Annotated in this window: 823 protein-coding genes, 10 tRNA genes, 1 other RNA gene, 2 pseudogenes and 2 riboswitches (1 of these 838 cut by a window edge); of the genes and pseudogenes, 502 read left to right on the plus strand and 334 right to left on the minus strand. The window is 70.9% G+C overall.

The genetic code is table 11. From position 1 onward, the window contains the following. From ACFUTX_RS00595 to ACFUTX_RS00760, 34 genes are all read left to right on the plus strand, one after another. A protein-coding gene (locus tag ACFUTX_RS00595) for a DUF2599 domain-containing protein (protein WP_378860260.1) crosses the window boundary here: on the plus strand, positions 1-714 show its 3' portion. The gene continues 279 nt to the left of window position 1, outside the view; only the last 714 of its 993 coding nucleotides appear in the window; its start codon lies off the left edge, out of view; the stop codon is at positions 712-714. A 9-nt stretch (positions 715-723) separates the two neighbouring features. Continuing rightward, the gene (locus ACFUTX_RS00600) at positions 724-1047 is read left to right on the plus strand and encodes a hypothetical protein (protein WP_378860261.1); all 324 of its coding nucleotides are present in this window, start codon (positions 724-726) and stop codon (positions 1045-1047) included. Between the two features lie 210 nt (positions 1048-1257). After that, positions 1258-2127 (plus strand): sigma-70 family RNA polymerase sigma factor, encoded by an 870-nt coding sequence (locus tag ACFUTX_RS00605; protein WP_378860262.1) that lies wholly within the window; start codon positions 1258-1260, stop codon positions 2125-2127. A gap of 127 nt (positions 2128-2254) precedes the next feature. Continuing rightward, complete coding sequence (locus tag ACFUTX_RS00610; protein WP_378860263.1) at positions 2255-3082, plus strand: flagellin; 828 nt, start codon at positions 2255-2257, stop codon at positions 3080-3082. 103 nt (positions 3083-3185) lie between these two features. Then, complete coding sequence (gene fliD, locus ACFUTX_RS00615) at positions 3186-4547, plus strand: flagellar filament capping protein FliD (RefSeq protein WP_378860264.1); 1362 nt, start codon at positions 3186-3188, stop codon at positions 4545-4547. A gap of 51 nt (positions 4548-4598) precedes the next feature. Further along, complete coding sequence (fliS, locus tag ACFUTX_RS00620; protein ID WP_378860265.1) at positions 4599-5009, plus strand: flagellar export chaperone FliS; 411 nt, start codon at positions 4599-4601, stop codon at positions 5007-5009. A 5-nt stretch (positions 5010-5014) separates the two neighbouring features. Then, the gene (locus ACFUTX_RS00625; RefSeq protein ID WP_378860266.1) at positions 5015-5293 is read left to right on the plus strand and encodes a hypothetical protein; all 279 of its coding nucleotides are present in this window, start codon (positions 5015-5017) and stop codon (positions 5291-5293) included. Between the two features lie 109 nt (positions 5294-5402). Further along, on the plus strand, positions 5403-5750 hold the full coding sequence (locus ACFUTX_RS00630) for a flagellar basal body rod protein FlgB (protein WP_378860267.1): 348 nt from the start codon (positions 5403-5405) through the stop codon (positions 5748-5750). Further along, the gene (gene flgC / locus ACFUTX_RS00635) at positions 5747-6139 is read left to right on the plus strand and encodes a flagellar basal body rod protein FlgC (protein ID WP_378860268.1); all 393 of its coding nucleotides are present in this window, start codon (positions 5747-5749) and stop codon (positions 6137-6139) included. Before ACFUTX_RS00630 ends, flgC begins: the two co-directional genes overlap by 4 nt. After that, complete coding sequence (fliE, locus tag ACFUTX_RS00640; protein WP_378860269.1) at positions 6139-6459, plus strand: flagellar hook-basal body complex protein FliE; 321 nt, start codon at positions 6139-6141, stop codon at positions 6457-6459. The genes flgC and fliE overlap by 1 nt, the downstream gene beginning before the upstream one ends. 1 nt (position 6460) lies before the next feature. Then, positions 6461-8104 carry a flagellar basal-body MS-ring/collar protein FliF gene (fliF, locus tag ACFUTX_RS00645; protein WP_378860270.1) on the plus strand — a complete coding sequence of 548 codons (1644 nt, stop codon included), beginning with the start codon at positions 6461-6463 and terminating at the stop codon, positions 8102-8104. Further along, on the plus strand, positions 8101-9192 hold the full coding sequence (gene fliG / locus ACFUTX_RS00650; protein WP_378860271.1) for a flagellar motor switch protein FliG: 1092 nt from the start codon (positions 8101-8103) through the stop codon (positions 9190-9192). Before fliF ends, fliG begins: the two co-directional genes overlap by 4 nt. Positions 9193-9386: 194 nt before the next feature. Further along, positions 9387-10031 carry a FliH/SctL family protein gene (locus tag ACFUTX_RS00655; RefSeq protein ID WP_378860272.1) on the plus strand — a complete coding sequence of 215 codons (645 nt, stop codon included), beginning with the start codon at positions 9387-9389 and terminating at the stop codon, positions 10029-10031. After that, entirely contained in the window at positions 10028-11356 is a 1329-nt protein-coding gene (locus ACFUTX_RS00660) for a FliI/YscN family ATPase (RefSeq protein WP_378860273.1), read from the plus strand. The genes ACFUTX_RS00655 and ACFUTX_RS00660 overlap by 4 nt, the downstream gene beginning before the upstream one ends. After that, entirely contained in the window at positions 11353-11778 is a 426-nt protein-coding gene (locus ACFUTX_RS00665) for a flagellar FliJ family protein (RefSeq protein ID WP_378860274.1), read from the plus strand. Before ACFUTX_RS00660 ends, ACFUTX_RS00665 begins: the two co-directional genes overlap by 4 nt. A gap of 34 nt (positions 11779-11812) precedes the next feature. Beyond that, a complete protein-coding gene (locus tag ACFUTX_RS00670) occupies positions 11813-13144 on the plus strand; it encodes a hypothetical protein (protein ID WP_378860275.1) in 1332 nt (443 codons plus the stop codon). Between the two features lie 12 nt (positions 13145-13156). Further along, complete coding sequence (locus tag ACFUTX_RS00675) at positions 13157-13579, plus strand: flagellar hook assembly protein FlgD (RefSeq protein WP_378860276.1); 423 nt, start codon at positions 13157-13159, stop codon at positions 13577-13579. 55 nt (positions 13580-13634) lie between these two features. After that, positions 13635-14801 carry a flagellar hook protein FlgE gene (locus tag ACFUTX_RS00680; protein WP_378860277.1) on the plus strand — a complete coding sequence of 389 codons (1167 nt, stop codon included), beginning with the start codon at positions 13635-13637 and terminating at the stop codon, positions 14799-14801. A 114-nt stretch (positions 14802-14915) separates the two neighbouring features. Next, complete coding sequence (locus tag ACFUTX_RS00685; protein ID WP_378860278.1) at positions 14916-15131, plus strand: flagellar FlbD family protein; 216 nt, start codon at positions 14916-14918, stop codon at positions 15129-15131. A gap of 2 nt (positions 15132-15133) precedes the next feature. Then, the gene (locus ACFUTX_RS00690) at positions 15134-15913 is read left to right on the plus strand and encodes a motility protein A (protein WP_378860279.1); all 780 of its coding nucleotides are present in this window, start codon (positions 15134-15136) and stop codon (positions 15911-15913) included. After that, a complete protein-coding gene (locus ACFUTX_RS00695) occupies positions 15910-16725 on the plus strand; it encodes a flagellar motor protein MotB (protein ID WP_378860280.1) in 816 nt (271 codons plus the stop codon). Before ACFUTX_RS00690 ends, ACFUTX_RS00695 begins: the two co-directional genes overlap by 4 nt. Before the next feature lies 1 nt (position 16726). Continuing rightward, positions 16727-17647: a flagellar motor switch protein FliM gene (locus ACFUTX_RS00700; protein WP_378860281.1), complete on the plus strand. Its 921-nt coding sequence runs from the start codon at positions 16727-16729 to the stop codon at positions 17645-17647. After that, positions 17647-18306, plus strand: coding sequence for a FliM/FliN family flagellar motor switch protein (locus ACFUTX_RS00705; RefSeq protein WP_378860282.1), 660 nt, complete (start codon positions 17647-17649; stop codon positions 18304-18306). Before ACFUTX_RS00700 ends, ACFUTX_RS00705 begins: the two co-directional genes overlap by 1 nt. 2 nt (positions 18307-18308) lie before the next feature. Continuing rightward, positions 18309-18740 carry a flagellar biosynthetic protein FliO gene (locus ACFUTX_RS00710; RefSeq protein ID WP_378860283.1) on the plus strand — a complete coding sequence of 144 codons (432 nt, stop codon included), beginning with the start codon at positions 18309-18311 and terminating at the stop codon, positions 18738-18740. Between the two features lie 123 nt (positions 18741-18863). Next, positions 18864-19691, plus strand: coding sequence for a flagellar type III secretion system pore protein FliP (gene fliP, locus ACFUTX_RS00715; protein ID WP_378860284.1), 828 nt, complete (start codon positions 18864-18866; stop codon positions 19689-19691). After that, entirely contained in the window at positions 19688-19963 is a 276-nt protein-coding gene (fliQ, locus tag ACFUTX_RS00720) for a flagellar biosynthesis protein FliQ (protein ID WP_378860285.1), read from the plus strand. The genes fliP and fliQ overlap by 4 nt, the downstream gene beginning before the upstream one ends. Beyond that, complete coding sequence (locus ACFUTX_RS00725; protein ID WP_378860286.1) at positions 19963-20724, plus strand: flagellar biosynthetic protein FliR; 762 nt, start codon at positions 19963-19965, stop codon at positions 20722-20724. The genes fliQ and ACFUTX_RS00725 overlap by 1 nt, the downstream gene beginning before the upstream one ends. After that, positions 20721-21824 (plus strand): flagellar biosynthesis protein FlhB, encoded by a 1104-nt coding sequence (locus ACFUTX_RS00730; protein WP_378860287.1) that lies wholly within the window; start codon positions 20721-20723, stop codon positions 21822-21824. Before ACFUTX_RS00725 ends, ACFUTX_RS00730 begins: the two co-directional genes overlap by 4 nt. Positions 21825-21864: 40 nt before the next feature. Continuing rightward, complete coding sequence (locus ACFUTX_RS00735) at positions 21865-23934, plus strand: flagellar biosynthesis protein FlhA (RefSeq protein WP_378860288.1); 2070 nt, start codon at positions 21865-21867, stop codon at positions 23932-23934. A gap of 93 nt (positions 23935-24027) precedes the next feature. Continuing rightward, entirely contained in the window at positions 24028-24276 is a 249-nt protein-coding gene (gene csrA / locus ACFUTX_RS00740; RefSeq protein WP_378860289.1) for a carbon storage regulator CsrA, read from the plus strand. Positions 24277-24390: 114 nt separating this feature from the next. Further along, the gene (gene flgN, locus ACFUTX_RS00745) at positions 24391-24876 is read left to right on the plus strand and encodes a flagellar export chaperone FlgN (RefSeq protein WP_378860290.1); all 486 of its coding nucleotides are present in this window, start codon (positions 24391-24393) and stop codon (positions 24874-24876) included. Positions 24877-24883: 7 nt separating this feature from the next. Continuing rightward, positions 24884-26290: a flagellar hook-associated protein FlgK gene (flgK, locus tag ACFUTX_RS00750; RefSeq protein ID WP_378860291.1), complete on the plus strand. Its 1407-nt coding sequence runs from the start codon at positions 24884-24886 to the stop codon at positions 26288-26290. 44 nt (positions 26291-26334) lie between these two features. Continuing rightward, positions 26335-27195 carry a flagellin gene (locus ACFUTX_RS00755; RefSeq protein ID WP_378860292.1) on the plus strand — a complete coding sequence of 287 codons (861 nt, stop codon included), beginning with the start codon at positions 26335-26337 and terminating at the stop codon, positions 27193-27195. After that, on the plus strand, positions 27192-27611 hold the full coding sequence (locus ACFUTX_RS00760) for a flagellar assembly protein FliW (protein WP_378860293.1): 420 nt from the start codon (positions 27192-27194) through the stop codon (positions 27609-27611). Before ACFUTX_RS00755 ends, ACFUTX_RS00760 begins: the two co-directional genes overlap by 4 nt. A 20-nt stretch (positions 27612-27631) precedes the next feature. On the opposite strand, the gene ACFUTX_RS00765 is transcribed toward ACFUTX_RS00760, so the two are convergent. Then, entirely contained in the window at positions 27632-28306 is a 675-nt protein-coding gene (locus ACFUTX_RS00765; protein WP_378860294.1) for a TetR/AcrR family transcriptional regulator, read from the minus strand. A 100-nt stretch (positions 28307-28406) separates the two neighbouring features. Here ACFUTX_RS00765 and ACFUTX_RS00770 point away from each other — a divergent pair, with 100 nt between their 5' ends. Both ACFUTX_RS00770 and ACFUTX_RS00775 read left to right on the plus strand, forming a co-directional pair. Beyond that, positions 28407-28877 (plus strand): hypothetical protein, encoded by a 471-nt coding sequence (locus ACFUTX_RS00770; protein WP_378860295.1) that lies wholly within the window; start codon positions 28407-28409, stop codon positions 28875-28877. 230 nt (positions 28878-29107) lie between these two features. Beyond that, positions 29108-29425, plus strand: a complete 318-nt coding sequence (locus ACFUTX_RS00775; RefSeq protein ID WP_378860296.1) for an HU family DNA-binding protein — start codon at positions 29108-29110, stop codon at positions 29423-29425. Positions 29426-29520: 95 nt separating this feature from the next. On the opposite strand, the gene ACFUTX_RS00780 is transcribed toward ACFUTX_RS00775, so the two are convergent. From ACFUTX_RS00780 to ACFUTX_RS00790, 3 genes are all read right to left on the minus strand, one after another. Next, positions 29521-30612 carry an AAA family ATPase gene (locus ACFUTX_RS00780; protein ID WP_378860297.1) on the minus strand — a complete coding sequence of 364 codons (1092 nt, stop codon included), beginning with the start codon at positions 30610-30612 and terminating at the stop codon, positions 29521-29523. Positions 30613-30752: 140 nt separating this feature from the next. Continuing rightward, a complete protein-coding gene (locus ACFUTX_RS00785; RefSeq protein ID WP_378860298.1) occupies positions 30753-31016 on the minus strand; it encodes a hypothetical protein in 264 nt (87 codons plus the stop codon). Positions 31017-31099: 83 nt separating this feature from the next. Further along, on the minus strand, positions 31100-32152 hold the full coding sequence (locus ACFUTX_RS00790; protein ID WP_378860299.1) for a LacI family DNA-binding transcriptional regulator: 1053 nt from the start codon (positions 32150-32152) through the stop codon (positions 31100-31102). A gap of 203 nt (positions 32153-32355) precedes the next feature. Here ACFUTX_RS00790 and ACFUTX_RS00795 point away from each other — a divergent pair, with 203 nt between their 5' ends. The 5 genes from ACFUTX_RS00795 to ACFUTX_RS00815 all read left to right on the plus strand — a co-directional run bounded on the left by ACFUTX_RS00795 (position 32356) and on the right by ACFUTX_RS00815 (position 38572). Continuing rightward, complete coding sequence (locus ACFUTX_RS00795) at positions 32356-33720, plus strand: ABC transporter substrate-binding protein (protein WP_378860300.1); 1365 nt, start codon at positions 32356-32358, stop codon at positions 33718-33720. A 74-nt stretch (positions 33721-33794) separates the two neighbouring features. Beyond that, entirely contained in the window at positions 33795-34721 is a 927-nt protein-coding gene (locus ACFUTX_RS00800; RefSeq protein WP_378860301.1) for a carbohydrate ABC transporter permease, read from the plus strand. Beyond that, a complete protein-coding gene (locus ACFUTX_RS00805; protein ID WP_378860302.1) occupies positions 34718-35632 on the plus strand; it encodes a carbohydrate ABC transporter permease in 915 nt (304 codons plus the stop codon). The genes ACFUTX_RS00800 and ACFUTX_RS00805 overlap by 4 nt, the downstream gene beginning before the upstream one ends. A 43-nt stretch (positions 35633-35675) precedes the next feature. Then, positions 35676-37193: an alpha-N-arabinofuranosidase gene (locus ACFUTX_RS00810; protein WP_378860303.1), complete on the plus strand. Its 1518-nt coding sequence runs from the start codon at positions 35676-35678 to the stop codon at positions 37191-37193. Beyond that, positions 37190-38572, plus strand: coding sequence for a glycoside hydrolase family 5 protein (locus tag ACFUTX_RS00815; RefSeq protein WP_378860304.1), 1383 nt, complete (start codon positions 37190-37192; stop codon positions 38570-38572). The genes ACFUTX_RS00810 and ACFUTX_RS00815 overlap by 4 nt, the downstream gene beginning before the upstream one ends. Before the next feature lie 67 nt (positions 38573-38639). On the opposite strand, the gene ACFUTX_RS00820 is transcribed toward ACFUTX_RS00815, so the two are convergent. Further along, the gene (locus tag ACFUTX_RS00820; RefSeq protein WP_378860305.1) at positions 38640-39335 is read right to left on the minus strand and encodes a GntR family transcriptional regulator; all 696 of its coding nucleotides are present in this window, start codon (positions 39333-39335) and stop codon (positions 38640-38642) included. A 136-nt stretch (positions 39336-39471) separates the two neighbouring features. Here ACFUTX_RS00820 and ACFUTX_RS00825 point away from each other — a divergent pair, with 136 nt between their 5' ends. Genes ACFUTX_RS00825 through ACFUTX_RS00835 form a run of 3 tightly spaced genes read left to right on the plus strand, consistent with a single transcriptional unit; the run spans position 39472 to position 42446 of the window. Beyond that, entirely contained in the window at positions 39472-40863 is a 1392-nt protein-coding gene (locus tag ACFUTX_RS00825) for a sugar transferase (protein ID WP_378860306.1), read from the plus strand. A 13-nt stretch (positions 40864-40876) separates the two neighbouring features. Next, positions 40877-41980, plus strand: a complete 1104-nt coding sequence (locus ACFUTX_RS00830) for a glycosyltransferase (RefSeq protein ID WP_378860307.1) — start codon at positions 40877-40879, stop codon at positions 41978-41980. Positions 41981-42029: 49 nt separating this feature from the next. Further along, positions 42030-42446, plus strand: coding sequence for a DUF3060 domain-containing protein (locus ACFUTX_RS00835; protein WP_378860308.1), 417 nt, complete (start codon positions 42030-42032; stop codon positions 42444-42446). Positions 42447-42542: 96 nt separating this feature from the next. Here the strand turns inward: ACFUTX_RS00835 and ACFUTX_RS00840 are convergent, their stop codons facing one another. After that, positions 42543-43598, minus strand: coding sequence for a polysaccharide pyruvyl transferase family protein (locus ACFUTX_RS00840; RefSeq protein ID WP_378860309.1), 1056 nt, complete (start codon positions 43596-43598; stop codon positions 42543-42545). After that, the gene (locus tag ACFUTX_RS00845) at positions 43595-45079 is read right to left on the minus strand and encodes an oligosaccharide flippase family protein (protein ID WP_378860310.1); all 1485 of its coding nucleotides are present in this window, start codon (positions 45077-45079) and stop codon (positions 43595-43597) included. The genes ACFUTX_RS00840 and ACFUTX_RS00845 overlap by 4 nt, the downstream gene beginning before the upstream one ends. A gap of 62 nt (positions 45080-45141) precedes the next feature. Here ACFUTX_RS00845 and ACFUTX_RS00850 point away from each other — a divergent pair, with 62 nt between their 5' ends. The 5 genes from ACFUTX_RS00850 to ACFUTX_RS00870 all read left to right on the plus strand — a co-directional run bounded on the left by ACFUTX_RS00850 (position 45142) and on the right by ACFUTX_RS00870 (position 50906). Further along, positions 45142-46647: a hypothetical protein gene (locus ACFUTX_RS00850; protein ID WP_378860311.1), complete on the plus strand. Its 1506-nt coding sequence runs from the start codon at positions 45142-45144 to the stop codon at positions 46645-46647. Next, positions 46553-48049 carry a polysaccharide biosynthesis tyrosine autokinase gene (locus ACFUTX_RS00855; protein ID WP_378861033.1) on the plus strand — a complete coding sequence of 499 codons (1497 nt, stop codon included), beginning with the start codon at positions 46553-46555 and terminating at the stop codon, positions 48047-48049. Before ACFUTX_RS00850 ends, ACFUTX_RS00855 begins: the two co-directional genes overlap by 95 nt. Further along, complete coding sequence (locus ACFUTX_RS00860) at positions 48043-48603, plus strand: low molecular weight phosphatase family protein (protein ID WP_378860312.1); 561 nt, start codon at positions 48043-48045, stop codon at positions 48601-48603. The genes ACFUTX_RS00855 and ACFUTX_RS00860 overlap by 7 nt, the downstream gene beginning before the upstream one ends. A 189-nt stretch (positions 48604-48792) precedes the next feature. Then, the gene (locus tag ACFUTX_RS00865) at positions 48793-49725 is read left to right on the plus strand and encodes an LCP family protein (RefSeq protein ID WP_378860313.1); all 933 of its coding nucleotides are present in this window, start codon (positions 48793-48795) and stop codon (positions 49723-49725) included. Beyond that, the gene (locus ACFUTX_RS00870) at positions 49722-50906 is read left to right on the plus strand and encodes a glycosyltransferase (RefSeq protein ID WP_378860314.1); all 1185 of its coding nucleotides are present in this window, start codon (positions 49722-49724) and stop codon (positions 50904-50906) included. The genes ACFUTX_RS00865 and ACFUTX_RS00870 overlap by 4 nt, the downstream gene beginning before the upstream one ends. A gap of 25 nt (positions 50907-50931) precedes the next feature. Here ACFUTX_RS00870 and ACFUTX_RS00875 read toward each other — a convergent pair whose 3' ends face one another. Next, positions 50932-53538 (minus strand): LuxR C-terminal-related transcriptional regulator, encoded by a 2607-nt coding sequence (locus tag ACFUTX_RS00875; RefSeq protein WP_378860315.1) that lies wholly within the window; start codon positions 53536-53538, stop codon positions 50932-50934. Between the two features lie 100 nt (positions 53539-53638). Here ACFUTX_RS00875 and ACFUTX_RS00880 point away from each other — a divergent pair, with 100 nt between their 5' ends. Together ACFUTX_RS00880 and ACFUTX_RS00885 are read left to right on the plus strand one after the other, a co-directional pair. After that, positions 53639-54502 carry a glycosyltransferase family 2 protein gene (locus ACFUTX_RS00880; RefSeq protein ID WP_378860316.1) on the plus strand — a complete coding sequence of 288 codons (864 nt, stop codon included), beginning with the start codon at positions 53639-53641 and terminating at the stop codon, positions 54500-54502. Positions 54503-54731: 229 nt separating this feature from the next. Continuing rightward, positions 54732-57635 carry a hypothetical protein gene (locus tag ACFUTX_RS00885; protein WP_378860317.1) on the plus strand — a complete coding sequence of 968 codons (2904 nt, stop codon included), beginning with the start codon at positions 54732-54734 and terminating at the stop codon, positions 57633-57635. A 279-nt stretch (positions 57636-57914) separates the two neighbouring features. Here the strand turns inward: ACFUTX_RS00885 and ACFUTX_RS00890 are convergent, their stop codons facing one another. Next, on the minus strand, positions 57915-59651 hold the full coding sequence (locus ACFUTX_RS00890; RefSeq protein ID WP_378860318.1) for an Ig-like domain-containing protein: 1737 nt from the start codon (positions 59649-59651) through the stop codon (positions 57915-57917). Between the two features lie 243 nt (positions 59652-59894). Here ACFUTX_RS00890 and ACFUTX_RS00895 point away from each other — a divergent pair, with 243 nt between their 5' ends. Continuing rightward, positions 59895-60557, plus strand: coding sequence for a GntR family transcriptional regulator (locus ACFUTX_RS00895; protein WP_378860319.1), 663 nt, complete (start codon positions 59895-59897; stop codon positions 60555-60557). Here the strand turns inward: ACFUTX_RS00895 and ACFUTX_RS00900 are convergent. Together ACFUTX_RS00900 and ACFUTX_RS00905 are read right to left on the minus strand one after the other, a co-directional pair. Further along, the gene (locus ACFUTX_RS00900) at positions 60529-61332 is read right to left on the minus strand and encodes an alpha/beta fold hydrolase (RefSeq protein ID WP_378860320.1); all 804 of its coding nucleotides are present in this window, start codon (positions 61330-61332) and stop codon (positions 60529-60531) included. The genes ACFUTX_RS00895 and ACFUTX_RS00900 overlap by 29 nt on opposite strands. An 88-nt stretch (positions 61333-61420) precedes the next feature. Beyond that, positions 61421-61783 carry a hypothetical protein gene (locus tag ACFUTX_RS00905; RefSeq protein ID WP_378860321.1) on the minus strand — a complete coding sequence of 121 codons (363 nt, stop codon included), beginning with the start codon at positions 61781-61783 and terminating at the stop codon, positions 61421-61423. Positions 61784-62174: 391 nt separating this feature from the next. On the opposite strand from ACFUTX_RS00905, the gene ACFUTX_RS00910 reads away from it, so the two are divergent. Together ACFUTX_RS00910 and speB are read left to right on the plus strand one after the other, a co-directional pair. Next, entirely contained in the window at positions 62175-63113 is a 939-nt protein-coding gene (locus ACFUTX_RS00910) for an energy-coupling factor ABC transporter permease (RefSeq protein WP_378860322.1), read from the plus strand. A 2-nt stretch (positions 63114-63115) separates the two neighbouring features. Further along, positions 63116-64387: an agmatinase gene (gene speB, locus ACFUTX_RS00915; RefSeq protein WP_378860323.1), complete on the plus strand. Its 1272-nt coding sequence runs from the start codon at positions 63116-63118 to the stop codon at positions 64385-64387. A 150-nt stretch (positions 64388-64537) separates the two neighbouring features. On the opposite strand, the gene ACFUTX_RS00920 is transcribed toward speB, so the two are convergent. Further along, complete coding sequence (locus ACFUTX_RS00920; protein ID WP_378860324.1) at positions 64538-65656, minus strand: glycerate kinase; 1119 nt, start codon at positions 65654-65656, stop codon at positions 64538-64540. A gap of 2 nt (positions 65657-65658) precedes the next feature. Next, complete coding sequence (locus tag ACFUTX_RS00925) at positions 65659-66804, minus strand: ROK family protein (RefSeq protein ID WP_378860325.1); 1146 nt, start codon at positions 66802-66804, stop codon at positions 65659-65661. Between the two features lie 136 nt (positions 66805-66940). Between ACFUTX_RS00925 and ACFUTX_RS00930 the strand changes: the two genes are divergently transcribed. The 8 genes from ACFUTX_RS00930 (at position 66941) to ACFUTX_RS00965 (ending at position 76092) form a co-directional block, all read left to right on the plus strand. Beyond that, positions 66941-68332, plus strand: coding sequence for an ABC transporter substrate-binding protein (locus ACFUTX_RS00930; protein WP_378860326.1), 1392 nt, complete (start codon positions 66941-66943; stop codon positions 68330-68332). Next, a complete protein-coding gene (locus ACFUTX_RS00935) occupies positions 68329-69369 on the plus strand; it encodes a carbohydrate ABC transporter permease (protein WP_378860327.1) in 1041 nt (346 codons plus the stop codon). Before ACFUTX_RS00930 ends, ACFUTX_RS00935 begins: the two co-directional genes overlap by 4 nt. After that, positions 69366-70289: a carbohydrate ABC transporter permease gene (locus tag ACFUTX_RS00940; protein WP_378860328.1), complete on the plus strand. Its 924-nt coding sequence runs from the start codon at positions 69366-69368 to the stop codon at positions 70287-70289. The genes ACFUTX_RS00935 and ACFUTX_RS00940 overlap by 4 nt, the downstream gene beginning before the upstream one ends. A gap of 47 nt (positions 70290-70336) precedes the next feature. Continuing rightward, on the plus strand, positions 70337-71392 hold the full coding sequence (locus tag ACFUTX_RS00945) for a zinc-binding alcohol dehydrogenase (RefSeq protein ID WP_378860329.1): 1056 nt from the start codon (positions 70337-70339) through the stop codon (positions 71390-71392). Continuing rightward, complete coding sequence (locus ACFUTX_RS00950; RefSeq protein WP_378860330.1) at positions 71392-72480, plus strand: Gfo/Idh/MocA family protein; 1089 nt, start codon at positions 71392-71394, stop codon at positions 72478-72480. Before ACFUTX_RS00945 ends, ACFUTX_RS00950 begins: the two co-directional genes overlap by 1 nt. Beyond that, on the plus strand, positions 72477-73784 hold the full coding sequence (locus ACFUTX_RS00955) for a glycoside hydrolase family 36 protein (protein ID WP_378860331.1): 1308 nt from the start codon (positions 72477-72479) through the stop codon (positions 73782-73784). The genes ACFUTX_RS00950 and ACFUTX_RS00955 overlap by 4 nt, the downstream gene beginning before the upstream one ends. After that, the gene (locus tag ACFUTX_RS00960) at positions 73781-75481 is read left to right on the plus strand and encodes an alpha-amylase family glycosyl hydrolase (RefSeq protein ID WP_378860332.1); all 1701 of its coding nucleotides are present in this window, start codon (positions 73781-73783) and stop codon (positions 75479-75481) included. The genes ACFUTX_RS00955 and ACFUTX_RS00960 overlap by 4 nt, the downstream gene beginning before the upstream one ends. A 71-nt stretch (positions 75482-75552) precedes the next feature. Continuing rightward, complete coding sequence (locus ACFUTX_RS00965; protein ID WP_378860333.1) at positions 75553-76092, plus strand: YaeQ family protein; 540 nt, start codon at positions 75553-75555, stop codon at positions 76090-76092. Between the two features lie 45 nt (positions 76093-76137). Here the strand turns inward: ACFUTX_RS00965 and panB are convergent, their stop codons facing one another. Genes panB through ACFUTX_RS00980 form a run of 3 tightly spaced genes read right to left on the minus strand, consistent with a single transcriptional unit; the run spans position 76138 to position 78703 of the window. Next, positions 76138-77049 carry a 3-methyl-2-oxobutanoate hydroxymethyltransferase gene (gene panB, locus ACFUTX_RS00970; protein WP_378860334.1) on the minus strand — a complete coding sequence of 304 codons (912 nt, stop codon included), beginning with the start codon at positions 77047-77049 and terminating at the stop codon, positions 76138-76140. After that, on the minus strand, positions 77046-77897 hold the full coding sequence (gene panC / locus ACFUTX_RS00975; protein WP_378860335.1) for a pantoate--beta-alanine ligase: 852 nt from the start codon (positions 77895-77897) through the stop codon (positions 77046-77048). The genes panB and panC overlap by 4 nt, the downstream gene beginning before the upstream one ends. Beyond that, positions 77894-78703, minus strand: a complete 810-nt coding sequence (locus tag ACFUTX_RS00980; protein WP_378860336.1) for a DUF2520 domain-containing protein — start codon at positions 78701-78703, stop codon at positions 77894-77896. The genes panC and ACFUTX_RS00980 overlap by 4 nt, the downstream gene beginning before the upstream one ends. A gap of 177 nt (positions 78704-78880) precedes the next feature. Between ACFUTX_RS00980 and ACFUTX_RS00985 the strand changes: the two genes are divergently transcribed. The 17 genes from ACFUTX_RS00985 to ACFUTX_RS01065 all read left to right on the plus strand — a co-directional run bounded on the left by ACFUTX_RS00985 (position 78881) and on the right by ACFUTX_RS01065 (position 96874). Beyond that, the gene (locus tag ACFUTX_RS00985) at positions 78881-79480 is read left to right on the plus strand and encodes a potassium channel family protein (protein WP_378860337.1); all 600 of its coding nucleotides are present in this window, start codon (positions 78881-78883) and stop codon (positions 79478-79480) included. Positions 79481-79548: 68 nt separating this feature from the next. Then, entirely contained in the window at positions 79549-80391 is an 843-nt protein-coding gene (locus ACFUTX_RS00990; protein ID WP_378860338.1) for an ion transporter, read from the plus strand. Positions 80392-80658: 267 nt separating this feature from the next. Further along, positions 80659-81516, plus strand: coding sequence for a sulfurtransferase (locus ACFUTX_RS00995; protein ID WP_378860339.1), 858 nt, complete (start codon positions 80659-80661; stop codon positions 81514-81516). Continuing rightward, positions 81513-82946: an NtaA/DmoA family FMN-dependent monooxygenase gene (locus ACFUTX_RS01000; protein WP_378860340.1), complete on the plus strand. Its 1434-nt coding sequence runs from the start codon at positions 81513-81515 to the stop codon at positions 82944-82946. Before ACFUTX_RS00995 ends, ACFUTX_RS01000 begins: the two co-directional genes overlap by 4 nt. 341 nt (positions 82947-83287) lie before the next feature. Beyond that, positions 83288-84922 (plus strand): TIGR04028 family ABC transporter substrate-binding protein, encoded by a 1635-nt coding sequence (locus ACFUTX_RS01005; RefSeq protein ID WP_378860341.1) that lies wholly within the window; start codon positions 83288-83290, stop codon positions 84920-84922. A gap of 18 nt (positions 84923-84940) precedes the next feature. Beyond that, positions 84941-85921: an ABC transporter permease gene (locus tag ACFUTX_RS01010; protein ID WP_378860342.1), complete on the plus strand. Its 981-nt coding sequence runs from the start codon at positions 84941-84943 to the stop codon at positions 85919-85921. Beyond that, positions 85918-86874: an ABC transporter permease gene (locus ACFUTX_RS01015; protein WP_378860343.1), complete on the plus strand. Its 957-nt coding sequence runs from the start codon at positions 85918-85920 to the stop codon at positions 86872-86874. Before ACFUTX_RS01010 ends, ACFUTX_RS01015 begins: the two co-directional genes overlap by 4 nt. Then, a complete protein-coding gene (locus ACFUTX_RS01020) occupies positions 86871-88511 on the plus strand; it encodes a dipeptide ABC transporter ATP-binding protein (RefSeq protein ID WP_378860344.1) in 1641 nt (546 codons plus the stop codon). The genes ACFUTX_RS01015 and ACFUTX_RS01020 overlap by 4 nt, the downstream gene beginning before the upstream one ends. Continuing rightward, positions 88508-89569: a putative FMN-dependent luciferase-like monooxygenase gene (locus ACFUTX_RS01025; protein WP_378860345.1), complete on the plus strand. Its 1062-nt coding sequence runs from the start codon at positions 88508-88510 to the stop codon at positions 89567-89569. The genes ACFUTX_RS01020 and ACFUTX_RS01025 overlap by 4 nt, the downstream gene beginning before the upstream one ends. Continuing rightward, positions 89566-90183, plus strand: coding sequence for a CMD domain protein (locus ACFUTX_RS01030; protein WP_378860346.1), 618 nt, complete (start codon positions 89566-89568; stop codon positions 90181-90183). Before ACFUTX_RS01025 ends, ACFUTX_RS01030 begins: the two co-directional genes overlap by 4 nt. Beyond that, positions 90180-90803 (plus strand): alkylhydroperoxidase domain protein, encoded by a 624-nt coding sequence (locus ACFUTX_RS01035; RefSeq protein ID WP_378860347.1) that lies wholly within the window; start codon positions 90180-90182, stop codon positions 90801-90803. Before ACFUTX_RS01030 ends, ACFUTX_RS01035 begins: the two co-directional genes overlap by 4 nt. Before the next feature lie 261 nt (positions 90804-91064). Continuing rightward, positions 91065-92063: a PLP-dependent cysteine synthase family protein gene (locus tag ACFUTX_RS01040; RefSeq protein ID WP_378860348.1), complete on the plus strand. Its 999-nt coding sequence runs from the start codon at positions 91065-91067 to the stop codon at positions 92061-92063. Then, positions 92060-93220 (plus strand): cystathionine gamma-synthase, encoded by a 1161-nt coding sequence (locus tag ACFUTX_RS01045; RefSeq protein WP_378860349.1) that lies wholly within the window; start codon positions 92060-92062, stop codon positions 93218-93220. The genes ACFUTX_RS01040 and ACFUTX_RS01045 overlap by 4 nt, the downstream gene beginning before the upstream one ends. 41 nt (positions 93221-93261) lie before the next feature. Further along, the gene (locus tag ACFUTX_RS01050) at positions 93262-95262 is read left to right on the plus strand and encodes an NAD(P)-binding protein (RefSeq protein WP_378860350.1); all 2001 of its coding nucleotides are present in this window, start codon (positions 93262-93264) and stop codon (positions 95260-95262) included. 137 nt (positions 95263-95399) lie between these two features. Beyond that, positions 95400-96035 (plus strand): NAD(P)-dependent oxidoreductase, encoded by a 636-nt coding sequence (locus tag ACFUTX_RS01055; protein WP_378860351.1) that lies wholly within the window; start codon positions 95400-95402, stop codon positions 96033-96035. Next, positions 96035-96460 (plus strand): MarR family winged helix-turn-helix transcriptional regulator, encoded by a 426-nt coding sequence (locus tag ACFUTX_RS01060; protein WP_378860352.1) that lies wholly within the window; start codon positions 96035-96037, stop codon positions 96458-96460. The genes ACFUTX_RS01055 and ACFUTX_RS01060 overlap by 1 nt, the downstream gene beginning before the upstream one ends. Before the next feature lie 87 nt (positions 96461-96547). After that, positions 96548-96874, plus strand: a complete 327-nt coding sequence (locus ACFUTX_RS01065) for an ATP-dependent DNA ligase (RefSeq protein ID WP_378860353.1) — start codon at positions 96548-96550, stop codon at positions 96872-96874. Here the strand turns inward: ACFUTX_RS01065 and ACFUTX_RS01070 are convergent. After that, positions 96871-97248 carry a hypothetical protein gene (locus tag ACFUTX_RS01070; RefSeq protein ID WP_378860354.1) on the minus strand — a complete coding sequence of 126 codons (378 nt, stop codon included), beginning with the start codon at positions 97246-97248 and terminating at the stop codon, positions 96871-96873. The genes ACFUTX_RS01065 and ACFUTX_RS01070 overlap by 4 nt on opposite strands. A gap of 88 nt (positions 97249-97336) precedes the next feature. Here ACFUTX_RS01070 and ACFUTX_RS01075 point away from each other — a divergent pair, with 88 nt between their 5' ends. After that, positions 97337-98443 carry an acyltransferase family protein gene (locus tag ACFUTX_RS01075; RefSeq protein WP_378860355.1) on the plus strand — a complete coding sequence of 369 codons (1107 nt, stop codon included), beginning with the start codon at positions 97337-97339 and terminating at the stop codon, positions 98441-98443. Between the two features lie 103 nt (positions 98444-98546). Here the strand turns inward: ACFUTX_RS01075 and ACFUTX_RS01080 are convergent. Then, positions 98547-98846: pseudogene (locus ACFUTX_RS01080) on the minus strand (hypothetical protein); the annotation flags it as partial. Between the two features lie 9 nt (positions 98847-98855). Then, a complete protein-coding gene (locus ACFUTX_RS01085; protein WP_378860356.1) occupies positions 98856-99503 on the minus strand; it encodes a TetR/AcrR family transcriptional regulator in 648 nt (215 codons plus the stop codon). A 99-nt stretch (positions 99504-99602) separates the two neighbouring features. Between ACFUTX_RS01085 and ACFUTX_RS01090 the strand changes: the two genes are divergently transcribed. After that, positions 99603-100409: a sugar phosphate isomerase/epimerase family protein gene (locus ACFUTX_RS01090; protein WP_378860357.1), complete on the plus strand. Its 807-nt coding sequence runs from the start codon at positions 99603-99605 to the stop codon at positions 100407-100409. Then, positions 100409-101539 (plus strand): Gfo/Idh/MocA family protein, encoded by a 1131-nt coding sequence (locus ACFUTX_RS01095; RefSeq protein ID WP_378860358.1) that lies wholly within the window; start codon positions 100409-100411, stop codon positions 101537-101539. Before ACFUTX_RS01090 ends, ACFUTX_RS01095 begins: the two co-directional genes overlap by 1 nt. 103 nt (positions 101540-101642) lie before the next feature. Here the strand turns inward: ACFUTX_RS01095 and ACFUTX_RS01100 are convergent, their stop codons facing one another. From ACFUTX_RS01100 to ACFUTX_RS01115, 4 genes are all read right to left on the minus strand, one after another. Beyond that, positions 101643-102278, minus strand: a complete 636-nt coding sequence (locus ACFUTX_RS01100; RefSeq protein WP_378860359.1) for an NADPH-dependent F420 reductase — start codon at positions 102276-102278, stop codon at positions 101643-101645. Between the two features lie 72 nt (positions 102279-102350). Continuing rightward, complete coding sequence (locus ACFUTX_RS01105; RefSeq protein ID WP_378860360.1) at positions 102351-103766, minus strand: aspartate aminotransferase family protein; 1416 nt, start codon at positions 103764-103766, stop codon at positions 102351-102353. A gap of 122 nt (positions 103767-103888) precedes the next feature. Further along, on the minus strand, positions 103889-104182 hold the full coding sequence (locus ACFUTX_RS01110; protein ID WP_378860361.1) for a hypothetical protein: 294 nt from the start codon (positions 104180-104182) through the stop codon (positions 103889-103891). Between the two features lie 82 nt (positions 104183-104264). After that, the gene (locus tag ACFUTX_RS01115; RefSeq protein ID WP_378860362.1) at positions 104265-105431 is read right to left on the minus strand and encodes an ROK family protein; all 1167 of its coding nucleotides are present in this window, start codon (positions 105429-105431) and stop codon (positions 104265-104267) included. A gap of 133 nt (positions 105432-105564) precedes the next feature. On the opposite strand from ACFUTX_RS01115, the gene ACFUTX_RS01120 reads away from it, so the two are divergent. From ACFUTX_RS01120 to ACFUTX_RS01135, 4 genes are read left to right on the plus strand one after another with little or no spacing between them, the layout of a single operon-like run. Continuing rightward, positions 105565-106866 (plus strand): ABC transporter substrate-binding protein, encoded by a 1302-nt coding sequence (locus tag ACFUTX_RS01120; protein WP_378860363.1) that lies wholly within the window; start codon positions 105565-105567, stop codon positions 106864-106866. A gap of 1 nt (position 106867) precedes the next feature. Continuing rightward, entirely contained in the window at positions 106868-107863 is a 996-nt protein-coding gene (locus ACFUTX_RS01125; RefSeq protein WP_378860364.1) for a carbohydrate ABC transporter permease, read from the plus strand. Then, positions 107863-108753, plus strand: coding sequence for a carbohydrate ABC transporter permease (locus ACFUTX_RS01130; protein ID WP_378860365.1), 891 nt, complete (start codon positions 107863-107865; stop codon positions 108751-108753). The genes ACFUTX_RS01125 and ACFUTX_RS01130 overlap by 1 nt, the downstream gene beginning before the upstream one ends. After that, positions 108750-111113, plus strand: coding sequence for a beta-glucosidase (locus ACFUTX_RS01135; protein WP_378860366.1), 2364 nt, complete (start codon positions 108750-108752; stop codon positions 111111-111113). Before ACFUTX_RS01130 ends, ACFUTX_RS01135 begins: the two co-directional genes overlap by 4 nt. A gap of 63 nt (positions 111114-111176) precedes the next feature. Here ACFUTX_RS01135 and ACFUTX_RS01140 read toward each other — a convergent pair whose 3' ends face one another. Together ACFUTX_RS01140 and ACFUTX_RS01145 are read right to left on the minus strand one after the other, a co-directional pair. Further along, positions 111177-111485: a hypothetical protein gene (locus tag ACFUTX_RS01140; RefSeq protein ID WP_378860367.1), complete on the minus strand. Its 309-nt coding sequence runs from the start codon at positions 111483-111485 to the stop codon at positions 111177-111179. Positions 111486-111600: 115 nt separating this feature from the next. Further along, a complete protein-coding gene (locus tag ACFUTX_RS01145) occupies positions 111601-112608 on the minus strand; it encodes a LacI family DNA-binding transcriptional regulator (RefSeq protein WP_378860368.1) in 1008 nt (335 codons plus the stop codon). Positions 112609-112753: 145 nt separating this feature from the next. On the opposite strand from ACFUTX_RS01145, the gene xylA reads away from it, so the two are divergent. From xylA to ACFUTX_RS01165, 4 genes are all read left to right on the plus strand, one after another. Further along, positions 112754-113941 carry a xylose isomerase gene (gene xylA / locus ACFUTX_RS01150; RefSeq protein WP_378860369.1) on the plus strand — a complete coding sequence of 396 codons (1188 nt, stop codon included), beginning with the start codon at positions 112754-112756 and terminating at the stop codon, positions 113939-113941. A 104-nt stretch (positions 113942-114045) separates the two neighbouring features. Then, entirely contained in the window at positions 114046-115350 is a 1305-nt protein-coding gene (gene xylB / locus ACFUTX_RS01155; protein ID WP_378860370.1) for a xylulokinase, read from the plus strand. Between the two features lie 493 nt (positions 115351-115843). Continuing rightward, entirely contained in the window at positions 115844-116674 is an 831-nt protein-coding gene (locus ACFUTX_RS01160) for a transposase (RefSeq protein WP_378860371.1), read from the plus strand. Positions 116675-116734: 60 nt separating this feature from the next. Further along, on the plus strand, positions 116735-117481 hold the full coding sequence (locus tag ACFUTX_RS01165) for a GTP pyrophosphokinase family protein (protein ID WP_378860372.1): 747 nt from the start codon (positions 116735-116737) through the stop codon (positions 117479-117481). 3 nt (positions 117482-117484) lie between these two features. On the opposite strand, the gene ACFUTX_RS01170 is transcribed toward ACFUTX_RS01165, so the two are convergent. Then, a complete protein-coding gene (locus ACFUTX_RS01170; RefSeq protein WP_378860373.1) occupies positions 117485-118084 on the minus strand; it encodes a TetR/AcrR family transcriptional regulator in 600 nt (199 codons plus the stop codon). A 68-nt stretch (positions 118085-118152) separates the two neighbouring features. Between ACFUTX_RS01170 and ACFUTX_RS01175 the strand changes: the two genes are divergently transcribed. The 4 genes from ACFUTX_RS01175 (at position 118153) to ACFUTX_RS01190 (ending at position 121955) form a co-directional block, all read left to right on the plus strand. Continuing rightward, complete coding sequence (locus ACFUTX_RS01175; RefSeq protein WP_378860374.1) at positions 118153-119301, plus strand: hypothetical protein; 1149 nt, start codon at positions 118153-118155, stop codon at positions 119299-119301. 69 nt (positions 119302-119370) lie between these two features. Beyond that, positions 119371-120576 carry a cation:proton antiporter gene (locus tag ACFUTX_RS01180; protein ID WP_378860375.1) on the plus strand — a complete coding sequence of 402 codons (1206 nt, stop codon included), beginning with the start codon at positions 119371-119373 and terminating at the stop codon, positions 120574-120576. After that, positions 120573-121058: a glutaminase gene (locus ACFUTX_RS01185; RefSeq protein ID WP_378860376.1), complete on the plus strand. Its 486-nt coding sequence runs from the start codon at positions 120573-120575 to the stop codon at positions 121056-121058. The genes ACFUTX_RS01180 and ACFUTX_RS01185 overlap by 4 nt, the downstream gene beginning before the upstream one ends. Positions 121059-121154: 96 nt before the next feature. Continuing rightward, positions 121155-121955, plus strand: a complete 801-nt coding sequence (locus ACFUTX_RS01190; protein WP_378860377.1) for a tryptophan-rich sensory protein — start codon at positions 121155-121157, stop codon at positions 121953-121955. A gap of 1 nt (position 121956) precedes the next feature. Here ACFUTX_RS01190 and ACFUTX_RS01195 read toward each other — a convergent pair whose 3' ends face one another. Beyond that, positions 121957-122703 carry a GMP synthase gene (locus ACFUTX_RS01195; RefSeq protein ID WP_378860378.1) on the minus strand — a complete coding sequence of 249 codons (747 nt, stop codon included), beginning with the start codon at positions 122701-122703 and terminating at the stop codon, positions 121957-121959. A gap of 100 nt (positions 122704-122803) precedes the next feature. Here ACFUTX_RS01195 and ACFUTX_RS01200 point away from each other — a divergent pair, with 100 nt between their 5' ends. From ACFUTX_RS01200 to ACFUTX_RS01215, 4 genes are read left to right on the plus strand one after another with little or no spacing between them, the layout of a single operon-like run. Beyond that, entirely contained in the window at positions 122804-123481 is a 678-nt protein-coding gene (locus ACFUTX_RS01200) for an RNA polymerase sigma factor (protein WP_378860379.1), read from the plus strand. After that, positions 123471-123938 (plus strand): hypothetical protein, encoded by a 468-nt coding sequence (locus tag ACFUTX_RS01205; protein ID WP_378860380.1) that lies wholly within the window; start codon positions 123471-123473, stop codon positions 123936-123938. Before ACFUTX_RS01200 ends, ACFUTX_RS01205 begins: the two co-directional genes overlap by 11 nt. A 53-nt stretch (positions 123939-123991) precedes the next feature. Next, positions 123992-125653, plus strand: a complete 1662-nt coding sequence (locus ACFUTX_RS01210; RefSeq protein ID WP_378860381.1) for a S8 family serine peptidase — start codon at positions 123992-123994, stop codon at positions 125651-125653. 49 nt (positions 125654-125702) lie between these two features. Next, positions 125703-128147, plus strand: a complete 2445-nt coding sequence (locus tag ACFUTX_RS01215) for a CHAT domain-containing protein (RefSeq protein WP_378860382.1) — start codon at positions 125703-125705, stop codon at positions 128145-128147. A gap of 262 nt (positions 128148-128409) precedes the next feature. Here ACFUTX_RS01215 and ACFUTX_RS01220 read toward each other — a convergent pair whose 3' ends face one another. Continuing rightward, positions 128410-129156, minus strand: a complete 747-nt coding sequence (locus tag ACFUTX_RS01220; RefSeq protein ID WP_378860383.1) for a LysR substrate-binding domain-containing protein — start codon at positions 129154-129156, stop codon at positions 128410-128412. A 35-nt stretch (positions 129157-129191) separates the two neighbouring features. On the opposite strand from ACFUTX_RS01220, the gene ACFUTX_RS01225 reads away from it, so the two are divergent. Beyond that, entirely contained in the window at positions 129192-129590 is a 399-nt protein-coding gene (locus ACFUTX_RS01225; protein ID WP_378860384.1) for a DUF1304 domain-containing protein, read from the plus strand. A gap of 163 nt (positions 129591-129753) precedes the next feature. On the opposite strand, the gene ACFUTX_RS01230 is transcribed toward ACFUTX_RS01225, so the two are convergent. Further along, positions 129754-130161 (minus strand): transferase, encoded by a 408-nt coding sequence (locus ACFUTX_RS01230; RefSeq protein ID WP_378860385.1) that lies wholly within the window; start codon positions 130159-130161, stop codon positions 129754-129756. A 163-nt stretch (positions 130162-130324) separates the two neighbouring features. Beyond that, the gene (locus ACFUTX_RS01235) at positions 130325-131680 is read right to left on the minus strand and encodes an aspartate aminotransferase family protein (protein ID WP_378861034.1); all 1356 of its coding nucleotides are present in this window, start codon (positions 131678-131680) and stop codon (positions 130325-130327) included. A gap of 225 nt (positions 131681-131905) precedes the next feature. Here ACFUTX_RS01235 and ACFUTX_RS01240 point away from each other — a divergent pair, with 225 nt between their 5' ends. Then, positions 131906-133492, plus strand: coding sequence for a PucR family transcriptional regulator (locus ACFUTX_RS01240; protein WP_378860386.1), 1587 nt, complete (start codon positions 131906-131908; stop codon positions 133490-133492). A gap of 127 nt (positions 133493-133619) precedes the next feature. Here ACFUTX_RS01240 and ACFUTX_RS01245 read toward each other — a convergent pair whose 3' ends face one another. The 11 genes from ACFUTX_RS01245 to ACFUTX_RS01295 form a co-directional block, all read right to left on the minus strand. Further along, positions 133620-133970, minus strand: coding sequence for a cupin domain-containing protein (locus ACFUTX_RS01245; protein ID WP_378860387.1), 351 nt, complete (start codon positions 133968-133970; stop codon positions 133620-133622). After that, positions 133967-135400 carry an NAD(P)/FAD-dependent oxidoreductase gene (locus ACFUTX_RS01250; RefSeq protein ID WP_378860388.1) on the minus strand — a complete coding sequence of 478 codons (1434 nt, stop codon included), beginning with the start codon at positions 135398-135400 and terminating at the stop codon, positions 133967-133969. Before ACFUTX_RS01250 ends, ACFUTX_RS01245 begins: the two co-directional genes overlap by 4 nt. Positions 135401-135691: 291 nt before the next feature. Continuing rightward, on the minus strand, positions 135692-137347 hold the full coding sequence (locus tag ACFUTX_RS01255) for an amidohydrolase (RefSeq protein ID WP_378860389.1): 1656 nt from the start codon (positions 137345-137347) through the stop codon (positions 135692-135694). 79 nt (positions 137348-137426) lie between these two features. Further along, complete coding sequence (locus ACFUTX_RS01260; RefSeq protein WP_378860390.1) at positions 137427-138353, minus strand: ABC transporter permease; 927 nt, start codon at positions 138351-138353, stop codon at positions 137427-137429. Continuing rightward, complete coding sequence (locus ACFUTX_RS01265; RefSeq protein ID WP_378860391.1) at positions 138350-139291, minus strand: ABC transporter permease; 942 nt, start codon at positions 139289-139291, stop codon at positions 138350-138352. Before ACFUTX_RS01265 ends, ACFUTX_RS01260 begins: the two co-directional genes overlap by 4 nt. Next, complete coding sequence (locus ACFUTX_RS01270; RefSeq protein ID WP_378860392.1) at positions 139284-140468, minus strand: spermidine/putrescine ABC transporter substrate-binding protein; 1185 nt, start codon at positions 140466-140468, stop codon at positions 139284-139286. The genes ACFUTX_RS01265 and ACFUTX_RS01270 overlap by 8 nt, the downstream gene beginning before the upstream one ends. A gap of 68 nt (positions 140469-140536) precedes the next feature. After that, positions 140537-141703, minus strand: a complete 1167-nt coding sequence (locus tag ACFUTX_RS01275) for an ABC transporter ATP-binding protein (protein ID WP_378860393.1) — start codon at positions 141701-141703, stop codon at positions 140537-140539. Positions 141704-141973: 270 nt separating this feature from the next. After that, complete coding sequence (locus ACFUTX_RS01280) at positions 141974-142777, minus strand: DNA-formamidopyrimidine glycosylase family protein (RefSeq protein ID WP_378860394.1); 804 nt, start codon at positions 142775-142777, stop codon at positions 141974-141976. After that, positions 142770-147611 carry a DEAD/DEAH box helicase gene (locus ACFUTX_RS01285; protein ID WP_378860395.1) on the minus strand — a complete coding sequence of 1614 codons (4842 nt, stop codon included), beginning with the start codon at positions 147609-147611 and terminating at the stop codon, positions 142770-142772. The genes ACFUTX_RS01280 and ACFUTX_RS01285 overlap by 8 nt, the downstream gene beginning before the upstream one ends. Positions 147612-147705: 94 nt before the next feature. Continuing rightward, on the minus strand, positions 147706-149472 hold the full coding sequence (locus ACFUTX_RS01290) for an ABC-F family ATP-binding cassette domain-containing protein (protein ID WP_378861035.1): 1767 nt from the start codon (positions 149470-149472) through the stop codon (positions 147706-147708). A 304-nt stretch (positions 149473-149776) separates the two neighbouring features. Beyond that, positions 149777-150445 (minus strand): alpha/beta hydrolase, encoded by a 669-nt coding sequence (locus ACFUTX_RS01295; protein ID WP_378860396.1) that lies wholly within the window; start codon positions 150443-150445, stop codon positions 149777-149779. Between the two features lie 50 nt (positions 150446-150495). On the opposite strand from ACFUTX_RS01295, the gene ACFUTX_RS01300 reads away from it, so the two are divergent. The 4 genes from ACFUTX_RS01300 (at position 150496) to ACFUTX_RS01315 (ending at position 157137) form a co-directional block, all read left to right on the plus strand. Further along, positions 150496-151164 (plus strand): NUDIX hydrolase family protein, encoded by a 669-nt coding sequence (locus ACFUTX_RS01300; RefSeq protein WP_378860397.1) that lies wholly within the window; start codon positions 150496-150498, stop codon positions 151162-151164. A gap of 526 nt (positions 151165-151690) precedes the next feature. Continuing rightward, complete coding sequence (locus ACFUTX_RS01305; protein WP_378860398.1) at positions 151691-153328, plus strand: hypothetical protein; 1638 nt, start codon at positions 151691-151693, stop codon at positions 153326-153328. A gap of 237 nt (positions 153329-153565) precedes the next feature. After that, positions 153566-155365, plus strand: a complete 1800-nt coding sequence (locus tag ACFUTX_RS01310; RefSeq protein ID WP_378860399.1) for a hypothetical protein — start codon at positions 153566-153568, stop codon at positions 155363-155365. Positions 155366-155391: 26 nt separating this feature from the next. Beyond that, a complete protein-coding gene (locus ACFUTX_RS01315; RefSeq protein WP_378860400.1) occupies positions 155392-157137 on the plus strand; it encodes an FG-GAP repeat domain-containing protein in 1746 nt (581 codons plus the stop codon). Between the two features lie 7 nt (positions 157138-157144). On the opposite strand, the gene ACFUTX_RS01320 is transcribed toward ACFUTX_RS01315, so the two are convergent. The 3 genes from ACFUTX_RS01320 to ACFUTX_RS01330 form a co-directional block, all read right to left on the minus strand. Then, positions 157145-158212 (minus strand): threonine aldolase family protein, encoded by a 1068-nt coding sequence (locus tag ACFUTX_RS01320; RefSeq protein ID WP_378860401.1) that lies wholly within the window; start codon positions 158210-158212, stop codon positions 157145-157147. 63 nt (positions 158213-158275) lie between these two features. Then, positions 158276-158989 (minus strand): SDR family NAD(P)-dependent oxidoreductase, encoded by a 714-nt coding sequence (locus ACFUTX_RS01325; protein WP_378860402.1) that lies wholly within the window; start codon positions 158987-158989, stop codon positions 158276-158278. 22 nt (positions 158990-159011) lie between these two features. Beyond that, positions 159012-160439, minus strand: coding sequence for a DUF6421 family protein (locus tag ACFUTX_RS01330; RefSeq protein ID WP_378860403.1), 1428 nt, complete (start codon positions 160437-160439; stop codon positions 159012-159014). 118 nt (positions 160440-160557) lie between these two features. On the opposite strand from ACFUTX_RS01330, the gene ACFUTX_RS01335 reads away from it, so the two are divergent. Together ACFUTX_RS01335 and ACFUTX_RS01340 are read left to right on the plus strand one after the other, a co-directional pair. Then, positions 160558-161040: an Lrp/AsnC family transcriptional regulator gene (locus tag ACFUTX_RS01335; RefSeq protein ID WP_378860404.1), complete on the plus strand. Its 483-nt coding sequence runs from the start codon at positions 160558-160560 to the stop codon at positions 161038-161040. A gap of 110 nt (positions 161041-161150) precedes the next feature. Then, positions 161151-162116: a diacylglycerol/lipid kinase family protein gene (locus ACFUTX_RS01340; RefSeq protein WP_378860405.1), complete on the plus strand. Its 966-nt coding sequence runs from the start codon at positions 161151-161153 to the stop codon at positions 162114-162116. A 195-nt stretch (positions 162117-162311) separates the two neighbouring features. Here the strand turns inward: ACFUTX_RS01340 and ACFUTX_RS01345 are convergent, their stop codons facing one another. The 9 genes from ACFUTX_RS01345 to ACFUTX_RS01385 form a co-directional block, all read right to left on the minus strand. Next, positions 162312-163844 carry a CoA-acylating methylmalonate-semialdehyde dehydrogenase gene (locus ACFUTX_RS01345; RefSeq protein ID WP_378860406.1) on the minus strand — a complete coding sequence of 511 codons (1533 nt, stop codon included), beginning with the start codon at positions 163842-163844 and terminating at the stop codon, positions 162312-162314. Positions 163845-163890: 46 nt separating this feature from the next. Continuing rightward, complete coding sequence (locus ACFUTX_RS01350; RefSeq protein WP_378860407.1) at positions 163891-165207, minus strand: aspartate aminotransferase family protein; 1317 nt, start codon at positions 165205-165207, stop codon at positions 163891-163893. A 155-nt stretch (positions 165208-165362) separates the two neighbouring features. Next, the gene (locus ACFUTX_RS01355) at positions 165363-166541 is read right to left on the minus strand and encodes an ABC transporter substrate-binding protein (RefSeq protein WP_378860408.1); all 1179 of its coding nucleotides are present in this window, start codon (positions 166539-166541) and stop codon (positions 165363-165365) included. 83 nt (positions 166542-166624) lie between these two features. Next, positions 166625-167449 (minus strand): ABC transporter permease, encoded by an 825-nt coding sequence (locus ACFUTX_RS01360; RefSeq protein WP_378860409.1) that lies wholly within the window; start codon positions 167447-167449, stop codon positions 166625-166627. After that, on the minus strand, positions 167446-168270 hold the full coding sequence (locus ACFUTX_RS01365) for an ABC transporter ATP-binding protein (protein WP_378860410.1): 825 nt from the start codon (positions 168268-168270) through the stop codon (positions 167446-167448). Before ACFUTX_RS01365 ends, ACFUTX_RS01360 begins: the two co-directional genes overlap by 4 nt. Beyond that, the gene (locus tag ACFUTX_RS01370) at positions 168267-169196 is read right to left on the minus strand and encodes an ABC transporter permease (protein ID WP_378860411.1); all 930 of its coding nucleotides are present in this window, start codon (positions 169194-169196) and stop codon (positions 168267-168269) included. Before ACFUTX_RS01370 ends, ACFUTX_RS01365 begins: the two co-directional genes overlap by 4 nt. Beyond that, on the minus strand, positions 169193-170209 hold the full coding sequence (locus ACFUTX_RS01375) for a TIGR03842 family LLM class F420-dependent oxidoreductase (RefSeq protein ID WP_378860412.1): 1017 nt from the start codon (positions 170207-170209) through the stop codon (positions 169193-169195). The genes ACFUTX_RS01370 and ACFUTX_RS01375 overlap by 4 nt, the downstream gene beginning before the upstream one ends. A gap of 75 nt (positions 170210-170284) precedes the next feature. After that, the gene (gene hydA, locus ACFUTX_RS01380; protein ID WP_378860413.1) at positions 170285-171718 is read right to left on the minus strand and encodes a dihydropyrimidinase; all 1434 of its coding nucleotides are present in this window, start codon (positions 171716-171718) and stop codon (positions 170285-170287) included. Between the two features lie 40 nt (positions 171719-171758). Beyond that, complete coding sequence (locus tag ACFUTX_RS01385; RefSeq protein WP_378860414.1) at positions 171759-172607, minus strand: nitrilase-related carbon-nitrogen hydrolase; 849 nt, start codon at positions 172605-172607, stop codon at positions 171759-171761. A gap of 241 nt (positions 172608-172848) precedes the next feature. Between ACFUTX_RS01385 and ACFUTX_RS01390 the strand changes: the two genes are divergently transcribed. Together ACFUTX_RS01390 and ACFUTX_RS01395 are read left to right on the plus strand one after the other, a co-directional pair. Next, positions 172849-174030: a sensor histidine kinase gene (locus tag ACFUTX_RS01390; protein ID WP_378860415.1), complete on the plus strand. Its 1182-nt coding sequence runs from the start codon at positions 172849-172851 to the stop codon at positions 174028-174030. Between the two features lie 286 nt (positions 174031-174316). After that, the gene (locus ACFUTX_RS01395) at positions 174317-174955 is read left to right on the plus strand and encodes a response regulator (protein ID WP_378860416.1); all 639 of its coding nucleotides are present in this window, start codon (positions 174317-174319) and stop codon (positions 174953-174955) included. Positions 174956-174967: 12 nt separating this feature from the next. Here ACFUTX_RS01395 and ACFUTX_RS01400 read toward each other — a convergent pair whose 3' ends face one another. Next, positions 174968-175654 carry a hemerythrin domain-containing protein gene (locus ACFUTX_RS01400; protein ID WP_378860417.1) on the minus strand — a complete coding sequence of 229 codons (687 nt, stop codon included), beginning with the start codon at positions 175652-175654 and terminating at the stop codon, positions 174968-174970. A gap of 137 nt (positions 175655-175791) precedes the next feature. On the opposite strand from ACFUTX_RS01400, the gene ACFUTX_RS01405 reads away from it, so the two are divergent. Then, positions 175792-176616: an ABC transporter ATP-binding protein gene (locus ACFUTX_RS01405; RefSeq protein ID WP_378860418.1), complete on the plus strand. Its 825-nt coding sequence runs from the start codon at positions 175792-175794 to the stop codon at positions 176614-176616. After that, complete coding sequence (locus ACFUTX_RS01410; protein WP_378860419.1) at positions 176613-178079, plus strand: FtsX-like permease family protein; 1467 nt, start codon at positions 176613-176615, stop codon at positions 178077-178079. The genes ACFUTX_RS01405 and ACFUTX_RS01410 overlap by 4 nt, the downstream gene beginning before the upstream one ends. Positions 178080-178169: 90 nt before the next feature. On the opposite strand, the gene ACFUTX_RS01415 is transcribed toward ACFUTX_RS01410, so the two are convergent. Continuing rightward, the gene (locus tag ACFUTX_RS01415; protein ID WP_378860420.1) at positions 178170-178697 is read right to left on the minus strand and encodes a hypothetical protein; all 528 of its coding nucleotides are present in this window, start codon (positions 178695-178697) and stop codon (positions 178170-178172) included. Between the two features lie 50 nt (positions 178698-178747). Here ACFUTX_RS01415 and ACFUTX_RS01420 point away from each other — a divergent pair, with 50 nt between their 5' ends. Together ACFUTX_RS01420 and ACFUTX_RS01425 are read left to right on the plus strand one after the other, a co-directional pair. Beyond that, a complete protein-coding gene (locus ACFUTX_RS01420; protein WP_378860421.1) occupies positions 178748-179386 on the plus strand; it encodes a 2-phosphosulfolactate phosphatase in 639 nt (212 codons plus the stop codon). A 132-nt stretch (positions 179387-179518) separates the two neighbouring features. Next, a complete protein-coding gene (locus ACFUTX_RS01425; RefSeq protein WP_378860422.1) occupies positions 179519-179752 on the plus strand; it encodes a hypothetical protein in 234 nt (77 codons plus the stop codon). Here ACFUTX_RS01425 and ACFUTX_RS01430 read toward each other — a convergent pair. The 3 genes from ACFUTX_RS01430 to ACFUTX_RS01440 form a co-directional block, all read right to left on the minus strand. Continuing rightward, positions 179712-180200, minus strand: a complete 489-nt coding sequence (locus tag ACFUTX_RS01430) for a SprT-like domain-containing protein (protein ID WP_378860423.1) — start codon at positions 180198-180200, stop codon at positions 179712-179714. The two genes, ACFUTX_RS01425 and ACFUTX_RS01430, sit on opposite strands and share 41 nt — an antisense overlap. Positions 180201-180230: 30 nt before the next feature. After that, positions 180231-180758 carry a hypothetical protein gene (locus tag ACFUTX_RS01435; protein WP_378860424.1) on the minus strand — a complete coding sequence of 176 codons (528 nt, stop codon included), beginning with the start codon at positions 180756-180758 and terminating at the stop codon, positions 180231-180233. A 118-nt stretch (positions 180759-180876) separates the two neighbouring features. Beyond that, the gene (locus ACFUTX_RS01440; RefSeq protein ID WP_378860425.1) at positions 180877-181740 is read right to left on the minus strand and encodes a spermidine synthase; all 864 of its coding nucleotides are present in this window, start codon (positions 181738-181740) and stop codon (positions 180877-180879) included. Positions 181741-181773: 33 nt separating this feature from the next. Here ACFUTX_RS01440 and ACFUTX_RS01445 point away from each other — a divergent pair, with 33 nt between their 5' ends. Both ACFUTX_RS01445 and ACFUTX_RS01450 read left to right on the plus strand, forming a co-directional pair. Further along, positions 181774-182529 (plus strand): 5-oxoprolinase subunit PxpA, encoded by a 756-nt coding sequence (locus ACFUTX_RS01445; RefSeq protein WP_378860426.1) that lies wholly within the window; start codon positions 181774-181776, stop codon positions 182527-182529. Beyond that, positions 182523-184130, plus strand: a complete 1608-nt coding sequence (locus ACFUTX_RS01450) for a 5-oxoprolinase/urea amidolyase family protein (RefSeq protein ID WP_378860427.1) — start codon at positions 182523-182525, stop codon at positions 184128-184130. The genes ACFUTX_RS01445 and ACFUTX_RS01450 overlap by 7 nt, the downstream gene beginning before the upstream one ends. Positions 184131-184143: 13 nt before the next feature. On the opposite strand, the gene ACFUTX_RS01455 is transcribed toward ACFUTX_RS01450, so the two are convergent. Next, on the minus strand, positions 184144-186780 hold the full coding sequence (locus ACFUTX_RS01455) for a DUF4062 domain-containing protein (protein ID WP_378860428.1): 2637 nt from the start codon (positions 186778-186780) through the stop codon (positions 184144-184146). Next, entirely contained in the window at positions 186774-189395 is a 2622-nt protein-coding gene (locus tag ACFUTX_RS01460; protein ID WP_378860429.1) for a DUF4062 domain-containing protein, read from the minus strand. The genes ACFUTX_RS01455 and ACFUTX_RS01460 overlap by 7 nt, the downstream gene beginning before the upstream one ends. A 329-nt stretch (positions 189396-189724) precedes the next feature. Between ACFUTX_RS01460 and rpoB the strand changes: the two genes are divergently transcribed. Continuing rightward, positions 189725-193216 carry a DNA-directed RNA polymerase subunit beta gene (gene rpoB / locus ACFUTX_RS01465; protein ID WP_378860430.1) on the plus strand — a complete coding sequence of 1164 codons (3492 nt, stop codon included), beginning with the start codon at positions 189725-189727 and terminating at the stop codon, positions 193214-193216. A gap of 98 nt (positions 193217-193314) precedes the next feature. Beyond that, positions 193315-197190, plus strand: coding sequence for a DNA-directed RNA polymerase subunit beta' (gene rpoC / locus ACFUTX_RS01470; protein ID WP_378860431.1), 3876 nt, complete (start codon positions 193315-193317; stop codon positions 197188-197190). A 55-nt stretch (positions 197191-197245) separates the two neighbouring features. On the opposite strand, the gene ACFUTX_RS01475 is transcribed toward rpoC, so the two are convergent. The 3 genes from ACFUTX_RS01475 to ACFUTX_RS01485 are packed head-to-tail and all read right to left on the minus strand — an operon-like array spanning position 197246 to position 199040. Next, positions 197246-197881: a DUF3618 domain-containing protein gene (locus ACFUTX_RS01475; RefSeq protein WP_378860432.1), complete on the minus strand. Its 636-nt coding sequence runs from the start codon at positions 197879-197881 to the stop codon at positions 197246-197248. Continuing rightward, complete coding sequence (locus tag ACFUTX_RS01480) at positions 197878-198300, minus strand: phage holin family protein (protein ID WP_378860433.1); 423 nt, start codon at positions 198298-198300, stop codon at positions 197878-197880. The genes ACFUTX_RS01475 and ACFUTX_RS01480 overlap by 4 nt, the downstream gene beginning before the upstream one ends. After that, complete coding sequence (locus tag ACFUTX_RS01485; RefSeq protein WP_378860434.1) at positions 198297-199040, minus strand: hypothetical protein; 744 nt, start codon at positions 199038-199040, stop codon at positions 198297-198299. The genes ACFUTX_RS01480 and ACFUTX_RS01485 overlap by 4 nt, the downstream gene beginning before the upstream one ends. Before the next feature lie 232 nt (positions 199041-199272). Between ACFUTX_RS01485 and ACFUTX_RS01490 the strand changes: the two genes are divergently transcribed. The 46 genes from ACFUTX_RS01490 (at position 199273) to rplQ (ending at position 239318) form a co-directional block, all read left to right on the plus strand. Continuing rightward, complete coding sequence (locus ACFUTX_RS01490) at positions 199273-199890, plus strand: hypothetical protein (protein WP_378860435.1); 618 nt, start codon at positions 199273-199275, stop codon at positions 199888-199890. A 128-nt stretch (positions 199891-200018) separates the two neighbouring features. Further along, positions 200019-200969, plus strand: a complete 951-nt coding sequence (locus tag ACFUTX_RS01495; RefSeq protein WP_378860436.1) for an ABC transporter — start codon at positions 200019-200021, stop codon at positions 200967-200969. Further along, positions 200970-201455: a hypothetical protein gene (locus ACFUTX_RS01500; RefSeq protein ID WP_378860437.1), complete on the plus strand. Its 486-nt coding sequence runs from the start codon at positions 200970-200972 to the stop codon at positions 201453-201455. Positions 201456-201514: 59 nt separating this feature from the next. Next, on the plus strand, positions 201515-202171 hold the full coding sequence (locus ACFUTX_RS01505) for a spermidine/putrescine ABC transporter substrate-binding protein (protein ID WP_378860438.1): 657 nt from the start codon (positions 201515-201517) through the stop codon (positions 202169-202171). Between the two features lie 146 nt (positions 202172-202317). Beyond that, positions 202318-203454, plus strand: coding sequence for a serine/threonine-protein kinase (locus ACFUTX_RS01510; protein ID WP_378860439.1), 1137 nt, complete (start codon positions 202318-202320; stop codon positions 203452-203454). Then, a complete protein-coding gene (locus tag ACFUTX_RS01515; protein ID WP_378860440.1) occupies positions 203454-209399 on the plus strand; it encodes an Ig-like domain-containing protein in 5946 nt (1981 codons plus the stop codon). The genes ACFUTX_RS01510 and ACFUTX_RS01515 overlap by 1 nt, the downstream gene beginning before the upstream one ends. 30 nt (positions 209400-209429) lie before the next feature. Then, on the plus strand, positions 209430-210395 hold the full coding sequence (locus tag ACFUTX_RS01520; protein WP_378860441.1) for an AAA family ATPase: 966 nt from the start codon (positions 209430-209432) through the stop codon (positions 210393-210395). Positions 210396-210399: 4 nt separating this feature from the next. Further along, positions 210400-211773 (plus strand): DUF58 domain-containing protein, encoded by a 1374-nt coding sequence (locus ACFUTX_RS01525; protein ID WP_378860442.1) that lies wholly within the window; start codon positions 210400-210402, stop codon positions 211771-211773. Next, positions 211770-214286, plus strand: a complete 2517-nt coding sequence (locus ACFUTX_RS01530; RefSeq protein WP_378860443.1) for a transglutaminaseTgpA domain-containing protein — start codon at positions 211770-211772, stop codon at positions 214284-214286. The genes ACFUTX_RS01525 and ACFUTX_RS01530 overlap by 4 nt, the downstream gene beginning before the upstream one ends. Then, on the plus strand, positions 214283-215971 hold the full coding sequence (locus ACFUTX_RS01535) for a DUF5684 domain-containing protein (protein WP_378860444.1): 1689 nt from the start codon (positions 214283-214285) through the stop codon (positions 215969-215971). Before ACFUTX_RS01530 ends, ACFUTX_RS01535 begins: the two co-directional genes overlap by 4 nt. Beyond that, positions 215968-216576 (plus strand): hypothetical protein, encoded by a 609-nt coding sequence (locus tag ACFUTX_RS01540; RefSeq protein WP_378860445.1) that lies wholly within the window; start codon positions 215968-215970, stop codon positions 216574-216576. The genes ACFUTX_RS01535 and ACFUTX_RS01540 overlap by 4 nt, the downstream gene beginning before the upstream one ends. 341 nt (positions 216577-216917) lie before the next feature. Beyond that, complete coding sequence (rpsL, locus tag ACFUTX_RS01545; protein ID WP_018171438.1) at positions 216918-217286, plus strand: 30S ribosomal protein S12; 369 nt, start codon at positions 216918-216920, stop codon at positions 217284-217286. 5 nt (positions 217287-217291) lie between these two features. Continuing rightward, entirely contained in the window at positions 217292-217762 is a 471-nt protein-coding gene (rpsG, locus tag ACFUTX_RS01550) for a 30S ribosomal protein S7 (RefSeq protein ID WP_106816549.1), read from the plus strand. A 70-nt stretch (positions 217763-217832) separates the two neighbouring features. Next, positions 217833-219947, plus strand: a complete 2115-nt coding sequence (gene fusA / locus ACFUTX_RS01555; RefSeq protein WP_378860446.1) for an elongation factor G — start codon at positions 217833-217835, stop codon at positions 219945-219947. Between the two features lie 196 nt (positions 219948-220143). After that, entirely contained in the window at positions 220144-221337 is a 1194-nt protein-coding gene (tuf, locus tag ACFUTX_RS01560; RefSeq protein ID WP_378860447.1) for an elongation factor Tu, read from the plus strand. 178 nt (positions 221338-221515) lie between these two features. Further along, on the plus strand, positions 221516-221731 hold the full coding sequence (locus ACFUTX_RS01565) for a hypothetical protein (protein WP_378860448.1): 216 nt from the start codon (positions 221516-221518) through the stop codon (positions 221729-221731). Between the two features lie 939 nt (positions 221732-222670). Next, the gene (gene rpsJ, locus ACFUTX_RS01570) at positions 222671-222979 is read left to right on the plus strand and encodes a 30S ribosomal protein S10 (protein ID WP_013584016.1); all 309 of its coding nucleotides are present in this window, start codon (positions 222671-222673) and stop codon (positions 222977-222979) included. Between the two features lie 8 nt (positions 222980-222987). Then, positions 222988-223647 (plus strand): 50S ribosomal protein L3, encoded by a 660-nt coding sequence (gene rplC, locus ACFUTX_RS01575; protein WP_378860449.1) that lies wholly within the window; start codon positions 222988-222990, stop codon positions 223645-223647. Positions 223648-223651: 4 nt separating this feature from the next. Next, positions 223652-224314: a 50S ribosomal protein L4 gene (gene rplD / locus ACFUTX_RS01580; RefSeq protein WP_378860450.1), complete on the plus strand. Its 663-nt coding sequence runs from the start codon at positions 223652-223654 to the stop codon at positions 224312-224314. Next, positions 224311-224616 (plus strand): 50S ribosomal protein L23, encoded by a 306-nt coding sequence (gene rplW / locus ACFUTX_RS01585; protein WP_378860451.1) that lies wholly within the window; start codon positions 224311-224313, stop codon positions 224614-224616. Before rplD ends, rplW begins: the two co-directional genes overlap by 4 nt. Before the next feature lie 24 nt (positions 224617-224640). Next, positions 224641-225480, plus strand: a complete 840-nt coding sequence (rplB, locus tag ACFUTX_RS01590) for a 50S ribosomal protein L2 (RefSeq protein ID WP_378860452.1) — start codon at positions 224641-224643, stop codon at positions 225478-225480. A gap of 12 nt (positions 225481-225492) precedes the next feature. Further along, entirely contained in the window at positions 225493-225774 is a 282-nt protein-coding gene (gene rpsS / locus ACFUTX_RS01595) for a 30S ribosomal protein S19 (protein WP_378860453.1), read from the plus strand. 25 nt (positions 225775-225799) lie between these two features. Next, positions 225800-226198 carry a 50S ribosomal protein L22 gene (rplV, locus tag ACFUTX_RS01600; protein WP_106816558.1) on the plus strand — a complete coding sequence of 133 codons (399 nt, stop codon included), beginning with the start codon at positions 225800-225802 and terminating at the stop codon, positions 226196-226198. Beyond that, a complete protein-coding gene (gene rpsC, locus ACFUTX_RS01605; RefSeq protein WP_378860454.1) occupies positions 226198-226950 on the plus strand; it encodes a 30S ribosomal protein S3 in 753 nt (250 codons plus the stop codon). The genes rplV and rpsC overlap by 1 nt, the downstream gene beginning before the upstream one ends. Then, complete coding sequence (gene rplP, locus ACFUTX_RS01610) at positions 226950-227369, plus strand: 50S ribosomal protein L16 (protein ID WP_067354305.1); 420 nt, start codon at positions 226950-226952, stop codon at positions 227367-227369. Before rpsC ends, rplP begins: the two co-directional genes overlap by 1 nt. Beyond that, positions 227369-227683, plus strand: coding sequence for a 50S ribosomal protein L29 (rpmC, locus tag ACFUTX_RS01615; protein ID WP_378860455.1), 315 nt, complete (start codon positions 227369-227371; stop codon positions 227681-227683). The genes rplP and rpmC overlap by 1 nt, the downstream gene beginning before the upstream one ends. Continuing rightward, positions 227683-228051 (plus strand): 30S ribosomal protein S17, encoded by a 369-nt coding sequence (gene rpsQ / locus ACFUTX_RS01620; protein ID WP_378860456.1) that lies wholly within the window; start codon positions 227683-227685, stop codon positions 228049-228051. Before rpmC ends, rpsQ begins: the two co-directional genes overlap by 1 nt. 35 nt (positions 228052-228086) lie before the next feature. Then, positions 228087-228455 (plus strand): 50S ribosomal protein L14, encoded by a 369-nt coding sequence (gene rplN, locus ACFUTX_RS01625; RefSeq protein WP_169580749.1) that lies wholly within the window; start codon positions 228087-228089, stop codon positions 228453-228455. A gap of 3 nt (positions 228456-228458) precedes the next feature. Beyond that, the gene (gene rplX / locus ACFUTX_RS01630; protein WP_378860457.1) at positions 228459-228818 is read left to right on the plus strand and encodes a 50S ribosomal protein L24; all 360 of its coding nucleotides are present in this window, start codon (positions 228459-228461) and stop codon (positions 228816-228818) included. Between the two features lie 2 nt (positions 228819-228820). Continuing rightward, entirely contained in the window at positions 228821-229411 is a 591-nt protein-coding gene (gene rplE, locus ACFUTX_RS01635; RefSeq protein ID WP_378860458.1) for a 50S ribosomal protein L5, read from the plus strand. 97 nt (positions 229412-229508) lie between these two features. Next, positions 229509-229907 (plus strand): 30S ribosomal protein S8, encoded by a 399-nt coding sequence (gene rpsH / locus ACFUTX_RS01640; RefSeq protein WP_169580752.1) that lies wholly within the window; start codon positions 229509-229511, stop codon positions 229905-229907. Between the two features lie 6 nt (positions 229908-229913). Beyond that, positions 229914-230450: a 50S ribosomal protein L6 gene (rplF, locus tag ACFUTX_RS01645; RefSeq protein ID WP_378860459.1), complete on the plus strand. Its 537-nt coding sequence runs from the start codon at positions 229914-229916 to the stop codon at positions 230448-230450. A gap of 2 nt (positions 230451-230452) precedes the next feature. Beyond that, positions 230453-230812, plus strand: coding sequence for a 50S ribosomal protein L18 (rplR, locus tag ACFUTX_RS01650; RefSeq protein ID WP_378860460.1), 360 nt, complete (start codon positions 230453-230455; stop codon positions 230810-230812). After that, positions 230809-231498, plus strand: coding sequence for a 30S ribosomal protein S5 (gene rpsE, locus ACFUTX_RS01655; RefSeq protein WP_378860461.1), 690 nt, complete (start codon positions 230809-230811; stop codon positions 231496-231498). The genes rplR and rpsE overlap by 4 nt, the downstream gene beginning before the upstream one ends. Then, on the plus strand, positions 231498-231683 hold the full coding sequence (rpmD, locus tag ACFUTX_RS01660; RefSeq protein WP_023954062.1) for a 50S ribosomal protein L30: 186 nt from the start codon (positions 231498-231500) through the stop codon (positions 231681-231683). Before rpsE ends, rpmD begins: the two co-directional genes overlap by 1 nt. Then, on the plus strand, positions 231683-232330 hold the full coding sequence (gene rplO, locus ACFUTX_RS01665; RefSeq protein WP_378860462.1) for a 50S ribosomal protein L15: 648 nt from the start codon (positions 231683-231685) through the stop codon (positions 232328-232330). The genes rpmD and rplO overlap by 1 nt, the downstream gene beginning before the upstream one ends. Before the next feature lie 98 nt (positions 232331-232428). Beyond that, entirely contained in the window at positions 232429-233754 is a 1326-nt protein-coding gene (gene secY, locus ACFUTX_RS01670; protein WP_378860463.1) for a preprotein translocase subunit SecY, read from the plus strand. Further along, positions 233751-234374: an adenylate kinase gene (locus ACFUTX_RS01675; RefSeq protein ID WP_378860464.1), complete on the plus strand. Its 624-nt coding sequence runs from the start codon at positions 233751-233753 to the stop codon at positions 234372-234374. The genes secY and ACFUTX_RS01675 overlap by 4 nt, the downstream gene beginning before the upstream one ends. A gap of 4 nt (positions 234375-234378) precedes the next feature. Continuing rightward, positions 234379-235218: a type I methionyl aminopeptidase gene (map, locus tag ACFUTX_RS01680; protein ID WP_378860465.1), complete on the plus strand. Its 840-nt coding sequence runs from the start codon at positions 234379-234381 to the stop codon at positions 235216-235218. Positions 235219-235258: 40 nt separating this feature from the next. Further along, positions 235259-235936, plus strand: coding sequence for a DsbA family protein (locus tag ACFUTX_RS01685; protein WP_378860466.1), 678 nt, complete (start codon positions 235259-235261; stop codon positions 235934-235936). Positions 235937-236202: 266 nt separating this feature from the next. Further along, the gene (gene infA, locus ACFUTX_RS01690; protein ID WP_005050493.1) at positions 236203-236424 is read left to right on the plus strand and encodes a translation initiation factor IF-1; all 222 of its coding nucleotides are present in this window, start codon (positions 236203-236205) and stop codon (positions 236422-236424) included. Between the two features lie 65 nt (positions 236425-236489). Further along, positions 236490-236606, plus strand: a complete 117-nt coding sequence (gene rpmJ, locus ACFUTX_RS01695; RefSeq protein WP_005050492.1) for a 50S ribosomal protein L36 — start codon at positions 236490-236492, stop codon at positions 236604-236606. Between the two features lie 160 nt (positions 236607-236766). Continuing rightward, positions 236767-237141, plus strand: a complete 375-nt coding sequence (gene rpsM / locus ACFUTX_RS01700; protein WP_141892573.1) for a 30S ribosomal protein S13 — start codon at positions 236767-236769, stop codon at positions 237139-237141. 35 nt (positions 237142-237176) lie between these two features. Beyond that, the gene (gene rpsK, locus ACFUTX_RS01705; protein WP_056117708.1) at positions 237177-237575 is read left to right on the plus strand and encodes a 30S ribosomal protein S11; all 399 of its coding nucleotides are present in this window, start codon (positions 237177-237179) and stop codon (positions 237573-237575) included. Positions 237576-237700: 125 nt separating this feature from the next. Continuing rightward, on the plus strand, positions 237701-238690 hold the full coding sequence (locus ACFUTX_RS01710) for a DNA-directed RNA polymerase subunit alpha (RefSeq protein WP_106816577.1): 990 nt from the start codon (positions 237701-237703) through the stop codon (positions 238688-238690). A 40-nt stretch (positions 238691-238730) separates the two neighbouring features. After that, a complete protein-coding gene (gene rplQ / locus ACFUTX_RS01715) occupies positions 238731-239318 on the plus strand; it encodes a 50S ribosomal protein L17 (protein WP_378860467.1) in 588 nt (195 codons plus the stop codon). A 150-nt stretch (positions 239319-239468) separates the two neighbouring features. On the opposite strand, the gene ACFUTX_RS01720 is transcribed toward rplQ, so the two are convergent. Continuing rightward, positions 239469-241523: an acyltransferase family protein gene (locus tag ACFUTX_RS01720; RefSeq protein WP_378860468.1), complete on the minus strand. Its 2055-nt coding sequence runs from the start codon at positions 241521-241523 to the stop codon at positions 239469-239471. A gap of 114 nt (positions 241524-241637) precedes the next feature. On the opposite strand from ACFUTX_RS01720, the gene truA reads away from it, so the two are divergent. Then, positions 241638-242492 (plus strand): tRNA pseudouridine(38-40) synthase TruA, encoded by an 855-nt coding sequence (gene truA / locus ACFUTX_RS01725; protein WP_378860469.1) that lies wholly within the window; start codon positions 241638-241640, stop codon positions 242490-242492. A gap of 13 nt (positions 242493-242505) precedes the next feature. Here truA and ACFUTX_RS01730 read toward each other — a convergent pair whose 3' ends face one another. Together ACFUTX_RS01730 and ACFUTX_RS01735 are read right to left on the minus strand one after the other, a co-directional pair. After that, entirely contained in the window at positions 242506-243681 is a 1176-nt protein-coding gene (locus tag ACFUTX_RS01730) for a hypothetical protein (protein ID WP_378860470.1), read from the minus strand. Then, positions 243678-245333 (minus strand): sensor histidine kinase, encoded by a 1656-nt coding sequence (locus ACFUTX_RS01735; RefSeq protein WP_378860471.1) that lies wholly within the window; start codon positions 245331-245333, stop codon positions 243678-243680. Before ACFUTX_RS01735 ends, ACFUTX_RS01730 begins: the two co-directional genes overlap by 4 nt. A 187-nt stretch (positions 245334-245520) precedes the next feature. On the opposite strand from ACFUTX_RS01735, the gene ACFUTX_RS01740 reads away from it, so the two are divergent. Beyond that, complete coding sequence (locus ACFUTX_RS01740; protein ID WP_378860472.1) at positions 245521-246084, plus strand: glycosyltransferase; 564 nt, start codon at positions 245521-245523, stop codon at positions 246082-246084. Between the two features lie 71 nt (positions 246085-246155). Here ACFUTX_RS01740 and ACFUTX_RS01745 read toward each other — a convergent pair whose 3' ends face one another. Next, complete coding sequence (locus ACFUTX_RS01745; protein WP_378860473.1) at positions 246156-247016, minus strand: response regulator transcription factor; 861 nt, start codon at positions 247014-247016, stop codon at positions 246156-246158. A gap of 254 nt (positions 247017-247270) precedes the next feature. Here ACFUTX_RS01745 and ACFUTX_RS01750 point away from each other — a divergent pair, with 254 nt between their 5' ends. Beyond that, the gene (locus tag ACFUTX_RS01750) at positions 247271-247984 is read left to right on the plus strand and encodes an endonuclease/exonuclease/phosphatase family protein (RefSeq protein WP_378860474.1); all 714 of its coding nucleotides are present in this window, start codon (positions 247271-247273) and stop codon (positions 247982-247984) included. A 13-nt stretch (positions 247985-247997) separates the two neighbouring features. On the opposite strand, the gene ACFUTX_RS01755 is transcribed toward ACFUTX_RS01750, so the two are convergent. Further along, positions 247998-248864 carry a hypothetical protein gene (locus ACFUTX_RS01755; RefSeq protein WP_378860475.1) on the minus strand — a complete coding sequence of 289 codons (867 nt, stop codon included), beginning with the start codon at positions 248862-248864 and terminating at the stop codon, positions 247998-248000. 243 nt (positions 248865-249107) lie between these two features. On the opposite strand from ACFUTX_RS01755, the gene rplM reads away from it, so the two are divergent. The 3 genes from rplM to glmM are packed head-to-tail and all read left to right on the plus strand — an operon-like array spanning position 249108 to position 251429. After that, entirely contained in the window at positions 249108-249554 is a 447-nt protein-coding gene (gene rplM, locus ACFUTX_RS01760) for a 50S ribosomal protein L13 (RefSeq protein WP_378860476.1), read from the plus strand. Between the two features lie 26 nt (positions 249555-249580). Then, positions 249581-250054, plus strand: a complete 474-nt coding sequence (rpsI, locus tag ACFUTX_RS01765) for a 30S ribosomal protein S9 (RefSeq protein WP_378860477.1) — start codon at positions 249581-249583, stop codon at positions 250052-250054. Positions 250055-250070: 16 nt separating this feature from the next. Next, entirely contained in the window at positions 250071-251429 is a 1359-nt protein-coding gene (gene glmM, locus ACFUTX_RS01770; RefSeq protein WP_378860478.1) for a phosphoglucosamine mutase, read from the plus strand. A 4-nt stretch (positions 251430-251433) separates the two neighbouring features. Here glmM and ACFUTX_RS01775 read toward each other — a convergent pair whose 3' ends face one another. The 3 genes from ACFUTX_RS01775 to ACFUTX_RS01785 form a co-directional block, all read right to left on the minus strand. Next, the gene (locus ACFUTX_RS01775; protein ID WP_378860479.1) at positions 251434-252303 is read right to left on the minus strand and encodes a hypothetical protein; all 870 of its coding nucleotides are present in this window, start codon (positions 252301-252303) and stop codon (positions 251434-251436) included. Continuing rightward, a complete protein-coding gene (locus ACFUTX_RS01780; protein WP_378860480.1) occupies positions 252284-254872 on the minus strand; it encodes a DUF4062 domain-containing protein in 2589 nt (862 codons plus the stop codon). Before ACFUTX_RS01780 ends, ACFUTX_RS01775 begins: the two co-directional genes overlap by 20 nt. 81 nt (positions 254873-254953) lie before the next feature. Further along, entirely contained in the window at positions 254954-255898 is a 945-nt protein-coding gene (locus ACFUTX_RS01785; protein ID WP_378860481.1) for a Ppx/GppA phosphatase family protein, read from the minus strand. A gap of 186 nt (positions 255899-256084) precedes the next feature. Here ACFUTX_RS01785 and ACFUTX_RS01790 point away from each other — a divergent pair, with 186 nt between their 5' ends. The 11 genes from ACFUTX_RS01790 (at position 256085) to ACFUTX_RS01840 (ending at position 266955) form a co-directional block, all read left to right on the plus strand. After that, the gene (locus ACFUTX_RS01790; RefSeq protein ID WP_378860482.1) at positions 256085-257704 is read left to right on the plus strand and encodes a M28 family metallopeptidase; all 1620 of its coding nucleotides are present in this window, start codon (positions 256085-256087) and stop codon (positions 257702-257704) included. 71 nt (positions 257705-257775) lie between these two features. Further along, the gene (coaA, locus tag ACFUTX_RS01795; protein WP_378860483.1) at positions 257776-258729 is read left to right on the plus strand and encodes a type I pantothenate kinase; all 954 of its coding nucleotides are present in this window, start codon (positions 257776-257778) and stop codon (positions 258727-258729) included. 81 nt (positions 258730-258810) lie between these two features. Then, positions 258811-260661 (plus strand): glutamine--fructose-6-phosphate transaminase (isomerizing), encoded by a 1851-nt coding sequence (gene glmS / locus ACFUTX_RS01800; protein ID WP_378860484.1) that lies wholly within the window; start codon positions 258811-258813, stop codon positions 260659-260661. 13 nt (positions 260662-260674) lie between these two features. Further along, positions 260675-261061 carry a holo-ACP synthase gene (locus tag ACFUTX_RS01805; protein WP_378860485.1) on the plus strand — a complete coding sequence of 129 codons (387 nt, stop codon included), beginning with the start codon at positions 260675-260677 and terminating at the stop codon, positions 261059-261061. Continuing rightward, the gene (alr, locus tag ACFUTX_RS01810; protein ID WP_378860486.1) at positions 261058-262182 is read left to right on the plus strand and encodes an alanine racemase; all 1125 of its coding nucleotides are present in this window, start codon (positions 261058-261060) and stop codon (positions 262180-262182) included. Before ACFUTX_RS01805 ends, alr begins: the two co-directional genes overlap by 4 nt. Before the next feature lie 104 nt (positions 262183-262286). Beyond that, on the plus strand, positions 262287-262736 hold the full coding sequence (gene tsaE / locus ACFUTX_RS01815) for a tRNA (adenosine(37)-N6)-threonylcarbamoyltransferase complex ATPase subunit type 1 TsaE (RefSeq protein WP_378861036.1): 450 nt from the start codon (positions 262287-262289) through the stop codon (positions 262734-262736). A 158-nt stretch (positions 262737-262894) separates the two neighbouring features. Beyond that, on the plus strand, positions 262895-264172 hold the full coding sequence (locus ACFUTX_RS01820) for a DUF222 domain-containing protein (RefSeq protein ID WP_378860487.1): 1278 nt from the start codon (positions 262895-262897) through the stop codon (positions 264170-264172). A gap of 68 nt (positions 264173-264240) precedes the next feature. Continuing rightward, on the plus strand, positions 264241-264894 hold the full coding sequence (gene tsaB, locus ACFUTX_RS01825) for a tRNA (adenosine(37)-N6)-threonylcarbamoyltransferase complex dimerization subunit type 1 TsaB (RefSeq protein ID WP_378860488.1): 654 nt from the start codon (positions 264241-264243) through the stop codon (positions 264892-264894). After that, a complete protein-coding gene (rimI, locus tag ACFUTX_RS01830) occupies positions 264891-265388 on the plus strand; it encodes a ribosomal protein S18-alanine N-acetyltransferase (RefSeq protein WP_378860489.1) in 498 nt (165 codons plus the stop codon). The genes tsaB and rimI overlap by 4 nt, the downstream gene beginning before the upstream one ends. After that, entirely contained in the window at positions 265385-266455 is a 1071-nt protein-coding gene (gene tsaD, locus ACFUTX_RS01835; RefSeq protein WP_378860490.1) for a tRNA (adenosine(37)-N6)-threonylcarbamoyltransferase complex transferase subunit TsaD, read from the plus strand. Before rimI ends, tsaD begins: the two co-directional genes overlap by 4 nt. A gap of 11 nt (positions 266456-266466) precedes the next feature. Continuing rightward, positions 266467-266955 carry a hypothetical protein gene (locus ACFUTX_RS01840; protein WP_378860491.1) on the plus strand — a complete coding sequence of 163 codons (489 nt, stop codon included), beginning with the start codon at positions 266467-266469 and terminating at the stop codon, positions 266953-266955. On the opposite strand, the gene ACFUTX_RS01845 is transcribed toward ACFUTX_RS01840, so the two are convergent. Next, entirely contained in the window at positions 266930-268138 is a 1209-nt protein-coding gene (locus ACFUTX_RS01845; RefSeq protein WP_378860492.1) for an SAM-dependent methyltransferase, read from the minus strand. The two genes, ACFUTX_RS01840 and ACFUTX_RS01845, sit on opposite strands and share 26 nt — an antisense overlap. Positions 268139-268615: 477 nt before the next feature. Between ACFUTX_RS01845 and groES the strand changes: the two genes are divergently transcribed. Both groES and rarD read left to right on the plus strand, forming a co-directional pair. Further along, positions 268616-268912 carry a co-chaperone GroES gene (groES, locus tag ACFUTX_RS01850; protein WP_017203655.1) on the plus strand — a complete coding sequence of 99 codons (297 nt, stop codon included), beginning with the start codon at positions 268616-268618 and terminating at the stop codon, positions 268910-268912. 202 nt (positions 268913-269114) lie between these two features. Beyond that, entirely contained in the window at positions 269115-270053 is a 939-nt protein-coding gene (gene rarD, locus ACFUTX_RS01855) for an EamA family transporter RarD (protein ID WP_378861037.1), read from the plus strand. A 3-nt stretch (positions 270054-270056) separates the two neighbouring features. On the opposite strand, the gene ACFUTX_RS01860 is transcribed toward rarD, so the two are convergent. From ACFUTX_RS01860 to ACFUTX_RS01880, 5 genes are read right to left on the minus strand one after another with little or no spacing between them, the layout of a single operon-like run. After that, positions 270057-270671, minus strand: coding sequence for a DUF305 domain-containing protein (locus ACFUTX_RS01860; RefSeq protein ID WP_378860493.1), 615 nt, complete (start codon positions 270669-270671; stop codon positions 270057-270059). 49 nt (positions 270672-270720) lie between these two features. Then, the gene (locus tag ACFUTX_RS01865) at positions 270721-272841 is read right to left on the minus strand and encodes a heavy metal translocating P-type ATPase (protein ID WP_378860494.1); all 2121 of its coding nucleotides are present in this window, start codon (positions 272839-272841) and stop codon (positions 270721-270723) included. Positions 272842-272866: 25 nt separating this feature from the next. Then, positions 272867-273187 (minus strand): metal-sensitive transcriptional regulator, encoded by a 321-nt coding sequence (locus tag ACFUTX_RS01870; RefSeq protein WP_378860495.1) that lies wholly within the window; start codon positions 273185-273187, stop codon positions 272867-272869. After that, positions 273184-275502 (minus strand): heavy metal translocating P-type ATPase, encoded by a 2319-nt coding sequence (locus ACFUTX_RS01875; protein WP_378860496.1) that lies wholly within the window; start codon positions 275500-275502, stop codon positions 273184-273186. Before ACFUTX_RS01875 ends, ACFUTX_RS01870 begins: the two co-directional genes overlap by 4 nt. Beyond that, complete coding sequence (locus ACFUTX_RS01880) at positions 275499-275714, minus strand: heavy-metal-associated domain-containing protein (protein WP_378860497.1); 216 nt, start codon at positions 275712-275714, stop codon at positions 275499-275501. Before ACFUTX_RS01880 ends, ACFUTX_RS01875 begins: the two co-directional genes overlap by 4 nt. Positions 275715-275943: 229 nt before the next feature. Between ACFUTX_RS01880 and ACFUTX_RS01885 the strand changes: the two genes are divergently transcribed. After that, entirely contained in the window at positions 275944-277230 is a 1287-nt protein-coding gene (locus ACFUTX_RS01885; RefSeq protein ID WP_378860498.1) for an ABC transporter substrate-binding protein, read from the plus strand. Between the two features lie 72 nt (positions 277231-277302). Here the strand turns inward: ACFUTX_RS01885 and ACFUTX_RS01890 are convergent, their stop codons facing one another. Genes ACFUTX_RS01890 through ACFUTX_RS01905 form a run of 4 tightly spaced genes read right to left on the minus strand, consistent with a single transcriptional unit; the run spans position 277303 to position 281379 of the window. Further along, entirely contained in the window at positions 277303-278073 is a 771-nt protein-coding gene (locus ACFUTX_RS01890; RefSeq protein ID WP_378861038.1) for an ABC transporter ATP-binding protein, read from the minus strand. A gap of 23 nt (positions 278074-278096) precedes the next feature. Continuing rightward, positions 278097-279104 (minus strand): ABC transporter ATP-binding protein, encoded by a 1008-nt coding sequence (locus ACFUTX_RS01895; RefSeq protein ID WP_378860499.1) that lies wholly within the window; start codon positions 279102-279104, stop codon positions 278097-278099. Continuing rightward, positions 279094-280071 (minus strand): branched-chain amino acid ABC transporter permease, encoded by a 978-nt coding sequence (locus ACFUTX_RS01900; RefSeq protein ID WP_378860500.1) that lies wholly within the window; start codon positions 280069-280071, stop codon positions 279094-279096. Before ACFUTX_RS01900 ends, ACFUTX_RS01895 begins: the two co-directional genes overlap by 11 nt. Before the next feature lie 3 nt (positions 280072-280074). Beyond that, positions 280075-281379 carry a branched-chain amino acid ABC transporter permease gene (locus ACFUTX_RS01905; protein WP_378860501.1) on the minus strand — a complete coding sequence of 435 codons (1305 nt, stop codon included), beginning with the start codon at positions 281377-281379 and terminating at the stop codon, positions 280075-280077. A 292-nt stretch (positions 281380-281671) separates the two neighbouring features. Here ACFUTX_RS01905 and guaB point away from each other — a divergent pair, with 292 nt between their 5' ends. After that, on the plus strand, positions 281672-283174 hold the full coding sequence (gene guaB, locus ACFUTX_RS01910) for an IMP dehydrogenase (protein ID WP_378860502.1): 1503 nt from the start codon (positions 281672-281674) through the stop codon (positions 283172-283174). 18 nt (positions 283175-283192) lie between these two features. Here guaB and ACFUTX_RS01915 read toward each other — a convergent pair whose 3' ends face one another. Continuing rightward, positions 283193-284329 (minus strand): FAD-dependent oxidoreductase, encoded by a 1137-nt coding sequence (locus ACFUTX_RS01915; RefSeq protein WP_378860503.1) that lies wholly within the window; start codon positions 284327-284329, stop codon positions 283193-283195. Positions 284330-284383: 54 nt separating this feature from the next. On the opposite strand from ACFUTX_RS01915, the gene ACFUTX_RS01920 reads away from it, so the two are divergent. Then, positions 284384-285007 (plus strand): TMEM175 family protein, encoded by a 624-nt coding sequence (locus ACFUTX_RS01920; RefSeq protein ID WP_378860504.1) that lies wholly within the window; start codon positions 284384-284386, stop codon positions 285005-285007. 30 nt (positions 285008-285037) lie between these two features. On the opposite strand, the gene ACFUTX_RS01925 is transcribed toward ACFUTX_RS01920, so the two are convergent. Further along, the gene (locus ACFUTX_RS01925) at positions 285038-286492 is read right to left on the minus strand and encodes a DHA2 family efflux MFS transporter permease subunit (RefSeq protein WP_378860505.1); all 1455 of its coding nucleotides are present in this window, start codon (positions 286490-286492) and stop codon (positions 285038-285040) included. A gap of 94 nt (positions 286493-286586) precedes the next feature. On the opposite strand from ACFUTX_RS01925, the gene ACFUTX_RS01930 reads away from it, so the two are divergent. From ACFUTX_RS01930 to ACFUTX_RS01970, 9 genes are all read left to right on the plus strand, one after another. Next, entirely contained in the window at positions 286587-287237 is a 651-nt protein-coding gene (locus ACFUTX_RS01930; protein WP_378860506.1) for a TetR/AcrR family transcriptional regulator, read from the plus strand. 30 nt (positions 287238-287267) lie between these two features. Next, complete coding sequence (locus tag ACFUTX_RS01935) at positions 287268-287579, plus strand: DUF2277 domain-containing protein (RefSeq protein WP_378860507.1); 312 nt, start codon at positions 287268-287270, stop codon at positions 287577-287579. 47 nt (positions 287580-287626) lie between these two features. Further along, positions 287627-288745, plus strand: a complete 1119-nt coding sequence (locus tag ACFUTX_RS01940; protein WP_378861039.1) for a GuaB3 family IMP dehydrogenase-related protein — start codon at positions 287627-287629, stop codon at positions 288743-288745. A gap of 77 nt (positions 288746-288822) precedes the next feature. Next, positions 288823-289593, plus strand: a complete 771-nt coding sequence (locus tag ACFUTX_RS01945; protein ID WP_378861040.1) for an SURF1 family protein — start codon at positions 288823-288825, stop codon at positions 289591-289593. 41 nt (positions 289594-289634) lie between these two features. Then, positions 289635-290180: a DUF3817 domain-containing protein gene (locus ACFUTX_RS01950; protein WP_378860508.1), complete on the plus strand. Its 546-nt coding sequence runs from the start codon at positions 289635-289637 to the stop codon at positions 290178-290180. Beyond that, positions 290177-291760 (plus strand): glutamine-hydrolyzing GMP synthase, encoded by a 1584-nt coding sequence (guaA, locus tag ACFUTX_RS01955; protein ID WP_378860509.1) that lies wholly within the window; start codon positions 290177-290179, stop codon positions 291758-291760. The genes ACFUTX_RS01950 and guaA overlap by 4 nt, the downstream gene beginning before the upstream one ends. A gap of 98 nt (positions 291761-291858) precedes the next feature. Further along, positions 291859-293256, plus strand: coding sequence for a glycosyltransferase (locus ACFUTX_RS01960; RefSeq protein ID WP_378860510.1), 1398 nt, complete (start codon positions 291859-291861; stop codon positions 293254-293256). Between the two features lie 85 nt (positions 293257-293341). Further along, on the plus strand, positions 293342-293971 hold the full coding sequence (locus tag ACFUTX_RS01965) for a ClpP family protease (RefSeq protein WP_378860511.1): 630 nt from the start codon (positions 293342-293344) through the stop codon (positions 293969-293971). Next, positions 293968-294555: a ClpP family protease gene (locus ACFUTX_RS01970; RefSeq protein WP_378860512.1), complete on the plus strand. Its 588-nt coding sequence runs from the start codon at positions 293968-293970 to the stop codon at positions 294553-294555. Before ACFUTX_RS01965 ends, ACFUTX_RS01970 begins: the two co-directional genes overlap by 4 nt. A gap of 111 nt (positions 294556-294666) precedes the next feature. On the opposite strand, the gene ACFUTX_RS01975 is transcribed toward ACFUTX_RS01970, so the two are convergent. Then, positions 294667-295383: an MBL fold metallo-hydrolase gene (locus ACFUTX_RS01975; RefSeq protein WP_378860513.1), complete on the minus strand. Its 717-nt coding sequence runs from the start codon at positions 295381-295383 to the stop codon at positions 294667-294669. A 73-nt stretch (positions 295384-295456) separates the two neighbouring features. Here ACFUTX_RS01975 and ACFUTX_RS01980 point away from each other — a divergent pair, with 73 nt between their 5' ends. Continuing rightward, complete coding sequence (locus ACFUTX_RS01980) at positions 295457-295978, plus strand: TetR/AcrR family transcriptional regulator (protein ID WP_378860514.1); 522 nt, start codon at positions 295457-295459, stop codon at positions 295976-295978. 9 nt (positions 295979-295987) lie between these two features. Here ACFUTX_RS01980 and ligD (ACFUTX_RS01985) read toward each other — a convergent pair whose 3' ends face one another. The 3 genes from ligD (ACFUTX_RS01985) to ACFUTX_RS01995 all read right to left on the minus strand — a co-directional run bounded on the left by ligD (ACFUTX_RS01985) (position 295988) and on the right by ACFUTX_RS01995 (position 298701). Beyond that, complete coding sequence (gene ligD / locus ACFUTX_RS01985; RefSeq protein ID WP_378860515.1) at positions 295988-297232, minus strand: non-homologous end-joining DNA ligase; 1245 nt, start codon at positions 297230-297232, stop codon at positions 295988-295990. A gap of 65 nt (positions 297233-297297) precedes the next feature. Further along, a complete protein-coding gene (locus tag ACFUTX_RS01990) occupies positions 297298-297660 on the minus strand; it encodes a helix-turn-helix domain-containing protein (RefSeq protein WP_378860516.1) in 363 nt (120 codons plus the stop codon). A gap of 123 nt (positions 297661-297783) precedes the next feature. Beyond that, positions 297784-298701: a Bax inhibitor-1/YccA family protein gene (locus ACFUTX_RS01995; protein WP_378861041.1), complete on the minus strand. Its 918-nt coding sequence runs from the start codon at positions 298699-298701 to the stop codon at positions 297784-297786. 155 nt (positions 298702-298856) lie between these two features. On the opposite strand from ACFUTX_RS01995, the gene ACFUTX_RS02000 reads away from it, so the two are divergent. The 8 genes from ACFUTX_RS02000 to ACFUTX_RS02035 all read left to right on the plus strand — a co-directional run bounded on the left by ACFUTX_RS02000 (position 298857) and on the right by ACFUTX_RS02035 (position 308194). Further along, positions 298857-299867, plus strand: coding sequence for a glycerophosphodiester phosphodiesterase family protein (locus tag ACFUTX_RS02000; protein ID WP_378860517.1), 1011 nt, complete (start codon positions 298857-298859; stop codon positions 299865-299867). A 33-nt stretch (positions 299868-299900) separates the two neighbouring features. Beyond that, a complete protein-coding gene (locus ACFUTX_RS02005; RefSeq protein ID WP_378860518.1) occupies positions 299901-300878 on the plus strand; it encodes an ABC transporter ATP-binding protein in 978 nt (325 codons plus the stop codon). After that, the gene (locus tag ACFUTX_RS02010; protein ID WP_378860519.1) at positions 300875-301975 is read left to right on the plus strand and encodes an ABC transporter permease; all 1101 of its coding nucleotides are present in this window, start codon (positions 300875-300877) and stop codon (positions 301973-301975) included. Before ACFUTX_RS02005 ends, ACFUTX_RS02010 begins: the two co-directional genes overlap by 4 nt. 63 nt (positions 301976-302038) lie before the next feature. Further along, positions 302039-302854: an MOSC domain-containing protein gene (locus ACFUTX_RS02015; protein ID WP_378860520.1), complete on the plus strand. Its 816-nt coding sequence runs from the start codon at positions 302039-302041 to the stop codon at positions 302852-302854. Positions 302855-302910: 56 nt separating this feature from the next. After that, positions 302911-303321, plus strand: a complete 411-nt coding sequence (locus ACFUTX_RS02020) for a sugar ABC transporter ATPase (protein ID WP_378860521.1) — start codon at positions 302911-302913, stop codon at positions 303319-303321. A 70-nt stretch (positions 303322-303391) separates the two neighbouring features. Continuing rightward, entirely contained in the window at positions 303392-304282 is an 891-nt protein-coding gene (locus ACFUTX_RS02025; RefSeq protein ID WP_378861042.1) for a formylglycine-generating enzyme family protein, read from the plus strand. Positions 304283-304446: 164 nt separating this feature from the next. After that, complete coding sequence (locus tag ACFUTX_RS02030) at positions 304447-306804, plus strand: arylsulfatase (protein ID WP_378860522.1); 2358 nt, start codon at positions 304447-304449, stop codon at positions 306802-306804. Between the two features lie 193 nt (positions 306805-306997). Next, positions 306998-308194 (plus strand): glycosyltransferase, encoded by a 1197-nt coding sequence (locus ACFUTX_RS02035; protein WP_378860523.1) that lies wholly within the window; start codon positions 306998-307000, stop codon positions 308192-308194. A gap of 20 nt (positions 308195-308214) precedes the next feature. On the opposite strand, the gene ACFUTX_RS02040 is transcribed toward ACFUTX_RS02035, so the two are convergent. Both ACFUTX_RS02040 and ACFUTX_RS02045 read right to left on the minus strand, forming a co-directional pair. After that, positions 308215-308355 (minus strand): hypothetical protein, encoded by a 141-nt coding sequence (locus ACFUTX_RS02040; RefSeq protein ID WP_378860524.1) that lies wholly within the window; start codon positions 308353-308355, stop codon positions 308215-308217. A gap of 53 nt (positions 308356-308408) precedes the next feature. Beyond that, positions 308409-308546 (minus strand): hypothetical protein, encoded by a 138-nt coding sequence (locus ACFUTX_RS02045; protein ID WP_378860525.1) that lies wholly within the window; start codon positions 308544-308546, stop codon positions 308409-308411. 139 nt (positions 308547-308685) lie between these two features. On the opposite strand from ACFUTX_RS02045, the gene ACFUTX_RS02050 reads away from it, so the two are divergent. From ACFUTX_RS02050 to ACFUTX_RS02060, 3 genes are read left to right on the plus strand one after another with little or no spacing between them, the layout of a single operon-like run. After that, positions 308686-308937: an OST-HTH/LOTUS domain-containing protein gene (locus ACFUTX_RS02050; RefSeq protein ID WP_378860526.1), complete on the plus strand. Its 252-nt coding sequence runs from the start codon at positions 308686-308688 to the stop codon at positions 308935-308937. 40 nt (positions 308938-308977) lie between these two features. Next, complete coding sequence (locus ACFUTX_RS02055) at positions 308978-309559, plus strand: ArsR family transcriptional regulator (protein WP_378860527.1); 582 nt, start codon at positions 308978-308980, stop codon at positions 309557-309559. Continuing rightward, positions 309553-309930 carry a hypothetical protein gene (locus ACFUTX_RS02060; RefSeq protein ID WP_378860528.1) on the plus strand — a complete coding sequence of 126 codons (378 nt, stop codon included), beginning with the start codon at positions 309553-309555 and terminating at the stop codon, positions 309928-309930. The genes ACFUTX_RS02055 and ACFUTX_RS02060 overlap by 7 nt, the downstream gene beginning before the upstream one ends. A gap of 37 nt (positions 309931-309967) precedes the next feature. Here ACFUTX_RS02060 and ACFUTX_RS02065 read toward each other — a convergent pair. Continuing rightward, positions 309968-310040, minus strand: a tRNA-Met gene (locus ACFUTX_RS02065). Positions 310041-310241: 201 nt separating this feature from the next. On the opposite strand from ACFUTX_RS02065, the gene ACFUTX_RS02070 reads away from it, so the two are divergent. Both ACFUTX_RS02070 and ACFUTX_RS02075 read left to right on the plus strand, forming a co-directional pair. Further along, positions 310242-310766: a hypothetical protein gene (locus ACFUTX_RS02070; protein WP_378860529.1), complete on the plus strand. Its 525-nt coding sequence runs from the start codon at positions 310242-310244 to the stop codon at positions 310764-310766. Positions 310767-310803: 37 nt separating this feature from the next. Continuing rightward, the gene (locus ACFUTX_RS02075; RefSeq protein WP_378860530.1) at positions 310804-311148 is read left to right on the plus strand and encodes a hypothetical protein; all 345 of its coding nucleotides are present in this window, start codon (positions 310804-310806) and stop codon (positions 311146-311148) included. 6 nt (positions 311149-311154) lie between these two features. On the opposite strand, the gene ACFUTX_RS02080 is transcribed toward ACFUTX_RS02075, so the two are convergent. The 3 genes from ACFUTX_RS02080 to ACFUTX_RS02090 all read right to left on the minus strand — a co-directional run bounded on the left by ACFUTX_RS02080 (position 311155) and on the right by ACFUTX_RS02090 (position 313520). Further along, positions 311155-311634, minus strand: a complete 480-nt coding sequence (locus ACFUTX_RS02080; protein ID WP_378860531.1) for a heme-degrading domain-containing protein — start codon at positions 311632-311634, stop codon at positions 311155-311157. A gap of 187 nt (positions 311635-311821) precedes the next feature. Further along, the gene (locus ACFUTX_RS02085) at positions 311822-312523 is read right to left on the minus strand and encodes a phosphotransferase family protein (RefSeq protein WP_378860532.1); all 702 of its coding nucleotides are present in this window, start codon (positions 312521-312523) and stop codon (positions 311822-311824) included. 7 nt (positions 312524-312530) lie between these two features. Next, a complete protein-coding gene (locus ACFUTX_RS02090; protein ID WP_378860533.1) occupies positions 312531-313520 on the minus strand; it encodes a helix-turn-helix transcriptional regulator in 990 nt (329 codons plus the stop codon). A gap of 61 nt (positions 313521-313581) precedes the next feature. On the opposite strand from ACFUTX_RS02090, the gene ACFUTX_RS02095 reads away from it, so the two are divergent. The 3 genes from ACFUTX_RS02095 (at position 313582) to ACFUTX_RS02105 (ending at position 318673) form a co-directional block, all read left to right on the plus strand. Then, a complete protein-coding gene (locus ACFUTX_RS02095; RefSeq protein ID WP_378860534.1) occupies positions 313582-314664 on the plus strand; it encodes an ABC transporter ATP-binding protein in 1083 nt (360 codons plus the stop codon). Then, positions 314661-315473 carry an ABC transporter permease gene (locus ACFUTX_RS02100; RefSeq protein ID WP_378860535.1) on the plus strand — a complete coding sequence of 271 codons (813 nt, stop codon included), beginning with the start codon at positions 314661-314663 and terminating at the stop codon, positions 315471-315473. The genes ACFUTX_RS02095 and ACFUTX_RS02100 overlap by 4 nt, the downstream gene beginning before the upstream one ends. A 164-nt stretch (positions 315474-315637) precedes the next feature. Next, the gene (locus ACFUTX_RS02105) at positions 315638-318673 is read left to right on the plus strand and encodes a hypothetical protein (protein ID WP_378860536.1); all 3036 of its coding nucleotides are present in this window, start codon (positions 315638-315640) and stop codon (positions 318671-318673) included. Between the two features lie 18 nt (positions 318674-318691). Here ACFUTX_RS02105 and ACFUTX_RS02110 read toward each other — a convergent pair whose 3' ends face one another. After that, a complete protein-coding gene (locus ACFUTX_RS02110; RefSeq protein WP_378860537.1) occupies positions 318692-319090 on the minus strand; it encodes a YccF domain-containing protein in 399 nt (132 codons plus the stop codon). A 102-nt stretch (positions 319091-319192) separates the two neighbouring features. On the opposite strand from ACFUTX_RS02110, the gene ACFUTX_RS02115 reads away from it, so the two are divergent. From ACFUTX_RS02115 to ligD (ACFUTX_RS02130), 4 genes are all read left to right on the plus strand, one after another. Continuing rightward, positions 319193-321643, plus strand: a complete 2451-nt coding sequence (locus tag ACFUTX_RS02115; protein WP_378860538.1) for an ATP-dependent helicase — start codon at positions 319193-319195, stop codon at positions 321641-321643. 59 nt (positions 321644-321702) lie between these two features. Further along, on the plus strand, positions 321703-322782 hold the full coding sequence (locus tag ACFUTX_RS02120) for an SseB family protein (RefSeq protein WP_378860539.1): 1080 nt from the start codon (positions 321703-321705) through the stop codon (positions 322780-322782). Between the two features lie 87 nt (positions 322783-322869). Further along, entirely contained in the window at positions 322870-323466 is a 597-nt protein-coding gene (locus ACFUTX_RS02125) for a dihydrofolate reductase family protein (RefSeq protein ID WP_378860540.1), read from the plus strand. Between the two features lie 124 nt (positions 323467-323590). Beyond that, on the plus strand, positions 323591-324619 hold the full coding sequence (gene ligD / locus ACFUTX_RS02130; protein ID WP_378860541.1) for a non-homologous end-joining DNA ligase: 1029 nt from the start codon (positions 323591-323593) through the stop codon (positions 324617-324619). 12 nt (positions 324620-324631) lie between these two features. Here ligD (ACFUTX_RS02130) and ACFUTX_RS02135 read toward each other — a convergent pair whose 3' ends face one another. From ACFUTX_RS02135 to ACFUTX_RS02170, 8 genes are all read right to left on the minus strand, one after another. Beyond that, positions 324632-325678 (minus strand): ATP-dependent DNA ligase, encoded by a 1047-nt coding sequence (locus ACFUTX_RS02135; protein ID WP_378860542.1) that lies wholly within the window; start codon positions 325676-325678, stop codon positions 324632-324634. 39 nt (positions 325679-325717) lie between these two features. Then, positions 325718-328609 (minus strand): ATP-binding protein, encoded by a 2892-nt coding sequence (locus ACFUTX_RS02140; protein WP_378860543.1) that lies wholly within the window; start codon positions 328607-328609, stop codon positions 325718-325720. Between the two features lie 55 nt (positions 328610-328664). Further along, on the minus strand, positions 328665-328868 hold the full coding sequence (locus tag ACFUTX_RS02145; protein WP_378860544.1) for a hypothetical protein: 204 nt from the start codon (positions 328866-328868) through the stop codon (positions 328665-328667). Between the two features lie 272 nt (positions 328869-329140). Continuing rightward, positions 329141-330295 (minus strand): AI-2E family transporter, encoded by a 1155-nt coding sequence (locus tag ACFUTX_RS02150; protein ID WP_378860545.1) that lies wholly within the window; start codon positions 330293-330295, stop codon positions 329141-329143. Between the two features lie 82 nt (positions 330296-330377). Next, positions 330378-331610, minus strand: a complete 1233-nt coding sequence (locus ACFUTX_RS02155) for an acyl-CoA dehydrogenase family protein (protein WP_378860546.1) — start codon at positions 331608-331610, stop codon at positions 330378-330380. A 65-nt stretch (positions 331611-331675) separates the two neighbouring features. Next, entirely contained in the window at positions 331676-332314 is a 639-nt protein-coding gene (locus tag ACFUTX_RS02160; RefSeq protein ID WP_378860547.1) for a DUF2510 domain-containing protein, read from the minus strand. Then, a complete protein-coding gene (locus tag ACFUTX_RS02165) occupies positions 332311-335061 on the minus strand; it encodes a cation-translocating P-type ATPase (RefSeq protein ID WP_378860548.1) in 2751 nt (916 codons plus the stop codon). The genes ACFUTX_RS02160 and ACFUTX_RS02165 overlap by 4 nt, the downstream gene beginning before the upstream one ends. A 59-nt stretch (positions 335062-335120) precedes the next feature. Beyond that, positions 335121-335807 carry a TetR family transcriptional regulator gene (locus tag ACFUTX_RS02170; protein WP_378860549.1) on the minus strand — a complete coding sequence of 229 codons (687 nt, stop codon included), beginning with the start codon at positions 335805-335807 and terminating at the stop codon, positions 335121-335123. A gap of 134 nt (positions 335808-335941) precedes the next feature. On the opposite strand from ACFUTX_RS02170, the gene sucC reads away from it, so the two are divergent. The 3 genes from sucC (at position 335942) to ACFUTX_RS02185 (ending at position 338588) form a co-directional block, all read left to right on the plus strand. Then, complete coding sequence (gene sucC, locus ACFUTX_RS02175) at positions 335942-337105, plus strand: ADP-forming succinate--CoA ligase subunit beta (protein WP_378860550.1); 1164 nt, start codon at positions 335942-335944, stop codon at positions 337103-337105. 32 nt (positions 337106-337137) lie between these two features. Further along, on the plus strand, positions 337138-338040 hold the full coding sequence (gene sucD, locus ACFUTX_RS02180; RefSeq protein ID WP_378860551.1) for a succinate--CoA ligase subunit alpha: 903 nt from the start codon (positions 337138-337140) through the stop codon (positions 338038-338040). A gap of 107 nt (positions 338041-338147) precedes the next feature. Further along, positions 338148-338588 carry a nitroreductase family deazaflavin-dependent oxidoreductase gene (locus ACFUTX_RS02185; protein WP_378860552.1) on the plus strand — a complete coding sequence of 147 codons (441 nt, stop codon included), beginning with the start codon at positions 338148-338150 and terminating at the stop codon, positions 338586-338588. A gap of 63 nt (positions 338589-338651) precedes the next feature. Here the strand turns inward: ACFUTX_RS02185 and ACFUTX_RS02190 are convergent, their stop codons facing one another. After that, positions 338652-340121: an NCS2 family permease gene (locus ACFUTX_RS02190; RefSeq protein WP_378860553.1), complete on the minus strand. Its 1470-nt coding sequence runs from the start codon at positions 340119-340121 to the stop codon at positions 338652-338654. Positions 340122-340235: 114 nt separating this feature from the next. On the opposite strand from ACFUTX_RS02190, the gene ACFUTX_RS02195 reads away from it, so the two are divergent. The 7 genes from ACFUTX_RS02195 to ACFUTX_RS02225 all read left to right on the plus strand — a co-directional run bounded on the left by ACFUTX_RS02195 (position 340236) and on the right by ACFUTX_RS02225 (position 350117). Beyond that, entirely contained in the window at positions 340236-341732 is a 1497-nt protein-coding gene (locus ACFUTX_RS02195; protein WP_378860554.1) for a DUF6350 family protein, read from the plus strand. A 4-nt stretch (positions 341733-341736) separates the two neighbouring features. Beyond that, entirely contained in the window at positions 341737-342339 is a 603-nt protein-coding gene (purN, locus tag ACFUTX_RS02200) for a phosphoribosylglycinamide formyltransferase (protein WP_378860555.1), read from the plus strand. A gap of 21 nt (positions 342340-342360) precedes the next feature. Further along, positions 342361-343965, plus strand: coding sequence for a bifunctional phosphoribosylaminoimidazolecarboxamide formyltransferase/IMP cyclohydrolase (gene purH / locus ACFUTX_RS02205; RefSeq protein WP_378860556.1), 1605 nt, complete (start codon positions 342361-342363; stop codon positions 343963-343965). 91 nt (positions 343966-344056) lie between these two features. Further along, a complete protein-coding gene (locus ACFUTX_RS02210; RefSeq protein WP_378860557.1) occupies positions 344057-345598 on the plus strand; it encodes a DNA-3-methyladenine glycosylase 2 family protein in 1542 nt (513 codons plus the stop codon). After that, on the plus strand, positions 345595-346104 hold the full coding sequence (locus tag ACFUTX_RS02215; RefSeq protein WP_378860558.1) for a methylated-DNA--[protein]-cysteine S-methyltransferase: 510 nt from the start codon (positions 345595-345597) through the stop codon (positions 346102-346104). Before ACFUTX_RS02210 ends, ACFUTX_RS02215 begins: the two co-directional genes overlap by 4 nt. A 336-nt stretch (positions 346105-346440) precedes the next feature. Next, the gene (locus tag ACFUTX_RS02220; RefSeq protein ID WP_378860559.1) at positions 346441-348303 is read left to right on the plus strand and encodes an ABC transporter ATP-binding protein; all 1863 of its coding nucleotides are present in this window, start codon (positions 346441-346443) and stop codon (positions 348301-348303) included. Beyond that, positions 348300-350117 carry an ABC transporter ATP-binding protein gene (locus ACFUTX_RS02225; RefSeq protein WP_378860560.1) on the plus strand — a complete coding sequence of 606 codons (1818 nt, stop codon included), beginning with the start codon at positions 348300-348302 and terminating at the stop codon, positions 350115-350117. The genes ACFUTX_RS02220 and ACFUTX_RS02225 overlap by 4 nt, the downstream gene beginning before the upstream one ends. Before the next feature lie 42 nt (positions 350118-350159). On the opposite strand, the gene ACFUTX_RS02230 is transcribed toward ACFUTX_RS02225, so the two are convergent. Together ACFUTX_RS02230 and ACFUTX_RS02235 are read right to left on the minus strand one after the other, a co-directional pair. Then, positions 350160-351080 carry an N-acetylglucosamine kinase gene (locus ACFUTX_RS02230; RefSeq protein ID WP_378860561.1) on the minus strand — a complete coding sequence of 307 codons (921 nt, stop codon included), beginning with the start codon at positions 351078-351080 and terminating at the stop codon, positions 350160-350162. Positions 351081-351220: 140 nt separating this feature from the next. Then, positions 351221-351673: a GNAT family N-acetyltransferase gene (locus tag ACFUTX_RS02235; RefSeq protein ID WP_378860562.1), complete on the minus strand. Its 453-nt coding sequence runs from the start codon at positions 351671-351673 to the stop codon at positions 351221-351223. A gap of 143 nt (positions 351674-351816) precedes the next feature. Here ACFUTX_RS02235 and ACFUTX_RS02240 point away from each other — a divergent pair, with 143 nt between their 5' ends. Continuing rightward, positions 351817-354036, plus strand: a complete 2220-nt coding sequence (locus ACFUTX_RS02240) for an NADP-dependent isocitrate dehydrogenase (protein ID WP_378860563.1) — start codon at positions 351817-351819, stop codon at positions 354034-354036. 68 nt (positions 354037-354104) lie between these two features. On the opposite strand, the gene ACFUTX_RS02245 is transcribed toward ACFUTX_RS02240, so the two are convergent. After that, the gene (locus ACFUTX_RS02245) at positions 354105-355592 is read right to left on the minus strand and encodes a L,D-transpeptidase family protein (protein WP_378860564.1); all 1488 of its coding nucleotides are present in this window, start codon (positions 355590-355592) and stop codon (positions 354105-354107) included. Positions 355593-355699: 107 nt separating this feature from the next. Next, positions 355700-356185, minus strand: a complete 486-nt coding sequence (locus ACFUTX_RS02250) for a hypothetical protein (RefSeq protein WP_378860565.1) — start codon at positions 356183-356185, stop codon at positions 355700-355702. 158 nt (positions 356186-356343) lie between these two features. Here ACFUTX_RS02250 and ACFUTX_RS02255 point away from each other — a divergent pair, with 158 nt between their 5' ends. The 6 genes from ACFUTX_RS02255 to ACFUTX_RS02280 all read left to right on the plus strand — a co-directional run bounded on the left by ACFUTX_RS02255 (position 356344) and on the right by ACFUTX_RS02280 (position 362712). Beyond that, positions 356344-357540: an ROK family protein gene (locus tag ACFUTX_RS02255; RefSeq protein ID WP_378860566.1), complete on the plus strand. Its 1197-nt coding sequence runs from the start codon at positions 356344-356346 to the stop codon at positions 357538-357540. Positions 357541-357639: 99 nt separating this feature from the next. Beyond that, positions 357640-358926 (plus strand): extracellular solute-binding protein, encoded by a 1287-nt coding sequence (locus ACFUTX_RS02260; protein ID WP_378860567.1) that lies wholly within the window; start codon positions 357640-357642, stop codon positions 358924-358926. A 98-nt stretch (positions 358927-359024) separates the two neighbouring features. Further along, positions 359025-360002, plus strand: a complete 978-nt coding sequence (locus ACFUTX_RS02265; protein ID WP_378860568.1) for a carbohydrate ABC transporter permease — start codon at positions 359025-359027, stop codon at positions 360000-360002. Then, positions 359999-360970 (plus strand): carbohydrate ABC transporter permease, encoded by a 972-nt coding sequence (locus ACFUTX_RS02270; protein WP_378860569.1) that lies wholly within the window; start codon positions 359999-360001, stop codon positions 360968-360970. The genes ACFUTX_RS02265 and ACFUTX_RS02270 overlap by 4 nt, the downstream gene beginning before the upstream one ends. 43 nt (positions 360971-361013) lie before the next feature. Beyond that, the gene (locus tag ACFUTX_RS02275; protein WP_378860570.1) at positions 361014-361940 is read left to right on the plus strand and encodes an ROK family protein; all 927 of its coding nucleotides are present in this window, start codon (positions 361014-361016) and stop codon (positions 361938-361940) included. After that, positions 361933-362712 carry a glucosamine-6-phosphate deaminase gene (locus ACFUTX_RS02280; protein WP_378860571.1) on the plus strand — a complete coding sequence of 260 codons (780 nt, stop codon included), beginning with the start codon at positions 361933-361935 and terminating at the stop codon, positions 362710-362712. The genes ACFUTX_RS02275 and ACFUTX_RS02280 overlap by 8 nt, the downstream gene beginning before the upstream one ends. A 16-nt stretch (positions 362713-362728) precedes the next feature. On the opposite strand, the gene ACFUTX_RS02285 is transcribed toward ACFUTX_RS02280, so the two are convergent. The 8 genes from ACFUTX_RS02285 to ACFUTX_RS02320 form a co-directional block, all read right to left on the minus strand. Further along, positions 362729-363175 (minus strand): hypothetical protein, encoded by a 447-nt coding sequence (locus ACFUTX_RS02285; RefSeq protein ID WP_378860572.1) that lies wholly within the window; start codon positions 363173-363175, stop codon positions 362729-362731. Continuing rightward, the gene (locus ACFUTX_RS02290) at positions 363100-363561 is read right to left on the minus strand and encodes a hypothetical protein (protein WP_378860573.1); all 462 of its coding nucleotides are present in this window, start codon (positions 363559-363561) and stop codon (positions 363100-363102) included. The genes ACFUTX_RS02285 and ACFUTX_RS02290 overlap by 76 nt, the downstream gene beginning before the upstream one ends. A 169-nt stretch (positions 363562-363730) precedes the next feature. Next, positions 363731-364129 carry an NUDIX domain-containing protein gene (locus tag ACFUTX_RS02295; RefSeq protein WP_378860574.1) on the minus strand — a complete coding sequence of 133 codons (399 nt, stop codon included), beginning with the start codon at positions 364127-364129 and terminating at the stop codon, positions 363731-363733. After that, positions 364126-365517 carry an FAD-binding oxidoreductase gene (locus tag ACFUTX_RS02300; RefSeq protein ID WP_378860575.1) on the minus strand — a complete coding sequence of 464 codons (1392 nt, stop codon included), beginning with the start codon at positions 365515-365517 and terminating at the stop codon, positions 364126-364128. The genes ACFUTX_RS02295 and ACFUTX_RS02300 overlap by 4 nt, the downstream gene beginning before the upstream one ends. Then, positions 365514-365891, minus strand: coding sequence for a YrdB family protein (locus ACFUTX_RS02305; protein ID WP_378860576.1), 378 nt, complete (start codon positions 365889-365891; stop codon positions 365514-365516). The genes ACFUTX_RS02300 and ACFUTX_RS02305 overlap by 4 nt, the downstream gene beginning before the upstream one ends. 59 nt (positions 365892-365950) lie before the next feature. After that, entirely contained in the window at positions 365951-367876 is a 1926-nt protein-coding gene (locus ACFUTX_RS02310) for a sigma-70 family RNA polymerase sigma factor (RefSeq protein WP_378860577.1), read from the minus strand. A gap of 451 nt (positions 367877-368327) precedes the next feature. Next, positions 368328-369455: an N-acetylglucosamine-6-phosphate deacetylase gene (gene nagA, locus ACFUTX_RS02315; protein WP_378860578.1), complete on the minus strand. Its 1128-nt coding sequence runs from the start codon at positions 369453-369455 to the stop codon at positions 368328-368330. Then, a complete protein-coding gene (locus ACFUTX_RS02320; protein WP_378860579.1) occupies positions 369452-370960 on the minus strand; it encodes a beta-N-acetylhexosaminidase in 1509 nt (502 codons plus the stop codon). The genes nagA and ACFUTX_RS02320 overlap by 4 nt, the downstream gene beginning before the upstream one ends. A 96-nt stretch (positions 370961-371056) precedes the next feature. Further along, a riboswitch (ZMP/ZTP riboswitch) is annotated at positions 371057-371141 on the plus strand. 81 nt (positions 371142-371222) lie between these two features. Here ACFUTX_RS02320 and glyA point away from each other — a divergent pair. Both glyA and ACFUTX_RS02330 read left to right on the plus strand, forming a co-directional pair. Further along, positions 371223-372497 (plus strand): serine hydroxymethyltransferase, encoded by a 1275-nt coding sequence (glyA, locus tag ACFUTX_RS02325; RefSeq protein WP_378860580.1) that lies wholly within the window; start codon positions 371223-371225, stop codon positions 372495-372497. Continuing rightward, positions 372494-373375: a bifunctional methylenetetrahydrofolate dehydrogenase/methenyltetrahydrofolate cyclohydrolase gene (locus tag ACFUTX_RS02330; RefSeq protein ID WP_378860581.1), complete on the plus strand. Its 882-nt coding sequence runs from the start codon at positions 372494-372496 to the stop codon at positions 373373-373375. The genes glyA and ACFUTX_RS02330 overlap by 4 nt, the downstream gene beginning before the upstream one ends. A gap of 25 nt (positions 373376-373400) precedes the next feature. Here ACFUTX_RS02330 and ACFUTX_RS02335 read toward each other — a convergent pair whose 3' ends face one another. Beyond that, positions 373401-373544 (minus strand): hypothetical protein, encoded by a 144-nt coding sequence (locus tag ACFUTX_RS02335; RefSeq protein WP_378860582.1) that lies wholly within the window; start codon positions 373542-373544, stop codon positions 373401-373403. Between the two features lie 221 nt (positions 373545-373765). Between ACFUTX_RS02335 and ACFUTX_RS02340 the strand changes: the two genes are divergently transcribed. Further along, entirely contained in the window at positions 373766-374146 is a 381-nt protein-coding gene (locus ACFUTX_RS02340) for a hypothetical protein (RefSeq protein ID WP_378860583.1), read from the plus strand. A 78-nt stretch (positions 374147-374224) separates the two neighbouring features. Here ACFUTX_RS02340 and ACFUTX_RS02345 read toward each other — a convergent pair whose 3' ends face one another. From ACFUTX_RS02345 to ACFUTX_RS02405, 13 genes are all read right to left on the minus strand, one after another. Beyond that, on the minus strand, positions 374225-374482 hold the full coding sequence (locus ACFUTX_RS02345; RefSeq protein ID WP_378860584.1) for a type II toxin-antitoxin system RelE/ParE family toxin: 258 nt from the start codon (positions 374480-374482) through the stop codon (positions 374225-374227). Then, on the minus strand, positions 374479-374742 hold the full coding sequence (locus ACFUTX_RS02350) for a type II toxin-antitoxin system Phd/YefM family antitoxin (protein ID WP_378860585.1): 264 nt from the start codon (positions 374740-374742) through the stop codon (positions 374479-374481). The genes ACFUTX_RS02345 and ACFUTX_RS02350 overlap by 4 nt, the downstream gene beginning before the upstream one ends. Positions 374743-374817: 75 nt before the next feature. Further along, positions 374818-375555 (minus strand): amino acid ABC transporter ATP-binding protein, encoded by a 738-nt coding sequence (locus tag ACFUTX_RS02355; RefSeq protein ID WP_378860586.1) that lies wholly within the window; start codon positions 375553-375555, stop codon positions 374818-374820. Beyond that, a complete protein-coding gene (locus ACFUTX_RS02360) occupies positions 375552-376430 on the minus strand; it encodes an amino acid ABC transporter permease (RefSeq protein ID WP_378860587.1) in 879 nt (292 codons plus the stop codon). Before ACFUTX_RS02360 ends, ACFUTX_RS02355 begins: the two co-directional genes overlap by 4 nt. 25 nt (positions 376431-376455) lie before the next feature. Then, positions 376456-377319: an ABC transporter substrate-binding protein gene (locus tag ACFUTX_RS02365; protein ID WP_378860588.1), complete on the minus strand. Its 864-nt coding sequence runs from the start codon at positions 377317-377319 to the stop codon at positions 376456-376458. Between the two features lie 186 nt (positions 377320-377505). Further along, entirely contained in the window at positions 377506-378078 is a 573-nt protein-coding gene (locus ACFUTX_RS02370) for a hypothetical protein (RefSeq protein WP_378860589.1), read from the minus strand. Between the two features lie 44 nt (positions 378079-378122). Further along, positions 378123-378920 (minus strand): transglutaminase family protein, encoded by a 798-nt coding sequence (locus ACFUTX_RS02375; RefSeq protein ID WP_378860590.1) that lies wholly within the window; start codon positions 378918-378920, stop codon positions 378123-378125. 67 nt (positions 378921-378987) lie between these two features. After that, a complete protein-coding gene (locus ACFUTX_RS02380; protein WP_378860591.1) occupies positions 378988-379791 on the minus strand; it encodes an HpcH/HpaI aldolase/citrate lyase family protein in 804 nt (267 codons plus the stop codon). After that, entirely contained in the window at positions 379776-380564 is a 789-nt protein-coding gene (locus ACFUTX_RS02385) for a 2-keto-4-pentenoate hydratase (protein ID WP_378860592.1), read from the minus strand. The genes ACFUTX_RS02380 and ACFUTX_RS02385 overlap by 16 nt, the downstream gene beginning before the upstream one ends. Continuing rightward, the gene (hpaD, locus tag ACFUTX_RS02390) at positions 380561-381721 is read right to left on the minus strand and encodes a 3,4-dihydroxyphenylacetate 2,3-dioxygenase (RefSeq protein WP_378860593.1); all 1161 of its coding nucleotides are present in this window, start codon (positions 381719-381721) and stop codon (positions 380561-380563) included. The genes ACFUTX_RS02385 and hpaD overlap by 4 nt, the downstream gene beginning before the upstream one ends. Positions 381722-381735: 14 nt before the next feature. Beyond that, a complete protein-coding gene (hpaE, locus tag ACFUTX_RS02395; RefSeq protein ID WP_378860594.1) occupies positions 381736-383247 on the minus strand; it encodes a 5-carboxymethyl-2-hydroxymuconate semialdehyde dehydrogenase in 1512 nt (503 codons plus the stop codon). Between the two features lie 49 nt (positions 383248-383296). Beyond that, the gene (locus tag ACFUTX_RS02400) at positions 383297-383983 is read right to left on the minus strand and encodes a GntR family transcriptional regulator (RefSeq protein ID WP_378860595.1); all 687 of its coding nucleotides are present in this window, start codon (positions 383981-383983) and stop codon (positions 383297-383299) included. Further along, positions 383980-385578, minus strand: a complete 1599-nt coding sequence (locus tag ACFUTX_RS02405) for a fumarylacetoacetate hydrolase family protein (protein ID WP_378860596.1) — start codon at positions 385576-385578, stop codon at positions 383980-383982. Before ACFUTX_RS02405 ends, ACFUTX_RS02400 begins: the two co-directional genes overlap by 4 nt. 127 nt (positions 385579-385705) lie before the next feature. Here ACFUTX_RS02405 and ACFUTX_RS02410 point away from each other — a divergent pair, with 127 nt between their 5' ends. Continuing rightward, positions 385706-387088 carry an MFS transporter gene (locus tag ACFUTX_RS02410; protein ID WP_378860597.1) on the plus strand — a complete coding sequence of 461 codons (1383 nt, stop codon included), beginning with the start codon at positions 385706-385708 and terminating at the stop codon, positions 387086-387088. Positions 387089-387268: 180 nt separating this feature from the next. Here ACFUTX_RS02410 and ACFUTX_RS02415 read toward each other — a convergent pair whose 3' ends face one another. Continuing rightward, positions 387269-387889, minus strand: a complete 621-nt coding sequence (locus tag ACFUTX_RS02415) for a TetR/AcrR family transcriptional regulator (protein ID WP_378860598.1) — start codon at positions 387887-387889, stop codon at positions 387269-387271. A 207-nt stretch (positions 387890-388096) separates the two neighbouring features. Between ACFUTX_RS02415 and ACFUTX_RS02420 the strand changes: the two genes are divergently transcribed. From ACFUTX_RS02420 to ACFUTX_RS02465, 10 genes are all read left to right on the plus strand, one after another. Next, positions 388097-388834, plus strand: a complete 738-nt coding sequence (locus ACFUTX_RS02420) for an enoyl-CoA hydratase/isomerase family protein (RefSeq protein WP_378860599.1) — start codon at positions 388097-388099, stop codon at positions 388832-388834. Next, the gene (locus ACFUTX_RS02425) at positions 388831-389700 is read left to right on the plus strand and encodes a 3-hydroxyacyl-CoA dehydrogenase family protein (protein ID WP_378860600.1); all 870 of its coding nucleotides are present in this window, start codon (positions 388831-388833) and stop codon (positions 389698-389700) included. The genes ACFUTX_RS02420 and ACFUTX_RS02425 overlap by 4 nt, the downstream gene beginning before the upstream one ends. Continuing rightward, positions 389697-391787: a phenylacetic acid degradation bifunctional protein PaaZ gene (paaZ, locus tag ACFUTX_RS02430; RefSeq protein ID WP_378860601.1), complete on the plus strand. Its 2091-nt coding sequence runs from the start codon at positions 389697-389699 to the stop codon at positions 391785-391787. The genes ACFUTX_RS02425 and paaZ overlap by 4 nt, the downstream gene beginning before the upstream one ends. Then, positions 391784-392206 (plus strand): hydroxyphenylacetyl-CoA thioesterase PaaI, encoded by a 423-nt coding sequence (gene paaI / locus ACFUTX_RS02435; protein ID WP_378860602.1) that lies wholly within the window; start codon positions 391784-391786, stop codon positions 392204-392206. The genes paaZ and paaI overlap by 4 nt, the downstream gene beginning before the upstream one ends. A gap of 77 nt (positions 392207-392283) precedes the next feature. Next, on the plus strand, positions 392284-393279 hold the full coding sequence (paaA, locus tag ACFUTX_RS02440) for a 1,2-phenylacetyl-CoA epoxidase subunit PaaA (RefSeq protein ID WP_378860603.1): 996 nt from the start codon (positions 392284-392286) through the stop codon (positions 393277-393279). Further along, complete coding sequence (paaB, locus tag ACFUTX_RS02445) at positions 393279-393584, plus strand: 1,2-phenylacetyl-CoA epoxidase subunit PaaB (RefSeq protein WP_378861043.1); 306 nt, start codon at positions 393279-393281, stop codon at positions 393582-393584. The genes paaA and paaB overlap by 1 nt, the downstream gene beginning before the upstream one ends. Next, the gene (gene paaC / locus ACFUTX_RS02450) at positions 393581-394447 is read left to right on the plus strand and encodes a 1,2-phenylacetyl-CoA epoxidase subunit PaaC (protein ID WP_378860604.1); all 867 of its coding nucleotides are present in this window, start codon (positions 393581-393583) and stop codon (positions 394445-394447) included. Before paaB ends, paaC begins: the two co-directional genes overlap by 4 nt. Continuing rightward, complete coding sequence (gene paaD / locus ACFUTX_RS02455) at positions 394441-394950, plus strand: 1,2-phenylacetyl-CoA epoxidase subunit PaaD (RefSeq protein ID WP_378860605.1); 510 nt, start codon at positions 394441-394443, stop codon at positions 394948-394950. The genes paaC and paaD overlap by 7 nt, the downstream gene beginning before the upstream one ends. 55 nt (positions 394951-395005) lie before the next feature. Further along, on the plus strand, positions 395006-396163 hold the full coding sequence (gene paaE / locus ACFUTX_RS02460; protein ID WP_378861044.1) for a 1,2-phenylacetyl-CoA epoxidase subunit PaaE: 1158 nt from the start codon (positions 395006-395008) through the stop codon (positions 396161-396163). A gap of 9 nt (positions 396164-396172) precedes the next feature. Then, positions 396173-396934: an enoyl-CoA hydratase/isomerase family protein gene (locus ACFUTX_RS02465; protein WP_378860606.1), complete on the plus strand. Its 762-nt coding sequence runs from the start codon at positions 396173-396175 to the stop codon at positions 396932-396934. Between the two features lie 374 nt (positions 396935-397308). Here ACFUTX_RS02465 and ACFUTX_RS02470 read toward each other — a convergent pair whose 3' ends face one another. Both ACFUTX_RS02470 and ACFUTX_RS02475 read right to left on the minus strand, forming a co-directional pair. Further along, positions 397309-402399, minus strand: a complete 5091-nt coding sequence (locus ACFUTX_RS02470) for a hypothetical protein (RefSeq protein ID WP_378860607.1) — start codon at positions 402397-402399, stop codon at positions 397309-397311. Next, entirely contained in the window at positions 402396-406466 is a 4071-nt protein-coding gene (locus tag ACFUTX_RS02475) for a hypothetical protein (protein ID WP_378860608.1), read from the minus strand. Before ACFUTX_RS02475 ends, ACFUTX_RS02470 begins: the two co-directional genes overlap by 4 nt. Before the next feature lie 158 nt (positions 406467-406624). On the opposite strand from ACFUTX_RS02475, the gene ACFUTX_RS02480 reads away from it, so the two are divergent. Next, complete coding sequence (locus ACFUTX_RS02480) at positions 406625-407608, plus strand: epimerase (RefSeq protein WP_378861045.1); 984 nt, start codon at positions 406625-406627, stop codon at positions 407606-407608. Between the two features lie 167 nt (positions 407609-407775). Then, positions 407776-408369 carry a hypothetical protein gene (locus tag ACFUTX_RS02485; protein WP_378860609.1) on the plus strand — a complete coding sequence of 198 codons (594 nt, stop codon included), beginning with the start codon at positions 407776-407778 and terminating at the stop codon, positions 408367-408369. 30 nt (positions 408370-408399) lie between these two features. Here the strand turns inward: ACFUTX_RS02485 and ACFUTX_RS02490 are convergent, their stop codons facing one another. The 3 genes from ACFUTX_RS02490 to ACFUTX_RS02500 all read right to left on the minus strand — a co-directional run bounded on the left by ACFUTX_RS02490 (position 408400) and on the right by ACFUTX_RS02500 (position 411494). Next, positions 408400-408771, minus strand: a complete 372-nt coding sequence (locus ACFUTX_RS02490) for a hypothetical protein (protein WP_378860610.1) — start codon at positions 408769-408771, stop codon at positions 408400-408402. A gap of 243 nt (positions 408772-409014) precedes the next feature. Then, positions 409015-410667 carry a thiamine pyrophosphate-binding protein gene (locus ACFUTX_RS02495; protein ID WP_378860611.1) on the minus strand — a complete coding sequence of 551 codons (1653 nt, stop codon included), beginning with the start codon at positions 410665-410667 and terminating at the stop codon, positions 409015-409017. 122 nt (positions 410668-410789) lie between these two features. After that, on the minus strand, positions 410790-411494 hold the full coding sequence (locus tag ACFUTX_RS02500) for an IclR family transcriptional regulator (RefSeq protein WP_378860612.1): 705 nt from the start codon (positions 411492-411494) through the stop codon (positions 410790-410792). A gap of 105 nt (positions 411495-411599) precedes the next feature. Here ACFUTX_RS02500 and ACFUTX_RS02505 point away from each other — a divergent pair, with 105 nt between their 5' ends. From ACFUTX_RS02505 to rplL, 6 genes are all read left to right on the plus strand, one after another. Further along, positions 411600-413489, plus strand: a complete 1890-nt coding sequence (locus ACFUTX_RS02505; protein ID WP_378860613.1) for an FAD-dependent monooxygenase — start codon at positions 411600-411602, stop codon at positions 413487-413489. Positions 413490-413652: 163 nt separating this feature from the next. Beyond that, entirely contained in the window at positions 413653-415125 is a 1473-nt protein-coding gene (locus ACFUTX_RS02510; protein WP_378860614.1) for an NAD-dependent succinate-semialdehyde dehydrogenase, read from the plus strand. A 142-nt stretch (positions 415126-415267) separates the two neighbouring features. Beyond that, complete coding sequence (locus ACFUTX_RS02515) at positions 415268-416341, plus strand: winged helix DNA-binding domain-containing protein (protein WP_378860615.1); 1074 nt, start codon at positions 415268-415270, stop codon at positions 416339-416341. Positions 416342-416449: 108 nt separating this feature from the next. Next, positions 416450-417646: an NAD(P)/FAD-dependent oxidoreductase gene (locus ACFUTX_RS02520; protein ID WP_378860616.1), complete on the plus strand. Its 1197-nt coding sequence runs from the start codon at positions 416450-416452 to the stop codon at positions 417644-417646. Between the two features lie 316 nt (positions 417647-417962). Continuing rightward, positions 417963-418478 (plus strand): 50S ribosomal protein L10, encoded by a 516-nt coding sequence (gene rplJ, locus ACFUTX_RS02525; protein WP_204978584.1) that lies wholly within the window; start codon positions 417963-417965, stop codon positions 418476-418478. Positions 418479-418520: 42 nt separating this feature from the next. Next, the gene (gene rplL / locus ACFUTX_RS02530) at positions 418521-418910 is read left to right on the plus strand and encodes a 50S ribosomal protein L7/L12 (protein WP_179522734.1); all 390 of its coding nucleotides are present in this window, start codon (positions 418521-418523) and stop codon (positions 418908-418910) included. 67 nt (positions 418911-418977) lie between these two features. Here rplL and ACFUTX_RS02535 read toward each other — a convergent pair whose 3' ends face one another. Next, positions 418978-420015: a LacI family DNA-binding transcriptional regulator gene (locus ACFUTX_RS02535; RefSeq protein WP_378860617.1), complete on the minus strand. Its 1038-nt coding sequence runs from the start codon at positions 420013-420015 to the stop codon at positions 418978-418980. 239 nt (positions 420016-420254) lie between these two features. On the opposite strand from ACFUTX_RS02535, the gene ACFUTX_RS02540 reads away from it, so the two are divergent. From ACFUTX_RS02540 to ACFUTX_RS02550, 3 genes are all read left to right on the plus strand, one after another. Then, positions 420255-421595, plus strand: a complete 1341-nt coding sequence (locus ACFUTX_RS02540) for an ABC transporter substrate-binding protein (RefSeq protein WP_378860618.1) — start codon at positions 420255-420257, stop codon at positions 421593-421595. A 119-nt stretch (positions 421596-421714) separates the two neighbouring features. Next, positions 421715-423070 carry a carbohydrate ABC transporter permease gene (locus tag ACFUTX_RS02545; protein WP_378860619.1) on the plus strand — a complete coding sequence of 452 codons (1356 nt, stop codon included), beginning with the start codon at positions 421715-421717 and terminating at the stop codon, positions 423068-423070. Continuing rightward, positions 423067-424044: a carbohydrate ABC transporter permease gene (locus ACFUTX_RS02550; protein ID WP_378860620.1), complete on the plus strand. Its 978-nt coding sequence runs from the start codon at positions 423067-423069 to the stop codon at positions 424042-424044. Before ACFUTX_RS02545 ends, ACFUTX_RS02550 begins: the two co-directional genes overlap by 4 nt. Positions 424045-424123: 79 nt before the next feature. Here ACFUTX_RS02550 and ACFUTX_RS02555 read toward each other — a convergent pair whose 3' ends face one another. Together ACFUTX_RS02555 and ACFUTX_RS02560 are read right to left on the minus strand one after the other, a co-directional pair. Beyond that, complete coding sequence (locus ACFUTX_RS02555; RefSeq protein ID WP_378860621.1) at positions 424124-424795, minus strand: DUF305 domain-containing protein; 672 nt, start codon at positions 424793-424795, stop codon at positions 424124-424126. A 4-nt stretch (positions 424796-424799) separates the two neighbouring features. Beyond that, on the minus strand, positions 424800-425519 hold the full coding sequence (locus tag ACFUTX_RS02560; RefSeq protein WP_378860622.1) for a DUF3105 domain-containing protein: 720 nt from the start codon (positions 425517-425519) through the stop codon (positions 424800-424802). Positions 425520-425829: 310 nt separating this feature from the next. Between ACFUTX_RS02560 and ACFUTX_RS02565 the strand changes: the two genes are divergently transcribed. The 6 genes from ACFUTX_RS02565 (at position 425830) to ACFUTX_RS02590 (ending at position 433183) form a co-directional block, all read left to right on the plus strand. Then, a complete protein-coding gene (locus ACFUTX_RS02565; protein WP_378860623.1) occupies positions 425830-427242 on the plus strand; it encodes a multidrug effflux MFS transporter in 1413 nt (470 codons plus the stop codon). Between the two features lie 77 nt (positions 427243-427319). Then, complete coding sequence (locus ACFUTX_RS02570) at positions 427320-427997, plus strand: phosphatase PAP2 family protein (RefSeq protein WP_378860624.1); 678 nt, start codon at positions 427320-427322, stop codon at positions 427995-427997. Positions 427998-428001: 4 nt separating this feature from the next. Continuing rightward, positions 428002-429861 (plus strand): helicase HerA-like domain-containing protein, encoded by a 1860-nt coding sequence (locus ACFUTX_RS02575; protein WP_378860625.1) that lies wholly within the window; start codon positions 428002-428004, stop codon positions 429859-429861. A 62-nt stretch (positions 429862-429923) separates the two neighbouring features. Then, positions 429924-432266, plus strand: coding sequence for an FdhF/YdeP family oxidoreductase (locus ACFUTX_RS02580; protein ID WP_378860626.1), 2343 nt, complete (start codon positions 429924-429926; stop codon positions 432264-432266). Between the two features lie 9 nt (positions 432267-432275). Continuing rightward, positions 432276-432755 carry a molybdenum cofactor biosynthesis protein B gene (locus ACFUTX_RS02585; protein ID WP_378860627.1) on the plus strand — a complete coding sequence of 160 codons (480 nt, stop codon included), beginning with the start codon at positions 432276-432278 and terminating at the stop codon, positions 432753-432755. Further along, a complete protein-coding gene (locus ACFUTX_RS02590) occupies positions 432755-433183 on the plus strand; it encodes a molybdenum cofactor biosynthesis protein MoaE (protein ID WP_378860628.1) in 429 nt (142 codons plus the stop codon). The genes ACFUTX_RS02585 and ACFUTX_RS02590 overlap by 1 nt, the downstream gene beginning before the upstream one ends. A gap of 2 nt (positions 433184-433185) precedes the next feature. Here the strand turns inward: ACFUTX_RS02590 and ACFUTX_RS02595 are convergent, their stop codons facing one another. Genes ACFUTX_RS02595 through ACFUTX_RS02620 form a run of 6 tightly spaced genes read right to left on the minus strand, consistent with a single transcriptional unit; the run spans position 433186 to position 437164 of the window. Next, positions 433186-433419, minus strand: coding sequence for a MoaD/ThiS family protein (locus tag ACFUTX_RS02595; protein WP_378860629.1), 234 nt, complete (start codon positions 433417-433419; stop codon positions 433186-433188). Beyond that, complete coding sequence (locus tag ACFUTX_RS02600) at positions 433419-433688, minus strand: DUF6457 domain-containing protein (protein ID WP_378860630.1); 270 nt, start codon at positions 433686-433688, stop codon at positions 433419-433421. Before ACFUTX_RS02600 ends, ACFUTX_RS02595 begins: the two co-directional genes overlap by 1 nt. Continuing rightward, positions 433685-434317 (minus strand): molybdenum cofactor guanylyltransferase, encoded by a 633-nt coding sequence (locus ACFUTX_RS02605; protein ID WP_378860631.1) that lies wholly within the window; start codon positions 434315-434317, stop codon positions 433685-433687. Before ACFUTX_RS02605 ends, ACFUTX_RS02600 begins: the two co-directional genes overlap by 4 nt. A 2-nt stretch (positions 434318-434319) precedes the next feature. Continuing rightward, on the minus strand, positions 434320-434796 hold the full coding sequence (gene moaC / locus ACFUTX_RS02610; RefSeq protein ID WP_378860632.1) for a cyclic pyranopterin monophosphate synthase MoaC: 477 nt from the start codon (positions 434794-434796) through the stop codon (positions 434320-434322). Then, complete coding sequence (gene glp, locus ACFUTX_RS02615) at positions 434793-436040, minus strand: gephyrin-like molybdotransferase Glp (RefSeq protein ID WP_378860633.1); 1248 nt, start codon at positions 436038-436040, stop codon at positions 434793-434795. Before glp ends, moaC begins: the two co-directional genes overlap by 4 nt. Next, on the minus strand, positions 436037-437164 hold the full coding sequence (locus ACFUTX_RS02620) for a ThiF family adenylyltransferase (RefSeq protein ID WP_378860634.1): 1128 nt from the start codon (positions 437162-437164) through the stop codon (positions 436037-436039). Before ACFUTX_RS02620 ends, glp begins: the two co-directional genes overlap by 4 nt. Positions 437165-437284: 120 nt before the next feature. On the opposite strand from ACFUTX_RS02620, the gene ACFUTX_RS02625 reads away from it, so the two are divergent. The 6 genes from ACFUTX_RS02625 to ACFUTX_RS02650 all read left to right on the plus strand — a co-directional run bounded on the left by ACFUTX_RS02625 (position 437285) and on the right by ACFUTX_RS02650 (position 442753). Further along, entirely contained in the window at positions 437285-437677 is a 393-nt protein-coding gene (locus tag ACFUTX_RS02625; protein ID WP_378860635.1) for a molybdopterin-binding protein, read from the plus strand. 2 nt (positions 437678-437679) lie between these two features. Further along, positions 437680-438492, plus strand: a complete 813-nt coding sequence (modA, locus tag ACFUTX_RS02630; RefSeq protein ID WP_378861046.1) for a molybdate ABC transporter substrate-binding protein — start codon at positions 437680-437682, stop codon at positions 438490-438492. Then, positions 438477-439298, plus strand: a complete 822-nt coding sequence (locus ACFUTX_RS02635; protein ID WP_378861047.1) for an ABC transporter permease — start codon at positions 438477-438479, stop codon at positions 439296-439298. Before modA ends, ACFUTX_RS02635 begins: the two co-directional genes overlap by 16 nt. Beyond that, positions 439295-440401 carry a sulfate/molybdate ABC transporter ATP-binding protein gene (locus ACFUTX_RS02640; protein WP_378860636.1) on the plus strand — a complete coding sequence of 369 codons (1107 nt, stop codon included), beginning with the start codon at positions 439295-439297 and terminating at the stop codon, positions 440399-440401. The genes ACFUTX_RS02635 and ACFUTX_RS02640 overlap by 4 nt, the downstream gene beginning before the upstream one ends. Next, positions 440398-441048 carry a GNAT family N-acetyltransferase gene (locus ACFUTX_RS02645; RefSeq protein WP_378860637.1) on the plus strand — a complete coding sequence of 217 codons (651 nt, stop codon included), beginning with the start codon at positions 440398-440400 and terminating at the stop codon, positions 441046-441048. The genes ACFUTX_RS02640 and ACFUTX_RS02645 overlap by 4 nt, the downstream gene beginning before the upstream one ends. Positions 441049-441121: 73 nt before the next feature. Further along, on the plus strand, positions 441122-442753 hold the full coding sequence (locus ACFUTX_RS02650) for a DUF2867 domain-containing protein (RefSeq protein WP_378860638.1): 1632 nt from the start codon (positions 441122-441124) through the stop codon (positions 442751-442753). On the opposite strand, the gene ACFUTX_RS02655 is transcribed toward ACFUTX_RS02650, so the two are convergent. The 5 genes from ACFUTX_RS02655 to ACFUTX_RS02675 all read right to left on the minus strand — a co-directional run bounded on the left by ACFUTX_RS02655 (position 442722) and on the right by ACFUTX_RS02675 (position 449264). Continuing rightward, complete coding sequence (locus ACFUTX_RS02655) at positions 442722-443282, minus strand: GNAT family N-acetyltransferase (protein ID WP_378860639.1); 561 nt, start codon at positions 443280-443282, stop codon at positions 442722-442724. The two genes, ACFUTX_RS02650 and ACFUTX_RS02655, sit on opposite strands and share 32 nt — an antisense overlap. Further along, the gene (gene cydC / locus ACFUTX_RS02660; protein ID WP_378860640.1) at positions 443279-445000 is read right to left on the minus strand and encodes a thiol reductant ABC exporter subunit CydC; all 1722 of its coding nucleotides are present in this window, start codon (positions 444998-445000) and stop codon (positions 443279-443281) included. Before cydC ends, ACFUTX_RS02655 begins: the two co-directional genes overlap by 4 nt. After that, entirely contained in the window at positions 444997-446697 is a 1701-nt protein-coding gene (cydD, locus tag ACFUTX_RS02665) for a thiol reductant ABC exporter subunit CydD (protein WP_378860641.1), read from the minus strand. The genes cydC and cydD overlap by 4 nt, the downstream gene beginning before the upstream one ends. 71 nt (positions 446698-446768) lie before the next feature. Further along, entirely contained in the window at positions 446769-447800 is a 1032-nt protein-coding gene (gene cydB, locus ACFUTX_RS02670; RefSeq protein WP_378860642.1) for a cytochrome d ubiquinol oxidase subunit II, read from the minus strand. A gap of 18 nt (positions 447801-447818) precedes the next feature. Continuing rightward, entirely contained in the window at positions 447819-449264 is a 1446-nt protein-coding gene (locus ACFUTX_RS02675) for a cytochrome ubiquinol oxidase subunit I (RefSeq protein WP_378860643.1), read from the minus strand. Between the two features lie 129 nt (positions 449265-449393). Here ACFUTX_RS02675 and fdhD point away from each other — a divergent pair, with 129 nt between their 5' ends. Continuing rightward, positions 449394-450272: a formate dehydrogenase accessory sulfurtransferase FdhD gene (gene fdhD, locus ACFUTX_RS02680; RefSeq protein WP_378860644.1), complete on the plus strand. Its 879-nt coding sequence runs from the start codon at positions 449394-449396 to the stop codon at positions 450270-450272. Positions 450273-450360: 88 nt separating this feature from the next. Beyond that, a complete protein-coding gene (locus ACFUTX_RS02685; protein ID WP_378860645.1) occupies positions 450361-450723 on the plus strand; it encodes a hypothetical protein in 363 nt (120 codons plus the stop codon). An 87-nt stretch (positions 450724-450810) separates the two neighbouring features. Here the strand turns inward: ACFUTX_RS02685 and ACFUTX_RS02690 are convergent, their stop codons facing one another. Beyond that, the gene (locus tag ACFUTX_RS02690) at positions 450811-451401 is read right to left on the minus strand and encodes a Dps family protein (protein WP_378860646.1); all 591 of its coding nucleotides are present in this window, start codon (positions 451399-451401) and stop codon (positions 450811-450813) included. A 117-nt stretch (positions 451402-451518) separates the two neighbouring features. Between ACFUTX_RS02690 and ACFUTX_RS02695 the strand changes: the two genes are divergently transcribed. The 3 genes from ACFUTX_RS02695 (at position 451519) to ACFUTX_RS02705 (ending at position 454298) form a co-directional block, all read left to right on the plus strand. Further along, positions 451519-452265, plus strand: a complete 747-nt coding sequence (locus ACFUTX_RS02695; RefSeq protein ID WP_378860647.1) for a sulfurtransferase — start codon at positions 451519-451521, stop codon at positions 452263-452265. Continuing rightward, positions 452262-452666: a DUF3054 domain-containing protein gene (locus tag ACFUTX_RS02700; RefSeq protein ID WP_378860648.1), complete on the plus strand. Its 405-nt coding sequence runs from the start codon at positions 452262-452264 to the stop codon at positions 452664-452666. Before ACFUTX_RS02695 ends, ACFUTX_RS02700 begins: the two co-directional genes overlap by 4 nt. A 75-nt stretch (positions 452667-452741) precedes the next feature. Next, entirely contained in the window at positions 452742-454298 is a 1557-nt protein-coding gene (locus ACFUTX_RS02705) for a molybdopterin-dependent oxidoreductase (protein WP_378860649.1), read from the plus strand. Between the two features lie 7 nt (positions 454299-454305). Here the strand turns inward: ACFUTX_RS02705 and ACFUTX_RS02710 are convergent, their stop codons facing one another. From ACFUTX_RS02710 to ACFUTX_RS02720, 3 genes are all read right to left on the minus strand, one after another. After that, a complete protein-coding gene (locus ACFUTX_RS02710) occupies positions 454306-454800 on the minus strand; it encodes a DUF2510 domain-containing protein (RefSeq protein ID WP_378860650.1) in 495 nt (164 codons plus the stop codon). Positions 454801-454913: 113 nt separating this feature from the next. Continuing rightward, positions 454914-455987, minus strand: a complete 1074-nt coding sequence (locus tag ACFUTX_RS02715; RefSeq protein WP_378860651.1) for a DNA polymerase IV — start codon at positions 455985-455987, stop codon at positions 454914-454916. Between the two features lie 106 nt (positions 455988-456093). Continuing rightward, positions 456094-456549 (minus strand): SRPBCC family protein, encoded by a 456-nt coding sequence (locus ACFUTX_RS02720; RefSeq protein ID WP_378860652.1) that lies wholly within the window; start codon positions 456547-456549, stop codon positions 456094-456096. A gap of 91 nt (positions 456550-456640) precedes the next feature. Here ACFUTX_RS02720 and ACFUTX_RS02725 point away from each other — a divergent pair, with 91 nt between their 5' ends. The 3 genes from ACFUTX_RS02725 to ACFUTX_RS02735 all read left to right on the plus strand — a co-directional run bounded on the left by ACFUTX_RS02725 (position 456641) and on the right by ACFUTX_RS02735 (position 459684). Next, a complete protein-coding gene (locus ACFUTX_RS02725) occupies positions 456641-457261 on the plus strand; it encodes a GyrI-like domain-containing protein (RefSeq protein ID WP_378860653.1) in 621 nt (206 codons plus the stop codon). A 70-nt stretch (positions 457262-457331) separates the two neighbouring features. Beyond that, complete coding sequence (locus ACFUTX_RS02730) at positions 457332-457904, plus strand: PadR family transcriptional regulator (protein ID WP_378860654.1); 573 nt, start codon at positions 457332-457334, stop codon at positions 457902-457904. 103 nt (positions 457905-458007) lie between these two features. Then, the gene (locus ACFUTX_RS02735) at positions 458008-459684 is read left to right on the plus strand and encodes an ABC1 kinase family protein (protein WP_378860655.1); all 1677 of its coding nucleotides are present in this window, start codon (positions 458008-458010) and stop codon (positions 459682-459684) included. A gap of 1 nt (position 459685) precedes the next feature. Here ACFUTX_RS02735 and ACFUTX_RS02740 read toward each other — a convergent pair whose 3' ends face one another. The 4 genes from ACFUTX_RS02740 to ACFUTX_RS02755 form a co-directional block, all read right to left on the minus strand. Next, positions 459686-459898 (minus strand): DUF2945 domain-containing protein, encoded by a 213-nt coding sequence (locus tag ACFUTX_RS02740; protein WP_378860656.1) that lies wholly within the window; start codon positions 459896-459898, stop codon positions 459686-459688. Positions 459899-460057: 159 nt separating this feature from the next. Continuing rightward, entirely contained in the window at positions 460058-460612 is a 555-nt protein-coding gene (gene msrA, locus ACFUTX_RS02745; protein ID WP_378860657.1) for a peptide-methionine (S)-S-oxide reductase MsrA, read from the minus strand. Then, on the minus strand, positions 460609-461112 hold the full coding sequence (msrB, locus tag ACFUTX_RS02750; protein WP_378861048.1) for a peptide-methionine (R)-S-oxide reductase MsrB: 504 nt from the start codon (positions 461110-461112) through the stop codon (positions 460609-460611). The genes msrA and msrB (ACFUTX_RS02750) overlap by 4 nt, the downstream gene beginning before the upstream one ends. A gap of 167 nt (positions 461113-461279) precedes the next feature. Beyond that, the gene (locus ACFUTX_RS02755; RefSeq protein ID WP_378860658.1) at positions 461280-462458 is read right to left on the minus strand and encodes an aminotransferase class I/II-fold pyridoxal phosphate-dependent enzyme; all 1179 of its coding nucleotides are present in this window, start codon (positions 462456-462458) and stop codon (positions 461280-461282) included. 123 nt (positions 462459-462581) lie between these two features. Here ACFUTX_RS02755 and ACFUTX_RS02760 point away from each other — a divergent pair, with 123 nt between their 5' ends. The 3 genes from ACFUTX_RS02760 to ACFUTX_RS02770 all read left to right on the plus strand — a co-directional run bounded on the left by ACFUTX_RS02760 (position 462582) and on the right by ACFUTX_RS02770 (position 465421). After that, positions 462582-463727, plus strand: a complete 1146-nt coding sequence (locus ACFUTX_RS02760) for a zinc-dependent alcohol dehydrogenase (RefSeq protein WP_378860659.1) — start codon at positions 462582-462584, stop codon at positions 463725-463727. A gap of 26 nt (positions 463728-463753) precedes the next feature. After that, positions 463754-464371: a hypothetical protein gene (locus tag ACFUTX_RS02765; RefSeq protein ID WP_378860660.1), complete on the plus strand. Its 618-nt coding sequence runs from the start codon at positions 463754-463756 to the stop codon at positions 464369-464371. 495 nt (positions 464372-464866) lie between these two features. Next, the gene (locus ACFUTX_RS02770) at positions 464867-465421 is read left to right on the plus strand and encodes an NYN domain-containing protein (protein ID WP_378860661.1); all 555 of its coding nucleotides are present in this window, start codon (positions 464867-464869) and stop codon (positions 465419-465421) included. 59 nt (positions 465422-465480) lie between these two features. On the opposite strand, the gene ACFUTX_RS02775 is transcribed toward ACFUTX_RS02770, so the two are convergent. The 3 genes from ACFUTX_RS02775 to ACFUTX_RS02785 form a co-directional block, all read right to left on the minus strand. Next, positions 465481-466749 (minus strand): DUF222 domain-containing protein, encoded by a 1269-nt coding sequence (locus ACFUTX_RS02775; RefSeq protein WP_378860662.1) that lies wholly within the window; start codon positions 466747-466749, stop codon positions 465481-465483. A gap of 152 nt (positions 466750-466901) precedes the next feature. Further along, the gene (locus ACFUTX_RS02780) at positions 466902-467819 is read right to left on the minus strand and encodes a lytic transglycosylase domain-containing protein (RefSeq protein WP_378860663.1); all 918 of its coding nucleotides are present in this window, start codon (positions 467817-467819) and stop codon (positions 466902-466904) included. A gap of 252 nt (positions 467820-468071) precedes the next feature. After that, positions 468072-468650, minus strand: coding sequence for a DUF2510 domain-containing protein (locus ACFUTX_RS02785; protein WP_378860664.1), 579 nt, complete (start codon positions 468648-468650; stop codon positions 468072-468074). Between the two features lie 106 nt (positions 468651-468756). Between ACFUTX_RS02785 and ACFUTX_RS02790 the strand changes: the two genes are divergently transcribed. Genes ACFUTX_RS02790 through ACFUTX_RS02805 form a run of 4 tightly spaced genes read left to right on the plus strand, consistent with a single transcriptional unit; the run spans position 468757 to position 471526 of the window. Then, the gene (locus ACFUTX_RS02790; protein WP_378860665.1) at positions 468757-469497 is read left to right on the plus strand and encodes an NUDIX hydrolase; all 741 of its coding nucleotides are present in this window, start codon (positions 468757-468759) and stop codon (positions 469495-469497) included. Between the two features lie 37 nt (positions 469498-469534). Further along, complete coding sequence (locus ACFUTX_RS02795) at positions 469535-469981, plus strand: hypothetical protein (protein ID WP_378860666.1); 447 nt, start codon at positions 469535-469537, stop codon at positions 469979-469981. A gap of 43 nt (positions 469982-470024) precedes the next feature. Further along, positions 470025-471131, plus strand: coding sequence for a DNA glycosylase AlkZ-like family protein (locus tag ACFUTX_RS02800; protein ID WP_378860667.1), 1107 nt, complete (start codon positions 470025-470027; stop codon positions 471129-471131). 32 nt (positions 471132-471163) lie between these two features. Next, positions 471164-471526, plus strand: a complete 363-nt coding sequence (locus tag ACFUTX_RS02805; RefSeq protein WP_378860668.1) for a bleomycin resistance protein — start codon at positions 471164-471166, stop codon at positions 471524-471526. Positions 471527-471611: 85 nt separating this feature from the next. Here the strand turns inward: ACFUTX_RS02805 and ACFUTX_RS02810 are convergent, their stop codons facing one another. Beyond that, on the minus strand, positions 471612-472652 hold the full coding sequence (locus ACFUTX_RS02810) for an LLM class flavin-dependent oxidoreductase (protein WP_378860669.1): 1041 nt from the start codon (positions 472650-472652) through the stop codon (positions 471612-471614). Positions 472653-472782: 130 nt separating this feature from the next. Here ACFUTX_RS02810 and ACFUTX_RS02815 point away from each other — a divergent pair, with 130 nt between their 5' ends. The 4 genes from ACFUTX_RS02815 to ACFUTX_RS02830 all read left to right on the plus strand — a co-directional run bounded on the left by ACFUTX_RS02815 (position 472783) and on the right by ACFUTX_RS02830 (position 477091). After that, a complete protein-coding gene (locus ACFUTX_RS02815; RefSeq protein WP_378860670.1) occupies positions 472783-473736 on the plus strand; it encodes an aldo/keto reductase in 954 nt (317 codons plus the stop codon). A gap of 164 nt (positions 473737-473900) precedes the next feature. Further along, positions 473901-474389 (plus strand): bifunctional nuclease family protein, encoded by a 489-nt coding sequence (locus ACFUTX_RS02820; protein WP_378861049.1) that lies wholly within the window; start codon positions 473901-473903, stop codon positions 474387-474389. Further along, positions 474386-475771, plus strand: a complete 1386-nt coding sequence (locus ACFUTX_RS02825; protein ID WP_378860671.1) for an amidase — start codon at positions 474386-474388, stop codon at positions 475769-475771. The genes ACFUTX_RS02820 and ACFUTX_RS02825 overlap by 4 nt, the downstream gene beginning before the upstream one ends. A 141-nt stretch (positions 475772-475912) precedes the next feature. Next, on the plus strand, positions 475913-477091 hold the full coding sequence (locus tag ACFUTX_RS02830) for a glutamate--cysteine ligase (RefSeq protein WP_378860672.1): 1179 nt from the start codon (positions 475913-475915) through the stop codon (positions 477089-477091). Positions 477092-477106: 15 nt separating this feature from the next. Here the strand turns inward: ACFUTX_RS02830 and ACFUTX_RS02835 are convergent, their stop codons facing one another. Beyond that, positions 477107-477676 (minus strand): NADPH-dependent FMN reductase, encoded by a 570-nt coding sequence (locus tag ACFUTX_RS02835; RefSeq protein WP_378860673.1) that lies wholly within the window; start codon positions 477674-477676, stop codon positions 477107-477109. Positions 477677-477804: 128 nt separating this feature from the next. Further along, the gene (locus ACFUTX_RS02840) at positions 477805-478275 is read right to left on the minus strand and encodes a hypothetical protein (RefSeq protein ID WP_378860674.1); all 471 of its coding nucleotides are present in this window, start codon (positions 478273-478275) and stop codon (positions 477805-477807) included. 92 nt (positions 478276-478367) lie between these two features. On the opposite strand from ACFUTX_RS02840, the gene ACFUTX_RS02845 reads away from it, so the two are divergent. Continuing rightward, on the plus strand, positions 478368-479075 hold the full coding sequence (locus ACFUTX_RS02845; RefSeq protein WP_378860675.1) for a VIT family protein: 708 nt from the start codon (positions 478368-478370) through the stop codon (positions 479073-479075). 105 nt (positions 479076-479180) lie between these two features. On the opposite strand, the gene ACFUTX_RS02850 is transcribed toward ACFUTX_RS02845, so the two are convergent. The 6 genes from ACFUTX_RS02850 to ACFUTX_RS02875 all read right to left on the minus strand — a co-directional run bounded on the left by ACFUTX_RS02850 (position 479181) and on the right by ACFUTX_RS02875 (position 486512). After that, entirely contained in the window at positions 479181-479516 is a 336-nt protein-coding gene (locus tag ACFUTX_RS02850; RefSeq protein WP_378860676.1) for a hypothetical protein, read from the minus strand. Between the two features lie 175 nt (positions 479517-479691). Beyond that, positions 479692-481548: a PA domain-containing protein gene (locus ACFUTX_RS02855; RefSeq protein ID WP_378860677.1), complete on the minus strand. Its 1857-nt coding sequence runs from the start codon at positions 481546-481548 to the stop codon at positions 479692-479694. Positions 481549-481880: 332 nt separating this feature from the next. Further along, positions 481881-481965 (minus strand) — tRNA-Ser (locus ACFUTX_RS02860). Positions 481966-481992: 27 nt separating this feature from the next. Further along, the gene (locus ACFUTX_RS02865; protein WP_378860678.1) at positions 481993-484266 is read right to left on the minus strand and encodes a transglutaminaseTgpA domain-containing protein; all 2274 of its coding nucleotides are present in this window, start codon (positions 484264-484266) and stop codon (positions 481993-481995) included. Next, complete coding sequence (locus ACFUTX_RS02870; protein WP_378860679.1) at positions 484253-485500, minus strand: DUF58 domain-containing protein; 1248 nt, start codon at positions 485498-485500, stop codon at positions 484253-484255. The genes ACFUTX_RS02865 and ACFUTX_RS02870 overlap by 14 nt, the downstream gene beginning before the upstream one ends. 7 nt (positions 485501-485507) lie before the next feature. After that, positions 485508-486512: an AAA family ATPase gene (locus tag ACFUTX_RS02875; RefSeq protein WP_378860680.1), complete on the minus strand. Its 1005-nt coding sequence runs from the start codon at positions 486510-486512 to the stop codon at positions 485508-485510. A gap of 150 nt (positions 486513-486662) precedes the next feature. Between ACFUTX_RS02875 and ffs the strand changes: the two genes are divergently transcribed. The 13 genes from ffs (at position 486663) to galE (ending at position 503422) form a co-directional block, all read left to right on the plus strand. Further along, positions 486663-486759, plus strand: an RNA gene (gene ffs / locus ACFUTX_RS02880) — signal recognition particle sRNA small type. 84 nt (positions 486760-486843) lie between these two features. Beyond that, positions 486844-488985 (plus strand): phosphate acetyltransferase, encoded by a 2142-nt coding sequence (gene pta, locus ACFUTX_RS02885; protein ID WP_378860681.1) that lies wholly within the window; start codon positions 486844-486846, stop codon positions 488983-488985. Next, positions 488982-490208 carry an acetate/propionate family kinase gene (locus ACFUTX_RS02890; RefSeq protein WP_378860682.1) on the plus strand — a complete coding sequence of 409 codons (1227 nt, stop codon included), beginning with the start codon at positions 488982-488984 and terminating at the stop codon, positions 490206-490208. Before pta ends, ACFUTX_RS02890 begins: the two co-directional genes overlap by 4 nt. A gap of 29 nt (positions 490209-490237) precedes the next feature. Next, positions 490238-490963, plus strand: a complete 726-nt coding sequence (locus ACFUTX_RS02895) for an HAD family hydrolase (protein ID WP_378861050.1) — start codon at positions 490238-490240, stop codon at positions 490961-490963. Then, a complete protein-coding gene (locus ACFUTX_RS02900) occupies positions 490960-493479 on the plus strand; it encodes a glycoside hydrolase family 65 protein (RefSeq protein WP_378860683.1) in 2520 nt (839 codons plus the stop codon). The genes ACFUTX_RS02895 and ACFUTX_RS02900 overlap by 4 nt, the downstream gene beginning before the upstream one ends. A gap of 52 nt (positions 493480-493531) precedes the next feature. Continuing rightward, the gene (locus ACFUTX_RS02905; RefSeq protein WP_378860684.1) at positions 493532-495721 is read left to right on the plus strand and encodes a DNA polymerase III subunit gamma and tau; all 2190 of its coding nucleotides are present in this window, start codon (positions 493532-493534) and stop codon (positions 495719-495721) included. A gap of 3 nt (positions 495722-495724) precedes the next feature. Then, positions 495725-496318, plus strand: coding sequence for a recombination mediator RecR (gene recR / locus ACFUTX_RS02910; RefSeq protein WP_378860685.1), 594 nt, complete (start codon positions 495725-495727; stop codon positions 496316-496318). Positions 496319-496492: 174 nt separating this feature from the next. Then, a complete protein-coding gene (locus ACFUTX_RS02915; protein ID WP_378860686.1) occupies positions 496493-497461 on the plus strand; it encodes a DMT family transporter in 969 nt (322 codons plus the stop codon). 142 nt (positions 497462-497603) lie between these two features. Further along, positions 497604-498890, plus strand: a complete 1287-nt coding sequence (locus ACFUTX_RS02920) for an aspartate kinase (protein WP_378860687.1) — start codon at positions 497604-497606, stop codon at positions 498888-498890. 23 nt (positions 498891-498913) lie between these two features. Beyond that, complete coding sequence (locus ACFUTX_RS02925; RefSeq protein ID WP_378860688.1) at positions 498914-499984, plus strand: aspartate-semialdehyde dehydrogenase; 1071 nt, start codon at positions 498914-498916, stop codon at positions 499982-499984. 131 nt (positions 499985-500115) lie between these two features. Beyond that, positions 500116-501615: a malate:quinone oxidoreductase gene (locus ACFUTX_RS02930; protein ID WP_378861051.1), complete on the plus strand. Its 1500-nt coding sequence runs from the start codon at positions 500116-500118 to the stop codon at positions 501613-501615. A 54-nt stretch (positions 501616-501669) separates the two neighbouring features. After that, positions 501670-502329 carry a thymidine kinase gene (locus ACFUTX_RS02935; protein WP_378860689.1) on the plus strand — a complete coding sequence of 220 codons (660 nt, stop codon included), beginning with the start codon at positions 501670-501672 and terminating at the stop codon, positions 502327-502329. 73 nt (positions 502330-502402) lie between these two features. Continuing rightward, positions 502403-503422: a UDP-glucose 4-epimerase GalE gene (gene galE, locus ACFUTX_RS02940; RefSeq protein ID WP_378860690.1), complete on the plus strand. Its 1020-nt coding sequence runs from the start codon at positions 502403-502405 to the stop codon at positions 503420-503422. On the opposite strand, the gene ACFUTX_RS02945 is transcribed toward galE, so the two are convergent. Continuing rightward, on the minus strand, positions 503407-504237 hold the full coding sequence (locus ACFUTX_RS02945) for a DUF1295 domain-containing protein (protein WP_378860691.1): 831 nt from the start codon (positions 504235-504237) through the stop codon (positions 503407-503409). The genes galE and ACFUTX_RS02945 overlap by 16 nt on opposite strands. Before the next feature lie 67 nt (positions 504238-504304). On the opposite strand from ACFUTX_RS02945, the gene ACFUTX_RS02950 reads away from it, so the two are divergent. Together ACFUTX_RS02950 and ACFUTX_RS02955 are read left to right on the plus strand one after the other, a co-directional pair. Continuing rightward, entirely contained in the window at positions 504305-505012 is a 708-nt protein-coding gene (locus ACFUTX_RS02950; protein WP_378860692.1) for a FadR/GntR family transcriptional regulator, read from the plus strand. A 14-nt stretch (positions 505013-505026) separates the two neighbouring features. After that, entirely contained in the window at positions 505027-506340 is a 1314-nt protein-coding gene (locus ACFUTX_RS02955; RefSeq protein ID WP_378860693.1) for an alpha-hydroxy-acid oxidizing protein, read from the plus strand. Positions 506341-506347: 7 nt separating this feature from the next. Here ACFUTX_RS02955 and ACFUTX_RS02960 read toward each other — a convergent pair whose 3' ends face one another. The 5 genes from ACFUTX_RS02960 to ACFUTX_RS02980 form a co-directional block, all read right to left on the minus strand. Then, positions 506348-507112 (minus strand): HAD-IIB family hydrolase, encoded by a 765-nt coding sequence (locus tag ACFUTX_RS02960; protein WP_378860694.1) that lies wholly within the window; start codon positions 507110-507112, stop codon positions 506348-506350. A 30-nt stretch (positions 507113-507142) separates the two neighbouring features. Beyond that, positions 507143-507216, minus strand: a tRNA-Pro gene (locus ACFUTX_RS02965). 18 nt (positions 507217-507234) lie between these two features. Continuing rightward, a complete protein-coding gene (locus ACFUTX_RS02970) occupies positions 507235-509148 on the minus strand; it encodes an LPXTG cell wall anchor domain-containing protein (RefSeq protein WP_378860695.1) in 1914 nt (637 codons plus the stop codon). A 102-nt stretch (positions 509149-509250) separates the two neighbouring features. Continuing rightward, on the minus strand, positions 509251-510201 hold the full coding sequence (locus tag ACFUTX_RS02975; protein ID WP_378860696.1) for a metallophosphoesterase: 951 nt from the start codon (positions 510199-510201) through the stop codon (positions 509251-509253). Continuing rightward, positions 510201-512975, minus strand: a complete 2775-nt coding sequence (locus tag ACFUTX_RS02980) for a transglycosylase domain-containing protein (RefSeq protein WP_378860697.1) — start codon at positions 512973-512975, stop codon at positions 510201-510203. Before ACFUTX_RS02980 ends, ACFUTX_RS02975 begins: the two co-directional genes overlap by 1 nt. A gap of 109 nt (positions 512976-513084) precedes the next feature. Between ACFUTX_RS02980 and ACFUTX_RS02985 the strand changes: the two genes are divergently transcribed. After that, positions 513085-513300 (plus strand): DUF4177 domain-containing protein, encoded by a 216-nt coding sequence (locus ACFUTX_RS02985; RefSeq protein WP_378860698.1) that lies wholly within the window; start codon positions 513085-513087, stop codon positions 513298-513300. Between the two features lie 5 nt (positions 513301-513305). Continuing rightward, a complete protein-coding gene (locus tag ACFUTX_RS02990) occupies positions 513306-513773 on the plus strand; it encodes a RidA family protein (RefSeq protein WP_378860699.1) in 468 nt (155 codons plus the stop codon). Positions 513774-513824: 51 nt separating this feature from the next. Here the strand turns inward: ACFUTX_RS02990 and acs are convergent, their stop codons facing one another. After that, positions 513825-515789, minus strand: coding sequence for an acetate--CoA ligase (acs, locus tag ACFUTX_RS02995; RefSeq protein WP_378860700.1), 1965 nt, complete (start codon positions 515787-515789; stop codon positions 513825-513827). A 440-nt stretch (positions 515790-516229) separates the two neighbouring features. On the opposite strand from acs, the gene ACFUTX_RS03000 reads away from it, so the two are divergent. The 9 genes from ACFUTX_RS03000 (at position 516230) to ACFUTX_RS03040 (ending at position 525297) form a co-directional block, all read left to right on the plus strand. Further along, positions 516230-517312: a TadA family conjugal transfer-associated ATPase gene (locus ACFUTX_RS03000; protein ID WP_378860701.1), complete on the plus strand. Its 1083-nt coding sequence runs from the start codon at positions 516230-516232 to the stop codon at positions 517310-517312. Continuing rightward, positions 517300-518196: a type II secretion system F family protein gene (locus tag ACFUTX_RS03005; RefSeq protein ID WP_378860702.1), complete on the plus strand. Its 897-nt coding sequence runs from the start codon at positions 517300-517302 to the stop codon at positions 518194-518196. Before ACFUTX_RS03000 ends, ACFUTX_RS03005 begins: the two co-directional genes overlap by 13 nt. Before the next feature lie 65 nt (positions 518197-518261). Next, entirely contained in the window at positions 518262-518477 is a 216-nt protein-coding gene (locus tag ACFUTX_RS03010) for a DUF4244 domain-containing protein (RefSeq protein WP_378860703.1), read from the plus strand. Then, positions 518474-518809: a TadE family type IV pilus minor pilin gene (locus tag ACFUTX_RS03015; protein WP_378860704.1), complete on the plus strand. Its 336-nt coding sequence runs from the start codon at positions 518474-518476 to the stop codon at positions 518807-518809. Before ACFUTX_RS03010 ends, ACFUTX_RS03015 begins: the two co-directional genes overlap by 4 nt. Further along, complete coding sequence (locus ACFUTX_RS03020; protein ID WP_378860705.1) at positions 518809-519129, plus strand: Rv3654c family TadE-like protein; 321 nt, start codon at positions 518809-518811, stop codon at positions 519127-519129. Before ACFUTX_RS03015 ends, ACFUTX_RS03020 begins: the two co-directional genes overlap by 1 nt. 67 nt (positions 519130-519196) lie before the next feature. Continuing rightward, a complete protein-coding gene (gene topA, locus ACFUTX_RS03025; protein WP_378860706.1) occupies positions 519197-521893 on the plus strand; it encodes a type I DNA topoisomerase in 2697 nt (898 codons plus the stop codon). Further along, positions 521890-522561: a dTMP kinase gene (gene tmk, locus ACFUTX_RS03030; RefSeq protein WP_378860707.1), complete on the plus strand. Its 672-nt coding sequence runs from the start codon at positions 521890-521892 to the stop codon at positions 522559-522561. Before topA ends, tmk begins: the two co-directional genes overlap by 4 nt. Positions 522562-522571: 10 nt before the next feature. Next, positions 522572-523747 carry a DNA polymerase III subunit delta' gene (locus tag ACFUTX_RS03035; RefSeq protein ID WP_378860708.1) on the plus strand — a complete coding sequence of 392 codons (1176 nt, stop codon included), beginning with the start codon at positions 522572-522574 and terminating at the stop codon, positions 523745-523747. After that, positions 523744-525297 (plus strand): alpha/beta hydrolase, encoded by a 1554-nt coding sequence (locus ACFUTX_RS03040; protein ID WP_378860709.1) that lies wholly within the window; start codon positions 523744-523746, stop codon positions 525295-525297. Before ACFUTX_RS03035 ends, ACFUTX_RS03040 begins: the two co-directional genes overlap by 4 nt. Positions 525298-525321: 24 nt before the next feature. Here the strand turns inward: ACFUTX_RS03040 and ACFUTX_RS03045 are convergent, their stop codons facing one another. The 3 genes from ACFUTX_RS03045 to ACFUTX_RS03055 form a co-directional block, all read right to left on the minus strand. After that, positions 525322-525981 (minus strand): methionine ABC transporter permease, encoded by a 660-nt coding sequence (locus ACFUTX_RS03045; protein WP_378860710.1) that lies wholly within the window; start codon positions 525979-525981, stop codon positions 525322-525324. Then, positions 525974-527011: a methionine ABC transporter ATP-binding protein gene (locus tag ACFUTX_RS03050; RefSeq protein WP_378860711.1), complete on the minus strand. Its 1038-nt coding sequence runs from the start codon at positions 527009-527011 to the stop codon at positions 525974-525976. The genes ACFUTX_RS03045 and ACFUTX_RS03050 overlap by 8 nt, the downstream gene beginning before the upstream one ends. A gap of 67 nt (positions 527012-527078) precedes the next feature. Next, complete coding sequence (locus ACFUTX_RS03055) at positions 527079-527978, minus strand: MetQ/NlpA family ABC transporter substrate-binding protein (RefSeq protein ID WP_378860712.1); 900 nt, start codon at positions 527976-527978, stop codon at positions 527079-527081. 217 nt (positions 527979-528195) lie between these two features. Here ACFUTX_RS03055 and ACFUTX_RS03060 point away from each other — a divergent pair. Both ACFUTX_RS03060 and ACFUTX_RS03065 read left to right on the plus strand, forming a co-directional pair. Next, positions 528196-528268 (plus strand) — tRNA-Thr (locus ACFUTX_RS03060). 59 nt (positions 528269-528327) lie between these two features. Further along, on the plus strand, positions 528328-528723 hold the full coding sequence (locus tag ACFUTX_RS03065; protein WP_378860713.1) for a hypothetical protein: 396 nt from the start codon (positions 528328-528330) through the stop codon (positions 528721-528723). Positions 528724-528740: 17 nt separating this feature from the next. On the opposite strand, the gene ACFUTX_RS03070 is transcribed toward ACFUTX_RS03065, so the two are convergent. Continuing rightward, entirely contained in the window at positions 528741-529697 is a 957-nt protein-coding gene (locus tag ACFUTX_RS03070) for an EamA family transporter (RefSeq protein ID WP_378860714.1), read from the minus strand. A 55-nt stretch (positions 529698-529752) separates the two neighbouring features. Here ACFUTX_RS03070 and ACFUTX_RS03075 point away from each other — a divergent pair, with 55 nt between their 5' ends. Both ACFUTX_RS03075 and ACFUTX_RS03080 read left to right on the plus strand, forming a co-directional pair. Then, a complete protein-coding gene (locus ACFUTX_RS03075) occupies positions 529753-530331 on the plus strand; it encodes an isochorismatase family protein (RefSeq protein WP_378860715.1) in 579 nt (192 codons plus the stop codon). Then, positions 530324-530860, plus strand: coding sequence for a GNAT family N-acetyltransferase (locus ACFUTX_RS03080; protein ID WP_378860716.1), 537 nt, complete (start codon positions 530324-530326; stop codon positions 530858-530860). The genes ACFUTX_RS03075 and ACFUTX_RS03080 overlap by 8 nt, the downstream gene beginning before the upstream one ends. 148 nt (positions 530861-531008) lie before the next feature. On the opposite strand, the gene ACFUTX_RS03085 is transcribed toward ACFUTX_RS03080, so the two are convergent. The 3 genes from ACFUTX_RS03085 to ACFUTX_RS03095 all read right to left on the minus strand — a co-directional run bounded on the left by ACFUTX_RS03085 (position 531009) and on the right by ACFUTX_RS03095 (position 533425). Next, positions 531009-531081: transfer RNA gene (locus tag ACFUTX_RS03085), tRNA-Lys, on the minus strand. Positions 531082-531128: 47 nt separating this feature from the next. Beyond that, positions 531129-532547, minus strand: coding sequence for a serine/threonine-protein kinase (locus ACFUTX_RS03090; RefSeq protein WP_378860717.1), 1419 nt, complete (start codon positions 532545-532547; stop codon positions 531129-531131). Positions 532548-532762: 215 nt separating this feature from the next. Continuing rightward, complete coding sequence (locus ACFUTX_RS03095) at positions 532763-533425, minus strand: fasciclin domain-containing protein (protein WP_378860718.1); 663 nt, start codon at positions 533423-533425, stop codon at positions 532763-532765. Positions 533426-533663: 238 nt separating this feature from the next. Between ACFUTX_RS03095 and sigK the strand changes: the two genes are divergently transcribed. The 6 genes from sigK to ACFUTX_RS03125 all read left to right on the plus strand — a co-directional run bounded on the left by sigK (position 533664) and on the right by ACFUTX_RS03125 (position 537904). Further along, positions 533664-534266 (plus strand): ECF RNA polymerase sigma factor SigK, encoded by a 603-nt coding sequence (gene sigK, locus ACFUTX_RS03100; RefSeq protein WP_378860719.1) that lies wholly within the window; start codon positions 533664-533666, stop codon positions 534264-534266. Beyond that, a complete protein-coding gene (locus ACFUTX_RS03105; RefSeq protein ID WP_378861052.1) occupies positions 534266-535183 on the plus strand; it encodes an anti-sigma factor domain-containing protein in 918 nt (305 codons plus the stop codon). The genes sigK and ACFUTX_RS03105 overlap by 1 nt, the downstream gene beginning before the upstream one ends. Before the next feature lie 115 nt (positions 535184-535298). Beyond that, complete coding sequence (locus ACFUTX_RS03110; RefSeq protein ID WP_378861053.1) at positions 535299-535640, plus strand: helix-turn-helix transcriptional regulator; 342 nt, start codon at positions 535299-535301, stop codon at positions 535638-535640. Positions 535641-535706: 66 nt separating this feature from the next. Then, positions 535707-536114 (plus strand): VOC family protein, encoded by a 408-nt coding sequence (locus ACFUTX_RS03115; RefSeq protein WP_378860720.1) that lies wholly within the window; start codon positions 535707-535709, stop codon positions 536112-536114. A 46-nt stretch (positions 536115-536160) separates the two neighbouring features. Beyond that, a complete protein-coding gene (locus ACFUTX_RS03120) occupies positions 536161-536799 on the plus strand; it encodes a DNA-directed RNA polymerase subunit beta (RefSeq protein ID WP_378860721.1) in 639 nt (212 codons plus the stop codon). 217 nt (positions 536800-537016) lie between these two features. Beyond that, complete coding sequence (locus tag ACFUTX_RS03125) at positions 537017-537904, plus strand: aminodeoxychorismate lyase (RefSeq protein ID WP_378860722.1); 888 nt, start codon at positions 537017-537019, stop codon at positions 537902-537904. 114 nt (positions 537905-538018) lie between these two features. Here the strand turns inward: ACFUTX_RS03125 and pstB are convergent, their stop codons facing one another. The 7 genes from pstB to ACFUTX_RS03160 all read right to left on the minus strand — a co-directional run bounded on the left by pstB (position 538019) and on the right by ACFUTX_RS03160 (position 546165). Then, positions 538019-538798 carry a phosphate ABC transporter ATP-binding protein PstB gene (pstB, locus tag ACFUTX_RS03130; protein ID WP_378860723.1) on the minus strand — a complete coding sequence of 260 codons (780 nt, stop codon included), beginning with the start codon at positions 538796-538798 and terminating at the stop codon, positions 538019-538021. A gap of 37 nt (positions 538799-538835) precedes the next feature. Next, positions 538836-539942 (minus strand): phosphate ABC transporter permease PstA, encoded by a 1107-nt coding sequence (gene pstA / locus ACFUTX_RS03135; protein ID WP_378860724.1) that lies wholly within the window; start codon positions 539940-539942, stop codon positions 538836-538838. Between the two features lies 1 nt (position 539943). Beyond that, a complete protein-coding gene (gene pstC, locus ACFUTX_RS03140; protein WP_378860725.1) occupies positions 539944-540891 on the minus strand; it encodes a phosphate ABC transporter permease subunit PstC in 948 nt (315 codons plus the stop codon). An 86-nt stretch (positions 540892-540977) separates the two neighbouring features. Then, a complete protein-coding gene (pstS, locus tag ACFUTX_RS03145; RefSeq protein ID WP_378860726.1) occupies positions 540978-542090 on the minus strand; it encodes a phosphate ABC transporter substrate-binding protein PstS in 1113 nt (370 codons plus the stop codon). A gap of 188 nt (positions 542091-542278) precedes the next feature. After that, a complete protein-coding gene (locus ACFUTX_RS03150; RefSeq protein WP_378860727.1) occupies positions 542279-543217 on the minus strand; it encodes an NUDIX domain-containing protein in 939 nt (312 codons plus the stop codon). After that, entirely contained in the window at positions 543214-545376 is a 2163-nt protein-coding gene (locus ACFUTX_RS03155; protein ID WP_378860728.1) for an RNA degradosome polyphosphate kinase, read from the minus strand. Before ACFUTX_RS03155 ends, ACFUTX_RS03150 begins: the two co-directional genes overlap by 4 nt. A 90-nt stretch (positions 545377-545466) precedes the next feature. After that, positions 545467-546165 (minus strand): winged helix-turn-helix domain-containing protein, encoded by a 699-nt coding sequence (locus tag ACFUTX_RS03160; RefSeq protein WP_378860729.1) that lies wholly within the window; start codon positions 546163-546165, stop codon positions 545467-545469. 213 nt (positions 546166-546378) lie between these two features. On the opposite strand from ACFUTX_RS03160, the gene ACFUTX_RS03165 reads away from it, so the two are divergent. The 4 genes from ACFUTX_RS03165 (at position 546379) to ACFUTX_RS03180 (ending at position 549627) form a co-directional block, all read left to right on the plus strand. Beyond that, complete coding sequence (locus ACFUTX_RS03165; protein ID WP_378860730.1) at positions 546379-546669, plus strand: hypothetical protein; 291 nt, start codon at positions 546379-546381, stop codon at positions 546667-546669. 161 nt (positions 546670-546830) lie between these two features. After that, on the plus strand, positions 546831-547427 hold the full coding sequence (locus tag ACFUTX_RS03170; protein ID WP_378860731.1) for an FABP family protein: 597 nt from the start codon (positions 546831-546833) through the stop codon (positions 547425-547427). Further along, positions 547427-548530: a YgfZ/GcvT domain-containing protein gene (locus tag ACFUTX_RS03175; protein ID WP_378860732.1), complete on the plus strand. Its 1104-nt coding sequence runs from the start codon at positions 547427-547429 to the stop codon at positions 548528-548530. The genes ACFUTX_RS03170 and ACFUTX_RS03175 overlap by 1 nt, the downstream gene beginning before the upstream one ends. Further along, entirely contained in the window at positions 548527-549627 is a 1101-nt protein-coding gene (locus tag ACFUTX_RS03180) for an aromatic acid exporter family protein (protein WP_378860733.1), read from the plus strand. The genes ACFUTX_RS03175 and ACFUTX_RS03180 overlap by 4 nt, the downstream gene beginning before the upstream one ends. A 9-nt stretch (positions 549628-549636) precedes the next feature. Here the strand turns inward: ACFUTX_RS03180 and ACFUTX_RS03185 are convergent, their stop codons facing one another. After that, positions 549637-550479, minus strand: coding sequence for a class I SAM-dependent methyltransferase (locus tag ACFUTX_RS03185; protein ID WP_378860734.1), 843 nt, complete (start codon positions 550477-550479; stop codon positions 549637-549639). 64 nt (positions 550480-550543) lie between these two features. Here ACFUTX_RS03185 and ACFUTX_RS03190 point away from each other — a divergent pair, with 64 nt between their 5' ends. Beyond that, a complete protein-coding gene (locus ACFUTX_RS03190; protein WP_378860735.1) occupies positions 550544-551290 on the plus strand; it encodes a phosphoglyceromutase in 747 nt (248 codons plus the stop codon). Positions 551291-551457: 167 nt separating this feature from the next. On the opposite strand, the gene phoU is transcribed toward ACFUTX_RS03190, so the two are convergent. Beyond that, entirely contained in the window at positions 551458-552138 is a 681-nt protein-coding gene (gene phoU, locus ACFUTX_RS03195; RefSeq protein ID WP_378860736.1) for a phosphate signaling complex protein PhoU, read from the minus strand. Between the two features lie 168 nt (positions 552139-552306). On the opposite strand from phoU, the gene ACFUTX_RS03200 reads away from it, so the two are divergent. Together ACFUTX_RS03200 and ACFUTX_RS03205 are read left to right on the plus strand one after the other, a co-directional pair. Next, entirely contained in the window at positions 552307-553524 is a 1218-nt protein-coding gene (locus tag ACFUTX_RS03200) for a sensor histidine kinase (RefSeq protein WP_378860737.1), read from the plus strand. Further along, positions 553521-554204 (plus strand): response regulator, encoded by a 684-nt coding sequence (locus ACFUTX_RS03205; protein ID WP_378860738.1) that lies wholly within the window; start codon positions 553521-553523, stop codon positions 554202-554204. Before ACFUTX_RS03200 ends, ACFUTX_RS03205 begins: the two co-directional genes overlap by 4 nt. 58 nt (positions 554205-554262) lie before the next feature. Here the strand turns inward: ACFUTX_RS03205 and ACFUTX_RS03210 are convergent, their stop codons facing one another. Further along, on the minus strand, positions 554263-554778 hold the full coding sequence (locus tag ACFUTX_RS03210; protein ID WP_378860739.1) for a DNA modification methylase: 516 nt from the start codon (positions 554776-554778) through the stop codon (positions 554263-554265). 146 nt (positions 554779-554924) lie between these two features. Between ACFUTX_RS03210 and ACFUTX_RS03215 the strand changes: the two genes are divergently transcribed. Further along, positions 554925-555407, plus strand: a complete 483-nt coding sequence (locus tag ACFUTX_RS03215) for a CarD family transcriptional regulator (RefSeq protein ID WP_204978742.1) — start codon at positions 554925-554927, stop codon at positions 555405-555407. 60 nt (positions 555408-555467) lie between these two features. Continuing rightward, entirely contained in the window at positions 555468-556673 is a 1206-nt protein-coding gene (ispD, locus tag ACFUTX_RS03220; protein WP_378860740.1) for a 2-C-methyl-D-erythritol 4-phosphate cytidylyltransferase, read from the plus strand. 6 nt (positions 556674-556679) lie between these two features. On the opposite strand, the gene ACFUTX_RS03225 is transcribed toward ispD, so the two are convergent. Next, entirely contained in the window at positions 556680-557147 is a 468-nt protein-coding gene (locus tag ACFUTX_RS03225) for a GNAT family N-acetyltransferase (protein ID WP_378860741.1), read from the minus strand. 44 nt (positions 557148-557191) lie between these two features. Next, a complete protein-coding gene (locus tag ACFUTX_RS03230) occupies positions 557192-558124 on the minus strand; it encodes a DMT family transporter (RefSeq protein ID WP_378860742.1) in 933 nt (310 codons plus the stop codon). Positions 558125-558166: 42 nt separating this feature from the next. On the opposite strand from ACFUTX_RS03230, the gene cysS reads away from it, so the two are divergent. The 3 genes from cysS (at position 558167) to ACFUTX_RS03245 (ending at position 561433) form a co-directional block, all read left to right on the plus strand. Then, entirely contained in the window at positions 558167-559723 is a 1557-nt protein-coding gene (gene cysS, locus ACFUTX_RS03235) for a cysteine--tRNA ligase (protein ID WP_378860743.1), read from the plus strand. Beyond that, positions 559716-560708 carry a 23S rRNA (guanosine(2251)-2'-O)-methyltransferase RlmB gene (gene rlmB / locus ACFUTX_RS03240; protein ID WP_378860744.1) on the plus strand — a complete coding sequence of 331 codons (993 nt, stop codon included), beginning with the start codon at positions 559716-559718 and terminating at the stop codon, positions 560706-560708. The genes cysS and rlmB overlap by 8 nt, the downstream gene beginning before the upstream one ends. 83 nt (positions 560709-560791) lie before the next feature. Beyond that, complete coding sequence (locus tag ACFUTX_RS03245; protein ID WP_378860745.1) at positions 560792-561433, plus strand: NAD(P)-dependent oxidoreductase; 642 nt, start codon at positions 560792-560794, stop codon at positions 561431-561433. Here the strand turns inward: ACFUTX_RS03245 and ACFUTX_RS03250 are convergent, their stop codons facing one another. Next, complete coding sequence (locus ACFUTX_RS03250) at positions 561434-562435, minus strand: ketopantoate reductase family protein (RefSeq protein WP_378860746.1); 1002 nt, start codon at positions 562433-562435, stop codon at positions 561434-561436. 139 nt (positions 562436-562574) lie between these two features. On the opposite strand from ACFUTX_RS03250, the gene ACFUTX_RS03255 reads away from it, so the two are divergent. Genes ACFUTX_RS03255 through ACFUTX_RS03265 form a run of 3 tightly spaced genes read left to right on the plus strand, consistent with a single transcriptional unit; the run spans position 562575 to position 565454 of the window. Then, positions 562575-564041, plus strand: coding sequence for an amidohydrolase family protein (locus ACFUTX_RS03255; RefSeq protein WP_378860747.1), 1467 nt, complete (start codon positions 562575-562577; stop codon positions 564039-564041). A 25-nt stretch (positions 564042-564066) separates the two neighbouring features. Further along, positions 564067-564378 (plus strand): Dabb family protein, encoded by a 312-nt coding sequence (locus ACFUTX_RS03260; protein WP_378860748.1) that lies wholly within the window; start codon positions 564067-564069, stop codon positions 564376-564378. Further along, entirely contained in the window at positions 564375-565454 is a 1080-nt protein-coding gene (locus tag ACFUTX_RS03265; RefSeq protein ID WP_378860749.1) for a zinc-binding dehydrogenase, read from the plus strand. The genes ACFUTX_RS03260 and ACFUTX_RS03265 overlap by 4 nt, the downstream gene beginning before the upstream one ends. On the opposite strand, the gene ACFUTX_RS03270 is transcribed toward ACFUTX_RS03265, so the two are convergent. Together ACFUTX_RS03270 and ACFUTX_RS03275 are read right to left on the minus strand one after the other, a co-directional pair. After that, the gene (locus tag ACFUTX_RS03270) at positions 565455-566156 is read right to left on the minus strand and encodes a helix-turn-helix domain-containing protein (RefSeq protein ID WP_378860750.1); all 702 of its coding nucleotides are present in this window, start codon (positions 566154-566156) and stop codon (positions 565455-565457) included. It lies immediately after the preceding gene. Positions 566157-566288: 132 nt separating this feature from the next. After that, positions 566289-567329, minus strand: coding sequence for a ketopantoate reductase family protein (locus ACFUTX_RS03275; protein WP_378860751.1), 1041 nt, complete (start codon positions 567327-567329; stop codon positions 566289-566291). A 128-nt stretch (positions 567330-567457) separates the two neighbouring features. Here ACFUTX_RS03275 and ACFUTX_RS03280 point away from each other — a divergent pair, with 128 nt between their 5' ends. The 8 genes from ACFUTX_RS03280 (at position 567458) to ACFUTX_RS03315 (ending at position 578250) form a co-directional block, all read left to right on the plus strand. Beyond that, the gene (locus ACFUTX_RS03280; RefSeq protein WP_378860752.1) at positions 567458-568888 is read left to right on the plus strand and encodes an amidohydrolase family protein; all 1431 of its coding nucleotides are present in this window, start codon (positions 567458-567460) and stop codon (positions 568886-568888) included. Positions 568889-569032: 144 nt separating this feature from the next. Next, positions 569033-570415: an amidohydrolase family protein gene (locus tag ACFUTX_RS03285; RefSeq protein WP_378860753.1), complete on the plus strand. Its 1383-nt coding sequence runs from the start codon at positions 569033-569035 to the stop codon at positions 570413-570415. Beyond that, positions 570388-571455, plus strand: coding sequence for an ABC transporter permease (locus ACFUTX_RS03290; RefSeq protein WP_378860754.1), 1068 nt, complete (start codon positions 570388-570390; stop codon positions 571453-571455). The genes ACFUTX_RS03285 and ACFUTX_RS03290 overlap by 28 nt, the downstream gene beginning before the upstream one ends. A gap of 49 nt (positions 571456-571504) precedes the next feature. After that, complete coding sequence (locus ACFUTX_RS03295; RefSeq protein WP_378860755.1) at positions 571505-572701, plus strand: substrate-binding domain-containing protein; 1197 nt, start codon at positions 571505-571507, stop codon at positions 572699-572701. Then, positions 572701-575220 carry an ATP-binding cassette domain-containing protein gene (locus ACFUTX_RS03300; RefSeq protein WP_378860756.1) on the plus strand — a complete coding sequence of 840 codons (2520 nt, stop codon included), beginning with the start codon at positions 572701-572703 and terminating at the stop codon, positions 575218-575220. Before ACFUTX_RS03295 ends, ACFUTX_RS03300 begins: the two co-directional genes overlap by 1 nt. A gap of 56 nt (positions 575221-575276) precedes the next feature. Further along, entirely contained in the window at positions 575277-576659 is a 1383-nt protein-coding gene (locus ACFUTX_RS03305) for a M24 family metallopeptidase (protein WP_378860757.1), read from the plus strand. Continuing rightward, positions 576659-577546 (plus strand): NAD(P)-dependent oxidoreductase, encoded by an 888-nt coding sequence (locus tag ACFUTX_RS03310; protein ID WP_378860758.1) that lies wholly within the window; start codon positions 576659-576661, stop codon positions 577544-577546. The genes ACFUTX_RS03305 and ACFUTX_RS03310 overlap by 1 nt, the downstream gene beginning before the upstream one ends. Next, the gene (locus ACFUTX_RS03315; RefSeq protein ID WP_378860759.1) at positions 577543-578250 is read left to right on the plus strand and encodes an SDR family NAD(P)-dependent oxidoreductase; all 708 of its coding nucleotides are present in this window, start codon (positions 577543-577545) and stop codon (positions 578248-578250) included. Before ACFUTX_RS03310 ends, ACFUTX_RS03315 begins: the two co-directional genes overlap by 4 nt. A 5-nt stretch (positions 578251-578255) precedes the next feature. On the opposite strand, the gene ACFUTX_RS03320 is transcribed toward ACFUTX_RS03315, so the two are convergent. Further along, on the minus strand, positions 578256-578945 hold the full coding sequence (locus tag ACFUTX_RS03320) for a GntR family transcriptional regulator (RefSeq protein WP_378860760.1): 690 nt from the start codon (positions 578943-578945) through the stop codon (positions 578256-578258). A 1-nt stretch (position 578946) separates the two neighbouring features. Next, positions 578947-579471, minus strand: coding sequence for a VOC family protein (locus ACFUTX_RS03325; protein WP_378860761.1), 525 nt, complete (start codon positions 579469-579471; stop codon positions 578947-578949). Positions 579472-579642: 171 nt separating this feature from the next. Between ACFUTX_RS03325 and ACFUTX_RS03330 the strand changes: the two genes are divergently transcribed. After that, the gene (locus ACFUTX_RS03330) at positions 579643-581823 is read left to right on the plus strand and encodes a thiamine pyrophosphate-dependent enzyme (protein ID WP_378860762.1); all 2181 of its coding nucleotides are present in this window, start codon (positions 579643-579645) and stop codon (positions 581821-581823) included. Next, on the plus strand, positions 581823-583250 hold the full coding sequence (locus ACFUTX_RS03335; RefSeq protein ID WP_378860763.1) for a pyruvate dehydrogenase complex dihydrolipoamide acetyltransferase: 1428 nt from the start codon (positions 581823-581825) through the stop codon (positions 583248-583250). Before ACFUTX_RS03330 ends, ACFUTX_RS03335 begins: the two co-directional genes overlap by 1 nt. A gap of 12 nt (positions 583251-583262) precedes the next feature. On the opposite strand, the gene ACFUTX_RS03340 is transcribed toward ACFUTX_RS03335, so the two are convergent. Together ACFUTX_RS03340 and ACFUTX_RS03345 are read right to left on the minus strand one after the other, a co-directional pair. Beyond that, positions 583263-584570: a DUF4032 domain-containing protein gene (locus tag ACFUTX_RS03340; RefSeq protein WP_378860764.1), complete on the minus strand. Its 1308-nt coding sequence runs from the start codon at positions 584568-584570 to the stop codon at positions 583263-583265. Positions 584571-584667: 97 nt separating this feature from the next. Beyond that, entirely contained in the window at positions 584668-585771 is a 1104-nt protein-coding gene (locus tag ACFUTX_RS03345; RefSeq protein ID WP_378860765.1) for an ABC transporter ATP-binding protein, read from the minus strand. A gap of 223 nt (positions 585772-585994) precedes the next feature. Here ACFUTX_RS03345 and ACFUTX_RS03350 point away from each other — a divergent pair, with 223 nt between their 5' ends. From ACFUTX_RS03350 to ACFUTX_RS03360, 3 genes are all read left to right on the plus strand, one after another. Then, positions 585995-586942: a DsbA family protein gene (locus ACFUTX_RS03350; RefSeq protein ID WP_378860766.1), complete on the plus strand. Its 948-nt coding sequence runs from the start codon at positions 585995-585997 to the stop codon at positions 586940-586942. Positions 586943-586983: 41 nt separating this feature from the next. Beyond that, a tRNA-Thr gene (locus tag ACFUTX_RS03355) sits at positions 586984-587056 on the plus strand. 2 nt (positions 587057-587058) lie between these two features. After that, entirely contained in the window at positions 587059-588018 is a 960-nt protein-coding gene (locus tag ACFUTX_RS03360) for a DMT family transporter (protein ID WP_378860767.1), read from the plus strand. 49 nt (positions 588019-588067) lie between these two features. On the opposite strand, the gene ACFUTX_RS03365 is transcribed toward ACFUTX_RS03360, so the two are convergent. Both ACFUTX_RS03365 and msrB (ACFUTX_RS03370) read right to left on the minus strand, forming a co-directional pair. Continuing rightward, on the minus strand, positions 588068-588649 hold the full coding sequence (locus ACFUTX_RS03365; protein WP_378860768.1) for a nitroreductase family protein: 582 nt from the start codon (positions 588647-588649) through the stop codon (positions 588068-588070). Then, positions 588646-589053 carry a peptide-methionine (R)-S-oxide reductase MsrB gene (gene msrB / locus ACFUTX_RS03370; protein ID WP_378860769.1) on the minus strand — a complete coding sequence of 136 codons (408 nt, stop codon included), beginning with the start codon at positions 589051-589053 and terminating at the stop codon, positions 588646-588648. The genes ACFUTX_RS03365 and msrB (ACFUTX_RS03370) overlap by 4 nt, the downstream gene beginning before the upstream one ends. Before the next feature lie 83 nt (positions 589054-589136). Here msrB (ACFUTX_RS03370) and ACFUTX_RS03375 point away from each other — a divergent pair, with 83 nt between their 5' ends. The 5 genes from ACFUTX_RS03375 to groL all read left to right on the plus strand — a co-directional run bounded on the left by ACFUTX_RS03375 (position 589137) and on the right by groL (position 593147). After that, positions 589137-590129, plus strand: coding sequence for a DUF2332 domain-containing protein (locus tag ACFUTX_RS03375; RefSeq protein ID WP_378860770.1), 993 nt, complete (start codon positions 589137-589139; stop codon positions 590127-590129). Between the two features lie 9 nt (positions 590130-590138). After that, complete coding sequence (locus ACFUTX_RS03380) at positions 590139-590390, plus strand: DUF3263 domain-containing protein (protein ID WP_378860771.1); 252 nt, start codon at positions 590139-590141, stop codon at positions 590388-590390. A 32-nt stretch (positions 590391-590422) separates the two neighbouring features. Continuing rightward, positions 590423-590992: a LytR C-terminal domain-containing protein gene (locus ACFUTX_RS03385; RefSeq protein WP_378860772.1), complete on the plus strand. Its 570-nt coding sequence runs from the start codon at positions 590423-590425 to the stop codon at positions 590990-590992. A 169-nt stretch (positions 590993-591161) separates the two neighbouring features. After that, positions 591162-591359, plus strand: a complete 198-nt coding sequence (locus tag ACFUTX_RS03390; protein ID WP_378860773.1) for a cold-shock protein — start codon at positions 591162-591164, stop codon at positions 591357-591359. 168 nt (positions 591360-591527) lie between these two features. Further along, positions 591528-593147, plus strand: coding sequence for a chaperonin GroEL (groL, locus tag ACFUTX_RS03395; protein WP_378860774.1), 1620 nt, complete (start codon positions 591528-591530; stop codon positions 593145-593147). Between the two features lie 157 nt (positions 593148-593304). Here the strand turns inward: groL and ACFUTX_RS03400 are convergent, their stop codons facing one another. The 4 genes from ACFUTX_RS03400 to ACFUTX_RS03415 form a co-directional block, all read right to left on the minus strand. Further along, the gene (locus ACFUTX_RS03400) at positions 593305-593592 is read right to left on the minus strand and encodes a WXG100 family type VII secretion target (RefSeq protein WP_378860775.1); all 288 of its coding nucleotides are present in this window, start codon (positions 593590-593592) and stop codon (positions 593305-593307) included. A gap of 135 nt (positions 593593-593727) precedes the next feature. Beyond that, positions 593728-595236 (minus strand): sensor histidine kinase, encoded by a 1509-nt coding sequence (locus tag ACFUTX_RS03405; protein WP_378860776.1) that lies wholly within the window; start codon positions 595234-595236, stop codon positions 593728-593730. A 273-nt stretch (positions 595237-595509) separates the two neighbouring features. After that, positions 595510-596202, minus strand: a complete 693-nt coding sequence (locus ACFUTX_RS03410; protein WP_018172550.1) for a response regulator transcription factor — start codon at positions 596200-596202, stop codon at positions 595510-595512. Between the two features lie 78 nt (positions 596203-596280). Beyond that, a complete protein-coding gene (locus ACFUTX_RS03415; protein ID WP_378860777.1) occupies positions 596281-596832 on the minus strand; it encodes a TetR/AcrR family transcriptional regulator in 552 nt (183 codons plus the stop codon). A 65-nt stretch (positions 596833-596897) separates the two neighbouring features. Here ACFUTX_RS03415 and ACFUTX_RS03420 point away from each other — a divergent pair, with 65 nt between their 5' ends. After that, on the plus strand, positions 596898-597809 hold the full coding sequence (locus tag ACFUTX_RS03420) for an alpha/beta fold hydrolase (protein WP_378860778.1): 912 nt from the start codon (positions 596898-596900) through the stop codon (positions 597807-597809). Between the two features lie 27 nt (positions 597810-597836). Here ACFUTX_RS03420 and ACFUTX_RS03425 read toward each other — a convergent pair whose 3' ends face one another. From ACFUTX_RS03425 to ACFUTX_RS03435, 3 genes are read right to left on the minus strand one after another with little or no spacing between them, the layout of a single operon-like run. After that, positions 597837-599480 (minus strand): DNA repair helicase XPB, encoded by a 1644-nt coding sequence (locus ACFUTX_RS03425; protein WP_378860779.1) that lies wholly within the window; start codon positions 599478-599480, stop codon positions 597837-597839. Positions 599481-599525: 45 nt separating this feature from the next. Beyond that, entirely contained in the window at positions 599526-601241 is a 1716-nt protein-coding gene (locus ACFUTX_RS03430; protein ID WP_378860780.1) for a helicase-associated domain-containing protein, read from the minus strand. Beyond that, positions 601242-601508, minus strand: a complete 267-nt coding sequence (locus ACFUTX_RS03435) for a multidrug ABC transporter ATPase (protein WP_378860781.1) — start codon at positions 601506-601508, stop codon at positions 601242-601244. A gap of 133 nt (positions 601509-601641) precedes the next feature. On the opposite strand from ACFUTX_RS03435, the gene ACFUTX_RS03440 reads away from it, so the two are divergent. Beyond that, positions 601642-602025, plus strand: a complete 384-nt coding sequence (locus tag ACFUTX_RS03440) for a cold-shock protein (RefSeq protein ID WP_378860782.1) — start codon at positions 601642-601644, stop codon at positions 602023-602025. Then, entirely contained in the window at positions 602009-602848 is an 840-nt protein-coding gene (locus tag ACFUTX_RS03445) for a DUF3027 domain-containing protein (RefSeq protein WP_378860783.1), read from the plus strand. The genes ACFUTX_RS03440 and ACFUTX_RS03445 overlap by 17 nt, the downstream gene beginning before the upstream one ends. Before the next feature lie 25 nt (positions 602849-602873). Here ACFUTX_RS03445 and ACFUTX_RS03450 read toward each other — a convergent pair whose 3' ends face one another. The 6 genes from ACFUTX_RS03450 to ACFUTX_RS03475 form a co-directional block, all read right to left on the minus strand. Continuing rightward, positions 602874-605174 carry a glycoside hydrolase family 3 N-terminal domain-containing protein gene (locus tag ACFUTX_RS03450; RefSeq protein WP_378860784.1) on the minus strand — a complete coding sequence of 767 codons (2301 nt, stop codon included), beginning with the start codon at positions 605172-605174 and terminating at the stop codon, positions 602874-602876. After that, positions 605171-606232 carry an ABC transporter permease gene (locus ACFUTX_RS03455; protein WP_378860785.1) on the minus strand — a complete coding sequence of 354 codons (1062 nt, stop codon included), beginning with the start codon at positions 606230-606232 and terminating at the stop codon, positions 605171-605173. Before ACFUTX_RS03455 ends, ACFUTX_RS03450 begins: the two co-directional genes overlap by 4 nt. Before the next feature lie 2 nt (positions 606233-606234). Then, complete coding sequence (locus ACFUTX_RS03460) at positions 606235-607314, minus strand: ABC transporter permease (protein WP_378860786.1); 1080 nt, start codon at positions 607312-607314, stop codon at positions 606235-606237. Then, positions 607311-608120, minus strand: coding sequence for an ABC transporter ATP-binding protein (locus tag ACFUTX_RS03465; protein ID WP_378860787.1), 810 nt, complete (start codon positions 608118-608120; stop codon positions 607311-607313). The genes ACFUTX_RS03460 and ACFUTX_RS03465 overlap by 4 nt, the downstream gene beginning before the upstream one ends. After that, complete coding sequence (locus ACFUTX_RS03470) at positions 608117-608941, minus strand: ABC transporter ATP-binding protein (protein ID WP_378860788.1); 825 nt, start codon at positions 608939-608941, stop codon at positions 608117-608119. Before ACFUTX_RS03470 ends, ACFUTX_RS03465 begins: the two co-directional genes overlap by 4 nt. 87 nt (positions 608942-609028) lie before the next feature. Beyond that, positions 609029-610684, minus strand: a complete 1656-nt coding sequence (locus ACFUTX_RS03475; protein WP_378860789.1) for an ABC transporter substrate-binding protein — start codon at positions 610682-610684, stop codon at positions 609029-609031. Between the two features lie 176 nt (positions 610685-610860). Between ACFUTX_RS03475 and ACFUTX_RS03480 the strand changes: the two genes are divergently transcribed. After that, on the plus strand, positions 610861-611508 hold the full coding sequence (locus ACFUTX_RS03480) for a TetR/AcrR family transcriptional regulator (protein ID WP_378860790.1): 648 nt from the start codon (positions 610861-610863) through the stop codon (positions 611506-611508). 8 nt (positions 611509-611516) lie between these two features. Here the strand turns inward: ACFUTX_RS03480 and serC are convergent, their stop codons facing one another. After that, entirely contained in the window at positions 611517-612632 is a 1116-nt protein-coding gene (gene serC / locus ACFUTX_RS03485) for a phosphoserine transaminase (protein WP_378860791.1), read from the minus strand. A gap of 164 nt (positions 612633-612796) precedes the next feature. Here serC and ACFUTX_RS03490 point away from each other — a divergent pair, with 164 nt between their 5' ends. The 3 genes from ACFUTX_RS03490 to ACFUTX_RS03500 all read left to right on the plus strand — a co-directional run bounded on the left by ACFUTX_RS03490 (position 612797) and on the right by ACFUTX_RS03500 (position 615470). Further along, on the plus strand, positions 612797-613498 hold the full coding sequence (locus ACFUTX_RS03490) for a metal-dependent transcriptional regulator (protein WP_378860792.1): 702 nt from the start codon (positions 612797-612799) through the stop codon (positions 613496-613498). Positions 613499-613665: 167 nt separating this feature from the next. Then, positions 613666-614610, plus strand: coding sequence for a M23 family metallopeptidase (locus tag ACFUTX_RS03495; protein ID WP_378860793.1), 945 nt, complete (start codon positions 613666-613668; stop codon positions 614608-614610). Between the two features lie 362 nt (positions 614611-614972). Beyond that, a complete protein-coding gene (locus ACFUTX_RS03500; protein ID WP_378860794.1) occupies positions 614973-615470 on the plus strand; it encodes an HNH endonuclease in 498 nt (165 codons plus the stop codon). 186 nt (positions 615471-615656) lie between these two features. On the opposite strand, the gene ACFUTX_RS03505 is transcribed toward ACFUTX_RS03500, so the two are convergent. Next, positions 615657-616169 (minus strand): MarR family winged helix-turn-helix transcriptional regulator, encoded by a 513-nt coding sequence (locus ACFUTX_RS03505; RefSeq protein WP_378860795.1) that lies wholly within the window; start codon positions 616167-616169, stop codon positions 615657-615659. A 39-nt stretch (positions 616170-616208) separates the two neighbouring features. On the opposite strand from ACFUTX_RS03505, the gene ACFUTX_RS03510 reads away from it, so the two are divergent. From ACFUTX_RS03510 to efeB, 8 genes are all read left to right on the plus strand, one after another. After that, positions 616209-617114, plus strand: a complete 906-nt coding sequence (locus ACFUTX_RS03510) for an EamA family transporter (protein WP_378860796.1) — start codon at positions 616209-616211, stop codon at positions 617112-617114. A gap of 49 nt (positions 617115-617163) precedes the next feature. Continuing rightward, positions 617164-617913: a hypothetical protein gene (locus ACFUTX_RS03515; protein ID WP_378860797.1), complete on the plus strand. Its 750-nt coding sequence runs from the start codon at positions 617164-617166 to the stop codon at positions 617911-617913. Between the two features lies 1 nt (position 617914). After that, entirely contained in the window at positions 617915-619660 is a 1746-nt protein-coding gene (locus ACFUTX_RS03520) for a DNA polymerase Y family protein (protein WP_378860798.1), read from the plus strand. 34 nt (positions 619661-619694) lie between these two features. Then, on the plus strand, positions 619695-623093 hold the full coding sequence (locus tag ACFUTX_RS03525) for an error-prone DNA polymerase (RefSeq protein ID WP_378860799.1): 3399 nt from the start codon (positions 619695-619697) through the stop codon (positions 623091-623093). Positions 623094-623214: 121 nt separating this feature from the next. Beyond that, positions 623215-623607 carry a glucose-6-phosphate dehydrogenase gene (locus ACFUTX_RS03530; RefSeq protein WP_378860800.1) on the plus strand — a complete coding sequence of 131 codons (393 nt, stop codon included), beginning with the start codon at positions 623215-623217 and terminating at the stop codon, positions 623605-623607. Positions 623608-623696: 89 nt separating this feature from the next. After that, positions 623697-624647, plus strand: a complete 951-nt coding sequence (gene efeU, locus ACFUTX_RS03535) for an iron uptake transporter permease EfeU (protein ID WP_378860801.1) — start codon at positions 623697-623699, stop codon at positions 624645-624647. Next, a complete protein-coding gene (gene efeO, locus ACFUTX_RS03540; protein WP_378860802.1) occupies positions 624644-625873 on the plus strand; it encodes an iron uptake system protein EfeO in 1230 nt (409 codons plus the stop codon). Before efeU ends, efeO begins: the two co-directional genes overlap by 4 nt. A 1-nt stretch (position 625874) precedes the next feature. Further along, positions 625875-627167, plus strand: coding sequence for an iron uptake transporter deferrochelatase/peroxidase subunit (gene efeB, locus ACFUTX_RS03545; RefSeq protein WP_378860803.1), 1293 nt, complete (start codon positions 625875-625877; stop codon positions 627165-627167). Between the two features lie 16 nt (positions 627168-627183). Here efeB and corA read toward each other — a convergent pair whose 3' ends face one another. From corA to ACFUTX_RS03560, 3 genes are all read right to left on the minus strand, one after another. Further along, complete coding sequence (gene corA, locus ACFUTX_RS03550) at positions 627184-628182, minus strand: magnesium/cobalt transporter CorA (protein ID WP_378860804.1); 999 nt, start codon at positions 628180-628182, stop codon at positions 627184-627186. 326 nt (positions 628183-628508) lie between these two features. Then, the gene (locus tag ACFUTX_RS03555) at positions 628509-629057 is read right to left on the minus strand and encodes an MFS transporter (protein ID WP_378860805.1); all 549 of its coding nucleotides are present in this window, start codon (positions 629055-629057) and stop codon (positions 628509-628511) included. A 153-nt stretch (positions 629058-629210) separates the two neighbouring features. Beyond that, positions 629211-629696 (minus strand): MFS transporter, encoded by a 486-nt coding sequence (locus ACFUTX_RS03560; protein ID WP_378860806.1) that lies wholly within the window; start codon positions 629694-629696, stop codon positions 629211-629213. Positions 629697-629773: 77 nt separating this feature from the next. Between ACFUTX_RS03560 and ACFUTX_RS03565 the strand changes: the two genes are divergently transcribed. Continuing rightward, on the plus strand, positions 629774-630268 hold the full coding sequence (locus ACFUTX_RS03565; RefSeq protein WP_378860807.1) for a metallophosphoesterase family protein: 495 nt from the start codon (positions 629774-629776) through the stop codon (positions 630266-630268). 178 nt (positions 630269-630446) lie between these two features. Then, positions 630447-633635: a hypothetical protein gene (locus tag ACFUTX_RS03570; protein ID WP_378860808.1), complete on the plus strand. Its 3189-nt coding sequence runs from the start codon at positions 630447-630449 to the stop codon at positions 633633-633635. A 188-nt stretch (positions 633636-633823) separates the two neighbouring features. On the opposite strand, the gene ACFUTX_RS03575 is transcribed toward ACFUTX_RS03570, so the two are convergent. Continuing rightward, positions 633824-634393 (minus strand): thermonuclease family protein, encoded by a 570-nt coding sequence (locus tag ACFUTX_RS03575; RefSeq protein ID WP_378860809.1) that lies wholly within the window; start codon positions 634391-634393, stop codon positions 633824-633826. A 101-nt stretch (positions 634394-634494) separates the two neighbouring features. On the opposite strand from ACFUTX_RS03575, the gene ACFUTX_RS03580 reads away from it, so the two are divergent. Then, positions 634495-634953 (plus strand): cyclase, encoded by a 459-nt coding sequence (locus ACFUTX_RS03580; RefSeq protein ID WP_378860810.1) that lies wholly within the window; start codon positions 634495-634497, stop codon positions 634951-634953. A gap of 34 nt (positions 634954-634987) precedes the next feature. Here ACFUTX_RS03580 and ACFUTX_RS03585 read toward each other — a convergent pair whose 3' ends face one another. Both ACFUTX_RS03585 and ACFUTX_RS03590 read right to left on the minus strand, forming a co-directional pair. Further along, positions 634988-635437, minus strand: a complete 450-nt coding sequence (locus ACFUTX_RS03585) for a pyridoxamine 5'-phosphate oxidase family protein (RefSeq protein ID WP_378860811.1) — start codon at positions 635435-635437, stop codon at positions 634988-634990. A gap of 100 nt (positions 635438-635537) precedes the next feature. Further along, positions 635538-635609 (minus strand) — tRNA-Arg (locus tag ACFUTX_RS03590). Between the two features lie 62 nt (positions 635610-635671). On the opposite strand from ACFUTX_RS03590, the gene ACFUTX_RS03595 reads away from it, so the two are divergent. Continuing rightward, complete coding sequence (locus ACFUTX_RS03595; RefSeq protein ID WP_378860812.1) at positions 635672-636484, plus strand: endo alpha-1,4 polygalactosaminidase; 813 nt, start codon at positions 635672-635674, stop codon at positions 636482-636484. Between the two features lie 89 nt (positions 636485-636573). On the opposite strand, the gene ACFUTX_RS03600 is transcribed toward ACFUTX_RS03595, so the two are convergent. Next, positions 636574-636855 (minus strand): Fe-S cluster assembly protein HesB, encoded by a 282-nt coding sequence (locus ACFUTX_RS03600; protein ID WP_378860813.1) that lies wholly within the window; start codon positions 636853-636855, stop codon positions 636574-636576. A 136-nt stretch (positions 636856-636991) separates the two neighbouring features. Between ACFUTX_RS03600 and ACFUTX_RS03605 the strand changes: the two genes are divergently transcribed. Together ACFUTX_RS03605 and pntB are read left to right on the plus strand one after the other, a co-directional pair. Further along, positions 636992-638545: a Re/Si-specific NAD(P)(+) transhydrogenase subunit alpha gene (locus ACFUTX_RS03605; RefSeq protein ID WP_378860814.1), complete on the plus strand. Its 1554-nt coding sequence runs from the start codon at positions 636992-636994 to the stop codon at positions 638543-638545. Further along, entirely contained in the window at positions 638542-639963 is a 1422-nt protein-coding gene (pntB, locus tag ACFUTX_RS03610; protein WP_378860815.1) for a Re/Si-specific NAD(P)(+) transhydrogenase subunit beta, read from the plus strand. Before ACFUTX_RS03605 ends, pntB begins: the two co-directional genes overlap by 4 nt. A gap of 49 nt (positions 639964-640012) precedes the next feature. On the opposite strand, the gene ACFUTX_RS03615 is transcribed toward pntB, so the two are convergent. Beyond that, on the minus strand, positions 640013-640375 hold the full coding sequence (locus tag ACFUTX_RS03615; RefSeq protein WP_378860816.1) for an Lsr2 family protein: 363 nt from the start codon (positions 640373-640375) through the stop codon (positions 640013-640015). A 62-nt stretch (positions 640376-640437) separates the two neighbouring features. Then, entirely contained in the window at positions 640438-641313 is an 876-nt protein-coding gene (locus ACFUTX_RS03620; protein WP_378860817.1) for a LuxR C-terminal-related transcriptional regulator, read from the minus strand. A 140-nt stretch (positions 641314-641453) separates the two neighbouring features. Here ACFUTX_RS03620 and ACFUTX_RS03625 point away from each other — a divergent pair, with 140 nt between their 5' ends. Both ACFUTX_RS03625 and ACFUTX_RS03630 read left to right on the plus strand, forming a co-directional pair. After that, positions 641454-641804, plus strand: a complete 351-nt coding sequence (locus ACFUTX_RS03625) for a DUF485 domain-containing protein (RefSeq protein ID WP_378860818.1) — start codon at positions 641454-641456, stop codon at positions 641802-641804. Next, on the plus strand, positions 641801-643414 hold the full coding sequence (locus ACFUTX_RS03630; RefSeq protein WP_378860819.1) for a cation acetate symporter: 1614 nt from the start codon (positions 641801-641803) through the stop codon (positions 643412-643414). The genes ACFUTX_RS03625 and ACFUTX_RS03630 overlap by 4 nt, the downstream gene beginning before the upstream one ends. A 109-nt stretch (positions 643415-643523) precedes the next feature. Here ACFUTX_RS03630 and ACFUTX_RS03635 read toward each other — a convergent pair whose 3' ends face one another. Then, positions 643524-644078 carry a methylated-DNA--[protein]-cysteine S-methyltransferase gene (locus ACFUTX_RS03635; RefSeq protein ID WP_378860820.1) on the minus strand — a complete coding sequence of 185 codons (555 nt, stop codon included), beginning with the start codon at positions 644076-644078 and terminating at the stop codon, positions 643524-643526. A 196-nt stretch (positions 644079-644274) separates the two neighbouring features. Between ACFUTX_RS03635 and ACFUTX_RS03640 the strand changes: the two genes are divergently transcribed. Continuing rightward, positions 644275-647970, plus strand: a complete 3696-nt coding sequence (locus ACFUTX_RS03640) for an AAA family ATPase (protein WP_378860821.1) — start codon at positions 644275-644277, stop codon at positions 647968-647970. 6 nt (positions 647971-647976) lie between these two features. Here the strand turns inward: ACFUTX_RS03640 and ACFUTX_RS03645 are convergent, their stop codons facing one another. The 4 genes from ACFUTX_RS03645 to ACFUTX_RS03660 form a co-directional block, all read right to left on the minus strand. Continuing rightward, complete coding sequence (locus ACFUTX_RS03645; RefSeq protein WP_378860822.1) at positions 647977-648102, minus strand: hypothetical protein; 126 nt, start codon at positions 648100-648102, stop codon at positions 647977-647979. An 80-nt stretch (positions 648103-648182) separates the two neighbouring features. Next, the gene (gene mscL / locus ACFUTX_RS03650; protein ID WP_378860823.1) at positions 648183-648605 is read right to left on the minus strand and encodes a large conductance mechanosensitive channel protein MscL; all 423 of its coding nucleotides are present in this window, start codon (positions 648603-648605) and stop codon (positions 648183-648185) included. Between the two features lie 33 nt (positions 648606-648638). Next, positions 648639-648920 carry an FmdB family zinc ribbon protein gene (locus ACFUTX_RS03655; protein ID WP_378860824.1) on the minus strand — a complete coding sequence of 94 codons (282 nt, stop codon included), beginning with the start codon at positions 648918-648920 and terminating at the stop codon, positions 648639-648641. A gap of 16 nt (positions 648921-648936) precedes the next feature. After that, the gene (locus ACFUTX_RS03660; RefSeq protein WP_378860825.1) at positions 648937-649533 is read right to left on the minus strand and encodes a 5-formyltetrahydrofolate cyclo-ligase; all 597 of its coding nucleotides are present in this window, start codon (positions 649531-649533) and stop codon (positions 648937-648939) included. Between the two features lie 110 nt (positions 649534-649643). Here ACFUTX_RS03660 and galU point away from each other — a divergent pair, with 110 nt between their 5' ends. The 4 genes from galU (at position 649644) to ACFUTX_RS03680 (ending at position 652498) form a co-directional block, all read left to right on the plus strand. After that, entirely contained in the window at positions 649644-650531 is an 888-nt protein-coding gene (galU, locus tag ACFUTX_RS03665) for a UTP--glucose-1-phosphate uridylyltransferase GalU (protein ID WP_378860826.1), read from the plus strand. Between the two features lie 24 nt (positions 650532-650555). Further along, positions 650556-651185 (plus strand): GNAT family N-acetyltransferase, encoded by a 630-nt coding sequence (locus tag ACFUTX_RS03670; RefSeq protein ID WP_378860827.1) that lies wholly within the window; start codon positions 650556-650558, stop codon positions 651183-651185. A 55-nt stretch (positions 651186-651240) separates the two neighbouring features. Continuing rightward, the gene (locus ACFUTX_RS03675; RefSeq protein WP_378860828.1) at positions 651241-652272 is read left to right on the plus strand and encodes a large exoprotein; all 1032 of its coding nucleotides are present in this window, start codon (positions 651241-651243) and stop codon (positions 652270-652272) included. Positions 652273-652425: 153 nt separating this feature from the next. Next, positions 652426-652498, plus strand: a tRNA-Ala gene (locus ACFUTX_RS03680). Between the two features lie 98 nt (positions 652499-652596). On the opposite strand, the gene ACFUTX_RS03685 is transcribed toward ACFUTX_RS03680, so the two are convergent. Together ACFUTX_RS03685 and ACFUTX_RS03690 are read right to left on the minus strand one after the other, a co-directional pair. After that, positions 652597-653520, minus strand: a complete 924-nt coding sequence (locus ACFUTX_RS03685; RefSeq protein WP_378860829.1) for a S1C family serine protease — start codon at positions 653518-653520, stop codon at positions 652597-652599. A 160-nt stretch (positions 653521-653680) separates the two neighbouring features. Then, positions 653681-654910, minus strand: coding sequence for an ROK family protein (locus tag ACFUTX_RS03690; RefSeq protein ID WP_378860830.1), 1230 nt, complete (start codon positions 654908-654910; stop codon positions 653681-653683). A gap of 109 nt (positions 654911-655019) precedes the next feature. On the opposite strand from ACFUTX_RS03690, the gene ACFUTX_RS03695 reads away from it, so the two are divergent. From ACFUTX_RS03695 to ACFUTX_RS03715, 5 genes are all read left to right on the plus strand, one after another. Next, positions 655020-656294, plus strand: a complete 1275-nt coding sequence (locus ACFUTX_RS03695; RefSeq protein WP_378860831.1) for an ABC transporter substrate-binding protein — start codon at positions 655020-655022, stop codon at positions 656292-656294. Beyond that, positions 656291-657205 (plus strand): carbohydrate ABC transporter permease, encoded by a 915-nt coding sequence (locus ACFUTX_RS03700; RefSeq protein ID WP_378860832.1) that lies wholly within the window; start codon positions 656291-656293, stop codon positions 657203-657205. Before ACFUTX_RS03695 ends, ACFUTX_RS03700 begins: the two co-directional genes overlap by 4 nt. Continuing rightward, positions 657202-658113: a carbohydrate ABC transporter permease gene (locus ACFUTX_RS03705; protein ID WP_378860833.1), complete on the plus strand. Its 912-nt coding sequence runs from the start codon at positions 657202-657204 to the stop codon at positions 658111-658113. The genes ACFUTX_RS03700 and ACFUTX_RS03705 overlap by 4 nt, the downstream gene beginning before the upstream one ends. Before the next feature lie 76 nt (positions 658114-658189). Then, positions 658190-659896, plus strand: a complete 1707-nt coding sequence (locus ACFUTX_RS03710; RefSeq protein ID WP_378860834.1) for an alpha-amylase family glycosyl hydrolase — start codon at positions 658190-658192, stop codon at positions 659894-659896. Positions 659897-660037: 141 nt separating this feature from the next. Beyond that, the gene (locus ACFUTX_RS03715; protein ID WP_378860835.1) at positions 660038-660433 is read left to right on the plus strand and encodes a hypothetical protein; all 396 of its coding nucleotides are present in this window, start codon (positions 660038-660040) and stop codon (positions 660431-660433) included. On the opposite strand, the gene hemL is transcribed toward ACFUTX_RS03715, so the two are convergent. The 6 genes from hemL to hemE all read right to left on the minus strand — a co-directional run bounded on the left by hemL (position 660417) and on the right by hemE (position 666672). Further along, entirely contained in the window at positions 660417-661733 is a 1317-nt protein-coding gene (gene hemL / locus ACFUTX_RS03720) for a glutamate-1-semialdehyde 2,1-aminomutase (RefSeq protein ID WP_378860836.1), read from the minus strand. The two genes, ACFUTX_RS03715 and hemL, sit on opposite strands and share 17 nt — an antisense overlap. Continuing rightward, positions 661730-662656: a porphobilinogen synthase gene (gene hemB / locus ACFUTX_RS03725; RefSeq protein WP_378861054.1), complete on the minus strand. Its 927-nt coding sequence runs from the start codon at positions 662654-662656 to the stop codon at positions 661730-661732. Before hemB ends, hemL begins: the two co-directional genes overlap by 4 nt. An 83-nt stretch (positions 662657-662739) precedes the next feature. Further along, complete coding sequence (gene hemC / locus ACFUTX_RS03730) at positions 662740-663651, minus strand: hydroxymethylbilane synthase (RefSeq protein WP_378860837.1); 912 nt, start codon at positions 663649-663651, stop codon at positions 662740-662742. Beyond that, a complete protein-coding gene (gene hemQ / locus ACFUTX_RS03735) occupies positions 663648-664340 on the minus strand; it encodes a hydrogen peroxide-dependent heme synthase (protein WP_378860838.1) in 693 nt (230 codons plus the stop codon). Before hemQ ends, hemC begins: the two co-directional genes overlap by 4 nt. Before the next feature lie 60 nt (positions 664341-664400). Then, positions 664401-665621 (minus strand): protoporphyrinogen/coproporphyrinogen oxidase, encoded by a 1221-nt coding sequence (locus ACFUTX_RS03740; protein ID WP_378860839.1) that lies wholly within the window; start codon positions 665619-665621, stop codon positions 664401-664403. Beyond that, on the minus strand, positions 665614-666672 hold the full coding sequence (gene hemE / locus ACFUTX_RS03745) for a uroporphyrinogen decarboxylase (protein ID WP_378860840.1): 1059 nt from the start codon (positions 666670-666672) through the stop codon (positions 665614-665616). The genes ACFUTX_RS03740 and hemE overlap by 8 nt, the downstream gene beginning before the upstream one ends. A gap of 59 nt (positions 666673-666731) precedes the next feature. On the opposite strand from hemE, the gene ACFUTX_RS03750 reads away from it, so the two are divergent. The 3 genes from ACFUTX_RS03750 to ACFUTX_RS03760 all read left to right on the plus strand — a co-directional run bounded on the left by ACFUTX_RS03750 (position 666732) and on the right by ACFUTX_RS03760 (position 670316). Further along, the gene (locus tag ACFUTX_RS03750; RefSeq protein WP_378860841.1) at positions 666732-667982 is read left to right on the plus strand and encodes a glutamyl-tRNA reductase; all 1251 of its coding nucleotides are present in this window, start codon (positions 666732-666734) and stop codon (positions 667980-667982) included. A 78-nt stretch (positions 667983-668060) separates the two neighbouring features. Further along, positions 668061-668906 (plus strand): MerR family transcriptional regulator, encoded by an 846-nt coding sequence (locus ACFUTX_RS03755; RefSeq protein ID WP_378860842.1) that lies wholly within the window; start codon positions 668061-668063, stop codon positions 668904-668906. Between the two features lie 93 nt (positions 668907-668999). Next, a complete protein-coding gene (locus tag ACFUTX_RS03760) occupies positions 669000-670316 on the plus strand; it encodes a DUF222 domain-containing protein (protein WP_378860843.1) in 1317 nt (438 codons plus the stop codon). Between the two features lie 33 nt (positions 670317-670349). Here the strand turns inward: ACFUTX_RS03760 and ACFUTX_RS03765 are convergent, their stop codons facing one another. Together ACFUTX_RS03765 and ACFUTX_RS03770 are read right to left on the minus strand one after the other, a co-directional pair. Then, positions 670350-671111 carry a ZIP family metal transporter gene (locus tag ACFUTX_RS03765; RefSeq protein ID WP_378860844.1) on the minus strand — a complete coding sequence of 254 codons (762 nt, stop codon included), beginning with the start codon at positions 671109-671111 and terminating at the stop codon, positions 670350-670352. Positions 671112-671228: 117 nt separating this feature from the next. Beyond that, a complete protein-coding gene (locus tag ACFUTX_RS03770; RefSeq protein ID WP_378860845.1) occupies positions 671229-672368 on the minus strand; it encodes a Glu/Leu/Phe/Val dehydrogenase dimerization domain-containing protein in 1140 nt (379 codons plus the stop codon). A gap of 248 nt (positions 672369-672616) precedes the next feature. Between ACFUTX_RS03770 and ACFUTX_RS03775 the strand changes: the two genes are divergently transcribed. Next, positions 672617-673093, plus strand: coding sequence for a YbaK/EbsC family protein (locus tag ACFUTX_RS03775; protein WP_378860846.1), 477 nt, complete (start codon positions 672617-672619; stop codon positions 673091-673093). Positions 673094-673145: 52 nt separating this feature from the next. Here ACFUTX_RS03775 and ACFUTX_RS03780 read toward each other — a convergent pair whose 3' ends face one another. The 4 genes from ACFUTX_RS03780 to ACFUTX_RS03795 are packed head-to-tail and all read right to left on the minus strand — an operon-like array spanning position 673146 to position 678476. Continuing rightward, the gene (locus ACFUTX_RS03780; RefSeq protein ID WP_378860847.1) at positions 673146-675107 is read right to left on the minus strand and encodes a glycogen debranching N-terminal domain-containing protein; all 1962 of its coding nucleotides are present in this window, start codon (positions 675105-675107) and stop codon (positions 673146-673148) included. Further along, positions 675104-676015 (minus strand): carbohydrate ABC transporter permease, encoded by a 912-nt coding sequence (locus ACFUTX_RS03785; protein ID WP_378860848.1) that lies wholly within the window; start codon positions 676013-676015, stop codon positions 675104-675106. Before ACFUTX_RS03785 ends, ACFUTX_RS03780 begins: the two co-directional genes overlap by 4 nt. Further along, positions 676012-677196, minus strand: a complete 1185-nt coding sequence (locus tag ACFUTX_RS03790; protein ID WP_378860849.1) for a carbohydrate ABC transporter permease — start codon at positions 677194-677196, stop codon at positions 676012-676014. Before ACFUTX_RS03790 ends, ACFUTX_RS03785 begins: the two co-directional genes overlap by 4 nt. Before the next feature lie 5 nt (positions 677197-677201). Beyond that, positions 677202-678476, minus strand: a complete 1275-nt coding sequence (locus ACFUTX_RS03795) for an extracellular solute-binding protein (RefSeq protein ID WP_378860850.1) — start codon at positions 678474-678476, stop codon at positions 677202-677204. 166 nt (positions 678477-678642) lie between these two features. Here ACFUTX_RS03795 and ACFUTX_RS03800 point away from each other — a divergent pair, with 166 nt between their 5' ends. Beyond that, complete coding sequence (locus tag ACFUTX_RS03800) at positions 678643-679653, plus strand: LacI family DNA-binding transcriptional regulator (protein ID WP_378860851.1); 1011 nt, start codon at positions 678643-678645, stop codon at positions 679651-679653. Positions 679654-679666: 13 nt separating this feature from the next. On the opposite strand, the gene ACFUTX_RS03805 is transcribed toward ACFUTX_RS03800, so the two are convergent. Beyond that, positions 679667-680470, minus strand: a complete 804-nt coding sequence (locus ACFUTX_RS03805; protein WP_378860852.1) for an IclR family transcriptional regulator — start codon at positions 680468-680470, stop codon at positions 679667-679669. 61 nt (positions 680471-680531) lie between these two features. Between ACFUTX_RS03805 and hutH the strand changes: the two genes are divergently transcribed. Genes hutH through hutI form a run of 3 tightly spaced genes read left to right on the plus strand, consistent with a single transcriptional unit; the run spans position 680532 to position 685032 of the window. Beyond that, a complete protein-coding gene (gene hutH, locus ACFUTX_RS03810; RefSeq protein ID WP_378860853.1) occupies positions 680532-682184 on the plus strand; it encodes a histidine ammonia-lyase in 1653 nt (550 codons plus the stop codon). Next, entirely contained in the window at positions 682181-683860 is a 1680-nt protein-coding gene (gene hutU / locus ACFUTX_RS03815) for a urocanate hydratase (protein ID WP_378860854.1), read from the plus strand. Before hutH ends, hutU begins: the two co-directional genes overlap by 4 nt. 5 nt (positions 683861-683865) lie before the next feature. Beyond that, positions 683866-685032 carry an imidazolonepropionase gene (gene hutI / locus ACFUTX_RS03820; protein WP_378860855.1) on the plus strand — a complete coding sequence of 389 codons (1167 nt, stop codon included), beginning with the start codon at positions 683866-683868 and terminating at the stop codon, positions 685030-685032. Positions 685033-685114: 82 nt separating this feature from the next. Here hutI and ACFUTX_RS03825 read toward each other — a convergent pair whose 3' ends face one another. The 8 genes from ACFUTX_RS03825 to ACFUTX_RS03860 are packed head-to-tail and all read right to left on the minus strand — an operon-like array spanning position 685115 to position 690968. Further along, complete coding sequence (locus tag ACFUTX_RS03825; RefSeq protein ID WP_378860856.1) at positions 685115-685585, minus strand: SixA phosphatase family protein; 471 nt, start codon at positions 685583-685585, stop codon at positions 685115-685117. Beyond that, positions 685582-686475, minus strand: a complete 894-nt coding sequence (locus tag ACFUTX_RS03830) for an agmatinase family protein (RefSeq protein WP_378860857.1) — start codon at positions 686473-686475, stop codon at positions 685582-685584. The genes ACFUTX_RS03825 and ACFUTX_RS03830 overlap by 4 nt, the downstream gene beginning before the upstream one ends. A 34-nt stretch (positions 686476-686509) precedes the next feature. Next, positions 686510-686851, minus strand: a complete 342-nt coding sequence (locus ACFUTX_RS03835) for a gamma-glutamylcyclotransferase family protein (RefSeq protein WP_378860858.1) — start codon at positions 686849-686851, stop codon at positions 686510-686512. Positions 686852-686910: 59 nt separating this feature from the next. After that, a complete protein-coding gene (locus tag ACFUTX_RS03840; RefSeq protein WP_378860859.1) occupies positions 686911-688182 on the minus strand; it encodes a DUF445 domain-containing protein in 1272 nt (423 codons plus the stop codon). 50 nt (positions 688183-688232) lie between these two features. Next, positions 688233-689420 (minus strand): acyl-CoA dehydrogenase family protein, encoded by a 1188-nt coding sequence (locus ACFUTX_RS03845; RefSeq protein ID WP_378860860.1) that lies wholly within the window; start codon positions 689418-689420, stop codon positions 688233-688235. Next, complete coding sequence (locus tag ACFUTX_RS03850) at positions 689417-690193, minus strand: alpha/beta fold hydrolase (protein ID WP_378860861.1); 777 nt, start codon at positions 690191-690193, stop codon at positions 689417-689419. The genes ACFUTX_RS03845 and ACFUTX_RS03850 overlap by 4 nt, the downstream gene beginning before the upstream one ends. A gap of 29 nt (positions 690194-690222) precedes the next feature. Next, a complete protein-coding gene (locus tag ACFUTX_RS03855; protein ID WP_378860862.1) occupies positions 690223-690720 on the minus strand; it encodes a MarR family winged helix-turn-helix transcriptional regulator in 498 nt (165 codons plus the stop codon). 20 nt (positions 690721-690740) lie between these two features. Further along, a complete protein-coding gene (locus ACFUTX_RS03860; protein ID WP_378860863.1) occupies positions 690741-690968 on the minus strand; it encodes a hypothetical protein in 228 nt (75 codons plus the stop codon). A 132-nt stretch (positions 690969-691100) separates the two neighbouring features. On the opposite strand from ACFUTX_RS03860, the gene ACFUTX_RS03865 reads away from it, so the two are divergent. After that, entirely contained in the window at positions 691101-691442 is a 342-nt protein-coding gene (locus ACFUTX_RS03865; RefSeq protein ID WP_378860864.1) for a hypothetical protein, read from the plus strand. A 34-nt stretch (positions 691443-691476) separates the two neighbouring features. Further along, positions 691477-691881 carry a pilus assembly protein CpaE gene (locus ACFUTX_RS03870; protein ID WP_378860865.1) on the plus strand — a complete coding sequence of 135 codons (405 nt, stop codon included), beginning with the start codon at positions 691477-691479 and terminating at the stop codon, positions 691879-691881. 1 nt (position 691882) lies between these two features. Here ACFUTX_RS03870 and ACFUTX_RS03875 read toward each other — a convergent pair whose 3' ends face one another. Continuing rightward, a complete protein-coding gene (locus ACFUTX_RS03875; protein ID WP_378860866.1) occupies positions 691883-692782 on the minus strand; it encodes an intradiol ring-cleavage dioxygenase in 900 nt (299 codons plus the stop codon). Between the two features lie 59 nt (positions 692783-692841). Next, a complete protein-coding gene (locus tag ACFUTX_RS03880; RefSeq protein ID WP_378860867.1) occupies positions 692842-694047 on the minus strand; it encodes an MFS transporter in 1206 nt (401 codons plus the stop codon). Positions 694048-694457: 410 nt separating this feature from the next. On the opposite strand from ACFUTX_RS03880, the gene nrdH reads away from it, so the two are divergent. From nrdH to nrdF, 4 genes are read left to right on the plus strand one after another with little or no spacing between them, the layout of a single operon-like run. Next, a complete protein-coding gene (gene nrdH, locus ACFUTX_RS03885) occupies positions 694458-694691 on the plus strand; it encodes a glutaredoxin-like protein NrdH (protein ID WP_019181042.1) in 234 nt (77 codons plus the stop codon). A gap of 4 nt (positions 694692-694695) precedes the next feature. Next, entirely contained in the window at positions 694696-695160 is a 465-nt protein-coding gene (gene nrdI / locus ACFUTX_RS03890; RefSeq protein ID WP_378860868.1) for a class Ib ribonucleoside-diphosphate reductase assembly flavoprotein NrdI, read from the plus strand. A 53-nt stretch (positions 695161-695213) separates the two neighbouring features. Next, the gene (gene nrdE, locus ACFUTX_RS03895; protein ID WP_378861055.1) at positions 695214-697313 is read left to right on the plus strand and encodes a class 1b ribonucleoside-diphosphate reductase subunit alpha; all 2100 of its coding nucleotides are present in this window, start codon (positions 695214-695216) and stop codon (positions 697311-697313) included. A gap of 30 nt (positions 697314-697343) precedes the next feature. Next, the gene (gene nrdF, locus ACFUTX_RS03900) at positions 697344-698318 is read left to right on the plus strand and encodes a class 1b ribonucleoside-diphosphate reductase subunit beta (RefSeq protein WP_378860869.1); all 975 of its coding nucleotides are present in this window, start codon (positions 697344-697346) and stop codon (positions 698316-698318) included. A gap of 138 nt (positions 698319-698456) precedes the next feature. Here nrdF and ACFUTX_RS03905 read toward each other — a convergent pair whose 3' ends face one another. The 5 genes from ACFUTX_RS03905 to ACFUTX_RS03925 all read right to left on the minus strand — a co-directional run bounded on the left by ACFUTX_RS03905 (position 698457) and on the right by ACFUTX_RS03925 (position 702940). After that, positions 698457-699554: a TerC/Alx family metal homeostasis membrane protein gene (locus ACFUTX_RS03905; RefSeq protein WP_378860870.1), complete on the minus strand. Its 1098-nt coding sequence runs from the start codon at positions 699552-699554 to the stop codon at positions 698457-698459. Positions 699555-699792: 238 nt separating this feature from the next. Beyond that, positions 699793-700707 (minus strand): ABC transporter substrate-binding protein, encoded by a 915-nt coding sequence (locus ACFUTX_RS03910; protein WP_378860871.1) that lies wholly within the window; start codon positions 700705-700707, stop codon positions 699793-699795. A 24-nt stretch (positions 700708-700731) separates the two neighbouring features. Next, complete coding sequence (locus ACFUTX_RS03915; protein WP_378861056.1) at positions 700732-701451, minus strand: ABC transporter permease; 720 nt, start codon at positions 701449-701451, stop codon at positions 700732-700734. Continuing rightward, positions 701448-702119, minus strand: a complete 672-nt coding sequence (locus ACFUTX_RS03920) for an ABC transporter permease (protein WP_378860872.1) — start codon at positions 702117-702119, stop codon at positions 701448-701450. The genes ACFUTX_RS03915 and ACFUTX_RS03920 overlap by 4 nt, the downstream gene beginning before the upstream one ends. Beyond that, on the minus strand, positions 702116-702940 hold the full coding sequence (locus tag ACFUTX_RS03925; RefSeq protein ID WP_378860873.1) for an ABC transporter ATP-binding protein: 825 nt from the start codon (positions 702938-702940) through the stop codon (positions 702116-702118). Before ACFUTX_RS03925 ends, ACFUTX_RS03920 begins: the two co-directional genes overlap by 4 nt. 162 nt (positions 702941-703102) lie before the next feature. Between ACFUTX_RS03925 and ACFUTX_RS03930 the strand changes: the two genes are divergently transcribed. After that, the gene (locus ACFUTX_RS03930) at positions 703103-704533 is read left to right on the plus strand and encodes a dihydrolipoyl dehydrogenase family protein (RefSeq protein ID WP_378860874.1); all 1431 of its coding nucleotides are present in this window, start codon (positions 703103-703105) and stop codon (positions 704531-704533) included. 37 nt (positions 704534-704570) lie between these two features. Here ACFUTX_RS03930 and ACFUTX_RS03935 read toward each other — a convergent pair whose 3' ends face one another. Beyond that, positions 704571-705182: a flavodoxin family protein gene (locus ACFUTX_RS03935; protein WP_378860875.1), complete on the minus strand. Its 612-nt coding sequence runs from the start codon at positions 705180-705182 to the stop codon at positions 704571-704573. Positions 705183-705315: 133 nt separating this feature from the next. Between ACFUTX_RS03935 and ACFUTX_RS03940 the strand changes: the two genes are divergently transcribed. The 3 genes from ACFUTX_RS03940 to ACFUTX_RS03950 all read left to right on the plus strand — a co-directional run bounded on the left by ACFUTX_RS03940 (position 705316) and on the right by ACFUTX_RS03950 (position 707038). Next, on the plus strand, positions 705316-705813 hold the full coding sequence (locus tag ACFUTX_RS03940) for a DUF427 domain-containing protein (RefSeq protein ID WP_378860876.1): 498 nt from the start codon (positions 705316-705318) through the stop codon (positions 705811-705813). Positions 705814-705828: 15 nt separating this feature from the next. Next, positions 705829-706209 (plus strand): hypothetical protein, encoded by a 381-nt coding sequence (locus tag ACFUTX_RS03945; RefSeq protein ID WP_378860877.1) that lies wholly within the window; start codon positions 705829-705831, stop codon positions 706207-706209. Between the two features lie 139 nt (positions 706210-706348). After that, complete coding sequence (locus ACFUTX_RS03950) at positions 706349-707038, plus strand: hypothetical protein (RefSeq protein WP_378860878.1); 690 nt, start codon at positions 706349-706351, stop codon at positions 707036-707038. A gap of 33 nt (positions 707039-707071) precedes the next feature. Here the strand turns inward: ACFUTX_RS03950 and ACFUTX_RS03955 are convergent, their stop codons facing one another. The 5 genes from ACFUTX_RS03955 to ACFUTX_RS03975 all read right to left on the minus strand — a co-directional run bounded on the left by ACFUTX_RS03955 (position 707072) and on the right by ACFUTX_RS03975 (position 714691). Then, positions 707072-708196, minus strand: coding sequence for a class I SAM-dependent methyltransferase (locus tag ACFUTX_RS03955; protein ID WP_378860879.1), 1125 nt, complete (start codon positions 708194-708196; stop codon positions 707072-707074). Between the two features lie 52 nt (positions 708197-708248). After that, positions 708249-711167, minus strand: coding sequence for an aminotransferase (locus tag ACFUTX_RS03960; RefSeq protein ID WP_378860880.1), 2919 nt, complete (start codon positions 711165-711167; stop codon positions 708249-708251). Positions 711168-711280: 113 nt separating this feature from the next. Next, positions 711281-713590, minus strand: coding sequence for an ATP-binding protein (locus ACFUTX_RS03965; RefSeq protein ID WP_378860881.1), 2310 nt, complete (start codon positions 713588-713590; stop codon positions 711281-711283). 14 nt (positions 713591-713604) lie between these two features. Next, a complete protein-coding gene (locus ACFUTX_RS03970) occupies positions 713605-713802 on the minus strand; it encodes a hypothetical protein (RefSeq protein WP_378860882.1) in 198 nt (65 codons plus the stop codon). Positions 713803-713854: 52 nt separating this feature from the next. Beyond that, positions 713855-714691 carry a class I SAM-dependent methyltransferase gene (locus ACFUTX_RS03975; protein WP_378860883.1) on the minus strand — a complete coding sequence of 279 codons (837 nt, stop codon included), beginning with the start codon at positions 714689-714691 and terminating at the stop codon, positions 713855-713857. A gap of 212 nt (positions 714692-714903) precedes the next feature. On the opposite strand from ACFUTX_RS03975, the gene ACFUTX_RS03980 reads away from it, so the two are divergent. From ACFUTX_RS03980 to ACFUTX_RS04005, 6 genes are all read left to right on the plus strand, one after another. Then, positions 714904-717468, plus strand: coding sequence for an ATP-dependent Clp protease ATP-binding subunit (locus ACFUTX_RS03980; protein ID WP_378860884.1), 2565 nt, complete (start codon positions 714904-714906; stop codon positions 717466-717468). Positions 717469-717575: 107 nt separating this feature from the next. Further along, positions 717576-718454 carry an LLM class flavin-dependent oxidoreductase gene (locus tag ACFUTX_RS03985; protein ID WP_378860885.1) on the plus strand — a complete coding sequence of 293 codons (879 nt, stop codon included), beginning with the start codon at positions 717576-717578 and terminating at the stop codon, positions 718452-718454. A gap of 48 nt (positions 718455-718502) precedes the next feature. Further along, the gene (locus ACFUTX_RS03990) at positions 718503-719276 is read left to right on the plus strand and encodes an LLM class flavin-dependent oxidoreductase (RefSeq protein ID WP_378860886.1); all 774 of its coding nucleotides are present in this window, start codon (positions 718503-718505) and stop codon (positions 719274-719276) included. A 49-nt stretch (positions 719277-719325) separates the two neighbouring features. Then, positions 719326-719763: a hypothetical protein gene (locus ACFUTX_RS03995; RefSeq protein ID WP_378860887.1), complete on the plus strand. Its 438-nt coding sequence runs from the start codon at positions 719326-719328 to the stop codon at positions 719761-719763. Positions 719764-719860: 97 nt separating this feature from the next. After that, positions 719861-721387, plus strand: coding sequence for an ATP-dependent DNA ligase (locus ACFUTX_RS04000; protein ID WP_378860888.1), 1527 nt, complete (start codon positions 719861-719863; stop codon positions 721385-721387). Between the two features lie 39 nt (positions 721388-721426). Beyond that, positions 721427-722122, plus strand: a complete 696-nt coding sequence (locus tag ACFUTX_RS04005; protein ID WP_378860889.1) for an NAD-dependent deacylase — start codon at positions 721427-721429, stop codon at positions 722120-722122. Positions 722123-722182: 60 nt separating this feature from the next. Here the strand turns inward: ACFUTX_RS04005 and ACFUTX_RS04010 are convergent, their stop codons facing one another. The 9 genes from ACFUTX_RS04010 to ACFUTX_RS04050 all read right to left on the minus strand — a co-directional run bounded on the left by ACFUTX_RS04010 (position 722183) and on the right by ACFUTX_RS04050 (position 732050). Next, the gene (locus tag ACFUTX_RS04010; RefSeq protein WP_378860890.1) at positions 722183-723454 is read right to left on the minus strand and encodes a sugar ABC transporter permease; all 1272 of its coding nucleotides are present in this window, start codon (positions 723452-723454) and stop codon (positions 722183-722185) included. Beyond that, positions 723451-724260 carry an ATP-binding cassette domain-containing protein gene (locus ACFUTX_RS04015; protein ID WP_378860891.1) on the minus strand — a complete coding sequence of 270 codons (810 nt, stop codon included), beginning with the start codon at positions 724258-724260 and terminating at the stop codon, positions 723451-723453. Before ACFUTX_RS04015 ends, ACFUTX_RS04010 begins: the two co-directional genes overlap by 4 nt. Positions 724261-724346: 86 nt before the next feature. Continuing rightward, a complete protein-coding gene (locus tag ACFUTX_RS04020) occupies positions 724347-725429 on the minus strand; it encodes a sugar ABC transporter substrate-binding protein (protein WP_378860892.1) in 1083 nt (360 codons plus the stop codon). Positions 725430-725587: 158 nt separating this feature from the next. Next, positions 725588-726775 (minus strand): sugar ABC transporter permease, encoded by a 1188-nt coding sequence (locus ACFUTX_RS04025; RefSeq protein WP_378861057.1) that lies wholly within the window; start codon positions 726773-726775, stop codon positions 725588-725590. A gap of 53 nt (positions 726776-726828) precedes the next feature. Then, complete coding sequence (locus ACFUTX_RS04030; RefSeq protein WP_378860893.1) at positions 726829-727794, minus strand: ATP-binding cassette domain-containing protein; 966 nt, start codon at positions 727792-727794, stop codon at positions 726829-726831. 32 nt (positions 727795-727826) lie between these two features. Next, on the minus strand, positions 727827-728915 hold the full coding sequence (locus ACFUTX_RS04035) for a sugar ABC transporter substrate-binding protein (RefSeq protein WP_378860894.1): 1089 nt from the start codon (positions 728913-728915) through the stop codon (positions 727827-727829). A gap of 10 nt (positions 728916-728925) precedes the next feature. Continuing rightward, positions 728926-730113: an ROK family transcriptional regulator gene (locus ACFUTX_RS04040; protein WP_378860895.1), complete on the minus strand. Its 1188-nt coding sequence runs from the start codon at positions 730111-730113 to the stop codon at positions 728926-728928. Between the two features lie 73 nt (positions 730114-730186). After that, positions 730187-731050 carry an NYN domain-containing protein gene (locus tag ACFUTX_RS04045; protein ID WP_378860896.1) on the minus strand — a complete coding sequence of 288 codons (864 nt, stop codon included), beginning with the start codon at positions 731048-731050 and terminating at the stop codon, positions 730187-730189. A 1-nt stretch (position 731051) separates the two neighbouring features. Continuing rightward, on the minus strand, positions 731052-732050 hold the full coding sequence (locus ACFUTX_RS04050) for a Gfo/Idh/MocA family protein (RefSeq protein WP_378860897.1): 999 nt from the start codon (positions 732048-732050) through the stop codon (positions 731052-731054). 116 nt (positions 732051-732166) lie between these two features. Between ACFUTX_RS04050 and ACFUTX_RS04055 the strand changes: the two genes are divergently transcribed. After that, a complete protein-coding gene (locus ACFUTX_RS04055; RefSeq protein ID WP_378860898.1) occupies positions 732167-733495 on the plus strand; it encodes a M20/M25/M40 family metallo-hydrolase in 1329 nt (442 codons plus the stop codon). On the opposite strand, the gene ACFUTX_RS04060 is transcribed toward ACFUTX_RS04055, so the two are convergent. Genes ACFUTX_RS04060 through hrpA form a run of 3 tightly spaced genes read right to left on the minus strand, consistent with a single transcriptional unit; the run spans position 733468 to position 739824 of the window. Next, positions 733468-734832 (minus strand): O-acetylhomoserine aminocarboxypropyltransferase/cysteine synthase family protein, encoded by a 1365-nt coding sequence (locus ACFUTX_RS04060; protein WP_378860899.1) that lies wholly within the window; start codon positions 734830-734832, stop codon positions 733468-733470. The genes ACFUTX_RS04055 and ACFUTX_RS04060 overlap by 28 nt on opposite strands. Positions 734833-734887: 55 nt before the next feature. Then, on the minus strand, positions 734888-735862 hold the full coding sequence (locus ACFUTX_RS04065) for a zinc-binding alcohol dehydrogenase family protein (protein WP_378860900.1): 975 nt from the start codon (positions 735860-735862) through the stop codon (positions 734888-734890). Continuing rightward, positions 735859-739824: an ATP-dependent RNA helicase HrpA gene (gene hrpA / locus ACFUTX_RS04070; RefSeq protein ID WP_378860901.1), complete on the minus strand. Its 3966-nt coding sequence runs from the start codon at positions 739822-739824 to the stop codon at positions 735859-735861. The genes ACFUTX_RS04065 and hrpA overlap by 4 nt, the downstream gene beginning before the upstream one ends. Positions 739825-739914: 90 nt before the next feature. Between hrpA and ACFUTX_RS04075 the strand changes: the two genes are divergently transcribed. Both ACFUTX_RS04075 and ACFUTX_RS04080 read left to right on the plus strand, forming a co-directional pair. Further along, the gene (locus tag ACFUTX_RS04075; protein ID WP_378860902.1) at positions 739915-740754 is read left to right on the plus strand and encodes an aldo/keto reductase; all 840 of its coding nucleotides are present in this window, start codon (positions 739915-739917) and stop codon (positions 740752-740754) included. Positions 740755-740797: 43 nt separating this feature from the next. Next, complete coding sequence (locus tag ACFUTX_RS04080; RefSeq protein WP_378860903.1) at positions 740798-742642, plus strand: thioredoxin domain-containing protein; 1845 nt, start codon at positions 740798-740800, stop codon at positions 742640-742642. 6 nt (positions 742643-742648) lie between these two features. Here ACFUTX_RS04080 and ACFUTX_RS04085 read toward each other — a convergent pair whose 3' ends face one another. Beyond that, positions 742649-744268, minus strand: coding sequence for a dolichyl-phosphate-mannose--protein mannosyltransferase (locus tag ACFUTX_RS04085; RefSeq protein WP_378860904.1), 1620 nt, complete (start codon positions 744266-744268; stop codon positions 742649-742651). 127 nt (positions 744269-744395) lie between these two features. On the opposite strand from ACFUTX_RS04085, the gene ACFUTX_RS04090 reads away from it, so the two are divergent. Genes ACFUTX_RS04090 through ACFUTX_RS04105 form a run of 4 tightly spaced genes read left to right on the plus strand, consistent with a single transcriptional unit; the run spans position 744396 to position 748274 of the window. After that, complete coding sequence (locus ACFUTX_RS04090) at positions 744396-744917, plus strand: MarR family winged helix-turn-helix transcriptional regulator (protein WP_378860905.1); 522 nt, start codon at positions 744396-744398, stop codon at positions 744915-744917. A gap of 9 nt (positions 744918-744926) precedes the next feature. Then, positions 744927-745745, plus strand: coding sequence for a 16S rRNA (cytidine(1402)-2'-O)-methyltransferase (rsmI, locus tag ACFUTX_RS04095; protein WP_378860906.1), 819 nt, complete (start codon positions 744927-744929; stop codon positions 745743-745745). A gap of 41 nt (positions 745746-745786) precedes the next feature. Further along, entirely contained in the window at positions 745787-747361 is a 1575-nt protein-coding gene (metG, locus tag ACFUTX_RS04100) for a methionine--tRNA ligase (protein ID WP_378860907.1), read from the plus strand. A 1-nt stretch (position 747362) separates the two neighbouring features. Then, a complete protein-coding gene (locus tag ACFUTX_RS04105) occupies positions 747363-748274 on the plus strand; it encodes a TatD family hydrolase (RefSeq protein ID WP_378860908.1) in 912 nt (303 codons plus the stop codon). On the opposite strand, the gene ACFUTX_RS04110 is transcribed toward ACFUTX_RS04105, so the two are convergent. After that, positions 748258-748431, minus strand: coding sequence for a hypothetical protein (locus ACFUTX_RS04110; protein WP_378860909.1), 174 nt, complete (start codon positions 748429-748431; stop codon positions 748258-748260). The genes ACFUTX_RS04105 and ACFUTX_RS04110 overlap by 17 nt on opposite strands. Positions 748432-748631: 200 nt before the next feature. Here ACFUTX_RS04110 and ACFUTX_RS04115 point away from each other — a divergent pair, with 200 nt between their 5' ends. Together ACFUTX_RS04115 and ACFUTX_RS04120 are read left to right on the plus strand one after the other, a co-directional pair. Continuing rightward, a complete protein-coding gene (locus ACFUTX_RS04115) occupies positions 748632-749987 on the plus strand; it encodes an RNA polymerase sigma factor (protein WP_378860910.1) in 1356 nt (451 codons plus the stop codon). Continuing rightward, positions 749984-750343, plus strand: coding sequence for a YciI family protein (locus tag ACFUTX_RS04120; RefSeq protein WP_378860911.1), 360 nt, complete (start codon positions 749984-749986; stop codon positions 750341-750343). Before ACFUTX_RS04115 ends, ACFUTX_RS04120 begins: the two co-directional genes overlap by 4 nt. A 12-nt stretch (positions 750344-750355) precedes the next feature. On the opposite strand, the gene ACFUTX_RS04125 is transcribed toward ACFUTX_RS04120, so the two are convergent. Next, positions 750356-751657, minus strand: a complete 1302-nt coding sequence (locus tag ACFUTX_RS04125; RefSeq protein WP_378860912.1) for an MFS transporter — start codon at positions 751655-751657, stop codon at positions 750356-750358. Positions 751658-751705: 48 nt separating this feature from the next. Beyond that, positions 751706-753175 carry a sugar porter family MFS transporter gene (locus tag ACFUTX_RS04130; RefSeq protein WP_378860913.1) on the minus strand — a complete coding sequence of 490 codons (1470 nt, stop codon included), beginning with the start codon at positions 753173-753175 and terminating at the stop codon, positions 751706-751708. Between the two features lie 52 nt (positions 753176-753227). Here ACFUTX_RS04130 and rsmA point away from each other — a divergent pair, with 52 nt between their 5' ends. Continuing rightward, entirely contained in the window at positions 753228-754076 is an 849-nt protein-coding gene (rsmA, locus tag ACFUTX_RS04135) for a 16S rRNA (adenine(1518)-N(6)/adenine(1519)-N(6))-dimethyltransferase RsmA (RefSeq protein WP_378860914.1), read from the plus strand. A gap of 101 nt (positions 754077-754177) precedes the next feature. After that, positions 754178-755095, plus strand: a complete 918-nt coding sequence (locus tag ACFUTX_RS04140) for a phosphodiesterase (RefSeq protein WP_378860915.1) — start codon at positions 754178-754180, stop codon at positions 755093-755095. Here the strand turns inward: ACFUTX_RS04140 and ACFUTX_RS04145 are convergent. After that, positions 755043-756629, minus strand: a complete 1587-nt coding sequence (locus tag ACFUTX_RS04145; protein WP_378860916.1) for a stealth family protein — start codon at positions 756627-756629, stop codon at positions 755043-755045. The two genes, ACFUTX_RS04140 and ACFUTX_RS04145, sit on opposite strands and share 53 nt — an antisense overlap. Before the next feature lie 164 nt (positions 756630-756793). Here ACFUTX_RS04145 and ACFUTX_RS04150 point away from each other — a divergent pair, with 164 nt between their 5' ends. From ACFUTX_RS04150 to ACFUTX_RS04165, 4 genes are read left to right on the plus strand one after another with little or no spacing between them, the layout of a single operon-like run. Continuing rightward, complete coding sequence (locus ACFUTX_RS04150; protein ID WP_378860917.1) at positions 756794-757861, plus strand: aldo/keto reductase; 1068 nt, start codon at positions 756794-756796, stop codon at positions 757859-757861. Continuing rightward, a complete protein-coding gene (locus tag ACFUTX_RS04155; protein WP_378860918.1) occupies positions 757858-758784 on the plus strand; it encodes a 4-(cytidine 5'-diphospho)-2-C-methyl-D-erythritol kinase in 927 nt (308 codons plus the stop codon). Before ACFUTX_RS04150 ends, ACFUTX_RS04155 begins: the two co-directional genes overlap by 4 nt. A 47-nt stretch (positions 758785-758831) precedes the next feature. Then, a complete protein-coding gene (locus ACFUTX_RS04160; RefSeq protein WP_378860919.1) occupies positions 758832-760175 on the plus strand; it encodes a GNAT family N-acetyltransferase in 1344 nt (447 codons plus the stop codon). 47 nt (positions 760176-760222) lie between these two features. After that, positions 760223-762034 (plus strand): ABC-F family ATP-binding cassette domain-containing protein, encoded by a 1812-nt coding sequence (locus ACFUTX_RS04165; RefSeq protein WP_378860920.1) that lies wholly within the window; start codon positions 760223-760225, stop codon positions 762032-762034. A gap of 6 nt (positions 762035-762040) precedes the next feature. Here ACFUTX_RS04165 and ACFUTX_RS04170 read toward each other — a convergent pair whose 3' ends face one another. Beyond that, complete coding sequence (locus ACFUTX_RS04170) at positions 762041-762538, minus strand: MarR family winged helix-turn-helix transcriptional regulator (protein WP_378860921.1); 498 nt, start codon at positions 762536-762538, stop codon at positions 762041-762043. 72 nt (positions 762539-762610) lie between these two features. Between ACFUTX_RS04170 and ACFUTX_RS04175 the strand changes: the two genes are divergently transcribed. The 7 genes from ACFUTX_RS04175 (at position 762611) to ACFUTX_RS04205 (ending at position 768798) form a co-directional block, all read left to right on the plus strand. Continuing rightward, a tRNA-Gln gene (locus tag ACFUTX_RS04175) sits at positions 762611-762682 on the plus strand. A gap of 1 nt (position 762683) precedes the next feature. Next, positions 762684-764156, plus strand: a complete 1473-nt coding sequence (glmU, locus tag ACFUTX_RS04180; protein WP_378860922.1) for a bifunctional UDP-N-acetylglucosamine diphosphorylase/glucosamine-1-phosphate N-acetyltransferase GlmU — start codon at positions 762684-762686, stop codon at positions 764154-764156. Then, the gene (locus tag ACFUTX_RS04185) at positions 764131-765165 is read left to right on the plus strand and encodes a ribose-phosphate diphosphokinase (protein ID WP_378860923.1); all 1035 of its coding nucleotides are present in this window, start codon (positions 764131-764133) and stop codon (positions 765163-765165) included. Before glmU ends, ACFUTX_RS04185 begins: the two co-directional genes overlap by 26 nt. Before the next feature lie 138 nt (positions 765166-765303). Next, complete coding sequence (locus ACFUTX_RS04190) at positions 765304-765777, plus strand: hypothetical protein (protein ID WP_378860924.1); 474 nt, start codon at positions 765304-765306, stop codon at positions 765775-765777. 3 nt (positions 765778-765780) lie between these two features. Continuing rightward, positions 765781-766680: an FAD:protein FMN transferase gene (locus tag ACFUTX_RS04195; RefSeq protein WP_378860925.1), complete on the plus strand. Its 900-nt coding sequence runs from the start codon at positions 765781-765783 to the stop codon at positions 766678-766680. A 5-nt stretch (positions 766681-766685) separates the two neighbouring features. Next, the gene (locus ACFUTX_RS04200; RefSeq protein ID WP_378861058.1) at positions 766686-767231 is read left to right on the plus strand and encodes an MOSC domain-containing protein; all 546 of its coding nucleotides are present in this window, start codon (positions 766686-766688) and stop codon (positions 767229-767231) included. A gap of 1 nt (position 767232) precedes the next feature. Next, positions 767233-768798 carry an FAD-dependent oxidoreductase gene (locus ACFUTX_RS04205; RefSeq protein WP_378860926.1) on the plus strand — a complete coding sequence of 522 codons (1566 nt, stop codon included), beginning with the start codon at positions 767233-767235 and terminating at the stop codon, positions 768796-768798. On the opposite strand, the gene ACFUTX_RS04210 is transcribed toward ACFUTX_RS04205, so the two are convergent. Beyond that, a complete protein-coding gene (locus ACFUTX_RS04210; protein ID WP_378860927.1) occupies positions 768792-770312 on the minus strand; it encodes a sensor histidine kinase in 1521 nt (506 codons plus the stop codon). The genes ACFUTX_RS04205 and ACFUTX_RS04210 overlap by 7 nt on opposite strands. Next, positions 770309-771037, minus strand: a complete 729-nt coding sequence (locus tag ACFUTX_RS04215; RefSeq protein WP_378860928.1) for a response regulator transcription factor — start codon at positions 771035-771037, stop codon at positions 770309-770311. The genes ACFUTX_RS04210 and ACFUTX_RS04215 overlap by 4 nt, the downstream gene beginning before the upstream one ends. Positions 771038-771210: 173 nt before the next feature. Here ACFUTX_RS04215 and ACFUTX_RS04220 point away from each other — a divergent pair, with 173 nt between their 5' ends. Together ACFUTX_RS04220 and ACFUTX_RS04225 are read left to right on the plus strand one after the other, a co-directional pair. Further along, positions 771211-772656 (plus strand): ABC transporter permease, encoded by a 1446-nt coding sequence (locus ACFUTX_RS04220; protein ID WP_378860929.1) that lies wholly within the window; start codon positions 771211-771213, stop codon positions 772654-772656. A 44-nt stretch (positions 772657-772700) separates the two neighbouring features. Further along, complete coding sequence (locus tag ACFUTX_RS04225) at positions 772701-773426, plus strand: ABC transporter ATP-binding protein (protein ID WP_378860930.1); 726 nt, start codon at positions 772701-772703, stop codon at positions 773424-773426. Positions 773427-773449: 23 nt separating this feature from the next. Here the strand turns inward: ACFUTX_RS04225 and ACFUTX_RS04230 are convergent, their stop codons facing one another. Next, positions 773450-774445, minus strand: a complete 996-nt coding sequence (locus tag ACFUTX_RS04230) for an SDR family oxidoreductase (RefSeq protein WP_378860931.1) — start codon at positions 774443-774445, stop codon at positions 773450-773452. A gap of 97 nt (positions 774446-774542) precedes the next feature. Here ACFUTX_RS04230 and ACFUTX_RS04235 point away from each other — a divergent pair, with 97 nt between their 5' ends. The 4 genes from ACFUTX_RS04235 (at position 774543) to ACFUTX_RS04250 (ending at position 778935) form a co-directional block, all read left to right on the plus strand. Further along, positions 774543-775868, plus strand: coding sequence for an FAD-binding oxidoreductase (locus ACFUTX_RS04235; protein WP_378860932.1), 1326 nt, complete (start codon positions 774543-774545; stop codon positions 775866-775868). 111 nt (positions 775869-775979) lie between these two features. Next, on the plus strand, positions 775980-776354 hold the full coding sequence (locus ACFUTX_RS04240) for a DUF6507 family protein (RefSeq protein ID WP_378860933.1): 375 nt from the start codon (positions 775980-775982) through the stop codon (positions 776352-776354). 71 nt (positions 776355-776425) lie between these two features. Next, entirely contained in the window at positions 776426-778303 is a 1878-nt protein-coding gene (locus tag ACFUTX_RS04245; RefSeq protein ID WP_378860934.1) for an alpha/beta fold hydrolase, read from the plus strand. An 86-nt stretch (positions 778304-778389) separates the two neighbouring features. Then, positions 778390-778935: a hypothetical protein gene (locus tag ACFUTX_RS04250; RefSeq protein WP_378860935.1), complete on the plus strand. Its 546-nt coding sequence runs from the start codon at positions 778390-778392 to the stop codon at positions 778933-778935. 58 nt (positions 778936-778993) lie between these two features. Here the strand turns inward: ACFUTX_RS04250 and gndA are convergent, their stop codons facing one another. Together gndA and ACFUTX_RS04260 are read right to left on the minus strand one after the other, a co-directional pair. Next, on the minus strand, positions 778994-780421 hold the full coding sequence (gndA, locus tag ACFUTX_RS04255; RefSeq protein ID WP_378861059.1) for an NADP-dependent phosphogluconate dehydrogenase: 1428 nt from the start codon (positions 780419-780421) through the stop codon (positions 778994-778996). Positions 780422-780684: 263 nt separating this feature from the next. Further along, complete coding sequence (locus tag ACFUTX_RS04260; protein WP_378860936.1) at positions 780685-780807, minus strand: hypothetical protein; 123 nt, start codon at positions 780805-780807, stop codon at positions 780685-780687. A gap of 282 nt (positions 780808-781089) precedes the next feature. Here ACFUTX_RS04260 and ACFUTX_RS04265 point away from each other — a divergent pair, with 282 nt between their 5' ends. Continuing rightward, a complete protein-coding gene (locus ACFUTX_RS04265; RefSeq protein ID WP_378860937.1) occupies positions 781090-781734 on the plus strand; it encodes a 50S ribosomal protein L25/general stress protein Ctc in 645 nt (214 codons plus the stop codon). A gap of 78 nt (positions 781735-781812) precedes the next feature. Beyond that, positions 781813-782397, plus strand: coding sequence for an aminoacyl-tRNA hydrolase (gene pth, locus ACFUTX_RS04270; protein ID WP_378860938.1), 585 nt, complete (start codon positions 781813-781815; stop codon positions 782395-782397). A 21-nt stretch (positions 782398-782418) separates the two neighbouring features. Here pth and ACFUTX_RS04275 read toward each other — a convergent pair whose 3' ends face one another. Continuing rightward, positions 782419-783036, minus strand: a complete 618-nt coding sequence (locus ACFUTX_RS04275) for a hypothetical protein (RefSeq protein WP_378860939.1) — start codon at positions 783034-783036, stop codon at positions 782419-782421. Between the two features lie 80 nt (positions 783037-783116). On the opposite strand from ACFUTX_RS04275, the gene mfd reads away from it, so the two are divergent. Together mfd and ACFUTX_RS04285 are read left to right on the plus strand one after the other, a co-directional pair. Continuing rightward, positions 783117-786740, plus strand: a complete 3624-nt coding sequence (gene mfd / locus ACFUTX_RS04280; RefSeq protein ID WP_378860940.1) for a transcription-repair coupling factor — start codon at positions 783117-783119, stop codon at positions 786738-786740. Positions 786741-786787: 47 nt separating this feature from the next. Beyond that, positions 786788-787387: a gamma carbonic anhydrase family protein gene (locus ACFUTX_RS04285; protein ID WP_378860941.1), complete on the plus strand. Its 600-nt coding sequence runs from the start codon at positions 786788-786790 to the stop codon at positions 787385-787387. 40 nt (positions 787388-787427) lie between these two features. Here the strand turns inward: ACFUTX_RS04285 and ACFUTX_RS04290 are convergent, their stop codons facing one another. Both ACFUTX_RS04290 and ACFUTX_RS04295 read right to left on the minus strand, forming a co-directional pair. Then, positions 787428-787598 (minus strand): hypothetical protein, encoded by a 171-nt coding sequence (locus ACFUTX_RS04290; protein WP_378860942.1) that lies wholly within the window; start codon positions 787596-787598, stop codon positions 787428-787430. A 59-nt stretch (positions 787599-787657) separates the two neighbouring features. Next, positions 787658-790330, minus strand: coding sequence for a phosphoenolpyruvate carboxylase (locus ACFUTX_RS04295; RefSeq protein WP_378860943.1), 2673 nt, complete (start codon positions 790328-790330; stop codon positions 787658-787660). A 151-nt stretch (positions 790331-790481) separates the two neighbouring features. On the opposite strand from ACFUTX_RS04295, the gene nhaA reads away from it, so the two are divergent. The 3 genes from nhaA to hisS are packed head-to-tail and all read left to right on the plus strand — an operon-like array spanning position 790482 to position 793651. After that, positions 790482-791648, plus strand: a complete 1167-nt coding sequence (gene nhaA, locus ACFUTX_RS04300; protein WP_378860944.1) for a Na+/H+ antiporter NhaA — start codon at positions 790482-790484, stop codon at positions 791646-791648. Next, positions 791597-792340, plus strand: a complete 744-nt coding sequence (locus tag ACFUTX_RS04305; protein WP_378860945.1) for a MazG family protein — start codon at positions 791597-791599, stop codon at positions 792338-792340. The genes nhaA and ACFUTX_RS04305 overlap by 52 nt, the downstream gene beginning before the upstream one ends. Before the next feature lie 39 nt (positions 792341-792379). Beyond that, positions 792380-793651, plus strand: a complete 1272-nt coding sequence (gene hisS, locus ACFUTX_RS04310; RefSeq protein WP_378861060.1) for a histidine--tRNA ligase — start codon at positions 792380-792382, stop codon at positions 793649-793651. On the opposite strand, the gene ACFUTX_RS04315 is transcribed toward hisS, so the two are convergent. Next, positions 793635-794888: an APC family permease gene (locus ACFUTX_RS04315; RefSeq protein WP_378860946.1), complete on the minus strand. Its 1254-nt coding sequence runs from the start codon at positions 794886-794888 to the stop codon at positions 793635-793637. The two genes, hisS and ACFUTX_RS04315, sit on opposite strands and share 17 nt — an antisense overlap. Positions 794889-794965: 77 nt before the next feature. Between ACFUTX_RS04315 and ACFUTX_RS04320 the strand changes: the two genes are divergently transcribed. Both ACFUTX_RS04320 and ACFUTX_RS04325 read left to right on the plus strand, forming a co-directional pair. After that, positions 794966-795403: a YdeI/OmpD-associated family protein gene (locus ACFUTX_RS04320; RefSeq protein ID WP_378860947.1), complete on the plus strand. Its 438-nt coding sequence runs from the start codon at positions 794966-794968 to the stop codon at positions 795401-795403. Between the two features lie 70 nt (positions 795404-795473). After that, positions 795474-796343, plus strand: a complete 870-nt coding sequence (locus ACFUTX_RS04325) for an SGNH/GDSL hydrolase family protein (protein WP_378860948.1) — start codon at positions 795474-795476, stop codon at positions 796341-796343. On the opposite strand, the gene ACFUTX_RS04330 is transcribed toward ACFUTX_RS04325, so the two are convergent. Beyond that, positions 796288-796794: a DUF4442 domain-containing protein gene (locus tag ACFUTX_RS04330; RefSeq protein WP_378860949.1), complete on the minus strand. Its 507-nt coding sequence runs from the start codon at positions 796792-796794 to the stop codon at positions 796288-796290. The genes ACFUTX_RS04325 and ACFUTX_RS04330 overlap by 56 nt on opposite strands. A 97-nt stretch (positions 796795-796891) precedes the next feature. Between ACFUTX_RS04330 and ACFUTX_RS04335 the strand changes: the two genes are divergently transcribed. The 12 genes from ACFUTX_RS04335 (at position 796892) to ACFUTX_RS04390 (ending at position 808207) form a co-directional block, all read left to right on the plus strand. Further along, on the plus strand, positions 796892-797560 hold the full coding sequence (locus tag ACFUTX_RS04335) for an O-methyltransferase (RefSeq protein ID WP_378860950.1): 669 nt from the start codon (positions 796892-796894) through the stop codon (positions 797558-797560). 130 nt (positions 797561-797690) lie between these two features. Beyond that, complete coding sequence (gene eno / locus ACFUTX_RS04340; RefSeq protein ID WP_378860951.1) at positions 797691-798971, plus strand: phosphopyruvate hydratase; 1281 nt, start codon at positions 797691-797693, stop codon at positions 798969-798971. A gap of 21 nt (positions 798972-798992) precedes the next feature. Then, positions 798993-799523 (plus strand): septum formation initiator family protein, encoded by a 531-nt coding sequence (locus tag ACFUTX_RS04345; protein WP_378860952.1) that lies wholly within the window; start codon positions 798993-798995, stop codon positions 799521-799523. Positions 799524-799605: 82 nt separating this feature from the next. Beyond that, the gene (locus ACFUTX_RS04350; RefSeq protein WP_378860953.1) at positions 799606-800124 is read left to right on the plus strand and encodes a DUF501 domain-containing protein; all 519 of its coding nucleotides are present in this window, start codon (positions 799606-799608) and stop codon (positions 800122-800124) included. Continuing rightward, positions 800121-801401, plus strand: a complete 1281-nt coding sequence (locus ACFUTX_RS04355) for a S8 family serine peptidase (RefSeq protein ID WP_378860954.1) — start codon at positions 800121-800123, stop codon at positions 801399-801401. Before ACFUTX_RS04350 ends, ACFUTX_RS04355 begins: the two co-directional genes overlap by 4 nt. A gap of 32 nt (positions 801402-801433) precedes the next feature. After that, a complete protein-coding gene (locus ACFUTX_RS04360; RefSeq protein ID WP_378861061.1) occupies positions 801434-802882 on the plus strand; it encodes an NAD(P)/FAD-dependent oxidoreductase in 1449 nt (482 codons plus the stop codon). 33 nt (positions 802883-802915) lie between these two features. After that, positions 802916-802989, plus strand: a tRNA-Leu gene (locus ACFUTX_RS04365). 1 nt (position 802990) lies between these two features. Next, complete coding sequence (locus ACFUTX_RS04370; protein ID WP_378860955.1) at positions 802991-803800, plus strand: serine hydrolase; 810 nt, start codon at positions 802991-802993, stop codon at positions 803798-803800. A 79-nt stretch (positions 803801-803879) separates the two neighbouring features. Beyond that, positions 803880-805109: an alanine racemase gene (locus ACFUTX_RS04375; protein ID WP_378860956.1), complete on the plus strand. Its 1230-nt coding sequence runs from the start codon at positions 803880-803882 to the stop codon at positions 805107-805109. After that, positions 805106-806419, plus strand: coding sequence for a D-arabinono-1,4-lactone oxidase (locus tag ACFUTX_RS04380; protein ID WP_378860957.1), 1314 nt, complete (start codon positions 805106-805108; stop codon positions 806417-806419). The genes ACFUTX_RS04375 and ACFUTX_RS04380 overlap by 4 nt, the downstream gene beginning before the upstream one ends. A gap of 82 nt (positions 806420-806501) precedes the next feature. Then, positions 806502-807071 carry a LemA family protein gene (locus ACFUTX_RS04385; protein WP_378860958.1) on the plus strand — a complete coding sequence of 190 codons (570 nt, stop codon included), beginning with the start codon at positions 806502-806504 and terminating at the stop codon, positions 807069-807071. A gap of 41 nt (positions 807072-807112) precedes the next feature. Continuing rightward, entirely contained in the window at positions 807113-808207 is a 1095-nt protein-coding gene (locus tag ACFUTX_RS04390; RefSeq protein WP_378860959.1) for a DNA glycosylase AlkZ-like family protein, read from the plus strand. Here ACFUTX_RS04390 and ACFUTX_RS04395 read toward each other — a convergent pair whose 3' ends face one another. Beyond that, positions 808208-809134 (minus strand): hypothetical protein, encoded by a 927-nt coding sequence (locus ACFUTX_RS04395; RefSeq protein ID WP_378860960.1) that lies wholly within the window; start codon positions 809132-809134, stop codon positions 808208-808210. A 9-nt stretch (positions 809135-809143) separates the two neighbouring features. Beyond that, the gene (locus tag ACFUTX_RS04400) at positions 809144-810430 is read right to left on the minus strand and encodes a winged helix-turn-helix domain-containing protein (RefSeq protein ID WP_378860961.1); all 1287 of its coding nucleotides are present in this window, start codon (positions 810428-810430) and stop codon (positions 809144-809146) included. Positions 810431-810511: 81 nt separating this feature from the next. On the opposite strand from ACFUTX_RS04400, the gene ACFUTX_RS04405 reads away from it, so the two are divergent. Next, positions 810512-811702, plus strand: a complete 1191-nt coding sequence (locus ACFUTX_RS04405; protein ID WP_378860962.1) for an AI-2E family transporter — start codon at positions 810512-810514, stop codon at positions 811700-811702. Positions 811703-811734: 32 nt separating this feature from the next. After that, positions 811735-812955, plus strand: a complete 1221-nt coding sequence (gene ilvA, locus ACFUTX_RS04410) for a threonine ammonia-lyase (RefSeq protein WP_378861062.1) — start codon at positions 811735-811737, stop codon at positions 812953-812955. A 24-nt stretch (positions 812956-812979) separates the two neighbouring features. Here the strand turns inward: ilvA and greA are convergent, their stop codons facing one another. Continuing rightward, a complete protein-coding gene (gene greA / locus ACFUTX_RS04415; protein WP_378860963.1) occupies positions 812980-813471 on the minus strand; it encodes a transcription elongation factor GreA in 492 nt (163 codons plus the stop codon). An 87-nt stretch (positions 813472-813558) separates the two neighbouring features. Next, positions 813559-813951, minus strand: a complete 393-nt coding sequence (locus ACFUTX_RS04420) for a DUF4307 domain-containing protein (RefSeq protein WP_378860964.1) — start codon at positions 813949-813951, stop codon at positions 813559-813561. Positions 813952-814047: 96 nt separating this feature from the next. Here ACFUTX_RS04420 and ACFUTX_RS04425 point away from each other — a divergent pair, with 96 nt between their 5' ends. Beyond that, positions 814048-814353 carry a hypothetical protein gene (locus ACFUTX_RS04425; protein ID WP_378860965.1) on the plus strand — a complete coding sequence of 102 codons (306 nt, stop codon included), beginning with the start codon at positions 814048-814050 and terminating at the stop codon, positions 814351-814353. A gap of 37 nt (positions 814354-814390) precedes the next feature. Here the strand turns inward: ACFUTX_RS04425 and ACFUTX_RS04430 are convergent, their stop codons facing one another. After that, positions 814391-815134, minus strand: coding sequence for a hemolysin III family protein (locus tag ACFUTX_RS04430; protein ID WP_378860966.1), 744 nt, complete (start codon positions 815132-815134; stop codon positions 814391-814393). Between the two features lie 112 nt (positions 815135-815246). Between ACFUTX_RS04430 and ACFUTX_RS04435 the strand changes: the two genes are divergently transcribed. From ACFUTX_RS04435 to ACFUTX_RS04450, 4 genes are all read left to right on the plus strand, one after another. Further along, entirely contained in the window at positions 815247-816032 is a 786-nt protein-coding gene (locus tag ACFUTX_RS04435; RefSeq protein WP_378860967.1) for an isoprenyl transferase, read from the plus strand. A gap of 43 nt (positions 816033-816075) precedes the next feature. Next, positions 816076-817200, plus strand: a complete 1125-nt coding sequence (locus ACFUTX_RS04440) for an aminotransferase class V-fold PLP-dependent enzyme (protein WP_378860968.1) — start codon at positions 816076-816078, stop codon at positions 817198-817200. Between the two features lie 173 nt (positions 817201-817373). Then, a complete protein-coding gene (locus ACFUTX_RS04445) occupies positions 817374-818729 on the plus strand; it encodes a PhoH family protein (RefSeq protein ID WP_378860969.1) in 1356 nt (451 codons plus the stop codon). A 144-nt stretch (positions 818730-818873) separates the two neighbouring features. Then, positions 818874-819644, plus strand: a complete 771-nt coding sequence (locus ACFUTX_RS04450; protein WP_378860970.1) for a hypothetical protein — start codon at positions 818874-818876, stop codon at positions 819642-819644. 78 nt (positions 819645-819722) lie between these two features. Here ACFUTX_RS04450 and ACFUTX_RS04455 read toward each other — a convergent pair whose 3' ends face one another. The 7 genes from ACFUTX_RS04455 to xseA are packed head-to-tail and all read right to left on the minus strand — an operon-like array spanning position 819723 to position 826253. Continuing rightward, on the minus strand, positions 819723-820379 hold the full coding sequence (locus ACFUTX_RS04455; protein ID WP_378860971.1) for a response regulator transcription factor: 657 nt from the start codon (positions 820377-820379) through the stop codon (positions 819723-819725). After that, complete coding sequence (locus tag ACFUTX_RS04460; RefSeq protein WP_378860972.1) at positions 820376-821899, minus strand: ATP-binding protein; 1524 nt, start codon at positions 821897-821899, stop codon at positions 820376-820378. The genes ACFUTX_RS04455 and ACFUTX_RS04460 overlap by 4 nt, the downstream gene beginning before the upstream one ends. A gap of 46 nt (positions 821900-821945) precedes the next feature. Then, the gene (locus ACFUTX_RS04465) at positions 821946-823340 is read right to left on the minus strand and encodes a class II fumarate hydratase (protein WP_378860973.1); all 1395 of its coding nucleotides are present in this window, start codon (positions 823338-823340) and stop codon (positions 821946-821948) included. 29 nt (positions 823341-823369) lie between these two features. Beyond that, a complete protein-coding gene (locus ACFUTX_RS04470) occupies positions 823370-823984 on the minus strand; it encodes a carbonic anhydrase (RefSeq protein WP_378861063.1) in 615 nt (204 codons plus the stop codon). A gap of 35 nt (positions 823985-824019) precedes the next feature. Then, positions 824020-824667, minus strand: coding sequence for a DUF4245 family protein (locus tag ACFUTX_RS04475; RefSeq protein ID WP_378860974.1), 648 nt, complete (start codon positions 824665-824667; stop codon positions 824020-824022). Then, positions 824667-824909 (minus strand): exodeoxyribonuclease VII small subunit, encoded by a 243-nt coding sequence (locus tag ACFUTX_RS04480; protein WP_378860975.1) that lies wholly within the window; start codon positions 824907-824909, stop codon positions 824667-824669. The genes ACFUTX_RS04475 and ACFUTX_RS04480 overlap by 1 nt, the downstream gene beginning before the upstream one ends. A 9-nt stretch (positions 824910-824918) precedes the next feature. Continuing rightward, positions 824919-826253, minus strand: coding sequence for an exodeoxyribonuclease VII large subunit (xseA, locus tag ACFUTX_RS04485; protein WP_378860976.1), 1335 nt, complete (start codon positions 826251-826253; stop codon positions 824919-824921). 98 nt (positions 826254-826351) lie between these two features. On the opposite strand from xseA, the gene ACFUTX_RS04490 reads away from it, so the two are divergent. From ACFUTX_RS04490 to ACFUTX_RS04500, 3 genes and pseudogenes are all read left to right on the plus strand, one after another. Further along, the gene (locus ACFUTX_RS04490) at positions 826352-827392 is read left to right on the plus strand and encodes a 4-hydroxy-3-methylbut-2-enyl diphosphate reductase (RefSeq protein ID WP_378861064.1); all 1041 of its coding nucleotides are present in this window, start codon (positions 826352-826354) and stop codon (positions 827390-827392) included. Continuing rightward, positions 827389-827976 (plus strand): DUF6264 family protein, encoded by a 588-nt coding sequence (locus ACFUTX_RS04495; protein WP_378860977.1) that lies wholly within the window; start codon positions 827389-827391, stop codon positions 827974-827976. Before ACFUTX_RS04490 ends, ACFUTX_RS04495 begins: the two co-directional genes overlap by 4 nt. Positions 827977-828068: 92 nt before the next feature. After that, positions 828069-828394: pseudogene (locus tag ACFUTX_RS04500) on the plus strand (sigma factor). Between the two features lie 89 nt (positions 828395-828483). Here ACFUTX_RS04500 and fbaA read toward each other — a convergent pair. Beyond that, positions 828484-829515 carry a class II fructose-bisphosphate aldolase gene (gene fbaA, locus ACFUTX_RS04505; RefSeq protein WP_378860978.1) on the minus strand — a complete coding sequence of 344 codons (1032 nt, stop codon included), beginning with the start codon at positions 829513-829515 and terminating at the stop codon, positions 828484-828486. A gap of 181 nt (positions 829516-829696) precedes the next feature. On the opposite strand from fbaA, the gene glpX reads away from it, so the two are divergent. Together glpX and ACFUTX_RS04515 are read left to right on the plus strand one after the other, a co-directional pair. Next, a complete protein-coding gene (gene glpX, locus ACFUTX_RS04510) occupies positions 829697-830686 on the plus strand; it encodes a class II fructose-bisphosphatase (RefSeq protein ID WP_378860979.1) in 990 nt (329 codons plus the stop codon). A 132-nt stretch (positions 830687-830818) separates the two neighbouring features. Then, positions 830819-831028 carry a UDP-N-acetylmuramyl pentapeptide phosphotransferase gene (locus ACFUTX_RS04515; RefSeq protein WP_378860980.1) on the plus strand — a complete coding sequence of 70 codons (210 nt, stop codon included), beginning with the start codon at positions 830819-830821 and terminating at the stop codon, positions 831026-831028. Between the two features lie 3 nt (positions 831029-831031). Here the strand turns inward: ACFUTX_RS04515 and ACFUTX_RS04520 are convergent, their stop codons facing one another. Together ACFUTX_RS04520 and ACFUTX_RS04525 are read right to left on the minus strand one after the other, a co-directional pair. After that, entirely contained in the window at positions 831032-832372 is a 1341-nt protein-coding gene (locus ACFUTX_RS04520; protein ID WP_378860981.1) for a DNA recombination protein RmuC, read from the minus strand. A gap of 71 nt (positions 832373-832443) precedes the next feature. Beyond that, positions 832444-833046, minus strand: a complete 603-nt coding sequence (locus ACFUTX_RS04525) for an exonuclease domain-containing protein (protein ID WP_378860982.1) — start codon at positions 833044-833046, stop codon at positions 832444-832446. A 186-nt stretch (positions 833047-833232) separates the two neighbouring features. On the opposite strand from ACFUTX_RS04525, the gene ACFUTX_RS04530 reads away from it, so the two are divergent. From ACFUTX_RS04530 to ACFUTX_RS04545, 4 genes are all read left to right on the plus strand, one after another. Continuing rightward, complete coding sequence (locus ACFUTX_RS04530; RefSeq protein ID WP_378860983.1) at positions 833233-833451, plus strand: hypothetical protein; 219 nt, start codon at positions 833233-833235, stop codon at positions 833449-833451. An 11-nt stretch (positions 833452-833462) separates the two neighbouring features. Then, a complete protein-coding gene (gene ychF / locus ACFUTX_RS04535; RefSeq protein ID WP_378860984.1) occupies positions 833463-834536 on the plus strand; it encodes a redox-regulated ATPase YchF in 1074 nt (357 codons plus the stop codon). Between the two features lie 49 nt (positions 834537-834585). Continuing rightward, the gene (locus ACFUTX_RS04540) at positions 834586-834924 is read left to right on the plus strand and encodes a ribonuclease E inhibitor RraB (RefSeq protein WP_378860985.1); all 339 of its coding nucleotides are present in this window, start codon (positions 834586-834588) and stop codon (positions 834922-834924) included. Between the two features lie 257 nt (positions 834925-835181). After that, on the plus strand, positions 835182-835754 hold the full coding sequence (locus tag ACFUTX_RS04545; protein WP_378860986.1) for an alpha/beta fold hydrolase: 573 nt from the start codon (positions 835182-835184) through the stop codon (positions 835752-835754). Positions 835755-835798: 44 nt separating this feature from the next. On the opposite strand, the gene ACFUTX_RS04550 is transcribed toward ACFUTX_RS04545, so the two are convergent. Both ACFUTX_RS04550 and ACFUTX_RS04555 read right to left on the minus strand, forming a co-directional pair. Then, entirely contained in the window at positions 835799-835999 is a 201-nt protein-coding gene (locus tag ACFUTX_RS04550; RefSeq protein WP_378860987.1) for a DUF2188 domain-containing protein, read from the minus strand. Positions 836000-836051: 52 nt separating this feature from the next. Next, positions 836052-836273: a hypothetical protein gene (locus tag ACFUTX_RS04555; RefSeq protein WP_378860988.1), complete on the minus strand. Its 222-nt coding sequence runs from the start codon at positions 836271-836273 to the stop codon at positions 836052-836054. A gap of 109 nt (positions 836274-836382) precedes the next feature. Between ACFUTX_RS04555 and ACFUTX_RS04560 the strand changes: the two genes are divergently transcribed. Continuing rightward, positions 836383-837351: a squalene cyclase gene (locus ACFUTX_RS04560; protein ID WP_378860989.1), complete on the plus strand. Its 969-nt coding sequence runs from the start codon at positions 836383-836385 to the stop codon at positions 837349-837351. 9 nt (positions 837352-837360) lie between these two features. Here ACFUTX_RS04560 and ACFUTX_RS04565 read toward each other — a convergent pair whose 3' ends face one another. Then, entirely contained in the window at positions 837361-838107 is a 747-nt protein-coding gene (locus ACFUTX_RS04565; protein ID WP_378860990.1) for an EI24 domain-containing protein, read from the minus strand. Positions 838108-838463: 356 nt separating this feature from the next. Here ACFUTX_RS04565 and ACFUTX_RS04570 point away from each other — a divergent pair, with 356 nt between their 5' ends. Next, the gene (locus ACFUTX_RS04570) at positions 838464-838898 is read left to right on the plus strand and encodes a VOC family protein (protein WP_378860991.1); all 435 of its coding nucleotides are present in this window, start codon (positions 838464-838466) and stop codon (positions 838896-838898) included. A 39-nt stretch (positions 838899-838937) separates the two neighbouring features. Here the strand turns inward: ACFUTX_RS04570 and ACFUTX_RS04575 are convergent, their stop codons facing one another. The 7 genes from ACFUTX_RS04575 to ACFUTX_RS04605 form a co-directional block, all read right to left on the minus strand. Beyond that, entirely contained in the window at positions 838938-839795 is an 858-nt protein-coding gene (locus ACFUTX_RS04575; protein WP_378860992.1) for a helix-turn-helix domain-containing protein, read from the minus strand. Positions 839796-839958: 163 nt separating this feature from the next. Next, a complete protein-coding gene (locus tag ACFUTX_RS04580; RefSeq protein ID WP_378860993.1) occupies positions 839959-840279 on the minus strand; it encodes an ATP-dependent DNA ligase in 321 nt (106 codons plus the stop codon). Positions 840280-840519: 240 nt separating this feature from the next. Beyond that, positions 840520-841488, minus strand: a complete 969-nt coding sequence (locus ACFUTX_RS04585; RefSeq protein ID WP_378860994.1) for a carbohydrate ABC transporter permease — start codon at positions 841486-841488, stop codon at positions 840520-840522. Beyond that, complete coding sequence (locus ACFUTX_RS04590) at positions 841485-842462, minus strand: carbohydrate ABC transporter permease (RefSeq protein ID WP_378860995.1); 978 nt, start codon at positions 842460-842462, stop codon at positions 841485-841487. The genes ACFUTX_RS04585 and ACFUTX_RS04590 overlap by 4 nt, the downstream gene beginning before the upstream one ends. Before the next feature lies 1 nt (position 842463). Then, positions 842464-843849, minus strand: a complete 1386-nt coding sequence (locus ACFUTX_RS04595) for an extracellular solute-binding protein (RefSeq protein ID WP_378860996.1) — start codon at positions 843847-843849, stop codon at positions 842464-842466. 97 nt (positions 843850-843946) lie between these two features. Next, positions 843947-844192, minus strand: coding sequence for a hypothetical protein (locus tag ACFUTX_RS04600; protein WP_378860997.1), 246 nt, complete (start codon positions 844190-844192; stop codon positions 843947-843949). Continuing rightward, entirely contained in the window at positions 844179-844511 is a 333-nt protein-coding gene (locus ACFUTX_RS04605; RefSeq protein WP_378860998.1) for an ATP-dependent DNA ligase, read from the minus strand. The genes ACFUTX_RS04600 and ACFUTX_RS04605 overlap by 14 nt, the downstream gene beginning before the upstream one ends. 337 nt (positions 844512-844848) lie before the next feature. Here ACFUTX_RS04605 and ACFUTX_RS04610 point away from each other — a divergent pair, with 337 nt between their 5' ends. From ACFUTX_RS04610 to ACFUTX_RS04630, 5 genes are all read left to right on the plus strand, one after another. Continuing rightward, positions 844849-845295 carry a MarR family winged helix-turn-helix transcriptional regulator gene (locus tag ACFUTX_RS04610; RefSeq protein ID WP_378860999.1) on the plus strand — a complete coding sequence of 149 codons (447 nt, stop codon included), beginning with the start codon at positions 844849-844851 and terminating at the stop codon, positions 845293-845295. A 92-nt stretch (positions 845296-845387) separates the two neighbouring features. Further along, entirely contained in the window at positions 845388-845867 is a 480-nt protein-coding gene (locus ACFUTX_RS04615; RefSeq protein WP_378861000.1) for a GNAT family N-acetyltransferase, read from the plus strand. Positions 845868-845904: 37 nt separating this feature from the next. After that, entirely contained in the window at positions 845905-846735 is an 831-nt protein-coding gene (locus ACFUTX_RS04620) for an Fpg/Nei family DNA glycosylase (protein WP_378861001.1), read from the plus strand. 46 nt (positions 846736-846781) lie between these two features. Further along, positions 846782-846904 carry a hypothetical protein gene (locus ACFUTX_RS04625; protein ID WP_378861002.1) on the plus strand — a complete coding sequence of 41 codons (123 nt, stop codon included), beginning with the start codon at positions 846782-846784 and terminating at the stop codon, positions 846902-846904. Between the two features lie 34 nt (positions 846905-846938). Continuing rightward, positions 846939-847442: a hypothetical protein gene (locus ACFUTX_RS04630; RefSeq protein WP_378861003.1), complete on the plus strand. Its 504-nt coding sequence runs from the start codon at positions 846939-846941 to the stop codon at positions 847440-847442. Positions 847443-847459: 17 nt separating this feature from the next. Here the strand turns inward: ACFUTX_RS04630 and ACFUTX_RS04635 are convergent, their stop codons facing one another. The 3 genes from ACFUTX_RS04635 to ACFUTX_RS04645 form a co-directional block, all read right to left on the minus strand. Next, positions 847460-848038 carry a carboxymuconolactone decarboxylase family protein gene (locus ACFUTX_RS04635; protein ID WP_378861004.1) on the minus strand — a complete coding sequence of 193 codons (579 nt, stop codon included), beginning with the start codon at positions 848036-848038 and terminating at the stop codon, positions 847460-847462. Between the two features lie 90 nt (positions 848039-848128). Further along, the gene (locus ACFUTX_RS04640; RefSeq protein ID WP_378861005.1) at positions 848129-849655 is read right to left on the minus strand and encodes an MDR family MFS transporter; all 1527 of its coding nucleotides are present in this window, start codon (positions 849653-849655) and stop codon (positions 848129-848131) included. A gap of 189 nt (positions 849656-849844) precedes the next feature. Next, positions 849845-850057: a hypothetical protein gene (locus ACFUTX_RS04645; RefSeq protein WP_378861006.1), complete on the minus strand. Its 213-nt coding sequence runs from the start codon at positions 850055-850057 to the stop codon at positions 849845-849847. 54 nt (positions 850058-850111) lie between these two features. On the opposite strand from ACFUTX_RS04645, the gene ACFUTX_RS04650 reads away from it, so the two are divergent. Beyond that, positions 850112-852133: an ABC transporter ATP-binding protein gene (locus tag ACFUTX_RS04650; RefSeq protein WP_378861065.1), complete on the plus strand. Its 2022-nt coding sequence runs from the start codon at positions 850112-850114 to the stop codon at positions 852131-852133. A 31-nt stretch (positions 852134-852164) separates the two neighbouring features. Here ACFUTX_RS04650 and ACFUTX_RS04655 read toward each other — a convergent pair whose 3' ends face one another. From ACFUTX_RS04655 to ACFUTX_RS04680, 6 genes are read right to left on the minus strand one after another with little or no spacing between them, the layout of a single operon-like run. After that, positions 852165-853109 carry a glycosyltransferase family 2 protein gene (locus ACFUTX_RS04655; RefSeq protein WP_378861007.1) on the minus strand — a complete coding sequence of 315 codons (945 nt, stop codon included), beginning with the start codon at positions 853107-853109 and terminating at the stop codon, positions 852165-852167. After that, entirely contained in the window at positions 853106-854251 is a 1146-nt protein-coding gene (locus ACFUTX_RS04660) for a cysteine desulfurase family protein (protein WP_378861066.1), read from the minus strand. Before ACFUTX_RS04660 ends, ACFUTX_RS04655 begins: the two co-directional genes overlap by 4 nt. Before the next feature lie 15 nt (positions 854252-854266). Beyond that, entirely contained in the window at positions 854267-855139 is an 873-nt protein-coding gene (nadC, locus tag ACFUTX_RS04665; protein ID WP_378861008.1) for a carboxylating nicotinate-nucleotide diphosphorylase, read from the minus strand. Then, positions 855133-856746, minus strand: a complete 1614-nt coding sequence (gene nadB, locus ACFUTX_RS04670) for an L-aspartate oxidase (RefSeq protein WP_378861009.1) — start codon at positions 856744-856746, stop codon at positions 855133-855135. The genes nadC and nadB overlap by 7 nt, the downstream gene beginning before the upstream one ends. Beyond that, positions 856743-858095: a quinolinate synthase NadA gene (nadA, locus tag ACFUTX_RS04675; protein WP_378861010.1), complete on the minus strand. Its 1353-nt coding sequence runs from the start codon at positions 858093-858095 to the stop codon at positions 856743-856745. Before nadA ends, nadB begins: the two co-directional genes overlap by 4 nt. Positions 858096-858106: 11 nt before the next feature. Then, complete coding sequence (locus ACFUTX_RS04680; protein ID WP_378861011.1) at positions 858107-858823, minus strand: NUDIX domain-containing protein; 717 nt, start codon at positions 858821-858823, stop codon at positions 858107-858109. Between the two features lie 126 nt (positions 858824-858949). Here ACFUTX_RS04680 and ACFUTX_RS04685 point away from each other — a divergent pair, with 126 nt between their 5' ends. The 4 genes from ACFUTX_RS04685 (at position 858950) to gcvP (ending at position 864945) form a co-directional block, all read left to right on the plus strand. Further along, positions 858950-860122 carry a MarP family serine protease gene (locus ACFUTX_RS04685; RefSeq protein ID WP_378861012.1) on the plus strand — a complete coding sequence of 391 codons (1173 nt, stop codon included), beginning with the start codon at positions 858950-858952 and terminating at the stop codon, positions 860120-860122. Between the two features lie 44 nt (positions 860123-860166). Continuing rightward, positions 860167-860263: riboswitch (glycine riboswitch) on the plus strand. Between the two features lie 238 nt (positions 860264-860501). After that, a complete protein-coding gene (gene gcvT / locus ACFUTX_RS04690; RefSeq protein ID WP_378861013.1) occupies positions 860502-861626 on the plus strand; it encodes a glycine cleavage system aminomethyltransferase GcvT in 1125 nt (374 codons plus the stop codon). Between the two features lie 44 nt (positions 861627-861670). After that, the gene (gcvH, locus tag ACFUTX_RS04695; RefSeq protein WP_378861014.1) at positions 861671-862054 is read left to right on the plus strand and encodes a glycine cleavage system protein GcvH; all 384 of its coding nucleotides are present in this window, start codon (positions 861671-861673) and stop codon (positions 862052-862054) included. After that, positions 862051-864945, plus strand: coding sequence for an aminomethyl-transferring glycine dehydrogenase (gene gcvP, locus ACFUTX_RS04700; protein ID WP_378861015.1), 2895 nt, complete (start codon positions 862051-862053; stop codon positions 864943-864945). Before gcvH ends, gcvP begins: the two co-directional genes overlap by 4 nt. A 42-nt stretch (positions 864946-864987) precedes the next feature. Here the strand turns inward: gcvP and ACFUTX_RS04705 are convergent, their stop codons facing one another. Beyond that, complete coding sequence (locus ACFUTX_RS04705) at positions 864988-865779, minus strand: CPBP family intramembrane glutamic endopeptidase (RefSeq protein WP_378861016.1); 792 nt, start codon at positions 865777-865779, stop codon at positions 864988-864990. 220 nt (positions 865780-865999) lie between these two features. Here ACFUTX_RS04705 and ACFUTX_RS04710 point away from each other — a divergent pair, with 220 nt between their 5' ends. From ACFUTX_RS04710 to ACFUTX_RS04720, 3 genes are all read left to right on the plus strand, one after another. Then, the gene (locus tag ACFUTX_RS04710; protein WP_378861017.1) at positions 866000-867838 is read left to right on the plus strand and encodes an ABC transporter family substrate-binding protein; all 1839 of its coding nucleotides are present in this window, start codon (positions 866000-866002) and stop codon (positions 867836-867838) included. Positions 867839-868015: 177 nt separating this feature from the next. Further along, positions 868016-869533, plus strand: a complete 1518-nt coding sequence (locus ACFUTX_RS04715; RefSeq protein ID WP_378861018.1) for an ABC transporter permease — start codon at positions 868016-868018, stop codon at positions 869531-869533. A 1-nt stretch (position 869534) separates the two neighbouring features. Further along, positions 869535-870728 (plus strand): ABC transporter permease, encoded by a 1194-nt coding sequence (locus ACFUTX_RS04720; protein ID WP_378861019.1) that lies wholly within the window; start codon positions 869535-869537, stop codon positions 870726-870728. 7 nt (positions 870729-870735) lie between these two features. Here ACFUTX_RS04720 and ACFUTX_RS04725 read toward each other — a convergent pair whose 3' ends face one another. Further along, positions 870736-871344, minus strand: coding sequence for a PH domain-containing protein (locus ACFUTX_RS04725; RefSeq protein ID WP_378861020.1), 609 nt, complete (start codon positions 871342-871344; stop codon positions 870736-870738). A gap of 32 nt (positions 871345-871376) precedes the next feature. On the opposite strand from ACFUTX_RS04725, the gene ACFUTX_RS04730 reads away from it, so the two are divergent. The 8 genes from ACFUTX_RS04730 to ACFUTX_RS04765 all read left to right on the plus strand — a co-directional run bounded on the left by ACFUTX_RS04730 (position 871377) and on the right by ACFUTX_RS04765 (position 879746). Beyond that, a complete protein-coding gene (locus tag ACFUTX_RS04730) occupies positions 871377-873170 on the plus strand; it encodes a dipeptide ABC transporter ATP-binding protein (RefSeq protein ID WP_378861021.1) in 1794 nt (597 codons plus the stop codon). A gap of 108 nt (positions 873171-873278) precedes the next feature. Beyond that, a complete protein-coding gene (gene typA / locus ACFUTX_RS04735; protein ID WP_378861022.1) occupies positions 873279-875192 on the plus strand; it encodes a translational GTPase TypA in 1914 nt (637 codons plus the stop codon). 73 nt (positions 875193-875265) lie between these two features. Continuing rightward, the gene (locus ACFUTX_RS04740; protein WP_378861023.1) at positions 875266-876033 is read left to right on the plus strand and encodes an AzlC family ABC transporter permease; all 768 of its coding nucleotides are present in this window, start codon (positions 875266-875268) and stop codon (positions 876031-876033) included. Beyond that, positions 876030-876344, plus strand: a complete 315-nt coding sequence (locus ACFUTX_RS04745) for an AzlD domain-containing protein (RefSeq protein ID WP_378861024.1) — start codon at positions 876030-876032, stop codon at positions 876342-876344. Before ACFUTX_RS04740 ends, ACFUTX_RS04745 begins: the two co-directional genes overlap by 4 nt. A 26-nt stretch (positions 876345-876370) precedes the next feature. Continuing rightward, positions 876371-876739 (plus strand): DUF6113 family protein, encoded by a 369-nt coding sequence (locus ACFUTX_RS04750; protein ID WP_378861025.1) that lies wholly within the window; start codon positions 876371-876373, stop codon positions 876737-876739. A gap of 70 nt (positions 876740-876809) precedes the next feature. Then, positions 876810-877130 carry a ferredoxin gene (fdxA, locus tag ACFUTX_RS04755; RefSeq protein WP_179489533.1) on the plus strand — a complete coding sequence of 107 codons (321 nt, stop codon included), beginning with the start codon at positions 876810-876812 and terminating at the stop codon, positions 877128-877130. Positions 877131-877155: 25 nt separating this feature from the next. Beyond that, a complete protein-coding gene (gene dapC / locus ACFUTX_RS04760; RefSeq protein WP_378861026.1) occupies positions 877156-878265 on the plus strand; it encodes a succinyldiaminopimelate transaminase in 1110 nt (369 codons plus the stop codon). A 185-nt stretch (positions 878266-878450) separates the two neighbouring features. After that, positions 878451-879746 (plus strand): citrate synthase, encoded by a 1296-nt coding sequence (locus ACFUTX_RS04765; protein WP_378861027.1) that lies wholly within the window; start codon positions 878451-878453, stop codon positions 879744-879746. A gap of 52 nt (positions 879747-879798) precedes the next feature. Here ACFUTX_RS04765 and dapD read toward each other — a convergent pair whose 3' ends face one another. Beyond that, positions 879799-880755, minus strand: coding sequence for a 2,3,4,5-tetrahydropyridine-2,6-dicarboxylate N-succinyltransferase (dapD, locus tag ACFUTX_RS04770; protein WP_378861028.1), 957 nt, complete (start codon positions 880753-880755; stop codon positions 879799-879801). Positions 880756-881295: the final 540 nt, after the last annotated feature.

Consider the following 881295-nt stretch of genomic DNA (forward strand, 5'->3'; position numbering starts at 1 on the left):
GTCGGCTTGGGGCTTCCCAACGCCGAATCGGCCGCCACCGCTACCAAAGAGGGCAACGGCGTCGTGTCCTACGACAACGGAGATGGATCAACGACGGTCCCCGTCGTGAAGGAGGACGGCTCCGTTCAGGTCGCGACGACCATCGACGGCCCCGATGCGCCGACGCGATACGACTACCCCCTCACTCTTCCCGACGGCGCTACGGCGGAGCTGGATCCCGAAACGGGCGCTGTCTCGTTCATCGGCACCGACGGGGCATGGCTCGGAGGGGTCGCCCCGGCATGGGCGAACGACGCCGACGGGACCGCGATTCCGACACGGTACGAGCTTGCCGGCACCACCCTGACCCAGATCGTGGACCACGGTACCGGCGTCGATTACCCGGTCGTCGCGGACCCCTGGCTCGGCTTCGCTCTTATCGAGAAGGCGGTCTGGGCGCGCAACCTGTGGCAGTACAGCCCGACGCTGAAGGTCTATCCCACGTGGTGGGGGCGTTACGGGCCGATCGGAGCGCGCTGGGCAGCGTGGTCGGAAACGCTGAGCAAGACGCCGCGTAGCGGCTGGCCGAACCCGAACACTGCGTCGATGAGTGGCCAGTTCTACTGCCACTACGACATCGTCCGACTCCGCGCGCCCAACAAGGAATACTGGGGTCTTGACTCGAAGCTTCCCAATCGTGGCTACGCGGGCTTCGTCGCGAACAGCTGCAACTAGGAGCCGAACATGAAGAACAATCTCGGTGTGCTCATCGGGTTTGCACTGGCCGGCCTGAACCTCGCTGTCGTCGCGTTCTTCGTGCTCTGGCAGATCGCCGATACCGCCGCGATCAACCGCATGGAGTCCGCATCTGGAATGGACTCGACACGGCTGCTGCCGAACGCCGATCTGCTGTGGCTCGCTGCGTGCGCGTCGCTGTTCCTGCTTCTGTGCGTGGATGGACTCATCATCCTCGCTGCCGTGAAGCTCGCGAGCGCCAACCGCAAGATCGCCGCCGATACGGACGACGTTTCGACCGGAGCGCCCGCTTCCGCCCATCACCGCCCGTAGACCCATGAGATGACTGTCGCGCGCTCGCCAAACGCGGGACGCGACAGTCAGCTCTTGTGTGTCCGCGGCCGAGCTCTCGCGATCACGCCGCGGATCGGCCGCATCGAGCGCACAGCCAAACTCCGTCAACGACGAAAACTTTTCATCTCGCATTCGTGGGGAACGTGCTATTTTCGCTCGTAAACGAGCCAACAAACACACGGAGTCACGTTGTCGAGCCGATACGTCTTTTCTGCTGATTCCGCCGACGCGCGGAGATCAGGCCCCTCGCCGGATGACCTCGCCCGCGAGAATGTCCCGCTCGCCAAGTTCCTCGCCGTCGAGAAGGCGAGGACCGCCCGCCACGTCGACCTCGACGACCTAATGTCGGCGGCGATGCTCGGCCTCGCGCGCGCCGCGCAGTCCTACGAGCCCGAGCGCGGCATCCCGTTCGGAGCCTTCGCGCGCAACCAGATCAACTGGGCCATGCTCGACGAGATGCGGGCTGCCGACCCGGCGGGGGAGCGCGGCCGTGTGAAGATCCAGCGCGTGACCGTCGCGGCCGAAGCCGTTCGAGCCCGTACCGGCCGTGAGGGGACGACGGCGGAGCTCGCCCGGGAATCCGGTCTCGACGAGGATGCCGTCGCCGACGCGCTCCGTCTCGACGACATGGTCCGTACCGCAACGAGCTTCGAGGCGCACTTCGATGCGGAGGAAGGCCGACAGGCGGCGGACCTCACCGACAGCGTGATCCTGCCCGAACATGCCGTGGAGCAGTCCGAGACGCGGGACATGCTGCTCCGGGTCGTCGAGGCCCTGCCCGCGCCGATGCAGCAGGTGATCCGAGGGATCTACCTCGAGGACCGCATGGTGAAGGATCTCGCCGACGAGCTCGGAGTGAGTCACGCCTACGTCTCGAAGGTGCGCCGCAACGGCCTGACGCTCATGCGCGAGGCGATGGAGGCCTGGGAATCCGGCGAGGAGGTCGACCGCGCGACCAAGACGCGCGCCGACTTCTTCGACGCCGTCTTCGGCGCCGCCGCACGTCGCGCACCGCGTCTCACCCCCGGCCGCTCCGACGAGCTGCTGATCGCGTCCTGACGGCCCCGCCGCGGCGATTCGAAAAAACTTCGGCGGCGCGGTTACGCGCAGGCGGGGCGTCGCGAAAGTCGGAGGTGCAGGACCACGGACGGGCCTGTATCCGGACCCCAGCCACGGAGGAAAAATCATGGGTCTTCAGATCGCAACCAACGTCGGTGCTCTCAACGCGTACCGCAACCTGTCGGCGAACCAGAACGATGTGTCGAAGTCGCTCGAGAAGCTCTCGAGCGGTCTGCGCATCAACCGCGCCGCCGACGACGCCGCAGGTCTCGCCATCTCCGAGGGCCTGCGTGCGCAGGTCAACGGACTGAACGTCGCCGCGCGCAACGCTCAGGACGGCATCTCGGTCATCCAGACCGCTGAAGGTGCGCTCACCGAGGTGCACTCGATCCTGCAGCGTGTCCGCGACCTCGCGGTGCAGGCGGGCAACGACTCCAACAACGCCGACTCCCGCGCGGCCATCAAGACCGAGATCGACGCCCTGGGCGACGAGCTCACCCGGGTGGCGGAGAGCACCAACTTCAACGGCATCAAGCTGCTGAACGGCGACAACGCGTCGCTGACGTTCCAGGTCGGTGCCGGCTCGACCGCCGCCGAGGACCAGATCGCGGTCACGCTGACCGACTTCTCGACCCTCGGCGCCGACATCAAGGCGCTCACGGTCGACACGGCGGCCAACGCCCTCACCTCGATCGCCTCGATCGACACCGAGATCACCGCTGTCTCGACCGCTCGTGCCGGCTACGGTGCGGCGCAGAACCGCTTCGAGTCGACGATCAACTCGCTGCAGGTCTCGGCCGAGAACCTGGCCGCGGCCAAGAGCCGGATCGCCGACACCGACATGGCGGCCGAGATGGTCCGCTACACGGCGTCGAACATCCTGCAGCAGGCCGGCACCGCCATGCTCGCGCAGGCCAACCAGTCGGGCCAGGGCGTCCTGCAGCTGCTCCGCTGAGCCGCTGCGCCGTAGGCGCTGACGAGGCGCCCGGGCGGGACTCACCTTCCGCCCGGGCGCCTTCCCATACCGAGACTCGCCCCGAAACGGAAGGCATCCGAGGATGAAGATCGACGGCTTGGTGTCCGGTCTGCAGACCGCCGAGATGATCGACGCGCTGATGAACGTGCACGCGATCCCGAAGACGCTGCTCACCGCGAAGATCACCGACCGCACCTCGATCATCACGAACCTCCAGAGCCTCAACACCTCGCTGCAGGAGATGTTCGACAAGGCGAAGAAGGCGTCGTCGACGACGTCGCTCGCGGCCTTCACCGCCTCCTCGTCATCCGACACCGTCACCGTCACGGGGGGATCCACGGCCAGTGCCTTCTCCACGAGCGTCGTCGTCGACGCGGTGGCATCCGCACACTCCGTCGTCACCGCCGCCGCGGGATCCGGCGCGTGGGGAGGCACGTTCACCGTGGTGGCCTCCGATGGCACGAAGACCGAGGTGACGCCCACGGGTTCGAGCCCGCAGGACCTCGCCAAGGCCATCAATGCCTCGAAATCCGGGGTCGTCGCGACGGTCGTTCCGGCGGGGACGGATGCCTCGGGGCAGCCCTTGTCGCGGATCCAGCTCACCGCCGGCGAGACCGGTGCCGCTGCGGCCTTCTCGCTCCACCGAGGAACGGCCGCTCAGGTGACGGCGGGCACGTCGACGGATGTCGCGACCGAGGCGGGGGCGGCGGTCCTCGCGGCCGGCGCGGACGCGCGGATCCGCCTCTTCGCGGGGACGGCCGCCGAGCAGACGCTGACCAGCGGCACGAATACGTTCACCGTCGCCGCGGGCATCGACGTGACGGTCTCGAAGGCCAGCGCCGACCCGGTCGTCGTGTCGGTCGCGCTCGACGCGAAGGCCCAGACCGCCTCTGCGGGGGCGTTCGTCAAAGACATCGCGGGCCTCCTCACCCGCATCGACAACGGGTCGAAGGCGACCATCGGCGAGCAGGGGGAGAAGACCCGGCTCGGTGTCTTCACGGGCGACAGCACCGTGCGCTCGCTTCGCACCGCCCTCGCGTCGGCGGTGCAGGCCCCCGTCGACGGCAGGTCGCCCTCGACGATCGGGATCGCGATCAACGAGAAGGGCGTCCTGAGCTTCGACGCGGAGAAGTTCGCCGCCGCGCTCGCCGACGACCCCGCCGCCACGCAGGCGATGTTCTCGCAGATCGCGGGCCGCGTGCAGCAGACGACGAGTCAGTACTCCGACAAGTACGACGGTCTGCTCACACAGCGCATCACCGGTCAGCAGGCCGAGGTCAAGAGCCTGCAGACCCAGGTCGAGCGCTGGGACCTGCGCCTCGAGCAGCGTCGAGCCACCCTCGAGCGCACATACGCGCAGCTCGAGGTGCAGCTCTCGTCGCTGCAGTCGCAGTCCTCGTGGCTGTCGTCCCAGATCGCCGGACTCACACCCGAGAAGTCCTGAGCGCCCGACCAGCTTCCCGTCCCACTCACCGACCGCACTGGAGCACCGACGATGCGCACCTCCCCGGAACGTGCCAAGCAGCAGTACCTCGAACAGCAGGTCGCCTCGGCCTCACCCGCTCGCCTCGTGACCCTGCTCTACGACCGCCTGCTGGTCGACATCGATCGCGCCGGCGCGGCGCAGGAGGCCGCCGACTGGGCCGGCGCCGGGACCCACCTGGTCCATGCGCAGCAGATCGTCGCCGAACTGAACGCCTCGCTGACCGACGCCTGGGACGGCTCCGAGGGCCTGCGCGCGGTGTACACGTACGTGACGGGCCGCCTGATCGTCGCGAACGTGAATCGCGACCGCGCCGTGACCGCGGAGTGCCGCGAGCTGGTCGCCCCGCTCCGCGACGCGTGGCATCAGGCTGCCGCGCAGCTCGCGCCGGTCGCGGCATCCATCGCCTCCGCTGTGGCCTGACCGACATGGCCGACCATCTCGCGGCCTGGCTGCGTCTCCTCGACCAGTTCGAGAGCGCCCTCGACGCGGCCGACGGTCACGTGGTGCCGCAGGACTTCGAGCCGCCGCCGGGCCCTCCGCCGGAGGAGCTGCGCGAGCGCGCCGAGGCGATCCTCGCGCGGCAGCAGCTCATGATCAGCAGCGTCATCACGTCGCGGGCGAAGGTGGCGCGTCAGCTCGCCGCGCTCCGCCGCGTGCCGACGACGCCCGCGGACGCACCGGCCTATCTCGACATCGAAGGCTGACCCGGACGGTTACGCCATCGCGGGGGTGTCGCGATAGTCGGCTCCGAGCACGGATTGCTCGACGTCTGGCCACGGATCGGCCCTTCCCCGAAGCATCCGGAGTGCCGCCGTGCTCGAATCCGTCACCGCCACCGCGCTGTCCAGCGCGCTCGATGGGCTGGCGCTGCGCCAGCGCGCGATCGCCGACAACATCGCCAACATCAACACCCCCGGCTACCAGGCCCAGCGCGTCCGTTTCGAGGACGAGCTGAGGTCCGCCGTCGCGGGAGGCTCGGGCGCCGTCGAGGCGAGCGTGGAGCGCTCGCTCGAACCGACCAGGCTGAACGGCAACAACGTCAATCTCGACACCGAGACGCTGTCGAACATCGACACGGTCCTGCGGTTCCAGTTCGCCAGCCAGGCGCTCGGCGGGCAGGCGACGTCGATCAGCAAGGCGATCGGGCAGGCCTCGGCATGACCTTCGACGCGATCGGCATCGCCGGCACCGGACTGAACGCGCACCGCAAGTGGCTGGATGCGCTGAGCGACAACATCGCCAACGTGAACACGGCGACGCCTCCGGGCCAGGAGGCCTTCCGCGAGCGGTTCGTCACCGTGCAGGCCGGCGGCGAGAGCCCCGGCGTCTACGTCGCGGGCGTCGTCGAGTCCGAGGCGGACGCCAAGCTGGTCTACGACCCGCAGCATCCCTACGCCGATGAGAACGGCTACGTGCAGTACCCCAACGTCGACCTCGGCGACCAGATGAGCATGCTCATCCTCGCCCAGCGCGGGTATGAGGCCAGCGCGGCGGTCGTCGACCGGGCGAAGACCACGTACGAGGCCGCTCTGCAGATCGGACGCAGCTGATGGCCGCCCCGATCGACGCGCTCTCGGCGGTCGGCGCCAACGCGCTCACGCCGCTCAGCTTCGAGAAGGGCGGGACGGATGCCGCGAACCCGGCGTCCGCGGGAAGCTTCGCGACCTCCCTCACCGGCGCCGTCGAGAACCTGCAGCAGTTGCAGTCGACGTCCAACGAGCTCGCCGTGCAGGCGGTCACCGGCGACCTGCAGGACATCCACCAGGCGACCATCGCCGCCACCCGCGCGGCGGTGACCCTCGATCTCGTGGTCGCGGTGCGCGACCGCAGCGTCGCCGCCTTCAACGACATCATGAGGATGCAGGCCTGACATGCCCCAGATGCTGACGACCTACTACGGCCGCGCGAAGCAGGTCGTGTCGGGCTTCACGCTCGCGCAGTTCACGATCGCCGTGATCGGCGTCGCCCTGCTGGCCATGGGAGCCATCGCCCTCGGCGCGTGGCTGACGCGCCCCCAGATGAGTCCCCTATTCACCGGGCTCAGCGCGGCGGACGCCTCGGCCGTCGTCGAGCAGCTGAAGTCCGCCGGCGTCTCGTACGAGCTGACGGAGGGCGGCGCCACCGTGCTCGTCCCCGACGACCAGGTCTATCCCCAGCGACTGGCGGCCGCCGCGGCGGGCCTCCCCGGCGACACCAGCGAGGGGTACACGCTGCTCGACGAGATGGGCGTGACGGCCAGCGAGTTCCAGCAGTCGGTGACCTACAAGCGGGCCATCGAGGGCGAGCTGGCGAGCACGATCAGCGCCATGACGGGCATCTCGGCGGCGAGCGTGCAGCTCGCGATCCCCGAGGAGAGCGTGTTCGTGTCGGAGAAGCAGAACCCGACCGCCTCGGTCTTCGTGAAGACGCAGAACGGCTCCACGCTCGACGACGACCAGGTGCAGGCGATCGTCCACCTGACCAGCGCCGCGGTCGCCGGCATGACCCCTGAGGATGTCGCCGTGACCGACCAGAACGGCAAGGTGCTCTCGGCCGTCGGCGCCGGGCTGGCGGGCAACGCCTCGAAGCAGGCGACCGAGCACGAGGCCAAGGTGGCGTCGGCCGTCTCGCAGATGCTCGAGACGATCGTCGGCCCCGGCAACGCCACCGTCACGGTGTCGACGGACGTCGCGAACTCCACGTCGGAGCTGCTCGAAGAGACCTACAGCGAGCCCGACGGCGAGCTCAGCCCGTCGGAGCAGACCAAGACCGAGACGTACACCGGCGGCGCGGGGGCGGGAACCGGCGTGCTCGGACCTGACAACATCGCCGTGCCCAACGGCGGCGACGGCGAGGGCACCTACGAATACGAGGAGACCTCGCGCAGCAACGCCGTGAACAAGTCGACCGAGAAGACGGTGACCCCCGCGGGCGAGGTGACGCGGCAGACCGTGAGCGTGGCCCTGAACCGCGCGGCGGTGGCCGGCGTCACAGCCGACCAGGTCGAGGCGCTGGTGGCGACGGCCGCGGGCATCGACACCGAACGCGGCGACACCATCGCCGTGGAGTTCGTCGAGTTCAGCGAGTCGGGGGCGGCCGCCGCCGCGAACGCGCTGGCGCAGGCGGAGGCCGAGCGCAACGCACAGTTCCAGCAGGAGCTGCTGCGCTCGCTCATCATCGGCGGCTCGATCGTGCTGGCCGCGGCGATCGTCGTGGCGGCGCTGGTCGTGCGCCGTCGCATGAAGCGCCGCGTGCTTCTCACCGAGGACGGGCCGATCGAGTACCTGGCGTCGATGACCGAGGACGAGGAGCAGCGTCTCAAGGCGATCAAGGGGTGGAAGGATCCGCTCGCCGTCGCCTCGCCGCCGCCGACGAAGGCCCTTCCCGCCGCGGTCCTCGACCTCGAGGAGGACGAGCCCGAGCTCGACCAGGTGCTCGTGGAGCGCCGCCGGCGCGAGATCGACGAGATCGCGAAAGCCGATCCCGAGGCGGTCGCCTTCGCGCTGACCAACCTGATGGATGAGGCGAAAGCATGAGCCTGCTGGCCGACAACCCGCTCGCCGACCTGCAGTCGGCGGAGCCCGCCACGACACCGGATGCCGCGCCCTCTGTGCCCTCGCTGTCCGAGCCGATGACCGGACTGCGCAAGGCGGCGATCGTGCTGCTCAACATGGATCGCGCCGCGAGCGCGGAAGTGCTTCGGCGCATGGGGGAGGCGCGCGCCGAACTGCTGGCCGCCGAACTCACGCAGCTCGGCGGCGTCGACGTCGCCGCGACGGCGCGCGCCCTCGGCGAGTTCCGCCGGCTCGCGGTCGGCGGGTCGGTCCCGTCCCGCGGCGGCCAGGAGCTCGCGACGGGGCTGCTCGAGACCGCGTTCGGCCGTGAGAAGGCGGTCGGCATGGTCGGGCGGGTGATGTCGCAGGGCGCGGTGTCGTTCGACTTCCTCAACGCCGCCGATCCGGCCCAGCTCGCCACGATCCTCGAGGGCGAACTGCCGACGACGGTGGCGGTCGTGCTCGCGAACCTCCGCGCCGACCGCGCCGCGGCCGTGCTGGCCGCCCTGCAGGATCCGCTGCGCACCGACGTCGCGCAGGCGATCGCGACGATGGGCACCGCGACCCAGGAGGCGATCTCGATCGTCGCCGACTCGCTCCGCTCGCGCACGGGCGTGTTCGCGATCCGCGACGTCCACGAGGCGATCGGGGGCGTGCAGCCGCTCGTCGAGATCATCAACCGCTCCGACACCGCGATCGAGAAATCCCTGCTGGCGAGCCTCGAAGGCCGCGACCTGGCGCTGGCGGAAGACATCCGCAGCCGCATGGTCACGTTCGCCGACATCGTGCGCCTGGAGGACCGCGATGCGCAGCGGGTGCTTCGCGGCATCGATCTGCGCATGCTGGCGCTGGCGCTGAAGGGCGCCGACGAGCAGATCCGCGACGTCATCAGCCGCAACATGACCGAGCGCAACCGCGAGAACCTCGCCGAGGAGACCCGCACCCTCGGACCGGTGCGCATGCGTCAGGTCGACGAGGCCCGGTCCGAGATCGTGCGCATCATCCGCGAGCTCGAGAAGGCGGACGAGATCACTCTCTCGCGCGACGACGAGGACGAGATCGTCGAGTAGCCGCTCGCGTCACCCCGACGGAGATGTGCAGGATTGCGGATGCTTCGGGGCCGAGGCATCCGTCATCTCGTACATCTCCGCGATCCGGCAGCGCGTGGTTACGGGGGGAGCGAATGTCGCGATAGTCGGACCAGAGCACGGATTGCTCGACATCCCGCCACGGACAGGCCCACCTCGACCCCGGGAAGCGCGCCGTGCTCGAATCCGTGTTCACGCCTCTGGTCGTGCCGCGCGTCGGCGAGACGCCCATCGACGTGCGCAGCGAAGCGGACCGGGCGCGCACGCGGGGCTACGCGGACGGCTATGCCGATGGGCGCCGGATCGCGGCCGAGGAGGCGCGGGCCCAGCAGTCCGACGAGCACGAGCGCATGCGGCTGCTGCGCGAGGCGTACCTGCACCAGCGGGGGACGGCGCTCGCCGCGGTGCGCGTCGCACACAGCGCCCTCGACGACCGGGCCGCGTCGCTCGCCGAGCTGGCGGCCCTCCGCGTCGAGGAGCTCGCCGTCGAACTCGCCGCGGCGATCCTCGGGGCCGAGCTGTCCGACCCCGCGAGATCCGCCGCGCACGCGCTGCGCCGCGCCCTCGAGGCGACGCCGCGGGGCGAATGGACACGTGTGACCTTCAGCGAGCGGGACGGCGCGGTCCTGAACGAGGACCCGGATGCTGCGGCCCTGCTCGCCGGGATCGAGGTGCAGACCTCGCCCGGCGTCGACGACGGCGGTGCGATCGTCGAGATCGAGAACGGCGCCGTCGACACGCGCATCACCGGCGCTCTGCGCCGAGCCGCCGGCGCGCTGCGCGGCACGGGCGACGACACCCCGATGGGGGTACCGGCGTGACCGCGGCGACGGCGTCGTGGACGCGCGCCGTGAGCGCCGCCCGTCCGGAGCGCTCCGGCACGGTGACCGGCGTGGTCGGGCTGAGCGTCGAGGTGCGCGGCATCGGCGCGGCCCTGGGCGATCGCGTGCGGATCGAGACGTCACACGGGCGGCCGGTCGATGCCGAGGTCGTCGCGGTCGACGGCGGCTCCGCCCGCTGCATGCCGCTGGGACCGATGAGCGGCATCGTCGCCCGGGCCCGCGTCCGCCACGCCGGCGCACCGCTGCAGGTTCCGACGGGGTCGGGGCTGCTCGGCCGGGTGCTCGACGGGCTCGGGCGGCCGATCGACGGCAGAGGACCTCTCGACCCGGCGACGGCGTTCGTGCCTCTCGACCATGAGGCGCCGAACATCATGACGAGGCAGCGGATCGACCGGCAGCTCGGACTCGGCGTGCGCGTGCTCGACACCATGACCCCGGTCGGCGTCGGCCAGCGCCTCGGTCTCTTCGCCGGATCGGGCGTCGGCAAGTCGTCGCTGCTGTCGATGATCGCTCGGGGCTCGACCGCCGACGTCACCGTCATCGCCCTGGTCGGCGAGCGCGGGCGCGAGGTGCGGGAGTTCCTCGAGGACGACCTCGGGCCGGAGGGGCTCGCGCGCTCCGTCGTCGTCGTGGCGACGTCGGACCAGCCCGCGATGGCCCGCCTGCGCTCGGCGTTCGTCGCGACGCGCATCGCCGAGCAGTTCCGGGCCGACGGCCGCGACGTCGTGCTCATGATGGACTCCCTCACCCGCGTCGCCATGGCGCAGCGCGAGATCGGGCTGTCGGCGGGCGAGCCCCCGGCCACGCGCGGCTACCCGCCGTCGACGTTCTCGGTGCTCGCCCGGCTGCTGGAGCGCGCCGGCACCGGCCCGGCCGGATCGATCACCGGCCTGTACACGGTGCTGGTCGACGGAGACGACCACAACGAGCCGATCGCCGACGCCGCGCGAGGCATCCTGGACGGTCACGTCGTACTCGACCGGGCGCTCGCCGTCCGCGGCCACTTCCCGGCCGTGGACGTGCTGGGCTCGGTGTCGCGCGTGGTGTCGAAGATCACGTCGTCCGCGCAGCGGGATCACGCTGTGGTCCTGCGCAGCGTGCTCGCCGCCCGCCGGACCGCGTCCGATCTCATCGACATCGGCGCGTACCGTCCGGGCGCCAACCCCCTCGTCGATGCGGCTCTCACGCACGAGGGCGCGATCGACCGGTTCCTGACCCAGAGCATCGGAGACCTCGCCCAGGTCGACGACTCGTGGCAGCGTCTCGCTGCCCTCACCACCGAATTCGGAGGGCTGAACTCATGACCTTTCCCCTGAACGGGCTGCTGCGCGTGCGCGGCGTCCAGGAGCGCGTCGCCGCGGAACAGCTGTCGCGGGCGAGCGCCGAACGCGCGCAGGCCGAAGCCGCCGCACAGCAGGCTGCGACGAGCCTCGCCGACGTGAGCAGCGTCATCGGGGATGCGCCGACCCTGCTCGCCATGGCGGCCGCTCGCGCCGCCGGACGCAGCGCGCTGAGCGATCTCCACGCCCTGACCGAGCTCAAGCGGGCCGAGGAGGCGCAGGCGAGGTCGGCCCACGTCGACGCGCGGCGCGAGCTCAAGGGCCTCGAGCGCCTCGAGACCGCGCACCGCACGCAGGAGGCGAAGGACCAGATCGACTCGGAGCAGACCGCGCTGGACGAGATCGCCGTCGCCCGCGCCGCCCGCCGTGAAGGCAGCGCGGCATGAGCGCCCGGTCGGCAGCCGCCCCGGGGGTGAACGGATGACGGCCGTCGCGCTCTTCGCGGCGCTCTCCGGCACGCCGTCCACCGGCACCGCCCCGGGGCGGACCGACGACCGCGGCTCGCGCTTCGGTGCCGCGCTCGCGACCGCCGGCGCGGCGCTCGGCGGTGCCGGAACCGAGGCCGGAGACGAGACGGCCACCGACGCCGCGACGGTCGACCCGGCGGTCGACGCGACGGGCGACATCGGGGCGAGCGTCCTCGCACTCCCGCCGGGCGCTGCCCCGCCGACGGCGACCGGCCCGTCCCACACCGCCGCGCCCGCGACACCGGCCCTGGCGGTCGCCGAGGCCGACGACCTCGCGACGTCGACGTCCACCGCGACGCCGATACCGGAGACGGATGCCTCGTCCCCGGCCGCCCCTGCCGCGCTCGAAGCCGCGGCGGCCCAGCCCCTTCCGGCCGAAGCGGTGCCCGTTGCCGTCGCCGGTGCCGGTGGCGGTGACGGCACGAGCGAGGCGCTCCCCGCCGTGTCCACGCTGTCCGGCCCGCTCCGCACGGCGCCAGGTTTCGGTGCGGCCGCGGACGGGACCGACCCCGGAGCCCCCGTCGCGCCCGCGCACGTCGGCCCCGCTCCGACCCTCGCACCGGCGCCCGTTCCGCCGGCGACACCGGCTTCTCGGGCGGCCGCCCCCGCGGCATCCGTCTCGCCCCTGGTCGTTCCCTCGGGCGGGCCGGGCGTCGCGGCGTCCCTCCCCGCGGGCCTGGTCACCGCGGCACCGTCGCACGCTCCCGACGTCGGCGAAACCGTCCCCGCGGGGCAGAATCCGCCGTCACCGTCGGGCCTCGCACCGGCGGCGCCGACGCCGACCGTCGCGGTCGCGGCGGCCGAGGCATCCGAGCCCCCTGCAGGCACCGCCCGCGCCGTCGCCGCGCAGGTGTCGCCCGCCGTCGTGAGCATCGCGCAGCGCCCCGCCGGCACCCACCAGCTCACGATGACGGTGAATCCCGACAGCCTCGGCCCCGTCACGGTGCGCGCGCACATCGGTGCGCACGGCGACGTCTCGGTCGAGCTGCTCGGCGCCACCGACGCGGGGCGCGAGGCGCTGCGGACCATCGTCGCCGACCTGCGCCGCGATCTCGCCGCCGTCCTGCCGAACGCGAGCCTCAGCATCGCGTCCGGGGCGTCGTCCGACACCGCGCCGCAGGACCGCGGCGCGCAGCCCGGCGCCGGCGATCGCTCCGGCGAACAGCCCACCGGCGATCGGAGGGCGGCCGCGAGCCGGCCCGCCCCGGGCGCCGTCCCGGCGATCGATCACCCCGTGCCCGCCCGTGCCCACGCCGCCGGCGCCGGGCTCGACATCTTCGTCTGAGAGGACAACCCGATGACCGTCGAGACCGTGACCGCGACCTCTCCGAGTTCGCTCTACACCGCAGGCACCGCCGACCCTGCCACGCGCAAGCAGGTGATGGACAGCGAGGTGTTCCTGCGGCTGCTCGTCACCCAGCTCACCAACCAGGACCCGTCGAGCCCCATGAACACCAACGAGATGATCTCGCAGACCACGCAGCTGGCGATGATGGAGCAGCTCACCGCGCTCAGCGACACCGGCACCGAGGCGTTCGCCCTCAACATGCGACAGGCCGCCTCGGCCCTCATCGGCCAGAAGGCCAGCTACGAGAACGCCGACGGCAAGACGATCACCGGCATCGTGTCGAAGGTCTCGTTCGACGGCCCCATCCCGCAGGTGACCATCGGCGACAAGGAGATCCCCCTCGACGAGATCATCGGCATCGCCGCCCCCTGACCCCCGCACTCCCCATCCCCACCCCACTCCCCACCCAAAGGAAGAGGCAACCCCAATGCTTCGCTCTCTCTACTCCGGGATCTCCGGACTCCGGTCGCACCAGACCATGCTCGATGTCACGGGCAACAACATCGCCAACGTCAACACAGCCGGCTTCAAGGGCTCGTCCGTGGTGTTCCAGGACTCCCTCTCGCAGCTGGTCGGAAACGCCGGCATCCCCGACGACCAGGTCGGCGGGCGCAACCCGGCGCAGGTCGGGCTCGGAGTCCAGGTCGCGGGCATCCGCACCAACTTCGCGCAGGGCTCCGCCCAGGCGACCGGCCGCGGTGGCGACCTCATGATCTCGGGCGACGGGTTCTTTGCGGTGCGCTCCGGCGGCGAGACGCTGTACACCCGCGCCGGCGCCTTCTCGTTCGACGCGACGGGAAAGATGGTGACGCCCGACGGCTCGGTCGTGCAGGGCTGGGCCGCCGTCGACGGCGTGGTGAACACCGGCCAGACGCCGGGCGACATCGTGCTGCCGCTCGACGTCGTCTCACCCGCCAAGGCCACGACCTCGGCGACGGTGACCGGCAACCTGCCGTCCACCGCCGCCACCGGGAGCACCCTCGTGCGCGACGTCACCGTGTACGACGCGCAGGGCGAGGCATCCACCCTCAGCCTCACCTTCACCAAGACCGCGACCGGCTGGGATGTGACCGAACCGGTCAGCGGCGCCTACGGCTCGCTCGCCTTCACCGACGGCAAGCAGGCCGCCCCCGGGCTCTCCCTCACCGCCGGCGGCATCAGCGTCGACCTGGGCGCGGTCACCGGCTACGCCGACATGTCGACCGTCGCCGTGACCAAGCAGGACGGCGCGGCGGCGGGCTCGCTCAAGTCGTACAGCATCACCGGCGACGGCTCCATCGTCGGCACCTTCAGCAACGGGCGCACGCAGACGCTCGGCAAGATCGCGATGGCGACGTTCGCCAACCCCGAAGGGCTCGAGAAGGCGGGGGGCACCGCCTACCGCACGTCGGTCAACTCGGGACCCGCGCAGATCGGCGAGCCGGGCGACGCCGGCTTCGGCAACCTCGTGTCGGGCGCGCTCGAGATGAGCAACGTCGACCTCTCGCAGGAGTTCACCAACCTGATCGTCGCGCAGCGCGGCTTCCAGGCGAACGCGCGCATCATCACGACGAGCGACGAGGTCCTGCAGGAGCTGACGCAGCTCAAGCGCTGACCCGCTCGCCGCCATACGTCGAGGCCCGTCCCGGTTACCCGGGGCGGGCCTCGTCGCGATAGTCGGAGCAGACCCTCCCGACCGTTCCTGCATCGTCCCGCCCCGGAGCTCCCGATGATCACCGTCACCCGCCTCGACCACACGAGGTTCGCGGTCAACCCCGATCTCATCGAGCGCGTCCACGAGGCACCCGACACGACGATCCACATGGTCGACGGGCACGTCTACGTCGTCGAGGAGACCCTCGACCAGCTGACCGACCTCATCGTCGCCTACCGCGCCCGCATCCTCGCCACCGCACAGGCCTTCTCGGGGCACTCGGAGGACTGATCGTGGATCCGGCATTCATCATCGGCGTGATCATCGCGTTCGGCGCGCTGATCGCGATGATCAACATGGAGGGCGCGAGCATCACCGCTCTGCTGCTCCCCGCGCCGATGATCCTCGTGCTCGGATCGACCATCGGCGTCGGCATCGCCAGCCACACGCTGCGCGACACGATCCTGGCGGTCAAGAGCCTCGGGAGCATGGTCCGCGGACCCAAGAAGACCCCGGCGGCCGTCATCCCGTTCCTCGTCGGCTACGCCGAGAAGGCGCGCTCCGAAGGCCTGCTGTCGCTCGAGCAGGAGCTCGACAGCGCCCCCGACGACTTCACGCGCAAGGCGCTGCAGGCACTCGCCGACGGGACGGATGCGGAGGACCTGCGCACCGTGATGGAGGACGAGATCGCCGCCTCCTCCACCCGCAACCGGGTCGCGGCGAAGTTCTACTCGGCCCTCGGGGGCTACGCGCCGACCATCGGCATCGTCGGCACCGTCGTGTCGCTGACCCATGTGCTGGAGCAGCTGGACGAGCCCGACAAGCTCGGGCACATGATCGCGGCCGCGTTCGTCGCGACCTTGTGGGGTCTGCTGTCGGCCAACTTCATCTGGAACCCGATCGCGGGCCGCCTCAACCGCATCGGCGCCGTCGAGCTCGAGCGCATGACCCTCGTCACGGAGGGCATGCTGGCCATCCACGCCGGGAGCGCCCCGCACCTCGTCGAGGAGCGTCTTCAGGCGATGTCGAGCGTCAAGCCGAAGGCGTCGAAGAAGTCGGCGGACGCGGCATGAGCGCCGCACGGCGAGCGGGCGGGCGCGGTCATGAGACCGAAGGCCACGACGAGCCCGACGAGCGGTGGGCGGTCTCGTACGCCGACATGGTCACCGTGCTGATGTGCCTGTTCATCGTCCTCTTCGCCGTCTCGAACGTCGACAAGGGCAAGTACGAGCAGCTCGCCAACAGTCTCGCTGCCGGCTTCGGGCAGGAAGAGACGACCGAGGGCGGCGCCGACACCACCGAGGGCCTGGTGATCCCGCCCGACCTGGTCGACGAAGAGGGCGTGGAAGAGCTCACCGCCCGCGCCGCGATCGAGTACGAGACGCTCGAAGAGCTGCGCGAGCGGATGCGGCGGGCGCTGGCCGCCGACGGCCTCGAGAAGACCGTCGAGTTCGTCATCGACGATCGCGGCCTGAAGGTGGGGCTCGTGGGCGCCGAGACGTTCTTCGCCGACAACAGCACGAACCTGTCCGCCAAGGCGGATGCCGTCCTCGATGCGATCGGCGACATCCTGGCCGGGGTCGACAACGAGGTCAGCGTCGAAGGTCACGCCGACCACCGGCATCCATCCGCCCCATTCTCCACGAACTGGGAGCTCTCGAGCGGCCGGTCCACCCAGGTGGCGAGGTTCCTCGTCGAGCACGAGGGCGTCGCGGGATGGCGCGTGAAGGCGACCGGCTTCTCCGACACGCGACCGCTCGTGCAGGGGAACTCCGCCGCCGCTCTGGCGAGCAACCGGCGCGTCGACATCGTCGTCGAGTCGAACGAGGAAGAGCAGGTGCGGGCGCTGATCCCGGGCCTCGTGGCTGCGACGAAGGAGGGCTGAGGTGCGCATCACATCGGAGGAGAACGACATGCGGGACGCCGCCGTGCTCGATGACCCCGCCGGGCGGTACCCGGCGTACGACTTCAGCCGCCCGGCGCAGCTCGGACGCGAGAGCATCCGTCACCTCGAGGCCGCGTTCGAGTCGTTCGCGAGACTGTGGTCGTCGCAGCTCACCGCCAAGATCCGGGTGCGCGCGCACCTCGCGCTCGAGTGGGTCGAGCTGGTGTCGTACGAGGAGTACGCCATCACCCTTCCCGCGACCACGGCGATGGTCACCGGGGCGCTGCCCGACCGTGACGAGCCCTGCGTCGTGCAGTTCGGGCTCGACAGCGCGCTGCTGTGGGTCGTGCAGATGATGGGCGGGAAGAGCACGTCGCTCCCCGAGGCCCGCACCTTCACCCCGATCGAGCTGGCCCTCGTGCGCAACCTCATGGAGGGCACCTTCGAGCACCTCGGCGCGAGCCTGGGTCCGCTGCTCCCCGGGGGCCCCGTCTACAGCGGGGTGCACTACAACCCGCAGTACATGCAGGTCGTCTCCGCCACCGCCGCCGTCATCGTCGCCCGATACACCATGCGCCTCGGCGACAGCGAGACGAGCGCCACCGTGATGCTGCCCGCGTCGGCCGTCGTCGACCGCCTTGCCGAAACGGGAAGCGGATCGACGGCCGCGCACGGCGCGGGCCAGACGCTCGACCAGGTGCGCAACGCGCCCATGGAAGTCACCCTGCGGCTCGCGCCGATCACCATCGGCGCCGGCGAGGTCCTCGACCTCGCGCCAGGCGACCTGCTGCGCCTTCCCCATCCCGAGACCAAGCCGTTCGAGCTCGTCGCCGGCACCACGCCGCTCGCCCGCGCCACGCCCGGGGCCCAGGGCTCGCGGCTCGCCTGCACGATCACCGCCATCCACGAGGAGACCAACTGATGAGCACCTTCCACGCGACCGCCGTCGCCGCCGCCATCGCCGGCAAGCTGCCGTTCGGGTACCCCGTCATCCCGAGCCCGTCGACCGACCCGGGTGCCTCGGGCACCGCGGTCGTCGTCGCGTTCACCGGCGCGCCCGGTGCGCGGATCGCCGTGCAGGTGACCGACCCCGCGGAGCTGCAGGACGGCTCCGCCACGGCACCGCTCGCGGATCGCCTGCACCCGGTCCTCGAGGCGGCCGCCGCCGTGCTCGGACCGGGGACGCTCGGCGAAGCCGAAGAGGTGAGCGCCCTCGAAGCCTTCACCGCATCCGGCACGCAGGTGTTCGACCTCGTCAGTGCCGACGGCGCCGTCGTCGCCCGCACCGCCGTCCGCATCGACGACGAGAGGGGAGCGACCTCGCCCGCGTCACCGCAGCGGCTGAGCCGCATCGCGAGCGTCGAGATGGACTTGGTCGTCGAGATCGGACGAACCCGGATGCCGGTGCGCGACGTGCTCTCGCTGGAACCCGGTCGCGTGGTCGAGCTGGACCGCGCGGCGGGGTCGCCGGCCGACATCAAGCTCAACGGACGGCTCATCGGCCACGGCACCGTCGTCGTCGCCGACGGCGACTTCGCCGTGCGCGTCGAGCGCATCCTCGACGTGGCGGCGAGCGCCTGAGCATGGACGACGTCCTCGTCGCCGTCCGCGCGATCGTGTCGCTGGCGGCCGTGCTGGGACTCCTGATGTGGCTGCGGCATCGCATCCGCAAGGGGCAGACGGCCGACGTGACGCCGGCCGCGGCGACCGGTGGAAAGCGCGCGGCGCTCGCGGCTCTGCTCCAGCCACGACCGGGCGCCCGCCCGCGCAAGCCCAAGCCCGAGAAGATCACGGTCGTCAGCCGCGCCGGCCTCGGCGGGAAGGCGCAGCTGGTGGTGGCGGAGTTCGGGGGGATCCGCTACGTCCTCGGCGTGACCGAGCACGGCGTGAACGTCGTCGACACCCAGGAGGCGCCGGCCGTGGACGAGCCGGCACCCGAGGCATCCGAGATCGGTCGGGGGGAACAGGTCGTGACGGCGGACGGCGGTGAGCCCGCGCTGAAGTCCGTCGCCTGACCGGACGGGGGCGGTCCGCGGGTTACCGCGGGCCGCCCCCGTCGCGATAGTCGGCGGCGAGCACGGATCGCTCACCTCCCCTGGCTACGGATCGGCCACGTCACCCAGTCTCGGAGTGCCGCCTTGCCCCGATCCGTCCCGACCGCCGTGCCCGCCCCCGCGGCCGGCGTGCGCCGACGCCTCGCGGCCGCCGTCGCGGCGGTCCTGGTCGTCGTGGGGCTGTCGGTGCTGTTCGGCGCCACCGGGGCTCATGCGGCGACCGCACCGGTCGACCCCGGGAGCGGCGGGGGCGTGACGATCAACGGCATCAACGGCGCGCCGTCCGACAGCATCATGACGCTGCTGGGCATCACGGTCCTCAGTGTGGCCCCCGCGCTGCTCCTCATGATGACCAGCTTCACGAAGATCTTCGTCGTGCTGGCCCTCACCCGGAACGCGCTCTCACTGCCCTCGATCCCGCCGAACCAGGTGCTCGCCGGTCTCAGCCTCTTCCTGACGCTGTTCATCATGTGGCCGGTGCTGATGGAGATCAACACGGTCGCCGTGACCCCCTTCACCGAAGGTCAGATCGACTTCGGCCAGGCCTTCGAGCTGGCCCAGGTGCCGCTGAAGGAGTGGATGCTCGGATACACCCGCGAAGAGGACATCGCCCTCATGCACCGGGCGGCGCAGATGGAGAACCCCGCCGACCCGAGCACGATCCCGCTGTACACGCTCGTGCCCGCCTTCATGATCAGCGAGCTCAAGGCGGCGTTCCTCATCGGGTTCATCGTGTTCGTGCCGTTCCTCGTCATCGACCTCGTCGTCGCCAGCGCGCTCATGTCGATGGGCATGATGATGCTGCCGCCGGTCATGATCTCGCTGCCGTTCAAGATCCTGCTGTTCCTGCTCGTCGACGGCTGGGGAATGATCGTCACCGCGTTGGTGCAGTCGTACGGGGGCGGCGGATGAGCCCCGAATCGGTCATCGACATCGGCCTGGCGGCGCTCGTCGTCGGGGCGAAGCTCTGCGCCCCGCTGCTGATCACCGCGCTCGTCGTCGGCTTCGGGATCTCGCTGCTGCAGTCGATCACCCAGGTGCAGGAGATGACCATCTCGTTCGTGCCGAAGCTCATCGCCGTCGGCATCGCACTCCTCGTGTGCGGCCAGTGGATGATCGCCGAGATGGTCTCGTTCACCCACGCTCTGTTCGACCAGCTCCCCTCCCTGCTGAGCGGTGGCTGATGAATATCCCGATCGACTTCACGTGGCTCGAGGCCACCGCGCTCGCGTGCGTGCGCATCACCGCGTTCCTCTTCTTCGCGCCGCCGTTCAGCCACGCCACCATCCCGATCCGCATCCGCGCGATGCTGGGGGCGGGGCTCGCGCTCGCCGTCTCACCCGTCGCGACGGCCGGATACGAGCGACTCGACACGGGCGGGTTCCTGCTCGCGCTCGTCGGCCAGGCGATCACGGGCGCACTCCTCGGCTTCCTCGTGCTGCTGCTGTTCAGCGCCATCCAGGGTTCGGGACACCTCATCGACACGTTCGGCGGCTTCCAGCTGGCTCAGGCGTACGACCCGGGCATGGCGATCAACGGCGCCCAGTTCACGCGGCTGTTCCAGATGACCGCGATCGTGCTCCTGTTCGCCTCCGACGGCTACCAGCTCGTGCTCGGCGGGCTCTTCCGCTCGTTCGACGCGGTCCCCGTCACCGGCATGATCGACCTCGGCCGGCCCGCCGAGGCGCTCGTCGGCGCGGTGGGCCAGATGATGCTGAGCGCGGTCCAGATCGCCGGACCGCTGCTGATCGTTCTCTTCCTCGCCGACGTCGGCCTCGGGCTCGTCACCCGTGTGGCGCCGGCGCTCAACGCGTTCGCGATGGGATTCCCGCTCAAGATCGCGTTGACCCTCATGCTCGTCGGCTTCGTCTATGCGGCGCTGCCTGGCGTCGTCGGCTCGCTCGCGCAGGAGGCCGCGAAGATGCTCCTGGGGGTGACCCGATGAGCGACACCGACACCGGCGAACGCACCGAGAAGGCCACCGAGCGCCGCCTCCGGGAAGCGCGCAAGAAGGGCCAGATCGGCCGCAGCCAGGACTTCACGGCGTGGGTGTGCATCGCCGCCGCGGCGGTCATGATGCCGTCCACCGTGAGCGCGGCGACCCAGGTGCTCACCGAGCAGTTCCTCGGCGTCACCCAGGCGGCGCAGACCCCGACGGTGGGGCTGGCGCTCGAGGCCGTGGGGTCGGCGATGGCGTCGATCGGAAGCATCCTGATGCCGATGATGCTGGTCGTGCTGCTCGCGACCGCCGCGACGGCCGTGGCGCAGGGCGGCATCCACCTGCGCGGTGTGCCGCTGCGCGCCGAGCAGTTCGACCTGGTGGCGGGCCTCAAGCGGGTCTTCGGACGCCAGGCGCTGTGGGAAGGCGTCAAGGCTCTCCTCAAGACGGTGGCCATCGGCGCAGCACTGTGGAGCGTCGTGTCACAGCTCGTGCCCGTGCTGATGGACAGCGGCAGCCACAACATCACCTGGCTCCTCCAGCAGGCCACCGGGGGAGTGGTCGCGCTCCTCCAGGTCGCCGTCGTGGTCGGCATCCTCCTCGCCGCCGTCGATGTGGCGGTGGTGCTGCGGCGCAACCGCAAGCACACGCACATGACGAAGAAGGAAGCGAAGGACGAGCACAAGAAGAGCGAGGGCGATCCGCTGGTGCGCGCCCAGCGGCGATCCCGCCAGATCGCCCTCAGCCGCAACCGCATGATCGCGGCGGTCGGCGACAGCGATGTCGTGCTGCTGAACCCGACGCACCTCGCGGTGGCGCTGAGGTACGAACCCGGAAGGTCCGCGCCTCGCGTGGTCGCGAAGGGCGCCGGCGTCGTCGCGCAGAAGATCCGCGAACGCGCCGAGGAGGCCGGCGTGCCGATGGTCCGCGACATCCCCCTCGCCCGCGCCCTCCACGCGGCGTGCGACCTCGGGCGCGAGATCCCCGAGGAGCTCTACACCGCTGTCGCCCAGGTGCTCGCGTTCGTCGAGCACCTCAAGCGCCGGGGCTCGGCGCGCGGCACGCACACCATGCCGGCCGCCGCCACCCGCGACCGGGGACTGTGAGCCCGAGACGATGACGACCACCAACGAGAGGCGGAGCCCGATGATGTTCCCCCAGCTGCTATCCAAGGCCGCCGTGCCCGTCGGCGTCGTCGGCATCATCCTGCTCCTCATCGTGCCGATCCCCACGGCGCTGCTCGACGTGCTCATCGTGCTCAACATCGCCTTCGCGCTGCTGATCCTGCTCACGGCGATGTTCGCGAAGAAGCCGCTGGACTTCTCGGTCTTCCCCAGCCTGCTGCTGGTCGCGACGCTCTTCCGTCTCGGCCTGAACGTCGCCTCGACCCGCCTCGTCCTGAGCGAGGCCCACGCCGGTCAGGTCATCCAGGCGTTCGGCGAGATCACGATCGCCGGGTCGCTCGTGATCGGTGCGGTGATCTTCCTGATCCTCACCGTGATCCAGTTCGTGGTGGTCACCAAGGGTGCCGAGCGCGTCGCCGAGGTCGGAGCCCGATTCACGCTCGACGCGATGCCCGGCAAGCAGATGGCGATCGACGCCGACCTCAACGCGGGCCTCATCACCGAGGAGGAGGCGCGGCGACGTCGGGCCGAGGTCGCCGCCGAGGCCGACTTCTACGGCGCGATGGACGGCGCGTCCAAGTTCGTCAAGGGCGACGCCATCGCCGGCATCGTCATCGTCGTCATCAACTTCGTCGGCGGCATCATCATCGGCATGGCGCAGCACGGCATGGAGATGGCCGACGCGCTCCAGACCTACAGCGTGCTGACGATCGGCGACGGGCTCGTTACCCAGATCCCGGCGCTGCTGATGGCGGTCGCCACCGGCATGATCGTCACGCGCGAGAACGCCGAGTCCGAAATCGGCCAGGCTGCGGGGCGTCAGCTCATGCAGTCCCGCAACGCGCTGCTGATCACGGGCCTCGCCGCCGTCGCCATGGGGTTCATTCCGGGCATGCCGATCCTCGCCTTCCTCGTCATCGGCGGTCTGCTCCTGTTCGCCGCTTCGCGGGTGAAGGCCCGCGAGACGCGGGATGCCGCGGTCGTCGCCGACACGAAGGCGCTGGAAGAGGCGGATGCCGCGGCCGAGGGTCCGGAGGAGCTCATGAGCCGCATGCGGGTGCACGCCCTCGAGATCTCGCTCGCCCCCGACATCGTCGATCTCGCCTCGGGCGGCGCCGGCGACCTGCTCACGCGGGTGAAGTCGCTGCGTCGTAAGCTCGCCCTCGAGATCGGCATCGTGATGCCGCCCGTGCGCACACGCGACAACATCGAGCTGCCGTCCGAGACGTACGCGATCCTCATCGCCGGCGTGGAGGCCGGTCGCGGCAGCGTGCCGCGCGGTCACGTCCTCGCGATCGGCGCCGATCTTGCTCAGATCCCGGGCACGAGCGTGGTCGACCCCGTGTTCGGCCTCGAGGGCAAGTGGGTCCGCACCGAGCTGTCGCATGCCGCCGACATGGCCGGCGCGACCGTCATCGACCGTGCGAGCGTCATCATCACGCACCTCTCGGACCTGGTGCAGGCGCAGGCCGACCGGCTGCTCTCGCTCGAGGACGTGCGGCAGCTCACCGATCACCTCAAGCAGACCCACCCGACCACGGTCGACGAGGTCACCCCGGCGGTCCTGTCGCTCGCCGCGATCCAGCGGGTGCTGGCAGGACTGCTCGCGGAGCGCGTGCCCATCGTGGACCTCGCCCGCATCTACGAGGCGCTCGCGCTGCGCGCGAAGACCACCACCGAGACCCCCGTGCTCGTCGAGGCCGCACGCGCCGCGCTCGGCCCGGCGGTCGCCGCGCCGTTCGCCCAGGACGGCCGCATCCGCGTCATCATGTTCGATCCGATCCTCGAGCAGCAGCTGCTCGAGGGGATGCGGGTCGTCGACGGGCAGACGCAGATCGTCCTCACTCCCGAGGCCACCCTCCAGGTGATCGACAGTGTCCGGCGGACCGTCGGCGACCTCGACCACGCCGGTCCGGAACCCGTGCTGGTCTGCGCGCCCTCGCTCCGCCCGGCGGTGCGGAAGATGGTCTCGGCGCAGGTCGGCGGGCTGCCGGTGCTGTCATACGACGAGGCGGCGGCGGGAGGCCTGGCGACCGACGTCGTCGGGGTGGTGCGCATCACGCAGCCGGCTCTTCCCGGCATCACCTCATGATTTGCCAAGTTTCGCTCGTAAACCAGCGCATGTGAGGTACCGTGATCCCCAGGACGAGCGCGGCCGCGCTCACGCCATGGAGGGCGGAAGAACATGCTGGTACTCACGCGACGCGCGAACGAGAGCATCCTGATCGGCGACGACATCACCGTCACGATCCTGGGCGTCACCCCCGGCGGGGTCCGGGTGGGGATCGACGCTCCGCAAGACAAGCGGATCAACCGCGCCGAGATCGTCCTCGCTGTGAGCGACGAGAACCAGGGCGCCGTGCAGTCGTCGAACGACGACGACGCCGAGAACGCGCTGCGCAGCGCGCTGGGGCGCATCGCGGGCTCGGACTGAGGGCGGTGGCGGGTCGCGCGCCGACGGGTTACCCCGGCGAGGCCGTGTCGCGATAGTCGTCGACGTGACGGGCGATCCCGTCGCGGAGATCTCTACCCGACGAGGTGACCGACCGTGGCCGCTCACGACCTGAGCATGCATCTCATCCGAGAGCGCGAGCTGCTCGAGCTCCTGCTCTCCAAACTGGACGTTCAGCAGATGCTGCTCGCCACCGGTCGAACCCGGTGGATCCCGCAGACCGTGAACGAGATCGAGCGCGTCCTGGCGGCGATGCCGACGACGGCGCTCACTCGTGACACGCTCGTCGTGGCGGTGGCCGCCGAATGGGGTGCGCCCGAGGCCACCACGCTGCGACAGCTCATCGAGGCCGCTCCCACCGACGCCTGGCGCGAAGTGCTCACCGGCCACCTCGATGCGATGCTCGGCCTCGCGGCCGAGATCGGCGAGATGAAGAAGATCAACGAGCAGCGACTGCGCACGGCTCTCCGCGTCACGCAGGAGACGATCGCCGGGCTCGGCGTGGCCACCGGGGAGTACGACAACTCCGGCGACGTCGTGCGCGACGGCGGCGCCTCCCGACTTCTCGACACGAGGGTGTGAGGTAGCCGTGGCGTCTTTCGCAGGAATCCGGCTGGCGGCGTCCGGCCTCGCGGCCGCCCGCGCCGGCATGGAGGTCACCGGGCAGAACATCGCCAATCAGGCGACGACGGGGTACACGCGTCAGCGCGTCGACCAGGCGCCGGTGGGCGCCCCCGGCGCCACCGGCCTGTGGCCGTCCGTCCTCCGCGTCGGCGGCGGCGTCGACGTGACCGCCATCGCCCGCCTCGGCGACGAGGTGCTCGACGCGCGCGTGCGCGACGCCCTCGCGACATCCGGTTACTGGTCGGCGCGCGCGACCGCCGCCGGTCAGGCGGAGGTCACGATGGCGGAGCCCACGGAGGACGGGCTCGCTGCGAACCTCGATCGCTTCTGGGCCGGATGGTCGGACCTCGCCAACAATCCCGACTCCGCCACCGCTCAGGTCGTGCTCAACAATGCCCAGGTGCTCGTCGGCCAGATCGCCGCGGGGTACCACGCGATCGCCGGCCAGTGGGAGGGGCTCCGCGGACAGGTCGACCGCCAGGTCGCCGACGTCAACGCCACCGCCGGGCGCGTGGCCGTTCTCAACACCCAGATCCGCGAGGCGGTCCAGTCCGGCCGCAACGCCAATGAGCTCATCGACCAGCGCAACCTGCTCGCACAGCAGCTGTCCACCGCCGTCGGCGCCACCGGAACGGTGGAGGCGGACGGAACACTCACCGTCCGCGTCGACGGCAACGCCCTCGTCTCGGGCGACCGGGCGCGCGCCATCACCGCGGCCGGCCCGCGTGACATCGCCGACAGCGGCCGGGTCACCCTGGAATGGGCGGACCGCCCCGGCGTCGCCGTGTCGGTCACCGGCGGGACGATCGGCGGCACGATCAGCACTCTCGCCCCCGCGTCCGACGGCGGCACCCTTGCCGCCGTCGCCCAGGCCTACAACGACACCGCCGTCGCCCTCGCCGACACCGTCAACGCCATCCATCGTTCCGGGGAGACGGCGGGAGGGGCTGCCGGCGGCGACTTCTTCGCCCTCTACCCCGCAGGACCCCCGGCGCTCGGATTGAGCGTCATCCCGGCGGGTCTCGACGAGCTGGCGCTCGCGGCCCCGGGCGCGGGGCCGCTCGACACGACAATCGCCGATCGCATCAGCGCCCTCAGTGCGTCCGCCGTCAGCGCGAGCAAGACATGGTCGGACTTCGTCACGGGCTTCGGAGTCACCGTCGCGGGAGACCTGCAGCGCGCCGACATCGCCGACACGGGTGCCGTGGCCGCCGTCGCGAGCCAGCAGTCGAGCGCCTCCGTCGACGGCGACGAAGAGACGATCAACCTCTTGACCTATCAGACCGCGTATCAGGCATCCGCCCGCGTCCTCACCGCGATGGACGAGGCGCTGGATCTTCTGATCAACCGAACCGGCCTCGTGGGCCGCTGATCGTCAGGGAGCCATCAATGATCGGACGGATCACCAGCAGCACCATGACACAGCAGACTCTGCGCACCCTGCAGTCGAATCTCGCCGACCGGGACCGCCTGCAGGATCAGGCGACGTCGCAGCGCGCCTTCCGGTCGCCCAGCGAAGACCCGGCTGCCGCGGCGACGGCGCTCGGGGTGCACGGGGAGCAGGCGCGCGTGGCCCAGTACGCGCGCAATCTCAACGACGGCATGGCGTGGGTCACGACCGTCGACACGGCGCTCGGTGCGAGCATCGATCTGCTCAATCGCGCGCGCGACCTGACCGTGCAGGGTGCGAACTCGGGAGCACAGAGCCAGGCGGCGCGCGAGGCGATCGCCGCGGAGCTCGAGAGCATCGGCGCGGGTCTGCTCACCCAGGCCAACACGACCGTCCTCGGGCGGAGCGTGTTCGCGGGGACCAGCGACGCAGGCCGGGCGTTCGAGCCGGGCACGTACGCCTTCAACGGCACGGCTGGCGCGGGAGTGCAGCGCCGCATCAGCGACAACGAGACCGTCCGCGTCGATGCCGACGGGGCGGAGGCCTTCGGCGTGGGGGCGACCAGTGTCTTCGCTCTGCTGAACGACATCGCGGCCGACCTGCGGGCCGGCACCGACGTCGGCGTACGACTCGGCGACATCGATGGGCGGTTGAAGAGCATGGTGGCCGCTCAGGGTTCCACCGGTGCGCGTCAGGCGCAGATCGAGCGGGCGTCGGCGCAGAACCTGTCGGTGTCGATCGACCTCGAAGCCCGCCGCGCGCAGGTCGAGGACGTCGACAGTCTCGAGGTGCTGGTGCAGCTCCAGTCGGCCGAACTCGTGTTCCAGTCCGCCCTGCAGGTGACCGCACGGTCGCTGCAGACCAACCTCCTGGAGTTCCTGCGATGAACGCGACCATCACCGCCGTCCAGTTCGTCTCGCCGCTGCCGGGCCTCGGCGCCCACACCTCGTTCACGCTGGATCGGATCGACGGTGCGGAGGGGCTGTTCGCCCTGCGGTCGACGCGCGGCGACGTGCGGCTGTTCGTGATCGATCCCGCGTCCGCCGGCTACGGCCTCGCCGACGAGGGCGGCTACCGTCCGTCATTGACGGCGGGCGTGCGGGCGCAGGTGGGGGCGACGGATGCCTCGGAGGTGCGGCTCTTCGTCGTCGCCAACCCCGCCGAGGACGGCGTCTTCCTCAACCTCCGTGCGCCGATCCTCATCCACCGCGACACGGGTCGTGCCGCGCAGGTCATCCTCGACGATCAGGCCTATCCGATCCGGGCCCTCCTCGGCCGGACCGCCGGGACTCCGGTCGCCTAGTCCGGCGGTCGCGCGTTCCGTCAGCCCTTCGTCCTCGCCGATTCGAGGGCGGTGAGGATGAGGTCCAGACCGAAGGCGAACTCCTCGGCCGGGTCGTAACCACCGGCCGCGATCGCCGCGGCCGACTCGCTCAGATAGGGGAACTCGTCGGGGGGCAGCTGCGGCAGGTACACTCCCGCCGTGAGCTGCGTCAGCTCATCGGCGCTGTCGAACGGCAGGCTCGCCTCCTGCAGCGCGAACCCGTACACGTAGCTGTCGAGCAGCCAGTTCGCATGTGTCGCCATCGCGATGGTGAATCCGGCGTTGCGCAGGCATGCGGCGATCGCCTCGTGGTGCCGCAGATTGGCGGGGCCGGGCGACGTGCGCGACTCCAGCAGGCCGATGGCCCAGCGGTGGCGAGCGAGAACCTCGCGGGCCGACACCGCTCGGCGTCGCATCGCCGTCCGCCAGTCCGCGTCGCTGGCCGGCAGCTCGATCTCCTGGAACACCATGTCGACCATGGCGTCGAGGAGCTCTTCCTTGTTGGACACGTAGTGGTAGAGCGACATCGCGCCCGCCCCGAGCGCCTCGGCGAGTCTGCGCATGCTCAGCCCGTCGACGCCCTCGAGATCGGCCAACCGCACGGCCTCGGTGATCACGCGGGCGGCGCTGAGTCCCGCATTCGATGCCGGGCGGTCACGTCTTTCGGCTGCCACGGTTCTCCTGCCTCACTCGCGGACTTGACAAACGTACAGTGTACGGCCGATAGTACAGCGTACGACGTACAGCGTACGACAACGATGAGAAGGAGCTACCATGACCTCGCGCACCACGACCCCGCTGCGAGACAGCGCGCCCGTCCCCGTGCCCGCGAAGCTCGCCGCAGCCTGGACGAGCTTCATGTTCCTGTACATCTACGTGGACTATTACCACCTCTACAAGCCCGGCTCGGTCGACGACATCCTGTCGGGGGTCGTCTTCGAGTTCGACATCAGTCCTCTCCTGCTCACGGCATTTCTCGGGCTCGTCTCCCTGCCCGCGCTCATGATCGCGGCGTCCGTGGCGCTCCCGCCCGCGCCCGCTCGAGTGGCCAGCCTGGCCATCGCCTCGCTCTACGTTCCGGTGACGCTGTTCAACGCGGTGGGGGAGTCCTGGGAGTGGGCGCCCTTCTATGCGCTCTCCATCGGCGTCGAGCTGCTTCTCCTGACGTTCATCCTCCGCACGGCGTGGCGCTGGCCCCGGACCGCCGACGTCGCAGCGCCCGCGGCGGTCGCCGGCATCGGGTGAGAGCCCAGCGGGTCCAACCGCAAGGTTGTGTCAAGAAAATGATGATAAACGAGTGAGAAACTGAGAATCGCCCCATCTACGAGCGAACCCCGGAGTATTCTCTGAGAAAGACAAAGCGGCGAAGGAGAGCCGCGAAGTCGGGCAAACGGGAAGCGTTCCGGCACTGGGTTGAGGTTTCTGCCGGACCGCATGGACCGCTCGCGTGGGCGAGCAGCAGGGGATGGCACGTCATGAGTACAGCCGCAGGGCTCGAGCAGGGCCGAGTGAGCAAGCGGGAGTTCGTCCAGCGGGTCGCGCGACGCGGCAACCTGCCGCTGCGGGTCACGCAGCAGGCGTACGACGCACTGATCGAGGAACTGATCGACCTGGTCTCGAAGGGCAACAAGGTCACGCTCACCGGATTCGGGAAGTTCTACCCGCAGGAGCACAAGGGTCACCGGGTGCGGTTCGCCGACGGCGACGGACCGGCCGAGATCGACGACTACACGGTGCTGAAGTTCTCGGCGACCCGCGCCGTGAACCGCAGCGTGAAGGTCGCCGGTTCCTGAGCGGCGCAGCGCGCCACTGACGTAGGGAAGGAGCCCCGGGGAATCCCCGGGGCTCCTTCGTTTCCATCGGCCGTCGCCCCCACGGCGACCGGTGGTCAGAGCCCTTCGAACGCGTAGCTGTCGTGACCCACGAGGGTGAGCGACACGCTGACGGGCAGATCATCGGGGATGTCGTCGTACTCGTCGACGACATCCATCTTGTGCAGCGGCACGTGGATGGTGCCGTCCTCCTCGAACACGAGATCGCGGGGCAGGAACGAGACCGACAGTGACCGCTGCTTGCTGCGCAGCTCGAGCGTGCGCGGGTTGTGCCCGCGCTCGAACAGGTTGAGCGGGCTCTCCTCGGCGATGCTGCTGCCGTCGGCGAACTTCGCCTCCACGCGGTACAGGCTCGGCTCGATCGCCTTGATGTTCAGGTCCTGCACGATCTCCGAGAAGAGGGCCGTCGGGCTGTTGAGCTCGAAGGCGATCGCGCGCAGGTGGTCGTAGTTCAGGTGCACGCGGCGGGAGAACAGCGCCGCGCTCTCGACCTCGGAGGCCGGGGCATCCGGAGCCTGATCGCTGAGGTACTGGCGCACCTCGTCGGGCCCGGGGTAGTCGAAGCGCATGTGGTAGTGGAACCGGCCGGGCCGGTTGACGATGTACTGGCTCACGTCCTGCACGTCGTTGACGGTCACGCAGTAGATGCGCTTCACCTGCGACATGCCGTCGAACAGCGACAGGAACTGGTTCTGCCTGTTGATCTCGCTGTGGTGGAGGTGGCGCCCGTTCGGGAAGGTCTTCTCGAACTCGTCGAAGACGATGAGGCACTCCTCGAGGCTGTCGAGGAAGTCCGCGATGCCGTCGGCGTCCTCGGTGACGAGCACCACCGGGATGCCGCGCTCGATCGCCTCCTGGGCGACCATGCGCAGGAACAGCGACTTGCCCTGCCCCTTGTCGCCCGAGAGCATCACGCCGAGGCTGCGGTCGGTGCGCTCGTAGGAGGTGAAGATCTTCCGCACCTTGTGCTCGCGCTTCCCGTAGATGCGCTCGCCGCCGGGCGCGAGGTCGTCGATCCGCAGAAGGCTGAAGCCCTCTTTCGCGTCGAAGTGCACGCGATACGTTCCGAGCGGGAGGGAGGCATGCGTCTTGACGGAGGAGTCGTAGACACGGATGCGGGTACCGGTTTCAACGTATGTGCTTGCCACGGGTCGTCTCTTTCGAAGTTCTCATGAAACTCTCATCCCCAGTACGACCTCAAAGTATCGGCTGGCGAGCGCATTCCTCGCACTCCGTCGCGAGTGCTGAGGCAAAGCTAAGGAAAGACTGCGAAACGAGGGAGAAGCAACTAATTCGGCGGTTCGGGCGCGGTCGGCTTCAAGATGCCCGGCAGATCGTGCCGCATCCCCTCGACCAGGCAGTCGTGAGAACAGAAGAACACCGGAGCGACCGTTCTGGTGTGCGTGCTGTACCGACCGCCGTCGACCCGCCTGAGTTCCACGTAGTAGCCGTTGGGCTTGTCGGCCTCGTACGCCGTGTTCGACACGAAGCGCTTGCCGCAGTGCTCGCACACGTAGATGACCGGAGTGGGCTCGTCGGACATCGTCGTCACCGCAGCCCCCTTTCCCCAGGTGCGAACTGCTGACCACCGAGGGTAGTCGCCCGGTCTGCGAATGAGGGCGCGGGGGAGCGGAATCACCCGGGTGAGGCGGTGGGCCGCTCCTCACGGTCGGTGCTCTCGAAGCCCGTCGACTCCCGGGCGACGAGCCGGAAGGCGGGCTTGAACGTCTCTGGCGGCCGGCGCTCGCCCTTCTCCTGGATGCGCTCGACGAGACGGTCCACGGCGATGGCGGCGATCTCGTCCCGGCCCGTGTCGACCGTCGACATGGACGGCACCGAGTACTTGCTCTCGTCGATGTTGTCGAAGCCGATCACCGCGACATCGTCCGGCACGCTGCGCCCCTCTTCGCGCAGGGCGCGCAGCACGCCGAGACCGAGCGTGTCGTTCAGGGCGAAGACCGCATCGAACTCGACGCCCTCGCGGATCATCACGTGCGTCGCGGCGGCGCCGCCGGCGCGGTTCCACTCCGACATGCGCGTGGGGCGCACCAGCGAACGGTCGATCTCGATGCCGGCGGCCTCGAGTGCGCTCACATAGCCGTTGAGCCGGAGGGTCGCGGAGTTGGTCTCGTTGCGGTTCTCGGGGTCGGCTCCGATGAGCGCGATGCGGCGCCTCCCGATCTCGAGGAGATGCTCGACCGCGGCCCGCGCGGCCGACATGTTGTGCATCGTGACGTGGTCGGTGGGGCCCCCGAAGATCCGCTCCCCGAGCAGCACGAGCGGCGCGTCGACCGTGAGGGCCTCGGTATCGGCCTGGCCGAGGCTCACGGGGCTGAAGAGCAGACCGTCGAGGAACCGCGGACGGCTCGTCGAGACCGCGCGCAGCTCGGCATCCCGCTGCCCGCCGGTCTGCTCCACCATCACGCCCAGGCCGCGCTTCTCGGCGGCCCGGATGACCGAGTCGGCGAGTTCGGCGAAGTAGTTCTCGCGCAGGGACGGCACCGCCAGGCCGATCACCCCGGTGCGACCGGAGCGCAGACCCCGCGCCGACAGGTTCGGCCGGTAGTCGAGCTGCTCGATCGCCTGATTGACACGGTCCCTCGTGCCCGGTCGCACGTGCGGGTAGTCGTTGATCACGTTCGAGACGGTCTTGATGGAGACGCCCGCGATCCGCGCGACGTCGTGCATCGTCGGTCCCATCGCTGCTCCCGCCTGCCCGCCCGGACCTCTGTACTCTACTGCGTCTCTTGACAGCCGAACGGGCTCATGCCATCTTCTTCTACAACGTTGCTATACAACGTTGTAGATCCCTGAATCGGAACCGCCCTCAAGTTGATCCGATCCGGTCGCGCACCGACGAAGAAGTCCAGCAGAACCGAAAGGAAACGCCAGTGAAGACGAAGCACGTCCTTGCTGTGGTCACAGCACTCGCCCTGGCCGGCACGATGGCGGCCTGTTCCGGCGGAGGAGGCGACGACGGCAACGGCAACGGCGGCGGCGACGCATCCAACTGCACCAACGAGATCAAGAACCCCGACGCACCCGTGGTCACCCTGTGGGCCTGGTATCCGAACTCGGAGACGGTCGTCGACAACTTCAACGAAGCCAACGACGACGTCCAGGTGTGCTGGACGAACGCGGGTGCCGGCGGCGACGCGTACGACAAGTTCCAGACCGCCATCTCCGCGGGCACGGGCGCTCCCGACGTGATGATGGTCGAGGCCGACCGCATCGCCTCGTTCCAGGCGCAGGATGCCCTCGTCGACCTCACCGACCTCGGGTACGAGGACGTCAAGGCCAACTTCAGCGAGGGCGCCTGGAAGGACGTCTCGGTCGGCGACGCGGTCTACGGCGCTCCGATCGACGGCGGCCCCATGGGCATGATCTACCGCACCGACATCTTCGACGAGTACGGAATCACCCCGCCCACGACGTGGGAGGAGCTCGAGACCACCGCGCAGACGCTGAAGGATGCCGGCGGCCCGGTCTTCGCCAGCTTCGCGGCCAACCAGCCGGCGACGGCGACGGCGTACTTCTACGGCAACGGCGCCGAGCCGTTCACGTACGACCCCGCGAACGAGGGCGAGATCGGGATCAACCTGAACAGTCCCGAGATCAAGGAAGTCCTCGACTACTGGGACGGCCTCGTCGACAAGGAGCTGGTCGGCACCGAGGATCAGTTCACCCCCGAGTACATCGCGGGAGTCATCAACGGCGACTACGCCACCTACCTGTCGGCCGCCTGGGCTCCCGGGTACCTCCAGGGTGCGGGCGTCGGCGAGGGCGCGGACGCGGGCGTGTGGGCCTCCGCTCCGATGCCGCAGTGGGATCCCGACAACCCCATCGCGATCAACTGGGGCGGCTCGGCGTTCGCCGTGAGCAGCCAGGCGAGCGACCCCGAGCTCGCGGCCAAGGTGGCCTTCGGGGTGTACGCCGATCCGGCATCGCTCGACGACGGCTGGCAGAACCAGATCATCTTCCCGCTCAACGTGAATGTGCTGGACTCGGCGGAGTTCCAGGACTACGAGGTGCCGTTCTTCGACGGACAGCAGGCGAACAAGGAGGTGTACGTCCCGGCGGCCAACGAGTACAAGGGCATGACCTACACGCCGCTCGGGCAGTACTACTACTCCGCGCTCACCGAGGCGCTCGCCTCCATCATCGACGGGTCGGCGACGGGCTCCGAGGCGGCGGACACGCTGCAGGCGGATGTCGTGGCCTACGCCGAAGAGCAGGGGTTCACGGTCACCGAGTGACCCGGGCCCGAGGCCGGTCCGCGCACCCGCGCGGACCGGCCCTCGCCCACCCCTCCGACACACCCGGAGAAACCATGACCGCCTCCCTCGACAGTCCCGTCTCCACGAAGCGGCGCCGGTCCACGACCGTGCGCCAGAACCTGACCGGCTGGGCCTTCGTCGCCCCGTTCGGCATCATCTTCCTGGCGCTCCTCGTCCTTCCCATCGGGTATGCGCTGTACCTGAGCCTCTTCCAGAAGTCGCTCATCGGGGGGACGAGATTCGTCCTCTTCGGAAACTACGTCAAGGCGTTCAGCGACCCGTCGTTCCTCGACGGCGTCGGGTTCGTCATCCGCTTCTCGCTCGTCCTCATCCCCCTGCAGATGGCGATCTCGCTGGCGATCGCCCTGATCCTCGACATCGTCATCACGCGCTTCGCCCGCTTCTCGCGGCTGATGATCTTCATGCCCTACGCGATCCCCACGGTGATCGGCGCGCTGATGTGGGGCTTCCTGTACAGCGACAACTTCGGTCCGCTCGCGGAGATCTTCGAGAGCCTCGGACGCCAGGCCCCGGACTTCCTCAGCAGCAGCCTCATCTTCTACGGACTGCTCAACATCGTGACCTGGCAGTGGGCCGGCTACTACATGATCATCCTGTACGCGGCGCTGCAGGGGATCGACCCGACCCTGTACGAGGCGGCCCGGATCGACGGAGCCTCGCAGTGGCAGATCATCCTGCGGATCAAGATCCCCCTCCTCGCCCCGGCGCTGCTGCTGATCCTCGTGTTCGCGCTGATCGGGACGCTGCAGTTCTTCAACGAGCCGAAGATCCTCCAGCAGCTGGCGGCAGGCGCGATCCCCGACGACTTCACGCCCAACATGTACGCGTACCAGCAGGCCTTCGCGCTGGCGAACTACAACTACGGGTCGGCGATCTCGTTCGCGCTCGGCGCGGTGGTGTTCGTGTGCGTGTACATCTTCCTGTTCGCCACCCGCAAGCGGGGGAGCTTCTTCTCATGACCGACCTCCTCGACGCGCGCCGCACCTCGCGCAAGATCATCGAGCCCCGGACCGCCCCGCGCACCCGCGGACGGGTGCCGCTCAACATCGTGCTCGCACTGCTGATGATCTACTTCCTGATCCCGTTCTGGTGGCTCATCGTCAACAGCTCGAAGAGCTCCGCCGGACTGTTCGGCGGCGGCAGCTCGCTGTGGTTCGCCGACGACATCAACTACATCCCGAACCTCATCGACCTGTTCACCTACGGCGGCGGCATCTACGGGCGCTGGCTCGCCAACTCGGCGCTCTACGCGATCGTCGGGGGCGTCGGGGCGACGGTGCTCGCGGTCCTCGCCGGCTACGGGTTCGCCAAGTACCGCTTCGCCGGCCGCCGGTTCTCTTTCGCGATCCTCTTGGGCTCCGTCATGGTCCCCACCACCGCGCTCGTGATCCCTACGTTCGTGCTGTTCGCGGAAGTCGGGTGGACGAACACGATCTGGGCGGTGATCGTGCCGACGCTGCTCAACCCGTTCGGGGTCTATCTCATGAACGTGTACGCCCGTGACGCCGTGCCCGACGAGCTGCTCGATGCGGCGCGGGTCGACGGCGCCGGGGAGTTCCGGTCGTTCTTCGTCGTGGCGCTCCCGCTCCTGCGCCCGGCGATCGTGACGGTGCTCCTCCTGTCGGTCGTCGCCTCGTGGAACAACTACTTCCTCCCGCTCGTGATGCTCTCGGACAACCGGCTCTTCCCGGTAACCGTCGGCATCGGCCTCTGGCAGTCGACCGCGTCGACGTACGGGGCGGCCGGCGGCCAGAGCCTCTGGAGCATCATCGTGCTCGGCTCGCTGGTGTCGGTGATCCCGCTCATCATCGCCTTCCTCGGCCTGCAGAAGTACTGGCGCGGCGGACTCGCTATCGGAAGCCTCAAGTGACCTCGCAGGGTCCCACCGCGACGCCTCATCCCGAAAGAGAGAAATGATCCGCGCACACCTCACCGTCGACCCGCACTTCGCGGTCGGCCCCATCGATCGGCGTCTCTTCGGGTCGTTCGTGGAGCACCTCGGACGCGCCGTCTACGAGGGCATCTACGATCCGCGGCATCCCACCGCCGACGAGCAGGGGTTCCGCAGGGACGTCATGGACCTGGTCCGCGAGATGGGCGTCACGACCGTCCGCTATCCGGGCGGCAACTTCGTCTCCGGCTACCGGTGGGAGGACGGGATCGGGCCGGTCGCGGATCGCCCGCGTCGGCTCGACCTCGCGTGGCATTCCACCGAGACGAACGAGATCGGCCTGGACGAGTTCGCCGCGTGGGCGAAGAAGGTCGACTGCGAGCTGATGTACGCGGTGAACCTCGGGACCCGCGGGGTGCTCGAGGCGCTCGACGTCCTCGAGTACGCCAACATCCGGTCGGGCACGCATTGGTCGGACATGCGCGTCGCGAACGGTCACGCCGATCCGCACGGCATCCGCATGTGGTGCCTCGGGAACGAGATGGACGGGCCGTGGCAGCTCGGGCACAGCACCGCGCAGGCGTATGCCGAGTTGGCGGCAAAGACGGCGCGCGCGATGCGTCAGCTCGACCCGGACGTCGAGCTGGTTGCGTGCGGCAGCTCGAGCGCGCACATGCCGACGTTCGGCGAGTGGGAGCGCGTCGTGCTCGAGGAGACGTACGACCTCGTCGACTTCATCTCGTGCCACGCGTATTACGAGCCCAAGGGCGAGGACTATGCGACCTATCTCGCTTCCGCCGTCGACATGGACCGGTTCATCGAGGCCGTCATCGCGACCGCCGACCACGTCAAGGCGGTGAAGGGCACCGACAAGACCATCAACATCTCCTTCGACGAGTGGAACGTCTGGTACCAGACCCGCTACGTCGAGGAGGAGAAGGTCACGAGCATCGACCAGTGGCCGGTCGCGCCGCACCTGCTCGAGCATTCGTACACGGTGATGGATGCCGTGGTCCTGGGGAATCTGCTCATCTCGCTGATCCGTCACGCCGACCGCGTCACCGCCGCGAGCATCGCGCAGCTCGTGAACACCATCGCGCCGATCATGACCGAGCCCGACGGGCCCGCGTGGCGGCAGACCACGTTCTACCCGTTCGCCCTGACCGCGCGCCTGGCCAAAGGCACCGCGCTGGAGCTGAAGCTGGACAGCCCCGCCTACGACACGGCCGACTTCGGGGAGGTCTCGCTGGTCGACGCCGTCGCGACCCACGACGAGGCCGGGGGAGCGACGATCTTCGCCGTCAACCGGAGCCTCACGGACGAGGTCGAGCTCGAGATCGACGCGGCCGGACTCGGAGCCCTCGGCACGCCGTCGGCGACGTCGATCTTCGACGACGACCCGCACGCCGCGAACTCGGCCGCCGATCCCGACCGGGTGCGGCCCCGCCCCAACGACTCCGTCGTGGTGGACGGCGGGACGCTGCGCGTGACCCTCCCCGCGTGCTCGTGGACGGTCCTCACCGTGGACGGGGAACGATGACGCCGTCCGGCATCCTCCGCGTCGACGGCACCCGGATCGCAGGCCCCGAGGGACCTGTCACCCTCCGCGGCTTCGGCCTCGGCGGCTGGATGAACATGGAGAACTTCATCACGGGCTATGCCGGCACCGAGTCGCAGCAGCGCCGGGCCCTGCGCCGGGTCCTCGGCGACGAGGCCTACGATCGCTTCTTCGCGAGGTTCCTCGACAGCTTCTTCACCGACGCGGATGCCGCGTTCCTGCAGTCGCTCGGACTCAACTCGCTCCGCATCCCCTTCAACTATCGGCACTTCGAGAGCGACGACGAGCCGTTCGTCATCCGGGAGGAGGGCTTCCGGCTGCTGGACCGGGTGGTCGACGCGTGCGCGAAGCACGGGATCTACACGATCCTCGACCTCCATGCGGTGCCGGGAGCGCAGAACCAGCACTGGCACAGCGACAACCCCACGCAGTGGGCGCACTTCTGGGGTCAGCGCCAGTTCCAGGACCGCGTCGTGCACCTGTGGGAGGCGCTGGCCGAGCACTACCGCGACAACCCGTGGGTCGCCGGGTACAACCCGGTGAACGAGCCGGGCGACGCCCACGGGACGGCGATCGGACCGTTCTACCGCCGGCTCGAGGCGGCCATCCGCGCGGTCGACCCGCACCACATCCTGTTCCTCGACGGAAACCGGTACTCGACGCAGTTCGATCAGCTCGGCGACCCTCTTCCCAACTGCGTCTACACCGCCCACGACTATGCCCTGCCGGGCTTCGTCGACGGCGGCCCCTACCCGGGCGTCTCCCGCGGGCAGTTCGTGGACCGCGACCGGGTCGAGCAGACCTTCCTCGAGCGGACGGCGTACATGCGCGAGACCGGCACGCCGATCTGGGTGGGCGAGTTCGGCCCGGTGTACACCGGCGACCCGGACCGTGACGCCGAGCGCTCGCGTCTCCTCGAGGACCAGCTCGAGATCTACGCCCGCCATGACGCGAGCTGGGCGCTGTGGACGTACAAGGACATCGGCCTGCAGGGCGTCGTCACCGTCGACCCGGACTCGGACTACCTCCGCCGCATCGCGCCGGTGCTCGAGAAGAAGGCGCGCCTCGGAGTGGACTCCTGGGGATCGACGGATGCCGGCGTCCGCAGCATCCTGGAACCCATCGAGCAGCTCTTCGAGGAGGAGTTCCCCGACTTCCAGCCCTACCCGTGGGGCGCTCGCCGGTGGATCCACGGCCAGGTCCGGCACGTCATGCTGGCCGAGGCGATGGTCGACGAGTTCGCGCGCGCGTTCGAGGGGGTGGGCGCTGACGAGGCCGAGCGGCTCGCCGACGCCTTCGCGTTCTCGAACTGCCGCATCCGCGAAGGGCTGGCCGAGACGCTGCGCCGAGCCGCGGGGTGACCGGATGCCTCGTCCCTGCCCGGGCCGAGGCATCCGGGGTCCTCGGCTTGCCGGGCCCCTCATCACGTCATGACGACGACATGGTGGCGCCGGTGACCCGAGCGTCGGCCATCTCGGTGATCGACCGGCGGATCGACCGCATCAGCGCGCGCGTCGTCCGTTCGGCGGCGCCCAGGTCGCGACGCCGCAGCGCTGCGATCAGCTCGGACATGGTCGCCACACCCCCCGCCTCGCGGAGCACGTGAGGCCGCTGGCGCAGGACGCGCAGCACCCGGGGCTGCACCCCCCGCACGGCGTGGAGCAGGACGGACGGCCCGATCATCTCGGCGCAGAAGTGCCGGATGCCCTCGAAAGCGCCGTACGGGTCGGGCTCGTCGGAGAGGGCGATGCGGCGGGCGAGGAGTTCGAGTTCGAGGATGTCGGAGTCGGTGGCCCGCTCGAGGACCCGCGGCAGCACGAGCACGTAGAGCGCCTCGAGCACCTCCGCCGCCTCCACCGTCTCGGGCGTCACCAACGGCGAGACGCGCGTATACCGATTGGGGGCCGTCTCCACCAAGCCGGCCGCGTTGAGCCGGCTGAGCGCCTCTCGGATGGGCGTGCGGGACACCCCCAGCCGCCGCGCGATCTCTTCGTCGCGGATGCGCTCACCCGGGGCGAACTCGCCGGCGAGGAACTCCTGCAGCAGGGCGTCGTAGACGTCTTGGCGGAGGAGCCGGCGGAACGGGGACGTCTCACCGTGCCCGGAGCCGTGGTCGATACGCATGCTTCCCTTTCCTGCCCCAAGGGCGTTCGGTCACCATCGCGACCGTAGCATACTGAAATTCTGATGAGCGCAAGGGCGCGTGATCAATGCTAATATTTCAGTACGCGGGTGAACAGAGAGGCGGAGGAGGACTGCGATGACCACGACGCGTGCGAACGAGCGACCTGGAGCCCCTCGACACGACGGGATTCCTTCGCGCCCGCGCGCGGACGGCGTGGTCCGACGTCTCGTGGCGACCGACGCCCTCGCCGTCCTCGCAGCCGTCGCGCTCAGCGGCCGCGACGGTCTCTCGATCGCACCCGAATCCGTGGTCCCCGCCATCGTGAGCGCCGCGAGCTGGATGTCGGCGCTCTCGCTCCTGCGAACCCGCCGAGCCTCGGTGATCGGTGCGGGAGGTCGCGAGTTCGCCCGGGTCGTCGTCGCAGCCTTCGCGGCGGTCGGCGCGGCCTCCCTCATCCTGAGCGTCGCGTCCCACTTCGTCGTGTCGACGCTGGCCGTGCAGTTCCTCGTCGCGGTCACGCTGCTGTTGATCGGACGCGGGGCATGGCGCCTCTGGCTCGTGCGACGTCGTGATCGCGGCGACCATCTCGCCGACGTGCTGGTCGTGGGTGACGGCGCACTCGGGGTGGCGCGGCGGATCGCGTCCGCCCCCGAGGCCGGTCTCAACGTCATCGACGTGCAGGAGACCCCTTTGACCTCCTGTGAGGTCGTGGAGGCGGCGTGCGCGACCGGGGCCCGGGGAGTGGTGATCGCGTCCGCGGCGGGAATGTCGGCCGAGCAGCTCCACGAGCTCCGGTGGGATCTCGAAAGCCGGGGCGTCGCCCTCATCTTCGACACGGCGGTCATCGGCGTCGGGCCGCGCCGTCTCGAGCTCTGGAATGTCGACGACCTGGCGCTGCTGCGCGTCGCTCCACGGATGGCGCACGGCCCCGCCCGCCGGATGAAGTCGCTGCTCGATCGCGGATGCGCTCTCGTGGGCCTCGGAGTCCTTCTTCCCCTGTTCGCCCTCGTCGCCGCCGTCATCAAAGCCGAGGACGGCGGCACCGTGTTCTTCCGGCAGAAGCGCGTCGGCGAGAACGGCGCCGAGTTCGACATCGTGAAGTTCCGCACCATGGCGGCCGACGCCGAGGACCGCATCGGCGACCTCACGGACCGCAACGAGGCCGACGGCCCGCTGTTCAAGATGAAGGAAGATCCTCGCGTCACGCGCGTCGGGCGCCTCCTGCGCAAGTACTCGATCGACGAGTTGCCGCAGCTGTGGAACGTCCTCCGCGGCGAGATGAGCCTCGTGGGCCCCCGCCCCGCCTTGCCCAGCGAGGTGGCGGAGTACGGGACCGGGTCGCGGCGCCGTCTCTCGGCGCGCCCGGGCATCACCGGACTCTGGCAGGTGAGCGGCCGGTCCGATCTCGATTGGGAGCGCGGTCTGCGGCTCGACCTCGCCTACATCGACAACTGGTCGCTGCTGTACGACGGCCTGATCCTCGCGCGCACCGCGCGAGAGGTCGTCCGCCCACGCGGCGCGTACTGAGGAGGCAGCCGACATGACCGGGCTCATCGCACACGAGTGGATCGAGAAGGCGGGGGGCGCCGAGCGCGTTCTCGACTCCTTCGTCGACATGTATCCCGAGGCCGACGTCTACTGCCTCTGGAACGTCGCCCCCGAGCGATACCCCGAGGGCAAGGTGGCCGAGAGCCCCCTCGCGCGCTCGCCGCTTCGCGGACGCAAGGCGCTCTCGCTGCCCCTCATGCCGTTCGTCTGGCGCGATCTCCCCGCCGGCGAGTACGAGTGGATGCTGGTCAGCTCGCACCTGTTCGCCCACCACGCGCGCACGGCGTCCGTCGACGCGGACCGCACGTTCGTCTACGCGCACACCCCGGCCCGCTACCTCTGGGCGCCCGAGCTCGATGAGCGAGGCCGCTCGCCGCTGGTGCGCAGCGTGGCCCCCGTCTTCCGCGCGCTCGACGCCCGGCGAGCCCGCCGGCATTCGCATCTGGCGGCGAACAGCGCGTTCGTCCGCGACCGCATCCGTGCGACGTGGCGGGTCGACGCCCAGGTCATCCACCCGCCCGTGGCGGTGGAGTGGCTGCAGGGCGTGGCGGACTGGGCCGGCACCCTTGACGCAGCGGATCGGGCCGTCCTCGACGGACTGCCCGACGAGTACATCCTCGGGGCCTCGCGGTTCGTGGGCTACAAGCGTCTCGACGTCGCGATCGCCGCCGGCGCGGCAAGCGGCGTGCCGGTCGTGATCGCCGGCTCCGGGCCCGAAGAGGCGCAGCTGCGCGCCCTGGCTCGAGACAGCGGCGTCGACGTCCACTTCGTGCTCCAGCCGACCGACGCGCTGATGGCCGCGCTCATGCAGAACGCCCTCGTCTATGTCTTCGTGCCGATCGAGGATTTCGGCATCATGCCGGTCGAAGCGATGGCGCTGGGCACGCCCGTCATCGTCAACGAGGTCGGGGGTGCGTCGGAGTCCGTCGTCGACGGCGAGACCGGCGTCGCCCTCGGCTCGTTCGACGAGTCATCCCTCCGTCGTGCCGTGGCCGTCTCGCGCGAGATCGACCCGGCCGCTGCCCGCGACCGGGCCCGCCGCTTCGACGAGGCCCGCTTCCAGGGCGACATCCGCTCGTGGATGGCCGCCGCCTAGATCGCCCTGCTCCGACCGGAGCGCGGTACCCGAAAACGAAAGAACACGCATGACACACCGCACGCTGCTCGCCCTTCCCCTGCTGGCGCTCCTTCTCGGCGCCGCCGCCGGCTGCTCGGCCCCGCCCGCCGACCCGGCCCCGACCTCCTCCTCGGCCACCGCCGAGACAGCGATCCCGATGGCCCACGCGAAGTGCGTCGACGGACTCGCAGTGGTGACCACCGACAGCGCCGACGTGACCATCGACGGCGACTGCGCGACCGTCGAGATCAAGGCCTCGAACTCGCAGGTCACGGTCGGAGCCGTCGAGAACCTGATGGTCGACGGCTCCATCAACCGCATCGTCGTCGCCGAGGTCGACACGGTCCACTTCACCGCCGACGGCAACGTCGTCGTCACCGACAGCACGCCCGTTGTGACAGACGACGGCCAGCACAACACGGTGACCGATCAGCCCGAGATGTAACGGACCGGCAGAGCGCGCCTCCCGACCGAGTGCGCCCCGCGCGGGCGGCCCTTGGGGGAGGCGTGCTCGCTCGACCGGCGCGGCGGTCGCCCGTCGTCAAGCTGCCAGCAGTTCGGCGGTCGGGATGCCGCCCGCCAGCCACCCGCGGATCCGCGACGCCGCTTGCTCGAGTCGCTCCTGAAGCATTGCCACGTTCCCGTCGCGGAGGGCGCGCTGCGCGGGCGCCAGGGCTCGATGCCCCTCGGTCACGATGTCGCTCGGGCGAGCGCCGGGCTGGATGACCGGGCGCTCCTCGGCGACGCTGAGCCAGTAGTCGTCGCACTTGCTCGCGTACGCCAACGGTACCGTCGGAACCCGCAGCGACGACGCGGCGACGGCGCCGTGAAGCCGCTCCGAGAAGAAGAGGCGGCATCCGGCGATCTCCCGCATCATGGCGTGGACATCGCCGACGAATCGCACTAGACGCGCGGGCCGACCGAGCCGGTGAGCGAGCTCGTTCGTGACGGGTGCGTCGGCCGGCGTCACCTCGAACACCGTGATGGACGCCCCGAGGTCGTCCGCGATGCGCGTGACCGCGGCGGCGACAGTGGCCACGTCGAACGCGCTGCGGCCGCCCGACCCGAGGCAGACGCCGACGGTCGATTGAGGTTCGACGTCGATCTCGCGGTGGAGCGGGTAAAGGAGGGCGGGGTCGCCGATGACCCCCGTCGGCTGCCAGTTCCGTGTGCACTCGAGTGCGGTCAGCGGTCCGCGCACGCCCCAGAGGGCGACATCCGGCTCGGTGCGCCATGCATCCCAGTCGTACGGCTGCGTCGACAGCAGCGCGTCATCGCCTCTTTCGGCCGCCCCCGCACCGGGGATGATGACACCGGATGCCGCGAACATGCGCCGCGCGAGGCGCGTGTGCCTCGCCCACGTGCCGAAGCCGATCGTCGTTCCGCCGCCGAGGAGCACGAGCCGCTCGGCGCCGAGGGACGAGACCCGATCGCGCAGGAACCGCGGCGCCTCGGTGACGGCGTAACGGCGCGGAGTCAGGGGCGCCGTGATCGCGAGGGGCCGGTCCAACGCGGCCTTCCACGCCTCGTACAGCAACTCGTCTCCGAAGTTGTCGTTGCCCTGCCAGCCGAGATAGATCAGTTCGCGGCGCTTCATGCGTCGGCCTCCGTTCGCGTGCGGCTCCCGGCATGCCGAGAGCGGGTGTGTGAGATCAGGGTCCTCACGCGCCGCCGTGCGGACGGCACGGCGGCGACTCCGAGGAGGTAGGCGGATGCCGCGGCCCCTCCCCCGGAGAGGAGGGTCACGTACGACGGGCCCGGCGAGAGGACCGTTGCGGTCCAGGCGGCCGCGGCGACGATCGCCGCCACCGCGGCTCCGGGCCCGAGCGGCCGGATGAGGTCGCCCAGCCGCAGTCCGGTGCCGCGCCGGGCGATGACGAAGGTCGGGATCACCGATGCTGTCGTCGCGGCCGCCAGACCGACGGCGATGCCCGCGGAGCCGAAGAGCGCTCCTGCGCACACGGCGGCGACGGTGACCGCAGCGGTCGCGAGCGTGATCCGCGACTGGGTGCGGGCGCGCCCCGTCGCGACGAAGACCCACGAGCTCAGGAAGATCAGCGCCGCACCGATGCCGTTCACGACGAGGACGCGGAAAAGTGCGACCGAACCCGACCACTCCGGCCCGAAGAGGGTGAGGATGAGCGGTTCAGCGACGACCCCCAGGGCCGCGAACACCGGGAGGAGCGTCAGCGAGATCACGGAGGCCGCGGCGCGGAAGCAGGCGCGGAACGCGCGGGTGTCGGCGGTCAGCCTGCTCATCGCCGGCAACACCACCCGGTGGAGGGGGCCGGTGACCTGGGCGATCGGCAGCGCCACCAGCTGGCTCGCCTGGACGTAGAGGCCCGCCTCGGCCCCGGTGGTCGTGATGGTGAGCAGCATCCGGTCGGAGTTCTGCGCGGCGAACCGAGAGCCCTGCGTCACGGCCGAGTGGCCGCCGAACCGGAGATAGGCGCGCACCTCGCGCAAGGGCGCTCGGACCGCACGGGGCCGGCGGCCGGCGATGAGGACGAAGACGGCGGTCAGCGTCGCGTAGGCGGCCGATTGCCACACGAGCGACGCGCCACCCGCCCCGGTGCTCGCGAGCGCGACCGCCAGGGCGCAGCTCAGCAGTGCGGCTACGAGCTCACCGGCCACCAGCGGAAAGGTGCGCAGCTCCCGCGTCAGCAGAGCCGACGGTATCGCCGAGACGCCCGTGGCGGCGATGATGAGGGCGAAGCCGAGCGCGAGGTCGATCCCGCCTCCGAGCGCGAGATACACGGATGCCGCGCACACGGCCACGCTCGCTCCGATGACGCTGCTCACGAGGTGCACCGTGGCGGTGCGCTCCGGTGTGAGGTCGTCGCGCTGGATCACCGCGTTGACGATGCCGGACGTGCGGAGGAACTCTGCGAGCGTCGTGAAGATCAGCACGGTCGCCGCCATGCCGTACTGCTCGGGCCCCAGCATCCGGGCGACCGTCACCACCGTTGCGAACTGGACGGCGAACCTGCCCCAGGCTCCGAGCGCGCCCACCACGCCGTTCCGTGTCGACCGGGTGCCCAGGTCGGGGATCGAGGCGCTGCCGGTTGGTGTCGACATGCGCGGCCTCCAGTTGCGTACTCTGTCATGCCAGAATATCATAGTGGCGGCAGGAGGAGCGAATGACGGTATTGGGAATGGTCTTCGCCGCTGCCGCCTTCGGAGCGCTGCTCATCGGGCGCCGCGCTTTCACGTGCGTGCTCGCGGCCTCGGCGGCGGTGCCGGCGTCGGCTGCGGTGACGGTGGCGGGCACCTCCGTGTCGCCGTTCTACGCGCTCGCCGCCGTGGCGTCCGTGCTCCTGCTCTTCGACACCCGAAGAACCGTTGCCGCTCCCGGCGGCCGCCTCCTGACCGTGTTCGCGGCGTGGTCGCTGCTGGTCACGCTGGTGGCGCCGTTCGTCTTCCGCGGGGTGCGCGTCCTGTCGCCCCGGGAGGGGGTCGACAACGCGGTGATGTCTCCCGACCCGCTCGGCTTCAGCGTCTCCTCGCTCGCCCAGGCGGGCTATCTCGTGCTCGCGCTCTGCGCGGTGGTGTACGTCGCGCGATCCGGGGTGGGTCCGATGGTCGTCGCCCTCCCGCTCGCGCTGGGCACGGCGCTGAGTTCCCTCGCGGCCGGCATGGCGTTCGTCGGACTCCGCTGGCCGCGCGAGTTCTTCGACACGTCGGTCAACGTCATGTACTCCGACACGTCGGACGGCCTCGAGTCGCGCCTGCGCGGGGTATTCTCCGAGCCGTCCGAACTCGCGGGCTTCTCGCTGGCCGCGCTGGCGTTCTTCGCGGTCGCCGCCTTCCGTGCGGGACCACGCGCCCGCGCCGCGGCCGTGATCCTGGCCGCCGCGGCGGCGGTCAACCTGCAGCTCGCCTCTTCGGGCACCGCCGTCATGGGTCTCGTGATCTTTCTGGTGATCGCGGCGTCGGCCGGACTCGTGCAGCTGGTGCGCAGGGGAGGTCGCGCCCTCCCCATGGTGGTGCTCGGAGCACTTCTCGCGAGCGTCCCCGGGGTGCTCTTCCTCGACGGCATCGTGGCCGAAGCCGGGGCCGTGGTGAACGGCAAAGTGGGCAGCATCTCCTACGTCTCGCGCACGACCGCGGATCTCTTCTCGCTCGGGCTGCTCGGTGAGACCACCGGTATCGGTGTGGGACTCGGAGCGAATCGCCCGTCGTCGTTCGGCGCGATGCTCCTGTCGTCGGTGGGCGTCATCGGGACCGTGGCGTTCGTCGGCGCCGCGGGCGCCCTCATCGCTCGAGCCGGGAAGTCGCGCGTCGGCATCCCCGCGGTGTGGGGCTTGATCGCCCTCCTGACCGCGAAGGCGGTCGCGCTGCCGGACTTGTCGGTGCCCCTCCTGTGGATGCTCGTCGCGGCGTGCGCGGCGGCGGCGTGGCGGGTCGAGGAACCCGGGTGGTCCGCGTCGGAGTTCACGAAGCATTCCCCGAATGCTAATATGTCAGTATTGACGATGAAGAGGAGTGGCCATGGACCCGAAGGAGTTCCTCCGGCTGATGTTGCGGCGCTGGAAGCTGATCCTGGCGATCGTGGCCGTCGCGGCGCTCGCCGGTCTCGGCAGCGCGATGCTCACCGTGCCGCGTTACACCGCGACGGCGCAGCTGTTCGTGGCCGTGCAGGGTGACGACTCGGTCGGCGATCTGAACCAGGGCAACGCGTTTGCCCAGGGTCGCGTCGCGTCGTACGTCACGCTCGCCACCAGCCACCGCATCCTGGACTCCGTCTCGCAGAAGACGGGGGTGCCGGTCGACACGCTGGCGAGTTCGATCACGGCGTCGTCCCCCGCGAAGACCGTGCTCATCGACGTACGCGCCGACAGCATCAACGCCGCGCAGTCGGCGTCCCTCGCCAACGCCACCGCTGACGCCCTCGTCGATCTCGTCGTCGACGTGGAGGCTCCCGAGGGCGACGGCCGACCGATCGTGTCGCTGAAGAAGGTTCAAGATGCCGTCGTCCCGACCGCTCCGTTCGAGCCGAGCGCGGCGCGCAACCTCGCCATCGGAATCCTGCTGGGACTGGCGGCCGGGATCGGCGCCGCTCTCCTGACGGAGCGCTTCGACACACGCCTTCGGGGCCGCCAAGCCGTGGAGGGAGTGACCGCGGCGAGCGTGCTGGGCGCAGTGTCGGAGGAGGCCTCCGGGGGCGATCTCGTGATCCGTCCCACGCACGACTACTCCGCGCGGCATGAGGCCTTCCGCCAGCTGCGGACGCACCTCCAATTCGCCAACGTGGACGGCGGCGTGCGCTCGGTCCTGGTCACCTCGTCGATCCCCGGCGAGGGCAAGAGCACCACGGCCGTCAATCTCGCCACGGTCCTGGCCGAGTCGGGGATGCGGGTGCTCCTCGTCGACGCCGATCTGCGCCGTCCCGTGGTGGCCTCTCTGCTCGGCCTGGAGGGATCCGTGGGGCTGACCACGGTGCTGACCGGTCGCATCCCCCTCGACGAGGCCATCCAGCCCGTGTCCCACGCCCCGGGACTGCAGGTGCTCGGGTCGGGCGTGCTCCCGCCCAACCCGAGCGAGCTCCTCGCATCCGAGGCCATGGAGCGCACTCTCGCCGAGGCGAAGGCCCACTACGACATCGTGGTCATCGACAGTCCGCCGCTCGTGAGCGTGTCGGATGCCGGGGCCCTCGCCACTCTCGTCAGCGGCACGCTGCTCGTCGCCAGTGTGGACGGGCGCCTTCACCGCGACCAGTTGCGACAAGCGCTCCAGAACCTGTCCTTCGTGAATGCCAAGCTCTTCGGTCTCGTTCTCAACCGCGTCGAGGCGAGCCGGTCGACGAGCGGATACTACGGCTACGGTCCGTCCAGCGAGGCCGGCGCATCGGGCGCCGAGCGTGAGCCGCGTGGGAGGAAGAAGCCGCGCCGCGGGGCCGAGGCGGTGCGAATCGGGAGGAGCCGGCGCGGCGCGAGGCCGACCGCCGCGACGGCTGAACCCCCCGGCACGAGCGAGCGCGCCGCCGCACCGGCAGGGTCGACGCTCGCCCTCGGCTCCCGGCGGGACGCGAGGGGCGCGGGGTGGTGACCCCCTTCCGCATCCTGACCGTGTGCACCGGCAACATCTGCCGGTCGCCCTTCGCAGAGGCGCTGCTTCGCGACCGCCTGACGCCGCACCTTCCAGGTCTCGCCGTATCGAGCGCCGGAACCCACGCGGTCGCGGGGCATCCGATGCAGGAGGTGGCGGCATCCGAGCTCGCGCGCCTGGCCTGCGATCCCGGCGACTTCCGCTCGCGGCAGCTGACCGACAGCATGATCGACGCCGCCGATCTCATTCTCACGATGACGCGGGGCCAGCGTACGTGGGTTCTCGAGCGGCACCCGCGCGCCCTGCGTCGGTCGTTCACGGTGCGCGAGTTCGCCGCACTCCTCTCCTTCGCCGGGCCGCTGCACCGGGATCCCCCGGCGGCGGTAGCGGCAGCCGCCGCCGCAAGAGCGCGACTCGCCGGCCGACCTGGAGACAGTCTCGACGTGGCCGATCCGTACGGGTCGACCGCCTCCGCGTACCGCGCGATGGCGGACGACCTCTCGCAGGCCGTTCAGGAGATCGTGGGCCGGCTTCCGCGGGTCCCCGTCGCCTGAATCTCAGCGCACGTCCGTCCGTGGCATCCGGCTCCGCTCTCACTCAGCCGGTTCACCGGGCCCTCACATACTCATATGTCAGCATGAAAGCCGATATATGACCAGGAGGACGACGACATGGCGCGAACGCGAAGGAAGCGAGGCAGAGCGGCCCGTACCGCTCTATGGGCAGGAGGCATCGCCGTCTCGATGATCGGCACGCTGGTGGGGGCCGCCTTCTTCCTCGTGAACAGCTTCACCAGCACGTTCCACGCCAACGTGAACGTGATCGCCGAGAGCGACGCGTTCCCAGCGGGCCCGCGACCGCCGGCGTCCGAGGAGGGTGCGGTGAACATCCTTCTGCTCGGGACTGACGGACGCGGGAAGGCCGCGCAGACGGGCCAGGGGCTGCTGCAGAGCCAACGAGCCGACACCATCATGGTCGCCCATCTGCCGGCCGACCGGTCCGGTGTGCAGATCATGTCGATCATGCGCGACTCGTGGGTCGACGTGCCCGGCCACGGCCATCAGAAGATCAACGCCGCTCTGCCGCTGGGCGGCACATCGCTGATGGTGGCCACGGTCGAGAACCTCCTCCAGACCCGGATCGACCACGTCGCCCTCGTCGGATTCGACGGGTTCGCCGAGATGACCGACGCGCTCGGGGGGATCGAGGTGCAGGTCGAGAAGGCGTTCACCAACGAGAAGCACCGCTTCGACGCGGGGCCGAATCACCTCGACGGCGAGAAGGCCCTCTATTTCGTCCGTGCCCGGTACCCGTTCGCGGACGGCGACTTCCAGCGCGTTCGCAATCAGCAGGCCTTCATGCACGCTCTGGCATCGCGCGCCATCAGCCTCGAGACGGTCTCGAACCCGGGTGCGGCGTTCGGGTTCATCGAGGCGGTGACCAGCAACCTGTCTGTCGATCCCGGCTTCGACCCGCAGACCATGATGCGGCTCGCGTTCAGCCTGCACCGCGTCGACCCGGAGGACGTGCGACTGTTCACCCTGCCGGCGGAGGGCACCGGCATGATCGCCGGTCAGTCGGTGGTTCTCGTCGATGAGGCGCGCCTGGGCGACGTCCGGCGGGCGTTCGCCGACGACGCGGTGGACACCCTCGAGAGAGAGCTCGCCGGGTCATGAGGAAGCAGCTGCTGGTGACCCCCCGAGGGTGGGCCGACGACGACCGCCCGGTCGTCGCCCTCCTCACCCATAGCGCTCGCCTGTCCGGAGCGGAGTTGATGCTCACGCGGATCGCACCTCACCTGCGACGATTCCGCCCCGTCGTCATCGTGGGAGAGAGCGGCCCGGTCGAGGAGGCTCTCGTCTCGCAGGATGTCGCGGTGATGCGTCTCCCGCTTCCCGACGTGGTCGGCGAGCACAGCGGGGCGCGGTCGTCCGGTGTCGCACGCGGCGGCATCCTCTGCAGGGCCATCGCCTCCTTCCGCTACGCGCGGCGCCTCGCCACGACGCTCCGCGACCTCGGGGTGGACGTGGTCTACACCCACTCCGCCAAGGCTCACCTCTACGGCGGCCTCGCCGGGCGCCTGGCCGGCCTTCCGGTGGTGCTCCACTCCCACACGATCGTGAATCGGCGGTCGATGCGGGGGTCGGCGGTGGTCGCCGCGCGTGCCGGCGCCGCCCTGCTGCCGCGCGCCGTGATCGCGAACTCGCAGGCGGGTCTGGCCTCGCTCGGCCGGTTCGCGAGGCGTCGGCCGACCGCGGTGATCCCGCCTCCCCTGGATCTGCCTCAGGACATTCCGGATCGCCGGGAGCGCGACGTGCTGCGATTCGTCGTGGCGGGCCGCATCTGCCCGGGCAAGGGTCAGACCCTCGCCATCCGGGCGTACGCGAAGGTCCGGGCCGAACTCGGCTGCGAGAGCGAATTGCTCATCGTCGGTGCGCCGATGTTCAACCGCGACGAAGAATACGCCGAGGCGCTGCATCCCCTCGCCAGAGCGCTCGGCGTCGCCGACTCGGTGCGCATCCGGGGGCATCAGCCGAACCCGGCCGCGATCCTCGCCGACGCGGACGTTCTCGTCCACTCCGCCATCGAGCCCGAGGGCTTCGGCCAGGTGATCGCGGAAGCGCTCGCGGTGGGAACCCCCGCCATCGTGCCCGACGATGGCGGGCCGCGCGAGATCGTCGACCACGGAGTGAACGGGCTCGTCTACGAGCGGGGAGACGTCGATGCGCTCGCGGACGCGATGCTGCACCTCGCGCGTGATCGATCGGCGCGCGCTCGGATGGGAGAGAAGGCGCGCGACGTCGCCTCTCGCTACGACGCCGCGACCGTCGTCGCTCGCACCGAGGACTTCCTCTAGGAGCAGCGCCGCACAACGGCGACCTTCAGTCTCGAGCGATGTCGGCGGCGAGATAGTCGCGCAGTTCGCGACGACTCCGCAGCCCCAGCTTCCGCAGGGCACGGTACAGGTGGCTCTCGACGGTCCGCACGCTGATCTCGGTTCGCGTCGCGATCTCGGCGTTGCCCAGACCCCGCGCCGCCAGCCGTGCGACGTCGAGTTCGCGCGCCGTGAGACTCAGCCGGGCCGCGTTGAAACGCACGGTGTCGGGGGTCCCGTCGCCGAACGAGACGACGACGTCATCGAGGAGCTCGCGGGCACGCCCCGCCGAGAGGGCATCGCCCTGCGCCCGGAAGAGCCGGCTGGCCCGACGCAGCGCATCGAGGGCGAGCGAGCGCCGACCCGTGTTCAGGAGGGCGGGGGCGGCGGAGGCCAGGGCTTCGGGGTCGTCGTGGACGACGCCCGTCGCATAGGCGAGCTGTGCATCGAGCAGCCGGCTCCCCAGGGGTTGGATGCGCTGCGTCGCGATCTCGAGCCGCCGTTCGTCGGGGGCGGCCTCGATGGCGCTGAGCATGCCCAGGGCCGCCGAGAAGCGGGCTGAGCGGTCCCAGAGGCGGTCCGCGGCATCCCACATCGTGTCGGCGGCCGTGCGCGAGTCGCCGTCCGAGGCGGCCAGCTGCGCCGTGAGGAGCGCCGGCGATTGGGCGGGGAGGGCGCCGTCGGGCGTCGCGAACTCAGCGAGTCGATCGGCGTACCAGCGGGCGCGCTCGACCTCACCGCGGCGGGCGGCGAGGACCCCGCTCAGCGTGAGGAACGCCTGTCGCTGTCCGCGGAGAACGGGAGTGGGCGCGCCGACGCCGTCGATCGTGACCGCGCAGCGTGCCGCGCCGTCGAGATCGCCGTCGAGGAGGTGGAGGAGCATCCGCACCAGCGCGAAGAGGCGGACGCCGTCGGCTTCGAGCGCCTCGGCCGCCTGGGACAGCTGCGCGTCGACCCACTGGCGGGCACCGCGGGCGTCGCCGATGCCCAGCAGCGCCAGCGCGTGGATCGCGCGCGCTTTGGGATCCAGCGGATGCCCGGTGCGGGGGTCGGCGACCGCGTCGAGGAACGAGGACTGCGCCTCCGCGAAGCGCGCGCTGCTGACGAGGGCGAAGAGCTCCGCCTCGGCGACGGTTTCGCGAGCGGGGCTCGGCAGGGCGCCGAGCGGTCGTACGGCGACGGCCGGAGGAACCCGGTCGAAGGTGGCCTCCAGCAGCCTTCGGGCGGCGGCCAGCATCTCGGCCGCGTCGTCGGTCATGCCCGGTGCGGGAGGCGGCAGCGAGTCGACCGCGGATGGGTCGCCGGCGGCGAGAGCCGACCAGCGGACGCGAGTGATCTGCAGCGCGACATCCTCCTCGCGGTGGCCGTCCTCGCTCGTGCGCTCGAAGACCTCACGCGCCAGGCTCGCGCCGGCGGCGTCGGCCTCGAGAGTCCGCAGGTAGTCGATGGCCGCTGCGGGAGACGGATGCTTCGCCCAGGCGGCGCGCGCGGCGCGCCGACGGCTCCGCGACCGCTCCTGCACGAGCTGGAAGAATCCGTCGTCGAATCCGGCGACCGGGTCGTCCGTCGTCCGTGAGACGACCTCCGTGGCGGGCCGCTGGCCGAAAGACGACAGCAGGAGGTGAGACCGCAGTTCCGTCGCCTCGTGGCGCACGTGCTCCGCGATCAACGACGGTGTCACGACGATGTAGGTGTCGTCCCCGACGGCGACCGAATCGAGAAGCTGCTGGGACGCCAGCGAGTCCAGGACCGTCGACGGGATGGATGCGGTGGCGGTCTCGAGCCGGCAGGGACTCGCGACGGCGATGAACTCGAGGGCTCCCCGTTCGGCGCGGGTGAGCGAGCCGAGGTAATGCGCCGCCCGCGCCGACAACGACGGCGTCCACAGATCCGAGGTGGCTGCCCATGCCCCCGCTCGCAGGTGCAGGAGGCCATCACGGGCGGCGGCGGTGACGGCGGCGAGAGCGAGCCCGATCGCTCCGCCCGACAGAGTGTGGATGCGCCGCGCGAGCGACGGTTCCACGGGTGCTCCGAGCACGGCGGGCAGCAGGACGTCGAGATCGTGGGGATGCAGCGATGGGATGTCGAGTCGCATCCCCGAGGCAGCGAGGTCCTGGGCGGGGTTGTCGCCGGGGACTCGCCAGGGAACTCGGGTCGCGACGATCGGCACGCCGAGCTCGGCACCGAGCGACGCCAGCGCGCCGGCGCTCGCGGAGTCGAGGTGCTCCGCGTCGTCGATGAGCACAGCCGACGGCGCGCGGCCGAGAAACGGGCGGAGGATGCCCGAGATCCCTCCGACGGTGGCCGCGATGCGAGGAACCGCTCTGCCCGGCGGCGCATCGCGAATCGAGGCGGAGACGGCGAGCGCGAGGGCGGCGAGGGGATGATCCCGCAGTCCTCGGACGCCGCGGACGTGCAGGATGCGGCATCCGGTCGACCTCAAGGCGGTCTCGACCCCGGCGAGGATCGTCGTCTTGCCGCTGCATCGGCCGCCGGCGATCTCGACGTTCGTCCTCGTCCCGACATGACGGGTTGCGGCGGTGACCGACTCCCGCTGGTAGGGCACGGTCAGGCGCGCTCCGGCGCTGCTCGGTTGGCGTTGTTCCTGCGACATGCTTCGTCCGATCCGCGCGGGTCCGCGCTGACGCGTCAGCATATCGAACCCGACGTTTCGAGATTCTGAAATGTTGGTATCCTTGGGCGAGGAGTGCAAAATGGACAATCATGTGAGCGTCGTGGTGCCGGTAGGCCCGCGGTCCGCAGACCTTCCCGACCAGCTGCGGGCGCTGGCCCGTCAGGATCCCGCGCAGGGTTTCGATCTCGTGCTGAGCGCGAACGGCGCGTCGCAGGCATCCGTCGAGGCGGTGGCCCGGAGGGTCGACTGGCCTGAGCACGTGCGGGTGCGGGTGGTGGACTCCTCCGACCGCCCCGGACCCGGCCATGCTCGCAACGTCGGCTGGAGGCATGCGGCGGGGACGTTCGTGCTCTTCTGCGATGCCGACGACGTCGTCGACGACCGGTGGGTGGTCGAGATGACTTCGGCACTGGAGGAGGCTCCGGTGGTCGGCGGGCGACTCGATCACGAGCGGCTGAACCCGCCCTCCCTCTCCTCGTGGGGTGCGATCAGCGCCCACGCGCTGCCGTCGAAGTTCCACCATCTCCCTTTCGCCGGCAGCTGCAATCTGGGGATCAGGCGGGACGTGCTGGAGATGCTCGAAGGCTTCGACGAGCACCTCTCCGCGAGCGAGGACGCCGACCTGTGCTGGCGTGCGCAGTACCTCGGCCACGAGTTGCGGATGGCTCCGTCGGCGCTGGTGTCGTACCGTCGTCGGCCGGATGCCCGGTCCCTGTTCGCCCAGGCACGCAATGACGCCCGCAACGATGCGCGCCTCCTGGCGCGTCACCGGCCGCACGGCGCACGATGGACGGCGGTGGATCTGGCCCGCGAAGCGGCGGGGACGTGTGCCGCGATGCTCGGCGCACCCGTGTCGCTGAGCCGCCGCCTGCAGTTCGCCGCGCGGGCAGGCCGGCTCTCCGGTCATCTTCGCGCCGCCCGGGCGATGGCTCGAACTACGTAGGCCGAAAAGTCGCTACTGCATTTCCTGAGCTGAGCGGGCTGGGAGGTACGGAGACGTCGTTTCTTCCGAAATTCCACGTCGACCGACTTGCGATGATGAGGCGCCCGCGGCCGTGACGAGCCGCGCGAATCCCCCTTCCTCAGCAACACAAGATCGGAAACGCACCGTGACCCATCCCAGCTTCAGGAGGAGACGTTCACGCGTCCTCTCCGCGGTGAGCGCCGCCCTCATGGCTTGTCTGCTCGCGTTCTCTCCGGTGAACGCGGCGGTCGCCGACGAGGCCGGGGCGTCCCTCCAGCTCACGTGGAACCCGCTCAGCCCGACGCTGCAGAAGTCGGGCGAGCAGTTCTCGTACCTCGCCTCACTTTCCTGCCAGTCGCTCTCCGGCGAGGGTTGCGACGATGTGACTCTGGAGATCCCGTACAGCACCACGACCCCGCAGTATCCGGCGACCTCGCCCATCGCCGCGTGGAGCAAATCGGTCTCCGCAGCGGTCAACGGCGTCTCCCGCCCCGACGTGAAGTGGACCGACACCGGATCTTCCTTGATCGTGACGCTCGGTTCGCTCGAACCCGGGGAGCAGGCCAACGTGACCCTGCGCGTGGTGCCCCCGGCGCGAACCACGGCGGGGGGAACCGCCTGGACCGCCGGGCTCGACGCGCGCAGCTCGACAGCGGCCGGCGCGAGTGCCCCGGCGGTCGAGATGACGGCAGAGGCCTCCTTCCATCCCGCCGTCAGCAAGGCCCTCGTGGGGCTCCCCGCAGGAGCCCGAGTCCTCCGCGGCACCGAAGTCGAGTACCGCCTCACGCTGGGCGACGTCACCGGAGGCCCGATCGGCGCCGTCGGACTCAGTCCCGACCACATGGCGACGCTGACCGACGTGCTTCCCTCCGAGCTCGAGTTCGTGTCGTGCAGCGACGACTGCGTCGTCGACGGTCAGCGGGTCGAATGGAATGTCGACCAGACGCGCATTCCCCTGACCGTGACCGTGAGAGCCGCCCTTCGCGATGATGCACCGGTCGACCAGGCGTTCCGCAACTCCGCGACCGCGGACTTCGTCTCCCTGGTCGGCGAGGAGGCGTCCGCGACCTCCAACCCGGTCGACGCGGTCGCGAGTGCGGCTCCGGCTCCGCACGACGTCTTCCGCAAGGAGGCCGTGGGCAACCTCGGCGACACCTCTCCGTCCGCTGTGGGTCACATCTCGGCGCAGTCGCCCTCCTCGTACCTCCTGAAGGTGATCGGGCAGCCGACCGCCTTCGACTATCTGGTGCGTGACCCGCTTCCCTGCACGAAGGAAGGCGACGCGTGGGTCTCACTGGCGCGATCGAGCGACTCGCTCTGCGAGCAGCCCGCTTTCCTCGTCACGTCGGTGAAGGTGGATGCTCAGAACGGATCCGTGGCGTTCCCGCGCACCGCGACCCTCCACTACTCCGACGGAACGTCCGAAGAGTTCGTCGCCCGGAAGAGCGGCGATGCCTTCGAGATTCCGGCCGGCAAGCAGCTGAGCCGCCTCGATTCGAGCGGTTCCATGGCCGCGGGCTCGGGCACCCTGGTGTTCAGCCTGACCGGTACCCCCGCTCCCTTCGCGTCCGCCGACGATTTCACGAACGTCGCGGGGTTCTCGATCCCGGGCGCCGCGAGCGGCGGGTTCCTGGATCTCGCGGCTCAGCTCGACACGTATGAGACGATCGGCGCCGCCGTCGGATGGCAGAAGACCCCGCCGTCCTCGGTCGACCTGACGTTCCGCCGGATGGCGGACCTCGATCCGGAGTCCGAGGGAGCAGGGTACAACTGGTCTTACGTCGGCTGGTGGCCCCAGTTCTTCTCGAGCCCGGGGCTTCGCGCCGACGCGGGTGCGGCAGCGGTGATCCTGCCGGAAGGCTTCAAGATCGCCGAGCGCAACACGTCGCGGCTCAGCGTCACCGACGACTGGAACGGCAGCGGGCAGACGCGATACGTGTTGCCGGGCACCTACGGGAACGTGACCGGCGACGGTGGTCCGCCCTTCAACATCGTGGTCGACAGACTGAATCCGCCGGCACCGGGGCTGCACACCTTCGACATGTTCGTGGGCTTCCGTGACACGACGTTCGACCAGTGCCTCTTGATGAACGGACAGCCGGAGGTGACGAACTCCCTCATCCGCGACACTTCGGGCATCATCGGGTCGACCGAGGGCGTCGAGACGTCGCTCTGCCACCTGCAGGGGACGATGCTGGTGCTCGGAGACGACCCCGGCATCGCGCTGAACAAGTCGGTGCGCACGCAGCTCTCACCCCAGTGGGTCAACGCGCCCGAGACCGTCTCCGACATCGGGGAGGACGGCGCGGTCGACTTCCTGCTCGCCTGGTCGAACCCGGGAGCGCTTGCAGTCGATGACGCGGTGATCTACGACGTGTTCCCGCGGGCTGACGACGACCGGACGACGGCCGGCGCGCCCCGGGGGTCCTCGCTGGCCCTGACCCTGCGCGAGGCGCCCCAGGCGCCCGAAGGCTGGACTCTCGAGTATTCGGTGGCAGCGAATCCGTGCCGACCGGAGATCCGCACTCCCGAGCGTGAAGTCGGATGTGTCGACGACTGGTCGCCCCAGGTCGACGATCTCAGCCTCGCGACAGCGATCCGCCTCACCAAGAACGAGCCGGCTGCGATCGGAGACACTCTGCTCCTGACGCTGAGCTTCGCCGCTCCGGAGGTTCCCTCGGCGGTGACGTACAACACCGCCGCTGCTGCGGCGAGCCTCGACGTGCGGGGAGCGGAACTGATCCCGCTCGCGCCGCTCGAGACGCCGAGGGTCGGGGCGAAGCGGGTGTTCCTCGACCCGGAGCCGGAGCCGGAGCCGCAGCCGGAGCCGCAGCCCGAGCCGCAGCCGCAGCCGGAGCCGCAGCCCGAGCCGCAGCCCGAGCCGCAGCCGCAGCCGCGGCCGGACCCCGAGCCCGAGCCGGCGCCGAACACGGACGTGGGTCCGAAGCCGGATGCTGATCGGCAGAACCGGGAGAGCGAATCCGCTGCCACTCAGGCGGGACTCGCGCGCACGGGAGCCGACGGCTGGGTTCCCGTGCTGGGGGTCGGCGCCGGGTTGCTGCTCGGCGGCGCCCTCCTGGTGCTCTGCCGGAGGCTGAGGCCGCGTCGCTGACGAGCGAGCGGCGTCGATGACGGCACCTGCCTGCTTGAGGGGCTGGGGAGAACTTCCCCAGCCCCTCTCGCATTGTCCGCGCGGAGCCCTGAGAAGCGGCCGTGGGCACCGGAGTTGCTCCACGCATGACGACCGAGGTTGCCGCGGCAGCCGTACGCCGCGGCATCCGGAGATCCGGAACCTTCGAATCGCACGCGAGGCTGAGCCGGGACGGCGCGCGAGGCAACCGAAAGGGCCCCCGAGCATAAGCTCGAGGGCCCTCGCCGGGAAGATGCCGACTTACTCGGCGCGGAAGCGGAACGGCGCGGTCGTGACCTTGCCCTCGTCGTCCTGCGTCGCGGTGCCTGCGTACGAGCCGGCAACCAGAGACACGATCGACTGGATCGACCAGGTGCCATCAGCTTCGACAACCGCGCTGCCGAGCGGGGTGCCGAACTGCCCCTTCACCGTGATCGTCGCCCCGGGCTTACCGGTGCCCGCGAAGGTCGGCTTCCCGGCCTGCACGACCGAGTCCAGCGCCGGGCTGGTCAGCGCGACGTCGGTGTTCTTGACGGCCGTGAACCGGAACGGAGCGCTGCTGACCTTGCCGTCCACGTTCTGCCTCACGGTGCCGGAGTAGGAGCCGGCCACCAGCGACACGGTCGACTCGATGGACCAGGTGCCATCGGCCTTCACGACTCCGCTGCCGAGCAGCGTTCCGAAGGTTCCCTGCACGGTGACGGTCGCACCGGGCTCGCCCTTGCCGCCGAAGACCGGCTTGCCCGGGTCGATCTCGGCGCCGACTGCCGGGCTCGTGAGAGTCACCGGAACGATCGTCGGCGCGGGCTTGTGCACGGTGAACCCGAAGGCGGCACTGGTCGTGGCGCCGTCGAATGTCTGCACCGCCGTGCCGGAGTACGACCCCGCGCCGAGCGAAACGGTCGACGCGACCGACCAGTTGCCGTCCGCGTCCACGGTCGCGGTGCCGAGCGCAGTCCCGAACCGGCCCTTGACCACGACGGTCGCGCCCGGGTGTCCCTTACCCGAGAACACCGGCTTGCCCGGGTCGAGCTGGGCGCCGAGAGCCGGGGCGGTGAGGGTGATCGGCGAGATCGCCGGCTGCGGCGCGGGCGCGACGTTCACCGAGAACTGGTACCGAGCGGTGGAGCCGTCGGCCGACTGGGAGACCGTGCCGGCGTGCGAGCCGTTCGGAAGGTCGGAGCCGGCGGCAACCGACCAGCTGCCGTCGGGCTGCGCGGTGGTGGAGGCGACGAGCTGGCCCGAGTCGTCCGTGACGTTCACCGTCGCACCGGGGTTCGCCGTGCCGGAGAAGACCGGCCGACGGGTCTCGGTGACGGTCGCCCCGAGCACCGGCGCAGACAGCGTCACCGGCGCCACGACCGGGCTCGCGTGACGGGCGTTGTACGAGATCGAGTGCGACAGGCCCGCGGGGAGGTTGTTCACCTTGGTGAACTCGATGCGGCCATCCGAGATGGTTCCCGTGCGCTCGTTGCCCGCAATCGAACGGAGCTGCAGGCGCAGTTCGATCGAGGAGCCCGCGGGGATCGTCACGATCCGCGGAGCGACCGTCAGCGTGCGCTGGTCGGTGGACATGGTGCCGTACCAGTCGTTCGAGGAGACCCCGGTGATGCGAGCGGTGATGAACTCCCATTCGAAAACGGTGCCGGAGGGCGCGTCGGCGACGACCCCGAAGGTGACGGTCTGGGCCGTGGTCGAATCGTTCTTCAGCGAGATCACTGCCCCACCCGTCGTTCCCGGGTCGAGGGTCGGGATCACCTTCTGAGTCGCGAGGCTCCAGTCTGCCGACTCGACCTCCGCGACCGAGATCGACGTCGGGCTGGTCTCCACGCGAGAGACGACGTTCTCGCCCGACTCGGGCGCGGCATCGGCGTCGGTCGCGGCGCCGATCGCTGCGGTGGAGGTGGGAGCGGCGACGGCCGGGAGGGGAGCAAGGCCGCAGCTGAGTGCGGCGACCAGGCCCGTCCCGATGAAAATGTGATGGCGTTTCGCCTTCATGGTGATGCTTCGTTCCTTTCGGGTAGCGCCCCGCCGGGTCGACGAGGCGGTGGCGCCGCGAAACCTCGTTCGTTCGGGCGAACGCCAGTTCCGGAGCGCGACGGACAATACTAACATTTCAGAATGGAAGATGGAGCACCGACGCCATTCCCCTCATGAGGTCAGGGGTTCACCGGCGTGGCGAGGCGTGAAGAGGCCGCGAGTCCGAAATGGTAATATTCAGAAGCCAGAAGGAGGGTTCGGATGCCGATTCCGGTCAACCAGCAGCCTGTCGTGCAGCCCAAGCGGCTGCTGCTCCGCGATGTCGCCCGCGAGAAGATCCGTGACGCGATCCTCGACGGCACACTCAAGGCGGGGGAGTTGCTCAACGACGACGAGCTGCAGCGGTGGCTCGGGGTCTCTCGCACCCCGATCCGTGAGGCCCTCAATGAACTCGCCCGCGTCGGACTGATCGAGATGGAGCCGAACCGCTATACGCGCGTCGCACTTCGCGCGTCCGACGAGGAGGCTCTCGCTTCCCTCAACACGCTGGGGGTGCTGTACAGCGGCGTGACCGACATCGCAGTGGCCCGCATGTCGAAGACGCAGGCGGCCGACGTCGCCAAGGACTTCGACACCGCCGCGCAGGAGCTGAAGGGCGAGGACTCCGAGCCGTTCCGCCTCGCGCTGGTCGCGGCATTCGATCGGCTCGGGGAGTTCTCGGAGAACCCTGCTCTCGTGAAGCTCCTCAAAGAGACCGTCGATGGTCTGGCCTATCGGGTGAAGGTCGCTCACCTGCTCGACGTCGTCGACCGAGCTGAGCTCAAGGCTGCCATCAAGGACTTCGCCGCGGCGCTGCGCAAGCGCGACCGCGACGGCACGCGGGCTGCGGCCGACATCATCTTCCAGATGCCGACGGTGGTCTGAGCTCGGACCGTTCTGCGATCACTCTCGCCGTCGCCTCAGGATCGGGCCGGTGCATCACGGACTCGGGGACGATGACGAGTTCGGCGGCCGGCATGGCTTCGGCGAGCCGGTCTGCGGCGGCGATGAGCACCGGAAAGGTCTGCTCGCCCCGGAGGATCGTGACGGGCTGCGGCACCGACAGCATCTCCTGCGGCGGAGTCGACACCTCCGCTGTCAGCGTGGCGTCATAGACGGTGGACTGGGCCAGCGGGAGCAGCGCGGCGAACTGCTCGCTGTGGCGGATGCCCTCGACCATCTCAGGGGACAGGCCGACGCCCTCGAGCTGGAAGGTGACGACCGCCTCGTCATGACGGCCGGCGTCGACGAGCGCCTGGAGCCGGGCCGCCAGGTCGGCCGCGGGCTCATCCTCACCGAACCGGAACGGGGGCTCGGACAGGAAGAGCTCACGCACCGGCACCCCGCGTGCCGCGCCGTAAAGAGCGAGAACCGCGCCCGATGAGTGCCCCAGGACGGCCGCGTCGCCGCCCACCGCGTCGACGACGGCGGCGAGATCGTTCGCCTCATCGGGTGGCGTGGACCCCGGCCTGTCACCACTCGAGCCGCGTCCGCGTCGGTCGACCGTGATCGCTCGGAACCCGCGATCGACGAGAGCGCTCGCGAGCGCTGCGCCGTCGGCCGCGACCGAGAAAGCCCCGCCCACGATCACGATCGCGGGGCCTTCGCCGACCTCGTCATACGCGATCACCGTGCCGTCTGCCGATCTGGTCTGCTTCATGGGAGTCACGTAACCACGCCCCTCCGACACCCTCAGCCCTCCATCACGGGGCAGCGACCGCGACAGCGACCGCGGACCGGCCGATCGGTCAGGCCCGGAGAAGGCTCCAGCCTTCGGCGTCGAGGGCATCCTCCACGTCGTTCAGCTGGTCGACGGTGATCTCGCGCACGTGGGCGACGACAACGGTCAGCGGTGCCCAGTCGCGCGACCGGGGGACACGAAGGTAATGATCGAGGTGATCCACGATCGGCGACGCCCCGACAAGGTCGTGCACAAGGGGGCTCAGGGATCCGGCGCCGATCTGCTCGCCGGGCCGCGGCACGGCGGCGCCCTTCACATCCTCGCGCACGAGCGCTGCGATCAGATGGCAGTCCTCGTCGTAGAACTCGAAGCGCAATCCGAGCGCCACCTGCCCGGCCGGTCCGCTTGCTCCGCCGCTGATCGGGCTCATCTCGTGCTCCCTCCGTTGCGAGGGGTCACCTCGCGCCGGTGGGGGGCCGACGGCGAGGCGACCCGACCGGACCTGCTCCCCGGAAAGGAGCAGCCCGGGTGCCTCGCACGAATCTGGGGCCGATGGCGAGGAGGCCCGGACCAGCACCCTCGCCGGAGCGGAGCTGCCGATCGTTCGTCAGACTAGCGAAACTCGCACCTTGTCGACAGGCCCCCCCGCGCACGCGCCCGACCCCTCTTGACAGCGCAACCATCTGGGTGAAATGTCAGCACTTAACGCGAGACCACTCACCGACCCTCGCCGTTGCACAGGTGAGCTCGCGCGAAAGATGTCGGATACAAGGCGCTCGATGGCGAGGCGCCGAGCGCATGACAGAGCAGGGAGAACCCGCATGCATGTGCCAGACCACGTCCTCACCGACGGAACCGCACTCGGAGCGGCGGTGATCTCGCTCGGGGCTGTCGGCTGCGCCGTCTGGCGGAGCCGTCGCGACCTCGACCGCGACAAGCTGCTGATGACCGCCGGGGTGACCGCCTTCGTCTTCGCGGCGCAGATGATCAACTATCCCGTCACGCCGGGAACGTCGGGCCACCTGATCGGAGCGGCCCTGGCCGTGGTGCTCCTCGGCCCGTGGCTCGCGCTCCTATCGACGAGCACGGTCCTCGTCGTGCAAGCGCTCGTCTTCGGCGACGGCGGCGTGACGGCACTCGGAGTGAACGTCCTGCTGATGGCCGTCGTACCGGTGGTCGCCAGCGCAGCGGTGGTGGCGGCATCCGGAGCCCTTCGGGGAGGACGGAGACGGGTGACGGTCGCGAGCGGCGTCGCCGCGGGGTTGAGCGTGCCGGTGGCCGCCGCGGTCTTCACCGGCCTTTACCTTCTCGGGGGCGCGGCCACGGTGTCGGCGGGGGGCCTCCTCGTCGCCATGACCGGCGTGCACGCGCTGATCGGCATCGGCGAAGCGGCGATCACCGCCCTCGTCGTGGTGCTCGTCGCCACGTTCGCCCCCGAGTCGCTGTGGGCCGGACGCGCCACCGCCACGCGGCCCGCGGCCCGACCCGCGGTCGCGCGCGGGCTGATCGGCGCCGGGCTCGTTCTTACTGTGGTGGCCCTCGTCGGTTCCTCCGCGCCGGACGGGCTGGAGTCGGTGGGCTTGCGGTTCGGTTTCGGATCCGGGGTCGGCGCCGGATGGGCGCCCCTCGCCGACTACGGCAGCGTGCTCGGCGTACCCGTGACGCTCGCGGGGATCGTGGGCATCGGGCTCTGCCTCGCCGTGAGCGCCGCGGTTCTGCGGCTGTCGGCCGGATCGACGCTGAGCTCGAGGAGGGCCTGATCATGGGACACCACCACCACGGCCACCACCACGGCAAGCGGCCGCACTGGCACCCGGGAGCGGACGGCGAGCACCAGCATCCGGATGATCTCTCCGTCGAGGAGGAACGCGCCCGTCTGTCGGGCATGCGGGCCCGGAGGCGCCTGAAGGAGACCCCGGAGACGAAGCGCAAAGAGCAGGTCGAACGGTCGCTCGACCTCGGTCTGGAGTCGGCGAAGTCGATCAACGACCGCAACATCTCGCTCTTCTCGCGGGGACTCGACCCCATGTTCGCGGGCATCAACACCTTCTTGAAATCGCCCTATGTGGAGAACATCCGTGAGATCGGACGGTACGACGTCGCCGTCGTCGGCGCCCCGTTCGACATGGGCACGACGTACCGCAGCGGCGCTCGGTTCGGCCCGCAGGCGGTGCGGCGGATCTCGGCGCTGTACGACCAGTACAGCCCCGATCTCGGGATGGACCTGCTTGAGGAGATCACCATCGGCGACGCCGGCGACATCTTCGTCATCCCGGCGAACATCGAGAAGACCTTCGACCAGATCGACCTCGGCGTCTCGCACATCCTCCAGTCGGGGGCGTTCCCCGTGATCATCGGCGGCGACCACTGCATCGGCTTCCCCGACGCGAAGGCGCTGGCGAAGAACATCGACGGCCGGCTCGGCATCATCCACTTCGACCGGCACATCGACACCGCCGAGACCACGATGGACGAGCGGATGCACACCACCCACTGGTCGCATGCCACGAATCTGCCCAACGTGCCGCCGACGAACCTCGTGCAGATCGGCATCGGCGGGTGGATCGGCAACCACTCCGGCGTGCACGTGGCGGAGGAGCGCGACACCACGGTGATCACCATGTTCGACGTCGAGGAACTGGGCATCGACCGGGCGATGGACATCGCGCTCGAGATCGCGTGGAAAGACGTCGACGCGGTCTACCTCTCGTTCGACATCGATGTGGTCGATCCCGGATACGCGCCGGGCACCGGCACCCCGGAGCCGGGTGGGATGTCGCCGCGAGAGGCGCTCAAGGCCGTGCGCAGGGTCGCCCGCGAGGGTCTCGTCGGCATCGACCTCGTGGAGATCGCGCCGCCGTACGACGTGGCGGACGTCACGTCGCAGCTGGGCGCCCGCATCATCATGGACTCGCTCGCGACCCTCGTCGCGAACGGGCACCTCGGCACGCGGCTCAGCAGGGAGGAGCGCGAACGGGCCGAAGTCGAGCGCAATCGCGCGGCCGGCATCGACGACGCCGAATCTCGCGACTGACCCTGCCGCGCGAGCGCGCCAGTTTCCGGCAAGCGCTACGTCGCGCGACGCAGCGCTTGCCGGAAAGGGCCGCGCCCGGCTCGCTTCTGACCGCACGCCATGTCGGCCGGGGCGGCGGATGGGAAGGAACGGCGCGACGCGACGCGCTTGTCAGGCGTAGAGCCTCGCCAGCGCGGCGCCGGCGGCGGCGAGCCAGCGGGCGGGGTCGGCCATCGCGGCGTCGGCGGACCCGGCCAGCTCGGTGAGCGAGAGGGCGTGCGCGAAGCCCGTGGTGGAGGCATCCGCCCCGATGCGGCCCGCTACGAGAGCGACCGGCACGTCTGCGGTCGCAGCCAGCGCCCGCACCGCGTCGGGCGCTTTGCCGCTCGCGGACTGACCGTCGAACGAGCCCTCGCCGGTGACGACGACGGATGCCTCGGCCACCGCCTCGCGCAACCCGATCAGCTCGGCGACCGCGTCGGCGCCGGGCATCAGGTCGGCCCCCCACGCGAGGAGCGCGAATCCCGTCCCGCCCGCCGCGCCGGCTCCGGGCGTCGTCGGGTCGACGTCGGTCAACCCCGCCCAGCGGGCGAGTCCCTCCTCGAGCAGCGCGACCTCGGCCGCGCTCGCTCCCTTCTGCGGGGCGAACACCGCGGCCGCGCCCCGGGGGCCGAGGAGAGGGTGGGTCACGTCGGTCAGCACCTGCACACCGCCCGGCGGGAGCGCCGGGAGCGCCGAGAGATCGGCCGTGGCGACGGCGGCGAGACCGCGGCCCCCCTCGGCGATGGGGCGGCCTGCGGCATCCGCGAATCGCGCCCCCAACGCCGTCAGCATCGCGGTGCCGCCGTCGGTCGACGCGCTGCTGCCGATGCCGAGCACAAGACGCGAAACGCCGTGCGCGAGGGCGGCCGCGATCGCCTGCCCGAACCCGCGCGTGCTCGCGTCGAGCGGCCGCAGCGCCGGCGGCGACCCGAGAAGCTCGATGCCCGACGTCGAGGCGAGCTCGACGACCCCCGTGCCGCCCGGTGCGTCGGCAGACGCGGGGAGGAGGAGCCAGGATGCCTCGACGGCGGTGCCGTCCGGGCCGGTGACGGTGACCGGCATGCGCAACGCCCCGGGCACCGCCGTGGCGAACGCGTCGAGGGTGCCCTCGCCGCCGTCGGCCATCGGGCGGAGGGCCAGCGGCGTCGCCGGGCTGACCGAGCGCCAGCCGTCACGGAGCGCTGCCGCCGCGGCGGCGGCCGGGATCGAGCCCTTGAACGAGTCGGGCGCCAGGACGACGGATGCCACGGCTACCAGCTCAACGCGGCGTCGACGGCCGCAGCCGAGTACTCGCGGTCGACGACGAGTGCGGCGAGGCCCACGGTCGCCGCCCGGTGCTCGAGGGTCGACAGACTCACGGTCAGGTGCCGCGTCGCCCGAGGGAGGGAACGCGGGTACAGGGTCTCGCGGACGCCGGTCAGCAGCGGCGCGGACGCGAGCATGCCGCCGAGGACCACCTCGCCCGGGTTGAGCAGCGAGACGACGGTCGCGACGACCTCTCCGATCACCCGGCCGGCCTGCTGAGTGAGGCGCGCCGCGTCGGTGTCACCGGCCGCGAGGTAGGCGCCGACGTCTGAACCCGAAGCCGCCGGCTTGCCGAGAGCGGTGAGAGCGGCGGCCACCGCACGCCCGGAGGCGACGGCGGCGAGGCATCCGTACGCCCCGCACTGGCAGAGCGCGTCTTCGTGACCCGCGATCTTCACGTGGCCGATGTCGCCCGCGCCGCCGTCGGTGCCGCGATAGACCTGGCCGCCGATGACGATCCCGGTGCCGATCCCGGACGAGACCTTGAGGAAGCACAGCGACCGTGAGCCGGGATGCGCCGAGCGCTGCTCGCCGAGCGCCGCCGCGTCGGCGTCGTTCGCCACGAGCACCGGGACGCCCAGCGCTTCGCCCAGGTGCTCGGGGATGGGGTAGGCGTCCCACCCGGGCATGATGGGCGGCTGGCTCGGCCTGCCGGTGTCGGGGTCGACCGGCCCGGGAACGCTGATGCCGATCGCCGCGACCGGCTGCACCGACGGGGTCGCGTCGAGAAGCGCCCGCGTGCGATCGGCGATGGCATTGAGGGTCTGGTCGGGCCCGTCGGCCACGGCCACGTCGATGCGCTCCTCGGCCAGGACTCGTCCGGCGAGGTCGGTGAGAGCGACCGTGGTGTGGGTGGTGTCGACGGATGCCGCGACCACCGTCGCATGGGAGGTGTTGAACTCGAGCCGCCGCGACGGCCGGCCGCCGGTCACGCGTTCGGTGCCCCGCTCGATGATGAGACCCGGCTCGAGCAGTGCGTCGATGCGCGTGGAGACCGTCATGCGGGAGAGGCCCGTGAGATCGAGCACGTCACCGCGGGTCAGCGCGCCGCGCGCTCGGATCAGCTCGAGAACACCGCCGGGACCGGGCATCGTCAACCTCCTCTCGCGAGCGTAATGGTCTCATTATGCTTGACAGCTTGACAAAACGCATCTAACTTCTAGACATATCGGTCGCCGAGACCGAGTGACAACACTCTGCAACACGTGAAGCGCGAGGAGGCGCACGGTGAAGATCCGTTCCACAGCAGTGACCCTGGCGGCGATCGGTGCGACAGCCCTGGTGCTGTCGGGATGCTCCGCCGGCGGAGGCGACGACGGCGGAGACAGCGACAGCATCACGTTCTGGGTCCAGGAGGATCTGCCCGACCGCGTCGCCGCAACCGAAGACATCGTCGCCGGCTTCGAGGAGTCGTCCGGGATCGACGTCGAGGTGGTCTCGGTCGCCGAGGACCAGTTCGCCCAGTTGATCACCTCGTCGGCCGCGGCCGGCGACCTTCCGGACGTGATCGGCGGCATCTCCCTGCCCCAGGTGCGCACCCTGTCGGCCAACGAGCTCATCGACACCGACGCCGTCGGCGCCGTGATCGACGCGCTCGACTCGTCGACGTTCTCCGAGAAGGCGCTCGAGCTCACCGCCGACGGCGACACCCCGCTCGCCGTGCCGAGCGAGTCCTGGCTCCAGATGCTCTTCTACCGCACCGACCTCTTCGAGGCCGCCGGGCTCGACGCGCCCGACACCTACGACAAGGTGCTCGAAGCGGCCGAGGCGCTGAACTCGGGCGACATGGCCGGCTTCGTCGGCGCCACCGCTCCGGGCGACGCCTTCACCGAGCAGACTTTCGAGCAGGTCGCGCTGGGCAACGACTGCCAGCTCGTGAACGAGGAGGGCGAGATCGAGCTCGACTCCTCCGCCTGCGTGGAGTCGTTCCAGTTCTACGGCGACCTCATCTCGAACTACTCCGTCCCGGGTGCGCAGGACGTCGACACGACGCGCGCCACGTACTTCGCCGGTGACGCGGCCATGTTCATCTGGTCGAGCTTCGTGCTCGACGAGATGGCGGGCCTGCGCGCCGACGCCATGCCGAACTGCCCCGAGTGCGCCGAGAACCCGGCGTTCCTCGCCGAGAACACCGGCGTCGTCACCTCGATCGCGGGTCCCGACAGCGACGGGGCCGCCCAGTTCGGCGAGATCACGTCGTGGACGGTCACCGCGGGAGCGAACGCCGAGGCGTCGCAGGCCTTCATCGAGTACATGATGAGCGACGGCTACGAGGACTGGATCGCGATCGCCCCCGAGGGCAAGGTTCCGGTCCGCTTCGGCACGCCGGACGAGCCGACCGTCTACTCCGACGCGTGGGCGACCCTCCCGGCCGGCGTCGACACGAAGGCACCGCTGTCGGACTTCTACTCGTCCGAGGTGCTCGATGCCGTGGCGGCGGGTCCGGCCGACATCGCCCGATGGGCCATCCCTCAGGGTCAGGGCGATCTGCTCGGCGCCCTCCAGGGAGAGCAGCCCGTGGCCACCGCGGTGAACGAAGTGTCGCAGGGATCCGATGCCGAGCAGGCAGCGGCCGCAGCAGCCGAGGCGGCGCGCTCCGTCCAGGAGTCGCTCCAGTGACTCAGCTCGCAGGGGGGTCGGACCTTTCCGGTCCGCCCCCCGTCCCGGGCGATGACAAGGAGGACGCCCGGCCGGGCGAGCACCTCCTTCCGGCCCGCAGGGGCCGGTCGCGGCGCAGCCGCGAAGAGAACCGAGCGGGTCTGCTCCTGATCAGCCCGACGCTGGTCATCATCACGGTGGCCGTCGTCATCCCGATCATCTGGGCGATCGCACTGGCCTTCCAGAACGTCCGCCTCATCAACATCCGCGAGACGGGGCTCTTCGGGTCGTACACACTCGACAACTTCATCGAGGTCATCACCTCGCCGGGCTTCGTCAGCGCGCTGTGGACCACGATCGTCTACTCCGTGTGCGGCACGGCGCTGGCCATCGGGATCGGCCTCATCGCGGCGCTTGCGCTACGGAAGCCCTTCCGCGGGCGCGGGATCATCCGGGCATCGCTGCTGCTGCCCTACGTCGCCCCCGTCGTGGCCGCCACGTTCGTCTGGACGACGCTCCTCAACCCGCAGTTCGGCTTCGTGAACTGGTTCGGCCAGAACGTCCTCGGGTGGGAGGAGCCGGTCGCATTCCTCTCCCAGCGCTCGCTGCCCGTGTCGATCTTCGGGCTGCAGGTGGACCTGACGATCGCGCTCATCACCGTGATCTGCTTCGAAGCGTGGCGATCGTTCCCGTTCGCCTTCCTGTTCCTCACGGCGCGGCTCCAGGCCGTCCCCGAGGTGCTCGATGAGGCGGCGCGCATCGACGGCGCGACCCCCTCGCAGCGCTTCTGGCACATCCTCTGGCCTCAGCTCCTGCCGACGATCGCGGTGCTGAGCGTGCTCCGGTTCATCTGGACCTTCAACAACTTCGACGACATCTACCTGCTCACCGGCGGCGGCGCGGGGACCCAGGTCGTGGCCGTCCGGGTGTTCGACTACATGACGGCGCGCGGCGACATCGGCGCGGCCGCGGCCCAGGCCCTCGTGCTCGCCGTGATCCTCGCGGTGCTCGTGGGCGTCTACCTCAAGCTGTTCGGCCGTCAGGAGGAGCAGGCATGACCACCGCGACCGTCGACAAGGCCGCGCGACCGGCGACACCGCCTCGGCGCGGGTTCAACCGCGACCGGTTCGAGAACGTCCTCTTCCGGATCCTCAAGCCCGTCGTCATCGTCGTGCTGCTGATCGTGGCCGTCTTCCCCTTCTATTACATGGTGCTCCTCAGCTTCCGCTCGCTGGACTCGCTCCTGCAGGACCCGGGCGCGCTGTGGATCTCGATCGACGAGCTGGACTTCTCGACCTACCTCGACGTGCTCCTGCCCGTCTCGGACGGCGGACAGGGCTTCATCGTGTTCATGCGCAACTCGCTGCTGGTGGCGCTGAGCACCGTCGTGCTCACGCTGCTGGTGGCCATCCCGGGCGCCTACGCGGTGAGCCGGCTCCAGTTCTTCGGACGCCGGCAGGTCTCGGGTCTCTTCCTCGCGGTCTACTTCTTCCCCGCCATCCTGCTGGCCGTGCCGCTGTTCGTGTTCTTCACGCAGATGGGACTGCGGGGCTCGCTCGTGGCGCTCGTGGTCGTCTACGTCTCGCAGGTGGCGGCGGTGTCGATCTACACGCTGCGCAACTACTTCGCGACCGTGCCGGTCTCGCTCGAGGAGGCGGCGGCGATCGACGGCGCGGGGCGGCTGCAGACCATGTGGAAGATCAGCCTCCCCCTCGCGATGCCGGCCCTGGTGTCAAACGGGCTGTTCATCTTCATGATCGCGTGGAACGAGTTCCTCTTCGCGCTGCTGTTCCTCGTCGAGAAGCGCGACTCGTGGACCGTCTCGCTCGGACTGTCGCAGCTGAGCGGAAGCATCGAGGTTCCCACCACGGTCCTCATGGCAGGATCCGTGATCCTCACCCTCCCGATCATCATCCTGTTCTTCGCCTCGGAACGTCTGCTCGTCGGCGGCCTGACCGCCGGCGCCGAGAAGGGCTGACGAAGGCCGTCGGCGAAACCCCTCCACCCGAAAGGAGCGCACGTCCCGTGCCTCACATCGTCCAGTTCACCGAGCCCGGCCGGGTCGAGCTCGTCGAGACGGATGCCGCGCCCCTGAGCCCCGGTATGGTGCGCGTCGCCACCTGGTACTCCGGCATCTCGGCCGGGACCGAGCTGACCGCCTATCGCGGCACCAATCCGTACCTCAACGCGACGTGGGACGCCGAGCGCCGATTGTTCGTGCCCGGGCAGCCCAGCTTCGCCTACCCGGTGCAGGGGTGGGGATACTCCGAGGTGGGGCAGGTCGTGGAGGTCGCGGACGACGTGACGGCGCCCGCCGTGGGCGATGTCGTGCACGGCATCTGGGGCCACCGCAGCGACGCCGTGCTCCCGGCATCCGCCCTCGCCTGGCGCGTCATGCCGTCGTCGGCCGACCCCGTCCTCGGCACCTTCGCCCGGGTCGGGTCCATCGCCCTGAACGCGGTGCTCGCGGCGGACGTGCGACTCGGCGAGCGGGTCGCCATCTTCGGGCAGGGAGTGATCGGGCTCCTCGCCACCCGGCTCGCCAGCCTCTCCGGCGGTCGTGTCTACGCCGTCGACACCGTCGCGGGGCGCCTCGCGAAAGCCGCCGAGTTCGGAGCGCTCGAGACCGTCGACGCGTTGCGGGACGGCGGAGCCGGTGCGTACATCCGCGAGCGGACCGACGGCGGCGCGGACAGCGCGATCGAACTCTCGGGGGCCGACCGGGCGCTTCACGAGGCCGTGCGTTCCGTCGTCGTCGAAGGTCTGGTAGCGGCATCCGGCTTCTACCAGGGCGGAGCCGCGAACCTGCGGCTCGGCGAGGAGTTCCACCACAACCGCGTGCGGATCGTCGCGAGCCAGATCTCGGGCGTGCCCGTGGGACTCGGCGGCCGGTGGGATCAGCCCCGGCTCGTGCGTACCGTGATGGACCTGATCCTGAGCGGCGCCGTGGATGCGGGCGCACTGGTGAGCGACGTCGTCGACGCCCGCGAGGTGGCCGATGTCTTCCGCCGGCTGGACGCGGGCGATCCCGGGATCCTCCAGGCCGTGCTGCGGTTCGACGCGGCGCCGGAACGGTCGTGATGGACGTCCCCGACTACCGGCCGCAGGTGCCGGCGGCACCTCTCCGCGTCGGCCTGATCGGCGCGGGGGCGATCGCCCGCTCCGCGCATCTCCCCGCATATGCCGCGTGGGGCATCCCCGTCGCGGCGGTGACCTCACGCCGGGTCGAGGCCGCCCGGGCTCTCGCGGCAGACTTCGGAGTGCCGACGGTGCACGCCTCCGTAGACGACGTGCTCGCCGACCCCGAGGTCGAGGTCGTGGACATCGCCACCGGACCGGCGGGCCGGCTCGATCTGATCGCCGCCGCCGTCGACGCGGGCAAGCACGTGCTCGCGCAGAAGCCGCTCAGCACCGACCCCGCCGAACTCGGCACGCTTCAGGAGGTGCTGGGACGCGCGCGGGAACGTGGCATCCGGATCGCCGTCAACCAGAACGCCCGTTGGGCGCCCGTCTGGCGACTCGCGACTCTCCTGGTGCGCAGCGGCGCGATCGGCGAGGTCGTCGGGGTCACGCATCTGCACGACAAGCCCCTCCCGCCTCTGGTCGGCACGCCCTTCGACGACGTGCCGCACATGCTCATCGCCGACTACCTCGTGCACTGGATCGACATCACCCGCTGCTGGCTCGAAGGCTCCCACGTCGTGGCGGTCGCGGCCCGCGACTCGCGCGTGCCGGGTCAGCCGCTCGAGGCCCGCAACCCCTGGCATGCCGACATCGACATCGCCACGGCCGCCGGGGCCAGCGCGTCGCTGCGGATCGTCGGCAACGCGCGCACCCATGCGGGCGGCTGCCCGTTCTGGATCCACGGCACCGACGGCACTCTGCGCGGCAGCATCCTCATGGGCACCGACTTCCTCGAGCTCGACCGCGATGGCGACCGCACCCGGTTCGAGACGACGGGACAGTGGTTCACCGACGGATTCGCCGGCGCCATGGGCGAACTCCAGACCGCGATCCTCGCCGGACGCGAGCCCGAGAACTCGGCGGTGCACGTCCTCCCGACGGTGCGGATCGGCTGGGCCGCCGTCGCCTCCGCCGAGGCCGGCGGGGCGCCGGTCCACCCGGCCGGGCTCGACCTCACCACCGCGCAGGAGGCGTTCACCCGATGAAGACCATCGACGACGTGGCCGCGGGGCCCGCGGCGCGCATCTACGCCGAGGGCTGGCAGAGCTGGAGCCCGACCACCTGGCACCACCGCGGCAGCGCCGCGCACCGCCCCGCGGAAGAGTGGCAGCACCTCATGCGATTCCGGCCCGGCACCGGCCTGCCCGACGACGACGACGGCGTGCAGGGCGAAGGTCTTCTCGTGGTCGACCCGGGGGACGGCGCACCGGCTCACGTCTACGCCACTCTCGACGCCCGCAGCACGGTCCCGTCCCTCCGGGCGAAGTGGCACGGCGACCGCGTCGTCGTCTCGGCCGACGGTCCGCTCGAGCATTGGACGGTCGAGCCCGCCGACGGCTCCGCCGCGCGCGCGTCTGCGGGGGATGCCGCGCTCGGCAGCTTCGGCGACCGCATCGGCGCGACCGCCGCTGCCCGCACGGGCGACGTTCCGCGGGTGTGGTGCACGTGGTACCGCTACTTCGAGGAGGTCACCCAGGCGGACGTCCTCGAGAATCTGCGCGCGATCGACGACCTCGATCTCACCGTCGACGTCGTGCAGATCGACGACGGCTGGAGCCTCGGAACCGGCGAGTGGACGCGACCCAACCCCCGGTTCGGCTCGCTCCCCGACACGATCGCGGCGATCCGCGACGGCGGGCGGCGCGCCGGCGTGTGGCTCGCGCCGTTCTCCGTGGGTTCCCGGTCGGATGTCGCGACCCGCCACCCCGACTGGCTCACGGGTCCCGCCGGCCACAACTGGGGCGACGACCTCGTGGGCCTCGATCTGACTCACCCGGGCGTGCGCGAGTACCTGACCGACGTGTTCATGCACCTCCGCGACCTCGGAGCGGACTACCTGAAACTCGACTTCCTCTACTCGGGCGCGGTGCCCGGGACGCGGCATGACGACGTCACCCCGATCGAGGCCTACCGCTCGGGGCTGGAGCTGATCCGCAGCGTCATGGGCGACGACGCCTTCCTCCTCGGCTGCGGGGCGCCGATCCTCCCCAGCGTCGGCCTGGTCGACGGCATGCGCGTGTCGCCCGACACGTTCCACGAGGGCGGCGAGGACGGCTCCCAAGGACTCCGCGGCCGGATGTCGCTCGAAGCGCGCGCCTGGCAGCACGGCCGGCTGTGGACGACCGATCCCGATTGCCTCGTCGCTCGGCCGCAGTTCGCCCTCCGCGACGAATGGGCCGAGGTGGTGCTGACGGCACCGGGTCTCCGCGGCTTCTCCGACCGCCTCGCCGAGCTCGACCCGCACGGGCTCGACCTCGTCCGACGACTGCTGAAAGCGGGGGCCGCATGACCGACGCCGACCTCGACCGACTCCGCGACCGGCTGCGTCCTCTCGTCGCCGACCTGTACCCCGAGCAGACCGCCGAAGTGCTCGACGCGCTCGTCGCGCTCGCCGGCCGCTGGGCGCCCGCCCTCGGGCCGGCCGACAAGGGTCTCCCGGATCAGGGCACCGCGTACCTGATCACGTACGGCGACGCGTTCCGGCGAAGCGGCGAGGCTCCCCTGCACACGCTGGCCGACGTGCTGCGCACGCACGTGCGCGACGCCGTCACCGACGTGCACCTGCTGCCGATCTACCCTTGGACCTCCGACGACGGATTCGGCGTCGTCGACCACCGCGAGGTGAACCCCGACCTGGGCACGTGGCACGACATCGCCGACCTGCGAGCCGACCACGCCCTCGCGCTCGACTTCGTCGCCAACCACCTGTCGACCTCCAGCCCCTGGTTCCGGGGCTGGCTGGCCCGCGACCCGCGTTACGACGGATACTTCCTCGAGCCGGGTCCCGAGTTCGACACCTCGCACGTCGTCCGTCCTCGCACCTCACCGCTCGTGCACGCGTATGCGCGGCCCGACGGGACGACGGCGCACGCGTGGACGACGTTCGGCCCCGACCAGGTCGACGTCGACCCGAGCACGCCCGCGGTGCTCCTCGACCTCACCGACGTGCTGCTCGGCTACCTCGCCCGGGGCGCCACGACCGTGAGGCTCGACGCGATCGGCTTCCTCTGGAAGCAGTCCGGCACGACGTGCATCCACCTGCCCCAGACGCACGAGGTCATCCGCCTCTGGCGGATCCTCGTCGACGAACTCGCTCCGGGCACGCTTCTGCTGACCGAGACGAACGTGCCCCACGCCGACAACATCACCTACTTCGGCGACGGTTCCGACGAAGCGCACATGGTGTACCAGTTCGCGCTGCCGCCGCTCGTGCTTCACGCGTTCGTGACCGGTCGGGCCACGGCCCTCTCGGACTGGGCGGCGACCATCGGCCCGGTGAGCGACACCGCGACGTGGTTCAACTTCCTCGCGAGCCACGACGGCATCGGCATCCGTCCCACCGAAGGGCTCCTCACCGACGAGGATCGCGCGCTCCTGGTCGACCGCACGCTGGCGCGCGGCGGACGGGTCTCGATGGCGCGCCGCCCCGACGGCTCGGAGGGCGTGTACGAGCTGAACACCAACTTCCTGGACGCGCTCGTCGACCCGGCGGATGCGAATCCGGATGCCTCGGCCGTCGTCCGCGGTCTCGCGGCCCATGCGATCCTGCTGTCGGTGATCGGCGTTCCCGCGATCTATTGCCACTCGCTGCTCGGCTCGGGGCAGGACCGTGCGGGCATGGAGGAGAGCGACATCGCCCGCCGCATCAACCGCGAGGTGCTCGACGCCGACCGGCTCGCCGGCGAACTGGCCTCGCCCGGACGACGGACCGGGATGCTCGAGGGTCTGCGGGGGCTGCTCGAGACCCGGCGCGGACTCGCGGCGTTCTCGCCGTTCGCCGACCAGCGCGTCGAAGCGCTCGACCCCCGCGTCTTCGTGGTGCGGCGGGCAGCCGGCACGGCGGACGAGATCGTCGCGGCGGTCAACGTCAGCGCCGAGGCCGTCACGCTGCCGTCCTTGTCCGGCGTCGACGTCATCTCGGGTCGGTCCGTGAAGGGGCTCGTCCTGGAGCCGTTCGGCTTCGTCTGGCTGCGACCGTTCCGCTGAGCGCCCCGCCGCAGCGCCGCCACGAGTGCGGGCGGAAGGCGGATGCCTCGGCCTCGGTAGGCTGGACCACCATGGCCGTTGGCGCGACGATGTACACCTTCTCGGTGCAGCTGGCCGACGTCGATCGAGGGGTCTACGACGAGCTGTCGCTGCGGGTGGCGCGGCATCCGTCCGAGACAGAGGCGTACATGATGACGCGGGTCCTCGCGTACTGCCTCGAGTTCGAGGAGGGCATCGGCTTCAGCGAGGGCGTGTCGGCGACCGACGAACCCGCGGTGCTCGTGCGGGACCTCACCGGCCGCGTCACGGCCTGGATCGAGGTGGGGGCTCCCGACGCGGAGCGTCTGCACTACGGCAGCAAGCTCGCCGACCGCACGGTCGTGTATACGCATCGCGATCCGGCGAAGGTGCTCGCGCCGTGGGCGGGGAAGCGCATCCACCGATCCGACGACCTGCGGCTCTACTCGTTCGACGCGGGTTTCGTCGATGCGTGCGCCGCGCTGCTCGACCGGCGCAACACCATGACGCTCTCCGTCACGGAGCGGCAGCTGTACGTCGAGCTGAACGGGTCGACCCTCACCTCGGAAGTGCACGAGCACCGCCTCGACTGACGCACCCCGGCTTCCCGGGTTAGGCCTCCGGTCCGGGCGGAGACGCTACGCCCGTCGGGCGCGGGGCGGCGTGCTCGCGTCGAGGATCGCGTGGAGACGGGCGACCTCGTCCGCCGGCATCCCGTACCCGTGCTCGGGTTGCGGATACGCCCTCGACCGCACCTCGTCGGCGTACGCGGACACCCCCGCGACCATGTCGTCGCGCAGGTGGGCGTACCGCTTCACGAACCGGGCGGCGTGCCCGTCGTGGATGCCCAGCAGGTCGTGGAACACGAGCACCTGACCATCGGCGGCGGGGCCCGCGCCGATCCCGATCACCGGCACGGTCAGGCGCGGCATGATGGCCTCGGTGACGGCGCTCGGGATCGCCTCGAACACGATGGCGAAGCATCCGGCGTCCTGCAGGGCCACGGCCGCCTCGCACAGCGCCACCGCCTCTTCGGCGGTGCGGCCCTGCGCGCGGTAGCCGCCGATGGTCGCCGCCGTCTGCGGCGTCAGCCCCACGTGCCCCATCACGGGGATGCCGGCGGCGACGATCGCTCGCGCCCGGTCGACCGAAGACCCGCCGCGTTCGATCTTCACCGCGTCGCAGCCCGTCGTCTTCACGAAGCGCTGCGCGGTGGCCACGGCCTGCTCGTCGGACGCCTCGTACGAGCCGAACGGAAGATCGGCGACGAGCAAAGGCGTGGAGAGCCCGCGTCGCACCGCCGAGGTCAGCATGACCATCTCGTCGACCGTCACGGGCACGGTGCTCTCGTGACCGAGGACCGTCATCGCTGCGGAGTCGCCGACGAGCACGATGTCGACACCCGCCGCTTCGGCCACCTGGGCGCTGGGGTAGTCGTATGCCGTCACCATGACGAGCGGCTCGCGGTTCGCCTTCTTCGCCGCGAGGGTCGCGAAGGTCACCCGCGGGCGGCCCGGGGAGGCCGCGGGGGAGAGGGTTCCGGCGCTCATGCGGGGGCCTCCAGGATCGTGTTGTCGATGAGACGGGCGGCGCCGACCCGTGCCGCCACGGCGAGGAGGGCCTCACCGCGGACACGATCCACGTCGGCGAGGTCGTCCGTGGACCGCAGCTCCAGGTACTCGGGCTCGATGCCGGCCTCGTCGAGTACCGCGCGAGCGGCGGCGAGCACCTGGGGCGCGTCGGTCTCGCCGCGGGCGACAGCGGCTGCGGCGGCGTCGAGGGCCCGGCTCAGGGCGGTGGCTCGCTGCCGCGCCTCGGGATCGAGGTACACGTTGCGAGAGCTCATCGCGAGTCCGTCGGCCTCGCGCACGGTCGGGCAGGCGACGATCCGCACCGGCATGTCGAGGTCGCGCACGAGGCGGCGGACGACCAGCACCTGCTGCGCATCCTTCTGCCCGAAGTACGCGACGTCGGGCGCGGCCATCTGGAACAGCTTCGTGACCACGGTCGCGACCCCGTCGAAGTGCGCGGCACCCCGGTGCTCGCCGTCGAGAACATCGGTGATGCCGTCGACGTGGATGGTCGTCGCGAAGCCCCGCGGGTAGACCTCCTCGACCGTGGGCGCGAAGAGCAGGTCGACCCCCGCGCCCTCCGCCAGCGCGGCGTCGCGGGACTCGTCGCGGGGGTAGGCGGCGAGGTCTTCGCTCGGACCGAACTGCGTCGGATTGACGAACAGCGAGACGACGACGCATCCGTTCTCGGCCCGCGCCCGCCGCATGAGCGAGAGGTGGCCGTCGTGGAACGCGCCCATCGTCGGCACGAGACCGATGGAGTGCCCGTCCGCGCGGGCTCGCGCCACCGCGGCACGGAGCTCGGCGACGGTTCGGACGATCCTCATGCGGGGGACTCCTCGACGCGGGCGAGCTCGCGGGCGGCGGCGACTTCCGGGTCGTGCGCGGGTCGGGGCTCGCCGGCGAGTTCTCGGGTGCGGGCGGTCAACTCGTCGAACAGGGGCAGCACCTCGGGTGCGGCGGCGGCCACGGCGGCGCGCTGTCGTTGCACGGTCGGCTCGTCGCCGCGCACGATCGGGCCCGTGAGGGCGGCCCGCGGCCCGTGCTGCGCCCAGTTCTCGACCGTCCCGCGCACCAGGGGGACGAGGTGCGCGCGGAACCGCGAGGCCGGGAGATCGGATGCCTCGGCCACCCGCTCGGCCATGGCCTCGAGCGTGACGAGGAAGTTCGACGCGATCGATGCGGCCGCGTGATACCCGGCGCGCTGCGCGTCGGTCACCTCGAACGGAGACCCCCCGATCGCGTCGACGAGTGCGCGGGCGACGCCGAGCGCCGCCGGGGACGTGCCGGCGATCGCGCAGCCGATGCCGCGGAACGCGTCGGCGCCCTCGTTCCCGACGAACGCCCGCAGCGGGTGCAGGCCGAAGTCGACCCCCGACTCGGTGAGGGGGGTCGCGCCGGACGTGTGGCCGATCAGCGCGCCGTGTGTGCGCGCGCCGGCGGCGGCGTCGGCGATCTCCCGGTCGGGCACGCACAGCACGACCACGTCGGACCAGGGGAGCGTGTCGCCCCGGCCGAAGGGGCCTCGCACGTCGCAGCCGGCCTCCCGCAGCGCCGCGTCGAGGGCCCGGCCGACGCGTCCGGAGCCGACGACGCTGACGACGGCCCCGCGGAGGTGGTTCGGTGTGCTCATGATTCTCGTGCCGCCGTCACAGCACGCGGGCGGGAGTGCGGCACCCGTCGAGTATCCCACCGGTGACTCGCCGGCGGGCGCACACCAGTTCACTCCGCGCGGGTGATGCCGTCGGCGACGGGCCCCGCCACCGTGGAGAGGTCCCCGTCGGGACCGCACCGGGAGGAGCCGCCGCCCATGACCGAGCCGCCCATCGAGCGCCTCAGCCGCTCGCAGCGCCGCCGCGTCGTCGCGCTCGGGCTTCTGCGGGCACTCATCTCGGCGGTGGTGCTCGTGACCCTCTACTTCATCGTGCCGCTGACGTGGGTCGACAGCCTTCCCGTCGCGGTCGGCCTGCTCGTGACCGGCCTCATCCTCGTCGCCGTCACCGTGTGGCAGGTGCTCGCGATCATCCGCTCCGAGGAGCCCGGCCTGCGCGCGATCGAGGCACTCGCGGTCATCGCGCCGCTCTACATCCTCGTGTTCGCGTCGGTGTACTTCCTGATGTCGCTCGGCGACTCGGAGGCTTTCACGTCCGCCCTGACCCGGATGGATGCGCTGTACTTCACGGTCACGGTCTTCGCGACCGTCGGATTCGGCGACATCACCGCCGCCAGTCAGTCGGCCCGCGTGCTCGTCACGGTCCAGATGGTGCTGAACCTGATTCTGCTCGGTGCCGGCGTGCGCCTGCTGACGATGGCGGTCAAGCACGGGCGGGGCGAAAAGGAGGAAGCGGATGCCTCGGCATCAGTGACGCGCGCGGGTGAGGCATCCGCCGCTCACGACGCCGACGGGTAGCGCGGCCGCCTCGCGTCTCGACCGCGGCGGGTGATGCCGCCGCGAACCGCCTTTGTCAGAATCCTGCCATGTCAGCGTCGCGCGGAGAGCTGAAGAGCACGGGCTACGAGATCTTCATCGGGCTTCTGTCTCTGCTCTCGATCGTCAACCTCGTCCTCGTCTACCTCTTCGTCAAGGATCCGGCCCTGCAGCACATCCTCGGCGCCATGAACGTGCTGTTCAGTGCGATCTTCCTCGGCGACTTCCTCTACCGGCTGAGAACGGCGAGATCGGCGGCGACCTACTTCTTTCGCCGCTTCGGATGGGCCGATCTGCTCGCCAGCCTTCCGTTCCCGCAGGCGAAGGTGCTTCGGCTGTTCCGGCTCACGCGCGTCTACCGGCTGCTGCGGGAACTCGGGCCGCGCAAGATCTGGGCCTCGATCACCAAGGACCGCGCCGGCAGCGCCCTGCTGGTGCTGCTGCTGATGGGCATCCTCGTGCTGCAGTTCGGCAGCCTCCTGATCCTGCGGGTGGAGCAGTACGCGGACGGAGCGAACATCACCTCCGCCTCGGACGCCCTCTGGTACACGATGGTCACGATCTCGACGGTGGGGTACGGCGACCAGTATCCGGTGACGGAGGCAGGGCGTCTCATCGGCACCGTCATCATCATCATCGGGGTCGGCATCTTCGGCACCTTCACCGGCTACCTCGCGAACTTCTTCCTGCGACCGAGGACGACGGATGCCCCGGCCTCCGAGGCCCCGGCTCCCGATGCGTCGGCGCCCGCCGGCCCCGAGGCGGAGGCCGCTGCGACCGTGCCCGGGGCACCGGGTGCCGCGACGCTGGAGGACCTGCGGGAGCTGCTCGCCCGCTCCGAGGCGAGCCTCGCGGAGGTTCGGCAGCTGCTTCAGCCGCCGCCCGCCGCCTGACTCGGCCGGACCTCCCGGCCTGACGACGGTGGGCACGCCTTCGCGGTGAAACGGCGGGGAGATTCTCTCCGGTGGACCCTCGCACGGCGACCCGGACGCCAGAATCCCCCGCCCGTTTCACGCCGACCGTGCCGAAGCCGCTTCCGCGCCCGGCATGCCCTGCCACCCGAGGAGCGCGGGCCGACGTGTTTCGCCGTGTGACGTCGCGTCGCGCAGTGTGTCATCGGGTCGTTTCGCCGCACCGGGGGCGCGGGTGAGCATGGGGTCATGCCTTCGCCGCTGATCTCCGCGTCCGAGCTCGCGAACCTCCTCCGCGAGCGCAGCAACGTGCGTCTGCTCGACGTGCGGTGGCGATTGGACGTGCCCGAGGGGCGGCCCGCGTACCTCGACGGACACCTCCCGGGGGCCGTCTACGTCGACCTCGACAACGAGCTCGCGCGACGTGACGACCCCCGGCGGGGGAGGCATCCGCTTCCCGCCCGTGAACAGCTGCAGGACGCCGCGCGACGGTGGGGCATCGACGACGGCGACACCGTCGTGGCCTATGACGACGTGCAGTCGGTGGCGGCCGCGCGGGCGTGGTGGACGCTGACCCGCTCGGGGCTGACCGATGTCCGGGTGCTCGACGGCGGTCTGCGGGCGTGGGTCGCGGCGCAGCTTCCGCTCGACACCGGCGATGTGCTGCCGCCGCGGGGGAACGTCGTGCTGGGCGACATCGACGAGGACGTGACCGACATCGACGAGGTCGAGGACTGGCCGTGGAAGGGCGTGCTGCTCGACGTGCGGGCGCCCGAACGCTACCGCGGCGAGGTCGAGCCCATCGATCCGGTCGCGGGGCACATCCCCGGTGCCGTCAACCTGCCGACGACCGCGCACGTCGTAGCCGGGAAGTTCCGGTCGCCCGACGAGATCCGGGCTCGGTTCGCCGCAGCCGGGATCACCGACAGTTCCGCTGTGGCCGCCTACTGCGGCTCGGGCGTCGCCGCCACCCACACAGCCCTGGCGGGCGCGATCGCGGGGATCGACGTGACCGTCTACCCCGGCTCGTGGAGTCAGTGGTCGCACGCGCGCGGTCGGCTGGTCGCCGTGGGGCAGACGCCTGCTGCGGAGGTGAGTCGGCTGTGACCGGCGCCTCGGCCCACGGCGGGTCCGCGGCGGGCACGCCCACCACCGAGCCGCTCATCGTCGGCGCGATGGTGCGCACGCTCGGCGCGTACCCGTCGGGGTGGAGGCATCCGGGCGCGCACTCCGACCCACAGGCCGACGCGGCGATCCTCCGACGCGTCGCGCGGCTGGGGGAGGAAGCCGGTCTCGACTACCTGTTCTTCGGCGACTGGCTCGCGACCGGACCCGACCTGGAGTTCCGCGACCCGTACCTCTTGGCTCGCATCGACCCGATGAGCGCCGTGCTGTACCTGGCGGGGATCACCGAGCGCATCGGCCTCATCGCGACCGTGAACACCACCTACGCCGACCCGTACGCGACCGCGCGGGCCGCGGCATCCCTCGACGTCCTCACCGGGGGCCGCGCCGGCATCAACCTCGTGACCGGCGCCGAGCCGCGGGCGGCGGCGAACCACGGTCGTGACGTGCACGCCGACAACGCCGACCGTTACGACCGCGCCGAGGAGTTCGTGCGGGCCCTGCGGCTGCTCTGGGAGTCCTGGGACGACGACGCCTGGATCGCGGATGCCTCGGCCGGCGTCCTCATCGATCCTGACGGCCTTCGGCCGGCGGCGTTCGCGGGCGAGCACGTCCGCGTCGAGGGGCCGCTGAACGTGGCGCGGCCCCCGCAGGGGCATCTGCCGATCGTGCACGCCGGGACGTCGTCGCGCTCCCGGGCGCTCGCCGCGACCGAGGCCGATCTCGCGCTCATCGCCGCCCCCGACCTGGCGTCGGCAGTCGAGGCCCGCGCTGTGCTGCGTGATCTGGCCGAGGCATCCGGTCGCGATCCGGGCGCGCTGAAGGTGATCGTTCCCGTGCTGCCGATGGCGGCGGAGACGGATGCCGCAGCCCGCGAGATCGTCGATCGCCTGCTGCTGCTCGTGCCCATCGACGACGGGGGACCTCACGGCGGGCGCACGGCGTTCCCGGTGAACCGGTCGCTGGGCGCCTTCCTCGACGCGGCCGAGATCGCGGCCGACGACCCGGTGCGGCGGGCGTCGGTGGACGACGGCGTGCCGGCCGGCGTCGCCGCGCGGTTCGCGGAGCCGGCGGAGCGCACGCTGCGTCTCGTGCGCGAACGCACCGGACGCACGCTCGGCGGCGAGCGGGCCGTGACGTGGCGGCACCTGATCGCCGCGCATGCCGTGCCGGCGGCGTTCGTCGTGGGCGCGGGCGGCGCCATCGCCGACCACTTCGAGCACTGGCGCGATGCCGGTGCGGCGGACGGCTTCAACGTGCTGTCGGCGTTCCAGCCGGCGCAGTTCGAGGCCTTCACGCAGCTCGCCGTGCCGGAGCTGCGCCGCCGCGGCCTCGTCGGCCGCGACGGCGCCACGCTGCGAGACCGCCTCGGCGTCGGGGCTCCGCGCCGGGCCCGCGTGCCCGTCGGCTAGGTCCGCGTTTCGTCGGCTACGCCTTCGGCCGGGGCCGGGGTGTGGCCGCGCCCCCGAGTTTGGGGCGCGGGAGAGGCACGGCGCGCCGGGTGCGCCGGTGTGTCGTGTCGGGATCGCGCCCCGGACGAACGAACGAGGCTCGGCTGGCGGCATCCGTCGTCGCGGGATAGCGGGAACCGATGCCGCGCGCGCGACTGTTACGCCGCGTGAAGTCGTGTGACGCCCCGGTGCACCGCGTGACGGGGGGTGACGGTTCTCCGCGCGGCGCATGCCGCCCGGTCCATAGCGTTGCCAGCACCTTTCACCGCCGCCCCGGCGGGACCCGAAACCAGGAGACACACATGTCACGTTCCGCAGCACGCGTCCTCTCGGGCGTCGTCGCGGTCGCCGTCGCGGCATCGCTCACGGCGTGCGCTTCCGGCGCAGCCCAGAGCGACCCGCAGGCGGCCGCCGGCGACCCCGTCACCGGAGGCACGCTCACCTACCTCGAGCACCAGACCTATACGAACCTCTATCCGCCGCAGGCGGGATTCTACCCCAACGGCGGTCTCGTGAACAACATCGCGGCGCGCCTCACGTGGCAGAACCCCGAGACCCTCGAGATCGAGCCGTGGATCGCGACCGAGTGGACGGTGAACGACGACGCGACGGAGTACACCTTTGACCTTCGCGACGGCGTCACCTTCTCGGACGGGACACCGCTCGACGCCGCCGCCGTCGCCAAGAACTTCGACACCTACGGGCTCGGCAACGAAGAGCTCGGCCTGACGATCTCCGAGGCGATCAACAACTACGAATCGAGCGAAGTCGTCGACGAAGACACCGTCACCTTCCGCTTCGCCGCCCCGGCGCCCGGCTTCCTCCAGGCGACGTCGACGATCAACTCCGGCCTGCTGTCGCCCGACACGCTCGACCTCACCCTCGAGGAGTTCGGAGCGGGCAACGCCACCGACATCGTCGGCTCGGGTCCGTTCGTCATCACCGACGAGAAGCTCGGCACCGAGCTGACCCTCGAGGCGCGCGAGGACTACGACTGGGCTCCGCCGAGCTTCGACCACCAGGGCCGCGCCTACCTCGACGAGATCCACCTCATCGTCACGCCCGAGGACAGCGTCCGCATCGGCTCGCTGCTCGCCGGACAGGCGGACTACATCCGCTACGTCCAGGCCTTCGACGAGGAGCGCGTCGCCGCGGCCGGGTTCGAGCTGCACGCGCCGCAGACCCGCGGCGTGAACAACGGGCTCAGCCTGCGGTTCACGAACCCGCTGCTCAGCGACCTCCGCGTGCGCCAGGCGCTGGTCGCCGGCGTGAACGCGCAGGAGGTCGTCGACACGATCTTCACCGACAACTACCCGGTCGCCACGTCGGCGCTCAGCTCGTCGGCCGTCGGCTACAAGGACGAGTCCGAGTTCTACGCCTACGACCCCGAGAAGTCGGCGGAGCTGCTCGACGAGGCCGGCTGGACCGTCGGCGATGACGGCATCCGCGAGAAGGACGGCGAGCGTCTCTCGCTGACCGTCTACGAGGCGGCCCCGCAGCCGCTGTCGAAGCAGACGCTCGAGCTCATCGCCCAGCAGCTGAAGGAGATCGGCGTCGAGCTGAACGTCAAGGCGGCCGACGCGGGAACGTACGCCGAGGACATCACCGACCCGCTGAAGACCCCGCTGTACCACTCGATGGTCGGACGCGCCGACCTCGACGTCATCAAGAGCCAGTACTACACGAAGAACCGCAACGTGCTGCTCTCGGACGACGCCGAGCTCGACCGGCTGCTCGAGGCCGTCGCGTCGACGCCCGACCCCGACGAGCGCATCGCGGCCTCGCAGGCGGTGCAGGACTACCTCGCCGAGCAGGCGTACGTGATCCCGCTGTTCGAGGAGCCGCAGGTGTACGGCACGGCGCCGTATGTGCAGGGCGTCGAGTACGAGTCGGTCGGCCGGCCGCTGTTCTACGACGTCTGGCTCGACAACCAGTAGGCATCGGGAGCCGAGAGCATGCGCTACGCGCTGAGACGCGCCGGGCAGGCCGCGATCGTTCTGATCGCGGCCTTCACGGCCACCTTCATCCTCCTGCAGCTGCTGCCGGGGGACGCCATCCTCATCAAGTACGACGACCCGTCGCTCGGGCTGACCGCGGAGCAGGTCGAGCAGATCCGCATCGCGTACGGCGCCGACTCGTCGTGGTGGGAGCAGTACTGGGCGACGCTCACCGGATACGTCCAGGGCGATTTCGGCTACTCGACCCAGTTCGGCACCCCCGTCCTCGTGCTGATCGGCGAGGCGTTGCCCGCCACGGCGGCGCTCGCAGCTCTCGGCTTCCTGCTCGCGGTGGTGATCGCCGCCGCCATCGCCTTCCTCTCCACGCTGACCCCGTTCGCGTGGCTGCGGAGCGGGCTGCGCTCGCTTCCGGGGGTGTTCGTGTCGATCCCGGTGTTCTGGCTCGGCATCCTGCTCATCCAGGTGTTCTCGTTCGGTCTCGGGTGGGTGCCGATCGTCGGAGCCGATCCCGTCGCGGGCCTGGTGCTGCCGGTGATCACGCTGGCCGTGCCGATCTCGGCGCCGCTCGCGCAGATCCTGGTGCGCAGCATCGACGACGTGCAGCTGCAGTCGTTCGTGACGGTGGTGCGCGCCAAGGGCGCGTCGCCGTCGTGGGTGCTGTGGCGCTCGGTGGCCCGCAATGCGATCCTCCCGGCGCTCACGATCGCCGGTGTGCTGTTCGGAGAGCTCATCGGGGGAGCCGTCGTCACCGAGACGGTATTCGGCCGCACCGGCATCGGGCGCGTGACCGAGCAGGCGGTAGCGAACCAGGACATCCCGGTGCTCCAGGGCATCGTCGTGCTCGCCGCGTTCACGTTCGTGGTCGTGAACCTCGCGGTCGACCTGCTGTACCCGGTGCTCGATCCGCGACTGCGCGAGAGCTCGCGCCGCCGCGGGGTCGAGGCATCCCCCGCCGCCCCTCTGGAGGTTCCGGCATGAGCGCGCCGATCACGACACCGGAACAGGATGCCGCGGCCCGCCGCACCGCGCAGGACGAGGCATCCGGAACCGTCGTCGACCCCCTCGCCCGCGACGCCGGCGCCCCGCTCGGGCAGCCGGGGCGCCGATCCTCGGCCGCGCGCCTCTTCGCGCTCGGCCGCCGCCCGTCGTGGACCCTCGTGCTCGCCGTCGCCGTCGTGGTGGTCGCGGTGCTGTGGGCGGTGGCTCCCGGCCTGTTCACCAGCCAGAATCCGATCGAGGGCGTCCCGGCCGACAAGCTGCTGCCGCCGAGCGCCGCGCACTGGTTCGGCACCGACGCGATCGGCCGCGACCTGTTCTCACGGGTCGTCTACGGCGCGATCCACTCCCTGTCGGGCGCCCTCATCGCCGTGACCGTGGGGCTCGCCGCGGGCACCGTCATCGGGGTGATCGCCGGTTCCGTCGGAGGTGTGCTCGACGACATCCTGATGCGCGTCGTCGATGTGCTGCTGTCGATCCCGGGTCTGCTGCTGTCGCTGTCGATCATCATCCTGCTGGGCTTCGGCACGGTGAACGCGGCCATCGCCGTCGGCGTGGGCAGCGTCGCGTCCTTCGCACGCCTCGCGCGATCGGAGGTCGTCCGTGTGCGACGCAGCGACTTCGTCGAGGCGGCCTTCGGCAGCGGCGGCACCTTCGTCTCGGTGCTGGCCCGCCACGTGCTGCCGAACTCGCTCACGGCTGTGGTCGGGCTCGCGGCCCTGCAGTTCGGCGCCGCGATCCTGGCGATCTCCACGCTCGGCTTCCTCGGCTACGGCGCGCCGCCGCCCACGCCCGAATGGGGGCTGCTCATCGCGGAGGGCCGCAACTACGTCGCCACCGCCTGGTGGCTCACCACCCTGCCGGGTCTCGTCGTCGTGATCGTCGTGCTGAGCGCCAACCGCATCAGCCAGTCCATCGGAAGGGGGCACCGATGAGCGTGCTCAGCATCGACGGCTTGCGGGTGTCGTACACCGGCCGCGCGGGACGCCGCGAGGTCGTCCACGGCGTCGGGTTCGAGGTCGCCGAGGGCGAGGTCGTCGCGCTCGTCGGCGAGTCCGGCTCGGGCAAGTCGACCACCGCGCACGCCGTGCTCGGACTGCTCACCGAGGGCGGACGGGTGGATGCCGGCACCATCGCACTCGGCGGCGTCGACATCTCGGGCTGGTCGTCGAAGCGCCTCCAGAGCGTCCGCGGGGTGCAGGTCGGGCTCGTGCCGCAGGATCCGGTCGCTTCGCTCGACCCTGTGCGCCCGATCGGGGTGCAGGTGGGCGAGATCCTGCGCCTCCACCGCCGCGGCCGGGCCGGGGACCGTACCGAGGTGCGATCCCGGGTGATCGAGCTGCTGACCCGCGTGGGCCTCGACGATCCCGAGCTTCGGGCGCGCCAGTACCCCCACGAACTGTCCGGCGGGATGCGGCAGCGCGTGCTCATCGCCATCGCGATCGCCCTCCGACCCCGCCTCATCATCGCCGACGAGCCGACGAGCGCCCTCGACGCCACCGTGCAGCGCCGCATCCTCGACCTCATCGACGACCTGCGCCGCGAAGAGGGCACCTCCGTGCTGCTCGTCACCCACGACCTCGGGGTCGCCGCTGACCGCGCGCAGCGCATCGTCGTGCTCAAGAACGGCGAGGTCGTCGAACAGGGGCCGAGCAGCGGCATCCTGTCCGCCCCGTCCGATGCCTACACGCGTCAGCTCCTCGCCGATGCGCCGGCGCTCGCCGCAGGGGAGTTCCGTCGTCCGCAGCCGCCCCTGTTCCTGCGGGATGCCGGAGCCGCCGCCGGCGAGAACCCGTACGCCATCACCGCCGAAGGCCTCGTGAAAGAGTTCGCGGTGCGCGGCGCCGAGCCGTTCCGGGCCGTCGACGACGTGTCGTTCCAGGTCCGCCGGGGAACGACGCACGCTCTCGTCGGAGAGTCGGGCTCGGGCAAGACCACGACCGCGCGCCTCGTGACGCGCTTCCTGCACCCCGACGCCGGCCGCATCGAGCTGGACGGGGCCGACATCGCCGGACTGCGCGGGAGGGCGCTGCGGCAGCTGAGGCGGCGCATCCAGCTCGTCTACCAGAACCCGTTCTCGTCGCTCGATCCCCGGCAGAGCGTCGGCCAGATCGTCGCCGAGCCCCTCCACAACTTCGGCGAAGGCACCCGGGCCAGCCGCCGCGCCCGTGCGGCCGAACTGGTCGATCGTGTCGCGTTGCCCGCCGACGTGCTCACCCGGTCGCCCCGTGAGCTCTCGGGCGGGCAGCGGCAACGGGTCGCGATCGCCCGCGCCCTCGCCATCGATCCCGCGGTCGTGGTGCTCGACGAGGCCGTGTCGGCGCTCGACGTCACCGTGCAGGCGCGCATCCTCGAGCTGCTCGAGTCGCTGCAGCAGGAGCTGGGCCTCACGTACCTGTTCATCTCGCACGACCTCGCCGTCGTCCGCCGCCTCAGCCACACGGTCTCGGTCATGCGCCGCGGCCGCGTCGTCGAGGCCGGGACGACCGAGCGGATCTTCACCAGCCCCTCGCACGACTACACGCGCGAGCTGCTCGCAGCCGTGCCCGGACGATCGGAGGTCGCGGCATGACCGCGCCGACACTCGCCTTCTTCACCCGCCTGCTCGACGACGCGCCCGCCCCGGAGCGGTATCGCCTGGCCACCGACCAGATCCGTCACGCCGAGCGCTTCGGCATCGAGCGCGCGTGGGTCGCGCAGCACCACTTCCGCGCGGCCGAGGGCGGACTCCCCGCGCCCTTCGTGTTCCTCGCGCACGCGGCCGCGGCGACCAGCGAGATCCGGCTGGGCACGGGCGTCGTGACGCTGCCCCTCGAAGATCCGGTGCGGGTCGCCGAGGACGCCGCGGTCGCCGACCTGCTCTCGGGCGGGCGCATCGACCTGGGGCTCGGCAGCGGCGGGACGCCGTCGTCGTTCGTGCCGTTCGGTCAGGACGCCGCCGGCAAGGCCCCGGTGTACGACCGCAAGCTGGCTCTTCTGCTCGACGCCCTCCGCGGGAACGAGATCGGCGGGGGCAACACGCTGTATCCGGATGCCTCGTCCCTCGCCGACCGCATCTGGCAGGCCACGTTCTCGGTGCCGGGTGGCACCCGTGCCGGCGTGCACGGTCATGGTCTGCTGCTCTCCCGCACGCAGCCGCGCCCGGCCGACGCCCTCAACGCCTCGCTCGCCCGGCTGCAGGAGCCGATCGTGGACGCCTACCTCGACGCGCTCGCCGACGGCGTGCAGCCGCGCGTGACGGCATCCCGCACCGTCTTCGTGGCCGACGACCGCGCCGACGCCCTTCGCTTCGCCGAGGTCGGACTGCGTCGGGCCGTCGACGGCTTCCGACGCGCGGGGCAGACGATCCCCGGCGAGACGCTCGACGAGCTGATCGTCGCGCTCGACACGCACCTCGGCACGCCGGAGGAGGTCGCGGCCTCGCTGGCCGCAGACACCACGCTCGAGCGCGCCACCGAGGTCGCCTTCCAGGTGCACTCGGTCGATGCTCCCCACGACTGGGTGCTCCGCTCGATCGAGCTGTTCGCCACCGAGGTCGCACCGGCGCTCGGCTGGGCGACCCGCGACACCACCCCCGACCACCCCGCTTCTCTCGACACGCTCAGCCGCCTCGGAAAGGACCACGCATGACCTCCCCAGACACCCTCGACCGGCTCGCCGATGTGCGGCCGGCCGGAGCGATCGACGAGCTGCGGCGCCGCCGCCCGGTGACGCGCGATCAGCTCCAGGCGAGCTACGACGCCCTCTTCGCGCCGGTGGACGACTCGGAGTTCCCGGTCGCCGAGCGCACGCTCGTCGCCGCGTTCGCGACCCGGGTCACGGCCGACGACGCGACGGCGGCGTACTACGCCGGTCTCGCGCGCGAGGCAGACGCCGCACGGGCGGAGACCGTGCTGGCCGAGGCATCCGCCGCCGCCACCGCCGGCCCCTTCGGCACGTACGTCGAAGCGGGACTCCAGGACGAGAACAGCGACGGCCGCCGCTACGAGCCGCCGACGGCGGTGCGCGAGACACTCGGCGAGCGACTGGCCGCCGCCATCGCCCACGCCCACCTTCTCACCGCCCGGCCGCGCGAGGCGGGCTCGGCGGCCCTCGACCGGCTGCTGGAGGCGGGATGGAGCGTCGACGGCATCGTCACCCTGTCGCAGCTCATCTCGTTCCTCGCCTTCCAGCAGCGCGTGGCCGCGGGCCTGCGCGTCCTGGCACAGGCGGCGCCCGCCCCCACCGAGGAGGTCCCCGCATGACCGGCACGACGACCGACGTCCGCACGCTCGTCCACGACGCACCGCATCCGCACGCCTTCACGCGCGCCGAGGTCGGATGGCTGCCGTGGCTGGAGCCGTTCCCGGAGGACGAGCTGACCGAGCGGCACTACGACGGTCTCGTCGACCGGCCGCGCGCCGCGAACGACTACTTCCGGCTGCTCGTGCGGGATCCCGAGATCCTCCGCGCGCGCACGCTCGTCGACAAGGACATCTTCTACAACGTCGCCGAAGGGCTTCCCCGGGCCGAGCGCGAGCTGGCCGCAGCCGCGGCATCCCGCGTCAACGGGTGCGTCTTCTGCGCCTCGGTGCACGCGCGGTTCGCCGCCCACTACTCGAAGCGCGCGGACCTCGTCGACCGGCTGCTCGACGAGGGCATCTCGGCCGACCTGGGGGAGCGGTGGAACGCCATCGTCGCCGCCGCGGCGGCCCTGACGGCCACGCCGATCGCTTTCGACGTCGTGCACGTGGAGCGCCTGCGCGCCGCGGGGCTCGACGACCTCGAGATCTCGGACGTCATCCACGGCGCCGCGTTCTTCAACTGGGCGAACCGGCTCATGCTGTCGCTCGGCCGGGCGGTCGCGCCGCCGGATGCCTCGTGAGCACGCCCTGACGAGGCATCCGTTTCCCCTCTCCTGATCGGTTTCGGGGCGTCGATCGCGCGCGCCGCGCCGGTAACCCCGGCGCGGCGTGCCAATCCGACGCCCCGAACTCGCTGAAGCGGGACGAAACACACGGAGCCGTCCTTGTAGACTTTCGGATGTGTTGACCTGTCGCTGTTGTCGCTGAGTGCCTCCGGCACGCTTCCGCGACCCCGACAGCAACCCCGCGCGCACCCGCGCGGCGACACCGAGGACACATCCGTGCGTTACGCCAAAAGCGTGGCCGACCTCGTCGGCAACACCCCTCTCGTCCAGCTCACCCGAGTCACCGACGGCATCGCCGCGACCGTGCTCGCCAAGGTCGAGTACTTCAACCCCGGCAGTTCCGCGAAGGACCGCATCGCCCGCAACATCATCGACGCGGCCGAGCGCGACGGGCTCCTGAAGCCCGGCGGCACGATCGTCGAGCCGACGAGCGGCAACACCGGCGTGGGGCTCGCGCTCGTCGCCCTCCAGCGCGGCTACCGCATGATCTTCGTCGTGCCCGACAAGTTCGCCGGCGAGAAGGTCGCCGTGCTGAAGGCCTACGGCGCCGAGGTCGTGATGACCGACACCAGCGTGCCGCCCGAGGATCCGCGCTCGTACTACAGCGTCTCGGACCGGCTGGCCCGCGAGATCCCCGGTGCCTTCAAGCCGAACCAGTTCGCGAACCAGAACGGCCCGCGCGGGCACTACGAGACCACGGGCCCCGAGATCTGGCGTGACACCGACGGCCGGGTGACCCACTTCGTCGCCGGCATCGGCACCGGCGGCACGATCTCGGGCACCGGACGCTTCCTGCGGGAGGCGTCGAACGACGCCGTGCGCGTCGTGGGCGTCGACCCCGAGGGCTCGATCTACTCGGGCGGACCGGTGCACGGGTACCTCGTCGAGGGCGTCGGCGAGGACTTCTGGCCCGAGACCTACGACCCGTCCGTGGTGCACGCATACGAGCGGGTGACGGATGCCGAGGCCTTCGCCATGACGCGGCGCCTCGCTCGCGAAGAGGGTCTGCTCGTCGGCGGGTCGAGCGGCATGGCCGTGGTCGGCGCACTCCGGGTGGCCCGCGATCTCCCCGCCGACGCCGTCGTGGTGGTGCTGCTGCCCGACCACGGCCGCGGCTACCTCAGCAAGATCTACGACGACGACTGGATGCGCGAACGCGGATTCGCCGTCGACGTCCCCGACCTCTCCTCCCTCCCCGAAGGACCCCACGCATGAGCGACTCCCCCGACCTCCGCGGCTTCGAGACCCGGGCGGTTCACGCCGGGCAGGCGTTCGACCCCACCACGGGCGCCGTCATCCCTCCGGTCCACTTCTCGACGACGTATGCCCAGGACGGCATCGGCGGACTGCGCGAAGGCTACGAGTACGGCCGCAGCGGCAACCCGACGCGCACGGCGCTCGAGGTGCAGCTCGCGGCGCTCGAGGGCGGCGCCTACGGGCTGTCGTTCGCGTCGGGTCTGGCGGCGGAGGACGCGCTGCTGCGGGCGGTGCTGAAGCCGGGCGACGAGGTGCTCCTCGCCGGGGACGTCTACGGCGGCACGTACCGGCTCATCGCCCGCATCCTCGGACCGTGGGGTGTGGGGTTGCGGGTCGTCGACATGCGCGACCTCGGCGCCGTCGATGCGGCTCTGCGCGAGCGCCCCGCGCGGATCGTATGGGTCGAGACCCCCAGCAACCCGCTGCTGCACATCACCGACATCGCGGGCCTGGCGAAGCTCGGCCACGACGTCGGCGCGCTCGTCGTCGTCGACAACACCTTCGCCTCGCCCGCCCTCCAGCAGCCGCTCGCCCTGGGCGCCGACGTCGTGGTGCACTCCACCACGAAGTACCTCGGCGGTCACTCCGACGTCGTGGGCGGTGCGCTCGTGATCAACGACGCCGCGGTGTACGAGCAGGCGAAGTTCCTGCAGTTCGCGGCCGGTGCGGTGTCGGGTCCCCTCGACGCGTGGCTGACCACCCGCGGCATCAAGACGCTCGGACTGCGGATGCAGCGGCACAGCGAGAACGCCCAGGCGGTGGCCGAGTTCCTCGCCGGCCACGCGAAGATCACGCAGGTGCACTACCCGGGCCTGCCGACGCACCCCGGCCACGAGCTCGCGGCCCGGCAGATGACCGGGTTCGGCGGCATCGTGTCGGCGGAGCTGGCCGACGCGGCATCCGCTCGTCGTCTCGCGGAGTCGACGCGGCTGTTCCAGCTGGCGGAGTCGCTCGGGGGCGTCGAGTCGCTCATGAACTACCCCGACGCGATGACCCACGCCTCGGTGCGGGGCACCGACCTCGCCGTGCCCGAGAACCTCGTGCGCCTGTCGGTCGGCATCGAGTCGGTCGACGACCTCATCGCCGACCTCGACCGCGCTCTCGCGCGGGTCTGACCCGCACGAGCGCGAGCCGCCCAGGGCCGTAGGCTCGGGGCATGAGTGCGTCCCTGCTGTCTCGGCCCCTGCGCATCGGCTCGGTCGAGGTGCCGAGCCGCATCATGCAGACGGCGCACTCGAAGCAGTACTCCGACCGCGTCGAGTCCGACCGCGAAACCGCCTACTTCGTCCGCCGGGCCCGCGGCGGGTGCGGGCTGTTCATCGCAGGCAACCACTTCGTGCACCCCTCCGGCTCGATCCGCGGCTTTCAGGACGCGTTCCGTCCCGAGTCGGTGCCCGCGAGCCGCGCCATGACCGATGCGATCCGGGATGCCGGCGCCCGCGTGTTCGTGCAGCTCAACCACCACGGAGCGCAGGCGCAGGCCGACCGCCCGACGGGTCCCGGGACGGTGTATGCCCCGTCGCGCATACTGTCGCCCTCGACCGCGCACGCGACCCGCGAGATGGACGAGGCCGACATCCGCTCGGTGGTCGACGGCTGGGCCCTCTCGGCGCAGTACGCCCAGAAGGGCGGCTTCGACGGCGTCGAGATCCATATGGCGCACGGCTACCTGCTGCACCAGTTCCTCTCGCCGCTCTACAACGCCCGCACCGACGGGTACGGCGGCGACCTCGACGGACGCACCCGCTTCGCGCGCGAGGTGCTGCGCGCCGTGCGCGAGCGGGTCGGCGACGACTATCCGGTCGGCATCCGCATCGTGGCGAACGAGTTCCACCCGAACGGCTTGGACGGCGCGGCGATGCGCGAGATCATCGCGCGGCTGCGGGCCGAGGCGCGGATCGACTTCCTCGACCTCGCCGCGGGCGGTTACCACAACGTGCACTACGTCTTCCCGTCGTCGCCCATGCCGTACGCCTGGCTGCGCGACGACGTCGCGGCCGTCAAGGCCGCCAACCCCGACATCGCCGTGTTCGGGGTCGGCGCGGCGCGCTCGGTCGAGGAGGCGGAAGAGGTCGTGGCCTCGGGCATCGCCGACATGGTCGCCCTCACGCGCGCCCAGATCGCCGATCCCGACCTCGGGCTGAAGCTCATCGGTGAGGCGTCGGGGCCGGGGCGAGGCATCCGTCATTGCATCCGCCTGAATCAGGGATGCCTCGGCCGGGGCAGCCGCGGGCTCCCCATGTCGTGCACGGTGAACCCGCTCGCCGGCCGCGAGCAGGAGCGCGGCGAGCGGCCGCGGGCAGCGTCGGCGCAGCGGTGGGTGGTGGTCGGGGGAGGGCCCGCCGGGATGCGCGCAGCGGTCGAGCTCGCCTCGGACGGCCATCGCGTGACGCTGCTGGAGCAGGCGAGCGAACTCGGCGGTCAGCTGCGCTACGCGCGGCGCGTGCCCGGTCGCGAGAGCGTCGGCCTGCTGGTGGACGACCTGATCCGCGACCTGGCCGACACGGGGGTCGACGTGCGCCTCGGGGTGGCGGCGACGGCCGACCTCGTGAGCGGCGAGCAGGCGGACGGGGTCGTCATCGCGACCGGAGCGGTCGCTCCCACGACGACTTCGCTGGCGCTGGGCGGCGCATATGCGGGCGGGTTCCCCGAGCGCGGCACGATCGACGCCTTCGCCGCGCTGACCCAGCCGGAGCGTCTCGGCCGGCGGATCGCCGTGGTGGATGCCGACGGCACGGCGTACGCGTCGGGAGTCGTCCTCACCCTGCTGCAGTCGGTCGACGAGGTCGAGCTCGTGACACCGTTCGAGACCGTGTTCCCCCACGTCGGTGCCGGATACGACCGGCCGCTGCTGCTCGAGCGGCTGGGCGCGCACGAGGGGTTCCGGCGGCGGACGTCTTCGCTCGTCTCGTCGGTCACGCGCGGCGAGGTCGGGGTGGTGGACGGGCTGACCGGCGAGCGCGCCACTCTGCCGCGCGTCGACGCGGTGGTGGCCATCGAGCCCCGGGCGTCGGTCGCGTTCGCGGACGGCGACGGCGTCGCGCCTCGAGTCGTCGTCATCGGCGACGCCTATGCGCCCCGCACGATCGATGCCGCGATCTTCGAGGCCGTCGAACTCGCCTACGACGTCGCCGGCCTGGTCACGCTCCGCGGCTGATGCGGGCGCGCTCTCCCGCGACCCGAGGGCAGGAGATTCGGCGACGACAGGGTGATCGACACGCGGTCGTCCTGCTTCGGGCGATCTGCCTGTGCTCGCCCGCGCCGGGGGCATCGTTTAGGTCCTAAACTGTCGGCATGACCACCATTGCCCTCTTCGGCGCCACCGGGAAGACGGGGCGACGGGTGCTCGAGCGGGCACTCGCGGCCGGCCACACGGTGCGCGCCCTCGTCCGCGACCCCGCCAAGCTCGCCGCCCGGTCCGATCGGCTCACCGTCGTCACGGGCGACGTGACCGACCCCGCCGCCGTGGCCGAGACGGTGAAGGGGGCGGATGCCGTCGTCAGCGTCTTCGGTCAGGTCAAGGGCTCACCCCCCACGCTGCAGACCGACGGCACGCGCACGATCGTCGAGGCCATGAAGGCGCAGGGCGTCACGCGGATCGTGAGCCTGTCAGGGGGAGGACTCCCGGCCGAGGGCTACGACAAGCCCGGACCCGCCGACAGGGTCATCCGCTTCCTGCTCAAGACGCTGGCGGGCCAGGTGCTGGCCGACGCCGAAGGCCATCTCGCCGTGCTCGAGGCGTCCGGACTCGACTGGACGGTGGTTCGCGGGCCGCGCCTGACCGAGAAGCCGGGCAAGGGCACCTACCGCGTGGGTTGGGTCGGGGTGAACGCCAGTACGCAGATCAGCCGCGACGACCTCGCGGACTTCCTGCTGACCCAGGTCGATGACCGCACCTTCGTCGGACGCATGCCGTTCGTGAGCGATTGATGGACGACAGGCGTGACGCGCTGATCGGCGCGGCGCTCGAGTCGATCATCACGGCCGGCCGTCCGCTGGCGGCCGAGCGGCAGCATCCGTTCGGCGAGCTGACGATCACACCCACGCAGATGCACGCGCTGTTCGTGCTGGCCCACCAGGTGCACCGGGCGACCGTCGGCGAGTTGGCACGGCTGCTCGGCGTGACGCCGGCGGCGGTGACCCAGCTCGTCGACACCCTGCGTTCCCGAGGCCTGGTGGAACGCCGCGAGAATCCCGACGACGCCCGCTCGACCTTCGTGGTGCTGACGGATGCCGCCGCCTCATCGATCTCACAGTTCGAGCAGGCCGCCGTCGACAGGTCGCGATGGCGCTTCGACGACCTCGACGACGGCGAGCTTCAGACGCTCGCGCACCTCCTGAAGAGACTTCGGTAACGCGTTCCGGTTCGCGCGCGCCCGCGCTCATGGCCGCTGGAAGGGACATCTCGTCGGAGAGTCCGCCGGAGGTCGTATGCTCCTCGCATGGGGAGGTTCATCTACGACACCGCGGCGAACGCCGTGGACATCGACGACCGCACGCTCGCCCACCTGCGGATCGTGATCATGAACAAGCTGCGGCGTGCCGAGCCGTTCATGTTCGACGTCGAGGTGGGCGACGGAAGCGGGCGCCGGAGCTTCTGGATCCACCCGTCGGTGCCTCTGCAGTTCCACTTCTTCGGCAGCCGCGTGCCGCGCATCAATCGGCTGTGGATTGAAGAGCTGATGCTGGCTGCCAGTGGCCCGGGCGGTCTCGCGATCCTGCCCGAGCCCCCTGAGGAGCCCGAGCCGAAAGCCGTGGAAGCGGACTAGGCGGCGTCGTCGCCGTGGTGGAAGACCGTCCACCCCTCGACGTCGAGCGCTTCCTGCGCCTGCCGCAGCTGGGCGGACTCGACAGCCCGAACCCGGGCGACGACCATGGTCAGCGGTGCCCAGTCGCGGGTGCCGGGCACGCGGAGGAAGTGCTCCAGGTGGTCGACCGCGGGTGACTCGCCGACCAGTCCGTGGACCAGCGGGCTCAGCGAGCCCGTCCCGATGTGCTCGCCCTGTCGGGGCACCGCCGCGCCCTTGATGTCTTCGCGGACGATCGTGGCGATCATCCGTCCGTCTTCGTCGTAGAACTCGAAACGCAGACCGAGTGCCGTCTGGCTGGCGGGTCCGCTCGCGCCTCCGCTCATCGGGCTCATGCTGTTCTCCTTTCGGCGATGCCGACCGTGCTCGGCCCGCGGGGATCGACACCAGCGCAGGCACAGGTAGAACAGTTAGTATATCAGCATGTGGTATGCCTCTCGACCGGATCGCGCAACCCGACCGGTGCCCCCCGCAGGCCCCGACCGGGACGCCGTGCTCGACGTCGCCAAGGGGATCGCGATCGTCGCGGTGGTGTTCGTGCACGTGTGGCGCGGCGTCGATGCGGCCGGTCTGCTGGCAGACCCGGCGCTGTTCCGACTCGTCGACACGACCGTCTGCCTGTGGGTTCTGACCGTGTTCGCGTTCGTCGCCGGACTGTTCATCGAGCGGGGCATGAAGCGCGACGGTGCCGGGCGGTACGTCGGCAGGCGCGTGCTCGACTTCGCATGGCTCTACGTGGTCTGGTCGATCCTCAACAACCTGGCGAACCTCGTCGGATCACAGCTCGCCAACACGCCCATCACGCTCGAACAGACAATGCGACTCTGGGAGCCTCGGGCCCAGATGTGGTACCTCGGGTGGATCGCGCTGATGGTCGTGATCGCGGCGGTCAGCCGCCCCTGGGAGTCGCGCACGCGACTCGTCGTGACGCTGGCGACGGTCGGTGCGGCGTCCGCCGCGACGTGGGGGCTCAACGGCTCGGTGGTCGGCACCCTCGGACTGGGGATCTCGCTCGCCTTCTTCGCGGGCGTGGCGGTGCGCGCCGACCGCGCCGTCGCACTGCTCGCCGCGGGGCCGGCCTGGGTCCACGCGTTCCTGGCGTCGGCCGCGATGTGCGCCACGGTGGCGCTCGTCGCGATGGGGCTCGCCGGGCCGCCGACGCACGACGGCGAGCACCGCACCGCGACGACCGTCGTCATCGGCATGGCCGCGTCGTCCCTGGCGACGATCGCCGTGCTGCAGGTGTCGAGGCTGCTTTCGGCGACATCGTTGCGCCGCCCGCTGACCGCCCTCGGCCAGGCCAGCATGGTCATCTTCCTGGCGCACCTGCTGTTCACCCCGACGACGCGCATCGCCCTGAGCGGCGTGGGCGTGGCGGATCCGACCGCTCAGGTCGTGGTGGGCGTCGCGCTCGGCGTCGCCGGTCCGTTGGCGTTGCGCGCCGTCGCCACGCGCTCCGGCGCGCCGTGGCTCTTCTCCGCACCTCGCGTCGGGACGGGCTTCAGGTCGTGGGCAGGTCGCCGCCCGTGACCTCCTGGCCGCCGACCTTCAGCTGATCCACCTCGAGGCTCGCGACCTCGACGCTGCCGAGCGACAGGTCGGCGTCCGACGACGGCGCTTCGACCGTCGCGCCGTCGAAGTGCTCGGCCACGAGCGTGATCCCGCCGGAGGAGTTGGCCGAGTTCGCGAGATCTTCGATCCACTCGCGGCTCAGCTCGGTCGGCTCGGGGTCGTCGAAGACGAAGCGCAGCGGGATCGACGGGTGCAGCCAGATCGTGCTGCGTCCGCGCGGCTGGTCGTCGGGGTGGCGCCACGACACGGTGAAGCTCTCGTCGCGTCGCAGTTTCGTCGCGATCACGACTTTGAGGTGCGCGAGCGCGCGGTCCTCGATGTGGATCGGAGTCGCCGATCCGCCGTAGTAGATGGTGCCCACGCTCGAATACTATGCCCGCGGCGCCTCCGGCGGTGACTGCGGCTCGAGCAGGCGCGCCAGCAGTTCCAGTGCTTCGCTCTGCGGCACGGTCTCGTCAAGCATCCACTGGGTCTGCAGCCCGTCGGACGCGGCGATCACGAGGGACGCCACGGCCTCGGGCTCCACGTCGGTCCGCACGCGCCCCGCCGCCTGGCTGCGCCGTACCCGGTCGACGAGGTCGGCTCGCACGCGCGCGAACCGCTCCGTCGCGAAGACCGTGGCATCGTCGTGCCCGCTCTCCAGCGCCGCCGCGACGAGCGTGGAGTACAGCTGCACGAGGCCGGGGACGGCGTGGTTTCGACGCGCCGACTCGGTCATGATGTCGACGGGCGAGGCATCCGCTCGATGGGGGCGCTGCTCGGCGTTCTGCCGCTCCGCCTCCTTGTACACCTCGACGAGGAGCTGCTCGCGGTTGGTGAAGTAGTGGGTCAGTGCCGCGTGCGAGACGCCGAGCTCCTGGGCGATCGCCCGCAGGCTCGTGCCCTCGGAGCCGCGCCGGGCGAAGACGTCGATCGCGCGATCGAGGATCTGCTGCCGCCGCGCCAGCCCCTTGGCATAGGGGCCGCGGGCGCGACTCGTGCCCCCATCCGCCGGGTCGTCCGCGAGGTTTTCGGGCATGCAGGCATCCTACGACAGTGAAAACCTCCATGCGGAGGTTTTGTGCTAGCGTGCTGGCAGCGCCCGCTGAGCGCGTCATCGTCGACCGAGGAGGAAGCCATGCCGGCACTCGCATCCGTTCAGCTGTTCACCGTGAAAGACGCTCTCGAAGCCGATCTCGACAGCACGCTCGCGGAGGTCGCACGCCGCGGCTTCACGGCCGTCGAACCCTATGACTTCGTGCGCCGGGCCGAGCCGCTCGCGGCCGCGCTGTCGACTCACGGGCTGGCCGCGCTCACCGGTCACGCGTTCCTCGCCTCGGAGTCGTTCGTGAATCCCGACGGCAGTGGCACGAAGATCCCCGTGCCGACGCCCGACGAGGTGTTCGACGCCGCCGACACGCTCGGCATGGGCACCGTCATCGATCCGTACACCGAGCCCGCGCGCTGGCAGAACCGTGAGCAGGTCGAAGAGACCGCGCGCCTCCTCAACGCCGCCGCCGAGATCGCCGCCGCCCGCGGGCTGCGAGTCGGCTACCACAATCACGCCCACGAGCTCGAGGCGCAGTTCGACGGTGTCACCGGCCTCGAGCTGCTCGCACAGCTGCTCGACCCGCGGGTGGTCCTCGAAGTCGACCTCTACTGGGCGGCTCGCGCGGGCGTCGACCCCGTTGCGCTGCTCGAGAGGCTGGGCGATCGCGTCGTCGCCGTCCATGTGAAGGACGGCACGCTCGACCCGGAGGCGATCGCGGCCTACCCGCCCGCCGACCAGGTGCCCGCCGGCACGGGAGTCGTCCCGCTCGAAGACGCGCTGGCCGCGGCATCCGCTCTGGAATTCGCCGTCGTCGAATTCGACGCCTACGCGGGCGACCTCTTCGACGGCATCGAGCAGAGCCGTCGCTTCCTCGACGAGCGGGCGGCCCGCTGATGGCCGCGCCCGTCGGCGTCGGCCTGATCGGCGCGGGGAACATCAGCGACCAGTACCTGAAGAGCCTGACGTCGTTCCCCGACGTCCGAGTGCTCGCGATCGGCGACGTCCTCGAAGACCGCGCGCGCGACCAGGCCGCCGCCTACGGCGTGCCGGACGCGGGCGGCGTCGAGGTCGTGCTGAACCACCCCGACATCGAGATCGTGGTCAACCTCACCATCCCGGCGGTCCACGTCGAGGTGTCGGAGGCGATCATCGCGGCCGGCAAGCACGTGTGGACCGAGAAGCCGATCGGCGTGGACCGGGCGTCCTCGCTCGGCATGCTCGAGAAGGCGGATGCCGCGGGCCTGCGCGTCGGCGTCGCGCCCGACACGGTGCTCGGCCCCGGCGTGCAGACCGCCAAACGGGTGATCGCCCGCGGCGACATCGGGCGTCCGCTGTTCGCTCACACGTCGTTCCAGTGGCAGGGTCCGGAGCTCTTCCACCCGAACCCGGCGTTCCTGTACGCGGTGGGCGGGGGACCGCTGCTCGACATGGGGCCGTACTACGTGTCGGCGCTCGTGCACCTCTTCGGACCGGTCGCGGCGGTCGCCGCCCTCGGACTGAAGGGCAGCGAATCGCGGGCCGTGCAGGTGGGCCCGCAGGCGGGCGAGGAGTTCCCCGTCGAGATCCCGTCGACGGTGTCGGCGCTGATCCAGTTCGAGGAGGGTGGTCAGGCGCAGAGCCTCTACAGCACCGACTCGCCGCTGCTGCGGCACGGGATCGTCGAGATCACGGGCACCGAGGGGACGCTCGTCCTTCCCGACCCGAACACCTTCGGCGGCGCCATCACGATCACGCGGCCGCTGCGCGAGATGGTCGTCCCGCCGGCCCCGGTCGTGCAGGAGGTCGTCGAGGTGCCGCAGGAAGGGGTGCTGGCGGGTCGCGGACTCGGGGTGCTCGACATGGCGCGGTCGATCCGGGCCGGCCGATCGCACGTCGCGACCGGGCGGTTCGGCTACCACGTGCTCGACACCCTCCTCTCGATCGAGGAGTCGGTCGAATCGCGGTCGTTCGTCACGGTCGAGAGCACCCTCGACGAGATCGGCTCGCTGCCCGCCGAGGTCGATCCCTTCGCCTCGACCCTCTGAGCTCCGTCTCCGTTCTTCCCACCCTCAGTCGCCAAGACACGCCGACCGAATCGCGCGGCGTCGGCGTGTCTTGGCGACTCGGGGGACGGGCGGGTGACCGGCGTCAGCGGGTGGCGCGCGCCAGGTTCTGCTCGAGCTCGTCGCGGTTCTGCGGCACGCCGTAGGCCGGCTGATCGCGCTCGACGCGCCAGCTCTCGCCGACCGAGCCGATGTCGACGGTGTCGAAGCCGAACTCGTCGTACAGCGCCGTGACGAGGGCGACGGCGTCGGGGTGGTCGCTCGCCGTCGCGAGGGCACGGCGGCCAGGGGTTCCCGCGGGCGAACCCGTCGTCAGGATCTCCGCCGACCCGATGTGGTTGAAGGCCTTCACGACCTTCGACTCGGGGAGGTGCTCCTGCAGCAGCCCGGTGGTGGTCGTCTGCTTCTCGTCGAGCGCGGCCACGCGGCCGTCGCGCTCCCAGTAGTAGTTGTTCGTATCGAGCACGATCTTGCCGGCGAGAGGCTCGGCCGGCACGTCGCGGTACGCCTTCAGCGGCACCGTCACGATGACGATGTCACCGGATGCCGCGGCATCCGTCACCGTCGCCGCCCGGGCCTTCGGACCCAGGTCTTCGACGAGACCCGAGAGTGTCTCGGGACCCCGTGAGTTGCTGATCACGACGTCGTACCCGCGGTCGACGAGGCCGCGCGCGAGGGTCGATCCGATGTTGCCTGCTCCGATGATTCCCACAGTGGTCATGCGGGGGTGAACGCGAGGACGCCCGCCGGGCATTCCCGGCGGGCGTCACACGATGACACGAAGTCGGACCGGCTAGAGGCGGGTCCACGCCTCCGTGAGCACCGAGCGCAGGATCTGCTCGATCTCGGTGAACTCGCTCGGACCGATCGTCAGCGGGGGCGCGAGCTGGATGACGGGGTCGCCCCGGTCGTCCGCGCGGCAGTAGAGCCCCGCATCGAACAGCGCCTTCGAGAGGAACCCGCGCAGCAGGCGCTCGGACTCGTCGTCGTCGAAGGTCTCTTTGGTCGCCTTGTCCTTCACCAGCTCGATGCCGAAGAAGTAGCCGTCGCCGCGTACGTCGCCGACGATCGGCAGGTCGGTCAGCTTCTCGAGGGTCTGGCGGAACACGGGCGAGTTCTCGCGCACGTTCTCGAGCAGGCCCTCCTCTTCGAAGATGTCGAGGTTCTCCATCGCGACCGCGCTCGACACCGGGTGACCGCCGAAGGTGTACCCGTGGTAGAACGCGCGGTCGCCGTGGGCGAAGGGCTCGTAGATGCGGTCGCTGACGACCGTGCCGCCCAATGGCGAGTACCCGCTCGTGACCGCCTTGGCGAACGTGATCATGTCGGGCTGGTAGCCGTACGCGTCGCAGGCGAACATGTGCCCGATGCGGCCGAAGGCGCAGATGACCTCGTCCGACACGAGCAGCACGTCGTACTTGTCGCAGATCTCGCGGACCCGCTGGAAGTACCCGGGAGGCGGGGGGAAGCATCCGCCGGAGTTCTGCACCGGCTCGAGGAAGACCGCCGCGACCGTGTCGGGTCCCTCGAACTGGATCATCTCCTCGATGCGGTCGGCGGCCCAGACGCCGAAGTCCTCGAGGCTGCTCGTCGGCGCGCCCATGTCCTCGGCGCGGTAGAAGTTCGTGTTCGGCACGCGGAAGCCCCCGGGGGTGAGCGGCTCGAACATCGACTTCATCGCCGGGATGCCGGTGATCGCGAGCGCGCCCGAGGGCGTGCCGTGGTAGGCCACCGACCGCGAGATGACCTTGTGCTTGGTGGGCTTGCCCTGCAGCTTCCAGTAGTACTTGGCGAGCTTGAACGCCGTCTCGACGGCCTCGCCGCCGCCGGTCGAGAAGAACACCTTGTTGAGGTCGCCGGGGGCGTAGTGGGCGATGCGGTCGGCGAGCTCGATCGCCGCGGGATGCGCGTACGACCAGATGGGGAAGAACGCCAGCTCCTCGGCCTGCCGGGCGGCGACCTCGGCGATGCGCTTGCGACCGTGTCCGGCGGCGACGACGAACAGCCCCGCGAGGCCGTCGATGTAGCGCTTGCCCTGCGAGTCCCAGATGTGGTGGCCCTCGCCCTTGACGATGATCGGCACGCCCGGTCCGTCGGTCATCACCGACTGCCGGGCGAAGTGCATCCAGAGGTGGTCTTTCGCCATCTGCTGGAGTTCGGCGTCGCTGCGGGTGGTGCGGCGGGTCACGGGTTGGGCGGTGGTGGACATGGGCTGGCCTTCCGTCGGACTTCTCCCGACGATACCCGCGCCCCCGCGCGGCGGCCATGACGGTTCGTCCGGTTCCGGAGCGGGATTCGGCGGTCCGTCCGCCGGGTCCTCTCTCGCCGGCGTCAGGGGAAGGTCGGCTCGTCCGGCGACGGGAAGGTCGGCTCCGACGGCGACGGGAACGTCGGCTCGGACGGGGTCGGCGCGAGCGGCTCGTCGGGCGACGGCGGATTCGGCTCGCCGGGGAAGGGCTCGGGCGTCTCGCCCGGGATCGACGGCTCGGGCTTGCCGGGAACGGAGCCCGGATCGCCGATGGGGTCGCCCGGGATGCCGGGCGCGCCGGGGTCTCCGGGAGGGCCGGGCATTCCCGGCTGGCCGGGAACCCCCGGGTCGCCGGGGAAGACGCTGGGATCGCTCATGGCAGTACCTCCTCACTCCAGCATGGAGCTGGAGGGCGCGTCCCTCACCCCGGTTGACCGCGGTCGCGGCCGGGTGTACCGGTCAGGCGGCGCCGACCGGATCCGACAGCAGCCGCTCGAACGCGGCTTCGGCCGCGCCGATGAGCAGACGGTCCTCGGCGAGGGAGGCCACGCGGATGTCGAGGCCCTCCATGTTCGCGGGCATGGCCTGGGCGCCCACGGCCGCCGTCAGCCCGTCGAGGTCGTGCGCCGCGAGGGTCGCCAGGAAGCCGCCCAGCACGACGACGGACGGGTTGAGGACGTTCACCGCGTTGGCGAGTGCGGTCGACAGGATGCCGCGCTGCCGGGTCAGCTCGGCGGCGACCGCCGGGTCGTCCGACGCCGTCAGAGCCGCGGCGAGGGTGGGCTCGTCGGCGGCGCCGAGTCCGACCGCGTCGAGCAGTCTCGCGCGGCTGACCTCGTCCTCGAGCACCCCGCCGTCGGCGCGGCGGTCGCCCTCGGCGGCGATGCCCGGGCGGTTCTGGCCGAACTCGCCCGCGTATCCGCCGGCGCCGGCCACCGGCATCCCGTGCACGATCAATCCGCCGCCGATGCCGCTCGCACCGCCGTTGAGGTATACGACGTGGTCGATGCCGCGCGCGGCGCCGTACAGATGCTCGGCGAGGGCGCCGAGGCTCGCGTCGTTGCCGACGACGGTCGGCAGGCCGGTCGCCGACTCGACGAGGTCGCGCACGGGTGCGTCGATCCAGTGGAGGTGAGGGGCGTCGCGCACGAGGCCGTCGGCGGCGCGCACGAGCCCGGGGACGGCGAGCCCGACCGACACGACGCGAGCGCCGGCGAGCGGGCCGCTGCGCCACTGCGCGATGCGCTCGGCGACGAGCTCGGCCGTCTGCTCGGGTGTGATGAGGTGCTCGAGGTCGATGCGCTCCCGGCGCACGATCTCGCGGTCGAGACCGACGGCGGCGATCGTGAGGGCGTCGACCTCGGGGTTCACGGCCACGGCCACGACGCCGGGGGCCACGGCGACCACGGGGGAGGGGCGTCCGACCCGGCGCGACGGGTCGGGCGCGCGCTCGACCACCAGACCCTCGCGGGCCAGTTCGGCGACGAGGTCGGCGATGGTCGATCTGTTGAGCCCCGTGACACCCGTCAGGTTGGCCCGCGAGAGGGGGCCTTCGAGGTGCACCAGCCGCAGCAACCGCGCCAGGTTGCGCTGGCGGACTCCTTCGGCGGGGCTGAGGTCGGTCATCCCCCTCACTGTAGAGGGGGGCGCGGCATCCGTCCCGTATTTGTTGCTCTTGACTCCAAATGGGAGGAAACGTACGCTGGCCCTGTCCAGATCACTTTCGACGTAGATGTCGAAACTTTCGAGAGGTTCGAAGATGAACACACGCAGCAGGATGAGGCTCGCCGCGGGGCTCGCCGCGACCGGCCTCGCGATCGGAACGCTGGCCGGCTGTGCCGGCTCGGGCGGAGACGGCGGCGACGGCGGCGACGGCGAGAACGTCACCATCACGTGGTGGCACAACGCCACCTCGGGCCCCCTCCCCGCCGTGTGGGAGGAAGTCGCGGCCGAGTTCGAGGCCGAGCACCCCGGCGTCACCGTCGAGCAGACCGGCTACCAGAACGAGGAGCTGCAGCGCACGCTCATCCCCAACGCCCTCGCCGCCGGCGACCCGCCGGACCTCTTCCAGGTGTGGCCGGGCGGCGAGCTTCGCGACCAGGTCGAGAACGGATACCTCAAGCCGCTCGACGAGGACCTCGCCGACACCATCTCGGCGGTGGGCGCGACCGTGAACCCGTGGCAGGTGGACGGAGAGACGTACGGCGTCCCCTTCACCTTCGGCATCGAGGGCTTCTGGTACAACACCGAGCTGTTCGACCAGGCGGGCGTCGAGGTCCCCACGACCTTCGACGAGCTCGTCGAGGTCGTCGGCGACCTCCGCGATGCCGGCATCACGCCCATCGCGGTCGGCGCGGGTGACAAGTGGCCGGCCGCGCACTGGTGGTACCAGTTCGCGCTGAAGTCCTGCTCGCCCGAGACGCTGCAGCAGGCCGAGGCCGAGTACGACTTCTCCGACCCCTGCTTCGTCGAGGCCGGCGAGCAGCTGCAGGAGTTCCTCGGCGTCGAGCCGTTCCAGGAGGGCTTCCTCGGAACGCCCGCCCAGACCGGCGCCGGCAGCTCGGCGGGACTCGTCGCCAACGGGCAGGCCGCGATGGAGCTCATGGGCCACTGGAACGCCGGAGTGATCGGCGGGCTCACCCCCGACCAGCAGATCCCCGAGTTCCTGGGCTGGTTCCCCTTCCCGGGCATCGAGGGCGCCGACGGCGACCCGACGGGCGCCCTGGGCGGCGGCGATGGATTCGGATGCTCCGCGGAAGCACCCCCGGAGTGCACCGAGCTGCTCGAGTACATCATGAGCCCCGAGGTTCAGGCCAAGTTCGCGGCGAGCGGCTCGGGCATCCCGACGGTCGCCGAGGCGCAGGAGTCCCTCGAGGACCCGAACCTCAAGATGGTGGCCGAGGGCCTGGCGGCGGCGTCCTTCGTGCAGCTGTGGTTCGACACCGCGTTCGGCACCACCGTCGGCAACGCCATGAACGAGGGCATCGTCAACCTCTTCGGCGGCAACGGCACTCCCGAAGACGTCGTCACCAAGATGGAAGACGCCGCGGCGACGCTCTGACATGACTGCTCTCCTCAACCCCGGGCCCGCGGTCTCCGCGGGCCCGGGCCCCACACCGCCGCGGCGGCGCACCCGCAGCCGCGAGGGGCGCAAGCGCCTCGAGATCCTGATCCTCGTCACCCCGGCGCTCGTCCTCTTCCTCGGCTTCGTGATCCTGCCGGTGATCCTCGCCGCGGTCTACAGCTTCTACAACCTGCCTCCCGCCTTCCAGTGGGACGACCTGGCCGAGCCCGAGCGGTTCGTCGGCTTCGACAACTACGTCCGCGCGCTCACGACGCCCGAGTTCCTCCGGGCGATCGGCAACAACTTCTTCATCCTCGTGATGTCGCTGCTGATCCAGGGCCCGATCGCCATCGGCGTCGCCCTCCTCCTCAACCGCCCGCTGCGCGGCCGCGGGACGCTCCGGCTGCTGATCTTCGTGCCGTACGTGCTGGCCGAGGTCATCGCGGGCCTGTCGTGGAAGCTCCTCCTGCAGCCCAACGGCGCGGTCAACGCGATCCTGGAAGCCGTCGGGCTCGGTGCCTTCACCCAGAACTGGCTCGCCGATCCGGCCATCGCGCTGTGGACGATCTTCTTCATCCTCACGTGGAAGTACATCGGCTTCGCCATCCTGCTCTTCCTCGCCGGTCTGCAGGGCGTTCCCGAGGAGCTCTCCGAGGCCGCGCAGCTCGACGGCGCGACGTGGTGGCAGGTCCAGCGCCACATCACGATCCCGCTGCTGGCGCCCACTATCCGCATCTGGGCCTTCCTGTCGATCATCGGCTCGCTGCAGGTGTTCGACATGGTGTGGGTCACCGTCGCGCCGACCGTGCGCGGCATGGCGACCGAGACCATGGCGACCTACATGGTGCAGCAGGGCCAGTTCGCCGGCCAGCCCGGCTACGGCAGCGCGATCGCCGTCATCCTCTTCGTCATCTCCCTCGTCGTCGCGCTGGTCTACCAGCGCCTCGCGCTCCACCGCGACCTCAAGGGCGCCCTCACGAGCGGAGTCCGCTGATGACCGCCACGACCACCATCGTCACCGGGGCTCCGCGCTCCGCCGAGCCCGCCGGCCGCCGGTTCGACTTCGGTCAGCCCTTCGTCTATCTCCTCGCACTCGTCATCGCCGCGGTCGCCGTCGGGCCCGTGCTGTACGTCTTCATCGGCGGATTCCGCACGACGGCCGACCTGAACGCCAACCCGGCGGGCATGCCCGACCCGTGGACGCTCCAGAACTGGACCGCGGTGCTGTCGGCGCCCCGCTTCTGGGGCAATGTCTTCGCCAGCACGGTCCTCGCGCTCGCCACGACCGTCGGCGTCGTCGTCGCGGGCATCATGGCGGCCTTCGTGATCGCGCGGTACAGCTTCCGCGGGCGGGAGGGGCTCTACACCCTCTTCGCGGCGGGACTGATGTTCCCTCTCACCGTGGCGGCGCTGCCGCTCACGCTGCTGCTGCGCACGATGGGCCTCCACGGCACGTACCTCGGCGTCATCATCCCGGGGATCGCGTTCGCCCTGCCGACGACGATCATCATCCTGGTGCCGTTCCTGCGGGCGATCCCCGAAGAGCTCGAGGAGGCCGCGGTCATCGACGGCGCCTCGCGACTCGGCTTCTTCTGGCGCATCCTGCTGCCGCTGTCGCGGCCGGCGCTCGTCACGGTCGGCATCCTCGCCTTCGTGGGCAGCTGGAACGGCTACCTGTTGCCGCTGCTCGTCATCAGCACGGGCACGCTGCCGCAGGAGCTGTGGCCGCTCCCGCTCGGGGTCACGCAGTTCTCGACGCAGTATTCACAGGACACCGGCGCCGTGCTCGCCTACACCTCGCTCGCGATGATCCCCGCCCTCGTGTTCTTCCTCGCCATGCAGAAGCAGATCGTCGGCGGCCTGACCGGCGCGGTGAAGGGATGACCGTGAACGAGATCCAGCTCGACGCCCCGTGGCGCGACACGACGCGGCCCGTCGACGAACGCGTCGACGCGCTCATGGCGGCGATGACGACGGCCGAGAAGGTCGCCCAGCTGTACGGCGTGTGGGTCGGGGCATCCGATGACGGCGAGGACGTCGCGCCGCACCAGCACGACCTCAGCGAGGACGTCGACCTCGACGCGCTGCTGCCGGACGGCCTCGGTCAGCTCACGCGACCCTTCGGCTCTGCTCCGGTCGATCCCGCGGCCGGAGCGCTGTCGCTCATGCGCGCCCAGCAGCGGATCGTGGGGGCGAACCGGTTCGGCATCCCGGCGGTCGCGCACGAGGAGTGCCTCGCCGGCTTCGCGACCTGGGGCGCCACGGCGTATCCGGTGCCGCTCAGCTGGGGAGCGACGTTCGACCCCGACATCGTCCGCGAGATGGGGGGCCGCATCGGCTCCGACATGCGGTCCGTCGGCGTGCACCAGGGACTCGCGCCCGTTCTCGACGTCGTGCGCGACGCGCGCTGGGGCCGGGTCGAGGAGACCATCGGCGAGGACCCGTACCTCGTCGGGACGGTGGCGACCGCCTACATCCAGGGCGTCGAGCGGGCCGGGGTGATCGCCACGCTCAAGCACTTCGTCGGCTACTCCGCCTCGAAGGCCGGACGCAACCTCGCGCCCGTGTCGGTCGGGCCGCGCGAACTCGCCGACGTGCTGCTGCCGCCGTTCGAGATGGCGCTCCGCGAGAGCGGCGTGCGCTCGGTGATGAACTCGTACACCGACCTCGACGGCGTCCCGACGGCCGCCGACCGCGCGCTCCTCACCGGCTTGCTCCGCGACACGTGGGGCTTCGAGGGCACCGTGGTCGCCGACTACTTCTCGATCGCGTTCCTGAGAGAGCTGCACGGCACCAGCGAGACGTGGACGGATGCCGCACGCGACGCGCTCACGGCGGGGATCGACGTCGAGCTGCCCACCGTCAAGACCTTCGGGGCCGACCTCGTCCGCGCGGTCGACGACGGAACGGTCGACCCCGGCCTGATCGACCGAGCCCTCCGGCGGGTGCTCCGTCAGAAGGCAGAACTCGGCATGCTCGACCCCGACTGGTCGCCGGTGCCCGAGGCGCTGCGCGGCAGGGCCGAGGCATCCGTCGACGAGGTGCGCGGGACCGTCGACCTCGACCCGGCGGGCAACCGTGCGATCGCCCGCCGCATCGCCGAGCAGGCGGTCGTGCTGGTGAAGAACGACGGCGTGCTGCCGGTGGCCAACGTCGCCCGGATCGCCGTGATCGGCCCGACCGCCGACGACCCGTACGCGGTGCTCGGCTGCTATTCGTTCCCGGCGCACGTCGGGGTGCGGCATCCGGAGCTCCCCATCGGCATCGCCCTCCCGACCCTGCGGGACTCGCTCGCGGAGGAGTTCCCCGGCGCCGAGATCGACTGGGTGCGCGGCACCTCGATCGACGGCGGCGAGACCGAAGGGTTCGAGGCGGCGCGGGCCGCGGCATCCGGAGCCGACCTCGTCGTGCTCGCCCTCGGCGACCGCGCGGGGCTGTTCGGCCGGGGGACCAGCGGCGAAGGCTGCGACGTCGCCGACCTCACCCTTCCCGGAGCGCAGCAGCAGCTGATGGACGAGGTGCTCGGCACCGGGACGCCGACCGTCGTCACGCTCCTGTCGGGCCGGCCCTACGCCCTCGGCAGCGCGCCCGACGACGCGGCGGCCATCGTGCAGACGTTCTTCGCCGGCGAGGAGGGCACGCGGGCGATCGCGGGCGTGCTGAGCGGCCGGGTCAACCCGAGCGGGCGGCTGCCGGTCAGCATCCCGCGCGACCCGGGCGCCCAGCCGTCGACCTACCTCGCGGCGACCCTCGCCCGCCGCAACGACGTCTCGAACATCGACCCCGGCCCGGCGTTCGCGTTCGGCCACGGTCTCGGGTACTCGCTCGCCGTGTGGTCGGATGCCTCCGCCGACGCCGACGAGATCCCTTCGGACGGCGCCGTGACGGTGTCGATCCACGTCGGCAACGCCGGCGACCGCGCCGGGGTCGAGGTCGTGCAGCTCTACCTGCACGACCCGGTCGCCTCGACGGTGCGCCCGGTGCAGCGGCTCATCGCGTACGCGCGCGTGCCGCTGGCGGCGGGGGAGCGCGTGCGGGTGTCGTTCCGCGTGCCGGCCGACCTCTTCTCGTTCACCGGGGTCGACGGGCGTCGCGTGGTCGAGACGGGAGACGTCGTCCTCGGCTTCGGCCGATCGAGCGCTGACATCGTCGCCGCCCGGACCGTCCGGATCACCGGCCGGCCGCGGTACGTCGACCACACGCGTGCCCTGCACGCCGTGGTGTCGGTGACCCCGGACGCCTGACCCTGGGTCAGGCCTCGGGGGCGACGGCCTGGACGGCCGCGGTGGGGCCGCGGGGCGGCGCCGTCAGGCGTCGGCTGGAGCGACAGCCTGGACGGCGGTCGCGAAGTCGAGCGTCTGCAGCACCTCGACCGCGCGGTCGTACCGGCTCCCGGCGAGCACGACGAAGACGGCGCCGACGACGTCGACGAATCCGATCGTGCGACCAGCGGCCCGGATCTCGTAGCGCTCGAGGTCGATCAGCTCCCACTGGACGGCTGCGTCGTCGGGGGCGGGCGGTTCCGGGCGCCGCGTGGGCAGTTCGCGAAGCGAGCGCATCGTGCGCGCGCGGAGGATGTTCGTGCGCGCGGACGAGGCCGGCATCTCCAGGACCATGAGCGCCTCCTCTCGTCGTGAGGAGATCATGCGTCGAGCACCCGGGTCGGAGCATGAGGGTTGACGCCGCGCTCGGAAAGCGCTACTCGCCCGCCGTTCCGGGCCCGGCGGGCGGTCAGGCGGCGAAGGGCGCGGTGCTGCCGCGGACCACGAGGTGGGTCGCGAGGTCCATCCGCAGCGTGTCGGCGGTGGCCCCGTCGGCGAGGCGCAGGGCGAGCCGCGTCGCCTCCTCTCCCATCCGCCGCAGCGGCTGGTGCACGGTGGTCAGCTGCGGGCTCATCCAGCGTGCGAGCGCGATGTCGTCGTAGCCGACCACCGAGAGATCGTCGGGGACGCTCAACCCCGCGGCCGACCCGGCGGCGATGACCCCGAGGGCCTGCAGGTCGCTGCCGGCGAAGAACGCGGTCGGCGGATCGCCGAGGGCCAGCAGGTCGCGCGCGTGGCGCTCGCCGCCGCCCGGGTGGAAGTCGCCGAAGCGGATCAGCTCGGGATCGATGGGAAGGCCGGCCGCGTTCATCGCCGAGCGGTACCCGTCGACCCGGGCGAGCGAGCACATCATGTCTTCGGGGCCGGTGATCGCGGCGATGCGCCGGTGGCCGAGCTCGATGAGGTGCCGCGTGGCCATCAGGCCCCCGGACCAGTTCGCCGAGCCGACGGACGGGACGTCGGGCGACGGGTCGCCCGCCGGGTCGACGATGACGAACGGGATGCCGCGCGACCGGAGCTTCTCGCGGTACCGCGGCTCGATGTCGGAGAAGACGAGGATGACGCCGACCGGCCGCCGGCGCAGCACGCCGTCGATCCAGTCCGCCGAGGGCGCGTGCCGGTCGCCGCTCACCGTCAGCACGACCGAGAGCCCCGCCGCGTGCGCGACGTCCTCGACGCCTTCGATGACCTCCATCGACCAGCTCGGCTCGAGTTCGTGGAAGACGAGCTCGACCACCTCGTTGCGCTGGGTGGAGTTGCGGCGGCGGTATCCGTGCCGCTTCAGGTGCTCCTCGAGCCGCGCGCGCGTCGCCGGCGCGACGTCGGTGCGGCCGTTGAGCACCTTCGACATCGTGGCGAGCGAGACCCCCGCCTCGGCGGCGATGTCCGCCAGCGTGACGCGGGGTGTGTCGGCCATGCGTCGATGCTAGCGCTCGAAACTATCGGCGGTGTGCCGGTATCTTGCGGACGCGCGGGTGGCTCGCGGTGCGGTGGACGCGGCATCCGATCTGGTATAGGTTGTCTTTCGCAACATTTTGTTCACCGTCGAACCCAGGAGCGTCATGCCCACCCCCACTCGCGACGACAAGTTCTCGTTCGGTCTCTGGACCGTCGGCTACAACGGCACCGACCCCTTCGGCGGCCCGACCCGCAACGCACTCGACGTCGTGCACGTGGTCGAGAAGCTCGCCGAACTCGGCGCCTACGGCCTCACGTTCCACGACGACGACCTCTTCGCCTTCGGCTCGTCCGACGCCGAGCGCCAGACCCAGATCGACCGCCTCAAGGGTGCGCTCGCCGACACCGGGCTCATCATCCCGATGGTCACGACCAACCTCTTCTCGGCGCCGGTCTTCAAGGACGGCGGCTTCACCGCCAACGACCGCGACGTGCGGCGGTACGCCCTGCGCAAGGTCTTCCGCCAGCTCGACCTCGGCGCCGAGCTCGGCGCCAAGACCTTCGTGATGTGGGGCGGACGGGAAGGCGCCGAGTACGACTCGGCCAAAGACATCCGCGCCGCGCTCGAGCGCTACCGCGAAGCCGTCAACCTGCTCGGCGACTACGTCACCGACAAGGGCTACGACATCCGCTTCGCCATCGAGCCCAAGCCGAACGAGCCCCGGGGCGACATCCTGCTGCCGACCCTCGGCCACGCGATCGCGTTCATCGACTCGCTCGAGCGGCCCGAGCTCGTCGGCCTCAACCCCGAGGTCGGCCACGAGCAGATGGCGGGCCTGAACTTCGCCGCCGGCATCGCCCAGGCGCTGTACCACGGCAAGCTCTTCCACATCGACCTCAACGGCCAGCGCGGCATCAAGTACGACCAGGATCTCGTCTTCGGACACGGCGACCTGCACAACGCGTTCGCCCTCGTCGACCTGCTCGAGAACGGCGGCCCCGGCGGCGTCCCCGCCTACGACGGCCCCCGCCACTTCGACTACAAGCCCTCGCGCACCGAGGACGAGGTCGGCGTCTGGGAGTCGGCCGCCGCCAACATGCGCACCTACCTGCTGCTGAAGGAGCGCGCCGCGGCCTTCCGCGCCGACCCCGAGGTGCAGGAGGCGCTCGCCGCGGCGAAGGTCGACGAGCTCTCGACGCCGACCCTCAACCCGGGCGAGTCGTACGAGGACTTCCTGGCCGACCGGTCCGCCTACGAGGACTTCGACCCGAGCGTCTACCTCGGCGGCAAGGGCGCGGGCTTCGTGCGGCTGCAGCAGCTCGCCACCGAGCACCTGCTCGGCGCGCGCTGACCGGTCTCGTCCCGCATCGAGTCGCCAAGACACGCCGTTCCCCGCGTCCGCGGCCGGCGTGTCTTGGCGACTCGCGACATGAGGAAGCTTGAGGAGGAACAGCGATGGCGCTGGTGATGGGAGTCGACTCGTCGACGCAGTCGTGCAAGGTCGTCATCACGGATGCCGCGACCGGCGCGGTCGTGCGCGAAGGGCGCGGCACGCACCCGAACGGCACCGAGGTCGACCCGGCCGCATGGTGGACGGCTCTCCAGGCCGCGATCGACGCTGCGGGCGGACTCGACGAAATCGAGGCGTGGGCCATCGGCGGGCAGCAGCACGGCATGGTCGTGCTCGATGACGCGGGCCGCGTCATCCGTCCCGCCCTGCTGTGGAACGACACGCGCTCGGCGGGCGCGGCCGCCGACCTCATCGCGGAGTTCGGCGCCGACACCCTGGCCCGGCGCACCGGCCTCGTGCCGGTGGCATCGTTCACCATCACGAAGCTGCGGTGGCTGCGCGACGCCGAGCCGGAGGCGGCCGCCCGCGTCGCCGCCGTCGCGCTGCCGCACGACTGGCTGACGTGGCGGCTGCGCGGCTTCGGTCCGGCGGGCGAATCGCCGCGCGGACCGGTGCTCGACGAGCTCGTGACGGATCGATCGGATGCCTCGGGCACCGGTTACTGGAACCCCGAGACCGGCGGCTACGACCGTGAGCTGCTGGCCGCGGCCCTCGGGCACGACGCCCTGCTGCCGCGGGTGCTCGGCCCCGACGAGTGGGTGTCCGACGACGCCGGGCGCCGGGTCGGCGGGGGAGCCGGCGACAACGCCGGCGCCGCCCTCGGGCTCGGTGCGGGTCCCGGTGACGTGGTGGTGTCGATCGGGACGAGCGGCACCGTCTTCGCGGTCAGCGACGAGCGCACCATCGATCCGACCGGCACCGTCGCGGGGTTCGCCGACTGCACGGGCCGGTTCCTGCCGCTCGTCGCCACCCTCAACGCCGCGCGCGTGCTCGACGCGATCGGGCGGCTGCTGGGCGTCGACCACGCCGAGCTCTCGCGGCTCGCCCTCGAGGCCGAGCCGGGTGCCGGCGGCGTGACGCTCGTGCCGTACTTCGAAGGTGAGCGCACCCCGAACCTCCCCGACGCGACGGCGGCCCTCACCGGAATGACGCTCGCCTCGACCACTCGCGAGAACCTCGCGCGCGCCGCCGTCGAGGGCATGCTCTCGGGGCTCGCGGCCGGGCTCGAGGCCCTGCGCGGACTGGGGGTTCCGCTCGAGCGGGCGCTGCTCATCGGCGGCGGCGCGCAGTCCGAGGCGGTGCGCGCGATCGCGCCCCTCGTGCTCGGCCTGCCGGTCGAGGTGCCCGAACCCGGCGAGTATGTGGCCCTCGGCGCCGCCCGCCAGGCCGCGGCGGTGCTGGCCGCCTGACCGCACGCCCGGCAGGCAGGTGCCGTCGAGAAAACAGGAGACACGCCGTACGGGCGCCCCCCGGGGCCTCGTCCGATCCGGTTTCTCCTGCATTCTCGACGCCGGCCCGCGCCCGCGGGCCGGCGGTGAAACCGCGGGGTTCGATCGGCCCGGAGGGCGTCCGAACGCCGCCGTACCCCGGGTTCGTCCCCGCCGTTTCACCGCAACCGGTCGAGAACACCGGAAACACGCCGCGCGGCGGCCGGGTGGCACCCGGGCGGAGCCCCTATCCCCTTCGTCCCCGACACCGGCCCGCGCTCGGGGGTCGGCGGTGAAGCCGCGGGGTTCGATCGGCCCGGAGGGCGGGCGAACGCCGCCGTACCCGGGGTTCGTCCCCGCCGTTTCACCGCAACCCGTCGAGAACACAGGAAAGACGCCGCGCGGCGGCCCCGCCGCGGGTCCTCCCGCCCGGTTCTTCCTGCGTTCCCGGCGCCGGGTGCGCCAGGATGGCGGTATGGCTGCGCGCAACGACCTCGACGCGATCGCGGCCGAGCTCTACGCGCTCCCGCCCGCCGAGTTCACGGCCGCCCGCAACGCCCGTGCCGGCATGGCCGATCGGGCGATCGCCGCGCAGGTGAAGGCTCTGCGCAAGCCGACGGTCGCCGCGTGGGCTGTCGACCTCCTCGCGCGCGAAGGCCAGCTCGGCGAGGCGCTGGAGCTCTCCGCGGCCCTGCGCGAGGCCCAGGACGACCTCGACGCCGCCGAGCTCTCTCGCCTCGGCAGGCAGCGGCGGCAGCTGGTCGCCGCCCTCGCGAACGAGGCGGTCGCGCTCGCCAAGGACGCCGGCGTGGCGGTGAGCGCCGCCGCCCGCGACGACGTCGAGAAGACCATCAACGCGGCGGTGCTGGATGCCGCGGCCGCCGCGGCCGTCATGACCGGCCGCCTCGTCACCCCCCTCGAGGCGGGCACGTTCGAGCCGGACGACCTCGCCGACGCTGTGGGCGGCTCGCTGCCCGGCGTCGCCGCCGCCCCGGCCCGGGACGACCTGGCCGAGCGCCGCGCCCGGAAGGCGGCGGAGAAGGCGGCGCGCGAAGCGGAGCGCGCCGCCAACGAGGCCGAGCGAGAGCTGGCGAAGGTCGACGCCCAGCGGCAGAAGCTGCAGGAGAAGGTCGATTTCGTCTCGGAGCGCATCGACGACCTCCGACGGGACCTGCAGCGGCTCGAAGACGAACGGGAGACGGCGACCACGGCGCTCGCCGAGGTCGAGGAGGAGCACCGGGCCGCGGCATCCCGCGCCCGGACCGCGACGAAGGAAGCCGAGTCCGCGCGAAAGGCTCTCGACTGAAACCGCGTCGCACCGCCATTTCACAGCGGTCTCGTAGCCGTGATCCCTACCGTGGGTGACATGGCGAACACGGCGCCCCTGGCGCGCGCAGCGAGTCCCGACGACACCGAGATCACCGTTTCGGCGGCCGAGCTGCGAGAGCTGCGCGACGAGTTCGAGCGCTTCCTGATGGAGTACCGCTTCGGCATGCAGGAGGTCGAGACGAAGCTCGGCATCCTGCGCGACGAGTTCCAGCTCGTGCACGACTACAACCCGATCGAGCACGTGTCGAGCCGCGTGAAGTCGCCCGACAGCCTGGTCGAGAAGGTGCAGCGCAAGAACATCGAGCCCGACTTCGCGTCGATCCGCGAGCACATCACCGACATCGCCGGGGTGCGGGTCACGTGCAGCTTCGTCGCCGACGCGTACCGCCTCTTCGACCTGCTGACCGCGCAGGACGACATCCGGGTTCTCACCGTGAAGGACTACATCGCCCACCCGAAGCCGAACGGCTACAAGAGCCTTCACGCGATCGTGGCGGTGCCGGTGTTCCTCTCCAGCGGCCGGGTGGAGGTGCCGGTCGAAGTGCAGTTCCGCACGATCGCCATGGACTTCTGGGCCAGCCTCGAGCACAAGATCTACTACAAATACGACACGAACGTCCCCGCCGAACTGCTCGACAGTCTCAAGGACGCCGCCGACACGGCGGCCGAGCTCGATGCGCGCATGGAGCGGCTGCACCGCGAGATCCGCGGCTCGCGCGAGGTCGCCGCGCCGGCGCCGCGGGCGCTTCCGGCGGGTCGGCCCGAACGGGCGATCGAGGCCTGACGGTCAGTCGCCGAGCGCGGCGACGACCGACTCGACGTATTCGCCGACGTCGCGGGGACCGAAGATGGCGGTGTTCGCGATGTATCCCTGCGCGAGCGACGCGATGGTGCGGGCCGTCTGCGCGGTGCGTTCCGCGACGGCGGTGTCGGATGCCGCGTCCCCCAGCTCGCGTCGCACCCACGGCGTGACCGCGATCCCGAGCGACGCCCCCAGCCGGCCGGCGGTTCGCGTCATCTCGGCGTGGAGGTCGGGGTCGGCCATCGCCTCGCCCCAGAACTGCACGATCAACGGTGCGGGCAGTCCGTCCTCGGTGAGGATGCCGAGCATCCGGGTCAGCACGTCGCGCGGCGGCAGGACCGTTCCCTCGCGCCCGGCGGCCTCGAGGGCGTCGATCCGCACGATGAGGAACCGGCCGACGATGTAGCGCGCCAGCTCGGCCTTGTTGGAGAAGTGCGAGTAGATGGCGCCCGTCGAGAGGCCGGATTCCTCGACGATGTCGGCGATGGAGGTGTCGTGTACGCCCTTGCGCTCGAGGCATCGCAGCGCCGCGCGGGCGATCTTGTCACGGCGGGCGTCTCGGTAGGCGTCGGTGACTTTGGGCATGGAAAGAGAATACCCATTCTGTTATCCTCACAAAAAGAATCATCGTTCTCTTTGCAGAGGAGTCGCTCATGACCACTTCGACCCCCGTGCGGCCGGCCCGCACCACGTGGGGGATCGCCGCCCTGTTCGGCCTGCTTGGCGCCGTCGTCGTGTCGGTCATCGTCATGGCCTTCGTGTGGCCGGCGGCGACGTCCCAGCCGCAGAACCTGCCGGTCGGCATCTCCGGACCGCCCGAGGCGGTCACCCGCGTCGAAGACACGGTTGCCGAGCAAGATCCCGAGCCGTTCGCTCTGCAGGCGGTCGACTCGCGCGACGATGCCGTCTCGCTCATCGAGTCGCGTGAGATCTACGGCGCCATCCTGCTCGGCGACGAGCCGGAGGTGCTCGTCGCGACGGCCGCCGGCCCGGCTGCTGCCGCTGCGCTCAAGGGCGTCGCGACGCAGCTCCAGACCCAGATCGACGCCACGGCGAAGACGGCGCTCACGGAGCAGCTCACCGCGATCGTCGGCGCCCTGCGGTCGGGCCAGGTGCCGCAGCTTCCCGAGGGCGCCGGCGCGCCGCCGGAGATCCCGACGGTGACCGTCACCGACGTCGTGCCGCTCACCGAGGGCGATGCGACGGGCGCCGGGATCGCGGCATCCGTCTTCCCCCTCGTCCTGGGCGGGATGATCGGCGGGATCCTCCTCACTCTGCTGGTGCAGGGGGTGGTGCGCCGCCTGATCGGGCTCGTCGTGTTCGGACTCTCGGCGGGGGCGCTGATCACCCTGGTGATGCAGACCTGGTTCGGTCTGCTCGCGGGCGACTGGCTGCTCAACGCCCTGGTGATCGCGGTGGGCGTGAGTGCGACCTCGGCGCTGATCATCGGGCTCGCCGCCGTGCTCGGGCCGCGGGGCATCGCCGTGGGCGCCGTCATCACGCTCCTCATCGCGAATCCGATCTCGGCGGCGGCCCAGCCCGTGCAGTTCCTGCCCGAGCCGTGGGGCGCTGTGGGCCAGTTCTTCGTGCCGGGGGCGTCGGCGACGCTGCTGCGATCGACCGCGTACTTTCCGGATGCCTCGACCGCCGCGCAGTGGACGGTGCTGCTCTGCTGGCTCGCCGCGGGTGTGCTGCTCGCGCTGGTCGGCCGGCGACGCGAGGCGGCCGAGCTCACGCCGCCGGAGGACCAGCTCGACCGGCCGGTCGAGGAGGAGACGGCGGTGCCCGCCCGCGTGGGCTGACCCGTCGATCCCCGCCGATCACCCGCTCGGGGTGGGTCGGCGGGGCGTCCTCGTCGCTAGGGTGTCAGCGTGGACGAGCTCGAGCCGACGCTGCTCCTGATCCCGGTGATGGGGGTGCTCGCGCCGCTGCTGGCACGGGGCCTCGGCCGCTGGGTGCGGGTTCCGATCGTCGTGTTCGAGCTGGTGCTCGGCATCCTCATCGGGCCGAGCGTCCTGGGATGGGCGCAGCCCAGCGAGTTCGTCGACACCCTGTCGCAGTACGGCCTGGCGATGCTGTTCTTCGTCGCCGGGTCCGAGATCGAGTTCGCGGCGTTCCGCGGTCGCACGGGGCGGGGTGCCGCGCTCGGGTGGCTGATGAGTCTCGCTGCCGGCGTCGGTGCGGCGTGGGTCTTCGTCCCCGGCGAGGAAGCCATCATCATCGGCATCGCGCTGTGCTCGACGGCACTGGGCACGATCCTCCCGATCCTGCGCGATGCGGGCGAGCTGCGCACCCCGTTCGGCCGCGCGATCGGCGCGATCGGCGCCGTGGGGGAGTTCGGACCGCTGATCGCGATCTCGGTGTTCCTCGGCGGCCGCAACCCGGGCCTGTCGACGCTCGTCCTGGCGCTCTTCGCGCTGCTGGCGGGGCTCGCGATCTGGCTGGCGTTCCGGATGCCGCGGGGAGCGATGCATCGCTTCGTCAACGCCACGCTCCATACGTCGGGCCAGTTCGCCATCCGGGTGGTGTTCGTGATCCTCGCCGCGCTGATCGCTCTGAGCATCGTGCTGGACCTCGACATCCTGCTCGGTGCGTTCACCGCGGGCATCGTGTGGCGCCTCATCATGCGCGACGCCGCCGAGTCCGACCGGGAGGCCGTCGAGAGCAAGGTGGAGGCGGTCGCCTTCGGCTTCCTGGTGCCGGTGTTCTTCATCTACACCGGGGTGACCTTCGACCTGTCCGCGCTCCTCGCGCAGCCGATCCTGTTCGCGCTGCTGCCGGTCGTGCTGGCGGTGATGTTCGTCGTGCGCGGGCTCCCGTCGACCTTGGCCGCGCCGCCGGGGTCGACCGGGCGCGACCGCCTGGCGATCGCGTTCCTCGGTGCGACCGGCCTGCCGATCATCGTGGCGGTGACGGCGATCGGCATCGACGAGGGCATCCTCTCCTCGGCGGCGGCCGCGCTCCTGGTGGGTGCCGGCATGCTGTCGGTGCTGCTCTTCCCGCTGATCGCGATGTCGCTCCGCGGCGAGCGGCGCGCGGTCCTGTCGGCGCCGACCTTCGAGGACGACGTCGCGTGACCGTCGCCGACCTGTTCGCCGCGGCGCGCACCGAGCTCGCCGGCGCGCCCCGCGAAGGACTCGGGGTGCTCGTGGAACCCCGGCGCTTCCTCGGGATGGGGCGGGCGCCGCGCATCGTCCCGCGCGGGAACGCGTGGCACCTCGGGGTCCTCCTGCTGACCGACGACGGAGTGCTGGCCACCGGCGACGTGCTGCGCGCCCGCGGCGAAGCGCGGCGCGGCTACACCGCCGAGTCCCAGCGACGAAGGGCCGACCTCGCCGCGGCGGCTCGACGTGGCGGGTTCGAGGAGGGTGCGACGGTGCACCTCGACTGGCAGGTGCTCGACCTGGACGCGGTGGAGCGGGGCGAGGCATCCGGCCCCCTCGCGCTCGTCGACGGGGTGGCCAGCGTGCGATGGAGCGCGGCCGGAGGACTCATGCCGCTCGACCGCTACCTCGACGAGCGCATCGAGCTGCTTCGGCACCCGCTGCCGGGCGCCTGAGCCACCCGAGCGGCGACGACGCCGCCAGGGCGAACGACGGCGCGTCCCCCTGTCAACCGGGTGCCGCCGCGGCGCGGTCGAACCTACGGTGGGAGCATGCTCGCCAAAGACCTCGCCCGGCAGATCGTCGTCATCAGCTGCTTCTGCTTCATGATCATCGCCGCCATGGTCGGCACCGGCCTCTTCGGCGGCACGCCGGTGCAGGACCTGCAGAACGGTGCGCTCGACGCGGACGGCTCGTATCTCGCGCCGGCGCGGCAGGCGTTCTCGATCTGGACCGTGATCTACGTCGGACTGCTGGCCTACACGGTGTGGCAGGCGCTGCCGAGCCAGCGCGAGCGCCCCCGCCAGCGCGCGCTGGGCTGGCTGATCGCGGGCACGATGGTGCTCAACGGCGCGTGGCTGCTGACGGCGCAGTTCCTGACCCTGCCGCTCACGGTCCTCGCGATCGTGCTGCTGCTGGCGCTGCTGGGGTACACGTTCCATCGCGTCGTGTCGGAGCCCGGGAAGGGCTGGGGCGACGCGTTCCTGATCGACGGGGTGACGGGGCTGCACCTCGGGTGGGTGACTCTCGCGACGGTCGCCAACACGACGGCCTGGCTCACCACGATCCTTCCCGCCGACGCGGCCGACTCCGCGACGCTGTGGGGAATCGTGGTGCTCGCCGTCGTCGCGGTGGTCGGTGTGGCCATCGCGTGGGCGAGCGAGTGGCGGATCGCGCCGGGGCTGGCGATGGGCTGGGGTCTCCTGTGGATCGGCGTCGGCCGGCTCACCGGGGAGCCGTCGAGCACCGCGATCGGGGTGACGGCGCTCATCGTCGCGGCGATCGTGGTGATCGTGCCGCTGGCGGGTGCGGTGCTGCACCGGGCCGCCGACATCCGCAACTCGGAGACGTGACTCAGGCGGTCGCGGCAAACCGTCGCGCGAAGGCTCGCAGCAGTCGGGCCGGTTCGGTGACGGATGCCGCGAGCACACGCCCCGCGATGCGGTCGTAGTCGTCGGCCTCGAAGTACCCGTCGTCTCGGTACACCGCCATGCGCTCGGTGAACGCGCGCGTGGTCGGCTCGGGGTGGAACTGGGTGGCGTACAGCCGGTCGCCCACGACGTAGGCCTGCACGGGGCAGGCGTCGTTGACGGCGAGCAGTCGCGCTCCGGCGGGCGTCTCTCCGGTGCCCTCCTTGTGCGCCGTGAGGGCCGTGAAGCGGTCGGCGAGTCCGCCGAAGAGGGGGTCGGATGCCGCATCCGCCGTCAGCTGGATCGTCACCGGTCCGGTGTCTTCGGGGTAGCGGCGGCTCACCACGCCGCCGAGCATGCGCGTCACGACGCCGATGCCGTAGCAGGTGAAGAGCGCCGCCGGCCCGTCCCCCTCGGCGGCTCGGGCGGCGATCCGCTCGAGGTCGGCTTCGAGGCGGCGCTGCACGTCGGTCTTGGTCGACTCGGGATCGGCGAGGTTGAACGGGCTGCCGCCGACGAGGAATCCGCGGTAACGCTCGAGAGCCTCGGCGGGAAGCGGCTCGCGCACGAGATCGTGCCGCCCGAGCTGCGATTCGTCGAGCTTCATGGCCGTGCGGAAGGACTCGTACTCGGCGGCCGCCGCGCCCTGCTGCGGCCGCACGCACACGTACAGCAGCGGCCCGGTCGTCATACCGGGATTCTAGGCCGACCTCGTCGCGCGATTTCGCCGTCGACGCGTGTATCAGGGTCGGGGTTCCGCTCTCCTGCACAGTGTGGACACAATGGGCCCTATGACGCGTGCGGGCGCAGAACCCGGGGCCTCGCTGCCAGACGACCCGCGCGACGCTTCGGCGGCGCGCGACGATGGCGCGGGGCCGCCTGACGCTGCCCAGCCGGCGCGGTGGGAGCGCGCCGCCGCGTTGTTCGTGCGATGGCGCGACGGTGACAGCCGCGCCATGGACGAGCTCGTACGCCTCATGACACCGCCGCTGTGGCACGTCGTGCGCGCGTACGGACTCGACCACGCGCTCGCGCAGGACGTCGTGCAGACGACGTGGCTGACGCTGGTGCGGCGGCACGAGACGATCCTCGACCCGGCCGCGATCTCGGGCTGGCTGACGATGTGCGCTCGCCGCGAGGCGTGGCGCGTCGGCAAGCAGCATCGCCGGGCCGACGCGACCGAGGCCGAGTCGCTGGAACCCCATCTGCCCGTCCACGAGTCCGCCGAGCAGACCGCCGCCCACGACGACGAGAACCGTCGGCTGTGGACCGCGGTGGCGACGCTCAACGAACGATGCCAGCGTCTGCTGCGGATCGTCGCGTTCGATGACCGGCCCGATTATGCACGCATCGCCCAAGACCTGGCGATGCCGATCGGGTCCATCGGACCGACCCGCCAGCGCTGTCTCGGCAAGCTCCGTGCCGTGCTGGAAGGCGACGGATGGGGAGGGAACGACGATGGAGACTGAGGATTTCGCGGCCGACGCGGCGCTGTTCGCGCAGATGCGCCGCATGTGGGAAGACGTCGATCCCGTGCCCGCCGACCTGGTCGACCGGATGGTCGCCGCGGTGGCCGTGGAGGATCTGTCTCGCGAGTACGCGCTGCTGACTCTGGTCGAGGGGGCCTTCGCCGCCGTGCGCGGCGAGAGCGACACCGCGACGCTGCAGTTCAGCGACGGGGTGACGAGCGTGCTGCTGCACGTGACCGTCACCGAGGGCGGCGGTCGCCGCGTCGACGGATGGGTGGATGCCTCGGCTCTCGCGATCCGGCTGGCCCAGGGCGACCGCGAGTGGTCGGCCGAGCCCGGCGAGCACGGCAGGTTCGCGTTCGAGGACGTCACGCCCGGCGTCTCGCGACTTCGTCTGGTGGTGCGCGACGCCGGTGGCGCGCTGCGCGACTTCCAGACGCCCCAGTTCGAAGTGTGACCACCACGGGACGCGCGCACGTGGGCGCGCCGTCCCACCGAGAGGAGTGATGGATGTCGGACCCGACCTCGCAGGGACCGCAGAACCCGCAAGATCCGCAGGACCCGCAGCGCCCGCCGCGGCGCCCGCCGAACGAGACCTGGCGCAAGCGGTACGAGGCGACGAAGCCCCTCGGCGTGGCGCTCGACCCGGCGGTCGAGCCCGAGCCGGGCGTCCCGGCTTATCCGACCGACTACGCGCCGACCCACCTTCTGGTCAGTGCCAGTGAGGAGCTCGGGCGCGTGGAGCGCGAGCTCAACGTCGCGGCACGGGCGTTCGGGTGGTCGGTGCGGGTGCGGCCGCTGCGCGGCGACCGCGTCGACATCGAGGCGGCCGAGCGCGAGGCGGGCGCGGCCCGGCGCGAGGGGCGCGTGCCCCCGCTGTACCGGGCCGACATCGTGCAGGACCCGAAGGTCGACGTCGACGACCAGCCCGTGCCGCCGGTCGACGCGTGGCGCCTGCTCAAGGCCGCGCGGGCGTCGCTGCCGCGGGGCGTCGGGCTCGACCACGTGCTGGCGCTGGGTCCGTTCGGGCGCACCAATCCCTTCGGGCGCACCAACCCCTTCGGGCGCACCAACCCGTTCGGACGCACCAATCCGTATGGCCGGACGAACGCCCCGGGCCCGGACTCGTACGCCGAACCGGGCAGCGGCGGTCGCGAGATCGTGACGTATGTCGGACCCCCTCCGGCTCGAACGCCCGACGCGCACGTGAAGGGCCGGCGCCCGGTCGTCGCGGTGCTCGACACCGGATGCGGCGACCACGCGTGGCTCAAGGCTCCCGTGGTGCTGCGCGACCCGGTGTCGCCGCAGGGCCCGATCGGCGAGACCGATCCCGACACCGACCCCGAGGTGTATCCCGACCAGGCGGGTCCGCTCGACGGGTTCCTCGACGAGGCGGCCGGACACGGCACCTTCGTCGCCGGGGTGGTGCACCAGCTCTGCCCGGATGCCGAGATCATCGCGGTCCGCGTCGCCAACAGCCAGGGCACCGTGCTCGAGGGGGAGTTCCTCGAGGCGGTGCGCCTGCTGGTGGAGTGGATGAAGCATCCCGACGGCAAGGCGATCGACGTCATGAACATCTCGCTCGGGTACTACCACGAGACGCCCGACGACGAGCACTACGACCAGACGCTCGGCGCGCTCCTGCGCGAGGCGCGCTCGCTGGGGTGCGCGATCGTGTGCTCCGCGGGCAACGACTCCACCGAGCGTCCGGCGTTCCCGGCGGCGCTGTGGCGCTACCCGGGCGCACCCGAGGACGAGAAGGAGCCGGTCGACGCCGCGCCGCACATGTCGGTGGGCGCCCTCAACCCGAACGACCGCTCGATCGCCCTGTTCAGCAACGTGGGCGACTGGGTGAGCACCTACGCCCCGGGTGTCTCGGTGTTCAGCACGTCGCCGGGATTCGTCGGCGGCGTGCAGGCGGGCACGCGCGACGATCTGTACCACGTGCACGGCGTGCCCACGCCGCTGCCCCGGCAGAGCCTCGATCCCGACGACTGGCGCGGCGGGTTCGCCATCTGGAGCGGCACGTCGTTCGCGGCGCCGTACATCGCGGGACGCCTCGCGCAGGCGATCGCCGCCGACCTGATGCACGGTTCGCTGAAGACCCCCGACGAGCGCAAGAAGGCGCTGCGCAAGGCCGCCGAGAAGCTGGAGTTCACGCCGAAACTCTGATCACCGCGATCACGCACAACGTTCGCGCTTCGCCCGCCAAGATAGGGGAGTGACCCGCTCGGCGGAGCAGCTCCATCGACAGGCCGTGGATCTCGTCAACCGCGGCCGCTTCGACGCGGCCGCGGAGGTGCTCGACCGCGCCGATGCGAGCGCCGACGAGCCCAACCTGCGTGCCCGCATCGTCGGGACCCGCGCGTACGTGCTGGCCCGGACGGGACATGTCGCCGAGGCCGAGCGCATCTGCCGCGACGCGCTCGCCGCCGACGGCCTCACCGATCACACCATCGCGATCCTCGCCGGGCAGCTGGGCGCGCTCGCCGAGGAGGGCGGACGTCTCGACGAGGCGGAGCGGTGGCTCACGCGGGCCGTGGAGTCGCTCGCCGGCGACCCGGTGGCGCAGGCGAACACGCGCGTGAACCGCAGCCTCGTCCGCATGCAGCACCGCCGTCTCGACGCGGCCGAAGACGACCTGCGCCGCGCCGCCGAGATCTACGCCGACGCGGGCATGCCGGTCGCCGAAGCCCAGGCGACGCACAATCTCGGATATGTGGCGATGCTGTCGGGCGACCTCGTCGGCGCGCTCCAGACGATGGTGAGCGCGGCCGCGTCCATCGGCGACAGTCCCGTCGGAGCGGCGGTCGGCGACCTCGATCGCGCCGAGGTGCTGCGCGACGCGGGACTGACCACAGAGGCCGAGAAGATCCTGGCCCGCGTGGCGGCGACGTTCGGCGACCTCGACATGCCGCTGGATCGCGCGAGGTCGGAGCTGCACCTGGCGCGGTCGCTGCTGAACCATGCGCCGCAGCGCGCCGCCGAGGTCGCCGCCGCCGCCGCCGAACGATTCCGCGAGCTCGACAACGAGGCGTGGCTGGTGCGCGCAGAGGGGGTGCGGCTGCGGGCGCTGCTCAGCACGGATGCCTCGGCCCCGCCCCCGACGCCGTCCGAGGTGGCCGTGGCCGCGGCCGCGCTCGACCGCCATCACTTCCGCAACGACGCCACGGCACTGCGCCTCACCGAGGAAATCTCGCTCGCGGCCCGCGGGGAGACCTCGGACCGCCGCATCCGCCCCGCCGCGTCGGCGTCCATCGAGGTGCGCCTGCTCGCCCACCAGGCGCGCGCCGCCCGGGCACGCGCGGCCGGTCATCCCGCGCAGGTGCGGCGGCACGCGGCATCCGGTCTCGCCACCCTGGCCGAGTGGCAGGGGTCGTTCGGGAGCCTCGACCTGCAGACGTCCGTCGGCATGCACGGCGCGGGGCTGATCTACGCCGGGCTGCAGTCGGCGGTCGAGTCCGGTGACCCCGCCGTGGTGTTCGAGTGGTCGGAGCGCGCCCGTCACCTCAGCCAGCAGGTGGTGCCGCTGCGCCCCCCGCCCGATCCCGAGCTCGCTCGGGAGCTGGCCGAGCTGCGCATGATCCGCGCCGACGACGGCGGCGAGGAGTGGCTGTCGCACCCGCGCGCCGCCGCGCTGCGCGAGCGTGCGCGGGAGCGGCAGTGGTCGTCGACCCGAGCCGCCGGGCGCGAGCTGACGGTGTCTCTCGACGACCTGCGTGCGGCCCTGCCCCCCGACACCGCGCACATCGCCTACGTGTACTCGCGGACGGCGCTCGTGGCGCTCGTGGCGACGCCGGATTCGGCCGAAGTCGTGCCGCTGCCCGAGTGGAACCGCGACCGCGCGCTCGCCGGCCTCCGCGCAGACCTCGACATGGCCGCCTCGGTGCGCAGCGGACCGATGGCCCAGGTCGTCCGCCGCACCCTCGACGCGCGGCTCGCGGAGCTGTCGCGCGAGATCCTCGAGCCGCCGCTGGCACGCGCCGGCCGCCACCGGCTGCTGATCACCGTTCCGGCGATCCTGAGCGGCATCCCGTGGGCGATGCTCCCCGCGATGGCCGGGCGACCGTTCACTCTCGCCGCATCGGCCTCACGGTGGCTGGCGCAACGGCAGCGAGGCGAGTTCTCGCACCGGTCGGCGGGATTCGCGGTGGGGCCGCGCGTCGTCCGGGGTGCGGAAGAGGCGGAGGTCGGGGCATCCGCCTGGCGTGGCGCAGCCGTCCTCACCGACGCCGACGCGTCCGTGGCCCGTGTGACCGCGCTCGCCTCGACGGTCGACGTGCTGCACGTCGCCGCCCACGGCCGGCACGCCGTCGACAACCCGCTCTTCTCGGGCCTCGAGCTCGCCGACGGCGCGCTCTTCGGCTACGACATCGACCTCATGCCCGAGGTGCCCGACACCGTCGTGCTGTCGGCGTGCGAGGTCGGGCGCTCGTCGGTGCGCTGGGGCGAGGAGGCGATCGGGATGACCCGCATCTGGCTGCATGCCGGCACCCGTGCGGTCGTCGCGGCACCCGTGATCGTGGCCGACGACGCCGCGTGCGAGCTGCTCGGCGCCATGCACGAGTCGCTGGCCTCGGGCATCCCGCCGTCGGAAGCACTCGTCGAGGCGGCCTCGCGGACCGGCATCGTCGCGCCGTTCCAGGTGCACGGCGCCGGCTTCTGAGCCGGGCTCGTGAGTTCGCCCGCGGGGTCGCCGAACTTTTCTCGACGACGATGTATCAGGCCCGGGGTGGGCCGCTCCTGATCATCGGAACTGCTCGCGCAACGGACGGTGATCTGGGGACATCGTCATCGGGGGGCGGGGGGAAGCCGCCGCTTGGGGAAGCGACTGGGGAACACGGCTTGGGGCAGTTTTCGGGCGGGGGATGCCGCGGAGGGCCATAGTGGCGGCATCCCCCGCATCCGTGCGCCCGCGCCCTTCCGGGTCAGCCGCGTGAGGAGTTGGCGGTGCGGCCCCGCACGATGCCGACGAACGCCTCGATCTCCGGCGTCGTGCGATCGGCGACCCAGGCGAGCGCGACGGTCGAGGTCGGGCCGTCCCGCAACGGGCGGTGCTCCACGTCTTTGCGGTGGTGGAGCCGGGCCAGCGACATCGGCACGATGACCACCCCGACCCCGGCGGCCACGGTCGCGACCGCGTCGGAGGTGGCCGTGGGCGGGTCGAACGACGGAGCGACCGCGCCCGCGATCTCGACCCCGAGGACGTCGTCGGCCGGGACGATCACGACCTCCCCTTCGAGATCGGATGCCTCGAGCTCGTCGACCGCCGTCAGGTGCGAGTCCGCGGCGACCACCACGACCGGCACCTCGTCGTAGAGCGGGATGACATGCAGCGCGTCGCGGTCGATCGGCAGGCGCACCAGGGCCGCATCGACCTCGCCGTCGAGGAGCGCGCGCCGCTGGTCGGCGACCGCGAGAGGGATCAGGTTTAGGCGGGTGCGCGGCATCCGCTCGTTCCACAGGTCGATCCACTTTCCGGGCGTCGCTCCGGGGATCGCGCCCAGCGTGAAGACCTCAACGGGTGGCGACTCCGGGGGCGCGGGCGACGGCGCCGGGGACGGGCGAGGGGTGCGCCTCGGGGTGGACGAGGGCCGGCTCTTCGCCGACCGGGCGGCCGAGGCATCCCGCCCCCTCCGGCCCTTCCCGCCCTGCGAACCGCCGCCCCTGCTCATGGGGTTCAGCGTAGCCGGGGCGCTATCGTTCGCTCATGATCGCGATCGTCGCCACGGTGTTCGCCGCACTCGCCGCGCTGCTGCACGTGTACATCTTCGTCATGGAGAGCGTGCAGTGGACGCAGCCGAAGATCTGGAAGCGCTTCGGCCTTCCCGATCAGACGGCGGCCGAGATCACCAAGCCGATGGCCTACAACCAGGGCTTCTACAACCTCTTCCTGGCGGTAGGCACCGTCATCGGGCTGGTGCTGTTCCACTCGGGCGCCTCCGACTCGGCGCTGCGGGCCGCGGGGCTCGCGCTCGTGCTGTTCTCGCTCGGGTCGATGGTGGCCGCGGCGCTCGTCCTGCTCACGACCGGGCGGAAGTACGTGCGGGCGGCGGCGACCCAGGGGACGCTTCCGCTGATCGGCTTCGTGCTGTTCCTCTTCGCCTGACCCCGCGGCCGTTCACGCGAGGCCGCCGGCGGTCACCAGCACCCACACCGCCATCGCGACGCCGACCGCGAGCACGAGGAACGATGCGACCACGATGCCGATCGCGGTCCACACCCGTCGTCTCATGGCGTCACCCTATCGGGCGCCCCTGGGCCGAGCGCGGCTACGCGGCCAGGCGCAGTCCGCGCTGGTCGGTGGCGACGCGTTCGCCGTCGCCGATGGTCTCGTCGTCGCCGATCAGCGAACCGACCGCGATGCGCGCCTCGCTTCCGACGTGCGTGCGCACCCCGATCTTGGCGCCCGCTCCGATGGCGGCGCGAGGGCCGATGTGCGCGTGCGGTGCGATGTCGGCGTCGGGTCCGATGACGGCGTCCGTCTCGACCCATGCACCGCGGCCGACGTGAGCGCCGGCTGCGATCTGAACGCCCGGTTCGACGTATGCTCCCGCCTCGACGATCGCGCTGGGGTGCACCTTGGCGCCGTGCGCGATCAGGCCTCGACCGTTCGCGTGCTTGCGGTAGCGCAGCGTCTCGCCACGGTCGTTCTCGATGTCGACGTAGTTCTTGCCCACTGTCCCCTCCTGCGGCACCTCATGGTGCCGAGTACAGGAATAACCTCACCTGATACTGATTCATTCCCGCGCATCGGATGGTTTGGATGCACCGGGCTTGCCAAATCTTCGGAGCGGGGTTATGGACCGGATTGCGCCGGGCGCGCGCACTCTCGTTCGCTGATCAGCGGGTGAATTCGTCGGCGTGCGAGAGGGCCCGGTCGATGACGTCCAGACCGCGAACCAGGTCGCCCTCGCCGATGATCAGCGGAGGCGCCACATGCAGGCGGTTGAAGTGCGTGAAGGGCCACACGCCGTCCCGCTTGCAGGCCGCCGCTACCGCTGCGACGGGCGCGGCATCCGTCCCGCTCGCGTTGAACGGGACGAGCGGTTCGCGGGTCTCCTGATCGCTCACCAGCTCGATCGCCCAGAAGAGCCCGAGGCCCCGCACGTCGCCGACGGACGGATGCCGCGACGCGATGTCGCGCAGCCGCGGCTCGACGACCCGCGCTCCGAGGTCGCGCACCCGGTCGAGGATGCCGTCGCGCTCGAAGACCTCGAACGTCGCCACGCCGACGGCACAGGCCAGCGGATGCCCCGAGTACGTGAGCCCTCCCGGGAAGGGGAGGGTGTCGAAGTGCGCGGCGATGCGGTCCGAGATGACGACGCCGCCGAGCGGGACGTAGCCGGAGTTCACGCCCTTGGCGAAGGTGATGAGGTCGGGGACGACGTCGAAGGCCTGGAACGCGAACCATTCGCCGACGCGTCCGAAGCCGACCATGACCTCGTCCGCGATGTAGACGATGCCGTACCGGTCGCACAGCTCGCGCACGCCCGCGAGGTAGCCCGGCGGCGGCACCAGAACCCCGTTCGTGCCGACGATCGTCTCGATGACGATCGCCGCGATGGTGGCGGCGCCCTCGAGCACGATGGTCTGCTCGAGGTGCTCGAGCGCCCGCTGCGTCTCTTCTTCGAGCGAGCCCGAGTGGAACGGCGAGCGGTACGGGTACGGGCCGAAGAACTTCGCGGTCGAGCCGTCGGCGGGCTCGTTGGGCCACCGGCGTGGATCGCCGGTGAGCGCGATCGCCGTCGAGGTGTTGCCGTGGTAGCTGCGGTACATCGACAGCACCTTGCGCCGGCCGGTGACGAGGCGCGCCATGCGCACCGCGTTCTCGTTCGCGTCGGCGCCCCCGTTGGTGAAGAACACCTTCCGCATGCCGTCCGGTGCGACTCCGGCGATCCGGCGCGCCAGCTCGCCGCGCACATCGTTCGCCATCGACGGCTGGATGGTCGCCAGGCGGCTCGCCTGCCGGGTGATCGCGTCGACGAGATCCGGATGCTGGTGCCCGAGGTTCAGGTTCACCAGCTGCGAGCTGAAGTCGAGGTAGGAATGCCCGGCGTAGTCCCAGAACGTGGCGCCCGCGCCGCCGGCCACGGGAAGCGGGTCGATCAGAGCCTGCGCGCTCCAGGAGTGGAAGACGTGACCGCGGTCGTCGGCGCGCACCCGCGCGTCGGCTTCGGGGTCGGGGAGGGCGCGCAGGTGCGGGGCGGAGCGGTCCGCCTCGCGGCGGTCGAGAGACTGCGGGATGACGCTCACGGCGGACTCCTGGGGGAGGGTCGGACAGATCGACCGGGCATGGTCTAGGCTGAGTGCGCCCAGTTTGTCAGAGCAGAAGTTGGTGCTACGGTGCCCGACCGTCGCGAAGATCGAGGGATCCATACGGATCGTCTGGTCGGTGGATCCGCCCTCGAAACGCTCCCCACCGTGCGCGAGGTCATCGCGCTCGACGCCGTCGTCCAAGGTGTGCCGGAGGTGCTGGTCGGCGACGAGGCGCTGGAGCGGCGCGTGCGCTGGCTGCACGTCTCGGACAGCAGCGGCGTCGCGCGCCTGCTCGACGGCGGCGAACTGCTCCTCTCGACCGGATCGTCGTGGCCCGCCGACCCCGCCGACCTGCGCCGCTTCATCGGCGAGCTCGACGACGCCGGGCTCTCGGGACTGATCCTCGAGCTCGGAACCCACTACCGGTACGTGCCGACGGTCGTGGTCGAGGCTGCCCGCGAGCGGGGGCTGGCGCTGATCATCCTGCATCGCGAGCTGAAGTTCGTCACGATCACCGAGGCCGTGCACGGTCGCATCATCGCCGGGCAGACCGACGCGCTGCGCGCCCGCGACGAGGTGCGGGAACGGTTCACCGCCCTCGTGCTGCGCGGTTCTCCCGCCGACTTCATCGTGCACCAGCTCGCGCAGACCCTGGGCGCCCCGGTCATCCTCGAGAACCGCGGGCACGAGGTCGTCGCCGCCGAGGTCCCGCTCGCGCTCGAGGAGGAGCTCTTCACCGAGTGGGAGCTGCGCTCGCGCTCGGCGCACCGCCGCGCCGAGCAGCGTCTCGACCGCGGCGCCCCGCCGGGGCCCGAGGACTGGCTCATCGTCCCCGTCGAGGCGCGGGGCGTGCGGTGGGGTGCGCTCATCGCCCTCCCCGGGCCCGATCACCCCGCCGGTCGCACCGCCGTGCTGGAGCAGGGCGCGATCGCGCTCGCGGTCGGCCGGCTGGCCGACGGCGAATCCGACGAATGGGGCCGGGTCGGTCGCCGCCGACTGGTCGACGGCCTGCTCTCGGGGCGGTTCGCCGGTGCCGGCGGCGCCGCTGCCCGCCTCGAGGCGGCCGGGCTGCCGCTGCGGAACGCGCGGGTCTTCGGCATCGTCGTGTCAGGAGCGACCGTCCTCGCCGAGCGCGCCGACACCGCCGCACGCGCGCTGCGCGGACGGGTGCTCGCCGGCTCGGCGCCCGACGGGGTCGCCGCCCCGGCCAGCGCCATGCTGCTCTCGGTTCCCGCCGAGACGGTGTTCGACGATCAGGCCGCCGTGGCGTTCGCGTCGGCACTGCTCGAGCCCGGTGCCGACGCCGACCGGGTCACCGTATCGGTCGGGCGCGCCGCCGAAGGACTCGACGAGGCGCTCGCCTCCCTCCACGACGCCGTCGACCTGGCGCGCGGCCGCCGCCGCCGAAGCGGGAAGGGCCCCCACCTGCGCCGGGCCGAGAACCGTCCCCTCGTGCAACTGGTGACGGCGCTCCGCGACGACCACCGCGTGCTGGAGCACGGCGAACGGATGCTGGCGCCGCTGATCGTGCACGACCTCACCCGGACGGGCGACCTCCTCGACGTGCTCGAGGCGATGCTCGCCCATCCGGGCAATCGCACGGCCGCGGCATCCGCCTCGCATCTGTCTCGCTCGGTGTTCTACCAGCGCATCGCCTTGATCGAGGAGCTGCTCGGCGTGGACCTCGACGACGGCGAGACGCAGACCGCGCTGCACCTCGCCCTGCTCGTGCGCCGCAGCGCGGGCCGCTGACCGAACGCCCCGCGGGCGGTGCGTTGCGGGTTCGGGGCGCGGTTCCCACCCGGCGCGCGGGGGCGGCCGGCGTGTCGGCGACGTTCGACGCCCCGAACGCCGGGGAGCCGGCCGGATGGCGCTCGGCTCAGCCCGCGAAGTACACCTTGCGGAGCCGCTCGTGCACGGTCCACGTCGTGCGCATCCCGGTCGCGAGGCGGCCGACCGAGCCGGCCCGCAGCTCCACCGGCGGAAGCGCCGGATCGTCGAAGGTCACCGTGGCCGAACCGGACAGCACCACGAACACCTCGTCCGACTCCACGTCGGTCGACACCCCGGCGGTGTGCTCCCAGACACCGACCTCGACGTCGCCGATCGTGCCGAGCTCGACGAAACCCGCCGCCGGTGACCCGTCGACGACCTGGTCGGACGGCAGCGGGTCGAGCGCCAGGGAGAGCGCCGAGGCATCCGTCACCGTCCCCGGCGTCAGCCGGCTCACGAGTCGAACCCCAAGCCGAGGGCGTCGAGTGTCTTCAGCAGCAGGTTGCGCCTGCCCTGGTTGTGGTCGGCGCGGTTCAGCGACCACCGCGTGGCGTTGATGCCGATGGCGGCGGCCGGCTCTGGCGGGAACGGGAGCGGACGCTTGCGCACCATCTCGAGCTCGGTGCGCTCGGTGGCGGCGCCGTCGAGCAGGTCGAGCATGACCTCGCCGGCGAACCGCGTCGAGCCGACGCCCAGCCCCGTGAAGCCCGCCGCATACGCCACGCTTCGGTCGCGCGCCGTGCCGAAGAAGGCGGTGAACTGGGTCGACGTGTCGATCGCCCCCGCCCACTTGTGCGTGAAGTGCAGCCCCTCGAGCTGCGGGAAGGTCGTGAAGAAGTGGCTCGCCAGCTTCTCGAACGACTCGGGCCGGTTCTCGTACTCGGGGCGCACCTTGCGGCCGTAGTGGTAGATCGCGTCGTAGCCGCCGAACAGGATGCGGTTGTCTTTCGAGATCCGGTAATAGTGGAACTGGTTCGCCAGGTCGCCGATGCCCTGGCGGTCGCGCCACCCGATCGAGGCGAGCTGCTCGTCCGACAGCGGCTCGGTCATGAGCACGTAGTCGTAGACGGGCACCGTCATCAGCCGGTTGCGCTTGATGAGCGACGGGAACACGTTCGTGGCCAGCACCGCCCGCGACGCGTCGACCCGGCCGCGGTCGGTCACGACGGTGACTCCCGACGTCCCGGGCGTCTCGAGGCCCGTCACCCGGGACCGCTCGAAGATCTGCACACCGCGCTCCTCGCACACCCGCGCGAGCTCGGCGGCGAGCCGGGCGGGGTGCACCATGCCGCACGTGCGCTTCTCCCACACGGCCGCGAGGTACGTGGGGGAGTGGACGGATGCCTGCGCCTCGGCCTGATCGAGATAGACGACGCCGTCTTCGCCTTCGGCCGCCCACTCCTGCAGCCACTCGACCTCGTGGGGTTCGACGGCGGGCGCCAGCATCCCGGTGCGCTCGAAGTGGAAGTCCATGCCGTAGCGGCTCTCGGCCGCCTCGATCGCGTCGAGGTTCTCGAGTCCGAGCCGCTTGAGCGTCGGCATCTCGTTCGGCCAGCGCGCTTGGCCGTTCTCGTGGCCGTGGGTGAGGCTCGCTTCGCAGAACCCGCCGTTGCGGCCCGACGCCGCCCACCCCACCCGCTGAGCCTCGACCACCACGATGCGCGCGTCGGGGTCGCGCTCGGTGGCGAGCAGCGCCGTCCACAGTCCGGTGTACCCGCCGCCGACGATCACGAGGTCGGCGCGGTGCGCTCCCGAGACCGTGGGACGGTCGGGCCGCAGCTCGGGCGGCAGGTCGTCGCGCCAGAAGACGGACGCCACCGTGCTCGAGAGCGCGTGGGAGATGACGGATGCTGCCGGCCGCTGTCGTTCGAAGACGGTCGTGCCCACGGGTATCACTTCCTGTCGTTGCCTCTAGCCATCCTGACGCGGCTGCGCCTCCGGCGGTCGGTCCGGCTTGTCGCATTTCGGCCGCCTCGGCGGACGTCCTGTGTTGCTTGCCCACCATCGAACTCCACGCCACAGACCCATGTGCCGTCTTGGAGCGCCGCCTGACCAGCCGATGGGCGGTTTCCCGCGCCACTCGACCGGCCCCGTGTCCCGATTTCGGGCGGTTCGGCTGCTTCCAGGCTCGCGAAAGTGGGACATGCTGCGCGAGAAGTGGGACACCGACTCGCCGGGTCAGGCGTCGGGGGCGGCGTAGACGCGCTGGCCTTCGACGAAGGTCTGCAGCACCCGCGTCGCGCCGATCTCGTCGGCCGGGCCGTCGAACGGGTCGCGGTCGAGCACGGCCAGGTCGGCGAACTTGCCGACCTCGATGGTGCCGGTCGTCTGCTCGAGGTGGTTCACCCACGCCGAGCCGGCCGTGTAAGCCGTGAGCGACGTCGCGAGGTCGATCGCCTGCTCGGGCAGGAACGCCTCGTACTCGCCCTCCTCGTGTCCCGGTGCCGCCTTGCGGTTCACCGCCACGTGGATGGCGGCGAGCGGATCGGGGGTGGTCACCGACCAGTCGCTGCCCGCCGCGAGCACGGCGCCCGAGCGCAGCAGATCGCCGAACGGATACTGCCACGCGCTGCGCGGCTCGCCGAGGAACGGCAGCGTGAGGTCGACCATCTGCGGCTCCAGCGCGGCCCACAGCGACTGCATGTTGGCGGCCACGCCGAGCTCGCGGAACCGCGGGACGTCTTCGGGGTGCACCACCTGGATGTGCGCGATGTGGTGGCGGTTGTCGCCCCGGCCGTTGCGGGCGATGGCGCGCTCGACGGCGTCGAGGCATTCGCGCACGGCGCGGTCGCCGATCGCGTGGAAGTGCACCTGGAACCCCGCGGCGTCCAGCAGCGGCACCGCCTCGTCGAGGATCTCGGGCGGCACGAACGAGATGCCGGAGTTGTCGGTGAAGTGCCCGTGCCCGTCGCCGTACGGCTCGAGCATGGCGGCGGTGAAGTTCTCGGCCACGCCGTCCTGCATGATCTTCACCGACGTGGCGGCGAAGCGTCCGCCGCGGTAGCGCTCGCGGCGCTCCAGCAGCGACGGGATCTGCTCGAGCCCCTTGGTGCGGTCCCACCAGATGGCTCCGACGACGCGGGCCGTGAGCGTGCCGTCGGCCGCGGCGCGGAGGTAGGCGGGGCCGGGGTCGCCGGCGTCGCCGTACGGGCCGACGATCGCGTCCTGCCACGCGGTGATGCCGAACGAGTGCAGGTACCGCTGCCCGACGAGCAGCGCCTCGGTCAGCCGCTCGAGCGGCTCCTCCGGCAGGAGCCGGTTGACCAGGGTCATGGCGCCCTCGTGCAGCGTGCCCGATGGGGTGCCGTCGGCGTCGCGCTCGATGCGCCCGTCGGCGGGCTCGGGGGTGTCGCGGTCGATCCCGGCCAGGCGCAGGGCGGCCGAGTTCACCCAGGCGCCGTGCCCGTCGCGATTGGGGAAGAACGCCGGACGATCGGGGATCACCGTGTCGAGCAGCGCCGCCGTCGGCGTGCCGCCCGGGAACGCCGACATCTGCCACCCGCCGCCGAGGATCCACTCGTCGTCGGGGTGCGCGGACACGTACGCGGCGATCGCCCCCAGGTATTCGTCGGCCGTGGCGTATTCGGCGAGGTCGCAGCGGAGCATGTCGAGACCGCCCCACACGGGGTGCACGTGCGCGTCCTGGAACCCGGGCAGCAGCATCCGGCCCCCGAGGTCGACGATCTCGGTCTTCGGGCCGACGAGGTCGTCGAGGGCGTCGCCGCCGACCGCGACGATGCGCCCATCCTTGACCGCGACCGTGCGCGCCCGGGACCGCACGGTGTCGGCGGTGAAGACGGCGCCCCCGGTGAAGACGAGATCGGCGTGCTGCATGGAACCCTCCGCGGGTGGCGATTCGATCGGAACGGAGACGGATGCCGCAGCCCGGCGCCGCGGCGATGGAAGCCCGGGCTCAGCCGCCGGTCATCGTGCGCGCGATCTGCGTCGCCGAGTCACCGGCGCGCTTCAGCACGAGCGCCACGAGCGCGAGGGCGACGAGCGTGAGCAGCAGCATGATCGTCGACACGGCCGCGATCTCGGGGCGCAGGCCCGAGCGCACGGCACTCAGGACGTAGACCGGCCAGGGCGTGGTGCCCGACACCTGGACGAACGCCGCCACGATGGTGTTGTCGAGGCTCAGCGTGAAAGCCAGCAGGAAGCCGGCGAGCACGGCGGGCATCGCGAGTGCCAGCGTGACCCGCCGGAACGTCGTGATCGGCTTGGCGTACAGGTCGCTCGATGCCTCTTCGAGGTTGGCGTCCTGGCCGACGAGACGGGCGCGCACGATGTACGACACGACCGCGGTGGCGAACAGCGACGAGCCGATCGACAGACGCACGATGCCGTCGTTGAAGATGCTCAGGCCCAGGTCCTGACCGAGGAACACCATCCACGGCAGCAGGGCGACGGCGTCGACGATCTCGGGGGTGACCGACACCAGCAGCAGCAGGCCGAGGAACCACCACACCCACTTGCCCGGGTACCGGGCCATCGCGATGCCCGCGAGGGTCCCGAGGGCGGTCGCGATGATCGCGGCGATGAGCGCCGTGATGAGCGACACCCGCACCGCGCTCTGGATGGCGGGCTTCTCGAGGATCGTCGCGAACGCGTCGAAGCCGAAGCCGTCCCACGACACCAGCAGGCGACCGGTGTTGAACGAGTAGATGACGATGACGATGATCGGCAGGAACAGGAAGAGCATCACGGCGACGCCCCACACGGTGAACGCCACGTCCGACCAGGAGCGCTTCGCTCGGCTGCGCCTGACGCCCGCGCGCTTCGCGCTCGAGGCCGCCGGCTCCTGCGCCCGCAGCATCGTCTCGGTCGCGGTCTGCGTCATGACAGCACCTCCACGGGGGTCTTGGCCGAGGCATCCGTCGCCGTCTGCCCTTCCGGCGTGCCCAGGACCAGCCGGTTCCGCGTGCGGAACGGAAGCGTCACCAGCCAGATGAGGACGGCCGCGATGCCGATCGTCAGCATGATGACGAGCATGAGCAGCACGGCCATCGCCGAGCCGAGCGCCCAGTTCTGGGCGGTCTGGAACTGGCTGGCGACGAGCTGGCCGACCATGTTGCCCTGCGCGCCGCCGAGCACCGTCGCGGTGATGTAGTCGCCCATCAGCGGGATGAACACCAGCAGCACGCCGGCGATGATGCCGGGCTGCGACAGCGGCAGGGTGACGCGGAAGAACGTCGCCCACTTGCCCGCGCCCAGGTCCTTCGAGGCCTCGCGGAGTGCGGGACCGACGCGGTCGAACGCGACGAACAGCGGCAGGATCATCAGCGGCAGATAGTTGTAGACGACGCCGATGACGACCGCGGTGCGGGTGTACATGAGCGCCAGCGGACCGTCGAGAACGCCGATGCCCTGCAGCAGTGACGACAGCCACCCCTCGGGCGCCAGGATCACCTGCCAGCCGATGGTGCGCACGAGGAAGTTCGTCCAGAACGGCACCAGCACGAGGGCGATGAGCAGCCCCCGGCGGGACGGGTTCACCTTGAAGGCCATCCAGTACGCGACGGGAGCCCCGATGAGGAAGCACAGGACCGTGCCGATGATCCCCACCCACAGGGTGTTCTGGAACGTCGCGAAGAACGTCGGCGAGACGGCCTCGACGTACCGGTCGAACGACAGGATGTCGTTCGCGTGCGTGCCGAAGATGCCCGGCTTGTACCCGAAGCTGAACCACACCACCATCGCCACGGGGGCGACGAAGAACAGCAGGAGCCACGCCCACGCCGGAACGGCGAGCGCGGCTCCTGCGGCAGGCTTACGCACCCGCGGCGGCCTTCATCTCGTTGTAGATCTCCACGCGCGTCTGCTGCGAGTCGTTGAGCTCCTGCTCGCGCATGGAGTCGAGCTGCTCGGGCGTGAAGAAGATGAGCTCGGTGAGCTCGAGTCCCGCTTCCTGGGCGCCGGCCTCCATGTCCTTGCCGCCGACGTTGTAGCCGATGTAGTCGAGGTTCAGCGCGAGGCTCTCGGGCGACATCGAGTAGTTGATGAACGCGTGCGCGGCCTCGGGGTGAGGTGCGCCGGCGGCGATCGCCCAGTTGTCCATCCACAGCTCCGTCACCGGGCCGGGGAGCACCCACTGCCAGCGGTCGGGGTCGCCGCTCTCGAGCAGGCCGAGGCGGGCGTCGCCGTTCCACGCCTGCATCAGCGCCTGCGTGCCCTGCGGGATGGCGTTGGTGCCGGGGTAGGAGTCGAACGCGGCGATGTGCGGCGCGATCTCGTTGACGAGGAACTGGCGCGCCGCCTCCAGCTCGTCGGGGTCTTCGGTGTTCCAGTCGAGGTCGTTCGCCCAGAAGTACGAGCCGATGATGCCGGCCGGGTCGTCCGACATCGACGTCTTGCCGCTCGCCTCGTTCTGTGCGGCGTCGAAGAAGTCCGCCCACGTGGTGAGCTCGCGCGTGATGACGTTCTTGTCGTACACATAGCCGGTGGTGCCCCACGCCTTGCAGACCGAGTACTCGTTGTTCGGGTCCCACGCGCGACCGAGGTAGGCGGGATCCATGTTCGACAGGTTCGGCAGCAGGTCCTTGTTGAACGCCGTCAGCAGGCCGTTCTCGATCATCTGCGGGATGAAGACACCGGTCGGCACCACGATGTCGTAGCCCGAGGTGCCCTTGGCGGCGATGAGCTTCGCGATGAGCTCCTCGTTCGAGCTGTACGAGTCGAGCGTGACCTTCGGGCCGAGCTCCGACGTGAACGAGCTGACGACGTCGGGCGAGTCGTAGTCGCCCCACGTGTAGACCGAGACGGCGTCCTCGAGGTCGCCGCCGCTCGCCTGCGGCTGCGGTGAATTGCCACCCGAGGGCGCGCAGGCCGCGAGCGCGGCGGCGCCGCCGGCGATGGCGGCGATGCTCAGGAACCGGCGACGCGACAGCTCGCGCACGATCGCCGGGGTCGAGGCTTCCGGAGCGAGGATGCGGAGCGGGTTGCGGGGTTCGGTCATCGGGATCTCCTGATTCGGGTGAGCAGGGCCGGTGAAGGCGGATGCTGCGGCTGCGGTTGCGGGGAGGGTCAGGTGGTCGGCGGCGCGACGTATCCGCCTTCGCGGGCGGCCTCGTCGGCGGGGAACAGCAGCACGTGGTGCGCTGCCCACGTGCAGACGACCGCGTCGCCGATGGTGAGCGAGGGTGCGTCGGGCGTCGGGCGCCGGACGATGAGGCTCTGGTCGTCGCCGAGCTGCACCAGGTACTGCATGGTGTCGCCGAGGTGCGACACCCCGATCAGGCGACCGCGCACCGCGTTGGCGTCGGGGAGGACGCCGCCGTTGTCGGCTTCGACCCGGATGTACTCGGGCCGCACCGCCGCTTCCCCCTGCCCGGTGCTCGCGAGCGTCACCGCGGTGCCGCGGACCAGAGCGTGAGGCGACGACACGGCGGCGCCGGACTCGGCGACGGCCCCGCGGAAGAAGTTCTGCTGACCGACGAACGCCGCGACGTAGGCCGACGCGGGCCGCGCGTACACGGTGTCGGCGTCGGCCAGCTGCTCGATGCGGCCGGCGCGCATGATCGCGATGCGGTCGCTCATCGACAGCGCCTCGCCCTGATCGTGGGTGACGAAGACGAACGTGATGCCCAGGCGCGACTGCAGGAGCTTCAGCTCGAGCTGCATCTCCTCGCGCAGCTGACGGTCGAGCGCGCCCAGCGGCTCGTCGAGCAGCAGCACCGCAGGGCGGTTGACGAGCGCGCGCGCCAGGGCGATGCGCTGCTGCTGGCCGCCCGAGAGCTGCGTCGGTTTGCGGTCGCCGAAGCGCCGCATCTGCACCAGGTCGAGTGCCTGCGTCACCTTCTCGCGGATCTCGGCCTTCGGCGTGCGGCGCTGCTGCAGACCGTAGGCCACGTTCTCGGCCACCGACAGGTGCGGGAAGAGGGCGTACGCCTGGAACACGGTGTTGACGTCGCGACGATACGGAGGGATGCCGCGCACCGATGTGCCGGACACGCTGATGTCGCCCTCGTCGGGCTGCTCGAATCCCGCGATCATCCGCAGCGTCGTCGTCTTGCCGCAGCCCGACGGGCCGAGGAGCGAGATGAACTCGCCGGGCTGGATCGTCAGGGAGAGGTCGTCGACGGCGACCTGGTCGCCGTAGCGCTTCGTGACTCCCTGCAGCCGGACCGCGCCGCGGCCTTCTGTCGAGACAGTGGTCTCCGGAGCCGTCTCCGCGTCAGTCGCCGTGGTCACCTGGTGGGGTCCTCCTGCAAGGGGGCCGCGCGACGTTGCACGGCCGGGATGGATGTGTGGGGTATTCAATATCGGGCGCTTCGTCCCCCGCAACGGGCCGCCGATCGAACCGGACGATCCGAGCCGCTGAGGCACCCGCCGCGACAGATCGTCCGGAGTTGTGTAACGGTCAGGAAACCGCGCGGTTTCGGCCCGCTCACGATTCGCCGGGCCGACGTGGGCGGTCAGGGGCCGACAGATCGTCCGCGAGCGGGTCGCCGACTCGCGGATTCAGGCGTTGGCGGGCCGGGTCTGGCACACCGGGCACCAGAACACGATGCGTTCCTTCGTCGGGTCGGCCCCCAATGATCCGCCCTCGATCCGGGTTCCGCACCGGCGGCAGGGGCGCCCCTCCCGGCGATACACCCACGTGGATCGTCCGGGGCGGGAGTCCCCGGTGAACGTGCGACCCGAGCGGTTGCGGTTGGCGCGGATCATGCGGGCGCCGACGTCGACGAGGGCCGCGGCATCCGTCCGATTCGCGGGTGTCGTGGGGAGCACGCCCCGCACGAAGAGGATCTCGTTGGCGTACTCGTTGCCGAAGCCGGCGATGTTGCGCTGATCCTGGATCGCGACGTGCACGGCCCGGGAGTCCGCGCCCAGACGCCGGGCCGCTTCGGCGGGATCCCAGTCGGCCGACAGCGGATCGGGGCCGAGGTAGTCGACGAGCTGACCCTCTTCGGAAGTGGGCACGAGCTTGATGTCGGCCAGATCGAAGCCCACCGTCTCCCACTCGGTGCCGTCGGGCGCGGTGGCGCCGATCACCGCCCGAGCCTTGAACGCGGCGTTGCGCCAGCGCTCGCCGCGCCGGTAGACGTGCCACTCGCCTTCCATCTTCAGGTGCGTGTGGAGCGTCGCGTCGCCGATCCGGTGGAGGATGTGCTTGCCGCGCGGCACGACGTCGTGCACCGTCTCGCCGCGCAGGTCGGCGGTCGCCAACTGGGGCACGCGCAGTTCGAACCGCGTCACCACCGCCCCCGCGAGCACCTCGTTCAGGCGTCGCGCGGCGCGGAAGACGGTATCGCCCTCAGGCACGCGCCGGCCCTGCACTCTGCCGCGCGGCGCGCTCCGCATCGCCGGCGGTGAGGCGGCGCAGCGTCAGCCCGCGCGGTGACTCGGCGAACCCGGCGTCGCGCAACGCGCGCCCCCACCCGGTTCCGTGCACGAACGCGCCGTTGACCTGCTCGATGGTCAGTGTGTCGAGGTGCCGCGCCCGTGCGGTCGCCGCCAGATCGCGGGTCGCGGCCTCGATCGCGGCGGTGTCGCCGGTGAACGCCAGAGCCGACTTGCCGCCCCGCTCGAGGTACAGCACGAGGACACCGTCGACGAGCACGACCAGGGCCCCCGCCTTGCGGCCGGGCCGGTGCCCCACGCCCTCGAGCGGCGGCCACGACAGCGCGGCGCCGTACGGGTTGGCCGGGTCGGTCGCGGCGAGGGTGACGGCCCGCAGAGGCGGCGGGTCGGGGAGTCCGGCGAACTCTCGCAGCCGGTCGACGGTGGCGGATGCCGCGAACTGCGCCGCGCCCAGCTTCTCGACCACGTACCCGCGCCGGCAGTGGCCCGCCTCCTCGAACCCGGCCAGCACCCGGTAGGTCTGCGCGAACCCGCCCGGCACGCCCTCGGCCTGCACCGCGCCGCGGGTGACGACGCCGTAGCGGTCGAGCAGGAGGCTCGCGGCGGCCGTCGCGCGCAGCGCCGGGTCGGGCTCGGGCGTCGGGAGCAGCGACCATCGCCCGCCGACCGACGTCGGACGCGGTGGCACGGATGCCGCCACCGCCCGCACCGCGGCGCCCCGGTAGAGACGCGTGCGCGGCGCCATGCGGGCGACGCGGTGAGCCTGCGATCCACCGCCGACGAGCGTGCGGACGGGAGCGAACGTGTCGTTGGTCACGCGGCCCGCCCACGTCAGGCGCCACAGCGCCTCGATGACGGACTGCTCGTTCTCGGCATCCGTCACCTGCCGCAGCTGCGCCGCGAAATAGCCGCCGCCCGCCGACAGCGCCGACAGCAGCCGGTCGTCGAGCGACCCGGGGGCGACCTCGTCGTCGCTCGTCGTCAGCGTCAGCGGCAGAGCGTCGGCCGGATGCAGAGCCACCCAGCCGTCACGGCCGGGCAGGCTGCCGTGACCCGACCAGACGACCTCGCCGGTCGCGGTCAGCTCATCGAGCATCGTCGGCTGGTAGTCGCTGACACGTGCCGGCAGGATCAGCGACTCCCACGCGCTCGCCGGGATGGGCACACCGGCCAACTGCTCCACGACGGCCGCCACGCCGTCGACGCCCTCGAGCGGACGCGTGACGTGCTGCCACACCGGCAGGAAGCGGGCGAACGCGTCCTGCGACACCGGCTCGACGCTGCCCCGGATCGCCGCGAGCGACCGCATCCGCAGGCGCCGCAGCACTTCGGCGTCGCACCATTCGGTGTCGTCGCCCGCCGTTCCCGACGAGGCCGGCAGGAAGAAGCCGCTCGCGATGCGCCCCTGCGACTCGAGACGCTGCAGGGTGAGCCGCGCGACCGCGACGCCCACGCCGAGGCGCTGGGCCGCGGCATCCGCCGTGAAGGGTCCGTGCGTGCGCGCGTATCGCGCCACGAGGTCGCCGAGCGGATCGGCGAGGGGTTCGAGGAACGCCGTCGGGATGCCGACCGGCAGGGCCACCCCGATGGCGTCGCGGAGCCGGCCGGCGTCTTCGACCGCCGCGAACCGCGGGGCGCCGGCGATCGTCACGGGAATCGCGCGACGGGCGGTCACCAGGGCATCGAGCAGCGCGGCGGCCTCGGCCTCGGACGCGCTCGTGCCGCTCGCCCCGTCGCCCTCGGGCTGCAGGCGCTCGGCGACCTCGGCCGCGTCCAGCGGCCCGAGGATGCGCAGCAGGTCGGCGACGCCCTCGACGCCTCGGGCGCGCCGCTCGGGGTCGAGGCGCTGCGCCTCGCGCTCGAACTGCGCCAGCACGTCGGGGTCGAGCAGCTCGCGCATCTCGATCTTGCCGAGAAGCTCGGACAGGAGCGCGGGATCGACCGACAGCGCGGCCGCTCGGCGTTCGGCGAGCGGCGAGTCGCCCTCGTACATGAACGCACCGACATATCCGAACAGCAGATCGCGCGCGAACGGCGAGGGCTGGGACGGCTCGGTCTCGATCAGCCGGATGCGCCGGTCGCCGATGCTGCGGGCGATGCGCAGCAGCGCGGGCACGTCGTAGACGTCCTGCAGCACCTCGCGGAGGGTCTCGAGGATGATCGGGAAGGTCGGATAGCGACGCGCGACCTCGAGCAGCTGCGCGGACCGCTGCCGCTGCTGCCACAGCGGGCTGCGGCGTCCCGGGTTGCGGCGGGGCAGGAGCAGCGCCCGCGCCGCGCACTCGCGGAACCGCGAGGCGAACAGCGCCGACCCGCCGACCTCTTCGGTGACGATCTGCTCCAGCTCGTCGGGATCGAAGACGAACAGCTCGGCGCCGGGCGGCTCGGCCGAGGCATCCGGAATGCGCGCGATGATGCCGTCGTCGCTCGCCACCGCCGAGCCCTCGACGCCGAGTCTCTCGCGGATGCGGGCGTTCACGGCCAGCGCCCACGGCGCGTGCACCTGCATGCCGTACGGGGAATGCAGGATGACCCGCCAATCGCCGACCTCGTCGCGGCCCCGCTCCACGGTCAGCTGACGGTCGGTGGGAAGGGTGCCCGTGGACTCGCGCTGCTCGGCGAGGTAGGCCAGCAGGTTGCCCTGCGCGTAGGCGTCGAGACCCGCGTCGGTCAGCCGCGCCTGCGCCTTCTCGGGCCCGGCGGTCGACACTTCGCGCGAGAACTTGCCGAGCGCCTCGCCGAGCTCGGCCGGGCGCCCGATGCCGTCGCCGTGCCAGAACGGCACCTTGCCGGGCTGCCCGAAGGCCGGCACGACGTTGACCCGGTCGTGCGTGATCTCGACGATCCGCCAGCTCGTGGTGCCGAGCGTGAAGACGTCGTTGACGCGCGACTCGTAGACCATCTCTTCGTCGAGCTCGCCGACACGGGCGTTCTGCGACTCGCCCGCGACGAAGACGCCGAAGAGACCGCGGTCGGGGATCGTGCCGCCGCTCGTCACGGCGATGCGCTGCGAGCCCGGTCGCCCGGTGAGGGTGCCGTGATCGCGGTCCCACACGAGGCGGGGGCGCAGCTCGGCGAACTCGTCGGACGGGAACCGGCCCGCCAGCAGATCGAGGGTCGCCTCGTAGGCGGAACGGGGGAGCGAACGGAAGGGCGCGCTGCGCTTGAGGGTCTCGTACCAGCCCTCGACGTCGACCGGGCCGAGAGCGCACGCCGCCACCGTCTGCTGGGCGAGGATGTCGAGCGGGTTCTGCGGGATCGAGATCGCCTCGATCTGCCCCGCGAGCATGCGCTCGGTGACGATGGCCGTGTGCAGCACGTCGCCACGGTGCTTCGGGAACAGGGCGGCCCGGCTGACCTCGCCGACCTGGTGGCCGGCGCGACCGATGCGCTGCAGGCCCGACGCGGCGCTCGGGGGAGCTTCTACCTGGATCACGAGGTCGACGGCACCCATGTCGATGCCGAGCTCGAGGCTGCTCGTCGCGACGACGCAGCGGAGCACGCCGGACTTCAGCTCTTCTTCGACCTGCGCCCGCTGCTCCTTCGACACCGAGCCGTGGTGCGCCTTGGCGAGCACCGGGTCGGCCCCCGCGGTCGCGCCCGCCTGCGCCTCCCCGATCGCCCCTCCGCGCGGAGCATTCGCTCCCCGCGGAGCCTCTGCTCCGTGGGCCCGTACGGTTGCCGGTACGGATGCCTCGGGCATGTCGAGTCCGAGCCGCTCCGAGTAGATCTCGTTGAGGCGCCCGGTGAGCCGCTCGGCGAGCCGGCGGGAGTTGCAGAACACGATCGTCGAGCGGTGCTGGAGGATGCGGTCGACGATGGCCTCTTCGACGTGCGGCCACACCGAACCCGTGATGGCCGGTTCACCGGGATTGGTGGCCGGCTTCGACTGCCCGTCGGCGAACCAGTCCTCGTCGATGACCTCGCCCACCGTGACCGGCTCGGACCCGACGTCGGCGCGGCTGTTCGACCACGGCTCGGCGCCGGGCGGGGGCGGCGGGTTGAGCATGTCGTCGATCGGCACCACGACCTGCATGTCGAACGCCTTGCTGGCCCGGGGCGCCACGATCTCGACCGGCGCGGACCCGCCGAGGAACCGGGCGACCTCGTCGATCGGCCGCACCGTCGCCGACAGGCCGATGCGCTGCGCCGGTGCGTCGAGGAGGGCGTCGAGCCGTTCGAGGCTCACCGCGAGGTGCGCCCCGCGCTTGGTCGCCGCGACCGCGTGCACCTCGTCGACGATGACGGTGTGCACGCCCTTGAGCGTCTCTCCGGCCGCGCTCGTGAGCATGAGATAGAGCGACTCGGGCGTCGTGATCAGGATGTCGGGCGGGGCCGACACCAGCTTGCGGCGGTCGGTCGAGGTCGTGTCGCCGGACCTCACCCCGACAGAGACCTCGGGCACCGCCATGCCCAGACGCCGCCCGGACTGGCCGATGCCGACCAGCGGTGACCGCAGGTTGCGCTCGACGTCGACGCCCAGCGCCTTGAGCGGAGAGATGTACAGGATGCGGGTCGGCGGGGCCGAGGCATCCGTCGCCCGTCGTCCCCTCGATCGGCGGGCGCCGTTCGCGCTGTCGTCGGGCGGTGCGGCGGCCTTCTCGCGGAACACGCGGTCGATCGCCCACAGGAACGCCGACAGCGTCTTGCCCGACCCGGTCGGCGCGACGACGAGCGCGTGCTTGCCGTGCGAGATCGCCTCCCACGCGCCGAGCTGGGCATCGGTCGGCGCCGCGAAGGCGCCACGGAACCAGTCCTGCGTGGCAGGGCTGAAGCGCTCGAGCACGGTGCTCATCCCTCCATCTTGGCCGCTGGCACCGACATCCGGGCGGGCTTGACCCGGCCCTTCGCTCACGGCAGAAGGGCCGCTGCGCGCGCCGGGCCGCCCCTCAGATCTCGGTCAGCGAGCCGTCAGGCGCGAGCTCGAGGGTTGTGCGGATGCCGAGTCTCGCGAGGAACGCGTCGTCATGGCTCACCACCAGCACGGCGCCCCGGTACGCCGCGAGCGCGTCGACCAGCTGCCCGACGGTGTCGAGGTCGAGGTTGTTGGTCGGCTCGTCGAGCACGAGCAGCTGCGGGGGCGGGTCGGCCAGGAGCAGCCGGGCCAGGGCGACGCGGAACCGCTCCCCGCCCGACAGCGTCGACACCGGCCGGTCGACGGCGTCGCCCCGGATGAGGAACCGCGCCAGCCGATTGCGCAGCGCCGCGACCGGCACCTGCGGGGCCGCGGCGGAGACGTTGTCGAGCACCGAGGTGTCGTCGTCGAGGCCGTCCACCCGCTGCGGCAGGTACCCGACGCGGTCGGTATGCAGCTCGACGTGCCGGACATCGCGGAAGAACGCGGTGTCCGCCCGCTTCCGGCCCTCCGTCATCGGCGTGTCTCCTGTTTTCCCGACGCCGGCGGCCGCCGCCCCACCGCTCGTCACGGCCATCGGTGAAACGGCGGGGCCGAACCGGCCCGATCCGGCCGCTGGAAGCCCCGAACCCGCGGTTCGTCCCCGCGGATTGACGCCGCCGACTAGCGCCTCGAGCAGCGTGGTCTTGCCGGCGCCGTTGGGGCCGACGAGGGCGACCCGCTCCGGGCCCTGGATCGTCCAGGCGCGGGCGCCGTCGCCGATCGTCGCGATGCGGCGGCCCGACGGCACGCCGGGGTCCGGCAGATCGATGCGCACCGCGTCGTCGGCGCGCACCCGCCGCTCGGCGGCGTCGAGTGCGGCACGGGCCTTGGCCTCGCGGTCGGCCTTCTCGTCGCGGAGCTTGCCGGCCGACACCTGGGCGGCCATCTTCCGTCCGCCCGCGACGATCTTCGGCACGCGCTTCTCGACCTGGGCCTTCCGGCCCATCGCCGCCCGGTGGGCGATCGTCGTCTCGGCCGCGATGCGGTCGCGCTTCTCACGACGCACGACCTGCGCCGCCGCCTTCTCGGCGCGCTTCGCCGCGTCCTGCTCGGCGTCGAGCCACGCCCGCCACTGCGAGTACGGGCCGCCGAAGACCGACAGCTCGTTCGCGTACAGCTCGGCCGTGTCGTCCATGAGCTCGAGCAGTGCCAGGTCGTGGCTCACCACGATGAGCGTCCCCCGCCACGCCCGCACCAGTTCTCCCAGCCGCGCGCGTGCCGCGCGGTCGAGGTTGTTCGTCGGCTCGTCGAGGAGCGTGATCGCGGGCGCACGCATCCGGATGCCGGCGATCGCCGTCAGCACGGCCTCGCCCCCGGACAGCTCGCCGATGCGCCGGTCGAGCAGTTCGGGTGCGAGTCCCGCGTCGGCCAGCGCCGCGCGGGACCGGGACTCGACGTCCCAGTCCGAGCCGACGGCGTCGAAGTGCCGGGGATCGGCGTCTCCCGATTCGATCGCGCGCAGCGCCGTGAGAGCCGTGGCGACGCCGAGCAGCTCGGCGACGGGCCGGTCGACGTCGAGCGTCAGCTGCTGCGGGAGGTAGGCGGCATCCGTCGATGTCGACACGTGCCCCGTGGAGGGCACGAGTTCGCCGGCGATGAGCCGGAGCAGCGTGGACTTGCCGGAGCCGTTCCGGCCGACGAGTCCGGTGCGGCCGGCGCCGAAAGCGCCGGAGACGTCCGCGAGAGCGGACGAGCCGTCGGGCCACGTGAACGAGACGTGGTCGAGGACGACAGCGGGGGTGAGGGTGTGGGCGGGCATGAGGCCTCCGAGGTCGGTCATGCGCTGACACCGGATGCCGCGGCCCGCGCGGCGCCGGCGGCGAGAGCCGGCGGATGCCGAGGGGGAACGGAGCGGTCGACGGTCAGCGCGGGTTCGGGGCGCTGACAACGTCGTGAGCGGCAGCGGACGCTGACGCTCGGGTTCCGAGCGGCGGCCGGTGGCGGCCTGTCGAAGGACGACGGAGCAGCGCGATTACAGCGCGGTCGCGTCGATGAGCTTCAACGGTCTTCCTGACCTCGGGAACAGAGACAGCGCCCACCCTACCCGGTCGTCCCCGGGGTCGTCACGCGGAGACGTCGCGGCCGGGTCGCTCGAGCTGCTTCTCCAAGAACACCCGCACGTCGGCCAGTTCCTGCTCCGAGACGCTGTGGGTGAGGCCCGGGTAGACGCGCCCGCTCAGGTCGACGCGGCTCGGCAGCCACTCGGTCGTGTGCGTCACGAGGAAGTCGGGGATCACGTCGTCGTTGGTGCCGCGTCCCCAGAAGACGGGCGGCCGTACCTCGGCGAGCTCCGCGTCGCGGGGCAGATCCCCGGGCGTCACGTACCCCGACAGGTTCACGGCGAAGGCGAAACGGTGCGGGTCGAGGCGCATGGCCTGCAGCGACACGGCGGCGCCCTGCGAGAAGCCGAGCAGACCGATGGTGCGATGAGCGGATGCCGCGGCATCCGTCCACTCGATCAGCCGGACCGCGGCGGCCGTCACGTGCGCGGTGTCGCGCGACTCGAGTCCCTCGATGGGGTACCAGGAGTACCCCGGGGCGGGGAACGGCGGGGTCAGCGGGGCGCGGACGGCGGCGACGGCGAACTCGGCCGGCAGGTACGGGACCAGGCCGAAAAGATCGCGCTCGTCGGCGCCGTAGCCGTGCAGCAGCACGAGCAGCGGTCGTCCGTCGCGTTCGGACTGCTCCGCCGACCACAGCACCGCGTCGACGTCGAGGGGCGAGTCGCTCATCGTCCTATCGTGCCAGGGTGCGGGCGAGGCGGGTGAGGTATACAAGAGGCATGCCGGTCCGCACGCCAGACCCCGACCCGAACGAGCGCGACGACTCCGACACGCCTCGCGACCCGCTCGGCGGCGTCGGGGCGTCGTTCGGACAGGGCGGCCATCCGGTCGGCGACGGCAGCTTCGGCTCGCCTGCACCGGGCAGCGGGACGAACCCGGCCTGGCTGACCGACGTCGAACTGGCCGAGGCCCGACGCCGGCTGCCGATGCTCTACGTCGAAGCGCTCCCGGTGCGCACCGACGGCGTCGGGGTGGTGACCGAGGTCGGGATCCTCCTGCGCGCCACCCCGCTCGGCGAGATCACGCGGACGCTCGTCTCGGGCCGTGTCCGGTACGGCGAGACGGTGCGCGACGCACTGTTCCGGCACGTCGAGAACGACCTCGGGCCGATGGCGTTCCCGCTCCTGCCGCCCCAGCCGACACCGTTCACGGTGGCCGAGTACTTCCCGATCCCGGGTGTCAGCGCCTTCCACGACGACCGCCAGCACGCCGTCTCGCTCGCGTTCGTCGTTCCCGTGACGGGCACGTGCGAGCCCCGCCAGGACGCGCTCGAGGTCACCTGGATGACGCCGCAGGAAGCGGCATCCGACGCCCTCTCCGCCGAGATGGAGGGCGGCCGCGGCACCCTGGTGCGCCTCGCTCTGGCGAGCGTGGGCGCGCTCCGCTGACCCGCACGCGCCTCGCCGTCGTGGCCTGCTGAGGTGACGGGCGGGTGCCGGATGCCTCGGCCCGAGGCATCCGCTGCACTTTCGGGTATCCGCGCCGTCGCGTGACGCAGCGCTCGCCGGGAACTGCAGCGGTCGCGGCCGCCGACGGTTGGTTCGCGGATCGCCGTGCCGGATGCCTCGGCCCGCGGCATCCGCTGCACTTGCCGGTATCTGCGCCGTCGCGTGACGCAGCGCTCGCAGGAAAGTGGCGCGCTCGTGGCCCGCGCCCCGGCGTGACGCAGCGCTCGCCGCAACCGGAGGCGGCGGGCACCCGGGAAGGGTGGCCGGCGCTCAGGTAGGGCAGGTATCCTGCCCCTGCCGATTGCGCGCGCGGCGGCGACACGAACCGGATGTCGCCGAGGCGAGGCGTCCGGCGCCCTCGCCCCCTCGTCAGCATCACCCGTGGTCGGCGTGCAGCGCCGGAGCCGCATCGTCCCGCTCCGAGCGGCCCAGTGTGTGTGAGCCCCCTGCAGAAGCGGAGACCCCGATGTCCGACAAGGTCGTACCGGCCCGGAGCAGTTCCGACGACGAGGCCGCCTTCGAGCGCCTGCTCGGCGGTGACGGCAACGGGACGTCGGGGCCCGCGTTCGCGGTGTCGTTCCGCGGCTACGACAAGGAGCAGGTCGACGCCGCCGTCGCCGAGCTCGAAGCGCGGGCGCGGTCGGCCGCGGAGCAGGTCGCGACGCTGAAGCAGAACCAGCGTCGAGCCAGCGCGGCCGTGGCACAGAGCCGCGAGAAGCTGGCGTCGCTCGAGACCGAGCTCGAGGCCGCGCAGCGCGAACGCGACGAGGCCGTCTCGCGGCTCGACGCCGCCGTGGCGGAGGCCACCGCGGAGAGCGCCGACGCGGTGGCCGCGCTCGAAGCCGAGCTGGCGGCGACGGCCGCCCGGGCCGCGAACGCCGAGAGCCGTGTGCAGGCGCTGAGCGAGGAGCTCGTGGGAGCGCCCGACGAGACGCCGAACCGTCGGCAGTTCGAGGAAGTGCTGCACGTCGCCGAGGAGCAGGCCAGCGTGCTGCTGCGCAACGCCACCGTTCAGGGGGAGCGTCTGCTCGAGGCCGCCCGGGCCGAGATCGAGAAGCGCCGCAAGGACTCGCAGGCCGAGGCCGATGCGATCCTGTCGCAGGCGCAGCACGAGGCGCAGCAGGTGCGTCTGCGCATCGACACCGAGCTCACGGCGCACCGGTCGATGATCGAGCGCGAGACCGCCCACGCCGCCGAGAAGGTGGCACAGGCCGAGCGCGAGGCCGCGGCCATCCGGTCCGAGGCCGAGAAGGGCGCCGCGGCGCTGCGGTCGATGGTCGCCCGCGAAACGGCCGAGGCGCGCGCGGAGGCCGAGGAGGCGGTGCGCGAGCTCCGCGTGCGGGCGCTCGATTTCGAGGCATCCCTCACCCGCCGTCAGGACGACGCGCAGCAGGAGTTCCTGGTGCTGCACAACCAGGCCGTGGCGCACGCCGAGCGCATCACCCAGGACGCCAACGACCAGGTCGCCGCGTCGCTCGAGCACGCGCAGCGGGTGTCGGCGAAGGCCGACGACTTCGAGCGGCTCATGCGCGCGCAGGCGCAGCAGATCGAGGCCGACGCGCACGTGCGGGCACGCGAGCAGCTCGACCAGGCGAGCGTCAAAGCGCAGCGCATCATCGACCTCGTGACGAACCACTCGCAGGCCGTGCTGCGCGACGCCGAGGACCGCACGCGCCAGCTGCGCTGGCAGCAGCACCAGCTCACGAGCTTCATGGCGGAGGTTCGCGAGATGATCCGCCCGGAGGGCCTGCTGGGCGACGGGCGCGCCGATGGCGGAACGGATGCCTCGACCCCGGCGGTCGCCCCCGCCGAAGACGCCGTCCGGGACCGAGACGGCGAGCCGGAGGATGAGGCTCCCGAGGACGAGGCTCCGGAGGACGGGGATCCCGAGGACGACGCCGCCGAGGGCGATGCTGCTGACGATGACGACGCCCCCGAGGACGAGGCTCCCGAGGACGAGGCTCCCGAGCGCGACGCTGCTGACGATGACGACGCTGCCGGCGAGGCGGAGATCCCACAGCTCGAGGCAGAACCGGACCACGCGGACACCGAGGGCGATGGCCTCGAGGCCGACGAGGAGTCCCTGGAGTCCGCCGCGCGCTGAGCGTCCGATCGATATGGCTGGGGCACCGATGCCCCGGCAACGCGCACCGCTCCCGGCACGCGAAGATCTCCGCCCCGCCGTTACCGGCAGGTAGCCGACCTGCGCCATAGTGTGAAGCCGGACGGCGCAGCGGAGGGCCGCGGACAATGAAAAAGGTGTGCTTTGGTTTCAGGTGAAGGAACGAGAATCCCGGGTCGGGGCGCGTCGAGCGGAATCCGCCACGGACGCCGGAGGGGCATGCGCGCGGCGCTGGCTGCATCGGCGCTCACGGCCCTCGTCGTCTCGCTGACCGCGGGGCCCGCGCAGGCCGTTTCCGCCGATCCGGACACGTTCTGCGATGTCCCCGGTCAGGAGCTGGCGATCTCGCCGATCTCCGGTTTGGAGGAGGGGGAGAGCGTGACTTGGCTCTCCACCGTGAAGGGCACCACACCGACTCAATTCACGGGCGAGTACATCGGCAAGCTCGAGAACGGGCTCGGCTACGACGCGAACGGCGACCCCCGCGACGTGCTGCTCGTGAGGCTCGACGGTGACGTCGTCAACGGCGGCGGCAGCTCTCTGCCCGCCGGCGTATGGGCGGGCGCCTCGGGCTCGCCCGTGTATGACGCAGACGGAGCGCTGATCGGCGCCGTGTCGTACGGGTTCTCTTGGCTCGCCGACAACGTCGCAGGGGTGACGCCCGCTGCGTACCTGAAATCGATCGGTCAGCTTCCGGGCGCGAAGAATCTGGGACCGGCGGCTCAGCAGCAGGTCTCCCGGATGGCGGGAGAGGCTCCGCCCACCGCCGCGGAGGGGCGTGCGACGATGCGACCCCTGCAGGCCGTTCGGGTGACGACGGGTACGACCGCCGCGAAGCTGGATGAGATCTCCGCGAGGCTCGCCGACACCGTTCAAGGCTTCAGGCCGTTCGCCATGAGCGGGCTCGCCATCAGCGGCGGCGTGAACGACGGGGCCGACTACCCGATCGTCGCGGGAGGCAACGTCGCCGTGTCCTACGCATCGGGCGCGGTGACACTGGCCAGCGTCGGCACGGTCACCGCGGTGTGCGGTGACGAAGTGTTCGCGTACGGTCACCCCGACAACTGGAACTCGAAGATCGCGGCGAATGTGCACGGAGCGTCGGCGGCGCGGATCGTCCCCGACCTGGGCCAGTCGTACAAGCTGGTGAGCGCGATCGGCCGGGTCAAGGGCAAGGTCGTCGACGACCGCCTCGCGGGCGTCCGGGGCATCCTCGGCGCCGGCCACACGACGATCCCGGTCACGACGACCAGCAGTGTCGGCGATCACCACAGCACGGCCGTCACGCACGTCTCCGAGCCTCTCGCCGTCGCCTCGGCGGCAGCGGCGCAGATGGGCAACGACGCGACGCGGATGCTCGACAACAGCTGGCAGGGGGCGGCCGGGGTGCGCTGGTCCATCGAGTACCAGCGCGAGGACGGGTCTCGCCACACGTTGACCAACAGGGACCGCTATTCGGACCCTTACGCCTTCCCCGAGGTGGTCGCCTGGGGTGTCTCTGACGACATCGCGGCGCTGCAGGCCAACCCCTTCGAGGATGTGAAGGTGTTGTCGGTGAACGTCGCCACCACGTTCGCCGATGGTTACCGCGCCGGCCGCGTCTCGGGCGTGCAGGTGCTGCGGGGCGGGAAATGGGCGACGGTCGCGCCCGGGAGCACGCTCAAGGTGACACGTGGCGTCACGTACAGCTTCCGCACCGTGCTCGCACCCGCTCCGGGTACGGAGCGGGTGACGGAATACCGTCCGTTCACCGTGACAGTGCCGAAGAACCTCCGGAAGACGCTCGCAGTGACGGTCCAGGCGCCCTCCCAACCTGAGATCGAGGACGACGCCTCGAGTTTCGACGAACTGATCGCGACCCTCGATGCCCATTGGCGATCCGACCTCATCGACCGCACCCTCCGATTCACCACGACTTCCGGGCAGAAGTACGTGCGGGACCGCCGCTTGGCGGCACCGACGATCGTCATCGTCGACGGCACGCGGGTGAGCTTCACACTCGAAGCCGCCACGCGCTAGCGCCCCACGGGCAGGGAAGGAGACAGATGCGTCGCGCGCGCTTCCTGGCGATATCGGCTCTCATCGCGGGCCTCGTGCTGGCGGGCAGTCCGGCTGTCGCGGCCGATGTGGAACGGATCACCGTGTCGGGTGTGGTCCGTCTCGCCGACGGGCGGACCCCGGCCGCCGACGAGATCCGCGTCGCAGTGATGGGCGACGGCACGACGACGAACCCGTCAGCGATCCTCGGGTTCGCCTCGGAGGGGGGCGCATTCGAGTTCTCCGTCCGCAAGCAGCCGGTTGCCCGGGGCTACACCCTGGCCTTCTCGAACGCCTCCGATCTCGGCAGCTACCTCCGTCAGGAGGTCACCGTGTACGAAACCCCGTCGGGGACTGTTCCCGCTTTCGACGTCACGCTCGAGGTGGGCGGAATCATCCGAGGATCGGTTTGGCAGACGAACGGCGAACCGGCGGGCGACGGGTACATGACCCTCGATCGCTACTACACGCAGGATTGGGCTACCGGCTGGTACCGCCAGGACTCCTCGGTCGACATCGGCCAGGACGGCTCGTATGAGTTCCGCGACATCCCGGCCGGGCCCGCGCGTGTTCAGTACATCGACAATCGCCCGACCCCTTTCCCCGGACCCCAGGAAGCGACCTACCCACTGAAGTCGAAGTACTGGACGGAGCTCCCGTCCAGCCCGCTCTTCGATCCGATCGAGGTCGCCGCGGACGTGCACGAGGGCAAGGACATCGTCGCCTACGCCCCCAGCAAGCTCGAGGTGATGTACCCCTGCCCGGAGTGCGGCGCGGACTGGGTCAGGCGGTACAGCGAGCTGCAATGGCTCGACCCGGCGACCGACGATTGGAAACGGACGGAGTGGTACCACCACTCGTCCGGTTCAGCGGGGTTGGCGGGTGTCAGCACCCTGGGCGCGATCCCGGGCACGTACCGCCTCGCGGTCGACGGCGGCTACGGCCTCGACCCATTGTGGTCGGCTCCGTTCACCTTCGCCGAGAACGAGGACGTCGACCTCGAGTTCGCCCGGCCCAAGGCGGCCCTTCACGTCCGGACCGCGGCAGGCGACCTCATCAGGTACGACAACAACGGTCGGGGGCGGCTGTCCGCGGGAGTGAAGGTCGCCGCGGGCCTCGGCGCCTACGCCCAGATCATCGACGCCGGAGACCTCACGTCGGACGGATTCCGCGACCTCCTCGCACGGGACGGTGCCGGCTCGCTGTTCCGTCTGGACGGCACCGCGGGCGGCTCGTTCTCGAAGCCGGTGCGCGTGCGATCGGACTTTGCCAACTTCACCCACCTGGTTCCCTTCAGCGATGTGAATCGGGACGGCCATATGGACATCCTCGCCAAGGGGCGCTCGGGCACGATGTACTGGTTGGCGGGCGACGGCCACGGCGGGATCGGTGCGCGCACACAGATCGGCAAAGCGGGGGCGTTCGCGGCCTATCGAGCCTTCGCCTTCATCGGAGAGACGGATCGGAATCAACCGGATGTCGTCGCCCTCTCCGACACCGGCAATGTCTATCGGTTCGACTGGGACTGGGTGTCGGGAGCGCTGCGTCCGCTGGCATCGCGGACCAAGATCGCGACCGGCTGGGCGAATGTCACGCAGATGGTCGGCGTCGGGCCGTTCAACTACGACGAGTACGACGACATCGTCATTCGACGGTCCGACGGCTCCATCACACTTCAGAGGTTCTCCGACTCCGGGACCATCGCCGGTCCGATCGGCCTGGCGACGAAGTGGTCGAAGAAGCTCCTGATCTGACGACGGCCTAGGCCGACGTCTCGCGCGCGATCGCCGCGACGAACGCGTCGATGTCGTTCTCGCTCGTGTCGAACGCGCACATCCACCGCACCTCGTTCTTCGAGGCATCCCAGTCGTAGAAGCGGAACGACGCGCGCAGCCGGTCGGCGACCCCGTCGGGCAGGGTCGCGAACACGCCGTTCGCCTGGGTCGGCTGCGTGAAGGCCACCCCGCGGATCGTGCCGTCGGCGAGACCCGACTCGACGCCCGCGCGCAGCCGCTGGGCCATCGCGTTGGCGTGCGAGGCGTTGCGCAGCCACAGGTCGCCCTCGAGCAGGGCGACGAGCTGGGCCGAGACGAACCGCATCTTCGAGGCGAGTTGCATGTCGAGCTTGCGCAGGTAGGTCAGGCCGGCGGATGCTTCGGGGTCGAGCACGACGATCGCCTCGCCGAGCATCGCCCCGTTCTTGGTGCCGCCGAAGCTGAGCACGTCCACGCCCGCGTCGCGGGTGAACGCGCGCAGCGGGAGCCCCAGCGAGGCGGCCGCGTTCGAGATGCGCGACCCGTCCAGGTGCAGGCGCATCCCGTGGCCGTGGGTGTGGTCGGCGATCGCGCGGATCTCGTCGACGGTGTAGAGGGTGCCGAGCTCGGTCGACTGGGTGATCGAGACCACGAGCGGCTGCGCCCGGTGCTCGTCGCCCCAGCCCCACGCCTCCCGGTCGATGAGCTCGGGGGTGAGCTTGCCGTCTTCGGTCGGCACGTGCAGGATCTTGATCCCGCCGACCCGCTCGGGGGCGCCGCCCTCGTCGACGTTGATGTGGGCGGTCGACGCCGAGATGACCGCGCCCCACCGCGGCAGCATCGACTGCAGCCCCACGACGTTCGCGCCGGTGCCGTTGAACACCGGGTACGCCTCGACGCCGTCGCCGAAGTGGCGGGCCATGACCTCCTGCAGCCGCGCGGTGTAGACGTCTTCGCCGTAGGCGACCTGGTGGCCGTCGTTCGCGGCGGCGATCGCGGCGAGCACCTCCGGGTGGATGCCGGAGTAGTTGTCGGACGCGAAGCCGCGCGAGTTCGTGTCGTGGATCGTGGTCACGATGTTCCAATCTAGCCGTGTGTCGTCGGCGCAGCCGCGGCGGCCGGGGCGCGGCGACGGCGCTCAGAGCGAGGGGTCGGTCAGCTCGACGATCGTGTCGTTGACATCGGCCGCGTCGCTGCGCCACAGGTCGGCGAACCGCTGTGCGAGCGCGTCCTCGAGTCCGTCGAGACTCTTGACCCGGAAGACGACGGATGCCGCGGCCAGCGGCCGGCCGGCATCCCGGGCGCTCTTGGCGAAGCCCTGCGCGACGGCGCGCGCCCACGCCTCGGTCGCCGCCTTCACGGCGGCGTAGTTCGCGCCGCCGGCGAGCGGCCGGGCGACCGCGGTCGACGACACGACCGCGAGGCGCGAGGCATCCGAGTCCTTCAGATCGGCGTCGAACGCGCGAGAGACGTGCCGCAGCGCGGTGAACGACCCCTCGAGGAACCGGTAGTCGGCTTCGGTCTGCCCGGCGAGTCCGCCGCCGCCGCGCCATCCGCCGACCAGGTGCAGCACGCCGTCGACAGGTCCGAATCGCTCGTGCACGCGGTCGGCGAGCGCACCCACGGCGGATTCGTCGGTGAGATCGCACGTCTCGGTCTCGGCGCCTTCGGCCGCGAGCGGCTCGAGCTTCGCCGCGTCGCGGCCGACCGCGACCACCCGGGCGCCCGCAGCGACGAGAGCACGGATGGCCGCGAGGCCGGCGGCGCTGGTCGCGCCCGCGACGAGCACGACCTTGCCGTTGACGCCGCCCACCTCGGGGCCTGCGGCGTCGTCAGGGGCCGTCGGGCTCATCGGGCGCTTCCCACCGGCCGACTCACGCCGTCGCGCCGGTGATGCCGGCGGTGGACTCGATCACGGGCTTCATCTTCTTGTCGAGCGCCTCGAAGAACATCGACAGGGGGAACTCGTCGTCGAGCACCGCGTCGGTGTACCCCTTGGGCGCCCCGGCCAGGATCTCGTCGGGCAGGCCGCGCGCCCACGCCGACGCCGGGTTCGGGGTGAGGGTTGCGCGCACGAGCTCGTACGCCGCCAGCCAGTGCGCCGTCTTCGGACGGTCGATGGAGCGCCAGTACAGCTCGTCGATCGCGTCGGCGAGCGCGACGACGGCAGCCGGAACCTCGTCCCAGTCGAACGCCAGCGCCGTGTCGGTCCAGTGCAGCACTCCGCGCTGGTGCAGCCACGCGAACAGCAGCTGCCCACCGAGACCGTCGTAGTTGCGCACGCGCGAGCCGGTGATGGCGAAACGGAAGATGCGGTCGAAGATCACGGCGTACTGCACGAGGCGCGCGTGCTCGAGCATCTCGGCCTCGGTCGCCGTCAGCGACTCCTGCGCCGAGAGGCGGCCCTGGATCGCGACGCACTCGCGGAACGCCGTGAGATCGCACCGCAGCTCTTCGAGCGAGTACAGGAAGTACGGCATCCGCTGCTTGATCATGAACGGGTCGAACGGCAGATCGCCGCGCATGTGCGTGCGGTCGTGGATGATGTCCCACATCACGAACGTCTTCTCGGTGAGCTGCTGGTCGTCGAGCATGCGCGCCGCGTCGTCGGGCAGGTCGAGCTTGGTGATCTCGGCGGCGGCGCGCACCACCCGGCGGTAGCGGGCGGCCTCGCGGTCCTGGAAGATCGCGCCCCACGTGAACGTCGGGATCTCGCGCATCGCGACCGTCTCGGGGAAGAGCACGGCGGAGTTGGTGTCGTAGCCGGGGGTGAAGTCGACGAACCGCAGCGACACGAAGAGCTTGTTGGTGTACTCGGTCTCGAGCGCGGCGATGAACTCGGGCCAGATGACCTCGACGAGCACGGCCTCGACGTGGCGCTCCGACGAGCCGTTCTGCGTGTACATCGGGAAGACCACGAGGTGACGGAGTCCGTCGACGCGGTGCCGCTGCGGCTGGAACGCCACGAGCGAGTCGAGGAAGTCCGGCACCCCGAAACCTTCGTCTGCCCAGCGTCGGAAGTCGCGCATCGACGCCTCGAGGTAGTCGGCGTCGTGCGGGAAGCGCGGGGCCAGTTCGGCGATGGCTGCGACGAGGGTGTCGACGTGGTCGCCGGCGACCGCGTGGGCCGAGGCATCCGGAATCGATCCGTCCTTCACCTGGAGAGGCTGGAGAGCGGATGCCGCGGCCTTCAGTCGCAGCCACGCGTCAGAGCTCTCGACGCCCCGGCCGAGGGCGATGGCGTCTTCGACGACCTCGGGTTCGCCGACGATGACCTGCGTGGGGGTCGGGGTGATGGGCATGGTGAACCTCCGTTCGTCGATCGGTGACCGCACCAGTGTACGGGAAGACTTCCGGCGAATCATACGAACCGCCGGAATACTTCCTGTACCAGCGGGTGCGACGGGTAAGGTGAGCACCATGACCGGTGCCGACGAGACCGCGAGCCCCGAGCGCGTCGACGACCCCATCGACGCGACGATCGTGCGCGAGATGTCGGCGAACGCGCGTGCCACGCTGGCCGAGCTGTCGGCCGCGACAGGATTGTCGGTGTCGGCCGTGCAGACGCGGCTGCGCCGGCTCGAAGCGCGCCGCGTCATCACCGGCTACCGGGCCACGGTCGATGCCGAGGCGGTCGGCAAGCCGCTGTCGGCGTTCATCGAGATCACGCCGCTCGATCCCGCCCAGCCCGACAACGCACCCGAACTGCTCGAGCACCTGAGCGAGATCGAGGCGTGCCACTCGATCGCCGGCGACGCCAGCTACATCCTGTTCGTCCGGGTCGCTTCGCCGCGGCATCTCGAGACGCTGATCCGCGACATCCGTCTCGCCGCGTCGGTCAACACCCGCACGACGGTGGTGCTGCAGACCTTCTACGAGAACCGGCCCGTGCTGCCCGCCTGACCGGGTTTCCGGGTGAAACGGCGGGGAGAATTCGCGGTCCGCGCGGCCGTGAGGGCGCCCGCGGCCGGAATCACCCCCGCGTTTCACCCCGCGCGGGTAGGCTCACGAGAGTGGAGGGGTCTGACGGCGGTGACGCGCGCCCGCGTGCGACGGGGCGGGGGCTGCTGATCGTGCGCAACGCCGCATCGGGCACCTCGGTCATCCGCGCCGACCCGACCGCGACCTTCTCCGAGCGGCTGCCCGAGGCGGTCGTGCACGAGCTGGTCGAGGGCGAGAGCCTCGACGAGGTGGTCGCCGCCGCGATGGAGTCGGATGCCCCGCCCGCCGTGCTCGGCATCTACGGCGGCGACGGTTCGGTGTCGCGCATGGCGCACCTCGCCCGCCGGTACGACCGCCCGCTGCTCGCCATGCCCGGCGGGACCTTCAACCACTTCGTCCGCGCCCTCGGGCTCGACGACGTCGACATCGCGATCGACGCGTTCGCGGCGGGAAGCCTCGTCGAGGTGGGGGTGGCCGAGGCGATCGCCGACGACGACGAGCCGATCACGGTCCTCAACGTCGTGTCGGTCGGCGCGTACCCGGCGCTCATCGAGGAGCGGGAGCGCCGCAGCAGCCTCGGGAAGTGGCTCGGGGGAGTCGCCGCGACGTGGTCGGCCCTGCGCCGCACCGAACCGCTGACCATCGCGCGGGGCGGTCAGCGCGCCCGCGTGTGGTCGGTGTTCGTCAGCGCCGGCCGCAACGATCCCGAGCGGGTCGCGACGATGCAGAGGCAGGAACCGGATGCCTCGGTGCTCGACGTCCGGATCCACCACGCCCGCGGGTCGCGCGTCCGCGCCCTGGCGTCCCTGGCCTTCGGCAAGCGCACCGCCGCCGTGCTGCGCGCGGTGCGCCTGTTCCCCCGCGACGCCGACATCGAGCGCCTGGTCGTGCCGGAGCTCGACCTGCGGGTGACGCCGCAGCCGGGGCATCCGTCCGTGTTCGTCCATGACGGCGAGCTCGTCGACCGTGACCCGGCGGGCTTCCGGCTGCGCTGCCGGGTGGTCTCCGACGCCCTGCGCGTCTACGCCCCGCGCTGACGCGCGCCCTCTCGGCCCCGGCCTCTCCGCCCGCCTCCCCTGAGTCGCCAAGACACGCCGGTTCCCGGGCAAACGAGCGGCGTGTCCTGGCGACTCGGGGGACTCGGACGGCCGCGGGGGAGGTGTGGGACGGGTGTGCGGGAGAACGACGGATGCCGCGGCCACATCGGGCCGCGGCATCCGGAACCGGGGGGCTCAGTCGTGCTGCGGGAACCCGAGGTTCAGGCCGCCGTGCGACGGGTCGAGCCAGCGCGAGGTGACGGCCTTCTCGGCGGTGAAGAACTCGAACCCGTGCGGGCCGTACGCCTTCGCGTCGCCGAACAGCGAGGCCTTCCAGCCGCCGAACGAGTGGTACGCGACCGGGACGGGGATCGGCACGTTGATGCCGATCATGCCGACCTGCGCCTCGCGCTGGAAGCGCCGGGCGGCCCCGCCGTCGTTGGTGAAGATCGCCGTGCCGTTGCCGTAGAGGCTCGAGTTGATGATGTCGAGGCCGTCCTCGTAGCCCTCGACCCGCACGACCGACAGCACCGGGCCGAAGATCTCGTCGCGGTACACCGACGACGAGGTGGGCACGTTGTCGATGAGGGTCGGTCCGAGCCAGAAGCCGTCGGGGTCGCCGTCGGGCTCGACGTCGCGGCCGTCGACCACGACGGTGGCGCCGTCCTCGCCCGCCACGTCGATGTACGAGCTGACCTTGTCGCGGTGCTGTCCCGTGATGAGCGGGCCCATGTCGCAGCCCCGCATGCCGTCGCCGGTGCGCAGCGTCGCCATGCGCTCGCTCACCTTCTGCACCAGGTCGTCGGCGATGGTGTCGACCGCGAGCACGACCGAGATGGCCATGCAGCGCTCGCCGGCAGAGCCGAAGCCGGCGTTGACGGCGGCGTCGGCGGCGAGGTCGAGGTCGGCGTCGGGGAGCACCAGCATGTGGTTCTTGGCGCCGCCGAGGGCCTGCACGCGCTTGCCGTGCGAGGTCGCCGTCTCGTAGACGTACTTGGCGATCGGGGTCGAGCCGACGAACGAGATGGCGCGCACGTCGGGGTGCTCGAGCAGGGCGTCGACCGCCTCCTTGGCGCCGTGCACGACGTTGAGCACGCCGTCGGGGAGGCCCGCCTCCTTGAGGAGCGCGGCCATCCAGTTCGCGGCGGTCGGGTCCTTCTCGGAGGGCTTGAGGATCACGGCGTTGCCCGCCGCCAGCGCGATCGAGAAGAACCACAGCGGCACCATGGCGGGGAAGTTGAACGGGCTGATGATGCCGACCACGCCCAGCGGCTGGCGGAGCGTGTAGACGTCGATGCCCGTGGAGACGTTCTCGGAGTACGCGCCCTTGGTGAGGTGGCCGAGGCCGCACGCGAACTCGACGACCTCCATGCCGCGGGCGATCTCGCCGTGCGCGTCGGCGAGCACCTTGCCGTGCTCGGAGGTGAGGATCTCGGCCAGCTCGCCCTTGCGCGCGTTCAGCAGCTCGCGGAAGGCGAACATCACGCCCTGCCGCTTCGCGATCGACGCGTCGCGCCAGGCCGCCCACGCCTCGGAGGCCGTGTCGACGGCGGCTCCGACATCCGCCGTGGATGCGAACCGCACGCTCTTCTGCACGGTGCCCAGCGCGGGGTTGTAGACCGATCCGGTGCGCTCGGAGGTGCCCGCCCACGCGGCGCCGCCTACCCAGTGCTCGAGGACGGTCTCGGTGGACTGCTCGGTCCGCTCGAGTGTGTTGGTGTCGGTCATCGTGTTCCTTCCTTGGATGTCTTCCTCGTGAGAAGACCTGCACGCATCAGAAGAGGTCCGCTTCGACGCTCGTCAGGGCTTCATCGTAGATCGCCATGGCCTGGGCCACCTCGTCGCCCGTGACGACGCAGGGCGGCACGACGTGGATGCGGTTGTCGGCGGCGAACGGCAGCAGGCCCCGCGTCGACAGCTCCTTCTTCAGGCGGCCGATCACGTCGGCGCCGACGGGTTCGCGGGTGTCGCGGTCGGCGACGAGTTCGATCGCCCAGAAGACGCCTTCGCCGCGCACTTCGCCGATGAGGCGGTGCTTCTCGGCGAGGTCCGCGAGCCCGGGCGCGATGGCGTCGGCGCCGACGCTCCGGGCGTGCTCGACGATGCCCTCGGTCTCCATCGCGTCGATGGAGGCGATGATGGATGCCGCGGCCAGCGGATGCCCCGAATAGGTGAGTCCGCCCGGGAAGACGCGGTCGTCGAAGGTCGCCGAGATCGCGTCCGAGATGATGACGCCGCCCACCGGCACGTAGCCGGAGTTCACGCCCTTGGCGAAGGTGATGAGGTCGGGCACGACGTCGTAGCCTTCGAAGGCGAACCACCGGCCGGTGCGGCCGAACCCGGCCATGACCTCGTCGAGGATGAGCACGATGCCGTAGCGGTGGCACAGTTCCCGCACGCCGGCCAGGTATCCGGGCGGGGGCAGCAGAATGCCGGCCGTGCCGGGGACCGACTCCAGCAGGATGGCCGCGATGGTCGCGGGCCCCTCGGACTGGATGACGCGCTCGAGGTGGTGCAGCGCGCGGGCCGACTCCTCTTCGGGCGTCGTCGCCCAGAACTCGCTGCGGTAGAGGTACGGGCCGAAGAAGTGCGCGTGCCCGCGGGCGTACTGGTTCGGCATCCGTCGCCAGTCGCCGGTCGCGACGATCGCGGCGCCGGTGTTGCCGTGGTACGAGCGATAGGTCGACAGCACGGTGTCGCGACCGGTGTGGAGGCGGGCCATCCGGATCGCGTTCTCGTTGGCGTCCGCGCCGCCGTTGGTGAAGAAGACCTTCGCGAAGCCGTCGGGAGCCTTGTCGAGGATGCGCTGCGCCGCCCGCCCGCGGGCGAGGTTCGCCGTCGCCGGGCCGATGGTCGCGAGTTCGGCCGCCTGCTGCTGGATGGCGGCCACGACGGCCGGATGCTGGTGCCCGATGTTCACGTTCACCAGCTGGCTGGCGAAGTCCAGCATCCGGTTGCCGGCGTGGTCCCACACGACCGTTCCGGAGCCGCCGGCGATCACGGGAAGGTCGAGGGCGGCCTGCGCGGACCACGAGTGGAACACATGGGCGCGGTCGAGCGTCTTGGCGGTGGCGTCGAGATCGTCCGGCATCGGCGACTGGGTCCTTCCTGATGTTCCCCCTCGCTACGTTCCTCGTCCGCCGGGCAGGGGTCAACCGACGATCGCGGTCGCGCATGGCGCCGCGCGAGACGGAATGTCCGGCCGGGCCCGTCGAAGGGGCCGCGGCCGGACATCCCGGATTGCTGTTACTGGCCGCCCTCGGTGAGGGTGACGTCGATCGGCGTGTACTCGCCGCCGACCTCGACGCCCTCCTCTTCGAGCTCGGCGAGGGCCTGCTCGATGTACTCGTTCGAGTACGCCGAGTCGGCGGGCTCGGTGGTGATGAGCTCGAGGCCGTCCTGGTTCTTCGCCGACAGGGCGCCGGCGACGGTCTTGTCCCACGCCGCCTGGTCGACGAGGCCGAAGTCGGCACCGGTCCAGATGAGCTTGTTGACCTCGTTCATCTGCCACAGCTGGTGGACGGGCCCCACGGGGAAGGCCGCTTCGGCGTTCGAGGCGATGTCGTAGACGATCTCAGCCGCCTCTTCGGGGTTGTCGCGCGCGAAGATCCAGCCCTTGGTGACGGCCTTGAGGAAGCGCACCGCGGCGTCCGCGTACGCGGGGTCGTCGGCGAGGCGCTGCGTGTCGGCCCAGATGGCGTCCTGCAGCATCGCGCCCTCGGTGTCCTGGTACGAGACCACGTCGAAGTCCTCGGGCTGGTACAGCTCGCCCGTCTCGGGGTTCACGACCTCGAGGATCTGCGCCCACTCGTTGTAGGTCATCGCCTGGGCGGCGTCGACGTCGCGGTCGAGCAGGGCGTTCATGCTGAAGTCCTGCGTCGTGATCGACACCGTGCTCGCGTCGAGGCCTTCGGCGGCCATCGCCGCGAAGATCTCCCACTCGTTGCCGAAGCCCCACGAGCCGATCCGCTTGCCCTCGAAGTCGGCGACCGATTCGACGCCGTCGCCCTTCCACGACACCTGCAGCGTGCCCGACTCCTGGAACACCTGGGCGATGTCGGTCAGTTCGACCCCGGTGGCCTCGAGCGTGCCGAGCACCTTCGGCACCCACGCGATCGCGAAGTCGACGTCGCCGGCGACGAGCGCGTCCTGCGGCACGATGTCGCCGCCCGACGGGATGATCTCGACCTCGTCGAAGCCCTCCTCCTCGAAATAGCCCTGGTCGAGCGCGACGTAGTAGCCGGCGAACTGCGCCTGCGGCAGCCACTGCAGCTGCAGGCTGACGGACGTGAGCGGTTCGAAGTCCTCTCCGCCGCCTCCGTCGCCCGAGTCGGGATCGGACGATCCCGCGCACGCGGCGAGCGCGAGCGCCGAGACGGTGAGGACGGATGCCGCGGCCAGGCCGCGTCTGGTGCTGTGTCTCATGCTGGTGCCTTTCTTCGGTGGTGCGTAGGTGTCTCTCGGTGGTGCGTTCTCTTCCGGTGGTGCGCTTTTTCGGGACGTGCCGGTCAGACCGGCGACCTTCTCGTCGCCAGCCGCTCCAGCAGCGAGGTGACGAGGAAGAAGACGAGGCCGATGAGGATGCCGCCGAGCACGTACGCCCACGCGAGGGCGGCGCGCCCCGACTTGGCGTACGTGGCGATGGCGGTGCCGATGCCGTCGGCCGGGCCGCCGAAGTACTCGGCGACGAGGGCGGCGATGACGGCGAGCGAGCTGGCGATGCGGAGGCCGGTCATCAGATAGGGGAGGGCGGTGGGAAGCGTGAGGACGCGGAACGTCTGGGCGCTCGACGCGCCGGAGGCCCGCATGAGGTCGCGGTGGACCGGGCGGGTCTGCCGCAGACCGCGCAGCACGTTGACGAAGACCGGGATGAACGCGGCGATGGTGGCGACCGCCTGGCGGCCGAACTGACTGGACGCGCCGAACATCGTGTTGAGGATCGGGGTGACGGCGACGATCGGGATCACCGCGAGCGCCGAGACGAGGGGCGCGAGCATGCCGTCGATCGGGCGCGCCGCCGCCGCGAGCGCGGCGAACAGGATCGCGAGGATCGAACCCGCGACGAGGCCGACGAGCGCGTTGGTGGCCGTGATCGCCATGTCCTGCGCGATGATCGGCCAGCGCAGCACGAACTCCGCCGCGATGGCGACGGGGCTCGGAAGCATCCGCGGTGCCGTGCCCGAGGCGACCCACAGGGTCCAGGCCGCCAGGATCAGGATGCCGACGACCACCGGTGCGACGAAGCGCAGCCAGCCCGGGAGCGGTCGCTGCCCCGGCGTGCGGACCCGCCGCGACGGGGCGGGGAGGATGGTGTCGGCGGCGCTGTCGGTCATCGCTCGTTCGCCCTCTCGACGCGGGTGCCGTGCAGCGCCTCGCGCACGGCGGTGACGCGGTCGAAGTACTCCGGAGACTCTCGCAGCGCCTCGTCGCGCCCGGTGCCGAGGTCGGTGACGATCACATCGGTGATGCGGCCGGGCCGAGGACTCATCACGACGACGCGGTCGGACAGGAACACCGCTTCGGGGATCGAGTGCGTGACGAAGACGACGGCGGCGCCCGTCTCGGCGGCGATGCGCGCCAGCTCGGCCTGCAGGTACTCGCGCGTCATCTCGTCGAGGGCGCCGAAGGGCTCGTCCATCAACAGCAGGCGCGGGCGGGCCGCGAGGGCGCGGGCGATCGCGACCCGCTGCTGCATGCCGCCGGAGAGCTGGTCGGGGTAGCGGTCGATGAACTCGGTGAGGCCGACCAGCTCGGCGAGTTCGGCGACCCGCGCTGCGCGCGCCGCCCTGCCGGTGCCGTGCAGTTCGAGCGGCAGCCCGATGTTCGCCGCCACCGTCCGCCACGGAAGGAGCCCGGCCTGCTGGAACGCGATGCCGTAGTCCTGGTCGGCGCGGGCGCGCGCGGCGGGCTTGCCGAAGATCTCGAGCTCGCCGCTCGTCGCGGCGTCGAGGTCGGCGATGAGCCGCAGCAGCGTGGACTTGCCGCAGCCCGACGGGCCGATGAGCGACACGAACTCGCCCGCGGCGACCTCCAGTTCGACGCCGGTGAGCGCGACCACCTCGCCCGTCCTCGTCGGGAACACCTTGCCGACTCCGGTCGCGCGGACGGCCGGCCGGGTCGCGGCATCCGTGTTCGTCGTTTCTGGAAGGGTCATGCCGACGCTTCTCCTCTGCGGTAGTTGGCCAGCCCGAGCCCGATGAGGGCCACCGAGCCGGCGGCGATGAGTCCCAGCGCGATCGAGCCGAAGGTGGGACCCCACGGCGCGGCGGGGTCGCTGGAGGCCTGCCCGGCGAGCTGGATGAGCATGCGGCCGATGCCGCCGCGCATGCCGATGGACACCTCGGCGACCACCGCCCCGAGCACCGCGTTCGCGGCCGCCAGCCGCAGCGCCGGCAGCAGATGGGGCACCGCGGCGGGGAGCCGCAGCCGCAGCAGCGTGGGCCAGTAGCCGGCGGCGTAGCTGTGCATCAGGTCGAGGTGGATGCGGTCGGGTGAGCCCAGGCCGCGCAGCACGCCCACGGCCACGGGGAAGAACGCCAGGTACGACGCGATCACCGCGACCGACAGCCACTGCGGCCACGTGCCGCCGCCCCGGTCGATCTGGTTGCCGATCGCGTTGACGACGGGGGCGAAGGCGATGAGCGGCACGATCTGGCTCACCACGATCCACGGCAGCAGACCCCACTCCAGCAGACGCCACCGCTGCATGACCAGCCCGAGCACCGCGCCGACGGCGACGCCGATGATCCAGCCGACCGCCGCGATGCCGAGCGTCACGAGCGCCGCGCCGGCGACCGACACCCACAGCGGCGGGGTGTCGCCGCCGCTCGTCGGCGCGAAGAGCCGCGCCACCATGTCCCACACGTGCGGCATCGCGCGGTCGTGGGTCCGCGGCAGGATCATGACGCCCGACCCCGCCTCGCCCTCGATCGCGCCCACGACGACGCCCTCCGACGGCCCGAGGAACTTGTACAGCTCCCACAACACCAGCACGGCCAGCACGCCCAGCGCACCCCACGCGGCGACGATCCAGCCCCGCAGCTCGCCCTGCCGGCGAGCCGACCACCCGATCGGCCTCATGTCTTCGCCGTCACGTGCGCCGACAGCGCCGGGATCACCGTCTCGCCGTACACCCGGAGGGTCTCCTCCTTGTTGTCGTGCTGCAGGTAGCCCGCGAACTGCGTGACCCCCAGCGCCCGCAGCTGCTCGAGCTTCGCGATGTGATCGTCCGCCGTGCCGAGGATGCAGAACCGGTCGACGATCTCGTCGGGCACGAAGTCGACGTGATCGTTCTCCGCCTTGCCGTGGGTGTTGTAGTCGTAGCCCTTGCGTCCCTCGATGTACGCCGTCAGCGCGTCGGGGACCGCACCGTGCTCGCCGTACTTCGCGACGATGTCCGCCACGTGGTTGCCGACCATCCCGCCGAACCAGCGGCACTGGTCGCGCATGTGCTGCCAGTCGTCGCCGATGTACATCGGCGCGGCCACGCAGAACGACAGCGACTCCGGGTCGCGCCCGGCGGCGGCCGCGGCATCCTTCACCGTCTTGATCATCCACGCGGCGATGTCGACGTCCGCGAGCTGCAGGATGAACCCGTCGCCGACCTCGCCCGTCAGCTTCAGCGCCATCGGCCCGTACGCGGCGACCCACACCTCGAGCTCCGAACCGCGACTCCACGGGAACTGCAGCGTCGCGCCCTTATACTCCACGGGCCGCGAGTTCGCGAGCTCGCGGATGACGTGGATCGACTCCCGCAGCTCCGCCATCGACACCGGCTTGCCGTTGGTGACGCGCACGGCGGAGTCGCCGCGGCCGATGCCGCAGACGGTGCGGTTGCCGTACAGCTCGTTGAGCGTGGCGAAGACGGATGCCGTGACCGTCCAGTCCCGCGTGGCGGGGTTCGTGACGAACGGCCCCACCGTGACCCGCTTCGTCGCGTTCAGGATCGCGGAGTGGATGACGTACGGCTCCTCCCACAGCAGGTGCGAGTCGAACGTCCACACGTGGCTGAAGCCGTGCGCCTCGGCGAGCTGCGACAGCTGCACGACGCGGGCCGCGGGCGGGTTGGTCTGCAGGACGACTCCGAAGTCCATGATCTCGATATGCTCCGCTACTCGATCGCCGGTTGGGTGGGGTTCGCTACTCGATCGCCGGTTGATTCGTGGTGCTCAGACGAGGTACTGCGACAGGCCGCGCTTGAGGTAGCGGCCGTCGCCCTTCGCGCCCAGGTACTCGCCGCCGTCGACGATCACCTTGCCGCGCGAGATCACCGTGTCGACGTGCCCGTCGATCTCGAATCCCTCCCACGCCGAGTGGTCCATGTTCATGTGGTGGGATGCCGCGGAGATCGTCGTGTGACCGTTCGGGTCGTACACCACGACGTCGCCGTCCGCGCCCGGCTGAAGGACACCCTTGCGGCCGTACAGGCCGAACATCCGCGCCGGCGTGGTCGACGTCAGCTCCACCCACCGCTCCAGCGTGATCTTCCCCGTCACCACGCCCTGGTACATGAGGTCCATGCGGTGCTCGACAGAGCCGATGCCGTTGGGGATCGCCCGGAAGTCGTCGCGCCCCAGCTCCTTCTGGCCCTTCATGCAGAACGGACAGTGGTCGGTCGACACCATCTGGATGTCATTGGTGCGCAGCGCCTGCCACATGTGGTGCTGGTGCCCCTCCTGGCGGCTGCGCAGCGGCGTCGAGCACACCCACTTCGCCCCCTCGAACTGACCCCACTCCTCGCTGAACGCGCCCAGCTGCTCCTCCAGCGACAGGTAGAGGTACTGCGGACACGTCTCGCCGAACACGTTCCAGCCCTGATCGCGCGCCCACGCGATCTGATCGACCGCCTGCTTGGCGCTCACGTGCACCGTGTACAGCGGCGCCCCGGTCAGGTTCGCCAGCATGATCGCGCGGTGCGTGGCCTCTTCCTCCATCTGCCACGCGCGGGCGATGCCGTGGTAGTACGGCGCCTTCTTGCCCGCCTCGGCGAGCTGAGCCGCCAGCACGTCGATGGCCGGTCCGTTCTCGGCGTGCATCATGGTGAGCAGGCCGGTCTCGGCCGACACCTGCATCGCCCGCAGCACCTGCGCGTCGTCGGAGTAGAACACGCCCGGGTACGCCATGAAGAGCTTGAAGCTCGACACGCCCTCGTCCAGCAGCCCTCGCATCGCGGCGAGGGAGTCCTCGTCGACGCCGCCGACGATCTGGTGGAAGCCGTAGTCGATCGCGCAGTTGCCGGCGGCCTTGTCGTGCCAGGCCGCCAGGCCGTCCTGCACGCGCTCGCCGTAGCGCTGCACCGCGAAGTCGATGATCGACGTGGTGCCGCCCCACGCCGCCGCCCGCGTCCCCGTCTCGAACGTGTCGGACGCGTTCGTGCCGCCGAAGGGCAGCTCCATATGCGTGTGCGCGTCGATGCCGCCGGGGATCACGTACTTGCCGGTCGCGTCGACGACGGTGTCGACGGATGCCGCGACATCCGTTCCCAGCAGCTGCGACCCGGGCGCCAGCACGGCGGCGATCGTCTCGCCGTCGATCAGCACGTCCGCTTCGCCGCGGCCCGTCGCCGAGACGACCGTGCCGCCCTTGATCAGTGTCGTTGTCATTGCTCAGTCCTTCCGCACGTTCGCTGCGCTGTCCGCGCGCTCACGGCTGCGCGATCCGGGTGTACGAGTCGGGGCGACGGTCGCGGTAGAACTGCCAGTCGTCGCGCATCTCGCGCACCATGTCGAGGTCGAGGTCGCGCACGAGCAGCTCCTCGGAATCGCCCGACCCGCGCTCGCCGACGAAGTTCCCGCGCGGGTCGATGATCTGACTGGTGCCGTAGAAGTCCACCGCCAGGTCGCCGTACTCGTTGTCCTCGCGCCCGACCCGGTTGGGCTGCAGCACGAAGTAGCCGTTCGCGACCGCCGCCGCCGGACCCTCCACCTCCCAGAGCCGGTTCGACAGGCCCGGCTTCGTGGCGTTCGGGTTGAAGACCATGTGCGCGTCGTTCAGGCCCAGCTCGCGCCATCCCTCGGGGAAGTGCCGGTCGTAGCAGATGTACATGCCGATCCGCCCGACGGCCGTGTCGAACACCGGGTAGCCGAGGTTGCCGGGACGGAAGTAGAACTTCTCCCAGAACCGGTCGAGGTGCGGCAGGTGATGCTTGCGGTACTTGCCGAGGATCGTGCCGTCCGCGTCGACCAGCACCGACGTGTTGTAGTAGACGCCGGTTTCGGCCTCCTCGTAGATCGGGAGCACCGTCACGACGCCCAGCTCCTTCGCGGCGGCCGCGAAGCGCTGCACGATCGGCCCGTCCGAAGGCTCGGCGTACCGGTAGTACTTCTTGTCCTGCGTGATCCCGAAGTACGGTCCGTAGAACAGCTCCTGGAAGCAGACGACCTGCGCTCCCTGCGCCGCGGCGTCCCGCAGGAACCCCTCGTGCTTGTCCAGCATCGACTCTTTGTCGCCGGTCCAGGTGGTCTGCGAGATGGCTGCGCGTACCGTCGTCATGGTGTCTCCGTCCGTGCTCGATCGAGGTCCCTCGGGCTGTTTCCGGCGGGGAGGGACCTGAAGAGCGACCCCGCTCCCCGATCCTGTCGAGTCGACGTTTCCCGTCGGTTTCGGCCTGTGACGCGACAGTAAAGCCTCGCGACCACCGTGGCAATGGTTGGGTGGGCAAACCTTATGAGCCGGCACCGGGATACATCCCGAGACGGATGCCGCGGCATCCGGTCTCGCGTACCGTGAAACGGTGCTCCGCCCCCTGAAACCCGCCCAGCTGGTGACCGACGTGGTCGTCGCGGTGGTCTTCTTCGCGGTCGCGTGGGCGGCCGACGCGGTCATCACCGGCACCGTCGCCGACAGCACGACGGCGCTGCTGAGCGGCGGCGTCGTCGCGCTGTTCTTCGCCGCCGCGCTCGCCGTCCGCCGGATGGCCCCGGGGATCGCCCTGGCGCTGGCCTGGGCGGGGGCGCTCGTGCAGATGGGCCTGGGCCGGCCGCCCGGCTTCTCCGACATCGCGATCTTCGGCGTGCTCTACGCCACCGCCGCCTACGGCACGACGCGGGTGTACTGGGCGGGTTTCGCCTCGACCCTGGTCGGCGCGCTCGTGATCACCGTGTACCTCATGGCCGGGCCCTACTACGCCGGCGGGGGTCTTTCGTGGCGCACGCTCCCGCTCGCGCTGCTGATGCTCGTGGCGGCCGGCTTCGCCCTGCTGCTGTCGTGGACGGTCGGGGCCCTCGTGCGCACCGCACTGCGCGCCCGCCAGAACCGCGAGGCCCAGCAGCGCGCCGAGGCGGAGGCCGTCGCCGAGCAGGAGCGGGTGCGGATCGCGCGCGACATGCACGACGTGGTCGCGCACTCGCTCGCCGTGGTGATCGCCCAGGCCGATGGGGCGCGCTACGCCGCCGGTGCGGACCCGGATGCCGCGACCGCCGCCCTGTCGACCATCTCGACCACCGCCCGCTCGGCGCTCGCCGACGTCCGGCTGCTGCTGACCCAGCTGCGCCACAGTCAGGGCGACGGACCGCAGCCGACCATCGCCGACCTCGAAACGCTCTACGCCCAGGTGCGGGCGGCGGGCGTCCCCTTGCGGGTCGACGTCGACCCCGCGCCCCCGGGCGAGCCTCCGGCCGCCGCTCAGCTCGCGGTGTACCGCATCCTGCAGGAGGCGCTGACCAACGCCCTGCGGCACGGCGACCGCGGCCCCGTGTCGGTGCGCCTGGCGTGGCATCCGGAGCGCGTCGAACTCGAGGTGCGCAACCGCGTCGCCGCGGGGGCTGCGGCCGCCGGGCCGTCGGTTTCGTCGCCGGGTCACGGTCTGATCGGGATGCGCGAGCGGGCGCAGCTCGCCGGCGGACGGCTCGAGGCGGCTGCGTCGGGCGACGAGTTCGTCGTCTCGGCGACCCTGCCGGTCGGGGTCCCGGCGTGAGGCGCGCGTGGCGTGGCGGCCTCCCGAACCCCGGGTTCGGCGTCGGCGGTGTCCGTGTCCCACTTCTGCGCCCTCGAGGACGCTCCCGGCGAGCAGAACTGGGATATGCGGAGGTAGCGGCGGGACACGCCGCAGCACCGAGCGGCAGGCGTGTCCCACTTTTGCGCCCTCGACGACGCTCCCGGCGAGCAGAACTGGGACATGCAGAGGTAAAGGCGGGACACGCAGAGGGAGCGAGCCGGCCATGGAACAGGCTCGATCCGGCGCGGACACGAGGGGACAGCGCATGATCCGGGTCGCGCTGGTCGACGACCAGGCCCTCTTCCGCGCCGGCGTGCGGATGCTCGTCGACTCGCAGCCCGACCTCGAGGTCGTGGCCGAGGCATCCGACGGGCAGCAGGCCCTCGCGGTGGTGCGCGCGGCCCGCCCCGACGTCGTGCTCATGGACATCCGCATGCCGGTCATGGACGGACTCGCCGCGACCGCCGAGCTGCTGCGCGACGCCGATCCGCCGCGCATCGTCATGCTGACCACGTTCGACCTCGACGAGGCCGCCGCCCGCGCGATCCGCGAAGGGGCGAGCGGGTTCCTCCTGAAGGACGCCGACCCCGAGTTCCTCCTCGCGGCGATCCGCACCGTGCATGCGGGGTCGGCCGTGATCGCGGCATCCGCCACCCGCGAGCTGTTCGCTCACTTCGCGGATGCCGCGCCCCGCCCGGTCCCGGCCGCCTACGGCGAGCTCACGGATCGCGAGCGCGAGATCTTCGCACTGGCCGCCCGTGGCCTCTCGAACGCCGAGATCGCGGCGCGCGAGTACCTCAGCGAGGCCACGGTGAAGACGCACATCAGCCGCATCCTCACGAAGCTGGGGCTCCGAGACCGCGTGCAGCTCGTGGTCTTCGCCTTCGAGCACGGCCTCGCCTGACCACCCCGCGGGTCAGCGACCCTCGAGGGCGGCGCGGTGCGCGGCGTACCGGCGCCGGCCCACCAGCCGCCACGCGAGCCGGCCCGGGGCAGGCATGTGCTTGCGCAGCCATTCGTCCCCTCCGTCGGGCTGCGCGGCGAGGATCTCGCCGAGCTGCTGCCACGTCTGGCCCCGGGGAATGGCGCGGCGGCCGTGCTCCGAGAACCACTCGATCTCAGCCTCGGTGATGGTGTGCTCCATGACGGGCACGATGTTCGTCTCCTCATCGGGCAGGTGCACCGCGATCGCGTCGTTCACCCCGGCGAGGGCGGCCAGCACCGGCTCCGCATCGGCCGGCGACGCGGACGCGCGCCACGTCGGCAGCGCGCGGTCGAGGGCGGTCAGGTGCACGAGCAGTTCGGCATGCTGGGCCTTCATGCGCTCGACGTGCGCGGCGCACGAAGGAGCCCGCTCGTCGAGCGCGTCCCACAGACGGGAGTCCTCGCCTTCGTGGTGCGCGTGGAGTCCGAGCGAAAGCGTCTCGAGCTGCGTCGCGACCGCCTCGGCGTGGGCGCGGTCGCCGTCCGCCACGCGGCGCACGAGACCGGGTGCCTCGCCGAACCCGCGCCGGAACAGCCGATGGATCTCGACCATCCCGCTGGCGTCGCAGGTCTTCGGCGCCTCGGGCAGTCCGCGGGAAGGGAGGGGTGTCGCGGGCATCCGGTTCTCCTCGTCGTAGGTCTGCGGTGACGATAGACCCGGCGGGCCTCCGTGCGGAAGAGATCATCCTCGCGATGTACGCCGATGACCCGTCAGGCCGACGCGGGGGACGGATGCCGCTCCCTAGCGTCGAAGGCATGGAGATCACATCGACCGACCTGGGCCTGGCTGCCCGGGTCCAGCAGCTCACGAAGACCTACGGAACCGGCGCGGGAACGGTCCGCGCTCTGGACGGCATCTCGGTGGGCATCCGCCGCGGCGAGTTCACGGCGATCATGGGGCCGTCCGGATCGGGCAAGTCCACCCTCATGCACATCATGGCGGGCCTCGACGCGCCGACCTCGGGCCGGGCGTGGATCGGCGACACCGACATCACCGGCCTCTCGGACCTCGAGCTGACCATCCTCCGCCGCCGGCGGGTCGGCTTCGTGTTCCAGGCGTTCAACCTGGTTCCCACTCTCGACGCCCTCGGCAACATCCTGCTGCCGTTCGAGCTGGACGGCCGCCGTCCGACCGCCATGGAGCGGGCCCGGATCGACGGGCTGATCGAGACGCTGGGCCTGAGCACGCGTCTCGCCCACCGCCCCCACGAACTCTCCGGCGGACAGCAGCAGCGGGTCGCCATCGCCCGGGCGCTCGGCACCGCACCCGACCTCGTGTTCGCCGACGAGCCCACCGGCAACCTCGACTCGCGCAGCGGACGCGAAGTGCTGCGGCTCCTCGCCGCCGCGAGTCGCGACCACGGCCAGTCGATCGCGATGGTCACCCACGATCCCGTCGCCGCGAGCCACGCCGACCGCGTGCTGTTCCTCGGCGACGGACGCATCGTCGCCGACAAGCCCCGGCAGAGCGCCGAGGAGATCTCGGCGTACATGCTCGCCGCCGAACTCGGGGCCGCCGAGCCGGCCACCATCACGTCGGGCGCCGCCGCGCCCGCTCCGACCGCGGCGGTGTCCTCATGACCGCGGTCGTCGCACCGGCAGCGGTCGAGCGGATGCCGTACCCCGCGCTCGCCCGGTTCTCCTGGCTGCGCGAACGGGGGATGGGCGCCAGCATCCTCGTCGCGGTCATCTCGAGCGCCTTCGGCGTGCTGCTGCTCAGCGCGACCGGATACATCGCCGCCATCATGCGCGCCGACCCGTACATCGGCTCCAGCGGCACCCTCGAGGTCGTGCTCGGCATCCTGACGACGATCCTCCTCGGCGTCGCGGTGTACGTCGCGGCCATCGTCACCGCCAACACCTTCTCGACGGTGATCGCCGTTCGCACCCGACGCATCGCCCTCCTGCGGCTGATCGGGGCGTCGGCCCGGTCGCAGCGCGCCGAGGTCGCGCGGCAGGGTCTCGTCGTCGGGATCCTCGGCGCCGTCGTGGGCCTCATCGCGGGCACGGTTCTCGCGGCCGCCGGAGTGGCGGTACTCGCCGCGATCTACGGCCTCGGTGACGTGGAGTACTCGGTGGTCCAGCCGGTGCTGGTCTTCCCCGCGGTCATCGTCGCCCTCACCACGTGGGGCGCGGCCTGGGCGGGTTCGCGGCGCGTGCTGACCGTGACACCGCTGCAGGCGCTGGGCGGATCGGTCGAGGCCGCGCACGACGAGCTGCGTGGGCGCACGGGGCGGAACGCCGCGGCGATCGCGCTCTTCCTGTCGGGCGGGGCGCTGCTGGCGGGCGGGATCGTCGTCGGCCTGGTGACCCCGCTCGGCGTGATCGTCGCGTTCTTCGGCGGGGTGCTGTCGTTCACCGGCCTGGTCGTCGGGGCGACGCTGGTCATGCCGCCGGTGCTCCGCCTCGTCGGCGGCCTGTTCGGGCGGTCGGCGACGGCCCGGCTCGCGGCGGAGAACGCCCTGCGCTACCCCGAGCGCTCGAGCCGCATGGCGATCGGCGTCGTGGTCGGGGTCACCCTCGTGACGATGTTCGCGGTGGCGCTCGAGACCGTGAAGGCGGTGGTGACGGCGTCTTCGGGCGGCTCGGTCGACACCGAGTTCACCACGGTGCTCGACACCTTCGCCGGTGTGATGATGGCGCTTGTGGCGGTCTCGGCGGTGATCGCCGCGGTCGGGCTGGTCAACCTCCTGACGATCGGCGTCGTGCAGCGGCGACGCGAGCTCGGTCTGCTGCGCGCGCTGGGGGTGTCGACCGGCCAGGTGCGGCGAATGGTGCTGCTCGAGGCGGCGCACATCACGATCGCCGCGACGGCGACCGGTCTCGTCCTCGGTGTCGCCTACGGGTGGGCGGGCGCGCAGTCGGTCCTCGGGTCGGTGGCGGTGCCGCCGCTGTGGCTGTCGCCGACGCTCGTCGCTCCGGCCGTCCCGTGGATCCCGGTGGCGATCATCGTGGTCGCCACCGCCGTGCTCACTCTCGTCGCGGCGGCGGTTCCGACGCGGCTCGCGACGCGGGTGGCCCCGGTCGAGGCGCTCGCCGACTGACGGGGTGAACGAGGCGTTCGGGTGCGCCTCGCGGATGCCGCGGCCAGGCTTCGGCCGCGGCATCCGTTCTCGTCTGCCCGGCCCGGTCGGTCAGATCACGGAATCGGACGCGGGTGCGGTCGCGGTCTCGGGGTCGTGCGCCCACGTGGGGGCGAGGGCCTTGATGCGGGCGCCGCGCCACTGCCAGGCGCTCCACAGCACCGGCCACAGGATCGGGGCGGTCGGCCCGCCGATCACGAGGCGGTCGCGCCACAGGGTGCGTCCCGGTTCGCCGGGCGCGGGCGAGACCGCCATCTGGTGGTCCCACACGTCGAGGCTTGCGAGCGGGCCGGTGAGCGGGATGCCGCTGTCGCGGAAGATGCGCACCTTCCCGGCGGGCTCGTCGACCTCGCGTTCGCTGACGTGGATGAGCTGCTCGCCGGCCGGCACCTTGCCGAGTGCGGTGAGGGCCACCGGCACGTCGTCGCCGGGCGACCAGGATGTCGGCAGCGTGCCGGGAACCATCGGCTCGAGGTCGAGGAGCGGGCCGTAGAGCTCGGCGACCGCGCGCGGCGAGTGGAGCGCCCGCCACGCGGCATCCGGGTCGCAGTCGATCACGAGCTTGAGCAGGATGCGCATGCCTCAGTCTCGCATCCGATCACCCGTGGGGCGCGTTCTACGCTGGACGGATGCCCGACCCGCAGTCGCCCTTCGCCCAGTCGTCGTATCAGGTCCGCTTCGAGTGGGGGGTCGAGGGCCTGACGCGGCTCGCTCCCGCCGACGTCACGGTCGTGGTCGATGTGCTGCGGTTCTCGTCGACGGTGGTCCAGGCTCTCGAGCGGGGCGACACGGTGGCGCTGGATGCCGCGGCTCGCGCGATCTCGCTGAACGGCGCCGCCGTCGCCGCCGCGGCGCCCGGCCTCGTGCTGCTCGGCGGTCTGCGCAACGGTGCGGCGGTGGCCCGGGCGATCCTCGCCGAGCAGGAGCGGCGCGGGGCGCGGACCAGCATCGCGGTGGTCGCCTGTGGTGAGCGCACCTCGCGCGACGACGGTGCCCCGGTGCGGTTCGCCGTCGAGGACTTCCTCGGGGCCGGCGCGGTCATCGCCGCCCTGTCGGACCTCGGCATCGACCACTCGTCGCCGGAGGCCGCCGTGGCCGGTGAGGGGTTCCGTGCGCTGCGCGGCGCTGCGAAGCACCTGCTCACCGCGAGCGGCTCCGGCCGCGAACTCGAAGCGGCCGGGCTGCGCGACGAGGTGCTCGCCGCCGCCGCGGTGGACGCGGCATCCGTCGTGCCGGTCCTGCGCGACGGCGTGTTCGAGGTGCTCTGACGCTTCCCGGCCGGCTCGGCCCTGCGAGTTCTCCACATCCTGGCAGACGGGGCGTTGCGGAAAGTGCGCGAATGGCAGGGTGGGTTTGTGTCAGCTGGTCGACGCCTGCGTCACCACCGAAGGAGTGTGCCCATGAACCCGCTCTTGCCGTCGGCCACCGACGTGGCGCTCGCGTCGCTCGTGGTGCTGAACACCGTGCTCGTGGTGGTCGCGCTCGTCGCGCTCCTGCGCGCGAAAGACAAGCGCCGCTGGCTGTCGACGCTGCTTCTCATCGTGCTCGTGCCGATCGCGGGCCCGATCGTCGCGCTCGTTGCGACTCGCCCGGCTAGCGCGGGGTCATCGCGGCGAGCCGCGTCGCCGAGCTGATCTCGCGCTTCGTCCACGTGAAGGCGTGCCGCTCGTCGAACCGCGGCGCGCACTTCGCGCACGAGGTCGGCCGCGTCGCGCGGCGGTGGCGGTAGGCGACGTGGCCCGCGGGACAGACGCCGATCCACGGCGCCAGCTCGGTCGCCGTCTCGCCGTGGTGCGTCGTGCCGCCGACGTAGCCGAGGTCGCGGGCGACCGCCTTCCACCGGGCGCCGTGCCCGGCGTCAGGACCGGCGAGAGCGTGCGCGACCTCGTGCAGCAGCGTCTGGTGGTTGGTGTCGTCGTCGTGCCGGGCCGCCAGGTACCGCGACACGCTGATGCGCTTGCGCGTGTAGTCGCACAGCCCCGCCCGGCGCTTGGCGGTGTCGAACCCGAACGACCACGTGTCGTCGAGGTGCATCTCGATGAGCGCCTCCGCCCAGCGGCGCACGCGGTTCAGGTCCGACATGTCAACGAGAGTAGGCGGTGCTGCCGACAGTCAGCTGGCGACGGATGCCGCGGCCCGGCGTCGGTCGGCCGCGTCGATGGCGAGCAGCGTCGACTCGAGCTGGTCGTCGGGCGCCCCCGACTCCTGGCGCAGGAACAGGGCGCGCTTGAAGTCGCGGCGGGCAGACTCGAAGTCGCCGGCCTCGTAGGCGACCTTGCCCCGATGCTGGTACGCGAACGCGGCGATGCCCGACCAGCGCTGGCCCTCGGCTTCTTCGGCGCAGGTCGTGAGCTCCTGGTCGGCGGCGGCGAACGCTCCGCGCGCCATCAGCACCGACGCGTGCAGGATGCGGGCGCGCAGCAGGTCTTTGCGCGTGCCGGCCATCCGGGCGACGCGAACCGACTGCTCCGAGACGACCAGGGCGTCCTCGGTGCGGTCGAGCACCTTCAGCAGCCACACGCGCTCCAGCAGCGCCGGCAGGCTGCGCTGCTCGCCGATCTCGTCGAGGCGGTCGCGGCACTGATGCGGGTCGACCTTCTCGCGGAGGGTCTCGGGGTCGTATCCCTTGATGTAGCTCACGGCGACTCCCTCCACACGATCGAAAACGCCTCCACCAGTGTGCGCGCCGAGGTGGCGCTCCCCGCCGTGCCACGCCGAGCCGCGGCATCCCGGATCCGCGAACCGCGGCGATGCGCAGTCAGCGGTCGAAAAGCGAAGCCGAGGGCCGGGGGGACGCGGTCGCGTCGGCGTCCGTCGCGATGCGCGCGCCGCGGGCGAACTCCACGAGCTCAGCGCCCTGCGCGACCTTCGCGGGGTGCGGACCGGCCGCCATCAGGCGCGGGAGCCACTCGGTCGGAAGCGGCGCGGGGGACGCGGCGATCACGAGGTTGCCGAACCGCCGGCCCTTCAGGGTCTGCACCTCGGCGAGCACGATGACGTGCTCGAGCACCGCGCCGATCGTCGCCACCTGCCGTCGCGCGAACGCCAGCCCCGAGCCGTCGGCGACGTTGACCAGCAGCACGCCGTCGGGCGCGAGGAACCGGGCGACCTCCGTGTAGAACTCGACCGTCGTGAGGTGCGCGGGGGTCTGCGCGCCGGAGTAGACGTCCGACACGATGAGGTCCGCCGCACCCACGAGTCCGGCGGGGAGGCGGGCGAGGGTTTCGCGGGCGTCGCCGATGCGCACCCGGATCTGCGCACCGCGGGGGAGCGGCAGGTTCTCGCGCACGAGATCCCACAGCGCCGGCTCGAGCTCGACCACTTGCTGTCGCGAACCCGGCCGGGTGGCTTCGACGTACCGCGGGATCGTCAGCGCCCCGGCGCCCAGGTGGATGGCGGTGAGCGGCTGACGAGGCATCCGGAGTCTGTCGATCACCGCTCCCATGCGGGCGACGTACTCGAAGTGCAGGTGGGTGGGATCGTCGAGGTCGACGTGCGACTGCGGTGTGCCGTCGACGTCGAGCTCGCGCCCGCTGGTGACCGTCGAGGCCACGATGCGCGCGATAGACCCGCTCGACAGGCGCGCCTGGGGGACGGATGCCTCATCCCGCCCGCGCGCCATGCACCCACGTTAGCCCGGCAGTACCGTGGAGCCATGCCGGTCATCGACCTCAACGCCGACCTCGGCGAGACCGTCGACGGCGTGCCCACGGCCGACGACGACGCGATGTTCGAGGTCATCTCGAGCGCGAACGTCGCCTGCGGCGGCCACGCGGGGGATGCCGCGAGCATGCGGGCCTCGGTCGAGCGGGCCGTCCGGCACGGCGTGGCCGTCGGTGCGCACCCGTCGTATCCGGATCGGGCGAACTTCGGGCGGGCGGCGATGGCGATCGCCCCCGATCAGCTGCGCGCCGTCGTCGATCGACAGCTCGCCGCTCTGGTCGCGGCGGGCGCCGACCTCCGGTACGTCAAGCCGCACGGCGCGCTCTACCACGCGGTCACCGTGGATCCGCAGCAGGCCGCCGCGGTCGCGCGGGCCGTGGCCGACCGGTCGGACGCGCTCGGCCGCCCGCTTCCGATCCTGGGCCTGCCCGGCGCGATCGCCGGGGCTGCGGCATCCGTCGGTCTTCCCTTCGTGCACGAGGCGTTCCTCGACCGCGGGTACACCGCCACCGGCGGGCTGGTTGCGCGGACCGAGCCGGGAGCGCTGCTCGACGACCCGGCCGAGGTGTCGGCGCGGGCCGTGCGGCTCGTGCGCGAGGGGACCGTGACGGCGGTCGACGGTTCGACGGTCGCGGTGAACGCGGCGTCGCTGTGCCTCCACGGCGACAGCCCCGCGGCGGTCGCGATGGCGCGTGCGGTGCGCGCGGCGCTCGACGCCGAGGGCATCGAGGTGCGCGCGCCGTGGTGACCGTGCGGGCGCTGCCGATGGGGGACCGGGCGCTGCTGCTCGAGGCGGCCGCGCTGGACGACGTGGTGACGCTGCACGCGGCTTTGGAGTCCGCACGACCGGACGGCGTGACCGATCTCGTGCCCGCCGCGCGCACGGTGCTCGTGCGGGTCGATCCGGCCCGCACCTCGCTGGCGCGCGTGCGGGCGTGGGCGCTGGCCGCGGCGGCCGCCGCCGCTGACGCCGCACGACCCGCGCGTGACGAGGTGGAGGTGCCGGTCGTGTACGACGGCGCCGACCTCGCCGAGACGGCGGCGCTCCTCGGCGTGACCGTCGACGAGCTCGTGCGGCGGCACTCCGAGGCGGAGTGGACGGTGGCGTTCACCGGCTTCGCCCCCGGCTTCGGCTATCTGGTGAGCGACGACTGGCCGTTCGACGTCCCCCGTCTGGACGCCCCGCGCACCCGCGTCCCGGCCGGTGCGGTCGGGCTCGCCGCCGGCTTCACGGGGGCCTATCCCCGCGAGACGCCGGGCGGGTGGCGGCTGATCGCGACGACCGACGCCGTCCTGTTCGATCCGGATGCCGCGTCCCCGGCCCTTCTCTCACCGGGCGCCCGGGTCCGGTTCCAGCCGGTGCGGGCGGAGGCCCGACGAGAATCGAGGAGAAACGCCGGCGGAGAGCCGACTCCCGGCTCGCCTCGCGGCGTGTCTCCTCTTTTCCCAACGGGAGACGCCGGTTCCACGGCCGGCGCGCGCGGGTTCGAGGTCGTCGAGCCCGGGCTGCTCGCGACCGTGCAGGACCTGGGCCGCAGCGGGGTGGGCGGGCTGGGCGTGGCCGGGTCGGGCGCGCTCGATCGCGCCGCGCTGCGCACCGCCAACCGCCTGCTCGGCAACCCCGAGGGTGCGGCCGGGCTGGAGATCACGCTGGGCGGGTTCCGCGCGGTGGCCGGCGCCGACCTCTGGGTCGCCGTCACGGGTGCGTGGGGACCGGTCCGCATCGACGGCCGGCCGGTCGACCCCTACACCGCCGAGCCGTGGCCGGCGGGCGCCGAGCTGCACGTGGACTGGGTGGAGCACGGCGCGCGGGCCTACCTCGGGGTGCGCGGCGGGATCGACGCGCCCATCGTGCTCGGTTCCCGATCGGCCGACCTGATGGCCGGCCTCGGGCGGCCGGCGCTGCGCGCGGGGGAGCGGGTCGACGTGGGGGACGCGGCATCCGTCCCCATTCCCGCCGCGCCGCCGGCGCCGTGGGGTGCGCCGCACGACGACGAGCTCACGCTCGAGCTCGCTCCGGGGCCGCGCGCCGACTGGTTCGACGCCGAGGCCCTGGTGGTGCTCTTCGATTCGGTGTGGACGGTGTCGAACGCCGCCGATCGCATCGGCGCCCGCCTCGACGGCCCGGCGCTCGCGCGCGTCCGCCACGACGAGCTGCCGAGCGAGGGCATGGTTCCCGGGGCGCTGCAGGTGCCGCCGAGCGGAAGACCCACTGTGCTCCTCGCGGACGGTCCGGTCACGGGCGGGTATCCGGTGATCGCGGTGGTGACGGATGCCTCGCTCGACCTCCTCGCGCAGGCCCGGCCGGGTACCCGCATCCGTTTCCGTCACGCCCGTCCCCCCGCGTGACGCGGGCGCCCGCTCACCAGTGCCGGAGGATCTCCTCGACCTCGGCGTGGGTCGACGCCGGGAGCGCGAGCAGCACCGCCTCGGGCACCGGCATGGCGGCTCCGGCCGCCTCGCCGGCTTCGACGCTTCGCGGGTCGCGGCCGCGCAGGATCTCGAGGAACGGCGTGTGCACCGTGAACGCCTCGACGTCGAAGATGCCGATGCGGCGCCGGATCACCCCGGCCGCCCTGGCGAGCGCGGCCGCCCGCCACGCGTCGCCGTGGGCGGCGGCGACGGCGCAGATCCCTTCCAGTCCGTACGCGACGCCCTCTTCCTGGTGAAGCCGCACCGACACGAGCAGCGTGCGCACGAACTCGGTCTCGGCTTCGTCGATGCGGCCCAGCTGGAAGTTGAGGCGGGCGCGCAGGTTGCCGGCGACCGAGGTGGTGAAGAGGTCGCCGCCGGATGCCGCGACCTCCGCCGCGCGATCGAAATGCCCGAGGGCGTCGTCGGTGTCGCCTCGGAGCCAGGCGAGGCGTCCGAGCGACACCTCGGTGATGGCCTCCGCCCACGAGTTGCCGAGCTCGCGCAGCTTCGCCACGGCCTTGCGCAGCTCTTTGTCGGCCTTGGCGATCTTGGGGTCGGTGAGCTGCACGCGCGCGGTCGCGCGGGCGGCCAGCGCCATCGCGGCGGCATCCTCGTCCCCGCTCTCGGTGAACAGGCGCACGCACTCGCCGAGGCCCGCGACGACCTGCTCGCTGGGGTGCTGCCACATCTCGCCCCAGAGGGCGAGGAACCAGGCCACCGCTCGCGTGTGCTGGGTGATGGGACGGTCGTGCTGCTTCTCGAGCAGCTCGAGCATCCACAGCCGCACCTCGGCGAAGAACCCCGAGATCCACCAGTAGATCAGCAGGCTCCACGCGAAGTCGCCGGCGTCGTCGAGACGGTCGGTGTAGATGAGGTGCCGCACGGCGGCGCGCAGGTTGGGCAGTTCGAGCCCGAGCTGCACGACGGCCTCGGCCTGCGCCTGGCCGCCGAGGCCGGGCGCGACGCGGCGGACGAGCCCGAAGTAGTAGTCCGCGTGCGCGGCGCGGACCCGGTCGGCGTCGCCGCGCTCCTTCAGCCGGCCGAGGGCGTATTCGCGCACGACGGCGAGGAGCGAGAACACCGACCGGCCGCCGATCTCGGTCTGCTTCACGAGCGACCCGTCGACGAGGGCGGCGAGACCGTCGATCTCCTGCCCCTCCCACGAGCGGCCGACGCCGAGGGCCTCGACCGCGTCGAGCGTGAAGCGGGTGGCGAACACTCCCAGGTCCTCGAGCAGCTCTCGCTGCAGCTCCGGCAGAAGGCTGACGCTCCAGTCGATCGTCGCCCGCATGGTGCGGTGGCGCTCGGGGAGGTCGCGCACGGCCGCCGTGAGGAGCGGGAGGCTCTTCTCCAGACGGTCGGCGATCCCGGCGGGCGTGAGGATGCGCACCTTCGCCGCGGCCAGCTCGATGGCCAGCGGCAGTCCTTCGAGGCGCCGGCAGATCGCCGCCAGGTCGCGGGCGTTCTCCTCGGTCACGTCGAAGCCCGGCTTGACCGCCTGCGCGCGGTCGACGAAGAGCGACACCGCCGCGGTCCGGACGGCGGGGTCGAGGCTCGCCGGCGCGTCCCACGCCGGTGTCGCGAGTGTCGGCACCTCGAAGACGCGCTCGCCGCGGATGCGCAGCACGATGCGGCTGGTGACGAGGAACGTGGCGGTGGGGGCGACGGTGTAGAGCCGCACGAGCACCGGCGCGGCGTCGACGATCTGCTCGAAGTTGTCGAGCACGACGAGCACCTTGCGGTCGGCGAGCGCGTGCGAGATGCGCTCTTCGAGGGCGGCTTCGCCGTTGTCCCGGATGCCGAGGGTGTACGCGATCGTCGGGAGGAGCAGCCCCGACTCGAGCACGCCCTCCAGCAGCACGAAGTAGATGCCGTCGGGGAAGAGGTCCTCGGTGGCGCGGGCGGTCTCGATCGCGAGGCGGCTCTTGCCGATCCCGCCGGGACCGATAAGGCTCACGACCCGGTCGGTGCCCCGCGCCAGCAGGTCGCGCACCGCAGCGATGTCGCGTTCCCGGCCGATCGTGGTGGTGTACGGCACGGGCACGCGGGCGACGAGGGCCGAGGCATCCGCCTCCGCGTCGGCGGGCTCGGTGCGCCGCGATTCGTCGAAGCGTTCGGCGAGGAGCATGGCGAGGTCGGCGGCGATCTGGTCGTGGAGGTCGTCGGGGGTGTGGAAGTGGAGGTAGGCGGCGGTGTCGTCGGCTTGGATGCGGGCGATGAGCTCGGTGAGGCGGTCGTCGCGGTGGTCGGTGTCTTTGATGTAGATGAGCTTGGGCATGCCGGGCGGGGCGAGGTTGTATTCGTCTTCGAGTCCGGAGATGTCTTCTTCGGGGGCGACCCAGCCGTAGCTGGCGCCGTAGATGCCGATGAACACGTCGCTCTGGGCGAGGTAGGAGCGGTAGAGCTCCCTTGGCGGGTGGGGGCGGGCGCCGAGTTCGAACATGACGGGGGCCAGGCGGAGGCGTTCGATGGCGTCCTTGACGACCCGACGCTCCTCGGCCAGCTCGCGCAGGGTCGAGCTCACGAACACCCGGATCCGCTGGTCGGGTGTGCGGATCACGGGGTGCGTCTGCTGGTTCACCATCGCAGGAGAGCCTCTCTCGCCGGTGCTCCGGCATCGGGTAGGGCGAGGTGGATCGCTTCGGCCGGCGTCATGTCCGCACCGGCTCGCTCACCTTCGGCGACCGCCTCGGGCTCGCGCTCGCGCAGCGCGGCGAGGGGCGCTTCGTGCACCGAGAACCCCTCGACGTCGAACATGCCGGTGGTCTGGCGCAGCGTGTGCGTCACCGCGGCGAAGACGCCGGCACGCCACGCGTCGCCGCGGACGGCGGCGAGCGCGCACATCCCCTCGAGGGCGTATGCCGCTCCTTCGGCGAATCGCAGCCTCGCCGACATCTCGAGGGTCAGGAACCATTCCCGCTCAGCGGCCTCGAGATCGCCGTGCACGAAGGCGATGCGCGCGCGGTTGTTGCCGGCGACCGCGCGCGTGAAGATGTCGTGCTCGGCATCGGCGATCTCGGCCGACCGGTCGAAGTGCACGCGGGCCTCCTCGATCGATCCGCCGCCCACGCTGATGAACCCGAGGCCGATCTCGGCGAGCGCCTCGCCCCACCCGTCGCCGAGGCGGTTCAAGGTGGCCACCGCCTCGGTCAGTTCGGCGTAGGCCGCCATCGCGTCCGGTTCGGGGAACTGCAGCCGAGTGGTGCCGCGCGCGGCGAGCGCCATGGCCGCGGCATCCTCGTCGCCGCTCTCGGCGAACAGTCGCACGCACTCCCCGAGGTCGTCGACCACCTGGTTGCTCGGCCGCTGCCACATCTCACCCCACACCGAGTAGAAGAGCGCGATCGCGTGGGTCCGGGGAGAGAGGGATGCCTCGCTCCCGAGGACTTCGAGCATCCACAGCCGCACCTCGGCGAACAGGCTCGAGATCCACCAGTACGGCAGCAGCTGCCACGCGAAGTCGGCCGCCTCGTCGAACAGTCGGGCGTGCACCAGGTGCCGGGCCGCGGCGCGGAGGTTCGGGAGCTCGTATCCGAGCTCGGCCACGGCATCGGCCTGGGCGGGACCGCGCAGGTGGCGCGCGTGCAGGCGGACGACCTCGAGGTAGTAGCGGGCGTGCGCGATGCGGAGGGTGTCGGCTTCGCCGCGGTGCTCGAGCTGCTGCGTGGCGTACTCGCGGACGATGGCCAGCAGCGAGAACGCGGAGCGGCCGGCGGTGTCGACCTGCTTGACGAGCGAGGCGTCGATGAGGGCGGCGAGCGTCTCGATCGCGCTCTCGCCCCACGCACGGCCGCGGCCGACGGCCTCGACGGCTTCGAGCGAGAAGCGTGCGGCGAAGACTCCCAGGCTCTCGAGCATGTCGCGCTGCTCCGGCGTGAGCAGGCTCACGCTCCAGTCGATGGTCGCGCGCATGGTGCGGTGCCGCTCGGGCAGGTCGCGCGCCGAGCTGGAGAGCATCGGGAGGCTCTGCGTCAGCCGCTGCGCGACATCCCTGGCGGTGAGCAGCCGCATCTTGGCGGCGGCCAGCTCGATCGCCAGCGGCAGCCCTTCCAATCGCCGGCAGATGTGGATGACGTCCGCGGCGTTGTCGGCGGTGAGGGCGAAGTCCGGCTTGGCCGCCTGCGCCCGCTCCTCGAAGAGCCGGCAGGCCGGAGACGAGCGGGCGCGCTCCAGGGTGGCGGGCACGCCTTCGTCGGGCGCCGCGAGGGCGTCGACCTCGAAGACCTGCTCGCCGCGGATCCGCAGGACGCTGCGGCTCGTCACCAGGAAGGTCGCGTGCGGCGCGAGGGTGTACAGCTGCACGAGCACGGGCGCTTCGTCGACGATCTGCTCGAAGTTGTCGAGCACGACGAGCACCTTGCGGTCTCCCAGGGCGCGCGCGATGCGCTCCTCGAGGGTTCCGTCGCCGGTGTCGCGGACGCCCAGGATGTAGGCGATCGTCGGCAGCAGCAGTCCCGCCTCGAGCACGCCCTCCAGCGGAACGAAGGAGATGCCGTCGGGGAAGAGGTCGTCGTTGGCGTGTGCGGCTTCGATGGCGAGCCGGGATTTGCCGATCCCGCCGGGCCCGACCAGGGTCACCACCCGATGCTGTCCTGCGGCCAGGAGCGACCGGAGTTCGGCCAGCTCGCCCTCTCGGCCGATGGTCTGCGTGTAGGGCACCGGCACGCGCGCCGCGAGTGCGGGCGACGGGGCGGATGCCGGCGCCCCGGGAGACCGCGACTGGTCGAAGCGTTCGGCGAGGAGCATGGCGAGGTCGGCGGCGATCTGGTCGTGGAGGTCGTCGGGGGTGTGGAAGTGGAGGTAGGCGGCGGTGTCGTCGGCTTGGATGCGGGCGATGAGCTCGGTGAGGCGGTCGTCGCGGTGGTCGGTGTCTTTGATGTAGATGAGCTTGGGCATGCCGGGCGGGGCGAGGTTGTATTCGTCTTCGAGTCCGGAGATGTCTTCTTCGGGGGCGACCCAGCCGTAGCTGGCGCCGTAGATGCCGATGAACACGTCGCTCTGGGCGAGGTAGGAGCGGTAGAGCTCCCTTGGCGGGTGGGGGCGGGCGCCGAGTTCGAACATGACGGGGGCCAGGCGGAGGCGTTCGATGGCGTCCTTGACGACCCGACGCTCCTCGGCCAGCTCGCGCAGGGTCGAGCTCACGAACACCCGGATCCGCTGGTCGGGTGTGCGGATCACGGGGTGTGGAACCCCAGCCATTCCCACATCATGGCGCGAGGAAAGCGCTCCCGCCAGGGTTCTTCGCGGGATGTCCATTCACAGGACCGCGCCGTCAGGGGTTCCCGGGCGGGGTTATACCGCAGCATCCGAAAGTCGTCAAGGATCGCGCTGGACATGGCGCGTCGGAACACGTATAGTTGGTAGTTGCGCTCTTGGATTCCCCCTGCCCTCATATGGTGGTCGGCTGTGCCTGCGTGCCCTCACTCCCGGTGAGGCGTGACGCGCGGGCTATCGGGGACGAAAACTGAGCACTCCACCCTGACGACAAGGAAACGTGCCCCTTACCCGGGCCCACGGAGGTAATCCCCTTGGCTGCTGCGCGCAACGCATCCACCACCACCCCCAAGAACGGCCGCGGAGCATCCCGCCTCTCGTTCGCCAAGATCTCCGACACGCTGACGGTCCCCGACCTGCTGGCGCTTCAGACCGAGTCCTTCGACTGGCTGGTCGGCAATGACGCGTGGAAGGCACGCGTCGCCGAGGCCAAGGAAGCCGGTCGCTCGGATGTCCCCGAGGTCAGCGGCCTCGAGGAGATCTTCGAGGAGATCTCTCCCATCGAAGACCTGAGCGAGACGATGCAGCTCTCGTTCACCAACCCGTACCTCGAGCCCGAGAAGTACTCCATCGAGGAATGCAAGGAGCGCGGCAAGACCTACGCGGCCCCGCTCTACGTCGAGGCCGAGTTCATGAACCACCAGACCGGTGAGATCAAGACCCAGACGGTCTTCATGGGCGACTTCCCGCTCCAGACCGACAAGGGCACGTTCATCATCAACGGCACCGAGCGTGTCGTCGTGTCGCAGCTCGTCCGTTCGCCCGGCGTCTACTTCGACAAGACCCCCGACAAGACGTCCGACAAGGACATCGTGTCGGCCCGCGTCATCCCGAGCCGCGGCGCCTGGCTCGAGTTCGAGATCGACAAGCGCGACCAGGTCGGTGTGCGCATCGACCGCAAGCGCAAGCAGTCGGTGACCGTCTTCCTCAAGGCGCTGGGCCTGTCCAGCGAAGACATCCTCGCCGAGTTCGCCGGCTTCGAGTCGATCGAAGAGACGCTGTCGAAGGACACCATCCTCACCAAGGAGGACGCGCTCCGCGACATCTACCGCAAGCTGCGTCCGGGCGAGCAGGTGGCCGCCGAGGCCGCCCGTGCGCTCCTCGACAACTTCTACTTCAACCCGAAGCGCTACGACCTGGCCAAGGTGGGTCGCTACAAGATCAACCAGAAGCTCGGCCTCGACAAGCCGCTGACGGACTCCGTGCTGACGGTCGACGACATCGTCGCCACCATCAAGTACCTCGTCCGCCTGCACCGCGGCGACGTCACCTTCGAGGGCGTCCGCGCCGGCAAGACGGCCGAGATCCGTCTCGACGTCGACGACATCGACAACTTCGGCAACCGCCGCATCCGCGCGGTCGGCGAGCTCATCCAGAACCAGGTCCGCACCGGTCTGTCGCGCATGGAGCGCGTCGTCCGCGAGCGCATGACCACGCAGGACATCGAGGCGATCACGCCGCAGACCCTGATCAACGTCCGCCCCGTCGTGGCCGCGATCAAGGAGTTCTTCGGAACGTCGCAGCTGTCGCAGTTCATGGACCAGAACAACCCGCTCGCGGGTCTGACCCACAAGCGCCGCCTGTCGGCGCTCGGCCCCGGCGGTCTGTCGCGTGAGCGCGCCGGCGTCGAGGTCCGTGACGTCCACCCGTCGCACTACGGCCGCATGTGCCCGATCGAGACGCCGGAAGGCCCGAACATCGGCCTCATCGGCTCGCTCGCGTCGTTCGCCCGCATCAACGCGTTCGGCTTCATCGAGACGCCGTACCGCAAGGTCGTGAACGGCAAGGTCACCGACCAGATCGACTACCTGACCGCGTCCGAGGAGGACGACTTCATCGTCGCCCAGGCCAACGCGCCGCTCAAGGCCGACGGCCACTTCACCGAGGACCGCGTCCTCGCGCGCAAGAAGGGCGGCGAGGTCGACCTCTTCCCCGCCGACGAGATCGGCTACATGGACGTCTCGCCGCGCCAGATGGTGTCGGTGGCGACCTCGCTCATCCCGTTCCTCGAGCACGACGACGCCAACCGCGCGCTCATGGGTGCGAACATGCAGCGTCAGGCCGTGCCCCTGCTGCGCTCGGAGTCGCCCGTGGTCGGCACCGGCATGGAGGGCTACGCGGCCATCGACGCCGGTGACGTCGTCACCGCCGACAAGCCGGGCGTGGTGCTCGAGGTCTCGGCCGACGTCGTGACCGTGCAGCTCGACGAGGGCGGCACGCAGGACTACTTCCTGCGCAAGTTCGACCGCTCCAACCAGGGCACGTCGTACAACCAGCGCGTCATCGTCTCGGCGGGCGACCGCATCGAGGCCGGCGAGGTCATCGCCGACGGACCGGCGACGGAGAACGGCGAGCTCGCGCTCGGCAAGAACCTCCTCGTCGCGTTCATGACGTGGGAGGGCCACAACTTCGAGGACGCCATCATCCTCAGCCAGGACCTCGTGAAGGACGACACCCTCTCCTCGATCCACATCGAGGAGTACGAGGTCGACGCCCGTGACACGAAGCTCGGCAAGGAGGAGATCACGCGCGACCTGCCGAACGTGAGCCCCGACCTGCTGAAGGACCTCGACGAGCGCGGCATCATCCGCATCGGCGCCGAGGTGCGTCCCGGCGACATCCTCGTCGGCAAGGTCACGCCCAAGGGCGAGACCGAGCTGTCGGCCGAGGAGCGCCTGCTCCGCGCGATCTTCAACGAGAAGAGCCGCGAGGTCCGCGACACGTCCCTCAAGGTGCCTCACGGCGAGCAGGGCACGATCATCGCGGTCAAGGAGTTCAACGCCGAGGACGGCGACGACGAGCTCGGCTCGGGCGTGAACCGCCGCGTCGTGGTCTACATCGCCCAGAAGCGCAAGATCACCGAGGGCGACAAGCTCGCCGGTCGTCACGGCAACAAGGGCGTCATCGCGAAGATCCTGCCGATCGAAGACATGCCGTTCCTCGCGGACGGCACCCCGGTCGACGTCATCCTCAACCCGCTGGGCATCCCCGGCCGCATGAACTTCGGCCAGGTGCTCGAGACCCACCTCGGGTGGATCGCGAAGCAGGGCTGGAAGGTCGAGGGCAACCCGGAGTGGGCCGCGCGCCTGCCCGAGGAGGCGTTCGAGGCTCCGGCCGGCACCAAGGTCGCGACCCCGGTGTTCGACGGCGCCTTCGAGGAGGAGATCGCGGGTCTGCTCGACTCGACGAACCCCACGCGCGACGGCATCCGCCTCATCGACTCGTCGGGCAAGACGCAGCTGTTCGACGGCCGCTCCGGCGAGCCGTTCCCGGCTCCGATCTCGGTCGGCTACATGTACATCCTGAAGCTGCACCACCTCGTGGACGACAAGATCCACGCGCGGTCGACGGGTCCGTACTCGATGATCACCCAGCAGCCGCTCGGTGGTAAGGCGCAGTTCGGCGGTCAGCGCTTCGGTGAGATGGAGGTGTGGGCCCTCGAGGCCTACGGCGCCGCGTACGCGCTCCAGGAGCTCCTCACGATCAAGTCCGACGACATCCTCGGCCGCGTCAAGGTCTACGAGGCGATCGTCAAGGGCGAGAACATCCAGGAGCCCGGCATCCCCGAGTCGTTCAAGGTCCTGATGAAGGAGATGCAGTCGCTCTGCCTGAACGTCGAGGTGCTCTCGGCCGACGGCACGGCGGTCAACCTCCGCGACACCGACGACGACGCCTTCCGCGCTGCGGAGGAGCTCGGCATCAACATCTCCAGCCGCTTCGAGTCCTCGTCGATCGACGAGATCTGACCCGGCCGATCACAGCTACACATCGATACACGCTCATGCCGAACCCGGTTGTTGAGTAGCCGCGAAGCGGCGTATCGAAACACGACACAGGAGAACCAGTGCTCGAATCAACCACTTTCGATCAGCTTCGCATCGGCCTGGCCACTGCTGACGACATCCGTCGTTGGTCGTTCGGTGAGGTCAAGAAGCCCGAGACCATCAACTACCGCACGCTCAAGCCCGAGAAGGACGGTCTCTTCGGAGAGCAGATCTTCGGGCCCTCCCGTGACTGGGAGTGCGCGTGCGGCAAGTACAAGCGCGTCCGCTTCAAGGGCATCGTCTGCGAGCGCTGCGGCGTCGAGGTCACCAAGTCCTCGGTGCGCCGTGAGCGCATGGGCCACATCGAGCTCGCCGCGCCCGTGACCCACATCTGGTACTTCAAGGGCGTGCCCTCGCGCCTCGGGTACCTGCTCGACATGGCGCCGAAGGACCTCGAGAAGGTCATCTACTTCGCCGCCTACATGGTGATCTCCGTCGACGAGGAGGCGCGTCACCGCGACCTCGCGACGCAGGAGAACAACATCCGGCTCGAGCTGAAGACGCTCGCCGACCGCCGCGATGCGCGTGTGGCCACCCGCCTCCAGAGGCTGGAGGAGGAGCTCGCCGCGCTCGAGGAGGAAGGCGCCAAGGCCGACCAGAAGAAGAAGGTCAAGGACGCCGCCGAGAAGGACATGGCCGGCATCCGCAAGAACGCCGACGAGCAGATCGCGCGTCTCGAGCGCGTGTGGGAGGACTTCCGCACGCTCGAGGTGGGCCAGCTCAAGGGCGAGGACGAGATCTTCCACGAGCTGCAGGACCGCTTCGGTCAGTACTTCGAGGCCCACATGGGCGCCGAGTCGATCAAGCGCCGCCTCGAGGCCTTCGACCTGCAGGCCGAGGCCGACAGCCTCCACCTGCAGATCTCCGAGGGCAAGGGTCAGCGCAAGATCCGTGCGATCAAGCGCCTGAAGGTCGTCAACTCGTTCCTCTCGACCGGCATGTCGCCGGCCTCGATGGTGCTCGACGTCGTCCCGGTGATTCCGCCGGAGCTTCGTCCGATGGTCCAGCTGGACGGTGGCCGCTTCGCGACCTCCGACCTCAACGACCTGTACCGTCGCGTGATCAACCGCAACAACCGCCTCCGTCGCCTGATCGACCTCGGTGCCCCCGAGATCATCGTCAACAACGAGAAGCGGATGCTGCAGGAGGCCGTCGACGCACTGTTCGACAACGGCCGCCGTGGTCGCCCGGTCACCGGTACCGGCAACCGTGCGCTCAAGTCGCTCTCCGACATGCTCAAGGGCAAGCAGGGCCGGTTCCGCCAGAACCTGCTCGGCAAGCGCGTGGACTACTCGGGTCGTTCGGTCATCATCGTCGGCCCGCAGCTCAAGCTCCACCAGTGCGGTCTGCCCAAGCAGATGGCGCTCGAGCTCTTCAAGCCGTTCGTGATCAAGCGCCTGATCGATCTCGGTCACTCGCAGAACATCAAGGCGGCCAAGCGCGCCGTCGAGCGCACGCGTCCCGAGGTGTGGGACGTGCTCGAGGAGATCATCCGCGAGCGTCCGGTGCTGCTCAACCGTGCGCCCACGCTGCACCGCCTCGGCATCCAGGCCTTCGAGCCGCAGCTCGTCGAGGGCAAGGCCATCCAGCTGCACCCGCTCGTCTGCGCCGCCTTCAACGCGGACTTCGACGGCGACCAGATGGCCGTGCACCTTCCGCTGTCGGTCGAGGCTCAGGCCGAGGCGCGCATCCTGATGCTCGCGTCGAACAACATCCTCAAGCCGTCGGACGGTCGCCCGGTGACCCTGCCCTCGCAGGACATGATCATCGGTCTGCACCACCTGACCACGGTCAAGGAAGGCGCGACCGGCGAGGGCCGTGTGTTCGGCTCGGTCGGCGAGGCCATCCTGGCGAAGGACGAGGGCACCCTCGACCTGCAGGCCAAGGTGCGCATCCGCGTTCCGGGTCTGACGTTCCTCGAGGGCGAAGCGCCCGAGGGCTACGAGCGCCACGGACTGGTGGATGCCTCGCTGGGCCAGGCGATCTTCAACGACACGCTCCCCAAGGGGTACCCGTTCGTCCGCGAGCAGGCCGACAAGGGCAAGCTGTCGCAGATCGTGAACAAGCTGGCCGAGGAGTATCCGAAGGTGGAGGTCGCGGCTTCGCTCGACCGCATCAAGGACGCCGGCTTCTACTGGGCCACCCGTTCGGGTGTCACGGTGGCGCTGTCCGACATCCTCACCCCGCCGAACAAGGCCGAGATCGTGGGCGGCTTCGAGAAGCAGGCCGCGAAGGTCCAGGCGCAGTTCGAGAAGGGTCTCACCACCGACGCCGAGCGTCGTCAGGAGCTCATCAAGATCTGGACCGAGGCGACCGACGCCGTCCAGAAGGCGATGCGCGACAACTTCCCGGAAGACAACACCATCAACCGCATGGTGTCGTCGGGTGCTCGTGGTAACTGGCTGCAGATCCGCAACATCGCGGGTATGCGAGGCCTGGTGAACAACCCGAAGGGTGAGATCATCCCCCGTCCGATCATCTCCTCGTACCGCGAGGGTCTGTCGGTGGCGGAGTACTTCATCGCGACGCACGGTGCCCGCAAGGGTCTGGCCGACACGGCCCTCCGCACCGCCGACTCGGGCTACCTCACCCGTCGCCTGGTGGACGTCTCGCAGGATGTCATCATCCGCGAGGAGGACTGCGGCACGACGAAGGGTCTCGAGCTTCCGATCGCGGCTCTCAACTTCGAGGGCGAGCTCGTCCGCGACGCGAACGTCGAGAACTCGGTGTTCGCCCGCACCCTGGCGGCCGACGTGGTCAGCCCGAAGGGCGAGGTGCTCGCGGCTGCCGGCGACGACGTGGGCGACGTGCTCATCGACAAGCTGGTCGAGGGCGGCGTGGAGTCGATCAAGGTCCGCTCCGTTCTCACCTGCGACTCGGCGGTCGGCGTCTGCGCCAAGTGCTACGGTCGTTCGCTGGCCACCGGCAAGATCGTCGACATCGGCGAGGCGGTCGGCATCATCGCCGCCCAGTCGATCGGCGAGCCCGGCACGCAGCTGACGATGCGTACCTTCCACACGGGTGGTTCCGCTTCGGCTGACGACATCACGCAGGGTCTGCCCCGCGTGCAGGAGCTCTTCGAGGCACGCACCCCGAAGGGCGCGTCGCCCATCGCGGAGTCCGACGGTCGCATCACGATCGACGAGACCGAGAAGTCGAAGAAGGTCATCCTCACGCCCGACAACGGCGACGAGCCGCACGTCTACCCCGTGCTCAAGCGCGCCACCCTCCTCGTCGAGGACGGGCAGCACGTCACCGTCGGACAACCCCTGCAGGTCGGCACGCTCGACCCGAAGGAGGTCATGCGTGTCATGGGTGCCCGCGAGGTGCAGAAGTACCTGGTGAACGGCGTCCAGGGCGTGTACCGCTCGCAGGGTGTGCCGATCCACGACAAGCACATCGAGGTCATCGTTCGTCAGATGCTGCGCAAGGTCACCGTCGTCGACCACGGCGAGACCACGCTGCTCCCGGGTGAGCTGGTGGACTTCAAGCGCTACCAGAACATGAACCGCGAGGCCGTGGCCGAGGGCAAGCGCCCCGCGTCGGGTCGTCCGGAGCTGATGGGTATCACGAAGGCGTCGCTCGCGACGGAGTCGTGGCTGTCGGCCGCGTCGTTCCAGGAGACGACGCGCGTCCTGACCCAGGCGGCGATGGAGGGCAAGAGCGACCCGCTCGTCGGCCTCAAGGAGAACGTCATCATCGGAAAGCTCATCCCCGCCGGAACCGGACTTGCGAAGTACCGCAACGTCTCGGTCGAGGCGACGGAGGAGGCCAAGAGCGAGCGGTACCCCAACCGCATCTTCGCCTCGGACGGCGCGTACTCCGACGCCGACCTGAGCTACGTCGACTTCGACAGCTTCTCCACGGACGGTGACTTCACCGGCAACTACAACTAGTCCGACACACGAGAAGGGCCCCGGGTCTCCCCGGGGCCCTTCTTCGTTCCTGCGGTCAGTACGATGACTCGCCGCTCGACGACGACACGTTCTCCTTGACGCGGCCGGCGGTCGCCTGCGCCTCGTCCTTGACGTGGGCAGCCGAGTCGGCCGCGGCATCCTTCACCTGCTGGAAAGCGTTCTGCGCGGGCTCCTTGAGGCTGCCCGCCACCTCCTTTGCGGTGTCGGTGGCCTTGTCGACCAGCGGCTGAGCCTGGTCGCGGAGGTTGGCCGCCAGGCGACGCTCCCGGGTGGACGCCGGGATCAGCACCGCGGCGACGAAGCCGACGCCGGCTGCGACGAGGCCCACGGCCAGCGGCGCGCCCTGAGCGGTCTGCTTCGCCTTCTGCGGCAGCTCGGACACGGCGGTTCCCGCCGACGACACGGCGTCCGACACGGCGTGGCCCGCCGACGACACGGCGCCGGACACCGCGCCGCCCGCCGACGAGGCGGCACCGGCGGTGGAGTGGCCGAGGTCGTCGGCCGCACCCATGACGCGCGTGCGGAACTCGCCGAAGCGCTGGCGCAGCCGCGTCTTCTGACGGTCGACGATCTTGCCCGGCGTCACCTTGTCGGCGAGAGCGTCGACGTCCTGGCCGAGCTCTTCGCGTGTGGCTTCGATGTCTGCGCGGATCTCATCGGGAGTGCTCATCGGTTCTCCTCATTCCTCTTCAATGTCTCGGGGATTTCCTTGATGGTCTCGACGGTCTGGGGTGCGCCCTTGACCTTCGCGACCTGGCTGCGGCCGACCGCGAACAGGATGGCGGCGATGATCGCCCACAGCACGGCGACGATCACACCGGACCAGCCGTTCCCGACGAGCGTGCCCAGTGCCCACCACAGCGCGATGGAGAGGAACAGGATCGTCATCATGGCGCCGTAGGCGGCGCCGGCGAACATCCCCGCTCCGGTCCCGGCCTTCTTCGCGGACTCGGTCAGTTCGGCCTTGGCGAGCTCGATCTCCTTGCGCATCAGCGTCGAGAGATCGCGCGTCACCTCCCCGACCAGCTGCCCGAGCGACGAGTCGGCCGCCTGCTGCTGCGAGGGCGTGTCGAATCTGGGTTCGGTCACGGTCGATCGCCTCCGGTTCCTTCAGCGGTCCAGGCGTCGCCCGTGACGGTGCCGGGCGTCGTGGCGCCCGGGACGGCGTCCTCGTACGCGACGCCGGAGTCGCCGTAGGCGGTACCCGCCGTGGTGCCCCGGCCGCTCGCGACGGCGGTCGCCACCGGGGTGTCGTCGTACGCCGAGACTCCGGTCGATCCGTTCGACCCGGTCGCGTAGGCGTAGCTGCCGCTCGTCGAACCGGTGTCGTCGGGCTCGCCTTCGCGCAGCGCGCGAGCGGCGCGCCCCGCGAGCACTCCGATGCCCGCAGCGATCGCGAGGAACGCGGCGGTGTTGCGGCGTGCGAACCGGCGCACCTCGTCGACCAGGTCGGCGGGCTCGCGGTCCGACAGCCAAGATGCCGCGGAGTCGGCTCGGCGCGAGATGTTCCGCACGATGTCGCCGGCCACGCCGGAATCGGTGCCCTCGGCCATGGAGGACAGCTGCGAGCCGACGTTCCGAAGGCCGTCCGCGGCGCGCTGCTTCTGGTTCGATGCCTGGTCGCTCAGCTGCGTGCGTGCGTCGCTGAGCAGCCCGCGGGCAGCGCTCTTCGCCTGGTGCGCGACGCTCGACGCCTCGTCCTTGGCCACTCCGGCCACGTTCTTCGCGCCGGCGCCGACTTCTGCCGCAGCTTCCTTCGCGCGCTCCTGCACGCCGGTGTCGGATGTCTCGGACCCGCCGGTCTGGCCACCTGTGATGTCTGTCGTCATCTCTCACTCCTGTCGTTCTCGCCGGACGTGCCCAAGGGGCGACGCCCGTCGTTCGCGGTGGTTACCGCTCATCAACGGTCCGTGAGAATGCCGCCGTTGCCACGGGGGTAGAGTTCTGCGGCCGCTCGGGGTACAGTGCCCTCGCCGACCGCCCGTCTGCCGGTCGCTGCGCGCCGCTGCGAGGCATCCGCTCTCCGCGTCCTACCGTGGAAGCCGGAGGTGGGTGGGGGCCATGGCACGGGTGAGTGGACGCAACTCGTTCATCGCCGTGCCCGCCGGGGTGATCTGCGCCGCGATCGTCGGGGCGCTGGTGTGGATGTCGCTGCCGATGGTGCCCGTGACGGTGGCGTGGGCGGGGCAGATGCTGCGCAACGCGACGAAGCCGCCGGCCGCCGCGGTCGCGGCCGACACCCCGGCCCAGCGGCTCGCCGACGGTGACGGGCTCGACTGTCGGCAGCTGTACTCGGACAGCCTGTGGAACGAGCTGACGTGGCAGGGGCGGACGCTCCTCGACCAGTCGTTCGATCCCCCTCCGACCGAGGTCGCCGCATTGACCGAGGTGCTCGCCCCCGAGGTCCGGATCTCGTGCCGGTGGACGGGTCGGGGAGAGGGCGCCGTGGCGACGACCGTGGCCGCGGTGGCGGCGGATGCGGCGGGACTGGCCGAGGCGGCCCTCCGCGGTCAGGGGTTCGCGTGCACCGCGGCCGACGAGGTCGTGCGGTGCAGCCGCACGCAGGGCGATGTCCTCGAGGAGCACGTGATCCGCGGCGGCCTCTGGCTGGCCAGCGTGGAGCGGGCGTGGCACCCCGAGGCGTACGCCGCGCGCCTGGAGAAGACGGTGTTCGGCTGACAGTCGGGAACGGATGCCGCGTCCCCGCGGACGCGCTCCCAATCCGCCCGGCATGCCTCCACGGCGCCGGGCGAACCGCGGGCTACCCTCGCACTGCGGGAAGAGTCCCCGCGTGAGGAGTGCCTGCGATGAGTGACCCCAAGTCGTCCTACGGCGAACCGGTCGAAGAGCCCCAGCCCGAGGGCGATGTCGTCGGTCGCGCGCACGAAGGACTCGCCGAGGCCGAGGCCGCCCGTCGGGACGCGCCCGACGGCACGGCTCCCGACGGCACAGCGGCCGAGGCATCCGCCCCCGCCGCCGTTGCCGCCGCTCCGGCCGAGCCCGACCCCTGGGACTCGCCGGAGGCGGCGTCGCTGACAGCCCAGCCGGCCGCCGTCCCGGCCGACACGGCCGCGTACGACACGCCGGCCGTGACCGCCTACGAGCCGTCCGAGACCGCGTCCGCCGCGCCGGTGGTCACGCCCAGCGAGCCGGTGTCCGAGCCGGCGGCCACCGCGGCGCCGGTGGCCCCGCAGCCGATCTTCGTGCAGGCCCCCGAGGCCCCCCGTCCCCGCGGCAACCGCGCCTCGGCGGGAGCGATCGGCCTCGTCGCCGCGCTCGTCTTCGCCGTGCTCTACCTCGCCGTCTGGCTCGTGCTCGAGGCCGCATCGGGCGAGCTCACGGCCGACAACGTCGCGACGGTCGCGCTCGCGACGGCCGGATCCTGGACCCTGTGGGTGCCGGTCGTGGTGTTCTTCATCGCGTTCTGGCTGCTGGGTGCGATCATCAACCGCGGCCGCTGGGGTGCGTGGGTGATCTTCGGTCTGCTGGTCGGGTTTGCCTCGTGGGGCGGTTACCTGCTCGGCGTGCTGTTCCAGGAGCAGTTCTGGAACCTGACGGCTGCCGAGGGGGCAGAGCTCATGGGTGAGCACGTGCTCGCACCGGCCGCCGTCGCCGCGTTCATCATCGGCCGCGAGCTGACGATCTGGTTCGGCGCGTGGGCGGCGTCGCGCGGCCGACGGGTCACCGAGCTCAACATCGAGGCGCAGCGCGAGTACGAGCGCACGCTCGAGGCGGGTCCGCAGCTCGTCCGAGCGTAGATGTCCGGCGACGACGGCCACGGCGGCGGACCGGTTCGCCCGGTCACCGCGGTCGTCTTCGCCACCGCCGCCTTCATCGCGCTCCTCATCTTCGCGCTGGGCATGACCAGCTTGGTCCTCGACGAGGACGTGGTCGCGACTCCCGGGCTCGGACAGATCCCGGGCGTCGTGGCCAGCGCGGCGGCGACCGCCGCGTTCGCCGGCGGCCTGTGGGCAGCGGTCCGCCGCCGGCCCGCATCGTACGGCGGGTCGGTGTGGACGGCGCTGGGCGCCTACCTCGCGTACCTCGCCGGGATGTGGGCGACCGCCGTCGCCACCGGCGCCGGACTCGCCGTGGCCACGTCGGTGGTGGGGCGCATCGCCACCGGCTGGTTCGGCGTGGTGATCGCGCTGGCGGCGTTCGTGGCCGCGTGGGGCGGCATCGCCCTGGTGCGCACCCGGGCGGGGCGGCCGCGATGGCCCTGGGAGGACGACGAAGACGAGTGACGCGCGTTCCGGGTCCCGGAATCCCCGCCCTCCGGGCGTGTCGGTACTACCGTGGTGCTGTGGAGCGCTCGCTCGAGACGCAGGTCAGCCAGGCGGTGGACGCTTGGCTGGCGTGGCTGCCCCGGTGGGAGCCGGCCACCCACCGCGGTCGGGTCGCGCCGTGCCGGCGGTGCTTCGGTTCGCCGGTGCTCTCGGCGGCCGGGCTCGGTGCCGACGTGCCCCACGGGGTGCAGCACGGCCTGTCGACGCGCATCAAGACCATCGTCGACCGGTCGGTCGCCGAGTACACGTCGCTGAATCTCCCGATGCTGCAGACGGAGCTCGACCAGCAGGCGGCCCGCAATAGGTCGCGCAGCTATCGCCCGACGGAGGACCTCGAGCCCGAGTACGAGGGTCTCCCGCTCGACCCCGACCCGGTTCCCGGCGCGCCCTTCCTCTTCACGATCTCGGGGCTGGCCGCCGAGGCGGACGCCGACATCCCCGCCCTGCCGCCGCTCAGCGACGAGGCGAAGGCGGCGCTGCGGCAGGAGGTGGGGCTGGCCGACGACTACGCGAACATGGTGGGCCGCGAAGTGTGCACGATCCTCCTTCATCACCGCCTGCGCATCCAGGCCGCGATCAGCGAGTACGTCGAGCCGCAGATCGAGGCGATGCTCGAGGAGCTGACCCGCTCCCTCGACGCGCCGTTCGACCCGCGCGACCCGCTGGACGGCTGACTCGGTGCACCTGTCCGAGGGCGTGCCGGACGACGGTCGTCTCCAGTTCGCGCCCAGGCTCGGCAAGGGCTTGTTTGCTAGCATTGCCCGCGCTTGCTGTGCTATCGGCACGCCGGCTCTCCGGCGGAAGAACCGGGGGAGGTGACGTGGCCACCAGGCTTCCATCGGCGCCCCCGATCCTCCCTGGGCTGACGTACATCCGGCCCCTCGGATCGGGCGGGTTCGCCGACGTCTTCCTCTACGAGCAGGACATGCCGCGCCGCAACGTCGCCGTCAAGGTGATGCCGAGCGATGTGCGCGATCCTGACCTCCGCCGCATGTTCAACGCCGAGGCCGACGTGCTCGCGCACCTCTCGGCGCACCCGTCGATCGTCACCGTCTACCAGGCCGGGATCTCGGCGGACGGCCGCCCGTACATCGTCATGGAGTACTGCCCGGGCTCGCTCTCGCAGCGCTACCGCATCGAGCGCATCCCGGTCGAGGAGGTGCTGGCGATCGGCGTGCGGATGGCGGGTGCCCTGGAGTCCGCGCACCGTGCCGGCCTGGTGCACCGCGACGTCAAGCCGAGCAACATCCTCATCACGACCTTCGGCACACCGGTCCTCGCGGATTTCGGCATCTCGTCGTCGCTCATCCAGCAGAGCACCGACGAGATGCTCGCCATGTCGATCCCGTGGAGCGCTCCCGAGGTCATCGCCGAAGAGACGGCCGGTTCGATCGAGAGCGAGGTGTGGAGCCTCGGCGCGACCGTCTACTCGCTGCTCGCGGGTCACAGCCCGTTCGAGCGGCGCGAGCGCGGTCAGAACACGAAGGATCTGCTGCGGCGACGCATCGCGCGCGCGACGTACACCGAGATCGCCCGTGCGGACGTTCCGGCGACGCTGCAGGCCGTGCTGGCGAAGGCGATGAACCGCGACCCGGCCCGGCGGTACGCGTCGGCGCGCGAGTTCGCCGAGGCGCTGCGCGCCGTGCAGACCGAGCTCGGGGTGTCGCCGACGCCGCTCGAGGTGCCCGACGACGAGTGGTCTCCGGCATCCGCCCCCGTCGACTTCGCCGACTCCGAGCTGCGCGGTCCCGCCCGTTCGCACCTCGACCGGGACTCGACGCGGAAGACCCGCGCGTCGGCGGGAGTGACCGGCCTGGCGCGTGACGAAGACACGGAGTTCTCGTCGCCGGCCCCGGCTCGCAGCGCCGCCCTGCCGTGGGTGGTCGCCGCGGTCGCCGGCGGGGTGATCGCCGCGGCCGCGGTCGTCGTCGCCCTGTTCGCGACGGGAGTCCTGTGATGCGTCGGCGCGATGTCGCCGGCTTCGTGGCCGCCGGGGCGGTCGTCGCGACGGTCGTCGTCGCGAGCGTCGTCTGGCCCGGACTCGATGCGCAGGAGACACCCGAGGTCGACACCGCCGTGTGGGCGCTGCAAACGGGGGAGGGCCGCCGGTACGCCCGCGTCAACACGTCGGTGGGCGAGCTCGACACGGTGCGGGGCATCAGCAACCCCGACCGGGTCGTGCAGACCGACGATGCGGCGTACATCTTCAGCGACAGCTTCACGAAGGTCACGCGGATCGACGAGGCGCAGCCCACCGACCTCGACGAGGCCGCGGTGCGCGCGTCTCCGTCCACGCCGGCCGGTACGACGGATGTCGCCACCGCCGGTGACTTCGTGGCCTACCGCACCGAGGTCGGGGCGGTGTTCGCGGGCCTGCTGTCGGCCGGGGAGCCCGCGCAGCTCGATCCGTTCCCGTCCGATGACGAGGATGCGCCGCCGTACGCCGCCGACGCGATCGCGGTCGACGAGCGGGGGGTGCTGTTCGCCTACTCCCGCGAGGACGCCTCCGTCGTGCGCTACGACATCCGAAGCGGCGAGGTGCAGGGACGCGACCCGCTCGAGGCCGACGGCGTGACGACCCCGGTCGTGACCTCGGCGGGCGATGTGTGGGCGGTCGTCGACGCCGACGACGGGGACGTGTGGCTGCGGGGTGCGGATGCCGCGTCCCAGGCCCCGACGGAGGGGACGGTGGTCGTCGGCGAGCCGTCCGCCGGGGCGAGCGACATCTATCTCGCCGACCAGGCCGCGCTGATCCGCGTGCCCGCTGACGGATCGGACGTCCAGACGCAGTGGCGCGAAACCGGCGTGCTCGGCACCCCGGCGCGCCCGGTTCAGCACGACGGCGAGGTCTTCGCGGCGTGGCTGGGTCAGGACGACGCGGGTGGTGTCCTGTGGAGCTCGGACGGCGGTCCGGTGACGCTCGACTACGGCGCCGGCACGCTCGCGGAGCAGCGACGGCCGGCGTTCGTGGCGAGCGGCGAGGCCGTGATCCTCAACGAGACGCGGTCGGGGTGGGCGTGGTCGATCCCCGACGGCCGCCTGATCCCGTCGAGTCAGGACTGGTCGCTCGACGACGAGATCGATCCCGACGCCGTCCCCAGTGACGAGCAGCTTCCCGTCGTACTCGACCCGAAGCCGCCCATCGCCGAGCCGGACGCGTTCGGAGTGCGCGCGGGCAGCCTCACCACGCTGCCGGTGCTGATGAACGACCACGACCCCAACGAGGACGTCCTGAGCATCGACCCGACGTCGGTGACCGGACTGGATCCGGGGTTCGGCACGGTGTCGATCACCGACGACGGGCAGCGTCTGGCCGTGCGGACGGCCCCCGGGGCGAGCGGCTCCGCCACCTTCACCTACCGCGTGACCGACGGCACCGCCGAGGGCGGGCTGCTCTCCGACGCCACGACCGTCACGCTGACGACCGCCGAGGCATCCGTCGACTCGGCCCCGCAGTGGTGCGGTGTGGAGCGCTGCCTCGTGGAGTGGCCGCAGCCCGAGGTCGAGCGGGGCGGCACCGTCACGGTGCCCGTCCTTCCCGGCTGGGTCGACCCCGAGGGCGACCCTCTGCTGCTGCTCGCGGTGCGCAACACCTCCGGGGTGGGCAGCGTCGCCGCCACCCCGTCGGGCGACGTCGTCTACCAGCACAGCGACGACGGCGAGGGCGGCGAGGACGTGGTCGAGCTGGTCGTCACGGTGGCCGACACCGAGGGCATGACGACCGAGAGGTCGCTGCGGGTGCGCGTCTCGCCCGAACCGCGGCTGGACGTGCAGTCGTTCGCGGTGACCGACACCGCGTCGGCCGCGCTGACCGTCGATGTCGCACCTCACGTGACCGGCACGGCGGGCAAGCTCGTCCTCGACTCGGTGCGCGTCCTCGACGACGCCGCGGCGACGGCGACCGTCGTCGACGGCACCACCGAGTTCGACTTCTCGGCGAAGGACGCGGGGACGTTCCGGGTCGACTTCACCGTGAGCGACGGGACGACGGATGCCACGGGCACGGCCCGCATCACGCTCCTCCCCGCCGACGCGCCGCCCGACCTGGCCACGGCGCCCGTCGTGGCGTTCGTGCATCCGCAGGAGGATGCGACCCTCGACGTGTTCGCGGCGGTGTCCAACCCGACGCGCCGGGTGCTGCTGCTCAGCGACGTGGTCGCGACGGCCGACCCCGGTGCGACGCTGTCGGTCGACGCGGTCGGCCAGAACAACCTGCGGGTGTCGGGCACCACCGCGTCGGGCGGGCCCGGTCGCCTCGGCACCGTGCGGTACGTGGTCAGCGACGGCACCGAGGACCAGGGCGCCCGCGTCGAGGGCGAGGCGACCGTCTACCTCCTTCCGCTCGCCCCCGAGCTGGCCCCGATCGCCGTCGACGACACCGTGGTGGTGCGGGCGGGGGCGCAGATCGACATCCCGGTGCTCGAGAACGACATCTCGCCCGCCGGCGGGCGCCCCACCCTCAACCCGGCGAGAGTGGTCTCGACGAGCGACGAGGCGCTGGCGTTCGCGTCGGGCGACCTGCTGCGATACCTCGCCCCGAGCGAGCCGGGGGAGTACCGCATCGAGTACTCCGTCTTCACCACCGGCGCACCCGCCCTCGCCGACACGGCGACCGTCCGGGTGCGCGTCCTCGCCGACGACACCAACCGGGCCCCGGTGCCCGACACGCTCGAGGGCCGCGTGCTGAGCGGCCAGTCGACGCTGCTCGAGTTCGACGGGTTCGGGATGGACCCCGACGGCGACGTCGTGACGCTCGACCGCATCGTGGAGCAGCCCGAACGCGGCGCGGCGACCATCTCGGCCGACGGGGCGTCGATCGTGTACTCCAGCGTCCCCGGCGACAGCGGCCAGCGGTCGTTCCGGTACCGCGTCGTCGACGAGTTCGGCGAGACCGGGGAGGCGACCGTCCGCATCGGCGTCCTCGACAGCCAGGCCAACCCGAGCCCCGTGACCTTCACCGACTACGTGCAGGTGCAGGCGGGCGCCGACAGCACGATCCGGGTGAGCCCGCTCGCCAACGACGTCGATCCGACCCTGGGCGCGCTGTCGATCACCGACGTGCGACCCGACCTCGCCCCGACGCTGATGGACGGCAGCGACAATCCGGAGTACGCGCGGCTCGACGGCCGCATCCGCAGCGTGAGCGACACCACCGTCGTCATCGAGGCGGGCACGGAGCCGGCGACGATGTCGTTCCTCTACGACATCGAGTCGAGTTCGGGCAACACCGGTCGCGGACTGATGGTCGTGAAGGTCGTCCGCGAGAACGTGCCCGACTACCCGGTCGTCTCCGACACGATCCTCACGGCCGAGACGCGCGAGGACTTCCCCGACGGCGTGGACGTGCTGGACGGCAAGGCCACCTGGTCGGGCGGCGAGGTCGACGACCTCGAGGTGTCGCTGTGGGGCGATCCCGAGGGTGTCTCGGTCGAGGGCAGCGAGCTGCGCGGCGATCTGCCGTCGACCACGCGGCTGATCCCGTTCGCCGTGACCGGCGCGGGGGCGTCGGGGGACGTGACGACCTACGCGTTCCTCCGGGTGCCCGGCGACGACGACCTCGCGCTCGCGCTGCGCGCCGGGGCCGACCTGCCGGAGGTCGACGAGCTCGAGTCGGTCTCGTTCGACATGGCGAGGCTCGTGGCCAAGCCGCGCGGCAGCAGCATCGAGGTGGGGTCCGACGTGCGCGCGTCGGGGGCGCGTGCCGAGGCGGCGTGCGAGCGGGACTCCGGCACCACGGTGCGCTACGACGCGGGTCCCGGTGGGCCCTGGACGGATGCCTGCCAGGTCCCGGTGCGCCTCGCCGGGCAGGACGACTGGACGTACTTGTCGGTCCCGGTCACCGTCAACGCGCTCGACCCGCAGCCGGTGCTGCGTCCCGCCTCGATGACGGTCGGGCCCGGCGAGACGGCGACGTTCGATCTGCGCGACATGACGTCGTGGCAGCTGCGCGAGGACTGGGACGGCATCGACTACCTCGTCGAGTACTCGGGGTCGGCGTTCGAGGTGTCGCAGGAGGGATCGCTCGTCACGGTCACCGGGGCCGACCGCGCCGTGCCCGGCACCGAGGAGGCGGCGATCGTCTCGGTGACGAGTCACAGCCTCGTCTCGCCCGCGCGCCTCATCCTGCGTGTCGGGGCGGCGCCGTCCACGCTGCCCCAGGGGGGCTCGGCGGTGCAGCAGTGCTCTCAGGCGAGCGGCACGTCGTGCACGATCTCCGTGGTCGGCGCCGCGGGGGAGGTCAATCCGCTTCCGGGCACGCCTCTCGAGGTCGTCGCGGTGCGTCCCACCGGCGCCTGCGTCGGGGTGACCTTCGATGTGAGCTCGTCCACCACCGTGACGGCGTCATGGACGCAGGATGCCCCGGGAGCGACGTGCAGCGCGACGTTCTCGGTGCGCGACGCCCAGTCCCGGACGACGAACGGCGAACGCAACGGGCGCCTGCTGCTGGATCTGCTCGGGTATCCCCGGGCCCCGGTGAGCATCGTGCAGACGAGCTACGGGGACGAGACGCTCACCCTCCGGGTCGACCCCGGCGAGTCGGGCCTTGCGTATCCCGCTCTCTCCGGATTCGTGGTGCGGTGGAACGGACAGGATGTCGCGCAGTGCGCGGCCGACGGCACGTGCCCGCCGATCTCGGCGCCCAACGGCGAGGAGCGCGTGTACGAGGCGTTCGCGGTCAACGGGGTCGGGCAGTCGCTCAGCGGCGTGCGCACGAGCGCGTGGGCCTACGACACCCCGCCGACGCCGGCCTCGGTCGCCGTCCGACCGGTCGTCACGTCCGGCGACGGCGGCGTGGTGGCGGTCTCGATCGACGGGATCGAGCCGTCCGAGACGGGCAGCATCGAGATCAGCAGCACGACCGGCGAGCGCCTGCGCATCCCGATCGGACGCAACCAGACGAGCCTCGAGGTGTCGTCGTACCAGGTCGGCACGAACAGCTCCACGCCCATCACCATCACGCCGTTCTCGCGGTTCGCGCTTCCGCCGGGGCTGGGCGGCAGCGAGTCGGGCGCTGCGGCCACGGTGTACGGCAACGGGATCGGGGCTCCGCTCAGCCCGCAGCTGTCGCTGAGCTCGTCGTCCAACGGCGACGGCACGTCGACCGTCACCGCGCGCGGCGCGGCACTGCGCAACGGGGACGGGTCGAGCCTGCGCTACGCCATCGTGCGCGAGGGCGACCGGTGCGTGCCCACGACAGACGGGGCGACCGCGACCTTCTCCGGTCTTCAGGACGGCAACGAGTACCGGTTCCAGCTCTGCGTCGAATCCTGGTGGGACGACCAGGCGTTCGGCTCGACGTCGGTCACCGACACCGTGCGCGCCGTCCAGTCCGGCGACGCGCCGACCGGGTGGACCTTCGTGGTCGCGCCGACGCCGAACGTCGCCGGTCAGCGCGCCGACTGGGTCATCCGTGACACGCCGCAGTCGCCCGAGCGGCCGCCGAACAACAACGTGCCCGAGTTCCGCGGCGGACCGCCCACGTCCGTCGTCGGCCAGGACCCCAACATCGAGGTGCGGTACGTGCACCGGTTCTGGGGCACCGCGACGCCGTGGGCCCCGGTCACGCCGCGGGCCGGGAGCGCGCCGTACCAGGTGCAGGCGAACTGGTGGCTCGAGTCGTGCGTCGGCGGCACCGACCTCGTGGCGGCCTGGGACTCGTCGACGGCACCGGGCGGCGGCAAGGCGGCGGTGACGTTCGCGAACGCCGGCCTCGTCTTCTACGACGAGAACGACCAGGTCCTGCCGCGGCCCGCGCCGGACTCCTGGGCCGTGCCGGTCGGCGCGGTGCGCGTCGACGGAATCGCCGTGTCGGCGAACTGGGACGCGCAAGGATGGGGTCTGGCACCGGCATCCGCCACCTTCTCCGGCACGTGCAGTCCCGGAACCCCCGCGACCCCCTGACCGCCCTTCCCCAGACGACAGAGGACACACATGACGATCACGCAGGAGCAGGCGACCTGGTTCGCGCAGACGTTCGGTCAGATCGCCGACAACGTGGAGCGCGCCGTGCTCGGCAAGCGCCACGTCGTCGAGCTGGTGCTCACCGCCATGCTCAGCGACGGCCACGTGCTCCTCGAAGACGTCCCCGGCACGGGCAAGACCTCGCTCGCCCGCGCGATGGCGCAGTCGGTGCAGGGATCCAACACGCGCATCCAGTTCACCCCCGACCTCCTCCCCGGCGACATCACCGGCATCAGCGTGTACGACCAGAAGGAGGGCGTCTTCGAATTCCACGCGGGACCGGTCTTCGCGAACATCGTCCTCGCCGACGAGATCAACCGGGCGAGCCCCAAGACCCAGTCGGCGCTCCTCGAGGTGATGGAGGAGGGGCGGGTGACCATCGACGGGGTGTCGCGCCAGGCCGGCGTGCCCTTCCTGGTGCTCGCGACGCAGAACCCCGTCGAGCAGGCGGGCACGTACCGCCTCCCCGAGGCGCAGCTCGACCGCTTCATGATGCGCACCTCCCTCGGCTACCCCGACCACGCGGCCACGGTGCGGATCCTGGACGGAGCCGCCGTGCCGACCGCCGACCTGGCGCCGATCATCACGCCGCAGGCGCTCGTCGGCATGGCCGACCTCGCCGCCCAGGTGTACGTCGACGCGCTCGTGCTCGACTACATCGCCCGGCTCGTCGACAGCACCCGGTCCGCCGACGAGGTGCGACTGGGCGTCAGCATCCGCGGCGCCCTCGCCCTCACGCGCGCCGCCCGCACCCGCGCCGCCTCCCAGGGCCGCACCTACGCGACGCCCGACGACGTGAAGGCGCTCGCCGTGCCGGTGCTGTCGCACCGCCTCATCCTCCACCCCGAGGCCGAGTTCGACGGGGTCACGCAGGAAGCGGTCGTCGGCCAGGTGCTGCTCGACGTCGTGCCGCCCAGCCGCCGGGAAGCCGGATAGGCCCATGAGCCTGACCGAGTCCCGCATCACGCGCACCTCCGCCGCCACCGGCACGGGGGGCCGCACGCATGCCACCGCGACCGCCGTGACGTCGGCGGGCCGCGGGCGCTCGCTCGTGCGCGTCGTGGTGTGGTGGACCGGTGTGTGGGCCGCGATCACGCGGGGCTCGGCCGCCGCGGCGTCGTGGGTGGCGGGGACCGTCCGCCCGGCCGGCGTGCTGGTCGTGCTCGCCGCGACCGTCGGGCTGGGTCTCGGGATCGCGTTCGGCTGGGTCGAGTGGATGGTGGCCGGGGTCGCCGCGCTGGTGCTGGTCGCGGCATCCGTCCCCTTCCTCTTCGGCGCCCGGTCGTACGACGTCGAGCTGTCCCTCGCGCACGAGAGGGTCGTGGCCGGCGACGGCGTCGTGGGCGAGATCGTGGTGCGCAACGACGGCGGGCGCATCGCGCTCCCGGGGCGCCTGGACATCCCGGTCGGCGACGGTCTCGTGGAGTTCGGGGTGCCGCTGCTGCGGCCGGGACACACCGTGTCGCAGCCGCTCGACATTCCCGGACTGCGGCGGGGGATCGTCACCGTGGGCCCGGCGACCACGGTCCGCAGCGACCCGATCGGGCTGCTGCGCCGCGAGCACGCGTTCGAGGACGTGCACGAGGTGTTCGTGCACCCGCGGACGACGTCGCTCCCGTCGACGAGCGCGGGGCTGATCCGCGACCTCGAGGGTGCGCCCACGCGCCGGCTCGTCGACGCAGACATGTCGTTCCACGCGATCCGCGAATACGCGCCCGGCGACTCGCGGCGTCAGATCCACTGGAAGTCGACGGCGAAGACCGGCCGCCTCATGGTGCGGCAGTACGAGGAGTCCCGCCGTTCCCGGATGGCCGTCGTGCTCGCCGTCGCGGAGCAGGAGTACATCGACGCCGACGAGTTCGAGCTCGCCGTCAGCTGCGCCGCCTCGCTCGGCCTTCGCGCCGTGCGCGACGCGCGGGACGTGGAGATCGTCGTCGGCTCGGAGATCCCGCGCGTCGTCCGGGGCCGGCTGCGCGCGATCCGCCGGCTGCCGTCCGCGTCGCCGCGCCCGATGCTGGACGGCTTCAGCGGCGTCGAGAGGCTCGAGAGCACGATGCCGGTGGGCGACGTGTGCCGCCTCACCGCCGAGTCGGGCGACCGGCTGTCGATCGCCTTCGTCATCGTGGGCTCACCGGTGGGCCTGACGATGCTGCAGCAGGCCGCGCTCTCGTTCCCTGCCGACACCACCGTCGTCGCGGTGAAGTGCGATGAGCGCGCGCATCCCCGCATGCAGACACTGTCGGGCATCACCGTCCTCACCGTGGGCACACTCGACGACCTCTCGGGACTGCTGCTACGAGGTGCGACCTCATGAGCGCGACGACGGATGCCTCGCCCGCCGTGGAGGCGGCGCCCGGGCCCGCGCGCCGCATCGTCGCCGGCTCGATCTTCACCGCTGCGGTGGTCGTCATCGCCGCGGTCGCCGCGTGGCCGATCTACCGATCGTGGCACCTGCCGGTGCTCGTCGTCGCCGCCGTCGCCGTCGGCGCGGGCGTCGCGATCTTCGCGTGGCGCCGCCGCTGGAGCGGCTGGATCGTCGCGGGGGTTCTCGCCGCGGCGTTCCTCGTGCTGGGGATCCCGTTGGCGGTCCCGTCCCGGCTGGGCGGGCCGGCCGACCTGCTGCGCGGGTTCGCCGAGCTGCTCTCGGGCGTGGTGCTGGCGTGGAAGGACCTGGTGACGGTGGAGCTGCCGGTCGGCGCGTACCGCAACCTCCTGGTGCCCGCCCTCCTCGTCTTCCTCGTCGGCACGTGCGTGCTCCTGCTGCTGGCGTGGCGCGACGACCGCGGCGCCTTCGGGGCGGTGCCGGTCGCGATCGCCATGGTCTCGTTCGGTCTCTTCTTCGGGCGCACCAGTGTGAGCGCCCCCCTGCCGATCGGACCGGTGACGCTCTACGCTCCGGTCGAGACGGCCCTCGGCGCGGCGGCCCTGATGTCGACGCTGCTGTGGCTGGCGTGGCGCACGCACGACCAGCGGCTGCGGGCGCTCGAGCGGGCCGCGGTCTCCAGCGGCGTGCGCGTCTCGCGCCGTCCGTCTCGCGCCGACCGCCGACGCACGGTGCTGGGTGCCGCGATGGTCGCCGGGGCGCTCGTCGTGGCGGTCGGCGTCGTGCCGTTCGCGGCCCGCGGCGCGGAGCGGCAGGTGCTGCGGTCGGCGGTCGGGCCCGAGATCGACCTGTCGGCGTCGGTGAGCCCGCTCTCCGAGTACCGCGGGCTGTTCTCCGACGATCGCGCCGACGAGGTCGTCTTCTCCGTGTCGGCGGACGCGGGCTCGCTGCCGGAGCGCGTCCGGGTGGCCACCCTGGACGCGTACGACGGGGAGGTCTTCCGCGCCGGGGGCGAGGGCGCCGTCGACGCGGGGCGGTTCGTGCGGGTGCCGTCGGGCCTCGACGCCGGCGCCGGGCGCAGCGTCGGGGCCGCGGTCGTCGTCGACGGCCTCGACGGCATCTGGATGCCGACGGCCGGGCGGCTGTCGTCGGTCGAGTTCTCGGGCGGGCGCGCTGCCTCCCTGGCCGACCGGTTCTACTACAACGCCGACGCTCAGGCGGGGGTGCAGACGGCGGGCGGCGGTCTCCAGCCCGGAGACCGCTACGTGGTGCGCGGGGTCGAGCCGGTGGTGCCCGATCTCGCCGATGCCGTTCCGCCCGGTGGCGTGGACGGCGACGTCGCGGCGCCGGAGAGCCTGCGCGCCTGGGTCGAGGAGCACGCGGTCGGCTCCGGCGGCAGCGCGCTGGCCGGTCTCGTCGCACTCCTGCGGGAGCGCGGATATCTGAGTCACGCCCTGCGGGTGGGCGAGGACGAGCCGACGTGGATGCAGTCGCTTGCGGACTACACCTTCCAGCCCAGCGCGTCGGGGCATTCGCTCGCGCGCATCGAGGCGATGTTCGCGCGACTGCTGGAGCGGGAGACGGATGCCCGGGCCCAGGCATCCGGCAACTTCGTGGCGGCCGTCGGCGACGACGAGCAGTTCGCCGTCGCGGTCGCGCTGATCGCGCGCGAGCTGGGCTTTCCGTCCCGGGTGGTGCTGGGTGCGCGCCTGACCTCGGACGACCCCGGCTTGTCGGTGTGCGACGACGGGGTGTGCCGCGCCCAGGACCTCACCGCGTGGACGGAGGTGCAGACGAGCGGCGGGCAGTGGATCCCCGTCGACGTGACTCCCCAGTTCGCGCAGTCGCCGAGCCTCGATGTGACCGAGCAGCGCGACCCGGAAGTGGTCACCGACGTGCGCCCCGACACGGTCGACGAGGTGCTGCCGCCCGACCCCGTCCAGGAGGACTCGGGAACCCGCGATCCCGACGCCGACGAGGCGGGGCTCGACCTGGCCTGGCTGTGGCCGGTGCTGCGCGTGGCGGCGATCGTGCTGCTGATCCTGGCCCTCGCCCTCGGTCCGTTCCTCGTCGTGCTCGGCGCCAAGGCGGCCCGGCGGAGGGCCCGGCGGCGGGCGGAGACGCCGGCGGCAGCGATCGCGGGAGGCTGGGAGGAGTTCGTCGATGCCGCGGTCGACGCGGGGCGCGACGCGCCCCGCAACAGCACCCGGACCGAGCTCGCCGACGCGTTCGGCTCGGAGCCGGGCCGCATGCTCGCCGTCATCGCCGATCGCGCCGTATTCTCTACCGGAGACGAATCAGCCGCCGAGGCCGAGGAGTTCTGGCGCTCGGTCGACGAGCAGCGCCGCGCCTTCGCCACGGAGCGCGGGATCTGGCGCCGGCTCGTGACCGCCGTATCGTTGAGATCGTTCGTTCGCAGCGTGGCGCCCGTCACGGGCTCCGCCACACGCCTCGCCGAGAGGGGGAAGCACCGGGTACCCGAACCCGTGCGCCCGATGTCATGACCGCCTTCGATGTCGCCACGACCACCGGCGCCGCGGCGCCCGTCGTCCCCGTCCTCATCTCCCTCTTCGCCGCGCTCGCGCTGTACGTCTGGACGGCGATCGCACTGTCGGCGGTCTTCCGCAAGTCGGGGGAGGAGGCCTGGAGGGCCTGGGTCCCGATCCTCAACCTCGTGGTCCTGCTCCAGCTGGGCGGCTTCTCGGGATGGCTGGTGCTCGTGGCTCTCGTGCCCGGGTTCGGCTGGCTGGCGCTCTGGATCGTCCAGGTGGTCGCGTGCTATCGGATCAACGTGGCGTTCGGTCACGGCGCCGGCATGACGGTGCTCGCCGCGCTCCTGTTCCCCGTGTGGGCGACGGTGCTCGGGTTCGGCCCGGACCGCTGGGTGGGAACCGACACCGCGGTCGTCGGGGTGCGACGCTCGCCCACGGGCGAGGACGACGCCCTGCTGCCGGCTTTCGGTCCCGCGCTGGCCGGTCCGCCGCCCCTTCCGTCTCCGCCCGCCGCGCCGAGTGTCGCCGGGTGGTCGCAGACCGCAACGGGCGCCGCCGGCCCGCCGCCCCTCCCGTCCACCCCGCCCCTCCCGGCCGCGCCGGCACCCGCCGCGCCCGCCGCCACCGAGACCCCCGCCCCCGCTGCGACGGCAGCACACGGCTTCACCCCGGAACCTCCGCCCGCCGCGCCCGCGACGCGGCGGGGCGAGCGGGAGTCCTCGCCGCCGCCCGGCACGCGCCGCGGAGAGTCTCCCGCGCCGACCCCGCCAGGCGTGCGCCGCGGCGACCAGGCGTCCGAGCCGGAACCGGCGGCTCTGCGCGGCGATCCCGCCGACCCGATCTCGTCGGTTCCCCGGTCGAGCGCCGCCGTCCCGTCGGACCCGTTCGCGCCGTCGGTGCTCGACGACGCGACGGCCGCTCCGGCGTTCCGGGCGGACGCCGATTCCGCGGCATCCGACCCCGCGCCCCCCGCTCCCGCTCCAGCGGCTTCCGCGCGCGCCAACCAGGGCTGGGGCGGGTTCGAGCTCGGGGCGGTCGTCGAGCTGACGAGCGAGGTGACCGCCGCGGTCAGCGGCGCACCGCGACCGGTGGCCGCGGTGCCCTCGGCCGGCCCCGCTCCCGCGCCGGCCGTCACCCGCGTGCCGTCGGCGCGCCGGTCGACCCCCGCCGAGCCGTGGGCTCCCGCCCGATCGCCGCTGCCGGAGCCCGACGCGTTCCCGGAGGCCTCGGGCGAGGTGTCGGCCGTCGTCGGGGCCCCGGATGCCGGCATCCCTCGCTCGGCGCGGTCGTCGGTCTCGGCGCAGCACGTGCTTCCCGACGCCCCCGACGACGTCGAGGCCACCATCATCGCCAGCCGCCGCCGGGCGCACTGGTCGCTCGTGCTGCCCACGGGGACCCCGGTCGCCCTGCTGGCAGACGTGGTGCTCGTGGGTCGCCGGCCCTCTCCGAGCACCGCCTACCCGAACGCCCAGCTCGTCGAGGTGCACGACGGCACGGTGTCGAAGACGCACCTGCGACTGGAGCGGCACGGCGACGAGTGGTCGGTGACCGACCTCCAGTCGACCAACGGCACGATCCTCATCGCGTCCGACGGCTCGGAGCGCGAGATCGTCCCAGGTGCGGCGCACCGTGCGCCGGGCCGACTGCTGATCGGCGACGCCGAGGTGCGGCTCACCGCCGACGACGCGGGTCGATGATCTCCAGCGACGAGCAGCACGACCCGGCGGTGCCCGACGACACGATCCTGTCGTCCCGCCGCCGCGACGCCGCTCGGCCCGCGGAAGCGACCGACGCCGGATCGGCCGCGGACGCGCCGGACGACCGGACAGTGATCTCGGCGCGCCGCCGCCCGCCCGTCGGCCGAACCGATGCCGCCCCCGGCGCGAGTGAGCCCGACGCCGACCCGGACGAGCGCGTGCCCGTCGAACACGACGACGCCGGCGCGGACGACGTCCACGACGGACGCACGGTCTCCTCGGTGCGGCGCCCCGTCGTGCGGCCGGCCCCGGCGGGCCCCCGGGCGGCCGGTCCCGGGTCGCGTGTCGCGCACGTTCCGGATGCCGCGTCCCTCCGCCGCCCAGCTGCCCCGCGCGCCGTGCCTCCCGCCGCGGCCGCCCGCGTACCGGCGTCGCCGGCGTCTCCGATGCCGCCGACGGACGCCGGCTCCGCCGGCTCGGTGCGCTACGACGCCCTGGAGAGCGCGCGACGATCCCGGGAGCGACGCCGGATGCTGGTCGTCGTGGTGTGCACCGCGGGAGCGCTCATCGTGGCCGGCGCGGCCCTCGTCGTGCTGCTGCTCTGACCGCGCCGCGGGCCGCATCGGCGCTCTCGCGGCGCGTTTGACCGACCACCGAAATCCCGCGTATCATTGATCGGGTGTGCGCTCACGCGCGCCGTCCGCCGTGCCTCGGTGCGGAGACGGATCGTGGGGCGCCTCATCTCAGGGAACGGCCTGCGAACAGGCCACCCCCACGGCATATCCACCACACGACGTCCGGCACCATCATGCCGTTCGGGCGGATCCACGTGAGCCCGCCGTGTCACGAATCGAAAGATCCGGGATCGGCGGGGGAGACCACGACGCTGTCACCGTGCAGCACCTGCGAGGGCAGACAGACCCGCGCAGCACAACAAGGAGAGAACGTGCCAACCATTCAGCAGTTGGTTCGCAAGGGTCGCTCGCCCAAGGTCTCGAAGACCAAGGCGCCGGCGCTCAAGGCGAACCCGCAGCAGGCGGGTGTCTGCACCCGCGTGTACACGACCACGCCCAAGAAGCCGAACTCGGCGATGCGCAAGGTCGCCCGTGTCAAGCTCCGCAACGGCACCGAGGTCACCGCGTACATCCCCGGCGAGGGTCACAACCTGCAGGAGCACTCGCTCGTGCTCGTCCGTGGCGGTCGTGTGAAGGACCTCCCGGGTGTCCGCTACAAGATCGTCCGCGGCGCGCTCGACACGCAGGCCGTGAAGAACCGCAAGCAGGCCCGTAGCCGCTACGGCGCGAAGAAGGGTTGAGTTAGATGCCTCGCAAGGGACCCGCCCCGAAGCGCCCCGTCGTCAACGACCCGGTCTACGGCGCACCCGTCGTGACCCAGCTGGTCAACAAGATCCTCGTGGATGGCAAGAAGTCGCTCGCCGAGTCGATCGTCTACGGCGCCCTCCGCGGCGTCGAGGCGAAGAACGGCCAGGACGCCGTCGCCACCCTCAAGAAGGCCCTCGACAACGTGCGCCCGACCCTCGAGGTCAAGTCGCGCCGCGTCGGCGGCTCGACCTACCAGGTGCCGGTCGAGGTCAAGCCCCACCGCGCCAACACGCTCGCCCTCCGCTGGCTCGTGAGCTACGCCAAGGGCCGTCGTGAGAAGACGATGACCGAGCGCCTCCAGAACGAGATCCTGGATGCCTCGAACGGCCTGGGCGCCGCGGTCAAGCGCCGCGAAGACACCCACAAGATGGCCGAGTCGAACCGCGCCTTCGCGCACTACCGCTGGTAACCAGCTCTGAGTCGCCGGCCGGAGACGATCTCTCCGGCCGGCGCATCCCGAACACGTAAGGAAGACATCCGTGGCACAAGAAGTGCTCACCGACCTCAACAAGGTCCGCAACATCGGCATCATGGCGCACATCGATGCCGGCAAGACGACGACGACCGAGCGCATCCTGTTCTACACGGGCGTCAACCACAAGATCGGCGAGACGCACGACGGCGCTGCCACCACCGACTGGATGGAGCAGGAGCAGGAGCGCGGCATCACCATCACGTCCGCCGCCGTGACGTGCTTCTGGGACAAGAACCAGATCAACATCATCGACACCCCCGGTCACGTCGACTTCACGGTCGAGGTGGAGCGCTCGCTCCGCGTCCTCGACGGCGCGGTCGCCGTCTTCGACGGCAAGGAGGGCGTCGAGCCCCAGTCCGAGACCGTGTGGCGTCAGGCCGACAAGTACGACGTCCCCCGCATCTGCTTCGTCAACAAGATGGACAAGCTGGGCGCCGACTTCTATTTCACGGTCGACACCATCGTGAACCGCCTGAAGGCGAAGCCGCTCGTGCTGCAGCTGCCCATCGGCGCCGAGAACGACTTCATCGGGGTCGTCGACCTCGTCGAGATGCGCGCCCTCGTGTGGCCCGGCGACGCCAAGGGCGACGTGACCATGGGTGCGAAGTACGAGATCCAGGAGATCCCGGCCGACCTCGCCGACAAGGCCGCCGAGTACCGCGAGAAGCTGCTCGAGACGGTCGCGGAGTCCGACGAGGCCCTGCTCGAGAAGTACTTCGGCGGTGAGGAGCTCACGGTCGCCGAGATCAAGGGCGCCATCCGCAAGCTCACGATCGCCTCGGAGCTCTACCCCGTGCTGTGCGGCTCGGCCTTCAAGAACCGCGGCGTGCAGCCGATGCTCGACGCGGTGGTGGACTACCTGCCGTCGCCGCTCGACGTGCCCGCGATCGAGGCGCACGACCCGAAGAACGAAGAGAACATCATCGAGCGTCACGCCGACCGTGACGAGCCGTTCGCCGCTCTCGCGTTCAAGATCGTGACCCACCCCTTCTTCGGTCGCCTGACCTACATCCGCGTCTACTCGGGTCACCTCGACTCGGGTTCGGCGGTCGTCAACTCGACGAAGGCGAAGAAGGAGCGCATCGGGAAGATCTTCCAGATGCACGCCAACAAGGAGAACCCGGTCGACTCGGTCACCGCGGGTCACATCTACGCGGTCATCGGCCTGAAGGACACCACGACGGGCGACACGCTGTCCGACGCGAACAACCAGGTCGTGCTCGAGTCGATGACCTTCCCCGAGCCGGTCATCGAGGTGGCCATCGAGCCCAAGACGAAGGCCGACCAGGAGAAGCTGGGTCTCGCGATCCAGAAGCTCGCCGAAGAGGACCCGACGTTCCGCGTCGAGCAGAACGCCGAGACCGGCCAGACGACCATCAAGGGCATGGGCGAGCTGCACCTCGACATCCTGGTCGACCGCATGAAGCGCGAGTTCAAGGTCGAGGCGAACGTCGGAAAGCCCCAGGTGGCCTACCGCGAGACGATCCGCAAGACCGTCGAGAAGCACGACTACACCCACAAGAAGCAGACGGGTGGATCGGGCCAGTTCGCCAAGATCCAGTTCACCATCGAGCCCCTCGAGGTGACGGCCGACAAGACGTACGAGTTCGAGAACAAGGTCACCGGTGGCCGCATCCCGCGCGAGTACATCGGCCCCACCGACCTCGGCTTCCAGGACGCCATGAACGTCGGCGTGCTCGCCGGCTACCCCATGGTGGGCGTCAAGGCGATCCTGCTCGACGGCGCCTCGCACGACGTCGACTCGTCCGAGATGGCGTTCAAAATCGCGGGATCGATGGGCTTCAAGGAGGCCGTCCGCCGCGCGAACCCGGTCATCCTCGAGCCGATCATGGCCGTCGAGGTGCGCACGCCCGAGGAGTACATGGGCGACGTGATCGGCGACCTGAACTCGCGTCGTGGCCAGATCCAGTCGATGGAGGACGCCCAGGGCGTCAAGGTGGTCCGTGCGAACGTTCCGCTGTCCGAGATGTTCGGCTACATCGGCGACCTGCGCTCCAAGACCTCCGGCCGCGCCGTCTACTCCATGGAGTTCGACAGCTACGCCGAGGTCCCGCGCAACGTCATGGACGAGATCGTCCAGAAGACCAAGGGCGAGTAACCCTTTCGGGGCCCCTCGAGAGATGAGGGGCCCCGGCACAAACTGAATAGCGGTTGTCGAGCGCCCGCCCCGGCGGGCTGTCGAGACACACACAGAATCACCAGAACCGTCTCCACTAAGGTGGAGATATCCCCGTAGACGACCGGTCGCAAACCAGTGCCCGGAGCTTCTACACGACCGTCCTGAGGAGGACCCAGTGGCTAAGGCCAAGTTCGAGCGGACCAAGCCGCACGTGAACATCGGAACGATCGGTCACGTCGACCACGGCAAGACCACGCTCACCGCAGCGATCTCGAAGGTGCTCGCCGACAAGTACCCGTCGGCCACCAACGTGCAGCGCGACTTCGCGTCGATCGACTCCGCTCCCGAGGAGCGCCAGCGCGGTATCACGATCAACATCTCGCACGTCGAGTACGAGACGCCCAAGCGTCACTACGCTCACGTCGACGCCCCGGGTCACGCCGACTACATCAAGAACATGATCACCGGTGCGGCTCAGATGGACGGCGCGATCCTCGTGGTCGCCGCCACCGACGGCCCGATGGCTCAGACCCGCGAGCACGTCCTGCTCGCCAAGCAGGTCGGCGTGCCCTACCTGCTCGTCGCCCTGAACAAGGCCGACATGGTCGACGACGAGGAGATCCTGGAGCTCGTCGAGCTCGAGGTCCGCGAGCTGCTCTCGTCGCAGGACTTCGACGGCGACAACGCCCCCGTCGTCCGCGTCTCGGGCCTCAAGGCTCTCGAGGGCGACGCCGAGTGGGTCGAGAAGATCGTCGAGCTCATGGACGCCGTCGACGAGTCGATCCCCGACCCGGTGCGTGACAAGGACAAGCCGTTCCTCATGCCCATCGAGGACGTCTTCACCATCACCGGTCGTGGCACGGTCGTCACCGGCCGCGCCGAGCGTGGCACGCTCGCCATCAACTCGGAGGTCGAGATCGTCGGTCTGCGCCCGACGCAGAAGACGATCGTCACCGGTATCGAGATGTTCCACAAGCAGCTCGACGAGGCGTGGGCCGGCGAGAACTGTGGTCTGCTCCTTCGCGGCACCAAGCGTGACGACGTCGAGCGCGGCCAGGTCGTCGTGAAGCCCGGTTCGGTCACCCCGCACACCAACTTCGAGGGCACGGCGTACATCCTGTCCAAGGAGGAGGGCGGCCGTCACAACCCGTTCTTCACGAACTACCGTCCGCAGTTCTACTTCCGCACCACCGACGTCACCGGCGTCATCACGCTGCCCGAGGGCACCGAGATGGTCATGCCCGGCGACACCACCGACATGACGGTCGAGCTCATCCAGCCGATCGCCATGGAGGAGGGCCTCGGCTACGCCATCCGTGAGGGTGGCCGCACCGTCGGCGCCGGCACCGTGACCAAGATCCTGAAGTAAGGATCTCGCGGATTCAGCAGTGAGCGGATGCCGCGGCATCCGTCCGGCGAGGGGCCGGGCCTTCGGGCCCGGCCCCTTCGTCGTGCCCGGCCCGGCGATCGCTGGAAGGTTGACGCGCGAGGCGGGACCCGTTTTGAATGGTCGCGAGCGCCCAGGGCGGGCGCCGAAGGAGCGTGCGATGGGTATCGACGACCTGGTGAATCAGGGCAAGGACTTCCTGGAGCAGAACAAGGACAAGATCGACGGCGCGATCAAGTCGGAGCAGGCCGAGGGCGTCAGCGACAGCGTCTTGGACGCTGCCGCGGAGTTCGTCAAGAAGGTCGCCCCCGACAGCATCGACGGTCATGTCGACGGTGTCCGCGACAACATCGACAAGGCGGTCGGGAACGAGTAGCGGCTCGCTCTGCGGCAGGAGACGGTCCGGGTGATCCGGGCCGTCTTCTGCTTGACGGCGTCCTTCGGCCGCCGGTAGTTTCGCTGTGGGACGGCGTGCTGCCGGACGCGAGCTGGGGAGTGAGCGTCGGGCGTGGACGGCACCTGTCCCGGGGGCCACGATCCGTGGGCCCCTGCCGTGACATGACGTCGGCGAGGTTGGGGAATGACCGGGAAGTCTGGGGACCCTGGGCGAGTCGATCGACCGCGCGCGGACGAAACCGGGCGGCTGCGCCGCCTGAGTTCGGATCGCCATCCGCCGGCGCCGTGTCACGCCCCCGAGCGGAGGCGACTCTGGGCCGCCTCTGGCATCGGCGATCCGATGCGCGTCCTCGCCCCGCCGGTCACGGCCGGAACGCGCCCCCCGTTGCGCGCGGCAGCCGTTGCTGCTGCGCGCCGGATACGGAACGCATCGACGCGGATGCCGTGACGGTGGGGGAGGGTGGGATGCCCCTACCCGCCCTCCTCCACTCACGTCGCCGGCTGCTCCGGCTGTGAAGCAGCCGAGCGTACGGGTCGCGCGACACGCCCGAGTTTGCGACACGCCCGGGCGGCACGTAGACTAGTGAGGTTCCACATTCCGGCGCGTCCTTCGGCGTGCTCCGGATCACTGCCAGGGCAGTGCATAGGCGGCACATCACGTGCAGGGTCCTAGGCCGCGGGCAGCAGAACCACCACATCCCACATCCATACTCATCGAGAGCGCCCCTCTCGCGTGCGTGCGGGTGGCGGATGCCGGGAGCGGCGCTTCGGCGCGGCATCCGGATTGACATCAGAACAGCGGTGCAGCAACGCACTGCGCAAGCGGTGCAGAAGTGCCATGGCGCGTGAGCGCCACCGTGCGTCCAATGCCCCCGGGACCTCCGGGACGGTACGACGCGAGAAAGAGAGTGAGCAGACAATGGCGGGACAGAAGATCCGCATTCGCCTGAAGTCGTACGACCACGCCGGCCTCGACAGCTCGGCGCGCAAGATCGTCGACACCGTGACCCGTGCGGGCGCGACCGTCGTGGGCCCCGTGCCCCTTCCGACCGAGAAGAACGTCGTGTGCGTCATCCGGTCGCCCCACAAGTACAAGGACAGCCGCGAGCACTTCGAGATGCGCACCCACAAGCGTCTGATCGACATCATCGACCCGACGCCCAAGGCCGTCGACTCGCTGATGCGCCTTGACCTGCCGGCCGACGTCAACATCGAGATCAAGCTCTGAGGTTCGACATGGCTGACATCAACAACAAGATTTCCAAGGGCCTGCTCGGCACCAAGCTCGGCATGACCCAGGTCTGGGACGAGACGGGCAAGCTCGTTCCCGTCACCGTCATCGAGGTCGCGCCGAACGTGGTCACCCAGGTTCGCACGCCCGAGAAGGACGGCTACAAGGCCGTCCAGATCGCCTACGGCCAGATCGACCCCCGCAAGGTGAACAAGCCCCAGACGGCCCACTTCGAGGCCGCCGGTGTCACCCCGCGTCGTCACCTCACCGAGATCCGCACCGCGGACGCCGCTGACTACTCACTCGGTCAGGAGCTCACGGTGGACGGCGTGTTCGAGGCCGGGCAGCTGGTCGACGTCGTCGGCACCAGCAAGGGCAAGGGCACCGCGGGTGTCATGAAGCGCCACAACTTCAAGGGCGTCTCCGCCTCGCACGGTGCGCACCGCAACCACCGCAAGCCCGGTTCGATCGGCGCGTCGTCGACCCCGAGCCGCGTCTTCAAGGGCATGCGCATGGCCGGCCGCATGGGTGGCGAGCGCGTGACCGTCCTCAACCTCAAGGTGCACGCCATCGACGCCGAGAAGGGTCTGCTGCTCGTCAAGGGCGCCGTCCCCGGTGCGCGTGGCCGCATCGTCTACGTCCGCAACGCAGTGAAGGGTGCCTGATCACATGGCTGACTCGACTCTCGCGCTCGACGTCGTGAAGGCAGACGGCAAGACGGCTGGCTCCGTCCAGCTGCCCGCCGAGCTCTTCGACGTCAAGACGAACATCCCGCTCATCCACCAGGTCGTCGTCGCGCAGCGCGCAGCGGCTCGCCAGGGCACCCACTCGACCAAGCGTCGCGGTGAGGTCTCCGGCGCCGGCCGCAAGCCCTTCAAACAGAAGGGCACGGGTAACGCCCGTCAGGGCTCGATCCGCGCGCCGCACATGACCGGCGGTGGCATCGTCCACGGCCCGAAGCCGCGCGACTACTCGCAGCGCACCCCCAAGAAGATGATCGCGGCCGCCCTCCTGGGCGCGCTCAGCGACCGCGCTCGGGGCGACCGCCTGCACGTCGTCGACTCCTTCGGCATCGAGGGCGCCCCGTCGACCAAGGCCGCCGCGGCGGTGCTGGCCACCCTCGCGCCCACCAAGAACGTGCTGGTCGTCATCACGCGTGACGACGAGCTCAGCATCCTGAGCGTCCGCAACCTCGCGTACGTCCACGTGCTGTACTCCGACCAGCTCAACGCCTACGACGTGCTCGTCTCCGACGACATCGTCTTCACCAAGGCCGCCTTCGACGCCTTCGTCGCTGCGAAGACCGGCGCCACCGAGGAGGTCTCGGCATGACCGCCGTCCAGCTGAATAAGGACCCGCGCGACATCATCCTGAAGCCGGTCGTCTCCGAGAAGAGCTACGGGCTCATCGACGAGGGCAAGTACACCTTCCTCGTCGACCCGCGCGCCTCGAAGACCGAGATCAAGCTCGCGATCGAGAAGATCTTCGGCGTCAAGGTGGCCGGGGTCAACACGATCAACCGCGTCGGCAAGGCCCGCCGCACCCGCTTCGGCACCGGCAAGCGCAAGGACACCAAGCGCGCCATCGTGACCCTGAAGTCGGGCACCATCGACATCTTCACGGCAGTCGGCTGACGGTCGGGATAGAGGACTAGAGATATGGCTATTCGCAAGTACAAGCCCACGACCCCGGGTCGCCGCGGCTCGTCGGTGGCCGACTTCGCCGAGATCACCCGATCGACGCCCGAGAAGTCGCTCCTCCGCCCGCTCGCCAAGACCGGTGGCCGCAACAACCAGGGCCGCATCACCACCCGCCACATCGGCGGTGGCCACAAGCGTCAGTACCGCGTCATCGACTTCCGTCGCAACGACAAGGACGGCATCAACGCCAAGGTCGCCCACATCGAGTACGACCCCAACCGCACCGCGCGCATCGCGCTCCTGCACTACTTCGACGGCGAGAAGCGCTACATCCTCGCGCCGAACAAGCTGCAGCAGGGCGACGTCGTCGAGTCGGGTCCCTCGGCCGACATCAAGCCGGGCAACAACCTGCCGCTGAAGAACATCCCCACCGGTACCGTCGTGCACGCCATCGAGCTCCGCCCCGGCGGCGGCGCGAAGATGGCACGCTCGGCCGGTGCGTCCGTCCGCCTCGTGGCGAAGGACGGCCCGTACGCCCAGCTGCGCCTGCCCTCGGGCGAGATCCGCAACGTCGACGCGCGCTGCCGCGCGACCGTCGGCGAGGTCGGCAACGCCGAGCAGTCGAACATCAACTGGGGCAAGGCCGGCCGCAAGCGCTGGAAGGGCGTCCGCCCGACCGTCCGCGGCGTCGCGATGAACCCGGTCGACCACCCGCACGGTGGTGGTGAGGGCAAGACCTCCGGTGGTCGTCACCCCGTTTCGCCGTGGGGCCAGGCCGAGGGCCGCACCCGTCACGCGAACAAGGAAAGCGACAAGTACATCGTTCGCCGTCGCAACGCCGGCAAGAAGCGCAAGTAGGAGTAGAGGAAGATGCCACGCAGTCTGAAGAAGGGCCCCTTCGTCGACGAGCACCTGCTTCGCAAGGTCGCCTCGCAGAACGAAGCCGGCACGAAGAACGTCATCAAGACGTGGTCGCGTCGCTCGATGATCGTCCCCGCCATGCTGGGCCACACGATCGCCGTGCACGACGGTCGCAAGCATATCCCCGTGTTCGTGACCGAGACCATGGTCGGACACAAGCTGGGCGAGTTCGCGCCCACCCGCACCTTCCGCGGCCACGTGAAGGACGACAAGAAGGGCCGTCGCCGCTGACGCGGGGACGAAAGAGGAGAGAGAAATGGTGGAGTCCATCGCACGCGTGCGACACATCCGCGTGACCCCTCAGAAGGCTCGTCGTGTCGTCGCTCTCATCAAGGGCAAGCAGGCTGAGGAGGCCCTGGCCATCCTCAAGTTCGCTCCGCAGGGTGCGAGCGAGCCGATCTACAAGCTCGTCGCCTCGGCGATCGCGAACGCTCGCGTGAAGGCCGACAAGGACGGCGAGTACCTGGACGAGCAGGACCTGTACGTGAAGAACGCGTACGTCGACGAGGGCACGACGCTCAAGCGTTTCCAGCCCCGCGCCCAGGGTCGCGCATTCCAGATCAAGAAGCGCACGAGCCACATCACGGTCGTGCTCTCGACGCCCGAGGTCGCTGAGGCGGCCCCGGCTGCCAAGACGAAGAAGGCGAGCAAGTAATGGGCCAGAAGGTCAACCCGTACGGCTTCCGCCTCGGCATCACCACGGACCACGTGTCGCGTTGGTTCTCGGACTCGACGAAGCCCGGACAGCGCTACGCCGACTACGTGGCCGAGGACATCAAGATCCGTCGTCTGCTGACGACCTCGCTCGACCGCGCGGGCGTGAGCAACATCGAGATCGAGCGCACCCGTGACCGCGTCCGCGTCGACATCCACACGGCCCGCCCGGGCATCGTGATCGGTCGTCGCGGCGCCGAGGCCGAGCGCATCCGCGCCGACCTCGAGAAGCTCACCGGCAAGCAGATCCAGCTGAACATCCTCGAGGTGAAGAACCCCGAGGCCGACGCTCAGCTCGTCGCGCAGGGTGTCGCCGAGCAGCTCAGCGCCCGTGTGGCCTTCCGCCGCGCGATGCGCAAGGGCCTCCAGGGCGCGCAGCGCGCCGGCGCCAAGGGCGTCCGCATCCAGGTCTCCGGCCGCCTCGGCGGCGCCGAGATGAGCCGCTCGGAGTTCTACCGCGAGGGTCGTGTGCCGCTGCACACGCTGCGCGCGAACATCGACTACGGCTTCTACGAGGCCAAGACCACCTTCGGCCGCATCGGCGTGAAGGTCTGGATCTACAAGGGCGACCTCACCAACAAGGAGCTCGCGCGCGAGCAGGCCAACGCGCCCAAGTCGGACCGTCGTCGTGACGACCGTCCGCGTCGCGGCCCCCGCAACGAGGCCCCCGTCGCAGAAGGAGCATCGGCGTAATGCTTATCCCCCGCAAGGTCAAGTACCGCAAGCAGCACCACCCCAAGCGCGATGGCCAGGCCACCGGCGGCACGAAGGTCTCCTTCGGCGAGTTCGGCATCCAGGCCCTCACGCCCGCCTACGTGACGAACCGTCAGATCGAGTCCGCTCGTATCGCGATGACCCGTCACATCAAGCGTGGCGGCAAGGTGTGGATCAACATCTACCCCGACCGTCCGCTCACGAAGAAGCCCGCTGAGACCCGCATGGGTTCCGGTAAGGGCTCGCCGGAGTGGTGGGTCGCGAACGTCAAGCCGGGTCGCGTCCTCTTCGAGGTCGCCGGCGTCAACGAGCAGCTCGCTCGTGAGGCCCTGACCCGTGCCATCCACAAGCTGCCTCTCAAGGCACGCATCATCAAGCGCGAGGAGGGCGACGCGTAATGGCGATCGGCACCAAGACGCTCGCCACGAGCGAGCTCGACACGTTCGAAGACCAGCGCCTCGTCGAGGAGCTGCGCAAGGCCAAGGAAGAGCTGTTCAACCTGCGCTTCCAGTCGGCCACCGGCCAGCTCGAGAGCCACGGCCGCATCCGCGCCGTCAAGCGCGACATCGCGCGGCTCTACACCGTGATCCGGGAGCGCGAGCTCGGCATCCGTGCCACGCCCGCTCCGCTGGAGACCGCGACGAAGGCGAAGAAGACGAAGGCCAAGAAGGCGGATGCCGCCGACCAGGCCGAGAAGGAAGAGGCCGAGTGATGGCTGAGACCACCGAGAAGAAGGCCCCCGCCCGCAAGACCGCTGCCGCCAAGGCCGAGGTCAAGGAGCAGGTCGCCGGTCACGAGTCCGCGGCGCACGACGTGCGCGACGCCGACGCCCGTGGCTACCGCAAGGCCCGTCGCGGCTACGTCGTGAGCGACAAGATGGACAAGACGATCGTCGTCGAGGTCGAGGACCGCGTGAAGCACCCCCTCTACGGCAAGGTCATCCGTCGCACGTCGAAGGTCAAGGCGCACGACGAGGGCAACACCGCCGGCATCGGCGACCTCGTCCTCATCAACGAGACCCGTCCGCTCAGCGCCACCAAGCGCTGGCGCCTGGTCGAGATCCTCGAGAAGGCCAAGTAAGCCTCGCGGCTTGCCTGGAACCCAAGGAGTAACAAGTGATTCAGCAGGAATCCCGCCTGAAGGTCGCCGACAACACCGGCGCCAAGGAACTGCTCACGATCCGCGTGCTCGGTGGCTCGCAGCGCCGGTACGCCGGCCTCGGCGACATCATCGTGGCCACGGTGAAGGACGCGATCCCGGGTGGAAACGTCAAGAAGGGCGACGTCGTGAAGGCGGTCGTCGTCCGCACCGTCAAGCAGACCCGTCGTCCCGACGGCTCGTACATCAAGTTCGACGAGAACGCCGCCGTCATCCTGAAGAACGACGGGGAGCCCCGCGGCACCCGCATCTTCGGACCGGTCGGTCGTGAGCTTCGCGACAAGAAGTTCATGAAGATCGTCTCGCTCGCACCGGAGGTGATCTGACCCATGGCCAAGATCAAGAAGGGCGACCTGGTTCAGGTCATCAGCGGCAAGAAGCAGGACAAGGGCGGCGACCGCGGCAAGCAGGGCAAGGTCCTCGAGGTCCTCCCCGAGCAGAACCGCGTCATCGTCGAGGGCGTCAACTACGTCACGAAGCACAACCGCGTCGGCCAGAGCCAGCGCGGCACCAAGACGGGCGGCATCGAGACGATGGAAGCCCCGATCCACATCTCCAACGTCGCCATCGTCGACCCCTCGACCAAGAAGCCGACCCGTGTCGGTTACCGCGTCGAGGAGCAGACGAAGGACGGCGTGAAGCGCACCGTCCGCGTGCGCTACGCGAAGAAGTCAGGCAAGGACCTCTGAATATGAGCACCGCCACTGCCGTGGAGGCTGGCAAGATCCAGCCCCGCCTGAAGCAGAAGTACAACACCGAGATCAAGAAGCAGCTGCAGGACGAGTTCGGCTACGCCAACGTCATGCAGATCCCCGGTCTCGTCAAGGTCGTGGTGAACACCGGTGTCGGCGAGGCAGCTCGCGACAGCAAGGTGATCGATGGCGCGGTCGACGACCTCACCAAGATCACCGGCCAGAAGCCGGTCGTCACGAAGGCCCGCAAGTCGATCGCTCAGTTCAAGCTGCGCGAGGGCCAGGCCATCGGCGCGCACGTCACCCTCCGCGGCGACCGCGCGTGGGAGTTCCTGGACCGCCTCGTGAACCTCGCCCTGCCCCGCATCCGCGACTTCCGCGGTCTGTCGGGCAAGCAGTTCGACGGCCACGGCAACTACACCTTCGGTCTCCAGGAGCAGTCCGTGTTCCACGAGATCGACCAGGACAAGATCGACCGCGTCCGCGGGTTCGACATCACGATCGTGACGTCGGCGAAGACGGATGCCGAGGGCCGCGCGCTCCTGCGTCACCTCGGCTTCCCGTTCCGCTCCGAGGACGCCCAGGCCTGACCGCAAGACCCCCGGGGGCGCTGCGCCCCCGGGGACTCATAGAAGGTCGTCTGTCGTGTAACGGCAGCCGAAACCTCATGAACGAAGGAAACAAGAAATGACGATGACAGACCCGGTCGCAGACATGCTGACCCGTCTGCGCAACGCGAACTCGGCGCACCACGACACCGTGTCGCTGCCGAGCTCGAAGCTCAAGACGCACATCGCCGAGATCCTCCAGCAGGAGGGCTACATCAGCGGCTGGGAGGTCTCGGACGCCCGCGTCGGACAGACCCTCACCCTCACGCTGAAGTACGGTCCGAACCGCGAGCGGTCGATCGCCGGCATCAAGCGCGTCTCCAAGCCCGGTCTCCGCGTGTACGCGAAGTCGACCGAGATCCCGCGCGTCCTCGGCGGCCTCGGCGTCGCCATCCTGTCCACCTCCTCCGGTCTCCTCACCGACCGCCAGGCCGAGCAGAAGGGCGTGGGTGGGGAAGTCCTCGCCTACGTGTGGTGATCTGACATGTCGCGTATCGGACGTCTCCCGATCGACATCCCCGCCGGTGTGACCATCACGGTCGACGGTCAGGATGTCGCGGTCAAGGGCCCCAAGGGCGAGCTCTCGCTCACCGTGGCACGCCCCATCGAGGTCAAGGTCGAAGAGGGCCAGGTCGTCGTGACCCGTCCCGACGACGAGCGCTCCTCGCGCTCGCTGCACGGCCTGACCCGGACCCTCATCAACAACAACATCATCGGTGTCACCCAGGGCTACACCAAGGGCCTCGAGGTCGTCGGCACGGGTTACCGCGTGGCGCAGAAGGGCAGCTCGGTCGAGTTCGCCCTCGGCTTCTCGCACCCCGTCCTGGTCGACCCGCCCGCGGGCATCACCTTCACGGTCGAGGGCAACAACAAGCTCACCGTGAGCGGCATCGACAAGCAGGCCGTCGGCGAGGCGGCTGCCAACATCCGCAAGATCCGCAAGCCCGAGCCGTACAAGGGCAAGGGTGTGCGCTACGCCGGCGAGGTCGTGCGGCGCAAGGCCGGAAAGGCTGGTAAGTAACCATGGCTGTGAAGACGAAGACCGACGCCCGCGCGCGTCGTCACGCCCGCCTTCGCAAGAAGGTCGTCGGCACCGAACAGCGTCCGCGCCTCGTCGTCACCCGATCGGCCCGCCACGTCTTCGTGCAGGTCGTCGACGACAGCAAAGGCCACACCGTGGCCTCGGCCTCGACCCTCGAGACCGATCTGCGCGCGTTCGACGGTGACAAGACGGCGAAGGCCCGCAAGGTCGGCGAGCTCGTCGCCGAGCGTGCCAAGGCCGCCGGCGTCTCGGACGTCGTGTTCGACCGCGGTGGCAACCGCTACGCGGGCCGTGTCGCGGCGATCGCCGACGGCGCTCGCGAAGGAGGTCTGAACCTGTGAGCGATTCAACCAACAACAACGTGGAGACCGAAGTGACCGACCAGGCTGCTGCTGCCACGACGGCAGAGGCGCCCGCCGAGCGCGAGCGCGAGCCGCGCCGCGGCGGTCGCGAGCGCAACCCCAACCGCGACCGCGGTTCGCGCGACGCCGACAAGAGCCAGTTCCTCGAGCGCGTCGTCACGATCAACCGCGTGTCGAAGGTCGTCAAGGGCGGCCGCCGGTTCAGCTTCACCGCGCTCGTGGTCGTCGGTGACGGCAACGGCGTCGTGGGCGTCGGCTACGGAAAGGCCCGTGAGGTGCCCCTGGCGATCTCGAAGGGCGTCGAAGAGGCCAAGCGCAACTTCTTCCGTGTGCCCCGTGTCGGCTCGACCATCCCGCACCCCGTGCAGGGTGAGGCCGCTGCCGGTGTGGTGCTCCTGCGTCCGGCCGCCGCCGGTACCGGTGTCATCGCCGGTGGTCCGGTGCGTGCCGTGCTCGAGTGCGCGGGCATCCACGACGTGCTCTCGAAGTCGCTCGGCTCGTCCAACACGATCAACATCGTCCACGCGACGGTGGAGGCGCTGAAGCAGCTCGAGGAGCCCCGTGCGGTCGCCGCGCGTCGCGGTCTCGAGTTCGACCAGGTCGCCCCCGCCCGTCTCGTCCGTGCCGAGGCCGAGGCCGCGGCTGCTGCGAAGGCAGGTGTCTGATGGCTGCGCGCCTGAAAGTGACCCAGGTCAAGTCCAAGGTGAGCGAGAAGCAGAACCAGCGTGACACGCTGCGTTCGCTGGGTCTGAAGCGGATCGGCGACTCGGTCGTCCGTCCCGACGACGCGCAGACGCGCGGTTACGTCAAGACCGTCGCGCACCTCGTGAAGGTTGAGGAGATCGACTGATGGCTGAGAAGGCCGAGAAGAACGAAGCCGTCGAGGCGGAGGCTCCCAAGAAGCCTGCTGCCAAGAAGGCTGCGCCCAAGGCCGCCGCCGACAAGCCGGCCGCCGAGAAGAAGGCTCCCGCGAAGGCTGCGAAGGCCGACGCCGCCGAGAAGGCCGAGAAGGCTCCCGCCAAGAAGGCGGCGCCGAAGACGGATGCTCCGGCATCCCGTCCCGGTGTTCTCAAGGTGCACCACCTGCGTCCGGTCCCCGGCGCCAACACCGCCAAGACCCGTGTGGGTCGCGGTGAGGGCTCGAAGGGCAAGACCGCGGGCCGCGGCACCAAGGGCACGAAGGCTCGCTACCAGGTCAAGGTGGGCTTCGAGGGCGGTCAGATGCCGCTCCACATGCGCACCCCGAAGCTGCGCGGGTTCAAGAACCCGTTCCGCGTCGAGTACCAGGTCGTGAACCTGGACAAGCTCGCCGAGCTGTACCCGTCCGGTGGCGACGTCACCGTGGGCGACCTGGTCGCCAAGGGTGCGGTGCGCAAGAACGAGAAGGTCAAGGTGCTCGGCACCGGCGACATCTCGGTGAAGCTCAACGTGTCGGTCGACAAGGTCTCGGGCTCCGCCGAGCAGAAGATCGTCGCTGCGGGCGGCACCGTCAAGTAGTACGCGCAATGGGGGCCGGAGCTTGCTCCGGCCCCCATTGGGTTACCCTGGACGTCGGCGCGTCTCGTCCGCGCGGCATCCCCTCTGGAGGCATCCTCTTGTTCAGCGCCATCGCGCGGGTCTTCCGCACACCCGACCTGCGGCGGAAGATCGCATTCACCCTGGCGATCATCGCCCTGTACCGCTTCGGCGCGCACATCCCGGCGCCGTTCGTCGACTTCCCCAACGTGCAGTCCTGCCTCGACCAGTCGGCGGGCACCCAGGGCCTGCTCTCGCTGGTGAACCTGTTCTCGGGCGGCGCGCTGCTCCAGCTGTCGATCTTCGCGCTCGGCGTCATGCCGTACATCACCGCGACGATCATCGTCCAGCTGCTGCGCGTGGTGATCCCGCACTTCGAGACCCTTTACAAAGAGGGTCAGTCGGGCCAGGCGAAGCTGACGCAGTACACCCGCTACCTCACGATCGCGCTCGCGCTGCTGCAGTCGACCACGCTCGTGACGGTCGCGCGCAGCGGCCAGCTGTTCGGTGCGACGGGCATCCCCGAGTGCGAGCAGCTGCTCACGAACGACGCGTGGTGGGCGCAGCTGCTCATGATCATCACGATGACGGCCGGCACCGGCCTCATCATGTGGTTCGCCGAGCTCGTCACCGAGCGCGGCATCGGCAACGGCATGTCCCTCCTGATCTTCACGTCGATCGCGGCCGCCTTCCCCGCGTCGATGTGGGCCATCTGGCAGTCGCGCGGCTTCGAGGTCTTCCTCCTCGTCCTCGCCGTCGGCATCGTGGTGGTCGCGCTCGTCGTCTTCGTCGAGCAGTCGCAGCGCCGCATCCCCGTCCAGTACGCCAAGCGCATGGTCGGGCGCCGCACCTACGGCGGCACGAACACGTACATCCCGATCAAGGTCAACATGGCCGGCGTCGTGCCCGTCATCTTCGCCTCGTCGCTGCTGTACATCCCCGCCCTCATCGCGCAGTTCAACATGCAGCCGAACTCCGAGAACGAGATCCCCGGCTGGGTGTCGTGGATCCAGCAGTACTTCACCAACGGCGATCACCCGATCTACATGGCGGTGTACTTCCTGCTGATCGTGGGCTTCACCTACTTCTACGTCGCGATCACCTTCAACCCGGTCGAGGTCGCCGACAACATGAAGAAGTACGGCGGCTTCATCCCCGGCATCCGCGCGGGCCGACCCACGGCCGAGTACCTCGACTACGTGCTGACCCGCATCACGCTTCCCGGTTCGCTGTACCTGGGTGCGATCGCACTGCTCCCGCTCATCGCCCTGGCGACGGTCGGCGCCAACCAGAACTTCCCGTTCGGCGGCGCATCGATCCTCATCATCGTGGGTGTCGGCCTCGAGACGGTGAAGCAGATCGACGCGCAGCTGCAGCAACGCCACTACGAAGGACTCCTGCGATGACCCTCGGCCAGGTTCAGAACGGCGCGGCCGTCCGGCTGCTGATCGTCGGCCCGCAGGGCTCGGGCAAGGGCACCCAGGGCGTCCGCATCGCCGAGGCGTTCGGCATCCCGGCGATCTCGACCGGCGACGTGTTCCGCGCCGCGGTGGCCGACGGGTCGGATCTCGGTCGCCAGGTGAAGTCGATCATCGAGGCCGGCGACCTCGTCTCCGACGAGCTGACGAGCGCGGTCGTGCGCGACCGCCTCTCGCAGGCCGACGCCGCCGGCGGCTTCCTGCTCGACGGCTACCCGCGCAATGTCAGCCAGGTGGCGCACCTCGACGAGTTCCTCGAAGGACGCGACGAGAGCCTCGACGCGGTCATCGAACTGAGCGTCCCGCGCGACGAGAGCATCTCGCGCCTGTCGCTGCGGGCTCAGGAGCAGGGGCGCACCGACGACACCGAAGAGGTCATCGCGAACCGCCTGGCGATCTACGAGCGTGAGACGGCTCCGATCCTCGGGGTCTACCGCACGCGCGGGATCGTCGACGAGATCGACGGCGTCGGCACGCCCGACGAGATCACCGCCCGCATCATCGCGGCACTCGAGGCGCGCGGACTGGCCCGTCCGGCCGCGGCCTGACGCCGTGTCGCTGCGCCGATCGATCTACAAGACGCCCGCCCAGCTGCGGGCGATGGTGGAGCCCGGGCTCATCACCGCCGCTGCCCTGGATGCGGCGCGCGCGCTGGTCGCTCCGGGCGTCACGACCGGGGAGCTCGATGCCGCGGCATCCGCCGTCATCACCTCCCGCGGTGCGAAGTCCAACTTCCAGATGGTGCGCGGGTACCGCCACACCATCTGCGCGTCGGTGAACGAGCAGGTCGTGCACGGCATCCCGGGCGACCGGGTGCTCCAGCCCGGTGACATCCTGTCGGTCGACGCCGGCGCCGAGTACAAGGGATGGAACGGCGACTCCGCGTTCACGATGGTGCTCGACGACCCGTCGCGTCCCGACGTGGTGGCCGAACGCCGCCGCCTGTCGGAGGTGACCGAGGGGTCGCTGTGGGCCGGCGTCGCCGCCCTGGCGACGGCGCGCCATCTCGGCGAGATCGGCGCGGCCATCCAGGAGCACATCGAGGTGCACGCTCCCGCGACCGGTTACGGGATCCTACGGGAGTACGTGGGTCACGGCATCGGCCGCAAGATGCACGAGTCCCCGTCGGTGTTCAACTACCGCGTTCCCGACCCCGGACCCGAGGTGCGCCCCGGGCTGGTGCTCGCGATCGAGCCGATGGTCGTGATCGGCGATCAGGAGACGTTCGTCGAAGACGACGGCTGGACCGTGTCGACCCTCGACGGCACCGCCGGCTCCCATTGGGAGCACAGCGTCGCCGTGCACGAGGGAGGCATCTGGGTGCTGACGGCGACCGACGGGGGAGCGGCGGGTCTCGCGCCCTTCGGCGTCACGCCGACCCCCATCGCATAGCCCACCCGCTTCGAGCGGAGAGTGTCAGGAGGAGAGCGAGATGGCCGAGGGCCCGCGCAAGGTGAACTGGTTCGCGATCTGGGTGAGCGTCGGCGTCGTCGTGGCGCTCGTCGTGGTCGCGATCCTCGTGGTGACGCTGTCCAATCAGTCCTCGGGGCCGCAGCCCGACCAGGCGCCGTCCGCCTCCAACATCGACTCCGAGACCGGCGCGATCCTGTTCGGGACCGGTCCTGACCAAGTCGACACTTATGTCGACTTCATGTGCCCGTACTGCGCGCAGTTTGAGCAGGCCGAAGGCGAGACGATCTCGCAGCTAGTCTCAGATGAGCAGATCACGCTGTCGGTCTACCCCGTGGCGATTCTGGATCGCCTCTCGCAAGGAACTCAGTACTCCTCGCGGTCCGCGAGTGCCATGTATTCCGTGGCCGAGGCCGACCCCGACCACGCATATGCGTTCCTGCGCGAGTTGTTTGCCCAGCAGCCTCCAGAGGGTTCGGAGGGGCTGTCCAACGAGGAAATCGTGGACGTCGCCCGGGCAGCCGGCGTGACGATGACACCCGAGTTGGAGGAGTCCATCCTCTCCAGTCGGTACCTCGACTTCGCGCAGCGTACGGCGCTTCCCCAAGAGGCCCGTGGAACGCCGACGCTGGTTGTGAACGGCGAGATCGTTCCCGTCACCTTCGACGCCCAGGTGGACATCGTCGCGCGACTGCAGTGACCCGAGCTGTGGATAACTTTCGGTAGACCCTTTCTCCTCGACGCTGTGGTGGCGATTACGCGGCACCATCCGCGACACGAGTGAAGGAGATACCAAGTGAAGCACGCATCTGCGCAGCCCGTACGCCCGCCGGGCGCTCGGTTTGCCGAGGCATCCGTTATCACGTATGCTTGATCTTTGGTGCCTTGCGCCTTTATCGGCGTGTCCAGGCACAACCAATCCCATCCACCGCAGACCGACCGGTCTGCAACAGCGATAGCGAGCGTATGGCGAAGAAAGACGGTGTCATCGAGATCGAGGGCGTCGTGTCAGAGGCCCTGCCCAACGCGATGTTCCGCGTTGAGCTGACCAACGGACACAAGGTTCTCGCCACGATCTCGGGCAAGATGCGGCAGAACTACATCCGCATCATCCCCGAAGACCGCGTGGTCGTGGAGCTCAGCCCCTACGACCTCACGCGCGGACGCATCGTCTACCGCTACCGCTAGACCGGTCGAGAAGTAACACCTCGCGCGCTCGCGCGTGTCTGGTGAAGACAGCGAACAGGAAAATCATGAAGGTCAACCCCTCCGTCAAGCCCATCTGCGACCACTGCAAGGTCATCCGCCGCCACGGCCGCGTCATGGTCATCTGCAAGTCCAACCCGCGTCACAAGCAGCGCCAGGGCTGAGCATGCTTCCGGATGCCTCGGCAAGAGGCATCCGGTCCCACAACCGAACATCGCACATCTGGCAGGGTCAGAGTCCGCTCGCGAGGGCGGAGGACACCTCGGGCGGAGGCCCGGGCACCGATCCTGCTCCACACCTCCACTCACTCCTAGGAGAAACCGCATGGCACGTCTTGCCGGCGTTGACATCCCGCGCGACAAGCGCGTGGTGATCGCCCTCACCTATATCTACGGCGTCGGCCGTACCCGCTCGAACGAGATCCTCAAGGCGACGGAGATCGACGAGAACATCCGCGTCAAGGACCTCAGCGACGACCAGCTCGTCGCGCTCCGCGACTACATCGAAGGCAACTACAAGGTCGAGGGTGACCTCCGCCGTGAGGTGGCCGCCGACATCCGCCGCAAGGTCGAGATCGGCTCGTACGAGGGCCTGCGCCACCGCCGCGGCCTCCCGGTGCGCGGTCAGCGCACGAAGACCAACGCGCGCACCCGCAAGGGCCCGAAGCGCACGGTCGCCGGCAAGAAGAAGGCGCGCTAAGGCGCGGCCCCCAGGATTCAGGGAGAACAGGACTCATGGCACAGGCCAAGACCGCCGCGCGCAAGCCGCGCCGCAAGGAGAAGAAGAACATCGCGCTGGGCCAGGCCCACATCAAGTCGACGTTCAACAACACGATCGTCTCGATCACCGACCCGTCGGGCGCCGTCATCAGCTGGGCCTCGTCGGGTGGCGTGGGCTTCAAGGGCTCGCGCAAGTCGACGCCGTACGCCGCCGGCATGGCTGCGGAGTCCGCCGCCCGCCAGGCGCAGGAGCACGGCGTCAAGAAGGTCGACGTCTTCGTGAAGGGCCCGGGCTCGGGCCGCGAGACCGCGATCCGCTCGCTCCAGGCCGCCGGCCTCGAGGTGGGCTCCATCCAGGACGTCACGCCCCAGGCTCACAACGGCTGCCGTCCCCCCAAGCGCCGTCGCGTCTGATCACTTCTGGTTGCCGTACCGGCCGTGCCACGCGTACGGCCGGTGTCGGCATCCCGCGAGAAAAACTCAACACCTCACCCACCGCACGTGTCATATAGCGGGCACGTGATCGAAAGGAACACATAGTGCTCATCGCACAGCGTCCCACTCTGACCGAGGAGAAGATCGGGGAGTTCCGCAGCCGCTTCGTCATCGAGCCGCTGGAGCCCGGCTTCGGCTACACGATCGGCAACGCGCTGCGTCGCAGCCTCCTGTCGTCCATCCCCGGCGCGGCCGTGACGTCGATCCGCATCGACGGCGTCCTCCACGAGTTCAGCACCATCCCGGGTGTGAAGGAGGATGTCACCGAGATCATCCTCAACATCAAGCAGCTGGTCGTGTCCAGCGAGCGCGACGAGCCCATCACCGCCTACCTTCGCAAGACGGGCGCCGGTGAGGTCACCGCAGCCGACATCTCGGCGCCGGCCGGTGTCGAGGTGCACAACCCCGAGCTCGTGATCGCGACCCTCAACGACACTGCGAAGTTCGAGCTCGAACTGACCATCGAGCGCGGCCGCGGCTACGTGTCGGCCACGCAGAACCGCAACGAGTACGCCGAGGCCGGGCAGATCCCCGTCGACTCGATCTACTCGCCGGTCCTGAAGGTGTCGTACCGCGTCGACGCCACGCGTGCCGGTGAGCGCACCGACTTCGACAAGCTGGTGCTGGACGTCGAGACCAAGCCGTCGATCGCCCCGCGCGACGCCGTGGCCTCGGCTGGCCGCACCCTCACGGAGCTCTTCGGCCTGGCCCGCGAGCTCAACGTCGAGGCCGAGGGCATCGAGATCGGCCCCGCGCCGGTCGAGACCGTTCTCTCGAACGAGCTGTCGATGCCGATCGAGGACCTCGACCTGTCGGTCCGCTCGTACAACTGCCTCAAGCGCGAAGGCATCAACACCGTGTCTGAGCTCGTCGCCCTGTCCGAGACGCAGCTCATGAACATCCGCAACTTCGGTCAGAAGTCGGTCGACGAGGTGCGCGACAAGCTCGTCTCGCTCGGCCTGTCGCTGAAGGACTCGGTTCCCGGGTTCGACGGCGCGCACTTCTACGGCGGCTACGACGACGAGACCGTCTGAGCCGGTTCCCGACCGACTTTTCACACTGGAGTAACTGAGAATGCCGAAGCCCACCAAGGGTCCCCGCCTCGGAGGCGGCCCCGCCCACGAGCGCCTGCTGCTTGCGAACCTCGCCGCGGCCCTCTTCACCCACAAGTCGATCAAGACGACCGAGACCAAGGCCAAGCGCCTTCGTCCGCTCGCCGAGCGCCTCATCACCTTCGCCAAGCGCGGCGACCTGCACGCCCGTCGCCGGGTGCTGTCGGTCATCGGTGACAAGGAAGTCGTCCACGTCCTCTTCACCGAGATCGCGCCGCTGGTGGCCGACCGTGACGGCGGCTACACCCGCATCACCAAGGTCGGCAACCGCAAGGGCGACAACGCCCCCATGGCCGTGATCGAGCTCGTCCTCGAGCCCGTCACGCCCAAGGTGAAGTCGGCGAAGAAGACCGCGGCCGCCGCTCCCGCCGCCGCACCGGTCGCCGCGGAGGCGCCGGCCGACGAGACCGCCGCCGACGAAGAGACCGTCGAGACCGCCGCTGACGAAGAGACCGTCGACGCCGGCGCCGAGTCGCCGGAGGAGGGCGCCGCCGCCGAGGCTGCGGCCGAGGACGCCGTCGAGGCGCCCGCCGAGGAGAAGTCCGAGTAATCGGACGCCGGGCCTCGAGCCCGGCACGGCCGAGGCATCCGTCCCCGGCCACCCTTGCACCGCGAGACCCGCGAGCCCCCTGGGGCCGCGGGTCTCGCTGCGTCTGCCGCAGCGATCCCTCGCGGCCCGGTCGGAGCGCCTCGCGGCACCCTACTGGTCGACCGGAAGGGTGCGATCCCACAGGAGTTCATGCAGCCGGAGCTCAGCAGCGTACCGGCGCTCGGCGCGCTCACGCTCGATCGCGTCGACCGACCGCGCCACCGTCTCGGCGAACACCTGACCGCCGGCCGGGCCGGGATGGATCGAGTCGCCCGCGAGCAGGTCGGTCCGCGGCCCGATGGCAGCGGACCAGTCCGCGACGACCACCCCCGGGTGCGTCTCCGCGAACGCGGCGAGGTCGCGGTTCACCCCGGGGATCCAGTCGCGGGGTGCGTAGGCGTTCACGAGCACCAGGTGTCGATCCGGGCCGACGATATCGGCCATGCGCTGCAGCGAATCGGGGTCGACGGGCCCGTTCGTGCCGAGCGCCACCACCACGTACGGCCGCAGCTGCCCGGAGGCGGCGAGGCTTTCGAGGATGCCCGGACCCGCCCAGCTCGACCGCGATACCGCCGCGTCGACCTGGATTCCCGGGAACCTGGCGAGCAAGGCGGGCGCCGACGCCAGCATCACCGAATCGCCGATCGCGGTGATCTGGTCGCCCGTCACGGGAGTCGGCTGCGGCGTCGGGGAAGGCCGGGAGATCAGAGGACTGATCGGGGCGGGCCGCGGCGGCGTGGCCGAGGGCGCTGGCTCGGCGGCGGGGGACGTTCTCGCCGCTTTCGCGGCACGGTCGAGCGCCGCCTGGCCGGCGGCGACCGCCGCCTCGCCGGTGGAGTCGCTCGGCGCTGCGGCGATCGCGGCCGTCGTGCCGCCCAGCACCAGCACGGCCGCGGTCACGGCCGACACGGGCCGGATCATGCCGGGCGCACCGGCCCGCAGCTGCGCGGCGAGCTCGCGCGCGCAGGCGCGGAAACCGCGCCGGCGGATCGGGGTCTCGACGAACCGATACGACAGCTCGGCGACAGCCGCGGTCACGGCGAGCACCGCGATCCCGATCCCCACCGGGGTCTCGGCGGGCCCGCCCGGGACGAGCGTTATCGCGAGCACGAGCAGCGGCCAATGCCACAGGTAGATGCCGTAGGACCGATCGCCCACCCACCGCAGCGGCTGGACGTCGAGCGCCGGTCCGAACCAGGAGCCGGGCCACACACCGGCCGTGATCGCGGCGGCGGTGCTGAGGCTCACGGCCACCAGTGCGCTGGGGAACGTCGCCGCCGTGTCGGCGCCGGCGGTGATCGCGACGGCGAGGATGCCGAGCAGACCGGCGATGCCGAGGCATCCGATCGCCGTGCGCACGGCGGGCAGGTCGACCCATCGCGGGCGCGTGGCGGGCGCACCGCTCGTGGGCGGCAGGACCAGCGTCCACCCGGGGGGGAGCGTGATCCCGGGCAGCGAGGCCGCGGCTTCGGCGCGCGAGGGACGGGAGAGGACGGGCGCGAGGGCGAATGCGAGCGCGACGCCGAGGAGGATGCCGAACGCGTGCGTGTCGGTGCCGAAATACGCCCGGGTGACATCGCCGCCGGCCGTCGCCACGACACCCATCCACACGGCTGACGCCGCGGCGAGGGCGAGGGCCGCCCCTGCCCGGGCCGCTCCGCGCGGCAGCAGGAGGAACAGCGGCAGGACGAGCGGCCACAGGACGTAGAACTGCTCCTCGACCGACAGCGACCAGAAGTTGCGGAAGAGCTCGGGCGTCGCACTGCCGAAGTAGCCCGTGTCGCCGGCGATCGCGATCCAGTTGTAGCTGAAGGTGAAGGCGCCGAGCACCTGCTGCCCCACGCGCAGGAGGACGTCGCCCCCGATGATCCAGGCGAGGGTCGAGCACACCGTGACGACGAGTGCGAGTGCCGGGAGCAGGCGTCGCGCGCGGCGCTTCCAGAAGTCCACCAGGCCGATGCGTCCGGTGGAGTCGTGCTCCCGCAGCAGCAGCGAGGTGATGAGGAAGCCGCTGATCACGAAGAACACGTCGACTCCGACGAACCCGCCCACGAAGATCGACGACGGGAACAGGTGATAGGCGACGACGAGGGCCACGGCGATCGCGCGCAGCCCATCGAGTCCCGCGTAGCGGGACTGGCGAGGGGAGGGCGCGATGGACGTCATGAGTTTCGTGTGGGGGGAGAGGCCATTCTACGACGAGCCCTCCGACGCTCCGGGAAGCGACTGCGGCGTTCCGGTCGCCGTGGGGGACCCGGATGCCGCAACTAGGCTGGGGCGGTGCGCATCCGTCTCGACATCGCCTACGACGGCACGCACTTCCGCGGGTGGGCGCGCCAGCCGGGTCTGCGGACGGTGCAGGAGACGCTCGAGTCCGCGCTCGGCCGGGTGCTGGGCGGCGAACCGCGGCTCGTCGTCGCGGGACGCACGGACGCCGGTGTGCACGCTTCCGGGCAGGTCGCCCACGTCGACCTCGACGAGGCGCAGGCCGCGCGCGTTCTGGCCGGACGGTCGCGCGGCGGGGCCGCGGACGCGCACGACCCGGTGGGGGCGCTCGCCCACCGGCTGACCGGCGTCGTCGGCTCGTACGCCGACGTCGCGGTCACGCGCTCCGCCGTGGCGGCCCCGGGATTCGACGCGCGCTTTTCGGCGGTGTGGCGCCGCTACGCGTATCGGATCGCCGATGCCGTGTCGGGCTACGACCCTCTGGAGCGGCACCGCACCACGACGGTGCGCGCGAGCCTGGACGCGGAGGCGATGGATGCCGCGGCCCGATCGCTCATCGGCCTGCACGACTTCGCGGCGTACTGCAAGCCCCGCGAAGAGGCCACCACCATCCGCACCCTCCTCGAGTTCGACTGGCACCGCGCGGACGACGGCGTCCTGCTCGCGAACGTGAAGGCCGACGCGTTCTGCCACTCGATGGTCCGCGCGCTGGTGGGAGCCTGCGTGGCGGTGGGCGAGGGGCGACTCGACGTCGATGACGTGGCCGACATCCGCGACGCCCGCGAGCGCGTGCCCGAGGTCAAGGTGCTCGCGGCCCGCGGGCTCACCCTCACCGAAGTGGGCTATCCGGCCGACGAGCTGCTCGAGCAGCGCGCCGACCAGACGCGCGCGCGGCGGACCCTGCCCTGACGCCGGACCGCGTTCAGCGGGCCTCGGTCTGGATGAGCAGACGCTCCACCAGCTGAGCGCTGACCTTCTCCCAGCGGTCGCCGCCCTTGTCTGCGGCCAGGGCCGCAGCTTCGCGGGCGGTGTAGACCAGAGCGTCGAGGTCGTAGCCGATGACGGATGCCGGAGCCCAGCCCGCGCTGGCGGTGGGGCGGATCGCGAGCCGCGAGTCGACATCGAGCTGCGGCACGCGGGCGAGCATGTCGCGCAGGAAGTTCCGCACCGCGGCATCCGATCGCGGCACCAGGATGACGGTGGCGCCGGGCGCGGGCGTTCCGATGTCGGAGTCCGCCGGGAAGATCGAGCGGGCCGCCTGCTCGAGGTGGCCGGAGAGGGTCGCCAGGGCGGCGCTGCCGGCGGTCTGGCGAATGTCGGAGGCGTCGTCGAGTCGCAGGTAGACGACGGACCACGGCTCCGCCGTGCGCTGGGCGCGCTGCAGCCGGTCGACGGCCGCCCGCTCGAACCGCTGCCAATCGGTCGCGGTCGTCGGCGTGCGCACGAGCACGGACTGGCCCGTCGCGATGCCCATGACGGCCACGAGCGCGCAGCCGACGTAGAGCAGCATGCCGATCGACGAGACCAGGCGCACCAGGGCGAGATCGTCGCCTCCCGTCGGCGGGAAGAAGACGCCGGAGGCGAACGTGGCGAGGCCGGTGGCGAGGAACGCGGCAGAGGCGATCGCCAGCGGGAGCACGACCTTTTCGCGGCGGCGGGCCGGGACCCGCACCCATTCGACGAAGAACAGACCCGCGAAGAGGGACGCCGCGAAGAACACCGCGCGGTAGGCGACCGTGAAGACCTCGATGTCGCCCGCGACGACGAGCGTGCCGGCCGACACGGCGGCCATGGCGAGGGCGACCCAGCCGAAGGGCCGCAGACCCCAGTGAGCTCGGAAGCCCGACCACAGGAGCGCCGGCGCGCCCATCAGGGCTCCGAGACAGGCGCGCCGGATCGTCTCGGCGTCGTTCAGGTCTGCGGCGACGACCCCGACCGTCGCGACCATCGAGAGGGTGAAGGCACCGGCCCAGAACAGGGTCGCCGCGCTCGGCCGGGCCATGAAGGCGACGCCCACCGCGAGCATCGTGGCGAGGGTCGTCAGCGCGGCCTGCGCGATGCCCAGGTTCAAGCCGGTGAGGCCCGCGAGCTCGATCATGCCAGCGTCTCCGTTCCGGCATGAGCCGCCGCGTGATCGCTGCGCGGGAGGCGGACCGACACGGTGGTGCCGACGCCGGCCTCGCTGTCGATCGTGAGCGTGCCGCCGTGGGCGGCCACGATCTCGCGGGTGATGCCCAGTCCGAGACCCGTGCCGCTGGCGGTCTCCTTGGCCTGCTCGGTGCGGAAATACGGGGTGAGGATGTTCGGCAGGTCGGTCTGCGAGATCCCGATCCCGGTGTCGGAGACGACCAGCGAGACGTCGTCGCCCTCGACCGAGCCGGAGATGCGCACCCGCCCTTCGCGCGCGGTGTACTTGATGGCGTTGCTGACCAGGTTGTCGATGACCTGCCGCACGCGGAATCCGTCGGCCGTCACCGGCAGCTTCTCGTCGAGCGCGACGGCGATGTCGACCTCGTGGGCGTTCGCGGTGGCGCGGAACGAATCGACGGAGTCGACGATGATCTGACGCAGGTCCAGGTCGTCGTAGGACTCGCGTGTGGTGAAGCCGGCCCGGGAGGTCTGGAGCATGCTGTTGGTCATCTCGAGCATCCGCTCGCTCGCGCTCACGATCGCCTCCAGCCGCTGGCGCATGCGGGGGCTGAGGTCCTCGGTGTCCAGGGCGAGCTCGGCGTTGCCGATCATCACGGTCAGCGGATGCTTCAGCTCGTGCGACGCCATGGCGGCGAGGCGCTCGCGCTCGCGCTGCGCGTGGGTGATCGCCGTGACGTCGTGCACGACCAGCAGCGTGCTGGGCTCGTCGTCCTCGGGGGCGTCGAGCGGCTTGGCCGTCACCGAGAGCACGCGCCATTCGCCGGTCGGGGTGAAGAGCCAGACGCGCGCGTCGGTGAACACCTCGCCGCGGGCCGCGCGGGCGAACGGCCGGGCGGACGGCGGGATGGGCATGCCGCGCAGCTCGGTGTACTCCACCGATTTCGCCGGGAGGCTCCGGTCGAGCGGATCCAGGCCGTAGAGACGCTCGTACGCGTCGTTGACCGCGAGCACCTCGCCGGACGACGATACGCGGGCGACCGCCGTGTCGACGCCGTTGAGGATCTGCAGGGTGCGCCGCTCCTGCCCCGAGGTGCGGCGCAGGGCGACCGTGAGCCGGCTCGCCTGCCGACGCAGGAGTCGTCGGAGAGCCCGGGTCTGCCGCATGGCGAGATGAGCGGTGATGCCGATGAAGGTGAGCGAGAGCAGGCCGATCACGGCGCGCAGCGCCACCGGGACGGTGGCCATCGCGGCGCTCTGGACCACCAGCAGCGTTCCGATCAGCGCCAGGAGCCCGCCGAGGTAGAAGATGCTGAAGTGCATCGCCACCCACATCACCGGGAACGCCCAGAGGAAGATGAGGCGCAGCTCGGTGTCGTACGACACCATCCCGATCGCCAGCGTGTCGATCAACGGGATGGAAAGCACGGCGTTGCGGGGCAGCCATGACCAGGGGATGGCGAGCGTCGCGATCGTGACGGCGATGAGCTCCAGCATCCCGAGCGTGAAGGTCCACACCGAGTAGACCTCGGGCTGCAGCACGAGCACGAGCACGCCGATGAGGACCACGCTCGCCGCCAGGACCAGCTGCGTCAACCAGATCGATCGCGTGCGGGCGCCGGGCGCGGCGAGCGTCGTCATCCAACGGCTCCCGGTGGCCATGTCGAGAATTCTAGGCGGCACGGCGCCTCCCGCCCGGGAGCGCCCCGCCCTCGGCGGTTGCGGAACTCTTGCGGGAACGTTGCGCAGCGGCGGGGTCGGAGAGGCGACCGCGTTGCGGTCGGCGGCGCAAGCTGGGATCCGGCCCCTCGCGGGTCGCCCCCACGTTCCTCGAACGAGAGCAAGCACTGTGACCGATACCGGCCGGACGATCGGATGCGTCGTCGCCGCGCACGAGGACGAGCGCTCGATCGCCGACGTCCTCACCGCGCTGCTCGCGCAGACGAGGGTGCCGGACGTCATCCACGTCGTCGTCGAGAACAGCTCGGACGACACGGTGGGCGTCGCGTCGCGCTTCGCAGGCCCTCATCTGGTCGCGTCGGACTCCGGGCCGCAGTTCACCGAGGTGTTCGTGCACGACATCGGGGCCGACCCGGGCAGGCGCGCCGGCGCGCTGCAGTACGGCTTCTCGCTCGCCGAGGGGCACGACGTGCTCGTCTGCGTCGAAGGCGACGAGGTGGTCGACCCCGACACCGTCGAGCGGGCGCTTCGTCGAGCCATGCCGCACGGCCCGGGCAACGGGCGCGGCCACGTCCACGCGCACGCCGGCGGCCACGCGCACGCCCGCACCCGCAGCCACGGGCACGGCCGTCATGGGTCGTGGGGGCAACGCGTCGCGTGGCTCACGCTGCTCGCCGCGGCGATCTCGGTGTTCTCCACGCTCGTGCGCCGACCGCACGGGCTCAAGGTCTGACGCGAACCCGACGCGATCAGAGGAGGGATGCCCCGTCGCTGGGGCGGGGCATCCCTTCGGCGTCACCGCAGTCAGGCGTGCTCCGATGTGAGGCGATAGCCGACTCCGCGCACGGTCTCGATGTACCGCGGATTGGTCGGGCTGTCGCCGAGCTTGCGGCGAAGGTTCGTCATGTGCGCTTCGACGGCGCGCTTGTCGGCGTCGCCGACGAAGTAGCTGGTGACGTACGACTCGCCACGCAGCACGAGGGTGAGGTCGGCCTTGCTCCGCACGCGCCGCTTCGATTCGAGCAGTGTGGCCAGCAGGTCGAACTCGGTGCGCGTGAGATCGAGGTCGCGTCCGCCGATGGTGACGAGCCGGTTCTCGGGATGCAGCAGCAGGTCGCGGTGCGCGATCCACCCGGAGTCTGCGGCGGGCGCCGTGGTCGCGCCCGGATCCTCGGAGACGGATGTCGCGGCGCCGGGCTGCGGGTCGGAGGCGGCGGCCGGTGCCGGGGCGCCCGCCGGAGCGGTTGCCATTCCGCCCGTGGCGAGCGAGCCGCCTTCGCCGCGGGTGCGACGCAGCAGCGCCTCGACGCGGGCGCGCAGCTCGCGCGGCCGGAAGGGCTTGAGCAGGTAGTCGTCGGCGCCGGCGCCGAGTCCGGCGATCACGTCGGCTTCGTCGTTGAGGCCGGTGAGCATGATGATGTAGGTGTCGGACTGCGAGGCCCGGATGCGTCGGACGGCTTCGAAGCCGTCGATGCCGGGCATCGTGACGTCGACGGTCGTGAGGAGGGGCTCGTACGCGCCCACGGCGCGCACGCCGTCTATGCCGTTGCCCACGGAGACGGTCGAGAATCCTGCGGACTCGAGGACATCGGCGAGGATGAGCCGGATCTCGGGGTCGTCCTCGATGATGACCGCGGTTTTGAGGTCGTCGGCGGGGGAGGTCATTGGCGCGTGCGCTTTCTCTCGTGCGATGCGAATCTCACTCGGTCGCCGACCCCAGCTGCGGCGCTCCGCGCGCGATGGCGAGGCGTTCTCGATGCTACACACCGACCAGGGGAAACGCTTGGCGGTGCTCGCTGAGCTTTCGCTCAGTATTCGCCGCAGAGCCGTGGCAGGCCCCGCGCGTATTCTGAGAGTGCGCGGAGCATCCACCGGATGGAAAGCCGCGCGTCACATGGCTGACCTAGGCTGGGCGCGACATGAGGGTCATCTCGTACAACTTGCGCAAGCACCGCGCCGCGGGCGAGCTCGCCCAGCTGGTGGAGCGGCATGCCGCCGATGTCCTGTGTCTGCAGGAGGCCGACACCAGCGACCTCCCCGAGGCGATCGAGGGGCTGCGGCTGGCCGACGCGACGCAGCGCAACCGGCTGGGTCTGGCCGTCTACTACCGCGAGAACACCTATCGGGCCGTCGACGTCCGGGCCCTCGCTCTCAAGAAGTCGCTGCACGACCGCGTGCTCAAGCCGGCCGAGGAGCGACTGCTGGGGGTGCGGCTGCACGACATCGACGACGGTCGCGAGCTCATCGTCGCGTCGTTCCACGCCGCGCCGCTGACGGCGCTGAACTCGCTGAGGCGCCATCAGATCCGCACCGCGCTCGACGAGCTGCGCAGTCTCGGAGACGGACTCCCGGCACTGATGGTGGGCGACTACAACTACCCCGTGTTCAAGGAGCATCTCGGCCAGAAGGTGCGCGAGCAGGGGTACGAGCTGAATCTCAGCGACTCCCGCACGTACACGCGGTACCGCTTCTTCCGCGGCCACTACGATTTCGCCACGTCGGTAGGGTTCGAGATCGACCGGGTGCGCACGCTCCCGCAGGGCTTGAGCGACCACCTGCCGATCCTGGTGACCGCGCGACCGTCGGCTTCGGCCGACGGAGTGGTCCGGATGCCTCGGGCCGCGGCATCCTGAATCCCCTCGGCGCTCAGGCGTCGAGGCGCTGTCGCGGGGCGGCGATCGAGGGGTCGGCGTCGTGCCACTTCTCGATGCCCTGGACGACCCAGAACGCGAAGAAGAGTCCGAGCGCCGCGGCCTCGGTGAGCAGCACGATGGGGATGCCCCGGGCGTCGGCGCGGGGGAGCAGGACGATGTACGCGACGAGCACGAGTCCCAGCGCCGCGGCGATGCCGACGTAGAGCACGCGGAACACCATCGGCGGCGGCGCTTCGCGCCGGGGGAAGGCGTTGAGGACGGCCGCCGCAGCGAACAGCGCGAAGAAGGCGATGGTGGCCACGAAGTGCCCCTGGGCGAGGAACAGGTCGCGGGCGAAGAGCCAGGCTGCGCCGATCAGAACGAGCACGGCCGTGCTGGCCGCCAGCGAGAAGCCGACGGAGGGAAGCGAGAGCTGCCTCAGCGCGACCAGCAGAACACCGACGAGCACCGTGAGCAGTCCGATCGCCAGGTAGGTCGCCACCCCGTTGGCCGCCTCGGCCTCGAAGGCAGGAGGGAAGCATCGGTGCGCGCACGGCACCGCCACCCCGGGCACGCTGCCGGGAGCCAGGGTCGTGGGGACGACGGCGATGAGCGGAGCGAAGAGGGCGGCGGCGTCGAGGAGAGCCCGCTCGGCTCCGCGGCCCGACAGCGCGAGCAGCGAGACCGCGACGGCGATGAGCGCACCCACGAAGGCGTTGCGCGCCGGGGTGTAGTAGTAGTCGCTGACCGAGGTCAGCCACCCGGTGCTCGCCGATGCGAGGGCGATCGCGACGAAGATGACGACGACGGTGCCGGCGACGGCGAGCCGGAGGTAGCGGTACGTCCGCTGCACCGAGGTGGAGGGTGCGGCAGGCGACATGTCGACGAGGATATCGAGCGGCGCGGACGTGCGAGGCGGCCCGTTTGGTCGAGGCCTTCCGATGACGTAGACTTGTCGTTTGGTGTGCGGCTCAGCTGACCCGGCACCGCGAACGTGAGCCCTCCACTGGCGTTTTGCCCGGATCTCGATACACCGCCTGCGGCGGCACTCGATCAGCGAACGGCAATCACCCCGGAGTGGGATTCACGAACCTCTCCGTTCGATCAAGAAAGCAGCACTACTGTGACGCGCACTTACACCCCCAAGGCTGGCGAGACCCAGCGCGAGTGGCTGGTCATCGACGCGACTGACGTCGTCCTCGGCCGCCTCGCCTCGCACGCCGCCGCCCTCCTCCGCGGCAAGCACAAGCCGACCTTCGCGAACCACGTCGACACCGGTGACTTCGTCATCATCGTCAACGCCGAGAAGGTGGCGCTCACCGGCCAGAAGCTCCAGAAGAAGATGGCCTACCGTCACTCGGGCTACCCGGGCGGCCTCACCGCGGTCTCGTACGAGGAGCTCCTCGAGAAGAACCCGGTCCGCGCCGTCGAGAAGGCGATCCGCGGCATGCTCCCCAAGAACAGCCTCGGCCGTCAGCAGCTCTCGAAGCTCAAGGTCTACGTCGGCGGCGAGCACCCGCACTCGGCGCAGCAGCCCAAGACGTACACCCTCGACCAGGTCGCCCAGTAAGCGCCGCACAGACTAAGGACACACTCGTGGCGAACATCGAAGACACCAGCAACTACTCGACCGAGACCCCGGTCGACGAGACCGCCGTCGCCGCCGAGCGCCCCGTGCTCTCGGTCTCGGGCTCGGCCGTCGGACGACGCAAGCAGGCCATCGCCCGCGTGCGCGTCATCCCCGGCTCCGGCACCATCACGGTCAACGGCCGCACGTTCGAGGACTACTTCCCGAACAAGCTGCACCAGCAGCTGATCACCGACCCCTTCACGGTGCTCGGCCTCACCGGCGCCTATGACGTCATCGTGCGCATCCAGGGCGGCGGCCCCTCTGGGCAGGCCGGCGCGCTGCGCCTCGGCATCGCCCGCGCGCTCAACGAGATCGACGTCGAGAACAACCGCCCGGCTCTCAAGAAGGCCGGCTTCCTCTCGCGCGACGCCCGCGTCATCGAGCGCAAGAAGGCCGGTCTCAAGAAGGCCCGCAAGGCGCCTCAGTACTCGAAGCGCTGATCGGCTCTCGTTCCGTATGCCGCTCTTTGGCACGGACGGGGTGAGGGGGCTGGCCAACGGCCCCCTCACCGCCGAACTCGCACTGTCCCTGGCCCAGGCGACGGCCGTCGTCCTGGGCCAGGGTCGTACCGCCGAGGCGCGTCGCGCCGCCGGCAAGCGTCCCACCGCCGTCGTGGCCCGCGACCCGCGCGTCTCGGGAGAGTTCCTCTCGGCCGCGGTCGAGGCGGGGCTCGCCTCGTCCGGCGTCGACGTGCTCGACGCCGGCGTTCTGCCGACCCCCGCCGCGGCGTACCTGATCGCCGACATGGACGCCGACTTCGGCGTGATGGTGTCGGCGTCGCACAACCCGGCGCCCGACAACGGCATCAAGATCTTCGCGCGCGGGGGAGTGAAGCTCCCCGACATCGTCGAGCAGCGCATCGAGTCCGCGATGGCCGGGCCGAAGCTGCAGCCCACCGGCGCGGACGTGGGCCGCATCCGCCGGTTCGCCGACGCCGAGGACCGTTACGTCGTGCACCTGCTGGCGTCCCTGCCGGATCGCCTCGACGGGATCCACGTCGTCCTCGACTGCGCGCACGGCGCGGCATCCGGTGTCTCGCCCGAGACGTTCCGCGACGCGGGCGCGCGGGTGACAGTGATCGGCGCCGACCCCGATGGCCTCAACATCAACGACGGCGTGGGCTCGACGCACCTCGACGAGCTGGCCGCAGCGGTGCTCGCCGCCGGCGCCGACGTCGGCATCGCCCACGACGGCGACGCCGACCGGTGCCTCGCGGTCGACGCCGCCGGGCGCGTCGTCGACGGCGACCAGATCATGGCCATCCTCGCGGTGGCGATGAAGGAACGCGGTCGGCTGGCCAAGAACACCCTGGTCGCGACGGTGATGAGCAACCTGGGGCTGCACCGCGCGATGGCTTCGCACGGCATCCAGGTCGAGCAGACCGCCGTGGGCGACCGCTACGTGCTGGAGCGCATGAACGAGGGCGGGTTCTCGCTCGGCGGCGAGCAGTCCGGCCACGTGATCATGAGCGATTTCGCGACCACGGGCGACGGTCTGCTCACGGGACTGCACCTCGTCGGCGAGATGGCGCGGCAGGGCAAGACGCTAGCCGAGCTCGCGTCGATGATGACCGTGTACCCGCAGGTGCTCGTCAACGTGACCGGCGTCGACCGCGCCCGTGCGAACAGCGACGAGGGCGTGTCGGATGCGGTCGCGCGCGCCGCGGCCGAACTCGGGGACTCGGGGCGCGTGCTGCTGCGCCCCTCGGGCACCGAGCCGCTCGTCCGGGTCATGGTCGAGGCGGCGTCCCGCGAGGACGCCGAGCGTCACGCCGAGGCGCTCGCCGAGGTCGTCCGCGAGCGCCTGGCGCTCTGAGCGCTCACCCGCGGAGCGGAGCGGCCCGCCGCATCCGCGACTCGCACCACAGCGCGAACGCGCCGTAGCCGAGAAGGGCGACGGCGACGAGCCCGACGAAGGCGGGGGTCGCGGGGCCGTCCCACAGCAGGGCGTCGCGCCCCGCGATCAGCGACACGGCGATCGCGACGAGGCTCAGCAGCTGCGCCTGGAACAGCGTGCGGAAGGCGCTCCACCGGCTGTCCCACAGCAGCCCCGCGTTGACGACGCCCGTGAGGGAGAGGACCGCGCCCGTGACCTGCGCGGTCAGCGGTGTCAGCGGCCACGCCCAGAGGTCGATGGCGGCGGCAGGAGCGCAGAACAGCGCCGCCCCGAGCGCCAAGGCGGCGAGTCCGACGGCGGCCAGGCCGAAGCGGACGGGGCGGGGGATCTCGACGTCGCGCTCATCGGGCACGCCGGGGTCGCGTCGGCGCTGCACGATGCCGAGCGCGGCCACCGCGAAGGGCGTCGTCGCGTACAGCGTCATCCACACGGCGAACGACAGGTTCTGCGAGAACCGGTCCAGGTGCAGCAGCGTCGCGACGAGCAGCGCGCCGGCGAAGACCACCACCGCGGGGAAGCCGTGGGCGACGTGATGCCACCGCCGCGCCGCGGCCACCCGCACGAAGAACCAGATGCCTCCCGTATAGGCCGACGCCAGAAGGTACGCCGACAGCGGCGGATCGATGGCCCAGGCGAAGAGCTCGCCGGTGCGCTCGGGGAACGCGAACAGCAGGAACGCGGCCACCACGAGGAACGGCACGATCGCGATCGCCACCCACCGTGTGGCGGGGAGGACGCGGTCGTCGGCGATCCCGCGTGCGGGGACGGATGCCTCACCCTCGGTCGCGGACATGCTCCAGCGCCTCCTTCACCGACAGCTCGCGCCCGCGCTCCGTGGCGGCGTCGAGCTGGGGGCCCAAGCCCCTCGCACGCAGCCCGTCGAGCGGGATCATCGAGAACTCGAACGCACCGGGGTTGAAGATGCCCTTGCGGATGCGCAGGCTGCGCGCGGCTCCGAGCAGCAACCCGGCCCGCTCGGCGTCGCCGTCGAGCGCCGCCAGCCCCACGAACCCCTCCAGCCCATAGGCCACTCCCTCGTCGTGGCCGAGGGCCAGCGAGCGGTCGAGCGACACGGCGAAGTCGTCGCGCGCTCCCTCGAGGTCGCCCTCGAAGAATCGCGCCCAGCCCCGGTGGTTGAGGGCGATGACGATGCCGACGCCCTCGCCCTGGGCGGTCGCGAGTTCGAGGCTCTCCTCGAACCGGTCCATCGCGGCGGGAACGTCCGAGGTCATCATGCCGACGCGGCCCAGCATCACGAGCGCCATCGCCTGGCCCCAGGCGTCGTGCACGCCGCGGAACTCGTCCAGGCTCCGTTCGAGCGCGGTCGTCGCCGCGGGCACGTCCGCGCCTTCGGGCCGAGCGAGCAGCCCGAGCGCGACCGACACGCCGGCGAGCGCCGCGCCGAAGGTCTCGCCCGAGGCCTGGAACAGCCGTCGGCTCTCGCTCATGCCGACCGTCGGGTCGAAGTGGAGGTCCTGCCAGAACCGGATCGCGTGGGCGTAGTAGAGCGCGATCGCCCTCGTGCGGTCCGAGATCTCGATGGCCTCGGTCTCGGCGAGGCGCAGCAGCTCCGCCATCCACTCCTGGACGACCCCCAGGTAGCCGCCGATCCACAGGAACAGGTACAGCGCCCAGGCGTACTCGGCGGCCGCGTCGAGCTCTCGGCGGTCGAGAAGCGCCCGGGCGACGCTCGCGAGGTTCTCGACCTCCCGTTCGAGCAGCGCCAGAACGCGCAGCTGCCCCGGCCCTCGCAGGGCGGTCGCGGCTTCGACCGCTCTGGCGCGATAATGGGCGATCCACGCGGAGACCGCCTCCTCGCGTGCCGCGTCGTCCAGCAGGCCGCCGGCGTAGGCGCGCACGAGCACGAGCAGCCGGAACAGCTCCGTGCCGGTGTCGTCGGTGCGTCCCACGAGGCTGGCGTCGACGAGCGCCTCGATGCACCCCAGCGGGTCGGCGAGGCCGACCGCCGCGAGCACGTCCTCGGCCGACGCCAGCGTGAACGACCCGGCGAACACCGAGAGCACGGCGAGCGCCCGGCGCGCCTCGGGATCCAGCAGGTCGACGCTCCACTGGATCGTGCGGCCCTGGGCGCGCTGCCGCTCGGGCAGGTCGCGTGGCCCGCTCACGAGCAGGTCGAGGGCGGAGTCGAGTCGCTCGAGGATCTGCGCCGGGGCGAGCGTGCGCGTGCGCGCCGCGGCGAGCTCGATCGCGAGCGGCATGCCGTCGAGCACCCGGCAGATCGCGACCACCGCCGCGACGTTGTCGCGGGTGAGGCGGAACGACGGCCGCACGGCGGTCGCCCGCGCGACGAAGAGTTCCACCGCCGCCGAGCCGGCGGCGGTGGAAGCCGCGGCATCCGGCGCGGGAACCTCGAGCGGGTTCAGCTCGAAGACGCGCTCGGCGCGAACCCGCAGCGGCGATCTGCTCGTGACGAGCAGCTGCAGCCTCGGCGCCTCGGCCACCAGCCGCACCAGGTCGGGCGACGCGTCGAGCAGGTGCTCCATGTTGTCGACCACCAGCAGGAGGTCGCGGTCGTCGACGGCCTCCACGATCTTGTCGAGCAGGGGTCCGTCGCCGGAGTTGCGCACGCCCAGCGCGCGCGCGACGGCGGCCGGGACGCGGTCGGGCGACGACACCGACTCGAGGGCGGCGAAGGCGACGTCGCGGCCGGCGGCCGCAGCATCCGTCGCGATCTCGATCGCCAGTCGCGACTTGCCCACCCCGCCCGGACCGACCAGGGTGACGATCCTGACCTCGGGCCGCGCCAGCAGCTCGCGCACCTCGACACGCTCGCGCTCACGGCCGATGAGCTCGGTGTAGGGCGCCGGGATCTCGGCCCCGGGCGCTGGGGCGGGCACGTTCGCGGATGCCGCGGAGCGGCCGGCGGCGTCGAACCGCTCGGCCAGGAGCGTGGCGATGTCGGCGACGACGAGCTGGGCGAGATCCGCCGGGCCGGTGAACGACTTGTACGACGTCCGGTCGTCGGATCGGATCGCATGCAGCAGCTCGTCGAGGCGCTCCTCGCGGTGGGGCGCCGGCTCCTTGATGTAGATGAGGGTGGGCAGCCCGGCCGACAGGCGATACTCGTCCTCGAGCCCCGAGATCTCCTCGTCGGGCGCCACCCAGCCGTACTTCTCCCAGTAGAGGCCGACGAAGACGTCGCTCTGCTCCAGGTACGAGCGGTACAGCGCGCGCGGCGGGTGGGGTCTCGCGCCGAGCTCGAACATGACCGGGGCGAGCTGCAGGCGCTCGATGACCTCCCGCACCGCCCGACGCTCGGGTTCGAGCTCACGCAGGGTGGAGCTCACGAAGACCCGGATGCGCTGGTCGGGCGTGCGGATCGGCGATCTCGCGGCATCCATGAGGGAAATCCTCGCCCCGCTCGACCCCCGGCGTAAAGGGCGGCTCTGCGGTCGAGCGGTTTCAGGCGCGTCGAGGCCGGCTCAGGCCGGCGGTGCGCTCCACGACAGCGACTCGATATAGCGCAGGAGCACCCCTTCGCGAAGGGCCCACGGCGACACCTCGAGCTCGTCCACGTCCATCGCCCGCATCGCCTCGTGCAGCACCACGGCGCCGGCGACGATCTGGAACGTACGGTCCGGCGTGATGCCGGGAAGCTCCTGCCGGGCGCTCGCCGGGATGCGCGCGAGCCGGGGGATCCACGAGCCGAGCGCGGCGCGGGGGAGCAGCATCCGCTCGATGCCGGTCCAGCCGGGCGCGGGATATCCGACCAGCTTCGCCAGCGAGCGGATCGCCTTCGACGAGCCGACCACGTGGTCCGGTCGCGGCAGTGTCCGCAGCGACGCGGCCACGGGGGCGAGCGTCGCGCGGGCGTGATGGCGCAGCCGCTCGACGGCGTCGTCTCCCGGCGGGTCGTCGGGCAGGAACTGCACCGTCATGCGTCCCGCGCCGAGGGGGACGGATGCCGCGGCCTCCGGCAGCTCGTCGGCGCCCGCCGCCAGCTCGAGGGATCCGCCGCCGATATCGAACAGGAGGATCTGGCCGGCGGCCCAGCCGAACCACCGCCGGACCGCGAGGAACGTGTAGCGGGCCTCGGTCTCTCCGCCCAGGACCTGCAGCGGCTGGCCCAGGGCCTCCTCGATCCTCGCGATCACGTCCGGACCGTTCGCGGCCTCGCGCACCGCCGAGGTCGCGGTCGCGAGCAGCTCGTCCACGCCCTCGGACGCCGCGACCCGCCGCGCCTCGGAGACCGCGGCGACCAGCGCTGCGACGCCGTCGGGGGTGATCTCGCCATCCGGTCCGAGGTAGCGCATCAGGCGCAGCACGGTGCGGTTGCTCGTGGCGGCGAGCGGACGGCCGCCGGGCCTCACGTCGGCGACCAGGAGGTGGACGGTGTTCGATCCGATGTCGAGGACTCCCAGGCGCACGGGACGACAGTACCGCCCCTGATGAGCGTCGGATGAGAAGTCGGCGCCGGACCTATCGCGCCGCCCTGGGCCGTCTTAGCCTCAGCGCGAGGTGCCGACCCGGCACCATCCCCCGCTGCGCGGCCGGTGTGGGGCCGAACGCGCGGCACGGTGCCCGACGAGGGCGCCGATCGTGAAGGAGAGAACATGGATCGATCACGAAAGACCGCGAGGCGCACCGTCGCGTTCGCGGCGGCCGGTGCGACCGCACTGGCCTTGACCGTCGCGCCCGCGGCGGCCGCGAACGCGGCTCAGGGGGGTGTCTCCTGCGACACCCGCAACAACAACACGATCACCAAGCTGCTCGACTGCGTGAGCGCCGACGGCGTCATGGAGCACCTCGAGGCGTTCCAGGAGATCGCGGATGCCAACGGCGGCAACCGTGCGGCCGACACGCCCGGATACGAGGCGAGCGTCGACTACGTCGTGGAGACGCTCGAGGCCGCCGGGTGGGACGTGTCGATCGATGAGTTCGACTACGCGTACCAGCCTCCGGCCGAGCTGCAGCAGCTCACGCCCGTGAACGCGACGCTCCCCGCGGGCAACTTCTCGGAGGGCTCGGGGTCGGGCACGGTCACCGGGCAGATCATCCCCGTCGACCTGGTGCTCGCGCCGCCGCGCGACCCCGTGACGAGCGGATGCGAGGACGCGGACTTCGCCGGCCTGGACTTCTCCGGCCCCACCGACATCGCGCTCATCCAGCGCGGCACCTGCGAGTTCGGGGTCAAGGCTCGCAATGCGCAGGAGGCGGGCGCCGAGGCCGTCATCATCATGAACCAGGGCAACACTCCCGAGCGGTCCGGCGTCATCACCAACGTGACGCTCATCGGCGAGAACCCGACGGCTCTCGACATCCCGGTCATCACCACGTCGTTCGACGGTGGCGCGGCGCTCGCCGTGCCCGGCGCGACGGCACGCGTGGTCAAGCCCGAGCCCGAGAACCATCCGCAGGAGAACGTGATCGCCGAGCTCCCCGGCCGCAACGACGACAACGTCGTCATGGCGGGCGCCCACCTCGACTCGGTGCCCGAAGGTCCGGGCATCAACGACAACGGCTCCGGATCGGCCGCGCTGATCGAGATCGCGCAGAACCTGTCGAAGCTCAAGCCGCAGAACACCGTGCGTTTCGCCTGGTGGGGCGCGGAGGAGGAGGGCCTGATCGGCTCGACCGAGTACGTGGAGGGTTTGTCTCAGGAGGAGCGGGACCGCATCGCCCTGTACCTCAACTTCGACATGGTCGCCTCGCCGAACTACATCTACATGGTGTACGACGGCGACGAGACCAGCTTCGAGGCGCCCGTCGTGGTGCCGGAGGGCTCGACCGAGATCGAGGACCTGTTCGAGCGGTACTTCACCGGCGCCGGCATCCCCTATGACGATGCCGAGTTCAGCGGTCGCAGCGACTACGAGGCGTTCATCAACGCCGACATCCCGTCGGGCGGCCTCTTCACCGGCGCCGAAGAGGTCAAGACGGCGGAGCAGGCCGAGATCTGGGGTGGCACCGCGGGCGAGGCGTTCGACCCGTGCTACCACCAGGCCTGCGACGACATCGGCAACCTCAGCGAGGAGGCGCTCGGTGTGAACACCGACGCGATCGCCCTCGCCGTGCTGGTGTACTCGTACTCGACCGAACTCGTGAACGGCGTGCCCGGCCGGTCGATCCCCGGCGGGCTCGCGCTGCCCGACCCGGCGGGCGCGGAGGGCACGTTCGCCGGTGGTGGCGGAGGTCTGCACCACGACCACGATCACGCCGCCGCGGCTGACTGAGGTCGTTCCGCCACACCGCGCGGGCCCGTCTCTTCGGAGGCGGGCCCGCGTCAGCGGATACGATGAGCGGGATGTCCGCCGACGACGCCTCCACCATCTCCCCGGCGCTCTCGCTCTACCGCGAGATCGATCGAGCCGACTGGGCACGGCTCGCGGCGGGGATGTCGCAGCCTCTGTCCGAGACCGAGATCATCCAGATCCGGGGTCTAGGCGACCGCCTCGACATGGCGGAGGTCGCGCAGGTGTACCTCCCGCTGTCACGGCTGCTGTCGCTGTATGCGAAGGCGATCAAGAGACTGGGCGCCGAGACGAGCTCGTTCCTCGGCGACGACGAGGCCGCCACGCCGTTCGTCGTCGCGGTGGCGGGGTCGGTCGCCGTCGGCAAGTCCACGATCGCCCGCCTTCTGCGCGAACTGATGAGCCGCTGGCCCGACACCCCGCGGGTCGAGCTCGTGACCACCGACGGCTTCCTCTATCCCAATGCCGAGCTCGAGCGGCGGGGCATCATGAGCCGCAAGGGTTTCCCCGAGTCGTACGACCGCCGGGCGCTGGTGTCGTTCCTCACCGAGGTGAAGAGCGGAGCGCCCGAGGTGAAGGCGCCCTACTACTCGCACATGCGCTACGACATCGTGCCGGACGCCCACACCACCGTGCGCCGCCCCGACGTCGTGATCGTCGAGGGGCTCAACGTGCTGCAGCCACCGCCGACGCCGAACGACGTCGCGGTGAGCGACCTGTTCGACTTCTCCGTCTACGTGGACGCCGACCCGGGAAACATCGCGCAGTGGTACGTCGAGCGGTTCATGGCGCTGCGGACCGGCGCGTTCGCGAACCCGAACTCGTTCTTCAACGTCTTCTCGCACCTCAGCGACGAGGAGGCGGTGCAGACCGCGATGGGCTACTGGAACGACATCAACCTTCCCAATCTGGTCGAGAACGTGCTGCCCACCCGTCATCGGGCCAGCCTGGTGCTGCAGAAGGCCGCGGATCACACCGTCGAGCGGGTTCTGCTTCGAAAACTCTGACCTCCCGCGCCAAGCCCTTCTGACCGGGACTTTTTCTTTCGTTCAGGCTCCTCGCATAACCGCCCGCCTACCATTGGGGGCATGTGTGGAATCGTCGGATACGTGGGCCCGCGGCAGAGCCAGGCCATCCTCCTCGCCGGGCTCGCCCGGCTCGAGTACCGCGGCTATGACTCCGCAGGCATCGCCGTGATCGACGCGGACGGCGACCTCGGGATGCGCAAGCGGGCGGGCAAGCTGGGCATCCTTCGCGACGACCTCGTCGCCGCGCCCCTCGCCGACGGCACCACCGGCATCGGTCACACGCGCTGGGCCACCCACGGCGGTCCCACCGACGAGAACGCCCACCCGCACCTCGCCGACGACGACAAGCTCGCCGTGATCCACAACGGCATCATCGAGAACTTCTTCGAGCTGAAGGAAGAGCTCGTCTCGCAGGGCTACACCTTCCGCTCCCAGACCGACACCGAGGTCGCCGCGGTCCTCCTCGGCCGGGAGTACCGGGCCGAAGGCGACCTCGTCGTCGCGTTCCGCAAGGTCGTCTCGCGCCTCGAGGGCGCGTTCACGCTCCTCGCGATGCACGAGGACCAGCCCGGACTGGTCGTCGGGGCGCGACGCAACTCGCCGCTGGTGATCGGGCTCGGCGAGGGGGAGAACTTCCTCGGGTCCGACGTGGCCGCCTTCGTGGAGCACACGCGCAACGCGCTCGCGATCGGGCAGGACCAGATCGTGGCGATCACGCCCGAGGGCGTCGAGGTCACCGACTTCGACGGCAACGCGGTCGAGGTCGAGCCCTTCGAGGTGACGTGGGATGCCTCGGCCGCCGAGAAGGGCGGCTGGTCCTCCTTCATGATGAAAGAGGTCTCCGAGGAGCCCGAGGCGGTCGCGAACACCCTGCGCGGACGGATCCGCGGCGGCGAGGTCGTGATCCCCGAGCTCGACGGCATGGACGAGCTGTTCGCGGACGTGTCGCGCATCATCGTGATCGCGTGCGGCACGGCGGCGTATGCCGGGCAGGTGGGCAAGTACGCCATCGAACAGTGGACGCGGGTGCCCGTCGACGTCGAGCTCGCCCACGAGTTCCGCTATCGCGACCCGGTCATCGGTCCCGACACGCTCGTGGTCTCGATCAGCCAGTCGGGCGAGACGATGGACACCCTGATGGCGGTGAAGTACGCGCGCGAGCGCGGCGCCCGCACCCTCTCGATCTGCAACACCCAGGGCGCCACGATCCCGCGCGAATCGGATGCGATCGTCTACACCCACGCCGGACCGGAGGTGGCCGTCGCCTCGACGAAGGCGTTCGTGGCGCAGGTGACCGCGCTGTACCTGATGGCGCTGCACATCGGCCGCGTCCGCGGATCGGTGTCGGCCGAGGCCGCCGCGTCGCACGTGCGCGAGCTCGAAGCCGTGCCGGCCAAGATCTCGCAGATCCTCGAGCGCGAGCAGCCGCGCATCGAGCAGTTCGCGCACTGGATGGCCGACACGCGCTCGGTGCTCTTCCTCGGACGACACGTCGGGTACCCTATCGCCCTGGAGGGCGCGCTGAAGCTCAAGGAGCTGGCCTACATCCACGCCGAGGGCTTCGCCGCCGGCGAGCTCAAGCACGGGCCCATCGCGCTGATCGAGCCCGGCCAGCCGGTGTTCGTGATCGTGCCGTCGCCGCGCGGTTCGGCCGACATGCACAAGAAGGTCGTCTCGAGCATCGAGGAGATCCGTGCTCGCGGCGCGCGGGTCATCGCGATCGCCGAAGAGGGCGACGCGGCGGTGCTGCCCATCGCCGACGAGGTGCTGCGCATCCCGCTGGCCGGACCCTTCTTCGAGCCGCTCCTCGCCGTCGTGCCGCTGCACATCTTCGCGATGGGCCTCGCAACCGCGAAGGGACTGGACGTGGACCAGCCGCGCAACCTGGCGAAGTCCGTCACGGTCGAGTAGTCGGGAGACCAGCGTGATCGTCGGGATCGGGGTCGACCTCGTCGACATCGCGCGCTTCGAGCGCACCCTGGAGCGCACCCCGCGGCTGATCGAGCGGCTCTTCTCGCCCGCCGAACGGCTGCTCAAGCCGCGGTCGCTCGCCGCGCGGTACGCCGCGAAGGAAGCGCTCATCAAGGCGCTCGGCGGTTCGGACGGCGTGCACTGGACCGAGATCGAGATCACGCCCGAGGCATCCGGTCGCCCGTGGTTCACCCTGAGCGGCACGACGGCGACCGCCGTCGCCGACCGCGGCATCACGACGCTCCACCTGTCGATGTCGCACGACGCGGGCTTCGCGACGGCCTACGTCGTGGCCGAGGCCGACGCCGGGTCGCGCGAGCCGAAGGGCGCGCGCCGATGAGCCGCGTCGCGCCCGGGGTGCTGCGCGAGGCGACGGTCGACGTCGGCGCGATCGAAGACAATGTGCGTCACCTGCGCCGGCTCACCGAGTCGGAGGTGATCGCGGTGGTCAAGGCCGACGGCTACGGGCACGGCGCCGTGCGCTCCGCCGTCGCCGCGCTCGCCGGCGGTGCGACGCGCCTGGGTGTCGCCGACGTCGCCGAGGCCGTCGCGCTGCGGCGGGCGGGGATCGACGCGCCCATCGTGGCCTGGCTGCACGCACCGGGCGCCTCCTTCGCAGAAGCCGCGTCGCTGGGGATCGAGTTGGGGATCTCGAGCTTCGACCAGCTGCAGCAGGCGGCGGCCGCGGCATCCGGCGACCGCCCTGTGGGCGTTCATCTGAAGCTCGAGACGGGGCTGTCGCGCAACGGGATCGCTCCGGCCGACCAGCGCCTCGTGTTCGCCGAGGCCGCCCGCCTGGAGCGGATCGGCAAAGTGCGGGTGGTGGCGCTGTTCAGCCACCTCTCGAACGCCTCCGACGACGATGATCGCGCCGCGCTCGCCGTCTTCGAGGAAGGCGTCGCGCATGCGGCGTCGCTCGGGCTGGCGCCGCCGCTGCGGCATCTCGCCGCCACGCACGCGGCCATCGCACTCCCCGAGGCGCGTCTGGGCTGCGTGCGCATCGGGATCGGACTCTACGGGCTCTCGCCCTTCGCCGATCGGTCATCGGCCGAGCTGGGGCTGCGTCCCGCCATGACCCTGCGGGCCCCGGTGGCCGCGGTGCGCCGAGTGCCTGCCGGGCAGGGCGTGTCGTACGGATACGACTACCGCGCGCCTCGCGAGACGACGCTCGCCCTCGTGCCCCTCGGCTACGCCGACGGAATCCCGCGGCAGGCGTCCGGGGCAGGTCCGGTGGTGATCGGCGGCCGCAGGTTCCACGTCGCTGGCCGGATCGCCATGGACCAGTTCGTGGTCGACGTCGCAGATGCCGCGGTCGAGGTCGGCGACGAGGTCGTGCTGTTCGGCGACCCGACGCTGGGCGTGCCGGCCGCCGGCGAGTGGGCGGATGCCGCGGGGACCATCAACTACGAGATCGTGACGCGGATCGGACCCCGGGTGCCGCGGCGGCAGGTGTCGGCGTGACCGGGAAGCCCGCAGAGGGTTCCGGCGTTGGCCCCGATGTGAAAGAGACGCTGCAGAGCCTGGACGACCTCGTCGGCACCCGCGAGGTCACGTCGCCCGCCGACATGGAGGCGCTGGGCGCCGAGATCGGACGGATGCTGCGCCCCGGCGACCTCGTGGTGCTCACCGGTCCGCTCGGCGCGGGCAAGACCACTCTCACCCGCGGGATCGCCGCGGGGCTGCAGGTGCGCGGACCCGTGCAGAGCCCCACGTTCGTCATCGCCCGGACGCATCCGTCGCTCGTCGGCGGTACGCCTCTCGTCCACGTCGATGCCTACCGCCTCGGATCCGCGGCCGAGCTCGACGACCTCGACATCGACCTGGACTCGTCGGCGGTGATCGTCGAGTGGGGTCGGGGCATGGTGGACGGGCTCCGAGACAGCTGGTGGGAGATCGAGATCGAGCGCGAGTGGCACGGTCGGGGCGTCGACACGGCGTGCGGCACGTACTCGCGCGCCACCGAGGAGCTCGACGCGGACTCGCCTCGAGCGGTCACGGTCTCGCGGCGGCCGTGAGCGGCTAGCGGTTCAGTGTGGACCGCAGCAGGTCGGTGAGACCTATCGTCAGGTTGGTTCGTGGCCGGGATCGCCGGATGCCTAGTCGAGAACAAAAATGCGCCATGGGTTATCGCCCTGCATCCTCCAGTGTCGAAGCTATGTACTAACATGGTTGCATGCTGACCATTGGAGATGATCCGGTTCCGATACCGGACGCCTTGGACCTCGTGGTCGAGGCGTCCCATGTGCTGGCGATCATCGCTGCGCAGCGTCTCGAACGGGTGCACGCGATGCGGCGTGAGGCGCTGGCCGACATGCCTGACCGCGGGCTGCAAGAGGTGGTGGAACGTGGCATTCGCCTCGAGCTCGCCGCCGCGCTCCGCATCACCGAGCAGGCCTCGGGCGACATGCTTGCGCTGGCCGAGGCGCTCGTCGAGCGGTATCCGTCGGTGCTCGAGTCCCTGAGCCGCGCGCGGGTGACCGAGAAGCACGCGCAGATCCTGGTGCGAGTGCTCGACGAGGTCGATCCGCACCTTCGTGACAGGGTGGTCGACGACGCGTTGCCGCTTGCCGAGGCCCAGCCGGTGGGCACGTTCGCGCGACGGCTGCGCCGGATCGTCGACGACGCGCGAGCCTCGACCCTCACCGAGAGGTTCGAACGGGCCCTCACCTCGCGCCGCGTGGTCGTCGAGCATGTCGACGACGGAATGGCGTGGCTGCACGCGCTCGTTCCCGCGGTCGAGGCTCACGCGATCCACGCGCGCGTCACCGCGATCGCGAAGACCATCGCGGCCAGCCCCCACGAGAACCGCACCCTCGACCAGGTGCGCGCCGACGTTCTCAGCGACCTGCTCATCGACGGCACGACCACCGTGCACCCGGCTGCGGCACGAGGCATTCGCGCCACCGTGGCGGTGACGGTCCCCGTTCTCGCGCTCCTCGCGACCGACGACATCGACCGAGAGGACCAAGGTCTCGCGCCGGCGACCGTCGAAGGCATCGGGCCGATCCCGCTCACCAGGGCACGCGAGCTGTGCGGCGAAGCGGACGGATGGATGCGGGTGCTCACGCATCCGGAAACCGGCATCGTCCTTTCGGTCGGACGCGACCGGTACCGGCCGCCACCGGCGCTGCGCCACCTCGTCCGGTGGCGCGCCGAGCGCTGCATGGCCCCGGGGTGTGCGATCCCCGCCAGCCGGTGCGAGATCGACCACACCGTCGCGTGGGCCGAAGGGGGCGACACCTCTCTCGACAACCTCGCGCCCCTGTGCACGGGCCACCACACGGTGAAGCATCATGGCGGGTGGACGGTCGCTCAGATCCCCGACAGCGGTGGAGCACTCTCATGGACCTCGCCGGCCGGTCGGAGGTATGTCGTGGCGCCCGAACGACCCACGCCCGTCCTCCGCGCCGCTCCGACGCGCCCCCACGACACCGCGGCGGCCCCGTTCTGATGGCGGTGTCGCGCTCGCACGGTCTGCGTGCCGCCGGGATGACACGGGGTGGCGTCTACCCTGGAAGGGTGATCCTCGGCATCGACACCTCGCTCGGATCGACGGTCGCCGTCGTCGAGCCCGACGGCGTCGTGCGCTCGCAGGCCGAGAGCCGTGACCCGCGCGGACACGCCGAGGTCATCGGCAGCCTGATCGAGCAGGCGCTGGCCGAGGCATCCGTCACCGCCGCCGACATCTCGCACGTCGCCTCCGGCATGGGCCCCGGGCCCTTCACCGGGCTGCGGGTCGGGATCGCCGCCGCACGCGCGTTCGCCCTCGGGCGCGGCCTCCCCGTCGTCCCGGTCCCCAGCCACGACGCCGTCGCCCTCGAGCTGCTCCTCCACGCCGCGCTCACCGGTGATGACACGGCCGACGTGCCGTTCGCCGTCGTCACCGACGCGCGCCGACGCGAGCTGGCCTATACGGTGTACGGCGGCATCGACGACGACGGGCTGCCGGTGCGCACGAGCGAGCCTGCGCTCGCCCCCCGCGACGACCTCGACGACCTCCTCTCGTCCGTCGGCGCTGCCCGCCGCGACGCCGAGCGCATCCCCGCCGCCCTGCTCGCCATCTGCGCCGCACGCGCGGTGGCCGCCGGCCGCACGATCGGACCGGCGGACGCCCTCTACCTGAGATCGCCGGACGTCACCTTGTCGAGCGGGCCGAAGCGGGTGGGCGCATGACCCTGCGCGAAGCCGGTCCCGCCGACCTCGAACCGATCATGGCGCTGGAGCGCGCCTCGTTCCCCACCGACGCCTGGTCGGCGGCCATGATGCGCGAAGAGCTGTCGTCACCGCACGGGTGGTACATCGTCGACGAGGTCGCCGGCCGCGTCACCGGGTACGCGGGCCTGCGCGCCGTGCGAGGCGCCAAGGACGCCGACGTGCAGACGATCGCGATCGCCGAGGCATCCCGTGGTCGCGGCCGTGGACGCGCACTGCTGCGAGCGCTTCTCGACGAGGCCGCCCGCCGAGAGGTGCAGGACGTGTTCCTCGAAGTGCGCGCCGACAACCCCGTCGCTCATGCGCTGTACGTCTCCGAGGGTTTCCGCGAGATCGGGCGCCGCCCCCGGTACTACCAGCCCGACGACGTCGACGCGATCGTGATGAAGCTCGACGTGCGCGGTTGGTCGACGGCGCAGACGGCCTCGCCCGAAGACGCGGGGGTGTGCACGTGAACCGCGAGGAACCGCTCGTCCTCGGCATCGAAACGAGCTGCGACGAGACGGGGATCGGCATCGTCCGAGGGCGCACGCTGCTCTCGAACACCATCGCGAGCTCGATGGACGAGCACGCGCGGTACGGCGGCGTGGTCCCCGAGGTGGCGGCGCGCGCCCACCTCGAAGCGCTCGAACCCGCCATCCACGCCGCGCTGGCCGAATCCGGCGTGCGCCTCGGCGACCTCGACGCCGTCGCCGTGACATCCGGCCCCGGGCTCGCCGGTGCTCTCATGGTGGGTGTGGGAGCCGCGAAGGCCCTCGCCGTCTCCCTCGAGCGTCCGCTGTACGCCGTCAACCACCTCGTCGGACACATCGCCGCCGACATCCTCGACCCCGACGCGCCGCCCCTCGAATACCCGACCGTCGCCCTCCTCGTGAGCGGCGGGCATACGTCGCTCCTCCTGGTGCGCGACCTCACGACCGACGTCGAGCTGCTCGGCGAGACGATGGACGACGCCGCGGGCGAAGCGTTCGACAAGGTCGCGCGGCTGCTCGGGCTGCCGTACCCGGGCGGCCCCGAGATCGACCGTGCCGCGGCGGCCGGCGATCCCGACGCGATCCGCTTCCCGCGGGGCCTCTCCCGCGCGAGCGACATGGCCGAACACCGCTACGACTTCTCCTTCTCGGGACTCAAGACCGCCGTCGCCCGCTGGACAGAGCAGCGGCAGGCCGCGGGCGAGCCGATCCCCGTCGCCGACGTCGCCGCCAGCTTCCGAGAGGCCGTCGTCGACGTGCTGGTGACGAAGGCGCTCGCCGCGTGCCGCGACCACGGCGTGCCGCGCCTGCTGCTTGGCGGCGGCGTCATCGCGAACCGCCGTCTGCGCGACGTGGCGCTGGAGCGCGCGGCCGCCCAAGGGGTGACGGTGCGCATCCCGCCGCTGTCGCTGTGCACCGACAACGGGGCCATGATCGCGGCGCTCGCCTCCGAACTCGTCATGTCGGGCCGTGCTCCCTCGTCGCTGCGCTTCGGAGCGGACTCGACCCTCCCGGTCACCGAGATCCAGGTCGCCGGGGAGGACGCATGACAGAAGAGCGGATGCCGCGACCCCCCATGCCCGCGGCTCGACCCCCGGCCGCGACCCCGGCGGTCGAGCCGCCGTCGCCCGACGTCGATCTCGCCGACGAGGCATCCCCGCTCCCCGGCGTGCACCGCGGCGGATTCCTGCGGTTGCCGACCGCGCCGGTGAGCGTGACGACGACCCAGACGGCACCGGCCGAGCCGGGCACCGAGGACGACCCGCCGTCGGTGACGGCGCAATGGCTCATGCCCGAGCCCGCCGGTCCACAGCGCGGGCTCGCCGCGTGGGCTCTCGTGTTCTCGATCGCCGGACTCGTGGTGTCGCTGTTCGTCGGCTGGGGATTCCCGATCGGTCTCGTCGGGATCGTGTCGGCGATCCTGGCGCTGCGACGGCCGCTAGAGAGTCGCGCCGTCGCGATCTGGGCCCTCGTCCTCGGCGCCGTGTCGCTGCTCTACAGCGCCGGGTGGCTGTGGTTCGCGTTCAGTCGCCTCGCGGCGGCCGGCTGACGCGGTCGGCCAGCACCGCGATCCGGCGCGTGCCGATGCGGGTCAGCAGGAGCGTCGCCTCGGCTTCTCCCTTCAGCACCAGCTTGCGCCGGAACTGTGCGGGATCGACATCCACGCCGCGCTTCTTGATCTCGACGCGTCCGATCCCGTGCGCCCGCAACGCGGCGTTGATCGTGGGCACCTTCGCGGGCATCGACTCCCGCACCCGGAACGACGACACGAACGGGCTCGTGAGCGCGGCATCCGACGTCAGATAGGCGATGTGCTCATCGAGCATCCCGGCATCCAGGGAGCGGGCCACCTCGCCGATGAGCCGGGCCCGGATCACCGCGCCGTCCGGTTCGTGGACGAAAGCGCCCAGGCCGCGGACCGGCTCATCGGGGCTGTCCGACGCCGCGGTGAGCTCGTGCCCTTCGCCGTCGCGCAGCACCAGCGCGGCCCGGCGCACGCCGTCGCGGGCCAGGGCGCCCGACCAGACGACGAGTTCGATGGTCGAGCCGTCGGCGCTGACCCACTGCGCCTCGACGTCGTCGGGGATGAGGTGCCGGTCGAGTCCCGGGCCGAGCTTGATCCCTGCCGGCAGACGCCGCGCGAGATCGAACGCCCAGTTCAGCGGCGGAGACCAGTCCTCCGGTCGGGTGCGAGCCGTCTCGGAATGGCCCGCCGTGCGCCGCGCAGGATCGAGCCACACCGCTTCGACGCCCGACAGATCGGTCTGCTGAGCGGTCGCGTGCTGCACGGTCACCGCGTCTCCGAACGGGGCGAGGTTGTACGCGGCGATCGCCGCCGTCACCTCGTCGGCGTCGACGGCGGTCACGTGCAGCCCGAGCGCCGCCAGCCCGAGGGCGTCGCCGCCGATCCCCGAACCCAGGTCGGCCACACGGGTGATGCCGGCGTCCCGGAACCGTGCCGCGTGACGGGCGGCGACCGAGAGCCGCGTCGCCTGCTCGAGCCCGGCCCGGGTGAACAGCATCCGAGAGGCGAACGGTCCGAACTTCGGCGCCGCCCGCACGCGCAGTCGTGACTGCGTCACCACGGCGGAGACGAGATCGGGGGAGTGACCCGCCTTGCGCAACCGCGACACGATCCGTGCCACATCGTCGGCCGACTCCACCGGGGGAAGTTCGTCGAGCAGCCGCAGCCCCTCCGGGGTGAGCAGCGCGGTCAGCTCGGCCATCTCCACGCAGCCACCCTACGTGTCATCCCGCGATCCGGTCGCTCATCATTGATGGGGTGGCTCTGGGCCGGCACCGCCGGCCCAGAGCGTCTCCCCAGCGCACCCGGTCCCCACGGGTGCCCCTTCAACTCCTGTGGGCCCGCGCCGACGCCCCATCGTCGACGACGAGGCAGCCGGCGTGCACGACGACGCAATCTTCGTCTCCACGCTTGCTCATCCCCCAGGAGGGCCGTGAGTTCAGAAACACGGCCGACCGGTCGCTCCAACCCCAGCGGAAGCGACCATGCAGTAGACCACATCACGACCGCCGCACCGCGCCCAGGGGGTTGACAGCGGGGGTCCGGCGGGAGCAACATGCGCCGCCATGTCACACGTTGGCACTCACGTTGCGGGAGTGCCAGCCAGATGCCTACACTGGTGATAAGCACTCTCCGTACCAGAGTGCTAACGAGTCTTCAGTCTCAAGGAAAGCAGAGGTAGACCGTGTCGGTTTCCATCAAGCCGCTCGAGGACCGCATCGTCATCAAGCAGGTCGAGGCCGAGCAGACCACCGCGAGTGGCCTCGTCATCCCCGACACCGCCAAAGAGAAGCCGCAGGAGGGCGAAGTCGTCGCCGTCGGCCCCGGCCGCATCGACGACAACGGCAACCGCGTGCCTCTCGACGTCGCCGTCGGCGACCGCGTGCTCTACAGCAAGTACGGCGGCACCGAGGTGAAGTTCGGCGCGGACGAGTTCCTCGTCCTGTCGGCTCGCGATGTCCTGGCGGTCGTCGTCCGCTGATTTCCGCGCACCGCGCGCACACCGAGAGGGTCGGATGCTTCGGCATCCGGCCCTCTCGTCGTCGTCGGCCCTCTCGTGCCCCGGCGCCTCGTCGCCGCCCTAGGCTGGAGCGGTGAGTCGCGACGTGTCATCGAACAGGGCCGAGAGCGAAGACCCCACCGGCCTGGGCTCCGCAGCGACCACCACCGCCGGCATCGCCGTCGTGCAGCCGGACCGCACCGGGGGCGCCGAGGGCCGCGACCTCGCACGCGAACGCACACTGGGCGGCGTGTACGCCTTCCTCGCGTACCTGCTGTGGGGCTTCCTGCCGCTCTACTTCCTGCTGCTCCAACCCATCGGGCCCTACGAGCTCGTGGCCTGGCGGATCCTCCTGTCGCTGGTGTTCTGTGCGCTCCTGATCGCCGTGACACGCTCCTGGGGGCGCCTGGCGGCGATCTTCCGCCAGCCCCGCCTGCTGGCGCTCACCGCGCTCGCGGGAGGCCTGATCTACATCAACTGGCAGGTCTTCATCGTGGGCGCCCTCACCGGCCACGTGATCGAGACCAGCCTCGGCTACTTCATCAACCCCATCGCGACGGTGCTGCTCGCCGTGATCGTCCTCCGGGAGCGGCTGCGGGTGACGCAATGGGTGGCGGTCGGGATCGCCGCCCTCGCCGTGGTCGTCATCGTGGTCGGGTACGGGTCGTTCCCGTGGATCGCCCTGACGCTCGCGGCATCCTTCAGCGTCTACGGACTGGTGAAGAAGCGGGTCGGACCGTCCGTCGACGCGGTGAGCGGCCTCACCCTCGAGTCCATGTGGCTCGTGCCGGTCGCCGCCGTGCTCCTCATCCTCGTCGGCTCGACCAGCGGCATCGTGTACGGCTCCGGCGAGGTCGGAAAGACGGTCCTGCTCAGTCTCGTGGGCGTCGTCACGGCGGTTCCGCTGCTCTTCTTCGCCGCGGGCGCCCGTCGCACGTCGCTGACGGTCATCGGTCTGCTGCAGTTCGTCGCGCCGATCCTGCAGTTCATCATCGGGGCCTGGCTGCTGCAGGAGCCGATGCCGCTCGAACGCTGGATCGGCTTCGGCCTGGTGTGGCTGGCGCTGGTGATCCTGACCGTCGACTCCCTCGTGCACGCCCGCCGATCCCGCACCGCGGGGTGAAGGTCACCCGGCGAGGTCGTCGAGAAGCCCGTTCATGGTGCCGACCTCGGCGGTCTGCGTCTCGATGATGTCGTCCGCGAGCTGGATCGCACCCGGATTCCGACCGTCCTCGACCTCGGCCTGTGCCATCTCGATTGCGCCCTCGTGGTGGACGATCATCTGCTCGAGGAACAGTCGGGATGCCTCGACCCCGGTCGCCGCTTCGAGCCGCGCCATGTCGGCCTCGCTCATCATGCCGTCGCCGTGATCCATCCCGTCCATGCCGTCCATCCCCGGCATGTCGGCGCCCCAGTCCTCCAGCCATCCCGCCATCCGGTCGATCTCCGGCTGCTGTGCGGCCTTGATGTCTTCGGCGAGGCGAACGACGTCCGGGTCGATGTCGTCCTTCGCGAGGAGCATGTCGGCCATCTCGACGGCCTGTTCGTGATGCGGGATCATCATCTGCGCGAACATGATGTCGGCGCTGTTCACGTCAGCCGCCTGCTCCGAGCCGGCGTCGTCGCCGTGGTGCATCCCGGGCATCGTGTCGGGGTCGGCATCCGCCCCCGGGGCGCAGCCGGAGAGCATGAGTGCGGCGGCCAGTGCGAGCGCGGCGGCGGTGGGGATGCGGTTCTTCACGGGATCCTCCTCGGTGCGGAAGTGCGGGGGCTCTCGGCGATGTCCCGCGTCAGCGGCCGACGACGGCCTCGGGACGCAGGTCGAGCCGCCGCAGCAGCTGCGCGTTCAGCGCGACGACCACGGTCGACAGCGACATCAGGATGGCTCCGACGGACATCGGCAGCACGAAGCCGACCGGCGCCAGAACGCCGGCGGCGAGCGGCACCGAGATGAGGTTGTACCCGGCGGCCCACCACAGGTTCTGCTTCATCTTGCGATAGCTGGCCCGAGAGAGCTCGATCACGCCGACCACCGACCGCGGATCGTCGCTCGCGAGGATGACGCCCGCTGAAGCGATCGCGACGTCCGTGCCCGCCCCGATGGCGATGCCGACGTCGGCCTGCGCGAGAGCCGGGGCGTCGTTGACACCGTCGCCCACCATCGCGACCTTGCGTCCCTCGCTCTGCAGCTGCTTCACCTTCGACGCCTTGTCTTCGGGCCTCACCCCGGCGAAGAACCGGTCGATCCCCAAGGCGCCGGCGACCGACGCCGCCACAGCCTCCGCATCACCGGTGATCATGACGACGTCGACACCGCGGGCGCGGAGCGCGGCCACAGCCTCGCGCGACTCCGGCCGGATCTCGTCGGCGAGCCGCAGTGCACCCGCGACGCGGCCGTCGACGAGCACGTGCAGCACGATCGCTCCCTCGCGATGCCACTGCTCGCTGACCGGCAGCGGGTGCACACCCGCCTCGTCGAGCAGGCGCGGTCCCCCGACCTGCACGACCCGGCCGGCGACCGCGGCGCGCACGCCCACCGAGGGCGAGCTCTCGAAGGTCGTCGCCCGCGACACGGTCAGGTGGGAGGCATCCTCCGCCTGCACGATCGCCCGCGCGAGCGGGTGCTCCGAGTCGGCCTCGGCCGCCGCCGCCATCGCGAGCACGCGCTCGCGATCCATGCCGTCGGCGGCTTGGACCGCGGTCACCGCCGGTGCGCCCTTCGTGAGCGTGCCGGTCTTGTCGAAGAGCACGGCGTCGACCGTGCGCATGCTCTCGAGCGCGAGCCGGTCCTTCACGAGCACCCCGCCCCGAGCGGCGCGCTCGGTCGCGATCGACACCACCAGCGGGATGGCGAGGCCGAGGGCGTGCGGGCACGCGATGACGAGGACCGTGATGGTGCGCACCACCGCCTCGTCGGGGAGGCCGACGAGTGTCCAGACGACCGCCGTGACCACGGCGGCGCCGAGCGCGAACCAGAACAGCCAGGCGGCTGCCCGGTCCGCCAGCCGCTGAGCTCTCGAGGAGGAGTTCTGGGCCTCTTCGACCAGCCGCTGGATGCCGGCCAGCGCGGTGTTCTCGCCGACTGCGGTGACCTCGACCCTGATGCCGGAGTCGGTCGCGACGGTTCCGGCGACGACCGTGTCGCCCTCCGAGCGGCGCACGGGCTTCGACTCGCCGGTGATCATCGACTCGTCCATGCTCGCCGAGCCCTGGGTCACGCGACCGTCGGCCGGGACCCGGCCGCCCGGGCGCACGACCACGACATCGCCGACGTCCAGCGCTGCCGGCGCCACGGTGACCGTCTCGTCGCCGACCACCTTCTCCGCCTCGTCGGGCAGAAGGGCGGCCAGCGAATCGAGCGCCGAGGTGGTCTGCGCGAGCGACCTCATCTCGATCCAGTGCCCGAGCAGCATGATGACGATGAGGAGCGCGAGCTCCCACCAGAAGTCGAGCTCGTGATGCAGCACCCCGAGGCTCGCACCCCACGACGCGACGAAGGCGACCGTGATGGCCAGCCCGATGAGCAGCATCATTCCCGGCCGGCGCGTTCGCAGCTCGCTCACCGCGCCCGTCAGAAACGGCGCCCCGCCCCACACGTACATGAGCGTCCCGAGCACCGGCGAGATCCACCCCACCCACGCGGCCTCCGGCAGCGGGTAGCCCAGGAGCATGGAGAACATGCCCGAGAAGGCGACCACGGGCACCGCGAGGATCAGGTTGATCCAGAACAGGCGACGGAAGCCGGCGACGTGGTCGGCGCCGTGATGAGCGTGCGCGCCGTGCCCGCCGTGCCCAGCGTGGGCGCCGTGCCCGGCGTGCCCTTCGGCGTGGCTGCCGTGGTGCTCGTCGTGGTCGTGGTCGTGCGCGGTGACGGTGGGCGCGTGAGCAGCGTGGTGATCGTGCTCGCTCATGATCGGCCTCCTTCGGCTGGAGAGCTCAGCGCACCAGGCGGGCGATGGCCTGGGTGGCCTCGGTGATCTTGGCGTCGGCCTCGGCCCCGCCCAGGCGGGCGGCGTCGACGACGCAGTGGCGGAGGTGGTCGTCGAGCAGACCCACCGCGACCGCCTCCAGCGCGCTGGTGAGCGCGCTGATCTGGGTGAGGATGTCGATGCAGTACTTCTCGTCCTCGACCATCTTGTGGATGCCGCGCGCCTGCCCCTCGATCCGCTTGAGGCGGTTCAGGTACTTCTCCTTGTCAGTGATGTAGCCGTGGGAGCTGTGGTCCGTGTGGTCGGCGTGGGCCAGCGTGTCGGTCATGAGAGATCTCCTCTGCGGGAATCGGGGGTCGTGACGGCTCGGCTGCGGAACGACCGCAGCCTCAGGCTGTTCCCGACCACGAAGACGCTCGACAGCGCCATGGCGGCGCCGGCGATCATCGGATTGAGCAGGCCCAGGGCGGCGAGCGGGATCGCGGCCACGTTGTACGCGAAGGCCCAGAACAGGTTGACCTTGATGGTGCCGAGCGTGGCCCTCGACAGCCGGATCGCGTCGGCCGCGCTGCGGAGGTCGCCGCGCACCAGTGTGATGTCGGATGCCTCGATCGCGGCATCCGTCCCCGTCCCCATCGCGAGACCCAGGTCTGCCTGCGCGAGCGCCGCCGCGTCGTTCACGCCGTCGCCGACCATCGCGACCACGCGACGCTCGTGCTGGAGACGGTCGACCACCGCCACCTTCTCGTGCGGCAGCACCTCGGCGATCACCTCGTCGATGCCCACCGCGGCGGCGACCGAGCGGGCGACGGCCTCGGAGTCCCCGGTAAGGAGCACCGTGCGGAGTCCGAGCCCGCGCAGCTGCGAGACGGCTTCGCGGCTCGTCTTCTTGACCCGGTCGGCGACCACCAGCACTCCGCGCACCTGGTCGTCCCAGGCCACGAGGACGGCGGTGCTGCCGTCGCGCTCGGCCCTGGCGGTCGCCTCGACGAGAGCCGGGGACAGGCGCAGGCCGCGCGCGACGAGGAGCGACTCCCGCCCGACGACCACCTCGTGCCCGTCGACCACTCCCTCGACGCCGAGTCCCACGAGGCTGTCGAACGCCTGGGGCTCCGGAAGCGGCCCGATCTCGGCCTGCGCACCCTCGGCGACCGCCCGCGCGACGGGGTGCTCCGACGCGTGCTCCAGTGCGCCCGCCAGTCGCAGCAGATCGGCCCGGTCGACGCCGTCCGCCGGAACGGCCTCGATCAGCGTCATCCGGCCCGTGGTCACCGTGCCCGTCTTGTCGAGCACGACCGTGTCGACCGTCCGGGTCGACTCCAGCACCTCGGGCCCCTTGATGAGGATGCCGAGCTGCGCGCCGCGCCCGGTGCCTACCAGCAGTGCCGTCGGCGTGGCGAGGCCCAGCGCACACGGGCAGGCGATGATCAGCACCGCCACCGCGGCGGTGAAGGCCATCGCCGGATCGGCGCCGAGCACGAGCCAGGTCGTGAGCGTGCCGGCCGAGATCAGCAGCACGATCGGCACGAAGATGCCCGAGATCCGATCGGCCAGTCGCTGCACGTCGGCTTTGCCGGACTGCGCCTGCTCGACCAGCCGTGCCATCTGCGCGAGCTGGGTGTCGTCGCCCACGCGCGTCGCCCGCACCACGAGCCGCCCGCCCGCGTTGACCGTCGCGCCGACCACCACATCGCCCGCGCCGACCTCGACCGGAACCGACTCGCCCGTGATCATCGACGCATCCACCGCCGACGAACCCGACACGACGACGCCGTCGGTGGCGATCTTCTCGCCCGGGCGCACCACGAACCGGTCGCCGACGCGCAGGTCGGCGATCGCGACGCGGGTCTCGACCTCGTCGCCGTCGGGCGAGCGACGCAGCACCGCGGCATCCTTCGCCCCGATCTCGAGCAGGGCTCGCAGCGCGGCGCCGGCGCGCCGCTTGGAGCGCACCTCGAAGTAGCGGCCGGCGAGCACGAACGTCGTCACGCCCGCGGCGACCTCGAGATAGATGTCGCCTGCGCCGTCGCCCGGCTGCACCGTCCACTCGAACGCGTGCGTCATGCCCGGCATGCCGGCGTGGCCGAAGAACAGCGCGTACAGCGACCACAGGAACGCCGCCGAGACGCCCAGCGAGATGAGGGTGTCCATCGTCGCGGCGCCGTGGCGGAGGTTGATCCACGCCGCCCGGTGGAAGGGCCATGCGCCCCAGACGACGACCGGCGCGGCCAGTGCGAGAGACGCCCACTGCCATGACGTGAACTGCAGCGCCGGCACCATCGCCAGGACGATCACCGGCACCGACAGCACGATCGAGCCGATGAGTCGCTGACGCAGGCCCGTGAGCTCACGGTCATCGAGGTCGTGGTCGTGCGCGCCGTCGTGGTCGTCGCGCTTCGGCGGCCGGGGGAGCGTGGCGGTGTAGCCCGTCTTCTCGACCTCCGCGATGAGTTCGTGCGGCGCGAGGTGCGCGGGCGCGCTCACCGTGGCCTTCTCGGTCGCGTAGTTGACGGATGCCTCGACCCCCTCCATCCGGTTGAGGCGCTTCTCGATGCGCGCGGCGCACGACGCGCACGTCATGCCGCCGATCTCGAGCTCGATGCGCGCCCCGGGTTCGGGGGAGGAGGGGGAAGCGGAGCTCATCCGACCCGGACCGCCTCGTACCCGGCCTCGTCGACCGCGGCCAGAACGTCGGCGTCGGAGAGCGGCTGCGACGAGGCGATGACGAGCGAGCCGGAGGTCGCGTCCACCTGGATCGTCTCGACCCCGGCGATCTTCTCGACCTCGCTGCGGACGGATGCCTCGCAGTGGCTGCAGCTCATGCCGGTCACCTGGAATTCGGTCGTCTGGGTCATCTGTCGTCTGCCTTTCGAGGGAGTCGTCATACCCCGTGGGGGTACCTGTGACCAACCCTATACCCGGCTGGGGTATTCCGGGGCCACCGTCACCCGATTTGCCGCGCGAAGAAGGCGTTACACATCGTTAACGAATGGCAACATTGCGGAGCGCTCCCGATGTTTAGGGTTAGGGACACTGGGTCGGCTCCCGAGGCCGTGCCCGTCGTTCATCACAGCAAGGAGCAACATGAGCGTCTTCACCCGCTCGCGCAAGTCCGCCCTCCTGGGCGCTGCTGCGCTCGCCGGCGCCAGCGCCCTCGTCCTCGCCGGCTGCGCCGGTGGCGGTACGGGTGGCGAGAGCAGCGCCCCTCCCACGGAGGAGCGCGACCTCACCCTCAAGATCGGCACCATCCTGCCGCAGACCGGAAGCCTCTCCTTCCTCGGACCGCCCGAAGAAGCGGGCGTCGGCCTCGCCGCACAGCACGTCAACGACGCCTCCGGTGACACGGGCCTCACGATCGACGACATCGTCTGGGGCGACTCGGGCGACACCGACAACAAGGCCTACGCCACGACGATCCAGACCCTCATCTCCGAGGGCGTGACCGCCGCGATCGGCGCCGCCTCCTCGGGCGTGACGAAGCTGTTCCTCGACGACGCGGTGGCAGCGGGCATGATCGTCTTCTCGCCGGCCAACACGTCGCTCGACTTCACGACGTGGGACGACGACGGTCTCTACTGGCGCACCGCTCCGTCCGACACCCTCCAGGGTGAGGTCCTCGGCAACCTCGTCGCCGAAGACGGACGCGAGAACGTCGCGGTCCTCTACCTGAACGACTCCTACGGCACCGGCCTCAACGAGGTCTTCCAGGAGACGTTCACCAGCGCCGGCGGCACCGTCGTCGAGGAGCAGTCGTACAACACGGGTGACACCTCGTTCGACGCGCAGATCAGCGCCCTGCTCGCCTCCAACCCCGACGCGATCGTCCTGATCACGTTCGACGAGATCTACACCATCGGACCGGCGCTGCTCGCTGCGGGCTACCCGGCCGAGGACCTGTACCTCGTCGACGGCAACCTGAAGAACTTCGGTTCGGACGACAAGTGGCCGGCCGACGCCAGCATGGCCGGCGCCAAGGGCACCACGCCCGCCGGTCCGCTCGAGGCCGACACCGGCTTCCAGGACGAGCTGAACGAGTGGTGGACCGGCGAGGGCAACACCGAGCTGACCGACTTCTCGTACGCCAACGAGTCGTACGACGCGGTCATCCTCCTCGCGCTCGCCTCGCTCGCCGCCAACTCGACCGACGCGGCCGATGTCGCCGGCAAGCTGCAGGAAGTCTCCGGCGGCACCGGTGACGGCGAGAAGTGCGACACGTACGAGGCCTGCGCCGAGATCATCCTCGGTGGCGGCGTGGCCGACTACGACGGCAAGTCGGGCCCCGTCACGTTCGACGAGAACGGCGACCCGACCGAGGCCACCATCGGTGTCTTCGAGTACGGCGACGACAACCTCAACACGCGCATCGGCTGATCCGATCCGCAATGAAGGGCCCCGGAGCGATCCGGGGCCCTTCTTCTTGTCGTCGTGCTTGCCGCTGCGTGCTCAGACGCCGTCTGCGCCCAGCGTCCCGAGGTACAGGCCGATGACCTTGGGGTCGTTCAGCAGATCGCGGCCGGTGCCCTCGTAGGCGTCGCGGCCCTGGTCGAGGACGTAGCCGCGGTCGCAGATCTGCAGGCAGCGACGGGCGTTCTGCTCAACCATGATCGTCGTCACGCCGGCCTTGTTGATGTCGGAGACGCGGATGAACGCGTCGTCCTGGCGGACGGGCGAGAGACCCGCCGACGGCTCGTCGAGCAGCAGTACGGCCGGGTCCATCATGAGGGCACGGGACATCGCCACCATCTGACGCTCACCGCCCGACAGCGACCCGGCACGCTGCTTGAGGCGCTTGCCGAGCTCGGCGAAGATGCCGGTCACGAAGTCGAGGCGCTCGGCGTACTGCTTCGGGGCCTGGTACAGCCCCATCTGCAGGTTCTCCTCGATCGTGAGCGACGGGAAGACGTTGTTCGTCTGCGGCACGAAGCCCACGCCCCGCGAGACGAGCCGGTCGGACTTCAGGCCCACGACGCTCTCGCCGTTCACCGTGATCTCGCCCGAGCGCACCTTCACCATGCCGAAGATCGACTTCAGCAGCGTCGACTTGCCGGCGCCGTTCGGTCCGATGATGCCGATGAGCTCGCCCTTGCGCGCGACCAGGTTGGCGCCGTTGATGATGTTGATGCCGGGAAGGTACCCCGCGAACAGGTCGGTGACCTCGACGACCACGCGGTCCGTGCGGGCCGCCTCGGTCGCACCCGCGCCGGTCGTCGAGATCGGTCCCGGGGACGGTGCGTTGCTCACTTGTTCTCCTCCTCGGCCTCGGCGATCGACGCCTCCTCGGCCTCCTTGATCTCCTCGAGCAGCTCTTCGCCCTCGGCCCCCAGCTCGCCCTCGACACGCCCCGTGACGACGCCGAGGTCGACGTCCTGGTGGCTGCCGAGGTAGGCGTCGATGACCGCCTTGTCCTGCATGACGGTCTCGGGCGGGCCCTCGGCCACCACGCGGCCCTCGGCCATCACGACGACCCAGTCCGCGATGTGGCGCACCATGTGCATGTCGTGCTCGACGAACAGCACCGTCATGCCGAGATCCTTCAGGTCGAGGATGTGATCGAGCAGCGACTCGGTGAGCGCGGGGTTCACGCCGGCCATCGGCTCGTCGAGCATGACCAGGGTCGGGTCGCTCATCAGCGCGCGGGCCATCTCGAGCAGCTTGCGCTGGCCGCCCGAGAGCGACGCGGCGTAATCGTCGGCCTTCGCGTCGAGCTTGAAGCGCGCGAGCAGGTCCCGGGCCTTCTCTTCATTGCCGTCGTCCTGCTTGCGCCAGAGCGCCGGGATGATGCTCGCCCACAGCCGCTCGCCCTTCTGCGAGGTCGCGCCGAGCTTCATGTTCTCGAGCACGGTCAGCAGCGACAGCGCCTTGGTGAGCTGGAAGGTGCGCACCTGGCCCATGCGGGCGACCTTGAACGACGGGATCCCCGAGAGGTTCTTGCCGTCGAACGACCACGTGCCCGAGTTGGGCTTGTCGAAGCCGCACAGCAGGTTGAACAGCGTCGTCTTGCCGGCGCCGTTCGGTCCGATGAGGGCCGTGATGGCGCCGCGCGGGATCTCCAGGTGGTCGACGTCGACCGCGGTCAGGCCGCCGAAGCGGCGGGTGACGTTGTCGATGACCATGATCGGGTCGTTCTTGGCGACGCCCGGCGTGGGCTCGCCCTTCGCGAGGCCGGTGGTCTTGGGGCGGCGGATGCTGCCGGTCGAGGTGGTCGCCTCGGCTGCCGGCTCCGAAGGTGTGCTGTTACTTGACAAAGGTCAGCTCCCTCTTGTTTCCGAAGATGCCCTGAGGGCGGAAGATCACGATCAGCATGAGCGCGACACCGACGAGGATGAAGCGGAGCGTACCCGCCTGCACCGACGAGATGGGCAGGACGCCCGAGTTCGCCAGCGCCGGAAGCACGTTGCCGAGGAAGCCCATGATCACCCAGAAGATCACCGACCCGACGACGGGACCGAACACGGTCGCCGCGCCGCCGAGCAGCAGGATCGTCCAGATGAAGAACGTGAGCGAGGTGGTGTACGTGGCGGGGACCACTGCCGAGGGGAGCGCGAAGACCACGCCTCCCAGAGCACCGAACACGCCACCGATGATGAGCGCCTGCATCTTGTACGCGAAGACGTTCTTGCCGAGCGAGCGCACCGCGTCCTCGTCCTCGCGGATGCCCTTCAGCACGCGGCCCCACGGGCTGCGCATGAGCGCCCACACCAGGTAGACGGCGATCGCCAGCAGGATGATGCCGAACACGCGCACCCACAGCTGGTCGGCCGTCCACGTCCACGGGCCGAACCCGTAGGTGCCCTCCGGGAACGGGTTCGCCCCGCGGAACCCGGCGTGGTACCCGCCGAGGCCGTCGGCGGAGTTCGTGAACTCGTCGAAGAGCTGCGTGGTGAGCGCGAGGCGCACGATCTCGGCCGCCGCGATCGTCACGATGGCGAGGTAGTCGGCGCGCAGCCGCAGGGTCGGGATGCCGAGGATGATCGCGAAGACCACCGAGGCGAGGCATCCGACGATGATGCCCACCCACCACGGCCAGCCGAACGTGAGGATCGAGATCGCGTAGCCGTAGGCGCCGAGCGCCATGAAGCCGGCCATACCGAAGTTGAGCAGGCCCGCGTAGCCGAAGTGCACCGCGAGACCGGTCGCCGCGAGGGCGTACGCGATCGTCTCGGGGCTGAACAGCCAGTACGCCGTGTTGTTGAGAATCTGTCCCCAATCCATGGCCTAGCCCAGCCTCTCTTTGCGACCCAGGAGGCCTTGTGGCCTCACCAGGAGGATGACGATGAGTACCGCGAGCGCACCGACGTACTTCATGTCCGGCGGGATGCCCAGCAGTGTCGAGAGTTCGACCAGGATGCCGACGATCAGCGAGCCGATGAGGGCGCCGAAGGCGGTGCCCAGTCCGCCGAGCGTGACGGCGGCGAAGATCAGCAGCAGCACCTGCACGCCCATGTCCCACTTCACACCGGGGCGGAAGTAGGCCCACAGCACACCGGCGACGGCCGCGAGCGACGCCGACAGGATCCACACGATCCGGATCACCCGGTCGACGTTGATTCCGGATGCCGCGGCCAGGCCCGGGTTGTCGGAGATGGCGCGCGTCGCCTTGCCGATCCTGGTGCGCAGCAGCCAGTACGCGACGGCGAGCAGCAGCACGATCGAGATGCCCATCGACACCAGGTCGATCCACGACACGGCGATGGGGCCGAAGCGGATGTCGCGCGGAGAACCGGCGCCGGGGAGCTGGTACGTGGCACCGCCGATGAAGAACTGGTAGGTGTACCGCAGCGCGAGCGAGAGGCCGATGCTCACGATCATCAGCTGCACGAGGCCGAGGCCGCGGCGCCGCAGCGGCTTCCACAATCCCGCGTCGAGCGCCCACCCGAAGGCCGCGCCGAAGAGGACGACGATCGGGATGACGATCCACATCGGCAGTGCGAAGTTGACGCCGAACACGAGCGCGATGATCGCGCCGAAGGTCAGCATCTCGCCGTGCGCGAAGTTCGACAGGCCCGTGGTGCCGAAGATCAGGGAGACGCCGACGGCGGCGAGGGCCAGGAGCAGGCCGAAGTTGATGCCGTTGATGAGGCGCTCGGTGAACTGGTCCCAGAACGAGGTGGTGATGCGCTCGCCCTCGCCGAGGAAGAGGTTGACGATCTTCGTGCCCGTCGCGCCGAAGGCGACGTCGAACGATGCCGTCGTTCCGGACTTCGGCTCGATGCCCTCGGGCAGCTGCGCCGGGTCGACGATGACGCCGTCGGGCAGGGTGTCCTCATCGACCGTGAGGACGTACTCCTCTTTCTCCGGGACGTAGAGACGCCACTTGCCCTCGGCGTCGGTGATCGTCTCGGCCTCGAAGCCGTTGCCCTCGATCTGCATCGTCACACCCTCGACCGGCTCGCCGTCGAAGGTGATGATGCCGCCGAAGTAGAACGCGGTCTGCTCTTGATCACCCCCGGGGGTGTCCGGCGCGGTTGCCGACGCCTGAGCGCCGGTCGGCGAGGCCAGCAGCACAAGCGCGGCGGCCATCAGCACTCCGACGAGGACGACCGCCCATCGGGCGTATCTCCTCGCGATCACAGTCGTAGGACCCACAGAACCTCCAGTTGCGGCACCACGCGCACCGAAGCCTCGGGTCGCATCGGCCGTGATGAACGACGGTACGACTGTAATGTGTCGGCGGTGTTTCGCCTACTTGTCCCGGAGGGGCGGTATGGAATCGGAATCTGCGCCGCACGGCCCCGTGCCGGGGGGATCGGGCGCGGGAACAATCGGGGGCTCCCGCGACTTAGAATCGAGTACCTAGAACGCGGGAGAATTCATGGAGCACCACGACCCCTTCGGCTTCGTCGGACTGACCTACGACGACGTCCTGCTGCTGCCCGGGCACACCGACGTCATCCCGAGCGAGGCCGACACGTCTTCGCGGGTCACCCGCCGCATCACCGTGGCCACGCCGCTGATCTCGAGCGCCATGGACACCGTGACCGAGTCGCGCATGGCGATCGCCATCGCTCGCGAGGGCGGTCTGGGCATCATCCACCGCAATCTCTCCATCGACGAGCAGGCGGCGATGGTCGACCGGGTCAAGCGCAGCGAGTCGGGCATGATCACCGACCCGATCACGACCACTCCCGACGCGACGATCGACGAGGTCGACGCGCTGTGCGCCACGTACCGCATCTCGGGCCTGCCGGTCATCGACGACGAGGGCCGCCTCGTCGGCATCGTCACCAACCGCGACATGCGCTTCGTGTCGGGCTTCGAGCGCCAGAGCACCAAGGTGCGCGACGTGATGACGAGCGAGAACCTCGTCACCGGCCGGGTCGGCATCGGGGCCGGCGAGGTCATCTCGCTCTTCGCCCAGCACCGCGTCGAGAAGCTTCCCCTCATCGACGACGAGGGCAAGCTGGCCGGCCTCATCACCATCAAGGACTTCGACAAGAGCGAGAAGTATCCGCTCGCCACCAAGGACGACCAGGGCCGGCTGCGCGTGGGCGCCGCGATCGGATTCTTCGGCGACGCGTGGCAGCGTGCCGAGGCCCTGCGCGACGCGGGCGTCGACGTGCTCGTGGTCGACACGGCCAACGGCCAGTCGGCCGGCGTGATCGACATCGTCCGCCGGCTCAAGGCCGATGCGAGCTTCGACCACATCGACGTCATCGGCGGGAACGTCGCGACCCGCGACGGCGCGCAGGCGCTCATCGACGCCGGCGTCGACGCCGTCAAGGTGGGCGTCGGCCCGGGCTCGATCTGCACGACCCGCGTCGTCGCCGGCGTGGGTGTCCCGCAGGTGACCGCCGTGTACGAGGCATCCCTCGCCGCCCGCGAAGCCGGGGTGCCCGTGATCGCCGACGGCGGCCTGCAGTACTCGGGCGACATCGCCAAGGCGCTGGTCGCCGGAGCCGACACGGTCATGCTCGGCTCGTTGCTGGCCGGCACCGACGAGTCGCCGGGTGAGATCGTCTTCCAGGGCGGCAAGCAGTTCAAGCAGTACCGCGGCATGGGCTCGCTCGGCGCGCTGCAGACGCGGGGCAAGAAGACGTCGTACTCGAAGGACCGCTACTTCCAGGCCGACGTGCCCAGCGACGACAAGCTGATCCCCGAGGGCATCGAGGGCCAGGTCGCCTACCGCGGACCCGTGTCGGCGGTGGCCTACCAGCTCGTCGGCGGCCTGCGCCAGTCGATGTTCTACGTCGGTGCCCGTACGGTCGAGGAGCTCAAGGCGAAGGGGCGCTTCGTCCGCATCACCGCCGCCGGCCTCAAGGAGTCGCACCCGCACGACGTGCAGATCGTGGTCGAGGCGCCGAACTACAAGAAGTAGGGTGCCCGGCGCCGACAGTCACGCGAACCGGAAGGGCTCCGCCGCTCGAGCCGCGTCGTCCGTGGCGAGGGCGGCGAGCACGGTGCCGACCGCGGGCGTGAACTTGAACCCGTGGCCCGAGAAGCCCGCGCCCACGACGACACGTCCGCGGCGGTCGAGCACGAAGTCCTCCGACGGCGTCGACGTGTAGGTGCAGCTGATCGGCGCCGCCGTCAGGGGGTCGAGTCCCGGGAACCACTCCCGCACGTACTCCTCGAGCCGGGCGGCCAGCGCGGGCACCGCCCGAAAGGTGCGGTGGTCGGGGTCGACGACGGCGCCGACATGGTGCAGCCCGACCTTGACGCCTTCGCCGGGGGTCGGCATCCCGTACACGTGACCCGGATACGGGGCGTGACCGGCCGACCCGGCGCCGTGCCCGACGAGGTGGTTGAACGACGGCCACTCGTGCGAGGGGTCGCGCGGCCGGAAGTGCGCGGGGCTCTCCTCCGTCACCGTGAGCGTCGGAAGAGGGACGGATGCCGGGACCAGGCGTGTCGTCCATGCACCGGCGGTCACGACCACGGTGTCGGCCTCGATCGTCCGGACGCCCGATGCGGTGTCGACGTCGACGCGGACGCGATCCCCGCGATCGTCGATCGCGACGACCCTCTGCGCGAAGCGGACGTCCGCGCCGTGCCGCCGTGCGGCCGCCTCGAGCGCTTCCAGCGCGGCCGCCGCACGCACGACGCCGGCGTCGGGCGTGAACAGCACGTCCTGCTCGAACCGCATCCCGCGCCACCGGGCGGCAGCCTCCGCGGCGCCGAGCACCGTTGCCCGCTCGCCCCGCGCGACCAGGGCGGCGTGCACGCGCGCGACCGCGTGGTCGTCGCCGTGCGTGACCAGACCGTGCAAGCGCAGGAGCGGCTCGCCCGTCTCGCGTGCGAGGTCATCCCATCCCGCGCGGGCGGCCTGCAGCAGGTCGAGGTAGTGATCCTCGCCGTAGGCGTTGTTGAAGTTCCGGGTCGCGCCGTGCGAGGCGCCGCGCGCATGCCCCCGTTCGAAGCGCTCGAGCGTCACGACGCGGCATCCGGCGCGCGCCAGCTGCCACGTCGTCGCCAGGCCCATCGCACCCGCTCCGACCACGACCACCGACGCTCGACCGCCCGCGACTCCCATCGGGCCATCCTCTCAGCGGAGGCGCCCTGAGGTCGCCGTCGTTACGCTGTGCTCATGATCCGGCAGCGGCGGCACCCGGCGGCGACGCTCCGCACGACGCGGCTCGAAGCGTTCACCGACGGGGTCTTCGCCATCGCGGCGACCCTCCTCGTGCTCGATCTCACCCAGCACTCGCTCGGCGAGGTCTCGTCGGACGCTCAGATGTGGACGGCCCTCGCGGGCATGGGCGAACTCTTCCTCAACTTCGCGCTCAGCTTCGTGCTGCTCTGCCTGCTGTGGATGGTGCACGTGCAGCAGTTCGAGCACATCGCGCGCGTCGACTCGGCCATGGTGTGGCTCAACAACGGCCGGCTGCTCTTCGTCGTGCTCGTGCCGTTCGCCACCAACCTCACGACCCAGTACTCCGAGTTCCTCGCAGGCCGGCTCGCGATGCCCGTCACGTTCTTCCTCGCGATCCTGTTCAGCTGGCTCCAATGGCGGTGGGCGGTCGGGCGCCGCGAGGCGATGCTCCCCGATCTGTCGGCGACGGATGCCACGGCCTACGGCCGCGCGTCGCTCAGCGCTCTCCTCATCGCCGCCGTCGTCGTCCTGCTGGCGCCCTTCGTCGGCTCGGCGGCCTTCCTGCTCTTCCTCCTCGACCCGGTCCTGACACGGCTGCTGCGAGGGAAGAGCGACTGATCGCCCGTCCCTCGCAGCAGCGGGGGAGTGTCACCCGACGGGTTCGAGCGCGCGCTGCTCGTCCGCCGCGCGCGTGGCCGAGGCATCCGGTGCCGTCTCGGACCGCCCGGCCGGCAGGAGCAGCGCCACGAACGTCGCGGCGAGCAGCACGGCCGCCCCGGTGAACACCGCCGGGCGCGCTGCGTCCACGTACAGGTCGGGCGTGAGCGCCCCGCCGGCGCCGACGAAGATCGCCGTCATCACCGCCGTGCCGAGCGCGACGCCCAGCTCGCGCACGGTGGAGTTCACCCCCGAGGCCTTGGCGTGGTCGATGAGCCCGAGCGTCGCGAGCAGCGCGGTCGCGGACGGCGCGAACACGAGCGCCATGCCGATCCCGGCCAGGAGGAAGGGGACGATCAACGTGGGGTACTCGAGGTCGGGCGACATGACCGCCGCGATCCAGCCGAGGGCGACCGCCTGGAGCCCGAGGCCGACCACCATGAGCGCACGGGTGCCGACGCGCGGCGCGAGGATGCCGGCGATCGGCGCGACGAACATCGGCGCCAGCGTCCACGGCGTCGTCTGCAGGGCGGCTTCGAAGGGGGTCGAACCCTGCACGACCTGCAGGTACTGGATGAGGATGAAGACCGACCCGAAGGTGCCGAAGCTGAAGGCGAAGCCGATCGCGTTCGTGACCGAGAACGACCGGTCGCGGAAAAGGCGCAGCGGCACCAGCGGCGCGGGCGTGCGTGCCTGCCAGAAGAGGAAGCCGATCAGGAGGAGCGCCCCGGCGGCGAGCTCGACGATGACGCCGACCGAGTCCCACCCGTCGTCGTTGCCGCGGACGATCGCGTGGACGAGGGCCAGGACCCCCGCCGCCGCGAGGATCGCGCCCGGGACGTCGATGCGAGCGCGTGCGCCGAAGTCGTTCGGCAGCACGAGCAGCGCGAGAGGGATCGCGATGATCGCGACCGGCACGTTGATCCAGAAGATGGCCTGCCACTGCCAGCCCTCCATGATCGCGCCGCCCACGAGCGGGCCCACGGCGACGCCGAGGCCGGAGACGCCGCCCCAGATCCCGATGGCCAGGGGGCGCCTCTCGGGGGCGACGGCTCCGCTGAGCAGGGCGAGCGACAGCGGCAGGACTCCCGCCCCGCCGAGCCCCTGCAGCGCCCGCGCGGCGATCAGCTGCCCGGGGTCGGTGCTCAGTGCCGCCAGCACCGAGCCCGCGCCGAACACGGCGATGCCGATCGCGAACACGGTGCGGCGGCCGAAGCGGTCGCCCAGCGCGGAGGCGACGAGGATCGCGCCGGCGAACGCGAGCGTGTAGGCGTTGACGAACCACTGCAGCTCTTCGACGGACGCGCCCATCTCGGTGTGGAGCACCGGCAGGGCGTTCGTCATGACGAGGTTGTCGAGGGTGGCCATGAACATCGGGAGGGATGCCGCGGCCAGCACGAGCGCGAACGGACGCGTGCGGCGGCGGGCGGGCGATTCGAGGGTCATCGGAGGCTCCGGAGTAATTGGATGATTACTTACGTGGGTCAATGTAGTAATCGACTGATTACAAAGTCAAGTCATTCGCTGATAACCTGTCCGCATGAGCACCGTCACCGTCGATGAAGCCGAGGCGGGCAAGCGCCTGTCGTCCGACGAGCGCCGCCGTCAGATCCTGGTCGCCGCCGTCGCCGTGTTCGGGGCGCGCGGGTACGAGGGCGCGACCACCGACGAGGTGGCGCGCGCCGCCGGCGTCAGCCAGCCGTACGTCGTGCGGCTGTTCGGCTCGAAGGAGAATCTCTTCCTCGCCACGATCGACGACGCCCTCACGCGTCTGCTGGCGGCCTTCCGCGCGGCGCTGCCCGACGACGGGGCGGAGCGCGAGCCCGGCGTCACCGAAGAGAAGGCCCGGGCGAAGCGCATCGGCCAGGCCTACGTCGATCTGCTCACGGTGCGGGGCCTCCATCAGACGCTCGCTCACGCCTATCTGCTCGGCAGCCACCCGGTCATCGGCCCGGCGGCGCGCAAGGGCTTCGCGTCCGTGTGGCGGTTCTTCCGCGACGAGATGGGACTGGATGCCGACGGGGCGCGCGCGTTCATGGCCGAGGGCATGCTCATCAGCACGATGATCGGGCTCCGGCTCGTCGACGACTACGGCTCCGACCCGCAGATCACCGAGCTTTTCCGGTCGTGCTTCCCGACCGAGCTTCCGCACGTGCTCGACGTCGTCCCGCGCGGCACCGAGCCCTGGTGAGGCCTCGCGGCCCGGCGTAGGGTCGGCAGCATGTGTCGAAACATCGTCCCGCTCCACAACTTCGAGCCGGCCGCCACCGACGACGAATGCCATGCCGCGGCGCTGCAGTTCGTGCGCAAGATCACCGGCACCACCAAGCCCTCGAAGGTCAACCAGGAGGTCTTCGATCGGGCGGTCGCCGAGATCGCCCACGTGACGCGGCACCTGCTCGACGACCTCGTCACCACGGCGCCCCCGAAGAACCGCGAAGACGAAGCGGCCAAACGCCAGGCCCGGTCCGCCGACCGGTACGAGGCGCTGCGCGCGTACCAGCAGGAGAAGCGGGCGGCCGCGGCATCCTGAACCCCCCCGGCCCCTTTCCGGTCGCCGGGTAGGCTGGGCACGTGAGCATGGACATCGAACTCGGCCGCGCCAAGCGCGCGCGCCGCGCGTACACGTTCGACGACATCGCGGTCGTGCCGTCCCGGCGCACCCGCAACCCCGAAGACGTCTCGACGACGTGGACCATCGACGCGTTCAGCTTCGACATCCCCGTGCTCGGCGCGCCGATGGACTCGGTCGTGAGCCCGCAGACCGCGATCATGCTCGGTCAGCTCGGCGGCCTGGGCGTGCTCGATCTCGAGGGCCTGTGGACGCGCTACGACGACCCCCAGCCGCACCTGGCCGAGATCGCCGGTCTCGAGAAGGCGGCCGCCACCCGCCGCATGCAGGAGCTCTACTCCGAGCCGATCAAGCCCGAGCTCGTGCGCGACCGCCTCGCCGAGATCCGCGCGGCGGGCGTCACCGTCGCGGGCGCCCTGACGCCGCAGCGCACCCAAGAGCTCTACGAGACGGTGGTCGCCGCCGGGGTCGACCTCTTCGTGATCCGCGGCACCACGGTCTCGGCCGAGCACGTGTCGTCGGTCGATCAGCCGCTCAACCTCAAGAAGTTCATCTACGACCTGGACGTGCCGGTCATCGTGGGCGGCGCCGCCACGTACACCGCCGCGCTGCACCTCATGCGCACGGGCGCGGCCGGCGTGCTCGTCGGATTCGGCGGGGGTGCGGCATCCACCACCCGCGCCACCCTCGGGCTGCACGCGCCGATGGCCACCGCCGTCGCCGACGTCGCGGGCGCTCGCCGCGATTACCTCGACGAGTCGGGCGGGCGCTACGTCCACGTCATCGCCGACGGCGGCGTGGGCACCTCGGGCGACATCGTCAAGGCGCTCGCGATGGGGGCCGACGCCGTAATGCTCGGCGTGGCGCTGGCGCGGGCGACGGATGCCCCGGGCCGGGGCTTCCACTGGGGTCCCGAGGCGCATCACGCCAAGCTCCCGCGCGGCCGCCGCGTGAAGGTCGACCAGGTCGCCTCGCTCGAGGAGATCCTCTACGGCCCCGCGCCGGTGGCCGACGGCACCGCCAACCTCATCGGCGCGCTCCGCAAGTCCATGGCCACCACGGGCTACTCCGACCTCAAGGAGTTCCAGCGGGTCGAGGTCGTGGTCGCGCCCTACAGCGCCGGATGACCTCTGCCGTGACCGATCCCGACCCGGGCGCGCGTCCGGTCGAACCCGAGGTCTTCCCGCCGACCTTGCGGGAGGTGATGGTCCGCCCGCAGTGGATCGGGCTGCTCCTGCTGTGCCTGCTCGTCGCCGGCGTGTTCGCGTGGCTCGGACAGTGGCAGCTCGGCCGCGCGATCGAGACCGATCCGCCGCCGCCGGGCGCGACCGAGCAGGTGCGCCCGCTCGCCGAGGTCGCCGGGCCGGGGGAGTACCTCCCCGAGCCGCTCGTCGGGCAGCGGGTGACCGCCGACGGGTCCTGGGTTCCCGGCGACTTCATCGTCGTCGAGTCGCGGTTCAACGACGGGGTCGAAGGCTACTGGGTGACGGGACAGCTCCGGCTCGCCGACGCCCCCGCGCCCACGTCGGTGGCCGTCGCCATCGGCTGGGCGCCGACGCTCGACGACGCACAGAAGGCGGCGGACCGCCTCGACCGCGAGGCATCCGCGTCACCGGACGCGGTGGTGACCGTCACGGGCAGGCTCATCTCCGACGAGGGCGCCGTCCCGCCGAGCGCCGCGGACGACCCGCAGACCCTCACCCGGATGTCTCCGGCCGCCCTGCTCGGACGCTGGCACGACATCGACGGCCTCGAGGTGTACCGTCCGTATCTCGCGTCGGAGGAGGCATCCGGCTCCCTCGTCGACATCTCGTCGCCGGCGCCCGAAGAAGGCTCGAACGTGAACTGGCTCAACATCTTCTACGCGGTCGAGTGGGCGATCTTCGCGGGCTTCGCCTTCTACCTCTGGTACCGGCTCGCGCGCGACGCCTGGGAGCGCGAGGTCGACGAGCTGACCGAGCCCGAGAGCGTCTGAGAGCGCACGGCGGCCCGGAATCACGCGGGTAGACTGGCGGCATGCCCCGCGCCCCGAAGCTCGCTTCCTTCCCGGCGATCCGCGGAGCCCTGAAGTTCTATCAGGTCTGCTCGATCATCACGGGCATCGGGCTGCTGTTGCTCGTGGCCGAGATGATCCTGAAGTACACGCCCCTGCACGTCGAGCTCTTCCTCGGCGCATCGGGCGGCTTCCTGTGGTTCGCACCCGTGATCGCCGGCCCCGACTGCGAATGGTGGTCGCTGTTCGCCCCGATGACCAATGACTGCGAGATGATCTCGACCGGCGACGGGTTCAACGTGTCGCTGTTCATCCTCGTCGCCCACGGCTGGTTCTACGTGGTCTACCTGTTCTCGTGCTTCCGCGTGTGGAGCCTGATGCGCTGGCCGTTCGGCCGCTTCATCCTCCTCGCGCTCGGCGGCATCGTGCCGCTCCTGTCGTTCTTCATGGAGGCCAGGGTCGGCCGCGAAGTCACGTCCTACCTCAAGGCCCGTGAAGACGCCGAGCTGCACAGCCAGGCCGGCCACTCCACCCTCACCCACGCGATCCCCACGGAGAACCAGCGTTGACAGAGCAGACCGAAACCTCCCAGCGCCCCGTTCTCGTCGTCGACTTCGGCGCGCAGTACGCCCAGCTCATCGCGCGGCGCGTGCGCGAGGCGGGGGTCTACAGCGAGATCGTGCCGCACACCGCGTCGGCGTCCGAGATCGCGGCGAAAGACCCGGTGGGCATCATCCTGTCGGGCGGGCCGTCGTCGGTGTACGAGCCGGGTGCGCCCTCGCTCGACGAAGGCGTGTTCGACCTCGGCGTCCCCACCTTGGGCATCTGCTACGGCTTCCAGGTGATGGCGCAGGCGCTCGGCGGCGAGGTGGCCAACACCGGACTGCGCGAGTACGGGGCGACGGATGCCTCGGTCGCAGGTGACGGCGGAGTGCTGCTGGCCGGTCAGCCGGCCGATCAGAACGTGTGGATGAGTCACGGCGACCAGGTGTCGCGCGCGCCCGAGGGCTTCCAGGTGCTCGCGTCGACGTCGGCGACCCCGGTCGCGGCGTTCGGCAGCGACGAGAAGAAGCTCTACGGTGTGCAGTGGCACCCCGAGGTGAAGCACTCCGACCACGGTCAGCAGGTCATCGAGAACTTCCTCCACAAGGCCGCGGGACTGCCGGCGGACTGGAACAGCGGCAACGTCATCGCCGAGCAGGTCGAGCGCATCCGCGCCCAGATCGGCAGGGGGCGGGTCATCTGCGGCCTGTCGGGCGGCGTCGACTCGGCAGTCGCCGCGGCGCTCGTGCACAAGGCGGTCGGCGACCAGCTCGTCTGCATCTTCGTCGACCACGGACTGCTGCGGAAGGGCGAGCGCGAGCAGGTCGAGCAGGACTACGTCGCCTCGACCGGGGTGCGGCTGGTCACGGTCGACGCGCGCGAGCGCTTCCTCACGGCGCTCGCGGGCGTCAGCGACCCCGAGCAGAAGCGCAAGATCATCGGCCGCGAGTTCATCCGCACGTTCGAGCAGGCCGAAGCCGACCTCGTGGCCGAGGCGGCCGAAGAGGGCGAGCCGATCCGCTTCCTCGTGCAGGGAACCCTCTACCCCGATGTCGTCGAGTCGGGCGGCGGGACCGGCACCGCGAACATCAAGTCCCACCACAACGTGGGCGGCCTCCCCGAAGACCTGCAGTTCGAGCTCGTCGAGCCGCTGCGCACCCTGTTCAAGGACGAGGTGCGGGCGATCGGACGCGAGCTGGGCCTCCCCGAGGTGATCGTCGGTCGTCAGCCGTTTCCGGGCCCCGGCCTCGGCATCCGGATCGTGGGTGAGGTCACCGCTGACCGCCTCGAGATTCTGCGTGACGCCGACGCCATCGCGCGCGAAGAGCTGAGCCGCGCGGGGCTCGACGGCGAGATCTGGCAGTGCCCGGTCGTGCTCCTCGCCGACGTGCGCTCGGTCGGCGTGCAGGGCGACGGGCGCACGTACGGGCACCCGATCGTGCTCCGCCCCGTGTCGAGCGAAGACGCCATGACCGCCGACTGGACGCGCCTGCCGTACGACGTGCTGTCACGCATCTCCAACCGCATCACGAACGAAGTGCGCGAGGTGAACCGCGTCGTGCTCGACGTGACGTCGAAGCCCCCGGGCACGATCGAGTGGGAGTAGGCGAGCCCGCTGATCGAGTGCCCGCCGCAGGCGGGTGTGGGCCCGCAGATCGAGTGCCCGCCGCAGGCGGGTGTATCGAGATCGGGGAAGATAGCACGGTGAGCACCACCTTCCCCGATGCCGAGTACCTCATCCTGTCGAGCCGGCTCATCCCCGACCACGACGGCGGCTACGCCATGGCGATCCTGTCGCGCGCACGGCAGATGGCGGCCGCCGGGGTGCACGAGGGTCGCGGGCCGCTCATCCTCACCTTCGATCCGGGCACGCCGGCCGATCACGCCCGTCACCGTCGCGCGTTCGACGAACGGGATCTGATCGTGGGCACCGACCGCATGAGGAACCTCTTCGATGAGGCATCCGCTCCGTCCGGCGGAGCCGCGCCGTGGCTGCTGGCGGCTGCGCAGCCGGGGGAGCCCGACCCGGCGCTCGCCTACCGCCGGGTCGACGACGCCGAAGGACGACCCGTCGTCGGGCTGCCGGTCATCCACGGCGATCCGGACTGGCACATCACGAGCGCACCGGTCGCCGTCTACGACCGCGACGGGCGCGTCGCCGGCGTGGTCGAGGGATTCGGGGCGCTCTACCGCGCCTGGCTCGCCGAGGTCGTCGGGCGGCTGCGGGCCGCGAACGGCGAGAAGCCGGTCGTGGTGATCTGCGAGTCGCGGCAGCTCGGCGAACTCATCGCCGGCTGGAGCGATCCCGGGGTGCGGCTGATCCACGCGATCCATACGATCCACCTCGAGCCGCCGCACACCCCCGACGCCCCGCTGAACCCCCTCTGGACGCGGTGGTTCAGCCTCGCCGAGCGCTTCGACGCCGTGCTGTGGCTGAGCGAGGCGCAGCGCTCCGACGTCGTCGGCCGATTCGGCGACGAGGGCGTGCACCTCGTCATCCCCGCGGGTGTCCCGGCCGCATCGAGCGTCGTTCCGGGCGCCGATCGCGCGCCCGGACGGGTCGTGATGCTCAACCGGCTCGCGCCGGGCAAACGGGTTGATCACGCGATCCGCGCCTTCCGGTCGGTGCTCGAGCGGGTTCCGCATGCCGCCCTCGACATCTACGGCGCCGGCGTCGAGCACGACCGGCTGCAGCAGCTCATCGAGGCCGAGGGGCTCACCGCGCACGTCGTCCTGCGCGGGATCACCGACGAGCCCGAACGCGTCCTGGACGAGGCATCCGCGTTCCTCACGACGTCGGCTTTCGAAGGGCAGGCGCTCGCCATCGTCGAGGCGATGGTGCGGGGATGCCCCGTCATCGCGTACGACGTGCCCTACGGTCCCCGCGACCACCTCGCGAACGGCGGGGGCGTGCTGGTGCCGGACGGCGATCAGGCAGCTCTCGCCGCCGCCATCGTTCGGGTGATCGCCGACCCCGACGAGCACGCCCGCCTCTCGCGCGAGGCGGCGCAGATGGCGCGGCGGGTCGACCCCGACCGCGTGACGGCCGCCCTCGCGCAGGCGGTGCAGGACGTCCTGGCCGCCCCGTCGCGCCGCGCGTAGCCGGCACCCGCGATCCGCTGCCGGCGGAACCGCCGAGGGCGGAAACGGATGCCCGCGACCGTCGTCCGACCGCAGGCTTGGGGTCATGGCTGAAGAAGGCAAGATTCCCCAGTTCGGCGCCGAAGCGCGGCGCGAGCTCTTCCACCAGCGGGTGCTCGTGCTCGACGGAGTGCTCGACGACGACAACGGCACGCTCATCGCGACGCAGCTCCTGGCGCTCGCGGCCGAGGACGAGGCATCCGACATCGCCCTCTGGATCCACTCTCCCGGAGGGTCGGTCCCTTCGATGCTCGCGATCCGCGACGTCATGCGGCTGATCCCCAACGACGTCGCGACCCTCGCGCTCGGCCTGGCGTGCAGCGCCGGGCAGTTCCTGCTCAGCGCGGGGACGAAGGGCAAGCGCCGCGCGCTCCCGCATGCGCGGATCCTCATGCACCAGGGCTCGGCCGGGATCGGCGGCTCGACCGTGGACGTCGAGGTGCAGGCCGGCGACCTGCGGCACATGCGCGACACGGTCCTGGGCCTCATCTCCGAAGACACCGGGCAGGACGTCGGCCGCATCTTCGAGGACTCCCTCCACGACCGCTGGTACACCGCAGCGGAGGCCCTCGACTACGGGTTCATCGACGGGATCGTCGACGACTTCGCCCAGATCGTGCCGCGACGCCGCCGACCGGCGGGGCTCGGACTCGGCCCGGCGGAGGTGGCGGCATGAGCTCGTACACGATCCCGAACGTCGTGGCGCAGCACCCGCGCGGCGACCGCATCATGGACGTCTACTCGCACCTGCTCGCCGAGCGCGTCGTCTATCTGGGCACCGCGATCGACGCGGGCGTCGCCAACGCCCTCATCGCGCAGCTGCTGCACCTCGACGCCGACAGCCCCGAGCGCGACATCCAGCTGTACATCAACTGCGAAGGCGGAGATCCGGCGGCGATGCTGGCGGTGTACGACACCATGCGCCATGTCAGGCCGGATGTCGCCACCACCGTGGTGGGCCAGGCGATCGGTGTCGGCGCGGTCATGCTGGCGGCCGGCGCGGCCGGGAAGCGGGCGGTGCTGCCGCACGCGCGCGTCGTGCTGCATCAGCCGGCTGCGCAGGGGAGGGGAGCGATCCCCGACCTCATCCTGCAGGCGGACGAGCTCGTGCGGATCCGCGGCGACGTCGAGGCGATCCTCGCCCGGCACACCGGGAAGGATGCCGCGCAGCTCCGGCGCGACACCGACCGCGACCGCGTCTTCACCGCGGCCGACGCGGTGGCCTACGGGCTCGCCGACCGGGTGCTCGACGAGCGGTAGGGCTGTGTCGGGCGGCTGCTCGCGTGTCGGCGAGCCCTATCTCAGGCTGGCGTCGAGCCGCGGGCGGTGTGATCCGCGACTTCTCGCGGTGCGCGGGCGGATGGGGGAGCCTCACGCCTGAGTTGCGGCGCGGACCGCGGCCGCGACGTCGGCGGGCGACCCCTTCCACGGGGTGCCGTGGCCCGGGAGCACCCACGTCGCCTCGATGCCGGCCAGCCGGTCGAGCGAGGTCAGGGCCTGGTCCGGCTCGTCGGTGAACGGCGCGGGCTGCGGGCCGGGGCGACCGGTGAGCACGTGCCGGGTGGTGAGTGCGTCGCCGACGAAGACGGCCTCGGCGAGCGGCACGTGCACGGCGATGCTCCCCGGCGAGTGGCCGGGCAGGCCGATGATCCGCGGCGCGCCGGGCAGGTCGAGCACGTCGCCGTCGGCGACCTCGACCACCTCGGTGAGGTACTCGGTGCGCCACCCCCGCTTGCGCAGCGCGTAAGCGAAGAAGCCGGCCGTGGGGCCGAGTCGCATCGGCCCCATCGCCGTCTTCGGCTTATCGCCGCCGCGGGCACGGTCGGCGTCGGCGGCGTGGACGAACACGGGAACCCCGTGCTCGCGGCGCAGGCGCTCGGCGAACCCGAGATGGTCGCTGTCGCCGTGGGTGAGCACCACTCCCTTCACGTCGCCGAGGCTTCGCCCGATCGTTGCGAGCTCGGCGGTGAGGTCGGTCCAGTGGCCGGGCAGCCCGGCGTCGATGACCGTGATGCCGTCGGGCGCGACGACGAGGTAGGCGGCGACGATGTCGTTGCCGATGCGGTGCAGGTGCGGTCCGAGCTCCATGGCTTCCTCCGGTGGTTGTGTCGGCTATGGTACGTAGCTATGATGGCTTATGTCAATAGCCATCGGAGTCGCCATGCCTACACCCGACCGCACCTCCCTCGCCGCGATCATCGCCGCGGGCCGTGACCTGCTCGAGAGCGGCGGCCCCTCGCGCGTCACGATGCAAGCCGTCGCCGACCGCGTGGGCGTGCGCGCCCCCTCCCTGTACAAGCGCGTACGCGATCGCGACGCCCTGCTGCAGCTCGTGGTCGAGGCCACCGTGGACGATCTCGGGGCGCGGCTCGCGGCATCCGACGGCTCTCTCGCCGATCTCGCGCGCACGTACCGGTCTTTCGCTCACGACCTGCCCGAGGGTTTCCGGCTCATGTACTCGATGGCGGGCAGCGCCGAAGCGCTCTCGCGGGCGAGTGAGCCGATCCTCCGCGCGGCGCGCGCGGCGGTGGGCGAGGAGCATGCCCTCGAGGAAGCGCGTCTGGTCACCGCGTGGGCCACCGGGTTCGTCAGCATGGAGCTGGCGGGCGCGTTCCGTCTCGGCGGAGACGTCGACGCCGCCTTCGAGTACGGCCTCGCGAGGCTCGCTCGCGCGGCCGACTGAGAGCCTGCGTCAGTCCGCCGAGTCGCGACCCGGCCAGACCTTCCCGGCCCAGGGGTCGTAGTCGGCGATGAGGTCTTCTTGCGGCGGCCGCTCGTTCTCGGGCACGTGCTGCAGGTTGACCCTCACGCGGTACCAGAGGGAACTCGACCCGCGCATGCCGTCGACGAGGACGTCGGCGGGGTGCAGCGCGGCGACCGCGGACGGATGCTTCGCCTTCCACTCGTCGAGGGCGGCGAGCGCTTCGGGCTTGGTCTTCGTGCGGGCCACCTCGATGAGGGGCATGGTCGACTGCCGCCGGCCGTCGGGTCCGCCGCCGCGGGGCGGCTTCTCGGCGGGACCGAGCTCCTTCGCGAGGGCGAGGAGGCCGTCGAGGGTGCCCGGACTGTCGTCGATCCCGCGATGCGGGTCGCCGATCGCGGCGAAGCGCTCGAGGACGCTCGCGACCGTGAACTCCTCGGGTCGCCGGACGGCCACCTCGTCCCAGCCCAGCGGGGTCGACACGCGGGCGTCGGGGAGGGGCCGGATCGAGTACGCGGATGCCACGGTGCGGTCTTTGGCGTTCTGGTTGAAGTCGACGAACACGCTCTCGCCGCGCTCCTCCTTCCACCACCGCGCCGTCGCGAGCCCCGGTGCACGGTTCTCCACCTCGCGAGCGAGCGTCTCGGCCGCGAGCCGGACGTCCTTGTAGTCCCACTGCGGGGCGATGCGCACGAGGATGTGCAGGCCGCGCGAGCCACTGGTCTTCGGCCATCCGACGAGGCCGACGTCGTCGAGCACCTCGCGCGCGACGAAGGCGACATCGACGATCTGCGACCAGTCGACGCCGGGCATCGGGTCGAGGTCGATGCGCAGCTCGTCGGGGCGGTCGAGGTCTTCGGCCCGCACCGGGTGGGGGTTGAGGTCGAGGCAGCCGAGGTTGATCACCCAGGCGAGGCCCGCGGCATCCCGGATCACCGTCTCTTCGGCGGACGTGCCGCGCGCGTAGTGCAGGGTCGCCGTGTCGATGAAGTCGGGGTGGTTCTCGGGCACGCGCTTCTGGAAGAAGGCCTCCTGATCGATGCCCTTCACGAACCGCTTGAGCACCATCGGCCGCCCGCCCGCTCCACGCAGGGCGCCGTCGGCCACGGCCAGGTAGTAGCGGACGACGTCGAGCTTCGTCAGCCCCGGCCCGGGGAACACGACCTTGTCGGGGCTCGAGATGCGCACCTCGTGCCCGCCGACCTCGAGGAACTCCTCTTTGCGCGCTGGACTCACCCGGCTCACGCTAGCGCCGGCCCCCGACGCCGGCCAGGGGTTGCGCCCGCGCTCCGGACTGCTTGTCAGGCGGCCAGGAGGTAAGCCCAGCGGGCGGGGGCGACGGATGCCTCGGCCCGGAGAGACTCGGCCCGGAGAGACTCGGCCCGGAGAGACTCGGCGACCGCGGCGGTCAGCTCGACGAGGGTGACGTCGAGGGCTCCGGCCACGGCGGCGATCATCTCGCTCGACGGCTCCTTCAGGCCCCGCTCCATCTCGGACAGATACTGCGGTGAGACGCCCGCGCGGTCGGCGGTGTCGGCCAGGCGCTCGCCGCGCTGGTGTCGGAGGCGCCGCAGCTGGTCGCCGAGCGCGTCGCGCCACAGCGGCTCGGGATCGCGCGTCGCGCGTGGGGCGGGCTTCGTCGGCAGCGGGATGATCTCGGCCATGCCGTCACGATAGGTCGCGGCGTCCCTGAGCCGCGAGCTGTTCCGCCCACAGCAGAACCAGGTATGCCAGACAGACGAGAGGCCGCCTGGGACGAACCCGGACGGCCTCTCGGAGAACTGCGGTCAGTTGCTTCGGACGATGGCGATGATGCGCAGGATCTCGACGTAGAGCCAGACCACGGTCACCATGATGCCGAAGGCGCCGATCCAGCCCAGCTGGCGGGGGGCGCCGTTGCGCACACCCTGCTGGATGGAGTCGAAGTCGAGCACCAGCGAGTACGCGGCCATGATCACGACGAGCACGCCGATGATGAGGCCCAGCGGGATGCCCATGAAGGTCTGGCTGAGAAGGCCGAACGCACCGCCTGCGATGGGAGCGTTGAAGAGCATCAGCATGACGTTGACCAGCGAGAACACGAGGTAGCCGACCATCGCGATGAGGAAGATCTTCGTCGCACGCTTCGAGGCCCGAACCTTGCCGCTGGCGAACAGCGCCAGGGTCACGCCGACGACCGACAGGGTCGCGAGCGTCGCCTGCAGGACGATTCCCTGCCACTGCACCTCGAAGAACGCCGAGATGCCGCCGACGAAGAGACCCTCGAACGCGGCGTAGGCGAAGATCAGGCCCGGGCGCACCTTCTTGCGAGAGGTGAAGATAACCGCCAGCGCGAGGATGAACCCGCCGAGCGCGCCGATTGCCCAGGGGAGGATCGACAGCTGGTTGGGCTGCGTCGCGTCGAGGCCGCCGAGGGTCCAGAACCAGCCGATCGAGGCGGTCACGAGCAGGATCGCGAACAGGCCGACCGTCTTCCAGACGGTGTCTTCGACCGTCATGCGGTCGGTGTCGAGGGCGCCGGCGGACGGGGCGGCGTACATGCCTTCGAGCTGCGCCTGGGTGGCGGCATCCAGTCCGGCATGCTGCGCTGCAGCGGTCTGCGTCTGCGCGGCAGGGGGCGTCAGTCCCGGACGACCGGGGTACGTACGGGCGGCCTTCGAATCCTGGAAGGCCGGATTGTTGAACGCGGGGTTGTCGAGGGCCACTGCTCTCACACTCCAAGTCACGGGTTGCACAGCACGGTGCTGTGGATCAACGATATCCGTTCCCGCACATTCCCGGGAGTTTCGTGGCTGTGAGTGGACCATGAGGGACGGATGCCGCGGCCGGCCCTCCGCGCCCCCGAAGGTAGCCTGGGGCGATGGTCCGCCGCTCCCCGCTCGTGATCGGTCACCGGGGTGCGCCGGGCTACCGGCCGGAGCATTCCCGGTCGTCGTACGACCTCGCCCTCGAGTTCGGTGTCGATGCGGTGGAGCCCGACATCGTGGTCTCCTCCGACGGAGTGCTGGTCGTGCGTCACGAGAACGAGATCTCGGGCACGACCGATGTCGCCGACCGCCCGGAGTTCGCCGACCGCCGCACGACGAAGAGCGTCGACGGTGCGGAGCTGACGGGCTGGTTCGCCGAGGACTTCACGTGGGACGAGCTGTCGACGCTGCGGTGCCGGGAGCGTCTCCCGAAGCTGCGACCGTCGAGCGCCACGTTCGACGACCAGCAGCCGGTGCTGCGCCTGCGCGACGTGCTCGACCTCGTGCGCGAAGGATCGCTGGCGCAGGGGCGCGAGATCGGGGTCGTGCTCGAGATCAAGCACGCCACGTACTTCGGGTCGATCGGATGGGACATCGCCGAGCTCGTCGACCGAGAGCTGCGGGAGGCGGGCTGGGCCGGCGGAGCGCTTCCGCTCACGATCGAGTCCTTCGAGTCGACCGTCCTGTTCCGGCTGCAGGAACGGGGCATCCCGGCGGTCTACATCTATCTGCTCGAGGCGGCCGGTCGTCCCTACGACCTGCTCGCTCAACACGGCAAGGCCGCGCCCACGTACGCCCGGACCGCGTCGCCGGCGGGCCTCGACGGGCTCGTCGGCCGGGTCGACGGGATCAGCGTCGACAAGCGGATGATCCTCGCCCCCGACAAGCTCGGCCGACTGACCGGTCCGTCGGCGGTGATGGCGGACGCCCACGACCGCGGCCTGCGCGTCTTCACCTGGACGTGCCGGCCCGAGAACAGCTTCCTCATCGGCCAGTTCCGCGGGCATGGGGGCGCGGCGGCCTTCGGCGACTGGGAGTCCGAATGGGCGGTGATCCGGGATGCCGGAGTCGACGGCGTCTTCGTCGACCATCCCGATCTCGGCGTGGCGTTCTTCGGTTCCTGACTGGGAGAGCGCTCCCCGGCTAGGGTGAGTCGCGTGACCTCCCCCGGCATCGTCGTCGAAGGAGTCCGACGCGCGTTCGGCGAGATCCACGCGGTGCGGAACGTGACGCTGCAGGCGCACGCGGGCCGTGTCACGGGACTCGTCGGACCGAACGGCTCCGGCAAGACGACCCTCCTGCTCATGCTCGCCTCGCTCCTGGCGCCCGACGCCGGATCGATCCGCATCGACGGCGTCGATCCCGTCGCCGACCCGCACGCCGCCCGCGCCCTCATCGGGTGGATGCCCGACGCGCTCGGCGCGTGGGGTTCGCTCACGTCCCGCGAGACGCTGATCGTCACGGCGCAGCTGTACGGGATGCCGAAGGCCGAGGCATCCGCTCGCGCCGACGTCCTGCTCGCCGAGGTGGGCCTCGTGCCGCTCGCCGACTCCGCCGCCAAGGTGCTCTCGCGCGGGCAGAAGCAGCGACTCGGGCTCGCTCGCGCGCTCGTGCACGACCCGAGGGTGCTGCTGCTCGACGAGCCGGCGTCGGGACTCGACCCGCAGGCCCGCATCGACCTGCGGCTGCTGCTGCGCCGGTACGCAGCCGAGGGACGAACGGTGCTCGTGTCGAGCCACATCCTCAGCGAGCTCGAAGAGGTCGTCGACGACGCCGTGTTCCTGCTCGCGGGAGAGACGGTCGACAGTCGTCGGATCGAAGCCGCCGCCCGCCGTGCACGACCCTGGCGGGTGCGGGTGGCGGGGGTCGAGGCATCCGTCGCCGCCGGCACCGTCGCGGGGGCGCTGGGGCTCGATGCTTCGCTCGTGTCCACCGACCGGCGCGACGTGCTGCTGGAGTTCGAGTCCGACGAGGCCGCGGCGTCGGCCCTGGCGTCGCTGGTGTCGGCCGGCGTGCCGGTCGCCGAGTTCGCCGCCGCGCAGGGCAGCCTCGAGCACACGTTCCTCGACCTCGGCAAGGGCGTGCCACCCGCCGCGCCTCCCGCGTCGGCCGTCGATGAGGGAGGCGCCCCGTGAACGCTCAGCGACTGGGCACGATCGTCCGCCTCGAACTGACGCAGCGCACCCGGAGCATCGCCTGGTACGTGCTCCTCGGCGTCTTCGCGCTGCTCCTCGTGATCGTCACGGCACTGTCGTTCCTCGCGTTCGGCTACGTCGAAGAAGAGCGCGGCGCGGCCATCTATTCGACGATCGTCTACATCACGCTGCTCCTGGTCGTGCTCGTGTCGCCGACCCTGAGCGGGAACTCCATCAACGGCGACCGCGATGCCGCAACGCTCGCGCCGGTGCAGGTGACGCTCGCGACCACCGGCGAGATCATCGTCGGCAAGTTCCTCGCGGCCTGGGTGACGGGACTCGCCTTCGTGCTGGTCTCGGTGCCGTTCCTCGGCCTCGCGACGCTGGCCGGAGGAGCGGATGCTGCGACCGTCGCGGTCTCGCTGATCGTCCTGGTCGTCGAGGTGGCGGTGATCGCGGCGATCGGGGTCGCGCTCAGCGGCATCCTCGCGCGCCCGCTCTTCTCGGTCGCCACCACTTACCTCGTCGTGGCTGCGCTCGTCGTCGGCACGCCGATCGCGTTCGGGCTGGTCGGCGCCACCATGCGCACCGAGCAGACGAACAACTACCGGTCGATCGACTGGAGCGGATACGAAGACGGCGAGTTCCCGTGCATGCCCGGGGAGGAGCCGTCCGAGGACTACCCGTGCATCGAGGACCCGACGCCCGCGTGCGGCGAATGGGAGAGCTACACCTACGACGTGGTGAGGTTCGACCGGGTGTGGTGGATCCTCGCGGCGAACCCCTTCGTCATCCTCGCCGACGCGACCCCGACGACGTACCGGTCTGACGGCTACCCGGTCGACCTCTTCGGTCAGATCAAGTTCGGCGTGCGCTCCGCCCAGCAGCCGCCGCCCGACGAGATCACGTACGACGAGTGCAGTCCCGGCGCCCAGGACGAGCAGCCCACCCCCGAAGAGGTCATCGCCCAGTCCACGCCGAGCTGGTTCGTGGGACTGGCGCTGCAGCTGCTCCTCGCGGCCGGCCTGCTGTGGTGGGCGTGGTCGCGCACGAACACGCCGGCCCGCCGCCTCCCGCCCGGCACGCGCATCGCCTGACCGACGCGTGGGACCGGTGACCGCGGCATCCGCTCGCTCTTCGTCGTCCGGTACGGTTTTCGGATGCAGGTGACCCGGGTTCGCGTCCACCCGGTCAAGTCGTTCGCCGGGCTCGACGTCGCGTCAGCGCGCGTGCACCCGTGGGGCCTGGACGGAGACCGGCGCTGGGCCGTCGTCGATGAGGCCGGTGAGCCGATCACGGCCCGCGAGGAGAACCGGATGCTGGGGCTCACGGCCGAGCCCGACGGGGACGCTCTCGTGCTCGGCGATCGCGACGGTGCTGCCGAGCTGCGGGTCGCCGCGCCCGTCGAGGCGGAGCCGGTGCCCGTCGGGCACTCCCGTCAGGGCACAGCCCTGCCCGCGGGCGACGAGGCCGACGCCTGGGTGGGCGAGCGCCTGGGACGAACCGCGCGGCTCGTGTGGCAGCCCGACCCGACCATGCGATCCGTCAACCCGAAGCACGGCGGTCTTCCCGGCGACCACGTGTCGCTCGCCGACGTAGGTCCCCTGCTGCTCGCGAGCGAGTCGTCGCTGGCCCAGCTCGACCGGTGGACCGACGACGAGACGCCGCCGCTCGACATCCTCCGCTTCCGCCCCAACGTCGTGATCGACGGCGACCCCGACGCGCCCTTCGCCGAGGACGCCTGGCCGTCCGTCCGGATCGGCGACGTACGGTTCCGCGTCAGCGGCACCTGCGACCGCTGCGTCATGACCACGATCGACCCGCTCACGCTGCGCCGGGGCAAAGAGCCCATCCGCACGCTCGCCCGCCACCGCCGCTGGGACGGCAAGACATTCTTCGGGGTGTGGCTGGTCCCCGAGCTCGACGGCTCTGCGGCGGCGGTGATCCGGGTCGGCGACGAGGTCGTGCCCGGCTGAGACTCCGGCCTGTCAAGCCCCTCCGGCGACCGAGCGGGACTTCCTAGCGTGGAGGCATGAGCGACATCCGCTACACCAGCGAAACCAGCGACGTCGGCGACACGAGCAACCCGGACGGCGCCACCAGCGACCTCACCCCCGGCGAGATCCCGCCCGCACCGGACGGGCAGGTCGGCGCGCAGCCGCTGCGCGACGGCGACACCTCCATCGAGCCGGATCCCACCCTCGACCCCGCGCAGGCCGAGTGGGACCGCACGACCGCTCTCGAGGAAGGCGTGCAGATCGACGAGCTCGACGCGCCCACAGCGACGGGCGACGACCCCGCACACATCTCGGACGAGCGCGACCAGATTCCGGCGACCGACCGCCCCGGATCGGTCTACGAGCCCGAGACGCAGGGACTCGACATGAACGAGGCCGTGCTGGGCGACGAGGGCCAGGGCGACCTCGCGCCCGAAGACCTCTGAGCCCGGACACCACCCCCTCGGCGTGCGTCCCGCCCGATAGGGTGCCTGCGTGACGAGTGCGCGCGACGACATGGTGCGGCTGCCCGGCGGGCGCTTCACGATGGGCAGCGACGACTTCTACCCCGACGAACGGCCCGCGCACGAGGCATCCGTCGACCCCTTCTGGATCGACCGCGGCCCGGTCACGAACGAGGACTTCGCGGCCTTCGTCGCCGACACCGGGTACGTGACCGTCGCCGAGCGCGAACTCGACCCCGCCGACTACCCCGGAGTCGATACCGCCGACCTGGTGCCGGGGTCGCTCGTGTTCACGGCGACCGCCGGCCCGGTCGACCTGCGCGACTGGCGGCAGTGGTGGCGATGGCAGCCAGGAGCCTCGTGGCGCAGCCCCGAAGGACCGGGGTCGGGCATCGACGGGAGGCTGCGGCATCCGGTCGTGCAGGTGGCGTACGCGGATGCCGCCGCCTATGCCGAATGGGCGGGCAAACGGCTCCCCACCGAGGCCGAGTTCGAGTACGCGGCGCGGGGAGGATCCGGCGCCACGGCGTTCGCGTGGGGAGACGAGGCCTTTCCGGACGGCTCCGCCCAGGCCCACACCTGGATCGGGCGCTTCCCGTACGAGAACCTCGGCGAGCACGGGGCGACCACGGCGCCGGTCGGGTCGTTCCCGCCCAACGGCTACGGACTGGTCGACACCGTCGGCAACGTCTGGGAGTGGACCACCGACTACTACGAGCCGCGCCACCGGCTCCCCGGCGCGGTGCCGGTCTCGCGCGACGGACGCAGCGACCTGCTCGCGCAGAGCGCGGAACCCGGCTCGCGCATACCCCGCCGCACCCTCAAGGGCGGGTCGCACCTCTGTGCGCCCGAGTACTGCCTGCGCTTCCGGCCCGCCGCGCGCTCGCCGCAGGCCGAGGACTCCGCGACGACGCACATCGGCTTTCGCTGCGCGCGCGACTGACGGATGCCTCGCCCGGCCCGCTCGGCGAGATGTCTTCACCCTCATGGAGTGATGCGTCCTCGGGAGCGCGGTCGTTAGCTTGGGCGTCCCCACCGATGCCGCACCGCGCCCGCCGCGGTGCTTCGCGTCGGGGGAGGATCGTGCCGCCACGACAGGAGAGATCGATGACCGAAGACGCCCGTCCGTCCGTCGTGGGAGCTCCGCTTCCGCCGGCCCGCACGCTGCCGTTCCCGCCGAAGGGGTCGGGCAGCTACGCGGGGCGCACCTTGGCCGAGTCGACGTACTCACCGCTGCCGGTGCCGCAGCACCTCGGTGACGACGCCCCGAACGTGCTCATCGTGCTGATCGACGACGCGGGGCCCGCGCTCCCCGCGCCCCTCGGGGGAAAGGTGAACACGCCCACCCTGGAGCGGATTCGCGAGGGCGGCATCGGCTACAACCGCTTCCACACGACCGCCATGTGCTCGCCCACCCGCGCCTCGCTGCTCACGGGGCGGAACCACCATCGCGTGGGCGCCGGCCAGATCGCCGAGCTCGCCGCCGACTGGGACGGTTACTCCGGCCACATCCCGAAGAGCAGCGCGTCGATCGCCGAGGTGCTGCGCAACTACGGGTACTCGACCGCGGCGTGGGGCAAGTGGCACAACACCCCCGCCGAAGAGACGACGAAAGCGGGGCCGTACGACAACTGGCCGACCGGGAACGGGTTCGAGTACTTCTACGGGTTCCTCGCGGGCGAGGCATCCCAATACGAACCGAACCTGGTCCGCAACACCACCAGCGTCCTGCCGCCCAAGTCCCCGGAGGAGGGGTACCACCTCAGCGAAGACATCGCCGACGACGCCATCGCGTGGCTGCGCGACCACAAGGCGCTGTCGCCTGACAAGCCGTTCTTCATGTACTGGGCGACCGGTGCGATCCACGGCCCGCACCACGTGCACAAGGAATGGGCGGACAAGTACGCGGGCGTGTTCGACAGCGGCTGGGATGTCTACCGCGAAGAGGCGCACGCGGCGGCGAAGGCGGCCGGGTGGATCCCCGAGGACGCCGAGCTCACGCCCCGGCCGGAGTCGCTCCAAGGGTGGGACGAGATTCCCGACCACCAGAAGCCGTTCCAGGCCCGGCTGATGGAGGTGTGCGCCGGATTCGGCGAGCACGCCGACGTGCAGGCCGGCCGGCTCGTCGACGAGCTGGAACGGCTCGGCTACATCGAGAACACGATCGCGATCTACATCTGGGGCGACAACGGTTCGTCGGGGGAGGGCCAGAACGGCACGATCAGCGAACTGCTGGCGCAGAACATGATCCCGACGACGATCGATCAGCACATCGCGGCCCTGGAAGAGCTGGGCGGTCTGGGCGCCCTCGGCACGCCGGCGACCGACAACCAGTACCACGCCGCGTGGGCGTGGGCCGGTTCGTCGCCGTACCAGGGCATGAAGCTCATGGCGTCGCACCTCGGGGGCACCCGCAATCCGATGTTCATCCAGTGGCCGGCCCGCATCGAGCACGACCCGGTGCCCCGCACGCAGTTCCACCACGTGATCGACGTTGCGCCGACGCTCTACGAGATCCTGGGCATCTCGCATCCCGACACCGTGAACGGCATCCACCAGGACCCGATCGACGGCACGAGCTTCGCCTACTCGATCGACGACAAGACGGCCGAGGGCCGGCACCGGGTGCAGTACTTCGAGATCATGGCGTCTCGCGGCATCTACGAGGACGGGTGGATGGCGTCGACCGCCGGTCCGCGACTGCCGTGGGTCCCCGGAGCCCCTCCCGGCATCCGGACCTGGACCCCCGACGAGGACAAGTGGGAGCTCTACCACCTCGACGAGGATTGGAGCCAGGCGCGGGATCTCGCCGACCAGCATCCCGAGAAGCTGGCTGCGCTGAAGGAGCTGTTCGCGATCGAGGCGGCGAAGAACCAGGTGCTGCCCGTCGGCGCGGGGCTCTGGATCCCCGTGTACCACCCGGAGCTGCGCATCAGTCCGCCGTACCAGGAGTGGGAGCTCTCCGGCGAGACCACCCGCATCCCCGAGTTCTGCGCGCCCGCGCTCGGCAACAAGCCGAACGTCGTCACGATCGAAGCGACGGTGGGCGACAAGGCCAACGGCGTGCTGTACAAGCTCGGCGGGGCCGGCGGCGGACTGACGGCGTTCGTCGTCGACGGCATCCTGACGTACGAGTACAACCTGTTCCTCGTGAACCGGACGATCATCGCCGCGCCCGAGCCCCTGCCGGCAGGGAAGGTCGAGATCGAGATCGAGACGACCTACGTCGAGCCGCGGCCCGGTGGTCCGCTGCGCGTGGCACTGCGGGTGAACGGCGGCGAGGTCGCGTCGGGAACCGTTCCGGTGAGCGCACCGCTGCTGTTCTCTGCGAACGACTGCCTCGACGTCGGCCGCGCGTACGGCGGTGCCGTCTCGCGGGCGTACGCCGACCGCATGCCGTTCGCGTTCGACGGGACGATCGACCGCATGCACGTGGCATACGAGGTCGCCCAGAAGGCCGGGTGACGGTGACGGATGCCTCGGTCCGAGGCATCCGTTCACCCACTGCACAGACGCGATTCATCGACTCCGGCCCCTCGAGGCCCCAGCATGGTCTGACATTCGGCGTCGGCGCCGCTTCGATCACAGATGAGTCGCGGGGCACCAGGCAGAGCGGCGATCGGGGCGGGTCCGGCTCCATGATCCCGAGGGAGCTGCCATGGTCCGACCCGCACGGGTGCTCTCACTGTACGAGGGCTTCTTCGCCGGCGGCGCGCGCGTGCTGCACACCGAGGTGGTCGCCGGTCTGCACCGCAGCGGCGAGCAGGCGCACTCGGTGCTCTCGATCGCGGCACGGGTGCGCCGCGAGTCGACGGTCCAGCACCTCGGCGACGACGCCCGCTACCAGCGTCTGGCCGCAGCGGGTGTCGCCGTCGACACGCTCGGGCGGGAGGCCGACGCCGCCCCGATGGGCCCAGACTCGTTCACGGAGGCCGAGATCGCGGTCGCGGCGCGGGCCGTTCGCGACGCCGACCTGATCCTGTCGCTCAAGGAGCAGCCGCTCGGCATCCTCCTCGCCCTTCACGCGCGCGGGCTCATGCCCGATATCCCGGTGGCGGCGTGCCTGCACCGTTCCGACCCGCTGCATTCGGGGCCCGCGCTCGGGTGGCTGGTCGAGGCGGCGGCATCCGGTCTCGTGACGGCGACGATCTCGTGCGCGAGGACGACCGACGAGGCCTACCACCGGGCGGGCGTCTCGGCGGCGAGCCGCTTCGTGATCCCGAACGGCGTCGACACCGCGCTGTATCGTCCCGGAACCGCGGGGGAGCGGGCCGCGACGAGGACGCTGCTCGGCATCCCGTCGCACGCGCCGGTCGTCGTGTTCGCGGCGCGCTTCGACGCGATGAAGAATCCGGGGCTGTTCCTGCGGGCGGTCGCCCGGCATGTCGCCGTCGCGCCCGGCGCGCATTACGTGCTGTGCGGGGCGGGGATGACGCGGGACAACGACGGGTTCCGTGCGCTCGCCGAAGAGTCGGGCTTGCGGGAGTCGCGGGCGGTGCACGCGCTGGGCATCCGGCGCGACATGCCGTCGATCTACCAGATCGCCGACATCGTCGCGTTGACGAGCGCCTTCGGCGAGGCCTCGCCGCTGTGCCTGCTCGAGGGCGCGGCCTGCGGTGCGACGCCCGTGACCACTGACGTGGGCGACGCGGCCGCGCAGGTCGACGGCTTCGGGGTCGTCACGCCCGCGAACGAGGACGCCATCGCGGAGGCCTGGCGGTCGGTCGTCACCCGTCGGCGCGTCCACCGCGCCCGTGCGCTCGCCGCCCGTTCGGGGATCGACAGAGAGCGGATGTTGCAGGCCTACGCCGACGCGTCGTTCTCGCTGCTGCGTCGCCAAGAGGCCGCGGCCTGACGCGATCTCGGGCGGGGCGTTCAGGCAGGTTCGGTCGTGCGGATCAGCCCGCAGATGACGCACGACCACGCGACGAGGAATCTCTCGTCATCGAGGATCTCGAACCGCAGCGGGTCTCCGCAGGTCGGGCAGACCCACGCCTGGACCTCACGCGCGCTCACGCCCACCAGCGTAGTTTCGCGGATGCCGTCCGGGCGCGGTGGTGCGGAACTCGTCAGTCGTCGCCGTCGACGGTCGCGTCCTCGGCCTGCTCCATGGCGTCCTGGCCCTCCTCGGGCGATTCGGCGCCCTGGCTCGGGCTGCCCGCGTCGTCGGGGCGGTCGGCGGAGCGGTCATCCGGTGCGTGGGTCATCTCGTCCTCCGTTGTCACTGGCTGTCGGGGCGCTCGTGGTTGCATCCCGTCGGCGTCGCATGGGGACTAGTCCACGCCTCTGAGGTGCGCGGCCGTAAGGGGTTGCGGGCCGGGGCGGATCGTGCGAGAGGGCGCGGGGTTGCCGAAAATCGCGGCGGGCGCTGCCTCGACATGGCACATCAATCTTCGTGCGAGTGTTGCTGCGGCCTCGGACGAGGAAGGGTGGGCGCATCTGGCTGAGGTGGGCTCGCTCATGCGCAAGAACCAGCCTGACTTCGACTCCCGCAACTGGGGCTATGCGAAGCTCTCCGACCTTGTGCGTGAGATCGGGCTGTTCGCCGTCTCGCCGAACCCGCCCGGCGGGCTGCGCGTGAAGAACGGCCTGAAGTAGCGCCTTGACTATCGATATAACGGACAATAACATCAGTTATATGAGAACGGAGGCGCCACTCCTCGCTCCGATCTTCCGGTCGGACGGACAGGCGCGTCTGCTCTCGTCGATCCTGCTGGGCGAGGGTGAACTGAGCCTGAGCGAACTTGCCGCGCGGGCGGAGCTCGCCTATCCGACCGCTCACCGCGAGGTTGCGCGTCTGTTGGATGCCGGCATCCTCGTCGAGCGTCATGTCGGGCGCACGCGGCTGCTGTCCGCGAATCCGGACAGCGCGCTGGTCCCGCCGTTGCGCGAGATCCTGCAGATCGTCACCGGTCCGGTAATCATGCTCAGGCATGAGCTCGCCGAGGTTGAGGGGATCGATTCGGCGTTCCTATACGGGTCGTTCGCCGCAAGGCTCCGCGGCGTAGACGGGCCGCCGCCCAATGACATCGACGTCATGGTGATCGGAAGTCCCGACGCCGATCGCGTGTACGAGGTTTGCGATCGAGTCGAAGAAGCCGTGCATCGCCCGGTGAACGCCACGATTCTCACGCGGGCGGAGTTGGCGGTCGACTCGGGCTTTCTCGACCAAGTGCGTGCGAACCCCGCGGTGCCGATCATCGGAGAGCTTCCGTGGTAGTGACTCCGCTCGCCGATCTGCAGCAAGAAGCGGTCGACGTCCCGGTGTCCGCGCGACGTCTCGACAAGGTCACCCCTGATGCAGCGCGAGCGGCGGCATTTCTGGCTGCGGCGTCCGAACGGATCGGTCAGCTTCCGCTGCTCACCAGCGTGGTCGTCACCTACGACCTCGCGTACGACGCGGCGCACGACGTGGGCGAGGCGCTCCTCGCCGCGCACGGATACCGCACGCGCAACGGCGCAGGCCAGCACGAGGCGCTCGGACGGTTCCTCCGCGCCGTCCTCGACTCAAGTGAGAAACGGTTGAATCAACTTGCGACCTTCGTCAGCGACCCGCGCGCTGATGCCCGCCGTAATCAGGGCGCGAGTTGATGCCTGCCTCGGTCGCGTGTCCGGACTTGAAGTAACGACGCGACGGCGGGAGTCGAACCCGCAACGCTTCCGGTTATGAGCCGGAGCCCGGGACCGCCCGGATCGCCGCGATGAACACACGTTAGCTCGCCGATCGGCGACTGCGCCGGAGCGTGAGCCCTCGTTTCCTCGTGAGTCGTCGTATGTCGTGCGCGCTGGACGAACGTTCAATTCACGTCGTTCGCGAGCGCCTGTGGATAACTCATTGCGCGAAGAAGGAGAACGGTACTGTTGCCGTAATCCGCCAGATGGCGGGAGTTAGTGAGGATATTTTGCTTATCAAGAAGCGGTGGGCCGCCGTGCTGGCCACCGCACTCACGCTGGCGGGGCTCGGTGTCGCCGCGCCGGCCGTCCATGCCAGCGAGATCGCCGCAGGCGTGCCCGCGTTCGGAACGATCACCCAGCTGAAAGTCGTCAACAAGTCCTCGTACGGCGGCTACGTCGACAAGACTCGCCGCATCGCACACTGCAACGTCCAGACCAACGGTCTGGGCTGCAGCATCAACCGCACCGCTTCGGCGACACGCACCGTTCAGCTGAGTCTCGGGATCTCGCGCGGGGCGGTGGCGAGTCAGCTGGGCTTCAGCTCGGCGACCTCGGTCTCCGTCGCGGTGACGTGCAGTGCGGCATCCCTCAAGAAAGGCCAGACTCTGGTCGCGTATTCGGTGGGCAGCCGCCACAAGTACAAGGTGAACAAGAAGGTCGCGCGCAGCGGGGTGGTGCTCTCCAACCGGACGTCGAACTGGCTGTACGCCTTCAACCCGCACCCGGCGGGTATCTCCTGCCGGGTCGTCTAGCGTGGGGGGACTCCGCCGCTCGCTGTCCGTCTCGATGATGGCATTCGTCGTCGCCCTCGCCGGGTGCGCCGGGCCGGCCGAAGAGCCGCTCGACATCAGCGCCTACATCGGGATGAACGTCGCTGAGGTGGAGAAGCAGTTGCCGGCTGAGTACGGGCTCGTCGTGTACGACATCAGTTACCCGATCGCGGGTAAGGCCTCGCGCTACCGGACCGCTGACAGCGGCAGAGAAGAGGACTGGATGGTCGTCGCCGCGTGCGGGGACGAGCAGAACATCGCGCTCGCCGTCCTGAACGTCGACGACTACACGGGCGAGAACGCCCGGGCCGCGCGGGCGGGAGAGTTCGACTCTCTGCTCGTCGAGTGCGGCCCGTCGGATTGACGGCGGTCAGCCGACAAGTGTCAGGTACTCCCGCAGGTGTTCGACGACGAACGCGTGGTCCTCCGCCTGCGGGAGTCCTGACACTCCCACCGTCCCCACCACACCGACACCCGCGATGGTGATCGGGAACACCCCGCCATGAGCGGCATACAGAGAAGTGTCGAGGCGCGCAGACGTGTCGAAGTCCTTGCCCTCCGCCCGGAACGACAACCCCACTCCGAACGACGAGCGAGCGTACCGGCGGGCGACTCGGGTCTTGCGGTCGAGCCATCCATCGTTGTCGGCGCTCGAACCCGGCAGCGCCGTGTGGAACACCCGCGCCTCACCGAGCGTGATGCCGATCACGATCGGCAACTCGGCCGAGAGGGCGTCCTCGCGCATCCGAGAACCGAGAGCCCACGCATCCGCCAGATCGAATCGCGGAAGCACCAGCTCCCTCTCCTCACGCTCGACACGGGCCAGGGTCTCGCGGGCGTCTTCGCTCATGCCCAGAAGGCTATCGACTCGCCGCTCCCCGTGCGCGGTCCTCCTGCCCCCATGCGAGGTTTACGTCTGGCGCCACGATGAAGCAACCGAACCCGTTCGTCACATCGGCGACGAGTTGCCGACGGCGGGTGACTCCGCGTGACTGGAACAACCGATCTGTCGAACCCTGTCCCGTGCGGTGCGAGTCCTACCCGAGGGGCCACCTCACCAACTCCGCCGTCAGCTGGTCGAGATACTCCGGCGGGCCCTCCGCCGCGAACCACAGCCAGAGTTCCGCCGCGTGGACCGCCGTCCACGCCGCGACCGCGTCCCGGTCCGCTCCGTACGCCTCCACCATCGCGTCGAAGCTCCGGGCGTCCTTTCGCGAAGCGCCCCACGCGGCCCGCGCAAGCTCGCGGATCGGGTCGCCGGCGTGCGCCGCCTCCCAGTCGACGACCCCGGTCACCTCTCCGTCGATCGCGAGCAGGTTCCCGTCCGTCCAGTCTCCGTGGCAGAACGCCCGGCCCTCTGAGCCCGGGACGACCAGCGGAAGGGGAGGTCCGCCGGCCTCGATGTACCGTTCGACGATCAGCCGATCGTCCGCAGCGGGCGGCAACCCATCGGGCACCGGGAGTGCGTGAAGCCGGCGAAGAACCCGCATGGACTCCCGCAGGCCATCGAGGCGTTCGTCCGGCCCGACCGCGTCGAGCCGGTCGCCGGGCAGACGCGTCATCACGATCGACCCGGGCGCGACCTCGAGCAGGGTGGGCGCCGGCAGGCCGCTGCCCGCAAGAGCCGTCAAGGCGGCGACCTCTGTATCGTGCCGCGCCGGATCCGTCATCCGCTTCTCCACAGGCGCCTGCCCGCGGTGATCGATCACACGAACGTGGCCGACAGCGCCCTGACGCATGCGCTCATCATGTCAGCCGTGGTGGCGGTGCCGGCGCATCGAGGGCCCGAAGCATCCGCTCCAGCACCTCGCGCAGCTCTTCCCGCGCCGGAGACCCCAGATCGGTCGTGTACTCGACGCCCGCGGGGATCCACGACAGGCCGTACATCGTCTCGCGGAAGTCCGCCCCGCCCACCGGCCACCGTGTACGCCCGTCACCCTCCGCCGACGCCCCCTGGCCCCACTGGCCGAAGATGTCGCGCATCGCGTCGAGGTCCAGCTCCATCACCGCGTCCGCTTCGACCGCCTGCCGCTGCCATGAACGCGCCACGAAGATGAACTCCTCGACCTCCTCGGCGGTGAGCGGCCGCGGCTCGAACAGCACACGCGTGTGCTCGACCCCCGTGAGCCGGTCGACGCGGAACGTGCGCCAGTCGTCCTTCTCGACATCCCAGCACAGCAGGTACCAGTGCCGGTCCGCCGGGGCGAGCGCATGCGGCTCGACCCGTCGCCTGGTCACCTCACCCGCCGCCGATGAATACGTGAACCGCACCCGCTCATGATCGCGGCACGCCAGCGCCAGCTCTCCCAGCACATCGCTCGACACCGCCGCCCCCGCGTTGATGCCGGCCGGCTGCACCGATTCCGCCAGGGCGTTCACCCGTCGGCGCAACGGCGCCGGAAGCACCTGCTCGAGCTTCGCCAGGGCCGTGATCGTCGTCTCGGGACCCGAGACGAGACGCTGGGATGCCGCGACCCGCAACCCGATCGCCATCGCCACCGCTTCCTCGTCCGTCAGCAGCAACGGCGGCACCGCGCTCCCCGCCTCCAGCCGGTACCCGCCGGCAGCGCCGGGCGTGGACTCGATGCGGTAGCCGAGGTCGCGCAGACGCTCGACGTCGCGCCGCACCGTCCGCTCGGTGACCCCCAGGCGCCCGGCGAGCTCCGACCCCGGCCAGTGGCGGTGGGTCTGCAGCAGGTTCAGCAGCGACAGCGCGCGAGTCGTGGTGTCGGACATGACGAAAGATTGCCACACATCGCGGACCGAATGTGTCCGCAATCATTCCTAGTGTGGCGGCATGGCGAACCAACCGATCATCGAAGCGCAGGGTCTCACCAAGCGCTTCACCGTGAAGAAGAAGACCGTCGAGGCGGTCACCGACCTCACCTTCCAGGTGGAGCGCGGCGAACTCGTCGCCTTCCTCGGACCCAACGGTGCGGGCAAGTCGACGAGCCTGCGCATGCTGACCACCCTGATCCCGCCGACATCGGGCACGGCCCGCGTGGTCGGCCACGACATCCTCCGCTCACCCGCCGACGTGCGCGCCCGCATCGGGTACGTGGGGCAGCTCACCAGCGGCAGCTTCTCGCAGCGCGCCCGCGACGAGCTGCTCAGCCAGGGCGCGTTCTACGGCATGGGCAAAGCCGACGCACGGGCACGCGCGGACGAGCTGATCGAGTCCCTCGATCTCGCCGGGTTCGCCGGCCGCCCCGTGCAGCAGCTCTCGGGCGGACAGAAGCGCCGACTCGACGTCGCCCTCGGCCTCATGCACGCGCCGCCGCTCATCTTCCTCGACGAGCCGTCGACCGGCCTCGATCCGCAGAGCCGCGCGAACCTGTGGCAGCACATCCTCGACCTGCGGCGCGAGTACGGCACGACGGTCTTCCTCACCACCCACTACCTCGAAGAGGCCGACCGCTACGCCGAACGGGTGATGGTCATGGACAGGGGCCGCGTCATCGCCGACGACACCGCCACCGCGCTCAAGGCGAACCTCGCCGGCGACGTGCTCACGTTCGGCTTCACCTCCGAGGCGGATGCCGCGGCCGCCGTCGCGGTGGTGCAGAACCTCACCGACCGTGACGTGCGGCTCACGCGGGGATCGAGCGTCGCCGAAGGCGACGTATCGAGACCATCCGTCACCCTCACCGCCCCCGACGGCGACGCGCTTCTCCCCGCCGCCGTGCGGGCGCTCGACGCCGCCGGAATCCGGGTCGCGCGAGCGACCGGCGTTCCTCCCACCCTCGACGACGTGTTCCTCGCCCTCACCGGGCGCACCCTGCGCGAGGCCGGCGAGGGCGAGCCCGCCGAACCGGATGCCTCGGCCGAGGCATCCGCTCCCGCATCAGACCCGGCCGCCCTGAATGGAGCCCAGCGATGACCGACACCACCACCTCACCCCTCGGGTCGACGACCCGGCCCGACACCGCCGTCCGCGCCAACGCCGCGCGCGACACCTGGAACGTGCTGACCCGCGAACTGAAGCCGGTGCTGCGCGATCCGTTCACGCTCATCTTCAGCCTGGTGCAGCCGCTGGTTTTCCTCGGCCTCTTCGCGCCCCTCCTGATCGGCTCATCCGGCGCACCGGTGGGCGAGACGCTCCAATGGTTCGTGCCCGGAGTGCTCGTGATGATCGTGCTGTTCGGCACCGGCGCGACCGGGTCGAACCTGCAGTACGAGATGATGACCGGCTCGCACGAGCGGACTTTGGTCGCGCCGCTCGCCCGTTCGTCGCTGCTGGTCGGCCGCGCACTGAAGGAGATCGCACCGATCGTCGTCCAGTCGCTGATCATCGTGCTGATCGCGTGGCCGTTCGGGTTCACGATCAACGTGCCCGGGCTCGTCGTCGGACTCGCCCTGCTGGCGGTGTTCGGGGTGGGCCTCGGCTCGCTCTCGTACACGCTCGCGCTGAAGACGAAGGACCGGGAGTGGCTCTTCTGGGGCGTGCAGCAGACCCTGATCTTCCCGCTGCTGATCCTGTCGGGCATGCTGCTGCCCCTCGATGACGGACCGGCCTGGATGCGCGCGGTGGCCGCCGTCAACCCGGTGAACTGGGTGGTGCAGGCCGAAAGGGCGCTGTTCGCCGGCGATCTCGGGGCGATCGAGGTGCTGTGGGGCTGGATCGCCGCCCTCGTGCTCGCCGCCCTCGGGCTGTGGGCGGGCATCCGGGCGATGCGCAAGAGCAGCTGACCCCGAACGGGCGGGTCTCGGGGCGCCGCGCGCGCACGACACGGCGGATGCCTCGGCGTGCCGTGTCCGCGTGGCGCCCCGACTCCCGCCCGCCTGTCGCGCCACCGCTCCCACGCCCCTCGACGCGTCAAAAAGCACAGGTCACGCCGGGTTAGATTTATCGGATGGGGACGTCGAGGAGGCGCGGCATCGTCGCCGTCGTCACGGTGCTTCTGCTGGTCGCGCTCGGCGCGGGCCTGGGTGTGGTCGTCGGCGACGCGCTCGGCATCCGCACCGAGCCGGCGCAGCAGATGTCTCCGGCCGCGCCGACCGCACCCGACCTGGGTGCGGCAGTCCCCGCCCCGCGCTGGAGCACGATCGACGCCCCCGCGGGCGAGCGTTATGACGCCGCCATCGCCAGCCTGCGCGACGCCACCGCCGAAGCGCCCCGCCGAGAGGGCGAGGCGTCGCTCATCGTCGAAGCCGGCGAGGGCGACCCCGACGACGACACCTACCGGCTCACCGGCACACCGTCGGCACTTCGCATCGAGGCCGAGAGCGTGGCCGGCGCGGTCCGCGGCATCTACGACCTCGCCGCCCAGGTACGCACGTCGCAGCCCGTCGACGAGCACCTCGGTCAGGAGGTCACCTCGCGCCTGCCCTTCCGCATGGTCGACATGGGTGCCGTCGGCGTCGAGCCCGACCCGGCCGCATGGGAGAAGGGCGACGACTACTCCCACGCCTCGGAGGCGTTCGCCAACGTGCTCCTGCCCGAGGCTCCCTACATCGACGAGACCGCCCTCGACGAGGCCTTCGCCGACTTCGACGAGTTCATCCGCCACTCCCTGGCCAATGGCTACAACGCCGTCGCGTTCCCCGGTTTCATCGAGTTCGTCGCGTTCGACGAGGTCGTCGACGACGGGGGCGTCTACACACCCGGCGATGAGCACCGCGCCCAGGCGCTCGCGCTGCGCAATGCGTTCGGACCCTTCTGGCAGCACGCCGACGACCTCGGCATGAAGGTGTTCCTGCGCACCGACATGCTGACGCTGACCACCCCCCTCGAGGACTACCTGGTCGACAGGTTCGGGTCGCTCGACACCGAGAACCCCGAGCTGTGGCAGGTCTACGCCGACGGGCTCGACGAGCTCTACGCGGCAGAGCCGGCCCTCGACGGCATCCTCATCCGCATCGGCGAAGCCGGGCAGGTGTACGACGTCGAAGGATGGGACTACTACTCGCAGCTCGCTGTGCGCACCCCCGAGGCCGTGCGCGCGATGCTCGACACGCTCAGCGCGCAGGCCGAGGCATCCGATCGCGAGGTGATCTTCCGCACGTGGAGCGTCGGCGTCGGCGCCGTCGGAGACATGCACACCAACCCCGCCTCGTACGAAGAGGTGCTGGGCGGCATCGACTCGCCCGCGCTCATCGTGTCGACCAAGTACACGCTCGGCGACTTCTACAGCTGGCTGCCGCTCAACGACACCCTCGAGCAGGGCGAGCAGCGGCGCATCGTCGAGTTCCAGAGCCGGCGGGAATTCGAGAACTTCGGCGCCTTCCCGAACGACCTCGGCCGCGAGTACCAGTACGCGCTGCAGACGCTGCTCGCCGCGAACGACCGGATCGAGGGCGTCTGGGTCTGGACTCAGGACGGCGGACCGTGGCGCGCCGGCCCCATGACGCTCTACCTCAAGTCGGGGTTCTGGCAGCTGTACGAGCTCGACACGGTCGTGGCATCCGCCCTCGCCCGTGATCCCGAGACCGACGTCGCCGACGTGACCGCGGGGTGGGCGCGGCAGTGGTTCTCGGACGACCTCGCGACGGTCGCGGCGATCGTGCAGGCGATGGATGCTTCGCGCCAGGCCATCGAGCAGGGAATGTACATCGAGGCCTTCGCCGATCAGCGCGTGTTCGCGATCGGTCTCGAGCCGCCGCCCATGATGTGGATCTTCGAGTGGGACATCCTCACCGGTGACTCGGCGGTGCTCGACGTGCTCTACGCCATCTCGCGGGACGCCACCGGCGGAGACATCGATTCGGTGATCGAGGGTGGCCGCGAGGCGGTCGCGACCGTCGAGGCCATGCGCGAGGCGGTGTCGTCGACGGATGCCGCAACCTGGCGCGATCCCGCGCTGCGCGACGCATTCGTCGGCACGCTCGACTACGAGCTCGACGTGCTGCGGATGCTCGGCGCCTACCGCGCGATGATCCTCCACCAGGGGGAGTGGCACGACACCCTCTCGCCCGACGCGTACGCGGCGTGGGACGCCGACCGGGCCGAGTTCGAAGCGCTCGCCGCCGCGCACCTCGAGACCTATGAGGGGAACCTCGACTATCCGGCGTTCAACCTCACCGCGGCGCAGCTCGGGGTCGAACGGGCCGAACGCGACCTGACCATGGCGTGGATCGCCCGCGGCCTGCTCGTGCTCGCCGTCGCGTGGGTCGTGATCGGCATGCTGGCCTCGCGCACCAGTCTCGTGCGGCGCCCGGGTGCGGCGGCGGCGCGGGCAGCGTGGCTGTCGTCGACGCGGCCCTGGCGGGCGCGTGAATCGACCCTCGGGATGCTCGAGCTCGACCGCTGGCTGCTGCTCGCGGTGCCGTCCGCGCTGCTCGTCGCGACCCGAGCGGTGCAGACGTCGTTCCTCTCCTGGACGCACCTGGCCGTGGTGCTGGGGGCATGGCTGCTCTTCGCGGTGGTGGTCCGGCTGCTTCTCGGCCGTCGCTCCCCGTGGCCCGTGATCGCGGCCGTCGGCGGAGTGGTCGTGCTGCGATGCATCGTGACCCTGGTGGCGCTGTCGTTCACGGGTCCGGGCGGGTACTGGTTCGCGTTCTGGACGGAGCCCGGTCTCCGCACGCTGTACATCGCGGTCGCGTTCGCGCTGTTCGTGTGGGTGTTCGTCGCAGCCGGGTGGGCCCTCACAGCTCAGGTCGGCGCCCGCCGCGCGACGGGCTACGTGCTCGCGGCGATCGGCGCTGCGCTGGCCGTGCCGTCGGCGATCATCGGGGCGATCGGCCTCGAGACGGCGCTCAGCTTCTGGAACGACGAGATGGGGCTCCTGCCTTGGGGCCTCGCCAGGATCCTCGGCATCACGACGTACCTCGAGATCCCGCCCGAGACACCGTGGATCGCCGCGGCGGTCGGCGCCGTGCTGTTCGCGGTCGGGCTGCTGCTGGCGCTGCCCTCGCGGCGGCGGGTGGCCGCGGCATCCGCTCGTCCCTGACGTTCGCCAGGGGGCGGGTCAGTGATGCACGAGCGCGCGGGCCTCGTCGACCTGCACGATCTCCTTGCCCAGCGGCATCAGCGAGACGGGCACCAGCTTGAAGCTCGCGATGCCCAGCGGGATGCCGATGATGGTGAGGCACATCGCGACGCCCGTGAGGATGTGACCGATCGCCAGCCACCACCCGGCCAGGATCACCCACACGACGTTGCCCAGGAACGAGCCGACGCCCGAGCGCGGTTTGTCGACGACGGTTCGTCCGAAGGGCCACAGCGCGAACAGTCCGATGCGGAATGACGCGATGCCCCACGGGATCGTCAGGATCAGGATGCACAGCACCACGCCGGCGGCGACGTAGCCGAGGAACATCCAGAAGCCCGACAGCACGAGCCAGATGATGTTGAGGAGGGTGCGCATGCATAGATCATGCCAAGCGGATGCTGCGAAAGCGCGGGGGTCTTCCCCCGAACCTCCCGCCCCACCGCCGGTGTCGCCGGCCGCGCCTAGACTTGTCGGGCCATGACCGACGCCCATGCCCCCCTCATCGTCAGCGCGGATCGCGGCCCTCAGCAGGCCGGCGCGCGCCCCGACGACGACCTCCTCGCCGGACTCAACCCGCAGCAGCGTGAGGCCGTGACCTATCGCGGCCAGGCGCTGCTCATCGTCGCCGGTGCGGGGTCGGGCAAGACGAGCGTCCTCACCCGGCGCATCGCGAGCCTGCTGCGAAACAGAGAGGCGTGGCCCAGCCAGATCCTCGCGATCACCTTCACCAACAAGGCCGCGGGCGAGATGCGCGAGCGCGTCGAGAACCTCATCGGCGACTCGGCACGGGGCATGTGGATCTCGACGTTCCACTCGGCGTGCGTGCGCATCCTGCGCCGCGAGGCCGAGCAGTTCGGGTTCACGAAGTCGTTCACCATCTACGACTCCGGCGACTCCCGGGCGCTCATCAAGCGGCTCGTCAAAGAGCACGAGGCCGACGCGTTCGGACTCACGCCGGCGGCCGCACAGGGCAAGATCTCGCGCCTGAAGAACGAGCTGTCGGATGCCGAGTCCTACGCTCGCTCGGCGAACATGTCCGACCCGGCAGAGCGGGTGTTCGTCGAGCTGTTCGCGGCGTACCAGCGCGAGCTGCAGCGCGCGAACGCGTTCGACTTCGACGACCTGATCGCGCAGACGGTGTATCTCTTCCGCGCCTTCCCGCAGGTCGCCGACGTCTACCGCCGCCGGTTCCGGCACATCCTGGTCGACGAGTACCAAGACACCAACCACGCGCAGTACGCGCTCATCCACGAGCTGACGCGCCCCATCGGCAGCGGCGCCGAGCCGCAGTCGGTCGGCGGCATGATGATCTTCGAGCCCGACCCGGCCGACGATCCCGAGAAGGCGGGAGCGTCGCTCACGGTGGTCGGCGACTCCGACCAGTCGATCTACGCGTTCCGCGGCGCCGACATTCGCAACATCAGTGAGTTCGAGCGCGACTACCCGGGCGCCAAGGTCGTGCTGCTGGAGCAGAACTACCGGTCGACGCAGAACATCCTGTCGGCGGCCAACGCCGTTATCAGCAACAACTTCGACCGCAAAGACAAGAAGCTGTGGACCGATGTCGGCGCCGGCGAGCAGATCATCGGCTTCACCGGCTACTCGCAGCATGACGAAGCGCAGTTCGTGGCCGACGAGATCGAGGTGCTGCACCGCGGCGGGGTCGACTACTCCGAGATGGCGGTCTTCTACCGCACGAACTCGCAGTCGCGCGCGCTCGAAGAGATCTTCATCCGCTCGGCCGTGCCGTACAAGATCATGGGCGGCACGAAGTTCTACGAGCGCGCCGAGATCAAAGACGCCCTCGCCTACCTTGTCGCGGTCGCGAACCCCGCCGACGAGATGGCCATGCGCCGCATCATCAACAGGCCGCGACGAGGCATCGGCGACGTCACCATCGAGGCCATCGCCCGATACGCGCAAGACGAGGGCATCACCTTCCGCGACGCGCTGGCGAACTCGTCCGCGCTGAGCGTCGGGCCGAAGATCCAGGCGGCGATCGCGCACCTCGACGCGGTGCTGGCCGAGGCATCCGAGCTGATGCTCCCCTCGTCGGGCGAGCTCGCGCCGCCGACCGCCGTGGCCGAAGGCATCCAGCTCCTCTTGAACAAGAGCGGCTACTACGACGCGCTGCGCGCCAGCAAAGACGCGCAAGACGAGGCGCGCATCGAGAACCTCGACGAGCTCGTCGCCGTGGCCCGCGAGTTCGCGCGCAACAACCCCGAGGGCACCCTCCTCGACTTCCTCACCGAGGTGTCGCTCGTGTCCGACGCCGACGATCTCGAAGACGCCTCGGGTTCGGTGTCGCTCATGACGATGCACACCGCGAAGGGCCTGGAGTACGACGCGGTCTTCGTCACCGGTGTCGAGGAAGACCTCATCCCGCACCGCATCTCGGCGAACGAGCCCGGTGGCCCCCAGGAAGAACGGCGTCTCTTCTACGTCGGCATCACCCGCGCCCGCAAGCGCCTGTACCTGTCGCTCGCCATGACCCGCGCCCAGTTCGGCGAGGTCACCGTGGCGATGCCGAGCCGGTTCCTGCAGGAGATCCCCGCCGAGCTGCTCAACTGGCGCCAGTCGCCCGGCGACGTGAACTCGCGCGGCGGCACGCAGTCCCGCGCGCTCAACGCGCGACGCGGTTCGGGCTTCGGAGGGTCGGGCAACCGGTACGGCGACGACCTCGTCCCGCTGTCGCGCCGCGAGCCGACCGGCAACCTCGAGCGCTTCGCGAACAAGATCCCCGCGAAGGTGCGCGACAACGGCGACATGCAGCTGGCGCCGGGTGACCGTATCCGCCACGACGATTTCGGCGAGGGCCGCGTCGACGCGGTCACCGGCGAAGGCGCGAAGCGCGTGGCCCACGTGCGGTTCGACTCCGCCGGCCCGAAGAAGCTCCTCATCAAGATCGCGCCGATCGAGAAGCTCTAGCGCGGCTCCGCGCGAGCTCGGCGCCTTCCCCCGCGAGGGCACCGGGTTAGGCTCGATCCATGGCTCTCTTCTCGCGCAAGCCGAAAGACGACCGGTCGGATTCCGAGAGCCAGAGCATCGCCGAGCCGCCCGTCGACGCGACACCGGATGCGTCGGCCGAAGCACCCCCGGCTGATGCGACGCCGGCCGACCGCGCGCCGGCCGACCCCACCTCGACGGACCCGGCTGCGGCAGCCGCGGCATCCGTCAACATCTCCGTCACGGCATACGGCGGACTCGGGACCGCCGCCGCGGCGACCACCCCGCAGCTCCAGCCCCGCAAGAGCGCACGCGCCGCCACCAGAGTCGCCCCCCAGAATTCCGAGACCGTCGCCGGACTCCGCGACAACGTGCTGGTGCGCGAAGCGCTCGCGCGGCTCGCGGACGGCACCGCACCACAGGCGCTGCTCGACGTCGCCCGGCAGCTGCTGCAGGGGCACCTGTTCTTGCGGGTGAAGGGCGACGCACGGTCGCTGCTCGCCGAGGGGCGCGAACTGCCCCTCGCGGTCGTCACCTCGGGCGATCGGCAGTTCGCCCTCGCCTACTCGAGCGGTGCGGCGCTGCAGGCCAGCGTGCGCGCCGACGGCGATGCCGACACGTCCGCCATGGGGCAGCCGGTCCTCGCCGTGCTGCGGCATGTGCTGGCCGGTCCCTACGAGGGCCTGATCCTCGACCAGGCCTCGGATCCCGCTCGGGTGGTCGTCCCGCGTGCCCTCATCGAGAAGCTGGTCGAGAAGGTCGACGAGCAGCTCACCCTCAAGACCATCCTGGCGGGCGAACGCACCGACGACACGGCCGGCGCCGTCGCGCAGGCGCTCACGCACGTGCCGTTGTGGGTCGCGCTCGGCAAGGTCGCGGACGGGCGGCCGGGGCTCGCCGAGGGTCGCGCCGAAGACGGTTCCCGGTACCTGGAGGTCTACTCGCACCCCGTCGAGGTGGCCGTCATGGGTCGAGGCGATCAGGCGGCCGCCGTCACCGGCGCTCACCTCGCGCGGGCTCTCCAAGGCGACGCGGGCCTGACGGGTGTCGTCGTCGACCCGGCCGGCCCCTGGATCCGGCTCACCCGCGACGACCTCGCGCCGCTCCTCGCCGACGGCTGACCGGAAGGGTTGACGCACCCCTTTGCCCCGACGTAGCTTGCGGACCATCGACCGGTCGCCGGTCGCCGTGACCGAAGGAGGCTCGCCATGGGCAAAGTCGTCTCCGCGGCATCGATGTCGCTCGACGGGTTCGTGGCCCACGAGAACAACGACCCCGGCCGGCTCTTCGACTGGTACGAAGCCGGCGACGTCGAGGTGCGTACCGCCAGCGAGCCGGCGTCGTTCCACCTGACCCCGACGAGCGCCCGGTACTGGCGCGAATGGGTGGAGCAGATCGGATGCCTCGTGGTGGGCCGTCTCCTGTTCGACATCACCGACGGGTGGTCCGGAGAGCATCCGCTCGGGGTGCCGTTCGTCGTGCTGACCCACGAGGCGCCGAAGGACTGGGCGCACGCCGCGACGAGGAACGCCCACTTCGTCACAGACGGCATCGAGGCGGCGATCGCACTCGCGCAGCGGATCGCCGGCGACCGGACCGTCGCGCTCGCGGCTGGAACCGTGACCGGACAGGCACTCGCCGCCGGCCTGGTCGACGAGGTCGCGATCGACCTCGTACCGGTCGTTCTCGGCACGGGGCACCGCTACTTCGCCGACATCGACCCCGCCGCCGTGCGGCTGGGCGACCCTACGACGGTCATCGCGAGCGCGCGGGTGACGCATCTGGTGTTTCCGGTCGAGAAGTAAGGAGACGCGCCGGGCAAGAGGGCGGGCGAGGAGGTCGCTGCGGCGTGTCTCCTCGGTTTCCGACACCGACGCGCCACGAGGGAAGGGGATGCGGCATGTCGGCCGGCCCGCCTAGGGTCGAGGCATGGCGTCCGAGCGCATCACCCTGACCGTTCCCGGGCCCGACGGCGACCGCGAGGTCGGGTTGTCGAGTCCCAACCGGGTGCTCTGGCCCGAATTGGGCATCACGAAGCACGAGCTGGCCGAGTACGTCATGGCGGTGTCCGAGCCGTTCCTCACGTCCAACGGCGACCGGCCGGTGTCGCTCGAACGCTTCCCCGAGGGTGTCGACGGCGAACGGTTCTACTCGAAGAACCCGCCGAAGGGCGCCCCGTCGTTCGTCGAAGCCCAGACCGTCACCTACAACAGCGGGCGCAAGCACCCACAGCTCATCCTCACCGAGATCGCGACCGCGGTGTGGGCGGTGCAGATGAACACGATCGTGTTCCACCCGTGGGCGTCGCTGGCGTCGAACACCGACAACCCCGTCGAGCTGCGGATCGACCTCGACCCTCAACCGGGGACCGATTTCGCGGATGCCGCGGCCGTCGCACCGGCGCTGCGAGAGGTGCTCGCGGAGGCCGGCTTGACGGCGTTCCTCAAAACGAGCGGCAACCGCGGCATCCACGTGTTCTGCCCCATCGAGCCGACGCACGAGTTCCTCGACGTGCGGCATGCCGTCATCGCCGCCGGTCGTGAACTCGAACGCCGGCTGCCCGACAAGGTCACCATGAACTGGTGGAAAGAAGAACGCGGTCAGCGCATCTTCATCGACTTCAACCAGGCCAACCGCGACCGCACGATGGCCGGCGCGTACAGCCCGCGGGCGCTCCCGGGGGCGACCGTCTCGACCCCGCTCACGTGGGACGAGCTGCCGGAGGCCGATCCCGCCGCGTTCACCGTGAGGTCGATCCCGCATCGGCTCGCCGACGTGGGCGACCCCTGGGCCGGGCTGCAGAACGAACCGGGCCGCATCGACACCCTGTTGGAGTGGTGGCAGCGCGACCTCGACGCGGGGCTCGGCGAACTGCCGTTCCCGCCCGACTTCCCGAAGATGCCGGGCGAGCCGCCGCGGGTGCAGCCCAGCCGCAAGAATCCCCAGAACTGGGACTGAGCGGGCGCTGGGTCAGTCGAGCACGTCGCCGAGGTCGTACGCCGAGACGGTCTCGAGCTGGTCATAGGTGCACGACGAGGCCTCACGGTCGGGCCGCCAGCGCTCGAACTGCACCGTATGACGGAACCGCCACCCCTCGAGCTGGTCGTACCGCACCTCGAGCACCCGCTCGGGGCGCAGATGAACGAACGACGAGTCACGGTCGGGCGCAGAGAACCTCGACTTCTCGCCCTCGATCTTCACCGCCTGACCGGCTTCGTCGCGCTCGACCAGCGGCGCGAGCTCGTCGATGAGCTCGAGCCGGCGCGCGTTGCTCCACGCGGCCACACCCCCGACCGGGTACAGCTCGCCGTCGTCGTTGTAGAGACCGACCAGCAGCGAGCCCACGCCCTGCCCCGACTTGTGAATTCGGTATCCCATCGCGACCACATCGGCCGTGCGGGCGTGCTTGATCTTGAACATCGTGCGCTTGTTCGGCGCGTAGGGCTGGGCGAGCGGCTTCGCGACGACCCCGTCGAGACCGGCCCCCTCGAACTCCGACAGCCACCGCTCGGCGACACCCGGGTCGGGCGTGGTGCGGGTCACGTGCACCGGATGCGGCACCCCGCCGAGCAGGTCGACCAGCTCGGCCCGGCGCACCTCGAACGGCTCGGGCTGGAGGTCACGATCGCCGCGCGCCAGAAGGTCGAACGCGATGAACATCGCGGGCGTCGTCTCGGCGAGCATCTTCACGCGGGATGCCGCCGGGTGGATCCGCTGCGTCAGCGAATCCCAATCGAGCCGCTGCGCGCCGGGCTCGCCCTTCGGCACCACGATCTCGCCATCGACCAGGCAGGGTTCGGGGAGCAGCCGCGCGAACGCCTCGACCAGTTCGGGAAAGTACCGGGTCAGCGGTTTGGCGCCGCGGCTGCCGATCTCGACGTTCTCACCGTCCCACGACACCAGCGCCCGGAAGCCGTCCCACTTCGGCTCGAAGCTCAGGCCCCCGGGCGTCTTCGCCGGATCGGGCACGGACGGAACGGACTTCGCGAGCATCGGCGCGGGGATGACGTACGGCATGCCCCCATCCTGCCCGCACCCTCCGACCCTGTCGCGCGATCAGGACGAGACGGATGCCGCGAACAGCGCCGCGGCTTCGGCCCGGTTCGTCGCCCCGATCTTGGCGAGGATGGCCGACACGTGCACGGAGGCGGTCTTCGGGCTGATGTAGAGGCGCCGCCCGATCTGCGGATTGGTGAGCCCTTCGGCGACGAGTTCGAGCACCTGGAGCTCTCGCGGTGTGAGTGCCGCGATCGCGTCGCCGCCCGACGAGGCGGTGACGGATGCCTCGGTGAGCCCGGCATGCTGCGCGAGTTCCGCCGCCCACCGGCCCACACGGGCCACCCCGTGGCGGGGCGCGTCCGTCAGCAGCCGCTCGAGGAGCCCTGCCGCGTCGTCGCGGTTGCCCGCCTGGATGAGAGCCGCCGCGAGCCACACCTCCGCGACGTGCCGGTGCCAGACGGGAAGCCCCTCGGCGGACTCGGTCACCGCGGTCCAGGCCGCGACCCGCTCGGCGGCGGGCGCGTCCGTTCGGCCGCATGCCGCGCGCACGAACGCGGCGAAGACCGGCAACGGCCCCACCGCGGGCCACGAGTCGGCGGCGGCCAGAAGCCGCTCGCGCCTCTCGGAGTCCGCGGCCGCGTTCCCGCGCCCGGCGAGGAGAGCGGCGGCGGAGAGCGCCGCATGCCGGCCGAGCTGCGGCGACGTCGCCTGCTCGACCAGGGCGAGCAGGCCGTCGAGGGCCTCGTCGTCGGGTGCGCCGGGAGCCGAGGCCGGGCCGGCGATCGACGCATCGCCGCGGTCGATCGCCCACGACCCGTGCTTCTCGGGGAACGCGCGCAGCGAGTCGTCGATCGACGCGCGCTCGGCCGTCAGAAGCGCCGTCCGCGCCTGGGCCTCGTCGTTCCACGTGTAGTGGGTGGCGAGCAGCCGCACCACCGACCCGCGGGACTTCGCATCCGACAGCCGCTGGGCGCGCCGAGCGTAGCGCAGCGCTTCCGCGGGCCTGCCCAGAGCGAACAGCGCACGGGCGAGCGAGAACGCGATCGACATGCCGGCGCCCCGCTCAAGGCCCGCGCGCACGATCTCGGTGTAGTGCTGCTCGCCGACGACCACCGCTTCGCCGAACCGGCCGGTGCGCTGCAGCAGGTCGACGTGCGCTTCGCCGACGTAGGCGCGCAGCGCCGGGTCGAGGGTGAGCTGCGCGGCCCGTTCGATCGGCTCGATGGAGCGCGGGGCGTCGTCTTCGTCGTCGGCGATGCGCCACGCCTCGATGGTGAACGCCACCGCCAGAGCCGCGTCGTCGCCCGCTTCCTCGGCGAGGGCGATCGCCCGGGCGATGTGCTCCTTCGCCTCGTCGCCGCGCTCGGCGATCGCCAGGTTCGACAGGATCCGTGACAGGAGCACGCGCGCACGACGATCGGGGAGGTCTTCGAGCAGCCCGATCGCGGTGAGGAGGTCGTCGCGGCGGTTGCGGTGCTCGGAGTTGTAGACCTCGACGAACCGCTGCCGCAGCAGCCCCGCGCGCGTCAGCGGATCGTCGGGGCAGACCGCCAGGCCTTCGTTCGCCGATCGCAGCGCCCGTTCGGTGTCGCCCAGGTCGTGCCACGCCTGCGCCGCCTCGAGATGCAGCTGCGGGAGCGTCGTGCCCGCCCGGGCCGCGGCATCCGGCACCTGATCCCACAGCTCGGTCAGTCGCTCGGCGAGCTTCGCCGACGTCGCAGGGGAGAAGCCGGCCTGCGAGTGCGCGAGCGCGGTGACCGTCGCGTCGAAGGCGGCTGTCAGGTCTCGCGCGGCGAGCCAGTGCTCGGCGATCGCCGAGACCGTGTCGGGCGAGGGAGCCCGCGAGGCGGCGAGGTGCTCGGCATATCGGCGATGCACCCGCACCCGCTCACTGGGCAGCATCTCGCCATGCACCGCCTCTTGCGTCAGGGCGTGGCGGAACGCGTAGCCGGCCCCGTCGGCCAGCACCACGCGGGCGTCGATCGCTTCGCGCAGCGCCAGGTCGAGCGCGTGCTCGTCGAGAGGCGACACCGCGACCAGCACCTCATGGTCGGCGTGCATGCCGCCCGCCGCCATGATCCGCACCGTCTCCTGCGCCTCTTCGCTCAGCCGGGTGTAGCGGGCGAGCACGAGTTCACGCAGGGTGTCAGGGAGGCCGCGGTCGCCGAGGTCGACCAGTTCTTCGACGAGGAACGGGATGCCTCCGCTGCGCTCGGCGAGCGCCGCCACGTCGCGCGACCCTTCTGCCGTCAGCTGTGCGACCTGCTCCGCCACCTCGTCACCGTTCAGCGGCCCGATCTCGACGCGGATGATCGACCGCGTGCGGTCGAGTTCGGCGAGCACCGGCTTGAGGGGGTGATACCGGTCGATGTCGTCGGAACGGTACGTCGCAACGACCGTGAGGTGCCGGCCGCGCAGGGTGCTGGCGAGGGTCTTGAGCAGCGCGAGGGTCGAGGCATCCGCCCACTGGAGGTCTTCGATGACCACGACGAGGTGACGTTCGCGCGACAGCTGCTCGAGCACCACCTCGATCGCCTCGGCGAAGCCCCCCGCCGGGTCGTCGTCGGAGCCGCCCTCATCGGCGATGCCGGGCACGAGCGCCGCCAGGCTCGCGATGACCGCGGGCGACCCGGCGGCCTGGCGCAGCGCCTCGGTGCCCACCTCGGCGTGCAGGTCGCGCAGCACGCGACCCACCGGCCCGAACGGTGCTCCGATCGGGCCGAGATCGACGCACTGGCCGACCGCGACGACGAGGGGAAGCCCCGGGTCGCGCCGCACCGCCGCCGCGGCCAGGAACTCCTGGACCAGCCGGGTCTTTCCGATACCCGCCTCGCCGCGCACGACCACCGTGCGCGGACGGCCGGCGCGGGCGTCGTCGAATGCCTCGAAGAGGGAGTCGAGCTCGGCCCGGCGCCCGACCATGCGGGGGCTCGAGGCGAGTGCGGGCATGGTCATATGGTCGCACTTCCCTCCGACACCGTGGGGCCCAGGCCGCCCCGTCCGCTCACGACGACGGCCCGGCCAGCGCAAGACGCGAGCGCTCCGTGCCCATCCACCGCAAGAAGACGGAACGGATGCCGCGCCCCGGCTCGCCGGCGCCCTGCGACCGGCGGCGCTCGCGGTGCGATACGCGCAGGGCGTGATCGCGGTCGAGCTCGGCGGAACGCTGCAGCTGCAGACGGTACGCGGTGAAGGTCGAGGCATCCATGTCGCTCTCCTGTTCGCTGCCGGACGGCTTCGTACAGGTTCGACACTGCTCCCTAAGGGGTGGCCTTCCCATCGGGCGGATGCCCTATCTTTCCCGGCGACCGCCTCAGACCCCGCCGCTCAGGGCAGCCCGCTGGAACGTGCATGTCCCACTTCTTCGCGCCTGGGCGGGTCGCTGGCGGCGAAACTCGGGACACGTCGCGCAAACGGTGGGACACGGATCGGGAGGGCCGAGTCGAGCGAGAAAAGAAAGCGCGCCTCAGACGGTGGAGATCACGCCTCGATCGGATGCTTCGGCCGCGCCCAGCGCGCGGGCAGGTCGGGCCCGTCCCACACCTGGATGACTCCCCACGCCGCCGCGGCGATGGGCACGGCGAGCACGGCGCCGACGATGCCGCCGAGCACCGTGCCGACGGTCAGGGCGACGAGGATCACGAACGCGTGCAGCTTCATCGAGCGGCCCATGAGCACGGGCTGGAGGAAGTTGCCCTCGAGCTGATTCACCAGCACGACGACACCCACCACCAGCAGCGCATTGAACGGGCCGTTCGCCACGAGCGCGACGAGCGCCGCGAGGATGCCGGCCAGCGTCGCACCGACGATGGGGATGAAGGCCAGCAGAAAGACGAGAACCGACAGCGGGATGGCGAGCGGCACCTGCAGGATCAGCAGGCCGATGAGGATGCCGATCGCGTCGACGAAGGCGACCGTCGCCGTGCCGCGGACGTACGAGCCGAGCACGCCCACCGTCTTGTCGCCGATGCGACGCGCGCGCACGTAGCTCTCGCCGCGGAAGGGCCGCAGCAGGAACTCCCACATCTGGGGACCGTCTTTGAGGAAGAAGAACAGGATCGTCACCATCAGCACGAAGCCGGTCACGAAGTCGAGGACCTGGCCGACTCCGGCGAGTGCTCCCGAGCCGAACTGGGCGCTCGTGACGAAGTCGGTCGCGGCGGCCACCCACTCCTCGATCTGCGCAGGAGAGAGGAAGTCGAAGGGCAGCGAGTTGGCCCACTCCAGGAATTGCTGGAAGCCGTCCTCGGCCTGTGCGTACAGCTCGTCCCACTGGTCGCGGACGGCCCAGACGATGAGCCACCCGAGAAGCCCGAGGATGATCGTGATCCCGAGCAGCGTGATGACCGTCGCGAGCACTGACGGCACGCCCCGCTTCCGCATGAAGCGCATCACCGGATGGAACGCGCAGGCGAGGATCAGCGCGATGACGAGCGGGATCGTCACGAGCGTCAGCGACTGGATGGCGTAGATGATCCCGGCCGCCACCGCCACGACGACGATGATCTGCACCGCGCGGATCGAGAGCCGGCCGAAGCCGTCGGCCCACAGGCTCCACGGTGCCCGGGTCGCCCTCGGCTCGACGGTGTTCGACTCGAGGCGGATCCTCTGCGGCTCACTGCGGAACAGGCCCATGTCACGAGGCTAACGGCGAGCCCCGGCCGCGCCGCGACGGCTTGCCGGGCCGGACCGGCGCTGGTAGGGGGAGCGTGCGGCGTCAGACGAAGGCGCTCACGCCCGTGATGTCGCGCCCGATGAGCAGCGCCTGCACGCTCTCGGTCCCCTCGTAGGTGTGGATCGCCTCGATGTCGGCCATGTGCTGCATCACGCCGTTCTCGAGGAGGATCCCGTTGCCACCGAGCAGGTCGCGCGCGGTGGCGGCGATCCGTCGTGCCGCGCGGGTGTTGTGATACTTCGCCAGCGACGCCTGCGTCGGGCGCAGCCCGCCGGAGGCCTCGAGGTCGGCGAGGTGCCGGCAGTACAGCTGCATGCCGGTCAGCTCTTCGAGCATCTGCGCGAGCCGCTCCTGCACCATCTGGAATCTCGCCAGCGGCTTGCCGAACTGCACCCGCTGCTGGGCGTACGACAGGGCGGCCTCGTAGCATGCCGTGGCGTGTCCGAGCGCCGACCACGCGACGCCCGAGCGGGTCGAGTAGAGCACGGTGGAAGCATCCTTGAAGCTCTTCGTCCCCGGCAGCACCGCGTCATGGGGCACACGCACGCCGTCCAGAGTGATGAGGGCCTGATGGATGCCTCGCAGCGACGCCTTCCCGCCGATGACGGTGCCGGTGTACCCGGCGGTGTCCTGCTCGACCAGGAAGCAGCGGACGGCGCCGTGGATCTCGTCGCCTGGGGAGTCGACGCGCGCCCATACGAAGGTGATGCCTCCGGACGCGCCGTTGCCGATCCACTTCTTGGCCCCGTCGAGCACCCAATGATCGCCGTCGCGCCGGGCGACGGTCTCGAGCGAGACGGAATCCGAGCCGTGGTCGGGCTCGGTGAGAGCGAAGGAGGCGAGCACCTCGCCGCGGGCGACGGGCTTCAGCCACCTCTCCTGCTGCTCGGGGCTGCCGAAGAGAGCGAGGGTGCGCAGCGCGAGCCCGCCCTGGACGGCGATCACGGTGCCGAGCGACCCGTCGCCGCGCGACACCTCCATGTTCACCAGGCCGGCGGCCAGCGGCGAGAAGCGGGTGAGGTCGGGGTGGACGATGCCGTCGTTGAAGAGGTCGAGCTCGCCGAGGCGCATGGCGACGTCGACGGGGTACTCCGCGGCATCCCACGCCTGCTGCATGCGCGTGCCGACCTCGTCGACGTATGCCTGCGCGCGCTGCCAGACGGCGCGGTCATCGGCCGGGATGTCGGCGAACACCTGGTAGTAGTCGGTGCCGAGGCGACCGGTGACGTCGTATCGTTCGACGCCGTGGCCGGGGCGCGGGGTGAAGTCGGACATGGATCCTCCCGTCGTGCGGAGTCCAGTCTAGTGGAACTGAATCCCGCCGACGCTAGGACTCAGTCTCAGCTTGGGATCGTGTCCATGACCTCGCGCATCATGCCGGCCATACCCGAGAACATCATCAGCATGATCGCGACCGAGACCGCCATCGAGACGACCAAGGTGGCGATCGTGACCCACAGGGGCGTCCAGCCGTGCCCTGTCCGGCGGACCACCACGACGGAGCGCCCGATCGGATAGACGGGGTTGAGGAACGCCCATGCCCAGTGGAAGGGCCGAGGCACGTCGCGCCGTCGGAGCTCCCGCCAGTCGAGATACGAAAACCACACCGAAAGCCCGTACCCGCCGTAGCTCAGCAGCTGGGAGGCGATGAAGAGAGGAGAGCCGAAGACAGCGAACTGCTGTCGGATCAGTGCCTGGACGGCGAGCGGAGCCTGCGGGTCGCCCAGGAGGGCCGGGTCGATCTCGAACATCGACCCCCACGGCACGAACAAGAAGAGAAGCAACGGCACAACAGGCACAAGCACGACGAGCCAGATCCACACCGTGTTCCATGACGTACCTGCGGGCGCCCGCAGCTCCGGAGCGTCGAAAGGTGAGACTGTGGCGTGCTGGAAGGGGGTCCACGTCGCACCGTCCCAGTAACGCAGGGTCGCGGGGACAGCGGGATCGGGGTACCACCCGGGAGGGATCGAGCTCACGCCCCGAGCTTACGAGCGGATGCCGGCGCCACCGCCGCCCGCCGGGCGATCCGGCGGCGGCGGATCCACTTCTCGACCTCCACGAACACCGGCACCACGAGGGCGAGTCCGATGCAGATCAGCCACTCCGTCCCGCTGAGCGATACGGTGCCCACGAGACGCTGGAGGAAGCCGATCTCCACGGCGGCGACGGTCAGCGCGAGCGGGATCGCCAGCCACTTCACGGCAGTGAGAATCGGAGCCGTGAGCCCCGACTCGGGGTCGCGCCGCATGGCCAGGCCGCCGAGGATCGCCCCGAAGGCGGCGACGACGAACGTCATCGTCACCGGGACGTTCGGCTCTGACGGGCTGGCGAGGTCGGGGAACAGCAGCAGCGGCACGAGCGTCATGAGGAACAGCACGCCACCGTACGCGAACCACAGCGTGATCGCCCCGCCGTTGGCGATGGTCTTCTTCGGGTCGCGCGGCGGCTTGAGCATGATCGCGTCGGGAACCGGGTCGAGGAGGATCACGATCACCGGAAACACCGAGATGAAGAAGTTGAGGAACAGGATCATGATCGGCGTCAGGGGCACGCCGCTGTTGATGTCGAAGATGCTCGCGACCAGGAACAGCAGCACCAGCGAGAAGAGCTGCGACATCTGGTAGCGGACGTAGCTCACGATCTTCTCGTAGATGCCGCGGCCGAGCCGGACCGCCGTGACGAGGGTTCCGAAGTTGTCGTCGACGAGGATCATCTTGCCCGCCTGCTTCGTCACCTCGCTGCCCGACCCCATCGCGACGCCGATGTCCGCCTGCTTCAGTGCGGCCGCGTCGTTGACCGCGTCGCCGGTCATGGCCACGACGTCACCCGACTCCTGCATGAGTCGCGCGAGCCGCAGCTTGTCCTCCGGCGTGACCCGCCCGAAGACGTGCAGGTTCGGCAGAGCGGCCTTCAGCTCGTCATCGCTCATCGCCTGGATGTCGGCGCCGCTCGCCGCGCCCGGGCCCAATCCGAGCTTCGCACCGATCGCGGCGGCCGTGATCGCGTGATCGCCCGTGATCATCCGCACCTCGATGCCGGCCTCGTGGGCGATCCGCACGGCCTCCTTCGACGAAGGCCGCAGCGGGTCGATGATCCCGACGAGCCCGACGAAGGTGAGATCCTTCACTTCGGCCATGGGGTCGGCGGGAACCGGGGTGCCCGGCTCGAAGCGGCGAACCGCGAACGCCAGCACGCGCAGACCCTGTTCGGACAGGTGGCGGTTCGCGTCGAGCACGGTCTGCAACTGGGCATCGATCGGCGCCGACCCGTCGGCGGTCAGGACCGACGAGCAGCGGTTCAGGACGACATCCGGTCCGCCCTTGACGAGCGCGACGAGGCGCGTGGCCCCCTCGTGCGGAACCTCGTGGAACGTCGCCATGAACTTGTAGGCCGAGTCGAACGGCACCTCGGCCGCACGCGGGTACTGAGCCCGTGTGAGCTCGGCATCGGCGCCCATCTTGGCCGCGAGCACCACGAGCGCCGCCTCGGTCGGGTCGCCGATGACCTCGCCGTCGTCCGACACGGTCGCGTCGTTGCAGAGGGTGAGCCCCAGGGCGAGCTGCGTGAAGTCGGGCACCGCGTTGCCCGCCGCCTGACGGATGTCTCCGGTCTTCTCGTATCCGCTGCCGGCCACCGTGAACCAGTCGCCCGCGAAGTAGAGCGACTCCACGGTCATCTCGTTCATCGTGAGCGTGCCGGTCTTGTCGGAGTTGATCGCGCTGGTCGCGCCCAGCGTCTCGACGTCGGTGAGGTTCTTGACGACCGCCTTGTGCTCGGCGAGCTGGCGGGAGCCGTACGACAGCATCGCCTGCACGAACGACGGCATGCCCGTCGGGATCGCCGAGATCGCCATCGAGATGCCCAGCAGGATGACCGAGGCGATCGGCTGATCGCGCACCAGGCCGAAGATCACGATGACCGCTACGGCGCCCCAGGCGATCCAGCCGAGCACCCCGGTGAGGGAGTCGAGCTCCTTCTGCAGCGGCGACTTCGCCTGCTTCACCGACGACAGCATCGACGCGATCTGACCCATCTGGGTGGTCATGCCGGTGTCGGTGATCACCACGGTCGCGGTGCCGCGGGTGACCTGCGTGTTCTGGAACGCCATGTTCGCGCGATCGCCGAGCGTGGTGTCGGGGTCGTCGATGGTGGCGGGGTCCTTGGCGATCGGCGCGCTCTCGCCGGTGAGGGCGGCCTCCTGCGTCTCGAGCGTCGCCGACCGGAGGATCCGCCCGTCGGCCGGGACGATGTCGCCGGCCTCCAGGGCCACGACGTCGCCGGGGACGATGTCCGTCGCGGCGATCTGCTTGAGCGCTCCGTCGCGGAACACGCGAGCCTGGGGGATCTGCATCTTCGACAGCGCGTCGACCGACGCCTTGGCCTTGAGCTCCTGGCTCGCGCCGAGGAACACGTTCAGGACCACGAGTGCGCCGACCACGATGCCGACGCTCACCTGCCCGATCAGCAGGCTGATGACCGCGACGATGACGAGCATGACGTTCATCGGGTCGGCGAGCTGGCTGAGCGAGACCTGCCAGACCGACGGCGGCTTCTCGGCGGCGATCGCGTTCGGCCCGTGGTCCGCGAGCCGCCGGGCCGCCTCGGCCTGCGTGAGGCCCCGCTCGCCGTCGGTGCCGAGAGCCGCGACCACGTCGGCGGTGTCGCGGGTGTACCAGAGCGGGTCCTTCGCGGGCGTGGCGGCGGAGGTGTCGACGGTGGCCATGGGCCAGACGCTACTCCGGCGCCCCGCCCCGCGAGGGGTGATTTTGCGGGGTGAGCGGGCTACTCGTCGAGGCGCTCGCGCAGCCGCCGCGCGACCTCGGCGGTCGGCATCGTCCGCGGGAACACGGCGACCACGACGTCGTCGGCGGCGGGCTCCGGCGCATCGTCGGCCGGCCCCACCCCGAAGCGGCGCAGCGCGTCGTCGAGCGCTCGCCGCAGCACCGACACGGGCACCTTCTTCGGCCCCCGCAGCAGCTGCCGCAGCACGTGGTTGTGGATCGCCGTCACGAGCGCCGAGAACCCCACCGCGTCGATCGGGTCGAGCCCGGGCAGCGACGCCCGCAGGTACTCGTCGAAGAGGCGCTCGTAGCGGAACACCGTCACGATCTCGCGCTCGCGCAGCGCCGGCACCTGGCGCACCACCGCGTACCGTCTGCGGGCGAGTTCGGGGTCGCCAGCGAAGTGGGCGTAGACGAGGACGGATGCCTCGCACACCGCCCGCCACGGATCGTCGTGGTCCTCCGCCAGATACTCGCGGAGGCGGTCGAGCAGCAGCTCGTGATCGGCGAACACCACGTCGTCCTTGCCGCCGAACTGCCGGAAGAACGTCGAGCGCGAGACCCCCGCGGCCTGGGCGATCTGCTCGACCGACGTCTGGTCGAACCCCTGCTCGGCGAACAGCTCGAGCGCCGCGGCCACCACCGCCGCCTGCGGCGGCGCGGAGCGGGGGGCGGCGGTGTCGGTCATCTCGGGGGAGAGCCTAGTGGCTGGGGTCGGGGAGCCACAGCAAGCGGTAGTAGGGTGGGGGACTGGTCGATATCTCGACGTCGAGACGCTTTTCGCGTCATCCCACCCCATTCGCCACCGCGAAGGAATGCACTGTGGATCTGTACGAGTACCAGGCAAGAGACCTTTTCGAGAAGTACGAGGTGCCGGTGCTCGCCGGCATCGTCGCCGACACCCCCGAGGAGGTGCGGGCGGCCGCCGAGAAGATCGGCGGCGTGGTCGTCGTCAAGGCGCAGGTCAAGACCGGCGGCCGCGGCAAGGCCGGCGGCGTCAAGGTCGCGAAGACCCCCGACGAGGCCTACGAGGCGGCGAAGGCGATCCTCGGCCTCGACATCAAGGGCCACGTCGTCAAGCGCGTGATGGTCGCGCAGGGTGCGCGCATCGACAAGGAGTACTACTTCTCGGTGCTGCTCGACCGCGCCAACCGCTCCTACCTGTCGCTGTGCAGCGTCGAGGGCGGCATGGAGATCGAGGAGCTCGCCGTCGAGCGTCCCGAGGCGCTCGCCCGCGTCGAGGTGAACCCCTTGACGGGCATCGACAAGGCCAAGGCCGTCGAGATCGCCGAGGCCGCCGGATTCGCCGCCGAGCTGGTCGACCGGGTGAGCGACGTCTTCGTCAAGCTCTACAACGTCTACAAGAGCGAAGACGCCACGCTGGTCGAGGTGAACCCGCTAGTCCTCACCGAGGACGGCGAGGTCATCGCCCTCGACGGCAAGGTCTCGCTCGACGAGAACGCGGACTTCCGCCACTCGGGCCACGCGCTCCTCGAAGACAAGGCCGCGGCCGACCCCCTCGAGGCGAAGGCCAAGGAGAACGACCTCAACTACGTCAAGCTCGACGGCGAGGTCGGCGTGATCGGCAACGGCGCGGGGCTCGTGATGTCGACGCTCGACGTGGTGGCCTACGCGGGCGAGAGGCACGGCGGTGTGAAGCCGGCCAACTTCCTCGACATCGGCGGCGGCGCCTCGGCCGAGGTCATGGCGGCGGGCCTGGACGTCATCCTGGGCGACCCGCAGGTCAAGAGCGTGTTCGTTAACGTGTTCGGCGGCATCACCGCGTGCGACGCGGTGGCCAAGGGCATCGTCGGCGCACTGGCCGAACTGGGCTCGAGCGCCTCCAAGCCGCTCGTCGTGCGTCTGGACGGCAACAAGGTCGAGGAGGGCCGTGCCATCCTCCGCGACGCCAACCACCCGCTGGTGACGCTGGCCGAGACCATGGACGAGGGCGCCGACAAGGCCGCCGAGCTCGCCAACGCCTGAGCCGAAGCATCCGGAACTAGGAAAGAACAGACATGTCGATCTTCCTCAACAAGGACTCCAAGGTCATCGTCCAGGGCATCACGGGCGGCGAGGGCACCAAGCACACCGCTCTCATGCTGAAGGCGGGCACCCAGGTCGTCGGTGGCGTGAACGCCCGCAAGGCCGGCACCACCGTGCTCCACCACGACAAGGACGGCAACCCCGTCGAGCTGCCCGTCTTCGCGACGGTCGACGAGGCGATCGCCGCGACCGGCGCCGACGTCTCCATCGCGTTCGTGCCGCCGGCGTTCACGAAGAGCGCGATGGTCGAGGCCATCGACGCCGAGATCCCGCTCCTCGTCGTGATCACCGAGGGCGTCCCGGTCGGCGACACCGCCGAGGCCTGGGCCTACGCGCAGGAGAAGGGCAACAAGACCCGCATCATCGGCCCCAACTGCCCCGGCATCATCACGCCCGGCGAGTCGCTGGTCGGCATCACCCCGGCGAACATCACCGGCAAGGGGCCGATCGGCCTCGTCTCGAAGTCGGGCACCCTCACGTACCAGATGATGTACGAGCTGCGCGAGATCGGCTTCTCGACGGCCATCGGCATCGGCGGCGACCCGATCATCGGCACCACTCACATCGATGCGCTCGCGGCGTTCGAGGCCGACCCCGAGACGAAGGCGATCGTCATGATCGGCGAGATCGGCGGCGACGCGGAAGAGCGCGCGGCCGACTTCATCAAGGCGAACGTCACCAAGCCCGTCGTCGGCTATGTCGCCGGGTTCACCGCGCCCGAAGGCAAGACGATGGGCCACGCCGGGGCCATCGTGTCGGGTTCCGCCGGCACGGCGCAGGCGAAGAAAGAGGCGCTCGAGGCCGCCGGCGTCAAGGTCGGCAAGACGCCGAGCGAGACCGCCGAGCTCATGCGCGGCATCATCGCCGGTCTCTGACCGCCGCACACTTCGGTCAGCTTGTCGGAAGGCCCCGCTTCGGCGGGGCCTTCCTGCGTGCGGCCCGACCGCGGCCCGGGTCCCCGGGCACCGGATAGCCTGAGGGCATGCCGCTGACCGGGGAGTACAAGCCGTCCACGTCCGATTGGGCCCGCAAGCAGGCCGAGGCCTATGAGGCCTCGGACGGGCAGAAGGCCAACACGCTGCGCGGGGTGCCGATCATCGTGCTGACCTCGGTCGGCGCGAAGAGCGGCGGACTCCGCAAGACCGCCCTCATGCGGGTCGAGCACGACGGTCGCTACCTCGCGGTCGCGTCGAAGGGCGGCCACCCCGACCCGCCCGCCTGGTACTGGAACATCCGCAAGAACCCGCACGTCGAACTGCAGGACGGCGCGGTCAAGCGCGACTACCTCGCCCGCGAGCTGTCGGGGGACGAGCGCGCCGAATGGTGGGAGCGCGCCGTCGAGGTGTGGCCCGACTACGACAACTATCAGGCTCGCACCGACCGTCAGATCGCGATCTTCCTGCTGGAGCCGGTCGAGGGCTGACCCGCATGGGCGTGAAACAGGGGAGAGCGGATGCCTCGGCATCCGCTCTCCCGTTTCACGCGCTCAGCCGGCCAGCGCCGCCTCGATCGGTCCGCGCGCGAAATACAGCACGAACCCGGCCGCGACGACCCACAGCAGCGGGCTGATCTCGCGCGCCTTGCCCGACAGCGACCGCACCACGACCCAGGCGATAAAGCCCGCGCCGATGCCGTTCGCGATCGAGTAGGTCAGCGGCATCACTGTGATCGCGAGGAACACCGGCAGCAGCACCGAGAAGTCGGTGAAGTCGATGAAGCGGATCTGGGCCATCATCAGCGCGCCGACGATGACCAGGGCGGATGCCGCCACCTCGCTGGGCACGATCGACACCAGAGGCGTGAAGAACATGGCCACGAGGAACAGCAGGCCCGTGACGACGTTCGCGAACCCGGTGCGAGCACCCTCGCCGATGCCGGCACCCGACTCGATGAACACGGTGTTGGACGACGCGGACGCATAGCCGCCCGCGACGGCGCCGACACCCTCCACGATGAGTGCCGACTTGATGCGCGGGAAGTCGCCCTTGTCGTCGGCGAGGCCGGCCTCCTTCGAGAGACCCGTCATGGTTCCCATCGCGTCGAAGAAGTTCGTGAAGACGAGCGTGAACACGAGCATGAGGGCGGCGAGCACGCCGATGCGCTCGAACGACCCGAACGAGACCTGGCCGATGAGCGAGAGGTCCGGCACGCTCACCAGCGAGGACGGCAGCTCCGGAACGGACAGGCCCCAGCCGCCGGGGTTGACCTGATCGCCGTCGACCTTGGGACCGAGGTTCCAGATCGCCTCGACGATGACCGCGACGATCGTGCCGCTGACCAGGCCGATGAGGATGCCGCCCTTGACCTTGCGCGCGACGAGGATGCCCGTCAGCAGCAGGGTGAACACGAAGATCAGCGTCGGCACCGTGGCGACCGAGCCGTTGATGCCGAGCCCGACGGGCGGCGAGCCGACGCCGGTGGCCGTGACGAAGCCGGCGTCGACGAAGCCGATGAACGCGATGAAGAGGCCGATGCCGACCGTGATCGCGAGCTTCAGCTGGATCGGCACGGCGTCGAAGATCATGCGTCGCAGCCCGGTGGCGGCGAGCAGCACGATGATGAGGCCGTTGATGACCACGAGCCCCATCGCCTCGGGCCAGGTCACCTGCCCCACCACGGCGACCGCGAGGAACGAGTTGATGCCCAGGCCCGCGGCGAACGCGAACGGGAGCCGCGTCACCAGGCCGAAGAGGATCGTCATGACCCCGGCGGTGAGCGCCGTGACCGCGGCGACCTGCGGGAAGCCGAGGCTATTGCCCTCGACGTCGACACCGCTCGACAGGATGATCGGGTTCAGGATGACGATGTACGCCATCGTCACGAACGTGACGACGCCGCCGCGCACTTCGGCGCCTACCGTCGATCGGCGGCGGGTGATCTCGAAGAACCGGTCGAAACCGCTGCGCGGCTCGGGCGTCTCGGTCGTCTCGGTGGCGGGCGACGGGGCTGTGCTCATGAAGGACCTCCGCAGAGAACGTTAGTGCCCGCACGAGGAGAAGCACGCCGGATGCCGCGACCGGCCGGGTCGTCGACCGGGCGTCGCGTCGCCGCTGGGTAGGGTCGATGTCGCATGCATCGCCTCACCGTCGCCCTACTCGCCGCCGTCGACGCCGCCATCGCGGTGGCCGTCGGCATCGCCGTGACCCTTGCGCCGCTGACCCTCCTGTGGGTCTTCGGCCTGGGCGGCGGAGCCGATTGGGGCGCCCTGTGGCCGGCGGCGGTGACGGTGTGGCAGTTCGGCAACCTGGTGCCGGTGCTGGTCACGCTTCCGGCCGACTACCTCGCCGCGACGGGGATCGACCCGGCCGCGGCATCCTTCACCCTGTCGCTCTCGCCGCTCGCGTTCGCCGCTTTCACCGCGATCTTCGCCGGCCGCTCCGGCGTTCGCGCCTCACGCGCGGAGGCGTGGGGAACCGGTGTCGGCACCGGCGCGGTGGTGTTCGGCGCGCTCTGCGCCCTCGCCGGATTCACCGCCCAGAATCTCGTCGGCGACACCGAGCTGTGGCAGGCGATCCTCGTTCCGACGCTGGTCTTCGCGCTGCCGGCGCTGGGCGGCGCCATCGTGACCGAGTGGCGCGAGGCGGGATCGGGCTCGGTGGCCCGGCTGCGCGACCGGGTCGAGGCCGCCGCGCACGGCTGGGGGCTGGTGCCCGCCCTGGTGGCCCGCGGCACGGCGGTCGTGGCGGTCGGCCTCGTCGGCTTCGGTGCCGCGATCACCGCCGTCGCCCTCTTCGCTCGGGGCGGCCAGATCGTCGCCCTCTTCCAGGCGAGCAATGTCGACGGTCTGGGAGCCACCGTCATGACGCTCGCGCAGCTCGCCTACCTGCCGAACCTCGTCGTCTGGGGCCTCGCGTTCGGCGCCGGACCGGGGTTCGCGGTGGGCGACGGCGGCACGGTCTCGCCCGCGGGCACGCAGATCGGCGTAGTCCCCGGCATCCCGATCCTGGGGGCACTGCCCGAGTCCACGTCGCCCTGGCTGCTGCTGCTCGCCTTGGTGCCGGTGGGCCTCGGCGCGTTCGCGGGATGGATCGCACGTTCGCGGCTGCTGGGCGTGCGCACCGTCGAGCCGTCGCGCTCGCGCCCGGCTCCCGACGTCGTGGTCGACGACGAGCGCACCGCGGCGCTCACCGGACTCCTCGCAGGCTCGTCTCCGGCCCGGGATGCCGGCGAACGACCGACGAGAGGATCCGGGACTGCCGGCCCCGACGCCGATCCCGTCGGGGCGCGGCTCGTCATCGTGGCGGGGATCGCCGTGCTGTCCGCGGCCGCAGCCGCGCTGCTCTCGGCCGTCGCCTCGGGCGCCCTCGGGCCCGGACGCCTCGCCGACGTCGGCCCCGAGCCGGGCCCCGTGGCGCTCGCGGTGGGCTTGGAGGTGGCCCTCGGCGCCGCGATCCTCCTCCTGTCGCCGCGCAGCGCGACGCGGGATGGCGTCGGCGCCCCGGGGACCGACCGGCCGGCCTCCGTGAGCCCGCCCCCGGCCGCTCCGGAGCGGGACGTCTTCCCCGATCTGGCGGCCACGCTCGACCTGGGCCCGCGACGGTTCGATCCGAGCGCGCCGGTAGACTAGCCGCGTGCTCACGGTCGCCGTCCTCATCTCGGGCACCGGGTCCAATCTTCGCGCCCTGCTCGACGCGGCCGCCGACCCCTCCTACCCCGCCGAGATCGTCGTCGTCGGCGCGGACCGCGAAGCAGAGGGCTTCGTGCACGCCGAGGACTACGGCATCCCGTCGTTCATGGTCCCGTGGGCGCAGTTCGACACTCGCGAGGCCTGGGGTGCCGAACTCGGCGCGCAGCTGGCGGTCTGGAAGCCCGACCTCGTCGTGCTGAGCGGGCTCATGCGGCTGCTGCCCGCAGCCCTGGTCGACGAGTGGTCGCCGCGGATCATCAACACGCATCCCGCGTACCTGCCGGAGTTCCCCGGGGCGCACGGCGTGCGCGACGCGCTCGCCGCCGGCGTCGCCCAGACGGGGGCGAGCGTCATCATCGTCGACAACGGGGTCGACTCGGGTCCGATCCTCGCGCAAGAGCGCGTTCCCGTGCTGCCGGGCGACGACGAGCACTCCCTCCACGACCGCATCAAGCCCGTCGAGCGACGGCTGCTCATCGACGTCGTCCGCCGCATCGCGACGGGCGACCTCGACCTCGCCGCCGCCTCGGCGGCCGTCGCTTCCTGACCCCGAACGAGGAGAGCCTCCATGGCCGGCCCCACGCACGACCCCGCCCTCTACACCCACCGCGACGTGGTCGCCGTCCGCCGCGCACTGGTCTCGGTCAGCGACAAGACCGACCTGCTCGTGCTCGCCGAGGCCCTGTCGGCCGCGGGCGTCGAGATCGTGTCGACCGGGTCGACGGCGTCCACGATCCGCGACGCCGGGTACGAGGTGACCGACGTGGCGTCGGTGACCGGATTCCCGGAGTCGCTGGGCGGCCGTGTGAAGACACTCCACCCCGGTGTGCACGCGGGCCTTCTCGCCGATCTGCGCCTCGAAGACCACCTGCAGCAGCTGACCGAGCTCGGGATCGAGCCGTTCGAGCTCGTCGTGGTCAACCTGTACCCGTTCGTCGAGACGGTGCGCTCGGGCGCCACCGGAGACGACGTCGTCGAGCAGATCGACATCGGCGGTCCCGCCATGGTGCGGGCGTCGGCGAAGAACTTCGCCAACGTCGCCATCGTGGTGTCGCCCGAGTCCTACCCGGCGATCATCGGCGCGATCCGCGAGGGCGGCACGACGCTGCAGCAGCGCCGCGACCTGGCGGCGCGCGCCTTCGCCCACACGTGCGAGTACGACCGCGCCGTGGCCACCTGGTTCGCCGAGGAGACGCTGGGCGGAGCCGATCTTCCCCAGCACCTCACGATCAAGGCCGAGCGGCTCGCCACGCTGCGCTACGGGGAGAACTCCCACCAGCGGGCGGCGATCTACACCCGGGTCGGCGGCCACGGCATCGCTCAGGCGGCGCAGCTGCAGGGCAAGGAGATGTCGTACAACAACTACGTCGACGCGGATGCCGCACTGCGCGCCGCCTTCGACATGGTCAAGCCCGCCGTCGCCATCATCAAGCACGCGAATCCCTGCGGCATCGCCGTCGCGGCGCCGAATGCGCTCGACCCGATCGCGAGCGCCCACCTGCGCGCCCACGAGTGCGACCCCGTGTCGGCGTTCGGCGGCGTCATCGCGGCCAACCGCACGATCACCCTCAAGATGGCCGAGAACCTTCGCGACATCTTCACCGAGGTGATCGTCGCGCCCGACTTCGAGCCCGAGGCGCTGGAGGTGTTCCGGCTGAAGAAGAACCTCCGGGTGCTGAAGCTGCCGGCCGACTGGCAGCAGGAGCGCATGGACGTGCGCCTTGTGTCGGGAGGCCTGCTGCTGCAGGACGCCGACAGGTTCCCCGACGACATCGAGTCGGTCGCGAAGGACTGGCAGCTCGTCTCGGGCGAGCGTCCCGCCGACGACGACATGACGAACCTCATCTTCGCGTGGAAGGCCTGCCGCGCGGTGAAGTCGAACGCGATCGTGCTGGCCAAGCAGTCGGCCACGGTCGGGATCGGCATGGGTCAGGTGAACCGCGTCGACTCGTGCCGGCTCGCGGTCGAGCGAGCAGGAGACCGCGCCGCGGGGTCGGTGGCGGCATCCGACGCCTTCTTCCCGTTCGCCGACGGGCCGCAGGTGCTGATCGACGCGGGCATCCGGGCGATCATCCAGCCGGGCGGGTCGGTGCGCGACCAGGAGGTCATCGAGGCCGCGCAGGCGGCCGGCGTGACGATGTTCTTCACGGGGGAGCGCCACTTCTTCCACTGAGCGCGGCCGCGCGTGAGGGAGAAGCGGATGCCTCCACAGCCGTGTCCGATTTCCGCGAGCCGATGTCGGGGGCGCGTGTCAGGCTAAGGGCATGAGCCTGGCGATGACCTTCGACGAGCGGTACCGCGCGATCGATTCCCGCGACACCCGTTTCGACGGTCAGTTCGTCACGGCCGTGCGTTCGACCGGCATCTACTGCCGCCCCAGCTGTCCGGCGCGCACCCCGAAAGCGTCGAACGTCACGTTCTACCCGACGTCGGCGGCCGCCCACGAGGCGGGGTACCGCGCCTGCAAGCGATGCCTTCCCGAGGCGGCTCCGGGCTCGCCCCAGTGGAATCTGCGGGGCGACACCGCGGGGCGCGCCATGCGCCTCATCGCCGACGGGGTCGTCGAGCGCGAGGGCGTGCCCGGGCTCGCGCGACGACTCGGGTACTCGCCGCGGCATCTGAACCGCCTGCTGACGGCCGAGCTGGGCGCCGGTCCGCTCGCCCTCGCTCGTGCTCAGCGGGCTCAGACGGCGCGCATGCTGCTGGTCGGCACCGATCTGCCCGCCGCCGACGTCGCCTTCTCGGCCGGCTTCGCCAGCGTCCGCCAGTTCAACGACACGGTGCGCGAGGTGTTCGGCATGACGCCGCTCGAGCTGCGCGCGCGTCGACGTGCCCTGCCGGGGTCGGCGTCCGGCCTCGAGGCGACCGTGCTCGGCACGATCGACCTCGTCCTGCCCCACCGCGGCCCGCTCGATGTCGACGGGCTCTTCGCGTGGATGGCGGCCCGCGCCGTCACGGGGGCCGAGACGGCAACCCCCGTTTCGTTCGGTCGCACGCTCGCGCTGCCGCACGGTCCCGCGTGGTTCGAGTTGCGCGTCGACGACCTCGGCCGTGTGCGGCTGCGCGCCCGGCTGGCGAACCTGGCCGACCTCTCGATGCTCGTCACGCGGGCGCGACGGCTGTTCGATCTCGACGCCGACCCGCTCGCCGTCGACGAGGCGCTGACCCGCCAGCCCGAGCTCGCGCCGCTGGTCGCGTCGCTTCCCGGCATCCGTGTGCCGGGTGCCGCCGACCCGCACGAGATGCTGATCCGTGCCATGGTGGGGCAGCAGATCACCGTCGTGGCCGCGCGCACCGCGCTCTCGGCCCTGACCGCGGCCCTGGGCGACGACGTCGTGGGGTTCGACGGCACCGACAAGCTCTTCCCGACGATGGCGGCGATCGCCGAGCGGGGCCACGAGGTGCTGCGGGGGCCGGCCGCGCGCATCCGCGCGATCACCGGCGCTGCGGCCGCGCTGGCCGACGGGTCGCTGACGCTCACCACCGGCGACGACGCCGTCGAGCAGCGGGCGGCGCTCCTGGCGATGCCGGGGATCGGACCCTGGACCGCCGACTACGTGCGCATGCGCGTGCTCGGCGACCCCGACGTCTTCCTCCCCGGCGACGTCGCGGTCCGCACGGGTGCCGCCGCGAGCGGTCTGCCGTCCGAGCCGCGTCCGCTCACCGACTGGGCGGTCCGCACCGCTCCCTGGCGCAGCTACCTCACCGCGCACCTGTGGCGCGCCGTGCCGCCCCGACCTGCTCCGTCCCGCGCGCGCCGGCGTGCGGCATCCGACACCCCATCGCTCGAGGAGGCGATCGCATGACCACCGCGACCATCCAGACCGTCGACACCCCCGACGGCGCTTTCACGATCCTCGTCGACGACCGTCAGCGCGTGCTCGCCTCGGGGTGGACGGCCGACGCCGACCGCATCCTCGGCCGGCTGCGGGCGGGCACCCGACCCTCGGCGGTGCGGGAAGGGACGACGGATGCCGCGGACGCGGTGTCCGCGTACTACACGGGCGACCTGGCGGCGATCGACGGGGTCGCCGTCGCACAGGAGGGCACCTCGATGCAGCGCACGGGGTGGGAGGCGCTGCGTCGCATCGCGCCGGGGCACCCGCTGACGTACGCGGAGTTCGCCGTCGAACTCGGGGCGCCGTCGGCCGTGCGCGCCGCAGCGTCGATCTGCGCGCGCAACGCGCCCGCGCTCTTCGTGCCCTGCCACCGGGTGCTCCGCACCGGCGGCGCCCTGGGCGGCTTCGCCTGGGGGCTCGACGTCAAGCGTTCGCTGCTGGCGCGCGAAGCGGGCGTGCCGGCACTGGTGTGAGCTTCCGGGGGAGCGGAAACCGCCGTTGCTTTCAGCGAACGTCCAGGTCTAGGCTGGAGGGCTGTCGCGTCGTTTCGGTGCGGCAGCCCCGTCCGCTCTCACCTCAGGAGGATGCCATGTCCCAGGCCATGATCGCCGCGAAGACCGCCTTCGTCCTCCGCATCGCCGCGCCCGAGCGCCGCCGGATCCAGGGGTAGTCCGCCACCTCCCGTCCCGGCTCACGCCGGCCTCGGCATACTGCCGCCCTTCGGAGCGTTCCTGTCGTCAGGGCTCCGTCGCGCCACGCGCATCTGCGACCCCATCCGGGTCCTCCGCTTCACCGTCCCCACAAGGATCATGACCATCACCGCCGCTCCACCGCCACCGTCCCCGTCCTCGCCGCAGCGCGACATGTCCACGCCGAAGGCTCTGGGCCGTCTGCTCCCGTTCGCGCGACCGGTGCTCGGGCGCCTCGCCCTCGGCGCCGTCAGCGCGCTCGTCGCCAGCCTGCTCGCCCTGTCGATCCCGCTCGTGCTCGAGGCGATCGTCGCCGGACCCATCGCATCGGGCGACCTCGCCCAGATCGCGTGGGGCTCCGCCGCCGTGCTCGCCCTCGGTCTGGCCGAAGCCGCGATGGTCTGGCTGCGCCGCTGGTTCGTGCTCGGACCCGCGACCAAGGTCGAGTACGACCTTCGCCAGTCGTTCTACTCCCGGCTGCAGCGCCTCCCGGTCTCGTTCCACGACAGGTGGCAGTCGGGCCAGCTGTTGAGCCGCATGATGCAGGACATCAGCATGCTGCGGCGCTGGATGGCCTTCGGCCTCCTGCTGCTCATCGTCAACGTCCTCACCATCCTCGTCGGGACGGTGCTGCTGTTCCGGTGGCACTGGCTGCTGGGCACGATCTTCCTCGTGACCTCGATCCCGCTCTGGTACGCGGGCTACCGGTTCGAGAAGACGTACGGCACGCTCACCCGCCAGAGCCAGGACCAGGCGGGCGACCTCGCCACCTCGGTCGAGGAGAGCGTGCACGGCATCCGTGTGCTCAAGGCGTTCGGTCGGGGCAAGCACGCGCTCCGCAAGTTCACCGAGCAGGCCGAGACGTTGCGCGAGACCGAGCTGAGCAAGGCCCGTGCCGTCGGCTGGATCTGGTTCTGGCTCGTGCTGCTGCCCGATATCGCGTTCGCGCTCTGCCTGGGCGCCGGCATCTACCTCGTCACGCTCGGGCAGCTGCAGACCGCCGAACTCATCGCCTTCTTCGCGATGGCGACGGTGCTGCGGTGGCCGATGGAGTCGATCGGCTTCCTGTTCTCGTTCACCCTCGACGCGCGCACGGCGACCGACCGCATCTTCGAGGTCTTCGACGAGCACAACACGATCACCGACCCCGCCGCCCCGACCGCCATCGAGCGCCCGCGCGGCGAACTGGTGTTCGAGGGCGTGCACTTCCGATACGCGGATGCGCCGGCCCACGAACCCGACCTGCTCGACGGGATCGACCTCAGCCTGCGGCCCGGCGAGACGATGGCTCTGGTGGGCCTGACCGGCTCGGGCAAGACGACGCTCACGACGCTGCCCGCGCGCCTCTACGACGTCACCGCGGGACGAGTGACCCTCGACGGCGTGGACGTGCGCGACCTCACCCTGTCCGAGCTGCGTCGCCACGTCGGCATGGCTTTCGAGGACGCCACGCTGTTCTCGCAGTCCGTGCGCGACAACGTGCTCCTCGGGCGCGAGGATCTCGCCCCCGGCACGCCCGAGGCGGACGCGGTCATGCGTGAGGCACTGCAGGTGGCCCAGGCCGGATTCGTGGACGATCTGCCCGACGGCGTCGACACCGTGATCGGCGAAGAGGGCCTGTCGCTCTCGGGAGGCCAGCGTCAGCGGCTCGCCCTCGCGCGTGCCGTCGCCGCGCGGCCCGCGGTGCTCGTGCTCGACGACCCCCTCTCGGCGCTCGACGTCGACACCGAGGCCCTCGTCGAGGACGCGCTGCGCGAGGTGCTGCACGAGACCACGGCGCTCGTCGTGGCGCACCGGCCGTCGACCGTCATGCTCGCCGACCGGGTCGCGCTCCTCGAGGGCGGCCGCGTCACGGCGGTCGGGACGCACTCGGAGCTGCTGCGCGACAGCGACCACTACCGGCACGTGATCTCGAGCCTCGAGGTCGAAGAGGCCCGACTCCGTGCCAGACAGCAGGACCAGGACTGGGAGGTGAACCTGTGAGCACCACGACCGTCACCGGCACGAGCGGCGAAGACCGCTCCGACTACACCCGCGCCGAGAGCAAGGCGATCCGCAAGCGCTCGCTGCGGCTGCTCGGCTCCCTCGTGACCCCGGTTCGCGGCCAGCTCTGGCTCGCGGCGATCGTCCTCGTCGTGTCGACCGCGTTCCGCGTCGCCGGGCCCGCCCTCATCGCGTTCGGCATCGACAACGCGCTTCCCGCGGCCGTCGAGCAGCTGAACTGGCTGCCGACGATCGGCGTGGTCGCGCTCTACCTCGTCACCGGCATCGCCGGCTCGGCGCTGATCGGCTGGTACGTCGTCGTGGCGGCGCGGCTCACCCAGGCGATCATGCTCGACCTGCGCAAGCGGATCTTCCTGCACACGCAGCGCCTGAGCCTCGAGTTCCACGAGTCGTACACATCGGGCCGCATCATCTCGCGCCAGACGAGCGATCTCGACTCGATCCGGGAGCTCCTCGACGGCGGGCTCAACGAGCTCGTGTCGGGCATCCTCTACGGCGGGTTCACGCTCATCGCCCTGCTGCTCGTGGACTGGCAGTCCGGCGTCATCCTGACGGTGATGGGGATCCCGCTGCTGCTCCTGATGCGGTGGTTCTACACGCGCTCGCAGGTCGTCTACCGCGAGTCCCGTGTGGTCAGTGCGAAGGTGATCGTGAAGTTCGTCGAGACGATGACCGGCATCCGCGCCGTCAAGGCGTTCCGCACCGAGCAGCGCGGCGACCGCGAGTTCGGCCAGCTCGCCAGCGACTACCGCGACGTCAACATGCGCTCGATCCGCCTCTTCGGCACGTTCGAGCCCGCGCTGATGGCGGTCGCGTCGGTGACGGTCGCGCTCGTGCTGCTGTGGGGCGGCATCCGTGTGATCGACGGCGCCATCGAAGTGGGCGTGCTGCTGGCGGCCGTGCTGTACGTGCGCAACTTCTTCTCGCCGCTGCAGGAGGTCGCCTTCTTCCTGAACTCGTACCAGTCGGCGACGGCGGCGCTCGAGAAGGTCTCCGGGGTGCTGGAGGAGGAGCCGACGGTTCCCGACCCGGCGAAGCCGGTGGATCTGTGGAGCGCCCGCGGCCACGTGCGTTTCGAGAACGTCCGGTTCGGCTACTCCGACGACCGGGTCATCCTGCCGGACTTCTCGCTCGACATCCCCGCGGGTCAGACCGTGGCGCTGGTGGGCACCACCGGCGCCGGAAAGTCCACCCTCGCGAAGCTCGTGTCGCGGTTCTACGACCCCACCGCGGGCCGTCTCACCCTCGACGGCGTCGATCTGCGCTCGCTGCACCCGAAAGACCTCCGACGGGCTATCGTCATGGTCACCCAAGAGGCCTACCTGTTCAGCGGGACGGTGGCCGACAACATCGCGCTCGGCAAGCCCGACGCCACGATGGACGAGATCCGCGCCGCGGCGAGGGCGGTGGGGGCAGACACCTTCATCGAGCGCCTCCCCGACGGCTACGCGACCGACGTCAACAAGCGCGGCGGTCGGGTGTCGGCCGGTCAGCGTCAGCTGATCTCGTTCGCGCGCGCGTTCCTCGCCGACCCGGCGGTGCTCATCCTCGATGAGGCGACGGCGTCGCTCGACATCCCGAGCGAGCGTCAGATCCAGGATGCGCTGCAGACGCTGCTCGCCGACCGCACGGCGATCATCATCGCGCACCGGCTGTCGACCGTCGCGATCGCCGACCGCGTGCTCGTCATGGAGCACGGGCGCATCATCGAGGACGACGCCCCCGAGTCGCTCATCGCCGGCGAGGGCCGGTTCGCCAAGCTGCACGCGGCCTGGCGCGAATCCCTCGTGTGAGCCTTCGGACGGACCCCGGCCCGCCGCCCGGCCGGCCGGGGTTCAGGCTCTCGCGACCGACACCGCGGCGAAGAGCGGATGCTGCGCCCCCAGCCGGGCGAGCGTCACAGCGCCGTCCAGCCCGTCGCCGCGCGCCGACACGGCAGTCGCATCGAGGTCGCTCGCTCCGATCCGGGCGCTGAAGGCATCGCGTACCCACCGGGATCGCAGTACCCCTCCGATGGCGCAGACCTCCGCCCCCGACCCGGCCTGCGCCCGGCGGAGGGCGGTCTCCACGCTGAGGGCCAGTTCCGTCCCGGCGCGGGCGCTGATGCGGCGCGCGATCTCATCGCCCTCATCCGCCGCGCGGGCGACCTCGGCAGCGAACGACGCGACGACCGCCACCCGGTCGGGATCGGCCTGAAGATCGATGTAAGCGCTCGCGAGGTCGGGCCAACGGGCCTCGACGCGGGCCCGCAGCGCCGTCCGCGCACCACGGCCGTCGAAGTCGCGCATGGCGGCGTCGAGCGCTTCGCGGCCGATCCAGTACCCGCTTCCCGCGTCGCCCATGATCCAGCCCCAGCCGTCGACCCGCGCGACGCGGGACGGCCCGACTCCCAGCGTCACGACCCCGGTGCCTGAGGCGACCACTGCGCCGCGCCCGTCGCCGAGCGCGCCGAGGAACGAGGTGATCGAGTCGTGCGCCAGTCGCACCTCTCGCACGTGCGGCGTATCGATCGCCTCGAGGAGGGCCGAGGCATCCGATTCCCCTGCTGTGAGGCCCGACACTCCCGCCGTCACCGTCACCGCTTCGGCATCCGACTGCGACAGCGCGGCGCGCACGACGGCCACGAGCTGCGGCCGCAGCGGCGCCGCGGTCAGGATGCCCGGGAACACCGCATCCCTGCCACCCGCTGGCGTCACGAGACGGGTCTTCATGCCGGTCTGCCCGGCGTCGATCGCGAGGACCGCCGGCGTGGTCATTCCCTCACCCCTCAGCCCGACTCAGGGCGAGGGCGACGGGGCCTCGATGGGGGAGGGGTAGTCGAGGCCCCGCCGCCGGTCTCAGGACCCGCGCGGTCGTCATACGCACTGTCGAACAGGGAGAGCTCGCGAGGGAGTGGTCAGAGTCGGATCTCTGCGATGACTTCACCGTACTCGGTCTCGCCGACCGGGGTGAAGCCCACACGCTGAAAGAATGCTTCGGGTCCGTCCTCGCCGGCTTCGTAGATGACGTTCACGTGGTCGACCCCGCGATTGCGCGCCTCTTCGAGGAGCTGCTCGACGGCGAAGCGCCCGACGCCGCGCCCCTGGTCGTCGGCGTCGACGTTGATGCGCCACAGCACCGACTGGAAGTGGTCGACGGGAGCCTCGGGGTCGAAGTTCGCGCTCACGAACGCGACCACCTCTTCGCCGTCGAGCACGACGCGCTGCCACGTCGTCTGCGGGTTCACCACGGTGGCCGCGATGCCATAGCTCACCGGGGCGAGGAACTGCTCCTGCCCGGGCTTGAGCGACAGGTTGTTGACCGCCACGATCGTCGAGGCGGAGAGTTCGACCAGTCGGAGATCACCCATACGCACAGGCTAGCCCCACGCCGGGATTCCAGCACGCCCGGGGTCGACCGGTTACGTGCCGTTCATCCACCGAGATATCTCGACATCGAGATACTTTGCCGTTGCGTTAGGCTGGAAACAGACCAGAAACGGAGACCCCACAGGTGACCGACTCGACCATCATCTACACCTACACCGACGAGGCACCGGCGCTCGCCACCGCGTCCTTCCTGCCCATCGTGAAAGCCGTCACCGGCCAGGCGGGAGTAGACGTCGAGACCCGCGACATCTCCCTCGCCGGTCGCGTCCTCGCGGCGTTCCCCCAGAAGCTCACCCCCGAGCAGCAGGTCGGCGACGCGCTGGCCGAGCTCGGCGGTCTCGCCACGCTCCCCGAGGCCAACATCATCAAGCTCCCCAACATCTCGGCGTCGATCCCGCAGCTGAAGGCCGCGATCGCCGAGCTGCAGGCCGACGGGTACGACATCCCCGACTACCCGGACGAGCCGCAGACCCTTGAAGAGAAGGACGTGCGCGCGCGCTACGACCGCATCAAGGGCTCTGCGGTCAACCCGGTGCTGCGCGAGGGCAACAGCGACCGTCGGGCCCCGCTGTCGGTCAAGAACTACGCCCGCAAGCACCCGCACCGCAACAAGCCCTTCCCCGAGGGCTCGAAGACCCGGGTGGCGACCCTCGGGCACGACGACTTCCGTTCGAACGAGAAGACGACGGTCATCGAATCCGACGACGTCCTCTCGATCCAGCACGTCGCCGACGACGGCACCGTCACGTCGCTCAAGACGGGGATCAAGGTGCTGCCGGGCGAGATCGTCGACGCCACGTTCCTGTCGGCGGCGGCGCTCGACGCGTTCCTGGCCGACACGCTGAAGGATGCCGCGGCCGACGACCTCCTCTACTCGGTGCACCTCAAGGCGACGATGATGAAGGTCAGCGACCCGATCATCTTCGGCCATGTCGTGAAGGCGTACTTCGCGGACGTGTTCGACCGCTACGGCGACAAGATCGCCGAAGCCGGACTCACCCCCAACGACGGACTCGGCGCGATTCTCGCCGGGCTCGGCTCCGTCGAGGGCGGCGATGAGATCGCCGCGGCGATCGCGGCCGACCTCGAGCGGGGTCCCCGGCTCTCGTACGTGAACTCCGACAAGGGCATCACGAACCTGCACGTGCCGTCCGACGTGATCGTCGACGCCTCGATGCCGGCGTTGATCCGCAACGGCGGCAAGCTGTGGGGCGTCGACGGCGGCGAGGCCGACACGCTCGCGGTGATCCCCGACTCGTCCTACGCCAGCGTCTACCAGACGGTGATCGACGACGTCATCGCCCACGGTCCCCTCGACCCCGCGACGATCGGCACGGTCCCGAACGTCGGACTCATGGCCCAGGCGGCCGAGGAGTACGGCAGCCACGACAAGACCTTCGAGATCGCCGCGCCGGGCGTCGTGCAGGTGCTCGACCAGGCCGGCACCGTGCTCCTCGAGCACCGAGTGCAGTCGGGCGACGTGTGGCGCGCGACCCAGACGAAAGACATCGCGGTCCGCGACTGGGTCAAGCTCGCGGTGGGACGCGCACGCGCGACGGGTGCTCCCGCGGTGTTCTGGCTCGACCACAGCCGCTCGCACGACGCAGCCCTCATCGCCAAGGTGCGCACCTATCTCGCCGATCTCGACACCGACGGCCTCACGATCGAGATCCTCGCCCCGGCGGCGGCGACCCAGTACTCGCTCGACCGGCTCCGCAAGGGCGAGGACACGATCTCGGTGACAGGCAACGTGCTGCGCGACTACCTCACCGACCTGTTCCCCATCCTCGAGGTGGGCACCAGCGCCAAGATGCTGTCCATCGTGCCGCTGCTGGCCGGCGGCGGGCTGTTCGAGACCGGCGCGGGCGGCTCGGCTCCCAAGCACGTGCAGCAGCTGCTCGAGGAGAACTACCTTCGGTGGGACTCGCTCGGTGAGTTCTTCGCACTCGCCGCGTCGTTGGAGCACCTGGCCACCACGACGGGCAACGTCCGCGCGCAGGTCCTCGCCGACACGCTCGACGCGGCGACGGGCACGTTCCTCGAGAACGACAAGTCGCCCGGTCGCGCGCTCGGCACGATCGACAACCGGGGCAGCCACTTCTACCTGACCCTGTACTGGGCTCAGGAACTGGCCGCGCAGCAGGCCGACCCCGAGCTCGCGGCCGCGTTCGCCCCGGTCGCCGAGGCGCTCGCCGCCAACGAGCAGCAGATCGTGTCGGAACTCATCGCCGTGCAGGGCAAGCCCGCCGACATCGGTGGCTACTACCGGCCTGACGCGCAGCTCGTCGAGGGTGTGATGCGCCCCTCGCAGACGTTCAACGAGATCATCGACGGCCTCGCCTGATCCGATCCGCGCAGAAGCCCCCGGTCGAAAGGCCGGGGGCTTCTTCGTGCAGACAGCGCGGGCTCAGGTCACGCGTGAACCCAGACCTCCGTGCCCACGGCGCTCCAGTCGTAGACGAACTTGGCGACGTCGATGGGCATGTTCACGCAACCGTGACTCATCGGATTGCCGAAATTGTTGTGCCAGTAGGCGCCGTGGAAGGCCTGGTCACCGTTGAACCAGGTGATCCAGGGCACGTCTTCGGTGCAGTAGGGGGCGCCTTCGAAGCATCCCATGTCTTGCATGGAGGTGTACGCGAAGACCCGGTACGAACCCGTGAAGGTCGGCGTGTCGCCGAGACCTGACGAGATCGCGTACGAGCCGATCACCTTGTCGTTCTCGTACAGGTAGGTCGTCTGCGCGCTCAGGTCGACCTCGATGCGGCGCTCGAGTGCGGTGGTGGCGAAGTCGGCCTCGTCGACCGGCAGCGCGTACGCCGCGTCGCCACCGGCCAGCTGGGCGGCGAACTCGGCCGCGATGTCGCCCGTGTCTCCGAGCGTGCGGCCCGTGACGCCCTCGGTCAGGGTGCGCAGCACCTGGCCGGCGCTGTCGGTGACGACCACCGCGTCGACCACGTCGCGGTTCACCGCCTTCGCGAGGCGGGGCACGACAGCTTCGATCGCCGCTTCGTCGGCGGCGATCTCGAAGGTTCCCCGCTCGCCCGGAGTCACCGTCAGCCACGACGCCGCCACCTCGCGCGAGACAGGCACGGTGCGCTCGTCTCCGACGTAGAAACCGACCGTGTCGAGCATGGTGTTCAGCTGCCGTGCGGCCGCCTCGGCGACGAAGGTGGGCGTCGGAGCGCTGATGGGCACCACGCTGGTGTCGAGCTCGACGCGGGTCTCTCCGGCCTGGAACGCGTCCTGCAGGGCGGTGCGCACGGCGTCGACGTCGATGCCCTCGCCCTCCTCGGCCGGAGTGGTGACGTAGGTCGCCGTTGCCGCGTCGTAGGTGAGCGTCGCGTCGACCGGCTCCACGTAGAGCTCGGGTGCCGCCGCCCGCAAGGCCGAATCGGCGACTTGTTCGTCGATGAAGACGGGAGCTGTGACGGATGCCGGGAACCACGACGTCACGTCCCACATCGGATGCTCGGCGAACGCCTCGTCGACGAGACCGCGCGCGTCGACCGATGCACCGAGCTCGGCGCCGGTCAGCTCTGCGTCGTCGCCCGCCCCGGTGAGGACGACCGTGGTCGTGGCGAGCCGGTGCTGCACCGCGTCGATGGCGGCGCCCGCGGGCAGGAAGCCGACGCCGACCCCCGCGATGGAGGTGCCGGGCGCGATGAGCACGAGCGAGGACGCGACGAGTGCCGCCACGGTGAGGCCGGCAGCGCCGCCGATCCACAGGGCTTTGCGGCTCTTGCGGGGGCGGGGCTCCTGCGGCGCCCACGCGTAGGTGGGGCCCTCCGGGGCTCCGCCGGCGGGTGCGCCGGGCTGCGGGATCGCCGACGACTGGCCTGCTGCCGGACCATGCGGTTGGGCTTCTTCGGCCCCCGGCTTTGTCGCCAGATCCGTCACGTCTTCACCCCCCGGTTGCGAGCAACGATGGGTTCCATGGTAAAGGACGCTCCCTTGAGGGAAGGCAACGACCTGATCACGCTGCGGTCAGGGCAGGAAGCGACGGGTCACTCGCTGGGTTCGCACAGCTCCTGGTAGCGCTGAACGGACTGGCTGAGGTCTTCGCCGATCTCTTCGAACTCGCTCACCGCCGCGGCGTCTCCCTCGGCGATCGAGGGGACGATGTCGGCGACCTTCTCGAAGACTTGCTGCAGGTCGGGGACGATTGCCGCGACCTCTTCGTTGGTGATCTCCGAGCCGGCGTCCGCGAGGTCCTCAGCCACCCCCCGGAGCGTGTCCTCAGCGGCCTGCGGATCGTCGTCGACGCTCTGCTCGAACTTCGACATGGCGTCGTCCAAGGTGCTCTGTACGAGCTGGCACGCCTCTTCGGTGGTCTGCCCGCCTTCGGCCGATTCCGCGCCCGCCGACGCGTTCGACGACGGGGCCGTGGACCCGGAGCCGACGGGGGAGCCGGTGCACGCGGTGAGGCCCGTGAGGGCTGCGGCGGCGATGAGGACGGCGGCGAGACGACGGGAGCGGAGGGGGCTGCGCATTCCTCCACTGTAGGCGAGCACCTCGGACATGCCCGGGCGGGGACCTGTGCATCCGCCGCATCACCGGCAGGTCACGCAATGTAACGGTTTTGTAAATACCCCGTTCAAACTCACTCGACATCTTGCGGCGCGTTTGTTCGTAAGGTCTACTAACAAACATGTCTGCATCGGAAGTGCAGCGCGGCTCTTCCACGATCGAGTCGCCGCACCCCTCACCACACGGCACCGGCCGCGGCTTCGTGCCCGGCCGCACCCTGCGCCAGGGGGCGAAGGTCCTTCCCGAGCACGCGCGCGGCCACAACCGCTCCCTGCTTCTCCAGACGCTGTTCCACCAGGGGGCGATGAGCCGGGCGGACCTCTCGCGCGAGACGGGACTCACGAGGGTCACGATCTCGGATCTGGTCGCCGAGCTGATCTCCGACGGCTTCGTCGCCGAGATGGGCGTGCGCGAGGCATCCGGCCCCGGCAAGCCGGCCATCCTGGTCGACCTCGACCGCGCCGGACACCGCATCGTGGGCATCGACCTGTCGGGCAGCGACTCCTTCATCGGAGCGGTCCTCACCCTGGACGGCGACATCGTCGCCCGCCGCGAGGTGGCGCTGCCGGCACCCGACGCCGTCGTCGACTCCCTCGTCGACCTGGCCCGCAGCCTCGTCGAGGACTCGCACGCGCCCGTGCTCGGCATCGGCGTGGGCACGCCGGGTGTCGTCGACGACCGCGGCGTCATCCTCACCGCACCCAACTTCGGATGGGCCGGCTTCGACCTCGAAGGAGCGCTTCAGAGCGCCCTCGGCCTCCCCGTCCTCGTCGCCAACGACGCCAACGCCGCAGTGCTCGCCGAATACACGTTCGGCGGGGCCGGCGACGACGTCCTGCTCGTGAAGGTGGGCCGCGGTGTCGGCTCCGGCCTCCTTGCCGCAGGCCAGCCCATGCGCGGCAGCCGCTTCGCCGCCGGCGAGATCGGCCATGTCACGGTGGGCACCGACGGCGGTCCGGTCTGCGTGTGCGGAAAGGTCGGATGCCTCGAAGCCTGGCTCTCGGTGCCCTCGCTGTCGAAGCGCCTCGGCGACGCGACGCCCGCCGAGCGCGACGGCGTCCTCCGAGACGCGGGGGAGCGGCTCGGTATCGCGCTCGCGCCCGTCGTCGGCGCGCTCGACCTGTCGGAGATCGTCCTCTCCGGTCCCACCGAACTTCTCGACGGACCTCTCGCGCAAGCGACCGTCGAGACCCTCCGCGCGCGCACGCTCGCCCAGTTCCACGACACCGTGCGGGTGCGGATGACGGCGCAAGGCCAGGACATCGTCCTGCGCGGTGCGGCCGTCATGGTCCTGTCAGGACAACTCGGGGTGTCGTAGCGCGTCACCCCTCGCCGGGTCCGCGCGGAACGTGAATACCCCCCTCGGATGGGTCACCCGGCCCGCCCAAACCCAAGAGAAAACGCAAAGGAAGACACCATGAACAAGAAGCTCGGAGCCCTCGCGCTCGTCGGCGCTTCGGCTGTCGTTCTGGCCGGATGCGCAGGCGGCGGCGAAGCAGCCCCCAGCGAGGCCGCGACCGGCGACCTGACCGTGTGGCTGGTCGGCACCGACACGCCGCAGACCGCCCGTGACTACCTCAAGGAGACCTTCGAGGAGGAGAACGACGGCTGGACGCTCACGATCGAGGAGAAGACCTGGGCCGACGTCTCCGACACCTACGAGGCGGCGCTGTCGTCGAACGACGCCCCGGACGTCGTCGAGGTCGGCAACACCCAGGCCATCGGATTCGCCGACAAGGGCCTGTTCCTCGACATCTCCGACATCCAGGAGGACCTGGGCGGCGACGACCTGCTCCCCGGCCTCGTCGAGGCCGGCACCTACGACGGCTCGCTCTGGGCGGCCCCGTACTACGCCGGCGGCCGCGTCGTCTTCTACACCCCGCAGATCGTCGGCGACACCCTGCCCGCGACCCTCGAGGAGTACGTCGCACAGGGCACGGAGCTGACCACCGCGACCGTCTCGGGCATCTACGCTCCGGGCCGCGACTGGTACAACGCCCTGCCGTACGTCTGGGCGAACGGCGGCGAGATCGCGGTCCAGGACGGCGACACGTGGGACGCGCAGTTCTCCAGCGACGAGAGCGTCACCGGTCTCGAGATGCTGCAGGACGTCTACGAGAACGCCACGGTCGCCCCCGTGGACGGCAACGAGCGCCTCGGCAACATCGCGTTCTGCGCGGGCGAAGTCGGCTTCCTCTCCACGCCGGCCTGGGCCGAGGGCAACCTCACCGGTGCCTGGCCGTGGGGTGACGAGGCCGCGGGTGAAGAGGTGTCCAACGGATGCCCCGACACCTACGCCAAGGACCTCGGTGCGTTCGCCCTCCCCGGCCTCGAAGAGGGCGAGACCGCCCCGATCTTCGCCGGCGGCTCGAACGTGGCCGTCGCCTACAAGAGCGACGCCCCCGGCAAGGCCAAGGCCGCGCTGGAGATCATGCTCTCGGAGGACTACCAGAAGCTCCTCGCCGAGCAGGGCCTCGTCCCGGGCATCAAGTCGGCGGCCTCGTCGCTGCCCGACACCGACTCCGCCAAGGCTCAGGCCGAGGCGCTGGCCAACTCCAAGTTCACCCCCGCCAGCCCCAACTGGGGCGAGGTCGAGGCGGCCCAGATCATCCCGGACGCGCTCGTGCGCATCGCCCAGGGTGAGGACGTCAAGACGGTGGCCGAGGAGCTCGACACCCAGATCGAGGACATCCTCAACAAGTAACCCCCCGGAGGTGAGGGGTCCCGGTTCCGCCGGGACCGGGACCCCTCCACTCCCACGGCCCGCGACCGCAGGCCCGCAACACCCCGGAAGGAGACGACGTGAGCGACACCGCGACCGCGACCCGGCCCTCGGTGCAGACGCCGCGCGCGGCATCCCGCCCTCCCGTCTCGCGTGAGAGAGCCCGCAAGCGCCGCGATGCCCGCAGCGCGTGGACGCTGCTGGCGCCATCGGTCATCATCCTCGCCGTCATGGTCGGCTACCCGGCCGTGCTCATGGTGATCCAGTCGTTCACCGACTACACCGTGCGCAACAAGGTCCAGGGGACGATGCCCGACTTCGTCGGCTTCGAGAACTACGTCGACCTCTTCACGCAGTCCGACTTCCCGGTGGTGCTGGTCCGCAGCCTGGGCCTCATGGTCGTGATGACCGTGTTCATCATGGTCCTCGGCGTCGTGATCGCCGTCCTGATGACCAAGCTCGGTCGTGCCTGGCGCGTCCTCGTGTCGGTCGGCCTGCTGCTGGCCTGGGCGATGCCGCCCCTGACCGCCACGGTGGTCTGGGGCTGGATCTTCGACACGCAGTACGGCCTGGTCAACTGGGCGCTCAACACGATCACGGGCACCGACGACTGGACCAACCACTCGTGGCTGCTCAACCCGCTCTCGTTCTTCTTCGTGCTGACGATCATCGTCGTGTGGCAGGGTGTGCCGTTCGTCGCCTTCACGACCTACGCGGCGCTCGGGCAGGTCCCCGCCGAGGTGCTCGAGGCCTCCGCCCTGGACGGCGCCAACGGCTGGAAGCGCTTCTGGGGCGTCGTGTTCCCATACCTCCGCAGTGTGCTGACGGTGGTCCTCGTGCTGCAGATCATCTGGAACCTGCGGATCTTCACGCAGGTGTACGCGCTCCAGTCGCGCGGCGGCATCGCTTCGGAGACGAACGTCCTCGGCACGTATCTGTTCCGGCAGGGCGTCGGCGAGATCGCCTTCACCGCCACGATCGGCGTGATCATGGTCGCGCTGCTGCTCATCCTCTCGTGGGGATACGTGCGCACGACGCTCAAGGAGGAGGAACTGTGAGCACCCAGGTCAGCAGCGGAATGCAGCTGGGCACCGTCGGCGTCGACGAGGTGCTCGGCGAGGTCGGCAACGCCAAGCGCCCGCAGCGTCGCTCGATCGACACCCGCCGCCCGTCATCGAGGCGCGTGCTGACCCGCACGCTGCTCAACATCGCGGCGCTCGTCGTCTTCGTGGCGTCGGTGTTCCCCGTGTACTACATGGTGAACCTGTCGTTCACGCCGAACTCGAAGATCATCAGCCGCAATCCCACGCTGTTCCCGTTCGACTTCACGTTCGGCAACTACGTCTCGGCGTGGAGCCGCGAGGCGGCGCCGGGGCAGACCGACTTCAGCCACGCGCTCGGCTCGACGCTGACGGTCACCGCCGGAGTGCTCGTCGTGACGCTCCTCTTCGCCTTCCTCGCCTCCGTGGCGCTCGCCCGGTTCGCGTTCACCGGCCGCCGCCTCTTCATCGTCGCGGTGCTCGTCGTCCAGATGATCCCGGGCGAGGCGATGATGTTCACGATCTACGGCATGATCGACGACTGGCGCCTCATGAACACCCTGCTCGGTCTGGGGATCGTCTACGTCGCGACGGTCGTGCCGTTCACCATCTGGACGCTTCGCGGATTCGTCGCGGGGGTTCCCGCCGATCTCGAGGAAGCGGCGATGATCGATGGGTGCACCAAGTCGCAGGCGTTCTGGAGGGTCACGTTCCCGCTGCTGGCGCCGGGTCTCGTCGCGACGGGCATCTTCGCCTTCATCCAGGCGTGGAACGAGTTCACGATGGCGCTGCTGTTCCTCAAGGGCTACAACCTGACGCTCATGCCGTGGCTCAACGCGTTCCAGTCGTCGTCGGTCGGCGGCGCGGTCAACTGGGGTGCGGTGATGGCCGGCTCGACGATGATCGCGATCCCGGTCGTCATCTTCTTCCTCATCGTGCAGGGCCGCATGACGGGCGGCCTGGTGTCCGGGGCGGTCAAGGGCTGATGCGCGCGGTGCACCACACCCTCTCCCGCGGGGAGACGGGGCGATGAAGGTCGGACTCGATGTCGGAGGCACCAAGACCGACGCGGTCGCGGTCGACGCCGCGGGCGAGATCGTGGGCCGCGTGCGGCTGACCACCGGATGGGGGACGGATGCCGTCACCGCGACCGTACTCGCGGCGGTGGGGGCGCTCGGAACCGACGCGGGCGTCGACGTCGCCGCAGTGCGATCGGTGGGCATCGGCATCCCCGGCCAGATCGAACCGGGGTCGGGGCGTGTCGTGCACGCGGTGAACCTCGGCGTGGACGAGCTCGATCTCGTCGCGGCCACCCAGCCGACGCTCGGTGTCCCGGTGGGAGTCGAGAACGACGTGAAGGCGGCGGCCCTCGGGGCGTTCGCGCTGCACGGCGGGTCGGGGTCGATGGCGTATCTCAACCTCGGCACGGGCATCGCCGCGGGCATCGTCAGCGAGGGCAGCCTGTGGCGCGGCGCGCGGGGCACGGCCGGCGAGGTCGGGCACATCTCGGTCGACCCGAACGGGCCGCTGTGCCGGTGCGGTCAGCGCGGCTGCATCGAGGCTCTCGCGGGCGGCGGGTCGATCGCCGAGCGGTGGGGCCGGCCGGGCCCGCTCCCGGTGCGCGATGTCTTCGACGCCGCCGAGCACGGGGACGAGCTTGCGCGCGTGCTCCGCGGCGATCTCGCACGCGGTGTGGCTGCGGCGGTGCGGGTGCTGGTGCTCACGGCCGACGTTGACGAGGTCGTGCTCGGCGGGGGAGTCACCGCGCTGGGCGACCGGCTGATGGCCGACGTGCGCGCCGAGCTCGCAGCCAGTGCCGAGGCATCCCCCTTCATGCGCTCGCTGCGGCTCGACGAGCGCGTCGAGCTGCTGCCGACCGGGTCGCCCGCCGCAGCGCTGGGAGCCGCACTGATCGGCGCGGCTCGTGGCGCGGAGGGGGCGCTCGCGCATGGCTGAGATCGTGATCGTGCCCGACGAGGCGGCCGCGGGCGGACTCGTCGCCGACGAGATCGTGCGCCTCATCCGCCGGAACCCGGCGACGGTGCTCGGGCTCGCGACCGGATCGACGCCCCTTCCCGTGTACGACGCGCTGCCCTCGCGGCTCGCGGGCATCGATGTGTCGCGGGTGCGCGGTTTCGCCCTGGACGAGTACGTCGGTCTGGACCCCGCCCACCCCGAGAGCTACCGCTCCGTCATCGCCCGCGAGGTCACCGAGCCGCTCGGCCTCGACCCGGCGCGGGTGCGCGTCCCCGACGGGTCGCTGGAGGGGATCGAGCACGCCGGCGACGACTACGAGCGCGCAATCGTCGAGGCCGGGGGCGTCGACCTGCAGATCCTCGGGATCGGCACCGACGGGCACATCGGCTTCAACGAGCCCGGGTCGTCGTTCGCTTCGCTGACCCGCGTGAAGACGCTCACCGAGCAGACCCGGGAAGACAACGCCCGGTTCTTCGACTCGATCGACGACGTGCCCCGGCACTGCATCACGCAGGGGCTCGGCACGATCCTGCGCGCCCGTCACTTGGTGCTCCTCGCGTTCGGCGAGGGCAAGGCCGAAGCTGTCGCAGGGGCGGTCGAGGGACCGGTGACGGCGTCGCTGCCCGGGTCGGCGATCCAGCTGCACTCGCACACCACCGTTGTCATCGACGAGGCCGCGGCTTCCCGGCTCGCGCACGCCGACTACTACCGCTACGCCTTCGCGAACAAGCCCGCGTGGCAGGGGCTGTAGACATGCCCGTGCCGGGTCACCGGTAGGGGCGGTCCTCGCAGTCGACGGCGGTGAGGAATTCGTCGCGAGCCACATCCCTCTGGACCGCATTGGTGAAGCTCTCGCTGGGGATGACCGCCACCTCGACGATGGACGAGTCGTCGAGCCGTAGACCGTCGGCACAGCTGGCGATCACGGTCCAACCCGCGTGGTGCCCGCTCCAGTAGGCGGCCTCGCGCCCGACCCTCGGGGACACGTCCTGGATGAGGAGAGTCGTAGTCTCGGGAACCTCCTCCACCACGACGGCGAGAGGCTTCCCCACTGCATCGCCGATTTCCATGGATCGATCGGCGCAGCCGGCAAGACCCGCAGGCGCCGCTGCCATCAGCGCGACGCCGAAGAAACCAGCTACAGCCCGCACGAGATCGAGTTCGGTTTCGGGTCGAACGCCGTCAGCTTCGAACTGGTTGCCTGCGTTCGCCATCTCGTGCGGCCCACTCGCGGTTTGTACGACACCTGCTTCTGCACCCGGTAACTGTGTCGAGTGCCGACCGCTCGGGCACGCCATGTCTGCCCCGCTCGCAGCTTGGGTGACTGACATGACACCGTCGTCTTCACCTCCTGGGCACTGCTGATGCTGAGTCCTGCGGAAATCACCGATCGGCTCGCGCCGAGGTCGAGCCCGATCGTTCGATCCACGCTCTTGCCGCGGGCGATGTCGCATCCGCCGCCGGTCGTTGTGATCCTGCAGGTCGCGAAGACCGGCCCCGTGACGTTGAGCTTGGACGTCTTGTCGATCACCTTGTATCGAACGGGCGCCGCATTCGCCGGCTGGGGGGACGCCAACGTGAATGCCAGCACGAAGGCCATGAGCGCAGCGACGTAGGCAGTCCTCCGGGCGGTGAACGCGGCGAGGTGAGAAGATCCAGTCATGGAAAGAAGCTATATCTCTTGATGCTCTCAACCTCTGAGAAAGAAGGAACTGTGGATAACTGCCTTCTTGGGCGGGGGCCGCGCCGGGGACCCCCGGCGGCCGCGGTCAGCGCCAGGCGAGGGGGAGCAGGTGGTTGCGGCTCAGTGGGGCCAGCGGCGTGGCCGCGACGTCGTCCGGTCCCACCCAGCGCAGCTCCGCGATCTCGCCACCCGCCACGGCGACGGCGGTCGAGCGCAGCGCGAAGGCGTCGGCGACGACGCGGTGACCCGGCTCGTTGGCGGCGGCATCCGTGAACCGTCCCAGCGGCACGAATGACCCGGCGTCCGCCACGATGCCCGTCTCTTCCCGCACCTCGCGCACGACCGCATCGAGCGCCGTCTCGCCGGGGTCGGGCTTGCCGCCCGGCTGCTGGAACACCGTCGCTCCGTGCTTGCGCACGACCAGGGCGCGTCCCGACCCGTCGGTCACGACGGCGGCGCTGACGTGCACGACCGGATCGGTCACGGCGCGAACACCTTGCCGGGGTTGAGGATGCCCGCCGGGTCGAACACTCGCGTCACCTGACGCTGCAGCTCCCACTGGTCGTCGCCCAGCTCGTCGGCCAGCCAGCGGCGCTTGAGCACTCCGACGCCGTGCTCGCCGGTGAGCGTGCCGCCCAGGCGCAGCGCCGCGCGGAACAGGTCGTCGGCGGCATCCCAGATCTCGGGCGGAGCTTCGACGACGCCGAACTCGTCGGGCTCGGCGTGGAAGATGAAGTTCGGGTGCAGGTTGCCGTCACCGGCGTGGGCGACGGTCGGGATCACGATGCCGTGGTCGCGCTCGACGCGGGCGATCTCGTCGAACATCGCGGGGAGAGCGCTCCGCGGCACTGAGACGTCTTCGATGAGCGCGGTGCCGAGCGTCTCCATCGCCGGATGCATCGCCCGCCGGATGGCCAGCAGCCTCTCGCCCTCGTCGCGGTCGTGCGAGACGGCGACGGTGCCGCCCGACGCCTGCAGAACGGCCGCGATCGCGTCCGCCTCGGCGACGGCGGCGGGGCCGTCGGTCTGGATCGTCAGCTGCGCAGCGCCCGGCGTGGGCGCCGGCAGCGACAGCAGCCGGTGCACCGCCGCGAGGGAGGAGCCGTCCATCAGCTCCATGATCGACGGCTGCGCGCCCGAGGCGGTGACGGCGGCGGATGCTTCGGCTGCGGTCCGCACGTCGGCGAAGGTCGCGGCGATCGTGCACACCTCGCCGGGAACCAGCCGGCGCAGCTTGAGGGTCGCCCCCACGATCACGCCCAAGGTGCCCTCGGACCCGATGACGAGCGACGTGAGGTCGAGGCCGGTGACGCCCTTCACGGTGCGGTGCCCGAGACGCAGCAGCCGACCGTCGGCGAGCACGAGGTCGACGCCGAGGACGGCGTCGCGCACGACGCCGTACTTCGCGCACAGCAGGCCCCCGGCGCCGGTCGCGATGTTGCCGCCCACGGTCGAGATCGCGCGGCTGGCAGGGTCGGGTGCCCACCACAGCCCCTGCTCGGCGAGGGCGGCGTTGAGGTCGGCGTTGATGATGCCGGGCTCGACGACCGCGAGCAGATCGTCGGGGCGCACCTTGAGGATGCGGTCCATGCCGCGCACGGAGAGCGCGATCTCGCCATCTCCCGCGTTGGCGCCGCCGGCGAGGCCCGTGCCGGCTCCGCGCGTGACGACAGGGGTGCCGGTCGCCGTCGCGATCCGCAGGGTCTCCTGCACGTCGTCTACCGTGCGCGCGTGCACGACGGCGAGCGGGGTTCCGGATGCCGCGTGCCCCGACTTGTCGGCACGGGCGGCGTGGAGCGCACCGGGGGCGGTGTCGACCCGGTCAGCCAACGCGGCGCGCAGGCGCGCGACGACGTCGGGAGACCCGGTCACGCGAACCGTCTCCGTCCGGCGATCACTCCGATCGTGACGGCGACGACCCCGAAGATCAGACCGACCCACGCCTGACCCATGCTCCACCAGGCGATCGTCGCCGCCACGTAGACGAGCAGCTCGACCAGAGCGCGCACGAACGGGTGCACCGGGATCACGGCGCGCGGCGAGACGAACAGCGCCCACACCAGGATCGCCAGCAGCGGGGCGCCGATGCCGGCGACGATGTTCCAGGGGAACGGCCACGACGCGAAGCCCCAGATGGCGAGGGTCGCGAAGGCGAACAGCTCGCAGAGGAAGGCGAGGATGTCGATCGCCGACAGCGGGGCGCGGGTGCCGGGGGCGGGCTCGGCGGGGCTGGCGGAGTCGGGCATGCCCCCAGTTTAGGTCGCCCGCCGGTGGGCCCGTCGGCGAAGCGGGAGCCCGGCGCGGTTCAGAGCAGGTCGCTGAGGCGGCGGCCGAGGGCGGGGCCTCCGGCGGCGCCGTCGACGGTTCGCAGCTCGACGCGGGCGTCGGCCGCGACGTCCTTCGCCGACGGACGCAGGACGAGGAGTGCCGTGCCGTCGGCGCCGATCGGCGCGGACGCCTGGAGGGTGCCGCGGATCCTCGCCTCGACGGTGGCCCCCGCCGGGCCCGCGACGATCACCTCGACGACGGTCGCGCCCGAGATCTGCTGAGACGAGCTCGAGACGACCGAGGGGAGCGCGGTGCGTGCGGACCCCGCTCCGGCGGATCCCGGCCCGGATCCCGCGGGTGCCACCGAGCCGCCCGTGCCCGCGCCCGTCTCGGGTGCGCCGCCCTGCCCGTGCGCGCCCGCGCCGCCATTCCCGTTTCCGTTCCCCGAGCCGCTGCCATCGGCGCCGGACGCGGTGCCGGTCGCGGAGCCTTCGGCCGTGCCGGCGCCCTTCGCCTTGTCGTCCGCCGTGCCCGCCGCTCCCGAGCCGGTCGCGCCCTGCCCGCCGCCCGTGGCAGCGGACGCGCTCTTGCCCGCGCCGGGTTCACCCGCGGGGCCGAGATCGTCGTCCCCTGGCGCACCGGGGCTCCCGGCATCCGGGCCCCCCGCTCCCGGCGCGTCGTCCGGTCCCATCGCGGGGATGTCGGCCGGCGAGGGGCCGGGCGCCTGATCGGACGCCGGAGATCGCGCGGCAGTGGCCGACGGGTCGGCGCTGGTCTCGATGGTGTGCGGGGCGACGAATGCCTCGGTGGTGGCCGGCAGCGCGACGCCGACCGCGACCGTCCCGGCGACCGCGAACGCGGCCGCGGCCACGCTCAGCCCGGTGCCCGACAGGAGCCCGCCCGCGGTTCCCGCGACCGCCGTCGCGCCGGCCGCACCGGCGGCGACCGATCCCGCGGCGACGCCTCCCGCGGTCGTGCTCCCGGCCGCGACGCCGAGCGTCGCACCAGTCGCACCGGCCGCGCCCGGGACCGCTGCGCCGGAGACCACCGCACCCGCGGCGGCCGGCACGGCCACGCCGGCGCCCGCGGTGGTCGCCCCGGCTCCTGCCCCGGCGCTCGCGGCGCCCTGGACGACCGCGGACGGCATCGCCGCCAGTGCGATCGCCGGCGCGCCGGTCTGCAGGGTGGCGAGGTATCCGGCCGTTCCGCCCACACCGATCGTGAGGGGCACGAGGACCCACGCGAGACGACTCGACACCTCGCGTGCTTCACCGGCGACGATCATGCACCGTGGGCATGAGGCGACGTGGCGCTCGACCCGCGGCCGGTCGCGCCGCCCGAGGTTGTCGCGCGTGTACGCGCCGAGGCGGGCGATCGCCCAGGCGCAGTCGGAGTCCTCGGCGACGGACCCCAGGTGCGCCTGCACCCAGGCTTCGCGCAGCCCCTCTCGTGCCCGGAACGCCAGCTGCGCGACAGCGGTCGGCTTGAGGCCGAGGAGCGGCGCGATCTCGGCGGGCTTCATGCCCTCGATCTCGGAGTACCACAGCACCTCCTGCCACCGGGTGGGGAGGCTGCGGAACGCCTGATGCGTGAGACTGCGGTCGAGGGAGTCGGCGGTCGCCTGCTCGCTGCTGGCCGGGTCTTCGAGGGAGTCGAGCTCTTCGATGGTCGTCTCGTGACGGGCCCGCGCCCAGTCGGCGGCGGTGTTGCGGATGCTCGTGAACAGGTAGGCGCGGAACGACCCGGTCGGTCCGCCGCCGCGCTGGATGGAGTGGAAGATCCGCGTGTACGCCTCCTGCACGAGGTCGTCCGCGTCGGCGGCCGGAGAGATGCTGCGCGCGACGACGACGCCGGACCGGTAGTGGCGTCGCCACAGCTCGCCGAAGGCGCCGCGGTCGCCGGAGCGCGAGCGCAGCACGAGGTCCGCGTCGGCGGCGGCGGTCGGCTCGTCTCGGTCGGTCACGTCTCTGTCCCCGGCGTGCGCGCCGGCCCCGCGGGTGATCGGACGACGCCGGATGGCGTCGGTGGTCCGCCGCGGAGCCGGGGGCACTCCGCGCACGACCCATTCTGTGCGCCGATCGGCGTTTTGGCCAGGGGCGGCTTCGCCGGTGCACCACCGACGCGCAGAGCAGCGGCATCCGATTTCCGCGACTCGCGTAATAGAACGCGAACTCGCCCGTCTCATGGTCAGAGACGCTGTTCGGCCCCTGGGGGTCGGTGGCGGGCTACGGCGACGACACCTCCGGGTGTCGTGCCCGGCGGGGCGGAACTCGCGGGAACTCGGGGGAGGGACCGCTGGTTCCGCCCCACACGGGTATGAGAGCCCGCACACCGGGGGCGTCGGCGTCTCGTCAACTCCCTCCGCCGGGCGACACCCCGGATTGCGCGGCGGAGGGCCCACTCACTGGGCGGGGTCAGATCTGGCGCCCGGCAACCCATACGCGCTGTACGCGCAGGTCGGCGTCGAGCAGCACCGCGTCGGCGATCGCCCCTTCTGCGAGGGTTCCGAGGTCGGGCCGGCCGATCGCGCGCGCCGGGGTGCTCGTGACGGCCCCCACCGCGGTGGCCAGGTCGGCACCCGCAGCGACGACCCGTCGCAGCGCCTCGTCCTGGGTGAGGGTCGAACCGGCGATCGCCCCGCCGTCGTCGAGACGGGCGACGCCGCCCGTGACCGTCACGGCCAGCCCGCCGAGTTCGTAGGCGCCGTCGTTCGCGCCCGCCGCCGCCATCGCGTCGGTCACCAACGCGATCCGTTGCCCGGCTGCAGTGAAGAGCGTGGCGACGAGGTCGAGGTCGACGTGCACTCCGTCGGCGACGACCTCCAGCGTGACCCGCGGATCCCGCAGCGCCGCGACGACCGGCCCGGGTGCCCGATGGTGGATGCCGCGCATGGCGTTGAACGCATGGGTGAGGACCGTCGCTCCGGCGTCGAAGGCGCGCCGCGCGGTCGCCGCGTCGGCGTCGGTGTGCCCGACGGCGACCACCACGCCGGCACGCGCGAAGCGGGCAATCGCGTCATCGGCGCCGGGCAGTTCCGGCGCCAGCGTCACCTGCCGGATCGTGCCCCGCCCCGCCTCGAGCAGCAGGTCGACGGATGCCGCGTCCGGCGCCCGCAGCAGCCCGGGGTCGTGCGCGCCCCGGTGTGCGGGATCGAGGAACGGGCCCTCCAGGTGCGACCCGAGGATCGTCGCATCGGCCTCGGCGAGCTCCGCGACCATCGCGACGCGGGCCGCCAGGTCGTCGATCCCGGCCGTGACCAGCGAGATGACCGCTCTCGTGGTGCCGTGGGCGAAATGGAGCGCGCGGGCCTCGCGGATGGCCTCGGGTCCGTCGTCGTAGCTGCGGCCGGCCCCGCCGTGCCCGTGGATGTCGAGGAAGCCGGGGGTGAGGCATCCGTCCCCGCCGTCGACGACCTCGTCGGCGTCAGGTCGCGATGGGCCGCTGCCGATCGCGGCGACGCGCCCGTCGGCGAAGAGCACCCAGGCGTCGTCGGTGACGCTGCCGCCGTCGACGAGTCGCACCGAGTGGACGAGCGTGCTCACTCGGTGGCCCAGTCGATCTCGGGGCTGGGGTGGAAGCGGATCCCGAGCGAGCTCCACAGCGGCCCGAGACCTGCCGCGCGGGCTCGGAACGATTCCCACGTGCGCAGCTCGCTCGCCCCGGTCGCGGGCGACCAGCCGGCCTCGGCGGCCGCGGCGATGCGGGGGAACGCGAGCGTCTCGATGTCGGCGAGCGTGCGCGCGGTCTCGCTCCACAGGGGCGCCTCTATGCCGAGGATGTCGTCGTCGTCGACGCCGTCGATGAGCGAACCCGGCTCCCAGTCGTACGCACGCCGCACGCTGGTCGGCCCGTTCGCCCACGTCAGGCCCAGGTCGGGTCCGTCGGGGTAGGCCATGTCGAGGTAGATCGCGTCGGCCGGCGACAGGATCAGCTGGGCGCCGTTGCGCACGAAGGCGCGGGCCTTGTCGTCCATGCCGTCGGTGGGCGTCGCGTACCCCCAGTACTGACCGACGGTGGTGTCGGCGAGATCGGGCGCCAGGCCCGCCTCGTGCCACGCCACCGGGGTCTTGCCGAGGTCGGCGATGATCCCGCTCACCCGCGAGACGAAGAGGGCGAAGTCGTCGTCGGGCGTTCCGAGCGCCTCATCGCCGCCGAGGTGCAGGTAGGGGCCGGGGGTCATGCCGGCGAGCTCGCCGAACACGTCGGCGGCGAAGTCATACGTCGCCTCGTCGTAGATCCGCAGGGACGAGAACCCTACCGCGATCCCCTGGTACGGCACGCCGTTCTCGGGGAGATCCTCGCCCCTCGCCGCGGCGCTGTCGCGGATCAGGTCGCTGAGGACGGGCTCCTCGACGAGTTCGGGATAGGCCAGCCCGATCGCGTGGGTGTGACCGGGCATGTCGATCTCGGGGACGACGAGCATGTGACGGGATGCCGCGTGCGCGACGATCTCGCGGTAGCCGTCCTTCGTGTAGAAGCCGCCGGCGTCGCCGCCGACCGCCGACGATGAGCCGAGCTCGGTCAGTTTCGGCCGCGAGTGCAGCTGGAGGCGCCAGCCCTGGTCGTCGCTGAGATGCAGGTGCAGGGCGTTGAGCTTCAGGGTCGCGGCGTGGTCGATGTAGGCCTTGACCGTCTCGACCGAGTGGAAATGCCGCGCGACGTCGAGCATCACTCCCCGGTAGGGGAACCGCGGCGCGTCGTCGATGCGCACCGCGGGCACGATCCAGTCGTCGCCGTCGCGCCGGAGCAGCTGCGCGAGGGTCTGCACGCCGTAGAAGAGGCCGGCCGCGTCGGCGCCGGACACGGTGACGGATGCCTCGTCGGCCGTGAGGCGGTACGACTCGGCGGCGCCGCCGCTCTCGAGCCGCAGGTCGATGGCCGGCCCGCCGCCGTCCGCGGGGGCGGAGCCGGTGCGCGCCCGAAGCAGGGCGGAGAGGGTGGCCGCGGCATCCGGATCTCCTGTCAGCCGTGTGTTCTCGGTGAGCCGGAACGGAGCGCCAGAGAGCTGCTCGACGGACGAGGGCGCGGGGACGAGTGCGAGCGACACAGTGGTAAAGAGTCCTAACAAATAGGGGTCGGGCCCAGCCTATCGCCCGTCACAAGGGGACGTCGAGTGCCGCGTGTCGGGGGCCATCCGTTATGCTCGGGGTGTCGCGACTGGCGTTGAGGTGGGCTACCACCGGGGAGCGACCGACGAGGGCATTCGACCGCACGCCTGGGCCGGGTTTCGATACGGTCGCTTTCGCGACCAACTCCACCACCGGCCGTCCGCAAGCGGCTCCCGAACCCGCCGTCGTCAGGAGATCGTCATGACCGATCAGTACTTCAACGCCCCGCTCGCCGAGGTCGACCCCGAGATCGCCCAGGTGCTCGAGCGGGAACTCGAGCGCCAGCGCGGCTACCTCGAGATGATCGCCTCCGAGAACTTCGTGCCCGTGTCGGTGCTGCAGTCGCAGGGCTCGGTGCTCACGAACAAGTACGCCGAGGGCTACCCGGGCCGTCGCTACTACGGCGGCTGCGAAGAGGTCGACGTCGCCGAAGAACTCGCGATCGCCCGTGCGAAGGAGCTGTTCGGCGCCGAGTACGCCAACGTGCAGCCCCACTCGGGTGCCACCGCCAACGCTGCCGTGCTGCACGCGATCGCCCGCCCCGGCGACACCCTGCTGGGCCTGTCGCTCGACCAGGGCGGCCACCTCACGCACGGCATGAAGATCAACTTCTCGGGCCGGCTGTACGACATCGTCGCCTATGGCGTCGACCCCGAGACCTCGACCATCGACATGGACGAGGTGCGTCGCCTCGCCGTCGAGCACCAGCCGAAGGTCATCATCGCGGGATGGTCGGCCTACCCCCGCCAGCTCGACTTCGCCGCGTTCCGTGCGATCGCCGACGAGGTCGGTGCGCTGCTCTGGGTCGACATGGCCCACTTCGCCGGTCTCGTCGCCGCCGGCCTGCACCCCTCGCCCGTCCCGCACGCGCACGTCGTGTCGTCGACCGTGCACAAGACCATCGGCGGTCCCCGCTCCGGTTTCATCCTCACCAACGACGCCGACATCGCCAAGAAGATCAACTCGGCCGTGTTCCCGGGGCAGCAGGGCGGACCGCTCATGCATGTCATCGCCGCGAAGGCGACCGCGTTCAAGCTCGCCGGCACCCCCGAGTTCCGCGAGCGTCAGGAGCGCGTGGTCCGGGGCGCGAAGATCATCGCCGAGCGGCTGTCGCAGCAGGACGTGACGGATGCCGGCATCACCGTTCGCTCGGGTGGCACCGACGTGCACCTCGTGCTCGTCGACCTGCGCAACGCCGAGATCGACGGCAAGCAGGCCGAAGACCTGCTGCACGAGATCCACATCACGGTGAACCGCAACGCCGTGCCGAACGACCCGCGCCCCCCGATGGTCACGTCGGGTCTGCGCATCGGCACCCCGGCGCTCGCCACGCGCGGGTTCGGCGATGCCGAGTTCACCGAGGTCGCCGACGTCATCGCGCTCGCGCTCCTGCCCGGTGCCGATGTCGAGGCGCTCCGCGCTCGCGTGGCTGCGCTGACCGCCGCCTTCCCGCTCTACCCCGGCCTGCAGCAGTGACGGCGACCAGGCTCGACGGCAAGGCGGCGGCGGCCGAGATCAAGGAAGAGCTGCGCGGACGCGTCGCGGCGCTGAAGGAGCGGGGCATCGTCCCGGGCATCGCGACGGTGCTCGTCGGCGCGGACCCCGCGTCGCAGCTCTACGTCGGCATGAAGCATCGTGAGTCCGAGTCGATCGGCATGAACTCGATCCAGCGCGAACTCCCGGCCGACGCGACGCAGGCCGACGTCGAGGCATTGATCGACGAGCTCAACGCCGACCCCGACTGCCACGGCTACATCGTGCAGCTGCCCCTGCCCAAGCATCTCGACACCGACGCGATCCTCGAGCGCATCGACCCGGCGAAGGACGCCGACGGCCTGCACCCCACCAACCTCGGGCGGCTGGTGCTCAACGTCAACAGCCCGATCACGTCGCCGCTGCCGTGCACCCCGCGCGGTGTGATCGAACTGCTGTTGCGCAACGGCTACGACCTGGCCGGCAAGGACGTCGTCGTCGTCGGCCGCGGCGTCACGATCGGCCGCTCGATCGGGCTGCTGCTGACGCGGCGCGAGTACAACGCCACGGTCACGCTGACTCACACCGGCACCGCCGATCTCGGCCACCACCTGCGTCAGGCCGACGTGATCGTCGCGGCGGCCGGAGTGAAGCACATCGTCCGGGCCGAGCACGTGAAGCCCGGAGCGGCCGTGCTCGACGTGGGCGTCACGCGAGAGATCGACCCCGAGACCGGCAAGTCCCGCGTCTACGGGGATGTCGCGCCCGACGTCGCCGAGGTGGCGGGGTTCCTCTCGCCGAACCCCGGGGGAGTCGGTCCGATGACGGTCGCGCTGCTGATGACGAACGTCGTCGAAGCCGCGGAGCGCCTCGCCGTCTGACCGCGGTGCGCCGCGACGCGCCTCGTCAATCCTGATCGTCCGCACCACCCTCCGCGTGCTGTTTGGCCTGGATTCCGATGCGGACGAACTGAACGAGGATGACGGTAGCGAACGCGAGAAAGCCAAGCGCGAGGACGAGAAGAACGCCGAGGCCGAATGCTTGAATCACGACATTCCTCTTCTCCTGCGGGTGCCCCTAGCCTACGAAGGTCGAGCCACCGGCCGTTTGCAGCTGTGGATAAGTGCGGCCCTGCGGAAGGCCGCATCGGGTAGGCGCACTCGAGGCGTTCCGCCGGCCATGCGTCGGCTCCACTGTCCCGCGAGCTGTCAACCCCCGGGGCGAACCGGCCGGCGTCGCGCAGGCTGGAGGCGACCCGGAGGAGCGACACGATGACCGACGACCGCCACGAACCGCACGGGCCGGAGCGGCTGCCCGATGAGCAGCCGGTGCCGAATCCGAACGACGTGACCGCGCAGCCCGCGCTCCGCTACGGCTCGACGTCGCGCTGGCTCGTGCCCGCGGGGGTGCTCGCCGTCGTTGCGATCGTGCTGTACTGCTTCGCGTTCCAGCTGCAGATCATCCTGCCGGTGATCGGCATCCTGTACGTCGCCGTCATCTGGGTGGTGATGCTCATCGTGTCTCGGCGGGGCGGCGCCCGTGCCGACACGAACCGGCGCCTCGCATGGTTCATGGGAGCGATGGCCGTCGGCGCCCTGCTCGTCGCGATCGCCATCTACGTGGTCGAGTCCACGCGCCTTCCCTGGACGTGACCATCAGCCCGGGGTCACAACGCGAAGCGCACGGGGAAGAAGCGCGTCTGCTCCTCCCGAGATGCCCCGACCTCGCTTTCAGCGCTCGTAGATGTCGCGGCGATGTCCCGCGCGAACGACGACAATGGTGAGGATGTCGTCCTCGATTCGGTAGAGCACCCGATAGTCGCCAGTGCGAACACGCCATTCTGGGCGGGCCGTGAGCTTCTTCGCAGCCGGCGGCCGCGGGTTCTCCGCGAGCAGCTCGATCGCCGCTTGCACGCGCCGCTTCGCTTCGGGAGGAAGCTTGCGGATCTCTCTGACAGCGACAGGCAGGATCTGAACGTGGTAGATCACGAAGTCAGGCCGAGGTCGCGCTTGACGTCCTCCCACGGGACGGGCGTCTCGCCGAGACGTTCCGTTTCCTCCCATGCAATGTCGACGGCGCGAATGTCGGCCAGTTCTTCGGCGTCTTCCAGCAGCCGCTCGAGCATCTGCGTGTCGACGACGGCCGCGACAGGGCGGTCGCGGCGGGTGAGATAGACGGGCTCGGTGCGCGCCTCGTCGACGATCGCCGCGAGGCGGCTGCGGGCGTCGGTGATGGCAACCTGAGTCATAGAGCCATTATAAAGCGAAACGTACGGAACGCGCGGAAATCCCAATATCGCCGATCTGCCGCGGTCCGGCGGCCGTCACGCCGTGAAGCGCGCGAGGAACGAGCGCGTGCGCTCCTCGCGCGGCGCCCCGAAGACCTCGGCCGGCGTACCGGATTCGAGCACCCGGCCGCCGTCGAGGAACACGACCCGGTCGGCGACGTCGCGGGCGAACGCCATCTCGTGGGTCGCCATGACGATGGTCATGCCGTCGTCGGCGAGCGAGCGCACCAGGTCGAGAACGTCCGCGACGAGCTCGGGGTCCAGAGCCGAGGTGATCTCGTCGAGCAGCAGCAGATCGGGGTCGGTGGCGATGGCGCGGGCGATCGCGACGCGCTGCTGCTGGCCGCCCGAGAGACGGTCGGGGTGGTCTCCCGCTTTCGCCGACAGGCCCACACGCTCGAGGAGAGCGGATGCCGCGGCATCCGCCTTCGCCCTCGGATAGCGGTGCACGTGCCGGAGTGCGAGCGTGATGTTGTCGCGCACGGTCAGGTGCGGAAAGAGGTTGTACTGCTGGAAGACGACGCCGATCCGAGCCCGGACGGCGTCCACGTCGGCGCGCGGATCGCTGATGTCGCGACCCGCGAGCACGATGCGTCCGTCGTCGATCGGCTCCAGCAGGTTCACCGTGCGCAGGAGGGTCGACTTGCCCGAGCCGCTCGCGCCGATAAGCGCGACCACCTCGCCGGGCGCGACGTCGAGGTCGATCCCCTGGAGCACGTCGTGGTCGCCGAACGACTTCCACACGTCCTGCAGGCTGAGCACCGGCTCGGTCATACGATGCCCCCGACCTGCTCGCGGGCTCGCACGCGCGCCGTGTACCAGTCGGTGAGGCGGATGGTCGGGATCGCGAGCAGCACGAAGAGCACCGCCGCCACGACGTACGGGGTGAAGTTGAAGTACGCCGCCGTCTCGATCTGCGCCGCGCGCACGGCGTCGACCGCCCCGAGGAGGGAGACGAGCCCGACATCCTTCTGCATCGCGACGAAGTCGTTCATCAGCGCCGGGGTCACCTTGCGGACGGCCTGCGGCACGACGACGAGCCGCATGGTCTGGCCGTGGCTGAGGCCGAGCGAGCGCGCCGCGTGGCGCTGCGACGGGTGCACCGCCTCGATGCCCGCGCGGAACACCTCCGACACGTAGGCCGAATAGGTGAGGGTGATGGCGATGGTCCCCCAGAACTCCGTGGGCAGGCGTTCGGGGATCATCTGCAGGCCCGGGATGCCGAACCCGACGAGGTACAGCACGATGATGAGCGGGATGCCGCGGAACACGTCGGTGTACGCGGCCGCGAGTGCGCGAAGCGGCAGCCATACGGGCCCCCGCAGGGTGCGCAGCACCGCGAGCAGCAGACCGAACACGAGGACGAGCACCGACGCCATGGCCAGCACCCGCAGATTCAGCAGGAATCCGTCCCAGACGCGGGGGAGCGACGCGAGCGCCACTTCCGGGTTGAAGAACTGCTGCTGCACCGCTGCCCACCCGGGCGTATTGATGATCAGCGCCCACGCCAGCGCCGCGACGACGAGCGTCGAGACGACGCTGATCGCGACCGAGCGGGCCCCCTGTCTCTTGCGGAAGGCCTGACGCTCGAGCTCGACGGCGCTCACCGCGCGCGGAGTGTCGGCGACCCGGCCGGGTGCGGCTGTCATCCGGCCAGGGTACTGCGACGCCGGCTCACTGGAGCACGGGGGCCTGGCCCTCGCCGCCCAGCCACTCGGCGGCCAGCTCGTCGAGCGTGCCGTCTTCGCGCAGGGCGTCGACCGCGGCCGATACCTGCTCGGTGAGGGGCGAGTCCTTCGCCAGGACGAAGCCGAACTGGTCGCCCGTCGACCCTTCGGGCGTGGGGAGCTGGCCGACGAGCACGCCGTCCGTCAGCTCGACGCCCGAGATGTAGAACGCCGTCGGAAGGTCGACGACGATCGCGTCGACGAGACCGTTCTCGAGGGCCAGCTTCGCGTCGTCGTTCGTGTTGAACGCCTGCGCGCCCTGCGTGGGATCGATCACCGACTCGATGGTGGTGAAGCTGGTCGTGCCGGTCTGCGCGCCGATGAGCAGCTCCTTCAGGTCGGCGATCGACGTCGCGTCGGCGGCCGGCGAGGAACCGGTCGTGACGACGACCTGGGTCGTCTCGTAGTACGGCGAGCTGAAGTCGACCGACTCCTTGCGCTCGTCGGTGATCGAGAACTGCTGCAGGTTGACGTCGAAGTCCTTCGGTCCGGGCGCGATCGCCTCTTCGAAGCCGGTGCGCACCCAGACGACGTCCTCGGCGGCGAAGCCGAGCTCTTCGGCGACGGCGTAGGCGACCGCGGCCTCGAAGCCCTCGCCGCTCTCGGGGTCGTCGTCGATCACCCAGGGGTAGTAGGCGGGCTCACCCGTCGCGACGGTGAACTTGCCGTCGGTCACCCATCCTTCGGAGGCGGACTCGGATGCCTCGCCGGAGGGCGATCCGGCGGAAGATCCGGTCGCGCATCCGGTGAGCGCGAGGGCCGCGATCGCGATGCCGACGGCGGCGGAGCGGAGCAGGACAGGACGCGACATGGAAGCCTCCAGAACTCGGGTGGCTCCATCATCCCGACGCCGGACGGTCCAGGCGCCGTTCGGCGTCACATTGTTACGGCCGTGACACGCGCGCCTCGGCCGCGGCGAGGGCGGCGCAGTGTCGTCCTTTCGTCTGTGTGCGACACCACCATGACGATCGAGGCGGTCGCCGATCGACAGCCGGGCTCAGTTCTTGCCGAGCTCGTCCAGCATCCGGCGCTGCTCGTCGGTGAGCCCGTCGTTCAACTCGCGGCGGCCGGCCGCCGCAGCCTCGGGGTTCTGCGGCACGGCGGGGGTCGCAGCATCCGTCCCTCTCGCGCCGCGGGCGCCCGCCGCCCGGTCGTAGAGAGCGCCCGCGTGCCCCTCGACGCGGTCGTCGATTGCGTCGTAGACCGCCCAGCCGATGAGCAAGATGATCGGCGGCAGGACGTAGCCCCAGAAGGAGCCCAGGATGCCGCCGCCGATTGAGACGCCGGAGAGGAAGACCGTGGCGATCCAGACCAGGAACGCCACCGCGAACGCGAGCAGGAACTCGACGAGCTTCTCGCCGGCGCGGGTGCGCTGGTGGGACGACTTCGCCGCCATCGAGCGGAACCAGCGGTGCACGAGCGGCTTCACCCAGATGACGAGCGCGGTGAGCACGATCCCCGCCCACAGCGCCGACCAGCCCACACGAGCCGGCGTGAGGAACCCGATCACGAGCAGCACGACCACGTTGAAGACGAGCAGCGAGACGAACCGGACGATCCACTTCTTCATGGGATCACTGTGCCACGTCCGCCGAAGGCGGGGGAGGGCCGCGGTCAGCCGATCGACACCAGCTGGTCGATGTCGTCGTCGGGCAGGGCGTCGGCGGTCGCCGTCACCTCGACCTCGACCAGGTCGGCGCGTCCGGCCACGATCGTGAGGAACGCGGTGTCGGCCGCGTCGCGTCCCGTCGCGATCCGCACGAGCGTCGACCGGGGCGCCAAGGTGGTCGCGTCGACCACCCGCCAGGCGTCGTCGATCCACGCCTCGGCGACGGCGTGGAAGTCCATCGGCGACAGCCCCGGCGCATACACCGCCACCTGCCGTGCGGGAATGCCGAGACCGCGCAGGAGCGCGACGACCAGGTGGGCGTAGTCGCGGCAGACGCCCTGGCGGGCGAGGAGGGTGCGGGTCGCGCCGTCGGTCGGGAGCGACGAGCCCGGCACGTACGCCAGCCGGGTGCCGACCCACGACGAGACCGACGCGAGCAGCTGCGCGACATCGTGGATGCCCGAGAACTCGGCACCCGCGGTCGGGGCGAGCGCATCCGACTCCGCGTAGCGGCTGGGGCGACCGTAGTGCAACAGCTCGGACTCGCTCGCGTCGAGGCCGGCGGCCGTACCGTCGACGGTCGCGCGGTACGAGACCTCGAGCCGGCCCGTCGCGCTCGAGATGCGGTGCAGGCGCGTGCCGTGGGAGTCCTCGACCTCGCGCACGTCGACGGGCGAACCGTCGAGCGTCGCGATGAGCTCTTCCGACGACGGCGCGTACTGCCGGCTGACGGCGATCGCGAACACCAGGTCGGCGGGCGCCGTCACATCGAGCACGACGCGGCTGGAGACATCCCTCTGCATGCCCCCAGCGTGCCACGCCTCACGCGCGCCCCACGCCCCTTGACAGCAGGCGGGGTGGGCGGGCGGGTCAGTACGAGGCGCGCTCGGGGTCGTGGCCCGTGGAGACGAAGTCGGCGGCGAGGCGCTCCGACCCCCGGGCGAGGAGCGCCACATCGGCGCCGACGAGCACGAACGCCGCTCCGGCGTCGAGGTACGAGCGCGCGACGTCCGGATCGAACGCGTTCACGCCGACCGGCTTGCCCGCTCCGCGCACCGCCTCGAACGCACGGCGGACGGCAGATGTGACATCCGGATGGGTCTGCCTGCCGAGCAGCCCCATCGAGGCCGCGAGATCGCTCGGCCCCACGAACACCCCGTCGACACCGTCGACCGCGGCGATGTCGGCCGCCGCCTCGACCGCCTCGACGGTCTCGACCTGGACGAACAGCGACACGTGGTCGTCGGCGGTCTCGAGGTACTGGTCCACCCGGTTCCACCGCCCCGAACGCGCCAAGGCCGAGCCGACACCGCGTCGGCCGCGGGGCGGGTAGCGCACCGCCTCGACCACCGCCCGCGCCTCGTCGGCCGACGACACCATGGGGACGAGGATGTTCTGCGCGCCGAGGTCGAGAACCTGCTTGAGCGTGACGACGTCTCCGATCGGCACCCGCACCATCGGCGTCACCGGATACGCCGCCACCGCCTGCAGCTGCGCGAGCACCGACTCCAGTCCGTTGGGGGAGTGCTCCATGTCGATCAGCACCCAATCGAGACCCGAGCCGGCGCAGATCTCGGCGACGAGCGGGGATCCCGAGCACACCCACATGCCGGCCAGCGGTCTGTCCGCCTCGGCCAAGGCGTCGCGGAACGTCGGACTCAGACGAAGCGGCACGTGATCTCTCCCATCGGTCCGAACTCGCAGCGGACGGTGTCGCCCTGCGAGACCCACATGGGCCGCGTGAACGACCCCGCGAGGATGATCTCACCCGCCTCGAGGCGCGCGCCATGCTGGTGGAACTTGTTCGCCAGCCAGGCGACGCCCGTCGCGGGATGGCCGAGCACGCCCGCGGCGACGCCCGTCTCCTCGATCTCGCCGTTGCGTGAGAGCACGCCCGGCACCCAGCGCAGGTCGACCTCGTCGGGCGTCTTGCGCACGTCGCCGAGCACCATCGCACCGTACGCGGCGTTGTCGGCGATCGTGTCGACGATGGTCCGGCCCTCGAGTTCGATGTGCGAGTTCAGCACCTCGAGGGCGGGCACGGCGTACTCGATCGCGTCCAGGGCGTCGCGGAGAGAGGCATCCGGACCCTCCAGCGACTTCGCGAGCACGAACGCCAGCTCGACCTCGACGCGCACGTTCGAGAAGTGCGCGACCGGGATGTCGGCACCGCTGCGGTACACCGTGTCGTCGAACATCACGCCGTAGTCCGGCTCGCTGATGCCGGTCGCCTGCTGCATCGCCCTGGACGTCAGCCCGATCTTTCGCCCCACGAGGCGCCGGCCGGCGGCGAGGTTGCGGTCGCGCCAGACGCCCTGAATGGCGTACGAGTCCTCGACCGTCGCCTCGGGGTGGCGGGCCGTGATCCTCGGGATGACGCCGTGCGTGCGGTCGGCCTCGGCGAGCTCCTCGGCGAGCTGCGCGATGACGTCGGGGGTGAGAGTCATAGCTGATGGCCGAGCTTGTACTCGCCCTGCTTGTACTCGGGCATCGCGTCGTCGCCGGGGCGCGTGTACGAGAAGCCGTCGGCGCCGATCGTGACCGCCATCTCGGACGAGTCCGTCCGCGCGACGACCGGCTGCGGGTTGCCGTCGAGATCGAGGACGACGGATGCCTCGGTGTACCACGACGGGACCACGGGGTTGCCCCACCAGTCGCGCCGCTGGTTGTCGTGCACGTCCCACGTGACGACCGGGTTGTCGGGGTCGCCCGTGTAGTAGTCCTGCGTGTAGATCTCCACCCTGTGCCCGTCGGGGTCGCGCAGATAAAGGTAGAACGCGTTGCTCACGCCGTGCCGCCCGGGCCCGCGCTCGATCGCGTCCGACCGGCGCAGCGCGCCGAGCTTGTCGCAGATCGCGAGGATGTTGTGCTTCTCGTGGGTGGCGAACGCGACGTGGTGCATGCGGGGGCCGTCGCCGCCGGTCATCGCGGTGTCGTGCACGGTGGGCTTGCGGCGCATCCACGCCGCGTACACGGTGCCCTCTTCGTCCTGGATGTCCTCGGTGACGCGGAACCCGAGCGACTGCATGAAGTTCACCGCGCGGGGCACGTCGGGTGTGACCTGGTTGAAGTGGTCGAGGCGCACCAGTTCGCCCGGCGTGTGCAGGTCGTAGCGCCACGAGAGCCGCTCGACGTGCTCGGTCTGGTGGAAGAACTCGTACGGGAAGCCGAGCGGGTCGATCACCCGCACTGAGTCGCCGATGCCCTTCGTGAACCCGTCCGGGTTGCGGCGCACCTCGCACCCGAGCTCTTCGTAGAACGCGACCGCCTTGTCGAGGTCCGTGGACGTGCGCACCCGGTATGAGAACGCGGCGACTGCGGCGACGTCTCCCTGCCGCAGCACGAGGTTGTGGTGGATGAACTCTTCCGTCGAGCGCAGGTAGATCGCCTCGCCGTCCTCCTCGGTGACGTACAGCCCGAGCACGTCGACGTAGAACTCGCGCGACGCGGCGAGGTCGGTGACGACGAGCTCCATGTACGCGCAGCGCAGCACGTCCGGCGCGGGAGCCGTCGGCGTCGGCACCGGGTTGTCGGAGCGGATCGGCGCCTCCTGGCTCACGAAGAAGCCCGAGGAGGTGAGGGTCATGTCGTCGCGGTGGCTCATTTCACGTTCCTACGTCAGTTCTTTCCGAAAGTCGGGTTGTGGGCGGGGCCGAGCGTGATGTGCACGGCCTGCTGGTCGGTGTAGAAGTCGATCGACCGGTACCCGCCCTCGTGGCCGAGGCCCGAGGCCTTCACCCCGCCGAACGGGGTGCGCAGGTCGCGCACGTTGTTCGAGTTGAGCCACACCATGCCGGCCTCGATCGCCTGAGAGAAGTTGTGGGCGCGCTTCAGGTCGCTGGTCCAGACATAGGCGGCGAGCCCGTACTTCACCCCGTTGGCGAGGGCGAGCGCCTCGTCGTCGGTGTCGAACGGCGTGATCGCCACGACCGGGCCGAAGATCTCCTCCTGGAAGATCCGCGCGTCGGGCGCGACATCCGCGAACACCGTCGGGGCCACGTAATTGCCCGTGGGGAAGCCGTCCGGCCGACCGCCGCCGGCGACGAGACGCCCCTCGCTCTTGCCGATCTCGATGTAGCTCATCACCTTGTCGTAGTGCTCGGGGTGCACGAGCGCGCCGACCTCGGTCTTCGGGTCCTGCGGATCGCCCACGATCACGCGCGACGCCTGCGCGGCGTAGCGCTCGACGAACTCGTCGTAGATCGGGCGCTCGACGAGGATGCGCGAACCCGCCGTGCACCGCTCGCCGTTGAGCGAGAACACGCCGAAGATCGTGGCGTCGATCGCGGCCTCGAGGTCGGCGTCGGCGAAGACGACCGCGGGCGACTTGCCGCCCAGCTCCATCGACAGGCCCTTCAGGAAGGGCGCGGCGTTGCCGAAGATGATCTGCCCGGTGCGGCTCTCGCCCGTGAACGAGATGAGAGGGACATCCGGATGCTTCACCAGGGCGTCGCCCGCGTCTTCACCGAGTCCGTTCACGAGGTTGAACACGCCCTGGGGGAGCCCCGCCTCCTCGAAGATCCCCGCCCACAGCGAGGCCGACAGGGGCGTGAACTCGGCGGGCTTGAGCACCACCGTGTTGCCGGTGGCCAGCGCCGGGCCGAGCTTCCACGACTCGAGCATGAAGGGCGTGTTCCACGGCGTGATGAGCCCCGCCACGCCGATCGGCTTGCGGTTGACGTAATTCAGCTGGCGTCCGGGCACCTTGAACGCGTCGTCCGTCTGGGCAACGATCAGGTCGGCGAAGAAGCGGAAGTTCTCGGCCGCGCGCCGGGCCTGGCCGAGCGCCTGGGTGATCGGCAGCCCCGAGTCGTAGGACTCGAGTTCGGCCAGGCGCGCGTCGCGCGACTCGACGATGTCGGCGATGCGGTGCAGGATCCGGGACCGCTCGCGCGGCAGCATCCGGGGCCACGGACCCTCGGTGAACGCGCGTCGTGCCGCCCAGACGGCGCGGTCGATGTCGGCCTTCTTGCCGGCGGCGGCCCGCAGGTACGTCTCGTTGGTGACCGGGTCGAGCACGTCGAACGCGTCGCCGTCGACCGAGTCGACGAACTCGCCGTCGATGTAGTGCTGGATGCGGTCGGGGAGATCGGCGGGAACGTGCCGCGCCGTGGTGGCGGTGTCGGTCATGGGTGCTCCTTCGTGGGAAGTCCGGGGTGTTCGCCGGGCGTGCGGCGGGTCAGAACGCGGGAAGGCCGAGGGCCTCGTCGGGGTGCTCGTGGATCATGTAGGCGTCGAGGGTGGCCGACCGGTGACGGCGTGCGGCCTTCTCGATCTCGCCGAGGGGCGCGGAGTTCTCGATGAGCTGCAGGATGTTCTCGTGCTCCCGGACCGACTCCTGGGCGCGTCCGGGCACGAAGCTGAACGTCGAGTCGCGCAGGTGTCCGAGCCGGGCCCACTCCGCCCGCACCAGGTCGAGCATGCGCGGGTTCGCGCACGGGGTGTAGAGCGTCGCGTGGAACTCCTGGTTGAGGGCGGTGAACGCCCGCGGGTCGAAGTGCTCGAGCGTCTCGATCATCAGCTCGTTGATGCGACGCGCGTTGCGGATGTCGTCGGCGGTCAGCCGCCGCGCCGCGAGAGCCGTCGCCGCGCCCTCGAGGATCGACAGCGCCTGCATGCTGAACCGGTACTGCGAGTCGTCGACCATCGACACGCGGGCGCCCACGTTGCGCTCGAAGGTCACGAGCCCCTCGGCCTCGAGCTGACGGATCGCCTCGCGCACCGGCACGACGCTCATGTCGAGTTCGCCGGCGATCGAACTCAGCACGAGCCGGTACCCGGGGGTGAACTCCTGGTTCGCGATCCGCTCCTTGATCCAGCGGTACGCCTGCTGCGACTTGCTGAGGGTCTCGGCTTCGAGGGTCATCGCTCGTCCTCCCCGGTCGAGCCGGCCGCGGTGCGCTCCGCGTCGTAGCGCGCCCGCCAGGCGGCGTTCATCGGGAAGAGCCCGTCGACCGGATGCCCCTCCGCGACGCGCTGCGCGATCCAGGCGTCCTCTTCCTCCTGGGCGAGGGCGGCGTCGACGACCTCGGCCACGAGGCGCGGGGGGATGACGATCACGCCGTCGGCGTCGCCGACGATGACGTCTCCGGGCTGCACGGTCGTGCCGCCGCATCCGATCGTCACGTCGTGCTCCCACGGCACGTGCCGCCGCCCCAGGACCGCGGGGTGGGCGCCGGCGGTGTACACCGGGATGCCGACCGCGGTCACGGCCGCGGCGTCGCGCACGCCGCCGTCGGTGACGATGCCGGCCGCTCCGCGGGCGTGGGCGCGGAGGGCGAGGACGTCGCCGAGCGTGCCCGACCCGGTCTCGCCGCGCGCCTCGATGACGATGACCTCGCCCTCGCCGACCGCGTCGAAGGCGCGCTTCTGCGCGTTGTAGCCGCCGCCGTGCGAGGCGAAGAGGTCTTCGCGCAGGGGCACGAACCGCAGCGTGCGCGCGGTTCCGACGAGCTTGGTCTCGGGATGCAGCGGCCGCACGCCGTCGATCGTGACGTTGTCGAGCCCGCGCTTGCGGAGCTGCGCGCTGAGCCCCGCGACGGGCGTCGCTTCGAGCTTCGCGCGCAGCTCGGGCGTGAGCACAGGAGAAGCGGCGGAGGCAGGAGAAGCGGCGGCGTTCGGTCCTGTGTGCGAGGATTTCCCTGCACCGGACGACCCCTGGGCGGCGGTCTCGGCGGTCTCGGCGGGGAGGCCCGCGGCCTTGCGCGACCCCCACGCCTCGGCGCGCTGCAGGTCGTCGGCCGAAGGGGTGGAGCCGAGTTCGGGGTCGAAGCCCACCTCGCCTTGTACGACGGTCGTGACGAGGCGCCCCGTGGCGGCGCCTCCGGGGACGTCGACCTCGACTTCGATGACGTCGCCCGGCACAGCGACCGACGAGCCCGCGGGCGTTCCGGTGAGGATCACGTCCCCCGGCTCGAGGGTGAAGTGCTGCGACAGGTCGGCGACGAGCTGGGGGAGTGGGAAGATCATGCCCGCGCTCGTGTCGTCCTGCACGAGGTCGCCGTTGCGCCACGTCCGCACGCGCAATCCGGCGGGGTCGAGATCTGCAGCGTCGAGGAGCGCCGGGCCGAGGGGCGTGTAGCCGTCGCCGCCCTTGGAGCGCACGTTCGAGCCCTTGTCGTTCACGCGCAGGTCGTAGAGGCCGAAGTCGTTCGCCGCGGTGACGGCGGCGACGTGCCGCCAGGCGTCGGCACGCGACACCCGCCGGGCTGCAGTGCCGATCACGAGCGCGATCTCGCCCTCGAAAGCGAGCAGCTCGGTGCCCGAAGGACGCTCGATGGTCGCGCCAGAGGGGGCCAGCGAGCTGGAGGGTTTGAAGAAGTAGGACGGATGCTCCGGCCGACGCCCGCGCTGATCGGCACGCGACGCGTAGCTGAGGTGGACGGCGACGATCTTGCCCGGGCGTGCAGACAGCGGCGCGAATCGGGGGTCGGATGCGGCATCCGGTGTGGTGTCGTCCATCAGGAGCATCCTCACTCTTGCGTCGTATCCGAAATCGTATATGATCGTCCGACATCCGGCAACACCCCCTCGCCGTCGAAGGGAAGCCGGTGACGAAGTCGTCATCTCAGACATAGGAGTCAGGCCCATGAGCAGCCCCCAGTCCGCGTCGGGGTTCACCCCCACCGGGACCATCGCCAGCCCCGTCGACAGACGGCGCGTCGTCTTCGCCACCGTGGTCGGGACCACCGTGGAGTGGTACGACTTCTTCATCTACGCCACGGCCGTCGGCCTCGTCTTCGGGCAGCTGTTCTTCGCGCCGCTCGGCGCCGACAGCGTGCTCATCGCGTTCGCCACGGTCGGCATCAGCTTCCTCTTCCGTCCGCTGGGCGCCTTCCTCGCCGGGCACTTCGGCGACAAGTACGGACGCAAGGTGGTGCTCATGTGGACGCTGATCCTCATGGGAGCGGCGACCGCGCTCATCGGGCTCCTGCCGACGTACGAGGCGATCGGCATCGCGGCGCCGATCCTGCTCGTGCTGCTGCGAATTCTCCAGGGTCTGTCGGCCGGCGGTGAGTGGGGCGGCGCGGTGCTCATGGCCGTCGAGCACGCCCCCAAGACCCGGCGCGGCGCCTTCGGCGCGTCGCCGCAGATCGGCGTGCCGCTCGGACTGCTGCTCGCCTCGGGAGTCATGGCCGTGATGGCGATGATCGCGCCCGGCGACGCCTTCCTCGAGTGGGGCTGGCGCGTGCCGTTCCTGCTCAGCATCGTGCTCATCTTCATCGGCTGGTACGTCCGTCGCCGCGTCGAGGAGAGCCCCGTCTTCGCCGAGCTCGCCGAGCGTCGTGAGAAGGCGCACATGCCGATCGTGCAGCTGCTCAAGAAGCACCTTCTGCTCGTCGTGATCGCGGCCTTCGTCTTCGCCGGCAACAACGCCGTGGGCTACATGACGACGGGCGGGTACATCCAGAACTACTCGACCAACCCGGAAGGGCCGCTCGCGCTGGAGCGAGGTCCGGTGCTGTGGGCGGTCGCCGGCTCGGCCGTGACCTGGCTGCTCTCGACCCTCGCCGCGGGCTTCATCTCCGACCGCATCGGGCGCCGCACGACCTACATCATCGGCTGGATTCTCCAGCTCGTCGGTGTGTTCACCCTGTTCCCTCTGGTCAACACCGGCGAGATCGGCCTCATGTTCCTGGGGCTGGCTATCCTCACGATCGGGCTCGGGTTCACGTACGGCCCGCAGGCCGCGCTGTACTCCGAGCTGTTCCCCGCGTCGATCCGGTTCTCGGGCGTCTCGATCTCGTACGCGCTCGGCGCGATCCTCGGCGGCGCCTTCGCCCCGTTCATCGCCACGTGGCTCGTGCAGCAGACCGGCAGCACGATGTCGGTGACGTGGTACCTCGCGGGCATGACGGTGCTGGGTCTCGTCGCGACGCTGCTCCTGCGCGACCGCTCGGGGATCCCGCTGGGCCCCGACCACGAGGCCGAGCAGTCCGTCAGCCCGATCTACGGCGCCTCGCGCGCCTGACCCGCACCCTCCGACCGCCCGCCGGTCGCGACCGCCGCCCTTTCCCGGGCGGGGCGCGGCCGGTGGGCGTCCGGTGCGTCGGGAAGGCAGGAGATCCGGCCTTGCGGCGGGGCCGGCGGGCTGTGCGGGCGGCGTGTCTCCTTGTTCCTCGACGTCGGCGGGCCGGGGAGCGAGCGGGGGTCAGCGGGTGCGCATGCCGTCGAGGACGACCGCGACCACGTCGTGCGCGAGGCGCTCGCCGTCGACCGGGCCGCCGGGGCGGTACCACTCGACGACGGAGTTGACCATGCCGAAGATCAGGCGGGTAGCCACGGCTCCGTCGAGGTCGTCGCGCACCTGGCCCTCGCGCTGCGCCTCCTCGACGAGGGCCGTCACGCGGTGGTCGAACGAACGCCGGCGTTCGAGCGCGGCGCGTTCGACATCGCTGTTGCCGCGGACCCGCAGCAGCAGGGTGACATAGGGGAGCCGGTCCACGAGCACGCCGACGGCTCCGCGGATCACGGCCGCGAGACGCTCGGCCGCCGACCCGACGAGGGCGGGCGCCTCGTCGAGCACACCCTCGAGTCCACCGAGCGCCTCCTCGAGGGCGAGCGAGAGCAGCTGCTCCTTCGAGTCGAAGTGGTGGTACAGCGCGGATTTGGTGAGCCCGAGCCGCGTGGCCACGTCGGCGACCGACGTCGCGTCGTAGCCCTGCTCGTTGAAGAGCTCGACCGCGACCGCGAGCACCTGCGCGCGGTCGTACCCGGGCCGGCCTCGGCGCCGGGTCGGGCTGCCGGTCGGCTCGGGGTCGGTGGCAGACATGGCACCCAGTGTGTCACCGAGCCCGCGTGCCGACAGGCCGACCCGCGCGGTTGATTACTGAACGAGCGGTTAGGTATTCTCGGACCAGGCCGCGCGGACCAGCCGTGGGCCGAGGTCGCAGGGACGCGACCGTTGCCGCCGGGCGAGGAAGCACCGACGGACCAGCGCACCGGCGCATGGTGCGCGGGGCCGAGAGAGAGGGCGCGGATGACCGAGCCGCTGCTCGTCGAGCGGGGGGACGACCGCGTCGTCGCGACACTCTCGCGGCCCGGGGTGCGCAACGCCATCGACCAGGCGACGATCGACGCGCTCCACGCGCTGTGCGCCGAGCTCGAGCAGACGCCGCGCACCCTCATCCTCGCCGGCGCGGGCGGGGTCTTCGCCTCGGGGGCCGACATCGCCCAGCTGCGCGAGCGCCGCGCCGACGATGCCCGCCGCGGCATCAACACGCGGGCGTTCGAACGGGTGAGTGCTCTTCCGATGCCGGTCATCGCCGCCATCGACGGATACGCCCTCGGCGGCGGCGCCGAGCTCGCGTACGCCGCCGACCTGCGCATCGGCACGCCGCGGCTGCGGATCGGCAACCCCGAGACCGGCCTCGGGATCATCGCCGCAGCGGGAGCGACGTGGCGCCTCCCGCGGCTCGTGGGCGACGCCCGGGCCGCCGAACTCCTGCTCACCGGCCGTATCCTCGACGCCGACGAGGCGCTGGCTTGGGGGCTGGTGTCGTCCCTGCACGATCCCGACGACCTGCTTCCCGCCGCCCACGCGCTCGCCGACCGCATCGCCACGGCCGACCCGCTCGCGACCCGTCACACCAAGACCGCGCTCCGCGCCGAGCCCCAGGCGCACCCCGAGCTCGAGCTCGAGCTGCAGGCCGAGCTGTTCGACAGCCCCGAGAAGGAGCGCCGGATGACCGCCTTCCTCAACAGGAGACGCCGATGACGGATGCCGCAACTCCCGTCCCGGGTCGGGTCGGCGTGATCGGGGGCGGCCGCATGGGCGCCGGCATCGCCCACGCCTTCGTCGTGGCCGGCGCCCGGGTCGTGGTGGTCGAGCGCGACGAGGTGACGGCGGACGCGGCATCCGATCGGATTCTTCGCAGCCTGCGCGCGAGCGTCGACCGCGACGGCAGCGTCGGCTCGTACGACGCGCTCGCGGCGGCGGTGTCGACGGCGACGGATGCCTCGTCCTTCAGAGGCTGCGAACTCGTGATCGAGGCCGTGCCCGAGGATCCCGCGCTCAAGCGCGACGCGCTCGCCCGCGCGGAGGCCGTCCTCGGCGCCGGCGCCGCGCTGGCCACGAACACCTCGTCGATCCCGATCGGCGACCTCGCCGCGAACCTGGAGCGGCCGGGGCGGTTCCTCGGCCTGCACTTCTTCAACCCGGTCCCCGCCTCTCAGCTCGTCGAGGTCGTCGTGGGGGAGCGCACCGACGCGGCTCTCGTCGACGACGCGCGCGGCTGGGTCACGGCGCTCGGTAAGACGCCGGTCGTGGTGCGCGATGCGCCGGGGTTCGCGTCGAGCCGGCTCGGGGTCGCTCTCGGGCTGGAGGCGATCCGGATGGTGGAGGAGGGGGTGGCGTCGCCCGCCGACATCGACGCCGCGATGGAGCTGGGGTACCGGCATCCGATCGGCCCTCTTCGCACGACCGACCTCGTCGGCCTGGACGTGCGGCTCGGGATCGCCGAGGAGCTGCACGCGCGGCTCGGCGACCGGTTCGCGCCCCCCGACCTGCTGCGGCGCATGGTCGCCGACGGACACCTCGGCCGGAAGACCGGCCGCGGATTCTACGAATGGAGCCCGTCATGACCGACGTCCTTCCCAGCTATGTGCGCGGCGGGTGGTGGACGCCGACGGATGCCTCGTCCGCCGTGCCCGTCGCCGATGCGTCGACCGGCGAGACCGTGACCCTCGTGAGCACCGAGGGCCTCGACCTCGCCGCTGTGCTCGACCACGCCCGCACGGCCGGGCAGCGGTCGCTCGGAGAGCGGACGTTCCACCAGCGCGCGATCTTGCTCAAGCAGTTCGCGCTGGCGCTGACCGCGCGCAAGCAGGAACTGTACGACCTCTCGAAGCGCGCGGGCGCGACCGAGCGGGACTCGCTGAACGACGTCGACGGCGGCATCGGGGTGCTGTTCACCTACTCATCGAAGGGCCGGCGCGAACTGCCGAATGCGCAGGTCTACCTCGACGGGCCGGCCGAGCCGCTGTCGAAGGACGGGTCGTTCCTCGGGCGGCACGTCTACACGCGGCTGCCGGGCGTCGCGGTGCAGATCAACGCGTTCAACTTCCCGATGTGGGGTGCGCTCGAGAAGTTCGCCCCGGCCTTCCTCGCCGGGGTGCCGAGCGTGGTCAAGCCCGCGACGCCGACGGCCTACGTCGCCGAGGCGTGGGTGCGCATCCTCGTCGAGACCGGGCTCGTGCCCGAGGGTTCGCTGCAGCTGGTCAGCGGCAGCGTCCCGGGCCTGTTCGACCACCTGCGGCTGGGCGACCTGGTCGGCTTCACGGGGAGCGCGTCGACGGCCGATCGCCTCCGCGCCCACCCGAGCGTGCAGACGGGCGGCGTGCGGTTCACGAACGAGACCGACTCGATCAACGCGAGCGTGCTCGGCCCCGACGCGGTCGCCGGCACGCCGGAGTTCGACGCGTTCGTGAAGCAGCTGCTGGTCGAGCTGACCACGAAGGCCGGCCAGAAGTGCACGGCGATCCGGCGGGCGATCGTGCCCGAGGGCGCGACCGCCGACCTCGTCGACGCGGTGCGCGCCAAGATCGCCGAACGGGTCGTGCTGGGCGACCCGCACGCGCCGGGGGTGACGATGGGGCCGCTCGTGTCGACGGCGCAGCGCGACGAGGTGCTCCGCGCGGTGGCCGAGCTCGAGGCGGCGGGCGGCGAGGTCCTGCTCGGATCGACCGCGCCGCCCGAGGTCGTTCACGCCGACGGTTCGGTCGGGCCGGCGCCGGAGGGGGCGTTCGTCGAGCCGCTGCTGATCGGCTTCGCGGATGCCTCGGCCGACGCCGTGCACCAGGTCGAGGCGTTCGGGCCGGTCGCGAGCGTGCTGACGTATCGCAGCGTCGACGAAGCAGCCGACCTGGTCGCGAGGGGCGGCGGGTCGCTCGTGACGAGCGTCGCCACGAACGACCCCGCCGTCGCGACCACCCTGCTCTCGCGCATCGCGGCCTTCAACGGACGGCTGCTGTTCCTCGACCGCGCCGACGCGCGCACGTCGACCGGCCACGGCGCGCCGGTGCCCCATCTCGTGCACGGCGGACCCGGCCGAGCCGGCGGGGGAGAGGAGCTCGGCGGCGTCCGGGCGGTGCTGCACCACATGCAGCGGACGGCGGTGCAGGGCTCGCCCGAGATGCTGACCGCTCTCACCGGCGTGTGGCATCAGGGCGCGGCATCCCGAACCGACCGGCACCCGTTCCGGAAGTCGCTCGCCGAGCTCTCGATCGGCGACCAGCTGGTCTCGCCGTCGCGGGAAGTGACGCTCGACGACATCGAGACGTTCGCGACCTTCACCGGCGACCTCTTCTACGCCCACATGGACGAAGCCGCCGCGGCGGCCAACCCGTTCTTCCCCGGCCGGGTGGCGCACGGCTACCTGCTGGTCTCGTGGGCGGCGGGGTTGTTCGTCGATCCCGACCCGGGTCCGGTCCTCGCCAACTACGGGCTCGAGAACCTGCGCTTCGTCACGCCCGTCTCGCCGGGCGACGAGATCCGGGTGGTGCTGACGGCGAAGCAGATCACGCCGCGCGAGACCGACGAGTACGGCGAGGTGCGCTGGGACGCCGTCATCCTCAACCAGAACGACGAGATCGTGGCGACCTACGACGTGCTCACGCTGGTGGCGAAGGAGACGGATGCCGCGGCCGCGGAGGTCGAGGTGGGGGCGTGATCGATCCGGCCGAGCACTTCGCAGGCCAGCGCTCGATGCTGCGCCACGATCGCGCGTCGGCGGCGCTCGGCATGGTCGTCGAGCGCGACGAGCCCGGCGAGGCGGTGGTGTCGATGCGGGTGCGCGACGACATGACCAACGGCTTCGGCATCACGCACGGCGGCATGGTGTTCGCGCTGGCCGACACGGCTTTCGCGATGGCGTGCAACGACGGCGACGAGGTCGTCGTCGCGGCGGGGGCGGATATCTCGTTCCTCGCGGCGACGCGCGCGGGGCAGGTGCTGACGGCCCACGCGCGACGGCGGGCGACCTCGGGCAGGACGGGGATCTTCGATGTCACCGTCACGGACGAGCGTGGCCAGGTGGTCGCGGAGTTCCGCGGCCGGTCGCTGACGACCCGTCGTATGCCTCCGGACTGACCGGATGCGCGCAGGCGGAGTAGACTTACTGAACGAATGGTCTGTAAATGAGTGGTTCTCGGAATGAGGAGTCGACGATGACGACCGCACCCGACCCCGGCCCGCCGCGATTCAGCGTGGTCGCGCCCGACGAAGCGGGCGAGCAGGCGAACTTCGACGCCCTGATCGCGTCGGAGCAGCGGATCGAGCCCCGCGACTGGATGCCCGAGGCGTACCGCAAGACGCTGATCCGGCAGATCTCGCAGCACGCCCACTCCGAGATCATCGGCATGCAGCCCGAGGGCAACTGGATCACCCGCGCTCCGAGTCTCAAGCGCAAGGCGATCCTCATGGCCAAGGTGCAGGACGAGGCGGGCCACGGGCTCTACCTCTACTCGGCGGCGCAGACGCTCGGCATCACGCGCGACGAGATGACGCAGCAGCTCATCGACGGCAAGGCGAAGTACTCGTCGATCTTCAACTACCCCACCCCGACCTGGGCCGACATGGGCGCGATCGGCTGGCTCGTCGACGGTGCCGCGATCTGCAACCAGGTGCCGCTGTGCCGCGCGTCGTACGGTCCGTACGGCCGGGCGATGGTGCGCATCTGCAAGGAGGAGTCCTTCCACCAGCGGCAGGGCTTCGAGATCCTGCTCGCGCTCATGCAGGGCACGCCCGCCCAGCGCCGGATGGCTCAGGATGCCGTGGACCGCTGGTACTGGCCGAGCCTCATGATGTTCGGCCCGCCCGACGACGAATCGCCCAACTCGGCGCAGTCGATGGCATGGAAGATCAAGCGGTTCTCGAACGACGAGCTGCGCCAGCGGTTCATCGGGATGCTGGTGCCCCAGGCCGAAGCACTGGGCGTGACGCTCCCCGACCCCGAGCTGCGGTGGGTCGAGGAGGAGCAGCGGTGGCACACGAGCGACATCGACTGGACGGAGTTCCACGAGGTGCTGCGCGGCCGTGGGCCGATGAACGCCGAGCGGCTGCGTCACCGCCGCACCGCCCACGAAGAGGGCGCGTGGGTGCGGGAGGCGGCCGCCGAGTACGCCCTCAAGCAGGCGGCCCGAGCGGAAGGACAGGTGGCGTGATGGCGACCCCCGGCGCCTCGGAGCGCGAGACGTGGCCGTTGTGGGAGGTGTTCGTGCGCGCCGGCCGCGGCCTGAGCCACGTGCACGCCGGGTCGCTGCACGCGCCCGACGCGGAGCTCGCCCTGCGCAACGCGCGGGACCTGTACACGCGGCGCGGCGAGGGCACGAGCATCTGGGTCGTGCCGGCCGAGGCGATCACCACGAGCGACCCCGACTCGAAGGGCGCCTTCTTCGAGAGTCCCGCGGGCAAGAACTACCGGCACGCCGTGTACTACACCGCGTCCGAGGGGGTGCCGCACCTGTGAACGTCACGACCGACTCCCGACCCGGACCGGGCGACGCGCACGGCTCCCTCGACGCGCACGGCGATGTCACCGTCGAGAGCATCCGCCTCTCGGCCGAGCTGGCCGGCGCGGACGGGGGCACCGCCACACCCGACGTCGCGGAGTACGCCCTGTGGCTCGGCGACGACGCACTCGTGCTCTCGCAGCAGCTCGGCGCCTGGATCGCCCGCGCTCCCGAGCTCGAAGAGGACGTCGCGCTCGGCAACATCGGGCTCGACCTGCTGGGCCACGCCCGCTCGCTGCTCCACTACGCCGGCACCGCCGACGGGCGGTCCGAAGACGACCTGGCCTACTGGCGCGACGAACCCGAGTTCCGGTGCGCGTGGCTGTTCGAGCAGCCCAACGGCGACTTCGCGCAGACGATCGCGCGCCAGCTCGCGGCATCCGTCTACCAGTTCGAGCTCTACGCCGAGCTGCAGGGATCGTCCGACCCGACGCTCGCCGCGATCGCCGCCAAGGCGGTGAAGGAGGTCGACTACCACCGCGACCACGCCGTGCAGTGGACGCTGCGACTCGCCGGTGGCACCGACGAGTCCCGGCGCCGCATGGTGCGGGCGGTCGGCGACGTGTGGCCGTATGTCGACGAGCTCTTCCGCGACGAGCCCCTGATCGACCGGCTCGACGGGATCGCCGTGCGCCCCTCGACGCTCCGCCCTCGGTTCGAGGCCGTGATCGACGCCGTCTTCGGCGAGGCCGAGCTCGAGGTCCCGGCCGGGTTCGTCTCGTCGGGCGGCGGCCGTCACGGCCGTCACTTCCCGACCCTCGGCTACCTGCTGGCTGAGATGCAGGTGCTCGCGCGACAGCATCCGGGGGCGACATGGTGAGCGCGCCCACGCTGCACGCGAGCGCGTCGGCGACCGTGCGGGCACGGACCGTCGCGGCGGCCGTCGTCGACCCGGAAGTGCCCGTGCTCACGATCGACGACCTCGGGGTGCTGCGCGGGGTGTGGGCCGACGAGCGCCGCGCGGTCGTCGAGATCACCCCCACCTACTCGGGATGCCCGGCGGTCGACGCCATCCGCGACGACCTCGTGCTCGCCCTCACCGACGCCGGATTCGACGAGGTGGAGGTGCGGCTCACCCTCGCGCCGGCCTGGACCACCGACTGGATGAGCGACGACGGCAGGCGCAAGCTGCGCGAATACGGCATCGCACCGCCGACCGGGCGCGCCGCGGTGGGGCCGATCCGCGTGGCGCTCGCCGTGAAGTGCCCGAGGTGCGGGTCGCTCGATACGCGGGAGCTGGCCCGGTTCGGGTCGACGTCGTGCAAGGCGCTATACGAGTGCCGCGCCTGCCTCGAGCCCTTCGACCACTTCAAGGTGCACTGATGGGCGGCGTGCCGTGATGCCCGGCGACAACGCGGGGGCGCTCGAACGCGAGCGGATGGCCGAGGCCCTGCTCGCCGGCGCGGTGGGAGGCCCCCGCGACGGTCGGCGCCGCGCCCGGTTCCACCGGCTGCGCGTAGCCGCGGTGCGGCCGTTGACGGATGCCTCGATCGAGGTCACCTTCGCGGTGCCCGAGGAGGTACGGGGTGAGTTCGAGTACCTCGCGGGGCAGCACGTCGCTCTGCGCACCATGCTCGACGGCCACGAGGTGCGCCGCTCGTACTCGCTGTGCCGGGCGGCGGACTCGGGCGGCGGTGGCGACGGCCCGCTCACGGTCAGCGTGGCGATCAAGCGCGACGAGGGCGGCCGATTCTCGACGTGGGCCCAGACCGAGCTGAAGCCCGGCGACCAGCTCGACGTCATGAGCCCGCAGGGGAACTTCACCTCGACGCTCGCCGACCTCGACGGCGCGCACGTCGCGGGAATCGCGGCGGGATCGGGGATCACGCCGCTCATGGCGCTCGCCGCGACCGTGCTCGCCCGCTCGGAGTCGTCGAGGTTCACACTGGTCTACACGAACCGGTCGACGAGCGACGTGATGTTCCTCGAGGAGCTGGCCGACCTCAAGGACCGGTACCCCGCGCGGCTCGCGCTCTACCACGTGCTCTCGCGCGAGCAGCGGGCCGCGCCGCTCCTGTCGGGGCGCATCGACGAGGAGCGCCTGCGCCGCATCCTCGACGCGCTCGTACTCCCCGAGACCGTCGACGAGTGGTTCCTCTGCGGGCCGTTCGAGCTGGTCCAGCTGTGCCGCGACACGCTGTCCGACCTGGGGATCGCGCCCGAGCACGTTCGGTACGAGCTGTTCACGACCGGAGAGGGTGCCCGGGCGGAGGCGCCGTCGGCGCGTCCCGTTCGGGTGCGCGCGGACGAGCCGGTGCGCCGCATCGAGATCACTCTCGACGGGCAGTCGGCGACCGTGGAGAGTCCCGTCGCCGCGAACGAGACGATCCTGAACGCCGCGCTCCGGGTGCGGCCCGACACCCCGTTCGCGTGCGCCGGCGGCGTCTGCGGCACCTGCCGTGCACGCCTGCTCGAAGGCTCGGTCGCGATGACCGAGAACTACGCGCTCGAGCCCGACGAGATCGAGCGCGGGTACATCCTGACCTGCCAGTCCCACCCCACCACCGACCGCGTCGTGGTCGACTACGACGTCTGAGGAGCCGCCGTGATCAGCCTTTCCGTCGACTCCGGTGCTGCGGAGATCGTGCTCGACGCCCCCGGCAAGCTCAACGCGCTCTCGCTCGAGGCGATCGGCGAGCTGGATGCCGCGTACGCCGAGGCCGAGGCATCCGGTGTCCGCGCTCTGGTGCTGCGCGGCGAAGGGCGTGCGTTCTGCGCCGGGCGCGACATCTCGGGCGTCGACCCGGCGACCGACGACGTGCTCGGCTATCTCGGTGCCGTCGAGGCGGTCATGCGGCGCATCGCCGCGTTCCCCGCACCGACGTTCGCCGCGGTGCACGGGGCGTGCCTCGGTGTGGGCCTGGGACTCGCGATCGCGACGGACGTCGTGTACGTCGCCGACACGGCCAAGGTCGGCTCGCCCTTCGCCGGACTGGGTGCGGTGCTCGACTCGGGCGGGCACGCGCTCCTGTACGAGCGGCTGGGGTCGCACCGCGCGCTCGATCTCATCTACACGGGCGACCTCTTGAGCGGTGCGGAGGCGGTGTCGGCCGGCCTCTTCAGCCGCGCCGTCGCGGCGGACGAGCTCGTGAAGGTCACGCGCGAGCGTGCCGCCCGGGCGGCGGCGGGTCCGACCCAGGCGTTCCTCGCGTCGAAGCGCCTGATCGATCGGCTCCGCGACGAGCGGCTGTGGCGGGTCGTGGCCGAGGAGGGCCGCGCGCAGGCCGAGCTGCGCGACACCGCCGACTACCGCGAGGGGTTCGCGGCCTTCCAGGAGAAGCGCACGCCCCGCTTCACGGGGACCTGACCGCGCGCTAGGCCCTGTGCGGACTCCGTCGGGCTCAAGGTCGAGGTCGTGCCGGGGTTTGGGGCGTGGTCCGTGCACGACGCGCCGCGCGGTCCGGCGTGTCGTGGCCGCGCGGCGCCCCGAACCGCCACGTTTGGGCGGGCCGGGCCGCTGACCGCGTGGCTTCGGCGTGTGGGGGTGCACGCGCCGCAGCATCCGGTCCCGGTCTCGACCCCGGATTTGGGGCGCGATTCGTGCGCGACGCGCCGCGGTGATTGGCGTGTCGTGGTGATCGTGCGCCCCAAATCGCGTGGATGTGGGGTTGGGGCGCGGTCCGTGCACGACGCGCCGCGCAATCCGGCGTGTCGTGGCTGCGCGGCGCCCCGAACCGACCGTCACAGGTAGACGTCGTCGGCGTAGACGAGGCGCCGCTCCCAGACGTTGCGGGCGCGGCGGTCGTCGTCGCGCTGCCCGGCGGGCGGGTCGCTCGGAATGTGCTCCCATTCCTCGACCCGCACGCGCCAGTCCGACGGGGGATCGAACACGATTCCCGAGTCGGCGTCGGGGAGCGGCTCGTCCTGCGGCACCTCCTCCGGATCGTCGACCTCGTGGCGGGCGGTGTCGAGTTCCTGCGCGAGCGGCCGGCGCAGCGGGACCGGCGTCGCGAGGTCGATCGTGCCGAGCCACAGCGCCTGGGTGTCGCGCGCGCCGTGACCGCCGATGGTGAGATCGACCGCATCGACCGTTCGCCAGCCGAGGTCCCCGCCCACCAGCGGCAGCCGCTGCTGCAGCTTGGCGACGACGCGATGGCTCACCGCGACGGCCGCATCCCGCACCTCGACGGGCTGCGACTCGGGGAGGGGGCTGTTGCCGTCGCCGAGACGCCGGTGCCCGAACTCGCCGAGCAGCGACACCGACACGCGCATCTCGTCGGGCCGTCCCACCGTCAGCACGCGTTCGGGCGGCAGCTGCACGAAGTCGGCCCGCACCGGGGTCGACAGGTGGCAGCCCGTCACGCTGCTCGGCTGGTACCGCGCGAGCGCCAGCCGTACGAAGGGCCACTGCGTCTGCGCGGCCTCGAAGACGATGTCGACGTACCAGAGATCGCGCGCCACGCTGAACCGCGGGCGGTACGCGGCGAGGGCCACCGTCGCGGGCGGGGGCGGCGCAGCGCCTGTCTCGTCTGCGGCGGGGCGCACGGTCATGGCCTGCTCGAACCGCTCCGGCCGGCCCGGCTGCGGTGCGGCATCCGGATCGAGGATCTGCGTCACGCTCTGCAGCTGCAGCTGGGTCAGCCGGCGCATCGCGACCATCGCGCCGTCCCACGCCGGGTCGTTGCCCCACTGGCTGACGAAGGGAGCGTCGTCGGTGTCGGCGGCGCCGGGCGTCGCGGCCACGCCGAGCAGCAGGGCGAGCAGCTCGCCGTCGCCCGACGCGAACCAGCCCCGCTCGAGATACACGCGCACCCCGGAGCGGCGCACGCGCCGCCGGGCGAACGGCTGCTCGGGCTCTTCGGCGTCTTCCCACCGGAAGAGCGGGATCACCGAGTGGATCGCCGGAGGAGGAGGCGGGGCGGATGACGGGATGTCGAGCACGACCGGAGCCGACAGCACGCTCTTGCCGTCGTCGGCGGGCCACTGGTCGACGCCGGACGGCTCGAGCAGCGCGGGCGGGAAGTACTCGCGGTACCGGGTCGTCGCGCGCAGCACGTACTCGACCGTGCGGTGCTTGGTGTCGGCGAAGGTCTGGGTCGCCGCGTGGCCCTGCAGATCGCCGACCGTGATGGGCACGCCGGTGAGGATCGCGGTCTCGTGCGGGAGGATGCGGGTGGTGAACGCCACGTCGGTGGCGATTCGGCGCAGCACCCCGCGATCACCCGCGTCGGCGACCTCGGTCCAGCGGGCTTCGGCGGTGATCTGCTCGGTGCTCGCCCCGTGCACGTAGGCGATCCCGAGGATCGCGACCCGGGTCTGCCCGGCTGCCCGAACGGGGATGACGCGCCCGAAGCGTGCCGCGGCGACGGGGCGCGGCACGGCGTGCACGAGGGTGACGAGCTCTCCGGGGGTCAGCCCCCAGATCAGCCCGTCGCGCGCCGCCTGCTCGACTGCCGGGTCGGTCGTGAAGGCGTCGTCGAGCGCGTCCCACACCCCGAGCCGGCTCAGCGCGTCGTCGTCGATCGAGCTGGCGAGGGTGAACCGCTGGGTGTCACCGGCGGGCACCCGGATCTCGACGTCCCGGCCGCGCACCGACGCGTCCAGCACATCGCCGCCGGCGAGCAGCAGCCGGAACGGCTTGCGGTCGGGCCAGTCGCCCTCGTAGGGCGCGGTGGTCACGTGCACGGCCTTCGGCGGGTCGGCGCGCAGCCCGGCGCCCGCGTCGATGAACCGGAGCGAGACGCCGGCGGCGAGCGGGTCGGGAAGGTACGGGATCTCGACGTGGTCGGTGTCGTGCACGACGTACGAGCCCGACGGCGGCGCCTGCCCGGCCGGGACGACGGGATCGGCATCGGTCGGGGCGGGCGTCGGCAGGGGAAGCGTGCCGGCGCTGTCGGCCACGAGACGCTCGGCGGCCGACGGCGGGATGACGAGCCGCACGCCGTCCTGCGCGAGCCACGGTCCGGTGGGGGAGTCGAGGGGAGCGCGGCGGCGGTCGAAGAGCGTCCCCGCCTCGCGCAGCGCCCAGGCGAGCTCCTCGGTGCGGATCGCGGCGCGGTCGGCGGGGCTGGTCCGTCCGGGCCGCCCGTCGAGCGATCCGTCGAACGCGCCGTGCAGCTCGGCCTGCTGCTGGCTGGTCTTCGGTGCGACGAGGTGCCGCTCCGAGCGCTCGCGGAAGAACGGCGCTCCCGCCGGTGCCGACGGGTCGGCCGCTTCCACGGCCGCCTCGGCCTCGGGGGCGTACGCCGCCGGCGGAGCGACGACGACCTCGGACCCGGGCCCCGCCTGGGTCACCCCGCTGCGGACGACGAGCACGCGCAGCGACTCCGCCTCGGTGAGCTCGGCGCGCGCGACCACGGCCGGCGGCGGCACGGGGTCCCACCGCAGGAACGGCCGCAGGGCGGTCGCGCCCTGGAGTGCCCTTTGCACCGCCGCCCCGCTGGGCGAAGCCGAGCCGAGCAGGGTGGCGGCGAGGCGAGCGACCTCGTCGAGGAGTTCGGGCGACGCGGCGCGGGGTTGCGGTGCCGGGTCGAGGCGGGCGGCCGCTTCCCGCACGGGCGCGGCCAGGTCGCGCCGCGGGATGGTCGCCGACAGCTCGCCCACCGCCTCGACGAAGGTCTCCGACACACCGAGTTCCGCGGTCGCGAGGGGCGCGGCATCCGTCCTCGCCGTCACCGCCTCGGTGAGCGCCGACCCGAGTCGTTCACGGATGACGGATGCCGCGACCCGCGCCGTCGCGGGACGGGTCGCGCGCTCGGCCACGGTCCCCAGGGCGGCGGTCCGCAGACCCACCTCGGCGACCTGCGGACGGCCCCGCGCCTCGAGCTCGCCGACCACGGCGACCCGGCGGGGGACGAGCAGGCCGCGGATGCGGGCCGGGTCGGGCGCCTCGACGGCGAGGGCATGCGGCCGGACGTTGCCGGCCAGGTCGACGATCCACGCGCGGAACGCGTACCGCCGCCCGTACCTCAGCCGCGGCAGGGTGCGCGGCGCGATGCCGAACGACGCGACGAAGGGGTGCGGCGGCGTCTGTCCGGGCACCTCGGTGTCAGCGGGTTCGACGCGCTCCTCGACCGTCCACGCGGTGTCGTCGTGGTTGCGCACCACTTCCGGGCGGATGCGGTTGCCCGGCCGCTCCACCGACAGGCTCCAGCCGTCCCACCCGAACACCGACTCGTGGATCTTGACGGTCGGTGTCTTGGCACCGGGTGTCTCGTGGGCGGCCGTGCCCTGAAGGAAGCCGTCCTCCTCGTGGTCGGCGTACGCGGTGCGCCGGTCGCCGTTCCGTCCGAGCACGACGGTCGACAGCCGACGGTGCAGCGAGTGCCAGCGGCCGGCCGTCGCGTCGTACACCTCGACCCGGATGCCGCGGGTGACGTCGTGCACGAACGCTTCGGGCGCATCGTCCGGGGCGGGGGCCGCGGCCAGGTCGGTCTGGAAGTCCACCTGGCGGTCGAACTGCTCCTGCACGGCGGCGAGCTGGCCGGTGCGCGTCACGGCGAGGCCGGTCGCGCGCAGCGCGGGAGCGGCGGCGTCGATCGGGTCGTTGTTCGCCTGCACCTTGAGCATCCGCGGCAGGCTCATCACGAACCGCTCCGTCTTGAGGGCCGAGCCGTCGGGGTCGACGTCGAGCACGCGGAAGCGGTCGGTGTCGCCGAGCGCGAGCCGCCCGTCCTGCCACTCCGCCTGACGGGACTGATGCGGGAGCACCACGAAGGTGTCGTCGTCCAGGGCGCGCACGCGCACTCTCGGCGAGCGCACGAGGTCGTCCGGCGCGTTCTGCGCCCGCATCCGGACGGCGAGCCAGTCGGCGCCGCGGAGCTGGGCGGGATCGGCGGTGACGTCGATGACGAGCCCGAGGCGGCGCAGCAGTTCGGGGTGGTCTCCGGCCGCGGCGACCCGCTCGTGGAACTCCGGTGCCCGCGAGGGAAGGGGGAGGGGCTCCTGCTGCGGCACGATCCGGCTCTCGCCCGGAGCCGGGTCGGGTTCCTCGAAGAACCGCCGTGACTCGTGCAAGTCGGACACCGCCGCGCTGACCTGCGCGTACGGCGAGGCGTTCGGCGCCAGCCCGGCGAGGGCCGATCGCGTCTGGCGGTTCGGACGCTGCTCGTCGAGGTGCGCGGTGAGCTCGGCTTCGCGGATGTCGATGCCCTGTGGGTTGTCGGTGGGGAAGCCGCTGCGCGTATGGAGTTGGGCGTACCACTCGTCGGCCCGGTGGACGGCGGCCTGCCAGGCCTCGCGGGCGCGCCGGTACTCGTCCCACTCGGGACCCCGCCACTTGCGCTCGTCCGACGGCGGCACCGGCGGCAGCGGCCGTGGCGCCTCGGGGTCTTCGTAGTGGATGCCCTTGTGGCGCCCGAAGTACGTCACGATCGGGTCGGCGAGCGGGTGCTGCCGCGGCGGGACCGGCGTGACCGGGTCGGCGAGGATCGTCGACAGCAGGAGCGACTGCGCGTAACCCGCCGTCTCGGCGACCGGATAGCTCGCCCACAGCTTGCCGCTCCAGTCGGGCACGGTCTGCGGCGGCCGGGCGCTCGCGGTGCCCGCGACGGGGGTGTCGGCGGGGAAGAGCGCCGCCCAGTCGTCCGGCTGCGCGGTGTCGAGCCGCTGCACCGGGATGGCGCCGTTCTGGCTGACCAGTTCGAGGTCGATGCCTCCGACGCCCTGCACGAGCCGGGCCCAGTCCCGCAGCGTCGGGAAGTCGCCGAGCTGAGCCTCGGCCTGGTCGGTGAACAGCTTCGGTGACAGGAAGACCGAGACGTGGAAGCCGTCGTGGGGTCCGGCCGCCACCGAGTGCGGCAGGGCGATGGCGATGAGCTGCTCGGTGTTCACGGTTCCTCCGTCGCGAAGGCGTCGAGGTAGTCGGTCCAGGCGCTGGTGTCGCCGCCCGCGGCCGTGATGATCTCGCGCACCGAGGGGTCGCCGTTGGATCCGGCGAACTTGCGCTCGGCTTCGATGGTGACGCTGGCGGAGAAGAAGAGCACCTCGACTTCGACGGTGATGCTCGCGCGTCCGATCACCTTGTTCTCGGCGAAGTCGTACGTGAGCGACATGGCCAGTTCGATGGATGCCGAGATGAGGCCGAGCACGTCCACTTCGCCCCGCAGCCGGAAGTATCCGGTGAGCGAGCCCTTGTCGGACTCCATCCGCAGATAGATGCCGATCGCGGCCGAGATCGATCCCGACGCGACGCCGAAGTCGACCGACAGGTAGGCGCCGGCCTCGAGCCCGATCTCGAGCAGCTCGAGCCGCTTCGGCGACAGGCGCATGGCGAACCAGCCGCCGCCGCCGAGGAAGACGACGGCGAGCGTGAACGGCCGCTCCCGGCTGCAGAAGCCGAACCCGACGCTGAGTCCGTCGCCGAGGAACGGCACCCGCAGGTCGGCCGATAGCGACATGTTCGACAGGGCGAACACGCCGATCGCGACGTTGGGGAGTGCGAGCGTGTATCCGGCGGTGAGGCCGCTGGCGTCGACGGCGATGTCGGGCGGGTCGGAGAACCCGTCGAAGGGGATCAGTTCCTTGATGGTCTCGACGAAGCTGAGGATGCCGACGAACCGCACGGTCCGCAGCACCACGTCGACCTCGGTCTTGCCGCTCGTGCCGGACCGGAACGACAGGTGCTCGAACTCGATCTGGAGCAGGGGCTCGATGGGGAGCAGGTCGAGCCGGAACTCCCGAAGCTCGGCGAGGATCTTCAGCGACGGCTTGGCGTCGACCCCGGCGGTGCCGGTGACGCTGATGGTCAGCGGCTTCTTGGGGGTGCCGTCGCGGGGGAGGAAGGCGAGGATCGGCGCCGTGCTGTTCGGCCAGTCCTTGAGGGGCGGTGCCCAGTCGAACCGCAACTCGATCTGCTTCGCGCCGGAGGCGAGCCCGGCCACGAGCTTCGCGGCCTGGTACACCTCCTCGACGATGCTCGCCGAGGAGCTGAGGCCGTCGAGCAGGGCTGCGGCATCCGCCAGCTTCGTCCGCACGAGGGGCGGCAGCAGTCCCGCGCCGATCGCCCGCATGCGAGCGGCGAGGGCGGCGAGACGCGCGCGCAGCGCGTCGAACGAGGCTTTGGCGGCGTCGAGGTCGAGGTCGGCGATCCCCTGGAACAGCGCCACGACGTCGTCCACGACACCGGCCGCCTCGGTGGCGAGTCCCTGTGCTTCGGTCGTGAGCGCGTCGACTTTCGCCTGCTGCGCGGCGAGGAAGGCCTGAGCGGATGCCTCCGCCCCGGCGACCGCGTCGGCGACCTTCTGCTGTGCCTCGCCGACGACCCGCTGGGCCGTCGCCTCAGCTTCTTCCTTGGCGCGCTCGGCGAGCGCCTTGGCGTTCTGGACGGTCTGGATGATCTGGGTCAGCGGCTCGGTGACGGAGGCCAGGATCTCGGGGGCGTCGATTCCGACGGCGTCGAGCAGTTCGATGAGCGGCACGAGCCCGAAGAGCTTCGGCAGCGCGGTGCCCAGCGCGGCAAGGGCGTCGGCGGAGCCCAGTGCCGTGCCGGGGTCGAAGGTTCCCTCGACGCTCTGCGTCAGGTCGGCGACCGTTCCGGTCAGGAGCGACAGGCCGGCGATGGCCTGGCTGGGCGCGACGAACCCGCCCCCGGTCTCGCTGGTCTTGCCGGGTCCGGCCGGTCCGAGCGGTTCCCCGAACCGGATGCCGGGCGGCGCGGGCAGCTTCGGATCGGTGGGCGCGATATGGGTCGCGGTGGCGGGGTCGGCCAGCGCGCCCGTGGTCGCGACCGCGGCCCACACCGCGCCGGCTCGCAGCGGCTGTCCCTCCACCACGTCCCCGTGGTAGGCGATGGTGGTCGCCGGGGTGTCGGCGAGCCGGCGGGCGGCTTCGACCACGATGTCGGCGGTCGACAGGTGGGGCTCGGAGGTTCCCAGCCGCGCGACGCCGGTGAGCCGCATCCGCTGCACTTCGTGCGAGGCGGTGAGGTCGGCTGCCTCGTCGCGGTAGAGGGCGACGGTGCGCCCGCCGAGGTCGATGACGCGGCGGGTGCGCTCGTCGGCGCCGCCGGGAAAGCCGAGGTAGAAGTCCCGCACGTCGTCGAACGTCGTGACGTGCTCGGCGACCCAGAGCAGCGGTGCCGTGAAGGGCAGCGGCCGGCCGGCGCGGTCGTTCGCGTCGACGCGGAAGCGGTACGCCTTTCCGTCGATCGTCGGCCAGAAATACGTGTTGGTGCTGGTCGGCTCATCGAGCGTCGGGGTCACGGCGGGGCCGAGGTGCGCGTCGATGAACGGCAGGTCGACCTGCTTGTAGGTGCGGTCGCGTTGGATCACGGCGATGAAGTGGCGCTGCCACAGACCGGCGATAGGGCGTTTCGGCGAGTAGGCGTCGCTCGTCTCGACCCGGATCTTGCGTTCGGTGATCTTCACCAGCACGGCCTTGTGGCCCAGCGGGAAGAGGTAGCCGGGGTAGACGACGCGCACGAACTGGTCGCGGCCGAACGTCGCCACATGGTCCCACGCGAGGATCGACGGGATGCCCGAGCCGCTGTACGGCAGGGTGTCCCAGTGTCCGTGCAGGTCGAGCGTCGCCCCGAACGCCGACAGCCACAGCTTGTCGGCGCCCACCGGCACGGGCGGTATCGGGGTGCCGCCGTCGGTGGTCCAGGTCTCGGCCGATTGGCGCACGATGCGGTGCCGGTCGGAGCGGTTGAGGCTGGAGGGGAATGGATGCCGGTCGGAGCTGGGTGGCGCGGGAGGCGCCAGCGGGCCGGCGTAGGCCGACGACTGCGGGGGCTCGTCGCCCACGTCGGAGTCGGGTGAGCGCCATTCCGCCGGCGTGAGGTGGTCGCGGTCGCGGGTCCACACGGCCCGGATGATGCGTTCGCGGGACGGTTCCTCGCTGACGCCCGGAGCGTCTTCGCCCTCTTCGGGTTCCGTCGCCCGTCCGAGTCGCGTGTGCCAGAGTTCGACGTGCCGTGCGTCGGCCGGCGCGGGCACCGGCTCAGCAGCGTGGGTCCACCGTCCGCCGCTGTCGGGCGAGATGACGAGGCGGAAGGGCGCCTCGATGGCGGTCTGGTCGGGCGTCGGCGGCGAACCGTACTCGCCGCGACGGGCGGGACGCGGTTTGGCATCGCCCCGGTCGGGCTTGATCGCGTCGGGGAGGATGTCGGGATCGAGGCCCCTGCCGTAGTCGAGCCGGATCGATCCGGCCGAGGCCACGATGCTGTCGAGGATCTCCTTCGCCTGTGCACGCTGCGCATCGACGCCCTCGGCGAGCGGGTACCGCCTCCGCTGGGTGGGTGTGACGAGCTGGACGGTGACCTGCGACTCGCGCACCCGCACGATGAGGTCTTCGGAGAGCCGCCACCACCCCGGCTTCGGGTGGGTGGGCCGCACGGGGAATTCCGGGAAGGCGTCGGGCGCTCGGCCGGGCTTGGCGAGTTCGTGCACCCGCAGCGGGAGAGTCGGGATGAGGCGGAGGATGGAGGCGCTGTCGACGTCGACCCGGGTGCCTTCTGGAACGTCGAAGACGAGGCGGGAGGCGCGGGCGGCGCGGAAGTTCACCGGCCCGCGACGGAACTGCGACGAGGTGCTGCTCGTCCCGGCCGGGACGGAGGTCGACGGGTCGGAAGGGTTGGGCCGGCTGCCGCCGCCTTCCGACCACGCATGCTCCTGGGCGTGCTGGAACGGCAGGTGAAGGGTGAGCGTCGCCTCCGCCCCGGCGATGAGCGATGCCGGCCCGCTGTCGTCGGCAGGGGTCGCCTCCACTCCGTGCCACACGGTGAGCACGGAGACCAGGTCGCGCGGCCGGGTGAGTTCGATCGCGAGGTCGCCGTCGGGCACCTCGGGCGCCGCGATGTGGGTCGGCGGTCGGGCGTGTTCGCGCTCGCTCGTGGACCATTCCGCGATCGTCTCGGGGGCAGGCCGGACGGCCCGGTTCTTCCGGCTGTGCGAGGGCATAGCGGCTCCTCCTGGGGAAGTGTGACCGCTCTGAGATGACGCGATGAGTGGCCGCTGGCACAGAGGGTAGACCTCCCCGACGGGCGCGTAAACACCCTCCGTGTGCGCCCCTGTCAACGGCGTCGTTTCCCGGCTGACAGACTGATCGGGTGAGCCGTCTGCCGCCGCCCGGGTCCGCCGTCGCCGTCGTCGCCGGCGGCACAGGATTCGTGGGTCGAGCTGTGCGAGCGGCGCTGGAAGAGGACGGCTACGAGGTCCGGCTCATCGGCAGACGCGGGCCCGACGCGACGTGGAACGACCCTGCGTCGCTGCGAGATGTGCTCGACGGTGCCGACATCCTGATCAATCTCGCCGGCAAGTCCGTGAACTGCCGTTACACCGACGCGAATCGCGACGAGATCCTGGGCTCCCGGGTCGAGACCACGCGCCTGCTACGGAACGCGGTGACGGATGCCGCGGCCCCGCCGCGACTCTGGCTCAACGCCAGCACCGCCACGATCTACCGCTACGCCATGGACCGGCCCCAAACAGAGACGGACGGCGAGCTGGGCTCGGGCTTCTCGGTCGACGTCGCGCGGACGTGGGAGGACGAGTTCTTCGCCGGCGACCTCGATGGCACCCGGCGTATTGCGCTGCGCATGGCGATCGTGGTGGGCGACGGCCCCGCCACCCGGATGCTGTTCCGCCTGGCAAGGCTGGGCCTGGGCGGCCCGCAGTACGACGGCTGGTGGTTCCCGCACCGCCGCTACCGCGGGATCGGCCCGTCGCCGACCGGTGGTCCAGCGCCGTGGCATCGATCGCGCGGCCGCCAGCGGTTCAGCTGGATCCACATCGACGATGTGATCGGCTCGATGCGGTTCCTCATCGACCACGACGAGATCGACGGGCCGGTCAACCTCGCCGCCCCGACGGCAGTGGACAACCGCGCGCTCATGGCCACGCTGCGTGAGACGGTCGGCGCGCGCATCGGTCTCCCGGCCTGGAGGTTCATGCTCGAGCCCGCCATGTGGGCCCTGCGAACCGAACCCGAACTGATCCTGAAGAGCCGGTGGGTGCAGCCCCAGGTGCTCACCGATGCCGGCTACCGGTTCCGCTACCGCGAGCTCACCGACGCGCTGCGGAACGCCCTCAGCGCCGCGTAACTTCTCGTAGCTCCGGCCCGAGGCGCCTTGCATCCAGTCGCCAAGACACGCCGGTCGTTCGCTCGTGGAACGGCGTGTCTTGGCGACTGAATGGCGGCGGGCGGGGCGCACGACCGGAACGATCGCGGCGGGCCGGCCCCCGGTTGCCCGGCTGGCAGACTGATCCCGTGAACGGTTCGCCAAAGATCGGGGTCGGTTACGCGAGTGCCGACAGCCGTGCGACACCCGCGAGCGCGGCTGGGGGGATCATCCTGACGATCGGCGGGGGTCTGGTGGCCATTCAACCGCTTGTCGATACTGCAGGCCTTGCCGGTTTCGTTCTGTCCGTCTCGTGCATCGTTGCGGGGTTCGCCCTGATCGGTGCCAGTTCTTTCCTGGTGACCGCGCTCACGCCACTGCCCGGCTGGCTGTTCCACGTCGTCGGGTCCATGATCTGGGTTGTCGCCTCGTTGTGGTTTCTCCATCTGGGCAGCGTCTTCAACGTGCCGACGTTCGGGTGGGGCGTCGTCGCCGCTCTGGCTTACCTCGTCTCCTCAGCGATTTACTTCGTGCGAGCTGATCGCGGGGCGAGCGTCATCACGTTTGTGCTGTTCGCCGGTTCGCTCGGGTCCACCGTCATCGCCTACAACCACCCTGTGTTCGCTTCGCCTGCGACCTATCTGCCCGTGGCCGCCGCCGCCGCGATCGGCGGACTGATCGGTCTGGCGTCATCGCGCCTCCGCCGTTCGCGACGCGGGCTCACCGCCGATAGCGCGACCTGAGAGAGTCCGCCACAGCGGGGTCGGCAGGGTTCAGTACGCGGACGTGATCACCCGGTCGGCCACGAAACCCACCAGCGGAACGATGGCAATGCCCGCCAGCACGACGGGCCACGTCGGCCGACCGCGACGCCGCTCCGCGACAACGCCGACCGCGGTGAGGACGGTGATGAGTCCGAGCGCGATCCACAGCGCGATATTGGCCGCGAACGCGAGATCGTAATCGCACTGGGACGAACACGCGTCGGACGCGATCACGGTGGAGAACACCCACACGAACCACGCGACGAACACCGACACGAAGATCTGCGGCACCAACACGAACACGATCGGGATAGGCGTGGCCGGCGCTGGAGCCGGTGTCGGGGAGGTCTCGGGCGTCGTCACCCCGTAAGCGTCTCTCATGCCGGGTCCCTCAGGGCGCAGCGACGCGATCTCTTCACGGGTGCGGGTGCGCGGTGCCCGCTGCACCGGCGCGAACGCCCGACGCCCTCCACAACCGCTCAACTCCGCCTCGCGCCAGCGCGAGCCGCTTGCATCCAGTCGCCAAAACACGCCGGTCCTTCGCTCGACGAACGGCGTGTTTTGGCGACTGAATGATCGAGACGGGCGGGGCGCACGACCGGGGAGGCGGCGAGCCAGCCCCGCTCACGAGTTCACGCGGATGATCTCCTCCTGATACGGCGCGAGGACCGCCCCCGAGATGCGGCAGTCGAGCAGCAGGAAGGGGCGGGATGCCTCGGGCTCGGCCGCCCACGTCGACAGACGCTCCAGGTCGGCGAGTGTCCGCACGACGACGCCTTCGGCCCCGACGCCTTCCGCGAGGGCGGCGAAGTCGACCTCGGGGATGCGCATGGGGCCCTGCGCGAGGCCCTTCAGGCCGTATAGGTTCACCTCGGCGCCGTACGCGGCATCGTTCCAGACGACGGCCACGCCTCGGCCCCCCGCGACCCGCACGGCGGTCTCGAGGTCGGCGAGCGCCATGAGCCCGCCGCCGTCGCCGGTCGTCAGCACGACCGTCGCCGAGGGTCGGGCCAAGGCGGCGCCGGCGACGGACGGGAAGCCGAGCCCGATCGACTGGAACGCGGTGCCGATCATCATCATGCGGTCGGGTGCGGTGACGGGCCAGTACATGTTCGCCCAGCCGATGAAGTGGCCGCCGTCCGACACCACGACGCGGTCGTCGGGCAGCAGCTCGGCGATGCGCGCGGCCACGGACCGCGGGTCGAGACGGCCGTCCGGTGCGACCCCGTCTCCTCGCTCGTACGCCCGAGCCGTCGCAAGGTCGACGCTCTCTCGCCACCCACTCGACGCGACCCCGAGAACCCGAACGGCCGTCACCAACTCGCGCGCGACGACCGCGGCGTCACCCCGGACGTACCCGCCGACGTGCGGGTGCGAAGCCGCCGGCCCGATGTCGACCTGGAACACCCGCGTGCCGGGCGCGAAGAGCTCGCCGAACCGCATCGTGAACTGGTTGAGCGACGCGCCGAACACGACCGCGACGTCGGCTTCGCGGATGAGCTCCATCGCTCCGGCCGCACCGAACCCGCCGGTCACCCCCAGGTCGAACTCGGCCCGGGGGAAGACCCCGCGCCCGAGCGCCGTGGAGGCCGTGAGCGCCCCGACCGCGTCGGCGAGTTCGCCCAGCGCTTCGCCGGCACCCGCGATCCACGCGCCGCGCCCGGCCAGCAGCAGCGGGCGGCGCGCGGTCGACAGCGCCGCGGCGACGTCGGCCACCGCCCCTGCGGCGAACGGCCCGGCGGGCACCAGCGGTTCGGGGATGCGCGGCTCCGGCGCCTCCGGAACGGGGCCCGCGTCACGCGCCGCGACGTCGTACGGGATGGCGAGCACGGTCGGCACACGGTAGGTGAGCGCGTGCTCGATCGCGATCACGGTCGTGGCCGCGGCATCCGCTCGCCCCACCGTGTAAGTGCGCGCCCCGACGGCCGACGCGAGCGCGATCTGGTCGACGTCCCACGGTCGCGGACCCGACGTCGGCTCGTCGCCGACGACGAGCACGAGCGGGACGTGCGCCTGCACGGCCTCGGCGAGGGCGGTGAGCGTGTTCGTGAAGCCGGCGCCGTAGGTCGAGGTCGCGGCGGCGAGGCGCCCCGATGCGCGGTGGTAGGCGTCGGCGGCGACCACCCCGCCCGCTTCGTGGCGCACCGCGGTGAACGACACATCGGTGGAGCGTTCGAGCGCATCGAGGAAGTAGGCGTTGCCGTTGCCCATCACGCCGAAGACGTGGTCGATGTGGCGGGCGAGGGTGAGCGCGACGTGCGCGGAGACGGTCGGCATGAGGGAACTCCTGCAAGACGGAACGGGGATGAGGCCGTATGTGTCTCGCGCGTTCGCGCTGCGTGCCCTTTTTTCGAGCACCGACGGGCTCGTTCCCGCCGGACGTGACGAGTATAGGACCGTCAGCCGCCCAGCGCGGCGCGCACGACGGCGGCCGATCGTGCCAGTCGCGCCCCGATCTCACCGGGCTCATGAGGGCTGGCGAGGTACACGACCGAGATCGCGGCGGGGCCCCGGCCGCGCAGCTCCAGCGGCACCGCGACGGCGCGCAGGCTCGGCACGACCTCGTCGTGGCTCTCGAACCAGCCGCGGGGCGCGGCATCCGTCACCTCGGACCGCAGGTGCGCGTCGACGTCAGCGGGCCACGCAGCCGGGGGCACGAGCGACAGGATCGCCTTGCCCGGAGCGCCACGCGTGACCGGATGCCGCGTCCCCGGCCGCTGCGCGACGGAAGCCACCGCGTGCCGCGGTTCGACGCTCGCCAGCGTGACGCACTCGTCGTGGTCGAGGACGGCGAGGAAGCAGGTCATGCCGAGCTCGTTGGCGATGTCGGTGAGCTCGGGGAGCGCTTCGGCCTGCAGGTCATGCGCGACCCCGGCGGCCAGCGCCGCCATGCGCGCGCCGAGCATCGCGCGGCCATCGCGGTCGCGGGTGACGAGCCCGTGGTCTTCGAGCGTGCGCAGCAGGCGGTAGGCCACCGAGCGGTGCACCGCCAGGCGCTGGGCGACCTCGTCGATCGTGAGCGCCTCGCGCGCGTCGGCGAGCACTTCGAGAATCCGGATGCCGCGGCTCAGCGTCTGCGATGCGGGTGCGCGCTCTTCTGCCACCGGCTGTTCTCCCTTGTCGTCGCTCGGAAGGTCATATACGATCTGTTCAATATCCGAACTCTGCGTTCGGATATAGAACACGCACCCACGGTACAACGGAGTTCCATGCAGTTCCACCACCACGGCTACGTTTCCGGCGAGCCGCGCATCCAGGACGCCGCCGGCACGGGCATCGACCGGCCGGCCGAGCTTCCCGACGAGACCGACGTGCTGATCGTCGGCTCCGGCCCGGCCGGCATGCTGCTCGCCGCCCAGCTGTCGCAGTTCCCCGACGTCGCCACGCGCCTGATCGAGCGTCGCGACGGGCGCCTCGTGCTCGGGCAGGCCGACGGCATCCAGCCCCGCAGCGTCGAGACCTTCCAGGCGTTCGGCTTCGCGGAGCGGATCGTGGCCGAGGCCTACAACATCGCCTACATGAACTTCTGGGGCCCGAACCCCGAGAACCCTCGCGAGATCGTCCGCACCGCCCGCACGGAGGACTACGCGTTCAAGATCAGCGAGTTCCCCCACCTCATCGTCAACCAGGCGCGCGTGCTCGACTACTTCGCCGAAGCCGCCGCGTACGGGCCCGGGCGGATCGTCCCCGACTACGGCGTCGAGTTCGTCGGCCTCACGGTGCACGACGAGGGGGAGTACCCCGTCGAGGTGCGCGTGCGCCACGCGTCGGGTCCGCGCGCGGGCGAGGAGCGCACCGTGCGGGCGAAATACGTGGCCGGCTGCGACGGCGCGCGCAGCGGCGTGCGCGAAGCCATCGGGCGCACGCACGTCGGCCGGTTCGCCGCCCACGCGTGGGGCGTGATGGACGTCCTGGTCAACACCGACTTCCCCGACTGGCGCACCAAGTGCGCGATCAACTCGACGGCGGGCAACATCCTCCACATCCCGCGCGAGGGTGGATACCTCAGCCGCATGTACATCGACCTCGGCGAGGTCGCCCCCGACGACGACCACCGCGTCCGCCAGACCCCGATCGATGAGATCATCCGCCGCGCCAACGAGATCCTCCACCCCTACTCGATCGACGTGAAGCAGGTCGCGTGGCACAGCGTGTACGAGGTCGGGCATCGGGTCACCGACCGCTTCGACGACGGCGACGACGGCCGCTCGCCGCGCGTCTTCCTGACGGGCGACGCCTGCCACACCCACAGCGCCAAGGCCGGGCAGGGCATGAACGTGTCGATGCAGGACGGCTTCAACCTCGGCTGGAAGCTGGGCCACGTGCTCACCGGCCTCGCCCCCGAATCCCTTCTCGAGACCTATTCGGCCGAGCGGCAGCCGGTCGCGCAGCAGCTCATCGACTTCGACCGGGAGTGGTCGTCGCTCATGGCCCGCAAGCCCGACGAGATCTCCGACCCGCAGGAGCTCGCCAACTACTACCTGGCCACCGCCGAGTTCCCGTCGGGATTCATGACGCGGTACGACCCGTCGATGGCGGTGGCGGATGCCTCGCACCAGCACCTCGCCGCCGGGTTCCCGGTGGGCAAGCGCTTCAAGAGCGTCGAGGTGGTGCGCGTGTGCGACGGCAACGTCGTGCACCTCGGGCATCACGCGAAGGCCGACGGGCGCTGGCGGGTGTACGCGTTCGCCGACGGAGCGGTCGCCGGTGAGGACTCGGCGCTGGCGTCGTGGGCGGCGTGGCTCGCGTCGGACGCCTCGCCGCTCGCGCGCCACACGCCGGCAGGGGCCGATGTCGACGCCGTCTTCGACGTGAAGGCGATCTATCAGCAGCGCTACGAAGACGTCGACATCGCGAAGGTCCCGGCCGTCTTCCTGCCCCGGACCGGGCCGCTCGGGCTCACCGACTGGGAGAAGGTGTACGCGGCCGGGCCGAGCGCGTGGAGCACGGCCGACATCTTCGCCGAGCGCGAGATCTCGCGCGACGGAGCGGTGGTCGTGGTGCGACCCGACCAGTACGTTGCCGCCGTGCTGCCGCTCACCGCGACGGAGGAGCTCACCGCCTTCTTCGCGGGTGTCCTGACCGATCAGCGCGCCTGACCGGCGCGCCGAACCGACGTACGAAACGGCGATCCGAGACGGATGCCTGTACACGACGTACATCGGCGCTGATGAGCAGCCCGGGGCAGAATTGCCCAGAAGTCCCAGAGAACAGTTGGCCCAGACCGGGTGCGCGGCATCCGATGACGACGAGGGAGTCCCCGTGACCGATAACCGTGAGTCCGACCTGCTGGCGTCCGTCCCCGACGGCCTGTTCATCGGCGGCGAGTGGCGACCGGCGGCCGAGGGTCGCACGCTGAACGTCTACGACCCGGCGACGGGCGCGACGGTGAAGACGATCGCCGACGCCTCGCCCGAAGACGGCAAGGCCGCCCTCGACGCCGCCGTCGACGCGTTCCCTTCCTGGGCGGCGACGCCCGCCCGCGAGAGGGCCGAGATCCTCCGCCGTGCCTTCGACCTGCTGCAGGAGCGCAAGGAGGACTTCGCCCTGCTGATGACCATCGAGATGGGCAAGCCGCTGGCCGAGGCGCGCGGCGAGGTCGCGTACGGCGGCGAGTTCCTCCGCTGGTTCAGCGAGGAGACCGCACGCGTGCAGGGGCGCTACGGCGCGAACCCCGAGGGAACCGGCCGCATGATCGTGTCGCAGCATCCGGTCGGCCCGTGCTTCCTCATCACGCCGTGGAACTTCCCGCTCGCCATGGCCACTCGCAAGATCGCACCCGCCCTCGCCGCCGGCTGCACCGTGGTCATCAAGCCCGCCGAGCTGACCCCGCTCACCACGCTCGCGTTCGCGAAGCTGCTCGAAGACGCCGGCCTGCCGAAGGGCGTGGTCAACGTCTTCACGACCTCGACCTCGGGCAAGGTGTCCGAGCCGATCATCCGCGACCCGCGCCTGCGCAAGCTGTCGTTCACGGGTTCGACGTCGGTCGGGCAGCGGCTGCTCGAGCAGGCCGCGCAGGGCGTTCTCCGCACGTCGATGGAGCTCGGCGGCAACGCCCCGTTCGTCGTGTTCGAAGACGCCGACCTCGACAAGGCGGTCGACGGCGCGATGCTGGCGAAGTTCCGCAACATCGGTCAGGCCTGCACGGCGGCGAACCGCTTCATCGTGCAGCGCTCCGTCGCCGACGAGTTCGCGCGCCGGGTGACCGAGCGGGTGCAGGCGATGAAGATCGGCCGCGGCACCGAGGAGGGCGTGCAGATCGGACCCCTCATCAACAAGGACGCCGTCGACAAGGCATCCGCTCTGGTCGACGACGCCGTCGAGCGCGGCGCGTCGCTGCGCACCGGTGGCAAGGCGGTCGAGGGGGCGGGGACGTTCTACGAGCCGACCGTCGTGACGGACGTGCGGCCGGGCAGCGACATCCTGCGCGAGGAGATCTTCGGGCCGGTGCTCGCCATCGTGCCGTTCGACGACGAGGACGACGCGGTGCGCATCGCCAACGACACCGAGTACGGCCTCGTCTCGTACGTCTTCACCGAGAGCCTCTCGCGCGGACAGCGCATGATCGAGCGGCTCGAGACCGGCATGATGGGCCTCAACGTCGGCGTCGTGTCGAACGCGGCGGCGCCGTTCGGCGGCTGGAAGATGTCCGGCCTCGGACGCGAGGGCGGCGCCGAGGGCATCCACGAGTACCTGCAGACGAAGTACACCCTCACGGGGAACCCGTTCGCCTGACCCCGCGCACCCGCCCGCCCGCCCGCCCGCCCGCCGACCCTCGAGTCGCCAAGACACGCCGTTCCGCGGCACGAGCGTCGGCGTGTCTTGGCGACTCAGGGTTTGCCTCACCCGTGGGGGTGGTCGCCGCCATGATGGGGGGATGGATGCCGCCACCGTCCGCCGCGACCGGCTCCGGTCGCATCGGCTGAGCGCTCCGGCGGGGTCCGTCGCCGACGCGGCGGCGCACATGCTGGCGACGCAGGGCCAGGAGTTCTGGGGCGGGCGGTGGGCGCTGGCGGCCCGCACCGAGGGCGCCGTGACGGTGCGCGACGTCGACGCCGCGTTCGACCGCGGCGAGATCGTGCGGTCGTGGACCATGCGCGGCACCATCCACGTCATCCCCGCGCGCGACCTCGCGTGGGTGCTGGGCGTCACCGGCGAACGGCAGGCGCGGCAGGCGGCCGGCGTGCGCCGGGCCGAGTCGATCGACGAGGCCGAGCTCGCGCGCGCCGAGCGCCTGGCCGGGGCGGCGCTCGCCGGCGGCAACCGGCTCACCCGCAAAGAGCTGTTCGCGGTGTTCGAGGGCGGCGGCGTGAGCACTGCGCGGCAGCGCGGCTACCACCTGCTCGTCGCGCTGTCGCTCCGGGGCGTCGTCTGCCAGGGGCCGGTGGTGCCGCGCGAGGGCGGTCCGACGCGCGAGCAATACGTCGTGCGGTTCGACGAGTGGGTGACAGAAGGGGCGTCCCCGGCCGATCCGCTGGCCGAGTTCTTCGTCCGCTACATCGACGGGCACGGTCCCGCCGGTCCGCGCGACTTCGCGTGGTGGTCGGGTCTGCCCGTCGGGATGGCACGCGAGGCGGCGGCCGCGGCATCCGATCGGCTCACCCTGGTCGCCGACGAGCCCGAGCCGCAGTATGTGACCGTGTCGGTCGCCCCGTCCGCGGCCGCCCCCGAGGTCGTCGCCCTGCCGCCGTTCGAGGAGTACTACCTTTCCTATGCCGACCGCACCGTGCCGTGCGCGCCCGAGTTCCTGCGGGCGATCGGCCCGAGCATGAACGGGATCGTGCGTCCGATCATCGTCGCGCGGGGCGAGGTCATCGGCGTCTGGACCCACTCGGTCGCGGTCGGGCGGCATGCCGACGACCCGATCCCCGAGCTGTTCCGGGCGGATGCCGCCACCGACGCCGAGGTCGCGGCGGCGCTCGACCGCTACCGGGCCTTCATCACGGCGTGACGGCGATTCGGCCGGGCTAGCCGCCTGGCCCGGCGGACGCAACCCCTCGCCCGACCCGGCGGAGCCGACCTACCGTGGGGGTCTTCCCTGATCCGAGGAGCGTCCGCCATGCCCGACAGCCACTACCGCGTGCTGGTCATCGGAGGGGGCAACGGGGGAGTGTCGGTCGCCGCGCGCCTGCGCCGTCTCGGGGTCGACGACATCGCGCTCGTCGAGCCGCGCAGCGAGCACCTCTACAAGCCGCTGTTCTCGCACGTGGCGGGCGGCACGGCGCGCGCGAGCATCACCGTCCGTCCGCAGCGGGAGGTGATCCCGCCGGGGGTCACCTGGATCGAGGACGGCGTGATGGCCATCGACCCGGTGACGAGCAGCGTCACCCTCGGGAGCGGGTACGGACTCACCTACGATCACGTCATCGTGTGCCCCGGCATCCAGCTGGACTGGAGCCGGGTCGCCGGACTCGCCGACGCGCTGAACACCCCCGCGGTGTCGTCGCACTACGAGTACGACCTGGCCGCCAAGACGTCGCTGCTGCTACGCGACCTGCGCAGCGGGACGGTGGTGTTCACCCAGCCCGACGACCCGGCCTCGTGCGCGGGTGCGGCGCAGAAGCCGATGTACCAGGCGTGCGCATACTGGCGTGCCGCCGGCGTGCTCGACGACATCCGGGTGGTCTTGGTCGTGCCCGGCGACCGGCCCTTCGGCATTCCCGACATCTCGGCGGAGCTCGAGCGCAACATCGCCGAGTACGGGATCGAGCTGCGCACCCGCAGCGAGCTGCTCGAGGTCGACGCCGACGCCCAGGAGGTCGTGATCGGAGGTCCGGAGGGCACCGAGCGACTGTCGTACGACGTGCTCAACGCGGTGCCGCCGCAGTCCGCGCCCGACTGGGTGAAGGTGTCGCCGCTGCCGTCGCCGGGCGACGTCGGCGGCTTCGTCGAGGTCGATCCCCGGACCTTGCGGCATCCGCGCTTCGCCAACGTCTGGTCGTTGGGCGACGCCGCCGCGACGACGAACTCGAAGTGCGGCGGGGCGCTGCGCAAGCAGACCTACGTCCTGGCGAAGAACCTCGCCGCGGTGCTGCGCGGCGAGGAGCCGCGGTGGGAGTACGACGGGTACGCGGTATGTCCGTTCACCGTCTCGCGCTCGACCGTCGTGTGGGCGGAGTTCGACGATCACGATCAGCTCAAGCCGACCATCCCGTTCTGGAAGACGATGTACCGCGAGAACCGGCTGTCGTGGATCTTCGACCGTCACGTCCTGCCGTGGGTGTACTGGAACCTCATCCTGACCGGCCGCGTGTGACGGCGGGGGCGGCGCACGACCCGGCTCGATTTGGCCGCGCCCCCCGGCTCACGTAGACTGGCATCAACCGAAGACCGCCGGTCATCGTCGTGTGCGCAAGTTCACGAAGATCGAAGCACTGCATCGCAGGGGCCCGCGCAGGTGACACGAACGATTCTCCTTCTTCAGGATTCCGCTCCGTGCGCTTGCGCCGGAGCTTTTTTCTTTGCCGTGACGAGAGCAGATGAGCGGATGTCGAGGCCGACGCCCCGCCATCGTGGAGCGTCTCGTACACACACTTCGCGGGGTCCATCCCGCGAGGCGACAAGGAGTGGCCATGGCGCAGAAGGAAGCATCGGTCGCCGAGCTCACGAAGCATTTCGAGGACTCGACCGCCGTTCTGCTGACCGAGTACCGCGGTCTGACGGTCGCCCAGCTCAAAGAGCTGCGCAACAGCATCCGTCAGGACGCGGAATACGCCGTGGTGAAGAACACGCTGACCAAGATCGCCGCGAACAACGCGGGGATCACGTCGCTGGACGACGACCTCAAGGGTCCGTCGGCCATCGCTTTCGTGCACGGTGACCCGGTCTCCGTCGCGAAGGGTCTGCGCGCCTTCGCCAAGGCACACCCTCTTCTGGTCATCAAGGGCGGTTTCTTCGACGGAAACCCCCTCAGCGCAGAAGAGGTCAGCAAGCTCGCCGACCTCGAGAGCCGTGAAGTCCTGCTGGCGAAGCTCGCCGGCGCGATGAAGGCCTCGATGACCAAGGCGGCCTACGTCTTCAACGCACTGCCGTCGAAGGCCGTTCGCACGGTCGACGCGCTGCGTGAGAAGCAGGAGTCCGCGGCCTGAACCGGCCTCGGCTAAGCAAAACCCAACTCAAGGAGAATCATCATGGCAAAGCTCAGCACTGAGGAGCTGCTCGACGCGTTCAAGGAGCTCACCCTCATCGAGCTCAGCGAGTTCGTCAAGGCGTTCGAGGAGACCTTCGACGTCACCGCCGCCGCTCCGGTCGCGGTCGCCGCTGCGGGTGCCCCCGCCGGTGGCGCCCCCGCCGAAGAGGCCGAGGAGAAGGACTCGTTCGACGTCGTCCTCGAGGCCGCCGGCGACAAGAAGATCCAGGTCATCAAGGTCGTCCGCGAGCTCACCTCGCTCGGCCTGGGTGAGGCGAAGGCCGTCGTCGACGGTGCTCCGAAGGCTGTCCTCGAGGGCGCCAACAAGGAGACCGCCGACAAGGCGAAGGCCGCTCTCGAAGAGGCCGGCGCGACGGTTACCCTGAAGTAATCTCGCTTCGCTCGATCAGCGAATCACGATGGCCCCGGATGCTTCGGCATCCGGGGCCATCGTCGTGTCAGGTGCGTACGCCGACGATCGCCGACGCCGAGTCGTCGACGGCGGCCGTGGAACTGCGGACGATCAGCGGTGACGCTTCGTAGATGCGATGGGTCGGGGCATCCGGATCGTCCAGCTGCCACAGCAGCAGCTGCACCGCCGCGCGTCCCTGCTGGTGCGGCTTCTGCTGCAGCGTCGTCAGCGAGAACATCTCGGCGTACGCGTGGTCATCGATGCCGACGACGCTCAACTGGTCGGGCACCCGGATCCCGAGCCGCCGGGCCGCGATGATCGCGCCCACGGCGACCTCGTCGCAGACGCCCACGATCGAGGTGGGCCGGCTGCGCCGGTCGCCGAGCACCTCGACCGCGGCGCCGTAGCCTCCGGGCATGCTCACTTCGCAGGGTACGTGACGAGCGGATGCCTCGAGCCCGGCGTCGCGCATGGCCGAGAGGTACCCGTCCAGGCGCTGCCGGTCGCCATAGCTCGTGCGCCGGCCGTCGGGGTCGCCGCCGAGGAAGGCGACGTTGCGGTGACCGAGCCCGATCACGTGGTCGGTGGCGATGCGACCGGCCGCGCGGTCGTCGATCGACACCGCGTTGGTGCCGACGTCGTAGCCGCCGACGCTCACGACCGGCTTGCCGAACTCGATCAATCGCTCCAGCTCGTGGGCGTTCGGCTCGATGCCCACCGCGATCAGTCCGTCGAACCGCTTCCTCGCCAGGAAGTGCTGGAACATCTCGCGCCGTGCCTCCGACTCCGGGGGTGCACCGTAGAGCGCCAGGTCGTAGCGGCGCTCCAGGAGCGCGTCCTGGATGCCCTCCAGCACGTGGGCGAAGAACCAGCGGTCCAGCGTCGGCATGATCACGCCGATCGTCTGCGTGCGGCCCGTGACGAGGCTGACCGCGCTCGTGGTCGGCACGTATCCCAGGTTGTTCGCGGCATTCTGCACCCGCGCCCGGGTCTCGTCGGACACGTAGCCCGCCCCGGTGAGCGCCCGGCTGGCCGTCGATTTGGAGACGCCGGCGGCGCGCGCGACATCGGCGATCCCCGCCATTCGGCCCTCCTCGGCAGTCCGGCGGCCCCACGGCGTCAGCGCGATTGTGGAACCGGTTCCGGGGTCATTGTGCCGTGCCGCGACCTCGCGCGCCAGCGTCAATCCCGTATTTACCGAGTTGTGATGAAGTGTGATTGTGCCGAAACCGTGCATCCCCTAGCGTGAGCATGGAATCGGTTCCCTACGTTCTCACGCGGAGCCGGAAGGTCCGTTCCGCGAACTCAATGAGGAGGCATCTCATGACAGCAATGCGATCACCCCGGCGGCGTCAGCTGCTGGCCGCTGTCGGCGTATCGGCGGTCGCCGCCCTGGCTCTGGCCGGCTGCGCCGAAGGCGGCGGCGAAGAGGCGGACGACGGCAACATCGAAGGCGAGACCGTCACCATCTCGGGCGGCATCACCGGCATCGAAGCCGAGAACATGCAGAAGTCGTTCGACGCGTTCACCGAAGAGACCGGCGTCATCGTCGAGTACACGGGCGACAAGGCGTTCGAGGGCAACATCGTCACCAAGGTCCAGGGTGGCGACGCTCCCGACATCGCGATCGTCCCGCAGCCCGGTCTGCTCAAGACGCTCGTCGGCACCGGCGAGGTCAAGGAGGCCCCGGCCGAGGTCGAGGCGAACGTCGACGAGAACTGGTCGCCGGACTGGAAGGCCTACGGCACCGTCGACGACGTGTTCTACGCGGCGCCCATGCTCGCCAACATCAAGGGTTATGTCTGGTACTCGCCGGCGAGCTTCGAGGAGTGGGGCATCGAGGTCCCGACCACGTGGGACGAGCTGCTCGAGATCTCGGCGACGATCGCCGAAGAGACCGGTGGTCCGTCGTGGTGCGCCGGCTTCGAGTCCGAGGCGGCGTCGGGCTGGCCCGGCACCGACTGGATCGAGGACCTCGTGCTTCGCCAGTCCGGCCCCGAGGTCTACGACCAGTGGGTAGCGAACGAGGTGAAGTTCACCGACCCCGAGATCAAGGAAGCGTTCGACGCGGTCGGCGAGATCCTGCTGAACCCCGAGTGGGTGAACGCGGGCTACGGCGACGTCGCCAGCATCAACTCGACGGCGTTCGCGGATGTCGCGGCCAAGGTCGCCGACGGCAGCTGCCCGATGACGCACCAGGCCTCGTTCCTGTCGGCGAACTTCCTCGACGTGCAGACGGCCGAGGGTGCGACGCCGGATGTGGCCCCTGACGGCGATGTGTACGCGTTCGTCCTCCCGGGCTACGAAGAGGGCTCGGCGACCATCGAGGTCGGTGGCGAGTTCGTGACCGCGTTCTCGGACGACGCCGCCACCCAGGCCGTGCTCGAGTACATGTCCACCCCGGAGTGGGCCGACGCGCGCGTGTCGCTCGGCGGCAACATCTCGGCCAACCTCAACGCCGACCCGAGCCTCGCTTCGAGCGAGTTCCTCACCGAGGCGATGACGCTGCTCCAGGACCCGAACACCACGGTCCGCTTCGACGCATCCGACCTGATGCCGTCGACGGTGGGTGCCGGTTCGTTCTGGCGCGGCATGGTCGACTGGATCGACGGCAAGGACACCGAGACGGTGCTGAGCGACATCCAGGCCGGCTACGACGACTGAGCTCGCGCTCGAGGGAAGGCGGGCCGTTCGCACACGCGGGCGGCCCGCCGACCCCACGGCCGGGGGAGGAGCCCGGCCACGGTTCCATCCCAGTCCGATGAAGCACTAGGAAGGCATCCATGACCGACACCACAAAGGTGGCGGAGGCGACCGAACCCGCTCGCACCGGCACCGACTACTCGGATGAGAAGGAGGCCGGCTTCTCGAAGAGACGCCGCCTCACGATCATCGTCACCACGATCGGGTTCATCCTCGTGGTGGCGCTTTTCCTCTTCATGGTCACTCGACCACCGGTCGAGGACGCTCGACCGACCAGCCTCGGCTTCTCGCTCAACAGCTTCTTCCGCTGGCTGGGCGATCTGAACCCGCTGCTGCAGATCCCGGTCGTCCTGATCGTGTTCTTCGCGGTCGTCGGGCTGATCCTGCTGCTGATCGAATACGCGCCCCGGCCCGGGAAGTTCTACTTCTGGCTGCGGCTGGCGACCTGCTTCCTGCTGCCGGTCCTGGCCTTCATGCTGCTGCGGCCGTATCAGAACGCCGTCGTCTACGTGCTCGGCATCGCCGTGCTGCTGGGCGCTCTGCTGTTCTGGGCCGACTACCGGGCGCGTGAGGGCGCGGGGCACCTGTACCAGCTGATCCTGTTCTCGGCGCCCGCGGCCATCCTGCTGCTCATCGGCCTCGTGTATCCGGCGGTGTCGACGTTCATCCAGTCGTTCTTCGACAAGACGGGCCAAGAGTTCGTCGGCATGGAGAACTACATCTGGGTGTTCACGAACCCGCAGGGGTTCTGGTCGGTCATCAACTCGATCATCTGGGTGATCGTCGCCCCCACCTTCGCGACGATCATCGGCCTCGCCTACGCGGTCTTCATCGACCGGGCTCGGGGTGAGAAGGCGCTGAAGGTGCTGATCTTCATGCCCTTCGCGATCTCGTTCGTGGGCGCCGGCATCATCTGGGGCTTCATGTACGACTACCGGCAGGGCGATCAGGTCGGCCTGCTGAACGCCATCGTGACGGCCTTCGGTCTTCCGCCGGTGTCGTGGCTGACGATCACGCCGCTCGTCAACACGCTGCTGCTGCTCGTCGTGTTCATCTGGAGCCAGACGGGTCTGGCGATGGTGATCCTGTCGGCGGCGGTCAAGGCGGTTCCCACCGAGCAGATCGAGGCCGCGGCGCTCGACGGCGCCAGCGCCTGGCAGCGGTTCCGCAACGTCACGGTTCCCGGCATCCGCTCGTCCATCGTCGTGGTGTTCACCACGATCGCCATCGGGGCGCTGAAGATCTACGACATCGTCGCCGTGATGACCGGTGGCCGCAACGACACCAGCGTGCTGGCGTTCGAGATGGTCAACCAGCAGCAGCGGTTCCAGAGCTACGGGCACTCCGCGGCGCTGGCGGTCGTGCTGTTCATCTTCGTCGTCCCGTTGATCGTCTTCAACGTGGTGCAGATCAGGAAGCAGAGGGAGATCCGATGACCGTCGGAGTGGAGGTCATCGAGCCGGTGCCCAATGCACCGACGGCTCGACAGGTGGCGCGCGAGACGCGCAAGCACGAGAAGCTCGCCCAGAAGCGGCTCTCGTCGAAGGGGGCGACCCTCGCTGCGGTGATCATCGCCTTCTTCTGGACGATCCCGACCTTCGGTCTGCTCGTCACGTCGTTCCGGCCTCCGGCCGACGTGCAGACGACCGGGTGGTGGACGGTCTTCCTCGACCCGGAGTTCACGCTCAGCAACTACCAGGCGGCGCTGACCGCGGGCGGCACGACGCTGACCCTGGCACAGTCGTTCGTGAACTCGCTGGCGATCACCATCCCGGTGGCGTTCTTCGCGATGGCCGTCGCGTCGATGCTCGCCTACGCGTTCGCGTGGATCGACTTCAAGGGCAAGGGATTCCTCTTCGTCACGGTGTTCGCGCTGCAGATCATCCCGCTGCAGATGGCGCTCGTGCCGCTGCTGAGCCTCTTCTCGCGAGGGCTCACGATCAACGGCGTCACCATCTTCCCGGGGCTCGACATGAGCGATGTCGACCGCAGCTTCGCCACCATCTGGATCGCGCACACCATCTTCGCGATCCCGCTGGCGGTGTTCCTGCTGCACAACTTCATCGCCGAGATCCCGAGCGAGGTCATCGAGGCGGCGCGGGTCGACGGGGCCGGCCACGGACAGGTGTTCTTCCGGATCATCCTGCCGCTGGCCACGCCGGCGCTGGCGTCGTTCGCGGTGCTCCAGTTCATCTGGGTGTGGAACGACCTGCTGGTGGCGACGATCTTCGCGCCGTCGTCATCCCTGCCGATGACGCAGTCGCTGGCGTCGCTGTCGGGCACGTGGGGCAACCAGTGGTTCCTGCAGGCGGCGGGCACGTTCCTGACCATCCTGTTCCCGCTGATCGTGTTCTTCGCCCTGCAGCGGTTCTTCGTCCGCGGCCTGCTGGCCGGCGCCACGAAGGGCTGACGCCGGGAGCACCGACGCAGACGGCGCGGCGCACGATCCTCAGGGGTCGTGCGCCGCGCCGTTTCTCGCGGTTGGGAGGTCAGTCGCAGCCGAGCCGGGCCGCGATCGACTCCATCGCGTCGATCTCGGCCGTCTGCCCGCCCTTGATCGCCTGCGCCACTTCGAGCGCACGCGGATCGGTCCCGAGCTCGAGGAGCGCCTCGGCCATCGGGATCGCGCCTTGGTGGTGCCGGATCATCAGCTCGAGGAAGAGGCAGTCCGCCTCCTGCCCGGTCGCCGACGCCAGCTCGTTCATCTCGGCGGCCGACGCCATGCCCATCGCCTCGCGCACCTCGTCGTCGGTGAGAGGCTGGTCCGCGGTGCCGGCGTGATCGTGCCCGGCCTCGGATGCACTCATCCACGCCATCGTCTGGCCGCCCGACTGCGGCAGGCCCCACTGGACCAGCCAGTCGTACATCTCGCCGCGCTGACCGGCCTGGCCGGTGGCGATGTCGTAGGCGAGCACGCGGAGCTCGGGGTCGTCGGTCTTGCGGTAGATCTCCATGGCCATCTCGATGGCCTGGGCGTGGTGCACCTGCATGTCGCGGGAGAAGCCGGCCTCGGGCGATGAGGTTCCGGGCGCCGCGGCGCTCGCCGACGCCCCGAAGGTCGAGAACCGGCCGATCGCGAACGCGAGGGCGGCGATCAGCACCAGCGCGACCACGACCACGAGCCAGCGGCTCGAGCGCCCCGAGGGCGCTTCGTCGCTCATCGGATCACTTCTTGCCGGGGGCGTCGTACGCGCCGGTGCACGCGGCGTTCGGCTCGGGCGCGTTGGTGCTGCGCCAGTAGGCGCGGATGAACTGCTCGATGCGCTCGTCGTCGGCCGAGTCGACCTTCACCTGCGCGTTCCAGGCGCTCAGCGCGATCGGCGAGTCCATGCCCTCATAGGGCGAGAGCACCGTGTACGTGGAGGGCAGCTGCGCCTCGAGGGCCGCGATGTCGTCGTCGCTGACCTGGGCGGGGTCGTAGGTGACCCACACGGCGCCGTGCTCGAGCGAGTGGACGGCGTTCTCGTTGGGGACCGGCTGGGTGTACACGCCGCAGTTGAGCCACACGGCGTTGTGGTCGCCGCCCGCCGGGGGAGTCTGCGCGTACTCGACGGGTCCTTCGACGTGGTTGGCGGTGTTCTCGAACGTCTCGAGTCCCTCGATCGAGCTGCCGTCGCTGTCGCCGCGCTCGTACGTCGGCGCCGGGGCGGGCGCGAAGACGACGGAGGCGATGACGAGGCCGATGATGACGACCGCCGCGGTGATGCCGACGACCCACCACACGAGCTTGCTGCGGCGGCGCTTGGCCAGCTGCTTCTGGTACTCGGCGAGCTTCTCCTGGCGCTTCTGCTCGCGCTGCTGCTTCACCGTCAGGTTGATCTCGGCCTGCTTGGCGGGGTTGCCGCTCGTGCGCTTGTCGGAGGGGCTCGGGGGTGTCGGGGTCATGTTCGTGATCTCGGCTCGGGGCGCGTGCTCGGGCGCAGGGCGGTGTCGCGGGCAAGGGGACAGACACCGCAATCCTATGCGAGCGCATGCGGGGCCTGACTGGGAGAGCGCCGACAGGCGGTGCAGTGCCGTCTGCGAAAGATCGGGACGGATGCCGGGGCCCGAGCCTTGCGGGCGGGGGCGAGGCATCCGTTAGAATGGTGTCGAATCGATTCGACATCTGACGATTCCCTCCCCCCACCCCTGCGCGCCTGAGCCGGACGACCGGCGTCGACGCCTTCCCGCATCGCCGCCGAACAGAGATCCCACGTTGCTCGACACCGCCTCCATTCCCACCCAGCGTCCCGCCGACTCCTCCGACCACGCGCCGGTCGCACCGGCCGCCTCGCGCGCCTCCGCGCCGGAGCCGGCCCGCACGCCGACCGGCTCGATCCGCACCACGGCCACCGGCGCGATCCGCAGTCTGGGGTCGAACCCGGCGACCGCGCCGATCGTGCTGCACCCCGGCGACTCGATCCCGAACCGCCGCCGCGTGCTCTACATCGTGCTGCTGGGCGCGCTGACGGCGCTCGGCCCGTTCACGATCGACCTGTACCTGCCGGCGTTCCCGGTGCTGCAGGAGGACTTCGGCACCACCGAGGCCGCGATCCAGCTCACCCTGTCGGGCACGATGGTCGGCTTCGCGCTCGGGCAGCTGATCGTCGGTCCGCTCAGCGACAAGGTCGGCCGCCGCATCCCGCTGCTGGTCGTCACGGCGCTGCACGTGCTCGCGAGCATCGCCGCGGCCCTCGCCCCCACTCTCGAGATGCTCGCCGTCGCGCGCGTCTTCATGGGCGCCGGCGCCGCTGCGGGCGGTGTGGTGGCGGCCGCCGTCGTCCGCGACCTGTTCGGCGGCCGTCGCCTGGTCGTGATGCTCTCGCGGCTGGCGCTGGTCTCGGGCGTGGCGCCCGTGCTCGCGCCGCTCGTCGGCTCGGCGCTGCTGGTGTTCATGCCCTGGCGCGGGATCTTCGTCGTGCTGGGCGTCTACGGCAGCATCATGCTCGTCGCGGCCGCGATCTTCATCCCCGAGACGCTTCCGCCGGCCCGCCGCCACGAGAAGGGCGCGACCACGGTGTGGCAGCGCTACCGCAGCGTGCTGACCGACCGGGTCTTCATCGGCGTGCTCATCATCGGGGGCATGACCTTCAGCGGCCTGTTCTCGTACCTCTCGGCGTCGTCGTTCCTCTTCCAGGAGACCTACGACTTCGACCCCCAGCAGTACGGCCTGCTCTTCGCCGCGAACTCCCTCGGCGTGGTCCTCGGGGTGCAGGCCGCGTCGCGACTGGCGGCGCGTTTCGGGCCGCAATGGGTGCTGGCCTGGTCGACGGGCGTGCTCGTCGTCGCGGCGACCGCCATCATCGTCACCGACCAGCTCGGACTCGGCCTGTGGGGCACGATCATCCCGCTGTTCTTCTTCATGACGGCGTGCGGCTTCACCTTCCCCTGCGTGCAGGTGCTCGCCCTCGACCGGCACGGTCGCGCCGCCGGTACGGCGCAGTCGATCATCGGCGCCTCGAACTTCGGCGTCGCGGGCGTCATCACTCCGCTCGTCGGCTGGATCTCGGCCGGCGCGGGGATCACGGCCACCACGATGGCGGCGGTGATGGTCGGCTGCGCGGTGATCGGCACGCTGTCGCTGTGGATCATCGTGCGGCCCCGCACGGTCGAGCGCCTCGCCCCCTGATCCCGGCACCCGGGCACAAACCGGCGCCGCGCCGCAAGCCCTGTGAGTCGGCGGCGTCGGGTGGGCAGAATGGGGCGATGAGCGACCGTCCAGAGATCCCCGACGACCGCGCCGTGCGTCCCGCGTACGGATACCTCGTCACGGGGATCGTCCTCGTCCTGCTGTCCTGCGGCCTCGGCTGGTGGGCGTTCGCCCGCGGCGAGAACCCCTTCGCGATCGACGTGTGGTGGAACTCGTTCGTCGCCGACTGGTACTCGCCGTTCCTCACCGGCTTCTCGCAGTTCATGAACTGGGTCGGGGCCGGGTGGTTCGCCGTATTGGTGGTGCCGATCGGCGGCGCGATCGCCCTCGTCCTGCTGCGGCGACCGTGGGCCGCGGCGTTCTTCCTCGTCGCCGAGGCGGTGTCCGCCGGCGGCGTGCAGCTGCTCAAGCACCTCTTCGGCCGGGTGCGGCCCGAAGACATCATCGTCCTCTCGGACTACGGCTCCTATCCGTCGGGGCACGTCGCCAACGCGGCCACCCTGGCCACGGCCGCCTTCGTCCTCTTCCCGCGGGTGTGGGTCGCGATCGTCGGGGCGATCTGGGTGGTGCTCATGGCCTTCAGCCGCACGTACCTGCACGCGCACTGGGTGAGCGACACGGTCGGCGGCGCGATGATCGGCGCGGGCGCCGTGCTTCTCGTCGCGGCGGCGTTCGCGGTGCCGATGGCCCGCGAGAACGCGGCGCTGGAGAGAAAAACGGCGTCGGTAGGCTGAGCGCATGACCGCGCCCGCGACGCCCGATCCCGCCGTCACCGCCGCCGAAGCCGAGCTCGCGCGACTGCGCGCCGAAGCCGAGGCCGCCGAAGCGCAGCTGAAGGCCGCGCAGGCCCGGGCCGCGCTCGCGGCGGCCGAAGCCGAGGCGGCCAAGTCGCGGGCGACGGTGCAGGTCTCCGCACCGGACGCCCAGGCGGCGGATGCCTCGGCCGCGGCGACACCGGCCGAGCCGGCGCCCGCCGAAGCCGCTCCCGCGGCGTCGACGCCGGCGGAGCCCGCCGTCGAGGCCGCAGGGGCACCCGACTCCGAGCCCGCGGAGGGACCCTTGGCTTCCGCGGAGGTCGACAAGATCGTCGCCGGGTACGCCTTCGAAGGGCCGACGCTCGATCTCGGCGCGCTCGTCAACGGCGAGCCGGTCCCGCGCGCGCAGGTACGGATCCCGCTGGGCATGATGAACCGGCACGGGCTCGTCGCGGGCGCCACCGGCACCGGCAAGACCCGCACCCTGCAGGGCCTCGCGGAGCAGCTCGCCGCGCAGGGCGTCCCCGTGTTCGCCGCCGACATCAAGGGCGACCTCTCGGGGGTCGCGACCCCGGGTGAGCCGAGCGACAAGCTCCTCGCCCGCACCAGCGCCATCGGGCAGGAGTGGAAGGCCGAGGCATCCGTCACCGAGTACTTCGCGCTCGGCGGCATCGGCAAGGGCGTGCCGGTGCGCGCCACCGTGTCGGGGTTCGGGCCGCTGCTGCTGAGCAAGGTGCTCGGACTGAACGCGACGCAGGAGTCGAGTCTCGGGCTGGTGTTCCACTACGCCGACGAGCAGGGGCTGGCCCTGGTCGACCTGTCCGACCTGCGAGCGGTGCTGACCTACCTGACCAGCGACGAGGGAAAGGGCGAGCTCAAGGGGCTGGGCGGCCTGTCCGCGGCGACCGCCGGCGTGATCCTGCGCGAGCTGATCACGTTCGCCGACGACGGCGCGGACGTGTTCTTCGGCGAGCCCGAGTTCGAGGTGGGCGACTTCCTGCGCACGGCGTCCGACGGACGCGGCGTCATCAGCCTGCTCGAAGTGCCCGGAGTCGTCGACAAGCCCGCGCTGTTCTCGACGTTCCTGATGTATCTGCTGGCCGAGCTGTTCGAGGTGCTCCCCGAGGTCGGCGACCTCGACAAGCCCAAGCTCGTGTTCTTCTTCGATGAGGCGCACCTGCTGTTCCGCGACGCGTCGAAGGACTTCCTGGCCGCGATCGTGCAGACCGTGCGGCTCATCCGGTCGAAGGGCGTCGGGGTGTTCTTCGTCACCCAGACCCCGAAGGACGTGCCCGGCGACGTCCTCGCTCAGCTGGGTTCGCGGGTGCAGCATGCGCTCCGCGCCTTCACCCCCGATGACGCCAAGGCGCTCCGCGCGACCGTCGGCACGTACCCGACTTCGGGGTACGACCTCGAGCGGGTGCTGCAGGAGCTCGGAACCGGTGAGGCGATCGTGACCGTCATGAGCGAGAAGGGGGCTCCGACACCGGTCGCGTGGACCCGTCTGCGCGCACCGCAGGGACTCATGTCGCCCACTCCCGACCCGCAGATCGAGGCGGCCGTCAAGGCGTCGCCGCTGCTGGCGAAGTACGGCACGGCGATCGACCGCGAGTCGGCTCGCGAGCTGCTGGCGGCGAAGCTGAAGGCCGCCCATGATCTCTTGGCCGAGAAGAAGGCGCAGCAGGAGTACGAGCGGCTGCTGAAGAAGACGCAGGGGTCGACGCGCACGTCGCGGACGCGTCGCACCGAGAAGTCGCCGCTCGAGCAGATCCTGAACTCGAAGTCCACCCAGACGATCCTCGGGGGCGTGATCCGCGGCATGTTCGGGACCGGGCGGCGCTGACGCCGACCGACCGCCGGGCGGTGCTGAGGCCGGGAACCGCCGTGCGGGCCTAGCCTGGACGCATGGCGAGGAAGCCCCCGCGCACCGACATCGACGAGTCGCTCGTCCGCGTCACGAAGCCGCGCACGTCGGCGGTCGGCGTGCCCGCGGTGCTCCACGCGCTTCAGGTGGCGAACGAGCAGATGGGGGTCGCGCGGTCGCTGCAGACCCTGGTGCGGGTCAACCAGAAGGACGGCTTCGACTGCCCGGGCTGCGCCTGGCCCGAGGAGGACAAGCGGCACATCGCGGAGTTCTGCGAGAACGGCGCGAAGGCGGTCGCCGAGGAGGCGACTCTGCGCCGCGTCGGTCCTGAATTCTTCGCCGCGCACTCGGTGGCCGAGCTCCGCGCGCACGACGAGTGGTGGCTGGGTCAGCAGGGGCGGCTGACGCATCCGATGATCCTCGAGGAGGGCGCGTCGCACTACCGGCCCCTCTCGTGGGACGACGCGCTGGACGAGATCGCGGCCGCGATGCGCGGACTCGACGATCCCGACGAGGCCGTCTTCTACACGTCCGGACGCACCTCGAACGAGGCGGCGTTCCTCTACCAGCTCCTCGTGCGCGGTCTCGGCACGAACAACCTCCCCGACTGCTCCAACATGTGCCACGAGTCGAGCGGCTCGGCGCTCACCGAGACGATCGGCATCGGCAAGGGGACGGTGTCGATCGACGACATCCACGACGCCGACCTGCTCATCGTCGCGGGTCAGAATCCGGGGACGAACCATCCGCGGATGCTGTCGGCCCTGGAGAAGGCGAAGCGGCGGGGCGCGACCATCATCGCGGCGAACCCGCTGCCCGAGGCGGGTCTGCTGCGGTTCGAGAACCCGCAGACGCCGCGCGGCGTCGGGTTCGGCGGCACGAAGCTCGCCGACCTGTTCGTGCAGATCCGGCTGGGCGGCGATCAGGCCCTGTTCCAGGCGATCGGCGCGCACCTCCTCGAGGCCGAGGCTGAGCGCGGAGGCGTGCTCGACCACGAATTCCTCGCGCGGCATACGAGCGGCTTCGAGGCCTATCGCACGGCGATGGCGGATGCCTCGTGGCCGGCGTTCGCCGAGGCGACGGGTCTGTCGGAGTCCGAGCTGCGCCGGGTGGGCGAGGCGGTGCGTCTGTCCAAGGCGACGGTCGTCTGCTGGGCGATGGGGCTCACCCAGCACAAGCACTCGGTGCCGATGCTGCGCGACGTCGTCAACGTGCTGCTGCTGCAGGGGAACATCGGGCGGCGAGGGGCGGGGCTCTGCCCGGTGCGGGGGCACTCGAACGTGCAGGGCGATCGCACGGTCGGCATCTACGAGAAGCCGTCCGCCGCGTTCCTCGACGCGCTCGACGCCGAGTTCTCCTTCTCGGCGCCGCGTGCGCACGGTCTCGACACGGTGGGGGCGATCCGCGCCATGCGGGACGGTCGGGTGCGGTTCTTCATGGGGATGGGCGGCAACTTCGTTTCCGCGACACCTGACACGGCCGTGGTGGAGGAGGGGATGTCGCGGGTCGAGCTGAGCGTGCAGGTCTCGACGAAGCTCAACCGCTCGCACGTCGTCACGGGGCGGCGCGCCATCATCCTGCCCACCCTCGGCCGCACCGACCGCGACCGTCGCGGCGGACGGGAGCAGCGCGTGACGGTCGAGGACTCCATGGGCGCCGTCCACGCCTCTCGTGGCAGGCTGGCCCCGCCGAGCGAGGAGCTGCTCAGCGAGGTCGCGATCGTGGCCCGGCTGTGCGACCGCGTGTTCGGTGGAGCGTCCGGCGATCCCGGCTCGCGCGCTCCGCAGGCGGACTGGCAGGCGTTCGAGCGGGACTATGCGCTCATCCGGGGCTGCATCGAGCGCGTCGTGCCCGGCTTCGACGGGTACGAGACGCGCATCGACAGGGGCGGCACCCTGCACCTGCCGAACGGCCCGCGCGATGCGCGCCGGTTCGCGACTCCCGACGGCAGGGCGCGGTTCACGGTGAACGCGCTGGAGTTCCCGCGGATCCCGCCCGGCCGCCTCCTGCTGCAGACGATCCGCTCGCACGACCAGTACAACACCACCGTCTACGGCAAGGACGACAGGTACCGCGGCATCCACGGCGGTCGCCGTGTCGTGCTGGTCGCCCCCTCCGATCTCGTCGCGCTCGGGTTCGCCGAGGGTGACATCGCGGACCTCGTCTCGGAGTGGACGCAGCCGGACGGCGCCGTGCAGGAGCGGCGCGCCGCGGCTTTCCGCCTCGTGGCCTACCCGACCCCTCCGGGGAACGCGGCCGCGTACTACCCGGAGACGAACGTGCTCGTGCCCCTGGACTCCGTGGCCGATGTGAGCGGCACGCCGACCTCGAAGTCGGTCGTCGTGCGGCTCGAGCGCCGGAGCGCGGCCGCGGGCGCGGCCTAGGGTGGAGACATGACCCGAGCCGCCGTCATCACCGTGTCCGACCGGTCGGCCGCGGGCGCCCGCTCCGACGACAGCGGGCCGATCGCCGTCGCCGCGCTGCGCGAGGCGGGCTTCGACTGCGCAGAGCCGGTCGTCGTGCCCGACGGCGCCGACAGCGTGGAACGCGCGCTGCAGGCCGAGATCGTGGCGGGGGTCAAGCTCATCGTGACGACCGGCGGGACGGGCGTCGGTCCGCGCGACGAGACGCCCGAGGGCACGCGCCGGGTGCTGACCCGCGAGATCCCCGGCATCGCCGAGGAGCTGCGGCGCCGCGGCGCCGCCGAGAAGCCGGCCGGCATGCTCACCCGCGGGGTCGCGGGCGTGGCCGACCCGCACGGGGTGCTCATCGTCAACCTCCCCGGCTCGCCGAAGGGGGTCGCGTCGGGCATGCCGGTGCTGCTGTCGGTGGCCGGTCACGTCCTCGACCAGCTCGGGGGAGGCGACCACTGATGCCCGAGGTCCGACTCGCCGCGATCAGCGACGTGCCGCTCGACCTGCCGGCGCACCTCGCGGCCGTCGACGATCCGGCGGCGGGCGCGGTGACGACGTTCGTGGGTCGCGTCCGCGATCACGATCCGGATGCCGCCGCCCCTGTCGCGGCGCTGGAGTACTCCGCGCATCCCGACGCCCCGGCCGCGCTCGCCGGCATCGCCGAGCGTGCCGCGGAGGGCACGGACGCCCTCGTCGCGGTGTCCCATCGCGTCGGCCGGCTGGAGGTGGGCGATCTCGCCGTGGTGATCGCGGTGGCCGCGCCTCATCGCGCGGAGGCGTTCGAGGTCTGCCGTGCCGTGATCGAGACGATCAAGACCGAGCTGCCGGTGTGGAAGCGGCAGGTCGAGGTCGACGGCACCGCCACCTGGCTCGGACTCGGCGGCTAGGTTCAGCCCCCGGCGAACGGCGGCAGCACGTCGACGAGGTCGCCCTCGCCGAGGCTCGTCGCGTCGTCGACCCGCGACCCGCCCACGAGCACGGCGCAGCGCGGCAGAATGCCCGCGAGCGCGGGATGCTCCGCGGTGACGGCCCGGCGGAGGTCGCCGAGGGTCGTCTCGGACCGGTGCTCGGTGTGCGTGCCGGCGGCGTCCTGCGCGGCCGCGAAGTAGCGGACGAGGGCCATCAGTCGTCCCACTCCGCCGCGAGGGCGGCGACCGCCGCCAGTGCCTCCCGCACGAGCGCGGGGTCGGCTCCGGCGCGACCGGCGGCGAGTCCCGCGACGAACGCGCCGAGCGGCGCGGCCGGGCGCGCGACGCCGTTCGCGACGTCACGGGTGAGGTCGAGCACGGCGGCGATGGGCACGTCCGCCTCGGCGAGCCCGAACCGCTCGCGCAGCGCCGCCGCCCAGGCATCGAGCGCCTCGGGCGGGAGGGTGCGGGACTGCTCGCTCATGACGGCTGACCTCTCTCGCTCCGGCGCGCGTCGTGATGCCGGCGCGCCTCTTCCAGATCCTCCCACGTGTCCACGTCGCGGGTGACCGCGTCGGGCACGACGACGACGGCGATGGCGAGGTCGGCCACGAGCTCGCGGACCGGCGCGTCCGCCCCGCGGCGGGGAAGAGCGGATGCCGCGGCCCGCAGCGCCGCGGTGCGGTACGCGCCGATGAGCCACTGCGGCCGGCTCGACGCGTCACCCAGGCACAGCCCGTCGGTGTCGCGGGGGAGAAGGGCGAGGTCAGCGGTCAGCTGCCGCACCGCCGCCGCCACGCCGGGGAGGTCGCAGGCCAGCAGCAGCGTCCACTCGGGGTCCGGTCGACCGGTCTCGGTCCAGGCGCCGAGGGCGGCCACCACAGCGGCGACCGGACCGCCGAAGGGCGGGTCCTCCCGCACCCACTCCACCGGCAGGTCGGGGTCGAGGGCGGGCCCCACGACGGTGACCGGCCGGGCCGAGGCATCCGTCACCGCGTTCACCGCGGCGCGCAGCAACGTCGTCCCGCCGACCTCGAACAGCGGCTTGGCGGCCCCGCCGACGCGGGAGGCTCGTCCCCCGGCGAGCAGGATCGCGCCCCGCGACGGCGCCACGGTCAGTCCTCGCCGGGACGGCGCCAGTCGCCGCTGCGGCCGCCGCTCTTGGCGACGATGCGGACGTTCTCGATCGAGGTGGCCTTGTCGATCCCCTTCACCATGTCGACGATCGCGAGAGCCGCGACGGACACCGCCGTGAGGGCTTCCATCTCGACCCCGGTGCGGTCGGCCGTGTGCACGGTGGCCTCGATCGACACACCGTCGTCGTCGAGGAACAGGTCGACTCCGACGCCGTGCACGCCGATGACGTGCGCGAGGGGGAGCAGCTCGGGGGTCCGCTTGGCGGCCTGGATGCCGGCGATGCGTGCCACAGCGAGGACGTCGCCCTTCGGGACGGTGCGGTCGCGGAGTGCGGCGACGACCTCGGCCGAGCAGCGGACGAACCCGCGCGCAGTGGCCGAGCGGACCGTGGGCTGCTTCTGGGTGACGTCGACCATGCGGGCGTGACCGGCGTCGTCGAGGTGCGTGAAGCTCATGAGATCAGCATGACATCGACGAGGTCGCCCGCAGCGACCGCGTCGATCTCGGCGGGGACCACCGCGTACGCTTCGGCGCGTCCGAGGCTGCCGGCGAGATGGGAGGCTCCGCGCGAGACGGGGACGGCCCGCCACGAGCGGGCGTCGCCGCGGTCGATCGTGACCGGGAGGTACTGCGCGCGCCCCGGAGGAGTGCGCCACGCGGTCGCGGCGGGAAGCCTCAGGACCGGCCGGTGCAGATCGCGGCGCCCCTGCATGCGCAGCAGCGCCGGGCGCACGAACACCTCGAACGAGACCGCCGCGCTCACCGGGTTGCCCGGCAGCCCGAAGAGGAGGACGCCGGAGGGGGTCGTGCCGAATCCCTGCGGCTTGCCCGGCTGCATCCGCACCCTCGAGAACCGCATCGTGTCGCCGAGCGTCGCCTTCACCACCTCGAAGGCGCCCGCGCTGACACCGCCCGAGAACACGACGGCGTCCGCCCCGAGGGTCTCCGCGGCGACGACCGCCTCGCGGGGTCCGTCGCCGTCGTCCGAGACGGCCAAGCGCAGCACGACCTCCGCTCCCGCCTCGGCGGAGAGGCCGGCGAGCAGTTCGCCGTTGGACTCGGGGATCTGTCCGCGGGTGAGCGAGCCGCCCGGCGCGACGAGCTCCGAGCCGGTCGAGACCACCACGACCCGCGGCTTCCGCGACACCGCCACGTCGGCCACCCCGGCCGCGGCGACCGCGGCGAGCTGGAGCGGCCCGAGGACGACGCCGGGATCGAGCAGCGGGTCGCCGGCCGCTGCGTCGTCGCCGCGACGGCGGACGTGCGCGCCGGAACCCGCCGGTGCGCGAAGCACGACGACGGACGTCAGCGAGTCGGCGAGGCCGCCGGCCGTGTCTTCGAACGGCACGATGGTGTCGGCGTCGGAGGGGAGGGGAGCGCCCGTCATGATACGTGCAGCTTCGCCGGGCGCTAGCGCGGGGTCGAGTGCCGTGCCGGCGGGCAGGTCGGCGACGACGCGCAGGGTCGCGGGCGACGCCGTCGACGCCGACGCCACGTCCGCGAAGCGCACCGCGAAGCCGTCCATGGCCGAGTTGTCGAAGACCGGCAGGTCGACCGCCGCCGTCACCGCCTCGCGCAGGGTGCGCCCCCGGGCCGCCGACAGCGGCATCGTCGCCGCCTCGACGAGCGGCGTCGCCTCGAGCACGACGGCGAGGTGGTCGCCGACCTCGATGAGACCGTCGGGCCCGCCGTCGCTCACGCGCGCGTCCGTTCCCGCTCGGCGGTTGACGCCCAGGCGTCCATGCCTCCGGCGAGGACGGATGCCTCGACCCCGGCCGCGCGCAGGGCGACGGCCGCGCGCTCGGCGCGCACTCCCGCCTTGCAGACGACCACGACGGGTCCGGGGCCGACGGCACGCGGGTCGGCGAGCACCGTGCCGAGCGGGACGGCGACGGCACCGGGCAGCATGCCCTCGTCGGTCTCGACCGGCTCGCGGACGTCGAGGAGCACGGCTCCGGCCTCCTGGGCGGCGACGGCGGCAGCGAGGTCGATCTGAGGGATCGGGGCGGTGCGGGCGGTCGGGATGCGGCCGTGCTCGGCGGCGGACGGGGCGACCGCGGCGGCACGGAGCGGCACCTCGTGCGACGAGGCGCGCAGGGCGTCGATCACGACGACGCGCCCGAGGAGCGGCTCGCCCACGCCGGTGAGGAGCTTGACCGCCTCGGTGGCCAGCAGCGCGCCGACCTGCAGGCACAGCGAACCGAGGACGCCGACCGCCGCGCACGTCGGCACCTCTCCGACCGTGTCGGGCGGGTACAGGTCGCGGAGCGTCACGGCCGGCGCACCGGCCGGGGGCGCGGACCAGAAGACGGTCACCTGCGCGTGGAACTCCTGCACCACGCCCCACACCAGCGGCAGTCCGAGGCTCTCGCACGCGGCGGCGACCGCTTCGCGCGTCTCGAAGGTGTCGGTGCCGTCCACCACGACATGGGCGCCGCGGAGCAGGGCTACGGCGTTCTCGGCGGTCAGGCGCGCCTGCTGGACGCGCACGACTGTGTGCGGGGAGAGGTCCGCCGTGGCACGCGCGGCGGACTCCACCTTGGGTCGGCCGACATCGCCGACGCGATGCAGCACCTGGCGCTGGAGATTGGATGCTTCGACGATGTCGTCGTCGATGACCGTCAGCGTGCCCACGCCCGCGGCCGCGAGCGCGAGAACCGCCGGCGACCCGAGCCCGCCGGCACCGACGACCGCGACGTGGGCGGCGGCCAGACGCCGCTGCGCTTCGTCGCCGAAGCCGGCGAGGCTGGCATGGCGCGCGGTGCGGATGCGTTCGTCGTCGGGGAGTGCGGCGACGGGCTCGACCAGGGGCGGCATCGGCATGTGACCAGGGTATCCGCGGGGGGCTGGGGCGGACGCGTCCGCGATCCGCCGGCGCTGAACGGCCGCATCTGCGGACGAAAAGCCGCCCCTGTCGCCGCGAGTGCGGTGTACCGTGGCGGCATGCCCAGTTACAAGATCGCCGAGGCTGCGCGCCTGCTCGGCGTCAGTGACGACACGGTCCGACGGTGGATCGACGCCGGCACGCTGCCGACCACCGGCGCTACGCCGGCCGAGGTGCCGGGCGTGGCGCTCGCCGAGCGCGCGGCCGAGCTCGCGAACGGGCCCCGCGATGCGGGCGACGTGCTCTCCAGTGCGCGCAATCGCTTCGTCGGCCTCGTCACCCGGGTGCAGCGGGACGGGCTCATGGCGCAGGTCGACCTCCAGTCCGGCCCGCACCGGGTGGTCTCGCTCATGTCGGCCGAGGCCGCCGACGACCTCGGCCTCGAGATCGGCTCCCTGGCGGTCGCGGTCGTGAAGGCGACGACGGTGATCGTCGAGGCGCCGCGGGCGTGACGATGCGAACGCGTCGCCGGCAGGCGCTCCTCACAGGGACCGCCGTCGTGGTCGCGCTTGCCCTCGCCGGCTGCGCGCGTGCAGCGGACGGACCGGCGGGCTCCGTCGAGCCCGGAGCGTCGGAGCCCGGCGGCGAGCTGACCGGCGAGCTGACCATCTACGCCGCAGCGTCGCTCGGCGGAGCGTTCGACGAGCTCGCCGAGCGGTTCGAGGCGAGGCATCCGCGGCTCGACGTCGCCCCCATCACGTACGACGGCTCGAGCACCCTCGCGACACAGCTCGTCGAGGGCGCGCCCGCCGACGTCTTCGCATCGGCGGACGAGAGCAACATGCAGAAGGTCGTCGACGCGGGACTCGTGTCGTCGTCCGCGGAGGTCTTCGCGGCGAACACCCTCGTGATCGCAGTGCCCGCCGGCAACCCGGGCGGCGTGAACGGGATCGACGACCTGTCCGACCCCGCGCTCACGGTCGTGCTGTGCGCCCCTCAGGTGCCGTGCGGGTCCGCCGCCGACACGCTCCTCGCCGCCAACGACGTCTCCGCCGTGCCCGCGAGCCTCGAGCAGAACGTGACCGCGGTGCTCACGAAGGTGGCGGCGGGGGAGGCGGATGCGGGGCTCGTGTACGCCACCGACGTACGCGAGCGCAGCGACGTGGAGGCGGTTCCGGCAGCCGGCGCGGAGGACGTCGTCAACCGCTACCCGATCGCCGCACTCGACGGCGCCGAGGATCCGGAGGCCGCGGACGCGTTCGTCGCGTTCGTGCTTTCGCAATCCGGACAGGCGGTGCTGCGGGACTTCGGATTCCTAGCGCCGTGACCTCGCGCGACGATAGCGTCGGCTTCGTGCCGCGCATCCTCGCCCTTCCCGCTCTGCTCGGGTTGGCGCTCCTGGCACTCCCGCTCACCGCCCTCGTGCTGCGCGTGGACTGGTCCACCCTCGGGAGCGACGTCACGTCGCCCGAAGCGCTGTCCGCGCTCGCGCTCTCGCTGGTCACAGGGGTCATCGCCACCGCGGCGTGCGTCGTGCTCGGGGTGCCGCTCGCCCTCGTCATCGCGCGCAGCGGCGCTCGCACCGCGGCCGTGCTGCGGGCGCTGGTCACGGTGCCGCTGGTGCTGCCGCCGATGGTGGGCGGCGTCGCCATGCTGTTCCTCTTCGGCCGGACGAGCTGGCTCGGCGGTGTGCTCGCGGAGTGGGGGATCCGCGTGCCCTTCACGACCGCCGCCGTGGTGCTGGCACAGACGTTCGTCGCGCTGCCCTTCCTGGTGCTCGCGGTGGAGGGTTCGCTGCGGACCATCGGAGTGGGGTACGAGCAGGTGGCGGCGTCGCTGGGGGCCGGGCGGTGGACGATCCTCGGCCGTGTCACCCTGCCGCTCGCGGCCCCGGGCCTCATCGCGGGGATCGTGCTGTGCTTCGCGCGCGCGATCGGCGAGTTCGGGGCGACGGCGCTGTTCGCCGGAAACGCCCCGGGCGTGACCCAGACGATGCCGCTGGCGATCTACACGGCGTTCAACGGGTCGGGTGTGTCGCAGGGGACGGCCGTGGCGCTCTCGCTCCTGCTGCTCGTCACCGCCGTGGCGGTGCTCCTGCTCGTGCGGGCGTGGCGGCCGGAGGCGCAGCGGTGAGCGGCGCGGCCCTCGACGCGCGGGTCGTCGTGCAGCGCCCCGGGTTCCGGCTCGAGGCCGAGCTTCAGGCGGAACCGGGCGAGGTCGTGGCGGTGATGGGTCCGAGCGGCGCCGGCAAGTCCACCCTCCTCGGCGTGCTGGCCGGGCTGGTGCGCCTCGACGAGGGCCACGTGCGCCTGGGGGATCGCGACCTCGACCGCGCCGCGCGTCCCCGTCGGCGCACCGAGCCGGCTCAGCGCGGGGTCGTGCTCCTGGGTCAGGAGCCGCGGCTCTTCCCGCACCTCACCGCGCACGAGAACATCGTCTTCGGGATGCGCGTGCGCGGAATCCCCACGTCGGCTGCGGACTCCGAAGCCGACGAGTGGCTGTGGCGGGTGGGGCTCGCGGGCCTCGGCGCCCGGCGGCCGGCACAGCTGTCGGGCGGTCAGCAGCAGCGGGTGGCGCTCGCCCGCGCGCTCGCGACGAAGCCGGCCGCACTGCTCCTGGACGAGCCGCTCACCTCGCTCGACACCGAGATCGCGGGCGACGTCCGGGCTCTCCTGCACGACCAGCTCGCCGCGACGCGCACCACCGCGATCGTCGCGACCCACGACGCCGTCGACGCCGTGTCGCTCGCACGGCGCCTCATCGTCCTGGAGAACGGCCGGGTCACGCAGGCGGGGCCGGTGCGCGATGTCCTGGCCTCCCCGGCGACCCGGTTCACCGCGGCTGTCGCCGGCGTGAACCGAGTCGTGGGCACGGTGCGCGGGGGTCGATGGGAGCAGCATCCGCTGACCATCGACGCGGGGGGCGCGGCATCCGTCCACGCCGACGCCGCCGCCGTCGCGGCCGTGTTCCGACCCTCGGCGGTGACCATCACCGACGTCGTCGCCGACACCTGGACGGGCGCTCTCAAGCTCGACCGCCTGCACGACGACGGCGAGTGGCTCGCACGGGTGACGCGTCTGGAGCAGACGCCGGCCGGGGTGCGCGTCCGCACCGCCGAACCCGAGGTCGCGGTCGACCTCACCGCCGACCGGGCGGCGGAGCTGCGGCTCGCGCCGGGGGTGCCGGTGCGGCTCAAGGTCGAGGCGTCCGACGTGCGCCTCGTCGAGGTGGCATGATCGGCGTGCGCATCCGCCCGTTCCGTGCCGGTGACGAGCCGGCGCTCGCCGACGTGTGCCTGAAGACGGCCGACGCGGGAGCCGACGCCACCGGCGTGCTCGAGGACGACGAGCTGTGGGCGGAGGTGTTCCTGCTCCCGTACGTGGCCCGGCACCCCGACCTGGCCTTCGTGGTGGAGACGGATGCCGCGGCGGGGGACGGCGGTGAGGGACGTGTCGTCGGGTACATCGTCGCCGCGCCCGACACCATCGCGTTCGAGGAGTGGTTCCGCGACGAATGGTGGCCGCGGTTCGCCGACCGGTGGCCGCGCCCGGATGCCGCCGCCTCCGCGCTCTCGCGCCAGGACGGGATCGTCCGCTACGCCTCCGACCGGGGACCCGACGCCGCCTTCTTCGGACCTGAGTACCCCGCGCACCTGCACATCGATCTGCTTCCCGAGGCGCAGGGCCACGGGCTCGGGCGCAGGCTGATCGAGACGCTGGTCGGCGAGCTGCGACGCCGGGGCGTGCCCGGCGTGCATCTGGTGGCGTCCGCCGACAATGCCGGTGCGATCGCCTTCTACCCTCGGGTGGGATTCACCGCCCTCCCGTCGCCCGACGGCGCCCGGGCGTTCGGGATGACGTGGGGCGGAAGCACCCCGTCGTGACCGCGTGACGGGCGAGGCGACGTCGTCTCGTCAAGCCATTGGTCACGAGGGGTTCGACGCGTAGCCTGCCGACATGGACGACCCGACCTCGCCGCTGGCCTCCGCCGACCAGACCCCCTCCGCCGACCCGACCCCGCCCGAAGACCCCGCGCCGGCGCCGGGGCTGTCCTCGCCCACCGGGCGAGAGCCCGCCCTCGTCGCGGTGCCGCGTCCCGACGGCACCCCGCCGCGCGCGCTGGTCATCGGAGCCACCGGCTACATCGGAGGACGCCTGGTTCCGCGCCTGCTCGAGGCGGGGTACCGGGTGCGGGTGCTCGCGCGCGACCCGCTGCGGGTGACGTCGTTTGCGTGGGGCGGTCGCGTCGAGACGGTCGAGGGCGACGCGACGGATGCCGCGGCCGCCGCCCGCGCGGTGGCGGACGTCGACGTGCTCTACTACCTCGTGCACTCGATGGCCGCGGGCAAGGGGTTCGCCGACGCCGACCGCCGTGCCGCGCAGGTGGTGTCCCGCGCGGCCGCCGAGGCGGGAGTGTCGCGCCTGGTGTACCTGGGCGGGCTGCACCCCGACGGCGTGCCGCTGTCGCCGCACCTGCGCTCCCGCGTGGAGGTGGGCGAGACCTTCCTCGCGAGCGGCGTGCCGACGCTGGTGCTGCAGGCGGGCGTCGTGATCGGATCGGGGTCGGCGTCATTCGAGATGGTGCGCCACCTCACCGAGGTGCTTCCCTACATGCCGGCGCCCAAGTGGGTGCGCAACCGCATCCAGCCGATCGCGGTGCGCGACGTCATGCACTACCTGCTCGGCGCCGCCCGCGTCCCGGCCGACGTGAACCGCGCGGTCGACATCGGCGGTCCGGACGTGCTGCGCTACGGCCAGATGATGAACGGCTACGCGGTCGAGGCAGGTCTGCGTCAGCGGCCGATCGCGTCTTTGCCGGTGCTGACGCCCCGGCTGGCGTCGCACTGGGTCAACCTGGTCACGCCGATCCCGGCGGCGATCGCGCGACCGCTGGTCGAGTCGCTGCAGAACGAGTGCGTCATGAAGGACCACGCGATCGACGAGCTCGTGCCTCGGCCGGAGCGGGGTCTCACCGGCTACCGGCAGGCCGTGCGTCTCGCCCTCGGCCGGGTGCAGGACGACAGCGTCGAGACGAGCTGGGCCGACGCGGAGGTGCTGGGCGTGCCCAGCGACCCGCTGCCCAGCGACCCCGACTGGTCCGGCCGCGTGGTGTTCACCGACGCCCGCACGGCGCACACGTCGGCGCCGCCCGAGGCGCTGTGGCGCGTCATCGAGGGGATCGGCGGCGAGAACGGCTGGTACTCGTCGCCGCTGCTGTGGGCGATCCGCGGCTGGATGGACCGGCTCGTCGGCGGGATCGGCCTGGCGCGCGGCCGGCGATCGCGGGCGCGGCTCGGGGTCGGCGATGCGCTCGACTTCTGGCGGGTCGAAGCGCTGGAGCCGGGGCGGATGCTGCGGTTGCGCGCCGAGATGAAGGTCCCCGGTCTCGCGTGGCTCGAGCTGCGGGCGTCGCCCGACGGCGACGGCTCCCGCTACGACCAGCGGGCGGTGTTCTTCCCGCGCGGGCTCGCCGGACGGCTGTACTGGCTGGCGGTGCTCCCGTTCCACGGGGTCGTGTTCGCCGGCATGGCGGCCCGCATCACCGCCGCCGCGGAGGTCACTGCGGCGGACTCGCGACCGGCTCGCTGAGGTCGCGGACCCGGCGCCGCTCGAAGAGCGTGACGACGTCGCCGTGCGGTGCCCGGCGCTCGTCGGTCATGGTGCGCCCGTCCTCGTACCACCCGTGGGCTTCGTAGAACGAGGCGGCGCGCTGGTTGCCGTCGAGCACCCAGAGGTGCGCGTGGCGGAACCCGGCTGCGCGCAGCCGCGCCTCGGCCGCGAGCAGGAGGGCGTGTCCGACGCCTCGTGACCAGAACTCGGGTCGGGCGTAGATGGCGTACAGCTGCCCGCTCCGCGGCCGGTCGTCGTCGATCGACGGTCCGAGGGCAGCCCAGCCCGCCGGGATGCCGTCGACCTCGGCGACGAGTTCGGCGCCGCGGGGATCGCCGTGGAGCTCCTCCCACCGTGCCGCCCGACGCTCGGCCTCGCTGTCGGCGTCGAGCGCGTCGAGCAGCTCCTGCGGGATGAGGCCCGCGTACGCCGCCCGCCAGGTGTCGACGCGGATGCGCGAGATCGTCCCCGCGTCGTCGCGGGTGGCGATCCGAACGCGGAGCGTCACGGGCGGGGATCGCCGTCGTGCTCGGACGCGGCCGTCGTGAGGCGCCCGTGGTGCAGGTGCACGACGCGGTCGACCAGGCCGCCGGGGACGGCCACGTGCGAGATCAGCACCACGGCCCGGTCGGGGCCGACGGCGCCGAGCAGGTCGGACAGCAGGGCATCGGATGCCTCCGGGTCGACGCCGGCGGTCGGCTCGTCGAGCACCAGCACCGGGAAATCGCGCAGCAGCGCCCGCGCGAGCGCGATGCGCTGCGCCTGCCCGCCCGAGATCAGCGCCCCGCGCTCGCCGACACGGGCATCCAGTCCGCCGCGTTCGGCCGCCCACCCCGCGAGACCGACGCGGGCGAGCACCGCCTCGAGCTCGGCGTCGGTGGCGGTGTCGCGCGCGAACAGCAGATTCTGCCGGATGTCCTCGTCGAACAGCATCGGCCGCTGCTCGCACAGACCGACCGTGAGCCGGACGTCGTCGGCTGCGGCGCCGTGCACCGAGCGGCCGCCGATGTCGTAGTCGCCGCGGACCTCGAGGAAGCGGACGAGGGCGTGCGCCAGCGTGGTCTTGCCGGCGCCGCTCGGCCCGATGACGAGGACGCGCTCGCCGGGGCGCACGTCGAGGTCGACATCCTCCAACGCCGTGCCCGCTTCGCCGGGCCAGCGCACCGAGGCGCCGCGAAGCCGCAGCCCGTCGCCGAGGGGGACCGGGTCGCCGGTGCCCGGGCGGTCGTCGCGCACGAGGGCATCGGGCGCCTCGTCGGGCACGGCGCGGGCGACGCGATCGGCCGACGCCTTCACCTGCCGCCACGCGGAGGCGGCCAGCGGCACCGACGCGAACACCTCGAACACGGCCAGGGGCACGAGGACGGCGACGGCGAGCGACGGGCCGTCGAGCGCACCGGATGCCGCGCCCGGCGCCGTCGTCAGGACCGCGAGGATCGACGCGGCGCCCGCCAGCAGCGACACCACGGCGGCGGTGCCGGCCTGCGCGGCGGAGCGCCGCACCACGGCTCGGCGGACGGCCGCGTCCGCGGCGGCGATGCGGGAGCGGCTGTCGGTCTCGGCGCCGTACGCGATGAGCACGTCGAGGCTGCCGAGGTGGTCGACGACCGCGTCGGCGAGCTGCGCGCGCAGCGGGGCGATCTCGCGTTCGGCGCGCGCGCCCGCCGCCCAGCCCCACAGTGCGGCGGCGAGGCCTCCGGCGAGGAGGCAGGCGAGCAGGGTCAGCGCGGCCGGCCACCAGATCACGGCCACGAGGATCACCGAGCCGAGCGCGACCGTGGCGGACGCGACGAGCGGCTGCACCACCCGCAGGGGGAGGTTCTGCAGCTCGTCGACGTCGTCGACGAGCGCGCCGAGCACGGATCCGCGGCGCGTGCGGGCGAGCCCGTCGGGCGCGAGGGGCACCAATCGGCGCACGAGCGATGCCCGGGTGGCGGCGAGTTGACGCAGTGCCGCGTCGTGGCCGGTGAGGCGTTCGAGGTAGCGGAAGGTCGCACGGGCGAGGGCGAAGAACCGCACGCCGACGACCGCCGCCGACAGGTACAGCACGGGCGGCTGCTCGCTGGCGCGCACGATCAGCCACGCGCTCACCGCGAGGAGTGCGACCGCGGCCGCCTCGGACGCGAACCCCGAGGCGAGGGCCGGCCAGAAGCGGCGGGCGGGCGGCAGGGCGCCGCGCAGCACCTCGCGGGACGAGGACACGGTGACGGGCGGCGCGGCGCTCACACGACCACCTCGCTCGGCTCGAGGCGCACGACCCGGTCGGCGATCGCACGCGCGGAGGTGCGGTGCGACACGAGCACGACGATCGCGCCGTCGTCGGCGACGCGGCGGATGCTGCGCCACAGCGCACTCTCGGTGTCGGGATCGAGGGCGGCGCTCGGCTCGTCGAGGGCCAGCACTCCCGCTCGACCTCGAAGATGACGGTAGAACGCGCGAGCCACCGCGACGCGCTGCGCCTGACCGCCCGACAGTCCGGCGCCCTGCACTCCCAGTTCGCGGCCCGGGTCGAGGTCGTCGGCTTCGGCGAGATCCAGGGCCCGGGCGACGTCGGCGGCAACGGGCGAAGGGTCTCCCAGCGCCACGTTGGCCGCCACCGTCCCCGAGATGAGCCCGGGCTGCTGGCCCGCCCATGCCAGCCACTCCGACGGCAGCAGGGCGCGCACGTCGGAGTCGCCGTAGCTCGCCTCGCCTTCGTAGGCGGCCGCGCCACGCAGTGCCGCCAGCACGCTCGACTTTCCGGCGCCGCTCGGACCCTCGAGCAGCACGACCGATCCGGGGGCCGCTTCGAGGTCGACCGGCGGAAGCATCCGGTCGCCGCGGCGCACCCGGACGCCCGTCAATCGCAAGGACGACCGGCGCGGATCCGGCGCGGCGTTCAGGCGGCGTTCGCTCGCGGCAGGGTCGCGGGCGGCGTCGAGCACATCGAAGACGTCGTCGGTGGCGGCGACCCCCTCTGCGGCGGCGTGGAACTGCACGCCCACCTGTCGCAGCGGCAGGTAGGCCTCGGGCGCGAGGAGCAGGACGAACAGGCCGACGCCGAGGGCGAGGGCGCCGTCGATGAGGCGGAACCCGATCGACACGGCGATGATCGCCACCGAGATGCTCGCGAGGAACTCCAGGGCGAACCCCGAGAGGAACGACACCCGCAGCACCCGCATCGTCTCGCGCCGGTAGTCGGCGGTGACCTGCTCGATGGATGCCGCGGCCCGGTGCTGCCGGCCGAAGACCTTCAGCGTCGACAGTCCCTGCACGGTGTCGGCGAATCGCGCGGCCAGGCGCTGCAGCGTGCGCCACTGGCGCTCCTGCACCGCGCGCGTCGCGAGTCCGATGAGCACCATGAAGATCGGGATCAGGGGGAGGGTGAGGAGCACGGTGAGACCCGAGATCCAGTCGGCCCACCACATGACCGCGATGAGGAGCGGCGTCGCGACCACGGTCTGCACGAGCTGAGGCAGGTAGCGGCCGAAGTACGCCTCGAGAGCGTCGAGGCCGCGCCCGGCGGTCACGGCGAGCTGGGCGGAGTTGCGGGTGCCGAGCCACTCCGGGCCGAGCCTGCCGACCGCCTCGACGAGCGACGTGCGCAGCTGCGTCTGCACCCGCGCGGCGGCGCGCGATGCGACCGCCTCGCGCCCCCACAGCAGGACCGCGCGGGCGGCGACGACCGCTGCGAGCGCGCCGAGGGTGGGAACGAGGCCCGCGAGCGGCATCCCTCCGATCGCGTCGGTGACGGCCTTCGTGAGCAGCCACGCGAACGCGACGATCACCGCCGTCTGGGCCACGGCGAGCACACCGATCGTGACGAAGAACCCCCGGGAGGCGCGCGCGTACGTGAGCAGCCTCGGATCGACGGGCTTGCCGCCGAGTCGAGGCGGCAGACCCTCCGCGGCGTCGTCCGGCGGCCCGTTCTCGGCTTCGCTCATGGCCTTTCGACCCTACCGAACGCTCGTCGGCGTCGGCGGGCGGTGCCTCCCGTCCGTGCTCAGATGCGAGGTCAGTGCCCGACCGCGACCGCCCGCTCGATGCGGGTGCGCGAGACGCGCTTGCGGAAGATCCAGTACGTCCAGCCTTGGTACAGCAGCACCAGCGGGAGGAAGATCACCGCCGCCCACGTCATGATCGTCAACGTGTAGTCGGTGCTCGAGGCGTTCTCGATCGTGAGGCTGAAGCTCGGGTCGGTGGACGACGGCATCACGAACGGGAACAGCGCGAACCAGAGCGTCAGGACGGCGGCGACGATGGTCGCGGCGCCGAACCCGAACGCCCATCCCTCGCGGTCGCGCAGGTTCGCGAACAGGGATGCCAGCAGCGCGACCGCCGCGATCGCGGCGCACACCACCACAGCGCCCAGGAACGGCGCCCGGCGGTCGGCGGCGATGAGCACCGTCCAGATGAGGAACGCGGCGGCGACCCCGACGGTGAGCGCCCCGGACCGGCGAGCGAGGCGACGGGCGTCTTCGTGCACCTGCCCGTCGGTCTTCAGAGCGACGAAGTACACGCCGTGGGTGAAGAACAGGAGCAGGGTCGTGACTCCGCCGAGGAGCCCGTAGGGGTTCAGCAGGGTGAGAAGCGAACCGGTGAACTCGAAGTCCGCGTCGATCGGCACCCCCTGCACGATGTTGGCCACCGCCACGCCCCACAGCAGGGCGGGGACGGCCGAGCCCACGACGATCATCGTGTCGAAGCGGCGCTTCCACGCGAGGCCCTCGCGCTGATGCCGGTACTCGAACGAGACGCCGCGCAGGATGAGCGCGAGGAGGATGAGCAGCAGGGGCAGGTAGAAGCCGCTGAAGAGGGTGGCGTACCACTCGGGGAACGCGGCGAACAGGCATGCGCCGGCGACGATCACCCACGTCTCGTTGAGGTCCCACACGGGGCCGATCGTGTTGATGATCTGGCGCCTGCCGATGTCGTCCCTGCCGAGGAAGGGCAGCGACATGCCGACGCCGAAGTCGAAGCCGTCGAGCACGAAGTAGCCGACGAAGAGGAAGCCGACGATCCAGAACCAGAGGTATGCGAGGTCCATGACGTTTTCCAACCGCTCCTAGTAGACCGTCGTGGGGGTGTCTTCGACCGCGAGTTCGCGGGGGTCGGGGTCGCCCGGACCGGGCAGCGGGTCGGGACCCTTCTGGGCGGTCTTGACGATGAGACCGACCTCGACCACGGCGAGCACGGCGTAGATCAGGGTGAAGGCGACCAGCGAGATGAGGACCGTCCACCCCGGGACGCTCGGCGAGACGCCGTCTTCGGTGAGCATGAGCCCGAACACGATCCAGGGCTGACGGCCCATCTCGGTGAAGACCCAGCCCACGAGGATCGCGAACAGCGACGCGGGCCACGCCCACACGGCCAGCTTCCACGCCCACTGCGGCACGTCGCGTCGCGCCTTCTTGCGCGTGAGCCAGAGGCCGACGACGGCGGTGAGCGCCGCGACGCCGCCGAGTCCGATCATCCAGCGGAACGACCAGTAGGTGACCCAGAGGATCGGGGCGAAGTTGCCGTCGACCTGGTCGGCGAACTGCGGGAACATCTCCGTCGTGTACTGCATGTTGAGGTCGTTGATGCCCTCGACGCACCCGTCCAGCGAGTGGGTCGAGAGCAAGGCCAGCAGGTACGGCACCCGGATCGAGAAGAGCTCGCTCGATCCGTCGGGGGTGCCGAGGGTGAAGATCGAGAACGAGGCATCCGCTCCGCACGCGCTGTCGAACATCGCCTCGGCGGCCGCCATCTTCATCGGCTGCGTCGACACCATGACGAGGCTGAGCTGGTCGCCCGAGATCGCGACGCCGGCGAAGGCGACGATCATGCCCCAGAGGCCGTAGCGCAGCGACGAGCGCATCATCTCGACGTTGCGGCCGCGCATGAGGTGCCAGGCCGAGATGGAGATGATCACGCCCGCCGTCATCATGAACGCGGCGAACAGCGTGTGGGGGAGCGCCGCGAGGGCGACGGGATTGGAGAGCACCGCGAAGAAATCGGTCATCTCGGCGCGGGACCCGTCGTCGGCCATGCGGAAGCCGACCGGGTTCTGCATGAAGGCGTTCGCGGCGAGGATGAAGTAGGCCGAGAACCAGGCGCCGATCGTCGCGATCCAGATGCTCGCCAGGTGGAGCGCCTTGGGCAGCTTGTCCCAGCCGAAGATCCACAGGCCGATGAAGGTCGCCTCGAAGAAGAACGCCATCAGGCCCTCGAAGGCCAGGGGAGCGCCGAAGACGTCGCCGACGAAGCGCGAGTAGGCCGACCAGTTCATGCCGAACTGGAACTCCTGGACGATGCCGGTGACCACGCCCATCGCGAAGTTGATGAGGAAGATCTTCCCGAAGAACCGGGTGAGGTGCAGCCACTTCAGATTCGCCGTGCGGAACCAGGCGGTCTGGAAGATCGAAACCGTGAGCGCCATGCCGAGCGTGAGCGGCACGAACAGGAAGTGGTACAGCGTCGTGAGGCCGAACTGCCAGCGCGCCAGCAGGAGAGGGTCCAGCAGATCCACGATTCTTCTCCGATCGCTCGTGTCGATCCTGTGTGGTCTGACCACAGTAGCATGTGGTCAGACCACACGGTACCGCCCTGCGGTTCGCCCGTCTAGATGGGCTCCGACGCGTCGGGCTACGCTCGGACGATGGGTCGACGGACGGTGAACCGGCCGGTGGTGCGCATCGCCGCCGACGATGGGTCGCTCACGTCGCGCCGTCGCGGCGACACCCTCGTCGTCGAGGAGCCGCTCGAGATCCGCGTCGCGGGCGAGCCGCTGGCCGTGACGATGCGCACGCCGGGGAACGACGTGGAGCTGGCGGCCGGGTTCCTGGTGTCGGAGGGGATCATCGCGCACGGCGGGCAGTTGCGCTCCGCGATCCACTGCGGCGGCCCCGGCACCGGCGCGATCGGTGCGCTCGGCGATCCCGCCACCGGCAACACGTACAACGTGCTCGACGTGGCGCTCGCCGCCGGCGTGAGGCTCCCCGATGCGAGCGTCGCGCGCAACTTCTACACGACGAGTTCGTGCGGCGTGTGCGGCAAGGCGTCGATCGATCAGGTCGCCACGGTTTCGGAGTACGAGACGGCGACGGATGCCTCACCCGTCGCGGGTGCGCTGCTCCTGGGCCTGCCCGACCGGCTCCGTGAGCACCAGGCGGTGTTCGGCAAGACGGGCGGCCTGCACGCGGCGGCGCTCTTCGATGCCGCCACCGGCGACCTCCTCGTGGTCCGCGAGGACGTCGGCCGGCACAACGCGGTCGACAAGGTCGTCGGGTGGGCGGTGCTGGGCGACCGGCTGCCGCTGCGGGGAACGGTCCTCCAGGTCTCCGGTCGCGCGAGCTTCGAACTCGTGCAGAAGGCCGCGATGGCGGGCATCCCGATCCTGTCGGCCGTGTCGGCGCCGTCGTCCCTCGCGGTGGAGCTGGCCGAGGCATCCGGAATCACCCTCGCCGGGTTCGTGCGCGGCACGTCGATGAACCTGTACGCGCGGCCGGACCGCGTGGTGCTATCCGAGCCGGAGTGACCGACCCTCCCGTGCTCGCGGACCGAGTCCTCGTTCTCATCCCCCGCGGATGACGCCGGCGCCCGCGGGGCGTCACTAAGGTCGGCGCATGGCATCTCGTCACGACCAGGAACTGCACGGCGGCGTCTTGAGCGGAAACGGCAGCCCCGGGCTGTGGGGCGCGCTCATCGGGCTCATCATCTTCGCGTTCGTCGCCGTCCCGATCTCGGCAGCCGTGCGCTTCGCCCTGCACCCGAACACGCAGCAGCTCTTCGCCGGGCGGCTGTCGGAGGCGACGACGGCAGGCTATGTGGCGTTCTGGTGGATCGTGGCGATCCTGCTGCTCGCCCTGCCCTTCCTCGTCGGGTGGGGGGTGGCGAAGCTGTCGGGCCGCACGCTCGGGATCATCGCCGCGATCATCGGCGTCTTCTTCATCGCGATCCTCGTCATGGGCCAGCTCTACGTCTTCTGACCGACCGAGGATCGTCCCGACCCGCGGGTTAAGTGGCGCTGCCCACCTTCCCGGAGGAAGAGGTGGGCAGCGTCGGGGCGCCTGGGATCACCGCTTCGGCGTGCGGTTCTCCGCGCTCACCATCCACGAGAGCTGCTCGACGCGTTCGAGGATCGCGTGGAGGATGTCGGCGCTCGTGGGGTCTTCTTCGTCGACGTCGTCGTGCACGTCGCGACAGGTCGTCGCAACCGCGTCGAGGCGCTCGGTCATCAGGTCGACGACCTCGTTCGTGGCGATCTCGCCCTGCGGGAACTCGGGCAGGGTGGTCGTCTCGGCGACGATGTCGCTGCGCCCGTCGGGGAGCGCGTGCAGCGAGCGCATACGCTCGGCGACGGTGTCGCTGAACTCGCGCGCCGCCTCGATGATCTCGTCGAGCTGCAGGTGGGTGTCGCGGAAGTTGCGTCCCACCACGTTCCAGTGAGCCTGCTTGCCCTGCAGCGACAGCTCGATCAGGTCGACGAGGACCTTCTGCAGGTTCTCGCTCAGCGACTCCGACGCGGTGAAGCCGTTCTCGGCGTTCTGCTCGTTCGTCAGCTCGGCGCCCGCTCCGCCCTTCGCGGCCCGGCGGCGGTTGCGCGCCGGAGCCCCGGATGTCTTCGAGGGGGTCGAGGTCGTCTTGTTCGCGGTGGTCGTGGCCACGGTCTCTCCTCTCGTGAGAACTCTTCGACGGTAGCCACCCACCCCGTGGACGCGCCCGGGGATTGCAGGCGGCGACCCGGAGTGGTAGGTCCTCCGACGGAACGTAGGCTGGAGGTCGTGCCCTCCGTCCTCAACATCTCGGCGTACCTGTTCACGCGGATCGGCGACGCCGACGATCTTCGGTCGGTGCTGCGCGATCGCGCCGATGCGCTGGCTCTCCGGGGCACGATCCTCCTCGCCGAGGAGGGCATCAACGTGTTTCTCGCGGGGGAGGAGGCATCCGTCCGCGCGTTCGTCGACGAGCTGCGGCGCGACCCCCGGTTCGCCGCGCTCGCCCCGAAGGAGAGCTGGTCGGACGAGCAGCCGTTCCGCCGGCTCCGGGTGAAGGTCAAGCGCGAGATCATCCGGATGGACCGCCCCGCCATCCGACCCGAGGCGGGACGCGCACCTGCCGTCGCGCCCGCGACGCTGCGACGCTGGCTCGCGCAGGGACACGACGACCACGGGCGCGAGGTGGTGCTGCTCGACACGCGCAACGCCTTCGAGGTCGACTACGGCACGTTCGCCGGCGCCGTCGACTGGAGGATCGAGCGGTTCACCCAGTTTCCGGATGCCGCGGCTACGCACGCTACCGGTCTGGCCGGGAAGACCGTCGTCAGCTTCTGCACGGGCGGCATCCGCTGCGAGAAGGCGGCGATCCACCTCCGCGAATCCGGCGTCGACGCGATGCAGCTCGACGGCGGGATCCTCGGCTGGTTCGAGCACGTCGGCGGCGAGCACTGGGTGGGCGACTGCTTCGTCTTCGACGAGCGCGAGGCGCTGACCCCCGATCTCGCGCCCCGCGCGACGGCGGCGGGTCGATGACCGCCGACGCGCGAGCGGAGGACCGCGCGCGCCCCGGCGCCCGCGCGGCCCTGAGCGCATTCGCCGTCGACGCGGCCCTGGTGCTGGTGTTCGCGGTCATCGGCCGGGCCAGTCACGGCGAGAACGTCGTCGACGGACTCTGGGCCACGGCGTGGCCGTTCCTCACCGCCCTCGTCGCCGGCTGGCTGGTCGCCGTGGCGTGGCGAGCCCCGTTCGCTCCCGTCCGCACGGGTCTTCCGGTGTGGGCTGTCACGGTGGCCGTGGGGATGCTGCTGCGCGCGCTGTCGGGACAGGGCACCGCGGTCGCGTTCGTGGTCGTCGCCGCGCTCACGCTGCTCGTGTTCCTCGTCGGCTGGCGACTCATCGCGGTCCGCCGGCGCCGCGCCCGTACCGCTCGCTGAGCCCCCGCTCCGGGAAGGGTGGACCAATCCGCCCCGCCGTCCGCGCCGAACACCGGGGGAAGGCGGGAGGCTGGAATGATGCAGCGACGAGGCAGGGCGCGCTTCCTGGCGTGGAGTGCGGTCGCCGGCGTCGTGTCGGCCGCGGTCTTCCTCGCCGTCGCCGAGCTGGCGGCGCTCCTCGTCGCACGGGGGAGCAGCCCGCTGCTCGCGGTGGGGTCGTTCGTGATCGACGTGGTCCCGCGGCCGCTCAAGGAATTCGCCATCACCGCCTTCGGCGAGTTCGACAAGCCGGCCCTGCTCATCGGCCTCGGTCTCGCCGTGGTCGTGGCGTCGGCGGTCGCGGGACTGCTCCAGTTCGTGCGCCCGCCGCTCGGAGTCGTCGCCCTCGGCATCGCCGGAGCGCTCGCGCTCGCCGCGATCGTCACCCGCGCCGGTGCGGGTCCATTCGCATGGGTGCCGCCGGTCGTCGGAGCGATCGCCGGCTCCGTGCTGCTCGTGATCCTGATCCGCCGCCTGCGAGCGTGGGCGGACCTCTCCGCCGACGAACCGGAGGCGGACAGGGGCCTGGACCGCCGCGGCTTCCTCCGCGTGCTGACGATCGCCGGGGCATCCGCCGTCCTCGTGGGGGTCGGGGCCCGCATCGCCGACGCCGCCACCACGTCGATCACGGCGATCCGCCGGACGCTCCGCCTTCCTCAGCCGCGCCGTGTCGTGGACGTGCCGGCGGGCGCGGAGCTCGACATCCCCGGACTGTCGCCGCTGTACACGCCCAACGCGGACTTCTACCGTGTGGACACCGCGCTGACGGTGCCGACGATCGATCCGGCGGGCTGGCGGCTGACGATCGACGGGCTCGTGGACCGGCGGGTCGAGCTCACCTTCGACCAGCTGCTCGAGATGGGCCTCGACGAGTACTCCATCACGCTCACGTGCGTGTCGAACGAGGTCGGCGGCGAGCTGCTCGGGACGGCGAAGTGGCTGGGGATCCCGGTGCGCGACGTGCTGCGGCTCGCCGGGCCCGCGGGCGAAGCCGACATGGTGCTCTCGCGCAGCGTCGACGGCTTCACCGCCAGCACGCCGCTCGACGCCCTGACCGATCCCGACCGCGACGCGATCCTGGCGGTGGCGATGAACGGCGAGCCGCTGCCGCTCGAGCACGGGTTCCCGGTGCGCATGGTCGTGCCCGGGCTGTACGGGTATGTGTCGGCGACGAAGTGGCTGACCGAGCTGAAGGTGACGACGTTCGCCGCCGACGAGGCGTACTGGACGCCCCGCGGGTACAGCGCCGAGGCGCCGATCAAGTTCTCGTCGAGACTCGACACGCCGCGCACCGGTCAGGCGGTCGAGGCGGGCCGCGTGCCGCTCGCGGGCGTCGCGTGGGCGCAGACGGTCGGCATCGACCGCGTCGAGGTGAAGATCGACGACGACGACTGGCGTCCGGCGACCCTTTCGACGCCGGTGAACGACGACACCTGGGTGCAGTGGGTGCTCGAATGGGATGCCGCGCCCGGCACCCACAACGTCACCGTCCGCGCGGTCGACCGCGCCGGCAACCTGCAGATCGAGGAGCGCGCGCCGATCGCACCCGACGGGTCGACGGGATGGCAGCGGACGCTGGTCCGCGTCACCTGACTCGCGCCTACACGCCCCCGGCGACGAGCCGGAAGACGAGGAAGGCGACGAGCACCGCCGAGAGCAGCAGCCCGACCGTGGCCCTGCTCTTGCTCGTGGAGCGGACGGCGGCGATGGCGAGCCCCGTCAGCGACAGGGCGAACGCCGTGACGGCGAGGGCCAGCTGCGCGAAGCCGAGAACGGTGGCCGTGGCCGCGGCCATGCCCGGTCCGAGCCACGCCCCGACCGCGACCGCCAACCCCGCGATCACGAGGAAGACGAGACCCGAGTCGGCCGCCGCGTTGCGCGGCGCGCTCGAGGACGCCGCGGCGCTCAGCACGCGGCGGTCCATCGCGAGCGTGCTGCTCACCTGCTCTGCCCGCTTCGGCAGCGTGCGGACCACCGGATCCAGCGGCCGCGAGTGGTCGGTCCAGCGGGTGCCGTCCCACCAGCGTGTGCTTCCGGTCCTGCTGTCGTATCGCCAGCCCGCAGGCGGCGCCCCCAGACGACTGTCGTCGCTCATCTCATTCCCCAGTTGAGTCGGGCGCGGTTCCCATGCCGCGCCGCACGGTTCCCCAACCGTGCTGCTCGCAGGATAGCGGATACGGATGCTTCGTCAACAGGTGCGCGGGGAGCTCACCAGCCGCTGCGGGTGGGGGTGTGGCCCTCCCGCGCGTCGTCGGGCATCTGCATCTCGGCGCGAACCCCCAGCAGACGAAGCGGACGGTCGGGTTCGATCCTGTCGACCAGGCGCAGGGTCTCGGCGATGACGGTGTCGCGGTCGAACGTGGCGGCGATCTTGTGCACGAACGTCTTGGTGAGGAACGGGGCGTACCGCACCTTCAGCCCGACGCCCACGACCGGACGACCCTCGGCCGCGACATCCGCCAGCACCTGCGTCAGGAGCTCGCGGGCCGCAGCCTCGATGTCGCCGCGGTCGACCAGGTTCTGCTGGAACGTCGTCTCGCGGCCGTGGCCGCGGGCGACCCACGGGGTGTCGTCGACGACGGCCGAGCCGTCGCCTCGTCCGAGCTGGCGGTACCAGGGGCCCATCTTCGGTCCGAACTCCGCGGCCAGCCGGCTCTCATCGGCGTGCGCGAGCTGGCTGACCGTCTGGATGCCGAGGCCCGCGAGCCGCTTCGAGATCTTGCTGCCGACGCCCCACAGCGCGATCGTGTCGCGATGCCCCATGACCTCGAGCCAGTTGTCGGCGGTCAGGCGGAAGACGCCCCGCGGCTTGCCGAAGTCGGTGGCGTTCTTCGCGCGGACAAGCGTGTCGCCGATGCCGACGCTGCAGTGCAGCTGCGTCCGCTCCAGCACCGCGGCCTGGATCTGCCGGGCGTACCCCTCGGGGTCGTCGGTGCGGATCCCGACGAAGGCCTCGTCCCATCCGAGCACCTGCACCACGGCGCCGGGCTGTGCCCGCAGCGTCTCCATGACCTCGTCGGAGGCCGCGGTGTACGCCGGTGCGTCGACGGGGAGGATGATCGCATCGGGCGCCTTGCGTGCCGCGATGCGCAGCGGCATCCCCGAGCCGACACCGAACTCGCGTGCCTCGTACGAGGCGGTCGAGACGACCGCGCGCTCGGTGGGGTCTCCGCGCCCTCCGACGATCACCGGCTTGCCGGCGAGTTCGGGACGCCGCAGCACCTCGACCGCCGCGATGAACTGGTCGAGGTCGACATGCAGCACCCACGGCGTGGCGGTCATGTCGTCCAGTGTGGCGGGGGCGTCGGACGCGGTCGAGAGAACGGCGGGAACGCGGATGCCGCGGCCCCCGTCAGTGCGCGGGGCCGCGGCATCCGGAATCGAAGGATCAGCGGGGGACGTCGCCGCGCCAGGCGCCCGTCTCGTGACCGGTCTTCTCGATGAACTCCTTGAAGTTCTCGAGGTCCTTCTTGACGGCGTGCTGACCGGCGCCGACGAGCGAGCCGAGCTTCTCGATCGCGTCGGTCGGCTCCCAGTCGATCTGCACCGTCACGCGGGTCTGCGCGTCGTCGAGCTTGTGGAAGGTGACCACGCCGGCGTGGGCGGTGTCGCCGCCCTGGCTACGCCACGCGACCCGCTCGTCGGGGTGCTGCTCGGTGATCTCGGCGTCGAACTCGCGCTCGAACGGCCCGACCTTGACCTTCCAGTGCGTGTGGGTGTCGTCGAGCTGGGTGATCGACTCGACCTCTTCGAGGAAGTGCGGGAAGCTCTCGAACTGCGTCCACTGGTTGTAGGCGGTCGTCACGGGGACGTTTACGTCGATGGTCTCGATGATCTGCGTCATGATCCCACCCTCTGCCACCGGGCACCGGGGAAGCACCCCCTTGATTTCCCAAGGTGGGCACGTTATCGGTCGAGAGGGAAGGACGGTGGAGATGGACGTGAAGCTCGACCTCAAGAGGGAGATCGCGGGGTACGCGGCGCGGCGCGGGTCGTTCCAGATCGTCGACGTCGAGCCGCAGCAGTACCTCATGGTGGACGGCAGCGGCGATCCCAACGCGTCGGAGCGGTACCGGGACGCGGTGTCGACGCTCTTCGGCGTCGCGTATGCGGTGAAGTTCCTGAGCAAGCGGGAGCTGGGCCGCGACCACGTGGTGATGCCGCTGGAGGCGCTGTGGTGGGCGGACGACATGGCATCGTTCACGTCGGCGCGCGACAAGACGCGGTGGAGCTGGACGGCGATGATCCTCGTCCCCGACTGGATCGAAGGCGCCCACGTCGACCGGGCCCGGGCGACGGCGGCTGCGAAGGGGGCGGCGCCGCTGGGGCATGATCTCCGGCTCCAGACGCTCGCCGAAGGTCTGTGCGTGCAGACGCTCCACGTCGGGTCGTACGACGATGAGGCGCCGGTGCTGCGGGCCATGCACGAGCAGTTCATCCCCGCCCAGGGACTGCGGATGACCGGTCGTCACCACGAGATCTACCTCAGCGACGCGCGTCGCACCGCTCCTGAGAAATTGCGCACAATCCTTCGTCAGCCCGTCGAGGAGGCGTAACCTCACCGGAGATAGCGATATATCGTCCAATGTCGCCGAGGTATCGGTGACGCGACCGGAGGAGGTCATGATGAGCGATTCGTTCACGGGGGACTGGTTCGGCGCCCGCGGTGGCGGGCAGGGTGCGGGCAAGCCCGGCGGCGGCCTGTGGGAGGCGATGGACCAGCTGCGCGACATGTTCGAGCAGCGCGTCATGAGCCCGCGTGTGAGCCGCGGCGACGTCCGCACCGCGATCCTGGCCGTGCTCGCCGAGCGTCCCATGCACGGCTACCAGATCATCTACGAGATCGAGGAGCGCAGTGGCGGCACGTGGAAGCCCAGCCCCGGCTCGGTGTACCCCACCCTCCAGCTCCTCGCCGACGAGGGGCTGATCACGGCCGAGGAGGCCGGCGGCAAGAAGACGTACTCGCTGACCGAGGCCGGCCGGGCCGCGGCCGAGGCGTCCGAGGGCAAGTCGGCGCCGTGGGAGTCGTCGTCGCGACGTGACGCCGCTCGCGCCACAGCGCTGCCGAAGGCCGGAGCCAAGCTCGCTCAGGCCGCCGCGCAGGTGGGGACGAACGGGTCGGCCGAGCAGGTGCAGGCGGCCGTCGAGGTGCTCGACGAGGCTCGCCGCAAGCTCTACAGCATCCTCGCCCAGGACTGACGGGATGCCGCCCGAGCGACGGCACAGTAAAGTCTCGACGGACAGCGCAGGCACCCGCGGCGATTCCGCCTCCGGACGCGCGGTCCGGACGCAGGGAGACTCGATGGCCGACACCGGTCCTTCTCGCGCCCGGTACCGCCGCATCCTGCGCTTCGCGGCCCGGTACATGGTGCAGGCGTGGTGGTTCGAACTGTTCCTCCCTCGTCTCGGGCTCGCGCGTCTGGCCTCACGCGGCCGGGCCGCGCGGCTCACGGGCCTGGCGCGCAACTTCCACGGTCTGGCGGTGGAGCTCGGCGGCCTGATGATCAAGGTCGGGCAGTTCATGTCGTCGCGGCTCGACGTGCTGCCGCCCGAGATCACGAGAGAGCTCGAGGGCCTCCAGGACGAAGTGCCTCCCGTCGACTTCGCCGCGATCAAGCGCCTGGCCGAGAGCGAGCTCGGCGTCCCGCTCGAGAGGGCGTTCGAGTGGGTCGACCCGGTGCCGGTGGCGGCGGCGTCCCTCGGCCAAGCGCACCGGGCGCGACTCGGACCCGCCGACGCCGCAGACACCGGGTTCTCCGACGTCGTCGTCAAGGTGCAGCGCCCGGGCATCGAGCAGATCGTCGACGTCGACCTGGCGGCCCTCCGCCGGGTCGCGCAGTGGCTGAGCCGCGTGCGGATCGTCCGCGACCACGTCGACCTGCCCGTGCTGATCGAGGAGTTCGCGCACACGAGTCGCGAAGAGATCGACTATCTCCATGAGGCGCAGAACGCGGTGCGGTTCGCCGAGAACTTCGCCGGCGACCCTCGGGTGAACGCGCCGGAGATCGCGTGGGAGCGGACGACCCGGCGCGTGCTGACCCTCGCCGATGTCACGGCCATCAAGATCAACGACGTCGACGCTCTGCGTGAGGCGGGGATCGACCCGGCTGCGGTGGCTTCAGAGTTCGCGACGGTCATGTTCGACCAGCTGTTCCGCGACGGGTACTTCCACGCCGATCCGCACCCGGGGAACATCTTCGTCACACCGACCCCCTTCGGCGAGCGGCCGTGGACGCTCACCTTCATCGACTTCGGGATGATGGGGGAGGTGCCGGATCGGCTGCGCCGCGACCTTCAGCAGGTCGTCATCGCGGTGGCGTCGCGCAACGGGAGGCAGCTGGTCGACAGCATCCGCGATGTCGGCGTGCTGCTGCCTTCCGCCGACACCGCCGAGCTCGAGCGCGCGATGACGGCGCTGTTCGCCCGGTTCGGCGGCATGGGCTTCGCCGAGCTGCAGCAGGTGGATCCCCGCGAGTTCCAGGCGTTCGCCCGCGAGTTCGGCGACGTGATCCGCTCACTGCCGTTCCAGCTGCCCGAGAACTTCCTGCTGATCGTGCGGGCGGTGTCGCTGACCTCGGGAATGTGCAGCTCGCTGGAGCCCGCGTTCAACATGTGGGACGCCGTCGAGCCTTACGCCGCGCAGCTGATCCGCGACGAGCGCGGCAACGTCGTGCGCGCCTTCGCGAGGGAGGCGGGCTCGATCGCCTCCGTCGCGGCGCGCCTGCCCCGACGCCTCGACGACTTCGTGACTCGCGCGGAGGAAGGGCGGCTGTCGGTCGAGTCGCCCCGCGTCGAGAACCGGATGCGGTCGATCGAGCGAGTGGGCCGGCGCGTCGTGTCGGCGGTGCTGTTCGCCGGACTCTTCATCGGCGGCGCCGTGCTGCGCGCCGACGAGGCGGTGTTGGGCACCGTGCTCATGGCCGCGTCGGTGGTGCCGTTCCTTCACGCGGTGCTCGCCGGCGTGGGCCGGCGACCCTAAGTCAGGAGAGCTTGCGCAGCGCGGAGCCCTTGTGCGCGGCCCGGTCGCCGCTCTTCTCCGACTCGACGATGAAGGCGGGCTCGTCGTCCGACGCGGTGAAGTGCTGGCCCGCGAACTCGAAGTCGCTCGTCTTGCGCTCGACCACCTTCCCCTGCGTGCGTCCCTGGGAAGTGTTCCAGCTCACCCGGTCGCCCTTGCGAAGACTCTGCGTCATCGTTCGCCCCTTTCGTCGCTGCCAGTCTTCTCCTGCCGGCGGGCGGGGAGGAGCCCTTGACGCCGGCCGCGCGATGCGCTCGACGGTCGGCGCGCGCTCGCACGAATCGGCGGCGTCCGCTCGGTGGTGGAGCGAACGCCGCCGGTACGGGTGTGTGGTTTACGCGGTCGCGTCGGCGCGCTTGGGGAGCACCCATCCGGCGCGCGGGAAGTGGCACGTGTACCCGTTGGGGATGCGCAGCAGGTAGTCCTGGTGCTCGGGCTCGGCCTCCCAGAACGGCCCGGCGGGCTCGATCGTCGTGACCGCCTTGCCCGGCCACAGACCGGAGGCGTCCACGTCGGCGATGGTCTCGCGCGCGACCTGCTCCTGCTCGGGGGAGAGGGGGAAGATCGCAGAGCGGTAGCTGGTGCCGATGTCGTTGCCCTGACGGTTCAGGGTCGACGGGTCGTGGATCTGGAAGAAGAACGCCAGGATGTCGCGGTACGTGGTCTTCGTCGGGTCGAAGACGATCTCCACCGCCTCCGCGTGACCGGGGTGCTTGCGGTACGTGGCGTGGGCGTTCTCGCCGCCGGTGTAGCCGACCCGCGTGTCGAGCACGCCGGGCTGGCGGCGGATGAGGTCCTCCATGCCCCAGAAACATCCGCCGGCGAGGACCGCCGTCTCGGTGCCGGGGGTGCGGGTGATCTCGCCGGTGTCGAAGGGACCGCTGGTCATGATGCGTGCTCCTGATTCTGGGTGGTCGGGTCGGTGTCGGTGGTCGTCTCGCCGTCGGTGAAGAGGCGGCGGTAGGCGCCGTATCCCTCCCGCTCGAGGTCCGAGGCGGGGATGAAGCGCAGCGCGGCCGAGTTCATGCAGTATCTCAGGCCTCCGGCATCCCGCGGACCGTCGTCGAAGACGTGGCCGAGGTGGCTGTCGGCACCGGAGGACCGTACCTCGGTGCGCGCCATCCAGAGGCTGCGGTCGGTCTTGGTGGTGACGGCCTCGGGGTCGATCGGCCGGGTGAAGCTGGGCCACCCGGTTCCGCTGTCGTACTTGTCGGTCGACGAGAACAGCGGCTGGCCCGAGACGACGTCGACGTAGATGCCCGGATCGTGGTTGTTCCAGTAGGGGTTGCGGAAGGGCGGCTCGGTGCCGTCCTCCTGCGTGACGCGGTACTGCGCGTCGGTGAGGCGGCTGAGCGCCTCGGGGGTTTTGCGGTAGTCGCTGGGATTCACGGTGTTCAACGGTGTTCCTCCTCGGGGCCGCCGCTGGCTGCGGCGTCATTGAAGAGAACGGATGCCTCGCCCGTTTTGGTCCCTGGAAGCTGGGAGCGAGCCGTGAGTTCCGGGCTGGAGAGGGCCGCGGGGGTTGGGGGCGGGTGCGAGGTCGCTCGGGAGGACGGTCATCGAGGGCCGAGGTCGAGGATGTCGGGCAGGGCCCGGTCGATCGTCGCCATCGTGGCGGTCAGCGAGATGCGGAAGTGCTCGGGCTGGTCGAACAGCGTCCCGGGCATGAGGTACACGCCGCGTTCGACGAGGGCATCGCAGAACGCGGCGCCGTCGCCGCCGGGTGCGCGACCCCAGAGGTAGAAGGTGCCCTCGGGACGAGTCACCTCGAATCCGGCGCCGACCAGCGCACTGTACATCCGGTCGCGCTTGCGGGTGAGTTCGGCGAGGTCGAGCGAGAGGTTCTCGAGTTCTGGCACGGCGTACTGCATCACGGCGTCGGGGAACCCCCACCCGATCGCGAGACCGAGCGGCATGCATGCCGCGCGCAGCTGCGCCCGCTCCTGGGCGGGCAGGAGGGGCGAGATCGCGAGGTATCCGATCCGCTGGCCCGGCGCGAGGAGGACTTTGGCGTAGCTGTAGTCGATCAGCGTCCACGGATACGATCCCGCGGGGCTGGCGAACTCGACGCCGTCGAAGCGGATGCGCCGGTACGGCTCGTCCGAGAGCAGCCAGATCCGGCGGCCGTGGGCGCGGGAGGCCTTCTCCAGAACCTCGGCGAGCGCGTCCCAGGCGGCCTTCGGGAAGACGCGGCCGGTCGGGTTCGACGGCGAGTTGACGATCACGAGCCTCGTGCGGGGGGTGATGGCGGCCTCGATCGCGTCGAGGTCGAGGTCGAACGAGTGAGGGTTCAGGGCTGCGGGGACAGGCGTCAGGTTGACCGCGTGGAGCATCGGCTCGTAGCAGAACCAGCCCGGCACGGGGATGACGACCTCGTCGCCGGCGTCGGTGAGCAGTGCGAAGGCCAGCTGGATCGCGCCGAAGGCGCCCTGGGTCATGGCGATGTCTTCGGGTTCGAACGGCAGTCCGAGCTCGGCCTCGAGCCCCGCCGCGATCGCCTCCTGCGCGGACCTCTCGCTGGTCTTGTACGCGTACCAGTCGACGGTCGTGGGCTCGGTCTGGGCGCGGATCGCGGCCGACAGCCCCGCGAGGGGCAGTTCGTGCGGATTGCCGAAGGTGAAGTCCAGCGAGTCGGGGTCGTCGGTGAGCGCCTGGACTCGCGCGAGGAAGTCCGTCACCCGATCGATCGAGGCCTTCGCCTCGGCGGCGCGCGCCGACAGCACCGTTCGCACCATGGCATCACCGTCCCCAAGCCTGCACTGTGGACCCTTCCGGCGAGTTTCGCAACCCCCTCCGTCGATCGATGCGCGGTGACCAGGGTGGGACGCTCACCGAAGCGAACCTCTTGGGAGGACAGCATGAAGGCCATGACGTACCGCGGACCGTACAAGCTCCGTGTCGAGAACAAGCCCGATCCGAAGATCGAGCATCCGAACGACGCCGTCGTGAAGGTCGAGCTAGCGGCGATCTGCGGGTCGGACCTGCACCTGTACCACGGCATGATGCCCGACACCCGGATCGGCCACACCTTCGGGCACGAGTTCATCGGCCGGGTCGAGGAGGTCGGCTCATCGGTGCAGAACCTGAAGGTCGGCGACCGGGTGATGGTGCCGTTCAACATCTACTGCGGGTCGTGCTTCTTCTGCGCCCGCGGTCTCTTCTCGAACTGCCACAACGTGAACCCGAACGCCACGGCGGTCGGCGGGATCTACGGGTACTCGCACACCACTGGTGGCTACGACGGCGGTCAGGCCGAGCGGGTGCGGGTGCCGTTCGCGGATGTCGGTCCGTCGGTGGTCCCCGATGACATCCCCGACGAGGATGCCTTGCTGCTGACGGACGCCTTCTCGACCGGCTACTTCGGCGCGCAGCTGGCCGACATCGTCCCCGGCGACACGGCGGTCGTGTTCGGCGCCGGACCGGTGGGTCTCGCCGCGGCGAGGTCGTGCTGGCTGATGGGAGCGGGGCGCGTGATCGTGGTCGACCATCTCGATTACCGCCTGCGCAAGGCTGAGGAGTTCGCGTTCGCCGAGACGATCAACTTCGGTCAGGTGGGCGACATCGTGCGTCTGCTCAAGAAGCTGACGGACGGCCTCGGCGCGGATGTCGTCATCGACGCCGTGGGCGCGGAGGCCGACGGCCATGTGCTCCAGCATGTGACCTCGGCCAAGTTCAAGCTGCAGGGCGGGTCGCCGGTCGCGCTCAACTGGGCGATCGACACGGTCCGCAAGGGCGGCACCGTCTCGGTCGTCGGTGCGTACGGTCCGCTGTTCAGCGCCGTCAAGTTCGGCGACGCGATGAACAAGGGGCTCACGATCCGCACCAACCAGGCGCCCGTCAAGCGCCAGTGGCCGCGACTGTTCGAGCACATCCGGTCGGGGTACCTGAAGCCCAGCGAGCTGATCACCCACCGCATCCCTCTCGACCACATCGCCGAGGGTTACCACATCTTCTCGTCGAAGCTCGACGACATCATCAAGCCCGTGATCGTCCCGGCGTCCTGACGTCCCGACGAGTGAAGGAGAAAGACATGCCGTACACCGCAGAAAAGCCCGGCCTCGCCCCCGACTTCGAGGCACTCCGTTCCCGTATCCCCGGGTGGGGCGCCGACTCCGATCCGGCCGACCGTCCCAGCTTCCCGCGCGAGCAGCCGGGCATCGAGACCGGTGCGCACTGGGACTTCCCCGAGGAGCAGCCGCTGAACGGCTCCTACCGCGAGCGGTCCGTCGAGCATCAGCGGCTCACGCCCGTATTCGGAACGGCACAGCCGCTGCATGGCGTGTCGGGTGCGATCCGCCGCTATGCCTACGACAAGTACAGCGAGGGTCAGGCCGCGCACTGGCTGCTGCTGGTCGCGGGCGACCGCGTCGAGGCGACCGGTGCGCATCTCCGTTCGCTGGTGAGCCTTCGCCCCGACAACCCGATCACCGAGACCGGGATCCTCGGGGAGCGTGGCCGGCGTCCGGTGTCGTCGCGGACGCGCCCGGGCCGCGTCGACCAGAAGCACACGTGGATGGATCCGATCATCGTCGCCGGCCCCTGGGTGCTGGGCGGGGTGCTGGCGTTCGCGGCCGGGGGAGCGATCCTGCGCGCGGTGAAGCCGCGCGAGTCCGGCGGTACCGACGCTCGCGCTCTTCGCGAAGCGTGAGGCCTGTGCCGGTGCGGACGCGCCTGGTGCTCGGTGCGCCCGTCCGGTGAGCGCTTGCGCCGCGGGCGCGCGACAACGTTGAGGTGCGCGGCATCCGTTCGACAGCAAGAGCGGATGCCGCGCATCGGCGTGCGCGGAAGGGCGGGCGCCTATCGGGCCGGGCGAGGGCGAACGGCGGTCCGTCGCCTTCTTGACGCGGGGCACGGATCTCTAGCAAGGAAGGGGCCCGGATGTCAAGCGGAAGTGGTGGATGCCAGGCTCGGCATACGCTTGCAGAGCAGTGAGGCGCGGTGCGGTTGAGGATCGGTTTCGGGTCCGGTCACATACTCCCGATACAGCGCGATGGCCCCGGCGGGCGGGCACCCGCCCGGGGCCATCACTGTGTCCGGCGGGCGGGGAGCGCGGGGCCGGATGCCGCGGCCCGGCCAGGCGGGACTGATACCGTCGGGATCGCACGAGCCCATCTGGCGCCGTGACGAACGAGCGGGAGTTGCTGTGGCCGAACGCAGGAGTTGGGTGCTGGTCGATGGGGAGAACATCGACGCGACGCTGGGTGGCTCGATCCTCGGCAGGCGTCCCCAGCCGGACGAGCGACCGCGGTGGGATCGTCTCCTGACGTTCGTCGCCGAGAGGTGGGGCCAGCCGGCCCACGGTCTCTTCTTCCTCAACGCCAGTTCGCACCTCCCGATGCCGTTCGTGCAGGCGCTCCTGGCGCTCGGGTATCAGCCGGTGCCGCTGTCGGGCCCTGCCGACGAGAAGGTGGTCGACATCGCGATCCAGCGCACACTTCGCGCGCTGGCCGACCGACAGGACGATGTCGCACTCGTCAGCCACGACCGTGATTTCGTCGAAGACCTGGGGCGTGTCGCCGACGGAACGCGGCGCGTGGCCGTGCTCGCGTTCCACGAGTTCCGCAGCAGCGAGTTCTCGTCGCTGCCCGGTGTCGAGCTGTTCGACCTCGAATACGACGCCGACGCCTTCGACGCACCCCTGCCTCGCGTGCGGGTGATCCCGATCGAGGAGTTCGATCCGGCGGCGTTCCTGCGCTGACCGGACGGCCCCTTCCCGAGGCGGGCGAACTCGGGCCGTCGGTCGCGCCCGCGCCCCGCCTAGAACGGCGCATCCGAGGCATCCGACGGCCGGAACACCGGCACCGGGCGCTCTGGCCGAACGAGGTAGCGCCGACCCGCGGGAGAGGTCCACAGCAGGTCGCCGCCGCTGTCGGGAACCTGCTCGACGCTCCAGCCGCCGTGGTGCTTCACCATGTGGTGGCCCCGGCACAGCGGGGCGGTGTTCGAAAGCGATGTCTCGCCGCCGTCGTCCCACGCGACGGTGTGGTCGATCTCGCATCGCGCGGCGGGGATGCCGCATCCGGGCGCCATGCACCGCTCGGAGCGCCAGCGGATGAGTCGCCGTAACGAGGGCGGCGGACGATACTGATCCCGACCGACGGACAGCACGGCCCCTGTCTCGGGATTCGTGAGGACGCGCATCCACCCGTCGGCTGCTCCGCACAGCTCGCGAGCCCGTCCGAGCGGGATGGGACCGATGCCCTCCACCGTCGCCGGAGCCGAACCCTTCTCGTCACGCTGGCGGTCGTCTTCATCGAGCAGCGCCAGCGCCGGCACGGTGACGGCGACCGTGGCACGGATCCCCTGCGCCGCGGCGGGGTGGGCGTCGGTCCGGCCCTCGATGAGGAGATCGCAGAGCACGTCGGCGCGCGTCTGATCGAGGGTTCGCTGCTCGTCGGGCTGCGCCGTGATGACCTTCGCCATCGCGGTCACCCGGGAGTGGATCGCGTGCGCCTCGACGGCGGGGATGAGCGCGTGCAGCCACGCCATGCCGTCGTCGACGTGCTCGACGATCACCCGACGCCCGGCGAGCGCCTGTTCGTGCCGCAGGTCGAGGGAGGCCGCCCGTGCGCGGGAGATCATCGCCTGCAGCCGACGCCGGAACGTTCCGACAGGTTGCGTCTGGGCCTCTTCGAGCGCGCGGGGGAGGAGGTCCGCCCGGAGCCCGGGCGCTACGGCATCGAGCGCGGAACCGAGGATCTGGGCGTGCTTCTCGGTCACGCGTGCCGCGCCCAGCGCGTCGAGCACGCTCGGATAGCGCTCGACCAGCGCTTCTGCGAGGGCGATCATCTCGCCGGCGGCGTGCTCGGTGATCCGCAGCGCGGCGGCCAGTTCGAGGCGGATGCCCCGCTCGACGACCGGCGTCAGCTGCCGCCCGAACCTCTCGGCCTCGCTCAGCGCCTCGCGGCGCATCGCATGCACCCGCTCCAGTCGCTGCGCCGCGATGATCGCCGACATGTGGGCCGCCTCGACCACCAGGTCGAGCGCATCCGGTATCGGAACCGGATCGTCTCCTACGATCAGCATGCCACTACTTTAGAACATATGTACGACACTCACGCCTCATCGCGTGGCCTTGTGGATGACGTGCGCGCCGGCCCGCGGCATCCGCCTCACCAAACACAAGCACGAAGGCCCCGGGAGATCCCGAGGCCTTCGCGCGACGAACGAAATGAGGGTCAGTACCAGCCGACCGACTGCGAGTGCGACCAGGCGCCGCACGGCGAGCCGTAGCGACCGGCGATGTAGCCGAGACCCCAGCTGATCTGCGTCGCCGGGTTGGTCTGCCAGTCGGCGCCGGCCGTGGCCATCTTGCTGCCGGGGAGTGCCTGCGGGATGCCGTACGCGCCGCTGGAGGCGTTGTAGGCGGCGTAGTTCCAGCCAGACTCCTTGTTCCACAGCGCCACCAGGCACGAGAACTGGTCGCCGCCCCAGCCGTAGCTCGCGAGCATGCCCTGCGCGATCGCCTGGGCTTCGCCGGGGCCACCGCCGACCGCGGGCGCCGCGGGCACCGGAGCGGGCGCCGCGCCGCCACCGGCAGCAGCGCCGGCGGACGCTTCCGCCTCGGCTGCCGCAGCGGCTTCGGCCGCGGCGCGCGCCTCTGCTTCGCGCTTCGCCTTCGCGGCGGCCTCTGCTTCGGCCTTCTTCTGCTTCGCCGCGGCGAGGCTCGCGCGGAGGTCGGCGACATCGGCCTTGACCGCGGTGATCAGCGCCGTGACGTCGTCGGTCAGGTCGGGCACGAGCGGAGCGGGAAGATCGAGACCGCCCGAGAGGCGCTCGGCGGCTGCGCCGAGAGCGGAGGTGTCGACGGTCGTCGGCGCGTCGCCGAGGTCGAGCCCCGACGCCTTGACGTCGGCGGTGACATCCGCGGCAGCCGCGATGACGGTGTCGGCGCCATCCAGGGCGTCGCGGGCGGCGGTCGAGATGTCGTCGGTGCCGTCCTCCTGCACGACCGCGACGGGCTCGTTGGGTGTGGTGAACGAGGCGAGCGCGAAGCCGCCGGCGGGGGCGGATGCCTCGGCGAACGAAACGGGCGACGAGACCGCGGCGCCGGTGGCCAGCAGGCCGACCGCGAGGCTCGCGGTGGCGATGGTCACGCGTCGCCGGGTTCGGCGGCGGGTGGTGCGGGCGCGGCGAGTAAGGACGGGAGAAGTGCTGGAGCGCATGAAGAAAACCGGTTCCGTATCGTGTGTGCGCCAGTTCGGGCGGCGCCGTGACGCGCCCGCCGGGCGGGCACAAGTCCCCGAGTCTGCACAGCGGGCCTGGACGGTTCCGGTGCGTTACCTGAGCGTTATATGTGTGCCCCTGCTCGTCGGCGAGGCCTATGACCACGCTGCAGACCGGCCGATTCAGCCGAATCTGTAATGCTCGGCGCTCGCCGTGACCCACCCCGCGAACCGCCGTGCCGCGGCATCCTGACCCGCCGGAACCGGGGTCATCCACACGCCCCCGGGGCCGCTCACGACGACGTAGAGCAGCTGCCGGGCGACGGCGCGGTTCAGGGTGCGAGGTGTGATCGGGCCGCCCGGCCCGAAGAGCCGTCGTTCGACGGCGGTGCGCGTGAACGCCGGGTTGCGAAGCAGCGCATCGCCCGTGTCGACGGATGCCGCGACCCCGCCGACCGGCTGGCTCAGGTCGCCGAAATGCACCCACCGCCCGTCGATGACGAGCCCGGCGAACTCCTGCTCGCTCCCGCTGTAGCGGACCGACGCGGTCCAGCGTGTGCCGTCCCACCACCGCTGCCGCCCGCGCTGGTCGTCGTACCAGCCCGGCCCGGCGGTGCCGGTGCCGACGGGCGCCGCGCCCGTGTGCAGCTCGGTGCGCGAGTCTCGCAGGTCGATGTAGTCCTCGCTCCACCTGCTGCCGTCCCACCAGCGCTGGCGCCCGGTGCCGTCGTCGTACCACCCTGCGGCCGGCTGCGTGCCCATGCGACGAGGGTAGTTCGAGCTCCCGACTGCGGCCAGCACGGCGGCGCCCTCGGCCCGACCGCGCATCGCGCGCCGCGATGTCGCGGGGACGGCGTAGCCTGAGCGAATGCGTGCCGACACCTCCCCCCGCGGTGCGCGGGCTCAGCTCGCTGCGCTCGTCGAGGCCGCGGACGACCGCCCGTTCATTCCTGGGCAGGCCGAAGGCAGGCCGGCCGCCGTCCTCATCCTCTTCGGGGTGCTCGATGACCGAGCGAGCGATCACGAGGCGCAGGCGCGGGCGGTGTCGCGCGACCTCGACGTTCTGCTCCTCGCGCGAGCCTCGACGCTCCGGTCGCACGCCGGACAGGTCGCCTTCCCGGGCGGCCGGGTCGATCCCACCGACGCGGGTCCGGTGGCGGCCGCGCTCCGCGAGGCCAGCGAGGAGACCGGTCTCGACCCGTCCGGGGTCGACGTCCTGGGCACCCTCGACAAGATCCCGCTGGTGTATTCGCAGCACCTGGTCACCCCGGTGCTCGGGTGGTGGCGGCATCCGTCCCCCGTCCGCGTGGTCGACGAAGCCGAGTCGGCCGCGGTGTTCCGAGCCCCGGTCGCCGACCTGCTCGACCCCGCCAACCGGGGGTCGACGGTCATCCGCCGAGACGGTCAGACCTGGCGAGGGCCGGGATTCCTGGTGCCGAGCGACCACGGCCACCACCACCTCGTGTGGGGCTTCACGGGCATGATCCTCTCGGGACTGTTCGATCGACTCGGATGGACCGAGCCCTGGGACGCACAGCGCGAGCTGCCGCTCGAGGGCGCCGGGTTCGACGAGTCGGAGGCGCGGTCGGGGCGCTCCTCCTCGGGCTGACGGAGCCGGTGCTCTGCGCGGTTCCTAGGCTGGAACGATGGACGAGGGCATCATCATGGGCTGGAACCCCGGCCTCTGGGACGAATGGCCGGGCACCTACGCGGGTGTCGTCGCCGAGGTGCGCGACGGCCGCCCGCACGTCACGCAGTGGTCGGTGGGTGCCCGTCGCGAGGTCGAGCCGGGCACCGACGCGTGGCTGCTGCGCCAGGGCGGCTCGTACGGGCTCATCGGCCACGGAACGGTGCTGACCCGACCCTACGAGGACGTGCATTTCGCGGACCCCCGCCGGACGGCGAACTTCGTCGACGTCGAATTCACCGAACTGGTCAGCGAGGCCGACCGGGTGCCGCGGGACGTGCTCGAGGTCGTGGTGCCCGAGGTGGCGTGGCGGTTCCAGTTCCGCTCCGGTAATCGTGTGGCGGCCGAGCCCAACCGTCGACTGCGCGAGCTGTGGCGGGACGCCCTCGACGCGCTCACGCCGTGACCGCCGCACCCCGATCGGGACGCGCGTCCCTCCCCGGGTGTCGATGTCGTGCACTAGCGTCGAGCGGGTGACCCACCGGCTCACCCGCGACGAAGCGCGCCGCATCGCGGTGCGCGCGCAGCTGCTCGACGCCGATCGCCCCGGCGACGTCGTCGAGGTGGCTGAGCAGCTCGGGTACGTCAAGATCGATCCGACCGCCACCATCGCGCCGTGCGAGCACACCGTGCTGTGGTCGCGCATCGGCTGGTCGTACGAGCCCGGGCAGCTGCAGAAGGTCGTCGAGGTCGACCGGCTCCTCTTCGAGTTCGACGGCGCCTTCCGCCCGATGAGCGTCCTGCCGCTGATGATGCCCGCGATGCAGCAGTGGCCGCAGCGGGAGAGCAGCAGGCAGTGGCTCGAGGCGAATGCCCGATTCAAGGCCGACGTGCTCGCCAGACTTCGGGCCGAGGGGCCCCTGCTGGCAAGCGACATCCCCGACACCGCGCAGGTCGACCGGGCCCCCGACGGCTGGTCCGGTAAGAACCAGGTGCCGCACATGCTGGACTTCCTGAGCAGGCAGGGGCTGGTGGCGATCGTCGGGAGGGAGGGACGTCATCGCCGCTGGGACCTCGCCGAGCGGGTCTATCCGCAGGACCTTCCCGAGATCGCCCCGGAAGAGGCGGAGCGGCGCCTCGCCGAGCGGCGCCTGCAGGCGGTGGGCATCGCCAAGCACCGATCGGCATGGTCGCGCGTGGGCGAGGCGGGAGAGCCCGCGAAAGTCGAGGGCAGCAGCTGGACCTTCCGGGTCGACCCCGAGGCGATCGCCGCGCTTCGACGCGACGACGACGGCGGGCGCGTCGCATTCCTGAACCCCTACGATCCGATGCTCGTCGACCGGCCGCGCCTCAGCGAGGTGTTCGGGTTCGACTACGTGCTCGAGCAGTTCAAGCCGGCGAACGAGCGCGTCTACGGGTACTTCGCGCACCCGATCCTGATGGGAGACCGCTTCGTCGGGATGCTCGACGCCGAGCTCGACAAGAAGAACGGCGTCGTGCGCGTCAACGCCGTGCACGAGTTCCTCCCCTTCGACGACGAGGAGCACGACATCGTGCGGTCAGAGATCGCCGAGCTCGGCGAGTGGCTCGGCGTCCCCGTGGCGGGTCTCCCGTAGTCCTCGCGGGGACGCTGTCGTAGATTCTCACCATGGACCGCTCGGTGCCGAACCTCCCGTCCCGCGACTTCGACGCGACCATCGGCTTCTACGGCGGCTTCGGGTTCACGCCGACCTACCGCGACGGCGGATGGCTGATCCTGTCCCGCGGGGGCATCGTGCTGGAGTTCTTCCTCGCCCCGGAACACGACCCGTACGAGAGCTGGTTCATGGCGTCGGTGCGCGTCGGCGACCTCGACTCGCTGTACGCCGCCGTGCGTGAGAGCGGCGTGCCCGAGCAGACGATTGGCATCCCGCGCCTCATCCCCGTGGCGCTGCAGGAGTGGGGTCAGCGCGCCGGATACCTCATCGACCCCGACGGCACGCAGTTACATTTGATCGAGGACGCCGGCTGAGTCGAGGCGTCGATTCAACCCGAGTGACCGTCTGATCGAGGACGCCGGCTGAGTCGAGGCGTCATCGACCCCGCCGCTGAGTCCCTCAGCGCGAGCCGGCCGGCACCCGACCGGTCCACCCCAGCGCCGGAGCGACGTGGGTGGCGAAGGCCTCGACGACACGCAGGTTGAACGCCACGCCGAGCTGGCTGGGAATCGTCAGCATGAGCGTGTCGGCCGACGCGATCGCCGCGTCGTTCTGCAGCTGCTCGATCAGCACGTCGGGCTCGGCCGCATACGTCTTCCCGAAGGTGGACCGCATGCCGTCGATGATGCCGATCTGGTCGCCGTCCTGACGGCCCCCGAAGTAGAGGTGGTCCTCGGCGGTCATGAGCGGGAAGATCGACCGGCTCACCGACACGCGCGGCTCACCCGGATGCCCCGCCGCGCGCCACGCAGCGCGGAAGGCGTCGATCTGCTCGGCCTGCAGGATGTCGAACGGCCGGCCGTCGGCGGACGTCAGGAGCGTGGACGACATGAGGTTCACGCCGACGCGCCCCGCCCATTCGGCGGAGTCGCGGTTGCCGGCGCCCCACCACACGCGCGAGCGCAGCCCGGGGGAGTGGGGCTCGATCCGCTGCAGGCCGGTGCCGCCGCCGAACGGGGACGAGGCATCCCGTTCCGCCAGCCCTTCGCCGTCGATGGCGCGCAGGAACAGGTCGAAGTGCTCACGCGCCAGATCGGCGCCGCGGGGATCGGCCGACCCCGTGTACCCGAACGCCTCGTAGCCGCGGACCACGGTCTCGGGTGACCCACGGCTCACGCCGAGCGCGAGCCGTCCACCCGAGATGAGGTCGACGGATGCCGCCTCCTCGGCGAGGTACAGAGGGTTCTCGTAGCGCATGTCGATGACGCCGGTGCCGACCTCGATGCGCGAGGTCTTCGCGGCGATCGCCGCGAGCAGGGGCATCGGCGAGGACTGCTGCCGAGCGAAGTGGTGGACGCGGAAGTAGACGCCGTCGACGCCGAGTTCGTCCATGCCCTGGGCGAGGTCGATCGCCTGCAGCATGGAGTCGCCGGCGCTCAGCTGATGGCCGCCGCCGAGGGGTCCGTAGTGTCCGAACGAGAGGGTTCCGAAACGCTGCATGTCGAGTGCAACGGTACGCCCGCGGCATCCATTCCGGTGCATGGACGCCGGTTGTCCTCGGGCCCTGGAGTGCCGTCATTCTTCGTCACGCCGGGAATTCCCCCGGCGGCCGTCGTGGTTGCGTCGGAGCATGACCCGCATCGGAACCAGCTCCCTCGACGTCCTTCCCCTCTCGCTCGGCGGCAACGTGTTCGGCTGGACCGCCGACCGTGACGAGTCGTTCGCGATCCTCGACGCCTTCCACGGCGGCGGCGGCGACTTCGTCGACACGGCCGACTCCTACAGCGCCTGGGTCGACGGCAACTCGGGCGGCGAGAGCGAGACGATCATCGGCGAATGGCTCGCCTCCCGCCGGCCCGAAGGATTCGTCGTAGCGACGAAGGTCAGCCAGCACCCGCAGTTCTCCGGCCTGGCCGCCGCGAACGTGCGGGCGGCGGCCGAGGCATCCGTCTCCCGTCTCGGAGTCGAGGCGATCGACCTCTACTACGCGCACTTCGACGACGAGTCGGTGCCGCTCGAAGAGACCGTTGCCGCATTCGGGGCCCTCGTGACCGACGGACTCGTGCGATACACCGCGGTGTCGAACTACAGCGCCGAGCGCATCCGCGAGTGGCTCCGCATCGCCGACGAGCTGGGCGTGGCACGACCGGTCGCGATCCAGCCGCACTACAACCTGGTGCACCGCAACGAGGTGGAGGAGAGCATCATCCCGGTCGCGCAGCAGTTCGACCTGAGCCTGGTGCCGTACTTCTCGCTCGCGAAGGGGTTCCTCACCGGCAAGTACCGGTCGACGGATGCCTCGGCCCAGTCGTCGCCGCGTGCCGGCGCCGCCGCGCAGTACGCCACGTCGCAGGGCCTGGCGATCATCGACGCGCTCGAGGGCATCGGTCGCGCCCACGACGTGTCGATCGCCGCGGCCGCCCTCGCCTGGCTGAAGGCGCAGCACACGGTCGCCGCGCCGATCGCGAGCGCCTCGCGCGTGGCACAGGTCGCCGACCTGCTCGACGGCGCCCGCACCGAGCTGTCGGCCGACGAGGTCGCCGAGCTCACGCGCGTGTCGGAGTGGACGCCGACCTCCGTCTGACGCTGCTTCTTCCGGACGGAGGCCCGAGAGCCGTCGTCGGAGGCTGATTCCCGCAGATCACGTACGGGGAGCGCGGTTGCCCGACCCGACAGCGGTCGGCGTGCCTACGATGGCTGAAGGCCGCGTTGCGGCGCGGGGTTGAGCGGAGCGAGGAGGCGGTGACCATGCAGGTGCGGGTCGCGGGTGTCGCGCTCGACGCGTCGGGCCAGCACGTTCTGCTCTTGAAGCCCATCGACCAGCTGCCCGGCGACGGGATGGTGCTTCCGATCTGGATCGGCCAGCTCGAGGCGACGTCCATCCTGGTCGCCGTCGAGCAGGCGGCGGTGCCGCGCCCCCTCGCGCACGACCTGATGCGGTCGATGCTCGAGACGCTCGGCGCCGAGGTGACCCGGGTCGAGATCACTCGCATCGACGACGGCACGTTCTACGCCGAGATCACGCTGGTGGCGGGCGGACGGCCGCTGACCGTGGATGCGCGACCCTCGGACGCCGTCGCGCTCGCCTCCCGGACGGGCACCGGCATCTGGGTCGCCGAAGCGGTGATGGACGAGGCGGGCGTCCCCGACGTGCTGACCGAGACGGACGCGTCGGAGCGGCTCGACGAGTTCAAGAGGTTCCTCGACGACGTCGAGCCCGAGGACTTCGAGGGGTGACGTCGGCGACCGGGATCGCCGGGGCGGTGCGCTCGGGCGCGGCGTCCGCCGTCGACATCGTCGAGGCGCACCTCGCCCGCGTCCGCGACGCGAACCCGCGGCTGCGGGCACTGGCCGTGGTGTTCGCCGACCGGGCACGCGCCGAGGCGGCCCGGATCGACGAGATCGTCGCCCGCGGCGATGACCCCGGACCGCTCGCCGGCGTGCCGTTCTCGGTCAAGGAGAACATCGACCTCACCTGGTCGGCGACCACCCAGGGGTGGCGGGGCGCCGTCGACGCCGTTCCCGAGGCCGACGCGACCATCGTGCGACGACTGCGCCGGGCGGGCGCGATCCCGATCGGTCGCGGCAACATGCCCGACTTCGGCATGCGGTTCGACACCGACAACGACCTCTTCGGCCGCACCTTCAATCCCTTCGATCCCGCGCGCACGGCCGGGGGCTCGAGCGGCGGCGACGCCGTCGCGGTCGCAACGGGCATGTCCGCATTCGGGCTGGGCAACGATTTCGGCGGGTCGATCCGCATCCCGGCCGCGGCGAACGGCCTGTTCGGGCTGCGCCCGTCGGTCGGACGTGTGCCGCGAGCCGCCGTGCGCGACATCCCGGTCGCCCTCACGCTCCAGCAGTTCTCGGTCAACGGCGTCCTCGGCACCTCGGTCGACGACGTCGAGACTGTCTTCGAGGCGATCGCGGGGCCGGATGCCGACGATCCCGTGTCGCTCGACCTCCCGCGCGAGCCGTCCTGGGCGGCTCCTCGTCGCGTGGCGGTCGTGCGCGATCCCCTCGGGTGGGGCGTCGACCCGGAGGTCGCGGCATCCGTCGATTCCACCGCCTCACGGCTGCAGGCGGCCGGATGGCGGATCGATCACGTCGAGCCTCCGCGCCTGGAGGACGCCGCGGTGCTGTGGCGGCGCCTGGCGTGCACCGACATGCTGCTGACCCTCGGCCCGGGCGTGCTGCCCGTGCCGCTCGGCGCATCGGCCACACGCTTCCTCCGCGACAGCACCGCGGCCGCGCGGCCGTATGAGACCGCCGCCGAATACGCCGCGGCATGGGCCGAGCGAGCCGTCATCGCCGCGGAGTGGCGTAGATTCCAGGTCGAGCACCCCGTCGTGCTCGGTCCGGTGTGGACCTCGAGGGTGCCGCCGATCGACTTCGACCTCGGGGGTCAGGATGCCGCGACCGCCGCCTGGCGCGACCTGCGGCTCACCGTCGCGGTGAACTTCCTCGGGCTCCCCGCGGTGGCCGTGCCCGCCGGGCTCGACAGCGGCGGCGTCCCGATCGGGGTGCAGCTGATCGGCCCGATGCACGGCGACCGGCTCGCGCTCGCCGCCGCTCGCGATGCGACGGGCCCGGCGGGCGAGGTGCTGTCCGGAGACTGAGGCCCGGCGAACTCTCAGGCGGACCGCTGGCCGAACCGGCGCGCTGCGACGACAATGGGGGGAATCGGGATGCCTCGCCCAGGCCCGGCCCCCGGTCACACCCGTGATGACGGCATCGGGGCCGCGGAAGGGGGCAGTGCGATGACAACGGACGTCATCCCCTCGGGTTTCGAGGGACTCTCGCTCGTTCCGGCGCGCGGCCGCACGCCGACGCGCCTCGTGGGCATCGAGGAGGAGCTTCTCCTCTTCGATGCCGTGACGTTCGAGCCGGTCGCCTCGGCCGACGCCATCGTGGGGCCGACGACCTCGCGCGTCTGCACGCCGTCGGGCACGCTCCTCGAGCGTGAGGTGAAGGGTGAGCAGATCGAGGTGGTGAGCCGCCCTGTCCTCACGTTCGACCAGATCCTGCAGACGGTCGTCGACGGGCGTCGCGCCGCCGACGCAGCCGCACGCGAGGTCGGCGCGAGAGCCGTCGCGCTCGCCACCGCGCCCGTCCTGTGCGAGACCCATCTGATCTCCGACGCCCGCTACGAGCGGATGTCGGAGCGCTTCGGGCTGACGATGGTCGAGCAGCTGACGTGCGGGTTCCACGTGCACGTCGACGTGCGGTCCCGTCACGAAGGGGTGGCGATCTTGGACCGCATCCGCCCTTGGCTTCCCGTCCTGCTCGCGGTCAGCGCCAACTCGCCCTTCTGGCGGGGCGTCGACTCAGCCTTCGCCAGCTACCGCTATCAGGCTTGGGGGCGCTGGCCCAGCGCGGGTCCGTACGATCCGTTCGGATCCGTCGCGGCGTACGACGAGATGGTGGCTCAGATGGTCGCGACCGGGGTCGCCCTGGACCCGGGCATGATCTACTTCGACGCGCGGCTCTCCCATCACGTCCCGACGGTCGAGATCCGCATCGCCGATGTCTGTCTCGTTCCCGAGGACGCCGCCGTGCTCGCGGCTCTGGTACGCGCGCTCGTCGAGACCGCCGCCCAGGAGTGGGCGGCGGGCGTGCCCTTCGACGACACCCCCACGACGGTGCTGCGGCTGAGTTCGTGGCTCGCCAGCAGGGGCGGCGTCACGGGCGAACTGCTGCACCCGGTCACGCTCACCCCGCGCCCCGCCGTAGAAGCGGTCGCCGCGCTGCTCGACCACGTCAAGCTCGGCTTCGCCAGCCCGGCGGAGGCCGCGCGGGTGCGGGCGGGCGTCGGGGACATCCTGCGCCGCGGCACGGGAGCCGATCTGCAACGGCGGGCGATGGCCGCAGCAGGATCGGCCGAGGGCGTGGTGCGGGACGCCGCCGCCCGCACCGTCGCCCCGCCGTTCGCTGCGTGACCCGGCCCCCGCCGCTCAGGACCGGGGCAGCACCGTGAGCACCCGCTCGATGTGGTCGTGGAACTCGCTCATGTACTCGCGCAGGAACGTCGCCGTCGACTCCACCTTCACCTCGCCGTCGCTCGAGAACACGTCGTCGGAGAAGTGGATGTACGCCTCGGGAGCGGTCATCTGACGGGCGTTGCAGAAGCTGAGCACGCCCCGCAGGCTCTGCTGCGCGACGGCCGTCCCGATCGAGCCGATGGACGCCCCGATGACCGCGGCGGGGATGTGGTCGAACGAGTTCTGTCCCCACGGCCGGGACGCCCAGTCGATCGCGTTCTTCAGAGCGCCGGGAATGGAGCGGTTGTACTCCGGGGTGACGAACAGCACGGCATCCGATTCCGCGATCGCCGCCTTGAGCGCGAGCGCTTCGGGCGGATAGTCGGCGTCGAAGTCGGGGCTGTACAGGGGGAGCGAGCCGATGGGGATCTCGGTGAACTCGAGCGCCGGCGGCGCGACCCGGATCAGCGCTCTGGAGAGCGTGCGGTTGATCGAGGTGGACGACAGACTGCCGACGAAATAGCCGACCCTTCTTTGAGCCATGAGCGGCCTCCGATCTTTCGCACCAGGCTCCGCCGCGCGCACGCGATCGGCGAGGGGCTTGCGGTGGCGCCGCGAGCCCCTCCCACCCCGGCAACAGGCCCCAGGGGGCCGCGTCGGGTGAGCGCCGATCAACCGGCCGGCGCGATGCCGTTCGTGTCGACCCCGCGACGATGGTGCATCCGCCCGGCGTCGAGAGGCGCCGTCTCATGATGAGCGAGCTCCTGAAGCCAGGGCGGCTGCTGGTCGATCGAGACGGAGCCCGTCCCCGTGGTGAAGTAGGCCACGACCGGCGGACTCGTGACGAACTCGGCGGCGAAGGCCGCGGCCCCGCGCAGGTGCACGAATGCCGCACGGGCGTACAGGTCTCGCATCAGCACCGCGAAGGCCTGAGGATCGGCGGATGCCTCGGCCGGCGGTGCGACCGGCAGTTCGCGACTCAGCTCCTCGACGAGCGCCTCACGCTGCGAGGGAACGAGTTTCGCGAACGCCGCCGCGTAGGCGCGATCGGCGACGCTGACCGGGACGTTGCCCAGGACGTGCGCGTAGCGCGCGATCAGCTCGTCGTCGCCGATCGGCTGGGGTGCCCGTCGCTTCTTCACGATGCTCCTTCCGTGACGGAGGGTACCCCCCGCGGCGGGTTCCCGTCGATGGCATTGTTCCGTCCGGCGCCGGGCGGCCCTAGCGTGGGGGCGTGAGCACGCACGACGCAGAACCCCACGTCGCGGGAATCGCCGGCAAGCTGAACTGGCTTCGCGCCGGTGTCCTCGGCGCCAACGACGGCATCGTCTCGGTCGCCGCCATCGCGGTGGGCGTCGCGGCGGCGACCCCGGATCTCGCTGCGATCGTCCCCGCGAGCGCCGCCGCGCTCGTCGGCGGGGCGCTGTCGATGGCGCTCGGGGAGTACGTGTCGGTGAGCAGCCAGAGCGACAGTGAGAAGGCGCTCATCGCCAAGGAGCGCGAAGAGCTGCGCACGATGCCCGAGCAGGAGCTGGAAGAGCTCACGTCTCTCTATCGCGCGCAGGGGCTGAGCGAGGAGACCGCCCACCGCGTGGCCGTGGAGCTGACCGAGCGCGACGCCCTCCGCGCGCACCTTTCCATGGAGCTCAACATCGACCCCGACGATCTCGTGAGCCCGTGGCGGGCGGCCTTCGCGTCGGCGGTCGCCTTCCTCGCCGGAGGCATCCTCCCGTTCGCGACGATCCTGCTGCCGGCCCCCGTGCGGATCCCGGTCACCTTCGTCGTGGTGCTGATCGCGCTCGCGCTGACGGGAGCGCTCGGCGCGCGCATCGGAGGAAGCGCGGTCCCGCGCGCGACCCTGCGCGTCGTCGTCGGCGGTGCGATCGCGCTCGCGGCCACGTTCGCCATCGGAGCCCTGCTCGGCACGACCGGAATCGCGTGACGGATGCCGCGTCCTCGCGTCGGTCCCTGCGCGCCTCGGTCCCGCGAAAAGAGGCGTCCCCCGGAACGATCCGCGGGGACCGGTCCGGGGGACGCGTCGAGCTCGTCAGGACCCGTAGGGCGACGGGCAGTAGATGATGTGGCTGATGTCCTTGCCCGACAGGGATGAGACGTCACCGCCCCAGAAGCCTTCGTACACCGTGTTGGTGCGACCGGCCTTCACCACGACCACCGAGTAGTAGCCCGATTCCAGCGTGTAGGTCTTCACGCCATCGCCGAACTCGATCTTGTGGCAGTTCTCACCCCAGGTCGACTCGTGGTTTCCGGCCGGAGTCGCCGGCTGATCCCACCCGTACGTCGCCTGCGCCGCGCCGGCGCCCCCGAGCACCGTACATGCCACGACGGCCGCGACCGCGGCGGCCTTCTTCAGCGGATTCTTCATCGGACCCTCCCCAGGATCTGGGCGCAGGGGAATCCGCATCGGCGCGCATCCCCCCAGGCTGCGCCTCACTTGCCGGTGAGCATACATCGGGCCCTGAGCGGTGTCGAGAGACAAACGCGCAGGGCCCGGAGAGCGGGGCGAACGGTTGCCGCAGCATCCGCCCGCCCCGTCCCGCTTACGGGGCGTACTGGAAGATGTATAGCCCGCTGTCGCGATCGGAAGCCAGCACGTACTCCTCGCCGTCCGGGTGCTGATGCACCTCGACGCCCCAGAAGTTGTTGCCGCCCTCGTCGATGAAGTGACCCACCTCGGTCAGCTGTCCGCCCGCGTAGCTGAGCACGCGGAAGCCGGCCGCGTAGTACGAGATGTACGCGAGCTCCTCATCAGGGTCGGTGGCCACCTCATGGACCGACAGGTCGCCGAAGTCCGACGCATACGCGGCGGACTGGCTCTCGGGCACCCAGTACTGGTCGACGTCCTGCATCGTTTCGGCGTCGAACAGATGCACGTAGCCCCACCCGTCGAACACGGCGGAGATGTCCACCGACTGGCCGGTGCCGCCGACAGGAGTGGGCACGGCCGTGCCCGCACCCGACGCCTCGCACGTGTAGTCGGCGGGCAGTCCGCCGGTCAGGATGCGGAATCCGTCGGTCCGTGAGACGAACACGGCCGGGATCTCTGCATCGACGAGCATCGAGACGAGCGCCTCGCAGCCGTCCTCACCGGTGCGGTTGAACACGATGGCGCCCTCGTAGCCGGCCGCCTCGACGGCCTGTACCTTCACGCTGAAGTCGCAGACGCCGCGTTCGATGACCGCGATGGTCGCGGTGCCGGGAGCGGGGACGGATGCCGCGTCGCACGCCAGCCCGACGAACCGCGTCTCTCCGGCCAGGTCGGTCCCCGGGTCGATCTGCGGCACGTCCGAGCCCTGGATCGCGGTGAACTCGGTGCCGTCGGCCATCGTCGCCACCACCCGGTACGGGTCGAAGTCCTCGTCCGTGGCGATGAAGTACTCGCCGTCGTTTGTGAACTCAGCCTGGTGGGCGTTGCCCTCCGGGGTGATGGACTGGCCGTCGACCTGCAGGCGCACCGGATCATCCGCGGCGAAGTCGGTGTCGGAGATGAACGTGGGGTTCGCCGGGTTCTCGACGTTCAGCTTGGCGTAGCCGCCGTCCCAGTACGACACGAGCATCGTCATGACGCCGTCGATCTCCTCCACCACCATGTCGTGGAGGAACACCGCGTCGCCGTGGACGTCTCCCAGCGGCTGGGCCGTCTGCTCGTCGAGGGAGGTCTCGGAGATGAGCTTCGGCTTCGACGGGTTGGTGATGTCGAGGATGTCGATGTCGGTGTCCTCGAGGTCGTCGACGAGCACGGCGTAGGCGCGACCTCCGTCCGTCCACATCCGGACGGAGTGGGTCTCGTTCGCCTTCGTCTGCGCCTTGCCCGCTACTGAGAAGTCGCCCGCGCCCTCGACAAGCTTCTTGGGTTTGGTGGGGTCGGTGACATCGACGAGGGTCACGCCGCCGACGCCCTTGGTGTCGCCGGGGCAGATCTCGTTCTGGTAGGCCAGCACCTCACCCGAGAAGTACCGGGTCTCGAGGTGGATCACCTGCGAACCTTCGCCGCTGAACGTGCCGCGGTGGCTCGGGATCAGCGTGACCAGCTCCGGAGCCGCGGGGTCGGAGATGTCGACCACGTACACGCCGCCGCGGTCGCATTCGGGTTCCCAGAAGGCCGTGAGATACGCGTAGTCGCCGTACGCCGAGACGTCCGCGATGCGGCCGGGCTCTTCTCCATCGGCGAACAGATCGAGTCGCCCGATGAGGTCGACGTTGGCGTCGGACGCCGGCAGATGGCCCTCCTCCTCGCCGTGCTGCTGGCCGGAGTGGTGGTTGTGGGTCTCTTTGCCCGAATCGAGAACTCCGTCGTCGACCCCGTCGACGTCGTCGTGTGCGAGGGCTGGACTGGCGGCGAGGACGAGCACTGTGGCGGTGGCCGCCATGACGGCACCGGCGCGCGAGAATCTCATGACATCAAACTCCTTCGTGTGGGTTGATGGCAGGGCCCCGGTTGCCTTCCGGGTATTGAAACACAGCGCATCGCGGGTGGCTAGGCGCGTCCGGGCACGATCATGTCGATGCCGCGGAGGCGAGAGGACTCCGTCGGCCCGCGGAGCGGGCCTCCTCCTCGAATCGCTCTGCCCAATGATGTGTGAAGGGCCGCCCCTGCGGGACGGCCCTTCACACATCGCGGAGGATAGGGGACTCCGTCGGCCCGCGGAGCGGGCCTCCTCCTCGAATCGCGCTGCCCGTCAAGATGAGAAACGGCGCCACCCCTGCGGGGCGACGCCGTTTCTCATCGCGGAGGATAGGGGATTCGAACCCCTGAGGGCTTGCACCCAACACGCTTTCCAAGCGTGCGCCATAGGCCACTAGGCGAATCCTCCAGCAGCCCCGAAGGGCCACAGGCCATCCTACCTGGTCGCCGGCACCCCTCCCGCGTACACGCTTCCCGGCCGCACGATGAGCGACCGCGGAGCGATCACCGACAGGATCCGGCGCGACACCGGGGCGCTCGCCACGAGCTGCGAGCGAACGGATGCCGCAGCATCCGTCGCCGCGTCACCGATCCAGTAGTCGCGGCCTCCCGACGGCGCATACGAGGCGCGCTCGATCGCCACCACCAGCGCATACATGTCGTCCGCCGAGACGCCGTGGCGATCGATGAGACGCTGCGCGAAGGCGCGAGGGCTCTCGCTCGCCGGCACCGTGATGCCGACGTCGATCGCGGCATCCTGCACCATCGTCCACGCCGAGGCCGCATCGCCGGAGCGCGCGGCGAGCGTGAGCTGCCGACGCCGCAGCTCCCTCGCCAGGAACGGCAGAGCCAGCACCAGGACCACCAGCAGCACGACGCCGAGGGCCGGCAGCGGGTTCGCCGAGGTGATGGCGGTGCCCGGCAGCGTCTCGTCGCGCGGGTTCAGCCCGCTGTCCGGGTCGGCACCGCCCGTCGACGTCGGGGTCGGGGTGGCGCCGGGCGTCGCCGTGCTCGGATCGTCGGTCTCGCCGGGCACCGTCGACGCCGGCGAGAACGACGTCGGCACGCCGAGTCCCGCCGTCGGCTCGAACGACACCCAGCCCACGTTGTCGAAGAACACCTCCGGCCACGCGTGGAGCAGCGAGCTAGACACCGTGTAGACGGTCTGCTCCTCCAGCACGTCGGTGGTCGCGACGCCGGGAAGATAGCCGACCACGATGCGGGTCGGCATGTGAAGGCTGCGCGCCATGAGCGCGAAAGCGGAGGCGAAGTGCACGCAGTAGCCTTCCCGCTGCTCGAGGAACTGCGCCACCGCTTCGGCGCCGCTGCCGTCGAACCCGTCCTCGACCGGTGCTTCCAGCGAATACCGGAACTCGCCGCCGCGGAACCACCGCTGCAGCGCGATCAGCCGGTCGTAGTCGTTGGTTGCGCCCGCCGTCACCTCGGCGGCGAGCTCCGTGATGATCTCGGGGGTGTCCTCGGGCAGTTGGGTCGTCTCGTCACGCAACTCGGGGCCGCCCGCGTTGTATGAGCGGATCTGCTCGAGCGTCGGCCGCGGCTGGTTCGACAGCACCTCGTAGTTCTGACCTTGGGTCGTGCCGGACTGGGAGATCACGGTGCGGTTGTAGGGGACGGCGGCCCACCGGCCGTCCAGCCCCGACACCTCGACGGCCGGGTACGAGACGGGCAGCCAGATCGACGCGAGGTTCATCACCTCGACCGAGGTGGTGTACTCAGTGACGCGGACATCGGGTCCGACCGTCACTCGCCCCAGTCCCAGGTCGCTGTCGATGGGCACGGTCCGGACCCGGTCGGGCTCCCACACGCCGCCTTCGAAACGCGACAGCGTCGTCGCCCGCAGGTAGGGCGGCGACGGCGCATCGGTGCGCACCCGCAGCACCTCCACCTCCTCGGGGCGGCGGAGGTCGTCGCCCAACTGGAGCGTCGCATCGATGCCCGGCCCCGGTCCCAGACCCGTCGCCGGCCGAGCGGTGGGCTGGGGGAGCAGCGGAGTGGCGACGATCGTGACGACCACCGCGATCGCCCCGATGCCGAGCGCCGTCGCCGGAACCCCCGCGGTGCGCTCCGCGTCGCGCTCGAGCGGACGCTCCCGGGAACGCGTCTCGGTGCGCAGCAGGAACAGGATCGCGACCGCGAGGAAGACGAAAGCCACCACATCGACCTCGCGGGGCACCGCGATCGCCGGGATGAGCGAGACCGCGACGATCCCGATGGACGCGAGCAGCGGCATCCGCGCGGTGATCACCACGTGGTCGACGATCAGGGCGAGCAGTCCCATCGAGCCGACGATGATGAAGGCGAGGGCGGTGCTGTCGTCCAGCGGGGCGGCGCCGAACACGATCTGGTCGACCGCGTCGTCGACGAGCGGGGGCACGGCGCGGAGCGTCTCCGGCGTCGGGACCACCCACAGCAGCGCCGTGCCGCGCAGGAACACGACGGTCATGAAGACGACCCACACGCCCGCTTCGGCCAGGCTCACCGCCACGGCCGGAAGCCGGAACCGCCGGGCGACGTAGCCGGCGGCCAGGACCGCGGTGGCGATCGCGACCGAGCCCAGCAGCCAGCCGCCGGGCTTCACCACGCGCAGAACCGGCATCAGCGCCGCGAGCAGGGCGGCCAGCAGGGAGAGGGTCAGCAGCCACTCCCCGCCGCGCCGCGCGCCGCGCTCGGCGCCGTCAGGCGACGACATGACTCACCCCACGTGCCACGGCGTTCCCCCAGGCCTGGGCGAGGTCGCCGTCGGGGTCGATGATCCCCACGCGCCACCCGTGGTCGGCGGCCCGGTCGAGCGCGTCCCCGACCGGCGAGACGGCGAAGAGCATCGGCAGCGTGCTGTGGTGCACCACCGGCGCGATCGCGGCGGCATCGGACGCGTCGAACCGGCCGACGATGACGATCACCGGCCCCGTCATGACGCCCGTGAAGAGTCGTGTCAGGCGCGCGAGCGAATCGTCGCGCCGGGCGGCGAGCGTGGCGAAGTGGGTGAGCAGCGCCTCGACGGCGGCCATGTCGCCCCCGTCGATCCGCTCGGCCAGCACGGTGCCGTCGCTGTCGAGCACTTCCACGGCGTAGCCGTCGTGCACGAGCCGCGCGACCGCCGACACGCAGGCCGACACCGCCGCCTCGAATCCCGGATCGGCGCCCGGCTCGTGCATGGCCTCCGTCGACCACCGCAGCACCCCGCGGTCGAGCACGACGCTCGCCTCCGGCGTGGACTCCTGCTCCTCCTGCCGCACCATGAGCTCGTCGCGGTGCGCCGTCGCGCGCCAATGGATCCGCCGCATCGAGTCGCCGGGGGAGTACGGCCGGGCCACGAGGTTGTCGGCGCCCTGCCCGAGCTGATTCGTCGTCGTGTGCAGCGTCCCGCCCGTCTCGCCGGCGAAGTCCGTCAGCGCGGGCAGATCGACCAGCGCCGGAGCCACCGTGACCGACGTGCGCTCGCCGAACAGCGTCTGACGCCGGGCCAGACCGAACGGGTCGGTCGAGCGCACGGCCAGCGGCCCGATCGCGTGCACACCGCGGCGGACGCCGGTCACCGTGTAACCGAGCTGCACGACCCTCTCGGCGCGACGCAGACCCGAGCCGAGCGCCGGGAACACCCCCTCGGCCGTGCCGCGGAGGCCCTTCGGCAGCGTGTCGTGCCAGACGCCCGGCGGCGTGGGAAGCGCGGTCCGCACGCCGACCGTCACCCGGACCATCGACTCCCGACCCACGGCCGCCACGTCGGGCATCAGCGACCGCGTGACCACGTCGGAGCGGCGCGAGAGGTACAGCGAGGCGACCGCGGCGACGATGACGGCGACGAGGAGGATGCCGAAGTACACCAGCTCCGCGATGCCGAACTCGTTCGCCGTGACGAAGCAGCCGACGGCCAGGATGAGGGCGCCCGTGCCTCGCACGGTCAGCGGCCACAGGCGTCTCATCGCGGGCTCACTGGCGCGCGGCGATGGGAACGCGCACGCTGCCGGCGATGCGCTCCAGGATGGTGGTCACCGCGTCGGCGGCGCCCCGGGCCCGCGCCCCGCCGGCGGACCGCGTGGGGATCAGCCGGTGCGCGAAGACGGGTGCCAGAAGGGCGGTGACGTCGTCGGGGATGACGAATCCGCGTCCGTCGAGCGCCGCCCACACCTTGGCCGCCCGGACGAGCTGCAGGGTCGCCCGGGGGCTTGCGCCGAGCCTCAGGTCGGAGTGGGTCCGCGTGGCGTGCGCGAGGGCGACCGCGTAGTCCTCGATCGTCGGAGCGACGTGCACGGCGCGCGCCCAGGCGATGAGCTCGAGAACCTGGTCGGCGGACACCACAGCCTCGAGCCGGTCGAGCGGATTGAGCGTGTCGCGCTGGCGGAGCATGAGCGCCTCCGACCTTTGGTCGGGGTAGCCCATCGAGATCCGCATCATGAAGCGGTCGCGCTGAGCCTCGGGCAGCGCGTAGGTGCCTTCCATCTCGAGCGGGTTCTGCGTGGCGACGACGAGGAACGGCGCGGGGAGCGGGTGCGTGCGTCCGTCGACGGTGACCTGACCCTCCTCCATCGCCTCGAGCAGCGCGGACTGCGTCTTCGGCGACGAGCGGTTGATCTCGTCGGCGATCACGATGTTGGCGAAGATGGCGCCCTGCTTGAACTCGAACTCGCGCTCGACGGGGTTGAAGACGCTCACGCCGGTCACGTCGCCGGGGAGCAGATCGGGAGTGAACTGGATGCGCCGCACCGTGGCGTCCACCGACGCCGCCAGAGCGCGCGCGAGCATCGTCTTGCCGACGCCCGGCACGTCCTCGATCAGGAGGTGCCCCTCGGCGAGCAGGCAGACGAGGGCGCTGCGGACGGCGTCCGGCTTGCCGTCGATCACGCTTCCGACGGACGCGAGGATCGCATCGGTCGTGCGGGCGAATCCCTCGGCCGTCGACGCGCTCGTGGATTCGGTTACCGCGGCATCGACCATCGCGACCTCCCTCGACCGGCCCCGTTCGGGCGGGTCAGTCCGTGCGCGGCCCCGTCGCGCGCCCACCCGTCGATCGTAATACCGGGGGACCGGCGGCGGGTCTGGGAGAACGCTGGGTGCAGAGGCACCCGCCGACCCGGGTAGACTGATGTCAGCTCTCCGCGAGGCGGCATCCAGGCCAACTCCCCCAGGACGGAAACGTAGCAAGGGTAACCAGGCTCTGCCGGGTTCGCGGAGAGTCTTACTTTTCCCCGGCTGTGCATCCGCCGGGATTGTCCACAGCTTCCGCTGCGGCTGGCCGCGGCATCCGTTCCCTCAATAGGGTTGAAGCGTGGCACGGAGCATCTTCATCACCTCGGCAGAAGGCCACTCCGGCAAGTCGACGGTCGCACTCGGAGTGCTCGACGCCCTGAGTCACGCGACCCCCCGGGTCGGCGTCTTCCGCGCCATCGCGCGCTCCACGGTCGAGCGCGACTACGTGCTCGAGATGCTGCTCGACCACGACGGCGTCGATCTGCCCTACGACGAGTGCGTGGGCGTCACCTACGACGACGTGCGACATGATCCGGATGCCGCGCTCGCGACGATCGTCGAGCGCTACAAGGCCGTCGAGGCTCAGTGCGACGCGGTCGTGATCCTCGGCAGCGACTACACCGACGTGGGCAGCCCCGCCGAGCTCGCCTACAACGCCCGCATCGCCGCGAACCTCGGCGCGCCCGTCCTGCTCGTGCTCGGAGGGCGCTCGGCCGAAGGGCAGACGCAGCCCGAGCAGCTCGGGTCCTCTCTCCCCAGGACCCCGGCCGAGATGGGCAAGATCGCCGATCTCGCGCTGGCCGAGCTGGCCCACGGCCGGGCCGAGCTGTTCGCCGTGGTCGCGAACCGCGCCGAACCCGCGGAGGCCGAGCAGACGATCCAGGCGATCCGCCGGTCCGTCGAGGCATCGGGTGTCGCCGCCGCCGACCGGATCCCCGTGTGGGCGATCCCCGAAGACCGGTTCCTCGTCGCGCCGTCCATGCGCGGCATCATGCGATCGGTCGAGGGCAGCCTGCTCGCGGGCGACCCCGACCGTCTCACGCGCGAGGCGCTCGCGGTCGTCGTCGCCGGCATGTCGATGGTCAACGTCCTCCCGCGCCTGCTCGAGGGAGCGGTGGTCGTGATCCCGGCGGACCGCTCCGAGGTGCTGCTGGCGACCCTGCTGGCGAACGCCTCGGGCACGTTCCCCTCGATCTCGGGCATCGTGCTCAACGGCGGCTTCGAGCTTCCCGAGCCCGTCACGCGCCTCCTCGACGGCCTGGGGTCGAATGTGCCGATCGTGACGACCGACCTCGGCACGTACGAGACCGCTGCGCGCATCATGACGACGCGCGGGCGCCTCGCCGCCGACTCGCAGCGGCGCTACGACACCGCCCTGGCCCTGTTCGAGCAGAGCGTCGACACCGGCGAGCTGCTGCAGGCGTTCGGGGTCGCGCGCGCGACCGTCGTGACGCCGCTGATGTTCGAGTTCCAGCTGATCGAGCAGGCCCGGGCCGAGCGCAAGCGCATCGTGCTGCCCGAGGGCGACGACGACCGCGTGCTGCGGGCCGCCGCGACCGTGCTCAAGCGGGGGATCGCCGACCTCACGATCCTCGGCGAGCCGTTCGAGGTGAAGGCGCGCGCCATCGAGCTCGGCATCGACATCCAGGGAGCCGAGGTCCTGTCCCCGTTCGACGCCGTCCACGTGCACAAGTTCGCCGAAGAGTACGCGAGGCTGCGCGCGCACAAGGGAGTCACGCTGGCGCAGGCCGCCGACACCGTCACCGACGTGTCGTACTTCGGCACGCTCATGGTGCACCTCGGCCTCGCCGACGGCATGGTCTCGGGCGCCGCGCACACGACGGCGCACACGATCCGCCCGGCCTTCGAGATCATCAAGACCAAGCCGGGGGTCTCGGTGGTGTCGAGCGTCTTCCTCATGGCCCTCGCCGACCGCGTGCTCGTGTACGGCGACTGCGCGGTGATCCCCGACCCGACCAGCGAGCAGCTGGCCGACATCGCGATCTCCTCCGCCGCGACGGCCACCCGCTTCGGCATCGACCCGCGCATCGCGATGCTGTCGTACTCGACCGGCGAGTCGGGATCGGGCGCCGATGTCGAGAAGGTGCGCGACGCGACCGCGCTCGTGCGACAGCGCGCGCCCGAGCTGCTCGTCGAAGGGCCGATCCAGTACGACGCGGCGGCGGATGCCGCCGTCGCGGCGGCGAAGATGCCGGGGTCGCAGGTCGCCGGCCGTGCCACGGTGTTCGTGTTCCCCGACCTCAACACCGGCAACAACACCTACAAGGCGGTCCAGCGATCGGCCGGAGCCGTCGCGATCGGGCCGGTGCTGCAGGGGCTCAACAAGCCGATCAACGACCTGTCGCGAGGCGCGCTGGTCGACGACATCGTCAACACCATCGCCATCACCGCCATCCAGGCCCAGGCGGCCCGCGCATGACCCCGGTGCTGGTCGTCAACAGCGGCTCCTCGTCCTTCAAGTACCAGCTGATCGACATGGACGCCGAGACCACACTCGCCTCGGGACTCGTCGAGCGCATCGGAGAAGCGGTCGGTCGCGCGACCCACACGGTCACGGCACCCGCGACCGACGGTCCCGCCGCGACCTACACCGACGCCACCTACACCCGCGAGCTGCCGATTCCCGACCACACGGCCGGCTTCCAGGTGATGCTCGACGCCTTCGCCGGCGACGGACCCTCGCTCGACGACCACCGCCCGATCGCGGTCGGCCACCGGGTCGTCCACGGTGGGGCGAGGTTCTTCGAGCCGACCCTGATCACCCCCCTCGTCGAGATCAACATCGACGAGCTGTCGGTGCTCGCGCCGCTGCACAACCCGGCCAACCTTGCGGGGATCGTCGCGGCGAAGAAGGCGTTCCCCGACGTGCCCCACGTGGCCGTCTTCGACACCGCCTTCCATCAGACCCTTGCGCCCGAGGCGTACACCTACGCGATCGACGCGAAGGTCGCCGCCTCCCACCGCATCCGCCGCTACGGGTTCCACGGCACGTCGCACAAGTTCGTCAGCGAGTCCGCGGCTGCCTTCCTCGGACGCCGGGTCACCGAGCTCAAGCAGATCGTGTTCCACCTCGGCAACGGCGCGTCGGTGACGGCGATCGACGGCGGGCGCTCGGTCGAGACCTCGATGGGCTTCACCCCGCTCGAAGGTCTGGTCATGGGCACCCGGTCGGGAGACCTCGACCCCGCCGTGCTGTTCCATCTCGCGCGGCGCGGCGGCATGTCGATCGACGACCTCGACGACCTGCTCAACAAGCGCAGCGGCATGCTCGGACTCGCCGGGTCGGCCGATCTGCGCGACATCCGCGCGGCGATCGAGGCCGGCGACCAGCACGCCATCCTCGCGTACCAGGTCTACGTCCATCGGCTGCGGGCATACGCGGGCGCCTACCTGGCGCAGCTCGGCGGCGCCGATGTCATCTCCTTCACGGCGGGCGTCGGCGAGAACGCGCCGTTCGTGCGGTCGGCGGCGCTCGAGACGCTCGGTTTCGCCGGCGTGCACATCGACGACGACCGCAATCTCGCGCCGGGCCGCGGCATCCGGATCATCTCGACGGATGCCTCGCCGGTGACCGTGCTCGTCGTGCCCACCGACGAAGAGCTCGAGATCGCACGTCAGACGCTCAGCGTCGCGCGCACGTAACACGCCCTCGTTACGCTGTATGCGTGCCGATGGATTCTCTGCCCGATCTCACCGACTACGACGCCGTTCTCTTCGACCTCGACGGCGTCCTGACGCCCACCGCCGAGGTGCACATGCACGCGTGGGAGACGATGTTCACCGACCTTTTCGCGGCGTGGGAGATCACTCCGCCGTACACCGAGCGCGACTACTTCGACCACCTCGACGGCAAGAAGCGCTACGACGGCGTCGCCGCGCTGCTGCGGTCGCGCGACATCGAAGTGCCCTGGGGCGACCCGTCCGACCCGGTCACCGCCGACACCGTCTGCGGCATCGGCAACCGCAAGAACGTCGTGTTCGAGAAGGTGCTGCGAGACGAGGGCATCGCGCCGTACCCCGGGTCGCTCGCGCTGCTGGACGCGCTCGCCGCAGCAGGCACGACCGTCGCGGTCGTCTCGAGCTCCAAGAACGCCGAAGAGGTGCTGCAGGTCGCCGGCATCCGCGACCGCTTCACGGTCGTCATGGACGGGGTGATCGCCGAGCGCGACCACCTCGCCTCCAAGCCGGCGCCCGACGTGTTCGTCGAGGCGGCCCGCATGCTGGGCGTCGATCCGGCACGCAGCGCCGCGGTCGAAGATGCGCTGAGCGGCGTGGCGTCCGCCTCGGCCGGCGGCTTCGCGCTGGTCGTGGGCGTCGACCGCGGCGCGGGCGCCGACGCGCTGCGGGATGCCGGAGCCGACGTCGTCGTGCACGACCTCGAGGAGTTCACCCGATGATGGATCGCGACCGGTTCCCCGTCGACCCGTGGCGGCTCGTCGAGACCTCGTTCGACCTGGAGGACGTCGGCGTCACCGAGACGCTGTTCGCCCTCGGCAACGGATACCTCGGCATGCGCGGAAACCACCCCGAGGGGCGCCACGCGCAGGAGCACGGCACCTTCGTCAACGGCTTCCACGAGACCTTCCCCATCCGTCATGCCGAGCAGGCCTACGGGTTCGCCGAGGTCGGTCAGACCATCGTCAACGCGCCCGACGCCAAGGTGATGCGCGTCTACGTCGACGACGAGCCGCTCTCGCTCGACCTGGCCGACGTCCGCGAGTACGAGCGGGTGCTCGACATGCGCGACGGGGTGCTCCGCCGGCACATCCTCTGGGCGACGCCGTCCGGCAAGGACGTGCGGATCGACTTCGAGCGCCTCATCTCGTTCGACGAGAAGCACATCGCGGTGATGACGGTCGAGGTCACCGTCCTCAACGCCGACGCGCCGGTCACGGTGAGCTGCCAGCTGCTGAACCGCCAGGACGGCGAGGACGTCTACGGCGGCACACCGGGGAGGCAGCAGCGCGCCGGGTTCGACCCGCGCAAGACCGAGAAGTTCCACGAGCGCGTGCTCGAGCCGCAGGAGTACTGGCAGGGCGGCGACCGCACGGCGCTGTCGTACCGCGTCAGCGAGTCGGGGATGACGATCTCGGTCGTGGCCGATCACACCATCGAGACCGACAACGAGTACGACTCCCGCTACCTCGTCGAACCCGACATCGCCAAGAACGTCTTCCGCGTGCAGGCGAAGGCGGGCGTGCCGGTGCGGGTGACGAAGATCGTGAGCTACCACACCTCGCGCGGCGTCCCCGCGCGCGAGCTCGTCGACCGCGGACGGCGCGCGCTCGACCGCGCCCGGCGCATCGGCGTCGACGGCTTCCGCGCGGCGCAGCGGGAGTGGCTGGACGGGTTCTGGAGCCGCTCGGACGTGCGGATCGCCGGGCACGACGACCTGCAGCAGGCCACCCGCTGGTGCCTGTTCCAGCTGGCTCAGGCGGCCGCCCGCGCCGACGGCATGGGCGTTCCCGCCAAGGGCATGACGGGGTCCGGGTACAGCGGCCACTACTTCTGGGACACCGAGATCTACGTCCTGCCGTTCCTGGCCTACACGACGCCGCTGTGGGCGCGCAACGCGCTGAGGATGCGGTACCTCATGCTCCCCGCAGCACGCCGCCGGGCCTTCCAGCTCAACGAGCACGGCGCGCTCTTCCCCTGGCGGACGATCAACGGGGAAGAGGCATCCGCCTACTACGCCGCCGGCACGGCGCAGTACCACATCAACGCCGACGTCAGTTTCGCGCTGGCCAAGTACGTGCGCGCGACCGGCGACGTCGAGTTCCTCCATCGCGAGGGCGTCGACATCGCCGTCGAGACCGCCAGGCTGTGGGCCACGCTCGGCTTCTGGCGGCAGGTGGACGGCGCCGGCGAGGAGACCTTCCACATCCACGGCGTGACGGGCCCCGACGAGTACACGACCGTCGTGAACGACAATCTGTTCACGAACGTGATGGCGCGGTTCAACCTGCGCTTCGCGGCCCGCACCGTGCGCGACATGGCCGAGATCGACGGCGAGGACTACCGCAAGATGGTCGACCGCCTCGGACTCGACCCGGCGGAGCCCGAGGGATGGGAGCGCGCCGCCGAGGCGATGCACATCCCGTTCAGCCCCGCCTTGGGCATCCATCCGCAGGACCACGTGTTCCTCGAGCGCGAGATCTGGGATCTCGAGAACACCCCGGCCGACAAGCGTCCGCTGCTGCTGCACTTCCACCCGCTGGTGATCTACCGCTACCAGGTGCTCAAGCAGGCGGACGTCGTGCTGGCGCTCTTCCTCCAGGGCAACCACTTCTCGGACGAGGACAAGCTGGCCGACTTTGAGTACTACGACCCGCTCACCACCGGCGACTCGACGCTTTCGGCGGTCGTGCAGGCCATCCTCGCCGCGGAGGTCGGCTACCAGGACCTGGCGCTGGAGTACTTCCGCGAGTCGATCTTCGTCGACCTCGCCGATCTGCATCACAACGCCTCCGACGGTGTGCACGTCGCCTCCGCCGGGGGAGTGTGGACCGCTCTGGTGTCGGGATTCGGCGGCATGCGCGACCACTTCGGCGAGCTGTCGTTCGACCCGCGGCTGCCCGCCGACTGGCCCGAGCTGTCGTTCGTGCTGCACTGGCACGGCACGAGGCTCGACATCTCGATCACCCGCGACCAGCTGCGGGTGCAGGCGTCCGAGGGAGATCCGGTCGGCTTCAGCGTGCGGGGTACCGGATACGTCGTCGGCCCCGGGGAGACGGTCTCGGTGCCGCTCGACGGGCAGGGCGTCGTGATCCCTGGGCGCCCCACTCTGAAGCAGCTGACCGACGTGCAGCGGGAGGACGGGTCGTACCTGTCGGCCTCGGTGCCCACGGTGACCTCGTCGATTCCGATCATCGTCGGGACGGCCGACATCGAGCACGGCGCGGATGCGCTGTGACGGCCACGCGGCCGCCTCTCCCGATGTCGCCGGCTGGCCGTAGGCTGTCGGGGTGACCACCGCCCTCTACCGCCGATACCGGCCCGAGTCGTTCGGCGAGATGATCGGGCAGTCTCAGGTCACCGAGCCGCTCATGACCGCGCTGCGCGGCGACCGGGTCGGGCACGCCTATCTGTTCTCCGGTCCTCGCGGGTGCGGCAAGACCACGTCGGCGCGCATCCTCGCGCGCTGCCTCAACTGCGCGCAGGGTCCGACAGACACCCCCTGCGGCACGTGCGACAGCTGCGTCGAGCTCGGGCGGGGCGGTGGCGGGTCGCTCGACGTGGTCGAGATCGACGCCGCCAGCCACAACGGCGTCGACGACGCCCGTGACCTCAGGGAGCGGGCCGTTTTCGCTCCGGCCCGCGACCGCTTCAAGATCTTCATCCTCGATGAGGCGCACATGGTCACCCCGCAGGGCTTCAACGCCCTGCTGAAGCTCGTCGAAGAGCCGCCCGACCACGTCAAGTTCATCTTCGCGACCACCGAGCCCGAGAAAGTCATCGGCACGATCCGGTCGCGCACCCACCACTACCCGTTCCGCCTGGTGCCGCCGGGCGCGATGCTCGAGTACGTCCAGTCGCTCTGCGAGCAGGAGCACGTCGACGTCGAGGCGGGCGTGCTGCCCCTCGTCGTGCGGGCCGGTGGCGGCTCGCCGCGAGACACGCTGTCGCTGCTCGACCAGCTGATCGCGGGGTCCGAAGACGGCAAGGTCGTCTACGAGCGCGCCGTGGCGCTGCTCGGGTACACGCACGCCGAACTGCTCGACGAGGTGGTCGACGCCTTCGCCTCGGGCAGCGCCGCCGAAGCCTTCGCCGCTGCCGATCGGGTCGTGCAGACCGGGCAGGACCCGCGCCGGTTCGTCGACGACCTGCTCGAGCGGCTCCGCGACCTCATCGTCGTCGCCGCCACGGGCCAGGGCGCGGCGGCGGTGCTGCGCGGCGTCTCCGCCGAAGACCTGATGCGCATGCAGCGTCAGGCCGACGCCTTCGGCACCGCGCGCCTCTCCCGCACCGCCGACCTCGTGATCACGACCCTCGACGACATGACCGGCGCGACGTCGCCCCGCCTCCAGCTCGAGCTCATGGTGGCTCGCGTGCTCGCCAGCGGGACGGATGCCGCGACCCCCGCGGCGTCGCAGGTCGCACCGGTGCCGGTCGAGCGCTCCGGCGCTGTCGTCGAGCGAGGCCCTGCGCCGACGGCCGGCGTCACCACGCCCGTCGCGGCTCCGACCGCGCCCGCGACGCCTCCGTCGCCGGGTTCGGCACGCGAGCCTGAGCCGGTCCTCTCGGCGGGGGCCGAGGCATCCGCCCCCGCCGCCGCGGAGGCGGCGACGGCATCCGGCCCCGCTGCGGCCGTGCCCCCGCCCGCAGCGCCGCCCGCCCCGAGCGGTCCGATCACGGTCCAGCGCATGCGCGACGCGTGGCCCGAGGTGCTCGCCCGCCTCGAAGACATCAGCCGCACCTCGTGGCTCCTCGCGTCCAACGCCGAGGTCGCCGCGCTCGACGACGACGTGCTGACGCTCGCGTTCGGCAGTCAGGCCGATGTGACCAAGTTCAAGCAGCGCGCGGCCGGCGGAGGCCCGAGCGAAGACCTGCGCCAGGCGATCCTCGCCGTGCTCGGCATCCGCGTGAAGTACCTCGCGAAGCACGACGCACCCGGCGGCGCCCCCCAGCCGTCCGCGCCCGCCGCGCCGCCGTCCACACCACCCGTGCCGCCCGCCGCGCCGGCTCGCGGAGGGGCACCGAGCGCACCGGCCGCGCCCGCGCGTGCGTCCGCGCCCGCGGCTGCCGCGCCCGTCACCGAGTGGGCCGTCGCGCCCATTCCCTCCGACGACGACGCTCCGCCGCCCGACCCGGGGCCGTCCGTCATGTCGGCGGCGGGGCAGTTCGCGGTCGACGACGAACCCGAAGAGGCCGCGGCACGCACGCGCACCGCTACGCTCGCGCCGGCCCGCGAAGGCGACGTCCTTCGAGCGGCCGACGTGGTCTCGTCGATCGATCGTGACGAAGACGAGGTCGAGGAGACGCCGGATGCCGCCGCCGACGTCCCGGTTCCCCCGGTCGTCGCGCCGCCGCTCGCGCCCGTCGTCTCCACCCGCAACAACGGCGTGCAGCGCTACGGCGAGGCCGTCGTGCGGCAGATGCTCGGCGCGACCTTCGTCCGCGAAGAGCCGTACGAGCCGCCGACGAGGTTCAGCTAGCCCATGTACGACGGCATCGTCCAAGACCTGATCGACGAGTTCGGGCGTCTCCCCGGCATCGGACCGAAGTCCGCTCAGCGCATCGCGTTCCACATCCTCCAGACCCCGAACTTCGACGTGTCGCACCTGGCGCAGCTCCTCGCCGAGGTGCGCGACAAGGTGCGGTTCTGCGAAGTGTGCGGGAACGTGTCCGAGCAGGATCGCTGCTCGATCTGCCGTGATCCGCGTCGCAACCAGTCGCTGATCTGCGTGGTCGAAGACGCCAAAGACGTCGCCGCGATCGAACGCACCCGGGAGTTCCGCGGGCTGTACCACGTGCTCGGCGGGGCGATCAGCCCGATCGCCGGCATCGGCCCCGACGACCTGCGCATCACCCAGCTCATGCAGCGGCTCGCCGACGGCACGGTGCAGGAGGTCATCCTCGCGACCAATCCCAATCTCGAGGGCGAGGCGACCGCCACCTACCTCAGCCGCCTGCTCCACACGCTCGAGATCTCGGTCACCCGGCTCGCGTCGGGACTGCCGGTGGGCGGCGACCTCGAGTACGCCGACGAGGTGACGCTCGGCCGGGCCTTCGAGGGCCGCCGCTCGGTCTGACCCCGTCCCGCCACGACGTCCGACAGGCGACCATGTCCGATATCGGCCGTAGATTGGCGGGCGTCCCCGTCGCCGCCGTCCGCTCCGGACGGCAGGCTTGAACCATGAGAGAGACGACGTGACCGCCCACGTGAGATCCGCCCGTGCCCGGAACGCGAAACCGGCGGTGACGAGATGAACGGCACCGTCCAGCGCTTCGACGCACGAGCGTGGGTGCTCTTCGCCATCATGGCCGTGGTCTGGGGCATCCCGTACCTGTTCATCAAGCAGGCGGTCGACTCCTATTCGCCGGCGGCCGTGGTCGCCGGCCGCACCCTCATCGGCGCGCTCATCCTCCTCCCGTTCGCCCTGCGGCAGCGGGCACTGCGCCCGGCGTTCTCGAAGATCGGCTGGGTGCTGGCTTTCGGCGCCATCGAGATGGCCGGTCCGTTCCTGCTCCTGGGGCACGCCGAGCAGACCCTGCCGTCGGGACTGACGGGACTTCTCGTCGCGACCGTTCCGCTGTTCGCCGCGCTCATCGCCTTCGGCGGCGGTGACCGCTCCGTGCTGCGCCCCGCTCGCGCGATCGGTCTCGTCGTCGGGTTCGCGGGCGTCGCCGTGATCGTCGCCGGTCCGGGACTGGCGATCGACGGCGGGGGAGGGCTCGTCGCGGTCGGCGAGGTGCTCCTCGTGGCCGTCCTCTATGCGATCGCGCCGTTCATCGTGGCCCGCAAGCTCGGCGACGTCCCGTCGCTCGGCACGATCACGCTCTCGCTCTTCGCCGTCGGCATCTTCTACCTGCCGATCGCGCTGCTCACCCAGCACGAGGTGCCCACCGTCGACAGCACCGTCGCGCTCGTCGCGCTCGGCGTCGTCTGCACCGCCATCGCGTTCATGGTGTTCTTCGCGCTGATCGCCCGGGTCGGACCCGTGCGCGCGCCGCTCTTCACCTACGTGAACCCCGTCGTGGCCATCGTGCTCGGCACAATCATCCTGAGCGAGCCGCTGACCGTCGGTCTCCTCATCGGCTTCCCGCTCGTCATCGCCGGATGCTGGCTGGCTGCGACGGGCGGCACCCTCCGCGCCCGCGACCACGACGGCGGGCCCGACCCCGTGCGCAGGCCCGAAACGGAGGCGGAGCTTCCGCCGGTCGCCCCCGGATGAGCGGGATCGGCGGCCCGCCCGGGCGGCGGTCACATGGCCGGGCGCGCATGGCCGCGTCCGTAAGATGGACGGAGGATGCGGCATCCCTCCGCCGCACCGTCGGATTCATCGCGCCGTCCACCGGCGCGAGCGGGAGTTGCACGTGGCGCTGATCGTCCAGAAGTACGGCGGGTCGTCGGTCGCGGACGCCGAGAGCATCAAGCGGGTCGCGAAGCGGATCGTCGACACCCGTCGTGCCGGTCATGACGTCGTGGTGGCCGTGAGCGCGATGGGCGACACCACAGACGAGCTGCTCGACCTCGCCGGGCAGGTCGCGCCCATCCCCGCGCCGCGGGAACTCGACATGCTGCTCTCCAGCGGAGAGCGGATCTCGATGGCGCTCCTCGCGATGGCGATCCACTCGATGGGCTTCGAGGCCCGCTCGTTCACCGGCAGCCAGGCGGGCATGATCACGACCGCCGACCACGGAGCCGCCCGCATCGTGGACGTGACCCCGATCCGCCTGCGCGAGGCCCTCGACGAGGGCGCGATCGTCATCGTCGCCGGGTTCCAGGGCTTCAACCGCGACACCCGCGACATCACCACGCTCGGCCGCGGTGGCACCGACACGACCGCGGTCGCGCTGGCCGCGGCGCTCGACGCCGACGCCTGCGAGATCTACAGCGACGTCGACGGCATCTTCACGGCCGACCCCCGCGTCGTCCCGAAGGCGCGCAAGCTCACGACCATCACCAGCGAAGAGATGCTCGAGCTGTCGGCCAACGGCGCGAAGGTCCTCTACATCCGCGCCGTCGAGTACGCGCGCCGCCACGGCGTGCTGATCCACGCGCGCTCGACGTTCAGCTCGGGCGTCGGCACCTATGTGCTCGGCCCGGGGATGAGCCTTCCCGACGGCGAACCAGGAGATGACATGGAAGAGCCCATCGTCGCGGGCGTCGCGACCGACCTCAGCCAGGCGAAGATCACGGTGATCGGCGTGCCCGACGTTCCCGGCAAGGCGGCCGAGATCTTCAAGGTCGTCGCGAAGTCCGGCGCGAACGTCGACATGATCGTGCAGAACGTGTCGGCCGCCGCCACCGGACGCACCGACATCTCATTCACCCTGCCGAAGACCGACGCCGCGACGGCTCTCAAGGCCCTCGCCGCCGACCAGGCCGAGGTCGGGTTCGAGAGCCTCGTCCACGACGACCAGATCGGAAAGCTCTCGGTGGTCGGGGCCGGGATGCGCACGCACTCCGGGGTGTCCGCCACGCTCTTCGAAGCCCTGAGCGTCTCGGGCATCAACATCGAGATGATCTCGACGTCCGAGATCCGCATCTCGGTCGTCGTCCGCGGCGACGACATCGCCGAGGCGGCCCGGGTCGTGCACACCGCGTACGGGCTCGACGGCGACGCCGACGCCGTCGTCTACGCCGGCACCGGCCGCTGACCGTCAGAAGTTAGGATTCAGCCATGACCCGCATCTCCGATTCAGGACTCTCCGTCGCCGTCGTCGGCGCCACCGGCCAGGTCGGCACCGTGATGCGCGAGATCCTCATCGAGCGCAACTTCCCGATCCGCGAGATCCGCCTGTTCGCGACCGCGCGCTCGGCGGGCACCGCCGTCGAGTTCGCCGGCGAGACGGTCGTCATCGAAGACGTCGCCACCGCCGACCCGTCGGGCATCGACATCGCGCTGTTCTCGGCCGGAGCCACGGGCAGCCGCGCCCACGCGCCCCGGTTCGCCGAGGCCGGCGCGCTGGTGATCGACAACTCCAGCGCGTGGCGCATGGATCCCGAGGTGCCGCTCGTGGTCAGCGAGGTGAATCCCCACGCGATCGCCGAGGCGAAGAAGGGGATCGTCGCCAACCCCAACTGCACGACCATGGCCGCCATGCCCGTGCTCAAGGTCCTCGACGCCGAAGCGGGCCTCGAGCGCCTCATCGTCTCGACCTACCAGGCGGTGAGCGGATCGGGTCTCGCCGGTGCGCAGGAGCTGCTCGGCCAGGTCGAGGGGGTGCTGGCGCAGGGCCGCACGCTCGACCTCGTGCACGACGGCGCCGCCGTCGACTTCCCCCAGCCCGAGAAGTACGTCGCGCCGATCGCGTTCGATGTGATCCCGCTGGCCGGCAACCTGGTCGACGACGGCCTCAATGAGACCGACGAGGAGAAGAAGCTCCGCAACGAGAGCCGCAAGATCCTCGAGCTGCCCGACCTGCGGGTCGCCGGCACCTGCGTGCGCGTGCCGGTCTTCACCGGTCACTCGCTGTCGATCCACGCCGAGTTCGCGCGCGACATCACCCCCGAACGGGCCCGCGACATCCTCGCCTCGGCTCCGGGCGTCGCGCTCGAAGATGTGCCCACGCCGCTTCAGGCCGCGGGCAACGACCCCAGCTACGTCGGACGCATCCGTGCCGACCAGTCCGCGCCCGAGGGCAAGGGCCTGGTGCTGTTCATCTCGAACGACAACCTGCGCAAGGGCGCGGCGCTCAACGCCGTGCAGATCGCCGAGGTCGTGGCGGCCTCGCTCGGCGCACGCGCCTGACGAGGCATCCGTTCCCCCTTTTCCTCGCACGCAAGAACGGCGGTTCTTGCGGTGCGCCGGGCAGGGCGGCGGCCGGAGGGATGCCTCAGCCGAACTAGAATCGTCGGGTGACCGAAACGCCCACCGACGCTCTGCCTCACCCTGACGACAGCGACCTCCCCGAGGGCACGTTCGACGTGGTCCTCATCGGCGGCGGGATCATGAGCGCCACGCTCGGGACGCTGCTGCAGGAGCTGCAGCCGTCGTGGAGGATCGCGGTGCTCGAGCGGCTGTCGGATGTCGCCCTCGAGAGCTCGAATGCCTGGAACAACGCCGGCACCGGCCACGCGGCGCTGTGCGAGCTCAATTACACGCCCGAGGGCAAGGACGGCTCGATCGACCCGACCAAGGCGGTGTCGATCAACGAGCAGTTCCAGCAGAGCCGGCAGCTGTGGGCGTCGCTCGTCGAAGCCGGCGTGCTCGACGGCGCCTCGACCTTCATCAACTCCGCCCCGCACATGACGTTCGTGCGCGGTGAGAAGGACGTCGCGTATCTGAAGAAGCGCTACGAGGCGCTCAAGGACCAGCCCCTGTTCGCGGGGATGGAGTACAGCGAGGACTCGCGCGTCATCAACCAGTGGGCGCCCCTGCTCATGCAGAAGCGCCGCAAGGGCGAGCCGTTCGCCGCGACGCGGGTGCCCTCCGGCACCGACGTGGACTTCGGCTCCTTGACGCGTCAGCTGCTCGCGCACCTGGCCGAGAACGGCGCCGACGTGCGCACGAACACCGAGGTGCGCGGCCTCAAGCGCCTCTCCGACGGCACCTGGGGCGTGAAGTTCCGGCGCACCGTCGGCCGCACGCCCGGTGAGCTGCGCGCCCGCTTCGTCTTCGTCGGCGCCGGCGGCTGGGCCCTCAAGCTGCTGCAGAAGTCCGGCATCCCCGAGATCAAGGGCTACGGCGTCTTCCCGATCGGCGGGCAGTTCCTCCAGACCACGAACCCCGCGATCGTCGCCCAGCACAAGGCCAAGGTGTACTCGCAGGCCTCGGTCGGCGCACCGCCGATGTCGGTGCCGCACCTCGACACGCGTGTCGTCGACGGCGAGGCATCCCTCCTGTTCGGTCCGTTCGCGACCTTCAGTCCGAAGTTCCTCAAGAACGGATCGATCCTCGACATCGTCACCCAGGTGCGCGCGCACAATCTCGGGCCGATGCTGAAGGTGGCGTGGGACAACCCGTCGCTCATCTCCTACCTCGTGGGCGAGCTGCTCAAGAACCACCGCAAGAAGGTCGACAGCCTGCGCACCTTCATGCCGACCGCGAAGGACGAGGACTGGACGCTCATCCAGGCCGGTCAGCGCGCCCAAGTGATGAAGAAGGACCCCGAGAAGGGGGGCGTGCTGCAGTTCGGCACCGAGGTCGTCACCGGCGCCGACGGCACGATCGCCGGCCTCCTCGGTGCGTCGCCCGGAGCCTCCACCGCCGTCTCCATCATGCTCGGCCTCCTGAAGACGTGCTTCCCGGACCGCATCGACGGCTGGGAGCCGCGCCTGCGCGAGCTCATCCCCAGCTACGGCGAGACCCTGAACACGCGTCCCGACGTGGCCGAGGAGACGCTCGCGAAGACCGCGGAGGCGCTGGCGCTCACCGCCTGACGCCCGGTGGTGCCTCCCGCGCCGGTCGCTCCGCGACTTCCGTAGACTCGCCGGGTGGCCAAACTGTACTTCCGCTACGGCGCGATGAACTCCGGCAAGTCCACGTCGCTGCTGCAGGCCGCCTACAACTACGAGGAGCGCGGGCAGCACGTGCTGCTGGCCAAGCCCGAGGTCGACACCAAGGGCGCCGACCAGATCTCCAGCCGCCTCGGCGTCCAGCGCACCGTCGACTTCCTCATCGGTCCTGACGCCGACCTGCGGGCGCTGTTCGCCCAGCATCGGGCACGCGTGCAGTCGCGGGCCGAAGACGCCCTCATCCCCGAGTCGGCGGCGACCGGAGCCGCCCCCGACGTCGCGTGCCTGCTCATCGACGAAGCGCAGTTCCTCACCCCTGCCCAGGTCAACGACCTGCTCCGGATCGTCGTCCTCGACGGCATCCCGGTGCTCGCCTACGGGATCCGCACCGACTTCCAGACGCAGGCGTTCCCGGGATCGCGTCGACTGCTCGAGCTGGCGCACAGTCTCGAAGAGCTCAAGACCATCTGCCGCTGCGGACGCAAGGCGCTCTTCAACGCCCGCCTGGTGGGCGGCCGGTTCGTCTTCGACGGCGACCAGGTGGCCATCGACGAGCTCTCCGCCGACCGCGTCACGTACGAGTCGATGTGCGCCGAGTGCTATCTGCGCGAGTCGGGCGGGCGAATCCTGGGCGGCTGACCCGTCGGGCGGCCGACCGGTCAGGGCGGTTGACCCGTCGGGGCAGTCCGGGCCACCGTCGTAGGCTGGGGGAATGCGAGTACTCCTGACCGGCGGCGCCGGCTACATCGGCGCGCACACGGCGATCGCCCTCATCGAGGCCGGCCATGACGTGCTGATCATCGACGACATGTCGGGGACCAGCGTCGAAGCGGTCCGACGGGTCGAGCGGATCACCGGCGCGACGGTCCCGACCCTCGTGGCCGACGTGAGAGACGTCGACGCGCTCACGGCTTTCGTCCGCGAGCACGCTCCCGTGGACGCGGTCGTGCACCTGGCCGGGCTGAAGGCGGTCGGCGAGTCGGTGGCCGAGCCGGTGCGCTACTACGACGTCAACGTCGGCACCTCGATCGCTCTGCTGAAGGTCATGGCCGCCGAGGGCATCCACACGATCGTCTTCTCCAGTTCGGCGACCGTCTACGGCACACCCGAGGCGCTCCCGCTGACCGAGGACTCGCCGACCGGCATCGACCTCGCGAATCCCTATGGCAAGACCAAGCGGATCATCGAGGAGATCATCTCCGACGCGGCGGCCGCGGATCCGCAGTTGCGCGCGGTGAGCCTGCGCTACTTCAACCCCGTGGGCGCGCACCCCTCCGGTCTCATCGGCGAGGACCCGCACGGCATCCCGAACAACCTCATGCCGTTCGTCTCCCGGGTGGCCATCGGCGCCCTTCCCGAGGTGGCGGTGTTCGGGTCCGACTACGACACACCCGACGGCACCGGCCTCCGCGACTACATCCACGTCAGCGACCTCGCCTCGGGTCACGTCGCCGCTCTGGAGCAGGCATCGCCCGGCTACGAGGTGTACAACCTCGGCACCGGCGAGCCCGTGAGCGTGCTCGAGCTCATCGCGGCGTTCGAGCGTGCCAGCGGTCGCGACATCCCTCGCCGGGTGGCGCCGCGCCGCCCAGGCGACGTCGCCGCCACGTACGCCGACCCGGCGAAGGCCCAGCGCGAGCTCGGCTGGTCGACCCGCCTCACGATCGACGACGCCTGCCGCGACTACTGGACGTGGCAGACGCAGAACCCGAACGGCTACGCGGGAGCCTGACGCCGGCTTCGGCGGCGGGGGAGCGGCACCAGCATCGATGTCGAGCGCTGGTACTCCGCGTACGCGGGGTACTTCGAGGCGGAGATCGACTCCGTGAAGATCGTCGACCCGATGAAGAGCGCCGTCAGCAGCGCGGGGCCGATGATCGTCCAGTTGAGCCAGCCGCCGCCGGTGAGCGCGGCGGCGACCGCCCCGATCGCGTAGAACGTCCACCACTGCGCCTGCTCGAAGAAGAAGTTCGGGTGCCGACTGAAGGCGAAGAGGCCGGTGGCGACGAATCCCGGCTCGAGGGTGCCGCCGGCGCGCTTCTTCGCCTGGTGGAAGTCCCACTGCTGCTGGTCCGCGATGAACTCACCGACCAGGAACGCGGCGAACAGGAGGCCGAACGCGACATCCCAGCCCGAGAGGGCTGACGGATGCTGCCACGCGATGTATGCCGGAAGGGTGATCAGCACGAGAAGGGCGTTCTGATACAGCACGATGAACAGCAGGTTGAAGACCTGGAACTGCCGCGGCGTCATGCGTTCGCGGAGGATCGCCCACCGATAGTCCTCCATGCCGGTGTAGCCGCCCTTGCGGGCGAAGTTGAACGTGAGCCGCGCGCCCCATGCGGTGACCAGGACCGCCATGAGGAGGAGCCGGGCCGGGTCCTGCCCGGTCGTGATCGCCGCGCCCGCGAAGATCCAGACATAGACGACGGGCACGACCGACCAGAGCCGGTCGACCCACGAGGTGTCGGCGGTGAGGAGCGACGCGATCCAGCAGAACGCCGACGCGGCCGCCGCGACCATGAGGACGATGACGAGGGGGTCCATGGCGTCAGAGTAGCCCTTGCATGTGGTCGGACCACACGATAGTGTGGTCCGACCACAGGAGGTGTCCATGCCCGAAGCACGCGCTTGGCAGGTCGTCCTCGAGCGCATCGAAACCGATCTCCTCGAAGGGCGACTTCGTCCCGGCGACCGGCTGCCGCCCGAGCGCGAGCTGGCGGCGAACCTCGGCGTCGGTCGGTCGAGCGTCCGCGAGGCCCTCCGGGTGCTCGAGGTCATGGGGCTCATCCGCACCGGCACCGGCTCGGGGCCCTCGTCGGGGGCGATCATCATCGCCACTCCGCAGGGAGGGCTGTCGGCGCTCCTGCGTCTGCAGGTCGCCGCACAGGGCTTCCCGTTCGACGATGTGGTGCGCACCCGACTCGTGCTCGAGTCGGCTGTCGTCGATGCCCTCGCCGACGACGAGACGCGCGACATCCGCGCCGCGCGCGAGGTGGTCGACGCGATGGATGCCGCCGATCTCACCCCCGCCGAGTTCCTCGTCCTGGACGCCCAGTTGCATCTGGCGCTGGCCGAGGCATCCGGAAATCTCGTCATCGCCGCGATGATGGCGGGCCTTCGCAGCGCGATCGAGACCTACGTGCGCGCGGGCGCCGAGGCGATCGGGGACTGGGATGCCACGGCCGCACGCCTCCGCGCCGAGCATCGTGCGATCCTCGGCGCCGTCGACGGCGGCGATGCCGCCACCGCGCGCACGCTGATCCACGCCCACATCACGGGCTACTACGCCGAAGCGGGCCTCGCCCGCGGCACGACCTGAAGGAACGACATCACATGGTCCAGCGCCAGCTGCCCCATCCCGCCGAGCTGCTCGAGCTGATGCGGTTCAAGAAGCCCGAGTTCAACGGCAGGAAGCGCCGCCTCGACGCGGCACTCACGATCTACGACCTCCGCGCGATCGCGAAGCGGCGCACGCCGAAGGCGGCGTTCGACTACACCGACGGCGCGGCCGAGGGCGAGCTGTCGCTCGCCCGTGCGCGCCAGGCGTTCGAAGACATCGAGTTCCACCCGGGCATCCTCCGTCCCGCGCCCGAGGTCGACACGTCAGTGGAGATCCTCGGCGGTCCGAGTGCGCTGCCGTTCGGGATCGCCCCCACCGGCTTCACCCGCCTCATGCAGACGGAGGGGGAGGCGGCAGGTGCATCGGCCGCGGGTGCCGCCGGCATCCCGTTCACACTGTCGACCCTCGGCACGACCTCGATCGAGGGCGTCAAGGCCGCGAACCCGCACGGGCGCAACTGGTTCCAGCTGTACGTGATGCGCGACCGCGAGATCTCCTATGGCCTCGCGCGGCGCGCCGCCGAGGCCGGTTTCGACACGCTGCAGTTCACCGTCGACACGCCCGTGGCGGGGGCGCGTCTGCGCGACAAGCGCAACGGGTTCTCGATTCCGCCGCAGCTGACCGTGGGGACCATCGTGAACGCCATCCCGCGACCGTGGTGGTGGTACGACTTCCTCACCACCCCGAAACTGGAGTTCGCCTCGCTGTCGACCACGGGCGGGACCGTGGGCGAGCTGCTGAACTCGGCGATGGATCCGACGATCAGCTACGACGACCTGGCCGTGATCCGTGACCTGTGGCCCGGGAAGATCGTCGTCAAGGGCGTGCAGAACGTCGAGGACTCCGTGCGGCTGGTCGACGCCGGGGTCGACGGCATCATCCTGTCCAACCACGGCGGTCGTCAGCTGGACCGGGCGCCGATTCCGTTCCACCTGCTGCCGAAGGTGGTGCAGGAGGTGGGCAAGGACGCCACCGTGATGATCGACACGGGCATCATGAACGGCGCCGACATCGTGGCCTCGATCGCGCTCGGGGCGAAGTTCACCCTGATCGGCCGTGCCTACCTGTACGGTCTGATGGCCGGCGGACGTGCCGGGGTCGACCGCACGATCGCCATCCTCCGCGACGAGATCGAGCGCACGATGAAGCTCCTCGGTCTCGCGACCCTCGCCGAGCTCGAGCCGACGCACGTCACGCAGCTGACCCGCCTGATGCCGTTGGCCGGTGCCCCCGCGGAAGCGATGGGCGGGGGAGCGCCGCGGGTGCGTGCCACGGCCGGGGCGGCGAAAGGCCGGGCGCGGGCTTGAGCCGAGGTCAGCGGGAGGGCAGCGTCGGGATCAGGCCGTCGAGGAAATCGGCGGTCTCTTCCCAGCCGTCCACCGCCTGGCACGCGACTCCCATGGCCAGCACAGGATAGTCGTTGCCGTCGGGGTCGAGGCGATCGCCGACGAACAGCATGTCGTCGAGCTCGATCCCGGTCTGCGCCGCGAGCTGTCGCATGCCGTAAGCCTTGTCGATCCCGCGGTGGGTGATGTCGACGGAGGTGGAGCCGCCGGAGCGCACCTCGAGGTCGGGAAGGCGCTCGGCGACCGCGGCGCGCAGAGCGTTCTTCTTCTCGCCCGTCGGATCCCATGCGGTCTTGGCGTCCAGCGGGGCGCGCTGCCCGAGCGCCGAGAACGTGATCTGCGAACCACGGTCTTCGAGGATGTCTCCCCACGTCTCGGCTTCCCACAGGCCGAGCCGCCGCGCTTCTTCTTCGACGGCGGTCAGCGCGCGCGTCTTCTGGTCGTCGGTGAGGGAGTGCGCATAAACCGTGACCACTCCGTCGGCGGTGAGGCGGTAATACTGGGTGCCGCACGTGGGGAGCAGGTGCAGTCGCGAGAGGGCGCCGGCCGAGGCATCCGGCAGCCGGTCGACCACCTGAGCGGTGAACTGGGCGAGCTGCCCGCCGGAGATGATCGCCACCTCGACGCGCTCGGCGAGGGCCACGAGGAGATCGCCGATGCGCGGGTCGATGGCGCTCTTCGAGGGTGCCAGCGTGTCGTCGAGGTCGAAGGCGACGAGGCGAGGAGTCTTCACTGTGCTCCTCGCCTCGTCACTCTCATTCGGTCGGGGTGACAGGATTTGAACCTGCGGCCTCGTCGTCCCGAACGACGCGCGCTACCAAGCTGCGCCACACCCCGTTTTGCAACCCTCCGAGTCTAACCGATCGGACGCTGTGCTCCGAACCGTCGTCGGCGCATCGCGATCAGAGCCGCCCCGACGGCGAGGAGGAGCGCGGCTCCTCCGGCCAGCGGACCGATCGTGGTCTCGTCGAGCCCGGTCGCGGGCAGCGTGCCGGGGGTCGCCGAAGGCTCGTCCGACGGCGGGAAGGCCGGGGGGATCATGGTCGGCGTGGGATTCGGAGTGCTGTCGGGCGTCGGAGTCGGCGAGGGGCTGGGCGCCGGTTCCGACACCCGCGATGTTTCGTTCTCGATGCCGCACGCCCCGAGGTGCACCAGTCGACCGGCGGTGTCGACCGCGCGTTCCTGCCAGTAGTACGTTCCCGCCGTCTCCACGCCCGGCGAGGTCACGACCGTCTCACCCGGCGTGCTGACCGCCACGGGCTCGCTGGTCCAGATCAGGTTCTCGGGCACGCAGGTGTCGGCCGGCGCAACGCCGTCGACCGCGCGGTACACGCTGCCGGTCAGGGTCACGCCACCGGCCGGAATCGGGCCTCGCACCACGATGGTGTCGAAGATCGAGTCGCCGGTCGACGCCTCCGCCTGCGCCTTCGTCGTGATGTCGGGAACCATGACGATCTGGCTCGGCACCCCCCACCGCTCGGTCCACGAGTACCCGCCGGCCAGACGGGAGGCGACCTCGTCGGACTGGTTCTCACGCCGGATCGTCCACACCGCGGTGTAGTAGCCGGGGCGATCCATGCCCCAATCGGACGCGACGCGATACGCGCCGGGGCCTTCCTCGGCCGTCGTCACCAGTTCCAGACGTCCCGCGAGCGACGCATCGGCGGGCATCGGCTGGCCCTCCTCGGGGGCTGCGTCGGTGACGTACACGTCCGCTTCCGCCCGAAGGGCCGCGTAGCCCCCGTTCGAGCGCGGCCACGTTCCATCGACGGCCTGCACGTCCACGAGGTCCGTGAACGCGCCTCCGGCGGCATACGGCGAGACGACGTTCGTGGTGATCGAGGGCGTGAAGGGGGTGACGCGGGGCGCGGCATCCGTCGTCTTGGCCTGCAGGACGACCTCGCCGCCCGGACCGGCGGTGTCTTGCGCCTGCGGGGTCGTGAAGAGGCGGACCGCGGCGGCGGGCCCGGCGGTGAATCGCGCCGACGCGGAGACGGTGACCGGAGCGCCCTCCGAAGCGGGCGTGGCTCGGATCGGGTAGGCGACGCCGGTGCGGGCGCTGCCGAGCGTGCGCTTGCCGTTCGCGACGAACACGGCGTTGGTCAGGGTGATCTTGCCGGTGGCGGCCGCGCCGGAGTCGACCCGCACGGTGCCGGAGGTGGGCGCGGCGGGATCGGTGGTGAGACGGATGCGCGCGGCAGAAGTGACCGGCTTCGCCCGCGTGGCCTCGGCGTAGTAGGCCACTGCCTTGTCTTGGATGGCCTTGTTGTGCTGCGGCGACAGACTCGAGAAGGTCCAGTTCACGGCGCCCGCCAGCGAGTCGCCCGGATAGCCGTAGGCGTGGAGGGTGCGGTTCCAGTCCGCGACGGCCTTCACCGCCCACGACACGGCGGCCGCCTGCACGGGGTCGGTCGTCTGGCCGTACTTGGTGACGATCACGTTGATGCCGGTCAGCTGAGCGGGCGAGAGCCCCGCCGCGTTCCCGGTGATGCCGCGGTCGGTGGAGGGTCCGACCGGAGTCGCCGCGCCCGGGGTGATGCAGTACGTGTGCACGCCGCCCACCAGCATGGACCCGTGCCACCCGTAGGCGGACGTCGGCGCCCACGTGCCGAACCCGGCGCCCTGGGACGCAGCCTGCGCGGGCGCGGCGCCGACCAGGCCCGTCACGAGCGCGAGGACGACAGCGAGGAGCGCCGCCCAGATGCGAGCGTCGGTCGCGCGGCGAGAGGAGGAGTTGTCGGAAGGGGAGGGGGCATGGTTTCGTGGCATGCCCCCGATCCTGCGAGGTCGGGAGGTGGCGGATCCGGTCGGGAGCCGACTCGGTGGAGGAGGGCGCGGGGTTCCGGCTTGTGGAGGAGGGTCGGCTGCGCCCTACGGGCGCGGCGTGAGCACGATCATCGACGCTTCCGGACGACAGGCGAATCGCACCGGGGCGTAGATCGAATGCCCCAGCCCGGCGCTCACGTTCAGCGGGACGACGCGGCCGTCGTGGCGCCAGGTGCTCAAGCCGCGGGCCTGGCGCAGGGGGATATCGCAGTTCGCGACGAGAGCGGCGGGGGAGCCCGGGATCCGCACCTGGCCGCCGTGCGTGTGACCGCCCAAGATGAGGTCGGCGCCCAGCGAGGTGAAGCCGTCCAGCACCCGCCGGTAGGGCGCGTGAGTCACGCCCAGCGTGAGGTCGGGTGCGGGACCCCGCCCACGGACGCCCGACACCAGGTCGGGCAGCAGATCCAGCCGGTCCCAGTCGCGGTGGGCGTCGCTCACACCGAAGGCGGCGATGCGGTGGCCCGCGGCATCCGCCGACGCGGCAGCGTTGTTGAGATCGTGCCAGCCCAGATCGTCGGTGAGATAACCGTCGAGCGCCTGCGTGTCGAGCGGCTCCGCGGTCTGCAGGCTCTTCGCCTTCGACGGTCCGGCGAAGTACTTGAAGGGGTTGCGTGGTGACGGCGCGACGTGGTCGTTGGAGCCGTGCACGAAGAAGCCGGGCACGCCCCGCAGCGGATCGAACGCGGCCCGGAGGCCGCGGAGCCCTTCGACGTGGCCGAGGTTGTCACCGGTGTTGATGACGAGGTCGGGCTCGAGCTCGGCGAGGCCGGCGATCCACCGCTGCTTGCGACGCTGCCACGGCGCCATGTGGGCGTCGGAGACGTGGAGGATGCGCAGCGGCCGAGCGCCGGCAGGGAGCACCGCCAGTTCGTGCCAGCGCACCGTGAACAGGTGCCGTTCGACGCCGATGCCCCATGCCGCAGCCGCGGCGCCGACCGCCCCCACCGCGCTGAGCGCGATGAGGGCGGGGCGGGAGACGTCTCTCGCGGTCGGCACTAGTCGTTACCGCCGCCGCCACCGCCGCCGCAGTTGCGTGCGACGTAGTCGACGGTGATCGCCGCGTTGCGGTTGACGACCGTGCCGGCGCCCGGTGTGGTGCCGGTCGCACGGCCCTCCTCCGGTGCGTCCTTGTCTTCGTCGCACGACTCGCGCACGTTTCCGAACCCGGCCGAACGGAGTTCGCCGATCGCGTCGCCACGGCTCTGGCCGGAGACGTCGGGCACCGCGATGCCCTGTCCGTTGCTGGGGCTGATCGTGACGGTCGTGCCGCCGGCGACCATGCCCGCACCCGGGCTCTGGGCCGCGACGAGGCCCGCCGCCATGTCGGAGTCGACCGGCGAGCCGTCGATCACCTGGAAGCCGGCGCTCTGCAGGATGCCGCGCGCCTCGTCCATCGACCTGCCCACGACGTTGGGCAGCTCGGTGAGGACCTGGCGGGACAGGTTGCCGTCGGGTCCGGGGAAGTTGGTCCCCGGATAGAACTGGTTGGCCATGCGCTGGAGCCCCGAGGCCAGGACGTACCGCAGGTTGTTCAGCGTGCGACCGGCGTACCACTGGTTGCGCAGCTGGATCTCCCCTTCGGCGTTGCCGACCCACGCGGCCGTGGTGACGGCCGTGCTGGACTCGATCATCCAGGTCTGGGTCTCTTCGTGCGTGCCGGTCTTGCCGATCAGCGGCGTGCCGTCGTAGGGGTTGGCCTGGTTGCCCGTTCCGCCCCGCATGACGCCTTCCAGCGCGTACGCGGCCGTGGCTGCCACCGCGGGGTCGATGACCTGGCTGCAGGAGCGCTTCGGCTTCGCGAGCTCGTTCCCCTCGGAGTCGACGACGCGATCGATCGCCTGGGGCTCGCAGTAGATTCCCTTGTTCGCGATGGTCGCGTAGGCGCCGGCCATCGCCATCGGCGACACCGCGTCGGAGCCGATGACCTGGTTCGGGCCGATCATCGAGATCTCTTTGCCCGTGGCCAGAGTCACGCCCATCTTCGTGGCGGCCTTGCCGATGTCGCAGAGGTCGAGCTCGGCGGCCATCGCCATGAAGCCGGTGTTCAGCGACTGGCGGGTGAACTGCATCGGCGTTCCGACGTAGCCGCTCTGGTTGTTGAAGTTCTTCGGGTTGTAGGTGGTGTTGTAGTAGGCCGGGTTGTTCACGCACGAGTCGGGGAACTCGGGGATGATGCGGTTGCGGCCGTTGATCACCTCGTTGACGGAGTGGCCCTTCTCGAGCCAGTCCACGAGCGTGAACAGCTTGAACGTCGACCCGGCGTTGAAGCCGTCGGACTGCCCGAACTGGCGGTTTCCGGCGAACACGATGGACGAGTAGTTGTTGTCGTCGGTGATCGACTCGCTGAACTTCGTGTTCTGCGCGATGGAGAGGATGCGGCCGGTGGTCGCCTCGATGCTCACCGTGGCGGCACCGAACTTGCCGCCCTCGACGGACGTCGGCGCGTTGGCGTTCATGGCGGTCTGAGCCTCGTACTGCAGGCGCATGTCGGCCGTGACGTAGACGTTGAGACCGCCGCGTCGGAGGTTCTCGGTGCGCTCCTCGGGGGTCGCGCCGAACGCCGGGTCGCGCTCGATGACGTAGCGCACGTACTGGCAGAAGTACTCGAGGTTGGTGGCGGCGGCGCACCCCGTCTTCGGAGCGGTGATGTTCGGCACGATCGGTTCGATGACCGCCGCGTCGTACTGCTCCTGCGTGATCTTGCCGTCGTCGAGCATGCGGCTGAGCACGTACAGCTGGCGCCCCTTGGTCGCGCTGTAGCCGTCGGCCGCGGCGACGTACTGCTCCTGGGTGATCTCGCCGGCCTCGAGCTTCGAGGTGAGGGCCGCGATCTGCTGGGGGTTGACGTCGTCGATCAGACCGTCGGCGGCCTTGTTGTAGCCGACGCCGTCGCCGTCGAAGATCGACCCCGTCGGCTTGTCGATGCGGTACGTGTTCGGGTTCTGCACGATGCCGGCGAGGGTCGCGGCCTGGCCGAGCGAGAGGTCCTTGGCCGCCACGCCGAAGTAGTACTTCGCGGCGGCGTCGATGCCGTACGTCGTGCCGCCGAAGTTCGCGATGTTGAGGTATCCGAGGAGAATGTCCTCCTTGTCGTACTTCTGCTCCAGCGAGATGGCGTAGCGCATCTCCTGGAGCTTGCGCTGGATGCCGTCGGAGCCCTCGGCCGTGGTCGCCTGGGTCCAGCAGTCGAGCTTGGCCTGATCGAGGGTCTTCTCGACGACGGGCGCGCCATCCTCGTCGAGGACGACCTCGCCGTTGTCGTCCTTCTTGTAGACGGTCTCGGCTTCGGCCTCGCAGCGCTGGACGAGGATGTTCTTGACGTACTGCTGGCTGATCGTCGACCCGCCCTGGGTCTCGCCGCCGCCCTGGATGTTCGACAGCACGGCGCGGGTCGTTCCGATGAGGTCGACGCCGCCATGCTGGTAGTAGCGAGGGTCTTCGCTGGAGAGGATGGCGTCGTACATGACGGGCGCGATCTCGTTGTATTCGACGGGAGAGCGGTTCTGGTCGTAGAACTGCGTCATCTCGACGTACTCGTCCTTCGTGGGGTCGGCCTTCACCCACAGGGTCGTCGGGAGCATCAGCTTGTCGATGTCGAGAACGCTCGGCAGATTGTCGAACATCGTGATGGCGCTCGAGGCGGCGGCACCCGACAACGCGATCCCCGGAGTGACCGTCGCGGCCACGAGGACACCGGCGACGGCGCTGAGGCCGACGAGGCCGGCGAGACCGCCGAGCACACCGCTAGCCGATCGATTGGTATCAGGCATAGGGTTGATCGTAAGGGAACTACCTGGGCGATTCCCTGACGGACGTGCGCCCGCGGTGCGATTCCCAGCGTTCACCAGCCCGATCCGCTCGCCGACTCGAGGAGCCGCGATGACGACGTGGGAGTACCTCACCACGCCCCTTCTGATCCACAACACCGCCGCGATCCTCAACAACTGGGGCAAGCAGGGCTGGGAGCTCGTGCAGGTCGTGCCCGGACCCGAGGGCGGGCTGGTCGCGTACTTCAAGCGTCCCAGCGGCGGCGGCCAGGCCAATGCGGGGCTGGATGCCGCGGCTCAGGCGGCCCGGCAGTTCGACGGGTCGTGACCCCGGTGAGCGTCTCCGCCGCACTGACCGAACTCGGCATCGATCTTCCCGACGTCGTGCCGCCGGTGGCCGCCTACGTGCCGGCGAAGGTGCACGGCGACCTCGTCTTCACCGCCGGGCAGCTCCCGATGGTCTCGGGGGCGCTCCCGGCCACCGGAAAGGTGGGGGAGGGCGACGGCCTCGTCCCCCCTGCGGACGCGGCCGGCTACGCCCGCCAGTGCGCGCTGAACGCGGTCGCCGCGGCGGCGGCCGCCGTCGGCGGCGTCGACCGGCTCACGGGCGTGGTGAAGGTGGTCGGATTCGTCGCCTCGGTGCCCGAGTTCACGGGGCAGCCCGGCGTCATCAACGGCGCCAGCGAGGTGCTCGGCCAGATCTTCGGCGACGACGGACGTCACGCGCGCTCGGCAGTCGGCGTGCCGGTGCTCCCGCTCGACGCCCCCGTCGAGGTCGAGGTCATCTTCTCCCACGCCTAGACGGCAGACGGATGCCGCGGCACACGCAGTGCCGAGGCATCCGTCGCGTTCTCACCTGACCTGGGCGGAGATGACGCTCATCACAGCGGTGTCGGCCAGGGTCGTGGTGTCGCCGACCTCGCGCCCTTCCGCGACATCACGCAGCAGGCGCCGCATGATCTTGCCCGACCGTGTCTTCGGCAGCTCGCCGACGATGTACACGTCCCGGGGTCGCGCGATCGGCCCGATCTGCTCGCCCACCCAGCCGCGCAGCGACTGCGCGAGCCCTTCGGCGGAGTGCTCGTTCAGGTACGACTGCTTGACGATGACGAACGCCACGACGGCCTGCCCGGTGGTCTCGTCGGATGCCCCGACGACGGCCGCCTCGGCCACCGCCTCGTTCCCGACGAGCGCCGACTCGATCTCGGTGGTCGACAGCCGGTGGCCCGAGACGTTCATCACGTCGTCGACGCGGCCGAGGAGCCAGACGTCGCCGTCGTCGTCGAGGCGTGCGCCGTCGCCGGCGAAGTAGTAGCCCTGCGTGCGGAACTTCTCCCAGTACGTCTCGACGAAGCGCTCCGGGTCGCCCCAGATGCCGCGCAGCATCGACGGCCAGGGCTCGGTGACGACCAGCAGGCCGCCGTTGCCGTTGCCGACGTGCGATCCGTCCTCGTCCACCACGTCGACGGAGATGCCGGGGAGCGGCACCTGGGCCGAGCCCGGCTTCGTCTCTGTGACGCCGGGAAGGGCGGAGATCATGATGGCGCCCGTCTCGGTCTGCCACCACGTGTCGACGATCGGCGCGGACTTCCCGCCGATGATCTTGCGGTACCACATCCACGCCTCGGGGTTGATCGGCTCGCCCACCGAGCCGAGCAGCCGCAGGGAGGAGAGGTCGAACTGCTTCGGCACGGCGCGCCCGATCTTCATGAAGGAGCGGATCGCCGTAGGGGCCGTGTAGAGGATGGTGACGCCGTACTTCTGGACGATCTCCCACCAGCGTCCGGGATGCGGCGTGTCGGGCGTGCCCTCGTAGATGACCTGGGTCGCGCCGTTGGCGAGCGGACCGTAGGTCACGTAGCTGTGGCCCGTGATCCACCCGATGTCGGCGGTGCACCAGTACACGTCCGTCTCCGGGTGGATGTCATGGACCACCTTGTTCGTGAAAGCGGCCTGGGTGAGGTAACCGCCGGAGGTGTGGAGGATGCCCTTCGGCTTTCCGGTCGTTCCGGAGGTGTAGAGGACGAACAGCGGGTTCTCGGCGGGGAAGGGCCGTGCCTCATGGTCGCCGGAAGCCTGCGGCACGATGTCGTGCCACCAGATGTCGCGGCCCTCGGTCCATTCGACGTCGTTTTCGCCGCGCTTGACCACCAGCACGTGCTCGACGGTCTCCTGCGCTCCGGAGCCGCGATCGGCGAGCGCGAGGTCGACCGCCGGCTTGAGCGGCGACACCTTGCCCTTGCGGTAGCCGCCGTCGGCCGTGATGACGAGCTTCGCGCCGGCGTCGTCGATGCGCGCGCGCAGGCTGTCCGCAGAGAAGCCGCCGAAGACGACGGAGTGGATGGCGCCGATCCGCACGACCGCCAGCATGGCCGCCACGGCCTCGGGGATCATCGGCATGTAGATCGCGACGCGATCGCCTTCTCCCACGCCTAGGTCGGTCAGCACGTTCGCGAGGCGCTTCACCTCGTCGGTCAGCTCGGCGTACGTCACGCGGCGCTCGTCGCCCGGCTCGCCCTCCCACAGGAGCGCGACCCGGTCGCCGGCGCCGGCCTCCACATGCCGGTCGAGGCAGTTGTAGGCGACGTTCAGCTCGCCGTCGGCGAACCACGTGGCGAACGGGGGGTTCGACCAGTCGAGCACCTGCGTGAACGGTGTGTGCCAGTGCAGCTCCCGCGCCTGGTCGGCCCAGAACCCCTCCCGGTCGGCGGCGGCGCGCTCGTAGAGGTCGCCCGCCGCGATCGCGGCGGCGGCGAACTCGGGCGACGGCGCGAACCGCCGGTCTTCCGAAAGCAGGTGGTCGATCTGGCTGCTCATTGAGCACGCTCCTTTGCGGGCTGAAGGGATGTCTCGGTCACGTGCGGTGCCACGCGACCGGCGGCGGGGCCGCGGTGCCTGACTCGAAATGTAATCAGCGGGTGGTCGAGTGACTACCCCCGATAGTGGGGGACGGGCATTGCTGGACTCGAGCGATATATGAGTGAGAAGGCTCTCATGAACCGTTTTGCGAGGATCCCTTCCTCACATATGCTGTCCAGCGGCCGAAGATCGCTTCTGGCAGAGCGGCACCCGATTCAACCCCCCGAGTGCGGTGCCGCGTGTGGCGGCATCCCATTCCCCCCATGGGATGCCGCCCTCTTTTCCGCCCGGTGGCTCCGGCCGGGAGCGGTTCCTCCCCAGCCCTCCTCCGCGGGACGGCCTGCACGACCTATCCGCGCCGGGGTGGTCAGGCCCACCGGCCGCCCTAGCGTCGAAGCATGTCCGAGCGGTTCGTCGTCTCCCCTCGCGGCGCGGTCACTGCTCCGCGAGACTCCGCTGCGGTCCCCGATCTTCCCGCACCCCCACCCGAGCCGGTGGCGGCGAGATGGATGCCCACGCGCACCGCACCTCGCGCGGTCGCCCGGCCGCGCCATGCGTCTCTCCGCGGACTGGACCGGTACTTCGACGATCCCGATGTCACCGACATCTTCGTCAACGGTCCCGCCCTGTTCGTCGACCGGGGCGACGGCGCGGTCCTCGATCCGGCCTGGGCCGCCGACGAAGACGAGGTGCGCGAGCTCGCGGTCGCCCTGATCGGCCTCGGCGGCCGCCACATCGACGACGCGACGCCCTGCGTCGACGTCCGTCTCGACGGGGGAGTGCGCGTCCACGCCGTGCTGCGGCCGGTGGCGACCGAAGGCACGGCGATCTCGATCCGGATCCCGCGGATGGAGCGCCCGAGCCTGGCCGATCTGGAGGCGAGCGGAATGTTCGACGAGCGTTCCCGTCACGACTTGGAGCGCCTCGTCGCGCGGCGAGAGAACCTCCTCGTCTCGGGCGCCGCCGGCGCGGGCAAGACGACGCTGCTCGGCGCGCTGCTGGGGTCCGCACCCCCGCATGAGCGGATCGTCACGATCGAGGACGTCGCCGAGCTGCGGCCGGACCACCCGCACCACGTCCGCCTCGAGGCCCGGCAGCCGAACCTCGAGGGCGTCGGCGCGATCGGCCTCGATCGCCTGGTGCGCGAAGCGCTGCGGATGCGGCCCGACCGGCTCGTCGTCGGGGAATGCCGCGGCGCCGAGGTGAGAGAGCTGCTCAGCGCGCTCAACACCGGCCACGACGGCGGCGCCGGCACCGTGCACGCCAACGGCATCGACGAGGTCCCCGCCCGACTGGAGGCGCTCGGCGCGCTCGCGGGCCTCGACGACCGCGCGCTGGCACGGCAGGTGACCAGCGCCATCGGCCGCGTGCTGCACGTCGAGCGGTCACCCGACGGGACTCGCCGCCTCGCGGCCGTGGGACGACCTGTTCTCGACGGATCCGGACGGCTCGCGATCGAGGAGGCGTCGTGCGGCGGGTGAGCGAGGGAGCGGATGCCGCGGCCGCCGCTGACACGGTGCTGCGGCTCGCCGTGCTCCTGCACGCCGGTCTTGCGCCGGCTCGCGCCTGGGAGCACCTCGCCGAGGCCGGCGACCGGTCCGCGTCGCGGGTCGTCGCCGCGGTCGCCGCCGGGGCATCCCTTCCCGACGCGGTGGCCGCCGCGACGGCGGAAGCCGATGCCGCCTCGGGATGGCGCGAGATCGCTGCCGCGTGGCGGATCGCGACGATCGTCGGCGCCCCGCTCGCCGAGAGCCTGCGGGCGGTCGCGACGGCACTGCGCGATGCCCGCGAAGCCGCCGACGACGTTCGCGTCTCCCTTGCCGAGCCGGCCGCGACGGCACGTCTGATGGCGTGGCTCCCGCTCGTGGGCGTCGGCCTCGCCGCCACGATGGGCTTCGACGTCGTGGGGTCGCTGCTCGGCGGGCCGCTGGGCATCGGCTGCCTCGTGGCGGGCGGCGTGCTGATCCTGCTCGCCCGGCGGTGGACGGCGGCGCTCGTGCGGCAGGCCGCCGCGGCGCCCGGCATCCCGGGGCACGCTGCTGAGCTGCTCGCGGTCGCGCTCAGCGGTGGGGTGTCGATCGATCGCGCGCGCGTTCTCGTGACCGAGGCGGGGACGCCGCGGGATGCCGCAGCCGACCGCGCCCTCGAGCTCTCCGGCAGGGCCGGGGTTCCCGCCGTCGAGCTCCTCCGGGCATCCGCCGATCTCGCCCGGCACCGCGCGCGCATCGACGGGCGGCTCCGCGCCGCCCGGCTGTCGACCCGCCTGCTCCTGCCGCTGGGCGTCTGCACCCTTCCGGCGTTCCTGTTCCTCGGCGTCGCTCCGATGATGCTGAGCGTCATGTCCGCGATGCCCTCGTCCTGGTGACCCGTCGTCGGCACCGCCCTCTGTGCCCGCCCCCCATCACCGACAAGAAAGAAGAGGCCAAGACCATGACCGACACCTCACTTCCACGGCTCACCCGCCGGCGCGCCGCCCGGCTGTTCGCCCGGGTGGGTGCGGACGACACCGGGGCAGCCACCGCGGAATACGCGATCGCCACGATGGCGGCCGTCGCCTTCGCCGGCCTGCTGGTCGTGATCATGCGCAGCGACGAGGTGCGCGGCATCCTGACCGACCTCGTTCGTCGCGCCCTGACCGTCGCGTGAACGGCCCCGCGCTCGGCGACGACCGCGGCTCGGTGGTCGCCGAGTTCGCGGTCGCGCTGCCCGCGGTCGTCCTGGTCTTCATGCTCGGAACCGGCGCGCTCGCGGCCGGGGCGGTGCAGGTGCGGCTCCAGGACGCCGTGGCCGATGCCGCACGCCTCGCCGCTCGCGGCGAGGACACGGCGCGAATCCACGGCGTCGTCGCGCAACAGGTGAGCGGTGCGTCGGCGAGGCTGGAACGGCGCGGCGACCTCCTCTGCGTCGTCGGCGAGGCCCCCGGGGTGCTGTCCGTCCGCGTCGCGGCCGTCGGCTGCGCCCTCGACGGGGGCCTCTGATGGCGGGGACGGTCACCTCTGTCGGAATGGTCGCCGCCGCCGCGGCGTTGACCCTGGCGCTGGCCGCGTCGACCTCCACGGCCGTCGCCGGGCAGCGGGCGTCGGGTGCGGCCGACGGCGCGGCGCTCGCGGCGGCAGACGCGGCCTCGGGCGCGGCGACGGGGGTGCCCTGCGAACGCGCGGCGGACGTCGCCTCCGCCACCGACGCCGCGATGATCGACTGCGAGGTCGACGGACTCGTGGCCACCGTGACCGTGTCGGCGCGGGTCGGTCCGATCACCGCGTCGGCGCGGGCCCGAGCCGGGCCCCCGCCGTCATGACGGCCGCACTCAGCGACCACTCCGAGAACTGACGTGTATGGTTTGCGTCGAAGAAAGGACGCCCCCTTTGGCAGAAGGCAAGAAGCTCGTCATCGTCGAGTCACCGACGAAGATGAGGTCGATCCAGGGCTACCTCGGCGACGGTTACGAGGTGCTGAGCTCGGTCGGGCACATCCGCGATCTGGCGGACAAGAAGGACATCCCGGCCGACAAGAAGCAGGCCTACGGCAAATACTCGATCGACATCGAGAACGGCTTCGACCCCTATTACGTCGAGAGCGACCGCGGCCGGAAGACCGTGGCCGAGCTCAAGCGCGCGCTGAAGGGAGCCGACGAGCTCCTCCTCGCCACCGATGAAGACCGCGAAGGCGAGGCGATCGCGTGGCACCTGCTCGAGACGCTCAAGCCGAAGGTGCCGGTCAAGCGCATGGTGTTCCACGAGATCACCAAGGATGCCATCCGCGCGGCGGTCGACAACACCCGTGAACTCGACCTGGCGCTCGTCGACGCCCAGGAGACCCGCCGCATCCTCGACCGTCTCTACGGTTGGGACGTCAGCCCCGTTCTGTGGTTCAAGGTGCAGCAGGGCACGTCGGCGGGGCGCGTGCAGTCGGCCGCCACCCGGATGGTCGTCGAGCGGGAGCGCGAGCGCATGGCGTTCGTCACCGCGTCCTACTGGGACATCGACACGCACGCGGTCAAGGGCTCCGACTCGTTCGCGGCCAGACTCGCCCGCGTCGACGGCGCACCGCTCGCACGGGGGACCGACTTCGACGACACCGGATCGCTCAAGAAGGCCGTTCTCGTCCTCGACGAGGCGCAGGCGGGCGAGCTCGCCGAAGCGATCGCCGGTGTGGGCGAGGCATCCGTCTCGGCCCTCGAGTCCAAGCCCGGCACCCGCAGCCCCCGGGCGCCCTTCACCACCTCGACCCTTCAGCAGGAGGCCGGCCGCAAGCTCTCGATGAGCGCCAAGCACGCGATGAGCGTCGCCCAGCGTCTCTACGAGAAGGGCTTCATCACTTATATGCGCACCGACTCGACGGCGCTCAGCACGCAGGCCGTCCAGGCGGCGCGTCAGCAGGCCGTCGCGATGTACGGCGACGCGTCGGTGCCCCTCAACCCCCGCACGTATGCCAGCAAGAGCAAGAACGCTCAGGAGGCGCACGAGGCGATCCGCCCGTCGGGAGACACGTTCCGCACGCCGGCATCCGTCGCCGCCGAGCTCGACCGCGACGAGCAGCGCCTGTACGACCTCATCTGGAAGCGCACGATGGCCAGCCAGATGTCCGACGCCAAGTACGAGACGACCACGGTCACCCTCGCCGTCGACGCGGCCGGCCGCCGAGCCGAGTTCACCGCGTCCGGCACCGTCTACACGTTCAAGGGCTTCCTCGAGGCCTACGAAGAAGGCAAGGACGAGAAGCGCGGCGACGCCGACAAGGCGGACGATCAGGCGCTGCCGGCCCTCGCGGTCGGTGACGTGCTCCGCCTCAAGGACGTCGAGCCGAAGGGCCACACCACCAGCCCCAAGCCCCGCTACACCGAGGCGAGCCTGGTCAAGGCGCTCGAAGAGAAGGGGATCGGCCGGCCCTCGACGTTCGCGAGCATCATCGACGTGATCCTCAACCGCGGCTACGTCAGCAAGCGGGGGCAGGCCCTGATCCCCAGCTGGCTGGCCTTCAGCGTCGTGCGCCTGCTCGAGGAGCACTTCGCCGATCTCGTCGACTACGACTTCACCGCGGCGCTCGAGGACGACCTCGACGCGATCGCCCGCGGCGAGCAGAAGCGCGAGGACTGGCTCAAGGAGTTCTACTTCGGTTCCGAAGGTCACGTCGGCCTGCGCAACATCGTCGACAACCTCGGCGAGATCGATGCCCGCGCCCTGAACTCGACGCCCATCGGCGACGTCGCCACTCTCCGCTTCGGCAAGTACGGCCCCTACCTCGAGGTCGCCGACCCGCAGAATCCCGAGGGCGAGCCCCGTCGCGTCAACATCCCCGAAGACCTTGCGCCCGACGAGCTCACGCCGGCCAAGGCGCGTGAGCTCATCGACGCGCCGGTGGCGGGCGACCGCGTCCTCGGCGAGAACCCCGCCAACGGCAAGCTCGTCGTCGTGAAGGACGGGCGCTTCGGGCCGTACGTGCAGGAGACCGATCCGCCTTCCGCCGACGAGGTGGACGCGGAGACCGGCGAGATCGTCGAGCCGGCGCCCGCGCCGAAGAAGCGCGGAGCCAAGAAAGAGGCGGCGCCCAAGCCCCGCACGGCGTCGCTGTTCAAGTCGATGTCGGTCGACACCATCGACCTCGACACGGCGCTCCGCCTCCTCGACCTGCCGCGCGTCGTCGGGGTCGATCCCGAGACCGGCGCCGAGATCACGGCGCAGAACGGCCGCTACGGTCCCTACCTCAAGAAGGGGACCGACTCGCGCACGCTCCAGAGCGAGCAGCAGATCTTCGACATCACCCTCGACGAGGCGCTCGCCGTCTACGCGCAGCCCAAGTACGGTGCACGAGGCGCCAGCAGCGCTCTCAAGGAGTTCGAGAACGATCCGACGAGCGGCAAGCCGATCAAGCTCAAGGACGGCCGCTTCGGTCCGTACGTGACCGACGGTGAGACCAACGCGACGATCCCGCGCGGCGAGAGCGCCGACGACGTGACGTACGAGCGGGCCGTGCAGCTGCTCGCCGACAAGCGCGCCAAGGGCCCCGCGCCCAAGCGGGCGACGACGCGGCGCACCACCAAGAAGACGCCGGCGAAGAAGTGACCGACCCGCACGGGCGATCCGGGCTGTTCATCACGTTCGAAGGCGGCGACGGCGCAGGCAAGACCACCCAGGCCGCGCTCCTCGAGCAGTGGCTGACGGAGGCCGGACGCAGCGTCGTGCGCACGCGCGAGCCCGGCGGGACCGAGGTCGGAGCGCTGATCCGCGACATCGTCCTGCACCATCGCGGCGAGGTCGCCGCGCGCGCCGAGGCCCTGCTGTACGCCGCCGACCGCGCGCAGCACATCGAGACGGTCGTGCGGCCGGCGCTCGCCCGCGGCGACGTCGTCATCCAGGACCGCTACCTCGACTCCTCCGTCGCCTATCAGGGCGCCGGGCGCGTGCTCGGCACGGACGAGGTCCGCGAGCTGTCGCTGTGGGCGACCGGGCGGCTCCTCCCTGACGTCACCGTGCTGCTCGACCTCGACCCGTCCGTCGCGCGCGGGCGCCTCGACGCCGATGCCAAGCCGTTCGACCGGCTAGAGGCCGAGCGCGAGTCCTTCCACGTGCGGGTGAGAGAGCAGTTCCTCGCGCTGGCGGCGGCCGAGCCGGAGCGGTTCCTCGTGCTCGACGCGACCCTCCCTGCCGACGATCTCGCCGAGGCGGTCCGTGCGCGTGTCGAACCCCTTGCCCGCGCCGGCGGGCGGGGCGGGGTCGGCGGTCGCGGTTAGGCTGATCGGCATGGAATCGTCCGGGGGAGGGGTGGCCGCACCCGCGCTCTCCGACGTTCCGTGGGGCGCCGTGTGGGGTCAGACCGACGCCGTCAAGGCGCTGCAGGACGCGGCATCCGACCCTGCGTCGCTCACGCACGCGTGGCTCATCACCGGGCCGCCCGGATCGGGCCGATCCACCCTGGCCTACGCGTTCGCCGCGGCGCTCATCGCCGAGCCGGGAGACGAGCCGGCGATGCGGCAGGTGCTCGCCGGCACCCACCCCGACCTCACCGCGCTGCGGACCGAGGGCGTCATCATCTCGATCAAGGATGCCCGGGCGCTCGTCGAGCGCTCGTACTTCTCGCCCTCCCTCGGCCGGTACCGCGTCATCGTCATGGAAGACGCCGACCGCATGGCCGAACGCACCTCGAACGTGCTGCTCAAGGCGCTCGAAGAGCCGCCCGAGCGCACCGTCTGGGTGCTCTGCGCGCCCAGTGACGCCGACCTGCTGCCCACGATCCGTTCGAGAGTGCGTACCCTGCGGCTGCGCGAACCCGACGTCGCCGACGTGGCGCGCCTGATCGTCGAGCGCACCGGCGTCGATCCCGTGACCGCGGAGCAGTCCGCGCGTCACGCCCAGCGGCACATCGGCATGGCGCAGCGTCTGGCGACGGATGCCGCGGCCCGCGGCCGCCGCGACGACACGCTGAGAGCCGTCCTCCGCGTCCGCGGAGTGGGCGACGCGGTCGACGTCGCCGGCAGGATCGTGCAGGCGGCGACGGACGACGCGAAGGCGCTGACCGCCGAGCGCGACGAAGCCGAGCGCTCCAGCCTGCTGCGCACGCTCGGGATCGCCGAGGGCGCGGCTGTGCCGCCCGCGGTGCGGTCGCAGCTCGCCGCGCTCGAAGACGACCAGAAGCGCCGCGCCACGCGCAGCCTGCGCGACGGCATCGACCGCGTGCTCACCGATCTCGAGTCGATGTTCCGCGATGTGCTGATGCTGCAGTTCGGCCGCGGGGCCGACCTCATCAACCGCGAACTCGAACCCGACCTGCGGGCCCTCGCGCAGGCCTGGCGTCCGGAGCGCACCCTGACGGTCGTCGACCGGATCGCCGAGACGCGCCGCAACGTCGAGCAGAACGCCGCCCCCCTCCTCGCCCTCGAAAGCATGCTCGTGACCGTCGCGAGCGGAAGGATCCCGTGATCGCGTCATCGTCCCGTCGTGTCCGCCGCACCGCCGCCGCCCTCGCCGGGATCGTCGTGGCGACCCTGACGTTGAGCGGATGCATCACGTCCCTGATCCCCGAAGAAGCGCCGGCCGTCACGAACCCGGCGCCCGACACCGAGGGCGTGGCCGAAGAGCTTCTTCCCTTCTACGCGCAGGAGCTGGACTGGGCCGGCTGCGGCGACGGGTTCGACTGCACCACCGTGACCGCTCCGCTCGACTGGGCCGAGCCGGCGAAGGGCGAGATCGAGCTGTCGGTGATCCGCAGCCGCGCGACCGGCGGCGAGCCGATCGGCTCTCTTCTGACGAACCCGGGCGGCCCCGGCGCCAGCGGCGTAGGCCTCATCCGCGACTCCGTGGAATACGCGGTGGGCGAGCCGCTCCGCGAGCAGTACGACGTGATCGGCTTCGATCCGCGCGGAGTCGGCGAGTCGACCGCGGTGACGTGCTTCGACGACGCCGACATGGACGCCTACCTGTACGACGTGCCCGAGAATCCCCGGGGTTCCGACGCCTGGAACGACGAGCTGCTGGCCCGTCACGCCGCGTTCGCCGAGGCATGCGAGGCCGGCAGCGACGGCATCCTGCCGTACATCACCACCCAGAACGCGGCGCGCGACATGGATCTCCTGCGCGCCGTGCTGGGCGACACCCGGCTGAACTACCTCGGCTACTCCTACGGCACCTTCCTCGGAGCCACCTACGCCGAACTGTTCCCCGAGAAGGTTGGGCGCCTCGTGCTCGACGGCGCCCTCGACCCGTCCGCGTCAGGACTCGACGTCAACGTGACGCAGGGGATCGGCTTCGAGTCGGCCCTTCGCGCCTACATGGCCGACTGCCTCCAGGACGACGACTGCCCGTTCCGCGGGTCGGTCGACGACGCGATGGCCGACCTCGGCGTGCTCCTGGCCTCGGTCGACCGCGACCCCCTGCCGGGTCCCGACGGTCGCCTGCTCGGCGCGGACTCGCTGCTGACGGCCATCGTCGCCGCCCTGTACTCGCAGGACAGCTGGGACTACCTGACGATGGCGCTCGACGGTGCCCTCCAGGGCGACGCCTCCACCGCGTTCCTGCTCGCGGACTTCTACAACAACCGCGAGAACGGCGCCTACCTCGACAACCAGACCGAGGCGTTCCGGGCCTACAACTGCATGGACTACCCGGTCGAGACCTCGGCGGGCGACCTCGCCGCCGCGGAGGAGCGCCTGCAGGCCGAGGCGCCCACCGTCGCGCCGTACTGGTTCGGACCTGACCCGTGCGAGGTGTGGCCGTACCCGCCCACGGGCACGCGCGCACCGATCACCGCCGCGGGCGCGGCGCCGATCGTCGTCGTGGGCACCACGAACGACCCGGCGACCCCGTACGAGTGGTCCGTGGCGCTCGCCGAGCAGCTCGAGTCGGGAGTGCTCGTGACCCGCGAGGGCGAAGGTCACACCGGGTACAACAAGGGCAACCAGTGCGTCGACGACGCGGTCGAGACGTACCTGCTCACCGGCACCGCCCCCGAGGACGGCTTGACCTGCGGGTGACCGGATGCCGCGGCATCCGATTCCTCATCGGCGCAGCACCCGGCGTGCCAGCCAGTTCCCGAAGAACTGCACGCCCTGCACGATGACGATGATGACGACGACCGCGGCCCACGTGACCCACGGATTGAACTGCTTGAAGCCGTAGACGATGGCGAAGTCGCCGAGGCCGCCGGCGGCCACTGCTCCAGCCATGGCGGTCATGTCGACGAGCGCCACCACGATGAACGTGTAACCCAGGATCAGCGGCCCCAGGGACTCGCGGGGAATGAGCCGGAACAGGATGCGCGAACGGCTCGCTCCCGCCGCACGCGCGGCTTCGATGACGCCGGGCCGAACGGTGAGCAGGTTCTGCTCGACGATGCGGCTGATCGCGAAGAGCGACGCGATCGAGATCACGAAGACGCCGAAGTTGGTGCCGATGCCCGGGATGCCGACACTGCGGGCCAGCGGTTGCAGGGCGGTGAGCAGGATGACGAACGGGATAGGGCGCACCGTGTTGACGATGACGTTCAGCGTGCCGAACACCGCGCGGTTCGGGAAGAGGCTGCCGGCTCTCGTCGCGTACAGCGCCACGCCCAGCACGAGGCCGCCGATCCCGCCCAGCACGAGGCTGAACGTGACCATGTAGAGCGTCTCGACCGTAGCGGTCCAGAGTTCCGGGAGAAGGTCGACGAGCCTATCCACGGGGGTCCTCCTCGATCAGGGGTGCGAACGCCGACGCCGCCGCGATCGCGCGGCTCACCGCCTCTGGGTCGCCGGTCAGCGCCAGGGTCAGGTGCCCGAACACACGGCCGCGGATGTCGTTGATGCCGCCGTGGATGAGTTCGAAGCGGACGTCGTGCGCGGCGAGCGCGCCGAACACGTCGGCCTGCGTGACGTCGCCGTCGCGCACGGTGAAGGTGACGATGCGGCCCGGGTGCCGCTCACGGAGGGTGCGCAGCTGCTCGCCCGCCGGGACGTCTTCGATGATGCTGGCGACGAAGCGCTTCGTCGCCGCGTGCCGGGGGGCCGAGAGCACGTCGAACACCTCGCCGGCCTCGATGATCCGTCCGTTCTCCATCACGATCACCCGGTCGGCGAGGGAGCGGATGACGTCCATCTCATGGGTGATCACGAGGATGGTGACGCCGAGCTCGCGGTTCACCCGTCGCAGCAGGGCGAGGACCTCCTGCGTCGTGTCGGGGTCGAGCGCGCTGGTCGCCTCATCGGCGAGCAGGATGCGCGGTTCGGTCGCGAGGGCGCGGGCGATGCCGACGCGCTGCTTCTGGCCGCCCGACAGCTGCTCGGGGTAGCTCCGTGCCTTGTCGGCGAGACCTACGAACTGGAGCAGCTCCGACACGCGGGCCGAGATGTCGGCGCGGGAGCGACCGGCGATCTCGAGCGGGTACGCCACGTTCCCGGCGACGGTGCGCGACTCGAAGAGGTTGAACTGCTGGAAGATCATGCCGATGTCGCCGCGCAGCTGCCGCAGCTCGCGCTCGCGGAGTCGGGTGATGTCGCGCCCGTCGATCTCGACCGCGCCCGAGGTCGGCGACTCGAGGGCGTTCACCAGGCGCAGGACCGTGCTCTTCCCCGCGCCCGAGTAGCCGATGATGCCGCACACCTCGCCCGCTTCGACGGTCAGGTCGACGTCGTCGACGGCGGTGACGGGGGGCGCGTCCTTGGACGGCGGCGCAAAGGTCTTCGTGACCCCGCTCAGGCGGATGAGGCTCATGGTCGCTCCTGGGACATGCGTGTGCGGCCCGCTCGGTCTCGAGCGGGCCGCACACCACGGACACGGTCTACTGGGTGGCGCGGATGTCGTCCTCGACGTCGGTCAGCGAGGCGACGAGGTCCTCCGCCGGCGTGTCGACGAACACCGCGGTGCCGCCCGAGGCCTCCTGGACGCCGTCGAGGACCTCCTGAGTGGTCTGGTAGATCTCGACGAGCTTGAGGTACGTCGGGTTGTCGGCGTCTTCGGCGCGCGCGGCGAAGATGTTGATGTAGGGGAGCGCGTTCGGGTCGGACGGGTCGTCCACCGCGATCGCGTCCTCGAAGCTCAGGCCGGCGTCCGCGACGAAGTCGTTATTGATGATGGCGGCGGCCACATCCGGCAGCGAGGTGGCCGTGAGGGCCGCGTCGAGCGCCTCGACCTTGACCTTGGACGACTCCTTCACGTCGGCGACGGTCGAGAAGATCGATCCGCCGTCCTCCAGCTCGATCAGGCCGGCGGACTGCAGCACGAGCAGGCCGCGGGCCTGGTTGCTCTCGTCGTTCGGCACGGCGACGGTCGAGCCCTCGGGGATGTCTTCGACCGAGTCGTACTGGGTCGAGTAGAGCCCCAGCGGGTAGATCGCGGTGGCGCCGACCGGCTGGAGGTCGTCGTCGCTGGCCACGTTGTAGGTCGCGAGGTAGATGACGTGCTGGAACTGGTTCAGGTCGAGCTCGCCCGCCGACAGTGCCGGGTTGGGCTGCGTGTACTCGCTGAAGTCGACGAGCTCCACCTCGATGCCCTCGGCGGCCGCCGCCTCCTTGTAGGTCTCCCAGTACGGGTCTCCGGCGCCCACGACGCCGATGCGGACGACCTCGCCCGACGAGTCGGCGCCGCTCGCACCGGACTCGGCGTTCGAGCCGGCGCATCCGGCGAGGATCAGGGCGAGGGGGAGGGCCGCTGCTGCGGCGAACGTGAGTTTCTTCGACATGTGTGGTGCTCCTGTGCGTTACGGCCCGCTTCGGCTCAGGACGAACACGATCACCCGACCGCGCTCGCTCCGTCGCGGTACCGTTCGACGCTACGTCGGGCTCCGAAGCGCCCGGAATCGTCCGTAACACGTCGACATGAGCGCGCCCGGGCCCGTGTTCGCGCGTGCTCTTCCGACCCTGTAAGATCGTTGATCGTGCATCGCGCAAGCGAGGCGCGCCACCTTAGCTCAGTCGGCAGAGCGATTCACTCGTAATGAATAGGTCAAGGGTTCGATTCCCTTAGGTGGCTCAGCCCGGAAGCGGCCGCCAACGGCGGCCGTTTTCCGTATCCGGCAAGATGAGGACCCGATGGATGCTGCGATCGACGCCGTCGTCGAGATCTTCACGTGGGTGGGGTTCGTGGTCGGCGCTCTGGTCGCCGGCGTCGCCCTCATCATGTACCTCCTCGACGGCACCTGGCTGCCCGCACGGGGAGTGATCGAGAGCACGGAGCACGGGCGTCTGGTGCGCTGGTTCGACGAGGACGGCGGCGTGAACGAAGCGCACCTGACCCACGAGCAGGAGCGCGAGCTGGCCGGCAAAGACATGGCCGACATCTACTACCGCCGCGGATTCCGGAACCGGATGCGGCTGACCCAGGGCTCCCCAGGGGTGCGGGCCGTCGCCCGGCTGGCATTCGGTCTGGTGTGCGTCGGGCTCGTCGCGCTCGCCGTATCGGGCGTGCTTCTCTTCACGCGGGGCTGAACCGCGCGCGGCGACACTCAGCCGAGCGCCAGCATCCCCGCCGCCACGAGGGCGAGCGCGAGCCCGACACCCTGGACTCCCGCGACGCGTTCGCGCAGCACCACGGCGGCGAGGAGGATCGTGCCGGCCGGGTAGAGGGCGGTCAGCGCCGAGACGATGGCGAGGTCGCCGCCGCGCAACGCCAGCAGCGCCAAGGCGTTGGCCGAGGCATCCGCCACTCCGCACGCGGCCGCGAGCCACCAGGCCCGCGCAACGGACGGCACGGGCGTGGGGTGGGCGGGCGTCGCGTGCTCGAGATCGGCTCGACCGGACGGCGTCGCGCCGAGGCCCTCGCCGGTGGCCGCGAAGACGGATGCCGCGCCACGCCGCCCTCGGACGGCCGCGAGCACCAGCGCGCCGACGATGACCGTGGTGACGACCGCGGTGGTGCCGCGGCTCATGACGAGCGGGAGGAGGCCGCTGCCCGGTGAGGTCTGGTCGATGACGATCAGGAACGCGCCGATCGCCAGACCCGCTCCGATCGCCATGAGCAGCGCCCGCGCGGTCGGACGCACGACTTTCTCGCCGGGGATGAATCCGACCAGCACGACGGCGACGAGCGCGACGCCGAGTCCGGCGAGGGCGACCGGCGGCAGGGTCTCGCCGTCGACGAGAAGTCCCCACAGCACGGGCGCGATGGCGGAGACGACGGCTGTCAGGGGAGAGAGGATGCTCATCGGACCGATGGCCAGGCACGCGTAGAGGAGTGCGACCGCCACGACCCCGAACGCGCCGGCGAAGATGCCCAGCGCGACGTCGGACCCTTCCCACGTGCTGCCCGACACGGCGAGCGCGAGCAGCAGCGCGATCAGCCCCGAGAGCGCTGCGGCCGCGGTGACGACGATCGAGCGGAGTCGCTTGGCGGCAAGGCCGCCGAAGAAGTCGGCGGCGCCGAAGACGACGGCGCCGACGAGAGCGAGAACGGCCGAGAACATCCGTCTCAGCATAGGGAGGGGCGCCGACGGGGGCACGGAGGCGTAGCCTCGAAACATGTCCAAGGCGCTGTTCATCGTCGACGTGCAGAACGACTTCACCGAGGGGGGAGCGCTCGGCGTCGAGGGCGGCGACGCCGTCGCCGAGCGCATCACCCGCTACCTGACGGCTCACGCCGACGACTATGCGGTGATCGTGGCGTCCCGCGATTGGCACGACGGGCACAACGACAACGGCGGGCATTTCCACCCGACGCCCGACTTCGTCGACTCGTGGCCGGTGCACTGCGTCAGCGGCACGGAGGGCGCCGAGTACGACCCGGGGCTCGACACGTCCGCCGTGACCCACCATGTGAAGAAGGGGCAGGGGCGACCGGCGTACTCGCTCTTCGAGGGCACGACCGACGAGGGCGAGACGGTGGCGCAGCTGCTCGAGGAGCACGGCGTGGTCGACGTCGACATCGCCGGGATCGCCACCGACTACTGCGTTCGCGCGTCGGCGCTCGACGCCATCGAGCACGGCCGGCACGTGCGGATCCTCACCGACCTCGTGGCCGGCGTCGCCGCCGAGTCGAGCGATGCCGCGCTCGCCGAGGTGGCGCACGCGGGGGCCGAGCTGACCGAGTCCGGTGCCTGACTCTCCCGCGCACATCCGGCGGGTGCTCGCCACGGACGGCGAGAGACTCCGGATGCTGCGCCTCGAGGCGCTGCGGGACCCGGCGGCCGGCATGGCGTTCCTCGAGACCCATGAGACGGCCGCGGCACGCCCCGCATCCTTCTGGGACGATCGCGCGGCGACGGCGGCGCTGTCGTCGTCGACGGCGCAGTTCATCGCCGAGGCGGGACATGACTGGGTCGGTACGGTCACTGTGCTCGTCCCCGAGCCGCATCACCCCGACTACTTCGGTCGGATGCGGGAAGGAGGGACGGCGCTGCTCGTGGCGGTGTACATCGGCCCTGGGCATCGCGGGCAGGGCCTGCTCGACCGCCTCGTCGCCGCCGGAGCGTCGTGGGCGCACGGGCACGGCTGCGACACGATGCTGCTCGACGTGCACGAAGACAACAGCCGCGCCCAGTCCGCGTACCGGCGACTGGGGTTCGCGCCGACCGGGGGCACCATCGTCGGCCAGAACGGCCGCGAACTCGAGATGTCGCGCGCGATCTGATCAGTTCTGGTTCGGGGCGTCGTTTCCGCACGCCGCGCCGGTTCCGCCGGCGTGCCACGTCCGTTCCGCGCCCCGACCCCGCCCACGAGTGCGTTGTCGACGACGCGCGGTCACGAAGAAGGGCGCCCCGATGGGGCGCCCTTCTTCGTGGGCCCCGTGGGGCTCGAACCCACGACCCGCGGATTAAAAGTCCGATGCTCTACCGACTGAGCTAGAGGCCCGTGGATTCCAGCCTACTTGGCTGCGAGGCATCCGCTCGTCGTCCGGGTCAGGGCTTGGCGCCCTTCCCCTTGCCGTTGTTGTTGCCGGGTCCGCTGTTGTCGCTGCCGGCGCCGCTTCCCTTCCGGGGTCCGGCGTCGCCGGGACCGCTCGTGTCGGCCGGCGCGGCGGGTGCGGGCTGGGGAGCCTTCGGGGCCGGGGCGTTCGTTCCCACGTCGACCGTGACCGTCTCGACGGTGTCCTCGGCGGGAGCCGAGGGCTCGGGCTCCTGGCTGGGTTCGGCCGGCTCCACCGTGGGCTCGGTGACCTGGTTCTGTGTCGGGGCCGGCGCGGGCGCTCCCGCGGCGGCGGATCCCCAGATCGCGGCCGTGCCGCCGGTGAGGACGAGGAACGTCGTGACGATCGCGGTGATCAGCGAGCCGCGGCGACGCCGCGCGTCGGCCGCAGCGATCCGGTTGCGTCCGGTCGTGGCACGACGCGTGGGCAGTTCGGCCTCCGCGGTGCGATCGGCCGTGGCCGAGGCATCCGGCACCACCACCGGCGCGAACGCCCGTGTCTCGCCTGTCAGCACGACGGCGGTCTCCTGCGTAGCCAGGTCGGCCAGGCTCGCGGGGAGAGGCGGCTGACCGGTCGCGAGCCGCTCCGCCGCGATCGCGACCTCGAGTGCTGTCGGACGGTCCTCGGGGCGCATGGCGGTCATGCCGCGCAGGAGCCCGCGCCACTCGGGTCCGAGCGAGTCCGGGATCTCGGGAGGACCGGCCAGCCGCGCCATGACGGTGCCGATGCCCTCGGCCTCGCCGAACGGCCGCTCGCCGGTCAGCGCCTCGAGCAGCAGCAGGCCCAGCGCGTAGATGTCGGCCGGGGGAGCGGGCGGCTCGCCCCGAGCCTGCTCGGGAGCCACGTAGGCGACGGTGCCGACGATCATCCCGGGTGTCGTCACGCGCGCCGAGTCGAGCAGGTGGGCGATGCCGAAGTCGGCGAGCTTGGCACGCCATTCGCGCCCGGGCAGCGGCGACTTCCACAGCAGCACGTTCGACGGCTTGATGTCGCGGTGGACGATCCCCGACGAGTGGGCCACGTACAGCGCCTCGGCGAGATCCACAGCGATCGAGGCGACCTGGCGCGGGGGGACGGCGCCCTGCCGGATGCGCTCCCGCAGCGTCACGCCGTCGACGTACTCCATCACGAGGTAGCTGACCTCGTTCTCGGCGATGTGCGCGTCGAAGAGCGTCACGAGGCCGTGATGGTTGAGTCCGGCGAGCAGCGTCGTCTCGGATCTCGCGCGGTCGAGGGATCCGATCGCGTCGACGTCGCGGAGCACCTTGATCGCCACCGTACGCCCGAGCGCTTCGTCGTCGGCGCGGTACACCCGCGCCATCCCGCCTTCGCCGATGCGCTCGCGAAGGACGTACCTGTGGTCCAGTAGTTCGCCGGTCGACAACTCTCCGGCTTCGCGCAGATCCGACATGAGCCTCCCCCGCCGGATTCGCGGTCGACATCGGGCATCGACGCACGCTTCCGGACGATTCCGAGGGTAATGACGGCCGTGCTCGCGAAAGATGGCCTTGACGCGCCTCGCAAGTCGTGCTTCCGCGTCCGCGAAAACAGCGTGGCCGCCGATGCTCCTCGCCAAGCACCGACGGCCACGCCACCCCTGCCGGCCCGTTCAGGCCGGCGGTTCGGTCACTGTGCCGGAGGCAGCAGGACCGCGTCGATGAGGTACACGGTCGCGTTCGCGGTCTGGACGCCGCCGCAGATGACGTTGGCGTCGTTCACCATGAGCTCGTCGCCGCTGCCGGTGACCTCGAGGTCGGAGCCCTGGACGGTCGTGTGGGTGCCGGCGATGTCCGCCGGCGCGACCTGACCCGGGACGACGTGGTAGGTCAGGATCGAGGTGAGCGTCTCGGAGTCGGTCTTGAGAGCCTCGATCGTGGCCGGGTCGATCGCCGCGAAGGCGTCGTCCACCGGCGCGAACACGGTGAACTCGTCACCGTTGAGGGTGTCGACCAGGTTCACGTCGGGGTTGAGCTGTCCGCTGACGGCGGCCACCAGCGTGGTGAGCAGCGGGTTGTTGGATGCCGCGGTGGCGACGGGGTCGGCCGACATGCCGTCGATCGAGCCGGCGCCGTCCGGGACGGCCTCGGCGTAGTCCGCGCAGCCGGGGCCGACGAGGTTCGCGGCGGGGTCCATCTCCATCGGCTCTTCGGTCTCCTCGACCGCGGGGGTCGACGGCTCGGTCGACGGCTCGGCGGTGGAACCGCTGCTGGAACACGCCGTCAGCGCGAACGTGGCGGCCATCGCGAGTGCGAGACCGGCCGAGACGCGCTTCCTGGTGATGCGTGACATGACTTCCTCCTCTGTGAGGTCCGTGCGGACCGTGATCTGCAGGCCCCGCGGGGCGGGGTGAGGTGCCGCGGGGAGCGGCTACACGGGCTGTTCGGAGGATGCTCGTGAATGGATTGGAAAAGGCTCGGCCGCGGAAAGACGGCGGCGCAGGCAATCCGATGGGGCGGTCGGTCACGAACAGGAAACGACCCGTGGTGGCGACCCTCGTCGCTTCCCACGCCCGAGGGGTGAGTAGTGCATGCTTGTGGACATGGTGATCGACGGGATCGACGTGCCGGAGGACGGCACGGAGCCGCTCGATCGCATCGGTGAACTGCTGCAGCGCGTCGCCGCCGGCGATCAGGCCGCGTTCGCGCGCGTTTATGACCTGCTCTCTCCGCGCGTGTTCGGTCTCATCCTGCGCGTGCTGGTCGACCGCGCGCAGAGCGAGGAAGTGCTGCAGGAGGTCTTCCTCGAGGTGTGGCAATCCGCCTCGCGCTTCGCTCCGAACAGGGGACAGGGAAGATCGTGGATCCTCACGATCGCGCATCGTCGAGCCGTCGACCGCGTGCGAGCTTCGCAGGCGAGCACGGATCGCGATGTGCGAGCGGGTTTCCGCGACCTCGACGTCGCACACGACAATGTGGCCGAACAGGTCGAATTGCGCATAGAAGGACAACGAGTGGCGTCGGCCCTCGGTGCGCTGCCCGAAGCGCAGCGGGAGGCACTGACTCTGGCCTATTACGGCGGCTACAGTCAGAGCGAAATCGCGGCGCTCGTCGGCGCGCCGCTCGGGACGATCAAGACGAGGATGCGAGACGGACTGTCTCGACTGAGAGCAGAGATGGGGGTGACCGCGTGATGGACGAGCAGGAGTTCGCCGAGCTGGCAGCGGGCTATGCGCTCGACGCGCTGTCGCCCGCCGACCGACGGGCCTTCGAGACGGCTCGCGCCGAGCACCCCGAGTGGGAGCACTGGATCGTGTCGGATGCCGCGACCGCGACCGCGCTCGCCGACGCGGTGACCGATGCCGCCCCTCCGCTCACCATGCGCTCCACGCTGCTCTCGCGCATCGCGACGATGCCGCAGCTTCCCGAGATCGACGCCGCCGCGGCGGCCGCCGCGCATCTCGACGCGCCGCCGTCGCTCGCCGCCGCGTCGTCCGTTCCCGCGGCCGGTGTCGCTCCCGACGCGCCGGAGACCGCCGACGTCGACGCGGCCACCGCGGCCGAGGCATCCGGAGCATCCGGATCCGACCGGCGGGTCATGGTCGAGCCGGCTCCCACCACGACGACCATCCAGGCCATCTCGCGACGCAACTGGACCAAGGGGCTGCTGACTCTCGCGGCTTCGCTCGTGATCCTCGTCGTGCTCGGCTTCGGCGCCGTCACGATCAACCAGTACGTCAACCGCCCGCCGGCTGTCGCCGCCCTCCAGGAGATCGAGTCGGCGCCCGACGCGCAGTCGGCGACCGCCGAGCTGACCGACGGCGGCATCGCCACGGCGCACTGGTCGGAATCGCTCGGCAAGGCGGTGCTCGTCTCGGACGGCCTCCCCGCGATCGCCGAGGACGAGAGCTTCGAGCTGTGGTTCGTCCGCGACGGCGGCGCCGTTTCCGCCGGCACGTTCGACGCGGCGACAGAAGGCGCGTCGACGACCACCTTGCTCGACGGGGCCCTCGAGCCCGGCGACACCATCGCCGTGACGGTCGAGCCCGAGGGCGGATCGCCGACCGGTTCGCCGTCTTCCGACCCGATCATCCAGATCCCCACCGCCTGACACGCGGCCCTGCCGGGGCCCTGCTCGCGTCGGACATCCCGAGTAGCGTGTGCGTGTGGCATCCGTCTCGCAGACAACGGCGACCCTCGTGCACCTGCGCCGCGCGCGCGATCTCATGGATCGCGACTACGCGCAGCCGCTCGACGTCCCGACGATGGCGGCGAAGGCGCTCATGTCGCCCGCCCACTTCTCCCGCGAGTTCAAGGCCGCCTACGGCGAGACGCCCTACGCCTACCTCATGACCCGGCGCATCGAGCGCGCGATGGCGCTTCTTCGCGCCGGCGCCTCGGTGACGGATGCCTGCACCGCGGTGGGCGCGACCTCGTTGGGCTCGTTCAGCTCGACGTTCACCGAGATCGTCGGCGAGACGCCGAGTTCGTACCGGGCGCGGCCGCACGACGCCGCCGAGGCGATGCCCCTCTGCGTGGCGAAGATCCTCACCCGCCCGCGCCGCTGACGACCCTCGCGAACCGAGCAGGATCGGAGAAGCGACCGTACCGCGGGCTCCTCTAGCGTTGCTCGCATGACCACCATCTCTCTGGCGTACTGTCCCATCACCGTCGACGACGTCGAAGCCGCGATCCCGTTCTACCGCGACGGGCTGGGCCTCGAGATCGTCAACGACGTCGCCTACGACGGTCACCGCTGGGTGAGCTTCGGCCTGCCGGCGCAGGAAGGGCTCGCGCTCGTGATCTCCGACCCGCTCGCCGGTCGTTCGCCCGAGGACGGCGACGCGCTCCAGCGTCTGGTCGTCAAGGGATCCGGGCCCGGGCCGTACGTGTTCTCGACCAGTGACATCGACGCCACCTTCGAGCGGCTGCGGGCCTTCGGCGCCGAGGTGCTCCAGGAGCCCATCGAGCAGCCGTGGGGTCCGCGTGACTGCGCCTTCCGCGATCCGTCCGGCAACCACCTCCGCATCAACCAGGTCTGACGTGTGCCTGCCGTGGGCGGTCGCGCTGCGGGGTAGCGTTGACGGGGTGAGTGACCAGTCGCGGGACTTCCACAAGCCCATCCGCAGACCGGCCGAACTGTTCGACCGGCTGTTCGCCGCCGAAGACCCGGCAGAGGTGTCGCGCGTGGCGCATTCCACCGCGCACGCGCTCCTCGCGCGCGTGCGGGAGGACCCGGACGGGCAGGTCGTCGACCGCCTGGTCGCCTTCACCGACGAGCACGGCATCGACGACATCGCCGAGCTGTGGTCGCGGTCGCCGGCGAAGACCCTTCCCGGAGCCCTGTGGCGGCTGTACCTGCTGCAGTTGATGATCCACGACGATCCGCGCACCGCGGCGCTGCTCTACGAGCGCGGGCGGGCCGAGCTGTCCTCGGCGGACGAGGTGATCGCCGGTGCGCCGAGCCCCGCCGGACCGGACGAGCTCGTCGCGCTCATCGATCAGATCCTCCGGGGCCTCTTCGAGGGGGACTTCGCCGTCGCCCTCGACCGTGCGGCGTCGTTCTGCCGCGTGCAGGCAGCCGGAGCCACGCACCTGGCCGACGACTACGAGGCCACCGAGCCCGAGCGAGCATCCGCCTTCACCACGCGTGCACTGCGCCTGTCGGACTACGCGGTCGACCTCGCGGCCTGCGCGGCGCTGTGGCGGCGCGAGGCGCTCACCTGAGCTTTCTCGCGCGGGTTTCGATACGACGCTTCGCGCCTCCCCAACCGGCGGAGGGGGTCCGTGCGATCGCCGGGAACGAGAGTGCCGGGCCGCAGAACGCCTCTCGGCGCAAGGCCGCTCGCAGCGGCAGAAGATGGAGCCCGGGGTTACTGCGGCCCGGCCGAACAATAGTAACCGACGGCACGGCCACGGCATTCCCACCACTTAGGCTCTTGACATGACCTGGCGTTTCGCTATCGTGCTCGAGCCCGCGGCACCCGACGACTCCCGCACCGACTTCACGGCCGGCTTCCGCGAGATCGACCCGTCCGCGCCGGCGCTGAGCGTCGGCGAGCTGAGCACGCAGCGCGGTGACGGGATCTTCGAGTCGATCGGCGTGGTCGACGGGCACGCGCAGGAGGTCCAGGCCCACCTCGAGCGCTTGGCGCACTCGGCGCGGCTGTGCGACCTGCCCATCCCGCACCTCGAGCAGTGGCGGCAGGCGGTGGCCGTGGCCGCCTCTCACTGCCCGCCGGTGGGGGAGGGCGTCATCAAGCTCATCCTCAGCCGCGGGGTCGAGCACGGGCCCGCACCGACGGCTTGGGTCACCGCCGCGCAGGCCCCCGACAACACCCGTGTGCGCGAGGACGGCATCCGGGTCGTCACCCTCGACCGCGGCTACTCCCTCGACACGCCGGGCCGGGCCCCGTGGCTGCTGCTCGGGGCGAAGACGCTCTCCTACGCCGTGAACATGGCGGCGATCCGCGAAGCCAAGCGGCGCGGCGCCGATGACGCGATCTTCGTCACCTCCGACGGGTTCGTGCTCGAAGCGCCGACCGCCTCGCTCGTGCTGCGGTCGGGGGACCGTTTCGTCACGCCCAGCCCGAACGCCGGCATCCTGCACGGCACCACCCAGCTCAGCCTCTTCGATCACCTCGCCGACATCGGTCACGAGACGGCCTACGAGACCATCCCCGCCGCGACGCTCGCACAGGCGGATGCCGCGTGGCTGCTGTCGAGCGTTCGGCTGGCCGCGCCGATCACGGCCATTGACGGCGTCGAGCTTCCCGTCGACCGCGAGCTGACGGCATCCATCAACGCGTACCTGCTCAGCCCTCGCGACTGACCCCGTACGAGTCGCCAAGACACGCCGGACACGAGCGCCCGCGGTCGGCGTGTTCTGGCGACTCGCGGCATACCCGCGTCTCGACGACCGGGCCCGGATGTCCCGCTGCGCGGGTCAGCCGAACCGGCCGGAGACGTAGTCCTCGGTGGCCTGCACGGACGGCGTGGTGAAGATGGTGCGGGTCTCGTCGTACTCGATGAGCTTGCCGGGCTTGCCGGTGCCGGCGATGTTGAAGAACGCCGTCTTGTCGCTCACGCGCGACGCCTGCTGCATGTTGTGCGTGACGATGACGACCGTGTAGTCGTTCTTCAGCTCGCCGATCAGCTCCTCGATCGCGTAGGTCGAGATCGGGTCCAGCGCCGAGCACGGCTCGTCCATCAGAATCACCTCGGGCGACACGGCGATGGCGCGGGCGATGCACAGACGCTGCTGCTGACCGCCCGACAGGCCCGAGCCGGGCTTGTCGAGCCGGTCCTTGACCTCGTTCCAGAGGTTCGCGCCCTTGAGCGACTTCTCGACGAGCGCGTCCGCATCGGATTTCGCCATGCGGCGGTTGTTGAGCTTGACGCCGGCCAGCACGTTCTCGCGGATCGACATCGTCGGGAACGGGTTCGGCCGCTGGAACACCATGCCCACCTGACGGCGCACGAGCACCGGGTCGACGTTCGCGGCGTAGAGGTTGTCTCCGTCGAGGAGCACCTCGCCCTCGACGCGGGCGCCGGGGATGACCTCGTGCATGCGGTTCAGCGTGCGCAGGAAGGTCGACTTGCCGCAGCCGGACGGGCCGATGAAGGCCGTCACGCTGCGCGGTTCGATGTCGAGCGAGACGCCCTCGACGGCCAGGAAGTCGCCGTAGTAGACGTTCAGATCGTTGACTTCGATGCTCTTGGACACGATTCCTCTGGTTTCGCTTCGGGAAGATTTCGGGGGCTCAGCGGCCCAGCTTGGGGGAGAAGACCTTCGCGACGACGCGCGCGATCAGGTTCAGCAGCATGACGATCACGATGAGCACGAGGGCGGCGCCCCAGGCGCGCTCGATGTAGGCCGACGCCGGGATGCCCTGATTCATGTACGACGAGTACGCGAACACCGGCAGCGTCATCATGCGTCCCTCGAACAGGTTGTAGTTCATGGATGCCGTGACCCCGGCGGTGAGCAGCAGCGGGGCGGTCTCTCCGATGACGCGTGAAATCGACAGCATGACGCCGGTGGTGATGCCGGCGATGGACGTGGGGAGCACGACCTTCGAGATCGTCAGCCACTTCGGCACGCCCAGCGCGTACGAGGCCTCGCGCAGCTCGTTCGGGACAAGACGCAGCATCTCCTCGCTCGATCGCACCACGACCGGGATCATGAGGACGGCCAGCGCGACCGAGCCCATGATGCCCATCCGGATGCCGGGACCGAAGAACAGCGCGAAGAGGGCGTAGGCGAACAGACCCGCGACGATCGACGGGATGCCGGTCATGACGTCGACGAGGAACGTGATGCCCTGCGCCAGTCGCTTTCCGGCTCCGTACTCGACCAGGTAGATCGCGGTGAAGATGCCGATGGGAATGGAGATGACCGCGGCGGCGAGGGTGATGAGCAGAGTGCCGACGATGGCGTGGAGGATGCCTCCGCCTTCGCCGACGACGTTGCGCATCGAGCTGCTGAGGAACTCCGCCGACATCGCGGCGACGCCGTTGGTGAGGACCGTCCACGCGACCGACACCAGCGGCACCATCGCGATCGCGAAGGCGATCACGACGATGCCCGTCACCAGTCGGTCGACGCCCTTGCGCCGCCCTTCGACGAGAGTCGAGATGACGGTGACCAGCACGAGGTAGAGGAGCCCGGTGACGACGGCCCAGCCCGCGATGCTGAACCCGCCGTCGCCCGCCATGGCGAGGATGCCGAACAGGATCGCCGAGATGACCGCGCTGCCGGCGAGAAGGACCCACGGAGCCCAGCGGGGCAGATGGCCGCTGGTGAGGCGCGGCGCCTCGACGGGCGCTTCGGTCTGCGGGGCCTGAGGGGGAGCGGTGATCGTGCTCATGTCAGTTGGCTCCCGAGAATTCCTTGCGCCGGCTGACGATCCAGCGGGCGACCGCGTTGACGGCGAACGTGACGATGAACAGGATGAGGCCCGTCGCGATGAGGACGTTGATGTTCAGGCCGTAGGCCTCGGGGAACGACAGCGCGATGTTCGCGGGGATGGTGCTCGGGTTCTCGGCAGTGAAGAGCTGGAATGTGACGATGCCGGTGGCCGACAGCACCATCGCGACGGCCATCGTCTCGCCGAGCGCGCGGCCCAGGCCCAGCATCGAGGCCGACACGATGCCGCTGCGCCCGAACGGGAAGACGGCCATGCGGATCATCTCCCAGCGGGTCGCGCCGAGCGCGAGCGCGGCCTCTTCGTGGAGGACGGGCGTCTGGAGGAAGATCTCGCGGCAGATCGCGGTGATGATCGGCACGACCATGACGGCGAGGACGATGGCGGCGGTGAAGATCGTGCGCCCGGTGGCCGAGACGGTGCCGCTGAACAGCGGGAACCAGCCCATGTTGACGGTGAGCCAGGTGTAGACGGGCTGGACGGCGGGCGCGAGCACCGTGATGCCCCACAGGCCGAACACGACCGACGGCACGGCAGCCAGCAGGTCGACGATGTAGCCGAGACCCTGCGCGAGGCGCCGGGGAGCGTAGTGCGAGATGAAGAGGGCGACGGCGACGGAGAGGGGCACAGCCATCAGGAGGGCGAGCAGCGACACCCACACGGTGCCGAACGCGAGCGGCCATACGTACTCCCAGAACGTTCCGGTGAGGATGCTGGCGGTGTTGCTGTTCGCGGTCAGACCGGGGATCGACTGGACGATGAGGAAGATCGTGACGGCCGCGAGGGTCACGAGGATCATGGATCCCGCGAACAGCGCGGTCCCCGAGAACCAGCGGTCGCCCGGCCGCTGCTTCGCTGCGGTCTTGACGACCGGTGGGGCGGTGGTGGTCATGGGATCCTGTCTCGGTTCGGGTTTCAGGGTGATACCCGGCCCGGCGACGCGAAGCCTGCCGGGCCGGGTATCTGTTCTCTTGCTTACTACTCGGTGACGATGGTGTCGATCGCGGCGTTGACCTGCTCGCGCAGGGCGTCAGAGATCGGCGCGCTGCCGGCGGCCTCGGCCGCAGCGTCCTGCCCCTCGGGGCTGGCGACGTACTGCAGGAAGCCCTTGACCAGCGGCGCGACGGCCGCGTCGGTGTACTCCTGGCAGGCGATCATGTAGCTCACGAGGACGATCGGGTAGACGCCGGCCTCCTCGGAAGAGCGGTCGAGCTCGATGGCGAGGTCGCCCTCACCGCGCCCCTCTTCGAGCGGCGAGGCGTCGACGATGGCGGCGGCCGCCTCGGGCGAGTACGAGACGAATTCGTCGCCGACCTGCACGGCAGCCGTCGAGAGACCCTCTTCCGCGGCGCGCGACGCGTCGGCGTAGCCGATGGTCCCGTTGCCGCCGGCGACAGCGGAGACGACGCCGGAGGTGCCGTTGGCGCCCTCGCCGCTGTCGAGCGGCCACACGCCGTCGGGCTCCGAGGTCCACACGTCGGGTGCGGCCTGATACAGGTAGTCGGTGAAGTTCTCGGTGGTGCCCGAGTCGTCCTGGCGGTGGACCGGCGTCACAGCGAGATCGGGGAGCTCGACGCCCTCGTTGAGGGCGGCGATGGCCGGGTCGTTCCAGTTGGTGATCTCACCCGAGAACAGGCCGGCGATGGTCGCCGCGTCGAGGTTGAGGGTGTCGACGCCCTCGATGTTGAAGATGACGGCGATGGGCGAGATGTACGTCGGAAGCTCGATGATCGCCGAGCCGTCGGCGCAGCCGTCGAACGGACCGGCTTCGATCTCCTCGATGGTGAAGGCGCGGTCAGACCCGGCGAACGGGAAGGCGCCCGCCTGGAAGGACTCGCGGCCCGCGCCGGAACCGGACGGGTCGTAGTTGATCGTCACCTCGGGGTTGGTGGTCTGGAAGCCGGCGGTCCATGCCTGAACGGCCACCTCCTGAGCGGACGAGCCGCCGCCCGAGAGCTCACCGGAGAGGTCGGAGACCGTGGGCTCCTCGGACGAGCCTCCGCCGGAGGTCTCGTTTGCGGCGCAGCCGGCGAGGGCGAGGGCCGCGACTGCGGCGACAGCGCCCACCTGGGCGATGCGGGAGATCTTCACTGTGTGAATCCTTCACGTGTCAGGGAATGAGGCCCGGGAGGGCTTCGGGTAACGGCCCGGTGCAGGGCACGCACTGAAACGTAGGCTCGGACTCTTAAGAGACTGCGCTCGAATGGTGAACGAGAGGTGAACGGAACGCCGACATCCATGCACCGGGATGAAGGCGCGTGCCCCCGGATCCCGTGCGGTCAGACCTTCGGAACGTGGGTCTCGATCGCGACGATCCCCGATCCGGGGTTGTCGACCGACAGGTGCGCGACCGAGAACGCACCGGGTTCGAGCGCCGATGCGCTGCCCAGGTACGACCCCCGCAGGGTGCCCGTCGCCAACGCGAGCTCGCTCAGGATCTCGGGCAGCACCGGACCATGGCTGCACAGCACCGCCGCCTTGCGGGCGCGCACGCGCTGCCCGATGATCGTCCGCGCGTCGGACGCGCCCTCTTCCCAGGCGTCCTGACTGATGAGCGGTGACCTGTCGATCTTGCGGCCGAGTGCCGCCGACAGGGGCACGACGGTCTTCACGCACCGGACGGCGGGGCTGGAGACGATCTTTCGTGCTCCGAACGCCAGGAGCGGCCCGACGATCGCGTTCGCCTGCTTTTTGCCCCGCGGGGCGAGGGGGCGCGCGGCATCCGCTCCGTCCCAGTCCTCGCGGCCGAGTGCTTTGGCGTGACGCAGCGCGATGATCGGGAACGTCCGCAGGACTCCTTCGTCGACGAGGCGATGGAAGTTGTCGAGGATCTCGATGTCGACCGGATAGCTCAGCCGGGAGCGGGCCTTCTTCACGCTGACCCACTCGAGGGCGGCGATCTCTTTGTTCGGCACGAACGCCGACGCGCGGATCGCGGCCTCCGTCGCCTCGGCTGCCCAATAGTGCACGATCTTCGTGCGCTTGCTCGGAAGGCGGTACCGCGAGACGCCGACGGGCACCCCGAGCGCGACGCGGATCCCGGTCTCTTCGAAGATCTCGCGCGCGGCGGTCTCGGCGAGCATCTCGCCGGGGTCGACTTTGCCCTTCGGCAGCGTCACGTCGCGGTACTTCGTGCGGTGGATCAGGAGCACGTGCAGTTTGTCGTCGACGATGCGCCAGACCACTCCGCCCGCGGCGTAGACGGCGGTCGCCGTCATCGCACCGCGCGTGCCCGCCGACGGCGCTGCACGTTGGTCATGGTGCGGTCCTGGACGTCGACGAGCAGCTTGCCGTCTTCGCCGACGTTGTGGCGCGTCCATTCTCCGTCGGGCCCGAGGTGCCACGAGCTCGTGCCGTCGCTCATCGCGAGATCGAAGAAGTCCGTGAGCTCCTTGAGGTGGGCGGGAGCCGTCACGCGCACCAGGGCCTCGACGCGCCGGTCGAGGTTGCGGTGCATCATGTCGGCACTGCCGATGTAGACCTGCGGGTCGCCGTCGTTGTGGAACGTGAAGATGCGCGAGTGCTCCAGGTAGCGGCCCAGGATGCTGCGGACCCGGATGTTCTCGCTCATGCCGGGCACGCCGGGTTTGAGCGAGCAGATCCCGCGCACCCAGACGTCGATCTTCACGCCCGCCTGGCTGGCGCGGTACAGGGCGTCGATGATCTGCTCGTCGACCATCGAGTTGACCTTGATGCGGACGCGGGCCTCACGCCCGGCGATGGCGTTGCGCCGCTCCTTGTCGATGAGACGCAGGAGTCCCTTGCGCAGGTGGAGCGGGGCGACGAGGAGGCGCTTGAACTTCTTCTCGATCGCGTAGCCGCTGAGCTCGTTGAAGAGACGCGTGAGGTCGCGGCCGACCTGGTCGTCGGCGGTGAAGAGTCCGAAGTCCTCGTAGATGCGGCTGGTCTTGGGGTTGTAGTTGCCCGTGCCGACGTGGCTGTAGCTGCGCAGCACTCCGCCCTCTTCGCGGATCACCAGAGCCAGCTTGCAGTGCGTCTTGAGTCCGACGAGGCCGTAGACCACGTGGACGCCCGCCTTCTCGAGCTTGCGCGCCCACAGGATGTTGTTCGCCTCGTCGAACCGCGCCTTGATCTCGACGAGGGCCAGCACCTGCTTTCCGGCCTCCGCGGCGTCGATCAGCGCCTCGACGATCGGGCTGTCGCCCGACGTGCGGTAGAGCGTCTGCTTGATGGCGAGCACGTGCGGGTCTCGCGCCGCCTGCTCGAGGAACGCCTGCACACTGGTCGCGAACGACTCGTACGGGTGGTGGACCAGCACGTCGCCCTTGCGGATCGAGGCGAAGATGTCGGGGCGCTCGTTGTTGTCGCCGGGCTGGAACGCCATCGCGGTGGTCGGCACGTGCGGCTTGTAGCGCAGGTCGGGCCGGTCGATGCGCAGGTCGAACAGACCGCGCAGGTCGAGCGGCCCGGGGAGGCGATAGACCTCCTGCTCGGTGATGCCGAGCTCGCGGATCAGCAGGCCGAGGGTCACCTCGTCCATGTCGTCGGTGATCTCGAGGCGGATCGGCGGGCCGAAGCGGCGGCGCAGCAGCTCGGCCTCGAGCGCCTGGATGAGGTTCTCGGACTCGTCCTCCTCGACGACGACGTCTTCGTTGCGGGTGAGCCGGAAGGCGTGGTGGTCGAGCACCTCCATGCCCGGGAAGAGGTCATCGAGGTGGTTCGAGATCAGTTCTTCGAGCGGGAGATAGCGCACCGCGCCGTCACGGTCGGGCACCTCGACGAAGCGCGGCAGCATCGGCGGCACCTTCAGGCGGGCGAACTCCTGCCGGCCGGTGCGCGCGTTGCGGATGCGGATCGCGAGGTTGAGCGACAGTCCCGAGATGTACGGGAACGGGTGGGCCGGGTCGACCGCGAGCGGCATGAGCACCGGGAACACCTGCGCCTGGAAGTACTCGTACAGGGTGGCGCGGTCGTGGTCGTCGAGCGCGTCGTACGAGACCACGTCGACCCCGGCCTCGGCGAGCGCCGGCTTGACGAGGTGCATCCACGCGTCCGCGTGGCGCAGCTGCAGCCGGTGGGCCTCTTTCGAGATGTCGGCGAGCACGTCGGCGGGAGCACGGCCGACGTTGGTCGGCACGGCGAGGCCGGTGACGATGCGGCGCTTGAGCCCGGCCACCCGCACCATGAAGAACTCGTCGAGGTTGCTCGCGAAGATCGCGAGGAAGTTCGCCCGCTCCAGCAGGGGGAGCGTGGGGTCTTCGGCCAGTTCGAGCACTCGCTGGTTGAACGCGAGCCAGCTGAGCTCGCGATCGAGGTAGCGATGCTCGGGCAGCTGCGCGTCGAGTTCTTCGTCCAGGTCGAAGTCGTCGTCGTCCGCATCGCCGAGCCCAGCGTCGAGCACCTCGTGTTCGATCATCCCCTCATCATTGCAGGCACAGGTGACGAGCGTGTGAACGAGGGTCCGGATGCCTCGGCCCCCGGCATCCGTCGACCCCCTGTGGAGGAATCAGGCGCCGGTACGCTCCCGCGGCGCGGGCAGCTGGTCGTCCTCGTAGACGTTGAAGCGGTAGCCGACGTTGCGCACCGTGCCGATGAGCTGCTCGAGGTCGCCGAGCTTCGCGCGCAGCCGCCGCACGTGGACGTCGACCGTGCGGGTGCCGCCGAAGTAGTCGTAGCCCCAGACCTCGCTCAGCAGCTGCTCGCGGGTGAACACGCGCGAGGGGTGCGTGGCGAAGAAGTGCAGGAGCTGGAACTCCTTGTAGGTGAGGTCGAGCGGCTTGCCGTGGACCTTGGCCGAGTACGACGACTCGTCGATCGTGATGCCCGAGGTCTGGATGCGGGTCGAGACCTGCTCCTTGCTCATGCGGCCGATCGCGAGCCGCACGCGGGCGTCGACCTCGGCCGGTCCGGCAGTGACGAGGATCACGTCGTCGATGCCCCAGTCGGTGGAGACCGCGGTCAGCCCGCCCTCGGTCACCACGAGGAGGAGGGGCGCGTCGAGGCCCGTCGTGTTGAGGATCTTGCACAGCGACTTGGCGCCGACGAGGTCGACGCGGGCATCGACGAAGATCACGTCGGCGCTCGGGGCGTTGACCAGCTGCGCGGGTTCGGCCGGGATCTGGCGCACCCGGTGGCTCAGCAGTTCGAGCGAGGGCAGGACGGGGCCGCCTCCATGCGCGGAGCTGAGAACGAGGAGCTGTGCCAAAGCGTCGCCTTCCCGGAGCGCGGGTGCACCGTGACCCCAGTGTAGAGCGTGCGGAAGGCAGGTTTTCCCGCCCGGCCCCCGGCCCCGGCCCGGTTGAGCAGTCGCCAAGACACGCCGGCACGCCGGGCCCCGGTGCGGCGTGTCTTGGCGACTCGGCCGGTCACCGTGCGGCGGGGCCGTGCATCCGGGGGCCGCGTGGGTGAGAATGAGCACGTGGCAGTGCCGGAACTCGCTCCCCGCCGCACCCTCGGCGGCATCATCGCCGTGTGGGTGGTGGCGGCCGTCGTCGGCGTGCTCGTCGGTCTCTTCGCGGGCGACGAGTGGCGCGCGCAGTGGCTCGCGGTGGGACTGGGCGGATGCCTCATCCTGGCGTTCGCGGTCCAGCTGTCGTCGGGCCGCTCCCAGGGCTTCACCCAACGCGTCGCGGCCAGCGCGGTCGGCGCGCTCGTGGTGATGGGCGTGATCAGCCTCGGATTCGGGCTCGCCGCCATCGTCCCGGGCTGACGCCGGCGCGCCCGGGCGGCCGACTAGACTGGCGCCATGGATCTCTTCGCGCTCGAGATGTTCTACGTGGGCCTGCTCGGTCTGGCCTCGCTCGCGATCGTCTTCGTCTCGGTCGTCGTCCTCAAGAACCTGTACCGCGGCCAGCGCTGATCGGTCGCGCCGTGTTCGACCTGCCGACCGACCTCCCCGCCGACCTCGCGCCCCTCTCGTGGCTCGTCGGCGTGTGGGAGGGCACCGGGGTCATCGACTACGCCGACCACGCGTTCAGCGGGGAGTTCACGCATCGGGTCAGCTTCAGCCATGACGGCGGCGATTACCTCAACTACTCCGCGAGCGCCTGGCTCGACGGCGAGGGCGGGACGCGCGTCCCCCTGGTGGCGGAGACGGGGTTCTGGCGTCTGTCGCGTCCCGCCACCGACGCCGATCCCGGGCCGGGCCTGCTGCCGCCCCTAGCCGCCGGCGAGACCCGCACCGTCGATGACGTCGAGCTCCTGCGCAACGCGGAGGGGGGCTTCGACATCGAGGTCGCCCTCGTGCACTCCGACGGCGTGAGCGAGCTGTATCTCGGTCAGATCCGGGGTCCCCGCATCGACATCGCCACCGACGCCGTGGTGCGTCCTGCCGGCGCCAAGACGTACGCCGCCGCTTCCCGCATGTTCGGACTCGTCGACGGTCACCTGCTCTGGGCCTGGGACATGGCGGCGCTCGGACACGAACTGGGCGCGCACGCCTCGGCGCGTCTCGCCAGGGCGGAGTGATGTCCGCGTTCGCCGCTGTTCCGGGCGCCGTCGTCGACGGCGGGGTCCTGCAGCATGTCGGCAACCCACTCGTCGAGCAGCGGGCTCTCGCGGCGGGCGAGGCCATCGCGCCGCTCGGCGACCGGGCCGTCCTGGCGGTGCCGGGCGAGGATCGGCTCTCCTGGCTGGACTCGCTGACGTCGCAGGCTCTCGCGCATCTCGAGCCGGGGGTGAGCACCGAGCTGCTGGTGCTCGACCCGCAGGGTCACGTCGAGCACGCGGCATCCGTCGTCGATGACGGCGAGACCGCGTGGCTCATCGTCGATCGCGACGACGCGGAGGGCCTGCTCTCGTGGCTGCGCAAGATGCGCTTCCGCCTGCGGGTCGATCCGCGCCACGCGGGCGACGAGGTCGCCGTGATCGGCGGGACCGCGGCCGGCGTCGCCCGGGTGACTCCGACCGCGCCGGCGGGGGTGCCGGTGGTCTGGACCGACCCCTGGCCCCAGGTGTCGCCCGGAGGGCACGCCTACGCCGCCGTCGAACCGCACCCCGGCACCGAGCGCGACTGGGTCGAGGTGGTCGTCACGCGTGACGAGGAGCGACGGATCGCGGATGCCGCGGCCGCCGGCGACCTCCAGGTGGCGGGCGTCGTCGCCGCCGACGCGCTCCGGGTGGCGGCCTGGCGCCCGCGCTGGTCGGCCGACGTCGACGAGCGCGTGCTTCCGCACGAGCTGGACTGGCTGCGCACCGCCGTCCATCTCAGCAAGGGCTGCTACCGCGGACAGGAGACGGTCGCGAAGGTGCACAACCTCGGTCACCCGCCGCGCCGCCTCGTGGCGCTGCAGCTCGATGGCAGCGCGAGCGTGCTGCCCGCCCGCGGTGCGGCCGTGCGCGTGGCAGACGATGCCGTGGGGGCGGTGACCTCGGTCGCCCGGCATTTCGAAGAGGGGCCGATCGCGCTCGCCATCGTGCGCCGGTCGACGCCCGTCGGCGCGGATCTGGTCGTCGACACCGAAGACGGGCCGATCTCGGCGGCGCAGGAGGTCGTGGTGCCGCCCGATGCGGGTGCGACGGCGAACGTCCCGCGCCTTCCCCGACTGTCGCGCCGCGCACCGGCGAAATGACCGGCTCGCCCGTCACCGCGCCGGTGGTCACGGGCTGGCGGGCGCGCTTCGACCCGCGGCCGGCCATCGCCCGGCTGCGCGACTCCGGCATCCCGATCCTCCAGATCGTGGTCGCCGCCACCGGCGCCTACGCGTTCGCCCACAACGTCCTGGGGCATCCGGCGCCGCTTCTGGCCGCGACGGTGACGGTGTCCAGCCTCGGTCTGGTGCGCGATGCGCGGCCCCGGCGTGTGCTCGAGACGGTTCTCGGGATGCTGCTGGGGATCCTCGTGGCCGAGGCGCTGCTGCTCGTCGCGGGGACGGGGTGGTGGCAGCTGGGACTGGCTCTGGCGCTGACTCTCGCTGTCGCCCGCATCCTGTCCTCGCAGGCCGGGTTCGCGATCGCCGCCGCCATCCAGTCGCTGATCGTCATGATCATCCCCGCGACGGCGCCGTTCCTGCGCCTCGTCGACGGCATCGTCGGCGGAGTGGCGGCTCTGCTGGTGACGGCGCTGATCCCTCGCAACCCGCTGAAATCCGCGCTACGCGAGGCGCGGTCGGTCTTCGCGGCGGTCGACGGCACATCGGCCACCCTCGTCCAGGCGCTGCGCCGCGGCGATCGGCTGCGCGCCGAGCGCGGGCTCGAGAAGGCGCGCGCATTCCAGCCCCAGCTCGACGAATGGCGGTCCACGCTGGAATCGGGCCGCGCGATCGCCCGCATCTCGCCGTTCCTGCGCCGACAGCACTACGAGCTGCAGCGGCAGGAGCGCATCCGCGAATCCGTCGAGCTCGCGACCCGCAACCTCCGCGTCGTGGCGCGCCGGGTCGTGTACCTGTGCGACGACGGGGTGCCGCGCCCCGTCTCGGCGGACGTTCTCGCCGAGATCGCCCGGGCCGCCGGCTTCGTCGCGGACTCCCTCGACGACGTCGCGTTCGAGCCCGCCGCGCGCGCGGCTCTCGTGGCGGTCGCGGGGCGGCTGAACCCGGCCGAGTTGCTTCCGGGGGCGTCGCTGGGCGATCAGAACCTCATCGCGGCGATGCGCCCGCTCGTGGTCGATCTGCTCACCGCGACCGGCATGCCGGCGGCGGAGGCACGACACGCGGTGCCCCGCATCTGACGTCGCGGCTCAGTTCGGGGCGACGGCGGTCCAGGGGACCGTCAGTTCTCCGAGTCGCCACCGGGAGCGCTCCTGCACGGGCCATCCGGTGCCGGCGAGGGCGTCCAGGGCGGTGCGCCAGCGCTCGACCGGGCCGAAGGGCGACACCGCGGCGGCGCGGTCCCATGCGGCGTCGAGGTCGGCGAGCAGGGCGTGGATGCGCTCTCCGGGCACGTTGCGGTGGATGAGCGCCTTGGGGAGCCGCTCCGCGGCGACGGACGGATGCTCCAGCCCCGCCAGTCTGAGCGATACGGTGAGCGATCGCGGCGACCCGTCGGCGGTGATCGCGACCCAGGTCGCGATGCGGCCGATCTCGTCGCACGTGCCCTCGACGAGGAGTCCGCCGGGCGCCAGGCGCGCCGCCATCGACGCCCACGCCGGCGCCACCTCGTGCTCGTCGTACTGGCGCAGCACGTTGAATGCGCGGATCACCGCGGGTCGCCGGCCACTCGGCACCGGCACCTCGAACCCTCCGACGCCGAACGAGACGCGGAGATCCCGGGGGAAGGGCGTGTGCCCGGCCCGGACGGCGGCGAGCTGCTCCTCGGCGCGCTGCACGCGCTCGGGATCGATCTCCAAACCGAGGACCTCGACGTCGGACCGCGCTCGGGCGAGGCGTGCGGCGAGCTCGAGCGCGGTCACCCCGCTGGCCCCGTAGCCGAGGTCGACCACGAGCGGATCCTCGGCGCGCCGCAGGGTCGGGTGCCGAGCGATCCATCGGTCGATCCTGCGCAGCCGGTTGGTGCCGGTCGTCCCCCGGGTGATCCGCCCCACCCGGGCGCCGTGCGGGGCCGAGGAGCGAGCGGAGGCCATGCGCCCATGATGCCAGCCGTCATCGGCCACGGGTCGTCGGCTCCGCGCCGATATCATGGGGCGCATGACCGCGCCTTACACGCTGATCCTCCTCCGACACGGCCAGAGCGAATGGAACGAGCTCAACCTCTTCACGGGATGGGTCGACGTGCGGCTCTCCGAGCTGGGTCGCTCCGAGGCCACGCGCGGCGGCGAGCTCCTCGCCGAGTCGGGGATCCTCCCCGACGTGCTGCACACCTCGGTGCTGAGCCGCGCCATCCAGACCGCGAACCTGGCCCTGGATGCGGCCGACCGGCTGTGGATCCCCATGAAGCGCTCGTGGCGTCTCAACGAGCGCCACTACGGCGCGCTCCAGGGCAAAGACAAGGCCCAGACCCTCCAGGAGTTCGGTCAGGAGCAGTTCATGCTGTGGCGCCGTTCCTTTGATGTGCCGCCGCCGCCGCTCGACGACGACAGCGAATTCAGCCAGGTGGGCGACCCCCGCTACCAGGGCATCGACGGCGAGGTGCCCCGCACCGAGTCGCTCAAGCTCGTCATCGACCGTCTGCTGCCGTACTGGCACGACGAGATCGTCCCCGACCTCCAGGCCGGCAAGACCGTGCTGGTCACCGCTCATGGCAACTCGCTGCGCGGCCTGGTGAAGCATCTCGACGACATCAGCGACGCCGACATCGCCGAGCTCAACATCCCGACCGGCATCCCGCTGGTGTACCGCCTCGGCGAAGATCTCAAGCCGCTCGGACCGGGCGAGTACCTCGACCCCGAGGCCGCCGCCGCCGGCGCGGCCGCCGTCGCCTCGCAGGGAAAATGAGTCGACCCGGATCAATGCCGCGAAGCGGCGTTGACGCGGGTCGACTCAGGTCGAGTAGCCGCGCGAGCGGCGTATCGAGACCTCCGGACGCCCCCGGCGTTCCGAGCGTCTGACACAGAAAGACCGGATGCCCCCCGAGAGGCATCCGGTCTTTCTGGTCTGTGCGGTCAGGGCTGCGCCGTGATGACGTCCAGGGTCTCGGTCGACGGCGTCCAGTCGCCCGTCGACAGGTACGCCACCTTCTTCGCCACGGAGACGGCGTGGTCGGCGAAGCGCTCGTGGTAGCGGCTCGCGAGGGTCGCATCGACGGTGGCGGATGCCTCGCCCTGCCAGCTGTCGCTGAGAACCTTCTCGAAGACCGACACGTGGAGGTCGTCGATCTCGTCGTCCGCGTTGCGGATGGACTCGGTGACCGCGAGGTCTTGCGTGCGCAGGAGCTCGGTGAGCTGGCGCGCGACCTCGACATCGAGCTGACCCATCTTGGTGAAGGTCGACTTGAGTCCGCGCGGGATCGCGCGTTCGGGGAAGCGCATGCGGGTGAGCTGCGCGATGTGCTCGGCGATGTCGCCCATGCGCTCGAGCGACGCGCTCATGCGGAGCGCGCTCACGACGATGCGCAGGTCGCGGGCCACCGGCTGCTGGCGGGCGAGGATCTCGATCGCCAGCTCGTCCAGCGCGACCGCCTTCTCGTCGATCACGGCGTCGGCCTCGATGACCTCCTCGGCGAGCGCGACGTCGCTCGTGCTGAACGCACGGGTGGCCTTGTCCATGGCCACGGTGACGAGCTCGGCGATCTCAACGAGACGGCTCTGCACGTCTTCGAGCGACTGGTGGAAGACTTCGCGCATGAGGATGCACCCTTTCGAGATTCGGGCAGCATGCGCCGCCGCGATCGAGGCGATTGTCGTCAGCGAAGGTTAACGAACAGTGCCACAGCGGTGAATAGTACCCGCCGCGGAGCCGCGACTCCGCGGCTCCGTGAATAAGTCGTCGCGGTGCCCCCTTACGCTAATCCCATGGATACGACGCAGCTCGCGCTGCTCGCCCTCCTCGCCGGCGTCGTCATCGGGGGCTCCGTCTCCGCGGTCATCGTCACCTCGCTGCGAGCGCGCGATCGTGCTCGGGCGGAGACCTCGCTGGCGATCCCCGACGGAGTGCGCGAGGTGCTGCACGGCATGGACGACGCCGCGGTCGTCGTCGACGCGTCCTACACCGTCCTGGCGGCCTCCGCCGCGGCCGCGCCGTTCCACTTCGTCGAGGGGCGTTCCGTGCCCGCCGACGAGCTGCGCGCGATCGCCCGGGCGGCGCGCGACTCCGAGACGCCGGCGACCGACACCATCCGGCTGCGTCGCGGCGCGCCGCCGGCCGAGCCGCGCCTCGTCGCGGTCCGTGCCACGCGCATCTCGCCCCGACTGACCCTGATGGTGCTTCGCGACATCACCGAGCGTGAGCGCGTCGAGCAGATGCGTCGCGACTTCGTGGCGAACACGAGTCACGAGCTCAAGACGCCGGTGGGCGCCGTGAGCCTGCTGGCGGAGGCGATCGAATCGGCGGCCGACGATCCGCCGCAGGTGCGGATCTTCGCCGCGCGGCTGTCGGCCGAGGCATCCCGTCTCGCCCTCCTCACCTCGCGGATCATGAACCTGTCGCGGCTGCAGTCGTCGGAGGAGATCTCCGCCGAGCGGGCCGTCTCGATCGACGAGGTCGTGGCCTCGTCGGTCGATGCGCACGCGATCCAGGCGGACTCCGCCGGCGTCGAGGTGGTGCGCGGCGGGAAGCGGGGGCTCTACGTGCGCGGGGACGCCCAGATCCTGATCGAGGCCGTCGGCAACCTCATCGCGAACGCGATCGCGTACTCGCCGCGCGGATCGAGCGTCGGCGTCGGCGTGAAGCTGGTCGACGGCATCGTCGAGATCGCCGTCACGGATCGGGGGATCGGCATCGCCGAGGGCGAGCAGGACCGCGTGTTCGAGCGCTTCTACCGCTCCGACCCCGCGCGTGCGCGCCGCACCGGCGGCAGCGGTCTCGGTCTCTCGATCGTGAAGCACGCGGTCCAGCGCCATGGGGGAGAGGTGCGACTGTGGTCACGGCCCGGGCGCGGCTCGACCTTCACCATCCGCCTCCCCGCCTCGCCCGCGCCGGTCGAGCAGGCACAGCCCAAGCGCGGTCGCAAGAAGAAGCGTCCCGCCGTCGAAGCATCCACGCCCCTTCCCATGAACGGAGAGCCCGTATGACCCGCGTCCTGATCGTCGAGGACGAGCCCGACCTCGCCGACCCGCTCGCCTACCTGCTGCGCCGTGAGGGGTACGAGGTGGAGATCGCGGAAGACGGCCCCGCCGCTCTCACCGCCTTCCGCGAGCGCGGTGGCGACATCGTCCTGCTCGATCTGATGCTGCCCGGGATGCCGGGAACCGAGGTCTGCCGCCAGATCCGGACGACCTCGACGGTGCCGATCATCATGCTGACCGCCAAGGACTCCGAAGTCGACATCGTCGTGGGCCTGGAGCTGGGCGCCGACGACTACGTCACGAAGCCCTACTCGGCGCGCGAGCTGCTGGCGCGCATGCGTGCCGTGCTGCGCAGGTTCTCGCAGGTGGACGCCGACCTCGACGACCGCGTGCTCGAGGGCGGCCGCGTGGTGCTCGACATCGACCGGCACACCGTGGCGGTCGAGGGCCACGAGATCAGCATGCCGCTCAAGGAATTCGAGCTGCTCGAGGTGCTGATGCGCAATGCCGGCCGCGTCCTGACCCGGGGCCAGCTGATCGACCGCGTGTGGGGAAGCGACTACTTCGGAGACACGAAGACGCTCGACGTGCACATCAAGCGCATCCGGTCGCGGATCGAAGCGAATCCGGGCGCCCCGGAGATGCTGGTGACGGTGCGGGGCCTCGGCTACCGATTCGAGGGCTGACGCGCGAGAGCCCGCCGGCGCAGGGCGCGGCGGGCTCTCGCGGGGATGCGGGTGCGCGTCAGGGGACGAGCGGAGCCAGGTAGGGCAGCTCGCCGTCGAGCACCGGCACCGAGATGAGCGTGCCCTCTTCTTCGCCGGACTGGAAGAAGCCGGGGACGTCGGCGCCCGGCGGGGTGTCGAGCCCTTCGACCAGGAGCGGGTCTTCGCCGTCGGCGCCGAGGCTGACGGTCGTGCGGGCCGGGACGCGCACGCTGAGCTGCTCGCCGCCCCCGCCCTCGCCGATCTCGATGCGCAGCGTGTGCGCCTCGTCGGTGTCGTTGACGATCGCGGCGACGAAGTTGCCCTCCGCGCCGTCCTCGGTCGCGACGATGTAGGCGTTGCGCACGTCGAGGGGGCCGTTGTCGTAGACGTTCACGCCTTCGGCGGCCGAGTACTGAATGGTGGTGGCCTGCGGCGAGATCATGCTGCACCCGGTCGTACCGAGCGCCACGGCGGCCGTGAGGGCGCCGATCGCGATCAGGCGCCGCGTGCGCGAGTCACGGGCCGCTCCGTTGGCGCGGTGTATCGAGATCACTGACCCTCCCAGGACGGATGACGGCTTCCTCAGCATTCTAGGGGGTTCGCCGGGCGCGCCCGCGGGGGATCGTGCCGCCGGTGAGCGGCGAACTCTAGCGTATGTCGCCTGTGGTATCCTGGAGGTTGCCGAAAGGACATAACTCCATGCTTTTTGAGGTTGGCGAGACGGTCGTTTACCCCCACCACGGCGCGGCAACGATCATCGAGGTCAAAGACCGGATCATCAAGGGCGAGACCAAGAAGTATCTGAAGCTCAACGTCACGCAGGGTGATCTCATCATCGAGGTCCCTGCCGAGAATGTCGATCTGGTCGGTGTCCGCGACGTCATCGGCAAGGACGGGCTCGACAAGGTCTTCGAGGTGCTGCGCGCTCCGTTCACGGAAGAGCCCACGAACTGGTCCCGTCGATACAAGGCGAACCTCGAGAAGCTCGCGTCCGGTGACGTCATCAAGGTGAGCGAGGTCGTGCGCGACCTCTGGCGACGCGACCAGGACCGCGGACTGTCGGCGGGCGAGAAGCGCATGCTCGCGAAGGCGAAGCAGATCCTGATCTCCGAGCTCGCTCTCGCCGAGAAGACCGACGAAGAGAAGGCCAGCGTCATCCTCGACGAGGTCCTCGCGAGCTGACACCTCGCTCGACGGGCGCACCGCACTCTTCCCTGAGGCGGCGCCCGGTAGCGTGGAGGCGTGACGATCACACCTGTTCCCCGCGTCGGCATCATCGTGGTCGCGGCCGGGTCAGGCACCCGCTTGGGGGCGGGAGCGCCGAAGGCGTTCGTCGGCATCGACGAGCACACCGTGCTGCGCCATGCGCTTCGGCGCGTGTTCGACGCCCCCTCCGCGCAGGTGGTGATCGTCGCGCCGGCGGGCCGTGAAGGGGACGCGCTGAGCGAGGCGCTGGCCGCGGCGGGTCCGCGCCGGGACCTGGTCTCGGTGGTGACGGGTGGTGCCACCCGGCAGGCGTCGGTGGCCGCCGGTCTGGCCGGGCTCTGGGCCGATATCGAGATCGTGCTCGTGCACGACGCGGCGCGCGCTCTCACCCCGCCCGAGGTGTTCGAGCGGGTGATCTCCGCGGTGGACTCCGGCAGCGCGGGGGCGATCCCCGTGCTCGCGGTCGTCGACACCATCAAGCGGGTCGAGGGCGGCGAGGTGATCGGGGCGGTGGATCGCTCCGAGCTCTCCGCGGCGCAGACCCCGCAGGCGTTCCGTCGAGACATCCTCGCGTCGGCCTACCGTGACGCGTCCGGCGAGTTCACCGATGATGCCGCGCTGGTCGCGGAGGCAGGCCATGCGGTGGTGGCCGTGCCGGGGCATCCGCTCGCCTTCAAGATCACGGCGCCCGCCGACCTCGACCGTGCCCGCGCCCTCGTCGCGGCGGCGCCCATCGCGCCCGCCCCGACGCGCCTCGAACACGACGCCGTGCTGCCCCGCGTCGGCGTCGGCACCGACGTGCACGGCTTCGGCGGAGACGGCGACCTGTGGCTCGCCGGCCTCCGGTGGCCGGGGGAGCAGGCGCTCGCGGGCCACTCCGACGGCGACGCCGTCGCCCACGCCATCGTCGACGCGCTGCTCGCCGCAGCGGGCCTCGGCGACATCGGCACGCACTTCGGCACCGACCACCCCGAGTACGCCGGGGCGCACGCCGATGCCTTCCTGTCGCGCACGCTCGGACTCCTCGGCGAGGCGGGATGGCGCGTCGGCAACGTGTCGGTGCAGGTTCAGGCCAACCGGCCGCGATTCGCCGGGCGCCGCGCCGAGGCGGAGGCAACGCTGTCGGCCGCGCTGGGCGGTGCACCGGTGACCGTCTCGGCCACGACCACGGACGGCCTGGGTTTCACCGGACGCGGCGAGGGCGTGGCGGCGTTCGCCGTCGCCGTGGTGGTCAGGGCCTGACCTGCCTCACAGCCGACGGGTCATGAAGACCGAGAACGGGTCGTCGCGATACCCCTCGAACGGGCCGCAGCGCACGAACCCCTCGCTCTCGTACAGGCGCTGGGCGGGCACGAACTCGGGCGTCGAACCCGTCTCGAGCCACAGGCTCGTCATGCCCCGCTCCCGCGCCTGCTCGATGATGTGCCGCAGCAGCGCGCGACCTACGCCCTGGCCGAGATAGCGATCGTCCACGCGCATCGACTTCAGCTCGCCGCGCGACGCGTCGAGGGACTTCAGGGCGCCGATCCCCGCGAGGTCGTCGCCCGCCCAGGCCGCCCAGAACGAGACGGCGGGGTCGCGCAGGCCGTCGACGTCGAGGGCGTGCACGCTCTCGGGCGGCGACGTGTCGTGCATCCCCGCGAGGTGGAAGGCGATGAGCGCCCGCGTGGTGTCGGAGGCGAGATCGTCGGGACGGATGTCGAGAGTCGCGGTCATGTCGCATGCCAGTGTGCCATGACCGGCGTTGCGGGCAGGTTACGTCACGCCTCGACGGCGAACGGCGCGGGGTCGCGCGGCGCGCGGGATCCCCAGGCCAGGAGAGCCAGTCCCGCGCCCAGGACGATCAGGCCCACGACGGCGAGCGCGGACAGCCGTTCACCCAGCACCACGATCCCGAGTACCGCCGCAGTGAGCGGTTCGCCGAGGGTGAGCGTGGCGGCCGTGGCCGCCGTGAGCCCGCTGAGGCCCCAGGTGAAGAGCACGTACGCCACCGAGATCGTGCCGAGCCCCAGCCAGAGGGCCATCGCGATCCCGCTCGCGGTGCCCAGCCAGGCGAGGTCGACGAACGGCAGCCCGAACGCGCAGATGACCGCCGACGACGCTCCCATCGCGCCGACCACGGTGAACGGATCCCACCCCGAGTCCAGGAGTCTCCGCTGCGCGTTCGCGATCACGGCGAAGGACGCACCGGCGCCGATCGAACCGAGGAGACCCACGGGGTCGGTTCCGCCGGAACCGCCCGACTGCCCGCCGAAGCCGAGCAGCACGACGCCGAGCGTGGCGAGCGCGGTCGCCCCCATCCACGTCGGGGTCGGCATCCGCCGCGTGAGCGCCCACTCGAGCAGCCCGGCGAGGATCGGCGCCGAGCCGAGGGCGACCACCGTGCCGACGGCGACGCCGTTGCGCGCGGTGCCGAGGAAGAAAAGGGGCTGGTAGAGCGCGAGACACGCGCCGGTCAGCACCATGAGGGACAGCGGACGCCATCCCAGCCGCAGCCGCGGAGCGGCGTCCACCGGCCGGCGGCGCGCGTGGCGGGCGGCGAGAGCGAACGCGAGCACGGCGAGGCCCGTGCCGCCGATCACCATGCGCATGACGCCGATCGACAGCGGGGTGGTGCCCTCGGGACCGAGGGCCTGCGAGGTGCCCGTCGTGCCGAACAGCATCGCTGCGGCGAGGACGGCGAGCACATGCATCGCACTCAGTTCTACCGGAAACCCGGCCGGTAGGCTGGTCCGGTGACGGTTCAGCTCTACGACAGCAAGGCGCAGGCCCTGCGGGACTTCGTTCCGCTCGACCCCGCGAACGTCACCGTCTACGTCTGCGGCCCGACGGTGCAGTCCGGCCCGCACATCGGTCATCTGCGCGGCGCGCTCAGCTTCGACATCCTCCGCCGGTGGCTCGCGCACCGCCACGGCCGCGTCACCTTCGTCCGCAACGTCACCGACATCGACGACAAAGTGCTCGCCAACGCCGACGAAGGCGAGCCGTGGTGGGCGCTGGCCTACCGCATGGAGCTCGAGTTCTCGCGCGCCTACGCGGCCATCGGCATCCTTCCCCCGACCTACGAGCCGCGGGCGACCGCGTCGATCCCGCAGATGCAGCAGCTCATCGAGCGCCTGATCTCGGCCGGGCACGCGTACGCCGCCGATGGCGACTCGGATGCCGCGGGAGACGTCTACTTCGACGTCCGTTCGTGGCGGCACTACGGCGAACTCACGCGTCAGAGCCTCGACGCCATGGAGCCCGCCGCCGACGCCGACCCCCGGGGCAAGCGCGACCCGCGCGACTTCGCGCTGTGGAAGGGCGCCAAAGCCGACGAGCCGGAGTCCGCCACGTGGGACTCGCCGTGGGGACCGGGCCGGCCCGGATGGCACATCGAGTGCTCGGCGATGTCGCGCCGCTACCTCGGCCCGGAGTTCGACATCCACGGCGGCGGCCTCGACCTGCGCTTCCCGCATCACGAGAACGAGCTCGCCCAGTCCACCGCGGCGGGCGATCCCTTCGCCCGGTACTGGGTGCACAACGGGCTCGTCACGGTCGACGGTCAGAAGATGTCGAAGTCGCTGTTCAACTTCGTCCTCGCTTCCGAGGTGCTCGAAGAGCTCGACCCGCTCGTGCTGCGCTACGCGCTTCTCGCCGCCCACTACCGGTCCAGCCTCGACATCTCGCAGCGCGGGTTCGACGAGGCCGAGGCGGCGATCGGCCGCATCCGCACGTTCCTCGAGCGGGTGCGGCGCGCGGGGCACCCGTTCGTGTGGAGCGCCGAACGGCCCGAGGGCTTCGTCCCGGGTGCGGAGGCCCCGCTGCCCGAGCCGGGCGGCCCCTGGTCCGACGAGATGCCGCCCGCGTTCGCGGCGGCGATGGACGACGACCTGGGTGTGCCGCAGGCGCTCGCCGTCATCCACGACGCCGTCCGCGCGGGCAACTCCGCCCTCGACGCCGGCGACGACGGCGGGGCCTGGGAGTGGTCGCTGCAGGTGCGGAAGATGACCGGGATCCTCGGCATCGACCCCCTCGACGCGCAGTGGAGCAGCTCCGACGGCTCGGCCGAGGCATCCGCTCTCGACGCCCTCGTGCAGACGATGATCGCGCAGCGCGCCGACGCGCGGGCCGCGAAGGACTGGGCGGCCGCCGACCGCATCCGCGACGCCATCGCGGCGGCCGGGATCGCCCTCGAAGACACCGCCGACGGGACGCACTGGAGCATCGCGGATGCTCCGGCCCCCGACAAGCCCGGCTCGCGCGAGCGGGCCCGCCGGGAGACCCCGGCCGGAAAGGAAACTCATGGCTAAGCCAGGACGCCCCGGCGCCGCGAAGGGCAAGAAGGGCCCGACGAAAGGCACCGGCGGCAAGAACAAGCGCTCGCTCGAAGGCCGTGGGCCGACCCCGAAGGCCGAGGACCGCGCCTGGCACCCCGCCGGCAAGCGCAAGGCGGCCGCCGAGCGCTACGCCGCCGCCGGGGGCAAGGGGAAGCCGGGCGGATCGTCGGGCCAGAGCCGTCAGCCCCGCGCGAAGAAGGACGACGACACCGAGACCGTGACGGGCCGCAACTCCGTGCTCGAGGCTCTGCGCGCCAAGATTCCCGCCACGGCGTTCTACATCGCGCAGCGCGTCGAGATGGATGATCGCGTGAAAGAGATGCTCGCGATCGCCACGCACCGCGACATCCCGGTCCTGGAGGTGACGCGACCCGAGCTCGACCGCATGGCCGGTTTCGACGGCGTGCACCAGGGCGTCGCCCTGAAGGTGCCGCCGTACGAGTACGCCCACCCGCAGGACCTTCTCGAGGAGGTCATCGCCGACGACGTTCTCCCGCTCTTCGTGGCGCTGGACGGCATCACCGACCCGCGCAACCTTGGCGCGATCATCCGCTCCACCGCGGCGTTCGGGGGACAGGGCGTGATCGTGCCGCAGCGCCGCTCGGCCAGCGTGAACTCGGCGGCCTGGAAGACCAGCGCCGGAGCGGCCGCCCGCATCCCCGTCGCGATCGCCCCCAACCTCACGACGACGCTGAAGGAGTTCAAGAAGCAGGGCGTGTTCATCCTCGGCCTGGACGGTGGCGGCGACGTGTCGCTCCCGTCGCTCCAGCTCGCCGACCGGCCCGTCGTCATCGTCGTCGGCTCCGAGGGCAAGGGGCTGTCGCGCCTGGTCACCGAGACGTGCGATCAGATCGTGTCGATCCCCATCTCCGGAGCGACCGAGTCGCTGAACGCCGGCATCGCGGCATCCGTCGCCCTCTACCAGGTGGCCACCCTGCGGGGTGCCGCCGCGGAGTGACGGATGCCTGAGCCGGCCGCATTCACGGGAATGAATCGGCCGGGCGGCGCGCTGGCATTCACATCACCGTCGAAAGGAAGACCATGGCACGCATCGCCGTCATCGGAGGAACCGGCTACGCCGGCAGCCACATCGTCCAGGAGGCCGTGAACCGGGGCCACACCGTCGTGTCCGTCGCCCGCACGGTCGCCTCCGACCGGGTCGAGGGCGCGACGTACATCGAGGGGACCCTGCTCGACGTGCCCAGCCTCGTGGCGGAGCTCGAAGGCGTCGACGTGGTCGTCCTCGCGGTCCCCGCTCGGGGAGACATGGAGGGGAGCGTCCGCTCGAACGTCGCCGAGCTGCTCGTCGAGCTGCCCGACACCGTCCGCGTCGGCGTGATCGGCGGCGCCGGCGGCAGCCTCGTCGCCCCCGGCGGCGAGCGTCTCGTCGACCAGCCGTCCTTCACCGAGGAGTACAAGCCCGAGGCGCTCGAGGCGATCGGCGTGCTCGAGGATCTGCAGGCCGGTCCGGCGTCGCGCGACTGGTTCTACGTGCACCCGGCGGGCGGATTCGGCGCCTGGAACCCCGGCGAGCGAACCGGAACCTACCGCGACGGGGGCGACGTGCTCGTGACCGACGAGAACGGCGAGTCCTTCATCTCGGGTCCCGACCTCGCGGTCGCCGTGATCGACGAGATCGAGGAGCCGAAGCACTCGCGCGAGCGCTTCACCGTCGGCTACTGATCACGCGCGCAGGAGCGCCGCGTTCGACGGATCGGGCGCGATCTCGCCGCGCTCGATCCGCCGAGCGAGCGCGGTCACGGCGGCGTTGACGGGAGTCGGCACACCGAGGCGTTCGCCCTCCGTCGCCACCAGGCCGTTGAGGTCGCCGGCCTCGCTGCGGCGGCCCTTGCGCCAGTCCTGCAGGACGGTCGTTGTGGCACCCTCGACGACGAACCTCTCGTAGAGCACGTCGAGCATCGTCTCGACGACCGCGTCCTCGTCGCCGATGTCGGCGGCGGTCAGCCCGAAGATCGGCAGGGCTCGGTGTCCGCGCGCGCGTCCCACGGCGAAGGCCTCGCGGCCGGCGGCGAGCATGGCGTCGCGCACACCCGGCACGCGGATCGCGTCCGCCATCGGCAGACCGAGCGCGGCGGTGGTCACGAGCACCGTCGCGTTGCTCACCAGCTTCATCCACTTCGCCGACGCGATGTCGTCGAAGCGGGCCACGGTGCCGGATGCCGACAGCAGCTCCGCCACGACGTCCGCGCGCGGCGCCGCGTCGACCGCGAACCACGACCTCTCCGGGGCAGTGTGCCGGTGCACGACGCCGGGTTCGTCCATCGTGGACGACACCTCGATCACGCTGCCGACGGTGCGGTCGGAGCCGACGGCGGCGGCGACCGCGTCGGTGGTCATCCCGTTCTGCAGGGCCACGACGAGGCCGTCGGGGGCCACCGCAGGGGCGATGAGCTCCGACGCCCAGCGGGTGTCATAGGCCTTCATGACGACGAGCACCACGTCGAACGGATGCCGCAGCTCTGCGACCTCGCACACATGGAGCGCGCGCGGCTCGACGATCAGCTCCCGATCGGGCATCTCGATGCGCAGTCCGCGCGACCGCATCGCGTCGACATGGGCCGGCCACTGCTCGACGAGGGTCACGTCGTGCCCCACGGCGATGAGATCCGCGCCGATCGATGCGCCGTTGGCGCCGGCTCCGATGACGGCGATCGAGCGTCCCATGCCTCTCCCTGGAGTAATGGTGTACATTTTCGCGGCAAACGCCGAAGTCATGCGCGATTGGTTCACAAAGTACTTGATCTTGCGCGTGATTCGGGTGACAGTGTAAACCAAAAGTGAACATTCTCGACGAGGAGAACACATGAGCGAACCAGCCCCCCGCCCGGAACAGTTCGGTGACGACCGCCCGTTCGTCATCCGCAACGCCACCGTGATCACCATGGACTCGCCCGGCGTGCTCGAAGGCGCCGACGTCCTGGTGGTCGGCACGGACATCGCCGCCGTCGGCCACGCTCTCGACGTGCCCGAGGGAACGCTCGAGGTCGACGGCTCCGGGGGGATCGTCACCCCGGGGTACATCGACACCCACCGCCACATGTGGCAGACGGGCCTGCGCGGATACGGCGGGGACTGGGCGCTCAGCCAGTACTTCGTCTTCTACTACCTCAACTGGGGCGAGGTCTTCCGGCCCGAGGACGTGTATGCGGGGAACCTGCTGAGCGCCCTGGAGTCGGTGGACACCGGCGTGACCACGACTCTCGACTGGTCGCACGGGCTGCGCACGCCCGAGTACGGGGAAGCGGCGCTGCAGGCGTTCCGCGAGATTCCCGGGAGGTTCGTGCTGGCCTACGGCAACTATCTCGGCGCTCCGTGGGAGTGGGCGAACAGCCCGGAGTTCCGCGACTTCGTGACGCGGAACTTCAACTCTCCCGACGACATGCTGGGACTGCAGCTCGCGTTTGACGTGCCCGGTGCCTCGGACTTCCCCGAGAAGGGCGCGTTCCAAGCCGCCCGCGACCTCGGACTGCGGGTGACGACGCACGCCGGCGTGTGGGGCGCCACCACCGACACGGCGATCACGCAGATGTACGACGCAGGGTTCATGGACGACACCGTCACCTACGTCCACTCCGCCTCGTTGAACGAGCAGAGCTACCAGAAGATCGCCGCCACGGGTGGAACCGTATCCGTCGCGACGGAGTCGGAGCAGAGCGCGGGCCAGGGATACCCTTCGACCTGGGCGATCCGCCGCCACGGCATCCCCGCCTCCCTGTCGATGGACACGAGCGTGTGGTGGAGCGCGGACTTCTTCTCGGCCATGCGCGCCACCCTCAGCGCCGACCGGTCGCGCGATCACCTCGAGGCGCACTCGCGCGGTGAGACGATCGTCGCGAACCGCCTGCGCGCCGAGGACGTCCTGCACATGGCCACGATGGGAGGGGCGAAGTCGCTGGGGATGGAAGACACGATCGGCTCGATCACCCCGGGCAAGCGCGCCGACCTCGTGCTCATCAAGAACGACGAGTCGCCGGCGATGACCCCGATCCTCCACCCCTACGCGCACGTCGTGTACCAGGCGGGAACGGCCGACGTGCACACGGTGGTCGTCAACGGGCGGGTCGTCAAGTACGAGGGTCGCCGCATCGGCCTGCCGCTCGCGCCGATCCGCGACAAGGTCGCCGCGTCGGTCGAGTATGTGCGCTCGAAGCTCGGCGAGCAGGCGTGGCAGGAGGGCATGCACCCCGAGATCCCCGTCGACGAGGAGATCGAGAACCCGTACCGCTACACCGACGGCGACGCGCACGTCGTCGCGCAGGGACGCGAATGAGGAGCCCGCAGCACGGAGGCCGTCGATGATCCTGCACGTCGCCCTGTTCCGATGGCAGCCCGACGTCACCGACGAGGACGTGGAGAGGCTCGCCGTCGCCCTGGAGGCGATGGCCGCCGGCATCCCGGAGATCCGCGGGTACCGGTGCGGTGCGAACCTGCGCCTGCGCCCGAGTCCCGCGGACTTCGCGGTGGTCGCCCTCGTCGACGACGAAGCCGGCCTGTCGGCATATCTGGATGCGCCGTCGCACGCGCAGGTGTACGCCGACCACCTCACGGCGATGGTGGCCGACCGGCAGGCGTCCCAGATCACGGTCCCCGACGGGATCACGCTGTGACGCCCGACACGCCTCTAACGACCACGAGGGCGGCCGTCCTGCACGCAGCAGGCGACCTCCGCGTCGAGGAGCGCGAGATCCGCCCACCGGGCCCAGGGGAGGTGCTCGTGCGGGTGAGCGTCTGCGGCGTGTGCGGCTCGGACGCGACCGAGTTCTCGCGCGGCCCGGTGCTGACGGTGCTTCCGGTGACGCTCGGTCACGAGTTCGCCGGGGTCGTCGAGGCGGTCGGCGAGGGCGTGCGGCTGCCCGTCGGCGCGTCGGTGGTCTGCGGAGCGGGGATCTCGTGCGGCACGTGCAAGCCGTGCCGCAACGGCCGGACGAACCTGTGCCGGTCGTACCGGACGGCGGGGCTGCAGGTCGACGGGGGACTGGCCGGCCACGTCGTCGTCCCCGAGAGCATCCTCCTCGACGTGTCCGACGCCGGCCTTCCTCCGGACACCCTGGGTCTGGCCCAGCCGATGTCGATCGCGGTGCACGCCGTGTCGCGCAGCGGGCTGACAGCCGGGCAGGATGCCGTCATCGTCGGCGTCGGCGGGATCGGTGCCTTCCTCGTGCACGCCGCCGTCGCTACCGGCGCGCGGGTCCTGGCAGTGGACCGCAGCCCCGAGCGCCTCGCCCTCGCGGCGACCCTCGGCGCCGCGGCGACCTCCGAGGCGGGAAGCGCCTCCGTGCGGGAGCGCCTCGACGAACTCGGCTGGGAGGTCGACGTGCTGTTCGAGGTGAGCGGATCGGCGGCAGGCCTCGCGGAGGTGCTGGAGGCCGCCCAGCCGGGCGCGACGATCGTGCCGGTCGGGATCCAGCGCGGCGACGTCGAGGTGCCGCTGGGACACTGGACGCTGCGCGAGTACCTCATCGTCGGCACCGTCGCCCATGCGTTCGCGGAAGATCTCCCTCGTGCCGTCGAGCTGCTCGGCGCCCGCACGGACTGGAGCGACATCGCCGAGGAGGTGCTGCCGCTCTCGGGCGTCGTCGCCGACGCACTCGAGCCGATGCTCAGGGGAGCGAGTCGTCAGGTCAAGACGCTCATCGACCCCTGGATCGACGCGCCCCGGCCGGCCGTGCACGCTGCGGGCTGATCAGTCCAGATCGTCCATCGCCCGCAGCACGTCGACCGCCGACGCGATCGACGTCGGCGGAGTCTGCCCGGTCCCTGCTGCCGCGGGCATCGACTGGTTGTACTCCCGCCGGCCGACGACGAACCAGATCCCCCGCGCGATGCGGTCGGTCTGGTTGAGGTAGAGGTGGGGACGGATCGAATCGAAGTGCAGGCTGTCGCCCGGGCGCAGGGTGTACGTGTCGAAGTCAACCTGGACGGTGAGCTCACCCTCGAGCAGGTAGGCGTACTCGACGCCCGCGTGCCGCATGAGCTTGCCCTCGACCGAGCTGGTCGCGCCCGGGTCGTAAGTGACGAGCAACGCGTCGGCGGGCCCTTCTCCGGCCGCCAGGCGCTCCCACCGGACGCCGTTCTCCATCTCGAGCACCGCGTTGTCCTCGGCGCGCTGGACGGCGGCGCGACCCGCCGTGACGGCCGGTGCCACCGTGACCGCGGCATCCGTCACCGGCGTCGTCGTCGGGGGCACCCCCAGCAGCTCATCGATCGAGATCCCGAGGTAGGTCACGATCGCGTACAGCGTCGACACCGACGGCTGCGTCTTGCCCGTCTCGACCTGCGAGATGAGGGATGCCGACACCCCGAGGGCGCTCGCGACGCTCCGCAGGCTCATGCCCTTCTGCATGCGCGCCGTCCGCAATCGTCCACCGATGTCTTCAGCGACCACGGCAGCTCCTCTCGTGGGGGGATCGGGCAGCCTCATGAGCTCGATCCGCACCCGTGGAGGTTCAGGCTATCGCCCTCGCTCGGGATGCCGTGTACGCCTCGCCTGCACAGGCACCGAGGCGCGGCCGGGCGGCTAGGCGGGGACGGCGACATCGAGGAGCAGGTTCCGGTTGCGCGCACTGCGCTCGAGACGGCCGGCCTCGATCTCCTTCGCCAGGCGCACGGTATGTGCGTTGAACGGCGCGGCCTCGCCGCTGCGGGCGAGGACATCGACCACCAGCCCGTTCACCTCCGCGTACTCGGCGTGCCTGCCCTTGATCCAGTCCTGCAGCACCGTCGTCTTGGTGTCGGGCAGCGAGTAGCTCTCCAGCACCTTGCCGAGCAGGTCCGCCGCGTACTGATCGGGGTCGTCGACCCTCGCGTCGGCGAGACCGAAGATCGGGACGAGCGAGCAGCCGTCGGCGACCGCGGCGCGGGCCGCCTCCTTGCCGCACTCGACCATGAAGTCGTGCACGCCGGGCAGTTTCACCGCCTCGGCGAGGGGGAGATCGAGGATGGCTGAGGGCACCAGCTCGCCGGCGTTCGCGACGAGTTTCATCCACTTTGACGACCGGATGTCGGGCGAGATCGTGACCGTGCCGGTGTGGGAGAGGACGCGCTGCACCTCGATCTCGCGGCCGCGGGCACTGTCGTCGTAGGCGCCGACGGCGAACCAGGACCCGCGGGCGGGCGTCTGACGGTTCACCACCCCGGGCTCGTACATGTTCGACGCGATCTCGATGACGGCTCCGATCGCGCGGTGCGCGCCGACCGCCGCGGCGATGTCGTCCTGCGACATGCCGTTCTGCAGGCCGATGACGAGCCCGTCGTCTGCCAGGTGGGGCTTGATGAGCTCGCAGGCCCACCGGGTGTCGTAGGCCTTCACCACCACGAAGACCATGTCGAAGGGCTCGCGCAGGGTGGCCACGTCGCACAGGTGCATCGCCTTCACCGCCGTCAGACGTGTCTCGTCCGGCAGTCGGACCTCGATGCCCCTCGCCTTCATCGCCTCGACGTGGGCCGGCCACTGCTCGATGAACGTCACGTCGAGCCCCGCGCGGACGAGGTCCTCGCCGATGCCCGAGCCCTGCGCTCCTGACCCCAGGATCGCGATGCGCGGCTCTCTCTCCGTCATGGGTCCTCCTTGACACCGTGGGCGGCTGGCGTACGCTTCCGCTGTACACACGTGCTTTGACTGTACATATTCGTTCAGTGGAGAGCAACAAGAATGCACGTGATCTCACTCGGACGCAAAGGAGCGCCATGAAGACCCTGATCCGCGGCGTGGCCGCCGCCACCGTCGACGACGAGCTCGGCGACCTGCCCGACACCGACATCCTCATCGAGGACGGCGTCATCTCCGTCATCCGGCCCGGCATCGCCGCGGACGCCGACCTCGTGATCGAAGGGGCGGGGATGATCGCCATCCCGGGCATGGTGGACACCCACCGCCACACGTGGCAGACCGCGCTGCGTGGCATCCTCGCGGACGGCAACATCCCCGACTACCTGCGCGGGATCCGTCTGCAGATGGCGCCGCGCTATCGCGCCGACGACATGTACGCGGGGAACTACGTCGGTGCGCTCGATGCCCTGAACAGCGGGGTGACGACCCTGGTCGACTACTGCCACAACATCCTCGACCCGGAGTGCGCCCATGCCGCCGTGGGAGGACTTCGGGATGCCGGCATCCGGGCGCTGTACGCCCACGGGCTCACCCCGATCCTGACGAACACGTGGGGGGAGTCGCGCGGCGGATCCACGGGAGGCGACCCGTCGGATCTGGAGACGAGGGCGCGGCTCGCGGGCGAGATCCGCAGCGGGTACTTCTCGAGCGACGACCAGCTGCTCCGCTTCGGGATCGCTCCGCAGGAGCTCGCCATCGCGCCCGTCGACGACGTGGCACGCGAGTTCCAGCTGGCTCGCGAGCTGGGCGCGCGCATCACGCTTCACGCCAACCAGGTCATGGTGCGTCGGCTCTTCAAGGACGTCGAGGTGCTGCACCGCGGCGGGCTGCTCGCCGACGACCTGCTCCTGGTTCACTGCACCTTCAACACCCCGGAGGAGTGGGCGATGCTCGAGGGGACGGGTGTGACCGTCTCGGTCTGCGCCGAGACCGAGATGCAGATGGGAATGGGCTACCCGGCGATCGGCGAGACGACCCGCCACACCCCGGGACCGAGTCTCGGCATCGACTGCGTGAGCGGCAACAGCGGTGACATGATCTCGCACAGCAGACTCGTGCTTCAGGCATCCCGCTATCGGGCGGATGAGCCGGGGTACCGCGAGTGGACCGCGCCGCAGGTGATGTCGTGGACGACGCGGGACGCGCTGCGATGGGCGACGCTCAACGGGGCACGCGCGGCCGGCATGGACCACCTCGTCGGCTCCTTGACGCCCGGAAAGCGCGCCGACATCGTGCTCATCGACATGCGAGGTGTCAGTCAGGCGGGGTGGAACCGCGCCGACCCGACCGGCGCGGTCATCTCACAGGCCAACGCCGGATGCGTCGACACCGTGCTGGTCGACGGCCAGGTCGTCAAGCGCCACGGTCTGCTGACGAACGTCGACGCGGTGGCGGCGGTGGGCCTGCTCGAGAGGTCGCACGAGCGCCTCTACGACGAGATGCGTCGCCACGGCGGATTCATCCCCCAGCCTCCCGTCGACATCCCGCTCTACCGCGAGCGGGCCTGACTGGCGCTGAAGCGTCACTGGACAAGCGACAGCAAGTGGTAATCAATACTTGACGCCGTGCAGTGACGCTTTCTAGGATCAACGCAACGACCGGAGGCCCGCAACGACCGCGGGCCCACAGTTGACAAGGGAGTCACGACGAATATGGGCGGCACTCGCACCCTTCTCCGCGGCGGAACCGTCATCACGGCTGCGCAGCCGGGTGAAGTCCTGGAGAACACCGACATCCTCATCGGAGTCGACGGCACGATCGAGCAGATCGGCGTCGGCATCGAGGCCGCCGACGCGGAGGTCATCGACGTCCGCGGCCGGATCGTCCACCCGGGGTTCGTCGACACGCATCGGCACACCTGGCAGTCGGTGGTGCGCAATCTCGCATCCGACTGGTCCCTCACCGAATACCTCGCGGGCCTGCACACGGGCCTGAGCAAGCACTTCCGTCCGGAGGACACCTATACCGGGAACTACCTCGGGGCGCTGGAGGCGCTCGACTCCGGCATCACGACCCTCGTCGACTGGTCCCACAACCTCGCGACGCCGCAGCACGCCGACGCCGCGGTGAAGGCCCTCAAGGACACGCGGATGCGCGCCGTCTTCGCCCACGGAGGCGGAGCTGCGCAGTGGGGCTCGCTGCCGTCCGCCGTGCCCCACCCCGACGACGCCCGGCGCGTGCGCGACGAGCACTTCGCCTCGGGCGACGGGCTGGTCACGATGGCCCTCGCGCTGCGCGGGCCGCAGTTCACCACCCCGGAGGTGAACCGCGGCGACTTCCAATTGGCCGAGGACCTCGACCTGCGTGTGACCGTCCACGTCGGCGATGGCTACTGGGGCAAGTCCGGTCCCATCCGGAAACTGGCCGAGGACGGACTGCTCTCCGACCGCACGACGTACGTCCACTGCTGCACGCTCGGAGACGACGAGCTGAAGCTGATCGCCGACTCCGGCGGGACCGCCTCGGTCGCGCCCGACGTCGAGATGCAGATGGGTCACGGGTTTCCCGCGACCGGGCGTCTACTGCGTGCCGGCATCCGGCCGACGTTCTCCATCGACGTCTGCAGCTCCAACGGCGGCGACATGTTCGCCACGATGCGCACGGCGATCGGCATGCAGCGTGCACTCGACAACGCTCCGTCGGTCGAGACCGGCGAAGTCCTCGAGCGCATCAGCCTGACGTGCGCCGAAGTCGTGCGGTTCGCCACCATCGACGGCGCGCATGCCGCCGGGCTCGGCGACGTGACCGGGTCGATCGAGGTCGGGAAGGCCGCGGACATCGTCGTGCTCGACGACCGATCTCTCGCCCTCACGCCGCTGAACAACCCCATCGGCAGCCTCGTGTACTCCGCCCATCCCGGACTCGTGCGCGACGTCTTCGTGCAGGGCGTGCGGGTCAAGGAGGACGGGCGTCTGGTCGGCGTCGATCTGGACCGGCTCAAGGCCGACGCGCTCGCCTCGCGCGAGTATCTGCTCGGCGAGATGCCCGAGGCTCGCCTCGACGGGTCGTGGCACCCGGAGCTGGCTACGTCATGACCGCGGCATCCACCGAGGTGCGCCGGGTTCCGAACGACCACGCGCCGCTGCCGGCGATGATCCTGTCGTGGCCGGGCACCCGTGCGCTCATCGCGGTGGTCGCCCTGTTCGTGGTGAGCCCCCTCATCGCGCCGGGGAGCGTCGGACCGACCGCTATCGTCTCGATGCTGCCGTTCGCCGCACTGATGGCGATCGTGGCCATCGGCCAGACGCTCGTCATCCAGCAGGGCGGGCTGGACCTGTCGATCCCGGGGGCGGTCACCCTGGGCGCGCTCATCGTGGCCCGATTCGGCGGCGACGACGCCCTCGGACTTCCCCTGGCGATCGTCGTCGCGATCGCCGGGACCGCCGTCTTCGGACTCGTCAGCGGCGTCGTCATCACGGTGTTCGGCCTCCCGCCGCTCGTGGTCACGATCGCGATCAACGCGCTCCTGATCGGAACCGTCCAGGCCCTGTCGGGAGGCTTCGCAGGCCAGAGCCCGCAAGCCCTGAGCCAGTTCGCGCTGAGCCGGGTCGGGGGAGTGCCGGTGCTCGTCTTCTTCGCCGTCGGCCTGGTGGTGGTCGCGCACGTCGTGGTCAAGTGGACGCGGCTCGGGCGCCGGTTCGAGCTCGTGGGAGAGAACCCGCGCAGCGCGGCCAACGTCGGGATCGGCACGCGCGGATACACGATCGCCGCCTACACCCTCTCCACCGCCCTCGCGGCCGTCGGCGGTGTGCTCCTGGCCGGACTGCTGCGCACGCCGACCCTCACAGCGGGCGACGACTACCTGCTGCCGTCGATCGCCGCTGTCGTGCTGGGCGGGACTGCGCTGACCGGCGGCCGCGGGAGCATCGTGGGCACGGCTCTCGGCGCCCTCTTCCTGGCCCAGCTGAGCCAGCTCGTGCAGACCTTCACCCAGGCCACGGCCGTTCAGAACATCGTCCAGGCGCTGATCATCGGCGTCGGAATCGTCGCTCAGCTGCAGCTGGGCGGGAGCACGTCGCGCATGCGAGCCATGATGCGCCGTCGATCGGGGGCTGCCACCCCCATACCCGAGTGATCGAGTGCGGTCCCTCACCCATCACCCAACTCGAAGGGGAGTTCCATCAATGATTAGCACAGCTACGGCTCGGCGAGGCGCCATCGCGGCTCTCGCGCTGAGCGCCCTGATCCTCGCGGGCTGTTCGTCCACCAACAGCACGGGAGACAGCACCGGCGACGGCGGCGACGGCGGCGCTCCGAACAATCTCGAGGCCGACATCGCCGCGCTGAGCGTCGGAACGGTCGACCAGTTCATCGAGATGTCGGAGGTCTGCCCCGACGACGCCGAAGAGATGACGGTGGGCGTCGTCGACGGCTATGGCACCAACACGTGGTCGAAGACGGTTCTCGCCGAGATCGAGAGCGAGGCGGCGAAGTGCCCGGCGATCACGGACGTCGAGTTCGTCGCCGGACGCGGTGATCTCGAGGCTACGACGTCGGGCATCACCAGCCTGGCGGCGAAGGGGACCGACATCATCCTGGTCATCCCCGACGCCGGCCCCGGCGAGGCGCACTTGCCCGCCATCCGCCAGGCCACCGACGCGGGATCCATCGTGATCAACTTCGCGTCCGACCCGCAGGGCGAGGCCGGTACGGACTACCTCGACTACACCGACCAGATCCCGCAGTTCGTCGGACAGTCCAAGGCCCAGTGGGTCGTGGACCAGCTCGGCGAGGAGGGCGGCAACGTGGTCTTCTTCGGTGGTCCCGCCGGCGCGCTGGTGTCGTCGCAGGAGTTCGAAGGAGCGAAGGAGGTCTTCGACGCCAACCCGCAGATCACCCTCGTCAACGACGAGCCCATCACCACCAACTGGGACCCGGCCCAGGCTCAGCAGGCTATGGCGGGCGTCCTCGCGCAGGGCACGCCGATCGACGCGGTCATCGCGGACTACGGCGCATCCGCCTCGGGCATCATCCGCGCCTACGAGGCGGCGGGCGAGACGCTCCCGATCATCACGAGCACCGACGACAACTCGCTCAGCTGCGGCTTCGCGGCTCTGAAGGAGGCGAACCCCGGCTACGAGCTGGCCACGGTGTCGTCGCGAACCTGGATCGGCCGTGTCGCCCTCCGCAAGGCCGTCGCCGCGTTCCAGGGCGGATCCAACGCCGAGCCCTCGCTCTACGAGCTGGCTCTGTACGAGGACTCGACCGGAACCACCGACGGCGCGATCACCCCTGAGGAAGCCTGCCTGCCGGACGCGCCGTCGGACGCCACGCCGTCGACCCTGCTGTCGAGCGACGAGATCCAGGAGCTGTTCGGCTGATGAACCAGACCCCCACGGCGGTCGCCTCCGCCCTCACTCTCACCGACATCACCAAGACGTACCCCGGGGTGAAAGCCCTCGACGGCGTGACGGTGGATGTCGTGGCCGGACGGGTCCACGCCGTTCTCGGTGAGAACGGCGCGGGAAAGTCGACCCTCGTGGGGATCGCGGCGGGGTCGGTGGTTCCGGATGCCGGGACCATCGACCTCGCCGGCACGACCTATGACCGCATCCGTCCCCGCGAGGCTCGCGAGGCGGGGCTGGCGATCGTCTATCAGACTCCCGCGCTCGCGCCCTCGCTGACCGTCGTGGACGCGATGATGCTGCTGCTGCCGGAGTCGAAGCGCCCGTCGCGCCGATCGGCCCACGGCTGGCTCACGCGACTGTTCGAGAGCCTGTCGCTCTCCATTGATCCGGCTGCGCTCGTCTCGTCGCTCTCGCTCCGGGAGGCGCACCTCGTCGAGATCGCGGCGGCGCTCGCCTCCGACCCGTCCGTGCTGGTGCTGGACGAGCCGACCGAGGCGCTCGGTCCCGAGGAGACCGCCTGGCTGTTCCAGCGCGTCAAGATGCTCGTCGCCGAGGGCGTCGCGATCATCTACATCACGCACCGCATCCCCGAAGTGATAGAGATCGCCGACGATCTCAGCGTCCTCCGGGACGGCAGGAAGGTCGGCAGCGGCCGCGTGGCCGACTTCACCGCCGATCAGATCGTCGAGCTGATCATCGGGCGCTCGCTCGAGACGACGTTCCCCGCCAAGGCCCCGGCGCCCGCCGTCGATGCGGTGCCGGCTCTCGAGGTCGTCGAGCTCAGCGGGCCGGGCTACGAACGCGTGTCGTTCGCCGTCCATCCGGGCCAGATCGTCGGCCTGGCGGGCGTCGAGGGAAACGGACAGCGCGCCGTGCTCCGCGGCATCGCCGGGAGCGGGTCGACCGACGGCAAGGTCTTCGTCGGCGGCGAGCAGGTGCACGTCTCGTCGCTGCGCTCGGCGACCGCGGCAGGGATCGCCTTCCTCCCCGGCGATCGCATCGGCGAGGCGATGTTCGGCAAGATGTCGATCCGCGAGAACACGGTCGCGCCGTCGCTGAAGCTGGCCATGCCCTTCGGATTCGTCAACCGTCCCCGCGAGTACGCGCTGACCCGCGAGGGCATCGACCGCCTGGCGGTGAAGGCGCCGCACCTCGAGGTACCGGTCAGCGCCCTCTCCGGCGGCAGCCAGCAGAAGGTCCTGCTGGCCCGGGGGCGGCTCGGTGACCCGCGGGTGCTCCTCGTCGAGGACCCGACCCAGGGGGTGGATGCCGGAGCCCGCGTCGAGATCTACGCCTTCCTGCGGGAGATGGCCGAAGCCGGGGTCGCCGTCGTCGTCCTGTCGACCGACGCCGTCGAGCTCGAGGGCTTGTGCGATCGCGTCATCGTGTTCTCGCGCGGTCGCGTGCAGGCGAGCCTCGCGGGCGACGAGGTCGATGAGCGAGCGATCACGGGCGCCGCGGTGCTCTCGTCCGAGACGGCGAACGTCGCGCTTCCCCAGACGGCGGGGCGTCGAAGGGGCCGGAACCTCCTGGCGGGAGAGGGGCAGGCGGTGGTCCTGCTGGGTCTCGCCGTCGCCCTCTCGGTGGTGGCGTCGTTCGTGTCCTCCGCGTTCCTGAGCCCCCTCAGCATCAGTCAGCTGCTCGCGGCATCCGCGGTGCTCATCCTGGTCGGCCTCGCTCAGCTCGTCGTGGTCATCACCGGCGGCATCGATCTCAGCATCGGATCCGTGGTGGCGCTCTCGGCCGTCATCGTCTCGTTCTTCGGCCAGTCCGGGATCGGCCTGTTCGCCGTCGGGGCCCTGCTCGCCCTCGCCGCCGGGGCGCTGGTGGGTCTCGTGAACGGCTTGCTGGTCACGAGGCTCGGGCTTCCTCCCGTCATCGCGACACTCGTCACCTCCATCGCGGTCCTGGGCTTGGCTCAGGTGCTCCGCCCGTACCCGGGCGGCTCGGCCGACGGCGACCTTCTCACGACCCTCGGGCTCGCGGTCGCTGGCATCCCCGTCGTGCTGGCGATCGCTGTCGGAGTCGCCGTCGCGCTGTGGTTCGTCATCCAGCGCACGGGACCCGGCCGTGGGCTGCGGGCGGCCGGGTCCGACCCCGTCAAGGCGAACCGGATGGGGGTGCGCGTCCCCGCCACACGTCTGTGGGCCGCGATCGCGGCGGGCACGATCGCCGCCCTCGCCGGTCTCGTCGTCTATTCGAGGTCGGGCATCGGCGACGCCAATGCGGCGCAGGCCCTGACGCTCACCTCGGTGACCGCCGTGGTCATCGCGGGAGCGAGCATCTTCGGTGGATCCGGGTCGGCGCTCGCCGTGGCGGCGGCGGGCATTCTGCTGCAGACAGTGACGAGCGCCCTCTCCTTCCTGGGTGTGGGGCTGTCGTGGCAGTTCTGGATCCAGGGCGCTTTCGTGCTCTTCGCCGCCATCGTGCCGATGGTGATCGCCATCACGCGCAACGATCGCGCCAAACTCGGCTCGCTCCGCGCCGGCTGACCGCCGCCGCCACCGATGCCATCCCGCACCCGTCACGCTCTCGAGAGAGGACAGCCATGAAGAACACCGGGACGACCGGATCCAACGCCGTCGATTGGGAGGCGCGCGTCGATTTCGACCGGCTGCGCAGCGATCGGCTCGCCCGGCTGAAGGCCGAGTTGGACCGCTCGGAGCTCGGGGCCGTGCTGGCCTTCGATTTCTCGAACATCCGCTACATGACGGCGACGCATATCGGCACGTGGGCGATGGACAAGCTCATCAGATTCAGCCTCCTGACCCGCAACAGCGACCCCATCTCGTGGGATTTCGGCTCGGCGGCCAAGCACCACGCGCTGTACAACCCGTGGCTCGATGTCACCACGGCCGAGATGGACGCCGACCCGAACGCGCCCCACGAGAACGCCCCGCGTCCGCGGCTCGAATCGGGCGCGCGCGCCGGCATCTCCACCCTGCGCGGCGCTTTCACGCCCGATGCCGAGATCGCCCAGGGCGTGGCCAGGAAGATCAAGCGCGAGCTCGAGAAGTTCGGCGTCGCGAACGAGCCGCTCGGCGTGGACGTCATCGAGCTGCCGATCCTCTTCGCGCTGCAGCAGGAGGGCATCCGCGTCGTCGACGGCCAGCAGCTGTTCATGGAGGCGCGGCGCATCAAGACCGGTGACGAGATCCGGCTGCTCACGCAGGCGGCGTCGATGGTGGATGCCGCGTACGAGGAGCTCTACCGCTTCCTTCGCCCGGGGGTGCGCGAGAACGAGGCGGTCGGGGTGGTCGCCAAGACCCTGTACGACCTCGGCTCGGAGTACGTCGAGGGGGTGAACGCGATCTCCGGGGAGCGCTGCTCGCCGCATCCGCACGTCTTCAGCGACCGGCTCATCCGGCCCGGTGACCCGGCGTTCTTCGACATCCTGCACTCGTTCAACGGCTACCGCACCTGCTACTACCGCACCTTCGCGGTCGGCTCGGCGAGCTCGGCGCAGAAGGACGCCTACACGCGGGCGCGGGAGTACATGGACCGGGCGATCGCGCTCGTGCGGCCGGGCGCTACCACCGCCGACATCGTCAAGGTGTGGCCGACCGCCCAGGAGTTCGGGTTCCCCGACGAGGAGGCCGCGTTCGCCCTGCAGTACGGGCACGGGGTGGGACTCTCGATCTGGGAGAAGCCGATCTTCTCCCGCCTCGTGTCGCTGGACCACCCGGAGGTGCTGCAGGAGGGCATGGTGTTCGCGCTCGAGACCTATTGGCCGTCGGCCGACGGCTGGGGCGCGGCGCGCATCGAGGAGGAGGTCGTGGTGACCGCCGACGGCTGCGAGGTCATCACGAAGTTCCCCGCCGAGGAGCTCATCGTCGCGGGGAAGCGCTACTACACGGTCGACGGGCCGCTCAATCTCCAGCGCGACAGCCAGTCCCACCTGAACACGACGTGGGGGCGCGGGGAGGCCTGATGGCTCGGATCGGATTCGTCGGCCTCGGCACGATGGGCTCGGCGATGGCGCGCCGGCTCGTCGATGCGGGTCACGAGCTGCATGTGTGGAACAGATCGCCGGATGCCGCGGCCGAGCTGGTCGCGGCGGGCGCCACGCTGGTCGCGAGCCCGGGCGAGGCCCTCGCGACCGGACTGTCGATCTCGATGCTCGCCGACGACGAGGCCGCGGAGGGAGTGCTGGACTCCGCCGCGGTGGCGCAGGGGCGCGGCATCCATGTCAACACCGCATCGATCAGCCCGGCGGCCGCGGACCGCCTCGAGACGCTGTTCCGCGACGCGGGTGTCGCGTACGTGGCTGCTCCCGTGCTCGGGCGTCCGACCGTGGCGGCGGCGGGAAAGCTCAACATCCTGGCCGCCGGCGCGGCGGAGAGCGTCGACGAGGTGCTGCCGATCCTCGAGACCCTCGGCGCCCGCGTGTGGCGGCTCGGCGACAGGCCGCGCACGGCGAACGCCGTCAAGGTGGCCGTGAACTACAACATCATCCACGCGATCCAGGCGCTCGGCGAGTCCATCGCCATGACGGAGCGGCAGGGGGTCGATCCGCGACTGTTCCACGAGCTGCTGACCAGCACCCTGTTCGACGGGGTCGTGTACCGGGGCTACGGGGCCGAGATCGTCGACCAGGCGTATGCGCCCCCCGGCTTCGTCATGAGGCTCGGCTTCAAGGATCTGCGGCTCGCCGAAGAGGTGGCGGCCGAGACCGGCACCGCCCTGCCGACCGCCGACGCCATGCGGCGCGTCTACGAGATCGCGCTCGCCCACCCCGACCTTGAGCACCTGGACTGGGGCGCGGCGGCCGAGGTCATGCGCCGCGGCCTGTACGACACACACACGGAGGAGCAATGAGCGAACGCACCATCGTCGTCGTCGGGGCGACGTCCGGCATCGGCCTCGAACTCGCGAAGGACATCGTCGCCGACGGCGACCGGGTGATCATCACGGGCAGAGACCAAGCGGCCGCCGACGCCGTCGCCGCGTCGATCGGCGAGAGGGCGCGCGCGGTGGCGCTCGACATCTCCGAACCGGAGGCGATCGCGGACCGCCTCTCGGGCATCGGCCCCGTACACGGCCTCGTCCTCGCCGCGATCGAGCGCGATGCGAACACGGTCCGCGACTACGACATCGCTCGCGCACGACGCCTCGTGACGCTGAAGCTCGTCGGGTACACGGAGGTCGTCCATGCCCTCCTCGACCGACTGGAGCCGTCCCGCGAGACGGGGATCGTGCTCTTCGGCGGGCGTGCGAAGGACGCCCCGTACCCCGGGTCGACGACGGTGTCGACGATCAACGGGGGAGTGGAGGGCCTGGTCCGCACCCTGGCGCTCGAACTCGCCCCGATCCGGGTGAACGCGATCCACCCCGGGATCATCGGCGACAGCCCGTTCTGGGCGTCCAAGCCCGAGGGCGTGCTCGACGGGTACAAGAGCCGCACCCCCGGGGGAGAGCTCGCGACGATGGCGGACATCGTGGACGCCACGAAGTTCCTGCTGCGCAATCAGGGAGTGTCGGGGACGAGCATCTACGTCGATCGGGGCTGGCGTCTCACCTGAGCGGTTCAGCTCTCGAAGACCTCGGGGTTCTTGGCGAGCTGACGGCGGGTGCGCCGGATGTGCCCGGCCAGGATGCGTTCGGCCTCTTCGACGTCATGGTCGCGGAGAGCCGCGACCATGAGGTGATGCTCCTCGTGAGCGATGCGGCGCGACTCGGGCTCCCACGAGGCGACGTAGGCGCGACGGTAAGGCGCGGTGCTGTTCCACAGCCGGCGCACGAGATCGCCGAGCTGCGACGTCGTCGCGCCGTCGCAGCTGGCGAGATGGAATTCGGCGTCGAGCGCGAGGAAGGCGTCGGTGTCGGCGCCGACGGCGCTGATGCGCTGCGCGAGCGCTCCCAGTCTCTCGAGCTGCTCGGCGGTCAGATGCGGAGCACTGTAGCGCAGCAGGAGCGGCTCGAGGCGCTCGCGCATCAGGTAGATCTCCTCGCATTCGGCGAGGGTCAGTCGCGACACCCACGCGCCGGAGTTCGCCACGACGGTGACGAGGCCTTCGTACTCCAGCTGCCTGATCGCCTCCCGGACGGGCACCCGGCTGGCGCCGAACTGCGCGGCGAGATCCTCCTGTCGGATGCGGGTGCCCGGAGGGTAATGTCCGGCGACGATGCCCGAGCGGATGCCGTCGGCGATCCGCACGCCGGCGTCGCCGTCTCTCGTGCGGGAGGGATCGGTCCCCTCGGTCAGCGTGTCGGTCATGTCACTCTCCGGGTCTGGCCGGGTGCCACAGCAGCGTGCGGGCGCCCGACTCGTAGGCCTTGCCGTTCGGGAAGCTCACGAGCTCGAACTGCATGCCCCACGGGGAGCGGAAGTAGAGCCATCGCTGTCCGGCCGACGCTCCGGCGCTCGCCACGGGCTGGCCCATGACCTCGACGCCGGCGTCACGGAGATAGTCTGCCGCAGCGTCGATGTCGTCCACGTACAGCGCGAGGTGGTGTCCGCCGATGTCGCTGTTGCGGGGCTGCGGCGCCTGCCCGTCGGCGCTGTCGTACTGGAAGACCTCGAGGTTCGTTCCGTTCCCCAGTCGGTAGAAGCGGATCTCCTCGATCACCGTGCGAGGGTGGACGCCCAGCTGCACCGTCATCCAGTCGTCGTCGGCGCGCTTGGCGCCCAGCACGTAGACGGGCTCGGCCCCGAGCACGTCCACGAGGAACCGCTCCGCCTGCTCCAGGTCGGGCACGGTGAACCCGATGTGGTCGGTGCCGCGCATCCCGGGGATGGCCATGCGGACTCCTCTCTGTCGCGACGCTGCTCCGCCCGATTGTATCCACGCAGGGCGCTCTTCGGAACGGTTTAGCCCAGATAATCGCAACGGAGGCTTGCGATTGGATGCAATCCAGCGTAGTTTCGGAGCAGATCCGCGCACCGCGGAGCATGGGCATCGATGGAGACGAACATGCCGAGACGTCGCAGGCTCGAGACCGGAACGCCGTGGGTCGAGCTCACCACCACCGCCGCCGACTGGAAGGCGGCGGACCCCTCGACGCTGACGACGATGCTGGGCGAGCTGCACCTCATCCGCGCGTTCGAGGAGGCGGTCCTCGACCTCGCCGCGCAGGGACTCGTGCACGGCCCGGCGCATTCCAGCATCGGCCAGGAGGGCGGAGCGGTCGGGTCGATCCACGGGCTGCGATCGACGGATGCCGTCAACGGCTCGCACCGCGGACATCACCAGTTCCTCGCCAAGACGATCGAGCACGTCTCGGGAGGGCGGCTCGATCCCGCCGCCCTCGTCACCGCGCCGCTGCAGGCCCTGCTGGAGCGGACCCTGGCGGAGATCCTGGGTCTCGCCCCCGGATTCTCGGGCGGGCGCGGAGGATCCATGCACCTGCAATGGCTGGAGGCCGGGGCGCTGGGCACCAACGCGATCGTGGGCGGCGGCGCTCCGATCGCGGCGGGCAACGCATGGGCCCAGCGGCATGCGGGCACGAGCGACGTGTCGATCAACTACTTCGGCGACGGCGCGAGCCAGATCGGGTCGGTCCTCGAGACGATGAACCTCGCGGCGACCTGGAAGCTGCCCCTCATGTTGTTCGTCGAGAACAACCTCTACGCCGTCTCCACGCACGCCGACGAGGTCTCGGCCGACCCGAGATTCTCGGTGAGAGGGCAGGGCTTCGGGGTGCCGGGCTGGCGGGTGGACGGCATGGACCCGCTCGCGGTGCATCTCGCCGCGCGCGAAGCCGTCGAGCTGATGCGCGCGGGGGAGGGGCCGGCGATCGTCGAGGCCGAGGTCTACCGGTTCTTCCACCAGAACGGGCCCTACCCCGGCAGCGCGTTCGGTTACCGGACGAAGGACGAGGAGAAGCGCTGGCGCGCGCGCGATCCGCTCGACCGGATGGCGAGCGAGCTCACCCGACTGGGTCTCCTCTCGCCGCAGGAGATCGACGAGGTGCGCCGGCAGGCGGTGTCGGCGATGACGGATGCCGTGGCCACCGTCACCGAGGACGACCCCGACGACGCGGGCCGTCGTCGCATCCGCCCGGGCCTGTGGCCCGATCCCGCGACCGTGGACGACGGCATCCGGGGCGATGCCTCAGAATTGGACGGCCTTCCGGCGCAGCCGACGGACACCGGCTGGCGGGATGTGAAGTTCGTCGACGCGGTCGCCGAGACGATGGACCGCCGCATGGAGACCGATCCCCGGATCATCGTCCTCGGTGAAGACGTGCACCGGCTCAACGGCGGCACGAACGGCGCGACCAAGGGTCTCGCGAAGAAGTACGGGCCCGGCCGCGTCATCGGCACCCCCATCAGCGAGAACGGCTTCTTCGGTCTCGCCGGCGGCGTCGCGCTGGACGGGCGGTTCCGTCCGGTCGTCGAGTTCATGTACCCGGACTTCATGTGGGTGGCGGCCGATCAGGTCTTCAACCAGGTCGGCAAGGCACGGCACATGTTCGGCGACAACAACACCGTCCCGCTCGTGCTTCGCACGAAGGTCGCAATGGGCTCGGGTTACGGCTCGCAGCACTCGATGGACCCGGCGGGGATCTTCGCCACCCAGGCCGGCTGGCGGATCGTCGCGGCCTCGTCCGCCGCGGACTACGTCGGGCTCGTGAACGCCGCGCTCGCGCTCGACGACCCCGTGCTCGTGATCGAGCACGTCGACCTCTACGGCGTCGCCGACCGCGTTCCCGAGGGCGACCTCGACTACGTCATCCCGCCGGGAAGCGCCGCCGTGAAGCGCGAGGGGCAGGACGTCACCGTGCTCACCTATCTGTCGATGGTCGGGCACACACTGGAAGCCGTCGAGCAGACCGGCATCGACGCCGAGGTCATCGACCTGCGCTGGCTCGACCGGGCGTCGCTCGACTGGGACACCGTGGGCGCCAGCATCCGCAAGACCAACCGGGTTCTCATCGTCGAGCAGGGTGCGAGAGGCCCGTCCTACGGGGGCTGGCTCGCCGACGAGCTGCAGCGGCGCCACTTCGACTGGCTCGATCAGCCGATCGAGCGCGTGACGGGAGGGCTGGCCAGCCCCAGCATCTCGAAGGTCCTCGAGCGAGCCGCGACCGCCCGCACCGAAGAGGTGGTCGCCGGACTGGAACGCATCCGCGCCGAGTGGGGAGGCCGGTGATGGCCGCCGTGGTGCGGATGCCGGCGCTCGCCGCGGGCGCGTCGGAGGCGGCGATCCAGTCCTGGCTGGTCGAGGTCGGAGCCGAGGTGTCGGCCGGCGAGGCGATCGTCGAGATCGAGACCGAGAAGGCCGTGGTCGAGTACGAGGCCGAGGAAGCGGGCACGCTGGCCGGCATCCTCGTCGCCGAGGGTGAGGCGGCCGCCGTCGGCGCGCCCATCGCAGTGCTCGCCGCTCCCGGCCAGAGCGCCGAGGACGCGCTCGCCGAAGCCGGGGCCGCGCCCACGGCGGCGGAGTCGCCGGGGACCGCTGCGTCGGCCCCCGCCGATCAGGCTGCCCCGCCCGAGCCTCCCGTCTCGGTCGGCGCGCCGCCCGCTCGCGCCGGAGAATCCGCGGTCGACCGGCCCGTCTCCGTCGTCTCGAAGCCGGCCGAGCCGCCGGCCGCTGAGACGGCGACGCCCGCCCGGCCGGAACGCGCCGCTCCTGCCGCGGACGCGGAGTCCGCCGCCGGGGCGAGCCCCGCCGCAGCCTCCTCCTCGTCGCGCCGCCTCTTCGCGAGCCCCCTCGTGCGCCGCCTCGCGAAGGAACGCGGGATCGATCTCGCGACGATCCAGGGGAGCGGACCGCAGGGGCGGATCGTCCGCCGCGATCTCGACGCGCTCCCCGCCGCCGCGCCCCCGGCTGCAGCGCCGGCCCCGGCTCCGGCGCGGCCCGGTGCGACGGAAGCGACCACGACCCCGGAATCGGTCGGATACGTCGACATCCCGCACACCGGCATGCGCCGGGCGATCGCGCGACGCCTGACGGAGAGCACCACCACGGTGCCGCACTTCTTCCTCACGGCGGACTGCCGCGTCGACGAGCTTCTGGAGCTGCGCGCGCGCATCAACGCCGACCCGGCCCACCGCGTCTCGGTGAACGACTTCGTGCTGAAGGCGGTCGGCGCGGCGATGCAGGAGGTCCCCGACGCGAACGCGATCTGGACGGATGCCGCCACCCGCCGCTTCTCGAGCGTCGATGTGGCCGTGGCCGTCGCGGTTCCCGGCGGGCTCCTCACACCGGTGGTGCGGGGAGTGGAGCGCCTTCGGCTCGGCGAGCTGAGCGCGACGGTCCGCGCTCTGGCGCAGCGCGCCCGCGACGGCGGCCTGAAGCAGCACGAGCTCGAGGGCGGGTCGTTCTCGGTGTCGAACCTCGGCATGTACGGGACGACCGAGTTCTCGGCGATCATCAACCCGCCGCACTCGGGCATCCTGGCGGTCGGGGCGGCGACGCCTCGGCCCGTGGTGGGCGCGGACGGCGCGCTGACGGTCGCGACCGTGATGACGGTGACGCTGTCAGCCGACCATCGCGTCCTCGACGGTGCGGTGGCCGCCCAATGGCTCGCCGCGTTCGTGCGCCACATCGAGAACCCGCTCGGGATGCTGGTCTGACGTGTCGGCGGACTAGACGAGGTCGCGCCAGTCGATCTCTTCCTCGTCCTCGTCGACGACGGGCGTGCTCGCGGTGACCACCGACAGGGTCACCGTCTCGGTCGGCGGGCCCATCAGTGTCGCCTCGTCGCGGCGGTGGCGGAGGACGTCGTCGATGTAGCTGGTGAGAACCTCGGCGAGAGGCACCGAGCGCCCGCGCGCCTGCGACATGTACCACCGGTGCTCGAGCACCTGGTGGAAGACCTCGGCCGGCTCGAGCTTGGCGCGCAGGTCGAAGGGGATGGCCTTCACCACGGGCTCGAACACCCGCGTCAGCCACTCGTGGGCGACCATCTCCTCATCGCTGCCGAGGCGCGAGACACGGGCGCGGAACTCGTCGAGGTCGTTGAGCAGACGGCGGGCCTGATTCTCTTCGACGTCCAGACCCGTGAGCCGGATGAGGCGTCGTTGGTGGTGGCCGGCGTCGACGACCTTCGGCTGGATCGACACGCGGGTGCCGTCGGCCGTCGTCTTGATCGACATCTCGCCGATGTCGAAGCCGAGGTCGTTGAGCCGCTGCACGCGCTCGGTGATGCGGTACGCCTCGTCGGCGCCGAACGTCTCCTTGTCGGTGAGCGCGGCCCACAGCGAGTGGTACGACGACACGATCCCGTCCGCGATGGCGATCGCGTCGACTCCGCCCTCGAGCCGCCCGCCCGCTTCGAGATCCATGATCTCGCCTGCGATGTTCGTCCGTGCGACGTCGAGGTCGTGCGCGCGCTGGCCGGGCGTCAGTCCCGTCTCGTGCAGCTCGCCCGTTTCGGCGTCGACGAGATATGCGGCGAATGCTCCCGCGTCGCGCCGGAACAGGGTGTTCGAGAGCGACACGTCGCCCCAGAAGAAGCCGACGTTGTGCAGCCGCACGAGAAGAGCGGCCAGCGCGTCCACCAGGCGCGTGGCCGTGTCGGGCCGGAGCACCTGCGTGAAGAGCGCGCGGTACGGCAGCGAGAACTTCAGGTGCGCCGTCACCAGGGCGGCGGGAAGGGGGTGGCCCTCGGCATCCGTCCTCCCGGCGATCACCGCCACGCGCTGCACGCAGGGCACGTCCAGGCGGTCGAGGTTTCCGAGCATGTCGTATTCGCGTCGCGCCATCTGCTCGGTCGTCTCTTTGATGGCGACCACGCGCCCCGAGAGGTTCGCGAAGCGCACGAGGTGACGCGAGATGCCCTTGGGCAGATAGACGATGTTGCTCGAGGGCCAGTCCGCGAGCGTCGTCGACCACGGCAGCGTGAGCAGGCCGGGGTCGACCCTGCTCGCGGTGATGCTCAATGCGTCGGGCACGACGGCACTCCCTCGGTCTTCGTGGTGCGGCGGGCTGGAGATGCGCGAACGGCGCGGGGGGAAGGCATCCCCCCGCGCCGTCGCGTCGAATGTTCGCTTACGCCGAGGCGATCGCCTTGTCGGTCAGGCGCTCGCCCGACTCGACGTCGAAGACGTGCACGTGACCGGGCACCGGCGCGAGGGTGACCGTGTCGCCCGCGTTCGGGTGACGGCGGCCGTCGACGCGCGCCACGATGTCGGTGCGCTTGCCGTTCACGTCGGTGTGGCCGTACAGGTAGCCGTCGGCTCCGAGCTCCTCGACGAGGTCCACCACGACCGACAGGCCCTGGCCGTCCTCGGGGGCGACCACGATGTCTTCGGGACGCACGCCGATGGTGACCTCGGTGCCGTGGGCGCGGCTGAGGGTGTCGGCCTCGATCCCGACGACCTTGCTGCCGAACTGGATGCCGCCCTCGGCGAGGTGCGCCGGGAACAGGTTCATCGCGGGGGAGCCGATGAAGCCGGCCACGAACACGTTGTTCGGCTTCTCGTACAGGTCGCGCGGCGTGCCGACCTGCTGCAGCAGGCCGTCCTTGAGGACCGCGATGCGGTCGCCCATGGTGAGGGCCTCGGTCTGGTCGTGCGTGACGTAGACGGTGGTGACGCCCAGGCGGCGCTGGAGCGACGCGATCTGGGTGCGGGTCTGGACGCGGAGCTTGGCGTCGAGGTTCGACAGCGGCTCGTCCATGAGGAACACCTGCGGCTGGCGGACGATGGCGCGACCCATGGCGACGCGCTGACGCTGACCGCCCGAGAGGGCCTTCGGCTTGCGGGTGAGGTACTGCTCGAGGTCGAGCAGCTTCGCCGCCTCGAGCACCCGCGCGGCGCGCTCCTCCTTGCCGACGCCGGCGATCTTGAGCGCGAAGCCCATGTTCTCGGCGACCGTCATGTGGGGGTACAGCGCGTAGTTCTGGAACACCATCGCGATGTCGCGGTCCTTCGGCGGGACGTCGGTGACGTCGCGGTCACCGATGAGGATGCGGCCCGAGTTGACCTCTTCGAGGCCGGCCAGCATGCGCAGCGAGGTGGACTTTCCGCAGCCCGAGGGGCCGACGAGGACCAGGAACTCGCCATCGGCGATCTCGAGGTCGAGCTTGTCCACGGCGGGGCGCGTGCCCCCGGGGTACAAGCGGGTTGCGTTGTCAAACGTGACGGACGCCATGTTCTCTTCTCCTTCACCGGCAGGTACGTGCCGGACGATCCGTAGTGATGGAATGAGCGGGGGCTGACCCGCGCGCCCGCCATCGGGCGCACGACCAGTATGGCACGGCTCGCATCGAGGGTCCGTCTGGGCATTTCACAGGGTGGCTGACTAGCATCGTCAACGGCCGATTTCCCGTCAGGCCAGTGCCGATTCCCGGCCCCCTTCCGTCCCGAGAGGTTCCATGTCGAGCGACGAGTCACCGAACGCCGCTGCCGCCAGCGAGCGGCGTGACGCCGTGCGCGAGAAGGCCCAGCAGGTTCAGGCCCGGCAGTCGCGCGCCCGTGTCATCCGCGGCGCGGTCATCGCCACCACCGTGCTCGCCGTGGTCGTCGTCGTCGCCGTCGTCGTCACGTGGGCGGTGTCGTCCGCAGCGTCCAAGCCGATGCTGAGCCCCGACGGAGCCCACGACGGCGGATTCGTCATCACCGGGGTCACGGGCGTCGGCCTCGCCACCGACGACCCCGACGGCTCAGCCGCGGCCGACGAGCAGACCCCCACCTCCGAGCCCACCCCCGACGCCACGCCCACCGCGACCCCCACCGCCCAGCCCGTCGTGGACATCCGGGTGTACGTCGACTACCTGTCCACGGGTTCGCGCGACTTCCAGCTGGCCAACGTCCAGCAGCTGTCGGAGTGGGTGAGCGAGGACGCCGCCACCCTCAGCTACTACCCGGTCGCGATGCTGACGTCGAAGTCGAACGGCACGAAGTACTCGCTCCGGGCCGCCAGCGCAGCAGCCTGCGTGGCAGCGCACTCGCCCGAGTACTTCTTCGCCTTCAACAACGCCCTCCTCTCGCAGCAGCCGGAGGTCGACTCCGACGGCTACACCGACAGCGAACTCGCCGACATGGCGATCGCCTCCGGCGCCGAGGGCGCCAAGGTGATCCGCAGCTGCATCGAAGAGCAGGCGTTCGCCTCGTGGGCGAAGAACGCGACCGAGCGCGCTCTCGACGGGCTCCCCGACACCGACGACGTCGCGCTGACAGGCACCCCGATGGTCCTCGTCAACGGCCAGCCGTACGTCGGCGCGCTCGACGACCCGAAGGAGTTCGCGCAGTTCGTCCTCACCGTGGCGAGCGACGCGTACTACGAAGAGACCCCGAGCCCCAGCCCGACACCCTCCGACTGACGGCAGGGCGGGCGCCGGCGCGCCAGTAGACTGGTGCCTCTGCCGACGTGGCGCAATTGGTAGCGCACCCGACTTGTAATCGGGCGGTTACGGGTTCAAGTCCCGTCGTCGGCTCGATGACCTCATCATCAGCGCCCGAGCGACGCGTGCCCGCGTGGCTGGCGCTGGGCGCCGCCGCGCTCATCGGAGTCCTGACGGCGCTGCAGGCCCGCATCAACGGCCAGCTCGGCATTCGGCTCGACGACGGGTTCGTCGCCGCCGTCGTGTCGTTCGGATCGGGTCTGCTCATCCTCGTCGTCCTGTCGGCCGCACTCCCCGCCGGCCGATCGGGATTCCGGCGCCTGATCTCGGGAGTGCGGGGCGGAGGCATCCCGTGGTGGATGCTCGCCGGAGGCGCGGCCGGTGCGCTCACCGTCGCGACGCAGGGCCTCGCGGTCGGCATCATCGGGGTCTCGCTCTTCACGGTGGGAGTGGTCGCGGGGCAGACCCTCAACGGCCTGATCCTCGACCGCGTCGGCTACGGGCCCGCGGGTGTCGTGGCCGTCACGATCCCGCGCCTGCTGGGCGGGGCCCTCGCGCTCGCCGCGGTCGCGCTGGCGCTGCTCGGCGACGGGCTCACCGGCGTGCCCTGGTGGATGCTCGTGCTGCCGCTCCTCGCCGGCGCCGGCATCGCGTGGCAGCAGGCCACCAACGGCCGGCTGAGGCAGCGGGTGGGCACGCCCCTCACGGCCACGCTGGTGAACTTCATCGGCGGCACGGCGATCCTGTCCGTTGCCGCGGTCGTGCACGTCGCCGTCGCCGGACCCCCGCGGTCCTTCCCCGCGGAGCCCTGGATCTACACGGGCGGCGCCATCGGCGTCGCCTACATCTTCCTGGCGGCCGCCATCGTGCAGTACACCGGCGTGCTGCTGCTGGCGCTGGGCTCCGTCGTGGGCCAGCTGCTCATGTCGATCGCGCTCGACGCGTTCTGGCCGGCTCCGGCGAGCCCGGGTCCGCTGCAGGAGCTCGCGATGGTCGCCGTCGCGCTGCTGTCGGTGCTGGTCGCGGCGGTGCCGTGGCGTCGACGCGGACGCTGACGCCGTCGCCGCCGGCAAGGCAGCCGACCGCGGAGCCGGATGCCTCCGGTCAGCCTCTCTTCTTGGGCTTCGGCATGCGCGACACGTGCTTGCGGGCCTCCACGCCCTTGCGGCGTCCGAGCCGGGTGCGCGGCGGCTTCCCGCCCACGTAGAGCCACCCGAGCAGCTCCTCGTTCTTCGCGAGTCCGTGCGCCTTGGCCACGGCCTTGGAACGCGTGTAGTGGCCGGTACGCCAGAGCACGCCCCAGCCGGCTTCGTCGAGCAGCAGGCTCAGCACGTGGGCCACGCCCGAGGCGACCGCCTCCTGCTCCCAGCGCGGCACCTTGTCGCTCTTCCGGTAGCTCGCGACGACCGCGATGAGCAGAGGGGCCCGCATCGGCTTGGACGAGACGCCGTCCTCGCCGTTCGCCTTGCTGATAGCACGGCCGAGCACCTCGCGGTCGGCTCCGCGGAGCTCGATCAGACGCCACGGCCGCAGCGACGCGTGGTCGGCGACCCGTCCCGCCGCCGAGACGAGGGTCAGCAGTTCCGCGTGCGTGGGCGCGTCGTCGGTGACCTTCGACCACGAGCGCCGCGCGCGGACGGCTTCCAACGCGCCCGACACGCCGGGAGACGGCGCGATGTCGGTCATGCCGTCTCTTCGGGCGCGAAGTTCAGCGACAGCGAGTTCATGCAGTAACGGTCGCCGGTCGGGGTGCCGAACCCGTCGGGGAACACGTGCCCGAGGTGCGAGCCGCACGTCGCGCAGCGCACCTCCGTGCGCACCATGCCGTGACTGCGGTCCTCGATGAGCTCGACCGCTTCGGGACGGACCGATTCGTAGAAGCTCGGCCACCCGCAGTGCGAGTCGAACTTCGTCCCGCTCTGGAACAGTTCGGCGCCGCATGCGGCACACGTGTAGAGGCCCGCCCGGCTCTCGTCGAGCAGCTCGCCCGTCCAGGCCCGCTCGGTGCCGGCCTGACGCAGGACGGCGTACTGCTCGGGGCTCAGCTCGGCCCGCCACTGTTCGTCGGTCTTCTCAACGGCATAGCTCATGACTCCATTCAACCGCAGGACCGATGGCCGCGCTCCGTGCCGGCCGCCCGTGCGAACGCCGGCACGCCCCCGACAATGGAGGAGTGGAATCGGATGCCCCTGCCGCCGTCGCCGAGCGGTATGCGCGCTTCGCCCGCGACGAGGCGCCCGGCCGCAGCGAGCTGTACGAGGAGTGGGCGGCGGGCGTCGCCCGCGATGCCGAGGTCCAGGCCGTGCTCGCGCGGATCCCGGCCACCCGCCGGCAGCCGCCGCTCGTCTTCGCGGTGACCCGCATGCTCGGGGCCCCCGAGGCGGCTTTCCCGCTCTGGGCGGGGTGGCTCTTCGAGCACGCCGACGAGGTCGTGGCCGAGGCATCCCGTCGCTCGCTCCAGACCAATGAGCCGCAGCGCTGCGCAGCCCTGCTCCCCGCGCTGTCGACGGTGCCCGGTCCGATCGCGCTGCTCGAGGTGGGTGCGAGTGCGGGGCTGTGCCTCTACCCCGACCGGTACTCCTACCGCTACAGCGACGGTCGCCGCCTCGACCCGCCCGGCGGGGCCGCGGCGGTGGTGCTCGAGTGCCGTGTGACGGGCTCTCCGCCGCTCGCCCTTCCGGACGTGGTGTGGCGGGCCGGGATCGACCTGGCCCCGCTCGACGCGGGCGACGCCGGCGACCGCCGCTTCTTGACGTCGCTGGTGTGGCCGGGCGAGACGGGCCGGGCGGATCGTGTCGAGGCGGCCCTCGACATCGCCGCCGCGGACCCGCCCCTGATGCTGGCCGGCGACGCGTCCGACCCCGACGTGCTCCGCGACGCCGCGGCGCGCGCACCGGACGGCGTCCGCCTGGTCGTCACCACCCCCGGGGTGCTGCCGCACGTCCCGCGCGCCGGGAGGGAACGGCTGATCGAGGCGCTCTCGGGCCTCGACGCCGTGTGGATCACGATCGACCCGCCCGGACTGCACGGGGCGTGGCATCCGCCCGTCGATCCCGCGACCTGGGGCGGGTTCGTGCTGGGCCGGGACGGCGTGCCGCTCGCGGCGGTCGATCCGCTCGGGGCGTTCGTGGAGTGGCGCGCGGGCGATCGGGCGCACCGGGGTTAGCGTGATCACGTGCCCCTCTCCGACCGCGACCAGGCGATCCTCGCGTTCGAGGCCGAGTGGCGCCGTCACGCGGGGGCGAAGGAAGAGGCGATCCGGTCCGAGCTGGGAATGGCGCCCGCGCGGTACTACCAGCTCCTCGGCCGACTGATCGACACCGCCGAGGCGCAGGCGTACGACCCGATGCTGGTGAAGCGGCTGCGGCGGCTCCGCGACGCGCGCGTGCGAGCTCGGGGCCTTAGCGCCTCCGGTGGCGCCCGCTGAGGTCGTACGGGCGCTCCCGATAACATCGTCTGGTGTCGAAAACGACCTTCCCTCGCGATCGCTTCGACGATCTGCCCGACGCGCATCGCGTCGGCGCCCACCGGGCCGAGAACCCTCGGCTGAAGGCATGGGTGGTGCTGCTGTGGGCGGCGCTGGCCACGATCGTGCTCATCGTGGCGGGGATCTTCGGCACACTGCTGGTGTCGGGACGCATCGAGCTGTTCCCGACCCCCACTCCGACCGTCGCCCCGACTCCGGAGGTCAGCCCCGTGGTCGACACCAGCTATCAGGTGGTGATCCTGAACGCGACGCCCGAGCAGGGCCTGGCGACCCAGATGAAGGACGCGGTGGTCGCGGCGGGCTGGGCCGACGGCGCCGTCCTCCCCAGCGATGCGAGCTCGGACGACTTCCCCGAGACCACCGTGTACTACCTCACCCCCGAAGATGAGGCGGCGGCCGCGGGGCTCGCCGAGGTGATCGGCGGAGCCCGCATCGAGCAGAGCGAGGTCTACCAGCCCGCGGAGGCGGGGACGAAGCAGCTCACGGTCGTCATCGGGCTCGATCGGACGGCTGCCGGGCAGACCCCGACGCCGACCCCCTGAGGGCCGTGCGGGGTCCTCTCGCGGCTCGACCGGACACGCACGAACGGCCCCGTGTTTCCGCCCGGTAAACAGTTGTGTCCCGGCGTGTCAACAAGTGCCGCATCGGGCCTCAGGCTCCCCGAGCGCGTGCATACGATGATCCCAGCCGTACCAGCATCAGGAGATTCGCATGACTCAGGGCACCGTCAAGTGGTTCAACGCCGAGAAGGGCTTCGGCTTCATCACGGCGGAAGGACAGGACGTCTTCGTCCATTACTCGAACATCGACATGTCGGGCTTCCGCGTCCTCGAAGAGGGGCAGACGGTGGAGTTCACCGTCGGCACGGGACAGAAGGGGCCCCAGGCAGAGTCGGTGCGCGTCATCTGATCTTCGCCTGTTCCACGCAGAAACGGGATGCCGCGGCATCCCGTTTCTGCGTGTTTCGGCGCTTCGTCGGGTGGCTTGCACTCCCCAGGGGTGAGTGCCAGAATGGATTAGCACTCCGGTTTGTTGAGTGCTAATCCATAAGCCCCGTCCTGGGAGGACGAAACACACATGGCAAAGATCATCGCTTTCGATGAGGAGGCCCGTCGCGGCCTCGAGCGCGGCCTGAACACCCTGGCCGACGCCGTCAAGGTGACCCTGGGCCCCCGCGGTCGCAACGTCGTTCTCGAGAAGAAGTGGGGCGCACCCACGATCACGAACGACGGTGTCTCGATCGCGAAGGAGATCGAGCTCGACGACCCGTACGAGAAGATCGGCGCGGAGCTCGTCAAGGAGGTCGCGAAGAAGACCGACGACGTCGCCGGTGACGGCACGACGACGGCCACCGTGCTCGCCCAGGCGCTCGTGCGCGAAGGCCTGCGCAACGTGGCGGCCGGCGCCGACCCCATCTCGCTGAAGCGCGGCATCGAGAAGGCCGTCTCGGCCATCACCGCCGAGCTGCTCGAGGGCGCCAAGGAAGTCGAGTCGAAGGACCAGATCGCCGCGACCGCGTCGATCTCGGCCGCAGACCCCGAGATCGGCCAGCTCATCGCCGAGGCCATCGACAAGGTCGGCAAGGAGGGCGTGGTCACGGTCGAGGAGTCGCAGACCTTCGGCACCGAGCTCGAGCTCACCGAGGGCATGCGTTTCGACAAGGGCTACATCAACCCCTACTTCGTCACCGACCCCGAGCGTCAGGAAGCGGTCTTCGAAGACCCGTACATCCTCATCGCCAACCAGAAGATCTCGAACATCAAGGACCTTCTGCCCATCGTCGACAAGGTGATCCAGGACGGCAAGGAGCTCGTCATCATCGCCGAAGACGTCGAGGGCGAGGCGCTGGCGACGCTGGTGCTGAACAAGATCCGCGGCATCTTCAAGTCGGTGGCCGTGAAGGCTCCCGGCTTCGGTGACCGTCGCAAGGCGCAGCTGCAGGACATCGCGATCCTCACCGGTGGCCAGGTCGTCACCGAAGAGGTCGGTCTCAAGCTCGAGAACGCCACGCTCGACCTGCTCGGCCGGGCTCGCAAGGTCATCGTCACGAAGGACGAGACCACGATCGTCGAGGGTGCCGGCGACGGCGCGCAGATCGAGGGTCGCGTCACGCAGATCCGTCGCGAGATCGAGAACACCGACAGCGACTACGACCGCGAGAAGCTCCAGGAGCGCCTCGCCAAGCTCGCCGGCGGCGTCGCCGTCATCAAGGCGGGTGCGGCGACCGAGGTCGAGCTCAAGGAGCGCAAGCACCGCATCGAAGACGCCGTCCGCAACGCCAAGGCGGCTGTCGAAGAGGGCATCGTCCCCGGCGGTGGTGTCGCACTGATCCAGTCCGGCAAGAAGGCGCTCGACGCCCTCGACCTGTCGGGCGACGAGGCCACCGGCGCGAACATCGTGCGTGTCGCGATCGAGGCTCCGCTGAAGCAGATCGCCCTCAACGCCGGTCTCGAGCCGGGCGTCGTGGCCAACAAGGTGTCGGAGCTCCCCGCGGGCCACGGCCTGAACGCGGCCACGGGCGAGTACGGCGACCTGTTCACGCAGGGCATCATCGACCCCGCCAAGGTGACCCGTTCGGCGCTGCAGAACGCTGCGTCGATCGCCGGCCTGTTCCTCACGACCGAGGCCGTCGTCGCCGACAAGCCCGAGAAGGTCGCGGCTCCCGCCGGCGACCCGACGGGTGGCATGGACTTCTGACGCGAGACGGATCAACGCCGCGCAGCGGCGTTGATGCGGCTCGGGTCAGGGTCGAGTAGGCGCCTTCGGCGCCGTACCGAGACCTCCCGCTCGCCGCGTCGAGTTCACCACGAAGGGCCCCTCCTCCCGGAGGGGCCCTTCGTCGTTCCCTCACCCGTCAGCGGAACAGGCTCGTCGTCGCGGTCTCCGCTTCGGCGTACTGCCGGCCGGCCGTGGCGAGGGCGACGCTGATGCCGGTGAGCGCCTCTTCCACCTGACGTTGGGTGGCGCGCCAGTTCTCGGCGGCGCTGTGGAACGCGGTCGACGCGGACCCTGTCCAGCTGCTCTGCAGCTGCGTCAGCTGCGACATCATTGCGTTGGACTCGGCCTGCAGGCGTTCGATGGTGGTTCGCACGCCCGCGGTGGCGGAGAGGACGGCGTCGCTGTCGACGGAGAAGACGGCCATGGGGGATCCTTCCTGGGGCGGGTCGGATGCCGCACCCCGAGTCCGCACCACGGTAGGCGCCCTGCGACGGCAGGTCGCCGCCCGGGCGGGGAACCGGGGGAGAGCGGTCTGGGTCGCGGGGCTGGGGAGAAGCGGCTACTCGTCGCCGAGGCGGAGGCGCGCGATCGGCTGCGTCTCGATCTGCAGGTGCTCCGCGGCATCCCGTTCCTCGGCGAGGGGGAAGGCGACCCGGAAGGTCGCACCGCCGCCGAGGGTGTCGGTCACGGTCACCGACCCGTGGAGCGCCTCGACGATCGACGCGACGATCGACAGCCCGAGTCCGGACCCACCCGTCTCGCGGGTGCGTGAGGTGTCGGCGCGCCAGAAGCGCTGGAAGATCTTGTCCTTGATCTGGTCGGGCACGCCCTCGCCGTGGTCGACGACCTCGATCCATCCCATGAGCGAGGCCGGGTCGACCCCGATGCGCAGCTCGATGGGGGAGTCGTCGGCGGTGAAGCGCCGGGCGTTGCCGATGAGGTTGGTCACGACCTGGCGGATGCGGTTCTCGTCGCCGAGCACGACTGCGGCGGGCGCACCGACGGGCGGCGGCGCGGGCGCCTCCGCAACCGGGGCGATCGCGGGGAGGTCGCCGACGCCGGCCGCGCTCGTCGCGGGCACGGGCTTCGGGCGGCGGCGCAGGAGCGAGAGGGTGGCGCCGGCGCGCGTGAGCGCGGTGGTCGGCGGCCGGCGCTTCTCGGCGTCGTCGGCGACGGGTTCGGGCAGCGTGGGGGCGGGCAGCGCGTCGACGGTCGTGTCGACGACGGTCACCGGTCGCATCGGGGCCGAGGCTCGCAGGTCGAGCGCGGCATCCCGAGCCACCTGGCGCAGGTCCACGGGGGCGATGACGACGTCGCGGCGTTCGTCGAGGCGGGCGAGCGCCAGGAGGTCCTCGACGAGCCCGCCCATGCGGATCGCCTCCTTCTCGATGCGATCCATCGACTGGGCGATGTCGTCGTCGCCCCGGATGGCTCCCATGCGGTAGAGCTCGGCATAGCCGCGCACCGTGACCAGCGGCGTCCGCAGCTCGTGACTCGCGTCGCCCACGAATCGGCGCATCTGCCGGACGGTCGCGTCACGTTGGGCGATCGCCGCGTCGACCCGGTCGAGCATCGCGTTGATCGCCGTCTTGAGGCGCCCGACCTCGGTGGTGGTGGGCTCGATGTCGGTCATGCGCTGGCGGAAGTCGCCGCCGGCGATCGCTTCGGCGGTGGACTCCACCTGTCCGAGGCTGCGGAAGGTCAAAGTCACGAGGAAGCGGGTCATGACGGCGCCGCCGACGAGGATCAGCAGCGCCAGGATGCTGTAGGTGCCGACGTACGTCGCGACGACCTGGTTGATGGGGGCCACGGGGAGGGCGACGAGCTGGGTGAAGAGGCTGCTCACTCCGTCGACCTGGTACGTGTCGACGCTCGCGTGCCAGGTGCCGCCCCCCTGCTCGCTCGGGAGCGAGAAGGGGGTCAGGCCTTTGGCGGTCGTCTCCTGGAGGGGGATCGTCTCGGGCAGCACCGGCTGATTGCCGTCGTCCCCGCCGGCGCTCACGAGGAACTCGCCGTCGGGCCCGTAGAGCGCGACGACGTAGTCGGTGGGCGCGCCGTCCGACTTCACGGTGAGCCGGATCCTGTCGTCCTCGCGCTCGATGTCGATCAGGCCGCTCGCGACGTCCGTGGGAGCGAGCGCCTCGAGCTGGGCGTCGAGGTTGATGATCAGGGTGTTGCGCAGGAACGCGAGCGTGCCGATGCCGGCGGCGAAAAGCCCGACCGCCAGGAGCGCGACAGTGACCCCGGTGACCTTCGCGCGCAGGCTCCTGCCGCGCCACCACCGGGTGATCGCGTCCGTCTTCTGCGCCAGAGCGGCTCCTTCGGGGTCGATGCCCGCCGGTCAGGCGGTCTTGCCCGCCTTCAGCATGTAGCCGAAGCCGCGCTTGGTCTGGATGAGCGGCTCGGTCGAGTGCGGGTCGATCTTGCGGCGCAGGTACGAGATGTAGCTCTCGACGATGCCGGCGTCGCCGTTGAAGTCGTACTCCCACACGTGGTCGAGGATCTGGGCCTTCGACAGGACGCGGTTGGGGTTGAGCATGAGGTAGCGCAGCAGCTTGAACTCGGTCGGGCTCAGGTCGATCGACACGTCGCCCACCTGCACATCGTGCGTGTCCTGGTCCATCGTGAGCTCGCCCGCCCGGATCACGGACTCCTCGTCGGCCTGCATCGTGCGTCGCAGGATCGCCTGGATGCGCGCGACGATCTCGTCGAGGCTGAACGGCTTGGTGACGTAGTCGTCGCCGCCGGCGTTGAGGCCGGTGATCTTGTCCTCGGTCTCGTCCTTGGCGGTGAGGAAGAGGATGGGCGCGGTGTAGCCCGCTCCCCGCAGGCGCTTGGTGACGCTGAAGCCGTTCATGTCGGGCAGCATCACGTCGAGGATGATCAGGTCGGGCTCCTCCTCGAGGACGGCCGAGATCGTCTGTGCTCCGTTGGAGACGGCCCGGACCTGGAATCCTGCGAAGCGGAGGCTCGTGATGAGCAGGTCGCGGATGTTCGGCTCGTCGTCCACGACGAGGATGCGCGGTGCGGTCATGCCCTCATTATGTCGAGGGATGCGATGCGGTGCCTGGATATCACCCGGAGAGGCGGACATGGCCGTCGGGGGCCGTCGTCACGCCTCGAGGCATCCGCGCACGGCGATGGCGACGCTGGGACGTACGGGCGCGTCGGGATCGACGCTCAGCCGGTGGAGGATGATGCCGTCGCCGAACGCCATGAACGCGCGGGTGGCGGCATCCGGATGCTTCGCTCCCAGGCCGGTGAGAAGATTCCGCGTCCACGCGGCGAGACCTTCGCGCTGGGCGTGCAGCGGGGCGAACAGCTCGGCGTCCGAGGCGGCCTCGAGGAAGAGCGCGTAGCGCGCACGGGTGCGTGCCGCGTACGGCCCGGTCAGCAGTTCGATGGCGGCGGTGAATGTGTCGACGAAGCCCTCGAGGTCGAGGGAGGGCTGCGCGAGCGCGGCGCCGAGGTCGTGAGTCTCATGCTGGGCGATCCACTCGCTGACACCCGAGAGCAGCGCGGCGCGCGTGCGGAAGTGGTTCGAGGTGGAGCCGCGGGGGAGGCCCGCGTGCGCGTCGATCCGGGAGTGGGTGAGGGAACGGATGCCCTGCGTGCCGACGAGCTCGACGGCGGCGTCGAGCGCCCGGTCGCGAATGGACGTCACGAGGCGAGCTTAGGCGGACTACGGATGTAGTGACAATTCACTACGACCGTAGTACCCTCCGTCGTATGGACGCCGCACACGACCGCACCGCCGGCACCATCGCCTCGCCTCCCGGTGCCGAGCCGCCGCCCATGCCGGCGGTCAACGGGTTCCAGCACCAGGACATCGACCTCCCGGGGCTTCGGGCACACGTCGCCAGCATCGGCGAGGGGGAGCCGATCATCATGCTCCACGGGCTGCCCGAGCACTGGTGGCAGTGGCGCCGCATCGGTGCCGCACTCGCCCGCGACTACCGGGTCATCTGCCCCGACCTGCGCGGCTTCGGCTGGTCTCGCGCCGCGGCGCCGGGAATGGGCCGCTTCACTCAGATGGATGACCTCGTCGCGCTCATGGACGCGCTCGGTCTCGAGCGTGTCCGACTCGTCGCGCACGACATGGGCGCCCTCACCGCCGCGCATCTCGCCTACACGGCGCCGGACCGCGTAAGGGCGATGGCGATCCTGTCCGTGCCGCCGCCCTTCATGCCGCTCAGCGTCTCGATGCTCCCCGCGATGCGGCACATCCCGCGACTGCTGCTTCACCGGCGGGGGCGGTCGATCGCGCACGTCTTCGACCCTCCGTACGTCGTGACGCCGATGGAGCGGGCGACGGTCGAGACGTACCTGGCGCCCATGCGGAGACCCGACATCGACGCCGCGATCAACGAGGTGTACCGCTGGCTCGTCTTCTCGGAGATGCCGCGCATGGCTGCCGGCTCGTACCGTCGGCAGCGCCTGCGGGTTCCCAGCCTCTACGTCTTCGGCGACGAGGACCGTCCGCTCACCGCCGACTTCGTCCGTGCGCAGTGCGGCGACACCAGCCGTTTCGCCGACGACCTCGAGATCGCGTCCGTCCCCGATGCGGCGCACTTCCTCACCGACGACAACCCTGAAGCCGTGGAAGCGACACTCCGGGAGTACTTCGCCCGGAAGGGGTGAGCTCGACCCGGATCAGCTCAGCCCGGCTTACGCCGCATTGACCTGATCCGCGTCGAGGATCGTGTAGGCGTAGCCCTGCTCGGCGAGGAAGCGCTGCCGGTTCTGCGCGAAGTCCTGGTCGACGGTGTCGCGCGCGATGAGCGTGTAGAAGCTCGCCGTGTGCCCCGACTCCTTCGGCCGCAGCAGCCGCCCCAGGCGCTGCGCCTCCTCCTGGCGCGACCCGAACGACCCTGACACCTGGATGGCGACGGATGCCTCGGGCAGATCGATCGAGAAGTTGGCCACCTTCGACACGACCAGGAGAGAGATCTCGCCGACGCGGAACGCCTGGTAGAGCTCCTCGCGCTCGTCGACCGGCGTGGCGCCGGTGATCTTCGGGGCGCCCAGTGCGTCGGCGAGCACGTCGATCTGGTCGAGGTACTGGCCGATCACCAGGATCCGCTCGCCCTGATGGCGCTCGACGAGCCGGCGCACCACCCCGATCTTCGCGGGAGCGGTCGCCGCCAGCCGGTACCGCTCCTCATCGGCGGCCGCCGCGTACTCCAGCCGGTCGCCGGCCGGGAGGTCGACGCGGACTTCGTAGCAGACCGCCGGCGAGATGAAGCCCTGCGCCTCGATCTCCTTCCAGGGGGCGTCGAACCGCTTCGGACCGATGAGGCTGAACACGTCGCCTTCGCGGCCGTCCTCGCGCACGAGCGTGGCGGTGAGCCCCAGCCGGCGCCGCGCCTGCAGGTCGGCGGTGAGCTTGAACACCGGGGCGGGCAGCAGGTGCACCTCGTCGTACACGATGAGGCCCCAGTCGAGGGCGTCGAGCAGCGCCAGATGGGCGTACTGCCCCTTCCGCTTCGCGGTGAGGATCTGGTACGTCGCGATCGTGACGGGCTTGATCTCCTTCGACTGACCGGAGTACTCGCCGATCTCCTCGGGCGTGAGCGACGTGCGCTTGAGCAGTTCGTCGCGCCATTGGCGCGCGCTCACGGTGTTCGTCACCAGGATCAGCGTCGTGGTCTTCGTCGCGGCCATCGCGCCGGCGCCGACCAGGGTCTTGCCGGCGCCGCAGGGAAGCACCACGACGCCGGACCCGCCGTCGCTGAAGATGTCGACCGCCTGACGCTGATAGGGCCGCAGGTGCCAGCCGTTCTCGGCGAGATCGATCGCGTGCGGGGTGCCGGGGGTGTACCCGGCCAGGTCTTCGGCCGGCCAGCCGATCTTCAGCAGCTCCTGCTTGATGTGGCCGCGCGCCCACGCGTCGACGACATACGTGTCGGGGGCGGGATGCCCGATCAGCAGCGGCTGGATGCGCTTGTTCTTCGAGACCTCGGCGAGCACCGCGGCATCCGTCGATCTCAGCACCAGGTCGCCGTCGTCGGTGCGCTCGATCACGAGGCGGCCGTAGCGGCCGACCGTCTCGGCGATGTCGATCGACACCGAGGGCGGGACGGGGAACCGGGACCAGCGGTCGAGTGTCGCGAGCATGTCTTCCGCGTCGTGGCCGGCCGCGCGGGCGTTCCACAGCCCGAGCCGGGTGATGCGGTACGTGTGGATGTGCTCGGGTGCGCGCTCCAGTTCGGCGAAGATCGCGAGCTCGTGGCGCGCGCTCTCGGCGTCCGGATGGGCGACCTCGAGCAGCACGGTGCGATCGCTCTGCACGATGAGGGGGCCGTCAGCCATAGCGATCCAGTCTAGTTGCCGTCGCTGAAACCGGATCGACGGCGCTCAGGCGGGGCGCACGCTCATGATGCTCGACACCGGCAGTGTCCGCTCGATGTCGGCCGCCCGGTCACGGCCGCGCAGCCGCCCGCCGCCCAAGCCCGATGCCTCCAGGGTGAGCGAGCGCTCCGACCCGTCCGGCATGCGGACCACCACGACGATCTCGCTGCGTGCCCGCACCGCCTGCTCGAGCTCTCGACCCAGCCAGCCTTCCTCGCCATCGGTGCCGTGTCCGCTGCGCAGCGCGGAGATGAGGCGCTCGTACGTGCGCTCCGGGGCCTGCGGAGCGGCCGCGGTCGGCGCCGCCGAGCGTCGACGCACCAGCTCGGGCGCGCCGTCGGCGTCGACGGCGACGACGGGGTAGCGGGCGTCGGCCAGCGTCCAGTACACCGCGTCGCGCGAAGCGCGGGAGATCAGCCCGTCACCGTCGCGGACGAGTCCCAGGGGGCGCAGCGCCTGATCGACGGCGATGGTGTCGCGCAGCGCGCGGTCGGGCGTCGACACGATCGACCGGCCCGACGCCGGGTCCTCGCCGACGCGCACCAGGCCGTGCCGGGCGGCGGTGCTGTCGATCAGGTATTCGAGGGGCTGCGGGATGCCGGTCAGCGACAGGCTCGACAGGAACTCCCTGATCGAGGCCGCCGTCTCGCCCTCGGTCATGCCCGCGCCGAGCGAGGCGGCGGTGAACCGGTAGGTGGAAGCCTGCGCGCGGGACTCGCGGAGCGCGATGCCTCGCAGGCGCAGGTCGAGGGCGGGAGCGAGCGGCCCCGGCGCGATGGCGGTGAGGTCGGCCTGCAGGTACACGCGGTCGATCTCGGCCGGCAGGTGCGCGGCGAGGCCGGACGGGTCGGCCGGGGCGCCTTCGCGCAGCGCACGGGTCCAGGCGAACTCGGTGCCGCCGGTCCCGATGAGACCCCATTGCGTGCCGATGCGCTTGATCTGCCACACCTTCGCCGGCCATTCAGGGTCGAGCGGATAGGCGTCGGGCCACGTGGCCGGCGCGACGACCCCTCCGTCGGGCGTGCGGAGTCCGGCGGGCAGCGCGAAGCGGAACCCCTCGGCGATCCGCGCCCAGCGTTCCGGCGAGGGCGCCTGCAGCCAGTCCTCACCCGCCGTGGTCACCTCCCACAGTCGGTCCGCGGCCACGGCCAGTCCGGCGGCCGCCGCTGCGATGAGCAGATCCTCGAGATCGTCGTCGTCGCCCAGCGCGCCGGTCTCGACCAGCCGCTTCCGCTCGGCGGCTGCCACGGTGCCGGACCCGGTGCGCGGGAACGGCGCGTGCAGGCACGCCAGCAGGACATCGGCGAGGGAGGCCGCCGTCGTGAACGCCCGCTCGGCGGCGGTGGCCGCCTCGCGATCGCCCGCCGGCGCGGGAGGATCGGCCTCGGGGTGCGGAGTGAAGGCGTCCGGCCGCGTGGTCGCCAGGGCGTCCACCCGGTCGGCGACGGGACCGAACAGGCGTCCTCCGTCGTCGATGAGCGCCAGGCGGCTCAGAAGCGGGTGCGAAAGGGGGCGGCCCGAGCGCAGTTCGGAGAGCGCCGTGCGCGGAAGCCTGCTGAGCGCACGATCGATGGATGCGGCATCCAGCAGCGCTTCGGAGGCGTCGAAGAAGTCGTGCCATGGCGCGGTGGCGGGCACGGCGCGAGCGGCGAGCGTCGCGGCCAGCTCATGGTCGTCGCGACCGGCGAGCCAGGTCGCGAGCGCGCGCTCGTCGGAGACCACTCAGCCCCCTCGGTTGGCCCGAGCCCTTCGCACGAAGCTCATGATGAGGACGGCCAGCATGAGGGCGAACGCGACGATCGGCGCGATGTAGACCACCACGCCGATCAGCGGCCAGACCCCGCCGCTCATGTCGGCGCCGGATGCCGACCCGATCATGATGGCGAAGAAGCAGACGATCGACAGCACCAGCAGACCCAGCGACATGAAGGCCAGGATGCGGTCGATCCGCCGGACGGGGACGTCCTCGCCGGGAGTGTGCGTGCTCATCCGCTTCAGCCTATCCCCAGGCGGTGGCCCGGCGGCACCGGGCGTGGCCCTTGCCGTAGGCTGGAAGGCGGGATCTCCGGATCCGTGTTCCGTCATGCCCGCGCCTTCCGGCGCCGTACCCAGCGAGGTTTCCATGCCCACCGGCAAGGTCAGGTTCTACGACGAGGAGAAGGGGTTCGGCTTCATCACCACCGATGACGGCCAGGACGTCTTCCTGCACGCCACGGCCCTGCCCGCCGGCGCCGCTCCGCCCAAGGCGGGCACGCGGCTGGAGTTCGGCGTGGCCGACGGCAAGCGCGGCCTGCAGGCGCTCTCGGTGCGGGTCCTCGAAGCCCCCGTCAGCCTCGCCAAGCGTTCCCGCAAGCCGGCCGACGATATGGCGATCATCGTCGAAGACCTCGTGAAGCTGCTCGACGGCATCGGCGGCGACCTGCGGCGCGGGCGCTATCCTTCGGGCTCGCACGCCAAGAAGGTCGCTGCGGTGCTGCGCAAGGTGGCCGATGAACTCGACGCCTGACCCCGTCGGCATCCCCGACGAGGAGACGTCGCCGCAGGTCGAGAACGACGAAGCGGCTGAGGGCGTCGGCGTCCTCGCAGCGCCGATCGGCGATCCCGACCCGTCGCTGCTCGAGGCGCACGACCTCGCGCTCGCCGCGCTGCGCGAGATCACCCCGGCCCCGACGATCGGCGACCCCGCCGACTACCGGGTCGAAGCCGATGGCGTGGTGTCGCTGCGATTCCACAACCGCCTCGCGGGGTATCCCGGATGGTTCTGGACCGTCTCCCTCGCACGCGTCGACGGATCCGAGCCGACGGTGCTCGAGGTGGAGCTGCTCCCCGGCGACGATGCCCTCCTCGCGCCCGAATGGGTGCCCTGGGCGGTGCGCCTGGCCGAGTACCAGGCGGCGCAGACGGCGCTCGCCGAAGCAGCGCGCGACGACCTCGACGCCGAGGTCGACGACGATGCGACCGACCTCGACGACGTCGACGACCTCGACGCTGCCGACTTCGACGACGACGGCTCGCCGATCCTGCATGCCGGCGACGTCGACGGCGTCGACATCGACGAACTCGACGCCAGCGCCGTCGGGTCCGGCGAGGGCGACGCGGAGACGGACGACGAGGTCGAGTCGAGCGACCTCGACGATGACGTCGACCTCGACGAGTCCGAGGACGACGACTTCGACGACGACGACGAGGACGATGACGTCGACGACGAGGACGGCTTCGACGAGGACGACGACGCGTCTGACGAGGACGACGACGCGTCTGACGAGGACGAGGACGCGTCTGACGAGGACGAGGACGCGTCTGACGAGGACGACGACGCGGAGGAGTGACTTTCCGCGCCGCCGCCCCCGACCCTCAAGGGGTGAGGGCGGCCGACGCCGCGAACTCGACCGCGTGCGCCGTCGCCGGCGCCGACACCGTGAAGGTCGCGCCGAGAAGGGTCTCGTCGCGTGACGAGGGCCCCACCAGCAGCTCGAACTCCCCGGGTTCGACGACCCGGCGGCCGTCGGCATCCACGATCGTGCAGTCGGCGACCGGGATCGCCAGCTCCACCGTCACCGCGGCGCCCTGCTCGACGTCGACGACGGTGAACCCCTTGAGCTCCTTGTCGGCCCAGCTGACCGACGTCACACGGTCCCTGACGTAGGCCTGGACCACCTCTCGTGCCGGACGAGCCCCCGTGTTGCGCACCGTGACGGTCGCCCGCAGCGTGTCGGACGCGTCGAGGTCCGCCGTCTCGACCCGCAGGTCGGAGTACTCGACGGTGGTGTACGAGAGGCCCTCGCCGAACGCGTACGCGGGGCTCTGCGTGAGGTCGGCGTAGCGGGTGCCGTGCTGGCCGCGCAGCTGGTTGTAGTACGTGGGCTGCTGTCCGACGTGCCGGGCGAACGAGATCGGCAGGCGGCCGGACGGCTCGATAAGGCCGAAGACGAGCTCGGCGACCGCGCGCCCGCCCTGCATGCCGGGGTTCGCCGCCCAGACCAGGGCCGCGGCATCCGCCACCGAAGCCGGAAGCACGAGCGGCTTCGACGCGAGCAGCACCACGATCAGGGGAGTGCCGGTCCCGGCCAGCGCCTCGAGCAGGGCCTGCTGCCCGCCGAGCAGCTCGAGGGTCGCGGTCGAGCGCCCTTCGCCGACGAGTTCCACCCGATCGCCCAGCACCGCCACGACGTAGTCCGCCGCTTCGGCGGCTTCCACCGCCTCCGCGATGAGCGCGGGGTCGGGCGCCACCGGCACGACGACCTGCGGCCGCGGCTGGCCGTCGGGGAAGAACGCGCCCTCGGGGTCCTCTTCGAGGGTCAGGATGCCGGCGCCCCGTGCGAACGAGACGTCCCAGGTCGACGGGGCGTGCGCCCGGATCCCGTCCAGCACCGTCGTGATGAGGGCACGCGGCTGACCGTCGGGCAGCCAGTCGACCTGGCCGGACGACCCGGCCCAGTCGCCGAGCTGGGTCTGCGCGTCGTCGGCGAGCGGGCCGACCACCGCGATGCGGCGCGGGCGGTCGTCGGCCGGGAGCGGCAGCGTGCCGTCGTTGTCGAGGAGGACGAGCGACCGCCGCGCCGTCTCGAGGTTCAGCGCGGTGTGCGCGTCGCTTCCGATCGTGCCCTCGATGCGCTCGGCGTCGGGAAGGCGCGGGTTCTCGAAGAGCCCGAACTCGAACTTCAGGCGCAGGATCCGCGCCACCGCGCGGTCCAGGTCGCTCTCGGCCAGGAGTCCGCGCTCGATCGCCTCGCGCGCACCGTGGAAGAACCCGGGAGTGGTCATCACCATGTCGTTGCCGGCCCGAACCGCGGCCGCGGCGGCGTGCGCGTAGTCCGGCTGCACCTTCTGCTCCCACACCATGCGGCCCACGTTGTCCCAGTCGGTGACGAGCGTGCCGGTGTACCCCCACTCGCCTCGCAGCACGTCGTTGAGCAGCCAGTCGTTGACCGTGATCGGCACGCCGTCCGTGGTCTGGTAGCCGAGCATGAAGGTGCGGCATCCCTCGCGCGCGACCCGCTCGAACGGCGGCAGGAACCAGGAGCGGAGCTTGCGGCGGGAGATGTCCGCCTCGCTCGCGTCGCGGCCGCCCTGGGTCTCGGAGTAGCCGGCGAAGTGCTTCGCGGTCGCGAGGATCGCGTCCGGGTCGTCCAGGCCGCCACCCTGGTAGCCGCGCACCATCGCCGAGGCGAGCTCGCCGATGAGGTGCGGATCCTCGCCGAAGGTCTCGTCCACCCGCCCCCACCGCAGGTCGCGGGCGATGCACAGGACGGGCGAGAACGTCCAGTGGATGCCGGTCGCCGACACCTCCGCGGCCGTCGCGCGCGCGACCCGCTCCACGAGGTCGGGATCCCACGTCGCGGCCATCCCGAGCTGCGTCGGGAACACCGTGCCGCCCTCCCAGAACGCGTGTCCGTGGATGCAGTCCTCGGCGACCAGGAGGGGGATGCGCAGGCGCGTCTGCAGGGTGAGGTCCCGGGCACGCAGGACGCGCGCGGGGGAGGCGTGCAGGATCGAGCCGGCGTGCATGCGGAGGACCTGGTCGTCGAGGTCTTCGCGGGCGTCGAGCTGGAGCATCTGCCCGACCTTCTCCTCGAGCGTCATGCGCGCCAGCAGGTCGGCGATCCTCTCCTCGATCGGACGGCTGTCGTCGAGGTAGGGCGCGTCGTGGGTCACTGATTCTCCTGTCGGGTCGTCTCGGGCGACGCACGGACGGCCGTGACGGTGTCGTTGACGTTCATGCCCTTCTTCTTGAGGGCGCGTGCCCGTTCTCCGGCGGAGCGCAGGCGGGGATTGACGTATTCGTCGATCCCGAAGTTGATGAGGGACAGGGCGACGCCGATCGCAGCGATGCACAGCCCGGGAGGGAGGAACCACCACCACTGGCCCTGACGGAAGGCGCCCTGCGCGCTGGCCCAGTTCAGGATCGTGCCCCAGTTGTAGGTGGTGACGGGGATGATGCCGATGTACGACAGCGTCGTGAGGCCGATGATCGCCGCGGTCACCGTCCCGACGAAGCTGGCCGCGATCAGCGCCATGAGGTTCGGCAGCATCTCGACGGTGATGATGCGGTGCAGCGGCTCGCCGTTCGCGCGGGCGGCCTGCACGAAGTCCCGGTTGCGCAGCGACATCGTCTGCGCGCGGAGCACGCGGGCGCCCCACGCCCATCCGATGAGGCCGAGCACCGTGGCGATCACCCACAGCGGCGGATCCTCCACGATCGTGGCGACGATGATGATGAGCGGGATGCCGGGGATGACGAGGAACACGTTCGTGAGCGCCGACAGGCCCTCGCTCCGCCACCCGCGGAGATACCCAGACATGACGCCGACGACGATCGCGATCACCGTCGCGATGGCGGCGGCGAGGAAGCCCACGACGATCACGCCGCGGGTGCCGTGGATCACCTGGCTGAGGACGTCCTCGCCGATGTGGGTGGTGCCGAGCCAGTGGGCGGCGGAGGGCGGCTGGAACCGCGCGGTGTTGTCGACCTTCGTCGGCGGATACGGTGCGAGCAGATCGGCGAAGATCGCCACGAGGACGAAGAACGCGAGGATCGCAAGCCCCGTGATCGACTTGCCGTTGCCGAACATCGCGAAGGCCGAGCGGAGCTTCGACCAGAACCGGGGCCGCCTCGCGGCTGCCGCGGTGACGGGGGAGGCGGCGCGCAGCGTCGCCGTCGCCGGCGCGCCCGCGGAGGGCTTCGGCGTGGTGGGGTCGGTGATGGTGTCCATGCTCAGGCCTCCGTCTGCCGGGTGCGGGGGTCGAGGAAGGCGTAGGCGATGTCGGCCAGGAGGTTGGCGAGCAGCACCGAGATCGTGATGACGAGGAAGACCCCCTGCATCAGCGCGTAGTCCTTCGCGTTGGTCGCGTCGAGGAGCAGCTTGCCGACGCCCGGGTAGCTGAAGACCACCTCCATGACGATCGTCCCGCCCACGATGAACCCGAGTGCGAGCGCGAAGCTCTGGATCTGCGGCAGCACGGCGTTGCGGGCCGCGTACCGCCACAGCACACGCTGGTTCGGCATGCCCTTGGCCTGCGCGACGGTGACGTAGTCCTCGTCGAGCACGGTGAGCATCATGTTGCGCATGCCGAGCATCCAGCCGCCGAGGGAGGCGATGATGATCGTCGCCGCGGGAAGGAAGCCGTGGTGGATGACGTCTCCGATGAATTCGGCGGACCATTCGGGCGTGACCCCCACCCCGTACGCCTTGCCGATGGGGAACCACCCGAGCATCACCGAGAACACCGCGATGGCGACGAGACCGAGCCAGAAGTAGGGGATGGTGCTGAGGAACGTCGTGATCGGGATGAGCGCGTCGAGCCGGCTGCCGCGACGCCAGCCGATGATCGCTCCGCCGACGGTGCCGATCGCGAAGGCGACGAGCGTGGCGAAGCCCACCAGGCCGACCGTCCAGATGAGGGACTGGCCGACGACCTCGCTGACGGGTCGCATCCCGTGGAGCAGCGAGATGCCGAGGTCGCCGCGCAGGAGGAGCCCCCAGTAGTCGAGGTACTGCTGCGACAGCGATGCATCGGTGTCGAGCCCGAGGAGGGAGCGGAGTGCCTCCGCGGCCTCGGGGGTGACGTTGCGGTTGCGCGCCAGGTACGCCGTGACCGCGTCTCCCTTCATCAGACGCGGCAGGAAGAAGTTGATGGTGATGGCCGCCCACAGCGTGAAGAGGTAGAACAGGGCGCGCCCGCCGAGGAATCGCCAGGGGATGCGCGCGCGGCCCGTCACGGCACGCGTGGCGGTGGTCCCTGCCTCGACGGCGTCGAACTCCGACCCGGGGATCTGAGGCGCGACGGCGCTCATCGGGAACCTCCTGCTGCTCCGGCCGCGCGTGCGAAGAAGGTGTCGGGATCGGGTGACGCCGCGCGCAGCTCGCGTGTGTACGGGTTCTGCGGGCGCAGGATCACGTCGTCGGCGGGCCCTCGTTCCACGACGCGCCCCTGGTTGAGGACGAGGATCTCGTCGCTGAAGTGACGGGCCGTGGCGAGGTCGTGGGTGATGTACAGCACACCCAGTCCCTCCTCCCGCTGCAGGTCGGCGAGCAGGTTCAGCACCCCGAGGCGGATCGACACGTCGAGCATCGACACGGGCTCGTCCGCAACGAGCAGACGGGGACGGGATGCCAGAGCCCGGGCGATCGCGACGCGCTGGCGCTGCCCGCCCGAGAGCTCGTGCGGTCGCCGGTCGATGATGCGGTCGGCGTCGAGGCGCACTCGCTCGAGAAGGCGGCGCACCTCGTCGTCCACCTGGTCGCGGGGGACGACGTCGTCGAGCTGCAGCGGCCGCTGAATCGCGTAGCGGATGGAGTGGTACGGGTTCAGCGACGCGAACGGATCCTGGAACACCATGCGCAGCTGCTGCCGGTAGGCGCGGAGGCCCGGGCCGCGGCGCGGGATGGGCTGCCCGTCGAGCCGCACCTCGCCGCTCGTCGGGCGCTCGAGCTGGGTGAGGATCTTCGCGATGGTCGACTTCCCGCTGCCGGACTGGCCCACGAGGCCGATCGTCTGCCCCGACCGCAGCGTGAAGCTGACGTCGTCCAGTGCCTTGAGCTGTCCGGCCCCGCGGACTGCGTAGACCTTGGTGACGGCGTCGAACTCGAGAACGGTCATCGGTGGACCACCCCTCTCTCACCGGTGAGTCGGGGGAAGGAGGCGAGCAGCGTGCGCGTGTACTCGTCCTGCGGGTCGGTCCAGATCCGCTCGGCGGTGTCCAGCTCCACGATCTCCCCCTCCCGCATGATCGCGATGCGATCGCTGATCTCCAGCAGCAGCGGCAGGTCGTGGGTGATGAAGATCACCGAGAACCCGAACTCGTGCCGCAGCTGCGAGATCTGCCGCAGGATCTCGCGCTGCACCAGCACATCGAGCGCGGTCGTCGGCTCGTCCATGACCATCAGCTGGGGGCGCAGCGCCAGCGCCATCGCGATCATCACCCGCTGGCGCATGCCGCCGGAGAGCTCGTGCGGGTACGACCGGTAGCGCTGCGCGCCGACCTTCACGATCTCCAGGAGCTCGATTACGGCCGTGCGTCGTTCGCGGCGCGAGAATCCCGGCCGGTGCACCTCGAAGACGTCCTCGAGCTGGGACCCGACGGTCGTCACCGGGTTGAGCGAGTTCATCGCTCCCTGGAACACCATCGAGACCTTGTCCCAGCGGAAGCGGCGCATCTCCTCCGGCTCCAGCCGGCTGATGTCGATGTCCGCGCCGCCCGCGTCGTGGAACACCACCGAGCCGCTCGTGATCACCGCGGGCGGCTTCAGCAGGCGCTGCACCCCGTAGGCGAGGGTGGTCTTGCCGCACCCGCTCTCACCGGCCAACCCGAGGATCTCTCCCCGCTGCAGGTCGAGAGTGACGTTCTTCACCGCCCTCACCGGCGGGTCGACGTCGTAGACGACCGAGAAGTCGTCGACGGAGAGCAGCGAATCTCTCATCGCGATGTGCTCGCTTTCACAGGGGAGGGGAGGCGGAATGTACGGCGGACGGATGCCGCGGCTGCAGCATCCGTCCGCCGCAACGGATCACTCGGCGGGCTGCAGCTCGGTGAGGATCTGCACGACCGCCGGCTGCGTCGGGTCGGCCGACGCGTACGGGTCGTCCTCGGACGGCCAGCCGACGTAGTTGCGGGTGTTGAACTCGCCCAGGAGCGGGTGGGCTCCGAGCGGGATCGCCGGCACGTTCTCGACGAACGCCGTCTGGATGACCTCGAGCGCGGCCTCACGGTCCGCATCGGAGGCCGCGTTGGCGTACGTGTTCAGCGCCTCGGTGACCGCCGGGTCGTCGAAGCGGCCGAAGTTGAACGCCGCCTTCCCGTCGACGATCCACTTCGGGTCCATCGTCGACGTGTACAGGCCGTAGGCGTTGCCGGTGTCTTCCAGCCAGTGGATGATCGCCTGGAAGGTGCCCTCCTGGCGCGCGGCGTCCCACCCGCCCCAGTCCGGCTGATCGACCTTGACCTCGATGCCGAGGCCCTCCTTGAGCTCCTCGGCGATCAGCGCCTGCTCGGTGTTCCAGTCGCTCCAGCCCGCGGGCACCGAGATGGAGAACGAGACCGGCTCCCCGTCGGGGTCGATGAGGGTCTCGCCCTCCCACGTGTACCCGGCGTCCGTCAGGATCTCGCGAGCCTTGTCGATGTCGACCGAGTAGTTCTGGCCCGCGTACTCGGGCAGGATCTCGCCCTCGAGGAGGTCGCCGAGCCCGGTGACGCTCCAGATCGGCTCGCTCGCGCCCTCGCGCGCGATGTCGACGTACGCCTGGCGGTCGATCGTCCACGCCAGTGCCTCGCGGAGCGCCGGGTCGTCGAACGGCTTCGTCTGCAGGTTCATGAAGAGCGTCCCCGCGCCCGCGGTCGGCGAGGCCAGGAACTTGTTGTCGGGGTCGGCCGACAGATAGCTGTCCTCGATCTGCGGGATGAACGCCTGCGCCCAGTCGGCCTCTCCGGTCGCGAGGGCGGTGGTGAGCGCCGCATTGTCGCCGTACGAGACGTAGTGCAGCTCGGGCACTGCGAGGTCGCCGCCCCAGTAGTCGGGATTCGCCGTGAGGGTGACCGCCTCGGTGGTCCACGAGTCGAGCACATAGGGTCCGGTGCCCACGACCTGGCCTTCGCCGGTGAGGGGGTCGGTGTTGGGGTCGTCGATGTCCTTCCAGATGTGCTCGGGCACGATCTGGAAGTGCAGCACGCGCGCCTGCTGCGTGAACTTGGAGCTGTTGAAGTCGATGGTGACCGTGTCGCCGTCGACGCTGACGCTCTTGATGTCGAGGGCGTTCGTGTCGTTGAGCTTTCCGTCGAGGACCTGGTTGAACGAGAACGCGATGTCGTCGGCGGTGAACTCCTCCCCGTCGCTCCATGTCACACCGCTCCGCGCCTTCGCGACCAGCTGCGTGTAGTCGTCGTTCCATTCCACCGACTCCGCCAGCCACGGAGTCGTGCCGAGGTCGCCGGTGGGGTTGACGAGAGCGAGCGACTCGAAGATGACCTTCCCGTAGGCGTACTTCGAGGCCGACGAGTCGCCCAGGTACGGGTTGTTCGATTCGGTGGTGATCGCCCCGTCCGGCTTGGCGATCGTGAGGGCGGCACCCGGTTCGGATGTGCCGGAGTCGGTGCCGCCGGCTGCGCAGCCGGTCAGCACGATCGCCGCGGCGAGGCCGACGGCGACGAGGGAGGACCTGAGCCTCATTGCTTCTCCTTCGTGATGGGCACGACGGCGTGCTCACGGGAGCGACCTCGACGTCGTGGGGTGATTGCGGGATCAACTTACAATCAAGTAAGTAACTATTGCAACCACGTATCCCGCGGTGTCGAGGGCGTGCGTAGAATCTTGATCCGCCGGATGAGTCGAGAGGGCGGAAGCCAGTGACCGAGCAGCGCAGACAGCCGCGTTCGCGCCCCGAGACTCTCGCGCGGCGTCGCGACATCCTCGACGCGGCCAGTGAGATCTTCGGCGCGAAGGGATTCACCGGCGGCACCCTGCAGGAGATCGCCGATCAGGTGGGCATGACGCACGCCGGAATCCTGCACCACTTCGGCTCGAAGGACGCCCTCCTTCTCGAGGTGCTCCAGCATCGTGACGAGACGGATGTCGCCGACCTTGCCGAGCAGCACATCCCCGATGGGATGGACCTGTTCCGGCACCTCGTGCGCACCGCGTTCGCGAATGCCGAGCGGCCCGGCATCGTCCAGGCGTACGCGGTGCTCTCCGCCGAGTCCGTGACGGCCGATCATCCGGGCAGGGAGTTCTTCCAGAAGCGCTACGAGACGCTCCGCGGCGAGGTCGCGCACGCGTTCGCGGTCGCCTGCGCCGAGCGCGGTATCGACGCGCCCGAGACGGTGGCCGAGGCATCCACCAGCATCCTCGCCGTCATGGACGGCCTCCAGGTGCAGTGGTTGCTCGACCCCACCGCGCTCGACCTGGGACGAGCCACCGAGTTCGCCATCGAGGCGATCGTCGCATCGGTGCTGACGCCGGCAGCGTCACCGCTGGTCGCCGCCGAGCGGGGCTGACGCCGGCCTCAGCCGAGACGCTCGACCGTGTAGTCGATCGACGCGATCAGTTGACGCACGTCGGCGGGGTCGATCGAGACGAAGGTCGCCACGCGCAGCTGATTGCGGCCGAGCTTGCGGTACGGCTCCGTGTCGACGATGCCGTTCGACCGCAGGCTCTTCGCCACCGCGGCGGCATCGACCGACTCGTCGAAGTCGATGGTCACCACGACGGGGGAGCGATCGGCGGGCTCGCGGACGAACGGGGTCGCGAAGGCGGATGCCTCGGCCCAGTCGTACAGCGCCTGCGACGACTCGCGCGTCCGCGCGTCTGCCCACTGCAGGCCGCCGTTGTCGCGGATCCAGTCCAGCTGACGGTCCAGGAGGAACAGCGTCGCGAGCGCCGGAGTGTTCAGGGTCTGGTTCAGCCGCGAGTTGTCGAGCGCGTTCTTGAGGCTGAGGAACTCGGGGATGTACCGACCGGATGCCGCGACCCGCTCGATGCGGTCGATCGCCGCGGGGGACACCGCGGCGAACCACAGACCCCCGTCCGACCCGAGGTTCTTCTGGGGGGCGAAGTAGTAGACGTCGGCCTCGTGGATCGAGAAGTCGATGCCCCCGGCAGCGCTGGTGGCATCGATGACGGTGAGTGCGCCGTCATCGCCCGCGACGCGCGTCACGGGTGCGGCGACCCCCGTCGAGGTCTCGTTGTGCGGCCACGCGTAGACGTCGACGCCCTCGACCGCCTCGGCGTTCGTGCGCGTGCCGGCGGGGACCTCGCGCACGTCCGGCGCCTCGAGCCACGGGGTCTTCGCCGCTGCGGCGAACTTGCCGCCGAACTCGCCGAACACGAGGTGCTGGCTGCGCTTCTCGATCAGGCCGAAGGCCGCGGCATCCCAGAACGCGGTCGAGCCCCCGTTCCCGAGGATGATCTCGTACCCGGCCGGCAGGCGGAAGAGCTCGGCGAGGCCCGCGCGCACCTGTCCGACGAGATCCTTCACCGGCGCCTGGCGGTGCGAGGTGCCCAGCAGCGCGGCTCCCGGGCCGGCGAGGGCCGCGAGATGCTCCGGGCGCACCTTCGAAGGGCCGCAGCCGAAGCGTCCGTCGGCGGGCAGGATCTCACGGGGCAGCGTGACGTGGGGCATGGCTCGATTCTAGGTCGCGCGTCGGATCGGCCCCGATCGCGTGACGCGGGGTGACGGGAGGCGGCCGGGCAGTGCGCGCGCGTCCCGCGGACCCGATGGGCCGGCGCGTCGGCACGCCAAGATAGGCTGTCCTAACCCGACTTTCGATCCGAGGACCTCGCGATATGACCGATCTCATCGACACCACCGAGATGTACCTGCGCACCATCCTCGAGCTCGAGGAGGAGAACATCGTGCCGCTGCGCGCACGCATCTCCGAGCGGTTGGGGCACTCGGGGCCGACGGTGTCGCAGACCATCGGGCGCATGGAACGCGACGGACTGGTCGTCGTGACCGAGGACCGCAGTCTTCAGCTCACCGACGACGGCCGACAGAAGGCAGTTGACGTCATGCGCAAGCACCGGCTCGCCGAGCGGCTGCTGTCCGACGTGATCGGACTCGACTGGGCCTACGTGCACGAAGAGGCCTGCCGGTGGGAGCACGTGATGAGCGAGCAGGTCGAGCGCCGTCTCGTCGAGCTCCTCGGCCACCCGACCGAGTCGCCCTACGGCAACCCGATCCCCGGTCTCGATCAGCTCGGAGACGTTCCGGCGACCCAGTTCGAGCAGGGAGTGGTCGGGCTCGTCCGCCGTCTCAACGAGGCCGGCGAGCCGATCTCCGGCACCGTCCGCCGGCTCGCCGAGCCGGCGCAGGTCGATCCCGAGCTGCTGCAGCAGCTCAAGGGAGCCGGCGTCGTGCCCGGTGCCACCGGCGACTACCGCTACAACGAGGGGTACGTCCTGGTGCAGATGAACGGCAGCGACGAGGGCCTGGAGCTGCCGGTCGAGGTGGCTTCGCACATCTTCCTGGTCGACGACCGCCGGTAGCCCACATGCCCAGGCATCTGCCAGGCCCGGAGCGTGACATATTCGTTACCTTCGGGTAGCCTCGAACAGTCCACCCGGCGAGAAGCCCGCCGACAGGACCCCGCACGGATTGCCTCCGTGGCTCGTCGTCCGCGCGGTGAAGCCCGCATACCGTGCCCCGACACCGAATGCCGACGAGCCAGCGCTCCGGCGCCGAGGCGCCGGAGGACAGTTTGGCTGAAGAGAACGAGTCGCTCGCGAGCGAGTCCGAGACCGAGACGACCAGTCTGACCAGACGCAGTCGCGCACGCCGCGCCCCCGCGCGTCGTCAGAAGGCGGCCCCGCCCGCCGCGAGCAAGCCCGAGAAGGCGGCGGTGCGTCCCGCGACGACCGCGCCGAAGCGTGCGGCGAAGCAGCTGCGCAGCCTCGTCGTGCTGAGCATGGTCGGCGGCCTGGTCGCGGTGACGGCACTGCCCGCCTTCGCGGGCGTGCTCAAGTCCGAAGAGTCGGTCACGCTTCAGCAGATGGCGGTCGACGACGCGCAGTCGCTCGTCGTGGGCTCCGACGTCAACGCCACGCAGCTGTCCCGTCAGAGCTACTCGGCGACGACGTCGGAAGAGATCGCGAAGAAGAAGGCCGCTGAGGCGGCTGCGGCGGCGGCAGCCGAGCGTGCTCGGCTCTCGGCGAGTGTCGCCTCGACGATCCAGGTCGACCTCAGCATGGTGGCCCCGGGATCGGGTGCGGTCCGCTGGCCGCTCGCCGCCTACACGCTCGGTGAGGGCTTCGGCACGCGCGGCGGCGCGCACATGGGCGTCGACATGCTCGCTCCCGCCGGTACGCCGATCTACGCTGCGGCGGCCGGTGTGGTCAAGGTGTCGCAAGAGAGCTACGGCGGCTACGGTGTCGCCGTCACCATCGACCACGTCATCAACGGGCAGCGCGTCGGCACGCTCTACGGTCACATGACCTACGGCAGCCGCCAGGTCGTTCCCGGGCAGACCGTGCAGGCGGGCCAGATCATCGGCCTCGTCGGCAGCACCGGTCGGTCCACGGCGAACCACCTCCACTTCGAGACGTACATCAACGGGTCGAATGTCGACCCGTACGCCTGGCTCCAGTCCAACGCCGGCTGACCCGGCGCGCCTGGTCGCAGCATCCGGCTCCCCTCGCTCTCGGGCGGGGGGAGTCCTGCGTTCCCCGACACGCCACGGGGCGTTCACCGAGCGCTGCGGCCCTCGCCGCTCTCCGGTGCGTTAGCCTGAGTCCGACGCTGAGAGAAGCGGAGGGAGCCGATGGGCGACACACCACGCATCCGCACCATGGATGCGCTCGGACGCCTCGTCCTCCGGCATTGCACGAGCGGACACCGCGGCATTGCCGTGGTTCCAGGGCGCTGTCTGTAGAGACAGCGCCTTTTTTCATGCCCCTGCGCAGATCGATCGTCGCGCAAGTCGAATAACCGAGAAGCCGTCCCGGCCATTCGAGAGGATGATCAATGCGCACTCTGGTGCTGAACGCGGGCTATGAGCCGCTCGCCGTCGTTTCGTTCAAGCGAGCTCTCGTGCTGGTGATGAATGAGAAAGCCACTGTCATCGAGCACACCGATGGCGATCCCGTGTGGGGCACGAGACGTGCCTATGATCGCCCGGCGGTGATCATCCTGACCCGGTATGTCCGCGTTCCCGGCGGGCGACGGGTGCCGGTCACGCGCCGAGGCGTGCTGCGGCGCGACGCGCATCGCTGCGCCTACTGCGGGGCGTCGGCCTCGACGATCGACCACGTCCTGCCCCGGTCGCGCGGCGGCGGCGATTCGTGGGAGAACCTCGTCGCGTGCTGCCTGCGCTGCAACAACGTCAAGGGCGACCGCACGCCGCAGGAGATGAACTGGGAGCTGCGGTTCACGCCGCACCCCCCGCGCGGCGCACAGTGGACTGTCCGCGGCACCGAGCGCACCGACCCCCGGTGGGAGCCGTACCTGGCACTGGCCGCCTGACCTGTCGCCGGTCGCAGCGGTCGCGGTTCCGCGGCGGGTGTCGGTGGGGTGCCCGCCGCCTGCGGTGCACAATGTCGGCGATCGCCGAACCACAGGACGGTGACGGATGCCTCGGGCCCGCGATGTCGTCGCGGCGCCCACGTTGTGCACGCCCCGCCCGGGTGCCGGCTGGTGCAGGGGGCGCGCTCAGCGGGGGTCGAGCAGGGTGAGCCAGCGGGCGAGGATCGGCTCGAGGGCCGCGGCATCCGCTGACCCCAGCTCGTCGAGCAGCCGATGCTCGTTCGCGAGGTGCGCGGTGAACGCGCGGTCGATGAGGTCGCGTCCGGCCGGAGTGAGGCGCACGAGGCGCCGGCGGGCGTCGGATGCCTCGACCCGGCGCTCCACGAGTCCCCGCGCCTCCAGCCGGTCAACGCGCTTGGTGAGCCCGCCCGTGGTGACCAGGGTGTGGTCGGCGAGGTCGCCGGCCGCTCGCTCGTACGGCTCGCCGGCGCGGCGGAGGGTCGCGAGAACGTCGAACTCGCCCTCCGAGAGGTCGAACTGCGCGTAGACCGCGACGAGTCGCTCGGTCAGAGCGAGCGCCACGCGGTGCAGTCGCGCGATCACGCCCTGGGGAGAGGAGTCGAGGTCGGGGCGCTCGCGCTCCCACGCCGCCATGATCTCGGCGACGCGATCGACGGGAGCGGGGGTGGCGGCATTCATGGATCCACTTTATCTTCCCGGTAAGATAAAGTATCTTCCGTGGAAGATAAACGATGGCGATGGATCGCGATCACGGCGGTGGCGCCCATCGCATGGGGCAGCACCTATGTGGTGACGCGGAACCTGCTCCCGCCCGAGTCGCCGCTGTGGGGCGGAGTGCTGCGAGCGCTGCCTGCGGGGCTGATCGTGCTCGCGGCGGCGCGGGTGCTGCCGCGGGGATCGTGGTGGTGGCGGTCTCTCCTTCTGGGCACCCTCAACGTCGGCGGGTTCTTCGTGCTCGTCTACGTGGCAGGACAGCGCCTGCCCTCGGGCCTCGCCGCCACGCTGATGTCGACCTCGGCGGCGTGCATGCTGCTGTTCGCGTGGCTCATGCTCGGTCGGCGACCGCGGGCCGCGGCGGTCGCCGGTGCGGGCATCGGTCTGGTCGGGGTCGGGGTGATGCTCGGGGTCGACCTCTCCGGAGTCGACCCCTGGGGTGTGGCGGCGTCCCTCGGGGCGATGGTGGCATCGTCGGTGGGCTTCGTGCTGACCGCCAAGTGGGGCGCGGCTGTTCCCGCCCTCCCCATGACGGCGTGGCAGCTCGTCGCGGGGTCGGCGGTGCTGCTGCCGGTCGCCGTGGCGGTCGAAGGCGCGCCGCCGGTCCTCACGGCCGGGTCGGCGGCGGGCTTCGCCTATGTGGCTCTCGTCGCGACGGCGCTGGCCTACGCCGCCTGGTTCGCAGGACTGCGGCATCTGACGCCGGGAGCGGTCGGCATCATCGGGCTGCTCAACCCCGTGACGGGTGTGGCGCTCGGGGTGCTGGTGGCGGGGGAGGCGATCGGGCCGGCCCAGGCGGTCGGCGTCGCCCTTGTTCTCGCGGGGGTGGTGCTCGGTGCCCTGCCCGCTCGGGTCGGCGGGCCGACGGAGTCGGCACGATGGAATGAGACTGTCGGAAGTACGAAGTAACGTCATCCTCGGGATTGAATCATTAGAACAAAGATTCTAGGATGATCGAATGACGGCAGTGCGCGATCGAGCCGGCGTGGCGGGAGATGTGGCCTCCCTCCGCGCGCAGCTCGAGCGGGTCCAGGGCCGTCGCCTGGATGCGCCGGTTCTGCCCGTGCATCCCGCTCTGGCCTCCCTGCTTCCGGGCGGCGGGTTGCGTCCGGGCGCTGCCTATTCTCTCTCGCGCTCGACGTCGCTGCTCCTCGGGCTGCTCGCTCAGCCGTCGCAGTCCGGCTCCTGGTGCGGAGTGGTGGGGATGCCTCGGCTCGGCGCTGAGGCTGCCGAACGCCTGGGCGTCGACCTGTCGCGGCTCGTGCTCATCCCCGAGCCGGGTCCGCGATGGCTCGCGGTCACCGCCACGGTCGCCGAGGTGCTGCCGGTGGTGGCCGTCCGCCCTGCCGGGCGCGCCCCCGACGGCGAGATCTCCCGGTTGGCGGCACGGCTGCGAGACCGCGGTGCGGTGCTCCTCGTGCAGGGGCCCTGGCCGCAAGCCGAGGCGGTGCTCGAACTCGACGCGCCGGAGTGGACGGGAGTGGGCCGTGGGCACGGCTATCTCTCCGGCCGCACGGTGACGATCACCGCGTCGAGCCGCCGATGGCCGCGTGCGCGCCGGGCGCGTGTCATGCTGCCCGACGCCACCGGAGCGATCGCCGTGGCGGCAGAGGCGGTGCCGACGCTCGCCGCCGTGCCCGACCGTGCCGACGAGCGCTGGGGCATCGGCCGAGACGTCATGCCGCTCGAGGCGAGGGCGGTGGGCTGAGATGGCCGTCGACGCACCCGTGCGGAGCCTCGTGCTCTGGTTTCCCGACTGGCCCGTCACCGCTCTGCTCCACGAGGCTCGCGCGGCGAAGCGCCCGGGCGCGAAAGGCCGATCCGCGGTCGAGACGCGGCCCGGCGCCGCGACCCGGCCCGCGAGCACCCCCGACCCGAACGCCACCCCCGACCCGGACGCCGATCCCGACCCGGACGCCGATCCCGACGAAGGTCCTTCTCTCGCTGCCGCGCGACCGATCGCCGTCATCGAGCGCAACCTCGTGACGGCATGCTCGGCGGCCGCCCGTGCGGAGGGCGTGCGGCGGGGGCAGCGCCGCCGCGATGCCCAGGCGCGTTGCCCCGGCCTGATGGTCGTGCCGGCGGATCCCGGCCGCGACCACCGTGCTTTCGCGCCGATCGTCGCGGCGCTCGAAGAGCGAGCCCCCGGCGTGCAGCTGGTGCGGCCAGGCCTGTGCGCGCTGCGCGCACGCGGCCCGGCCCGCTACTACGGCGGCGAGTCCGCCGCGGCGAAGGTGCTGCTCGACATGCTCCACGACCTCGGTCTCACCGACGTTCGCGCGGGCATCGCCGACGGCCCGTTCACCGCCGAGCAGGCGGCGAAGTGCGGCACGAGCGCGGTCGAGGCCGTGTGCGTCGTCCCCGCCGGCGGCGCCGCGGGCTTCCTCGCACCGCTGCCGGTCGCGGTGCTCGACGCCTCTTCCCTCGGAGGCGTATCGTCGGCTTCCGCGTCCGACGACCTCGTGGGGCTCCTCGCCCGGCTGGGAGTGCAGACCCTCGGCGACTTCGCGGCCATGGCCCCCGATCGGGTGCGCGAGCGGTTCGGGGAGCGAGGCATCCGGCTTCACGCCCTCGCCGGCGGACGCGACTCCCGCCCGGTCGAACCGCGCACCCCGCCGCCCGAGCTGCATCGTGAGATCGCGTTCGAGCCGCCCCTCGAGATCGCCGATCAGGTCGCGTTCGGCATGCGTGTCACCGCAGACGACTTCATCGCGGGTCTGGGGGCCGTCGACCTGGTGTGCACCGAGCTGCGGGTCGAACTCGTCGGCGATCGGGGCGAGCGCAGCGAGCGCGTGTGGCTGCATCCCGGCTCGTTCGACGCCGCCGCCGTCGTCGACCGCGTCCGGTGGCAGCTCGCAGAGACCACCGAGGGTCTGCGCAGCGGCGTGGCGCTGGTGCGCATCTCTCCCGAGGCGGTCGATGCCGCGTCGCACCACGCGCCGGCGATCTTCGGCGGCGGTCCCGAAGAGAAGGTGCATCACGCCCTGTCTCGCGTGCAGGCGATGCTGGGGCATCGGGGCGTGCTCACCCCGTCGATCGGCGGGGGACGCTGGCTGATCGAACGGCAGGTTATGGTGCCGTGGGGCGACCGGCACGCGAAAGGTCCCGACGGGCTCGCCGCGCAGCGCGCCCGGCCCTGGCCGGGAAGCCTGCCCGACCCGCTGCCGGCGACGGTGTTCGCCGAGCCGATCCCGGTCGACGTCCGAGCGCTCGGCGGCGAGATCATCGACGTCGACGAGCGGGGGAGCGTGTCGGCCGTGCCCGCCACGTTCGTCGAGAGCGGGCGGCGGCGCGCGATCGAGGCGTGGGCGGGTCCGTGGCCGGTGGTCGAGAGGTCGTGGGATGCCGCGCGCTCACGTCGCGCCCACCGGTTCCAGGTCGTCGATGCCGACGGCGGCGCATGGCTGCTGGTGTGCGAGGGCGACTCCTGGACGGCGGAGGCCACCTATGACTGACACGCGTCGCGGGCGCACCGGGCGGTGGTGACCGATGGGCTTCAACAACCCCTCGGTGCCGTGGTCCGAGATGGAGCGCGTGCTGAGCGATCGGCGTCGCCCGTCCGGCCGGCCGGCCGGTGCCGACGGCGGAGACAGTCCGGCCTGGTCGCACAAGCGCGGGCCGTACGTCGCACCGGGCATCGCCCGCCCCGTCGACGCGATTCCCTACGCCGAGCTGCACGCGCACTCGTCGTTCTCGTTCCTCGACGGCGCATCGTCGCCCGAAGAGCTCGCCGAAGAGGCCGAGCGTCTCGGACTCCATGCTCTCGCCGTCACCGACCACGACGGCTTCTACGGGATTGTCCGCTTCGCCGAAGCGGCCGAGCACCTCCGGCTCCAGACGGTGTTCGGCGCCGAGCTGTCGCTCGAGCTGCCGGCGCCCCAGAACGGCGAAGCAGATCCCGTCGGCGCCCACCTGCTCGTCCTGGCCCGCGGCGAAGAGGGCTACCACCGCCTGGCCGGCGCCATCACCCACGGGCAGCTGCAGGGCGCCGAGAAGGGGCGGCCGGTCTACCGCCTCGACGAGCTCGCCGACCAGGGCCGCGATCACTGGGCGGTGCTCACCGGATGCCGCAAAGGAGCGGTCCGTCGCGCGCTCGCCGATCTCGGACCGGACGCTGCCGCCCGCGAGCTCGACCGGCTCGTCGACCTGTTCGGGCGCGACGCCGTGCACGTCGAGCTCATCGATCACGGGAATCCGCTCGACACGCGCCACAACGACGTGCTCGCCGGCCTCGCCCGGGAACGCGGACTGCCGCTGCTGGCCACCAACAACGTGCACTACGCCGCGCCGCGACGGCAGTTGCTGGCCGCCGCCGTCGCCGCGGTGCGCGCCAACCGCGGCCTCGACGAGCTCGACGGGTGGCTGCCCTCGCACGCAGGGGCGCACCTGCGGTCGGGCGCCGAGATGGCCGAGCGGTTCGTGCGGCATCCCGATGCCGTCGCCCGCACGGTCACGCTCGCCGACGAACTCGCCTTCCCGTTGCGGAGGGCGAAGCCGGCGCTCCCCAGACAGGAGGTTCCCGACGGCCACACGCCCATGTCGTGGCTGCGGCACCTCGTCTGGGAGGCGGTGCCCCGGAAGTATCCCGACCTGTCCGAGAAGGACCGCATCCGCATCGAGAAGGAGCTCGGTGTGATCGAGATGAAGGACTTCCCCGGCTACTTCCTGATCGTGCACGGCATCGTGCAGGAGGCGCGGCGTCGAGGCATCCTGTGCCAAGGTCGCGGCTCTGCCGCCAACAGCGCCATCTGCTACCTCCTCGACATCACCGCCGTCGATGCGATCGCCTACGATCTGCCGTTCGAGCGGTTCCTGTCGAGCCTGCGCGACGAGGAGCCCGACATCGACGTCGACTTCGACTCCGATCGGCGCGAAGAGATCATCCAATGGGTCTACGGGCGGTACGGGCGCGATCGGGCCGCCCAGGTCGCGAACGTCATCCAGTACCGCCCGAAGAACGCCGTCCGCGACATGGCCAAGGCGCTCGGGCACTCGCCCGGACAGCAGGATGCCTGGTCGAAGCAGGTCGAAGGGTGGGGAGCGCACCTCGAGACCGGGCCGGGTCACGACATCCCCGACCGCGTGCTCGAGTTCGCCGGCGAACTGCTCAAAGCCCCCCGGCACCTCGGCATCCACTCCGGCGGCATGGTGCTCACCGACCGCCCGGTGGGCGAGGTCGTTCCCATCGAGCACGCCCGCATGGAGAACCGCACGGTGATCCAGTGGGACAAGGACGACGCCGCCTGGATGGGGCTGGTCAAGTTCGACCTGCTCGGGCTGGGGATGCTCGCCGCCCTCCAGTACTGCTTCGACATGATCCGCGCCGCCACGGGCGAGGACTGGGAGCTGGCGACCCTTCCCAAAGAGGAGAAGGCGGTCTACGACATGCTGTGCCGGGCGGACTCGATCGGGGTGTTCCAGGTCGAATCGCGAGCGCAGATGGGGCTGTTGCCGCGTCTGCAGCCGCGCCGGTTCTACGACCTGGTGATCGAGATCGCGCTGATCCGTCCCGGGCCCATCCAGGGCGGCGCCGTGCATCCGTTCGTGCGGCGCAAGCTCGGCATGGAACCGGTGACCTACGCCCACGAGAAGCTGGTGCCGGTGCTCGAGCGCACGCTGGGCATCCCGGTGTTCCAGGAGCAGCTGATGCAGATGGGCATGGCCGTCGGCGGGCTCAGCGGCGAAGACGCCGACCTGCTGCGCCGGGCCATGGGCTCGAAGCGCGGGGTGGAGCGCATCGAGTCCTTGAAAGAGAAGCTCTACCGCGGCATGGCCGAGAACGGGCTCGTCGGCGACGAAGCCGATGCGATCTACGCCAAGATCCAGGCGTTCGCCAACTTCGGGTTCGCCGAGTCGCACTCGCTGTCGTTCGGGCTCCTCGTCTACGCCAGCTCGTGGATCAAGCTCCACTATCCGGCCGCGTTCCTCGCCGGGCTGCTGCGCGCGCAGCCGATGGGCTTCTACTCGCCGGCATCCCTCGTGTCGGACGCCCGCCGGCACGGCGTGGAGGTGCGCCGGCCCGACCTGCACCTGTCGGGGGTCGAAGCGGTGCTCGAACCGGTCGAGCCAGACGCCGGAGGGCCGACCGGACTCGACGCGTGCACCCTTCGGCACCAGCCGCCGGTCGGCGACTTCGACATCCACGCACCGGACGAATCCGCCGCCCACCGCCGCGACGGACGGTACTCGGTGCGCCTGGGCCTCGCGGCGGTGAAAGGCATCGGAACGAAGGTCGCCGAACGCATCGTGGCCGAGCGGGAAGCCGGCGGGTCCTACCGTGACCTGCGCGACCTCGTGCGGCGCACCAGCCTCACCGCGGCGCAGGTCGAAGCGCTGGCGACCGCCGGAGCGTTCGACGGACTCGGCCTCACCCGGCGCGAAGCGATCTGGCAGGCGGGGGCGGCCGCGCTCGACCGGCCCGAGTTCCTGCCCGACTCCCTGGTGTCGGTGCAGCCGCCGCTGTTCGCCGATCAGACCAGCTACGAACGGCTCGCGGCCGACCTGTGGGCCACGGGGGTGTCGACCGACGACCATCCCCTCACCCACTACCGGTCGGGGCTCGATGCGCGAGGAGTGCTGACCTCGCGCGAGCTGCGCTCCCACGAGACCGGACGGCGCATCGAAGTGGCGGGACTGGTCACCCATCGGCAGCGGCCGGCCACAGCATCCGGGGTCACCTTCCTCAACCTCGAAGACGAGCACGGCGTCGTCAACGTCATCTGCTCGGTGGGCGTGTGGAACCGGTACCGCCGGGCTGCGCGCGACGCGCCGGCTCTCATCGTCCGCGGCGTGCTCGAGCGCTCGCCGGAAGGGGTGACGAACGTGCTCGCCGACCGGTTCGAAGACCTCAGGGTCGGTGTGCGCCACCAGTCCCGCGACTTCCGGTGAGCACAGGTCTTGGTCACCTTCCGTGCACCCCGACGACAGGAGCGCGGGTTACGCTCTATTGGCTGCTCCGGTCGTTGTTCGCCGCGTCACCGCGCGTCGGCCGGAAGCGGGAGGGATGCACATGAGGGTCGTCGCGAGCTCGGACTGGCGAGACGACCTCCCCTTCGACACCCCGGTGGTCGTCGCCGACATCTCGCCCGGGGAAGACTCGCGATGCTTCGTGTGCGGCGCCGATTCCGACCCCCGCCCGCGGACCGAGCTCTGGGCGGTCAAGCACCGCCACCCCAAGCATCACGGCGGCTACGTCCGGTTCTACTGCGCCGAGCACCGACCCGCCCCGCCGCGGCCGCAGCCCGTCGTCGACCGCCGCTCCGCCCCGCGGACCGCACCGCGGCGCTCGCCGAGCCGCCCCGCCGCCGCCACCATCGAGCGGCCGAAGGCGATCTGCCCGAACTGCTTCGTCGAGGTCCCCTCGTCGGGCGAGTGCGGGATCTGCGGCACCACCGTCGCCTGACGCATCGGCGGATTCGCGCCACGCCATCCTCGGGTCTAAGGTAGGTGAGGCTACCCTAATCAGGGCGCCCTCATCTCCACGGAATCCCAGTGCTCGCAACGTTCCTCATCGGCCTGCGCGAAGGTCTCGAAGCCGCCCTCGTCGTCGGCATCCTCGTCGCCTATCTCACCCGCCTCGACCGCCGCGACGTGCTCCCGCGACTGTGGGTGGGCGTCGGGCTGGCCGTGACCCTGGCGCTGGCCATCGGAGCGATCCTCACCTTCGGCGCGTACACGCTGACCTTCGAGGGTCAGGAGATCCTCGGCGGCACGCTGTCGCTCGTCACCGTCGCGATGGTCACGTGGATGATCTTCTGGATGCAGCGCACCGCGCGCTCCCTCAGGCGCACACTCGAGGAGGGCGTCGACCGGGCGCTGGCCGCCGCGAGCCTGTGGGCCGCCGTCGTCGTCGGTTTCGTGTCGGTCGCCCGTGAGGGCGTCGAGACGACGCTCCTGCTCTGGTCGATGGTGCAGTCGTTCGGCGACGCCCCCGTCGCTCTGCTCGGCGCCCTGCTCGGGCTGGCTGCCGCCGTCGTCCTCGGGTGGCTGCTGGCGCGAGGGATGCTGCGCCTCGACCTGCGCCGCTTCTTCACGTGGACCGGGGCTTTCCTCATCGTCGTCGCCGCCGGCGTGCTCGCGTACGGCATCCACGACCTGCAGGAGGCGGGCGTCATCGCCGGCCCCTTCACCGCGGCGGCGCCGCTCGATCCTGTCACCGGGGCCGTCGCCGTCGGCTGGGCCGCCTTCCCGTTCGGCTGGGCGTTCGACGTGAGCGCCGCGATCCCGCCCGGCTCCCCGCTGGCGGCCGTGCTGCAGGCCACCGTCGGATTCATGCCGCGGATGTCGTGGCTGCAGGTGATCGCGTGGGCACTGTACGTCGGGGTCGTCGGCGCCATATGGGCCCGGGGTCAGCGCCGGCAGCCTCGGCCGCGGTCCGCAGCCCTTCCCGCCTCGCCGGTCGAGGCATCCGTTCCCGTCACCGCACCGCAGGGAGACTCATGACAAACCCTCGCCACCTCGTCCGCGTCGCCGCCCTCGGCACGGCGGCGCTGCTCCTGTCGGGATGCGTCGCGAAGACCGACGCGTCCGCCACCGGCGCGCTCACCGTCTCCTCGACCGCCGACGGATGCGCTGTGTCGCAGGCGACCGCTTCGAGCGGCACCGTCGCCTTCGACGTCACGAACCGCGGCGACGAGGTCACCGAGTTCTATCTGCTCGCCGAGGACGGTCTGCGGATCGTCGGCGAGGTCGAGAACATCGCGCCGGGCGCGTCGCGGACGCTGACCCTCGTCGCCCAGCCGGGCGACTACTTCACGCTCTGCAAACCCGGCATGGTGGGCGACGGCGTCGGCCGCGCGAGCTTCACCGTGACCGGCGACGAGGTGGCGGTAGGCGGAGCGGATGCCGAGCAGAAGCAGCGGGCCGTCGATCTCTACGCCGCCTTCGTGAAGGACCAGGTGGGGCAGCTCCTCCCCGCCGTCGAGACCTTCGTGACCGCGTACCAGACCGGCGACGACGCCGCAGCGCGGGAGCAGTTCCCCGAGGTGCGCGCCTCGTACGAGCGGATCGAGCCGGTCGCCGAGGCGCTGGGCGACCTCGACCCCCGCATCGACTACCGCGAGGTGGATGCCGTGGCCGAAGGCCTCGACTGGACCGGGTTCCACCGCATCGAGAAGGACCTCTGGGTGCCCGCGAAGGACGCGCTCAACGCCGACGGCGAGACGCCCGCGTGGCAGGATTGGGCACCCTCCACCCCGGACGAGCGCCGCGGCTACGGCGATCAGCTCATCGCCGACGTGCAGGAGCTGTACGACTACGTGCACTCGGCCGAGTTCCAGACCGCGCTGGACGCGCAGGGCGTCGCCGGTCTGTCCAACGGGGCCCGGGCGCTCCTCGACGAGGTGGCCACCGGCAAGATCACCGGCGAAGAGGACTGGTGGTCGGGCACCGACCTGTGGGACTTCGCCGCCAACGTCGAGGGCTCCAAGATGGCGTTCTCGCTCGTGGAGGACTTCGCCGCGTCGAAGGGCGACGACGGCGCCGCCCTCGTCGAGGAGATCGACGCGGGCTACGCCGACCTCGAGGCGGCTCTCGCGCAGCATGGCTCGCTGGCCGACGGCTTCCGCACCTTCACCGAACTGACCGATGCCGACAAACGCGAACTGACCGACCTGCTGAACGCGCTCGCCGAGCCGATCTCGCAGCTCACGGTCACCGTTCTGGAGTGAGATGAGCGAGCAGCCCGAATCGGAGCGGCCGGCTCCCGGCGTGTCGCGCCGCGGCCTGTTCGGCCTGGCGCTGGGCGCGGGTGCGGCCGGGCTGGCCCTCGGGGCGGGCGGGGGAGCGACCGCGGGCGTTGCGGTCGGTCGCGCGAGAGAAGCGGATGCCTCGGCCTCGGCGTACGAGTTCTACGGCGCCCATCAGGCCGGTGTGGTCACCCCGGTGCAGGATCACCTGCACTTCGCCGCCTTCGACATGATGCCCCGGACGAATCGTGACGACCTCGTGTCGCTCCTCCAGGACTGGACGTACGCGGCGGCGCGTCTCACACAGGGTCTCGACGTGAGCGCGAGCGGAGCGGTGGGCGGGCCCGTGCAGGCACCGCCGGACGACACCGGCGAGGCACTCGGTCTGCCGGCGAGTGGCCTGACCCTCACGTTCGGCTTCGGCCCGACCCTGTTCGAGCTGGACGGCGAGGATCGCTTCGGGATCGCCGCCGGGCGTCCGGCGGTGCTCGAGCGGCTCCCGGCCTTCCTGGGGGACGATCTCGATCCGGCCGCGTCCAACGGCGACCTGTGCATCCAGGCGTGCGCCGACGACCCCCAGGTCGCCGTCCACGCCGTCCGCAACCTGAGCCGGATCGCCTTCGGCCGCGCCCGGCTGCGGTGGTCGCAGCTGGGGTTCGGCCGCACCTCCCGTACCACGACGACGCAGGCGACGCCGCGGAATCTGTTCGGGTTCAAGGACGGGACCGCGAACATCCTCGCCGGTGATCGTGCCGGGCTCGACGAGCACGTGTGGGTCGCGGCATCCGATGACCCGGCGTGGATGGCGGGCGGCTCGTACCTGGTGGCGCGCAAGATCGCCATGATGATCGAGACGTGGGATCGCGTGCCGTTGAGCGAGCAGCAGACGATCGTCGGTCGCACCAAAGCAGAGGGCGCGCCGTTGTCGGGCGGCGACGAGTTCGCCGCGCCGGACTTCGCCGCCGTCGACACCGCCGGGACGAAGGCGATCCCCGAGACGAGTCACGTGCGGTTGGCGCACCCCGACCAGAACGGCGGCACCCGGATCCTGCGCCGGGGCTACAACTTCGTCGACGGGAACAACGACCTGGGGCGGCTGGATGCGGGTCTGTTCTTCCTGTCGTTCCAACGCGACCCGCAGCAGTTCGTGCGGCTGCAGCGGTCGTTGTCGTCCGATGTCATGAACGAGTACCTCCGCCACGTCGGCTCCGGGCTGTGGGCGGTGCCGCCGGGAATCGCCCCCGGCTCGTTCGTGGGGGCGGGCCTCTTCGGCTGAGTGGCACGCAACCGGGTCACAGCCAGTGGCGCCGCTTGAACGTGAGGTACAGGGCGGCGCTGGTCGCGGCCATGAGTCCCACCGCCATCGGGTAGCCCCACGGCCACTCGAGTTCAGGCATGTACTCGAAGTTCATGCCGTAGATCGTGCCCACCAGGGTCGGACCGAAGAGGATGGCCGCCCAGGCCGAGATCTTCTTGACCTGCTCGTTCTGAGCGAGCGCCGTGTCGGTCTGGCGCTGCGTCACCAGCGTCGCGTTGACGGTCAGCGCGTTCTCGAGCGTGACGCGGAAGCCGGTGATCCGCTCGATCGTCTTGAGGGCGTGGTCCTGCACGTCACGGAGCGCCCGCTGCAACTCGATGTCGACACCGTACTTGTCGGCGCCGCGAAGCAATCCGGTCAGCATGTCGGCCAGGGGCTGGGTGGCCCGCTGCAGGGCGAGCACTTCGCGGGACAGCTCGTAGATGCGCCGGGAGAGGCCGGGATCGTCGCCGGTGAAGAGGGCGTCCTCGATCTCGTCGATGTCGTTCTCGACCCCCGCCAGCACCGGAAGGTATTCGTCGACCACCTCGTCGAGGATCGCGTAGAGGACCGCTTCGGGACCGCGGGCGAGCAGCTCGGGCTGTTCTTCGAGTCGTCGGCGGACACGCGCCAGGTCGGGCGACTCGGCGTGTCGAATGGTGACGACGAAATCCGGTCCGACGAAGACATGCAATTCTCCGAATTCGACCGTCTCGGATTCGTCGATGTAGCGGGCGGGTCGCAGGACGATGAAGAGGATGTCGCCGTAGCGTTCCAGCTTCGACCGCTGGTGGCCGTTCAGGGCATCCTCGACGGCCAGCGGGTGGAGTGAGAATTCTGCCGCGACCTGCTGAATTTCTTCTGGGGTGGGACGAAACATGCCGATCCACGCCATACCGCCCCGCGCGCGCATGTACTCGAAGGTGTCGGACAGGCTGGTGGGGTTCTCGATGCGGGCCCCCGCGACGTAAACGCCGTTGTCGATGATCGGCATGGTCCCATTCTTTACGTTCAGAGATATATCGGTTGCACACGCCGAAACCATTCAATGTCAACGCGCCCTTTTCGGCGTGTAAGGCGATAACGTCTGCATTGCAGGCGTCCCCAGCGCTTGCCGGCGGAGATCTGTTCCCCAACTACTCCGCTATTACCGAGTGGCGTTTCGTCATCTCCGGGTGCGAGCCCGCCGCTGACGGTAGCCGGGTTCCGGGCGTCCCCAGCGCCCGGGACCTGGTGCGCTGAGTGCCGGGGCGGGGATCGGACGTATCTCGTCTGGTCCCCGCCCTGAGCCCCCGACGTGCGCGGACGCGAGTGCGGACGTCATGACCGCGGCGCGCTGCGCGATGCCGGCGTCGCGCCGACGGCCAGCGCCGCGATGCCCGTGACTCCGGCGAGGGCGGCGAGACCGACCGGCAGGCTCACCGCTGTCGCGACCGCCCCCACCAAAAGGGGTCCGGCGCTGTCGCCGAGCTCACGGCCCAGTTCGGCGGATCCCATCGTTCGCCCGAGGCGTTCGGGTGGGGTGGAGTCGGCGAGGGCTGCGAAACCGAACGGCGTGACGATGCCGATGCCGGCCCCGATCAGCACCGCCGCGCCGTACAGGCCGATGGCACCCCAGGGCGCGGCGGCTGCCAGCACGCCCGCAGCCGTCACGACGAGTCCGATCGCCGTGCCGAGGCGGTCGCCGAGTCGGGAGCTGTCACGGTGGTTGCCGACCCACGGCTGCACGACGGTGGAGGTCAGCGCGAGCACCGACGCGATGCCGACCGCGCTGAGCAGGCCCGACCCGTCCTGTGCGGCCAGGGCCGGGAGGAAGCCGACGGATGCCCCGAGCACGGCGGTGGAGGTCGCCAGGGCGAGCGTCGGCACGAGGAACCGGCGGTCGGTGGTCTGTCGTACGAGGTCGACGACCGTGTAGCGCGGTCGCGGCAGGGGAGGGATGGGCGGCAGGGCGATCGCGACCCAGACCGCGGTGACCGCGGCGGCGCCCGAGAGGACGGCGAACAGCAGGGGGAGGCCGCCTCAGCCGATGAGCAGCGCGGCCAGAAGCGGCCCCAGGGTGTAGCCGAGGCTCTTCCACGAGCCGTAGCGGCCGAAGTAGCGTCCGGTGCGTGCGGCCCCGGCGAGCCGTGCCACACCGGCCGAGGACGCGGGGGAGAAGGCGGCGGCCGCCGCCCCCTGGCCGAGGCGGGCGATCGCGAGCAGCACCGCATTCTCGGCGCCGAGGCCGACGAGCGAGAGCGCGGCGAACGCGACGAGCCCGCCCACGATGACCGGCTTCGGGCCGATGCGATCGGACAGAGACCCGAACACGGGCTTCAGCACCACCTCGGCGATGTCGTACAGGGCGAGCAGGAGCCCGATGCGCAGCAGGCTGAGTCCCACCTCCTCGCCGGAGGCGCCGAGGCCGGCGGCGACGCTGAAGGCCCCGAAAGCGGTGACGAACCCCGCGGCGTAGAGGGGTGCGATCCGAGCGCGCGGAACCGCGGTCTCGTTCGTCAGGGTCACACGCGCCTCCGCTGCGGTCGTCTCGCTCGATCGTAGTGTCGGCCCCTGACACCGGACGGGAGCGCAAGAATCGACCCATGGCGACCCGGCTGCTCCTCATCTCCGACACGCACATCCCGGGGCGCGCGCGGCGCCTGCCCGACGCGGTGCTTCGCGAAGCGGATGCCGCGGACCTCGTGATCCACGCGGGAGACTGGGTCGCGGCATCCGTTCTCGACGAACTCGAGCAGCACGGCGACGTCCTCGGCGTCTACGGCAACAATGACGGCGCCGACCTGCGCTCCCGGCTCCCCGAGGTCGCGCACCGGGTGATCGACGGTGTGCGCCTGTCCGTCGTGCACGAGACCGGGCAGAGAGCGCGCCGCGAGGTGAGGATGGATGCCGCGTTCCCCGACACCGATGTGCTCGTGTTCGGCCACAGCCACATCCCGTGGGAGAGCGTGTCGCCCCGCGGGATGCGACTTCTCAATCCGGGGTCGCCCACCGACCGGCGCCGGCAGCCGGCGCACACCATGATGACCGCGCTCGCCGACGACGGCGGCCTGAGCGACGTGAGGCTGATCGAGCTCTGACGCTGTCGCGCGCCGGGCGTCGCGCACCCGCTTCCCGCCGGCGCGAACCAGGAGGATACTGAGCCTCGGCTGGACGATCCGGGGCGCTCGGCGGTATTTCCGCGACCTGACGGCGCTCATAGCAGTAACCGGTGCTGCGCTGGGGCAGCGCCCTTCCCTTCTCGGCGGGAGGAAGCCGATGAACACGATCGATCTCCTCGAACTGCGGATCCACGGCATCGCCAACTCCCCGCCCGCAGCCGCGCTCCTGGCGACCGACGAAGAGATCGAGCGTGCCGACGGCGACATGCAGGGGTCGTTCTGGCGGATCAAGCGGCCGACGGGCTTCTCGGTGACGGCCGCGTCGGCCGAGGCATCCGGCGATCCCCACGAGCCCATGCCGACCGCCGAAGCGTACTGGTGGGGGAATCAGGCGCGCACGGGCGGCACCGGGCTGGCCCTGGTAGGGCGGGTGATCGTGCACATCGGCTGGCTTCTCGTGCTGCCGTTCGGCCTGTGCAATCTGGCCTATTGGGCCCGGCGCGACATCAAAGGGGAGGTCGAGACCCCCGAGCTGTGGCACAGCGGCGACGGCGCCGGGCTGATCCGCGTGTTCGCGCTGTTGCAGACGCTGTTCTACACGGTGGGTCTGCTGGCGGTGTCCGTGCACCTGATCGGCATCCAGTGCTTCCCCGCGCCGGAGGACGACGGACCTGTCGAGGTATGCGCGGCGCTTCCGGGATTCCTGAACTTCCTCGTCGACCTGACCCCGAACGCCCGGGCGGCGCTGCTCGCCGTCGTCCCGATCGCCGTGATCCTGTTCCTCTATGTGGTCAGCCGCCGGGCGCGGGCGGGCTTTCACCCCTTGACGTCCTTCGACGAGGAGCTGGTCGGCTCGCCGGTGGCGCCGACGGATGCCTCGGCCCCGGCGGCCTCGGGCGCCGAGGTCTCCGGATCGCCCGGCGCGGCCTCCGGCGCGGGCTCGGACGGCGGCGCCGACGCTGGCTCACTGCTCGGCGGGTCGGCGGTGGATGGCCCGGGTGAAGCATCCGACGTCGACGACTCGTCCGCGCCGCCGCGGCCCGCGCTGCTCGGGTCGGTCGGCTTCTGGCAGCGCCCGCGGACCGCCGAGGCGGCCGAGCGGACCCACCTGGCCGCGGTCTTCGCGTTCGTCGTGATGACCCTGTCCGTGGATGCCGTGCTCGATGCGACCGGTCTCGGCCTCACCGAGGTGTGGCTGCAGGGCAGCAGCGCGTGGCGCGAGGCGCCGTTCCCGGCGGTCATGGCTCTCGTCGGCGGGGGGCTGGTGCTGTGCACCGTGGCGCTCGCGTGGGGCGGTGCGCTCAGCGGCAGGATGACGGCCGTCCGCGTGCGCCGGGGGCTCGCGACGTGGCTCATGGTCGCCTCCATCGTCGCCTTCGCCGTCTGGCTGTCGTGGGCGTTCTTCGTCGACAGCGCCGCGCCCGTGCCGCCGCCGAACGGCGCCGCGGCCGACGGTCTCAGCGGCATGGTCGTCGCGCCCACGGTCATCGCCGCGGTCGGCGCGCTGATCGCGCTCGCGAGCCTCTCGTGGGGCTACGGGCGCGGCATCCAGGTCGTGTGCGGGGTCTTGATCCTCGGTGCGCTGGGGTTCGCCGTCGTGGCCACCCTGCGCGCCGACGACCCCGACGCCACCAACCTCATGACCTACATCGCCGCCGGGCTCGTGATCGCCGCCGTCATCGCGTCGTATGCGCCCCTGCTCGTGCGGGAGAACCGGACCCGCGCCAGATACGCCGGCTGGCGGGGCAACGGAGCCGCCGTGGCGCTGCTGTCGGCATGGTTCGCGTCGCTCGTGATCACGAGCCTTCTCGTTCTCGGGGTGTACTCGTGGCTGTCGACACCGTCCGACAGCACGGCCACCCGGGCGTTCCTGCGGACGGTGCGCGACGCGATCACCAACACCGAGGCCGAGGACACGCCGGTGATCGAGCTGCCGGTGTTCTACTCCCGGTTCGCGACGATGCTCGTGGTGATCCTGACGGTCGTGATCATCGCCGCCGTGCTCGCCATGATCGGAGGTCTGCGCAAGTTCCCCGCCTTCAGCGTGCCCGGGCTGATGTTTCCCGACGACCTGCGCGGCGAAGACCTGGCGCTGCAGAAGGACCGCGACGGCTACTACGGCGGTGTCGGGCGGATCTTCGTCCCGGGATCGCCGCGCAGCGTCGACGCGACCGAGCCGTGCGAGAAGTGGCGCACCGAAGCCGTCTCGGTCGACGACTACCCCACCTTCGAGCACCGTCCGGGCGGACGCCTCCGCGAGGTGGCGAGCGCCCGTCGCGTGGCGGGTCTGGCCCAGCGTGGCGAGCCGATCCTGTTCCTGCTGTCGGTGTTGACCGCCGCCGCGCTGCTCGTGCTCGGCATCCCGACTCTCGGCTCGATGCTCGCGGAGTTCGCGGTGTGGGAGCGCATCAACGCGCTGTCGGGATGGGCGCTGGGACTCCTCGCCCTGGCCGCTGTCGGATGGGTGGTGGCCAACGCCGTGACCTCCGACGAACGGCCCCTCGGTCTGGTCTGGGACATTGTGTGCTTCTTCCCCCGGGCCGGGCACCCGTTCACGGCGCCGTGCTACGCGGAGCGCGCCGTTCCGGAGGTCGCCAAGCGGGTGCGGCATCACATCGACGACTCCCGGAGGGCGGGGAGGGACCCGCAGGTGATCCTGTCGGCGCACTCGATGGGTGCGACGATCGCGGTGGCGGTGATCTTCATGCTCGGGCAGGAGGACGACGACCGCGTCAAGGCGGCGATGAAGGCCGGGCTCGACCCGGCCCGGGTCGATCGGTATGTCGATCGGGTGGCGCTGCTGACGCACGGCGTGCAGCTGCGCGCCTACTTCAGCCGCTTCTTCCCGGAGGTGTTCGGGCACCGGGTGCTGGGTACGCGGGGAACCCGCGGTCCTGCGCTCGTGCGCGCGGATCCGTGGGAGAAGCAGGTGATCGAGGAGGCGAAGCACCCGTACGAGGGATTCGGCCCCGATGAGGACCCCGTGACGGTCGTCCGGCTGCTTGGCGGGGCGCATCTCGGCACCGATCACGCCGTGCAGCCGCGGTGGCGGAGCCTGTGGCGGCGCACCGACTTCCTCGGCTTCCCCGTGCACGGCTACGCCAGCAACGTGGTGCGCGATCACGACGGCACCTGCCGCAACGAGAACCTCATCGACCGGGGCGCGACGGAGCGCTCGCCGCAGTCCTACCTGTGGCGGATCGCGCGGCACGACAACTACCTGTCGACGGCCCAGTACCGCGCGGCGCGCGATGAACTCGTGGCGATGCTGCGGTCGGAGCGGCCGAAGATCGCTCGGCAGGAGAAGCCGACGTCGCGCCGGGAGGCCGCCGGGCGCCAGGCCTGAGGCATCCGGGCTCGCCCGCCCTCGGGGGCATCCCGGGCTCGTCGGCCCTCGTGCATACCCGGTTCGCCCTGTCCGGCCAGGGGTTCGGGGCGCGGTTCGTGCGCGACATCCCGGGTCCACCCGCGGGTCGCGCCGGTGACGCGCCCCAAGCTCGTCCCCGCGCGCACGCTGTGAAGTCGCCGGGCGCGCTATCCGCAGTCGACCGCGATCACCGAGCCGTCGGCGGCGAGGGCGGCGCGCTGCGCTGAGTGGTACGCCTCCTCCTTCGGGTGGGCGGGGTAGCCGTCGCGCGAGTCGTACCTGGCCACGGCGAGCCCCGCCTCCAGTTGCAGAGACCCGACGTCGACGCCGGCCGGGGTCGTCACGAAGCGAAGGAGGCGCCCGTACCGGTCCTGATCGTTCTGCCCCGGTGGAAGCTCGAGGAGGACCGTGTCGCCCGGGGCGACGACACGGGAGACGGATGCCGCGGCCTCATCGTGTCCGCACTCTCCGCGCTCAGGGGTGTCGATCCCGATGATGCGAACGGTCCCCGCCGACGTCTCGACGGTGTCGCCGTCGATCACCGACACGAGAGTCGCCTGCTCCTCGCTCCCGACGGCTTCGCTCTCGTCGGGCACTGCGGGGGCCTCGACCGCGGAGTCGCTCGTCGGTGGCCACGGGAAGGGGAGGTAACCGTTCGCAATCGCATAGCCGAGCGCGACGGCCACCACGACCAGGACGAGCGGCAACCCCGTCGCGCGTCGGCGTCGCTTCGCCATCGCCACCACCTCCGCTCGAACGACAGCCTCTCCACGATGCCAGGGGCTTCGGACGTCGCCGCGCACCTCGATCGCGCGTGTCGCCCGGGCAGAATGAGGGTGTGACGAGTCGATTCACCGTGGTGACCGTTGTGCCGGCGGCCCGGGCAGAGATCTTCGGCATCTCGCTCGACATCGACGCCCACGTCGCCTCGATGTCCCAGTCGGGCGAGCGCGCGGTCGGCGGCGTCACGGCGGGTCGGATCGCCCTGGGCGAGACGGTCACCTGGCGGGCCCGTCATTTCGGGATCTGGTTCACGATGACCTCGCAGATCACCGAGCTGGACGAGCCTGAGCGTTTCGTCGACCGTCAGGTCAGCGGGCCGTTCAAGGTGTTCGAGCACGAGCATCGGTTCGATGTGACCGCCGCCGGCACGCGCATGGCCGACGTCATCACCGTCGCGTCGCCGATCTTCGGAGTGCTCGCCGAACGGCTGGTGCTGGTGCCGTACCTGCGTCATCTCATCGCGAAGCGGAACCGCCATCTCGTTGCCGCCCTCGCGGGCACGTCCCGCGGCTGACCGGTCGGCGAAAGGGTCGACATCGTCGGGTCTCCTAGGTCCATTGGTCGTTCGCGGAAGCGACGTAGCGGTCCGGCTCCGGCGCGCGGTTGAAACGCCGGCCGGTGAGCGCGTCGGGCGTGATCTTCACCCACCGGTACTTCAAGGTGGGAATCCAGGGCCGCAGCGGCAGCGCGTCGAGCGCGTCGATCTCGCTCTGCAGCTCGACGCGGCTGGCGGTGCCCTTCACCACGACGCTCGCGGCGGATGCGTCGTCGTATTCGTCGATCTCGAACGCGACGCGCGGGTTCGCGGTCAGACCGGCGAGCTTGGATCCCGGCGCGGTGCGGAAGTACAGGCGTCCACCGTCGACCACAAAGTTGACGGGGAAGATCTCCTGGTCGCCCGCGACGTTGATCGCCATTCGGCCGAGCTCGGCGTGCTCCAGCAGGTCCCAGCATTCTTCTTCGTCGAGTTTCACGACGACGTCGTCGGCGGTGTCCATGAGTCGACGACACCACCGGCCGGCCGACTTGTCCGGGTCGAAAGTCCCGCGGGCGAACGCGACCGCCGATGCTCCGGGCGAGACGGCCCAGTCAAGACAGCGCCCCTGGAGGGACTCGAACCCCCAACCGTTTCCTTAGGACGGAACTGCTCTTCCATTGAGCTACAGAGGCTGGCCCCCTGAGTCTAGCCGCCATCGCCGGGCATCCGAGCGAAGGTGGGATAGCGTCGCACCGTGAGAACACGGCGGGGTGCGGCATCCGTCTTCGCCCTCACGGCGACCGTCGTCGCGCTCACCGCGTGCGCGCCCGCAGGCGGCGCAGCCGTGCGACTGCCGCCCGAGAACGCGGTACCCGACTATCAGCTCGGCGCCGCCTACGAGCCGCCCGACGGAGTGACGGTGGTCGCTCGGGATCGCACCGCCGACCCCGCCGACGGCGTGTACTCCATCTGCTACCTCAACGCGTTCCAGACGCAGCCGGGCGAGCTCGCCGACTGGCCGGGCGAACTGATCCTGCGCAGCGCCGATGGTCCGCTCTTCGACCCCGACTGGCCCGGCGAGGCGCTGCTCGACACCTCTACCGAGACCAAGCGGCAGGCGATCGCCGACATCGTCGTGCCGTGGATCCGCGACTGCGCCGAGGCGGGGTTCGACGCCGTCGAGTTCGACAACCTCGACACCTACACCCGCAGCGGCGGGGCGCTGACGTTCGGCGACAACCTCGCCCTCGGGAGGGTCCTCGTCGGCGCCGCCCATGAGGCTGGACTCGCGGCGGCTCAGAAGAACGCCGCCGAGGACGCCCGCGTGCTCCGCGACGAGGGCCGCTTCGACTTCGCGATCTCCGAGGAATGCGCCGCCTACGACGAATGCGCCGCCTACCTCGACGTCTACGGCGAACACGTCGTCAACGTCGAGTACGGCGACCCGGTCGCTTTCGCCGCGGCCTGTGAGGGGGGACGGATGCCTCGCGCCTCCGTCCTGCGCGACCGTGATCTCGTCGCGCCCGACGATGCCGCCTACGTCTTCGAGCTCTGCGCCGCCGACTGAGCCGGCCGCCGCTCTCTTCGTCCCTGACCTCGCCGGACCCGACAGCGGCCCCGGTGCCGAAGCACCGGGGCGGCTGCACACCTGGAGCGTCAGGCCTGCGTGCCCAGCGCGAAGCGCATCGAGCCGTCGTCCGCCAATTCGGCGTCGAGCACCCGATCGTCGAGCACGTGCGCGGCCGTCTCGTCGAGGAACACACGGGCCCCGTCGGTGACGACGATGGTGTCCTGCGGCTCGGGGTCGGCCGTCACACTCAGCTCGAAGCCGGTGTCGGTGCCCGTGTCGCGGATGCGCACGCCTCCGTCCTCGGCCTGGGGAACCCGTGCGACGATCTGCTTGACGGCTTCGGCGGCCGTCGGGGTCATCGTGAGCATGATGTCTCCTTCCGTCGGGACTGCGAGTCAGCCACGATTCCGAGAACGCGGCTCGATCTCAACCTCTCGGCGCCATTCCCACGGTTTTCCCACGTTCCTGGCCCGGGTTGCCGGCGGGGTCTGCCAGGGTGAAGCCATGACACGCATCGGCATCGTCGCCGAGGCGCCCGGTGAGAACCGGGTGGCGGCGACTCCCACCACCGTCCCGAAGCTGCTCGCCCTCGGTTACGAGGTCGTCATCGAGGCCGGAGCGGGGGATCGATCGTCGTTTCCGGATGCCGCGTACCGCGCGGCCGGAGCATCCGTCGTCGACACCGCAGCCGCGTGGGCCGCGCCCATCGTCCTCAAGGTGGACGCGCCGACGCCGGCCGAGATCGCCCGGCTGGCCGACGGAGCCACGATCATCGCGACGCTGAGTCCCGCGCTTCGCCCGGACCTCGTCGAGGCCCTCGCCACGCGCGGCATCACCGCGATCGCGCTCGACGCCGTTCCCCGCATCTCTCGCGCTCAGTCGATGGACGTGCTCAGCTCGATGGCGAACATCTCAGGCTACCGCGCGGTGGTCGAAGCGGCGCACGAGTTCGGCCGGTTCTTCACCGGGCAGGTGACCGCGGCGGGCAAGGTGCCGCCGGCGAAGGTCCTCGTGGCCGGCGCCGGCGTCGCGGGTCTCGCGGCCATCGGCGCGGCGTCCAGCATGGGGGCGATCGTCCGGGCAACCGACCCGCGGCCCGAAGTGGCCGACCAGGTCGCGTCGATCGGGGGCGAATACCTCGAGGTGGTCGTGCCCGACGAGCAGAAGCAGGTGTCGGCCGACGGGTACGCCACCGGGACCAGCGACGCCCATGACCGGCGTGCCGCCGAGATCTACTCCGAGCAGGCGGCCGACGTCGACATCGTCATCACGACCGCCCTCATCCCGGGGCGGCCCGCGCCACGCCTCATCACCGCCGCCGACGTCGCCCGCATGAGGCCCGGCAGCGTCATCGTCGACATGGCTGCCGCGCAGGGCGGCAACGTCGAGGGGTCGGTGGCGGGGGAGCGGGTCGTCACCGACAACGGCGTCGTCATCCTGGGCTACACCGACCTTCCCGGCCGCCTCCCGCAGCAGGCGTCGCAGTTGTTCGGCACGAACCTCGTCAACCTGCTCAAGCTCCTCACGCCGGCCAAGGACGGAGAACTCGCCCTCGACTTCGACGATGTCGTGCAGCGCACCGTCACCGTGGTGCGGGCCGGGGAGGTCACCTGGCCGCCGCCGCCCGTGGCCGTCTCGGCATCCCCGCCGAGATCGACCGGTGAGCTCTCTCCCGCGTCGGCGAACGCCGTCGCGAAGCCGTCGTCACGCGTACCTCGCACCGCTCTCGTCGTGGCGGGCATCGCCGTCCTCTTCGCGGTGTGCGCGTTCGCCCCGCCGCCCCTTCCGCAGCACTTCCTGGTGCTGACGCTGGCCGTCGTCGTCGGCTTCTACGTCATCGGCAACGTGGCGCACGCCCTCCACACGCCCCTCATGAGCGTCACCAACGCCATCTCGGGGATCATCGTCGTCGGCGCGATGGTGCAGATCACCGCGCCCGATCCGACGGTGCAGATCCTCGCCGCGGTCGCCGTCCTGCTCGCGAGCATCAACATCTTCGGCGGCTTCGCCGTGACCCGTCGCATGCTCGCCATGTTCCAGAAGGGCGACGCCCGATGACCGGGGCAGCGGGAGCGGTGGCGACCGCCGCGTACATCGTCGCAGCCCTGCTGTTCGTGCTCAGCCTCGCCGGACTCAGCAGGCACGAGACCAGCCGCCGCGGAGTCACCTACGGCATCGTCGGCATGTCGATCGCGCTCGCCGCCACGGTGTGGCTCGTCGCCGACGCCGCCGCCGGCACCGCGAGCGGCGGTCTCGGCCTGACGCTCCTCGTCGTCGCGCTGCTCGTCGGCGGCGCTGTCGGGCTCTGGCGCGCGCGCGTCGTCGAGATGACCGGCATGCCCGAGCTCATCGCCCTGCTGCACTCGTTCGTCGGGCTCGCCGCGGTGCTCGTCGGCTGGAACGGCGCGCTCTCCGACCCCGGCCTGGACGGGGCGCTCGCCGACATCCATCACGCGGAGGTCTTCATCGGGGTGTTCATCGGGGGCGTCACCTTCACCGGCTCGATCGTGGCCTTCCTCAAGCTGTCGGCGCGGATCTCGTCTCGTCCGCTCGTCCTCCCCGGCAAGAACGCCCTGAACCTGGGTGCCCTCGCCCTCTTCGTCGTGCTCACCGTCTGGTACGTCCTGACGCCGGAGCTGTGGCTGCTGGTGCTCGTGACGACGCTGGCGTTCGCGCTCGGCTGGCACCTCGTCGCGTCGATCGGCGGGGGAGACATGCCGGTGGTCGTATCGATGCTCAACAGCTACTCGGGGTGGGCGGCTGCCGCGGCCGGGTTCCTGCTGAACAACGATCTGCTCATCGTGACGGGAGCGCTCGTCGGGTCGTCGGGTGCGTACCTCAGCTACATCATGTGCCGCGCGATGAACCGGTCGTTCCTGTCGGTGATCGCCGGCGGCTTCGGGATCGAGGCGCCGAGCGGGACGGATGCGGCGCAGGGCGAGCACCGCGAGATCGACGCCGAGAGCGCCGCCGACATGCTGGAGGGCGCGTCCTCCGTGGTGATCACCCCGGGATACGGGATGGCGGTCGCGCAAGCGCAGCATGGCGTGGCCGACCTCGTGCAGAAGCTGCGGGAGCGCGGGGTGCAGGTGCGGTTCGGCATCCATCCGGTCGCCGGTCGCCTCCCCGGTCACATGAACGTGCTCCTGGCAGAGGCGAAAGTGCCGTACGACATCGTCCTCGAGATGGACGAGATCAACGACGACCTCGCCGCGACCGATGTCGTTCTCGTGATCGGGGCGAATGACACCGTCAATCCGGCAGCCGCCGAGGACCCGGGAAGCCCGATCGCCGGAATGCCCGTGCTGCGCGTCTGGGAGGCTCAGAACGTGATCGTGTTCAAGCGCTCGATGGCATCGGGATATGCCGGTGTGCCGAATCCGCTCTTCTGGCGCGAAAACACCCAGATGCTGTTCGGCGACGCCAAAGAGCGGATCGACGACATTCTCATGCACCTCTCACGGGTCGCCGGCTGACACGAAAAGGCCGACGGGGATCAACCCGTCGGCCTGTGGACGAATGCGATCAATGCGCGGCTTCATACGCTTCGAGAACGGATGCCGGAACCCGGCCCCGCTCCGACACCTGATGCCCATTCGCTTTCGCCCATTCGCGAATGGCGGTGTAATCCTGTTGGCCGGAACGCCGCCGTTTGCGACCGCTCGACGATGCCCCGCCTCCGGACGTTGCCGCGCTCCGCGACGAGACGCTGCGGGCGGCGCCGATATAGGGAGCGAGCGCGTCGCGCAGCGCAACGGCATTGTCGGCGGTGAGGTCGATCTCATAGGCGACGCCGTCGAGCGAGAACAGGACGGTCTCGCCTTCGCCTATTTCGAGGACGGTTCCGTCGAGGTCGTCGACGAGTTGATGCACAATTCTGCGAGCCATGGGATGCACACTACGCCGAATTGTCGCAGAGCGGGCACATCCCGACTGGACGAGAATTAGCGTTACGGGAGAATCCCCGCGCGCCGTGCGCGTGCGACGGCGGCATGGCGGGTCGAGGCATCCAATTTCGCCATAGCCGACTGCAGATACGACTTGACGGTTCCTTCGCGCAGCGACAATGCGGTCGCGATCTCCGCGTTCGTCGACCCCAGCGCGGCGCAGGCGAGCACGTCGATCTCACGGGGCGACAGCTTCACGTCGAGGTCGGCGGCGGCATCCGTCTCGCTGCTCGTGAGCGCCGCGAGACGCTGTTCGACGCGCTGCAGACGCTCGCGCACGAGCGGATCGTCGACCGATGCCGCAACGCTGCGGAGCTCTGCATACGTCTCGCGCAGTTCCTCCCGGGCGGCGGGCGCGAGAGCGGATGCCTCGCCCGCCGGTGTCGAGAGCTTCAGGCGGCGTTCGACCTCCTCGCGGATCCGCAGTTCGCTCGAGAGCTCGTCGGCGACGGCGAACGCGGGCCGCGCGACGACGTCGCCCACCGCGGCCTCGGCCCACGATCCGCAGTAGATGACGCCGCGGGCCCGTCCGCTGACCAGCACCGGCACAGCGAACAGCGTCGCGATGCCCTCGCCGAGCACGTGCCGGTCGTAGTCGTGGGTGATGGTGCGGGAGGAGCGGTAGTCGAGCGCGAGGCGCGGGCGCTTCTCGACGAGGGCTCGCCCGCCCAGGCCGCGGGACGCCTGCACGACCAGGCCTTCGAGGCTGCGCGTGCGCGCGCCCACGATCGACGTGACGTGGATGGCGTCGTCGTGCTCGAGTCCGCCGAACGCGACGGGGAAGTGAGTGCGCCGCACCAGATCCGCGACCGCGCGCGCCAGCACCTGCTCATCGCTCTCGGTGCCGCGGGATCTCTGGGTGGCGATGTAGGAGCTCACGCACTACCTACTTCCGGGGGTGACGGCGTCGTCGCCGCTTTTCGTAGCGTCGACCATACCACCAGGTCGGACGCTCGCCCCGCCGCCCGGGAGGACCCCCACGGCGCATCGCAGCGCCCCCCATGAGGCAAGGAGGCCACATGCCCGATCCCCGGATCGAGACCGCCCCACCGGGCGGCATCGACTACATCGCGGTGGAGGAATCGCCGCGATTCGTCGAGCTCAAGCGACGTCAGCGCGGGTTCGTCTTCCCGATGGCCATCGCGTTCCTCGTCTGGTACTTCGCGTACGTCCTGCTGTCGTCGTTCGCCCCCGCGTTCATGTCCCAGCGTGTCTGGGGCGACATCACGGTGGGCCTGCTGTTCGGCCTCGGCCAGTTCGTGACGACCTTCGCGATCACCATGACCTACGTCTGGTACGCCAACCGCAAGCTCGACCCGATCTCGGAGGAGATCCGCGACGAGCTCGAGCGCGAGGAGGCGAAGGCATGAACGACGTCTTCGGTGCTGTCGCCGCCGCTGTCACCACGGTCGAGAACAATCCGGTGCTGAACATCTCGATCTTCGGCGCCTTCGTGGCGGTGACGCTGTTCATCGTGATCCGCGCGAGCCGCAACAACAAGACGGCGGCCGACTACTACGCCGCCGGACGCTCGTTCACGGGGCCGCAGAACGGCTTCGCGATCTCGGGCGACTACCTGTCGGCCGCGTCGTTCCTCGGGATCTGCGGGGCGATCGCGATCAACGGCTACGACGGCTTCCTCTACTCGATCGGCTTCCTGGTCGCGTGGCTGGTCGCCTTGCTGCTCGTCGCCGAGCTGATGCGCAACACCGGCAAATTCACGATGGCCGACGTGCTGTCGTTCCGCCTCAAGGAGCGTCCGGTCCGGATGGCCGCCGCGATCACGACCCTCGCCGTCTGCTTCTTCTATCTGCTCGCGCAGATGGCGGGCGCCGGCGGTCTGGTGTCGCTGCTGCTGGGCATCACCGAGGCGGTCGGGCAGTCGATCGTGGTCGCGGTCGTCGGCGTGCTGATGATCGTCTACGTGCTCGTGGGCGGCATGAAGGGCACGACGTGGGTGCAGATCGTCAAGGCGTTCCTCCTCATCGGCGGCGCGCTCGTGATGACGATCTGGGTGCTCGCGATCAACGGCTTCAGCCTCAACACGCTGCTCGAGAACGCGGTGGCGGCGTCGCCGAAGGGCGAGGCGATCCTCGGACCGGGCCTGCAGTACGGCGCCAACCCGTGGGACTTCATCTCGCTCGCGATCGCGCTGGTGCTCGGCACCGCCGGTCTGCCGCACGTGCTGATGCGCTTCTACACGGTGCCCACCGCCAAGGAGGCTCGTCGCTCCGTGGTGTGGGCGATCTGGCTGATCGGCCTGTTCTACCTCCTGACCCTCGTGCTGGGCTACGGCGCCGGCGCGCTCGTCGGGCCGGAGACGATCGCGGCGGCCCCCGGCGGCGTGAACTCGGCGGCTCCGCTCCTGGCGCTGGCGCTCGGCGGGCCGGTGCTGCTCGGCTTCATCTCGGCGGTCGCGTTCGCGACGATCCTCGCCGTGGTGGCCGGACTCACCATCACGGCCGCGGCGTCGTTCGCGCACGACATCTACGCGAACGTCGTGAAGAAGGGCGACGTGCCGCCGGACGGTGAGGTGAAGGTCGCCCGCCGCACGGTGATCGTCATCGGCATCCTGGCCATCATCGGCGGCATCGGCGTGCAGGGTCAGAACGTGGCGTTCCTCGTGGCGCTCGCGTTCGCCGTCGCGGCCTCGGCGAACCTGCCGACCATCCTGTACTCGCTGTTCTGGCGCCGGTTCACCACGCGGGGAGCGGTGTGGAGCATGTACGGCGGGCTCGCCGCCGCGGTGATCCTCATCTTCCTCTCGCCGGTGTTCTGGGGGACCGAGACCAGCGTCTTCAAGGTGGGGACGGCCATCTGGCCGCTCAACAACCCCGGCATCGTGTCGATCCCGCTCGGGTTCTTCCTCGGATGGCTCGGTTCCGTGACCTCGCGCCGGGCAGAAGACCGGCGCAAGGCCGCCGAGATGGAGGTGCGCTCGCTGACCGGCTTCGGAGCCGAGAAGGCGACACACCACTGACGCTGCTGCGAGATCCGCACGGCCCGGGCGCTCCGTCGCCCGGGCCGTGCTTCGTGCGGGCGGCCTACACGCCCGCCGTCGGGAGGTCGGATGCTTCGGGGGCTCGGGATCAGCCGGCACCCCTTCCCTGCTCGTGATCGATGAGCCACCTCTTGACCTCGGGGTGCCCGCCGTACTCGCCGAGGGATCCGTCGGCGCGCACGACCCGGTGCACCGGCACGACCACCGAGAAGGGGGTCGTCGCGCACGCCGTGCCGACGGCGCGAGCCGCGCGCTCGCTGCCGGCGGCGATCGCCACCTCGCCGTAGCCGGCGGTCTCGCCGTACGGGATCCTGCGGACCGCCTCGAGCGCGTCGCGCGTGAAGCCGCGCACCAGGCGCCAGTCGAGCGGGAGATCGAACTGGCGTCGGTCTCCGTCGAAGTACTCGTCGAGCTCGACGACGGCATCCATCGCGAAGCGCGACGCCGGATCGTCAGCGGCAGAGGCCGCGTCGGCGGCCGGGACCGGAACGGCTCGCAGCGCCAGCCCCACGCGGTCGAGTTCGACGCCGAGGGGGCTCTCGAACGGATGCAGCCAGGCGATGCCGTCGTCGGTCGCGACGATGAGGATGTCGCCCACCGGCGAAGGATGGACGCGGAAGCGGGGAACGGGCGACGGGGTCATGGGACCATCCTGGCGCGCGCCGCCGCGCTGACGGAGGGACGAACCGTCGCCGGTGGACGCGGCATCCGTCGTCCTCCCTGGGGAGGAACCGCTGATCGCTCGGCGTGTCCAATACCGCGAAACTCGGCCTCGCTGCAAGTGCGCCGCCGAACCGGCGCTTAGGGTGGCTCGTGTGTGGCGAGCAGAGGGCAGCGTCGTGGCCGGCGGAGAACGCGCCGAGGGCGCCGTCGTGACGCCGGGAGACCTCGGTCTGGCCGAACCCGGCGTCGTGGTGGCGCACATCGCCGATCCCGAGCGCGAGCGCCTGCGCCGACAGGCCGCCGAACTGGGCGGCCGTTCCACGCTCCTCCACTTCACCGATTCCCTCGACTCGTCGATCGAGATCACGAAGGCGCACCCGGGCAGCCTGCCGCAGTTCATCACCGGCCGGTCGACGCTGCTGTCGAACCTGTTCCGCGACGAGGTCGCCCTGCGCAACGCGCGTCTGGCCGCCGAGCGGATCACCGCCAAGAACCTCGAGCTGCGCACCACCCGCGGCCTCGAATCCGTGCACCTCGCCGTCGGGCTGGCCCAGTGGCGACTCGGCGGACTCGAGTGCTCCGCGCCCGTGCTGCTGCGGCCGCTCGCCATCCGTCGCCACCACGGCGACTTCGAGCTGAAGCTCCACGGGTCGTTCATCGTCAACCCCGAGCTCGTGCGCGCGATGCGTACCCATTTCGGCATCGAACTGGACGGTGCCGGGCTCGCCGCCCTCGCGCACGACGGCGGCGTCTTCAAGCCGCAGCCGGTGATCGACCACCTGCGCGCGCTCACGTCGTGGGTCGACTCGTTCGTCGTGAAGCCCCGCCTGCTGGTCTCGACCTTCGCCGATGTCGGCGGCGGCATGGCCCGCGACGCGGCCGACCTCGACCACCCCGTGCTCAACGCGCTCGCCGGCCATCCGGCCGATCGCGAGACGCTCTCGCTGCGGCGGCCGATCCCCGCCGTGACCAGCCCCGACGAGCGCCCGCCGGCGGCCGACACCCTTCTTCTCGACGCCGACTCCGAGCAGGAGCGCGTGCTCGCGCGCATCACGTCGGGTCAGTCGCTGGCCGTGCACACCCTTCCCGGCACGGGCGGCACCCAGACGGTCATCAACGCGGTCGGCGCGCTCGTGCGCGACGGCAAGCGCGTGCTCGTGGTCAGCGCCCGCAGCTCCACGCTCGACGGCATCCGCCACCGCCTCGCCGGCATCGGCCTGCCGGGGCTCGCCGTGTCGCCGCGCACCCTCCAGCGCGACCTGATCCGCGCGATCGGTCGCAACGAGAAGGCGGAGCAGCCGAAGGTCGCCGACATCGACGACGCACTGGTGCGGCTCCGGGGCGTCCTGCGCGACTATCGCGGAGCCGTGACGGCGAAGCATCCGTCGCTCGGCGTCTCGGTGCTCGAGATCCTCCGGGCGCTGGCGACGCTGGCCGGACGCGATGTGCCGCCGTCCACCTCGGCCCGATTCGACGCGCTCACGCTCGAGCGCCTCGCCGACACGCGCGCCGAGGCAGCGGCCAAGCTCGCGGCCGCGGCCAGGCTCGGGGAGTTCCGCTTCGGACCCGACGACTCGCCCTGGTACGGCGTGTCGTTCGCCACCACCGAGGAGGCCCGATCCGCCCACGCGCTGGCGGGCAAGCTGCAGCGCAGCGACGTCCGCAGCCTGCTCGAGCGCGGGTACGAGCTCATCGCGCAGACCCACATGCGGCCGTTCCAGACGATCGCCGAACTGGGCGTGTACGTGCGGCTGCTGCAGGGCATCCGCGACTCGCTCGACCGCTTCAGCCTCACCGTCTTCGAGCGTCCGCTGGGCGAGCTGATCCAGGCCCACGGCCCGCGCCGCGACGCGCCGAACATGACCGGGGCGAACCGTCGACGCCTGCGCCGGCTCTCTCGCGAGTACGTGCGTCCCGGCGTGCACGTGCCCGACATGTACGAAGCGCTCCTGCGCATCCAGCAGCAGCGCACCGAGTGGCAGCGCTTCGTCGATCCCGGTGTCACTCCCGACGTGCCCATCGGCCTGTCGGATGTGCATGTGGCCTGGCAGCGGGTGGACGCGGAGCTCGCCGAGCTCGACGCCATCCTCGGGCGCGACGAGGCCGACCGGCTGGCCACGCTTCCGGTCAAGCAGCTCGTGCGCACGCTCGCGGGCCTCGCTGCGGACTCCGACGTCTTCGACAATCTCAAAGAGCGGGCGACCCTGCGCACCGACCTCGCACGCCTGGGTCTCGAGCCGCTGCTCATCGAGCTGTCGGTGCGTCACGTGCCTGAGGACCGGGTCGCCGACGAGCTCGAGTTCGCCTGGTGGCAGTCGGCGCTCGAGCTGCTGCTGCGCACGGACCGCGCCGTCCTGGGCGCGAACACGGCCGTCGTCGATCGCCTGGAGCGCGACTTCCGGCTCGTCGACGAGGCGCACGCCGCGGCATCCGGGCCCCTCCTCGCCGCCCAGCTGGCGACGCAGTGGCGCATCGGGATCGTCGACGACGCCCGCGAGGCCGCCGCGCTGAAGGCCTCCCTCAAGGCCGGCGCGGTCACGCCCGCCGAACTCGCGACCGTCGCTCCGACGCTCTCGCGCACGCTCGCGCCGGTCTGGCTCGCGTCGCCCTACGACGTTCCCGAGATCCCGGCGTCGCCGTCGTTCGATGTCGTCATCGTGGCGGATGCCGCGGCCCTCTGCCTCGCCGAAGCGGCACCCGCCCTGCGCCGCGCACGCCAGGTCGTCGTGTTCGGCGACCCGGTCACGCAGAAGCCGACCCCGTTCCGGGTGGCCGCCGGCATCCCGGGCGACGAGCCGGAGTCCGAGGAGCCGTTCGACTCGACGAGCGTGTTCGAGCGGCTGGCCGAGCTGCTGCCGGTCGAGACCCTGACACGCAGCTACCGGGCCGGGGGAGAGGACCTCGCCGAGCTCGTCAACGGCGCGTTCTACGGCGGCGAGCTCGTGTCGCTGCCGTGGGCCGGTTCGTACCTCGGCCGGGGAAGCCTCAGCGTCGACTACGTCGAGGGCGGCACCGGCACGCCCGACCCGGTGACCGGGGCGGTCGAGAGCCCCGACGCCGAGGTGCGGCGCGTCGTGACGCTCGTCGTCGAGCACGCCGTGAACCGCGGCAGCGAGTCGCTCATGGTCGTGACGGCCAGCACGCGGCACGCCGAGCGCATCCGGGCCGCGGTCGAGGCGGCGTTCGCCGGGCGTTCCGACGTCGCCGACTTCGTCTCGCGCGACACCGCCGAACCGTTCGCCGTCCTCACGCTCGAGGAGTCGGTGGCCGAGAGCCGCGACCGCGTCATCTTCTCGCTCGGATTCGGCCTTACCAAGCACGGCCGCGTGCTCAGCGATTTCGGCGACCTGTCGACGCCCGACGGGGAGCGGCTGCTCACGGTGGGCATGACGCGCGCCCGGCGGTCGATGGTCATCGTCTCGTCGATCCGGCCCTCCGCGTTCGACGACGGGCGGCTCGAGCACGGCGCCGCGACGCTGATGTCGATCCTCGGCGGGCTGGCCGCCCGTTCGCGCGACGCGCGGCTGGAAGACCTCGCCGACCCGCTCACCCTGGGACTCGCGCGCGAGCTGCGTCGGCTGGGGCTCTCGGTCGATGTGCACTACCGGGGGCTGCTGCCGCTCGTGGCGCAGCACGACGGCAAGGCGGTCGTGGTCGAGAGCGACCCCGAGACGATCGGCGAGTCGCTGCGGGAATCCCTGCGGCTGCGTCCGCAGATCCTCCGCCGCCTCGGCTGGCACTACGTGCGGGTGCACTCGTTCGACCTGTACGGCGATCCTGCCGGGGTCGCGGAGCGCATCGCGGCGATGCTCGGCGTCTCGCCCGAGGCTCCGCGGGTCGAGACCGACACGCAGCCCCTCGATGTGCCCTGACGAGCGTCAGCGGATCGAGCGGGTGCCCGGCACGCGGCGCGTGAGGCTGACTCCCGCGCCCGGGACGAGCGCCGAGCCCGTGCCGGGCGATGAGGCAGGGACGGATGCCGCGGCCGCGGGTGCTTCGGACACGCCCGCCGGCCCGAACGACGCCCGTCTCAAGCGCGACGTCCCCCCGCACTGGTGAAGCGATCGGGGTGCCGGGCTCGAGGTCACGCCCTCCCAGACGGCCGCTCGGTCTGGAGCAGGTCGCGGATCTGCACCAGCAGCTCCTGCTCGGTGGGCAGCTTCGGCTCCTCGTCCGCGGGCGTGACGCCGGCCTTCGCCGCCGCGCGCTCCTTGATCCGGTTCATGGGGTACACGAAGACGAAGTAGACGACGACGGCGACCGCGATGAACGCGATGATCGCGTTGAGGAGGTCGCCGATGGGGAAGGTGACCGGACCCCACAGCCCCTGCACCGTGATGCCGACCTTGCCGTCGGCGTCGGGCTTCCATACGAGTTCGATCAGGGGATTGATGATGCTCGCGACGATGGCGTTCACGACCGCGGTGAAGGCCGCGCCGATGACCACGGCGACCGCGAGGTCGATGACGTTGCCGCGGAGGATGAACTCCTTGAAGCCTTTGATCACGTGATGCTCCTCACTGCCGCCGGCCTACGCCGGTCAGGTCCCGGTCGAGGCGGGGGAGGATGTCGCCTCGGACTTCGATGATGGCGAAGATGTCGAGGAGCCGCCAGCCGAGGCATCCGTCGACCCGCCCGAGGACGAGGCGCGCGAGTCGGTGCGGTAGAAGCCCGATCCGTTGAAGGTGACGCCGATCGAGCCGTACTCCTTGCGCAGCGGACCGCCGCATTCGGGGCACTCGGTGAGGGTCGGGTCGGCGAAGGACTGCACGGCGTCGAAGCGGTGTCCGCACTGCTTGCAGGCGTAGGCGTAGGTGGGCATGTCTCTCTCGGAGGGATCAGCGCCGGACGGGCGCGAGGACCAGGGTCTGCGTGGGGGTGACGACGCCGGTGACGGGCTGGTCGTGCACGTCGCTCGGGACGTCGTCGAGGATCTCGGAGTCGAAGACCACCGCGTACACGGGCGGGCACCCCTCCATCGATCCGATGGTCTTGTCGTAGTACCCGCGACCCCACCCGAGCCGCATGCCGGAGCGGTCCACGGCCGCCGCGGGGATCACGAGCAGGTCGACGTCGTTCACGGCGATCGGGCCGAGCAGCTCACCGACCGGCTCGGGGAGTCCGAACATTCCCTCGGCGATGTCGAGGTCGGGCGTGGCGACCGACCAGTCCAGCAGGCCGTCGGCGCGCGTCACGGGAAGGAGGACCCGGATGCCGCGCTCCACGGCCGCAGCGACGAACGTGCGCGTGTCGGGCTCGGTCGTGGTGGAGAGGAAGCACGACATCGACCTCACGCCCAGCTTCTCGATTAGCGCGTCGAGCTGCGCGTGGACGCCGGCCGAGGCGGCTTCGCGGGCCGCGGGGGAGAGGATCTGGCGTCGCTCCCGCAACTCGGCGCGCAGCGCCCGCTTGGCGTCGGCGATCGCGTCGGACATGCTCCGATTGTAAGCGGCGTGCCGGGGACGGTCGCTCTCCACGTATCGGGCGCGTTACCACCGTGTCAACGAGCCGGGACCGAAAGTGTTTCCCCCATAGAATGCCTGGCATGCCTCACACCCCCATCAAGGCCGTCATTCCCGCCGCAGGGCTCGGGACACGATTCCTTCCCGCGACCAAGGCGATGCCCAAGGAGATGCTGCCGGTCGTCGACAAGCCGGCGATCCAGTACGTCGTGGAAGAGGCGGCTCAGGCCGGCATCGACGACATCCTCGTGATCATCGGGCGGAACAAGAACGCGATCTCGAACCACTTCGACTCGGTCCCTGAGTTGGAGGAGAAGCTCAAGCACAAGGGAGACGACGACCGCCTCCGCCGGGTCGTGGCATCGAGCGATCTCGCCGACATCCACTTCGTCCGTCAGGGCGAGCCGAAGGGACTGGGGCACGCCGTGCTGCGTGCGAAGGCGCACGTGGGGGACTCGTCGTTCGCGGTGCTGCTCGGCGACGATCTCATCGACGAGCGCGACGCCCTCCTCACCACCATGCTCGAGGAGCACGAGCGCACCGGGGCGACCGTGATCGCGCTGATGGAGGTCGACCCGCACCAGATCCACATGTACGGCGCGGCGGCGGTCGAGCAGACCGACACCGACGGCGTCGTGCGGGTGACCGGTCTCGTCGAGAAGCCGAAGAAGGAGGACGCGCCGTCGAACCTCGCCGTGATCGGCCGGTACGTGCTCAGCCCGAACGTGTTCGAGATCCTCGAGCGCACCGAGCCGGGCAAGGGCGGCGAGATCCAGCTCACCGACGCGCTGCAGGAGCTCGCGGCCGACCCCGACGGGCCGGGCGTGCGCGGAGTCGTCTTCCGGGGTCGCCGGTACGACACCGGCGATAGGGTGGACTACATCAAGGCCATCGTCCAGCTCGCCTCGGATCGCGATGATCTGGGGCCCGAGCTCCGACCCTGGTTCAAGGAGTTCGCGGCGAAGCTCTGACGCCGCCGGCACAAGGGGGTCACGGTGGATCTTTCGGCTCCCCGTCGGCACGGACCGGTCTCGATCCGGCTCGTGCGGCCCCGTGACGCCCGCGTGCTCCAGAACGAGCTCATGTCGAACCGCGACTGGCTGCGGCCGTGGGAGGCGACGAGCCCCGACGGGCCGGTGTCGTTCGACATGCGGCTCGGCGTCCGCCGGCTGCTGCAGCAGTATCGCGACGGCGCCGGCGTGCCGTTCGTGATGGAGTACGACGGCGAGATCGCGGGTCAGCTGAACGTCTGGGGGATCGCCCGGGGGTCGCTCGCCTCGGCGACCATCGGGTACTGGGTGAGCAAGCGCTTCGCGGGTCGCGGCATCACGCCGACCTCGGTCGCGCTCGCCACCGACATCTGCTTCGACGAACTCCGGATCCACCGGATGGAGATCTGCATCCGGCCCGAGAACCAGGCGAGCCTGCGCGTGGTCGAGAAGCTGGGCTTCCGCTACGAGGGTCTGCGTCGCCGCTACATCCACATCGACGGCGATTGGCGCGACCACTACGCCTTCGCGCTGACCAGGGAAGAGGTGCCCGAGGGGGTGCTGCGACGCTGGGTGGACGGCCGTGCCCCGCACGAGGCGGCGACGGTTCCGCCGGCGGATCGCCTGCACGCTTAGGCGACACGCGAACGGATGCCGCGGCCCCGGCATTCCCGTCACCTACCGTTGACCCATGGACGGGCAGGTGCTGGGCGGGGGCGTCATCATGCTCGTCGCCGTGCTCCTGTGGCTCGTCTACCTGCTGCCCTCCTGGTACAGCCGTCGTCAGTACGACTCCGCCGAGCGCAACGCGGTCCGTCTCAACCAGGCGCTGCGGGTGCTCGCCGAGACGAGCGAGACCCCCGAAGAGGTGCGGCTCGAGCTGAACGCCCGCACGGCGATGGCCCAGCAGCGCCTCGCGCGCCAAGCGCTGGCTCAGCGGGAGTCGGCAGCCCTCGAACACGCCAAGGTCGATCTCGAGCGCGCGCGGGCCGACCGCATCGCCAGTGAGGCGGCCGCCAAGATCGAGCTCGAGCGCGCTCGCGCCGAGCGTGCTGCCGCGGAAGCGGCCGCCCGAGCGGAGGTGGAGGCGGCGCAGGCCGCCGCGCGCGCCGAGATCGAGGCGGCGCAGGCCGCTGCCCGGGCCCAGGTCCTCGCCGCACGGTCGACGCCGGCGGCTCGCCGGGCACGAGCCCGTCGCCGGTTCCGGCTCGGGGCGACCCTGCTCGGGATCGCCGGTCTCGCGATGGCGGGCTGGGGAGCGTACGTCGTCGTGACGACGGGCGCGCAGGTGTGGATGTGGTTCGGCGCGGCGCTGGCCGCGGCATCCGGTGTCGTGCTCCATCGCCTGTCGCAGGTCGCGGCCCGCGCTGTCGTCGCCGTCGCCGAACCGGCCGCCCGCGCCGACGTGTCGGTGCAGGATGTCGAGCTCGAGCAGGTGTCGCGGGAGTGGGCTCCGCGAGAGCTGCCGCGTCCGCTCACGGCGTCGGCCGGATCCCGCGCCTCTGCGGTGCTCGAGGCGGAGGCCGCGCGCGAGGCGCTGCGTCAGGCGGCCCTCGAAGAGGCGATGCGCGAGCGGGCCGAGGCGCAGCGTCCGCCGTCGATCGACACGGCCCGGGTCGCGCGCTCCGCGGCGACGGACTTCTCGCGCATGGGTTACGTCGACGACGCCGAGATCGAGGCGCACGTTCGTGACCTGCTCGCTCGCCGTGCCGTCGGCGCCTGAACCCGGACGGATCTTCGCGGCGGTTCCGCCCTTCGCAGAATGCGCTCCCGACCGCAGGATCGGCCGGAGAGTCTGCGAGTTTCGCGCGATTGTGCGAAGGATCGGGCTGGTCGGGGAGTCCCGCTGGGGCGTGATAATCTAACGGAGGTTCACGGGCCTGTGGCGCAGTTGGTAGCGCGCTTCGTTCGCAATGAAGAGGTCAGGGGTTCGAATCCCCTCAGGTCCACCGACGAGATTTGGGCTCACCCGTAGGGTGGGCCCAAATCTCGTCTATAGGCGCTGCGATTCGAGGAGGAGGCCGCGTGAGCGGCCGACGGAGTCCCCTCAGGGAACCCGCAGCTCCTCGGGGGCGACGACCACGTCGACGAGGGCGCCGTTGCGCCAGACCGTCATCTCCATGCGTCGCCCGATGGCGTTCTCGACCATCAGTCGCTGCAGTTGCGTCGCGCTGTGGATCGGGACGTTGTCGATCGAGATCACGATGTCTCCGCGGCGGGCGCCCGCCTGGGCGGCGGGACTGCCCTCGACGACCGAGGCCACCTGCATGCCCGTGCGCGTCCCGATGCGGGCAGCCAGCTCGGGGCTGAGGGTGATCTCGGCGCCGGCGACGCCCAGCCACGCGCGGCGGACGCGCCCCTTCGCCATGAGGGCGTCGATGATCTCGCGGGTCGTGGTGTTGATCGGCACGGCGAGCCCGAGTCCGAAGCCGGCGACGGCGGTGTTCACGCCCACCATGCGCCCGGCGCTGTCGGCGAGCACGCCGCCCGAATTCCCCGGATTGAGGGTCGCGTCCGTCTGGATCACCTCGTCGACCACGCGTCCCGCCCGTGTCGGCAGCGATCGGCCGAGCGCGGACACGATCCCGGCGGTGACGCTGCCGGCCATGCCGAGCGGGTTGCCGAGCGCCACCACGAGTTGACCGACTCGCAGCTTCGCGGCATCCCCCCACGGCACCGGCGGGGGAGCGGACCCCTCCGCCTGCAGCACGGCGAGGTCCGACAGGGGATCGGTGCCGAGCACCCGCGCGCCGCTCACGGTGCCGTCGGCGAACGCGACCTCGACGCGACGCGCCCCTTCGACGACGTGGGCGCTGGTGAGCAGGTGCGCGTCGTCCGAGATGACCGACGCGCTTCCCGCGCCCGTACCCCGGGGAGTGCGCACCGTGACCGCCGCCACCGACGGCAGCGTCGTCTCGGCGATGCGCACGACCGCCGCGGAGTAGGCGTCGAGGGCGTCGTCCGGTTCCATGCCACCCATCTCAGCACCGTCTCCGCGCGCGCGGCCCGCGTTCGCCGACGGCGCACGCCCCTCGCCGAGTCGCCAGAACACGCCGATCGCGAGCGCGCGCGGCGGCGTGTCTTGGCGACTCGGGGTGAGGCATCGCCGAGGGCTCGAGCGACGCGCCCGATCAGCTCCCGGCGTCGGCGAGCGGCCACACGTCGAGCGCGCGGGCGCGGGCGGCGGCGGATGCTGCGGCCACCGCACCGGTCACCACCACGTCGGCGCCCAGCGGCGACACCACCAGCTCGGGCGCCGGCAGATCGAGATCCGTCGGCAGCAGTCGCCGGGCGGCGGCGACGACATCCTCCACGCCGGCCGAGATCCCGCCCGAGATGACCACGCGCTGCGGGTCGAACATGCTGCCCAGGACGCTCACGATGCGGGCCAGCACGGCGCCGACCTGCTCGGCGATCGTCCGTGCCGCCTCGTCGCCCTGCGAGGCGAGTTCGAGCACCGCCCGGGCGTCGAGCCGGTCCGGTTCCACCGCTGCGAGCGCGCTGCCTGCTGCCGTGCCGTCCGCGACGGCTTCCGCCGCGAGAAGCTCGGCCCGCTCACCGAGGCCGGCCGCCGATCCGACGCCCTCGACGTGGTCGAACGCGACCATCTCGCCGACACCGCCGTGGCGCCCGCGCAGCAGCACGCCGTCGACGACGACGCCGGCCCCGAGGCGCGCGCCCGCGAGGAGGGCGATGTAGTCGCGGCATCCGATCGCCGCCCCCACCGTCCCCTCGGCGACAGCGGCGAGGGACGCGTCGTTCTCGACGTGGGCGATCGGGGCCCATCCGAGCGCCTCGACGAGGTCGGGGTTCATGCGCTCCCAGAACCCGGTCGGATGCCGCGGCGAACGCCCGTGGACGTTGACGGGTGCCGGCACGCCGACGGTGATCGCGAGGACGTCGCCGCGGGTGCGACCGGCGTCGCTCAGGGCCCGGTCGACGCCGGCGGCGATGAGGGCGGAGCGCGCGGCCGCGTCGTCTTCATCGAGCACCTGCGTCGCGCGGTACGTGGCAAGAGGACGCGAGCGCAGGTCGGTGACGACGGCGGTGAGGTGAACGTGCCCCGCGTCGACACCGACGAGGACGGCCGCGTCGTCTCGGAGTGCGAAGCGACGCGCCGGCCGTCCTTTGCGGTAGTCGCCGGCGAGGCGCGCGTTCGGCAGCTCGCGCAGCAGCCCGAGCCTCGTGAGCGCGTCGAGCGCGTCGATCGCGGTGGACCGCGTCAGGCCGGTGGCCTGCATCGCCTCGGTCGCCGTGAATTCCCCGGTCGTCCACGCGAACGCGAGCACGGCGTCGTGGCTCGCCGGCCGGTTCGCCGGGGAGGGAAGGGGCGGTGTCGGGTATTGACCTCTCCAGTCCACGCCTGCAATACTGCCCTGAGGGAGTTGATTTGGCGAATAAATCTACTCTCGGACAATGTCAGCGCAACGAAGCGTGTGGAGGACGACGGTGTCGAGATCGGCAAGACGAATGATCGCCGGAGCGGCGGTGGCGGTCCTGGGTGCGGCGCTCCTCGCGGGGTGCTCGGCCGACGGGCGCGAGACCATCCGCTTCACGTTCAGCAAGCGGGAGGCGCTGGAGTTCATGCAGGGCGTCGTCGCGGATTACAACGCCTCGCAGGACGACGTCCGCGTCGAGATGGACACCTCGGGCGTCGACGTGGTGTCGGCCAGCTTCGTGCGCGGCAACCCGCCCGACCTGATGCTCGCGAACTACAACTACGAGGTGGCGAGGTTCGTGCAGCGGTGCGCGCTCACCGACCTCTCCGACACCGAGGCCGCCGCGAGCACGCGCGAAGACCTGCAGCCGCTCATGGATCAGTACGGCCGGTGCGAGGGACGCGTCAGCGCGCTGCCGTACTCCGTGATGGCGGCATCCGTCATCTACAACACGCAGATCTTCGAAGACAACGGGCTCGAGGTCCCCACGACGTGGGACGAGCTGATCGAGGTGTGCCAGACGCTTCAGGATGCCGGGATCACGCCGTTCTACGCGACCTTCAAGGACGACTGGACGGTGGGTCAGGGCTGGTACGACTACGCGGCCGGGGGCTCCCTCGATGTCATCGACTTCTTCAGCGGCCTGGCCGAGGAGGGGACCGAGGTCGGCCCCGGCTCCGAGGTGTCGTTCCAGAAGGACTTCGCCGACCCGATGGACAAGATGCTCGAACTGGCGAGCACCTACGTCAACGACGACGCGGAGAGTCGCGCATACGGCGACGGCAACCTCGCCTTCGCCAACGGCGAGGCGGCGATGTACCTCCAGGGGCCGTGGGCGTTCGGCGAGATCGCGAAGTCGGCGCCCGACCTCGAGCTGGGCACCTTCCCCCTGCCCATGACCGACGACCCGTCGGATCTCGCGGTGCGGGTGAACATGGACCTGGCCGCGATGATCCCTGAGGGTTCGCGGCATCAGGAGGCGGCCCGCGACTTCCTCGAGTACCTCTATCAGCCCGAGATCATCGAGGCCTACAACGCGTCGCAGCTGGGCTTCGCCCCCACGGAAGGAGCCGCGCCGCCCGACGATCCCCGCATCGAGGGCATGCAGGAGTACTACGACAACGGACAGGTCTATCAGGGTCCGTCGGTGCTCGTCCCCAAGACGATCCCGGTCTTCAACTACACGCAGGCGATGGTGTTCGGCGCGGAACCCGAGTCCGTCCTCCGCACGATGGACCAGGACTGGGCGCGCCTGGCCTTCCGTCAGCCCGCGCCGTCCCTCGAGACGAAGGAGTCCTCGAAGTGACCACCACCACCACCATCGTCACCGGCGGCGACCGCAGAGCGCGGCGCAGCAGCCGCAAGGTCGAGCCGATCTACTACCTCTTCCTGCTGCCGAGTCTCGTGCTGTTCACGCTGGCCATCACCGTCCCCGGTGTGATCGGCATCTTCTTCAGCTTCACCGACTCCATCGGCATCGGCGACTGGAACTTCATCGGGCTGACGAACTACATCGCCCTCTTCAGCGACCCGGCCATCCTGCAGAGCTACCTGTTCACCTTCGGCTTCGCGATCGCGACGGTCATCACCGTCAACGTGTTCGCGTTCCTCCTCGCGGTGGGGCTGACCTCGCGCATCCGCTTCAAGACCGGCCTGCGGACCATCTTCGTGATCCCCATGGTGATCTCGGGCATCATCATCGCCTACGTCTTCAACTTCCTCTTCTCCAACTCGATCCCGGCGGCCGGGTCGGCGCTGGGGATCGGATGGCTCGAGACGAGCCTCCTCGCGAATCCCGATCTCGCCTGGGTGGCGATCGTCATCGTCACCGCGTGGCAGGCCATCCCGGGGACGCTCCTCATCTACATCGCGGGCCTGCTGTCGGTCCCCGGCGAGGTGTACGAGGCGGCGGACATCGACGGAGCGTCGAAGGCGCAGCAGCTCTTCCGCATCACCCTGCCGCTCGTGGCCGGCTACGTCGTCATCAACGTGATCCTCGGCTTCAAGGGCTTCCTCAACGCGTACGACATCATCGTCGGCCTGACCAACGGCGGACCCGGCACCGCGACGCGCAGCATCGCGATGACGATCATCGCCGGCTTCAACGGCGGCGACTACGCCTACCAGATGGCCAACGCGACCATCTTCTTCATCGTCGCCGTCCTCATCTCGCTGCTCCAGCTCTCCCTCACCCGCGGAAGGAACCAGCTCGCATGACCGTCACCAGCCAGCCGGCGCTCGCCTTCGAGCAAGCCGACGTGTCACTCGGGCTGCAGAGCAAGCGGCCCGCCAAACGCCCCAAGATGGAGCGACCCAACTGGTCGTGGACCGTCATCCTGATCCTGTGCGCGGTCACCGTGCTGCTGCCGCTGTACGTCACCGTCTCGATGGCCTTCAAGACGACCGGACAGGCCGTGGACGGCAACGCGTTCTCGCTTCCCGCCCCGTTCAGCATCGACGGATTCGTCCAGGCCTGGAACCTCACCAAGTTCCCGGTCGGCGCGGCCATCTCGCTCCTCGTGACCGCGGGCACCGTCGCCGCGACGATCGTCCTGGCGGCGTTCGCGTCGTACGCGATCGTGCGCAACTGGGACCGGCGGCTCTTTCGGTACTCGTTCTTCTACCTGCTCGCGGCGATGTTCATCCCCTTCCCGGTCGTGGCCCTGCCGCAGATCCAGCTCACCGGCCGCGTCGGACTCGACAACCCGTTCGGCGTGATCATCCTCGCCACGATGTTCCAGCTCAGCTTCAGCGTGTTGCTGTTCACGGCGTTCCTGCGATCGATCCCGATCGAGCTGGAGGAGAGCGCGCGCATCGACGGCGCCACGACGTGGCAGACCTTCTGGAGGCTGATCTTCCCGCTCCTGGCGCCGATGAGCGCCACGGTCGGCATCTTCGCCTTCCTGTACGCGTGGAACGACTTCATGATGCCGTCGCTCATCATCTCCGACCCGGCCTTGCAGACGTTGCCGGTGAGGCAGAACCTGTTCCAGACGCAGTTCAGCAACAACTACAACGTGGCGTTCGCCTCGTACCTCATGGCCATGGCTCCCGCCATCGTCGCCTACCTCTTCACCCAGCGATGGGTGATGGAGGGCGTGACCCAGGGCGCCGTCAAGGGCTGAGGCGGAGCATCCGCCCTTCTGATATCCCGTTCTCCAGAACCACCGTCACGACAGCACACGAAAGGATCTGCACCCTGTGACAACCTCCACCGACCTCGCGCCCGACACCGCCCTCGCGAACACGATTCCCCAGTGGTGGCGTCAAGCCGTGGTCTACCAGATCTACCCCCGCAGCTTCGCCGACTCGAACGGCGACGGGCTCGGCGACCTCCCCGGCATCACCTCGCGCGTCGACTATCTCGCCGAGCTCGGCATCAACGCCGTGTGGCTGAGCCCCTTCTACCCGTCCGAGCTCGCGGACGGCGGGTACGACGTGGCCGACTACCGCAACGTCGACCCTCGGCTGGGAACCCTCGACGACTTCGACGCCATGCTGTCCGCGCTCCACGCGCGCGGGATCAAGGTCGTGGTCGACATCGTGCCGAACCACACCTCCGACCAGCACGCGTGGTTCCAGGAGGCGCTCGCCGCCGGCCGCGGCTCCGCCGCTCGCGAGCGCTACATCTTCCGCGAGGGCACCGGGCCCGACGGCGCCGAGCCGCCCACGGACTGGGTCTCGGTCTTCGGCGGTCCCGCGTGGACGCGCGTGGAGGAACCGGACGGCAGCCCGGGTCAGTGGTACTTCCACAACTTCGCGACCGAGCAGCCCGACCTCAACTGGGACCACCCCGACGTGCACGAGGACTTCCTCACCACGCTGCGGTTCTGGTCGGACCGCGGTGTCGACGGTTTCCGCATCGACGTCGCCCACATGCTCACGAAGGACCTGACCGAGCCGCTCCCGACGCGGCAGGAGCTCGAGCTGCTTCCCCGCGACGGCAGCCACCCGCTGATCGACCGCGACGACGTCCACGAGATCTACGCCGAGTGGCGGACGGTCTTCGACTCGTACGACCCGCCGCGAACCGCGGTGGCCGAGGCGTGGGTCGACCCGTCGCGCATCCACCTGTACGCGCGGCCCGAGAGCCTGGGTCAGGCGTTCAACTTCGACCTGCTCGAAGCCGAGTTCGACGCGGGCGAGTTCCGCTCGATCATCTCGAGCAACCTGGCCCTGGCGGCGGAGTCCGGCTCGTCGAGCACGTGGGTGCTGTCGAACCACGACGTGGTGCGGCATGCCACCCGGTACGGTCTCCCCGCGCCCAGCCCCGAGTCGACGGCACCGGTCCGCCACGGCGGCGAGTGGCTGCTCAACGGCGGCGACGAGGCGCTGCTCGACCGCGAGAAGGGCCTGCGCCGGGCGACCGCCGCGACGCTGTTCATCCTCGGCCTGCCCGGATCGACCTATATCTACCAGGGCGAGGAGCTCGGCCTGCATGAAGTGGCCGACATCCCCGCGTCCGAGAGGCAGGACCCGACGTTCTTCCGCACGCACGGCGAGGAGATCGGGCGTGACGGATGCCGCGTCCCACTGCCGTGGACGGGTGACGGCGCCTCGTTCGGCTTCGGCGGCGGCGATGCGCACCTTCCGCAGCCCGAGTGGTTCGCGCGGTACGCCGTCGATGTCGAGGACGCCGATCCGGGCTCGACGCTGAACCTGTACCGCCGCGCGCTGCATCTGCGCGAGCGGTTGCAGACCGGTGAGCGCCTGGAGTGGATCGAGACGGGCCGCGACGACGTGCTGCGGTTCGCGCGCCCCAACGGGTGGCAGATCGTGACGAACTTCGGCACCGAGCCCTACGCCCTCGACGGCGGTCGCGTCGTGCTCTCGAGCGGCCCGGCTGCCGATGGCGAGCTTCCGGGGGAGACGACGGCCTGGCTCGCGCCGGACGGCTTGGAGGACTGACGCCGGGGGGCCGTCAGCGAGGAGCGGATGCCTCGGCCACCCGATTGCGGGGGCCGAGGCATCCGTCTCTCTCGTGACCGGTGCCACGGTGCCGGAACGAGCGGTGCGGGGCGAGCGGTGCGGGACGCTACGGTGAAGACCGTGCCCTTCGCGCTCGCCCTGACCGTCGTCCTCGCTCTGCTCTCGCTGTTTCAGCTGGCCCTCGTGCTGGGGGCGCCGATCGGCCGCTTCGCCTGGGGCGGCCAGCACCGGGTGCTGCCCGCGCGCCTGCGCATCGGCAGCGCGGTGTCGATCCTGATCTACGCGCTGATCGACCTCATCGCATGGGACCGGGTCGGGGCGGTCGACGTCTTCCCCGAACCGTTCTCTGAGGTCGCCATGTGGGTCGTCTTCGGCTACTTCGTGCTCGGCATCGGGATGAACGCCATCTCACGGAGCAAGCCCGAGCGCTACACGATGGTGCCGGTGTGCATCGTGCTCGCCGCGCTGTCGTTCGTCATCGCGACCGGTGCGGGCGAGCTCACCCCGGCCGTATAGCCGCGGCGGCCGCCCGCGCGGCGGCGGGCAGCGCGTCGACGATCTGGCCGACGGCGTCATCGTTGTGCGCGGCCGAGACGAACCACGCTTCGAAGACCGAGGGCGGCAGCGAGACGCCCTGGTCGAGCATGGCGCGGAAGAACGGCGGGTAGCGGAACGCCTCTTGGGCCTTCACGGTCGCGTAGTCGGTGGGTGCGGTCGCCGTGAACTGGATCGAGAACAGGTTGCCCGAGCGCTGCACGACGTGGGTGACCCCGGCGTCGGCGAGGGCCGATGCCGCGGCGTCCGCGATCGTCGCGGCGGCAGCGTCGATGCGGGCGTACGCTGCGGCGTCGAGATGCTCGAGCGTCGCGCGACCCGCGGCGACCGCGAGCGGGTTCCCGCTGAGCGTGCCCGCCTGGTAGACCGGGCCGAGCGGTGCGAGGAGCTCCATGAGAGCCGTCGGTCCGCCGAGGGCCGCGAGGGGCAGCCCACCGCCGACGACCTTGCCGAACGTGATGAGGTCGGGGGAGAACGGCACCGGGTCGATCCCGTACCAGCCCGCGGGCCCGACCCGGAAGCCGGTCAGCACCTCGTCGAGGATCAGCAGGGCACCATGATCGTGGGCGAGGTCGGCGATGGCGGCGTTGAAGCCGTGCGCGGGCGGCACGATGCCCATGTTGGCCGGTGCGGCCTCGACGATGATCGCGGCGATGTCGGAACCGCGCGCGGCGAACACCTCGCGCAGCGCGTCGAGGTCGTTGTACGGCACCACCAGCGTCTGTGCGGCGACGGCGGTCGGCACGCCCGCAGAGCCGGGCATGGCGAGGGTCGCGACGCCCGATCCCGCTTCGGCGAGCAGCCCGTCGGAGTGGCCGTGGTAGTGGCCGGCGAACTTCACCACCAGGTCGCGTCCGGTCGCTCCGCGCGCGAGGCGGATCGCGGTCATGGTCGCCTCGGTGCCGGTCGAGACCAGGCGCACCCGCTCGATCGGGCGGACTCCGTCGCGGGCGACGCGGGAGGCGATCAGCTCGGCGAGCTGCGTCTCGCCGGGGGTGGAGGCTCCGAAGCCGAGGCCGCGGGCCGCGGCATCCTGGACCGCCTCGACGACGGCCGGGTGAGCGTGCCCGAGGATCGCGGGACCCCACGAGCCCACGAGGTCGACGTATTCGCGCCCCTCGACGTCGGTCACGCGGGGTCCCGACGCTGAGACGAAGAAGCGCGGTGTGGTGCCGACCGAGCCGAAGGCGCGCACGGGCGAGTTCACCCCGCCGGGCATCGCGCTTCGCGCGCGCTCGAATTCCTGCACGTTCGTGGTCATCGGATCCATCCCGCCAGCTCGACAGCCCAGTAGGTCAGCACGGCGTCGGCGCCCGCACGCCGGATGCCGAGCACCGATTCCTCGATCGCGCGGCGACGGTCGATCCAGCCGTGGGCTGCGGCGGCCTCGATCATCGCGTACTCGCCCGACACCTGATACGCCCAAACCGGGACCGTGCTGGAGGCGGCGGCGTCGGCGAGCACGTCGAGATAGCTCATCGCCGGCTTCACCATCACGATGTCGGCGCCCTCGGCGATGTCGAGGTCGATCTCGAGTGCACCTTCGCGGCGGTTCGCGGCGTCGAGCTGGTAGGTGCGGCGGTCGCCCTGGAGCGAGGACTGCACCGCCTCGCGGAACGGTCCGTAGAAGGCCGACGCGTACTTCGCGGCGTAGCCCAGGATCGGGGTGTTGCCGTAACCGGCACCGTCGAGGGCGTCGCGGACGGCGGCGACCTGGCCGTCCATCATGCCGCTGAGGCCCAGCAGCTGCGACCCCGCCTCGGCCTGGGCGATGCCCATGGCGCGGTAGCGCTCGAGGGTGGCGTCGTTGTCGACGTACCCGTCCGCGTCGAGCACACCGCAGTGGCCGTGATCGGTGAACTCGTCGAGGCACAGGTCGGTCTGCACGACAAGCGCGTCGGCCGCCTCGGCCACGGCGATCCGCGTGGCGACGTTGAGGATCCCGTCGGGGTCTGTCGCGCCGGTGCCCGTCGCGTCCTTGTGCTCGGGCACGCCGAACAGCATGATTCCGCCGATGCCGGCGGCCGCGGCATCCGCCACCGCGCGCTTGAGGCTCTCGGTCGTGTGCTGCACGACACCCGGCATCGAGGAGATCGGCACGGGGTCGCCCGCTCCTTCGCGCACGAACATCGGAAGGACGAGGTCGGCCGCGTGCAGACGCGTCTCTGCCACGAGTCGCCGCATCGCGGGCGTGGCACGGAGGCGCCGGGGCCGGAACGCGGGGCCGGCGCCCGCGGCGCGGGAGAAGCGGTCGTCGTCGAGGATGCTCACGGGCGCGCTCCGGTGAGGTCGGCGGCGCCGCGGTCGAGCAGTTCGCCGGCGACGGCCCGGGCGACGTCGATCGGCGCGTCGTCATCGGGCCAGGTCGTGGCGTGGGAGGACGTGAGCACGGTCGCGCCGTCGAGGCTGTACACGCTCGCCGACAGCAGCAGCAGGCCCGCGTCGACCACGGCGCGAGCGCCGACGGGAGCGGAGCAGCCGGCCTCGAGGAGTGCCAGCACGCCGCGCTCCGCCTCGACCGCGGCGCGCGTCTCGGCGTGGTCGAGCGCCCGCACGAGGTCTTCGTCGCCGTGGCGGACCTCGACCGCGAGGGCGCCCTGGCCGGGAGCGGTCGGCCAGCGGTCGGCGTCGAGCAGTTCGGTGACGACATCCATCCGGCCCAGGCGCCGCAGGCCGGCTGCGGCCAGGATCACCGCATCGAGGTCGCCGGGGGCGACACGGCCCAGTCTGGTGTCGACGTTGCCGCGGATGTCGACCACCTCGATGTCGGGCCGTCGCGCCCGCAGCTGGGCCATGCGCCGAGGGGAGCCGGTGCCCACCCGAGCGCCCTCGGGCAGCTCGTCGAGGGTGAGACCGTCGCGGGCGCAGAGGGCATCGCGCGGATCTTCGCGGGCGGGCATCGCTGCGACCACCAGTCGGTCGTGAGGTGCGGTCGGCAGGTCTTTCAGCGAGTGCACGACGAGGTCGCAGCGATCGTCGAGAAGTGCGTCGCGCAGAGCGCCGGTGAAGAGGCCGGTGCCGCCCGCGCGGGAGAGAGGCTCGTTCGAGCGGTCGCCGTCGGTCGTGATCGTGACCAGCTCGGTCGTCACGCCGGTCGCATCGGCGAGATCGTCGGCCACCATGCCCGTCTGGGTGAGTGCGAGCGCACTGCCTCGCGTGCCGATGCGCAGCGTCGTCACGCCAGCACCTCGGCGACCTCGTCGAGGCCGATGCGGCGACCGGTGAAGAAAGGGACCTCTTCGCGGACGTGCCGGCGCGCCTCGGTCTGGCGGAGGTGACGCATGAGGTCGACGAGGTCGACCAGCTCGGGGGCCTCGAGCGCCAGGATCCACTCGTAGTCGCCGAGCGCGAACGAGGCGACGGTGTTGGCGAGCACCTGGCGGTACTGCGATCCCTTGCGCCCGTGCTCGCCGAGCATCGCGCGACGCTCCTCCTCGGGGAGGATGTACCACTCGTACGAGCGCACGAACGGGTAGACGGTGAGCCAGGCCTCCGCGTCCTTTCCGCGCATGAACGCGGGGAGGTGGCTCGCCGTGAACTCGGCGTCGCGGTGCACGCCCATCGCATTCCACACGGGCAGCAGCGAGGCGAGGGGCTGAGTGCGCCGCAGGGTGCGCAGCCCGGCTTGGAGCACCTCGGGTTCGGTGCCGTGCAGCCACACCATCAGGTCGGCGTCGGCCCGGAGGCCCGACACGTCGTACCACCCGCGCACGGTGACGCCGGATGCTTCGACCTCGGCGACCGCGGCGGTCAGATCGCCCGCGGGGGCGGGGCGGGAGGGGTCTCGGCGGAACACGGCCCACAGCGTGTAGCCGAGCACCTCCTTCTCGGTCGTGGGGGCAGCCGAGTTGTCGCTCATGACTTCCATTGTTTCATCCCGGGGAGGGGCGGTCGGCCGCGTGTGGACGGACGGCGCCCCGCCGGGCGGTCAGCGCGCCAGGAGGGCGGCGGCGGTCCGCTCGGCGTGGGCGACGATGCCTGCCAGGCCCGACCCCGCGACCGTCTCGCCGACGACCGCCTCGACCCCCGGGACGACACCGGATGCCTCGTCCCCGGCCGGGCGCGTCCAGCTGACGACCGCAGAGCCGGCCACGACCGGCAGCTCCACCCCCAGCAGGGTCTCGGCGTCGGCGCGCGCGGTCGCCACGGGGTCGTCCGGCGTCTCGTCGTACGACAGGCGCAGGACGTGCCGGCCGGCCGCCGCGTGCCGCAGCCACTCCCACTTGGCGGTCGCGTGCGTCAGCGCTCGGGCGTGCACCGGAGCCCCCGTCGCGACGAGCATCCCGCTGCCGCGGGGCGCGGCATCCAATTCTCCCTGCTCCACGACCAGGGTGACGAGGTCGATCCGTCGTCCGGACGGCGCGACCCCCGTGAAGTCGGCTGCCGCCACGACGACGCGACCGGTCAGCGTCGACGGGTCGTCCACGCGCGTCCGCAGTCGGATGGCGCCCCCGTTCTCGGTCACGTCGGCGGCCAAGGCGGTCACGAGGCGGTGCATGCCCCCGCGGATGCCCGCGACCGCCGCGCCCGGGGGAGCGGCCTCGCGCAGCGCTCCGACGCCGCCCGCGAGCGACCCGGTCCGGGCCACCTCGTCGGGGAGCCTGGGGTGCGCACGCGACAGGGGGAGGGTGTCCGGATGCTGCGAATGCACGCCATGCACGACGGGAGCCACGAGCCGCTCCAGCATGTCGTCGCCCATCCGCGTGCGGATGAGTCCGCCGAGGCTCCGTGTCGCCCAGTCCGGCGCGAGCGGCTCGGCGTCGAGCTCGGCCGCCCGAAGGGCGGCGCGGCGGCCGACGACACGCACGACGTCGTCGGCGAGCGGGTTCGCGGGGATGCCGAGGAGCGCGGTCGCGGGGAGCGGCACGGGGTCGCCGGAGGCCGGCTGCAGCCATGCCGGCCCGGGGCGCGGCGCCACGACGTCGTCGGCGAGGTCCACCTCGCGAAGGAGCGCCGCCACCGTGCCGTCGCGGACGGCGAAGCTCTCCGCTCCGGCGTCGAGCGCGATGCCGGCGACCTCGTGCCGTGCGACCGGGCCGCCGAGGCGATCGGATGCCTCGAACACCACCACGTCCGCGCCCGCGAGGGCGAGCCTGCGGGCGACCACCAGACCGGCGACGCCGCCGCCGACGACGGTGAAGTCAGCCATGCGCGTGAACGAGTTCCACCACCCGGGTGAGCACCGTCGGGTCGGTCTCCGGCGGCACGCCGTGACCGAGATTGACCACGTGCGCCCGCGCCGCGCGTCCTCGCTCGAGCACGTCGCGCACGTGGGCTTCGAGCACGCGCCACGGCGCGGCGAGCAGAGCGGGGTCGATGTTGCCCTGGAGCGGGACGTCGGCGCCGACGCGGCGGGACGCCTCATCGAGCGGGAGGCGCCAGTCGACGCCCATCACGTCGACGCCGACGGCGTGCATCGCCGAGAGCAGTTCGCCCGTGCCGACGCCGAAGTGCACGAGCGGCACGCCGAGCGCCCGGGCGCGCTCGAGGGCGCGGGCCGAGTGCGGCGCGACGTGGGTCGTGTAGTCGGCGAGGCTGAGCGAGCCCGCCCACGAGTCGAACAGCTGGCCGGCCGACGCGCCGGCCTCCAGCTGAGCTTCGAGGAACGCGCCGGTCACGTCCGCGCACCACGACAGCAGGGCATGCCACGTCTCGGGTTCGGAGTGCATCAGGGCGCGGGTCGTGAGCTGCTCCTTCGACGGGCCGCCCTCCACGAGGTACGAGGCGAGCGTGTACGGCGCCCCCGCGAATCCGATCAGGGGAGTGGAACCGAGCTCGCCGACGGTCCGTCGCACGGCCTCGCGGATCGGCTCCAGTGCGGCCGGATCCAGTGGGGGCAGCGACGCCACGTCGGCGGCCGTGCGCACCGGCTCCGCCAGCACCGGCCCGCGGCCGGGGACGATCCGCACATCCACCCCGGCGAGCTTCACCGGGATCACGATGTCGCTGAAGAAGATGCCCGCATCGACGCCGTGCCGCCTCACCGGCTGCAGCGTGATCTCACTCGCCAGCTCGGGCTGAAGACAGGCGTCCAGCATGTCGGTCCCCATCCGCAGCTCGCGATACTCGGGGAGCGATCGGCCCGCCTGCCGCATGAACCACACCGGCGTCGTCTCGGGGCGCTCGCCGCGGTAGGCGCGGATCAGCGGCGGCGCGACGTAGCCGTCGGCGAGGGTCGGGTGCGATTCTTCCAGGGGCACGGAGACAACCTTAGGCGTCCGCTTCGACCGGCACTCCCGGGGTGCCTTAACATGGATGTGTGCTCCTCTGTCTCACCGCGAACCATCGGAACGCGAGTCTCGAAGTCCTGGAGCGACTCTCTCAGGGGGCACCGACGGCCACCCGCGCCCTGGTCGACGACGAGCTGTTCGTCGCCGGCGCGGTGGTGCTCGCCACCTGCAACCGCTTCGAGGCCTACCTCGACATCGACGAGCCGCTCACCGGAGGCGAAGCGGTCGCGGTCGAATCCGTCGTCGAGGCGATGGCCGAAGCATCCGACATCCCGGTCGACCTGCTGCGCTCGTCCGTCGCCGTCCATCAGGGACCGGATGCCGCCGCCCACCTCTTCGCCGTGACGAGCGGTCTCGAGTCCGTGGTCGTCGGCGAAGACGAGATCTCGGGTCAGGTGCGGCGCGCACTCGACACCGCGCGGGCCGAGGGCACGACCAGCGGTGAGCTGGAGCGCCTCTTCCAGAAGGCGACCCACACCAGCCGCGGCATCCGCAATCGCACCGGACTGCGCGGCACCCACCGGTCGCTCGTGCGGTTCGCGCTCGAGCTCGCGTCCAGCCGCATCGCGGACTGGTCTGCGGCCCGGGTCATCATCGTGGGCACCGGGCGCTACGCCTCCCGCACGGTCGAGGCGGTCCGCGCCCGCGGCGCGGCCGACATCCGCGTCTTCTCGCCCTCGGGGCGCGCGAGCGCTTTCGCGGCCAAGCACGGTCTCGTGCCCGTCGAGGACTTCGGCGTGGCGGCCGCCGACGCCGACGTCGTCATCACCTGCACGGCCGACGCGGTCGTGCACGCCGACGCGTTCACGCCCGGCCACCGTGTGCTCGTCATCGACCTCGGTCTGCCGCGCAACGTCGATCCCGCCGTGGGGCGCGTCGACGGGGTCGAGCTGCTCGATCTCGAGACCATCCGTCTGCACGCGCCGCTCGACGAGTTCAGTGCGCACTCCGACGCGCGCGCCATCGTGGGCGACGCCGCCACCGAGTTCGCCGCCGACCGTGAAGCCGGTCCCGCGATCACCGCGCTGCGCAGCGAGGTGCTCGGGATCGTCGAGTCCGAGATCGCCCGCGCACGGGCCCGGGGTGCGGGCGACGAGACCGAGGCGGCGCTGCGCCACCTCGCCGGGGTGCTGCTGCATCGCCCCTCGGTGCGCATCCGAGAGCTCGCGGTCGAGGGCCGCATCGACGAAGCGCGCAGGGCGCTCGAGACGCTGCACGGCCTGACCGTCGAAGAGACGGCGCCCACGGCCGGCGACGCCTGGTCGCCGCGCATCGCCTGACGCGTTGGTCGGTCCGGTCGGTCGATCCGGGGCCGCATCGCGCTTCCGCTTGACTCTCACGCTGTGTCAGGGTCGAGCGTGGTCTCCACCATGTACACCATCGGAGAGTTCGCCGCCCTCGGGCGCGTGAGCGTGCGGATGCTGCGGCACTACGACGCGATCGGACTGCTGCAGCCCGCGCGCGTCGACGACCGCACCGGGTACCGGCACTACGCCCCGGATCAACTCGGCGCGCTCCTGCGCATCGTCGAGCTGCGCCACCTCGGGTGCGGGCTGGACGAGATCGCCGGCGTCCTGTCGGCATCCGACTCGTCGGCCGCGCTGCACGACCTCCTCGTGCGTCGACGCGCCGAGCTGGAAGCGTCCATCGCGAGCGACAGCGAGCGGATCTCGCACATCGACGAACGTCTCCGTCGTCTGGAAGGAACCGACATCATGTCGACCACTGTCGAATACCGCGGCATCGAGCCCGTCACCGTCTACGCCGTCCACGGCCGGGCGCCCGGCATGGGGCCCGAGAACGTCTCGCCGGTCATCGACCCGCTGCTGGGGCGCCTGATCGGCGCGATCGAGACGGCCGGGGGAGAGCCCCTGGAACCGGGCGTGTTCTGGTACGAGTCGGTTCCCGACTCCGAGGAGCTCAGCGTCCACGTCGCGTTCACCGCCGAACAGCCGCCGCGCCCCGCAGACGGGTACGAGGTGGTGGAACTGCCCCGCCTGGAGACGGCCGCGATTCTCACGCACCGAGGTGACATGCCGAGCATCGGGAGGTCGTGGATGGCGCTCTTCGAGCGGATCGTCGAAGACGGGTACCAGGTCGTCGGGCCGGTCCGCGAGGTGTACCTCCATGCTCCGGTCGATCGGCCGCAGTCCGAGTGGGTCACCGATCTGGTGGCGCCGGTCGCACGGGTGGAGGAGGGGTGACCTTCGGCCGTACGGTCGGGTCAATCGTCGTGATGTTCGATAGAGCGGTCGCATCAGCATTGTTATGTCGTACTTATGTACTAGCATGGTGACATGCCGCTCGATGATCCCGACCGACCGCTCGACCCATCTTTCGACGATTTCGACCCCGAAGATCATGTCCCCATTCCCGACCCCGTCGATCTCGTGGTGGAGGTCGCGTCCATGATCTCGGTGTTCGCCGCGCAGCGCCTCCGTCGCGTCGAGGCGCTGCGTCGTGACGCGGTGGCGGATGCCGAGGCTCAGGGGTTCACCGCCACTGACGTGGTCGAGCGCGGCGTCCGGCTCGAGCTGGCGGCCGCGTTGCGGGTGACCGAGCATGTCGCGGGAGGTCTGATGGCCCGGGCATACGTGCTGGTCCACGAGTTCCCGCAGGTCTTGGAGTCGTTGGATCGCGCGCGCACGACCGAGCAGCACGTCGAGCATTTCGTCGACGCCATGAGGGAGGTGGAGCCCGAGCACCGACCCGCCGTCGTCGAGCGCGCGCTGCCGCTGATGGAGGCCGAGGCGGTCGGCACCTTCCGCCGTTCGCTTCGACGGCTCATCGACACCGTGCGATCGCGCACGCTGGAAGCGCGACACCGTGAGGCGCTGACCCGGCGCCGGGTGGCCATCGAGACCGTGGATGACGGGATGGCGTGGCTGACGGCATACCTTCCCGCCGTCGAAGCGCACGCCATCCACTCGCGTCTCACCGGCATGGCGAAGGCGATCGCCGCGCGCGAGAGCCGTGGCGCGACGCCCGAGGACGCCGACGTGCGGACGCTCGACCAGATCCGTGCTGACGTGCTCGGCGACCTGTTGATCGACGGCGACACAGCCGTGCTGCCTGACGTCGCGCGGGGAGTTCGCGCGACGGTGGCCGTCACCGTGCCGGTTCTGACTCTGCTGGGCGACGACGATTCCGCGGCTCCGGCACCCGCCACGGTCGAGGGCCTCGGTCCGATTCCGCTTTCTCGGGCCCGCGAACTGTGCGGTGGAGACGGTCGATGGATGCGGGTGCTCACTCATCCCGAGACCGGGGCGGTCCTGTCGGTGGGCCGCGATCACTACAGCCCGCCCGCCGACCTGCGACGACTCGTGAAGTGGCGGGCCGACCGGTGCATGGCTCCCGGATGCGGCGTGCCCGCATCCCGTTGCGAGATCGATCACACCATCGACTGGCAGCACGGCGGCGAAACGGCGATCACGAACCTGGCGCCGCTCTGCAAGGGTCACCACACCGTGAAGCACCACAGTGCCTGGGCGGTCGAGCACGACGGCGGCGGTGGGGCGCTGCGGTGGACCTCGCCGTCGGGCCGCCAGTACGTCGTGCCGCCTCGGCGGGTGGTTCCCGTGTTCCGTCCGTCTGCCGGACCGGCTCCGTTCTGACGTTGCCGCCGGCGGATCCAGCCGGGGGCGGTCCTATCCCGCGACCTCATGCAAGGTGAACGCCGCCAAGAAGCCGATGGTCGCGTAAAGACCGGTCAGCGCCTGCTGCTCGTCGAACGCCTCGGGGATCATCGTGTTGCACACCATCGCGAGCAGACCTCCTGCTGCGATCGTCGTGATCAAGGCGATGAGGGCGGGTGGCGCCGCCTGGAATGCGACGTATCCGACGACGGCAGCCACCACGGTGACGGCCGCGATCGACAGCCACAGCCGAGCGATCGATGCCGCCGATGACCCGCTTCGCTTGAGGGCCGCCGTCGACCCGAGACCTTCGGGGAAGTTGCTGATCGCGATCGCCGCGACGATCGGGATGCTGATCCCGCCCTGCAGGACCGAGAGTCCCATCACGATCGACTCGGGGATGCCGTCGATCAGTGCGCCGATCGCGATCGCCACGCCCGAGCCGCCCGCCAGTCGGGCGCCGCTTCGCCGCGCCACGATGTTCGCCGGCCGGCTGGTCCTCGGCTCTTTCGGACGCGACACCAGCCAGTCGGCCACGATGTAGATGATGGCGCCGGCCAAGAAACCGGCGACGGTCGGGATGAGGCCACCGTCGTCCGCCGCTTCCTCCACGAGTTCGAACGCGAGCGTCGAGATGAGCACGCCCGCGCCGAGCGCCAGGATGCCCGCCACGACGCGCTGCGGAATGTCGACGAACCACGCCACCGCGGCGCCGACGAGAAGGGTGCCGCCGCCGATCAGGCCGCTGATCGCCGCGAGCCACACACCGTCCATGGCGCCAACCTAGACCCGCGCAAACCGCGCCGGTTGCGCCCACGCCGCGCGGCCCTCAGCGCCCCGGGCGACGCGCGATCGAACTGGGCGCCGACCAGCGCTGCGCGTCCCGTCGGCTCAGCGGGTCAGCCCGTGCGACAGCCCTCCGGCTGCCAGCCGCTCGGCGGCGAGTCCTTCGGCCGCCTCGAGGGGCGTGACGCCGCGGGCTTCCGCTTCGTCGAAGACTCGACGGACGGTGTCTCCGATGCGCGCCACCCGGTCCATGATCTCCGCCCGCGTTCCGAGCTTCTTCGCCTCGAGATCGAGGTAGATGACGCCGCCGGCGTTCACGACGAAGTCGGGCGCATACAGGATGCCGCGAGCAGCCAGCCGGTCGGCACCGTGTCGTGCGGCCAGCGGATTGTTCGCCGGGCCGCAGACCGCTTTCGCGTCCAGCGCGTCGATGACGTCGTCGGTGAGCAGCCCGCCGATCCCGGCGGGCACGAAGACGTCGGCCGGAACCAGGTGCTCCTCGCCGGGCACGCTCCAGTGCGCGCCGAGTTCCGCAGCGAGGTCGCGCTTCGCCGGGTTCACGTCCGTCACGGTCAGCACCGCCCCCTCCGCGGCGAGGCGCACCGCGAGGCGGCTCCCGACCTGCCCGAGACCCGACACGGTGATGCGCCGGCCGGCGAGTTCGTTCGATCCCGTCGCGCGCTCCAGCGTCGCCCGCAGCGACTCGTAGACCCCGAGGCTGGTCGGCCCGGCCGGCTCACCCGAACCGCCGACGGCGTCGGGCAGCCCGACGACGTGCTCGGTCCGTTCGCTGACCACGAGCATGTCGTCCGTGGTCGAGCCGACGTCTTCCGCCGTGCGGTACAGGCCGTTCAGCGACTCGACGGCGTCGCCGAGATCGAGGAAGGCGGCCCGGCGTCGCTCCGCATCAAGCACCGTTCCCTCGGGGAGCGCGATCACCGACTTTCCGCCGCCGGCGTCCAGGCCCGCTGCGGCGTTCTTGAGGGTCATCGCCGCCGACAGCCGCAGTGCGTCGCCCAGCGCGTCGCTCCACTGCGGGTACGACCACAGCCGAGCGCCGCCGAGGGCCGAACCGAGCACGGAGGAGTGCAGCGCGACGACGATGAACAGACCGCTGCGCCGTCCGGCGACCACCTCCACGCGCTCGTGCGTGAAGTCGGGCAGGGGCAGGGTCGACAGGGTGGGCCGGGTGGGCAGGGTCGACAGGGTGGGCGGGGTGGGCAGGGTGGGCAGGGTGTGCGTCATCGCGTTCTTCCTTCGGCGGGCCTTGTGGGCAGTGCGCTGCGGATGCCGCGGCTTTGCGGCATCCGCTCTCATTGCACCACCGCGACGCGATCTGTTCAACCTCGCCGCCGGTCCTTGAGCAAACTGAGCATGGCGTCTGATCTCAGACGATCAGCACGCCCCACTCTGGCGTTCGAGAGCCACCCCGTGTCCGCGCGCCGACACCGACCTGGGCCCGCCCGCCCGCACACCCGCCCTAGGCTGAGCGGGTGACCGAGCACCTTCCCGCACGCAGCCGCCTCGTCCACGACTCCCTGCGCGCCGCCGGCATCGCCGGTGACATCGTGGTGCTGCCGGATGCCGCATCCACCGCCGCTCTCGCCGCAGCCGCCCTCGGGATCGAGGTCGGCGCGATCGCGAACAGCCTGGTCTTCTGGTCGGACGGCGAACCCCTCCTCGTGATGACGAGCGGGGCGCACCGCGTCGACACGGCCGCCCTCGCCCACCGCCTGGGCCGCACCTCCATCACCCGGGCGACCCCCGAGCAGGTCAGGGAGGCGACGGGCCAGGCCATCGGCGGCGTCGCGCCGACGGGACATCCGCGGCCGCTGGTCACCGTCATCGACGAAGACCTCGCGGGATTCGACGAGATCTGGGCTGCCGGGGGCACCCCGCACACCGTCTTCCCGTTGACCTACGACGAGCTCGTGCGCCTCACCGGCGGCACCGTCGCCAAGGTCGACTGAGAGTCTCGTCTCGGAGCCCGACCCGTCCACCCTGGGGCAGGATCACCGCGCTTCAGCCGAGGATCTCGCGGCACGTGACGGCCGCCGCCGCCGACCACGCCTGCGGCCGGCACGCGGCGGGGTACGGCGTCGGCACCGACGACTCCGCGGCGCTGTCGCCCGAGTGCAGCTCCGGCACGCGATAGCCGAATCCCTCGGCGGCGGCCAGCAGACCGTCGGCCACCGCGTGCGCGTGATCGTCCAGTCCGGCGCGGTGCAGTCCTCGCGCGATGATCGCGGTGTCGTGCGTCCAGACGCTGCCACCGTGATACGACAGCGGCCAGTACCCTGCCGCGCCCGTCGACATGGTGCGGACGCCGAATCCGGACGACATCAACGGACCCAGCAGCAGGTCCGCCACCTCTCGCTCTTCGGCTGCGTCGAGGATGCCGGTGCCCAGCAGATGACCGACGTTGCTCGTGAGCGTGTCGACGGGCCGCTTGTCGCGGTCCAGCGCGACGGCGGGGTAACGCCCTTCGGGAGTCGTGACCCAGTACGACTCGCGGAATCTTCGACGCAGCGTCGCCGCCCACTCGCGCAGAGCGCCCGGGGCGAGCACGCCCTCGTCGTCATTGCCGAACTCGTCGAGCAGGTCCGCCCCCGCGAGTGCTGCCTCGTAGGCGTAGCCCTGCACCTCGCACAGCGCGATCGGTCCTTGGGCGAGCCGCCCGTCCCGCCACTGGATGGAGTCGCCGGAGTCCTTCCAGCCCTGGTTGGCGAGCCCCCTGCCGGTGCGGTCGATGTAGTCGAGGAAGCCATCCCCGTCGCTGTCGCCGTGCTCGAGGATCCACCGCAGCGCTCCTCGGAGGGCAGGGAGGAGCGCGACGACCTCGTCGGCGGGCATCCCGGCGCGCCACGCGTCGGCGAGCAGGCAGACCCACAGCGGCGTGGAGTCGACGCTGCCGTAGTACTGCGGCGGCAGCACGATGCCCTCGTTCGGCATCTCGAGCGCCGATGCGCGCAGCTCGTGCAGCATCTTGCCGGGCTCCTGCGCGGTCGCGGGATCGTCCTGCGTTCCCTGCATCCGGGCGAGGACGCGAAGAGTGGATGCCGCGATCCCGGCGTCCACCGAGAGCGCGAGCCGAGCCGCCCACAGCGAATCGCGGCCGAACAGGGTGAAGAACCACGGCGCGCCGGCAGCAAAGAACTCGTCGCCCCCGCGGTCGCCGTGTTCGCCCGGATCAGCGCCACCATCATCGCCGTCTACGGTCACGAGCCGCAGGGCGTCGAGGTCGCCCAGGGCGGTGTCCAGCCACCGGTCCAGGCGCGGCTGCGACGTCGGCTCCCGCCGCGCGGCCGTGCCGCGCCACGGTCCGCTCGCGCCGCGGACCACCATCGACGGGTCGGCCATGTCGACGGTGAACGACACCTCCGCCGATCCGCCGGCAGCCACCTCGACCGTCCATTCCGCCACGACGGCGCCGTCCGACTCCGTCACCGTGGCGCCCGTGGCCCGCAGATCGAGCGTCCGACGGCCCGACGTCGCGCGGGCGGCGGCATCCGACACGGTGATCTCGTGCGGCTCGGCGACCGCGAGCCCGCTCTTCACGTCATGCAGCGAGGCGAACTCGGGCTCCACGCGCACCGACAGCACGGCCCGCAGCGGATCGGCGAGCCGGGACTGCACGGTCCAGGTCTCGGCCACCGCGCCGTCGGTGACCACGCGCTCGCGCAGCAGCCGCACCTTCGGGTCGGGCGTCGGGTCGTCGACGCCGCGCAGCAGCCCGCCGAACACCACGCGCGACGGTCCGTCGGGCGCGACCGAGATCCACTCGATCGGCGACTCCCCGCACGACGCCGACAGCGCCCGGATATAGCGCACGTCGCCGTGGTACACGCCGTCGATGGCGCGACCTCCGAGGTCGCCGTCCGCACCGGACCAGACCTGGGTCGGGGCGCGGAGGGCGATCACGGCGTCGCTCAGCAACGGCTGCAGGGGAGGAGCCGGAATGGACTGGTCGGGGGTGGGAGTCATCCCTTGACTGCTCCTTCGGAGGTGTTCATGATGTGCCGCTGGAAGATGAAGAACATCACCGCGACGGGAATGGTCATGATGGCTGCTGCCGCGAGCTTGATCGGATACTGCTGCCCCTGACCCAGCTGATTCGCCGCCAGCGAGGCGACGCCCTTCGTGAGGGTCGTCAGCTCGGGCGACTGGGTCGACACGATGAAGTGCGTCAACTCGTTCCACGATCCCTGGAAGGAGAGGATCACGATCGTGATCAGCGCGGGCCGGGCCATCGGCAGCACGACCGACCAGAAGATGCGGAACGTGCCCGCCCCGTCGATGCGCGCCTGCTCCTCGACGGAGACCGGGATCGACTCGAAGAAGTTCTTCATGATGAACACGCCCGCCGCGTCCACCAGGAGGGGGATGATCATGCCGGCGTACGAGTCGTACATGCCCAGCTGGTTGATCACGAGGAACTTCGGGATGAGCAGCACGACTCCGGGCACCGCCATCACGGCGATGACCGCGGCGAACACGATCCCGCGGCCCCGGAAGTGCAGGCGAGCCAGCGCGTAGCCGGCGAGCGACACGAAGAACACCCGGCCGAGAGTCACGCAGATCGTCACGATCGCGGAGTTGGCGAACCACACGGGGTAGTCGCTCCGGCCGAACAACCGCTCGTAAGCGGCGAAGGTGATGGTCTGCGGGATCAGCGAGATGGGGTCGGCGGCGGCTTCGGCCTCGGTCTTGAACGACGTGGCCACCTGGACCAGGAACGGATAGATGTAGATCAGCGCCAGGATGATCAGCAGCACGTACAGCAGGATCTGCCACACGACGCGCCTGGACAGGATGCGCTGACGCGTCGGCCTGGCTCCTCGCGGCTGATCCTGATTGAGCACCAGCGACTCGGACAGCGTCGTACCGGTCATCGTGCGTCCTCCTCATCGATGTCGTCCGCGGGATCCGCGACGGTGGGCACCCGGGCGGATGCCGCGACCGCCGGAGTCGTGGTGGCGGGGCGCGTCGGCAGCTGGTATTGCCGCGCGCGGCGCTTGGAGACGGGCCGCTCGCGGAGCACCCAGCGCTGGAAGACGGTGAACACCACGATGATGGCGAACAGGATGAACGAGATCGCCGCCCCGATGCCCCAGTCCTGATCCAGGAACGCCGACGTGTAGGACAGGTACGCGGGGGTGATGGTCGTCTTGGCCGGCGCCCCCTGAGTGCCCGTGTAGATCTGCTCGTAGACCTGCCAGCAGCCGATGAGTCCCAGGGTGATCACGGTGAACAGGGTGGGGCGCAGCTGGGGGAGGGTGACTCGCCAGAAGCGCTGCCACCCGTTCGCGCCGTCCATCATGGCCGCCTCCTGGATCTCGCCGCCGATGTTCTGCAGGGCCGCGACGAACAGGAGCATGAAGGTGCCGCTCGTGGTGAAGACCGCCATGAAGATGAGCGCGGTCATGGCGACCGACGGGCCGGCGAGCCACTGCCACCAGGAGAGGCCGAGGAAGTCGTTGTCGGTGAGGACGGCCGGTCCCTCGGTGATGCCGATCGACGCGAGCCCGTTGTGGATGATTCCGCTGGGATCGAAGAACCAATTGGGGCCGTTGATCCCGATCCACGACAGGATCTCGTTGACGACGCCCGAGGCCGAGAACAGGAACAGCCACAGGACGGTGATGGCGACGGTGCTCGTCACCGAGGGGAAGTAGAACGCCGTGCGGAAGAAGCCGCGGCCGCGGAGGATCGCACGGTTGACGAGGATCGCCAGGAACAGGGCCAGCGCGGTCTGCAGCGGCACCACGAGCAGCACGTACCACGCGTTGTTGCGCAGCGCGATGCCGAAGTCTCGCGTGGCCAGCCCGCCGTCGACCGTGACGGCGGCGTAGTTCTGCAGACCGACGAAGTTCACGTCGCCGGAGAACGGGCTCCCGCGCCCGCTCCAGTCCGAGAGGCTGACCCACAGCGCCATGAGGACGGGGATCAGGAGGAAGACGCCGAGGATGAGGAGGACGGGACCGGTGAACAACCACCCGGCCAGCGTCTCCCCGCCCCGGAGCCCCGTGCGGGGGCTCCGGGAACGGGGCGACGCCGTCGCTGTCGCGGTCATGGGTGTCAGCCGACGATGGCCTCGACGTTGGCCTGGACCGTGTCGAGGATCTGCTGCGGGTCGCCGTTCTTCAGCCCCTCGAGGGACGCGTTGAAGTCGGTGAGGACCGCAGCGGTTCCGTCGTTGGTGGGGATGCCGACGGCGTAGTCCGCGCCGGCGAGGAACGCCGCCAGCTCGGGGTTGTCGGTGGTCCACTGGTCGGCGGCGGACTGCACCGACGGCATCGGGCCGAACGCCTCCGAGAAGGCGAGCTGCTGCTCGGCGCTCGTCAGGTACTCGACGAGGTCCAGGGCGGCCTGCTGGTTGGGGCTGTCGGCGGCCATGCCCCAGCAGTTCGTGAACTGGAGCGTGCCCTTGCCGGCGGGACCCTCGGGAAGCTCGGCGACCAGGTATTCGACGTTCGGGTAGTCGTTCGACATCGCACCCGTGATCCAGTTGCCCTCGATCGTCATCGCCGCCTTCTGCTGGCCGAAGGCCTCGCCGCCCCAGCCGGCACCGAGGTCGGTGGTGGCGTACGCGAAGGAGCCCGCGTCCATCTGGTCCTGCACGTACGTGAGGGCCTCGACGTTCTCCTCGCTGTTGGCGACCGCCTCCGTGCCGTCGTCGCTCACGAGCTGCCCGCCGGCCTGCGCCATGAAGGTGCCCACCCGCTGATACTCGGCGCCGAAAGCGAGACCCGTCACGCCGTCGGTCGTGAGGGTTGCGGCCACCTCAGCGAGCTCGTCCCACGTCGTGGGGACGTCGTCCTCGGTGAGACCCGCCGCCTCCCACAGCTGCGTGTTGATGATCAGCTGCAGCGTCGAGAAGTCCTTCGGCGCGCAGTAGAACTGGTCGTCGACGGTGAAGTTCTGCACGAGCGACGGGTAGAAGTCGTCCTTGTTCTCGAGCAGGTCGCCGTAGGCGACGAGCGAGCCGTTGCCCGCGTAGCCGGCGAGCGCTTCCGTGGCGAGGTAGAACAGGTCCGGCGGCGATCCCGCCGCGAAGCCCTGCGACAGCTGCTGCGGCAGGTCGTTGGCGACCTGGACGGATGCCTCGACGCCGGATTCCTCCGACCATGCGGCCACGGCCTCTTCGACCGCCGCGGTCTCGGCGTCGCCGGACGAGCCGATGAGGATGGTGAGCGCGTCGTCGCTCGACGTCAGCTCGCCGGAGTCGCCGCCGGAGCCGCCGTTGTCGCCGGCGCTGTCGTCGAATCCGGAGCCGCACGCGGTGAGCGCGAGCGTCCCGGTGAGGAGCAGCGCTCCCGCCGCGAGCGCGGTACGTGTTTTCTGCCGTGTCATGAGTCTCTTCTCCTTCGATGAGATGACCGTGTGATCAGAACACTCCACAGACTTTGAACGTTCAAAGTTCGGTGTAGAGAACACGGTAAGAATGGCGAGGGGTATCTGTCAAGGGCTTGCTTGCGCCCTAGGATGACGATTCGAGCGTGCTGACCGAGGAGGTGCGATGTCCAAGCTCCCCACCGTGGAGGATGTCGCGCTGGCCGCGGGCGTGTCGCGCCAGACGGTGTCCAACGTGATCAACAGCCCTGCGATCGTGCGCGAATCGACGCGCGAACGCGTCGAACAGGCCATCGCCGACCTGGGCTACCGCCCCCACATGGCGGCACGGCGCCTGCGCACGCAGCGGAGCTCGACCATCGGCATCCATCTCGACCCGTACGCGGGAGGCATCTCGGGCGTCGTCCTCGACCGCTTCGTCCACGCCCTCACCGAGCGGGCGGGCGAGCGCGGGATGCGCATCCAGCTGTACGCGGCGCGCACCCCGACAGAGGAGATCGCCAAGATGGGCGAGCTCTCGGACGGCGGCGAGATCGACGCGGTCGTCATCACCGGAACCTTCCACGGCGACCCCCGCACGCGCTGGCTGGCCGAGCGGGGCATCCCTTTCGTCGCGTTCGGGCGCCCGTGGGGCGACGACGACGTGGAGGCGCCCGCGCACCTGTGGGTGGACGTCGACGGCGCCGCCGGAACCCGTGCCGCGACCGAGCACCTGCTGTCGCTCGCCGGACCGCGTCTCGCCTTCCTGGGGTGGCCGTCCGGGTCGGGCACGGGCGACGACCGCGAGCGGGGCTGGGTCGAGGCGATGGCGGCGGCGGATGCCTCGGGTCCGAGGTACGTCTGCGAAGAGAGCGTCGGGCAGGCCCGCGCCCTCGTCGGCGGGATCCTCGCCGCGGGACCCGACATCGACGGCATCGTGTGCGTCAGCGACTCGCTCGCGATCGGCGCGCACCTCGCGGCGACCGAGGCGGGTCGCGGCGATTTCCCCGTGGTCGGATTCGATAACACGCCTCCCGCCGAAGCGCTCGGCATCAGCAGCGTCGAGCAGCTTCCCGAGCAGGTCGCCGCGGGAGTCCTCGAACTGCTCATGGGTCCGTCGGGGAGCGTCATCGCGCCGCGCCGCGCCGAAGCGGGCGCCGCCCACGTGCTGGTGACGCCGCGCCTCGTCGTCCGCTGAGTCCCGGCCCGGGTCACTCGCGCCGGCTGCCACCGATCCGGCGTTCCAGCTCGGCCGCGGCCACGGCGACCGACCGGGCGAGCTCGACCGGGTCGCGGGTCGAGTCGTCCGGCCACGTCAGCGCGATCGCGGCCGCCGGCCAGCCCGCGTGATCGCGCACGGCGACCCCGACCGACCGCAGGCCGAGCGTCACCTCCCCGTCCTCGACGGCGAAGCCGCGGGCGCGGGCCTCGCGGAGCAGCTCGCGCAGCTCCCCCGGGCGGGTCGGCCCGCGGCCGGTGCGGTCGGAGAAGGCGGACGCATGGGGATACACCGCGCGCACCTGCTCGCGGGGGAGGGCGGCGAGCATCGCGCGGCCCGTCGCGGTCAGGTGCGCCGGCAGCCGCACTCCGACGTCGGTGACGAGGGCCGGCCGTCGAGGCGCCCGCTCCTCGACGATGTACAGCACGTCGCGCCCGTGCATGACCGCCAGATGGGCGCTCTCGTGCACGCGGTCGACGAGCTCGGCGAGCACCGGCCGGCCGACCCGTGCGAGCGGCTCCTGCCGCGCGTACCCGCCGGCCAGCTCGAAGGCCGCGATCCCGAGGCCCCAACGCCGCTCCTCGGGCAGGTGCACGACGAACTGGTGGGCGTGGAGCGTGGCGAGCAGGTGGTACACGGTGGACCTGGGCAGGCCGAGCGCGGCGGCGATCGACGCCGCGGGAACGGGGCCCCGCTGCCGGGTGAGGTGCGCGAGGATGCGCAGGGTCTGGTCGGCGGCGGGGACCTGTGGACGCAGCGGAGACGGCGTCTCGGAGGTCGGGTCGGTGTCTGGCATGCCAGACACAGCCTCGCACGGACGCCTGTCGTTCGCCACCGCGGGGGTGTGGAATCGACGCATGACCACCGTCACGCCCGCCCGCTCCGGCACCGGCCCGACTTCGGGGTCGCCCCGCCCGGCCTCGATCCTCACGGTCACGATCGGCGCCGAGCCCCTCCGACCCGACGAGGTCGTCGCCGTCGCACGTCACGGGGCGGCCGTAACGGTCGCTCCCGAGGCGCTGCGGCGGGTGGCCGCGACCCGCGCGCTCATCGAGGGTCTCGCCGACGACGCCGAGCCGCACTACGGGATCTCCACCGGGTTCGGCGCGCTCGCGACGACGTTCATCGCCCCCGAGCGGCGGATGCAGCTGCAGGCGAGCCTCATCCGCAGCCATGCCGCCGGCACCGGTCCGGAGGTGGAACGCGAGGTCGTGCGCGCCCTTCAGCTGCTGCGCCTGCAGACGCTCGCCACAGGCCGCACCGGCGTGCGACCGGTGGTCGTCGAGACGTACGCCGCCATGCTCAACGCCGGCATCACGCCGATCGTGCGCGAATACGGATCCCTCGGCTGCTCGGGCGACCTCGCCCCGCTGTCGCACGTGGCGCTCGCGGCGATGGGCGAGGGACGCGTGCGCGACGCCGACGGCGCCGAGGTCGACGCGGCGGACGCGCTGGCCGCGGCATCCCTCGCCCCCCTCGTCCTGCGCGAGAAGGAGGGGCTGGCGCTGATCAACGGCACGGACGGCATGCTCGGGATGCTGCTGCTGGCGCTTCACGACCTGTCGGTGCTGCTCGACACCGCCGACGTGGCCGCCGCGATGTCGGTGGAGTCGCAGCTCGGCACCGACGCCGTCTTCGCGGCCGACCTGCAGGCGCTGCGACCGCAGACCGGCCAGGCGGCCTCCGCCGCGAACCTGCGCGCCGTTCTCGCGGGGTCTCCGATCGTCGCCTCGCACAAGGACCCCTCGGTGTGCACGCGGGTGCAGGACGCCTACTCGCTGCGCTGCTCGCCGCAGGTGCACGGCGCCGCCCGCGACACCGTGGAGCACGCGCGGCTGATCGCGTCCCGCGAACTGTCGGCCGCGGTCGACAACCCGGTCATCACCGACGACGGCCGGGTGGAGTCCAACGGCAACTTCCACGGCGCGCCGATCGCCTACGTGCTCGACTTCCTCGCCATCGCGGTCGCCGACGTCGCATCGATCTCGGAGCGCCGCACCGACCGGGCCCTCGACCCGGCGCGCAGCAACGGACTTCCGCCGTTCCTCGCCGACGAGGTCGGCGTCGACTCCGGGCTGATGATCGCGCAGTACGCCGCCGCCGGGATCGTGTCGGAGCTCAAGCGGCTCGCCGCTCCGGCGTCGGTCGACTCCATCCCGTCGTCGGCGATGCAGGAGGACCACGTGTCGATGGGCTGGGCGGCCGCCCGCAAGCTCCGACGCGGCATCGACGGACTCGCGCGCGTGCTCGCGATCGAGATCCTGACCGCCGCGCGAGCCCTCGACCTCCGCGCACCCCTCCAGCCCGGCGCGGCCACCGCGGCGGTGCGCGACCTGGTGCGGGGGGCGGACGTCGCGGGGCCCGGCGCCGACCGGTTCGTGTCGCCCGAGATCGAGACGCTGACGGCGCTCGTCTCCGGCGGCGCCGTCGCCCGGGCCGCGCTGCATCCCGCCGGGTCCGCAGCGACCGCCGCCCAGACCGTGACCACGACGAAAGCGAGCCATCGATGACCATGACACCGACGTCGGCGCGAAGCATCCGCGCGCCGCGAGGCAACGAGCGCACGGCCAAGAGCTGGGGCGCCGAAGCGGCGAAGCGCATGCTCATGAACAACCTCGACCCCGAGGTCGCCGAGCACCCCGAAGACCTCGTGGTCTACGGCGGCACCGGCCGCGCGGCACGCAGCTGGGAGGCGTACGACGCCATCGTCCGCACCCTCGACGACCTCGAGCCGGACGAGACCCTCCTCGTGCAGTCCGGCAAGCCCGTCGGGATCTTCCGCACCCACGAGTGGGCGCCGCGGGTCCTCATCGCGAACTCGAACCTCGTGGGCGACTGGGCGACGTGGCCCGAGTTCCGCCGTCTGCAAGAGCTGGGTCTCACCATGTACGGGCAGATGACGGCCGGATCCTGGATCTACATCGGCACCCAGGGCATCCTCCAGGGCACGTACGAGACGTTCGCCGCCGTGGCGCGCAGCCTCGGCCGCGACGACCTGACGGGCACCCTGACCTTGACCGGCGGTGCCGGCGGCATGGGCGGCGCCCAGCCGCTGGCGGTCACCCTCAACGGCGGGGCCGTCCTCATCGTCGACGTCGACGAGTCGCGCCTGGCGCGCCGAGTCGGGCACGGGTACCTCGACGAGTACACGACCGACCTGGAGGCCGCGCTCGCCCGCGTCGTCGCGGCCAAGGCGGCAGGCGAGGCGCGCAGCGTCGGCGTCGTCGGCAACGCCGCCGAGGTGTTCGGCGACGTGCTGCTCCGGCACCGGGCGGGCGAGCTCGCGGTCGACATCGTCACCGACCAGACGAGCGCCCACGACCCGCTCGCCTACCTGCCCGTGGGCATCGCCTTCGAGGACTGGAAAGACGCGGCATCCGCCGACCCGGAGGGGTTCACGGCCCGCGCGCGCGGCAGCATGGCCAAGCAGGTGGCGGCGATGGTCGGATTCCAGGATGCCGGAGCCGAGGTGTTCGACTACGGCAACTCGATCCGCGCCGAGGCGCAGCTCGGCGGCTTCGACCGCGCCTTCGCGTTCCCCGGCTTCGTCCCGGCCTACATCCGCCCGCAGTTCGCCGAGGGACGCGGACCGTTCCGCTGGGTCGCGCTGTCAGGTGATCCAGAGGACATCCGCAAGACCGACCGCGCGGTCCGGGAGCTGTTCCCCGACAATGCCGGGCTCGTCCGCTGGCTCGAGAAGGCGGGCGACGCGGTGCACTTCGAGGGCCTGCCGGCCCGCATCTGCTGGCTGGGGTACAAGGAACGCCATCTCGCGGGCCTGCGGTTCAACGAGATGGTCGCCTCGGGAGAGCTCGCCGGACCCATCGTGATCGGCCGCGACCACCTCGACGCCGGATCGGTCGCCTCGCCCTACCGCGAGACCGAGGCGATGGCCGACGGCTCCGACGCCATCGCGGACTGGCCGCTCCTGAACGCCCTCCTCAACACCGCCTCAGGCGCGTCCTGGGTGTCGATCCATCACGGCGGCGGCGTGGGCATCGGACGGTCCATCCACGCCGGCCAGGTGACGGTCGCCGACGGGACGGCGCTCGCGGCCGAGAAGATCGAACGCGTGCTCACGAACGACCCGGGCACCGGGGTAATGCGCCACGTCGACGCCGGGTACGAGCGCGCCGCGGAGGTCGCTCGCGAGCGCGGCCTGCGGGTGCCCATGCAGGAGAGCTGAGCGGCATGGCCCTCCTCGTCACGAACATCGGCGAACTGACCACGAACGTCGAGCGGGACGGCGACGCGACCGGCACGGTACGGGACGCCGCGATCCTCGTCGAGGGCACGCGCATCGCGTGGGTGGGGGAGCGAGCGGATGCCCCGGCCGGCGACATCCCGACGGTCGACGCCGCGGGACGCGCCGTTCTCCCCGGATTCGTCGACAGCCACACCCACCTCGTCTTCGGCGGAGATCGCGCCGACGAGTTCGAAGCGCGCATGACGGGGGTGCCCTATGCCGCGGGAGGCATACGGCGCACGGTGGCGGCGACGCGCGCCGCCTCCGACGAGGAGCTCCGGGCCCGGCTGTCCCGGCTCGTCGCGGAACTCCGTGCGCAGGGGACGACGACGGTCGAGATCAAGACGGGCTACGGCCTCACCGTCCACGACGAGACCCGACTGGCCCGGCTCGCGGCGGAGGTGACCGACGAGGTGACGTTCCTGGGGGCGCATGTGGTCCCCGCCGAGTACGCCGACCGCCGCGAGGACTACCTCGACCTCGTGACGGGGCCGATGCTCGACGCCGTCCGGCCCCACGCGCGATGGGTCGACGTGTTCTGCGAGCGCGGCGCGTTCACCGCCGACGAGTCCCGGCGCATCCTCGCCGCGGGCGCGGCGCACGGACTGCGGCCCCGGGTGCACGGGAACCAGCTCGGCCCCGGCGAGGGTGTGCGCCTCGCGGTCGCGTCGGGCGCGGCATCCGTCGATCACTGCACGTTCCTGGACGACGACGACGTCGCCGCGCTCGCCGGGTCCGACACCGTCGCGACCCTCCTTCCCGGCGTGGAGTTCTCGACCCGCCAGCCCTACCCCGACGCGCGACGGCTGCTCGATGCCGGCGTCACGGTCGCCCTCGCCAGCGACTGCAACCCGGGGTCCAGTTTCACCAGTTCGATGCCGCTGATGGTCGCGCTCGCCGTCCGCGAGATGGGGATGACCCCGGCCGAGGCGGTGTGGGCGGCGACCGCCGGCGGTGCCCGCGCACTCCGCCGCACGGATATCGGCCGGATCGCACCCGGCGCGCGCGCGGATCTCGTCCTGCTCGACGCCCCCACGCGGGTGCATCTGGCCTACCGTCCCGGCGTGCCGCTGGTCGCGCAGGCCTGGAAGGACGGCGCGGCGCTGCTGTGAACCGCACACGGCCGCCGGGGCAGCCCGGATCAGCAACGGTCAGCACCGGTCAGCACCGGCAGGAGCCGTGTGGGGAACTCCGTCAGCGGGGCGTGTCGAAGGTCCACTCCGACGGGTCGAGCGCCGTCGCGACGTCCCAGTCGTCGGCGTCCCACGTGAACGTCGCCACCGCGCACGTCGGCATGTGCACGATCTCGCCGTCCGAGAGCCGTCCCGCCAAGAGGCTCATGCCCGGGTCGTGCGCGACGACCAGCAGGGTCCGGGCGCCGGACTCCGAGGCCGTGGCGAGCAGCACGTCGGCGGGCGCCCCGTAGAGCCGTTCGTCGAGGCGCACCCCCACACCCCACGCGGCCGCGAACGACTGTGCCGTCGTCTTGGCGCGCAGGGCCGTGCTCGAGAGGATCACATCGGGCCGGAACCCGGACTCCGCCAGGCGCGCGGCCATGACCGGAGCATCGTGAAGACCTCGCTCGTTGAGCGGCCGGTCGTGGTCGTCGAGCATCGGGTCGCCCCAGTCCGACTTCGCGTGTCGGACGAGCCCCAGTCGGATCATGTCAGCGCTGCCTTTCCGGCGAGGAGTTCGAGCACGCAGAGCGCGGCGAGGCGCACGGTGCGTCCATCGGGGGTGTCGGCGGTCGCGTCGACCTCGACGATGTCGGCGCTGCGGACCCGGCGGTCCGCGGCGGTCGCCCGCACGATCGCCCGCAGCTCCCAGGCGGCGAGACCGCCCGGAACGGAGGCGGGGCATCCGGGCGCCACAGTGCGGTCGCACACGTCGACATCGATGTCGAGATGGATCGGACCGTCGCCCGCGCCCGCGATCTCGAGCGCCTGGGCCACGACGTCCGCTGCTCCGCGTCGCCGCACCTCGTCGAGACCGACCACGGTGATTCCCAGATCGGCGGCGCGCTGCGCGTACGCGACCGAGTTGGCGAAGTCGGCGATCCCGAGCTGCACGATCCGGCGCGGGTCGAGGCCCCCCTCGACGAGCCGCCGCACGGGGGATCCGTTCGACACGCCGTCGCGGAGGTCGAAGTGCGCATCGAGGGTGATGAGCCCGGCGGCAGCCGCGCCCTGGGCGACGGGGAAGGTGGCGGAGTTGTCGCCCCCCAGCGCGATCACGAGTCCGGCATCCGCCGACAGCTCGCGCACGGCGGAGCGAACGGATGCCTCGCCCTCGGGACCGTCGGGCGAGGCGATGTCTCCGGCGTCGGCGATCCGGAGCGCCGCGGCGAGATCGATCGGCGCCGGCGTCACGACGGTGGGGCTGAACCGGCGCAGCGCTTCGCGCACGGCCGCCGGCGTCGCGTGCGCGCCCGTCGGCGACAGCGAGGTGCGCCACGTGGGCACCCCGAGAAGCACGGCGTCCCAGTCCTCGGCGCCGCGGTGCGGCGACGGCCAGCCCCCGGCGCGCGGCCAGAGCGGATCGTGCGACAGTGTCACGCCGACGACGCTACTCGCCTCAGCCCCTCGCCCGTCACACCGACACGTAGACCCACGCCGCGCGACCGCTCGCGAGGGTCGCCGACACCCGCCGGTACAGCGCGACCTCGTACTCGTCCGAGGCTTCCAGCTCGTCCTCGGTGACCCACAGCGCCTTTCCGACGACCTTGTCGAGCGGGTTCCCGGTCGCCCTGACGATGGGGTGGACCGACGTCCCCGAGAGGTCGACCACGCGTCGGTCCTCGATCTCGGCGTAGTCGACCGTGTACCCCGGCAGGACGTCGTCCTCCGCCGCCACGAGACGGCCGAACGTGTCGAGCTGCACGTCCGGCTGCTGGAGCGTGCCATAGCTGAAGAGGAGCTGGTCGGCGGCCACGGCCTCAGGCTAGTCGTGCCGGGCCGACCCGACGAGGGGGTCGTCACACGGCGTCGCGCTCACCCGAGCAGAGCGTGCGCGAGGGAGAAGATCGCGAGGCCGGCGAGCGCGCCCACGATGGTGCCGTTCAACCGGATGTACTGCAGGTCGCGCCCCACCATGAGCTCGATCTTCTCGGTCGTCTCCGCCGGGTCCCACCGCTCCACGGTGTCGGTGATGATCGAGGCGATGTCGTGACGGTAGCGGTCGACGAGGAAGACGGCGGCGTCGCTCACCCACGAGTCCACGCGGCGCTGGAGCGAGGCATCCGTCGTCAGTCGCACGCCGATCTCGGTGAGCGCGGTCGTCAGTCGCCGGCGCAGGCCGCTGGCCGGGTCGGCGAGGGAGGCGAGCAGTCCCGTCTTCGCCGTGTTCCAGGCCTCGGCGGCCAGCTCTCGCATCCGGGGGCTGTCGAACATGGTCGCCTTGGCGTCTTCGAGGCGACCGATCGTGCCGGGGTCGTGCTGGAGGTTCTCGGCCAGCCGGTCGAGGTACCCGTCGATCGCGCGGCGCGCCTGATGCTCGGGGTCGGCCCGCACGGCGGCGACGAACTTCACCGCCTCGTTGTAGATGGTGTCGTCGACCAGACGCGACGCCATCGACGGCAGCCACGAGGGCAGCCGACGCGACAGGAGCCCGGTGAAGGCGGTGCGGTTGGCCTCCAGCCACGCCGCGACGGTGTCGACCGCCATGTCGACCGCGCCATGGTGCGCCCCCGATTCGACGATGCGTCCCAGCCACGCGCCGAGCGGCGGCCCCCACTCGGGCGCGATGAGGTGCTCCCGTGCGAGGTCTTCGATGACGCCCTGCACCTCGTCGTCGCTGAGCGCCTGCAGCACACCGGAGGCCATGACGGATGCCTCGGCCCCCACTCGTTCGGCGTGGGCGGGAGAGCTCAGCCATTCGCCGAGCCGCGCCGAGATCGCCGTCGCCTCGAGCTTCGTGCGCACGACGTCGCCGCGGAGGAACTCGGTCTCGACGAACTCGCCGAGAGTGCGGCCGATCTCGTCCTTGCGGTTCGGGATGATCGCGGTGTGCGGGATCGGGATGCCCAGCGGGTGTCGGAACAGCGCGGTCACGGCGAACCAGTCGGCCAGGGCGCCCACCATGCCGCCTTCGGCGGCGGCGCGCACGTACGCGAGCGCCGGAACCTGCGTCTGGAAGGCGAACGAGATCGCGAACACCGCGGCCATGAAGACGAGGGCGCCGAGCGCGACGCCCTTCATGAGCCGCAGGCCGCGCCGTCGCTCCTGGTCGGCCGGACTCAGCAGGGCCGTCGGAGTGCGCGCCATCACGTCATCCTCGCACGGCGGGGGCGAAACGGGGCCGTGGCCGGTCGCGGTCAGGCCTCGAGCGGTCCCAGCCACGCGGACGCGACGGTCGAGTGCGCCGATTCGGGGTCGCTCGGGTGGAAGAGTCCGGCGAGCACGTCGCGGTACAGCCGGCTCAGCTCGCTCGCCGCGAAGTACGACGAACCGCCGGCCACCAGCACAGCGTCGTCGACGATGGACTTCGCGCTGACGACGGCGCGGTGCTTGAGCCCCGCGAGGAGCGAGAACCAGCGCGCTCCGTGGTCGGCGCCGGCATCCACATCGCGCGCGAGCCCCTCCAGCTGCGGGGGCAGGGCGTCGTAGGCGAGCGCCATGTCGGCGACCCGCCAGCGGATGTCGGGGTCCTGACTGTACGCCTTCCCGGTCTTCTTCGACGTGCGCCGGCCGGCGACCTCGACCGCAAGATCCAGCGCGCGCCGGGCGATGCCGGTGTACACCGACGCCAGGAGGATCTCGAAGACGCTGAAGATCCCGAACACGAGCGGGTCGGGGTTCGGACCCGGGTCGATGCGACGCACGATGCGGTCCGCGGGGGCGGTCGCGCCGTGGAGCTCGGTCGTGCGGGACTGGGTTCCCCGCATGCCGAGGGTGTCCCAGTCGTCGCGGGTCACCACGCGACCGTCGGCTTCCTCGGACCGCGGCACGAAGGCGTAGACCATCTTCGGGGCGTCCGCAGAGGTCGTGTCGAGTCCGTGCAGTCCGAGCTGCGTCCAGACCGGCGCCAGCGACGTGAAGATCTTCGTGCCCGTGAAGCGGTACCCGCCGTCGGCGGTGGGTACGGCATCCGTCCCGCTGCCGAACAGCACGAGATCGTTGCCCGCCTCGCTGATGCCGAACGCGAAGACCTCGCCGGCGGCTGCGCCCTCCTGCACGAAGCGCAGGGAATCGTCGCCCCGGTCGGAGAGCACCTTCGCCACGCCCGTCCACACGAGGTGCATGTTCACGGCGAGGGCGGTGGCGGGAGCCGCTTGGGCCAGCCGCTGCTGGAGGACGGATGCCTCGGCCAGCCCCCATCCCGCACCGCCGAGCTCGGAGGGCACCAGGATCGCGAGATAGCCGGCCTCGCGCAGCTCGGCGAGGTCGTCGTGGGGGAAGGTGTTGTCGCGGTCGTGGATCGGCGCGCGTTCGCGGAACCGCTCGAGCAGCTCGGCGGGGAGCACGGCGGCCGGGTCGAACGCCCCGCGGCTCACGCCGGTCATGCCCGCACCTCGGCCGACGCCAGTGCGTCCATGAGTTGAGCGATCGTCGCCTCGGGCTTGTCGCGATGCGGCGAGTGGCCCGCACCCGCGACGACCGAGAGCGTCAGATGCGGGTTCGCGGCGACGACGGCCTCGGCCGGCTTGCCGCAGAAGATGCTGTACACCTCGGGGTCGGATCCGATGACGTGTGTCGGGACGTCCAGCGCCGTGGCGGCGGCGGTGACGTCCCACCGCGGGTTCTGCGCGCTCGTCTGCTCCACCGCCCACCGGCTGGCCTGATGGGCCGCCAGGGACTTCAGCTCGACGTCCTGCTCGTGCCAGTGCGGATGCGCGGCCCGCACGGCCGCCTGCGATGGGTCGGCGAAGGACTCCTCCTGGCTGTTGCGCACCACGTCACGGTCGTGCGGCGTCAGCGAGATGGCCGGGTCGACCAGCACCAGCCGCCGCGTCCACGAGCGGTCGGCGGCGGCGGCGAGGGTGACCGCCGCGCCGCCCAGGGAGTGGCCCAGGACGAGGTCCCACGGGCCGCCGCCGTCCGGACCGATGGCCGCGACATCGGCCGCGTAGGCCTCGAGCGTGTAGTCCAGGGCGCGGGGAGCGACGCCGTGCCCGCGGAGGTCGACGGCGTCGGCGCGCCATCCCGCGTCCGCGAGCGCGACGCCGAATCGCCACATCAGGTGGGCGTTGGAGCCGAGGCCGTGCACGAGGAGTGCGCGGCGATCGGAGGCAGGGGAGCCCCAGCTGAGGCGGGGGAGCGTCACGGGTGCAGGCATACCGTCATGCTACGGATGCCGGGGCCCCGTCAGGCGAGATCGTCCAGCGCGCGAGCGAGCCGGGTGAGCACATCGGCGGCGCACTCGGCGTGCTCGTCGGAGAGGCCGTCGATGACCCCGACGATCGCGGAATGGTGGCCGCCGAAGGCCTGGTCGACGCGCGCGATGGCGTCGTCTGTCGGGACAAGGAAGTGCGCGCGCCGGTCGGACGGATGCTGCACGCGCGTGACGAGGTCGCGCGCGACCAGCCGCTCGACGACGTTGGTCACCGTCGCGCTCGAGGTCTCGAGCATGACGATGAGGTCCTTCGGGCTCAGCTCGCGCCCGTCGCGGGAGCCCTGCACGAGGTAGCGGAGGGCGGTGAGATCCATCGAGGAGAGGCCCGACGCGCGCTGCGCGCGCTCCGCCTGGCGGCGCTCGGCGAGACGCCAGTGGAGCACCGCCTCGCTCAGTCGCCGGCCCGCCTCGGAGCGCGGCTGCTCGGCGTAGAGGTGCTCGTTCTCATGGCGTACGACGTTCAGCGGCATCCCTACCTCCCGCGGATCTGCTATTCCATCTGCGTGACGACCGCCTCTCGGGCCAGGGCCAGCGAGGGGTATTCGCCCACGTAGTGCCGGACAGCGTCCCGGGCGAAGTATCTGTTCGGCTCGTGTCGTTCGATCGTCCCGAGGAAGACCCCCTCGGCGCTCCCCACCCAGAAATCGGTGTCGACCTCTGCCCAGGTGGCGCGTTCGCGGATCCCGGTTCGACCGGCGACCTCGTCGATCATCGTCATCGTGCTGCTCCTACCATACCTGACACCGAATGTGACACGTAGTTGATTACACACCAACTGTGATACATATTCAGTGGGATTGACAGTTAGTGATCCTTTATGCACGTCAGCAGCAGACCGAGAGGAAGAACGATGGCGTACCTGTACTACGGCAACGAGACGAACCCCGCGGAGATCCCCGACCGGCTGCTCGCGCATGTGAAGGTCGTCGCGGCCACCAAGCTGCGCCGCAACGAGAGCTTCCTCCTCAGCTGGCGGCACCCGGGCGAGGGAGCCGAGGGTCGCACCTCGATCTGGATGCAGCCGGCGATCCCGCTGCGATTCGTGTTCGAGAGCGCCGAACCGGACGTCCTCGACGCCGAGTTCCTCCGGACGCTCGCGAACGAGGCGACGACGAGCCGGGGCATCGTCCTGGAATGGGACGACGAGCCCGCCTCGATCAACGCCTCCCACCGGCAGGCCGTCGCCGCATGACCCCGGCTCCCCGCCACGCGGAAAGAATGGGCTCATGATCTCGACCGACCTGGCCCTGGCGCTGCGCGATGCCGGCCTGTCGTGGCGGCCTCGCTCGGGTGACCGGTTCCAGCTCGACGAGCCCGAGTTCGACGCCGACGTCTTCACCGTCAGCGAGATGACGATCGAGCCGCGCGAGTACCCCACCGGGCGGATCCTCGCCTTCAACGGCACGACCGAGTGGGCCCTGGACTCCGTCGCCCTCGAGGACGCGCTGTGGCTGCCTCACGAGAGCCAGCTCAGGGAGATGCTCGGCGGCTCGTTCCGCTCCCTTCGCCGGCTGCCCGACGTCTTCGAGGTCGAGGTGGAGATCGCCGGGGCGCCACGCCGGTTCGAGCATCCGGAGCCCGCCGATGCCTACGCGCTCGCCCTGCTGGAGCTGCTGAGCCGCATCGCGTGAATCAGATCCCGACCGTCAGCGAGGCCGTGTAGCCCGCCTGCGCGGAGCCCGCCATGGTAGCGATCTGGTGGATCCCCTGGTCGTCGCCGAAGACGTTGTCGCTGCTGAGCGTGACCTGCGCGGCGTTGCGGACGCTCGACTCGTAGCCGGATGTCGCGTACACGGCCGCGTTCGTCTCGTCGGGGAGGGCGATCTGCGACGTCTTCACGATCGGACCCGACGCCACGGCGGTCGCGACATCGTCGTAGACCTCGAAGTGGATGTGGGGCCACCGGCCCGAGTAGCACGCGGGATAGATCGACGTGAACCGCACGGTGCCGTCGGAGCCGGTCTCCTGCACCCCGCGCAGATAGTTCTCGTTCTCGACGCCTGCGCTGTACAGCGAGTAGCGGCCCTCGCGGTCGCAGTGCCAGAGGTAGACGCCCCGGCCGGCGAGCGCTGCGCCCGTCGAGGCATCCCGCAGCGTGAGCGCGATCGTCAGCGCCACGCCGTCGGCCACCGTCGACGACGAGCCGAAGCTCGAGCGGATGTCGGACCGCACGATCCCCGAATCGTCGAGCACGTTCACGCCGTTCGACCCGTCGCCCGGGTACGGACCCCCGGTCTCGTCGGGCACTTCGGCGAGGGGAGCGGATGCCGCGGCCGACGCGCTCGCCGAAGGGGTCGGCGTGCCCCCGGAGGAAGCGGACGTCGCCGACGCATTGGGGGAGGCGCCCGCTCCGCCCGTCGCTCCGCACGCCGCCAGGAGGCTCGTCAGTGCGACGCCGCCGAAGATGCCGAGCGCGCGACGCCGATCGATCAGGGTGCGGATGTCGTAGACGAGGCCGCGATGGTCCTCGTCGATCACCCGGCCCTGCGCATCGGTCCAGCGGCCGTCGTCGGGGGAAGCGTCGTTCGTCATGTGTCCGAGCCAACGCCAGGCTCCGATGAAGGGGCTATGCGCCGCCTATGGCGTCGATGTCAGGTGATGGTGGGGACGGGCTCGGTGTCGGGGATCGGGCTCGCGTCGCGCCCGCGGAGGTCGGGGAAGCCGCGGACGAAGGCGACCGCCACGATCAGCCCGGCCGCGGCGAAGGCCGTCGCCGCGATGTAGGCGCCGCGCGCGTCGGTGGCGTCGATGAGGAAACCGGCGATCGCCGAGCCCGCGGCGGCGCCGATGAGCTGGCCGGTGCCGACCCACCCGAAGGCCTCGGCCGTGTCGCTGAACTTGACGCTCGCCGAGGTCATCGCGAACAGCACGGCCAGCGCCGGCGCGATCCCGATGCCCGCGAGCACGAGCGTGCCACCGAGCCAGAAGACATCGAGAGACACGATCGTGAGCGCGAGGCCGACGGTCACGATCGCCAGCCGGCGGGCCATCGCCCACGGGCCGATCGGGATGTGCCCGAAGGTCAGGCCGCCGGCGAGACTGCCGACCGAGAACAGCGCGAGGACGATGCCCGCCTCGAGACCGCCGTGCGTGAACGTCGCGACCACACCCACCTCGACGGCCGCGCACGCGCCGATGAGCAGGAAGCCGACCACGGTCGCCAGCAGCACCGGAACCTTGGTGAGCACCTTGCCGATGCTCCGCCGACTGCGGGGGATGCGCACCCGCCCCACCTCGGGGGAGAGGACGAACCACGCGCCGCCGCCCAGGAGGATCACGACGATCAGCAGGAGCGCCGGGACCGTGCCGACCTGGGTCGCGACGACGGTGATCACGACGGGGGCGACGATCCAGATGATCTCCTGCAGCGACGCGTCGAGCGAGAACAGCGGCGTGAGCTGCTTGGAAGTCACGAGCTTCGGGTAGATCGTGCGCGCCGCGGACTGGATCGGCGGGGTCGACAGGCCGCTGACGAACCCGAGCGCCATGTAGCCGGCGACGGGGAGGGCGAGCAGGGCGATCGCCGTGATGGAGAGCGCGCAGACGATCATCGTCGCAGTGATGACCCGTCTCATTCCCCACCGGCCCATCCACCTGCTCGTGACCGGTCCGGCGACGGCCTGACCGATCGACGCGGCGGCGAGCACCAGCCCGGCGGCGCCGTACGACCCCGTGACGAACTCGACGTGCAGCAGGATGGCGAGACTCGTCATGCCGTTCGGGAACCGCGCGGTGAGCTGGGCCGCGATGATGCGACCGACCCCCGGAGTGCGAAGAAGATCCCGATAGCCCGCCACGCCTCCACGTTAGCGCGGCTCCACCAGGTGCTCCGGCGATGCGGGACGGCTTCGGGGAACGCTTGTCCGCGACGCGCCGCGCGACACGCCGCGACACGCCGACGGGTGTCATCCACAGGCAGATTCGCTGTCGGATCCCCGGCGTACCGTCGCACCTGTGGAGAGCCGCTTGCGAGGCATCCGAATCCCGCGTGATTCAGGCCTTTTTCAGGATCCGGATCGAGTGCGCTCCTGTGGATGAAACGGTGGAGAACCTGTGTTGTACATGGGGAGAGCGGTGGAAAATCACACAGATGTAACTACTAGCCCTTGTGGTGCTTCCGGATGTCGGTACCCACATGTAGTGTTGGTCTCCCGGCGGGGGGCCTGCCGGAGAATCAATCGGATGTGAGGGGAGACACAGGGTCGACATGGCGATCACGGTCTACACGAAGCCTGCGTGCGTTCAGTGCACGGCCACTTATCGAGCACTGGACTCGAAGGGCATCGAATACGAAATCCACGACCTCTCCGAGGACCCTTCGGCCCTCGAGCAGGTCAAGGCGCTGGGCTATCTGCAGGCGCCCGTCGTCATCACCGATGAGGACCACTGGTCGGGCTTCCGTCCCGACAAGATCGACGAGCTCGCCTCGCGGCTCGCGTGACGCCATGGCAACCGCGATCGCAGAGCGAGACGCGGTTGCCGGGCGCCGGGCCGCGACCCCCCTCCTCGTCTACTTCTCGAGCGTCTCAGGCAACACCGCGCGCTTCATCGAGAAGCTCGGCGCCCGAGCGGTCCGGATCCCGCTGCACGCGGCGGATGCGCCCCTCGTGGTCGACGAACCGTACATCCTCGTCACCCCGACCTACGGCGGAGGCCAAGGTCGGGGTGAGGAGCGGGGAGCGGTTCCCAAGCAGGTGATCCGGTTCCTCAACGACGAGCGAAACCGGCGCCTGATCCGCGGAGTGATCTCCGCGGGCAACACCAACTTCGGCGAGCACTACTGCATCGCCGGCGACATCATCAGCCGCAAGTGTCATGTGCCGCACTTGTACCGGCTCGAAGTATTCGGCACGCCCGAAGACGTGGATCGCGTGAGCGAGGGATTGGAACGATGGCAGACGCCGCAGTGACCGAGCAGGACTTCAAGACCGAGGACTTCAAGACCGAGGCGCGCTTCGAGGGCATGGACTACCACGCGCTCAACGCGATGCTGAACCTCTACGACGCGAACGGCAAGATCCAGTTCGACGCCGACAAGCGCGCGGCGCGGGAGTACTTCCTGCAGCACGTCAACCAGAACACGGTCTTCTTCCACTCGCTGAAAGAGCGGCTCGACTACCTCGTCGAGAAGGAGTACTACGAGCCCGAGGTGCTGCAGAAGTACTCGTTCGACTTCATCCAGCAGCTCAACGACTTCGCCTACGGCAAGAAGTTCCGCTTCGAGACGTTCCTCGGCGCGTTCAAGTACTACACGAGCTACACGCTGAAGACCTTCGACGGCAAGCGCTACCTCGAGCGGTTCGAGGACCGCGTCGTCATGACGGCCCTCGCGCTGGCGGACGGCGACGAGGCGCTCGCCACGAGCCTGGTCGACGAGATCATCTCGGGCCGCTTCCAGCCGGCGACGCCCACCTTCCTCAACGCCGGCAAGGCGCAGCGCGGCGAACTCGTCTCGTGCTTCCTCCTGCGCATCGAAGACAACATGGAGTCGATCTCGCGCGGCATCAACTCGTCGCTCCAGCTGTCCAAGCGGGGTGGCGGGGTCGCGCTGCTGCTCTCGAACATCCGCGAGTCCGGCGCCCCGATCAAGCAGATCGAGAATCAGTCCAGCGGCATCATCCCCGTCATGAAGCTCCTCGAAGACAGCTTCAGCTACGCGAACCAGCTGGGTGCGCGACAGGGGGCCGGCGCCGTGTACCTCAGCGCACACCACCCCGACATCATGCGCTTCCTCGACACCAAGCGCGAGAACGCCGATGAGAAGATCCGCATCAAGACGCTCTCGCTCGGTGTCGTCGTGCCCGACATCACCTTCGAGCTCGCCAAGAACGGCGAAGACATGTACCTCTTCTCGCCGTACGACGTGGAGCGGGTCTACGGTGTGCCGTTCGGCGACATCTCGGTCACCGAGAAGTACCGCGAGATGGTCGACGACGCGCGGATCAAGAAGACGAAGATCAACGCGCGCGAGTTCTTCCAGACCCTCGCCGAGATCCAGTTCGAGTCGGGTTACCCGTACATCATGTTCGAAGACACGGTGAACAAGGCCAACCCCATCAAGGGTCGGATCAACATGTCCAACCTGTGCTCCGAGATCCTGCAGGTCAACACCCCGACGACCTACAACGAAGACCTGTCGTACGCCCAGATCGGCAAAGACATCTCCTGCAACCTGGGATCGCTCAACATCGCCCTGGCGATGGACGGCGGCAATCTCGCGAAGACGGTGGAGACCAGCATCCGGGCCCTGACCGCCGTGAGCGACCAGAGCCACATCGCCTCCGTGCGCTCGATCGAAGACGGCAACGACCGCTCGCACGCGATCGGCCTGGGTCAGATGAACCTGCACGGCTACCTGGCTCGCGAGCACGTGCACTACGGCTCCGAAGAGGGCGTCGACTTCACCAACATCTACTTCTACACGGTGCTGTTCCACGCGCTGAAGGCCTCGAACGCGATCGCGATCGAGCGCGGCGAGGTCTTCGACGGCTTCTGGGACTCGAAGTACGCCTCGGGCGAGTTCTTCGACAAGTACATCGACCAGGAGTGGGTCCCGGCCACCGACAAGGTCGCGCAGATGTTCGCCGGCCACCACATCCCCACGCAGGACGACTGGCGCGAGCTGAAGGCGTCGATCCAGCAGCACGGCATCTACAACCAGAACCTGCAGGCCGTGCCGCCGACCGGATCGATCTCGTACATCAACAACTCGACGTCGTCGATCCACCCGATCGCCGCGAAGATCGAGATCCGCAAGGAGGGCAAGCTCGGCCGCGTCTACTACCCGGCGGCGTTCATGACGAACGACAACCTGGAGTACTACCAGGACGCGTACGAGATCGGCTACGAGAAGGTCATCGACACGTACGCCGCGGCGACGCAGCACGTCGACCAGGGTCTGTCGCTGACGCTGTTCTTCAAAGACACGGCGACGACGCGCGACATCAACAAGGCGCAGATCTACGCCTGGCGCAAGGGCATCAAGACGATCTACTACATCCGTCTGCGTCAGATGGCGCTCGAGGGCACCGACATGACCGAGTGCGTCTCCTGCACGCTCTGACGACCGACCTGTGATTTCGGAAGAGGAACAATGAGCGAGAAGCTCCAGCTCCTGGATCACGTCCAGGCCATCAACTGGAACCGCATCCAGGACGACAAAGACCTCGAGGTGTGGAACCGCCTCGTGAACAACTTCTGGCTGCCCGAGAAGGTGCCGCTGTCGAACGACATCCAGTCGTGGAACACCCTCACGCCCGAGGAGCAGACGCTCACCATGCGCGTCTTCACCGGGCTCACCCTGCTCGACACCATCCAGGGCACGGTGGGCGCCGTGTCGCTCATCCCCGACGCGATCACGCCGCACGAAGAGGCGGTGTACACGAACATCGCGTTCATGGAGTCGGTGCACGCCAAGTCGTACTCGTCGATCTTCTCGACCCTGTGCTCGACGAAGGAGATCGACGAGGCGTTCCGCTGGTCGGTCGAGAACCCGAACCTTCAGAAGAAGGCCCAGATCGTCATGGAGTACTACCGCGGCGACGAGCCCCTCAAGCGCAAGGTCGCCTCGACGCTGCTCGAGAGCTTCCTCTTCTACTCCGGCTTCTACCTCCCGATGCACTGGTCGAGCCGCGCCAAGCTCACCAACACTGCCGACCTCATCCGGCTGATCATCCGCGACGAAGCCGTGCACGGGTACTACATCGGCTACAAGTTCCAGCGCGGTCTCGAGAAGGTCGACGAGGCGAAGCGTCAGGACATCAAGGACTACACGTTCTCGCTGCTGTACGAGCTCTACGACAACGAGGTGCAATACACGCAGGACCTCTACGACAGCGTGGGTCTCACCGAGGACGTCAAGAAGTTCCTGCACTACAACGCCAACAAGGCGCTGATGAACCTCGGCTACGAAGCGATGTTCCCGTCCACCGTGACGGACGTGAACCCGGCGATCCTGTCGGCGCTCTCGCCCAACGCCGACGAGAACCACGACTTCTTCTCGGGGTCCGGATCGTCGTACGTGATCGGCAAGGCTGAGGCCACCGAAGACGAGGACTGGGACTTCTGATCTCATCGGGGATCCCGACAGACCGAGATCCCCCTACCTGCCCCGGGTCGGCGCGGAACGTCACGCGTCTCCCAGCAACAGGCGAGGCCCCCGGACGGGCCGCTCACGGAGCGGCCGGCCGGGGGCTTCGTCGCGTCGCTACGGTGCCGGCGTGTGCGTGGAACCAGTCTCGGACGGAGAGGCCGGAGAGGCCGGAGAGTCCGCGGAGGCGGGGGAGGCCGGCGAGGCGGGCGAGGCCGGCGAGGCGGGCGCCGCGACCGCTGCGGAAGCATCCCGCGCGCCCCGGGTCTTGATCAGGCTCGCGGCCGTCGCCACCGCGATGGTCGTCGCGATGAACAGCAGCGAGAACCAGATCGGGATCTCCGGGGCCCACAGCATCGGCTCGCCGCCGTTGATGAATGGCAGCTCGTTGACGTGCATGGCGTGGAGCACGAGCTTGACGCCGATGAACGCGAGGATCACGGCAAGGCCCTGCGCGAGGTAGACGAGGCGCTCGAGCAGCCCGCCGATCAGGAAGTACAGCTGACGCAGACCCATGAGCGCGAAGGCGTTGGCGGTGAAGACGATGTACGCCTCCTCGGTGAGACCGTAGATCGCGGGGATCGAGTCGACGGCGAAGATGAGGTCGACGAAGCCGATCGCGATGATCACGAGGAACATCGGAGTGACGAAGCGGCGGCCGTCCTTCACGACCATGAGGCGGTCGCGGTTGTACTCGTCACTGACCGGCAGGTGGCGACGCACGAACGACATGAATCGTCCCTGAGCGGGGTCGGCCTCGCCGTGACTGAACGCCTGACGGTACGCGAGGAACAGCAGCAGCGCGCCGAACAGGTAGAAGATCCACGAGAAGTTCGAGATCAGCGCCGCGCCGACGGCGATGAACACGCCGCGCAGGATCAGGGCGATGACGATGCCGATCATCAGCACCTTCTGCTGATAGATCTTCGGCACCGCGAAGCCGGTCATGACGATGAGGAAGACGAAGAGGTTGTCGACGGACAGCGCCTTCTCGGTGAGGTAGCCGGCGAAATACTCGCCGCCGTACGTCCAGCCGGAGAAGACGCCGATGCCGACGCCGAACAGCAGGGCAAGGCCGATGTAGAACGCCGACCACCGGGCCGACTCGCCGATCGACGGCTCGTGCGGCTTGCGGACGTGCGCGAAGAACTCGTAGACGAAGAACGCGATCGTGACGGCGATCGTGATGATCCACACGAGAGGGGTGATGTTCACAGGATGCTCCAGACCTGGCGTGACAGATGACGCCAAGGTCTTCTCCATCCTCGAGGTCGAGGACCGACGACCCGGGATGCGTCTGCATCCGTAGTGACGAGTCGGCCGTGCCGGAGTACTCCCCTTGCTGTGAGCAGATTACGGGGTCATCCTCGCCCCACCCTGGGAACAAGCCGAGAGACGCCCCGCACCGCCGGAGGGCGGCGTGGGGCGTCTCTCGGTGCCTGCGGACTCAGGGTCAGCTGAGGCCGTTCTCCGACAGCCAGTCCGCGGCGATGTCTTCGGCGGAGCGCTCGTCGACCGTGGACTCCACGTTGAGAGCCACGAGGCCCTCGGGGGTCAGCGCGGCGCTGACGGCGTTGATGACGTCGGCGATCTCATCGGCGATGTCGGCGTTCACGAGCGGCACGACGTTGGACGCGAGGAAGAGACCTTCGGGGTCTTCCAGGGTGACCAGGTCTTCCGTCTCGATGCGAGGGTCGGCGCTGTAGACGTTCGCGACCTGGATGTTGCCGGCCACCAGCTCCTCGACGGTGGTGTCGGCGGTCGCCTCGAACGCGACGGTGACACCGTAGACCTCCTCGAGTCCGGACGGGCCGTAAGGACGCTCCTCGAGCTCCGGAGCGCCGCCGAGCACCAGACCGTCGATGCCGGCGAGATCGGCGATCGACGTGAGGCCGTTCTCCTCTGCGAAGGCGGCGGTGACGTTGTAGGAGTCCTGGTCGGTCGCCGACGACTGGTCGAGCACCGTCAGGCCGTCGGGGAGGGCGTCCTGGAGTGCGGCGTAGACGTCGTCCTCGGTCGTCGCGGTCGTGTCGGGCTCGAAGTACTGCAGCAGGTTGCCGGTGTACTCCGGGAAGAGGTCGATCGAGCCGTCCTCGATGGCCGGCATGTACGCGTCGCGCTGGCCGATGTTGAAGTCGCGCTCGACCGTGAAGCCCTCGGCTTCGAGCGCCTGGGCGTAGATCTCGGCGATGATCTCGTTCGAGTAGTACGCCTGCGAGCCGATGACGATGGTCGACGAGTCGCCGCCGGCCTCGCTTTCACCGCCGTCGTTCTCGAGCGGGTCGCTCGAGGCGCACCCGGCGAGGGCGAGCGCGGTGAGGGTCGTCGCGGCGAGCGCCAGAGCGACGCGGCGTCGTGCTGTGGACATGGGAACCTCCGTTGTGGTGTGCGGTCAGCGGGAAGGGACGGGAACGGGAGCGGCCGCGGAGCGGACGCGACGGGGACGAGGAGCGTCGGTGCGGGGCACGGCGAACCGCGCGAGGAGGGCGAAGAGTCCGTCGAGGACGAGAGCGAGGGCGACGACGATGATCGACGCGCCGAGGATCTCGGGGAAGTCGCGGGTGTTGAGTCCCTGGATCATGTAGAAGCCGAGCCCGCCGAGGCCGACATAGGCCGCGATGGTGACCGTCGCGACCACCTGCAGTGTCGCCGAGCGCAGACCGCCGATGAGGAGGGCGAGTCCCAGAGGCATCTCGATCCGGAACAGGATCTGCCACTGGGTCATGCCCATGGCACGCCCGGCGCCGATCACTGAGCGGTCGATGGCCTCGAAGCCGGCGTAGGCCCCGGCCAGGATCGACGGGATCGCGAGGATGACGAAGACCGTCATCGCAGCCTGCGTCTTGAGCTGCACCCCGGCGAGCATCACGAGGAGGATGACCAGCCCGAGAGCCGGAAGAGCCCGGGCGGCACCGGACAGGAAGACGGCGACCTCGCGCCCGCGACCGGTGTGTCCGATCAGGTAACCCAGCGGAATGGCGATGACCGCCGCGATGGCCACCGCGCCGAACGTGTAGGCGAGGTGCTGGACGATCGCCTCGGGGAGGGGGAGCGAGCCCGTCAGCCGCGCCGGTGAGAAGATCCAGGCGAGGGCCTCGGCGAAGAGATTCATGCCGTCACCGCCCTCAGCCTTGCCCGCCGCGGCGCGGTCCGGCGCGTCCATGGCAGGAGGATCCGGCCGAGCAGCACCAGCAGGAGGTCGACGACGACCGCCACGACCACGACGGCGACGACGCCCGCGAGCACCTCCGCGACGATGCGGCGCTGAGATCCGTTGGTGAACAGGTAGCCCAGGTTCTCGACGCCGATGAGCGCCCCGACGGTCGCGAGCGAGATCGTCGACATCGCGGTCACGCGGAGCCCGGCCAGCACCACGGGACCGGCGAGCGGCAGATCGACCGTCCAGAAGCGGCGCCAGGTTCCGAAGCCGACGGCTACCGCGGCCGCCCGGGTGGACGGGTCGACCGAGGCCAGCCCGTCGGTCACCGAGCGGGTCAGGATGGCGACGGCGTAGATCGCGAGCGCGATGATCAGGGTCGTCTCGGACAGGTACGGGATGCCGAACAGCGCGGCCACGATGGGGAAGAGCGCGAACGACGGGATCGTGTACAGCAGCCCCACGACGGTGAGCACCCCGCCCCGGAGGGCCGTGTAGCGGAACGCGAGCCAGCCGATCGGGAGCGCGAGGACGAAGCCGATGACGATCGCGATCGCGCTCTGCCGGAGGTGCTGCACCGTCAGGGATGCGATGAGATCGAGGTTGTCGGCCACCCAGCTCACGGCGAGTCCTCCACGAGGACGCCTTGCGTGCGACCGGCCGCGTCGACGAGCACCGTGGCGTTCTCGACCCGCTTCGCCCGCAGGGCGCGCGCGCCCCGCTCGACCCCGATGAAGTCCGCGACGAACGGAGTCGCCGGCTGCTCGATGATCTCGCTCGGGCTGCCGATCTGGGCGACCTTGGCGCCCTTCTCGAGGATCACCACCTGATCGCCCAGGAGGAAGGCCTCGTCGATGTCGTGCGTCACGAAGACGATCGTCTTCTCGAGCTCGCGCTGCAGCCGGATGGTCTCGGTCTGAAGCTCGCGACGCACGATCGGATCGACGGCGCCGAACGGCTCGTCCATGAGGAGGATGTTGGGATCGACGGCGAGGGCCCGGGCGACGCCGACGCGCTGCTGCTGTCCGCCCGACAGCTGACTCGGGTAGCGCTTCGCCATCGCCCGCTCGAGACCCACGACGTCCATCAGCTCGAGGGCGCGCTCGCGGGCCTTCGCCTTGGGCACGCCGTTGAGCACCGGGACGGTGGCGATGTTGTCGACCACCGAGAAGTGGGGCAGCAGACCGGCGTTCTGCAGGACGTAGCCGATCCCCCGCCGGAGTGCGACGGGATCCCGCTGCGAGATCGGCTCGTCGTCGATCGTGATGCGACCGCTGGTGGGGTCGACCAGGCGGTTGATCATGCGCAGCAGAGTCGTCTTGCCGCTCCCCGACGAGCCGACGAAGACGGTCGTCTTGCGAGCCGGGATGAGCACGCTGAAGTCATCGACGGCGACCGTGCCGTCGGGGAACCGCTTGGAAACCGCATCGAATTCGATCGCCATGCTGTCCTTTCGCGCGAGAACCCAGAAAACCACAGGGAAGGGACATCGCGGGCCGAATGGCGCGACTTCTTACCTCTTATGTCGTCGCGCGCCATTCGGAGGCCGGAGCGGAATCGGTTTGCATCCTCGCCGATGTCGCCCGCCGCCGCTACTTTGGAGCCCATGAACGCTCGCGAGTACGCCCTGATCGTGATCGGCGCCGGACCGGTGGGCGAGAACGTCGCCGACCGCGCGACGCAGGGCGGGCTGTCGGTCGTCATCGTCGAGAGCGAGCTCGTCGGCGGGGAGTGCTCGTTCTGGGCGTGCATCCCGTCGAAGGCCCTTCTGCGGCCGGGCGCGGCGCTGCGAGCGGCCCGCGCCGTCGGCGGGGCCGCGCAGGCCGTCACGGGCGCTGTCGACGTCGCCGCCACCCTCGAGCGCCGGGATCGGCTCGTCCACGACTGGGACGACACCTCGCAGGTCGAGTGGCTGCAGGGGGCGGGGATCGATCTCGTCCGCGGCCATGGCCGCCTCACCGGTGAGCGCGAGGTGACGGTCACGGGAGCCGACGGCGTCGAGACGCGGCTCGTGGCACGCCACGCCGTCGCCATCTCGACCGGATCGGCGGCACTCCTCCCCGACATCCCGGGCCTGCGCGACGCCGACCCCTGGACGAGTCGCGAGGCGACCGGCGTCCGTGAGGTCCCGCCGTCGCTCGCGATCCTCGGGGGCGGCGTCGTCGGCAGCGAGATGGCCACCCTCTACGCGTCGTTGGGCGCCGAGGTCACCGTGATCGCGCGATCGGGGCTGCTCCGGGGCCTCGAGCCGTTCGCCGGCGAAGCGGTCGAGAAGGCGCTGACGGATGCCGGGGCCGACGTCCGCACGGGCGTGGAGCTCGAGCGGGTCGACCGCGGGGCCGACGGGGTCGTGCTGACCCTGTCGGACGGCTCGCGGGTGAGCGCCGCGCAGGTGCTGGTCGCGACCGGCCGCGTTCCGCGCACCGAGGATCTCGGACTCGAGACGGTCGGCCTGCGCCCCGGGGACTGGCTCGACGTCGACGACAGCCTGCGGGTGCGCGGAGTGGACTGGCTCTACGGCGTCGGCGACGTGAACCACCGGGCGCTGCTCACGCACCAGGGGAAGTATCAGGCGCGGGCTGCGGGCGACGTCATCGCCGCCCGGGCCCTGGCGACGACGGTCGACGACGCGCCGTGGGGCGCGCACGTCGCGACGGCCGACCACTCGGCGGTGCCGCAGGTCGTGTTCACCGATCCCGAGGTCGCCGCTGTCGGCCACACCGAGCAGTCCGCGCGGGCGGCGGGACTCGCGGTGCGGGCGATCGACTACGACCTGTCGTGGATCGCCGGGGCGAGCGAGCTCTCCGACGACTATCGCGGGCGCGCTCGTGCGATCGTCGACGACGAGCGCCGCGTGCTGGTGGGCGCCACCTTCGTCGGACAGGATGTCGGCGAGCTGCTGCACGCGGCGACCATCGCGGTCGTCGGCGAGGTCCCGATCGACCGCCTGTGGCACGCGGTTCCGTCCTACCCGACGATCAGCGAGGTGTGGCTGCGGTGGCTCGAAGACCTCGGCCGCGGCTCCGCCGTGCGGTGAGAAGGTCCCAACTGCGCACAAACCCGCCCGGCCGCGATCACTCCGCGGGCGGTGCCGGATACGGTCGCTCCTGCAGCAGCGTCGCGACGTGGGCGGCGTTGCGGGCGAGCGTCGCCGTGGTGGACGCGACCTTCTCGGGCGTCTCGGGCAGGTCCTTGTAGTCAGTGGTCTGCATCGCCTCGCCGTTCCAGTACACCCCGCCCTGCGACGGGATGGTGAAGCCCACGTCGCCCAGCCCCTGGTAGAGCGAGGCGGTGATCGCGTGCGCACCGTCCTCGTTTCCCAGCACGACGGTCACGGCCGTCTTGCCGGCGAGGATCGGGCGGCCCTCGTCGTCGGTCTCGGACAGCTCGGCGTCGAGGCGCTCCAGCACCCGCTGGGCGATGCTGGACATGTTGCCCATCCAGGTCGGGGTCGCGAAGACGAGGATGTCGCTGGCGAGGATCCGCTGCCGGATGATCGGCCATTGGTCGCCGTCGCCCATGTCGGTCTCGACGCCGGGCTTGACGTCGAAATCGACGACGCGGACCTGTTCCCCCGAGACGCCGTGCTCGGCGAGGGCGTCGAGGACCTGCTGAGCCAGGAGCTCGCAGCTGGAGTCGGCGGGGGACGGCTTGAGCGTGCAGTTGAGTGCGAGTGCGCGGAGCATGGTGTTCCTTTCGTCGAGCCGCACGCTACGGACGTCGCGGGCGCCGTGCGAGGGGTTGACAGTTCGCCGCGATCGCGCCGACCCCCCGATAACGGGCGGTAGCCTGACCCCGAGTCGTGGACAGGAGGCCGGCATGGTGAGACCGCAGCCCCAGCCCGTCGGGGCAGGACAGGAGTCGGTGTGGGACTATCCCCGCCCGCCTCGGGTCGAGAGGGTGGCCCGCCGGGCGCGGATCGAACTGGGCGGCGAGGTGATCGTCGACACCGACGATGTGGTGCGCGTGCTCGAGACGAGTCATCCGCCCGTCTACTATCTGCCGGCCGACGCCTTCGTTGCCGGCGCCCTCCGGCCGGGGGAGGGATCGTCGTTCTGCGAGTTCAAGGGCGGAGCCCGGTACTTCGACGTCGCGGGCGGGGGTCAGGTCCGGCCCCGCGCAGCGTGGACGTACCCGCAGCCCGCGCCGGGATACGAGGAGCTCGCCGGACGCGTGGCGGTCTACGCCGGGCAGATGGATCGCTGCCTCATCGACGACCACGAGGTCGAGCCGCAGCCCGGAGGCTTCTACGGCGGATGGATCACCCCGGAGGTGGTCGGTCCGTTCAAGGGCGGTCCCGGCTCGATGGGCTGGTGAGGGACGGATGCCTCGATGAGAGCCCTCGCGCGCTGGACGCTCGCCGCCGCCATGGTCTTCGCCGGTCTCAGCCACCTGTTCTGGGCGCGGCAGGAGTTCCAGGCCCAGGTGCCCGATGTCGCCACGAAGGTCCTGGACCGCGATGCGGTGGTCGTGGCATCCGGAGTCGTGGAAGTGATGCTGGGCGGCGCGCTCGTGGTGTTCCCGCGATCGCGCCGCACCGTCGGCGCCATCCTGGCCGCGTTCTTCGTCGCCGTCTTCCCCGGCAACATCGAGCAGTACGTCAAGCGCCGCGACGGCTTCCGGCTGGACACCGACCGGAAGCGCTTCGCCCGCCTGTTCTTCCAGCCGGTGCTCGTCGCGTGGGCGCTCTGGTCGACGCGCGACGGGAAGTGACCGGTCGCAGAGGGGGCGCGGACCCGCGGATCATCCTCTGCGGGTGAGGCCGCCGTTTCGGCGCGCTCCCTACAGTGAGGGCCACGCCGTTCCCTGTGGCGCCTCGCCCCCGAAGGAACGGCCGAAACGGAGACAGGCGATGTCCGACGGCGCCACGCGGTCCCCTTCACCCGCCCCGACCCCCGCCGCTCCCGGCGGCATCACGCGAGGAACGCTCGTCTGGTTCGGTCTGGCGATCGTCGTCCTGGCGTTCTTCGCCGCCTTCTTCGGCTCGTGGCTCGCACGGTCGGTGGACACGACCCAGCCGACGCCGGAGCCCACACCCGTCGCCGAGGAGACGGCGTCGGTCGAGGACTACGAAGCCGCGCTCGAGGAGATCCTGCCGGCGGGATCGGCTGTCCGCGTGGGAACGGGGGCGCCGGAGTCGGGCAAGGGCTCGCCGGGAGACGTGTACATCGACATCGCCACCGCCGACGTGTACCTCTACGAGGAGGACTGGACGCTGGTGGGGAACATCCGCGAGTCGGCCGCCGAGAACCTCACCGGCGCGACCGGCGAGACCGGAGCGACCGGCGAGCAGGGGGAGCAGGGGGAGCAGGGCGAGCAGGGCGAGCAGGGGGAGCAGGGCGAGCAGGGGGAGCAGGGCGAGCAAGGGGAGCAGGGCGAGCCGGGGACGCAGGTGTCGCTCGGGGTCGGCGCTCCGCCGGAGTCGTGCGAGGCGGACGACATCTACATCGACACGTCCGAGCCGATGTTCTACCAGTGCAGCGACGGCTCGTGGCTGTCGTTCGCGCCACCTGCCGCGGACGCCCCCGCCACCGACGGGTGACGCATCGCGCAGCGCGTCGGCGATCCCACCGGCTCAGCGCCGGACGGAGGCGGTCACGGTGAACTTCGCGTTGCGCGCCACCTGCCGGGTGGGGCCCACCAGGCCCTCGAGCGCAGCTCGGTAGCGCAGTCCCGAGTTCCACACCGCCCACAGCTGCCCGCCGGGCCGGAGGGCGCGGGCGGCGTCGGCGAAGAGGCGCGGCGCGATGTCGTCCGACACCGCCGCGCCGACGTGGAACGGGGGATTGAGGGCGATGAACGCGGCCTGACCGTCGGGCCGCGAGCGCAGCATGTCGTCTCGGGCGACCTCCACGCGGTCCGCGACGCCGTTCGCCGCCGCCGTGGCGCGCGCCGACGCGACGGCCGCCGCCGATTGATCGCACGCGTACACCCGCAGACCCGGGTGGCGCAGGGCGAGGGTGGCGGCGACGACGCCCGTGCCGCACGCGAGGTCGATGACGGGCTCGTCGACGGCGAGGCGGACGAGCTGCACCGGATCGGGAAGATGCTCGAGCAGGAAGCGCGTGCCGATGTCGATCCCGGTGCCGGCGAACGCACCGCCGAAGGCGCACACCGTCAGACCCTCGTGGGCCTGGCAGCGGGGCTCGGGATCGCGACCGGCGCGGGGACCGCGGGCCACGAGCACGCGGGACTTCTGCCGGGCGTGGGTGACGTCGACGCGCTCGAAGCGCTCGCCGAGGATGCCGTTCATGGCCGTCGTCATGTGCTTCACCCGCCCGCCGCCGAAGACCACGACGGCAGGATCGGCGTGCGCGGCGATCAGTCCCGCGATGTCGTCGAGCGCGTCGAGCGCGCGGGGGAGCCGCAGCAGCACGACGCGGGCCCCCTGGACGAGGTCGCTGGACAGTCCGCGGGAGCGGTACGCGTGCGCCAGCGAGAACCGCTCCGCGTTCGCGGCGAGCGCCTGCTCGCCGGTGAGGGGATCCTGATGGACGCGGATGCCGCGGTCGCCATCCGCCGCGGCGCCGAGCGTGAGCGCGCCGTAGCCGTCGCCGATGACGACGACGGTGCCGTCGGGGGCGGCGTCCCGGGCTGCGGCCGATTCGTCGAGAATGAGTCGGTCGGCGGCATCCGCTGCGGGCAGGTCCGGCCCTTCGAGGTCGGGCCAGCGCCGCAGCGCGGCGGGGGAGTAGTGCACCGTCCCACGGTAGCCTCGCTCGGCGCCGGGCCGGCTCGGGTCTGTCAGGACGTCACCATCCGGTGGTGAGCACGCGATCCAGGGCGGCCACGAGCGCGTCCGCGGACTGCCGCGTGAAGCACATCGGCGGCTTGATCTTGAGGATGTTCTGGTGGTCGCCGGTCGGCTGGGCGATGACCCCGAGATCCCGAAGGCGAGCGCAGACGGCCGCTGTCTCGGCGGTGGCCGGCTCCCACGTGGCGCGATCGCGCACGAGCTCCGGCCCCAGGTAGAAGCCCGACCCGTGGACGGCGGCGAGGATCGGATGGCGCTCCCCGAGATCCTCGAGCCGGCTCTTCAGGTAGCCGCCCACCTCGCGGGCGTTCTCCTGCAGACGCTCGTCGCGGATGATGTCGAGCACCGCGAGGCCGACGGCGCTCGAGACCGGGCTGCCGCCCGCCGAGGAGAAGAAGTACCCGCCGGTGCGATACCGCTCGGCGATCTCGCGCGTCGTGATGACGGCGCCGAGCGGATGGCCGTTGCCCATCGCCTTGGCCACCGCGACGACATCCGGTACGACACCCTGCTGCTCGAAGCCCCAGAACCACTGCCCGAGCCGGCCGTAGCCCACCTGCACCTCGTCGGCGACGGCGATGCCGCCGTGCGCTCGGACGGCGTCGTAGACGGCCGCGAGATACCCGTCGGGCAGGGCGACGCCGCCGCCGTTGCCGAACAGGGTCTCGGCGATGAACGTGCCCACCGGTATGCCGGCCGCGGCGAGCCGGTCGATCTCTGCGACGGCCTCGTCGGCGTAGCGTCGGGCGTCCGATCCGCGGTGCTCGCCCCGCAGCGGATTGGGCGAGGGCAGGGTGTGCACCCAGTCGGGGCGGGTCGAGAGGGCGTCGGGATTGTCCGCGACGGACGTCGACACCGCGTCGCTGAGGAAGGTCCAGCCGTGGTAGGCCTCCCGCAGGGCCAGCACATCGTCGCGGCCCGACCACGCGCGTCCGAGACGGAGGGCGAGATCGACGGCCTCCGAGCCGCTGTTGACGAGGAACACGGTGTCCAGCGATGGCGGGAGCAGCGCCGCCAGACGTTCCGAGAACGCCACCACCGAGGGGTAGTGGAACCGCGAGTTGGTGTTGAGCAGACGCCACTGCCCGGCGACGGCCTCGACCAGCCTCGGGTGGGCGTGCCCCACCGAGGAGACGTTGTTGAGGGTGTCGAGGTACACGCGCCCGTCCGCGTCGACCAGGTGCTCGCGCCAGCCCCGCACCATCACCGGCGGATCATCGAAGTAGTGCTCCTGCACGTCGGCGAACACGGCATCGCGCCGCGCGAGCAGCTCGGCGGCATCGGGCCGGCGAGCGGGTTCCGGATGCCCCGGCACCAGCGCACTCGGATCGGCCACGATCCGCCCCCAGGCGCCGGCGAGTCCGCGGGGCGCGAAACGGGGTGCGTCGACGCCGCTCCGCCGGACCTGGATCCAGAGCCGGTCGGTGCTCTCGCCGAGGAGATCGCCCGCGGCGAGGCGCGTCCCGGCAGGCAGTGCGGCGCGCACCCCGTCGAGGATCAGGTCCACCCCTTCGCCCCGCAGGAGCAGCCCGTCGGCGGTGGGCTCGATGGTCCCCGCCCACGGAGCGGCGACCGGCTGCGGGTCGGCGAAGCGCAGCTCGATCCCGAGCGAGACGTTGCGCGGCGCCTCGGGGTCGCCCGGTCGGGAGCGGGTCAGGCGGGATTCGTCGAAGCGGGCGACGACCGCGCGGGCGGGGCCGAGGCGTCCCCTCATCGCGTCGTCTTCGGCGGATGCCTCGAGCCAGGCGCCCTCGTGCAGGAGCGGGCTCTCGGGCGACAGGTCGCAGACCGCGACGTCATCCGGCCCGAGCCAGGGGAGGATCGGCTCGGCCGCGGGGAGCGCGAGGGGGGAGGGGGCCGCGCCCGTCGCGGCCGACACCAGGGCGGTCGCGACCTCGAGCGGCACCGCGGTGGCGGCGGCGAAGATGGCCAGCTCGTGCTCGAGATTCCCCGCGGCGTAGTCGTTGCCGGGATCGGTCGCCAGGACGTGGTGAGCGCTGGCCACCAGCGTCGCCGCTCGGACGACGACGAGCGGCCACAGCGCTTCGATCTCGGCCGCCGCCAGCGGGCGCACCCGGTGATAGGCGGTGACGGCGCGAACGGCGTCGACGATGCCGACGCCGTCGTGATGCAGCAGCGACGAGACGGTGATGGCCAGCTCGCCGACCGTCCAGGTGCGGTTGAGGTCGCCGAGGTCGATCACGCCGTCGGGGATGCCGGTCACGGGGTCGGACGTCACGAGGTTGTCGTCGGTGAGGTCGCCGTGGATGAACTGCCGAGGAAGCTCGTCGGCCACGCGCTCGACGACGCGCCATGCCGCTGCCGCGGCGGAGCTCAACCGTCCGGCGAGCGCCGGGTCGCCCACGAACGGGAGGAGCTCGGCGAGCACCGACGGGGCGCTGCGCAGATCCCACTGGTGGGCGCGCGCGGCGCCGGGCGCGTCGAATCCTTCGAGGGCCAGAGCGATCCGGGCCGCGAGTGCGCCCATCGCCTGGATCACACGGGGCGACAGATACCCCGAGAGCGTCTCGCCGTCGAGGAACTCGAGCACGCGCGCGTGCATCTCGACGCCGTCGACGATCACCGCCCGGGCGGTGGTCTCCGCCGGCCGCGGCGTCGGCCCCGGCACCGGCAGGGCACGTGGTGCGCGGCAGCGTGCTCGTTCGGCGATGAGCCGCGCGGCGGCGGACTGCGCCTCCAGCTCAGCGGCGGTGACGCTGGGGTTGGCGATCTTCAGCAGCAGGCGCGGCGCATCGTGCCGCTCGAGCAGGAAGTTGCGGTCCTGGTGGCTGCCGAGCGCGCGTGCCGTGGCCTCGACCCCCCACACCGTACGGGCGAGGCGTGCGGCCGTCTCGGGTGAGATGTCGGGGGGAACCGGCTGTGCCAGGGCCTCGCCCGGCCGCGCATCGGCGCTCATGCATACTCCTCGCTGGAATCCACACGAGGCTATCGTCCGCCGTGCCGCCGATTCGTCCGGAAATCGGTCCGGGTCTGGCCGGGCTGTCGCGAACCCGACGCGCCGGAGAGCGCTCAGGCGGACGCGGCCTCGCCGAGGAACAGGGCGATCTCGTCCGGTCGGCACGCGGCCAGGGCCGCGTCGCGCCCGGCCACGTCGGCGAGGGCGTCGAGAGCCGCCAGGAGCCCGCCGCGGTCGCCCGCGTCGCGCTGGGCGGCCACGAGAGCCTGGGCCGCGAGGATCTGCCGGGCACGGTCACCGGCGGTCGCCGCGATCGCCGCGGCCTCCCGCAGCAGGTCGACGCGTCGGCGCGGGCTGGCGGCCCGGGCGGCGCGCAGCATCTGCACGCGGTGCACGCAGCGAAGGTCGCCGAAGTGGCGGAACGACGCGATCAGGTCGTCCAGCTCGCCGGGACCGTCCAGGCCGAGAGTGGCCTGCACGAGCCGCCCGTGCGCCCGCTCGTGGTCGTTCGCCATCGCCTCGGCGTAGGCGACGCACTCGGCTGCCCATCGCGCCGCCCGGTCGCGGTCGTGTCCGGTCTCCGCGGCGGTCAGGGCCATCATGAACCGCACGTTGTTGACGTGGGTCTCGTCGCCCGCCCGGGCGTAGGAGAGCATGGCCGCCTCGAACGCCTCGACTGCCGCGCTGAGGTCGCCCGCTCCCTCCTGCATCGCGATGCTCCGCAACGCCACCCCGCGGAACTGCCGCGCCGCCGCCGCGTCCCACGCGTCGTCGTGCTCCACGGCGAGCCGCTCCGCGATGTCGAGGTGGGGGAGCGCCTCGGCCGGATGCGGCCCGTACGCCGCCGCCATGCCGGCCAGCTGGTGCGCGGCACGCTGCTGCTGCGGATCCGAGGCATCCGCGACGGTGAGGGCGCGCTCGGCGAGCGCCGCCACCACCTCGACGTCGAAGAAGGCGAGCGCATTGCCGAGCACCAGCAGCTGGGCAGGCGTCGCGCGCTCCAGCATCCACTCGTCGCGCGCGCCCATCGCGAGAGCCTCGACGCTGTCGGCGTCCGACCCGTACTGCTCCACGCCGATCGCGAGCAGCGCCGACAGCCGCACCGCGAGCGGGTCGCGCTCGGCGAGCGACCAGCGCAGGGCGGCGTTCACCTCGGGGCACAGCATCACCGACAGTTGCATGGCCTCCGCGCTCGCGTCGGTGCGGGCAGTGGCGATGAACCCTTCCGACACGGTCGTGATGAGCTCCGCGTGGCGTCGGAGCACGTCGCGCACGACCGCGTCGTCCGTGCGGGCCAGCACGAACTCGCGCATGACGGCGAGGAGCCGCCAGCGGCCGCGGCCGGTGGGAGCCGTCACCAGCAGCGAGCGGTCCAGCAGTCGCAGCACCACGCCCTGCGCGCCCTCGTGCGTGACGGCGACGGCGAGGTCCATGTCGAACGTGCGCGGAAGCGCCGCGAGGCGCCGGAGAACCTCGCGCTCCTCGTCGGTGAGCAGATCCCAGGTCCACTCGAAAGCCGTCTCGAGGCTGCGGTGGCGTCCTTCGGGCGTCGCCCTGTCGAGGGTCGCGAAGTCGTGGTCCAGACGGGACGACAGCTCCGCGAGGCTGAGATGCCGAGCCGCCGCGGCGGCCAGCTCGAGTGCGAGCGGCAGGCCGTCCAGCCGGGCCGCGATGTGGTCGAGATGCGCGTCGTCGTCCGGGGTCGGAGGCTGACCGGCGGAGGCGAGCCGGTCGCTCAGGAGCGCGCTCGCCGGGGCGTCGACGCCGGCGGACACCAGCGGCTCGACGACCTGCACCTGCTCGTCGTTCCCGCCGAGCGGTGTTCGGGAGGTCGCCAGCACCTTCAGGGCCGGCGCCAGCGCGCGCAGGGCTGAGACCATGCGCCGTGTGGCCGGGACCACGTGATCGGCGTTGTCGAGCACCAGCAGGTAGGGCTGCGCGGCCAGGGCGACGCCCACCGAGGCGACGAGGTCCTCGTGGGGCGAGACCTCCATCCCGAGCGACCGGCTGACGCGGTTGACCAGATCGCCGGCCGACGCGTGCTCGAGCTCGACGATCACGGGGGTGCGATCGTCGTGCGCCTTGGCGAACTCGAGCGCGAGCCTCGTCTTGCCGACTCCGCCGGGGCCGACGAACGTCACGAGATCACCGCGGGCGAACGCCGCCTCCGCCATCGCCAGATCGCGACCGCGTCCGCGCAGCGGATTCGCCGGGACCCGGACGGAGCTCTCGCGCCGATGCCGGGCCGCCGCGACGAGGTCGGCCCGGCTGTCGGCGTCGAGCTTGCGCCTCAGGCTCGCGATGTGGCTCTCGACCGTGCGCACGGAGATGAACAACTCCGACGCGATCTCGGGGTTGGTCAGTCGCCGCTCCACGCCGGCGAGGACCGCGCGTTCGCGCGGCGTCAGGGGAGGCCCCAGCACGACGCCCAGTGTAGTCACGCACGCCCCGGAAGGAGACGGCGCAGCCCGCCGAGGTGAAGCGCTCGCGCCGCGATCGAGGCGGCGGCCGGAGCATCCGGGCTCGCGGCCCGCTCCTGTGCGAGCCGCTCGAGCACGACGCGTCGACGCTCGAGGTCACGGTGCGCGCTCTCACGCTCGGCGAGGTGCAGCGCGAACAGATCGTACGCGGACATGCGTCCGTCTCCCTTCCGGTGCCGGCGGGTGCCGGCGGTCATGCGCGGGGTCTCAGCGGACCGTCGCGGTGAACAGCAGGTACTCCGAGTCGATGGCGCCGTGCGCGGCGACGGCGCGATCGCCCAGGCCGCGCAGCGCCTCGTCGATCGCCGCGACCGCTGCGGGGTCGTCGGCGTTGCGGTTGTAGACCGCGATGGTCGGGCCGTAGTGCGACGCGAAGTACGCGCGGAACTCCTCGCCGGAGGCGAAGCGGCCGAACCTGACGGTCTCGCGGGTGGCGCGCACGTCGGCCACCGTGTCGCCGAAGAGCGCCCGCACGTGCGTCTCGTCCCCCCACAGCGGTGCCGGCTGCGCCCCTGCGGGGAGCGGCGCGTTGAACGGCTTCAGCGCCGCGAAGAGCTGGCCGATGAACCCCTCCGGAGTCCAGCTGATCAACCCGATCCGTCCGCCGGGGCGCACGACGCGGACGATCTCGGCAGCGCTCCGCTCATGGTGCGGGGCGAACATCACTCCCACCGTCGAGACGGCGACGTCGAACTCGTCGTCGCCGAACGGCAGGGCCTCGGCGTCGGCGGGGCGCCACTCCAGCTGTGCGCCCGCCTCCTCTGCGCGCCGGTGCCCTTCGCCGAACAGCTCGGGCGTCAGGTCGGTCGCGACCACGTCGGCGCCGCGCAGCGCGGCCGGGATGGCGGCGTTGCCGCTTCCCGCGGCGATGTCGATGACGCGCTCACCGCGTCGGATGTCGACGGCCTCGACGACCCGCGGGCCGAGCGACCAGATCAGGTCGTGCGCGAGCGTCGGGTAGTCCCCGGACGCCCACATCGCGCGGTGCTTGGCCTTGAGCGCCTTGTCGGCCTCGTCGATGGTGACGGTGCTCAGATCGGTCATGATGTGTCCTCTCCTTCGGTCTGTGGACGCTGTCCACGTTCGTCGGAAACCTCTGCGGCGGCATCCGTGCCCGGCACGGAAATCCGGCTCCCCTCTCAGGAGCGCGCACGATCGCGGGGAATACACCGGAAGTCGCGCCGTTGAACTTGATACGGTCGCGCTCAAGTTCGTAATCTTGACAGGCCTTGACTCAACTTCAGGAGAAAGACGCAATGCCCGAAGACTTCACCTCCTCCGCCGGCGCCGACGACACCGGCAGCTCGTTCGACGAGTTCCTCGCGCGGTATCTCGCGGGTGAGCGCGCGCGTGCGGAGAGGTCCATCGATCTCAGCCGGTTCCTGGGTGCGCGCACCCAGCAGCTCCTCCAGCGCGCCGGACGATTCGCCCTCGAGCGCGGCCAGCGCGAGCTCGACGCGCTCCACGTCCTCCGCGTGCTCGTCGATGAGGCACCGGCCCGCGACGCCGTGCAGCAGGTCGGCGCCGACCCGCGCGCCATCCTGCGCGCGACCGACGAGCGCCTCCCCGCCGCGTCCGCCCCGGCCGACGTCGATGGCGCGGTCATCACGCCGTCCGTCCAGCGCGCGCTGTTCCAGGCCTTCCAGGTAGCACGGTCGTCCGGTTCGACGTACGTCGACCCCGAGCACCTGTTCTTCGCCCTCGTGCTCGCGCAGGACACCCCCGCCGGCCAGGTCCTCGCGCGCGCCGGTGTGACCGCCGAAGCCCTCACGCAGGGGCTGCGCGAGACGGTCAGCCAGGGTGCGGCCACCGAGACGATCGATGAGACGGATGCCGCGGCATCCGCCACTCCGATGCTCGACACGTACGGCACCGACCTCACGGCCCGCGCCTTCGAGGGCGAGCTCGATCCCGTCATCGGCCGTGCCGATGAGATCGCGCAGACCATCGAGATCCTCAGTCGCCGCACGAAGAACAACCCCGTGCTCGTCGGCGAGGCGGGCGTCGGCAAGACCGCGATCGTCGAGGGTCTCGCCCAGGCGATCGTGGCCGGGGCGGTGCCCGAGCAGCTGCTCGGCAAGCGCGTCATCGCGCTCGACCTCCCCGCGATGCTCGCGGGCACGCGCTACCGCGGCGACTTCGAGGAGCGCCTCACCAAGACGATGGACGAGATCGCGGCCCACAAGGGCGAGATCGTCGTCTTCATCGACGAGGTGCACACCGTGGTCGGCGCCGGCGGCGCCGGCGACGGCGGCATGGACGCGGGCAACATCCTCAAGCCGCGCCTCGCCCGCGGCGAGCTGCACCTCGTCGGTGCGACCACGCTCAAGGAGTACCGCGTGATCGAGAAGGATCCCGCCCTCGAGCGCCGGTTCCAGCCGGTGCGGGTCGGCGAACCCTCGATCGAGGACGCCGTGCAGATCCTCCAGGGGCTGAGGCCCGCGTACGAGCAGCACCACGGGGTCGCCTACACCGACGACGCCATCCGCTCCGCCGTCGAGCTCAGCGACCGCTACCTCACCGAGCGGGTCCTTCCCGACAAAGCGATCGATCTCATCGACCAGGCCGGCGCACGCTTGCGCCTGCGCCTGGGCGTGCAGGTCGACGTCACGGCGCTGCTCGAGCAGCTGGCCGGGCTCGAGGCCGACAAGAACGCCGCCGTCTCCGCCGAGCACTACGAAGAGGCATCACGCATCCGCGACCGGATCGCCGAGGTGCAGGCGCGGCTCGACGAGGCGACATCGCATGCCGGGGTCACCCGCAGCGAGGCCGTCGTGGACGAGCCCGAGATCGCCGCGGTGATCAGCCGTGCCACGGGCATCCCCGTGAACCGGCTGACCGAGACCGAGCGGGAGCGCCTGGCCCAGCTCGAGGACGAGCTCCACGCGCGCGTCATCGGGCAGGACGACGCCGTCGCCGCCGTGGCGAAGGCGGTGCGCCGCAGTCGCACCGGCATGGGCGACGCCCGCAGGCCCGTCGGCTCGTTCCTCTTCCTCGGGCCGACCGGTGTGGGCAAGACCGAACTCGCCAAGGCCCTCGCCTCGTCGCTGTTCGACGACGAGGGCGCGGTGGTCCGGTTCGACATGAGCGAGTTCGGCGAGCGCCACACCGTGTCGCGTCTCGTCGGCGCCCCTCCCGGATACGTCGGCTACGACGAGGCCGGCCAGCTCACCGAGCGAGTGCGGCGCAACCCGTACTCGATCGTGCTGTTCGACGAGATCGAGAAGGCCCACCCCGACGTGTTCAACCTGCTGCTGCAGGTGCTCGACGACGGGCGCCTAACCGACGGCCAGGGGCGCACGGTCGACTTCCGCAACACGGTCGTGGTGATGACCTCGAACCTCGGCTCGGAGTTCCTGGCCTCCCGCGCGGGCGCCATCGGCTTCATCGCCGACGGGGGCGGCGCGACGGGTTTCGGATCCGAGAAGGATCTGCGTGACCGGGTGTTCGGCAAGCTGCGCGAGGCGATGCGACCGGAGTTCCTCAACCGCATCGACGAGATCGTGCTGTTCCGCAAGCTCGAGAAGCCGCAGCTGCGGCAGATCGTGGGCCTGCTGTTGGGTGCGACCGAGGCCCGGCTCGCCAAGCGCGAGGTCGAGCTCATCGTCACCGACGCGGCCCTCGACTGGCTGGCCGACAACGGGTACGAGCCCGAGTACGGCGCCCGGCCGCTGCGGCGGCTCATCCAGCGCGAGGTCGACGACCGGGTGGCCGACCTCTTCGTCACCGGTCAGCTGTCCGACGGCGGCGCCGTGACGGTGGATGCGTCGAGCGAGGGCATCCTCGTCCGAGCCCGGGCTCGGCTGCCTCAGGCGGCCTGACCCGATCCCCGATCCGTCTCCGTCGAACCGACGCGCGCGCCCCGGCGCGACGGTCGGATCGGCGGAGACGGACGGCGTTGTCGGCGCTGCGTGGCAGGGTAAGGGGCATGGCCCGCATCGGCGCGATCTTCAATCCCTACACCCACGGCCCCGACGAGTTCCGCGATGCCGTTCTGGCCGCCGAGCGCGAGGGCGTTCCGGAGCTGTGGATCTGGGAGGACTGCTTCCGCACGTCCGCCTTCGCCGCAGCCGCGGCCGCGCTCGCGTGGACCGAGCGGCTGCGCATCGGGATCGGGATCGCACCCATGCCGCTGCGGAACGTCGCCGCGACCGCGATGGAGATCGCGACCGTGGAGCGGCTGTTCCCCGGCCGTCTGCTCCCCGGCGTGGGCCACGGCGTCCTGCCCTGGATGGGTCAGGTGGGCGCGCGAGCGGCTTCGCCGCTCACGCTCATGCGCGAGTACGTGCCTGCGCTGCAGGGGCTCCTCGCGGGCGAGCAGGTCGACACCGCCGGGCGCTACGTCACGCTCGAGTCCGTCCGCCTCGACTATCCGCCCGAGAGTGCGCCGTTCGTCTACGCCGCCGCCGAGGGGCCGAAGACCCTGCGGCTGAGCGGAGAGGTCGCCGACGGCACGGTGCTCGACAGCGGCCACACCGCCGACGAGGTGCGAGCGGCCGTCGCCGCGGTCCGCGGCGCCAGGGCCGAGTCGGGCAGGGCAGGCCGCCACGACGTCGTGGCGTACGTGGTGACGGCCTTCGGGTCCGACGCCGAGGCGCGCGCCGTCGCCGACGTCGGCGACAAGCCCGACCCCGAGCGGCGCGCGGTCTGGGGCGAGCCCGCCGAGGTCGCCGACCGCCTGCGGGCGTTCTTCGACGCCGGCGTGGACGACGCGGTCCTCCTGCCCGCGTCGCGGGTCGACGTGCGCGAGTTCGCCGCCGGCGCCGGCGAGGTGGCGCGCCTGGTCGGCGCTGATGGGGGCGACTGAGCGCGCGCCCCGCGCTGCCTCCGCGCCGTCATCGGGCATGCTCGAGGCATGACGAAGACTCCCGCCGCACTGTCGATCGGCGTGGCCGCCGCGATCGGGCCCGAGATCGGCGCGAGCCTGGCGCCTCTCGTCGAGTCCGCAGGATTCCACGCGCTGTGGGTCAACGACACCCCGGGCCACGATGCGCTGGACGTGCTCGCCGCCGCGGCGAGGGTCACCGACCGGCTCATGCTCGCGACCGGCGTCCTCCCGATGGACCGGCGCACGTCCCGGGAGGTGCTCGCCCGCATCGGCGAACTCGACCTGCCCGTCGACCGTCTCGTCCTGGGAATCGGCTCGGGAGCGAGGTCGGTGGGCGCCCTCGCGACGGTCACGGATGCCGCGGCCGCACTGCGCACAGGACCGTCGGCGCGCATCGTGGTCGGCGCCCTGGGGCCGAAGATGCGACGCACGGGAGCCGAGGCATCCGATGGTCTGCTCCTGAGCTGGCTCACGCCGGACCTCGCGGCCCGCCAGGCGGACGAGGCCCGCACGATCACACCCGAGACCCACGTGGCCCTGTACGTGCGGGCGGCCGCCGAGCCCGGCGCCGCTCCGGCGCTCGCCGCCGAGACCGCGCGGTACGCCGGCTACCCCGCCTACGCGGCGAACTTCGCCCGGCTCGGCATCGACGCATCCCAGACGACCATCGCGCCCGGTGACGGCACCGACCGCATCGATGCCTACCGCGATGCGGTCGACGAGGTCGTGCTGCGCGCCATCACGGCCGACGGGTCCGGGGCGTCGTACGCCCGGCTGATCGAGGCGTATGCGCCGCGGTGACCGCCGCCGCCAGCCGGGCGGCGGGACGGCCGGGTGCGAGACTGGTCGCGTGAGCACCGTGATCGCCCGCCGCGTGGCCCGGTGGGCGCTGGCCGCGCTGCTGCTCGCCGCCGGGGCATCCCATCTCTTCTGGGGTCGCCGCGGGTACCGGATCGTCGTGCCCGACTGGGCCACCCGCGTGCTGCGCACCGACAAGGACATGATCGTCGTCGCGTCCGGCGCCGTCGAACTGATGCTCGGTGCGGCCGTACTGACTCTTCGCCGGGAGCGCCGTCGGGTGGGCTGGGCGATCGCCGCGTTCTTCGTCGCGGTCTTCCCCGGCAACGTGCACCAGTGGCGCACGGGGCGTCCGGCGCCGCTCATGCGCTCGGACCGCGCCCGCTTCGTCCGCCTGCTGCTGCAGCCGGTGCTGATCGCGTGGGCGCTGTGGTCCACCGCGCCCGAGGCGACCGGCGGGACGCGGGCAGAGGGACGGCGGCACGCGTGATCGGGGGACTGCGGTTCGCCGCCGCGCAATCGACAGCCGCCTGTGCGCCGCTGGCAACCCCCCGTCGGGTGTCGGCGGCCGGTGGCACAATGCGAGCATGCTGCTCTCTGCCGTGGTGGGCGCCGCCGACACCGCCGCCGCGACGTCCTCCCGGCTCGCGAAGGTGGCGGCGCTGGCCGACGTCCTCACCGGACTCGACGCCGACGAGGTGGCGCCCGCGGTGGGGTTCCTCGTCGCGAGCCCCCGGCAGGGAAGGCTGGGCGTGGGCTGGCGCAGCCTCTCCGCGCTCGATCTCGCGCACGCCGACGCGCCGTCCCTGACCGTCCACGACGTCGATGCCGCGCTCGATCGCCTGGCCCGCGCAGACGGGCCGGGCTCGGCCGCGGCCCGCCGCGACGAGCTCGTGACGCTCGCGAGCCGGGCGACGGCCTCGGAATGGGACTTCGTGTCGCGTGTGATCCTCGGCGAGCTGCGCACCGGCGCGCTCGAGGGAGTGCTGCTCGACGCGATCGCGCGGGCGGGCGACGCGGACGCGTCGGCCGTGCGCCGAGCCGCGATGCTCTCGGGCGACCTCGGCGAGACCGCGCGCATCGTGCTGCACGGCGCCCCCGGCGAGCTGGAGTCCGTCGGGCTGCGGGTCGGCCGCCCGGTGATGCCCATGCTGGCGTCGACGGCGGGCTCCACCGGCGAGGCCCTCGCCACTCTCGCAGGGCCCGCGTCGGTGGAGTACAAGCTCGACGGTGCGCGCATCCAGGTGCACCGTCGCGGCGACGAGGTGCGCGTCTACACCCGCAGTCTCGCCGACATCACGCATCGGGTGCCCGAGATCGTCGAGGCGGTCCGCCAACTGCCGGTCGACGAGGTCATCCTCGACGGCGAGACCCTGTCGCTCGACGAGGACGGCGGCCCGCGACCGTTCCAAGACACCATGGCGCGGTTCGGCTCCGAGGCCGATCCTGCCGTGGTGCTCCGGCCCTGGTTCTTCGACATCCTGCACGTCGACGGACGCGACCTGATCGACGAGCCGCTGTCGGCCCGCCTCGACGTGCTCGAGCGGGTGGCCGGCGACGCCCGGATGCCGGGGATCGTCACCGACGACCCCGATCGAGCCGAGTCGTTCTCGCGCGAGGCGCTGGCGGCGGGGCACGAGGGCGTGATGGTGAAGGGGCTCGACGCCCCCTACGCCGCGGGACGCCGGGGCAAGAGCTGGCTGAAGGTGAAGCCGGTGCTGACCTATGACCTCGTCGTGCTGGCGGTGGAGTGGGGGTCGGGGCGGCGCAGCGGCCTGCTGTCGAACCTGCATCTCGGGGCGCTCGACCCTGACGGGGCGTTCGGCGAGCCGGGCGGCTTCGTCATGGTCGGCAAGACGTTCAAGGGCCTCACCGACAAGCTGCTGCAGTGGCAGACCGAGCGCTTCCTCGCCATCGAGACCCGCCGTTCGGGCCACGTCGTCCACGTCCGTCCCGAGACGGTCGTCGAGATCGCGATCGACGGCGTGCAGCGGTCGCCGCGCTACCCGGGCGGCGTCGCCCTCCGGTTCGCCCGCGTCAAGGGCTACCGGCCCGACAAGCGCCCCGACGAGGCCGACACGATCTCGTCCCTGCGTGCGCTGCTCCGCGGCTGACCGCGCCGGCCCGCGCCGACGGGGGAGCAGACTGGGGAGATGACGATCGTGGTCCTCACGGGCGCGGGTATCTCGGCCGAGAGCGGTGTGCCGACCTTCCGCGCCGCCGACGGCCTGTGGGAGGGGCACCGCGTCGAAGACGTGGCGACGCCCGAGGGGTACGAGCGAAACCCGGTCACGGTGCAGCGCTTCTATGACGCGCGACGGCGGGCGCTGGCATCCGTCCAGCCGAACACCGCCCACCTCGCTCTCGCCCGCCTCGAACGGGCGATCGGGGACGAGCTGCTGGTGGTCACGCAGAACGTCGACGACCTCCACGAGCGGGCCGGCACGCGCCACCTCGTGCACATGCACGGCGAGCTGCTCCGCGCGCGGTGCGACGCGTGCGGGGCGCGCGTGCCGTGGGACGTCGACCTCGAACCCCGGCCGCCGTGCCCGAGATGCGGACGACGGATGCTGCGCCCCGACGTGGTGTGGTTCGGCGAGATGCCCTACGAGCTGGACCGCATCGAGCGCGCCGTGACCGCGTGCGACGTGTTCGTCGCGGTGGGCACCTCCGGGGCGGTGTATCCCGCGGCCGGGTACGCGGCGCTGGCGGCTGCCTGCGGGGCGCGCACCGTCGAGCTCAACCTCGAGCGCACCGACGCGCTCGTCCCGTTCGACGACGCGCGCCAGGGACGCGCCGGCGAGCTGGTTCCCGCGTGGGTCGACGAGGTCCTCGCGACGAGGCGATGAGCCCCGGACGACGAAGGGCGCCGGACGGATGCTCCGCCCGGCGCCCTCGGATCGAGGCGTCTAAGTACGGACGCCGTTGCCGCGCAGGCGGGACAGCGCGTCGACGGTGGCGGCCAGGATCAGCACACCGCCCGTGACGAGCAGGTTGACGCCCGCGGGCAGGTTGAGCAGGCCGAGGCCGTTGGTGATCGTCGCGATGACGAGCGCGCCGATCGCCGCGTGCATCAGGCGTCCCTTGCCGCCGAAGAGGCTGACGCCGCCGACGACGGCCGCGGCCACGCCCGACAGGACGATGTCACGCCCCACGGTGGCGTCGACCGTCCCGACGCGCGACACGCTCAGCAGGGCCGAGAACACCGCGAGGGAGGAACAGATCACGAACGCCCACCACTTGATCCAGCGGACCTTGACGCCGGAGCGGCGCGCGGCTTCGGCGTTGCCGCCGATCGCGTAGATGTAGCGACCGAACTTCGTGCGATCGAGCACGAAGGTGCCGATCCACAGGATCACCAGCACGATCGGCACGACGTTGGGAACGCCCTGCACCGCGTTGACGGACTGTCCCCGGTCCTGGTTCAGGATGAACACGACCGCGCCGCCGACCACGGCGATGACGGCGAGCTTGATCCACACGAGCGAGATCGCCCGGTTGGGGACGCCGGCGCGGGTGCGACGTGACCGGTCCCAGAAGGACGTGCCGGCCGAGATGGCCAGCATGATGGCGAGCATCACCCAGCCGCCCCATACCGGCAGGTTGCCGTTCTGCAGCGCGATGAGCTCCGGAACCTCGACGCGGAACAGCCCGCCGGGGCCGATCACGACGAGGGCGAGGCCCTGCAGACCCAGGAACAGACCCAGCGTCACGACGAACGACGGAATGCCGACCCTCGCGACGAAGAATCCGATGAACGCGCCGATGAAGAATCCGAAGCCGAACCCGATCAGGAGGGCGAGGGGCCACGGCACGTTGAACTGGGAGTTCAGCACCACGAACAGCGCCATGCCGACGCCGCCCGTGACACCCGCCGACAGGTCGATCTCGCCGAGGAGCAGCACGAACACCAGCGCCATGCCGAGCACGACGAGCGTCGCGGCCTGATTGAGCAGGTTCGCAAAGTTGCGCTCGGTGAGGAAGAACGGGCTCAGCGCCGAGAACAGGATGCCGAGGACGACCAGGCCGCCGATCGCGGGCAGTGCGCCCATGTCGCCGCTGCGGACGCGCTGCCACCAGGCGCGGGCCTGGTCGGCCACGCCGCCTTCGACACCGCTGCCGATCAGGTCGCTGGCGAGCGGATCGGGTGCCGCCTCCGTGCGGGTCGCGTTGCTGCTCATGCCAGCCCCTCCTCGGTGCGGATCGTGGACGTGTCGACGATGCTGACGCCGCCCAGGGTCTTGGTTCCGGTGATGTAGCCCACGACGTCGTCGCGCGTGGTCTGCGATGTCTCGATCTGGGCCACCATCTGGCCCAGGTAGAGCACCGCGATGTCGTCGGCGACCTCGAAGACGTCGGCGAGGTTGTGGCTGATGAGGATGACGGCGACGCCCTGGTCGGAGAGGCGCTTGACGAGGTTCAGCACCTGCTCGGTCTGCGCGACGCCCAGCGCGGCGGTCGGCTCGTCGAGGATCACCACTCGCGCCTTCTTCAGCACGGCACGGGCGATCGCCACCGTCTGGCGCTGGCCGCCGGAGAGGCTCGACACTTTCTGCCGAACCGACTTCACCGTCCGCACCGACAGGGATCGGAGCGTGTCGGACGCCTCCTTCTCCATGCGGCCCTCGTCGAAGGTGCCGACAGAGGTCTCCTCTCGGCCCAGGAACATGTTCTGGACGATGTCGAGGTTGTCGCACAGGGCGAGGTCCTGGTACACCACCTCGATCCCCAGGCCCGAGGCATCCCTCGGGGTATGCAGATCGCGGTGCGTGCCGTCGATGCGGACTTCGCCCTCGTCGTAGGGCTGGACGCCCGCGAGGCCCTTGATGAGCGTCGACTTGCCGGCGCCGTTGTCGCCGACGAGCGCCGTCACCTTGCCGGGGTAGACCTTGAGGTCGACACCCTTGAGGACGCTGACCGGACCGAACGATTTCTTCACGCCGATCAGTTCGATGATCGGCTCTGTGGCTGTGATGGTCTGTGACATGCTCGCTTCCTTGCCGAGTGCCGGTGAGTGCACGCGAGGGCGCCGCGCCTCGGTGACGCGACGCCCTCGCGGCTTCAGCCGATAACTTACTCGGTGACTCCGTACTCTTCGCAGGCCGCCATGACCTCGGGGGTGCAGACGTCGTCGTACGACGCGTCGCCCGCGGCGATGACATCCTTCACCTGCTCCGGTCCGACGAGGATCGGCGTGACCTGGATGTAGGGGGTGCCGTCCTCGAGCTCCGCGTCCGTCTCGGGCGTCTCGCCGTTGAGCAGCGCGACAGCCGTCTCGACCGCGGCGGTGGCCTCGTCCTTCACCGGCTTGTAGACCGTCGCGGTCTGCCAGCCGAGGAGGATGTTCTGCAGACCCGCCACGTTGGCGTCCTGGCCGGAGACGGCCACGCCCTCGAGGTTGTTGTCCTGCAGCACCTTGATGACGCCGGCCGCGTTGGTGTCGTTGGCGACCCAGACGCCGTCGACCTGACCGCCGAGCGAGGTCAGGGCCTGCTCGAAGTTGGTCTGCGACTTGGCCTGGTCCCACACGCCCGGAGGCTCGGCGGCCGGGGTGATGCCCGCGGCCTCCATGACCTCGACCGCGCCTTCCTTGAACATCGCCGCGTTGCCGTCGGTCGGGTCGCCGCCCATGTAGACGACGACGGCCTCAGCCGGGTCGACGCCCTTGGCCTCGAGCCCGTCGAGCACCGTCTGGCCCTCGAGCCGGCCGACCTCGACGTTGTCGAACGACACGTAGTAGTCGGCGCCCGCGAACGGACGGTCGTAGGCGATGACCGGGATGCCCTCGGCCTTGGCCTTGGTGGCCACGGCCTCGGCGGCGCCCTGGTAGTCGACGAGGAGCATCACGCCGCAGCCCTGGGCGAGCTGCTGGTCCGCGATCGTCGAGTACTTGTTCACGTCGCCCAGAGCGTTCTGGATGTCGGTCTCGAAGCCGGCAGCCTCGAGGCCCTCCTGCAGGTACTTCGCGTCGAAGTTCTCCCAGCGGGGCGACGACGCGGCGTCGGGCAGGATCACACAGGCACGGCCACCGGTGGCTTCGCCGCCACCGTCGCCGCTCTCGCTCGGGGTGCCGCCGGAGTTTCCGGCACAGCCCGCGAGCACCACCGCGGCAGCACCCGTGAGGGCCGCCACGGCGAGGAGTGAAGACTTCTTCATCATTCGCCTTTCGTCATTGAAGTGCGCGAACCCCAGGACCGTCCCTGCGTCACATCGCGCTGATCAGATCATTTCGGCGCTGGTTCTTGGCGTCAAGTCTTGAACGTAACGCTTTGGCAACGCCGGTTCCGCGTTCGTCCAGTGAAGGCAGTCGGACGTCAGGCGCGACCGGTCGCCGCCCGCGTGCGGCGCGAGATGGAGTCCACGATGACGGCGAGGACGAGCACGATTCCCGTGATCATGAACTGCACCGATGCGTCGAGGTTGAGCAGGGTCAGGCCCGACGAGATCGACTGGATGACGATGACTCCCAGGAGCGCGGAGAACGCCGATCCTCTGCCGCCGAACAGGCTCGCGCCGCCGATCACCGCCGCCGCGATGGCGTTCAGGTTGACGTCGCCCGTGCCCGAGCTCTGACCCGCCGACGCCAGTCGCGCCGCTGCGAGCACGCCGCCGACCGCAGCGAGCGTCGAGCACATGGCGAACACCGAAAGGTAGATGCGGTCGACCCGGATGCCGGCCCGCCGTGCCGCCTCGACGGATCCACCCACCGCGTAGACCGCCCGGCCCCAGCGGGTGCGCGTGAGCACCAGGTTCATGGCGACGACCAGTCCGATGAAGAACACGAACATCAGGCCGACGCCGCGCTCGAGGTTGAGGTACCACGCCGCGAGCACGAGCACCACGAGCAGCGCGCCGCTGCGCACGCCGATCTCGACGGTGCTCTGGCTCACCAGGTTCGCCGCCGCGCGGCGGCGCGCGCGTCGCAGCAGCACGGCCGCGTACGCCGCCACCGACACGACCACGAGCACGTACGACGCCCAGGCGGGCAGGAACATGTCCTGCGCGAACTGGACGATCCACGAGTCGAACGGCAGGCCGATCGTCCCCGTCTCGCCGAGCACCCACAGCTGCAGGCCGAGGACCCCCAGGAGCCCCGCCAGTGTGATCACGAAGCTGGGCAGCCCGAACCGCGTGTAGAGGAATCCGTACAGCAGTCCGACGAGGCATCCGATGCCGACCGCCGCGACGAGAGCGAACACCAGCGGCCACTGCAGCTGTACGAACGTCACGGCGAGCACCGCGGCGGCGAGGCCCGACACCGAGCCGACCGACAGGTCGATCTCGCCGAGGAGCAGCACGAGGACGACGCCGAGGGCGATGGTGCCGATCGCGGCGCACTGCATCGTCAGGTTTCCCAGGTTCTGGCTGGAGAGGAAGACGGGGTTGAGAGCCTGGAACACGAGCCAGATCACGATGAGACCGGCGATCACCGGCGCCGCCCCGAGGTCGCCGCCGCGGATGCGCGAGATGAGCGACTCGAGGGCTCCGCGGACGCCCGCGATGCTGAGCAGCCGTTCCTCGCCCGCCTCGGCGAGGACCGCGCGGTCGTCGCGGCTCACGCGCGGCCGTCCTTGGGGCGGGACGAGCGGCGACGGGGAGTACGCGGCATCCGGATGATCTCCGCGCCGTGGTCGTCGCCACCGGGGCTGTCGGGATCCATCGGCGAGGGCGGTGCGGAGCCCACGGGCCTTGGGCCGACGGAAGCCTCGGTGCGAACCGGCGCGACGTCCGGCAGATCGGCGGCCCGCCGCGAGGCGGAGTTGTCGGCGGCGCCCGTGATCGCCGCGATGAGCGTCTCGCTCGTGACGTCGGCGACGTTGTAGACCCCGTTGTTGCGCCCGAGGCGCAGCACCACGACCCGGTCGGCGACGGCCATGACGTCGGCCATGTTGTGGCTGATCAGGATCACGCCGTGCCCGCGCTCGCGCAGCCGCTCGATGAGGTTCAGCACCTCGGCCGTCTGGGCGACGCCCAGCGCGGCGGTCGGCTCGTCGAGGATCACGACACGGGGGTCGCCGATCAGCGAGCGCGCGATCGCCACCGTCTGCCGCTGACCGCCCGACAGCGAGGCGACCGGGATGCGGACCGACGGGATCTTCGCGGAGAGCTCGCGCAGCAGGGTCCACGTGCGCTGCTCCATGTCGACCTCGTCGAGGGTCATCCCCTCGCGCAGCTCGCGCCCGAGCCACAGGTTCGCGACCACGTCGAGGTTGTCGCAGAGCGCGAGATCCTGGAAGACCGTCGCGATCCCGAGATCCTGCGCGTCGGCGGGACTCGGGATGTCGACCACCTCGCCGTCGAACTCGATGGTCCCGGCGTCCGGCGCGTGCACGCCCGCGAGCACCTTCACGAGCGTGGACTTGCCCGCCCCGTTGTCGCCGACGAGGGCCACGACCTCGCCCTCGTTGACCCAGAAGTCGACGTCGGTGAGCGCTCGCACGGCACCGAAGCGCTTGCCGATCCCGCGCATGGTCAGCACGCGCTCCCGCGGCCGTCCGGCCCTCGGCTGTGTCATCGACATCCGGTCATGCCCCCCTCGCCAAGGTCGAGACCCTACCTGATGCCGGCCGCTTCGCACGCATCGGCGTACTGCGGCGTGCAGATGTCGTCGACGGTCCAGAAGCCGTCGGCCACGACCGTCTCGAGGATGTTGTCGACCGTCACGGCGACCGGGTCGAGAAGCGTCGTCGGCACACCGTCGATCTCCATCGGCGCGGTGACCTCGTCGCCGTGCAGCAGGGCCACGGCGACCTCGGCGGCGAGCTCGGCCTGCGGCTTGATCGCCTTGTAGACCGTCATGTGCTGATCACCCGTGACGATCCGCTGCAGCGCGGTGAGCTCGGCGTCCTGTCCCGTGACGACCGGGAAGGGATCGACGTTCGCGGCTTTGAGCGCGGCCACGGCACCGCCGGCCGTCCCGTCGTTCGCGGCGTAGACGCCCACGATCTCATCGCCGTACTGCGCGATCTGACCGGCGACCCACTCCTGCGCCTTGTCGGGGCTCCAGTCGGGGGTGTCGTACTCGGCGAGCACCTCCAGCCCGCTCGCATCGATGAGGCTGTGGGCGCCCGCCTTGAAGAGCGCCGCGTTGCTGTCGGTGGGCGATCCGTTGACCATCAGGATGCCGCCGCCTCCCGCCTCCTCGACCGCGTCGACGAACTCCGTCGCCTGCAGCACGCCCACCTTCTCGTTGTCGAACGAGATGTAGTAAGCCAGGTCGCCGCCGGAGATGAGCCGGTCGTAGGAGATCACCGGGACCCCCTTGGCGTTGGCGGCGCGCACGATGCTCACCGCCGCGTTGGCGTCGACCGCGTCGAGCACGAGGACACCGGCGCCCGCGGCGAGCGCGGACTCCGCCTGCTGCTGCTGCTTGGCCGCATCCTGGTCGGCGTTGGAGTACAGCACGTCGTAGTCGCCGAGCTCCGCGACCCGGGCCTCGAAGAACGGACGGTCGAAGGTCTCGTACCGGGCCGTCTTCGCGTCGGGGAGCAGCAGGGCGATCGACCCGTCGCCCGCGCGCGCGGACGGGGAGGCGGCGGAAGGCGCGCATGCGGTCGCCGAGCCCGCGACGGCCACGGCGAGCACCGCGGCCGCGATGCGCCCGAAGGCCCTTCTCAGAACCTCTCGTCCTGATCTCGCCATCGCCATGGGACTATGCCGAGTACGGGAGTGCTTGCGCGTCCACCGTCACATGGTCGAGGGCGATCGCGATGGCGCCGCGCGTCTCGGCCCACTCGCCGAACGACGCGCCGACGATCTCGGGCAGCCCGCCGGCGGACGTCAGCGCCGTGCGCTCGAGAGAGTGCCGCATGGGCGCCATGAGGATCTCGCCGGCCTGTGCCAGCTCGCCGCCCATGATGATCAGCTCGGGGTCGAACAGGTTGCACAGGCTCGCCGCGGCGATGCCGATGTGCCGGCCCGCATCGGCGATGACTCGGCGCGAGCTGCCGTCGCCGGCCTCGGTGGCCTGCAGGAGGTCGCCCAGCCGCTGCATCCCCTCACTCGGGGGGAAGAGCGACAGGAGCGCGGGCCCTCCCGCGTACGTCTCGAGGCAGCCGCGGTTGCTGCAGCGGCAGATCGGGCCGTTCTCGTCGATGGTGACGTGGCCGATCTGGCCCGCCTTGCCGTTCACGCCCCGGAACAGGTCGCCGCCGACGATGAGGCCCGCGCTGATCGTGTGGCCCGCGCGGATGAACACCGATGACGACGCCTCGCGTCCGTTGCCCTCGCGCGCCTCGGCGAGACCGCCGAGGTTGGCCTCGCTGTCGACGTACACGGGGCGGCCGATGCGCGTCGAGAGACTTCGCGCGACATCGACTCCCTCCCAGCCGCGGAGGAGGCCGGGCGTCGAGACCATCCCGGTCCGCGGGTCGATGGGTGCCGGCAGGGCGAGCCCGACCGCGAGGAGATCGCCGAGCGAGCCGCCCAGCGACTCCATCATGTCGCCCAGCAGCAGGCTGAGCCGGTCGAGTTCGGCGTCGTGGCGATGATCGAGAGGCAGGGGGAGGGAGGACTGCGTGACGATCGCGCGCGCCGTGTCGGCGATCGCGATGTGCAGCTGGCGCGAGCTGAAGTGGACGCCGGCGACCAGTCCGAGCTGACGGGCGAGCGAGACGAGAGTGGCGCGGCGGCCGCTGCGCGAGGTGAACGACGTGTGGAGGATGCCGGACGCCGTGAGCTCCTTGACGATGTTCGACACCGTCGCGGGGGAGAGGCCGGTGCTGCCGGCGAGCTCGACCTGCGTCAGGCGGCCGTGCCGCTTGAGCGACTCGACCAGGCGCGCGCGATTGGCCTCGCGCAGCGAGGTCTGCGAGCCCGGCGGCGGGTTTCGGCGTGCCACAGTCGACACTGTACCGGACGGCGGATTCCCCGGTCGGGGGCCCCTTCGCCTCGCAGGGCCGACGACGCCAGGGTCAGCGCCGGTCGGCGGCGAGCCGGATGAGCACGATGTTGCCCGACTCGTCGACCTCGGCGACAGACGGATGCGCCTTGACGAACTCCGAGAAGCTCTTGTGGCCGAGCGCGCGCTCGGAGAAGGAGGGGTCGAGTCGCTTGACGAGGCTCTTCACGGCGGACGCGTGCTGCCACTCCACGTCCTCCTTGTCGCTCTCGAGGCGCAGTGCGCGCTCGAGCAGCGCCTCCGCCGGGTCGGCAGCGGACGTACGCGCCCGGCGCCGGGCCGGCGGGGCGTCCTTCTTCGGCTGGTTCGGCACCGCGACACCGGGGAGGGCGTCGTAGGAGTCGAACTGGTCGCACGCCGCGGCGAGCGATTTCGCGGTCGAGCCGGCGACTCCGACACCGACCACGAACCGACCGAGGCGCTTGCACCGCTGCGCGAGCGGGACGTAATCGGAGTCGCCGGCGACGATCACCACGTGCGTCAGGTCGGGCAGCCGGAACATGTCTTCGACCGCGTCGACGGCGAGGCGGATGTCGGCGCCGTTCTTCGCATACGCCGCGGCCGGGAAGAGCTGCACGAGGTCGACGGCGCGAGCGACGAGCTGCGACCGGTAGACGGCGTTGACCGGCGACGACCAGTCGGCGTAGGCACGCGTGAGCACCAGGGTGCCGAACGAGGTCGCGTAGTCGATGATGGCCCCGACGTCGATGGTGGCGGCGGTCAGCCGCTCGGCGATCTCGGGATCGGAGGGGTCGGCCACGATCTTCTGGCGGTCGCGGGAGTACGAGTTCTTGCCGTGGACGCGGTCGTACCACGACATCACGATGTTGTCGAAGTCGAGGTAGACCGCGACGCGCGAGTTCTGCAGGTCGGACACCTCACTCCTCTCCGGGGTAGCGCACTCCCACGAGCTCGCGGATCTCGTCGAGGGTGGCCATGATCGCGACCGTCTCGTCGATGGGGAGGAGCTCGCTGTCGGTGCGCCCCTTGGCGACGATCCGCTCGGCCGCGAGCGCCTGGAACTGCATGCCCCGGCCCTGGATGTCGGACGTGTACTCTTCGAGCACCGCGCCGTCGGGCGCCACCACCCGGAACGACGAGGCGTTGTACCAGACGCGGTCGATGTCGACGCGCGCGTCCGTGCCGATGATGTGCGCGGTGTTCGGTCCGGCCGCCCGCGATGCGGACAGCGACGTGGACAGCGCGCCCGACGCGTGCGACATGATCGTCGCGATCTCGGTGTCGGCACCCGTGTCGCCCAGGCGTGCGGACGCGGCGATCGTGAGCGGTTCGCCGAGCATGTCCCACGCGAAGGAGATGGGGTAGATGCCCAGATCGAGCAGGGCGCCTCCGCCCAGCTCGAGGGCGTTGAGGCGATGGGTGGGGTCGGACGAGATGAGCTGCGTGTGGTCGGCGGTGAGGGCGCGGATGTCGCCCAGGGTGCCCGAGCCCACGATCTCGCGGATGCGCGCCATGTGCGGCAGGTAGCGCGTCCACATCGCCTCCATCGCGAGGAGCCCCCGGTCGGCCGCGACGTCGCGGACGGCGGCCGCTTCGGCGGCGTTCAGGGTGAACGGCTTCTCGACGAGGACGTGCTTGCCGTGCTCGAGCGCGAGGATCGCCTGCTCGGCGTGGAACGGGTGCGGCGTCGCGATGTAGACGATGTCGACGTCGGCGTCGGACACCAGGTCGTCGTACGAGCCGTGGGTGCGGGCGACGTCGAACTCGGCGGCGAAGGCCGCCGCGGACTCGGCGCTGCGCGAGCCGACGGCGACGATGTCGAGACCGGCGGTGCGCAGGTCGGCGGCGAAGGCACGGGCGATGCCGCCCGGCCCGAGGATTCCCCAGCGCAGGCCGGGCGAAGCAGGAGGGGTCATGCCCCGAGCGTACCGACCGGCGGCGACGCCGCGCGCCCCCTGGGGACGGACGGCGGAGAACCCCGGCCGCGCGCGACGAGCCCGGGCGCCCGCCGCCCGGCCGCTAGGCTCGGCCCGTGGCATCCCCCGTCGAACGGTTCCGCGAACTCCTGCGCATCCCGACCGTGTCCCACGCCGACGAGTCCGAGACCGACTGGACCGTCTTCCACGCCTTCCGCGACGCCCTGGAGCGCCTGTACCCGGCCGCCCACGCGACGCTCGAGCGCGAGGTGATCGACGGTCATTCGCTGCTGTACCGCTGGCCGGGCCGCGAAGCCGGCTCGCCCCTCGTCCTCATGGCGCACATCGACGTGGTGCCCGTGGTCGAGTCGGAATGGAGCTCGCCGCCGTTCGCGGCCGAGATCATCGGCGAGGGGACGGATGCCGCGATCCATGCCCGCGGGGCGATCGACGACAAAGGAGCGCTCGTCGCCATCGTCGAGGCGGTCGAAGCGCTCGCGAGCGAGGGGTTCGTCCCTCGGCACGACGTGTACCTGGCGTTCGGGCACAACGAGGAGACGGCGGGCGGGGGAGCGCGGGCCGTCGTCCAGGCGCTGCGGGAGCGCGGCATCCGTCCGGCCCTGGTGCTCGACGAGGGCGGCGCCGTCGTCGAGGGCGTCCTTCCCGGCGTCTCGGTGCCGACCGCCATGGTGGGCGTCGCCGAGCGCGGCGTCATGACGGTGGTGCTCACGGCCCGCGAGAGCGGCGGGCACGCCTCGACGCCGCCCTCGACCCCGGCCACGGCCCGGCTGGCCCGCGCGATCGACCGGCTGCACCGGCATCCGTTCCCCACGCGTCTGGCGCCGCCGGTGCGGGCCATGCTGACCACGCTCGCCCCGCACGCACCCCGTCCGCTGCGCATGCTGCTGCGGAACCTGGCGGTCACCGGGCCCGTCGTGGCCGCGGTGCTGTCGCGTCTCGGCCCCGAGACGAACGCCATCGTCCGCACCACCGCGGTGGCGACGCAGCTCAGCGGCGCCCCGGGCGAGAACGTCCTCGCCACCACCGCGCGCGCGGCCGTCAACATCCGGCTGCTGACGGGCGACACCGTCGCCTCCGCCGAACGACGGGTGCGCCGGGTGATCGCCGACTCCGAGGTGGAGGTCGAGGTGCGCCACGGGTCCGACCCGTCGCCGGTCTCGCCCTGGCGGGGGGAAGCCTGGCGCCGGATCGCCGTCGCGGTGGCGCACACCCTCGGGGAGGACGTCGTGACCACCCCGTATCTGCAGCTCGGGGCGAGCGACAGCCGATGGTTCACCGCCATCAGCGACAGCGTCTACCGGTTCACGCCGTTCCACCTCACCCGGGCCGAGCGCGACGCGCTGCACGCCCACGACGAGCGCATCCGGGTGGACGTGTGGCTGCGCGGGATCGGGTTCTACCGGGCGCTGGTCGCCGCGAGCTGAGGCGCGGCATCCGGCACCGCCGCGGCGGCCAGCGCCTGCGCGAGATCGGCGACGATGTCGCCCGCATCCTCGAGGCCGATCGACAGGCGCACCGTCGCCCACGAGATGCCGGCGTCGGCGAGCTGCTCGGCGCTGAGATGACTGTGGGTCATCGAGGCGGGGTGGGCGACGAGGCTGCGGGCGTCGCCGATGTTGGCGACCAGCTTGACCACGCGCAGGCGCGAGACCAGATCCTCGACGGCGCGGAAGTCCGCCTCGGGGTCGCCGGACGGGTGCAGGTCGAAGGCGAACACCGAACTGGTGCCGCGGGGGAGAAAGGCGACCGCGTTGTCGTGCCACGGGCTGGACTCCAGCCCGGGGTGGTGCACCCGGGCGACCGCGGGGTGCGCTTCCAGGAAGCGCGCGACCTCGAGCGCGCTCGCCGAATGGCGCGCGATGCGCAGGTCGAGCGTCTCCAGGCCCTGGAGCAGCTGGAACGCGTTGAACGCCGACAGCGACGGGCCGAGGTCGTGGACGTACTTCGTCTTCACGAGGGCGATGTAGGGCGACCCGGCGGCACCGAACCGTTCGACGAGGCTGCCCTCGGGGACCCGCGGATAGGTCTCGGTCAGCTGAGGCCAGCGCGCCGGCTCCGCGGTGAAGTCGAACGTGCCGAGATCGACGATCACCCCGCCCAGCGAGGTGCCGTGCCCACCGAGGAACTTCGTCGCCGAGTGCACGGTGATGTCGGCCCCGAGATCCTTCGCACGCTGCAGGTAAGGGGTGGCGACCGTCGCGTCGATCACCAGGGGCACCCCGGCGGCGTGGGCGATGTCGGCGACGGTGCGCACGTCGAGCACCTGCGCGATCGGGTTCGTGATCGACTCGGCGAAGAACGCGCGCGTCGAGGGACGCACCGCTCGCGACCACGCGTCGGCGTCGTCCTGGTCGACGAAGGTGACCTCGATGCCCCAGTCGGCGAAGGTGTCCTGCAGCAGGTCGACCGTGCCGCCGTACAGCTGGCGGGCGGCGACGATGTGCTCGCCCTGCTTGGCGAGAGCGAGCAGGGCGAGGGCGACCGCCGCCTGCCCCGACGCGACGCCGGCCGCGGCGATGCCGCCCTCGAGCTCGGCGACGCGCTTCTCGAACACCAGCACGGTGGGGTTCGCCGCACGGCTGTAGATGTTGCCGTCGCGCCGGAGCGCGAAGAGGTCGCGGGCCTCGCGGAGCGAGCGGAACTCGAACGCGTTCGACTGATGGATCGACGGGACCGCGGTGTTCTCCGCGAGGCCCGACTCGAACCCCGCCTGCACCTGTGCGGTCGCGAAGGAGCGCGGGGCTTCAGACATGCGTCCCATTGTCGAGCCGCGACGCCCCGCGCCACACGCCGTGTGTCGAACTGTTGCGAGCCGCTCAGGGGACGAGCGTTACCTTGCCGTCCGTCCCCGCCTCGACCGCCCGGTGCGCCGCAGCGGCTTCGGCGAGCGGGAACGCGGGCCCCAACTCGACCGTGAAGCGACCCGCCGCCAGCAGTGCCAGAGCCACGGGCACCGCCTCGACGCGCCAGGCCTGCTGCTGCGCGCTGAGCGGCTCGGGCGAGCCGCCCGAGAAGCCGCGGATGCCGAGGCCCGCGGCATCCCGCCCCCGAACCAGGGTCGCGATCCGCCTCCTGTCGGGCACCAGCTCCAGCGACACGGCCAGGGCCTCGTCGGTGCCGGCCGCGTCGATCGCGACTGTCACGCCGCCGGGCGCCACGCGGCGCACGCGGTCGGCGAGCCCGTCGCCGTACTCGACCGGTGCGGCCCCGAGCGCCCGCACGGCGTCGGCGCGCCGGGGCGAGCTCGTCGCGACGACCGATGCGCCCCACAGCACGGCGAACTGGATGGCCGCCTGCCCCACCGCGCCCGACCCGCCGTGCAGCAGCAGGGTGTCGCCGGGGCCGACGCCGAGGGACCGCAGCGTCTGGTACGCCGTGCCGACCGGAACACCGAGCGCCGCGCCCTGCGCGGCGGTCACGCCTGCGGGGCGCGGGAAGGCGCGCGAGGCGTCGACGATCGTGTGGGACGCATACGCGCCTCGTGCGCCGACGAACGCCACGGCGTCGCCCGGGCGGAAGCCGTCGACGCCCTCGCCGACCGCGGTCACCACACCGGCGCCGTCGGAGCCGACGCGCCGCGGCTCGTCGATCGGGGGAGAGGGACGCAGACCGCTGCGCAGCTTCCACTCGATCGGATTGACTCCCGCCGCCTCGACCCGCACGGCGATTTCGCCGGGGCCGGGGACGGGCGCGGGGATCTCGGTCGGATGCAGGACCTCCGGCTCGCCGAACCGGTCGTGGACGATCGCGAGGGCCATGGACACGCCGCCTTCCTTCTCGGTGCGGGTCATTCCCGCAGCGCCTTCTGGATCCGCTGCAGCGACACGGGCTCGGCCGTGCCGAGCTGCTGGGCGAAGAGGCTGACGCGGTACTCCTCGAGCAGCCATCGCGCGTGCACGAGGGCCGACGGCGCGTCGGCAGCGACGGGGATGGTGCCGCCGGCGTCCGCGTACGCCGCGCCCGCCCGTTCGAACTCGGTCATCCGCTGCCGGTCGCGGCCGGGGTTGTCGGTCAGGGTCCGCACGCGCTCGAGCGCACCGCGCAGGTAGCGCGGGAGGTGCGCCAGCCGCGCCGTGCCCGTGCGGGACACGAAGCCGGGGTGCACCAGACCGGCGAGCTGTCCCTTCACGTCGCCCAGGGCGCCGAGCAGGGTGAGCGAGTTCTGGTCGCGAAGGGCTCGTTCGACCTCCCGCGCCGACGTGAGGATGCGAGCGACGAGCGAGACGGTCTGGAACAGGTCGTCGACGATCGACCCCGACAGCGCATCGCGCACGGCCTCGAACCCCGTGCGCGTGCGCACGGGCCCGTTCGGAGCGATCCGCGCCGTGACGGCATCGGCGACGGCCACCCGGGCGTCTTCGATGAGGGCCTTCGCGGAAGGGTACGGGGATGCCGCCAGGGCGAGCTTCTCGGCCGATGTGAGGTGGTCGAGCACGTACGCCGACGGCGAGGGCACCGACAGCAGGAGAAGCCGCCGCACGCCGTCGCGGGTCACCGCCGCGGCGGCCTCGGGCGTCGCCTCGATGCGCAGGGCCACCGCAGCGCCCTCGTCGGCGATCGCCGGATATCCGCGGACCACGCCGCCGGCGACCTTCGTGTCGACGACGTCGGGCAGATCTCCGAACGACCACTCGGTGAGTCCGGACTGCTCGCGGAACCCCGCAGCGCGGCCGTCTCCGGCCGTCGGCGCGGCCCCTGACCCGGGTGCGGCGGCACGCGCGATCTCCGCCGGCCCGGCGATGTTGCGGTCGCGGCCTCCCGGGCGCGCCCTATCGGCGCTCAGCGACCTGCTCACCGCCGAACGCGCACGCCCCGCCAGCCGCTCCTGCAGCGCGGCGAGGTCGCGATCGGCCCCGGCAGGCCGCCCCCGTTCGTCCACCGCCCGGAACGAGACGAGCAGGTGGGCCGGAACCCGGTCGAGGTCGAAGTCGGCCGCCGACACCGGCTGGTTCGCGACGCGCTGGATGCGGGCGGCGAGGGCGTCCCGCAGCGGCACGGGGGGCAGCCCGTCGTGCGACTCGGGTCCGGCCCCCGCGAGCTCCGACGAGAACGTGGCCGCCCAGTCGGCCGCGGGCACGACGTGCCGGCGGATCGCCTTGGGCAGCGATCGCAGCAGCGCGGTGATCAGTTCGTCGCGCATGCCGGGGACCTGCCAGTCGAACCCGTCCGGCCGCAGCGGTGCGAGGAGCGCGAGGGGCACCACGACGGTGACCCCGTCGTCGGCTGCGCCGGGCTCGAAGCGGTAGGCGAGCGACAGCACCTGATCGCCCTGGCGCCACCGCGCCGGGAAGTCGCGTTCGTCGCCGCGGGACGCCTCGTCGACGAGGTCGGCCTCCGTCATGTCGAGCAGGCGCGGGGTGCGCTGCGACGCGTCGCGCCACCACGCCTCGAACGAGCGGACGTCGAACACGTCCGCGGGGATGCGCGCATCGTAGAACCGGTACACGGCCTCGTCGCCCACCAGGATGTCCCGGCGGCGTTCGCGCTCCTCGATCTTCTCGAGCCGTCGGCGCAGCTCGAGGTTGCGCCGCTCGAACGCCGTCAGGCGCTTGTCGAGGGACGAGGCATCCCATTCGCCCTCCACCAGCGCATGACGGAGGAACAGCTCGCGCGCGAAGGGCCGGTCGAAGCGGGCCAGCTGCACCCGGCGCCGCGGCACGATCTCGACACCGAAGAGGGTCACCTTCTCGTAGGCGGATGCCGCGCCCGCCGCTTTCGACCAGTGGGGCTCGCTGAGTCGTCGCTTGGCGAGGTCGCCCGCCAGCGGCTCGGCCCACTCGGGGTCGATGGCCGCCACCGTGCGGGCGAACAGGCGCGACGTCTCGACGACCTCGGCGGCCATCACGGCGGCCGGACGCTTCTTGCGCAGCGCGGAGCCGGGGAAGATGGCGAATCTCGTGCCGCGCGCGCCCAGGTACTCCGCCGACCTCCGGGCGCCGTCGGCGCGCTCCGCGGCCCCGCGGCTCCCTCGCGCCGGCGCCTTCGCCGGCTGCCGGTCGTCGAGGATGCCGATCTGCGACAGCAGTCCGGAGAGGATCGCGCGGTGGATGACATCTGGATCGGAGGCGGGGGCGTCCCCCGGGGTGCGCGGCGCGCCGAGGAGGGCGCTCAGCTGCCGGTGGACGTCCGCCCACTCGCGCACCCGCACGTAGTTGAGGTGCTCCTGCCGGCACAGCCGCCGGAAGGCGCTCGACCCCAGCTCCGCCTGCTTCTCGCGCAGGTGGTTCCACAGCGCGAGGAGGCTCAGGAAGTCGCTCGTCGGGTCGGCGAAGCGCGCGTGGAGGCGATCCGCCTCCTCGCGCCGCTCCTCGGGGCGCTCCCGCACGTCCTGGATGGACAGACCCGACACGATGGCCAGCACGTCGCCGAGGACGCCCGTGCGTCGCGCCTCGACGAGCATGCGCGCGAACCGAGGGTCGATCGGCAGGCGCGCGATCTCCCGGCCGAGCTCGGTCAGTCGCGGACCGCGCGAGGCGTCGCCGACCGCCCCCAGCTCGACGAGCAGCTCGAGCGCGGCCTTGACGCCGCGCGAGTCGGGCGGGGTGAGGAAGGGGAAGGAGGAGATGTCGCCGAAGCCCAGCGACAGCATCTGCAGGATCACCGAGGCGAGGCTCGTGCGCAGGATCTCCGGCTGCGTGAACTCGTCCCGGGCGGCGAAGTCCTCCTCGGCGTAGAGCCGGATGGCCACGCCGGGGCTGGTCCGCCCCGCACGTCCCGAGCGCTGCTGGGCCGACGCCTGCGAGATCGGCTCGATCGGCAGACGCTGGATCTTGCTGCGGTTGCTGTACCGCGAGATGCGGGCCGTTCCGGTGTCGACGACGTAGCGGATGCCCGGAACGGTGAGGCTCGTCTCGGCGACGTTGGTCGCGAGGATCACGCGACGGCGCACGCCGGCGACGCTCGAGCGCTCGAACACCCGGTGCTGCTCCGCGGCGCTCAGGCGCCCGAACAGGGGGAGGACCTCCGTCGGAGCCGCATCCTTCGCGTACATGCCGCGGACGGCATCCATCGCGTCGCGGATCTCGGCCTCGCCGGGGAGGAACACCAGCACGTCGCCCGCGGGCTCGCGGTCGAGCTCGCGCAGGGCGGCGGTGATGCCGTCCACGTCGTCCGAGTCGGCTGTCGAGTCGGCGTCGCCGGTGCCGGCCGGCGGTCGGTAGCGCACCTCGACGGGGAACGTGCGGCCCGAGACCTCGATGATGGGCGCGGGTCGCCCCTCAGGATCGGCGAAGTGCTTCGCGAAGCTCTCCGGATCGATCGTCGCGCTGGTGATGACGACCTTGAGGTCGGGACGGCGGGGCAGGATCCGGGTGAGGTAGCCGATGAGGAAGTCGACGTTCAGCGAACGCTCGTGCGCCTCGTCGACGATGATCGTGTCGTAGCGCCGCAGCAGACGATCGCGATGGATCTCGTTGAGGAGGATGCCGTCGGTCATCAGCGCCACGCGCGTCTCGTCGGACACCTTGTCGGTGAAGCGCACCTTGTAGCCGACGGTGGTGCCCATGGGGACCGCGAGCTCCTCCGCGATGCGCTCGGCGATCGTGCGGGCCGCGATACGACGCGGCTGGGTGTGGGCGATGCGCGTCCGGCCGAGTTCGAGGCAGATCTTGGGAAGCTGCGTGGTCTTGCCCGAACCGGTCGCTCCGGCGACGATCACGACCTGGTTGTCGCGGATGGCTTGCGCGATCTCGTCCCGCGCGGCGCTGACGGGCAGCTCCGGGGGATAGGCGATCACCGGTTCGGACGCGGACATAGCCTTCGATCGTATCCCGGTGCGTGCACACCGGCACCCCGGCGCGCAAGCCCGGCCCCGCCGCGCCGCCGCCGCTTCTAGTCTGGTGGCATGCCAGAAACCCCCACTGTGAAGCTCAACGACGGTCACCACATCCCGCAGCTCGGGTACGGAGTGTTCAAGGTGCCGGCCGAAGACACCCAGCGCGCGGTCAGCGAAGCCCTCGAGGTCGGCTACCGCCACATCGACACCGCCGCCATCTACGGCAACGAGGAGGGAGTCGGGGCCGCCATCGCCGCCAGCGGACTGCCCCGCGACGAGCTCTTCATCACCACCAAGCTGTGGAACGACCGCCACGACGGCGACGAGCCGCGCGCGGCCATCGCCGAGAGCCTCCAGAAGCTCGGCCTCGAGCAGGTCGACCTCTACCTCGTCCACTGGCCGACGCCCGCACGCGACAACTACGTCCACGCATGGGCGCAGCTCGTGGAGCTGCGCGACGCGGGCCTCACCCGCAGCATCGGCGTCTCCAACCACCTCGTGCCCCACCTGGAGCGCATCGTCGCCGCCACGGGCGTCGCACCGGCCGTGAACCAGATCGAGCTGCACCCCGCCTACCAGCAGCGCGACATCACCGAGTGGGCCGCCGAGCGCGACGTCAGGATCGAATCGTGGGGGCCGCTCGGTCAGGGCAAGTACGACCTCTTCGGCGCCGAGCCGGTGGCCGCCGCCGCCGAGGCGCACGGCAAGACCCCCGCGCAGGCCGTCCTCCGGTGGCACCTGCAGAAGGGCTTCATCGTCTTCCCGAAGTCGGTGCGCCGCGAGCGGCTCGAAGAGAACCTCGACGTGTTCGACTTCGAGCTCACCGACGACGAGATGGCCGCGATCGACGCCCTGGAGCAGCCCGGCGGGGCGGGACGCGTGAGCGCCCATCCGGACGAGGTGAACTAGGCCGACGCGGTGAACCGGGCCGACCTGGCGAACTGAGCAGACCATGAATCGTCGCCTCGCGGAGGCCACCAGTCCGTACCTGCGCTCCCACGCGGGCAACCCGGTCCCGTGGTTCCCGTGGGGCGACGAGGCGTTCGCCGAGGCACGGGCGCGCGACGTCCCGGTGATGGTGTCGATCGGCTACTCGACCTGCCACTGGTGCCACGTGATGGCACGGGAGTCGTTCGACGACCCGGCCACGGCGGCCGAACTCGCCGACGCCTTCGTGTCGATCAAGGTCGACCGTGAGGAGCATCCCGAGGTGGACGCCGCCTACATGGCGGCCGCCGCGGCCTTCACGCCGCACCTGGGCTGGCCGCTCACGGTCTTCGTGACGCCCGAGGGCCGGCCGTTCTACGCCGGCACGTACTTCCCCCCGCAGCCGCGCGGCGGGATGCCGGCGTTCCGGCAGGTGCTGGCCGCGGTGCGCGAGGCGTGGGAGCAGCGCCGGGAAGAGATCGACGGCACCGCGAAGGCCATCGTCGACGCCCTGGCCGACGTGCGCGCGTCCGCGGGGGACGAAGCATCCGCCCTCCCGGCGCCCGACGAGCTCGCGGCGGCCGCCGTCGCCCTCGCCGAGCGGGAGGACCGCGAGTTCGGCGGCTTCGGCGGCGCAGACCCCGCGGCCCCGAAGTTCCCCGTCGCGACGGCGCTGCGATTCCTGCAGACCGACGTCGTGCGGGAGCGGGCGGCCGCGACATCCGGCGTCGCCTCGCGCGCGCTCGCCGCCATGGCGGCCTCGCCGCTGCGCGACCCGGTCGAGGGCGGGTTCTTCCGGTACGCCACCCGCCGGGACTGGACCGTGCCGCACTTCGAGCGGATGCTCACCGACAACGCCCAGCTGCTCGACGTCGCCGTCGACGAGGGCGACGACGAGACCGCCGCCGGTGTGGCCGGCTTCCTGATCGACGTGCTCCAGCAGCCGTCGGGCGGCTTCGGTGCCGCGCAGGACTCCGAGTCGTGGATCGACGGCGCCCGCAGCGAGGGCGGGTACTACGAACGGGATGCCGCGGCCCGCGCCCAGCTCGAGAGCCCCGCCGTCGACGGCAAGATCGTGACCGGGTGGAACGGCCTCGCCATGGGGGCGCTGGCCCGCGCCGGAGCACGCCTGCACCGGCCGGAGTGGATCGAGGCGGCGCAGTGGGCCGCCGACGCCGTGCTCGAGACCAACGTCACGTCCGATGGACGGCTCGTGCGGGCCTCGCTGGACGAGATCGCCTCCCGCGCGACCGCGACGCTCGCCGATCACGGCCAGCTCGCCGACGGGCTCGTCGCCCTCGCCGTCGCGACGGGGGAGAGCGCCTACGCCGTGCGGGCGCGGGAGCTGGTCGAGGCGTGCGCGACCGAGGACGGAGGCCTCGCCGTGCCCGGCGGCGGCGACCCGGTGCTCGCCGCGCAGGGAGTGGGCGCGCCGGACGCGTCGTCGGACGGCGACGAGCCGTCGGGCGCCGCGTCTCTCGCCCAGGCGGCGCTGTCGCTGTGGAACCTCGGCGCGGGCACCCGGTTCCGGCAGGTGGCGGAACACGTGGTCGCGGCGTCGGCCCGCGCTGCCCTCACCCAGCCCCTCGCGCACGGAGCGCTGCTGCGCGTGGCTGCCGCCCTGACACGTCCGCCGCGCCAGGTCGTGGTCGTGACGGACGACCGCGACGCCCCGCTCGCCCGGGCGGCGGCGTCCCTCCGGGCCGACGTGGTGTGCGTGGTCAGCCCGGCGCAGGGGCGCGTCTTCGCCGACGCCGGTTTCGAGCTGTTCCTCGACAAGAGCACGACCGCGGGTCTGCCGACCGCGTACGACTGCCGGGACTTCGCCTGTCGGCTGCCGGTGACCGACCCGGCCGCACTCGTCGCCTGACGGCGCTCAGACCCAGGTCGGCAGCCAGTTGTGGAGCCGCCAGAAGTCGTACGGCACCGTCATCGCCGAGATCACGGGGTACCAGAACGCCGCGAGCAGCAGCGCGACGACGAGGAACACCAGGACGAGGCGCTGCCCCGTGTGCCGGCGGTACGCGTCGGCGTGCGCGGGGCCGGCGATGTCCCGCAGCGCGAAGGTCAGCGCGAGCAGCAGGAACGGCAGGACGAGCACCGTGTAGAACTGGAAGATCGTGCGCTCGGGGAAGAAGAGCCAGGGCACGTAGGTCACGCCGATGCCCGTGAGCACGAGGGCGTACCGCCAGTCCCGCGCGATCGCGAACCGGTAGGCGAGGTAGATCACCGCGACGACGCCCGCGTACCAGATGAGCGGATTCGGGATGCTCGAGATCACCGCGACGCAGCCGTTGACCGCCTCGCATCCGGCGGTGCCGAGCGCGTCCTGATGGAAGTACATGTTGGTCGGGCGGACGAGCAGCGGCCACTGCCATGCGGGACTGGCGTACGCGTGCCCGGATGTGATCCCGTTCGCGGCGTTCAGCATCGTGACGTGATTGATCCACAGGCTCTGCAGCGGCAGCGGCACCCACGACAAGAAGCCGGTGGCGGGCGACGCATCGGCGGCGTGGCGGTCGTAGCCGCCGTCGGTGACGAGCCACCCCGTCCACGAGGCGAGGTAGACGGCGACCGCGACGGGGACGAACAGCACGAAGGTGACCGCGCCTTGGCGCAGCGCGTCGCTCGGCCAGAACAGCACGCCCGCGCGCCGGCGCGCGAGCGCGTCGGTGACCACGAGGTAGATGCCGAGACCGGCGAGCACCCACGCGCCCGACCATTTGACGGCGGATGCTGCGCCCAGCGCCGCTCCCGCGGCCACCACCCACGGACGACCCCACAGGACCGGTCCCCACGCGGGCGGGTGGTCGCCGTCGCGGCGGGCGGCCACTGTCTGCGCGATGCGCGTCATCGTGCGGTCCCGGTCGAGCAGCACGAAGAGGAAGGCCAGCAGCACGAAGAAGGTGAGCGGAGTGTCGAGCAGGGCGACCCTGCTCATCGAGACGGCGAGGCCGTCGACGGCCATGAGCAGACCCGCGACCACCGCGAACGTGGTGGACGCCGTGAGGCGCTTGGCGATGAGCATGAGCAGGAGCACCGCGGCGGTGCCCAGGAGCGCCGTCGTGATGCGCCACCCCCACCCGCTCTCGGGGCCGAGCAGCATCATGCCCACCGCGATGATCCACTTGCCCAGCGGAGGGTGGATGACGAACGACGGGTCGGTGGAGAAGATGTCCACGTCGCCCGCGAGGAACCGGTCGTTCGCGCCCTCGGGCCACGCGCCTTCGTAGCCGAGCCGGGACAGGCTCCATGCGTCCTTCACGTAGTACGTCTCGTCGAACTGATTCATCAGGTCGTGGGCGGCGGCGAGGTTCCACAGCCGCAGCACGAGCGCGAGGAGGACGACGAGGGCGGGTCCGAGCCAGGCGTAGAGGCGGCGCGCGGCGGGATCGGACGACACCCGCGCCGCGAAGCGGTCGTAGAGGCTCGGGCGGACGCGCGGCAGCAGCGGCTCGGCGGGCGGGTCGGCGTCCAGCCGGGGCGCGTGCGTCACCGTGCCAGTGTAGGCGCGCGCGTGCGAAGGCCCGATGTGCGCGTGCGCGCACGCGGCCGGCCCGCGTCGGCGCGGCAGATCGGCAGGCGAGTCCCCGATGCGCGCCCGCGCTCGTATGATTCCTCGGATGGGGGAAACAAGCGGGTACTGGTACGGCGACGACGGCGACGCGGCGCGTCGGCGCGCCATCGAGCTGCTGCAGGCCTTCCGGCTGTACCGCGCCGCGGAGGTGGCGATGCGCCGGCGCACGCGGGACTCGATGGCGATGGGCGAGAACGACCTCCTCACGCTGCGCTACCTGCTGAAAGCCCAGCGCGAGGAGCGTCTCGTGTCTCCCGCGGAGCTGACCCGCTACCTCGGCGTCACCACGGCTTCCACGACCGCGATCGTGGACCGTCTGGAGCGGTCCGGGCACGTGCGGCGGGCCCCTCATCCGTCCGATCGCCGCAGCATCGTCCTCGTTCCGACCGCCGAGAGCGACGACGAGGTGCGCCGCACCCTGGGAGCGATGCACGAGCGGATGCTCCGCGCCGTCGGCGACATGACGCCCGAGGAGACCCGCATCGTCATCGACTGCCTCAGCCGGCTGCAGGCGGCCGTCGACGAGGTGGAACCCGCGCATGACGCGCCGCCGCCCTCGCGAGCCTAGGCTGGGCCGGTGATCATCCTGGCGGCGACCCCTATCGGCAATCTCGGGGACGCCTCGCGGCGGCTCGTGGACGCGCTGGAGAGCACGGCCGTGATCGCGGCCGAGGACACCCGGACCACCCAGCGCCTGCTCGCGGCCCTCGGGGTCGTGAACCGGCCGCGGCTGATCGCGCTGCACGATCACAACGAGAAGGAGCGCGCGCCGGAACTCGTCGAACTCGCCCGGAACGAGGATGTCCTGGTGCTGAGCGATGCCGGCATGCCGACGGTGAGCGATCCGGGGTACGGTCTCGTCGCCGCCGCCGCGGCGGCGGGTGTGGCGGTCACCGCGATCCCCGGCCCGAGCGCCGTGCTCACCGCGCTCGCGCTGTCGGGGCTCCCCACCGACCGCTTCACGTTCGAGGGTTTCGCGCCGCGCAAGCAGGGGGAGCGGACGACGTGGCTGCGTGCTCTCGCGGCCGAGCCGCGGACGATGGTCTTCTTCGAGGCGCCGACCCGCGTCGCGGTCACGCTCGCCGACATGGCCGCGGCCTTCGGCGACGAGCGCCGCGCGGCCTTGTGCCGTGAGCTGACCAAGCTGCACGAGGAGATCGCGCGGGGAACTCTGGCCGAGCTCGTGGCCTGGGCCGACGGCGGCGTGCGCGGCGAAGTCGTCGTGGTGGTCGGCGGTGCGGAGCCTCGCGGGGTGGCCTTCCCCGACGCGGTCACCCAGGTGCTCGAACTCGTGCGGTCCGGCACGCGGCTGAAAGAGGCCGCCGCCGAGGTCTCCGCCCACACCGGCCACTCGTCGCGCGAGCTCTACCAGGCGGCGCTCGCCGTGCGGGGGTAACACCGGCCGGGCAGGCGATCCCGCCGGATTAGACTCCTCGGGTGACTTCCGGCCGATCCTTCTACATCACGACGCCGATCTACTACCCGAGCGACGTGCCCCACATCGGCCACGGCTACACCACCGTGGCAGTCGACACCCTCGCGCGCTGGCACCGCCAGGCGGGCGACGACACGTGGATGCTGACGGGCACCGACGAGCACGGCCAGAAGATGATGCGGGCGGCCGCCGCGAACGGCGCCACTCCGCAGGAGTGGGTCGACCGTCTGGTCGGCGAGTCCTGGTTCCCCCTGCTGAAGACCCTCGACGTCGCCAACGACGACTTCATCCGCACGACGCAGCCGCGGCACGAGGAGCGCGTGAAGGCGTTCGTGCAGGCGATCTACGATCGCGGCTACATCTACGCGGGCGAGTTCGAGGCGCTGTACTGCGTGGGCTGCGAGGAGTTCAAGACCGAGTCCGAGATCGTCGATGGCACCGGTCCCTTCGAGGGGCTGAAGGTATGCGCCATCCACTCAAAGCCCCTCGAGCTGCTGCAGGAGAAGAACTACTTCTTCAAGCTCAGCGAGTTCCAGGACAAGCTGCTCGAGCTGTACGCCGACAGCGACTTCATCCGTCCCGAGTCCGCGCGCAACGAGGTCGTCTCGTTCGTGAAGAACGGTCTCAAAGACCTGTCGATCTCGCGGTCGACCTTCGACTGGGGCATCAAGGTGCCGTGGGACGAGTCCCATGTCATCTACGTGTGGGTCGACGCGCTGCTCAACTACGCCACGGCGGTGGGCTACGGCAGCGACCCGGAGCAGTTCGCGCGCCGGTGGCCGGCCCACCATGTCGTGGGCAAGGACATCCTGCGCTTCCACGCCGTCATCTGGCCGGCGATGCTCATGGCGGCGGGGGTGGACGTGCCCAAGGGCGTGTTCGCGCACGGCTGGCTGCTGGTGGGCGGCGAGAAGATGTCGAAGTCCAAGCTCACCGGCATCGCGCCCACCGAGATCACCGACGTCTTCGGCTCGGATGCGTACCGCTTCTACTTCCTCTCGGCGATCGCGTTCGGGCAGGACGGGTCGTTCTCGTGGGAGGACCTCTCGGCGCGCTACCAGGCAGAGCTGGCCAACGGTTTCGGCAACCTCGCGTCTCGCACCACGGCCATGATCGAGCGGTACTTCGAGGGCGTCGTGCCGCCGGCGGGCGCGTACGCGACGGCCGACGTGCACATCCAGCGGACCGTGGCGGATGCCGCGGACGCCGCCGATGCGGCGATCGAGCGGTTCCGCATCGACGAGGCGATCACCTCGATCTGGACGATCGTCGACGCGCTGAATCTGTACATCACCGAGAACGAGCCGTGGACGCTGGCCAAGGACCCGCAGCAGCGCGAGCGCCTCGGCACCGTGCTGTACACCGCCGCCGAGGGCCTTCGTGCGCTGGCGGTGCTGCTCTCGCCGGTGATGCCGATCGCGACCGAGAAGCTGTGGGTCGCCCTGGGTGCGGCGGAGTCGCTCGGACGGCTGCACGACCAGCCGCTGCGCGAGGCCGGCGCGTGGGGAGTGCTGCGACCGGGCACATCGGTGAACGGCCTCGCGCCGCTGTTCCCGCGCGTCGAGCAGTCGGTCTGACATGGCGGAGGCCGACCCGTCGCAGTACGTGCGCACCCGCGAGAAGGGTGCGCGCGACGTCACCTACCCCGACGCGCCCGAGCCGCTGGCCGTCCCCGTCTACGACAACCACGCCCATCTCGAGATCGAGGACGGCGAGCAGCCGCTCTCGCTCGACGAGCAGCTGGAGCGCGCGGCGGAGGCGGGCGTCTCGGGCGTCGTGCAGGCCGGTGGCGACATTGAGTCCAGCCGCTGGTCGGCGTGGGCCGCGGCATCCCACCCCCGCCTCCTGGCGGCCGTGGCGATCCACCCCAATGAAGCGCCGGCGTATGCCGAGGCGGGGCGCCTCGACGAAGCGATCGCCGTGATCGACGAGCTCGCCGCCCAACCCCGCGTGCGCGCCATCGGCGAGACCGGGCTGGACTTCTTCCGCACCGACGAGGCCGGTCGCCCGGCCCAGTTCGAGAGCTTCGAGGCGCACATCGCGCTGGCGAAGAAGCACGGCGTCGCGATGCAGATCCACGACCGCGAGGCGCACGCCGCCGTCCTCGAGACACTCCAACGCGTCGGCGCCCCCGAGCGCACCGTGTTCCACTGCTTCTCGGGGGACGAGGCGATGGCGCGCGTCGCCGCCGACGAGGGCTACTACCTGTCGTTCGCCGGGAACGTCACGTTCAAGAACGCCCAGAACCTGCGCGACGCGCTGAAGGTCACGCCGCGCGAGCGGATCCTGGTCGAGACGGATGCCCCGTTCCTCACCCCGACGCCGCACCGCGGTCGACCCAACGCGCCGTACCTGATCCCCGTCACCGTCAGGTTCCTCGCCGCGGAGCTGGGAGCCGACCTGGATGAGTTCTGCGCCCGCCTCGCCGCGAACACGCTCGAGGCGTACGGGTCGTTCGACGACGGGGAAGACCTCAGCCGCCGATCCTGACGCCGATCGCCGCGGGCATCGACAGGACGACCTCCCGCGCTCGGCTCCAGAAGGCGTGGCGACGGGTCCGGCGTTCCCGCCGTGCCGCCTCCCGCAGCTGGTCGATCCGTTCGGCATACTCTCGGACGTCGTCGGAGGTCATCCTCTGCGCGGTCATGATCGTGGTCTCCTTCCGGGCGGCCCGCTGCGGACCGCTCTCCTGACGACCACGAGCGGGCGACGTCGTTCTCGACACGACCCGGCCGGAAACGGCTTGCACTTTTCTTCTCGGACGATGTCGAATCGAGGCGAAGCCGTTCGTAGCTCAGGTGAGCGTCGTCGACGGCGGCGCCGGGACAGAGGAGGATGCGTCGTGCCGTGCCGGATGATCGTGCCCCCGATGACGCGGGACGCACGAGCGTGAGCGCCGATGCCGCGGCGGCGATCTCCCGCACCCACCGCGACGAGTGGGCCCGCGTGGTCGCCGGCCTCGCGCGACGTTTCGGCGATCTCGACATCGCGGAGGAGGCGACGGCCGAGGCGTTCGCGGTGGCCGTGGTGCGGTGGCCCGTCGACGGCGTCCCGCCGAACCCGGCGGGCTGGATCACGATGACCGCGCACCGCAAGGCGATCGACCGCATCCGCCGGGATGCCCGCCGGAGCGAGCTGCACCGCGAGGCGCTGGCGCTGACCGACGATGCGACGCCGGAACCTGTCGGCGCGGTGGCGGACGACCGGCTGCGGCTGATCTTCGCATGCTGCCACCCGGCGCTGTCGATGGAGTCGCGCGTGGCGCTCACCCTGCGGATCGTCGGAGGCCTGACCACCCGTGAGATCGCGCACGCCTTCCTCGCTCAGGAGGCGACGATGGCGCAGCGGCTGAGTCGCGCCAAGGCGAAGATCCGGTCAGCGCGCATCCCGTTCCGCGTCCCCGCCGACGAGGACCTGCCCGCCCGGATCGGCGGCGTCCTCGCGGTGCTGTACCTGATCTTCAACGAGGGCTACCTGACTTCCGGCGCCGGATCGGATCCGCTGCGTCCCGACCTCACCGCGGAAGCCATCCGTCTCGCGCGGCTCGTCCGCGATCTGCTCCCGTCGGGGAGCGACGGCTGGGCCGAGGCGGGCGCGCTGCTCGCGTTGATGCTGCTGACCGAGGCGCGTGCCCGAGCCCGTGTCACTCCCGAGGGCGAGCTCGTGCGGCTGGACGCCCAGGACCGCGACGCCTGGGACCGGGCGCTGATCGCAGAGGGCCTGGCGCTGATCGACGAGCGGCCGGCCGATGTGGCCGCGCGCCCCGCCGGCAGGTATCGCCTCCTGTCGGAGATCAACGCCGTCCATGTATCGGCTGCGCATCCGCGTGACACCGACTGGGAGAGGATCGTCAACCTCTACGACCTGCTCGAGCAGATCGATCCGAGCCCGGTCGTCACGCTCGGCAAGGCGGTCGCGGTCTCCGAGCGCGACTCTCCGCACGCGGCGCTCGACGTGCTGGTGGGTGTGGCGGTGCCGCTCGACGGCCACCACGCCTTCCACGCCACCCGGGCGGAGCTGCTGCGCGCCATCGGGCGCGAGGACGCGGCCGTCGAGGCGTACGACCGGGCGATCGGGCTCGCGGCCAACCCCGCGGAGATCGCGCACCTCACCCGCCGCCGCGATCACCCCGACCCCGACCCGCCTACGAACCGCGTCACGCCCATGAACCACACCCCGCCCGCGAACGGAGAACCCGCATGACCACGCAGCAGTACCTCGTCCTCCACCTGACCGACGCCACAGGAACGCCGCTCCCGCCGGATGAGGACCGCCGGATGCTCGAGTCCTGGGTCGAGGAGGGCGACCGCGCGGGCGCCCTGGGCTCCGGATCCCCCGTGGCCGGCCGCGACCAGGCGAAGTCCGTGTCGGTGCGCGACGGACGAACGATCATCACGGACGGACCCTTCCCCGAGTTCAAGGAGTGGTTCGCCGGCTACGACCTCATCGAGGCCGAGTCGATCGAGCAGGCGGCGCAGTACATGGCCGGCCATCCGACCGCCGTCGCCGGGCGGGTGCTGGTGCTCCCCGTCGTGCGCCTCCCGTGGGAGCAGGACTGACGGGCGGCCGGCTCAGTCGGGGAGCGGCATCCCGCCCTGCCCCGGCTCGAGGCCGCCGTCGCTGTCGCCCGGCGCGCCCTCGAGCACCGGCTTCGCCGCCGCGATGTGCGAGATCGGACGCCACACGAGCGCGAGGGTGAGGGCGGAGCCGGCGAAAGCGAACCACCACGGTGCCGTGAGCCCCCACACCTGTGCGATGAGTCCGCCCAGGAGCTGCCCGATCACGAGGCCTCCGAAGACGCCCACCATGTTGACCGAGGCGATGCGTCCCTGCAGCTCCAGCGGCACCAGCCGCTGGCGGACCGTGGTCGAGATGGTCGCCCACACGAACGCGTAGAGACCGAAGCCGAACATGAGCGCGAACGCGACGACCGGCGAGGTCGTCAGGGCGAACCCGAGGTGCATGAGCACCTCGCACGAGAGGCACACCCGCATCAGGGTGGCGAACGACACGCGCTTCTCGAGCCAGCCGAAGCCGAAGATCGCGATGATGCCGCCGAGCGCGGAGGCCGTGGTCAGGGCTCCGTAACCCACCGGTCCCATGCCGAGGTACTCCGTGGCGTAGAGCACGAGGACGCCCCACGGCGCGGCCCAGGTGACGTTGAAGACGAGGATGATGAGGACGAGCGTGCGCACCGGCGGGTTCCCGCGCAGCCAGCGCAGTCCTTCGCGGATCGGATGCCTCGGCTCACCCTCGGGCTTCTCGGTGCGCGGCGGCACCGGCGTCTGCGCGATGCGCGAGATCAGCAGCACGGCCAGGGCGACGCACACCACCTGCACCAGGAACGGCACGAACGAGCCGACGGCGAAGAGGAACGCGCCCAGCGGCGGCCCCGCGAGCTGGTTGCCCACCAGATACCCCGCCTGCATCCTCGCGTTGCCGATGCCGAGGTCGGTCGGCTTCACCAGCATCGGCAGCAGGGTGCTGCCGGCCGAGTCGGCGAACACTTCCGCTGTGCCGTAGAGAAAGGCGGTCGCGAGCACGATCCACACGTTCGCGGCCCCCGTGAGGAGGAACACCACGAGCACGGCGACCACGACCGCCCGCAGGGCGTTGGCGAGCATCACCAGCCTCCGCCGGTCGTGGTGGTCGGCGACCGACCCGGCGAGCAGCCCGAACAGCAGCCAGGGCAGGAACTGCATCATCGCCCCCGCAGCCACGAGGACGGGCGACGACGTCAGCGACGCGATGAGCAGGGGAGCGGCCGACAGTGCGATGCCGTCGCCGATGTTGCTCGTCCACGACGACGCCAGGAGCCACCGGAAATCCCGTCCCATGCGGGGTGGTGCGATGGCGTCGCCGAGGGAGGGCATCCCACGATCCTAGACCGCCGGAGCCGCGCCGCCCGCTCTGCGGCCGGGTCAGGCGCCGCCGGCCCGTTCCGCGCGGCTCTGCCGGACGAAGAGCGTCTCGGTCTGCTCGATGTCCATGCCCTTCGTCTCGGGCACCCGCCACGCCACATAGACGAAGGAGAGGGCCGCGAACAGCGCGTACATGCCATAGGTGAGGGGGAGCGACCACGACGACATCGCCGGGAAGGAGATGGTGATGAGGAAGTTCGCGATCCACTGCGCGCCGGCGGCGACGCCGAGCGCCTTGCCGCGGATCCGGCTCGGGAAGATCTCGCCCAGCAGCACCCACACCAGCGGACCCCACGAGGCGCCGAAGCCGATGACGAACACGTTCGCCGCGATGAGCGCGATCGGTCCCCACGGGGCACCCAGCTGCACCTCGCCGTCGGCGTTGGTGGTGGCGAACAGGAACGAGATCGCCATGAGCCCCAGCGACAGCGTCATCAGGACCGAGCCGGTGAGGAGGATCGGCTTCCGCCCGACCCGGTCTACCAGGAAGATCGCGATGAGCGTCACCAGCACGTTCGTGATCGATGTCACCACGCTGATCGTGAACGAGTCGCCCTCGTCGAAGCCGACCGACTGCCACAGGCTCGTCGAGTAGTAGAAGATCACGTTGATCCCGACGAACTGCTGGAAGACCGACAGGATGATGCCGACCCAGACGATGCGCTGGAGGCCGAGCACCGGACCGCGCAGGGACACGCCCGCGTTCTTGCGATCGGTCTCGATCGCGGTCTGCAGATCGCGCATCGTGTGGTCGAGATCGGCCTCGGGGACGAGGCGGGCGAAGATCGCCCGCGCCTCATCGTGGCGACCCTTCGCGATGAGATACCGAGGGGATTCGGGCAGCGTGAAGGCCAGGATGCCGTAGACCGCCGACGGCACCACACCCACGATGAACATCCAGCGCCACGCCTCGAGCCCGAGCCACAGCACGTTGTCGGCGCCGCCCGCGCTGCCGGCCAGCAGCGCGTCCGACAGGAGCGCAGCGAAGATGCCGATGGTGATGGCGAGCTGCTGGAGCGAGGCCAGGCCGCCGCGGATCTGACGGGGCGCGATCTCGGCGATGTAGGCGGGCGCCACGACCGACGCGATCCCGATGCCGAGACCGCCGACCACCCGCCACAGCGCGAGGTCCCATGCCGAGAACGCCAGCCCGGCGCCGAGCGAGCTGACGAAGAACATGATCGCGCCCAGGAACATCACCCGCAGGCGTCCCCACCGGTCGGACAGGTTGCCGGCCACGACGGCCCCGACGGCGCAGCCGAGGAGGGCGATGGCGACCACGAACCCCGTGATGACGTCGTTCAGCGCGAAGTCGGAGGAGATGGAGTCCACCGCGCCGTTGATCACCGACGAGTCGAAGCCGAACAGGAATCCGCCGACGGCGGCGGCCACCGACAGCCCGATGGCTCGTCGCCCGTAGGGGCTTTTCAGAGAGAACGCGTCGGACGGGATCGAGCCAGTGGTGTTCACTCAGGCCACATTAGCCCCCGGGAGCACAGGCGGCACTGGGTACAGTGAAGCCATGCCCGTGTCTCTGCTGGGTGCGGCCGAGATCCGCGCACTCGCCGCCGACCTCGACGTCACCCCGACCAAGAAGCTGGGTCAGAACTTCGTGGTCGACGCCAACACGGTGCGCAAGATCGTCCACGTCGCCGAGGTGCGCGCGGGCGACAGCGTCGTCGAAGTGGGGCCGGGCCTCGGATCGCTCACGCTCGCGATCCTCGAGGCCGGGGCATCGGTCACCGCCGTCGAGATCGATCACCGACTCGCCGCACGACTCCCGGCCACGGCGGCGGCCCACGGCGTCCCCGCGGGCGCCCTCACGGTCGTGGACGCCGACGCGTTGCGGGTGAGGGATCTGCCGGGCGACCCCACCGTTCTCGTGGCGAACCTGCCGTACAACGTGAGCGTCCCGGTGCTGCTGCACTTCCTCGAGACGTTCCCCGCCCTCGAGCGCGGCGTCGTGATGGTGCAGGCCGAGGTGGGCGAGCGGCTCGCGGCGCCGCCCGGCTCGAAGGTCTACGGTGCGCCGAGCGTCAAGGCCGCCTGGTACGGCCCGTGGCGTCTGGCCGGCACCGTCTCGCGACAGGTCTTCTGGCCGGTGCCCAACGTCGACAGCGTCCTGGTCGGGTTCCATCGCGACCCGCAGCCGCGCGGCGACGACGACGAGCGGCGACGCGTCTTCGCGATCGTGGACGCGGCGTTCCAGCAGCGCCGCAAGATGCTGCGCCAGGCGCTCGCGGGTGTGCTCGGGGGCACGGCGGCCGAGGCGTCCGCGGTGCTCGAATCGGCGGGCGTGGCCCCCACCGCGCGCGGCGAGGAGCTCGGCGTCGACGACTTCGTGCGTATCGCGCGGGCGATCGGACCCTAAGGGTTCCCTCAGCGTTCACCGCGTTTCGGCTGGATCCGCCCGCTCGCGTGGGTAGCATTCCGGGAAGGTCCCGTCTCGACCGCGAGGACTGGGAGAACACGATGCTGAGCGCCGAGTACCCGAACGCCGAACGTATCTTGCTGCACGTCAGCGACACCCACCTGCGCGCCCACGGCTCGCGGCTCTTCGACCTGGTCGACGGGACCGACCGCCTCGCCCGCGCCCTGCGCGTGATCGAGACGAGCGGCGTCCGCCCCGACGCCGTGGTGTTCACCGGCGACCTGGCCGACCTCGGCGAGGCCGGGGCCTACGCCGACCTGCGGGGCCTCGTCGACCCGTTCGCCGAGCGACTGGGTGCGCGCGTCTTCTGGGTCATGGGCAATCACGACGACCGCGCCGGCTTCCGCCGCGCGCTGCTCGACGAGCCCGGCGGCACCGACCCCGTCGATGCGGTGGCCGAGCTCGACGGCCTGCGGGTCGTCACCCTCGACTCGACCGTCCCGGGATCGCACCACGGCGAGCTGCGCGACCGGCAGCTCGCCTGGCTCGCCGACGTGCTGGCGACGCCGGCGCCCCTGGGGACGATCCTGGCGATGCATCACCCGCCGGTGCCGAGCGTGCTGCCGCTCGCGGCGAGTGTCGAGCTGCGCGACCAGCGACGCCTCGCCTCGGTGCTGCGGGGAACCGACGTGCGGGCGATCATCGCCGGGCACCTGCACTACTCCACGTTCGCGACCTTCGCCGGGATCCCCGTCTCGGTCGCGTCGTCGACGTGCTACGCGCAGGATCTGACCGTCCCCACGGGTGGCACGCGCCCGCAGGACGGCGCCCAGGCGTTCAACCTCGTGCACCTCTACGACGACACCGTCGTGCACTCGGTCGTGCCCGTCGACGCCCCCCGCGTGCTCGAGTACATCGATCCTGCCGAGGCCCAGCGCCGACTGGCTCTCGCCGGCGTCGGGCCGTTCATCTCCGAGCGGAGGGATGCGCCGACCGAGCCGATCGCTCTGCCTCGGTGAGCTCATCGCGCTCCCACGGCGCCCGCACCGGGAACATCCGCTCGAGCGTGTCGCGGACGACGCGCGTGCGCAGCTGCTCCGGCACCTCTGTCTCACCGCCGTCGTTCAGGCAGAACATGTCCACGTCGGTGCGCTCCGCGAGCCGCTCCATGCGCCGCAGCGAGGCGGCGAGGGTGGTCTGGACGTAACGCACGCGGGGGTGACGCGTGGCGACGGCACGTCCGGTCATGAGCGCGTAGTAGTGGTACAGGCTGTTCGTCACCGAGATGTCGGTGGCGGAGCGGAAACGGGATGCCGCGGTCCGCGCGAAGTCGTCGGGGAACGCCAGCTCGAGCTCGGCCATCACGCTGCGCCGCAGCGGTGCCGCGCAGTGCTCCAGATCGCGCACGATCGTGCGCCCGAACCGATCGGCCAGCAGCGCCCGGTTGACCCGCAGCCCGTTGTCGTGCCCGCTGCGGTGGACCGCCGGGCGTCCCGCGCCGATGCGCACCTCGCACTCGACGAACTTCGTCACGCCCGCCGGGGTGAAGAACAGCTCCGGCTCGACCAGCCTGCCGAAGAACATGTCGTCGTTGGAGTACAGGAAGTGCTCCGCCAGCCCCGGGATCCGGTGCAGCTGAGCCTCGACGGCGTGCGAATTGTGGGTGGGCAGAACTGTCGGGTCGGCGAAGAACTCCTCGCTGCGCACGATCGTCACCTTGGGGTGATCGAGCAGCCACGCCGGGGCGGGGGAGTCCGTCGCGATGAAGATCCGGCGCACCCACGGTGCGTACATGTGCACGCTGCGCAGCGCGTAACGCAGCTCGTCGACGTGCCGGTACCGCGCGGGACCGTCGTCCCCGTCGCCGACGACGTACTCGGCCATGCGCGCGGCGCGCTGCCGCTGGAACTCGCTCGACGACCCGTCGACCCACGAGAACACCATGTCGACGTCCGCGGTGAACTCGTGCGGCTGCGGGTCGAACATCCCCGCCACGGTGTTCCAGGAGCGCCCGTACCGGTCGACGACCGCGGGTTCGAGGTCCTCGACGGGAGTGAGGCGGCGCGTCAGGGCGTTGTCGCTCGGAGCCTCGACGAGCTCCTCGCCGAAGCGCCAGAACTCCAGTCGCGCCGCCAGCGATGCACCGTAGCGGAGGCCGCCGGTGCGGGCGACGCGGGGGCGGAAGATCCGGAGCGCGGTCGGGGCGTCGCCCGGCACGGGCGCCTCGGTCGCGCGCACGGCGGGCCGGCCCTTGCCCTTGATGTAGAGCGGCTCGGTCGCCCCGGCGGCAGCGAGTGCCGCCATCGCCTGCTCGCGCGCCTCGAGATCCACGACCAGGGCGGGAACGGTGCGATCGTGGCGGATCAGGCGCACGCCGATGCCGGCGGCCTCGAGCGCGTCGGCCACGAGGAGCAGGTCGGCTTCCCGCGCCTGCGCGGGTGTGACGGTGTCGTGCACCACGTGCAGCACGCCGGCGTCGAGGACGATGTCGGGACGCTCGAGCAGCGCGGTCCAGGTGTCGTGGTGGTTCGGCACGATCGAGAGAGCGGGCATGGATCCTCCTTCACGTGACGGCGGGCGATGCGCCTCGCGTGAAGCCACCCTAGACGTCATCCGTTACGCGAACGTTTCGCGGGAAGCCCCTTGACACCGGCCCCGCCGTCGTGCTGCTCCGACGACCCCCTGCGGGTCGCTCCCGTCGCCGCTAGCCTGGACCGGTGACCGACGAGACCCGCTACCGCGCCAACGGCGGAGACCTGCTCCGCCCCTACACCGCCGCCGACGACCGCTACGACCTCGGCGACTACCGCCGGGTCGGCGACTCGGGCCTGACGCTGCCGCCTGTGTCGCTCGGGCTGTGGTGGAACTTCGGCGACAACATCCCGTTCGACAACCAGCGGACGCTCCTGCGCCACGCGTTCGACAAGGGCATCACGCACTTCGACCTCGCCAACAACTACGGTCCCCCGTACGGCTCCGCCGAGACGAACTTCGGCCGGATGATGCGCGAGGACTTCGCGCCGTACCGCGACGAGCTCATCCTCTCGTCCAAAGCCGGCTACGACATGTGGCATGGGCCGTACGGCAACGGCGGCTCGCGCAAGTACCTGATCGCGAGCGCGGAGCAGTCCCTGCGCCGCATGAGCGTCGACTACGTCGACATCTTCTACTCCCACCGCGTCGACCCCGACGTGCCGGTCGAGGAGACCGTGGGCGCCCTCGACACGCTCGTCCGCCAGGGCAAGGCGCTCTACGTCGGCATCTCGTCGTACAGCGCCGAGCGCACGGCGGTCGCGGCATCCGTCGCCCGCTCGCTGGGCACCCCGCTCGTGATCCACCAGCCCGCCTACTCGATCCTCAACCGCTGGGTGGAGGACGGGTTGACGGGCGTGCTCAAGCAGGAGGGCATGGGGGCGATCGCCTTCACGCCGCTCGCGCAGGGCCTGCTCACCGACAAGTACCTCAGCGGCGGACCGGCCGACCGGGCCCAGAACCGCTGGTCCGTCCCGAGCGGCTCGCTGTCCGAAAGGGGCCTGGCGACGCTGCGAGGACTCGACGTCATCGCGAAGGAGCGCGGCCAGTCGCTCGCCCAGATGGCGATCCAGTGGGTGCTCCGGGACGGGGTCGTCGCCTCGGCGCTCATCGGAGCGTCCCGTCCGTCCCAGCTCGACGAGAACCTCGCCGCACTGCGCGGCCCGGCGTTCACCACCGAGGAGCTCGAGCAGATCGACGCTCTGTCGGACGGCATCGACGTCGACCTGTGGGCGGAGTCGGCCACCTCGTGAGCGAGGCTCTCGTCACCGATCGCGTCCACGTCCGTGCGCCCGGCAAGCTCAACCTCTTCTTCGAGGTGGGCGGGGTGCAGGAGGACGGGTACCACGACGTCGCCTCCGCCTACCAGGCGGTCTCGCTGTACGAGAACGTGTGGGCGACGCCGAGCGACGACTTCTCGGTGACGATCTCGGGCACCGTCGATGTGACGGCGGTGCCCGCCGACGACCGCAACCTCGCCGTGCGGGCCGCACGCCTGGTCGCGCAGCGCGTCGGACACCGCGGCGGCGTGCACCTCGACATCGTCAAGTCGGTCCCGGTCGCCGGCGGCATGGGGGGCGGGTCGGCGGATGCCGCGGCCGCGCTCGTCGCGTGCGACGCGCTGTGGGGGGCCGAGCTGGGCAGTGCTGAGCTCCACAAGCTCGCGGCGCGTCTCGGCGCCGACGTGCCCTTCGCGCTGATGGGCGGCACGGCGATCGGCACGGGCCGCGGCGATCAGCTGAGCCCGGCGCTGGCGAAGGGCCGGTTCGACTGGGTCGTCGTCCCGTCCGACGAGGGGCTCTCGACCCCCGACGTCTATGCGCACCTCGACGTGCTGCGCGCCCAGCGCGACGTGGGGTCGCCGCGCGTGCCCGACGTCGACCCGGCCGTGCTCCACGCGCTGCGCGCCGCCGACCCGGTCGCCCTGGCCGAACGCACCCGCAACGATCTGCAGGCGGCGGCACTGTCGCTGCGGCCGTCGCTGCGCGACGTCCTCGAGCTCGGCGAGCAGTCGGGTGCGCTGGCGGGGATGGTGTCGGGGTCCGGCCCTACGCTGGCCTTCCTGGCAGCCGACCCGGAGTCGGCCCTCGAACTGCAGGTCACGCTGTCGGCGGCCGGCTTCGAGGCGCTCCACGTCCACGGCCCCGTGGCGGGGGCGCGGGTCGTCGGCTCCTGACATCCACGAACGCTCCACATCCGAACGTCGCGCAAGGAGGCATCCGCATGAGCACGCCCGACACCCCCGTCGCCGCCGAGTCCGATCGGGCCGCGTTCCGATCCGGTTCGGTCGACGAGCAGTCCCGCACGCGCCTGGCCGAAGGCGGGCTCGTGTATCGGCGCACGAGCGTCGACGGCGAGGACTTCGCGCCGTGGCTGCAGTCCGTCGCCCGAGGCTTCCAGGACGGCGAACGCAGCGACGAGCACATCGCCTCGGCCCGCGAGCGGTCGGCGTACCGGCGGCTGACCGGCGTCTACGACCCCGCCGCGCCCGTCTCCGAGGCCCCGGTGGCGACGATCGCCTCGTGGCTCGGCGAGCTGACGGTCCCCGGGCACGCGGCGCTGCCGTCGTGCGCGATCTCGGCGGTGACCGTGGCGCCCACGCACCGCCGCCGCGGCATCGCGCGCGCGATGCTCGAGGGCGAGCTGCGGTCCGCCCACGCCGCCGGCGTCCCCGTGGCCATGCTCACGGTGAGCGAGTCGCCGCTGTACGGCCGGTACGGCTTCGCTCCCGCCGCCGCGAGCGCGTCGTGGCGCATCGAGACCCGCCGCGCGGCGTGGATCGGCCCGCGCCCCGACGGCCGCGTGGACTTCATCCCGCGGCAGCGACTGCGCGAGCTCGCGCCCGGCGTCCACGATCGCGTGCGCCTGCGGGTCGCGGGAGAGATCGACGTGCCGGGCTCGCACTGGGACCGCTTCGCCGGCACCGAGCCGACCGCAGAGAAGGCGGGAGACAAGCGTGCGATCCAGTACACCGATCCGTCCGGCGAGGTGCGGGGGCTCGCGCTCTACACGGTGCGCGAGAACCACGACGACTTCACGAAGGCGACGGTGAACGTCGCCTATCTGCTCGCGGACGGCGATGACGCCTACGCGGCGCTGTGGCGCTTCCTCCTCGAGCTCGACCTGGTCGCCGAGGTCCACGCGGACGAGCTGTCCGTCGACGAGCCGCTGCGGTGGATGATCGCCGACCAGCGCGCCGCCACGGTGACGGTGCGCGATCACCAGTACGTCCGGATCCTCGACGTGACCGCGGCGCTGGAGGCGCGCCGGTACGGAGCCCCGGGTCTGCTCGCGCTCGACGTCGCCGATTCGCTCGGCTTCACCGCGGGCCGGTACCTGCTCGAGGTCGGCCCCGACGGCCGCGGGTCCGTATCGGCGTGGGACGGCCCGCTGCCGGCCGGTGCGGTCGAGGTGGCGCTGGGGGTGGCCGAGCTGTCGGCGGTGTACCTCGGGGGCGTCTCGGTCGCCACGCTCGTCTCCGCCGGCAGGGTGAGCGCCTCCGACCCGGGCGCCGCGTCGCGGGTGCTGGGCTGGCACACCGCGCCGCGCCTGAGCATCTGGTACTGAGTCCGCCCGCGCAGCCGCCGCTCGGGCTCGCCTAGCCTGGAAGCGACATGGCACATCTTCTCGGGGCCGAGGCCCTTCACCTGGAGTTCCCCACGAAAGTCGTCTTCGACGGCGTCTCGCTCGGCGTCGACGAGGGCGACCGCATCGGCATCGTGGGCCGCAATGGCGACGGCAAATCCAGCCTGCTGGCGATGCTGGCCGGAAGGCTCGAGCCCGACGCGGGCCGCGTGACGGTGCGCAGCGGCGTGCGCATCGGCGTCCTCGACCAGTCCGACACCCTCGACGACACGCTGACCGTCGCGCAGGCGGTCGTGGGCGGCCGCGCGGAGCACGAGTGGGCCGGCGATCCCCGCACGCGCGACGTCGTGGCGGGTCTGCTGGGCGGCATCGCGTGGGACGGCCCGGTGACCGGGCTCTCCGGCGGACAGCGGCGCCGCGTCGCGCTGGCCGCGCTGCTGTCGGGCGACCACGACGTCATCTTCCTCGACGAGCCCACCAACCATCTGGACGTCGAGGCCATCGCGTGGCTTGCGGACCACATCAAGCGGCGGTGGGCGAGCGGCCAGCGCGGCCTGCTGGTCGTCACGCACGACCGGTGGTTCCTCGATGAGGTGTGCACGCGCACGTGGGAGGTGCACGACCGCGTCGTCGAGCCGTTCGAGGGCGGGTACGCCGCGTACATCCTCCAGCGGGTGGAGCGCGACCGGCAGGCGGCGGCGATCGAGGCGCGCCGGCAGAACCTGGCCCGCAAAGAGCTGGCCTGGCTCCGCCGCGGCGCGCCGGCCCGCACGTCCAAGCCCAAGTTCCGCATCGACGCCGCCAACGCCCTCATCGCGGACGTGCCGGAGATCCGCGACAAGACCCAGCTCCAGTCCCTCGCCGTGTCACGGCTGGGCAAGGACGTCGTCGACCTGCTCGACGCCGCCGTCTCCTTCCCGGCGCCCGACGGGGGATCGCGCGAGGTGCTGCACCCCGTCGAATGGCGGATCGCGCCCGGCGAGCGGACCGGCATCCTCGGGGTCAACGGCGCGGGCAAGTCGACGCTGCTCGGACTGGTGTCGGGCGACGTGGAGCCGACGTCGGGCCGGGTCAAGCGCGGCAAGACGGTCAAGGTGGCCACGCTCACCCAGCGCCTGGACGAGCTCGAGGATCACCTCGACGACCCGGTCCGCGTCGTGATCTCACGCCTGCGCACCACGTACACCTTCGGGGCGGGGTCCAAGGCGCAGGACCTCACGCCGGGCCAGCTGCTCGAGCGCATGGGCTTCGCCAGCGCGCAGCTGTCGACTCCGGTCAAGGACCTCTCGGGCGGCCAGAAGCGGCGCCTGCAGCTGCTGCTGATCCTCCTGGAGCAGCCCAACGTGCTGATCCTCGACGAGCCGACGAACGACCTCGACACCGACATGCTGGCGGCCATGGAGGACCTCCTGGACACGTGGCCCGGAACGCTTCTGGTCGTCTCGCACGACCGGTACTTCATCGAGCGCGTCACCGACCAGCAGTACGCGATCCTGGGCGGACACCTGCGGCACCTGCCGGGCGGCGTCGACGAGTACCTGCGCCTGCGTGAACGCGAACGGGCCGCAGGGTCTGCGACGACGGATGCCGCGGCATCCGTCCCCCCGACGGCGGGGCTGTCGGGGGCCGAGCTGCGGGCGGCGCAGAAGGAGGCGGCAGCGCTGGAACGGCGTCTCGAGAAGCTCGAGGCGCAGATCACGGCGGCTCGCACGGGGCTGGCAGACCACGATCAGTCGGATTACGTCGGGCTCGGCGCGGAGATGGCCCGCATCGGAAGTCTCGAGGCCGAACGCGACGACGTCGAGGCGCGGTGGTTCGAGGTCACCGAGACGATGGGCTGATCCGGGCTAGACGTCGAAACCGAGGCTGAGCTTGCGCAGCAGCGCGGCCAGGCGCTCGCGGTCCCCGCGCGACAGCGTCGCCAGCAGCACCGCCTCGGCGTCGACCAGACGCGTGATGGCGGCATCCACCCGCGTCCTGCCCTCGTCGGTGAGCGTCACCAGGATGCTGCGCCCGTCGTCGGGGTCGGCTTCCCGGCGCACCAGCCGGCGGCCGACGAGGCGATCGATGCGGTTCGTCATCGTGCCGCTCGAGACCAGGGTCTGCTGAAGCAGCTGCTTGGGACTGAGCTGGAACGGCTCGCCGGCGCGCCGCAGCGCCGAGAGCACGTCCCACTCCCACGGCTCGAGGTCACTGCGGCGGAAGGCGTCGCGTCGCGCGCGATCGAGGTGCCGCGACAGCCGGTCCACCCGCGAGAGCACGCCCAGCGGGGAGAAGTCGAGATCGGGGCGCTGCGCCGTCCACGCCTCGACGATGCGGTCGACCTCGTCGCTCTCCTTGACCATGCCCCCATTATCGAGGTCCGTCGCTCGCCATCCTGCCGTGGCAGACTTGACGGCGGCCGCACGACGCGGCGATCCGCCGTGGTGTAACGGCAGCACGACAGCCTTTGGAGCTGTGAGGCCCAGGTTCGAATCCTGGCGGCGGAGCATGACCCACAACACCGACGATCGCCGTCTCGCCGTCATCGTCCTGGCCGCCGGCCAGGGCACGCGGATGAAGTCGTCCCTTCCCAAGGTGCTGCACCGCATCGGCGGTCGCACGCTCGTCGGCCACGTGCTCGACCACGCCCAGTCGCTCCAGCCCGAGAAAGTCGTGGTCGTCGTCCGGCACGAGCGCGACCTGGTCGAGACGGCCGTCCGCGACGCGGCTCCCGAAGCGGTGGTGGTCGACCAGGACGAGGTCCCGGGCACCGGCCGCGCCGTGGAGGTCGCGCTCGAGGCGCTCCCCGGCTTCGCCGGCGACGTGCTCGTGCTCAGCGCCGACGTGCCGCTGCTCGAGGTCGACACCATCGAGCAGCTTCTCGACGCCCACCGCGCGGCGGCCGCCGCCGCGACGCTCCTCAGTGCGCACCTCGACGATGCGACCGGGTACGGGCGCGTCATCCGCGACGCCGACGGCGAGGTCGCGCGGATCGTCGAGCAGAAGGACGCGACGCCGGACGAGGCATCCGTCACCGAGATCAACGCGGGCGTCTACGTCTTCCAGACGACGGAGCTGCGCAGCCGCCTCACGCAGGTGGGCACGGCCAACGCACAGGGCGAGAAGTACCTGACCGACGTCATCGGCCTGCTCCGCGAATCGAGCCTGACGGTGGCGGCCGCCGCGGCGCCCAGCGCCGAGACCGCGCTCGGCGTCAACGACCGCGTCCAGCTCAGCGAAGCCGCCCGGGTGCTCAACGCGCGCACGGTGCGCCGCTGGCAGCTCGAGGGCGCGACGATCCTCGATCCCGCGACGACGTGGATCGACGTGACGGCGACGCTCGCGCCCGACGTGACGGTGCTGCCCAACACGCACATCCTGCGCGCGACGACCGTGGGCGAGGGGGCCACGATCGGCCCCGACACGAGCCTGGTCGACTGCGAGGTCGGCGAGGGCGCCGTCGTGACGCGCGCCGACGCGACGCTCGCGGTGATCGGAGCGGGCGCGAACGTCGGCCCGTTCGCGTACCTGCGGCCCGGCACCTACCTCGGCGACAAGGGCAAGATCGGCACCTTCGTCGAGACGAAGAACTCGACCATCGGTGAGCGCAGCAAGGTGCCCCACCTGTCGTACATCGGCGACACCACGATCGGCCGGGGCGTCAACCTCGGCGCGGGTGCCATCACGGCGAACTACGACGATCTCACCAAGCACCGCACCGAGATCGGCGACGAGGTGCACACCGGCTCGCACAACGTCTTCGTCGCTCCCGTTAGGATCGGAGACGGCGCGAAGACCGGGGCCGGAGCTGTCGTCCGCAAGGATGTCCCGGCCGGAGCCCTCGCTCTCAGCGTCGCCCCTCAGCGCAACGTCGAGGGGTGGGTCGAGAAGAACAGACCGGGAACCGGCGCCGCGGATGCCGCGGCCAAGGCTCGGTCCGCACAGAAAGCGGACGATGGGGCGCAAGAAGAAGACCGTTGAGCTCGACCGCGAGAACGACATCGCGCCCGGACTGGTCGCCAAGACCAAGAAGCGGCTCGTGGTCGCGCGCGGCAGCTCGCACCCCGCACTGGCGGTCGAGGTGGCGCAGCAGCTGGGCACCGAGCTCGTGCCGACCGAGTACCGCACGTTCGCGTCGGGTGAGATCCTCACCCGCTTCGAGGTCTCGATCCGAGGCTGCGACTTCTTCCTGATCCAGAGCTTCGGCCCGCCGGTGAACGAGTGGCTCATGGAGACGCTCATCATGCTGGACGCGGCCAAGCGGGCCTCGGCCAAGCGCATCACGGTCGTGGCGCCGTACTACCCGTATTCGCGACAGGACAAGAAGGGACGCGGCCGCGAGCCGATCAGCGCGCGCCTCGTCGCCGACCTCCTGAAGACCGCGGGCGCCGACCGCGTCATGAGCGTCGATCTGCATGCCGCCCAGATCCAGGGCTTCTTCGACGGTCCCGTCGACCACCTCTTCGCCAAGCCGGTGCTGCTCGAGTACTTCGAAGAGACGCTCACCGACGACGACCGCGCCAAGCTGACGGTGGTCTCGCCCGACACCGGGCGCGTGCGGGTGGCCGACACCTGGTCCGACAGCCTGGGCGCGCCGCTGGCAATCATCCACAAGCGCCGCGACCCGAACGTCGCCAACCAGGTCACGGTGAACGAGATCGTCGGTGATGTGAAGGGGCGGGTGTGCCTCCTCGTGGACGACATGATCGACACCGGCGGCACGATCGTGAAGGCGGCGGAGGCGTTGAAGGCCAACGGCGCCGTCAAGGTCATCGTCGCGGCGACGCACCCGATCTTCAGCGATCCCGCCACCGAGCGGCTGCAGAGCGACGCCATCGACGAGGTCGTGGTCACCGATACGATCCCGATCCCCGAAGAGAAGCGCTTCCCGCGCCTGACCGTCCTCCCCATCGCTCCGCTGCTCGCACGGGCGATCCACGAGGTCTTCGAGGACGGCTCGGTGACCAGCATGTTCGACGGCGCGGCCTGACCGGTTCTGAACCATCTCGCTCGCGAGACCGTGATCTCATCCGAAGGTCGCTCATAGGGAGCGCTGTCAGGATGCGATGACGGCGCCGCCCTTCACGCGCCGGCCGGCCGCACCGCCATCGACCCCAGGAGGACCGTCATGATCCGCACCGCCGTCGCTTCCCGTCCCGTCCGCGCGGGCAGCGCCCTCGCCGCCGTCGCGGGCATCGCCCTCATCGCGGGCTGCGCTCCGTCGACGGCCGATTCCACGACGGACGGGTCCGGCGGGACCGGTTCGACGTCGGGCGACACGGGATCCACGGGCGGGGGCAGCGGTTCGTACGCCGACGGCACGTACACCGCCGAGGGGTCGTACGCGACGCCCGAGTCGGTCGAGTCGATCACGGTCACCGTGACGCTCGAGAGTGACGTCATCACCGCCGTCGAGGTCACCGGAGATCCGCAGCGGCCCGAGTCGGAGCGGTACCAGTCCCAGTTCATCGGCGGCATCTCGGACGCGGTCGTCGGGCAGGACATCGACGAGATCTCCGTCAGCCGCGTCGCCGGGTCGTCGCTGACCAGCGGCGGGTTCAACGACGCGATCGAGACGATCAAGGCCGAAGCGGCCGCGTAGACCATGGCCGGCTCCTCGCGCGGAACGGGTGAGGCGTGGCGGTTCGAGGCCATCGGCACCCGGTGGGAGGTCGTGACGGCTCGCGCGCTGGGCAAGAGCGAGCGGGCGGAGGTCGGCCGCCTCATCGAGCGGTTCGACGCGGAGTGGTCGCGGTTCCGGCCGGACTCGACGGTGTCGCTGCTCGCGACCGACGGGGGCTCGCGTCCCGCGCCCGGTGACGCCGCGCTCCTGCTCGACGCCTACGTCGAACTGTCGGCGGCGACCGCCGGCGCCGTCAATCCCCTGGTGGGGGAGTCGCTCGTCCGCCTCGGCTACGACTCCTCCTACTCGCTGACGCCGGGCGAAGCGGTCGCCGCCCCGGCGGACTGGACCCGGCGCCTCTCGTGGGACGACGGCGCTCTTCGGCTGGACGGCCCGGGAGTGATCGATGTGGGGGCGCTCGGCAAGGGCCGGCTCGTCGACCTGGTGCTCGACCTGGTGATCGCGATGGCGCCCGGTGACGTCGTCGTCGATGCGGGCGGAGACCTCGCCGTGCGTGGGGAGCCGCAGCGCGTCGGGCTGGAGCATCCCTTCGACCCGCGCCGCGTCGTCGGCGTGTGGGAGGTGACGGATGCCGCGCTCTGCGCGTCCGGGATCACCCGGCGCGCGTGGGGCGACGGGCTCCACCACGTCCTGGACGCCCGGACGGGCGCGCCGGTCCGGACGGTGGCCGCGACCTGGGCCGTCGCCGCCGACGCCATGCGGGCCGATGCCGTCGCCACCGCGCTTTTCTTCGACGGCGGGCCGCGGATCGCGTTCGACTGGCACGTGGAGTGGGTGCGCATGACCACCGACGGCCGCGTCGAGTGGTCTCCGGGCTGCAGTGCCGAGCTCTTCACCCGACCGGCTAGCGTGGGATCGTGAGCGACATGTCTTCGGGCCGCGTGGTCGCCGTCGCGCGCGACGACGAGCACCGCTTCAGCAAACCCACGCGCGAACGGATCGTCCTCGTCGCGGGCCACGGCGTCGACGGCGACGCCCACGCCGGCGCCACCGTGAAGCACCGCTCCCGGATCGCCCGGGACGCCGCCACGCCGAACCTGCGTCAGGTCCATCTGATCCACGAGGAGCTGTTCGCGCAGATGGCCCCCCGCGGCCACGGGATCTCACCCGGAGCGCTGGGCGAGAACATCACCACGGCCGGGATCGACCTGCTCGGCTTGCCGGTGGGAACGAGGCTCGCCCTCGGCGACGACGCGGTCGTCGAGCTCACCGGCCTGCGCAACCCGTGCTCGCAGATCAACGGCCTCTCGAAGGGACTCATGAAGGAGCTCGTCTTCGTCGACGATCAGGGTGAGACGGTGCGGCTGGCGGGAGTCATGTCGATCGTGGTCGCCGGGGGAGCGGTGCAACCCGGCGACGGCATCAGGGTCATCCTCCCGGCCGGCGAGCACCGACCCCTGCGGGCGGTGTGACGTGCTGACCACCCTGACCTCGGTGTGGAACCGCGTCTTCGCGCTCCTGGGCCGCGTCTCGATGTATCGGGTCGTCTACCTCGCGCTGGCCGCGCTCGCCGTGATCTCGCTCGTCCTGTCGTTCTTCGACCTGGTGTCGCCCGACCCGCTCGAACTCGTGGTGACCCTCCTCGTGCTGGCGGCAGTGTGCGCAGGAGTGGATGCCGCTGCCCAGTCGCTCCTCCGGCTGCCGTGGCGGATCGAGTCGTCGCTCATCACCGCCCACATCCTCCTGTTCATCCTGCGGCCGACGCTCGACGTCGCCGGGCTCGCCGGGATCGCGCTCGCGGCAGCGGCCGCGTCGCTGTCGAAGTATCTGCTGGCGTGGCGGGGACGGCACCTGTTCAATCCGGCGGCGGTCGGCGCCACCGTGCTCACGCTCTTCAGCCTGGTGTGGCCGGTGCTGGGCGCGTCGTCATGGTGGGTCGGAACCCCGGCCCTCGCCCTCCCTGTCGTCGTCCTGGGCCTCGCCGTTCTGTGGCGCACGGAGAAGATCCGCGTCGTGGCGGTGTTCCTGGTGATCGCGGTCGCGGTCGCCCTCCTCCGCACCGGGTCGCAGTACCAGGCTGCGGGGGTGGAGGTCGACGGCCTGACGATCTTCTGGCAGATCCTGTGGTCGTCCCCCTTCCTCTTCCTCGGCGCCTTCATGCTGTCGGAGCCCCTCACGCTGCCGCCGCGGCGCTGGCAGCAGTTCACGGTCGCGGCGGTCGTCGGCGTGCTCGCCGGCTGGCCGATCCCGGTCGGCGCCCTCACCCTCGGTCAAGAGCGTGCGCTCCTCGTCGGCAACCTCGTCGCCTTCGCCTTCGCGGTGCGCACCGCCGTGAGGCTGACGCTGGAGTCGCGCGCCGAGCCGTCTCCCACGGTGAAGGAGCTGACCTTCCGAGTGCAGGACCGGCTGTCGTTCGTTCCCGGCCAGTACATCGAGCTCGAAGTACCGCATCCGCACCCCGACGCGCGCGGCACGCGTCGGGAGTTCAGCATCGCGTCGGCGCCGGCCGACCTGCCGCTCCTGCGCGTGGCGTTCAAGGAGTCGTCGGGTTCAAAGCCGCAGAGCTCGTTCAAGAAGGCGCTCGCCCGCGTGTCCAAGGGCGACCGGCTGGCGATCACCGGAGTGTGGGGAGACTTCGTCCTTCCGAAGCGCGATGCCGCGCCGATCCTCATGGTGGCGGCGGGAATCGGCGTGACGCCGTTCGTGTCGCAGCTGCGGCAGCTGCGCGAGAGCGGCGCCGACCGCGACATCGTGCTGGTCTACGTCGCGTCCGATTCGTCGGAGCTGGTCTACCGGGCCGACCTCGAGGCATCCGGGATCCCGGTGCTCGTGTTCACGCGCGACCGGCCTTCCGATCTGCCGCCGCACTGGACGTGGGCGCGGGGCGTGAGGCTCGACGCCGAGGGGCTGCTGCGGGTGGTGCCCGACATCGCGTCGCGGCACGCCTACATCTCCGGACCGGCCGGGCTGATCGCCGACCTCGCTCCGGCGCTCGAGCGCGCCCGGTCGATCACGACCGACGCGTTCAGCGGCTACTGAGCCGAGCCCTCGTCGGATTTCGCCGGCAGCCGCACCTCGAAGGTCGTGTCGCCGGGCTCGCTGCGCACCGAGATGGTGCCGTGATGCGCCTCGACGATCGCCCGGGCGATCGACAGCCCGAGCCCGGTGCCGCCGGTCTGGCGGGCACGCGAGCGGTCGCCGCGCGAGAACCGCTCGAAGAGCTCGTCGCGCAGCGCCGGCTCGATGCCGGGCCCGTCGTCGTGCACGCGCAGCACCGCGGCATCCCCTTCTCTTGCGACGTGGACCGTCACCGTGGTGCCGGCGGGGGTATGCGTGCGGGCGTTGGCGAGGAGATTGGCGACCACCTGGTGCAGGCGCCCGGTGTCTCCGGCGATCTGCACAGGCTCGTCGCCGAGGTCGAGCACCCATGTGTGGTCCGGACCGGCCGGGCGGGCGTCGCCCACCGCCTCCACGGCGACCCGGGTGAGGTCGACGTTCCCGTAGACGAGCTCCTGGCCCTCGTCGAGCCGCGCGAGCAGCAGCAGGTCCTCGACGAGCCTCGTCATCCGCAGCGACTGCGCCTGGATCCGCTCGAGTGAGGCCTCGGTGGTCTCGATGGTGGCCGCGCCCGGATCCTGGGTGAGCGCGCGGAGCGAGAGCTCCGAGTACCCGCGGATCGACGCCAGGGGAGTGCGCAGCTCGTGGCTCGCGTCGGCGACGAAGGTGCGCATGCGCTCCTCGTTGCGCTGCCGGGCCGACAGGGATTCGCCGACGTGGTCGAGCAGCGTGTTCAGGGCCTCGCCCACGCGGCCCATCTCGGTGCGCGGGTCGGCCTGCTCCGCTGGCACCCGCTCGGTGATCGACACCTCGCCGCGGTCGAGCGGCAGCTTCGAGACCCGCTCGGCCGTGTCGGCCACCGCGCGCAGCGGTGCGAGCCCCGCTCGAATGGTCCAGGCGGTCGCCAGCGCGAGCAGGATCAGCCCGCCGGCCGTCAGCAGGGAGATCGCGATGAGCATGCGGCCGATGTCGGTGGCGACCTGGTCGCGCGCGATGCCGACGATCACGATTCCGAGAGGCGTCGCGTCGCCTCGCACGCGGAACGTCCCCACGTCGTCGATCGCGACGACGAGCGGACTCTCGCCGATGCCGTCGGCGAGCTGCTGCACCTGGTCGTCGGTGAGGGCGGTCACCGAAGAGTCGGCCTCGACCACGGCGGCGCTCGCCGGCGCGACCGGCGACTCCACCGCGAGGAGGAAGCCGGGCTGCTGCGGCTGCTCGGCCAGGATCTGCTCCGCCGTGAGCCCTGCCGCAACCTGCCGCTGGATCATCAGCGAGGTCCGCTCCAGCGCCGAGCGGACCTGATTGTTCAGGCCGTCCTCCAGCACGCCGCCCAGGATCGCACTGGTGGCCACGCCGACGAGCACCATGATGAACGACGTGATCCCCACGACCGTGACGATGAGCCGGCGCTGCAGCGTCCACGGGCGGCGAGCGGATGCTTCGACCGCGGTGGCGGGTGGAGCCGAGGCATCCGCCTCCGGCACCGCCGTCATTGCGGTGCCTTGATCATGTACCCCACGCCCCGCACGGTGTGGATGAGGGGTTCGCGGCCCTGATCGATCTTCTTGCGGAGGTACGAGATGTAGAGCTCCACGACGCTGGAGCGTCCGCCGAAGTCGTAATTCCAGACCCGGTCGAGGATCTGCGCCTTCGAGACGACGCGGCGCTGGTTGCGCATCAGGTAGCGCAGCAGCTCGAACTCGGTCGCGGTCAGCTCGATCTCGTCGCCCGACCGCTCCACCTCGTGGCTGTCCTCATTGAGGGTCAGGTCGGCCACCCGGAGGATCGGCTCGGCACCGGCCGTGTGGGCTGTGCCGGCACGCCGCATGAGGCCGCGCAAGCGCGCGACGACCTCTTCGAGGCTGAACGGCTTCGTCACGTAGTCGTCGCCGCCCGCGGTCAGCCCGGCGACGCGGTCGCTGACGGCGTCCTTGGCGGTGAGGAACAGCACCGGCACGTCGTCTCCGGACTGCCGCAGCCGCTGGAGCACCGCCATGCCGTCGAGGTCGGGCATCATGATGTCGAGCACCATGGCGTCGGGCGAGAACTCGCGGGCCGCCTGCAGCGCTTCGAAGCCCGAGCCTGCGGTGCGCACCTCCCATCCCTCCATCCGCAGCGCCATCGACAGCAGGTCGGTCAGCATCTGCTCGTCGTCGACGACGAGGACGCGAAGGGACGAGCCGTCGGGGCGCAGCAGCGAGGGAGTGGCAGTGCTCATGGGTCCATTGTGCTCGGCTTCCTATGGCCTTCCTATGGAGACCGCTATGGGGTCGCTGTGAGTGCGGGCTGCGCGCTCATAAGGTCCGCATAGGTCGCGCTGAAGCGACCCATGGGGTGCGTCTCTAGCGTCTCTCGCGACGGCCGGCACCTCGCCCGCCGGGAGGAGACCCCATGTACGGAACGTATCTGCGGCGCGAATTGGCGGGCCGCAAGAAGCAGACCATCATCGTCGCCGTCGGGCTGGCGATCGCCATCGCCCTGGTGATGATCGTGAACTCGCTCGCCGCCGGTGTGCGCGACGCGCAGGCCGATGCCCTGCAGTCGGTGTACGGCGTCGGGACCGACCTCACGGTCACCGGCGCCACGGCCGAGCCCGGCGAGGGCGGCGGCCAGATGTTCGAGTTCGGCGCGGACGCCGGCGAGACCGGCGACGACGGTTCCACCGAGCTCAGCCAGTCGCGGCTGGTGACCGAGCCCATGCGCGCCAGCCTCGACTCCGACGTGCTCGATACGGTCGCGTCGGTCGACGGCGTCTCGGCGGCGTCGGGCGCGCTGTCGCTGTCGAACATCACCTTCTCGGGCGAGCTCCCGGAGCCGCCCGCCGAGGGCACGGAGCCGGGGACGGGCGGCCAGGCACCCGGAGAAGGCGGCGGGTTCGGCGGCGGCTCGTTCGACGTCGATTCCTTCACGGTCCTCGGAATCGATCCGGCCGGATCGTCGGTCGGCCCTCTCTCGGCGGTCAGCGTGAGCGACGGGAGGGCACTCGAGTCCGCCGACTCGGGTGACGACGTCGCCGTGCTCGACGCCACCTACGCCCAGACGCAGGAACTCGCCGTCGGCGACACGCTCGACGTCGGCGGCCGGGAGTTCGAGGTCGTCGGGATCGTCGCCTCCGCGTCGAGCGAAGCTGACACCGCGGCGAACGTGTACATCCCGCTCGATGTCGCGCAGGAGCTCTCCGAAGCGGGCGACGTGGTGTCGACCGTGTACGTGCAGGCGGAGTCCTCGGATGCGATCGCCGCCGTGAAGGAGAACCTTGAAGAGGCGCTGCCCGACACGACGGTCAGCTCGCAGTCCGACCTCGCAGCCACCGTGTCGGGATCGCTGTCGAGCGCCTCGTCGCTCATCACGAATCTCGGCACGTGGCTCTCGGTCATCGTGCTCGTCGTGGCGCTGGCCCTCGCCGTGCTCTTCACGATGTCGGGGGTGTCCCGGCGCACGCGGGAGTTCGGCACCCTCAAGGCGATCGGCTGGTCGAACGGCCGCGTCGTCGGTCAGGTCGCGGGCGAGTCGGTCGTGCAGGGCCTGATCGGCGGGGCGGCGGGACTCGTGCTCGGCTTCGCGGGCATCGCCCTCGTCAACGCCATCTCACCCACCATCTCCGCGGCGCCGTCCGGACCGAGCATGCCGGGCGGTCCCGGCGGCGACATGGTGGCGCCCGCGGGCGGCCTGTTCTCGCAAGAGACGACCGAGATCGTGCTGCAGGCGCCGATCACCCTCTGGGTCGTCCTCGCGGCCGTGGGACTCGCCCTTCTCGGCGGGCTCGTCGCCGGTGCGTTCGGCGGCTGGCGGGCGGCGCGGCTGAGCCCCGCCGAAGCGCTCCGCTCGGTCGGCTGAAGCATCCGACCACCACACACCCATCACTGACAGGAGACACGACCATGACCATGATCGACACCGAGGCGACGAACGGGACGGATGCCCCGTCCCCGGCGCTGTACCGACTCGCGGGCGTGACCCGCACCTACCGCCAGAGAGACCGCATCGTGAAGGCCCTCGCGGGCGTCGACCTCACGATCGCCCAGGGGGACTTCGTCACCATCCAGGGCCCCACGGGGGGCGGCAAGTCGACCCTGCTCCAGCTGCTCGGCGCGCTCGACCGGCCGACGGAGGGATCGGTGGTGCTCGGCGAGGTCGACCTCGCCGGGGCGTCGAACGCCGAGCTGGGCGCCGTCCGCGCCCGCGACATCGGCTTCGTCTTCCAGGGGTTCAACCTCATCCCCACGCTGACCGCGTCCGAGAACGTCGACATGGCGCTCGAGCCGCTAAAGCTCAGCCGCCCGGAGCGGGCGGAGCGCGTCGCGCAGGCACTCGCGCACGTCGGCCTGCTCGACCGCGCCGACCATCGGCCGAGCGAACTCTCCGGCGGTCAGCAGCAGCGCGTCGCGATCGCCCGCGCGATCGTCAAGCGTCCGCGCGTGCTGCTGGCCGACGAGCCCACGGGCAATCTCGACGAGGCGATGCGCGACGAGATCCTCGCGGTCCTCGAGACCCTGTGGGGCGAGGGACTCACGCTCATCGTCGTGACCCACGACTCGGCCGTGGCTCGGAGGGCAGGGCGCCGCCTGCGCCTGGAGCGCGGCACGGTGCGCGACATCACCCGATGACGAGAAGGGGCGGTCGGCTGCCGTCAGCCGGCCGCCCTCGCGTGCGCCGCGATGCGGTCGAAGACCGCGTCGAGGTTCTCGTCCACCTGCTGGAGCTCGGGGTGCGCGTCATGGTGGGCGACGATGCGCCGCGCCCCCTCATCGAAGGTGATGGTCGTGCGGAACTCGGGGACGAGCGTCGTCACCTTCGTGTTGTCGAAGACCATCGAGTGCGCCTTGTCGCCGAGCAGTCCCGGCCCCAGCTCCGGTTCGAAGGCGGCGATCGTCTCGGAGGCGACATGGACGAACTCGGGCGAACGCACCCCCGCGGCGTCGGCGAGCGCCCCGTAGATGCTGTTCCAGGTCGGGGCGTGCGACCCGGTGATCGTGAAGGCGTCGCCGATCGCCTCGGGGTTGGCGAGGAGGCCGGTGAAGGCCACCGCGAAGTCGTCGGAGTGGGTGATCGTCCACAGGCTCGTGCCGTCGCCGTGGATCACCACCGGGCGACCCTCCCGCAGGCGTGCGATGTCGGTCCAGCCCCCCATCGTGGGGATCATCCGCTCGTCGTAGGTGTGAGACGGGCGGACGATCGTGACCGGCAGAGCGCGGTCGCGATGAGCGGCGACCAGCAGATCCTCGCAGGCGATCTTGTCGCGGGAGTAGCCCCAGAACGGGTTGCGCAGGGGCGTCGACTCGGTCACGGGCAGCCGCCGCGGAGGCTTCTCGTACGCGGACGCGGAGCTGATGAAGACGTACTGCCCGGTGCGACCTTCGAACTGTCCCAAAGCCGTGCTCACGTGCTCGGGGGTGAACGACAGGAAGTCGGCGACCACATCGAACTCCCCGGCGCCCGCCAGCGCATCCCTCAGCGAGGCGGCATCGCGGACGTCGGCGACGAGCTCGCGCACGCCGGCCGGAAGAGGACGCCGCGAGGATCCCCGGTTGAGCACCGTGACGTCGTGCCCCCGCGCGAGGCTCCGCCGCACGCACGCGGCGCTGATGGTTCCGGTCCCGCCGATGTAGAGCACTCGCGTCGTCATCTCTCGACCCTAGTCGCGCCCGGCGATGCGACGGGCGATCCCGGGTGCGCGCACTTCCCCTGGCGCGATGTCGGCGCCGACCGTTACCGTGACCCGGGTGACGGATCTCTCTCTCCAGAACCTGCCCGCCGGTACGGTCGTCCAGCCCGGCGACGACGAGTGGGACGCCGCGCGCGCCTTCCACTCCGGAATCGGCGAACCCACGGTCATCGTGCGCGCCGGCACCGTCGACGACGTCCGCTCGGCCCTGCGCTACGCGGCGGCCGAGCGGCTCGAGGTCATGGTCCGCGGCGGCGGTCACAGCGCCTGGGGTGCGGTTCCCGGTGGCCTCACGCTCGATCTCGCCGCCCTCGACGATGTCCGGGTCGACGGCACTCTCGTGCACGTCGGCGGGGGAGCGACGTGGGGAGCCGTCGCGCATGAGCTGAGCGAGCACGGGCTCGGCATCAGCTCGGGCGACACCGCGTCGGTGGGCGTGGGCGGGCTGACGCTCGGCGGCGGGATCGGCTGGATGGTGCGGGCGTGGGGGCTCGCGGCCGACCAGCTCGTCGGAGCGCAGCTCGTCACGGCGCGCGGCGACGTGATCGAGGTCATCGAGACCGCCCACCCCGACCTCCTGTGGGCTCTGCGCGGGGGCGGCGGCAACTTCGGGGTGGTCACGCGATTCGACTTCCGCGCGCACCCGCTGACCTCGGTCGTGTTCGCGACGCTCGGTGCCGGCGACGACGCGCGCCGACTCCTCCGGGTGCTGCGCGACACCATGGCGCAGGCGCCCCGCGAGCTCACCGTGACCTACATGCACGTTCCGCCGATGGACCCGAACGCCCCCGCCGGCGCCACGGTCACAGCGTGCTGGATCGGTGACGACGAAGACGCCGCGCGAGCCGCGCTCGCTCCGATCCTCGCTGTCGACGGCGTGACCGAGACCGAGTTCGGGGTGCGGTCCTATCCCGACATCCTCATGGACATGCCGGCCGCCGATCCCGACCAGCCGATGCCGGGGTTCGTCGGCGGCAACACACTGCTGCGCGACCTCACGGACGACGCCATCGAGCGACTCGTGACCTTCCGCGAGTCGAACGCCGCGTCGGTGCTGTTCCTTCGGTCGCTCGGAGGCGCCTTCGGCGACGTGCCGCAAGACGCCACGCCGTTCCCGGGTCGCGGTGCGACGTGGTTCGCGATGGCCGGGGCTTTCGACGTGCCGGGGCTCGTCGACGACGACACCAGGCCGGCGATCCAGGCCAGCTGGGACGCCATCGAAGCGCTCGGAGACGGGCTCTACGGCAACTTCACGGCCTCCACCGACGCCGGGCTGGTCTCGCGGATGTATCCGCCCGAGACGATGGCCCGGCTGGCGGCCATCAAGCGCCAATACGACCCGCGGAACCTGTTCTGCCGCAACCACAACGTCGCCCCGGCGTGAGCTGCTCCAGGCGGGTACAGGAATGAGGTCGAGTTTCCTTTCACGACAGTGAGAACTCTTGACGACTTCTACTGCTACATTCTGAGGTACTGAAATGTTGGCGGGAGGATCGTGGACGGTTGGCGCGTCGACCCGGACCGGGTCGTGGGGATCCTCGCGGGTATCGACGATGCCGGTTCCGTGCTCACCCGGGCGGCGAAGGACGTCGACGCGCTCTACCCGGCGCCGGTGAGCCTGGCGCTCGATGAGCGCACCTCGGTGGCGACCGCATGGACCGACTTCTTCGAGGATCGCCGCGCGGTGCCGGGGAAACTCATCCACGTTCTTTCATCATCCGCCACGGCGCTGTCCGAGGCGACGGTCGCCGTCATTGCGGGCGACGAGCGGATGGCGGCCGATGCGGCCGTCGCCGAGAGACAGGCGTTCGATCGCTGGGGCCTCGACTCGTCCGTCGCCTACGGGAACGGGATGTTCGGATGGGGCTGATCGATCCCTCGGCGCTGCCTCGTGTACTCGATCCGGCGGCGTTGTCGGATCTCGGTGAGGAGGCGGGCCGCGTGGGCAGCGCGGTGTGGGCGGCGTTCGATTCCGCCTATTCGCGGTGGGGCGGGTTACGTGAGGTGTTCGATGTGCGGGGCGCGGAGGGGGCGCATGTCGTGCTGGATCGTCCGCATGAAGATGCCGAGGCGTTCGCGACCGCGCTGGGCGAGGCCCGGCTGGTGCTGGAGGAGGCGGCGACGGTGGTGCTGCCGCCGTTGCGGCAGCAGCGTGAGGCGCTGTGGCGGCGGATCGACGCGGTCAACGGGCAGGCGGAGGCCGCCGAGGAGGAGTACGCGATGGTCGACCGTGCCTACTGGTCGATGCTGCGGGCCGAGCCGGACTCCGACGCGGTCGACCGGTTGCGGTGGGACCGGGTGGGGGCGGCGGCCGCACGCACCCGCGCGTTCGACGAGGTGACGCTGCTGAGCGAAGACATCGAGCGGTTCCGGGAGTTGGTGGAGGCGGAGGAGAATCTCATCGCCTCCCGGCTGCGGGCGATCACCGGCGGCGACCAGGTGCGCGGCGCGTGGGGAACACCGGTGCGGGTGTCGCAGACCTCGTGGGGTATCACCGACTCTCCCTACCCCGGCGCTCCCCTCGCCGCGGGCACCACTCGGACGCTGGCCGAGCACCTGCAGGCCACGCTGTCACGGTCGGTGCTGTCCCGGATCCGATGGCTCGCCGACGCCGATCCTGCCGCGGTGCGCAAGTGGGTGACCGCGCACCCGGACTTCCCGTCCGCGGTGGGTCTGGTCGACCCGGCGCGTGCGGCCCAGTTGTGGGCGACCCTCGCCGCCGCATCGAACTCCGTCCGGGGCGCGGGCGGGAAGCCGTCACGGTGGGTGCGCGGCCCGCTGGCGCAGCTGTTCGCCCTCGCCCCGTTGGCCATCGGCAACCTCAACGGCATCCCCGCCGCCCACCGCAACGCCTTCACCCGCCAGGGCCTGACCCACCTCCTGGCCAACGACGACCTCACCGACGACGCCCGCACCAAACTCGAGGAGCTCGAGCGTGTGGTCAAGCGGGACCGTGACGCCGCGTTGCTGTCCGTGTTTCTCGATACGGACGGCGCCCCGCGCGCGAGCGTGGCGTGGGGCGACGTCGACGCGGCGGACCAGATCACGACGCTGAGCCACGGCATCGACACCGACCTCGGAGCACTCGGCGACTGGACGGGCTCCGCGAAGCGCGTCCGCAATGAGCTCGGCAAGCAACTTGTCGTCGATGGCGCAGTCGCCTCTACCGCGGTCGTGCTCTTCATGGAGTGGGACTCCGGAAGACCCACCACGGTCCACGGCATCGACCGCCCCGACGCGGGTGCGTCGCGATTCGCGAGACTTCTCGAGGGGTTCAAGCAGGCGAACCCCGACGCTCAGCGCAACGCCGTCGTGCACTCGCTGGGCACCACGATGGCAGCACAGGCCATCGCTGATCATCCCACTCTGGTCGACAATGCATGGTTCCTTGGTTCGGCGGGCGTGAGTAGAGATGCCGCCGACGCTCTCGCCGCGCAAATCGGGGGTGGGGAGATCGCAGTCCACGCCGCGCACGCGTCAACGGATTGGATCGCACCGCTGGGCCGATCCACGAACCTCGGCTCGACGCACGCGATCGATCCGCAGACCATTCGCGGGGTTCACCCCGTCGGTGCCGACGGGGGTTTCGTGGCCGACTTCGGCGCGCACGGCGCTGTTGGGGAGGCCGTGGGCGGACACAATGCGCAGCGTTCCAGCAACCCGATCTTCTGGCGCGTGGACGATGTGGTTGCCACGCCGAGAGGCACGACCCCCGTCTTCGATACCGAGAGCACCGGCTACCTCGACAAGAGTGCGGAGTCGTTCATGCACCTCGTGGTCGGTCTGGCCGATGCAGCTCGTTGGGGCAAGGCGGCGTGAAGGGGCGGCGACTGGTCAGATGGCTGGGCGCGGGCACGGCATCCGTGCTGGTGGCGGTGAGTGCGGCGGGATGCGGAGGACGACCGATGTCAGATGACGAGTGGTACGAGGACGCGCGGAAGTTCAATGTTGCGTTCAAGGAGAGTGTGGCGGAAGTGCAGTCCTGGATCACCGATGAGCCATGGATCATCGACGGAATCTACGGCCACGTGCCGATGGACTGCGCGGGCGGGTACCAATTCGACATGTGGCGATCCACACCCGCGAACTGGCGTGCGGGGACCGACGCTGAGACTGCGGCGCGCCGGTTGGGAGACTGGCTGTGGGAGCAGGGCTGGTCGGTGAAGCTGCACACCTACGGGGAAGGCATCGACAACGTCGTCATCACGGCCAGCAACAACGAGAAGCACGTCGCGGATCTTTACGTCAACTTCCTCCTCGGGTCGCACCGCGACATTGTGTCGTTGGAGGCCACCTCGACGTGCCGCCCCGGCGATCCGAACGAGTTGATGGACATTCTCGACCCGGGCTGGCTGACGGAGACTGAGGATCCCGTCATGCCAGAAACCGAAGTGCCAGGCACCCCGCCGATCTTCGGCTTCAACGAAGACGGCACCCCGCGCAGCACCTGATCCACTGCCCCGCTCCGGCGTGACCCGCACGCGGCGTGGGCTCGCCGCGTGACGCCCGTCAGTGCGTGTCTTCGGCCTCGATCTCGGTGCGGTCGCCCGACCACAGCGTGTGGAACGTGCCGGGCTTGTCGACGCGCTGATAGGTGTGCGCTCCGAAGAAGTCGCGCTGCCCCTGGACGAGCGCGGCCGGCAGCCGGTCGGCGCGCAGGCCGTCGTAGTACGCCAGCGACGACGAGAAGGCGGGAGCCGGGATGCCGGCGCCCGCGGCGGTCTGCACGATCCGGCGCCACGCGGTCTGCGCGCGTCCCAGCGCCTCGACGAAGTACGGTGCGGTCAGCAGGACCGGCAGATCGGGGGTTGCCGCATACGCGTCGGCGATGCGGTTGAGGAACTGGGCCCGGATGATGCATCCGCCGCGCCAGATCTTCGACACCGCGCCCAGGTCGATGTTCCAGTCGTACTCGGCCGCGCCGGCCCGGATCTCGTCGAATCCCTGCGAGTACGCGACGATCTTCGACGCGTACAGGGCGAGGCGGACCTCTTCGATGAACGCGTCCGCGTCGTCGATCGTGAGAGCCTCGCTCGGTCCGGGAAGGTCGCGCGAGACGGCGCGCTGCTCGGGGTGGCTCGAGAGCGACCGCGCGAAGACCGCCTCGGCGATCCCCGAGACGGGCACTCCGAGGTCGAGCGCCGTCTGCACGGTCCATGCGCCGGTGCCCTTGGCGCCGGCCTGGTCGAGGATGACGTCGACGAGGGGCTTGCCCGTCTCGGCGTCGACCTGGCGGAGCACCTCGGCGGTGATCTCGATGAGGTACGACTCGAGCTCGCCGCGGTTCCACTCGGCGAAGACGTCGGCGATCTCGGCGGGCGACTTGCCGGTGCCGCGCCGGATCATATCGTAGGCCTCGGCGATGAGCTGCATGTCGGCGTACTCGATGCCGTTGTGCACCATCTTCACGAAGTGACCGGCGCCGTCGTGACCGATGTGCGTCACGCACGGCTCGCCCTCGGCGACCGCGGCGATCGACTTCAGGATCGGTCCCAGGGTCACCCAGGACTCGTCCGAACCTCCGGGCATGATCGAGGGCCCATGCAGGGCGCCCTCCTCGCCGCCGGAGATGCCCGCGCCCACGAAGTTGATGCCCGTCTCGCGGACGGCCTTCTCGCGGCGGATCGTGTCGGTGAACAGCGCGTTGCCGCCGTCGACGATGATGTCGCCGGGCTCGAACACGCCGACGAGGGAGTCGATGACGGCGTCGGTCGGGCGCCCGGCCTTCACCATGATGATCGCGGTGCGGGGCTTCTGCAGCGACGCCGCGAACTCCTCGTACGAGTACGCGGGGACGAACTCGGCCTCGGGGTGCTCTGCCTGCAGGGTGTCGGTCTTCTCGTGGCTGCGGTTGTAGATCGCCACGGTGTTGCCCTCGCGGCTGGCGAGGTTGCGGGCGAGGTTCGAGCCCATCACCGCGAGTCCGACGACGCCGATGTTCGCCCGGGCCGCCGACTCGCCGTCGGGCCCGGTGGGCTCGGGCGTGGGACGGGCGACCTCTTCGGGGGCGGGAGCGCCCTCGTGCTCCCGAGCCGAGCCGGGCCGGTCGTCGCGATCGGTCGAGATGTTGGTCTGCGCCGTGGGCTCGTTCGAAGACACACGCACTCCTGACGTTCGTTGAGAGATGCTCCCAGCCTATGGGGCCGGGGAGGGGGTGTTACGCGTGAGCGGGCCCCGCGATCGGGGAGGCCGCCGGCGGGCTAGTCCTTGCGGTAGCTCGCGCGGCCCAGAGACCAGAACGCTCCCACGGTCAGCACGCCGCCGACGGCGGCCAGGGCGCCGATCAGCCACAGCAGGGCGTGGGAGAGAAAGCCGTAATCCATCGAGGTCCTCCGCGGGTCGGTCCGGTGCGCTCCTCATCGTACCCACCCCTCTGACGCTCTCGCGGGGCCCGGTGGCGCGGGCTGGTAGACTCGGTGCTGAACTTCGGCGAGGGATGCCTCGCGCCGCCCGGGTTCGGGCGGTTGCGGCATCCGTGATCGACGCAGTGGAGCAGGCCCACGGCTTTCCTCACGCGCGCGCGTTCGAGTCGAGACAACCCACATACCCTGGGCCCGCCATCGCGGACCCGTGATCACAACGGGCGTCAGCCCGCGAGGAGAGACATGTCCACCGAGACCGACACCAAGGTCCAGGCCGAGGTCCGCGAGAACTTCGGCAAGGGCTTCGCCCGCCGCCTGCGCGCCGCCGGCAAGATCCCCGCCGTCATCTACGGCCACGGCACCTCGCCCGTGCACGTCGCCCTGCCCGGCCACCAGGTCGCCCTGCTCGTCCGTCGCGCCAACGCCGTCCTCGAGCTCGACCTCGACGGCAAGGAGCAGCTCACCCTCGTGAAGGACGTCCAGAAGGACCCGGTGCACCAGATCATCGAGCACATCGACCTCCTCGTCGTCAAGAAGGGCGAGAAGATCCAGGTCGACGTCCCCGTCGTCGTCGTGGGCGAGCCCTTCGCCGGCACGATCGCCAACCTCGATGCGCAGACCGTCGCGCTCGAGGTCGAGGCCACGCACATCCCCGAGCACATCGAGGTCGACGTCGAGGGCCTCGAGGACGGCACCCACATCACCGCCGCCGACCTGAAGCTGCCCAAGGGCGCGACACTCGTCGCCGACGCCGAGCTGCTCGTCGTCGCGGTCTCGGTGCCCGCCGCCACGCTGGCCGCCGAGGACGAGATCGCCGAGGCCGACGCCGAGGTCGCCGCGGAGCAGTCCGAGGAGGCCGAGGAGGCCAAGGAGGAGGAGTCCGAGTAAGGACTCGCCCCCGCATCCGTCGAAGCCCGTCCCCGATACTGGGGGGACGGGCTTCGTCGTCGGAAGGACACCCATCGCATGACTGAGTCGTGGCTCATCGTCGGTCTCGGCAATCCCGGCCCCCGCTACGAGCTCACCCGCCACAACGTCGGCCAGCTCGTCCTCGACGAGCTCGCCGCGCGGCGCGGCGAGACGTTCCGCGCGCACAAGGCGAACGCCCGGGTCGCCGAGACGTGGTTGCGTCCTGGCGGCGCGAAGCTCGTGCTCGCCAAGCCCAACACCTTCATGAACGTGTCGGGGGGACCGGTGGCGGGCCTGGCGAAGTTCTACGGCATCGGCGCGGACCACGTCGTGGTGGTGCACGACGAGCTCGACATCCCGTTCGACTCGATCAAGCTCAAGACCGGCGGCGGCCACGGCGGCCACAACGGCGTGCGCGATGTCGCCAAAGCCCTCGGCTCAGCGGACTTCGCGCGGGTGCGTGTGGGCATCGGCCGACCGCCGGGACGGCAGGATCCGGCGGACTGGGTGCTCGACCCCTTCAGCGCCGGCGAGCGCAAGGACCTTCCGATCCTGCTGACGGACGCGGCCGACGCCGTCGAGCAGCTCGTCGGCGAAGGACTCGTCGCCGCGCAGCAGAAGCATCACGCGCCGAGGGTGTGACCGGCGTTACCCGCCGAATCCCTACGCCGCGGCGTAACCGGCCGTGAGGAACGCCTGCAGCACGACGAAGAACACCACCGGTCCGATCGCCGCGACGACGACGGCCGCGATGGCAAGGCCCCGACCACGACCGCGGACGATCGCGACGATCCCCTGGACCAGCGCCCAGACGCCCAGCGCGGTGGCGAGCCAGAAGGTCGACTCGGCGAGCAGCACCCGCCCCCGCACCGGCGTGAGGATCGACCAGTCGAAATCCGCGCCGAAGGCGCGTGAGGCGATCTCGGCGCCCGTTCCCAGGCCGATGCCGAAGGCGGCGACGGCGACGACGATCGCCGCGCCGACGGTCGCGGTCAGGGCGACGATCAGCGCGACGAGTCCGAGCCCGCGTCCCCGGCGTGCCGGGCCCGCGGCCGGCTGTGGGTTGGGTGTGTACGGGCCGGGCGTGCCCGCGGGCGCGACGTAACCCGCAGGTGGCGCGTACCCCACGGGGGCGGCGTATCCGACAGGTGCGGCGTAGCCCGCAGGAGGCGCGTACGCCGGCCCGGCGACGTGTCCCGGCGGGGGAGCGGGGAAGTCGGGCGAGGGGGTCTGCGGGGCAGGGCGGGGGGTCTGCGGCGGGTGGTCGGCGGGGTCGCTCACGCGCTCATCCTATGGGCGCGCGCGATCGGTCGGCCCTCGCCCGCGACGCCCGTGTCCGCCGGGCGAAGTACACTCGTCCGGTGACAGTTCCCGGGATCCTGCGCGCCCTCGAACAGGCCGAGTCGTTCCGGGATGCCTCGGCTGCGGCATCCGTCGACGGCGATTTCTCCCTCGTCGAAGGCCTCGGAGCACCCCTGCTCGCCTCGCTTCTCGAGAGGCGACGCGCCGCGGGCAAGCCCGGCGCGATCCTGCTCATCACGCCCACGGGCCGCCGAGCCGAATCGCTGGGTCCCGCCGTCGCGGCGCTGCTCCCCGGCGCCGAGGTGCTGCACTTCCCCGCGTGGGAGACCCTGCCGCACGAGCGGCTGAGCCCCAGCGCCGAGATCGTCGGCAACCGCCTCGACGTGCTCGGGCGGATCGCACGCTGGAACGGTGAGACCCCGCTCGTGGTGACCGCATCGGTGCGCGCGGCGATCCAGCCGCTGGCGGCCGGGCTCACCGACGCGCCCCCGGTCGAGCTGACGGTCGGCGCGCGGGGATACGAGCTGGGGGATGTCGCCCTCCGGCTGGTCGAGCTGGCCTACCACCGCGTCGACATGGTGTCGCGGCGCGGCGAGTTCGCCGTGCGCGGGGGGATTCTCGACGTCTTCCCGCCGACTGCCGCCCACCCCTACCGCGTCGAGTTCTTCGGCGACGAGGTGGATCAGATCCGCGCGTTCTCCGTCGCCGACCAGCGCTCGCTTCCCGGAGAGGTCGCTGACGTCGCCCTCGTGGCCAGTCGCGAGCTGCTGCTCACCGAGGCCGTGCGCGGTCGTGCGACCCAGCTCAAGGACGAGTTCCCGGGGCTGGCCGGCATGCTCGAGAAGATGTCGCAGGGCATCCCCGTCGAGGGGATGGAATCGCTGCTGCCCGCCGTCGTCGACCGGCTCGTGACCCTCGCCGACTACCTTCCCGAGGGCGCGGCGGTCGCGCTCGTCGACCCCGAGCGCGCGGTCACGCGGGCCATCACGCTGGGCGAGACCAACCGGGAGTTCCTCGAGGCGGCGTGGAGCGCCGCCACGGCGGGCGCCGCGACCCCGATCGACCTCGGCGCCGGCGACTTCCTCACACTGCCGGCGCTGCGCGAGGCCGCGCACGCCCGCGGCGACGTCTGGTGGACGCTCAGCGCGTTCGACTCCGGCGAGGCCGAGGCCGCCGCCGAGGGCCTGCTCGACATCGACGAGGCGCTCGAGGCCGCCGCCGTCGTGCGCGTCGCGGGCACCGCGGTCCCGTCGTTCCACGGCAACGTCGCGGGCGCCACCGAGCACGTGCGCGGGCTTCTCGCCGACGGCTGGCGCGTCGTCGTGGCGGCGTCCGGCGCCGGCCTCGTCGAGCGGGCGCGCGACGTGCTCGCCGAGCGCGGCATCGCCGCCCGCAAGGTGGACGACGTCCTCGCGGCACCCGAGCCGGGCGTGGCGCACATCGTCGCCTCGGTGCTCGAGAGAGGCTTCGAATCGCCCGACGCCAAGCTCGCCGTACTCACCGAGACGGAGTTCTACGGACGCACGATCGGCGGCGACCAGCGGGTCGTGAAAAAGCTGGCCTCGCGCCGCAAGAACGTTGTCGACCCTCTGCAGCTCAAGGCCGGCGACTACGTCGTGCACGCGACGCACGGCATCGGGAAGTTCGTCGAGCTGACGCAGCGCGAGGTGTCCAGCGGCGGGCGCAACGCCGTCAAGAGCGTGCGCGAGTACCTCGTCCTCGAGTACGCCCCGTCCAAGCGCGGCTATCCGGGCGACAAGCTGTTCGTCCCCACCGATCAGCTCGACCTGCTGTCACGGTACGTGGGAGGCGAGGCCCCGGCCCTGTCGAAGATGGGCGGCAGCGACTGGGCGGCGGCGAAGGGCCGGGCTCGGCGGGCGGTGCGCGACATCGCCGTCGAGCTGGTCAAGCTCTACTCGGCCCGCATGTCGGCCAAGGGCTACGCGTTCGGACCCGACACGCCCTGGCAGCGCGAGCTCGAAGAGGCGTTCCCGTTCGCCGAGACGCCCGACCAGCTGCAGACGATCGACGAGATCAAGGCCGACATGGAGAAGCCGATCCCGATGGACCGCCTGCTGTCGGGCGACGTGGGCTTCGGCAAGACCGAGGTCGCCGTGCGTGCGGCGTTCAAGGCCATCCAGGACGGCAAGCAGGTGGCGATGCTCGTCCCCACGACCCTGCTGGTGAAGCAGCACCTCGAGACGTTCACCGAGCGGTTCGCCGGGTTCCCGGTCAAGGTGAAGGCGCTGTCGCGGTTCCAGACCGACAAGCAGGCCCGCGAGGTCGTCGACGGCCTCGCCGACGGCACCATCGACATGGTCATCGGCACCCACCGGATCCTGACCGAGAAGGTTCTGTTCAAAGACCTCGGCCTCCTCATCATCGATGAGGAGCAGCGGTTCGGCGTCGAGCACAAGGACTCGCTGAAGAAGCTGAAGACCAACGTCGACATCCTCGCGATGAGCGCCACCCCCATCCCGCGCACCCTCGAGATGGCGGTGACGGGCATCCGCGAGATGTCCACGCTGCAGACACCGCCCGAGGATCGCCACCCGATCCTCTCCTTCGTCGGCCCGCGAAACGACAAGCAGATCGCCGCCGCGATCCGCCGCGAGCTGCTGCGCGAAGGCCAGGTGTTCTTCGTGCACAACCGCGTGCAGTCGATCCAGCGCGTGGCCGCCGAACTGGCGGAGCTGGTGCCCGAGGCGCGCATCGCCGTCGCCCACGGCCAGATGGGCGAGCACGCCCTCGAAGAGGTCGTCGACGCGTTCTGGGAGCGCCGCTTCGACGTCCTGGTGTGCACGACGATCGTCGAGACCGGCCTCGACATCTCCAACGCCAACACGATCATCATCGACCGCGCCGACAAGTACGGACTGTCGCAGCTGCACCAGCTCCGGGGCCGGGTGGGCCGAGCCCGCGAGCGGGCCTACGCGTACTTCCTCTACGACGAGCAGAAGCCGCTCAGCGAGACGGCGGCCGACCGGCTCGAGACGATCGCGGTCAACAACGACCTGGGCAGCGGCATGCAGGTCGCGCTGAAAGACCTCGAGATCCGCGGCGCCGGCAACCTGCTCGGCGCCGAGCAGGCCGGGCACATCGCCGGCGTCGGGTTCGACCTCTACCTCCGCATGATCGGCGAGGCGGTGGCCGCCTTCCGCGGCGACGAGGTCGAGGGACCCGCCGAGCTGCGGCTCGAGCTGCCGGTGCAGGCCCGCATCCCGGAGTCCTACATCGACAGCGAGCGGCTGCGGCTCGAGGCCTACCAGAAACTGTCGGCTGCGGCATCCGTCACCGCCAAGGACGACGCGATCGACCTGGTCGTGGAGGAGCTCACCGACCGGTACGGCGAGCCTCCGGCCGACGTCCAAGGGCTCTTGGCGGTGGCCAGGCTGCGACGCCGGGCGGGTCAGGCCGGGCTCGCCGACGTGGTCGCGATGGGCCCGAACCTGCGGATCGCCCCGGCGAACCTGCCCGACTCGATGCGGGTGCGCCTCCAGCGGCTGCACCCGAAGGCCAAGCTGCTCTCGGGCGGAGAGGCGCTCGTGGTCCCGCTGCCCACCGCCGGAGGCGAAGCGCTGGCGGACGCCGAACTGATCTCGTGGGTGGCGCAGCTGCTCGACCAGCTGTGGCCGGCGCCGAAGACCGAGAGCGAGCGGGCCCTCGACGCCTCGGCGTCCTGACCGTCCCCCGTCGCCGGCGCTACGCTGACAGCGACCGAGGAGGAACGATGCGGTTCGAGCACCTGGGGGCGCAGCCCCGGATCCACCCCGAAGCCGTCGTGGCGCCCACCGCCGTGATCAGCGGAGACGTCACCATCGGACCCGACTGCCAGGTGCTGCACGGCGCGGTCATCACGGCCGAGGGCGGGGCGATCACCCTCGGCGGGAACGTCATCGTGATGGAGAATGCCCTGATCCGCGCGACGGCGACCAACCCGGTCCACATCGGCGACCACGTGCTCGTGGGGCCGATGGCGAGCATCTCGGGCGCCACCGTCGCCGACGAGGTGTTCCTGGCGACGGGCACGCGGGTCTTCAACGGCGCCCGCATCGGCGAGCGCAGCGAGGTGCGCATCAACGCCGTCGTCCACCTGCGCACGACCCTGCCCGCCGAATCGGTCGTGCCCATCGGGTGGGTGGCGGTGGGCGACCCGGTGCAGATCCTCGCGCCCGATCGTCACGAGGAGATCTGGGCGGCGCAGCGCGAGCTCGACTTCCCCGGCTACGTCTTCGGTCTCGACCGCCAGACGCCCGACCTCATGGTGCAGCTGACGGAGCGCTACGGGCGGAGTCTGGCGCGGCACTCGCTCGACCGACGCGTCGACTGAACGGATGCCGCGGCCGCGGCATCCGTTGAACAGCCGAGCGTCAGTCCCAGACGACGCCGCAGTCGCGGCACTCGAACACGAGGCGGTCGACCCAGCCGTCGTCGAGCTCGCCCCGCCGGGCGAACTCGACGTGGAACCACCTCGGCTCGGTCGCCCGCACATCGAGCGACCGGCATTCGGGACACACTTCGGCGACGATGATCCGTGCCATGCCGTCACGCTAACCCCGCGGTGGCGCAGCGACGGCAGCGACGCGCGTGTCGGGGCGTGTCAGCCGGTGTTCTGCAGACCCGCCGCCACTCCGCTCACCGAGAGCAGCAGAAGCCGCTGCTGCTCGGGGTCGACCGGGGCGCCCTCGGGGGCATCGCGGAGCGATCGGAGGGCCCGCAGCTGCAGCAGCGACAGGGCGTCGACGTAGGGGCTGCGCATCTTCACCGCACGCTGCAGCACCGGCTTGTTGCCGAGCAGCTCGGTGCCGCCGGTGACCCGGATGACCCATGAGCGGGTGAGCGCCATCTCGTCGCGGACGAGCGTCGCGAGGTCGTCGCGGTCGCCGAGTTCGAGGTACAGGCGCGCGATGCGGTCGTCGGTCTTGGCGAGGCTCATCGCCACGTTGTCGACGAGGGTGCGCAGCAGCGGCCACTCGTCGTACGCGCGCTGCAGCAGCGCCTCGTCGCCCACGGCCTCGAGCGCGGTGCCGAGACCGAACCATCCCGCCAGGTTGATGCGGGCCTGCGTCCACGCGAACACCCAGGGGATCGCGCGGAGGTCTTCGAGCGACTCGACCGAGAGACCACGACGGGCGGGTCGCGAGCCGAGGGCCAGCAGACCGAGCTCTTCCATCGGCGTCACACGGGCGAACCAGGGGGCGAAGCCCGGCGCCTTGACGAGCGAGAAGAACCGCTCGCGGGATGCCCGGTCCATCGTCGCCGCGACGTCGGCGTAGCGCTCGGCCGCGACGCGGTTGCGCTCCTCGTTCGAGGGTGCGGACGCGAGGAGGATGGCCGCCGCCACCTGATCGATGTGGCGCATCGCGATCGCCGGGTCGCCGTAGCGGGCGAAGATGACCTCGCCCTGCTCGGTCAGCTTGAAGCGGCCGTCGACGGAGTGGGGCGGCTGCGCGAGGATCGCCGAGTTCGCCGGGCCACCGCCGCGGCCGAGTGCTCCGCCGCGGCCGTGGAAGAGCGTCAGCTCGATGCCGTTGCCGCGCGCCCAGGCCGAGATCGCCGCCTGCGCTTCGTACAGCGCCAGGTTCGCGGCGACGGGACCGACGTCCTTCGACGAGTCCGAGTAGCCGAGCATCACCTCGAGGCGGCGTCCGGTCGCCTCGAGACGCGCCGCGAACTCCGGGTGCTCGACGATCTCGGCCAGGATGCCGGGGGCCGCCTGAAGGTCGGCGAAGGTCTCGAACAGCGGGATGACGTCGAGCACGGGCGCCGGGGCGTCGGGCCCCACCGCGTACCGGGCGAGACGGTGCACGTTGGCCAGGTCTTCGGCCGATCGCGTGAACGAGACGATGTAGCGTCCGGCCGCGCGGGGCCCGTAGCGCTCCTGCAGGAAGGCGATGGAGCGGATGACGTCGAGCACCTCCTCCGCCAGCTCGCTGCGAGGGCCGCCGGCATCCAGCTCGGCGAGGACCTTGGCGTGGACGGCGGAATGCTGACGCACCTCGAGCTCGGTGAGGTGGAAGCCGTAGGTCTCGACCTGCCACAGAAGCTGCTGCAGGTGCCCGTAGGCCTGCCGCGGCGCGCCGGCCTGCACGAGCGAGTCCTGCACGACCCGGAGATCGGCGAGGAACTGCTCGGGGTCGCGATACGCGAGATCGGCGTTGCGTTCGCGCGTGGCCGCGAGCTTGCGGGCGAGGAGCAGCAGGATGCGTCGGTGCGGCTCGTTGGGGGACCGCTTGGCGATCTCGGTCGCCGCGTCCTCGTCGGCGGCCGAGAGCCGCTGCCACAGGGCGAGGAGCGCGGTGCTGGGGGGCGTCGTGGTCGCGTCCAGCGTGAGGGTGCGCCCGATGCGGCTCGTCGTCCGTTCCAGACCGAGGAGCACGTGCTCGCTGGCGATCTTGGCGGCCTTCCGCGTCACCGAGGCGGTGACGAACGGGTTGCCGTCCCGGTCGCCGCCCACCCACGAGCCCACGCGGACGAAGGGGCGCACGATCGGGGCGCGGCCCCCGGCCGCGGGTCCCTGCAGCGCGTCGTCGAGCCGGCGGTACACGTGGGGCACCGCGGTGTAGAGCGTCTCGTCGAACACCGCCATGACGGCGCGGACCTCGTCGGTCGGGGCGGGCTTCTCGCCCCGCAGCGGCGCGGTGCGCCAGAGCGTGTCGACCTCTTCGAGCATGCGGCGCTGCGCGCGGCGTTCGTCGGCGCCGTTGCGCAGCGAGGCGTCGTGCTCCTCGAGGAGCACGGCGAGGCGCCGGATGCTGGACGACACCGCGCGCCGACGGGCCTCGGTCGGGTGGGCCGTGAAGACGGGGTGGAAGCGCAGGGACTGCAGGCGCTCCAGGGCGGTGTCGTCGCCGACCTCGGCGGCCAGCCGGACGAACGCGGCCGCGACGGAGTCGGTCGCCTGCTCGCGGTCGGGGCGTCCGTCGCGCTCGCGAAGGATGCGCACCCGCTGGTGCTCTTCGGCGAGGTTCACGAGGTGGAAGTAGGCGGTGAAGGCGCGGGCCACCTCGTCGGCGCGGGAGACGGTGAAGGAGTCGGCGATGGCGGCGGCCTTGGCGAATGCCTCTGGCGTCTCGTCGGTGTAGGCCTGGATCGTCGCGATCCGCAGCCGCTCGACGTCCTCGAAGAGGCCGGGAGAGCCGCTCTCGCGCAGGACCTGCCCGAGCAGCGACCCGAGCATGCGCACGTCGGCGCGCATCCTCTCGGGGATCTCCTGCTCGGCCTCGAAGCGCCCGACGAGGTCGATCGCTTCGGTCTGGGTGAGTTCGCGCATGGGATCCACGGTATCCCGGCTGTGTTGCGGCGATGTCACAGGTGGCGTCGTGTGACGCCCGCCCGTCGATAGACTGCCTCCAGGAGAGCCGGGAAGTCTGGTCGGCGAGGTGCGGCGACCCTCGCGCGCACCTCCGACGGAAGGACTCCGGATGGCTCTGCTACGGTCTGCGCGCTTCCCCGCGATCATCCTCCTGGTCGCCGCTGCGGCCGGGCTCCTGGTGGCGAACACCCCTGCCGGTGAACCCGTCGACGCGTTCCTGCACCGCTACGTCGGCGTGCCCGGCGTGCTGGAGCTGACCCTCGACCACTGGATCGCGGACGGGCTCCTGGCCGTGTTCTTCTTCATCGTCGCCGTCGAGCTCCAGTACGAGTTGACGGCAGGCCAGCTCAACTCCGCGCGCAAGGCGCTGCAGCCCGCCATCGCCGCCGCCGGCGGAGTGCTCCTGCCGATCGCGGTCTACCTCGCGTTCGCCTGGGGGACCAGCGCGCAAGCCGGGTGGCCCATCCCCACGGCGACCGATATCGCCTTCGCGCTCGGCGTGCTCGCCGTCTTCGGCAAGGGCCTGCCCTCCGCGCTGCGGGTGTTCCTGCTCGCGCTGGCCATCCTCGACGACATCGTGGGGATCCTGTTCATCGCGATCCTCTTCACGAACGGGGTCGACATCGGGATGCTGGCGCTCGCCGTGGTCTCGGTGGTGGCCTTCGGCGTCCTCAGCCGCCTGCTGGACGGCCGCGCGCGGGTCGCCGTCGCGCTCGCGCTGGTCGTCCTCGCGGTCCTCACGTGGGTGTTCGTGTACCAGTCCGGCGTCCACGCCACGATCGCGGGTGTCGCGCTCGGACTCGCGATGGCGCAGCGGCCCGCGCTCCGCGTGCGGCACGAGCTCGAGCCCTGGGTGAACGCGATCGTGCTCCCGCTGTTCGCCTTCAACGCCGCGCTGGTCCCGATCCCGGCCGTGTCGCCTGCGCAGCTCTCGCCGGCCTTCTGGGGCGTCCTGGTGGCGCTCCCGGTCGGCAAGGTGCTCGGGATCTCGCTCGCGGGCTGGCTCGCGCTCCGCGTCGGCGACCGGTCCGCCGCTCCGCCGCTCCGCTTCGGCGACCTCCTCGCGGCCGGCGCGCTCGGCGGGATCGGGTTCACCGTGTCGCTCCTGCTGTCCGAGCTCGCCTTCGCGGATTCCCCGGCGGTGCGGGATCAGGCGGTCCTCGGGGTGCTCGCCGGGTCGGTGATCTCGCTCATCGCGGCCGCCGTGCTCGTATCGTGGCGGGCATGGCACTACCGGCGGCAGGCGACGGGCTCGACGATGCGGACGACGGCGTGACGGCGGTCGACCCGCTGCGGGCCGCGGCGGAGACCATGCGGGCGGTGCGGGATCGCTGCGTGTGGAGTCAGCAGATCGACCATCGCGCTCTCGTGCCGTACCTCGTCGAGGAGAGCGCAGAGCTGATCGACGCCGTGGAGACCGACGACCGGGACGAGCTCCGCGAAGAGCTCGGCGACCTGCTCTGGCAGGTGCTGTTCCATGCCGAGATCGCGTCACGCGACCCGGACCGCCCGTTCGACATCGACGATGTGGCGCGCGGCCTGACCGACAAGATGGTGCGTCGGCATCCGCACGTCTTCGGCGACGCGGTCGCGACGACGCCCGAAGAGGTGCTGGTGCACTGGAACGCGGCGAAAGCCGCCGAGAAGAGCGCGCGGACGAGCGTGCTGGACGGCGTCAGCGAACGGATGCCGTCGCTCGCTCTGGCCCAGAAGCTGCTCGGCAAGGGGGAGAAGGTGGGCGTCGGAACCCCGGCGGCGGCCGCCCCGCGCACCGAGGCCGAGCTGGGCGACGCGCTGCTGCAGCTCGTTGCCACAGCCCGCGACCAGGGGTGGGACGCCGACCGGGCCCTGCGCGAGCGCCTGCGCCGCCTCACGGCCGAGATCCGCGAGACGGAGGGCGCAGCGGCGGTCCCTCCGGCGAGCGAGAGCGACGGGGGCGCGACGCCGGTCGGCCCCGCCGACCTCTGAAATGATGGATCCGTGGCATCCGTGAACCCGCCGCGCGGAATGCGCGACTTCCTCCCCGAAGACAAGGCGCGCCGCGAGCGCGTCCTCGCCGTGATCCGCGACCGCTACCGCGCGCACGGCTTCGACGAGATCGAGACACCGGTCATGGAGGAGTACTCGCGGCTGCACGCCGGAATCGGCGGAGACAACGAGAAGCTCGCCTACAACGTGCTCAAGCGCGGGCTCGACGCCGACGCCATCGCGGCGGCCGCGGGCGACCCCTCCCAGCTGACCGACCTCGGGCTGAGGTACGACCTGACGGTGCCGTTGGCCCGGTTCTACGCGACGCATCGCGGTCAGCTCCCGTCGGTCTTCCGCTCCATCCAGATCGCCCCGGTGTGGCGGGCGGAGCGGCCGCAGAAGGGCCGGTACCGGCAGTTCGTGCAGTGCGACATCGACATCATCGGGGATGCCTCGTCCCGCGCCGAGGCCGAGCTCATCGTCGCGACGCTCGACACCCTGGACGCCCTCGGCCTCGCCGGAGGGAGCGTGCGGATCAACGACCGCCGCGTGCTGGACTGGATGCTCGACAGCTTCGGGTTCGACGCCGCCGAGCGCCCGGGAGTGCTCATCACGATCGACAAGCTCGACAAGATCGGGCCGGCCGGCGTGGCGGCCGAACTGCGCGAGCGGGGAGCCGCTGCCCAGTCGGTCGACGCCTTCGAGAGCTTCCTCACGCGGCCGATGACGATGGAGTACCACCCGTTCGGCGAGCGTCAGATCCGCAAGCTCCTCCCGGACGCCGCCCCCACCGACATCGTCGACCACCTCGTGGGGATCGGCGAGGCGGTCGCCGCCTCGCGCCCGGGCATCGACGGGCAGCCGACCGAGGTTCCGCTGGTGTTCGACCCGTTCCTCGTGCGCGGCATGGGGTACTACACCGGCACGATCTTCGAACTGGCCCACCCCTCGGTCGACTACTCGCTGGGCGGCGGCGGTCGCTACGACGGCATGATCGGCCGCTTCCTCGGTCAGGACGTGCCGGCGGCCGGGTTCTCGATCGGATTCGAGCGGATCGTCGACCTGGTGGCCGCGGCGCAGGACGACGCTCCGCAGGCGGTGGTCCTCGTCCACGATCGCGACATCCCCGCCGGTGAGCTGCTGGCGCACAAGGCGGCGCTCGTGGGCGGTGGCGCGCGCGTGCGGCTGGAGACCCGTACGAAGAACCTCAAGGCATTGCTCGAGCGGGCGGCTGCCGACGGCTACACGGCGTTCGCCACGGTGTCGACGGGAATCCCGGCGGGAGAGGTCGACCTCAAGCCGCTCGCGTGAACCGAAGCCGCAGCATCCGGTAGGCGACGCCCGCCAGGGCGACCAGGACGCCGGCGACGACGCTCTCCCAGGGCAGCGTCGATACGAGCACGACGCACCCGGCGGCGCCGATGATCTGCAGCACCCGCGGGTAACGGCGGGCGCCGCCGCGCTGACGGAAGGCGGCGATGTTCGCCACGAGGTAATACAGCAGCACCCCGAACGACGAGAAGCCGATGGCGCCGCGGAGGTCGATCAGCGCCACCAGGACGACCACGACGGCCGCGATCGCCGCGTCTGCGCGATGCGGAACATGCCAGCGGGGGTGCACGGCGTCGAGGAGGCGGGGCAGGTCGCCCTCCCGCGCCATCGCGTACGACGTGCGCGAGATGCCGGCGATGAGCGCGAGGAGCGCCCCGAGCGATGCCGCCGCCGCACCGACCCGCACGACCGGTTCGGCCCACACCCAGCCCGATGCGGCGGCGGCTGCCGCGACGGGCTCCGTCGACGCGGCGGTGCCGTCCGGCCCCAGCGTCGAGAGCACCGTCAGTCCGATGAGCGCGTACACGACGAGCGCGCCGCCGAAAGCGAGGACGATCGCTCGTGGGATGGTGGTGGCGGGAGCGCGCACCTCCTCGCCCATCGTGGCGATGCGGGCGTACCCGGCGAACGCGAAGAACAGCAGGCCCGCCGACTGGAGGATGCCGTACCAGCCGCCCGACCACAGCGTGGCGGGGGTCAGCCACCCGGCCGCGTCCGGTGTCGCCGTGCCGGCCGCGACGGCGACCGCCAGAGTGAGCAGCACGAACACCACGATGATGCGCGTGAGCTGGGCGGTCCGGGTGACGCCGAACCAGTTGACGGTCGCCAGGGCGACCACCGCGGCGATGGCCACCGGGCGCTCCCAGCCGGCCGGGGCGGCGTATGCGGCGAACGTCAGCGCCATCGCCGCGCAGCTGGCGATCTTGCCGATCACGAAGCCCCAGCCGGCCACGTACCCCCACCATGGGCCCAGCTCGGCGCGCCCGTAGGCGTACACGCCGCCCGAGGTCGGGTGCACGGCCGCGAGCTGGGCGGTCGACGTCGCGTTGCCGAAGGCCACGACGGCGGCCACGCCCAGGCCGATCAGCAGACCGGAGCCGGCCGCCGCCGCGGCGGGGCCGAAGGCCGCGAAGACCCCCGCGCCGATCATCGAACCCAAGCCGATGAAGACGGCGTCGCCGAGTCCGAGTCGACGCTGCAGCGAAGGAGAGCTCACGAGCGAACCCTAGTGCGGGCGGGGAAACTTCCCGGTGAGGGGGAGACGGATGCCGCGGCATCCGGCATCATCGTGCCATGACGCTTCGCCTCCGCACCGTGCTCGCACCCTTCGGACCCGCGGCCGCGATCGAGTTGACCGACGAGCAGGTCGCCGAGCTCGGCGGAGGCAAGCGGGCAGCCGTCGTCGTCGGCATCGGCGATCGGTCGGCGCGTCTGCGGCTGGGCGTCATGGACGGGCGCAACGTCATCGGGCTGTCGAAAGCCAACCGTGCGGCGCTGGGTGTCGAGATCGGCGACGAGGTCGACGCCACGATCGATCTGGACGGGGGTGAGCGCGAGGTGGACGTCCCGGACGACCTCGCCGCCGCCCTCGCGGCCGCCGATGCCCGGGCCGGGTTCGACGCGTTGAGCTACAGCCGGCGGAAGGAGCTCGTTCGCGGCGTCGTCGAGGCGAAGAAGCCCGAGACGCGGCAGCGGCGGGTCGAGACGGCGGTCGCGGGAGTCCGGGGCTGAAGCCGGCCCCGCCACCTCGCGGTCATCGACGCGTCGCCGGACGTTCACGCGCACCCGCTCCGATAGCGGCATGGGCACTCGCGTCCCCTTCACTCCCCGCGCCGCGGTCCTGGGACTCGCCGTCGTCCTCGGATCCGTCGCGGCGGTGTCGGCGGTCGTCGTCGGCGCCCTCCGCGCCCTCCTCCACCGGCAGGCGCGGATCGCCCGCAGGCGGATCGGCAAGCCTCTCGGCGAGGACGCACTCGACGCCGATCGCGTGTGGGGCCGCCGGTTCGACGGGCCGCCGGTCGAGCTCGCCGTCTTCGGCGACTCCATCGCCGCCGGACTCGGCGCGGAACGGCCCAAGGACACCCTCGGGGGCCGGCTGGCCAAAGGGGTCGCGCGGGCCACGCGCCGCCCGGTCCGGCTGCGGACGGCCGCGACGGTCGGCGCGGAATCGTCACAGCTGGCCTCGCAGGTCGATGCGCTGCCGGCCGAGTACAGACCGGACATCGCGGTGGTCGTCGTCGGCGGCAACGACGTGACGCACCGCATCCCGGTCGCGACGGCGACCGCCCACCTCGCGGACGCCGTTCATCGGCTGCGGGCGCGGGGCGCCGAGGTCGTCGTCGGCACCTGCCCCGACCTGGGAGCCCTCCGACCGGTGCCGCAGCCCCTCCGCGTGGTGGGCTCGCGCCTGTCCCGGCAGATGGCCCTGGCGCAGGAGGAGGCGGCCGTGGGGGCCGGCGCTCTCGCGGTGTCGCTCGGAACGACCGTCGGCCCGTTCTTCGTGTCGCAGCCGGCCGAGATGTTCAGCCTCGACCGCTTCCATCCGAGCGCCCTGGGCTACCGGCGCACCGCGGAGGCGCTGCTCCCGGCCGTGCTGTCGGCCCTCGCCGACCCGCTCAGTCCGCGTCCGAGGACGCCGCCCGTCCGGGCTCGCCTGCCGCGGCCAGCGTGACGCGCTTCTTCTCGCGGACGTAGACCTCGCGGCGAACCCGCGCGACCACGTCGCCCGAACGGTCGACGATCTCGGTCTCGAACCACTCCCGCACCTTCGTTCCGCCCCGCGCGCGCTCACGCAGCTCCTCGGCCTTCGCGCGGGGGACCTCGAACCGCGCCGTCAGGACTCCCCGGCCGGGCTTGAGGAACTCGATCTCGCCCCGGGTGTCCCACACCACGTAGTCACGGCCCAGCTGGTGCATGACGAGCATGAAGAAGTAGGGATCGGTCATGGCCGACATCGATCCGCCGAACGCCGTCTTGACGTAATTGCGCGTGAGGGCATTGACATGCAGCTCGACGGTCGCGCTGGTCCAGTCGTCGGCGAAGCGGCGGACCCGGATGCCGCTCCACAGGTTGGGAGCCCACAGGCTCATCCCGAGGGCGAGTCGTCGTGGCGTGATGCGCATGCCGTCATCCTGGCGGGGCCGGGATCGCGATGCGGCATCCTTTGTCGGCGCGGCACAACCCTTGACGCGTCGGGAGCATCGCTTGTTGGGTGGACCCATGAGCGAGCCGACTCCCGATCTGTGGCGCCGCGTCGACGCCTACCTCACCGACACCCTGGTGGGCCACGACCCCGCCCTCGAAGCCGCCGTCGTCGACCAGCAGGCGGCGGGGCTCCCCGCCATCGAGGTGGCGCCGGTGAACGGGAAGTTCCTCCATCTCCTCGCGCGGATCAGCGGCGCGCGGCGGGTGCTCGAGATCGGCACGCTCGGCGGCTACTCGACGATCTGGATGGCACGGGGCATCCCCGAGGACGGGCGGGTCGTGACCATCGAGGCGGAGCCCCGCACCGCCGGGATCGCGCGCGCGAACCTCGAGCGGGCCGGGGTGGCCGAGAAGGTGGAGATCAGGCTCGGACGCGCGGCGGACGTGCTGCCCGAGCTGGAGGGATCCGAGCCCTTCGACCTGGTGTTCATCGACGCCGACAAGGAGTCGAACACGATCTACCTCGACTGGGCGGCCCGACTTGGCCGGCCGGGCACAGTCGTCGTCGTCGACAACACCGTCCGCGGGGGAGAGGTGGCCAATCCCGCCACCGAGAACCCTCAGGTCATCGGCGTGCAGCGCGGACTCGAGATGCTCGGACGCGACCCGCGCTTCGATGCGACCGCGCTGCAGACGCTCGACCTGAAGGGATGGGACGGAGTCGCGCTCGCGGTCCTGGTCTGAGCGCGTCGCGCCCACGGCCGGAAGGCGCCGCATGTGACGCGCGCCCTGTGCCGAGGCATCCCGATCACTAGACTCGGGTGCGGACCGACGATGCTCCGAAGAACCACCCTCCACAAGCAAGGAGTCCCCTGTGGCACTGATCGAGGCTGTAGGCGCGCGCGAGATCCTCGACTCGCGCGGAAACCCGACCGTCGAAGTGGAGGTGCTGCTCGACGACGGCATCGTCCAGCGTGCGGCCGTCCCCTCGGGCGCGTCGACCGGAGCGTTCGAGGCGTACGAGCTGCGTGACGGCGACAAGAGCCGATACGGCGGCAAGGGCGTGCTCAAAGCGGTCGCCGCGGTGATCGACGAGCTCGGCCCCGCGATCGAAGGCGTCGACGCCAGCGAGCAGCGCATCATCGACGAGATCCTCATCGAGGTCGACGGCACCGACAACAAGAAGCGCGTCGGCGCGAACGCGATCCTCGGCGTCTCGCTCGCCGTCGCCAAGGCCGCGGCCGATTCGGCCGACCTGCCGCTGTTCCGCTACCTCGGCGGACCCAACGCGCACATCCTCCCCGTGCCGCTCTTCAACGTCATCAACGGCGGCGAGCACGCCGACAACGGCATCGACATGCAGGAGTTCTTCCTGGCTCCGATCGGGGCGGAGACGTTCTCCGAGTCGCTGCGGTGGGGCACCGAGGTCTACCACGTCCTCAAGGGCGAGCTGAAGGCCGCCGGCTTCGCCACCGGTCTGGGCGACGAGGGCGGCTTCGCGCCCGACCTGCCGAGCAACCGCGAGGGCCTGGACTTCCTCGTGCGCGCGATCGAGAAGGCGGGCTTCACCCCCGGCACCGACATCGCGCTGGGCCTCGACGTCGCCGCCACGGAGTTCTTCAACGACGGCGTGTACCGCCTCGACAACAAGGACTGGTCGGCCGCCGAGCTGACGGAGTACTACGTCGGTCTCGTCGCCGACTACCCGATCGTCACGATCGAAGACGCGCTCGCCGAGGACGACTGGGACAACTGGAAGGCCCTCACCGACGCGCTCGGCACGAAGACCCAGCTCGTGGGCGACGACCTCTTCGTCACCAACCCCACCCGTCTCGCCGACGGCATCAAGCGAGGCGTGGCCAACTCGCTGCTTGTCAAGGTGAACCAGATCGGCACGCTCTCCGAGACGCTCGACGCGGTCGACATGGCGCACCGCGCCGGCTACACCGCGATGCTCTCGCACCGCTCCGGAGAGACCGAGGACACGACCATCGCCGATCTCGTCGTCGCGACGGGTGCAGGACAGATCAAGAGCGGCGCGCCCGCTCGAAGCGAGCGCGTGGCGAAATACAATCAGCTTCTGCGCATCGAGGAGGAGCTGGGCGACGCGGCGACGTTCATCGGCCGCGCAGCCTTCCCGCGCTTCCAGGGCTGACACATCCAGAAAGGGGGAGCCGTGGCGAGAACGACGGCTCCCCCTTCCGGTTCCGCGGGACGCCGAGGGGACCGGCGCCCGGTCGACGTGCGGGGCTGGCTCGGCGGCATCCGCCTCTCCGGGTTCATGGTGATCATGCTCGGCCTGGTGGTCCTCGCCGCCTTCGTCCTCGTGCCGACCATCGGCACGTACGTCGACCAGCGTCAGCAGATCGCCGCACTCGAGGCCGCGGTGCAGCTCAGCCGCGAAGAGGTCGCCGAGCTCGAATCGCAGCGCGAGCGATGGACCGACCCCGCCTACATCACCACGCAGGCGCGGGAACGCCTGTACTACGTGCGTCCCGGCGAGGTGGTGTACCTCGTCTACAACGACCTCCCGCCCGAACGCGAGCCGCAGGAGCAGTCGCCGGTCAGCCAGGAGGTCGGTCAAACCCGGACCGATTGGATGTCGCAGCTCGTGCGATCGGTGACCGAGGCGGGACTCTCGCAGACCGTCAAGGGTCCGACGATCGGCGTCCCCGACGAGGAGCCGACGCCCGCGGCCACTCCCTGAGAGGTGCCGGACGCTCTCGCGGCGCGGCGCTCGGCGTCGTCCGGTCAGCACCGTCCCAGGCGTCGCCGGTAGCCTTGCCGACGTGACGTCCGTGCCGCTGCCCCCCGCCACCGAGGCCGACCTGGCCGTACTCCGCGAGCAGCTGGGCCGCCCCGCGCGAGGGGTCGTCGGCATCGCCGCGCGCTGCGTGTGCGGCAACCCGACGGTGGTGGCGACGTCGCCACGGCTGCCCGACGGCACCCCGTTCCCCACCTTCTACTACCTGACGCATCCGGCCGCGACCGTCGCCATGTCGGTGCTCGAGGCGGACCACGTCATGCGCGAGCTCTCAGACGAGCTGGAGGCCGACGAAGAGCTGCGAGCAGCGTATGCACGGGCCCACGACTCCTATCTCGCCGATCGCGCCGCCTACGGCGACGTGCCCGAGATCGAGGGCATCTCGGCCGGGGGCATGCCCACCCGCGTGAAGTGCCTCCATGCTCTCGCCGGTCACGCCCTCGCGGCGGGACCGGGTGTCAACCCGATCGGCGACCGTGCGCTGGCGCGCTCGTCGTGGTCGCCGCAGCGGTGCGTCTGCACCCATCCCGGGACGGGCGGATGACCGGCCGCCCCCTCGCGGCGGTCGCCGCAGCCTCCGTCGCGCTGACGCTCGTGGTCGCGGCGCCGGCGTCCGCGGCCACTCCCGACGCGCCGGAGGAGGACCCGGTCCGGGCGGCGGAGTACTGGCTGGCGGACTACGGCGTCGAGAAGGCGTGGGACACCACGCGCGGCGAGGGCGTGCGCATCGCGATCATCGACACCGGCATCGGACGAGGCCCGGTCGAGTTCGAGGGCGCGGTGGTCGGCGGCACGGACGTGTCGGGCGTCGGGTCTCCCGACGGCCGCACGCCGGTCGGGGCGGTCGACTCCGATCACGGCAGCTGGGTCGCGTCCCTCGCTGCGGGCCGCGGGACGGGCCCGGATGCCGGCATGATCGGCGTCGCCCCGGAGGCGGACCTGCTGTCGGTGTCCGTGGGCTTCGGCTCGGCCGCGACGACGAGCTTCACCGACCAGATCGCCGAGGCGATCCGGTGGTCGGTGGACCAGGGCGCGGACGTCATCAACATGTCGCTGACGACCAACGCGCCGGACTGGGACGAGAGCTGGGACGACGCCTTCCTCTACGCCTTCGAGAACGATGTCGTGGTGGTGGTGGCGGCCGGCAACCGGGGGAGCGGCACGACCCGCGTCGGCGCGCCCGCCACCATCCCCGGCGTGCTCACGGTCGCGGGCGTCGATCCCAGCGGCAAGGCGAGTGTCGAGGCATCCACTCAGGGCATCACCATCGGCGTGTCGGCTCCCAGCGAGAAGCTGGTCGGCGTGTCGGCCGACGGGCGCCTGGTGCTGTGGAACGGAACGAGCGGCGCGGCGCCGATCGTCGCCGGGATCGCCGCGCTCGTGCGTGCGGCCCACCCCGATCTCGATGCCGACAACGTCATCAACCGCATCATCGAGACCGCGCGTCCGGCTGCGGGCGCCGGGGCGGTCCCCGACCCGCTGTACGGCTATGGGCTCGTGGATGCCGAGGCGGCGGTGACCGCGGACGTCCCGACGGTCTCGGCCAACCCGATGGGAAGCCTCAGCGACTGGATCCGGCTCTACCGTCGCGCCCAGAGCGATCCGGTGCCGTCCCGGCCCACCGAGCCGGTCGAGGTCGCTCCGCTGCCACCCGCCGACGCCGCCCAGCGCGCCGCGTCCCCGCTCCTGCCCTCCCGCGAAACCGTGCTCTACGGGACGCTGCCGCTCTCGGTCGCCACAGCGACGGCTATACTGGTGGCGCTCGGCGTCACCGCAGCTGTCCGACGCATCCGATTGGCGTCCCGCGCGCCGAGCCGCTGACACAGGAGGAGCCTCCAAACGTGACCAACACCGTGCCTAAGATCCTCATCGTCGGTGGCGGATACGCAGGCTTCTACACGGCCTGGAAGCTCGAGAAGCATCTGCGCAAGGGCGAGGCCGACGTCACGATCGTCGACCCGCTGCCCTATATGACGTACCAGCCCTTCCTTCCCGAGGTGGCCGCGGGCTCGATCGAGGCCCGTCACTCGGTCGTCGCGCTCCGGCGCCACCTGAAGAAGACCCGCATCGTCGCGGCGAAGGTCACCGGCATCAACCACGCCGAGAAGGTCGCGACCATCACCCCGATCGCCGGCGAGCCCTACGAGTTCGAGTACGACCAGATCGTGGTCACCGCGGGAGCCGTCTCGCGCACCTTCCCGATCCCGGGCATCGCCGATAACGCGATCGGCCTCAAGACGATCGAAGAGGCGGTGGCGATCCGCGACCGCCTGATGTCGAACTTCGACAAGGCGTCCACGCTTCCGCCCGGTCCCGAGCGCGATCGGCTGCTCACGGTCGTCGTGGTCGGCGGCGGCTTCGCGGGCATCGAGGTGTTCGCCGAACTGCGCTCGCTGGCCTCGGCGCTCGTCAAGAGCTACCCCGAGCTCACGTTCGACGACACGCACTTCCACCTCGTCGAGGCGATGGGACGGATCATGCCCGAGGTGTCGCTGAAGACGAGCGAGTGGGTGCTCAAGAACCTCGCCCAGCGCGGCGCGTACGTGCACCTCGACACCCAGGTCACGGGGGCCATCGACGGCAACATCGAGCTCTCCACCGGCGAGACCATTCCGAGCGACCTCATCATCTGGACTGCGGGCGTCATGGCCAACCCCACCGTCGTGCGCGGCGGCGACCTCCCGGTCGAGGAGCGCGGCCGCATCCGCACGCGCGCCGATCTTCGGGTCGGCACGGCCGAGGAAGTCGTCGAGGGCGCCTGGTCGGCCGGCGACGTTGCCGCCGTGCCCGACCTCACCGGCGGCGGCGTGGGCGGCTACTGCGTTCCCAACGCTCAGCACGCCGTCCGTCAGGCCAAGCTGCTGGCGAAGAACCTGGTCGCCGTCCTGCGCGGCGAGGTGCCCCGCGAGTACTACCACAAGAACCTCGGCGCGGTCGCCGGACTGGGCCTGTGGGTCGGTGTCTTCCAGTCGGGCAAGATCGCCCTCAAGGGGCCCATCGCCTGGCTCGCGCACCGTGGCTACCACGGTCTGGCGATGCCGTCGTGGGAGCGCAAGTGGCGCGTGCTCTGGGGCTGGTGGAACAACTTCTGGCTGGGCCGCGACATGGTGAACCTGTCGACCGTCCAGAACCCTCGGTACGTCTTCGAGGAGTTCGCGGCACGCCCGCGTCCGGCCGCGCCCGCCATCACGCCGCCGGCCGAGCCGCGCGAGCAGGGCAAGGCCGCCGACCAGCCCGAGAAGGTCGAGGCCGACAAGGCCGCCGCGAAGAAGGCTCCCGCGAAGGCGGGCGCTGCGCGCTGACGACGGTAGCGTGGGAGCGTCCGCATCGACGGCGCCCCCGTAGCCCAATCGGCAGAGGCAGGCGACTTAAAATCGCTTCAGTCTGGGTTCGAGTCCCAGCGGGGGTACGTGTTCGAGTTCCTGACCGACCGGCCCGAGGTCGGCCTGCGGTGGTCGGCGTGCGCGGCGGACGCGGCATCCGATTCCCTCCTCGCCGAACGCGGGGCCGACCGGTCCCTCTCCACGGCGAGCGTCGGAAAGATCCTGCTCCTGATCGAGCTCGCCCGTCGCTTCGCCGCGGGCGAGCTGGAGCGAGCGAGACCCCTCGAGCGCGGCAAGGAAGCGGTGGGGGACTCGGGGCTGTGGCAGGCGATGGATGCCTCGTCCCTGTCGGCCGCCGACGCGGCACGTCTGGTCGGCGCGGTGAGCGACAATGTCGCGACGAACGTGCTCCTGGACCTGGTCGGGCTCGCCGCGGTGACCCGCGCCGCAGCCGACCTCGGCCTCACTCGCACCGCACTTCTCGACCGGGTGCGCGACGACCGCCTTCCGGAGCATCCGCCGGCGCTCTCCCGCGGAAGCGCGGCTGAGCTGGCGAGGCTCGCCGCGCGGCTCCACCGCCGAGACGTCTTCGGCACGGAGGCGAGCAGCGAGGTCGTCGCCTGGCTGTCGCTCGGCACCGATCTGTCGATGGTCGCGTCGGCTTTCGGTCTCGATCCGTTGGCTCACCGCGAGGCCGACCGCGGCATCCGGCTGTGGAACAAGACCGGAACGGATGCGGGGGTGCGCGCCGACGTCGGAGTCGTGACCTCGCCCGCCGGGGCGATCGCCTATGCGGTGCTCGCGGAGTGGGACGCGGATGCCCCGGCGACGGTGCGCGACGACGTGCTCACGGCGATGCGACGCACCGGCGACCGGATCCGGGCCGGCGGGGAGTGAACGCCATCCGTTCCGTGACGGCGGCCAAGGGCGCGGGCTCTAGGCTGGTGCCCATGTGCGCGCACCCGGAGGGAGCCGTATGAGCCTCGACCTGCTCTCCACCCCCACGGCGACGGAGCCCTGGACGGATCCGGCGGCGTACTGGACCGCGCTCTCGCGCGCCGTGGAGGGCCTGTCGGGCCCGATCGCCACGCTGAGCCTGCCCGCGCTGCGGTACAACGCGCTCGATATGGTCGTGCGGGCCGGCGGGGTGCCCATCCGCCTCGCGAGCAAGTCGGTGCGCGTGCGAGGGGCGATCGACGCGACGCTCGCCCTGGCGGGCTACCGCGGCATCCTGGCATTCACCCTTCCCGAGGCGCTGTGGCTCGCCGAGACCCACGACGACGTGGTGCTCGGCTATCCCACCGCCGACCGCGCGGCGCTCTCGACACTCGTGGCGGACGAACGGGCCGCGCGGTGCATCACCCTGATGGTCGACGACCCGGCCCAGCTCGACCTCGTCGATGCCGTGGCGGCGCCCGGCTCCCGCCCGGAGATCCGCGTGGCGATCGATGCCGACGCCTCGTGGCGGGCACCCGGCCTCGGCCACATCGGGGTGTTCCGTTCGCCCGTGCACGAGCCGGGCGACGTCGCCGCGCTGGGTCGCACGATCGCCGCGCGTCCGGGGTTCTCCCTCGTGGGGCTCATGATGTACGAGGCGCAGATCGCCGGCCAGGGCGATGCGACGGGTTCGGGGGATGCCGTCATCCGCTGGATGCAGCGTCGGTCCGGGGCGGAGCTGCGGCAGCGTCGGAGCGAGATCGTCGCAGCGCTTCGCGATGTCGCCCCGCTCGAGTTCGTCAACGGCGGCGGCACGGGGTCCCTCGAATACACGGCGTCCGACCAGTCGGTCACCGAGCTCACGGCGGGAAGCGGGCTGTTCGCCGGCCACCTGTTCGACGGGTACCGAGCCTTCCAGCCCGCCCCGGCTGCGGCGTTCTCACTCGAGGTCGTCCGCAAACCGGCCCCCGACATCGCCACCGTGCTCGGTGGGGGATGGATCGCGTCAGGACCGCCCGTGGCGTCGCGCCAACCGCTGCCGGTATGGCCCGCAGGCCTGCAGACCGTGCCTCGGGAGGGCGCCGGGGAGGTGCAGACGCCGCTGCGCGGCGAAGCCGCCCGCGACCTCCGGGTGGGCGACCGGGTGTGGTTCCGCCACGCCAAGAGCGGCGAGCTGGCCGAGCGGGTCGACCGCTATCACCTCATCGACGGCGACGCCATCGTCGGCGAGCTGCCCACGTACCGGGGCGAGGGGAGGACGTTCCTATGACCCGTCCGGGCGGCACATGGCAGAACTGGGGCCGGTCGGAGTCCGTGCGTCCCCGCCGCGTCGAATTCCCCCGGACGGCCGAGGCCGTGCGGCGCGCGGTCGTCGCGGCGTCGGCCCAGGGACTTCCGGTCAAAGCCGTCGGAGCGGGGCACAGCTTCACCGGCATCGCGGTCGCCCCCGGGGTTCTTCTGGACTTGAGCGACCTGACGGGTGTGGTCGCGGTGGATGTCGAGCGGTCGCGCGTCACTCTCCGTGCCGGCACGCGGCTCCATCAGGTCCCCGCGCTCCTGGCGCCGTACGGGCTGGCGATGCCGAACCTCGGCGACATCGACCGCCAGTCGGTCTCCGGTGCGATCTCCACCGGGACCCACGGGACGGGTGCGACCTTCGGCGGCATCGCGACCCAGGTGGTCGGAGCGACGCTGATCACGGCGGCGGGCGAGCCGCTCGTCGTGGACGAGACCGAGAACCCCGAGCTGCTGCCGGCGGTCGCGCTCGGCCTGGGCGCGCTCGGAATCCTCGTCGACGTGACGCTTCAATGCGTCCCGGCGTTCGTGCTGCACGCCGTCGAGCAGCCCGAGGACCTCGACGAGGTGCTGTCGCACCTCGACAGGCGCGTCGCCGAGAGCGACCACTTCGAGTTCTACTGGTTCCCCCACACCGAGCGCGCGATGACCAAGACCAATACGCGCCTGCCCGAGAGCGCGCCGAGGCATCCGCTCCCGCCCGTGGCGAAGTGGGTGGATGACACTCTCGTCGGCAACGGCCTCCACCAGGTCGCGTGCTCGGTGGCCAAGGCGGTGCCCGCGACCATCCCGGCCATCAACCGGCTGTCGGTGAGGCTCTGGGGCGATCGGGAATTCACCGATGCATCCCATCGCGTCTTCGCGACCGCGCGATCGGTGCGGTTCCGCGAGATGGAGTACGCGATTCCGGTCGAGAATCTCCGGCCCGCGTTCGACGCCGTCCGCGCCCTGATCGACGAAAGAGGCTGGCGCATCTCCTTCCCCGTGGAGGTGCGGTTCGCGGCCGCGGATGACCGCTGGCTCTCGACCGCCTACGGTCGCGAGTCCGCGTACATCGCGGTGCACCGATACTGGCGAGACGACCCGCGCGCGTACTTCGAGGCGGTGGAGGGGATCATGCTCGAGCACGGTGGTCGCCCGCACTGGGGGAAGATGCACACGCTGGATGCCTCGTCCCTGCGCGAGCGCTATCCGCGCTTCGAGGACTTCACGGCGCTGCGTGACCGCCTCGACCCGGGGCGGCTGTTCGCCAATCCCTACCTCGACCGCGTTCTCGGTGGGTAAGCGCTGAGAGTCGCAGACATGGGCGCATGCGCCGCGTCGCGCCCTCGCTAGGATGAGGGAAACCTCGAACGGAGTCACAGCTATGTGGGAATGGCTGATCCCGGTGGTGATCGTGGTGGCGTTGGTCGTCATCGTCGGGATCTACCTGTGGGCGACCTACAACTCTCTTGTGCAGCTCAACGTGCGTGTCGAAGAGGCCTGGAGTGACATCACCGTCCAGCTCAAGCGCCGTGCCGATCTGCTTCCGAACCTCATCGAGGCGGTGAAGGGGTATGCCGCACACGAGAAAGCGGTGTTCGAGAACGTCACGAGGGCGCGGGCCGAGACGCTGAACGCCCCCGGCCCCGCCGAGGCGGGCGTCGCTGAAGGGCACATGCAGCAGGCCCTGAGGTCGCTGTTCGCCGTCGCCGAGGCGTACCCGCAGCTGCAGGCCAGTCAGAACTTCCTGCAGCTGCAGCAGTCGATCGTCGACACCGAAGACAAGATCCAGGCGTCGCGCCGGTTCTACAACGGCGGCGTCCGCGAGCTGAACACGAAGATCAAGGTGTTCCCGAACAACCTCTTCGCGCGCAACCTGGGCTTCCAGGAGCGCGAGTTCTTCGAGGTCATCGACGGCGCCGCCATCTCCGAGCCTCCCCGCGTGCAGTTTTGACGCGAGCCGGATCAATGGGGGCGCAGCGGTAGCCTCGCCCGATGACCTACCGTCTGACGCGGGCCCAGGCTCGACGCATCGCGGTACGCGCCCAGCTGCTCACCGCTGATCGTCCTGCCGGGATCGTGGAGACGGTCGACGCGCTCACGGTGGTGAATATCGAGCCGACGGCGGCTGTCGCTCCGAGTGCGGACCTCATCCTCTGGTCCCGGCTGGGGTGGCCCTACCGGTCGGCGGATCTGGTGCGCCTGGTCGAGGAGGACCGCGCCCTGTTCGAGTGGGGCGGGTTCTACCGCACCATGGCCGACCTGCCGCTGCTGCGGGCCGAGATGGCGCAGCGGCCCCACTCGCGTGAGGCGCGTGATTGGCTGGCGGCGAACGACGGCTTCCGTCGCGAGGTGATGGCGCACCTGCGCGACCGAGGTCCGCTGCGACCGACGGACATCCCCGATACGGCGCAGGTCTCGTGGCGGTCCTCCGGCTGGACCGACAATCGCAACACGCTGCAGATGCTCGAGATGCTGGTGCTCCGGGGTGATGTGGCCATCTCGTCACGCGACGCGGGCGGTCGGCTGTTCGACCTGGCCGAACGGGTCTATCCCGCCGGTCTTCCCGAGGTCGCCCCGGAAGATGCCGCGCGGGAGCGAGCGGAGCGGCGGTTGGCGTCGCTCGGGATCGCTCGGGCGAAGAGCGTCGCGCAGCCGATCGAGCCCATCGACGTGGGAACGGTCGGACTCGAGGCGACCGTGGAGGGTGTCCCGGGGACGTGGCGGGTCGACGAGGCAGCGATCGGCGACGTCGCCGGGTTCGCGCCGCGGACGGCGCTGCTCTCGCCGTTCGACCGGCTGGTCTTCGACCGGCGGCGCCTCGAGGAGTTGTTCGAGTACGAGTATCTGCTCGAGATGTACAAGCCGGCGGCGAAGCGCCGGTGGGGATACTTCGCGCTCCCGATCCTTCACGGCGACCGCCTGGTGGGAAAGCTGGATGCGAGAGCCGACCGCAAGGCGGGCGTGCTGCAGGTGAACGCGATCCACGAGGACGTCCCCTTCGACGCGTCCGCCACGGCGGCGGTGCAGTCGGAGATCGATGACCTGGGCCGGTGGCTGGGTCTGGAGGTGCGGGGCGCGCCGGGGTGATCAGCGCACCGACAGGACCATCTGCTCGCCCTCGAACCGGACCGAGCCTCGCACGGACCAGTCGTCCGCAAGGTAGGTGAAGGATCCGGTCCCTCCGCTGCGGGAGGTCCCGGTGGCGGTGGCGACGATCGTGCCGCCGGTGGCGTCGAACCCGCTGGCGTCGGCCGACAGGGCGAGGGCGGGCTTCTTCTCGATCCGGAACGACACGGAGTCGAGCGAGGTGAGGTCGGCCGCCCACGGCACGCGGATGCCGCAGTTCGCGGGGATCTCGCTCGCCGGCGCGGCGCAGGCGTCGAGGTAGGCATCGAGCTGCTCCTGGGCCTGGTCGACGGCGTCGGGCGAGAGCCGGGTCTCGACCACGACGTCCGCGGGCTCACCGGGGAGGACGACGGCGTTCGCCTGTCCTGCGAGGATGCTTCGCGGGGCCGCGGCGACCTCGTAGGCGGCGGGGAGCAGCAGCAGGTCGGAACGCGCCGGGAACAGCGCGCCGCCGACGGTCACGGTGTCGCCGACCGGGGCTTCCCCGAGGACCGCCGCGGCCGTCAGCAGCCCGAGATCGCCGTTGCCGAGGCGCCATCGCCCCGCGGTCCGCTCGACAGTGAATCCGAGGTCGTGGGTCTCGCCACCGAGCGTGACCTCGGCGATGACTCCGGAGATGTCGGCGCTCTCCTCCCGGATCTCGACGATCCGGGCGTTCGAGACGCGTTCGGATGCGCCGGCGAACGCGTCGCGCACGAGCGGGTCGTTCAGGGGCTCGGCACGCAGCGACTCGATCGCCGCGAAGTCTCCCGACTCGAGAGCATCGAGATAGGCCCGAGCGGTCGCTTCGGGGCCTTCGGGCCGACCGAGGAGCCACCACGCGACCAGGCCGACCCCGACGGCCACCACGACACCGACGACGATGCCGACGACCGTCCCGCGCTTCACTCTCCCACGCTAGTCGCCCGGCTCATCGTGAGCGAGGGCGACCGGTTCGGCGGTCCGCGTCTCGTGCCGGACCGCCTCGGGCAGCGCGCCGGCGATGTCGTCGACCGCGTCACCCCACCGCGAGACCGAGATCGATGCCAGCGCCTGCCAGCGCGCAGCCTGCCGCAGTTCGTCGGCGACGCGGGCTGCGGCATCCGTGGGCCGTCCGTGCTCCCACCACGCCGACTGCACGAGCAAGGTCGATGCGGCCCGATCCGCCTTGAGGTCGACCCGGCCGACGATGTCGTCGCCCACCAGCATCGGAAGCGAGTAATACCCATAGCGCCGCTTCGCCGCGGGGGTGTAGATCTCTATTCGGTACTCGAAGTCGAACAGCCGCTGCGCCCGCTCGCGGAACCAGACCATCGGATCGAACGGCGTCAGCAGCGCCTGCGCGTCGACCCCACGCGGGAGGCGCGCGTCGCGGTGGAGCCACGCCTTCGCGGGCCGGCCCGCCGTCGTCCAGCCTTCGACCGTGACCGGGTGCAGGTCACCGGCGTCCACGAGATCGTGCACGGCGGCCAGGACGGCGGGGCGATTCGCGATCCGCCAGTAATCCGCGAGATCGGACGCCGTGGCGACGCCGTAGGCCGCCGCGGCCCGCCGGACGAGCTCCCTGATCGCGTCGTCGCGCGCGACGGGAGCGGCGAGCACGTCGGCCGGAATGACGTCGCTCGCGAGCGCGTACCGGCGCTCGAACCCGCGTCGGCCGGCGATCGCCACCTCGCCGAAGAGCCACAGATACTCGAGGGCGTGCTTGACGACATCCCAATCCCACCAGGGGCCGCGCGCGCCGGACTTCGCATCGTGCTCGATCTGGGCGGGGCGGAGGGGACCGCGATCGGCGAGCTCGGCACGCACCCAGTCGACGATCCGACGGTTCGATGAGAACCAGCCGTCGGCGTTCGAGCCGTACTTGGCCCGCATGTCATCCATGCGGAAGCGGAACAGGGCCCAGTCGGCCGCCGGCACGAACGCCGCGACGTGCGCCCAGTACTCGACGTACGGGGGTCGACGCGCGAACAGCAGACGGTCGAGTGCCGCCGTGTCGTAGGCGCCCAGCCGCGAGAAGAGCGGCATGTAGTGCGACCGCGCGAAGACGTTCACGGAGTCGATCTGCAGGGTGGCCAGTCGCCCCAGCGCCGAGTTGAGCTGACGGGTGCCTGGGGCCGGTGGCCTCGGCTGGGCGAACCCCTGAGCCGCGAGGGCGATGCGCCGGGCCTCGCTCGCGCTCAGGGTGGACTTCACGCCGGCCATCGTAGCGACCGGCGCCGACACTCGGAGGGCACCGCTCCGTCGCATCACCGGCGCGGCATGCGACCCGCCTAGACTGGCGGGATGAGCGGGTCCGACGAGAAGTCACGCGGCTCGTTGTTCGACGCCCTCCGCGACCGACGCCGGGTGGTCGCGACGGAGCTGTCGGACAGCATTCCCCGCGGCATGCGGATCGCCACCGCCTACTCGTGGCGATTCCTCGTGATCGCTGCGGCGATCGGCGTGGCGATCTGGCTGGTCATCCAGCTCAAGCTCCTCGTCATCCCCCTGCTGGTGGCGATCCTGATCACGGCGCTCCTCTGGCCCGCCTTCACGTGGATGCTGCGCCATCGCGTGCCGCGCTGGCTCGCCATCGTCATCTCCGTCGTCGGCACGATCGCCATCGTGGCGGGCCTGCTGTGGCTTGTCGCGTGGCAGGTCGCCCGGGAGTGGCCGTCCGTGCAGTCGAGCACGGTCGAGGCGGTCGAACGGTTCCGCGCCTACCTGATCGACGGGCCCCTCCACCTGACCGAGACCCAGATCGACGACCTGCTCGCGCAGGGGTGGTCCTTCGTGCAGGAGCAGGCCGAGCTGCTGTGGTCGGGCGCGCTGGCCATCGGGTCGACCGTCGGGCACGTGCTCACGGGCGGCATCCTGGCCTTCTTCATCCTCCTCTGCCTGCTCGCCGACGGCGGCGGGATCTGGCGCTGGACGATGCGTCTCTTCCCGAAGCGGGCGCGGCCGGCAGCCGACGGCGCGGGCCGCGCGGGGTGGGTGACGGTCGTCAACTACGCGCGCACGCAGCTCCTCGTCGCGACGATCGACGCGATCGGCATCGGCCTGGGAGCGTTCCTCCTGGGAGTCCCTCTCGCCATCCCCGTCGCCGTCCTGGTGTTTTTGGGCGCGTTCGTCCCCATCGTGGGCGCGGTGGTCACCGGCGCGATCGCCGTCTTCCTCGCCCTCGTGTACAACGGCCCGTGGATCGCCCTGTGGATGCTCGTGGTCGTGCTCGGCGTGCAGCAGCTCGAGGGCCATGTGCTCCAGCCGCTGCTCATGGGCTCCGCCGTCAAGGTCCACCCGCTGGCGGTCGTGCTGGTGGTCGCCGGCGGTGCGATGATCGCCGGCATCCCGGGCGCGCTCTTCGCCGTGCCGCTCGCGGCGTTCGTCAACGTGGTCGCCGTCTATCTCGGTCAGCGGGCCTGGGAGACCGGCGCCGCCCCCACCGGCGACCTCATCTGGAACACCGTTCCACGCCCCCGAAGGACCGTCTCGTGAGCCTCTCGTCTCCTCCCGCGCACCGCTCCTCCATGCCGACGCTCGCCGATTTCGAGGATGCGGCGGCCGTCCTGGACGGGGTGATCGCGCACACGCCGCTCGATGAATCCCTCCACCTGACGGAGCTGCTGGGCGTGCCGGTACACCTGAAGCTCGAGAACCTGCAGCGCACCGGATCGTTCAAGATCCGCGGCGCCACGTACCGCCTCTCCCGGCTCACCGCCGAGGAGCGTGCACGCGGCGTGGTCGCGGCATCCGCCGGCAATCACGCCCAGGGCGTCGCCCTGGCGGCCAAGTCGCTCGGCATCGCCGCCACGATTTTCATGCCGTTGGGTGTGCCGGTGCCCAAGCTCCTGGCCACGCGAGGGTACGGCGCCGACGTGATCCTGGAGGGCGCGACCGTCGAGACGCCGCTGCGGCTGGCCGCCGAGTTCGCCGAGCGGACCGGGGCGGTCTTCATCCACCCGTTCGACCACCCCGACGTGATCGCCGGACAGGGCACGCTGGGCCTCGAGCTGATGGACGAGCTCCCCGATCTCGACACCGTGGTGCTGGGGATCGGCGGGGGAGGACTCGTCGCGGGCGTCGCCGCCGCCGTCAAGGCCCGCGCGGCCGCCGAGGGGCGCACGGTGCGCGTCATCGGCGTCCAGGCCGAAAACTCCGCCGCCTACCCGTCGTCACTCGCCGCCGGACACCCGCTCGAGGTCGCCACGCGGCCGACGATCGCGGACGGCATCGCCGTGGCCAGGCCCGGCGACCTCCCGTTCGAGATAATCCGCGACCTCGTCGATGAGGTGGTCACCGTCACCGAGGACGACATCGCCCGCGCCCTCCTGGTACTGCTCGAGCGCGCGAAGCAGGTCGTCGAGCCGGCGGGAGCCGTCGGGGTGGCGGCGATCCTCGCCGGCAAAGTGCGCGCGAACGGCCCGACCGTGAGCGTGCTGTCGGGCGGCAACATCGACCCGCTGCTGCTCCAGCGCGTCGTCGCACACGGGCTCGCGGCATCCGGTCGCTACATGACCCTCCAGATCCCGCTGCCCGACCGACCGGGCCAGCTCGCGCGCGTGTCGGAGCTGCTCGCGCTCGCCGGAGCGAACGTCACCGAGGTCCTGCACACGCGCCACGGCCAGGGCCTGCAGATCAGCGAGGTCATCCTGCAGCTGAGCGTCGAGACGCGGGGCGAAGAGCACCGCGCGCACGTCATCGCCGTGCTGGAGGATGCCGGCTTCACGCCGAGGGTCGTCGCCGACTGACCGCGCCCGCGACGGCCGGCCGGGCTACTGGCCGGTGTAGGTCTCGACCTTGACGATCTCGACCGTGATCTCGCGGCCGTTCGGGGCGGTGTACGACGTCTTCTCGCCCTCTTTGCGACCCAGGATGGCGGCGCCGAGCGGCGAGGCCTCGCTGTACACGTCGAGCTCGGACCCCACCGCGATCTCGCGGTTGCCCAGCAGGAAGACCTCCTCGCCGCCGGCGACGATCGCGGTGATGACGGTGCCCGGTTCGACGACGCCGGTGGACTCGGGAGCCTCGGAGACGGTCGCCGTCTTCAGCAGGTGCTGGAGGGTGCGGATGCGCGCCTCCTGCTTGCCCTGCTCGTCCTTCGCAGCGTGGTACCCGCCGTTCTCCTTGAGGTCGCCTTCTTCGCGAGCGGCCTCGATGCGCTTGGCGATCTCTTCGCGACCCGTGGTCGAAAGGTGCTCGAGCTCGGCGGCGAGACGGTCGTAGGCGTCCTGGGTGAGGAAAGTCACGGGTGCGTCGTTCGACACGGCTGACTCCTTCGGTGGAGGGGGAGGGCGATAAACCGAACGCCCCGGCTCACGGCCAGGGCGCACATCTGCTGCAGTCGCACCAGACTACGTCACCCAGCAACTGTTGACAAAACCCGTGGTGGCCGGGGCGGTGGTCGGCACGCTCTCTCGGAAAGCGCGCGAATGCTGGTCGGATGCCTCGATCTCGACGATCCGCCACCCGACGATGCCGTGCTCCTCGTCCTGCGCCTCGAGCGCGCACGCGATGGAGCGGCCGGCCGGCGCGGTGACCTGGAAGGCCAGCGTCACGGAGTGCTCGTCGACGACGTCGAACCCCGTGGTGTCGACGTCGACGGCGTTCAGCGAGTTCGACACCGTGACCCAGCCGATGTATCCGAGCGCGAGGGCCGCCACCGCGACCACGGCGGCGATCAGCCAGCGACGCCGAGGGCTGCGACGTCGTCCGTAGCGCTCGTCGAGCATGTCCTGTGTCGTCATCGGTGATCCGTCGGAAGATTAGGCTGGAGTTCCAGGCTATGCGCTCCGGGGCGCGGCCGATGCCATCCCGCCCGCACCGGGCAGATCGAGGATCCCATGCACGACGCACTCGCCGCCTTCGCCACCGCGGCGGCAGCGACGCCCACGCCGTCTCCGACACCGACACTTCCCGATCCGGCGACGGTGACACCCGGGGCCTGGGGGTTCGTGATCACGGCGCTCGTCGCCGTCGCCACGATCCTGCTGGTGTGGGACATGATCCGGCGAATCCGCCGTGGCCGCGTCCGCGCCGACATCGACGAGCAGCTCGACGCCGAGCAGCAGGCCGCGCTCGCGGTCGAGGCGACCGAGACCGACGACGACAACGTCGACTCCGGCTCGGACGGGCCGCAGCGCCCCTGATACCCCGCGAGGGGATCCACCCCTCGGGGACGGTCGCTCAGCCGGGCAGGCCCAGCGAGGGCGAGAAGGGCTCCACCGCGATGATCAGGCACGCTGTCCAGTGGCACAGGAACGCGAGGACCGTGCAGACATGGAAGATCTCGTGGAAGCCGAAATGGCCGGGCCAGGGGTTGGGCCGCTTCAGCGCGTAGATGACGGCGCCGACCGTGTACAGGATTCCGCCGACGGCGATGAGCACCATCATGGCCACGCTCGCGCGCAGGAGGTCGGGGAGGTACATGACGGCCGCCCAGCCGAGGGCCAGATAGAGGGCCACGTAGAGCCAGCGCGGCGCGTGGATCCAGAAGACGCGAAAGACGATCCCCAGCAGCGCCCCCGACCACACGACGACGAGAAGGATCAGTCCCTGCTCGGGAGGCAGGGCGAGGACCGCGACGGGCGTGTAGGTGCCGGCGATGAGGAGCAGGATGTTGGCGTGGTCGATGCGCTTGAGTACGGCCTTGGTCGTCGGCCCCCAGTTGAAGCGGTGGTAGAGCGCCGAGTTGCCGAACAGCAGCAATGACGTGGCCATGAACACGGCGCACGCCCACTTCGCGGCACCGCCCTGCGCGAGGGCGATGAGGACGATGCCCGCCGCGATCGCGACCGGGAACGTGCCCGCGTGGATCCAGCCGCGCCACGTCGGCTTGATCTCTGGTCGGGCAGCGTCGACGGCCGCGGCGTCGAGAAGTGGCAGCACGGGGATTTCGGGCGCCCGGGAGAGGCGGCTGCGACGGCTCATCTCCCAAGAGTAGACGGAGAGGCATGCCGCGCGAGGCACATACCGGGTCTCACAATCCGTGGCACTCGGTATCACGCTTCGGTCAGGGTCGTGCGGGCGGTAGCGTAATCGTGTGACGCGAGCGAGGTCGAACGAGGGCAGAGGCCCCCTCTACCGGCTCTACATCAACCGCCTGCGCCGCCGCCTCGAGCCCGCCGCCGTGCCGCGGCACGTCGCGATGATGATCGACGGGAACCGACGCTGGGCGCGGCAACTCGGCTACGCCTCAGCTGCGCACGGCCACCGCGCCGGCGCCGCGAAGATGCGCGAGTTCCTGGAGTGGTGCGACGACGTCGGCGTGAAGGTCGTGTCGCTCTACCTGCTGTCGGGCGACAACCTTCGCAAGCGCGATTCCCGCGAGCTCTCCGATCTCATCGAGATCATCGCGGAACTCGCACACGAGCTCTCCATGGAGCCCGACTGGCGGGTGCAGCACGTGGGGCGCTCCGACCTGCTGCCGGCGGACCTCGCCCGCGTGCTCGCCGAGGCCGAGGCGCGGACGAAGGGGAACTCGGGGCTGCACGTGAACCTCGCGGTCGGGTACGGCGGGCGCAGCGAGATCGTCGACGCGGTGCGCAGCATCATCGCTCAGCACGACGAGGAGGGGGGCTCGCTCGAGGAACTGGCGGCGAGCCTCACGCCGGAGCAGATCGGTGAGCATCTCTACACCGGCGGCCAGCCCGACCCGGACCTCGTGATCCGGACGTCGGGGGAGCAGCGCCTCAGCGACTTCCTCCTCTGGCAGTCGGCGCATTCCGAGTTCTACTTCGTCGAGGCGCTCGGGCCCGACCTGCGCGAGGTCGACTTCCTCCGCGCGATCCGCGACTTCACCACGCGCGACCGCCGCTACGGCGGCTGAGCGCCCCCGGAGCGGGCGACCCGCGCCGTGACAGAATGGGTCCGTGGGGGATCTCGACTCATTTCTCGCGTCGTTCGACGGCGAACCCGGGTATCTCGACTGGGCCGCCTTCGGGCCTCTGTCGCCCGCCGTGCGCGCTGAGGCGCAGGCCGACACCGAGCTTCTCGGCTCCGGGCGGCGAAGCAGCATCGAACTCGTCGACGACCATGCGCGCACGGCGCGCGGACTGCTCGCCGACCTGCTGGGGACGGATGCCTCGCAGGTCGTCCTGCAGCCCTCGACCAGCTACGGGCTCATGCAGGCGATCTACGGCCTCGCCGGCGGCCTGCTGCTCAGCCGCGCCGAGTTCCCGAGCCTGACGGTGTCGGCGACCCGGGCGTCGGAGGCGCTGGGGTCGATCGAGCTGCAGTGGATCGACCCGGTGGGGGGATTCGTGACGCCCGACGCCGTGCGTGCAGCGCTCACGCCCGAGACCCGGGCGGTCGCGGTGAGCCTCGTGGACTTCCGCACCGGATACCGCGCCGACCTCACCGCGCTCCGCGACGTCATCGGCGACCGCCTGCTCATCGTCGACGCCATCCAGGGGTTCGGCGTGGTGGCGGCGGACTACGCCGCCGCCGACGTCGTGTGCGGCAACGGGTACAAGTGGCTGCGCTCCGGGCGCGGGACCGGATTCGCCTGGTACGGGGAGCGCGCGCTCGAGCGCATCGCACCCGTCCTCTCGGGATACCGGGGCACCGAGGCATCCGGTCTTCCCCTCGACGAGGTCCCCGCGCCGGCGCCCTCGGCGGAGGCCTTCACCGTCAGCGGCATCGACACCCTCGCCGCCGCGCGACTGGCGTCGGCGCTGCAGGAGTTCTCCGAGGTCGGCGTCGCGGCCATCGAGGCCGAACTCGCCGCCCGCACCGCCGACGTCATGTTCTTCGCCGACCGCTACGAGGTGCCGGTGATCACGCCGCGCGAGCCCGAACGGCGAGCCGGCATCGTGAGCCTGGCCCCGGCGCCGCAGGACGCCGCCCCGCTCGCCGCGTCGCTGGCCAACCACGGCTTGACCGTGACGGTGCGGTCCGGTCTCGTGCGCGTCGCCCCGCACGTGGGGACGGGCGCCGACACGCTGCGGCTCTTCGGCGACGCGCTCGCGGCGTTCTCGTCGTCCCGCGTCTGGTGAAATTCACCTGACCGTCACATGCCCGGGCGTGTCGCGCCGAGCCGAAGCCCGGCGGCGGACGTACGTTCATCACATCGGGCAAGGCGCCCGTTCGAGTCGGCCTTCCGGACCACGACTCGTGACCATGGTCGACTCGTGACTGCCGGGTTCTCCACCCGGGGCGGGAGTGGGTTGTGACCACACGAGCACCACACGAGCAGTACAGTCAGGACCTCGAGCGGACGGACGATCTCGACCAGGATCTCCGCACCTACGTTCTCGACACCTCCGTGCTGCTGAGCGATCCGCGGGCGTTCTTCCGCTTCGCCGAGCACAACGTCGTGATCCCCGTCGTGGTGATCACGGAGCTCGAGGGCAAGCGCCACGACCCCGAGATCGGCTACTTCGCCCGCCAGGCTTTGCGCCACCTCGATGAGTTGCGCGTCGAGCACGGCCGGCTCGACTTCCCGGTCCCGGTCGGTGCCGGCGGCACGCTCCGTGTGGAGCTCAACAACACCGACGCCTCGGTCCTCCCGTCGGGCATGCGCCTCGGCGACAACGACAGCCGCATCCTCGCCGTTGCGATGCATCTGGCCTCGGAGGGGCAGGAGGTCACCGTCGTCTCCAAGGACCTCCCGATGCGCGTGAAGGCCGCGTCTCTCGGCGTCTCGGCCGAGGAGTATCTCGCCGAGCAGGCCGTCGACTCCGGGTGGACCGGGATCGCGACGATCGACGTCTCGGGCGACGACATCTCCGACCTGTACGAGAGCGAGGTCGCCGCCACGGACGACGTGAAGGGACTTCCCGTCAACACGGGACTCATCATCCATTCCGAGCGCGGATCGGCGCTCGGACGGGTGACGGGCGACGGGGCGTACAAGCTCGTGCGCGGCGACCGCGAGGTGTTCGGTCTGCACGGCCGCTCCGCCGAGCAGCGGATCGCCATCGACCTCCTGCTCGACCCCGAGGTGGGGATCGTCTCGCTGGGAGGTCGCGCCGGCACCGGCAAGTCCGCTCTGGCGCTGTGCGCAGCGCTCGATGCCGTTCTGGAACGTCAGCAGCAGCGCAAGATCATCGTGTTCCGTCCGCTGTTCGCCGTCGGCGGCCAGGAGCTGGGCTATCTGCCCGGCGATCAGCAGGAGAAGATGAACCCGTGGGGCCAGGCGGTGTTCGACACCCTCGGATCGGTCGTCTCGGCGAACGTCCTCGACGAGGTCGTCGAGCGCGGCCTGCTCGAGGTGCTGCCGCTGACCCACATCCGGGGCCGCTCGCTCCACGACGCATTCGTGATCGTCGACGAGGCCCAGTCGCTCGAACGCAACGTGCTCCTCACGGTCCTCAGCCGCATCGGGCAGAACTCGCGGGTGGTCCTCACGCATGACGTCGGCCAGCGCGACAATCTGCGGGTCGGACGTCACGACGGCGTCGCCTCGGTCATCGAGACGCTCAAGGGCCACGGGCTGTTCGGCCACGTCACGCTCGTGCGCTCCGAGCGGTCGGCGATCGCCGCGCTGGTGACCGACCTCCTCGAGGCCGGCGAGCTCGCCTGAGATCACAGCGAGAGGGGGCGGGGGTGCGGCATCCCCGCCCCTTCTCGCTGTCTGCGGTTGTCGCTGACCGCGCACGGGAACCGCTATCCCATATGAGAGGAGTCTCATGCCCCGGCCACCTGCCGTTGCCCTCAGTCTGCGACCATGGAAGAAGACAGAACCGGTGTCTGGGGCACGGAGGTCGACATGGACGGTCGTACGCGACTCGCCATCGGTGGCATTGCCACCGTTGCCGCGAGTGTCGCGGTGATCTGCACCGTCGCGCTCACGAACTCCGCCGCGCTGTCGCACGCCGACGCGGTCGCCATCCGTGCGGCCAAGATCGTCGTTCCCGCCGGCAAGGCGACCGCCCCCGATCGACCGGCGCAGACCACGGAACCGGCGCCGGCCCCCACCGACGATACGGCGCCCGCGGACCCGGCCGACACCGCACCCGCCCCCGAGATCGTCCCCGCTCCTGCTCCGGTGGTCGTCGCCCCCTCCGTGTCGGCGCCCTCGTCGAGCGCGCCGACTCCGGAGCAGCCGACGGACCCGGGCGCGAAGGCCGTGGCCGACGCGGTCCGCGCCGGCGCCTGGGACACCATCCGCGAATGGGCGGTCGGCTGGGGGTGGTCCGCCGAGCGGATCGACGCCTGGATCGCGAAGCTCCAGAGACTTCGCGACGCCGCCGCGGGTCCGGTGCCGCCCGTCGGAGACGACCAGCGCCAGGTCGTATCCCCTGACGGCAACCGCGTCAGTGGCCCGGACGCCGCCGTGCAGGTGCAGGGAAAAGACAAGGATCGGTCGAGGTGGACCGAACCCGGGAGAAAGCGCCCCGCTGAAGCGGGTGCGAACGCCGGAAGCCGGCCGCTCTGGCCGCGCGACGGCGCGAAGAAAGACCGATCGCAGGTTCCCCCAGACCTCGTCGATCGATGAGGGCAGGATCCCCCAGTCCCGCCCTACAGTCCCCGGTGCGTCCCCCAGCGCCGGGGGCTTCTTCGTCGCCGCGCGACGTCACTCCCAGCGGTATCCGGCCCCCCGGACCGTGACGATGTGATCGGAGCCGAGCTTGCCGCGCAGGTACCGCACGTACACGTCGACCACGTTCGAGCCAGGGTCGAAGTCCAGGCCCCACACGCGGCTCAGCAGCAGCTCCCGGCTCAGCACCCGGCCGGGATTGCGCAGGAACTGCTCGGCGAGCGCGAACTCGCGGGCGGACAGATCGACGTCCACGCCCCCGACCGTCGCGCGGCGGGCGAGGATGTCGAGCACGACGTCGCCGTGCGACACGGCCACTCCGACCTGCGGGGTCGTCTCGCGCAGGCGCGAGCGGACGCGGGCCAAAAGCTCCTCGAACGTGAACGGCTTCGGCACGTAGTCGTTCGCGCCGGCATCCAGCCCCTCGACCGTGTCGCGGGTGCTCGACCGCGCGGTCAGCATGATGACGGGCACGGACGATCCCCGCGCACGGAGTTCGCGGAGCACCTCGAACCCGTCCATCGTGGGAAGGCCGACATCGAGCAGCACGAGGTCGGCGTCGCCGCGCAGTGCCACCTGGAGGGCGTCGGCGCCGTCTTCGACGAGGAGGGTCTCGTACCCCGCGCTCTCGAGGCCCCGGCTCACGAAGGAGGCGATACGGGGCTCGTCCTCCACGATCAGGATCTTCGTCATGCCGATGTCTCCCGTTGGAGGACGTCGCCCGCGCGCACCGGTGCCGGAAGCTGTGCTGCGGTGGGGGGCAGGTGGATGGTGAAGGTGGCGCCGCCACCGGGGGTGTCGCTCACGGTGCACGAGCCGCCATGGCCTTTGGTGATGGCGTCCACGATCGCCAGTCCGAGGCCGGAGCCGCCGACGGAGCGCTTGCCCGCCGCGCGGTCGAAGCGACGGAAGATGCGGTGGCGTGCGGCCGGCGGGATGCCCGGACCGTGATCGCGCACCCACATGCGAGCGCCGTCCGCGTCCAGCGAGGATCCGATCTCGATGGGGGAACCCTCGGGCGTGTACTTGGCGGCGTTGTCGGCGAGCTGCAGCCACGCCTGGAGGAGCCGGTCCTGGTCTCCGCGGACGAGTCCCTCGGCCTGCGTCTCGACGCTCCAGGCGTGATCAGGGATCACGGCCACGAGCTCGCCGACGCGCTCGGTCAGTGCGCCGAGGTCGACGTCGCCGATCAGGTACGAGTCGGCCTCTGCGGCGGCGAGCAGGTCGATGTCCTCGACGAGCCGCGCCAGGCGGTCCAGTTCGGCGATGCCGATCTCGCGGGTCGAGGCGGCGTCGCCCGCGTCGGACGGGTTCATCAGCTCGAGGTGCCCGCGGACGATGGTGATCGGGGTCTTCAGCTCGTGCCGGACGTCGTCGAGGAGCTGACGCTGCACGTCGACGGACCCCTCGATGCGGTCGAGCATGGAGTTCACCGTACGCGACAGATCGGAGATGTCGTCGTTGCCCTGCGTCGACAGGCGCGGCGAGAGGTCGGTGATCGAGATGGCGTCGGCGGTCTCGCGCATGTGCCGGATGGGGGAGAGGAGGCGTCCGGTAACGAACCACCCGACGACGCCGATCGCGATGAGCACGGCGACGGCGGCGATCATGTACGTCGCCATCGCCACGGTCACCGGCTCGAGCTCCGCGCCGAGGTTGACCGCCCGCACGTAGACGCCCTTCTGGTCGTCGCCTTCCATCTCGACGGGGATGGCGATGTAGCGCAGGGACCCGTCGTCGGTCACGGCGGTGCCGATCTTGGTGTCGCCTCCCGCGGTGTCCTCGACGGCGCGCTGGATGAGGGCGTTGTCGTGCGAGATGTCGAACCCGGACAGGGTGCGGGGGCGGAAGCGGGCCACGCCGTCGATGATGGCGACGGATGCCTCGTTCCGGGCGGGCACGAGGCTGGCCACCGCGTCGCGCAGATAGTCCTCGACGCGCTCGTACTCGCGGATGTCGAGAGTGTCGGTGGCCAGCGGCGTCCCGTCGCCGCCGTCGGTCTCTTCGACGGCCGATTCGTCGGACATCGACGCGACCGTCTGCAGTCCCTCGACCTGCGCCTCGAGTCGGTGGTCGATCTCGATGATCACGCGCTCGCGCTGCACGAGGAACGTCACGCTGCCGACGATCGCCAGGCCCACGCACGCCACAGCGAGGATCGCTGCGAGAATTCGCACGCGAGCCGGGATCGGGCGGGGCGACGAGCGGGCCACGCGTCAATTATCCCGCGAGCGGGTGCCCCGCGTCACGGCGCGATGCTCAGCCCGGGTGCGTCATCGACAGCAGGTCGAGCTTCTCGTCGAGCTGCTCGGCCGTCAGCTCGCCGCGCTCGACGTAGCCGAGATCGATGACGGCCTCGCGAACCGTGATGCCCTTGGCCACGGAGTGCTTCGCGATCTTCGCCGCCGCCTCGTAGCCGATCAGCTTGTTCAGGGGCGTCACGATGGACGGCGACATGCCGGCGTAGGCGGCGGCCCGCTCGACGTTCGCCTCGAGGCCGTCGATGGTCTTGTCGGCCAGCAGCCGCGCCGCGTTGGCCAGGAGGCTGATCGATTCGAGCACGGCGGTTCCCATCACCGGGATCGCGACGTTGAGTTCGAACGATCCGGATGCTCCGGCCCACGCGACGGTCGCGTCGTTGCCGATGACGCGGGCGCAGACCATGAGGGTGGCCTCCGGCACGACCGGGTTGACCTTGCCGGGCATGATCGACGATCCGGGCTGCAGATCGGGGATGTGCAGTTCGCCGAGGCCCGTGTTGGGCCCGGAGCCCATCCACCGGATGTCGTTGTTGATCTTGGTGAGCGAGACGGCGATGGTGCGGAGGGCCCCGGATGCCTCGACCAGTCCGTCCCGGTTCGCCTGGGCCTCGAAGTGGTCCTTCGCCTCGGTGATGGGCAGTTCGGTGTCGGCCACGATCAGTTCGATCACCTTCTGCGGGAATCCCAGCGGGGTGTTGATGCCGGTCCCGACCGCGGTTCCCCCCAGCGGCACCTCCGCCACCCGGGGGAGCACCGCCTGGACGCGTTCGATGCCGAGGCGCAGCTGGCGCGCGTAGCCGCCGAACTCCTGCCCGAGGGTCACGGGGGTCGCGTCCATCAGGTGCGTGCGGCCGGATTTGACGACCGACTTCCACGCCTCCGCCTTCGTCTCGAGGGCGACGGCGAGGTGATCGAGCGCGGGGATGAGGTCGTCGATCAGCTCCTGGGTGACGGCGATGTGCACGGACGTCGGGAAGACGTCGTTGGACGACTGCGAGGCGTTGACGTGGTCGTTCGGGTGAACCGTGCGGCCGAGGTCGTCAGTGGCGAGCGTCGCGAGGACCTCGTTCATGTTCATGTTCGACGAGGTGCCGCTGCCGGTCTGGTAGACGTCGATGGGGAATTGGTCGGAGAACTCGCCCCCGATGATGCGGTCGGCCGCCCGGGCGATCGCGTCCGCGATGGCGGGGTCGAGGGTGCCGAGCTCTTTGTTGGCGAGTGCCGCGGCCTTCTTGATGCGGGCGAGAGCCACGATCTGGGCGGGCTCGAGCGGATCGCCGGAGATCGGGAAGTTCTCCACCGCGCGCTGGGTCTGCGCGGCGTAGAGCGCGTTCTTGGGCACGCGCACCTCGCCCATCGTGTCGTGCTCGATGCGGTACTCGGTGTCGGTCACGTCGTCGTTCCTCCGTTGTTGCGAGTGTTTCAGGCGTCGTCGCCGACGTCGCCCACGATGATGCCGGGCACGGCGGTGCCTTCGGCGAGTCGGTAATTGGCGCCCACGATCGCGAGTCTGCCTTCGGCGACGGCCTCGCTGATCAGCTCGGACGAGCGCAGCAGCTCACCCACCGTGTCGCGCAGGTGCTCTCGGCCGACCTGCTCGGCGTCGATCGTCACGGGCGGGACGCCGTCGATGGTCCCTTGTCGTACGACGCGACGCACGGCCGGCACGATCGGGGCGATCTGGCGCCAGATGTTGGCGGGCAGGGACGGGGCGTCGGCCCGGGTGCTCTCGATGGCGGCGTTGACGGCGCCGCAGGCGTCGTGGCCGAGCACCAGGATCAGCGGAACCTCGAGCACCGCCACGGCGTACTCCAGGCTGCCGACGACGGAGTCGGAGATCACCTGTCCGGCGTTGCGCACGACGAAGAGGTCGCCGAGGCCCTTGTCGAAGATGATCTCGGCCGCGAGGCGGGAGTCGGAGCAGCCGAACAGGGCCGCACGCGGGCGCTGCCCTGCGGCGAGATCGTTGCGCCGCTCCGCATCCTGGCGGGGGTGGCGCGGTTCGCCGGCGACGAAACGGGCGTTCCCCCGCTCCATCTCGTGCCAGGCCTTGCGGGGCGTCAGACGTTCGCTCACTCGCTCTCCTCGCGCAGATCGATCACCTCGGAGGCGACGGCCCTGGCCGCGTCCTCGAGCTTGTCGTCGGCAGCCGCGCCGTAGATGAGCACCGTGTCGGTGCCGGCCGTCGTCGCGAGAGCCACCGAGATGTTGCCGGTACGGGACGGGTCGAGTTCGTAGCTGTCCCACCGGACGCCGCCGATCGTGGCCGTGCTCTCCGGCGCGGCGCCCGAGAGCACCCGGGCAACCCAGGCCTCGTCGGCGTCGAAGCCCTGCGCGACCCTCAGAAAGCCGCGTTGGTCCTCGTCCGCGGGCGCGTAGACGATCGTCCACGCCTGCACGGCGCCGTCGCCCTCGAGCGCCGCCCGGTTGACGACCCAGTCGTCGGACAGGTCCGGCGCGATGGCGGTGCGGCCCTCCGCGGACCCGATCCGCTCGGCGACGGCGGCGACGTCGATCGGCTCGCGGGGCGGGGGCGTGCCGCGCGGGACGGCGAAGATGATGACCGCCACGACCGCCATCGTCACGACGAGCGCGGCGATCAGGTTGCGCGTGTTCTGGCTGGCGCGGTACACGCGCGATGATTCCGCCTTGCGCGCGGCCGTCTCGTCGGGGGTCTCGGCCCGGCCCAGCTCGGCGACGATGCGGGGCGTCTGCGCCATCACGCGCCCCCCGCAGCCGAGGGCTCGGCGGCCGAGCGGGCGGCGTCGAGCCGCCGCTTCGCACCGAGCAGCCATTCGTCGCATCGGGCGGCGAGCGCCTCACCGCGCTCCCACAGGGCGAGGGAGTGCTCGAGCGTCGGGGCGCCCTGCTCGAGCTCGGCGACGACGCGCACGAGTTCGTCGCGGGCCTGCTCGAACGACAGGGATGCCACGTCGGACGCGGCGCCGCTCGACTCGGTCATGATCCCATCCTAGTTCGGTGCGCCGGCCGGGCCGGCCGGGCCCGTCGGGCCTGTCGGGGGCGCCGGTCCACCGGCCTCGGCGATCTCGCCCTCGGATCGCGCGGCGAAGGACCCGCGCCCGACCGTGATGACGACGCGGGCGGATGCCGGAGCCTGCGCGGCGTCGCGGACGATGACGCCGTCGGAGAGGTGAGCGATGGCGTAGCCGCGGGCGAGGGTCGACGCGGGCGAGAGCGCCCGCAGAGTGGCGCGGAGCTCTGCGGTCCGCCGCGCCTGGCCGTCGAGCACCCGCTCGACGCGTGTGCGACCCCGCCCCACCAGCAGCTCGACCTCGTGGGCGCGAGCGGTGAGCAGTGACTCGGGCGTTCGCAGGGCGGGCCGGGACCGCAGCTGGTCGAGCTGGGCGATGTCGTGGCTGACGCGCTGAGTGAGCCGCGACGTGAGGCGGGAGCGCAGTTGCGCGACGAGCGCGCGCTGCTCGGCGACGTCGGGCACCACACGCTTCGCGGCATCGGTCGGCGTGGACGCGCGCAGGTCGGCGACGTCGTCCAGCAGGGGGTGGTCGTTCTCGTGGCCGATGGCACTGACCACCGGCGTGGACGTGGCCGCCACCGCTCTGATCAGCCGCTCGTCGCTGAAGCCGAGCAGCGTCTGCGGGTCACCGCCGCCGCGCGCGATGATGATCACGTCGACGTCGGGCGCAGCATCGAGCGCCTTGAGCGCGGCGATCGTCTCGGGAACGCACCGGTCGCCCTGCACCGCGGCGTACTTCGTGCGGAACCGCACCTGCGGCCACCGCAGCTCGGCGTTGCGGTGCACGTCTTTCTCGGCATCCGAATTCTCACCCGTGATCAGGCCGATGGTGTGCGGGAGGAACGGCAGCGCCCGCTTGCGCGACGCGTCGAACAGTCCCTCGGCCCGCAGTTTCGCCCGGAGACGCTCGAGCTTTTCGAGCTGGTCGCCGAGGCCCACGTGGCGCATGGCCGAAACGCCGAAGCTGAAGTCGCCGGTCTTGACGAAGAAGTCGGACTTGACGCACGCGACGACGTGGTCGCCGACCTTCAGGTCACCGGGAAGGCGGTCGCGCGTCGAGGACCAGATGCGGAACGAGATCGTGGCGTCGGTCACGGTGTCTTTCAGTCGCCCGAAGACGTTCCCGCCACGCTCGTTCCAGGACGTGATCTCACCCTCGACCCACACCGAGCCCCACGTCTGGATGAAGCCGCGGATCGTCTCGTTGAGGCGGGAGACCGACGTGGGGGCCTGAGGAGTGGAGTCCTTCGGCCGGATCGAGTCGGGCGGCGGGGGCTGTCCGGGGACGAGCTCGGGCTGGAAAGTGGTCATGCATTCCTCTCGCCCGGATGGTCGCTCGGCCCGCGCACAGGGGCCGCCCATAGAATCGAGGGGTGACCAGCAGCACCGTGGGTACCCGACCTGTGAGCATGCCCGTTCCGCGCGTCCCGCGGCGGCGCGAACGCCTCCAGGATATCCCGGTCCAAGGACAGAAGCGGGTCCTGCTCGCCTCGCCCCGCGGCTACTGCGCCGGCGTCGACCGTGCCGTCATCGCCGTCGAGAAGGCGCTGGAGCGCTACGGTGCGCCCGTCTACGTCCGCAAGCAGATCGTGCACAACATCCACGTCGTCACCGAGCTCGAGGCCAAGGGCGCGATCTTCGTCGAAGAGGTGGACGAGGTTCCGGAGGGAGCCCACGTCGTGTTCAGCGCCCACGGTGTCTCGCCCGCGGTCGTGAACGCGGCATCCGATCGCGGTCTCAAGGCGATCGACGCCACCTGCCCCCTCGTGACCAAGGTGCACCGCGAGGCGGTGCGCTTCGCGCGCGACGACTTCGAGATCCTGCTCATCGGCCACATCGGACACGAAGAGGTGGAGGGGACGGCCGGCGAGGCCCCGGATCACGTGACGATCGTGAACTCGCCCGACGAGGCCGACACCATCGAGGTGCGGGATCCGTCCAAGGTGGTGTGGCTGTCGCAGACCACGCTCTCGGTCGACGAGACCATGGAGACGGTGCGGCGACTGCGCGTGCGGTTCCCGCAGCTGCAGGACCCCCCGTCGGACGACATCTGCTACGCCACGCAGAATCGGCAGGTCGCGATCAAGAAGGTCGCGAAGGACGCCGATCTGGTCATCGTGGTCGGCTCCGCCAACTCCTCCAACAGCGTGCGCCTGGTGGAGGTCGCACTCGAGTACGGCGCGAAGGCCGCCTATCGCGTGGATTATGCCGACGAGATCGATCAGGCGTGGCTCGAGGGCGTCGAGACCGTGGGGGTCACCAGCGGCGCGTCCGTGCCCGAGGTGCTCGTCCAGGAGGTCCTCGCCGACCTCGCCGGAGCGGGATACCGCGATGTCGAAGAGGTGCGCACCGCCGAGGAGGATCTGCAGTTCTCGCTTCCCAAGGAGCTGCGTACCGATGCCGCGGGCCGACGCGACGAGCGCGCCCTGGGTGGCCGGAGCCGCGGATGACCGAGCCCGCCGGCGAGGACCGCGGCGGATCGAGCGCGTCGGCACCGCGGCCGCGCCCGCAGTACGGGGAGTACGCGACCCCCGAGGAGCAGCGGGCGCGCATCGCGCAGCCCGACGTCGCATTGGTCTACGAGCCCGCTCCCGCGGCCGACCCTCCGGCGGGCCCCGCCTTGGCGGCGCCGCGCGGTCGAGCCGTCGCGCCGACCGCGCGGATGCGCCCGGTCGACCGCATCGTCACGTTCGCACTCCTGGCGTACGGGCTGGTCAACGTGATCGCCACGTTCCCCGCGCTGGTCGACTTCGAGGCGTACACCGAGGCGATGCTCGCGTATCTCGGCGCCGACGCGGCCCTCAGCGATCCGGCGCCAGGTCGACCGTGGGGGATCGCAGCGGCACTGGTCCTCGCGGTGGGATGGGTCATCACGGCCGTCCTTTCGTGGGTCAGCCTCCGACGCGGACGGCTCACGTGGTGGATCCCGCTCGCCGGCGGGGTGATCTTCACGCTCATCTCGGCCTCCCTGGTGCTCGTGCCGATCATGGGCGACCCCGGGGTGCGCGAGGCGCTGGTCTCCAGCATCCGCTGACGGGCAGACTCGACGCAGTCAGCGCACGGCGCGTGCGCGCCCCGATGAACCCCGCGGCCTGCGGCTCCTTGTCTTCCGTCGAGAGGTGGACGATGCCCGAGGACGACGCTGCGCGGCTGGCCGCGTTGTACGACGCTCACCCGCGGGCGCCGTGTGGCGCTACGTCGTGCACCTGACCGGGGACCGCGCGGGCGCCGACGACGTCGTGCAGGAGACCCTGCTCCGCGCCTGGCGGACACCGCCGATCCGCGCCTACTCCGGGGGGCTCAGCATCTCGGACCTCGCCGCGGAGCTCGAGATCCCCGAGGGCACCGTGCAGTCCCGGCTGCGCTACGGGCTGCGGGCGCTGCGGCTGGCGCTGCAGGAGAAGGGGTCACGCGATGAGCACCGAGCACGACCGATTCGCCCAGGGTCCTGATGCGGGCCGAGCTGGACGGGGCGGGCTGAGACGACGGATGCCCCGACCCGGCCCCTCCGGGCTGGGTCGAGGCATCCGTAGACGAGCGGTCAGGCCGCGAGGCTCTTGCCCTGCGAGCCGAGCTGCTGGGTGGCCTCCACGACACGGGCGGCCATCGCGGACTCCGCCACCTTGCCCCATGCCCGGGGGTCGTACGCCTTCTTGTTGCCGACTTCGCCGTCGACCTTCAGGACGCCGTCGTAGTTGGAGAACATGAAGCCGGCGACCGAGCGGGTGAACGCGTACTGCGTGTCGGTGTCGATGTTCATCTTCACCACGCCGTTGGCGACAGCCAGCGCGATCTCTTCGTCGGTGGACCCGCTGCCGCCGTGGAAGACGAGGTCGAGCGGCTTGGGGCCGGTGCCGAACCGGGCGGCGATGCCCTCCTGGATCTCGCCGAGGAGCTCGGGGCGCAGCTTGACGTTCCCGGGCTTGTACACGCCGTGCACGTTGCCGAAAGTGAGGGCCGAGATGTATCGGCCGTTCTCGCCGAGGCCCAGCGCCTCGACGGCCTTGGTCACGTCGGCGACCGTCGTGTACAGGGCGTCGTTCGAGCCCTCGTGCTTGACGCCGTCCTCTTCACCGCCGACGACGCCGATCTCGACCTCGAGGATCGCGTTGATGTTCTTCAAGCGGGGGAGGAGATCCTTCGCGATCTCGATGTTCTCGTCGAGCGGAACCGCGGAGCCGTCCCACATGTGCGACTGGAAGATGGGGTTGCGGCCGGCCTTGACCTCTTCCTCGGAGGCTTCGATGAGGGGCAGGACGAAGTTCGGGAGCGCTTCCTTCGGGCAGTGGTCGGTGTGGAGCGCGACGGTGATGGGGTAGTTCTTGGCGACCTCGGTCGCGAACTTCGCGAACGCCAGCGCGCCGGTCGCGCGGGCCTTCACGCTCTGACCGGCGAAGTAGTCGGCGCCGCCGGTCGTGACCTGGATGATGCCGTCTGATCCGGCTTCGGTCAGGCCCTGGAGCACGGCGTTGATCGTCTGCGAGCTCGAGACGTTGATGGCCGGGTACGCGAATCCGCCGGCCTTCGCGCGGTCCAGCATGTCGGCGTACTGCTCGGGGGTGGCGACGGGCATGGGTGCTCCTTGGTCTTCGCGGGCGTCCCTCCGACTCTAGCGAAGCGCGGGTGCGCCGACAGATGATCGGCAGGGGCGGCGGGCTTCGCGGACGTTCGCTGAGCGAAAGAATGACGTTTCCTTCGCGCTCGGAAGGCGAAAATTCCTCGATCCGAATGGGGGATGCTCGTACGCTGGCGTCATGGTGAGTCTTACCGCTGACATGAGCCCGCTGCACCCCGACCGAAATCTCGCCCTCGAGTTGGTACGGGCGACCGAGGCGGCCGCCATCCGGGCCGTCCCGTTCATCGGGCGGGGGGCGAAGGAGGCGGCGGACGGCGCCGCCGTCGACGCGATGCGGGCGTTCTTCACCACGGTCAACTTCGACGGCCGCATCGTGATCGGCGAGGGCGAGAAGGACGAGGCCCCGATGCTGTTCAACGGGGAGCGCGTCGGCAACGGCCGCGGGCCGCAGTGCGACGTCGCCGTGGACCCCATCGACGGCACCTCCTTGACGGCGGCCGGCCGCAACAACGCGCTGTCGGTGATCGCGGTCTCCGATCAGGGAACCATGCTCGACGCCTCGAGCGTCTTCTACATGGACAAGCTGGTCACGGGCCCCGCAGGTGTCGGGGTCGTCGACATCCGGCTGCCCATCGGAGAGAACATCCGGCGTCTCGCCAAGGCGCTGGGCAAGCCGGTGGACGAAATCGTGGTCTCGGTGCTGCACCGCCCCCGGCACGACGAGCTCATCGACGAGATCCGCGCGGCGGGAGCGGGGACCCGCCTCATGAGCGACGGTGACGTCGCGGGCGGCATCAACGCCGCACGTCACAACGCGAGGACCGACATGTGCGTCGGGATCGGCGGCAGCCCGGAGGGCATCGTGACCGCGTGCGCGATCAAGGCGCTGGGCGGCCACATCCAGGGCCGGCTGTGGCCGCGCGACGACGAAGAGAAGCAGAAGGGCATCGACGCCGGGCTCAAGGTCGACGGCCATGTCTACGAGGCCGACGACCTCGTCACCGGCAACAACACGCTCTTCGTCGCGACGGGCGTCACCGACGGCCAGCTGGTCGCCGGCGTTCGTCGCGAGGGCGGGTACGTGTACACCGAGAGCGTCGTGCTTCGCGGCGCCTCCGGAACCCTCCGCCGGATCTCGTCGGAGCATCTGGTGTCGAAGTGGCTCTGATTCGTCACAGCTGAGGCCCTTGTGGCCGCTGTGACTCTTGTGATCCATCTGTGACGTGAGCGGTGGCCGCGGTCTGGCAGAATCGATTCGGTCGATGACGACGCACGTATTTTCGATGCGAGGGAGTTCTCGATGACCGGACAGCTGGGCGGCTCGGCGCCGCAGACCGGCGCTCAGGCTGTTGTCGCCGATGCCGTCGACCCGGCTCGTCGTCCGGACGTCCTGCTTCGCGTCCGCCGCGAGGAGGGCCACGAGATCAGTGCGTGGTGGATGATCGGCGCTTTCGTCGGGGTCTCGGGCCTCGTGATCGGTCTGCTGAGCTTCGTTCCCGGCGGCTCCTGACCTCTACTCGGTGCGGGGAGCCAGTCGCTCCCGCAGCTCGCCGAGGTCGGCTGTGGTCGCCATGCCTGCTCGCGCCACATCGTCCGAAGCCGGCTCGCCTGTGCTGTCGGTGTGCGCCAGCGCCTGATCGAGCAGCTCGGGCGCGGTGAGGCGTCGTGACGCCGTCTCGATCGGCTGCGGTTCGCGGACGGCGTCGAGCTTCGTCTGGTCGATGCCCGGGAAGCGACGGGCGCTCACGAGCACCCGTGACTCCAGCGACCCGGCGAACCTGTTGTAGCTGTCGACCGTGCGCTCGATCGCCCGGCGCAGGTCGTCGGCGTGGCCGGCCAGTGACCCGAGACGCTCGTACAGCTGGTTTCCGAGTTCGAACAGGGTGCGAGCCTCGGCCGACACGTCTTGCTGGGTCCAGGTGTAGGCGACCGTCTTCAGAACCGCCCAGAGGTTGACCGGAGAGGCGAGCGCGACCCGCTTGCCGAATGCGTAGTCCAGCAGCGCGGGATCCTCTTCCAGCGCGGCGGCGAGGAGCGACTCGCTGGGCACGAAGCACACGACGAACTCGGGACTGGATGAGAGCCCCGCCCAGTAGGCCTTCTTCGCCAAGGTGTCGACGTGCGACCGCACCGCTCGGACGTGCTTGTCGAGAAGCGTCCGCCGGCGCGCGGCCTCCGGCCCCTGGGCGGTCACCGGGATCGCGCTCGCCTCGAGGTAGGCGTCGAGCGGCACCTTGGCGTCGACAGCGATCGCCTTGTCGCCGGGGAGCCTGATGACCATGTCGGGGCGGCCGGCCCCGGCATCCGACGCGATCGATGGCTGAAGGTCGAAGTCGACGTAACGCGTGAGGCCCGCGGCTTCGACGACCCGTCGCAGCTGCGTCTCGCCCCACACGCCTCGGGTGGCGCCGGAGCGGAGGGCGCCGGCGAGCGACTCCGTCGTCGCGCGCAGAGCCTCGTCGGATTCGTGCGCGCGCCGCAGCTGCTCGGCGAGGGTGCCGTACTGGGCGTGGCGATCGCGCTCGAGCTCGCCGACCTTCGCGTGCATCGCGGTGAGGGTCTCGTGCACCGGCGCCAGCGCCCGCAGCACCGACTGCTCGCGCCGTTCCCGCTCTTCGCGCGAGGCCTGGTCATGGCGGGCCTGCGCCGCCAGCTCGCGGTAGAGCACCTGCTGGTGGTCCAGCTGCGCCTGCACGCCCTGCCTGGCGGCCTCGGCGCCGGCCAGCCGCGCCCGGAGGTCGGCCTGCTCGCCGGCCGCCCGTGCCGCGCCGCGCGCCGATCCCGCGGCCCAACCGGCGAGCGCGCCGAGGATCATCGTCACGGCGGCGATCATCGAGATCACGAGAGCGTCCATGCGTCCAGGATGGGCGAGGGCTCCGACATCGCGGACCCGCCGTGCCGAGGCATCCGTACCCCGCGTCGTGATCAGGCGACGGCGAAGCTCACCGCGGGGGCTTCGGCCACGGCGATCTGCGAGACCTTGACTCCCGCGTACTCCGCGAGCGACCCGATGTCGTCGGCGGCGAGGCGGCGTGCGGCGTCGATCATCACGTGGGCGCAGGCGAGAGCGTCCGCGGTGGCGTTGTGATGGGGGAAGTCGGCGAATCCCGCCTCGGCGGCGACGAACGGCAGGCGGTACGACTCGAGCTGGTACACCTTGCGGGCGACCTGGAGGCTGCACGCGTAGCGGTACGGCGGGCACTCGTCGCCGGTCGCCTCGCACGCGCGCTTGATGACGGCCATGTCGAACCCGGCGTTGTGTGCGACGAGGACGTCGCTCCCGATGAACTCCGACAGCGGTCCCAGCTGCGCCGTCCACGACGGCGCGGCCGCCACGTCCTCCTCGCGGATGCCGTGGATGCGGACGTTGAGGTCGAAGAAGCGATCGTGACCCGACGGCGGCCGGATCAGCCATCCCGTCTGGTCGACGACCACTCCGCCGCGAACGCGGACGAGACCGACGGCGCAGGCCGAGGCGTTGCTGGAGTTCGCCGTTTCGAAGTCGATGGCGGTGAAGTCCAGGGGCACGAGGCCAGACTCGCCCGGACGGCGCCCGTCGCGGCGGAGGCGCGCCGATCACCCGGTGCGAGTTCTCGGTCCGGCGCCGTGCCGGTCGTTCGGCGCCGCCGCCGACGCGTACGAGCCGGGGGCCCGGACTATCCGCGGGAGGCGGTCGCGCCCGCGAGCGTCGCCGGTCCGGGAAACCGTGACGGCATGCGAAGGCCCACGGTCTGCAATTTCGTCACCGTCGACGGGCGGTACGAAGACGACGATCACGACATCACGTCCTTCTTCCGGCACCAGCACGCCGACTACCGTGGCGCGGACTCCTTCGACCACTACACCACGTCACTGCTGCGCGAAGCGGACACTCTGCTGCTCTCGGGCACCGGAGCGTCGACCCGTCCGTCGAGAGCCGACCCCGCCCCGTAGACTTGAGCCCCGTGGCTCTCACCATCGGAATCGTCGGTCTCCCCAATGTCGGCAAGTCGACCCTCTTCAACGCCCTGACCAAGAACCAGGTTCTCGCCGCGAACTATCCTTTCGCGACGATCGAGCCGAACGTCGGGGTCGTGAACCTTCCCGACCCCCGCCTCGACAAGCTGGCCGAGATCTTCCACTCCGAGCGCATCCTGCCGGCGGCCGTCTCGTTCGTCGACATCGCGGGCATCGTCCGCGGAGCCAGCGAGGGGGAGGGGCTGGGCAACAAGTTCCTCGCGAACATCCGCGAGGCCGACGCCATCGCGCAGGTGGTGCGAGGCTTCGCCGACGACGACGTGGTCCACGTCGACGGCGCGGTGAACCCCCGCAGCGACATGGAGACCATCAACGCCGAGCTCCAGCTGGCCGACCTCGAGACGCTCGAGAGGGCGATCACGCGGTACGAGAAAGAGGTGAAGGGCAAGAAGCTCGACCCCTTCGTCCTGGCGACGGCGATCGAGGCTCGCGACGCCCTGCAGCGCGGCGAGCTGCTCTCGGCGTCGGGGATCGACCTCGCCCCGATCAAGGAGCTCGGGCTCTTGACCGCGAAGCCGTTCATCTTCGTCTTCAACGTCGACGAGGCGGTGCTGACGGATGCCTCCCGCAAGGCTGAGCTCGAAGCCCTCGTCGCGCCCGCCAAAGCCGTCTTCCTCGACGCGAAGATCGAATCGGAGCTGATCGATCTCGACCCTGCCGACGCCGCGGAGCTGCTCGCGTCGACGGGCCAGGAGGAGTCCGGGCTCGACCAGCTGGCCCGCATCGGCTTCGACACTCTGGGCCTGCAGACCTACCTCACCGCCGGTCCGAAGGAGGCTCGCGCGTGGACGATCGGCAAGGGATGGAAAGCCCCGCAGGCGGCCGGTGTGATCCACACCGATTTCGAGAAGGGCTTCATCAAGGCGGAGGTCATCTCGTTCGACGACCTCGTCGCGGCCGGCTCCGTCGTCGAGGCCCGCGCGAAGGGCAAGGCCCGCCTCGAGGGCAAGGACTACGTCATGCAGGACGGCGACGTCGTCGAGTTCCGCTTCAACGTCTGACCCCGGCGCCGCCGACACCCGCCCGAGCATCCGAGAGGACCCCTCCGTCATGACCGACGACCGGCTAGAGCGTGAGTGGACTCGCTGGCTCGAGCAACGCACGGTGAGGCTGGAGCGAGGGGACGACTTAGGGGTCGAGCGGCAGGTCGATCACACGCTCTTCTTCAACCGGCGTTGGCATGCGATCCGCGCGGCCAAACTGATCGCGCCCACCCGTGCGGTTCGCGTTCTGCGGACCCACGATCGTCCGCGTTGGATCGTAGAGGCGAGCTGCACGGAGGATCTGACGGATGATTCGGTGCGCCACTCCCTGGAATTCATGCTCACCATCGCCCGGGTCTGTCGGGGTACGTACGACGGGTTCGGCGCACCCGTTGTGCGCTTGTAGGTGAGGTGCGCCGTGGTGAAGGAATCGTCAGGCGTGGGGCGTGGAAGCACCCCGACGACGACCGGCGCCCGGCCGGTTTCCGGAGACCAGATTTCCCGAGCGCCGATGGACCTATACGAAGCGGATGCTGTTGCCAAGATCGTGCGCGAGCTGCACCTGAGATGGTTGCGGATTACGCAACATCGTCGAGTTCCGCTTCAACGTCTGACCCCGGCGCCGCCGACACCCGCCCGAGCATCCGAGAGGACCCCTCCGTCATGACCGACGACCAGATCTTCGAGCCCGAAGGCCGCGCCATTCCTTACGTCGAGGAGGGCGACGGTCCCGTCAAGCTCGTACTGATCCCCGAGCCGGGCGAAGGCCGCGACGCGCTCGCCGTCGTCGCCCACTACCTCGCGGAGGAGGCCGGCTTCCACGTGCTGAGGGTCGGCTACCGGGCAGGATCGAACGGTCAGCTGGCCGTCGCCGAGCACGCCGAGGATGTCGTCGCCGTGATCGACCACCTCGGCTTCGACCACACCTGGATCGGCGGCCACGGGTTCGGCGGCACGGTCGCGCGGGCCGCGGTCGGGGCACACCAGGATCGCGCCAACGGACTTCTCCTGCTCGGAGTCGAAGATCGCGACATCCCGCTCGCGCCCGTCCTCCCCGTCCTCATCGTGCAGGGATCCGCCGACGAGGTCACCCCGCCCGCCCATGGCGACCTCCTCCAGTCGACGGCGCCGGAGCGCGCCAGCGTGAAGACGCTCTCCGGAGCGGGCCATCTCTTCCCCTTGACGCACCTCATGGAGACCGCCGTGACCATCGAGGAGTACCTCGACTGGGACTGACGCGTATCGGTCCGGCGGAGCGCTTGGCTGGCGGCGTCGGGGACTCAGGGCTCCTGCGGGTCGGTGATCGTGCCGGTCGGCTCGGCATCCTGGACCTGGTGCGTCCGGCCGAGCTCGTCCGCGATGGTGCGTCCCCGATCGATGGCCTCCTCGCGGCTGGAGAAGCTGGCGGACAGCTCGGGGCGTCCGTCCACGACGACCTCCCACTGTCCGCGGTTGGAGCGGGTGACGACGGCATCGCTCATCTTCTGACCTCTTCTGTCGGGGTCGGCTCGCAGCGCCGGACGGCGCCGGAGGCTATTGCGACACGTCGTTCTCGAGCGCCTCGGCCAGCGCCTCGACGGCGTCGGGCTGGAGCGCGACTCCCGCAGCGGCCAGCCGCTCCTCGAGGATGCGGCTGACGTCGTCGGACACGCGGCCGTGCCGGATGTCGTCCTCGACGTCGGCGACGACTCGTTCGATGGTCTCAGCGCGGTCGGGATCGAGCGCCACGTGCAGGTGGCTGTCGTCGAAGGTCATGACCACACTCTGATCCGGGGGCGCGGCATCGCGCACCCCCTTGACGAGCGCCCGTTCCATCCGACCGGATGCGGCGGTGCGTGTCGTCGGCTGCCGCTAGGGTGCGGGAATGCCGAACGACACCGCGCTCACCGACTGGCTGCTCGACTCCGACCCGGCACTGCGCTGGCAGGTCGAGCGAGACATCGTGGGCACGCCCGCCGAGCAGTGGCAGGCGACGCGCGCGCGGGTCGCGACCGAGGGCTTCGGCGCGGCGCTGCTCGCGCAGCAGGACGCCGACGGGCAGTGGGCCGGGGGATCGTTCTTTCCCGCCGGCTTCTTCGACAGCGACGAGCCGAACCAGCCCGGCCAGCCGTGGATCGCCACGACCTGGGTCCTGCGCGACCTCCGCGAATGGGGGATGGATGCCTCGGCTCTCGCCGACACCGCCGCGAGGCTCGATGCCCACAGCCGCTGGGACTACGACGATCTGCCGTACTGGGGCGGCGAGATCGATGTGTGCATCAACTCCTACACCCTGGCCACGGGCGCCTGGCTCGGAGCGGACGTGTCCGCGCTCGCGGCGTGGTTCCCCGCGCATCAACTGGCGGACGGCGGGTGGAACTGCGAAGCGGAAGAGGGCAACTCGACCCGGTCGTCGTTCCACTCGACGCTCAACGCGCTGCGGGGGATGCTGCAGTACGAGCAGATCACCGGCGATGACACTCTGCGGGCTTCCCGACACCGAGGCGAGGAGTACCTGCTCGAACGCCGTCTGCTGTACCGTGCCTCGACCGGGGAGCGGGTCGGAGCATTCGTCGACCGGTTCGTCTACCCGAACCGGCACCGCTACAGCGCCCTGTTCGCGCTCGACTACTTCCGCGCGGCGTCGCTGCACGACGGCACACCGCCCGATGCGCGGCTGGCCGACGCGATCGAGGTGGTTCGGCAGGCGCGTCGCCCTGACGGTACGTGGTTGCAGAGCACTCCGCTCGCCGGCCGTACGTGGTTCGACGTCGATGCGGGCGAGGGCGAGCCGTCGAAGTGGCTCACCCTGATGGGCGTTCGGGTCCTCAGGTGGTGGGACGGTGAGGCCTGAGTCCGCGACTCAGCTCCGGGCCCCTGCGCGATCCGCTTCGAGGAGCGAGTGCGCCAGAAGAGTGGCACCTGTCACCGCAGCGGGCATCGTCACGACCGCGCCCAGCGGCACCATGAAGCACAGCTGCGTCGCCACGCCGAAGCCGAGGGTCCGCCCTCGGCGCCGCCGGAACAGTCGCCGCCGGGCCGCGGCATCCAGCCCCCTTCCGGCGAGGGCCCGCGACGTCAGCTCATCGGCGAGCAGCGAGCCTGTCAGAGCGACGGCGAGAACGGTGCTCACAACGCCGCCCACCACGGGGATCAGCGCCACCCCGGCCGACAGCGCGGCGACGCCCAGTCCCCGCACGATCAGCCAGATTCCGTCCACGATCGACCGCCACAGACCGCTTTCGGCGTCGATGCCCGTGGACTGCGCGTCCCGCTCGACAGCGCGCCAGATGCGGTCGTAGAACGGTTCGCCGACGACGAGGGTCAGTGCCGTGAAGGTGACCGCGACGAGCACGAGCGACGCACCGAAGAGCGCGGTGCCGACGGTGACCCGCACGACCGTGGCCCAGACGCTCGGCCACCGGTCGGCGAAGGGCGTCATCGCTTCGGTGATCGCGGGCAGGAAGACGCCCAGCGTGATCAGGCCGGCCAGAAACGCCGCCCCCACGATCGCCGCGGGCACGAGGCCCAGTGCCATCAGGCCCGGGCGCCGCCGCCAGTACGCGAAACCGCGTCCCAGCAAACCCGCTCCCCGGGCGAACTCGCGCACCGCCCCAGCCTAAGCGGGTCGGCGATCGCCGCTCCGCGGCGTCGGCGTGCGGCTCACGCCTGCTCGTCCTCTTCGGGTTCGAACGTCGACTGATCGCCGGTGTGACCGGCGGCCACCCTTCCGGCGCGTCGGGGATGGTCCCGTCCTCGCCGAGCCCGCCCGGCTTAGGGGTTCGCTGCGGTGAGGTGGACGTGTCGCCGGGGTTCGATTCCTTCTCGTCGCTCATGCCGTTCAACGTACGCGCCGACTCTCGGCGAGCCGATCCGGTTGACAAACGACCCGCGTGCCGCACCCGATGTCAAGCCGTACTGCTGTCGCCGTGCCGGTCCTAGGCTCCAGGTGAAGAAAGGCGGCCCATGGCGAATCTCGGCAACATCACCTTCTACGCGGACGACCCGCCGGCGCTGGCCCGTTTCTGGTCGGAGGTGTTCGGCTATCCGGCCGCCGAGTGGGATCCCGCGGATGAGCGCGAGCTCCTCGCGGCGGGCCTCACCCGCGACGATCTGGCCAAGCGGGCCCTCGCGGCAGACCCTCTGGGCGTCGGTCCCCGGCTGTTCTTCCACCACGCCGACGGACCCAAACGTGGTCGCAATCGCATTCACCTCGACGTCAATGTGGCCCGCGGTCCGGATGACCCGCCGTCCGACCACGCCGCCCTCGACGCCGAGAAGGACCGCCTCGTGGCTCTCGGCGCCTCGGTCGTCCGCCTGGTCGAGCAGTCGTGGGGTCCCTGGGAGGAGCGCTACTACCAGCTCCGCGACCCGGAGGGCAACGAGTTCTGCCTCCAGTGACGCCTGCCGCGGGGCGCTGCGAGGGCATCACGGGACGTCTCAGCGACGCAGCGTCGTCGACGGATGCTCGCCGAAGGCCGCCGCGTACTGCTGAGCGAAGCGGCCCGGGTGCGTGAACCCCCATCGGTGGGCGACATCCCGTACCGACAGCCGCGGATCCGACGAGGCCAGCAGCTCCTCCCGGGCCAGCCGCAGTCGCAGACGGCGCAGGTACTGCATCGGCGTCATGTCGTAGGCGCGCCGGAAGGCGCTCTGCAGCGACCGCGTGGTCGTCGCCGCCGCGACGGCCACATCGCCGACCGTGATCGGCTCGTGAGCGTGGGCCTCCATGTACGACACCGCCAGACGCACGCGCCGGGACTGGATGCCTCGGTCGGGACGGCGATCCAGATCGACCAGGGGGTACGAGCTGAGGATCGACACGACGGCGTGGCGCAGCAGCTGGGCGCGTACCAGCTCGGCTCCCCGCAGTGCACTCTCGGAGAGCATCATCGCCTCGAGACTCGCGATGGCCTCCGCCGCGAGGGCCGGGTGGCGGCGATGCGTGTTCACACCGTCGATCCGCCACTCCGGGTCGGCGTCACCGCTCAGCGACTCCACCACCCGGCGCACGTAGTCCACGTCCAGGCCGACGGTGCGCAGCTGCGCGCCGGGGAACTCTACGCGCATCTCCACCCCGGGCGGCACCATGAAGGGGACCGAGCCGTTGCCCCGCTCCTCGCCGACGCGCCACCGGTGGGTGCCTCGCACGGCGTGGGCGAGCATCACGGCACCGAACGATTCGGTGCCGGACCGGCAGCGTCCGTCGAACCGGAGGGAGGCCACGGACACCGTCGCGTCGGCGGCCGCCGTCATGACGTAGGCGAACCGCTGATCGGGCGCGACCGAGAGGTCCATCTCCGTCCCATAGAGAAGGGACATGGACCGTTGGGCTTCGCCCAGATGAGAGGTGCGGGCCGAGTGCCACCGAATGCCGTTGTTTCCGTCGGTCATCGCCGGCGCCCCTGCCCGGTCGTGGCGACCGAGGTCGGGCGGCGGCGTCCGCGGAGATCGCGCGGACTCACTCTTCCCCGGAGGCCGAGATGTCCGGCGGCTCCGGGACGATCTGCAGGCCGGTCGGGGAGTTGGCAGCGAACATCAGGTCGTCGAGCCATGCGCGGTTCAGCTTCGGCGTCCGGCCACCGTGGAATTTGAAGATGAGCGTGGCGTTCGCGTGGATCCAGACGGTGGTCCTGCCGCCGCCGGTCGACAGGTCGTCGCGCCACGTGAAGAAGAACGGTTCGTTCCGCCGGAGCTTCGTGCCGGTGACCACCTGGATGTGCGCCAGGATGCGATCGTCGAGTTCGACTCGAACTCCCTCGCCGTAGATGAACCGTCCCATTTGCCCTCCGCACACAGCGTCGCTCACGAGGACCGTCGCCGACGAAGCGCTGTCCGCCGAGCGTCAGCGCGGGACACCCCGCGAAAAGCGGCAGGGTGGGCGAACGGCGAGCGACGCTGAGGGGCGGCGAGGGGACGGACGGCATGACGGCTCCGCGGTGGTGGAACAGGTGTACCCCGACAGCCTCGAAAAACGCGCGATTGCGAGCTAGAGGGTTGACTTCCGGAGAGCCCTTAGTCCTCAGCCCTTCAGCCCACCCGCCCCGATCCCGTGGATGATCTGCTTCTGCGCCAGGAAGAACACGATGATCATCGGGATGGTGGCGATGACGCTCGCGGTGACGATGATCTCCCAGTGCCACTCGCCGCCGAACCCGAAGGCGTCGACGAGGGACTTCAGTCCCCGCGGAACGGTGAAGGTCGTCGAGTCGCGCAGGTAGATCAGAGCCCGCATGAGGTCGGTCCACACCGCCTGCACCTCGAACACCAGCACGACAGCCAGCGCCGGCCGCGTCAGCGGCACCCCGATGCGCCAGAAGACCGCCCACTGGGACGCGCCGTCGACGCGCGCGGCGTCGAAGAGATCCCGTGGCAGCCCGAGCATGAACTGGCGCAGCAGGAAGATGTAGAACGCGCTCGCGAAGAGGTTTTGTCCCCAGAGGGGCACGAGGGTGCCGACGAAGCCCAGCGAGTTCCAGATGAGGAACGTCGGGATCATCGTGACAGCGCCCGGCAGCATCATCGTGGCCAGGACGAGACCGAACAGCGCGCCCCTGCCCCGGAAGCGGAAGTAGGAGAAACCCCACGCGACCATCGCGCTCGAGATCGTCACCGTGACCGCAGCCAGCACGGTGACGACCAGCGTGTTGAACAGCCACAGACCGAGGGGCGCCTCCTGCCACACCTGGACGTAGTTGTCCCACGTGAAGGTGTCGGGGATGAGCTTGTTGTCGAAGACCTCGCCGCGGGGCTTGAACGACGCGCTGATCAGCCAGACGAACGGGTAGGCGAAGATGACGGCGAGGACCGACAGCGCCACGATGGCCAGGACGTGCCTGACCTTCTTGCCCCGCCGGGCCGCCCGGGAGGCCGCGCGGGAGACGTTGCGCGGCGGCTCGGCGCCGCCCGCGGGGGCGACGGGAATCGGGCCGCTCGGGTGCTCGGCCTCGTACTCGCGGTCGGGGCTGCCGTGGGGGAGAACGCGGCTCATCGCGGGTCCTCGCTCTCGTAGTAGACGACGCGGCGCGACACGATCAGCTGGATGACGGTGACGACCATGATGAGCGCGAAGAGCACCCACGCCATCGCCGAGGCGTAACCCATGTTGAGGAACTCGAACGCCTGCTGGAACAGGTAGATCACGTAGAACAGCGCCGCGTCGTTGCTGTAGGTCGTGTTGCCGGCGCCGAAGAACGCGGTGTAGGCCTCGTCGAACGTCTGCAGCCCGGCGATCGTGTTGACCACGACGATGAAGAAGACCGCTGGGCTGATGATCGGCAGCGTCACGGAGAACGACTGCCGCCAGAAGCCGGCGCCGTCGAGCCGCGCCGACTCGTACAGCTCGTCGGGGACGCTCTGGAGGGCGGCGAGGAGGATGATCACCGAGGCGCCGATCGTCCAGAGGCTCATGATGATGAGTCCGGGCTTGACCCACGCCGGGTCGGTGGTCCAGGACGGACCGTCGATGCCGAACCATCCGAGGACGGTGTTGAAGAGGCCGTTCTGCCCGTTGAAGAGCAGAAGGAACAGGATCCCGACCGCGACCGGCGGCGTCATCTTCGGCAGGAAGAATACCGTCCGGAAGAAACCGGAACTGCGTCCCGCGCGGTTCAGCAGGAGCGCCAAGAGGAGCGAGACGATCACGTACAGCGGCACCTGGACGGCGGTGTAGAACAGGGTGTTGCCCAAGGCGAGCGCGATCTTCGGGTCCTGGAACAGCTCGGTGTAGTTCGCCAGGCCGACGAACTCCGCGTCGTTGATGACGTCGTAGTTCGTGAGCGACAGATAGGCGCTGTAGATGAGCGGCCACGCCGTGAAGACGACGAAGCCGATCAGCCACGGACTGAGGAAGAGGAGCGCCGATCCGACGTAGCGTCGGCGCGCCCGCCGCCGCGACCGCGCGCGGTCCGGTGGAGCAGCGGTAGCCACCTCGCCGGCCCCGGCCGCGGTCGCAGCGGCGGCCATCTCAGTCGCCTTCCTCGAGATCAGCCCACGCCTCGTCGAGCGCCTTCTGCGCTTTCTCCTGGGCTGTGCCGAGGGCCTCCTCCGGCGTCGCCTGGCCGTTCAGCACCGCGTTCACGGCGTCGAACATCGCCGTGCGGAACTCCGCGTCCGCCGGATTAGCCGGGAGCGAGAACGTGGCGTCGTTGGCCTCGTACATCTTCGCCACGGCGGTATCCCACGGCTCTCCACCGGAGGTCGTCATGTCGCGGATCATCGCGTCGGCCTCGGCGTTGCCGGTGAGGATGCCGGTGAACGGCTTGCCCTCCGCCTCACGGGCTTCGAGACGCGCGTTCGCGGCGGCCTCCCAGGCGTCCACCGACGTCATGGCCCGGGCGAAGCGGCAGGCAGCCTCGGGGTTCTCGGCCCCCGAGGGGATCGCCCATGCGGAACCTGCCGCGTACGCCAGGGTCTCGCCCGAGCTGTCTCGGACGGTGTCGAACACGAGCGGGGCGTCGGGGGAGACGTCGTTGAGCACGTTGACGTACCACTGCTCCATGGGCATCGCCCCGAGCACGCCGGTGGCGAACTGGTTGCCCTCGCCGAAGAAGTCGGCGGAGTCGCGGTAGGCCTTCACGGCGCTGAAGCCGCCCTGCGCGTCGTAGATCGAGACAGCCCATTCGAGCGCTTCGACGACGCCGGGGTCGTCCAGCTGGGCGGTCCTGCCGTCCTCCGAGATGAGGTCGACGCCGTTCGCCTTGGCCCACAGCGGCAGGAACTCCGGCAGTTTGCTGTCGACGCCGATGACCTCGAGCCCGCCGCCGCTCTGCTTCACGAGGGCCTCGTTGGCGGCGCTCATCGCGTCCCAGTCGGAGCCGTTGACGTCCTCGACGGTGAGGCCGGCCGCGTCGAGCAGCTCCGCGTTGGCCATGGTGAGCTGCACGCTGTTGAACTCGGGGATGCCGTACACGGTTCCGTCGAGGGTCACCTGCGCGAGTGCCGAGGGCACGTAGTCTCCGGTCGGGATCGATTCGCCCTCGATGCAGTTCTCGAGAGGAACGACGGCGCCGCGCGCAGCGAGGGAGCCGATCTGATCCCGGTTGGCGTAGACGACGTCGGGCGGCGACCCGGTCGCCACGGCCGACAGGAACTGCTGAAGGTCCAATTCGCCCTCCGCGAGCTTCACCTCCACGTCGCCGAGCTGCTCCTTGGCGTAGTCGAGGCGGCTCGTGGCCACTTCATCGACGCCGGAGAACCCCATGACCGAGAGCGTGCCGGTGAGCTCGGCGCCGGAGTCGTATTCGGCGCCGCCGTCGTCGGCACCGCCCGTCCCGACGGCGCAGCCTGCGGTGCCGAGGGCGATGGCGGTGAGGGCCGTGAGAGCAACGGGCCGGTGTCTGCGAGTACGCATGATCTCCTCCTACCGCACCGAGAAGTGGGCGGTGGAGGAAACGTAAGAGACGCCTCGTCGGTTCGCCGAGGGGGTTGACGGACGAACGACCGGAGGTTTAGGCAGCGCCGTCCACGTTGGCGCGATGTGCCGCATCCTCCGCTTCTGGAACGGGGATCACCGAGATCGGCGTGCCGGGCGTGAGCGCCAGGTAGGCGGTCCGTGTCGCGCCCTCCCCGTCGTTCACCTCGAGCCAGTGCACCCCGGACGCGAGGCCGTGCGCGATCTCGCTGCGGAGCTCCGCCGGGTCGCGCCCGCCGACGCTGTAGTGCTCGCCGCCGTACACGATGTCAATGCGCTTCATGGTCGCCTCCTGCGCCGGCGGTCTCGGGCGGTTCGGGCACGAGGTACAGGCCCGACGGCGAGTTCGCCGTGAAGGCCAGGGCGTCGACCCACGCGGCGTTCAGCCGCGGTCTGCGGCTGCCGTAGTACTTGTAGACCAGGGTGCATCGGGGATGCACCCAGACGGTGGTGCGGCCGTCACCGATGCTCGTGTCGTCCTTCCACGTGAAGTGGAACGGCTCGCCTCGGCGGAGCTTCGAGCCGATCACCAGCTGCAGGTGCGCGAGGGTCCGATCGTCGAAATCGACCTTCACCGTGCCGTCATAGATGAACTTGCCCATACGGGACTCCTTGAGTGACCGGGCCGGCGAAACGCCCGCCTGAGGGCACCGCCTCCATGATCGCCTAACGGATCGCCCGAGGGAATGCGCCTGACGCCCCGAGTGGGGGATCACCCGCGAAGCCGGACAGTCCCGAGGCAGGCGGCACAGATGGCTCGCCTTTCTCTCGTCGCCCCCATCATGTTGGCCGTGTTCGACATCTCGTGAGGGACTTGACATCGGTGCGGCGGGTCCGTTACGGGCGCGCGGCGGACTCGGCAGCCCGCAATGGCTTGACAACGACGAGGGAGCGCCGGTAGCGAAGAGGGGTTGCTCGTCGACAAGGAGCCCTCGCCGCATGCCCGACACCGAAACGATCGCCGACGCCGCGCGCGCCGTGGAACGTCTGCGCCTCGCCGAGGCGCGACTTGCCCGGCGTCGGCAGACCGAGTGCGGTCCGAGTGAGACCGCCCGCGCTGCCACGCGGTACATCTACGAGAAAGCGGATGCCGGCGAGGACGTGACGCCCACCGAGATCGCCGAGCACCTCGGGCTGTCGACGGCGTCGGTCACCGGCATCCTGCAGCGTCTTCGCGGCGGCGGCCTCATCACCTTCGTCCGCAATCCCGACGACGGGCGGAGCAAGCGCGTCATCCCCATAGACCGGTCGGTGGATCTCGAGGACATCGATCCGCTCACGGCGAAGATCCGCGACTTCGCGGTCGGCCTCAGTCAGCGTGAGGCAGAGCATGTGGTGCGGTTCCTCGAGGCGGTCACCGAAGCGGTCGACAACGAGTGCAGGTGATGTCGCGGGCTCGGCGCCCTGAACAGTTGACCAGACGGCATGACGTTGTCCAGGGGTTCGCGGGCGTCACCGGCACCGCGTATAACGAGGGCATGGCGACTTCCGACGAGATCGAGATCCGGCCCATCACGCCCGACGACGCGGGGGAGGCACTCACCCTTCAGCGGGCGGCGTTCGTGCAGGAGGCGCTGATCTACAACAGCGTCCAGATGCCGCCCTTGACGCAGTCCCTCGATGAGCTGCGCGCCGAGCTCGTCGAGAACCTCGGATGCGTGGCGAGAGACGCCGGCCGGATGGTGGGCGCCGTGCGCGCGCAGCGCGACGGCGAGCTGCTGCTGATCGGCCGCTTGGCGATCGCCCCCGACGTGCAGGGGAGGGGGATCGGGAGCATGCTCCTCGAAGCGGTGGAGAACCGCGGCCGGGAGGCGGGATGCCGCGAGGCCGAGCTGTTCACCGGCTCGCTCAGCGAGGCAAACATCCGCCTCTACGAGCGCACCGGGTACCGGGAGTCGGGGCGCGTGGAGGAGGACGAGGGGATCGAGCAGGTCTTCTTGCGCAAGACTCTCGACTGACCTCGCCGGTGTCGGACCCCGATGCCAGGATGGAGCCATGCCGGAGTCACCCGAGGTGCAGGCGCTCGCCGAGTTCCTCGCCGACCACGCGACGGGTCGCGCACTGCGCGAGGCAGACGTGCTCGAGTTCCGCGCCGTGAAGACGCGCACCGCCCCGCCCTCCTCGCTGGTCGGGCGCCGGGTCACCGGCGTCGAACGACACGGCAAGCACCTCGCCGTCGGATTCGGAGAGGATTCGCGCCTGGTCGTCTCGTTGGGACGGCACGGCTGGATGCGGTGGCGGGGGCCTGACGACGACGGCTCGCTCGGCGAGGACGCACCCCCCGCGCTCGCGCAGCTGACGCTCGACGATGCGACCGTCGAGGTGACGGATGCCGGCACCTGGGTCTCGCTGGGCCTCTTCGTCGTCGACGACCCGGTCGCCGTCCCCGCGATCGCCAAGCTCGGGCCCGATCCCGCCGACGAATCCTTCTCGGCCGCCGACTTCGAGGCCGCCGTCGGGGGTCGTCGCAAGCAGATCAAGGCGATCCTTCAGGAGCAGGAGTCCCTCGCCGGCATCGGGAATGCCTACTCCGACGAGATCCTCCACATCGCCCGGGTGTCGCCCGTGACCCACGGCGCCGCGCTCGACGACGCCGCCCGGGAGCGGCTCTTCCGGGCGACGGTCGAGACCATCCGGGGCGCGATCGCGGCACGGCGCGGCGTCCCGATCCACGCCCTGAAAGCCGCGAAGGTCGACGCGATGCGGGTGCACGGGCGCGCCGGAGAGTCGTGCCCGGTGTGCGGCGACACGATCCGCGATCTCGCGTTCGGGGGAACCACGGCGCAGTACTGCCCGACCTGCCAGAACGACGGCGTGCCGCTGTGAGCGGCGGTTCGGCGGCAGCGTGCCCGCACGCGGGTAGCATGGCGTCATGACCTCTTCGCAGCTTCCCGCCCCCAGCGTCCTGCAGCCTGTCGACGACGAGAAGAACCTCCTCACCGTCGTGGAGTCCTCCGGGTCGTGCTGCGGCGGTGGCAGCTGCGGCATCGGCTGACACCAGCTGCCCCTCGCCGAGGCGGTGCCGTCCGATGACTGACGAAGACCTCCATCTCACCCCTCGGGTCGCCCGGGTGCTGATGACCGAGGAGGCGATCTACGGGTTGATCCTCGTCTCGGGGATGATCGTCGTCAGTGCCGGCGGAACCTCGCTCAACGCCCTCACGACCGTCGCGATCACCGTCCTGGTGTTCTTCGCCGCCCACGTCTACGCGGGCACGCTCGGTCGCCTCGCGGCGACCGACGGTCACGCGGGCCTGCGGGCCAGTCTGCGCGCCTCCGCTCGTCAGTCCTCGGGCATGCTCGTCGCTTCGATCGCACCGCTCGGCGTGCTTCTCCTCGGCACCACCCAGGTCATCGACGACGACACGGCCCTGTGGGCGGCGCTGATCGTGAACACCCTCATCCTCGGCGCTCTCGGCTGGACCGCGGTCTCGCGCTGGAGCACCCACTGGTGGCCGCGGCTGCTCAGCGCACTCCTGACGGCCGCGTTCGGCGGCGTGCTGATCCTGCTGAAGGCCGTCATCCACCACTGACCGTACGACGACCGTGCTCAGCGGTCGATCGGCGTCAGGAGCGCCTCGCTCACCTCCCGGCTCAGCCCCGGCACCTCATCGACGGGGACGCTCAGGGCGAGCAGGTAGCGACTCAGCAGGTTGCGTGCCGCGGCGGCGAGGGCGATGTCGGCGATCTGCCGGTCGGTGAAGCCCCGTTGGCGCAGCCGCAGTGCGTCGGCATCCGTCATGTCCTGCGGATCGGCCGAGAGCTTGGCGGCGAAGTCCATGACCGCGACATCGGCCTCGCTCAAGCCCGCCGAGTGGGGATCGCGTGCCAGGCGGATCAACTGGGACTCGTCCATCACCCCCGCGCGCAGCGTCTTGCGTCCGTGCGCCAACAGGCAATGCGGCGACCCGATGGACCGTGCGGCGCCGAGGGTGGCCAACTCGTAGACCCGTACGCCGAGAGAGGTGATGACGGCGCCCAGCAGCGCCTCGAACGCCTGGTGGGCCTCAGGGTTGACCGCCATGGCCCGCGTATGGGAGAAGACAGCGCCGTCGCTCTCGATGTCGTCGGCGTACATCCGCGCGACGTGGCCGGTCGCCGCCTCCGGATCCGGTGTGTCGATGATCATGTGTGCCTCCCTCGAGCCGTACGCATGCGCACCAGAATCGCCGATGCCCCGCCCCGGAGTCGAGGGGGCGGGGCATCGGCGTGATACGCGTCAGTGCGGAGCGGGAGCACCCATCGGCTGGTCCGCCGGCTTGCGGATGAGGAATGCGCCCACCAGCAGCGGCAGCGACAGGAACGCCGCCGTGACGAACGCGGCATGCGTCCCCGCGGAACCGGCGGCGATCGCGTCGGCGCCGGACTCGGCGGCGGCGGAGCTCGCCGCGGCCATCACGCCGAACATCAGCGCGATGCCCGCTGCTCCGGCAACCTGCTGCGCCGTGCCGACGACCGCGGAACCGTACGAGTAGAACCGCGGCTGGAGCGAGGCGAGCGAGGCCGTGAAGAGGGGCGTGAACGACAGCGCCAAGCCGATCGACAGCACCGTCTGGGCGATCGCGACGACCCATACCGGAGTGGTCGTGCCGAAGGTCGTGTAGAACCACAGCATGCCGCTCGTGATGACGGCACCCGGAACGAGGAGCACCGTCGTTCCCCATCGGTCGTAGATCCGGCCGATGACCGGGCCGGCGAGTCCCATCGCGAGTGCGCCCGGCAGGACCACGAGGCCGGTCGTGAGCGGGTCGACCTCGAGCACATCCTGCAGGTAGAGCGGCACGACGGTGATCGCGCCGAAGAACGCCATCGACATGATCACCATCTGACCCATCGAGAGGGAGAAGTTCGCGCTGCGGAAGACGCGGAGGTCGAGCAGCGCGTCGTCACTGCGCTGCAGGACCACCTGCCGCCAGGCGAACAGGCCGAGCGCGACGGCGCCGATCGACAGCGACACGATCAGGGTCGTGGTCGACGTCGCGGTGGCGGCCGCGGCATCCGCCCCACTGCCGTGACCGCCCGCACCCAGCTGGCTGAGTCCGAAGACCAGCCCGCCGAAACCGAGGGCCGACAGGATGACCGAGAGCACGTCGATCGGAGCGCGTGTCGTCTCGCCCAGGTTGTGGATCCAACGAGCGCCGACGACCAGCGCGACGATCGCGATGGGGAGGACGACGCCGAAGATCCACCGCCACTCGAAGTTGTTCAGCAACGCGCCCGCGAGCGTGGGTCCGATGGCGGGAGCCAGCGAGATCACGATGCTGACGCGGCCCATCATCCGGCCGCGGATGGCGGGCGGGACCACCGTCATGAGCGTGGTCATGAGGAGCGGCATCATGATCGCGGTACCCGACGCCTGCACGACCCGTGCGATCAGCAGCACCGGGAAGCCGGGTGCGAGGAACGCGATCAGCGTTCCGGCCGAGAACAGGCTCATCGCGGCGACGAACATGGTGCGCGTGGTGAAGCGGCGCAGCAGGAAGCCGGTGATCGGAATGATCACGGCCATCGTGAGCATGAAGGCGGTCGTCAGCCACTGCGCCGCCAGAGCGGTGATGCCGAGGTCGGTGATGAGGTGCGGGATCGCCACACCCATCGTCGTCTCGTTGAGGATCGCGACGAACGCCGCCGCGAGGAGGAGCCAGATGACCCTGCTCTCTCGCGGGCCCAGCGAGGCGGCGGGAGCGGCGGATGCGGCGGGCAGGCGGACGCTGCCGGTTTCGGGCTGGATGTCGGTAGAGGCCAAGAGTCGTCTCCTCGGGAGAGTGCGGGCGAGGGGCGGCCATCGTCTGATGGCGGGAAGCGTCGGCGCAGAGCAAAGATCTCGCGGAAACGGCAAGCCCTCATGCTAACCGTGGGCACCGACAGGGAATTCCCGATCTGGGGAGGTCGGACGGGACGGGTCGCCGTGGCGAGGTTCGCGGCGACGGAGCGCTCAGTTCTCGAGCGTCTCCTCGTCGGCGGGACGGTCCCACTTCTCGGTGCCGATCGCATCGGTCGAGTGCGGCGTGGGCTCCCGCTCTTCAACGGTGGAGGGGACCGGATTGAGCAGCTCCTCCTCGGGAATCGCCTTCAACTGGTCGATCTCCTCCCGAAGGGCCGCCAAGTCGGTGCCGTCATGAGCGGGCGTATCGGGAGTGGAGGTCATGGCGCAAGCCTAGCCCTCGGCGGTGGTGGCGTCATTAGGCTGGCGTAGGTGAGCATGCGCGGCACCGGAGGCGGGGGACACCCCGGCTTCCGCGGCGTCGACATCCAGGCGCAGAAGCGCATCAACGCGGAGGCGCCCCGGATCCCGCATCTCGGCCGGCGCGTCGTGGCGCTCTTCCGTCCCTACACCTGGTCCCTGGTGGCGACGGCGGTCCTCGTCGTCGTGGGCGCCGCTCTCGCGGTGATCCCGCCGCTGATCGTGCAGCGGATCTTCGACGACGCGCTGTTCCCCGTCGACGGCTCGGCCCCCGACATGTCCCTGCTGTGGCGGCTGGTCGCGCTGATGGTCGCGCTGTTCCTCGCCTCGGCGGGCCTGGGCGTCCTCCAGACCTGGATCACCTCGACCGTCGGCAACAAGGTCACCGGCGATCTGCGGGTGCGCCTGTTCGAGCACCTCCAGGGGATGGAGCTCGGGTTCTTCACCCGGACGAAGACCGGCGTGATCCAGTCGCGGCTCCAGAACGACGTGGGCGGCGTCTCCGGGGTGCTGACGAACACGTTCACGAGCATCCTCGGCAACGCCGTCACGGTGATCGCGTCGCTCGTGGCGATGATCATCATCGACTGGCGGCTGACGCTCATCGCCGTCGTCATGATGCCGTTCCTGGTGGTCGTGCAGCGCCGCGTGGGCCAGGTGCGGGCCCGCATCGCCGGCGAGACGCAGGAGTCGCTGTCGGAGCTCACCTCGATCACCCAGGAGACCCTGAGCGTCTCGGGCATCCTCCTGTCGAAGTCGTTCAACCGCCAGCGTGCGGAGTCGGCGCGCTACGCGGACGAGAACCGCAACCAGGTGCGGCTGCAGGTGCGCCGGGCGATGAGCGGACAGGGGTTCTTCGCGGTCGTGCAGGTGCTGATGGCGAGCGTGCCGGCCGTGATCTACCTGGTCGCCGGCTACCTGATCACGGGCGGTGACGCGGGGATCACGGCGGGGACCATCGTGGCGTTCACTACGGTGCAGGCGCGGCTGCTCATGCCGCTCATGGGCCTCATGCGGGTCAGCCTCGACCTGCAGACATCGGCTGCTCTCTTCGCCCGCATCTTCGAGTACCTCGACCTCGAACCCGCGATCACCGACGCGCCGGACGCGATCCCCGTCGAGGACGCGCCGGGTCCGATGGGACGGATCGAGTTCCGCGACGTGGTGTTCCGCTACCCCGACGCGGCGCCCGACGCCCGCCCCACGCTGCAGGGCATCACCTTCACCGCCGATCCCGGCCAGCACGTCGCCTTCGTCGGTCCTTCGGGCGCGGGCAAGACGACGGTGCTCTACCTCACGCCGCGGATGTACGAGGCATCCGGCGGGTCCGTCCGCTTCGCCGGGGAGGACGTGCGCCGGCTTCGGCAGGAGTCGATCATCGACCAGGTCGGCATCGTGTCGCAGGAGACGTACCTCTTCCACGCGACCATCCGCGAGAACCTGCGGTACGCCAAGCCCGACGCCTCCGACGCCGAACTCGAGGCGGCCTGTCGCGCCGCGAACATCCACCACGTCATCGAGGGGTTCGAGCGGGGCTACGACACCGTCGTGGGCGAGCGCGGCTACCGGCTCTCCGGTGGCGAGAAGCAGCGCATCGCGATCGCTCGGGTTCTCCTGAAGGACCCGCCCGTGCTGCTCCTGGACGAGGCGACCTCCGCGCTCGACACCGTGTCGGAGCGGGTCGTCCAGGAGGCGCTCGACGCGGCCGCGCGGGGCCGCACGACGCTGTCGATCGCCCATCGCCTGTCGACCGTGATCGCGGCCGACGTGATCCACGTGATCGAGGCGGGGCGCATCGTCGAGTCCGGCACGCACGCGTCCCTCATCGAGCAGGGCGGGCTGTACGCGGAGCTCGCCGCCCAGCAGCTGGCGGCGTCGCGCATCCTCGAGGCCGAGGAGTCCGATGCCCCGGCGGACCATCCGGACCGCCGGGCCGACCGCCCGCCGGTCGATCCGTCGCAGCGCCCGGTCGGCGTGACGGTGCGCGAGTCCGTGCCCGCGGAGCCGTGGGTTCCGACGCCGGAGGTTCCCGGGACGTGAGCGGGCTCCCTCGCCGACGGCAGACGGCGAGCTACCAGGCGAGCGCTTCGTCCGCCGTCGGCGCCCCGTCGTGGCGCGCCGCGAGCGTGCGGACGAATCCGCCCAGCTCGCGCCGGTACGCCGCCTCGGGGTGGGTGCGAGCGATGTCGAGGAGCGGCGGCACGTCCATGGAGAGGATGAGGCGCACGCGGGATGCCGCGGCTTCGTGCTGGCCCGCCGCATCGAGCACGTCGATACCTCCCGCGAGCGCCTCGAGGTAGTCGCGGAGCACGGGGAGCTCGTCCTTCCGCTGCGTGATGGAGGTGCCGTCGGCGCGCTCGCGCCACTCCACGACGACGTCCGGAATCACGTCGAACGCGCGGGCCCGCGTGTACATGAGCTGGGCGAGGACCTGGTCCTCGTACGCCTTGCCCTCGGGGAAGCGGAGGCCGGCCCGCCGCCAGAGGTCGGTCCTGCTCACCTTGGACCAGGCGACGATGTTGCCCGAGGCGTCGGGGTGCTCGCGCAGCGTGGTGCCGATCCGCTCCGGATCGGTCGCCGCCGCGACCCAGGGCTGCACCTGACCGGCGACGTAGCCCCCCGCCGGGACGGGCCGAAGCCGCACGTAGGCGCCGAGCGCGAAGTCGCTGCCGCTCCTCTCCACGGTTCCCACCAGTCGCTCGAGAGCGTTCGGCGCGTAGCGGTCGTCGGCGTCGAGGAATCCCACGAGGGGCGTGTCGACCAGGTCGAGTCCCGCGTTGCGAGCGGCTCCGAGCCCCGCCCGCGCAGGCTGACGCACGACGCGGAAGCGCTCATCGTCCGCAGCGGCCTCCTCGAAGATGCGCCCCGTGGCGTCGGTCGACGCGTCGTCGACGAGGATCGCTCTCCATGCGGGAAGGGTCTGCGCGCGCAGCGAGTCGATCGCCTCCGGCGCGAACTCCTCGACGTCGAACCCGGGCACGATGACGGTCACGACGGGCGAGGGGGGCGTGGTCACCCGCCCGATCGTACCGCCGAGACGGATGCCTCGACCGCCGCCGCCACGGAATCGAGGGGCTGGTCGAGGCCGGCCGGAAAGGTGAACCGCACGGCGGTCTGCGCCACCTCGGGCGCCACGCCCATCGCGACCAGCACGTGGGAGGGCTCGTCACTGCCCGCGGCGCAGGCCGAGCCGCTCGACGACACGATCCCGCGCCGTTCGAGCTCGAGCAGCACCGCTTCTCCGGAGGTTCCCGCGAAGGTGAAGCTCGCCGTGCCCGGCAGTCGCCGAACGGGATCGCCGGTCAGGCGCGCGGACGGCACGGTCGCCAGGACGCGCGCGACGAAGCGGTCGCGCAGGGCGGCGACGCGAGCCGATGCCTCGGCCCGGCCGGCCTCGGCCAGCTCGAGCGCGGTGGCGATCCCGACCGCACCCGCCACGTCTTCGGTGCCGCTGCGGCGCCCGCGCTCCTGCCCGCCCCCGTGGAGGAGCGGCTCGACGGGGACACGACCCCGCACGGCGAGGAGCCCCGTGCCCTTCGGTGCGCCGAGCTTGTGACCCGCGAGCGACAGGGCGTCCACGCCGAGGGCGGGAGCCGACAGGGGCAGCCATCCGGCCGCCTGCACGGCGTCGGCGTGCACGGGGACGCCGCGAGCGCGCGCGATCGCAGCGAGGGCGGGAATGTCCTGGACGGTCCCGACCTCGTTGTTGGCGTACCCGATGGTGATCAGGGCGGTGTCGTCGCGCACGGCGCGGGCGACGGCATCCGGGTCCACGCGCCCCGCCGTGTCGACGGGCACGTGCGTCACCTCGAAGCCGTGGAGGCGGCGGAGGTAGTCCGCCGACTCGAGGATCGACTCGTGCTCGATCGGAGTCGTGATGAGGTGCCGCGAGCCGCCGTGCTGAAAGCGCCCGAGGGCGATGCCCTTCACGGCGAGGTTGTTCGCCTCGGTGCCTCCGGAGGTGAAGACGATGTCGCCGGGCCGCATCCCCAGGACGCGGGCGACGCGGGCGCGCGCCTCGGCGAGCGCGCCGGCGGCGTCCTCTCCGACCGTGTGGTGGCTGGACGGGTTGCCGAAGCGGTGGGTCAAGTAGGGCATCATCGCCTCGAGCACTTCGGGGCGCACCGGCGACGTCGCCGCGTTGTCGAGGTACAGCATGGCGATCACCCGTCGTCAGGATCCGTCGACCCGGACGTCGAGCCCCAGGTCGAGCGCGCGGGCCGAGTGCGTGAGCGCGCCGACCGAGATGACGTCGACGCCGGTCTCGGCGATGCGGCGCACCGTGTCGAGGGAGACGCCGCCGGATGCCTCGACCGTCGCCCGGCCGGCGACCTGCGCGACTCCCGCCCGCAGGTCGTCGAGCGGGAAGTTGTCGAGCATGATCGTCCCGACTCCCGCGGCGAGCACCGGCTCGATCTGATCGAGCCGGTCCACCTCGACCTCGACGTGGGCGGTGTGGGGGAGTCGGTCCTTGGCGGCGCGCAGCGCGTCGGTCACGCGCGGACCCCACGCGCCCGGGCCGCTGTCGGTGAGGACGGCGAGGTGATTGTCTTTGGCCATCACCGCATCCGACAGCGAGGATCGGTGGTTGCGTCCTCCGCCGTCGCGCACGGCCTTGCGCTCGAAAGCGCGCAGCCCCGGCGTGGTCTTCCGGGTGTCGACGATGCGGGCCCCGGTGTGGGCGACCTCGGCGACGTACCGGGCTGTGAGCGTCGCGATGCCCGACATCCGCTGCACGAAGTTGAGTCCGACGCGCTCGGCGGTGAGCACCGCCCGTGCCGGACCGGCGACGGACGCGAGCACCGTCCCCGGCTCGAACCATTGGCCGTCCTCGGTGACCAGCGTCACGTCGATCGTGGGGTCGGTCAGCCGGAAGGCCGCTTGGAACACCTCGCCGCCGCTGAAGACGCCCGCCTCGCGGGCGACGAGATCGGCCGACGCGCGCGCCGTCTCGGGTATCAGGTACTCGCTGGTGAGGTCGCCCCAGGGCGCGTCCTCCTCCAGCGCGGCGGCGACGACCCGATCGACGATCGCGCGCGTCAGCATGCGACCACCTGCGCCCGTCTATCGACCGTGCCGGCGGCGGAACGGCCGGTGTCGCCGCGGAAGTGCGCACCGACGGACTCCGTCCGGGCGCGGGCGGCCGCCACGACGTGCGCGGCGACGAGGAGGAGGTTCTCGTTCTCGAGCTCGAACTCGGTGCGCGGCGCACGCGACTGCGAGCGCCAGCGCGCGATCGTGGCTGCGGCTCGCCCGAGTCCCGCCTCGTCGCGCACCAGACCCGCGTGCGACCACATGAGGTCCTGCAGCGCGGGCCGCGAGAACGTCTCTCCGGCGTCGCCGGCGTCGCCGACGTGCCCGTCGGCGCCGCCGCCGGTCGGAGGCGGCGCCGCCGGGCTCTGCGCCGCTGGCCACGCGCCGGTGGCGATGTCGGCGGCGATGGCGTCGCCGGCCCGCGCTCCGAACACGGCCCCTTCGAGCAGCGAGTTGGACGCGAGGCGGTTGGCTCCGTGAACGCCCGTGCGCGCGACCTCGCCGACGGCGTAGAGCCCGGGCATCGTCGTCCGTCCGAAGAGGTCGGTGACGACGCCGCCCATCAGGTAGTGCGCTGCGGGCGTGACCGGGATCGGCTGCGTCGACCAGTCCCAGCCGCGGTCGCGCACGGCGCGGTCGATCGTGGGGAAGCGGCGCGAGAGGAACGTTCTGCGGGTGGCCGGGTCGGCCGAGTGGAGGTGCGTGGCATCGAGCAGCACGGGCCGCCCGTCCTGTTCCGCCATCTTCGCGGAGATGGCCCTCGCGACCACGTCCCGCGGCGCCAGCTCCCCGTCGGGGTGCGCGTCGAGGGCGAAGCGGTGCCCGTTCTCGTCCACGAGGGCGGCGCCTTCGCCGCGCACGGCCTCGGACACCAGGAAGGCATCGCCCCGGGGTCCGGCGGGCAGGACCGTCGGGTGGAACTGGAAGAACTCGAGGTCGCGCACCTCGGCGCCGACGCGGAGAGCGGCTGCGATCCCGTCCCCGGTGGCCACGGGAGGGTTGGTGGAGTGCGAGTAGAGCTCGCCCGCCCCGCCCGTCGCGAGCACGACCGCGTCGGCGTCGACCGTCCGCCTCCGGCCCTCGACACCGGGCGATTCGCCGACCAGGAGCTCGACGCCGCGCACCCGTCCGTCGCGGACGACGAGGTCGACGAGGAAGGCGTGCTCGATGACGGTCACTTCGCTCGAACGGAGTCGTGCGACGAGGGCCTTCTCGATCGCGGTTCCTGTGGCATCGCCGCCGGAGTGGAGGATGCGCGGATAGGAGTGGGCGGCTTCGAGGCCGCGGACGAAGCCGCCGTCCGCGCCGCGGTCGAACGCGACGCCGAGGTCGATGAGCTCGCGGATCCGCGAGGGTCCCTCTTCCACGAGGACGCGCACGGCAGCGGCATCGTTCAGTCCGGCGCCGGCCACCATCGTGTCGCGGATGTGGTCGTCGATGCGGTCGTCGGCGAACATCACGCCCGCGATCCCGCCCTGCGCGTAGCGGGTGTTCGCGTGCTCCAGCACGTCCTTGGTCACGAGGGTGACCCGGCAGCCGCGCTCGACCGCGTGCAGGGCGACGGTGAGGCCGGCGATGCCCGATCCCACCACGACCGCGTGCGGTCGGGCGCCGCTCATGACGCGTTCTCCCACGCCGCCGCGGGTGCCGACGGCGGCTTGGCCGCGAGCATGCGATCGAGCGCGAGCCGCGCGGGGTCGGCGACGTCCTGCGGCACGGCGATGCGGTTGCGCACCTCGCCGGCGACGAGCCCCTCGAGCACCCACGCCAGATAGCCCGGGTGGATGCGGTACATCGTCGAGCACGGGCAGACGACGGGATCGAGGCAGAAGATGCGGTGCTGCGGATGCTGCGCGGCGAGGCGCTGCACCAGGTTCACCTCGGTGCCGATGGCGAAGGTGGTGGGCTCGGTCGCACCCTCGATCGCTCGACGGATGTAGTCGGTCGACCCCGACTCGTCCGCGGCGTCGACGACCTCCATCGGGCACTCCGGGTGCACGATGACGCGCACGCCGGGGAAATCGGCCCGCGCCTTGTCGATCTGGGCGACGCTGAAGCGCCGGTGCACCGAGCAGAAGCCGTGCCAGAGGATCACGCGCGCCGCATCGAGCTGATCGACGGATGCCCCGCCCAGGGGCTTGCGCGGGTTCCACATCGGCATCTGCTCGAGGGGCACGCCCATCGCCTTCGCCGTGTTTCGGCCCAGGTGCTGGTCGGGGAAGAACAGCACGCGGCGGCCGCGGGCGAACGCCCACTCGAGCACCGTCCTCGCGTTCGACGAGGTGCAGACGATCCCGCCGTGCCGCCCGACGAATCCCTTGATCGCGGCGGACGAGTTCATGTACGTCACGGGGATCACCGGCACCAGACCGTCCGCGTCGACGGCGTCCATGTCTCCGTACACCTCGGCGAGCTGTTCCCAGCACTCCTCGACTTGGTCGATGTCGGCCATGTCGGCCATCGAGCAGCCGGCCGCCAGATTCGGCAGGATCACGGCCTGCTCGGGGCGCGAGAGCAGGTCGGCGGTCTCGGCCATGAAGTGCACCCCGCAGAACACGATGGCCTCGGCATCCGGGTGCTCCAGGGCGGCGTTCGCGAGCTGGAACGAGTCGCCCACGTAGTCGGCGTGCGCGATCACCTCCTCGCGCTGGTAGAAGTGCCCCAGCACGACGACGCGCTCGCCGAGGATCTGCTTCGCGGCCCGGATGCGGCCGGCGAGCTCTTCCTCGGACGCCTCGCGGTACTCCTTCGGCAGTTCTCCCTGGCGGGGGGATCCGGTCGGGATGACGTCGCCCATGGACGAGCCGGGTCCGTAGCCCGGGCGGTCGTCGAAGTCCCACGGGCCGGCGGCCAGGTCGGTGTTGCACGTCTCGGCGGTCGAGGATCCGGCGACGATCGCCTGGATCGCGTGATCCACCGATGGGTCCACCTCGGGACGGGGCTGGAGGGTGATGTTGACGGCGGGCATGTCGGGCTCTTTCAGTGGCGGATGCCGAGCGGCCCGCGGTCGGCGAGCTCGACGTCCTGGTTGTACCGGTACAGGCGGGCGGGCCGATGACTGCCCGTGCGGAACCGGTCGGTGGGGATGAGGGTGCCGGAGTTCTCCACCTGGCGGCGGAAGTTGGCCGGGTCGAGGCGCCGTTTGAGGATCGCCTCGTAGACCTCGCGGAGTTCGGCGAGGGTGAATTGGTCGGCGAGCAGCCCGTGGGCGATGCGGCTGTAGCCGACCTTGTTGCGCAGGCGCCACAGCGCGTACTCGACGATCTCGTTGTGGTCGAACGCGAGCCGGGGCAGCGCCGAAGCGTCGAACCACTCGGTGTTCTCGAAGACGCCCGCCGCCGCCACCTCGTCCGGACGGATGAGCGCCCAGTACACGATCGAGACCACGCGCGTGGGGGAGCGGTCGACCGCCCCGAACGCGTACAGCTGCTCGAGATAGCTCGGTGCCAGCCCGGTCGTCTCGGCGAGGGTGCGGGATGCCGCGGCATCCAGCCCTTCCGCGACATCGAGCCATCCCCCCGGAAGGGCCCAGCGACCCTCGTGCGGCTCACGGGTGCGGCGGACCAGAGGGAGCATGACGCGCGGCGCCTCCGACCCCGCCCCGCGGCGCAGGGTGAAGATCACGGTGGACACCGCCACGCGCGTGGTGTCCACGTGCGGGTCGGCTTCGACGGGGAAGAGGCTAGTTCGTGTCATGGTGACCATTACTCCGCGGACCATCTTAGTGTCGTTCTGACACGAAGTGCAAACAAGCGACGATCGCTCAGCTTCACCGCGTAACCTGGCGGCCTCCGCTTCTTGACCCCGGGCCTGGGAGGCCGCGTGCTCGTCCTCGACCTCATCCTCGTCGCGCTGCTCCTCGTCGGGCTCGTCGCCGGCCTCGGGCGCGGCCTGTCCGGGAGCGTCGGCCTCCTCGCGGGGCTCGTCGTCGGCGGCGCGGCGGCGTTCTGGCTCGTGCCGCTCATCAACGACGCGCTGCCGTCGCAGCAATGGCGTCCGGCCGTCGTCCTGGCCGCGTCCGCCGCCCTGATCATCGGGGGAGCGGCACTCGGCGCAGCGGCGGGCGCCGTGCTGCGCCGCGGCGTGGACCGCGTGCGCCCGCTCCGCGCGATCGACCGGCTCCTGGGCGGAGTCGCTGGGGTCGTCGTGACCGCGCTCGCCCTCTCCCTGGCCGGTGCGAGCCTGGCGGCGACCGGCATGCCCGTCGTCTCCACCGCCCTGTCATCGTCCACAGTGCTCCGCACGATCGAGCGGATCACACCTGCGCCGGTCGCCGTCGCTCTCGCGGAGCTGCGCGGATTCGTGTTCGACGAGGGGCTCCCCGCCCTCGGCAACCTCCTCGAGGCGTCGCCCGTCGACATCCCGCCGGTCGACCTCGCCGATCCCGAGCTGGCGCAGGCTGCGGCATCCGTCGCCCGCGTATCGGGCACAGCGTTCTCGTGCGGTCGCAGCTCCACCGGGAGCGGCTTCGTCGTGGCCGCCGACCGCGTGGTCACCAACGCCCACGTCGTGGCCGGTGTCGAGCAGCCCGTGGTGGAGCTTCCGGGCGTCCCGGCGCGCGAAGGGCGCGTGGTGTACTTCGATCCGATCGACGATCTCGCCGTCATCGCGGTGGACGGGCTCGGGGTGGCGCCGCTGCCCTTCGCCACCACTCTCGAACCGGGCTCGCCCGCCGTCGTGCAGGGCTATCCCCTCGGCGGTCCGTTCACGATGGGGGAGGCGGGGGTCCTCTCCACGGGGACGGTCGCGGTCCCCGACATCTACGACGAGAACGCCGCGCCCCGCGAGATCTACGCCCTCCAGGCCACCGTCCGCCCGGGCAACTCGGGAGGTCCCGTGCTCACCGAGGACGGCGCGGTCGCTGGGGTCGTGTTCGCCCGGGCCGACAACGACCCCGACCGAGGGTATGCGATGACCATGGCGGAGTTGACTCCCGTCGCGGCTCAGGCGGCCTCTCTCTCGCAGGCGGTGTCGCCCGGTCGCTGCGTCGGCTGACGGCCGCCGCCCGCTATGCTGGCACGGCAAGTCAATACCGGCCAACGATCCGGGCGGGAGAGCCTCGGCAGCAGTCATGCCGAGCACCGAAGGAGCAAGCCTCCCCGCCAATCTCTCAGGTACGCGTACCGTCCGGGTGGGCCGACTCTGGAAAGTGGTTCGAGCGAAGCGAGAACCAGGTTGAGTAGACGGCCCCGCCGTCGTATCGAAACCCTGGCGAGACGAGTTCCGCGAGTCTCCATCAAGCTTCGACGAATCCGCCGACGGTGAAAGCCGTGTCCTCCCGTTCCGGGCGACGCGACGAAACTCTCAGGCCCATGACAGAGGGGGAGTTCCACGGCGCCGTCCGGCGTCTGCCCGAACGCGAACGGGAGAACTCATGACAGACCCCCGCATCACCCCGCTCCACGACCGCCACGTCGCTCTCGGCGCGTCGTTCACCGACTTCGGCGGCTGGTCCATGCCGGTCCGGTACAGCTCCGACCTCGCGGCGCATCACGCGGTCCGCACCGCCGCCGGCATCTTCGACATCTCGCATATGGCCGAGTTCATCGTCCGGGGCCGGCAGGCCGGCGCCTTCCTCGACTACGCCCTCGCCGGACGCCTGTCGAAGCTGGTCGACGACCAGGCGAAGTACAGTCTCGTGCTCGATCCCGACGGCGGCATCATCGACGACGTCATCGTCTACCGTCACGCCGAGGACCACCTCATGGTGGTCGCCAACGCGGGCAACCGGGAAGCGGTCGCGGACGCGCTGCTCGACCGTGCGCGCGCCTTCGAGGTCGAGGTCGAGGACGCGACCGACCGGATCGCGCTCATCGCCGTCCAGGGGCCGGCGTCGCAGGCGATCCTCGAGGCCACCGACGCGATCGTCGACCTCGCGGCTCCGCTCGGCGAGCTGAAGTACTACCGCATGACCCACGCACGACTCGTCCTGGCGGGGGCCGAACCCGTCGCGATCGACATCGGGCGCACCGGATACACGGGCGAAGACGGCTTCGAGCTCTACGTGCCCGCCTCGTCCGCCCCCGAGGTGTGGGACGCGCTGATGCGGGCCGGCGAGCCGCACGGACTCGTGCCGGCGGGCCTGGCCTCGCGCGACACGCTGCGCCTCGAAGCGGGCATGCCGCTCTACGGCCACGAGCTCTCGCGCGACATCGTCCCCGCGCAGGCGGGTCTCGGGCGCGTGGTGGCGATCGACAAGGAGGACTTCGTCGGACGTTCCGGCCTCGCCGCCGTCGTCGCCGCGGGGGCGCCGGTGCTCGTCGGACTCGTGTCGGAAGGACGGCGTGCGGGTCGCGCCGGCTACGCCGTGCTCCACGGCGACGAGGTCGTGGGCGAGGTCACCAGCGGCGCGCTGAGCCCGACCCTCGGCCATCCGATCGCGATGGCCTTCGTCGCTCCGTCGGCGGCCGAAACGGGAACGCAGCTCGCCCTCGACGTCCGCGGCACGCGGATCCCCGCCACCGTCACCGCCCTGCCCTTCTACCGACGCACCACCTGACGGCCGCAACGCACCGTCGTCCATCAGACCCTCCGGAGGAACCCATGACCGACCTGCACACCCTGAAGTACACCGAAGAGCACGAATGGATCGCGCTGGACGGCGATGTCGCCACCGTCGGCATCACCGACTACGCCGCCGACAAGCTCGGCGACGTCGTGTTCGTCGAGCTCCCGGCGGTGGGTTCGGACGTCACCGCCGCCACCGTGGTCGGCGAGATCGAGTCGACCAAGTCGGTCGGCGAGCTCTACGCCCCGCTCACCGGCGAGGTCGTCGCCGTCAACGACGCCGCGGTCGATGACCCCTCGCTGGTCAACTCCGACCCCTTCGGGGAGGGGTGGCTGGTCAAGATCCGCGTCGACGCCGCCGCGGTCTCCGACCTCCTCGACCGCGACGCCTACGTCGCGCTCACCGGCGGCGACGCATGACGGCCTCCTTCGCCGACCGTCACATCGGGACGGATGCCGCGGCCCAGCGCACGATGCTCGACGCCCTGGGCTACGACACCGTCGACGCTCTGGTGCGGCGTGCGGTCCCGGCATCCATTCAGGTCCCCGCGCGGCAGACGAGCGACATCCCCCCGGCCGCGACCGAGGCGGAGGCGCTCGCCGAGCTGCGCCGGCTGGCATCGCAGAATCGCGTCGCGCGCCCGATGATCGGGCTCGGGTACTACGACACCTTCACGCCGTCGGTGATCGCGCGGAACGTGCTCGAGAACCCCTCGTGGTACACCGCGTACACCCCGTATCAGCCCGAGATCTCGCAGGGGCGGCTCGAGGCGCTCATCAACTTCCAGACCATGGTGACCGACCTCACGGGCCTCGCCACGGCGAACGCGTCGATGCTCGACGAGTCGACGGCGGTCGTCGAGGGGATGCTGGTGGCCCGGCGCGCGTCGAAGTCGGCCTCCAACGTCTTCCTCGTCGACGAGGACGCGCTGCCGCAGACGAAGGCACTCCTCGAGCACCGCGCCTCGGCGGTGGGCATCGAGCTGCGCTTCGCCGCTCTCGACCAGCGGGTCGCCGAGGCCGACGCGGACGTGTTCGGAGCGTTCGTGCAGTACCCCGGCGCGACGGGGCGCATCTGGGATCCGTCGGACCTGGTGGCAGCGGTCCACGCGAAGGGCGGCCTGGTGGTCGTCTCCGCCGATCTGCTCGCGCTGACGCTCCTCCGCTCGCCCGGGTCGTTCGGAGCGGACGTGGCCGTGGGCACGACGCAGCGCTTCGGCGTTCCGCTGGGCTTCGGCGGCCCGCACGCCGGCTACATGGCGGTGCGCGCGGGGCTCGAGCGCCAGCTCCCCGGCCGGCTCGTCGGCGTGTCCCAAGATGCCGCCGGCCGCCCCGCCTATCGCCTCGCGCTGCAGACGCGCGAGCAGCACATCCGACGCGAGAAGGCCACCTCCAACATCTGCACCTCCCAGGTCCTGCTGGCCGTGATGGCGTCGATGTACGCGGTCTACCACGGGCCCGACGGTCTCCGGGCGATCGCGACCGAGGTCGCAAAGAAGGCCGAGGCGCTCGCCGGCGTCCTGCGCTCGTACGGGCTCACCCTCGCGTCCGACGCGTTCTTCGACACCCTTCGCGTGCACGTGCCGGGATCCGCTCGGCGCGTCATCGAGCGCGCGAGGGAGCGCGGGTTCCAGCTGTTCTGGGCGGATGACGCGTCCGTCGGAGTCTCGGTCGACGAGACCACCACCGCCGACGATCTGGCGGCCGTGGCGTGGGCATTTGGTCTGCCCGAGGGCGAGTTCCTCGGGGCAGGCGACCAGGGGGAGCGCAGGGTGCCGTTCGCCGATGCGACGCCGCTGGCGGCGGTCCCCGACGCGCTGCGGCGGATCGAGGACTACCTCACCCACCCGGTGTTCACCTCCCACCGGTCCGAGACGGCCATGATGCGCTACCTCAAGCAGCTGTCCGATCGCGACTACGCGCTCGACCGCGGCATGATCCCCCTGGGGTCGTGCACGATGAAACTGAATGCCGCGACCGAGATGGCGGCCGTGTCGTGGCCGGAGTTCTCGCGCGTGCATCCGTTTGCGCCCGAGGCCGACGTCCACGGCTACCTGGCCATGATCGAGCAGCTCGAGGTGTGGCTGGCCGAGGTCACCGGGTACGACGCGGTCTCCCTGCAGCCCAATGCCGGCTCGCAGGGCGAACTCGCGGGGCTGATGGCGATCCGGGGGTACCACCGCGCCAACGGCGACCTGGACCGGACCGTCTGCCTGATCCCGTCCTCGGCGCACGGCACGAACGCGGCGTCGGCGGTGCTGGCCGGGATGAGGGTCGTCGTCGTCGCGTGCGACGACGCGGGCAACGTCGACCTCGACGACCTGCGCGCCAAGATCGCCGCGCATGCCGACGAGCTGGCGGCGCTCATGATCACCTATCCGTCGACCCACGGCGTCTACGAGCACGACGTGCTCGAGATCACCCAGGCCGTGCACGACGCGGGCGGCCAGGTCTACGTCGACGGTGCGAACCTCAATGCCCTCCTCGGCTATGCGCGCTTCGGCGATCTCGGCGGCGACGTCTCGCACCTGAACCTGCACAAGACGTTCGCGATCCCGCACGGCGGCGGCGGGCCCGGGGTGGGCCCGGTCGCGGCGAAGGCGCACCTCGCGCCCTACCTGCCGTCCCACCCGCTCGCGCAGCGCAAGGATCACCCTGGCGGCGTGTTCGACGGGGGCCCGATCTCGGCCGCACCGCACGGGTCGGCCGGCATCCTCCCGATCTCGTGGGCCTACGTCCGCATGATGGGCGCGGAGGGGCTGCGGGATGCCACGGCCGCCGCCGTGCTGGCCGCGAACTACATCGCAGTCAGGCTCAAGGACCACTACCCCGTTCTCTACGCGGGGGAGGGCGGCCTCGTCGCCCACGAGTGCATCCTCGACCTGCGCCCGCTCAAGGAGGCGACCGGCGTGACGGTGGACGATGTGGCCAAGCGCCTCATCGACTACGGCTTCCACGCGCCGACCATGTCGTTCCCTGTCGCGGGCACGCTCATGGTGGAGCCCACCGAGTCGGAGGATCTCGGCGAGATCGAGCGGTTCATCGAGGCCATGATCGCGATCAAGGCCGAAGCTGACGCTGTCGCCGAGGGGCGATGGCCGGCGGACGACAACCCGCTCGTGCACGCGCCGCACACCGCCGAGTCGGTCGTGGCGGGGGAGTGGGCCCATGCCTACTCGCGCGAGAAGGCCGTCTACCCGGTGCACGCACTCGTCCGCACGAAGTACTGGCCTCCGGTGCGACGCATCGACCAGGCCTACGGCGACCGCAACCTCGTCTGCGCCTGCCCGCCCGTCGAGGCATTCGCCTGAGTGAGGGATCCACGGGATGCCGCAGCCGCAGCATCCCGTGGATCACGCCGTCGGCGTCGGCGTCGGAGTACCCGTCGGCGACGGCGACGGCAGCGGACCGAACAGCCCCGGCCACAGCGCGACGGCGAGCGGGTAGCCGACGAACGCCACGATGTCGATGAGCGTATGCGCGATGACCAGCGGCATGACGCGGCCCCATCGGCGATAGCACCACCCGAAGACGACCCCCATCGCGAAGTTGCCGATGATCGGGCCGATGCCCTGGTACGCGTGATACGCGGCCCGGAGAGCCGCCGTCGTGAGGATGATGGACCACCAGCCCCACCCGAGCCGCCGGAGCCGGTCGAACAGGTAGCCGATGAAGATGACCTCTTCGGTGAGACCTGCGCGCAGCGCCGCGAGGACGAGGAGCGGTATCGTCCACCACGCGGCGTCGAGCTGCGACGCCTGCACCTGCACCGTGATCCCGAGAGCGCGCCCGGCGACGTACAGACCGAGCCCGGGCACGCCGATCGCGGCGGCCAGCAGGAGGGCGCGACCCAGGTCCCGGCCGAACTGCGTGAAGTCCAGCCCGATGCGACGCAGGGCGTTCTGGCCGGGCTCCCACAGCAGATACACGACGAGTGCGACCAGCGCGAGGCCGAAGAAGACCGAGAGCAGCGAGTACAGCACGTCCCAGAAGGCGGCCGCATCACGCGGCGGGTTCAGCTGAGTCTGCTGATCGCCGATAGGAGTGGGCCGCAGCAGCGCCCGCACCAGGGACAGGACTGAGTACAGGGCGGACTGCCCGACGGTGACGGCGAGGACGATCGCGATCTCCCACCGCAGGCGCACGCGCGTTGCATGGTCTATGGAGCGGCTCTCGGGCAGATTCCCAGGCGCGGATGCGGGCACGTTGTCAGATTGTCACATCCGCGTAGCCCTGAGTTAAGGATATGTAACGGTTTGCAGTTCTGTTTTGCCTAGCTCGTAGCGCGTGCTTAGTGTGTCCGTGTCCGTGTCCAGAGCTGCCACAGGCTGGGCACTCAACCCTTGCACAGGAGGAACAGTGAGAATGAAGCGCATCTCGGCGGCGGTGGCCATCACCGCAGTCGGCGCACTGGCGATCTCGGGCTGCGCCGCCGGTGGTGGCGACAACAACGACGACTCCGGTCTCGTTGAGGGCTCGTCGATCACCGCGGCGTGGAACCAGGCGTTCTATTCGATGAACGGCAACACGTCGTTCGGAAACGCCACCGCGAACAACAACATCAACTACTTGGTGCTCGACGGCTTCAACTACTACAACAACGTCCCGGAGCTCGTCCAGAACACCTCCTTCGGCACGTACGAGGTCGTGAGCGAAGACCCGCTGACCGTGACCTACACGATCAACGAGGACAAGAAGTGGTCTGACGGCACGCCGATCGACGCAACCGACCTCCTTCTCTACTGGGCCGCAGAGTCGCGCGCTCTGGACACGCCGGACTTCGACCCGGCTGACTTCACCGACCCCGAGACGGGCGAGTTCACCGACGCGTTCCCCACCGACGTGGTCTACTTCGACTCGGGCGCGACCCCGACATCGGGCCTGGGCCTCGTCACCGAGCAGCCCGAGATCGGTGAGGACGGCCGCAGCGTCACGCTCACCTACGACCAGCCCTTCGTCGACTGGGAGCTCACCTTCGCCACGATGGGCGAGATGCTCCCCGCTCACATCGTCGGCAAGAAGGCCCTCGACATCGATGACAACGAGGAGGCCAAGCAGGCCGTTCTCGACGCCATCGAGAACAACGACGCCGAGGCTCTCGCCCCGATCTCGTCGTTCTGGAACTCGGGCTTCAACTTCACCGAGATGCCCGAGGACACCGACCTCGTCGTCTCCAGCGGCCCCTACCAGATCAGCGACTATGTCGCCGACCAGTTCGTGACCCTCACGGCCAACCCCGAGTACACGGGTGACAACGCGCCGAACATCGAGGAGATCACGATCCGCTTCATCCCCGACCCGCTCGCGGCGGTCCAGGCTCTGGAGAACGGCGAGGTGGACATCATCCAGCCGCAGGCCACCGCCGACATCACGGCGGCGCTGGAGGACATCGAAGGCATCACCGTCGACACCAGCCTCGGCGGCACCTACGAGCACGTCGACCTGCAGTTCGACAACGGCAAGAACCCTGAGAACATCTTCTCGAACCCGCAGGTGCGCGAGGCCTTCATGAAGGTCATCCCGCGCCAGGAGATCGTCGACACGCTGATCAAGCCGATCATCGGCGACGACGCGATCCTGCGCGACTCGCAGCTGTTCGTTCCGGGCGCCGAGGGATACGACGAGGCCGCTGCCGCCAACACCTCGGCGGACTACGCAGAGGTCGACATCGAGGGTGCCAAGGCGCTCCTCGCCGAGTCGGGTGTCACCGACACCTCGGTCTGCATCCTCTACGCCTCGAACAACCCGCGTCGTGTCAACGAGTTCGCGCTGATCCAGGCGTCGGCCGCTGAGGCCGGCTTCGAGGTCACCGACTGCGGCTCGGAAGAGTGGGGCGGCCTCCTCGGCACGCCCGGCGCCTACGACGCGTCGCTCTTCGGCTGGCAGTCGACGAGCCTGGGCGTGACCAACTCGCTGCCCACGTTCGAGACCGGTGGCATCAACAACCTGAACTTCTACTCGAACTCCGAGGTGGACGACATCATCTCCCAGCTCAACACGGAGTTCGACGAGCAGGCCAAGATCGACCTCCAGGTCGAGCTCGACCGCCTGCTGTGGGAGGACTTCTACGGGGTGACGATCTTCCAGTTCCCCGAGGTCACCGCGATCAGCGACCGCGTCACCAACGTCACGTCGTCGATCCTCGCTCCCACGGTGTTCTGGAACGCCTGGGACTGGGAGGTCACCGACGCCGGCACGGAGTAATCGCCGAGCGGTTCCCACCGAGTTCTGATGCTCGGTGAATGACCGAGGTGGGGTGCAGGTCCCCGAGGGGGCCTGCACCTCACCGCGTTAGACTCCTCCCAGCGGTGGAGCCGCGAGCCCGCGTACTCGCCCGGGTTCGCCTCCTGCGCTGTTCATCGATTGGCAGGCGGCCACACCATGGCTTCATTCATCATCCGGCGTCTGATCGCGTCGATCTTCGTGCTCTTCGCCGCGACATTCCTGATGTATCTGCTCGTTTCCCTCTCGGGCGATCCCCTCGAGGACCTGCGGCAGAGCAATGCACCCAACAAGAACGAGCTCATGGAAGCTCGTACCAAGCTCCTCAATCTCGACGTCCCCGCCCCGCTGCGCTACTTCCTGTGGCTCGGCGCCGTCTTCCGCGGCGACTTCGGCATCAGCATCCAGAACCAGCCGGTCAATGCGCTGCTCGGCAACGCCATCACGTCGACGCTGACGTTGGTCACCACCGCGACGGTCGTCGCGATCGTGCTGGGCATCACGGTCGGGATCGTCTCGGCTCTTCGCCAGTACACCGGCTTCGACTACGGCGTGACGCTGCTGTCGTTCCTCTTCTTCTCGCTCCCGATCTTCTGGGTCGCTGTGCTGCTCAAGCAGTACGGCGCGATTCAGCTGAACAACTGGCTGAACAATCCCACCATCTCCGTACCGGTGATCATCGGCCTGTCGATCGTGATCGGGCTGATCTGGATGTCGCTCATCGGGGGCAGATGGCGGCGACGTCTCATCGTGTTCGGCGTGGCGACGGTCGCGACCGGCATCGTGCTGACCTTCCTCTCCGTCACCCAGTGGTTCGCCGACCCGAGTATCGGGATCGTCGTCTTCGCCTTCCTCGCGATCGGCATCGCCGTCGGCGTCACGGCGATCTCCACAGGCCTGCGCAATCGCAACGCGCTGATCGCGTCGTTGATCGTCGCCGGCATCGGCATCGCCCTGTACTACCCGATGGTCAACTACCTGCTGAACGGAATGACGCTGCCGCTCTTCCTGGGGCTGATGGTGCTGACGATCGTGGTGTCGGGTCTCATCGGATGGTTCCGCGGCGCACCCGACCGCGCACCGGTCGCGCGGACGACGGCCATCGTCGGATTCCTCGTCGCAGGCCTCATCGCGCTCGACAAGTACATGTCGTACTGGCAGGCCTACGCGAACTCCAGTCGCGTCCGCGGTCGGCCGATCGCGACCGTCGGTGCGTCGACCCCCGGTCTGGGGGGCAACTTCTGGGTGCAAGGCATCGACCTGTTCACACACCTGCTGCTCCCGACGATCGCCATCATCCTCATCTCGTTCGCCAGCTACACGCGCTATTCCCGGGCCAGCCTCCTCGAGGTGATGAACCAGGACTACATCAGGACCGCCCGGGCCAAGGGGCTCACGCAGCGGACCGTCGTCGTGCGGCACGCCTTCCGGAACGCGCTGATCCCCATCACGACGATCATCGCCTTCGACGTGGGCGCGATCATCGGCGGTGCCGTCGTGACCGAGACCGTGTTCGGCTGGGTGGGCATGGGAAGACTCTTCGTCACCGCTCTCGACGCGCACGATCCCAATCCCGTGATGGCGTTCTTCGTGGTGACGGGAACCCTCGCGGTTCTGTTCAACCTCATCGCGGACCTCGTCTACGCCGCCCTCGACCCGAGAATCAAGGTGGGCTGACATGAACACCACAACCATCAACGAGACCGACTCGCGCGAAGAAGATGCGAAGTCCGAGGTCACGATCGAGCAGAAGGAGACCGAGGGCCTGAGCCAGGGCCAGATCGTCCGCCGGCGCTTCTTCCGTCACCGAGCGGCTCTTGCTTCGATGATCGTCCTCGTGTTCATCGTCCTGCTCGCGTTCACCTCGGTCGGCGTGAACCTGTGGGGCCTGCGCATACCGGGATGGTGGCAGTACTCGTGGGAAGAGATCCCCACGAAGGTGAACAACGGCGTGCCCACTCTGTCGCTGTGGCCGCTGCAGTTCGGTGACCATCCGTTCGGTCAGGATGAGGTCGGGCGCGACATCTTCGCCGTAGTGATGCGCGGGACTCAGCAGTCGATCATGGTGATGGTGATCGCCGGAGTCGTGGCGACCGCGATCGGCGTGGTGATCGGCGCGATCGCCGGGTACTACGGAAAGGTCACCGACTCGGTCCTGATGCGGTTCACCGACATCATCATCACCATCCCGCTCATCGTGATCGGTTCCGTGCTCGGCGTGGCGTTCGGCAGTCTCGGCGCCGCTGTGCTCGGCGTGGTCATCGGCCTGTTCGCCTGGACGACGATGGCACGGCTGGTCCGCGGCGAGTTCCTGTCCCTGCGGGAGCGCGAGTTCGTCGACGCGGCACGCGTCTCCGGCGCGAAGGACAGGCGCATCATCTTCCGTCACATCCTGCCGAACTCTGTGGGCGTCATCGTGGTGAATGCGACGCTCCTGATGGCGGGCGCGATCCTCCTCGAGTCGACGCTGAGCTTCCTCGGCTTCGGCGTCGAATCGCCCGACACGTCGCTCGGCAAGATCATCTCCGAGAACCAGGCGGCGTTCTCGACGCGCCCGTGGATCTTCTGGTGGCCCGGCATCTTCATCATCGCGATCGCCCTGTGCGTCAACTTCATCGGCGACGGGCTTCGTGATGCGTTCGACCCGCGGCAGAAGAAGATGCCGAGCGAGCGCGCGATGGCTCGCGCCGGCCGTGCAGGGGGCCCCCTGGTGCCGGATGTCGACACGACGCCGGCAACGCTGGGCGGCACGCACATGGTCGACGTGGGGATGCAGACGGCCTACACCGGTGACGACATCGTCAACTTCAACGATCCGCGCCGTGAGGAGCCGGGCGACGTGCAGCACAAGCCGCTCGACCCGGAGCGATGACGTGGTGTCATACGAATATGCCGATCACGGTGGCGGCGCTCAGCGCCGCCACCGTGGCGATCGTCGCCACGTGCCACGTCTGAGTCGAAGCGTCGGGATCCACGCCGCTCGCGAAGGCGCCGGAGTCGCGCAGCTGCTCCCAGCGGCCGCGGATGAGCTGGGCGAGGTTGCCCGTCGGGGTCGTGATGGCGTCGCCCGGGCGCAGCTCGCCGAGCTCACCGCGGGCGGATTCGCCGACGCCGTCGAAGTCCTTCGGGGCGAGACCGAGGGTGCGGTGGCGGCCGGACGCCGGTGCCGCCCACACCTGCACTCGTCGCTCCGTCGTGTGCAGCGTCACGGAGTAGCGAGTGTCGATGGCGGTGATCGATGGCCACGGCACGAAGTGCGTGCGGAGCACGTTCTCGACGGTGATCCCGTGTTCCTGCACCAGGAGGCTCGGACGCCAGAAGAGCGCCCAGGCCAGGACGCCCACGAGAAGGATCGGCCAGACGTAGCGGATCGCGGACGCAGGGTCGGTCACGGCCATCGCCGCCGCGCCGAGCGCGCACACCACCATGGTCACGACAGCGAGAGTGCGGCCGAAGACCGGCCGGTAGTGAACCTCCTGAAACGACATGATTTCCAGCTTTGCAGATGGGACAGCAACGAATGACTGACAAGACGGATGTCGACGCCGGGGTCTCGGCGATGCACAAGGCTCTCCCGGAGACGATCCTCCAGGTCGAGAACCTGGGAGTGGAGTTCTGGGTCGAGGGCGAGTTCTATCCGGCCGCCATCGGCATGAACTATCAGGTCCGCCGGGGCGAGGTTCTGGCGATCGTGGGCGAGTCGGGCTCGGGGAAGAGCACGAGTTCCATGGCTCTTCTCGGTCTCCTGCCCGAGAACTCGCGGGTGACCGGCTCGATCAAACTCCTCGGTCGTGAGCTGCGCGGAGTGGACGACGCGACGCTGAGGTCGCTGCGCGGCAACGAGATCGCGACCATCTTCCAAGAGCCGATGACGGCCCTCAACCCCGTGTACACGGTCGGATTCCAGATCATGGAGGCCCTGCGCTCCCACGACCGCGGGATGGCGCCGAGCGTGGCACGCGAGCGCGCGGTGGAGCTTCTTCGCATGGTGGAGATGCCGAACCCCGAGCAGTCGTTCCACAAGTACCCGCACCAGCTCTCGGGCGGTCAGCGGCAGCGCGCGATGATTGCGCAGTCCATCTCGTGCGATCCGCTCCTGCTCATCGCCGACGAGCCCACCACGGCTCTCGATGTCACGGTTCAGGCGGAGGTGCTCGACCTTCTCCGCAACCTCCACCGGCGTCTGGACTCTGCCATCATCCTGATCACGCACGACATGGGCGTCGTCGCCGACCTCGCCGACCGCATCATGGTGATGAAGAACGGCGTCGTGGTCGAGTCGGGTTCCGTGGAGAAGATCTTCCACTCTCCCGAGCACCCGTACACTCAGCAGCTGCTGGCGTCGGTGCCTCACCTGGGCCTGGGGGTGCTGGAGGAGGCTGTGGCCGGTCCTGCGGAAGTGGCGACGGAGACGTCCACCGTGCCGTCCGTATCGTCCATCCGCGAGCGTGCCAGCGAGGCCGCCGACGAGATCGTCGAGACCCGCACTCCGGTGCTGTCCTTCGAGGACGTCGCGATCGAGTACCCCAAGCGCGGCCGCATTCCGGCGTTCCGCGCCGCAGAGAACATCGACCTCGCCATCTACCCCGGGGAGATCGTCGGACTGGTGGGGGAGTCCGGCTCGGGCAAGACGACTCTGGGACGCGCGGCCATCGGCCTCCTTCCGATCGCGGAAGGCAAGCTCACCACCGTGGGCACCGACATCTCGAACGCATCGCAGAAGGACCTTTTCGCGATCCGTCGCAAGACAGGCATCGTCTTCCAGGACCCGGCGTCGTCTCTGAATCCCCGGATGCCCATCGGCCAGTCGATCGGCGAGCCGATCCTGCTCGCCGGAGTGGCGAAGGGAAAGAGCCTGGACCGTCGCGTGGAGGAACTGCTGGGTCAGGTGGAGCTCCCGGCGTCGTACCGCAACCGCTTCCCGCACGAGCTTTCGGGCGGTCAGCGGCAGCGTGTCGGCATCGCTCGAGCACTCGCGCTGGCACCCGAGCTGCTGGTCGCAGACGAGCCGACCTCGGCTCTCGACGTCTCCGTGCAGGCGCGTTTCCTCGACCTGCTCCAAGAGCTCCAGCAGGAGCTTCAATTCGCCTGCCTCTTCATCAGTCACGATCTCGCGGTGGTCGACATCCTGTCGCACCGCATCGCGGTGATGCATCACGGCAAGCTGGTGGAGGCGGGCACGCGTGACGAGATCCTTCGGGGAGCGAAGGATCCCTACACGCAGCGGCTGATCGCCGCCGTGCCGGTGCCCAACCCGCAGGAGCAGAAGGTCCGTCGGGAAGCCCGAGCCGCTCTTCTCGCGCAAGGGAGCTGATCCGCCCGAGCGGCCTGGGGGTCTCGACCCTCAGGCCGCTTTCGGGTCCCTGCGATAGGCTGGGATGTCGGCATCCCGGCACTTCCCCTCTTCTGCAAGGAATCCTCCATGGCCCGCGCCCTCCGTCCGGACCTCCGGAACGTCGCCATCGTCGCCCACGTCGACCACGGCAAGACGACGCTCGTCGATGCGATGCTCCGCCAGACCGGCTCCTTCGGCGAGCACGCTCACGTCGAGGAGCGCGCGATGGACTCGAACGATCTCGAGCGAGAGAAGGGCATCACGATCCTCGCCAAGAACACGGCGATCACCTACAACGGCGCGCACACCGACGTTCCCGTGACGATCAACGTGATCGACACCCCCGGTCACGCCGATTTCGGCGGCGAGGTGGAGCGGGGCCTGTCGATGGTCGACGGCGTCGTGCTGCTGGTCGATGCGAGCGAGGGCCCGCTGCCCCAGACGCGATTCGTGCTCCGCAAGGCGCTCGAGGCGAAGCTGCCGGTGATCCTCCTCGTCAACAAGACCGACCGCCCCGACGCGCGCATCGCCGAGGTCGAAGAAGAGGCGCACGACCTGCTGCTCGGCCTCGCCTCCGACCTGCACGAGGACGTGCCCGACCTCGACGTCGACGCGCTCCTCGACGTGCCGGTGGTCTACGCGTCCGGTCGCGCGGGTGCGGCGTCACGCAACCGCCCTGCCAACGGCGAGCTCCCCGACAACGCCGACCTCGAGCCGCTCTTCGAGGCGATCCTCCAGCACGTCCCGGCACCGTCCTTCGACGACGAGGCGCCGCTGCAGGCGTGGGTCACGAACCTCGATTCGAGCCCGTTCCTCGGCCGACTGGCGCTGTTGCGCGTCTTCAACGGCACCCTGAAGAAGGGGCAGACCGTCGCGTGGGTGCGCCATGACGGCTCGCACTCCAACGCCCGCATCACCGAACTGCTGAAGACGCGGGCGCTCGAGCGCTACCCGGCCGAAGAGGCCGACCCGGGCGACATCGTCGCGATCGCGGGCATCGAAGAGATCACGATCGGCGAGACGATCGCCGACCCCGAAGACGTGCGGCCACTGCCGGCGATCACGGTGGACGACCCCGCGATCTCGATGACGATCGGCACCAACACGTCGCCCCTCGTGGGCAAGGTCAAGGGGCACAAGGTCACCGCCCGCATGGTCAAGGACCGCCTCGACCGCGAGCTCATCGGCAACGTGTCGCTGAAGGTCGTCGACATCGGCCGACCCGACGCGTGGGAGGTGCAGGGTCGCGGCGAGCTGGCACTGGCGATCCTCGTGGAGAACATGCGCCGCGAAGGGTTCGAGCTGACCGTCGGCAAGCCCCAGGTCGTCACGCGCAAGGGCGAGGACGGAAAGGTCAAGGAGCCGTTCGAGCACCTGACCATCGACGCGCCCGAGGAGTACCTCGGCGCGATCACGCAGCTCCTCGCGGCGCGCAAGGGGCGCATGGAGACGATGGTGAACCACGGCACCGGCTGGGTGCGCATGGAGTTCATCGTCCCGTCGCGCGGTCTGATCGGGTTCCGCACCGAGTTCCTCTCGGCCACCCGCGGCACCGGCATCGCCAACGCCATCTCGCACGGGTACGACGACTGGGCCGGTCACATCCAGGCGCGCCAGAACGGGTCGATCGTGGCGGACCGCGCCGGGGTCGTGACGCCGTTCGCCATGATGGCGCTGCAGGAGCGCATGAGCTTCTTCGTGCAGCCCACCGAAGAGGTCTACGAGGGCATGGTCGTGGGCGAGAACACGCGTGCTGACGACATGGACGTGAACATCACGAAGGAGAAGAAGCTCACCAACATGCGGTCTTCGACCGCCGATGAGCTCGAGCGTCTGACTCCGCCGCGTCAGCTTTCCCTGGAGGAGAGCCTCGAGTTCGCCCGCGACGACGAGTGCGTCGAGGTCACGCCAGAGAAGGTGCGCATCCGCAAGGTCATCCTCGACCAGACCGAGCGCGGTCGCGCCGCCTCGCGGCTCAAGCGCCAGGACGCCAACGCCTGAACGGCAGAGAACGGTCCACGGATGACCGAGTTGCCCGACGTTCGACGACATCCCCGTCGGTAGCATCGACCGGGTGACCCCCGACCCTCACTTCGACGACGAGCACGCCGTGGGGGAGTCCCGGCGGGCTGCGCGAGAGGCCGTCGGTGTCGCTCTTGCCACGAGCGCGTACGGCATCTCGTTCGGCGCACTCGCGGTGGCGTCGGGGCTCGACGTCTGGCAGACGTGCGTGATGAGTCTGCTCATGTTCACCGGTGGCTCGCAGTTCGCCTTCGTGGGGGTGGTGGGCGCGGGCGGGATCGCCGCCGCACCGGCGGCGATCGCGTCCGCGGCGCTGCTGGGGGTGCGCAACGTCGCCTACGGCATCCGCATGTCGCCCGTGATCGGGCGCGGCTTCTGGCGCCGCGCGGGCGCGGCGCACTTCACGATCGACGAGTCCACGGCGGTCTCTCTGGCGCAGCGCACACCGCACGCCCGGACGGTCGGCTTCTGGGTCACGGGCATCGGCATCTACGTCGGGTGGAATGCCTCGACCCTGGCAGGGGCGCTCCTCGGCGACATCCTCGGAGATCCGCGTGCGTACGGACTCGATGCCGCGGCGGCTGCGGCGTTCCTCGCGCTCCTGTGGCCGCGGCTGCGCAGCAGGCAGCCGATCGTCGTCGGCGTCGCCGCCGCGGTCGTGGCGACCGTGCTCACTCCCGTGCTGATGCCGGGTCTGCCGGTCATCATCGCCGCGCTCGTGGCGGTCGTGGTCGGGTGGTTCAACCTGTTCGCGTCGGGAGGGCATGGCGCGACGGATGCCGAACCCGGCGACGTGCCGGAGCGGGAGGGCCTGCCGTGACGATGTGGACCGCGCTGCTGGTGGCATCGATCATCTGCGTGGCGCTGAAGACGGTGGGCTATCTGCTGCCGCCCGCGTGGGTGGAGGCGCCACGGCCGATGCGGGTCGCCGACCTCCTGACGGTCGCTCTGCTCGCCGCGCTGGTCGCTGTTCAGACCCTCGGGGTCGGGCAGTCCGTGGTCGTCGACGCCCGCGTTCCGGCCGTCCTGGTCGCAGCCGGTCTGCTCCTGCTCCGCGCACCGTTCCTCCTCGTGGTGGCTGCGGCCGCGCTCACCGCGGCGCTCCTGCGCCTCTGGGGATGGGCGGCATGACGGCGGGACGACAGTAGAGTCGACGGGTGCGCTCGTCCCTTCCCGCCCGCCTCGGCACGTGGGCCGTGGCTTTCGTCGTCGGCGCGGTGTACGGGCTCGCCGGCACCATCGCGCATTCCTTCGAGCTGGGCTGGTTCCCGCTCGGCCTCATCCTCGCGCTGGCCGGGTGCGGCGCGCTTCTCGCCGCCGTGCGGCTGCTCACCGTCGACCGCTGGGCGACCCTGGCCACGGGTCTCGGGATGATGACGGCCACCCTGGTCTTCTCGCAGCGCGGTCCGGGCGGGTCGGTGATCGTTCCCGACACCCCTCTGGCGACCGTGTGGACGCTGGCGCTGCCGATCCTCGTGGCCGTCGCCGTGGCGTGGCCGGAGCACATGCGGGCCGGCGACCGCTGAGCCGGATCTGCGCTCCTGCCGGCGGCGCGGGGCGGACGCAGCGCTGCGGGCGCGCATCTAGACTGGGACGGTGACGTACGTGATCGCCCTTCCCTGCGTGGACGTCAAAGACCGCGCCTGCATCGACGAGTGCCCGGTGGACTGCATCTACGAGGGCGAACGGTCGCTGTACATCCACCCCGACGAGTGCGTGGACTGCGGTGCGTGCGAGCCGGTGTGCCCGGTCGAGGCGATCTACTACGAGGACGACTTGCCCGACGAGTGGCAGGACTACTACAAGGCGAACGTCGAGTTCTTCGACGACATCGGGTCGCCCGGAGGCGCCGCGAAGGTGGGTGTGATCCACAAGGACCACCCGATCATCGCCGCCCTCCCGCCCCAGGCTCCGTGATCGCGGTCGAGCGGGATCCCCGCTGATGGGCGTCGCCGATCTCGCGGATTACCCGTGGGATGCCGTGGCTCCGTACGCGGCGAAGGCGCGGTCGCACCCCGACGGGATCGTGGATCTGTCGATCGGTTCGCCCGTCGACCCGACGCCGGACATCGTGGCGGACGCACTCCGTTCCGCAACCGACGCCCATGCCTACCCGCAGACGATGGGGACGCCCGCGTTGCGCGAGGCGATCGCCCGGTGGTACGCCCGGCGGCGGGGGGTCCCCGGGCTGGGGCCGGAGCACGTGCTTCCGACCGTCGGGTCGAAGGAATTGGTGGCGCTCCTGCCTCTCCTCCTCGGGCTCGGCCCGGGCGACATCGTCGTCCATCCTCGGGCCGCGTACCCGACGTACGAGGTGGGGGCGCGGCTCGTCGGCGCGACACCCGTCGCGGCGGACGACCCTGCGGAGTGGCCCGAGGCGACCCGGCTGGCGTGGGTGAACTCCCCGGGCAACCCGGACGGGCGGGTCCTCGACGTCGACGACCTTCGCCGAGCGCTCGCCCGTGCGCGCGCACTGGGTGCGACGCTGGCCTCCGACGAGTGCTACGCCGAGCTGGGGTGGGATGCCCCGTGGGACGCCCGCGGGATCCCTTCGGCTCTCCATCCCGACGTCACCGGGGGAGCGCTGGACGGTGTTCTGTCGGTGTACTCCTTGAGCAAGCAGTCCAACCTGGCCGGCTACCGCGCCGCGTTCCTCGCGGGCGATCCGGCGATCGTCGGCCGACTCCTGACCGCCCGGAAGCATCTCGGGCTGATGCTCCCGGCCCCCGTGCAGTCGGCGATGGTCGCGGCGCTCTCCGACGACGAGCACGTCGCCCGCCAACGGCAGATCTACCTCGCCAGGCGGCGCGTCCTCCGGCCGGCGCTGGAGTCCGCCGGCTTCCGCATCGACCGCAGCGAGGCGGGTCTCTACCTGTGGGCGACCGAGGATCGCGACGCCTGGGAGAGTCTGGATCGCCTGGCCGGACTCGGCATCCTCGCCGGTCCCGGCTCGTTCTACGGCTCGCACTTCCCGCGCCACATCCGCCTTTCGCTGACGGCATCCGACGAGCGGATCAGCGCCGCTGCTTCGCGCCTCGCTGCGACGTCGTGAGGATTCCTCTATCGGATGCCGCGGCCCTTTGGTCGTGTCAGCAGTAGGCGTGAGAGCACACTAGGCTGTAAAGAAACGCGGCGGCGCGGCATCCCCGTCCCCGCTGCCGTCCTCAAGAGGCGCCCGCAAAGCGTCCGCGAGGCGGACGACACCCCCGGCACGACCAGGAATCGCGAGGAGGCGCCGTGAGCGAAGCGGGCACCCAGTACCACAAGGCCACCCTCACGATCGGTGACACGACTGCGGAGTTCCCGCTGCTCCAGGGCACTGACGGCACACCGAGCATCGATCTGTCCACCCTGACCCGCCAGACCGGTCATACGGCCCTCGACTACGGGTTCGTCAACACCGCAGCGACCAAATCGGCGATCACCTACATCGATGGCGATCAGGGGATCCTCCGCTACCGGGGCTACCCGATCGAGCAGCTGGCCAAGCACAGCACCTACCTCGAGGTCGCCTGGCTGCTCATCTACGGCGAGTTGCCGACGGCCGATGAGCTGGCGGCGTTTGATGACCGCATCCGCCACCACACGTTGCTGCACGAAGACCTCAAGCGGTTCTTCTCGGCGCTCCCGCACACCGCGCACCCGATGTCGGTGCTCTCGTCGGCCGTGTCGGCGCTGTCGACGTATTACGAGGCCGAGTCCGACCCCAACAACCCCGAGCACGTCGAGCTGAACACGATCCGCATGCTGGCGAAGCTCCCGGTGATCGCCGCCTACGCGCACAAGAAGAGCATCGGGCAGGCGTTCCTGTACCCCGACAACTCCCTCGGCTTCGTCGACAACTTCCTCAAGCTCAACTTCGGGGTCCTGTCCGAGATCTACGACGTCGACCCGGTCATGTCGCGGGCGCTCGAGCGCCTGCTGATCCTGCATGAAGACCACGAGCAGAACGCGTCCACCTCGACGGTGCGCCTCGTCGGCTCGACCGGCGCCAACCAGTTCTCCTCGATCTCCGCGGGGATCAACGCCCTGTACGGCCCCCTCCACGGTGGCGCGAACGAGGCGGTGCTCGACATGCTGGGGCGCATCCGCGACTCGGGCGAGAGCGTCCAGCGCTTCGTCGAGCGGGTGAAGAACAAGGAGGAGGGCGTCAAGCTCATGGGCTTCGGCCACCGGGTCTACAAGAACTACGACCCGCGCGCGAAGCTCGTGAAGGAGTCGGCCGACGAGGTGCTCGAGGCGCTCGGAGTGAGTGACCCGCTCCTCGACCTGGCGAAGCAGCTCGAAGAGATCGCGCTGAACGACGACTACTTCAAGGAGCGCCGCCTCTATCCGAACGTGGACTTCTACACGGGCGTGATCTACAAGGCGATGGGATTCCCCACCCGCATGTTCACCGTACTGTTCGCCATCGGCCGGCTGCCGGGCTGGCTCGCGCAATGGCGAGAGGCCGCCGGCGACCCGCAGACGAAGATCGGCCGCCCGCAGCAGCTGTACATCGGGGCGCGCGAGCGCGACTACCCGGGCGTGTGAGCCGCGTGGCGCCCGCCCGAAGGGGCGGACGCCATGTCGCGGCTGGCACCGCCTATGCGTGAAGCGCGTCGTTCAGGGCGACGCCGATCCCCGCACGTCGGACCGCTTCGACCGCCCCGCTCAGCGAGTTGCGGCGGAAGAGCAGCCCGTCTCTGCCCGAGAGCTCCGCCCCCTTCACGACGCGGGGCCGTCCGTCCGTGAGGGGAGGCTCGTCGACGAGCACGACCTTCGACCCCGCCGTGACGTACAGGCCCGCCTCGACCACGCAGTCGTCGCCCAGCGAGATGCCGATGCCTGCGTTCGCGCCCAGAAGGGTCCGAGCCCCCACCGAGACCGTATGCGTGCCCCCACCCGACAGCGTCCCCATGATGGACGCGCCCCCGCCGATGTCGCTGCCGTCGCCGACGACGACGCCCTGGGAGATGCGGCCCTCGACCATGCTCTGACCGAGCGTTCCCGCATTGAAGTTCACGAAGCCTTCGTGCATCACCGTGGTTCCCGGACTGAGGTGAGCACCGAGTCGCACCCGTGAGGCGTCGGCGATCCGCACCCCCGGCGGCGTGACGTAGTCGAGCAGTCGCGGGAACTTGTCGAGTCCCTGAACCTGGATGCCCTCGCGCGCGAGCAGGGGACGGAGGCGTGCGACGGCATCCGGGTGCATCGGGCCGGCCGTGGTCCATGCCACATTCGGGAGCCTGCCGAAGATCCCCTCCAGGTTGATCTCGTTCGGCGCGAACAGTCGGTGGGAGAGGGCGTGGAGCCGGAGATACGCATCGGCGGTTGAAGAGGGGGGAGCGTCGACGTCCGCTTCGACGGCCACGACGTCGACCGTGACGGCGCGCCGGGGGTCGGGAACGGCGAGCCGCTCGAGGTCGTCCGGAGGCATCGACGGGTCGTAGCCCAGCGGAGTGCGACCCCGCTCCGGTGAGGGATACCAGGTGTCGAGAACCGTTCCGTCTTCGGCCGTCGTCGCCAGGCCGACGCCCCAGATCCATCGCTCTTCGCTCATGTCTCCACGGTAGCGCCGGCGTTGCTCGGTCCGTGCTGCCGATCGGCGCGGGGAGCGGCCCACGCCGTGCGACACGCCCGGGATGCTGCCTCGATTGGACGGCGGCGCTCCCGACACGTAATGTTCTTGTTGTTCGCCCCACAGGGAAGCGGAGAGGCCCAGAGCCTTACCCCCCTCAAGCGGCGGGCCACCTCCCTTCAGTCACCTCATTGAGGCGATCGACCTCCGGGTCTAGAATGGGAGTCTTCCTCTCGAGTCACCGGTCGTCCGACTGTCGATCGAACCATCTGGTTCCGACGTGTCGGTTTGACAAGTTGCTCGCGGCGGATAAGATTGTGAAGTTGCCCTGCTGTGCTGGCCTGTGTGGTTGGTGGGTGGGTGCGTCCGATCCTTGAGAACTCAACAGCGTGCACTTGTCAAATGCCAATTTTTATTCCCGCTGGTCTTTTTGGACTGGTGGGGGTCTTTTGGATCAATTCATGGATGTCAGTTTGATATTCGTTTTTGGTCAGTTTCGAACTCGCTTCCTTTGACTCGTTT

This window comes from Microbacterium sp. NPDC057407, from assembly GCF_042803895.1.
Classification (GTDB): domain Bacteria; phylum Actinomycetota; class Actinomycetes; order Actinomycetales; family Microbacteriaceae; genus Microbacterium.

Excerpts from the sequence above, each read along its gene's own strand:
- moaC (WP_378860632.1), bottom strand. The coding sequence starts at position 434,796 with ATGAGCTTCACGCACCTCGACGACGCCGGTCACGCCCGCATGGTCGAC.
- ACFUTX_RS03925 (WP_378860873.1), bottom strand. The coding sequence starts at position 702,940 with ATGGCGATCGAATTCGATGCGGTTTCCAAGCGGTTCCCCGACGGCACG.
- ACFUTX_RS04380 (WP_378860957.1), top strand. The coding sequence starts at position 805,106 with ATGACCCGTCCGGGCGGCACATGGCAGAACTGGGGCCGGTCGGAGTCC.
- sucD (WP_378860551.1), top strand. The coding sequence starts at position 337,138 with ATGTCGATCTTCCTCAACAAGGACTCCAAGGTCATCGTCCAGGGCATC.
- ACFUTX_RS02985 (WP_378860698.1), top strand. The coding sequence starts at position 513,085 with ATGACGACGTGGGAGTACCTCACCACGCCCCTTCTGATCCACAACACC.
- cydB (WP_378860642.1), bottom strand. The coding sequence starts at position 447,800 with ATGGACCTCGCATACCTCTGGTTCTGGATCGTCGGCTTCCTCTTCGTC.
- rpsJ (WP_013584016.1), top strand. The coding sequence starts at position 222,671 with ATGGCGGGACAGAAGATCCGCATTCGCCTGAAGTCGTACGACCACGCC.
- ACFUTX_RS03685 (WP_378860829.1), bottom strand. The coding sequence starts at position 653,520 with ATGGAACCGGACGACGCCCTCGACGCCTACTCCGCGGCGGTCGTGCGC.
- pstA (WP_378860724.1), bottom strand. The coding sequence starts at position 539,942 with ATGAGCACGATCACCGCTCCCCCTCAGGCCCCGCAGACCGAAGCGCCC.
- ACFUTX_RS02735 (WP_378860655.1), top strand. The coding sequence starts at position 458,008 with ATGGCCGACACCGGTCCTTCTCGCGCCCGGTACCGCCGCATCCTGCGC.
- gcvH (WP_378861014.1), top strand. The coding sequence starts at position 861,671 with ATGACCGACCTGCACACCCTGAAGTACACCGAAGAGCACGAATGGATC.
- ACFUTX_RS02120 (WP_378860539.1), top strand. The coding sequence starts at position 321,703 with ATGGCTCTCTTCTCGCGCAAGCCGAAAGACGACCGGTCGGATTCCGAG.
- ACFUTX_RS04725 (WP_378861020.1), bottom strand. The coding sequence starts at position 871,344 with ATGTCGTTTCAGGAGGTTCACTACCGGCCGGTCTTCGGCCGCACTCTC.
- fliD (WP_378860264.1), top strand. The coding sequence starts at position 3,186 with ATGAAGATCGACGGCTTGGTGTCCGGTCTGCAGACCGCCGAGATGATC.
- ACFUTX_RS03505 (WP_378860795.1), bottom strand. The coding sequence starts at position 616,169 with ATGAATGCCGCCACCCCCGCTCCCGTCGATCGCGTCGCCGAGATCATG.
- ACFUTX_RS00925 (WP_378860325.1), bottom strand. The coding sequence starts at position 66,804 with ATGCCCGGTCCCGGCGGTGTTCTCGAGCTGATCCGAGCGCGCGGCGCG.
- ACFUTX_RS04020 (WP_378860892.1), bottom strand. The coding sequence starts at position 725,429 with ATGAAGAAGTCTTCACTCCTCGCCGTGGCGGCCCTCACGGGTGCTGCC.
- ACFUTX_RS03705 (WP_378860833.1), top strand. The coding sequence starts at position 657,202 with ATGACCGTCACCAGCCAGCCGGCGCTCGCCTTCGAGCAAGCCGACGTG.
- ACFUTX_RS03990 (WP_378860886.1), top strand. The coding sequence starts at position 718,503 with ATGACGAAGACTCCCGCCGCACTGTCGATCGGCGTGGCCGCCGCGATC.
- ACFUTX_RS01820 (WP_378860487.1), top strand. The coding sequence starts at position 262,895 with ATGCTGACCATTGGAGATGATCCGGTTCCGATACCGGACGCCTTGGAC.
- ACFUTX_RS00770 (WP_378860295.1), top strand. The coding sequence starts at position 28,407 with ATGACCTCGCGCACCACGACCCCGCTGCGAGACAGCGCGCCCGTCCCC.
- ACFUTX_RS01065 (WP_378860353.1), top strand. The coding sequence starts at position 96,548 with ATGGGGAGGTTCATCTACGACACCGCGGCGAACGCCGTGGACATCGAC.
- ACFUTX_RS01685 (WP_378860466.1), top strand. The coding sequence starts at position 235,259 with ATGGCCGAGGGCCCGCGCAAGGTGAACTGGTTCGCGATCTGGGTGAGC.
- ACFUTX_RS02580 (WP_378860626.1), top strand. The coding sequence starts at position 429,924 with ATGGCGAGGAAGCCCCCGCGCACCGACATCGACGAGTCGCTCGTCCGC.
- ACFUTX_RS03105 (WP_378861052.1), top strand. The coding sequence starts at position 534,266 with ATGGACGAGCAGGAGTTCGCCGAGCTGGCAGCGGGCTATGCGCTCGAC.
- ACFUTX_RS03675 (WP_378860828.1), top strand. The coding sequence starts at position 651,241 with ATGGACGGGCAGGTGCTGGGCGGGGGCGTCATCATGCTCGTCGCCGTG.
- ACFUTX_RS04575 (WP_378860992.1), bottom strand. The coding sequence starts at position 839,795 with ATGGACCTCTCGGTCGCGCCCGATCAGCGGTTCGCCTACGTCATGACG.
- ACFUTX_RS01310 (WP_378860399.1), top strand. The coding sequence starts at position 153,566 with ATGCGCGCGGCGCTGGCTGCATCGGCGCTCACGGCCCTCGTCGTCTCG.
- ACFUTX_RS02710 (WP_378860650.1), bottom strand. The coding sequence starts at position 454,800 with ATGAGCGACGACAGTCGTCTGGGGGCGCCGCCTGCGGGCTGGCGATAC.
- ACFUTX_RS03065 (WP_378860713.1), top strand. The coding sequence starts at position 528,328 with ATGGATGCTGCGATCGACGCCGTCGTCGAGATCTTCACGTGGGTGGGG.
- ACFUTX_RS00685 (WP_378860278.1), top strand. The coding sequence starts at position 14,916 with ATGATCACCGTCACCCGCCTCGACCACACGAGGTTCGCGGTCAACCCC.
- recR (WP_378860685.1), top strand. The coding sequence starts at position 495,725 with ATGTACGACGGCATCGTCCAAGACCTGATCGACGAGTTCGGGCGTCTC.
- ACFUTX_RS03910 (WP_378860871.1), bottom strand. The coding sequence starts at position 700,707 with ATGTCCACAGCACGACGCCGCGTCGCTCTGGCGCTCGCCGCGACGACC.
- ACFUTX_RS01060 (WP_378860352.1), top strand. The coding sequence starts at position 96,035 with ATGGACGACAGGCGTGACGCGCTGATCGGCGCGGCGCTCGAGTCGATC.
- ACFUTX_RS03010 (WP_378860703.1), top strand. The coding sequence starts at position 518,262 with ATGACCGACACCTCACTTCCACGGCTCACCCGCCGGCGCGCCGCCCGG.
- ACFUTX_RS03695 (WP_378860831.1), top strand. The coding sequence starts at position 655,020 with ATGATCGCCGGAGCGGCGGTGGCGGTCCTGGGTGCGGCGCTCCTCGCG.
- ACFUTX_RS01365 (WP_378860410.1), bottom strand. The coding sequence starts at position 168,270 with ATGACCCTTCCAGAAACGACGAACACGGATGCCGCGACCCGGCCGGCC.
- ACFUTX_RS03935 (WP_378860875.1), bottom strand. The coding sequence starts at position 705,182 with ATGCTCCGCGCACTCGCACTCAACTGCACGCTCAAGCCGTCCCCCGCC.
- ACFUTX_RS04470 (WP_378861063.1), bottom strand. The coding sequence starts at position 823,984 with ATGGAGCGGGGGAACGCCCGTTTCGTCGCCGGCGAACCGCGCCACCCC.
- ACFUTX_RS02915 (WP_378860686.1), top strand. The coding sequence starts at position 496,493 with ATGAACGGCACCGTCCAGCGCTTCGACGCACGAGCGTGGGTGCTCTTC.
- ACFUTX_RS03185 (WP_378860734.1), bottom strand. The coding sequence starts at position 550,479 with ATGGCCTCCGCTCGCTCCTCGGCCCCGCACGGCGCCCGGGTGGGGCGG.
- ACFUTX_RS04430 (WP_378860966.1), bottom strand. The coding sequence starts at position 815,134 with ATGAGCCGTCGCAGCCGCCTCTCCCGGGCGCCCGAAATCCCCGTGCTG.
- ACFUTX_RS03795 (WP_378860850.1), bottom strand. The coding sequence starts at position 678,476 with ATGACACGGCAGAAAACACGTACCGCGCTCGCGGCGGGAGCGCTGCTC.
- ACFUTX_RS03205 (WP_378860738.1), top strand. The coding sequence starts at position 553,521 with ATGACCCGCGTCCTGATCGTCGAGGACGAGCCCGACCTCGCCGACCCG.
- ACFUTX_RS03875 (WP_378860866.1), bottom strand. The coding sequence starts at position 692,782 with ATGACGAACGACGCTTCCCCCGACGACGGCCGCTGGACCGATGCGCAG.
- ACFUTX_RS03315 (WP_378860759.1), top strand. The coding sequence starts at position 577,543 with ATGAGCGAACGCACCATCGTCGTCGTCGGGGCGACGTCCGGCATCGGC.
- ACFUTX_RS04610 (WP_378860999.1), top strand. The coding sequence starts at position 844,849 with ATGCCCGACACCGAAACGATCGCCGACGCCGCGCGCGCCGTGGAACGT.
- ACFUTX_RS02495 (WP_378860611.1), bottom strand. The coding sequence starts at position 410,667 with ATGCCGACCGTCTCCGCGCACGTCGCGCTCACCCTCGCCCGCCACATC.
- ACFUTX_RS03475 (WP_378860789.1), bottom strand. The coding sequence starts at position 610,684 with ATGAGGCTCAGGTCCTCCCTCGTCGCCGTCGGCCTCGCCGCGGCGATC.
- ACFUTX_RS01210 (WP_378860381.1), top strand. The coding sequence starts at position 123,992 with ATGTCGGACCCGACCTCGCAGGGACCGCAGAACCCGCAAGATCCGCAG.
- ACFUTX_RS02290 (WP_378860573.1), bottom strand. The coding sequence starts at position 363,561 with ATGGCCTTCGTGCTGGCATTCACGTTGGCGTCCCCCCAGCCGGCGAAT.
- ACFUTX_RS00880 (WP_378860316.1), top strand. The coding sequence starts at position 53,639 with ATGGACAATCATGTGAGCGTCGTGGTGCCGGTAGGCCCGCGGTCCGCA.
- ACFUTX_RS00950 (WP_378860330.1), top strand. The coding sequence starts at position 71,392 with ATGGACGTCCCCGACTACCGGCCGCAGGTGCCGGCGGCACCTCTCCGC.
- ACFUTX_RS04355 (WP_378860954.1), top strand. The coding sequence starts at position 800,121 with ATGACCGGCCGCCCCCTCGCGGCGGTCGCCGCAGCCTCCGTCGCGCTG.
- ACFUTX_RS01220 (WP_378860383.1), bottom strand. The coding sequence starts at position 129,156 with ATGAGCAGGGGCGGCGGTTCGCAGGGCGGGAAGGGCCGGAGGGGGCGG.
- ACFUTX_RS04060 (WP_378860899.1), bottom strand. The coding sequence starts at position 734,832 with ATGGGACGCATGTCTGAAGCCCCGCGCTCCTTCGCGACCGCACAGGTG.
- ACFUTX_RS01135 (WP_378860366.1), top strand. The coding sequence starts at position 108,750 with ATGACCGTGAACGAGATCCAGCTCGACGCCCCGTGGCGCGACACGACG.
- ACFUTX_RS02795 (WP_378860666.1), top strand. The coding sequence starts at position 469,535 with ATGGACGAGGGCATCATCATGGGCTGGAACCCCGGCCTCTGGGACGAA.
- ACFUTX_RS01775 (WP_378860479.1), bottom strand. The coding sequence starts at position 252,303 with ATGTCCGCGACCGAGGGTGAGGCATCCGTCCCCGCACGCGGGATCGCC.
- ACFUTX_RS02350 (WP_378860585.1), bottom strand. The coding sequence starts at position 374,742 with ATGACTCAGGTTGCCATCACCGACGCCCGCAGCCGCCTCGCGGCGATC.
- ACFUTX_RS02015 (WP_378860520.1), top strand. The coding sequence starts at position 302,039 with ATGCAGGTGACCCGGGTTCGCGTCCACCCGGTCAAGTCGTTCGCCGGG.
- ACFUTX_RS03520 (WP_378860798.1), top strand. The coding sequence starts at position 617,915 with ATGGCCGTCGACGCACCCGTGCGGAGCCTCGTGCTCTGGTTTCCCGAC.
- ACFUTX_RS02370 (WP_378860589.1), bottom strand. The coding sequence starts at position 378,078 with ATGAAGAAGTGGATCGTCCGGTTCGTCTCGCTGCTCGTCTTCAACGTG.
- ACFUTX_RS04335 (WP_378860950.1), top strand. The coding sequence starts at position 796,892 with ATGAGCGAGCCGACTCCCGATCTGTGGCGCCGCGTCGACGCCTACCTC.
- ACFUTX_RS02145 (WP_378860544.1), bottom strand. The coding sequence starts at position 328,868 with ATGGATGCCTCGACCTTCACCGCGTACCGTCTGCAGCTGCAGCGTTCC.
- ACFUTX_RS02805 (WP_378860668.1), top strand. The coding sequence starts at position 471,164 with ATGGACCGCTCGGTGCCGAACCTCCCGTCCCGCGACTTCGACGCGACC.
- ACFUTX_RS01125 (WP_378860364.1), top strand. The coding sequence starts at position 106,868 with ATGACTGCTCTCCTCAACCCCGGGCCCGCGGTCTCCGCGGGCCCGGGC.
- ACFUTX_RS03525 (WP_378860799.1), top strand. The coding sequence starts at position 619,695 with ATGGGCTTCAACAACCCCTCGGTGCCGTGGTCCGAGATGGAGCGCGTG.
- ACFUTX_RS04520 (WP_378860981.1), bottom strand. The coding sequence starts at position 832,372 with ATGGACGCTCTCGTGATCTCGATGATCGCCGCCGTGACGATGATCCTC.
- ACFUTX_RS01490 (WP_378860435.1), top strand. The coding sequence starts at position 199,273 with ATGGCACGGGTGAGTGGACGCAACTCGTTCATCGCCGTGCCCGCCGGG.
- ACFUTX_RS01325 (WP_378860402.1), bottom strand. The coding sequence starts at position 158,989 with ATGAGCCCGACGGCCCCTGACGACGCCGCAGGCCCCGAGGTGGGCGGC.
- xylB (WP_378860370.1), top strand. The coding sequence starts at position 114,046 with ATGGCGCTGGTGATGGGAGTCGACTCGTCGACGCAGTCGTGCAAGGTC.
- ACFUTX_RS00940 (WP_378860328.1), top strand. The coding sequence starts at position 69,366 with ATGACCACCGCGACCGTCGACAAGGCCGCGCGACCGGCGACACCGCCT.
- ACFUTX_RS03070 (WP_378860714.1), bottom strand. The coding sequence starts at position 529,697 with ATGTTCTCGGCCGTTCTCGCTCTCGTCGGCGCCGTCGTCTTCGGCGCC.
- ACFUTX_RS03125 (WP_378860722.1), top strand. The coding sequence starts at position 537,017 with ATGACCTGGCGTTTCGCTATCGTGCTCGAGCCCGCGGCACCCGACGAC.
- ACFUTX_RS03215 (WP_204978742.1), top strand. The coding sequence starts at position 554,925 with ATGCTTTTTGAGGTTGGCGAGACGGTCGTTTACCCCCACCACGGCGCG.
- ACFUTX_RS02150 (WP_378860545.1), bottom strand. The coding sequence starts at position 330,295 with ATGGGCCTGTTCCGCAGTGAGCCGCAGAGGATCCGCCTCGAGTCGAAC.
- ACFUTX_RS02740 (WP_378860656.1), bottom strand. The coding sequence starts at position 459,898 with ATGACGCAGAGTCTTCGCAAGGGCGACCGGGTGAGCTGGAACACTTCC.
- ACFUTX_RS04425 (WP_378860965.1), top strand. The coding sequence starts at position 814,048 with ATGCACGACGCACTCGCCGCCTTCGCCACCGCGGCGGCAGCGACGCCC.
- ACFUTX_RS01540 (WP_378860445.1), top strand. The coding sequence starts at position 215,968 with ATGATCTCCAGCGACGAGCAGCACGACCCGGCGGTGCCCGACGACACG.
- rpsM (WP_141892573.1), top strand. The coding sequence starts at position 236,767 with ATGGCACGTCTTGCCGGCGTTGACATCCCGCGCGACAAGCGCGTGGTG.
- rsmA (WP_378860914.1), top strand. The coding sequence starts at position 753,228 with ATGCCCGTGTCTCTGCTGGGTGCGGCCGAGATCCGCGCACTCGCCGCC.
- ACFUTX_RS02215 (WP_378860558.1), top strand. The coding sequence starts at position 345,595 with ATGACCACCGCGACCATCCAGACCGTCGACACCCCCGACGGCGCTTTC.
- ACFUTX_RS02055 (WP_378860527.1), top strand. The coding sequence starts at position 308,978 with ATGAGAACGGAGGCGCCACTCCTCGCTCCGATCTTCCGGTCGGACGGA.
- rplD (WP_378860450.1), top strand. The coding sequence starts at position 223,652 with ATGGCTGACTCGACTCTCGCGCTCGACGTCGTGAAGGCAGACGGCAAG.
- ACFUTX_RS03095 (WP_378860718.1), bottom strand. The coding sequence starts at position 533,425 with ATGTCACGCATCACCAGGAAGCGCGTCTCGGCCGGTCTCGCACTCGCG.
- ACFUTX_RS03180 (WP_378860733.1), top strand. The coding sequence starts at position 548,527 with ATGACCGGCTCGCCCGTCACCGCGCCGGTGGTCACGGGCTGGCGGGCG.
- ACFUTX_RS01520 (WP_378860441.1), top strand. The coding sequence starts at position 209,430 with ATGACGATCACGCAGGAGCAGGCGACCTGGTTCGCGCAGACGTTCGGT.
- ACFUTX_RS04545 (WP_378860986.1), top strand. The coding sequence starts at position 835,182 with ATGACCGACGACCAGATCTTCGAGCCCGAAGGCCGCGCCATTCCTTAC.
- efeB (WP_378860803.1), top strand. The coding sequence starts at position 625,875 with ATGAGCGAGCAGCCCGAATCGGAGCGGCCGGCTCCCGGCGTGTCGCGC.
- ACFUTX_RS02555 (WP_378860621.1), bottom strand. The coding sequence starts at position 424,795 with ATGAGCGACGAAGCGCCCTCGGGGCGCTCGAGCCGCTGGCTCGTGGTC.
- nadB (WP_378861009.1), bottom strand. The coding sequence starts at position 856,746 with ATGAGCGGCGCCCGACCGCACGCGGTCGTGGTGGGATCGGGCATCGCC.
- ACFUTX_RS02650 (WP_378860638.1), top strand. The coding sequence starts at position 441,122 with ATGGACGACCCGACCTCGCCGCTGGCCTCCGCCGACCAGACCCCCTCC.
- ACFUTX_RS01970 (WP_378860512.1), top strand. The coding sequence starts at position 293,968 with ATGAGCTCGTACACGATCCCGAACGTCGTGGCGCAGCACCCGCGCGGC.
- ACFUTX_RS01255 (WP_378860389.1), bottom strand. The coding sequence starts at position 137,347 with ATGCAGCACGCCGATCTCGTCTTCACCGGGGGCGCCGTCTTCACCGCC.
- ACFUTX_RS04220 (WP_378860929.1), top strand. The coding sequence starts at position 771,211 with ATGTACGGAACGTATCTGCGGCGCGAATTGGCGGGCCGCAAGAAGCAG.
- speB (WP_378860323.1), top strand. The coding sequence starts at position 63,116 with ATGGGACACCACCACCACGGCCACCACCACGGCAAGCGGCCGCACTGG.
- ACFUTX_RS00960 (WP_378860332.1), top strand. The coding sequence starts at position 73,781 with ATGACCGACGCCGACCTCGACCGACTCCGCGACCGGCTGCGTCCTCTC.
- ACFUTX_RS01425 (WP_378860422.1), top strand. The coding sequence starts at position 179,519 with ATGAACCCGCTCTTGCCGTCGGCCACCGACGTGGCGCTCGCGTCGCTC.
- ACFUTX_RS03035 (WP_378860708.1), top strand. The coding sequence starts at position 522,572 with ATGGAATCGTCCGGGGGAGGGGTGGCCGCACCCGCGCTCTCCGACGTT.
- ACFUTX_RS01460 (WP_378860429.1), bottom strand. The coding sequence starts at position 189,395 with ATGGCTGGGGTTCCACACCCCGTGATCCGCACACCCGACCAGCGGATC.
- ACFUTX_RS02545 (WP_378860619.1), top strand. The coding sequence starts at position 421,715 with ATGACCGACACCACAAAGGTGGCGGAGGCGACCGAACCCGCTCGCACC.
- ACFUTX_RS01535 (WP_378860444.1), top strand. The coding sequence starts at position 214,283 with ATGACCGCCTTCGATGTCGCCACGACCACCGGCGCCGCGGCGCCCGTC.
- ACFUTX_RS04140 (WP_378860915.1), top strand. The coding sequence starts at position 754,178 with ATGCTGAGCGCCGAGTACCCGAACGCCGAACGTATCTTGCTGCACGTC.
- ACFUTX_RS01145 (WP_378860368.1), bottom strand. The coding sequence starts at position 112,608 with ATGGCCGACACACCCCGCGTCACGCTGGCGGACATCGCCGCCGAGGCG.
- ACFUTX_RS01370 (WP_378860411.1), bottom strand. The coding sequence starts at position 169,196 with ATGAGGCCGATCGGGTGGTCGGCTCGCCGGCAGGGCGAGCTGCGGGGC.
- ACFUTX_RS04390 (WP_378860959.1), top strand. The coding sequence starts at position 807,113 with ATGACCTACCGTCTGACGCGGGCCCAGGCTCGACGCATCGCGGTACGC.
- galU (WP_378860826.1), top strand. The coding sequence starts at position 649,644 with ATGCCTCACACCCCCATCAAGGCCGTCATTCCCGCCGCAGGGCTCGGG.
- ACFUTX_RS00815 (WP_378860304.1), top strand. The coding sequence starts at position 37,190 with ATGACGCCGTCCGGCATCCTCCGCGTCGACGGCACCCGGATCGCAGGC.
- ACFUTX_RS04615 (WP_378861000.1), top strand. The coding sequence starts at position 845,388 with ATGGCGACTTCCGACGAGATCGAGATCCGGCCCATCACGCCCGACGAC.
- ACFUTX_RS02855 (WP_378860677.1), bottom strand. The coding sequence starts at position 481,548 with ATGAGATTCTCGCGCGCCGGTGCCGTCATGGCGGCCACCGCCACAGTG.
- ACFUTX_RS00890 (WP_378860318.1), bottom strand. The coding sequence starts at position 59,651 with ATGAAGGCGAAACGCCATCACATTTTCATCGGGACGGGCCTGGTCGCC.
- ACFUTX_RS02870 (WP_378860679.1), bottom strand. The coding sequence starts at position 485,500 with ATGAGACGCCTGTGGCCGCTGACCGTGCGAGGCACGGGCGCCCTCATC.
- ACFUTX_RS02230 (WP_378860561.1), bottom strand. The coding sequence starts at position 351,080 with ATGACCACGCCGGCGGTCCTCGCGATCGACGCCGGGCAGACCGGCATG.
- ACFUTX_RS01395 (WP_378860416.1), top strand. The coding sequence starts at position 174,317 with ATGATCCGGGTCGCGCTGGTCGACGACCAGGCCCTCTTCCGCGCCGGC.
- ACFUTX_RS00680 (WP_378860277.1), top strand. The coding sequence starts at position 13,635 with ATGCTTCGCTCTCTCTACTCCGGGATCTCCGGACTCCGGTCGCACCAG.
- ACFUTX_RS03845 (WP_378860860.1), bottom strand. The coding sequence starts at position 689,420 with ATGACCGGCGTGAGCCGCGGGGCGTTCGACCCGGCCGCCGTGCTCCCC.
- ACFUTX_RS02360 (WP_378860587.1), bottom strand. The coding sequence starts at position 376,430 with ATGACAGCCGCACCCGGCCGGGTCGCCGACACTCCGCGCGCGGTGAGC.
- fliQ (WP_378860285.1), top strand. The coding sequence starts at position 19,688 with ATGAGCCCCGAATCGGTCATCGACATCGGCCTGGCGGCGCTCGTCGTC.
- tsaE (WP_378861036.1), top strand. The coding sequence starts at position 262,287 with ATGGAGGCGCTGGGCGCCGAGATCGGACGGATGCTGCGCCCCGGCGAC.
- ACFUTX_RS02590 (WP_378860628.1), top strand. The coding sequence starts at position 432,755 with ATGCCCGAGGTCCGACTCGCCGCGATCAGCGACGTGCCGCTCGACCTG.
- ACFUTX_RS02420 (WP_378860599.1), top strand. The coding sequence starts at position 388,097 with ATGACCGAGCCGCTGCTCGTCGAGCGGGGGGACGACCGCGTCGTCGCG.
- ACFUTX_RS01565 (WP_378860448.1), top strand. The coding sequence starts at position 221,516 with ATGGGTATCGACGACCTGGTGAATCAGGGCAAGGACTTCCTGGAGCAG.
- ACFUTX_RS04210 (WP_378860927.1), bottom strand. The coding sequence starts at position 770,312 with ATGACGGCGGTGCCGGAGGCGGATGCCTCGGCTCCACCCGCCACCGCG.
- ACFUTX_RS01840 (WP_378860491.1), top strand. The coding sequence starts at position 266,467 with ATGCCGCGACCCCCCATGCCCGCGGCTCGACCCCCGGCCGCGACCCCG.
- fliF (WP_378860270.1), top strand. The coding sequence starts at position 6,461 with ATGCCCCAGATGCTGACGACCTACTACGGCCGCGCGAAGCAGGTCGTG.
- ACFUTX_RS02195 (WP_378860554.1), top strand. The coding sequence starts at position 340,236 with ATGCATCGCCTCACCGTCGCCCTACTCGCCGCCGTCGACGCCGCCATC.
- ACFUTX_RS01055 (WP_378860351.1), top strand. The coding sequence starts at position 95,400 with ATGACCACCATTGCCCTCTTCGGCGCCACCGGGAAGACGGGGCGACGG.
- hutU (WP_378860854.1), top strand. The coding sequence starts at position 682,181 with ATGACCATGACACCGACGTCGGCGCGAAGCATCCGCGCGCCGCGAGGC.
- ACFUTX_RS04730 (WP_378861021.1), top strand. The coding sequence starts at position 871,377 with ATGACTGACAAGACGGATGTCGACGCCGGGGTCTCGGCGATGCACAAG.
- ACFUTX_RS02475 (WP_378860608.1), bottom strand. The coding sequence starts at position 406,466 with ATGCCCTCGCACAGCCGGAAGAACCGGGCCGTCCGGCCTGCCCCCGAG.
- ACFUTX_RS01905 (WP_378860501.1), bottom strand. The coding sequence starts at position 281,379 with ATGGCCGCCGCGCTTGTGCTGCTGGCCTCGCCGACCGGCGCTCAGGCG.
- ACFUTX_RS03490 (WP_378860792.1), top strand. The coding sequence starts at position 612,797 with ATGACCGATCTCATCGACACCACCGAGATGTACCTGCGCACCATCCTC.
- ACFUTX_RS02600 (WP_378860630.1), bottom strand. The coding sequence starts at position 433,688 with ATGAGCGAGCAGTCCCGCACCCTCCCGCCCGAGGCGCTCGATGCCTGG.
- ACFUTX_RS01085 (WP_378860356.1), bottom strand. The coding sequence starts at position 99,503 with ATGCCCGAAAACCTCGCGGACGACCCGGCGGATGGGGGCACGAGTCGC.
- ACFUTX_RS02595 (WP_378860629.1), bottom strand. The coding sequence starts at position 433,419 with ATGGCCCTCGTCCGCTACTTCGCGGCCGCGCAGGACGCCGCCGGCACG.
- ACFUTX_RS04165 (WP_378860920.1), top strand. The coding sequence starts at position 760,223 with ATGGCACATCTTCTCGGGGCCGAGGCCCTTCACCTGGAGTTCCCCACG.
- cydD (WP_378860641.1), bottom strand. The coding sequence starts at position 446,697 with ATGAGCGAAGCCGAGAACGGGCCGCCGGACGACGCCGCGGAGGGTCTG.
- ACFUTX_RS01495 (WP_378860436.1), top strand. The coding sequence starts at position 200,019 with ATGAGTGACCCCAAGTCGTCCTACGGCGAACCGGTCGAAGAGCCCCAG.
- ACFUTX_RS04720 (WP_378861019.1), top strand. The coding sequence starts at position 869,535 with ATGAACACCACAACCATCAACGAGACCGACTCGCGCGAAGAAGATGCG.
- ACFUTX_RS00870 (WP_378860314.1), top strand. The coding sequence starts at position 49,722 with ATGAGGAAGCAGCTGCTGGTGACCCCCCGAGGGTGGGCCGACGACGAC.
- csrA (WP_378860289.1), top strand. The coding sequence starts at position 24,028 with ATGCTGGTACTCACGCGACGCGCGAACGAGAGCATCCTGATCGGCGAC.
- ACFUTX_RS01350 (WP_378860407.1), bottom strand. The coding sequence starts at position 165,207 with ATGCCGGACGATCTCGACGCCACCGCCAAGACGCTCGACCGCGCCCAT.
- ACFUTX_RS01190 (WP_378860377.1), top strand. The coding sequence starts at position 121,155 with ATGCTCGCCAAAGACCTCGCCCGGCAGATCGTCGTCATCAGCTGCTTC.
- ACFUTX_RS00810 (WP_378860303.1), top strand. The coding sequence starts at position 35,676 with ATGATCCGCGCACACCTCACCGTCGACCCGCACTTCGCGGTCGGCCCC.
- ACFUTX_RS04120 (WP_378860911.1), top strand. The coding sequence starts at position 749,984 with ATGACCACGCAGCAGTACCTCGTCCTCCACCTGACCGACGCCACAGGA.
- ACFUTX_RS00965 (WP_378860333.1), top strand. The coding sequence starts at position 75,553 with ATGGCCGTTGGCGCGACGATGTACACCTTCTCGGTGCAGCTGGCCGAC.
- ACFUTX_RS01020 (WP_378860344.1), top strand. The coding sequence starts at position 86,871 with ATGAGCGTGCTCAGCATCGACGGCTTGCGGGTGTCGTACACCGGCCGC.
- rpsQ (WP_378860456.1), top strand. The coding sequence starts at position 227,683 with ATGGCTGAGACCACCGAGAAGAAGGCCCCCGCCCGCAAGACCGCTGCC.
- ACFUTX_RS04320 (WP_378860947.1), top strand. The coding sequence starts at position 794,966 with ATGACGCTTCGCCTCCGCACCGTGCTCGCACCCTTCGGACCCGCGGCC.
- ACFUTX_RS01110 (WP_378860361.1), bottom strand. The coding sequence starts at position 104,182 with ATGAGCGATCCCAGCGTCTTCCCCGGCGACCCGGGGGTTCCCGGCCAG.
- ACFUTX_RS01675 (WP_378860464.1), top strand. The coding sequence starts at position 233,751 with ATGACCCTCGGCCAGGTTCAGAACGGCGCGGCCGTCCGGCTGCTGATC.
- ACFUTX_RS02890 (WP_378860682.1), top strand. The coding sequence starts at position 488,982 with ATGACCCCGGTGCTGGTCGTCAACAGCGGCTCCTCGTCCTTCAAGTAC.
- ACFUTX_RS04195 (WP_378860925.1), top strand. The coding sequence starts at position 765,781 with ATGGCCGGCTCCTCGCGCGGAACGGGTGAGGCGTGGCGGTTCGAGGCC.
- ACFUTX_RS03950 (WP_378860878.1), top strand. The coding sequence starts at position 706,349 with ATGTCCGACGGCGCCACGCGGTCCCCTTCACCCGCCCCGACCCCCGCC.
- ACFUTX_RS04030 (WP_378860893.1), bottom strand. The coding sequence starts at position 727,794 with ATGTCGATGACACAGCCGAGGGCCGGACGGCCGCGGGAGCGCGTGCTG.
- ACFUTX_RS01070 (WP_378860354.1), bottom strand. The coding sequence starts at position 97,248 with ATGAGCCCGATGAGCGGAGGCGCGAGCGGACCCGCCAGCCAGACGGCA.
- ACFUTX_RS02515 (WP_378860615.1), top strand. The coding sequence starts at position 415,268 with ATGGATGCCGCCACCGTCCGCCGCGACCGGCTCCGGTCGCATCGGCTG.
- ACFUTX_RS00800 (WP_378860301.1), top strand. The coding sequence starts at position 33,795 with ATGACCGCCTCCCTCGACAGTCCCGTCTCCACGAAGCGGCGCCGGTCC.
- ACFUTX_RS02705 (WP_378860649.1), top strand. The coding sequence starts at position 452,742 with ATGATGCAGCGACGAGGCAGGGCGCGCTTCCTGGCGTGGAGTGCGGTC.
- ACFUTX_RS02775 (WP_378860662.1), bottom strand. The coding sequence starts at position 466,749 with ATGCTGATCGTAGGAGACGATCCGGTTCCGATACCGGATGCGCTCGAC.
- rplF (WP_378860459.1), top strand. The coding sequence starts at position 229,914 with ATGTCGCGTATCGGACGTCTCCCGATCGACATCCCCGCCGGTGTGACC.
- ACFUTX_RS02980 (WP_378860697.1), bottom strand. The coding sequence starts at position 512,975 with ATGCCTGATACCAATCGATCGGCTAGCGGTGTGCTCGGCGGTCTCGCC.
- rpsK (WP_056117708.1), top strand. The coding sequence starts at position 237,177 with ATGGCACAGGCCAAGACCGCCGCGCGCAAGCCGCGCCGCAAGGAGAAG.
- phoU (WP_378860736.1), bottom strand. The coding sequence starts at position 552,138 with ATGCGCGAAGTCTTCCACCAGTCGCTCGAAGACGTGCAGAGCCGTCTC.
- ACFUTX_RS04650 (WP_378861065.1), top strand. The coding sequence starts at position 850,112 with ATGCGCGGCACCGGAGGCGGGGGACACCCCGGCTTCCGCGGCGTCGAC.
- ACFUTX_RS03515 (WP_378860797.1), top strand. The coding sequence starts at position 617,164 with ATGACGGCAGTGCGCGATCGAGCCGGCGTGGCGGGAGATGTGGCCTCC.
- ACFUTX_RS03305 (WP_378860757.1), top strand. The coding sequence starts at position 575,277 with ATGAAGAACACCGGGACGACCGGATCCAACGCCGTCGATTGGGAGGCG.
- ACFUTX_RS03625 (WP_378860818.1), top strand. The coding sequence starts at position 641,454 with ATGCCCGATCCCCGGATCGAGACCGCCCCACCGGGCGGCATCGACTAC.
- dapC (WP_378861026.1), top strand. The coding sequence starts at position 877,156 with ATGGGCGTCGCCGATCTCGCGGATTACCCGTGGGATGCCGTGGCTCCG.
- ACFUTX_RS03345 (WP_378860765.1), bottom strand. The coding sequence starts at position 585,771 with ATGGCGTCCGTCACGTTTGACAACGCAACCCGCTTGTACCCCGGGGGC.
- ACFUTX_RS03460 (WP_378860786.1), bottom strand. The coding sequence starts at position 607,314 with ATGAGCGCCGTCGCGCCTCAGATCCCCGGGTCGGAGTTCGACGCCGTC.
- ACFUTX_RS02620 (WP_378860634.1), bottom strand. The coding sequence starts at position 437,164 with ATGCCGATGCCGCCCCTGGTCGAGCCCGTCGCCGCACTCCCCGACGAC.
- hutH (WP_378860853.1), top strand. The coding sequence starts at position 680,532 with ATGACCACCGTCACGCCCGCCCGCTCCGGCACCGGCCCGACTTCGGGG.
- ACFUTX_RS02095 (WP_378860534.1), top strand. The coding sequence starts at position 313,582 with ATGGCGAACCAACCGATCATCGAAGCGCAGGGTCTCACCAAGCGCTTC.
- ACFUTX_RS01095 (WP_378860358.1), top strand. The coding sequence starts at position 100,409 with ATGGCCGCGCCCGTCGGCGTCGGCCTGATCGGCGCGGGGAACATCAGC.
- ACFUTX_RS00755 (WP_378860292.1), top strand. The coding sequence starts at position 26,335 with ATGACACAGCAGACTCTGCGCACCCTGCAGTCGAATCTCGCCGACCGG.
- ACFUTX_RS04515 (WP_378860980.1), top strand. The coding sequence starts at position 830,819 with ATGACCGGACAGCTGGGCGGCTCGGCGCCGCAGACCGGCGCTCAGGCT.
- ACFUTX_RS03110 (WP_378861053.1), top strand. The coding sequence starts at position 535,299 with ATGGATCGCGACTACGCGCAGCCGCTCGACGTCCCGACGATGGCGGCG.
- ACFUTX_RS02260 (WP_378860567.1), top strand. The coding sequence starts at position 357,640 with ATGAACAAGAAGCTCGGAGCCCTCGCGCTCGTCGGCGCTTCGGCTGTC.
- ACFUTX_RS01530 (WP_378860443.1), top strand. The coding sequence starts at position 211,770 with ATGAGCGCGACGACGGATGCCTCGCCCGCCGTGGAGGCGGCGCCCGGG.
- ACFUTX_RS02970 (WP_378860695.1), bottom strand. The coding sequence starts at position 509,148 with ATGCCACGAAACCATGCCCCCTCCCCTTCCGACAACTCCTCCTCTCGC.
- ACFUTX_RS02760 (WP_378860659.1), top strand. The coding sequence starts at position 462,582 with ATGAAGGCCATGACGTACCGCGGACCGTACAAGCTCCGTGTCGAGAAC.
- ACFUTX_RS02785 (WP_378860664.1), bottom strand. The coding sequence starts at position 468,650 with ATGGGCACGCAGCCGGCCGCAGGGTGGTACGACGACGGCACCGGGCGC.
- ACFUTX_RS01915 (WP_378860503.1), bottom strand. The coding sequence starts at position 284,329 with ATGGGAGTCGCGGGCGGTCGAGCGTCGGTGGTCGTGGTCGGAGCGGGT.
- rplP (WP_067354305.1), top strand. The coding sequence starts at position 226,950 with ATGCTTATCCCCCGCAAGGTCAAGTACCGCAAGCAGCACCACCCCAAG.
- ACFUTX_RS04105 (WP_378860908.1), top strand. The coding sequence starts at position 747,363 with ATGGCGGAGGCCGACCCGTCGCAGTACGTGCGCACCCGCGAGAAGGGT.
- ACFUTX_RS02365 (WP_378860588.1), bottom strand. The coding sequence starts at position 377,319 with ATGTCGCGTCCTGTCCTGCTCCGCTCCGCCGCCGTCGGCATCGCGATC.
- ACFUTX_RS03770 (WP_378860845.1), bottom strand. The coding sequence starts at position 672,368 with ATGACGCACACCCTGCCCACCCTGCCCACCCCGCCCACCCTGTCGACC.
- ACFUTX_RS03975 (WP_378860883.1), bottom strand. The coding sequence starts at position 714,691 with ATGACCGATCTGAGCACCGTCACCATCGACGAGGCCGACAAGGCGCTC.
- ACFUTX_RS01920 (WP_378860504.1), top strand. The coding sequence starts at position 284,384 with ATGATCCGGCAGCGGCGGCACCCGGCGGCGACGCTCCGCACGACGCGG.
- ACFUTX_RS03075 (WP_378860715.1), top strand. The coding sequence starts at position 529,753 with ATGTCCAAGGCGCTGTTCATCGTCGACGTGCAGAACGACTTCACCGAG.
- ACFUTX_RS03225 (WP_378860741.1), bottom strand. The coding sequence starts at position 557,147 with ATGACCGCGACTCTCGACATCCGTCCCGACGATCTCGCCTCCGACACC.
- ACFUTX_RS01345 (WP_378860406.1), bottom strand. The coding sequence starts at position 163,844 with ATGACCGACACCAACACACTCGAGCGGACCGAGCAGTCCACCGAGACC.
- ACFUTX_RS01990 (WP_378860516.1), bottom strand. The coding sequence starts at position 297,660 with ATGGCCGAGATCATCCCGCTGCCGACGAAGCCCGCCCCACGCGCGACG.
- ACFUTX_RS04555 (WP_378860988.1), bottom strand. The coding sequence starts at position 836,273 with ATGACCTTCGACGACAGCCACCTGCACGTGGCGCTCGATCCCGACCGC.
- ACFUTX_RS02520 (WP_378860616.1), top strand. The coding sequence starts at position 416,450 with ATGCCCGACAGCCACTACCGCGTGCTGGTCATCGGAGGGGGCAACGGG.
- rplE (WP_378860458.1), top strand. The coding sequence starts at position 228,821 with ATGAGCACCGCCACTGCCGTGGAGGCTGGCAAGATCCAGCCCCGCCTG.
- hemB (WP_378861054.1), bottom strand. The coding sequence starts at position 662,656 with ATGCGGCGACTCGTGGCAGAGACGCGTCTGCACGCGGCCGACCTCGTC.
- ACFUTX_RS01865 (WP_378860494.1), bottom strand. The coding sequence starts at position 272,841 with ATGAGCGAGCACGATCACCACGCTGCTCACGCGCCCACCGTCACCGCG.
- ACFUTX_RS01130 (WP_378860365.1), top strand. The coding sequence starts at position 107,863 with ATGACCGCCACGACCACCATCGTCACCGGGGCTCCGCGCTCCGCCGAG.
- ACFUTX_RS04620 (WP_378861001.1), top strand. The coding sequence starts at position 845,905 with ATGCCGGAGTCACCCGAGGTGCAGGCGCTCGCCGAGTTCCTCGCCGAC.
- ACFUTX_RS03970 (WP_378860882.1), bottom strand. The coding sequence starts at position 713,802 with ATGTCCGCGTACGATCTGTTCGCGCTGCACCTCGCCGAGCGTGAGAGC.
- ACFUTX_RS03605 (WP_378860814.1), top strand. The coding sequence starts at position 636,992 with ATGACACGCATCGGCATCGTCGCCGAGGCGCCCGGTGAGAACCGGGTG.
- ACFUTX_RS01945 (WP_378861040.1), top strand. The coding sequence starts at position 288,823 with ATGGTCCGCCCGCAGTGGATCGGGCTGCTCCTGCTGTGCCTGCTCGTC.
- ACFUTX_RS04250 (WP_378860935.1), top strand. The coding sequence starts at position 778,390 with ATGTCAGATGACGAGTGGTACGAGGACGCGCGGAAGTTCAATGTTGCG.
- ACFUTX_RS04630 (WP_378861003.1), top strand. The coding sequence starts at position 846,939 with ATGACTGACGAAGACCTCCATCTCACCCCTCGGGTCGCCCGGGTGCTG.
- ACFUTX_RS03530 (WP_378860800.1), top strand. The coding sequence starts at position 623,215 with ATGAGGGTCGTCGCGAGCTCGGACTGGCGAGACGACCTCCCCTTCGAC.
- infA (WP_005050493.1), top strand. The coding sequence starts at position 236,203 with ATGGCGAAGAAAGACGGTGTCATCGAGATCGAGGGCGTCGTGTCAGAG.
- ACFUTX_RS02210 (WP_378860557.1), top strand. The coding sequence starts at position 344,057 with ATGAGCCTGGCGATGACCTTCGACGAGCGGTACCGCGCGATCGATTCC.
- ACFUTX_RS01140 (WP_378860367.1), bottom strand. The coding sequence starts at position 111,485 with ATGGTCCTGGAGATGCCGGCCTCGTCCGCGCGCACGAACATCCTCCGC.
- ACFUTX_RS01335 (WP_378860404.1), top strand. The coding sequence starts at position 160,558 with ATGACCGGTGCCGACGAGACCGCGAGCCCCGAGCGCGTCGACGACCCC.
- rplL (WP_179522734.1), top strand. The coding sequence starts at position 418,521 with ATGGCAAAGCTCAGCACTGAGGAGCTGCTCGACGCGTTCAAGGAGCTC.
- pntB (WP_378860815.1), top strand. The coding sequence starts at position 638,542 with ATGACCGGGGCAGCGGGAGCGGTGGCGACCGCCGCGTACATCGTCGCA.
- ACFUTX_RS01105 (WP_378860360.1), bottom strand. The coding sequence starts at position 103,766 with ATGTCCACCACCGCCCAACCCGTGACCCGCCGCACCACCCGCAGCGAC.
- ACFUTX_RS04170 (WP_378860921.1), bottom strand. The coding sequence starts at position 762,538 with ATGGTCAAGGAGAGCGACGAGGTCGACCGCATCGTCGAGGCGTGGACG.
- efeO (WP_378860802.1), top strand. The coding sequence starts at position 624,644 with ATGACAAACCCTCGCCACCTCGTCCGCGTCGCCGCCCTCGGCACGGCG.
- ACFUTX_RS02950 (WP_378860692.1), top strand. The coding sequence starts at position 504,305 with ATGCCCGAAGCACGCGCTTGGCAGGTCGTCCTCGAGCGCATCGAAACC.
- ACFUTX_RS01385 (WP_378860414.1), bottom strand. The coding sequence starts at position 172,607 with ATGACGACGGTACGCGCAGCCATCTCGCAGACCACCTGGACCGGCGAC.
- ACFUTX_RS04715 (WP_378861018.1), top strand. The coding sequence starts at position 868,016 with ATGGCTTCATTCATCATCCGGCGTCTGATCGCGTCGATCTTCGTGCTC.
- rplC (WP_378860449.1), top strand. The coding sequence starts at position 222,988 with ATGGCTGACATCAACAACAAGATTTCCAAGGGCCTGCTCGGCACCAAG.
- pstC (WP_378860725.1), bottom strand. The coding sequence starts at position 540,891 with ATGACCACCACCGCCCCACCGGTCGTCAAGACCGCAGCGAAGCAGCGG.
- ACFUTX_RS04585 (WP_378860994.1), bottom strand. The coding sequence starts at position 841,488 with ATGAGCCGCGTTCTCCCCCACGGCAGCCCCGACCGCGAGTACGAGGCC.
- ACFUTX_RS02170 (WP_378860549.1), bottom strand. The coding sequence starts at position 335,807 with ATGACCGACACCGCCGCCCCCCGCTCCGCGCCGCCGCAGGCGGCGGTG.
- ACFUTX_RS04480 (WP_378860975.1), bottom strand. The coding sequence starts at position 824,909 with ATGACCGAGTCGAGCGGCGCCGCGTCCGACGTGGCATCCCTGTCGTTC.
- ACFUTX_RS04645 (WP_378861006.1), bottom strand. The coding sequence starts at position 850,057 with ATGACCTCCACTCCCGATACGCCCGCTCATGACGGCACCGACTTGGCG.
- ACFUTX_RS03940 (WP_378860876.1), top strand. The coding sequence starts at position 705,316 with ATGGTGAGACCGCAGCCCCAGCCCGTCGGGGCAGGACAGGAGTCGGTG.
- ACFUTX_RS04635 (WP_378861004.1), bottom strand. The coding sequence starts at position 848,038 with ATGATCATCGACACACCGGATCCGGAGGCGGCGACCGGCCACGTCGCG.
- rplB (WP_378860452.1), top strand. The coding sequence starts at position 224,641 with ATGGCTATTCGCAAGTACAAGCCCACGACCCCGGGTCGCCGCGGCTCG.
- ACFUTX_RS01420 (WP_378860421.1), top strand. The coding sequence starts at position 178,748 with ATGCCCGACCCGCAGTCGCCCTTCGCCCAGTCGTCGTATCAGGTCCGC.
- hpaE (WP_378860594.1), bottom strand. The coding sequence starts at position 383,247 with ATGACCGACACCGCCACCACGGCGCGGCACGTTCCCGCCGATCTCCCC.
- ACFUTX_RS02685 (WP_378860645.1), top strand. The coding sequence starts at position 450,361 with ATGGCATCTCGTCACGACCAGGAACTGCACGGCGGCGTCTTGAGCGGA.
- ACFUTX_RS00665 (WP_378860274.1), top strand. The coding sequence starts at position 11,353 with ATGACCTTTCCCCTGAACGGGCTGCTGCGCGTGCGCGGCGTCCAGGAG.
- rpsH (WP_169580752.1), top strand. The coding sequence starts at position 229,509 with ATGACGATGACAGACCCGGTCGCAGACATGCTGACCCGTCTGCGCAAC.
- paaD (WP_378860605.1), top strand. The coding sequence starts at position 394,441 with ATGGTGAGCGCGCCCACGCTGCACGCGAGCGCGTCGGCGACCGTGCGG.
- fbaA (WP_378860978.1), bottom strand. The coding sequence starts at position 829,515 with ATGCCCGTCGCCACCCCCGAGCAGTACGCCGACATGCTGGACCGCGCG.
- ACFUTX_RS03365 (WP_378860768.1), bottom strand. The coding sequence starts at position 588,649 with ATGACCGACATCGCGCCGTCTCCCGGCGTGTCGGGCGCGTTGGAAGCC.
- ACFUTX_RS01430 (WP_378860423.1), bottom strand. The coding sequence starts at position 180,200 with ATGTCGGACCTGAACCGCGTGCGCCGCTGGGCGGAGGCGCTCATCGAG.
- ACFUTX_RS01030 (WP_378860346.1), top strand. The coding sequence starts at position 89,566 with ATGACCTCCCCAGACACCCTCGACCGGCTCGCCGATGTGCGGCCGGCC.
- paaZ (WP_378860601.1), top strand. The coding sequence starts at position 389,697 with ATGACCGACGTCCTTCCCAGCTATGTGCGCGGCGGGTGGTGGACGCCG.
- ACFUTX_RS00820 (WP_378860305.1), bottom strand. The coding sequence starts at position 39,335 with ATGCGTATCGACCACGGCTCCGGGCACGGTGAGACGTCCCCGTTCCGC.
- ACFUTX_RS03790 (WP_378860849.1), bottom strand. The coding sequence starts at position 677,196 with ATGACCGCGACAGCGACGGCGTCGCCCCGTTCCCGGAGCCCCCGCACG.
- ACFUTX_RS04560 (WP_378860989.1), top strand. The coding sequence starts at position 836,383 with ATGCCGAACGACACCGCGCTCACCGACTGGCTGCTCGACTCCGACCCG.
- rplW (WP_378860451.1), top strand. The coding sequence starts at position 224,311 with ATGACCGCCGTCCAGCTGAATAAGGACCCGCGCGACATCATCCTGAAG.
- ACFUTX_RS01270 (WP_378860392.1), bottom strand. The coding sequence starts at position 140,468 with ATGACCGAACCCCGCAACCCGCTCCGCATCCTCGCTCCGGAAGCCTCG.
- ACFUTX_RS02400 (WP_378860595.1), bottom strand. The coding sequence starts at position 383,983 with ATGACCCTCGAAGCCGAGACCCTCAGCAAGTCGCAGCAGGCGTACCGC.
- ACFUTX_RS01225 (WP_378860384.1), top strand. The coding sequence starts at position 129,192 with ATGATCGCGATCGTCGCCACGGTGTTCGCCGCACTCGCCGCGCTGCTG.
- ACFUTX_RS03570 (WP_378860808.1), top strand. The coding sequence starts at position 630,447 with ATGAACACGATCGATCTCCTCGAACTGCGGATCCACGGCATCGCCAAC.
- ACFUTX_RS01035 (WP_378860347.1), top strand. The coding sequence starts at position 90,180 with ATGACCGGCACGACGACCGACGTCCGCACGCTCGTCCACGACGCACCG.
- ACFUTX_RS00850 (WP_378860311.1), top strand. The coding sequence starts at position 45,142 with ATGACGGTATTGGGAATGGTCTTCGCCGCTGCCGCCTTCGGAGCGCTG.
- rplJ (WP_204978584.1), top strand. The coding sequence starts at position 417,963 with ATGGCGCAGAAGGAAGCATCGGTCGCCGAGCTCACGAAGCATTTCGAG.
- ACFUTX_RS01515 (WP_378860440.1), top strand. The coding sequence starts at position 203,454 with ATGCGTCGGCGCGATGTCGCCGGCTTCGTGGCCGCCGGGGCGGTCGTC.
- ACFUTX_RS01355 (WP_378860408.1), bottom strand. The coding sequence starts at position 166,541 with ATGAGACACAGCACCAGACGCGGCCTGGCCGCGGCATCCGTCCTCACC.
- ACFUTX_RS04605 (WP_378860998.1), bottom strand. The coding sequence starts at position 844,511 with ATGGGCAAGTTCATCTATGACGGCACGGTGAAGGTCGATTTCGACGAT.
- ACFUTX_RS03945 (WP_378860877.1), top strand. The coding sequence starts at position 705,829 with ATGAGAGCCCTCGCGCGCTGGACGCTCGCCGCCGCCATGGTCTTCGCC.
- ACFUTX_RS01170 (WP_378860373.1), bottom strand. The coding sequence starts at position 118,084 with ATGCCCAAAGTCACCGACGCCTACCGAGACGCCCGCCGTGACAAGATC.
- ACFUTX_RS04265 (WP_378860937.1), top strand. The coding sequence starts at position 781,090 with ATGTCCACCGAGACCGACACCAAGGTCCAGGCCGAGGTCCGCGAGAAC.
- ACFUTX_RS03190 (WP_378860735.1), top strand. The coding sequence starts at position 550,544 with ATGACCGCGCCTTACACGCTGATCCTCCTCCGACACGGCCAGAGCGAA.
- ACFUTX_RS01730 (WP_378860470.1), bottom strand. The coding sequence starts at position 243,681 with ATGATCGAGCTCGCGGGCCTCACCGGCTTGAACCTGGGCATCGCGCAG.
- ACFUTX_RS01090 (WP_378860357.1), top strand. The coding sequence starts at position 99,603 with ATGCCGGCACTCGCATCCGTTCAGCTGTTCACCGTGAAAGACGCTCTC.
- rimI (WP_378860489.1), top strand. The coding sequence starts at position 264,891 with ATGACCCTGCGCGAAGCCGGTCCCGCCGACCTCGAACCGATCATGGCG.
- rpsG (WP_106816549.1), top strand. The coding sequence starts at position 217,292 with ATGCCTCGCAAGGGACCCGCCCCGAAGCGCCCCGTCGTCAACGACCCG.
- ACFUTX_RS04680 (WP_378861011.1), bottom strand. The coding sequence starts at position 858,823 with ATGACACGAACTAGCCTCTTCCCCGTCGAAGCCGACCCGCACGTGGAC.
- ACFUTX_RS01525 (WP_378860442.1), top strand. The coding sequence starts at position 210,400 with ATGAGCCTGACCGAGTCCCGCATCACGCGCACCTCCGCCGCCACCGGC.
- ACFUTX_RS00910 (WP_378860322.1), top strand. The coding sequence starts at position 62,175 with ATGCATGTGCCAGACCACGTCCTCACCGACGGAACCGCACTCGGAGCG.
- ACFUTX_RS03980 (WP_378860884.1), top strand. The coding sequence starts at position 714,904 with ATGCCCGAAGACTTCACCTCCTCCGCCGGCGCCGACGACACCGGCAGC.
- ACFUTX_RS02235 (WP_378860562.1), bottom strand. The coding sequence starts at position 351,673 with ATGGGTGATCTCCGACTGGTCGAACTCTCCGCCTCGACGATCGTGGCG.
- ACFUTX_RS03985 (WP_378860885.1), top strand. The coding sequence starts at position 717,576 with ATGGCCCGCATCGGCGCGATCTTCAATCCCTACACCCACGGCCCCGAC.
- ACFUTX_RS01360 (WP_378860409.1), bottom strand. The coding sequence starts at position 167,449 with ATGACCGACAGCGCCGCCGACACCATCCTCCCCGCCCCGTCGCGGCGG.
- ACFUTX_RS01880 (WP_378860497.1), bottom strand. The coding sequence starts at position 275,714 with ATGACCCAGACGACCGAATTCCAGGTGACCGGCATGAGCTGCAGCCAC.
- ACFUTX_RS02560 (WP_378860622.1), bottom strand. The coding sequence starts at position 425,519 with ATGACCCCGACACCCCCGAGCCCCTCCGACAAGCGCACGAGCGGCAAC.
- rplO (WP_378860462.1), top strand. The coding sequence starts at position 231,683 with ATGGCTGAGAAGGCCGAGAAGAACGAAGCCGTCGAGGCGGAGGCTCCC.
- ACFUTX_RS01005 (WP_378860341.1), top strand. The coding sequence starts at position 83,288 with ATGTCACGTTCCGCAGCACGCGTCCTCTCGGGCGTCGTCGCGGTCGCC.
- ACFUTX_RS03740 (WP_378860839.1), bottom strand. The coding sequence starts at position 665,621 with ATGGCTGACTTCACCGTCGTCGGCGGCGGCGTCGCCGGTCTGGTGGTC.
- ACFUTX_RS00885 (WP_378860317.1), top strand. The coding sequence starts at position 54,732 with ATGGCTTGTCTGCTCGCGTTCTCTCCGGTGAACGCGGCGGTCGCCGAC.
- ACFUTX_RS02725 (WP_378860653.1), top strand. The coding sequence starts at position 456,641 with ATGGACGTGAAGCTCGACCTCAAGAGGGAGATCGCGGGGTACGCGGCG.
- ACFUTX_RS03350 (WP_378860766.1), top strand. The coding sequence starts at position 585,995 with ATGTCGAGCGACGAGTCACCGAACGCCGCTGCCGCCAGCGAGCGGCGT.
- rplQ (WP_378860467.1), top strand. The coding sequence starts at position 238,731 with ATGCCGAAGCCCACCAAGGGTCCCCGCCTCGGAGGCGGCCCCGCCCAC.
- ACFUTX_RS02255 (WP_378860566.1), top strand. The coding sequence starts at position 356,344 with ATGTCTGCATCGGAAGTGCAGCGCGGCTCTTCCACGATCGAGTCGCCG.
- ACFUTX_RS03400 (WP_378860775.1), bottom strand. The coding sequence starts at position 593,592 with ATGGCCGTCTTCTCCGTCGACAGCGACGCCGTCCTCTCCGCCACCGCG.
- ACFUTX_RS02505 (WP_378860613.1), top strand. The coding sequence starts at position 411,600 with ATGCAGTTCCACCACCACGGCTACGTTTCCGGCGAGCCGCGCATCCAG.
- galE (WP_378860690.1), top strand. The coding sequence starts at position 502,403 with ATGCGAGTACTCCTGACCGGCGGCGCCGGCTACATCGGCGCGCACACG.
- ACFUTX_RS03230 (WP_378860742.1), bottom strand. The coding sequence starts at position 558,124 with ATGCATGTGCTCGCCGTCCTCGCCGCAGCGATGCTGTTCGGCACGACG.
- ACFUTX_RS03200 (WP_378860737.1), top strand. The coding sequence starts at position 552,307 with ATGGATACGACGCAGCTCGCGCTGCTCGCCCTCCTCGCCGGCGTCGTC.
- glpX (WP_378860979.1), top strand. The coding sequence starts at position 829,697 with ATGGTGAGTCTTACCGCTGACATGAGCCCGCTGCACCCCGACCGAAAT.
- ACFUTX_RS00725 (WP_378860286.1), top strand. The coding sequence starts at position 19,963 with ATGAATATCCCGATCGACTTCACGTGGCTCGAGGCCACCGCGCTCGCG.
- ACFUTX_RS04600 (WP_378860997.1), bottom strand. The coding sequence starts at position 844,192 with ATGAAGCGCATTGACATCGTGTACGGCGGCGAGCACTACAGCGTCGGC.
- ACFUTX_RS02830 (WP_378860672.1), top strand. The coding sequence starts at position 475,913 with ATGACAACGGACGTCATCCCCTCGGGTTTCGAGGGACTCTCGCTCGTT.
- ACFUTX_RS04230 (WP_378860931.1), bottom strand. The coding sequence starts at position 774,445 with ATGACGACGCGAGTGCTCTACATCGGCGGGACCGGAACCATCAGCGCC.
- ACFUTX_RS04285 (WP_378860941.1), top strand. The coding sequence starts at position 786,788 with ATGCGGTTCGAGCACCTGGGGGCGCAGCCCCGGATCCACCCCGAAGCC.
- ACFUTX_RS02790 (WP_378860665.1), top strand. The coding sequence starts at position 468,757 with ATGCGTGCCGACACCTCCCCCCGCGGTGCGCGGGCTCAGCTCGCTGCG.
- ACFUTX_RS01500 (WP_378860437.1), top strand. The coding sequence starts at position 200,970 with ATGTCCGGCGACGACGGCCACGGCGGCGGACCGGTTCGCCCGGTCACC.
- ACFUTX_RS03285 (WP_378860753.1), top strand. The coding sequence starts at position 569,033 with ATGGGCGGCACTCGCACCCTTCTCCGCGGCGGAACCGTCATCACGGCT.
- ACFUTX_RS02155 (WP_378860546.1), bottom strand. The coding sequence starts at position 331,610 with ATGTCCGACTTCACCCCGCGCCCCGGCCACGGCGTCGAACGATACGAC.
- ACFUTX_RS02415 (WP_378860598.1), bottom strand. The coding sequence starts at position 387,889 with ATGTCTGCCACCGACCCCGAGCCGACCGGCAGCCCGACCCGGCGCCGA.
- acs (WP_378860700.1), bottom strand. The coding sequence starts at position 515,789 with ATGAGCAGCCAGATCGACCACCTGCTTTCGGAAGACCGGCGGTTCGCG.
- ACFUTX_RS00805 (WP_378860302.1), top strand. The coding sequence starts at position 34,718 with ATGACCGACCTCCTCGACGCGCGCCGCACCTCGCGCAAGATCATCGAG.
- ACFUTX_RS04580 (WP_378860993.1), bottom strand. The coding sequence starts at position 840,279 with ATGGGACGGTTCATCTACGGCGAGGGAGTTCGAGTCGAACTCGACGAT.
- nadC (WP_378861008.1), bottom strand. The coding sequence starts at position 855,139 with ATGCTGACGCGCGCGATCGTCGATCGGGTCGTCGCCGCCGCGCTGGAG.
- panC (WP_378860335.1), bottom strand. The coding sequence starts at position 77,897 with ATGAGGATCGTCCGAACCGTCGCCGAGCTCCGTGCCGCGGTGGCGCGA.
- ACFUTX_RS04325 (WP_378860948.1), top strand. The coding sequence starts at position 795,474 with ATGGGCACTCGCGTCCCCTTCACTCCCCGCGCCGCGGTCCTGGGACTC.
- ACFUTX_RS03440 (WP_378860782.1), top strand. The coding sequence starts at position 601,642 with ATGCCCACCGGCAAGGTCAGGTTCTACGACGAGGAGAAGGGGTTCGGC.
- ACFUTX_RS04125 (WP_378860912.1), bottom strand. The coding sequence starts at position 751,657 with ATGCCCTCCCTCGGCGACGCCATCGCACCACCCCGCATGGGACGGGAT.
- ACFUTX_RS04475 (WP_378860974.1), bottom strand. The coding sequence starts at position 824,667 with ATGGCGCAGACGCCCCGCATCGTCGCCGAGCTGGGCCGGGCCGAGACC.
- ACFUTX_RS02730 (WP_378860654.1), top strand. The coding sequence starts at position 457,332 with ATGAGCGATTCGTTCACGGGGGACTGGTTCGGCGCCCGCGGTGGCGGG.
- ACFUTX_RS03630 (WP_378860819.1), top strand. The coding sequence starts at position 641,801 with ATGAACGACGTCTTCGGTGCTGTCGCCGCCGCTGTCACCACGGTCGAG.
- glmU (WP_378860922.1), top strand. The coding sequence starts at position 762,684 with ATGACCCACAACACCGACGATCGCCGTCTCGCCGTCATCGTCCTGGCC.
- xylA (WP_378860369.1), top strand. The coding sequence starts at position 112,754 with ATGCCCACCCCCACTCGCGACGACAAGTTCTCGTTCGGTCTCTGGACC.
- ACFUTX_RS00995 (WP_378860339.1), top strand. The coding sequence starts at position 80,659 with ATGCCTTCGCCGCTGATCTCCGCGTCCGAGCTCGCGAACCTCCTCCGC.
- ACFUTX_RS03780 (WP_378860847.1), bottom strand. The coding sequence starts at position 675,107 with ATGACTCCCACCCCCGACCAGTCCATTCCGGCTCCTCCCCTGCAGCCG.
- ACFUTX_RS03855 (WP_378860862.1), bottom strand. The coding sequence starts at position 690,720 with ATGCCGCTGAACGTCGTACGCCATGAGAACGAGCACCTCTACGCCGAG.
- ACFUTX_RS01375 (WP_378860412.1), bottom strand. The coding sequence starts at position 170,209 with ATGGACTTCGGAGTCGTCCTGCAGACCAACCCGCCCGCGGCCCGCGTC.
- ACFUTX_RS03150 (WP_378860727.1), bottom strand. The coding sequence starts at position 543,217 with ATGACGGCGACCGCCGTCTACGCCGCGGGCGGAGTGGTCTGGCGCATC.
- ACFUTX_RS04595 (WP_378860996.1), bottom strand. The coding sequence starts at position 843,849 with ATGCGTACTCGCAGACACCGGCCCGTTGCTCTCACGGCCCTCACCGCC.
- ACFUTX_RS01930 (WP_378860506.1), top strand. The coding sequence starts at position 286,587 with ATGAGCACCGTCACCGTCGATGAAGCCGAGGCGGGCAAGCGCCTGTCG.
- nrdF (WP_378860869.1), top strand. The coding sequence starts at position 697,344 with ATGAGCGAGAAGCTCCAGCTCCTGGATCACGTCCAGGCCATCAACTGG.
- ACFUTX_RS00955 (WP_378860331.1), top strand. The coding sequence starts at position 72,477 with ATGAAGACCATCGACGACGTGGCCGCGGGGCCCGCGGCGCGCATCTAC.
- ACFUTX_RS04570 (WP_378860991.1), top strand. The coding sequence starts at position 838,464 with ATGGCGAATCTCGGCAACATCACCTTCTACGCGGACGACCCGCCGGCG.
- ACFUTX_RS00775 (WP_378860296.1), top strand. The coding sequence starts at position 29,108 with ATGAGTACAGCCGCAGGGCTCGAGCAGGGCCGAGTGAGCAAGCGGGAG.
- ACFUTX_RS04110 (WP_378860909.1), bottom strand. The coding sequence starts at position 748,431 with ATGACCGCGCAGAGGATGACCTCCGACGACGTCCGAGAGTATGCCGAA.
- ACFUTX_RS01485 (WP_378860434.1), bottom strand. The coding sequence starts at position 199,040 with ATGACGACAGACATCACAGGTGGCCAGACCGGCGGGTCCGAGACATCC.
- ACFUTX_RS04490 (WP_378861064.1), top strand. The coding sequence starts at position 826,352 with ATGCCCGTTCCGCGCGTCCCGCGGCGGCGCGAACGCCTCCAGGATATC.
- ACFUTX_RS02815 (WP_378860670.1), top strand. The coding sequence starts at position 472,783 with ATGACCCGCATCGGAACCAGCTCCCTCGACGTCCTTCCCCTCTCGCTC.
- rpsS (WP_378860453.1), top strand. The coding sequence starts at position 225,493 with ATGCCACGCAGTCTGAAGAAGGGCCCCTTCGTCGACGAGCACCTGCTT.
- ACFUTX_RS03825 (WP_378860856.1), bottom strand. The coding sequence starts at position 685,585 with ATGATCCGACTGGGGCTCGTCCGACACGCGAAGTCGGACTGGGGCGAC.
- ACFUTX_RS02355 (WP_378860586.1), bottom strand. The coding sequence starts at position 375,555 with ATGACCGAGCCGGTGCTCAGCCTGCAGGACGTGTGGAAGTCGTTCGGC.
- ACFUTX_RS02490 (WP_378860610.1), bottom strand. The coding sequence starts at position 408,771 with ATGAGAGACGCTTACGGGGTGACGACGCCCGAGACCTCCCCGACACCG.
- ilvA (WP_378861062.1), top strand. The coding sequence starts at position 811,735 with ATGCCGACGCTCGCCGATTTCGAGGATGCGGCGGCCGTCCTGGACGGG.
- sigK (WP_378860719.1), top strand. The coding sequence starts at position 533,664 with ATGCTTGTGGACATGGTGATCGACGGGATCGACGTGCCGGAGGACGGC.
- ACFUTX_RS03655 (WP_378860824.1), bottom strand. The coding sequence starts at position 648,920 with ATGCCCACCTACGCCTACGCCTGCAAGCAGTGCGGACACCGCTTCGAC.
- ACFUTX_RS03295 (WP_378860755.1), top strand. The coding sequence starts at position 571,505 with ATGATTAGCACAGCTACGGCTCGGCGAGGCGCCATCGCGGCTCTCGCG.
- ACFUTX_RS02765 (WP_378860660.1), top strand. The coding sequence starts at position 463,754 with ATGCCGTACACCGCAGAAAAGCCCGGCCTCGCCCCCGACTTCGAGGCA.
- ACFUTX_RS03600 (WP_378860813.1), bottom strand. The coding sequence starts at position 636,855 with ATGCTCACGATGACCCCGACGGCCGCCGAAGCCGTCAAGCAGATCGTC.
- hisS (WP_378861060.1), top strand. The coding sequence starts at position 792,380 with ATGCGCGACTTCCTCCCCGAAGACAAGGCGCGCCGCGAGCGCGTCCTC.
- hydA (WP_378860413.1), bottom strand. The coding sequence starts at position 171,718 with ATGACAACGACACTGATCAAGGGCGGCACGGTCGTCTCGGCGACGGGC.
- ACFUTX_RS03760 (WP_378860843.1), top strand. The coding sequence starts at position 669,000 with ATGCCGCTCGATGATCCCGACCGACCGCTCGACCCATCTTTCGACGAT.
- ACFUTX_RS03635 (WP_378860820.1), bottom strand. The coding sequence starts at position 644,078 with ATGACCCCGTCGCCCGTTCCCCGCTTCCGCGTCCATCCTTCGCCGGTG.
- ACFUTX_RS03250 (WP_378860746.1), bottom strand. The coding sequence starts at position 562,435 with ATGGGACGCTCGATCGCCGTCATCGGAGCCGGCGCCAACGGCGCATCG.
- ACFUTX_RS02090 (WP_378860533.1), bottom strand. The coding sequence starts at position 313,520 with ATGTCCGACACCACGACTCGCGCGCTGTCGCTGCTGAACCTGCTGCAG.
- typA (WP_378861022.1), top strand. The coding sequence starts at position 873,279 with ATGGCCCGCGCCCTCCGTCCGGACCTCCGGAACGTCGCCATCGTCGCC.
- ACFUTX_RS03445 (WP_378860783.1), top strand. The coding sequence starts at position 602,009 with ATGAACTCGACGCCTGACCCCGTCGGCATCCCCGACGAGGAGACGTCG.
- ACFUTX_RS03870 (WP_378860865.1), top strand. The coding sequence starts at position 691,477 with ATGATCTCGACCGACCTGGCCCTGGCGCTGCGCGATGCCGGCCTGTCG.
- corA (WP_378860804.1), bottom strand. The coding sequence starts at position 628,182 with ATGCCGATCATCGACAACGGCGTTTACGTCGCGGGGGCCCGCATCGAG.
- ACFUTX_RS02810 (WP_378860669.1), bottom strand. The coding sequence starts at position 472,652 with ATGCAGCGTTTCGGAACCCTCTCGTTCGGACACTACGGACCCCTCGGC.
- ACFUTX_RS02820 (WP_378861049.1), top strand. The coding sequence starts at position 473,901 with ATGCAGGTGCGGGTCGCGGGTGTCGCGCTCGACGCGTCGGGCCAGCAC.
- ACFUTX_RS03840 (WP_378860859.1), bottom strand. The coding sequence starts at position 688,182 with ATGGCGCGCACTCCGACGGCCCTGCTGAGTCCGGCCGACCAGGAGCGA.
- ACFUTX_RS02875 (WP_378860680.1), bottom strand. The coding sequence starts at position 486,512 with ATGGTCGATGCCGCGGTAACCGAATCCACGAGCGCGTCGACGGCCGAG.
- ACFUTX_RS03865 (WP_378860864.1), top strand. The coding sequence starts at position 691,101 with ATGGCGTACCTGTACTACGGCAACGAGACGAACCCCGCGGAGATCCCC.
- ACFUTX_RS04260 (WP_378860936.1), bottom strand. The coding sequence starts at position 780,807 with ATGGATTACGGCTTTCTCTCCCACGCCCTGCTGTGGCTGATCGGCGCC.
- rpmJ (WP_005050492.1), top strand. The coding sequence starts at position 236,490 with ATGAAGGTCAACCCCTCCGTCAAGCCCATCTGCGACCACTGCAAGGTC.
- ACFUTX_RS03575 (WP_378860809.1), bottom strand. The coding sequence starts at position 634,393 with ATGGCGAAGCGACGCCGACGCGCGACGGGGTTGCCGCTCGTCCTGGTC.
- ACFUTX_RS00670 (WP_378860275.1), top strand. The coding sequence starts at position 11,813 with ATGACGGCCGTCGCGCTCTTCGCGGCGCTCTCCGGCACGCCGTCCACC.
- ACFUTX_RS00875 (WP_378860315.1), bottom strand. The coding sequence starts at position 53,538 with ATGTCGCAGGAACAACGCCAACCGAGCAGCGCCGGAGCGCGCCTGACC.
- ACFUTX_RS01445 (WP_378860426.1), top strand. The coding sequence starts at position 181,774 with ATGCCGGTCATCGACCTCAACGCCGACCTCGGCGAGACCGTCGACGGC.
- ACFUTX_RS00705 (WP_378860282.1), top strand. The coding sequence starts at position 17,647 with ATGAGCACCTTCCACGCGACCGCCGTCGCCGCCGCCATCGCCGGCAAG.
- ACFUTX_RS01870 (WP_378860495.1), bottom strand. The coding sequence starts at position 273,187 with ATGACCGACACGCTGGCCCACGCCGACCACACGGACCACAGCTCCCAC.
- ACFUTX_RS01720 (WP_378860468.1), bottom strand. The coding sequence starts at position 241,523 with ATGACGTCCATCGCGCCCTCCCCTCGCCAGTCCCGCTACGCGGGACTC.
- ACFUTX_RS03500 (WP_378860794.1), top strand. The coding sequence starts at position 614,973 with ATGCGCACTCTGGTGCTGAACGCGGGCTATGAGCCGCTCGCCGTCGTT.
- ACFUTX_RS04050 (WP_378860897.1), bottom strand. The coding sequence starts at position 732,050 with ATGACCCCTCCTGCTTCGCCCGGCCTGCGCTGGGGAATCCTCGGGCCG.
- ACFUTX_RS02190 (WP_378860553.1), bottom strand. The coding sequence starts at position 340,121 with ATGAGCACAGCCCCGTCGCCCGCCACCGAGACGACCGAGACGCCCGAG.
- ACFUTX_RS01455 (WP_378860428.1), bottom strand. The coding sequence starts at position 186,780 with ATGGTGAACCAGCAGACGCACCCCGTGATCCGCACACCCGACCAGCGG.
- ACFUTX_RS01175 (WP_378860374.1), top strand. The coding sequence starts at position 118,153 with ATGACCACTTCGACCCCCGTGCGGCCGGCCCGCACCACGTGGGGGATC.
- fdhD (WP_378860644.1), top strand. The coding sequence starts at position 449,394 with ATGGGTCGACGGACGGTGAACCGGCCGGTGGTGCGCATCGCCGCCGAC.
- ACFUTX_RS02945 (WP_378860691.1), bottom strand. The coding sequence starts at position 504,237 with ATGGACCCCCTCGTCATCGTCCTCATGGTCGCGGCGGCCGCGTCGGCG.
- ACFUTX_RS02280 (WP_378860571.1), top strand. The coding sequence starts at position 361,933 with ATGGCTGAGATCGTGATCGTGCCCGACGAGGCGGCCGCGGGCGGACTC.
- ACFUTX_RS04190 (WP_378860924.1), top strand. The coding sequence starts at position 765,304 with ATGATCCGCACCGCCGTCGCTTCCCGTCCCGTCCGCGCGGGCAGCGCC.
- ACFUTX_RS01285 (WP_378860395.1), bottom strand. The coding sequence starts at position 147,611 with ATGAGCACCGTGCTCGAGCGCTTCAGCCCTGCCACGCAGGACTGGTTC.
- ACFUTX_RS04405 (WP_378860962.1), top strand. The coding sequence starts at position 810,512 with ATGAGCGGGTCCGACGAGAAGTCACGCGGCTCGTTGTTCGACGCCCTC.
- ACFUTX_RS03660 (WP_378860825.1), bottom strand. The coding sequence starts at position 649,533 with ATGTCCGACGCGATCGCCGACGCCAAGCGGGCGCTGCGCGCCGAGTTG.
- ACFUTX_RS03410 (WP_018172550.1), bottom strand. The coding sequence starts at position 596,202 with ATGACCGCACCGCGCATCCTCGTCGTGGACGACGAGCCGAACATCCGC.
- ACFUTX_RS04295 (WP_378860943.1), bottom strand. The coding sequence starts at position 790,330 with ATGCGCGAACTCACCCAGACCGAAGCGATCGACCTCGTCGGGCGCTTC.
- ACFUTX_RS03255 (WP_378860747.1), top strand. The coding sequence starts at position 562,575 with ATGAGCGAACCAGCCCCCCGCCCGGAACAGTTCGGTGACGACCGCCCG.
- ACFUTX_RS00905 (WP_378860321.1), bottom strand. The coding sequence starts at position 61,783 with ATGAGCCCGATCAGCGGCGGAGCAAGCGGACCGGCCGGGCAGGTGGCG.
- ACFUTX_RS04450 (WP_378860970.1), top strand. The coding sequence starts at position 818,874 with ATGGAAGAAGACAGAACCGGTGTCTGGGGCACGGAGGTCGACATGGAC.
- ACFUTX_RS02900 (WP_378860683.1), top strand. The coding sequence starts at position 490,960 with ATGATGGATCGCGACCGGTTCCCCGTCGACCCGTGGCGGCTCGTCGAG.
- ACFUTX_RS03310 (WP_378860758.1), top strand. The coding sequence starts at position 576,659 with ATGGCTCGGATCGGATTCGTCGGCCTCGGCACGATGGGCTCGGCGATG.
- ACFUTX_RS01025 (WP_378860345.1), top strand. The coding sequence starts at position 88,508 with ATGACCGCGCCGACACTCGCCTTCTTCACCCGCCTGCTCGACGACGCG.
- modA (WP_378861046.1), top strand. The coding sequence starts at position 437,680 with ATGCGAACGCGTCGCCGGCAGGCGCTCCTCACAGGGACCGCCGTCGTG.
- ACFUTX_RS00845 (WP_378860310.1), bottom strand. The coding sequence starts at position 45,079 with ATGTCGACACCAACCGGCAGCGCCTCGATCCCCGACCTGGGCACCCGG.
- ACFUTX_RS03455 (WP_378860785.1), bottom strand. The coding sequence starts at position 606,232 with ATGGACACCATCACCGACCCCACCACGCCGAAGCCCTCCGCGGGCGCG.
- ACFUTX_RS00865 (WP_378860313.1), top strand. The coding sequence starts at position 48,793 with ATGATCGGCACGCTGGTGGGGGCCGCCTTCTTCCTCGTGAACAGCTTC.
- ACFUTX_RS03050 (WP_378860711.1), bottom strand. The coding sequence starts at position 527,011 with ATGAGCCTCATCCGCCTGAGCGGGGTCACGAAGACCTTTGCGCCGCCG.
- ACFUTX_RS02275 (WP_378860570.1), top strand. The coding sequence starts at position 361,014 with ATGAAGGTCGGACTCGATGTCGGAGGCACCAAGACCGACGCGGTCGCG.
- ACFUTX_RS03320 (WP_378860760.1), bottom strand. The coding sequence starts at position 578,945 with ATGACCGACACGCTGACCGAGGGGACCGATCCCTCCCGCACGAGAGAC.
- ACFUTX_RS01745 (WP_378860473.1), bottom strand. The coding sequence starts at position 247,016 with ATGACCTCCCCCGCCGACGACCTCAAAACCGCGGTCATCATCGAGGAC.
- ACFUTX_RS02165 (WP_378860548.1), bottom strand. The coding sequence starts at position 335,061 with ATGGCCACCGTCGACACCTCCGCCGCCACGCCCGCGAAGGACCCGCTC.
- ACFUTX_RS02405 (WP_378860596.1), bottom strand. The coding sequence starts at position 385,578 with ATGGACGACACCACACCGGATGCCGCATCCGACCCCCGATTCGCGCCG.
- ACFUTX_RS01160 (WP_378860371.1), top strand. The coding sequence starts at position 115,844 with ATGGCTGCGCGCAACGACCTCGACGCGATCGCGGCCGAGCTCTACGCG.
- ACFUTX_RS04660 (WP_378861066.1), bottom strand. The coding sequence starts at position 854,251 with ATGCTGTACCTCGACAACGCGGCGACGTCGCCGGTGCGCCCCGAAGTG.
- fliG (WP_378860271.1), top strand. The coding sequence starts at position 8,101 with ATGAGCCTGCTGGCCGACAACCCGCTCGCCGACCTGCAGTCGGCGGAG.
- ACFUTX_RS01045 (WP_378860349.1), top strand. The coding sequence starts at position 92,060 with ATGAGCGACTCCCCCGACCTCCGCGGCTTCGAGACCCGGGCGGTTCAC.
- ACFUTX_RS04005 (WP_378860889.1), top strand. The coding sequence starts at position 721,427 with ATGACGATCGTGGTCCTCACGGGCGCGGGTATCTCGGCCGAGAGCGGT.
- ACFUTX_RS04625 (WP_378861002.1), top strand. The coding sequence starts at position 846,782 with ATGACCTCTTCGCAGCTTCCCGCCCCCAGCGTCCTGCAGCCTGTCGAC.
- ACFUTX_RS04590 (WP_378860995.1), bottom strand. The coding sequence starts at position 842,462 with ATGGCCGCCGCTGCGACCGCGGCCGGGGCCGGCGAGGTGGCTACCGCT.
- ACFUTX_RS03420 (WP_378860778.1), top strand. The coding sequence starts at position 596,898 with ATGGACGCCGCACACGACCGCACCGCCGGCACCATCGCCTCGCCTCCC.
- ACFUTX_RS01925 (WP_378860505.1), bottom strand. The coding sequence starts at position 286,492 with ATGACCCTCGAATCGCCCGCCCGCCGCCGCACGCGTCCGTTCGCGCTC.
- paaE (WP_378861044.1), top strand. The coding sequence starts at position 395,006 with ATGGCCGAGGCCCTGCTCGCCGGCGCGGTGGGAGGCCCCCGCGACGGT.
- ligD (WP_378860541.1), top strand. The coding sequence starts at position 323,591 with ATGGCGTCCGAGCGCATCACCCTGACCGTTCCCGGGCCCGACGGCGAC.
- ACFUTX_RS04015 (WP_378860891.1), bottom strand. The coding sequence starts at position 724,260 with ATGTCACAGACCATCACAGCCACAGAGCCGATCATCGAACTGATCGGC.
- ACFUTX_RS00830 (WP_378860307.1), top strand. The coding sequence starts at position 40,877 with ATGACCGGGCTCATCGCACACGAGTGGATCGAGAAGGCGGGGGGCGCC.
- ACFUTX_RS02535 (WP_378860617.1), bottom strand. The coding sequence starts at position 420,015 with ATGGCGGGGATCGCCGATGTCGCGCGCGCCGCCGGCGTCTCCAAATCG.
- ACFUTX_RS04010 (WP_378860890.1), bottom strand. The coding sequence starts at position 723,454 with ATGAGCAGCAACGCGACCCGCACGGAGGCGGCACCCGATCCGCTCGCC.
- ACFUTX_RS02385 (WP_378860592.1), bottom strand. The coding sequence starts at position 380,564 with ATGACTCTCACCCCCGACGTCATCGCGCAGCTCGCCGAGGAGCTCGCC.
- ACFUTX_RS04145 (WP_378860916.1), bottom strand. The coding sequence starts at position 756,629 with ATGCCCGCTCTCTCGATCGTGCCGAACCACCACGACACCTGGACCGCG.
- ACFUTX_RS02115 (WP_378860538.1), top strand. The coding sequence starts at position 319,193 with ATGACCGACGCCCATGCCCCCCTCATCGTCAGCGCGGATCGCGGCCCT.
- ACFUTX_RS02125 (WP_378860540.1), top strand. The coding sequence starts at position 322,870 with ATGGGCAAAGTCGTCTCCGCGGCATCGATGTCGCTCGACGGGTTCGTG.
- ACFUTX_RS01195 (WP_378860378.1), bottom strand. The coding sequence starts at position 122,703 with ATGACGACCGGGCCGCTGCTGTACGTGTGCGTGCGGCCGCAGCAGGGC.
- ACFUTX_RS00835 (WP_378860308.1), top strand. The coding sequence starts at position 42,030 with ATGACACACCGCACGCTGCTCGCCCTTCCCCTGCTGGCGCTCCTTCTC.
- ACFUTX_RS01780 (WP_378860480.1), bottom strand. The coding sequence starts at position 254,872 with ATGGATGCCGCGAGATCGCCGATCCGCACGCCCGACCAGCGCATCCGG.
- ACFUTX_RS00840 (WP_378860309.1), bottom strand. The coding sequence starts at position 43,598 with ATGAAGCGCCGCGAACTGATCTATCTCGGCTGGCAGGGCAACGACAAC.
- nrdH (WP_019181042.1), top strand. The coding sequence starts at position 694,458 with ATGGCGATCACGGTCTACACGAAGCCTGCGTGCGTTCAGTGCACGGCC.
- ACFUTX_RS03115 (WP_378860720.1), top strand. The coding sequence starts at position 535,707 with ATGACCACCATCTCTCTGGCGTACTGTCCCATCACCGTCGACGACGTC.
- ACFUTX_RS02340 (WP_378860583.1), top strand. The coding sequence starts at position 373,766 with ATGACCGACGACCGCCACGAACCGCACGGGCCGGAGCGGCTGCCCGAT.
- ACFUTX_RS01405 (WP_378860418.1), top strand. The coding sequence starts at position 175,792 with ATGGAGATCACATCGACCGACCTGGGCCTGGCTGCCCGGGTCCAGCAG.
- ACFUTX_RS02925 (WP_378860688.1), top strand. The coding sequence starts at position 498,914 with ATGACCCGCATCTCCGATTCAGGACTCTCCGTCGCCGTCGTCGGCGCC.
- ACFUTX_RS03765 (WP_378860844.1), bottom strand. The coding sequence starts at position 671,111 with ATGGACGGTGTGTGGCTCGCGGCGATCAGCGGCCTGATCGGCGGCGGC.
- msrA (WP_378860657.1), bottom strand. The coding sequence starts at position 460,612 with ATGACCAGCGGTCCCTTCGACACCGGCGAGATCACCCGCACCCCCGGC.
- ACFUTX_RS02850 (WP_378860676.1), bottom strand. The coding sequence starts at position 479,516 with ATGAAGAATCCGCTGAAGAAGGCCGCCGCGGTCGCGGCCGTCGTGGCA.
- hutI (WP_378860855.1), top strand. The coding sequence starts at position 683,866 with ATGGCCCTCCTCGTCACGAACATCGGCGAACTGACCACGAACGTCGAG.
- fliE (WP_378860269.1), top strand. The coding sequence starts at position 6,139 with ATGGCCGCCCCGATCGACGCGCTCTCGGCGGTCGGCGCCAACGCGCTC.
- ACFUTX_RS01120 (WP_378860363.1), top strand. The coding sequence starts at position 105,565 with ATGAACACACGCAGCAGGATGAGGCTCGCCGCGGGGCTCGCCGCGACC.
- ACFUTX_RS02570 (WP_378860624.1), top strand. The coding sequence starts at position 427,320 with ATGAGCGACCGTCCAGAGATCCCCGACGACCGCGCCGTGCGTCCCGCG.
- ACFUTX_RS01315 (WP_378860400.1), top strand. The coding sequence starts at position 155,392 with ATGCGTCGCGCGCGCTTCCTGGCGATATCGGCTCTCATCGCGGGCCTC.
- ACFUTX_RS01295 (WP_378860396.1), bottom strand. The coding sequence starts at position 150,445 with ATGAGCGACTCGCCCCTCGACGTCGACGCGGTGCTGTGGTCGGCGGAG.
- ACFUTX_RS02800 (WP_378860667.1), top strand. The coding sequence starts at position 470,025 with ATGTCGTGCACTAGCGTCGAGCGGGTGACCCACCGGCTCACCCGCGAC.
- glyA (WP_378860580.1), top strand. The coding sequence starts at position 371,223 with ATGACCGATCAGTACTTCAACGCCCCGCTCGCCGAGGTCGACCCCGAG.
- ACFUTX_RS03800 (WP_378860851.1), top strand. The coding sequence starts at position 678,643 with ATGTCCAAGCTCCCCACCGTGGAGGATGTCGCGCTGGCCGCGGGCGTG.
- ACFUTX_RS02865 (WP_378860678.1), bottom strand. The coding sequence starts at position 484,266 with ATGTCGTCGCCTGACGGCGCCGAGCGCGGCGCGCGGCGCGGCGGGGAG.
- ACFUTX_RS03915 (WP_378861056.1), bottom strand. The coding sequence starts at position 701,451 with ATGAATCTCTTCGCCGAGGCCCTCGCCTGGATCTTCTCACCGGCGCGG.
- ACFUTX_RS01205 (WP_378860380.1), top strand. The coding sequence starts at position 123,471 with ATGGAGACTGAGGATTTCGCGGCCGACGCGGCGCTGTTCGCGCAGATG.
- ACFUTX_RS03930 (WP_378860874.1), top strand. The coding sequence starts at position 703,103 with ATGAACGCTCGCGAGTACGCCCTGATCGTGATCGGCGCCGGACCGGTG.
- ACFUTX_RS01260 (WP_378860390.1), bottom strand. The coding sequence starts at position 138,353 with ATGACGCAGACCGCGACCGAGACGATGCTGCGGGCGCAGGAGCCGGCG.
- rpsC (WP_378860454.1), top strand. The coding sequence starts at position 226,198 with ATGGGCCAGAAGGTCAACCCGTACGGCTTCCGCCTCGGCATCACCACG.
- ACFUTX_RS02080 (WP_378860531.1), bottom strand. The coding sequence starts at position 311,634 with ATGAGCGAAGACGCCCGCGAGACCCTGGCCCGTGTCGAGCGTGAGGAG.
- purH (WP_378860556.1), top strand. The coding sequence starts at position 342,361 with ATGGCCGGCCCCACGCACGACCCCGCCCTCTACACCCACCGCGACGTG.
- ACFUTX_RS04530 (WP_378860983.1), top strand. The coding sequence starts at position 833,233 with ATGCGAAGGCCCACGGTCTGCAATTTCGTCACCGTCGACGGGCGGTAC.
- nadA (WP_378861010.1), bottom strand. The coding sequence starts at position 858,095 with ATGCCCGCCGTCAACATCACCCTCCAGCCCCGTCCCGAGGTGGACCCA.
- ACFUTX_RS01075 (WP_378860355.1), top strand. The coding sequence starts at position 97,337 with ATGTGGTATGCCTCTCGACCGGATCGCGCAACCCGACCGGTGCCCCCC.
- ACFUTX_RS03850 (WP_378860861.1), bottom strand. The coding sequence starts at position 690,193 with ATGCCTGCACCCGTGACGCTCCCCCGCCTCAGCTGGGGCTCCCCTGCC.
- ACFUTX_RS02720 (WP_378860652.1), bottom strand. The coding sequence starts at position 456,549 with ATGACGCAGATCATCGAGACCATCGACGTAAACGTCCCCGTGACGACC.
- ACFUTX_RS01305 (WP_378860398.1), top strand. The coding sequence starts at position 151,691 with ATGTCCGACAAGGTCGTACCGGCCCGGAGCAGTTCCGACGACGAGGCC.
- ACFUTX_RS04305 (WP_378860945.1), top strand. The coding sequence starts at position 791,597 with ATGGCACTACCGGCGGCAGGCGACGGGCTCGACGATGCGGACGACGGC.
- rplX (WP_378860457.1), top strand. The coding sequence starts at position 228,459 with ATGGCCAAGATCAAGAAGGGCGACCTGGTTCAGGTCATCAGCGGCAAG.
- ACFUTX_RS01290 (WP_378861035.1), bottom strand. The coding sequence starts at position 149,472 with ATGCCCGCCCACACCCTCACCCCCGCTGTCGTCCTCGACCACGTCTCG.
- ACFUTX_RS01750 (WP_378860474.1), top strand. The coding sequence starts at position 247,271 with ATGAGGGTCATCTCGTACAACTTGCGCAAGCACCGCGCCGCGGGCGAG.
- nrdI (WP_378860868.1), top strand. The coding sequence starts at position 694,696 with ATGGCAACCGCGATCGCAGAGCGAGACGCGGTTGCCGGGCGCCGGGCC.
- xseA (WP_378860976.1), bottom strand. The coding sequence starts at position 826,253 with ATGACCACTTTCCAGCCCGAGCTCGTCCCCGGACAGCCCCCGCCGCCC.
- nrdE (WP_378861055.1), top strand. The coding sequence starts at position 695,214 with ATGGACTACCACGCGCTCAACGCGATGCTGAACCTCTACGACGCGAAC.
- ACFUTX_RS03155 (WP_378860728.1), bottom strand. The coding sequence starts at position 545,376 with ATGATCGAACACGAGGTGCTCGACGCTGGGCTCGGCGATGCGGACGAC.
- ACFUTX_RS02625 (WP_378860635.1), top strand. The coding sequence starts at position 437,285 with ATGCCCAGTTACAAGATCGCCGAGGCTGCGCGCCTGCTCGGCGTCAGT.
- ACFUTX_RS03585 (WP_378860811.1), bottom strand. The coding sequence starts at position 635,437 with ATGGACACCGCCGACGACGTCGTCGTGAAACTCGACGAAGAAGAATGC.
- ACFUTX_RS00990 (WP_378860338.1), top strand. The coding sequence starts at position 79,549 with ATGTCAGCGTCGCGCGGAGAGCTGAAGAGCACGGGCTACGAGATCTTC.
- ACFUTX_RS03330 (WP_378860762.1), top strand. The coding sequence starts at position 579,643 with ATGCCGAGACGTCGCAGGCTCGAGACCGGAACGCCGTGGGTCGAGCTC.
- ACFUTX_RS00895 (WP_378860319.1), top strand. The coding sequence starts at position 59,895 with ATGCCGATTCCGGTCAACCAGCAGCCTGTCGTGCAGCCCAAGCGGCTG.
- ACFUTX_RS00735 (WP_378860288.1), top strand. The coding sequence starts at position 21,865 with ATGATGTTCCCCCAGCTGCTATCCAAGGCCGCCGTGCCCGTCGGCGTC.
- gcvP (WP_378861015.1), top strand. The coding sequence starts at position 862,051 with ATGACGGCCTCCTTCGCCGACCGTCACATCGGGACGGATGCCGCGGCC.
- ACFUTX_RS02755 (WP_378860658.1), bottom strand. The coding sequence starts at position 462,458 with ATGGTGCGAACGGTGCTGTCGGCGCGCGCCGCCGAGGCGAAGGCCTCG.
- ACFUTX_RS02645 (WP_378860637.1), top strand. The coding sequence starts at position 440,398 with ATGATCGGCGTGCGCATCCGCCCGTTCCGTGCCGGTGACGAGCCGGCG.
- ACFUTX_RS04035 (WP_378860894.1), bottom strand. The coding sequence starts at position 728,915 with ATGGCGAGATCAGGACGAGAGGTTCTGAGAAGGGCCTTCGGGCGCATC.
- ACFUTX_RS04200 (WP_378861058.1), top strand. The coding sequence starts at position 766,686 with ATGTCTTCGGGCCGCGTGGTCGCCGTCGCGCGCGACGACGAGCACCGC.
- ACFUTX_RS00710 (WP_378860283.1), top strand. The coding sequence starts at position 18,309 with ATGGACGACGTCCTCGTCGCCGTCCGCGCGATCGTGTCGCTGGCGGCC.
- ACFUTX_RS03960 (WP_378860880.1), bottom strand. The coding sequence starts at position 711,167 with ATGAGCGCCGATGCGCGGCCGGGCGAGGCCCTGGCACAGCCGGTTCCC.
- pth (WP_378860938.1), top strand. The coding sequence starts at position 781,813 with ATGACTGAGTCGTGGCTCATCGTCGGTCTCGGCAATCCCGGCCCCCGC.
- ACFUTX_RS01875 (WP_378860496.1), bottom strand. The coding sequence starts at position 275,502 with ATGAGCTCCGCTTCCCCCTCCTCCCCCGAACCCGGGGCGCGCATCGAG.
- ACFUTX_RS02030 (WP_378860522.1), top strand. The coding sequence starts at position 304,447 with ATGACCGAAGACGCCCGTCCGTCCGTCGTGGGAGCTCCGCTTCCGCCG.
- hrpA (WP_378860901.1), bottom strand. The coding sequence starts at position 739,824 with ATGTCCGCGTCCGAACCGGTGATCGCCTATCCCCCGGAGCTGCCCGTC.
- ACFUTX_RS03470 (WP_378860788.1), bottom strand. The coding sequence starts at position 608,941 with ATGAGAGATTCGCTGCTCTCCGTCGACGACTTCTCGGTCGTCTACGAC.
- ACFUTX_RS04420 (WP_378860964.1), bottom strand. The coding sequence starts at position 813,951 with ATGACGACACAGGACATGCTCGACGAGCGCTACGGACGACGTCGCAGC.
- ACFUTX_RS03245 (WP_378860745.1), top strand. The coding sequence starts at position 560,792 with ATGGCACGCATCGCCGTCATCGGAGGAACCGGCTACGCCGGCAGCCAC.
- ACFUTX_RS00985 (WP_378860337.1), top strand. The coding sequence starts at position 78,881 with ATGACCGAGCCGCCCATCGAGCGCCTCAGCCGCTCGCAGCGCCGCCGC.
- ACFUTX_RS01735 (WP_378860471.1), bottom strand. The coding sequence starts at position 245,333 with ATGGCCACCGGGAGCCGTTGGATGACGACGCTCGCCGCGCCCGGCGCC.
- ACFUTX_RS03175 (WP_378860732.1), top strand. The coding sequence starts at position 547,427 with ATGTCCGCGTTCGCCGCTGTTCCGGGCGCCGTCGTCGACGGCGGGGTC.
- ACFUTX_RS04160 (WP_378860919.1), top strand. The coding sequence starts at position 758,832 with ATGAGCACGCCCGACACCCCCGTCGCCGCCGAGTCCGATCGGGCCGCG.
- ACFUTX_RS04080 (WP_378860903.1), top strand. The coding sequence starts at position 740,798 with ATGAATCGTCGCCTCGCGGAGGCCACCAGTCCGTACCTGCGCTCCCAC.
- rpmD (WP_023954062.1), top strand. The coding sequence starts at position 231,498 with ATGGCTGCGCGCCTGAAAGTGACCCAGGTCAAGTCCAAGGTGAGCGAG.
- ACFUTX_RS04065 (WP_378860900.1), bottom strand. The coding sequence starts at position 735,862 with ATGACCCGCACCGAGAAGGAAGGCGGCGTGTCCATGGCCCTCGCGATC.
- alr (WP_378860486.1), top strand. The coding sequence starts at position 261,058 with ATGAGCCGCGTCGCGCCCGGGGTGCTGCGCGAGGCGACGGTCGACGTC.
- ACFUTX_RS04540 (WP_378860985.1), top strand. The coding sequence starts at position 834,586 with ATGACCGACGACCGGCTAGAGCGTGAGTGGACTCGCTGGCTCGAGCAA.
- ACFUTX_RS03615 (WP_378860816.1), bottom strand. The coding sequence starts at position 640,375 with ATGGCTCGCAGAATTGTGCATCAACTCGTCGACGACCTCGACGGAACC.
- ACFUTX_RS01115 (WP_378860362.1), bottom strand. The coding sequence starts at position 105,431 with ATGACCGACCTCAGCCCCGCCGAAGGAGTCCGCCAGCGCAACCTGGCG.
- ACFUTX_RS03020 (WP_378860705.1), top strand. The coding sequence starts at position 518,809 with ATGGCGGGGACGGTCACCTCTGTCGGAATGGTCGCCGCCGCCGCGGCG.
- ACFUTX_RS01440 (WP_378860425.1), bottom strand. The coding sequence starts at position 181,740 with ATGGCGCGCGGGCGGGATGAGGCATCCGTCCCCCAGGCGCGCCTGTCG.
- ACFUTX_RS04400 (WP_378860961.1), bottom strand. The coding sequence starts at position 810,430 with ATGGCCGGCGTGAAGTCCACCCTGAGCGCGAGCGAGGCCCGGCGCATC.
- glmM (WP_378860478.1), top strand. The coding sequence starts at position 250,071 with ATGCCGCTCTTTGGCACGGACGGGGTGAGGGGGCTGGCCAACGGCCCC.
- ACFUTX_RS01940 (WP_378861039.1), top strand. The coding sequence starts at position 287,627 with ATGGACATCGAACTCGGCCGCGCCAAGCGCGCGCGCCGCGCGTACACG.
- ACFUTX_RS03260 (WP_378860748.1), top strand. The coding sequence starts at position 564,067 with ATGATCCTGCACGTCGCCCTGTTCCGATGGCAGCCCGACGTCACCGAC.
- rpmC (WP_378860455.1), top strand. The coding sequence starts at position 227,369 with ATGGCGATCGGCACCAAGACGCTCGCCACGAGCGAGCTCGACACGTTC.
- ACFUTX_RS01755 (WP_378860475.1), bottom strand. The coding sequence starts at position 248,864 with ATGTCGCCTGCCGCACCCTCCACCTCGGTGCAGCGGACGTACCGCTAC.
- ACFUTX_RS03280 (WP_378860752.1), top strand. The coding sequence starts at position 567,458 with ATGAAGACCCTGATCCGCGGCGTGGCCGCCGCCACCGTCGACGACGAG.
- ACFUTX_RS01950 (WP_378860508.1), top strand. The coding sequence starts at position 289,635 with ATGCCCCGCGCCCCGAAGCTCGCTTCCTTCCCGGCGATCCGCGGAGCC.
- ACFUTX_RS02110 (WP_378860537.1), bottom strand. The coding sequence starts at position 319,090 with ATGCGCACCCTCCTCAACATCATCTGGCTCGTGCTGTCGGGCTTCTGG.
- ACFUTX_RS01900 (WP_378860500.1), bottom strand. The coding sequence starts at position 280,071 with ATGGATTGGGGACAGATTCTCAACAACACGGCGTACTGGCTGTTCAGC.
- ACFUTX_RS00980 (WP_378860336.1), bottom strand. The coding sequence starts at position 78,703 with ATGAGCACACCGAACCACCTCCGCGGGGCCGTCGTCAGCGTCGTCGGC.
- ACFUTX_RS03860 (WP_378860863.1), bottom strand. The coding sequence starts at position 690,968 with ATGACGATGATCGACGAGGTCGCCGGTCGAACCGGGATCCGCGAACGC.
- ACFUTX_RS02375 (WP_378860590.1), bottom strand. The coding sequence starts at position 378,920 with ATGCAGAGGGATGTCTCCAGCCGCGTCGTGCTCGATGTGACGGCGCCC.
- ACFUTX_RS04215 (WP_378860928.1), bottom strand. The coding sequence starts at position 771,037 with ATGAGCACTGCCACTCCCTCGCTGCTGCGCCCCGACGGCTCGTCCCTT.
- ACFUTX_RS02220 (WP_378860559.1), top strand. The coding sequence starts at position 346,441 with ATGACCATCACCGCCGCTCCACCGCCACCGTCCCCGTCCTCGCCGCAG.
- ACFUTX_RS02000 (WP_378860517.1), top strand. The coding sequence starts at position 298,857 with ATGGTCCGCCGCTCCCCGCTCGTGATCGGTCACCGGGGTGCGCCGGGC.
- groL (WP_378860774.1), top strand. The coding sequence starts at position 591,528 with ATGGCAAAGATCATCGCTTTCGATGAGGAGGCCCGTCGCGGCCTCGAG.
- ACFUTX_RS00730 (WP_378860287.1), top strand. The coding sequence starts at position 20,721 with ATGAGCGACACCGACACCGGCGAACGCACCGAGAAGGCCACCGAGCGC.
- panB (WP_378860334.1), bottom strand. The coding sequence starts at position 77,049 with ATGAGCGCCGGAACCCTCTCCCCCGCGGCCTCCCCGGGCCGCCCGCGG.
- ACFUTX_RS02045 (WP_378860525.1), bottom strand. The coding sequence starts at position 308,546 with ATGACCCACGCACCGGATGACCGCTCCGCCGACCGCCCCGACGACGCG.
- ACFUTX_RS04075 (WP_378860902.1), top strand. The coding sequence starts at position 739,915 with ATGCCAGAAACCCCCACTGTGAAGCTCAACGACGGTCACCACATCCCG.
- ACFUTX_RS03055 (WP_378860712.1), bottom strand. The coding sequence starts at position 527,978 with ATGTCGAAGAAACTCACGTTCGCCGCAGCAGCGGCCCTCCCCCTCGCC.
- ACFUTX_RS00900 (WP_378860320.1), bottom strand. The coding sequence starts at position 61,332 with ATGAAGCAGACCAGATCGGCAGACGGCACGGTGATCGCGTATGACGAG.
- hpaD (WP_378860593.1), bottom strand. The coding sequence starts at position 381,721 with ATGAGCCACCGCGACGACATGACCCTCACCTCCTCGGGCTTCTTCGTG.
- ACFUTX_RS04495 (WP_378860977.1), top strand. The coding sequence starts at position 827,389 with ATGACCGAGCCCGCCGGCGAGGACCGCGGCGGATCGAGCGCGTCGGCA.
- serC (WP_378860791.1), bottom strand. The coding sequence starts at position 612,632 with ATGCCCCACGTCACGCTGCCCCGTGAGATCCTGCCCGCCGACGGACGC.
- ACFUTX_RS03495 (WP_378860793.1), top strand. The coding sequence starts at position 613,666 with ATGCCGACGAGCCAGCGCTCCGGCGCCGAGGCGCCGGAGGACAGTTTG.
- hemL (WP_378860836.1), bottom strand. The coding sequence starts at position 661,733 with ATGACCACGAACGTGCAGGAATTCGAGCGCGCGCGAAGCGCGATGCCC.
- ACFUTX_RS00610 (WP_378860263.1), top strand. The coding sequence starts at position 2,255 with ATGGGTCTTCAGATCGCAACCAACGTCGGTGCTCTCAACGCGTACCGC.
- ACFUTX_RS02895 (WP_378861050.1), top strand. The coding sequence starts at position 490,238 with ATGGATTCTCTGCCCGATCTCACCGACTACGACGCCGTTCTCTTCGAC.
- guaB (WP_378860502.1), top strand. The coding sequence starts at position 281,672 with ATGGAGCACCACGACCCCTTCGGCTTCGTCGGACTGACCTACGACGAC.
- ACFUTX_RS02585 (WP_378860627.1), top strand. The coding sequence starts at position 432,276 with ATGACCCGAGCCGCCGTCATCACCGTGTCCGACCGGTCGGCCGCGGGC.
- ACFUTX_RS04550 (WP_378860987.1), bottom strand. The coding sequence starts at position 835,999 with ATGAGCGATGCCGTCGTCACCCGCTCCAACCGCGGACAGTGGGAGGTC.
- ACFUTX_RS04455 (WP_378860971.1), bottom strand. The coding sequence starts at position 820,379 with ATGACGAAGATCCTGATCGTGGAGGACGAGCCCCGTATCGCCTCCTTC.
- ACFUTX_RS02020 (WP_378860521.1), top strand. The coding sequence starts at position 302,911 with ATGAGCGACATCCGCTACACCAGCGAAACCAGCGACGTCGGCGACACG.
- msrB (WP_378860769.1), bottom strand. The coding sequence starts at position 589,053 with ATGAGCTATGCCGTTGAGAAGACCGACGAACAGTGGCGGGCCGAGCTG.
- rplV (WP_106816558.1), top strand. The coding sequence starts at position 225,800 with ATGGTGGAGTCCATCGCACGCGTGCGACACATCCGCGTGACCCCTCAG.
- ACFUTX_RS01165 (WP_378860372.1), top strand. The coding sequence starts at position 116,735 with ATGGCGAACACGGCGCCCCTGGCGCGCGCAGCGAGTCCCGACGACACC.
- ACFUTX_RS01400 (WP_378860417.1), bottom strand. The coding sequence starts at position 175,654 with ATGCCCGCGACACCCCTCCCTTCCCGCGGACTGCCCGAGGCGCCGAAG.
- ACFUTX_RS01790 (WP_378860482.1), top strand. The coding sequence starts at position 256,085 with ATGGATCGATCACGAAAGACCGCGAGGCGCACCGTCGCGTTCGCGGCG.
- ACFUTX_RS03805 (WP_378860852.1), bottom strand. The coding sequence starts at position 680,470 with ATGCCAGACACCGACCCGACCTCCGAGACGCCGTCTCCGCTGCGTCCA.
- ACFUTX_RS01410 (WP_378860419.1), top strand. The coding sequence starts at position 176,613 with ATGACCGCGGTCGTCGCACCGGCAGCGGTCGAGCGGATGCCGTACCCC.
- ACFUTX_RS02410 (WP_378860597.1), top strand. The coding sequence starts at position 385,706 with ATGAGCAGCCCCCAGTCCGCGTCGGGGTTCACCCCCACCGGGACCATC.
- ACFUTX_RS02085 (WP_378860532.1), bottom strand. The coding sequence starts at position 312,523 with ATGCGTCAGGGCGCTGTCGGCCACGTTCGTGTGATCGATCACCGCGGG.
- rplR (WP_378860460.1), top strand. The coding sequence starts at position 230,453 with ATGGCTGTGAAGACGAAGACCGACGCCCGCGCGCGTCGTCACGCCCGC.
- ACFUTX_RS02575 (WP_378860625.1), top strand. The coding sequence starts at position 428,002 with ATGACCGCGCCCGCGACGCCCGATCCCGCCGTCACCGCCGCCGAAGCC.
- ACFUTX_RS02955 (WP_378860693.1), top strand. The coding sequence starts at position 505,027 with ATGGTCCAGCGCCAGCTGCCCCATCCCGCCGAGCTGCTCGAGCTGATG.
- ACFUTX_RS03785 (WP_378860848.1), bottom strand. The coding sequence starts at position 676,015 with ATGACCGGTACGACGCTGTCCGAGTCGCTGGTGCTCAATCAGGATCAG.
- rlmB (WP_378860744.1), top strand. The coding sequence starts at position 559,716 with ATGGCTAAGCCAGGACGCCCCGGCGCCGCGAAGGGCAAGAAGGGCCCG.
- ACFUTX_RS04290 (WP_378860942.1), bottom strand. The coding sequence starts at position 787,598 with ATGGCACGGATCATCGTCGCCGAAGTGTGTCCCGAATGCCGGTCGCTC.
- glmS (WP_378860484.1), top strand. The coding sequence starts at position 258,811 with ATGTGTGGAATCGTCGGATACGTGGGCCCGCGGCAGAGCCAGGCCATC.
- ACFUTX_RS03300 (WP_378860756.1), top strand. The coding sequence starts at position 572,701 with ATGAACCAGACCCCCACGGCGGTCGCCTCCGCCCTCACTCTCACCGAC.
- ACFUTX_RS01975 (WP_378860513.1), bottom strand. The coding sequence starts at position 295,383 with ATGGAGCTCGGACCGCACCTGCACCGCATCGGCAACGACATCGTCGCC.
- hemQ (WP_378860838.1), bottom strand. The coding sequence starts at position 664,340 with ATGGAAGTCATGAGCGACAACTCGGCTGCCCCCACGACCGAGAAGGAG.
- ACFUTX_RS03465 (WP_378860787.1), bottom strand. The coding sequence starts at position 608,120 with ATGACCGTTCTCGAGTTCGACGCCGTCACCAAGGTCTACGCAGTCCGC.
- ACFUTX_RS00600 (WP_378860261.1), top strand. The coding sequence starts at position 724 with ATGAAGAACAATCTCGGTGTGCTCATCGGGTTTGCACTGGCCGGCCTG.
- ACFUTX_RS01100 (WP_378860359.1), bottom strand. The coding sequence starts at position 102,278 with ATGACCACTGTGGGAATCATCGGAGCAGGCAACATCGGATCGACCCTC.
- coaA (WP_378860483.1), top strand. The coding sequence starts at position 257,776 with ATGTCCGCCGACGACGCCTCCACCATCTCCCCGGCGCTCTCGCTCTAC.
- ACFUTX_RS00625 (WP_378860266.1), top strand. The coding sequence starts at position 5,015 with ATGGCCGACCATCTCGCGGCCTGGCTGCGTCTCCTCGACCAGTTCGAG.
- ACFUTX_RS04330 (WP_378860949.1), bottom strand. The coding sequence starts at position 796,794 with ATGCGCATCACGCCACGACGACTCGCCCTCGGGATGAGCCTGTGGGCT.
- ACFUTX_RS04225 (WP_378860930.1), top strand. The coding sequence starts at position 772,701 with ATGACCATGATCGACACCGAGGCGACGAACGGGACGGATGCCCCGTCC.
- ACFUTX_RS02835 (WP_378860673.1), bottom strand. The coding sequence starts at position 477,676 with ATGGCTCAAAGAAGGGTCGGCTATTTCGTCGGCAGTCTGTCGTCCACC.
- ACFUTX_RS03425 (WP_378860779.1), bottom strand. The coding sequence starts at position 599,480 with ATGGCTGACGGCCCCCTCATCGTGCAGAGCGATCGCACCGTGCTGCTC.
- ACFUTX_RS02135 (WP_378860542.1), bottom strand. The coding sequence starts at position 325,678 with ATGCCGTACGTCATCCCCGCGCCGATGCTCGCGAAGTCCGTTCCGTCC.
- ACFUTX_RS01965 (WP_378860511.1), top strand. The coding sequence starts at position 293,342 with ATGGCTGAAGAAGGCAAGATTCCCCAGTTCGGCGCCGAAGCGCGGCGC.
- ACFUTX_RS02140 (WP_378860543.1), bottom strand. The coding sequence starts at position 328,609 with ATGCCCGCACTCGCCTCGAGCCCCCGCATGGTCGGGCGCCGGGCCGAG.
- paaA (WP_378860603.1), top strand. The coding sequence starts at position 392,284 with ATGACGACCGCACCCGACCCCGGCCCGCCGCGATTCAGCGTGGTCGCG.
- ACFUTX_RS02550 (WP_378860620.1), top strand. The coding sequence starts at position 423,067 with ATGACCGTCGGAGTGGAGGTCATCGAGCCGGTGCCCAATGCACCGACG.
- ACFUTX_RS02425 (WP_378860600.1), top strand. The coding sequence starts at position 388,831 with ATGACGGATGCCGCAACTCCCGTCCCGGGTCGGGTCGGCGTGATCGGG.
- ACFUTX_RS02025 (WP_378861042.1), top strand. The coding sequence starts at position 303,392 with ATGGTGCGGCTGCCCGGCGGGCGCTTCACGATGGGCAGCGACGACTTC.
- dapD (WP_378861028.1), bottom strand. The coding sequence starts at position 880,755 with ATGAGCGAAGAGCGATGGATCTGGGGCGTCGGCCTGGCGACGACGGCC.
- ACFUTX_RS00790 (WP_378860299.1), bottom strand. The coding sequence starts at position 32,152 with ATGCACGACGTCGCGCGGATCGCGGGCGTCTCCATCAAGACCGTCTCG.
- flgC (WP_378860268.1), top strand. The coding sequence starts at position 5,747 with ATGACCTTCGACGCGATCGGCATCGCCGGCACCGGACTGAACGCGCAC.
- ACFUTX_RS01200 (WP_378860379.1), top strand. The coding sequence starts at position 122,804 with ATGACGCGTGCGGGCGCAGAACCCGGGGCCTCGCTGCCAGACGACCCG.
- ACFUTX_RS04375 (WP_378860956.1), top strand. The coding sequence starts at position 803,880 with ATGAGCCTCGACCTGCTCTCCACCCCCACGGCGACGGAGCCCTGGACG.
- ACFUTX_RS04710 (WP_378861017.1), top strand. The coding sequence starts at position 866,000 with ATGAAGCGCATCTCGGCGGCGGTGGCCATCACCGCAGTCGGCGCACTG.
- ACFUTX_RS01415 (WP_378860420.1), bottom strand. The coding sequence starts at position 178,697 with ATGCGCATCCTGCTCAAGCTCGTGATCGACTGCGACCCGGATGCCGCG.
- ACFUTX_RS02035 (WP_378860523.1), top strand. The coding sequence starts at position 306,998 with ATGGTCCGACCCGCACGGGTGCTCTCACTGTACGAGGGCTTCTTCGCC.
- ACFUTX_RS02100 (WP_378860535.1), top strand. The coding sequence starts at position 314,661 with ATGACCGACACCACCACCTCACCCCTCGGGTCGACGACCCGGCCCGAC.
- ACFUTX_RS01010 (WP_378860342.1), top strand. The coding sequence starts at position 84,941 with ATGCGCTACGCGCTGAGACGCGCCGGGCAGGCCGCGATCGTTCTGATC.
- ACFUTX_RS02540 (WP_378860618.1), top strand. The coding sequence starts at position 420,255 with ATGACAGCAATGCGATCACCCCGGCGGCGTCAGCTGCTGGCCGCTGTC.
- gcvT (WP_378861013.1), top strand. The coding sequence starts at position 860,502 with ATGACAGACCCCCGCATCACCCCGCTCCACGACCGCCACGTCGCTCTC.
- ACFUTX_RS04385 (WP_378860958.1), top strand. The coding sequence starts at position 806,502 with ATGTGGGAATGGCTGATCCCGGTGGTGATCGTGGTGGCGTTGGTCGTC.
- ACFUTX_RS00675 (WP_378860276.1), top strand. The coding sequence starts at position 13,157 with ATGACCGTCGAGACCGTGACCGCGACCTCTCCGAGTTCGCTCTACACC.
- ACFUTX_RS03000 (WP_378860701.1), top strand. The coding sequence starts at position 516,230 with ATGTCCGAGCGGTTCGTCGTCTCCCCTCGCGGCGCGGTCACTGCTCCG.
- nhaA (WP_378860944.1), top strand. The coding sequence starts at position 790,482 with ATGGCTCTGCTACGGTCTGCGCGCTTCCCCGCGATCATCCTCCTGGTC.
- ACFUTX_RS01300 (WP_378860397.1), top strand. The coding sequence starts at position 150,496 with ATGCCGGTCCGCACGCCAGACCCCGACCCGAACGAGCGCGACGACTCC.
- ACFUTX_RS03565 (WP_378860807.1), top strand. The coding sequence starts at position 629,774 with ATGGCGACCCGGCTGCTCCTCATCTCCGACACGCACATCCCGGGGCGC.
- ACFUTX_RS02250 (WP_378860565.1), bottom strand. The coding sequence starts at position 356,185 with ATGCGCAGCCCCCTCCGCTCCCGTCGTCTCGCCGCCGTCCTCATCGCC.
- ACFUTX_RS00760 (WP_378860293.1), top strand. The coding sequence starts at position 27,192 with ATGAACGCGACCATCACCGCCGTCCAGTTCGTCTCGCCGCTGCCGGGC.
- ACFUTX_RS03275 (WP_378860751.1), bottom strand. The coding sequence starts at position 567,329 with ATGACGGAGAGAGAGCCGCGCATCGCGATCCTGGGGTCAGGAGCGCAG.
- fliS (WP_378860265.1), top strand. The coding sequence starts at position 4,599 with ATGCGCACCTCCCCGGAACGTGCCAAGCAGCAGTACCTCGAACAGCAG.
- ACFUTX_RS04090 (WP_378860905.1), top strand. The coding sequence starts at position 744,396 with ATGGGGGAAACAAGCGGGTACTGGTACGGCGACGACGGCGACGCGGCG.
- ACFUTX_RS02305 (WP_378860576.1), bottom strand. The coding sequence starts at position 365,891 with ATGCCCGACTCCGCCAGCCCCGCCGAGCCCGCCCCCGGCACCCGCGCC.
- ACFUTX_RS03325 (WP_378860761.1), bottom strand. The coding sequence starts at position 579,471 with ATGGCCATCCCCGGGATGCGCGGCACCGACCACATCGGGTTCACCGTG.
- ACFUTX_RS03390 (WP_378860773.1), top strand. The coding sequence starts at position 591,162 with ATGACTCAGGGCACCGTCAAGTGGTTCAACGCCGAGAAGGGCTTCGGC.
- ACFUTX_RS02075 (WP_378860530.1), top strand. The coding sequence starts at position 310,804 with ATGGCATTCGTCGTCGCCCTCGCCGGGTGCGCCGGGCCGGCCGAAGAG.
- ACFUTX_RS00695 (WP_378860280.1), top strand. The coding sequence starts at position 15,910 with ATGAGCGCCGCACGGCGAGCGGGCGGGCGCGGTCATGAGACCGAAGGC.
- ACFUTX_RS02715 (WP_378860651.1), bottom strand. The coding sequence starts at position 455,987 with ATGACCGCCACGCCGTGGGTGCTGCATGTCGACCTCGACCAGTTCATC.
- ACFUTX_RS04000 (WP_378860888.1), top strand. The coding sequence starts at position 719,861 with ATGCTGCTCTCTGCCGTGGTGGGCGCCGCCGACACCGCCGCCGCGACG.
- ACFUTX_RS02285 (WP_378860572.1), bottom strand. The coding sequence starts at position 363,175 with ATGGCGAACGCAGGCAACCAGTTCGAAGCTGACGGCGTTCGACCCGAA.
- ACFUTX_RS00825 (WP_378860306.1), top strand. The coding sequence starts at position 39,472 with ATGACCACGACGCGTGCGAACGAGCGACCTGGAGCCCCTCGACACGAC.
- ACFUTX_RS01050 (WP_378860350.1), top strand. The coding sequence starts at position 93,262 with ATGAGTGCGTCCCTGCTGTCTCGGCCCCTGCGCATCGGCTCGGTCGAG.
- ACFUTX_RS01980 (WP_378860514.1), top strand. The coding sequence starts at position 295,457 with ATGCCTACACCCGACCGCACCTCCCTCGCCGCGATCATCGCCGCGGGC.
- ACFUTX_RS01935 (WP_378860507.1), top strand. The coding sequence starts at position 287,268 with ATGTGTCGAAACATCGTCCCGCTCCACAACTTCGAGCCGGCCGCCACC.
- ACFUTX_RS02700 (WP_378860648.1), top strand. The coding sequence starts at position 452,262 with ATGACCGCCGACGCGCGAGCGGAGGACCGCGCGCGCCCCGGCGCCCGC.
- ACFUTX_RS02185 (WP_378860552.1), top strand. The coding sequence starts at position 338,148 with ATGCCGCTGACCGGGGAGTACAAGCCGTCCACGTCCGATTGGGCCCGC.
- ACFUTX_RS01330 (WP_378860403.1), bottom strand. The coding sequence starts at position 160,439 with ATGCCCATCACCCCGACCCCCACGCAGGTCATCGTCGGCGAACCCGAG.
- ACFUTX_RS03435 (WP_378860781.1), bottom strand. The coding sequence starts at position 601,508 with ATGAGCACGCACACTCCCGGCGAGGACGTCCCCGTCCGGCGGATCGAC.
- ACFUTX_RS01885 (WP_378860498.1), top strand. The coding sequence starts at position 275,944 with ATGAGCGTCTTCACCCGCTCGCGCAAGTCCGCCCTCCTGGGCGCTGCT.
- ACFUTX_RS03335 (WP_378860763.1), top strand. The coding sequence starts at position 581,823 with ATGGCCGCCGTGGTGCGGATGCCGGCGCTCGCCGCGGGCGCGTCGGAG.
- ACFUTX_RS03090 (WP_378860717.1), bottom strand. The coding sequence starts at position 532,547 with ATGTCGGATCTGCGCGAAGCCGGAGAGTTGTCGACCGGCGAACTACTG.
- ACFUTX_RS01475 (WP_378860432.1), bottom strand. The coding sequence starts at position 197,881 with ATGAGCACTCCCGATGAGATCCGCGCAGACATCGAAGCCACACGCGAA.
- ACFUTX_RS04185 (WP_378860923.1), top strand. The coding sequence starts at position 764,131 with ATGGGGCGCAAGAAGAAGACCGTTGAGCTCGACCGCGAGAACGACATC.
- ACFUTX_RS01015 (WP_378860343.1), top strand. The coding sequence starts at position 85,918 with ATGAGCGCGCCGATCACGACACCGGAACAGGATGCCGCGGCCCGCCGC.
- paaB (WP_378861043.1), top strand. The coding sequence starts at position 393,279 with ATGGCGACCCCCGGCGCCTCGGAGCGCGAGACGTGGCCGTTGTGGGAG.
- ACFUTX_RS02105 (WP_378860536.1), top strand. The coding sequence starts at position 315,638 with ATGGGGACGTCGAGGAGGCGCGGCATCGTCGCCGTCGTCACGGTGCTT.
- ACFUTX_RS03360 (WP_378860767.1), top strand. The coding sequence starts at position 587,059 with ATGACCTCATCATCAGCGCCCGAGCGACGCGTGCCCGCGTGGCTGGCG.